General features: G+C 51.8%; 802 protein-coding genes, 15 tRNA genes, 1 other RNA gene, 11 pseudogenes and 2 riboswitches (2 of these 831 only partly in view). Of the genes and pseudogenes, 358 read left to right on the plus strand and 471 right to left on the minus strand.

Annotation, left to right across the window (positions count from 1 at the left end):
• Positions 1-846: the 3' end of a transglutaminase TgpA family protein gene (locus ABXT62_RS07360; RefSeq protein WP_415357956.1), read on the plus strand. It extends 1,194 nt beyond the left edge of the window; 846 of the gene's 2,040 nt are visible here — the last part of the coding sequence; the start codon falls outside the window, past its left edge; its stop codon occupies positions 844-846.
• Between the two features lie 54 nt (positions 847-900).
• On the opposite strand, the gene acnB is transcribed toward ABXT62_RS07360, so the two are convergent.
• Positions 901-3,516: a bifunctional aconitate hydratase 2/2-methylisocitrate dehydratase gene (gene acnB, locus ABXT62_RS07365; protein ID WP_415357957.1), complete on the minus strand. Its 2,616-nt coding sequence runs from the start codon at positions 3,514-3,516 to the stop codon at positions 901-903.
• A gap of 190 nt (positions 3,517-3,706) precedes the next feature.
• On the opposite strand from acnB, the gene ABXT62_RS07370 reads away from it, so the two are divergent.
• Positions 3,707-4,165, plus strand: coding sequence for a DUF1289 domain-containing protein (locus tag ABXT62_RS07370; RefSeq protein ID WP_415357958.1), 459 nt, complete (start codon positions 3,707-3,709; stop codon positions 4,163-4,165).
• Positions 4,166-4,209: 44 nt separating this feature from the next.
• Here ABXT62_RS07370 and ABXT62_RS07375 read toward each other — a convergent pair whose 3' ends face one another.
• A complete protein-coding gene (locus ABXT62_RS07375; RefSeq protein ID WP_415357959.1) occupies positions 4,210-4,938 on the minus strand; it encodes a hypothetical protein in 729 nt (242 codons plus the stop codon).
• Positions 4,939-5,187: 249 nt separating this feature from the next.
• On the opposite strand from ABXT62_RS07375, the gene ABXT62_RS07380 reads away from it, so the two are divergent.
• Positions 5,188-5,940 (plus strand): tRNA-(ms[2]io[6]A)-hydroxylase, encoded by a 753-nt coding sequence (locus ABXT62_RS07380; protein ID WP_415357960.1) that lies wholly within the window; start codon positions 5,188-5,190, stop codon positions 5,938-5,940.
• Positions 5,941-6,128: 188 nt separating this feature from the next.
• Here ABXT62_RS07380 and ABXT62_RS07385 read toward each other — a convergent pair whose 3' ends face one another.
• Positions 6,129-6,626 (minus strand): peptidylprolyl isomerase, encoded by a 498-nt coding sequence (locus ABXT62_RS07385; RefSeq protein ID WP_415357961.1) that lies wholly within the window; start codon positions 6,624-6,626, stop codon positions 6,129-6,131.
• Between the two features lie 189 nt (positions 6,627-6,815).
• Here ABXT62_RS07385 and ABXT62_RS07390 point away from each other — a divergent pair, with 189 nt between their 5' ends.
• On the plus strand, positions 6,816-8,477 hold the full coding sequence (locus ABXT62_RS07390; RefSeq protein ID WP_415357962.1) for a glutamine--tRNA ligase/YqeY domain fusion protein: 1,662 nt from the start codon (positions 6,816-6,818) through the stop codon (positions 8,475-8,477).
• Between the two features lie 10 nt (positions 8,478-8,487).
• Positions 8,488-9,870 (plus strand): cysteine--tRNA ligase, encoded by a 1,383-nt coding sequence (gene cysS / locus ABXT62_RS07395; RefSeq protein WP_415357963.1) that lies wholly within the window; start codon positions 8,488-8,490, stop codon positions 9,868-9,870.
• A gap of 95 nt (positions 9,871-9,965) precedes the next feature.
• Here the strand turns inward: cysS and folD are convergent, their stop codons facing one another.
• Complete coding sequence (gene folD / locus ABXT62_RS07400; RefSeq protein WP_415357964.1) at positions 9,966-10,811, minus strand: bifunctional methylenetetrahydrofolate dehydrogenase/methenyltetrahydrofolate cyclohydrolase FolD; 846 nt, start codon at positions 10,809-10,811, stop codon at positions 9,966-9,968.
• 229 nt (positions 10,812-11,040) lie between these two features.
• Here folD and ABXT62_RS07405 point away from each other — a divergent pair.
• A tRNA-Pro gene (locus tag ABXT62_RS07405) sits at positions 11,041-11,117 on the plus strand.
• A 274-nt stretch (positions 11,118-11,391) separates the two neighbouring features.
• A complete protein-coding gene (nagA, locus tag ABXT62_RS07410) occupies positions 11,392-12,531 on the plus strand; it encodes an N-acetylglucosamine-6-phosphate deacetylase (protein ID WP_415357965.1) in 1,140 nt (379 codons plus the stop codon).
• On the opposite strand, the gene ABXT62_RS07415 is transcribed toward nagA, so the two are convergent.
• Both ABXT62_RS07415 and ABXT62_RS07420 read right to left on the minus strand, forming a co-directional pair.
• Positions 12,521-13,381 carry a ThuA domain-containing protein gene (locus ABXT62_RS07415; RefSeq protein WP_415357966.1) on the minus strand — a complete coding sequence of 287 codons (861 nt, stop codon included), beginning with the start codon at positions 13,379-13,381 and terminating at the stop codon, positions 12,521-12,523. The two genes, nagA and ABXT62_RS07415, sit on opposite strands and share 11 nt — an antisense overlap.
• Complete coding sequence (locus tag ABXT62_RS07420; protein WP_415357967.1) at positions 13,378-13,539, minus strand: hypothetical protein; 162 nt, start codon at positions 13,537-13,539, stop codon at positions 13,378-13,380. The genes ABXT62_RS07415 and ABXT62_RS07420 overlap by 4 nt, the downstream gene beginning before the upstream one ends.
• 94 nt (positions 13,540-13,633) lie before the next feature.
• Between ABXT62_RS07420 and ABXT62_RS07425 the strand changes: the two genes are divergently transcribed.
• Positions 13,634-13,709: transfer RNA gene (locus ABXT62_RS07425), tRNA-His, on the plus strand.
• Positions 13,710-13,919: 210 nt separating this feature from the next.
• On the plus strand, positions 13,920-14,072 hold the full coding sequence (locus ABXT62_RS07430) for a hypothetical protein (protein WP_415357968.1): 153 nt from the start codon (positions 13,920-13,922) through the stop codon (positions 14,070-14,072).
• Here ABXT62_RS07430 and ABXT62_RS07435 read toward each other — a convergent pair.
• The 4 genes from ABXT62_RS07435 to ABXT62_RS07450 form a co-directional block, all read right to left on the minus strand.
• The gene (locus ABXT62_RS07435) at positions 14,069-15,091 is read right to left on the minus strand and encodes an NADP-dependent oxidoreductase (RefSeq protein ID WP_415357969.1); all 1,023 of its coding nucleotides are present in this window, start codon (positions 15,089-15,091) and stop codon (positions 14,069-14,071) included. The genes ABXT62_RS07430 and ABXT62_RS07435 overlap by 4 nt on opposite strands.
• Before the next feature lie 152 nt (positions 15,092-15,243).
• Positions 15,244-16,704 (minus strand): coniferyl aldehyde dehydrogenase, encoded by a 1,461-nt coding sequence (locus ABXT62_RS07440; protein ID WP_415357970.1) that lies wholly within the window; start codon positions 16,702-16,704, stop codon positions 15,244-15,246.
• A 64-nt stretch (positions 16,705-16,768) separates the two neighbouring features.
• Positions 16,769-17,437: a TetR family transcriptional regulator gene (locus ABXT62_RS07445; RefSeq protein ID WP_415357971.1), complete on the minus strand. Its 669-nt coding sequence runs from the start codon at positions 17,435-17,437 to the stop codon at positions 16,769-16,771.
• A gap of 106 nt (positions 17,438-17,543) precedes the next feature.
• Positions 17,544-17,927: a hypothetical protein gene (locus ABXT62_RS07450; RefSeq protein WP_415357972.1), complete on the minus strand. Its 384-nt coding sequence runs from the start codon at positions 17,925-17,927 to the stop codon at positions 17,544-17,546.
• A 100-nt stretch (positions 17,928-18,027) separates the two neighbouring features.
• Between ABXT62_RS07450 and ABXT62_RS07455 the strand changes: the two are divergent.
• Positions 18,028-18,642 (plus strand): annotated as a pseudogene (locus ABXT62_RS07455) (IS6 family transposase); the annotation flags it as partial.
• Between the two features lie 67 nt (positions 18,643-18,709).
• Here ABXT62_RS07455 and ABXT62_RS07460 read toward each other — a convergent pair.
• Positions 18,710-19,567 (minus strand): sulfotransferase, encoded by an 858-nt coding sequence (locus tag ABXT62_RS07460; protein ID WP_415357973.1) that lies wholly within the window; start codon positions 19,565-19,567, stop codon positions 18,710-18,712.
• A gap of 650 nt (positions 19,568-20,217) precedes the next feature.
• On the opposite strand from ABXT62_RS07460, the gene ABXT62_RS07465 reads away from it, so the two are divergent.
• The gene (locus ABXT62_RS07465; protein WP_415357974.1) at positions 20,218-21,465 is read left to right on the plus strand and encodes a hypothetical protein; all 1,248 of its coding nucleotides are present in this window, start codon (positions 20,218-20,220) and stop codon (positions 21,463-21,465) included.
• A 643-nt stretch (positions 21,466-22,108) separates the two neighbouring features.
• Here ABXT62_RS07465 and ABXT62_RS07470 read toward each other — a convergent pair.
• Positions 22,109-25,009: a PAS domain S-box protein gene (locus tag ABXT62_RS07470; protein WP_415357975.1), complete on the minus strand. Its 2,901-nt coding sequence runs from the start codon at positions 25,007-25,009 to the stop codon at positions 22,109-22,111.
• A gap of 679 nt (positions 25,010-25,688) precedes the next feature.
• On the opposite strand from ABXT62_RS07470, the gene ABXT62_RS07475 reads away from it, so the two are divergent.
• Positions 25,689-27,467 carry an ATP-binding protein gene (locus ABXT62_RS07475; RefSeq protein WP_415357976.1) on the plus strand — a complete coding sequence of 593 codons (1,779 nt, stop codon included), beginning with the start codon at positions 25,689-25,691 and terminating at the stop codon, positions 27,465-27,467.
• An 82-nt stretch (positions 27,468-27,549) separates the two neighbouring features.
• Here the strand turns inward: ABXT62_RS07475 and ABXT62_RS07480 are convergent, their stop codons facing one another.
• Complete coding sequence (locus ABXT62_RS07480; RefSeq protein ID WP_415357977.1) at positions 27,550-28,089, minus strand: YfiR family protein; 540 nt, start codon at positions 28,087-28,089, stop codon at positions 27,550-27,552.
• Between the two features lie 6 nt (positions 28,090-28,095).
• Positions 28,096-29,175, minus strand: a complete 1,080-nt coding sequence (locus ABXT62_RS07485; protein WP_415357978.1) for a hypothetical protein — start codon at positions 29,173-29,175, stop codon at positions 28,096-28,098.
• A 313-nt stretch (positions 29,176-29,488) separates the two neighbouring features.
• Between ABXT62_RS07485 and ABXT62_RS07490 the strand changes: the two genes are divergently transcribed.
• The 3 genes from ABXT62_RS07490 to ABXT62_RS07500 all read left to right on the plus strand — a co-directional run bounded on the left by ABXT62_RS07490 (position 29,489) and on the right by ABXT62_RS07500 (position 34,970).
• Positions 29,489-30,781, plus strand: coding sequence for an ATP-binding protein (locus tag ABXT62_RS07490; protein WP_415357979.1), 1,293 nt, complete (start codon positions 29,489-29,491; stop codon positions 30,779-30,781).
• Between the two features lie 115 nt (positions 30,782-30,896).
• Positions 30,897-33,536 carry a PAS domain-containing protein gene (locus ABXT62_RS07495; protein ID WP_415357980.1) on the plus strand — a complete coding sequence of 880 codons (2,640 nt, stop codon included), beginning with the start codon at positions 30,897-30,899 and terminating at the stop codon, positions 33,534-33,536.
• A 210-nt stretch (positions 33,537-33,746) separates the two neighbouring features.
• Positions 33,747-34,970, plus strand: a complete 1,224-nt coding sequence (locus ABXT62_RS07500; RefSeq protein ID WP_415357981.1) for an EAL domain-containing protein — start codon at positions 33,747-33,749, stop codon at positions 34,968-34,970.
• 13 nt (positions 34,971-34,983) lie between these two features.
• Here the strand turns inward: ABXT62_RS07500 and ABXT62_RS07505 are convergent, their stop codons facing one another.
• On the minus strand, positions 34,984-35,628 hold the full coding sequence (locus tag ABXT62_RS07505) for a response regulator transcription factor (protein ID WP_415357982.1): 645 nt from the start codon (positions 35,626-35,628) through the stop codon (positions 34,984-34,986).
• Positions 35,629-35,899: 271 nt separating this feature from the next.
• Between ABXT62_RS07505 and ffs the strand changes: the two genes are divergently transcribed.
• The 10 genes from ffs to ABXT62_RS07555 all read left to right on the plus strand — a co-directional run bounded on the left by ffs (position 35,900) and on the right by ABXT62_RS07555 (position 43,359).
• Positions 35,900-35,996, plus strand: an RNA gene (gene ffs / locus ABXT62_RS07510) — signal recognition particle sRNA small type.
• Between the two features lie 304 nt (positions 35,997-36,300).
• Positions 36,301-37,989, plus strand: a complete 1,689-nt coding sequence (gene dnaX / locus ABXT62_RS07515) for a DNA polymerase III subunit gamma/tau (RefSeq protein WP_415357983.1) — start codon at positions 36,301-36,303, stop codon at positions 37,987-37,989.
• A 20-nt stretch (positions 37,990-38,009) separates the two neighbouring features.
• A complete protein-coding gene (locus tag ABXT62_RS07520) occupies positions 38,010-38,333 on the plus strand; it encodes a YbaB/EbfC family nucleoid-associated protein (RefSeq protein ID WP_415357984.1) in 324 nt (107 codons plus the stop codon).
• 18 nt (positions 38,334-38,351) lie between these two features.
• Positions 38,352-38,951, plus strand: a complete 600-nt coding sequence (recR, locus tag ABXT62_RS07525) for a recombination mediator RecR (RefSeq protein ID WP_415357985.1) — start codon at positions 38,352-38,354, stop codon at positions 38,949-38,951.
• A gap of 3 nt (positions 38,952-38,954) precedes the next feature.
• A complete protein-coding gene (rnd, locus tag ABXT62_RS07530) occupies positions 38,955-40,088 on the plus strand; it encodes a ribonuclease D (RefSeq protein WP_415357986.1) in 1,134 nt (377 codons plus the stop codon).
• On the plus strand, positions 40,085-40,357 hold the full coding sequence (locus tag ABXT62_RS07535; RefSeq protein WP_415357987.1) for a YcgL domain-containing protein: 273 nt from the start codon (positions 40,085-40,087) through the stop codon (positions 40,355-40,357). Before rnd ends, ABXT62_RS07535 begins: the two co-directional genes overlap by 4 nt.
• On the plus strand, positions 40,350-40,787 hold the full coding sequence (locus tag ABXT62_RS07540) for a YcgN family cysteine cluster protein (RefSeq protein WP_415357988.1): 438 nt from the start codon (positions 40,350-40,352) through the stop codon (positions 40,785-40,787). The genes ABXT62_RS07535 and ABXT62_RS07540 overlap by 8 nt, the downstream gene beginning before the upstream one ends.
• A gap of 10 nt (positions 40,788-40,797) precedes the next feature.
• Entirely contained in the window at positions 40,798-41,148 is a 351-nt protein-coding gene (locus ABXT62_RS07545; RefSeq protein ID WP_415357989.1) for a hypothetical protein, read from the plus strand.
• Positions 41,149-41,305: 157 nt separating this feature from the next.
• Positions 41,306-42,151, plus strand: a complete 846-nt coding sequence (locus ABXT62_RS07550) for an AAA family ATPase (protein WP_415357990.1) — start codon at positions 41,306-41,308, stop codon at positions 42,149-42,151.
• A 32-nt stretch (positions 42,152-42,183) separates the two neighbouring features.
• A complete protein-coding gene (locus ABXT62_RS07555) occupies positions 42,184-43,359 on the plus strand; it encodes a vWA domain-containing protein (RefSeq protein ID WP_415357991.1) in 1,176 nt (391 codons plus the stop codon).
• Here the strand turns inward: ABXT62_RS07555 and ABXT62_RS07560 are convergent.
• Both ABXT62_RS07560 and ABXT62_RS07565 read right to left on the minus strand, forming a co-directional pair.
• Complete coding sequence (locus ABXT62_RS07560) at positions 43,344-44,120, minus strand: TrmH family RNA methyltransferase (protein WP_415357992.1); 777 nt, start codon at positions 44,118-44,120, stop codon at positions 43,344-43,346. The two genes, ABXT62_RS07555 and ABXT62_RS07560, sit on opposite strands and share 16 nt — an antisense overlap.
• A 51-nt stretch (positions 44,121-44,171) precedes the next feature.
• The gene (locus ABXT62_RS07565; RefSeq protein ID WP_415357993.1) at positions 44,172-45,077 is read right to left on the minus strand and encodes an IclR family transcriptional regulator; all 906 of its coding nucleotides are present in this window, start codon (positions 45,075-45,077) and stop codon (positions 44,172-44,174) included.
• 204 nt (positions 45,078-45,281) lie between these two features.
• On the opposite strand from ABXT62_RS07565, the gene ABXT62_RS07570 reads away from it, so the two are divergent.
• Positions 45,282-45,521, plus strand: coding sequence for a glutaredoxin family protein (locus ABXT62_RS07570; protein WP_415357994.1), 240 nt, complete (start codon positions 45,282-45,284; stop codon positions 45,519-45,521).
• 17 nt (positions 45,522-45,538) lie between these two features.
• On the opposite strand, the gene ABXT62_RS07575 is transcribed toward ABXT62_RS07570, so the two are convergent.
• Positions 45,539-45,979 carry a universal stress protein gene (locus ABXT62_RS07575; RefSeq protein ID WP_415357995.1) on the minus strand — a complete coding sequence of 147 codons (441 nt, stop codon included), beginning with the start codon at positions 45,977-45,979 and terminating at the stop codon, positions 45,539-45,541.
• Positions 45,980-46,098: 119 nt separating this feature from the next.
• Here ABXT62_RS07575 and ABXT62_RS07580 point away from each other — a divergent pair, with 119 nt between their 5' ends.
• The 3 genes from ABXT62_RS07580 to ABXT62_RS07590 all read left to right on the plus strand — a co-directional run bounded on the left by ABXT62_RS07580 (position 46,099) and on the right by ABXT62_RS07590 (position 49,677).
• Positions 46,099-46,557, plus strand: a complete 459-nt coding sequence (locus tag ABXT62_RS07580; protein ID WP_415357996.1) for a hypothetical protein — start codon at positions 46,099-46,101, stop codon at positions 46,555-46,557.
• Between the two features lie 108 nt (positions 46,558-46,665).
• The gene (topA, locus tag ABXT62_RS07585) at positions 46,666-49,329 is read left to right on the plus strand and encodes a type I DNA topoisomerase (protein ID WP_415357997.1); all 2,664 of its coding nucleotides are present in this window, start codon (positions 46,666-46,668) and stop codon (positions 49,327-49,329) included.
• Between the two features lie 99 nt (positions 49,330-49,428).
• The gene (locus ABXT62_RS07590; RefSeq protein ID WP_415357998.1) at positions 49,429-49,677 is read left to right on the plus strand and encodes a hypothetical protein; all 249 of its coding nucleotides are present in this window, start codon (positions 49,429-49,431) and stop codon (positions 49,675-49,677) included.
• 3 nt (positions 49,678-49,680) lie between these two features.
• Here the strand turns inward: ABXT62_RS07590 and lexA are convergent, their stop codons facing one another.
• The gene (gene lexA, locus ABXT62_RS07595; RefSeq protein ID WP_415357999.1) at positions 49,681-50,283 is read right to left on the minus strand and encodes a transcriptional repressor LexA; all 603 of its coding nucleotides are present in this window, start codon (positions 50,281-50,283) and stop codon (positions 49,681-49,683) included.
• Between the two features lie 427 nt (positions 50,284-50,710).
• On the opposite strand from lexA, the gene ABXT62_RS07600 reads away from it, so the two are divergent.
• Entirely contained in the window at positions 50,711-51,451 is a 741-nt protein-coding gene (locus ABXT62_RS07600; RefSeq protein WP_415358000.1) for an S-methyl-5'-thioinosine phosphorylase, read from the plus strand.
• A gap of 27 nt (positions 51,452-51,478) precedes the next feature.
• Here ABXT62_RS07600 and ABXT62_RS07605 read toward each other — a convergent pair whose 3' ends face one another.
• Both ABXT62_RS07605 and mfd read right to left on the minus strand, forming a co-directional pair.
• A complete protein-coding gene (locus ABXT62_RS07605) occupies positions 51,479-52,411 on the minus strand; it encodes a CsiV family protein (RefSeq protein ID WP_415358001.1) in 933 nt (310 codons plus the stop codon).
• Positions 52,401-55,871: a transcription-repair coupling factor gene (mfd, locus tag ABXT62_RS07610; RefSeq protein WP_415358002.1), complete on the minus strand. Its 3,471-nt coding sequence runs from the start codon at positions 55,869-55,871 to the stop codon at positions 52,401-52,403. The genes ABXT62_RS07605 and mfd overlap by 11 nt, the downstream gene beginning before the upstream one ends.
• A 187-nt stretch (positions 55,872-56,058) precedes the next feature.
• Here mfd and ABXT62_RS07615 point away from each other — a divergent pair, with 187 nt between their 5' ends.
• From ABXT62_RS07615 to ABXT62_RS07670, 12 genes are all read left to right on the plus strand, one after another.
• Positions 56,059-57,531, plus strand: a complete 1,473-nt coding sequence (locus ABXT62_RS07615; protein WP_415358003.1) for a glyceraldehyde-3-phosphate dehydrogenase — start codon at positions 56,059-56,061, stop codon at positions 57,529-57,531.
• A 275-nt stretch (positions 57,532-57,806) separates the two neighbouring features.
• On the plus strand, positions 57,807-59,144 hold the full coding sequence (locus ABXT62_RS07620) for a Na(+)-translocating NADH-quinone reductase subunit A (RefSeq protein ID WP_415358004.1): 1,338 nt from the start codon (positions 57,807-57,809) through the stop codon (positions 59,142-59,144).
• 3 nt (positions 59,145-59,147) lie between these two features.
• Complete coding sequence (locus ABXT62_RS07625) at positions 59,148-60,344, plus strand: NADH:ubiquinone reductase (Na(+)-transporting) subunit B (protein ID WP_415358005.1); 1,197 nt, start codon at positions 59,148-59,150, stop codon at positions 60,342-60,344.
• Positions 60,334-61,119, plus strand: coding sequence for a Na(+)-translocating NADH-quinone reductase subunit C (locus ABXT62_RS07630; protein ID WP_415358006.1), 786 nt, complete (start codon positions 60,334-60,336; stop codon positions 61,117-61,119). The genes ABXT62_RS07625 and ABXT62_RS07630 overlap by 11 nt, the downstream gene beginning before the upstream one ends.
• Before the next feature lie 2 nt (positions 61,120-61,121).
• On the plus strand, positions 61,122-61,784 hold the full coding sequence (locus ABXT62_RS07635) for an NADH:ubiquinone reductase (Na(+)-transporting) subunit D (protein ID WP_415358007.1): 663 nt from the start codon (positions 61,122-61,124) through the stop codon (positions 61,782-61,784).
• Positions 61,784-62,392, plus strand: a complete 609-nt coding sequence (gene nqrE / locus ABXT62_RS07640) for an NADH:ubiquinone reductase (Na(+)-transporting) subunit E (protein ID WP_415358008.1) — start codon at positions 61,784-61,786, stop codon at positions 62,390-62,392. Before ABXT62_RS07635 ends, nqrE begins: the two co-directional genes overlap by 1 nt.
• A gap of 16 nt (positions 62,393-62,408) precedes the next feature.
• Entirely contained in the window at positions 62,409-63,632 is a 1,224-nt protein-coding gene (gene nqrF / locus ABXT62_RS07645) for an NADH:ubiquinone reductase (Na(+)-transporting) subunit F (RefSeq protein ID WP_415358009.1), read from the plus strand.
• Positions 63,633-63,681: 49 nt separating this feature from the next.
• Positions 63,682-64,677 carry an FAD:protein FMN transferase gene (locus ABXT62_RS07650; protein ID WP_415358010.1) on the plus strand — a complete coding sequence of 332 codons (996 nt, stop codon included), beginning with the start codon at positions 63,682-63,684 and terminating at the stop codon, positions 64,675-64,677.
• Between the two features lie 29 nt (positions 64,678-64,706).
• Positions 64,707-64,940, plus strand: a complete 234-nt coding sequence (nqrM, locus tag ABXT62_RS07655) for a (Na+)-NQR maturation NqrM (RefSeq protein ID WP_415358011.1) — start codon at positions 64,707-64,709, stop codon at positions 64,938-64,940.
• Positions 64,941-64,957: 17 nt separating this feature from the next.
• A complete protein-coding gene (locus ABXT62_RS07660) occupies positions 64,958-66,220 on the plus strand; it encodes a lipoprotein-releasing ABC transporter permease subunit (protein ID WP_415358012.1) in 1,263 nt (420 codons plus the stop codon).
• On the plus strand, positions 66,213-66,893 hold the full coding sequence (locus tag ABXT62_RS07665; RefSeq protein ID WP_415358013.1) for an ABC transporter ATP-binding protein: 681 nt from the start codon (positions 66,213-66,215) through the stop codon (positions 66,891-66,893). Before ABXT62_RS07660 ends, ABXT62_RS07665 begins: the two co-directional genes overlap by 8 nt.
• On the plus strand, positions 66,890-68,134 hold the full coding sequence (locus ABXT62_RS07670) for a lipoprotein-releasing ABC transporter permease subunit (RefSeq protein WP_415358014.1): 1,245 nt from the start codon (positions 66,890-66,892) through the stop codon (positions 68,132-68,134). Before ABXT62_RS07665 ends, ABXT62_RS07670 begins: the two co-directional genes overlap by 4 nt.
• On the opposite strand, the gene ABXT62_RS07675 is transcribed toward ABXT62_RS07670, so the two are convergent.
• Positions 68,118-68,657 (minus strand): DUF2062 domain-containing protein, encoded by a 540-nt coding sequence (locus ABXT62_RS07675; protein WP_415358015.1) that lies wholly within the window; start codon positions 68,655-68,657, stop codon positions 68,118-68,120. The genes ABXT62_RS07670 and ABXT62_RS07675 overlap by 17 nt on opposite strands.
• 187 nt (positions 68,658-68,844) lie before the next feature.
• Between ABXT62_RS07675 and ABXT62_RS07680 the strand changes: the two genes are divergently transcribed.
• The 9 genes from ABXT62_RS07680 to ABXT62_RS07720 all read left to right on the plus strand — a co-directional run bounded on the left by ABXT62_RS07680 (position 68,845) and on the right by ABXT62_RS07720 (position 77,081).
• Positions 68,845-71,142: a DNA internalization-related competence protein ComEC/Rec2 gene (locus ABXT62_RS07680; RefSeq protein ID WP_415358016.1), complete on the plus strand. Its 2,298-nt coding sequence runs from the start codon at positions 68,845-68,847 to the stop codon at positions 71,140-71,142.
• A 73-nt stretch (positions 71,143-71,215) separates the two neighbouring features.
• Positions 71,216-71,839 carry a MotA/TolQ/ExbB proton channel family protein gene (locus ABXT62_RS07685; protein WP_415358017.1) on the plus strand — a complete coding sequence of 208 codons (624 nt, stop codon included), beginning with the start codon at positions 71,216-71,218 and terminating at the stop codon, positions 71,837-71,839.
• Positions 71,836-72,285, plus strand: a complete 450-nt coding sequence (locus ABXT62_RS07690) for an ExbD/TolR family protein (protein WP_415358018.1) — start codon at positions 71,836-71,838, stop codon at positions 72,283-72,285. The genes ABXT62_RS07685 and ABXT62_RS07690 overlap by 4 nt, the downstream gene beginning before the upstream one ends.
• 32 nt (positions 72,286-72,317) lie before the next feature.
• The gene (kdsB, locus tag ABXT62_RS07695; RefSeq protein WP_415358019.1) at positions 72,318-73,082 is read left to right on the plus strand and encodes a 3-deoxy-manno-octulosonate cytidylyltransferase; all 765 of its coding nucleotides are present in this window, start codon (positions 72,318-72,320) and stop codon (positions 73,080-73,082) included.
• A gap of 27 nt (positions 73,083-73,109) precedes the next feature.
• Positions 73,110-74,138 (plus strand): UDP-N-acetylmuramate dehydrogenase, encoded by a 1,029-nt coding sequence (gene murB, locus ABXT62_RS07700; protein WP_415358020.1) that lies wholly within the window; start codon positions 73,110-73,112, stop codon positions 74,136-74,138.
• Positions 74,135-75,955: an excinuclease ABC subunit UvrC gene (gene uvrC, locus ABXT62_RS07705; RefSeq protein ID WP_415358021.1), complete on the plus strand. Its 1,821-nt coding sequence runs from the start codon at positions 74,135-74,137 to the stop codon at positions 75,953-75,955. Before murB ends, uvrC begins: the two co-directional genes overlap by 4 nt.
• 294 nt (positions 75,956-76,249) lie before the next feature.
• Positions 76,250-76,816 (plus strand): CDP-diacylglycerol--glycerol-3-phosphate 3-phosphatidyltransferase, encoded by a 567-nt coding sequence (gene pgsA / locus ABXT62_RS07710; RefSeq protein WP_415358178.1) that lies wholly within the window; start codon positions 76,250-76,252, stop codon positions 76,814-76,816.
• Positions 76,817-76,920: 104 nt separating this feature from the next.
• Positions 76,921-76,996: transfer RNA gene (locus tag ABXT62_RS07715), tRNA-Gly, on the plus strand.
• A gap of 11 nt (positions 76,997-77,007) precedes the next feature.
• Positions 77,008-77,081 (plus strand) — tRNA-Cys (locus ABXT62_RS07720).
• A gap of 470 nt (positions 77,082-77,551) precedes the next feature.
• On the opposite strand, the gene ABXT62_RS07725 is transcribed toward ABXT62_RS07720, so the two are convergent.
• From ABXT62_RS07725 to ABXT62_RS07735, 3 genes are all read right to left on the minus strand, one after another.
• Positions 77,552-77,938: a surface-adhesin E family protein gene (locus ABXT62_RS07725; protein WP_415358022.1), complete on the minus strand. Its 387-nt coding sequence runs from the start codon at positions 77,936-77,938 to the stop codon at positions 77,552-77,554.
• Entirely contained in the window at positions 77,938-78,357 is a 420-nt protein-coding gene (locus tag ABXT62_RS07730) for a surface-adhesin E family protein (protein ID WP_415358023.1), read from the minus strand. The genes ABXT62_RS07725 and ABXT62_RS07730 overlap by 1 nt, the downstream gene beginning before the upstream one ends.
• A 187-nt stretch (positions 78,358-78,544) precedes the next feature.
• Positions 78,545-78,937, minus strand: coding sequence for a hypothetical protein (locus tag ABXT62_RS07735; RefSeq protein WP_415358024.1), 393 nt, complete (start codon positions 78,935-78,937; stop codon positions 78,545-78,547).
• 535 nt (positions 78,938-79,472) lie between these two features.
• Here ABXT62_RS07735 and ABXT62_RS07740 point away from each other — a divergent pair.
• Entirely contained in the window at positions 79,473-79,796 is a 324-nt protein-coding gene (locus tag ABXT62_RS07740; RefSeq protein WP_415358025.1) for a hypothetical protein, read from the plus strand.
• 103 nt (positions 79,797-79,899) lie between these two features.
• Here the strand turns inward: ABXT62_RS07740 and ABXT62_RS07745 are convergent, their stop codons facing one another.
• On the minus strand, positions 79,900-80,250 hold the full coding sequence (locus ABXT62_RS07745) for a hypothetical protein (protein WP_415358026.1): 351 nt from the start codon (positions 80,248-80,250) through the stop codon (positions 79,900-79,902).
• 242 nt (positions 80,251-80,492) lie between these two features.
• On the opposite strand from ABXT62_RS07745, the pseudogene ABXT62_RS07750 reads away from it, so the two are divergent.
• Both ABXT62_RS07750 and ABXT62_RS07755 read left to right on the plus strand, forming a co-directional pair.
• Positions 80,493-80,765 (plus strand): annotated as a pseudogene (locus tag ABXT62_RS07750) (hypothetical protein); the annotation flags it as partial.
• A 414-nt stretch (positions 80,766-81,179) separates the two neighbouring features.
• Positions 81,180-83,798 (plus strand): CocE/NonD family hydrolase, encoded by a 2,619-nt coding sequence (locus ABXT62_RS07755; protein ID WP_415358027.1) that lies wholly within the window; start codon positions 81,180-81,182, stop codon positions 83,796-83,798.
• A 235-nt stretch (positions 83,799-84,033) separates the two neighbouring features.
• On the opposite strand, the gene ABXT62_RS07760 is transcribed toward ABXT62_RS07755, so the two are convergent.
• The 3 genes from ABXT62_RS07760 to ABXT62_RS07770 form a co-directional block, all read right to left on the minus strand.
• Positions 84,034-84,654 (minus strand): VPLPA-CTERM sorting domain-containing protein, encoded by a 621-nt coding sequence (locus tag ABXT62_RS07760; RefSeq protein ID WP_415358028.1) that lies wholly within the window; start codon positions 84,652-84,654, stop codon positions 84,034-84,036.
• A gap of 472 nt (positions 84,655-85,126) precedes the next feature.
• Positions 85,127-86,101, minus strand: a complete 975-nt coding sequence (locus ABXT62_RS07765) for an NAD-dependent epimerase/dehydratase family protein (protein WP_415358029.1) — start codon at positions 86,099-86,101, stop codon at positions 85,127-85,129.
• A gap of 53 nt (positions 86,102-86,154) precedes the next feature.
• Positions 86,155-86,949: an SDR family NAD(P)-dependent oxidoreductase gene (locus tag ABXT62_RS07770; protein WP_415358030.1), complete on the minus strand. Its 795-nt coding sequence runs from the start codon at positions 86,947-86,949 to the stop codon at positions 86,155-86,157.
• Between the two features lie 182 nt (positions 86,950-87,131).
• Between ABXT62_RS07770 and ABXT62_RS07775 the strand changes: the two genes are divergently transcribed.
• Positions 87,132-87,299, plus strand: coding sequence for a hypothetical protein (locus ABXT62_RS07775; RefSeq protein ID WP_415358031.1), 168 nt, complete (start codon positions 87,132-87,134; stop codon positions 87,297-87,299).
• Positions 87,300-87,566: 267 nt separating this feature from the next.
• A complete protein-coding gene (locus ABXT62_RS07780) occupies positions 87,567-88,031 on the plus strand; it encodes an LEA type 2 family protein (protein WP_415358032.1) in 465 nt (154 codons plus the stop codon).
• 26 nt (positions 88,032-88,057) lie between these two features.
• Here the strand turns inward: ABXT62_RS07780 and ABXT62_RS07785 are convergent, their stop codons facing one another.
• The gene (locus ABXT62_RS07785) at positions 88,058-89,410 is read right to left on the minus strand and encodes a sodium-dependent transporter (protein ID WP_415358033.1); all 1,353 of its coding nucleotides are present in this window, start codon (positions 89,408-89,410) and stop codon (positions 88,058-88,060) included.
• Positions 89,411-89,678: 268 nt separating this feature from the next.
• On the opposite strand from ABXT62_RS07785, the gene ABXT62_RS07790 reads away from it, so the two are divergent.
• Positions 89,679-89,765 (plus strand) — tRNA-Leu (locus ABXT62_RS07790).
• A 446-nt stretch (positions 89,766-90,211) separates the two neighbouring features.
• Here ABXT62_RS07790 and ABXT62_RS07795 read toward each other — a convergent pair.
• The 11 genes from ABXT62_RS07795 to ABXT62_RS07845 form a co-directional block, all read right to left on the minus strand.
• Positions 90,212-90,418 carry a hypothetical protein gene (locus ABXT62_RS07795; protein ID WP_415358034.1) on the minus strand — a complete coding sequence of 69 codons (207 nt, stop codon included), beginning with the start codon at positions 90,416-90,418 and terminating at the stop codon, positions 90,212-90,214.
• Positions 90,419-90,757: 339 nt separating this feature from the next.
• Positions 90,758-91,480: a hypothetical protein gene (locus tag ABXT62_RS07800; protein WP_415358035.1), complete on the minus strand. Its 723-nt coding sequence runs from the start codon at positions 91,478-91,480 to the stop codon at positions 90,758-90,760.
• A 175-nt stretch (positions 91,481-91,655) separates the two neighbouring features.
• Complete coding sequence (locus ABXT62_RS07805; protein ID WP_415358036.1) at positions 91,656-92,468, minus strand: sulfite exporter TauE/SafE family protein; 813 nt, start codon at positions 92,466-92,468, stop codon at positions 91,656-91,658.
• A 221-nt stretch (positions 92,469-92,689) separates the two neighbouring features.
• Complete coding sequence (locus ABXT62_RS07810) at positions 92,690-94,606, minus strand: hypothetical protein (RefSeq protein ID WP_415358037.1); 1,917 nt, start codon at positions 94,604-94,606, stop codon at positions 92,690-92,692.
• Between the two features lie 341 nt (positions 94,607-94,947).
• A complete protein-coding gene (locus tag ABXT62_RS07815; protein ID WP_415358038.1) occupies positions 94,948-95,625 on the minus strand; it encodes a hypothetical protein in 678 nt (225 codons plus the stop codon).
• 3 nt (positions 95,626-95,628) lie between these two features.
• Positions 95,629-95,895, minus strand: a complete 267-nt coding sequence (locus tag ABXT62_RS07820; protein ID WP_415358039.1) for a hypothetical protein — start codon at positions 95,893-95,895, stop codon at positions 95,629-95,631.
• Between the two features lie 307 nt (positions 95,896-96,202).
• The gene (locus tag ABXT62_RS07825) at positions 96,203-96,634 is read right to left on the minus strand and encodes a response regulator (protein ID WP_415358179.1); all 432 of its coding nucleotides are present in this window, start codon (positions 96,632-96,634) and stop codon (positions 96,203-96,205) included.
• Positions 96,604-98,709 carry a PAS domain S-box protein gene (locus ABXT62_RS07830; protein ID WP_415358040.1) on the minus strand — a complete coding sequence of 702 codons (2,106 nt, stop codon included), beginning with the start codon at positions 98,707-98,709 and terminating at the stop codon, positions 96,604-96,606. The genes ABXT62_RS07825 and ABXT62_RS07830 overlap by 31 nt, the downstream gene beginning before the upstream one ends.
• A gap of 13 nt (positions 98,710-98,722) precedes the next feature.
• Positions 98,723-99,514 (minus strand): hypothetical protein, encoded by a 792-nt coding sequence (locus tag ABXT62_RS07835; RefSeq protein WP_415358041.1) that lies wholly within the window; start codon positions 99,512-99,514, stop codon positions 98,723-98,725.
• Between the two features lie 545 nt (positions 99,515-100,059).
• A complete protein-coding gene (locus tag ABXT62_RS07840) occupies positions 100,060-100,569 on the minus strand; it encodes a MarR family winged helix-turn-helix transcriptional regulator (protein WP_415358042.1) in 510 nt (169 codons plus the stop codon).
• A gap of 104 nt (positions 100,570-100,673) precedes the next feature.
• The gene (locus tag ABXT62_RS07845; RefSeq protein ID WP_415358043.1) at positions 100,674-102,230 is read right to left on the minus strand and encodes a BCCT family transporter; all 1,557 of its coding nucleotides are present in this window, start codon (positions 102,228-102,230) and stop codon (positions 100,674-100,676) included.
• A gap of 286 nt (positions 102,231-102,516) precedes the next feature.
• On the opposite strand from ABXT62_RS07845, the gene ABXT62_RS07850 reads away from it, so the two are divergent.
• The 4 genes from ABXT62_RS07850 (at position 102,517) to ABXT62_RS07865 (ending at position 112,299) form a co-directional block, all read left to right on the plus strand.
• Positions 102,517-105,009, plus strand: coding sequence for a TonB-dependent receptor (locus ABXT62_RS07850; RefSeq protein WP_415358044.1), 2,493 nt, complete (start codon positions 102,517-102,519; stop codon positions 105,007-105,009).
• Between the two features lie 206 nt (positions 105,010-105,215).
• Positions 105,216-107,699: a TonB-dependent receptor gene (locus tag ABXT62_RS07855; RefSeq protein ID WP_415358045.1), complete on the plus strand. Its 2,484-nt coding sequence runs from the start codon at positions 105,216-105,218 to the stop codon at positions 107,697-107,699.
• 127 nt (positions 107,700-107,826) lie between these two features.
• A complete protein-coding gene (locus ABXT62_RS07860; RefSeq protein ID WP_415358046.1) occupies positions 107,827-109,827 on the plus strand; it encodes a sulfotransferase in 2,001 nt (666 codons plus the stop codon).
• A 204-nt stretch (positions 109,828-110,031) separates the two neighbouring features.
• On the plus strand, positions 110,032-112,299 hold the full coding sequence (locus tag ABXT62_RS07865; protein ID WP_415358047.1) for a hypothetical protein: 2,268 nt from the start codon (positions 110,032-110,034) through the stop codon (positions 112,297-112,299).
• A gap of 313 nt (positions 112,300-112,612) precedes the next feature.
• Here ABXT62_RS07865 and ABXT62_RS07870 read toward each other — a convergent pair whose 3' ends face one another.
• Positions 112,613-114,328: a right-handed parallel beta-helix repeat-containing protein gene (locus ABXT62_RS07870; protein WP_415358048.1), complete on the minus strand. Its 1,716-nt coding sequence runs from the start codon at positions 114,326-114,328 to the stop codon at positions 112,613-112,615.
• Between the two features lie 403 nt (positions 114,329-114,731).
• On the opposite strand from ABXT62_RS07870, the gene ABXT62_RS07875 reads away from it, so the two are divergent.
• Positions 114,732-115,361, plus strand: a complete 630-nt coding sequence (locus tag ABXT62_RS07875) for a dUTP diphosphatase (protein WP_415358049.1) — start codon at positions 114,732-114,734, stop codon at positions 115,359-115,361.
• A gap of 8 nt (positions 115,362-115,369) precedes the next feature.
• Positions 115,370-116,257: a hypothetical protein gene (locus tag ABXT62_RS07880; protein ID WP_415358050.1), complete on the plus strand. Its 888-nt coding sequence runs from the start codon at positions 115,370-115,372 to the stop codon at positions 116,255-116,257.
• Between the two features lie 16 nt (positions 116,258-116,273).
• Here ABXT62_RS07880 and trmA read toward each other — a convergent pair whose 3' ends face one another.
• The 7 genes from trmA to ABXT62_RS07915 all read right to left on the minus strand — a co-directional run bounded on the left by trmA (position 116,274) and on the right by ABXT62_RS07915 (position 120,532).
• Entirely contained in the window at positions 116,274-117,383 is a 1,110-nt protein-coding gene (trmA, locus tag ABXT62_RS07885) for a tRNA (uridine(54)-C5)-methyltransferase TrmA (protein WP_415358051.1), read from the minus strand.
• Positions 117,383-118,399 (minus strand): glycosyl transferase family protein, encoded by a 1,017-nt coding sequence (locus ABXT62_RS07890; RefSeq protein ID WP_415358052.1) that lies wholly within the window; start codon positions 118,397-118,399, stop codon positions 117,383-117,385. Before ABXT62_RS07890 ends, trmA begins: the two co-directional genes overlap by 1 nt.
• A gap of 9 nt (positions 118,400-118,408) precedes the next feature.
• Positions 118,409-118,726, minus strand: coding sequence for a TusE/DsrC/DsvC family sulfur relay protein (locus ABXT62_RS07895; RefSeq protein WP_415358053.1), 318 nt, complete (start codon positions 118,724-118,726; stop codon positions 118,409-118,411).
• Between the two features lie 5 nt (positions 118,727-118,731).
• On the minus strand, positions 118,732-119,022 hold the full coding sequence (gene tusB, locus ABXT62_RS07900) for a sulfurtransferase complex subunit TusB (protein WP_415358054.1): 291 nt from the start codon (positions 119,020-119,022) through the stop codon (positions 118,732-118,734).
• 2 nt (positions 119,023-119,024) lie between these two features.
• Positions 119,025-119,396, minus strand: a complete 372-nt coding sequence (gene tusC / locus ABXT62_RS07905) for a sulfurtransferase complex subunit TusC (RefSeq protein ID WP_415358055.1) — start codon at positions 119,394-119,396, stop codon at positions 119,025-119,027.
• 2 nt (positions 119,397-119,398) lie between these two features.
• Positions 119,399-119,791, minus strand: coding sequence for a sulfurtransferase complex subunit TusD (gene tusD, locus ABXT62_RS07910; protein WP_415358056.1), 393 nt, complete (start codon positions 119,789-119,791; stop codon positions 119,399-119,401).
• A 66-nt stretch (positions 119,792-119,857) separates the two neighbouring features.
• Positions 119,858-120,532, minus strand: a complete 675-nt coding sequence (locus ABXT62_RS07915; RefSeq protein ID WP_415358057.1) for a Bax inhibitor-1/YccA family protein — start codon at positions 120,530-120,532, stop codon at positions 119,858-119,860.
• 324 nt (positions 120,533-120,856) lie between these two features.
• On the opposite strand from ABXT62_RS07915, the gene ABXT62_RS07920 reads away from it, so the two are divergent.
• Positions 120,857-121,102, plus strand: coding sequence for a hypothetical protein (locus ABXT62_RS07920; protein ID WP_415358058.1), 246 nt, complete (start codon positions 120,857-120,859; stop codon positions 121,100-121,102).
• A gap of 39 nt (positions 121,103-121,141) precedes the next feature.
• Here ABXT62_RS07920 and ABXT62_RS07925 read toward each other — a convergent pair whose 3' ends face one another.
• Entirely contained in the window at positions 121,142-122,383 is a 1,242-nt protein-coding gene (locus ABXT62_RS07925) for an MFS transporter (protein ID WP_415358059.1), read from the minus strand.
• A gap of 56 nt (positions 122,384-122,439) precedes the next feature.
• Positions 122,440-123,330: an SMP-30/gluconolactonase/LRE family protein gene (locus tag ABXT62_RS07930; protein WP_415358060.1), complete on the minus strand. Its 891-nt coding sequence runs from the start codon at positions 123,328-123,330 to the stop codon at positions 122,440-122,442.
• A gap of 241 nt (positions 123,331-123,571) precedes the next feature.
• Here ABXT62_RS07930 and ABXT62_RS07935 point away from each other — a divergent pair, with 241 nt between their 5' ends.
• Both ABXT62_RS07935 and ABXT62_RS07940 read left to right on the plus strand, forming a co-directional pair.
• On the plus strand, positions 123,572-124,579 hold the full coding sequence (locus tag ABXT62_RS07935) for a zinc-dependent alcohol dehydrogenase family protein (RefSeq protein WP_415358061.1): 1,008 nt from the start codon (positions 123,572-123,574) through the stop codon (positions 124,577-124,579).
• A gap of 231 nt (positions 124,580-124,810) precedes the next feature.
• The gene (locus tag ABXT62_RS07940) at positions 124,811-125,185 is read left to right on the plus strand and encodes a nuclear transport factor 2 family protein (RefSeq protein WP_415358062.1); all 375 of its coding nucleotides are present in this window, start codon (positions 124,811-124,813) and stop codon (positions 125,183-125,185) included.
• Between the two features lie 341 nt (positions 125,186-125,526).
• Here ABXT62_RS07940 and ABXT62_RS07945 read toward each other — a convergent pair whose 3' ends face one another.
• The 3 genes from ABXT62_RS07945 to rne form a co-directional block, all read right to left on the minus strand.
• Entirely contained in the window at positions 125,527-126,831 is a 1,305-nt protein-coding gene (locus tag ABXT62_RS07945) for a ribonuclease J (RefSeq protein ID WP_415358063.1), read from the minus strand.
• Positions 126,832-127,046: 215 nt separating this feature from the next.
• Positions 127,047-127,136: transfer RNA gene (locus ABXT62_RS07950), tRNA-Ser, on the minus strand.
• A gap of 116 nt (positions 127,137-127,252) precedes the next feature.
• Entirely contained in the window at positions 127,253-130,057 is a 2,805-nt protein-coding gene (gene rne / locus ABXT62_RS07955) for a ribonuclease E (protein WP_415358064.1), read from the minus strand.
• A 568-nt stretch (positions 130,058-130,625) separates the two neighbouring features.
• Between rne and rluC the strand changes: the two genes are divergently transcribed.
• Positions 130,626-131,582, plus strand: a complete 957-nt coding sequence (gene rluC, locus ABXT62_RS07960) for a 23S rRNA pseudouridine(955/2504/2580) synthase RluC (RefSeq protein WP_415358180.1) — start codon at positions 130,626-130,628, stop codon at positions 131,580-131,582.
• 33 nt (positions 131,583-131,615) lie between these two features.
• On the opposite strand, the gene ABXT62_RS07965 is transcribed toward rluC, so the two are convergent.
• On the minus strand, positions 131,616-132,197 hold the full coding sequence (locus ABXT62_RS07965) for a Maf family protein (RefSeq protein ID WP_415358065.1): 582 nt from the start codon (positions 132,195-132,197) through the stop codon (positions 131,616-131,618).
• 93 nt (positions 132,198-132,290) lie between these two features.
• Between ABXT62_RS07965 and ABXT62_RS07970 the strand changes: the two genes are divergently transcribed.
• From ABXT62_RS07970 to ABXT62_RS08070, 21 genes are all read left to right on the plus strand, one after another.
• Positions 132,291-132,824, plus strand: coding sequence for a YceD family protein (locus ABXT62_RS07970; RefSeq protein ID WP_415358066.1), 534 nt, complete (start codon positions 132,291-132,293; stop codon positions 132,822-132,824).
• 11 nt (positions 132,825-132,835) lie between these two features.
• Positions 132,836-133,018, plus strand: a complete 183-nt coding sequence (rpmF, locus tag ABXT62_RS07975; protein WP_415358067.1) for a 50S ribosomal protein L32 — start codon at positions 132,836-132,838, stop codon at positions 133,016-133,018.
• A gap of 320 nt (positions 133,019-133,338) precedes the next feature.
• Positions 133,339-134,286, plus strand: a complete 948-nt coding sequence (fabD, locus tag ABXT62_RS07980) for an ACP S-malonyltransferase (RefSeq protein WP_415358068.1) — start codon at positions 133,339-133,341, stop codon at positions 134,284-134,286.
• Positions 134,287-134,303: 17 nt separating this feature from the next.
• Complete coding sequence (gene fabG / locus ABXT62_RS07985; RefSeq protein WP_415358069.1) at positions 134,304-135,047, plus strand: 3-oxoacyl-ACP reductase FabG; 744 nt, start codon at positions 134,304-134,306, stop codon at positions 135,045-135,047.
• A 156-nt stretch (positions 135,048-135,203) separates the two neighbouring features.
• Positions 135,204-135,440 (plus strand): acyl carrier protein, encoded by a 237-nt coding sequence (gene acpP, locus ABXT62_RS07990; RefSeq protein ID WP_415358070.1) that lies wholly within the window; start codon positions 135,204-135,206, stop codon positions 135,438-135,440.
• A gap of 103 nt (positions 135,441-135,543) precedes the next feature.
• On the plus strand, positions 135,544-136,785 hold the full coding sequence (gene fabF, locus ABXT62_RS07995) for a beta-ketoacyl-ACP synthase II (RefSeq protein WP_415358071.1): 1,242 nt from the start codon (positions 135,544-135,546) through the stop codon (positions 136,783-136,785).
• 11 nt (positions 136,786-136,796) lie between these two features.
• Positions 136,797-137,627 (plus strand): aminodeoxychorismate lyase, encoded by an 831-nt coding sequence (gene pabC / locus ABXT62_RS08000; protein ID WP_415358072.1) that lies wholly within the window; start codon positions 136,797-136,799, stop codon positions 137,625-137,627.
• The gene (gene mltG / locus ABXT62_RS08005) at positions 137,627-138,664 is read left to right on the plus strand and encodes an endolytic transglycosylase MltG (RefSeq protein ID WP_415358073.1); all 1,038 of its coding nucleotides are present in this window, start codon (positions 137,627-137,629) and stop codon (positions 138,662-138,664) included. Before pabC ends, mltG begins: the two co-directional genes overlap by 1 nt.
• Before the next feature lie 7 nt (positions 138,665-138,671).
• Entirely contained in the window at positions 138,672-139,319 is a 648-nt protein-coding gene (gene tmk, locus ABXT62_RS08010; protein WP_415358074.1) for a dTMP kinase, read from the plus strand.
• Entirely contained in the window at positions 139,316-140,329 is a 1,014-nt protein-coding gene (gene holB / locus ABXT62_RS08015) for a DNA polymerase III subunit delta' (RefSeq protein ID WP_415358075.1), read from the plus strand. The genes tmk and holB overlap by 4 nt, the downstream gene beginning before the upstream one ends.
• Positions 140,326-140,679 carry a PilZ domain-containing protein gene (locus ABXT62_RS08020; protein ID WP_415358076.1) on the plus strand — a complete coding sequence of 118 codons (354 nt, stop codon included), beginning with the start codon at positions 140,326-140,328 and terminating at the stop codon, positions 140,677-140,679. The genes holB and ABXT62_RS08020 overlap by 4 nt, the downstream gene beginning before the upstream one ends.
• A gap of 295 nt (positions 140,680-140,974) precedes the next feature.
• Positions 140,975-142,033, plus strand: a complete 1,059-nt coding sequence (locus ABXT62_RS08025) for a beta-N-acetylglucosaminidase domain-containing protein (RefSeq protein ID WP_415358077.1) — start codon at positions 140,975-140,977, stop codon at positions 142,031-142,033.
• Positions 142,034-142,266: 233 nt separating this feature from the next.
• Positions 142,267-142,351: transfer RNA gene (locus ABXT62_RS08030), tRNA-Leu, on the plus strand.
• 101 nt (positions 142,352-142,452) lie between these two features.
• Complete coding sequence (tig, locus tag ABXT62_RS08035) at positions 142,453-143,775, plus strand: trigger factor (RefSeq protein ID WP_415358078.1); 1,323 nt, start codon at positions 142,453-142,455, stop codon at positions 143,773-143,775.
• Between the two features lie 74 nt (positions 143,776-143,849).
• Positions 143,850-144,512, plus strand: a complete 663-nt coding sequence (gene clpP / locus ABXT62_RS08040; protein WP_415358079.1) for an ATP-dependent Clp endopeptidase proteolytic subunit ClpP — start codon at positions 143,850-143,852, stop codon at positions 144,510-144,512.
• 101 nt (positions 144,513-144,613) lie between these two features.
• A complete protein-coding gene (gene clpX / locus ABXT62_RS08045) occupies positions 144,614-145,903 on the plus strand; it encodes an ATP-dependent Clp protease ATP-binding subunit ClpX (protein ID WP_415358080.1) in 1,290 nt (429 codons plus the stop codon).
• A gap of 140 nt (positions 145,904-146,043) precedes the next feature.
• On the plus strand, positions 146,044-148,455 hold the full coding sequence (gene lon, locus ABXT62_RS08050; protein WP_415358081.1) for an endopeptidase La: 2,412 nt from the start codon (positions 146,044-146,046) through the stop codon (positions 148,453-148,455).
• A gap of 203 nt (positions 148,456-148,658) precedes the next feature.
• A complete protein-coding gene (locus tag ABXT62_RS08055; RefSeq protein WP_415358082.1) occupies positions 148,659-148,937 on the plus strand; it encodes an HU family DNA-binding protein in 279 nt (92 codons plus the stop codon).
• 133 nt (positions 148,938-149,070) lie between these two features.
• Positions 149,071-150,942 carry a SurA N-terminal domain-containing protein gene (locus tag ABXT62_RS08060; RefSeq protein ID WP_415358083.1) on the plus strand — a complete coding sequence of 624 codons (1,872 nt, stop codon included), beginning with the start codon at positions 149,071-149,073 and terminating at the stop codon, positions 150,940-150,942.
• A gap of 20 nt (positions 150,943-150,962) precedes the next feature.
• Positions 150,963-152,162 carry a phosphoglycerate dehydrogenase gene (locus ABXT62_RS08065; RefSeq protein ID WP_415358084.1) on the plus strand — a complete coding sequence of 400 codons (1,200 nt, stop codon included), beginning with the start codon at positions 150,963-150,965 and terminating at the stop codon, positions 152,160-152,162.
• Between the two features lie 17 nt (positions 152,163-152,179).
• Positions 152,180-152,719 (plus strand): DUF1285 domain-containing protein, encoded by a 540-nt coding sequence (locus tag ABXT62_RS08070; RefSeq protein WP_415358085.1) that lies wholly within the window; start codon positions 152,180-152,182, stop codon positions 152,717-152,719.
• 31 nt (positions 152,720-152,750) lie between these two features.
• Here the strand turns inward: ABXT62_RS08070 and ABXT62_RS08075 are convergent, their stop codons facing one another.
• Positions 152,751-154,403 carry an electron transfer flavoprotein-ubiquinone oxidoreductase gene (locus tag ABXT62_RS08075; RefSeq protein ID WP_415358086.1) on the minus strand — a complete coding sequence of 551 codons (1,653 nt, stop codon included), beginning with the start codon at positions 154,401-154,403 and terminating at the stop codon, positions 152,751-152,753.
• Positions 154,404-154,672: 269 nt separating this feature from the next.
• Between ABXT62_RS08075 and ABXT62_RS08080 the strand changes: the two genes are divergently transcribed.
• Positions 154,673-155,425, plus strand: coding sequence for an electron transfer flavoprotein subunit beta/FixA family protein (locus ABXT62_RS08080; protein WP_415358087.1), 753 nt, complete (start codon positions 154,673-154,675; stop codon positions 155,423-155,425).
• Positions 155,422-156,351: an electron transfer flavoprotein subunit alpha/FixB family protein gene (locus ABXT62_RS08085; RefSeq protein ID WP_415358088.1), complete on the plus strand. Its 930-nt coding sequence runs from the start codon at positions 155,422-155,424 to the stop codon at positions 156,349-156,351. The genes ABXT62_RS08080 and ABXT62_RS08085 overlap by 4 nt, the downstream gene beginning before the upstream one ends.
• Positions 156,352-156,408: 57 nt before the next feature.
• Here the strand turns inward: ABXT62_RS08085 and ABXT62_RS08090 are convergent, their stop codons facing one another.
• The 3 genes from ABXT62_RS08090 to ABXT62_RS08100 form a co-directional block, all read right to left on the minus strand.
• A complete protein-coding gene (locus ABXT62_RS08090) occupies positions 156,409-157,578 on the minus strand; it encodes a cation:proton antiporter (RefSeq protein ID WP_415358089.1) in 1,170 nt (389 codons plus the stop codon).
• A gap of 71 nt (positions 157,579-157,649) precedes the next feature.
• Positions 157,650-158,117 (minus strand): DUF934 domain-containing protein, encoded by a 468-nt coding sequence (locus ABXT62_RS08095; RefSeq protein WP_415358090.1) that lies wholly within the window; start codon positions 158,115-158,117, stop codon positions 157,650-157,652.
• Positions 158,101-159,765 carry a nitrite/sulfite reductase gene (locus ABXT62_RS08100; RefSeq protein WP_415358091.1) on the minus strand — a complete coding sequence of 555 codons (1,665 nt, stop codon included), beginning with the start codon at positions 159,763-159,765 and terminating at the stop codon, positions 158,101-158,103. Before ABXT62_RS08100 ends, ABXT62_RS08095 begins: the two co-directional genes overlap by 17 nt.
• 219 nt (positions 159,766-159,984) lie before the next feature.
• Here ABXT62_RS08100 and ABXT62_RS08105 point away from each other — a divergent pair, with 219 nt between their 5' ends.
• Positions 159,985-160,107 (plus strand): hypothetical protein, encoded by a 123-nt coding sequence (locus tag ABXT62_RS08105; RefSeq protein ID WP_415358092.1) that lies wholly within the window; start codon positions 159,985-159,987, stop codon positions 160,105-160,107.
• Positions 160,108-160,134: 27 nt separating this feature from the next.
• Here the strand turns inward: ABXT62_RS08105 and ABXT62_RS08110 are convergent, their stop codons facing one another.
• Entirely contained in the window at positions 160,135-160,377 is a 243-nt protein-coding gene (locus ABXT62_RS08110; RefSeq protein ID WP_415358093.1) for a DUF2970 domain-containing protein, read from the minus strand.
• Positions 160,378-160,389: 12 nt separating this feature from the next.
• On the minus strand, positions 160,390-164,082 hold the full coding sequence (gene metH, locus ABXT62_RS08115; RefSeq protein ID WP_415358094.1) for a methionine synthase: 3,693 nt from the start codon (positions 164,080-164,082) through the stop codon (positions 160,390-160,392).
• Between the two features lie 175 nt (positions 164,083-164,257).
• Here metH and nfuA point away from each other — a divergent pair, with 175 nt between their 5' ends.
• Positions 164,258-164,833: a Fe-S biogenesis protein NfuA gene (gene nfuA / locus ABXT62_RS08120; protein ID WP_415358095.1), complete on the plus strand. Its 576-nt coding sequence runs from the start codon at positions 164,258-164,260 to the stop codon at positions 164,831-164,833.
• Between the two features lie 43 nt (positions 164,834-164,876).
• On the opposite strand, the gene ABXT62_RS08125 is transcribed toward nfuA, so the two are convergent.
• On the minus strand, positions 164,877-165,947 hold the full coding sequence (locus ABXT62_RS08125; protein ID WP_415358096.1) for a 3-deoxy-7-phosphoheptulonate synthase: 1,071 nt from the start codon (positions 165,945-165,947) through the stop codon (positions 164,877-164,879).
• A 158-nt stretch (positions 165,948-166,105) separates the two neighbouring features.
• Here ABXT62_RS08125 and ABXT62_RS08130 point away from each other — a divergent pair, with 158 nt between their 5' ends.
• Both ABXT62_RS08130 and ABXT62_RS08135 read left to right on the plus strand, forming a co-directional pair.
• On the plus strand, positions 166,106-168,796 hold the full coding sequence (locus tag ABXT62_RS08130; RefSeq protein ID WP_415358097.1) for a PD-(D/E)XK nuclease family protein: 2,691 nt from the start codon (positions 166,106-166,108) through the stop codon (positions 168,794-168,796).
• Positions 168,793-172,158, plus strand: coding sequence for a UvrD-helicase domain-containing protein (locus ABXT62_RS08135; RefSeq protein ID WP_415358098.1), 3,366 nt, complete (start codon positions 168,793-168,795; stop codon positions 172,156-172,158). Before ABXT62_RS08130 ends, ABXT62_RS08135 begins: the two co-directional genes overlap by 4 nt.
• A gap of 21 nt (positions 172,159-172,179) precedes the next feature.
• Here ABXT62_RS08135 and ABXT62_RS08140 read toward each other — a convergent pair whose 3' ends face one another.
• From ABXT62_RS08140 to gloB, 4 genes are all read right to left on the minus strand, one after another.
• Positions 172,180-172,860, minus strand: coding sequence for a hypothetical protein (locus tag ABXT62_RS08140; protein ID WP_415358099.1), 681 nt, complete (start codon positions 172,858-172,860; stop codon positions 172,180-172,182).
• A gap of 114 nt (positions 172,861-172,974) precedes the next feature.
• Positions 172,975-174,108 carry a methyltransferase gene (locus ABXT62_RS08145; protein WP_415358100.1) on the minus strand — a complete coding sequence of 378 codons (1,134 nt, stop codon included), beginning with the start codon at positions 174,106-174,108 and terminating at the stop codon, positions 172,975-172,977.
• Positions 174,109-174,132: 24 nt separating this feature from the next.
• A complete protein-coding gene (locus ABXT62_RS08150) occupies positions 174,133-175,371 on the minus strand; it encodes a transglycosylase SLT domain-containing protein (RefSeq protein ID WP_415358101.1) in 1,239 nt (412 codons plus the stop codon).
• A 149-nt stretch (positions 175,372-175,520) separates the two neighbouring features.
• On the minus strand, positions 175,521-176,294 hold the full coding sequence (gene gloB / locus ABXT62_RS08155; RefSeq protein ID WP_415358102.1) for a hydroxyacylglutathione hydrolase: 774 nt from the start codon (positions 176,292-176,294) through the stop codon (positions 175,521-175,523).
• 106 nt (positions 176,295-176,400) lie between these two features.
• Between gloB and ABXT62_RS08160 the strand changes: the two genes are divergently transcribed.
• Genes ABXT62_RS08160 through dnaQ form a run of 3 tightly spaced genes read left to right on the plus strand, consistent with a single transcriptional unit; the run spans position 176,401 to position 178,412 of the window.
• Positions 176,401-177,207: a class I SAM-dependent methyltransferase gene (locus tag ABXT62_RS08160; protein WP_415358103.1), complete on the plus strand. Its 807-nt coding sequence runs from the start codon at positions 176,401-176,403 to the stop codon at positions 177,205-177,207.
• A complete protein-coding gene (gene rnhA / locus ABXT62_RS08165) occupies positions 177,204-177,641 on the plus strand; it encodes a ribonuclease HI (RefSeq protein ID WP_415358104.1) in 438 nt (145 codons plus the stop codon). Before ABXT62_RS08160 ends, rnhA begins: the two co-directional genes overlap by 4 nt.
• A 33-nt stretch (positions 177,642-177,674) precedes the next feature.
• Positions 177,675-178,412 carry a DNA polymerase III subunit epsilon gene (gene dnaQ, locus ABXT62_RS08170; protein WP_415358105.1) on the plus strand — a complete coding sequence of 246 codons (738 nt, stop codon included), beginning with the start codon at positions 177,675-177,677 and terminating at the stop codon, positions 178,410-178,412.
• Between the two features lie 21 nt (positions 178,413-178,433).
• Here dnaQ and nhaB read toward each other — a convergent pair whose 3' ends face one another.
• Positions 178,434-179,939 carry a sodium/proton antiporter NhaB gene (gene nhaB / locus ABXT62_RS08175; RefSeq protein WP_415358106.1) on the minus strand — a complete coding sequence of 502 codons (1,506 nt, stop codon included), beginning with the start codon at positions 179,937-179,939 and terminating at the stop codon, positions 178,434-178,436.
• 195 nt (positions 179,940-180,134) lie between these two features.
• On the opposite strand from nhaB, the gene nudC reads away from it, so the two are divergent.
• Both nudC and sohB read left to right on the plus strand, forming a co-directional pair.
• On the plus strand, positions 180,135-180,947 hold the full coding sequence (gene nudC / locus ABXT62_RS08180) for an NAD(+) diphosphatase (protein WP_415358107.1): 813 nt from the start codon (positions 180,135-180,137) through the stop codon (positions 180,945-180,947).
• Between the two features lie 33 nt (positions 180,948-180,980).
• A complete protein-coding gene (gene sohB, locus ABXT62_RS08185) occupies positions 180,981-182,045 on the plus strand; it encodes a protease SohB (protein WP_415358108.1) in 1,065 nt (354 codons plus the stop codon).
• A gap of 15 nt (positions 182,046-182,060) precedes the next feature.
• On the opposite strand, the gene ABXT62_RS08190 is transcribed toward sohB, so the two are convergent.
• Positions 182,061-182,945: a LysR substrate-binding domain-containing protein gene (locus ABXT62_RS08190; protein ID WP_415358109.1), complete on the minus strand. Its 885-nt coding sequence runs from the start codon at positions 182,943-182,945 to the stop codon at positions 182,061-182,063.
• 175 nt (positions 182,946-183,120) lie between these two features.
• Here ABXT62_RS08190 and cysC point away from each other — a divergent pair, with 175 nt between their 5' ends.
• The 15 genes from cysC to ABXT62_RS08265 all read left to right on the plus strand — a co-directional run bounded on the left by cysC (position 183,121) and on the right by ABXT62_RS08265 (position 200,536).
• Positions 183,121-183,738, plus strand: coding sequence for an adenylyl-sulfate kinase (gene cysC / locus ABXT62_RS08195; RefSeq protein WP_415358110.1), 618 nt, complete (start codon positions 183,121-183,123; stop codon positions 183,736-183,738).
• Between the two features lie 13 nt (positions 183,739-183,751).
• Positions 183,752-184,939: a sulfate adenylyltransferase gene (gene sat / locus ABXT62_RS08200; protein WP_415358111.1), complete on the plus strand. Its 1,188-nt coding sequence runs from the start codon at positions 183,752-183,754 to the stop codon at positions 184,937-184,939.
• 54 nt (positions 184,940-184,993) lie between these two features.
• A complete protein-coding gene (locus ABXT62_RS08205; RefSeq protein ID WP_415358112.1) occupies positions 184,994-185,950 on the plus strand; it encodes a DHH family phosphoesterase in 957 nt (318 codons plus the stop codon).
• Between the two features lie 119 nt (positions 185,951-186,069).
• A complete protein-coding gene (gene xylB, locus ABXT62_RS08210; RefSeq protein ID WP_415358113.1) occupies positions 186,070-187,557 on the plus strand; it encodes a xylulokinase in 1,488 nt (495 codons plus the stop codon).
• Between the two features lie 21 nt (positions 187,558-187,578).
• Positions 187,579-188,913, plus strand: a complete 1,335-nt coding sequence (gene xylA / locus ABXT62_RS08215; protein ID WP_415358114.1) for a xylose isomerase — start codon at positions 187,579-187,581, stop codon at positions 188,911-188,913.
• A 27-nt stretch (positions 188,914-188,940) separates the two neighbouring features.
• The gene (locus ABXT62_RS08220) at positions 188,941-190,098 is read left to right on the plus strand and encodes a Gfo/Idh/MocA family protein (RefSeq protein ID WP_415358115.1); all 1,158 of its coding nucleotides are present in this window, start codon (positions 188,941-188,943) and stop codon (positions 190,096-190,098) included.
• Positions 190,099-190,116: 18 nt separating this feature from the next.
• Positions 190,117-191,172: a sugar phosphate isomerase/epimerase family protein gene (locus ABXT62_RS08225; protein ID WP_415358116.1), complete on the plus strand. Its 1,056-nt coding sequence runs from the start codon at positions 190,117-190,119 to the stop codon at positions 191,170-191,172.
• 35 nt (positions 191,173-191,207) lie between these two features.
• A complete protein-coding gene (locus ABXT62_RS08230; RefSeq protein WP_415358117.1) occupies positions 191,208-192,509 on the plus strand; it encodes an MFS transporter in 1,302 nt (433 codons plus the stop codon).
• A gap of 40 nt (positions 192,510-192,549) precedes the next feature.
• Positions 192,550-193,392 carry a sugar phosphate isomerase/epimerase family protein gene (locus ABXT62_RS08235; protein WP_415358118.1) on the plus strand — a complete coding sequence of 281 codons (843 nt, stop codon included), beginning with the start codon at positions 192,550-192,552 and terminating at the stop codon, positions 193,390-193,392.
• 56 nt (positions 193,393-193,448) lie between these two features.
• Entirely contained in the window at positions 193,449-193,706 is a 258-nt protein-coding gene (locus ABXT62_RS08240) for a hypothetical protein (RefSeq protein ID WP_415358119.1), read from the plus strand.
• 9 nt (positions 193,707-193,715) lie between these two features.
• Entirely contained in the window at positions 193,716-194,333 is a 618-nt protein-coding gene (locus ABXT62_RS08245; protein WP_415358120.1) for a gluconate 2-dehydrogenase subunit 3 family protein, read from the plus strand.
• 18 nt (positions 194,334-194,351) lie between these two features.
• Complete coding sequence (locus tag ABXT62_RS08250; RefSeq protein ID WP_415358121.1) at positions 194,352-196,058, plus strand: FAD-dependent oxidoreductase; 1,707 nt, start codon at positions 194,352-194,354, stop codon at positions 196,056-196,058.
• A gap of 208 nt (positions 196,059-196,266) precedes the next feature.
• Complete coding sequence (locus tag ABXT62_RS08255) at positions 196,267-197,370, plus strand: DUF1214 domain-containing protein (RefSeq protein ID WP_415358122.1); 1,104 nt, start codon at positions 196,267-196,269, stop codon at positions 197,368-197,370.
• Positions 197,367-198,533, plus strand: coding sequence for a sulfotransferase family protein (locus tag ABXT62_RS08260; protein WP_415358123.1), 1,167 nt, complete (start codon positions 197,367-197,369; stop codon positions 198,531-198,533). Before ABXT62_RS08255 ends, ABXT62_RS08260 begins: the two co-directional genes overlap by 4 nt.
• Positions 198,534-199,486: 953 nt before the next feature.
• The gene (locus ABXT62_RS08265; RefSeq protein ID WP_415358124.1) at positions 199,487-200,536 is read left to right on the plus strand and encodes an LLM class F420-dependent oxidoreductase; all 1,050 of its coding nucleotides are present in this window, start codon (positions 199,487-199,489) and stop codon (positions 200,534-200,536) included.
• Between the two features lie 31 nt (positions 200,537-200,567).
• Here ABXT62_RS08265 and ABXT62_RS08270 read toward each other — a convergent pair whose 3' ends face one another.
• Positions 200,568-201,515 (minus strand): NAD(P)H-dependent flavin oxidoreductase, encoded by a 948-nt coding sequence (locus tag ABXT62_RS08270; protein ID WP_415358125.1) that lies wholly within the window; start codon positions 201,513-201,515, stop codon positions 200,568-200,570.
• A 312-nt stretch (positions 201,516-201,827) separates the two neighbouring features.
• On the opposite strand from ABXT62_RS08270, the gene ABXT62_RS08275 reads away from it, so the two are divergent.
• Complete coding sequence (locus tag ABXT62_RS08275) at positions 201,828-202,607, plus strand: SDR family oxidoreductase (protein WP_415358126.1); 780 nt, start codon at positions 201,828-201,830, stop codon at positions 202,605-202,607.
• Between the two features lie 202 nt (positions 202,608-202,809).
• On the opposite strand, the gene ABXT62_RS08280 is transcribed toward ABXT62_RS08275, so the two are convergent.
• From ABXT62_RS08280 to ABXT62_RS08290, 3 genes are read right to left on the minus strand one after another with little or no spacing between them, the layout of a single operon-like run.
• Positions 202,810-203,961, minus strand: a complete 1,152-nt coding sequence (locus ABXT62_RS08280; RefSeq protein ID WP_415358127.1) for an acyl-CoA dehydrogenase family protein — start codon at positions 203,959-203,961, stop codon at positions 202,810-202,812.
• A gap of 10 nt (positions 203,962-203,971) precedes the next feature.
• Positions 203,972-205,150, minus strand: coding sequence for an acyl-CoA dehydrogenase family protein (locus ABXT62_RS08285; protein ID WP_415358181.1), 1,179 nt, complete (start codon positions 205,148-205,150; stop codon positions 203,972-203,974).
• A gap of 36 nt (positions 205,151-205,186) precedes the next feature.
• Complete coding sequence (locus ABXT62_RS08290) at positions 205,187-206,089, minus strand: alpha/beta fold hydrolase (RefSeq protein ID WP_415358128.1); 903 nt, start codon at positions 206,087-206,089, stop codon at positions 205,187-205,189.
• A 176-nt stretch (positions 206,090-206,265) separates the two neighbouring features.
• Between ABXT62_RS08290 and ABXT62_RS08295 the strand changes: the two genes are divergently transcribed.
• The gene (locus ABXT62_RS08295) at positions 206,266-207,132 is read left to right on the plus strand and encodes a phytanoyl-CoA dioxygenase family protein (protein ID WP_415358129.1); all 867 of its coding nucleotides are present in this window, start codon (positions 206,266-206,268) and stop codon (positions 207,130-207,132) included.
• Positions 207,133-207,199: 67 nt separating this feature from the next.
• Here ABXT62_RS08295 and ABXT62_RS08300 read toward each other — a convergent pair whose 3' ends face one another.
• Genes ABXT62_RS08300 through ABXT62_RS08320 form a run of 5 tightly spaced genes read right to left on the minus strand, consistent with a single transcriptional unit; the run spans position 207,200 to position 212,247 of the window.
• Positions 207,200-208,573 carry a DsbA family protein gene (locus ABXT62_RS08300; protein WP_415358130.1) on the minus strand — a complete coding sequence of 458 codons (1,374 nt, stop codon included), beginning with the start codon at positions 208,571-208,573 and terminating at the stop codon, positions 207,200-207,202.
• 12 nt (positions 208,574-208,585) lie between these two features.
• Complete coding sequence (locus tag ABXT62_RS08305) at positions 208,586-209,188, minus strand: TetR/AcrR family transcriptional regulator (RefSeq protein ID WP_415358131.1); 603 nt, start codon at positions 209,186-209,188, stop codon at positions 208,586-208,588.
• Between the two features lie 57 nt (positions 209,189-209,245).
• Entirely contained in the window at positions 209,246-210,220 is a 975-nt protein-coding gene (locus tag ABXT62_RS08310; protein WP_415358132.1) for an NAD(P)H-dependent flavin oxidoreductase, read from the minus strand.
• 25 nt (positions 210,221-210,245) lie between these two features.
• A complete protein-coding gene (locus ABXT62_RS08315; RefSeq protein ID WP_415358133.1) occupies positions 210,246-211,106 on the minus strand; it encodes an LLM class F420-dependent oxidoreductase in 861 nt (286 codons plus the stop codon).
• Between the two features lie 22 nt (positions 211,107-211,128).
• Positions 211,129-212,247 carry a glutathione S-transferase family protein gene (locus tag ABXT62_RS08320; protein WP_415358134.1) on the minus strand — a complete coding sequence of 373 codons (1,119 nt, stop codon included), beginning with the start codon at positions 212,245-212,247 and terminating at the stop codon, positions 211,129-211,131.
• A gap of 382 nt (positions 212,248-212,629) precedes the next feature.
• Between ABXT62_RS08320 and ABXT62_RS08325 the strand changes: the two genes are divergently transcribed.
• Positions 212,630-214,774: a carboxy terminal-processing peptidase gene (locus tag ABXT62_RS08325; RefSeq protein ID WP_415358182.1), complete on the plus strand. Its 2,145-nt coding sequence runs from the start codon at positions 212,630-212,632 to the stop codon at positions 214,772-214,774.
• Here the strand turns inward: ABXT62_RS08325 and cysG are convergent.
• From cysG to ABXT62_RS08355, 6 genes are read right to left on the minus strand one after another with little or no spacing between them, the layout of a single operon-like run.
• Positions 214,771-216,159 (minus strand): siroheme synthase CysG, encoded by a 1,389-nt coding sequence (gene cysG / locus ABXT62_RS08330; protein ID WP_415358135.1) that lies wholly within the window; start codon positions 216,157-216,159, stop codon positions 214,771-214,773. The genes ABXT62_RS08325 and cysG overlap by 4 nt on opposite strands.
• Positions 216,160-216,163: 4 nt before the next feature.
• Positions 216,164-217,462, minus strand: coding sequence for a serine--tRNA ligase (gene serS / locus ABXT62_RS08335; RefSeq protein WP_415358136.1), 1,299 nt, complete (start codon positions 217,460-217,462; stop codon positions 216,164-216,166).
• 54 nt (positions 217,463-217,516) lie between these two features.
• The gene (gene crcB, locus ABXT62_RS08340; RefSeq protein ID WP_415358137.1) at positions 217,517-217,894 is read right to left on the minus strand and encodes a fluoride efflux transporter CrcB; all 378 of its coding nucleotides are present in this window, start codon (positions 217,892-217,894) and stop codon (positions 217,517-217,519) included.
• A gap of 15 nt (positions 217,895-217,909) precedes the next feature.
• Entirely contained in the window at positions 217,910-219,256 is a 1,347-nt protein-coding gene (locus tag ABXT62_RS08345; protein WP_415358138.1) for a replication-associated recombination protein A, read from the minus strand.
• Positions 219,246-219,863 (minus strand): outer membrane lipoprotein chaperone LolA, encoded by a 618-nt coding sequence (gene lolA / locus ABXT62_RS08350; protein ID WP_415358139.1) that lies wholly within the window; start codon positions 219,861-219,863, stop codon positions 219,246-219,248. Before lolA ends, ABXT62_RS08345 begins: the two co-directional genes overlap by 11 nt.
• A 19-nt stretch (positions 219,864-219,882) precedes the next feature.
• Positions 219,883-222,198, minus strand: a complete 2,316-nt coding sequence (locus ABXT62_RS08355) for a DNA translocase FtsK (protein ID WP_415358140.1) — start codon at positions 222,196-222,198, stop codon at positions 219,883-219,885.
• A gap of 334 nt (positions 222,199-222,532) precedes the next feature.
• Here ABXT62_RS08355 and trxB point away from each other — a divergent pair, with 334 nt between their 5' ends.
• The 4 genes from trxB to infA all read left to right on the plus strand — a co-directional run bounded on the left by trxB (position 222,533) and on the right by infA (position 225,249).
• Entirely contained in the window at positions 222,533-223,480 is a 948-nt protein-coding gene (trxB, locus tag ABXT62_RS08360; protein WP_415358141.1) for a thioredoxin-disulfide reductase, read from the plus strand.
• Positions 223,481-223,491: 11 nt separating this feature from the next.
• The gene (gene aat, locus ABXT62_RS08365; protein WP_415358142.1) at positions 223,492-224,205 is read left to right on the plus strand and encodes a leucyl/phenylalanyl-tRNA--protein transferase; all 714 of its coding nucleotides are present in this window, start codon (positions 223,492-223,494) and stop codon (positions 224,203-224,205) included.
• Positions 224,202-224,912, plus strand: coding sequence for an arginyltransferase (locus tag ABXT62_RS08370; protein WP_415358143.1), 711 nt, complete (start codon positions 224,202-224,204; stop codon positions 224,910-224,912). Before aat ends, ABXT62_RS08370 begins: the two co-directional genes overlap by 4 nt.
• A 118-nt stretch (positions 224,913-225,030) precedes the next feature.
• Positions 225,031-225,249: a translation initiation factor IF-1 gene (gene infA / locus ABXT62_RS08375; protein WP_415358144.1), complete on the plus strand. Its 219-nt coding sequence runs from the start codon at positions 225,031-225,033 to the stop codon at positions 225,247-225,249.
• A gap of 6 nt (positions 225,250-225,255) precedes the next feature.
• On the opposite strand, the gene clpA is transcribed toward infA, so the two are convergent.
• From clpA to icd, 3 genes are all read right to left on the minus strand, one after another.
• On the minus strand, positions 225,256-227,538 hold the full coding sequence (gene clpA, locus ABXT62_RS08380) for an ATP-dependent Clp protease ATP-binding subunit ClpA (RefSeq protein ID WP_415358145.1): 2,283 nt from the start codon (positions 227,536-227,538) through the stop codon (positions 225,256-225,258).
• A gap of 18 nt (positions 227,539-227,556) precedes the next feature.
• Positions 227,557-227,919: an ATP-dependent Clp protease adapter ClpS gene (clpS, locus tag ABXT62_RS08385; protein WP_415358146.1), complete on the minus strand. Its 363-nt coding sequence runs from the start codon at positions 227,917-227,919 to the stop codon at positions 227,557-227,559.
• A gap of 299 nt (positions 227,920-228,218) precedes the next feature.
• Positions 228,219-229,472 (minus strand): NADP-dependent isocitrate dehydrogenase, encoded by a 1,254-nt coding sequence (gene icd / locus ABXT62_RS08390; protein WP_415358147.1) that lies wholly within the window; start codon positions 229,470-229,472, stop codon positions 228,219-228,221.
• Between the two features lie 144 nt (positions 229,473-229,616).
• On the opposite strand from icd, the gene ABXT62_RS08395 reads away from it, so the two are divergent.
• The 7 genes from ABXT62_RS08395 to ABXT62_RS08425 all read left to right on the plus strand — a co-directional run bounded on the left by ABXT62_RS08395 (position 229,617) and on the right by ABXT62_RS08425 (position 236,871).
• On the plus strand, positions 229,617-230,204 hold the full coding sequence (locus tag ABXT62_RS08395) for a pseudouridine synthase (RefSeq protein ID WP_415358148.1): 588 nt from the start codon (positions 229,617-229,619) through the stop codon (positions 230,202-230,204).
• A 270-nt stretch (positions 230,205-230,474) separates the two neighbouring features.
• On the plus strand, positions 230,475-231,758 hold the full coding sequence (locus tag ABXT62_RS08400; protein ID WP_415358149.1) for an MFS transporter: 1,284 nt from the start codon (positions 230,475-230,477) through the stop codon (positions 231,756-231,758).
• Between the two features lie 347 nt (positions 231,759-232,105).
• A complete protein-coding gene (locus ABXT62_RS08405; RefSeq protein ID WP_415358150.1) occupies positions 232,106-232,588 on the plus strand; it encodes an NUDIX hydrolase in 483 nt (160 codons plus the stop codon).
• Positions 232,585-233,685, plus strand: coding sequence for a tRNA 2-thiouridine(34) synthase MnmA (gene mnmA / locus ABXT62_RS08410; RefSeq protein ID WP_415358151.1), 1,101 nt, complete (start codon positions 232,585-232,587; stop codon positions 233,683-233,685). Before ABXT62_RS08405 ends, mnmA begins: the two co-directional genes overlap by 4 nt.
• Positions 233,686-234,330: a high frequency lysogenization protein HflD gene (gene hflD / locus ABXT62_RS08415; RefSeq protein ID WP_415358152.1), complete on the plus strand. Its 645-nt coding sequence runs from the start codon at positions 233,686-233,688 to the stop codon at positions 234,328-234,330.
• A gap of 28 nt (positions 234,331-234,358) precedes the next feature.
• Complete coding sequence (gene purB / locus ABXT62_RS08420) at positions 234,359-235,729, plus strand: adenylosuccinate lyase (RefSeq protein ID WP_415358153.1); 1,371 nt, start codon at positions 234,359-234,361, stop codon at positions 235,727-235,729.
• A gap of 5 nt (positions 235,730-235,734) precedes the next feature.
• Positions 235,735-236,871 (plus strand): cupin domain-containing protein, encoded by a 1,137-nt coding sequence (locus tag ABXT62_RS08425; RefSeq protein ID WP_415358154.1) that lies wholly within the window; start codon positions 235,735-235,737, stop codon positions 236,869-236,871.
• Between the two features lie 106 nt (positions 236,872-236,977).
• On the opposite strand, the gene ABXT62_RS08430 is transcribed toward ABXT62_RS08425, so the two are convergent.
• Positions 236,978-237,853, minus strand: coding sequence for an HpcH/HpaI aldolase/citrate lyase family protein (locus ABXT62_RS08430; protein ID WP_415358155.1), 876 nt, complete (start codon positions 237,851-237,853; stop codon positions 236,978-236,980).
• A 275-nt stretch (positions 237,854-238,128) separates the two neighbouring features.
• On the opposite strand from ABXT62_RS08430, the gene ABXT62_RS08435 reads away from it, so the two are divergent.
• Genes ABXT62_RS08435 through ABXT62_RS08455 form a run of 5 tightly spaced genes read left to right on the plus strand, consistent with a single transcriptional unit; the run spans position 238,129 to position 245,079 of the window.
• Positions 238,129-239,808, plus strand: a complete 1,680-nt coding sequence (locus ABXT62_RS08435) for an acyl-CoA dehydrogenase family protein (protein ID WP_415358156.1) — start codon at positions 238,129-238,131, stop codon at positions 239,806-239,808.
• 11 nt (positions 239,809-239,819) lie between these two features.
• Entirely contained in the window at positions 239,820-240,992 is a 1,173-nt protein-coding gene (locus tag ABXT62_RS08440; RefSeq protein ID WP_415358157.1) for a MaoC family dehydratase, read from the plus strand.
• Between the two features lie 11 nt (positions 240,993-241,003).
• The gene (locus ABXT62_RS08445) at positions 241,004-243,004 is read left to right on the plus strand and encodes a protein meaA (RefSeq protein ID WP_415358158.1); all 2,001 of its coding nucleotides are present in this window, start codon (positions 241,004-241,006) and stop codon (positions 243,002-243,004) included.
• 8 nt (positions 243,005-243,012) lie between these two features.
• Positions 243,013-243,990, plus strand: coding sequence for a methylmalonyl Co-A mutase-associated GTPase MeaB (meaB, locus tag ABXT62_RS08450; RefSeq protein WP_415358159.1), 978 nt, complete (start codon positions 243,013-243,015; stop codon positions 243,988-243,990).
• 39 nt (positions 243,991-244,029) lie between these two features.
• Positions 244,030-245,079 (plus strand): HpcH/HpaI aldolase/citrate lyase family protein, encoded by a 1,050-nt coding sequence (locus ABXT62_RS08455; protein WP_415354800.1) that lies wholly within the window; start codon positions 244,030-244,032, stop codon positions 245,077-245,079.
• A gap of 100 nt (positions 245,080-245,179) precedes the next feature.
• On the opposite strand, the gene meaB (ABXT62_RS08460) is transcribed toward ABXT62_RS08455, so the two are convergent.
• The gene (gene meaB, locus ABXT62_RS08460; protein WP_415354801.1) at positions 245,180-246,139 is read right to left on the minus strand and encodes a methylmalonyl Co-A mutase-associated GTPase MeaB; all 960 of its coding nucleotides are present in this window, start codon (positions 246,137-246,139) and stop codon (positions 245,180-245,182) included.
• A 321-nt stretch (positions 246,140-246,460) separates the two neighbouring features.
• On the opposite strand from meaB (ABXT62_RS08460), the gene ABXT62_RS08465 reads away from it, so the two are divergent.
• On the plus strand, positions 246,461-247,327 hold the full coding sequence (locus ABXT62_RS08465) for an MBL fold metallo-hydrolase (RefSeq protein WP_415354802.1): 867 nt from the start codon (positions 246,461-246,463) through the stop codon (positions 247,325-247,327).
• 29 nt (positions 247,328-247,356) lie between these two features.
• On the opposite strand, the gene scpA is transcribed toward ABXT62_RS08465, so the two are convergent.
• Genes scpA through ABXT62_RS08485 form a run of 4 tightly spaced genes read right to left on the minus strand, consistent with a single transcriptional unit; the run spans position 247,357 to position 254,536 of the window.
• Positions 247,357-249,513, minus strand: coding sequence for a methylmalonyl-CoA mutase (scpA, locus tag ABXT62_RS08470; RefSeq protein WP_415354803.1), 2,157 nt, complete (start codon positions 249,511-249,513; stop codon positions 247,357-247,359).
• A gap of 10 nt (positions 249,514-249,523) precedes the next feature.
• Positions 249,524-249,934, minus strand: a complete 411-nt coding sequence (mce, locus tag ABXT62_RS08475; protein WP_415354804.1) for a methylmalonyl-CoA epimerase — start codon at positions 249,932-249,934, stop codon at positions 249,524-249,526.
• A gap of 13 nt (positions 249,935-249,947) precedes the next feature.
• On the minus strand, positions 249,948-252,764 hold the full coding sequence (locus tag ABXT62_RS08480; protein ID WP_415354805.1) for a biotin/lipoyl-containing protein: 2,817 nt from the start codon (positions 252,762-252,764) through the stop codon (positions 249,948-249,950).
• A gap of 38 nt (positions 252,765-252,802) precedes the next feature.
• Positions 252,803-254,536 carry an acyl-CoA carboxylase subunit beta gene (locus tag ABXT62_RS08485; protein WP_415354807.1) on the minus strand — a complete coding sequence of 578 codons (1,734 nt, stop codon included), beginning with the start codon at positions 254,534-254,536 and terminating at the stop codon, positions 252,803-252,805.
• 328 nt (positions 254,537-254,864) lie between these two features.
• Between ABXT62_RS08485 and pabB the strand changes: the two genes are divergently transcribed.
• Positions 254,865-256,235: an aminodeoxychorismate synthase component I gene (gene pabB, locus ABXT62_RS08490; RefSeq protein ID WP_415354808.1), complete on the plus strand. Its 1,371-nt coding sequence runs from the start codon at positions 254,865-254,867 to the stop codon at positions 256,233-256,235.
• Here pabB and thrH read toward each other — a convergent pair.
• From thrH to ABXT62_RS08525, 7 genes are all read right to left on the minus strand, one after another.
• Positions 256,224-256,841 (minus strand): bifunctional phosphoserine phosphatase/homoserine phosphotransferase ThrH, encoded by a 618-nt coding sequence (thrH, locus tag ABXT62_RS08495; protein ID WP_415354809.1) that lies wholly within the window; start codon positions 256,839-256,841, stop codon positions 256,224-256,226. The genes pabB and thrH overlap by 12 nt on opposite strands.
• Positions 256,842-256,945: 104 nt before the next feature.
• Positions 256,946-257,920, minus strand: a complete 975-nt coding sequence (cysB, locus tag ABXT62_RS08500; protein ID WP_415354810.1) for an HTH-type transcriptional regulator CysB — start codon at positions 257,918-257,920, stop codon at positions 256,946-256,948.
• A 116-nt stretch (positions 257,921-258,036) separates the two neighbouring features.
• Positions 258,037-258,936, minus strand: a complete 900-nt coding sequence (locus ABXT62_RS08505; protein ID WP_415354811.1) for a 5'-nucleotidase — start codon at positions 258,934-258,936, stop codon at positions 258,037-258,039.
• Between the two features lie 73 nt (positions 258,937-259,009).
• Positions 259,010-260,356, minus strand: coding sequence for an alanine/glycine:cation symporter family protein (locus ABXT62_RS08510; protein WP_415354812.1), 1,347 nt, complete (start codon positions 260,354-260,356; stop codon positions 259,010-259,012).
• A 25-nt stretch (positions 260,357-260,381) separates the two neighbouring features.
• Entirely contained in the window at positions 260,382-261,392 is a 1,011-nt protein-coding gene (locus ABXT62_RS08515; RefSeq protein WP_415354813.1) for a 1-aminocyclopropane-1-carboxylate deaminase/D-cysteine desulfhydrase, read from the minus strand.
• A 2-nt stretch (positions 261,393-261,394) separates the two neighbouring features.
• On the minus strand, positions 261,395-261,730 hold the full coding sequence (gene yajC / locus ABXT62_RS08520) for a preprotein translocase subunit YajC (RefSeq protein ID WP_415354814.1): 336 nt from the start codon (positions 261,728-261,730) through the stop codon (positions 261,395-261,397).
• Between the two features lie 131 nt (positions 261,731-261,861).
• Positions 261,862-262,644, minus strand: a complete 783-nt coding sequence (locus ABXT62_RS08525) for an exodeoxyribonuclease III (RefSeq protein WP_415354815.1) — start codon at positions 262,642-262,644, stop codon at positions 261,862-261,864.
• Between the two features lie 167 nt (positions 262,645-262,811).
• On the opposite strand from ABXT62_RS08525, the gene ABXT62_RS08530 reads away from it, so the two are divergent.
• The gene (locus tag ABXT62_RS08530) at positions 262,812-263,309 is read left to right on the plus strand and encodes a MarR family winged helix-turn-helix transcriptional regulator (RefSeq protein WP_415354816.1); all 498 of its coding nucleotides are present in this window, start codon (positions 262,812-262,814) and stop codon (positions 263,307-263,309) included.
• 79 nt (positions 263,310-263,388) lie between these two features.
• On the opposite strand, the gene ABXT62_RS08535 is transcribed toward ABXT62_RS08530, so the two are convergent.
• The 10 genes from ABXT62_RS08535 to moaC form a co-directional block, all read right to left on the minus strand.
• Complete coding sequence (locus ABXT62_RS08535) at positions 263,389-263,841, minus strand: nuclear transport factor 2 family protein (RefSeq protein ID WP_415354817.1); 453 nt, start codon at positions 263,839-263,841, stop codon at positions 263,389-263,391.
• A gap of 5 nt (positions 263,842-263,846) precedes the next feature.
• Positions 263,847-264,620: a hypothetical protein gene (locus ABXT62_RS08540; RefSeq protein ID WP_415354818.1), complete on the minus strand. Its 774-nt coding sequence runs from the start codon at positions 264,618-264,620 to the stop codon at positions 263,847-263,849.
• 9 nt (positions 264,621-264,629) lie between these two features.
• Positions 264,630-265,499 (minus strand): amidohydrolase family protein, encoded by an 870-nt coding sequence (locus tag ABXT62_RS08545; protein ID WP_415354819.1) that lies wholly within the window; start codon positions 265,497-265,499, stop codon positions 264,630-264,632.
• 96 nt (positions 265,500-265,595) lie between these two features.
• Entirely contained in the window at positions 265,596-266,687 is a 1,092-nt protein-coding gene (locus ABXT62_RS08550; protein ID WP_415354820.1) for an MBL fold metallo-hydrolase, read from the minus strand.
• Positions 266,688-266,697: 10 nt separating this feature from the next.
• Positions 266,698-267,174 (minus strand): thioredoxin-dependent thiol peroxidase, encoded by a 477-nt coding sequence (gene bcp, locus ABXT62_RS08555; RefSeq protein WP_415354821.1) that lies wholly within the window; start codon positions 267,172-267,174, stop codon positions 266,698-266,700.
• Between the two features lie 79 nt (positions 267,175-267,253).
• A complete protein-coding gene (locus ABXT62_RS08560; RefSeq protein WP_415354822.1) occupies positions 267,254-267,799 on the minus strand; it encodes an NUDIX hydrolase in 546 nt (181 codons plus the stop codon).
• A 67-nt stretch (positions 267,800-267,866) separates the two neighbouring features.
• Entirely contained in the window at positions 267,867-268,343 is a 477-nt protein-coding gene (locus ABXT62_RS08565) for a flavin reductase family protein (protein WP_415354824.1), read from the minus strand.
• 87 nt (positions 268,344-268,430) lie between these two features.
• On the minus strand, positions 268,431-268,907 hold the full coding sequence (moaE, locus tag ABXT62_RS08570) for a molybdopterin synthase catalytic subunit MoaE (RefSeq protein WP_415358183.1): 477 nt from the start codon (positions 268,905-268,907) through the stop codon (positions 268,431-268,433).
• A 7-nt stretch (positions 268,908-268,914) separates the two neighbouring features.
• On the minus strand, positions 268,915-269,169 hold the full coding sequence (locus ABXT62_RS08575) for a MoaD/ThiS family protein (protein WP_415354825.1): 255 nt from the start codon (positions 269,167-269,169) through the stop codon (positions 268,915-268,917).
• Entirely contained in the window at positions 269,169-269,660 is a 492-nt protein-coding gene (moaC, locus tag ABXT62_RS08580; RefSeq protein ID WP_415354826.1) for a cyclic pyranopterin monophosphate synthase MoaC, read from the minus strand. Before moaC ends, ABXT62_RS08575 begins: the two co-directional genes overlap by 1 nt.
• A gap of 161 nt (positions 269,661-269,821) precedes the next feature.
• Between moaC and ABXT62_RS08585 the strand changes: the two genes are divergently transcribed.
• The 6 genes from ABXT62_RS08585 (at position 269,822) to ABXT62_RS08610 (ending at position 278,722) form a co-directional block, all read left to right on the plus strand.
• The gene (locus ABXT62_RS08585) at positions 269,822-270,838 is read left to right on the plus strand and encodes an LLM class F420-dependent oxidoreductase (RefSeq protein WP_415354827.1); all 1,017 of its coding nucleotides are present in this window, start codon (positions 269,822-269,824) and stop codon (positions 270,836-270,838) included.
• A gap of 338 nt (positions 270,839-271,176) precedes the next feature.
• Positions 271,177-272,583, plus strand: a complete 1,407-nt coding sequence (locus ABXT62_RS08590) for an MFS transporter (protein ID WP_415354828.1) — start codon at positions 271,177-271,179, stop codon at positions 272,581-272,583.
• A gap of 221 nt (positions 272,584-272,804) precedes the next feature.
• The gene (locus ABXT62_RS08595; protein ID WP_415354829.1) at positions 272,805-274,904 is read left to right on the plus strand and encodes a PQQ-dependent dehydrogenase, methanol/ethanol family; all 2,100 of its coding nucleotides are present in this window, start codon (positions 272,805-272,807) and stop codon (positions 274,902-274,904) included.
• Positions 274,901-276,124: a YbfB/YjiJ family MFS transporter gene (locus tag ABXT62_RS08600; RefSeq protein ID WP_415354830.1), complete on the plus strand. Its 1,224-nt coding sequence runs from the start codon at positions 274,901-274,903 to the stop codon at positions 276,122-276,124. The genes ABXT62_RS08595 and ABXT62_RS08600 overlap by 4 nt, the downstream gene beginning before the upstream one ends.
• Positions 276,125-276,364: 240 nt before the next feature.
• Entirely contained in the window at positions 276,365-277,561 is a 1,197-nt protein-coding gene (locus tag ABXT62_RS08605; RefSeq protein ID WP_415358184.1) for an NTP/NDP exchange transporter, read from the plus strand.
• Positions 277,562-277,615: 54 nt separating this feature from the next.
• On the plus strand, positions 277,616-278,722 hold the full coding sequence (locus ABXT62_RS08610) for a zinc-dependent alcohol dehydrogenase family protein (RefSeq protein WP_415354831.1): 1,107 nt from the start codon (positions 277,616-277,618) through the stop codon (positions 278,720-278,722).
• A 159-nt stretch (positions 278,723-278,881) separates the two neighbouring features.
• Here ABXT62_RS08610 and ABXT62_RS08615 read toward each other — a convergent pair whose 3' ends face one another.
• Genes ABXT62_RS08615 through ABXT62_RS08625 form a run of 3 tightly spaced genes read right to left on the minus strand, consistent with a single transcriptional unit; the run spans position 278,882 to position 283,595 of the window.
• Positions 278,882-281,947 carry an efflux RND transporter permease subunit gene (locus ABXT62_RS08615; RefSeq protein WP_415354832.1) on the minus strand — a complete coding sequence of 1,022 codons (3,066 nt, stop codon included), beginning with the start codon at positions 281,945-281,947 and terminating at the stop codon, positions 278,882-278,884.
• Complete coding sequence (locus ABXT62_RS08620; protein WP_415354833.1) at positions 281,944-283,017, minus strand: efflux RND transporter periplasmic adaptor subunit; 1,074 nt, start codon at positions 283,015-283,017, stop codon at positions 281,944-281,946. Before ABXT62_RS08620 ends, ABXT62_RS08615 begins: the two co-directional genes overlap by 4 nt.
• Positions 283,014-283,595 carry a TetR/AcrR family transcriptional regulator gene (locus ABXT62_RS08625; RefSeq protein ID WP_415354834.1) on the minus strand — a complete coding sequence of 194 codons (582 nt, stop codon included), beginning with the start codon at positions 283,593-283,595 and terminating at the stop codon, positions 283,014-283,016. Before ABXT62_RS08625 ends, ABXT62_RS08620 begins: the two co-directional genes overlap by 4 nt.
• Before the next feature lie 305 nt (positions 283,596-283,900).
• Here ABXT62_RS08625 and ABXT62_RS08630 point away from each other — a divergent pair, with 305 nt between their 5' ends.
• From ABXT62_RS08630 to ABXT62_RS08650, 5 genes are all read left to right on the plus strand, one after another.
• Positions 283,901-285,439, plus strand: a complete 1,539-nt coding sequence (locus tag ABXT62_RS08630; protein ID WP_415354835.1) for an arylsulfatase — start codon at positions 283,901-283,903, stop codon at positions 285,437-285,439.
• A 45-nt stretch (positions 285,440-285,484) separates the two neighbouring features.
• Positions 285,485-286,315 carry a phytanoyl-CoA dioxygenase family protein gene (locus ABXT62_RS08635; protein ID WP_415354836.1) on the plus strand — a complete coding sequence of 277 codons (831 nt, stop codon included), beginning with the start codon at positions 285,485-285,487 and terminating at the stop codon, positions 286,313-286,315.
• A gap of 452 nt (positions 286,316-286,767) precedes the next feature.
• Positions 286,768-289,278 (plus strand): hypothetical protein, encoded by a 2,511-nt coding sequence (locus tag ABXT62_RS08640; RefSeq protein WP_415354837.1) that lies wholly within the window; start codon positions 286,768-286,770, stop codon positions 289,276-289,278.
• A 269-nt stretch (positions 289,279-289,547) separates the two neighbouring features.
• Positions 289,548-290,069 (plus strand): fasciclin domain-containing protein, encoded by a 522-nt coding sequence (locus ABXT62_RS08645; protein WP_415354838.1) that lies wholly within the window; start codon positions 289,548-289,550, stop codon positions 290,067-290,069.
• A 200-nt stretch (positions 290,070-290,269) separates the two neighbouring features.
• Positions 290,270-291,670 (plus strand): hypothetical protein, encoded by a 1,401-nt coding sequence (locus ABXT62_RS08650; RefSeq protein WP_415354840.1) that lies wholly within the window; start codon positions 290,270-290,272, stop codon positions 291,668-291,670.
• A 285-nt stretch (positions 291,671-291,955) separates the two neighbouring features.
• On the opposite strand, the gene ABXT62_RS08655 is transcribed toward ABXT62_RS08650, so the two are convergent.
• Entirely contained in the window at positions 291,956-292,429 is a 474-nt protein-coding gene (locus ABXT62_RS08655; RefSeq protein ID WP_415354841.1) for a hypothetical protein, read from the minus strand.
• A 627-nt stretch (positions 292,430-293,056) separates the two neighbouring features.
• Positions 293,057-293,401, minus strand: a pseudogene (locus ABXT62_RS08660) (FKBP-type peptidyl-prolyl cis-trans isomerase); the annotation flags it as partial.
• 103 nt (positions 293,402-293,504) lie between these two features.
• Between ABXT62_RS08660 and ABXT62_RS08665 the strand changes: the two are divergent.
• Positions 293,505-293,708, plus strand: coding sequence for a hypothetical protein (locus ABXT62_RS08665; RefSeq protein WP_415354842.1), 204 nt, complete (start codon positions 293,505-293,507; stop codon positions 293,706-293,708).
• Positions 293,709-293,731: 23 nt separating this feature from the next.
• Here the strand turns inward: ABXT62_RS08665 and ABXT62_RS08670 are convergent, their stop codons facing one another.
• The 5 genes from ABXT62_RS08670 to ABXT62_RS08690 form a co-directional block, all read right to left on the minus strand.
• Positions 293,732-294,301, minus strand: coding sequence for a nucleotidyltransferase family protein (locus ABXT62_RS08670; protein ID WP_415354844.1), 570 nt, complete (start codon positions 294,299-294,301; stop codon positions 293,732-293,734).
• Complete coding sequence (locus tag ABXT62_RS08675) at positions 294,298-295,269, minus strand: XdhC family protein (protein ID WP_415354845.1); 972 nt, start codon at positions 295,267-295,269, stop codon at positions 294,298-294,300. Before ABXT62_RS08675 ends, ABXT62_RS08670 begins: the two co-directional genes overlap by 4 nt.
• Before the next feature lie 9 nt (positions 295,270-295,278).
• On the minus strand, positions 295,279-297,456 hold the full coding sequence (locus ABXT62_RS08680; RefSeq protein ID WP_415354846.1) for a molybdopterin cofactor-binding domain-containing protein: 2,178 nt from the start codon (positions 297,454-297,456) through the stop codon (positions 295,279-295,281).
• Positions 297,453-297,947 carry a (2Fe-2S)-binding protein gene (locus ABXT62_RS08685; RefSeq protein WP_415354847.1) on the minus strand — a complete coding sequence of 165 codons (495 nt, stop codon included), beginning with the start codon at positions 297,945-297,947 and terminating at the stop codon, positions 297,453-297,455. The genes ABXT62_RS08680 and ABXT62_RS08685 overlap by 4 nt, the downstream gene beginning before the upstream one ends.
• 98 nt (positions 297,948-298,045) lie before the next feature.
• A complete protein-coding gene (locus ABXT62_RS08690) occupies positions 298,046-298,231 on the minus strand; it encodes a hypothetical protein (RefSeq protein WP_415354848.1) in 186 nt (61 codons plus the stop codon).
• A 135-nt stretch (positions 298,232-298,366) separates the two neighbouring features.
• Between ABXT62_RS08690 and ABXT62_RS08695 the strand changes: the two genes are divergently transcribed.
• Entirely contained in the window at positions 298,367-298,831 is a 465-nt protein-coding gene (locus ABXT62_RS08695; RefSeq protein WP_415354849.1) for a hypothetical protein, read from the plus strand.
• 94 nt (positions 298,832-298,925) lie between these two features.
• Complete coding sequence (locus ABXT62_RS08700) at positions 298,926-299,273, plus strand: hypothetical protein (RefSeq protein WP_415354850.1); 348 nt, start codon at positions 298,926-298,928, stop codon at positions 299,271-299,273.
• Positions 299,274-299,604: 331 nt separating this feature from the next.
• Here ABXT62_RS08700 and ABXT62_RS08705 read toward each other — a convergent pair.
• The 4 genes from ABXT62_RS08705 to ABXT62_RS08720 all read right to left on the minus strand — a co-directional run bounded on the left by ABXT62_RS08705 (position 299,605) and on the right by ABXT62_RS08720 (position 302,284).
• Positions 299,605-299,692: transfer RNA gene (locus tag ABXT62_RS08705), tRNA-Ser, on the minus strand.
• A 75-nt stretch (positions 299,693-299,767) separates the two neighbouring features.
• Positions 299,768-300,589, minus strand: coding sequence for an NADPH-dependent 7-cyano-7-deazaguanine reductase QueF (gene queF, locus ABXT62_RS08710; RefSeq protein WP_415354852.1), 822 nt, complete (start codon positions 300,587-300,589; stop codon positions 299,768-299,770).
• 7 nt (positions 300,590-300,596) lie between these two features.
• The gene (locus ABXT62_RS08715) at positions 300,597-301,370 is read right to left on the minus strand and encodes an ABC transporter permease (protein ID WP_415354853.1); all 774 of its coding nucleotides are present in this window, start codon (positions 301,368-301,370) and stop codon (positions 300,597-300,599) included.
• Positions 301,367-302,284 carry an ABC transporter ATP-binding protein gene (locus ABXT62_RS08720; RefSeq protein WP_415354854.1) on the minus strand — a complete coding sequence of 306 codons (918 nt, stop codon included), beginning with the start codon at positions 302,282-302,284 and terminating at the stop codon, positions 301,367-301,369. The genes ABXT62_RS08715 and ABXT62_RS08720 overlap by 4 nt, the downstream gene beginning before the upstream one ends.
• Positions 302,285-302,358: 74 nt before the next feature.
• Here ABXT62_RS08720 and ABXT62_RS08725 point away from each other — a divergent pair, with 74 nt between their 5' ends.
• The 3 genes from ABXT62_RS08725 (at position 302,359) to ABXT62_RS08735 (ending at position 302,996) form a co-directional block, all read left to right on the plus strand.
• On the plus strand, positions 302,359-302,688 hold the full coding sequence (locus ABXT62_RS08725; protein WP_415354855.1) for a PA2817 family protein: 330 nt from the start codon (positions 302,359-302,361) through the stop codon (positions 302,686-302,688).
• Positions 302,689-302,827: 139 nt separating this feature from the next.
• Positions 302,828-302,903 (plus strand) — tRNA-Glu (locus tag ABXT62_RS08730).
• A gap of 17 nt (positions 302,904-302,920) precedes the next feature.
• A tRNA-Gly gene (locus ABXT62_RS08735) sits at positions 302,921-302,996 on the plus strand.
• 16 nt (positions 302,997-303,012) lie between these two features.
• On the opposite strand, the pseudogene msrB reads toward ABXT62_RS08735, so the two are convergent.
• The 8 genes and pseudogenes from msrB to prmB all read right to left on the minus strand — a co-directional run.
• Positions 303,013-303,387, minus strand: a pseudogene (msrB, locus tag ABXT62_RS08740) (peptide-methionine (R)-S-oxide reductase MsrB); the annotation flags it as partial.
• A gap of 88 nt (positions 303,388-303,475) precedes the next feature.
• Positions 303,476-304,738 carry a 4-phosphoerythronate dehydrogenase gene (locus ABXT62_RS08745; protein ID WP_415354856.1) on the minus strand — a complete coding sequence of 421 codons (1,263 nt, stop codon included), beginning with the start codon at positions 304,736-304,738 and terminating at the stop codon, positions 303,476-303,478.
• Positions 304,731-305,318, minus strand: coding sequence for an elongation factor P hydroxylase (locus ABXT62_RS08750; RefSeq protein ID WP_415354857.1), 588 nt, complete (start codon positions 305,316-305,318; stop codon positions 304,731-304,733). The genes ABXT62_RS08745 and ABXT62_RS08750 overlap by 8 nt, the downstream gene beginning before the upstream one ends.
• Positions 305,318-305,560 carry a sulfurtransferase TusA gene (gene tusA, locus ABXT62_RS08755; protein WP_415354858.1) on the minus strand — a complete coding sequence of 81 codons (243 nt, stop codon included), beginning with the start codon at positions 305,558-305,560 and terminating at the stop codon, positions 305,318-305,320. The genes ABXT62_RS08750 and tusA overlap by 1 nt, the downstream gene beginning before the upstream one ends.
• 12 nt (positions 305,561-305,572) lie before the next feature.
• Positions 305,573-305,815 carry a YheU family protein gene (locus ABXT62_RS08760; RefSeq protein ID WP_415354859.1) on the minus strand — a complete coding sequence of 81 codons (243 nt, stop codon included), beginning with the start codon at positions 305,813-305,815 and terminating at the stop codon, positions 305,573-305,575.
• 103 nt (positions 305,816-305,918) lie between these two features.
• Positions 305,919-306,146, minus strand: a complete 228-nt coding sequence (locus ABXT62_RS08765) for a hypothetical protein (protein ID WP_415354860.1) — start codon at positions 306,144-306,146, stop codon at positions 305,919-305,921.
• 15 nt (positions 306,147-306,161) lie between these two features.
• Complete coding sequence (gene aroC, locus ABXT62_RS08770) at positions 306,162-307,277, minus strand: chorismate synthase (protein WP_415354861.1); 1,116 nt, start codon at positions 307,275-307,277, stop codon at positions 306,162-306,164.
• A gap of 55 nt (positions 307,278-307,332) precedes the next feature.
• Complete coding sequence (prmB, locus tag ABXT62_RS08775; RefSeq protein ID WP_415354862.1) at positions 307,333-308,250, minus strand: 50S ribosomal protein L3 N(5)-glutamine methyltransferase; 918 nt, start codon at positions 308,248-308,250, stop codon at positions 307,333-307,335.
• A gap of 131 nt (positions 308,251-308,381) precedes the next feature.
• On the opposite strand from prmB, the gene folE reads away from it, so the two are divergent.
• On the plus strand, positions 308,382-308,924 hold the full coding sequence (gene folE / locus ABXT62_RS08780) for a GTP cyclohydrolase I FolE (RefSeq protein WP_415354863.1): 543 nt from the start codon (positions 308,382-308,384) through the stop codon (positions 308,922-308,924).
• A gap of 31 nt (positions 308,925-308,955) precedes the next feature.
• Here folE and ABXT62_RS08785 read toward each other — a convergent pair whose 3' ends face one another.
• The 13 genes from ABXT62_RS08785 to sdhC form a co-directional block, all read right to left on the minus strand.
• Entirely contained in the window at positions 308,956-309,510 is a 555-nt protein-coding gene (locus ABXT62_RS08785) for a DUF4892 domain-containing protein (RefSeq protein ID WP_415354865.1), read from the minus strand.
• Positions 309,510-310,400 carry an alpha/beta fold hydrolase gene (locus ABXT62_RS08790; protein WP_415354866.1) on the minus strand — a complete coding sequence of 297 codons (891 nt, stop codon included), beginning with the start codon at positions 310,398-310,400 and terminating at the stop codon, positions 309,510-309,512. Before ABXT62_RS08790 ends, ABXT62_RS08785 begins: the two co-directional genes overlap by 1 nt.
• Positions 310,400-310,891, minus strand: a complete 492-nt coding sequence (locus ABXT62_RS08795; RefSeq protein WP_415354867.1) for a SixA phosphatase family protein — start codon at positions 310,889-310,891, stop codon at positions 310,400-310,402. The genes ABXT62_RS08790 and ABXT62_RS08795 overlap by 1 nt, the downstream gene beginning before the upstream one ends.
• 37 nt (positions 310,892-310,928) lie before the next feature.
• The gene (gene htpG, locus ABXT62_RS08800; RefSeq protein ID WP_415354868.1) at positions 310,929-312,854 is read right to left on the minus strand and encodes a molecular chaperone HtpG; all 1,926 of its coding nucleotides are present in this window, start codon (positions 312,852-312,854) and stop codon (positions 310,929-310,931) included.
• A gap of 284 nt (positions 312,855-313,138) precedes the next feature.
• Complete coding sequence (gene sucD / locus ABXT62_RS08805; protein ID WP_415354869.1) at positions 313,139-314,011, minus strand: succinate--CoA ligase subunit alpha; 873 nt, start codon at positions 314,009-314,011, stop codon at positions 313,139-313,141.
• Positions 314,011-315,180 (minus strand): ADP-forming succinate--CoA ligase subunit beta, encoded by a 1,170-nt coding sequence (gene sucC / locus ABXT62_RS08810; RefSeq protein WP_415354870.1) that lies wholly within the window; start codon positions 315,178-315,180, stop codon positions 314,011-314,013. Before sucC ends, sucD begins: the two co-directional genes overlap by 1 nt.
• A 133-nt stretch (positions 315,181-315,313) precedes the next feature.
• Positions 315,314-316,750, minus strand: a complete 1,437-nt coding sequence (lpdA, locus tag ABXT62_RS08815) for a dihydrolipoyl dehydrogenase (RefSeq protein WP_415354871.1) — start codon at positions 316,748-316,750, stop codon at positions 315,314-315,316.
• Positions 316,751-316,828: 78 nt separating this feature from the next.
• Positions 316,829-318,064, minus strand: a complete 1,236-nt coding sequence (gene odhB, locus ABXT62_RS08820; protein WP_415354872.1) for a 2-oxoglutarate dehydrogenase complex dihydrolipoyllysine-residue succinyltransferase — start codon at positions 318,062-318,064, stop codon at positions 316,829-316,831.
• Positions 318,065-318,094: 30 nt separating this feature from the next.
• Entirely contained in the window at positions 318,095-320,953 is a 2,859-nt protein-coding gene (locus ABXT62_RS08825; RefSeq protein WP_415354873.1) for a 2-oxoglutarate dehydrogenase E1 component, read from the minus strand.
• 180 nt (positions 320,954-321,133) lie between these two features.
• Entirely contained in the window at positions 321,134-321,838 is a 705-nt protein-coding gene (locus tag ABXT62_RS08830) for a succinate dehydrogenase iron-sulfur subunit (protein WP_415354874.1), read from the minus strand.
• Positions 321,839-321,850: 12 nt separating this feature from the next.
• A complete protein-coding gene (gene sdhA, locus ABXT62_RS08835) occupies positions 321,851-323,623 on the minus strand; it encodes a succinate dehydrogenase flavoprotein subunit (protein WP_415358185.1) in 1,773 nt (590 codons plus the stop codon).
• A gap of 2 nt (positions 323,624-323,625) precedes the next feature.
• Positions 323,626-323,994, minus strand: a complete 369-nt coding sequence (sdhD, locus tag ABXT62_RS08840) for a succinate dehydrogenase, hydrophobic membrane anchor protein (RefSeq protein ID WP_415354875.1) — start codon at positions 323,992-323,994, stop codon at positions 323,626-323,628.
• Entirely contained in the window at positions 323,988-324,353 is a 366-nt protein-coding gene (gene sdhC, locus ABXT62_RS08845) for a succinate dehydrogenase, cytochrome b556 subunit (protein WP_415354876.1), read from the minus strand. Before sdhC ends, sdhD begins: the two co-directional genes overlap by 7 nt.
• A 319-nt stretch (positions 324,354-324,672) precedes the next feature.
• On the opposite strand from sdhC, the gene gltA reads away from it, so the two are divergent.
• Together gltA and ABXT62_RS08855 are read left to right on the plus strand one after the other, a co-directional pair.
• Positions 324,673-325,962, plus strand: coding sequence for a citrate synthase (gltA, locus tag ABXT62_RS08850; RefSeq protein WP_415354877.1), 1,290 nt, complete (start codon positions 324,673-324,675; stop codon positions 325,960-325,962).
• Positions 325,963-326,039: 77 nt separating this feature from the next.
• The gene (locus ABXT62_RS08855) at positions 326,040-327,167 is read left to right on the plus strand and encodes a beta-ketoacyl-ACP synthase III (RefSeq protein ID WP_415354878.1); all 1,128 of its coding nucleotides are present in this window, start codon (positions 326,040-326,042) and stop codon (positions 327,165-327,167) included.
• Positions 327,168-327,253: 86 nt separating this feature from the next.
• Here the strand turns inward: ABXT62_RS08855 and hisC are convergent, their stop codons facing one another.
• The 4 genes from hisC to ABXT62_RS08875 form a co-directional block, all read right to left on the minus strand.
• Positions 327,254-328,318 (minus strand): histidinol-phosphate transaminase, encoded by a 1,065-nt coding sequence (gene hisC / locus ABXT62_RS08860; protein ID WP_415354879.1) that lies wholly within the window; start codon positions 328,316-328,318, stop codon positions 327,254-327,256.
• Positions 328,319-328,401: 83 nt separating this feature from the next.
• Positions 328,402-328,477: transfer RNA gene (locus ABXT62_RS08865), tRNA-Glu, on the minus strand.
• A gap of 136 nt (positions 328,478-328,613) precedes the next feature.
• On the minus strand, positions 328,614-329,873 hold the full coding sequence (locus tag ABXT62_RS08870; RefSeq protein ID WP_415354880.1) for a putative porin: 1,260 nt from the start codon (positions 329,871-329,873) through the stop codon (positions 328,614-328,616).
• Positions 329,874-330,092: 219 nt separating this feature from the next.
• Positions 330,093-331,127, minus strand: a complete 1,035-nt coding sequence (locus ABXT62_RS08875; protein WP_415354881.1) for a TIGR03617 family F420-dependent LLM class oxidoreductase — start codon at positions 331,125-331,127, stop codon at positions 330,093-330,095.
• 478 nt (positions 331,128-331,605) lie between these two features.
• On the opposite strand from ABXT62_RS08875, the gene ABXT62_RS08880 reads away from it, so the two are divergent.
• The 3 genes from ABXT62_RS08880 to ABXT62_RS08890 are packed head-to-tail and all read left to right on the plus strand — an operon-like array spanning position 331,606 to position 334,841.
• Positions 331,606-332,565, plus strand: coding sequence for a sulfotransferase family protein (locus ABXT62_RS08880; protein ID WP_415354882.1), 960 nt, complete (start codon positions 331,606-331,608; stop codon positions 332,563-332,565).
• Entirely contained in the window at positions 332,562-333,413 is an 852-nt protein-coding gene (locus ABXT62_RS08885) for an SDR family NAD(P)-dependent oxidoreductase (RefSeq protein ID WP_415354883.1), read from the plus strand. Before ABXT62_RS08880 ends, ABXT62_RS08885 begins: the two co-directional genes overlap by 4 nt.
• Before the next feature lie 30 nt (positions 333,414-333,443).
• Complete coding sequence (locus tag ABXT62_RS08890) at positions 333,444-334,841, plus strand: hypothetical protein (RefSeq protein WP_415354884.1); 1,398 nt, start codon at positions 333,444-333,446, stop codon at positions 334,839-334,841.
• Between the two features lie 100 nt (positions 334,842-334,941).
• Here the strand turns inward: ABXT62_RS08890 and pstB are convergent, their stop codons facing one another.
• The 24 genes from pstB to ttcA all read right to left on the minus strand — a co-directional run bounded on the left by pstB (position 334,942) and on the right by ttcA (position 362,740).
• Positions 334,942-335,688, minus strand: a complete 747-nt coding sequence (pstB, locus tag ABXT62_RS08895) for a phosphate ABC transporter ATP-binding protein PstB (RefSeq protein ID WP_415358186.1) — start codon at positions 335,686-335,688, stop codon at positions 334,942-334,944.
• 181 nt (positions 335,689-335,869) lie between these two features.
• Positions 335,870-337,159: a phosphate ABC transporter permease PstA gene (pstA, locus tag ABXT62_RS08900; protein WP_415354885.1), complete on the minus strand. Its 1,290-nt coding sequence runs from the start codon at positions 337,157-337,159 to the stop codon at positions 335,870-335,872.
• Positions 337,152-338,543: a phosphate ABC transporter permease subunit PstC gene (gene pstC / locus ABXT62_RS08905; RefSeq protein WP_415354886.1), complete on the minus strand. Its 1,392-nt coding sequence runs from the start codon at positions 338,541-338,543 to the stop codon at positions 337,152-337,154. The genes pstA and pstC overlap by 8 nt, the downstream gene beginning before the upstream one ends.
• A gap of 122 nt (positions 338,544-338,665) precedes the next feature.
• Positions 338,666-339,811, minus strand: a complete 1,146-nt coding sequence (locus tag ABXT62_RS08910) for a substrate-binding domain-containing protein (RefSeq protein WP_415354887.1) — start codon at positions 339,809-339,811, stop codon at positions 338,666-338,668.
• 144 nt (positions 339,812-339,955) lie between these two features.
• Positions 339,956-340,675 carry a phosphate signaling complex protein PhoU gene (phoU, locus tag ABXT62_RS08915; protein WP_415354888.1) on the minus strand — a complete coding sequence of 240 codons (720 nt, stop codon included), beginning with the start codon at positions 340,673-340,675 and terminating at the stop codon, positions 339,956-339,958.
• 4 nt (positions 340,676-340,679) lie between these two features.
• Positions 340,680-341,951: a phosphate regulon sensor histidine kinase PhoR gene (gene phoR, locus ABXT62_RS08920; RefSeq protein ID WP_415354889.1), complete on the minus strand. Its 1,272-nt coding sequence runs from the start codon at positions 341,949-341,951 to the stop codon at positions 340,680-340,682.
• A gap of 19 nt (positions 341,952-341,970) precedes the next feature.
• Positions 341,971-342,675, minus strand: coding sequence for a phosphate regulon transcriptional regulator PhoB (gene phoB / locus ABXT62_RS08925; protein ID WP_415354890.1), 705 nt, complete (start codon positions 342,673-342,675; stop codon positions 341,971-341,973).
• A gap of 142 nt (positions 342,676-342,817) precedes the next feature.
• Positions 342,818-343,870, minus strand: coding sequence for a 2-oxoacid:ferredoxin oxidoreductase subunit beta (locus ABXT62_RS08930; RefSeq protein WP_415354891.1), 1,053 nt, complete (start codon positions 343,868-343,870; stop codon positions 342,818-342,820).
• Positions 343,867-345,729, minus strand: a complete 1,863-nt coding sequence (locus ABXT62_RS08935) for a 2-oxoacid:acceptor oxidoreductase subunit alpha (protein WP_415354892.1) — start codon at positions 345,727-345,729, stop codon at positions 343,867-343,869. The genes ABXT62_RS08930 and ABXT62_RS08935 overlap by 4 nt, the downstream gene beginning before the upstream one ends.
• A 2-nt stretch (positions 345,730-345,731) precedes the next feature.
• The gene (locus tag ABXT62_RS08940; protein WP_415354893.1) at positions 345,732-347,504 is read right to left on the minus strand and encodes an FAD-dependent oxidoreductase; all 1,773 of its coding nucleotides are present in this window, start codon (positions 347,502-347,504) and stop codon (positions 345,732-345,734) included.
• Between the two features lie 202 nt (positions 347,505-347,706).
• Positions 347,707-348,294, minus strand: a complete 588-nt coding sequence (locus tag ABXT62_RS08945) for a transglycosylase SLT domain-containing protein (RefSeq protein WP_415354894.1) — start codon at positions 348,292-348,294, stop codon at positions 347,707-347,709.
• A 23-nt stretch (positions 348,295-348,317) separates the two neighbouring features.
• Entirely contained in the window at positions 348,318-350,351 is a 2,034-nt protein-coding gene (ligA, locus tag ABXT62_RS08950; protein WP_415354895.1) for an NAD-dependent DNA ligase LigA, read from the minus strand.
• Between the two features lie 8 nt (positions 350,352-350,359).
• Positions 350,360-351,208 (minus strand): cell division protein ZipA, encoded by an 849-nt coding sequence (gene zipA / locus ABXT62_RS08955; RefSeq protein WP_415354896.1) that lies wholly within the window; start codon positions 351,206-351,208, stop codon positions 350,360-350,362.
• 32 nt (positions 351,209-351,240) lie between these two features.
• Positions 351,241-354,738 (minus strand): chromosome segregation protein SMC, encoded by a 3,498-nt coding sequence (smc, locus tag ABXT62_RS08960; protein WP_415354897.1) that lies wholly within the window; start codon positions 354,736-354,738, stop codon positions 351,241-351,243.
• Positions 354,739-354,934: 196 nt separating this feature from the next.
• Positions 354,935-356,143, minus strand: a complete 1,209-nt coding sequence (locus ABXT62_RS08965; RefSeq protein WP_415354898.1) for a cytochrome C biogenesis protein — start codon at positions 356,141-356,143, stop codon at positions 354,935-354,937.
• Positions 356,140-356,619 (minus strand): cytochrome c-type biogenesis protein CcmH, encoded by a 480-nt coding sequence (locus tag ABXT62_RS08970; protein WP_415354899.1) that lies wholly within the window; start codon positions 356,617-356,619, stop codon positions 356,140-356,142. Before ABXT62_RS08970 ends, ABXT62_RS08965 begins: the two co-directional genes overlap by 4 nt.
• A complete protein-coding gene (locus ABXT62_RS08975) occupies positions 356,616-357,158 on the minus strand; it encodes a DsbE family thiol:disulfide interchange protein (protein ID WP_415354900.1) in 543 nt (180 codons plus the stop codon). Before ABXT62_RS08975 ends, ABXT62_RS08970 begins: the two co-directional genes overlap by 4 nt.
• Positions 357,148-359,124, minus strand: coding sequence for a heme lyase CcmF/NrfE family subunit (locus ABXT62_RS08980; protein ID WP_415354901.1), 1,977 nt, complete (start codon positions 359,122-359,124; stop codon positions 357,148-357,150). The genes ABXT62_RS08975 and ABXT62_RS08980 overlap by 11 nt, the downstream gene beginning before the upstream one ends.
• On the minus strand, positions 359,121-359,570 hold the full coding sequence (gene ccmE / locus ABXT62_RS08985) for a cytochrome c maturation protein CcmE (RefSeq protein ID WP_415354902.1): 450 nt from the start codon (positions 359,568-359,570) through the stop codon (positions 359,121-359,123). The genes ABXT62_RS08980 and ccmE overlap by 4 nt, the downstream gene beginning before the upstream one ends.
• A complete protein-coding gene (gene ccmD, locus ABXT62_RS08990; protein ID WP_415354903.1) occupies positions 359,570-359,773 on the minus strand; it encodes a heme exporter protein CcmD in 204 nt (67 codons plus the stop codon). The genes ccmE and ccmD overlap by 1 nt, the downstream gene beginning before the upstream one ends.
• Positions 359,773-360,519, minus strand: coding sequence for a heme ABC transporter permease (locus ABXT62_RS08995; RefSeq protein WP_415354904.1), 747 nt, complete (start codon positions 360,517-360,519; stop codon positions 359,773-359,775). The genes ccmD and ABXT62_RS08995 overlap by 1 nt, the downstream gene beginning before the upstream one ends.
• A gap of 78 nt (positions 360,520-360,597) precedes the next feature.
• Positions 360,598-361,284, minus strand: a complete 687-nt coding sequence (ccmB, locus tag ABXT62_RS09000) for a heme exporter protein CcmB (RefSeq protein WP_415354905.1) — start codon at positions 361,282-361,284, stop codon at positions 360,598-360,600.
• On the minus strand, positions 361,281-361,898 hold the full coding sequence (gene ccmA / locus ABXT62_RS09005; protein ID WP_415354906.1) for a cytochrome c biogenesis heme-transporting ATPase CcmA: 618 nt from the start codon (positions 361,896-361,898) through the stop codon (positions 361,281-361,283). Before ccmA ends, ccmB begins: the two co-directional genes overlap by 4 nt.
• A complete protein-coding gene (gene ttcA / locus ABXT62_RS09010) occupies positions 361,898-362,740 on the minus strand; it encodes a tRNA 2-thiocytidine(32) synthetase TtcA (protein ID WP_415358187.1) in 843 nt (280 codons plus the stop codon). Before ttcA ends, ccmA begins: the two co-directional genes overlap by 1 nt.
• Positions 362,741-363,074: 334 nt before the next feature.
• Between ttcA and ABXT62_RS09015 the strand changes: the two genes are divergently transcribed.
• Positions 363,075-364,055 (plus strand): malate dehydrogenase, encoded by a 981-nt coding sequence (locus ABXT62_RS09015; protein ID WP_415354907.1) that lies wholly within the window; start codon positions 363,075-363,077, stop codon positions 364,053-364,055.
• A gap of 67 nt (positions 364,056-364,122) precedes the next feature.
• Positions 364,123-364,740 carry a TetR/AcrR family transcriptional regulator gene (locus ABXT62_RS09020; RefSeq protein ID WP_415354908.1) on the plus strand — a complete coding sequence of 206 codons (618 nt, stop codon included), beginning with the start codon at positions 364,123-364,125 and terminating at the stop codon, positions 364,738-364,740.
• Positions 364,741-364,766: 26 nt separating this feature from the next.
• On the opposite strand, the gene ABXT62_RS09025 is transcribed toward ABXT62_RS09020, so the two are convergent.
• Both ABXT62_RS09025 and ABXT62_RS09030 read right to left on the minus strand, forming a co-directional pair.
• Positions 364,767-367,241, minus strand: a complete 2,475-nt coding sequence (locus ABXT62_RS09025; RefSeq protein ID WP_415354909.1) for an ABC transporter permease — start codon at positions 367,239-367,241, stop codon at positions 364,767-364,769.
• A 7-nt stretch (positions 367,242-367,248) separates the two neighbouring features.
• Positions 367,249-367,911 carry an ABC transporter ATP-binding protein gene (locus tag ABXT62_RS09030; protein WP_415354910.1) on the minus strand — a complete coding sequence of 221 codons (663 nt, stop codon included), beginning with the start codon at positions 367,909-367,911 and terminating at the stop codon, positions 367,249-367,251.
• Here ABXT62_RS09030 and ABXT62_RS09035 point away from each other — a divergent pair.
• Positions 367,904-368,551 (plus strand): arylesterase, encoded by a 648-nt coding sequence (locus tag ABXT62_RS09035; RefSeq protein ID WP_415354911.1) that lies wholly within the window; start codon positions 367,904-367,906, stop codon positions 368,549-368,551. The genes ABXT62_RS09030 and ABXT62_RS09035 overlap by 8 nt on opposite strands.
• Positions 368,548-369,837 carry an adenosylmethionine--8-amino-7-oxononanoate transaminase gene (gene bioA, locus ABXT62_RS09040; RefSeq protein WP_415354912.1) on the plus strand — a complete coding sequence of 430 codons (1,290 nt, stop codon included), beginning with the start codon at positions 368,548-368,550 and terminating at the stop codon, positions 369,835-369,837. The genes ABXT62_RS09035 and bioA overlap by 4 nt, the downstream gene beginning before the upstream one ends.
• Before the next feature lie 25 nt (positions 369,838-369,862).
• Here the strand turns inward: bioA and ABXT62_RS09045 are convergent, their stop codons facing one another.
• Genes ABXT62_RS09045 through ABXT62_RS09055 form a run of 3 tightly spaced genes read right to left on the minus strand, consistent with a single transcriptional unit; the run spans position 369,863 to position 373,302 of the window.
• Positions 369,863-370,978, minus strand: a complete 1,116-nt coding sequence (locus tag ABXT62_RS09045) for a DUF2855 family protein (RefSeq protein ID WP_415354913.1) — start codon at positions 370,976-370,978, stop codon at positions 369,863-369,865.
• Positions 370,979-370,994: 16 nt separating this feature from the next.
• On the minus strand, positions 370,995-372,209 hold the full coding sequence (locus ABXT62_RS09050; RefSeq protein WP_415354914.1) for an acyl-CoA dehydrogenase family protein: 1,215 nt from the start codon (positions 372,207-372,209) through the stop codon (positions 370,995-370,997).
• Between the two features lie 58 nt (positions 372,210-372,267).
• On the minus strand, positions 372,268-373,302 hold the full coding sequence (locus tag ABXT62_RS09055) for a glutathione S-transferase N-terminal domain-containing protein (RefSeq protein ID WP_415358188.1): 1,035 nt from the start codon (positions 373,300-373,302) through the stop codon (positions 372,268-372,270).
• Between the two features lie 206 nt (positions 373,303-373,508).
• Here ABXT62_RS09055 and ABXT62_RS09060 point away from each other — a divergent pair, with 206 nt between their 5' ends.
• On the plus strand, positions 373,509-374,102 hold the full coding sequence (locus tag ABXT62_RS09060) for a hypothetical protein (RefSeq protein WP_415354915.1): 594 nt from the start codon (positions 373,509-373,511) through the stop codon (positions 374,100-374,102).
• 28 nt (positions 374,103-374,130) lie between these two features.
• Entirely contained in the window at positions 374,131-375,198 is a 1,068-nt protein-coding gene (locus ABXT62_RS09065) for an MBL fold metallo-hydrolase (RefSeq protein WP_415354916.1), read from the plus strand.
• 12 nt (positions 375,199-375,210) lie between these two features.
• On the opposite strand, the gene ABXT62_RS09070 is transcribed toward ABXT62_RS09065, so the two are convergent.
• Together ABXT62_RS09070 and ABXT62_RS09075 are read right to left on the minus strand one after the other, a co-directional pair.
• On the minus strand, positions 375,211-376,209 hold the full coding sequence (locus ABXT62_RS09070; protein WP_415354917.1) for a haloalkane dehalogenase: 999 nt from the start codon (positions 376,207-376,209) through the stop codon (positions 375,211-375,213).
• Positions 376,210-376,392: 183 nt separating this feature from the next.
• Positions 376,393-378,069, minus strand: a complete 1,677-nt coding sequence (locus ABXT62_RS09075; protein ID WP_415354918.1) for a sulfatase-like hydrolase/transferase — start codon at positions 378,067-378,069, stop codon at positions 376,393-376,395.
• A gap of 239 nt (positions 378,070-378,308) precedes the next feature.
• Between ABXT62_RS09075 and ABXT62_RS09080 the strand changes: the two genes are divergently transcribed.
• Both ABXT62_RS09080 and ABXT62_RS09085 read left to right on the plus strand, forming a co-directional pair.
• Positions 378,309-378,659: a membrane lipoprotein lipid attachment site-containing protein gene (locus ABXT62_RS09080; protein WP_415354919.1), complete on the plus strand. Its 351-nt coding sequence runs from the start codon at positions 378,309-378,311 to the stop codon at positions 378,657-378,659.
• Between the two features lie 200 nt (positions 378,660-378,859).
• Positions 378,860-380,437 (plus strand): alpha/beta hydrolase domain-containing protein, encoded by a 1,578-nt coding sequence (locus ABXT62_RS09085; RefSeq protein WP_415354920.1) that lies wholly within the window; start codon positions 378,860-378,862, stop codon positions 380,435-380,437.
• Between the two features lie 160 nt (positions 380,438-380,597).
• Here the strand turns inward: ABXT62_RS09085 and ABXT62_RS09090 are convergent, their stop codons facing one another.
• From ABXT62_RS09090 to ABXT62_RS09100, 3 genes are all read right to left on the minus strand, one after another.
• Complete coding sequence (locus ABXT62_RS09090) at positions 380,598-381,506, minus strand: oxidoreductase (RefSeq protein ID WP_415354921.1); 909 nt, start codon at positions 381,504-381,506, stop codon at positions 380,598-380,600.
• A 411-nt stretch (positions 381,507-381,917) separates the two neighbouring features.
• Positions 381,918-382,589 (minus strand): Coq4 family protein, encoded by a 672-nt coding sequence (locus ABXT62_RS09095; RefSeq protein WP_415354922.1) that lies wholly within the window; start codon positions 382,587-382,589, stop codon positions 381,918-381,920.
• 347 nt (positions 382,590-382,936) lie between these two features.
• Positions 382,937-383,728 carry a glycerophosphodiester phosphodiesterase gene (locus ABXT62_RS09100; RefSeq protein ID WP_415354923.1) on the minus strand — a complete coding sequence of 264 codons (792 nt, stop codon included), beginning with the start codon at positions 383,726-383,728 and terminating at the stop codon, positions 382,937-382,939.
• A gap of 86 nt (positions 383,729-383,814) precedes the next feature.
• On the opposite strand from ABXT62_RS09100, the gene ABXT62_RS09105 reads away from it, so the two are divergent.
• Both ABXT62_RS09105 and ABXT62_RS09110 read left to right on the plus strand, forming a co-directional pair.
• The gene (locus ABXT62_RS09105) at positions 383,815-385,149 is read left to right on the plus strand and encodes an MFS transporter (RefSeq protein WP_415354924.1); all 1,335 of its coding nucleotides are present in this window, start codon (positions 383,815-383,817) and stop codon (positions 385,147-385,149) included.
• Between the two features lie 441 nt (positions 385,150-385,590).
• The gene (locus tag ABXT62_RS09110) at positions 385,591-386,688 is read left to right on the plus strand and encodes a hypothetical protein (RefSeq protein WP_415354925.1); all 1,098 of its coding nucleotides are present in this window, start codon (positions 385,591-385,593) and stop codon (positions 386,686-386,688) included.
• Positions 386,689-387,240: 552 nt separating this feature from the next.
• On the opposite strand, the gene ABXT62_RS09115 is transcribed toward ABXT62_RS09110, so the two are convergent.
• From ABXT62_RS09115 to ABXT62_RS09125, 3 genes are all read right to left on the minus strand, one after another.
• The gene (locus tag ABXT62_RS09115) at positions 387,241-389,298 is read right to left on the minus strand and encodes a hypothetical protein (protein ID WP_415354926.1); all 2,058 of its coding nucleotides are present in this window, start codon (positions 389,296-389,298) and stop codon (positions 387,241-387,243) included.
• Positions 389,299-389,520: 222 nt separating this feature from the next.
• Complete coding sequence (locus tag ABXT62_RS09120) at positions 389,521-390,207, minus strand: leucine-rich repeat protein (protein WP_415354927.1); 687 nt, start codon at positions 390,205-390,207, stop codon at positions 389,521-389,523.
• Between the two features lie 299 nt (positions 390,208-390,506).
• Entirely contained in the window at positions 390,507-391,160 is a 654-nt protein-coding gene (locus tag ABXT62_RS09125; protein WP_415354928.1) for a hypothetical protein, read from the minus strand.
• A gap of 528 nt (positions 391,161-391,688) precedes the next feature.
• Here ABXT62_RS09125 and ABXT62_RS09130 point away from each other — a divergent pair.
• Positions 391,689-392,075 (plus strand): hypothetical protein, encoded by a 387-nt coding sequence (locus ABXT62_RS09130; protein WP_415354929.1) that lies wholly within the window; start codon positions 391,689-391,691, stop codon positions 392,073-392,075.
• 642 nt (positions 392,076-392,717) lie between these two features.
• Here the strand turns inward: ABXT62_RS09130 and ABXT62_RS09135 are convergent.
• From ABXT62_RS09135 to ABXT62_RS09155, 5 genes are all read right to left on the minus strand, one after another.
• Positions 392,718-396,920 carry a VWA domain-containing protein gene (locus tag ABXT62_RS09135; RefSeq protein WP_415354930.1) on the minus strand — a complete coding sequence of 1,401 codons (4,203 nt, stop codon included), beginning with the start codon at positions 396,918-396,920 and terminating at the stop codon, positions 392,718-392,720.
• A 39-nt stretch (positions 396,921-396,959) separates the two neighbouring features.
• The gene (locus tag ABXT62_RS09140) at positions 396,960-397,199 is read right to left on the minus strand and encodes a hypothetical protein (protein WP_415354931.1); all 240 of its coding nucleotides are present in this window, start codon (positions 397,197-397,199) and stop codon (positions 396,960-396,962) included.
• 736 nt (positions 397,200-397,935) lie between these two features.
• Positions 397,936-399,951, minus strand: coding sequence for an AAA family ATPase (locus tag ABXT62_RS09145; RefSeq protein WP_415354932.1), 2,016 nt, complete (start codon positions 399,949-399,951; stop codon positions 397,936-397,938).
• Between the two features lie 133 nt (positions 399,952-400,084).
• Entirely contained in the window at positions 400,085-400,333 is a 249-nt protein-coding gene (locus tag ABXT62_RS09150; protein ID WP_415354934.1) for a helix-turn-helix domain-containing protein, read from the minus strand.
• 338 nt (positions 400,334-400,671) lie between these two features.
• Positions 400,672-400,748 (minus strand) — tRNA-Arg (locus tag ABXT62_RS09155).
• Between the two features lie 650 nt (positions 400,749-401,398).
• On the opposite strand from ABXT62_RS09155, the gene ABXT62_RS09160 reads away from it, so the two are divergent.
• Positions 401,399-402,454 (plus strand): alpha/beta hydrolase family esterase, encoded by a 1,056-nt coding sequence (locus ABXT62_RS09160; protein WP_415354935.1) that lies wholly within the window; start codon positions 401,399-401,401, stop codon positions 402,452-402,454.
• 120 nt (positions 402,455-402,574) lie between these two features.
• Here ABXT62_RS09160 and ABXT62_RS09165 read toward each other — a convergent pair whose 3' ends face one another.
• Entirely contained in the window at positions 402,575-403,687 is a 1,113-nt protein-coding gene (locus ABXT62_RS09165) for a glutathione S-transferase family protein (RefSeq protein WP_415354936.1), read from the minus strand.
• A 324-nt stretch (positions 403,688-404,011) separates the two neighbouring features.
• On the opposite strand from ABXT62_RS09165, the gene ABXT62_RS09170 reads away from it, so the two are divergent.
• Positions 404,012-405,208: a serine hydrolase domain-containing protein gene (locus tag ABXT62_RS09170; protein ID WP_415354937.1), complete on the plus strand. Its 1,197-nt coding sequence runs from the start codon at positions 404,012-404,014 to the stop codon at positions 405,206-405,208.
• 238 nt (positions 405,209-405,446) lie between these two features.
• Here the strand turns inward: ABXT62_RS09170 and ABXT62_RS09175 are convergent, their stop codons facing one another.
• The 6 genes from ABXT62_RS09175 to ABXT62_RS09200 form a co-directional block, all read right to left on the minus strand.
• The gene (locus tag ABXT62_RS09175; RefSeq protein ID WP_415354938.1) at positions 405,447-406,493 is read right to left on the minus strand and encodes a hypothetical protein; all 1,047 of its coding nucleotides are present in this window, start codon (positions 406,491-406,493) and stop codon (positions 405,447-405,449) included.
• 434 nt (positions 406,494-406,927) lie between these two features.
• A complete protein-coding gene (locus ABXT62_RS09180; RefSeq protein WP_415354939.1) occupies positions 406,928-407,695 on the minus strand; it encodes a CDP-alcohol phosphatidyltransferase family protein in 768 nt (255 codons plus the stop codon).
• 317 nt (positions 407,696-408,012) lie between these two features.
• On the minus strand, positions 408,013-408,252 hold the full coding sequence (locus ABXT62_RS09185) for a hypothetical protein (RefSeq protein ID WP_415354940.1): 240 nt from the start codon (positions 408,250-408,252) through the stop codon (positions 408,013-408,015).
• A 12-nt stretch (positions 408,253-408,264) separates the two neighbouring features.
• The gene (locus tag ABXT62_RS09190) at positions 408,265-409,794 is read right to left on the minus strand and encodes a hypothetical protein (protein ID WP_415354941.1); all 1,530 of its coding nucleotides are present in this window, start codon (positions 409,792-409,794) and stop codon (positions 408,265-408,267) included.
• Positions 409,791-410,807 carry an LLM class F420-dependent oxidoreductase gene (locus tag ABXT62_RS09195; RefSeq protein ID WP_415354942.1) on the minus strand — a complete coding sequence of 339 codons (1,017 nt, stop codon included), beginning with the start codon at positions 410,805-410,807 and terminating at the stop codon, positions 409,791-409,793. Before ABXT62_RS09195 ends, ABXT62_RS09190 begins: the two co-directional genes overlap by 4 nt.
• Positions 410,808-410,896: 89 nt before the next feature.
• Positions 410,897-412,354, minus strand: coding sequence for a coniferyl aldehyde dehydrogenase (locus tag ABXT62_RS09200; protein ID WP_415354943.1), 1,458 nt, complete (start codon positions 412,352-412,354; stop codon positions 410,897-410,899).
• A 350-nt stretch (positions 412,355-412,704) separates the two neighbouring features.
• Here ABXT62_RS09200 and ABXT62_RS09205 point away from each other — a divergent pair, with 350 nt between their 5' ends.
• Together ABXT62_RS09205 and ABXT62_RS09210 are read left to right on the plus strand one after the other, a co-directional pair.
• The gene (locus ABXT62_RS09205) at positions 412,705-414,000 is read left to right on the plus strand and encodes an acetyl-CoA hydrolase/transferase family protein (RefSeq protein ID WP_415354945.1); all 1,296 of its coding nucleotides are present in this window, start codon (positions 412,705-412,707) and stop codon (positions 413,998-414,000) included.
• A gap of 190 nt (positions 414,001-414,190) precedes the next feature.
• Positions 414,191-415,654, plus strand: a complete 1,464-nt coding sequence (locus tag ABXT62_RS09210) for an alpha/beta hydrolase domain-containing protein (protein ID WP_415354946.1) — start codon at positions 414,191-414,193, stop codon at positions 415,652-415,654.
• Positions 415,655-415,894: 240 nt separating this feature from the next.
• On the opposite strand, the gene ABXT62_RS09215 is transcribed toward ABXT62_RS09210, so the two are convergent.
• The 5 genes from ABXT62_RS09215 to ABXT62_RS09235 all read right to left on the minus strand — a co-directional run bounded on the left by ABXT62_RS09215 (position 415,895) and on the right by ABXT62_RS09235 (position 420,400).
• On the minus strand, positions 415,895-417,268 hold the full coding sequence (locus ABXT62_RS09215) for an endo-1,4-beta-xylanase (RefSeq protein WP_415354947.1): 1,374 nt from the start codon (positions 417,266-417,268) through the stop codon (positions 415,895-415,897).
• A 121-nt stretch (positions 417,269-417,389) separates the two neighbouring features.
• Entirely contained in the window at positions 417,390-417,683 is a 294-nt protein-coding gene (locus ABXT62_RS09220) for a hypothetical protein (RefSeq protein WP_415354949.1), read from the minus strand.
• 10 nt (positions 417,684-417,693) lie between these two features.
• Positions 417,694-418,275 (minus strand): hypothetical protein, encoded by a 582-nt coding sequence (locus ABXT62_RS09225; RefSeq protein WP_415354951.1) that lies wholly within the window; start codon positions 418,273-418,275, stop codon positions 417,694-417,696.
• A gap of 59 nt (positions 418,276-418,334) precedes the next feature.
• Complete coding sequence (locus tag ABXT62_RS09230; RefSeq protein ID WP_415354952.1) at positions 418,335-419,741, minus strand: M20/M25/M40 family metallo-hydrolase; 1,407 nt, start codon at positions 419,739-419,741, stop codon at positions 418,335-418,337.
• A gap of 47 nt (positions 419,742-419,788) precedes the next feature.
• The gene (locus ABXT62_RS09235; RefSeq protein WP_415354954.1) at positions 419,789-420,400 is read right to left on the minus strand and encodes a TetR/AcrR family transcriptional regulator; all 612 of its coding nucleotides are present in this window, start codon (positions 420,398-420,400) and stop codon (positions 419,789-419,791) included.
• 105 nt (positions 420,401-420,505) lie between these two features.
• Between ABXT62_RS09235 and ABXT62_RS09240 the strand changes: the two genes are divergently transcribed.
• The 3 genes from ABXT62_RS09240 (at position 420,506) to ABXT62_RS09250 (ending at position 424,527) form a co-directional block, all read left to right on the plus strand.
• Positions 420,506-421,180: a crotonase/enoyl-CoA hydratase family protein gene (locus tag ABXT62_RS09240; RefSeq protein ID WP_415354955.1), complete on the plus strand. Its 675-nt coding sequence runs from the start codon at positions 420,506-420,508 to the stop codon at positions 421,178-421,180.
• A 160-nt stretch (positions 421,181-421,340) separates the two neighbouring features.
• Positions 421,341-423,551 (plus strand): TonB-dependent receptor, encoded by a 2,211-nt coding sequence (locus tag ABXT62_RS09245; protein ID WP_415354956.1) that lies wholly within the window; start codon positions 421,341-421,343, stop codon positions 423,549-423,551.
• A 115-nt stretch (positions 423,552-423,666) separates the two neighbouring features.
• Positions 423,667-424,527 carry a type 1 glutamine amidotransferase domain-containing protein gene (locus ABXT62_RS09250; protein ID WP_415354957.1) on the plus strand — a complete coding sequence of 287 codons (861 nt, stop codon included), beginning with the start codon at positions 423,667-423,669 and terminating at the stop codon, positions 424,525-424,527.
• Positions 424,528-424,651: 124 nt separating this feature from the next.
• Here the strand turns inward: ABXT62_RS09250 and ABXT62_RS09255 are convergent, their stop codons facing one another.
• Positions 424,652-425,458 (minus strand): helix-turn-helix transcriptional regulator, encoded by an 807-nt coding sequence (locus ABXT62_RS09255; RefSeq protein ID WP_415354958.1) that lies wholly within the window; start codon positions 425,456-425,458, stop codon positions 424,652-424,654.
• A 403-nt stretch (positions 425,459-425,861) separates the two neighbouring features.
• On the opposite strand from ABXT62_RS09255, the gene ABXT62_RS09260 reads away from it, so the two are divergent.
• The 11 genes from ABXT62_RS09260 (at position 425,862) to ABXT62_RS09310 (ending at position 440,466) form a co-directional block, all read left to right on the plus strand.
• Positions 425,862-426,110 carry a hypothetical protein gene (locus ABXT62_RS09260; RefSeq protein WP_415354959.1) on the plus strand — a complete coding sequence of 83 codons (249 nt, stop codon included), beginning with the start codon at positions 425,862-425,864 and terminating at the stop codon, positions 426,108-426,110.
• A gap of 29 nt (positions 426,111-426,139) precedes the next feature.
• Complete coding sequence (locus ABXT62_RS09265) at positions 426,140-427,012, plus strand: ion transporter (RefSeq protein ID WP_415354960.1); 873 nt, start codon at positions 426,140-426,142, stop codon at positions 427,010-427,012.
• A gap of 137 nt (positions 427,013-427,149) precedes the next feature.
• Positions 427,150-429,549, plus strand: coding sequence for a TonB-dependent receptor (locus ABXT62_RS09270; protein ID WP_415354961.1), 2,400 nt, complete (start codon positions 427,150-427,152; stop codon positions 429,547-429,549).
• Positions 429,550-429,893: 344 nt separating this feature from the next.
• Complete coding sequence (locus tag ABXT62_RS09275) at positions 429,894-430,526, plus strand: hypothetical protein (RefSeq protein ID WP_415354962.1); 633 nt, start codon at positions 429,894-429,896, stop codon at positions 430,524-430,526.
• A 233-nt stretch (positions 430,527-430,759) separates the two neighbouring features.
• Positions 430,760-432,880, plus strand: coding sequence for a YgiQ family radical SAM protein (locus ABXT62_RS09280; protein ID WP_415354963.1), 2,121 nt, complete (start codon positions 430,760-430,762; stop codon positions 432,878-432,880).
• Positions 432,881-432,933: 53 nt separating this feature from the next.
• The gene (locus ABXT62_RS09285; RefSeq protein WP_415354964.1) at positions 432,934-433,491 is read left to right on the plus strand and encodes a YtfJ family protein; all 558 of its coding nucleotides are present in this window, start codon (positions 432,934-432,936) and stop codon (positions 433,489-433,491) included.
• 63 nt (positions 433,492-433,554) lie between these two features.
• Positions 433,555-434,697, plus strand: coding sequence for an efflux RND transporter periplasmic adaptor subunit (locus tag ABXT62_RS09290; RefSeq protein ID WP_415354965.1), 1,143 nt, complete (start codon positions 433,555-433,557; stop codon positions 434,695-434,697).
• A gap of 12 nt (positions 434,698-434,709) precedes the next feature.
• A complete protein-coding gene (locus ABXT62_RS09295) occupies positions 434,710-437,862 on the plus strand; it encodes an efflux RND transporter permease subunit (RefSeq protein ID WP_415354966.1) in 3,153 nt (1,050 codons plus the stop codon).
• A 164-nt stretch (positions 437,863-438,026) separates the two neighbouring features.
• Entirely contained in the window at positions 438,027-438,446 is a 420-nt protein-coding gene (locus ABXT62_RS09300) for a rubrerythrin family protein (protein WP_415354967.1), read from the plus strand.
• 79 nt (positions 438,447-438,525) lie between these two features.
• Positions 438,526-439,848, plus strand: coding sequence for a heterodisulfide reductase-related iron-sulfur binding cluster (locus ABXT62_RS09305; protein WP_415354968.1), 1,323 nt, complete (start codon positions 438,526-438,528; stop codon positions 439,846-439,848).
• A gap of 15 nt (positions 439,849-439,863) precedes the next feature.
• On the plus strand, positions 439,864-440,466 hold the full coding sequence (locus ABXT62_RS09310) for a DUF3501 family protein (RefSeq protein WP_415354970.1): 603 nt from the start codon (positions 439,864-439,866) through the stop codon (positions 440,464-440,466).
• 57 nt (positions 440,467-440,523) lie between these two features.
• Here the strand turns inward: ABXT62_RS09310 and hrpB are convergent, their stop codons facing one another.
• Positions 440,524-443,094 carry an ATP-dependent helicase HrpB gene (gene hrpB / locus ABXT62_RS09315; protein ID WP_415354972.1) on the minus strand — a complete coding sequence of 857 codons (2,571 nt, stop codon included), beginning with the start codon at positions 443,092-443,094 and terminating at the stop codon, positions 440,524-440,526.
• A 179-nt stretch (positions 443,095-443,273) separates the two neighbouring features.
• Between hrpB and ABXT62_RS09320 the strand changes: the two genes are divergently transcribed.
• A complete protein-coding gene (locus tag ABXT62_RS09320) occupies positions 443,274-443,594 on the plus strand; it encodes an NnrU family protein (protein WP_415354974.1) in 321 nt (106 codons plus the stop codon).
• Positions 443,595-443,598: 4 nt separating this feature from the next.
• Here ABXT62_RS09320 and ABXT62_RS09325 read toward each other — a convergent pair whose 3' ends face one another.
• The gene (locus ABXT62_RS09325) at positions 443,599-444,489 is read right to left on the minus strand and encodes an SDR family oxidoreductase (RefSeq protein ID WP_415354975.1); all 891 of its coding nucleotides are present in this window, start codon (positions 444,487-444,489) and stop codon (positions 443,599-443,601) included.
• 114 nt (positions 444,490-444,603) lie between these two features.
• Here ABXT62_RS09325 and ABXT62_RS09330 point away from each other — a divergent pair, with 114 nt between their 5' ends.
• Positions 444,604-445,485, plus strand: a complete 882-nt coding sequence (locus tag ABXT62_RS09330) for a lysophospholipid acyltransferase family protein (RefSeq protein WP_415354977.1) — start codon at positions 444,604-444,606, stop codon at positions 445,483-445,485.
• Positions 445,486-445,494: 9 nt separating this feature from the next.
• Here the strand turns inward: ABXT62_RS09330 and ABXT62_RS09335 are convergent, their stop codons facing one another.
• From ABXT62_RS09335 to tsaB, 10 genes are all read right to left on the minus strand, one after another.
• A complete protein-coding gene (locus tag ABXT62_RS09335) occupies positions 445,495-446,862 on the minus strand; it encodes an MATE family efflux transporter (protein WP_415354978.1) in 1,368 nt (455 codons plus the stop codon).
• Positions 446,863-447,013: 151 nt separating this feature from the next.
• On the minus strand, positions 447,014-448,069 hold the full coding sequence (locus ABXT62_RS09340) for a glycosyltransferase (RefSeq protein ID WP_415354979.1): 1,056 nt from the start codon (positions 448,067-448,069) through the stop codon (positions 447,014-447,016).
• Positions 448,070-448,318: 249 nt separating this feature from the next.
• Positions 448,319-449,794: an FAD-dependent oxidoreductase gene (locus ABXT62_RS09345; RefSeq protein ID WP_415354980.1), complete on the minus strand. Its 1,476-nt coding sequence runs from the start codon at positions 449,792-449,794 to the stop codon at positions 448,319-448,321.
• Positions 449,795-449,807: 13 nt separating this feature from the next.
• Complete coding sequence (locus ABXT62_RS09350; protein ID WP_415354981.1) at positions 449,808-450,449, minus strand: hypothetical protein; 642 nt, start codon at positions 450,447-450,449, stop codon at positions 449,808-449,810.
• A gap of 30 nt (positions 450,450-450,479) precedes the next feature.
• Positions 450,480-450,830 (minus strand): hypothetical protein, encoded by a 351-nt coding sequence (locus tag ABXT62_RS09355; RefSeq protein WP_415354983.1) that lies wholly within the window; start codon positions 450,828-450,830, stop codon positions 450,480-450,482.
• A 268-nt stretch (positions 450,831-451,098) separates the two neighbouring features.
• Positions 451,099-452,106 carry a tryptophan--tRNA ligase gene (gene trpS / locus ABXT62_RS09360; protein ID WP_415354984.1) on the minus strand — a complete coding sequence of 336 codons (1,008 nt, stop codon included), beginning with the start codon at positions 452,104-452,106 and terminating at the stop codon, positions 451,099-451,101.
• A gap of 48 nt (positions 452,107-452,154) precedes the next feature.
• Positions 452,155-453,288 carry a DUF3524 domain-containing protein gene (locus ABXT62_RS09365; RefSeq protein WP_415354985.1) on the minus strand — a complete coding sequence of 378 codons (1,134 nt, stop codon included), beginning with the start codon at positions 453,286-453,288 and terminating at the stop codon, positions 452,155-452,157.
• Between the two features lie 9 nt (positions 453,289-453,297).
• Positions 453,298-454,605 carry a M18 family aminopeptidase gene (locus ABXT62_RS09370; RefSeq protein WP_415354987.1) on the minus strand — a complete coding sequence of 436 codons (1,308 nt, stop codon included), beginning with the start codon at positions 454,603-454,605 and terminating at the stop codon, positions 453,298-453,300.
• A 41-nt stretch (positions 454,606-454,646) separates the two neighbouring features.
• A complete protein-coding gene (locus ABXT62_RS09375) occupies positions 454,647-455,447 on the minus strand; it encodes an undecaprenyl-diphosphate phosphatase (protein WP_415358189.1) in 801 nt (266 codons plus the stop codon).
• Positions 455,447-456,154: a tRNA (adenosine(37)-N6)-threonylcarbamoyltransferase complex dimerization subunit type 1 TsaB gene (gene tsaB, locus ABXT62_RS09380; protein WP_415354989.1), complete on the minus strand. Its 708-nt coding sequence runs from the start codon at positions 456,152-456,154 to the stop codon at positions 455,447-455,449. Before tsaB ends, ABXT62_RS09375 begins: the two co-directional genes overlap by 1 nt.
• 136 nt (positions 456,155-456,290) lie before the next feature.
• On the opposite strand from tsaB, the gene mobA reads away from it, so the two are divergent.
• Positions 456,291-456,863, plus strand: a complete 573-nt coding sequence (gene mobA, locus ABXT62_RS09385; RefSeq protein WP_415354990.1) for a molybdenum cofactor guanylyltransferase MobA — start codon at positions 456,291-456,293, stop codon at positions 456,861-456,863.
• 108 nt (positions 456,864-456,971) lie between these two features.
• Here the strand turns inward: mobA and ABXT62_RS09390 are convergent, their stop codons facing one another.
• The 15 genes from ABXT62_RS09390 to rpoE form a co-directional block, all read right to left on the minus strand.
• On the minus strand, positions 456,972-457,490 hold the full coding sequence (locus ABXT62_RS09390) for a hypothetical protein (protein WP_415354991.1): 519 nt from the start codon (positions 457,488-457,490) through the stop codon (positions 456,972-456,974).
• A 188-nt stretch (positions 457,491-457,678) separates the two neighbouring features.
• Positions 457,679-458,326, minus strand: a complete 648-nt coding sequence (gene adk, locus ABXT62_RS09395; RefSeq protein WP_415354992.1) for an adenylate kinase — start codon at positions 458,324-458,326, stop codon at positions 457,679-457,681.
• 117 nt (positions 458,327-458,443) lie between these two features.
• Positions 458,444-459,259: a nucleoside triphosphate pyrophosphohydrolase gene (gene mazG, locus ABXT62_RS09400; protein ID WP_415354993.1), complete on the minus strand. Its 816-nt coding sequence runs from the start codon at positions 459,257-459,259 to the stop codon at positions 458,444-458,446.
• 211 nt (positions 459,260-459,470) lie between these two features.
• Positions 459,471-460,367: a cysteine synthase CysM gene (gene cysM / locus ABXT62_RS09405; RefSeq protein ID WP_415354994.1), complete on the minus strand. Its 897-nt coding sequence runs from the start codon at positions 460,365-460,367 to the stop codon at positions 459,471-459,473.
• 110 nt (positions 460,368-460,477) lie between these two features.
• Positions 460,478-461,245 carry a DNA repair protein RecO gene (gene recO / locus ABXT62_RS09410; RefSeq protein ID WP_415354995.1) on the minus strand — a complete coding sequence of 256 codons (768 nt, stop codon included), beginning with the start codon at positions 461,243-461,245 and terminating at the stop codon, positions 460,478-460,480.
• Between the two features lie 15 nt (positions 461,246-461,260).
• Positions 461,261-462,163: a GTPase Era gene (gene era / locus ABXT62_RS09415; protein ID WP_415354996.1), complete on the minus strand. Its 903-nt coding sequence runs from the start codon at positions 462,161-462,163 to the stop codon at positions 461,261-461,263.
• Positions 462,153-462,833 carry a ribonuclease III gene (gene rnc, locus ABXT62_RS09420; protein ID WP_415354997.1) on the minus strand — a complete coding sequence of 227 codons (681 nt, stop codon included), beginning with the start codon at positions 462,831-462,833 and terminating at the stop codon, positions 462,153-462,155. The genes era and rnc overlap by 11 nt, the downstream gene beginning before the upstream one ends.
• Positions 462,834-462,836: 3 nt before the next feature.
• Positions 462,837-463,247, minus strand: a complete 411-nt coding sequence (locus ABXT62_RS09425; RefSeq protein ID WP_415354998.1) for a DUF4845 domain-containing protein — start codon at positions 463,245-463,247, stop codon at positions 462,837-462,839.
• A gap of 28 nt (positions 463,248-463,275) precedes the next feature.
• Positions 463,276-464,124: a signal peptidase I gene (gene lepB / locus ABXT62_RS09430; RefSeq protein WP_415354999.1), complete on the minus strand. Its 849-nt coding sequence runs from the start codon at positions 464,122-464,124 to the stop codon at positions 463,276-463,278.
• 3 nt (positions 464,125-464,127) lie between these two features.
• Complete coding sequence (gene lepA / locus ABXT62_RS09435) at positions 464,128-465,927, minus strand: translation elongation factor 4 (protein ID WP_415355000.1); 1,800 nt, start codon at positions 465,925-465,927, stop codon at positions 464,128-464,130.
• A gap of 152 nt (positions 465,928-466,079) precedes the next feature.
• Positions 466,080-467,489: a DegQ family serine endoprotease gene (locus tag ABXT62_RS09440; RefSeq protein ID WP_415355001.1), complete on the minus strand. Its 1,410-nt coding sequence runs from the start codon at positions 467,487-467,489 to the stop codon at positions 466,080-466,082.
• Positions 467,490-467,535: 46 nt separating this feature from the next.
• Entirely contained in the window at positions 467,536-468,012 is a 477-nt protein-coding gene (locus tag ABXT62_RS09445) for a SoxR reducing system RseC family protein (protein ID WP_415355002.1), read from the minus strand.
• Position 468,013: 1 nt separating this feature from the next.
• Positions 468,014-468,976, minus strand: a complete 963-nt coding sequence (locus tag ABXT62_RS09450; RefSeq protein WP_415355003.1) for a MucB/RseB C-terminal domain-containing protein — start codon at positions 468,974-468,976, stop codon at positions 468,014-468,016.
• Complete coding sequence (locus ABXT62_RS09455) at positions 468,977-469,588, minus strand: sigma-E factor negative regulatory protein (RefSeq protein ID WP_415355004.1); 612 nt, start codon at positions 469,586-469,588, stop codon at positions 468,977-468,979.
• A gap of 84 nt (positions 469,589-469,672) precedes the next feature.
• Positions 469,673-470,257, minus strand: a complete 585-nt coding sequence (gene rpoE / locus ABXT62_RS09460) for an RNA polymerase sigma factor RpoE (protein WP_415355005.1) — start codon at positions 470,255-470,257, stop codon at positions 469,673-469,675.
• A gap of 262 nt (positions 470,258-470,519) precedes the next feature.
• Between rpoE and nadB the strand changes: the two genes are divergently transcribed.
• Entirely contained in the window at positions 470,520-472,115 is a 1,596-nt protein-coding gene (nadB, locus tag ABXT62_RS09465; RefSeq protein ID WP_415355006.1) for an L-aspartate oxidase, read from the plus strand.
• A gap of 49 nt (positions 472,116-472,164) precedes the next feature.
• Here the strand turns inward: nadB and ABXT62_RS09470 are convergent, their stop codons facing one another.
• Together ABXT62_RS09470 and ABXT62_RS09475 are read right to left on the minus strand one after the other, a co-directional pair.
• Complete coding sequence (locus ABXT62_RS09470; protein ID WP_415355008.1) at positions 472,165-472,590, minus strand: protein YgfX; 426 nt, start codon at positions 472,588-472,590, stop codon at positions 472,165-472,167.
• Positions 472,541-472,807: a succinate dehydrogenase assembly factor 2 gene (locus ABXT62_RS09475; RefSeq protein WP_415355010.1), complete on the minus strand. Its 267-nt coding sequence runs from the start codon at positions 472,805-472,807 to the stop codon at positions 472,541-472,543. Before ABXT62_RS09475 ends, ABXT62_RS09470 begins: the two co-directional genes overlap by 50 nt.
• A gap of 134 nt (positions 472,808-472,941) precedes the next feature.
• Between ABXT62_RS09475 and ABXT62_RS09480 the strand changes: the two genes are divergently transcribed.
• Complete coding sequence (locus tag ABXT62_RS09480; protein WP_415355011.1) at positions 472,942-473,865, plus strand: YgfZ/GcvT domain-containing protein; 924 nt, start codon at positions 472,942-472,944, stop codon at positions 473,863-473,865.
• A gap of 58 nt (positions 473,866-473,923) precedes the next feature.
• On the opposite strand, the gene ABXT62_RS09485 is transcribed toward ABXT62_RS09480, so the two are convergent.
• The 8 genes from ABXT62_RS09485 to npdG form a co-directional block, all read right to left on the minus strand.
• Positions 473,924-474,565 (minus strand): VPLPA-CTERM sorting domain-containing protein, encoded by a 642-nt coding sequence (locus ABXT62_RS09485; RefSeq protein ID WP_415355012.1) that lies wholly within the window; start codon positions 474,563-474,565, stop codon positions 473,924-473,926.
• A 488-nt stretch (positions 474,566-475,053) separates the two neighbouring features.
• Positions 475,054-475,227: a P27 family phage terminase small subunit gene (locus ABXT62_RS09490; RefSeq protein ID WP_415358190.1), complete on the minus strand. Its 174-nt coding sequence runs from the start codon at positions 475,225-475,227 to the stop codon at positions 475,054-475,056.
• A 38-nt stretch (positions 475,228-475,265) separates the two neighbouring features.
• The gene (gene ung / locus ABXT62_RS09495) at positions 475,266-475,976 is read right to left on the minus strand and encodes a uracil-DNA glycosylase (protein WP_415355013.1); all 711 of its coding nucleotides are present in this window, start codon (positions 475,974-475,976) and stop codon (positions 475,266-475,268) included.
• A gap of 17 nt (positions 475,977-475,993) precedes the next feature.
• Complete coding sequence (gene cofH, locus ABXT62_RS09500) at positions 475,994-478,540, minus strand: 5-amino-6-(D-ribitylamino)uracil--L-tyrosine 4-hydroxyphenyl transferase CofH (protein WP_415355014.1); 2,547 nt, start codon at positions 478,538-478,540, stop codon at positions 475,994-475,996.
• Positions 478,540-479,265 carry a 2-phospho-L-lactate guanylyltransferase gene (gene cofC, locus ABXT62_RS09505; RefSeq protein WP_415355016.1) on the minus strand — a complete coding sequence of 242 codons (726 nt, stop codon included), beginning with the start codon at positions 479,263-479,265 and terminating at the stop codon, positions 478,540-478,542. Before cofC ends, cofH begins: the two co-directional genes overlap by 1 nt.
• Before the next feature lie 26 nt (positions 479,266-479,291).
• The gene (gene cofD, locus ABXT62_RS09510) at positions 479,292-480,251 is read right to left on the minus strand and encodes a 2-phospho-L-lactate transferase (protein WP_415355017.1); all 960 of its coding nucleotides are present in this window, start codon (positions 480,249-480,251) and stop codon (positions 479,292-479,294) included.
• Positions 480,251-481,018, minus strand: coding sequence for a coenzyme F420-0:L-glutamate ligase (gene cofE, locus ABXT62_RS09515; RefSeq protein ID WP_415355019.1), 768 nt, complete (start codon positions 481,016-481,018; stop codon positions 480,251-480,253). The genes cofD and cofE overlap by 1 nt, the downstream gene beginning before the upstream one ends.
• The gene (gene npdG, locus ABXT62_RS09520) at positions 481,019-481,705 is read right to left on the minus strand and encodes an NADPH-dependent F420 reductase (RefSeq protein ID WP_415355020.1); all 687 of its coding nucleotides are present in this window, start codon (positions 481,703-481,705) and stop codon (positions 481,019-481,021) included. It abuts the gene before it with no gap.
• Positions 481,706-481,923: 218 nt separating this feature from the next.
• Here npdG and ABXT62_RS09525 point away from each other — a divergent pair, with 218 nt between their 5' ends.
• On the plus strand, positions 481,924-482,700 hold the full coding sequence (locus ABXT62_RS09525; protein ID WP_415355021.1) for an SDR family oxidoreductase: 777 nt from the start codon (positions 481,924-481,926) through the stop codon (positions 482,698-482,700).
• 28 nt (positions 482,701-482,728) lie between these two features.
• Positions 482,729-483,901 (plus strand): helix-turn-helix transcriptional regulator, encoded by a 1,173-nt coding sequence (locus ABXT62_RS09530; protein WP_415355022.1) that lies wholly within the window; start codon positions 482,729-482,731, stop codon positions 483,899-483,901.
• 149 nt (positions 483,902-484,050) lie between these two features.
• On the opposite strand, the gene ABXT62_RS09535 is transcribed toward ABXT62_RS09530, so the two are convergent.
• Complete coding sequence (locus ABXT62_RS09535; protein WP_415355023.1) at positions 484,051-484,734, minus strand: MliC family protein; 684 nt, start codon at positions 484,732-484,734, stop codon at positions 484,051-484,053.
• Positions 484,735-484,939: 205 nt separating this feature from the next.
• On the opposite strand from ABXT62_RS09535, the gene ABXT62_RS09540 reads away from it, so the two are divergent.
• Positions 484,940-486,166 carry a cytochrome P450 gene (locus ABXT62_RS09540; RefSeq protein WP_415355024.1) on the plus strand — a complete coding sequence of 409 codons (1,227 nt, stop codon included), beginning with the start codon at positions 484,940-484,942 and terminating at the stop codon, positions 486,164-486,166.
• A gap of 24 nt (positions 486,167-486,190) precedes the next feature.
• On the opposite strand, the gene ABXT62_RS09545 is transcribed toward ABXT62_RS09540, so the two are convergent.
• From ABXT62_RS09545 to ABXT62_RS09575, 7 genes are all read right to left on the minus strand, one after another.
• Positions 486,191-487,207, minus strand: coding sequence for an aldo/keto reductase (locus ABXT62_RS09545; RefSeq protein WP_415355025.1), 1,017 nt, complete (start codon positions 487,205-487,207; stop codon positions 486,191-486,193).
• 66 nt (positions 487,208-487,273) lie between these two features.
• A complete protein-coding gene (dmpG, locus tag ABXT62_RS09550; protein WP_415355026.1) occupies positions 487,274-488,305 on the minus strand; it encodes a 4-hydroxy-2-oxovalerate aldolase in 1,032 nt (343 codons plus the stop codon).
• 34 nt (positions 488,306-488,339) lie between these two features.
• Positions 488,340-489,248 (minus strand): acetaldehyde dehydrogenase (acetylating), encoded by a 909-nt coding sequence (locus tag ABXT62_RS09555; protein WP_415355027.1) that lies wholly within the window; start codon positions 489,246-489,248, stop codon positions 488,340-488,342.
• Between the two features lie 95 nt (positions 489,249-489,343).
• A complete protein-coding gene (locus tag ABXT62_RS09560; RefSeq protein WP_415358191.1) occupies positions 489,344-490,132 on the minus strand; it encodes a fumarylacetoacetate hydrolase family protein in 789 nt (262 codons plus the stop codon).
• A gap of 202 nt (positions 490,133-490,334) precedes the next feature.
• Complete coding sequence (locus tag ABXT62_RS09565; RefSeq protein WP_415355028.1) at positions 490,335-491,168, minus strand: alpha/beta fold hydrolase; 834 nt, start codon at positions 491,166-491,168, stop codon at positions 490,335-490,337.
• Positions 491,169-491,194: 26 nt separating this feature from the next.
• Positions 491,195-491,602 carry a hypothetical protein gene (locus ABXT62_RS09570; protein ID WP_415358192.1) on the minus strand — a complete coding sequence of 136 codons (408 nt, stop codon included), beginning with the start codon at positions 491,600-491,602 and terminating at the stop codon, positions 491,195-491,197.
• A 29-nt stretch (positions 491,603-491,631) separates the two neighbouring features.
• The gene (locus tag ABXT62_RS09575) at positions 491,632-492,495 is read right to left on the minus strand and encodes an SDR family NAD(P)-dependent oxidoreductase (protein ID WP_415355029.1); all 864 of its coding nucleotides are present in this window, start codon (positions 492,493-492,495) and stop codon (positions 491,632-491,634) included.
• A gap of 298 nt (positions 492,496-492,793) precedes the next feature.
• Here ABXT62_RS09575 and ABXT62_RS09580 point away from each other — a divergent pair, with 298 nt between their 5' ends.
• From ABXT62_RS09580 to ABXT62_RS09590, 3 genes are all read left to right on the plus strand, one after another.
• Complete coding sequence (locus ABXT62_RS09580; RefSeq protein ID WP_415355030.1) at positions 492,794-494,437, plus strand: lytic polysaccharide monooxygenase; 1,644 nt, start codon at positions 492,794-492,796, stop codon at positions 494,435-494,437.
• Positions 494,438-494,592: 155 nt separating this feature from the next.
• Complete coding sequence (locus ABXT62_RS09585) at positions 494,593-494,988, plus strand: hypothetical protein (RefSeq protein ID WP_415355031.1); 396 nt, start codon at positions 494,593-494,595, stop codon at positions 494,986-494,988.
• On the plus strand, positions 494,985-495,728 hold the full coding sequence (locus tag ABXT62_RS09590; RefSeq protein ID WP_415355032.1) for a trypsin-like serine peptidase: 744 nt from the start codon (positions 494,985-494,987) through the stop codon (positions 495,726-495,728). The genes ABXT62_RS09585 and ABXT62_RS09590 overlap by 4 nt, the downstream gene beginning before the upstream one ends.
• A gap of 30 nt (positions 495,729-495,758) precedes the next feature.
• Here ABXT62_RS09590 and ABXT62_RS09595 read toward each other — a convergent pair whose 3' ends face one another.
• From ABXT62_RS09595 to ABXT62_RS09605, 3 genes are all read right to left on the minus strand, one after another.
• Positions 495,759-496,712 (minus strand): rhodanese-related sulfurtransferase, encoded by a 954-nt coding sequence (locus ABXT62_RS09595; RefSeq protein WP_415355033.1) that lies wholly within the window; start codon positions 496,710-496,712, stop codon positions 495,759-495,761.
• A 9-nt stretch (positions 496,713-496,721) separates the two neighbouring features.
• Positions 496,722-497,045, minus strand: coding sequence for a BolA family protein (locus ABXT62_RS09600; protein ID WP_415355034.1), 324 nt, complete (start codon positions 497,043-497,045; stop codon positions 496,722-496,724).
• Positions 497,046-497,125: 80 nt separating this feature from the next.
• Positions 497,126-498,166, minus strand: a complete 1,041-nt coding sequence (locus tag ABXT62_RS09605; protein ID WP_415355036.1) for an AraC family transcriptional regulator — start codon at positions 498,164-498,166, stop codon at positions 497,126-497,128.
• A 153-nt stretch (positions 498,167-498,319) separates the two neighbouring features.
• On the opposite strand from ABXT62_RS09605, the gene ABXT62_RS09610 reads away from it, so the two are divergent.
• Positions 498,320-499,057, plus strand: a complete 738-nt coding sequence (locus ABXT62_RS09610) for a hypothetical protein (protein WP_415355038.1) — start codon at positions 498,320-498,322, stop codon at positions 499,055-499,057.
• 56 nt (positions 499,058-499,113) lie between these two features.
• On the opposite strand, the gene ABXT62_RS09615 is transcribed toward ABXT62_RS09610, so the two are convergent.
• The gene (locus ABXT62_RS09615; protein ID WP_415355039.1) at positions 499,114-500,493 is read right to left on the minus strand and encodes an ATP-binding protein; all 1,380 of its coding nucleotides are present in this window, start codon (positions 500,491-500,493) and stop codon (positions 499,114-499,116) included.
• 10 nt (positions 500,494-500,503) lie between these two features.
• Positions 500,504-501,193 carry a response regulator transcription factor gene (locus ABXT62_RS09620; protein WP_415355041.1) on the minus strand — a complete coding sequence of 230 codons (690 nt, stop codon included), beginning with the start codon at positions 501,191-501,193 and terminating at the stop codon, positions 500,504-500,506.
• Between ABXT62_RS09620 and ABXT62_RS09625 the strand changes: the two genes are divergently transcribed.
• The 6 genes and pseudogenes from ABXT62_RS09625 to ABXT62_RS09650 all read left to right on the plus strand — a co-directional run.
• On the plus strand, positions 501,192-501,758 hold the full coding sequence (locus tag ABXT62_RS09625; RefSeq protein WP_415355042.1) for an RDD family protein: 567 nt from the start codon (positions 501,192-501,194) through the stop codon (positions 501,756-501,758). The genes ABXT62_RS09620 and ABXT62_RS09625 overlap by 2 nt on opposite strands.
• Positions 501,759-501,863: 105 nt before the next feature.
• Positions 501,864-503,348: a leucyl aminopeptidase gene (locus tag ABXT62_RS09630; protein WP_415358193.1), complete on the plus strand. Its 1,485-nt coding sequence runs from the start codon at positions 501,864-501,866 to the stop codon at positions 503,346-503,348.
• A 2-nt stretch (positions 503,349-503,350) separates the two neighbouring features.
• A complete protein-coding gene (locus ABXT62_RS09635) occupies positions 503,351-503,770 on the plus strand; it encodes a DNA polymerase III subunit chi (RefSeq protein ID WP_415355043.1) in 420 nt (139 codons plus the stop codon).
• A 130-nt stretch (positions 503,771-503,900) separates the two neighbouring features.
• Positions 503,901-506,669 (plus strand): valine--tRNA ligase, encoded by a 2,769-nt coding sequence (locus ABXT62_RS09640; protein ID WP_415355044.1) that lies wholly within the window; start codon positions 503,901-503,903, stop codon positions 506,667-506,669.
• Positions 506,670-506,760: 91 nt separating this feature from the next.
• The gene (locus ABXT62_RS09645; RefSeq protein WP_415355046.1) at positions 506,761-506,973 is read left to right on the plus strand and encodes a cold-shock protein; all 213 of its coding nucleotides are present in this window, start codon (positions 506,761-506,763) and stop codon (positions 506,971-506,973) included.
• Between the two features lie 428 nt (positions 506,974-507,401).
• A pseudogene (locus tag ABXT62_RS09650) lies at positions 507,402-507,611 on the plus strand (cold-shock protein); the annotation flags it as partial.
• Between the two features lie 9 nt (positions 507,612-507,620).
• On the opposite strand, the gene ABXT62_RS09655 reads toward ABXT62_RS09650, so the two are convergent.
• Positions 507,621-508,268 carry a TetR/AcrR family transcriptional regulator gene (locus tag ABXT62_RS09655; RefSeq protein ID WP_415355048.1) on the minus strand — a complete coding sequence of 216 codons (648 nt, stop codon included), beginning with the start codon at positions 508,266-508,268 and terminating at the stop codon, positions 507,621-507,623.
• 290 nt (positions 508,269-508,558) lie between these two features.
• Between ABXT62_RS09655 and ABXT62_RS09660 the strand changes: the two genes are divergently transcribed.
• From ABXT62_RS09660 to rapA, 4 genes are all read left to right on the plus strand, one after another.
• Positions 508,559-509,182, plus strand: coding sequence for a class I SAM-dependent methyltransferase (locus ABXT62_RS09660; protein ID WP_415355050.1), 624 nt, complete (start codon positions 508,559-508,561; stop codon positions 509,180-509,182).
• A gap of 292 nt (positions 509,183-509,474) precedes the next feature.
• The gene (locus ABXT62_RS09665) at positions 509,475-511,163 is read left to right on the plus strand and encodes a WS/DGAT/MGAT family O-acyltransferase (protein WP_415355051.1); all 1,689 of its coding nucleotides are present in this window, start codon (positions 509,475-509,477) and stop codon (positions 511,161-511,163) included.
• Positions 511,164-511,316: 153 nt separating this feature from the next.
• Entirely contained in the window at positions 511,317-512,165 is an 849-nt protein-coding gene (locus ABXT62_RS09670) for a TatD family hydrolase (RefSeq protein WP_415355052.1), read from the plus strand.
• A gap of 99 nt (positions 512,166-512,264) precedes the next feature.
• On the plus strand, positions 512,265-515,027 hold the full coding sequence (gene rapA / locus ABXT62_RS09675; RefSeq protein WP_415355053.1) for an RNA polymerase-associated protein RapA: 2,763 nt from the start codon (positions 512,265-512,267) through the stop codon (positions 515,025-515,027).
• A 24-nt stretch (positions 515,028-515,051) separates the two neighbouring features.
• Here the strand turns inward: rapA and ABXT62_RS09680 are convergent, their stop codons facing one another.
• The 4 genes from ABXT62_RS09680 to ABXT62_RS09695 all read right to left on the minus strand — a co-directional run bounded on the left by ABXT62_RS09680 (position 515,052) and on the right by ABXT62_RS09695 (position 522,726).
• A complete protein-coding gene (locus tag ABXT62_RS09680; protein WP_415355054.1) occupies positions 515,052-517,172 on the minus strand; it encodes a glycosyltransferase in 2,121 nt (706 codons plus the stop codon).
• Positions 517,173-517,594: 422 nt separating this feature from the next.
• Positions 517,595-519,220, minus strand: coding sequence for a hypothetical protein (locus ABXT62_RS09685; protein ID WP_415355055.1), 1,626 nt, complete (start codon positions 519,218-519,220; stop codon positions 517,595-517,597).
• Positions 519,221-519,345: 125 nt separating this feature from the next.
• A complete protein-coding gene (locus ABXT62_RS09690; RefSeq protein ID WP_415355056.1) occupies positions 519,346-520,614 on the minus strand; it encodes a cytochrome P450 in 1,269 nt (422 codons plus the stop codon).
• A 222-nt stretch (positions 520,615-520,836) separates the two neighbouring features.
• Positions 520,837-522,726: a propionyl-CoA synthetase gene (locus ABXT62_RS09695; RefSeq protein ID WP_415355057.1), complete on the minus strand. Its 1,890-nt coding sequence runs from the start codon at positions 522,724-522,726 to the stop codon at positions 520,837-520,839.
• Between the two features lie 175 nt (positions 522,727-522,901).
• Between ABXT62_RS09695 and ABXT62_RS09700 the strand changes: the two genes are divergently transcribed.
• Positions 522,902-524,182, plus strand: coding sequence for a cytochrome P450 (locus ABXT62_RS09700; RefSeq protein ID WP_415355058.1), 1,281 nt, complete (start codon positions 522,902-522,904; stop codon positions 524,180-524,182).
• Positions 524,183-524,257: 75 nt separating this feature from the next.
• Here the strand turns inward: ABXT62_RS09700 and ABXT62_RS09705 are convergent, their stop codons facing one another.
• Positions 524,258-525,133, minus strand: coding sequence for an SDR family NAD(P)-dependent oxidoreductase (locus ABXT62_RS09705; RefSeq protein WP_415355059.1), 876 nt, complete (start codon positions 525,131-525,133; stop codon positions 524,258-524,260).
• Between the two features lie 332 nt (positions 525,134-525,465).
• On the opposite strand from ABXT62_RS09705, the gene ABXT62_RS09710 reads away from it, so the two are divergent.
• The 3 genes from ABXT62_RS09710 to glcF are packed head-to-tail and all read left to right on the plus strand — an operon-like array spanning position 525,466 to position 529,067.
• Positions 525,466-526,764: an FAD-linked oxidase C-terminal domain-containing protein gene (locus tag ABXT62_RS09710; RefSeq protein WP_415358194.1), complete on the plus strand. Its 1,299-nt coding sequence runs from the start codon at positions 525,466-525,468 to the stop codon at positions 526,762-526,764.
• Positions 526,757-527,845 carry a glycolate oxidase subunit GlcE gene (gene glcE, locus ABXT62_RS09715; RefSeq protein ID WP_415355060.1) on the plus strand — a complete coding sequence of 363 codons (1,089 nt, stop codon included), beginning with the start codon at positions 526,757-526,759 and terminating at the stop codon, positions 527,843-527,845. Before ABXT62_RS09710 ends, glcE begins: the two co-directional genes overlap by 8 nt.
• A 13-nt stretch (positions 527,846-527,858) precedes the next feature.
• Positions 527,859-529,067: a glycolate oxidase subunit GlcF gene (glcF, locus tag ABXT62_RS09720; protein WP_415355061.1), complete on the plus strand. Its 1,209-nt coding sequence runs from the start codon at positions 527,859-527,861 to the stop codon at positions 529,065-529,067.
• 58 nt (positions 529,068-529,125) lie between these two features.
• Here glcF and ABXT62_RS09725 read toward each other — a convergent pair whose 3' ends face one another.
• Positions 529,126-529,467, minus strand: a complete 342-nt coding sequence (locus ABXT62_RS09725; RefSeq protein ID WP_415355062.1) for a zinc ribbon domain-containing protein YjdM — start codon at positions 529,465-529,467, stop codon at positions 529,126-529,128.
• Positions 529,468-529,722: 255 nt separating this feature from the next.
• On the opposite strand from ABXT62_RS09725, the gene rmf reads away from it, so the two are divergent.
• The 7 genes from rmf to ABXT62_RS09760 all read left to right on the plus strand — a co-directional run bounded on the left by rmf (position 529,723) and on the right by ABXT62_RS09760 (position 537,223).
• On the plus strand, positions 529,723-529,926 hold the full coding sequence (gene rmf, locus ABXT62_RS09730; protein ID WP_415355063.1) for a ribosome modulation factor: 204 nt from the start codon (positions 529,723-529,725) through the stop codon (positions 529,924-529,926).
• A gap of 385 nt (positions 529,927-530,311) precedes the next feature.
• Entirely contained in the window at positions 530,312-531,268 is a 957-nt protein-coding gene (locus ABXT62_RS09735; protein ID WP_415355064.1) for an AAA family ATPase, read from the plus strand.
• Between the two features lie 8 nt (positions 531,269-531,276).
• Complete coding sequence (locus ABXT62_RS09740) at positions 531,277-532,218, plus strand: DUF58 domain-containing protein (protein ID WP_415355065.1); 942 nt, start codon at positions 531,277-531,279, stop codon at positions 532,216-532,218.
• The gene (locus tag ABXT62_RS09745; protein ID WP_415355066.1) at positions 532,215-532,691 is read left to right on the plus strand and encodes a DUF4381 domain-containing protein; all 477 of its coding nucleotides are present in this window, start codon (positions 532,215-532,217) and stop codon (positions 532,689-532,691) included. The genes ABXT62_RS09740 and ABXT62_RS09745 overlap by 4 nt, the downstream gene beginning before the upstream one ends.
• Positions 532,688-533,734: a vWA domain-containing protein gene (locus ABXT62_RS09750; protein WP_415355067.1), complete on the plus strand. Its 1,047-nt coding sequence runs from the start codon at positions 532,688-532,690 to the stop codon at positions 533,732-533,734. Before ABXT62_RS09745 ends, ABXT62_RS09750 begins: the two co-directional genes overlap by 4 nt.
• Positions 533,734-535,551, plus strand: a complete 1,818-nt coding sequence (locus ABXT62_RS09755; RefSeq protein ID WP_415355068.1) for a VWA domain-containing protein — start codon at positions 533,734-533,736, stop codon at positions 535,549-535,551. The genes ABXT62_RS09750 and ABXT62_RS09755 overlap by 1 nt, the downstream gene beginning before the upstream one ends.
• Positions 535,496-537,223 carry a BatD family protein gene (locus tag ABXT62_RS09760; protein ID WP_415355069.1) on the plus strand — a complete coding sequence of 576 codons (1,728 nt, stop codon included), beginning with the start codon at positions 535,496-535,498 and terminating at the stop codon, positions 537,221-537,223. Before ABXT62_RS09755 ends, ABXT62_RS09760 begins: the two co-directional genes overlap by 56 nt.
• A gap of 56 nt (positions 537,224-537,279) precedes the next feature.
• On the opposite strand, the gene ABXT62_RS09765 is transcribed toward ABXT62_RS09760, so the two are convergent.
• From ABXT62_RS09765 to ABXT62_RS09795, 7 genes are all read right to left on the minus strand, one after another.
• Positions 537,280-537,486: a cold-shock protein gene (locus ABXT62_RS09765; protein WP_415355070.1), complete on the minus strand. Its 207-nt coding sequence runs from the start codon at positions 537,484-537,486 to the stop codon at positions 537,280-537,282.
• 88 nt (positions 537,487-537,574) lie between these two features.
• On the minus strand, positions 537,575-537,742 hold the full coding sequence (locus tag ABXT62_RS09770) for a hypothetical protein (RefSeq protein ID WP_415355071.1): 168 nt from the start codon (positions 537,740-537,742) through the stop codon (positions 537,575-537,577).
• A 218-nt stretch (positions 537,743-537,960) separates the two neighbouring features.
• Positions 537,961-540,618 (minus strand): aminopeptidase N, encoded by a 2,658-nt coding sequence (gene pepN, locus ABXT62_RS09775; RefSeq protein WP_415355072.1) that lies wholly within the window; start codon positions 540,616-540,618, stop codon positions 537,961-537,963.
• Positions 540,619-540,622: 4 nt separating this feature from the next.
• Positions 540,623-541,423 carry a DUF2797 domain-containing protein gene (locus ABXT62_RS09780; protein WP_415358195.1) on the minus strand — a complete coding sequence of 267 codons (801 nt, stop codon included), beginning with the start codon at positions 541,421-541,423 and terminating at the stop codon, positions 540,623-540,625.
• A 45-nt stretch (positions 541,424-541,468) separates the two neighbouring features.
• Positions 541,469-541,723 carry a YeaC family protein gene (locus tag ABXT62_RS09785; protein WP_415355073.1) on the minus strand — a complete coding sequence of 85 codons (255 nt, stop codon included), beginning with the start codon at positions 541,721-541,723 and terminating at the stop codon, positions 541,469-541,471.
• 32 nt (positions 541,724-541,755) lie between these two features.
• Complete coding sequence (locus ABXT62_RS09790) at positions 541,756-542,628, minus strand: rhomboid family intramembrane serine protease (protein WP_415355074.1); 873 nt, start codon at positions 542,626-542,628, stop codon at positions 541,756-541,758.
• On the minus strand, positions 542,628-543,512 hold the full coding sequence (locus tag ABXT62_RS09795) for an NAD(+) kinase (RefSeq protein ID WP_415358196.1): 885 nt from the start codon (positions 543,510-543,512) through the stop codon (positions 542,628-542,630). Before ABXT62_RS09795 ends, ABXT62_RS09790 begins: the two co-directional genes overlap by 1 nt.
• A gap of 40 nt (positions 543,513-543,552) precedes the next feature.
• Between ABXT62_RS09795 and ABXT62_RS09800 the strand changes: the two genes are divergently transcribed.
• Positions 543,553-544,521 carry a DUF1853 family protein gene (locus ABXT62_RS09800; protein ID WP_415355075.1) on the plus strand — a complete coding sequence of 323 codons (969 nt, stop codon included), beginning with the start codon at positions 543,553-543,555 and terminating at the stop codon, positions 544,519-544,521.
• A gap of 327 nt (positions 544,522-544,848) precedes the next feature.
• On the plus strand, positions 544,849-545,724 hold the full coding sequence (locus tag ABXT62_RS09805; RefSeq protein ID WP_415355076.1) for a helix-turn-helix transcriptional regulator: 876 nt from the start codon (positions 544,849-544,851) through the stop codon (positions 545,722-545,724).
• A gap of 47 nt (positions 545,725-545,771) precedes the next feature.
• On the opposite strand, the gene ABXT62_RS09810 is transcribed toward ABXT62_RS09805, so the two are convergent.
• From ABXT62_RS09810 to ABXT62_RS09840, 7 genes are all read right to left on the minus strand, one after another.
• A complete protein-coding gene (locus tag ABXT62_RS09810; RefSeq protein WP_415355077.1) occupies positions 545,772-545,993 on the minus strand; it encodes a hypothetical protein in 222 nt (73 codons plus the stop codon).
• A gap of 117 nt (positions 545,994-546,110) precedes the next feature.
• Positions 546,111-547,058, minus strand: coding sequence for a DUF808 domain-containing protein (locus ABXT62_RS09815; protein ID WP_415355078.1), 948 nt, complete (start codon positions 547,056-547,058; stop codon positions 546,111-546,113).
• Positions 547,059-547,311: 253 nt separating this feature from the next.
• Complete coding sequence (locus tag ABXT62_RS09820; RefSeq protein WP_415355079.1) at positions 547,312-548,802, minus strand: B12-binding domain-containing radical SAM protein; 1,491 nt, start codon at positions 548,800-548,802, stop codon at positions 547,312-547,314.
• 182 nt (positions 548,803-548,984) lie between these two features.
• Positions 548,985-549,962 carry a phytanoyl-CoA dioxygenase family protein gene (locus ABXT62_RS09825; RefSeq protein ID WP_415355080.1) on the minus strand — a complete coding sequence of 326 codons (978 nt, stop codon included), beginning with the start codon at positions 549,960-549,962 and terminating at the stop codon, positions 548,985-548,987.
• Positions 549,963-550,060: 98 nt separating this feature from the next.
• Complete coding sequence (locus tag ABXT62_RS09830) at positions 550,061-550,246, minus strand: hypothetical protein (RefSeq protein WP_415355081.1); 186 nt, start codon at positions 550,244-550,246, stop codon at positions 550,061-550,063.
• A gap of 18 nt (positions 550,247-550,264) precedes the next feature.
• Positions 550,265-551,755, minus strand: a complete 1,491-nt coding sequence (gene glpK, locus ABXT62_RS09835; protein WP_415355082.1) for a glycerol kinase GlpK — start codon at positions 551,753-551,755, stop codon at positions 550,265-550,267.
• A gap of 2 nt (positions 551,756-551,757) precedes the next feature.
• Entirely contained in the window at positions 551,758-553,185 is a 1,428-nt protein-coding gene (locus ABXT62_RS09840; RefSeq protein WP_415355083.1) for an aldehyde dehydrogenase family protein, read from the minus strand.
• A 181-nt stretch (positions 553,186-553,366) separates the two neighbouring features.
• On the opposite strand from ABXT62_RS09840, the gene ABXT62_RS09845 reads away from it, so the two are divergent.
• A complete protein-coding gene (locus tag ABXT62_RS09845; protein ID WP_415358197.1) occupies positions 553,367-554,503 on the plus strand; it encodes an acyl-CoA dehydrogenase family protein in 1,137 nt (378 codons plus the stop codon).
• Positions 554,504-554,513: 10 nt separating this feature from the next.
• Here ABXT62_RS09845 and ABXT62_RS09850 read toward each other — a convergent pair whose 3' ends face one another.
• The 11 genes from ABXT62_RS09850 to ABXT62_RS09900 all read right to left on the minus strand — a co-directional run bounded on the left by ABXT62_RS09850 (position 554,514) and on the right by ABXT62_RS09900 (position 567,786).
• The gene (locus ABXT62_RS09850; protein WP_415355084.1) at positions 554,514-555,296 is read right to left on the minus strand and encodes an SDR family NAD(P)-dependent oxidoreductase; all 783 of its coding nucleotides are present in this window, start codon (positions 555,294-555,296) and stop codon (positions 554,514-554,516) included.
• 12 nt (positions 555,297-555,308) lie between these two features.
• The gene (locus ABXT62_RS09855; protein ID WP_415355085.1) at positions 555,309-557,249 is read right to left on the minus strand and encodes a flavin-containing monooxygenase; all 1,941 of its coding nucleotides are present in this window, start codon (positions 557,247-557,249) and stop codon (positions 555,309-555,311) included.
• A gap of 38 nt (positions 557,250-557,287) precedes the next feature.
• Positions 557,288-558,142, minus strand: a complete 855-nt coding sequence (locus ABXT62_RS09860) for an SDR family NAD(P)-dependent oxidoreductase (RefSeq protein ID WP_415355086.1) — start codon at positions 558,140-558,142, stop codon at positions 557,288-557,290.
• A gap of 274 nt (positions 558,143-558,416) precedes the next feature.
• The gene (locus ABXT62_RS09865; RefSeq protein ID WP_415358198.1) at positions 558,417-559,385 is read right to left on the minus strand and encodes an AEC family transporter; all 969 of its coding nucleotides are present in this window, start codon (positions 559,383-559,385) and stop codon (positions 558,417-558,419) included.
• Positions 559,386-559,411: 26 nt separating this feature from the next.
• A complete protein-coding gene (locus ABXT62_RS09870; protein WP_415355087.1) occupies positions 559,412-560,710 on the minus strand; it encodes an aspartate aminotransferase family protein in 1,299 nt (432 codons plus the stop codon).
• A gap of 144 nt (positions 560,711-560,854) precedes the next feature.
• Complete coding sequence (locus tag ABXT62_RS09875) at positions 560,855-560,995, minus strand: hypothetical protein (RefSeq protein ID WP_415355088.1); 141 nt, start codon at positions 560,993-560,995, stop codon at positions 560,855-560,857.
• Between the two features lie 82 nt (positions 560,996-561,077).
• Positions 561,078-561,893, minus strand: coding sequence for an alpha/beta fold hydrolase (locus ABXT62_RS09880; protein ID WP_415355089.1), 816 nt, complete (start codon positions 561,891-561,893; stop codon positions 561,078-561,080).
• A complete protein-coding gene (locus ABXT62_RS09885) occupies positions 561,890-563,200 on the minus strand; it encodes an O-acetylhomoserine aminocarboxypropyltransferase/cysteine synthase family protein (RefSeq protein ID WP_415355090.1) in 1,311 nt (436 codons plus the stop codon). The genes ABXT62_RS09880 and ABXT62_RS09885 overlap by 4 nt, the downstream gene beginning before the upstream one ends.
• Positions 563,201-563,218: 18 nt before the next feature.
• Entirely contained in the window at positions 563,219-564,334 is a 1,116-nt protein-coding gene (locus tag ABXT62_RS09890) for a dimethylsulfoniopropionate demethylase (RefSeq protein WP_415355091.1), read from the minus strand.
• 73 nt (positions 564,335-564,407) lie between these two features.
• On the minus strand, positions 564,408-565,847 hold the full coding sequence (locus tag ABXT62_RS09895; RefSeq protein WP_415355092.1) for an NAD-dependent succinate-semialdehyde dehydrogenase: 1,440 nt from the start codon (positions 565,845-565,847) through the stop codon (positions 564,408-564,410).
• Between the two features lie 226 nt (positions 565,848-566,073).
• Positions 566,074-567,786, minus strand: a complete 1,713-nt coding sequence (locus ABXT62_RS09900) for an FAD-binding protein (RefSeq protein WP_415355093.1) — start codon at positions 567,784-567,786, stop codon at positions 566,074-566,076.
• Positions 567,787-568,005: 219 nt separating this feature from the next.
• Between ABXT62_RS09900 and ABXT62_RS09905 the strand changes: the two genes are divergently transcribed.
• The 3 genes from ABXT62_RS09905 to ABXT62_RS09915 all read left to right on the plus strand — a co-directional run bounded on the left by ABXT62_RS09905 (position 568,006) and on the right by ABXT62_RS09915 (position 570,801).
• Positions 568,006-568,488, plus strand: coding sequence for a c-type cytochrome (locus ABXT62_RS09905; RefSeq protein ID WP_415355094.1), 483 nt, complete (start codon positions 568,006-568,008; stop codon positions 568,486-568,488).
• Between the two features lie 219 nt (positions 568,489-568,707).
• On the plus strand, positions 568,708-569,958 hold the full coding sequence (locus ABXT62_RS09910) for a hypothetical protein (RefSeq protein WP_415355095.1): 1,251 nt from the start codon (positions 568,708-568,710) through the stop codon (positions 569,956-569,958).
• Positions 569,959-570,801: an oxidoreductase gene (locus tag ABXT62_RS09915; RefSeq protein WP_415355096.1), complete on the plus strand. Its 843-nt coding sequence runs from the start codon at positions 569,959-569,961 to the stop codon at positions 570,799-570,801.
• A gap of 43 nt (positions 570,802-570,844) precedes the next feature.
• Here the strand turns inward: ABXT62_RS09915 and ABXT62_RS09920 are convergent, their stop codons facing one another.
• Positions 570,845-572,014: a sulfotransferase family protein gene (locus ABXT62_RS09920; protein ID WP_415355097.1), complete on the minus strand. Its 1,170-nt coding sequence runs from the start codon at positions 572,012-572,014 to the stop codon at positions 570,845-570,847.
• 389 nt (positions 572,015-572,403) lie between these two features.
• On the opposite strand from ABXT62_RS09920, the pseudogene ABXT62_RS09925 reads away from it, so the two are divergent.
• Positions 572,404-572,646 (plus strand): annotated as a pseudogene (locus tag ABXT62_RS09925) (TIGR03643 family protein).
• 91 nt (positions 572,647-572,737) lie between these two features.
• On the opposite strand, the gene ABXT62_RS09930 reads toward ABXT62_RS09925, so the two are convergent.
• The 8 genes from ABXT62_RS09930 to ABXT62_RS09965 all read right to left on the minus strand — a co-directional run bounded on the left by ABXT62_RS09930 (position 572,738) and on the right by ABXT62_RS09965 (position 578,475).
• On the minus strand, positions 572,738-573,136 hold the full coding sequence (locus ABXT62_RS09930; RefSeq protein ID WP_415355098.1) for a GFA family protein: 399 nt from the start codon (positions 573,134-573,136) through the stop codon (positions 572,738-572,740).
• A gap of 130 nt (positions 573,137-573,266) precedes the next feature.
• Entirely contained in the window at positions 573,267-573,926 is a 660-nt protein-coding gene (locus ABXT62_RS09935) for a cytochrome b/b6 domain-containing protein (RefSeq protein WP_415355099.1), read from the minus strand.
• Positions 573,927-573,931: 5 nt separating this feature from the next.
• Positions 573,932-574,651, minus strand: a complete 720-nt coding sequence (locus tag ABXT62_RS09940; RefSeq protein WP_415355100.1) for an NUDIX hydrolase — start codon at positions 574,649-574,651, stop codon at positions 573,932-573,934.
• Positions 574,652-574,688: 37 nt separating this feature from the next.
• Complete coding sequence (locus ABXT62_RS09945; RefSeq protein WP_415355101.1) at positions 574,689-575,114, minus strand: TIGR01244 family sulfur transferase; 426 nt, start codon at positions 575,112-575,114, stop codon at positions 574,689-574,691.
• Between the two features lie 59 nt (positions 575,115-575,173).
• Entirely contained in the window at positions 575,174-575,980 is an 807-nt protein-coding gene (locus tag ABXT62_RS09950) for an enoyl-CoA hydratase/isomerase family protein (protein ID WP_415355102.1), read from the minus strand.
• Positions 575,981-576,084: 104 nt separating this feature from the next.
• Positions 576,085-576,846, minus strand: coding sequence for a sulfite exporter TauE/SafE family protein (locus tag ABXT62_RS09955; RefSeq protein WP_415355103.1), 762 nt, complete (start codon positions 576,844-576,846; stop codon positions 576,085-576,087).
• An 8-nt stretch (positions 576,847-576,854) separates the two neighbouring features.
• The gene (locus ABXT62_RS09960; protein ID WP_415355104.1) at positions 576,855-577,958 is read right to left on the minus strand and encodes a phosphoribosylaminoimidazolesuccinocarboxamide synthase; all 1,104 of its coding nucleotides are present in this window, start codon (positions 577,956-577,958) and stop codon (positions 576,855-576,857) included.
• A gap of 133 nt (positions 577,959-578,091) precedes the next feature.
• Positions 578,092-578,475, minus strand: a complete 384-nt coding sequence (locus tag ABXT62_RS09965) for a diacylglycerol kinase family protein (protein WP_415355105.1) — start codon at positions 578,473-578,475, stop codon at positions 578,092-578,094.
• Positions 578,476-578,615: 140 nt separating this feature from the next.
• Here ABXT62_RS09965 and ABXT62_RS09970 point away from each other — a divergent pair, with 140 nt between their 5' ends.
• Positions 578,616-579,047 carry a group II truncated hemoglobin gene (locus tag ABXT62_RS09970; protein WP_415355106.1) on the plus strand — a complete coding sequence of 144 codons (432 nt, stop codon included), beginning with the start codon at positions 578,616-578,618 and terminating at the stop codon, positions 579,045-579,047.
• A 261-nt stretch (positions 579,048-579,308) separates the two neighbouring features.
• On the opposite strand, the gene ABXT62_RS09975 is transcribed toward ABXT62_RS09970, so the two are convergent.
• Positions 579,309-580,001 carry a hypothetical protein gene (locus ABXT62_RS09975; RefSeq protein ID WP_415355107.1) on the minus strand — a complete coding sequence of 231 codons (693 nt, stop codon included), beginning with the start codon at positions 579,999-580,001 and terminating at the stop codon, positions 579,309-579,311.
• A gap of 197 nt (positions 580,002-580,198) precedes the next feature.
• Here ABXT62_RS09975 and ABXT62_RS09980 point away from each other — a divergent pair, with 197 nt between their 5' ends.
• On the plus strand, positions 580,199-582,289 hold the full coding sequence (locus tag ABXT62_RS09980) for a TonB-dependent receptor (protein WP_415355108.1): 2,091 nt from the start codon (positions 580,199-580,201) through the stop codon (positions 582,287-582,289).
• A gap of 66 nt (positions 582,290-582,355) precedes the next feature.
• On the opposite strand, the gene ABXT62_RS09985 is transcribed toward ABXT62_RS09980, so the two are convergent.
• Complete coding sequence (locus ABXT62_RS09985) at positions 582,356-583,246, minus strand: 1-aminocyclopropane-1-carboxylate deaminase/D-cysteine desulfhydrase (RefSeq protein ID WP_415355109.1); 891 nt, start codon at positions 583,244-583,246, stop codon at positions 582,356-582,358.
• A gap of 17 nt (positions 583,247-583,263) precedes the next feature.
• Positions 583,264-584,253 carry a lipoyl synthase gene (gene lipA / locus ABXT62_RS09990; protein WP_415355110.1) on the minus strand — a complete coding sequence of 330 codons (990 nt, stop codon included), beginning with the start codon at positions 584,251-584,253 and terminating at the stop codon, positions 583,264-583,266.
• 178 nt (positions 584,254-584,431) lie between these two features.
• Here lipA and ABXT62_RS09995 point away from each other — a divergent pair, with 178 nt between their 5' ends.
• The 3 genes from ABXT62_RS09995 to ABXT62_RS10005 all read left to right on the plus strand — a co-directional run bounded on the left by ABXT62_RS09995 (position 584,432) and on the right by ABXT62_RS10005 (position 586,295).
• A complete protein-coding gene (locus ABXT62_RS09995; protein WP_415355111.1) occupies positions 584,432-584,800 on the plus strand; it encodes a hypothetical protein in 369 nt (122 codons plus the stop codon).
• Positions 584,790-585,389 carry a hypothetical protein gene (locus ABXT62_RS10000; protein WP_415355112.1) on the plus strand — a complete coding sequence of 200 codons (600 nt, stop codon included), beginning with the start codon at positions 584,790-584,792 and terminating at the stop codon, positions 585,387-585,389. The genes ABXT62_RS09995 and ABXT62_RS10000 overlap by 11 nt, the downstream gene beginning before the upstream one ends.
• A 192-nt stretch (positions 585,390-585,581) precedes the next feature.
• Entirely contained in the window at positions 585,582-586,295 is a 714-nt protein-coding gene (locus ABXT62_RS10005) for a hypothetical protein (protein ID WP_415355113.1), read from the plus strand.
• 87 nt (positions 586,296-586,382) lie between these two features.
• On the opposite strand, the gene ABXT62_RS10010 is transcribed toward ABXT62_RS10005, so the two are convergent.
• Positions 586,383-587,252 carry an SMP-30/gluconolactonase/LRE family protein gene (locus ABXT62_RS10010; protein ID WP_415355114.1) on the minus strand — a complete coding sequence of 290 codons (870 nt, stop codon included), beginning with the start codon at positions 587,250-587,252 and terminating at the stop codon, positions 586,383-586,385.
• A 255-nt stretch (positions 587,253-587,507) separates the two neighbouring features.
• On the opposite strand from ABXT62_RS10010, the gene ABXT62_RS10015 reads away from it, so the two are divergent.
• Positions 587,508-589,541, plus strand: coding sequence for a M13 family metallopeptidase (locus ABXT62_RS10015; protein ID WP_415355115.1), 2,034 nt, complete (start codon positions 587,508-587,510; stop codon positions 589,539-589,541).
• A 120-nt stretch (positions 589,542-589,661) separates the two neighbouring features.
• Here ABXT62_RS10015 and ABXT62_RS10020 read toward each other — a convergent pair whose 3' ends face one another.
• The 4 genes from ABXT62_RS10020 to ABXT62_RS10035 form a co-directional block, all read right to left on the minus strand.
• Complete coding sequence (locus ABXT62_RS10020; protein ID WP_415355116.1) at positions 589,662-591,101, minus strand: flavin-containing monooxygenase; 1,440 nt, start codon at positions 591,099-591,101, stop codon at positions 589,662-589,664.
• 165 nt (positions 591,102-591,266) lie between these two features.
• Positions 591,267-591,725 carry a VOC family protein gene (locus ABXT62_RS10025; RefSeq protein ID WP_415355117.1) on the minus strand — a complete coding sequence of 153 codons (459 nt, stop codon included), beginning with the start codon at positions 591,723-591,725 and terminating at the stop codon, positions 591,267-591,269.
• 161 nt (positions 591,726-591,886) lie between these two features.
• Entirely contained in the window at positions 591,887-593,017 is a 1,131-nt protein-coding gene (locus ABXT62_RS10030; protein WP_415355118.1) for a calcium:proton antiporter, read from the minus strand.
• Positions 593,018-593,058: 41 nt separating this feature from the next.
• Entirely contained in the window at positions 593,059-593,982 is a 924-nt protein-coding gene (locus ABXT62_RS10035; RefSeq protein WP_415355119.1) for a DUF5715 family protein, read from the minus strand.
• Positions 593,983-594,402: 420 nt separating this feature from the next.
• Here ABXT62_RS10035 and ABXT62_RS10040 point away from each other — a divergent pair, with 420 nt between their 5' ends.
• The 7 genes from ABXT62_RS10040 (at position 594,403) to ABXT62_RS10070 (ending at position 600,362) form a co-directional block, all read left to right on the plus strand.
• Complete coding sequence (locus tag ABXT62_RS10040; RefSeq protein ID WP_415355120.1) at positions 594,403-594,774, plus strand: VPLPA-CTERM sorting domain-containing protein; 372 nt, start codon at positions 594,403-594,405, stop codon at positions 594,772-594,774.
• A 437-nt stretch (positions 594,775-595,211) separates the two neighbouring features.
• The gene (locus ABXT62_RS10045) at positions 595,212-595,784 is read left to right on the plus strand and encodes a MaoC family dehydratase N-terminal domain-containing protein (RefSeq protein ID WP_415355121.1); all 573 of its coding nucleotides are present in this window, start codon (positions 595,212-595,214) and stop codon (positions 595,782-595,784) included.
• A gap of 56 nt (positions 595,785-595,840) precedes the next feature.
• Complete coding sequence (locus ABXT62_RS10050) at positions 595,841-596,956, plus strand: acyl-CoA dehydrogenase family protein (RefSeq protein ID WP_415355122.1); 1,116 nt, start codon at positions 595,841-595,843, stop codon at positions 596,954-596,956.
• Entirely contained in the window at positions 596,953-597,363 is a 411-nt protein-coding gene (locus ABXT62_RS10055; protein WP_415355123.1) for a MaoC family dehydratase, read from the plus strand. The genes ABXT62_RS10050 and ABXT62_RS10055 overlap by 4 nt, the downstream gene beginning before the upstream one ends.
• 66 nt (positions 597,364-597,429) lie before the next feature.
• Positions 597,430-598,605, plus strand: a complete 1,176-nt coding sequence (locus ABXT62_RS10060; RefSeq protein ID WP_415355124.1) for an acyl-CoA dehydrogenase family protein — start codon at positions 597,430-597,432, stop codon at positions 598,603-598,605.
• 62 nt (positions 598,606-598,667) lie between these two features.
• Positions 598,668-599,069, plus strand: a complete 402-nt coding sequence (locus tag ABXT62_RS10065; protein WP_415355125.1) for a Zn-ribbon domain-containing OB-fold protein — start codon at positions 598,668-598,670, stop codon at positions 599,067-599,069.
• A gap of 111 nt (positions 599,070-599,180) precedes the next feature.
• Positions 599,181-600,362 (plus strand): lipid-transfer protein, encoded by a 1,182-nt coding sequence (locus ABXT62_RS10070; RefSeq protein ID WP_415355126.1) that lies wholly within the window; start codon positions 599,181-599,183, stop codon positions 600,360-600,362.
• Here ABXT62_RS10070 and ABXT62_RS10075 read toward each other — a convergent pair.
• Together ABXT62_RS10075 and katG are read right to left on the minus strand one after the other, a co-directional pair.
• Positions 600,359-601,975 carry a class I adenylate-forming enzyme family protein gene (locus ABXT62_RS10075; protein ID WP_415355127.1) on the minus strand — a complete coding sequence of 539 codons (1,617 nt, stop codon included), beginning with the start codon at positions 601,973-601,975 and terminating at the stop codon, positions 600,359-600,361. The genes ABXT62_RS10070 and ABXT62_RS10075 overlap by 4 nt on opposite strands.
• Positions 601,976-602,196: 221 nt before the next feature.
• Positions 602,197-604,359 carry a catalase/peroxidase HPI gene (gene katG / locus ABXT62_RS10080; RefSeq protein ID WP_415355128.1) on the minus strand — a complete coding sequence of 721 codons (2,163 nt, stop codon included), beginning with the start codon at positions 604,357-604,359 and terminating at the stop codon, positions 602,197-602,199.
• A 351-nt stretch (positions 604,360-604,710) separates the two neighbouring features.
• Here katG and ABXT62_RS10085 point away from each other — a divergent pair, with 351 nt between their 5' ends.
• Positions 604,711-605,760 carry an MBL fold metallo-hydrolase gene (locus ABXT62_RS10085; protein WP_415355129.1) on the plus strand — a complete coding sequence of 350 codons (1,050 nt, stop codon included), beginning with the start codon at positions 604,711-604,713 and terminating at the stop codon, positions 605,758-605,760.
• Positions 605,761-605,800: 40 nt separating this feature from the next.
• On the opposite strand, the gene ABXT62_RS10090 is transcribed toward ABXT62_RS10085, so the two are convergent.
• The 4 genes from ABXT62_RS10090 to ABXT62_RS10105 form a co-directional block, all read right to left on the minus strand.
• On the minus strand, positions 605,801-606,775 hold the full coding sequence (locus ABXT62_RS10090) for an aldo/keto reductase (protein ID WP_415355130.1): 975 nt from the start codon (positions 606,773-606,775) through the stop codon (positions 605,801-605,803).
• Positions 606,776-606,837: 62 nt separating this feature from the next.
• Entirely contained in the window at positions 606,838-607,758 is a 921-nt protein-coding gene (locus ABXT62_RS10095) for a TIGR03564 family F420-dependent LLM class oxidoreductase (RefSeq protein ID WP_415355131.1), read from the minus strand.
• Between the two features lie 4 nt (positions 607,759-607,762).
• Positions 607,763-608,191, minus strand: coding sequence for a DoxX family protein (locus ABXT62_RS10100; RefSeq protein WP_415355132.1), 429 nt, complete (start codon positions 608,189-608,191; stop codon positions 607,763-607,765).
• Between the two features lie 115 nt (positions 608,192-608,306).
• Positions 608,307-608,648: a PBPRA1643 family SWIM/SEC-C metal-binding motif protein gene (locus ABXT62_RS10105; RefSeq protein WP_415355133.1), complete on the minus strand. Its 342-nt coding sequence runs from the start codon at positions 608,646-608,648 to the stop codon at positions 608,307-608,309.
• 440 nt (positions 608,649-609,088) lie between these two features.
• On the opposite strand from ABXT62_RS10105, the gene ABXT62_RS10110 reads away from it, so the two are divergent.
• Positions 609,089-609,241: a hypothetical protein gene (locus ABXT62_RS10110; protein WP_415355134.1), complete on the plus strand. Its 153-nt coding sequence runs from the start codon at positions 609,089-609,091 to the stop codon at positions 609,239-609,241.
• A 217-nt stretch (positions 609,242-609,458) separates the two neighbouring features.
• Here the strand turns inward: ABXT62_RS10110 and ABXT62_RS10115 are convergent, their stop codons facing one another.
• Positions 609,459-610,496, minus strand: a complete 1,038-nt coding sequence (locus ABXT62_RS10115; protein ID WP_415355135.1) for a Coq4 family protein — start codon at positions 610,494-610,496, stop codon at positions 609,459-609,461.
• A 117-nt stretch (positions 610,497-610,613) separates the two neighbouring features.
• A complete protein-coding gene (locus tag ABXT62_RS10120; protein ID WP_415355136.1) occupies positions 610,614-611,174 on the minus strand; it encodes a prolyl hydroxylase family protein in 561 nt (186 codons plus the stop codon).
• Positions 611,175-611,629: 455 nt separating this feature from the next.
• Here ABXT62_RS10120 and ABXT62_RS10125 point away from each other — a divergent pair, with 455 nt between their 5' ends.
• Both ABXT62_RS10125 and ABXT62_RS10130 read left to right on the plus strand, forming a co-directional pair.
• Positions 611,630-614,206: a histidine kinase N-terminal 7TM domain-containing protein gene (locus ABXT62_RS10125; protein ID WP_415355137.1), complete on the plus strand. Its 2,577-nt coding sequence runs from the start codon at positions 611,630-611,632 to the stop codon at positions 614,204-614,206.
• Between the two features lie 250 nt (positions 614,207-614,456).
• Positions 614,457-616,034, plus strand: a complete 1,578-nt coding sequence (locus ABXT62_RS10130) for a PQQ-binding-like beta-propeller repeat protein (protein ID WP_415355138.1) — start codon at positions 614,457-614,459, stop codon at positions 616,032-616,034.
• 257 nt (positions 616,035-616,291) lie between these two features.
• Here the strand turns inward: ABXT62_RS10130 and ABXT62_RS10135 are convergent, their stop codons facing one another.
• From ABXT62_RS10135 to ABXT62_RS10165, 7 genes are all read right to left on the minus strand, one after another.
• Positions 616,292-616,951 (minus strand): glutathione S-transferase family protein, encoded by a 660-nt coding sequence (locus ABXT62_RS10135; protein WP_415355139.1) that lies wholly within the window; start codon positions 616,949-616,951, stop codon positions 616,292-616,294.
• A gap of 108 nt (positions 616,952-617,059) precedes the next feature.
• Positions 617,060-617,602, minus strand: coding sequence for an HD domain-containing protein (locus ABXT62_RS10140; RefSeq protein WP_415355140.1), 543 nt, complete (start codon positions 617,600-617,602; stop codon positions 617,060-617,062).
• 370 nt (positions 617,603-617,972) lie between these two features.
• The gene (locus ABXT62_RS10145) at positions 617,973-619,355 is read right to left on the minus strand and encodes an FG-GAP repeat domain-containing protein (RefSeq protein ID WP_415355141.1); all 1,383 of its coding nucleotides are present in this window, start codon (positions 619,353-619,355) and stop codon (positions 617,973-617,975) included.
• A gap of 138 nt (positions 619,356-619,493) precedes the next feature.
• Positions 619,494-620,033, minus strand: a complete 540-nt coding sequence (locus ABXT62_RS10150) for an SRPBCC family protein (protein ID WP_415355142.1) — start codon at positions 620,031-620,033, stop codon at positions 619,494-619,496.
• 562 nt (positions 620,034-620,595) lie between these two features.
• A complete protein-coding gene (locus tag ABXT62_RS10155) occupies positions 620,596-623,781 on the minus strand; it encodes an efflux RND transporter permease subunit (protein ID WP_415355143.1) in 3,186 nt (1,061 codons plus the stop codon).
• On the minus strand, positions 623,781-624,881 hold the full coding sequence (locus ABXT62_RS10160; protein ID WP_415355144.1) for an efflux RND transporter periplasmic adaptor subunit: 1,101 nt from the start codon (positions 624,879-624,881) through the stop codon (positions 623,781-623,783). The genes ABXT62_RS10155 and ABXT62_RS10160 overlap by 1 nt, the downstream gene beginning before the upstream one ends.
• Positions 624,882-625,427: 546 nt before the next feature.
• Entirely contained in the window at positions 625,428-626,210 is a 783-nt protein-coding gene (locus ABXT62_RS10165; RefSeq protein ID WP_415355145.1) for a Coq4 family protein, read from the minus strand.
• A 523-nt stretch (positions 626,211-626,733) separates the two neighbouring features.
• Between ABXT62_RS10165 and ABXT62_RS10170 the strand changes: the two genes are divergently transcribed.
• The 9 genes from ABXT62_RS10170 to ABXT62_RS10210 all read left to right on the plus strand — a co-directional run bounded on the left by ABXT62_RS10170 (position 626,734) and on the right by ABXT62_RS10210 (position 640,712).
• Complete coding sequence (locus ABXT62_RS10170) at positions 626,734-629,121, plus strand: TonB-dependent receptor (RefSeq protein WP_415355146.1); 2,388 nt, start codon at positions 626,734-626,736, stop codon at positions 629,119-629,121.
• A gap of 93 nt (positions 629,122-629,214) precedes the next feature.
• On the plus strand, positions 629,215-631,257 hold the full coding sequence (locus ABXT62_RS10175; RefSeq protein WP_415355147.1) for a DUF3604 domain-containing protein: 2,043 nt from the start codon (positions 629,215-629,217) through the stop codon (positions 631,255-631,257).
• A 67-nt stretch (positions 631,258-631,324) separates the two neighbouring features.
• A complete protein-coding gene (locus tag ABXT62_RS10180; protein WP_415355148.1) occupies positions 631,325-633,367 on the plus strand; it encodes a DUF3604 domain-containing protein in 2,043 nt (680 codons plus the stop codon).
• Between the two features lie 7 nt (positions 633,368-633,374).
• Positions 633,375-634,841 (plus strand): flavin-containing monooxygenase, encoded by a 1,467-nt coding sequence (locus ABXT62_RS10185; RefSeq protein WP_415355149.1) that lies wholly within the window; start codon positions 633,375-633,377, stop codon positions 634,839-634,841.
• Between the two features lie 103 nt (positions 634,842-634,944).
• A complete protein-coding gene (locus ABXT62_RS10190) occupies positions 634,945-635,886 on the plus strand; it encodes an alpha/beta hydrolase (RefSeq protein WP_415355150.1) in 942 nt (313 codons plus the stop codon).
• Positions 635,887-635,931: 45 nt separating this feature from the next.
• The gene (locus tag ABXT62_RS10195; protein WP_415355151.1) at positions 635,932-636,972 is read left to right on the plus strand and encodes an MBL fold metallo-hydrolase; all 1,041 of its coding nucleotides are present in this window, start codon (positions 635,932-635,934) and stop codon (positions 636,970-636,972) included.
• Between the two features lie 24 nt (positions 636,973-636,996).
• Positions 636,997-638,037, plus strand: a complete 1,041-nt coding sequence (locus ABXT62_RS10200; protein WP_415355152.1) for a glutathione S-transferase N-terminal domain-containing protein — start codon at positions 636,997-636,999, stop codon at positions 638,035-638,037.
• A 12-nt stretch (positions 638,038-638,049) separates the two neighbouring features.
• Complete coding sequence (locus tag ABXT62_RS10205) at positions 638,050-638,394, plus strand: DUF2834 domain-containing protein (protein ID WP_415355153.1); 345 nt, start codon at positions 638,050-638,052, stop codon at positions 638,392-638,394.
• A gap of 104 nt (positions 638,395-638,498) precedes the next feature.
• On the plus strand, positions 638,499-640,712 hold the full coding sequence (locus ABXT62_RS10210; RefSeq protein ID WP_415355154.1) for a DUF3604 domain-containing protein: 2,214 nt from the start codon (positions 638,499-638,501) through the stop codon (positions 640,710-640,712).
• Positions 640,713-640,997: 285 nt separating this feature from the next.
• On the opposite strand, the gene ABXT62_RS10215 is transcribed toward ABXT62_RS10210, so the two are convergent.
• The 8 genes from ABXT62_RS10215 to ABXT62_RS10250 form a co-directional block, all read right to left on the minus strand.
• Entirely contained in the window at positions 640,998-641,774 is a 777-nt protein-coding gene (locus ABXT62_RS10215) for an enoyl-CoA hydratase/isomerase family protein (RefSeq protein WP_415355155.1), read from the minus strand.
• A gap of 75 nt (positions 641,775-641,849) precedes the next feature.
• Positions 641,850-642,506 (minus strand): PAQR family membrane homeostasis protein TrhA, encoded by a 657-nt coding sequence (gene trhA, locus ABXT62_RS10220; RefSeq protein WP_415355156.1) that lies wholly within the window; start codon positions 642,504-642,506, stop codon positions 641,850-641,852.
• Positions 642,507-642,601: 95 nt separating this feature from the next.
• A complete protein-coding gene (locus ABXT62_RS10225) occupies positions 642,602-643,042 on the minus strand; it encodes a hypothetical protein (protein WP_415355157.1) in 441 nt (146 codons plus the stop codon).
• Positions 643,043-643,144: 102 nt separating this feature from the next.
• Positions 643,145-644,182: an alpha/beta hydrolase family protein gene (locus ABXT62_RS10230; protein ID WP_415355158.1), complete on the minus strand. Its 1,038-nt coding sequence runs from the start codon at positions 644,180-644,182 to the stop codon at positions 643,145-643,147.
• Positions 644,179-646,011 (minus strand): arylsulfatase, encoded by a 1,833-nt coding sequence (locus ABXT62_RS10235; RefSeq protein ID WP_415355159.1) that lies wholly within the window; start codon positions 646,009-646,011, stop codon positions 644,179-644,181. Before ABXT62_RS10235 ends, ABXT62_RS10230 begins: the two co-directional genes overlap by 4 nt.
• A gap of 4 nt (positions 646,012-646,015) precedes the next feature.
• Positions 646,016-646,393: a hypothetical protein gene (locus ABXT62_RS10240; protein ID WP_415355160.1), complete on the minus strand. Its 378-nt coding sequence runs from the start codon at positions 646,391-646,393 to the stop codon at positions 646,016-646,018.
• A 2-nt stretch (positions 646,394-646,395) separates the two neighbouring features.
• Positions 646,396-647,250, minus strand: a complete 855-nt coding sequence (locus ABXT62_RS10245) for a type 1 glutamine amidotransferase domain-containing protein (protein ID WP_415355161.1) — start codon at positions 647,248-647,250, stop codon at positions 646,396-646,398.
• A gap of 155 nt (positions 647,251-647,405) precedes the next feature.
• Positions 647,406-648,413, minus strand: coding sequence for an AraC family transcriptional regulator ligand-binding domain-containing protein (locus tag ABXT62_RS10250; RefSeq protein ID WP_415355162.1), 1,008 nt, complete (start codon positions 648,411-648,413; stop codon positions 647,406-647,408).
• 142 nt (positions 648,414-648,555) lie between these two features.
• Between ABXT62_RS10250 and ABXT62_RS10255 the strand changes: the two genes are divergently transcribed.
• Positions 648,556-649,362, plus strand: a complete 807-nt coding sequence (locus tag ABXT62_RS10255; protein ID WP_415355163.1) for an acetoacetate decarboxylase family protein — start codon at positions 648,556-648,558, stop codon at positions 649,360-649,362.
• Between the two features lie 82 nt (positions 649,363-649,444).
• The gene (locus ABXT62_RS10260; RefSeq protein WP_415355164.1) at positions 649,445-651,400 is read left to right on the plus strand and encodes a PQQ-binding-like beta-propeller repeat protein; all 1,956 of its coding nucleotides are present in this window, start codon (positions 649,445-649,447) and stop codon (positions 651,398-651,400) included.
• Positions 651,401-651,538: 138 nt separating this feature from the next.
• Here ABXT62_RS10260 and ABXT62_RS10265 read toward each other — a convergent pair whose 3' ends face one another.
• Both ABXT62_RS10265 and ABXT62_RS10270 read right to left on the minus strand, forming a co-directional pair.
• A complete protein-coding gene (locus ABXT62_RS10265) occupies positions 651,539-652,351 on the minus strand; it encodes a class I SAM-dependent methyltransferase (RefSeq protein WP_415355165.1) in 813 nt (270 codons plus the stop codon).
• An 82-nt stretch (positions 652,352-652,433) separates the two neighbouring features.
• Positions 652,434-652,772: a hypothetical protein gene (locus ABXT62_RS10270; protein ID WP_415355166.1), complete on the minus strand. Its 339-nt coding sequence runs from the start codon at positions 652,770-652,772 to the stop codon at positions 652,434-652,436.
• Positions 652,773-652,820: 48 nt separating this feature from the next.
• Between ABXT62_RS10270 and ABXT62_RS10275 the strand changes: the two genes are divergently transcribed.
• On the plus strand, positions 652,821-653,219 hold the full coding sequence (locus tag ABXT62_RS10275; RefSeq protein WP_415355167.1) for a hypothetical protein: 399 nt from the start codon (positions 652,821-652,823) through the stop codon (positions 653,217-653,219).
• Between the two features lie 314 nt (positions 653,220-653,533).
• Positions 653,534-653,734 (plus strand): annotated as a pseudogene (locus ABXT62_RS10280) (MAPEG family protein); the annotation flags it as partial.
• Between the two features lie 26 nt (positions 653,735-653,760).
• Here the strand turns inward: ABXT62_RS10280 and ABXT62_RS10285 are convergent.
• Positions 653,761-654,927, minus strand: a complete 1,167-nt coding sequence (locus ABXT62_RS10285; RefSeq protein WP_415355168.1) for a glycosyltransferase — start codon at positions 654,925-654,927, stop codon at positions 653,761-653,763.
• Positions 654,928-655,609: 682 nt separating this feature from the next.
• On the opposite strand from ABXT62_RS10285, the gene ABXT62_RS10290 reads away from it, so the two are divergent.
• The gene (locus ABXT62_RS10290; protein WP_415355169.1) at positions 655,610-656,245 is read left to right on the plus strand and encodes a zinc-binding dehydrogenase; all 636 of its coding nucleotides are present in this window, start codon (positions 655,610-655,612) and stop codon (positions 656,243-656,245) included.
• A gap of 205 nt (positions 656,246-656,450) precedes the next feature.
• Entirely contained in the window at positions 656,451-657,056 is a 606-nt protein-coding gene (locus ABXT62_RS10295; RefSeq protein ID WP_415355170.1) for a Gfo/Idh/MocA family oxidoreductase, read from the plus strand.
• Here ABXT62_RS10295 and ABXT62_RS10300 read toward each other — a convergent pair.
• From ABXT62_RS10300 to ABXT62_RS10310, 3 genes and pseudogenes are all read right to left on the minus strand, one after another.
• Positions 657,044-657,247, minus strand: a pseudogene (locus tag ABXT62_RS10300) (transposase); the annotation flags it as partial. The gene ABXT62_RS10295 and the pseudogene ABXT62_RS10300 sit on opposite strands and share 13 nt — an antisense overlap.
• Positions 657,248-657,296: 49 nt before the next feature.
• Complete coding sequence (locus ABXT62_RS10305) at positions 657,297-658,493, minus strand: polysaccharide pyruvyl transferase family protein (protein ID WP_415355171.1); 1,197 nt, start codon at positions 658,491-658,493, stop codon at positions 657,297-657,299.
• Positions 658,490-659,764, minus strand: coding sequence for a flippase (locus tag ABXT62_RS10310; protein ID WP_415355172.1), 1,275 nt, complete (start codon positions 659,762-659,764; stop codon positions 658,490-658,492). The genes ABXT62_RS10305 and ABXT62_RS10310 overlap by 4 nt, the downstream gene beginning before the upstream one ends.
• A 634-nt stretch (positions 659,765-660,398) precedes the next feature.
• Here ABXT62_RS10310 and ABXT62_RS10315 point away from each other — a divergent pair.
• Positions 660,399-660,995: a hypothetical protein gene (locus ABXT62_RS10315; RefSeq protein ID WP_415355173.1), complete on the plus strand. Its 597-nt coding sequence runs from the start codon at positions 660,399-660,401 to the stop codon at positions 660,993-660,995.
• Here ABXT62_RS10315 and ABXT62_RS10320 read toward each other — a convergent pair.
• Positions 660,921-661,731, minus strand: a pseudogene (locus ABXT62_RS10320) (integrase core domain-containing protein); the annotation flags it as partial. The gene ABXT62_RS10315 and the pseudogene ABXT62_RS10320 overlap by 75 nt on opposite strands.
• Positions 661,732-661,740: 9 nt before the next feature.
• A pseudogene (locus tag ABXT62_RS10325) lies at positions 661,741-661,941 on the minus strand (transposase); the annotation flags it as partial.
• Positions 661,942-662,198: 257 nt separating this feature from the next.
• Here ABXT62_RS10325 and ABXT62_RS10330 point away from each other — a divergent pair.
• From ABXT62_RS10330 to pnuC, 6 genes and pseudogenes are all read left to right on the plus strand, one after another.
• Positions 662,199-662,591, plus strand: a complete 393-nt coding sequence (locus ABXT62_RS10330) for a methyltransferase domain-containing protein (protein ID WP_415358199.1) — start codon at positions 662,199-662,201, stop codon at positions 662,589-662,591.
• An 82-nt stretch (positions 662,592-662,673) separates the two neighbouring features.
• Positions 662,674-663,609 (plus strand): glycosyltransferase, encoded by a 936-nt coding sequence (locus tag ABXT62_RS10335; protein WP_415355174.1) that lies wholly within the window; start codon positions 662,674-662,676, stop codon positions 663,607-663,609.
• A gap of 94 nt (positions 663,610-663,703) precedes the next feature.
• A pseudogene (locus ABXT62_RS10340) lies at positions 663,704-663,874 on the plus strand (IS91 family transposase); the annotation flags it as partial.
• A gap of 348 nt (positions 663,875-664,222) precedes the next feature.
• Positions 664,223-664,337: riboswitch (TPP riboswitch) on the plus strand.
• A 46-nt stretch (positions 664,338-664,383) separates the two neighbouring features.
• Positions 664,384-666,462, plus strand: coding sequence for a TonB-dependent receptor (locus ABXT62_RS10345; RefSeq protein ID WP_415355175.1), 2,079 nt, complete (start codon positions 664,384-664,386; stop codon positions 666,460-666,462).
• Between the two features lie 10 nt (positions 666,463-666,472).
• On the plus strand, positions 666,473-666,721 hold the full coding sequence (locus ABXT62_RS10350) for a hypothetical protein (protein ID WP_415355176.1): 249 nt from the start codon (positions 666,473-666,475) through the stop codon (positions 666,719-666,721).
• Positions 666,722-667,372 (plus strand): nicotinamide riboside transporter PnuC, encoded by a 651-nt coding sequence (gene pnuC, locus ABXT62_RS10355; protein ID WP_415355177.1) that lies wholly within the window; start codon positions 666,722-666,724, stop codon positions 667,370-667,372. It abuts the gene before it with no gap.
• A 278-nt stretch (positions 667,373-667,650) separates the two neighbouring features.
• Here pnuC and ABXT62_RS10360 read toward each other — a convergent pair whose 3' ends face one another.
• The 3 genes from ABXT62_RS10360 to ABXT62_RS10370 form a co-directional block, all read right to left on the minus strand.
• Positions 667,651-669,246, minus strand: a complete 1,596-nt coding sequence (locus tag ABXT62_RS10360; protein ID WP_415355178.1) for an alpha/beta hydrolase domain-containing protein — start codon at positions 669,244-669,246, stop codon at positions 667,651-667,653.
• Positions 669,247-669,822: 576 nt separating this feature from the next.
• Positions 669,823-670,626, minus strand: a complete 804-nt coding sequence (locus ABXT62_RS10365; protein ID WP_415355179.1) for a hypothetical protein — start codon at positions 670,624-670,626, stop codon at positions 669,823-669,825.
• 42 nt (positions 670,627-670,668) lie between these two features.
• Positions 670,669-672,309, minus strand: coding sequence for an AMP-binding protein (locus ABXT62_RS10370; RefSeq protein WP_415355180.1), 1,641 nt, complete (start codon positions 672,307-672,309; stop codon positions 670,669-670,671).
• 861 nt (positions 672,310-673,170) lie between these two features.
• Between ABXT62_RS10370 and ABXT62_RS10375 the strand changes: the two genes are divergently transcribed.
• A complete protein-coding gene (locus ABXT62_RS10375; protein ID WP_415355181.1) occupies positions 673,171-673,344 on the plus strand; it encodes a helix-turn-helix transcriptional regulator in 174 nt (57 codons plus the stop codon).
• 185 nt (positions 673,345-673,529) lie between these two features.
• Here ABXT62_RS10375 and ABXT62_RS10380 read toward each other — a convergent pair whose 3' ends face one another.
• Positions 673,530-674,513 (minus strand): AraC family transcriptional regulator, encoded by a 984-nt coding sequence (locus ABXT62_RS10380; RefSeq protein ID WP_415355182.1) that lies wholly within the window; start codon positions 674,511-674,513, stop codon positions 673,530-673,532.
• Positions 674,514-674,673: 160 nt separating this feature from the next.
• Here ABXT62_RS10380 and ABXT62_RS10385 point away from each other — a divergent pair, with 160 nt between their 5' ends.
• The 6 genes from ABXT62_RS10385 to ABXT62_RS10410 all read left to right on the plus strand — a co-directional run bounded on the left by ABXT62_RS10385 (position 674,674) and on the right by ABXT62_RS10410 (position 680,827).
• Complete coding sequence (locus ABXT62_RS10385; RefSeq protein WP_415355183.1) at positions 674,674-675,600, plus strand: metal-dependent hydrolase; 927 nt, start codon at positions 674,674-674,676, stop codon at positions 675,598-675,600.
• Positions 675,601-676,250: 650 nt separating this feature from the next.
• Positions 676,251-676,412: a hypothetical protein gene (locus ABXT62_RS10390; protein WP_415355184.1), complete on the plus strand. Its 162-nt coding sequence runs from the start codon at positions 676,251-676,253 to the stop codon at positions 676,410-676,412.
• 231 nt (positions 676,413-676,643) lie between these two features.
• Complete coding sequence (locus ABXT62_RS10395; protein ID WP_415355186.1) at positions 676,644-677,015, plus strand: DoxX family protein; 372 nt, start codon at positions 676,644-676,646, stop codon at positions 677,013-677,015.
• A 470-nt stretch (positions 677,016-677,485) separates the two neighbouring features.
• Complete coding sequence (locus ABXT62_RS10400) at positions 677,486-677,749, plus strand: hypothetical protein (RefSeq protein WP_415355187.1); 264 nt, start codon at positions 677,486-677,488, stop codon at positions 677,747-677,749.
• 316 nt (positions 677,750-678,065) lie between these two features.
• The gene (locus ABXT62_RS10405; protein WP_415355189.1) at positions 678,066-680,438 is read left to right on the plus strand and encodes a di-heme oxidoredictase family protein; all 2,373 of its coding nucleotides are present in this window, start codon (positions 678,066-678,068) and stop codon (positions 680,436-680,438) included.
• A 248-nt stretch (positions 680,439-680,686) separates the two neighbouring features.
• Complete coding sequence (locus tag ABXT62_RS10410; protein ID WP_415355190.1) at positions 680,687-680,827, plus strand: hypothetical protein; 141 nt, start codon at positions 680,687-680,689, stop codon at positions 680,825-680,827.
• 348 nt (positions 680,828-681,175) lie between these two features.
• On the opposite strand, the gene ABXT62_RS10415 is transcribed toward ABXT62_RS10410, so the two are convergent.
• A complete protein-coding gene (locus ABXT62_RS10415) occupies positions 681,176-682,831 on the minus strand; it encodes a right-handed parallel beta-helix repeat-containing protein (RefSeq protein ID WP_415355191.1) in 1,656 nt (551 codons plus the stop codon).
• Positions 682,832-682,904: 73 nt separating this feature from the next.
• Positions 682,905-683,105, minus strand: coding sequence for a hypothetical protein (locus tag ABXT62_RS10420; RefSeq protein WP_415355192.1), 201 nt, complete (start codon positions 683,103-683,105; stop codon positions 682,905-682,907).
• Between the two features lie 165 nt (positions 683,106-683,270).
• Here ABXT62_RS10420 and ABXT62_RS10425 point away from each other — a divergent pair, with 165 nt between their 5' ends.
• From ABXT62_RS10425 to ABXT62_RS10445, 5 genes are all read left to right on the plus strand, one after another.
• Positions 683,271-683,702: a hypothetical protein gene (locus ABXT62_RS10425; protein ID WP_415355193.1), complete on the plus strand. Its 432-nt coding sequence runs from the start codon at positions 683,271-683,273 to the stop codon at positions 683,700-683,702.
• Between the two features lie 48 nt (positions 683,703-683,750).
• On the plus strand, positions 683,751-686,243 hold the full coding sequence (locus tag ABXT62_RS10430; RefSeq protein WP_415355195.1) for a heavy metal translocating P-type ATPase: 2,493 nt from the start codon (positions 683,751-683,753) through the stop codon (positions 686,241-686,243).
• Positions 686,244-687,155: 912 nt separating this feature from the next.
• A complete protein-coding gene (locus tag ABXT62_RS10435) occupies positions 687,156-688,271 on the plus strand; it encodes a glycosyltransferase (RefSeq protein ID WP_415355196.1) in 1,116 nt (371 codons plus the stop codon).
• A 6-nt stretch (positions 688,272-688,277) separates the two neighbouring features.
• Positions 688,278-689,006: a class I SAM-dependent methyltransferase gene (locus tag ABXT62_RS10440; RefSeq protein ID WP_415355197.1), complete on the plus strand. Its 729-nt coding sequence runs from the start codon at positions 688,278-688,280 to the stop codon at positions 689,004-689,006.
• 12 nt (positions 689,007-689,018) lie between these two features.
• Positions 689,019-689,783: a class I SAM-dependent methyltransferase gene (locus tag ABXT62_RS10445; RefSeq protein WP_415355199.1), complete on the plus strand. Its 765-nt coding sequence runs from the start codon at positions 689,019-689,021 to the stop codon at positions 689,781-689,783.
• A gap of 850 nt (positions 689,784-690,633) precedes the next feature.
• Here the strand turns inward: ABXT62_RS10445 and ABXT62_RS10450 are convergent.
• Positions 690,634-693,048 carry a TonB-dependent receptor gene (locus ABXT62_RS10450; RefSeq protein ID WP_415355201.1) on the minus strand — a complete coding sequence of 805 codons (2,415 nt, stop codon included), beginning with the start codon at positions 693,046-693,048 and terminating at the stop codon, positions 690,634-690,636.
• A 218-nt stretch (positions 693,049-693,266) separates the two neighbouring features.
• On the opposite strand from ABXT62_RS10450, the gene ABXT62_RS10455 reads away from it, so the two are divergent.
• The 4 genes from ABXT62_RS10455 (at position 693,267) to ABXT62_RS10470 (ending at position 698,035) form a co-directional block, all read left to right on the plus strand.
• Positions 693,267-693,920, plus strand: coding sequence for a TetR/AcrR family transcriptional regulator (locus tag ABXT62_RS10455; RefSeq protein WP_415355203.1), 654 nt, complete (start codon positions 693,267-693,269; stop codon positions 693,918-693,920).
• A 664-nt stretch (positions 693,921-694,584) separates the two neighbouring features.
• A complete protein-coding gene (gene hemH, locus ABXT62_RS10460) occupies positions 694,585-695,607 on the plus strand; it encodes a ferrochelatase (protein WP_415355205.1) in 1,023 nt (340 codons plus the stop codon).
• Positions 695,608-695,908: 301 nt separating this feature from the next.
• A complete protein-coding gene (locus ABXT62_RS10465; protein ID WP_415355207.1) occupies positions 695,909-696,118 on the plus strand; it encodes a DUF3820 family protein in 210 nt (69 codons plus the stop codon).
• Between the two features lie 603 nt (positions 696,119-696,721).
• Positions 696,722-698,035: a sigma-70 family RNA polymerase sigma factor gene (locus ABXT62_RS10470; RefSeq protein WP_415355209.1), complete on the plus strand. Its 1,314-nt coding sequence runs from the start codon at positions 696,722-696,724 to the stop codon at positions 698,033-698,035.
• Between the two features lie 393 nt (positions 698,036-698,428).
• On the opposite strand, the gene ABXT62_RS10475 is transcribed toward ABXT62_RS10470, so the two are convergent.
• The 3 genes from ABXT62_RS10475 to ABXT62_RS10485 form a co-directional block, all read right to left on the minus strand.
• On the minus strand, positions 698,429-699,355 hold the full coding sequence (locus tag ABXT62_RS10475; protein ID WP_415355210.1) for a hypothetical protein: 927 nt from the start codon (positions 699,353-699,355) through the stop codon (positions 698,429-698,431).
• Between the two features lie 639 nt (positions 699,356-699,994).
• On the minus strand, positions 699,995-701,290 hold the full coding sequence (locus tag ABXT62_RS10480) for a hypothetical protein (protein ID WP_415355212.1): 1,296 nt from the start codon (positions 701,288-701,290) through the stop codon (positions 699,995-699,997).
• A gap of 240 nt (positions 701,291-701,530) precedes the next feature.
• Complete coding sequence (locus tag ABXT62_RS10485) at positions 701,531-703,789, minus strand: TonB-dependent receptor (protein WP_415355213.1); 2,259 nt, start codon at positions 703,787-703,789, stop codon at positions 701,531-701,533.
• 148 nt (positions 703,790-703,937) lie between these two features.
• Here ABXT62_RS10485 and ABXT62_RS10490 point away from each other — a divergent pair, with 148 nt between their 5' ends.
• From ABXT62_RS10490 to ABXT62_RS10515, 6 genes are all read left to right on the plus strand, one after another.
• Positions 703,938-704,123 carry a hypothetical protein gene (locus tag ABXT62_RS10490; protein WP_415355214.1) on the plus strand — a complete coding sequence of 62 codons (186 nt, stop codon included), beginning with the start codon at positions 703,938-703,940 and terminating at the stop codon, positions 704,121-704,123.
• 503 nt (positions 704,124-704,626) lie between these two features.
• Complete coding sequence (zigA, locus tag ABXT62_RS10495; RefSeq protein ID WP_415355215.1) at positions 704,627-705,838, plus strand: zinc metallochaperone GTPase ZigA; 1,212 nt, start codon at positions 704,627-704,629, stop codon at positions 705,836-705,838.
• A complete protein-coding gene (locus tag ABXT62_RS10500; RefSeq protein ID WP_415355217.1) occupies positions 705,838-706,518 on the plus strand; it encodes a DUF1826 domain-containing protein in 681 nt (226 codons plus the stop codon). The genes zigA and ABXT62_RS10500 overlap by 1 nt, the downstream gene beginning before the upstream one ends.
• Positions 706,519-706,652: 134 nt before the next feature.
• Positions 706,653-707,285 (plus strand): DUF2796 domain-containing protein, encoded by a 633-nt coding sequence (locus ABXT62_RS10505; protein WP_415355219.1) that lies wholly within the window; start codon positions 706,653-706,655, stop codon positions 707,283-707,285.
• A gap of 44 nt (positions 707,286-707,329) precedes the next feature.
• On the plus strand, positions 707,330-707,749 hold the full coding sequence (locus ABXT62_RS10510; protein WP_415355221.1) for a MerC domain-containing protein: 420 nt from the start codon (positions 707,330-707,332) through the stop codon (positions 707,747-707,749).
• A gap of 157 nt (positions 707,750-707,906) precedes the next feature.
• Positions 707,907-708,920 (plus strand): CobW family GTP-binding protein, encoded by a 1,014-nt coding sequence (locus ABXT62_RS10515; protein WP_415355222.1) that lies wholly within the window; start codon positions 707,907-707,909, stop codon positions 708,918-708,920.
• Positions 708,921-708,922: 2 nt separating this feature from the next.
• Here ABXT62_RS10515 and ABXT62_RS10520 read toward each other — a convergent pair whose 3' ends face one another.
• Entirely contained in the window at positions 708,923-709,519 is a 597-nt protein-coding gene (locus tag ABXT62_RS10520) for a DUF3299 domain-containing protein (protein ID WP_415355224.1), read from the minus strand.
• A gap of 102 nt (positions 709,520-709,621) precedes the next feature.
• Between ABXT62_RS10520 and ABXT62_RS10525 the strand changes: the two genes are divergently transcribed.
• From ABXT62_RS10525 to ABXT62_RS10540, 4 genes are read left to right on the plus strand one after another with little or no spacing between them, the layout of a single operon-like run.
• Complete coding sequence (locus ABXT62_RS10525; RefSeq protein ID WP_415355225.1) at positions 709,622-710,293, plus strand: ABC transporter ATP-binding protein; 672 nt, start codon at positions 709,622-709,624, stop codon at positions 710,291-710,293.
• A 7-nt stretch (positions 710,294-710,300) separates the two neighbouring features.
• Entirely contained in the window at positions 710,301-711,545 is a 1,245-nt protein-coding gene (locus ABXT62_RS10530) for an ABC transporter permease (protein ID WP_415355227.1), read from the plus strand.
• A gap of 50 nt (positions 711,546-711,595) precedes the next feature.
• Positions 711,596-712,093, plus strand: a complete 498-nt coding sequence (locus ABXT62_RS10535; RefSeq protein WP_415355229.1) for a hypothetical protein — start codon at positions 711,596-711,598, stop codon at positions 712,091-712,093.
• A 15-nt stretch (positions 712,094-712,108) separates the two neighbouring features.
• The gene (locus ABXT62_RS10540) at positions 712,109-712,585 is read left to right on the plus strand and encodes a Fur family transcriptional regulator (protein WP_415355230.1); all 477 of its coding nucleotides are present in this window, start codon (positions 712,109-712,111) and stop codon (positions 712,583-712,585) included.
• 567 nt (positions 712,586-713,152) lie between these two features.
• On the opposite strand, the gene ABXT62_RS10545 is transcribed toward ABXT62_RS10540, so the two are convergent.
• From ABXT62_RS10545 to ABXT62_RS10560, 4 genes are all read right to left on the minus strand, one after another.
• Positions 713,153-714,079 (minus strand): isopenicillin N synthase family dioxygenase, encoded by a 927-nt coding sequence (locus ABXT62_RS10545; protein WP_415355231.1) that lies wholly within the window; start codon positions 714,077-714,079, stop codon positions 713,153-713,155.
• Positions 714,080-714,117: 38 nt separating this feature from the next.
• Positions 714,118-714,315, minus strand: a complete 198-nt coding sequence (locus ABXT62_RS10550; protein ID WP_415355233.1) for a helix-turn-helix transcriptional regulator — start codon at positions 714,313-714,315, stop codon at positions 714,118-714,120.
• A gap of 513 nt (positions 714,316-714,828) precedes the next feature.
• Positions 714,829-714,905, minus strand: a tRNA-Asp gene (locus ABXT62_RS10555).
• Positions 714,906-714,932: 27 nt separating this feature from the next.
• Positions 714,933-715,008 (minus strand) — tRNA-Val (locus tag ABXT62_RS10560).
• Between the two features lie 193 nt (positions 715,009-715,201).
• Here ABXT62_RS10560 and queD point away from each other — a divergent pair.
• Complete coding sequence (gene queD, locus ABXT62_RS10565; RefSeq protein WP_415355235.1) at positions 715,202-715,558, plus strand: 6-carboxytetrahydropterin synthase QueD; 357 nt, start codon at positions 715,202-715,204, stop codon at positions 715,556-715,558.
• Positions 715,559-716,007: 449 nt separating this feature from the next.
• On the opposite strand, the gene ABXT62_RS10570 is transcribed toward queD, so the two are convergent.
• A complete protein-coding gene (locus ABXT62_RS10570) occupies positions 716,008-716,610 on the minus strand; it encodes a TetR/AcrR family transcriptional regulator (protein WP_415355236.1) in 603 nt (200 codons plus the stop codon).
• Between the two features lie 140 nt (positions 716,611-716,750).
• On the opposite strand from ABXT62_RS10570, the gene ABXT62_RS10575 reads away from it, so the two are divergent.
• Both ABXT62_RS10575 and ABXT62_RS10580 read left to right on the plus strand, forming a co-directional pair.
• Positions 716,751-718,457 (plus strand): GMC family oxidoreductase, encoded by a 1,707-nt coding sequence (locus tag ABXT62_RS10575; protein ID WP_415355237.1) that lies wholly within the window; start codon positions 716,751-716,753, stop codon positions 718,455-718,457.
• A gap of 21 nt (positions 718,458-718,478) precedes the next feature.
• Positions 718,479-719,927, plus strand: coding sequence for a coniferyl aldehyde dehydrogenase (locus ABXT62_RS10580; RefSeq protein ID WP_415355239.1), 1,449 nt, complete (start codon positions 718,479-718,481; stop codon positions 719,925-719,927).
• Between the two features lie 17 nt (positions 719,928-719,944).
• Here ABXT62_RS10580 and ABXT62_RS10585 read toward each other — a convergent pair whose 3' ends face one another.
• Both ABXT62_RS10585 and ABXT62_RS10590 read right to left on the minus strand, forming a co-directional pair.
• The gene (locus tag ABXT62_RS10585) at positions 719,945-720,271 is read right to left on the minus strand and encodes a DUF3301 domain-containing protein (protein WP_415355240.1); all 327 of its coding nucleotides are present in this window, start codon (positions 720,269-720,271) and stop codon (positions 719,945-719,947) included.
• A gap of 21 nt (positions 720,272-720,292) precedes the next feature.
• Complete coding sequence (locus tag ABXT62_RS10590; RefSeq protein WP_415355241.1) at positions 720,293-721,093, minus strand: alpha/beta fold hydrolase; 801 nt, start codon at positions 721,091-721,093, stop codon at positions 720,293-720,295.
• Positions 721,094-721,158: 65 nt separating this feature from the next.
• On the opposite strand from ABXT62_RS10590, the gene ABXT62_RS10595 reads away from it, so the two are divergent.
• Both ABXT62_RS10595 and ABXT62_RS10600 read left to right on the plus strand, forming a co-directional pair.
• On the plus strand, positions 721,159-721,947 hold the full coding sequence (locus ABXT62_RS10595) for a hypothetical protein (protein WP_415355243.1): 789 nt from the start codon (positions 721,159-721,161) through the stop codon (positions 721,945-721,947).
• A gap of 30 nt (positions 721,948-721,977) precedes the next feature.
• Positions 721,978-723,822, plus strand: a complete 1,845-nt coding sequence (locus ABXT62_RS10600; protein WP_415355244.1) for a carboxylesterase/lipase family protein — start codon at positions 721,978-721,980, stop codon at positions 723,820-723,822.
• A 12-nt stretch (positions 723,823-723,834) separates the two neighbouring features.
• Here the strand turns inward: ABXT62_RS10600 and ABXT62_RS10605 are convergent, their stop codons facing one another.
• From ABXT62_RS10605 to ABXT62_RS10640, 8 genes are all read right to left on the minus strand, one after another.
• A complete protein-coding gene (locus ABXT62_RS10605; RefSeq protein ID WP_415355246.1) occupies positions 723,835-724,962 on the minus strand; it encodes a zinc-binding dehydrogenase in 1,128 nt (375 codons plus the stop codon).
• A gap of 216 nt (positions 724,963-725,178) precedes the next feature.
• On the minus strand, positions 725,179-726,672 hold the full coding sequence (locus tag ABXT62_RS10610; RefSeq protein ID WP_415355248.1) for a DcaP family trimeric outer membrane transporter: 1,494 nt from the start codon (positions 726,670-726,672) through the stop codon (positions 725,179-725,181).
• 64 nt (positions 726,673-726,736) lie between these two features.
• A complete protein-coding gene (locus ABXT62_RS10615; RefSeq protein ID WP_415355250.1) occupies positions 726,737-727,741 on the minus strand; it encodes a HupE/UreJ family protein in 1,005 nt (334 codons plus the stop codon).
• Entirely contained in the window at positions 727,738-728,670 is a 933-nt protein-coding gene (locus ABXT62_RS10620) for a peptidyl-prolyl cis-trans isomerase (RefSeq protein ID WP_415355252.1), read from the minus strand. Before ABXT62_RS10620 ends, ABXT62_RS10615 begins: the two co-directional genes overlap by 4 nt.
• A gap of 56 nt (positions 728,671-728,726) precedes the next feature.
• Positions 728,727-729,539 carry a crotonase/enoyl-CoA hydratase family protein gene (locus ABXT62_RS10625; RefSeq protein WP_415355254.1) on the minus strand — a complete coding sequence of 271 codons (813 nt, stop codon included), beginning with the start codon at positions 729,537-729,539 and terminating at the stop codon, positions 728,727-728,729.
• 37 nt (positions 729,540-729,576) lie between these two features.
• Positions 729,577-730,134: a nitroreductase family protein gene (locus tag ABXT62_RS10630; protein ID WP_415355255.1), complete on the minus strand. Its 558-nt coding sequence runs from the start codon at positions 730,132-730,134 to the stop codon at positions 729,577-729,579.
• A 77-nt stretch (positions 730,135-730,211) separates the two neighbouring features.
• Complete coding sequence (locus tag ABXT62_RS10635; protein WP_415355256.1) at positions 730,212-731,018, minus strand: FkbM family methyltransferase; 807 nt, start codon at positions 731,016-731,018, stop codon at positions 730,212-730,214.
• A gap of 23 nt (positions 731,019-731,041) precedes the next feature.
• Positions 731,042-732,901 carry a beta-ketoacyl synthase gene (locus ABXT62_RS10640; RefSeq protein ID WP_415355258.1) on the minus strand — a complete coding sequence of 620 codons (1,860 nt, stop codon included), beginning with the start codon at positions 732,899-732,901 and terminating at the stop codon, positions 731,042-731,044.
• 132 nt (positions 732,902-733,033) lie between these two features.
• Here ABXT62_RS10640 and ABXT62_RS10645 point away from each other — a divergent pair, with 132 nt between their 5' ends.
• Entirely contained in the window at positions 733,034-734,035 is a 1,002-nt protein-coding gene (locus ABXT62_RS10645; RefSeq protein ID WP_415355260.1) for a GlxA family transcriptional regulator, read from the plus strand.
• A gap of 174 nt (positions 734,036-734,209) precedes the next feature.
• The gene (gene ribB / locus ABXT62_RS10650; protein WP_415355262.1) at positions 734,210-735,325 is read left to right on the plus strand and encodes a 3,4-dihydroxy-2-butanone-4-phosphate synthase; all 1,116 of its coding nucleotides are present in this window, start codon (positions 734,210-734,212) and stop codon (positions 735,323-735,325) included.
• A 77-nt stretch (positions 735,326-735,402) separates the two neighbouring features.
• On the opposite strand, the gene ABXT62_RS10655 is transcribed toward ribB, so the two are convergent.
• From ABXT62_RS10655 to ABXT62_RS10695, 9 genes are all read right to left on the minus strand, one after another.
• The gene (locus ABXT62_RS10655) at positions 735,403-737,910 is read right to left on the minus strand and encodes a penicillin acylase family protein (RefSeq protein WP_415355264.1); all 2,508 of its coding nucleotides are present in this window, start codon (positions 737,908-737,910) and stop codon (positions 735,403-735,405) included.
• Positions 737,911-738,079: 169 nt separating this feature from the next.
• Complete coding sequence (locus ABXT62_RS10660) at positions 738,080-738,844, minus strand: enoyl-CoA hydratase-related protein (protein ID WP_415355266.1); 765 nt, start codon at positions 738,842-738,844, stop codon at positions 738,080-738,082.
• A 17-nt stretch (positions 738,845-738,861) separates the two neighbouring features.
• On the minus strand, positions 738,862-739,536 hold the full coding sequence (locus tag ABXT62_RS10665; protein WP_415355268.1) for a nitroreductase: 675 nt from the start codon (positions 739,534-739,536) through the stop codon (positions 738,862-738,864).
• A 106-nt stretch (positions 739,537-739,642) separates the two neighbouring features.
• On the minus strand, positions 739,643-740,461 hold the full coding sequence (locus tag ABXT62_RS10670) for a crotonase/enoyl-CoA hydratase family protein (protein WP_415355270.1): 819 nt from the start codon (positions 740,459-740,461) through the stop codon (positions 739,643-739,645).
• A gap of 116 nt (positions 740,462-740,577) precedes the next feature.
• A complete protein-coding gene (locus ABXT62_RS10675; RefSeq protein WP_415355271.1) occupies positions 740,578-742,212 on the minus strand; it encodes an acyl-CoA synthetase in 1,635 nt (544 codons plus the stop codon).
• A 22-nt stretch (positions 742,213-742,234) separates the two neighbouring features.
• Entirely contained in the window at positions 742,235-743,398 is a 1,164-nt protein-coding gene (locus ABXT62_RS10680) for a thiolase domain-containing protein (RefSeq protein WP_415355272.1), read from the minus strand.
• The gene (locus ABXT62_RS10685; protein ID WP_415355273.1) at positions 743,398-744,456 is read right to left on the minus strand and encodes a thiolase domain-containing protein; all 1,059 of its coding nucleotides are present in this window, start codon (positions 744,454-744,456) and stop codon (positions 743,398-743,400) included. Before ABXT62_RS10685 ends, ABXT62_RS10680 begins: the two co-directional genes overlap by 1 nt.
• A 3-nt stretch (positions 744,457-744,459) precedes the next feature.
• Positions 744,460-744,975, minus strand: coding sequence for a Zn-ribbon domain-containing OB-fold protein (locus ABXT62_RS10690; protein WP_415355274.1), 516 nt, complete (start codon positions 744,973-744,975; stop codon positions 744,460-744,462).
• Between the two features lie 11 nt (positions 744,976-744,986).
• Positions 744,987-745,427 carry a Zn-ribbon domain-containing OB-fold protein gene (locus ABXT62_RS10695; protein WP_415355275.1) on the minus strand — a complete coding sequence of 147 codons (441 nt, stop codon included), beginning with the start codon at positions 745,425-745,427 and terminating at the stop codon, positions 744,987-744,989.
• A gap of 248 nt (positions 745,428-745,675) precedes the next feature.
• Between ABXT62_RS10695 and ABXT62_RS10700 the strand changes: the two genes are divergently transcribed.
• Positions 745,676-746,581, plus strand: a complete 906-nt coding sequence (locus ABXT62_RS10700) for a VOC family protein (RefSeq protein WP_415355276.1) — start codon at positions 745,676-745,678, stop codon at positions 746,579-746,581.
• Positions 746,582-746,607: 26 nt separating this feature from the next.
• Positions 746,608-746,982 carry a hypothetical protein gene (locus ABXT62_RS10705; protein WP_415355277.1) on the plus strand — a complete coding sequence of 125 codons (375 nt, stop codon included), beginning with the start codon at positions 746,608-746,610 and terminating at the stop codon, positions 746,980-746,982.
• A 142-nt stretch (positions 746,983-747,124) separates the two neighbouring features.
• Here the strand turns inward: ABXT62_RS10705 and ABXT62_RS10710 are convergent, their stop codons facing one another.
• The 4 genes from ABXT62_RS10710 to ABXT62_RS10725 form a co-directional block, all read right to left on the minus strand.
• Positions 747,125-748,177: a transporter substrate-binding domain-containing protein gene (locus tag ABXT62_RS10710; protein WP_415355278.1), complete on the minus strand. Its 1,053-nt coding sequence runs from the start codon at positions 748,175-748,177 to the stop codon at positions 747,125-747,127.
• A gap of 22 nt (positions 748,178-748,199) precedes the next feature.
• Positions 748,200-748,877: a hypothetical protein gene (locus tag ABXT62_RS10715; RefSeq protein WP_415355279.1), complete on the minus strand. Its 678-nt coding sequence runs from the start codon at positions 748,875-748,877 to the stop codon at positions 748,200-748,202.
• Between the two features lie 395 nt (positions 748,878-749,272).
• Complete coding sequence (locus ABXT62_RS10720; protein ID WP_415355280.1) at positions 749,273-750,310, minus strand: phosphotransferase family protein; 1,038 nt, start codon at positions 750,308-750,310, stop codon at positions 749,273-749,275.
• 59 nt (positions 750,311-750,369) lie between these two features.
• Entirely contained in the window at positions 750,370-751,119 is a 750-nt protein-coding gene (locus ABXT62_RS10725) for a substrate-binding periplasmic protein (RefSeq protein WP_415355281.1), read from the minus strand.
• Positions 751,120-751,217: 98 nt separating this feature from the next.
• Here ABXT62_RS10725 and ABXT62_RS10730 point away from each other — a divergent pair, with 98 nt between their 5' ends.
• Both ABXT62_RS10730 and ABXT62_RS10735 read left to right on the plus strand, forming a co-directional pair.
• Entirely contained in the window at positions 751,218-752,009 is a 792-nt protein-coding gene (locus ABXT62_RS10730; RefSeq protein WP_415355282.1) for an SDR family NAD(P)-dependent oxidoreductase, read from the plus strand.
• A 107-nt stretch (positions 752,010-752,116) separates the two neighbouring features.
• Positions 752,117-752,692, plus strand: a complete 576-nt coding sequence (locus ABXT62_RS10735) for a hypothetical protein (RefSeq protein ID WP_415355283.1) — start codon at positions 752,117-752,119, stop codon at positions 752,690-752,692.
• A gap of 166 nt (positions 752,693-752,858) precedes the next feature.
• Here the strand turns inward: ABXT62_RS10735 and ABXT62_RS10740 are convergent, their stop codons facing one another.
• The 12 genes from ABXT62_RS10740 to ABXT62_RS10795 all read right to left on the minus strand — a co-directional run bounded on the left by ABXT62_RS10740 (position 752,859) and on the right by ABXT62_RS10795 (position 766,896).
• On the minus strand, positions 752,859-755,222 hold the full coding sequence (locus ABXT62_RS10740) for a PEP/pyruvate-binding domain-containing protein (RefSeq protein ID WP_415355284.1): 2,364 nt from the start codon (positions 755,220-755,222) through the stop codon (positions 752,859-752,861).
• A 58-nt stretch (positions 755,223-755,280) separates the two neighbouring features.
• Positions 755,281-755,922 (minus strand): glutathione S-transferase family protein, encoded by a 642-nt coding sequence (locus tag ABXT62_RS10745; RefSeq protein WP_415355285.1) that lies wholly within the window; start codon positions 755,920-755,922, stop codon positions 755,281-755,283.
• A gap of 184 nt (positions 755,923-756,106) precedes the next feature.
• Positions 756,107-757,561: a flavin-containing monooxygenase gene (locus ABXT62_RS10750; RefSeq protein ID WP_415355286.1), complete on the minus strand. Its 1,455-nt coding sequence runs from the start codon at positions 757,559-757,561 to the stop codon at positions 756,107-756,109.
• 141 nt (positions 757,562-757,702) lie between these two features.
• On the minus strand, positions 757,703-758,638 hold the full coding sequence (locus tag ABXT62_RS10755) for an MBL fold metallo-hydrolase (RefSeq protein WP_415355287.1): 936 nt from the start codon (positions 758,636-758,638) through the stop codon (positions 757,703-757,705).
• 5 nt (positions 758,639-758,643) lie between these two features.
• Entirely contained in the window at positions 758,644-759,414 is a 771-nt protein-coding gene (locus ABXT62_RS10760; RefSeq protein WP_415355288.1) for an SDR family NAD(P)-dependent oxidoreductase, read from the minus strand.
• Between the two features lie 43 nt (positions 759,415-759,457).
• On the minus strand, positions 759,458-760,477 hold the full coding sequence (locus ABXT62_RS10765; RefSeq protein ID WP_415355289.1) for an AraC family transcriptional regulator ligand-binding domain-containing protein: 1,020 nt from the start codon (positions 760,475-760,477) through the stop codon (positions 759,458-759,460).
• Positions 760,477-762,006, minus strand: coding sequence for an acyl-CoA carboxylase subunit beta (locus tag ABXT62_RS10770; RefSeq protein ID WP_415355290.1), 1,530 nt, complete (start codon positions 762,004-762,006; stop codon positions 760,477-760,479). Before ABXT62_RS10770 ends, ABXT62_RS10765 begins: the two co-directional genes overlap by 1 nt.
• A gap of 76 nt (positions 762,007-762,082) precedes the next feature.
• A complete protein-coding gene (locus ABXT62_RS10775) occupies positions 762,083-762,853 on the minus strand; it encodes an enoyl-CoA hydratase (RefSeq protein WP_415355291.1) in 771 nt (256 codons plus the stop codon).
• A 21-nt stretch (positions 762,854-762,874) separates the two neighbouring features.
• Positions 762,875-763,663, minus strand: coding sequence for an enoyl-CoA hydratase/isomerase family protein (locus tag ABXT62_RS10780; RefSeq protein WP_415355292.1), 789 nt, complete (start codon positions 763,661-763,663; stop codon positions 762,875-762,877).
• 26 nt (positions 763,664-763,689) lie between these two features.
• The gene (locus ABXT62_RS10785; RefSeq protein WP_415355293.1) at positions 763,690-764,814 is read right to left on the minus strand and encodes a CaiB/BaiF CoA transferase family protein; all 1,125 of its coding nucleotides are present in this window, start codon (positions 764,812-764,814) and stop codon (positions 763,690-763,692) included.
• Between the two features lie 69 nt (positions 764,815-764,883).
• Positions 764,884-765,675, minus strand: coding sequence for an SDR family NAD(P)-dependent oxidoreductase (locus ABXT62_RS10790; RefSeq protein ID WP_415355294.1), 792 nt, complete (start codon positions 765,673-765,675; stop codon positions 764,884-764,886).
• 45 nt (positions 765,676-765,720) lie between these two features.
• Positions 765,721-766,896 (minus strand): acyl-CoA dehydrogenase family protein, encoded by a 1,176-nt coding sequence (locus tag ABXT62_RS10795; RefSeq protein WP_415355295.1) that lies wholly within the window; start codon positions 766,894-766,896, stop codon positions 765,721-765,723.
• A 135-nt stretch (positions 766,897-767,031) separates the two neighbouring features.
• Here ABXT62_RS10795 and ABXT62_RS10800 point away from each other — a divergent pair, with 135 nt between their 5' ends.
• Positions 767,032-768,201 (plus strand): GGDEF domain-containing protein, encoded by a 1,170-nt coding sequence (locus ABXT62_RS10800; protein ID WP_415355296.1) that lies wholly within the window; start codon positions 767,032-767,034, stop codon positions 768,199-768,201.
• 8 nt (positions 768,202-768,209) lie between these two features.
• Positions 768,210-769,211 carry an AraC family transcriptional regulator gene (locus ABXT62_RS10805; RefSeq protein ID WP_415355297.1) on the plus strand — a complete coding sequence of 334 codons (1,002 nt, stop codon included), beginning with the start codon at positions 768,210-768,212 and terminating at the stop codon, positions 769,209-769,211.
• Positions 769,212-769,264: 53 nt separating this feature from the next.
• Here ABXT62_RS10805 and ABXT62_RS10810 read toward each other — a convergent pair whose 3' ends face one another.
• A complete protein-coding gene (locus tag ABXT62_RS10810) occupies positions 769,265-769,807 on the minus strand; it encodes a SprT-like domain-containing protein (RefSeq protein ID WP_415355298.1) in 543 nt (180 codons plus the stop codon).
• 232 nt (positions 769,808-770,039) lie between these two features.
• Between ABXT62_RS10810 and ABXT62_RS10815 the strand changes: the two genes are divergently transcribed.
• The 4 genes from ABXT62_RS10815 (at position 770,040) to ABXT62_RS10830 (ending at position 774,430) form a co-directional block, all read left to right on the plus strand.
• Positions 770,040-771,062 carry a phosphotransferase family protein gene (locus ABXT62_RS10815; RefSeq protein ID WP_415355299.1) on the plus strand — a complete coding sequence of 341 codons (1,023 nt, stop codon included), beginning with the start codon at positions 770,040-770,042 and terminating at the stop codon, positions 771,060-771,062.
• Positions 771,063-771,130: 68 nt separating this feature from the next.
• Entirely contained in the window at positions 771,131-771,895 is a 765-nt protein-coding gene (locus ABXT62_RS10820; protein ID WP_415355300.1) for a crotonase/enoyl-CoA hydratase family protein, read from the plus strand.
• An 11-nt stretch (positions 771,896-771,906) separates the two neighbouring features.
• Entirely contained in the window at positions 771,907-773,142 is a 1,236-nt protein-coding gene (locus ABXT62_RS10825; RefSeq protein ID WP_415355301.1) for an acetyl-CoA C-acetyltransferase, read from the plus strand.
• 61 nt (positions 773,143-773,203) lie between these two features.
• A complete protein-coding gene (locus tag ABXT62_RS10830; protein WP_415355302.1) occupies positions 773,204-774,430 on the plus strand; it encodes an acyl-CoA dehydrogenase family protein in 1,227 nt (408 codons plus the stop codon).
• 160 nt (positions 774,431-774,590) lie between these two features.
• Here the strand turns inward: ABXT62_RS10830 and ABXT62_RS10835 are convergent, their stop codons facing one another.
• Positions 774,591-776,264, minus strand: coding sequence for a DUF3336 domain-containing protein (locus tag ABXT62_RS10835; protein WP_415355303.1), 1,674 nt, complete (start codon positions 776,262-776,264; stop codon positions 774,591-774,593).
• Positions 776,265-776,620: 356 nt separating this feature from the next.
• Here ABXT62_RS10835 and ABXT62_RS10840 point away from each other — a divergent pair, with 356 nt between their 5' ends.
• Positions 776,621-777,823: an iron-containing alcohol dehydrogenase gene (locus tag ABXT62_RS10840; RefSeq protein ID WP_415355304.1), complete on the plus strand. Its 1,203-nt coding sequence runs from the start codon at positions 776,621-776,623 to the stop codon at positions 777,821-777,823.
• Positions 777,824-777,934: 111 nt separating this feature from the next.
• On the opposite strand, the gene ABXT62_RS10845 is transcribed toward ABXT62_RS10840, so the two are convergent.
• Both ABXT62_RS10845 and ABXT62_RS10850 read right to left on the minus strand, forming a co-directional pair.
• Complete coding sequence (locus ABXT62_RS10845) at positions 777,935-779,509, minus strand: acyl-CoA synthetase (RefSeq protein WP_415355305.1); 1,575 nt, start codon at positions 779,507-779,509, stop codon at positions 777,935-777,937.
• A 70-nt stretch (positions 779,510-779,579) separates the two neighbouring features.
• Positions 779,580-780,419 (minus strand): acyl-CoA thioesterase, encoded by an 840-nt coding sequence (locus ABXT62_RS10850; protein ID WP_415355306.1) that lies wholly within the window; start codon positions 780,417-780,419, stop codon positions 779,580-779,582.
• 158 nt (positions 780,420-780,577) lie between these two features.
• On the opposite strand from ABXT62_RS10850, the gene ABXT62_RS10855 reads away from it, so the two are divergent.
• Genes ABXT62_RS10855 through ABXT62_RS10890 form a run of 8 tightly spaced genes read left to right on the plus strand, consistent with a single transcriptional unit; the run spans position 780,578 to position 788,133 of the window.
• Positions 780,578-781,360: a putative hydro-lyase gene (locus ABXT62_RS10855; protein ID WP_415355307.1), complete on the plus strand. Its 783-nt coding sequence runs from the start codon at positions 780,578-780,580 to the stop codon at positions 781,358-781,360.
• A 15-nt stretch (positions 781,361-781,375) separates the two neighbouring features.
• Positions 781,376-782,107: a 5-oxoprolinase subunit PxpA gene (locus ABXT62_RS10860; protein WP_415355308.1), complete on the plus strand. Its 732-nt coding sequence runs from the start codon at positions 781,376-781,378 to the stop codon at positions 782,105-782,107.
• A gap of 6 nt (positions 782,108-782,113) precedes the next feature.
• Positions 782,114-782,794 (plus strand): 5-oxoprolinase subunit PxpB, encoded by a 681-nt coding sequence (gene pxpB / locus ABXT62_RS10865; protein ID WP_415355309.1) that lies wholly within the window; start codon positions 782,114-782,116, stop codon positions 782,792-782,794.
• Positions 782,791-783,729 (plus strand): biotin-dependent carboxyltransferase family protein, encoded by a 939-nt coding sequence (locus ABXT62_RS10870; protein ID WP_415355310.1) that lies wholly within the window; start codon positions 782,791-782,793, stop codon positions 783,727-783,729. Before pxpB ends, ABXT62_RS10870 begins: the two co-directional genes overlap by 4 nt.
• Entirely contained in the window at positions 783,726-784,574 is an 849-nt protein-coding gene (locus ABXT62_RS10875; protein WP_415355311.1) for a glutamate cyclase domain-containing protein, read from the plus strand. The genes ABXT62_RS10870 and ABXT62_RS10875 overlap by 4 nt, the downstream gene beginning before the upstream one ends.
• 30 nt (positions 784,575-784,604) lie before the next feature.
• Positions 784,605-785,462 (plus strand): aminotransferase class IV, encoded by an 858-nt coding sequence (locus tag ABXT62_RS10880; protein WP_415355312.1) that lies wholly within the window; start codon positions 784,605-784,607, stop codon positions 785,460-785,462.
• The gene (gene alr / locus ABXT62_RS10885; protein ID WP_415355313.1) at positions 785,462-786,541 is read left to right on the plus strand and encodes an alanine racemase; all 1,080 of its coding nucleotides are present in this window, start codon (positions 785,462-785,464) and stop codon (positions 786,539-786,541) included. The genes ABXT62_RS10880 and alr overlap by 1 nt, the downstream gene beginning before the upstream one ends.
• A 17-nt stretch (positions 786,542-786,558) precedes the next feature.
• Entirely contained in the window at positions 786,559-788,133 is a 1,575-nt protein-coding gene (locus tag ABXT62_RS10890) for a class I adenylate-forming enzyme family protein (protein ID WP_415355314.1), read from the plus strand.
• Here ABXT62_RS10890 and ABXT62_RS10895 read toward each other — a convergent pair.
• Positions 788,130-789,212: an AI-2E family transporter gene (locus ABXT62_RS10895; RefSeq protein WP_415355315.1), complete on the minus strand. Its 1,083-nt coding sequence runs from the start codon at positions 789,210-789,212 to the stop codon at positions 788,130-788,132. The two genes, ABXT62_RS10890 and ABXT62_RS10895, sit on opposite strands and share 4 nt — an antisense overlap.
• Before the next feature lie 203 nt (positions 789,213-789,415).
• Between ABXT62_RS10895 and ABXT62_RS10900 the strand changes: the two genes are divergently transcribed.
• From ABXT62_RS10900 to ABXT62_RS10915, 4 genes are all read left to right on the plus strand, one after another.
• A complete protein-coding gene (locus tag ABXT62_RS10900) occupies positions 789,416-790,936 on the plus strand; it encodes an acetyl-CoA acetyltransferase (RefSeq protein WP_415355316.1) in 1,521 nt (506 codons plus the stop codon).
• Positions 790,937-791,072: 136 nt separating this feature from the next.
• A complete protein-coding gene (gene acnA / locus ABXT62_RS10905; RefSeq protein WP_415355317.1) occupies positions 791,073-793,748 on the plus strand; it encodes an aconitate hydratase AcnA in 2,676 nt (891 codons plus the stop codon).
• Between the two features lie 13 nt (positions 793,749-793,761).
• Positions 793,762-795,126 (plus strand): class II fumarate hydratase, encoded by a 1,365-nt coding sequence (locus ABXT62_RS10910; protein WP_415355318.1) that lies wholly within the window; start codon positions 793,762-793,764, stop codon positions 795,124-795,126.
• Positions 795,127-795,306: 180 nt separating this feature from the next.
• Entirely contained in the window at positions 795,307-797,355 is a 2,049-nt protein-coding gene (locus ABXT62_RS10915) for a DUF3604 domain-containing protein (protein WP_415355319.1), read from the plus strand.
• Between the two features lie 44 nt (positions 797,356-797,399).
• Here ABXT62_RS10915 and ABXT62_RS10920 read toward each other — a convergent pair whose 3' ends face one another.
• The 3 genes from ABXT62_RS10920 to ABXT62_RS10930 form a co-directional block, all read right to left on the minus strand.
• Complete coding sequence (locus ABXT62_RS10920; protein WP_415355320.1) at positions 797,400-798,380, minus strand: alpha/beta fold hydrolase; 981 nt, start codon at positions 798,378-798,380, stop codon at positions 797,400-797,402.
• Between the two features lie 63 nt (positions 798,381-798,443).
• On the minus strand, positions 798,444-799,718 hold the full coding sequence (locus tag ABXT62_RS10925) for an ammonium transporter (protein WP_415358200.1): 1,275 nt from the start codon (positions 799,716-799,718) through the stop codon (positions 798,444-798,446).
• Between the two features lie 44 nt (positions 799,719-799,762).
• A complete protein-coding gene (locus tag ABXT62_RS10930) occupies positions 799,763-800,101 on the minus strand; it encodes a P-II family nitrogen regulator (RefSeq protein ID WP_415355321.1) in 339 nt (112 codons plus the stop codon).
• 293 nt (positions 800,102-800,394) lie between these two features.
• Here ABXT62_RS10930 and ABXT62_RS10935 point away from each other — a divergent pair, with 293 nt between their 5' ends.
• A complete protein-coding gene (locus ABXT62_RS10935; RefSeq protein WP_415355322.1) occupies positions 800,395-801,813 on the plus strand; it encodes an alkaline phosphatase in 1,419 nt (472 codons plus the stop codon).
• A gap of 18 nt (positions 801,814-801,831) precedes the next feature.
• On the opposite strand, the gene ABXT62_RS10940 is transcribed toward ABXT62_RS10935, so the two are convergent.
• Positions 801,832-802,710, minus strand: coding sequence for a general secretion pathway protein GspB (locus ABXT62_RS10940; RefSeq protein WP_415355323.1), 879 nt, complete (start codon positions 802,708-802,710; stop codon positions 801,832-801,834).
• 40 nt (positions 802,711-802,750) lie between these two features.
• Positions 802,751-804,451 (minus strand): AAA family ATPase, encoded by a 1,701-nt coding sequence (locus ABXT62_RS10945; RefSeq protein ID WP_415355324.1) that lies wholly within the window; start codon positions 804,449-804,451, stop codon positions 802,751-802,753.
• A gap of 307 nt (positions 804,452-804,758) precedes the next feature.
• On the opposite strand from ABXT62_RS10945, the gene msrA reads away from it, so the two are divergent.
• A complete protein-coding gene (gene msrA / locus ABXT62_RS10950; protein WP_415355325.1) occupies positions 804,759-805,334 on the plus strand; it encodes a peptide-methionine (S)-S-oxide reductase MsrA in 576 nt (191 codons plus the stop codon).
• Between the two features lie 83 nt (positions 805,335-805,417).
• Here the strand turns inward: msrA and ABXT62_RS10955 are convergent, their stop codons facing one another.
• The 6 genes from ABXT62_RS10955 to ABXT62_RS10980 all read right to left on the minus strand — a co-directional run bounded on the left by ABXT62_RS10955 (position 805,418) and on the right by ABXT62_RS10980 (position 811,198).
• Positions 805,418-805,963, minus strand: a complete 546-nt coding sequence (locus ABXT62_RS10955) for a PadR family transcriptional regulator (RefSeq protein ID WP_415355326.1) — start codon at positions 805,961-805,963, stop codon at positions 805,418-805,420.
• A gap of 195 nt (positions 805,964-806,158) precedes the next feature.
• Positions 806,159-807,076 (minus strand): histone deacetylase family protein, encoded by a 918-nt coding sequence (locus ABXT62_RS10960; protein WP_415355327.1) that lies wholly within the window; start codon positions 807,074-807,076, stop codon positions 806,159-806,161.
• A 408-nt stretch (positions 807,077-807,484) separates the two neighbouring features.
• Entirely contained in the window at positions 807,485-808,003 is a 519-nt protein-coding gene (locus tag ABXT62_RS10965; RefSeq protein ID WP_415355328.1) for a VPLPA-CTERM sorting domain-containing protein, read from the minus strand.
• 470 nt (positions 808,004-808,473) lie between these two features.
• Positions 808,474-809,310, minus strand: coding sequence for a TIGR03619 family F420-dependent LLM class oxidoreductase (locus tag ABXT62_RS10970; RefSeq protein WP_415355329.1), 837 nt, complete (start codon positions 809,308-809,310; stop codon positions 808,474-808,476).
• Between the two features lie 35 nt (positions 809,311-809,345).
• The gene (locus ABXT62_RS10975) at positions 809,346-810,419 is read right to left on the minus strand and encodes a 3-deoxy-7-phosphoheptulonate synthase (protein WP_415355330.1); all 1,074 of its coding nucleotides are present in this window, start codon (positions 810,417-810,419) and stop codon (positions 809,346-809,348) included.
• Positions 810,420-810,667: 248 nt separating this feature from the next.
• Complete coding sequence (locus ABXT62_RS10980; RefSeq protein WP_415355331.1) at positions 810,668-811,198, minus strand: DUF501 domain-containing protein; 531 nt, start codon at positions 811,196-811,198, stop codon at positions 810,668-810,670.
• 170 nt (positions 811,199-811,368) lie between these two features.
• Positions 811,369-811,515: riboswitch (cobalamin riboswitch) on the plus strand.
• Positions 811,516-811,620: 105 nt separating this feature from the next.
• On the opposite strand from ABXT62_RS10980, the gene ABXT62_RS10985 reads away from it, so the two are divergent.
• The 6 genes from ABXT62_RS10985 (at position 811,621) to ABXT62_RS11010 (ending at position 818,263) form a co-directional block, all read left to right on the plus strand.
• Complete coding sequence (locus ABXT62_RS10985; protein ID WP_415355332.1) at positions 811,621-813,486, plus strand: TonB-dependent receptor plug domain-containing protein; 1,866 nt, start codon at positions 811,621-811,623, stop codon at positions 813,484-813,486.
• A 10-nt stretch (positions 813,487-813,496) separates the two neighbouring features.
• A complete protein-coding gene (cobO, locus tag ABXT62_RS10990) occupies positions 813,497-814,105 on the plus strand; it encodes a cob(I)yrinic acid a,c-diamide adenosyltransferase (RefSeq protein WP_415355333.1) in 609 nt (202 codons plus the stop codon).
• On the plus strand, positions 814,098-815,150 hold the full coding sequence (locus ABXT62_RS10995; protein WP_415358201.1) for a FecCD family ABC transporter permease: 1,053 nt from the start codon (positions 814,098-814,100) through the stop codon (positions 815,148-815,150). Before cobO ends, ABXT62_RS10995 begins: the two co-directional genes overlap by 8 nt.
• A 34-nt stretch (positions 815,151-815,184) precedes the next feature.
• Positions 815,185-815,979 carry a heme ABC transporter ATP-binding protein gene (locus tag ABXT62_RS11000; RefSeq protein ID WP_415355334.1) on the plus strand — a complete coding sequence of 265 codons (795 nt, stop codon included), beginning with the start codon at positions 815,185-815,187 and terminating at the stop codon, positions 815,977-815,979.
• Positions 815,976-816,839, plus strand: a complete 864-nt coding sequence (locus ABXT62_RS11005; RefSeq protein ID WP_415355335.1) for a cobalamin-binding protein — start codon at positions 815,976-815,978, stop codon at positions 816,837-816,839. Before ABXT62_RS11000 ends, ABXT62_RS11005 begins: the two co-directional genes overlap by 4 nt.
• Positions 816,840-816,985: 146 nt before the next feature.
• Positions 816,986-818,263, plus strand: a complete 1,278-nt coding sequence (locus ABXT62_RS11010) for an O-acetylhomoserine aminocarboxypropyltransferase/cysteine synthase family protein (RefSeq protein WP_415355336.1) — start codon at positions 816,986-816,988, stop codon at positions 818,261-818,263.
• 15 nt (positions 818,264-818,278) lie between these two features.
• On the opposite strand, the gene ABXT62_RS11015 is transcribed toward ABXT62_RS11010, so the two are convergent.
• The 15 genes from ABXT62_RS11015 to ABXT62_RS11085 form a co-directional block, all read right to left on the minus strand.
• Positions 818,279-818,797: a winged helix-turn-helix transcriptional regulator gene (locus tag ABXT62_RS11015; protein ID WP_415355337.1), complete on the minus strand. Its 519-nt coding sequence runs from the start codon at positions 818,795-818,797 to the stop codon at positions 818,279-818,281.
• A gap of 157 nt (positions 818,798-818,954) precedes the next feature.
• Positions 818,955-820,547 (minus strand): isocitrate lyase, encoded by a 1,593-nt coding sequence (locus ABXT62_RS11020; protein ID WP_415355338.1) that lies wholly within the window; start codon positions 820,545-820,547, stop codon positions 818,955-818,957.
• A 222-nt stretch (positions 820,548-820,769) separates the two neighbouring features.
• Positions 820,770-821,081, minus strand: a complete 312-nt coding sequence (locus tag ABXT62_RS11025) for a hypothetical protein (RefSeq protein WP_415355339.1) — start codon at positions 821,079-821,081, stop codon at positions 820,770-820,772.
• 23 nt (positions 821,082-821,104) lie between these two features.
• The gene (locus tag ABXT62_RS11030; protein ID WP_415355340.1) at positions 821,105-821,560 is read right to left on the minus strand and encodes a type IV pilin protein; all 456 of its coding nucleotides are present in this window, start codon (positions 821,558-821,560) and stop codon (positions 821,105-821,107) included.
• On the minus strand, positions 821,560-825,453 hold the full coding sequence (locus ABXT62_RS11035; RefSeq protein WP_415355341.1) for a pilus assembly protein: 3,894 nt from the start codon (positions 825,451-825,453) through the stop codon (positions 821,560-821,562). Before ABXT62_RS11035 ends, ABXT62_RS11030 begins: the two co-directional genes overlap by 1 nt.
• A gap of 45 nt (positions 825,454-825,498) precedes the next feature.
• A complete protein-coding gene (locus ABXT62_RS11040; RefSeq protein ID WP_415355342.1) occupies positions 825,499-826,002 on the minus strand; it encodes a PilX N-terminal domain-containing pilus assembly protein in 504 nt (167 codons plus the stop codon).
• Positions 825,999-826,979: a PilW family protein gene (locus ABXT62_RS11045; RefSeq protein ID WP_415355343.1), complete on the minus strand. Its 981-nt coding sequence runs from the start codon at positions 826,977-826,979 to the stop codon at positions 825,999-826,001. Before ABXT62_RS11045 ends, ABXT62_RS11040 begins: the two co-directional genes overlap by 4 nt.
• Positions 826,976-827,638, minus strand: coding sequence for a type IV pilus modification protein PilV (gene pilV, locus ABXT62_RS11050; protein ID WP_415355344.1), 663 nt, complete (start codon positions 827,636-827,638; stop codon positions 826,976-826,978). Before pilV ends, ABXT62_RS11045 begins: the two co-directional genes overlap by 4 nt.
• Positions 827,622-828,218, minus strand: a complete 597-nt coding sequence (locus ABXT62_RS11055) for a GspH/FimT family pseudopilin (RefSeq protein ID WP_415355345.1) — start codon at positions 828,216-828,218, stop codon at positions 827,622-827,624. Before ABXT62_RS11055 ends, pilV begins: the two co-directional genes overlap by 17 nt.
• Positions 828,219-828,595: 377 nt before the next feature.
• Positions 828,596-829,453 carry a MaoC family dehydratase N-terminal domain-containing protein gene (locus ABXT62_RS11060; RefSeq protein WP_415355346.1) on the minus strand — a complete coding sequence of 286 codons (858 nt, stop codon included), beginning with the start codon at positions 829,451-829,453 and terminating at the stop codon, positions 828,596-828,598.
• Positions 829,454-829,477: 24 nt separating this feature from the next.
• Positions 829,478-830,608: a CaiB/BaiF CoA transferase family protein gene (locus ABXT62_RS11065; protein WP_415355347.1), complete on the minus strand. Its 1,131-nt coding sequence runs from the start codon at positions 830,606-830,608 to the stop codon at positions 829,478-829,480.
• The gene (locus ABXT62_RS11070) at positions 830,608-831,765 is read right to left on the minus strand and encodes an acyl-CoA dehydrogenase family protein (RefSeq protein WP_415355348.1); all 1,158 of its coding nucleotides are present in this window, start codon (positions 831,763-831,765) and stop codon (positions 830,608-830,610) included. The genes ABXT62_RS11065 and ABXT62_RS11070 overlap by 1 nt, the downstream gene beginning before the upstream one ends.
• Before the next feature lie 33 nt (positions 831,766-831,798).
• Positions 831,799-832,560: an SDR family NAD(P)-dependent oxidoreductase gene (locus ABXT62_RS11075; RefSeq protein WP_415355349.1), complete on the minus strand. Its 762-nt coding sequence runs from the start codon at positions 832,558-832,560 to the stop codon at positions 831,799-831,801.
• A gap of 326 nt (positions 832,561-832,886) precedes the next feature.
• On the minus strand, positions 832,887-834,578 hold the full coding sequence (locus tag ABXT62_RS11080; RefSeq protein ID WP_415355350.1) for a thiamine pyrophosphate-binding protein: 1,692 nt from the start codon (positions 834,576-834,578) through the stop codon (positions 832,887-832,889).
• A 149-nt stretch (positions 834,579-834,727) separates the two neighbouring features.
• Positions 834,728-835,201, minus strand: a complete 474-nt coding sequence (locus ABXT62_RS11085; RefSeq protein ID WP_415355351.1) for a hypothetical protein — start codon at positions 835,199-835,201, stop codon at positions 834,728-834,730.
• A gap of 118 nt (positions 835,202-835,319) precedes the next feature.
• On the opposite strand from ABXT62_RS11085, the gene ABXT62_RS11090 reads away from it, so the two are divergent.
• Entirely contained in the window at positions 835,320-836,798 is a 1,479-nt protein-coding gene (locus ABXT62_RS11090; protein WP_415355352.1) for a hypothetical protein, read from the plus strand.
• Positions 836,799-836,876: 78 nt separating this feature from the next.
• Here the strand turns inward: ABXT62_RS11090 and ABXT62_RS11095 are convergent, their stop codons facing one another.
• The 26 genes from ABXT62_RS11095 to purL form a co-directional block, all read right to left on the minus strand.
• Entirely contained in the window at positions 836,877-838,400 is a 1,524-nt protein-coding gene (locus tag ABXT62_RS11095) for a parallel beta-helix domain-containing protein (RefSeq protein WP_415355353.1), read from the minus strand.
• Positions 838,397-839,608: a cytochrome-c peroxidase gene (locus ABXT62_RS11100; RefSeq protein WP_415355354.1), complete on the minus strand. Its 1,212-nt coding sequence runs from the start codon at positions 839,606-839,608 to the stop codon at positions 838,397-838,399. Before ABXT62_RS11100 ends, ABXT62_RS11095 begins: the two co-directional genes overlap by 4 nt.
• Positions 839,609-839,620: 12 nt before the next feature.
• A complete protein-coding gene (locus ABXT62_RS11105) occupies positions 839,621-840,247 on the minus strand; it encodes a c-type cytochrome (RefSeq protein ID WP_415355355.1) in 627 nt (208 codons plus the stop codon).
• Between the two features lie 101 nt (positions 840,248-840,348).
• On the minus strand, positions 840,349-840,759 hold the full coding sequence (locus tag ABXT62_RS11110; RefSeq protein ID WP_415355356.1) for a group III truncated hemoglobin: 411 nt from the start codon (positions 840,757-840,759) through the stop codon (positions 840,349-840,351).
• A 4-nt stretch (positions 840,760-840,763) separates the two neighbouring features.
• Positions 840,764-842,179 carry a ribosome biogenesis GTPase Der gene (gene der, locus ABXT62_RS11115; protein WP_415355357.1) on the minus strand — a complete coding sequence of 472 codons (1,416 nt, stop codon included), beginning with the start codon at positions 842,177-842,179 and terminating at the stop codon, positions 840,764-840,766.
• Positions 842,176-843,354, minus strand: a complete 1,179-nt coding sequence (gene bamB / locus ABXT62_RS11120) for an outer membrane protein assembly factor BamB (RefSeq protein WP_415355358.1) — start codon at positions 843,352-843,354, stop codon at positions 842,176-842,178. Before bamB ends, der begins: the two co-directional genes overlap by 4 nt.
• Positions 843,355-843,358: 4 nt before the next feature.
• Positions 843,359-844,105: a YfgM family protein gene (locus ABXT62_RS11125; protein WP_415355359.1), complete on the minus strand. Its 747-nt coding sequence runs from the start codon at positions 844,103-844,105 to the stop codon at positions 843,359-843,361.
• A 24-nt stretch (positions 844,106-844,129) separates the two neighbouring features.
• On the minus strand, positions 844,130-845,413 hold the full coding sequence (gene hisS, locus ABXT62_RS11130; RefSeq protein WP_415355360.1) for a histidine--tRNA ligase: 1,284 nt from the start codon (positions 845,411-845,413) through the stop codon (positions 844,130-844,132).
• A gap of 27 nt (positions 845,414-845,440) precedes the next feature.
• Complete coding sequence (gene ispG / locus ABXT62_RS11135; protein WP_415355361.1) at positions 845,441-846,571, minus strand: flavodoxin-dependent (E)-4-hydroxy-3-methylbut-2-enyl-diphosphate synthase; 1,131 nt, start codon at positions 846,569-846,571, stop codon at positions 845,441-845,443.
• Complete coding sequence (locus tag ABXT62_RS11140) at positions 846,568-847,050, minus strand: helix-turn-helix domain-containing protein (RefSeq protein ID WP_415355362.1); 483 nt, start codon at positions 847,048-847,050, stop codon at positions 846,568-846,570. The genes ispG and ABXT62_RS11140 overlap by 4 nt, the downstream gene beginning before the upstream one ends.
• A gap of 1 nt (position 847,051) precedes the next feature.
• Positions 847,052-847,804: a type IV pilus biogenesis/stability protein PilW gene (pilW, locus tag ABXT62_RS11145; RefSeq protein ID WP_415355363.1), complete on the minus strand. Its 753-nt coding sequence runs from the start codon at positions 847,802-847,804 to the stop codon at positions 847,052-847,054.
• 38 nt (positions 847,805-847,842) lie between these two features.
• Complete coding sequence (gene rlmN, locus ABXT62_RS11150) at positions 847,843-848,997, minus strand: 23S rRNA (adenine(2503)-C(2))-methyltransferase RlmN (RefSeq protein WP_415355364.1); 1,155 nt, start codon at positions 848,995-848,997, stop codon at positions 847,843-847,845.
• A gap of 24 nt (positions 848,998-849,021) precedes the next feature.
• Positions 849,022-849,447: a nucleoside-diphosphate kinase gene (ndk, locus tag ABXT62_RS11155; protein ID WP_415355365.1), complete on the minus strand. Its 426-nt coding sequence runs from the start codon at positions 849,445-849,447 to the stop codon at positions 849,022-849,024.
• Between the two features lie 261 nt (positions 849,448-849,708).
• Positions 849,709-849,903 carry a Fe-S cluster assembly protein IscX gene (gene iscX, locus ABXT62_RS11160; RefSeq protein WP_415355366.1) on the minus strand — a complete coding sequence of 65 codons (195 nt, stop codon included), beginning with the start codon at positions 849,901-849,903 and terminating at the stop codon, positions 849,709-849,711.
• A 13-nt stretch (positions 849,904-849,916) separates the two neighbouring features.
• Positions 849,917-850,255, minus strand: a complete 339-nt coding sequence (gene fdx / locus ABXT62_RS11165; RefSeq protein WP_415355367.1) for an ISC system 2Fe-2S type ferredoxin — start codon at positions 850,253-850,255, stop codon at positions 849,917-849,919.
• A complete protein-coding gene (gene hscA, locus ABXT62_RS11170) occupies positions 850,252-852,135 on the minus strand; it encodes a Fe-S protein assembly chaperone HscA (RefSeq protein ID WP_415355368.1) in 1,884 nt (627 codons plus the stop codon). The genes fdx and hscA overlap by 4 nt, the downstream gene beginning before the upstream one ends.
• A gap of 11 nt (positions 852,136-852,146) precedes the next feature.
• Positions 852,147-852,692, minus strand: coding sequence for a Fe-S protein assembly co-chaperone HscB (gene hscB, locus ABXT62_RS11175; protein ID WP_415355369.1), 546 nt, complete (start codon positions 852,690-852,692; stop codon positions 852,147-852,149).
• Between the two features lie 23 nt (positions 852,693-852,715).
• Complete coding sequence (gene iscA, locus ABXT62_RS11180) at positions 852,716-853,039, minus strand: iron-sulfur cluster assembly protein IscA (RefSeq protein WP_415355370.1); 324 nt, start codon at positions 853,037-853,039, stop codon at positions 852,716-852,718.
• A gap of 1 nt (position 853,040) precedes the next feature.
• Positions 853,041-853,424: a Fe-S cluster assembly scaffold IscU gene (gene iscU, locus ABXT62_RS11185; RefSeq protein WP_415355371.1), complete on the minus strand. Its 384-nt coding sequence runs from the start codon at positions 853,422-853,424 to the stop codon at positions 853,041-853,043.
• A 22-nt stretch (positions 853,425-853,446) separates the two neighbouring features.
• Entirely contained in the window at positions 853,447-854,661 is a 1,215-nt protein-coding gene (locus ABXT62_RS11190; protein WP_415355372.1) for an IscS subfamily cysteine desulfurase, read from the minus strand.
• A 41-nt stretch (positions 854,662-854,702) separates the two neighbouring features.
• A complete protein-coding gene (iscR, locus tag ABXT62_RS11195) occupies positions 854,703-855,206 on the minus strand; it encodes a Fe-S cluster assembly transcriptional regulator IscR (RefSeq protein ID WP_415355373.1) in 504 nt (167 codons plus the stop codon).
• A 96-nt stretch (positions 855,207-855,302) separates the two neighbouring features.
• Positions 855,303-856,049, minus strand: a complete 747-nt coding sequence (gene trmJ, locus ABXT62_RS11200; RefSeq protein ID WP_415355374.1) for a tRNA (cytosine(32)/uridine(32)-2'-O)-methyltransferase TrmJ — start codon at positions 856,047-856,049, stop codon at positions 855,303-855,305.
• Positions 856,050-856,153: 104 nt separating this feature from the next.
• Positions 856,154-856,948 carry an inositol monophosphatase family protein gene (locus tag ABXT62_RS11205; RefSeq protein WP_415355375.1) on the minus strand — a complete coding sequence of 265 codons (795 nt, stop codon included), beginning with the start codon at positions 856,946-856,948 and terminating at the stop codon, positions 856,154-856,156.
• Positions 856,949-856,969: 21 nt separating this feature from the next.
• Positions 856,970-857,884: a protein translocase subunit SecF gene (secF, locus tag ABXT62_RS11210; protein ID WP_415355376.1), complete on the minus strand. Its 915-nt coding sequence runs from the start codon at positions 857,882-857,884 to the stop codon at positions 856,970-856,972.
• Positions 857,881-859,761, minus strand: coding sequence for a protein translocase subunit SecD (gene secD, locus ABXT62_RS11215; protein WP_415355377.1), 1,881 nt, complete (start codon positions 859,759-859,761; stop codon positions 857,881-857,883). The genes secF and secD overlap by 4 nt, the downstream gene beginning before the upstream one ends.
• Before the next feature lie 115 nt (positions 859,762-859,876).
• On the minus strand, positions 859,877-863,770 hold the full coding sequence (gene purL, locus ABXT62_RS11220) for a phosphoribosylformylglycinamidine synthase (protein ID WP_415355378.1): 3,894 nt from the start codon (positions 863,768-863,770) through the stop codon (positions 859,877-859,879).
• 118 nt (positions 863,771-863,888) lie between these two features.
• On the opposite strand from purL, the gene mltF reads away from it, so the two are divergent.
• Positions 863,889-865,340, plus strand: a complete 1,452-nt coding sequence (gene mltF / locus ABXT62_RS11225) for a membrane-bound lytic murein transglycosylase MltF (protein WP_415355379.1) — start codon at positions 863,889-863,891, stop codon at positions 865,338-865,340.
• Between the two features lie 47 nt (positions 865,341-865,387).
• Here mltF and tadA read toward each other — a convergent pair whose 3' ends face one another.
• The 3 genes from tadA to guaB form a co-directional block, all read right to left on the minus strand.
• Positions 865,388-865,846 carry a tRNA adenosine(34) deaminase TadA gene (gene tadA, locus ABXT62_RS11230; protein ID WP_415355380.1) on the minus strand — a complete coding sequence of 153 codons (459 nt, stop codon included), beginning with the start codon at positions 865,844-865,846 and terminating at the stop codon, positions 865,388-865,390.
• Between the two features lie 4 nt (positions 865,847-865,850).
• Complete coding sequence (gene guaA, locus ABXT62_RS11235; protein WP_415355381.1) at positions 865,851-867,428, minus strand: glutamine-hydrolyzing GMP synthase; 1,578 nt, start codon at positions 867,426-867,428, stop codon at positions 865,851-865,853.
• Between the two features lie 105 nt (positions 867,429-867,533).
• Positions 867,534-869,003 (minus strand): IMP dehydrogenase, encoded by a 1,470-nt coding sequence (guaB, locus tag ABXT62_RS11240; RefSeq protein WP_415355382.1) that lies wholly within the window; start codon positions 869,001-869,003, stop codon positions 867,534-867,536.
• Between the two features lie 200 nt (positions 869,004-869,203).
• Between guaB and xseA the strand changes: the two genes are divergently transcribed.
• Positions 869,204-870,529 carry an exodeoxyribonuclease VII large subunit gene (xseA, locus tag ABXT62_RS11245; RefSeq protein WP_415355383.1) on the plus strand — a complete coding sequence of 442 codons (1,326 nt, stop codon included), beginning with the start codon at positions 869,204-869,206 and terminating at the stop codon, positions 870,527-870,529.
• A gap of 151 nt (positions 870,530-870,680) precedes the next feature.
• Here xseA and ABXT62_RS11250 read toward each other — a convergent pair whose 3' ends face one another.
• Entirely contained in the window at positions 870,681-871,328 is a 648-nt protein-coding gene (locus ABXT62_RS11250) for a Crp/Fnr family transcriptional regulator (RefSeq protein ID WP_415355384.1), read from the minus strand.
• Positions 871,329-871,641: 313 nt separating this feature from the next.
• Here ABXT62_RS11250 and ABXT62_RS11255 point away from each other — a divergent pair, with 313 nt between their 5' ends.
• Genes ABXT62_RS11255 through ABXT62_RS11265 form a run of 3 tightly spaced genes read left to right on the plus strand, consistent with a single transcriptional unit; the run spans position 871,642 to position 874,939 of the window.
• Complete coding sequence (locus ABXT62_RS11255) at positions 871,642-873,042, plus strand: adenylate/guanylate cyclase domain-containing protein (RefSeq protein WP_415355385.1); 1,401 nt, start codon at positions 871,642-871,644, stop codon at positions 873,040-873,042.
• Complete coding sequence (locus ABXT62_RS11260) at positions 873,039-873,413, plus strand: response regulator (protein ID WP_415355386.1); 375 nt, start codon at positions 873,039-873,041, stop codon at positions 873,411-873,413. Before ABXT62_RS11255 ends, ABXT62_RS11260 begins: the two co-directional genes overlap by 4 nt.
• A complete protein-coding gene (locus tag ABXT62_RS11265) occupies positions 873,410-874,939 on the plus strand; it encodes an ATP-binding protein (RefSeq protein ID WP_415355387.1) in 1,530 nt (509 codons plus the stop codon). The genes ABXT62_RS11260 and ABXT62_RS11265 overlap by 4 nt, the downstream gene beginning before the upstream one ends.
• On the opposite strand, the gene ABXT62_RS11270 is transcribed toward ABXT62_RS11265, so the two are convergent.
• From ABXT62_RS11270 to ffh, 14 genes are all read right to left on the minus strand, one after another.
• Complete coding sequence (locus tag ABXT62_RS11270; RefSeq protein ID WP_415355388.1) at positions 874,905-875,522, minus strand: hypothetical protein; 618 nt, start codon at positions 875,520-875,522, stop codon at positions 874,905-874,907. The genes ABXT62_RS11265 and ABXT62_RS11270 overlap by 35 nt on opposite strands.
• A gap of 73 nt (positions 875,523-875,595) precedes the next feature.
• The gene (lysS, locus tag ABXT62_RS11275; RefSeq protein ID WP_415355389.1) at positions 875,596-877,104 is read right to left on the minus strand and encodes a lysine--tRNA ligase; all 1,509 of its coding nucleotides are present in this window, start codon (positions 877,102-877,104) and stop codon (positions 875,596-875,598) included.
• A gap of 8 nt (positions 877,105-877,112) precedes the next feature.
• A protein-coding gene (gene prfB, locus ABXT62_RS11280) for a peptide chain release factor 2 (RefSeq protein WP_415355390.1) occupies positions 877,113-878,211 on the minus strand; the annotation gives its coding sequence in 2 pieces (ribosomal slippage) (positions 877,113-878,135 and positions 878,137-878,211; 1,098 coding nt in all).
• A gap of 104 nt (positions 878,212-878,315) precedes the next feature.
• The gene (gene recJ, locus ABXT62_RS11285) at positions 878,316-880,052 is read right to left on the minus strand and encodes a single-stranded-DNA-specific exonuclease RecJ (RefSeq protein ID WP_415355391.1); all 1,737 of its coding nucleotides are present in this window, start codon (positions 880,050-880,052) and stop codon (positions 878,316-878,318) included.
• Between the two features lie 17 nt (positions 880,053-880,069).
• Entirely contained in the window at positions 880,070-881,467 is a 1,398-nt protein-coding gene (gene thrC, locus ABXT62_RS11290) for a threonine synthase (RefSeq protein ID WP_415355392.1), read from the minus strand.
• A 40-nt stretch (positions 881,468-881,507) separates the two neighbouring features.
• Positions 881,508-882,815: a homoserine dehydrogenase gene (locus ABXT62_RS11295; RefSeq protein WP_415355393.1), complete on the minus strand. Its 1,308-nt coding sequence runs from the start codon at positions 882,813-882,815 to the stop codon at positions 881,508-881,510.
• 44 nt (positions 882,816-882,859) lie between these two features.
• Positions 882,860-884,050 carry an alanine transaminase gene (gene alaC, locus ABXT62_RS11300; protein ID WP_415355394.1) on the minus strand — a complete coding sequence of 397 codons (1,191 nt, stop codon included), beginning with the start codon at positions 884,048-884,050 and terminating at the stop codon, positions 882,860-882,862.
• Positions 884,051-884,160: 110 nt separating this feature from the next.
• Positions 884,161-884,919: a DsbC family protein gene (locus ABXT62_RS11305; RefSeq protein WP_415355395.1), complete on the minus strand. Its 759-nt coding sequence runs from the start codon at positions 884,917-884,919 to the stop codon at positions 884,161-884,163.
• An 88-nt stretch (positions 884,920-885,007) separates the two neighbouring features.
• Complete coding sequence (xerD, locus tag ABXT62_RS11310) at positions 885,008-885,907, minus strand: site-specific tyrosine recombinase XerD (RefSeq protein ID WP_415358202.1); 900 nt, start codon at positions 885,905-885,907, stop codon at positions 885,008-885,010.
• Positions 885,908-886,051: 144 nt separating this feature from the next.
• Positions 886,052-886,402 carry a 50S ribosomal protein L19 gene (gene rplS, locus ABXT62_RS11315; RefSeq protein ID WP_415355396.1) on the minus strand — a complete coding sequence of 117 codons (351 nt, stop codon included), beginning with the start codon at positions 886,400-886,402 and terminating at the stop codon, positions 886,052-886,054.
• A 36-nt stretch (positions 886,403-886,438) separates the two neighbouring features.
• Complete coding sequence (gene trmD / locus ABXT62_RS11320) at positions 886,439-887,191, minus strand: tRNA (guanosine(37)-N1)-methyltransferase TrmD (RefSeq protein WP_415355397.1); 753 nt, start codon at positions 887,189-887,191, stop codon at positions 886,439-886,441.
• Positions 887,192-887,222: 31 nt separating this feature from the next.
• Entirely contained in the window at positions 887,223-887,768 is a 546-nt protein-coding gene (gene rimM / locus ABXT62_RS11325) for a ribosome maturation factor RimM (RefSeq protein WP_415355398.1), read from the minus strand.
• A 32-nt stretch (positions 887,769-887,800) separates the two neighbouring features.
• Entirely contained in the window at positions 887,801-888,049 is a 249-nt protein-coding gene (rpsP, locus tag ABXT62_RS11330) for a 30S ribosomal protein S16 (protein WP_415355399.1), read from the minus strand.
• Between the two features lie 163 nt (positions 888,050-888,212).
• A complete protein-coding gene (gene ffh / locus ABXT62_RS11335; protein ID WP_415355400.1) occupies positions 888,213-889,598 on the minus strand; it encodes a signal recognition particle protein in 1,386 nt (461 codons plus the stop codon).
• A 110-nt stretch (positions 889,599-889,708) separates the two neighbouring features.
• On the opposite strand from ffh, the gene ABXT62_RS11340 reads away from it, so the two are divergent.
• Together ABXT62_RS11340 and ABXT62_RS11345 are read left to right on the plus strand one after the other, a co-directional pair.
• Complete coding sequence (locus ABXT62_RS11340) at positions 889,709-890,512, plus strand: inner membrane protein YpjD (protein ID WP_415355401.1); 804 nt, start codon at positions 889,709-889,711, stop codon at positions 890,510-890,512.
• A gap of 90 nt (positions 890,513-890,602) precedes the next feature.
• On the plus strand, positions 890,603-891,859 hold the full coding sequence (locus tag ABXT62_RS11345; RefSeq protein WP_415355402.1) for an HlyC/CorC family transporter: 1,257 nt from the start codon (positions 890,603-890,605) through the stop codon (positions 891,857-891,859).
• Between the two features lie 64 nt (positions 891,860-891,923).
• Here ABXT62_RS11345 and ABXT62_RS11350 read toward each other — a convergent pair whose 3' ends face one another.
• From ABXT62_RS11350 to ABXT62_RS11380, 7 genes are read right to left on the minus strand one after another with little or no spacing between them, the layout of a single operon-like run.
• Positions 891,924-892,115 (minus strand): DUF1289 domain-containing protein, encoded by a 192-nt coding sequence (locus tag ABXT62_RS11350; protein WP_415355403.1) that lies wholly within the window; start codon positions 892,113-892,115, stop codon positions 891,924-891,926.
• Entirely contained in the window at positions 892,112-892,636 is a 525-nt protein-coding gene (locus ABXT62_RS11355; protein WP_415355404.1) for a gamma carbonic anhydrase family protein, read from the minus strand. The genes ABXT62_RS11350 and ABXT62_RS11355 overlap by 4 nt, the downstream gene beginning before the upstream one ends.
• Positions 892,633-893,250 (minus strand): NUDIX hydrolase, encoded by a 618-nt coding sequence (locus ABXT62_RS11360; RefSeq protein WP_415355405.1) that lies wholly within the window; start codon positions 893,248-893,250, stop codon positions 892,633-892,635. Before ABXT62_RS11360 ends, ABXT62_RS11355 begins: the two co-directional genes overlap by 4 nt.
• Entirely contained in the window at positions 893,247-893,570 is a 324-nt protein-coding gene (locus ABXT62_RS11365) for an NGG1p interacting factor NIF3 (RefSeq protein ID WP_415355406.1), read from the minus strand. The genes ABXT62_RS11360 and ABXT62_RS11365 overlap by 4 nt, the downstream gene beginning before the upstream one ends.
• Positions 893,570-894,691, minus strand: a complete 1,122-nt coding sequence (gene tgt / locus ABXT62_RS11370; protein WP_415355407.1) for a tRNA guanosine(34) transglycosylase Tgt — start codon at positions 894,689-894,691, stop codon at positions 893,570-893,572. Before tgt ends, ABXT62_RS11365 begins: the two co-directional genes overlap by 1 nt.
• 2 nt (positions 894,692-894,693) lie before the next feature.
• A complete protein-coding gene (gene queA, locus ABXT62_RS11375; protein WP_415355408.1) occupies positions 894,694-895,758 on the minus strand; it encodes a tRNA preQ1(34) S-adenosylmethionine ribosyltransferase-isomerase QueA in 1,065 nt (354 codons plus the stop codon).
• 49 nt (positions 895,759-895,807) lie between these two features.
• Positions 895,808-896,140, minus strand: coding sequence for a hypothetical protein (locus tag ABXT62_RS11380; protein ID WP_415355409.1), 333 nt, complete (start codon positions 896,138-896,140; stop codon positions 895,808-895,810).
• A 201-nt stretch (positions 896,141-896,341) separates the two neighbouring features.
• On the opposite strand from ABXT62_RS11380, the gene ABXT62_RS11385 reads away from it, so the two are divergent.
• From ABXT62_RS11385 to ABXT62_RS11425, 9 genes are all read left to right on the plus strand, one after another.
• Positions 896,342-896,428, plus strand: a tRNA-Leu gene (locus tag ABXT62_RS11385).
• 250 nt (positions 896,429-896,678) lie between these two features.
• Positions 896,679-896,879, plus strand: a complete 201-nt coding sequence (locus ABXT62_RS11390; RefSeq protein WP_415355410.1) for a hypothetical protein — start codon at positions 896,679-896,681, stop codon at positions 896,877-896,879.
• A 213-nt stretch (positions 896,880-897,092) separates the two neighbouring features.
• Positions 897,093-898,754 carry a hypothetical protein gene (locus ABXT62_RS11395; protein ID WP_415355411.1) on the plus strand — a complete coding sequence of 554 codons (1,662 nt, stop codon included), beginning with the start codon at positions 897,093-897,095 and terminating at the stop codon, positions 898,752-898,754.
• Positions 898,755-898,833: 79 nt separating this feature from the next.
• Positions 898,834-899,418, plus strand: coding sequence for a hypothetical protein (locus ABXT62_RS11400; RefSeq protein WP_415355412.1), 585 nt, complete (start codon positions 898,834-898,836; stop codon positions 899,416-899,418).
• Positions 899,419-899,558: 140 nt separating this feature from the next.
• Entirely contained in the window at positions 899,559-900,242 is a 684-nt protein-coding gene (locus tag ABXT62_RS11405; RefSeq protein WP_415355413.1) for a leucine-rich repeat protein, read from the plus strand.
• Positions 900,243-900,419: 177 nt separating this feature from the next.
• Positions 900,420-900,605, plus strand: coding sequence for a DNA-processing protein DprA (locus ABXT62_RS11410; RefSeq protein WP_415355414.1), 186 nt, complete (start codon positions 900,420-900,422; stop codon positions 900,603-900,605).
• A 365-nt stretch (positions 900,606-900,970) separates the two neighbouring features.
• The gene (locus ABXT62_RS11415; RefSeq protein ID WP_415355415.1) at positions 900,971-902,050 is read left to right on the plus strand and encodes a fibronectin type III domain-containing protein; all 1,080 of its coding nucleotides are present in this window, start codon (positions 900,971-900,973) and stop codon (positions 902,048-902,050) included.
• Between the two features lie 233 nt (positions 902,051-902,283).
• Positions 902,284-904,635: a fibronectin type III domain-containing protein gene (locus ABXT62_RS11420; RefSeq protein ID WP_415355416.1), complete on the plus strand. Its 2,352-nt coding sequence runs from the start codon at positions 902,284-902,286 to the stop codon at positions 904,633-904,635.
• A gap of 399 nt (positions 904,636-905,034) precedes the next feature.
• Positions 905,035-905,655, plus strand: coding sequence for a class I SAM-dependent methyltransferase (locus tag ABXT62_RS11425; protein ID WP_415355417.1), 621 nt, complete (start codon positions 905,035-905,037; stop codon positions 905,653-905,655).
• Between the two features lie 73 nt (positions 905,656-905,728).
• Here the strand turns inward: ABXT62_RS11425 and ABXT62_RS11430 are convergent, their stop codons facing one another.
• From ABXT62_RS11430 to ABXT62_RS11445, 4 genes are all read right to left on the minus strand, one after another.
• The gene (locus ABXT62_RS11430; protein ID WP_415355418.1) at positions 905,729-907,639 is read right to left on the minus strand and encodes a LapD/MoxY N-terminal periplasmic domain-containing protein; all 1,911 of its coding nucleotides are present in this window, start codon (positions 907,637-907,639) and stop codon (positions 905,729-905,731) included.
• A 25-nt stretch (positions 907,640-907,664) separates the two neighbouring features.
• Positions 907,665-908,336 carry a transglutaminase-like cysteine peptidase gene (locus ABXT62_RS11435; protein WP_415355419.1) on the minus strand — a complete coding sequence of 224 codons (672 nt, stop codon included), beginning with the start codon at positions 908,334-908,336 and terminating at the stop codon, positions 907,665-907,667.
• A 187-nt stretch (positions 908,337-908,523) separates the two neighbouring features.
• Positions 908,524-908,772, minus strand: a complete 249-nt coding sequence (locus ABXT62_RS11440; protein ID WP_415355420.1) for an acyl carrier protein — start codon at positions 908,770-908,772, stop codon at positions 908,524-908,526.
• A gap of 251 nt (positions 908,773-909,023) precedes the next feature.
• On the minus strand, positions 909,024-910,343 hold the full coding sequence (locus tag ABXT62_RS11445; protein ID WP_415355421.1) for a nucleotide sugar dehydrogenase: 1,320 nt from the start codon (positions 910,341-910,343) through the stop codon (positions 909,024-909,026).
• Between the two features lie 253 nt (positions 910,344-910,596).
• Between ABXT62_RS11445 and prsK the strand changes: the two genes are divergently transcribed.
• The 5 genes from prsK (at position 910,597) to ABXT62_RS11470 (ending at position 917,649) form a co-directional block, all read left to right on the plus strand.
• The gene (gene prsK, locus ABXT62_RS11450; protein WP_415355422.1) at positions 910,597-912,744 is read left to right on the plus strand and encodes an XrtA/PEP-CTERM system histidine kinase PrsK; all 2,148 of its coding nucleotides are present in this window, start codon (positions 910,597-910,599) and stop codon (positions 912,742-912,744) included.
• Positions 912,745-912,750: 6 nt separating this feature from the next.
• Positions 912,751-914,112, plus strand: a complete 1,362-nt coding sequence (gene prsR / locus ABXT62_RS11455; protein ID WP_415355423.1) for a PEP-CTERM-box response regulator transcription factor — start codon at positions 912,751-912,753, stop codon at positions 914,110-914,112.
• A gap of 117 nt (positions 914,113-914,229) precedes the next feature.
• Positions 914,230-915,834 (plus strand): acyl-CoA ligase (AMP-forming), exosortase A system-associated, encoded by a 1,605-nt coding sequence (locus ABXT62_RS11460; protein ID WP_415355424.1) that lies wholly within the window; start codon positions 914,230-914,232, stop codon positions 915,832-915,834.
• Positions 915,831-917,081: a pyridoxal-dependent decarboxylase, exosortase A system-associated gene (locus tag ABXT62_RS11465; RefSeq protein WP_415355425.1), complete on the plus strand. Its 1,251-nt coding sequence runs from the start codon at positions 915,831-915,833 to the stop codon at positions 917,079-917,081. Before ABXT62_RS11460 ends, ABXT62_RS11465 begins: the two co-directional genes overlap by 4 nt.
• A gap of 301 nt (positions 917,082-917,382) precedes the next feature.
• Positions 917,383-917,649 (plus strand): hypothetical protein, encoded by a 267-nt coding sequence (locus tag ABXT62_RS11470; protein ID WP_415355426.1) that lies wholly within the window; start codon positions 917,383-917,385, stop codon positions 917,647-917,649.
• Between the two features lie 85 nt (positions 917,650-917,734).
• Here the strand turns inward: ABXT62_RS11470 and ABXT62_RS11475 are convergent, their stop codons facing one another.
• Positions 917,735-918,010, minus strand: a complete 276-nt coding sequence (locus ABXT62_RS11475) for a DUF3144 domain-containing protein (RefSeq protein WP_415355427.1) — start codon at positions 918,008-918,010, stop codon at positions 917,735-917,737.
• A 113-nt stretch (positions 918,011-918,123) separates the two neighbouring features.
• On the opposite strand from ABXT62_RS11475, the gene recQ reads away from it, so the two are divergent.
• From recQ to ABXT62_RS11500, 5 genes are all read left to right on the plus strand, one after another.
• Positions 918,124-919,938 carry a DNA helicase RecQ gene (recQ, locus tag ABXT62_RS11480; RefSeq protein WP_415358203.1) on the plus strand — a complete coding sequence of 605 codons (1,815 nt, stop codon included), beginning with the start codon at positions 918,124-918,126 and terminating at the stop codon, positions 919,936-919,938.
• A gap of 91 nt (positions 919,939-920,029) precedes the next feature.
• Positions 920,030-921,214 (plus strand): hydroxymethylglutaryl-CoA reductase, encoded by a 1,185-nt coding sequence (locus ABXT62_RS11485; protein WP_415355428.1) that lies wholly within the window; start codon positions 920,030-920,032, stop codon positions 921,212-921,214.
• A 39-nt stretch (positions 921,215-921,253) separates the two neighbouring features.
• Positions 921,254-921,679, plus strand: a complete 426-nt coding sequence (arfB, locus tag ABXT62_RS11490; RefSeq protein WP_415355429.1) for an alternative ribosome rescue aminoacyl-tRNA hydrolase ArfB — start codon at positions 921,254-921,256, stop codon at positions 921,677-921,679.
• A gap of 36 nt (positions 921,680-921,715) precedes the next feature.
• Entirely contained in the window at positions 921,716-922,147 is a 432-nt protein-coding gene (locus ABXT62_RS11495) for a nuclear transport factor 2 family protein (RefSeq protein ID WP_415355430.1), read from the plus strand.
• A 38-nt stretch (positions 922,148-922,185) separates the two neighbouring features.
• Positions 922,186-922,746, plus strand: partial view of a DUF1214 domain-containing protein gene (locus tag ABXT62_RS11500; protein ID WP_415355431.1) — the 5' end (the start) only. The gene runs 657 nt beyond the window's last position; 561 of the gene's 1,218 nt are visible here — the first part of the coding sequence; the start codon lies at positions 922,186-922,188; the stop codon falls past the right edge of the window.

The following is a 922,746-nucleotide window of genomic DNA, read 5'->3' on the forward strand; positions in this document are numbered from 1 at the left end:
TCAATCGATGCGTTCCTGTTTCAATCGATGCGCGGATTTTGTGAGCATTACGCCTCGGCTTTTGTCTTTATGATGCGTGCCGCGGGCGTACCGGCTCGGGTGGTGGCCGGATATCAGGGCGGCGAGATTAACCCCATTAACAAAACGGTGATTGTGCATCAGTTTGATGCTCACGCCTGGGCTGAAGTGTGGCTTGCGTCTCGCGGCTGGGTGCGGGTAGATCCTACCGCGGCGGTATCTCCGCAGCGAATCGAATTTGGGCTAGAGGAGGCCATGGAGTCCGAGGGAAGCTTTTTATCCACAGTGCTTCTGTCTCCCCTGCGCTACCGCAGTGTACCCCTGCTAAATCTGCTGCGTTTACGCTATGACGCTCTGACATATCAGTGGCAGACTTGGGTGGTGGGTTTCGACAATGAGCGACAGTTTGATCTGCTGCGCAGTTTTTTGGGCGAAACCACGGCAAAAGTGTTTGCTATCGTATTACTCGGCAGCTGGGCTCTGGTGTTGTTGCCTGTGGCTATTTCGTTGCTTTTTAAGCGCGATATAGTTCCAGTGAGCCCGCTGGGAAAGCACTACCGTATTTTTTGCAAGCGCCTGGCCAGACTCGACCTTATACGTGGGCCAGGAGAAGCACCTGGCCAGTTTGCGCAGCGTGCTGCAAAGGATTTGCCAGATTACGCCGGCCCGCTTTGGCAGATTACGGACCTTTACAATCAGCTGGCTTATGCTGACGCTAAATTATCTGCAGCCAATGCTGCAAAAGATTTACAACACTTTGCCCGCGTGGTTAGCCGGTTCCGGCCAAAAAGACACAGTGCAGCGTTAACCAAAAAGACAGAGTTGTAAGTCAACGAAATCCCCGCGTTTGCGGGGCTATTTGTTATTCACAGGTAGGAGGAGTCAGGCGCGCAACTCCTGAATTTCGACTGCAGCAATGCGCGCTCCATCCTCGGCACTCTTCTGAAACTTTGCGATCTGGTCAAAGCTGAGATAGCGATAGATATCATCGGCCATGGAGTCGAGATTTTTTGCATACTCCATGTATTCCGCCGGGGTTGGCAGTTTGCCTAGGATTGCCCCGACCGATGCCAGTTCTGCTGAGGTAAGGTAGACATTGGCACCGTCGCCCAAGCGGTTAGGAAAGTTGCGTGTGGAGGTCGAGAGCACCGTAGAATTTGCTGCTACCCTAGCTTGGTTGCCCATGCACAACGAGCAGCCCGGCATCTCTGTGCGCGCGCCAGCTGCACCGAAGATATTGTAGTAACCTTCTTCCATTAGCTGGTGCTCATCCATGCGAGTGGGAGGTACGATCCACATGCGGGTTGATATCGATCCCTTATGTTGCTGCAGCAGTTTTCCAGCAGCCCGAAAATGGCCGATGTTAGTCATGCAGCTACCGATGAATACTTCGTCTACTGTGTCGCCTGAAACCTCAGACAGTAAGCGCGCATCGTCGGGATCGTTAGGGGCGCAGACGATAGGCTCGGTAACCTCTGCCAGATCGATCTCGATAACAGCGCTGTACTCGGCATCGGCATCGGCTTTCATTAGACTCGGATCTGCCAGCCACTCTTCCATTTTGCACGCCCTGCGTTGCAGCGTCCTGCTGTCGCCATAACCTTCAAAGATCATGGTGCGCAGCAGTGCAATATTGGAGCGCAAATATTGGGCTACAGTGTCTTCATCTAGCGCGATAGTACAACCGGCGGCAGAGCGCTCCGCTGAAGCATCCGATAGTTCAAAAGCCTGCTCCACGGTAAGGTCGCTAAGCCCTTCAATTTCCAGAATGCGGCCGGAGAATATGTTTTTCTTGCCTTTCTTTTCAACCGTTAGTAAACCTTGCTGAATAGCGTAATAGGGGATGGCGTGTACGAGATCGCGCAGGGTAATACCAGGCTGCATTGTACCTTTGAATCGGACCAGCACCGACTCGGGCATATCCAGCGGCATCACGCCCGTGGCCGCGGCGAATGCGACTAGCCCAGACCCTGCGGGGAATGATATGCCCATCGGGAAACGTGTGTGCGAGTCACCTCCGGTGCCAACAGTATCGGGGAGTAGCATCCTGTTGAGCCACGAGTGAATAATGCCATCACCCGGGCGCAAGGAGACGCCACCCCTCGTCATGATGAAGTCCGGTAGGGAATGTTGCGTTTCAATATCGACCGGCTTGGGGTAGGCGGCAGTGTGACAGAAAGACTGCATGGTTAGGTCAGCGGAGAAGCCAAGACATGCCAGATCTTTCAATTCGTCGCGGGTCATCGGTCCGGTAGTGTCTTGTGAGCCAACAGTCGTCATGCGCGGCTCACAATAGGTGCCCGGGCGTATACCCTCAGTGCCGCAGGCTTTGCCGACCATTTTCTGGGCAAGCGTGAAGCCCTTACCCGTATCTCCAGGCTGCTTTGGCTTGCGAAACTGTTCCGATTCGGAAAGGTTCAATGCTTCGCGCGCACGGGCCGTAAGACCACGTCCGATAATCAGATTGATGCGACCACCGGCACGTACTTCGTCGAGTAATACATCCGATTTCAGCTCGAATTCGCTGAGTACTTCGCCGGACTCGCTGAGTATTTTCCCATCGTAGGGGCGGATTTCGATCACATCCCCCATGCCTAGTTTTTCAACGGGCGCCTCAAATACTAGGGCTCCGGCATCTTCCATGGTGTTGTAAAAAATGGGCGCTACATTACTGCCAATACAAATACCGCCACCTTTCTTGTTGGGTACACCCTTGATGTCGTCGCCGAAGTACCACAACACGGAATTGGTCGCTGATTTGCGAGAGGAACCTGTTCCGACAACATCACCGACAAAGGCCACTGGCAGATCGTTAGATTGTAGATCCTGAATCTGTTGCATTGGCCCTGTGACGCCATGTTCCTGCGGTGAAAGCCCATCGCGGGTCATTTTGTACATGGCGAGTGCGTGCAGGGGAATGTCAGGGCGCGACCAGGCATCGGGAGCCGGAGAAAGATCATCGGTATTGGTCTCGCCGGTGACTTTGAACACAGACACTTTAATGGAGGCAGGAACTTCTGTTCGATCGGTGAACCATTCGGCATTGGCCCATGACTGCATAACAGCCTGAGCATTGACGTTACCTGACGTGGCTAATTCGGCGATGTCGTGGAACGCTTCAAATGCCAATAACGTGTGTTTCAGCTCAGTGGCAGCTGCTACGCCAAAGTCTGGGTCAGTCAGCAGACCCACCAGCGTTTCAATGTTGTAACCGCCATGCATGTTGCCCAGCAGTGCGATAGCCGTCTTTTTATCGATCACCGGGCTGCTAGTCTTGTCGCCCATGAGGGCCGATAAAAAACCTGCCTTGACGTAGGCGGCTTCGTCCACACCGGGAGGCACGCGGTTGCTGATTAGTTCTAGGAGATAGTCTTCTTCTCCGGCGGGCGGGTTTTTCAGTAGCTCAACTAACTCAGCGACCTGCTCGGCATTCAACGGTTTGGGTGGGATATTCAAGGCGGCACGTTCGGCCACATGGTTGCGATAGGCTTCTAGCATGGTGGAGCTCCTTTACATAGCCTGGGTCACCCAGAGTACGAGCTGAGTACTTGCGAGGGCAGAATAAATCAGCGCATAATTATAGCGTAAGGCGTAAATAAGATAAACGAATCAAGCGGTTATATCGTGCATTCACAGGGGTGATATCTTAGAATTAGAAGCTAACCCTGATTGGAATGTGCTCTCGGCAATGCTGCATCCCCCTGTAAAAACCCCCTGTATCGGCGTCTGTTCCACGGGTATCGGTGACACCGTGTGTCGGGGATGCAAGCGTTTTAGTCACGAGGTGATTGACTGGAATAGCTACTCGCCAGCACAGAAAAAAGCGGTAGATGGCCGGTTGTCTGACTTTCTGTCCCAGTGCGTCAGTAATAAGCTAAGGGTGACTGATAAAGCGTTGCTTGAGTGGCAAATGGAGGTTCAGCAGATACGTTATGTGGAGCATCATGATGAGTACTGTTGGGTATTCAGTTTGCTGAAGGCAGGGGCCGGTCAGATAAAGGACCCGCACGATTACGGTTTTGAAGTGGCGCTGTGCTATCGCGAGATGACACTGAGCGCCTTGCGCGAGACGATCGATTATGAATTTTACATTCTCTCAGAGGCACACTATGAGCGGTATATGCTCAGTCCTGATTTATTCCGCTAGTGAGGTGAATGCGGGGCGCGGGTGAGCTTCATGGTGAGATTACGCTACGCGTTCTTGCGCCTAGCTATCCCAAATAATCCGAGCAGCGCTGAACCGAATAGCCAGGCTGCAGCGGTAAGCGGCTCAACTTGCCTATCTGTCGCAATATTCTCCACTCCCCAATCGTCTTGCGCCGCCTGAATGCCGGAATGGTATTCAGTAACGGCATGCGACTCGAACGTGCCGCCCGACACAGTAACGATGTCAGGGTAATCTTTGGCGAGGGAATGGGGCATCGGATTCTTGGAGCCGTATTGCATGGTCGGCACGCTGAGTATTTCGTTTGTTACATTGATGGATCCCACAGGTGCCGAGCCGCCATCAAGTGCCGGGCCGACATCATAGATAAGATCAGTCTGATAATTAGCAAGGGCTGCGGCGGTACTGTCTATATTTATGTGATCGTTGAAATCCCATAAGGTGTCTTTAGTCGAACGCTGTCCCGCGTCACCGAGATAACGGCCAGCCTGCGGGAAGTAGACGCTGGCACCCGCATTCGTTAACGCCGGGGTTGAATGCTGCTGAGCAGTGCCCACGGCAGCCATTGCCAGCGGCGAGCCGTTAGAGAGCTGCGAGAAAATGGCCGCTTTGCCATTTGGAATACCGTTATGGCCAAAAGTATCTGCGTCCAGTGGGCCAAAGGTATCGTCCAGGGGCGCGGCTGCAACACAGTGCGGCAAAATCAGTGGACCAACCAGGCTCATGAGCCTAGCGTAAAAGCGAATAGACACCATTAAATTCCTTTGCGATACAACTGTGACAACAGTTTTGCCTGATCGTTCTTGGTGACGGCTATAGAAAACATAATATTTATGGCACCTTAATAAAATCAAGAACTTAGCTCAGGGCTGCACCGAATGTCAGGGAATCCGTCTCGATACTGCGACAAAGGGCGCAGTCATGGACTGTTATTCACATTTTTATGTCATAGGACATCGCTACGAGGGAAAGTAGTCAGGCTAAGACGATGATACAATTGACTCATGACGAGCATCACGCATATCTATCCTGACTTCCTACACTGCGCTACCCCCAGAGCGTGGGTGGAGGAGGCGGCTAAACCCGAACGGTTACAGGACTTACTGACAGACCATGCCAACTGTGAGCGCAAGGCAGCGGACTCAGCGCTGGCGACTATGAAGCGGTACGCGCACGGCATACCGGGCATTGCAATTCGTGGCAGAAAGGGGCTTCACGGCGAAAAAACGGCAGCCAGTAGTGCTTTAAATCTTGTGTATCCTTCTGTGGAGCATCACTCGCTTTTGAATAAACTCTCAAGATTGGCGCGTGAAGAGTTACGTCACTTTGAGCAGGTCATTGCCATTATGAAGGCGAGGGCGGTAAGCTATCCACCGTTGTCAGCCTCGCGCTACGCGGGAACGTTGCGCAAGCAAGCGCGATCTGATGAGCCCAGCCGCCTAGTAGACACTTTACTGATCGGTGCCATTATCGAGGCTCGCTCCTGTGAGCGCTTTGCGGCACTGGCGCCTAAACTGGATGCCGAACTTGGCGATTTTTATCGCTCCCTGTTGAAGTCTGAATCGCGGCACTTCCTCGACTACCTCAGGCTCGCACAGGGGGTTGGTTCAAAGGCCGAGGTAGACGAGCGCCTGCCTGTTCTGCTGACGTGTGAAAAGGCGTTGATTGAACAACCTGATGTTGAGTTCCGCTTTCATAGCGGGGTCCCGCAGTGCGGGCTCAAGGAGGCGCCCGCAAAGCGTGAATTAAATCTCTAAGCTATGTTAGATATAAGCCTTAACATGCTGATTAATATAGTTTAAATATTCAATAATTACGCATAATGTCTAAAGAAGGCAGCCTTCAAATGCGCAAAAACCTAGCGCGACCGAGCAACGCTATTGTTCAGATGGTCTGCTAGTAGAGTGGTTTTGGGCGCCAGCCTACTAATCAGTTGAGATGCAATCTATGCGTCGACGATCTGCACTGTCTCAATGATAATGGGGTCAACAGGAACATCCTGATGGCCATTGCTACTGCCGGTGGCGACAGCACGGATTTTGTCTAGCACCTCGGACCCTTCAATGACTTTGCCGAAGACCGTGTAGCCCCAACCTTGCATGCTTTTGCCACTGTGGTTGAGGAAGTCGTTATCCTTCACATTAATAAAGAACTGAGCCGTTGCTGAATGCGGATCTGTGGTTCTGGCCATGGCTACTGTACCGAAATCGTTTTTCAAGCCGTTGTCAGCCTCATTATCAACCGGGTCGCCACAGGCTTGTTGCTGCATATCGGTGTCGAACCCGCCACCTTGGATCATAAAATTGTCAATCACACGGTGAAAAATGGTGCCGTCATAGTATCCGTCCCCCGCATAGCTGAGAAAGTTGGCAACGGTTTTCGGTGCTTTTTCAGCGTCTAGTGCGAGTTTGATGTCGCCGAACGTCGTGTGAATGATGACCATGCTTAATTCCTTGGAGTAACTGCATTTAAGAGAGCGAGTGTACGGACTTTTGGCTCGCAAGAAAACATTTAGGGTGGTAAAGATATCCAGAATAGCCTGATGCCCGATAAACAGCTTTGAATTGGCTACAAGCTCTGCGTCTGACTCGTTATACTGTTCGTCTTTTTTGAAGGCTCAGCGCGTAATATTATGGAAGACACACCAGCCAGTAATTTCCTGCAGTCCATTATCAGTGACGATATCGCCAGTGGTCGTGTCAAAGAGGTTGTGACTCGGTTTCCGCCGGAGCCCAACGGTTATTTACATATCGGTCACGCCAAGGCGATTAGTGTGAACTTCGGCTTGGCTGAGGCTAACCAGGGGCGCTGTAATCTGCGCTTTGATGACACTAACCCGGAGAAGGAAAGCCAGGAGTACATAGAAGCTATTCAGGCGGACGTGCGATGGCTCGGCTATTCATGGGACGCAGAGGTACGGTATGCGTCCTCGTACTTCCAGCAGTTCTATGACTGGGCAATTCATCTGGTGGCGCAGGGCGATGCATACGTATGCGATCTTAGCCCAGATGAGGCTAGAGAGTATCGCGGCACACTAACCGAACCCGGGCGCAATAGTCCGTCGAGGGAACGCAGTGTAGCGGATAATCTAGATCTGCTCGCGCGGATGAAAGCGGGTGAGTTTGATGACGGTGCGAAGGTGCTGCGCGCGAAGATCGATATGAGCTCACCCAACATGAATATGCGCGATCCCATTTTGTACCGCATTCGTAAGGTGAGCCATCATCAGACAGGTCATGATTGGGTGATTTACCCGACGTATGACTTCGCTCATGGTCAGGAAGATGCTATCGAGGGCGTAACGCACTCCATCTGCACGCTTGAATTTGAGGATCATCGACCACTTTACAATTGGTTAATTGAGCATCTTCCTGTTCCGAGTCGACCTCAACAGTATGAATTCGGCAGGCTGAACCCCAGTTACACCGTGACGAGCAAGCGCAAGCTCAAAGAATTGGTAGACGAGGGCGTGGTAACGGGTTGGGACGACCCCCGTATGCCTACGGTGTCTGGTATGCGCAGACGTGGTTATACGGCAGCGGCTATTCGTAAATTTTGTGACATGATAGGCACCACCCGCAGTGATGGCGTGGTGGATGTTGCCATGCTGGAGTTTGCCATCCGTGAGGACCTGAATGAGAATGCAGCGCGCGGGATGTGTGTGCTCAGACCGCTAAAAGTAGTACTCACCGATTACCCGAGTGACAAGGTAGAGGATCTTTGCGCGCCTGGACATCCGAGCCGAGATGACCTCGGCGAGAGAGTGTTGCCTTTCACGCGTGAGTTGTATATCGAAGTGGACGACTTTAGAGAGGAAGCCAATAAGAAATTCAAGCGTTTGGTGTTGGGTAAGCGTGTTCGCCTGCGCAATGCCTATGTGATTGAGGCAGACGAGGTGGTCAAGGATGCACTGGGCAACGTGTGTGAAGTCCACGCCCATATTATTCCAGATACACTCGGCGAAAATCCGACAGATGGCATTAAGCCCAAGGGTGTTATCCACTGGGTATCTGCCTCACACGGGAAGAATGCGCAAGTACGTCTATATGAGCGCTTGTTTAATCACGAGGCACCGGACAAAGGGGACAATGCGTTTATGGACCATATCAATCCTGGCTCACTGGAAGTGATTGAGAGCGCCTGGATTGAGCCTTCCCTGACCGCAGCCATACCCGAACAGGGTTTTCAGTTTGAGCGGGAGGGCTACTTCGTGGCAGATCGTTATGATCACAGTTCGGACAAGCCGGTATTTAACCGGACCATAGGTCTGCGTGATACTTGGAACACTCAGTGAGGGCGAGCAGATGACGTTCACGCTTTACAACACCATGACTGCGAAGAAGGAAGTATTCGAGCCCCTCGTGCCAAACACCGTCACTCTGTATGTTTGTGGCCCCACAGTCTACAACTTGGCGCATATTGGGAATGCTCGCCCAGTCGTAGTATTCGACACCTTGTTTCGCCTTTTGCAGACGCATTACGACGCCGTGATCTACGCCCGCAATATTACCGATGTGGACGACAAGATTATCGTCGCTGCCCGTGAAAGCAATCGCTCTATCGAATCGGTCACGGAGGAGTTTACGGTCAAGTACCGCGAGGATATGGCACAGCTTAATGCCTTGCCGCCGTCTCTCGAGCCCCGTGCGACACATAACATCGATGCCATGATCGAGCTCACCCGCACCTTGATAGAAAAGGGTCACGCCTATGAGTCGCAGTCTCACGTATTGTTCGCGGTTGAGTCGATGGAGGACTATGGGAAGCTGTCAAACCGTTCACTGGATGATATGTTGGCTGGTGCGAGGGTTGAGGTCGCCGAGTATAAGCGTCACCCAGGAGATTTTGTCCTGTGGAAGCCTGCTGCCGAGGAAGACCCCGGCTGGAAGAGTCCCTGGGGCCGTGGGCGACCTGGTTGGCACCTGGAGTGTTCTGCTATGATCCGTGAGCATCTGGGGGACACTATTGATATTCACGGTGGTGGGCGCGATCTTATTTTCCCCCATCATGAAAATGAGATTGCCCAGAGTCGCTGTGCTCATGGCGGCGATTACGTGCGTTACTGGATGCACAACGCATACTTGGACATCGATGGTGAGAAGATGTCCAAGTCGCTGGGTAATTTTCGCACCGTACGTGATCTACTAAAAAGTTATCGCGGTGAAGTGCTTCGCTTTGCGTTATTGTCAGCGCACTACCGCACCCCTTTAAATTTCTCTGCAGAGCTCTTGGAGCAGGCCCAGACAACGCTCGACAGCCTCTACAGCACACTGCGTGAAGTGCAGGGTGTAGCTGTCGATAGGGATGTTTGTCTTGCGGATGAGCCGTTCTATCACGCATTGAACGACGACCTTAATACGCCGATTGCGATCGCCGAGATTCACGCCTTAGCCAAGCAATTACACAAAGCGGAAGGAGGCGCTAGGGCGAACTTGAAAGCGCGTATTCTTGCAGCAGGGAATCTGTTGGGTATTCTGCAACAGGACGCCGCGCAATGGTTGCAGGGGGCCGTGTCTGACGATGCCATTTCCGCTGAGGAGATTGAAGCGCTAATCATCGAGAGGCAGCAAGCCAAGCTCGCGAAAGACTATAACCGCGCTGATGAAGTGCGTCAGGCGTTACTGGCGCAGGGTGTGGTGCTTGAGGATTCGCGTGAGGGGACCCAGTGGAAACGCAAGTCTGATTGACTTCCATGCCTGAGGCCGCGCCCGTCCGTTATTGATTTCTTGTGCACGTCCCGCTGTGCGGCGCAGTTCCCCGCTGGGATGGTGGCGGTGCGCTTTTAGCCTAGGCTTTTCTCGGCAGAGACAACACTCTGCATGATCAAGGTATTAATGGTCATTGGACCAACACCTCCGGGAACCGGGGTATAGGCCGAGGCTTTGTCAACCAGTGGCGAGAGCTCGATATCGCCCACGCCGCCGGGGTGATAGCCGGCGTCGACTACTACAGCGCCTTCCTTCACCCAGTCCGCTTTGATGAATTCCGGCTTTCCTACAGCGCCGACCAGAATATCTGCCTGGGCGATAATGTCCGGAAGATTTTTGGTGCGAGAGTGACAGATGGTTACGGTCGCATTTTTTTGCAGAAGCATCATCGCCATTGGTTTGCCGAGAATAGCACTGCGTCCGACCACGACGGCATGCTGACCTTCGATCTCAATACCGTAGTGTTCCAGCATCCGCATGATGCCTTGAGGGGTGGCGCAGCCGTAGGCATCCTCTCCCATTGCCATTCTACCGAAACCCAAGCAGGTCACGCCGTCCACGTCCTTGTGCAGGGCGATGGCATCGAAGCAGGCGCGCTCATCAATCTGTTCCGGCGCAGGATGCTGCAGCAGGATGCCGTGCACGTCCGGGTCTGCGTTGAGCTCCTCTATTCTTGCCAGTAGCTGCTCCGTGGTTGTCGATGCGGGCATTTCTACTGCTAGGGACTCCATGCCTATCCGGCGACAGGCATTGCCTTTCATTTTCACATAGGTTGCCGAAGCGGGGTCATTTCCCACCAGAATCGTCGCAAGAATAGGCGTTTTCCCTCCAGAATTAACCTTGAGACGCTCTACTCGGGCCAATAATTCAGACTCGGTTTGTGCTGCCAGAGATTTTCCGTCGAGGACAAGTGCGGACATTCGATGTATTCCTTCCGTATATGAGGCCCTTAGAGGGCCGCGGGGGGTGGTTTGATGGGGGCTACCCCACTTCAGCGTGCAGAGTTTATGTGGATTGCGGCGCATTGTCACACGGGAGAGTCGGTCAGTGAAAGACTGTGTTGTATTTTGCCGTTGACGCTTACGATGCGGATGAGTATTATGCTGCCTCCTGAAAACAGGGCTGGCGCTTGCGCCAAAATGATGACATCGGGGTATAGCGCAGTCTGGTAGCGCGCCTGCTTTGGGAGCAGGATGTCGGGAGTTCGAATCTCTCTACCCCGACCACTTTTTTCGTGTCTTGTCTTTGTTCACTTTTTCACTTTTTTCTCCGCACGACTTAACCTCTCGTTCTATCAATACGCCCTATGCTCGCATTGCTGCATGGGTATGCGACAGAAGTGACCCTGAACTGACCCGATAGACCTGCGGACGGCACGATGCATTCTCGCCTTCGTGACGCCGCTGTCGGCTTCTTCTGGCATAATGCTAATATTGCCTGCATAAAGTGTGTTGTAGGACGATGGAGTGAAAAGGTAGTGTGCGTCGGAGGTTGGCATTGATGTTACAGGCGATAGTCAACGGATGCATTTTTGACGGTGAGTCTGTGCACGAGCATAAGGCGGTACTGATCGAGGGCGAGCACATTGTCGCGGTGGTCGATCCTGAGCAGGTACCGGCGGACATTGGTGCGTCTTACGACCTTGAAGGCGGGACGCTTATCCCAGGGTTCATTGACCTGCAGGTGAATGGCGGGGGAGGTGTGTTGTTTACGGCCGCCCCAACAGTCGACAGTCTTCGCACCATCGGTGCTGCGCATCGACAATACGGTACCACCGGCTTTCTGCCGACGCTGATTACCACCCGTTTTGATGTTATGCGTGAGGCGGTCTCTGCGGTTGCTGAGGCTATTGCTATAGGTACTCCCGGTGTCTTGGGTCTCCATCTTGAAGGCCCTTTTCTGAGCCCGGAGCGCAAGGGGGTGCACGATGCCGGCAAATTCTGTCAGCTCGACCAAACCGGTTTCGATATTCTCACCTCGTTACAGGTAGGCTCAACTGTCGTCACCCTCGCGCCGGAGTTGACGTCCCCACAGATGATCAGCCGGTTAGTGGAAGAGGGCGTCATCGTCTGCGGCGGCCATAGCGGGGCCACCTATGCCCAGACTCGTGACGCGCTTGCGCAGGGCCTGAGCGGGTTTACGCATCTGTACAATGCTATGACGCCATTGCAGAGCCGGGAGCCGGGCATGGTAGGTGCCGCGCTGGCGGATGATGACAGCTGGTTTGGCATTATCGCCGATGGGCATCATATACACCCTGCAGCGTTTAGCGTTGCCGTGGCGGCCAAAAAAAGGGGTGGTGCATTGCTCGTGACTGATGCGATGCCGACGGTGGGGTCGCCGGATACGTCTTTTATCCTTGATGGTAACACGATTGTCGCCAGCGAAGGCCGTGTTACCAATGCAGAGGGCACTCTAGCGGGCTCTGACCTCACTATGCTGTCGGCAGTGAATAACGCCGCCGAATTTGCACGGCTCGACTGGTTTGAGGCAGTCCGTATGGCCTCCCTGTATCCTGCCAGAGCGCTTGGCCTAGAACGAGAGTTGGGCGCAATCAGACCGGGTTTTCGGGCGAGTTTGTTGGCGCTGGATAGCGCACATCGTATTCGCGCTAGTTGGGTAAACGGTGCTATGGCGTAATCGTGACCCACTCGATGGCGTTGAGGACTAGTTCACGGGCGTTTGCATTTTCCCAGTTGGCGTGAAAATGGCCACCGGTATAGCCGAAGCCACGACCGCCCGCAGGGCGATCATAGGCCCATGCTGTGACTTGCGGGACACCTTTCGCTACATTGCGACGTGTGACATCGTTGCCACTGTGGGGGCCGTTCCCACGCTCCATGGTTGAAGCTGGCGCTATAGCTTGGAGGATGGGTGTAACGCCCCGATCAAGAAAGCGCATATTAAAATACCACTCATCTAGCAAGCTAAAGGGTTGTATCTGTTGCGTGATGGGATGGTTGGGTAGATCTTTGTAGTGAGCTGTCCAGTGTGGATTAACGGACCACCAGGTTTCAAAATAGCCACCGATGGCATTCAGCATGGACTCGGAAGAGGGGCTATTCTTAGGCACCTCCACGCAATAGTGCAAAGCGACGATACCTGTGCCTTCGGTCAACAAGCGGTCGAAGGTCTCAAGATGATCGCTGATCAGGTGTGATTTGCCACCATCGCAATACATCACTAAGGCATCAGCGCCCTCAAACACCGTTTCGTCGTCGGGCCAGCCGCCGTAAATATTGATAGTCTCAAACGTGGGCTGGCGCTGGCGTAGTGCGCTGGATAATAACTCCGCCCCCGCCTTATGCTCGTGTGCACCGGGTAGGTGGCTGTCTGGGCCTGCCAGGAAGATAACTTTGGCTCCGAGTGGATCGCTAATAGTGGCGGGGTGCACCTCGACCGAAACTGGCCCACGCTGGCAGCCGACGAGTAACGCCAGTAGAGCGATCAGACACACAGCCCACGGTAAAGAGAGTTTACGTCTGCTCATGCCCGGCCCTGCTCCGATGATAGTTGCATCGCGCCATCATAAACAGGCTTACGCGCTTGAAGCAATGCGGGTGGCCGCCGCAGTGTCATCATGTAGCCGATACGTTTACCACCGGCGATACTCGCAACTTGACACTTATAGACCGCTAAAGCTACCATGCGCGCCGCGTATCCGGAGGTATTAGCGTAAAGTGTGAAGACACTCCTACGTCAATAGGCTGGACGTTCAAGTCGCTGTCAGTGGCGCGCTATGGTGGCCGTAGCTCAACAGGTAGAGCACCGGATTGTGACTCCGGAGGTAGCGGGTTCAAGACCCGTCGGCCACCCCAATAATCTACGTGAAAATCAAATGGTTACGATTTTTTTGGCTTGTCTAGGACACTTTTAGGACACCCTCCGATCAATGTGTCCATGTTTTCAGCCGAATATTCCTCGATGAATTCCGAGTATGTAGACAAGAACATGGCAGTGCTGTGACCGAGCTGTTTCGCCGCCAGTGGGATACTAGCCCCCCGACTTAATAGCTCCTCTGCGCGGGTATGTCGCAACGTGTAGGGGATGCGATAGGGCACCCGCGCACGCGTTTGCACTTTACGTTAGGCAATGTTGAAGTCGTTGCCATCACAATGCTGAGTGCCGATGGTGTTGACCCGTATCGGGCCGCTCGCAAAACGCGTCGGGCAATTGTCTAACAGGGGCCGCAGCCTATTTTGAGTAGTTGTTTGCCAAGATTTCGCCCGGTATAAAGCCGCTGTAAAGTGGCAGGGATATTTTCAAAGCCTTCCTGTAAATCGACCTGGTAAATCAATTGACCTGATGAAACCCACGCCATTAAATCTTGAATAGCCTCCATCGCTCGAGGCATGTAATCCAAAATAACGAACCCTTCCATTCGGGCTCGGTTAATGGTTAGATTCGACAAGTTTGAGGGCCCAGGTATCGGTCCACTCGCGTTATAACCAGAGATACTCCCACATAAAACAACCCGAGAACGCAGATTAACGTGATCTAGGGCCGCCTCGAGGATGGTGCCACCTACGTTATCAAAGAATACGTCCCATTTGTCGGGGCAGTGATGCGCAATTTGCGCATTAACATTCTCATTCTTGTAGTCGATCACGGCGTCGAAGCCGGCGGTTTCTTTTAACCACCGACATTTATCTGGGCCGCCAGCAATACCTACGACACGGCAACCCTTAATTTTTGCGATCTGACCAACAAACGAGCCAGTAGAACCTGCCGCACCAGAAACAAGAACGGTGTCACCGGCTTTAGGCTGACCAATCTCCAGTAAGCCAAAATACGCCGTGAGCCCGGTTATACCGAGCACAGATAACATCATTTCAGGCGATACTCCTGCTGGCAATTTAACCAAACCCATTGGACCTTCACCGGGGGCTGCAATCACATAATCTTGCCAATAGCCGGTCGTTTGCACCAGATCGCCCACTTGAAAATCCGCATGATGCGAATCGATTACTTCCCCTACAGAACCTGCCCGCATGGGCTCTCCGATGGCCACTGGCGGCAGATAAGCCTTACGGTCAACCATCCAGTTTCGTTGTGCGGGGTCAAATGATAAAAATAGATTCTTTACCAGCACCTCATTACTTTTGGGTTCAGGAATCGGAGTTTCGGTGTACTTAAAGTTATGCGGACCCACCATTCCTGTCGGTCGCTCAGCTAATAGCCATTGGCGATTTATTGTCACAATAATGCTCCCATTGCTCTGTTCATATGTTCTTCTCCTCTTGAGGAATAGCCGTGATTATTTGTCGTGGCTGGGTCAGGCCACGTCAATGCTCTGAAGTTGGGGTCGAGCATCGACCGTGAAGCACACGCTACAATACGCGGGCCTTAAATTCAGATTGCGCCAAGAATTTTGCTTATATTCTTTCGGAACTTTTTCCCAAAGGGCGGACGTGCCCCAATAATGGGTAAAACATCAATCATGGTTTGGCTGTAAATCGCGCGGGCGTGGCTCATGGTTCTAAACCCTTCCGGGCCGTGATAGGCACCCATGCCAGAGGCACCAATACCACCAAATGGTAGATCCTCTTGGACATAGTGAAGAATAATATCATTGATGCAAACACCACCACTTTGCACGTGACTCAGTAAGTACTCCTGCTCACGTTTATCGCTGCCGAAGTAATACATGGCAAGAGGGTTACGGCGAGGTTCAATCATACTTGGAATTTCAGCCACATCAGAATAGGTCATCACTGGAAGAATAGGACCAAATATTTCCTCGTGCATGACCCGCATGTCTTCATTAACGTTTTGTAAAATATGTAAGGGCATACGACGATTGTCCTCAGACGCACGCGTCTTGTCAGCGCCAACAATCGTGAGCTTGGCTCCTTTGGCAACGGCGTCATCAATGTAGCTCTGCAACCTGCCGAAGTGTCTTTCGTTGATAATGCCCGCATAATCCTCATTTTCAGTGATGTTTGGATACATCGACTGTGCCTCCTGAATTACCCGCGCAATGAGCTGCTCTTCTAGCTCATCCGGCACGACAACGTAGTCTGGCGACAAGCATAATTGACCACCATTCAAAAGCTTACCGAATGTCAGGCGTGTTCCGGCCAGATCAAGCTTTGCGCTACGACCAATAATGACGGGTGACTTGCCGCCAAGTTCTAGCGTGACGGGAACCAGATTTTTTGAGGCTGATTGCATTACTTGTGCGCCGATATTAGTAGACCCGGTAAACAGAAGATGGTCAAAAGGCAACTCCGCAAAACGTTGACTGATAGCTGCGCCACCGGTTACGACCGCAACTTCATCTTCTGGGAAATAGTTGGGGACAACTTCGGCGAACAATGCCGCTGTTTCAGGAACGAACTCTGAAGGTTTCAGTAACGCTCGGTTACCGGCAGCAAGCGCACTGGTTAGAGGCGCAACAGTCAATCCAAAGGGCAGATTCCAAGGAGAAATGATGCCAACAACGCCCTTGGGAAAATGCCTAACCTGGCTCTTGCCACCCAAAAAATTCATCGGTTTGTTAGTTTTTCGTTTTTCAGGCTTCATCCACTCTTTCAGATGTTTCATTGAATAGTCGATGGCTTCGACCTTTGACGCGAACTCTGAGAACAAACTGAACTCATAGGATCGTGCACCACCAAATTCGCGTTTGGTTGTCATCGCAAACTCCGTTTTATTTTCGATAATCAGTGCTTTTAGTCTCTTTAGACGGTCAATCCTTGTCGAATAAGTGACTTCGCCCTCAGCACGAAACATGCTTCTCTGCAGTTCAACTAGCGCTTCCAGGTTCTGAGTATCTAATTTAGTAACGCTTTTGTGCTCAGCTGTGCTCATAACTTGTATCTCAGGTTGGTTTGTATTCATTCTATTTTGTCATTGGCTAGGGGGGTTGATTCGCTTAAATGTTGGATACAGCTTCCGTGCGAATGCCCTCTATAATGCGAACAGCATTCTTAATAAAGAGAGGCTCGGACGAAAAGCTGACGATAAGATTTTGAACATCTTCAGGTAACGCTTCGTGATCCAGTGATGGACCCTGGTCCCCTTGGGTTGCACCAATCAGGAGGACACCCATTGTTTTTACTACCTCTATCGCTTGCGCTTCACTCAAACTGAGTGACAGGGACGTGGCCTCAGCAAGGGCCTCCACCTGAAGTATGAACACTTGCTTAGAACTGATGAGCCGAGGGATGTCAACATTGTGTTCGATCATATGTTCAAGCCTGATAAGTAAAGGCAAGAAGGTGCCATCTGCGGAGGCAGTGCTAAACAATATTTGGGAATACGCCTTACTCGTCATGGAATTAGATAAGTCATCGATAAAAACCTGACTCCATCGAATCAGGCTTTGCTCGTAGAGGGTCAGAAAAAGCTCTTCCCTAGTTTGGAAGTAAAGATACAGTGTGCCCTTAGCGACTCCGGTTTTTTTGGCGAGTTGAGCCATAGAAAATGCCTCATACCCAACCTCACGGAAGTGCGTTTCAGCAGCCTCTAGTACTGCGTGTCTGCGCAGCGCCTTTTGTTCTGTGCTTCTAGCCCTCTGATTGATGACAACGGCTGAACTCATGAGCGTCTCCACACGGCTTTTTGTTTGGTCGCTCGGCCAGGGTTTATGAATGGTGCCCGGTCAGCAACTGACTATCGGTCAACTATATAGCTGACCGGTGGTCATTTCAAGCCCCGTCCTTCTGATTGCCTGACTCACGAACCAACCAACCAACCAACCAACCAACCAACCAACCAACCAACCAACCAACCAACCAACCAACCAACCAACCAACCAACCAACCAACCAACCAACCAACCAACCAACCAACCAACCAACCAACCAACCAACCAACCAACCAACCAACCAACCAACCAACCAACCAACCAACCAACCAACCAACCAACCAACCAACCAACCAACCAACCAACCAACCAACCAACCAACCAACCAACCAACCAACCAACCAACCAACCAACCAACCAACCAACCAACCAACCAACCAACCAACCAACCAACCAACCAACCAACCAACCAACCAACCAACCAACATATATCCGTGTACTGACAACTTAACTCGCTGAAATTGGTAGAATCAGCCAATGAATACATATAAACACCATCGCGTCCCTCCAGAAATTACTTCTTACGCCGTCTAGCTCTACTATCGCTTCAATCTCAGCCACAGAGACATCGAAGATCTAATTGCCGAACGAGGAATCACTGTCAGCCGAGAGCCGATTCGTCTCTGGTGTATCAAGTTTGGTCTCATATACTCCCGTCGACTGAAACGAAAACACAAAGGCTACGGCGACACGTTCTATATCGATGAAGTCTTCATTAAGATCAACGGTAAGCAGCATTACCTGTGGCGTGCTGTTGATAGGGACGGAGAAGGGGTTGACGTGTATCTGCAGGCAAAACGTGACGGGGCTGCTGCAAAGCGGTTCTTCAAGCGTTTATTGCGAAGCCATGGCGGCGAGCCTAGAAAGATCGTTACCGACAAACTGCGTAGTTATGGAGTCGCACATCATGAGCTGATTCCCGATACGATCCACAGCACTGAGCAGTATGACAATAATCGAGCAGAGCAACCCCATGAGGTGACAAGAGTAAGGGCGCGATGGATGAGGAGGTTCAAGTCGACCGGGCAGGCACAGCGGTCTCTAGGTGCACATGCAGCGGTTTCAAATCTCTTCAACCTGGGTAGGCATCTGGTTGGAGCCGAACATTATTGGAATCTCATGGGAAGTGCGTTCGCAGAATGGAGCAGGGCAGTTGCCTAAATGAAGATGTCGACATTTCTGATTTAACAGAAGTTAATTTGTCAGTACCCGCCGACCCGTTTGACGTTCAGTAGCCGAGCTGTAACAACAGAGCCTGATCCTCGTCACTGACAGGGAATTCAGGATGCGCGCGATGAACACCTAATGAAGACGGAACCTTAAGGCCCAGGCACATTGCTTTTATTGTGTCGGTCTCGCAATTAAGTGATAGGCGCTGCAGGAGGCTAGAGATCTCCAAGCTTGGCTGCATTAGCATCCTGTCGTAATTGCAAAAAAATATTTGCTCAGGGAACCGCTCTGCAAGTGCCAAAACACGTCGATTGGCCTCGCACCAAAACTGGAATGCGCGTTCTGGCGTTTCTTGATTTGAACCGTCATTTAGCAGCCATTTTCCCCACAGTCTGAGCTGAGCCAAATTAGCGTTGTACGCCATGTCGAGGCCGTTTCTAAGCACATGCACGTATCTCAGGGAGGGGATTTCCTCAAGCAGGGTGGAAAGGAACAGATGAGTATTGGGCTCCTTCCAGCCCCACGCGAGTCCAACGTGTTTCGGTGACGGGGTAAGCATATTTAAAAGCCTGAGTGCTAGCCTCTCATCGTTCTGAAGGCCGCGTGATTCAGCGGCAATGTTGTTCAGATGGATTTTCTGATCATCATCCCAGCCATTGTCGCACGTCATAGCCTGAATAAAATAACCGATACAAGCACGGATCTCTGACTGATTGCGCTCGATGGGCAACAATGCTGGCCGCTTAAATAGCAGTGTAAATGTCAGATTATCAAGAGATTCGTTAACGTCAGAGCCCATGTTAAATCCCAGCATTTCAAAAAAGCTTGCGACGACGCGCGTACCACTGCCACCAACGCCTCCCACGGCAATGGGGTTGGTTTTGCTGGACGTCTTAGCTAAGATTTTACTCGACATGGTGTTATTATGACTGTTAATCCCGATGATGTTAATGGAGCGGCTCTTGAATGGGCGACTATTAGGGCAAATAACCTGCGATTTATCCGGAGATAGTGTTCGAGAGAGTTGTCGGTACGGCCGAAATGGTCTTCGGGGCCACCTCTCGCGAGTGATGCCGATGCAGCAGGTAGAAGATGCCAATCAGAACCAGCCAAACCCCATCGCAAGCCAGGGCTCTACCAGTGACCAGGCACCCAGAAACGACATGCAAAAAGCGGCGCTGTAGGCCCCGGTCAGTATGGCGAGAAATACGGAGCGAAAAGGTATCCGCGTGAGCCCTGCCACAACCCGATTTTCAGTTCAATCGAATTTTTAAACTAGCATAGGGTCAGAGAAAGCATCTTATTGACCGCCCGCCCGCCCCGCCGTTTTATTCGAGCAGGTATTTTTTTAGCATGTCCGAGTGATTTATTTGATGTATTATAGAGGTCTGCTTTTGCGTAGGATCATGAGTTAAGATAGGGCAAACCGATTACCAGTTATCGCAGACTTAACTTTGATCGTCATCAAGTATTCAGCGCCAGTAAAATAGGGGTCTTCATCGAAATTCGCCAACCAGATCCAGCTGTGCAGCTTAATGAAACCTCAATACTGAGCATTGCCCGCAGATGAAAAAACTCTACATCCACGTTGGGCTCCATAAAACCGGTACTACTGGCATTCAGGCACTACTGACTGCCAACACAAAACAGCTAGCGCAAAGGGGAGTGTTTTATCCAGATACTGGACGTATCGCCAACACGCTAGAGTACACGGCAGTTCCTGCCTACGCCCACCACAATATTCCACTGGTAACGATGGGTGGCGACGATAGCTTGCTGCATAAACTAATCAAAGAGATCAAGGATAGCGATAGCCACACAGCGGTCATTAGCAGTGAAGTCTTTATGCAGCAATTTAAAAATGACCTTTCAAATATAAGCCGTCTAGCAATACTGAGGGATCATTTTGATGTAAAAATAGTTTTCTATCTGCGCCGACAAGACTCTCTTTATGAGTCGGTGACAAATCAACAGATAAAAGACGGTCATGTCGCACCTCCGCTTAATACGGTCAAGCTGGCTCCCTACTATAACTATTTAATGTGGATGAATATCTGGGAAAAGGAGTTCGGCGAAGGAAATATTATTCCACGAGTCTATGAGAAGGGACGGCTTGAGGGAGGGTCGCTCTATGCAGACTTCGCTGGCCGCGTGCTAGGATTTAAAGATATCGATAATTTTACTCTGCCGGTCGCTGGATTAAATCCTAGACTTTCAGGGGACACCCTCAAATTCAAACAAGCGATTAATCTGCTGGACTTGCCAAGACGATTGAAGCAGTCCTTCATTGGCCTGCTGCTTCAATTCTCTCAGCACCAAAATTCAACTAACGTAAAAGCATTTCAAAACCATGGCTTGCTTAACGACGGTGAGAGACACGCTATCGTCGAGCGATATCGAGAAATGAACAGAGATATCTCGAGGAAGTACCTAAAAGTAGACGAGGATTTATTTTCTTGTGAAATTGTATCCGGAAGTAATGATAGTATCACTGCACAAGATTTAGAGCCTATGAGAGCGGTCGACATTGCGCTCTACGTACTCGAAAGATTGTTGCCTAGCAAGGATAAGCACGAGATATCAGCATTGCTGTCAATGGAGATAGTTCGAGCCTCAGGTAATATTTTGTCGCAAGCATTCGAACCTAAGAGATCAGCTAGGCAAGCCGCGACAGAGGCAGAAACGTTAGTGGAAGATTTGCAAAGACACATATTGCAACAGCAACGGGCTCTCGATGCACTAAGACTTGAATACAGTTCTGCGCTAACAGAGAACGATATTCTTAAGGACAATATGTCTAAAAAAACCAATTAATCACCGACTGAGACACACTCGTACATATAACTCAAGATGTTGTGGAACATGTGTAGCCATTTAGATAGCCATGATTCGGTGCCAGCACGCGGGGTAACGCGGTTTTGGCGGTTGTTTGCTGTCCGGATTAGGCTAACGCCGAAGGCTCGGAGTATTTTAGATGAACCGGCCCCCTGTCACCGAAGAGGGACGAGTTTGACGTATTCGAAAAATTAGTATTTCCACTCGTGAACAAAAGGCCCCAGAACTCACAAATTGAACCTTGCAAGATGTGGAAAGAAAATACGGGATAGCTTTATACTGCCGAGTAGACGACCGGGCCAAAATCGCTTGAAAAGATCCGAAAATAGTGGGGGACAGATAGAAGATCAAGAGATACTGGCGGAGCTGGAGACACTGAGAGCCTAGCTTAAGCAATTTGAGCAAGCCCGTCGTCAGCAAAGCTGTCAGCATCGGAGCTTGCCGGAGCAGCAAGTCCACAAGCCTCAGTCACAGCGCAGGAAAGCCCGAGAGAATCTGTTGAGGACTGGCTAAGTATAGGAAAGATAAACGGCCTGTTAAGTAGATTTCCTCACTGAACGTGTCAGGCGAACTGGAGAAGTTTGCAAAATACTCGCCTACTGGCCTGAAAAGGGTGTCATCGTCAGCTGGTTTTATTGGCTTCTGTAGCGTCAAATATTGAGCGTACTTCACCCAAGAACTTGTCCTTACGAAATGGTTTTTCGAGGACAGGGAAGTCCACGGTATCGGCGGAGCGTTCCTGTGAATGATCTAAGAAACCGGTCATATACAGCACTTTAACATCAGGGTTACATTGACGCGCAAAGCGCGAAAGCGAAGCCCCATCCATAGATGGCATAACCATATCGGTAATTAAAAGATCAATGGCCGGGACACTTGATTCAATAATGGCTAAAGCCACATCAGCTTTGTTGGTGCTTTTTACGTTATAGCCTGATTTTTCCAGCCATGAGACCGTTAACGTTAAAATTTCGGTCTGATCATCGATTACTAAGATGTTCTTCCTCGCGCCAACTGGATTTAGATATCTATTATCGGCCGATGGACTGTTAGGATCTGCCTTAGGTAAGAAGATCTGCACAGTTGTTCCTTTGCCAGGCTTCGACGCTACAGTGGCAGCACCGTCTAACTGCTTGGCCATGCGTGACACCATCGATAAGCCAATTCCTTTATGTCCGCTAGACTTCTTTGTGGAAAAAAATGGATCGAATGCGTTTTCAACATCGCTAGCGCTCATTCCTGAGCCTGTATCAGAGACCTCGATAACGACATAATCACCTGATGACAAAGCCAATTTTTCGTTATTTATGGATGAACTGTGTGCGCTTTTTAGGCATATTGTAATCTGGCCGCTACCGACAATGGCTTCGCGGGCATTGATCACTATGCTTCGGATGGCTTCCGAGAGCCAGCTGTGATTAGAGTTGACCAGTAATGGTTTATCATCGCCCTGTGTATGCAAACTGATATCTTGCCCGGCCTCGACCTGAAGTGTAGGCAAAATATTTACAACCATTGGGATGATATCGAAGCGGTCCCGCGGTATTGGCTGGTCAGTTCCCACCGCAAGTAGTGACTTTACGACACCGGTTCCGCGCATTGCGGCATCGTGTGCTACCTTGAGTCTACCTTGCATGATTTCATTAACGGGTGTGTCCGCCTCGTGGGCAATAGCCAAGTCAAGGTTGCCAATCACAATGGCGAGTAGGTTATTAAACTCATGCGCTAGTACCCCAGTGAGTTCACCCAAGGTTTCAATTTTTTGATTCGATTCCCTGCGTTTTAACGCTTCTGCTTGCTCTGTGATGTCGCGAATTACGCTGATAAATTTTAAACCGGTTTCAGTTTTTTGTGCATTGACAATCGCTTCAAATGGAAACTCTGACCCGTCCCGTCGAGTAGCAAAGACGGGCTGGTTAGTGTGATAAAATTCCCCAGGGTTTGCAGCTCCGGCGTTGTTATGCATCCTAAGAAAATACGCTTTTGATTGATCGGCGACAATGGTCTCATAATTTTTATTGCGTATTTCGTCTCGCGACCAGCCGAATAAAGCTACCGCCGCGTCATTAACATCTTCGATGTTGCCTACTCTGTCATAGGTGATAATCGCGTCAGGAAGGGCTTCGAAAAGTCCTGTGTATTTATCATGCGCGGCTTTCAATGCGTATTCAGCGCTCCTGCGCGTACTAATGTCGTAAATGAAAGCAAAAAAATGCCAACCGTCTTCAGTTTCTATGGCGTTAATTAGCAGTTCAATGGGCAGTTCAGTGTCATCCGCACACAAGGCCTCAAGCTCTACAATGTTGCCTATCACCAAACCTTCACCCGTGCTCTGAAAGCGCTTCATGCCGTTCTCGTGTGCTTCCTTATATCGAGCAGGGATGAGGGTTTCAGAGAGTTTTCGGTGCCGCACCTGTTCTAGCGTCCAGCCAAATACTTGATGAGCTGCATTGTTCCATTCGAGGACTATTCCATTTTCGTCAAGGTGGACGAAAGGCTGCCTTGCACTAACAACGATAGCATCGTGAAATGCGCCGGTGCGCCTGCGTTCTATTCGGTTTGTTTCATGCGCAAAAATAATGTGTGTAAAAATCAGTCCAATAATCAGGGTAGCTATAGACGCCCACAGTGGCTTCGACATGTTCAAAGACTGAACCACTGCAGCTCCGGTCTCGGTTATTATCTCAATTTTTGTTCCGGCGACTGTATTTTCTGTTGACCAATAACCGCCTGTTCTCTCGCGGTTTGCATCCTGCAATATTGTTGCGTCAGTATTTTTGTGACGGCTTAAGCTGTCAACGGCTTTGGTTATGTTCGTTGAGTCTCTATCAATCGATTGTTTAAAAGAACGTTCCTCCATGTTAGAAACCGCGATGAATATAACGACTGCTGATAAGCAAGCAAGACTAAAGGCAATGATGGTGTAGAGTGGTGCCTGATCTGAGTTCCTGGGAGTGACGTCAAAATGCCTTGCCAGGTGGTATAGCGCCGGCGCTATGGTGACCATGCCAAAAAAATCAGCCATGGTCCAAAGTATCCAAGCACTGAGTATATTATCGCCATCCATCATGCCCGTTATATAAAGGGCACCTGCGCCAATGCTAGCCGGAATGACTGAAACCACTAGTAAAATGCCTACACCTCGATAGAACGACTTAATGTGCGTCCAAAATGGCATCCCAGCTGTGAATCTTTTCAGTAACGTTAGTGCTATCAGTGGCTGTACTATTAATGCGCCGATAGTGACAAAAGCAACGAATAGCATAGCGAATGTTGGCTCTAAAGGCTGTTGAAGAACCACAACGATTACTGTGGCTAGCACGCCTATCGTGATGCCCGCTAGTGCGCGCTTGTCAAAAAACAGTACGGATGCCAGGGCAACGCCTGACGCTGGCCAGTAATGGGTGATTTGATGCGGATCTAGATCAAGTGATAGCCCAAATTGGGCTGCGGTAAAGTAAAGCAGACTAATACCTAGGCTTCTAAGTATAGTGTTTTTCCGCGATGGTATATTTTTTGTCATTATCCGATAGTCCTTTTGTCTAAAACAGTGGCAGCACACGCTCGGAGTATCAATTCTATGCTGGGAATAAACGCCATCACTAATCAATCCTGACAGTAAAAACGGCCCCTTGGATGTCAACGCGACGGCATTAAAACTCTATTTTTGTCCAATGGATCATGGGTTTTTCGATATTATTTTATACTCCCCAATATATAGGCATACGGTGCAATTGGATATAGCCGGCTGTTATGAAATGCTGTCCGAACGGTCCTATATGTAGGTTATGCCAGAAGCAGTATTGGGAAGTACATCCGCGGGCGGGCGCACTCAGTCGTAATATGAGCAGATAGGCGGTCATGCAACCATTGTTTCACCTAAAAGGGTCACTGCCTGTCGGATGACTAGACTGAAAGACATCTAGCATAGGCCAAGCAATTTGTATCATGGTATGATTCCAGTCATTGGGTTTTAAGAGAGCGCCGCGTTGTCCACCAGTGAACTCATAACAGTCGGAATACTTGGCTTGGGGATCATCCTCCTGTTAGGGAGTTTCGTGGTTCAGGGTTATTCCTTGCCCCCTGCTGCTAAAACTCTATCCCGTCAAAACTGGAAATATCCAAACCTCTTTACGTGTGTTTTTTTGGCATGCTACCTAGGGCAGATTTTCCTGATAACCGTCAATTATACTGATGGGTTTATGCTTCTTACGAGTATCGTATTTCTTCTTTGGGCAACTTTTGTAGTGCAGGTGGCTAGGCTGTCGCATAAATCTATTTTAAAGTTGACTGAGGCTGATCTTGAAAAGAGCGAAATCACTATAAAGTCACAGCAGCATCAGTTTGAGGCAACGGAATCACAAAAGCTCGCTGCAGTGGGTCAGCTCACAGGAGGTCTGGCGCATGACTTTAATAATATACTGGGCATCGTGGTTGGAAATCTTGATGAGATGCAGGAGGCTTTGCCGCCTGAGTACAGTCAAATACATTCTCAATTAGCCTCAGCCTTGGCCGCTGCGTTGGCGGGAGTAGAAGTTAGTCGAGGGCTGCTTGCCGTTGCTCGTCGCGAACAAAAGCAGATTCAAGCCTACAACCTAAACACACTGATCGGCGACATAATGCCGTTGATACATAGCGCGGCCGGTTCAAGTGTGACGGTTCGCTCTCAATTAACAGCCCGTAAGCTAATATGTCGAGTTAATAGCTCCGGGTTGGATAACGTAATTCTTAATCTCGTAATTAACGCTCGCGATGCTATGCGAAGCCTTGCGGGGAGTATGGTCCTCACATTGCGAACGAATGGTGTCAATATTCAAGGCGGTTTCGATGACAGGCTTAGTCCAGGCTGGTATGCACTGGTGGAAGTGTCTGACACTGGCGTTGGGATGAACGAGGTACTATTAAAAAAGATCTTCCAACCCTTTTTTACCACGAAAGGGCAGGGCGAAGGAACAGGCCTAGGTATGTCGATGGTCTCTCGTTACGTTGAGGAAGCCGGTGGCATAGTGCTCGTTGAAAGCACTGAGGGAGCCGGTACCGCCGTGCGTCTTTATCTGCCATTGGAGAAAGCTCAAAGTGATGCGTTAGAAGAAGCGGACTCTCGCCGTGCTAAATTGTTTCAGCATCAAAAAAGAGAAAATGAAGTATCGGATGCGGGTTTTGACTTATTAGCCGCCGAGGCGGCAAGGACCTGCAGAGTGCCAATGGCCTTTATATTAACACTGCATGAAACTAGGCAGTCTTTAAAGGCTAGCGTAGGCATAGATGGCACGCTGATGTTGGACGATGAGAGATTTTTCCCCCCTGCTACTCAAGATGCTAAGCATGTATTAGTGGTTCCTGACGCCCGTGTTGATCCACGGTTTTCACAGAGCCCGCTGGTGATTGCAGAGTCCGCTGTGCGCTTTTATGCAGCCGCACCAATGGTGAATGCGGATGGATACGCGGTGGGTGTGCTATGTGTCATCGACCATGAGCCCAATACGCTTGCTCATTGGCAAACAGTGCGGCTTCAGACGCTAGCCGAGAGGGCCGTGAGTCTTATGGGTCGCAGTAAAGAGTCTGACTCAATACACGCAAAATTAGCCGTTGGTAAGGGCGCAGACAGTGACACTCCTGTGTTGAAAAAAGGCGACATTTCAAGCGTGCTGGTAGTCGATGACGAGGTTGCACTGTGCGAGCTATCCGCAATATGGCTGACTTCGATTGGCTGTAAGGTCACTATAGCGCACAGTGCTGCCGAGGCTCTCGAGCACCTCGCCAAAAAACGTTACGCTATTTTGTTTACCGACATAGTCATGCCCGGAGGCATGGACGGAGTAGAACTAGCGAAAAAGGCCTTACTGCTCCAAACGCATTTGAAAGTGCTGATAACGTCTGGATATGCTGATCGTTTGAGTGAAGATAAAGAGTTACCGGGCGAACTGATCAGTAAACCTTACCGTAAGATAGATTTGATCAACGCCATTAGCCGTTTGTGATCTAGGCCCACGTGCACTGCGACTGGGTTTAATCTATTTAAAAAAATAACGGGTTCAATCTTTTCGTGGGTATAAACGCGTGCTACTTGATTCTGGCGAGCTTTAATAGCTCTGAACTTACCATGACGTTGAGTTTTTTAATGGTGTTCAAGTCTATTTCGAAGCGTAACTTACGTTCGTCTATGTAGAAAATAATCGCAGCATCTTGTTGTGAGATCTGGTCCGAACTGAGCACCACAACGCTGCCCTCTATCTTTGAATTTTCGTTTTGAATGGGTCGGTGTAAGTAGGTGTAATCGCAGTGTTGCGCTTCTGACAGTCGGTAAATTAGTAGTTCGCGGTTGTCGTCGGCCGCAGCCGCAGTGCTTACTAGGTCTCTAAAAAAATCTTCAAATGGCGTTTCGTCCTGCAGGCAGATATGAAGGGGCGTCAAGGGGTTATCTTGTGAATGATTTGGCCAGTTAATAAATTTTATAAAATTCAGAAAATAGGCCGCTCTTAATTTGCTCTCTTTGCTGAATGCATCATTAGCTGACGCTGCTCTCGCAGCATCTGGGGACAATAACAGTACAAGAACAAGTGCGGCTAACAGGGCAAAGACAATTCGGAAAAACCATGACATTTTTCGCTAGAAGGGCCGTGAGATTTGTAGGGAACTGCGCCAATCTTCTCGGGTTTGAGGGCCATTGAGGTTTTGGTAAATGGGTTTTCCGATTTCAACGGCCAGCCGATAGTGATTAGAAACTTGCCATGAAATGCCGGCCCGAGCGCCAATCTTGGTGCCGCCAAAGAGATCGGGGTTAGTGATCGGTGCAGGATAGGGGTAGGGCGAATCAACCATTAGCGAGGTGTCGGCGCCGTGGATCGAGTCAGTGTAGTTAACGTTTAGACCGATATAGGGTTGTAAGATTTCAGAAAAGTGAAAATTGTAGCGCCCGGCCAACGAGTAGCTGTTGCCTAGCCTATAGTCATTGTCGTTGGTTCCGCTGCGAATAAGCGCAGCGAGCGCAAGGCTGATATCGTGGTTACCCTTGCTATGGTAGCTAATCTCAATCGGGAAATCGTACGTCCCTGAGCCTAGCTGCATGGTGTAGGGAAGCTGCTGGTCTCCGGGAGCTCTGGGTGTGTCTCCCTCCTCGTCGATCGAACCCGTGGGAATGCTGAGGCCAACTGTCACCCACCAATTCGCCCGTTCCGTGTCAGACAATCTATAGCTGGCTGATACCACCGTGTCTCCCACGCCCGAACTCTCAATTTCAAAGGTACTGTAATTGGGAACGATACTGATGTGATCTGTATTCTGCTCGAGATACGGAACGGTAACATGGCCACGCCAACTGTCGTTAAAAGCATAACCCAGGGAAATCAAATAAGCAGTCTGGACGATCTTACCTGGTACGACCGGGAAATTTTTGTCCGTTCTAGGTTCGCCACTTTTGGGTCCGCTCCAAAGGACCTCATCCTCGCTCACTCGGTTATCGCCTTCGAGAAAGTCTTTAAACTCTGCCGACTTGCGCTGAAAGGTAAAGCTCCAGGCGGATCGGTCTGGATGCGAAACGGAGGGGTCATCAATTGTCTGCTCGAACAGATCCGTTAGGCTCATTTCGGCAAACTCAGACGGCGTGCTCTGAGCTAAACTGTAGCTGCTGTAGATCATGGCCAGCGCGGTCGAAGTCCAGACCGCTGGAACGATGCTGCCTCTGTTCATATTGATGCCCTCAAATGTTGGGAACTGTTATTTTTCAAAACATAATCAGATATCGAAAAATGCGTCATCATAGATTCTTTTATCGAAGCGTAAACTTAATGCACACTAACCACTGGTGAATGTACACTAGTTGCCTCCTTTTTTGCTCACGTACTATTACGTACTACCACGTATTTCGCAGTTAAGTACTTGTACTTATAGTGGAGCGCATAAGCTGGGGTAGCCTATACCTAGCGACAATGTCGCTAAAGGGCTCGCTTCGGCACAGAAGTGGGCATTGTCTTAGTTCGAAAATAGAGAGCTTGGGAGCACCATGAATCATCTGTTCGGGATGTTGAATCTTTCGCAGGGTAGCGACTTGCTGCTGCAGAGTTTGCCCAGGCCACGCATCCTTATGGTCGTGGACAGCGAAGATAACGCTAGCACCACAGAGGATGTTATGCGTGAAACAAATGTCGATCTGATAATCGCAAAAGACTCTGAAGAGGCTATAGCGTGTTGTTTGGTGGAGGTATTTTCGGTCATTCTGTACGATGTAGAAATGCGCTCGAAAGAGGGCGTAAAGATCGCCGAAACAGTGGTTAAGAACGAACTAACACGCGATATTCCGATTATTTTCCTTAACGAAATTTCCGAGTCAGATCAGTTAAATTTTAGCCGTTACAAATCGGCCCCGATAGACTGTGTTTCACGCCCCGTTGCTTCGCACAGACTTATCTCCAAAGTGAACGTGTTCCTCTCGCTGCAAATCCAGCGCCTAGTGATAGAGCGGTTGGAACAAAATCTAGATTTAAATCAGGAGCCAACCGGCGCGGCTCAGGACGAGGTTGTCGCCGGAGTGGTAAATAGAGCTGCAAGGGATGTGGCCAGCGATGTGGTTCCCTGCTCAGAGCGTATGGACGGGATAACACGGCTCTCTGCAGTTGTAGCGCACGACTTCAATAATATACTGGCCATCATTCTAGGGAACATTGAGCTGCTGGGCTATGAGGATATACAGAATTCAAAGGTTCAGACACGGCTCTCTTCTATTCAAAATGCCGCTGAGCGTGCCTGTATGCTAACAAATAACCTGCTCGAAATCTCTAGTCGGGCGGCTACGAAAGTCGTCGTTACCAACGTTAACGGAGTGCTTACAGGAATGAAGCAGCTTATCCTTGCTGAGCTTTGTCCCGCTGTGACGTTTACCTTGAATCTTTATGAGCCACTTTGGCAGACGAGTATTGATCCTGACGATTTTCAGAAGGCTACGCTTAACCTGGTCCTCAATGCTCGCGATGCAATGCCTGATGGCGGCCAACTCGCAGTGGAAACTACAAACGTATCGCTCGATGAAGACTATTGCAGCCTCAATCCGGGTGTAGCGCCTGGTGATTACGTTGCAGTGTCAGTGACTGATACTGGTCATGGTATCGCGGCAGATAGTAGATCGTTTGTGTTTGAGCCTTTTTCCTCCAGCAAAGATGAGGCCGGCAGCAAGGGGATGGGTTTGCCGCAGGTATATGGATTTTGCCAACGCTCAAAAGGTCATGTTCGGCTGCAGTCAGGTTCTAATGTTGGTACGGCCGCGTATCTTTACTTGCCAAGGGTTTTAGACTGCAAGTGATGCGCGCCGTTGAGGCGACATCTGCAGCGTGATTGATACTATTGTTTTAGGTGACGTTGGTGATAGAAAAATGCTCTGGCGATAAAGCTGCTGAGATATTTTAGAACAATATGATATGAAGATGAATTTAAAATTGTCACATAAAATCAGCCTGTTCTCTATGGCGGTTACGATGCTAGTGGTTTTCGCTTCCACTGGAGTCGACGAATATATTCAATACTTCAATTCCGTTGAGGACGCCGAGGAGCATATTCAGATACTGGCGGACGTCACTGCATTCAGTATTGCGGCGCCGGCTATGTTTGACGATGCGGCCGCGGCTACCAAAGTATTAGAGGCACTGCGTGTCAACCCCTCTGTCATCTCAGCGCAATTAACCACCTCCGAAGAAAAACCTCTGGCAGAATATCAACGGGTGTTAGGTATTGTGGCAGTGGAGATCAAGCATTTTACGATTCCGGTACGGTGGGAGGGTCAAAAGCTGGGGGAATTGGTGATAGACATGGATGTCTCGGAGCTGAATGATGATTTATTTCGTCAAATATGGATCTCTCTTTTATTGACATTGATGTCGGTGCTCGCCGCAGGGTTAGGTGTGTACTTTATGGTTCATAGAGTGACACATCCTTTTCGAGATTTAAGTAATGTCGCCGAAAAAATTGTGAGCGATAGCGACTACAGCCTGCGCGCAGTCGACATCACCACAGGCGATGAAGTGGGCAGTTTAACAGGTGCGTTTAATGCCATGTTAGATCACATAGAAATCCAGAATTCCTCGCTGCAAGAGTCGCAGATAATCTTGCGCAGCAAAGAGCAGCGGCTTTTACTGGCCACGTCGGCAGCCCGGCTTGGTGTGTGGGACTATGACGTGCGTGGAAACATTATATTGTGGGACAAAAGGATGTCCGATATCTATGGCGTCGAGCACAACCCTGAGGGCCAAAAACCAAACGTATGGATTGACCGCATTCATCCCGATGACCGCGATCGAGTCATTGATGGCTACTACAAGGTGTTAGAGGATGGCGAGGATCTTTTTAGCGCCTTTCGCCTAATATTCGCTCATGGCCCGATCAAATACGTGACGGCAAATGCAAAAGTGCTGCGCGACGCTGATGGCGTTGTGGTGCGTATGATAGGCATTTGCCTTGACGACACCAAGCGCGAGCTTGCGCAAGTGGCATTGAAGAGCGCGGAGAGTCTGTCTCAGGAAAGGTTAACTCAGGCCAATCTGGCAAATACTGAATTATCATTTCAGAAATACGCCCTTGATGAACATGCGATAGTGAGTATTGCAAACGCCAAAGGTGAAATCTTGTACGCTAACGATAGATTCTGCGGCTGCAGTGGCTATTCGCGCGCGGAGTTAATCGGAAAAAACATCAGGCTGGTGGTAAGCGATGCGTATCCACTGAAATACCTTCAACAGATACGGCTAGCAATAGCGGAAGGTAGAACGTGGTCTGGCGATATGGAAAATGTGAAAAAAAGCGGAGATATTTACTGGGTGTCGGCCACCGTTGTTCCGTCAGTGAATGACGCTGGCGAGATAGTGAGCTACATTGTGATCGCCACTGACATTACTGCGGTGAAAACAGCTGAGGCGATGTTGCGTCGATCACAAAAGATGGAGTCGGTCGGTGAGTTGGCGGGTGGGCTGGCGCATGATTTCAACAACCTTTTAGGCATAATTATTGGCAATCTTGATCTAATGAGTGCCCAAGGTCATCTCAACGAAGTGCTACGAAAGCAGCTTGACGTCGCACAGACTGCTGCTCTTAGGGGTTCAATACTGACGCGCAGTCTCCTTGATTTTTCGAGCCGATCAGCGGGGAATTACAGCCCAGTAGATGTTGGCAAAGTCATCAGTGGTTTTGAGGAGTTAATCCGCAAGTCTATCACCGCTAGCGTTTCACTTGAGACATATCTGCCACACGGCTTGTTTAGTGTGGAACTGAACCCTGATGACTTGGAAGATGCTCTGATTAACTTGAGCCTCAACGCGCGCGACGCTATGCCAAACGGCGGTAGTCTAGTTATACGACTACAGGACACAATAATAGAGAGTGCTAGAGTCAATTCTGAAGTCGAAATTGAGCCAGGAGAATACTTGGAAATGTCGGTTAGTGATACTGGCGGGGGTATTAGCAGGGAGGTTCGTGACAGAATTTTTGATCCATTCTTTACGACTAAGGGTAAAGCAGAAGGTACTGGTCTGGGGTTGGCGATGGTCTATGGCTTTGTCAAGCGAAGTAAGGGGTATATATTCGTTTTTTCAGAAATAGGCCAAGGAACGACATTCACAATGTACCTCCCTCGTTCCAAGTTTACAGTCAAGCAACCTGAAGCTCCTGCTCGCATCGCTTCGATGATACCTTCGGGTATTGAGACTATTCTCGTTGTTGACGATGAAGTAGAGCTCGTTGTTGTTGCACAGAGTGTCTTGGAGGAACTTGGTTATACTGTGGTTTGTGCCGACAATGGACCTGCTGCTCTAAAGGTTCTTGCAGAAAACACGACTATCGATCTGGTGTTTTCTGACGTTGTAATGCCAGGAGGAATGAGCGGGCTAGATTTGGCTGCTATTATCACCAATAAGTATCCGCACCTGAAATTACTGCTCACGACAGGTTTCTCCGTTGAAGCTGATAGTCCAATGTCGGTCACTGAATCGAAATACGAGGTGCTCAGGAAGCCCTATAGGGGTATGGAGCTAGCGAAGCGGGTACGAAAGATACTGGATGAGGTCATTTAGAGCGAGCCTCTGGCTGTCAGACTGCTACGGTTAGGCCTACAGAGGGACTCTACTGCATCACTTTTTTTGCGTGTAACTGTAGCGAGTTGCTATATTTCTCACTGAAACTCATTTAAAGTTACTCACCTTTCGTTCTATATATGAGCTAGGGGCGATAGTGAGGAGATTCCGTTATGCATCCGCCCCCGACACACAACGCCACGGTATAACATGAGTAGTGACCTGGCCGCGCCGCCATTTTCTGCACCACAGGTTTATCTAATAGACGATGAACCTGATATTTTGCAGATACTCCGTGACGTGGTGGAGCTATGTGGTCTCGAGGCACATTGTTTTTCCCAAGCAGATGATTTCATCAATGAGATCCAGTGCTTCGAGGGTAGCAATATTCTAATACTCGATTTGCAGATGCCCAAGATAGATGGCATAGAGGTCATTCGTCATCTGGCTAAGATGGAGAATTCTCCCGAATTGATTCTTATGAGTGGGCAAGACTCCGCAGTGCTTAGCGCTGCTGAGAATCTGGCTGTCGCACACGCGCTAGTCGTCCGCGGGACTCTTGAAAAACCTCTGTCGATTGCGCGCCTTCGTAGCATGCTTGAGCCGCAGACAGCGATTCGCAGAACGAAATTGACGGGAGACCTTAAATCAGCTGCCCGCGATGTAAGCGTCGAGGAATTACGGGAGGCCTTAGACCTGGATCAATTTGTTTTGCGTTACCAGCCTAAGGAAGAGTTCGCAGTAACTGGCGCGTCAAAGTATTCTGCGGAGTGCCTGGTGCGATGGCAACACCCTACACAAGGGCTCATCTATCCAGACCGCTTTATCGCACTGATTGAGAGACAAGGCTGGATGCCAGATTTGACGACTATTGTGTTCAATCAGGCTATTAGGCAACAGCGTCAGTGGCAGCAAGACGGCCTGCAGATAAATTTATCGATTAACGTATCGGCTAGCGACATCACGAGTCTGATTCTCCCCGAAACCATCTCAAGATTATTGGCCGATAACGAACTTGATACTACGACAATCACACTTGAGGTGACAGAGAGCGAATTGATGGGGGAACTCACGACGTCGCTGGATGTCCTGACACGTTTGCGCCTAAAGGGTGTGCGCTTGTCTATTGATGACTTTGGTACCGGCTATTCCTCGCTGTTGCAATTATTTCGAATGCCGTTTTCTGAACTGAAGATTGATCAAAGCTTTGTGAGTAAGATGGTTGTGGATATGGAAGCCCTAGCCATCGTCCAAGCGTGTATCTTGCTCGGCGAGCAGTTTAATATGCGGGTCGTCGCAGAGGGGGTTGAAGATCTTGCGACAAAGGAGCTTTTGGCAGAACTGGGGTGTCAGGTCGTACAGGGTTATTTTATTGCAAAACCGATGGCGGCCAAGGATTTAAGGCCGTGGCTTGCGCTTCAGTTGAAACCCTAAGTTTAGGTTAAAGCTAGTGTGAGCTGTTTTCGCCGCCAGTTGTGGCCACATATTCCTTCGCGGTCAGATCCATTTTTACCAGTTCGGCTACTGAGTTGGCCTGCATTTTATTAAGAATATTGGCGCGATGAATCTCAACAGTCCTGCTGCTGATATCGAGAATGCGTGCGATCATTTTGTTTGATTTCCCCTCAGTGATCCAGGTCAGCACCTCACTTTCACGTGCTGTTAGCCGTTTTAGTCGTTGATCGATATCAGAGAACTGCAATTGCTCATAACGGCGCTGCAAATCTACTTCTAGCGCCTTCCTGACACAGCTTAACAATAAGTCTATCTGAGGCGGCTTTTCTATGAAATCCAAAGCGCCGGCCTTCAGCATCTCAACAGCATTTGCAATGGTTGCGTTGCCGGTGAGAAAGATCACCGGAGTTCTGTTCCCCTGTGCAATGAGAGCCTCCATTAGCTCCAGGCCATTCATCTCCGGCATACCGATATCAAGCAGCAGGCACCCCGGGTTCTCCGGGCTATAGGTCAGCATGAATTCACGCGGAGACGTGTAGGTTTTGACCTTAATGTGCGCGGCTTCAAGGATATCGCTGAGAACCCTACAGATATCCGGTTCATCATCGATAACGTATACCGTCGGCTCGGTGGGCATAGTCTGTTCCTTCGTTCAATTATCCAAATTATAGCTTCCAATTATTCAAAGTATAGCCTCGATTGATGATCGAGGCCCACACAGATTGATAATCGGCATGCTGGAAGCCTGACATCTCAGGAACCCTCTTGTCCGAAAAGTGGACTCTCACCGGAGCTCGTTTCATTCGCTGCCATTCAATTTCGCGGCATTGCTTGCAGCCATCCAGAGATTCCCGCAGAATACTGCCGGTCGATGCTGGGCAAAGCCAGTTTAGGCGTTTTGGTAACCCAGGCGGTCCTTCCGCAATGATAGGCAGTGAAATCCGCCAGGCCCGGAAGGGAGCAACGGTAGTTGCCGACTCGTGTGCCGGGGTGTGGCTGTCTGGGTTGCCTCCATTTAGATGATAGACCTAGTAACAATGATAAGATCACGGTTATAAAAGTACGCGATCTGCCTGTTAAGAGGAGCTGACGTGAGGCCCACTATCGGTTTTTGTCAGTATTGATCGTTTTTTGTTCAATTTATGTCCGCGCTACCCCCAACGGGCCACGAGCTCAGCAACCTCAGGGAACGCGTCATTTGGGTATAGGGGACGACGCTAATCACAACTTCTTTAGGCACTGTCTGTTTCTGTCATCCCTGTGCTGGTGTATCCTCTCTCCCTTTCAAGTAGATAAGGTCATTCTAGGAATGTCGTATCAGGTATTAGCGCGCAAGTGGCGGCCGAAGAGCTTCCGAGAGATGGTGGGTCAGGAGCATGTCCTGCAGGCGCTGATCAATGCGCTAGATCATGATCGACTGCATCATGCCTATCTCTTTACGGGTACCCGAGGGGTTGGCAAGACCACCATCGCACGTATCCTTGCCAAGTGTCTTAACTGCGAGGCTGGCGTCAGTTCTGTCCCATGCGGGAGCTGTTCCTCATGCTTGGAGATTGCTGAAGGTCGCAGCGTAGACCTGTTGGAGGTTGATGCTGCTTCGCGTACCAAGGTAGAGGACACGCGCGAACTGTTGGATAATGTCCAGTACGCCCCCACTCGCTCGCGCTATAAAATCTATCTGATCGATGAAGTCCATATGTTGTCCAACCACAGCTTCAATGCGCTGCTCAAAACACTGGAAGAACCGCCGCCGCATGTGAAATTCTTGCTGGCCACCACGGATCCTCAGAAACTGCCGGCCACGGTGCTGTCGCGTTGTCTGCAGTTTAACCTCAAGAATATGCCTCCGCAGCAGATCGTTGGGCATTTGGGCATGGTTTTGGAACAGGAAATGGTCGCCCATGAGGAGGCAGCCCTGTGGCTGCTGGGCCGTGCCGCCGCAGGCAGTATGCGCGATGCACTTAGTCTTACGGACCAGGCGATCGCGTTCGGTTCTGGTGAGGTGGGAGAAGAGGATGTGCGCAGCATGCTCGGTAGCGTGGATCTGGGATACGTCTTCGAGTTGCTGGAGGCGATCAGTGAGGGGGAACCGGCGAAAGTGCTCGGTATTGTGCAGCGAATGTCGGAGTATGCCCCAGACTTCGAAGGCAGTCTGGATGAGCTTCTGTCCTTGATTCATCAGGTGGCCACGGCCCAGATTGTCCCAGACGCGATTGACAATAGCTGGGGAAATGCCGAAAGAGTCACCCAGATTGCTCGCGCTATCAGCGCTGAAGACGCGCAGCTGTTTTACCAGATGGCGCTCAATGGGAAGCGTGACATCGCGTTGTCTCCGGATTCGCGTAGGGGTTTCGAAATGATCCTGTTACGCATGTTGGCTTTTCGTCCGGCCGCGGTTATCGATGAGAATTTGCGGCCTGAAGATTTACAGAGTGTGATGTCACCGCAGATCGTCGCCGGGGAGGGCGACGTTCCCGTAAAAAAGTCCCCTGAGGTACCGGTTGATTTCTCCGGGAATGATGAGAGGGCCAGTGCTCAGTCAGATGCCGTCGAAACGCTTCCCGATGTCGTCGCGCAGAGGGGGGCTGCAGACCGTTTTATGCTGGAATCGCTGTCTTTTGAAAACTGGTTTGAGTTGCTGGAGCTGCTTGGCTTGGTGGGCATTGTGTATAACATTGCCTCGCATTGTGAACTGCATGCCCGAACGGGAGATGCGCTGCAGTTTGGTTTGGATGAGGCCCATGCGGCCCTGTTTAACGCGGGTCACAGCGATAAATTGAAGCTGGCACTGGGAAATTATTTTGGGCATCCCGTCTCCGTGTCTGTGGCCCCTGGTGTATTGCGTGGAGAGACTCCTGCAATGCGAACTATGCGGCTGGCCGAGCGGAGGCAGGCAGAGGCGGTTGTATCTATCGAGGGCGATCCGCAGTTGCAGGCGTTGATCAATCGGTTCGATGGTGAACTGGACCACTCGTCCATCCATCCCACAGATATTTGAGAAGATTATGAGGACGACAGATGAAGGGTGATATTTCGGAGCTCATGCAGCAGGCGCAGAATATGCAGGCCGAGCTGAAAAAAGCACAGGACGAATTGGCAACGGCCGAAGTGCAGGGCGAGGCTGGGGCAGGTCTCGTCTGTGTGGTGATGACCGGGCGACATGATATCAAACGCGTATCTATCGACGATTCGGTATTCTTGGAGGATAAGGAAGTGTTGGAAGATTTACTGGCCGCCGCCGTCAACGACGCGGTACGCAAAGTGGAAGCGCGTAATCGAGACGCAATGTCAGGTCTGGCCTCGGGATTGAACCTTCCCGCAGGCTTCAAGATGCCGTTTTGATAGTTTGCAGTCAGCACAATGAAATTTAGCCCGTCCCTGCAAGATTTGATGGATGCCTTGCGCTGTCTTCCTAGCGTCGGCCCTAAGTCTGCGCAGCGCATGACGCTGCATCTATTAGAACGAGATCGCGAGGGTGCGCTGGCATTGGCCACGGCATTGCGTGACGCCGTTGAGAAGATTGGTCACTGCAGTCTATGCCGTAACTTCACCGAGCTTGAAATTTGTGAACTGTGTTCCGACCCAAAACGTGATGCCAGCATGGTATGTGTTGTGGAGACTCCTGCTGACGTATTGGCTATAGAGCAAAGTGGCAGTTTTCGTGGTCTATACTTTGTTCTGATGGGCCATTTATCGCCCATAGATGGTGTTGGTCCAGCAGAGATCGGCCTGGAAGATTTACAACAGCGCGTCATTGACGAAGGTGTTGGTGAGGTTATTCTGGCGACCAATCCAACGGTAGAAGGGGAGGCCACCGCCTACTACGTCGCTGACATGTTGCAGCCTTTGGGCGTTGGGGTTTCACGCATCGCTCATGGGGTGCCGCTGGGAGGTGAATTGGAATACGTTGATGGCTCGACTTTGGCGCACGCCCTCTCGGGGCGGCGGCTGGTGGACTGAAATATGCAATGGCAACTCATTGAGTCAAGTGAAGCTCTTCGACGTTTGATAGAGCAGGAGTCGAGTTGCGATGTGGTGATCGTTGATACTGAATTTATGCGACGTAACACCTTTTATCCCGAAGTCGCGCTGGTGCAATTGTGTTTTGTCACTGGCGATTCAGTCAGTGACATGGCGTGGTTGATCGACCCCCTAAAGATAGACAGCCCCGAGCCTTTGGCGGCACTACTGACGAACCCCGACGTGCTCAAGGTTCTTCATTCTGCGAGTGAAGATCTCGAAGTGTTTCAACGTTGGCTCGGTGTGTTGCCACAGCCCTTATTCGATACGCAGCGTGCAGCGGCGTTATTGGATCGAGGATTTGGTTTGGGCTATCGCGCACTCGTCCAGGATATCTGTGCCGTGGATATACCTAAAGGTGAGACACGCTCTGACTGGTTGCAGCGGCCGCTCACTGAGTCCCAGTGCGATTATGCGGGGCTGGACGTAACGTGGCTGCTGCTGGTGTGGCGTGAGCTTAACGAGCAGTGTGTACTCCAGGAGAAGCTGCACTGGGTTCTGGCAGATGGTAGTGATGCAATCAGTGTGTTGGGCACAGATGTGTACAAACTTCATACGCGTATTAAGACTGCCTGGAAATTAAATTCGAGGCAGCTTGGAGCCTTGATTGCGGTTTGTCGATGGCGCGAAGAAACCGCCAGAAGCAAAAACAAACCCCGATCATGGATTATTGATGATCAGGCCTGTTTAAAGCTAGCTGTAGAAGATCCTCGTACAGTGAATGCGCTCAGGGATGATATCGGTCTGCCGTCGCCTGTTGTTCGTCGCCATGGAGAGGAGTTGTTGGACCTTCTGACAGCCCATAGGGAGGTTCCCGACCTCGACTTACCGGTGAAATTGCCGCCTCCACTGGATGCAGCTCAGCGAGATCAGGTAAAGAAACTCAAAGCCGAGGTGCGTGAAATCGCCGTTACATTGGCCGTCGCCCCTGAGGTGCTTGTTTACAGCAAAGACTATGAACTGTTGTTGCGTGAGGCTCAAGGCGACGTTTTCGAATTACCTGCCCACTGGCTAGGGTGGCGTAAAGAGGCAATTTTTGTCGTATTGAGGCAGTCTTTAGCGAAGCTCTCGGGATGAGATTGGTGTGTCAGGTATTTAGGAGTTCGCGAAAACAGGAAATGTATCTGTATGTCGACAAGTCTCGTGGATTACAAGACATACCAGACGCACTGATGGCGCAGTTCGGCGAGGCAACGCCCGTCATGGTTTTGCTCCTCACCCCTGAAAAAGTACTTGCTAGGGCAAATGTCGCCGTGGTCCTTGCCGACATAAAAGCGCAGGGGTTCTATCTGCAGATGCCTCCCACGGCGGCAGAGTTATTCGCGCGGGACAATGGGCGTGGCTGACTGGTGGCATGAAAAATCACTGGACGAACTCAGCACTGTGCAGTGGGAAGCGTTGTGTGATGGTTGTGCCAAGTGCTGCCTGCACAAGTTGGAGGATGAAAACAGTGGAGAAATTGCGTATACCAAAGTCCGATGCCGGTATCTCCAGGAGAAAACCTGCCAATGTACGGACTATGAAAATCGTTCAATACTTGTGTCAAATTGTATTGATTTGCGTCCTGCGGATTTGGATGCGCTAAATTGGCTTCCCAGTACTTGCGCCTATCGTCTGCGCGCACAAGATTTGCCGCTGCCGGAGTGGCATCCCCTTGTGAGTGGCAACCGTGATTCTGTGCACGCAGCGGGCGTATCGATACGGGGCCGTGCCATTTCGGATGAATATGTTCATCCCGACGGATACGATGAGCATATTGTGCACTGGGTTGAATAGGAGATAAGGCATGCTAGACGAGAGTTCCTACCTCACGGCAATCTATATCTATGTTGGATCCGCCTGTGTTTTGCTGATGTATCTCGCGTGGTGGCTGAGCCGGCACTGGCCGTCTAGCTGGGTCGCTCTCGTGGTGTTGTTGATGGCCGCGCTATTGCTCACCCCGGCGTATCCCAAGGTGACAGCGGACACTATGGCGCCGGCTTTGATTGTGGCAGTTTTTGAGATCATGACGACAGGGGTTGAAGGAGCCAATGACGCTCTGCGCCCACTGATCTTTATGGCGGGCGCAGCTATCGTATTGGCCCTGTTACTTCGTATGACACTATTTCGTAGGCACAAGAAGTCAAGACTGGAGTAGCCAAGCCAATCGATCTGGGCATCGAGCGTGAGTAGAATGCTTGCATCATCCTCCAAAATGGCGGTTTCGGATGATAGCGGGCGGCTCCTGTATTGATATACCGGCCCTCAATCTGTACCCTGTCGAACTTTCGATATGCTAAAGAGTGATACAAAATATGAAATTTGAAGGAACTGAGCGGTATGTCGCCACCGATGATTTGCGCATGGCCGTTAACGCTGCCGTGACACTGGAGCGTCCGCTACTTATTAAGGGCGAGCCCGGTACAGGTAAGACAATGTTGGCCGAAGAAGTGGCTCTAGGCCTCGGTAAGCGATTGATCCAGTGGCATATTAAGTCGACTACAAAAGCGCAACAAGGTCTGTATGAATACGATGCAGTTTCGCGCCTCAGAGATTCGCAACTTGGCGATGCAAAAGTTCAAGATATTGCAAACTACATCAGGCGCGGAAAGTTGTGGGAGGCCTTCGACGCTGACGAGCAGGTAGTATTGCTGATTGATGAGGTAGACAAAGCCGACATCGAGTTTCCCAATGATCTTTTGGTAGAACTGGATCGCATGGAATTCTTTGTCTATGAAACCGGAGAGACGATCAAAACCAAGCACCGCCCCATTATCATCATAACCAGTAACAATGAAAAAGAACTTCCGGATGCTTTTTTGCGGCGTTGCTTTTTTCACTTCATCAATTTTCCAGATCGCGACACCATGCGCGAAATCGTAGACGTTCACTACCCCAACATCGCCGCAGACCTGGTGCAGGAAGCAATGGAAGTGTTCTTCGATGTGCGCTCTATTCCCGGTCTTAAGAAAAAGCCATCGACCTCGGAACTGATTGACTGGCTGAAGCTGTTAATGGCAGACGATATTCCAGATGAGATTCTCAAGAATAGGGATCACAGCAAGGCTATTCCTCCACTGTACGGTGCTCTGTTGAAGAATGAGCAGGATGTCCACCTGCTTGAGCGTTTGGCATTCATGCATCGCAGAGAGACTCGCTAGAGCGCGCGCAGCAGCGCCACGTTGGAGCTTACATGCTGATCAATTTCTTTCACGGCCTCAAAGAAGCGGGTATCCCTGTTACGACACGCGAGTTGCTTGACCTTATGGAAGGTCTCAAGCGACACGTCGCCTTCAGTGATATGGATGACTTCTATTATTTTAGTCGGACCTGCATGGTCAAGGACGAGAAATACTTCGACCGTTTTGATCGCGCATTCGGGGCGCATTTCAAGGAACTGGAGGGACTCGACGATATTATCGAAGCTTTGATTCCCGACGATTGGCTGCGCTCTGAGTTCATGAAAAATCTGACTGACGAAGAAAAGGAAAAAATCGAGTCGTTAGGCGGCTTAGAAAAGCTAATTGAAGAGTTCAAGAATCGCCTAGAGGAGCAGAAAGAACGGCACGAAGGCGGCGACAAGTGGGTGGGAACCGGAGGTACATCACCGTTCGGTCAGGAAGGCTATCATCCCGAGGGCATCCGGGTTGGCCCCAATGGCGGCAACAAAAAGGCGGTTAAGGTTTGGGATAAGCGCGATTTTAAGAACCTTGATGACAGTGTTCAGCTTGGAACGCGTAACATCAAAGTGGCGATGCGACGTTTGCGGAAGTTTGCCCGCACCGGCGCGGCGGATGAGCTAGATCTTGATGACACCATCAGTTCCACCGCGCGCAATGCGGGGATGCTTGATATTAAAATGGTGCCCGAGCGCCACAATGCTGTAAAGGTCCTGCTGTTCTTTGATGTCGGTGGCTCGATGGATCCGCATGTAAAAGTTTGTGAAGAGTTATTTTCAGCTGCGCGTACCGAGTTCAAGCACATGAAAAACTTTTATTTTCATAATTTCGTTTATGAGAGTGTGTGGGGCAACAATATTCGGCGTCACAATGAGCGCACGCAGATGTTGGATATTTTACATAAGTACAGCCGCGACTATAAAGTTATATTCGTGGGGGACGCTTCTATGTCGCCCTATGAAATAGTACAGCCCGGGGGTTCGGTAGAGCATTGGAACGAGGAATCAGGCGAAGTTTGGATGCGTCGGCTGCAGGATGTCTACGACAAGATCATCTGGATCAACCCTACCCCTGAAGAGGACTGGCAGTTTACCCAGTCTGTGGCCATCACTCATCAACTTTTGGAGGGAAAGATGTATCCGCTTACCCTCAAAGGTCTGGAAGAGGGGATGGCTTACCTTTCTAAGTGAGGTCCGTAGGCGATCAGGCTCGCGGTCACCGCCACATTGAGAGACTCTACGCCATTGCGCATTGGAATGGATAGCTGTGTATCTGCCAGTGCCTTAACCTGAGCGCTTACGCCGTCCGTCTCATTCCCCAGCACATAAACGCAAAATGCTCCGGCGCGATGATTAAACAGCGAAATCGGTGCCCCCGCTTCCAACATACATACTTGCGAGCCTTTGTCCTGACAAAGTTTAAGTGCTTCTGGCAAGGCAGGGTGCAGTAGCAGCGGTGCTCGGTAGAGCGTTCCGGCACTGGCCTTGATTACCAGAGGGCCAAGGGCTGCCGTCCCTTTTTGCGCAACAATAATGCCGTCGATCTCTCCGGCTGCAGCAGAGCGAATGATCATGCCCAGATTTTGTGGATTGTTGATGCCATCCAGTGCCAATAGTCGCCGCGGTTTTTCTGCCGGTTCGCTGAGGTAATGCGTCAGTTGCTGGAAAGAAGGACACAGGACGTCGAGGGCCACGCCCTGATCTTGTTTACCATTTTTGGAGAGACGCGCTAATGCTTCTCTACTGTGTATCTTGATCGGTATGCCACGCTTTTGCGCACACTGCCGTATGTCTGCGACGATGCCTGCTTCGCGATTGCTTTCAGCTAGATGCAATGCATGACACTCTAAAGACGTATCCTGTAGCGTTTCCAACACAGGCTTGCGCCCATAGATTGTTAGCATTCGATCAAAGAAGGACTTTTTGTCAGCGTAGTGGGATTGGTCAGGCATGGGTGGTCAAGGCGTTACGGACTACCACAGTATAGTACTGGTTTGTAACGCTCAGTTCACGCTTTCCTGACTGCTGGCGAGGGCGGTGACTCGATCGGCAGATTCTTTAATACGCGCGGCAATATCTTCAATTTGAGCGCCCGTGATGGGTTTATCAAAAGATCCGGCGACAAAACACATGACCGGGACTCCGGTGTAGACAAAAACAGGCACAGTGATGGTGCTGATTTCATAGCGTGCCTTCGGGTCTACCCTGTCCAGATGATAGTGCTCATCGCAGAGGTCATGCTGGTATTGGTTTGCAGCGTCTTCAAGCTCAGTGAGGCTCCAGGAGTTGTGGATACGCCCCAGCTCTGCTCGCAACTGTGTTTCAGCCTCTGTTTTGAGGGTGACCTCATAGCCACGGGCGCGGATGGCGATAAGTGATACTCGCAGTTTTTGATCCAGTTTCTCGTTGTAATCGCCGCGTGAGTCATGTGCTCTGGTCAGCCAAGCCTCGAGATATTTTGCATCGGAGAACGCGGTAAAGCACGCTGCCACCGGTGCTGTATTGGGTAGCCGTAATCCAAGCTGAAATGAATCAATCAATAGCGTGGCGTGACCGTAAAGGGCAAGTAATACCTGATGCAACTTGGAGCGCCCAGTAACTGCAAAGCCGATTCCGAGATCATTTTGGAGCGCCTCCAGCTCTGGTCTGGCGTATTCCAATACGGGAAACTGTGAGAAGGCTGCGTTTCCGGCTGCGATAATCGATGGCCCGAGCCGATAGGCCTTGGTTTTGGGATGCTGAACCAGAAAGCCGTAGTTGGCCATCGTGGTAAGAATAGCGTGGCAGGTAGCCTTATTAAGATTCAGTCGCCGAGTCATTTCGGTAAGGCCAAAAGCCTGATGCGGATTGGCCATTAGCAGGTCAAGTATAGCCAGTGCTCTCGCGGTAGGCTGGGAAAAAAGCGCCACTGTATTTCTCCGAGGGTATAATCTTGCATCAGGCTCGTTTTATCCTGAGAAGGGACTACGGTATATAGTATGTATTTTTGTACTCAGTTCTCAATCTTACAGCCAGCCACCATGGTATTTCAAGGTTTAACGTCACTTCCTCTCGGTGCGATTGCTGTAAAAGCATTCGCGGAAATGTAAGGGCATCGAGCCAAGGAGACATATTTGAGAGTATTCAGGCTTTATGGGACAAGCGCCTGCCATCTGTGTGAGCTGGCACATAATATGTTGCAGGTGCAACAATCAACGATGGGCGGATTTAACGTCGAAGAACTGGATGTCAGCGATTCCGATGCGCTGTTTGAGCGCTATGGCGTTCGCATACCGGTGTTACAACATCCGGATAAAAGGGAGTTGGACTGGCCTTTTTCGCAACCCGAGCTACGAGATTTTTTAACATCCTGATCGGGGCAAGCGGGGCTTTACGTGTCTTGTCCGACTCGCACTGCGAGCACATCGCAGTTGGCGCCGTGCAATACACCGTTTGCGGTGGAGCCCATTAACAAGGCCAGCCCATGACGTCCGTGGCTGCCCACGACGATCAAGTCGGTCTCAAGTTCTGCCGCCTTGGTGTGTATCTCCACCTCCGGTTTGCCGAGGACGATATGTTGATGTTGCGCATCAATATTGTGTGTTTCAGACAATCGCAGCATTTGCTGGCTAGCCTGCTGGTGTATCTCTTCCTGTATTCCAGAGAAATCCATAGGAATATCACCGCCATAGGCAAAGCTGAGTGGCTCGATAACATGAATCAAATGTAATTCAGCGCCGTCGGGATCAGCAATCGCGCGGCCCCGCTGAAGTATTGACGTCGTGTCCTCACTGAGGTCGACGGCGACTAGAATGTTTTTGTATTGAGACATGACTTTGCTCCAGAATGACAAGCTAGCCTCATTTATAGCATACAATACGCGTCGAACAACCCAGCCCAGGCTTTATTTTAGTCGGCATTACAGGGGGTTGACCTGAAGTGGGCGGATGAATGTTGACATATTTTATTATTATATTTGTTGTAGCACTGGCGCTGGCGCCACTGAGCCATTTTCTTCCCTCCAAGAGACAGCGTAAAGTTGCCGGTATGCGCGAGTATGCTGCCGTGCATGGCATGTTTGTCGAGTTTCGCGCTTTGCCCGATGTCGGTGGCGTCCCATTGTCTGCCTCCGTTTCAGGCGGGCAGGTCATCTACTATGGTCGTCGGTTCCCAAACAAGCGAGCTGGTCCGATAGAGTCTGGTACTTGGGTGCATGCCCCGGAGGGGTGGCGCAGCTTGGGGAATCGGTTGCCCGTGCCCGCGCAACTGCAGGCGCTGTCGGTAGATATAAGCGTGGCCGCCGTAGACCAATTCAGTTGCGGTATTTACTGGACGGAAGCATCTGGGGAGGAAGGTGTGGAGCAAATAAGACAGGTTCTCGAGGGGTGGTGTGAGCAATTAATACGTTGAGAGTTGTTGTTTTCACTTGACCCGAGCGACATAGCGACTTATATATGCTGCTTTTTCGCGCCTTCTCATCTGGCGTAGACTGAATTTTTGTGTGTATGAAAGGAGTTTATGGGTAAATCACTTGTTATCGTAGAGTCACCGGCGAAGGCTAAGACCATTAATAAGTACCTGGGGCCGGACTTCATCGTAAAATCAAGCGTTGGCCACATCCGAGATTTGCCGACTTCCGGCAATAACATCAATCAGGCTGACCCCAAAGCGCGGGCTGCGCAGGCTGCCCGTACGCGGAAGATGGCACCGAAGCAGAAAGCGGCTTACAAGAAAAAGAATGCGAAGCAACAACTTGTCCGGCGCATGGGTATTGACCCTGATGATCACTGGGCGGCAAGTTATCAGGTACTCCCTGGTAAGGAAAAAGTCGTCAGCGAGCTGACAAAGCTCGCTGCCAAGGCCGATACCATTTATCTTGCGACCGACCTTGATCGCGAGGGGGAGGCGATAGCGTGGCATTTGAAAGAGGCAATAGGGGGAGACCCGTCCAGATACCAGCGTGTCGTATTCAATGAAATTACAAAGAAGGCGATTACTGAAGCCTTCGAGCGTCCATCTATTCTGGATATGGACCGTGTCAATGCTCAGCAGGCGCGCCGGTTTTTAGACAGAGTGGTGGGCTTTATGGTGTCGCCCCTACTGTGGTCCAAGGTTGCCCGAGGCTTGTCCGCCGGTCGGGTACAGTCGGTTGCGGCGCGCTTGATCGTAGAGCGTGAACGCGAAATACGCGCCTTTGTGCCAGACGAATATTGGGAAATTCATGCCGACCTGGAAGGAACTAAAGGCGAAGAAGTTCGCTTTCAGGTACGCAAGCACAACGGTGCAGATTTTAGACCTAGCGATGAAGTTAGCGCTATGGCTGCGAATGCTGAGCTGGAAAAACTACCGTATATCGTAAGCAAGCGAGAGGACAAGCCTACTCGCTCCAAAGCGCCAGCGCCTTTCATCACCTCTACCTTGCAACAGTCTGCCAGCACGCGGCTTGGTTTCAGTGTTAAGAAGACCATGATGATGGCTCAGCGTCTCTATGAGGCCGGTTACATTACCTATATGCGCACGGACTCGACGAATTTAAGTGCTGAAGCAGTGGCGGCCTGTCGCGGCTACATAAGCTCGAACTTTGAGCCGCTTTACCTGCCTGAAACAGCAAAGATTTTTTCATCCAAAGACGGAGCCCAAGAGGCTCACGAAGCGATACGTCCATCGGATGTGACGATACTGCAGACTGCCCTAAACGGTATGGAAAGAGATGCTGAGCGACTCTATGAGTTGATCTGGCGTCAATTTGTTGCCGGACAGATGTGTGATGCCGAATACACTTCAACACTGGTCACCTGCAGCGCAGGTAATTATGAGCTGAATGTTAAGGGTCGTATTGTTCGATTTGATGGCTATACCCGTGTGTTGGTGCCTGCAAGCCGTAAAACGGATGATGCAGTGTTGCCCGATATCGTGGAGGGGCAGACTCTGAAGCTGCTCAAACTCGATCCAGTCCAGCATTTTACTAAGCCTTCTTCGCGTTATGGTGAGGCAAGTCTGGTGCGTGAAATGGAAAAACGCGGTATTGGACGACCGTCAACTTATGCATCCATTATTTCCACGATCCAGGATCGGGGTTACGTGAGACTGGACAATAAGCGCTTCTATGCTGAAAAAATGGGCGATATCGTCACCCAACGTTTGCAAGCCAGCTTTACCGAATTATTGGACTATGGATTCACCGCCTCCATGGAAGAGAGGCTCGACGAAGTTGCTCAGGGCAAACTAGAGTGGCACGCCCTCCTAGACAGTTTCTACGCTGAATTTAGTGGCCTGTTGGAGAAAGCGGGGGAGGATGAACCCGCCGGCATGCAGCTCAATGAGCCGACTATGACGGATATCGAGTGCAGCACATGCAGTCGTCCGATGCAGGTGCGCACTGCGAGTACTGGCGTATTTCTTGGCTGCTCCGGGTATGCACTGCCACCTAAAGAGCGTTGCAAGAACACACTCAACCTGACCGCAGGTGATGAAGCGATCATGGAGGATGCTGATGAAGAGGCGGAGTCGAGACTGCTGCGTGCCAAGCACAGGTGCTCGTTGTGTAATACCGCGATGGACAGCTATCTTATCGACGAGGGCCGCAAGTTGCATGTGTGCGGCAATAATCCTGACTGCTCTGGTTTTGAGGTAGAGGAGGGTAAGTTCAAAATAAAGGGCTACGAGGGCCCGATTCTGGACTGCGATAAGTGTGACTCGCAAATGCAACTTAAAAACGGTCGCTTTGGCAAGTACTTTGGGTGCATGGCGGAAACGTGTAAGAATACACGCAAGCTTCTGCGCAGTGGGGAGGCAGCACCGCCCAAGATGGACCCAGTACCGATGCCGGAACTGGAGTGCCAAAAAGTCGAGGACCACTACATCTTGCGCGACGGTGCGGCAGGCCTATTTTTGGCCGCCAGCCAATTCCCTCGCAATCGGGAAACGCGAGCCCCGCTGGTGACTGAGTTGCTGGCGCATCAGTCTGAAATTGATCCCAAGTACACCTTTCTTTTTAGTGCGCCAACCGCAGACAAAGAGGGAAATCCGGCTCAGGTACGGTTTAGCCGAAAATCTAAGGAGCAGTATGTGATGACTGAGAGCGGCGGCAAGCCAACGGGTTGGAAGGCGCTGTATCAGAAGGGTAAGTGGCTTGAGGAAGCGGCTCCGACAGGCCCGAAACGCGCAGCAAAAAAGACCTGAATGCGCGCAGGGGTCTCTAACAAACGAGAAATTGTGGAGGCAGTTCTGCTCGGCTGCTGTTAGAATAGCAGCCGACGCTAACGGATTGAGGTTTGTTGAATGCCAGCATCACTGCTTGAAATAGTCGATCGTGGAGATGGAGAAATTGTCGTGCAGCGTGCTGATGATGAGTCAGAGCCGTTATTAACAATCCAGTTTTCTGACGAAGCGCGTGCCTACATCATGGACAACGGTCTTGAAGTTGCCAGAGTGATGATTCAGGCGGGTATTCAAGCGGCTGCGGCCATTTCTGAATCTGGAAATGACGAACTGGAGACGGCGCAGGACTCGCCGCGAATACTGCACTAAGCGTTAATTTCCACGACGCAATACACCGACACTGAGGCCTTCGATACTGAAGGCCTGTTCCCGCAGATCTACACTTATCGCCTGATAGTCACGGTTTTCCGGCAGCAATTGCAGCAGATGCTTTTTGTTAGTGAGCTGGAGGCGTTTTACAGTGACCTCGTCATCTATGCGCGCCACAACAATGTCGCCATTTTTTGCAACTGGGGTGCTATGCACCGCAAGTAGATCTCCGTCGAGAATTCCGACGTCAATCATACTGTCTCCCTGTACCGTCAGGAAAAAGTCTGCATGTGGTTTGAAAAAATTTGAAGGCAAAGAGCAGTAGTCTTCTACGTGCTCCTGCGCCAATATGGGATGCCCCGCGGCAACTCGCCCTACGATCGGGATGCCTGCGCTCTCGGGTAATCGGATGCCACGTGAAGCACCTGCGATCATTTCAATCGCCCCCTTACGTGCTAGAGCCTTGAGATGCTCTTCAGCTGCGTTGGCTGACTTAAATCCGAGTGTGCGCGCGATGTCGGCTCGGGTAGGAGGATAACCCGTGTCTTCAATGTGATGGCGTACAATATCCAGCACCTGTTGCTGCCGTTGCGTCAGTTTTTCCATTGCAAGCACCCTATGTGGTTTTATACAGGTGCTGTGATTATATACAGTATTAGCGGGGAAAGACAATAGCGCCTCAAGCGCCTAGATTATGCGTCAGAGTGGATATGGCATGCGATTTTCGAAGCGCTCTCAGTTATCCTCGACACCACACAGGGTATCAGGTTCAATTGAATTCACTGCGCTGGTCGTTGTAGTGCGCTAGTGGCTCGCTGTGTGGTGCAGATAGACGTTATCCGTTTGAAAAGCCGTATAATTTTTATCGACCAGAGCGAGATAACCTTGATTTAGACAGCTCCGCCTGCGCTAGCGGCGGGCACAGAGAGGAAGAGACATTGAGTATGCTGACCCATTTTTGCCATAGCAGTGCAGATCGCGAATTTCTGCCTTGTGTTGTGTGCGTGGAAAACACAACGCAGGCGCACACAGCATGAGGCCGCTTGCCATTATCGGAGGGACCGGAATCGATGACCTAGAGGGTCTGGAAGTGCTCAAGGAGCACTGTGTACAAACACCCTACGGAGAGCCCTCCAGGCCGATACAGGAAGGGCGGTTGGGGGAGCACTCGTTGTTTTTCCTGCAGCGTCACGGCAGCCCCGGAGCGATTCCACCCCATCGAATTAACTACCGTGCCAATCTGTGGGCGCTTAAGTCCATGGAGGTTGGCGCGGTGGTCGCCATAAACGCGGTGGGCGGTATTACAGAATCGATGCGACCCGGACGCTTAGTGATCCCGCATCAGGTCATTGATTACACCTGGGGGCGTGAACATACGTTCGACGAGGGACAAGAGGATAAGTTGATGCATATCGACTTTACCGAGCCCTATGAGCGAGGGTTGCGCATGGAGCTGCTGGCCGCCGCGGATTCTGCCAATATCCCCCATGAAGCCTCAGGTGTTTATGGCGCCACTCAGGGGCCACGTCTTGAAACGTCGGCGGAGGTGCAGCGTATGGCGCGCGATGGATGTGATGTGGTTGGCATGACAGGCATGCCCGAAGCTGCTTTGGCATGCGAACTCGGGCTTCCGTATGCCTCGGTGTGCATGGTGGTGAATCCTGCCGCCGGCCTTGGCGATTTGCCTCTCACCTTGGCCATGATGCAAGACATTCTGCTGCGAGAGGCTGCCGTTGTCAGGCAGCTACTAAACCAACTACTGCGAAATCGTTGAGTCTCTTCGCGTCATTGATGTATTGGGCTACTCTGACTTGGCTTGCGGCTTAGCCTGCGACCTCGGATCAGGCAGTGGCGTTATTTTCACGATAACGCCGAGCATGGGATGATCGATGTAGTGCACTTCGCCACTGCGCATGCGGCGTGTCTGATATAACCGAACGGCATGGCGGAAGGGGTAGATTGGCTCAAGTGTTTCTGCGCTCTCGGTGATCGTGATGAGGGTTGAGGGTACCCGCTGAAACTCAAGATCGATTGCCGGATCTGCGGTGATGGTCTCACGCTGGGGCTGCTCTGGCTCCAACTCCAGCTCCAGCTCTGGCTCTGGCTCCAGCTCTGGCTCTGGCTCCAGCTCTGGCTCCGGCGCCTCAAAAATGAGGGAAGAGGGCCCTATTGGGGGCGCTGGCATACGCCAAGAGCCCGGCAGGTATTCGCCCCGGGTGTTGAGCCACAGGTTAGTTTCGAGGTAGAGGTAGCGAGCGACGTAGAGCTTGATCGTTCCTTGCAACTCAGGCCATGCTCCTCCATCCCCTGATCGATCCAGTACAATGGGTCTTGCGTTGGCCTGATCGGTCATCTGCTGATTCCAAGCCTCGTGAAAGAGTATTTGATAGCGGCTACTGCGCTGTATCGCGGCGGCTTTGTTGCGCAGCGCTTGTTGGCTAGAGGGGAGGAGGGTGAACGCCGCCGGTTGCACTGGGGCTGTTGGTGTCGCTTGCTCGGACTGAGATATGACTACTGGCGTGCTGACTTCATCTGCCAGCAAGCGTGATGCGCTGGGGTATGCAAGGTTTGGTGTCGCGTCCCATTGCTCAGCGTCGTTCCCCGCAGGATGACTAAACACTATCAGCTCAACCTGATACCACGTATCTGTCTTGGCCTCGGTGGACAGCGGGAATAGCAATGCCGCACAGACGAAGGGCAGGGCAAATTGCGCGAGTAGTCGGTCAGGCATCATCGGTGCTCTTATTGGGTTCTGTGATAAAAGTGTCCATTAGCTGCTCAAGGTACCGTTGCCGCTCATCGATGTCAGGTAAACGTTGCTCGAAACGCAGCCTCGTGGCTCCTGCCAGCTTGAAAGAGCGGGGGTCTGATTGGACCAACTTGACCAGGCTCATAGGATCCACAGGCGTTGTCACTTTGAAATCGATACTACCACCCTCAGGTCCTGCTTCAATAGTACGGATCCCCAGATCTTGAGCTTTGAGGCGCAATCGGGATACCTGAAATAGGTTATTCACGGGCAGTGGCAACAGGCCGAATCGGTCAATCATTTCGACCTGCAAGCTCCGCAACTCGGAATCACTGGCAGCGGCGGCGATTCGTTTGTATAAAATGAGCCGTCCGTTGACGTCTGGCAAGTAGTCATCGGGGATCAACGCTGGTGCGTGCAGGTTTACTTCTGTGCCCTGGTCCAGCGGTGCATCAACATTGGGTATCTCCCCGCGCTTCAGTGATGCAACGGCTCTTTGTAACATATCCATATACATGGAGAAGCCGACGCTATGGATTTGACCGCTCTGCTCATCGCCAAGCAATTCTCCGGCGCCACGGATTTCAAGATCCTGAGTGGCCAGCAAGTAGCCTGATCCTAAGTCACCGGCGGCCTCAATGGCCTCCAGTCGCTTACCTGCATCTTTGCTGATCGCGGAGCGCGGGGGAGTGAGAAGGTAGGCATAGGCTTGGTGGTGAGATCGTCCAACCCGTCCGCGTAACTGGTGCAACTGTGCCAGGCCCAACTTGTCAGCACGGTCAATAATAATGGTGTTGGCATTGGGGATATCAATGCCCGTTTCAATGATTGTGGTGCACAGGAGGACGTGGTGGTGTCGGTGGTAAAAACTCGACATCGTCTGCTCCAGTTGGGTTTCGGGCATTTGTCCGTGAGCGACAGCAATATTGATGTCCGGCAGTAGCTCGCGCAGTTTGCGTGCGGTCTCCTCTATCGTTTTTACCTCGTTGTGCAGGTAGTAGACCTGGCCGCCGCGCAGTGTTTCACGCAGCACCGCTTCTTTGATCAGTGCGATATTGTGCTCGCGCACAAATGTTTTGATAGACAGCCGCCGGGCTGGTGGAGTGGCGATGATAGACAAATCACGCATGCCACCCAGCGCCATGTTCAGTGTTCGCGGGATTGGTGTTGCGGTCAGCGTCAGGATGTCGACTTCTGAGCGCAGAGCCTTGATGACTTCCTTCTGCTTTACGCCGAATCGGTGCTCCTCATCGATAATGAGAAGTCCTAGATCGTTGAAGCGAAAATCATTCTGCAGCAACTTATGCGTGCCTATTAAAATATCGACGCCGCCGGAGGTTGCTCTGCGCATGACCTCGGTCAGTTGTTTGGCAGATTTAAAGCGGGATACCACCTCTACCGTTATGGGCCAGTCGGCAAAGCGGTCACTAAACGTATTGTAGTGCTGCTGCGCTAATAGCGTAGTCGGAACCAATATGGCGACCTGTTTTTGGTTGCTGGTTGCGACGAACGCTGCGCGCAATGCGACTTCGGTTTTACCAAAACCGACATCACCGCAAACGAGTCGGTCCATGACTCGAGGGCTGTACATGTCTTCAAGAACAGCGCGAATAGTCGCTTCTTGGTCCGGGGTTTCCTCAAAGGGGAAGGCGGCGCAGAACAGTGCATAGGCCTGATCCTGCGACTCAAAGATATAGCCCTCGCGTGCTTCACGACGGGCATAGACTTCGAGCAGCTGCGCCGCGATATCGTTGGCCTTTTCACTGGCTTTGCGACGTGCTTTTTCCCATTGGTCAGAGCCCAATTTGTGCAGAGGAGCCGTTTCGGGGTCGGAACCAGAGTACCGGCTGATGAGGTGTAGTGATGCGACCGGAACATACAGGCGCGCACCCTGAGCGTACTCCAGTGCCAAAAATTCAAACTCCTGCGCATCTACTGATAATTTTTGCAAGCCTACGTAGCGGCCCACACCGTGTTCCAGATGCACCACAGCAACACCCTCACGCAGCTCGTTCAGCGCTTTAAAGGCGTTGGCCTGAACACTCTCATCGCCTTTCTTGCGACGCCGACGTTGCGCGACGCGATTGCCAAATAACTGCGCCTCACAAACCAGAGTGGGGTGGTCGGGCCCAAAATACAGTCCACGGTCAAGTGGGGCCGTGGCAATAGCAAAGCTCAAGCCTGAGTCAATGAAACACTGCCAGTCATCTATGGCGGGCGGTTCCAGCTGGAGCTCACGCAGAGACTCCAGTAGCACTTCTCGCCGTCCTGCGGATTCAGCGCACAGTAATACAGGACCTGCATGGTGTTGAAGAAATCTTGCCAGATTGTCCGTAGGAGACTCGCCGTGATGGTTGCTGGCCAGATTAGGAGGTGGTTGGACAGCCGTCTGCTGGTGCACGCTTGCGTCCGGGTTATGGCGTAATTCCAGTACCGGAAACCGCTTGAATTGTTCATACAGTTCTTCAACAGGGGCGAAGCACCGTTTTGGCGGTAACAGCGGTCGTCGCGGGTCTACGCCATATTCTTCGAACCGAATACTGACCTCATGCCAAAAATGTTGTGCTGCGCCGTGATGATCTCCGGTGGTGATGATTGCCGTGTTGTCTGGGAAGTAATCGAACAGCGTTGCGCACTGTTCAAAGAAAAGTGGCAGGTAGTATTCGCATCCGCCTGGACTGCGCCCCGCGCTGACGTCGACATAGGTAGGACACAGATCATGATCAACCTCGAAACTGTCATACCAATTCATCTGGAACCTTCGAACGGCCGATGGTTCCAATGGGTATTCGCGGGCGGGAAGGAGGTTTATGCCGTCCACCTTGGCGACGGTGCGTTGGGTCTCGGGGTCGAAGGTGCGCAGCGAATCAATTTCGTTATCCAGTAGGTCGATACGAAATGGCAGCTCAGTACCCATTGGATAGACATCTAGCAGCGAGCCGCGTAAGGCGAATTCGCCATGCTCGTAGACGGTTTCGACGTTGATATAGCCGTTGCGTTGGAGATTGTGACGAAACGTTGCGACATCCAACGTTTGCCCAGCCTGCAGTACGAGACTTGCACCTGCGATATATTCTGTTGGGGCCAGTCGGTGCATCAGTGTTGGCACTGGCACAATCATGATGCCTTCGGTCAGGTTAGGCAGTCTGTAAAGTGTGTTAAGCCGCTCCGAGATGATGTCCTGATGGGGTGAAAAATTGTCGTAGGGGAGGGTTTCCCAGTCTGGGAAAGCCAGAATTTCGCGGGGGCCCTTCAGAAAAAAGGGCAGTTCACGTTCCAGCGCGAGTGCAGAGCTGGTATCAGAGGTGACGACCACCAGCAGGCGCCCGGGAACAGCGAGCTCCGCGATGCAATGTGCGTCGGCGCAGCCGCTAAAGGGGCCAAGAGAGGAGCGCGAGCCACACTTTTGTGGCCATGGCGTTTTTTCAACCAGATTGGTGAACATAGAGTGTCAGTCGCTTATGCGGTAGGGTCATGCTGGGTGTTGAGGTGCGCGATTATAGCGGAGCCGCGCCAATCGCCATAGGGCTAGTCTTTACAGACCGTGAATTTGACGCATATCAGCTTGCACCACATTAATCGTCGGACAATAATACACGCCCTGAATTTACTTGGAAAATCAAAGGTATAAGATGACAAACCAACCCAAGCGAGCGCGTCCTGACGACTACTTCAAAGACTGGAAGCAGCGCGAGGCACTGGCTGAAGGCATGATTCCTCTGGTGGGGCAATTGTCCCGAGAAAAGAACGTTAAGTGTTATATCTACGGTAAACCACTGGTCAATCGGTCGGTGTACCAGATAATGAAAGACCACCGCTATGTGCGGCAGGTCGCAGGAAATGAATTGTCCGAGAAGGAGACGTTTCCTGTGTTTAATCGGCTGAGCCAACTGGATTTGGGGCCGGCACATATCGATGTGGGTCGTTTGGCAGTAGGGTATTCTTTGCAGGGCACAGCTGACGGCTTGAGTCTGGAACAATACCTAGACCGGGAATTGGACTCTCTGATAGGGTCCACTGGCAAGCCTCTGATCGAGCCGCAGGACGTGGTGCTGTATGGTTTTGGCCGCATTGGTCGCCTTCTGGCCCGTATTCTGATTGATAAGACTGATGGTGGCGATTGTCTGCGGTTGCGAGCCATTGTGGTGCGTAAGGGTAAAGCGCCCAACGATCTTGAAAAGCGTGCAAGCCTGCTGCGCCGAGATTCGGTACACGGGCCTTTTGAGGGCACGATACGCGTCGATGACGAGCGCCAGTCCTTTGTCGCCAATGGCAATGAGATCAAGGTTATTTATTCGGACGCCCCTGATGCCATTGATTACACTGAGTACGGTATTCACAATGCGATTATCATCGACAACACCGGTGTGTGGCGGGACGAAGCAGGACTTTCGAGGCATCTGCAGAGTAAAGGCGCTAGCAAAGTTATTCTGACGGCCCCGGGAAAAGGCAAGCTTAAGAATATTGTGGCGGGCATCAACAGCGACCTGATCGAGTCTTCTGACAATATTATTTCTGCTGCGTCGTGCACCACCAATGCAATAGTGCCACCCTTGAAAGCCATGGACGACGAGTTTGGGATTGTCGCCGGGCATGTCGAGACGGTACATGCGTATACGAATGATCAAAATTTGATCGATAACTACCACGATGCATCGCGTCGCGGTCGTAGCGCACCGCTCAATATGGTGATTACAGAGACCGGCGCCGCAGTGGCTGTGGGTAAGGTGCTACCGCAACTGGCAGGAAAGTTGACCGGGAATGCTATTCGAGTTCCCACGCCCAATGTGTCTATGGCAATTCTCAATCTGACCCTAGCCCGGGAAACAACGACTACCGAGGTGAATGAGTTTATGCGTTATCAGGCGCTGCATTCGCCGTTACATCAGCAGATTGATTATTCTGCCTCGCCTGAAGTGGTTTCCAGTGATTTTGTCGGGTCAAGGCATGCTTGCATTTTTGATGCCAAGGCCACTATCGTCAACGGGAAACATGCTGTGCTTTATTTGTGGTACGACAATGAGTACGGTTACAGCTGCCAGGTCCAGCGGATATTGGAGCAGATGGCTGGGATCAACTACGCTGTGTACCCGCAAAAAGGCTAAGACGCCGGGGTGTTTGTCGGCAAACTCACAGTGTTCTTGCTCGGCTGCCCTCATGGGACTAATTTCATCTCAAAATCACACAAACACTGAGGCATTGTGGTGTTTTGCGTGTCCATTCCGCTATAATGCGCGCGGTCAAGATTGCCCACTCAAATGTAGCGCGATCATGACTTTAGGCTCAGCAGTAGTCGGTATTATCGGCTCGGATTACCTCGGAGAGCTCTCCGGGATGGTATCAATACAATCACATTTTTTGGATGCTGTAGGCAGATCGCATGATCAAGATTAAACGGGGCCTGGATATTCCTATTTTGGGAGCCCCTCGGCAAGTAATCGAAGATGCGCCCCTGGCGCGAGCGGCGGCCTTAGTCGGCTTCGATTACGTCGGAATGAAGCCCACTATGGCGGTGCAGGAAGGTGAGCGCGTCAAGCTTGGACAGCTACTGTTCACTGACAAGAAGACCGAAGGTGTGCGCTATACGGCTCCCGCAGCAGGTGTAGTGGCGGCGATTAATCGCGGTGCCAAAAGGGTGCTGCAGTCTGTGGTCATTGATGTTGATGGCGACGCCGCCGAGGTATTTCAGACCTGTTCTGCGCACGACGTGCCTGACGCAGAAGCTATTCGCAATCAGTTGGTTCTCAGCGGGCAGTGGACGGCGCTACGGACCCGACCATACAGCAAGGTGCCTTCGCCACAATCGGAGGCCGCCGCCATATTCGTGACCGCCATGGACTCCCATCCATTAGCGGCAGACCCCACATTATTTATCTCCGAACAAGCCGAGGCTTTCTGTCTGGGACAGGACCTCCTGGCTCGGCTGACAGCGGGGAAATTATACCTGTGCAAGGCCGCCGGTGCCCAAGTGCCAAAAGGCAATGCCCCCAATATAGAGGTCACTGAATTTGACGGCCCACACCCGTCGGGTTTGGCTGGAACCCACGTGCACTACCTGCAGGCTGTGGGCGCGAGTAAAACGGTCTGGACCATTGGTTATCAAGACGTCATCGCTATAGGCCGTCTTTTTTTGGATGGGCGCGTTTACACAGAGCGTGTCGTCGCCTTATGCGGCCCTCAGGTAGAAAATCCTCGTTTGCTGCGTACACGGCTAGGGGCAGATCTGCGAGCGCTGTGCGCAGGTCAATTGAAGAACGGCGAAAACCGGGTCATTTCTGGCTCGGTGCTTGGCGGACGTGCAGTGCACGCTGGTTCCTCCTACTTGGGCCGTTATCACAACCAGGTTGCCGTCCTATTGGAGGGGCGTGAACGGGAGTTTATGGGTTGGGCGTCGCCTGGCTTTGAGAAACATTCTAATATGGGTGTTTATGTCACCAGTGTTTTTGGCTCTAAGCCCCTTGCCATGACGACCAATACACACGGTAGCGACAGGGCCATGGTGCCGGTGGGTAGTTACGAGAAAATTATGCCGCTTGATATTTTACCCACTCAATTGCTGCGCGCATTGATCGTCGGCGATACGGAGATGGCTCAGGCGCTCGGCTGTTTGGAGTTGGAAGAAGAAGACCTTGCGCTGTGCACCTATGTTTGCCCCGGTAAATACGAGTACGGTCCCATCCTGCGGGATAACCTGACACGCATCGAGACGGAGGGTTAGATCGTGGGGCTGAGACGAATTCTTGATGACATGGAACCCCATTTTCAGGAAGGTGGGCGCTTGCAGAAGTGGTTTGCGGTGTTTGAGGTGTTTGATACTTTCCTTTACGCGCCCAACTCCGTCACCAAATCGACTGCGCACGTCCGCGATGGAATCGATCTCAAGCGGATTATGATTACGGTATGGCTGGCCACGTTCCCCGCTATGTTTTATGGGATGTACAACGTCGGGTTTCAGGCGATGGAGTATATGCCCGACGGTTTTGCTCTTGAAGGTTGGCGTGGTTCACTGGTTGAGATGTTCGGGGGGTATGACGGCAGTAGCATTTGGAATTGTATCTGGTACGGCGCGTTATTCTTCGTGCCCATCTACGCGGTTACCTTTTTGGTTGGGATTAGCTGGGAGTTTCTATTCGCGATTAAACGCGGACATGAAGTGAACGAAGGTTTTTTCGTTACGTCAGTGTTGTTTGCGCTCATCTGCCCACCTGATGTGCCTTTGTGGCAAGTGGCGCTTGGCATCAGTTTCGGTGTAGTCGTGGCTAAAGAGATTTTCGGTGGAACGGGGAAAAACTTCCTCAATCCCGCCTTGGCTGGACGCGCGTTCCTGTATTTTGCCTATCCGGTTCAGTTGTCGGGAGATGCAGTGTGGGTTGCAGTCGATGGTGTAACCGCTGCCACACCGCTAGCACTGATTGCTTCCGGCGGTATCGAGATGTTGCAGCAACAGTGGACGTGGACGCAGGCTTTTGTCGGCGCGATACCCGGTTCCATAGGTGAGACGTCTACTTTAGCCATATCGCTCGGCATGGTATTGCTACTGGTGACACGGGTTGCCTCCTACAGGATTATCCTTGGAGTATTTCTTGGCATGGTGGTGTTCTCAGGACTGCTGAACGCGATCGGATCGGACAATAATCCCGCATTTGCAACGCCCTGGTACTGGCATTTGGTGACGGGTGGGTTTGCCTTTGGAATGGTTTTCATGGCGACCGAACCGGTCTCTGGAGCTATGACGAATACGGGCAAGTGGGCCTATGGGGCATTAATCGGCGTCATGACGGTACTCATACGCGTCGTCAACCCGGCATTCCCCGAGGGCATTATGCTGGCGATCTTATTTTCCAATTTGTTTGCGCCGCTGATAGATCACTTTGTGGTTCAGGCCAATATTAAACGGAGGCTTGCACGTGTCCAGTAATGACAGCACCTCAAAAACACTGATGGTAGCGCTTGCGCTTTGCATCGTTTGTTCAGTGATAGTTTCTGGCGCCGCGGTGATTCTCAAACCCATCCAAGAGATCAATAAAACGCTCGATCGTAAGCGCAACATTCTTGCTGCAGCGGGCATGTTGGAGAAGAGCGCGACCGCAGAGGACATCAATAAGCAGTTCTCGGACATCAATACGCGGGTTGTTGATCTGAACACCGGTAAGTTTGCGGATGATGCCGTGGATCTCGCAAGGTATGACCCGCTTAAAGCGGCCAAGGACCCGGATTTATCTGAGGCCCTTACGACAAAGCAAGATCTGGCCAAGATTTCACGGCGTGAGCAATATGCCGTCGTCTATCTTGTTGAGAATCCGCAAGGCGATATCGAAAAAGTCATTTTGCCGATTCGTGGCTACGGCCTGTGGTCCACCCTCTATGGCTTCATTGCACTGGAGTCTGACGGTAACACGATAGCGGGCCTGGGCTTCTACGAGCATGGGGAAACGCCAGGGCTCGGTGGTGAGGTCGACAACCCGCGATGGAAGGCTTTCTGGCCGGGCAAGCAGGTGTACCGCGATGGTGAGGTTGAGATTGGGCTTGTCAAAGGTTCCGTCGACCCTGCTGACGTCGACGCTCCGTGGGAGGTCGACGGCCTCGCCGGTGCGACACTGACCAGTAAAGGGGTGACGAATCTTGTGCATTTCTGGCTGGGTAAAAACGGCTTCGAGCCCTTTCTTAACAACCTACAAGCAGGGGAGGCCTAGTTATGCAAGCCATCAAAGAAACGCTTACCGGTCCAATTTTTAAGAATAATCCAATCGCGTTGCAGATTCTGGGCGTTTGTTCCGCGTTAGCCGTCACCTCGTCAATGAAAGTGACGTTGGTGATGTGCGTGGCATTGACACTCGTCACAGCGTTTTCCGGTATGTTCATTTCGATCATCCGAGCACATATTCCAAGCAGCATCCGTATCATTGTGCAGATGGTTATTATCGCCTCGCTGGTGATTGTGGTGGACCAGTTTCTGAAGGCTTATGCGTTTGGCATCAGTAAGCAGCTTTCGGTGTTTGTCGGACTTATCATCACCAACTGTATTGTCATGGGTCGCGCCGAGGCGTTTGCCATGAAGAATCCTCCTATGGCCAGCTTTGTTGACGGCATAGGAAACGGCCTTGGGTACAGTGTGGTATTGATATCCGTGGCGTTTGTGCGAGAGGTATTAGGCTCTGGCAAGCTGATGGGCTTTGAGGTTTTACCACTTGTTACTGATGGCGGTTGGTATGTCCCAAACGGGCTGCTGTTATTGCCGCCCAGCGCGTTTTTCCTGATCGGTGGTTTTATCTGGGTGCTGCGCAGTGTGCGCAAAGACCAAGTGGAAGCGACCGAATTTAAACTTGCGAGCCATACAGCGGTAAGGGAGGGTGCGTAATGGAGGCCCTGCTAAGCTTATTCGTTCGCTCTATATTTATTGAAAATATGGCACTCGCGTTCTTTTTAGGCATGTGTACGTTTTTAGCAATCTCCAAGAAGGTTCAAGCGGCCATCGGTTTGGGCATTGCCGTGACGGTGGTGTTGACAATCACCGTGCCGGTCAATAATTTGATTTATCACTACTTGCTGGCCGATGGAGCGCTAGCGTGGGCCGGGTTGCCTGATATGGATCTGAGCTTCTTGGGTCTGCTCTCTTATATCGGTGTGATTGCGGCTATCGTGCAAATAATGGAAATGTTTCTCGATAAATTTATGCCAGCACTCTACAACGCATTGGGCGTGTTCCTGCCGTTGATAACAGTCAACTGCGCAATCCTCGGTGCTGCGTTATTTATGGTAGAGCGAGATTATGGGTTTGCCGAAAGTGTCGTCTTTGGCCTCGGCTCTGGGGTAGGGTGGGCACTTGCCGTCATTGCACTGGCGGGTATTCGCGAAAAGCTCAAATACTCTGATGTACCGGAAGGTCTGCAGGGTCTGGGAATCACTTTTATTACCGCTGGCCTCATGGCCATGGGCTTTATGTCCTTTGGCGGTATCGATATCTAGGCGGGATTAAACTGAGATGGATATAACAATTATTTTCGGTGTTGGCATGTTTACGGCGATTGTCCTTGCGCTAGTGGCAGTCATTCTTTATGCGCGCTCCTATTTAGTGAGCACGGGTGAGGTGCATATCCTGATTAACGGCGAGAAGCGCATTACCGTCCCTGCGGGTGGCAAGCTACTGCAGACATTGTCTGAAGCTGATTTGTTTTTACCGTCTGCTTGCGGTGGCGGAGGGACTTGTGCCCAGTGTAAATGCATCATCACTGAAGGTGGTGGGTCGATGTTGCCGACCGAAGAAGGCCATTTTAATCGACGTGAAGCCGCAGAGGGCTGGCGGCTGAGCTGTCAGACCGCCGTCAAGCAAGATATGGAAATTCTGGTTCCGGATGAGGTGTTCGGCGTCAAACAGTGGGAATGTACCGTTGAGTCCAATCCCAACGTGGCTACCTTTATTAAAGAGTTAACGCTGCGGTTGCCGGAAGGGGAGAATGTCAATTTTCGTGCTGGCGGCTATGTGCAGTTGGAGTGTCCCCCGCATCACGTCAAATATTCTGACTTTGATGTAGACGAGGAATATCGCGGTGATTGGGATCGGTTCGGCTTCTTCAAACTCGAGTCAATTGTCGACGAAACGGTTATTCGGGCCTACTCCATGGCGAATTATCCGCAAGAAGAGGGCGTGGTGAAATTCAATATTCGTATTGCCAGTCCTCCACCAGGCAGCCAAGGTATTCCCTGCGGTCTGATGTCTTCGTGGGCCTTTAATCTCAAGCCAGGCGACAAAGTGAAGGTATACGGTCCCTTTGGTGAGTTTTTTGCCAAGGAGACTAAAGCAGAGATGGTGTTTATCGGCGGCGGCGCCGGCATGGCACCGATGCGGTCACTGCTGTTTGATCAGTTAAGGCGACTGCATACCGATCGAAAAATCTCTTTTTGGTATGGCGCCCGATCGCTGCGAGAGATGTTCTACGTTGAAGAGTACGATCAACTGGCGCAAGAAAATGAAAACTTCGAATGGAATGTTGCATTGTCCGATCCTCAGCCTGAAGATGGTTGGGAGGGTTCCACCGGATTTATTCACAATGTCTTGTTTGAAGAGTACCTGAAAAATCACCCGGCACCAGAAGATTGTGAATACTACATGTGTGGTCCGCCGATGATGAATGCGGCGGTTATACAGATGCTAACGTCTCTGGGAGTGGAGCCGGAGAATATCATGCTCGACGATTTCGGTGGTTAAACCTACTTTTGCGTCGTTGCAAAGCCACTCTCGTGAGTGGCTTTTTTGTTTGCTTGCGCTGATTCTCCTCGCGGGCTGTGATCGCCAAACGCCGCCTGTGCAGCTCGGCGGTGACATTATGGGCACTACGTGGGGTGTCAGCTATATCGAGGGGCCACCTGAGCTCACTCCGGGCCAGGTACAGCAAGGGGTTGAGGCGTTGCTGGCGCAGGTTAATCTGAGCATGTCTACCTACCGCACTGATTCCGAGATTAGCACGTTCAATGCGATTGATACGCAGACATGGTTTTCATCTTCGGCCGAATTCTTCGCAGTTCTTAAGGCGGCGCTCGACGTTGGCCAAAAGAGCAAAGGCGCTTACGACGTGACGGTCGGCGCACTGGTTGATTTGTGGGGTTTTGGTCCGGGCGATATAGTAGATGCGCCCCCCGCACAAGATGAGATAGCGGATCTGATGAGTCGAGTAGGACAGTCTAATCTTCGCCTAGATGTTCAGAACCGCAGTATTCTAAAGCAGAGTGATCTGTCTGTTGATGTGTCTTCGCTGGCTAAGGGCTATGCCGTCGATCGAGTCGCTGAGTGGCTGTCGGCGCAGGGCGTTAGACGCTACATGGTGGAAGTCGGTGGGGAGATGCGTTTGTCTGGACTCAGTGGTCGGGGCGATCCGTGGCGGATAGCGATCGAGGAGCCAAAAATCAGCGAGCGTTCTATTGCGATCACGTTAAGCTTGACGGATGTGGCAATCGCGACCTCGGGGGACTACCGCAATTATTTTGAAGCTAATGGTCGTCGCTACTCCCATAGCATTGACCCTAGAACCGGATACCCCGTTACGCATGATTTAGTGTCTGTTACTGTGGTGCATCAAAGCTGTATGATGGCCGATGCGTGGGCCACTGCTCTCACTGTCCTTGGGGCCGAGAAAGCAATGGCGGTAGCGCAAGCACAAGGATTGGCGGTATATTTCATTCGGAGGCTAGATGATGAGTTTGTGCACAGTCAAACACCGTTATTTTCGGCCTATCTACCGGCTGCAGAACTTTAGTGTTTACCTCTAAATAGAAGAGCTGTTATATGACATTATTTTTGATCAGTATATTGGTGATGGGTTTGGTTATGGCAGGCATGGCCGTTGGCGTGTTGGCGGGACGTGCGCCAATTAAAGGTTCCTGCGGAGGCATGGGAGCGCTGGGTGTCGACACAGCCTGTGACCTCTGTGGAGGGAACCCCCAACGCTGCGAAGAGGAGACTCGCAGCACGGAACCGGGCAAGGACAATCCCTCGCAGTATTACCGAGCGGATAAATAGAGCCGGATGATTCTCGGTTGAGATTTCTCCGTAACCCGATGCTGAATTACGCACCCTTTATTGGTATACGCTACAGCTTTAGTCGCAAACGTAATCGATTCACGTCTGTTATCGCTACAGTCTCCATGCTGGGAATGGTCTTGGGCGTTGCGAGTCTCATTGTGGTGTTAGCCGTGATGAATGGCTTTGCGGGTGAGTTGCGGGGTCGAATTTTGTCTCTTGTGCCGCACGGTTTCGTGGAGAGTACAGGGGAGGGGGTTGGACAGTGGCGTGACCTGCTGAGCGACATTGAAGGCATGGAGGGCGTAGTCGCCGTTTCACCGTACATTACAGAAAAAGCCATTCTTGGTACTGCTTATATGCAGCGTGGTGCTGTGATCACCGCCATTGATCCTCAACTCGAAAGTAAGGTGTCAGGCCTCGCCAATGCGATGATCACTGGCGATCTTCAGAGTCTCGAGAATGGCGGCTTCAACGTTGTGCTAGGCGCTTCACTCGCCAACATTTTGAGAGTCGGTCTCGGAGATTATGTCGACGTCACTGTGCCTCGCCTGACCGTTACGCCTCTGGGTATGTTCCCTCGCAACAAACGGCTGCAGGTGACCGGCCTGTTTGAAATCGGTGCGCAGCCTGATGCCTTTCAGGCCTATGTGTCGCTTGCGACAGGCCAAAAGTTACTCGGCAGCAAGGGCCGAGTCGATGGCTTGCAGATCAAAACCCGTGATCTGTTTGCAGCGCCTGAAATCATGCGCGGTGTGGCCATACAGCTTCCCGATACTTATTCGGTAAAGGATTGGAGCCAGACACAAGGTTCGCTGTTTAGCGCAGTAAAATTGGAAAAGCTCATGGTGAGTTTATTGCTGCTGAGTGTCGTGGCGGTTGCCGCGTTCAATATCGTCTCAACATTGGTGATGTCAGTGGCGGAGAAACGCCGAGACATCGCCGTATTGCGCACGATGGGTGCAAGGGCGGGCGGCATCATGGCTATTTTTGTCGCTCATGGGTTGGCGCTTTCGGGTGTTGGAATTACCGTCGGTGCCCTGGTAGGCGTATTTCTGGCCACCAATATTGCCACCATTATCGCTGCCCTGGAGCGTACACTGGGCATGAAGCTATTCGATCCGTCAGTGTATTTTATCAGTGAATTGCCCGCCGACTTGCAGAGTTTCGATGTGGCCGTGGTGGTGGCAGCCTCAGTGTTATTGAGTCTTCTGGCCACTCTCTATCCCGCCTGGCGTGCGGCCTGTATCGCGCCTGCAGAGGTATTGCGTTATGAGTAAAGTGGTATTGCAGTGCGAGGGATTATCGCGCGTTTATGAAGATGGCGACCGCTCCGTAACCGTTTTGCGTGGTGTTGATCTGACGCTACTTTCCGGCGAAAAAATTGCTGTGGTTGGCGGGTCCGGTTCAGGAAAATCCACGCTCTTAAATCTGCTGGGTGGCCTGGATAATCCCAGTAACGGCCGGGTTCTAATGAACGGCAAAGATTTGTCTAAACTCGATGAACGGGCATTGTGCCAGCTGCGTAATTCGCAATTGGGTTTTGTTTATCAGTTTCATCATTTATTGCCGGAATTTGATGCGCGGGAAAATGTCGCGATGCCTCTGTTGATTGGAGGAACGGTACGAAAAGACGCCTGGCTTATTGCGGAGGCCATGCTGGAGCGTGTCGGTATGGCGCACCGCCTGGCTCATAGGCCTGCGCATTTGTCTGGGGGTGAACGACAGCGCGTGGCAATTGCTCGGGCGCTGGTTGCTCGTCCAGACTGCGTTTTGCTGGATGAGCCGACTGGAAACCTAGACCCCACCTCTGCAGGACAGGTGCTGGATTTGATCGATGAGCTCGGTCAGGATGAGGCTTCTTTTGTCGTGGTAACTCATGATCCCGCTATTGCCGCGCACATGAATCGTACGCTGGAATTACGTGATGGCATTTTGCAGGAGCTGATGTGACCGGTACAGAGCGACTGCGTATCGCTGTGCGTTATACCTTTGCCTTTGGCCAAGGACATTTATCAGCGTTTCTGTCATCGCTGTCGATACTGGGGCTGGTGCTGGCAATCAGTCTACTGATTATTGTGCTCTCTGTTATGAACGGCTTCGATAAGGAAATGCGTGAGCGGATACTCTCTTTGGTGCCACATATTACGATGTACTCTGACATGCCTATTGGTGATTGGCACAAGAATGTCGAGTTGCTAAAAGCCCATCCCGACGTGGAACAAGTCATACCTTTCGCTCAATTTGACGCTCTCATTATGCGTGGCACAGACATCGAAACTGTACGCGGAATTGGTCTAGACCCCAGTCAAAATGGTGCTTTTGCGCCGCTTGTGCCCTATCTCGAAGCGCAGCAAGCGGCCCATTTTCGGCAGCAGAAAGACGGACTCATTTTGGGCGCTGGTGTGGCGGAACATTTGGGCGTCACAGTGGGCGAGCGTGTGAACTTGATTGTGCCCGGTGCGGGGCGCACAGGGGAACTCGGGCCTACTCGGTTTAAAACGGTTCAGTTAAGCGCGATATTGAGTACTGGAACTGAGCTTGATCAGTCTGTTGCCCTGGTGCATTTGACGCTCGCGTCTGATCTGGCGGGGCTGCATGGGGAGGTCAGCGGCTTCCGCATTACGACACGCGAACTGTTCAATGTGCAGACTATCGCATGGGATTTACAGCGTACCCTCCCTCCTGGTTTCTACAGTACAAACTGGATGATGACACATGGCAACCTCTATTCGGCGATACAGCTGTCGCGTGATCTGATATCCATACTGTTGTTCTCCATAATCGCGGTGGCTGCGTTTAATGTCGTATCCTCTCTCGTACTGGTGGTGATGGATAAACAGGGCAATATCGCGATTTTGCGCACGCTGGGCGCTACTGGCGCCGATATTGCGTGGGTTTTCGTATTACAGGGTGCCATGATCGGTTTGGTCGGTGTGGTGCTGGGCAGTGTTGCGGGGGCTCTGGGCAGTCAGGCAGTCCCCAGCCTTGTGAGCTGGCTGGAACAACTACTGGGAATGCGATTCCTCAACACGGATGTATACCCGGTGTCGTTTCTACCTATAGATCTGCTGCTGCGAGATGTCATGACCGTTGGTGGGGTTGCTCTAGCGATGTGTGTGATTGCAGCGATTTATCCGGCCAGACGCGCCGCAAAAATGTCACCGGCACTAATACTTAGTCAGGACCGTTAAAGATTCTGGCCTCTCGCTTGCGTTTGCGCTCTTTCCAGAGACGTGCGACACGCCAGCGCCACAGTAGGCTGATCACAAAATAACCGACACATCCGCAAAACAGTCCGCAAATCAGGCACCCCACGAGAAAGGGCTTCCAGATTGCAGCGAGGCTGTTACTCAGCCAGAATACACTCAGTTCAAAGTCAACGTGCTGCAGTGGAACGTCGATAATCAACGCGCCAATTTTGTAGGCCATGAAAAACAGAGGGGCGATGGTAATCGGGTTGGTGACGAATACCAGGCCGACCGATAAAGGTAGATTGCAACGCAACAATACCGCCAGCACTGCTGCTGCAATCGTCTGGCCAGGTATTGGCATAAAGGCGACAAACAGCCCGACAAAAAATGCCATGGCGGCAGAATAACGATTGATATGCCACAGATTGCTGGCATAGATCCAGTTCCCAAGAAAACTCAGCCCTTTAATCTTTCGGATGGTCGCAAGACTGGGGACGATTTTTTGAAGAGCTTCTTTAGGCATTAAATACGTGACCGCAAGTGCGCTGTCATTGACCTTAGGTATGTGATTGACTGGTTACGATACTGTGCCGTAACCGGATCGCGAAGGCCAGTATTATGAACCGCGAGATGGCTATTATGCGCCATCATCGCTGACTTTCAAAATCCAACGACAGAGCCGGACTACTTTGCGTTTAGGGGGTCGCTCTATGCAGTGGATGATTGGCATGGTGTCAGGCACTATCTTTGTCGGCTGGTGGCCGTTTTTACCGTCTTCGGTCTGGTGTGTCTTGTTCGCGGCTATTGCCATGGTTGCACTGTGCTGGAGGACAGTGGCTGCCCGAGTGACGTGCGGATTGGCCTGTGGTTGTTTTCTGGGTCTGGCGCACGGCACGGTGTTGTTGCAACACCGCTTGGTCGATGCGTGTGTCGGGGTTCCGTTAGTCGTCACTGGGACTGTATCTTCGCTGCCCACCGAAAGTCGTATGCTCAACGATGGTTTACGTCAGCGATTCGAATTTTCGGTGCGAGACATATCGCCATCGCGCTGTGTGGGACCCTCGAAGCTCATTCTGTCCTACTATGGCGATTACAAGATTCGTCCTGCAGACGAGTGGCAGTTTGAGGTCAAGCTGCGTAAGCCATGGGGACTTGCGAACCCTGGCTCATTCAATATGCAGGCCTGGCTCGCCCAGCGAGGTGTTGGCGGTGTCGGCAGTATCCGCAAGTCTAGCGAGACACGTCAAGAACCCCAGATCGCAGGTCTCTTTGTAAAACACCATCGTCTTCGCCAGGCCATCAGTGAGCATATGGGTCGTCTTGATCTGAACCCGGAGGTCATCGGTATTTTGCGGGCCATTACCGTGGCAGATAAAGCCGGTATTGATCATCAATTGTGGTTTCTTTTTCAGCAATTCGGGATTAATCATTTGTTGGTGATCTCTGGGCTTCATATCGGCATGATTGCGGGCGTAGGCTATTTGTTAGGCGGTATTGTGCAGCGTCTTTTTTTTACCACAGGATTTTTAAGCGGTTGCCTGCCGGGCGCCCTCGCTCTACTTTTGGCGAGCCTTTACAGTGCTCTGGCGGGCTTTTCGCTCCCTACTCAGCGTGCTTTGTGCATGCTAAGTTGCTTTGTGATAGCCGCCTTGGCGGCGCGCAGAAGCGGCGCATCCAGAAATCTGCTAATGGCGGCAACAGTAGTACTCGCACTCAACCCATTAGCGGCAGTGGGGAGCGGGTTTTGGCTTTCCTTCGGTGCTGTGGCGGCGTTGCTGTGGTTGGCCAAATGGCAGCAGGGCATGGGTGCGATACCTCGGCTGTTCCATACTCATGGGTTCATGTCGCTGGTGATGCTGCCTTTGGGCGCGTTATTCTTTGGTGGTGGCAGCCTGGTTGGGATGCTGGCTAACGTGCTGATGATTCCACTTATCGGCGTGGTGGTAGTGCCTCTGGCGCTTATGGCTGTAGTCACTTTTCTCTGTGGATGGCCGGTAGCGTCAATACTTTGGCAGTTGGCAGGTTGGCCGTTAGAGCAGATCCTGCCATGGGCCAAGGGCCTGTCGAGTATGAGTGGCACATGGTTGTACTTTCCTCTGACAGCTAACCTGCCACAGGTTCTCGCCGGCATAGTGGCGATCATTTTATTGATTCTTCCGGGCAAGAGTTTACTGAAATTATTGGTACCGGTATTGGCGCTGCCTCTGTTGCTGCCGCCGAGTCCGTCATCAAATGTGCCCTCCCTCGACACACGCGTGACCGTGCTGGACGTCGGGCAGGGCACCGCAGTGGTCGTACGCTCAGGAGGCCGCGTGTTGGTATACGATACGGGTGGAGGTAATCCTGATGGGATGAATATGGGTTCGATGGTTATCCTGCCTTTCCTTCAGCTGCAGGGTGTGAATGTGCTGGACACACTGGTGATTAGTCACCCAGATCTTGATCACAGTGCTGGCGCCAAGGATGTGTTGGCTGCGCTGCCCGTTGACCGCTTGCGTTTTGGTGGCGAGGGCCTTCAGTATGGTAAGGGTAGGCCGTGTATCGCAGGCGAATCCTGGCGCTGGCCTGGGGGACAGGTCTTTCAGTTTCTATCTCCGGCGATAGAGACAACGCGTCGCAGCAACGACAGTTCTTGTGTATTACAGATTGAGGTGGGGGACTATCGTTTCTTGCTGCCCGGCGATATTGAGAATGAACGGGAGCGGACACTGGTGCGTTACTGGGGAGAGAAACTCAGCAGCGAATGGCTTCTGGCGGCCCATCACGGCAGTAAAACATCGTCCTCTCTGGCGTTCCTTAAGCACACACGGCCGCAAGCTGCAGTGATCAGTAGCGGCTATGCAAACCGCTTTGGGCATCCGCATTCGAGCGTGATCCAAAGATTACAGGACACGGATGTGTCGCTCTATCACACCGCTGCAGAGGGCGCTCTGGAGTTTAAAATAGTGCCCGGGGAGGCGCTGGAGGTCAGCGCCTACCGAGAAATTCACCGGCGCTACTGGATGTGACACTAGTCCCGCTTCACGCTCCACCTGTGGTGTCGTATAATACGCCAGTATTAAACCTGAATTGGGCGACGTTGTGCTTGAACTGTTAATGGCTGGCGGATGGTTGATGGTGCTGATAGTGCTGTGCTCTATCTTAGTGCTGGCAATTTGTATTGACCGCCTCTATACCCTTAATCCGAAGAAGATCGCACCCCCGCATCTGTTAGCAACAGTCTGGAAGCAACTCAAAAAAGGGGAACTGGACGGGCCTAGGCTACGCACACTGAGACAATCCTCTCCGTTGGGCCGTATTCTTGCGGCGGGATTGGCCAACGCCCATCACGGTCGAGATGTTATGAAGGAAAGCATCCAGGAGGCGGCTGCGCATGTAGTGCACGACTTGGAGCGTTATCTGAATACACTTGGCACAATCGCCGCGGTGGCACCCCTGTTGGGATTGCTCGGTACAGTGGTGGGTATGATTGACGTGTTTGCCGAAATAATGGTGCAGGGTACCGGTAATGCCAGCGCTCTTGCCGGAGGCATCTCAGAGGCCCTGATCACGACGGCTGGAGGGCTGACGGTGGCGATTCCAGCCATTGTGATGCACCGTTATTTTGTTGGCAAAATCGATGCGATCGTAGTTGAGTTGGAGCAGGAGACCATCACGTTGGTTGATGCGCTGCACAGTGAAGAAAATACGGAAGTGACTGTTTGAAGTTTAGACGACACGCGCGTGAAGAGGTCGGCATTAACCTGACACCGCTAATCGACGTGGTTTTTTTGCTGTTGATTTTTTTTATGGTCTCAACCACGTTTACACGTGAGACCCAATTGAGCATTGATTTACCTGAGGCTCAGGGCCAGCCGAAACAAGCGATGGAGGAACCTATTGAGATCTTGATCGATGAGTCTGGCACCTATCGCGTTAATGGCGAGGTCCTGATCGACAACCAGATGCGCACCTTGCAAGCCGCAATATACAGGTTGTCCGCTGGGGACACGACGATGCCTATGTCCATCATGGCCGATGCGCAGGCCGCGCATCAGGATGTTGTAAAGGCAATGGATGCTGCGGGCCAGATGGGCTATGTGCATTTGACGATCACCACCAGGCAGCCAGCGGCTCCGTCAGCATTGTCTGGCGGTCGCGACGGGCGCTGATCTGACCCTACTGTACTTTCACGGAGCTTTGCATGGCATACACAGTAGTTATACCGGCGCGTTACGGGTCGACCCGATTGCCAGGCAAACCTCTGCTCGAGATACAGGGCAAGACGATGGTGCAAAGAGTCTGGGAGCAGGCGTGTCTAAGCGGGGCTGAGCGGGTCGTGATTGCAACCGATGATAGCCGTATAGTAGAGGTCGCTCAGGCCTTTGGTGCTCAGGTGTGCATGACGTCTGTAGAACATTCTTCCGGCACGGACCGCCTGCAGGAAGTCGTTGCGGAACTGGGTTTGGCTGACGACCATCGTGTTGTCAATGTGCAAGGCGATGAACCCCTGATTCCTCCCCAAGTTATTGATCAAGTCGCTGCTAATTTGAGCGCCCATCCGCATGCCAGCATTGCCACGTTGTGCGAGGATATTGACGATATAGAAGACCTCATTAATCCTAATGTGGTTAAAGTCATCAGCGACGCACAAGGCATGGCCTTGTATTTTAGCCGAGCACCTATTCCATGGCCAAGGGATGCGTTTATTCAAGCGCGCGACGTGATGCCCAGTGCCGGAAACTGGTATCGCCATATAGGTCTTTATGCTTACCGGGTTGAGTTTCTGCACCAGTTTGTCAGTTGGCCTGTTGCGCCCGAGGAGCAGTTAGAAAGCTTGGAACAGTTGCGTGCTTTGCACAATGGAGTTGGCATTCATGTCGATAGGGCAGTGCACACTGTCCCTGCCGGCGTTGATACACACGACGATTTACTGCTGGTGCGTAATCTATTAAAAGGAAAGCGTTAAAATTGCCTATTGAGCAGATACGAGACGATGAAATTTTACCGCGATAAGCTCATGCGTAAGCATAATACGCTCGCTTTGCAAGCGCGAGCAGACGCTTTTGTGTGTGTTACCAATGACGATGAACTGCTGGAGTCTCTTGGTTGGGCGAGGACTGAAGGCGTTGCTGTCGTTGTGCTTGGACAAGGCAGTAATATCGTTTTAGCCGGTGATGTGCAGGCGCTGGTGGTGCAGCAGGCAGTGCGCGGCATTGAGGTATTAGACACGCTAAACAGTGATGTTATTTTGCGCGTAGCAGCCGGGGAAAACTGGCACGAGTTGGTGCAGTGGACGTTGCAGCAAGGCTATTACGGATTGGAAAATCTTGCGCTGATTCCCGGCACAGTCGGTGCGTCACCGATTCAAAATATAGGCGCCTACGGGGTCGAACTACAGTCAGTCTTGTTACAGGTACATGCTAGGCAGATAGCGGATGATAAACCGGTGACGCTAGACAATGCAGCCTGTCAGTTTAACTATCGAGACAGTATATTTAAGCGCGAGTGCAAAGATCAGCTGGTCATTACCGCGATCGACATTCAGTTGTCTCGGCGTTCGAGTGTCAATATCAGCTATCCTGCTCTGGCGACTTTTTTTGCTGAACGTCCTGATGTTGAGCCGACCCCTCAGACGGTATTTGACGCGGTTGTCAGCATCCGTCGTAGTAAGCTGCCAGACCCCTCGATTGAACCCAATGTAGGCAGTTTTTTTAAGAATCCATTGCTGCGTTCAGAAATGGCAGCGCTGTTGCTCGCCAAACATCCCGGTCTGCCGTGTTTTTCTCAAGCCGACGGCAGCGTTAAAGTCTCTGCCGCATGGATGATCGACCAGTGCAGGTGGAAAGGTCATCGAGCAGATGATCTAGGCGTGCACCCACAACACGCACTTGTGCTGGTCAATTATGGTAGTGACAGCGGCGCACAATTATTGGCGCTGGCCAGCGAAATAGTCAGCTCAGTGCATGACGCATTTGGCGTGGAGCTGGAAGTTGAGCCGAGGATATATGGGCTTAATCCGTGAGTAAGTTCGATCACAAAGCATTCGTCAATGCGCTCACGACACGGCCGGGTGTCTACCAGATGTACGATGATGCGGGTGGACTGTTGTATGTGGGCAAGGCTAAAAATCTAAAAAACCGTGTGGGGAGTTATTTTCGGGCCAGTGGCCTGACGGATAAAACGATGGCTCTTGTGGCTAAGATTCAGGATATTCAGGTGACCGTGACAACGACTGAAGTCGATGCGCTGTTACTGGAACATAACCTGATCAAGACACAGCAACCGCCTTACAATGTGCTGCTGCGCGACGACAAAACGTATCCCTATATTTTTCTTTCCAATGACGATGACTTCCCGAGAATTGCCATGCACCGTGGCGCCAAGAGACGCAAGGGCCAGTACTTTGGGCCCTATCCCAGCGCCGGCGCAGTGCGCGAATCTATGCATTTTCTGCAAAAAGTATTCAAAGTACGGCAGTGCGAAGATAGTTATTTCAAGAATCGATCACGCCCCTGTCTGCAGTACCAGATAGAACGCTGCAGCGGGCCTTGCGTAGATCTTGTGACTAAGGAGGACTACGCCCAACAGGTCGAAAGTACGAGTTTGTTTTTGAGTGGGAAATCTCAGCAACTGATGGTTCGACTGGCAGACGATATGGAGCAAGCTGCAGCGCAACTGTCCTACGAAAAAGCGGCAATATATCGCGATCAGATTAGTCATTTGCAGCACGTACAAGCAAGTCAGGGTATCGAGGGAGTCACTGGAGATCTGGATATCATTGCAGCTGCTGCGTCACACGGGCGAGCGTGTGTGCAGGTGCTATTTGTACGAGAGGCGAGGGTGTTAGGCAGTAAAACGTATTACCCGCCGCTAAAGCTACAGGAGGGAGTAGAACAACTGCTGGCGGCATTTATCCCGCAGTTTTATCTCGGCTTGGGCAGAGCGATCCCGGCAGAAATTATTGTCAATGCTGAGCCAGACAGCGCCGATATAATCGCCCAAGCACTCTCAGTGCAGTCTGAACGAAAGGTGAAGTTACGCAGTCGGGTGCGTGAATCACGCGCTCAATGGTTGATGCTGGCACAGCAAACAGCCGAAACCAATCTCACCGCGCACTTGGCCGGACGCCAGACCATGCTGGGACGGCTGCAGGCCTTGCAGGATTTGTTGGGTTTGTCGCAGCTGCCAGAACGCATGGAGTGTTTCGACATCAGCCATAGCTCTGGCGAGGCGACAGTCGCTTCGTGTGTTGTGTTTGATCAACATGGCCCGCGCAAGGTCGATTACCGTACCTTCAATATCGAGGGCGTCACCCCCGGCGATGACTACGGCGCGATGCACCAGGCTCTTGAGCGTCGTTACAAAAGGCTGAAGACCACAGAGGCTAAAATGCCTGATGTCCTTCTGATAGACGGGGGTAAGGGACAGGTTGCTCAGGCCATGTCGGTCCTTAACGATCTGCAAGTTTCTGGGGTTGAGGTTGTGGGGGTCGCAAAGGGGGTCACGCGCAAGGCCGGACTCGAAACGTTAATTAACGGCGAGACAGGGGAGCAGATTCAGTTGCCACCAGACCATCCTGCCCTGCACTTGATACAGCATATACGCGATGAGGCGCACCGCTTCGCGATCACCGGTCACCGTGGCCGGCGCGATAAAGCCCGTCAGCGTTCAGCGCTGCAGGACATTCCCGGTGTGGGTGCTAAGCGCCGCCGTGAACTGCTGCGTCACTTTGGCAGTGCACAAGGCGTACAGAACGCAAACATTGATGAATTGAAAAAGATTTCGGGCATTAGCGCGGCGATTGCACAACAGATATACGATCACCTACACAACGTATAATAATGTGTTACGGACGGTTTCACAGGTAAGCTGGTCTGAACGCGCATTCGAGTGGCACACGCAGCGCTAACGATAACTGGGGGTGGTGGTCAGCGTGCGAGGGCGCCTATGTGTTGTTCTTTCGAATACCCTTGAGTGACTGTTAGCGCGGCTGGATCCAGACCAGAAAGAATGTTGCTTGGGTGCAGCGTTTGAATCAGAGGGCGGGCATGGGTTAGTATGCGTTAGGCATTAGTCGTGTCTGTTTAGCATATATAGCTGTTAGTTTTTATAAGGATATCGAAGCACTTGCCCATCACTATTCCCAATGCGCTGACGATTTTGAGAATTCTACTGATCCCTGTGCTGGTGGTGGTGTTCTATCTGCCGTTCAAAAATCATTTGCTGTTTGCAGCGGGGATTTTTGCCTTTGCAGCGATAACCGATTGGGTAGATGGCTATCTCGCGCGACGGCTTGGTCAGATGACAGCCTTTGGCGCTTTTCTCGACCCGGTGGCAGACAAATTAATGGTCACTATCGCTCTAGTTTTGCTTGTTGAGCGTCATGATACGCTGTTGTTCACGTTGGCCGCCTGCGTGATTATTGGTCGCGAGATTGTGGTGTCGGCGCTGCGAGAGTGGATGGCGGAGCTTGGAGAGCGCACATCCGTGGCGGTTTCTTATATTGGCAAGGTTAAAACAGCCTTTCAGATGATTGCGATAACAGGCCTGCTGGCGATTGGTCCTCGTGGGGACGAAGACTGGCAACTGGCACTGTGCTATGTGGTGTTATACACCGCCGCAGTGCTGACCCTGTGGTCTATGGTGGTCTATCTTAAAGCCGCCTGGGTCGTCATTAAAGAGCAAGATAAACCTATTTAATTCAATTGGTTGCGGGATTTTTGTTGGAATTCGCTTGACTATAGAGACGCCGTGCATACAATAGCCCCCACTCAGAGGCGCAGATGTTTATATCGCCGCTGTGTGCGGGAATAGCTCAGTTGGTAGAGCGCAACCTTGCCAAGGTTGAGGTCGCCGGTTCGAACCCGGTTTCCCGCTCCACCTCCCAATAAGGCTCGGTGGCAGAGTGGTCATGTAGTGGACTGCAACTCCGCGCACGCCGGTTCGATTCCGGCCCGAGCCTCCAATACCCCCCCGCGCCTTTATTGACCTGGCGCCGAAAACCCCCCGAAAACCAACGATAGCGAGACTTTCGGGCCTATCTGGTCCTATCTGGTTGTATCACTTAAACGGCCTAAACTTGCCATTGCGTTTCCCCGATGGTAACAATGTGGTAATAATTGATCCGGGATAACGCGTTTTTAGGTGGTAATAAAATTATTACCACCGTTTACGGACACGGGTTAGGGAGTCGCGTTATTTTTATTACCAGTACGAACACGGGTTCGGGAGTGGTTTATATGTCGAATAATGATAGCGCGACATTAGGATCTAGCCCCCACCTGCCACCTGTGGTGCGCGAACGGGGCTTGTCTGAGTTGCATGTCTACTTGCCATAGAACACCCAACCCCCGCAGCACCCACGCTGCCAAATGAAAGTGTGCACATGATAACCCACTCCCGGCGCCTGTATATAAGAAGAGAAAAGCTGCTTAATCAGTGAGCGCAGACGGCTTGTAGTGTGGTTTCTTTGACGGTGTCAGGTTCAGCGTGCACCCACTTTGGCTCAGGAGTAAATGTCGATGTAGCATCACCTTTAGCCATCGGGAGTTTGTAAGTTGAAAAGCTCAAGGCCATATCCTGCAAGGTCTCGCAGTCAGCCTTGTAATACACCTTATAAGACATATCCCCATTGAATGGCTCCAAGAGGTCTTCAATCAGCCAAAAGTACACCAGCCCGTCAACCTTTCTGATGCGGTCTAAATCCACGTAGTTCTTACTGCCGCTAAGGGCACTCTCGGTCACCTCAGTCCACTCAGCCCAGCTGCCAGCAGAGAACATTAGGGAGAGTGTAAGCGTTGATGTCAGTAGTAAGTATTTCATCAGTGATTGCAGACGGCTTTCAATTTGGCGTCTCCAGTGCTGCTACGTCTAACGTATTCCCACCGTGGCTCAGGAGTAAATGTGTCCTTGGCGTTACCTTCTGCCATCGGCAACTCGTAGGCTGATATACTCAACTGCATCTCCCGAAAGGTCTCGCAGTCACCTTTGTAATATGTCTTGGTGGACATTAGCCCGTTGAATGGCTCCAAGAGGTCCACAACCTCCCAATAATAAACCAGCCCGTTACTCTTTCTGATCCTGTCGAAGTCAAGGTACCACTTATTGCCATTGCTGACGCCCATATAAGTCCATTCAGCGGAACTGCCAGCAGAAAACATCAGCGAGAGTGTAAGCGTTGATGTCAGAAGTAGAGTCTTCAGTAGTGAAGGCAGATGGCTTGCAAACTGCTTGTTGATCATGTTTACTCCTTAAGAGGTTATGCTTTTTTATATTACTGCTTTAACTCCATCATATCTGATGTTTATTCACTCGCCCATAACGGGGGTGGGATATAGGGAAAACCCTATGACCTGCTCCACACAGCTGAACATCAAGCGGGACACAGGTGGACATCGCTGGACGCCCTGCTATGGCTCATGAGTCTAGTTAAGCATGCGCATGTTTACCAACATATGCAGTCACCGTTGCTAGGATAGACGGAGAAATTTCAGGCTTTAGATCACGCCTGGCAACAAAAGTAGCCATCCCCGAAACCACTGTAAGATGATCAAGCGTATTTCCTTTCGCTTCAAATCTCACTGCTAAAAGGAGAAACATAGCTGCCGCTAAATCCGACGCAACAGCGTTTCCATCGTCGTATGTTTCAATCTTTTTTCCGTATACATCCTCGACTGAATTAAACATGTCTTGTAATAACCCGCCTCTGTCTTGGTAAGATAGATCGTCAAGGCAGTTTTTACCCACATAGGATGCGACGAGTGCTCCTATATTGACTCCAATTTGGAGCCTCACTTTTGTTTTCTTGGCCCACTTAAACATTATTCAGTTCCTGTCTTATAATTGAGATTATTATTCATATTGTTCGGTGTGCGCTGTGTGTCGAAAGCAGACCCCCAGGTAAGATTAGCCTAATTTCCGTTGTTGCGCCAAAGCCCGCCTAGTGCGAGTTTTTTGTTGGTCGGGATACCAGATGCCTATGTATTGGGTTTAACTCCAGCTGCGCCTGCGCCAGGTGATCGCTACGTGATTACTTTAAAAGCGGTCCTAAACGAATCACCCTGTCATCATAATATGAATTGCACGGTCACCTCAGCGAACAACTTTTCAGGGCAGTAGGCGGGTATGTCGCGAATTTTTCTAGTTCAATTAGCAGGATCAGTCAGGAAATTTAATCTCAATAGGCCGTTAGGCCGTTTATTTGTCCTATACTTCCTAGTTAATTTCCTTTTTAACATAGAGGGTTTGAAATTAGTTTGTCAACTGGGCATGAGTAAGTTGCAAGATGCACAGACCTCAATAATTGATTATGCTAGTCATGTTAGGCAACAATGAACTATGACAAAGGAGTTCAATAATGTTCGGTTTTTTTAAAGAAAAAAAAATAGTAGCGGAAGCATTTACTGATGGCCGTTGGAACATAATGCAGTATACGGGCATCGACATAGAAAAAATGAAAGGTATGGAAAAAAGTGATTTGATGGATAGGTTACTTGAAATACTAAAGAACCTTCCCGATAGAACATACTCTTCTACGCAAATGGTTATAGCTACATGGGAAGCAACAATTGAATTTGCTAAGAAAAAAACGCTAAGCTCCGGTCATCCTCTAGCAGGAAAGGCACAAGACCTTGAGGCAGGACTTATACTCTTTCGCTCAAGTAGCGGCGGAGTTCTCTGAGAAGCTTTTTATCTAGTGAGCTATGCAGGTATTTTGTCGGCGAAAGCCCCGCTCAACTTTTAATAATCCCTAGATACTCATTAGTTTGTGAGGCTGAGAGTACTTAATTCCTATCATTTGGAGGCATAATGCTAGCTATCTCATTCATAAATTTAGGGTAATCGCGAATGATGTCTGGGCGTTCCTGCATCAGCATGGATAGACCAAGCGCTCTTGCATTCTGCGGTTCTGAAATTTTGTTAAAGATATTACAATGATACTCAGCATCAGCCATGCATTGCTCTGGCGAAATTCCTATTGCTTGCATCCTACCCAGATATGTCGCCATCAACCAATCTAAGCTCTTGAGGTTTGGATGCATCTTTTTCGCTGAAAAATACGTCTTCACGTTCTTGTTAACTATCTCTTCTCCCACGACCTCACTATCTACGAGACTCTTTAAAAATTTAAACACGCTACTACTCCTATGCAGATTTTGCCGTTCTTTAAGCATAGCAGTATTTAAGTATCTTGCTTAAATGCGTAGCAGACACAATATTTAGAGGCCAACCCATCTAGTTTCCACCCCAAATTCACCCCAAAAAGTCTAAGCACCTATATATATACCCATACGTGGGGGTGGTCACCTGCGGGGGGGGGCTATAAAGTCTCTGAAGACTGCAAGGTGCAATGCGCCCTGTCGATAGTGACGTCGTCTCATCGATTCAGCGTCATGCGGCTATGACTTGGGCCCAGCGACTCAAGCGCGTGTTCAATATCGACATTGAGGTTTGCAGTCGCTGCGGTGGGTCTGTCAAAGTCATCGCTTGCATCGAGGAGCAGGACGCCATCGACCGGATCCTGGCTCATCTTGAGAGCAAGGAACACAACACCCCCGCTTTGCCACACCTGGCACCACCGACCAGAGCGCCACCTGGCACGCTGTCTCTTTTCGCCGGGACGGAGTTTCATCAGCAGGGACGCCACTGAAAACCCCATGGCACGGACTGCTGCGGGCTCTCGTTCAGGAATGGACGAATATGAATTGCACGATCACCTCAGCGAACAACTTTCTAGTAGGCATCAGGAAGCTGCGTAAAGCCTGAGCCTTCTCAAGCCCGCCTAGTGCGGGTTTTTTGTTGCCTGGGAATGCCTTGGTGGTGGTAATAAATTGGTAATAAGACCCCCGAAAACCGCATAGGTATAAGATAGTCGGAGGCGGCCCGAGCCTCCAATCAGATCAATGACGTAAACTTCTCTAGCATTCCTTAGCTTAAATTTGACGGTGTTTCTTGCTATAGTTTGTCGCGATTGCACAAGACGTGTTGGTCCGGCTGAGGCTGGGCATTTTCTGCGGTCTGCGCCGTGCCACTGAGGCACCATCAATTGTGAGGCTAGGCAATAATGAAATACCCCGAGAATTCCAATTGGGTTAACCAGCATGCTGATCGATTGCAGCGTTTTGACGCTGCTCGCTTGATTCCACGCGATCTGAAGTGCGGGCTCAAGGCACTGCTGGTTACACTAGCGCTTATTGGCCTTGTGGCGTGTGATTCGTCCGGCAACTCCAACATAGATGCTTCTCCTCTAATTATCCCAGACAGCCCCGTGGATACAGATGACGACGGTGCTCTAGATGACTCCGATGACTCGGATGACTCGGATGACTCGGATGACTCGGGTGACTCGGGTGACTCGGGTGACTCGGGTGACTCGGATGACTCGGATGACTCGGCTGACTCGGGTGACGCGGATGACTCGGGTGACGCGGATGACTCGGGTGACCTGGGTGACACAGACACAGACACCTCGCTGCGGACAGCAGATTTTTCTGTTCGTGAAAGTGTCGGCCAACTTCACGTCACGGGGGCCGAGGAGGGCTTGCAGCTTGAGGTTTATAATGCCTCAGGTAATAAAGTGTCCAGCGGTGAAACCGATTTTATGGGCAGCTTAATCTTCCGCAACTTACCAGCGGGTAGCGACTACTCGGTGCGAGAAACGATGAGTAATCCAGTAAGGGGTCTTGAGAATCTCGAAGTATGGTCAGTTGAGGGGAGTCTCCCGGACGCAAGTTTTTACCGCAACCAGTCGCTTCAACCAGGTTTTAATTACATCACCACTCGTGATGGCACGCGCCTTTCCGCCTATGTCTTCTTACCTGGACCGTTGGAGAACGGCCCCTATCCAACGATAGTCAATTACTCCGGATATGAGCCCTCAAAGCCAGGCTCGGTTCTGGACGCCAGCCTAACAAGTCTTTGTGGCGTTTTGCCGGTTCTGTGTGATGCGCCTAGTCATCCCTCAGGACTGATAGCGGGGTTTATGGGCTATGCGTCAGTGGGGGTTAACATGCGTGGCACCGGTTGTTCTGGAGGCGCCTACGACTATTTTGAGCCGCTACAAGTGTCGGACGGTTACGATGTTATCGAAACGATTGCGGCCCAGGCTTGGGTGTTTGGCAAGCAAGTTGGAATGGGGGGGCTTTCCTACCCCGGTATCAGTCAACTGTTTGTCGCTCAAACTGATCCGCCCGGTCTGGCGGCCATTGCGCCCATGTCTGTTGTCGCAGAGACCGCGGCCTCAACGCTGACCCCGGGTGGTATTTTCAACAATGGCTTCGCTTTTGAATGGGCTAAAAGTGTGGTGGACGGCGCTCAGCCCTATGGCCAGGGCTGGGAACAGGGTCAGGTCGAGGCGGAATACGAAGCGTTTGGCAGCAGTGTCTGCGAAGAGAATCAGCAGCTACATGCTCAGGCAGTAGATGCTGTCGGCAAAGCACTAAATTACAGCTACTATGAGCCTGAAATTCTTGATTCACTGAGTCCGGCGAAGTTTGTCGACAAGATTACGGTACCCGTATTCCTCACTGGCGCCTGGCAGGATGAGCAAACTGGGTCCCATTTCGCCACCCTAATGGATAAATTTATTAATGCGCGCTCGACACGCTTCATTACCTTCAATGGGTTGCATGCCGACGGGTACACGCCCGTGCCGCTCGCTGAATTGAAAGCGTTTTATGATATTTATGTCGCGAAGGTGGTTCCGACTCGGCCAGCATTTCTCGATTTATCCGCAGCGCTCTTTGAACAACAGTTCGGTGCCCCGTTAGCTTTCCCTCCTATCCCCTACAGCGACAAGGGCAGCTATGCTGAGGCACTGTCTGCCTATGAAGATCATGTGGCGCAATTTCCGCTTAGAGTCATTTTTGACAGGGGCGCATCGCCTGACCTTTTACCCGCAAATGCCGGAGCACCTGAGGGTGTCTTCAGTACCGAGTTTAGTCAGTGGCCTCCTATAGAGCAGCAGGTTTATCGGCTCTTTTTGCAACCGGATGGCTCACTGACCGATAACGAGCCCAGTGTTGCCGAGGCCGCGTCAAGTTTCATGCATGATCCTGCAGCAGGGCAGCGCACCTTTGGTGGCTCTCAGCCATTTTATATATGGGCCGCCACGGAGCCGGAGAAAGCCGCTGTTTTTGTCAGCGATGCGTTAACGCAGGATATGGTGTTCGTCGGGAGCGGGAGTGCAGACCTTTTTATTCAGTCCACTGCGGCAGATGCGGACATTGAAGTATTGTTAAGCGAGGTTCGTGCAGACGGCTGCGAGACGTATGTACAGGCAGGTTGGCTGCGGGCAAGCCAGCGAGCACTCGATCAGGATCAGACAACAGCATTACGGCCTGTCCAGACGCATCTTGAGGTGGATGTAGCGCCTCTACCAGAGGGCCAGTTTGAGCTGGCGAGAGTGGAGATATTTCCCTTTGCACACATATTCCGTGCAGGTTCGCGAATTCGCTTCCAAATTGATACGCCTGGCGATAGCCGTGAGTTATGGCGATTCTTATTGCTCGAATACGAGGAGCTGGTCAGGCACACCATTGCACACTCGGCACTCTATCCATCTAGTATTGTCTTGCCACTCATCCCGATGAGTCCGGTAGAATCGTCGCCACCGCCATGTCCAGGGCTGCGCGGGCAGCCCAGTCGCCCGTTTGAGGAATACACAAACACAGTGGGGACTTAGCAGAATCATCAAGTTGGTAATAGTGTAAAGGCGATCGTTCTTAGCATTGAATAAACGCCACTCCCGCTAGGGAGAAGAGGGCGGCTTAGCCTGCGAATGTTAAAAGCGGGCCGTGCGTTTGCGTATTAGTGGCACGTTATCTTAAGATCAATGAGATTCCGAGCGGGGTGGCTGCCTGAGTAAATTGCAGGTAATAAAAAGCCCCGACATGCGGGGCTATATGCAAGGGTTACGTCTACGCTCTTTTGCGTCTAGCTATACCAAACAGTCCAAGTATCGCTGAACCAAACAGCCAGGCTGCAGCAGGGATGGGCACAGCAGACACAGAACCTCCCGAGAAGCCCCTGAAGGCACTGACAGCGCCAGCTCCTGTAGGATCACAAGCAGCGGTAGCGCAAATCCCTTCTCCATCAGTGCCACCAGTAGTGGACAAATCTACTGTTCCGCCAGCATTGGTCAGGCCACTGCCTACAAACTGCATGGAAATGCCATAATACCCGACGGCGCTAACGGGGTCAGACGCCGTCGGCGTCGCCTGCAACGAAGTGGCACTGAGCGTCGAATACAAATCAGTCGCCCTTATGTAAGTGCCGCACAATGCCGAATCGCCACAATTGTCCGTGCCCCAATAGTTACTTCCGGTCGTCGTAATGTTGACGTTGGAGTACGTATTCGTGGACGCGTCATAGGTGAATGACCCGGTAGCGGTTCCATCAAAAGGGCCGAGCCCCTGAGTCTGAGCAGAAGCAAAGGTGACATTATCAAGCTGCCAGGTAATCGGCGCTGCGTACGATGCTATTGAAGGGAGTGCTAATGCGGCACCTATGATGATGCCTGTTAATAATTTGTGTCTCATATACAGTAACTCCATATTTGTTAAGGTGTTGCCAGAATTTGCACCGCAACTCGCATCATAATGAGTAGGGTAATTTATATGCACTGCCGATAATGGGAATGCTTTCTATATTTTTGGTTCACAGTCTAAGACTGCTCGTAGTTAAATTTGTCTCAGGATGTAACGCTATCTCGCTCGTTAAACACAGACATTGTACTTTTAAGCAATATTCATTCTTATATTTTCATATTTTGAGTGAAAGGGCAACGATTTAAATCCCTGCAGCTACAACTAAATGGAAGCCAAAGGCGCTATATCATTGAGCTTCAGAGGTTTTTGCCACCGCGTCCTTCTTGACCGCAGCGTTTTTACGCTCTCCGCCTGATCAAAGGTAATCTGAAGCACGGGCTCAAGCCACTGCTGGTTACACGAGTGCTTATTGGTCTTGTCGCATGTGATTCCTTCAGCGACTCCAGCAACTCGCTATTGAATGCTATACCAGATTCTTGTCCTTTGCCCACTGATGTGAGCGCTTTATCCCTTCTTCAAAGGATATTTTCGGCTTCCAGCCGAGAATACGTTCGGCTTTTTTGATTGAGAACCAGCTCTTGGTGGCCAGTTGTGCCACGGTGGCTGGGGAGGCCTCGTTTAAGTTGCCCACAAGATCGGCAACCTTGGATGCGATTGCCGACACCGCGAGGGCCACTTTTGTCGAGACTAACATCGGGCCCTTTTTACCTAACCACTGATAATGGGAGGCAAAGTATTCTTTAGTGGTGATGTACCCTTCGCAGGATAGGTTGAAAATTTCGCCCGCAGCCGCAGGGTGGCGAACAGCCAAGTCGATACCCCTAATGAGGTCGTCAACATAGATCGGCCTAAAGAACCCTTCACCTTTGGCGGGGAGCATAAATTGGTTTTTAGCGATGGCCTCAAGTGGCGCAATGATCCAGGGCCGACTGCCTGGGCCATAGACGTCACCAGGGCGTAAGATGACCACTTCAATGCCGCCGCTAGCTTGTGCTGCCAAAACCGCATGTTCTGAGGCCAGTTTGGTCAGCACATAACTGCCACCATCGGCATGAACGGGATAGTCCTCGTCAAGCTCTCCCTGCGCCGTATTGCCGTATGCAACGATTGATGAAATTTGCACAAAGCGGCGAACCTTATGGTGCTTGGCTGCGGCGATTAAATTGCGTGTTGCCAATACATTGACTCGCCACATATCGCTATCTTTCATGGCATTGGAGACCAAAGCGGCGGTATGGACAATCACATCGCATTGCTCAAGAAGGTGGCTAATGGTTTCGGGATTAGCAATGTCACCCTGAATAATATCATCGCCATTACCGTGAAGGTCAACGCCGATAACCGCTGTGCCCTGTTGCTTGTAATAACGCATGAGGGTGTTGCCAATAAACCCATTAGCCCCCGTAATAAGAACCTTATTGACGATGTTTTGATCCAAAGAAACCTCTCTATTCAATCAGATGATGGTTCATAGTGAGTGTATTTAACCCTCTAATTCATGTTCATTCGATAAAAACGACCCAACAGTTTAGCAAGGGTCATTTTGGGAGCCAGATGCGTAATAGCAGTGCCTATTTTATTAGAAATACCGGGCACTACCGTATGTTGTCCAGACAGGCAGCCGATAATGCCTTGGTTGGCAACATCTTTAGACGACATCATCATATTCGCTGGAATCCGCAAGGTGGCGCCTTGATCAGGGTTGTCCATCATTTTGGTTGCGGTGTAGCCGGGGCAGAGTGCCGAGACGATTACCCCATTGCCGGCAGCATTCATCTCGTCAGTCAAAGCTTGGCTAAAGGCCAATACATAGGCTTTAGTCGCAGCGTAGACATTCTGACTGGGAATAGGTGTCCAGGCCGCTAGTGATGCAACGTTAAGAATATGGCCTGTTTTGCGTGTCGCCATATCATTAGCGAACAAGTGGGTTAGAGAGGTTAACGCCAGGACATTAACGGCAATCATGGTTTCTTGTTCGATTAAACTCAATTCACAAAAGGGACCGTTGTGTAACAGTCCGGCATTGTTAATCAAAAAATCAACCTGTAACCTTTGGTCTTTCGTGTTTTGAAAAAGTATCTGGGCCGCTTGGGGTAGAGACAAGTCTGCTGCAATGACAGTGCATCGAACAGCATGAGATTGTCTTAAATCGATGGCGATCTCATTGAGCTTAGCCTCTCGCCGTGCGACTAATATGAGGTTGTAGCCACGAGAGGCCAAAATCTTGCAAAACTCTAAGCCGATTCCGTCCGAGGCCCCGGTCACTAGTGCTGTTTGATCGCTCATGGTGTGCTGGCTCTTCTAATGACGATTAGAATCATCTTGGGATGCTATCATAGCCTAATTAGGTGTTGTCCATGAGGGCCAACCGCTAAAGGAATGTCTAAAGTAGTCTGTCTGTACAATCGGCTCGCAATACACGGTTTAACCGTTTTATACTTGTCGGATGTTATTCACAAACCCCATCAGTGCGTGATAATGAAGCAAGAGTTGTAGGCGACCGTCTGTGGGCGGTTTTTTGTGACGCCCTCAAGGATGCGGGCGACCAGGTGCTGCTGCATACAACCCCGGCCGATGCAATCAACCGTGCCGCGGGTTGTCGTTACCTGCCGCGTCTGCCACCCGAACAGGCTTAGCACTGCCGCACCTGATCAGGGTTCGATGCTGTTTCGCTACATAGAAGCCCAAAGCTTCACCGAGATCAAAACCCGAGTCGTTAAGGTTGGAGAACTATAAATGGTAAATTTACCCGCACGATTTCTCGGTGTCATCCTGTCGTTGGCCTTTTTTATCTTCAGCGTTGTAATGTTCTTCACAACGTGGGACTGGGTTGCGGCAGTATTTGCGCTTGGGAGTTTGGGTTATTCTTTGTTCTTCATACTCAGTTACCAGAGGAACAAATCGTGAGTTGGCGATATTTTTGTGACAGGGCACTGCTTGCAGTGGTGCTCGCCATGCTGGTCGGTTGTGCCAGTTTCCCCTCGGACCTAGACCCTCCAAAAGTCAGCCTTGAAAGTTTTCGCAGCCTGCCCGCAGTAAGTGGGCTTCCGCGATTTGAGATACAGCTTCGAGTGATTAACCCTAACCAACAGCCGTTGGATATTGCCGGCATCAGCTATTCTATCGAGTTGCTTGATAAGGAAGTGATGACCGGTGTGGCAAATGATATTCCGCCGATTGAGGGCTATGGCGAAGGGGTGGTGACGTTGGAAGCCGGACTACAGCTGCTCGAGATACTGCGCTTGATGGCTGGTCTGGGTGCTTCGCAATCTGATCCTCTGGTCTATCGATTCTCAGCGAAAATAGATTTTAATGGCTTCATGCCTACGCAGCGTATCGAAGAAAGGGGAGAGATAAAACTAAACTAGCGCCGAGGCGGGTCGGCCAGTGTGAGTTACCCCCAAATCGATTGCGCAAAGATCGCGAGGATAATTAACGGGCACACCAACTTCACATACCAGGGCCAGATTTTCCAAAATAGACCTTCGCTTATCTCTGGATTGCCTTTTCGTAGTTCTTGCAGCAGCAGGTCTCTTCGCCACACCCATCCCGCGTAAATACAAAACACGAATCCCAGTAGAGGTTGGCTATAGCGTGTTGTGAGCGTGATCACCGCGCCGAAAAGGCTTTCAAAATTGAGCAGGATGCAGACACTGATGACCGCTATTACGCAGCTAACAGCGATAGTGGTTATTTTTCGATCAGTACCGTGTTCTTCTATAGCATAGGCGACGGGCACTTCCAGCATCGAGATGGAGGAGGTCACTGCGGCAATACTCATCAGGAAAAAGAAGATGAGTGACACGATGATTCCGGTCACGCCCATCGTGGCAAAGAGTTCGGGAAGTACGGTAAAAATCAGCGTGTCTTCTGAAATGAGAGCGCCCGACTCGGTGAATATTTCGACTCCGCTGTTCAGCGCGACATACATGGCAGGCAAAACCAAAAAGCCGGCGAGTACGGCGATCAGGATATCTAACACCGTGACCATTCCGCCAACGAGTGGAAGATTTTCATCGTCTTTAATATAGGACCCGTAGATCAACATCGTACCAACGCCTAGTGACAGAGAGAAAAAAGCCGAGCCAAGCGCGTTGATGATCAATCGGGGGGAGAGTATTTGCGAAAAATCTGGCAGCAGATAGACACGCAAGCCTTCCATGGCGCCGTCTAGGGTCAATACGTAAACTACCAGTAGCGCAAGCGTAGTCAGCAGGACTGGCATCAGTCGAGTCGACCAGCGCTCGATGCCTCCCTGCACGCCAGCCGAAATAACGCCAACGTTTAAGGCCATAAAGATAAGCATAAAGAGGATGTTGCGCCACGAGCTAAACGATACCAGCCAGAGTGATAGGTTTTCCATGCCTAAGAGGTCTGCAATAGACGAGAGGAAAAACGCGATCATCCAGCCGGCGACTATCGCGTAAAAACTGAGAATCAGACTGGCGACGATCAAGCCAGCGATGCCGGCAAGCGCACCGATATTGCCAATGAGGCGAGTGGGCGAAACGAGGCGCAGCGCAGAAACCGCATTGGCGTGAGCGTGCCGGCCTATGATTAACTCGGCCATTAAAGCGGGGTAGGCCAGGGTGAATGCCAGTATCAGGTAAACCAGCAAAAACGCCGCACCGCCGTTGCTAGCGGCCTGCGTTGGAAAGCCCCAGATATTACCTAATCCAACCGCGCTGCCCGAGGCGGCCATGACAAAACCAAAGCGGGAGCTGAACTCTCCTCGTATGACTGCCATTGCGCGACTCTATTGCATTTTATTGGGTGGTGCCATTGTAGCATTGGTTGGAAGGACATGAAGAGTTCATGGTGCAAAGTAAAAGTGCTTCGAAGACTGACACATCATTATTTAACCTGAAAAACTGTGCTATTATCGCGCTCGCTTCGGGATAGGGGAGGGGTGTCATTTTGAGGTGGCCCCCGTAAAGTCTTCTTAGAGAGTTGCGTCAAGCAGGTTGCCGCACGAAGATACAGTTTTGGTTTCTTGCTTGAGTACATAATGAATTGCGAGTGTGGTGGAATTGGTATACACATCAGACTTAAAATCTGACGGCTTAACGGCTATGCGGGTTCAAGTCCCGCCACTCGCACCATAAAACCTTTTTAAAACCGACAACTTATAGAGGTTTTGGTTTATCAAGGACACTTTTTGGGACATCTGTCCGCAAGATTCCCCATATTTTCCGTCGAATATTCCCGCATGAAGTCCGAGTATGTATTTAGGGACATGGCAGTGCTGTGGCCGAGTTGTTCTGGTGCCAATGGTATGCTCACATCTCGGCTCATTAACTCCGCTGCGGGGGCATGTCGCAACGTGTAGGGGATGCGATAGGGCACCCGCGCCCTGGTGTGGGCTTTACGCCAGGCAGCATTAAAATCGTTGGGCGGACAGTGCCGAGTGCCGATGGCAACGTGACGGTCGCTGCCTGATCATACACCTCAGACCATACAGCGGGCACGCCGGTTTATGACGCAATCGGGACGGAAACAATCAGCTATGATGCAGACGCGAACGTGGTAACAACGGTCTGGTCGTGATCTATTTACCGGCCCGGCTATTGACCAGGCGGGTATCGAGGGATTTTTGCGAGAGTAGGGCGTGGGCCTTCATGCTTGCCACATGGTAGGGTTTTAACACCCTGGCACCGCGCCGCAGTTCCATATACCGGGGGTACACCAGGCCCAGCAACGCAGCGGCCTCAGTGGTCGATAGGTTTAACTGACCTTCAAATTGTTGCAGCGTCATATCGTCGCCGAACGTGGGGACATTTGTGCAGAACTATACGCCCTTATTTGATTTTGACCAAACACTAAGGTTTGCCCTTCAAACGCGGCCCCACAACGGCTATAAAGGCCGGTTTGACGTTTGCCTTGATAAGCTGGGCAACGAGCCCGGCGCGCTTTCCAATCGACACAGCGGCAACCAAGCGCAGCGGTGCAGTCAATCAAGCCGTCGCCGAAGTCGATACAGGTTTTTGTCTGTGTGGATTTCATTTTAAAACTGTCTACCCTTTTTTCTTCGCAGATTCATGGTGCAAAGACTTTAAAAAATTATTCTAATAATGGGGGTATATATCCCGTTTTTTTATTGTTTTTTCCCCATCGAAAATTGAGAATGGCTTGTTAGCCAGATCACCGCTTCACGATCAAACCAGTCGACTTTCTCTGCCAGCGTATTATCGACCCCATATTTTTGACAAACGGAGCGCAAGGTCGGACATTCAGCGTCAAGCGCACACAGTATGTCGCGCATTTTGCCGATTGTTTTTTCAATGGATTTTTTAGAACGGTTCATTTTGTCGGCTATTTGCTGGTGCGTGTCGTGGGCGAGGTAATAGGCCAGGCAAACAAGGTCAAGCCGGGTTATTGTATTCCCGGCAATAGTGACTTTTTCCTTGTCCCAGTCAACGGTAATCACAGATTCAAGTACTTTCATGCGCTCCGTCATTACTGGCCTGGTCACATCGGCAACGACAAAAACAACCTGGCCGCCGTCATTGCTCCATTTCGCGCCGAGCACGCGGCGGTACATATTATCGACCGGGTGCCAGTAGATACCGATAGTCTCTCTGACCTCGCCATGACGCGCCAGTATGTCGGCGGCTTGCACTCGCGGGGCTACCCCAGACCAGGCGAAATCGGCAGTGGTGGCACCAATGATGTCGCGCGGAGAAACTGCGGAAATCTCGCAGAAGTTATTATCTGGGTCGACCTCGCAAACCTTTCCGTCTTTATCTTTAACAATCCACCCGACGTTCTCCTTTCCAACCAGTGCAGCAAAATTACTTTTATAATGTGACCAGTGCATAGGGCGAGCCGTTACTCATTTATATAGCGGTTGACCATATACGCATAGCGTTAATTTATAAAGAGGGAAAACCCTATTTTTTGTAACGTTTTAGCGGGCAGTGATCGAGATCGTATGTTCGTCTCGTAGGCCCACAGATCTATAACCGTGGAGCCCATCTGGCCAGAGGCCTGATCTACAGTCCTGTTAAAAATATGCCCTTGATTAAGGCGAAAACACCTGCGACTGAGACTAACAGCGCGAGCAGACGTTTTATCCACTTTGGATGAAGCCGCTCTGAAAGCTTATAACCAATGGGTATTGCTATAACAATGCCAACGGAGACCGTCATAAATATTGGCATATAAACGTAACCGAGCGAATACTTCGGCAGCGTGGCTGCGTCCCATCCGTAGTAAATATAAGCTAATGCTCCAAGTACACACGCAACAACGGTATTGACAACTGATGTTCCGGTTGCCCTTTTGACGGGAAAATACTGCGATAAGTAGGGAATGGCTATATTGCCTGTGCCAACTCCACAGATGCTATTACTTAAACCGGCAAAAATAGTGACTATAGCAAAGATTCCGGAGTGCATTTTTGTTTCAATATTGTTATGCGTTTTCTTTACAAGAACCGTCTTGGTTGCCACAAAAATTAACACAATGCCTAATATGATTTCTATGATTCGTGCTGGAAGAAAATGAACAATGTAAGCGCCGACAACGGCAGTTAATACGTAGACACTTGCCATGCGCAGACACAACGATACATCAACATTCCGCTTTCTGATGTGTATGACAGCCGCATAGATAACAGAAACGCTTGTGCAGGCTAGTGTCGTGGCTATGGCTATTTTGACCGAGAGGTCTGCGGGCATATAATGCGGGAGTAAAAGGACAAGAGTGGGCAGTATTAATAAAGTACTTCCCACGCCAGCCAAACCAACGACCAGGCCTGCCAATAACCCGAGGATAACGAAAGCGATAATAAATTGAACAAGCATTATTATAAAAACTCTTAAGTTCCAGTGTCAGGCACTAACACGTTTCACTTGCTGCCCTGTCTCGACTCCAACTGGCGACTAACAGGCATCAGAGTTACCGCTATGTGATGGGCAGAGGGCTGGCCCCGTGTGTCGCTGCTCAGCTTGATAGCAATGCTGAGTTGCTGGAGACATCAGCCGGCCGGCGGCTCTATGACCTTGGTGCGCGGTCTGCCCGCTAATTATTCGCTGTTCCGCTGTAGGAACAGCACCAGCGGCCCAACCACCTGATTGTCGTCACGATCTTCAGCTGTGAGCACGTCTATATGTGCATAGCCCACGGAGATGTGTATTTCATAGCCTCCAGAGATCTCGCCATAAGAGGGAAATGCCAAGCTGGGTTGCATACCGTCGATGATTCGCGGCGTTACGCCATCGCAGGACGGAGCCTGGCAGGGGCCGATAGCTTGCGCGAAAGCCAGAAATGAACCGGTCACCGGGGTCAGCCCATTACTGCCGCCAAAGCCTATGACTGGAATGTTGATGTTGCTCGCCTGAGTACGGTTGTCGATATCGCTGCGCCCTCTGCCTTGCGGGGCCGGGGCCGACAGCGCGCTTGTATCAAGACCCAGTTCCGCGGTGATACCAAGACCGGAAGAGGGGTAGTACCAATCGAAAAAGTTGGTGTCGCCCTTGTAGCTGGCGGTGAGAATGCGGCCCTTAAAATCAGTGGGCTCTACCTCCACACCCCATCTGCTGCCCCTGGACGGCTCAGTGGGGGCTGGTCCGTTATCGGTGAGTACACTCGCTGGAAATTCCTCGTCGAAGTTCAGCCACGTCGTCAGGCCGTCTATTTCGGGTCCGGGTGCGCCCACCGATGTTGCCAGGAATGGCGCGGCTGTGGCACCGATACCATCGTCGTCCAGGTACTGTCCATACAGGGAGACTGAGGTCCCTTTAGATTCCCCTATCAGCACTCTGATGGGGAATAGAGCAGCTACCTTGTTAAATGCGCTGTTACCCTCTATGCCGTTCTGGTCCTGTTGAATGATAGATAACCCGGCGTCGCCGTTGATATCGCCATCGAGCGCTACCAGTTCGCCAGCGGCGAAGGTCTGCGTATTGATCAGGCTCGCCGCGTAAGCATCAGTGGGCAGCGTGCAGGCGAAGTTGCTGAAGGCGGCACAGTCGCTGGCCTGTGTTGCCTGGGTGCAGGCTGTTTTGCCATCCATGCAGCGAGGTGCCTGGTCGCGAACCGCTCCAAACAGTCCACCGTCAAATCGAGCCTCGATCTGATCGAGTGTTTCTTCGGATACTCGGTCGCCAATTGAACCACCACCGCCTTCGAGTAGCACCAGTCCGCGCAGGCGCTGATAGCCGGGATCAATCGCGTCGTTACCAAGATCAAAGTCAGTGGCCGCATAGCGAGCGGCATAGCCGGTGCCGGCGGAGTGGCCCCCCAGGAATACGTTGTCATTACGTACCTTCGAAAGCGCCAGTTGGACAATGGCCTCAATGTCCAATGAGTGCACCATGGTCGTCCAGTTAGCGATAAAGGCCAGATCGTTGGAGGTATTATAGGCGATCAATCTGCGGTTGGGCCCGTCTGCCAGTCGCTGATCAAGCTCCAGACCCAATTCTTCTCCGAATAGGAAATCGAGTCCCAGATAGGCATTTTGTTCGAGCTCGGCTAACTCGAGGCCGACCCGGTCCTCAAGCTGCTCGGAACGGCGGTCCATCGCCCAGACTTCGACAATCATTGCAGACTCTTCGCGGACGCGTCGCATCAGCTGATCTGCCAGTGGGGCAAAATTGGAGGCTCCTCCTTCGAAGCCCGGCACCAGGACAAGAATGGCATCTGGCTGCATCTGGCCAGCATCAGACAGGAAGTAGCGTGTATATAATGCGTTGTTGAGACTCGGGCCTTCGCTGCCAAAATGCTGTAAAAGCTTGGGGTTGTCGACCACCACTCCTGGCGTGCCGGGAGTCATGGCAGGGGTGGCGCTGCTGGGAATTGTTTGTGATTCCTGCTGCAGAACCACGGGCGCCGGCTGCAGTGTCTCCGGGTTGTTTTGGTCGTAGTCTGTTTGCTTGGAGCTGTCTGAGCAGGCAGCAAGGCTCAGGGCGATGCAACATAGGATGATATTAATAAACTTCAAAGTAGTTTTCCTTTAGCCATTTAGAGGATCACAGGCACAATTTTTGGTCAGCCAGTATCATAACGCTCTAGTACGCGTTATGTCGAAGCATAGGACAAATAAAAGGACTGTCGTGAGCACATCTTCTCATGAATACGAGTTACCAGGCCTGAAAACACAGAGGCACTTGGTCGATCCGACGTCGATGCGCTAGGACACAGAACTCCGCTGGAAAGGGGCTTCGCATAAGTCTTTTCGCCGGGGTCGAGTTCCAGCCCAACGACGTTGATTTGCTAGTACATTTTATTCGGGGTTAGTATGGACGTTCATTGTGGCAGTGGGACTAATTCTGACCTCTAGGCTCACTCCCGATTATTGGAAACTTTGAGCGCTTTCCAATATAGACGCATATCTTTTTGGTGGAATCGTTCCAATCTGGATCTGAGGTTTTTATCTCCAATATAGAGGTCGTTTTCTTTTTGTGGGTTTACATTTGTCTCAGTTACGGCGAGTTCACTTTTTAATACCTTCTTTGCAAAGTAACTAAGATCTGTCTCGTAATTTTCAGTAATCCCAACAAAGTCAAAAAAATCCATCGGGAAGCCCCAAAAAAACTGTGTATAAGTGTTTTTCATCTCACTGGAAAAACAAAATCTCTCCAGGCTCCAGTTTTCCTCAACTATACGTCTTCGCAGCTTACCTGCTGTTTTCGGATCGTAATCCCTAGTCCAGTAGTAGTAATTGGAAGCTAGTCGTTCGATAGGGTCACGCAGCCAGACGACGAATTGTTTCCTTTCTGGAGTTCTTGCCCATCGATATTTGACGGGTAAAAAATGGCCGTGGATACATGCAGTACCAGTATCTCGGTAACTATAAGCTAGTTGGAACGAGGCTCTAAGCGCGTCCATTTTCCGCGCAAGTGGTGCCTGATTGATCGGACGGTCTGAATAGTCCCAAACCAGCGTGTCGCCAAAATGGGCTTTAAGTGAAGCACGGAAGCTGGCGCCTGCTGTTTTAGGGATATGGACAGATATCAGCAAAACCTAGAACCAGGTTACTATGTTGAGTCTTGGGCCTTCGCTGCCAAAATGCTGCAAAAGCTTATGGTTGTTGACCACCACTCCTTGCGTGCCGGGAGTCATGGCAGGGGTGGCGCTGCTGGGAATCGTTTGTGATTCCTGCTGCAGAACCACGGTCGCCGGCTGCAGTGTCTCCGGGTTGTTTTGGTTGTAGTCTGTTTGCTTGGAGCTGTCTGAGCAGGCAGCAAGGCTCAGGGCGATGCAACATAGGATGATGTTAATAAACTTCAAAGTAGTTTTCCTTTAGCCATTTAGAGGATCACAGGCACAATTTTTAGTTAGCCAGTATCATAACGTTCTAGTCCGCGTTATGTCGAAGCATAGGACAAATAAAAGAATTATGGAGAGAGACTTTCCTTCAGTACCCGTATGCTTTACCTGAATTGAATCGAGCGATGGCCGCCGAGAGTGATTATATGGCTCGTGCATTCGCTCACTTGCTAATCTTTTGAGGCAGTTTTTGTTTGATGAATCAACAAGCGAGAACGCCCTCGCGGAGTCCATCTTTATCTTAAGTAATCAAGAATCTTTGTGAGTACTATTTCTTTGTCTCCAGCACTGAACTGATATGTTCTAACAAGGTTTCAATGCTCAGTGGCTTTCTTAAAAAGGGATACGAAGCAATATCTACGCCGTTTCCTTCAATTCTGGGGCTGCCATGTCCAGACATGACGATAAACTGTATGCTTGGATCGCACTGCGTTTCAACAATTTTGATTAGGTCGGCGCCCGTTTTTTTCGGCATTTTTAAATCTGTGAGAATAACCCTGATGCCGGGTGTGGTTTTAACCATTTCGACTGCAGTATCAACGTTGCTTGCGACAAAACATTCGTAACCTTCATCAGTTAATGCCTCTGATATTAGGTTAAGAATCATTTTTTCATCATCAACAATGAGGATTTTAGTTGAGATAGTTGCCCTCCTTTCAATAACCGATACTAACTTACACGCGGAAGAGTAATGGTGAATCTGGCACCATCATTAATATTTTCAGCGGTAATGGTGCCTCCCATATCACGGATAATACCATAGCCTACAGACAGTCCTAAACCCGTACCTTTGCCCATTTCCTTTGTTGTATAGAACGGCTCAAAGATGCGGGTTAGAGCATTTTGGGCAATACCCCCCCCAGTGTCCTCAGATGTAATATGGATATTTTTTGGGTCTGAAAATATCCTCAGCATAATCGTCGAGGCGGTACCTTTTTCAGACATGGCATCTCTCGCGTTAGTGAGAAGGTTTATGACCACTTGTTCCATTTGAATGATATGGCCCAAAACACACGGAGAGTCTTCGGGGAACTCGGTCACAACCTCAATGCCAGCCAATCGTAATTGTTCTCCCATCAAGTCAAGCGCATTCGTAACTACATTTCGCGGGTCAATTAGCGCTGGCTCTTCTGTCGCCTCGCGCCCAAACATTCGCATGTGATCAATGATTGCCGCCGCTCGTGCAGTCTGCTCTTCAATGCGTTGCAGCTTATCGGTCAAGTATTCGACGGCAACGTTCTCTTTAGACATCTTGCGGCGACTATTTTCCGCAGCCATGCGAATGATATTCAGTGGTTGGTTTAATTCATGCGCGACTGATGTCGCCATTTCTCCTAGTGTGGCTAGTTTAGACGCCTGGATGATTTGAGCGGCGGATTCTTTACGTTCTTTCTCCTGTTCCGCCCGGACTTTGTTTAGCTCTGTTATATCCTGACCGACGCCAACCACACCAACGATCTGTCCGTCAGGATCACGCCGTGTCGACGAATTAAGCAAAACATCCACTCGATCGCCAGACTGGGTGAACAATGGAAATTCATAGTTCGCCGTTTCTTCGCCGTGCAGTGCTTTCGCCAGCACCTCGCCTACCGAAACCTTATAATCATCAGTAATAAAATTAGCCACTAGGTCACGACCCATCACCTCTGCCTTAGTAAAGCCGGTGATTTGTTCTGACCGCTGGTTCCACTCATTGACTCTTCCTTCAGTGTCTATACCAAAGATCGGAGCGTTCGCGGTATCCACAAACTGTGTCAGCTCCTTCGCAATATTGTCCTGTTCCGCCCGGACTTTGTTTAGCTCTGTTATATCCTGACCGACGCCAACCACACCAACGATCTGTCCGGCAGGATCACGCCGTGTCGACGAATTAAGCAAAACATCCACTCGATCGCCAGACTGGGTGAACAATGGAAATTCATAGTTCGCCGTTTCTTCGCCGTGCAGTGCTTTCGCCAGCACCTCGCCTACCGAAACCTTATAATCATCAGTAATAAAATTAGCCACTAGGTCACGACCCATCACCTCTGCCTTAGTAAAGCCGGTGATTTGTTCTGACCGCTGGTTCCACTCATTGACTCTTCCTTCAGTGTCTATACCAAAGATCGGAGCGTTCGCGGTATCCACAAACTGTGTCAGCTCCTTCGCAATATTGTCCTGTTCCGCCCGGACTTTGTTTAGCTCTGTTATATCCTGACCGACGCCAACCACACCAACGATCTGTCCGGCAGGATCATGCCGTGTCGACGAATTAAGCAAAACATCCACTCGATCGCCAGACTGGGTGAACAATGGAAATTCATAGTTCGCCGTTTCTTCGCCGTGCAGTGCTTTCGCCAGCACCTCGCCTACCGAAACCTTATAATCATCAGTAATAAAATTAGCCACCAGGTCACGACCCATCACCTCTGCCTTAGTAAAGCCGGTGATTTGTTCTGACCGCTGGTTCCACTCATTGACTCTTCCTTCAGTGTCTATACCAAAGATCGGAGCGTTCGCGGTATCCACAAACTGTGTCAGTTCGTTTGCAATTTTTGCGAGCTGCAGAGCTTCCGCTTCGCTTCGGGCGGATACAAACGGACGAATAGCCCAAAGATAGACTAGCGGAACGGATATTAGCGTCAGGCTAACGGTGTCGAGCAGAATAATTGTCCAAGGGGATTGATCAAATAACAATCGCAGATTGATTGGAAGAGCCGCAAACATTAGCAGCAGCAAGCCCTCGACGGCAAAGATGACGACATATACTCTCAATATTAACGTGATATTCGACATCTACGAATGTATCCTAGTTGATCGATTGACCGGAGTAGTCCTGCTTTTGGTCGCGCAACTCGGAGATCATGTTCTGATTGCCCTGCCATTGCATATTTGTAATTTGTGCAGCCACACTTTTCTTATCAAACCAGTCGCGCTTTAGTTCAAGCACCTGTCTGCCACCGTACCTTCTGCAAAGTTCATATAGATTTATGCAGTTAGGGTCAATCTTAAACAGAGTAGATTTTATAGCGGCTATTCTTTTCTCTACTGTCTTAATACTTTGATTCATGTGCTCGGCTATGGCGCTTTGAGGAAAATCTTCCAGATAATAACTTAAGCAAATAAGATCGCTGCGAGACAGACTGCTGCCGTCAGGGAAAACTATCTGTTCCTTTTCAAAGTCTACATAGGTACCTTTGGTCCACGACTGAAATGTCGGTAGATCGCGTGATATGTGGCTAACATCCATCATGAGTATATAGATAACGGGCTGGCCTTCCCAGTCAAGTGGACGCCCCGACGCCGGGGATGGTTGATGGGCAAATTTGACCGAAACGGCTTGCACCCACTCTTGTCTGATCGTGTGAAAGTACAAATTAACCGCTTCTCTGATATCGCCAGATTTTGCGAGAATGTCAGCAGCGTCGCTTTGCAGCTTTAAATTCCGCCATGGAAAATCGTCAATCGTGATACAGGAAGCATCTTTAGCTACCCCGGCTAGGTCTAAGAAACGATTATTTACCGAGAGCACCTCTCCTTCGTAATTCCTTACTACAATGCCGACGCTTTCTTCTCCCACGGTGCGCGAAAAAACGTCCATGTAGTAGTCTAGAGCATTTCTGATAAAACCCCCTCAATGTCCTTATATATGCTTGGGTGCGGCTATATAGCATGCCGCTCTAGTCCTGAGTCTTCTGCAGTCATTGCTTTCGAGCCTACAATGAAACACCTATACTCAAACAGTAACGCACTGCTGAATACCTTGAACTACCGAAATAGCAAGTTTACTTGCTTTTAACGGTCTCGGAAGTAGGGAAAACCCTATTTTTTGTTAATTATCTGCAAGTTCGTCGTCAGAGGTGGTGGCCAACAGCGGTATATAGACAGCTCTACTCTGCGGGCGTCCTAGCCGCATAGCACTGACTCTGCTCTGTTTTGAACCCACACGAGGGGACAAGAGCCGCTAATTACGACCCAGCTCTTATTGGATGGAACAGCAACCAAGAGGAAATATCTAGCGCAATGGTCATCAAGAGAGAATTATCTTACCGCTTGATGTAGAGGTTGTTCGTGTCAAGCGTGTTTATATTGCTTGTCTGTTTTTTTGTAGCAAATGCTAGGCACCTTAGTCTCGTCCTCTTTTTTCTAAAGCCCCTCTTTCTCAGTATTTTCTAGAGAATATGCTTGCCGGTCTATTGCGCCGACATCGAGAACGGGGGACGCATCGATATGCTCGGCATCCATCATTTTTGCCACTCGTTGCAGGGACGAGATGATCATGGTTTGCTCCCATTCGTCCAAGACATTGAATCGCGTTGAGAAGTTTTGCTGCAGAGGAACGGGTGCGTGCTCAAGGATTGTGCTCGCCTCCGTCGTGAGGCGAGCATGGACTTTACGCTTGTCGACGGTGGATCGCTGGCGTGACACCAAATGCCGCTTTTCCAAACGATCCATGATCGTAGTCACCGTGGCCTGGCTTAGACTCATGGCAGTGGCCAGTTCACCAATGGTGAGCTCGCCTCTGGTGCGAATTGTCTGCAGCAGTAGCATCTGTGGCGCAGTCAACCCTGTGGTTTTCGCCAGCTTTTTTGAGTATATATCTGTCGCCCGAATCACTCGGCGCAACGCTACTAAAACTTCCTCGACACTATTCAATGTTAGATCACCTAGTGGTAAATGAATATTTTCAACGGTGTAGACTTTAGTGGCATTACAGAAGCAGTCGATATAACGAATCCGCTAGATGCCCGCAGTAAAAATCATCCGCCCTTCAACCCTTTGTAAAGACTGACACACATCAGCAATAGTATGACGGTAAAGGGAAGGCCTGTAGCAACGGCTCCGGCCTGCAAGGCGCTTAATGCCTCTTTGCCGCCACCAAACAATAAAGCGCCAGCAATTAAACCCTGCATAACCGCCCAGAAAACCCGTTGTGGCACTGGCGCGTCAATTTTCCCTCCAGCGGTGATGCTGTCTATCACTAATGAGCCTGAATCAGAGGACGTCACAAAGAATACCAGTACCAGCAGAATGCCCAGGCCTGTCGTGATTTGAGCAAATGGCAGGTTTTCCAACATTTGAAACGTCGCCAGATTGGCCGAACTGGCTCCCTGTGCCAGTGCGCCAACGCCATTCTGTGCTTGATCGAGCGCACTGAGGCCAAAGGTGCTCATCCATACCAGTGTGACCATCGTGGGCACGAGTAAAACGGCAATAATCAGTTCGCGGATGGTGCGGCCACGCGAAATTCTAGCGATAAACATGCCAACGAAAGGCGACCAGCTGACCCACCAGGCCCAATAAAAGACCGTCCAGTCTTGCATCCAGGTGGCATCTTCGCGATTTAGCCAGTTGCTGAGCGGGATTATATCGCCCAGATAATTGACGGCCGTTTTGCCGACCCCCTGAGCTATAAGCAAGGTGGGACCAGCAATGAAGACAAACAGCAATAATAAGGCCGCCACACCCATGTTAATGTTGCTGAGCACTTTCACGCCACCGTCTAACCCCCTAACGACTGAAATAATAGCAATGAAGCTGACCGCAACGACGATGCCAATTCGGGTGTTGATTTCGTCTGGGATGCCAAACAGAAAGTGTAGGCCTCCCGATGCCTGCGCAGCCCCCAGGCCCAGCGAAGTGGCCAAGCCGAACATCGTGGCCAACACCGCCACAATATCAATCAAATGGCCACTCCAGCCCCAGATTCGATCGCCGATCAGCGGATAGAACACCGACCGAATCGTCAAAGGCATGCCTTTATTATGGTAAAAAAAGGCCAGCGACAGTCCAACAACCGCGTAAATCGCCCAAGCGTGCAGGCCCCAGTGATACATGGTCGCCGACATTGCTAAATCAGCGGCGTGGGGCGTTAGCGGCTTTGCTCCGAGTGGGGTGCCGCTCTCGCCGTTGTAATACACCATGGGCTCTGCAACGCCCCAAAACATTAGGCCGATGCCCATGCCCGCTGCGAACAACATGGAAAACCACGACATGCGAGAGAAGTCTGGAGCGGCTTCTGGCCCTCCAAGACGGATGCGCGATACAGGCAGTACACACAGCACTAGGCAAAATAGCAGCATGCCACTAGCGGACGCCATCAGGAACCAGTCAAAGGTGGTTAAGAACCAGCTTTTAATATCACCAAGCGCCTCATTGACCGCTGCGGGAAACACAATAGTGGTGGTGACGAACAGTATGATCAGCAGAGCGCTAGTGATGAATACGGGATTATGAACATCCATACCGAGGACTTCGATGTTGTCTTGGCCTATCTCATGATCGGTTTCGTAATGTTCGTAGCTGGAATCGGTCATAAACACTCAATATTGGGGCGTGTCCAAGAGAAGATACTTAGACATCAAATCTAACGAGGCGATATTAGCACTACAAACACGAAAAACTGCAGATAAATTATTGATGTCGATGGTTTTTTTTGTCGACTTCCGCAGGTAAAAATGACGCAATCCGCTAAATAATCGTGAATACTGCGAAAAAATGTGTTTATATGCGTCTCGCAATCCATAGAACACAAAATAATTACCGTTCTAAGTAAGTTAGCCGCATCGTGTGTGATTTTTTCATTAAATAGAGGCAATAAGCGTGTTGAAACGAAAATTATTAGCCAGCGCCGTCGTCGCTGCCAGCGTTACGGGCACTGCCCACGCTCAGTTGGAAGAAGTCTTGGTGACTGCAACCAAGCGCACCGCAAGCGTCCAGGACATACCCATCGCGGTGAGCGTGCTGGGACAGAAAATGATAGAAGAATTGGGGATTACAGACTTTACTGATTATGTAATTCAGTTGCCTGCAGTGACGTCTGGCGGCAGCGGACCGGGTCAAAACACGATTTATATTCGCGGCGTTGCGTCTACTACTCCAACGCTGACAACCTCAGGCGTTGCAGGTCTTTCGCCTAACGTAGCATTATATTTAGACGAGCAGCCCCTGTCACAGCCTGGCCGTAACCTAGATGTCTATGTTGCAGACATCAACCGCGTAGAAGTGTTGAAGGGCCCACAGGGCACCTTGTTTGGTGCCAGCTCGCAAGCGGGTACCGTGCGTTTGATTACCAACAAGCCTGATCCTTCAGGATTCTCCGGTAATGCCCGATTCAGCGCTGCACAAACCAGCGATGGTGATCCGAGCTACAGTGGCGAAGGCATGATCAATATCCCTATCAGCGATAGCTTCACGGCACGCGCCGTGGTGTATGCCGACCAACAGGGCGGCTATATTGATAATGTTGCGGGTAGCGTTGATGCCTCTTCAAGCGCGCGTTTTCGTCCTGCAGGCACGATGCGAGCGAACGGTGTGCCGGTGAGCGCTGGTCGTGCGGGCTTTCAGGCTGGCGCTGACCTCTCGGGTGTAAACTTTCTGAGCGCCAACAATAGCGATCGAACAGAAGATAATTTTAACGGCACGACCTATGCCGGGGGTCGTCTGAGCGGCCTGTGGAACATTAATGATGATTGGGATTTGTTGGTGGGTGTGGCAAATCAGTCCATCGATACCGACGGTGTATTTTTTGTTGACCCTAACCTAGGGGACCTTGAGATACAGCGTTACGAGAAAGATTCACTCAGTGATGATTTTGATAACTACAACTGGACACTGACAGGTCGCGTATCCGACCTAGAACTGCTGTATACGGGCGCCTATACCGACCGTAAAACCGATCAGTCTGTCGATTACACCGATTACCTGTTCGTCGGTCAGTACCTGCCGTATTACATTTGTACCTCGGCCGCAGTCTATCCTGGGGACAGCGCTCCTGGCGGAACGTGTCAGTCTCCAGCGTTGTTTGTTAACAGCGAAACGAAGACAACGGTACAAACGCATGAATTTCGTGTGTCTACCAACGCCGAAGATCGCTTTCGCGCAACGGTAGGCGCATTTTATAGTGAAATGGATTTACGAGAATTGAATTCGTTCACCTACCCCGGGTCAGAAATTATTGGCTTTGGTCCGAACTTTTCTGCTGAGCCGTCTTCCGCCGAAGACAAGGGGCAGTGGCCGAAGGGTGTCATTTTTCGCAACGACGTGAAACGCACGGATGAGCAAATGGCGGCATTTGCCTCGTTAGATTTCGATATCACTGATCAGTTTACCGCCACGCTTGGTGCGCGCTACTACGATGTTGAGGTTGATCTGGTAGGCAGTGCCAAAGGCTCGTTTTATACAAAAGGGGAAACCGAATATCCGTCACCAAGAGGCCCGGACGGACCCGGCACATACGAAGCTTATAGCGCTAGCAAAAGCCTAGACCTATTATTCAGTGGCGAAAACGATAAAGCCAAGACTGATGGGGTTATTGGCCGGGCTAGCTTAGCGTGGACGCCCACTGACGATCAAATGTATTACGCAACATGGTCACAAGGCTTTCGCCCTGGCCTGTTGAATCGCCCTGGCGGTCAGTGCAATGCGGCGGGCTCGTTTTGTGTCCCGTTTGCACTCGACACCGATACCGTTGACAACTATGAATTGGGCTGGAAAGTTGACCTATTGGATAACCGCCTACGCTTTAACGGCAGCATCTTCTACATTGAGATCGAAGATCTGCAAACCTCTATATTCGATCCTAGTATCTCCAACCTGTTCTTTTCGGCTAACGCAGCTAACGCGGAGGTCAAGGGTATTGAGGGTGAGTTAACCTGGGCGCCAGAAAATGTCGAGGGTCTGACACTTAGCGGCGGTATTTCTTTGCTGGATACCGAAATCACTGACGTGAAGGACGGTATCGGTGATGTCGTCAAGGGTGATGAACTAGCGTTTGCGCCCGAGTTTAAGGGCAACCTTCAGGCGCGTTACCAGTGGGATTTAAGCGACGGTATGCAGGCTCACGTGATGGGCAACGCGGCTTACTCGGATACTTCTTACACCGACATCGTTGACATTAACCGGATTGAACTGGATAGCTGGTTTCTCTTAGGGGCAACGGCTGGCGTCAGTACTGAGGAGTGGACAGCAGAAGTCTATGCTGACAACCTCACCGATGAGTCGGCAGAGTTGTCAGGTGGCTTCGGTTATGACGTTGAGCGCATCACGGTGGCACGTCCTCTGACTATCGGGGTGCGGTTCTCTCTCAACTTCTAGGTTGCCGGAAGAGTTTTAAAAACGCCCCTTGCGGGGCGTTTTTTTGTCTGTGAATCACGCCAGCCGGTTAGCTCCGTGCCCATTACTTCAGTACAGTGGGATGCGTAAATAATCGTAATCGAGGTACCGGCTGACCGCCAACGAAACCGGTGAACAATTATTAGCCAGATCGTTTGCAATCTTTTCATAACATAGGGGCAATAAGCGTGTTGAAACGAAATATACTAGCCAGTGCTGTCGTCGCTGCCAGTGTTACGGGCACTGCCCATGCTCAGTTGGAAGAAGTATTAGTGACCGCAACCAAGCGTACTGCAAGTGTGCAGGACATACCGATCGCGGTAAGCGTGTTGGGACAGAAAGCAATTGAAGAACTGGGCATTACAGACTTTACGGATTATGTGATTCAGTTGCCTGCGGTGACGTCCGGCGGCAGCGGACCGGGCCAAAATACGATTTATATTCGTGGCGTTGCGTCTACTACGCCAACCCTTACAACATCCGGTGTGGCAGGGTTGTCGCCGAACGTTGCGCTTTACCTTGACGAGCAACCCCTGTCTCAGCCTGGTCGCAACCTAGACGTCTATGTAGCCGATATCAACCGCGTAGAGGTTTTGAAGGGCCCACAGGGCACGTTGTTTGGTGCCAGCTCGCAAGCGGGTACCGTGCGTTTAATCACCAACAGGCCTGATCCTTCAGGGTTCTCCGGTAATGCCCGATTCAGCGCTGCACAAACCAGCGATGGTGATCCGAGCTACAGTGGCGAAGGCATGATCAACATTCCTATCAGCGATAGCTTCACGGCACGCGCCGTGGTGTATGCCGACCAACAGGGCGGCTATATTGATAATGTCGCGGGTAGCGTTGATGCTTCTTCAAGCGCGCGTTTTCGTCCTGCAGGCACGATGCGAGCGAACGGTGTGCCGGTGAGTGATGCTCGGAAAGGCAAGCAGGCTGGCGCTGACCTCTCGGGTGTAAACTTTCTGAGCGCCAACAATAGCGATCGAACAGAAGATAACTTTAACGGCACGACCTATGCCGGGGGTCGTCTCAGCGGCCTGTGGAACATTAATGACGATTGGGACCTGTTGGTGGGCGTGGCAAATCAGTCTATCGATACCGACGGCGTATTTTTTGTTGACCCTAACCTAGGCGACCTCGAGATACAGCGTTACGAGAAAGATTCACTCAGTGATGATTTTGATAACTACAACTGGACACTGACAGGTCGCGTATTAGAAGACCTCCAGTTGCTGTATACCGGTGCCTATACCGACCGTAAAACCGATCAGTCTGTCGATTACACTGACTACTTGTTTGTGGGCCAATATCTGCCTTATTACATCTGCGACTATTCCGTAACGGACAACCAGAACGCGGGCTTGCCTAATCCTGCCGGTACGTGCCAGGCGCCCGGCATTTTTGTCAATAGTGAAACAAAGACAACGGTGCAAACACATGAGTTCCGTGTGTCTAGCAGCGACGAGGATCGCTTTCGCTACACAGTAGGTGCGTTTTACAGCGAGATGGACCTGCGCGAAATCAATTCGTTTACCTATCCTGGTTCAGAAAGCGCCGTTGCTGCTAACGGTGTGGTCGGATTTGGCCCTAATTTCTCTGCCGAACCGTCCTCTGCTAAAGATAAGGGGCAGTGGCCGGAAGGCGTTATTTTCCGTAACGACGTGAAGCGTACTGATGAGCAAATGGCTGCATTCGCCTCGGTAGATTTCGATATTACCGATCAGTTTACTGTGACTCTTGGTACACGGTACTACGATGTTCAGGTCGATCTGCTTGGCAGTGCGTCTGGCTCTTTTGGTAACTTCGGGGCCTCGCAAGACAACAACGCGGGCAACAACCTGAACGAAATTTTCAGTGGCGAAAACGACAAAGCCGAGACAGACGGGTTCATCTACAGGGCTAGTTTGGCCTGGACACCGACAGATGATCAAATGTATTACGCTACCTACTCAGAGGGCTTTCGTCCTGGTCTATTGAACCGCCCCGGCGGCGATTGTAATGCAGACGGCAGCTTTTGTGTGCCATTCACTATCGAGTCGGACACAGTGAGCAACTATGAAGCGGGTTGGAAAGTTGACCTGTTGGATAACCGCCTACGCTTTAACGGCAGCATCTTTTACATTGAGATCGAAGATCTGCAAACCTCTATATTCGATCCGAGTATCTCCAACCTGTTCTTTTCGGCTAACGCAGCTAACGCGGAGGTCAAGGGTATTGAGGGTGAGTTAACCTGGGCGCCAGAAAATGTCGAGGGTCTGACACTTAGCGGCGGTATTTCTTTGCTGGATACCGAAATCACTGACGTGAAGGACGGTATCGGTGATGTCGTCAAGGGTGATGAACTAGCGTTTGCGCCCGAGTTTAAGGGCAACCTTCAGGCGCGTTACCAGTGGGATTTAAGCGACGGTATGCAGGCTCACGTGATGGGCAACGCGGCTTACTCGGATACTTCTTACACCGACATCGTTGACATTAACCGGATTGAACTGGATAGCTGGTTTCTCTTAGGGGCAACGGCTGGCGTCAGTACTGAGGAGTGGACAGCAGAAGTCTATGCTGACAACCTCACCGATGAGTCGGCAGAGTTGTCAGGTGGCTTCGGTTATGACGTTGAGCGCATCACGGTGGCACGTCCTCTGACTATCGGGGTGCGGTTCTCTCTGAACTTCTAGGCTACGAAGATGTTAAAAACGCCCCTATGGGGCGTTTTTTTTGGCTTGGAATTACGCCAGTCGGTTAGCCCCGAGCCCGTTACTTCAGTACAATAGAGCGCGTAAATAATCGTAATCGAGGTGCCGGGTGACCGCTAACGAAAACGCTGAGCAGCTGCAATCTATCCAGCGACTCGTCGCGAGCGAGCAATTCGCTGTTGCGCTGGAGCAGCTTAAATCCTTGCTGGAAGAGGACGCCGACCAACCCGACGTGCTCTACATGACGGCAGTGTGTCACCGCTACCTGCGACAATGGCAGGAGGCGCAGTCTTACCTTGATCGCTTGCTGCTGCTGGCGCCTGAACACGGCCGAGGTCATCAGGAGCGCGGTCATCTGCTGCGAGCTCAGGAAATGCCAGGCGTGGCACTGCTCAGTTATCAGCGTGCCTGCCAGATTAATCCCGCGCTTGATGCCAGCTGGCGTGGCCAACTCGAAATGGCCGTGCAAGTGGGCGATGATGCACAGGCAAATCAGGCGCGACACCAGCTGCAGCGTTTGCAGGCATTGCCCAAACCGCTCATAGCCGTGACGGACTTGCTATCCCAGCGTAAACTCCTCAAAGCAGAGACACTCTGCCGCCAGTTTTTGCAAAAAGTCCCACGCCACGTTGAAGCAATGCGTTTGCTGGCTGATATTGGTATCCGGCTGGGGGCGATGGATGATGCCGAGTTCTTGCTTGAAAGCGCCGTCTTATTCGAGCCCGACAATCAGCAGGTTCGCATTGACTACGTTCAGGTATTACGCAAGCGTCAAAAGTTTGCCAATGCTCTAGGGCAAGCCAAGTTGCTGCTCGACAGTGCTCAAGACAATCCCCAGTTCCAATCACTGTACGCCATTGAGCTAATGCAAACGGGGGATTACACCGGTGCGCTAGACTACTTTGATAGGGTGTTGGCGCGTTTGCCCGGTGACGCCATTACATTGACGTCGCGTGGCCATGCACTCAAAACATCAGGCCAACAGCAAGAAGCGGTCGAATCTTACCGTATGGCCCTGGCTGGCCATCCTGATCACGGTGAGGCCTATTACTCGCTGGCCAACTTGAAGACCTATCGCTTTACAGCGGCTGAAGTGAATCGCATGCAGCAGCAGGAGGGCGGTCTATCTGCCAACCCGATGTCGCAGGTCTACCTGATGTTTGCGTTGGGCAAAGCGCATGAAGATCTGGGTGAATACTCAACCGCGTTTAACTATTACCAGCGGGGCAACGACTTAAAGCGTGCCCAAAGCGGATACGACGCACAGAAGATGGGTGTTGAGCTGCAAGCGCAGGCAACATTTTTCAGCAAAGACGTATTCACGTCTCGCGCAGATAGCGGCGACCCTGCCTGCGACCCTATTTTTATCGTCGGTTTACCACGTGCAGGGTCAACACTGCTGGAACAAATTTTAGCGTCGCACAGTTTGGTCGATGGCACGCTTGAGCTGCCCAATATTTTGTCTATCGCCCAGTCGCTACGACGACGTGGTCAGGGGGAGGGGAGCGCTGAATACCCGGCAATCATTGCAGATATGTCGGCATTGGAACTGCGTGAGCTGGGTGAAAAGTATCTGGCAGAAACCGCTATTCACCGCCAAGACGCGCCTTATTTTATCGATAAGATGCCGAACAATTTTCGGCACATAGGCCTGATCAAGTTAATCCTGCCCAATGCAAAAATCATCGACGCACGTCGGCATCCCATGGCCTGCTGCTTTAGTGGCTACAAGCAGCTATTTGCTGAGGGGCAAGAGTTTAGTTATGACCTTGATGACGTGGGCAGTTATTACCGCGATTATGTGACGCTGATGGACCATTGGCAGACCGTGTTGCCCGGTGACATTCTGCAGGTCAATTACGAGCAAGTTGTGGGCGACCTGGAGGGGCAGGTGCGCCGGCTGCTCGACTACTGCGGCCTGCCCTTTGAAGCACAGACACTTGAATTTCACGATACCGAACGCTCCGTGCGCACGGCCAGTTCAGAGCAGGTGCGCCAGCCATTGTATCGCGACGGCCTCGATCAGTGGCGAAACTTTGAGGCCGAACTGCAGCCGCTTGAGGCGCAGCTGTCTGATATTATTCAGCGCTACGAACAATCAGTAGCCTGAGCGTTACGACAGCAGCGCGACCCAAGACAAAACGCCAGATTAAGGTCGGTTAGTGCTGATTAGTGCCGGTTAGTCCGACAGGCGCGATGATTGAGTTCATCGACTGCGGAACTTTTGGTTGCTCTCGTTGCCTTTATAAGGTCAACTACATTAATATTATTAATTATGCAGCGATTAGCCGCTATTTATGCTCAAGGAGTGATCATGTTTTCTTCACGTAATGCACAAGACCGCACGTGGTCCAGCTTGTTCGGTGTACTGATGCTATCGATGGTGCTTGGTTTAAGTGCCTGCTCAAACGGTAGTTCGGATTCGAATGATAACTTCAGTCCTGGTGGAGGAGATGGAGGAGATGGTGGAGATGGTGGAGATGGTGGAGATGGTGGAGATGGTGGAGATGGTGGAGCCTCGTCGCCCCTGTGCGAGAACAACCCGAGCCCGAGCAATGAGTGCGATTTTACGGTAACGCTCACAAAAAACGGTCAGAAGATTTTGCCCTGGGAGTATACGTACGTTAGGAAAAGTAACGCAGAAGACTGGAGTTGGGTCCGAGATAATAGTAGCGGCACTACAAGCTTTGATTATCTTCAAACCTCACAGTTCACTGTCAGTGCTGCCGAATTCAAGAGCGACGCGCCAGAGATTACTATTAGAGACAAAAAAAATAGGGGGTTCAATTGCGCAGGTTTCTACTGGAAGAAAACGTACTATTACGCCAAAATGAACACTCCGTTTTCAGTCCCCCAAAGTTGGAAACAAAGCCTGCCTCTTCAAATGACGGTGATACCCTGGAAAGTTCCAAACGGCGGGCAGTGCAATAATCAAAAAATCGCCCCAGACTCGGTCTCAGACGGGACACGGGCTTTGGCTATTTGGGTGTCTGCGCCATCGTCGAAAGTCTCAACAGACTGTCACTTTACGAAGGATTCAACGGCGAGTAATTCGCCATCATGCTTCAAGCCTCCAACATGGGAGCTTGTCGACGACTACCTGATCTATAAGGGCTCGCTCGTCGATTGGGTTAGGCTAAACAACAACACTAAGATTCCACAGAATATCCGTATTGATGCGGGCGCCGATCTGGAAAATATGCCGTTGAACACATTATTCGTCAGATACGATATAGACAAGGGCGCTGCAAATATCACTGCATGTGGAAAGTGGGCTAAGGAGGCGAATAACTCGAGTGACGCACCTAACGACAATTGTAAGGTTTCAGGGGGTGAGGAACTGACGCTGCTTGCAAATCACCAAATTAATGTGAGCGGCACCGGTCGCATCAGTGGTTATACGCAAACTACGCAACAACCGTCGACAGCACTGCCGGTTTATCCTAAGGCGGCTAATATTAAGAACCCCGAAAGACTTCAGGCCCAGTATCGCGTTTATTCTGGACTTCTGGTGCTTTCTTCTGATTATGCCCCTGGTTATGCGATTGACGTAGAAGGGATAACCGTGGGATTCGGGCCCAAAAGGGGTCGTGGAGCGGTACAGTTAAATACGCCCTATGCGCCTGCGGCGTCCTCGTTAACTGATACAAACATTGGATTGGACAGCAACAACTTCAAAGTGAACGTGTCTGATCTAAAGGTGGTCGGCAACTGGATAGACGCGGCGGATGGCCCCGAGATCATGGGTCAAAATTCGACGGTGAAGTCGCTGTACCTGCATGTTAACGATGACAGTATTAAGGTGGCGGTCAACGGGATCAAGATCTCTGACGTGACGGTATTGCAGGGTGACGTGGGAGGCGTTGTGGACCTGGGCTCCTATGGCTACAACCGTGGAAGCATAAGCGGCGCAGTCGTCAATGGCGTATACGTGCACCGTATCACACACACAACGGGTTATGACCCTTACAACGGCCTCGTTGTGACGCGTCTTTGCCCAATAAAGCCGCTTTGCGAAAACTGTGACCGCTCCAAAGCCAATCTCGAAAATGCCACAGTTGCGAACCTGCAGGTCAATGAGTTGGGCGAGATCAACGCGGTGCAGAGGCCTGCGGCTATTGGTGTTCTTGCATCCTATACTGGTTCAGATAAGACCGAATACAAGTTGAAGAACAGCGTTCCTAGTTTTTGCCGCTCAGATGACTATGTCAAGTCGGTGACGATCAAAAACATAAAATTAGTGAACTGGGATATTTATGAGGAACCTTCTGCAGATTCGAAGCTCTATAATAACGGTTCTGCTTTGGACAGTTCCATTAAGTATAGTTGGACCGAGCCGTCTGTGAAATTCTTTAACGGCACTTTTACTGGTATTGGGGCGAAGAAACATCCAAACCTTGCCGTTCGAATACACTTCAAAAATAAGGCCCCGGGAAAATTATGGTACGCGGCCTGTGGCGCATCTACGGGTTTTTGCTATGACAACAAGGGGGAATCTCGTGCCGTGCTTAACGTAATATCACAGTCGCCCATCAACTCTACCGTTCCTAACTACCACTTTGTTTATCCATATACGGAATAAGCGTAGCGTTTAAATCCGCCCTCCTGGCGCGGCGGCGGGTCACAAAGAGTGAGGCCCGCTATAGGTGCCCTCTAGGACTATGACATCAGATTTAGAGTGATGCCTGTGAGTCCTATTTCCATCACAGAGACGGTTAAAACCGTGTGACTGCGCTCATGGAATTTCAACCCCGGGGGTAGTTAGAGGGGTTTGTTTCGGGGTAATTCGCCGCTATCGTGCGCTTCGAATCACAGTAACTGAACATTAAGAAGAAGAGCCTTCTCCGGTGTGTCCGGTCCCAACATCATGTCTCCATCCCCGTACTGCATGCGTCCTAGCATCCAGGGGGTAGTGGTATAACGGCGCTCTTCACCGGTACGATCTCACGCTCCAGCAAGGTGGCGCTAGGCTCCCAGCGCTTGTGCTGTTCAGGGATCAGATCCAAATTACATTTGTTGGTGTTCATTGTCTGGTCTAGGCTCGCAAATACGCCGTCAGCACTGGAATTGTCGCTCGAGTTGCGTCCATAGTGTTGGTTGTACTCTTGGAACGTATGCCGGTCTCGTTCAGTGGTATAAATTGATCTGGCGTTCTGAACAGGCGTACTCCAAGCGTTAGAATAAAAGTACACATCAGTGGCAACAGGATTGCTGTCTTGAAGGTATCTGAGTAGAAGCGGGTCATGGTCAGATTCAGACAGAATGTGGTTGTTTGTAAAATCGATCGATGACGAATTATGCGCTATATCGATTAGCGAGCCACGGCGATCTTGACCCTGGTACACAATATTACCTTCAAAATTGACGTCCTGCGCGTCGCTAAAAACGACTTGATGTTTTATGCTATCAAGTATGCAGCTGTTGGCGATTGAAACATCCTGAGCATCGCTAACCAATATGCCTGCATACCGGCCATCATCTACGCTAAGGTGATTCGCCACTACAATATTGGTGACGCCATGTCCCAATACGATCCCAGAATCCCCATTACCGTAAGTCGTGTTGCTCAATAAAGTAATATCACTGCCAGAGGTGACATCAATGCCTTGCTCTCCACACTGAGACGCCACGTTATTTTCTAGAAGGTGACCCGACCCGATATCATCAAGGCCGCTATTTTTGTGCAACGTTATGCAGTCGTTGTTATGCACTCTCGATACTGTACATCCTCTGATTACCGAATTACGCAATTTGTTTTCGGCGCTACCTTTAAAAACGATGCCGTTGTTTACCGCATCATCGATGACGCAGTTTTCGATAGTGATGTTTTCACCACCCTCAGCAACGATGGCATTTTTGCCAGCGTGTTTAACATCGACGTTGTTAAGAGAAATATTTGTAGATGCTTTTAGGATGCCGACAGCAGTTCCGGCTGAAAACATAAATTGGATGTCTGCGACATTGATGTAATGCCTTGTCGAGATGTTCACTAGAGTTGGGCTGACAACGGCCTCTATATGTAAGCTTTCGATCGCCTCGCCAGCCTTGAGCCTATAGCTTAATGTCTGGTCGGCACTAGAATACTGCCACATGCCGGGCCTGATAATGTCGCTCTCGGCGTTAGCTCTTTGGGAAAGTGATTTCACGCCCCCAAAGTACCACCCCATTTTGTGGGAAGCCCAGAGAGCGGATAGCGTCGGTACATCTGTAAGGGTGAAGATTTCATTGTCTGTTGTGGTCCAGTCCATTGCCCCCCCGGCACTTCGATCGGACCAGTCTATACTGCCAATGACAAATGGCCTTGCGTCTGGGCCGGCGCCAGAAATAGTGATAACTTGACCGTTCACGCCTGATGCCTTTGGTTTAATCACTTCTCGATACGGGCGTGATGGGCCGTTATCAACTAGGGTCAGTGTATCTTGAGCGACTAAGCGCTCTACAGACCGAGTGAGACTGCGCCAAGGCTGTGTCGCTCCGCCATTGCTCGCATCACGGCCATTGACGTTATCGACGTAATAATCAGCTGCGTATGCCTGGCTAACCGCTATCAGCATGTAGCTACATAGTGATGAAAGGATCAGGCGTGAAGCTCGGCGGGGTCTGCGCAACATATATTATCTCCTTGATGGTCTTCTCTTTGGAAGATCCATAACGTCGTTATATGTTATGCATTATCCGCATATCATTTATAAAATATAATTGTTTTTTGTTATACCTTGATATGCTGATTTAGATATATCTCTCGAGCGCTTCATGCCGACTGTACAAGGTGACAGAGGCCAGACATGACAGTATTCATGGAGTCCTGGCGATCTAAGTGTGGGGCTCTAGCGTTAGGCTGTGTTGGCCACAACAGACACCCCCAAGGCGATCAGCGGCCTGTAAGGCACAGCAGCTATGCGATGTGGGTAGTGGGCAACGCCACAGACTGTGCCAGCAATGGCTATTTTTTGTGCTGATTCGCTGCTATCCTCCGCCTCGAATGACAGCACACTAGCCATTAGAGGTGGAAGCTTGAGACAGGCACTGATCAATATGTTGACCCTGCAGGACAAGATGAATTCGCGTGTCCATGAGCAGTGGATCGTGCAGGATTTCCAGTGGTACAGGGCAATATGGATTGAGTGTGGTGAACTTATTGAACATTTTGGCTATAAATGGTGGAAAAAGCAGGAAACAGACCTCGAGCAGGTTCGTCTGGAAGTGATCGACATCTGGCATTTTGGGATGTCTGCGCTATTTCAAGGCGATAAAGACATTGAACAAATCGCCGACGAAATTGAAGCGGAGTGGGCTTCCTTTGAAGCGGCTGATCTTGGTGTGCAACAGGCAACAGAAGAACTGGCGCTGCACTCCCTTCAGACAAAAGGGTTTTCTCCCTCACGGTTTTGGGAGTTGATGCTGTCTGCCGGTCTAGATTTCGACAGCCTTTATAGCGCGTATGTTGGCAAGAATGTGCTTAATTTTTTTCGGCAGGACAACGGCTATAAAGACGGCAGTTATGTTAAAAACTGGGCGGGGAAAGAAGACAATGAGCACCTGGTTGAACTGGTAGCGCCATTGGACCAAAACGCTGTCGATTTTTCTGACCAAGTTTATCGTGCACTGGCGTCTCGCTATCAGGAATTGGTTCCACTGGCCTAGGTATGGCAATGGAGGAAGATAAGCTTTCCACAACAGCGCTTGCCAGAAAGCTGGATCTCCCTGTGCAACAACTGTTTGCGGTATTGAAGGACTACGGTTGGATACAGCGTTCCAGCGATAGCTGGGTGCTAACCCCGAAGGGGGAGTTCGAGGGTGGTACCTACCATTCGAGTCGGCGCTACGGCTCTTATATCGTATGGCCCGAGCAGTTGGAACAGCATCCACTGCTGCAAGCGATAGAATCCAATCAACGCATTACCGCGGCTTCTATGTGCAGCTACTACCCGCACCTTCATGCAAGGCAAATTAATCGGGCTCTTGCTGAACTGGGTTTGCAGCAGCACAGCATGCTGGGCTGGGAATTGACGCGTCTGGGAAAGTCTCTGGGTGGATTGCAGGAGGAGAGCAGTAGCAGTGGTGCATTCTACGCCACATGGCCGCATGAAATTGTCGATAATCCTATCGTCCACCGTGAGCTCAGCCTGCAATCAGGGCAAATGCCTAGCACACGGTTATTGAGTGATGCCGCGCCTGATCTTTTTGCGGGTTCAACTACGGCTCCAGAGGCTTGCCGTGGTGTTGACGGGCATAGCCTGCGATCGACGCTGCAGACGAGAGTGTGTAACTGGCTGTATTTGGCCCAGTTGGCACATGCCTACCGTCGTGCTTTGCCAATAGAGGAACTGGTCTACGCTGATTTTTATGTGCCGGTGGGGAGCGTTTACATAGATTGTTGGGAAGAGGAATTAACGCCAGGTGAGATGTCCGGGAAATTTCGTAAGCGTGAGATATACCGTGAGCTCAATCTGCATTCCTTAGAAATCAACGCTGCCGATGGCGATAGGCTGGATGAGGTGCTCGGTCGTGGACTTTTGGGTTTCGGCGTTCGTTGTTAGGCGCTTGCCCGCGCGGTTAGTTTTTTTGCAGTAATACGCCGCACTCCATGTGATCTGTATAGGGAAACTGGTCAAACAACGCAAACTGTTTGATGTGGTGGCTGGTGCACAGAGATTGCAGGTTTTGCACCAGGGTGTGGGGGTTGCAAGAAATGTAGAAAATGGTGTCAAAGCGTCCGGCCATGCTGACGGTTTGCTCATCCAGTCCTGCCCGTGGAGGGTCGATGAATAGCGTGCTCAGGTCGAATTCGCTCAACGGTTTTGGCATTTCACTCAGCCTGCGGAAAGGGCGTTCATTGTTCATTGCCTGAGTGACCTCCGCGGCGGAGAGGCGAACGAGATGCACATTTTGGATGCTATTTTCCTCTAGATTAGCCCGCGCAGCTCGGATGGAGACTTTGGATAATTCTGTGGCGATAATATGGTCAAAATAGCGCGATAGCGGCAGGGTAAAATTTCCATTACCACAATAGAGCTCTAGCAAATCCCCCTGCATAGCCGCGGCCTGTTGGCAGGCCCATTCGATCATCCGAATATTGACATGACCGTTGGGTTGGCTGAATGACTGCTCATACTGTCGATAACAGTAATCAGTTCCCAGTATGGGCAAAACCTCCCGAATGAAGTCTTCGCCAATCACCAGTTTTTGTTTGCGACTGCGTCCGATAACAGAGACGGGGTCACTGTCAGATTGCAAGTCACGTGCCAATTGTCGCGCCGCGCTTTCCCACGTCTGGTCCAACTTTCGATGGTAGATCAGGGTTAACAGTACATCTCCAGATAGCGAGACTAGAAACTCAACTTGAAAGAGTTTGTGGCGTAGAGTGTGGTTGGCGATCAGCTTTTCTCGAAGGAGGGGCATTAAATATTGGATGCGGGCGTCCGCGATGACAAAGTCCGTGACGACCACCGGTGTTCTAGGGTCTTCTCGTCTAAACATAACGTAATTGATGCTGTCATCGTCGTGCCACATCCTAAATTCAGCACGAAGCCGAAACCCTACAGGGGGTGAAGAATACACCTGAGGCTCAGGCGGTGAAAAAGGCGCCATGAGTTCACACACAGTCTCCACTTTCTTCTGTAGCAGAGCACAATAGTCTTGCGGCTGGACCCGTGACAACGGCATCAGGGCAGCCCCGCGGTATCACGATTTTGCCAAAGTTCGGTTGCCTGTAATTGAGCCGCCTCTAGGTTAATGTCAGGGCAGAGCACGACTAGAGCCGCGGCCGTGGTGGCAAGGGTTGCGTTTAAACCGTATTGGTTATGCACACTGTCGCGCCATAGTGCCTTGATAGACTCAACATCTGGCGTCACGACAGACTCGATGCGTTTCGCAATCGACCGGGGCAACAACATCTCTTGTACCTGTTGATTATGTAACAGGTATAGTCGTGTGTCGGCCTGTGGTTTGACCTCTATCTCCCCACTGTCACCCTTGAAAACCATAGAGCGTGGCTGTTCGAGAAGGCGGTCTGCTTCCTGGTGCAATCGAGCATAAGCCGGGTGGAAAATACTCTGCACGCTGGCGCGGGCGTTCAGTGGATTAATCATGCGGCTCAGGGTGTTGACCGGAGAACGCAGTCCCAGCAACGATCGTAATTGCATGAGCTCCTCTAGTGGGCAACAGAAATGCTCCAACGATAAATAGGACAGATTGCTGGCGTCGAGTTGTTGCCCGACTTCTGTCCAGTTTGATGCAATAGGCAGTCCCAGTTGTCGCATAGCGTCTTCGGTATAGAGCCTACCGGGAGTGTGCCCCGCCGATCCGTGAATGAACACGCGATGTCCGGCTTGCGCCAGCAATAGCAGCGACAGGATAAACCAGGGATGCTGGTGTTTTTTCCCCGCGTAGCTGGACCAGTCTAAGTCAGCTTTTAACGTCTGGGGTGGTATTTTCATGTGCGCGCGGCAGGCTTGAACGAAACCGGCGAGCTCGTCGGGGCTTTCCTCTTTTACTCGCAGCAGCATTAAAAACGCACCAATTTGTAATGGCTCAACTTCGCCGCGCAGGATCATTCCAAATGCCTGTTGTGCTTCACCCTGATTCAGCGAGCGGGTGCCGGTCTTGCCTTTACCCAGAGTTCGAATGAAAGGGGCGAAAGCATGTTCTGCGGCAGACGAAGAACTGTTGCGGTTACTCACAGGGTACATTCACAGACAGTTGTCGGGTTTGGGTAAGCCCGATATTTTACTGCCAAGCTTGGCCGGCGATCCGGGGAACAAGGACATGAGGTATATACTTTTCCCCTTGTCCGCCCCAAGATTTAACGCGCAATATTTTACCAGTGCCCGCATGGCAGGGGAACTGTCGTACTCACGATAATAATCTCTAAGCAGGCTAATGACCTCCCAGTGAGCAGAGTTAAGTTGAAGGTTTTCAGACGCAGCAATCTGCGCCGCCACATCAGGGTTCCAGTCGTTTAGATCACAAAGAAAGCCTTCTTTATCGAAAGCATTGGCGCAGAGCATAAGCGTTAATACCAGGCCTGTTGTCGTGGAAATGTTTCAGTGAGCGCCACCAGTCCATCCATATCGATGCGGCTAACGGCTGCCGCAAGATTCGTCACTCCCGCAGCGAGGGCATCGGCAGCCATAACATATAGCCTTGCATCCGTGTCCTGAAGTGCTTTGCTCGCATCAGTATCCGCGAGAGCGGCATAGACTCCGTCACCCATTAAGACCAGAGCATCGTCTTTTGCAATAATGTTCACACAGTCCATAAATGCGATGCTCGAAGGTGACGCATTCAGCGTATGTAGAATCATGGTCAAAATCCGAGGAGGTGGTCGTAGCCGACCATGAGTTGGCGTATTTCATGATCGTCCAGTTGGCGAGTGTGCAGGGGAGCCTTTGAAAGATCCATGTTGTAGCGTGCGGCGGCTTGCGCATCGACATACACATGGTCGATGTCATAAAGGGGCAGGGAAGCGAGCTGGCGGCCCATATTCTTCATCCCTAATGAGGTGCTGTCTTGATCTGGCTGTAATTGCAGGACGCCATCCCCGATAAAAAGCAGATCGACTGTCTGATCAAATGCGGCACTCGCAAGTGCGGCATCCAGTGCGGCTTTCGCTAGGCCGGAGCCATAGGGACTGTGCCGTAGCACTATCAATACTGTTTTTTTAGGGGCCGCGGTCACGTTCAGCCTCCAAAGGTGATCAAGCGATCAGAGCTTGCACAGGCATCAACAAGCTGGCCCAAGCCCGATACGGTGAATAGTGGGTTGATGGTGGCGCAGCGGCGCTCATGGCGATCTGCCTCCACCTGGTCCAGCATGCCGTGCTTCAGCGCAGAGGTAATACAGATCGCCAGATCTACACCATGTTGGTCAGCTAGCTCGCTCCAGCCTTTCAGCGAGGTATCCTCGTCCTGTGCGGACACACTACTCGCGGCGCTCGCGAGGGTACCTGCGTCAAGGAAAAAGATGCGATGAATAGTGTGTCCCCGCGCTATGACACAGTGTGCGAACTCCGCCGCACTGCGCGAACAATGACCGGAAAAGGGCGATGACAATACCAATAACGAATAAATCACGTTCTGCACCCTCTACAAACAAAAAACCCCGGCATGTACCGGGGTTTGTTTATAGGACGTTTGCGACTAGTCGTCACCGCCGAACGCTGTCAGCAGGTGCAGTAGATGGATAAACAGGTTGTAAATATCCAGATACAGAGACACTGTCGCCCGGATATAGTTCGTTTCGCCGCCGTTGATGATACGGCTGGTATCAAACAGTATGAGCCCGGACATAATTAGGACGACTGCTGCAGAGATAGTCAAAGACAGTGCCGGAATGTTCAGGAAAATATTGGCAATCATCGCCACTACAGCAACAAGCAGGCCAACCATAAGAAATCCACCCATATAGGAGAAATCCTTGCGGGTGGTGAGAGCGTAAGCCGACAAACCAAAAAACACCACGGCGGTGCTACCCAGCGCCTGCATCACCAGTGCGGGACCTCCGGGCATAGCAAGGTAGTAGTTGAGCATTGGGCCAATAGACGCCCCCATTACACCGGTAAAGGCAAAAATGGCAACGATGCCTTTGCTGGTATCAGCAGTTCGGTTTACCACGAAAAGCAGTCCAAAACCGACCAGCATAAGGATGAGCGCGGCGCCCTGAGGGAGTCCCATTGCCATCGAAATACCTGCCGTAGCGGCGCTGAACAGTAGGGTCATACCCAACAGCATATAAGTATTTTTGAGCACCTTGTTTGTACTCAGGGCGGATTCAATTCCCAATGAACCGGCGTTGTATAATCCCTTGTCTTGCATAACGTACTCCCAAATGTTGCGCACGGACGGTGCGATGTTTCCTTACATAGATAATAAGGGCGACAGGGCTAAAATCCAAGTGAAATAGGTCCAAATTCGCAACGATTCTCATCTGCCCCGGGTGGCGCAAGGACGCGCACTCTCGCCCTGAAACCTGTGCCCTCGTCATTTTTTAGCCTGCTACTCGTCGCAGGTCCCCACAACAAAGCCCTTCGCAGGCAAGAATCGGGGCATAAATGACGCTAATGTGGGTTCAAGATGCCGTTTTAACACCGCTAAACAACGTGACGTCAGACGTTTTGGTGAAACAAGGAACTGGTGACTATGGACAGAAAAGACAATATGCCCCTGTGGGTATTTCTGGGCCTACTCAATCTGGAAACCAGAAAAGCAGCGCTCTTTCTCGTCAGGTGCACGCTTGTCTTTGGACTTGTATTTCTGCCCATGCCTTACCTACTGGATGACTGGAACTGGATGGACGTCGTTAACTGGAGCGGAATGATGTTCGTCATCACGTTATGGTATTGGTTGTCTATACGCTGGGTAGACAAGCACTCATCCTGGAATTAGTGAGCAGCGTCTATTGCTAATGAGTTGATGCTCCTCTGTTTAGGGTCTGCGGATATTGGGGGCGGCAGCGTTGGCGCTTTTGGGTCGCGCAAAAAGCAGAAGCCCCAGCGCCCCGGACCCGACGGTCCCGGACAGCATGAGGAAAGCGATATCGAATGACGCGGTAGCATCCGTGAGCCATCCGATCAGGAACGGAGTCAGAACTCCAGAGGCAGAGAAGAAGGTCACAATAATCCCGGTTGCCGCACCTGCTGATTTCGAAAACAGGTCGGTGCAGATTGAGTAGTAGAGGCCGTTTGCTGACATTGAGAAGCCGATCCCCAGGGTCAGCCAAAAGACAGCCCAATCGCTGGAGGTGACCGATGCCAGCGGAATAAAGGATGCCGCGGCGAGAAGTTGCAGGATCCATGTTGGGTGGATACGGGCTCGGCGGATATCGCCGCTGGCACTAAATAAGCGGTCGGAGAGGGTGCCGATGAGCACCATTCCGACGATTGAAAATGCCCAGGGCATGGTGGTAAACCAACCGATGGCTGTCAGCTTCAAATCAAACTCGTGTTCGAAATAACCCGGAATCCATGTGACGCCAAAGAACAGGATCGCTCCGAAGCCAAAGAAGGACCAGGCAGTGGCAAGAAGGGTTGGGTTTCGCAGGACGGCGGCATATTCTGCCAGCGTGGGCGCGGCGGGGGTCTGAGTTTTTGGAGGTTCTCGGTAGAGAAGAAGCCACGTAACCATTAGCGCGAAACCCGCTATACCGAGCGCCATAAAAGTTTCTCGCCAGCCGAAGCGTTCAATAAGCAAACTGAAGAGCGGGCCACCGATGAGGAGGGCGACGGGAACACCTAGTAGGGCGAAAGAAGTGGCCCGGGTCGTTTCCCCCCGCGGCACCCAATCGGCTATCGCTCGGTTCATTGCGGGAAAGTTGACACCCTCGCCGATACCTAAAACGACACGAAAGGCAAGAAATAGCCACCAGTAGTGAACCCATCCCATCAGGAACATCGTCATGGACCAAAGGATAAGGCCTAAGGTCCAGATGCGTCGCGCACCGTAGCGATCTAGCAACACCCCAGAGATGCCGTTGACCGCGAGCGCTCCGGCGGCAAAAAAACTCATAGCGAGACCGAAGTCAGCATTGTCGATCCCGAAGTCTCTTTGGATCGGCCCGATCGCATAGGAAATCACCACCCTGTCGAGATAGTTGACCAGTCCCAGCGCAAAGGCCAGACCAATCACTAGCCTTACTGTCCCAGCCGACTTTTCGTGTCCGTTTGTCATAACTTAGTACTCACAGATTGCTTCGTAGCGTCTGGCACAGCGAAGGCATGTTGCAGCTAGCCAAAGCGGTGCTCAAGCAAGCCCGAAACACCTGGCTTAATTGCGAACAGACCACCTTCTTGGGGATTAGCTCTTAGGTATTCGTGGTCAATCGTGAAGCGCGCCGAAGTAATATAAAGCGTGCTCAGGTCTTCTCCGCCAAACGTACAACTTGTCGGACAACTGCAGGGGAGTTCAATGACCTGGTCTACTTTGCCTTCAGGATCAATACGCATGATGCATCCGCCACCCGCAACTCGGCAATTCCAAATGTATCCGTCTGCGTCCATAGCAGAACCATCGGGTAACCCGCGTTCAAACCCTGAGACGATTTTGCGCCGGTCGGTAAGTTGCGTGGTTGCCGGATCGATATCATAACGATAGAGCTCGTTCTTAAGTGTGTCGGCGGTAATTAAGTGCCCAGTATTTGTCCAAATTAGAGTATTCGTGATTCCAAAGAGGTCTTCGCTGATCGAGTTAACGCTGCCATCGGCTTTGCAGCGGTATAACCGGCCTGTGTTTTTGGTGATCTCCACCGGGTTACCGTCGGCGGCGAAGTTGTTTTGCATCGTACCAACCCAAAACGCACCATCTGGACCAATAACACCTTCATTCAAGCGATTTTCCGATAGTTCTGGTTCGACAGTAGCAAGTGGATAGAATTGGTTATCATAGTTCCATAGACATATCTTTTTCGTGAAGGCCACAACCGCGCCGCCATCCCTCCTGAGTCCCAATGATGTAGCAAAATCGTCCGTCTCCCAGCGCTGATGATCAAAGGTTTTTGGGTCAAGGGCATGAATGAATTTCCCGATAATATCAACCCACAGTAAGCGTTTTCTGTCATCATCCCAAATTAGACTTTCACCTACTACATTTGCAGCCGCAAAAATTAAGTCGGCGGTCATATTGGCCTCCATCCGCTTTTTTGTTGTGAACTTCTCACCGTTGGTGGCATATTAAAGGAGAGCAAGTGAAAAGGATATGCAGGTGCAGCACAGAAATTGAAAATCATTTGGGCGAGCAACCGCTGTAAAAATCGCGTAAGCTCTCCAACCATTGGCTTTAAACTCAGCTGAACATGGTGTTCGGATAACGTCGGATGCAGTAGGGTATTAATGTGTATTCACCGTAAGTAAGGAGATAGTTGTGCGCGCAATTAAATTGAAAAAACCAGGTGGTCTCGACAAGCTGGAAATAGCGAATGTAGACGTTATTGAGCCAACAGCGGGCGAGATCCGTATCCGCAATCATGCGAGCTCATTGAATTTTCATGACTATGTCGTTGCCATTGGCCTGCTGCCAGTTGATGACGGACGCATTCCCATGTCGGACGGTGCCGGAATCGTAGAAGCGGTGGGTGCTGGGGTGACGGAGTTCCAGCCTGGTGATCGAGTGATGAGCTGCTTCTTTCCGCATTGGGCTGATGGTCGGGCCGATAATCTCGTTAAAATGAGTGATGTTCCCGGCGACATGATCGATGGATTCGCGTCTGAGGTCGTTACGATGTCCTCTTCGGCGTTCACTCGGATGCCGGACGGCTATAGCTTCGAGCAGGCAGCCACTTTACCGTGTGCTGCGGCGACCGCGTGGCGTGCACTGATGGTCGAGGCAAGGGTAAAGCCTGGCGATACCGTGCTGGTGCAGGGTAGCGGTGGCGTATCTGTGTTCGCTTTGCAGTTTGCCAAGGCTGCAGGCTGCCACGTTATTGCGACGTCTTCATCGCAGGCTAAACTAGAGAGACTAGGCGAGCTTGGGGCAGACCAATTCATCAACTATCGTGAGGTTGAGAAGTGGGGTGACAAGGTGTTGGAGATCACCGGCGGTAAGGGTGCAGACGTTATCGTCGAGGTTGGCGGCTCGGGTACGCTGCCGCAGTCTGTGCGCGCGGTGGCAATGGGCGGGCATATTTCCATGATCGGCGTGCTAACGGGTGTTCAGGGCGACGTGCCTACGGCCGAGTTGTTTCAGAAAAATGCCGTGATTAGCGGCATCACCGTCGGCTCGCGTGCCAACCAAGAAGATATGGTCAGAGCGATCAATGCCACGGGAATTCTGCCTGTCATCGACCGCAGTTTTGCTCTTGAGGATTTGGCTGAGGCGTTCCGGCTACAAGAATCACAGCAGCACTTTGGGAAGATTTGCCTTACCGTCTGATGCGGCATATCTCAATAATCGGTTAGGGTCTAGAGTATTGGCCCTGAAACCGAGTCTGACAACAGAGACCCTGCCACGCGAGTGGGGGTACTCTGAAAATCATAGACAGAAGAAAATATAAGACGCTTTAATCTTTGGTGGCCGTTAATTCGCCGTACAGAAATAGACGTGACGCTTAATTGGCTCGGCTAAAGGTCGGGTTATACGTTTATAAAAAATGAGGATAGATTAATGACTGCATTAAACGACCAGCTTATCGCCAGTGTCATGCAGGCCTATGTTGATGCCATGAGCAGCGATGATGTTGAGAAGGTCCTCGTTCTTTTTTCTGATGATGCAGTGGTTGAAGACCCGGTTGGCAGTGACGCCCATCGCGGTAAAGATGCGCTTCGAGTCTTTTATCAAGCCTCCATCGATAGCGTTGATCACATGGTTCTTGAAGGCAGTGTCCGCGCCCGCGAGAAGTGGGGGGCTGCGGCGATGATAGCAAGCCCCAAAGGGATAGATATGAAAGTAGAAACTCTCGATGTGATGGAGTTCGACGATGAGGGCTTGATTACCCATATGACCGCGTATTGGGGAGACACTAATTTACGGGTCAAATGAGCTGCCTATTGTGATAAACGGCTATCAGCGCAGGGTCGGCTGCTTTTGCTGTGCCGAAGACGACTTACGCACGATATGTCACCGCGGAAGCAGCAGCAGCTCCTACAGCAACACCCGTCCCCACCAGCCCTATCTGGCTACTGGGCATGATGGCAGGACTGCTAACGCTAGTGGCTGTCAGGAGGCTCCGTAAAGCCTGAGCCGTCTCAAGCCCGCCTAGTGCGGGTTTTTTATTGTCTGGGGATACTAAAGGTAAGCATCTGGGCTAGGGGGCATACTGCGCCCCTAGCGGATGGCGCAGAGTCTTTTCAGTGACTAACAGCGGCATTACTTTCCTGCGGCTACTCAACCTTTGCTAAAAGCGCTTCTCGCTTTGAATCATCTAACCAGAGCCGGCCAACTGGCACGCGCGCTTTCAGTTTTTCGCCAGCAACGATGTCAAACACATCACCATTGATCCCGGTCAACTGTACTGGTACGCCACATGACCTTGCTATGTCCGCATTGCATTGCATATGCATAGCCTCGCCATGAACAGGTATCGCAATCCTAGGCTTTACCCAATGATACATCTGCTGTAATTCTTCCTGGCAAGGGTGCCCCGATGCATGAATAGGCCGCGAACTGGTCTCTGAAAGCGTCACCTCAACACCTTTGCTCTCAAGGGCAGCCACCAATCGGCCCACAGCGATCTCGTTGCCAGGAATAGTTTTAGCACTAAAGATCACGTGATCCCCTGCTGCTAAGGTAATGTCCGGATGAGTATCCATTGCCAGTCGCTGCAAAGCAGCTCGCGATTCTCCTTGGCTCCCCGTCGCCACAGCCAATACTTCATTAGGCAGCAGGTAGCCTAGGTTGAAAGAATCGACTACGTTGAAATGGTCTTTTAAGTAACCCGCCATTCTGGCATTCATCACCATGGCCTCTATTGATCGGCCAATCACCCCTATATAGCGCCCTGACACTTCCGCCACATGGCCAAGGGTTTGCAGGCGTGCAACATTGCTAGAAAAACAACCAACCACGACCCGCCCCGTGGAGCCTTTAACGGCTGCTAACAGTCCTGGAAACAATTCTGACTCAGAAGTGGAATGGCCTGCTTGATTGGCGTTGGTCGAGTCACACACTATAGCGTCGATACGATCATGGCCTAGACGTCGATAAATATCCGGTTCAAACGCTCGGCCGACAATAGGCGCGGAATCAATTTTCCAATCTGCTGTGTGCAGCACCCGCCCAGCGGAGGTCTCTATAAGCAGCGCATTAGTTTCTACCGTCGAATGGGTAATGGGAAGCCAAGTAACCTTAAAACCCCCAAGAGTAATTGTCTCGCCCTCCTGAACGGTCACAATAGGTGCATCAATGCCCTTTTGCTGAAGCTTTCGAAGCAATACATTCCGCGTAAACGGCGTTGTGTAAATAGGACATTTTAATTGTGGCCATAGATGAGCGATTGCCCCTATGTGATCTTCGTGAGCATGCGTCGCGATCATTCCAACAAGGGCGTCACTGCGGTTGCTAATAAATATTGGGTCGGGCATTTCGACTCGATTGCCACCACCTGGCTTTGCATCATCCTTTTCGAAAGTGATTCCGCAGTCCACCATCAACCACTGACCGGCATGGCCAAACAAGTTTAAGTTCATCCCGATTTCGCCGCATCCGCCAAGAGGCAAAAATAAAAAGTCTTTCTGGCCTGGGGTCATCGTTCCTCACTCGTCTCGTATTGGCATGAACAGCACCGTGTGGCGTCAGCCACACACTTCGTTGAAATCTGTTGGAGTATCAATTTTGTTTCGAGGGTAGGTTCGGGGGTAGATTATAAAATCAGTCGTAGATCATTGATTTATATAGGCATATTTGGCGGTGGGCTAAGGATTCGAACCTTAGGAGGGGATAAACCCTCAACGGTTTTCAAGACCGCCGCTTTCGACCACTCAGCCAGCCCACCGGAAATTTTCTTCTCTACGATTCAATGCCTTCGTAAGAAGCGAACGGGATTATACATTGATGAAAATGGGACACAAGGGGCGCAAGCCACCTGTGTCCTTGTTGCGCTGAAATCGTTCAGGACTTAGCTGCCGTGTGCGTCATAGGATCCTCGGAGCGTGGACCACGCGGATCATTGCTGGAGCGCCGAGCGATCCGGTCACTGGGCTCGGCAGGCGGACTGATGTTGTCACTGAAAAGGGTCATATGAGACGTGCTGATTTCCAGATCGTTCACCGGACGGGCATCGCTCCTTGGATCGTTGCATGCCCTGCCATCAGCACTAACGCCATCTGTGGATGTCACGCTAGGAGTCGCGACTGGCTCGACCACAGGGGCCGGCGTTGCAACTGACGCTACAGGTGTTGCTACAGGTGTTTCTACAGATATTTCTACAGGTGCTGCTGTAGGTGCTACTGCAACTTCAGCGGTACTTTTTGCATCGGCATCGGTATCGGCATCGGTTGGCACACTTTCCCAGCCATCGTCCGAACTCGCAGTACTTAAGGCCGCGGATGCACTGGTAATGTCGGTGCTAATCGGATCAGGGCTTGCTGAGCTAGCCTGCTCTGACGCGGCTGTATTTGCATCTTCAGCAACTTCAGGTTCTGCAGTCACAGTCAGCTCTGGTTCAGGAAAACCGGGAACAACAGCGGTAGTGGGATCCGTCTCCGTAGCCTCGACTGTGGCCGTGCCTTCCGATGTTGGTTTGGGGCCTCGATTACGACGACGGCGCTGTGGCTCTCCGCGCTTTACGTTGCTGGGGCGCTTGCGCGGTTTATCGTGCTCGGAAGACGAATCCGCCGCATTTTGAGCCTCCGCAACTACACGGGTATCCGGTTTTTCGGCCGGGCTATCGCGATTAGTACGTCGGTTGCCTTCATTACGACTTTGAGATTGATCACTATTGCGAGCGCGCTTTTGTTGCCCCTGCTTATCGTCATTGCGAGGATCCCTACCTTCGGATGCTGCGCTGCGGTCCTGAGTTTGCGATTGCTGGCCGCTCTGGGTGTTTCGCCGACGATTTCTATTGCGGTTGTTTGAGCTCCGCTGTTCGCCAGATGCCGGCTGCTGACGTTGTCTTGCAGGGCGTTCACTCTGAGGTGGTTTTTGGCCTACACTGGCTTGTTCGGCAGTGTTGCTGCCGACAAGCGTGGACCACAAACGTGAAATAATGCCCTGAGCCGGTTTGTCAGCACTGCCGCTTTTTGGTCGGCTCTGAGTCGGTTTGCCTGATGCCGTTTTGGCAGAAGATTTATTCTCGGCTGTTGGTGCTGGACCTCGGCGAGGAACACCTTGCACAGCGGCTTGCTGTTGCGCAGGAATCGCCGGTGAGTGGATCTCGCTAATGGTGCCAGCATCCGGAACAGCAATATCGACTTTATAACTGACTTCGTGTTCGGCGCCCATCTCATCGGTGCGTAGGCGAGTGACTTCAAAATGGGGGGTCTCTAGGTTCGGATTGGGAATAACCAAGACGCGTGACTTTGTGTCCTGCTCAATTTCCGTCAGCGCTGATCGTTTCTCATTCAAGAGATAGGCGGCAACATCGACGGGCACAATGGCGCGTACTTCCGCGCTACGGTCTTTGATGGCTTCCTCTTCAAGTAACCGCAGGATTGATAATGCCAGCGACTTTGTGTCGCGAATACTGCCCTGGCCGCTACAGCGTGGGCAGACGATGGCACTGGTTTCGCCTAACGACGGTCGCAGGCGCTGACGAGACATCTCCAGCAGGCCAAAGCGAGATATTCTACCGACCTGAACTCGAGCTCGGTCAATTTCAAGAGCGTCACGCACGCGATTTTCGACCGCACGTTGGTTGCGCGGAGCCAGCATGTCTATAAAATCAATGACGACCAGCCCGCCCATATCTCGCAGACGTAATTGTCTGGCGACTTCGTCTGCAGCTTCAAGATTTGTGTTCAGGGCTGTTTCTTCTATATCTGATCCGCGAGTTGCGCGTGCGGAGTTGATATCGATAGAAATTAGCGCTTCGGTCGGGTCTATAACGATCGAACCACCAGAGGGCAGTCGCACTTCGCGCTGAAAAGCCGTTTCGATCTGGCTCTCAATCTGAAAACGGTTAAACATTGGGATGTTGTCTTCGTACAGTTGAATGCGAGGTAAGTACTTGGGCATGACCTGGCTAACAAAGTCGGTGGCCTGCTTAAACGCTTCAGGAGAATCAATCAGTACCTGTCCAACATCATCGCGCAGATAATCACGCACTGCTCGGATGATCACATTGCTTTCCTGGAACAAGAGTTCCTTGGGCTTGGCCACCGCTGCTGCTTTTGAGATGGATTCCCAAAGTTGTAAAAGATAATTAAGGTCCCACTGGAGCTCTTCTGCCGTCCGACCGACCCCCGCCGTGCGGATGATCACTCCCATCCCGCTTGGAATTTCGAGAGTGTTGAGAGCAGCTTTCAACTCAGTGCGCTCTTCGCCCTCAATGCGGCGGGAGATGCCTCCGGCCCGAGGATTGTTGGGCATAAGTACCATGTATCGACCGGCCAAGCTGGCAAATGTGGTGAGAGCCGCCCCCTTGTTGCCACGTTCTTCCTTGTCGACCTGGACAATGACTTCTGTTCCTTCTTTGACAATTTCCTTAATTTTAAGGCGTCCGTCACTGCCCGGGTTACGGAAGAAGTACTCCCTTGCGATCTCCTTGAGTGGTAAAAAGCCGTGACGTTCAGCGCCAAAGTCTACGAATGCAGCTTCCAAGCTAGGTTCGACGCGGGTAATTTTGCCCTTGAAGATACTGGCCTTTTTTTGCACGCGGGTGCGATTTTCAATATCGAGATCGTACAGGCGTTGCCCGTCGACCATTGCGACGCGCAACTCTTCAGGTTGAGTTGCATTAATTAATATTTTTTTCATATTGCCGTTGCCTTACTGTGCAGCAGGCCTGGCGGGACGGGAGATCAGATACAAAGCCGGCATAGTGCCGGTTAACAGTAGCGATGGGCCAAAAACCATTCGATTTCTAGCCGTTTACCGGATGCAACCCTAAGTTAGTTGCTGGTTCCACCCAGGTATCTTGTTAACGCCAACCACGCAGTTTCTTGTGGTCGTTTCAGCGTCAGGCAGTAAAGTTTTGTGGTGCTGCCTCGGCCTTTTTGCTAGTGTCGCAGCACCTACATGGCCCACAATGACGCTGATAGTTCTTTGGTAACTAAATCTGTGCCCCGGCAGTACGCACTGCTCGGTTCATAATATTGTCGGCTTGACTTATTCGTGTGCGTGGCTTGTATCGCTCTCGCACTCTGCCATAAAGTCGACATCCATTTGGTTTGTGTGGTTCGTCTGGCGGCGCCGTGCGTCTCACGCGCAGGCTCAATCAATCGCCAGAGGATTGTGCCGGCACCGGCTTGAAGCCGAGAGCGGGAGCAACCACAACGCGGATGATAGCAGTATATGGAAAAAAATGACATGGCTTGTACCACTTATGTCTGACAGCCCAGACATTACCCCTGCTCGGCATACGCGCCATCTCACCGTAGATGAAAATACGGCAGGGCAACGCTTGGATAATTTTCTGATACGAGAGTTAAAGGGCGTCCCTCGAACCCGCTTGTACCGCGCCTTGCGTAAAGGCGAAGTGCGGGTAAACAAGGGCAGGGTGCGTGCGGATTATCGACTTGTCATTGGTGATTTGGTGCGGCTCCCCCCCCTTCACCAGCCGGCAGCTTCCGCTCCGCCCAGTATTCCACTGAGGCAGGTTGATCAGCTTTCGAGACAAATTGTGTACGAGGATGATGACCTATTAGTGATAGATAAGCCGTCTGGACTGGCTGTTCATGGCGGTAGCGGCCTCAGTTTTGGGCTGATAGAGTGTTTGCGCAAAATGCGCCCCGAAGCACGTTATCTAGAATTGGTGCACAGATTGGACCGCGACACATCTGGGCTAATCTTGATCGCAAAGCGGGCAGCTATTTTGAGAGAATTACATCGACAATTACGAGAAAAGCACATTGATAAGCGGTATCTCGCGCTAGTTGCAGGGAAATGGCCGAGAGCGATGCGCGTTGTAGACGCCCCACTGGAGAAAAACTTCTTACAATCGGGCGAGCGCATGGTGCGGGTCAGTGGAGGAGGCAAGAGGGCGATAACAGAATTCCGTGTTGTGGAGCGGCTAGAGGGCGCTACGTTATTGGAGGCCCGCCCAATTACTGGGCGTACACACCAGATCCGGGTTCACGCTCAGCATGCTGGATTTCCTTTACTGGGTGATGATAAGTACAGCGATGACCGTACTGAGAGTTTTGCCCGACAAATCCGCCTCAAGCGGTTGTTTCTGCATGCTGCCTCTTTGCGTTTTACTCTGCCTGATAAAGTTGAGATGAACCTACAGGCTCCTTTGGACTCTTCTCTAGAAATAATATTAGAAAATACCCGTAAGTAACTGTTAAATAGTGTTTTATTGGGTAAAAATATTCTAGGCATGTAAAATGTCTACGCCGAGCTCGCCTAATAACGCGGTCAGCTTGATCAGAGGTAACCCCTCCAGGCTCGTCGGGTCATCGCCTATCAAGCTCTCGAAGAGCGCAATACCCAGGCCTTCAACCTTGAAGCTACCCGCGCAGTCATAGGGCTGCTCTCGATGGAGGTAGTTGGCGATCTGGCTGTCGCTGAGAGCTCGAAAGCGTACACAAAATCGTTCTACGTGAAACCGCTCCTGATCGCGGTTTGGTGCAATTAACGCAATTGCCGTATAAAACACTACTTCCCGGCCGGAGCTGTTGCGCAGTTGGGCTGAAGCGCTATTGAAGTTACCTGGCTTGCCCATGATGCTGCCCTCTATCGAGGCGACCTGATCGCTACCAATAATCAGCGCACCGGGTTCGAGCCTGGCGATAGACTCGGCTTTTGCTCGCGCCAAACGCACAGCCAGAGCCGCGGGTGCCTCGTCAGGTAATGGAGTTTCGTCGGTTTCAGGCGAAACGCAGCGAAAGGGCAATTGCAGGCGTTCAAGCAAACGACGGCGATAGGGTGATGTTGATGCCAGAATAATATTCATATGCCATGCCAGAATAAGGTGGAGTGGGGAGAACTGTTTGTATTCTAAAGATATTTTTGACAAAGGGGCAATGCACACCTATCATGCGCGCCTATGTCGACCGAGTCCCTTCTGACCATGCTGGATGTCCGCAAGGCCGCGGTCCGAGGCGCAGTGATGGGCGGTGTATTAGAGCCGCTAGATTTAGAGCGTTTTCGACCACTTTTAGCAGGTGACGAAGGGACTGTTGCGGTGAAAATGGCCTTTTCTCGGGATGAGGAAAGTAGGTACGTGATTGATGTGGCGATAGAAGCAGATATCCTGGCAGTGTGTCAGCGTTGTCTTGAGCCCATGCCAGAGCACCTGTCCAGTGAAAGTAAACTGGCCGTTGTCTGGACCGATGAAGAGGCTGTGAGTCTTCCCCGATACCTAGACCCACTAATACTGAAGGAGGATTCCTGTAACCTCTGGGAGCTGGTCGAGGATGAGTTGATATTGGCCATGAAGCCGTTCAATTATCACGAGACAGGAACATGTAAAAGGAAGACTGTGTCTTTCTTCGATCCCCTGATAAAAGAGGATGTTGTAGAAGACAAGCCCAACCCGTTTAATGTGCTGGAGCAATTGAAGCCCGGCAACAAGCACTAGGAGTTTTAGTCATGGCTGTTCAGAAAAGTAAAAAGACGCGGTCGCGGCGCGGTATGCGGCGCTCGCATGATGCGTTGGCCGGACCGACGTTATCTGTAGATCAAACGTCAGGAGAGACGCATCGTCGTCATCATGTTACAGCCGACGGTTTTTACCGTGGTAAGAAAGTGATCGACAGCGGTAGCGACGACTGAAGCTTTCGGCCTGAACGGAAGCAAACCGGCACTGTGCTGCGCGCACTGGCTATGATAGCTCGTCAAACCTGCGGGGACGTCAGTCTCCGTCTGCGCTTTCGAGCATTGCTGTGAGCACCGTCAACACTTCAACACTACCCGCATGATTCACCAACGATATCTTTCGCCGGCACCTTCGTGCTGCTATAGACGCTATAGTAGCGTTAACGTTAAAGTGCAAATCCAACGCCATTATTGTCCCTTACAGCGCACAGGTGCATACCTTACTGCGGTGGGATCGATGGTAGTACCCCGAGTTTCGACAAAAGACGATACCAGCTATGCATGAGAAACCTATTGCATTCGTTTTCCCGGGTCAGGGTTCCCAGCAGGTAGGAATGCTGGCTGCGGCGTACGAGAAGTTCGCAGTGGTCAGGGATACCTTTGAGGAAGCTTCTCAGGCGCTTGACGTTAATATATGGTCTCTGGTGATGAGCGGGCCGCAACAAGCACTCAACCTTACGGAAACGACACAACCGGTTCTGCTGACGTGCAGCGTGGCACTCTGGCGAGCATGGGAGGAGTCGTCAGGTGCACCACCTTGTATTATGGCCGGTCACAGCCTGGGGGAATTCTCTGCATTGGTCTGTGCCGGCGCATTGGGGTTTGCTGACGCCGTTAAATTGGTGCGCAAGCGAGGGCAGTTTATGCAAACGGCTGTGCCTGCAGGCCAGGGCGCTATGGCGGCGATCATCGGCGTTGAAGACTCTGAGGTTATCCGTATTTGTCAGCAGGTTGCTCAGGAGGAGAACAGTATTGTCTCTGCGGTGAACTTTAACTCACCTGGCCAGGTTGTTATCGCCGGAAACGTTGCTGCCGTAGATATCGCTATTAGTGCGTTGAAAGAAGCGGGCGCAAAAAGAGCGTTGCCTCTCCCGGTAAGTGCGCCGTTTCATACGCAGCTGATGAAGCCGGCAGGGGAGCATCTGGCTGAGGTGATGGCCGGAATGATGATTGCGTCGCCCAAGATACCTGTAGTGCACAATGTGAATGCAACTGTTGAGCCTGACCCGGAAAAAATACGCACATTATTGGTAGAACAGATCTATAGTCCGGTGCAGTGGACAGCCTGTATGCGGAGAGTTATTGAGGCAGGAGCGCAGCATGTTGTTGAGTGCGGCCCGGGCAAGGTATTAAGCGGTCTTAGCCGGCGGATTGAAAAAACCTTGCACTGTTATTCCTTAGAAGAACCGGAAGCGTTGTTGGCCACTGCAGCCGAACTAAAATAGAGCACAGGAGGTTCAGTATGGCGGAAGGAAAAAAGGTGGCTCTTGTTACTGGCGCTAGTCGCGGGATTGGTGAAGCGATCGCAAGATCGCTGGCTGCTGACGGTTTTACCGTCGTGGGAACCGCTACCAGTGATAGGGGCGCTGAAGCCATTTCCTCTTACCTTGCAGAAGAAAACAATCTCGGGTGCGGCATCAAATTGAATGTCGCCGACCAAGACAGTGTAACGATGTCGGTTAAGGCCATTGCCGAACAGTTTGAACCTCCTCTGGTACTGGTGAATAATGCCGGCATTACCCGGGACAATATTCTAATGCGCATGAAGGAAGCGGAATGGCAAGATGTTATGGACACTAACCTCAGCGGTCTCTACCGCGTCAGTAAGGCCTGCCTGCGGGGTATGACCAAGGCGCGCTGGGGGCGCATTGTGAACATTACATCGGTGGTTGGCTCTATGGGGAACATAGGCCAGAGTAATTATGCGGCAACAAAAGCTGGCGCAGAGGGCTTTTCCCGCGCGCTTGCCCGTGAATTAGGATCGCGTTCTGTCACTGTTAATTGTGTCGCGCCGGGCTTTATTGATACAGATATGACTCGGGATCTACCCGAAGCTCAGCGTGACTTATTGTTACAGCAAATACCCCTTGGCCGACTCGGAAGCACCGCAGAAATTGCCGCTCTGGTGAGCTTTTTGTGTAGTGATATGGCGAGCTATATTACAGGCGAAACAGTCCATATAAACGGTGGCATGCACATGGGATAAATGACTGATAAATATAAGTTAAATATAAGTTAAATATAGGATTATCGGCCGTGTTAAAAAAAATTTATTACTCGTTGGAAAAACAGAGTAAACTGTGCGCCCAGACTGTGTAGTTGGGTAGATTTAGAACTAAATACATTAGGAGTAGCAGATAAAATGAGTAGCATTGAAGAGCGCGTGAAGAAGATCGTAGCGGAGCAACTTGGCGTCAAAGAAGAAGAGGTGCAAACTGAAGCATCGTTTGTCGAAGATCTCGGTGCAGACTCTCTCGATACCGTCGAATTGGTCATGGCCCTGGAAGAAGAGTTTGAAACTGAAATTCCAGATGAAGAAGCGGAAAAAATTACGACTGTGGCTTTGGCGATTGCATACATCAACTCTAATCTGGCCTGATCTATTGATACCGTTTCCATGCGAGAAACCGTTTCTATTTAGATAGAGCGGTTTTTCTTTTTTTTGAACCTCCCAGAAAGTACGCTTTAGAGGAGTTATATCTTTGATTGGCAGAAGAGTTGTCGTTACTGGAATGGGGATGGTAAGTCCCGTCGGTCATACGGTGGATGAAACTTGGGGCAATATCTTGGAAGGCAGGAGTGGCGCGGCGCTGATTGAAAGCTTCGATACCTCCGCCTACAGCACCCGCTTTAGTGCAAGCGTTAAAAATTTCGATATTTCCCCCTATCTAGCCGAAAAAGAAGCACGAAAGCAGGATGTGTTCGTGCAGTATGGCATGGTGGCAGGGATGCAGGCCATGCAAGACAGCGGGCTTGAGGTGACTGAAGAAAATGCGCCACGCATCGGCTGTTCTATTGGCTCAGGGATCGGCGGTATAGGCCAGATAGAGAAGAACACTGAAATTATTCGAACTTCAGGGCCACGTCGCGTCTCACCTTTTTTTGTACCGGGGTCTATCATCAACATGATATCCGGCAATCTTTCAGTGAAATATAATCTCCAAGGACCTAATCTTGCGGTGGTGACGGCATGTACCTCCGGCACACACAATATTGGTCTGGGTGCTCGGTTGATCGCATTGGGCGATGCCGATGCCATGTTGGTTGGCGGCGCTGAAATGGCAACCACGCCTGTTGGTTTAGGCGGCTTCGCCGCAGCTAGAGCCCTTTCTACGCGCAATGATGACCCTGTGCGAGCCTCTCGACCCTGGGACAAGGATCGCGATGGCTTTGTTTTGGGAGATGGGGCCGGCGTGATTATGCTTGAAGAGTATGAATCTGCGAAGGCCAGAGGCGCGAAAATTTATGCTGAACTTCGGGGCTTCGGTATGAGTGGCGATGCTCACCATATGACGCTGCCCCCCGAGAACGGCAGAGGCGCTGCAGCCTCCATGTCCAATGCCATTAAAGACGCGGGTATCGCGCTTGATAAGATTAGTTACATCAACGCCCACGGAACCTCCACTCACGCTGGCGACCTCGCTGAGAGTCGCGCCATTGAGTCCGTATTTGGCAGTATCGCTTCACAAGTGGCGGTTAGCTCAACCAAGTCTATGATAGGCCATTTATTGGGTGCTGCTGGCGCCGTGGAGGCCATTTTTTCAATCTTGGCCTTGCGCGACCAGGTAGCACCGCCGACCCTAAATCTTGATCAGCCTGACGAGGGCTGTACCTTGAATTACGTCCCCCATACTGCTCAGGAACGTGTCATCCATAGCACCTTGTCCAATTCTTTCGGATTTGGTGGAACCAATGGGTCGTTGCTGTTTTGCAAAGCTGACTGATCGGACTGCCGGTGTCCCAGCGATCTGAGATCTGGCTTGATGGCACACCAACAGTCACGTTGCCGCTGCCAGATAGAGGCTTCGATTTTGGTGACGGTGTATTTGAAACCATTCTGATGCACCAGGGAGCGCCGCTCTTTGCAGATTTACATTTAGAGCGACTGTCGCTTGGGTTACAAGCCCTCGCCATTCCTGATTGCATCGCAGCCGCACGGGAGCAGTTGGATAGTGTTGCTAGCGCTACTCATTGGCGTTGGGCTGTATTACGTCTGAGCGTCAGCAGAGGGAGTGGCCAGCGAGGCTACACACCGTCCGATAATGCCGTCCCACGAATTTTGATCAGTGTCAGTCAGCTCGATCGTGAATGCGGGCAAATGATGACGGCTGCGACGTTATGTTTCGCCAAGATTCGTCTCGCTACGCAACCTTTCCTCGCTGGAATCAAACACCTTAATCGACTGGAGCAAGTTCTAGCATCCGCTCAAGTGAAAGCGGAGGGAGTCGATGAGGCCATCGTTCTGGATCAAAGTGGGCACCTTGTTTCGGTGGTCGCAGGAAACCTGTTTCTGGTCCATCAAGGCGAGTTGCTAACCCCGAAACTGGACAATTGCGGGGTCCTGGGCACTCGGCGCAGGCTCGTCATCGAGAGATGGGCTCCCGCTATAGGATTGACGGTTCGCGAGTCTACTCTGACGGTGTCAGACTTGCAGGCGGCCGAGGAGGTTTTTTATAGCAATAGCCTGCGAGCTGTCCGGCCTATTGCGAGAATTGGCCAACAGAGCTGGAATACTCACGGAGTGTGTGAGGCAATATTCCGGTGTTATCAGGAAGAGCTAATATAATGCGAAGGCTACTCATATCGACGCTGGTACTGGTGATACTGGTGGCATTAGGCGGCGTAGCTTTCAGAGAATTACGACAACGGTGGGATGCTCCGCTGCTCATTTCTGAAGAGGGATTTGTCCTCACGATCGCACAGGGCGACTCGTTGCGATCGGTTGCTGATACGCTGCACAGTGCTGGCGTTTTAGTGCATCCGCGTTTATTGATACTCTATGGTAGATGGACCGGAATGGACCAAACAATAAAGCGTGGGGAATATCGACTCCTTCCAGGATTAACCGCTGAGGCCATGCTAACGCTTTTGAATGACGGCGATGTGATCCACTATCAAGTGACCTTCCCTGAGGGTATAACGCTCGCTAAAGCCCTGGACATTCTTTCGCAGCAGGCGGGACTGGAAACGATTCTAGCGGGGCCGTCGGACCCGCAACTGATGGCGTTAATCAAGCCATATTCACACACGGAGGGACTCTTTTTCCCTGACAGCTATCGGTATTTACGAGGAGACACCGACTTGAGTGTTTTACAGCGCGCACATTCGGCCTTAATCAACGTGTTACAAACAGAATGGCGTGATAGAGCATCGGGGTTGCCCTATGAAACGCCTTATGAAGCGCTAATTATGGCGTCGATCATTGAACGGGAAACGGGTCTTGCCGAGGAAAGAGAACAAATTTCAGGTGTATTCGTGCGACGATTACAGCAGCGAATGCTTCTGCAGACTGATCCTACGGTGATTTACGGAATGGGTGCCGAGTTTGAGGGGAACCTCCGGCGCCGACATCTCAAGGACGATAGCAATACGTATAATACTTATCGCCATTCTGGCTTGCCTCCAACCCCGATTGCTTTATCGGGTCGTGCGGCAATTCATGCAGCGTTGCATCCCGAGGAGGGTAGCGCGATGTACTTTGTCGCTAGAGGCGATGGTGGACATACATTCAGCGTAACCTTGGCAGAACACAATCGTGCCGTCGGTAAATTTCAATTGCAGCGGCGAAAAAATTACACGTCATCACCACAGGGGCCACAGTAACGTGAGCATGAGAGGCCTTTTTATTACTATGGAGGGCGGGGAGGGTGTAGGTAAATCCACTAACCTGACATTTCTCGAAAATTTTTTACGTGATAACGGGGTCGACGTTGTCTGTACCAGAGAGCCTGGCGGTACACGTATTGGCGAAGAGATCAGAAAGTTGTTGTTACAGATTCGCCAAGAAAAAGTGAGTGCGATGACAGAATTGTTATTGATATTTGCTGCGCGTGCGCAGCACGTTAGTGAGTTTATTGAGCCCGCTCTCGCAATGGGACAGGTGGTTTTATGCGATCGGTTTACAGATGCGACGTATGCTTATCAATGTGGCGGAAGGGGTGTCGCATGGGACACGGTGGAACAACTTGAGGAATTGGTGCAAGACAAATTGCGTCCCGATGTGACTCTTTTGCTCGATGCACCAACGTCCGTCGGCATGTCGCGGGCGCGCGGCAGAGGCGAATTGGATCGATTTGAACAGGAGGATCTTGATTTTTTTGAGCGTGTTCGTGGTAGCTATCTGGAACAGGCGAAGAACGATAGCGGCCGCTATCGATTAATCAACGCGAGTGTGTCGCTGGATAACGTGCAGCAACAACTGCTTGAAGTGGGCGGCGAATTACTGTCTCGTTGGCGTGAGAGGTCGTCTGAGTCGTGATTGATCTGAACGATCTTCCTGCAGTAACGGCACCCTTGCCATGGCAGGCTCATGAATGGGGCAATTTAAACGATCAACTGAAAGATGGCCAGTTGCCGCATGCCCTGCTACTGGACGGTGGGCAGTATTCAGGTAAGTCACAGTTGGCTCTATCTCTGTCTAGATTGCTGCTTTGTGCTCATGCAGAAGGCGGGCTCAATTGTGGCCAATGTCATGCCTGCGAGCTGAGTGCCGGGGGCAGTCACGGTGACTTCAGATGGGTGCAGCCTGAGGAAAAAAGTCGCGTTATTAAGATCGACCAGATCCGTGAAGTTGTGCGGTTCTCCAATATGACAGCAGGGTTTGGGTTGCGTAAAGTGATTGTGCTCGCGCCTGCCGACAGTATGAACGTCAATGCGTTCAATGCTTTGCTCAAACCCCTGGAGGAGCCGGCAAGTGGCACATACATAATATTGGTCTGCCATCGTATGGACAGTGTTCCGGCGACCATCCGCTCACGCTGCCAGATACTGCGGCTGCCAGTACCCAATGTGGAAGATTGTTTGCCGTGGTTGGACAAGACTACCGGAAACCGGCAGGAGAGTGAAAAACTGCTGTCCTTGGCAGAGGGGCGACCTCTCCTTGCGCAGCAATTGTTTTACAGTGGTGGCGCAGAGGTATTTGCTGCAAGGAACTTTGGCTTGCAAGCGCTGTTGGCGGGAAAGATCACTGTGCCTCAGGCAGTTGCGTTGTGGGCTGATGCGGATACCGCTGCTTTTTTAGACGAAATCGCAGTAGATTTACAGCGATTGTTAGGTTCGCTCTCGATAGAGCAGTTGAGATCAAAGCAGGCGCGCGTAGCCTTTGGCCTATCCGATGAGGTGGCTCAATTACAAAGGGCAGTGAGTGCCGGCGCTAACCCGAACAAACAGTTACTGGCGGATGCACTGTTGTCAAAATTCAGCCGAGAGTTGGGGGCCGGGAGTCTAGGTGATAACATTCTCGCGGAGATAGGAGACGACGTTCTATGAGTGATCAAAAACAGAGCAGCCGTAACGGTATATTGTCGCTCACAATAAAGGACAAGGCGGTATTGTATTCTGCCTACATGCCTTTTTTGGATAACGGTGGCTTGTTTGTGCCGACGAACAAAGTCTATTCCTTAGGCGATGAAGTGTTCATGCTGTTGACGCTTATGGATGAATCAGAAAAAATCCCTATCTCGGGAAAGGTGGTGTGGGTAACACCTCTTGGTGCCCAGGGTAATCGTATAGCAGGGATTGGGGTGCAGTTCAGTGAGCAGGATGTATCTGCAAACGCCAAGATTGAAAATCATCTTGCAGGGACACTTTCTTCCGATCGACCTACTCATACGATGTAGGTCAATAAAAATTCTACGACGTGTTGATAACGATATGATAGATACGATTTGATGACAAAAAAATGGGCCCCGAAAGGGACCCACCAAGACCATTAGGAGTGAAACATAAAGGAACTGTTTCCATACGAGAGCAAGCATTCTCTCTCATGACGACCCGTTTGAACTATCGCATGGGCAACCACAGGTTTATTATCACCTAAAATTGGTACTTTTCCACATTAAGTTGGCTTTTTTTTAATACAGTTAGCTATGAAAAAATTGATTCTAGTAACTTTAGGTTATAAAGGCTCTCAGAATGGCCAATATTGAAGCGTCTCTGGTAGGTGTTATTGAGGGATTTTATGGCCGTTCCTGGTCAGTTGACACCCGGTTGGCCTACGCGGGCTACCTCAGCGAGGCAGGGCTTAATACTTGTATCTACTGCCCCAAGGAAGACCCTTATTTGCGCCGACAGTGGCAAAGCGACTGGCCACAGCCTAAGTGGGCTGAACTGCAGAAACTGTCGCAAACGTACAGACAGCGGGGCATCAAGTGGGGAGTAGGGCTTTCACCTGTTGAGCTTTATCGCAATTATGGCGCGTTACAGCGTGAACAGTTAAGAAAAAAACTGGAGCGTTTGGGTGAATTGGAGGCCCCTCTGTTGGCCATTCTATTCGATGACATGCCGGGGGACTTGGATGCGCTTGCGAGCCGCCAGGCCGAGATTGTGTCTGATGTTTGCCGCTGGGCCCCGAGTGCTAGAGTGTTGGTCTGCCCTACCTACTATTCCTTCGACCCGGTCCTCGAGCAGTATTTTGGTCGTATGCCCGCGGATTACTGGCCTCAGTTGGGTAAGGACATGCCGGTGGATGTCGAAATATTCTGGACTGGGAATAAAGTCTGTTCAAAAGCGATAGGCATCAGCGACCTTCAGTCTATCGTTGAGCAGTTGGGTCGTTCGGTTCTGCTTTGGGACAACTACCCGGTAAACGACGGTGCTGTGCGCAGTAATTTTGTGTACACAAGCAAGTTAGCCGCGCGCTCTCCTGACCTGGGGGCTTATATCAGCGGACATTTATGTAACCCGATGAATCAAGGGCTTTTGTCGCTCCCAGCCCTGAGTGGACTGGCTGAGTTATACGGTAGCGGTCAGTTTGATAACGATGCACTGTGCCGATTATTAGGTCCCCTGACCTGGGAGAGGCTGTCGCGGGATGGGCGCGTATTCGAGGAACAAGGATTGTCTGGCATGGGGCAACAGCAGTGTCGACAACTCGCTCTTGAATACGGTGCTCTGCCCGGAGCGGCTGCCTTGGAAGTGGCACAGTGGTTGCGGGGAGAATACAGCTTCGATCCCGCGTGTCTCACAACTTGAGTGACAGAACAGACGACCCATCCACGGCCCATTTCCTTATACGCCCATAGCTAGCGAAAACACTGGCGTTGTAGGCGTGCTGGTGGTTGAACCAAGGGCGGCTTTGTGGCAGAATCTCTGCCTTCGTAGCTGCCCTCCCAATTAGTTTATTGCTGTTCGAAAAAAGCACCCAGAATCAATACGTTAAATAGTATTTACAGGGTGTTTTCTAGCTAGTTGACGGGTTTTTCTTAGCGGAAGTGGCGAAATTGGTATACGCGCTGGATTTAGGTTCCAGTGCCGCAAGGCGTGAGAGTTCGAGTCTCTCCTTCCGCACCAAATGAATGGCTGAACTCCCTGCACTGTTTGGATGTGGCGAGGTGGCCCCAATGTATGGGCACTACTAAGCCCCAATAACAATTGCTTGATGAGGAACATTTATGCAGGTATCTATTGAAACCACTTCGAACCTAGAGCGGCGCTTGACCGTGGGGGTGCCTGCAGAACGTGTTGAGGTGGAAGTAAATAGTCGACTTCAGAAAGCGGCGCAAAAGGCAAAGCTTCCAGGTTTTCGTCCTGGAAAGGTTCCGCTGAAAGTTATGCATCAACGCTACGGCGCCGGCGTGCGGCAGGAAGTTCTGGGTGAAGTCGTCAGTCAGTCATTTCAAGAAGCTGTTATACAAGAGAAGCTTCGCCCTGCTGGGCAACCCAGCATTGAGCCAAAGAGCCTAGAGCCAGGGAAAGATCTCCAGTATGTCGCCATTTTCGAGGTATTCCCTGATGTGGAATTGGTGGACATGAAAGACTTCCCCGTGGCAAAGCCTGTGGCGCAGGTCAAGGAAGAGGATGTCGACAACATCATCGAGGTTTTCCGCAAACAGCAGGGAACCTGGGATGAGGTTAAACGTCCAGCTATATTGACTGATAAGGTTAATTTAAATTATACCGGCTTGAAGGATGGTCAGGAATTTGAAGGCGGCAGTGCCCAAGATAGTGATCTAGAATTGGGATCCGGTCGTATGATTAGTGGATTTGAAGATGGTATCGTCGGTATGAAACCTGAAGACGAAAAGACGCTTGAGTTGAATTTTCCAGACGACTATCACAATGAAGATCTCAAGGGCGCAGCGGTTGAATTTAAGGTTACCGTCAATAAGATACTGGAACTGGTTCCGGCAAAAATTGACGAAGAGCTGTTTGCCAAGTACGGCGTTGAAGAGGGTGGGGAAGAGCGCTTTCGCGAGGACGTTAGCGCGAACATGGCTCGCGAGCTCAAGAATGCAGTAGAGGCGAATGTTAAACAGCAAGTAATGGACGCCGTGCTTGAGGCGCATCAGTCACTTGAAGTGCCAAAAGCCCTTGTCGGTCAGGAGATTACGGCCATGCGGCAGCAAATGTTCCAGCAATTCGGTGGGGCAGGAAATATGGACTTGGATTTAGAGTCCTTACTGCCGGATACGATGTTTTCAGAAAATGCAGAACGCAGGGTTAAGTTAGGACTGGTGTTGGCGGAGTATATCTCAAGTTATGAATTGAGAGCCGATAACGAACAGGTGTCTAAAGCCATTGAGGAGATAGCATCGACCTATGAGTCTCCACAAGAAGTCATAGACTATTATCAGTCTAATCCCCAACAGCGTTCTTCGGTGGAATCGAAAGTATTGGAAGATCAGGTGGTCGAAAAGTTGCTTGCGGTAGCCAATATTACAGAGAATGAGAGCAGTTACCAGGATGTTATCGGCGCGGAAAAGGCTGAAGCCTGACAAACATTTCAGGGGCGACGGAGCGTAATGCCATCGTTCAATTTTTGACATAATTCACATTAGGGGCAGGGCACATGCCGATTAAATTCGACGGTCAAAGTGGAAGCGAGATCCGCAATCTAGGACTAGTTCCTATGGTGGTAGAGCAGACCGCCCGTGGAGAACGTTCCTATGATATTTACTCTCGGCTCTTAAAGGAGCGCGTTATATTCGTCGTTGGTACTGTAGAAGACCATATGGCTAACTTGATTGTGGCCCAACTGCTGTTTCTGGAGTCGGAAAATCCTGACAAGGACATCCATTTGTACATCAATTCTCCTGGCGGTTCAGTCACTGCCGGTTTGTCTATCTACGATACCATGCAATTTATCAAGCCAGATGTCAGTACTATGTGCATCGGGCAGGCCGCGTCGATGGGCGCATTCCTGCTTTCGGGTGGCGCTAAAGGAAAGCGCTTTTGCTTGCCGAATGCTCGTACCATGATCCACCAGCCCAGTGGGGGCGCACAGGGTCAGGCTACAGATATTGACATACAAGCCCGAGAAATTCTGATTATCCGTCAACGACTTAACGAACTCATGGCGGAGCATACGGGCCAGACCCTTGAGGATATCGAGCGTGATACTGAACGCGATCGTTTTATGAATGCTCACCAAAGCAAGGAATACGGACTCGTGGACGAGGTTGTCGAAAGCCGCTCTAGCACAGCGTCTGTGCCCGCTGATGAGGGCAAATAACGTTATTTAGTTCCCCTGGGGACTTGCAAATACCAACAAAAAACATCATCTTGGATCTGAATGATGGCTCGATGAAAATTTTAAGGGAAGCGGACGGCTAGATGAGTGAAAATACCACAAAATCAGGTGATGATGGGAGCAAACTGCTGTATTGCTCGTTCTGTGGCAAAAGCCAGCATGAGGTTCGGAAATTAATCGCTGGGCCATCGGTATTCATTTGCGATGAATGTGTTGACCTGTGTAACGATATTATTCGCGAAGAGGTGCAGGAAAACAGCTCAGATGAGAAGAAAGATCACTTACCCGTCCCCCATGAGATCAAAGCGATACTCGATGAGTATGTGATTGGTCAAAACAGAGCTAAGAAGGTTCTCGCGGTTGCGGTCTACAATCATTACAAACGCCTGCGCCACACCGCAAGTCGCGGTGAAGTTGAGCTTGGGAAAAGCAATATACTGCTGGTCGGGCCCACGGGGAGTGGTAAAACCCTGCTGGCAGAAACTTTAGCGCGTCTTCTCGATGTTCCTTTTACGATCGCGGATGCAACTACCCTTACCGAAGCCGGGTACGTTGGAGAGGATGTTGAGAATATCATCCAGAAGCTACTGCAGAAATGCGAATACGATGTGGAGAAGGCCCAGGTCGGCATTGTCTACATTGATGAAATCGACAAGATCTCACGTAAGTCTGATAACCCCTCTATAACCCGCGATGTTTCAGGTGAGGGCGTGCAGCAGGCATTGCTTAAATTAATTGAGGGCACTATTGCCTCGGTGCCACCTCAAGGCGGTCGCAAGCATCCGCAGCAGGAGTTTCTGCAGGTCGATACATCCAACATCTTGTTCATATGTGGCGGTGCTTTTTCTGGCTTGGAAAAGGTTATCCGTAATCGCTCGGAGAAGGGTGGTATTGGATTTGGGGCTGAGGTAAAGAGCAAAGACGAAAAACGCAATGTGGGTGAATTGCTGTCGCAATTGGAACCTGACGATTTAGTTCAGTATGGCCTGATTCCTGAGTTTGTTGGCCGACTGCCCGTTATTGCCACCTTGGAAGAATTGGATGTAGAGGCATTGGTGCAGATACTGACCGAGCCCAAGAACTCTCTTACCAAACAGTACAGTAAGATTTTTGAAATGGAGGGTGTCGAGGTGGATTTCCGCGAAGACGGTCTGCGCGCTATTGCTGAAAAAGGCATGGAGCGTAAAACCGGTGCGCGCGGGTTACGCTCTATTTTAGAGGGCATCCTGTTAGATTCCATGTACAACATTCCGTCTCTTGATGACGTTATCAAAGTCGTTATTGATGAATCAGTGATCCGCGGTGACTCTGAACCATTGTTGGTGTATCAAAACAACGAACTTGCAGCTCGGGCAGTATCTACTGACGATTAAGTATTTGTCCGAAAGTGCGCGCGGGTGCCGCGAAGTTATTCGGACGGGCAAATATAGGCCTGTGTAGACTTGATTTTTCGAGTAGGCACCCCCAACTATAACTTTCACAGCATACATTTTTGCTAAACCTGGAGGTTTATATGGGTTCTTCTTCTGTTATCGGATTACCTCTTCTACCCTTGCGAGATGTGGTTGTATTTCCCCACATGGTGCTGCCGCTGTTCGTGGGGCGCGAAAGGTCAATTAAGGCTCTTGAAGACGCCATGGCCAACGACAAGCAGGTCATGCTAGTGGCCCAGCGCGATGCAGCAGAAGATAATCCATCTGCCGATAGCCTTTATCAGGTTGGAACAGTGTCGAATATCCTCCAATTACTTAAACTTCCAGATGGCACTATCAAGGTCCTAGTGGAGGGAAGCTATCGGGCGGTGGTGGATAATGTTGATGACGAAGGGCCGTTTGCGGTTGCTGGCATAAGGGAAATTATCAGTGAGGATATTCCCGAAAGCGAGGTCGAATCTTTATTACAGTCCACGACGACCGAGTTCGAAAAATACGTCAATTTTAGCAAAAAAGTCCCTGCCGAGGTGCTGACCTCACTGACGGGCATTGACGAGCCGGGGCGCCTGGCTGACACGATAGCTGCACATATGGGCGTTACACTCGAGGAGAAACAGCATATCCTCGAGATTTCCGGCATCCCCGCTAGGCTGGAGCATCTGCTCGGATTAATGGACGCTGAAATTGATCTGTTTCAGGTGGAAAAGCGTGTTCGAGGACGCGTCAAAAAGCAGATGGAAAAAAGTCAGCGCGAGTACTACCTGAATGAGCAGATGAAGGCCATTCAAAAAGAGCTGGGGGATATGGATGAGGCGCCTAATGAGTTAGATGCACTTGAAACCCGAATTGATCAAGCTAAAATGCCGTCTGAAGCAAAGGAGAAAGCGCAGGCAGAACTGGGCAAACTAAAAATGATGTCACCAATGTCCGCAGAGGCATCTGTAGTGCGCAGCTATATTGACTGGATGGTGAGCGTCCCTTGGTCTAAGCGCAGCAAGGTGAAGCATGATCTAAAGCGGGCATCGGCAATACTGGATGAAGATCACTATGGTCTTGAAGAGGTCAAGGATCGCATCTTAGAATACTTGGCAGTTCAAAAACGAGTGCGCAAGGTTAAAGGTCCTGTGTTATGTCTGGTAGGGCCGCCAGGAGTGGGTAAGACTTCTTTGGGCGAATCTATCGCGCGTGCGACGAACAGAAAATTTGTGCGTATGGCACTTGGTGGTGTTCGCGATGAGGCCGAGATACGTGGCCACCGACGTACCTACATAGGGTCGATGCCGGGTAAGTTGTTACAGAAGATGTCAAAAGCGGGGGTCAAAAACCCACTGTTTTTACTCGATGAAATAGACAAAATGGGGATGGATAATCGCGGTGATCCTGCCTCGGCGATGTTAGAAGTGCTCGATCCAGAACAAAATCACGCATTTAATGATCACTATCTGGAAGTGGACTACGATTTGTCTGATGTTATGTTCGTCTGCACGTCGAATACTATGAATATTCCTGCGCCACTCCTCGACCGGATGGAGGTCATACGAATTCCGGGCTATACCGAGGACGAGAAGTTTAATATCGCTATGCGATATCTCATTCCAAAGCAGATCAAACTTAACGGCCTGAAAAAAGATGAGTTGGTGATCGCCGAAGATCTCATTGTCGACATCATTCGCTATTACACCAGGGAAGCGGGAGTCCGTTCTCTGGAGAGAGAGATTGCTAAGGTTTGCCGTAAAATGGTCAAGGCATTTGCATTGGGCGAGGCAGTTTCAGGCATCACTGTGACGGCAGAAATGTTGCCTGATTTGCTCGGTGTGCGTAAATGCAACTACGGGATAGCGGAAGAAACCAGCAAGATTGGCCAGGTAACTGGCTTGGCTTGGACTTCAGTAGGTGGGGAATTGTTGACCATCGAAGCGGTCGCCATTAAGGGGAAAGGGCGTCACATACAGACCGGTTCTTTGGGCGATGTGATGCAGGAGTCTATTCAGGCGGCCACTACAGTGGTCCGCAGTCGCTCTCAAATGCTGGGAATTCCGGCAAATTACCACGAGAGTCACGATGTGCATATCCACGTCCCTGAAGGGGCTACACCTAAAGATGGCCCTAGTGCAGGCGTAGCCATGTGCACTGCACTGGTCTCAGTATTGACCAGTATCCCTGTCAGATCGGATGTGGCAATGACGGGTGAAATTACCCTGCGGGGAGAAGTGTTGCCCATTGGTGGCCTTAAGGAGAAGCTTTTAGCCGCTCGGCGCGGGGGCATTAAAACGGTCATTATCCCCAAGGAAAATGAACGAGACTTGAAGGAAGTGCCGGATAATATTAAAGAGGACCTCGATATTCGACCCGTGAAGTGGATCGATGAGGTGCTAACATTAGCATTGGAGACGATGCCTGACCCGCTAAGTGACGAAGAGTTTTTGGCAGATTCAGTCAGCGCATCCCCCAATAACGATAATGACGACAATAATCGCATTAATACGCACTAACGGGTTCGAAGATTATTGACCAGCATTCCTGCTCTGGTATAGAGTCTAAAGTGGGGTGCGCGATATTTTTTGGCCCTATTAGGGAGCCGAGCTGCTTACAGCTCTAATTGAGAAATGACAAGAACAGCTTTATTAAAGGCTGCACTCCGTGTTACTTAAAGGTAACATACAACGTCTAGGCTTTAACCTTCAAGGGGATAATCGTGAATAAAACTGAACTGATTGACGCAATCGCAACGGCAGCTGACCTACCAAAAGCTTCCGCTGGTCGTGCACTGGACGCAGTGCTGGATAGTATTACTAATGAGCTGAAAAATGGGGAGCAGGTTGCTCTCGTGGGTTTTGGCACTTTTATTGTCAAGCATCGTAATGCTCGCAGTGGCCGTAACCCTCAAACAGGCGCTACCATTCAAATTGCGGCGTCTAATGTTGCCAGTTTCAAGGCCGGCAAGGCGTTGAAGGATGCCGTAAACGACAAATAGACAGGGAGTGCGGTCGTAGGTCGTCTAGTGGCTTACGATAGCATCTAGTGTCGCCGAGTTGGCGGCATATGGCTTTAACGAAAGGCGCACGCTCACGTGCGCTTTTTTTGTTTATTTTTTGCGAGTATTATTCATGCTTCAGGACATACGTCAGCATACACAGGGCACGGCCGCCAAGATTATCATAGGCATGATCGTGATCTCGTTTGCATTTTTTGGTATTCAGTCCATTTTAGTGAGTGGCGGAGATAATGAAATTGCCGATGTTAACGGCGAACTGATATACCCTCAGCAATTACAGCAAGCTTTGGACACACAAAAGCGCCGTTTGATTTCTATGATGGGTGATCAGTTCGATCCTGCAATGCTTGATGATGAGCGTCTTGCACCCCAGGCCCTTGAGTCACTGGTTAGTCGTATATTGTTGATGCAATCAGCGCTGGCTTTGAAACTTGTCATATCAGAAAACGACATCGGTGCTGTCGTTGCGGGTATGGAACAGTTTCAGATTGATGGGAAATTCTCGCCCGCTGTGTATAAGAGTGTGCTTTCCAGTGCGGGCTATACCCCCAGTTATTTTAAACAGAGTCTGAGTGAGGATATGCTTCTCTCGCAACTGCGTAGTGGAATTGCAGGTAGCGAATTTGTGACGTCTTCAGAGCTAGCGCTGAACTCCCATCTAATCTTGGAACAGCGTGATCTGCATTTTTTCACCATACCGCTAGAGAAATTTTCTTCGCTTTCGCCGCCTACAGACAGTGAGATTGATTCCTATTATGCGGATCATCAAGAGGAGTTCCGGACTCAAGAGTCGCTAGATATTGATTACCTGGAGCTGACGCTCGACGATTATCGTCAACCTGTGAACGAGGCTGATATCCTGGGGGCCTATGAACAGGCTAAGCAGGAGCTTCAGTACCAAACACAAAATCGTGTGTCCCATATTCTCTTCGAGGCTGACGGTGATAGTGACGTGCAGCAACGTGTCGCAGTTGCGCAGGAGAAGCTCTCTGCCGGGATAGCATTTTCTGATGTCGCTAAGGAGCTGTCCGACGACATTGGTTCCGCAGATAAGGGAGGAGACTTGGGATATACCAGTGGTGATGCCTTCCCCGGAGAGATGGAGGCTGTGATCGCCCAGCTGGAGCCGGGGGCTGTCTCGACGCCTCTAGAAACGTCCGCAGGGACTCATTTGATTTTGGTGACAGAACGCAAGCAAGGCGAAGCGCCTAGCCTTGATGATATGCGCCTAGCGCTCGAAAATACCATTCAAGAAGACGACGCGCGGGTCACGTTACTGCTTACCGTGGAGACCCTCAGGGACTTGTCATTCAATGCAGAAAATCTACGGAATCCTGCAAAAGAGCTCGATCTTGTGGTTAAGCAAGCCGATGCGGTTACGCGCGCAGAAGCTGAAGGGTTGTTCTCCAACCCCTCTCTGTTAAGTGCGGCCTTTTCTGACGACGTATTGTCAGCGGGGAATAACAGCGAAGTGATTGAGCTGGCCGGAGACAATTTTGTTGTGCTAAGTGTCCGCAAGCATAACGTGCCAGAGACAAAAGCGTTGTCAGCTGTGCGAGGGCAGGTTGTGGCTTCGCTGGTCGAAGAAAATGCTCGATTAGCAGTGTTGTCTGAAGCTAATCGTGCGCTGCAGGAGTTGCAAGGCGGCCTTGCCGCAGAACAGTTCACGGACGCTAACGAATATAACTTGAACGTTGAACTGGGAGTCCAGCGACGCGATACCGTGCTGTCCTCTGAAGTCCTAGGACGGACTTTCCAATTACCGCGACCGACTGGCGGCGCTACATCGATCGATTTTGTATTGATGCCGAACGGCGATGCGGTCGTGATTGAATTGTTGAGCGTAACCGCTGGTGAGTTCAAGTCCTTGCCGAGCCAAGAGCAAGAACAGTTTCAGCAGCTACTAGCTGCTGAAGCAGGACGTTTAATCAATAGCGAGTACCAGCGTGGATTGCGCGAACGCGCCAAAATATCGATTCTGTAAATCTTTTCTCCGAGGAAGACATGCCAAAAAAGATACTGACGCTAAACCAGATGTCGCTCAAGGGCCTGGAGCGGCTTCCTCGCGACTGTTATGAGGTCGCAACCGAGTTCGCACATCCAGATGCGATACTATTGCGCAGCTACAAGCTTCAAGAGCCGGATATTGCAGCATCCGTTTTGGCTATAGCGCGCGCTGGTGCTGGTGTGAATAATATTCCGGTGGCAGCCTGTACCGGTCGAGGTATCCCCGTATTTAACTCCCCTGGAGCTAATGCTAACGCCGTTAAAGAGTTGGTGGCTACAGGCCTATTGCTCGGTTCACGTGGTGTTATCGACGGCATTGATTATGTTCGCACACTGCATGATATTCAGGACGAAGGCGAACTGAATAGAATGCTTGAGGATCATAAAAAGAAATTCAAAGGAAGTGAGTTGGTCGGTAAGACGCTAGGAGTCGTAGGGCTTGGCGCTATCGGATCCTTGGTTGCGGAGATGGGATTAACCTTGGGTATGAAGGTTATCGGTTTTGATCCAGCCCTGTCTGTGGAGGCTGCATGGCGATTGTCCAGCCAGGTTCTAAAGGCCGACACCTTGTCGGCTTTGTTCGCACGATGTGACTACATTAGTCTACATTTGCCCGTCCTGGATTCAACTCGGGGGTTGGTCAATGCAGAATTGTTAGGTGTCATGCAACCTGGAGCTTGTCTGCTTAACTTTGCACGGCAAGAGATTGTAGATCACACGGCACTATTACAATCACTGGACAACGGCCAATTGCGTAAATACATCGCTGATTTTCCGACGCCAGCTCTGATTCCCCGTGATGATGTGATTCTAATGCCGCATATTGGGGCGAGTACGGATGAGGCCGAAGAAAACTGTGCCATCATGGCCGCTGAGCAGTTGCGCGACTTCCTTGAAAACGGCAACATTCGTAACTCGGTCAATTTCCCGGCTTTGCAGCTGGAGCGTGTAAGCGGTTGTCGTTTATCGCTGACCAATGAGAATATTCCCAAGGTTCTCGGCAATGTCCTCTCTATTTTGGCCGACGAAAACATTAATGTTATCGACATGTTAAATAGGAGTCGCGATGAGCTCGCGTATAATCTGATTGATATTGGCACGCGACCTGAGACCGCTGTGTTAGAAAAAATGCGCGCATTGGATGGCGTTATCAACGTCCGCCTGATCGGAGACGGCCCTAGCCTCTCCGGTCATTAGAGGCCACAGGTCAAAACATGAAAGCGCCACTTGAATCTCTGGAAACCCAAGTCAAATCCGGTCGAGATTATGAGTCCCCGCCACTGCATCTGTGGCACCCGTCCTTAAGTGGTGATATTTCGATTCGTATTGATGCGCAGGGCGACTGGTATCACGACGGCTCTAAAATCGAGCGTCAGTCGCTTGTCAACCTGTTCGCGAGCATTCTCAGACGTGAAGAAGACAGCCAATACTACCTGGTAACCCCTACTGAGAAGTGGCGTATCGAGGTTGCCCTGCACCCTCTGTTTATTATCGATTTCGATGTTCAGATGGTGGAGGGTGTGCAATACCTGAAGGCGACGTTAAATACTGGCAGGGAGATTATGGTGGGTGAGGAGTTCCCACTGTTTCTTGACTCCACCGTTGGAGATATAGCGGCAATGACGCTCGCTCATGGACTCACCGCGCTGTGCGCACGCTCTGCCTGGTATAGGTTGGTGGCGCTGGCGACCACAATCGATGGAACTGAGGTTATCGCGTCTGGGACCTATACCTTCAAGCTTGGAGCCGGCTAAAGGTCAATATCCATGTCGTCATGTAAGGCGGCTACATATTGGGGTAATTAGGTCCTCCAAAGCCCTCTGGTGTTACCCAGACAATGTTTTGTGATGGATCCTTGATATCACAGGTCTTGCAGTGCACGCAGTTCTGGGCGTTGATTTGGAAGCGCTGACCTGCGGCGTCTTCGACGATCTCATAGACACCGGCTGGGCAATAGCGCTGTGCCGGCTCATCGTAGAGAGGCAAATTCTTTGCGATAGGGACATTGGGGTCAATGAGCGTGAGATGGCAAGGCTGATCCTCTTCATGGTTAGTGTTAGACAAGAAAACCGAGGACAGACGATCGAAGCTGATGGTGTTATCAGGCTTTGGATATACAATTTTTTTACATTCTGCGGCAGGTTTCATCGCTGCATAATCTGGCCTAGCATCATTAAGGGTGAAGGGCAGTTTGCCGCCAAAGATATTTTGGTCAATCCACACCATGCCTGCCCCGGCTAAAAGGCCGAATTTGTGCATGAAACCAGAAAAATTACGGGTAGTATAAAGTTCTTCATGCAGCCAGGAAGCAGCTGTTTTCTGCGCATAGGACTGCAGGTCTGCGGGAGCGGAATCTCCCTGACTAAGCGCCTCAAACACCGCCTCTGCAGCGAGCATGCCGCTCTTCATTGCGGTGTGGTTGCCCTTGATTTTAACGCTGTTCAATGTTCCCGCATCACATCCTATGAGCAGCCCCCCCGGGAAGTGCATTTTAGGTAAGGAGTTGAACCCACCTTTTGTAATCGCGCGGGCACCATAGATTAGACGGGTACCCCCCTCGAGATATTTGACGGTCTCAGAGTGATGTTTCCAGCGCTGGAACTCTTCGAAAGGGCTCATATGTGGATTGCTGTAGTTCAGGTCAGCGATCAGGCCTATGTATACTTGGTTGTTCTCGGCGTGGTACATGAACGCCCCCCCGCTGGAATTACTTTCACTCAGCGGCCAGCCAAGGCCATGAATAACGAGTCCTTCTTCATGGTTCTCAGGGGGAATTTCCCATATTTCCTTAATGCCGATGCCATAGTGTTGAGGGTCCTTGCCATCATCTAGCGAAAACATCTCAATCAGTTGCTTCCCGAGATGTCCGCGGCAACCTTCGGCAAATAAGGTATATTTTGCATGCAGCTCCATGCCCGGCATGTAGCTGTCTTTATGCTCGCCGGCAGCACTGATACCCATGTCACCTGTAGCGATACCCTTGACCCGTCCGTCCTCATGATAGAGGATCTCGGCCGCAGCGAACCCGGGATAGACCTCTACCCCCAGTCCTTCAGCCTGCTCTGCCAGCCAGCGGCAGACGTTGCCCATGGAGACAATGTAATTGCCTTCATTGTGAGTTGGCTTGGGGATCATAAAATTTGGCAGCTTGATGGCACTCTTTTGGCTCAGGTAGAAGAAAAACTTGTCACCTTTTACCTTGGTTTTGATCGGCGCAGCCAACTCTTCCCAATTGGGGAAGAGTTCATTGAGTGCACGGGGTTCGAGCACTGCACCGGACAGTATATGGGCTCCGACCTCTGAGCCTTTTTCGACGACGCAGACGGTTATTTCTTGGTCTTTTTCCTTTGCCAGCTGCATAATCCGACAGGCTGCGGATAAGCCTGAGGGGCCAGCGCCTACGATTACAACATCGAACTCCATTGATTCACGTTCCACTGCGCTGTCCTCTTGTTGTCATTCTGGGGCCGGTGTCTTGGCCCGATCTCTGGAAGGTTCGTAAGTATATAATTTTTAACGATTAGAAACTATAAACGTGGTGAATAGAGGAAATACAGCGCAAGATTGATGCTGGGCCCTTTGACAGCTTTTATGGGTCTTGACCCCGCGCATATTTATGGGCAACATACCCCGCCAAGCTAGCTAGGGCTTAGTGCTACGTAACGCTAATGCCACTTCAAACCACCTGAAAAATCTATGGAGAATCCATGAAGGTTCTTGTTGCCGTTAAGCGAGTTGTTGATTACAACGTCAAAGTCCGCGCCAAAGCCGATGGTACTGATGTTGATCTCAATAACGTCAAGATGTCTATCAACCCATTTTGCGAAATTGCTGTCGAAGAGGCAGTGCGCCTGAAGGAGGCCGGCATTGCTACCGAAGTTATCGCCGTTTCTGTTGGCAGCAAAAGCTGCCAAGAGCAGATACGTACCGCATTGGCGCTTGGTGCTGATCGAGGCATACAGGTCGAAACTGAGGGCAAAGTGGAGCCGCTAGTTGTCGCCAAATTGTTAAAAGCGGTTGTTGATAAAGAGCAGCCGCAGTTAGTCATCCTGGGCAAGCAGTCCATTGATGGCGATAATAATCAGACGGGGCAAATGCTGGGCGCGTTGGCGAATATGGGCCAGGGCACTTTTGCTTCCAAAGTCGTCGTTGAGGGCGATAAGGTTAATGTCATCCGTGAAATTGACGGTGGTTTACAGACAGTCAGTCTTAATCTGCCCGCTATAGTCACGACCGACCTTCGTCTTAACGAGCCGCGTTATGCCTCGTTACCTAACATTATGAAGGCTAAGAAGAAGCCACTGGATGTCTATACGCCTGATGATTTGGGTGTTGCGGTGACGTCCCATATCACTCAGATAAAAGTGGAGGCACCAGCAGAGCGTAAGGCTGGCATCAAGGTGAAGGATGTGGAAGAGTTGGTCGATAAACTGAAGAACGAGGCGAAGATAATATCATGAGTACTCTGGTAATTGCGGAACACGACAACAATAGCCTGAAGGTGTCCACCCTCAACGCTGTGGCTGCGGCTCAGGTTATGGGCGGTGAGATTGATATACTGGTAGCGGGTGCCAACTGTGGTGCGGTCGCCACAGCGGCTGCGGCTGTTCCAGGGATTGGTAAGGTGCTGGTCGCCGACAATGCAGTCTATGAGCATCAGCTCGCTGAGAACGTTAGCCTGTTGATCGCCGAGGTTGCGGCCGGCTACGACAATATATTGGCTCCCGCCACGCCAAACTGTAAGAATTTTTTACCGCGGGTAGCGGCTCTGCTGGATGTTGCACAGATCTCTGATATTACGTCGGTAGAATCCGCTGACACCTTTCAGCGGCCTATCTATGCCGGTAACGTTATAGCCACAGTGCAGAGTTCTGATGCCAAGAAGGTGATTACAGTGCGCACCACCGCGTTCGACGGTGTGGCTGCCGAGGGTGGGTCCGCTGTTATTGAAGCGCTGGATGCGGTGCATGACGCAGGTACATCTTCCTTCGTAGGAGAGGAGGTTGTGGTATCCGAACGTCCTGAACTGACAGCTGCCTCGATCGTTATTTCCGGTGGTAGAGGCATGCAAAACGGTGAAAACTTCAAGCTACTTGATGGCATTGCCGACAAGCTTGGTGCCGCGATTGGTGCCTCGCGAGCGGCGGTTGACGCAGGGTTTGTTCCCAATGATATGCAGGTTGGCCAGACCGGTAAAATCGTAGCCCCTGACTTATATATAGCGGTTGGCATTTCAGGCGCGATTCAGCATTTGGCGGGCATGAAGGACTCCAAAGTGATTGTGGCGATTAACAAGGACGAGGACGCGCCTATTTTTCAGGTAGCGGATTACGGCCTAGTAGCAGATCTGTTTGATGCATTGCCTGAGTTGGAAGCACAACTTTAGGCAACATACCATCTTTGCCAAAACCGGCCTTCGCGGCCGGTTTTTTTTCGTCTTTAATTAGTCCCGCCGCAGATGATCTGAGATCGCAATAGGGGTAGGGTAGTTCAGTACTACGATATAAGAGGACACTAGAAGCGTAATAATCGTAGTGGCCTGAATCAACAGAGAGGCCTGCTCGGATATGAGGGCCCCACCGATGGCCACGTAAGCGATAAGCAGGGAGAACTCGCTCGCCTGCCCCAGCCGGAAGCCTAGATCCCACCCCATGCTACGTTCTTCACTCACGCCTTTTAACAAGTAGCGGTACACCACCGGTTTCAGGCATAGCACCAACGCGGAAAGTAATATGGCGGGGACGAGTACCTGGTACAGCAGGGCAAGATTGAACCTAGCGCCTACAGAGAAAAAGAATAGAATTAGGAAAAAGTCACGCAATGGCTTCAAGTTGATTGCGATGTACTGGGAAATCGGACTCGTCGCAATTGTGACGCCTGCAATAAAGGCACCGATTTCAGCCGAAAGTCCCAGAGCGCTAGCAGCCTCTGCCATTCCAAGACACCAGCCTATCGCTAAAAGAAAAATATATTCGTGAAAGCTATCGAAGCGGGTGATCAGCGGTAGCAACACAAAACGCACGATTAATAATGCAGCTCCAGCCAGTAGAGGGAGGCTTAGTAGAGAAACCGTCAGCGTGGTGCCCATGCTGTCGCCTGAATTAGCACTCAGTAAAACCATAAGTACAATAATGGCCAGAAGATCCTGCAACAATAAGAGACCAATCATCAGTTCGCCGATGTGGCGATGGTGTAGAACGGTCGTGGGTAGGAGCTTGATACCTATGATGGTTGACGAGAACATCATTGCCGCACCAATAACAAGGCTATCGATGATGGAGTATCCGAAGAGGTACGCCACCGCGCACCCGCCCAATAGGAAAATACACGAGCTGAACACTGCAACCACTACGGACTTTCGCAGGGTCACCCACAAGGCTTGTGGCTGCATATCCAGGCCAAGCAGGAACAGAAGAAAAATAATACCTACATGGCCGATATCTGTGAGCAGGTCGAGGTCGGTGACCAAGGATAAGCCATAGGGTCCAATGCAGGCACCTAACGCGATGTACGCAATAATCAGGGGTTGACGAGTGTACAGGGCCAAGGAGGCGAATACGGCTGCCCCAGTGAATATCAGGAAAAATGAAAAGGTAATGCTACTGAAGTCCATTTGTCGTGCTTCCGCCTTAGCCTAATTGTCAGTGTAAACAAACCCGCGGCAGATAGAAACGTAGGAGATGTTTATGACCGGCGGCGAAAAAGTGGAAGCGGCTGGTCGATGGCGGCTTGGTAGTGTTCAGTAAAATCCCTCAGGCTTGTCAGGGCCGCATTTAGATCTGAATCATCTGCCATCTGAAAAGCATCGAAGCCACAACGCTGCAGGTAGGTTAGCTGATCGCGGATAAAGTGTCCGCTGGCACGCAGTTCACCCTGGTAGCCATGTTCGCGCGCGTCACGTGCGTACGAGAACCCTCGGCCATCGGTAAAAACAGGGAAATTAATCACTAATAAGTCAATTTTCTCGAGGGCGTCGAACAGAGGAGTAGGTTCCTGGCCGGGCTCCAATTGTACCGCACTGCCATCTTTGTCGGCGAGATCTTGCCATTGTTCGAGGCTGCAAATCTGGCCATGTTCTGGCACCGAGCAGTCTGGATCTAAAGGCTGCCATGTGTCGTCGATGATGTTGCCATGCTTAATAAGCCTGCGCATATGCTCGCTCCTTGAACGGGTGGATCCCTACACGACGGTAGGTATCGAGAAAGCTCTCGTCTTCTTCGCGCAATGTCACATAGGTGGAAAGGATCCTGTCGATGACCTCTGGGACATCTTTTTGTTTGAACGATGGCCCTAAAATCTTACCGATAGACGCATCTTTTGCCTGATTACCACCCAAACAAATTTGATAAAACTCTTGGCCCTTTTTGTCTACCCCCAAAATGCCAATCTGACCAACATGATGGTGACCACAGGCATTCATACAGCCACTGATATTGAGCTCCAGTGGCCCGAGGTCATAGACATAGTCCAGATCATCAAAGCGTGTCTGGATGGCCTCTGCGATCGGGAGTGACTTGGCGTTTGCCAGCGAGCAGTAGTCGCCGCCGGGACAACAAATAATATCAGTGAGGTATCCAATATTTGGGGTGGCTAATCCTGCTACTTGCAGTCTTTGCCAGAGTGCGTAGAGGGCAGAAACTTGAACGTCTCCCAACACCATATTTTGTTGGTGTGTACTTCGAATCTCACCGAAGGAGTACAGGTCTGATAGCTCCGCGAGCAGTTCGAGTTGTTCGGCCGTGATGTCTCCTGGTGCGAAGCCTGTTGCTTTTAGTGATAGCGTGACTATCCGATAACCCGGCAAACGGTGGTCTTGAGTATTTCGCGTGATCCAATTAGCGAAGATCGGATCTCGCGTGCAATCTTGTTCGAGATCAAACATGGCCAGAGTGCTGTCTAGTGCCAGGTAACTAGGGTCACGGAAGAATGATCGAGCCCTTATTATTTCTTCCTCAGTGAGGGTGGATGGGCCATCCTTTAGTGCAGTCCACTGTTGCTCCACCGCCTCTCGAAAGGCATCGATACCCATGGCCCTAACCAAAATCTTAATACGTGCTTTGTACTTGTTATCTCGACGCCCGTGTTGGTTATAGACTCGCAGGACCGCCTCTAGGTAGGTCAGCAAATGCTTTTTGTCCAGCCATTCACAGATGACAGAGCCAATTGCGGGTGTGCGTCCCAGACCGCCACCGACAAGAATTTTAAGACCGATTTCGCCGTCGTCATCGGCTACCAGCTCGATCCCAATATCGTGATAGTGGATGGCGGCACGGTCCTGAGTGGAGCCGCACACCGCGATTTTAAATTTTCGTGGCAGGAAGGCAAATTCGGGATGCAAAGTCGACCACTGTCGAATGATTTCACAATAGGGGCGGGGATCCTCCAGTTCATCAGAGGCGACCCCTGCGAATTGGTCAGTGGTGGTATTGCGAATACAGTTGCCGCTGGTTTGAATGGCATGCATCTGCACCGTCGACAGCTCGGCAAGGATGTCGGGAACTTCCTCCAGCAGAGGCCAGTTCAACTGCACATTTTGTCGCGTGCTGATGTGGACATAACCTTTATCATAGGTTCTGGAAATATCGGCTAATTTGCGCAACTGGCTACTGTTCATCAGGCCGTAGGGTACGGCGATCCGCAGCATCGGAGCCAAGCGCTGCAGGTACAGGCCGTTTTGTAGGCGTAGAGGTAAAAACTCCCCATCAGTAATCTCGCCAGCCAGAAAGCGGGTGGTTTGATCGCGAAACTGGGCTACGCGCTCATCAATAATCTTCTGGTCATGTTGGTCGTAAACGTACATCTACAGTTCCTGAATCTATGCGGGAATACCATCGATCGGCAGTCTAAAGTGAGCTACTTTATCAGAAAAATGGGCCCAATAAATAGTCATAATATTCATAAGGTTAGATTCAACAATTACGAGTTTGTGTGAATTGAACCGCGGTGCGCTAAGTGCTTGGGATTACTGCGATTGCTGTTATAATGCCACTCCAATACACACATTTTTCTGGAGTAAGTAATGTCTGACCCCTTAAATTCAGAGCGCGACGAAGATGGCGTTGTCGACGCTACTGCGGTGACCGCGGTCATTGCCATTGCGGTCTTCGCTATGTACCTGTGGCTGTCCGGCATGCCCTCCTAATGCGTTTAAAGAAGCGATCTGGGCGCTTTAGCTAGCAGCGCCTGTCACCACCATCTGAACAACAGTCACTACGGAGCCAATAAATAGCAGGGTAAATACTACGCCGGCTGCAACAAATATACCTATATGGCCCTGTTTGAAGTCACGCTCCCTGTTTTTACTACTCTGCACCCCCAATGCCGCAGCAAGTACGCTTCCGATAACCTGGAATGGATTCAGTTTTTGCTTATCATGCTGGGTATCGGAGGGGTCGTGATCGTTATCACCCATACAATACTCCTATTAATAGTTTAGGTTCGGACGCAGCCAGCGCTCTGTAACGTCGATGGATTCATTTTTACGAAGGGCAAGGTCTTCCACTTGGTCCTTGCCAATTTTCCCCACCGCAAAGTAACGAGACTCTGGGTGAGAAAAGTAGAAGCCGCTGACCGACGATGCAGGCGTCATAGCGAAATTCTCCGACAGGCTCACATCACAAGCGTTCGTGGCATCCAGTAGCTTAAATAGTGCGGCTTTTTCAGTATGGTCTGGACACGCTGGATAGCCAGGTGCCGGGCGAATGCCCTTATAGCCTTCACTGATTAATTCCTGCGTGCTGAGTGACTCGTCGGAATCGTAACCCCATAGTTCGCGGCGCACCAGACGGTGCAAGTATTCAGTAAAAGACTCAGCCAAACGATCGGCCAGTGACTTTAATAGAATACTGTTGTAATCATCATGTTGCGCCTCGAATTCAGCGGCTAATGTGTCAACACCGTGGCCAGCCGTAACGCAAAAACCGCCTATGTAGTCTTTGGCCTGCCCGTCAACGGGTGCGACGAAGTCAGCAAGGGAGGCATTTGGCTTGCCGCCTTGTTTTTCTGTTTGTTGCCTTAGGTGGTGGAGAGCCGCAATGACGTCACTACGCGACTCGTCTGCATAGACAGAAAGCTCGTCAGGCCCCGTTCTGGCGCAAGGCCAAAACCCCACAACCGCTTTGGCAATCAGCAGGTTTTCGTCAACAATACGCGTCAACATGACCTGTGCATCTTGATACAGCTCGCGCGCTTGCTCGCCGACAATTTTGTCGTCTAGTATTTTGGGAAATTTTCCTGCCAGTTCCCACGTTATAAAGAACGGTGTCCAGTCAATCGTATCCACGAGTTGCTCCAGTGGAAAATTGTCATACACTCGGGTGCCAATGAATGTGGGGCGGGGGGGCTGGTAGGTCTGCCAATCAAGCTGTAGCCCATTTGCCACTGCTGCTGGATAAGCGATTTCGCGCTCGCGGGGCTTGCGGTTAGCGACACGCTCGCGCACTACGATATATTCATCATGGAGATCGCTAACAAACTTAGTCTTAGCCAAGCCAAGCAGCTGCGTTGCAACGGCGACACTGCGCGAAGCATCGGGGACGTACACAATCACATCCCTGTCATACTGGGGATCAATTTTGACCGCCGTGTGCGCCTTGGAAGTTGTCGCACCGCCAATCATAAGCGGCACATTGATTTCCAGACGTTGCATCTCACTAGCAACATGTACCATTTCGTCTAGGGAAGGTGTAATTAATCCACTGAGACCTATGATGTCGACATTTTCATCCTTGGCGACCTGAAGAATCTTTTCACACGGCACCATAACGCCGAGATCGATGACTTCGAAATTATTGCACTGCAACACAATGCCGACGATATTTTTGCCAATATCATGCACATCGCCTTTAACGGTCGCCATCAGTATCTTACCATTGGTGGAATTACCGCCGTCTTTTTCCAGTTCAATGTAAGGTTGTAGATGCGCCACCGCCTGTTTCATTACACGAGCGCTTTTCACTACCTGAGGCAGGAACATCTTGCCGTCGCCGAATAAATCACCGACGATATTCATGCCATCCATCAGCGGGCCTTCAATCACTTGAATAGGACGATCAAACTTTTGCCGGGCTTCCTCTGCATCCTCAACGATCCAAGTTGTAATGCCCTTGACCAGTGCATGGGCTAATCGCTTTTCTACGCTCTGCTCACGCCAACTCAGATCTTCGACCCGGGCCTCACCGCCGCCTGTTGAGCGATAGCGGTCAGCAACGTCCAGCAAGCGCTCTGTGCCATCATCTCGTCGGTTGAGGATGACGTCTTCTACTGCCTCACGTAAATCTTTGGGCAACTCATCGTAAACTGCCAGTTGACCTGCATTGACGATGCCCATGTCCATGCCAGCCTTAATCGCGTGATACAGGAATACCGAGTGAATAGCCTCGCGAACAGCGTCATTACCGCGGAAGGAGAAAGAGACATTGGAGACTCCACCGGACACCAGCGCTCCGGGTAACTCCGCCTTAATGTAGCGCGTGGCTTCTATGAATTCGACTGCGTAGTTGTTGTGTTCTTCTATACCCGTAGCGACCGCAAATATATTGGGATCAAAGATGATGTCATTCGGATTGAAATTGAGCTCGCCAACGAGCAGGTCATAGCAGCGTTTGCAGATGTCCTTGCGTCGCTGCAGGTTGTCTGCTTGACCATTTTCATCGAAAGCCATTACCACCACGGCGGCACCATATTGCTGGCACAGTTTGGCTTGAGTGAGAAATTCTTCTTCTCCGGCTTTAAGGCTGATTGAATTGACCACCGCCTTGCCCTGTATGCACTTTAGACCAGCTTCAATGACATTCCATTTGGATGAGTCCACCATAATAGGCACTCGAGAAATGTCTGGCTCAGAGGCGACCAAATTAAGAAAGGTCACCATGGCTGCTTCAGAGTCAAGCATGCCCTCGTCCATGTTGATATCAATAATTTGTGCGCCATCTTCCACTTGTGCGCGCGCCACCGCGAGTGCGTCGTCATAGTAGCCATCAAGTATCAGGCGTTTGAATTTTGCAGAGCCAGTGACATTGCAGCGCTCACCGATATTAATAAAGAGGCTGTCTGCTTGAATATTAAAGGCTTCCAAGCCGCTCAAGCGGCAGGCTGGCTTAAGTTTGGGTAGTGCGCGCGGTTTCATGCCCTCGCACGCGTGCGCGATAGCGCGGATATGGGCAGGGGTGGTGCCGCAGCAGCCCCCGGCTAGATTGAGAAAACCACGTTCCGCGAACTCTCGGTAGTCCTTTTCCATGATCTCCGGCGTCTCGTCGAACTCTCCAAACGCATTGGGCAGGCCAGCATTAAGATGTGCACTGAAATAGCAGTCGGATACATTGGATAAGTCTTCTATGAACGGGCGCACTTCCTGGTAACGTCGACCACAGTTACTGCCGATGATTAAAGGCTGTGCGTGTGCCACTGCATTCCAGAATGCCTCTGGATTTTGCCCTGATAATATCCGCCCGCTAATGTCGGGGAAGGTCACTGAAATCATTAACGGCAATTCCTGCCTCAACTCTTCGAAGACTTCCTTAACAGCGAAGATCGCAGCCTTGGCATTAAGCGCGTCAAAAATGGTCTCGATCAAAATGAGATCAGCACCGCCGGCAATCAGTGCACGGGTTGAGTTGGCGTAATCAGCGCGCAAGGCATCAAAACTGATACTGCGAGCGCCCGGATCGTTCACATCGGGAGAAATAGAGGCTGTTTTTGGAGTTGGTCCAAGCACGCCGGCTACAAAGCGAGGCTTGTTGGGCGTTTTTGCAGTAATTTCGTCCGCCACTTTGCGGGCAATTTTGGCGGATTCGAGATTCTGTTCTGACGCGAGATGGCCAAGGTCGTAGTCCCCTTGTGCGACGGCCGTGCTGCCGAAGGTATTGGTTTCTATGATATCGGCTCCGGCTTCCAGAAACTGCCGGTGTATTTTGGCGATAATATCGGGCCGCGTGAGACTGAGCAGTTCGTTGTTGCCTTTAACGTCGGACCCGTGGTCAGTAAAGCGTTCTCCACGATAGTCAGATTCAACCAGGTTTTCTGATTGAATCATCGTGCCCATCGCACCGTCGATGATCACAATCCGCTGTTTTAGGATTTGTTCCAGTAACCCCGGAGCGGTTTTTTGAATCGCCATTAGACTGCCTTTTCCATGTTGTTAAAGCGGTTGTAAGCGGTTGCCTGAACGCGCTAAAAAGGGCGTTATATTAACAGGTTGTCACCTCTTTTTACGACCACTATCAGGTATGGCTCACACTTTTGGCACAACTTTGCTATAATTACTGTGTAAATGACTTGGAATCGATTATCCCATGATTACCATTACTGAATCGGCACAAGATTACCTGGCAGAATTGTTGTTAAAGCAGGATGGGGCGCTTGGTGTGAGGGTGTTTATCAACCAACCTGGGACGGCACGAGCCGAAACCTGTATTGCGTACTGTCGGGAAGCCGACCTGGATGAGAGTGATGAGGTTGTAGAATTGGCGAAGTTCAAGGTCTGGTATGAGGGGCGTAGCATTCCCTTCCTCGAAGATGCACTCGTCGATTACTCCAAGGATCGGATGGGTGGTCAACTGACCATCAAGGCCCCTAACGCAAAGCTGCCGAGGGTCAATGACGATAGTTCGTTAGAAGATCGGGTGAATTACGTCTTGTACAATGAGGTCAACCCGGCGCTAGCGTCTCACGGGGGGGAAGTGAGCTTGGTAGAAATTACCGACACTATGGTTGCAATACTGCAGTTCGGTGGCGGGTGCCAGGGTTGCAGTGCGGTGGATCAGACCCTCAAGGGTGGCGTGGAAAAAACCCTACTGGAGCAAATTCCACAGCTGACGGGTGTGCGAGATACTACCGACCACAGCGACACTTCACAGGCCTATTACTGAGCTAACTTTCTGCCCAGCCTTAGGGCTGCCTGCCGCAAGGATTTTAGCAGCGCGCAACCAGAGCGGCTTTTAGCGTATCACGCATGGCCCGCAGGCTAGCCTCCGTAGTTGCCCAATCGATACAGCCATCGGTGACGGACACGCCGTATTTTAAGTCGTCAAGGTTTGCCGGAATATCCTGATTCCCGGCATGTAGATTGCTCTCTATCATCAGTCCGATAATCGATGTGTTACCTTCCAGAATCTGATTGGTCACGTTCTCTACCACCGACGGCTGTAGTTCAGGTTGCTTGCTGGAGTTGGCGTGACTGCAGTCGACCATGATATTCTTAGAGACTCCGGCTTTAGCCAACGCATCTTCGCAAAGTTTGATGTTCATCGAGTCATAGTTAGGACCAGCGGTTCCGCCGCGCAGGACGATATGGCCGTAGGCATTACCCCGTGTGGTGAATACTGAAACCTGCCCCTGCCCATTAATGCCCAGAAAGCGATGGGCCTTGGCTGCTGAATGGAGTGCATTGGTGGCGACGGTCAGGCCACCGTCGGTGCCGTTCTTGAATCCGACCGCACTGGATAGGCCACTGGCCATTTCACGATGGGTTTGCGATTCAGTGGTGCGGGCCCCGATGGCTGTCCAACTGATTAAATCCTGTAAATATTGTGGGGAAATCGGATCCAATGCCTCGGTAGAGGTCGGCAGGCCGATCTCCAAGATATCCAAGAGCAATTTACGAGCAATGTGCAAGCCCTCCTCAATCCTAAAGGAGTCATTGAGGTGGGGATCGTTAACTAAGCCCTTCCAGCCGACAGTGGTACGAGGTTTCTCAAAGTAGACACGCATGACAATATAGAGCGTATCTGAAAGTTCGTCGGCCAGTATTTTCAGGCGACGGGCATATTCCAGAGCGGCACTAGGATCATGAATGGAGCAGGGCCCCACCACCACAAAAACACGAGGGTCCTGACGATCCAAAATGTCCTCGATCACTTTGCGACTGGCTGCAAGCGTGTCGTGAATTGAGTCTGACATCGGCAGGGCTGACTTCAACAGCTCAGGCGTAATCAGTATGTCCTGCGAGTCGACATTGATATTGTGAACATCGATGTTGCTCATCGTTGGTTACCTGATAAAGTGATTCCAGCTATTTTCAAGCTAGAGGGGTCCGGATCGGGGTGATTACATCGAACCGACCTCGGGCGCGGAATTTTATAGTAGTCCCAGGGCTTTGTGTAGGCATCATAGGCACTTAAACCGTGTCTCAGGAGAGTAAATTGGCCCAAGGCCTCTACGATATTACCCCGCTTGAGCCATTTATTAGGGAAGGCTGCGCACTGCTAACGCCTAACTACCGTTTGGCCAGACGTATCAAAGCCGAGTGGGATGCTCAGCGTATGGCAGCCGGAGAGCAGGTATGGGAGCCTCTTACGGTGCAGCCGTTGGAGAGTTGGCTGTTGGGGCAATGGGAGTTGGCTGTCAATCTGGACCTTTTGCCGCCCATTATGCCCCTTGACCCGAATCAGACTCTGGAGCTTTGGCGGCAGGTAATTTGCGAGCAGGCAGAGCAGTCCCCGGACTATCACCTGTTGCGCCCTGACGCCGCGGCACAGATTGCCAGTCATGCGCGCGATACTTTACAGCGATGGCAGGTCGATATGAATGATCGGGGACTGCGCCAATCTTTCGCATTAGACCAGGATTGCGGCACTTTCCTTCAGTGGTTAGTAATGTTTGAACGACGTTTGAGTGCGCAAAGCCAATGCACGCCCATTGATTGTCTGACGCAATTGCTGAGTATCACGGGGCAACTCCCGGTCGCTCGAGTGGCACTGATAGAATTTGAAGACATTACTCCACTAGAACACTCGGTGCTCGAGTCACTTGGAGCGAGCGTTAGCAGATTTAGCGCCGTCTCACAGCACGCGAAATGCCTTGCGCATTCCTTTAGTGACAAGCGGGCGGAGTTAGGGGCAGTTGCAAACTGGGCGGCTAATCTTCACCACGCTGATCCGAAGGCGACTATTGGCATCGTGCTAGGCGACATGGGTGGAGACAGAATTCCGCTCGAGTACCTGTTACGACGCGAGTTTGACTGTCTCGGCAATAATTACACGAGTTTGCCGGTGAATTTTTCTACCGGCATCGCTCTTGGCCAGGCGCCTCTCGTGCGTGACGCCTTATCAACGCTAGGAATGGGCCTGCAGCACACGACAGTGCACGCAGTTGTTCATGTGTTGCGTTCGCGATTCCTCGCTCTACCCGATGCGCAAAGTGCGCTGGCGCACTGTTTTGTGACCTCGCTTTATAAAGAGGGCAGCGAGAGACTGCTAATTGCTGACTTGCGTTACGCGGCAGCCAACGTGAGCTTGGGTGAGGAAAGGGGGCTGGTACTGGCGCGGTACTTGCGTGCCCTGTCTGAAATGAGAGAGTTGCGCCCGGCAGCGTTGCCCTCGCGGTGGGTTGAACACTTCAGCAACATACTGTCTCTGTTTGGTTGGCCGGGCAATCAAGGACTGGATTCTCTGGAGTACCAGCAACTGGAACTGTGGCAGCGGACCCTCGAAGAGTTTAAGACCTTTGATTCGGTCTGCGAAACGATGCATTACGCTGAGGCATTACAGTTGCTGCGTGATTGTTGTCATCGACAGATATCTCAACCGCAAACTGAAGATAGCCCGATTCAAGTGCTAGGGCCTCTGGAGGCAGCGGGGCTCGCTTTTGAGCATTTATGGCTGACCGGTATGCAAGGGACAAGTTGGCCAGCTTCTCCGCGTCCTAATCCGTTTATCCCGGTTTTTTTACAGACACAATTGCAGATGCCCCATGCTACCCCAGAGCGTGAATGGGCCTTCAGCGAATCGCTGGTGAGTGGCTATGCAAGCGCCTGCCAGACAATGCGTGCTAGCTACTGTCGTCAGATTGATGGGGTTCCGGAGTTGCCCAGTGCATTGCTGAGCAGCTTTGCAGTTGAGGCGATCGCGGAGCCATCACCCGTCTCAGGCCACTGGGCGAAAGCGCACAGCGCAGGCGTGCTGGAAACACTGCGCGATTCGATAGCCCCCGCCTTGGGCGCAGAGGGTCAATCCGCAATCAAGGGGGGCAGTGGTCTACTGGAGGACCAGTCACAGTGTCCTTTTAGAGCGTTTGCACGACATCGGCTGAAGGTCGAGCCATTGGGTACATTTACTCTCGCTTTGTCAGCCGCTCAGCGTGGCTCGTTACTGCACGATGCACTTTATGCGCTTTGGGGCGAGATTGATGATTACGCAGCACTACAGGCATTGGACACGTTGACGGAGGAACAGGCCGTCGTGCGAGCGGTCCAGTCCGCTATAGACGCAGCCCCCGTGAGGCAGCGACGACGACTCGGTGAAGCTTACTGGCGATTAGAGTCTCGGCGATTAGTTTCATTACTGCATGAATGGCTTGAGGTGGAACGTCAACGCAGCACATTTGCAGTAGTACAACGAGAGCAAGACGTTACGTTGGAGTTGGCGCACCTCAAGATTCGCCTGCGCGTGGATCGTGTTGATCAGCTGCCCGATGGCTCTCGTGTGATCATTGATTACAAATCGGGTAAAAGCAAAGTACAAGATTGGCTAGGTGAAAGACCCGCCAAACCGCAGCTTCTGTTGTACAGTATAGCGGAACCCGGCAGGGCTGCAGCGTTGGCATTTGCCCAGGTTCGTCCGCGTGATTGTCGATACATTGGGCTTGGCGAGGTGGAAGCAGCAAGTGGTATCAGTACCGATATTCCACGTGCGGTGAAGGCGCAGATGGATGCGCAGGATTGGATCTCCCTGAATGCGCGCTGGCGAGAAAATCTTGAGGCCCTCGCGAATGGGTTTATAACGGGCGAAGCACAGGTTGATCCCCTCGGTTCAACCACCTGCACCTGGTGTGGATTACAGCCTCTGTGCAGAGTCGATGCGCAGCGGGGAATAGTGGAGTTCGAACTAGAATGAACGGTGTCATCGATGCGCCAGCCCGCGCGGCGGCAATAGACCCCACGCGCAGTTTTTGTGTCAGTGCTCCGGCCGGATCGGGTAAAACTGAATTATTAATTCAGCGTTATCTGAGTTTGCTGCCTAGAGTTCGGCGTCCCGAGCAAGTGCTGGCGATAACATTTACCCGCAAGGCGGCGGCGGAAATGCGCGAGCGGGTGATGACGGCGTTGCAGTCTGCCCGAGAGGGGACTCCCTGCGATAGTCCACACCAGCAGGTGACACGGTCACTCGCCGAACAGGCGCTGCAGGCCGATGAGGACTGCGGTTGGCACCTGCTGCGCGATGTCTCCCGCTTCAATATTAAAACAATCGACAGTTTTTGTGCGGGGCTCACCCGGCAGATGCCTGTTCTGAGCCAGTTTGGTGGTCAGGCCGACGTTGTCGGCGATGCTTCACAGCTTTATTGTGAGGCGGTAGTAGAGTTGTACAAGCTGTTAGACGAAGACCATCCTCTGGCCGCTGATCTTGCGGCGTTGCTACTGCATTTTGACAATCATTGGGAGCGCTTACAGGAATTATTGGTTTCGATGCTGAGCCGCCGAGAACAGTGGCATGAATATATTAGAGTGCATTATGAGCCGGAAGCCTCTGGTGCCTATCTTATAGAGACAGTCGAGTCACTGGTACATGACGAGCTCGCTGCGCTGGCGTCTTTATTGGTGCCTTACGAGGCTGGCTTGCTGGAGCTGCTGCAATTTTCTGCGACTAACTTGTCGGAACCGGTACCATCCAATTTTCCTGGAACGTTAGCGGCTGATTTGTCCGGTTGGCGCAGTCTCAAAAATCTGCTTATGACGCAAGGCGGAAGCTGGCGCAAAAATATTACCAAGCGACAGGGCTTTCCCGCTGGCAAGGGTGAACTTGAGCAACGCAAAAAAGAGCTTAAATCCATGCTGATTGAGTTGCAGCAGTTAGACGGTTTGGAAGATCGTTTAGCGTCCGTCGGAATCCTGCCGGCGATCCAACAAGACAGCCTCTCCTGGCAACTGGTGTTACACCTGTCGCGGTTACTCCCGATGCTCGCAGCACAGCTTTTACTCGTTTTTCGCAAGCATGGTGTAGTGGATTATAGTCAGGTAACACAATCTGCTCTGCTGGCACTGGGGGAAGATGACGCACCCACAGAGTTGGCGCTGCGTCTCGATTATCAGATTGAGCATATATTGGTTGATGAATTTCAGGATACGGCCATTAATCAATATGAGGTTTTGCACAAGCTCACGCGTGGGTGGGGTGAGTACAACGCCGAAAATCCAGACGCCAACCGGACGTTGATGATCGTTGGCGACGGCATGCAATCTATCTACGGATTTCGTGGCGCGAACATCGGCCTGTTTCTAAAGGCTCGACAAGAGGGGTTTAACGGCGTGGCACTCCGGCATTTGGAACTGCGCAGCAACTTCCGTTCGGATAAAGGCCTGGTAGACTGGGTTAACCAGACGTTTAGTCAGGCCTTTCCCGCAAGTAATGATGTTGACCGGGCTCGGGTCAGCTACAGCTCAGCTAAGGCTGTGCGTGCGCAGGGACAACAGCGGCCTGTCGAGATGCAGGCTTTTAGCGGTGAGGACGCTCGTGCTCACGAGGTCGAGTATATCTGCGCGAGAATTGCAGAGTGTGTCGAAAACGGGCGCGATAGCATCGCCGTGCTGGGTCGAACCAGAAGCCATCTACAGCCAATCATCAAGCGTCTCAAACAATCAGGCGTCAGTTATAACGCGCCAGATTTGGATAGCCTAGCCAGCTCTCCTGTGATCGCTGACATGTTGACTCTCTGTCGCGCCCTCGCCAGTGACGCCGATCGACTGGCCTGGGTAGCGTTATTACGCGCGCCATGGTGTGGGCTGCAATTGGCTGATTTGTTGTCCGTTACCCGTTGTGGCGACGCGGCACCGCACAGCTCGGTCTGGTCGTGTCTGCACAGTGCTGAACTGCAACAGGTCATCAGTGATGACGCTAGTCTGCGATTACGGCACACGCTCCCAGTCCTTGCCGAGGCCAGAGCAAAACGTGATCGACTCGGATTGCGAGTGTGGGTCGAGCAGGCTTGGGTCGAGCTTGGCGGCCCCGCGTGTGCTGCGGAAGTCGAAGGCTTGGAGGATGCAGAAGATTTTCTACAGTTACTTGAGTTAGCGGAAGGAGAGGGCGTGGGCCTTGATGTTGATTGGCTAGTAGTACGCCTACAGAAACGGTATATGCGTGCAGGAGATCCGGACAGTAAAGTCAACCTGATGACGCTGCACAAAGCTAAGGGGCTGGAGTTTGACCGTGTCATTATTCCACAGCTAGACCGAGCTCCGCGTAGCGATGGCCGGGAAATACTACTCTGGGACGAGCACAGCGACGGGCAGGGCAACCGTTCCTTTTTACTCGCTGCTGACGATCACAGTGCGGATGATGCCCCGACGCTTTACAACTATCTTCGTGCACAGCGTCAGAAAAAATCGCTATTGGAGGCGACTCGCCTTTTGTACGTGGGCACGACACGCGCAGTGAGCCACCTTCTACTGACGTGGAGCTTCCAGTATGAGGAAAAAACCGGGTTGCCTCGTGAACCGTCAAAGCAAACCTTGTTGAGCCCCGTATGGAACACCGTGCGACATCAGATGACGGTTCATGAGTGTCCCACTGCGCTGATCGCTTCCAGTTCAGTAACAAGCGAACGTCTATTGACGCGACTGCGACGTGATACTAAACACGCGAAAACAGTTTTTTCCTACCCGACTTCAGCCCTAGACATTACAGATATTCCCTCGCGCTATGACAACCATGTCGAGCGCAGTATTGGCACGGTCGTGCACCTTGCACTCGAGCAATTATCCGCTCGCGCAGTTCTCCCCATAGAGATCAGCGCCCAAGATCGGCGACGTTGGCGAATGACACTGCAGCAAAAAGGTTTGTCGGGCGGTGTACTTGAGGGCGCGCTTAAGCAGGTTGTGAGTTCTTTAACTCAATCACTGCAAGTCGCTAGTAGCGGGCGATGGGTATTATCCAATGACCACATTGATGCACGCAGTGAATGGCCACTGACGGTGGTTGACGAGCGCGGTCGCCTCCGTGACATTATCATAGATCGTAGTTTTGTCGACAATGTGACAGGCGAACGCTGGATTGTGGATTACAAAAGCAGTCGACCTACTCCAGAAGAGACTCTGCATGTTTTTGCAGCAAGAGAAAACGCAACTTATTTAGAGCAGTTGCGATGTTATCGCGATGCGCTGAGAGGGCTGGTAACGGAACCACTGCGCTGCGCTTTATTTTTTACTGCTCTGGGGTATCTGCATGCTATGCCTGAATTGGATTTGCCCGCCGTCAAGCGCTAAGCGGCGGCGGGCAATTTTAGGTTACTTCGCGGCTGGCGCTGTTTCTGCCGATGCAGTGTCTGCTGGCGCTGCCTGATGCTTCAGTGTGAGCGCAATCGCTTCTGCAAATACGATTACAGCGGTTTCGCCAATCTTAACGCCTTCCATTTTTTCTGGTTCCACATCACCAATGATGTGCACCATGCCACGAGAATCTTTAACGGTAACGGTGCCAGATACACGATTCATGCCTTCGACGGTAACAACCGCACGGATGACACGCATATCAGCAATGCCTGGATGCGTGGCGTCTTCTGACACAGCTTCTTCATCAAGCTCAACCCATGGCGCAGCGATCTCTTCTGCGGTTGGTACGCGCAGCTCAGATTCCATGGCCGCAATGTAAGTGACGACGACGCTATCGCCAACCTTTACCTCTTCTAGCGCTATCGCTTTATCTTGTGATTGCAACGTAAACGTGTTGCCACCCGGGCCGCGCAGAGTCACCTGGCGAGTCTTCAGGTCAATGGCGGTGATTTCGGCTTCGGCTTCCATTGCGACTGCACGACCACCGGTTTGAACTTTGGCCTGAGTTTCGGCTTTAGGCTTGGCTTGGGCTTCTTCATGGTGTGCTGCTTGTGCCAGCATCGGTAAGGCAAGTGCTACGAGTGCAATCAGGCCTGTTCGAGCGGCGCGAGAGAGAGTCTTCATTGTATCGCTCATAAACGTATTCCTTTTCAAGTTTTGAGATCATCTTGATGCTCTAATGCAACAAGGGGGATGACAAGATACTCGCAAGACCCCGCACAATGCAACCTCCGAATGGAGGCGCTGGGATCACGATTTTTGTGCCAATACTATGTTGAATTGGGCGTTGCTGGCCAACTTCTCCACTCGGTCAAATGTACGCCGCAGAGTAGGCAGGTAGTCGAGATGCCTGTTGGCAACTAAGTAAAGTCGCCCGCGAGATTGTAGGTGTTGGCTGCACTGTTGAAGCAAGTGCCGGCCGGCAAAATCATCCACGGTATGCTGCAGATGAAAGGGTGGATTGCACAGGATGATTTGCGCTGTCTTATTGCGGTACTCTAGGAGACCATCACCCTGGTGGAAGCTGGCACTGCTTGCCTCTTGCGGAAAGATTCGACTTGCGTTAAGGCTAGCAGAGCGCACCGCCATTGCCGATTCATCACAGAAAGCAATGTTAGAAGCCACGCCTTGCCTTAAAGCGACTAGGCCCAAAATGCCATTGCCGCAGGCGAGGTCAATGAGTGTCTCGGCGGGCGCCAAGGTATGCAGTTGCTCCAGCAGGAAGCGAGTACCCATGTCCAGCTTCTCTCTGCTGAACACATTGGCTAGGCCGCACAGTTCTGCACTCAACGCTTCACTGTGATAAGTCGCTATCCCAGTATATTCTGGAGCGCTCCGCTCATCCCGTATTGCGCTAAAGAGACGCGCTTTATGCTGGCCTCGGTGACGTTGTGCGGGGCCTATATAGCGCTCTAAAATGGCTGCCGTATGAGGTGACAAGTGCTTGTCCATGCCGGCGGCCAATACGGTTGTCTGCTCTGGCAATAAGCGTGCGAGTCGGGACAGCTGATACTCGAACAGCGGCCGCTGTTTGGGAATTCGCAGTACCACCAACTCGGGCGCAGCGGGAGGCACCTCGGTGCTCCAGACAATGCGGGTCTGCGTTCGCCTATTCGCGCGTTCATTGTGTCTTAGCGCGAGTACAGCCAACGCCGAATCCGTCCATAAAGCGTGAGGTTCTAGTGCGACACAGAGCGCACCGTAGATATCGTTGACTACCAGTATTCCTGAGCCGAGAATGCCGCGGCGGTGGGTTTCCTCCAGTAGTAAGGTGTCGGCACTGCACCACGCGACCAGCCGTTCATTGGGGCGGGCAGGGTAGCAGTTCAGTTGGAACGCTCCATAGGGCGTTTCATGGCGAGCCCCGTGTGCTGCGGCCGTCATGAAACGCGCACCCCAATGTTTGTATTAGCCATCGGCGGCGTAAAGAGTAAGTTGTTGGCCGGGGCGTATATATGCCGTCGGATCCAGCGCATTCCAGATCACAATATCACTGACCGAAATGTGAAATTTGTCCGCGATACGGTGAAGAGAGTCCCCTTCGCGGACCCGGTAGTCTTGGGCAAATGCTTGTTCACTGGATCCGGTAAAACTAATGGGTATATTAAGAGTATCGCCAGCCCGGATTTCAGTGCCTTGCATGCCATTAAGTTGCTGTAGCACTATGACACGAGTATTAAATTGTGCGGCGATATGCCCTAGGCTATCTCCAGGTTGTATTTGATAGCTCTCCCACCGCATAAGTTCCTCAGGATCCGCTTGCGCTATGCTGGCTTCAAACTGGCCTAGAGTGCCAATAGGCAGCAATAACTCCGATGTTCCGTTAGCAGAGACAGCCCCTCGTAGTCTGCCCGGATTAAGGGCGCGAAGCGTCTCAATATCCACGCCTGCCATTTGCGCCGCATTGACAAAGTGCATGGGTCTTTTAATTTCGACAACTTCGAAGGAGGGCGAGTTGTTGACGGCAGGAATTGTGACGTTAAATTTTTGAGGGTCAGCTACGATCTGGGCTAGGGCGAGAAGCTTCGGCACATAGTTGAGAGTCTCCGAGGGTAGGTCTAGCGACCAGTAATCTGTGTCCAATCCCTTTGCTTTGTTGCTGCGCTGCGCTCGACTCACGTTTGAAGCGCCACAGTTATAGGCTGCAAGCGCCAGAAGCCAATCGTTATCGAACCGCGTGTGCAATTTTTCGAGGTAGTCCAGCGCGCCTGTGGTCGAGTCTCGCACAGACTGGCGTCCGTCGTACCACGAGTCCTGTGCCAGACCCAGATGCTTGCCAGTCCTGGGCATAATTTGCCACAGCCCTGCGGCACCAGCGTGGGAGGCCGCGAAGGGATCGAGGTTGCTTTCAACCATCGGCAGCAGTGTGATTTCCATCGGCATATCGCGCTTGTCCACCTCTTCGACAATGTGATGGAGGTAGTAATCAGCTCGATCTTGCGCTGCGGGCACGTAGTTGTGCTGTCGTAAAAACCTCTCTCTCTCCTTGTCGACCCGCGCATGATCGATCTCCTGCCAATTCAGGCCAAGGCGGATTCGCTCCCATACATCATCAGGCTGTTCATCAGTGACTAGCGCTGGGATTGGAGCGGGCGGCATAGGCGCTGGGGATGCCGCAGAGTCAGCGAGTGACCGGTCTGTTGGCACAGATTGACAAGCCGTCAAAACTAATATAGAAATAACTATATATAGTCTTTGTAAGCAATTGAAATATATGATTTTTAAGTTCCTATATAGCCGTAAAATAAGGTGCCGCGAGGTCTGCAAAGTGGCTTGCTAATGTCTCGGGTTATAGTCTAAAAGCTGTCCTTCCATGCTCTTACGGCGGTAAACGTCTCTAATGTGCTGTGCCCTGCAGATTTGCCCTGTTCGTGCAGCGAGGCCTGAAGTCGTGCGTTATTACAGCGCAGGAAGGGGTTTGTGGCAAGCTCGAGTGCAATGTCCGAGGGGACAGTCGGTTCTCCGCGCGATCGGGTGGCCTGGGCCACAGTGATGCGATCTGACAGGGGTTCGTTGTGCGGCTCCACTGCCTGCGCAAACGCCAGGTTTGCAAGTGTATACTCGTGAGCACAATAGACCCGCGTTGCTGGCGGTAATGCGGCCAGCGACTCCAGCGACCGCAGCATCATTGGTGGATTGCCCTCAAAGAGTCGGCCGCAGCCGCCGGCAAACAGAGTGTCACCACAAAAAACGACGGGGGTTGCTCCGTCATGAAAATAGGCTATGTGGTCCAGCGTATGGCCTGGTACCTCAATAACGCTGAAGGCCATCCCCAATACATCGACGGTGTCACTTGCCGAGACGCGCTTGGTAACACCCTCGATACTGGGGTTAACTGGGCCGTAGACGACGGGTTTGAAACGGTCACACAGCGTCTGCACACCACCAACATGGTCGAAATGATGATGCGTAATAAGGATGCCTGTGAGTTCCAGGTGTAAAGATTGTAAGGTGCTTATTACCGGCTCAGCATCGCCAGGGTCTACGACAAAGGCCTGTCGCGTCGCGTCATCGTAGAGTAGCCAGATATAGTTATCGGCGAAAGCGGTAATGGGTTGGATATTCAACATGAGATAGCATTCCAAAGCGGCGAAAATACAGTAGAATCAATATAATTATTTAAAGGCCTGCGGCCTGAGCAGCCCACAACGCGATACGCGGAGAAGCAGCACCGTAATGCAGATGCATTGTAACGATATTTACCAACAACTGGAATCCTGGTATTCCAAAGACAATGGACAGTATCTGATGGGGGCTGCTCGCGCTGCCACGCAAGATCTGCTCGACACTTCGTTTGGCTATCACATATTACAATTGGGCGTAACCGGTGGACGCCCCCTGTGTCAGGGTAGCCCCATCAATCACCGAGTGTATTGTGCAGACAACCCACGGGACGGCATTGGATTAGTGGCAGATCCCAGTGAGCTGCCCCTTGAGAGTGACAGTGTTGATGCTATTATCGCGCATCACTGCTTGGAGTTTGCCGATAATCCACATCAGGTGCTGCGTGAGATACAGCGTGTATTGACCCCTCAGGGCCAGTTGCTGATCATTGGCTTCAACCCCTATAGCCTGCTTGGCTGTAACACGCGCGCACGTGGGATATTGCGCGATCCACTTTGGTCACGGCATCGACCGCTAAGTGAGCGCCGTCTGCGAGATTGGTTGAATCTACTGGGCTGTGAAGTGCTCGATATTTTCCGGTTATATGCACTTCCTCCCATTGGTGGCGGACGCCTACGACAGTTGATCGCCCGTGCTGATGCATGGACAGCGCGGCATGATCTACTGTTAGGTGGTGTCTATATCGTGCATGCCACTAAACAGGTTGCCGGGGCGCACCGTCCTCGCCGCACGCTGCGGTCGCGTCGTGGTAGCCTTATTGGCTTGGTGCCGAAGTCGGCTCCTGTGCCGATGCCTGTGCCACAGACGCCCTATCCACGAAAGAAACCGAATAAAGTCAAAGGGAACGTGACCGCTTGAAAAAAGTTGAAATTTTTACCGATGGGGCCTGCCGCGGTAATCCTGGCCCTGGCGGTTGGGGTGCACTACTGCGCTGCGGCGATGTTGAACGGGAGCTGTACGGTGGCGCGCTGGACACCACGAATAATCGTATGGAATTACAAGCTGCGATAGAGGCATTGAAAGCACTTTCACAACGCTGCAGCGTCGACCTCACTACTGACTCGGTCTATGTGAAAGATGGCATCACCAGGTGGTTAGAAGGGTGGAAGAAAAAAGGCTGGAAGACCGCTGCGCGCAAGCCGGTCAAAAATGTAGACTTGTGGCAGGCCCTCGACGAAGAGAATCAACGTCATGATGTAAGGTGGCATTGGGTAAAAGGACACAGCGGTCATGCTGAGAATGAACGAGCAGATCTTCTGGCCAATCTCGGTATCGATGCGTTGCAGAAATAAGTGCCCTGTTCCACAAAAAAGGACTGAACCGACGTGAGACAAATTGTACTCGATACTGAAACAACTGGACTGGAAGTTGCACAGGGGCACCGCATTATCGAAATTGGCTGCGTCGAGTTAGTGAATCGTAAGTTGACGGGCAATCACTACCATCAATACATTAATCCCGACCGCGCAATTGACCAAGGTGCGCTTGAGGTGCATGGGATTACCAGTGAGTTCCTTGCTGATAAGCCTGCATTTGAATCCATATCAGCCGCATTTATGGAATTCGTACAGGGTGCAGAACTGATTATTCATAACGCGCCGTTCGATCTCGGATTTCTAGACAGTGAATTGCAGCGTCTGTCACCTAGTAGAGGCAGCGTGGTGGATGGGTGCACTGTTATCGATACGCTGGTAATGGCCCGATCAAAACACCCAGGGCAGCGCAACAGTCTTGATGCGCTATGCCAGCGCTATGAAGTGGACAACTCACAACGAGACCTGCACGGGGCTTTGTTGGATGCTGAAATACTCGCCGATGTCTATTTGGCCATTACAGGCGGCCAGACAGCGTTGCAGCTCTCTGGGTCAGGCAACGATCAGAATGGCCAGTCCCGCATGGAACCCATTGTTCGGCTGTCCGGCAACCGCGAATCACTGCTTGTTATTAAGGCGACTCCGACCGAACTCACCGCTCATGAAAACCAGCTGGAGGACATTGCCGCGGTCAGTGGCGGAAAGGTACTGTGGAGAGACACCGCCGCGGAAGCGCTGGTAAAACCATAACACTCCACCCCGAACGCTCAATCAGATAAAAAGGGCTACACAGGCTAGTCCAACGCCACCTAACACCACCGTATAGGGCAGGGCCATAATTACCATACGTCCGTAAGACAAGCGGATCAACGGGGCTAAGCCAGAGGTAAGGAGAAACAGGAATGCGGCCTGACCATTAGGCGTCGCCACACTTGGCAAATTAGTGCCTGTATTAATTGCTATCGCCAATTGATCAAATTCTGGCCGTGTAATCGCACCTGAATCTAGAGCAGCCTTCACCTCGTTGATATACACGGTAGCGACAAATACATTATCGCTAATCATAGACAAAATACCGTTGGCCAAGAAAAACATCGAGGGTCTCACCTCCGGTTGCATACTTAACACAGCATCAATAACAGGAGTGAACAAGTGCTGGTCATGAATCATCGCGACAATGGCAAAGAAAACTACCAGCAGCGATGTAAAGGGTAGGGCCTCTTCGAACGCTTTTCCCAGTTGGTGCTCTTCTATCACCCCGTTAAAGGCTGTTAGCAGTACGATAACCATCAGACCGACAAGTCCCACCGCAGCCCAATGAAACGCCAGTGCCAGCGCCAGAATCAGAGCAACCAGTGCCTGTACCAGCAGACGCCCATTACTGCGTGCGTTTCGAAGCCCTTCTTGCTCTTTTTGATACTCTTCTAGTTCGTGACGCACATTTTCGGGCAGGCTTGCTCCGTAACCAAATTTTCCGGTGGCTTCCAACGCCGCACAGGTGGCGAGTCCCGCTACCAAGGCCGGCATGCTGACCGGCGCCATAATCAGCGCAAATTCAATAAAACTCCACCCTGCCACCTTCGCTATCAGTAAATTTTGTGGCTCTCCCACCATCGTCGATACGCCGCCCAAAGCAGTGCCCACCACGCCGTGCATCAGTAAGCTGCGTAAAAATGCTCGGAACTGGTCCAGTTCTTCCCTATGTTGTTCCTGAACCGCGTCGTCTACCGAGTGGTCATGCCCGCCACTATGGTGCTTTTGGCCAGAGGCGACCTTATGATAGACAGCATAAAACCCTACGCCGACACTGATCAACACGGCGGTCACTGTCAGGGCATCCAAGAATGCGGACAGAACAGCGGCAACCAGTGAAAACAATAGCGAAAGACGAATCTTAGAGCGGACATTCAGTAATATTCTGGTAAAAACAAACAGCAGCAACTCTTTCATGAAGTAGATGCCGGCAACCATAAACATCAACAGCAAAATGACTTCAAAATTGTTTATTGTTTCCTGGTAGACCATCTCTGGAGACGTCATTCCGAGTAACACTGCCTGTATTGCAAGCAGTCCACCCGGTTGTAGTGGGTAGCAGCGCAGCGCGAGAGCGAGTGTGAAGATGAACTCAGCGATGAATAGCCAACCAGTGACAAAGGGCCCTAGGAAATATAAGGCTATGGGATTGATGACCAGAAATGCTACCAGCGTTCTTTTATACCACTCGGGGGCATTGCCGAGGAAATTTTTCCAAAGCGCATAGAGGAGATGTTCATTCATGATAGGCGTTACGTTTATCTGCAGAATCGAGGGTCGACAGTCTACGTTATTCGCAAAGACTTTCCTAAACTTTGGCGATTTATATTTGCTCAACGAAGAGCGAGTGGGGGAGGTGCCCTTGCGTCGTCGACCTTGCCCCCGGAGACGGGCAGACATACTATAGCGGATCATTTGATGATTCCTGCTGGAGAAGCGATGTTTCGATCCGACAATACGACACCCCAGTCCTGTGATGACGAATTGCATATCGTATTTCAGCAGGGTCAGTTGCTTAGTGATATGCGTTCTCGGACGGGATGTCTGATCCCTCTGGATCAGCTTAGATTGAGTGGTTGGACAGAGCTGAGCCGCCAGTTTCTGGGCTATTGGGAAGATAAGCCTTGCTATGTGCTAGAGATAGATGCGGTGGATCAGCCTGATCCCGCTCGGTATCAGAAGGGCAATCTTTACCATATCCTTGGCAGAGTCGATGAGCAGCTGTTTGCGCTCGCGGGGCGTGCTTCTCAGCTACTGGATTGGGAGCGCGATCACCGGCACTGCGGGCGCTGCGGCAACCAGATGACGCTGGACGTTAAGGAAAGAGCCATGCGTTGCGACCCTTGCCGGGTGATTAATTATCCCCGTATCGCCCCGTGTGTTATCGTACTCGTCGCGCGGGGCGAAGAATTGCTGCTAGCACGTAACGCTAACTTCCCTCAGCCCATGTACAGCACACTGGCAGGGTTTATTGAGGCCGGTGAAACAGCCGAAGAGACACTTGTGCGTGAAGTGCGCGAAGAGGTCGGCGTGGAAGTGTGCAACCTTCGTTACTTTCAGTCGCAGTCTTGGCCTTTCCCTAACCAACTGATGCTGGGATTTTTTGCCGATTATGCCGGAGGAGAGATCGTTTGCGATCTCACGGAAATCGCAGATGCTGACTGGTTTCATTACAGTCAACTGCCTATGATCCCCCCAATATCTTCAATTTCCGGACAATTGATCCAGCAGTATATTAAAACCTTAAGCTAGATACCCTGAACTTAAAACCCCTGGAGTAAATCTGTGGAATTTATTTATGAATATGGACTGTTCCTTGCTCAGGCGGTCACCTTTGTCGCGGCAGTTCTAATAGTTGTCGCAGGTATTTTATCTCTTAGCGTAAGACAGCGGGGAGATATTCAGGGTGGCCAGATAGAATTACTCAATCTAAATGAGAAATATCGCCACATTGGTGAAACTTTTCGCGAGGTTATCGATGAGCCGGAAGCCCTTAAGTTGCATAAAAAGTCGGCTAAAAAAGATGAAAAAGCGAAGACGAAAATAGCAAAGAAGAAGCACAAAAAGGGTGCAGATGAACTTCCTGAGGAGCGCCGCAAGCGGTTATACGTGCTTGGTTTTGACGGTGACGTCAAAGCAAGTGCCACTGACAATTTACGCGAAGAAATCTCTGCGGTCCTTCCCCAGATTGAGAAGGGTGACGAGGTACTGGTTAAGGTAGAGAGCCCCGGCGGTATGGTTCACAGCTACGGCCTTGCCTCAAGCCAGCTGCAGCGCATTAAAGATGCTGGTGTTCCTCTAGTGATTGCGGTGGACAAAGTGGCTGCAAGTGGCGGATATATGATGGCCTGCGTTGCCGACCGGATTATTGCCGCACCTTTCGCTGTGCTCGGCTCCATTGGTGTCGTTGCTCAGCTGCCCAATTTCCACCGCTTGTTGCAAAAGAACAGTGTTGACTTCGAGTTATTCACTGCCGGAGAACACAAACGTACCGTTACCATGTTTGGTGAAAACACTGATAAGGGCCGTGAGAAGTTCGTGGAAGAGCTGGAAGAAACTCACGTTCTTTTCAAGAACTTCGTCAGCGCAAATCGGCCTGCATTGGATATCGGTAAAGTGGCGACTGGAGAGATATGGTATGGTCAAAATGCGCTGGCAGAGGGTTTAATCGATGAGTTACAGACCAGCGATGCTTTTGTGCAGGGCAGACTCGCAGACTGGGATGTGTTTGAAGTGACTTTTGCCCACAAAAAGAACTGGCAGGAGAAGCTAGGTCTGGCCGCCGAGAGTGCGCTGGAAAAAAGTTTTCTGAAGATCTGGCAGCGCGGGCAGGGCGGCAATAATTATTAGTCAGTGCCGCACTGTTTACTGATCCATGGAGCGACAGGTTTCCATCCATGATTTAACCGACTCTAGGCGGAAGCGCTTTTTGGCCAAAGCGAAGTAAAAAGTGCGACGCATGTTGCGACGAGGCAGAGTAAGCGGGACTAGGTCACCATTGGCAAAGTTCTTTTTGAGTACGATCTGCGAGAGACACCCAATCCCCAGTCCTGATTCGACCGCATTCTTGATGGCCTCGTTGTGCCTTAGCTCCAGATAGATATTGATGTCCGGGAGAAGGCCGGCGAGCGCTCGGTCAAACGTATGCCGTGCTCCCGAGTCAGGTTCCCTCAGTATCCAGAGTGCCTCCTTAATGTCTTTGTTGGTCAGCGTTTTCTTGCGGGCCAAGGGGTGATCTGCGGCGCAAAATACAATGAGCTCATCTTCTCGCCAGGGAATTAATTCGAGTTCGCGGTGGTGCACCTCACCTTCAATCATGCCGACATCAACATCGAAATTGAGCACCCTGGCGACAACGTCCGGCGTGTTGGCGATGTCCAGTTGCACATCCGCCTCAGGATAATTCGCTAGATAGCCTGCTAGATAGCGAGTGGCGAGGTGATTGCCGATGGTAAAGCTGGCGCCTACCTTAATGTGTCCCACATCGGTGTGATCCAGCAATTTTTCTTCAAAACTCTGGCAATGAGCGATCAGGTTTTCCGCTTCCCTGCGCAATGTGTGCCCAATCGCATTCAGAGCCAGCTTATTGCTGACCCGGTCGAATAGGCTGACCTCATACATATGTTCGAGGTTCAGCAGTGCTTCACTGGCGGCGGATTGGGACATATGCAGACTCTGGGCCGCTTTCGAAATATTTTGATGCTTTGCTACTGCAAGGAATATCTGAAGCTGTCTGATTGTAAATTTCATGGCGCACCTTAAAAAGCCGATAGGAGGTTCGTATTAGGCACAGGTAAAACCGATAGTTATATCCATAATATCCTGTTTTACATGGAGATCATATGCCCGTACTATCCTCTTCCTTAATTTCCTGGCTGATCTGTATTAAGCAGCCTAAACAAAGCGGCTCACGGAGACCTTTAAGATGGCGGAACAAAAAGCGACGAATGTTCATTGGCACGAAGGCGATATCACACGGGAGCACCGGAGTAAGCTACTTGGCCATAAGGGGGCAACGTTATGGTTCACAGGGCTTTCCGGCAGTGGTAAAAGTACGGTAGCGGTTGAACTTGAGGGCACGTTGACCGAGATGGGCGTATTGTCCTATCGACTAGACGGCGATAACGTACGCATGGGCATCAACAAAAACCTAGGATTTTCTGCGGAAGATCGCACGGAAAATATCCGTCGGATAGGAGAGGTGGCCAAGCTGTTCGTTGATAGCGGTGTGCTCGCCCTAAGCAGTTTTATCAGTCCCTACAAGGCAGATCGTGACCAGGTACGCGCCCTGCACGAAGATGCAGGAATGGACTTCATCGAAATCTACGTTGATTGTTCTCTAGAGGCGGCAGAAAGTCGCGATCCGAAGGGCCTTTATAAAAAAGCTCGAGCGGGTGAAATTAAGAACTTTACCGGAATCGATGACCCTTACGAAGAGCCCTTCAGGCCTGAAATACACTTGCACTCTGACCAGCAAAGTCTTGAGGAAGAAGTACAGGAAATACTGAGAGTCCTGCGTGAGCGCGGCATCATTAGTCAATAATCAGGAGAAAATTATGATCAAGCCACACGGCTCTGATGAGCTCAACCCGCTTTTTGTATCTGATACCGATGAGCGCAACGCACTGCAAGCGGAAGCCGAGACACTACCTTCCATTTTGCTTAACTCTGCCGCGGCGGCCAATGCCGTTATGCTTGCAGGCGGTTACTTCAACCCGCTGACAGGCTATATGGATCTTGCCGACTCGCTCAGCGTGGCAGAAAAAATGGCTACAGTAGACGGGCTATTTTTCCCCGTGCCAATCGTTAACTTGACCACAGAAACAGGCGTGAACGCGGGCAGCCGTATCGCCCTGCGTGACCCTAACGTCGAAGGTAATCCGGTCCTCGCAGTGATGGACGTCACGGCAGTGGAGTCTGTTAGTGATGAGCAGATGGCCTTCATGTCGGAGAAAATTTTTCGCACCGAGGACAAGAAACACCCAGGCGTAGCAACTTTTAATAGCCTGGGCCAGACCCTGTTGTCTGGACCTATCCAAGTGCTCAATTTTTCTTACTTTAAGACAGACTTCCCTGACACTTTCCGCACTGCCGTGGAGATTCGCAATGAAATCACCGCGCATGGCTGGGAGCGAGTTGTTGCCTTCCAGACCCGTAACCCCATGCACCGCGCACACGAAGAGCTGTGCCGAATGGCGATGGAACAGTTGGACGCTGATGGTGTATTGATCCATATGCTACTTGGCCAGCTCAAGCCGGGCGATATCCCCGCTGACGTCCGTGATGCTTCCATTCGAAAGATGGTAGAAGTGTATTTCCCGCCGAACACCGTAATGGTGACGGGTTACGGTTTCGATATGCTCTACGCTGGCCCGCGCGAGGCAGTATTGCACGCGGTCTTCCGCCAAAACTGTGGCTGCACGCACCTGATTGTAGGCCGCGATCACGCGGGTGTAGGCGACTATTACGGTGGCTTTGATGCCCAGGCGATATTTGAAGAGGAGGTGCCTGCGGGCGCGTTGGAACTGGAAATCTTTAGCGCTGATCATACTGCCTATAGTAAAAAGCTCGATAAGGTCGTGATGATGCGGGATGTTCCAGATCACACCAAGGATGACTTCGTGTTGTTGTCAGGCACCGCTGTGCGTGAAATGCTCGGTAAAGGCATAGCGCCACCGCCTGAGTTTTCTCGACCAGAAGTGGCGAAAATTCTCTCGGACTACTACCAGTCTCTGGATAAATAGAACCGGTCAGCCGGCGGGCGGCGATTTTCTGCCGCCTGCTCAATTGGTGATGATATGAATTACGATCTTTTTAACGGCGATGCTGATGGCATCTGTGCTCTTCTTCAGCTGCGCAAGGCTGAGCCTCGGGATGCAGCCCTCATCACGGGTGTGAAACGCGATATCAACCTGATGAGTAAGGTGAATGCCGTATCAGGCGACAAAATCACAGTACTCGATGTGTCGATGGATAAAAACAAGGACGCTCTGGAGAAGGCCCTCTTTAGGGGCGCCTCAGTATTTTACGTGGATCACCATTTTTCCGGTGATATTCCCGAGCACGAAAACCTGACAGCCATAATCAATGAGGCGCCAGATGTTTGTACAGCTGCGTTGGTGAATGGATATCTTAACGGCCGTCATCTCGACTGGGCCGTGACGGGAGCGTTTGGGGATAACCTAAAAGACACAGCACGCACTTTGGCCAGTAGTCTAGATATTTCGGAGCAAGATCTCGTGTCTCTGGACGCGCTTGGAACCTATATCAATTATAACGGCTATGGGCCGGCCATCGCTGATTTGCACTTCGATCCCAAGGATTTATATTTGAGGCTATATGCGGCAGACGGGCCTCTGGACTTCGTGCATAATTCGGCTGATTTTAAAAAACTCAGCACCGGCTATGGTGAAGATATGGCGAAGGCGGAAGCGCTTCAGCCGCTGCATAGTAATGCGACATCCGCAGTGTTTCTTTTGCCCGATGAGACCTGGGCGCGTCGTGTAAGCGGCGTCTATAGTAACGATCTTGCGACCGAGAACCCAGAGCGTGCTCACGCTGTCCTTACACTCAAAGACAACGGGAATTACCTTATTAGCGTGCGCGCACCGATGATCAAAAAAAGCGGTGCGGCGGAGCTTTGCATGCAGTTTCCGACGGGCGGTGGCAGGGCGGGAGCAGCAGGGATCAACGATCTTCCTGCAGATACTTTACAGGGTTTCATTGATGCTTTTGAACAAGCCTATTCTGCTTAACTCAAATTTGGCGGGACCCTTAACCAGTACAACGTTCACGGGCAGCTATCGCAACAAAGGGCGAGACTCTGATATGCTAATGAGTCTCAATATGACTGCTTGAAAGGCAAGCCGCTGATATGTTTCTGGGTATCGACGTCGGAACTCAAAGTGTCAAAGCGCTTCTATACGATGCCGATCGGCGTCGGGTGATAGATGTCCGCAGTGCACCGCTGCAATTGATCACTGCACCTGATGGTACCAGAGCACAACTCGCGGCATGGTGGCTTACCGCGCTGGGCCAATGCCTCGCTAATTTTACGCGGGCTGATAAGGCTTGCATTCAAGCGATTGGCGTCTCCGGGCAACAGCATGGATTTGTACCGTTAGCGAGCGATGGCGAGGTTTTGGCTCCAGTGAAGTTGTGGTGCGACACAAGCACGGTCGCAGAGTGCGCACAGATAACGGATCGTTTTGGTGGCCAGGAGCGTTGCATTAGCGAAGTGGGTAACGCGATTCTTCCTGGGTATACTGCACCAAAAATTCTTTGGTTGAAGAATAATCTGCCTGAAGCATACGCAAAACTTACCACCATTTTGCTGCCACATGATTACATTAATCTCTATCTGACGGGGGAGCGCGCCATGGAGTATGGTGATGCCTCTGGTACAGCCCTGCTCGACATTCGTCAGCGCAGATGGCATGAAGGCATGCTTGCGGCGGTGGACCCCGACAGAGACTTAAGCACTGCTTTGCCGTCTCTGGTGTCAGCCGACGCGAGCATGGGGCATTTGCATGCAAAGGCGGCCTCTGCGCTAGGACTGCCAGTTAGGATCCCCGTTGCTAGCGGCGGCGGCGATAATATGATGTCGGCTATCGGTACGGGTAATGTTAGTCCTGGACGCATGACCGTGAGCTTGGGGACATCTGGAACAGTGTTTGCCAGCGCAGATAAGCCCATTATCGACCCGCAAGGTGCCGTGGCGGCATTTTGCTCCTCAACAGGCGGCTGGCTTCCGCTGTTATGCACTATGAATTGTACGGTATCCACGGAGCTGACTCGGAGACTTTTCACAATGAGTGTGAGCGAGTTGGAGCAGCGGGTTGCGGCCACCTCGGCCGGATCAAACGGCGTTACGACGGTGCCATTTTTTAATGGTGAGCGCACACCAAATTTGCCCAAGGCTAAAGGCTGTATTCTCGGTCTCGACGAGACTAATTACTGCCCGGATAACATGTTACGCTCTGCTATGGAGTCGGCTGTATATGGTTTGAGGGCAGGTCTAGATACGTTTCGCCAGCTGGGGTGTCACATCGATACGATGCGTCTGACCGGCGGAGGGGCGGGCAGTCACGTGTGGCGCCAGATGGTTTCTGATGTATTTAATTTGCCCGTCTCCGTCCAGATCTCGGACGAAGGCGCAGCGTTGGGCGCAGCGTTACAGGCGCTGTGGATGTTTCAGCACCTGCAGGGAGAAGAGGTACCATTACAGGTCTTGCTCGATGAGCACTTGACCCTTGATCCGATACGAGCCTGTATGCCAAATGAGCAATCGGTGCAGAGCTATAGACGATTGTATGGGCAATACTTGCGCCAAGTTGAGACAATAAAGACACTTTATACATGACCGATTTCGAGGATTTTTAGTATGCCGAACCACTACTTCGTCGGTGACCATGAATATTTCCCCGGTATCGGAAACATCCCCTACGAAGGTCGCGAGTCTGATAATCCGCTGGCTTTTAAATTCTACCAGCGCGATAGATTAGTGGGCGGCAAAACGATGCAGCAGCATTTGCGTTTTGCTGTGTGCTACTGGCACACTTTTTGCGCCAAAGGCAGTGATGCCTTCGGAACAGACAGCCAAACCTTTCCCTGGGACACACCAAAAAATCCGATGATGGCAGCAAGGGCGCGCATGGATGCCGCTTTTGAATTCTTCACCAAGCTTGGAGTCCCTTATTATTGTTTTCATGATAGGGACATGGCGCCAGAAGGAGCATTCGTCGCTGAGTCAGAGCGAAATTTGGCAACGATGGCAGCATTCGCTAAAGAGCGCCAGGATGAGACTGGAATGAAATTACTCTGGGGGACTGCTAACGTATTTGGGCATCCGCGCTATATGAATGGCGCTGCAACCAATCCGGATTTTGCGGTCGTCACGCATGCTGCTGCTCAGGTGAAAGCGGCGCTGGATGCGACGGTTCTGCTCGGCGGTGAGAACTATGTGTTTTGGGGTGGTCGTGAAGGCTATTCCACGCTCCTAAATACCGACACTCGTCGAGAGTTAGATCACATGGCGCATTTTCTGGAATTGGCCCGTGACTATGGCCGCAGTATTGGATTTAAGGGCCACTTTCTGATCGAACCTAAGCCGATGGAGCCTAGCAAGCATCAGTACGATTTTGATGCACAAACAGTCATCGGCTTTTTACGTCACTATGGTCTGGCCGGCGACTTTAAACTGAACGTGGAAGCCAATCACGCTACACTGGCCGGACACAGCTTTTCGCATGAATTACAAATGTGTACTGATGCGGGTCTGCTTGGTAGCATCGATGCGAATCGCGGTGACCCACAAAATGGTTGGGATACGGATCAGTTCCCTACTGATATTTACGATGCGGTGCATGCCATGTTAGTGGTATTGGCTGACGGCGGCTTGAAGTCTGGGGGGTTCAATTTTGATGCCAGGGTGCGCCGCGAATCGGTTGATCTGGACGATATTTTCATCGGGCATATCGGGGGTATGGATACCTTCGCGAGAGCGCTGGATGTGGCCTATCGGATTCGCGAGAATTCAGATTTGGGGGAAAGAAAACTGCGGCGTTACAGCAGTTTTGATTCCGGAGACGGCGCGCGTTTTGAGCAGGGCGAGATGAACCTAGCCTCGCTCCGCGATCTAGCGGCGAGTGAACATAAGCCTGTGCGTGCAAGCGGCAAGCAGGAGTGGTATGAGAACGTGATCAACCAGTATTTGTAAACCACAGGGCTGTGTTGGAGAAAGGTGATGGCTAGAATTAGAATGGGGATGGTCGGCGGCGGGGAGGGCGCATTTATTGGCGCGGTGCATCGCATGGCCGCGGTCCTAGACGGTGACATAGAACTGGTCTGCGGTGCATTCAGTTCAGACACCGAGCGTGCGCGTCGCTCAGGCGCTGCGGTGTATCTCCCGAAAAGTCGTGTCTATGACGATTACAGCGCAATGATGGCTGCCGAGGCGGCACTTCCTGTAGCGCAACGGATGCAGTTTGTCGCCATCGTTACGCCGAATGACCTGCATTATCCTGTCGCCGAGGCGGCCCTGCGAGGCGGTTTTCATGTGCTGTGCGACAAGCCGGCTACATTTAATTTACAAGAGGCCCTGCAGTTGCGGGACATCCTCACAGAAACAGGACTGCTATACGGCTTGACGCATACTTACACCGGCTATCCACTGGTGAAGGAGGCGCGCGCGCGCATCGCTGCGGGGGAATTAGGGCGAGTGCGTAAAATTGTGGTTGAGTACCCGCAGGGCTGGTTGGCAGACAGGGAAGAAGATAAAGACAACAAGCAGGCCGCCTGGCGCCTGAATCCGACTCGCGCCGGGGTCAGCAGCTGCATGGGAGATATCGGTGTCCACGCCGCTAATTTGGCAGAATATGTCAGCGGATTGAAAATTTCCGAGATTTGCTCCGACCTGACCGCGTTTGTGCCTGACAGAACGTTAGACGACGATGGGGCAGTTCTGCTGCGCTTTGAGAATGGCGCCCGTGGTGTTCTGCATGCAAGCCAGATCAGTGTCGGGGAGGAAAATGCTCTTAGCATTCGTGTTTACGGTGAGAAGGGCGGCCTAGAATGGAAACAACAAGACCCTAATACACTGTGGCTTAAATGGCCCGACCGTCCAACCGAGATGTTGCGCACTGCGGGCAGCTATTTGGGCGATCTTGCCGCCGCGAATGCTCGTACCCCGATGGGTCACCCTGAGGGCTATCTGGAAGCCTTCGCAAATCTTTACAGCGCGTTCGCCGGGCAAATTCGCGCGCGAGAAGCGAGGCGGGATCCCGATGCTCGTTCAGCGGATTGTCCGGGCATTGAGCAGGCGATTCGTGGGATGACTTTTATCGAACTGGCCGTTGCAGCAAGCGCCAGCGACATAAAGTGGCACACGTTTGAACAATACTAAAACTGAGAGGTTAATCGCATGTCGATGATGAAAGGCCCGGCAATTTTTCTAGCGCAGTTTACGGGTGCTGAGGAGCCATTTAACACTCTGGAAAATATCAGCCGTTGGGCCGGAGGGCTTGGCTACAAAGGCATACAGATTCCTACATGGGAAGCAGGTCTGATCGATCTGAAGGCAGCCGCCGAGAGTAAAGACTACTGTGATGAATTGAAAGGTGTATGCGCGCAAAGCGGTGTTGAAATCACCGAACTTTCGACGCACCTGCAGGGCCAGTTAGTGGCAGTGCACCCTGCGTATGATGAGCAGTTTGATGGCTTCGCGCCCGCAGAAGTACATGGAAATCCAAAGGCACGACAGGAATGGGCGGTTAATCAGTTGCTACTTGCGGCACAGGCCAGTCGCAATCTTGGACTCAGTGCCCATGCTACTTTCTCGGGTGCACTTCTGTGGCACACCCTCTACCCCTGGCCCCAGCGCCCATCAGGGTTGGTGGAAACAGGGTTCAGGGAACTGGCAGCGAGGTGGTTGCCGATTCTGAACGCTTTCGATGAGGCCGGCGTCGACGTATGTTATGAAATCCATCCCGGGGAAGACCTGCACGATGGAGTGACGTTTGAGCGCTTCCTTGAGGCAACCGGCAATCACCGCCGTTGCAATATACTGTACGATCCCAGCCATTTTATGCTGCAGCAGCTTGACTACATACAGTTCATCGACTTTTACTATGACCGTATCAAAATGTTTCATGTAAAAGACGCGGAGTTCAATCCCAATGGGCGCAGCGGCATGTATGGCGGTTATCAGGATTGGACCGATCGAGCTGGGCGATTTCGCTCGCTAGGCGATGGGCAGGTGGACTTCAAGGGGATCTTCAGCCAGTTGGCTCGCTACGGCTTCGAGGGTTGGGCGGTGCTGGAGTGGGAGTGTTGCTTAAAGCACCCCGAGGATGGGGCCCGCGAAGGCGTTGATTTTATTAATAGACATATCATTCGCACTACCGATAGAGCGTTTGATGACTTCGCTGCAGGCAGCACAGATGAAGCCGCCAACCGACGTATCCTCGGACTCGATTAGAGCGCCTTACGCAAAAAAAGAATAAGGATAGAATGATGAGTGAGCTACTTCTACACAGGAAACGCCTCTATCACGTAGGCAATTTGTCGATTTTTATGATTGGTCTGGGCTTTGCTGTCAGGGCTAATATTGCCTCCAATCTACAGGAAGATATCTACGACAAGATTGACCTCGCCAATTCTGCGGCTCTGGTCGGTGAGGCTCTCAGTGCAACCTTTATGGGTTTTGCCTTGACCTTGCTTTTTGGTAGTGCACTGGTCGATCTGATTGGAATGAAGCGAATGTTGCTGCTCTCCGCGCTGGGATATATCGCTGGTGCTGTGGGTTTAGTGTTTGCAACGACAATGGCGATCAATAGTTCTGTCGAGACAGTCATCTGGGTGAGTCTCTTGTTAACCGGATTGGGCTGGGGCGCAGTTGAGGCCGCCTCCAACCCGATGGTCGCCGCTTTGTATCCTGAGGAAAAAACACATCGCCTGAATATTCTGCATGCGTGGTGGCCGGCGGGGATTGTCGTCGGTGGATTAATGGGCTTCACGATCACTCGCGTGGGCCTGCCATGGGAGCTGAATATGTTTGTGTTGTTATTGCCGGCGCTCGCCTTGGCATGGATGGTGTCACGGGCTACTTTTCCTGTCACCGAACGGGTCGCTGCGGGTGTTAGCTACGGCCAAATGTTTTCTGAACTGCTTAAACGGCCACTATTTTGGGTATTCTGGGTCTGCATGTTTTTTACCGCAACGGCAGAGCTGGCGCCGGGCCAGTGGGTCAATATCGCTCTTTCTCACATTGTCGGTATGCAGGGTATTTTGCTGCTGGTCTATGTCAGCGCGCTGATGTTCGTCATGCGCCATTTTGCTGGGCCAATTGTGGCGCATATTTCACCCATTGGCCTGATGTTCGTAAGTTGTCTGGCTGCTGGTATTGGCTTGTATTTGCTCAGTCTGGCGGATACGCCCGCACTGGCGTTCGGTGCTGCTACCGTATGGGGTATTGGTGTGTGCTATCTGTGGCCCACTATGTTGGCGATTACGTCTGAACGTTTCCCACGCGGTGGCGCTATGGCATTAGGTTTGATGGGGTTCGCAGGCGGCATGGCTATCAAGTTCGTACTGCCTCAGATGGGCGCTATCTTTGATACCGCTAAAGCACAGGCTGCCGGCGGTGCGGACCAGTTGGCGACGTTGTCTCCACAGGCGATGCAGGAGGTGCTTCGGTATGCATCCGTAGAGTCCTTTCAATCTGTTGCTATCGTTCCACTATTATTGTTGCCGGTATTTGGACTGATCTGGTTGTTTGATCGCAGAAAAGGTGGGCATCAGGTTGAATCAATTTGAGCGTCTGGCGCAACGAAACAGCATTAAAGGACGTTGATTGATGGACGTAAAGATTGGCATGAACATGCTCCTGTGGGGCATACAGATAACGCCGAAACATGTGCCTGTCTTTGGACGCCTTGCGGCGGCGGGTTATGACGGCGTTGAAATTCCTGTCGTCGGGCAGTCAAACGCCGAGATCAAAACGATGGCTACAGCCTGTGATGATCTGGGCCTTGCGCGTACCACTGTTGCTTTCGTCGGCGCTGAGGTTAATCCAATCTCTACCAATCCGACGATTCGCGCAGCTGCTGTGGACAGCCTCAAGAAAGCAATCGATGACACCGTGCTTATCGGCGCCGACATGCTTGTGGGCGGGATTTATCAAGCCCACAAGTACTTTACCGGAAGCGCACCGACAGAACAGGAGTGGAACTGGTCTGCGGAACATCTGCGCACCTGTGGTGAGTACGCGCAGCAGGCTGGTGTGGGGCTTGGTCTGGAATTTCTTAATCGCTTTGAGGTGTTTCTGATGAATACTTCTGCGGACTGCAGACGCATGGTCGAGCAGGTAGGCTTGGATAACGTGGGAGTTCATTACGACACACATCACGCTAACATTGAAGACCCTGATCCCCGTGAGGCATTACGGCTTATTCAGGGCACCATAAATCACGTTCACCTTAGCGAAAGTCATCGGGGGACGCTAGGCTCTGGACAGGTAGACTGGGACGCTAATTTCGCTGCTCTGCATGAGATTAACTACAGCGGCTGGTTGGTGATTGAAGCGTTTGGCAATTGTGATCCAGATCTGGCGACCGCTGCCAATATCTGGCGTAATGCGTTTTCGTCAGAAGAGGAGGTTTATACACGGGGTATAGATTTCATTCGAGCGCGCCTGTAAGAATGTGGCAAGACGGTGTAAAGTAATACCCACACTATAGGGATAAGAACACTCCAATGCAGATATCTAAGCGCCGCTGGGTCATCGCAATAGCCGTCGCCCTTTACCTGTATTTTCTCTTGCCCGCCACGGCACAGATTTTTTATGAGCTTTATCATCTGACGCAGATAGGACCGATTTACTGGGGCTACAGTGGCTTCAAAGCGGCGGGATATTATTTTAGTGTCTATGAGTATCGGCTTCTAGTCTGTTTTTTGGTGGCCGCTGCGATTATTGTTATACCCACAATTGTAAAGAAGTTCCGCGGAACCTAAGAGGTGAGTATGAATCGAAGAGAGTTCCTACAGTGCGCAGCCATTCTAATAACGGGGGTTAGTGCGTCTCAATTGGGTTTCACCTTGAGTGCGGAGCAGACCGTCTATCTAGCGGCTGCGCCCGACTACAATACTACCCCGGTCAACTTTTTCACGCCTGTTCAGCGCGAGACCGTTACAGCGATGTGTGAAGCCATTATTCCCCGCACTGACACGCCGGGAGCGATAGACGCGGGTGTCCCGCAATTCCTTGAGCTGATGGTGGCAGACTGGCTTAACGATGAGGAGCGAGGAATCTTTATCTCTGGACTACAGGATATCGCAGACCGTATTCCACAGGAGTATGGCAAGCCTTTCAGCCAGCTGGGTCCGCAGGAGCAATTGCAGATACTGGAAGCCCTAGAGGACGCCGCCTCCGATTCATCGTGGTATGACCTGGGCAACATACAACAGGTTTACATGAGTGATGCGCCGTTTATTTGCCAGATGAAAGAACTCACCATCTGGGGCTTTTTTACTTCGGAGGAGGGTGGCTCTCAAGTGCTGCGATACGATCCTATGCCCATGTATTTCGACGGTGATATACCCTTATCGCCGGACGACAGTAGCTGGTCCAATTCATTCTAGATACCGTTACGGATAACCATGATTGAAACTAAGCAGTACGATTTTGACGCCATCGTTGTCGGTTCTGGTATTTCAGGGAGCTGGGCTGCGAAGGAGTTAACAGAGAAAGGCCTGAAGGTGCTGGTGCTAGAGCGTGGCAAGCCCTTGGAGGCGGGTAGCGGCTACCTCGGTGAGCACGCGCCCAATTGGAAGCTGCCCTACCAAGGCAAGCCGCCACGGGAGCTGTACGAAGAGGACTACCCGGTTCAGAGTAAAGTCTGGCATTCTTTTAACGAATCAAGCCGACAATTCTGGAACAACGATAAAGAGAACCCCTACGCGATGGACGAGGGTAAGCCGTTTCTCTGGGCGAGGGCAGACGTAGTGGGTGGCCGCTCATTGATCTGGGGCCGGCAAACCTATCGCTGGAGCGAGCAGGATTTCAAAGCAAACGCCATTGATGGCTACGGCATCCCTTGGCCGGTGGGTTATAAGGATATTGAGCCCTGGTATAGTTATGTCGAGAAATTTGTAGGCATAAACGGTAAAAAGGAAGGCTTGCCGCAACTTCCCGACAGTGAGTTCCAAAAGCCCATGCCGTGGTTTGAGTTGGAGAAGACGATTCAGGCACGGTTGAAGGTCAATGCACCGGATGTGACGCTCACTAACGGTCGAGTCGCGGTCTTGACGGAAGATCTGCCCGGCAGAAAAGCCTGCCATTATTGTGGTCCGTGTTACAGAGGGTGTTCAACGGGGAGTTATTTTAGTTCACAAAGCTCGACATTACCTGCGGCCGAGGCGACCGGCAACATGACACTTAAGGCTAACGCCGTGGTTGAACGACTAGAGTATGACACTGAATCCGGCAAGATTTCTCAAGTGCATGTGATCGATGCGGTAACGAAGAAGCGCGAAACGTATTCAGCTAAAATCTTCTTTCTCTGTGCCTCTACCGTCGGTAGCACGCAGATACTACTCAATTCGGCGAGTGAAGAATTCCCGAACGGGCTAGCCAATAGCAGCGGAACATTAGGCCATTACATGATGGACCATACGCTAGGTCTCAGTGGTGTTGGCGTGTTCCTCGATAACATGGACAGCTACTACCACGGCAACCGACCGACTGGCTTGTACATCCCGCGATTCAGAAACCTTGAGGGCCAGGATAAGGACGCTGACTTTTTGCGCGGTTATGGCTATCAGGCCGTGACAATACGCATGGACTGGATGACGGGAATGAACACCAAGGGCTTTGGCGCCCCGCTAAAAGAATCATTGCGCAAGCCCGGCCCTTGGGTCTTTGCGCTTGCAGGGTTTACCGAATGTCTACCTCGCGAATCAAACCGCATGTATCTGAGTAAGGACAAGGTAGATCGGTACGGTATTCCACAGGTGGTATTTGATTTTGAGTGGAGCGACAACGAAGTCAATCTGCGCCGAGACGCACAGGAAAATGCAGATCGTTTACTCAAAGCGGCAGGCGCGGTAATAACCATGTCGGGCGAAGACGGAATGTCATTGCCAGGCGAAGGCATTCATGAGATGGGCACGGCGCGCATGGGCGATGACCCTAAGCAATCAGTGTTAAACGCCTATAATCAGGCGCATGATGTCCCTAACCTGTTTGTCACCGACGGTTCCTTTATGACTTCGTCGTCCTGTGTAAATCCCTCGCTGACGTATATGGCATTCACCGCACGGGCGTGCGACTACGCCGTAAAACAAATTGCTCAGGGAAATTTATAGCGCGCCATACGGGCCTGTGGCCTAGCGTAGTCTCCGCACGGGTTTTCTCCTGCGCGGCCTAATAGCAGGTCCTGGTTTAACGTCATAGACCCGCTGTGTCCCAAGTGCGCTTCGCAGGCAGACAACTGCTGCGGCGCTTGCCTCAAGTCTAGGCGTTTGGTATCACTGACGCCTAAAGACAATTGGATAAACTCGAGGAAGAAACCGTATGTCGATGTCAGATGCAGAAAAGAGAGTGATCGATGGAACGACCTGGGATCAGTTCTGTGATGAACTGAAGGATGCGGGCAAGATCATCCGCAGCGCCAAGGCGCCTCAGGATCCATTTAATCAGGCCGAAGGGTACCGCTATCTATCACGACTGCTGCGCGGCGGGCTAGAGAGTTTTCTAGAATTCCGCGACCCACTGTTTCCAGAACTGCGCTGTGGTGCTCACGAAACGATTAAACTCGGCGCCGATAACCCTGACAACCGCTATGAAAGTGCAACGGTTAGCCCGGCCCATGAGTACCGGATAACGGGCCTTCGGGGTTCGGTCGACTATCTAGGCATCAGCACGATCATCAACAAATATGCCTCTGGCGGCACGATGGAAGTCACTGGCCATATTGATGCGCGGCAGATGGAATTGGGGCCTAACGGTGAATTAGAGATTATCGTGAGTCGCACAGAGCAACCTGGGAACTGGTTGCCGATGGGGGAGGCCACCAACTCCATAACCGTGCGTCAGACATTTCAAGATAGGGTGAATGAGGTGCCCGCCGCTATGAAGATCGAACGCATTGGTGCGAAGGACGATCGTCCGAAACCGCTGACGGCAGAAAAGCTGGAGCGAGGGTTACTTGGCGCGGTGATGTTTGTAAAAGGTTCCGCGAATCTTTTTGAAAACTGGTCGGAAAGTTTTCTGCCAACGTTAAACGAGTTGCCTGCTGCAGATCAGGCCTACTGCCAATCTATCGGCGGTGACCCCAATATTTTTTACTTCCACAGTGCCTGGCAGTTAGCGGATGATGAAGTCTATATCATCGAGGCGCCAGAAATTCCCGAATGTCAGACTTGGAACTTTCAGTTGGATAATTGGTGGATGGAGTCACTGGATTATCGACATCATACGATTCACGTTAACAAGCATACCGCACACTATGAAAGTGATGGCAGTGTGCGCCTTGTGGTCTCGCATACTGATCCTGGTGTGCCCAACTGGATAGAAACAGCAGGGCACACCATGGGCACTATGTGCTGGCGTTGGATAGGGGCGCAACAGCATCCCCTGTTGAAAACCCGCGTTGCGAAACTTGCGGAGCTAAAATGACAGATCAGATTATAAGTTTTGTTGCAGACGAATTAATTGCCGAGGCTAAGAGTCAAACAGGTTTTGACGACTTCGGTGAGCCGCCTTATCGTGAGGGGCTGGACGTATTGTTGCAAACCTACGATCTGAACGTGAAAGACCCTGAGGGCCGTCAACGTTGCCGCGATCGGCTAGTAATGCTGCTGGCCACGCGACTGAAGAGTGAGCATGCCTTTAAGACTATTCCTGAAATTGCAGAACAAACGATAAAGGCTCCGATTTTTGTTACGGGTCTACCTCGCTCGGGCACGTCAGCACTGCTCAACCTGTTGGTGGCCGCCCCTGATAATCGAGGCCTACTGCAGTGGGAAGCGCAGTTTCCTGAACCGTGGCCCGACAGCGAGCCTGGACAGGAGGATCCGCGCTATCCTTATTTAGTCAAGGCGTTAGAGCAGACCCGAAATTCCGATTTTGCCAAGATGCATTACATTGATGCCGATACTCCGGAAGAGTGCGTACTTTTGCATGCTTATACATTAGGGGGTGTGCAGCTCGGATTTGAGATTATGCTAGAGCCTTATCGAAGCTGGCTGCTCAAACAAGATCTAGAGCCGCTTTACGCCTACCAGAAACGTCAGATGCAAATGCTCAACTGGCGCAACCCCGGTGCACAATGGATGCTCAAGGCGCCGGCGCATATGTTAGGTATCGACGCCATTATGAAAGTGTTCCCTGATGCGCGTTTCATTTGGTGTCATCGAGACCCCGTCGCTGTTGTGCCGTCAATTAACAGCATGAACAAGCTAATAATGGCTATGTACGCTGGTGACTTCAGTCATCTCGACTCAGGTGAGATTGGCGTTGCTGTGATGGAGTGGTATGCCAGTTCATTAGAGAAAGGATTGGCACAGCGCGAGAGGCTACCTGAAGAGATTTTTGTGGATTGTTCACAGGGTGATTTTGTCGATCAACCAATGGCCGTTGTAGAGCGCGTTTATGAGGCTTTTGGTCTATCAATGAGTGATGAGTCACGCGCAGCCATGCAGGCTCACGTCGACGCTAATCCCAAAGGCAAACACGGTAAGCATGAATACAATCTGGCGGAATACGGTCTAACGCGTGAAATGATTGGGAAGCGTTTTGCATTTTATACCTCTGCGGGACGCTGGCCGATTTCTGATTAGTATTGCCTGCGCATAGCGTCTGTATGGCTTGATGGGTTGGAACTCATGCTAAAGGATGAGATCAAAGGGTAGGGCACATTAGGTGGTGTCATCTTCTGCATGCGTCCGAGTGCCTTCTCGGCCTACAAATAGACGTCTGTCGACGAAACCGCCGCAATTGCAATAGTATGCACAACAAGCCTGCTGAGCCTCCATTTAACATAATATTATTATTCTTAGGCCTTAGATGGGTATTCTGTAGCGATAAGCAGGGCGAACAGCTTGAGTGCGTTAGCCTGGTAACGACTGGCTTGCAATCTGCCATCAGCACATCGCGGTGAATGGACAGGTCCTGATCTTTAGAACCTAAAGCCCGAGGACTCCTCTTTGCAGATTGCCTAATGCGAAAAGGCACGTTGAGATACTGTGTTGCCGCTTGCGCGTTAGGCTTAGCCTCAGCCATAAGGTTATGTCGGTTAGCAGTATGGATGCGCGATCGCAACGAACAGCTGTTCGGGCGGATGAAGGGATATGCTCAGTTTTTTGTCGCATTAGACGTCTCGCAGCGCTCGTAAGCTAGGGTTGGGCATGGCCAAACACAAAACTATGCGCGTAGCGGCGCGTCATAAAGTTCACCTGAGCGCCCAATGTGGTGTAACACCTGTCAGTTTTTATACAGCAGGCGGCCGGACGTCAGGTTAGGCGTATCGGTCAAGTCTAGAACGCTAAAAACAAGGCTAAACGCGCGGGTAAGCTCATTCAAAGGGGCAGATCCTAGCTCCGCTAAGGTTATTCTTTATGCGTATAATATATATTATGTTAAATAAGACAATAACACACATACTTACGCACAGGCACCGCCTTTCAAAGAACCCTTGCCTCTAGAACCGATAGAAGTTACAAAGCGTCATCGCGTACTGACGACATCACCCCTAACCGGGGGCCATCGAAAATTGTGGATACAGGAAGATTGCATGAAACTGGGGCTAGGACTGATTCAAACGGCGTTTAGCGCTAATCCAACGATTGACCTTGATGCGGTGCGCTTAGCTGAAGACCTTGGCTTTCATTCCGTGTGGGCAGCAGAAGCTTATGGCTGTGACGCTGTGACGAGTGCGACTTGGCTGGCGGCGCACACATCAAAAATAAAAGTCGGTACAGCCATTATGCAGATCCCTGCGCGATCACCCGCCTCCGCGGCAATGACGGCGATCGGACTCGATGCACTCTCCCAGGGGCGCTTCATTCTCGGTCTTGGCAGTTCAGGTCCACAGGTCGCTGAGGGCTGGCATGGCGTTGCCTATAACCGCCCGCTTGAACGTACACGCGAGTACGTCGCCATCATTCGCAAAATACTGGAACGAAAAGAACCGCTGCAGCATGACGGCTTCCATTATCAGCTGCCTCTAACGGGCTCCAATACTACGGGCGCGGGTAAACCGCTTAAGAGCGTCGCCCACCCTAATGCCGATCAGCCCATAGTCCTTGCCTCCATTAGTCCTGGCGGCTTGCGTCTGGCGGCCGAGATTGCTGATGGTGTGTTGTTATCTTTCATCGACCCCAATGCAACGCAGGACATTGTGGATCGTCACCTCGCCGATGGCTTTGCCAAAGATGGAGCACGCTGCACGCGTGAGGAATTTACGGTTAGCACTTTTGTGAGTGTTATCGTGCACGATGATGTCTCTGAGGTGCAGGCAATGATGAAGCCGACCCTCGCTAGACAGCTGGGTGGCATGGGCTCCAAAGGAAAAAATTTCTATGCGGAGTTTGCTAAGCGAATGGGCTATGCCGATGAAGTAGACCAGATTCAAGCGTTGTATCTGGCCGGTGAAAAAGACAAAGCAGCCTCAGCCGTGCCCGCTGATCTTATTGACCTGACCAACCTCATTGGTCCGCCAGCGCGCATTCGAGAGCGTCTTAGCATGTGGAGAGAGGCTGAGCAGCGCGGCTCACTCGATATGATGCTAATCACGTCTTCGCAGCCGGAAGCGCTAAAATTGATGGCCGAAGAATTACTTTAGTGTGTCAGGCGCAATGACCAAGCCCTGTGGGTTATGTCACATATCGCCCCGCCAGCTCCTGCATAATGTCCCGAAATTCTGACACGGTCTCATCGATAATTTCTTGGACACTCTTCACCGATTCAATGCGCCCGGCGACCTCACCCGACAAGGGAATAGCCGCCTCCATATCTCCGCCAAAATATAATTCGGATAGGTTGGCCATATGCTCCATCACATTAAACTGCCCCAGCAGCGCCAGAGCCGTGGTTCGCTCCGTGCGCAATGCTCTCAGAGCAGGCCGTGCCTGCTGATTCAGAAAAACGGTGTCTGTTGCCTTGGCCTGAATCACCGCCTGTTTCCAGTTGTCGTGTACTGGGGATTCTAAACAGGACAACATACGTGTCCCCATCTGAACGCCCTCAGCACCCATAGCGAATGCACCCGCCATCGATATCCCATCGCAGATGCCTCCTGCGGCAATAATAGGTACGTCTGTATACGCACGGATCATAGGCAATAACACCATCGTTGAAACGGGACTGGGGTTTTTAAAACCACCGCCCTCCCCACCCTCAACGATCAGTCCGTCTACACCAGCATCAAGTGCCTTTATGGCCATCTCCAATGTCGGGATGACGTGAAACACCTTGATCCCCGCCGCCTGAAATGCCTCGGTGCATACGGCAGGACTGCCAGACGATGTGGTGACAAACTTGATGCCCTGCTCGATAACGAAATCGATGATATTGCTGCCTTTCACATAGGACAGGGCTACGTTCATGCCAAAGGGTTTGTCGGTCAGCTCACGCATCTTGGCGACCTCCCCCTTAATATTGTCTAGTTCACCCGAAGATGTTTCGATAATGCCCATGCCGCCCGCATTACTCACAGCAGAAGCCAACTGCGCGCGCGCGATCCAGCCCATGGGGGCCTGAATGATCGGATAGGCGGTGCCCGTCATTTCGGTGATGCGGTTTTTTATCGCGGCTTGTTTCATGGTGGTCTTGCTCTCTCAATGGGTTTAGGTTTCGTCGCCTAGTTACTCGGCAGCGCTGTAACGTCGACATAATATTGACACAGTATGTGCCATTATGTAATTCTCGCAAGTCTTAATTCGACATAAATACGACGAATGGTGGTCACCGAGAAGTAGATGATCCACGATACTATCGCGCTTGGACCAAAGCTAAATGATCGATTTCATGGGTCGTGGGATAGTGAGACTATTATCTCAACTCGGTTTTTCTGACAACACCCGCGTTATGTATGAATATCGTATTTCTAACCATCACACAGTGGAGCATTCTAGATGGAGATCAAGGACAAAATAATCGTTGTTACAGGCGCCGGCAGCGGTATCGGTAAAGCCCTGGTGGAAAAGTTTATTGCGGAGGGCGCTAAAACCGTCGTTGGCGTAGACATCAACGCCGACACGGCGAAAAAAACCGCAGCAGAATTGGGGTGTGTCGCCATGTCTGCAGACGTCGCTAAGGAGGACGATGTGCGACGCGTTATCGAGGATACCGAAAACACCATAGGCCCCATCGATCTGTTTTGCAGTAATGCGGGCGTCGCGGCAGGTGCTAGCGAGCAATCAGCGAACGCCGAGTGGGAACTCTGTTGGAATGTGAATGTTATGTCCCATGTTTATGCCGCCCGCTTTCTGGTGCCGCGCATGCTCGAGCGCGGTCACGGCTATTTTCTCAACACAGCGTCTGCCGCCGGCCTGCTCAATCAGATCGGTGGAGCCGCGTACGGTGTCACCAAACATGCCGCCGTGGGCTTTTCCGAGTGGCTGGCACTGACGTATGCGCATCAAGGTATCAAGGTATCCTTATTGTGTCCGCAAGCGGTTCGCACCGCGATGACGGCTGATGCGAATGATCAGGGCACAAAGGCTGCTAGCGGGGATGGGATGATGGAGCCGGCACAACTCGCGGATATCGTGGTTGAACATCTGCAGCGAGAAGACTTTCTTATCCTCACGCATGAAGAAGTGAAAACGTACATGCAGCGTAAAACCGCTGACTACAATCGCTGGATCAGTGGCATGAACCGATTATTTCAAAAGTTGTCTGGAGCAGCCTAGAAGGCCTTACGGAACATCCAGTTAACCCAGCTATGAAACTTTATTCAAACCGATGAATGCAGGTGCCTTTCGCAGTCGACACCTAGTGGCTTCCTCTGAAGATAGACAGGGTAACGTTTGCTCGGTGACCGAGAAATAAAAGGTGCATGCCCGCTCCCCACCATTGTCTGGGTGAAGAACGGTTTAGCGCAAGTTTGAGCGCTCAAGCAGCAGCGCTAGAGGCAGGTGTATTGACCAGTGCCGCAAACAGCTGCTGATGATAATCTGCATCGCCAAAGAGGCTGTTGATAATCATCAAGCGTTTTACGAAGAAGCCTATCGATAACTCATCCGTCATACCCATACCTCCATGTAATTGGATGGCTTCACCGCCAATCAGTCTTCCTGCACGACCGGCCATCACCTTCAGCGCTAACAAGCTGCGCCGCGCATCGACATCATCATCCTGCGCTGCACAGACTGCGCGTAGCAAGAGTGATTTGACGTTCTCACAGGCACCGAACATATCCACCATACGGTGCTGCAACGCTTGGAAAGAGCCAATGGCGACACCAAATTGCTCGCGTGTTTTACAATATTCAAGCGTTTTTTCGTTCAGGGCTTCCATCGCTCCCAGCGCATTCGCACAGATAGCCAGGCGCGCATCGTCAACGATAGGGGTCATCAAAGCATAGCCATCACCGACTGCTCCAATGACGGCTTCGACCTGAACATCCTTGAACGAGAGTGTGGCGGCTTCCTGGCCGTCCGTCATTCGGTACACGGTTCGCTGCACGCCGGTGCTGGAAGCGTCTACCAAAAACAAGGTGAGTCCGGCCTCTTCAGACTGCTCTCCAGCGTTGCGAGCCAGTACGATGAATTTGTCCGCTGCGCCGCCATTGAGAACGACCGTTTTTTCACCGTTTAATACCCATTGCTCACCGTCTTTGTCAGCGCGTGTGACGACGTCAGTCATCTCGTAACGGCTCTGGCGTTCAAGATAAGCGAACGCGCCCTGTAACTCCCCTGCAATAATTTGCGGGATATAGTTTTCGCGCACCTGTTCGCTTGCTCCTGCCTGCAGCAATCCGCCAAACAGCATGACAGTGGCCAAATAGGGCTCTGCCACAAGACCGCGACCGAACTCCTGCATAATGACCATCGTATCGACCGGCCCTCCGCCAAAGCCACCATGCTCCTCGGCAAACGGAATCGACAGCCAGCCCAACTCTGCAAACTGTTGCCAGTGCTCTGCGCTGAAGCCGTGCTCCATGGCGACAACGGCATTGCGCTGATCGAATGCATAATTCTCTGACACGAAGCGAGCAATGCTGTCACGGATGAGGGTTTGTTCTTCACTTAAATTAAAATCCATTGATTATCTCCTACAGGCCTAGTACATATTTGGCCGTGATATTTTTTTGTACCTCGTTAGAGCCACCATAAATCGAAGAAGCGCGTCCTCTGAAATAAAGTTTTTGCGCGGTATCGGCAAAACCATGTCCCAGGCCTGCAGGCGTCAGCTCGCCCTGTAATGTGCCACTGTAATATGCGGCAACATCCATACGCAGCTCCTGGATAGCCTGCTGCAGTTCAGTGCCCTGTATCTTTAACAATGAAGATTCCGGCCCCGGAGGATTACCTTCAGAGATTGCTGCCAATGCACGCAGTTCCGTAAATTCTAGTGCCATGAGCTCAATCTCAATGTCCGTCAGCCGCTTGGCAAAAATAGGATCATCGAGCAATGACTTGCCGCCATTGATCTCCTCACGCGCTTCTTCACGAACGACTGTGAGTGCGCATTTTGAGCTTGCAACTTCTGCGATGTTAAGGCGTTCATGAACCAGCAGCGACTTAGCATACGTCCAGCCCTTGCCTTCTTCGCCGATGCGGTTCTCGACCGGGACGCGCACATTGTCAAAAAAGACTTCATTGAGATGGTGAAACCCGTCAATGGTGTTAATAGCGCGTACGGTGACCCCGGGGCTGTCCATGTCGATTAATAAGAACGTGATGCCCTCCTGTTTACGCCCTGAGCTATCAGTGCGAACCAGACAAAATATCCAGTTGGCATACTGTGCATAACTCGTCCAAATTTTACTGCCATTGAGGACGTATTCTTCGCCTTCAAGATCTGCCCGCATTTTTAGCGATGCAAGATCGGATCCTGCGCCTGGTTCTGAGTAGCCCTGACACCACCAATCTTCACTCTTCAGAATTCGAGGAAGAAATTTTTGTTTTTGCTCATCACTGCCGTAGGCAATAATCACCGACGCGACCATCGTCACACCGAACGGAAGAACTTCGGGCGCACCGACGGCAGCGCGCTCTGAGTTATAAATAAACGACTGCGTCACACTCCAGTCAGTGCCGCCGTACTCTACGGGCCAGTGGGGAGCTACCCATCCCTTATGGTACAGCCGGGTTTGCCACTCTTCGGCGCCCTCTTTCATCGTTGCAATATTACCGTAGGTCGCTGCGAGCTCTTTGTCCCAAGCCTCTGCAAGGAACTGTCGAACCTCCACCTGAAACGCTAGGTCGTCTTCACTTAAACGTGTATCCATCATCTATCTCCTGAGTCAAAAATTGTGTGCGCGATACTACAGATGAGCGGTCGCTTTATCCGCGTTAGACCTAATAAGTTCCACAAACTGCGGTAGGAGCTCGTCTGGCAAGTCATGCCCCATACCCTCGATGAGTTCCAATGTTGCGCCCGGAATAAGCTGCGCCGTATCAACACCACCAGACACGGGCACCAGGGGGTCAGCCTTGCCGTGGATCACGAGAGTGGGCGCGACAATCTTTTTTAGCACCCTGGTCCGATCTCCGCCAGCCATTATTGCTACCATCTGCCGCGAATGCCCTGCCGGATAATAAGAACGTTGATAGCTGTCGTTCAGTTTCTCACTCAGAGCTTCATCGGTGGGTGGATAGGCCGGACTGCCAATGAGTCGCCAGGTACGCATCGCGTGCTCATGCATAAGCTTAGCGTCTGCTTTTACCGGTCGTCGCAACATATGCAGTGCAATTTTACGATCCGGCCCGGGCAGCGATTTTCGACCACTGGTCGACATAATAGACGTGAGGGATAGAACCCTAAAGGGAAAGTGCCCCGCCACGAGCTGTGCAATCATGCCGCCCATTGACGCTCCTACTATATGTGCAGAATCTATGTTGAGCGCATCAAGCAGTCCGACGACATCGTTTGCCATGTCGTCGAGTGTATAAGGCAGTGTCAAAGGTAACTTGAGGCGAGAGAAGAGCATGACTTTTAATATTCTAGGAGTAGGCAGGCTATCCATTTTTTGCGAAAGACCAATGTCCCGATTATCAAAACGAATAACGCGATAGCCATGCGCAGCGAGACCAGCACAAAAGTCGACTGGCCACCCAGTCATTTGAGTGCCGAGTCCCATTATCAGAAGCATCACGGGATCTTTAGGGTCACCAAATTCTTCGTAGGCCAGATCAATGCCGTTGGCATTAATATACTTTTCGGTCATGCTTATCCCCGTCACAATATACCGGCTTGCAGGCCACGCAATACAGTGATTCAATCATCCGCGTTTTCAAGACATCCGTGTGTTTTGATAGTCCGTGATAGTAATATAATGACATTGTATATGTCATTATATGAGTTGCCAACCAACGAAGGAGGGTTTTTGACCTCGAGTGCACTATGAAGACACGCACAATAAGCACTAATATGCCCTATGTCGTTTCAAGTCTTGATGAGGATACGCGCGTTCTCCGCGAGCGGTTCAATGACTGGGGCTACTTGTACATCAAACGCTATATTCCGCTGGCAGACTGTGAGCGTTTGTTAGACGCGGTATTGCTCGCGTGTGACCCCTACATTCGCCGCAATGCGTCCAGTTCGCCCCACCTTGAGGGGGAGCCGTTTTTTGAAACAGACCCTGTTTGGGATGAAATCTATCCCAAAATTCAGTCGTTGGAAGCATTCCACACGTTTTTTCATCAGCAACACGTTCTCAATCTTATGGAAATCGTTACCGGAGCTCCTGTCTTTGTCTACCCTATGAAAATGGCACGAATCTCAACACCAGGAAAAATTGGCTTTGAAACGCCTCCTCATCAGGATGCCCACTCACATCGCGCTGGACCGACAATGGCCGGGTTCTGGGTCCCTTTACACGACGTGAGTGAACCGATGGGGCGGGTCAAGGTGCTACCCAAATCCCATAAGCTCGGCGTGCGACCTGTTTTTAATACCCAGGGCGTAGGTGGTGTTCAGTGCGAGATTTATGAGAACGAAACGACCTGGCATGTTTCCGATGTTGAGGCTGGCGATGTGCTAATTTTTCACTCATGCACTATCCACAAGGCCGAGCCAAATACGACGTCCGAGGCTGTGCGTATCAGCGTGGATACACGCTTTTGCGATCACGGCGCAGCTGTATTTTCAACAAATCTTGACCCACATCATGGCTGGCGGATAGAGGGGCTGGACTGGCCATCCATTTACAGTGGTTGGCAAAACAGCCAATACCAGTACTATTGGCGCGACTACCCGGGCCTGTTTTAGCTCGCCGGCTTAGTTCTCGGACAAGGGGCTGCGCATGATGGCATCTCTTAACAACGGCTGTGGTGCATCACTGGCGAATGCTGAGGTGACGCTGGATTACCCTGGCAAACAACCACAGCCTATCCTGTCCCCACAGTGCCAACAGCTCTTTCCCCGTTTCATCGAGTAGACGGAAGCTCGGCACGCCCCAGAGGCCAGACGCGTACATCTCTAGGCGGTTAGTTTCAAGCAACGCTTCCCAGCCAGGCTGCCCTACTCTCTTCTTTGCCTCGCTCCACTCAAGCCCGGCCTTCTCCACCATTTTTTTAAGGCCTGCGTCATTGTTCAGATTAATAGATTCAACGAAGGCGCAGCTCAAAAAGGCACTGATTAACGCAACACCCTTACCCTGTTCACATGCCCATGGGTAAAGTGAGTATCCGCGACGAGCAGGGTTGCCAATAGGATCATAGAAATTACCAAATGACACGCCGTCAGCGTATGCCTCTCTGGCAGCATCTGCGAATATATACATGCCTTTCTGGCGGGTAGCGGGGACACCACGCATGACCATTGGAAGCACCGGGCGTACCGCCAGCGTCACACCCGTATCGCGCGCGAGTTTAACCGCACGGTCAAAGATGACAGCCGTGTAGGGGCTGCGCAGAGAGGCATACACCTCCAGCGTCAGGCTGCCATTATCTCGCAGCTGTCCTGGCTCTATTGGTGGTCGAGGCATCAGTAACCGGGCATCGCTTTGTAGATTGACCCCAAGGTCGCAAAACCGTTGTTCGAGGTGATAGAGCCTGTCGACACCCCAGTACCACTCTTCACCGTAATAAAACATACCGCCTGAATAGTGCTTCAACTCATTTTGGCGTCTGTTGCCCGCGGCAATGCAGTCAGCGGTATTCGTATCCGATGCACAGCCTAACTGTTGAGCAAGCTCTTTTAACGTCAATTCGTCGTCGGCCCACAGCGCACGACCGACTTCTGCTGCGTGCTCTACGAATCCAGCAGAATCCTGTGCCGAAAGTATGCTCGATGCAAGTTTCACTAGTCCGGGAGACAAGGGCTGATCATGTTGTGGAAATTCCAACTCGTATTCCGGAGCAACCTGACACGCGTCATGCCGAGACAGCTTTAGAAGCAGCTCGGGTTCAGGTGAATTTTTGCCCTGCGGCCCTGCCACAATATGGCATATGATTTTTATCTGGTACCGTTCAGATAGGGACTGCAGCACTTGCGCCGCCAGATGGCTGTAGCCGTCATCTACCTGATGAAAATACTCGACTACGTGTGGCTGACCCAGTTTCTCCCGTTCTTTTTCAAGCGACGCACGCCGCTTGATGAGTCGCTTCGGCTGACACAACCTTGTCATTACACGTGAAGTGAGCCAGCGCATTACCGGACTGGGGTCCATGGTGGCGGCTCCGCCCTGCTCTTTAAAGTTATCAGACATAGTAGCCCCCTTCTATTGGTTTGCGATGATGCGCTGCATTAACTGGGTTACCAGTCCAGTGCTGGCCTTTTTATTCAATCCCTGGTGTTCCCGCAACCGATTCCAGTATTCAAAGGAAGCAATCGCATCTATCATTTCACGCTCTTCTGACGGAAGCCTCTTGAGCTCTGGCAGCCAGTCGTCGAGATCCTTGCGCATTTGGCCTTGCGCTCGAAGGTACTGTTCTCGAAGCACGGGATAGCGCCAAGCTTGCGCTTTGTTGGTGAGCAAATAATTCCCTGACGCCTCGTAAGCCAATGCACGCTGCTCAATCGCGTGTTGCAGCCGCTCTCCTAAGGAGCCATCACGATCACCGCCGGCAAACAACCCCTGATACTGCTTTCTGATTTCTTTATCAGCAGTGGCGAACAAACTTTCCACGTCGGAAAAATGTCGGAAGACAGAGCGAAGACCAACGCCCGCGCGTTCTGACACTTGCTGCGCAGTCGGCACCAGAATCCCCTCTTCCACAAGTTGCAGCATGGCATCGATAATTGACTTCCTACTTCGCTCGCTGCGAACTCGGCGTCCGTCCGGTACGGCTTCCTGTGCGTGCTTGTCTATCGTTTTTGTCATCGCCATACCCATAGTGCAAAAACGCGGAGCAGAAACACGGTTTTTTATCGGCCTTCTTTAAGCCGTTGATGTCATTGCCGCAAGGCGTTCAGTGATAATCTGGTTAGCGTCTGTCATTATATTGTCTACCAGTTCCGCGCAGGTGGGGATATCTTTTATAAGGCCTCCACACATTCCCACGGTTACCATTCCCGCGTCGATATCTCCAGTGGTCCACGCGATGTCCTGATTCTTGCCCGAGACCAGCGCGTGCACCTGACCGAAATCGCCGCCGGCCTTCTCGATCTCGACAACCTTCTTCGCGACACTATTGGTATACACTCTGGCAGTGTTACGAAAGCTCCGGAAGATCAAAGACGTCTGCGTTTCGTCCATCTCAACGATTCGCTGCTTGATGTCATGATGTATAGGGGCTTCCTGCGTTACCATAAAACGCGTGCCCATATTGATACCCTCTGCGCCCAACGCCAATGCAGCAGCAAGACCGCGGCCGTCTGCGAAACCACCTGATGCAACGACCGGAATTTTAAGACGCTGCACTGCCGCAGGAATCAGAACCAGACAGGTAACATCTTCTTCGCCCGGATGTCCCGCACATTCAAAGCCATCGATGCTCACTGCGGCAACACCGACTCGCTCTGCCTTCAGAGCATGGCGAACAGCGACACATTTGTGAATAACTTTAATGCCATGGGCGTTGAAGGCCTCCATGAAAGGCTCTGGGCTGCGGCCAGCGGTTTCAACAATCTTCACGCCGCTTTGACAGATTACGTCGACGTAATCATCGTAGCTGATTTCGGTGGCGACCACGCCCACAGTCAGGTTAACCGCAAACGGTTTGTCTGTGAGAGACTGACATTTTTCAATTTCCTGCCTCAGCAATTCAGGGGTTGGCAGGGTCAGTGCAGTCATTACACCCAAGGCGCCCGCATTCGATGCGGCTGCCGCCAATTCGGCAGTACCTACGCGCATCATGCCCCCACAAATGATGGGTGTTTCAATGCCAAGTAATTCAGTGAGTCTTGTTTTCATAATCTATTTGTCCAGGGTTGTGTAATTAAATCTTTGAAATTATGGTTTCGGCGAGTTCTGTAAGCCCCGCCACCGGATCTTTGCCTAGTCCGAATATCGGCACAATGATGCGTGATGCGCCTGCATCTTCAAAGGCTTTGATAGCGTCTATTCCACCTTGCATATTCCACATGCATGAGATTTCGATACTGTCTGGGTCTCTGCCCTCGGCCGCACACGCTGCAGCCAATGGGGTCATTTTCTCTGCCAGAGCCTCGGGGTTATCGACAGGCAGGAACCAGCCATCACCATGGCGCGCAACCCGCTCATAGATTTTACCTTTTGTGCCACCCATAATAATGGGGATTCCGGATTTCTTCGCAGGAACAGGATAACTTTTGAACCCCGACCAGTTTATAAACTCACTCTGGTGTTCCACCACTTCACCCGACCACACTTTTTTCATAGCGATAATGTAGTCGTCAAAGCGGGCACCACGACGTTCAAAGGGAACACCCATGGCATCAAATTCTTCCTGTAACCAGCCAATGCCTGCACCCAGCATGAAGCGTCCGCCTGACACAAAATCCAGACTGGCCGCCTGTTTTGCCAGGAACATGGGATTAGCCTGCGAAACAATATTAACCCCGGTGCCAAGCAATAGCGTTTTGGTGTTGGCCGCAATCGCCGTCAATGCAATCAGGGGATCAACGAAGTTTGTTTCGGGCCTAGCACCCATTTTTCCGTCGGCACTGTAGGGATACTTCGAGGCGTAATCTTGGGGAACAATCACGTGCTCGAAAGTCCACACCGACTCAATGCCAACCGACTCCGCCAGCTGGGAGTAACCTACTATTTGCTCGATGCTTTTCACGCCGACATTGACGGGTATTAAGCCAAATTTCATTATTTTTACTCCTTCGTCAGTACTAAAAATGTGGTGATTGCCCTTCGACAAGTTCCAATTGCCCTGCCCTGCGTTCAAGCCAGTGGTGGATTGTAACGTTTAAGGCTGAGCGACCGCCGATACTGTCCAGCAAGGTGTCCGCAGCGACCCTAGCATCGCCGTCCAGAGACTGGTAGTGCAGCCAAGCTCGCTGAAACAACCACTGCGCATAGCTGCTGATGAATCGCTTCCCGGTAACAGGACCGGTAGTAAATTGATGCTGGCCAAGAAATCGCGGAATGTTGCCGCCCGGTGTTTCCTGCAGCCATGCACTGTTGTGCTCAATAACATCCAGTACGTCGGGCAGTTGGTCACTGCACATTGTTTTGAGGATAGGAAGCAGCGTGTCGGGGATGACATCATGCGCCAGAAACTGCCCTGAAAGAGGCAGCGGCCCATTCATTCGTTCTACCCAGGCATAGACGTTGGGAGCCCGCTTCTGCATTAACGCTTTGGGGACCGGGTCGCGGCCCAGATGCGCATAGAGCGGCCCCATGAGGCCATAATCACCAATACTGGGACGCGACCCTAACAGGAAGTCAAATTGGGCAAAGTGTTGATCCAGCTGGTCCAGAAATGCCAAGTACGTTAGCTCGATTCCGGGAATGGTATCCTCGGTAATCCCCAGATTCGGTAGCATTGCGCTGAACGGTTTCGAGACCCGCTCGCCAATGGCGATCTGTTCCTCAATACTCGCCTCGGGCACACTCAACCTGCCAAACTCTGACATGACAAAGTCATGCTGCTGGTCCAGCACACTCCAACGGTAATGCATGGCGGGAATCATTAGCCACTCATCGCCATACAGCTCCAACAGCAACGCCACAAGACGTTGCAACGGCGCTTCAGGATACACCGAGAAGTCAGGGTGTCGGTCCTCTAAAAAGTCGATAATATCAGTCGTGTCCTGGACATACTGGCCATCAGAGGTTTCCAGCACGGGGATAATCGGGGCGCCAACATTGGGCAGGATTATATCCAGATAGACATCCCGCGAGGCGGGCCGTTCCTCCCAGTTCAATCCTTTGTAACGCATATAGGCACGCACCTTGCCCGTAAACAACGAGTGATCAGCGCCATATACAATGTAGTCAGCAGCCATATAGAGTCTCGCTGTGTGTCGCTGCAGGCAATAGCAGCAGAATCAAGCCGCCGCCCTCGATTCTTTTGGAACAGGCGCTATGCAGCTTCCTACCTATTGGCAGGTAGTGTGCCACTATCGTTAGGTTTAATCAAACCGGCCCGATGAGTGCCCAGTGGTCGCGCGCAGGATATGGGGCTATATATGCCATTGTCTATAACCTATATAATAGCTAAGCTTCTGTAATCTAACGATAGATGGGCAGAATCAAAAAAATAGGGTCTCGACCTGGTTGAAGATGAACTTTATTTAAATGACAGCGTCCATACAGGTATGATTATAACCCGAGCGTTCGACGCTTATATCAGGTAGGAATATTTTGAATTTATTGCACCACACCAAAATGACTGGCCGCTTCGCATCGCTTGCTTTGCTATTGAGCGTGTGCTTCCCCGCCTGGAGCATCATTGAGTACACGGAGCAGCAACGAGATACCGCGGTAGAAATGGTTGCTAAGCTTCAGGAGCGTCATTACGCCAAGTTGCCCTATGGCGACGAGCTTTCATCACAACACTTAGACAATTACGTTAACAGTCTAGACGGCGGGAAAATGTTCTTCACTGCAGTTGATTTGGCCGACTTCGAACAGTACCGATCTGTCATGGATGACCAGTTACAGGAAGGCAAGCTTGACGCCGGTTTCACGATCTTCAACCGGTATCACCAGCGAGTACAGGACCGATTGAATAACGTGTCCGACACCCTGCCTGAAACCGTAGCGGCTATGGATTTCACTATTGACGAAAGCTATGCGTTTGACATGGAAGATCGCCAGTGGGCTAAAGATCAAGCAGAACTAGACGACCGGTGGCGCAAGCAGTTAAAAAACCAGGTTTTGAGTCTTAAAATTGCTGACAAAGATGAAGACGAAATTGTCCCCACATTGCAAAAGCGTTACGACCGACAACTGCAGAGCGTCACGAAATATAACAGTCAGGATGTATTCCAGATTTATGCAAATGCCTTGACGGAACTGTACGACCCGCACACCAATTATTTATCCCCACGAAGTACCGAGAACTTTAATATCAATATGAGCCTGTCGTTGGAGGGCATTGGTGCTGTGCTCCAAATGGAAGATGAGTACACCAAGGTGTCCAGCCTCGTCGCCAAGGGCCCTGCTGACAAGGAGGGAGAATTAAGGCCCTCGGACCGCATCGTATCCGTTGGACAAGGTGTGGATGGAGCGCTTGAAGACATCATTGGCTGGCGCCTGGATGAGGTGGTGCAGCTGATTCGAGGCCCCAAGGATACGACTGTTCGGTTAGAGGTTATCCCGGCTAAATCCAAGTCTACCGATGAACGTAAAGTGATCACCATTGTGCGTAACAAGGTGAAGCTTGAGGAACAGTCCGCGCAGAAAAAGATGCTGGAAATACCCGCTGGGGATGAAATCATAAAAATTGGCGTGATCGATATTCCTGCTTTTTATATTGATTTCGACGCGATGCGACGTGGCGAAAAAGACTACAAGAGCACTACGCGGGACGTCAAAAAGCTATTACAGGAATTGGAGGTTGACGGGGTAGATGGCATTATCATCGACCTGCGTAATAACGGTGGTGGTTCGCTGCAAGAGGCCAACGAACTCACTGGTCTGTTTATTGAATACGGCCCTACCGTCCAGATCCGCCACTCCTCTCGTCGTGTATGGCGCGATGGAAAGCGTTTGAAGAGCCCCTACTACGAAGGTCCGCTAGTAGTTCTGGTCAATCGCCTGAGCGCGTCGGCGTCGGAAATCTTTGCTGGAGCCATGCAGGACTACGAGCGAGCGATTATTGTAGGTGACTCGTCTTTTGGTAAGGGTACGGTGCAAACGCTTGTTCCGCTCACTGAAGGACAGCTAAAAATCACCGAGAGTAAATTTTATCGCATCTCTGGTGAAAGCACTCAGCATCGAGGGGTTATTCCCGATGTGGAATTCCCATCTATATATGACACCACAGAGATCGGTGAAAGCGCGCTGGATCACGCCCTTCGCTGGGACCAGATCAGTCCTGTGCGGCATATTAATTACGATGATTTCTCCTCTGTGTTACCTGACATTCAGACGCAATTTCTAGAGCGCAGTGCGCATAATCCGGATTTTATCTTTCTGGAGGACCAGATCGAAATGGCGCAGGCAGCGCGTGAAATGACTGCGCTTCCGCTGAATGAAAAGTCTCGTATCGCGCTGCGTGACACACAGAAAGAAAAAGCGCTTAGCATAGAGAATAAACGGCGCAAGGCAAAAGGAGAAGAGTTGCTGACGTCGTTGCAGGACGACGAGGATAAAGATGGAGATGGAGATAGCCATAGCGATGCCTCCGATCTTGATCCGCTAGCCGCTAACGAAATTGACAATGAGGATGACGTTGATCAAGAAGACGAAGAAGAAGATGTCACCGATGACGTACTGCTCATGGAAGCCGGTTACGTACTGGCGGATGCTTTGTTACTGAAACAACGTCGCTATGCGCTGCATCAGGAGGAAGAAACAGTACACTAGCTAGGAGCCTGACTAAACCAAGACAGGTCCTTATGCAGGCGCACCACGTCACCGATGATAATCAATGTAGGCGCTCTGGGTTTTGCGTGCGCCACGATATCGGCCATCGTCGCAAGCGTTCCCACCAGCACTCGCTGGTCTAGTAGCGTCCCCCTTTCTATGAGTGCAATGGGTGTTTCGCCCGATCTACCATGCGCCTGTAGCTGCGCACAGATGCTCGGCAAGCCCACTGACCCCATGTAGAACACCAAGGTTTCCATTGGAGATTGAAACTGGCTCCAATCGTATTCCAAGGAGTCTTCTTTAAGGTGTCCGGCAACGAATCGCACAGACTGTGCATAGTCCCGGTGGGTTAGGGGAATACCCGCATAGCACGCAGCCCCGTTCGCTGCGGTAATTCCCGGCACCACCTGAAACGGAATACTGAGCTTGGCCAGTAGTTCAATCTCCTCCCCGCCGCGTCCGAATATAAACGGGTCACCCCCCTTGAGACGCACGACACGTTTCCCCTGCTGCGCCAGATCCACCAGTAATTGATTGATTTGTGTCTGTGGCAGGCTGTGATCGGATTGTCGCTTGCCCACATAGATACGCTCTGCATCGCGCCTTGTCATATCCACAATGGCTGGAGACACCAGTCGATCGTATAACACGACATCGGCACTTTGCAGTAATCTTGCGGCCTTGAAGGTCAGTAAATCCGGGTCACCGGGTCCGGCGCCGATAAGGTAAACTTCACCCACATGGAGACTACTGGTATCGCGCAGGCGCTCGCGTAGTTGTTGCTCCGCTTTGCCCTCCCTGTCGGCCAACACGTGCTCAGCTACAGCCCCTTCTAGGGCTTGTTCCCAAAACAATCTACGGGGTGTATCCAACGGTATCGTGTCTTTTACTAGCTGGCGAAAACGTCCCGCAAAATTTGCCAGTCGCCCATACGCTGCAGGCACTAGAGCCTCTATCTTGCGCCGCAGAATTCTCGCGAGTACAGGGCTACGACCGCTACTGCTGATTGCAATTAGCAGTGGATCACGATCAACTATTGAGGGAAAGATAAAAGTACAAAACTCTGGAGAATCAACCACATTGACGAGGATCGACGCCGCGGTGGCATCGTGATAGATCTGTTCGTTCGTTACTTTGTCGGCTGTTGCAGCTACCACCAAAGTCTTGCCGTGCAGCTCCACCTCACTGTAGCGGGCCTGGCGCCACACGCCCAAGTGCTCAGTCAGCATTTGCTCCAACTCATTGCTTAGGGTAGGAGATACCACCGTTAGGCTGGCGCCAGCGCGCAATAACAATCGGGCCTTGCGTGTGGCGACAGTCCCTCCTCCCACTAATACCACCGGAGCGTCAACGAGTCTCAGGCAGATGGGAAGAAACTCCAACGCGTTATGCTCCGAGCTCGTTAACACCACCCATATAGGGCTGTAGTATGGGTGGAATGCTGATACTACCGTCGGCGCGTTGATAATTTTCCATTATCGCGACCAGAGTACGCCCCACGGCAAGGCCAGAGCCGTTTACCGTATGCATTAGTTCTGGCTTGCCCGTTGCCGGGTTTCGCCACCGTGCCTGCATTCTGCGCGCCTGGTAGTCGCCGCAGCTACTGCATGAAGAAATCTCACGATAGGTTTCCTGCGCTGGTAACCAGACTTCTAGGTCGTAGGTCTTTGTGGCGGAAAAACCCAGATCGCCAGTACACAGAACAACCTTGCGATAGGGTAAATCTAGCCGCTGTAACACGGTCTCAGCGTGGCAGGTCAGTTGTTCCAAAGCCTCATCGGATTGGAGCGCACGTACCAGTCGCACCAGCTCTACTTTCTCAAATTGATGTTGACGGATCATACCTCGCGTATCGCGACCGTAACTTCCGGCCTCACTTCGAAAGCACGGCGTATGGCAGGCGAAGCGAAGACCACTGTCACCCAGCTCGGCGTCTTCGAAAATACGATCGCGCGCGATATTGGTCACAGGCACTTCAGCGGTTGGGCTAAGGTACAAGCCCTGATCTCCGCTGAGTTTGAAAAGGTCTTCCTCGAACTTGGGTAATTGTCCGGTGCCGATCAAGGATTCGCGGTTGACGATATACGGGACGTAAACTTCTGAATACCCGTGCTCCTGTGTATGTAGATCGAGCATAAACTGAATCAGCGCGCGGTGCAGCCTAGCTAGGCCACCGTACATGACGGTAAAGCGCGCGCCGGTTATTTTTCCAGCCGTTTCGCCGTCCAGCTGTTGCAGCCCTTCTCCTAGCGCAACATGATCTCTTACCTGGAATTCAAAGGTTTTCGGCTCGCCCCAGCGCAGTACTTCAAGGTTGTCTGCTTCACTGACGCCAGTGGGCACATCCTTGCCAGGAATATTGGGCGCACCCAAAAGCAGCTCCTCCAGCTCGCTCTGGGCTTGTTTGGCTTGCTCTGTGAGTGCCTCAATTTGAGTCGCAATTTTCTTCAGCGTTTCACTCACTTCAGCTTTGGCATCGTCTACGCTCATGCCTTCACCCACCAGCACCCCTATTCTCTTTGAAGCACTCTTGCGCTCTGCCAATAGGCTTTGGCTATCTATATCAGCTTGCCTGCGACGAGCGTCGAGTGTCGTGAAATTCTCCACATTGAAAACGAAGCCTCGAGTGGCGAGGGCCTCTGAGATTCCCTGGGGGTCTTGTCTGACCGCCTTGATATCCAACATCGTACTAATTCCTGTGACAAAGTTTGTAAAATGAACGCCATTGCGCCCGCTGGGTTATAGCAGAGCCCGGGTCAATTGCATTGCAAGAGCCGCCATTATCACGCAAACAATGGTGCTGCCGAACATGTAAGCTAATGCCTGAATGGAGTCTCCGGCTTCAAACAGACTGACTGTTTCAAGAGAAAAAGTCGAAAACGTCGTAAATGCTCCAAGGAAGCCCACCATCGACAAACCACGCCAGTCCGAGTGGATAAGCTGACGTTCCACCAGTATCACGTAAGCGACACCAATGGCAAAAGACCCTACAACATTCACCAGCAGTGTTCCGACAGGCGCTTTTCCTTCCCACACCCCATGTAACCAGCTCGCTAACAGATGACGCGATACTGCACCGGAAGCTCCACCAATAGCGACAAACAAAAGGTATTTCATGATAGTAAGACTAGCTCATTTGTAGCGTAGAATTGTACTGGTTTTATCGCGTTCACGCAGGTATTTGAGCTTTTCCTGAATTTTCTGCTCTAGCCCCCGATCCATGGGAAAATAGTACTGGCGATCTTGCAGCGCCTCGGGAAAATAATTCTCTCCGGCCGCGTAGGCCTCCGGTTCGTCATGGGCGTAACGGTATCCAGTACCATGATCCATTGCTTTCATTAACGTTGTGGGTGCATTGCGCAAATGCAGGGGTACTTCTTCAGACCTCCCTTGTGCCACCTCTGAGCGGGCCGCGTTATAAGCCATGTAGACGGCATTACTTTTTGCAGCACACGCCAGGTAAATAATGGCCTGCGCGATAGCTAGCTCTCCCTCTGGGCTGCCAAGGCGCTCCTGTACCTGCCATGCCTCAAGGGCTAGGGTGAGTGCACGAGGATCAGCATTCCCGATATCTTCACTGGCCATTCGCACCACGCGGCGGGCAACGTACAAAGGATCACAACCGCCGTCGAGCATGCGGCAAAACCAGTACACAGCGGCGTCCGGAGCGCTGCCTCTAACAGCTTTGTGTAAAGCGCTTATCTGGTCGTAAAAGAGGTCACCGCCCTTGTCAAATCGGCGCAGCGAAGCTTGCAGGACCTCCTCGAGGGTATTTGCGGTAATCCTGCCCTCCTCCCCCAAATCCGCGGCCAGTTCCAATAGGTTCAGTGCGCGCCGCGCATCGCCGTCGGCTTGGGCCGCAATCAACCCCAGGCAACCGTCGTCTGCACTCACCCCGTCTCCCAATGCCGCAACCCCGCGACCCAATACCGATTCGATTTCGGCAGGCTCCAGTGGACGTAATTTATAGACGCGCGCGCGCGACAACAGCGCGTTATTCAGTTCAAAGGACGGATTTTCTGTGGTCGCACCAATAAAAATAAAGGTGCCGTCTTCTACATAGGGTAGAAACGCATCCTGTTGCGATTTATTGAAACGGTGGACCTCATCCACAAACAGCACCGTATCTTGCTTATTGAGCTTGTGCTGCCGTGCCTGCGCAATGGCTTCGCGGATATCCTTGACGCCACTGAGTACCGCAGACAGCTGGATAAAATGTGCTTGTGCATGCCCCGCTGCGATTCTGGCCAGCGTCGTTTTGCCGACGCCGGGCGGGCCCCAAAAAATCATGGAGTGTAATTGATGGTTGTCGATGGCCTGCCTGAGAGGTTTCCCGAGAGCAAGAATGTGCGCCTGCCCGGCATAATCAGCGAGGCTTTGCGGACGCAAGCGCGCAGCAAGCGGTTGATACCCTACTTCTGGCGCGCCAGCTTCCTGCGAAGAGCCGGTGCTCGCAGACTCAAACAGGTCACTGGTCATAGTAGAAAAGATCAGTTCCCGGGGGTGGAGTGAAGGCGAAGTCTGCGCTGCTGAGTTGGACATCTGCGTCTAAATCAGTAAATTTTATGTCCACAAACTGGTCGAGGTTATCCTGAATTTTCATGCCGCCCAGCTGCGCCTGATCTACATACAGGGTAAGTTGCTTGAATCCCACACCTTCGGACAGCGGGGTGAGAACAAATGCATCCTCACTTTGACGTACGATATGAAATTTTTCTTGTAGTTTTTCCGCATCACCACCGAATATTTTTAACGGCACCATCTCCGCATCGTCGGTCACAGGGCGGCGTGTTACCGTTTCAAGGTCGCGATCGTAATGCCAGATAAACTCCGGCCCGACGATTATCAACTGTTCATCAGGACTGAGCACTTCCCATGCAAAATAACTCGGCCGAAGCACACGAAATTCACCGGTTGATTCTGCCAGTAAAATGTTGTCCTGCCCAAATTGGCGTTGCGAGAAGCTTCCCTGTACCTGCTCAAATTGCTCCAATAGCACTAGCAGCGCATTGACATCGGCGCTGGACTGAGCCACAGATAACAGAGGCGCGATACTCAGCCATGCGGCAAAAAAATATTTTGTCATAGGTTATTCAGTTATCCGGTTAGGCTTCTGGCGGAGGCGGCGCAAGTACTTCGCGCTGTCCATTAGTGCCCATATCGGTAACGATACCGGCAGCTTCCATCGCTTCAATCAGGCGTGCGGCGCGATTGTAGCCCACGCGTAACTTACGCTGCACGGAAGATATTGAGGCACGACGACTCTGCGTAACGTAATAGACCGCTTCATCATATAGCGCATCGGTCTCATCGTCTTGGCCCGATGCCTCTGACTGAAGTTCTCCGGGGGTAACCGCCGTACTACTGCCCTCGTCAAGTAAACCTTCGATATACAAGGGGTCACCACGACGTTTCCAATCAGCAACGACGCGATGTACTTCTTCGTCGCTACAAAATGCACCGTGCACCCGCGTGGGCACACCGCTGCCGGGTGGCAGATACAGCATATCGCCATGGCCCAGAAGTTGTTCCGCTCCACCCTGGTCGAGGATGGTGCGTGAGTCAATTTTTGAAGAAACTTGAAACGCAATTCTGGTCGGTACATTGGCCTTAATGAGGCCGGTGATCACATCCACCGATGGGCGCTGCGTGGCAAGTATCAGGTGGATGCCGGCGGCTCGTGCTTTTTGTGCAATGCGGGCGATAAGCTGCTCAACCGTCTTTCCAACAATCATAATCATGTCGGCGAACTCGTCAATCACGACCACAATACTGGGCAGTTTTTCCAGATTGGGCGGGCTTTGCTGTTCATCGGTTTCGGCAAAAAGTGGATCTGGCTTCCAAAACGGATCAGTCAGTGGGGTCCCCGCCTTTGCGGCATCATCGACCTTACGATTGTAACCGGCAAGATTCCGCACACCCATAGACGCCATTAATTTGTAGCGTCGCTCCATTTCCGCCACACACCAGCGCAGGCCATTCGCCGCGTCCTTCATGTCGGTGATTACGGGCGTCAGTAAGTGCGGAATGCCATCATAAACAGACAGTTCCAGCATTTTAGGGTCCACCATGATCAGACGCACATCTGCCGGTCCGGACTTGAACAACAGGCTCAGCAACATGGAGTTTACGCCAACGGATTTTCCTGAGCCGGTGGTGCCAGCGACTAGCAGGTGTGGCATTTTTGCCAGATCGGCCACTATCGGCTGGCCGGAAATATCGTGTCCTAGGGCCAGCGTCAGCGGTGACTTTGACTCATCAAAAACGGTTGATGAAAGCACTTCCCTGAAGTTAACGATTTCCCTGTCCTCATTGGGAATTTCGATGCCAACGACTGACTTGCCAGGTATTACCTCTACCACCCGCACACTAATAACAGACAAAGAGCGCGCCAGGTCCTTGGCCAAGTTGGAGATGCGAGATACTTTGATGCCCGGCGCTGGCTGAATTTCAAACCGCGTGACGACCGGGCCGGGATAGACGGCGACCACTTCGGCAGAGATGCCAAAATCAAGCAGCTTTAACTCGAGCAATTTGGAGAGGCCTTCGAGAGCCTCCTTGGAAAACCCTCGGGTGTGATCCTTTATCATCTCATCGAGCAACTCAAGATGCGGTAGGTCGCCAGTCGCTGGGGCCTCAAACAACGTTTGTTGTTTTTCCCGTTCGAGTCGATCGCTTTTCTCAACAGGACCTTTTAACGGTTTAATTTTCGGCGGCTGACGCTTCTTCCCTTTTTCAACAAATTCCGTGATGACAACCTTGCGCGCCTCTACAGCCTTTTCGCGTTGCCGGGTTGTGCGGAAGTCCTCAATGCCCTTGGTGAGACGTTGTCGAGCAGCGTTAAATGCCAAGATACTCCACGCTCCGACTTTTTCTGCCGTCGTAAGCCAGCTAAGATCGGTGAATATCGTCATTCCGAATAGAAAAATGGCTACCAGTATCATGCGACCCCCTGTCGCACTAAAAGCCACAGTGAAACCACCACTGATCGCCTGACCCAGAATCCCGCCCGTTCCCTGGGGTAATACAGAGACTCCGATATCATTCATGGCTGCAAGCGCAGTACCGGATATCATCACCAATACCAGCCCGAGAACTCGAATGCCGAATGTGGTCCAGTCAAAATGCTCTTCATTGGTACGCTGGAGCAGAAGCACAACCGCGCGATACGCTAGCATTAAAGGGAATAAATAGGCGGCATAGCCCACCAAAGAGAAAAACACATCGGCTAGCCAGGCGCCGGTAGGACCGCCCAAATTACGAATACTGGCGCCGCTGCCTGTCGCCGACCAACCCGGATCGCTGGCACTGTAGGTCAGCAGCGCCATCAGCAGGTAAAGACAGACGGCTGCTACACCGATGAAAGCACCCTCACGCAAGCGTGAACCGAGGAAGCTGTTTGCGTTAGTACTGTCGGGCACGGTTTTGATCTTCCTCACAGGTGGCGCGCAGTGGAAAATTGTCTATACAAGACAGCGCTATCGGGGTCATAGCAAGAAGTAATTGTGAACTCATTTACGTTTTATTTCAAAGGGTTATGATAATTATTTAAGGTTTCGCCTGATCTTTGTAGACGGCCAGTCTTTAAAGTACCATAGTCCGCCCCAATACAGAACGAATTGGCAGGCAGCGGGCGCGACAATTTAGTTGCGTCTTAGCGCCAATGGGGAGACCTTCGGCCCATGCATCCCCGATGGGCCAGCAGACCGATGTAAACAGCACAATTATTGACAACAATGAGCAGGAATCGACGCCATGAGTAACATTCAGCACCATCGCCTTATCATCCTGGGCAGCGGCCCCGCTGGCTATACAGCAGCCGTTTACGCCGCTCGCGCCAACCTTAAACCTGTGGTGATCACTGGCATTCAGCAGGGGGGACAACTCACCACCACCACAGAGGTTGAAAACTGGCCGGGCGGGGCTGCCGATCTGCAGGGCCCACAATTGATGCAGCAAATGCAGGAGCATGTGGAACGCTTCGACGCATCGGTGGTATTTGACCATATCGAACAAGTAGATCTCAGCGCACGTCCCTTTTTGCTCGAGGGTTCCTCACGCTACAGCTGTGACGCCCTTGTTATAGCCACAGGCGCCTCAGCCCAGTACCTAGGTTTGCCGAGCGAAGAGGCTTATGCGGGTAAAGGCGTAAGCGCCTGCGCTACCTGTGATGGATTTTTCTACCGCAATCAAAAAGTTGCTGTCATTGGTGGTGGCAATACCGCCGTTGAGGAGGCGCTCTACCTAGCGAATATCGCGTCCGAGGTGACTCTTGTGCATCGCCGTGATGCGCTGCGTTCTGAAAAGGTGCTTCAGGACCGCTTATTTGCCAGAGAAAAAGAAGGCAAAGTAAAGATTATGTGGAATCATACACTGCAGGAGATCGTGGGTGATGCGAGCGGTGTCACTGGGATGCGAGTCCAGAATGTGACCGATAATACGGTCAGTGACATCGACCTAGCCGGCGTTTTTATCGCTATTGGACACAAACCCAATACTGAGATTTTCGCCGGGCAGGTCGATATGAAGGACGGCTACCTGACCGTGCACAGCGGCACCACGGGCAGCGCTACCGCGACCAGTGTGACAGGCGTTTTTGCTGCTGGGGATGTGGCAGATCATGTCTACCGCCAAGCGGTCACTTCTGCGGGGTTTGGCTGTATGGCAGCGCTGGATGCAGAGAAATATCTCGACGCGCTCTGAGTTAATAAGGTATGCGCCCTCTTACACGCCTTCACAGTGACTCCGATTTTCCGCCGTCCTGCGAAGCGTTGGAGGATCCCAACGGTCTGTTAGCTGTGGGCGGAGATCTTTCCGCGCAGCGATTGATATTGGCCTATCGCCGCGGCATTTTCCCTTGGTATGAAGCGCCACAACCGCTGCTGTGGTGGACACCTGACCCACGTTCGGTCCTGTTTCCAGCCGAGTTGCATGTGTCTAACTCCCTGCGCAAAATACTGAGAAGAAATGGCTTTCAACTCGCCGTCGACCAACAATTCACGCAGGTGATGTGTGCCTGCGCGGCAGCACGTGGCGACGGGGTTGGGACATGGATTGATGCGGATATGGTAGCCGCCTATAGCCGACTCCAGCAGCAGGGCCTAGCCCACTCGATAGAGGTAATGGACGCAGCAGGCTCGCTGGTAGGTGGCCTCTACGGCGTCTCATTGGGGCGAGTATTTTTTGGTGAGTCTATGTTTAGCTCGGTATCTAACGCGTCTAAAGTGGCTTTCGTCGCGCTGGTTAGTATTTTACGCCGCGCAGATTTCCATATGATTGATTGCCAACTGGAGAGCGAACATCTGAATTCTCTTGGAGCACGGACCATCAAGCGTGTGGAATTCGAGCAGCGTCTTAAGCAGGCTGTAGACGTCGTTACTAGCGGCGATATTTGGGAGCTGCCCGATACCTGTGGAGGCCTGCTATGACGTCATCTCTGCGTGACATCAAGGTATACACCACCTACCCTCACAGCTGCAGCTACCTCGATGATCAGGAAGCGACCACCCTTTTTGTCGACCCTCGTCAGCCAGTCGATAAGGCGTTGTATAGCCAGCTGTCCGCGCTCGGATTTCGCCGCAGCGGCGATCATATCTATCGACCACACTGTGCCCATTGCGAAGCCTGTATTCCGGCGAGAATACCGGTCTGCGAATTCACCCGAAGTCGTGGGCAAAAGCGTATCTGGCAGCGCAACCAGGATTTGAGGATAGTCTGCACAGATGAAATTAGCGACGACGAGGCATTTGACCTTTACCGGCGCTATATCAGTCTGCGGCATTTCGACGGAGACATGTATCCAGCCGAACGTGAACAGTTCGAGGCCTTTTTGAATAACGTTTGGGACTGTACGCGCTATTTCCGGTTCTACGACAAGGCCACGTTGGTCGCCGTGGCCGTTGTCGACGCGCTAGAGGACGGCTTGTCGGCCATTTATACCTTTTTTGATCCCGGGGTAGCCAAGCGTAGCCTTGGTGTATATGCCATTCTGTGGGAGGTTGAGCAGGCCCGAGAATTGGGCCTCGAGTATCTCTATTTGGGCTATTGGATTAAGAACTGCCAGAAAATGGCCTATAAATCCGATTATCGCCCACTGCAGGTGTATGTCAAAAATCGCTGGACAACATTACTGTAAATTTTGTGCACTCGAGCACTCTGCTCCAAACAGAACTGGGCTTGAGGCAGATTAGGCTAGCGCTATCGCTTAGATTCAGGCAAACTGCGCCCTCTTTTTAAGCGAGGATTGCTGCCTGATGGCAAAAGAAGAGCAGATTGAAATGGAAGGCGAGGTGATTGACACCCTGCCCAACACGACCTTCCGAGTGCAGTTGGAAAACGGTCATGTAGTGACTGCACATATTTCTGGAAAAATGCGAAAAAACTACATTCGCATTCTGACCGGTGACAAGGTGCGCGTGGAACTAACCCCCTACGACCTGTCGAAAGGGCGTATTACTTACCGAGAACGATAAGCCGGGCTAGCTCTTTTGAAGCTCAGCCTCCTCCTCCTCCACTGTTACTGTCAGCGTGTTATTAGCCTTATCGAGATGCACGTGTGCCGTGCCACCTGACTGTGATAGCGATCCGAAGAGTATCAGTTCAGCCAGCGGCTTCTTGATATGCTCCTGAATGACACGCTCCATCGGACGCGCACCCATGTGGATATCATAGCCCTTCTCCACAAGCCATAAACGTGCCTCTTCGTCGACATCTAGCGTCACACGTTTTTCATCCAGCTGGCACTGTAGCTCCGTGAGAAATTTATCAACGACAGTTAGAATAACGTCTTCACCCAAAGGCTGAAATTGCACAATGCTGTCTAGGCGGTTGCGAAACTCCGGAGTAAACATACGATTGACTGCCTCCATTCCATCCGAGCTATGATCCTGTGTGGTAAAACCTATTGTGCGCCGACTAATGCTCTCCGCACCGGCATTAGTGGTCATCACCAGAATGACATGGCGAAAATCAGCCTTGCGCCCGTTGTTGTCGGTCAGCGTGCCATGATCCATCACCTGCAATAAGAGATTAAAGACATCCGGGTGGGCTTTCTCAATTTCATCCAGTAACACCACGGCATGTGGGTTCTGGGTGACAGCATCCGTCAGCAATCCGCCCTGATCAAAACCCACGTAACCGGGAGGCGCTCCAATCAACCGCGACACCGTATGCCTTTCCATATACTCGGACATATCGAAACGGACTAGCTCCAGCCCCAGCAAGCCCGCTAGTTGACGGGTAATTTCTGTCTTGCCCACACCGGTGGGTCCAGCCAGCAGAAACGATCCAATGGGCTTTTCGCCACCCCTGAGGCCCGCGCGTGCCAGTTTGATGGAAGTCGCCAGGTTGCTTATAGCATCGTCCTGCCCAAATACCACCATTTGCAGGTTTTTTTCCAGCTTTTGCAAAGTTTCCTTGTCATTAGCACTCACCGACTTGGGTGGAATGCGCGCGATTTTCGCAATGACCGCTTCAATATCAGTGACGCCAATCACCTTTTTGCGCTTGGATGCAGGCAGCAACTGCTGATATGCCCCGGCTTCGTCGATAACATCGATGGCTTTGTCAGGTAGCAACCGATCGTTGATGTAGCGGGCAGACAGATCCGTTGCGACGCGCAAGGCCCTGTCTGTGTAGCGCAGGCCGTGGTGCTCTTCGAATCGGGATTTCAGTCCCTTTAGAATCTTGTAGGCATCGTCGGGACTCGGTTCCATGACATCGATTTTTTGAAAGCGACGACTCAGTGCCTTATCCTTATCGAATATTCCGCGATATTCTTGGAACGTGGTCGAACCAATGCAGCGCAATTTTCCTGACGTCAGTAAGGGCTTCAACAAGTTACTGGCATCCATAACCCCGCCAGAGGCGGCGCCGGCACCAACAATAGTGTGCACTTCATCGATAAATAGAATCGCGTTATCGCGCTTCTGCAATTCAGACAGCAGCCCCTTGAATCGCTTCTCAAAATCACCGCGGTATTTAGTGCCCGCTAACAAAGCACCGAGATCAAGAGAATACACCACGCTATCCTTGAGGATGTCGGGCACATCGCCGTCGACAATCTTCTTGGCTAAACCTTCCACAATGGCCGTCTTGCCCACCCCGGATTCGCCGACCAATAGAGGATTATTTTTACGTCTGCGAGCCAAAATTTGCGCCAGCCGCTCTACTTCATTAAGACGTCCAATCAGTGGGTCAATATGCCCCGCTTCAGCTTCTAAATTTAGGTTGGTTGAAAAGCTATCGAGGGGGTTTGCTCCGCCGTCTTCACTCTGACTCTCATCGTTACCCACCTGGCCGGACTCTGACGAATCTCCGTCGTTGGAGACTCTGGAGATGCCGTGGGTCATATAGTTCACCACGTCTAGTCGCGCAACACTTTCCGCCTTCAGAAAGAAGACGGCCTGACTTTCCTGTTCACTGAAGATGGCGACCAGGACATTGGCGCCGGTAACTTCGCTTTTACCAGACGACTGGACATGAAACACAGCACGCTGCAATACACGCTGAAAACCGAGTGTTGGCTGTGTATCGCGCTCATCCTCGTCCTGCGGAATAAGGGGTGTTGTCGCATCAACGAATTCCACTAGGTCGCCGCGCAGATTGCCTATATCAGCGCCACATGCCTTCAATACCTGCAGTGCCTCGTTGTTATCTAAAAGCGCGAGCAACAGGTGTTCCACTGTCATAAATTCGTGGCGTTTAGCCCTTGCGCCCCTGAAGGCATCGTTTAACGTGTGTTCTAGGTCTTTGCTCAGCATAGTTAACGCTCCAGGGGCTTATCCCTCTAAGGCCTCGATTTCACATAATAGCGGGTGTTCTTTTTCACGGCCATATTGGTTGACCTGTGCGGCTTTCGTTTCAGCGATATCACGAGTGAAAATACCGCATACGCCCTTGCCTTGCGTGTGCACAGTCAGCATAACATGCGTCGCCTGTTCTCGATTCATACGGAAAAACACTTCGAGCACCTCCACTACAAATTCCATTGGTGTGTAGTCATCATTGATCAACACTACTTTAAACAGCGCCGGCTGTTTAAGTTCCGGCTTTGATTCATCAAGCGCAAGTCCGCCCGAGGAATCCTCTTCTTCCTTGCTCATACGCGATTGACGGGGCTGGTGGATCACATTCACTAACATACGCTGGTTGCTGCCTGTTAAACCATTACTGTTTATGGTTCCTATTATACGAGTTTTCAAGGGGGGGGAAAGATGCGGTTTGACTAGACCGGCTAATTACTTCGATATAAGCTCTAAAAAATTGCTGATCTTGACGACTCAAAGCAGCCTGCTTAGGGCTGTACCTTGGCCAGTAGTGTGTTCATGTTCGGGTTGGTCGCCCCAGGTTCACCCATTGGGGCTAAGCGTAGGATCTAAGCACATCGAGAGCAAAAAAAAGGCCCGTGTCACCACGAGCCTCTCATTACCGAAGCGGGAAGCTACATCGAGGCGATAATCGCTTGACCAAACTCGGAGCAGCTCAGCAAGGTGGCGCCCTCCATCTGGCGCTCAAAGTCATACGTCACCGTAGCATTTTGAATGGCACCGTTCATGCCGTCGATGATCAGATCGGCCGCTTCGTTCCACCCCATATGACGCAGCATCATTTCTGCAGAAAGAATCAGTGAACCAGGATTCACCTTGTCTTGCCCGGCGTACTTGGGCGCAGTGCCATGGGTCGCTTCAAAAAGAGCGATAGTATCTGATAGGTTGGCGCCTGGAGCGATGCCGATGCCGCCTACCTGTGCCGCCAATGCATCAGACAGGTAGTCGCCATTTAGATTCAGGGTGGCCACCACGCTGTATTCCTTTGGACGGGTCAATATCTGCTGCAACATAGCGTCGGCAATCACGTCCTTGATCACAATCTCACTGCCATTTTTAGGATTCTTAATAGAAACCCAGGGGCCTCCATCGATCAATTCACCGCCAAACTCTTGCTGAGCGAGTTCGTAGCCCCAGTCACGGAAGGCACCTTCGGTAAACTTCATGATGTTGCCCTTGTGGACTAGCGTCACCGAGGGCAGGTTCTGGTCGATGGCGTACTGGATAGCTTTACGTACCAACCGCTTGGTTCCCTCTTCGGAAACCGGCTTGATACCAATGCCGACATTGGTAGGAAAGCGAATTTTAGTCGCGCCCATCTCGTTAATCAGAAAATCAACGACTTTCTGTGCTTCAGGCGTTCCTGCTTGATATTCGACGCCCGCGTAGATGTCTTCAGAGTTCTCACGAAAAATCACCATATTACAGTCGCCTGGGTTCTTGACCGGCGAGGGCACACCTTCAAACCAGCGCACTGGCCGCAGACAGGTATACAGGTCCAACTCTTGACGTAAGGCAACATTTAATGAGCGAAAGCCGCCGCCGACCGGCGTGGTCAGTGGGCCTTTGATACCCACCGCATATTCCTTAATTGCCTGCAGAGTTTCCTCGGGAAACCAGTCACCGTCGTAGAGCTCAGCGGCCTTCTCCCCGGTATAAATCTCCATCCAGGAGATCTTCTTCTTGCCGCCGTACGCCTTTTCGATCGAGGCATTGACGACATCAATCATAACCGGACTAATATCTATGCCTATGCCGTCGCCTTCGATATAGGGAATGATAGGATTGTCGGGGACGTTCAGGCTGAAATCTTCATTGACGGTGATTTTGTCACCTTGCGAAGGAACCTGAATATGTTTGTAGCCCATAAATTACTCCGTTGCTGCGGGTTCGTGGAAAGCAGAGGGTGCTATGATATGCCCCCTAGAAAAGGGCCTATATTGTAACACGGTTGGACGCTGACTTCTCCCGTGACGGCCTGCATTTTTTTAAACTACTGAGCTGCTTTTTAGATGGCGAATATCATCCTATTTAACAAACCTTTTAACGTCCTCAGTCAGTTCACGGATGATGACGGGCGCCCTACTCTGGCAAACTATATGACGGCCCCGGGTTATCGCGTTGCAGGGCGGCTCGACTACAACTCTGAAGGGCTACTGATACTGACAGATGACGGCCGTCTGCAGCAGCAAATTGCCAATCCAGTGCACAAGAACTGGAAAAACTACCTGGTACAGGTGGAAGGCGAGCCTGATACAGCGACTGTGGAGCAGCTGGCAACAGGCGTCAAACTTAATGATGGGATGACCCGCCCTGCCAAAGCCAGAAAGGTCGCTCAGCCAGTCCTTTGGGACAGAGATCCTCCCATACGCGTGCGCAAGACCGTGAGTGACTCATGGTTGGAACTGTCTATTCGAGAGGGACGCAATCGACAGATTCGCCGCATGACCGCTAATGTCGGCTTTCCAACCTTACGGCTGGTGCGCATCGCCGTGGGAGAGTGGACCATTGAAGGTCTGCAGCCAGGTCAGTATCGTGAGATGTCCGTGCCTATGACAATCCGGCGCATGAAGCCCAACCCGCCCCAGAGGAAGCCCTAAGTGACGCAATGGCCGGACCCTATCATCGCTACGTACCCTGTCCGCGCCGCATATCGGACGGCGATTGGCATTTAACAGTCTTTATTGTTCTTCGCCAAACACCCGCGGCTTAATCGTTGAGCATCTGATACATTAGCGGGTATCATTGTCAGCCGGAGTTTGCCTTTTTGTCCCTGGCATGGTCTTGCCCTTTTGCTGCCGCCGCTCGTGTTGTTGTTTTAGACGTTAACCAAGGATCCAGTTAATTGTTGTTCGCATGCCATCCACACTATGCCTAAACTATTCTCACCGCGTTTGTATCGTGTGATGGGCATCGTCTCTCTTATCATGGCGGGCGAAGCGATCTTCTCCCTGCCATTCCACGTGGTGCGTTTTTTTCGCCCAACGGTGTTGGAAGTATTCCAAGTCAGTAATTTGCAGATTGGTCAGGTGCAGGCCACCTACGGCATCGTGGCCATGCTGTCGTATTTTTTAGGAGGCCCACTGGCCGACCGCTTCGAGGCGAGACATCTACTCATTGTCGCCTTATTTGCTACCGGCATGGGTGGCTTTTACTTTGCTGAAATTCCCGACCTGCAAGGCTTGTATTATCTGTACGCTTTTTGGGGTTGTTCTACGATATTGTTGTTCTGGGGTGCTCTCATTAAGGCCACACGCGAATGGGGTGGCGTAAAGCAACAGGGTAAGGCATTTGGGTTTTTGGAGGCGGGACGAGGACTTTTTGCGGCAATTTTAGTCTCGCTTGCGATAGCGATCTTGTCTTTTGCACTGCCGGGCGATTTGGCCAACTTAGTCTCAGGGGAGCGACGCCAAGCCATGCAGGATATTATTTACTTGTACGTGGGCGCAACACTGATCGCTGGTGTCTTCGTCGCTCTCTTTATTCCAATTCAAGCTGGCGTCGAAACATCGGCGCCGTCAGCCTTTATTTTGCGACGCGGACTAAGCAAGGTATTGAGCAATCCGCTTATTTGGCCGCAGATGCTTATCGTGATGAGTGCCTACGTCGCCTACAAAGGCGTCGATTACTATGTACTTTATGCGACTCAGGGTTTCGGCCTGACTGAAATTGAAGGTGCCACCATTGGTGGGCTCAGTAGTTGGATTCGACCGATTGCGGCAGTAATGGCCGGATTCCTAGCCGACCGCTATAGGCCCTCTAAAGTCGTTATCGCCTCGTTCGGCTTGCTGGTTATTGGTTATTTTTTGCTTACGTTTATGACGCCCGAGCCTGGACTTTACTGGGTGCTGGTGACAAACGTCGTCATTACTAGTTTTGCTGTATACGCCTTGCATGCGATTTATTTTGCACTGGTGGCAGAGTCAAAGATACCCATAGCCGTCACAGGGACTGCGATTGGCGTCATCTCGGTAATCGGCTTTACCCCGGATATATTTGTGGCGCCGGGGATGGGTTGGTTGTTAGACAACAATACCAGTATCGTAGGGCACCAAAAAGTGTTTTCGGCGCTGGGAGCTTTTGCAATAATAGGATTTTTATCGAGCGGATTTTTTATCCGACGATTCTCTCGGATGGCAGCAGCAGCAGGTTAACAACCAAGGTCTGTTTGCAGACCACTGTCCGGCTCTATGATGGGGTAAGGGCGCTAACAAAGTAGGGGAATAAAAACCGGCATCAACAAATTATCCGGCCGATGTTGCTGAGATCGCTCCCTAAATGCTACTAAATTCCTTTGGGATTCCACAACGTTTTCTCACCCGCGGTAATTGGACGATATAAGGCTTTTGAATCGGGTATCATCTGGTCATCAGCTTCAACGCACATTGGTTAAATTTTGTGCTGTAACAAGCTCACCAGTAGCTTATATAGGTGCGGCTTTGGGAACAAGACGAGTCACATTACACAGAACAGTATAGGAATTGGGAAGATCAGTAAGGTTATGGATGAATCATTTAAGACAGAATCGGGCACTGAAAAGTGGCCACCCCATATCACCGTCGCATGCGTCATCGAAAAAGAGGGTAAATACCTCATGGTGGAGGAGCGTGACAAAACCAGCGGAGAAATGGTGTTCAATCAACCTGCAGGCCATGTAGAGGCCGGGGAATCTCTCGCACAGGCTGCTCTTCGCGAAACACTGGAAGAAACCGGCTGGGACATTGAATTGATTGGCGTGTTAGGCGTCTCACTATATATAGCACCAACGAATGGCATTACATATCACCGCACCACGTTTTTGGCCACAGCCGTGCATCGCGCCAAAAATGCCATCTTGGATCCCGACATTCACGCGGTACACTGGTTCGACTACGAGGCAATCGTCGCTCGGTCTGCTAGAATGCGCAGTCCCCTAGCGCTGGCGGTGATAGACAGACAGCGCCAGGGCATTTGTTATCCTTTGGACCTGATTATCCATCCATGAAGAGTGTGAACTGTGCCAGCAAAGTCATCGTCGGTATGTCCGGCGGTGTCGACTCATCGGTCGCTGCCCTCCTGTTACTGGAGCAGGGCTATCGAGTGGAAGGCCTCTTTATGAAAAATTGGGAAGAGGACGACGGGACTGAATACTGCACAGCAAAGGAAGATTTTGCCGACGCACAGGCGGTGGCGGACAAACTGGGGATCACCTTGCACGGCGCCAATTTTGCCGCAGAATATTGGGATAATGTATTCGAATATTTTTTGGCTGAGTACAAAGCCGGCCGCACGCCCAACCCCGACATTTTGTGTAACCGTGAAATCAAGTTTAAAGCGTTTCTTGAATACGCTATGCAGCTTGAAGCCGATTATATTGCAACCGGGCACTATACGCGCCGCGGCGAATCAGACGGGAAAGGGACCCTGCTAAAGGGCCTGGATGCCAATAAAGACCAGAGCTATTTCCTACATTCAGTTGGCCATTCAGAATTGGAAAAAACACTGTTTCCAGTTGGAGAGATCGAAAAGCCAGCGGTGCGACGTCTGGCTCTGGAGCACGGACTCGCGACGGCAAAGAAAAAGGATTCAACCGGCATCTGTTTCATCGGTGAGCGACGTTTTAAAGACTTCCTTCAACAATATCTGCCTGCGCAGCCCGGAGAAATTCACAATCTTGACGGCAAAACACTGGGCGTTCATCAGGGCTTGATGTATCACACTATTGGACAGCGCCAGGGCCTGGGTATCGGCGGGCTCTCGCAACACAAAGAAGCACCTTGGTATGTGGTCGACAAAGATCTGGCGCGCAACGTCTTGCTGGTAGCCCAGGGTAACGATCACCCAGCGCTGTTCAAGTCCAGTTTAACTGTTACCGAGATTTATTGGGTATCAGAGGAGGCGCCTCCCCTGCCCTTATCATGCGCCGCCAAAGTACGTTATCGGCAAGCGGATCAGGCCTGCACGCTGTCTGGCTCTGCTCCGTGCGGCTACCGCGTGGATTTCGACAAACTCCAACGCGCCATCACGCCGGGGCAGTCCGTGGTATTTTACCAGAATGATCGTTGCCTAGGCGGCGGTGTCATTGCGCAAACAGGACCATAGATGAGCGATACTCCACTGTCTAATCTCGAGCAACAGACGATTGCCCTCGCTGGCGTGGCTCAGGCTGCGCGGCTGGTTGACCAGATTTCCAAAACGGGCAGCTATCCTCTGGATTTTCTCGAGTCTTCAATTCACAGCCTGTTTGTATTCTCGCCGGATAGCGCGGCCGATCTCTTTGGTGGTATCTCAGGCGTGAAATTGGGCCTACAGAACCTGAGCAGTCTTCTGGCCGACACCAAAGCGCAGGAAACCCACGATCTAGTTCGCTACGTATTTAGCTTGCTCTATCTTGAGCGCAAATTTGCCGCCAACACAGAGATGGTGTCTGTGGTGCGCTCGCGTCTTAATCACACCAGTTTTCGGGCAGAACATTTTTCCAATAACGTCAATGAACTGTGTCACAGTATTTCTGGCATCTATGAAGATACGTTGAGCAATCACAAATTTCGCATCAAGGTCTCGGGCAGCGCACAGCACCTGCAGGACCCCAAAAAGGCACAGATGATTCGCACTGTATTGTTAGCGGGAGTTCGCTCGGCCTTCCTGTGGCGCCAACTCGGCGGACACCGATGGGGGCTACTACTGTACCGTAAGAAACTATTACGCAGTGCCCAGAACCTGTCCCGTGGACTGGGCGTGGTGTAAGATGAATTTTTCATTGTTGGAGAACCGCATGAATCTGTCTGCACTCACCTCCGTCTCGCCTATCGACGGACGTTATGGCAACAAAACGGCGGCTCTGCGCGAGGTATTCAGTGAATATGGACTGATCAAGCGTCGAGTCTTAGTCGAAATACGCTGGCTACAGTGCCTGTCTACACACGACAGCATCACTGAGGTGCCTGCTCTTACTAGTGCGGCAAATCAGCACCTTGAACAGCTGTTGCACAATTTCGGCGAAGCAGATGCCTGTCGTATCAAGGACATTGAGGCGACGACTAATCATGACGTCAAGGCCGTTGAGTATTTTATCAAAGAAAAATTTCTTGGCAACACTGAACTCGAGTCAATTTCCGAGTTTGTGCACTTCGGCTGTACGTCGGAAGACATCAATAATCTGTCTCATGCGCTGATGCTGCGCGACGGTATCGCGCAGGTGCTGCTTCCGAATATGCTGGAAGTCACTGCCGCCCTCAGCGCCGTCGCCCACAGTGCAGCCGCGGTACCTATGCTTGCACGTACTCACGGTCAGACGGCCAGTCCCACGACTATGGGCAAAGAGTTTGCCAATGTGGTGGCACGTCTGCGGCGACAACTGAGTCAGCTGGAACAGGTACAGTACCTCGGCAAGATCAATGGTGCCGTAGGCAATTACAACGCGCCTCTGAGCGCCTATCCACAGGTCGACTGGCAGGCCAATGCCAAGTGCTTCGTAGAGAGCCTAGGGCTGACGTTCAATCCCTATACAACCCAGATTGAGCCGCACGACTACATGGCAGAATTGTTTGACAATATCGCACGTTTTAACACGATTCTTATCGATTTCAATCGAGACATCTGGGGCTATATTTCAATGGGATATTTCACCCAGAAAACGGTCGCCGGTGAAGTAGGCTCGTCCACGATGCCGCACAAGGTCAACCCTATCGATTTCGAAAATTCCGAGGGGAATCTGGGCCTAGGCAACGCAGTATTTAGTCATTTGGCCGCCAAATTACCCGTCAGTCGCTGGCAGAGAGATCTCACTGACAGTACTGTACTGCGCAATATGGGTGTCGGCTTCGGTTACAGTCTAATCGCCTATCAGGCCTGCATCAAAGGCATTGGCAAGCTGCGACTGAACGAGGCTCGCATGGCTCAGGACCTCAATGACAGCTGGGAGGTGCTAGCAGAACCGATACAAACCGTGATGCGTCGTTACGGGATCGAAAAGCCCTACGAGAAATTGAAGGAACTCACTCGCGGGCAAGACATGAGCCAGGAAGTGATTCAGGCTTTCGTGGAGACACTGGACTTACCTGAAGAAGCCCGAAAAAAATTACTAGCGCTTACGCCAGCAGACTATATCGGGAATGCTGTTGCTCAGGCCCAGGACATCGAGTAACTAAAGTGATTGCGTGTAACTGGAAACTGAATCTCGATCGGGACAAATTTTTAGCACAACACTGGCAGAGTAAGGCTTTGCTGATTCGCAACGCCATTAGCGAATTCAAACCGCCGGTGAGCAGTCATGAACTAGCAGGATTGGCGCTGGAGGAGCAAGTGGAATCGCGCCTTATTGAATGCCGCGATAATGCCTGGAACGTTCATCATGGTCCCTTTCACACCGACGACTTTGATCGCGACCTTCCCTGGACCTTATTGGTGCAGGCGGTTGATCACTATTTTCCCGACGTTGCAGCACTGCGCAAACTAATCGATTTTATTCCACAGTGGCGGGTAGATGATATTATGGTCAGCTATGCTGTAGAGGGCGGCAGTGTGGGCCCACACTATGACAACTATGACGTATTTCTGTTGCAGGGAAGCGGTGAACGATTATGGAAGTTGGGTCAATTTTGCGACGACACCACAGCACTACTACCGCACGATGAACTGCGCATTTTGGATGCTTTTGAGACGTCTGAAGAGCATTTGTTGCGCTGCGGAGATATTCTTTACGTGCCGCCTGGCACTGCGCACTGGGGCATAGCTCAATCTGAATGTACGACATTCTCCATCGGCTTTCGCGCTCCGAGAATCTCTGACATGGTGTCGCGCTGGGCAGACCAGCTGCTGGAGAAACTGGAGCCGGAGACCTTCTATCGTGATGCCAAGCGTGCACCGATGGCGCGTCCGGGCGAAATACATCAGCGTGATCTGGATCGGGCATTGGCTCAGCTGCAAGGGGCTTTAGACCAGGCCGATGGGAACCACTGGTTTGGTGAGCTAGTCACTGACCCCCATGAGACTCCCCTACAGGACGAGGACGACCTAGCCCAAGCCCATGCAGTATTAAAGGATGGCCCAAAAATAGTGGAGCTGCACCCGGCGGCCAAGCTTGCTTGGCAGCAGGACGCGAGGAATATTGTTGTCTTCGCCAACGGTGAATGCCAAAAATTCGATGAATCGGTGCTGCCGAGTCTGCTTATTTTGTGTGAGAGCTGGCGCCTGACAGCATCAGATATGAAAACCGCTCTCGCCGACACCGGCACTGTCGCATTACTGAACTATCTTGTGGACAGTGGGGTTATTGGTGTCGCATAGCAACTAGTTCAAGGGCATCCCCACCATTGAATGCGTGTCTGCGATCTTTTTGCTAAGACGCGGGATCTATTCTAGCGCCGGCAATACGCACTGTTCGGCGCAGGCGTCATCCGCTCAATTGCGCAATGGTCGCAGCCAGTGCGATTTGCCGCTTCGCTTCTTCAACGTGCAGGTTTTCAACGAGGCGACCGTTAACGACCACCACGCCCTTGCCTTGCGCCAGAGCTTCCTCGAAAGCCTTTATGATACCTTTAGCGGCCACAATTTCAGCCTCATCAGGGGCAAAGACCGTATTGGCCGCCGCAATCTGATTGGGATGAATCAGGCTTTTGCCATCAAAGCCCAAGTCCCGTCCCTGCTCACAGGAAGCGTGTAAGAGCTCGTCGTTTTCAAGATCGAGTTGAACCCCGTCGATAACGGTTAAACCATGCGCGCGCGCGGCGTAGACGCACAAATTAAGGGCGGCAATGAAACCTAGCCGGTCGGGTGTATGGCGCACGCGCGTATCCTTGGAAAGATCCGATGTTCCTAACACCATGCCACGAAGGCGAGGGTGGGCTGCGGCAATCTCTGCTATATTCAAGATGCACAAAGGTGTTTCTGCCATGATCCACATATCCACGGATTCAGGGCAACCTGCGCTCTCAAACGCAGCAATGGCATCGATAACATTCTTAGCAGAGTCAATCTTCGGAATCAAAACGGCATCCGGCGCAGTGGGAAACTCGCAGATCGCCTTGATATCCTGAGCCCCCCAGTCCGTTGATAAGGCATTGATACGCACGATCAATTCCCGGTGGCCATAGCCCCCCGTCTTTAGCGCGGCTGCAATCTGTTCCCGTGCCAGCGACTTAGCCTCGGGAGCGACTGAGTCCTCCATATCAAGTATCAGCCCATCAGCAAGAAGAGAGCGTGCCTTGTCAAGAGCACGCGGATTCGAACCTGGCATATACAGCAGCGAGCGACGGGGTCTGGTAGTCATGAGTTGATTCCTATGGAGAGTGTTGCGCGTGGTGTAAAGGCCGCTAAGGATACAGAAGCCCATAGCCTGTGGGCAAGCAAGCGTGCCGATTCTGATCCATTGCGGATTACCCACATATTATCTAGTGCATAAAAGACGCAAATATCATCTGACGGTTGTCTAACAGGGGGCAAAGCTCTAACATTAGTGGTTTAGAGCATTAAACTCCTATTGGCCTTCGTGGACTCAACGCAATTCCAGTAAATAACCTTTATTATCAATGAGTAACATTAATCATGTCTGACGCTTTTTCTGATCTTGAGCAACAGCTCCAGCAGGCTGGTGCCGCCCTGCAGGCAACGACACAGCTTATCGATACTGCGCTGTCGGCATTAAAGGTGCTAACCCTAGACGGAGAACGGGTTTCTCCTGCAAAACTGGATGAACACCAGTTGGCCTCATACGAGCTATCCCTAAGCTGGTCGGAATGCACCGCGGCTCGGTTTCTCACGGCGCATGCCCTGCAACTCGCCGCGCGTTCAGTGTCCGAGAATACACTGACAATACAACTGTCTAACCTGTTTTGTGCCGAGGCCATAACCAATACGGTCAACCGTTTGCGAGCACGCCCTGCAGACTACGGCGTGACACACGCAGATATTATCAGCGATCCGGTTGCAGAGGAGTTTCTATCGAAGCAGCTCGCAGCGAAAAATATTGCAGCGATTGGCCAGGCCATATTAGATCGAGATGGCGATCTAGGACCGGATCTCCTCAGCGAATATCACACCATTATGCGCGATACTTTCCGTCGCTTTTCCGACGATGTCGTTGCACCGCTTGCTGAGTCCATTCACCGCGAAGATCTTATCATTCCCGACGCTATTCTGGAGCCGCTAAAAGAAATGGGTATGTTCGGCTTGTCTATCCCAGCCAAATATGGAGGCCTGCAGGAGGACGATAAAGAAGACACGCTCGGTATGATTGTGGTCACCGAGGAATTATCTCGCGGCTCAATTGGTGCCGCTGGCAGCCTTATTACGCGACCGGAAATTCTTGCGCGCGCGCTACTCAAGGGCGGCACCGAAGAACAGAAGCAATACTGGTTGCCGCAGCTAGCCGTCGGAGACCCTCTGTGCGCCGTTGCGGTTACGGAGCCCAACTACGGCTCTGACGTGGCAGGCGTGCGCCTCAAAGCGACTGCGACCGAGGGCGGTTGGTTGTTGAATGGCGCCAAGACCTGGTGTACTTTCGGGGGCAAGGCTGGATTGCTGCTGGTCCTTGCACGGACTAACCCTGATATGACTCTCGGACATCGTGGTCTGTCTATGTTTCTGGTGGAGAAGCCTTCGAGCGATGACCACCACTTTGAGGTCTCACCTGAGACGGGCGGCAAACTGACCGGGCGCGCCATTGCGACTATCGGCTACCGAGGCATGCACTCCTTCGAACTTTTTTTCGATGATCTCTATGTTCCCGAGCAGAATATGCTGGGAGGCGCTGACGGTGAGGGAAAGGGCTTTTATTACGCAATGGCAGGATTTTCCGGAGGGCGCATACAAACAGCAGCCCGCGCTGTGGGTGTTATGCGTGCCGCGTTCGAAAAATCTATCTCCTACTCGAAAGACCGTATTGTGTTTGGCAAGTCGATCGCACAATATCAACTCACTCAGGTTAAACTAGCGCGTATGGCCTCACTGGTACTTGCGTGTCGTCAGATTACCTACGAGGTTGCACATTTGATGGATTCCGGTGCGGGTGACATGGAAGCCAGCGCAGCCAAGTTGTTCGCAGGCAGGGCTGCCGAGTGGCTGACACGAGAAGCCTTACAGATTCACGGCGGTATGGGCTATGCTGAGGAGACTCCCGTCAGTCGTTATTTTGCCGACGCTCGTGTTTTGTCTATTTTTGAAGGTGCAGAAGAAACACTGGCTCTGAAAGTGATCGGAAGATCGCTGGTGGAAAACGCAGACTGAGGGGTTCGAGCATGAGTGTTTCTTTTACGCTGACATCTCAGGCGGAAATTTCCTGCGATGTGCCGATCGACCTAGAAAAAACGCGTCAGCCACAGTACGGCCGCTACCTTGATGAACTCGAGCCAGGCCAAGTCTTTGAACACCCACGCGGCTTTACTTTTACGACCACTAACATGCTGGAGTTTGCCCGCACTTTTATGCAGGCTAATCCGCTGTACCTCAACAGCCAGTATGCTCGCGAGGTAGGATTTCCAGACCTGCTGGCCAGCCCACAGATGGTATTCAATGTCACTCTATCGTTGGGCGTCCAAAATGATTCAGAAAAAGCCATCGCTAACCTAGGATACTATCAGGTCCAATTTCTCAGACCAGTCTACCCGGGCGATACCTTGCGCGCGTTTACCAAAGTATTGGAAAGAAAAGACCGTGGGCCGGATAAACCTGGCATTACACTGATTCGTACCGTTGGGGTTAATCAAAATGACGCTGTGGTGCTGCAATATGATCGTAAGATTATGGTTGGGTGGCGCGGTGATCGCCTGCCTACGACACCTGCGCCGAAGGTTGCTGTCGAATTTCCCGGTGATCGATCAGGGTTGGTGGAGCTGCCATTAACCGGCGGTAAAGTCGCTCCGGGACTCACCGGGCCAAACACCTACTTTGAAGATTTTGCGCCTGGGGATATCATTGTGCATGCCAATGGCCGCACTATTACAGAAGAGCACATGGCATTGACCTATGCCGTTGGCAACAGTCACCCGCTGCATTTTGATCGCATTTTCTCCAGTGCCTTATCTGGAAAAATGAGCGGCGAACCTATCGTTTATGGTGGGCTTGTATTTGCCTGGCTTGAGGGGTTAGCCAGTCGAGATGTTAGTGAGCATGCCGTATGGGAGCTGGGTTTTACTGAAGGCTATCACACACAGCCTGCTTTCGCAGGCGACACGATTGGAGCCCTGTCCCGTATCCTCGCCGTGGAGGATATTCCGGGGGTAGCTGCCTATGGCCTGGTCACCCTGCAATTGATTGGTGTTAAAAATATTTCCGCCGCAGACGCACTTAAAAAGCACGGCGCAGACCTCTTTTTGAAGGAGGATGCAAAACGCACTCTCGGCAAAGAAAAGATTACCGATAAAATTTTTGAAATCGAGCGCCGCCTCTTAGTTATGCGTCGCTCCTGCTGAGGACTGTTATCGTGAGCCAGGACACTGTAAAACGGGACCGACCTTGGTTGATGCGAACCTACTCAGGACATTCTTCGGCGCAAGCTTCCAATGCACTGTATCGCACCAATCTCAGTCGAGGGCAGACTGGACTTTCGGTGGCCTTTGATCTGCCGACTCAGACGGGTTATGACTCCGACCATCCATTGGCGCGGGGGGAAGTGGGAAAAGTAGGCGTGCCCATAAATCATATCGGCGATATGGAGGCCCTGTTTGATCAGATACCGTTAGATCAAATGAACACCTCCATGACAATTAATGCGACTGCACCGTGGCTGCTTGCTCTGTATGTTGCTGTGGCGGAGCGCCAAGGTGTTGATCCGTCTACGCTAGAGGGCACCACTCAAAACGATGTCCTCAAGGAATACCTGTCTCGGGGCACTTACATTTACCCGCCAGTACCCTCTGTGCGTCTCACGACTGATCTAATTGCCTACACCGTAGAAAATATCCCGAAGTGGAACCCCACTAACGTCTGCAGTTACCACTTGCAGGAGGCAGGAGCTACACCGACGCAAGAGCTGGCCTATGCCTTGTCTACAGCAATCGCAATTCTGGATGCAGTAAAAGACTCCGGACAAGTCTCAGAGGAGCGTTTCCATGATGTTGTTGGTCGCATTTCCTTTTTCGTCAATGCTGGCATTCGGTTTGTTGAAGAGACCTGTAAATTACGGGCGTTCGGTCGCATGTGGGAAGAACTAACGCAACAACGCTATGGCGTCGACAACCCGAAACAGCGTCGTTTCCGTTATGGGGTGCAGGTTAACTCGCTTGGCCTAACGGAGTCTCAGCCGGAAAATAATGTTCAGCGCATTGTGCTGGAAATGTTGGCGGTGACCCTCTCCAAGAGCTCACGAGCCAGAGCGATACAATTGCCGGCCTGGAACGAGGCTTTGGGCCTACCCCGCCCGTGGGACCAACAGTGGGCCCTGCGGATGCAACAGGTGCTCGCATTGGAAACAGACTTACTTGAATATGGAGATTTATTCGAGGGCTCTCATGTGGTGGAGACTAAGGTGCAGGAGTTGATCGCCGGTGCGAAAGAGGAGATGGCACGCGTGGAGGCTCAAGGCGGCATGGTGGCATGCATTGAGACAGGTTACGTAAAGAGCGAACTGGTGCAGAGCCACACCCGTCGCATGCGCAATATCGAAAGTGGCGAGTTGCAAATCATAGGCGTCAATTGCTTCCAAGAGACGGCTGAATCGCCGCTCACGGCTGGCGACGAATCTGGCATCATGAAAGTGGACAAAAAGGCAGAGGAGGAACAGATAGCTTCGCTGCGATCTTTTCGTTCGAATCGCGAGCATAGCAAAGTAGAGCAGGCCTTACAGTTGCTGCGCGCAGCAGCCACTGATGGCAGTAATATCATGCCGCCGTCAATAGAGTGCGCCCGCGCTGGTGTGACTACGGGCGAATGGAGTGAAGTATTGCGTGAGGTGTTCGGTGAATATCGCGCACCCACAGGCATTGATATTGCACCGTTAAGTGAGAGCGCATCTGAGGCGCTCATTGTCGTGCGCGAGCGCGTGCGCAAGACGGGCAAAGAGCTGGGGCGCCCCCTGCGGTTATTGATTGGCAAACCCGGGCTTGATGGGCACAGCAATGGCGCAGAACAGATCGCGGTCAAGGCACGCGACGCGGGGTTTGAAATTGTTTACGAGGGTATTCGTCTCACTCCGTCACAAATCGCGCGTGCTGCGCAGGAAGAAGGTGTGCATTTGATCGGGCTCTCCATTCTATCCGGAAGCCATATGGAATTGATCGACGATATTTTTATCGAGCTCAAGAAAATTGGCGCACCGGATATTCCTGTCGTCATCGGCGGCATCATTCCCGAAAAAGACGCAAAACATCTATTGCAAAACGGGCTAAAAGCCGTCTTTACGCCGAAGGACATGGATATGAACAGTATCATGGATGCCATGGTGACCATTATTCGTAAGGCTCATGGCCTGGATCTCTCGGCCTGAGTGCCCGCATGCAGCAATCTGATTATAAAACCTCTGTGGATCTCGCCGCTGCTGTTAGCAAGGGTGATAGACCAGCATTGGCGGCAGCCTTAAACTTACTGGATGACCAGCGAGCATCCGCCCGCAGTAAAGCAGCAGAGTTGCTCGCCCAACTGCAGCTCAACCAAGAGTTTCCAGATAAACACCTCATTGGCATCACAGGTCCACCGGGTGCAGGAAAATCGACCTTGTGTGCAGCCTTGATTTCAGTGTGGCGAAAGCGCGGCTTACGCGTTGGTGTACTGGCAGTTGATCCTTCGAGCCCAATCAGCGGCGGCGCATTGCTTGGCGACAGACTGCGAATGCAAACGAGCTATGAAGATGACGGTGTCTTCGTTCGTTCGTTATCCAGCCGGGGCCAGTTCGGCGGTCTAAGTGCTGAGGTCTGGCCCATGAGCGTCGTCATGCTGGCAGGTTTCGATATTGTGCTGATTGAGACAGTAGGCGTTGGCCAGCGGGAGGCGGATATCGCCCGTCTGTGCGATACCACCTGCTATGTAGCGCAGCCGGGCTCTGGTGACAGCGTACAGTTTTTGAAAGCCGGCATTCTGGAAGTACCGCATATTCTGGTGGTTAACAAGGAAGATATGGGGAATGTTGCTCGTCGCACACTGGCAGAGTTGAAAGCGGCACTTAACCGAGAACATCCTGATGGCGACTGGGAAGTGCCGGTGTTAGCCACCAGTGCCACCAAACATGCGGGAATTGAAGCACTAGCAGACGTTATCCATCAACACCATAATGCGCTTAAAGCACAACAAAAGTTGGTGTCACGGCGCCGTCGCTATCAGAGCTATTGGATACACAAGCGCTTGCAGGAAGAGTTCGGTAGCTTTGGCATCGAGCAGCTCGGCGGCGAACAGCTGTTGTTAACGCAGCTCGAAGAAAATGAGCTGGACCTATTGCAGCACTACGAGTCACTTCGAGCTCGCTTGAACAAGATTTAATTCGGCACCTAATATTTAATAACCCCATTGGAGTTAACCATGCGTAGTCCCCGTGATTTTTTTAGTCCTCTAGCGCTTGGTGCGCCGTTGCCACTGCGAGACATACCTGTTCGGCCCTCGCGCATGATTCATTTCTTTGATCCCAGTAATCCGCGCATGGTGGAGAAGGCCCCGGGCATCGCAAAAAAAGTTGATATTCTCTTGGGCAACCTTGAGGACGCGATCGCAATCGAAAACAAAGAAGCGGCACGTGATGGCTTTATCAACATAGCACGTGACAATGACTTTGGTGATACCCAACTGTGGACGCGTATCAATAGCCTCGATAGCCCTTGGTTCCTTGACGACATCACACGCATCGTGACCGAGGTGGGCGACAAAGTCGACGTTATCATGCTGCCAAAAATTCAGGGGGCTTGGGACATCCACTTTGCCGATCAGTTGCTCGCACAGCTCGAAGCGAGGGCCGGACTGAAAAAACCTATTCAACTCCACTGTTTACTGGAAACTGCCCTCGGTGTAGCCAACGTTGAAGAAATCGCCAATGCCAGCCCACGCATTCAGGGTATGAGCCTGGGACCTGCCGACCTGGCTGCGTCGAGGCGCATGAAAACGACACGAATTGGTGGGGGTCACCCCGGTTATCTAGTACGTGATGATCCCGATCCAGAAAATCCACAAGCCGCTCGGGGCACTCACCAGCAAGATCTGTGGCATTACACTCTGGGTCGCATGGTGGACGCTTGCGTCAGCGTGGGCGCCCTGCCCTTTTACGGCCCTTTCGGTGCTATTGACGATCCACTGGCCTGTGAGGACCAGTTCCGCAACGCCTTTCTCATGGGATGCGTTGGCGCTTGGTCTCTGCACCCCAACCAGATAGAGATCGCAAGGAACGTGTTCAGTCCACCTGCTGATGAGGTCGCCTGGGCAAGACGGGTACTGGAAGCATTGCCCGATGGAAGTGGCGCAGTGATGGTGGACGGCAAGATGCAGGACGATGCGTCCTGGAAGCAGTGCAAAGTGATGGTTGATCTAGCGCGCTTGATCGCAGAGAAGGATCCGGACCTTAAGAAGTCGTACGGCTTTTAATTATTTGCCGTGATGAGCCCCAAAAAGCTTGAGGGCTGCGCTGCACATGCCGATTGATTAGCCCTGAAAACAGGGGTGTTGCACGGAGCACTAGATGCCCCTAAAACTGCTCCATAAGTTGACGGACAGCGGCAAACGCTGTGATTTCTTGGCGCTGCACTGCCTGTTCAAGTGCCGGGAGCAGCGCCTTAACCTTCACGTTGCGAGACAGCTTCATTAGCAACATTTCGTTCAGCAGCTGATGCATCCAGTCTAAGTTTTGTTGAATCCGCTTGCTGGAAAATGCCTCGAGCTCCAAAGACTCGAAATAGTAATCTACAATCATGTCCCACACGGTATCAATGTTGGTGGGCGTCAACGCGGAACAAGTGAGCACTCTGGGTGTCCAGAAACTGTTATGGCGCAGTAAGCTCATGGCACTGGCGTATTGACGCTGCGTCATCGTCGCCAAGGTTTCACTGGGCCCATCTGCTTTATTGATGACAAGCGCGTCTGCCAGCTCCATAATGCCTTTCTTGATACCCTGCAGCTCATCGCCGCCACCGGGCAGCATCAGCACCATAAAGAAATCGACCATTGCGGAAACCTGATACTCGGACTGCCCTACACCAACGGTCTCAACTAAAATGACATCGTAGCCAGCAGCTTCACACAGCAGCATGGTTTCCCGAGTTTTTTGCGCAACGCCGCCCAGTGCGCCGGACGCAGGTGTGGGCCGAATGAAGGCTTCCTCCATCCTTGACAAGTCTTCCATACGCGTTTTGTCGCCGAGGATAGATCCTCCCGCAATAGGTGAACTTGGGTCAACTGCGAGCACGGCAACGCGCTTACCCTGCCCTATCAGATATAGGCCAAAGGCTTCAATAAAAGTAGATTTCCCCACGCCAGGTACACCGGTAATACCGATGCGAATACTTTTGCCACTGTGTGGCAGTACGTGCTCTAGGATGGCTTGAGCCTGCTCCCGATGCGAGTCGAGCGTGCTCTCCACCAGGGTTATCGCCTTAGCCAAAGCACGACGGTTACCCTTTAGGAGGCGCTGTAGATTGAATGTCGTCATCAGCTCTGTGGATACATTTTTGTTGTCGCGTTAGTGTCCTGTTGTGGCCAGTATAGCTGGAATTAGGGCTATTCCCCTCATATTTATCACAGCGCAACACGGAAATCTTCTGGGCGCGCAGCGGCGCTTCACTGGACAGCAAGAGCATGTCAGTGCACCTAGGGATATCCTTGACCGCCTTTTAACTATTTGACATGCTCATACTGAGACATCTCTAGTTGAGTTTAAGCGTAGCAGGTTTCTCTTTCATAGAATCAGGTCAATGAGCGCCACTGTGGCTTATTCCAAATAGCAGATGACAATTACTGTAGGTTAGACGTCATGTTGAGAATCACGCTTTTTGTAATCAGTTTTTTTTGTTTTCCTTTGATCGCTCAGGCGAGCAGCGTGACGCTACAAATCCTTGGCTCAGGTGGACCAAATGACATTTCTGGTCGCGCTTCCAGTGGTTACTTAATTTGGATAGATGAAGAGTCAAAAATCATGATTGATGCTGGCAGTGGCACGTCTTTACGCTTTGGCGAGGCTGGGGCGAGCATGTCAGATCTAGCATTTATTGGCATTAGTCATTTGCACACGGATCATTCTATTGACCTATTTAGCCTCATAAAGCGCGGATATTTCTCTAAGCGTGATACGCCTCTGACGATAGCTGGCCCGTCAGGCAATGACCATTATGTGGGCTTTAGTACTTTTGTAGACAACTTTTTGAACTCTTATGATTATTTAAATTATTACGAAATCGACATAAAAACAATAGATGCAAGCTTGCCCGGAAAAGCTCAACCTGTTTGGTCTGAGGGTGAAATAAAAGTGTATTCTTTTGCTGTAGAGCATGCCGATACGCCAACACTCGCGTACAGGATTGTTACTCCCAAAGGCGATATAGTGTTTATGAGCGATAATAATGCAACAGCTGCAGGAATGGATGAATTTATCAAAGATGCGAATATTTTAGTAATGCATTTCCCGATTAATGAACAAGAAGAAGAAAGTGGCCAACTATTTTGGCATGCAAGTCCGAGTAAAATAGGGCAAGTTGCACAAAAAGCTCAGCCTAAATTACTCGTGTTAAGCCATTTTATGGACTTAAGTCTGAATGACAAATCCAACAGCTTAAATAAGGTTGAGGCGTCGTATAAAGGGCCCATTATTTTAGCAAATGATTTAGTGAAGATTTCGCTGTAGTTTCATCTAATGATAGTCTCGCTACTGCTTCAGCCTTGCGCGTCCTTCACTGCCTCAAGAACCTCACGGGCACACTGCGGAATCGGTGTTCCCGGCCCAAAAATACACTTCACACCGGAATTATAAAGAAAGTCATAATCCTGTTTGGGGATAACGCCACCCGCAATAACCACAATCTCACTTGCGCCCTGCTTCTTAAGCTCCTCGACCAACAATGGCACCAGCGTTTTGTGACCCGCTGCAAGAGAAGAGACACCCACAACATGTACGTCGTTTTCAATGGCCTGACGTGCCACTTCCTCGGGCGTTGAAAACATCGGTGACAAATCGATGTCGAACCCAACATCGGCAAAGGCTGTTGCGACGACTTTGGCGCCGCGATCGTGGCCATCTTGGCCCATTTTGCACACCAACATACGCGGCCGGCGGCCGTATTGTTCAACGAAAGCATCGATGTCCTTACTGATACCCTGCCAATTTTCGTCTTCCTGGAATGCGGCTCCATAGACCCCCGAGACGGTCTGAGCGGTTGCCTTAAAGCGTCCAAATTCACGTTCCATAGCGAAAGATATCTCCCCTACTGTCGCGCGTCGTCGAGTGGCCTCAATGGCCAGAGCCAAAAGATTGCCTTCTCCACTGACCGCACACTGATAAATATCATCCAGTATGGCCTCAACCGCAGCGTCATCACGGCTGCTTCGAATAGTGGCCAATCGAGCTAATTGAGCATCGCGGACGGCATCGTTATCAATGTTGAGAATCTCAATGTCGTCTTGTTCACCAAGCTTGTATTTATTGACTCCCACGATAACATCTTCACCGCGGTCAATGCGCGCCTGCTTTTTGGCGGCGGCTTCTTCAATACGCATCTTCGGCATACCCGTCTCAATGGCCTTGGCCATGCCGCCTGCCGCTTCTACCTCTTCGATCAGCTCCCATGCCTTGTCGGCAATATCCTGGGTCAGACTCTCCATCATATAAGAGCCGCCCCAAGGGTCGATCACCTTCGTGATGCCCGTTTCCTCCTGGATGATAAGTTGTGTGTTTCGGGCAACACGGGAAGAGAATTCAGTAGGCAATGCGATCGCCTCATCCAGTGCGTTTGTGTGTAGTGACTGAGTTCCCCCAAACACCGCCGCCATCGCTTCAATCGTGGTGCGCACGACATTATTGTAAGGGTCTTGTTCCGTTAGAGACCATCCGGATGTCTGGCTGTGTGTGCGCAGCATAGAACTTTTAGGATTCTGAGGATTGAATTCAGACACAATCCGGGTCCAGAGCAGACGCGCTGCTCGCATTTTGGCAATCTCCATATAGAAGTTCATGCCTACGCCCCAGAAGAAGGACAAGCGCGGCGCAAATTCGTCGATACCGAGTCCTGCAGCGATCGCTGTGCGGATATATTCTTTGCCGTCAGCGAGGGTGTACGCCAGCTCCAATGCGGCGTTAGCGCCCGCCTCCTGAATATGATAGCCGGAGATGGAAATTGTGTTGAACCGTGGCATATTGGAAGAGCAATAAGCGATGATGTCACCGATTATTTTCATGCTGGGCGTAGGCGGATAAATATAGGTATTGCGTACCATGAACTCTTTAAGAATATCATTTTGTATGGTGCCGGCCAATTGCGCCTGTTCTACACCCTGCTCCTCTGCCGCCACAATGTATCCTGCCAAAATTGGAAGCACCGCACCGTTCATGGTCATAGAGACCGATACCTTGTCTAGCGGGATGCCGTTGAACAGGATTTTCATATCCTCAACAGAGTCGATGGCAACACCAGCCTTGCCGACATCCCCCGCGACACGCGGATGATCTGAGTCATAGCCTCTATGGGTAGCGAGGTCAAAGGCAACGGAAACCCCTTGTCCGCCCGCTGCCAGTGCCTTGCGATAAAATGCGTTAGACTCTTCAGCGGTTGAGAAACCAGCGTATTGCCGGATGGTCCAAGGCCGACCGGCATACATGGTGGCCTGTGGACCGCGCACATACGGAGACATGCCGGGCATCGTATCGGTGTACTCAAGTGAAGCGACATCAGCCGCTGTGTAAAGCGGTTTCACAGCAATATCTTCTGCCGTGTGCCAGACCAGGTCTTCCGGGCTCTGGCCTTTTGATTGTTTGGTAGCCAGCACATTCCAATTTTCTGGTGTAGAGTCAGCTTTGTCGTAAATTTCTTCGCTCATGCGCTAATCCTCAATGCCCCTCGGCCGGCTGGCTGATCTCGATCAGTACGCCGTCACAACTCTTGGGATGTATAAAAATGACTCTCGCTCCGTGCGCTCCCGGCGTCGGCGCATCCGCGAGAAACTGATAGCCCTTTTCGCGCAGTCTTGCTACGTCTGCATCGATGTCGTCAGAGCGGAAACACAGATGGTGTAAACCACCGCCCTTTTTCTCCAAATAAGTCTTCACCGGACCTTCATCATTAAGGGGGTGGACCAACTCGATACTTGTAGGGGGCAAAGGCAAAAAAGCGGCGGTCGTTTTAGCCTCCAATACGTCTTCTGTGCCGCCTAGTGGGAGCCCAAAATCCGTGACGAAACGCTGTATAGCTTTTTCCAGATCAGGCACGGCGATGGCGATATGGTCTAGGGCTGTAATCATGTTCGGTCCTCTTCTAAAGGTGTTGCAGGAAATTGTTGGTGGCGGCTAAACGTTGAGCTGCGACGTCCTCGGCGGATACCTCAACGGCAATTTCATCGGGAATGATTTTGAAAATGGTCTGTCCCTTGCTAATGATGCTGCCATCGGTTTCAACCAAAACTTTTGCAATAGTGCCAGAAAACGGTGCATAGACCTTATTGAACATTTTCATGACTTCGACTATAAATAAAGGGTCTCCGGCATTGAAATGATCGCCCTCACTGATATAAACATCGTGTGCCGGTGTTTCGCGCGAGTAGAACATGCCGCCGCTCTCAGAGAGAATTTCATCTGAACTAGCCACTGGCGGCGGAACCAATACCTTTGCCATTGTCGCCTGCAGTTTTTCCTCTGCAAGTCGCTCCGGAATATGAATACTTAGATCGAGATTGACTGTGAGGTCATAAAAACCTGTTGCCTCTGCGATACTGGGCAGTAAGGCAATAATATCAGTGCCAGCCTGAAATCCTCGATGAGAATTGCGCACGCGATGCCAGAGGTCGGCATCCAGCCCCTTGGGTGGATCATTACTGTCAAGAATTGAACACAACTCCAACCAGTCTTCAGAGCCTACACGCGCATTGAGTTCAGCGTAAAATGAAAGCGCGCTTTGTAAGATCGCATTGTCGTGATCCCATATCATGACAGCTGCGGGAGGACTATCCCCGCAGACATAGTCCATATTTAGAAAGTGATAAGTGTCGTTAAGCAGTTCGAGAGGATTTTCGTTCCAACAGATTTTCCCCTCAATTACCGTATAGCAATCTCGGTTCACACTGAGCCAGCCACTGAGCATATGTGGCTCTTGAAGCAGCTCCGTCAGCGGCCGCAGCAACAACGACTCCTTGCGCTGCAACGTCTCCGCTAGAGCCGTGTGAGCGTCCCCCTCAGCCTCCCCTAGCGTCGCACGGCAAATGTGCTTATAGGCATACTGGATATCCAGATCATTGGCGCGCTGTTTAAGCTCACCGACAGCTGTTAGATAAGGGACGATAAACCGCGTCGTAGGGCGGGCATTGATATTCTGCCCGATAAACCAATTCACTAAGCCGTAGTGAAATTCAAGATTAGTGGCCAGATCCTTGCCACGCATCCGAGTCTGGCGAATGGTTTCTGCCATTCTTTCGTAAGTCTCGAGTCGAGTGTCCCCCACGGTCAGCAACAGAGCGATGTTTGAGTCGTAGGCACCCGCGAGTGTGTACTTCATGAACACATCAGTATCAGGGTTGTGCAAGCTGATGCCCTGATCATCGCGAATCTCGCCCTCAATGGCGTCACTCCAGGACTCAATCACGCCTCCAGCGTGGGGCTGCAAAGCCTGATTGGTTGCGTTAAGCCTTGCCTCGACACTGTCGTTCATCCTTGTGATACGCTCTGGTCGGGGCAGCTTCTTCGCGTGAGCTGCGATCAAAATCATGGCTTCCACTAGCGACTCGACAACAAAATATTCTTCTGCATTATCCGGATTACTGAACTTAAGCGAATAACACAATTCCGTCACGCGGTGCTCAACTTGGATGCGAGTATTCATTTCCATGAAAAAATGTTTGTCGCGGTCTACTATGCATTCAAAGGTTGACACGGAGTCGAGCCCGACAGCTTCTCCAAACACCTCGGCCTCTCTCTCCATTGCCGTCAACGTTGCTAGATCCTGCTTTAGCACTTGAGTCTCTTGCGCTTGCCCACTCGCCTCTGACTGCTCGATGGCTCTTTTTAATGACTCAACGGTCACCGAGACTTCCAATAGTTTCTGCTCATGCATCTGCAAGGAGCAATCACGACCGCCCATGGACATGCACCATTGGCCATTGCCAATCACCTGTATTTCTTGGTGGCGCGTGGTCTCGATGTTCAGCTCAACTAAAACGTTCTTGTTGTCGCCAACCCCGGTGGTCTTAACCTCGTTGAGAATTTCTCTGACCAACTCTGCAGTGCGTGCGGACTCGCCGACACCAAGAATGCGCTGCCCCTTGCCGCCGCCGCCACCGATTGCTTTTAATCGTACCCGGTTGCTTGGATAATCGGCGGTCATCGTGCCGACAGCTTCGGTCAGAGTCACGCACAGTTCATCCACCGTATAAAGATCAATGCCGCTTTTATAAGAGGCGCCAAGCACGAGGTCTGCCTTATCTTCCAAGCTGACAGATGTGTCAGACAAAATGGCGGCGTCGACCGCCAGCTTGTGTTCTGCCACAAGCGCTTGCAAGGCCTTCACGTCAGGGTGTTTTTTAAGCAGCGTCAGCGCTGTGCCATTGTCGATGCCGGGCGTGACAGAAACACCGCATTTAAGAGCAGTTCGTTTGGCCTCATCTTTCAGGCCGGCGTCGTGCACAGTCCGCGAACAGGGGCCGATGAACGTGAGTCCCGCCTCCTCCATGGCCGCCACCATCGCTTCGTCTTCAGCCATGAAACCGTAACCTGCAAAAATAGCGTTGTAGTTATTATCGCGGGCAATATTGATAATCTGCTTGATACGCTGCTCGCGTTCCCCCTTGTCAGCGCCACTGTAATCAGGCACGCGATGAATTCGATCCGGGTGAGTCAGCGAACGTAACTCGGGTGCGATGGCATTCCGATAGACGATAGAGTCCTTCTCTGATAACAATATACCGAAATGCGTGATACCCATCTCGACAAAAACGTCCATCGCTTCCTTGCGGATAGGGCCGCGACAAATAATAAGTGGCCGGATGTCAGTGCAGCCAAATTGTTTTGCCCATGCAGTGGGCATATTGCCCAGCCTGCGATCGCGATGGACAAGCGGGTTACTCAGGTAAAATTCGTTGGACACGCCGGTTTTCCTCTAAAGTCGTATTGCCGTGGACCGGCCTAGTGAAACTCGCGCTGCACATCTTGCAGCGGCTGTGCCTGGTAGCGGCGCAAATAAAATGCCATGTTCTCGGCCAGTACCTGACGCAAATCTGACGGCATCACAATTTGGGAAATTGATCCGAGACTCAAAGCTTCATTCGGATTCATCAACTCTCTAGTATAACGTTCCGCTAGCTGAACCTCCTCAGATTTCACCCAGTCGTCGACCAGCTGCTGCGCCGCTTGTTTTGCCTGATCTTCAGACAGCCCAGCTTTCATTTGGGCTTGGGTCTCGGCTTGCAACTTGCCGGAGATCGACCCGCGCATTTTACGCAATTCATCCTTGTAAACATACTCTACTCCTGCCGGCCCCATTACGGCCACGCGGGTAGTCGGTAGGGCTATGACGAAATCGGCACCTACAGGGAAACTGTTAAAGGCGGCATAGGCGCCCCCAAAGGCATTGCGCACCAACACCAAAAATCGTGGAGTACGCAGGTCCACGATGGCATCAAGAAGCGCTCGCCCGGCTTGAATAATGCCGCCACTTTCTTGATCCTTGCCAGGCAAAAAGCCCGTGGTATCTTCGAGAAAAATAACGGGAATATTGTAAAGGTTGCAAAAGCGGATAAAGCGCGCGTTTTTATAAGCCGCGTCAATATCGATTTGTCCCGATGAAACAGCAGAGTTATTGGCGACAAAGCCAATGACATTCCCGCCCATGCGCCCCAGAGCAGTGACTGTATTTCGGGCACGGTCAGGCTGAACTTCAAGGAAGTCACCGTGGTCACACAATTGTTGAATCAAAATTGTAATATCGATAGGCGTATTAAAGCCCGTGGGCGAATTGAAGGCTTTCTTCAATAAAATCTCGATATCCCAGGTCTTGCGATTGATCGGGTCAGAGCTAGCCTGATACGGTGCAAGCTCGCCGTTATAGCTTGGCAAGTAGTTCAACAGAGATCGCACTTTGCGCAGAGCAGCCACTTCATCCTTGACCACAAAATCTGTAACCCCGGTCTTACTGTGAACGCCGGGGCCACCTAACTCATCCGGCGTAACATCTTCGCCCAGCACTGACTTGACAACCCCTGGACCTGTCAAGCCAAAGAAAGTTTCGTTGGGCTGAATCAGGAAGCTGCCCTGACGCGGCAGGTATGAGCCGCCGCCGGCATTAAACCCAAACATGCACATGATGCTGGGCACAATGCCACTGATACGACGCAGCGCAGCAAACGCTTCTGCATACCCGTCGAGTCCACCCACACCAGCCGGAATAAATGCACCCGCACTGTCATTGATCCCTACCACGGGAATTCTCTGTTTCGCTGCCAGCTGAAACAGGCGGGCCAGTTTAGCGCCGTTGGTCGCATCCATTGAACCCGCTCGAACGGTAAAGTCATGCCCGTAAAGTGCCACATCGCGACCGTTCACCTTGATGATTGCGGTGACAAGCGAGGCACCATCGAGATTGGGACCCCAGTTCTGGTACAACACGGTTGGCGTTTCATCGCTGAGATAACGGATGCGTTCCCAGATAGTCATACGATTTTTCTGGTGCTGGCGCTGAATATTCTTGACGCCTGCAATCTGACGCGGGCGTTGCTGCAGCTCCCAGCCGGATTTAAGGGCATCCTCGTACAGACCGGGCTCGGACACTAACTGGCCGGGGACCCCGAAATCCTTCTCCTCATGCTCCGCAAAGGGATTATCCAGCGATGCGATTAAGGTATTGCTGTTCTCGTTCGTCATATGTCTTGATCCAAAGGTTTTCCCGAAGGACGATGGAAGGTCCGCATAACTCGCCCGAGGTGAGCATGCTGGTTGCAAGTCGTGGCAGTCGGGATTAGGATGCAAACCTGCCAAATTTGGGGGGTCTTACAGTAATTTGCCAGCCAGAAAAAGTCAATTCAGCTTGCGACCACATTCTTAGTCTTTTCAGCGCAGATGCTAGTTTTTTCGCTGCAGATCAAGACTTTGAACTGTTGTTCGATCGTTGCGCAGGTCGTAAAATCCCAACAACAATGCAGCGCAAGTTCGGCGCCTAGGAAAATGTCATGATCAATGCTGGGACACCGAGATGAGCAAGTCGGTCCATCTCGAGGAAATCCGCTATTTTCAAGATAGCTGCGAGCTGTTTGAAAGGATTGTAGATTTACCGCGTGCGGCATTTTTAGACAGCAGCTTCCCCCATGCCAGCTCGGGTCGTTACGACATTCTCACTGCGCAGCCCCGGAACACCGCGATTCCCTGTCTTCCGCCGCGCGCGACCCAGCAGCAGTGCCAAGCCTTTTTTACCGAAATGGATCTGTTTCACAAAGAACACTACGACGGGATTCAACCCGTTTCGCCGGACATTCCTTTTTGCGGCGGTATTCTGGGCTATCTGGGGTATGAGTTCGGAAAAGCTTTACACAATATTCAACCAGGGATGGACGCGAGCACGTTTCCCGCCGCACAGCTGTGCGCCTATGACTGGTGCATCGTCCAAGATCACCTGTTAAAGCGCGCCGCCCTCGTAACACAGCCGAGAGTAGGTATCGCGGAGCGCAGTGATATTCAGGCAAGGCTGCGTCAAGCCCCTACTCGTTCCAGTAAAGACTTCAGGTTAGGCAAGGCTTTCTCTTCAAATTTCAGCGCTGACCAATACCGGGAAGCGTTCGACACAATACAGGCTTATATCCAGGCTGGAGATTGTTATCAGGTTAACTTGGCCCAGTGCTTCCTCGCCGACTATAGCGGCGATCCCTGGCAGGCGTATCGTAAGCTGCGCACTGTAGCTGCCACCCCTTTCTCTGCGTACCTAGCTCTAGAAAACGATGCTGCCTTAATGTGTCTTTCGCCAGAGCGATTTCTATCGCTGCACGGCCACCGTGTCGAGACCTCTCCTATCAAGGGTACTCGACCGCGACATGGCAACAAACAATCTGATGACCTGGCGCGAAAGGAATTGCGTAGCTCGGAAAAAGATCGGGCTGAAAACCTTATGATTGTAGACCTATTGCGCAATGACCTCGGACGCAGCTGTGTGCCAGGCAGTATTCATGTCGATCGACTTTTCGACGTGCAAAGTTTCTCTACAGTACATCATATGATCAGTACTATTACTGGCGAGTTGCAGTCTAATCGAAATGCGTGGGACCTCCTTAGTGAAAGCTTTCCTGGCGGCTCTATTACCGGTGCGCCCAAACGACGGGCCATGGAAATTATTGCCGAACTCGAAACACGGGAACGTCTGGTCTACTGCGGGTCGGTGCTCTACATCAGTGCAGATGGCCGCATGGACAGCAACATCGCTATCCGCAGCTTGTTATGTGATCAGGGTGAAGTGCGCTGCTGGGGGGGCGGCGGTATTGTGGCCGATTCCAACTGGCAGCAGGAGTATCAAGAAACCTATGATAAAGTTGGGGCCTTTCTAAACACTCTAGAAAAAACCCTTTCAGATCGTTAATGGACGATCACTCGCGTCCACAAAAGCAAGCTTCAGCTCACTCAGCGTCCCTACTGATTTAAACTGTGGAAATTCATCGACCACATTTTGCGGCGCATGAATCAGAAAGCCCACATCAGCTTCAGCCAGCATGGTGGTGTCGTTGTAGGAATCACCCGCAGCCAATACACGATAGTTTAGGCTGTGTAACGCTTTTACCGACGCTCGCTTTGGGTCTTCCTGACGCAATTTGTAATCCACTACGCGGCCGGAGTCATCTGTAATCAGCCGGTGGCACAATAGAGTCGGCCAGTGTAGCTGTCGCATTAAGGGTTGCGAAAATTCATAGAAAGTATCAGACAGAATAATCACCTGAAAACGCTCGCGCAGCCAGTCAACAAAATCAATGGCTCCTGGCAAGGGCTCCAGTGTCGCAATGACCTCCTGAATGTCGTCAATCTTTAAACCATGCTGGTCGAGCAGGGCAAGTCGCTGCTTCATCAGCACATTGTAATCGGGTATATCCCGTGTCGTGGCACGCAGTTCTTTTATACCGGTACGTTCGGAAAAAGCTATCCATATTTCGGGTACGAGCACCCCTTCTAGGTCAAGACAGGCGAGTTCCAAGTGTTCATCTCCTATGAAGTTAAAGGGGGGCTTTGCGCGGCATAGTCTAAACATTGAGGGATAGTCGACACAAGCCCCCTGCCCTATATTTATCGAGTCGGCGGTCAGTAAACAGGCAGCTCCATATCCAAGAACAACTCTGCCAGTTCCGGTTTAGTATGACACCCGAAAGCTTCTCCCACCAAATCGCGAGATAGATGCGGAGCAAAGTCTTGAATAAACGTATACATATAACCGCGCAGAAACGTGTCCCGGCGACAACCAATTTGGGTGATACTGCTGGCGAACAGGTGGCTGGCGTCGAGCGCAACCAAGTCGGAATCGATAGACGCATCGTAAGCCATCCCTGCGATAATGCCGATACCAAGCCCAAGGCGGACGTAGGTTTTTATCACATCGGCATCTGTCGCAGTGAATACCACCTTTGGCACTAGCCCCTGAGCGACAAAAGCATCGTCAAGCTTGGAGCGCCCGGTAAAACCGAACACATAGGTCACGATGGGGTGTGCGGCAACATCTTCGAGGGTTAGCCTAGATAATTGTGTCAAGGGATGATCTTTGGGGACGAGGATGCAACGGTTCCAGCGATAACAGGGCATCATAATGAGATTGGAAAAATGGTCCAACGCTTCTGTGGCAATGGCAAAATCTGTTGTTCCATCGGAAGCCATTTCGGAAATCTGTACAGGGGTCCCCTGATGCATGTGCAGAGAGACGTCAGGGTAATGCTGAATAAAGCGCTTGATGACCGGCGGCAGCGCATAGCGGGCTTGGGTATGGGTGGTGGCAATGGAAAGGCTGCCCTTCTTTTCTTCAGCAAACTCCTCCGCTACCTGACGAATACTTTTGACCTTAAATAGCACCTCTTCAGCCGCCTTCAGTATAGCCTCCCCGGCCGGCGTGACATGCGTAAGATGCTTGCCGCTGCGGGCGAAGATCTCGACACCTAACTCATCTTCCAGTAGGCGAATCTGCTTACTCATGCCCGGTTGTGATGTGTACAAGCGCTGAGCCGTCGCCGAGACATTAAGATCGTGGTGTGCCACTTCCCAGATATAACGCAATTGCTGCAGCTTCATGCCAACCTCCAGGTGAACGAAGGCAATCCGGTGACCGCCTCCCATGCCTTATGCACAATAGTCATTAATGACCTAGTCTACCAAACTTAAACTAATAAAGGCTTTCAATATGAGTATCAGGAGTTGGCTATGCCGTGTGGCACGTGGCCAGTCGCCACATGAGGACTCGCAGAATCGCAATGCGTCTGCTGATCATCAAAAAAGACATCTGCCTGATAAGCCCTCAAGAAGTCAGTCTTGTTAAGACCACCAAGGAAAATAGATTCATCAATACGTATATTCCATGCCCTCAGAGTGCGGATCACCCGCTCGTGGGCGGGCGCCGATCGGGCAGTTACCAGAGCTGTTCTGATAGGAGCCTCGGTAGGGGGGAAAGACTGCTGCAAGCGGTGTAAAGCCGCTAGGAAAGGCTTGAACGGCCCTCCCCTGAGAGGCTCTTTGGCTGCAGCCTTCTCACTCGCGGTAAAGGCCTCAAGGCCGTCACGCTTGTAGACCTGCTCCGCCTCATCGGAAAAAAGCACCGCGTCCCCGTCAAAGGCAAACCGCAACTGCTCGCTATCTGTACCTCGGCCTCTGCGCGATACCAACGTGGCCGCAGCCACGCCACACTCCAAGGCATGACGAACATCCTGCGCTTCATTGGACAAAAATAATGTGCAACCAAACGCGTTAATGTATCGCCAGGGGCTCTCTCCACCGCAAAAGGCTGCCCGGCTGATATCCAACTCATAATGTTGGATGGAGTTGAATACACGCAGGCCTGTATCAGCACTATTGCGCGAGAGCAGCACGACTTCAACTTGCGCGTCTTTGTCGAGGCTGCGATTGAGTCGCAAAAGTTTATTCACCAGAGGAAAGGCTTCTCCGGGCTCTAGGGGTTGTTCCTCGCGGGCAACCTGGTAGTTTGAGTAGGCCTGTAAGCCCTCTTTCTCAAACACCTCATGGCTATCATCCAGATTGAACAGTGCCCTGGATGATATCGCGATAACGAGCTTGTCATTCAATTGAGCGGGCATACGGCATAGCATACTTAACTGTTCTGTTACCTGCCAGTGGTTCTGTGCCCCACAACACCTAATGTGCTCTGCTCTACACCGAATGAGGGTCTTTTTTGCCTGCCGGCTCAAAGTAATCCTTGGTCAGCTTGAACACTAATGGCGCAAGCAGAAGAAGCGCTATGAGATTAGGAAGTGCCATAAACGCATTGAGCGTATCGGCGACGAGCCAGACGAACTCAAGTTCCATTAACGTGCCCAGGGGAATTGCGAGCACCCAAGCGATCCGAAATGGCATAATGGCTTTTGTTCCAAACAGGAAAACTACACAGCGCTCACCATAGAATGACCAGCCGATCATGGTAGTGAAAGCAAAAATGCACAGACCTAAGGCGACAATATAATGACCGCCCGGCAAGGCATTGGAGAAAGCCATCGCAGTAAGGTTCGCACCGCTGACGCCAGTGGGCCATACATCCATAATGACGATGACAAGCCCGGTCATGGTACAGATCAACAGTGTGTCGATGAAGGTCCCCAACATGGCGATCATGCCCTGCTCTACTGGCTGATTGGTGCGCGCTGCCGCATGCGCAATCGGCGCGCTTCCGAGCCCGGCCTCGTTGGAAAAAATCCCCCGGGCAACGCCAAAGCGCAGAGCCGCCCAAACAGTCGCTCCGGCAAAACCTCCTGTCGCAGCAGTGGGTGTCAGAGCGCCGCTGATAATGGTGTTAATCGCACTCGGCACTTCGGATATATTCAGCGCAATGACAATCATCGCCATCAATACGTAAGCAACAGCCATAAACGGCACCAGCCAACTCGCGACCACAGCAATACGACGGATTCCGCCGAGTATAACCGTTGCAACTAGCACCATGAGCACAAGCCCTGTTACCAAAGGTGGCACCGAAAAAGACTCGCGCAACACCTCAGACACGGAATTTGATTGCACCGTATTGGCAATACCAAAACCGGCGAGACCGCCAAAAATTGCAAATGCCACGCCCAACCAGTGCCAACGCTTGTGTAAACCATTTTTGATGTAGTACATGGGGCCACCACTAAAGTGGCCCTGCTCATCAGTCTCACGAAACTTTACGGCGCAGAGCGCTTCTGCGTATTTGATGGCCATCCCCAACAGCGCTGTGATCCACATCCAGAACAATGCACCCGGACCGCCCAAAGCAATAGCGGTCGCCACACCCGCTATATTACCTGTGCCTACAGTGGCTGAAAGAGAGGTCATCAACGCACCGAAGGGGGAAATATCGCCAGAGCCATCACCCCGTCCACCCCGAAATAGCAAACGTATACCCGCTGGGAGCTTGCGCACCGGCAGGAAGCGCAACCCCAGCGTAAGGTAAAGGCCTGTTCCCAACAGCAGGGCTAGCATTAGCGGCCCCCAAGCCCAGTCATTGACTGTGGTTATTATGTCCATAGTGCCGCTCTCTTATTCAGACTTTTTATTGCGCATCCACAGTGGCGATGCTGAAACCACTGCGCTGAGGAAATACGCCAAAAATACCGCCCGTATGAACAAATACAATATCGCGGCTGCCCTCGAATCGCCCATTGCCGATTTCCGCTAGCATACCGGCGAAGGCCTTGCCGGTATAAACCGGGTCGAGAACGAGACCTTCCAGTCGGCCTAATTCAGCAATAAGCTCAAAAATTTCAGGATCTGCAACAGCGTAGCCTGGACCCACATAACCATCCAGAACTCGCGGCTCTATCGCGACATCTGGAGCTTCGGGGTATCGCCGTCGCCAATCGGCGGCGTCACTGGCAACCTTATTGAGGAAATACGTCTCATCATCACAAACATTAATGCCCCATACCGTAGCCGGTAACTTATGCAGCGCTGCCCCAAGGGTCAATCCCGTCTGTGTCCCACCGGACCCAGTCGCGGTAATGACATGTGCACGTTCAATACCGTATGTCGTAAAGTCCCGGACCAGCTCCTCACACGCTGCAATATAGCCCCACGCTCCAATGCCGTCACTACCGCCTGTTGGCACCACCAATGCCTTGCGACCCTGCGCGGCGTAGTGTTCCTGCCACTGACGGAACAGGTCATCAAGGTGATTAACGTATTGCTTTAATGGGTAGCAACTGACTGCCGCACCCGCCAGATGATCCAGCAGAAAATTCCCTTCTGGGTCCAGTGGTTCTTCGCCGCGCAATAACAGATGAACCGCTAGTCCCAACTGAGCGCCGGCAAAAGCTGTAGCACGGCAATGGTTGCTTTGTAATCCGCCACACGTCAACAAGGTGTCATAGCCATTATCGATAGCGAAGGCCGTAATGAATTCGAGCTTGCGTACCTTGTTTCCGCTCAGGGTACTACCCGTCAGGTCATCACGCTTGACCCAGATCCGATGACCACACCCCCATTTTTCAGAGGCGCGTTCAAGGTATTGGAGGGGGGTTGGCGACTGAGCCAGATCTATCTTGCGAGGGTAGACCAGGGCCATTTTTAGCCGATGGTCTTTAATGTGCCTTTAGGCAGTACAGCATGTAGATGGACACGCTGGAATTTCATTTCGACATTATTGGCAACATTGAGCGTCATATAATTATCATCCAGCGCCGTCACCTTGCCCAAAATTCCCGACGTAGTAACAACCTCATCACCCTTGTTCAACTCTGACACCATTTTTGTATGTTCTTTCTGACGTTTACGCTGTGGACGGATAGCAATAAAGTAGAAAAGGGCAAAAAGACCTACCAGAAACAATATCTGGAACATATCTCCGCCGACCGGACCGACTCCCGCATCTTGCGCATAGGCACTGTTAATAAACAAACTCATTAAACATTTCTCCCGTAGATAAGCTCATAAAATAGCGTAGAAAACAGCGTGTAATTTACAGGGTTTCACTCCATCCCGCAATGAATCCTGGCCTGAGTAGAGCTTCTCCGCGGCGGCAATTGACCAGACATTCAAGCAGGGATGTCAACGTCATATTCCATGATTTGCGGCGCATGGTCAGAAAATCGCTGATCCCTGTAGATTGACGCTGACCGCACTTTGTCAACGAGCTTGGGGGTTATGACCTGATAGTCCAGTCGCCATCCGACGTTATTGGCTCTGGCCTGCCCCCGATTGGACCACCACGTATATTGCTCTGGCTCAGTATTGATCACGCGAAAAGAATCCACATACCCTAGCTCGTCATAAAGCACATCAAGCCAGGCCCGTTCTTCGGGCAGGAAGCCGGAGTTCTTGCGGTTACCGCGCCAATTTTTAATGTCGATGGCCTGGTGGCAGATGTTCCAGTCAGCGCAAATAATCAGTTCACGACGCTTGCGCCGCAGCGCTTTTAGATGCTCCATAAAAATATCCATGAAGCGCAGCTTTTTTTGTAGGACTTCATCACTGCTTGATCCAGACGGCATATACAAAGAGATAACGCTCAACCCTTTAAAGTCTGCCTGGATATATCGTCCCTCGGAGTCTGCGGGATCCCAGCCCAGCCGGGTAATGACCTTCCGCGGTTTGACCTTGCAGTACAGCGCGGTGCCACTGTATCCCTTTTTGACCGCGTCGTTGTAGAAGCAGTAGTAACCGGCCGGAGAAAAAACCGGGTCGCTCAGTTGATGTACCTGAGCTTTAGTTTCCTGAATACAAACCACGTCCGGCTGTTCTGCCTGTAACCAATCGAAAAAGCCCTTTGCCGCTGCCGAGCGGATACCGTTAGTGTTACAGGTGATTATCTTCGCCATTGTCCTATTCCGTTAGTCACACCAATCAGCAGTGTACCGGAAGGATCTTGAAAGGATCAATTGCCGCAAGAAATTTAGGGGTGTCAAGGTGACAGACGCAAACTTTGCGCTACACTTTGAAGTGTATGGCAATGACGGCCCCAACAACCATAAGAAAGGAGATGCCCGTGACCAAGACTGCCGCAGAGAATAATCAGGCGATAGCCTCTCAATTATCCAACAATTTGCCTCGCCTATTGCGAGAGCTCTCGCGCGATTTTGATAGGCGTATCTGCGAGGGCCTTTCCGCACGCGGGCACATCGACATTCGAACCTCGCATAGCACGGTCTTAGGCAATCTCGGGATGGGTGATGTGCGCGTGACAGAACTGGCCAGACATTCCCAGATGACCCAGCAGGCCATGGGGAAAATACTGAGGGACTTAGAGCGCCTAGACTACATCAAGCGCAGTATCGATGACAGCGACAAACGCGCTAAGGAGATTCAATTGACAGAGCGAGGTAGGGTTCTGGCGCAGGACAGTCTAGAGGTTGTCGACCAGACCTGTGATCACTACGCGAGCAAAGTGGGGGCGCAACAACTGGAGGACCTCGAACACAACCTACGCTCTGCCGTGCAGCAGCTGCATCTGCACAATCTGCCTGCGTCTTGGACTGACCCTTAGCGCCTACAGGTTATATCGATACAAATTTATATAAATCAATGATTTATTATAGATACCTAATATAATATCTAACTTTTATCTAGAGATTCATAAAGTCGGGCAGATTGAACACCCAGCTTTTTTCTTCAGCACGCTTGGCAATACGCCAGCCCTTATCGGTGCGACGATAAGTGTCGACATACCAAAGTCCGAGGAAAAAAGTTTGGGTACTCGCCTCCCCTAAGCGCATTTCCATAGGGTTAAAGCACATCACTCGCCCTGTCGCCTCGTCGCCCTGCAGTTGCACCTGGACATTCGCATTGAGATGCTGAGTGTTTGGAAACAGTTCATTAGTAACCGATGCCTTGAGAAATGTAATGGTCTCTTCAAGGTCCCCGACACTGCCACCCATGGCGCCATAGTCGATATGGGCATCCGCGGTAAAAACGTCTTCACGTAACGCATCAAAACGCTTGCTGTCGATCAGATGGGCGTAATGAAACACCAAATCCTGAATCTCAAAGCGGTCTGACAGCTCTTGTTGCGATAACATAAGTCTTACTCCTGCAAAAAATCCAGCGGTAGTGCGATGTAATCCTGATACATCCTGTCCCGATGTGCTTCTAAACGCGGTGTCAGGCAGGCCCGCGTAGCCTCATCGACTGACGCATACGCCGTGCGCATGTAGTCTGGCATCGGATTATGCTCAGGGCCAAGAGGCTTTACCATACCGGCAAAATTGGCCCAGTAAAAATCCGCTGCGGTGACGGTAGACCCCACCATGAAATCACTGCCTGCTGCCTCCTGCCGCAACAACCTGCCATCTAACTCAGCACTCATAGCCTGCAAACGCTCGATGGCAGCCGCATAAGTCTGTTTAGACCAGCCGTATTTCATGCCCAGACGAACGGCTATGTCTGGCGGCTCGTCCAACAACAGCATTGGGGCCAGTATTTGTAGACGTCGCTGCCAACCGAAACCATCAGCGCCTGCGATCAGCGCAGAAACTCCCAGAACATCGATTCTGGCGCCGCAGTCTTTCGGTACCAGTGGACGCTCGGGCGACAATCTCTCTGCCAACATCAATAGGTCGAACCAATGGCAGACAGGCGGGAAGTCCTTATACACGGCAACCGGTGCTGATGTTTGTCCTGTCCATTTTTGCAAGGCATCGTTGTCACCGCCGCCTTGCTGAAGTATCGGCGTGTACTCAATATTCTTGAAAGCAAGTATCGCTTTCGCCGCCTCGCCCCAAGGCCCTGGCACACCCGCGGTCAAGACCAAACGCAGGCCGGGTGCTGACATCCCTTCCTCTACGCTGAGGTACTTCATTGCAATCGCTTATTCATCGAGCTTAAACACCTTGATAGCGTTTTCTCGCAGAAATTTTGGCCACACCTCATCGCGAAACGGCACGTCGGGCATTTCACTGAAAATTCGGTCTAACGATAGGCCCATAGGAAAATAGCCGGCGTACATCACCTGACCAGAGCCGCGCTTATTGGCAAAGTCGATAATGTCAGGCGGGTAATGCTTGGGCGCAAATGCGCTGGTCATATAATATAAATTGGGATACTTGAGCATCATTTTCCATGCTACATCGGTCCAGGGCTCACAACCGTGGCGGGTCACCACTCGCAGTTCAGGAAAAAACCATAGCACCTCATCCAGTAATTCAACTTTCTGTGGTCCGAACGGCACCCGTGGCCCGGGAACCCCCATACACGGGCAGAAGGGAATATCCAGCTCCACAAGCTTGGCATAGATCGGGTACCACTTCTTATCGTTGACCGGCACCGGTGGGCAGATCATGGCGGGGGCAGCTGTCACCGCTTTTATATCAAACTCCTCATGCATCGCGACAATCTTGCGCACCTCGTCCATGCCCCTGTTGGCATTCGCCTCGTAAGAAGCAAAAAATCGGTCTGGATGCGCGCGCAGGGCCTGTTCCTGTAAATCGCTAAAGCCTAAGCCAATCATGGCGCGCTCTATGCCATGCTTATCCATCTGCGCCAACGTATAGGCGATAGCATCTCCTTTGTTACTGGTATCGGGTATGTCCTTGAACATGTATTGGGCGGGCATGCTAAACAGATCATGACTTTCCCGGTCCATCAACAAGGGCTTAATCCAGTCATAAAAAGTGCTGCTGTCATCGCCGGGTATGGCGAGCATTAAATCGATGACCCCAATATCCTTTGGCATTGGCATGACGCTTAATTCCTTCCTGATACGGCTGGCAGAGTGAGTATATATGCTTCTTTTAACATTATATTCATGGCATAACTAATTGATTATAATTAATATTTATACTTGCATGGGTGCTGCATCATCGGCGTCATGGCGCTGTTTGCGAAGACGCATAGGCAATGTTGAATCTACCGAGGCATAGCGATAACAGCCTAGCTCGTCGACTGTTCGCTCAATCTGTCCCCGGTGGTGCAGGTAATTGAGATGCGCAATACACTCCCCCAATGCCAAACCGAGATTATGATCATCGAGTTTGCGTTTAAACATCACCGGTAGCAGCTCCATCGCGCTGGCTGGATCGCTCAAACACGCCTCTTCCAACGCCAATAAATGCTCCTCATGGTGCTCGATCAAGTACCGCAACCGCTCATGCAGCCCGTAAAATGGCGTATTGTGCGCCGGCAGCACGAGGGTGTCGTCTGGCAGCACCTCGAGAAAATGCTCCAGCGATCTGAACCACTCCTTAAGCGGATTGCCTTCTGGCTCGGAGCCCGAGACACTGATATTGGATGTAATTCTAGGGATCACCTGATCCCCAGAGATCAGAATATTGAGTCCGCTGCTGTACAAGCAGGCATGTTCCGGTGAGTGCCCCCGGCCTATTATCACCTGCCAACGGTTACCATTAATGGATAAAAATCCACCGTCAACCATGCGTCGGTAAGCCGTAGGCATAGGCGTGATGTAGGGTCCAAACCCGCCAAAGTGCTTGCGGGATTTTACAATCTGATCTGGGGTATATCCGGAGCGGGTGAGGTGGCGTTCTGTTGCCCAGTTGAAATGCTCATTCGTGGTTCTGGAAAAGGATAGACCGGTGAAGTATTCAGCCTCGGTCATATAGAAAGGAACCTGCCATTTCTCGCACAGCCAACCTGCCATGCCGGTATGGTCAGGATGGTAGTGTGTCGACACCACCGCCTTCACCGGCTTGCCATTCAGATGCCGCTCAAATACCTTTTCCCACAGTTCCTGGGTTGGACCAATCGCAATACCGGTATCGATTAGCCACCAGCCATCCGTATCTTCAAGCAGATAAAGATTGATGTGGTCTAGTGCCATGGGCAGTGGCATACGCAGCCACAGCACGCCCGGCACAATTTCGCGAATCTCACCCGAGTCGGGCGCATCATCAAATAAATAGTTCAACATAACGTGAGAGCTACAGCCCTAACTCCGTGATCAGCGCAATAACATCGTCATGGTGAGATTTGGTTTTCACCTTACTCATCACATGCTTTATGCGTCCATCCTTGCCAATGATAAAGGTGGTGCGTAACACACCCATGAACTCGCGGCCCATGAATTTTTTAAGGTCCCATGCACCGTATTTCTCGGTGATGGCGTGATCCTCGTCAGAAAGCAGGGTAAAGTTAAGATCTTGTTTTTCGATAAATCGACCCAACTTAGCAACAGGATCGGGGCTAACGCCTAGCACCACAGTATCGATTTTGGCCAGAGCATTCTTGCTGTCACGAATACCACAAGCCTGTACCGTGCATCCAGGGGTCATCGCTTTGGGATAAAAGTACAGCACGACATTCTTCTTACCCTTGAATTCTTTCAGACTGACCTTTTTGCCTTCTTGATCTAACAGGGTGAATGCAGGGGCCACCCCACCAACTTTTGGAAATGCCATGAGTAATTACTCCTTTATATCACTACAATGCAAAATGCATAGCACGCGTCAGACGCGGTAATGATCGCTTAGTAAAATGTCAGCTGCGCTTCGCGCGATGATCTATAGCCGATACGCGCACCGGGAAATGCCCAGCTGCGGCGTCAGAAAAGTATTCTTTGAGTGTCTCTGACACCACTTGGAACGCAATATTATCCCAAGGAATATCAGCCTCAGCATACAGCTGTGTCTCCAGACTTTCAGGCCCCGCACTGTGCTCCCCATCATCCAGGTCGCAGCGATAAAACATGTAAACCTGACTAATGTAGGGCACGTCAAAGATGCGATAAAGGTCGACGTTAGTGACTCGCGCCTTCGCCTCCTCCCAGGTCTCCCGGGTCGCACCTTGCAAAGTGGTCTCGCCATTTTCCATGAAACCTGCAGGCAGCGTCCAGAAACCTTTGCGCGGCTCAATGGCGCGCTTACACAGCAACACCTTACCTTTATAGACAGGCACGCAGCCGACAATGATATGGGGATTACTATAATGGATAAACTCGCAGCTGCTACAGACAAACCGCTCGCGGTCGTCTCCAGCAGGGACTTTAAGGATGACCGCGTTGCCGCAGCTGGTACAGAATTTCATAGGGGCCTGACTCATTTGATGCAAGCGGCACAGTATAAAGGCTTAACCGAGCAATGAGTTAGCCTTACTAGCGCAATTCTCCGTAACGGCCCTGATGAAATAGTAGAGGATCACCCGTTGGTCGCTCATGCATATCCTTTACCAAACCAACGATAATGACATGATCTCCGCCGTCATGGGTTGCGTGAAGCTCACATTCGAAGGTCACCAGCGCGTGACGAATCAATGGCGCGCCATATTTACCCAACCGGTAATGCGAAGGATCCAGTTGGTGTTCGCCCTTTTTGGCATACTGATTCGAGTGGCTCTGCTGCTCACTGCTTAATACGTTGATGGCAAAAAAACGTGGCGTGGCGAAAACATCGTAGACGTCAGAGTTATTTTGCAGTGACCACAGCACGAGCGGCGGATCCAGGGACACTGACGAAAACGAATTCGCCGTCATGCCCAGAGCCTTTTGTGTGTCTGACACAGCGGTGACAAGGGTCACACCCGTGGCGAAACGCCCTAGGGCGTTTCTAAAATCTCGTACGTCTAAACTCATTGCTCACATTCTCTACGCATAATCACTACTGTTAATGCTGTAGCTCATTGGAGCCCAGCCGCAGCAGTGGCACATCCCCTATTCAGGCTATGGGGTACTGTCATCCTGCCATCTAGCGGCTCTAGATTCATCATCTTGTCTGGCCGAAACCCAGATTTCGCCGAACGGGCCCAATTCCTTCTTCCAGAATGGCGCGCGGGTTTTTAAATAATCCATGATAAATTCGCAGGCGCTAAAGGCCGCTTCTCGGTGCGTTGATGCGACCCCAACCCAAACGATCTGGTCTCCCGGAGACAATCGCCCTACCCTATGCACCACCGATGCCGCCAGGAGGGGCCAGCGATCAGCAGCTTCATCAATAATTGTCTTAATGCTCTGCTCGGTCATGCCCGGATAGTGTTCTAACTCCAGCGTAGACACCTGCCTATCGTCATTGGCACGACGTACATATCCGGTAAAAGTGGCGACAGCACCTTCTGCAGATAGGCCCGACAAAAGTCCGCGCTGTAGCCCCGCCACATCAAAATCAGCTTCGTGCACGTTGATACTAATGTTTTCCAAGATCGCCACCTCAGCCACCGGTCACCGGGGGAAAGAATGCAATTTCATCACCGTCATTCAATTGACAATTGTCGTTAACCACCTTCTGATTAACCGCGCGAATCATGTTGTCCTGCGTCAGAATGTCACGCCAAGATTGGCCGTGCTCAGCGCACAGCTGTTCCTGCAGCGTATACAGGTCTAATCCGGTATCTGGCCAGTGTAATTCCAAACCAGAGCACGCCAGTTCTTCTCTTGTGCGAGCAAAGAACAACACTTTTAGCATCAGGGGGCACCCTCTACTTCGCGTTGCCACACGCCTGAGTCACCACCCTCCTTTCTTAGTAGGTTAACGCCATGAATTTCCATGCCCCGATCCACCGCTTTGCACATGTCATAAATCGTGAGCGCAGCGATCGAGGCTGCCGTCAATGCTTCCATTTCTACTCCCGTTTTTCCTGACACCTTACAGCAGGCCTCGATGGTCACCCGATTCAACTCAGGCTGCAGCTCAAAGCTGACCTCTATCGAGGTCAACATCAAAGGATGGCAAAGCGGAATAAGCTCCGCACACTTTTTTGCGGCCTGAATGCCCGCGATGCGAGCGACCGCCAATACATCGCCTTTTTTATGTGCGCCCTGTTGCAACAGGGCGAAAGTTTGCGGCTGCATCGATATGGCGGCTGCAGCGATAGCCACGCGTTCGGTCATGGCCTTATCTCCAACATCCACCATATGGGCAGCGCCTTGATCATCGAGATGGGTGAGTCGGCTCATTAATTACTCCGCTGGCGAGGACTTCGTGGGGGCAGAGTCTATCCAATGCCGTCTCTGATTGAAAATATAATTGATCGGTGAAGTCAGCGAAATTGGCCTCACAGCACTTTCTCTCAGGACAATCATTGGCGTACAGTGAGCGTCCGCAAAAGGAGACCACTATGTCGACACTTTCTCTGGGCCTGCAACTGGGCTATTGGGGCGCACTAGCGCCAGGAAATGCTCATGTTGAACTTGCGCAAGAGGCCGAGCGTCTGGGCTTCGATTCTGTGTGGACAGCAGAATCATGGGGCAGTGATTGCTTCACTCCACTGGCATGGATAGGTGCCCACACAAAAACGATTCGCCTGGGCACCTCGGTCGCCCAGTTGTCGGCACGCACCCCGGCGGCCTGCGCCATGGCAACGCTGTCAATAGACCACTTATCGGGTGGGCGCATGACACTTGGGTTGGGCGTCTCAGGCCCGCAGGTGGTAGAGGGCTGGTACGGACAGCCTTACAGCAAGCCGGTGACTCGCACGCGTGAATACGTAGACATTATTCGTAAGGTGCTGGCGCGTGAGGCACCTGTTACCAATGACGGCGAATTTTATCCACTGCCTTATAACGGGCCCGGGGCATGGGGCATGGGCAAGCCACTTAAATCAATCACGCACCCGCTACGGGCAGACGTTCCCATCTTTATTGGCGCCGAGGGGCCCAAAAATGTCACACAAACAGCCGAGATTGCCGATGGCTGGCTGCCCCTCTACTACTCACCCTACCGACAGGATGTTTATGCTGATCAACTAACCGCTGCCAAGCCTGGCTTTGAGATCGCACCCACCGTATTGGTCAATATTAATGACGACATGGAGCAGGCGCTTTATCCCGTCAAAGCCATGCTGGGATTCTATATTGGTGGTATGGGAGCGGCCAAGCGCAACTTCCACAAGGAATTGATGGCACGTATGGGCTACCCTGAGGAAGCGGATCAAATTCAGAAGCTGTTTTTTGAGGGTAAACGGGATGAGGCCATAGCGGCAGTGCCAAGTGAGTTCGCCGATGAAATCTCCCTGTCTGGCCCTAAGGATCGCATCAAAGAAAAACTCAAGGACTGGGAAAACTCGCCTGTCACCTCGTTGCTGATTAACGGCGATATCAATCTGCTCAGAACGATGGCGGAGATCGCAATCTAGGGCTGCTAGGTCAAACCCGGTCTGTCATGACTTGCCAGATCGGTAAAACGACACTGCCCGCATTCGTTGTAGCGGTGCAAGGCTTGGATGCCCCGTCTAAACCGCAGTGGTATGGGGCTCGATGGCCCGCTAAGCAGCGCAACGATGTTAGAGGCTCTAAGAACCTATTAAAACTCACTGAAGATATTAATTCCGGCTAATCTATGGCACCATCTGCGTCCGTTAATTGACTTTGCAAGAACCTGACGATTATCAACTCATAATAGTCATTCCAGTTCTGGGCCGAGTTTATACACGCCCTCATAGCGCTGCCCAATAAGGATACAGACATCTCAACGGTGACCCTCTCCAACCGGCTCCTTTACAGCTCAGGCGCCATCACCTATGCCTTGAAAGATGCCGCATTCGCCGCTTTTGTCCTGTTTTATTACAAGCAGGTATTGGGACTCAGCGGCACACTCACCGGACTCGCTATTGCGCTGTCAGTTGTGTGGGACGCAATTTCAGATCCAATGGTAGGCGCATGGTCCGACAATTTGCGCACTCGCTGGGGTCGTCGGCATCCTCTTATGGTGGCGTCTGTATTGCCTATCGCACTCGGTTTTATCGCATTATTCGAACCGCCAGAAGCTGTTCTAAGCAGCCAGCGTAGCTTATTCCTGTGGTTATTGGGCAGCGTTATTGTGTTGCGTACCGCCCTAACGTTTTTCATGATCCCTTATCTGGCTCTTGGCGCGGAAATGACCACGGATTATCATGAGCGTACCCGTATTGCCAGTGCTCGAACCAATCTGGGCTGGTTTATGGGCGTTGTCGCAGCCGCCGCGGCGATGTTTTTCATTTTTAATGATAGCGGAGGCCTCGACGGCCGCTTTATTGAGGACAACTATCACCTTTATGGCTGGCTCAGTGGACTTGGCGCGATTATTTTTAGCACTATCTGCATCCAAAGTACCTGGCACTATATTCCGGCGCTAATCGAACGCACCTCAGCTAAGAATGACAATCTTCTGCGTAATATCTTTGCCACTTTTAATAACAAGAACTTTCGCTATCTCGTCTTTCTGGAAACAGCCGTCGGCGGACTGGGAGGTGTTCTCAGCGCCCTGCTCATGGTCAGCTTCACCTATTTCTGGGAACTCGATACGCTGCAAATATCGATACTGTTTGCGGGGCCGCCCATATTAGCCGTCATTATCGTGACCGGCAGTTCACACTTCGTCAACAAGCGGCTGGAAAAACAGCAGCTTTTACAGTTTAGCTGCATAATAGGCGCACTCAACCTGGCATGGCTAACACCTCTAAAATTATTGGGCTGGCTGCCACAGGAAGCGGGAATCGTGTTCGGACTGGTGTTTGTCAACTACGCCATATTTGTCACGATGAGTATTATGCGAACGGTCGCCAATCAGGCCTTGCTGGCAGATATTGCGGATGAACATGAGCTGGCGACAGGGCAGCGACAAGAAGGCGTCATGTTTGCAGCAGCATTTTTTGCGGCTAAATTTTGTGCCGGTTTTGGCTACCTGGTAGCGGGCCCCTTCTTGGATATGATAGGCCTCGCAGCCGGCGCAGTGCCCGGCGAGACGCCCGAAAGCGTTGCGCTAGGGCTCGGTATTGTAATGGGGCCGGGATTGGCACTGATGATGATAGTCCCGATTTGGATGTCATTGAAACTTGATGCCAGTCTGGCCGGGCAATTAGCGGTACAAAAAGCATTGAACGAACGCGCGAAGACAACATGAGTAACAAGGAATTGTGTGATTTCCAAAGCTCCATTTCCCTGATGATTCAAAAAATATATGATGTCTATACATAATTAGTTTGCTGTCCAATACACGACATTTCAGAGTATCGTATTGTTATGATAAGAATTTTTTCCTCCGTCAATTTATCTGCCTTGGTAGTGGTCATGCTGACAGCGTGCACCCCACAGAGCCAAATCGACTCATCCAGATCTGCGGGCATGGCAGCTTCTAGCGCAGCGGCAGTAGACGCTGAGCGTATTGTAAAGGCTGATAACGCACCCGGCGAGTGGATGACTCATGGGCGCACCTACAGCGAACAACGCTACAGCCCGTTGACACAGATTAGCGTCGACAACGTCGCTGAACTTGGCTTAGCTTGGTCTTACGACCTCAACACCAAACGCGGTATCGAAGCGACCTCTCTTATGGTAAATGGGGTTATGTATACGACGTCTGCCTGGAGCATTGTGCATGCGATAGATGCTCGCAATGGTAAGAAACTGTGGACGTTTGACCCGAAAGTGGCCAAGGAAAAATCTAAACATGCCTGCTGCGATGTGGTTAATCGAGGCGTTGCGGTCTGGCAGGGACAAGTCTTTTTCGGTGCATTGGACGGGCGTCTATTCGCCCTCGATGCTGCCACCGGAGACGTTAATTGGCAGGTGCCCACTTTCGACCCAGCGCTGCCTTATACCATCACCGGCGCGCCCCGCGTGATTAAGGGCAAAGTTATGATCGGCAACGGAGGCGCCGAATTTGGTGTGCGAGGCTATATCAGCGCCTACAACGTCGCAGATGGATCCATGGCATGGCGGTTCTACACGGTGCCCGGCGATCCGGCGCTCGGATTTGAAAACGATGCGATGGCACTGGCCGCCACAACATGGAATGGTGAATGGTGGAAGCTTGGGGGTGGGGGCGGCACCGTCTGGGACTCAATGGCTTACGACCCTGAACTGGACCTGCTGTATTTTGGGGTTGGCAATGGGACACCCTGGAATCAGGAAATCCGCTCGCCGGGTGGCGGTGACAACCTCTTCCTGTCATCCATTGTCGCTGTTCGCCCAGACACGGGCGAATACGTGTGGCACTACCAGACTACACCGGGAGAGAGCTGGGATTACACTGCGACACAGCACATTATCCTAGCAGATATTACGCTGCGCGGCAGTGTTCGAAAAATAGTGATGCAGGCACCTAAAAACGGTTTCTTTTATATACTGGACCGTGAAACCGGCGAACTACTGTCGGCCGAGAACTATATTAATATCACCTGGGCAACCCACGTCGACATGGAAACAGGTCGACCCGTGGAAGTGCCTGAAGCACGCTATACCGATGTTCCGTTCATGCTCTATCCGTCTTACCTTGGCGGACACAACTGGCATCCGATGTCCTACAGCCCGGCCACGGGCCTCGTCTATATCCCGGTGCTGGATATCCCTGCAGTGTATGGGCAGCCCGAAAACTTCCAATATAACCCGGGTGTTGCCAACACAGGAACAGACTCGGTGGTGGGCGGCCTACCCGATGATCAAGCCGAACGCGATGCCATCGGCGCATTGGTGCAAGGCCGCTTACTGGCTTGGGACCCCGTACAACAAACAGAAGCATGGCGGGTAGAGCACAAGGGGTCATGGAATGGCGGTGTATTGTCCACAGCGGGCAACCTTGTCTTCCAAGGCACGGCTGACGGCAACCTGGTTGCCTACCGTGCCGACACGGGCGAACAGTTATGGGATTTTTCCACCCAGACCGGCGTGGTGGCACCCCCTATCACCTACGAAATCGACGGGGAGCAATACATTTCAATTAATGTCGGTTGGGGTGGGGCATTTGCACTGGTATTTGGCGAATATGTACAGGCTGAAAGTTTACCCAATGTTAGTCGCGTGCTGACGTTTAAACGGGGAGGCAAAGCCACCCTCCCCGCTGTACCCTGGACACCAACGGTAGTGTTTAATCCGCCAGAATTGAAGGCCAGCGATGCCACACTGCAACTGGGGCATCAGACTTATCAGGATGTCTGCATGGGTTGTCACGGACTCAATGCCGTATCAGGCTTATTGATTCCTGACCTGAGAGGATCGGCTTACCTTTGGGATGAAACAGGCTGGGAGGACGTTGTGCGAGGCGGAAAACTGAAAGACCTGGGCATGGCGTCATTTGCCAATAACATCAGCGCGAAACAAAGCGAGGCTGTTCGGGCCTATGTGATTCAGCAAGCTCAGCGAGCACAGGCGCTGCAAAAAGCCGCCGCCAGCGCGACTGTGACCCAACCTATGACCATAAGCGCTCCCACGCAGGCCACGAAATGAAAACAGCGCTCCCCGGTCCTGTCTATGCAACCGTTTCTGGGTTTTGTTTATTTGCCATATCAATCTGCCTTGCGCGGTTTGCCTACGGGCCTCTAGTCCCTTCGTTGATCGATATGCACTGGGTCACCAAGGCTGAGGCTGGGTATCTGGGGGCGTTTAATGGCCTTGGCTATATTGTCGGTTGCGTGGCAGCACTGTGGCTACCTCGTGTCACGGGTATCCGGTTGCTGATGCGTACCTCGCTGCTGCTCGCGGTGATTGGCTTAGGCATGTGTTTCTGGAACTTTGGCTTTGCGTGGCTAGCTGCGGGACGATCGTTAGCCGGCTTTGCAGCCGCCAGCTTGATGGTTCACACGACAGCGTTAGTGGTGAGAAGTGTCAGTGCTAAGGCAAAAAGCATGTGTCTTGGGTTTGCCGTTAGCGGGGGTGGAATAGCAATCGTCATTATCAGCTTAGTGTTACCCTTTTTTATCGTCAAGGGCCCGAGCGGCGGCTGGTTCGTGGAGGCCGCAATTACGTTTTTGGTCGCTGCAGTTGCTTGGCGTTTTGTTTCGATGGCGCCGCATGAGCGCGAGCCTAGCGCGGATTCAATCCAACCGCTTGCACCCAGGCGGAGGCGTCTGGTGCTATTGATAACAGCGGCCTATACGTTAATGAGCATTGCAGTGGTCCCTCACACGTTATTTTTGGCGGACTATATGCACCGCGATTTAGGACTTAGTATTCGCGATAGCAGCTCGCTCTTTTCAATCCTTGGTGCGGGATGTGCCGTCGGAGCGATTTATGTCGGCCCATTAACCCGGTTAGTCAGCACCCGCTGGGGCTTGTCGATTAACTACATGATGGCGACGGCGGCCATCGCTATGGTCTTGTTGTTCGACTCCGTTATCGTTGTCGCCAGCTCGGCATTTTTGATCGGGGTCTCCCTTTTTGGAGTTGTCGCGCTTTCATCTATCCGCACGCTTGAAATAGTGGGACTGTCTCGGCACGCTCACTTTTGGGGTGGTATGGCGCTGGGTTTCGGTGCGGGCATGGCGGCCGGGAGCTATGCAATGTCCGCATTATTGTCGCGTGGATTTCACTACATTGATCTGTTTCAGATAGCACAAGTCACTGTGATCTGCGCTCTGATAATCCTTCTTTTCGCGCGATGGCGCTACCAGGACCTCGAGAACTTGACTGAAAAAGACAACACCCAAGCCAATCATTTAGCGGTTTAATTTGACTGCTCACAGAATCCGCTACGCGACTGAAAAACTGAATTTTTCGTCACGCACTCCACTTGCGGCCAACCTATTTATTAGATTATTTGAGTCAGGTGAATCGTCCATGACTTTACCAGAACACCTTTAGAGGGCCCATTTGTGCCTAACAGTAGTAACCCGATTAGCAGGTTTCTTAAACGAGTCTCAAGAATTGAAGCTCATGAGGTCAACGCGACCCTCAGCTCCTTTCTTTTTGTGGTTATATTGATGTCGGCGTATTACATCCTACGTCCCGTGCGGGATGCGATGGCCAGTGACTGGTCAGATGCAGAAGTCAGTTGGTTATGGACAATAAATTTCTTTATCAGCACTGCTGTTGTTGCGCTTTATGGTGTTGCCGTATCACGGTTTCGCTTTCAGCTCTTGGTGCCCACGGTGTACGGTTTTTTTGCCCTGACGTTTGTCGTTTTCTATGTGGCCGCGTCAGGCTCTGTCGATCGGATATTAATCGATAAAGCGTTCTATGTCTGGGTCAGCGTGTTTAGTCTGTTACATATTTCAGTGTTCTGGAGCTTTATGTCGGACCTGTTCAACAAAGAACAAGCTGGCAGACTTTTTGGCATCATTGCGGCAGGCGCGAGTGTCGGCGGCCTGATTGGTCCCGCTATACCTTCATTCTTCTCAGAATCTTTAGGCACGGACAACTTGATGTTGATTGCGAGCGGTATGCTGTTGCTGCCAATTCCGATCATCTTCTATTTACAATCGCTGAAGTCTTCAGCGTTACATAATGAGGACTTCATCTCACAAAATGCACCAGCGAAGATTGGGGGCAACCCGTTTGCGGGCTTTAAATTATTTTTTTCAAACCCCTATTTGCTGGCGATCGCTTTATTCATTTTCCTCTATACGGGTATCAGCTCGTTCGTTTACTTTGAGCTAAAGAATCTGCTGGCCGATTTCAGCCGTCCAGAGCGAACAGCTGTGTGGGCGCAGATGGACCTAGCGGTCAACACTCTGTCCATCGCCACGGGGTTATTTGCCACCGGCCGTATTATGAGCAAATTTGGTATGCCAGTGACGATAGCACTCGTTCCAGTGCTTATTTGTATTGGCTTGATTGTGATAGCGATCTCACCCGTCATGGCGGTGGTGGTCGGCTTACAGATATTACGGCGTGCTGGAAACTACGCGGTCACCAGACCTGCTCGCGAAATGCTCTTCACTCGGGTTGACCGGGAAACACGCTTTAAGGCCAAGCCGGTCATTGACATTGTCGCTTATCGGGGGGGAGACACCATTATGGCCTGGTTATTCACCGGGCTCACACAGGGTCTTGGGCTGGGGTTGGCGTCAGTCGCGCTCGTCGGGGCCGGCATAGCTGCCCTGTGGACGCTAGTAGCACTATACCTCGGTCGTTGGTTCGAGCGGGATGACAAGTTCCCCACTTAATCAACGTTTCAAACACGATCCATCATCACGCACATTTATCTTCGGAGCAGCAGTATGAAAATATTTTCTATCGTTTCAATCTTAGCCCTTGTTCTAGGCACAGCGCCTGTTGCTCTGGGGGAAGACAGTAACAGCGCCACATCTCCTGAGGACAGTTCCTCGCTGAAGTATGTCGAATTTAGCCAAATGGGGAATCCCGCAGAAGTGCTGGAAGTCAAAGAAGATAATGCGCGTGCATTACAAAGCGGTGAAGTTAGGGTAAAGGTACTGGCGACACCCATTCACCCCTCAAATTTGCTGCAGATTGCTGGCATGTATGGCATTGCCCCAGTATTACCTTCCACTCCGGGTAGCGAAGGCGTTGGACAAGTCATAGAGACGTCTGCAGAGGTGACGCACCTGGCTGTCGGTCAGCGGGTACTTTTAGTCGGCGGCGGGACTTGGCGCGATCAAATTGTCGCCCCCGCTGCGAGCTTTATCCCCTTGCCGGATCTCGGCACGCCGAGCTCTGAGATGATTGAGCAACTCTCTATGACCGCAGTTAATCCGCTTTCTGCACTCCTGATGCTGACGTCTTTTGTCGATCTCAAAGAAGGTGACTGGCTTGTGCACAGCGCCGCGAACTCCGCTGTCGGGGGATACATTATCCAGCTCGCCAAGCAACGCGGCGTAAAGACGGTGAATGTTGTGCGTCGTGAAGGCTTAGCAGAAGACTTGATGTCAAAAGGTGGCGATGTCGTGTTGATCGACGGTCCCGACCTTGTCGCACAAATCGCCAGTGCTACCGATAACACACCGATTGCACTCGGGATAGATGCTGTGGGCGGCAAAACGTTTACTCGCCTGGCGCAAAGCCTCGGCGATGGAGGTACGCTGGTGTCCTATGGCGTGATGTCTGGAAAGCCGGTGACCTTGAATCCAGCAATGCTGATTTTTAATGACATTCGGATACGTGGTTTTTGGCTATCTAAGTGGTTCGAGACAGCAGCAATGACAGAAAAGCAGGCGGCCTTCGGACAGATAATCCCTCTGGTCATTAGCGGCGCACTCAAGGCGAATGTGGACTCACGTTTTACCGTTAGTGAGATTAAACAGGCGGTCGAACGCGCCGCGCAATCGGGCAGAAATGGCAAGGTTCTTATTGTGCCTGACGGGCAATAGAGGCGCATCCAAGCTTCCCTATTGCGCTGGCCTCCTCGCGACTGCAACACTGATAGAAGCGGGTGAAAGATCCTTATGATCAGGTTTTTTTCAGGGCCAGCGGCGCGGCCGGGGTGCTTGCTCTGATGCAAATATACCGTAAGGCGTTACCCCGGCGCCCTACCCCTCCTGAACAGCTACCACCGATTGGTGTACCAACCACCGATCCATTAATGAATATGCCACGGGTACCACCAGGAGTGTCAACAGTGTGGAGCTTACCACCCCACCGATCACCGCTACCGCCAGCGGGCCGTACTGTCCCGCGCCCTCACCCACCCCAATGGCAGCCGGCAGCATCGCCAGCACAATGGTTAAAGACGTCATTAACACCGGGCGCATGCGGCGCGGACACGCTTCCTGAATAGCCGTTGCAGTATCCATGCCCTGCCTGCGATAACGGTTGATCAAATCTACTAGCAGAATGGAATTTTTTGACACCAAGCCGATCAGCAGTACCAACCCAATCATCGAATAAATATTGAGGGTATGCCCTGCCACCCACAATCCCACTACGCCGCCAACAATGGCCAACGGTTGGGCAAGCATCACCAACACCGGCTGCAGGAAAGAATTGAACTGACTGGCCAGTACCATGTAGATCAGGATGAGGCCGGTCGCGAACACAAATAAAATGGCATTAACTGACTTGCCGAGTTCTTCGGCCTGTCCTGCCAAGGCCACTTGATACCCCGGCGGCAGCAGTTCCTCACCCAGAGCCTTGAACTCATTCACGGCTTGTCCCAAGTCCATCTCCGGGGTCGAGTTAAATTCAGCAGCAAAGGCCAGGTCAAAGCGATTAACAGTAGCCGGACCCAGTGATTCTTTAATCTCGACGACGGAACCCAGGGGCAGCAATTGATTAGCCGGCCCCTGCAGATAGACGTTCTCCAGATCGCGGGTCTGCTGCATGCTGTCACGCCGCGCGGCGAGACGTACATCGTAACGCTCACCATCGCCAGGCAGTGCATTGTACTTGGCAATATCAGCACCGCCTGCGAGTACCCGCACCGTGTCGCCGATCTGCTGGGCACTGATGCCGAGCGCTTGGGCCCGGTTACGGTCAACGTCAAAATATAACTGCGGTCGATCCATATTTAGCTCCATGCGCACATCGCCCATACCCGGTATTCGTTTCATGCGCTGCTCCATTTCGCCGGCAAGCTCCGCTACGCGGTATAAATCTGGCCCGGTAATAAACGCGACAAAAGGCTCGCCGCCAGAACCGAACATAGAGTAGGCGCTGACAAAGCTCTCTACACCTGGCACCCGCCGCACCGCCGTTCGGACCTCGTTCATAATTGTCTGCTGTGACCGATTACGGTTGGCCTGCCCCGTCAGTGAGACATTAAGCGTCGCCTCATTCACCTCACTGCCATGACCGCTACCGACGGTACTCAGTACCCGCTGTACCTCAGGCACATCGGCCAGTATCAATTCAGCCTGATCAATTTTTGTTTCCATGTAGTCAATTGAGGAGCCCAGCGGCGTCTTCAACTTGACGAGGAAACGCGATTCATCATCGCCGGGGAAAAATTCACTGCCAAGCTGTTCCATAAACCACCCGGTGGACAAAACCAGCATCGCAGTAAGCCCCAGCACTATCACGCGATGGTTCAAGCTAAAGCTCAGTAGCCGTCGGTACAGCGCTTCTAGCCCCTGATGGAACCTGGTAATACGCTTTCCCAACCAGCCCGGTTCGCGCGTCTCGCGCTTCAAAAATCGTGCACACAATGCCGGGGTCAAACTCAGTGATACAAACAGCGACGCCACCACACCGACCGACACCACCACTGCAAAGGAGCGCATGAACACACCAATCATGCCTTCCATAAAAACTACCGTGGCAAAAATGCACACCAAGGTTAGGGTGGCTGCCAGTACGGCAAAGACCACTTCATTGGTGCCGTCGATCGCTGCCTGTTCATGGTCCGTTTCACCAGCCTCGATATGGCGGTGAATATTTTCTAGCACCACAATGGCGTCATCGACTACCACCCCGATCAACAACAGCAAACCGCTCAGGGTCATAATGTTGAAGGTATAGCCCCCGAAAAACATCACCACCACTGCACCAGCGAGTGACACCGGTATCGCCGTGGCAATAATCGCGGTGGCCGGCACGTTCAGCAAAAACAACCAGACCACCAGCGCTGCCAGCAGCGTGCCTTCCACAATGTGGTTCTTAAGCGCACTGGCCGTTCCGGAAATAATACTCGAGGCATCGCTGGCCACCATCAGTTCCACGCCATCGGGTAGGGACGGAATAATCACATTGTCCAGACGTCCATTAATTTCATCGACAATCGCCACGGTATTGGCATTCCTAACCTTGCGTACGGCGATCGCCAGCGCGTCCTCGCCGTTGAATCGGGACACACTGCGCTTGTCATCTAAGCCATCACTGATCGTCGCAATGTCTGACAACTTCACCGGCACCTGTTCTCGCCACATCACTACCAGATTAGCCAGCTCCGCTGTGCTGTGAAACTCTAGATCCAAATGCAGCAGTTTTTCCAGCATACCGCCGACAAGATAACCGCCGGGTAATTGCACATGCTCACGGCTAAAAGCCTCCATCACATCCTGGGCGGTGATACCAAGGGCTGCCATCGCAGACAGATCCAGATCGACACGGATCTTTCGTTCACGGCCACCGCCAACGCTCACCCCACCGACGCCATTCACATTTTCCAACTGGCGTTTGATCCGCGTCAGCGCGATCTGGTTCAACTCGCTGAGCGGCCGGTCACCCTTTAGAACCAGCCATACAATAGGTTCGGCATTCATATCCATTTTTGCAACAATGGGCGTATCTGCCTCGCGTGGCAGATCATTCATAACCTGATTCACCTTCGCCTGAACCTCTGTAAAGGCCACGTCCGGGTCCTTGGTGGACATAAATTCAACCATTACCTCTGATACACCCGGAGTAGACACCGACTGAATGTGCTCAATACCTGCAACTGCATTGACCGCCGATTCCAGCACCGAGCTGACGCTGGCATCCATCACTTCCGGACTCGCGCCCGGGTTCACAGTGGTGACGGTAATTAACGGCGGATTAACATTGGGCAGCCTATCCAAGCCGATACCGCGCAGACCGATAAAGCCAAACAACAGCAATGCGGCGCTGAGCATATAGGCGAGTACCCGCCGGCGAACGAATAATTCGATGATGTTCACAGTACAGGTGCATCCACTTCGATATGACTACCGTGACTGAGCAGACCGGCACCTTCAATGACGATCAGGTCGGAGGCGTTAATGCCACTGACAATTTCGACCCATCCTGCCTCGCGCCAACCCGCGGTGATCGGCACCGCACGAGCCTGCTTGCCATCAACCACAAACACCACATCACGGCCATCGCGGATGACAACTGCCATCAGAGGCACTGTGAGAGCTTGCGCACGCCGTTCCACCACCAAGGCAATATCGGCACTGGCACCAGGGAGCCAACCGCCCGGATTATCAAATTCAACGCTGATCTCGACGGCCCGGTTGTGCACATTGATCTGCGGGTTAACCGCCGCCACCTCACCGATGGCCGTGACGCCGGGCGCCGCAGGGGTTGTCAGATACACCTCTTTGCCTACTGCGATCCTGGAAGCGTCATGTTCAGGGAAGCCGATACGGGCACGTAACCGGTCTACACTGACCAAATCGAACAATGGCTGACCGGTGATGACATAATCACCGGGCGAAATATAGCGGCGAGTGATCAGTCCATTCAGCGGCGCCACAATACGCGTTTTCGACTCCATATACTGATGCTGCTCCCACTGTTTATAGGCAATATCACGCTGCGCTGTCAACATTTCCAGTTGCGCCTGCTCATCTTCCAGCTTGTCCCGAGACACCGCCTTGGATTTTGCCAGCCGCAGCAGACGCTTTACTTCGCTGTCCTGGTTCTCAAGCAATACACCGTAGCGCCGAACTTCTGCAGCAGACTTGGCCGACTCGATCGCATGCAAAGTACTGTCCAGAGTGGCGAGTAATTGTCCCACCTCTATCCGGTCACCCTCTCGCACCACAATCTGCTCCACCTGCCCCGACGCTTGTGCCGAGACGGTGGGATCATTGATGCTCTCAACACTGCCTAGTGCCGTTAATACAACATCGATATCGCGCAGCTGCGGGTGCGTCACCACGACTGACGTCACGCTCTCCTGAGACTGCGGCGTCACGTCCGGCTCTGACGCGCCACAGGCAGTGATCAAGACAAACAAGATTAAAGCCGATAGTAACTTCACTGAGTTCGTACTCCATTCAGTAGCAGGGCGACAATATGGTCTGCCAGATACGGTAATTTTTGATGTTTGGCACGTCCGGTATCCAGCTGCGCAGACAACTTTCTGGCTTCAAGATGGTGAAAGATCAGTCCGGTCAGATCGAGCACCATCAGATGGCTGTCCATATGCGGTGCAAGCTGCGCCATCAAGCCGACCAAGAACTGGTGGATCTCGGGAAATGCGCCGTCTGCCAATAGCTTCAAGCGTTTCTGGTCACCATCAAGGAGTTCACGAAAATAGATACGCCGAAATTGGGCTTGTTTATCAAACAACTTAAGCAGACTCGACACCGTAACCGCCAATTGCGCCTCGGGGTCCTCTTGCTGACTGGCTAGGCTCACCAGCTCAGTCGCCTGGCCCTCATAAAGATATTCCACCGCTGCAACATACAGCGCTTCTTTGTTGATAAAGTGATGGTATATCGCGGCCTGAGTGATACCGGCGCTGCGAGAAATCTCGCGCATCGACACAGCGCTGAAACCGCGCTCGGCAAAAAGTTCGGCGGCAATGCCTAGGAGTTTCTTCTGAGTAGGTTCCATTAGTTTTACCAACTAAACGTTCGTTAAGGAGAATAGTGCGTATTCGTTGCTAGGTCAAAGTTTGTCGTAGCTGGAGTCGCTGTTATCGAATAGCTCTTACCACTGTCGGTTGTTAACAGCCCCGGGAATGTCATCACATGGAGTATCCCAGTTACCCAACATTACTGTCGATATAACCAAGGTGGTAAAGAATTGACCCATGAGGCGGCCGTGTTTACGATTAATATGCTGCCGTGCTCTACGCTTTGTCCTCTGTATCCTATACTCTGCCGTGAGACGGGTTTTTTATCCTTGAGGACGCATTAATGAAATTGCAGAATTTAATTCAAGTTGGGCTTGGCGCATTGTTGTGTCTACAGGCTTCCACAGTTCACGCGGAGACCGACAAGCCCAACATACTGGTTATCTGGGGTGATGATATCGGTATTACAAACATTAGTGCATATAGTGATGGCCTGATGGGTTATAAAACCCCGAATATAGATAGCCTGGCAAAAGACGGGATGATGTTTACCGATTATTACGGCGAGCAAAGTTGCACCGCAGGTCGCTCCGCATTCATTACCGGCCAGCACCCGGTGCGGACCGGTTTAACCAAGGTCGGCACGCCTGGCGCTCCCACTGGCCTAAGTCCTGAAGACCCCACCCTCGCGGAGATGCTAAAGCCCCTAGGTTATGCCACAGCACATTTTGGTAAAAACCACTTAGGTGACCGAGATGAATTCTTACCGACGAATCATGGCTTCGATGAATTCTTTGGTAATCTCTACCACTTAAATGCAGAAGAGCTGCCAGAGAGTCCGGATTATCCTCAAGATGCGTGGTTTCAAAAGGGGTTCAACCCACGGGGTGTTATCCACAGCTATGCCGACGGACGCATTGAAGATTCTGGGCCATTGACCCGTAAGCGTATGGAAAATGTGGATGAAGAGTTCGAAGCAGCAGCAATCAAATTTATTGATCAATCGGTGGCCGCAGACAAGCCATTTTTTGTGTGGTTGAACACCACCGGCATGCACTTTTGGACGCATCCAGCGGACAAACACATCGGCAAATCGGGTCAAGGCCCTTACAACGATGTGATGGTGGCGCACGATGAGCTAGTAGGTCGCATGCTTCAGCAGCTCACAGATTTAGGCGTAGAAGATAATACCATTGTGGTGTACAGCACCGACAACGGCCCACACTACAACACATGGCCAGATGCCGCGATTACACCTTTTCGCAGTGAAAAGAACACCAACTGGGAAGGCGGCTATCGTGTGCCGGCATTCGTTAAGTGGCCAGGCGAAATTAAAGGCGGCCAGGTCTCAAATCAAATCATGTCACACCTCGATTGGCTGCCAACCCTGATGGCCGCAGCGGGAGAACCTAATGTCGTCAATGAACTGAAAAAGGGCCACTCATTCGGCGCTAAAAATTATAAAGTCCACTTAGATGGATATAACTTTCTGCCCTACTTGACCGGAAAAACGGCGACCAGCCCACGTGAAGAGTTTTTCTACTTTAGCGATGACGGCCTTTTGGTCGGCACACGAGTAAAAGACTGGAAAGTCGTCTACGCCGAGCAGCGAGCCAAACAATTTCAAGTATGGCGCGAACCGTTTGTGCGCTTGCGCATCCCTAAGTTATTCAACCTGCGCCGTGACCCCTTTGAACGGGCAGACACAGATTCAAACACCTATAACACGTGGTGGGAAAACAACTCGGCCTGGATATTCTATGGCTCGACAAAAGCCTTAAATTTTGCGCAAACTTTTCGCGAATACCCGTCGCGACAACCCCCAAATAGTTTTACCGTTGATGGCGTCGTGGGCGAGTTGACTAAGTTTCAGCGCGAATAGACAGACCAAGCGTCATTTGATCGCAGTGATCGACTATGAGGAACTATGGCAACACCCCAGAGTATTATAAAAGCGATCAATGAACCTTATTCATTAACGTCAGACGACGTTCAGGCGTTTCGCGAAGATGGCTATATTCACTTGGCCGGGGTGTTGCCAGATGCTGTTTTAGAATATTACGAGCCTATTATCTCGAAGATCACCCAAGAGCATGATCCGGCAGCAGGTGTCGCTCTTGAAGACAAAGATCTTTATGGTAAGGCGTTTATTCAGCTGGGCAACCTGTGGCAGCATAACGCGCAGGTGAAGGAATTAGTGTTCTGCAAGCGTCTAGCCCGCTTAGCGTCCGAACTGATCGGAACTCCAAGCGTTAGACTCTACCACGATCAGTCACTCTACAAGGAGCCATCAGGGGGCATTACCCCTTGGCATGTAGATCAGCAATACTGGCCAATGGATTCTCCCAAAAGCGTGACAGCCTGGATCCCCCTGCAGTCCACACCGGTGGAAATGGGCCCGCTGTGCTTTGGTCGTGGTAGCCATCTAAAATACATTGCGCGTGACGTAAAGATTTCTGACGAATCCGAACGCATCATTGCGCAAGCAATCAAAAAAGAAAAGATTATCGAAATTCAAGAGCCCTATGCGCTCGGTGATGTGAGCTTTCACTCCGGATGGACGCTCCATCGTGCTGGCGGCAATGCCACTGAGCAGTCTAGAAAAGCCCACACTGTGATCTACATGGATGAGCAGATGCGTCTTAAGGAAAGGCGTAGTCAAAATCAAGAGAATGACCGCATCAGTTGGTGTGGTGACACTGCGGACGGAGATGTGATTGATGGCCCGCTTACACCGATACTGTATCGAGCTGATTAGGACAACATACTGCTCACATCGGGGAAGGCAACAACACATAGTCTCATCGTAAACGAGTGTCAGGATTCTTTGCACTTCGCCCCGCTTTCCAACCTCGCACGACCTAATCATTCTCTAGCGGCACAGAACCAGCGGATCGCTGAAATCGGCTCGAGAAGAGCACCTGTCGAGGCACTGCTGGCCATTACGATCGCCAAGGTTGCCGCACTGTGCCAAAGGCAGATCAAACGTTTGATATTGCGACACTAAACTTTATAATTTGTGATCCTGCACAGCTCAGTGACGCCGTGCTTTGTGGTAACACCGACGACACTGGTGTTGTAGAAGCAGTTCGCATCTTTGTCGCGTTATTGCGTATACTAAGGCAACGAGGGAATCTTCTTAGATTCTGGAAAGAGGCGAAAGACCTTGCAGGTTAACAATAATCATACGCCTTCACGCGCGAGGCCCGTATGAACCATACCCAGATTTGGTTCCGGCACGCAGTATTACTATCAGTGCTTGCAACGTTGACAGCTTGTGGTGGCGGTGACAGCGACGGTGGCAGCTTCTCAGAGATAGTAAACGCAAGCAGTGTTACCAACCCTGACGACCCTAATGTGGCGTCTCGCATGATGACCTTTTCTGAAGATATCAAACCTATTATGCTGGACAAGTGTATCGGTTGCCACACGGATGGAACTAGCGCATTGGCTCCACTCTCTTTGGAGGGTATTGACCGGGTGAACAGTTTCAAACCTGCAATACAGCACGCCCTAGAAAATGGCAGTATGCCTCCGGAAGGTTCAGTGCAGTTGTCTCCGGGTGAATACAACAAGTTTATGGCTTGGCTGAGCGGGACGCCCTATACACCCAGTGTTGAGTTAGTGCGCGTCGCCCTCATCGAGGCGCGAGCTTGGGATACCACCTCTAAAAATAGAGATGTTTTCCTCAGTCACCGACCAGAGGAAGTGCAGTGTGCGCAGGGTACCGGATGGTTGGTGGAGGAGGACGCGCTAGAGATCCGTACCGCTTCCTGCAATTATCTGTCTCTGACACAACAGAGCTTGCTTAACATGGCATCAGGTACGGTGCTGGAGTTGGCGATGAGCCATAGCGATCTCAATTTTAATGCGCCGTCTAGCGCTCACGTGGCGCTCTCCATAGCTGGCATCACTATTTGGGAAACGACAATCCCAATCCCTAGCCCTGCCGATATTCTCAAAGTGTCTATTACTTTGCCGTTTGCGATCGCTGCGGGAGATTCCATCGATCTACATTTGGACAACCATGGGAGTAACGCTTGGTCGGTGTACTCTCTCGATGCGTTGATTTCTGAAGATATCGATCTGGAGTTTTGCGCTTCTTTCGACAGCACCTGGGAGGCTATTCAAGCCGTTGCTTTCGAGAAGCCGGGTTGCACTAATTCACTGTGCCATGGTGCGGCTGCGGCCGGAGGTCTCGATCTCTCGCCCGATGTTGCCTATAACAATTTGGTCGGAGTAACCTCCGAGAGTTCCAGCCTGCAACGTGTTGCGCCGCGAGAACATGCTGTGAGTTACCTGTATCACAAGCTGGCGGAAAAAACGTTTCCGGGCAACTATGCTATATCGGGTAGTCCCATGCCCGTCGCCGGTCCTGGATTATCTGCCGACGCGTTGAAGGCAATAGTTTTTTGGATAGAGGCCGGTGCGCCTGAAACCGGCTCAGTGGGTGACTCGATCGGCCGGGGCGAGGACGAGATAGAGCGCTTATTGGGTGTTTGTTTGCCAGAAGCAGACCCTGTCAATACTATTGCGCTGCCGCCCCCGGAGCGCGATGTAGGCTTGCAGTTTTCCATGCCACCACATCCGGCCCTTGCAGAGCAGGAAAATGAATGGTGCTTCGCTGTGTATGAAGACTTTCGCGATATTATCCCGCCAGAGTACATGTCGCCTGATCGAGAATTTTTCTATGTCCGCGGTGACGAGGTGCGCGAGGATGGATTCACTCATCACAGTACTTTGCTGTATTCAGGGATTTCCGTTGAAGATATTCACGATCCATCGTTTGGGGAATGGTCGTGTGTCGGCGGATCGAAAGATACACTCGCTTGTGAACCGACAGATGCGCAATCTTGTGATACTGGAAGATGTCGGAGCGAGTTGCAAGACAGTGTTGCCTGTATCGGCTTTGGGCCAGCAGGCGGCCCCATCGCGGGGCTTGGCACGAATGTAGGATCTTATCTGACCCAAGAGGGATTCTTCGAAACCTTTCGTACCTACGGTATTTACTATTGGAACTCTCACTATTTTAACCTGTCCACCAAAGACGGGTCGCACCATGCCTGGCGCAACCTGTTCTACACTAATGATCGTCAGTTTGACGCAGAGTACTTCACCAACAGTTCAAATATCAGCGCAGGCGCCGGAACACCGCCCTTTGAGAACAGGACTGTATGTAGAGACTATGTGTTGGCCGAAGGCGATGGCCTTATCTATTTGTCTTCGCATACGCACAGGCGCGGCAAACACTTTACGGTTTCTATCAAGGGCGGAGAGCAAATTTATGAGTCATTTGCCTACGATGAACCTTTGGACAAACTGTTCAGTCCGCATATGGTTTTCAATTCACCTGATCCAGCAGATCGGACCCTGGAATATTGTTCCACCTACAACAATGGTGTCAATGCGGATGGCTCTTTTAATCTGGATACCGTGACACGTGCATCTTTTCGGCCGGCAAACGCATCAGATTGCCAGCCTATCGCTTGTGTAACAGGTAAAGTGGCGGCCGCCTGTAGTGGCGCCGATGACGATGCGAGCTGCGACTCTGAGCCCGGGTCAAAGGATGGATGGTGCGATGCCTGCGCGATTACCTCGGGTTTAACCAGCGATGACGAAATGTTTGTACTGCTGGGCGCAACGATGTCGGATTATGATGTGATAATGAGTCAGCCGACAACTGCCGGCAGTGATTCATTGTCCGAAAACCCTGAGCAATAAAGGGTCGAAGATCCTGCGTTAGGGCGTTTCACAGACACAAGAATGACGTGCTGACGACTACTCGCCGCTAATGGGGCGATGAGCCGCGAGCGATGTAATTTCCCGCCGCGTATGGCTTGGGAGCCGCCTGAATGTCGCCAGAACGGCTCGAGGCCCTTTAATTGAGTAGCGAGTCAACTGAGGTGGTCCAACTGTATCTTGGGAGCGTAATTACCATTACCACAGCCTACTGTGGGATATAGACCAAACTAAATTTAGAGGGTATAGAAATGAATATTTCCACAAAATTCTTAACGTCAATTGCGCTGTTCAGCGTCCTATCAGGTGCGGCTTTTGTCAATGCCGCTCACCACGAAGAAGGCGAGGCTGCTGCAGCGCCTAATATCGTGGAAGTCGCTGCCAGTAATGACGACTTCACGACTCTGGTAGCTGCAGTTCAGGCTGCTGACTTGGCAGATACACTGTCCGGTGCAGGGCCTTTTACAGTGTTTGCTCCTACCAACGAGGCGTTTGCTAAGTTGCCAGATGGAACCGTAGAAATGCTGCTTTTACCTGAGAATAAAGACAAGCTGGTTGCCATACTGACCTACCATGTAGTGGCCGGTGATGTCTCTGCTGCAGAGGTAGTAGAACTCACAGAAGTGACCACTGTGCAGGGTGGAACAGCCGCCATAGTCGTAGCGGATACTGGCGTTACAATCGATGGCGCTAACGTCATACTCACCGACATTGATGCCTCCAACGGAGTCATTCATGTTATCGATACGGTCATGATGCCGCCTTCTGAGTAACACTTCCAAGTCACAGGCTTCGCCCTAGGCGAAGCCTGTGATCTTACAAGAAGTGTCTAGCATAGGACTAAACCCCGCAGCTTGGTACAGAGGCTTCATCCTAGCTTGCAGGCAAGGATACTCTTCGTGTTAATATAATGTGCAGGCAGATTGCACCCAGATCTGAGTTCTTCATTCTTCTAAACTCGACAATATCCTTCATGTATACACTACTACCTATAGTCCTCGTCGTCATGATCCTGGCCGCCTGCGAAAACAACGATTCAAATGAGAGCACATCGAACCAGGACACTGCAGTATATGCAAATCTTATCCCCGTGCTGTCTGGTGAGATTCCACTAGAAGTCCCATCACCACCGGCCGACATCATCAATGACCCGGTCCTGACACGACCTTTCTTCGACACCTTTTCGTGGCAGTCTTTTATTGCATTATCTTGGCCCGCCACTCCAGTGAATCGTGGCGTCCCCATCGAGCCCAATAGTCCAGACACGTTTCGCCAAACCAACACAAACGCAAGCGACAGTGCCCCGGTTGTCTGGGAAACTTATCGTGAGGGCTTTGAACTATTTCCCCGTGACAACTCTGTGCCACCGGAATGGAATAGCACAGACCCGGTGCAGACGCCGGCGGGGGAAGTCAGTGGCGAACATGTGCTGGCTATGGTCACCAAGGGTGGGATCGTAGGCCAGCAAAATCAAGCCTTTAGCGGTCCACTCATCGACCAGAATAAGAACTACGTGCGGTATGAGGTCCGTATCAACCAGATCCAGTACGACCAGGTACGGAACAACCGCTGGTATGACAAGGCAACAGTAGATTCGGCAATCGCTGATACTGTGGCCGCTCAGATCAACGCAGGCATCAGCCCTCAGCAGGGTATCGAGTTTGACACCAACGCAATGGAAATTAAAGTCGCCTGGCGAATACTAACAGACCAAGACGACCACGATCGTTACTATGTCCGTAAGGCATTAATCTCGGACGAAGATGGTTACAACTATACAACCGCAACAGTGGGCATGGTTGGATTTCATATCATGCAAAAAACCGCGATCTTTCCGCAATGGATCTGGTCCACATTCGAGCAAGTTGATAACGTCTCCGGCCTTCATCCGTCCTTTAACAACGGAACCAACGAACCGCCTAGCCTAATAGATAACGGTCAACCCACGGGCTATAACTACGAGCCCGCTGGCATCGAAACGCCTTTTCCGATCCGCGAATCTCGTGAGCCGGTTCAGGTGACCAGAGCCGTACCCATACCGACCACGCCCAGTGATCCTGAGGGATACTCGACCCAAGAACTGAACAAAAAATACCGTGCACTCTTAAAAGGTACGGTCTGGGAAAATTATAGATTGGTGGTCACCCAGTGGCCGCTAGACCCTAGCTTACGGTCTCCTTATGACCCTGACTTCAACCCCGGAAACTACGAGAACAGCCTAGCAGGCGACCCCTTTCCACAACGTGCGGCTAACGTCACGATGGAAACTTACTTTCAGACGGAAAGCAGCTGTATGGAATGCCACTACCACGCTGCAGCCTACGGGGTCGATTATAGCTGGATTCTCTACGACAGGGTGATCAATACCCAGTGAAGCGATACGGTGACACGGTTACTGTCACGGCTTAGCGATATTACTCATATCTAATCTGACAAATAGCGTTAACGGGCGAACCCCATACGTCTGACAAACTAAAATAACCCAATCGGAGAAATTAAAGGCCACAAAAAACCCGCGCTTGGCGGGCTACATTGTTCTTAAGAAGGCTCAGACTTGACGGAGTTTTGACGTCAACGCTGACTGCAAGTCTGATGACTTCACAGGTTCACTTCACGATAACGTTGGGCGCTCGAAGCCACCTCCTTTCAGTCGTGTGGGTTATTGTCCAAGCCAATAAGTATTGGTGATTTTATAAACGCCGCCTTTCAGCGCCTCGAACTCATAGCTACCGCGTATCCCAGCATACTTCCCTGTGCCCCCAACAATGGCGCCTTCATGCTTATGACCGCCCCCCGCCAATGTCTCGTCGTCCAGTACTATTATGTCCAATTTATAAATACTGCCATCCGGATATACTGACTCTATCATCTGAGACCAGACAGTCTGTTTCTCAGCTTTGTTTACCGAGACAACCGTCGCCTGCGCAAAATACTCGCCTACATCGGGGCCATCAACAGTCGCCTTAAACGTGCCTTGCCTGCTACGTAGATCTCCAATAGAACGCCCTTCGGGATTTACATCCACACTTTGGTGGACAGGCGCATCTGCATATTGAACTAACTGCAGCTGTTCCGCATATGCGATGCTGTTCATTCCAATAAAAAGCAATGTAACAAGTAATATATTTCTCATGACGCGTTCCCTGTGAATTGAGTGAGACAATAAGATGCACTCGAACCAGTAACAAGTCAATAAAAATAGTACTAACGCACGCCGCCCAAATTTTACTGGCGCCGTATTTCCTAGCGCCTGGAATCGTAAAAGTTACGGTGTGAAAGATGCATGGAACCCTGATGTAGACTCACGGCATGCCAATAGCGCTAGTGTTCCTTGCCGTTGCAAGGGATGTTCAAATTGGCGCCAGCATTTTCACCTTACTTAAATAATCAAGCGGTCGTATCAAGTCATTCGGATGTAGTCAGCAGGCGAAAGAAGCTGGTGCAATCCTGATTGGTAGCAATTTTGACGACGACTTTGAGTCTGGTGAGCTGGGAGCGCTGCCCCCGATGTTAAGTTGAGTTCCTAACACGGGCTTGTATGACCTGGGGTATGGACTGCCCCACACTTGCTATCTAGAGAGCCTCTCGATTCTCCGGTAAGAATAGCCAGTTACACTGGTTGTATTCTTTTCCGGCAACAGTGCGAGGAAATGCTTTTTCCCATCAATCGCTTTGAAAAGACCTCAGCCGCCATCAACAGCTCCTTGAAAGACCGCTTGCCTGTCACTCAGCCTGTCTGACAAGGTGGTCCACATTATCTCTAGCGAACAGCAATCAACTCGACTTCAAATATCAGTGTTGTATTGCCCGGAATCGGTCCCGAGCCATTGGCTCCGTAGCCAAGCTCTGGAGTTACAGTAAGCCGCCACTTGTCACCTTCCTTCATCATCTGCAAGGCTTCCGTCCAGCCAGCGATAACACCGTTCACAGGTAAATCAATGGGCTGGCCTCGCTCGACAGAGCTATCGAAAACTCGGCCATCTTCAAATGTCCCATGGTAGTGCGCGCTCACGGTATCGGTTGGTCCAGGCGTTGCCCCGCTCCCGCTCTCCAGAATTTCATACTTCAAACCTGAAGCCGTAGTAATAACATCGCTCATATAGTTACCTCCAAATTAAAAAAACAAACCATAGCATATACTATATCGAAAAATGCATGTAGGTTTGGGTGATGGCGCTGGTTTTCAATCCTCATGGGAGTGAAAGTTTATGCTGATACTGAGAAAATTGTTAATCGTTATCAGTCCTGCCCTGCCTGTTGGTGTCAATGCCAGCTCAATCGACTACACGCTTAGCTATGTAAGCGGGGAGCAATTGGAAGGACCTTTCACAGGTGGACGCCAGGTGTCGGCCAACGGGACACCGTATCAAACGATCCCAGCACGAGGCTGCAACGGCGACGGTAGCGGCTGAAGAAGTGTGCCGGAGCGCCAGAACTAGCAGGGTAAGCTATCAACGTCCAGCACGATACCGTGATCTTCCACGGGTATTTCCCTAACCAGACCTAGCGAACTTTGCAGTAACGCGTTTGCGCCTCTGTCTCCGCGCAGTTGAGCAAGTTTTGCAAACATCTGACGCGGAAACAGCACCGGGTGACCGCGCTGACCCGCTATTTGCGGCGCAACGATTTTTTCAACATCGAAATTTTTCATTAATAGTCGACTGGTATCGGACCGGATCCACGGCATATCTGCAAGGAAGATCATAGCACCGTCCCAAGGGGGCGGCTGCTGAAAAAAGGCAGCGAGACTGTGACCGATGCCCAGCTCCGAATGACTAACGAAGTAACATGCTAGCGCGGGATTTTTAGCATGTCGGCCCAGCAGTTCGTCTACTTTTGTCTGATCCTGAACCCGCAGAACAACAGATACAGGCAAATTAAGCGCCACTACATGAGCAAGGGTTTGTTGCAACAGAGGGCCATTGCCGTCATCGTAACGACGCTTGTCGCTACCAAATCGAATGCTGCTGCCGGCCGCCATAACGACTGAACCAATAGTGTTCATGCGACGGTGCTGGTTTTTTTACGGCAAGCGATCAGTTCTGCCAATATAGAGATCGCAATCTCAGCGGGTGTTTTACTGCCGATATCAAGCCCGATGGGCGCGTGCAATCTGAGCAGCTCTTTCGGCGATACTCCTAATGCGGCAAGTCGCTCCTTGCGTTTTTGAGTGGTCGCCTGCGACCCCATTGCGCCGATATAAAAAGCATCGGTATTAAATGCAACCATCAAACCCATATCGTCAATACGCGGGTCGTGCGTTACGGCAACAATGGCGGAATGCGCGTCGGCCGCATGGCTAAGAATTGCGTCATCTGGCATAGTCGTCAGCAGCCTCACATTGCTTATATCCCATGCTGTATGCTGATCTGCGCGCGGATCACACACTGTGACACGATACCCGACAGCCAGTGCAAATTGAGCAAGATGACGACTGACTTCGTTGATACCAATAATCAGCAGATGGATGACAGGGCCGTAAGTCTGCGTAAGGCGGAGGGGATCTCCTTTCTCTAATGAGAGCGAAATATCGGAGTGCCCGGCGTCAATAGTCAGGCTGTTTTCGCCCTGCGGCCACATTCGTTCGCGGCGGATATTTTCTCCGCGCTCAAGCGCCGCAACAATGTCCTGAAAAACTTCCAGGTCATCATGCTGAAGAGGCTCTAGCAAAATGCCGAGTTTTCCACCGCAAGGTAGTTGCAGGCGCACGCTCTCTGCATCCTCTCCGCCATAAACAATATAGTGTGCACTGGCGGTGTCGATTTCACCTGTCTCAAGGCGTTGCAGAAGTTCCTCCTCTACGCAACCTCCGGATAGAGAACCCACGGTGTCTCCATCAGCATATGCCAACAAGCTACCGGGGATGCGCGGGGCAGAACCCCAGGTGTGGATAACGGTACACAGCCACACACTGCGGCCTTCTTTCAGCCAATCGTTTGTTTGCCGGAGCACTTTAAGGTCGAGCGATTGCACCGAGGGCGCCTACCCAAGCACCAGTGGTAATTCGCGGAGGCGCTTTGAAGTCGCTGCAAACAGTGCATTGGCCAAAGCAGGCGCCACTGCCGGAAGCCCGATCTCGCCAATACCCGTTGGGTCTTCATCGCTTTGAACGATGTAGGTTTCGATTACGGGTGATTCATTCATACGCAGTACCGGTGCATCGTGGAAATTAGATTGCTGCACTGCTCCACCTGAGATGGTGATGGGCGGTTTGATCGCTGCCCCAAGACCATAGATTACTGCGCTTTCGACTTGCGCTGCAACAATGTCTGGATTTAGAACAAAACCACAATCTACGGCATTTACGACACGCTCTACTGTGTATTCATTGCCAACAACGGAAACTTCCACCACCGCAGCACAAAAAGAATCAAACGGCTCTACAACCGCAATTCCCTGAAAATGACCTTTGCGTGGACTGCCCCAGCCGGATTTTTCTGCGGCAAGTTTCAAAACAGCTTGATAGCGTGGGGCATTTTCCAAGTGAGCCAGTCTGAATTTGAGAGGGTCTTGATCTGCCGCATGCGCCAACTCGTCCACGAACGACTCCGCCACAAAACAGTTATGTGAAAAACCAACGGAACGCCAAAAGCCGATCGGCACGCCTGAATCTTGCAGAATTTGTTCGACGGCGAAGTTTGGAATATCGTAGGCAACCTTTGCGCCTTCGGCAGTAGTTGGATCGGCCCCCGCAAACAGTTCGCCACTTTTACGGCCGATAGCCCGCGCCATTTCAGTTGGAACCCACTCCGGCAAAATTGTACTGGCAAGACTGACTCCCAGTCCTTTCACAATACTGGGTGAGACCAGCCGATGCTGCCAACTGTCTATCTTTCCGTTTTCGGCTAGTGTAGCGGTCATTCCATGCATTGTTGCTGGCCGGTAAAAATCATGCTGCATATCGTCTTCGCGCGACCATACTAACTTGACCGCAGTACCAGGAATCTGCTGAGCAATAGCGACGACCTCACCGATGAAGTCTACATAGCCTCGCCGACCAAAACCGCCGCCTAATGTTAGCGCATGCACCACAATGTTACTGCGCGTGATTCCAGTATAGTGAGCGGCGACGGCCTGAGACATATCGGGCGCCTGACTCGGCGCCCATATTTCGCAGTTATCGCCATTCACTATTGCCGTTGCATTTTGTGGTTCCATTGGGCTGTGATGCGTATAAGGTGCGCTATAAGTACTCTCCAGACGTTCGCCCCGCGTTTCTTGCACCGCAACATCACCCCGCTCCATAGCAATATGTCCGCTTTCGTTTTTAAGCGCCGTTTTCTGCAGCGCTGCGATGGCCTCAGAATCGAGATTGGCGAGGGGGCCATCTACCCACGTTATGTCGACTAGTTGCGCTGCTTTTCGCGCACGCCAATACGTATCTGCCACGACTGCGACGCCGCTGTGAATAGCAAAAATGGCCTCAACTCCGTTCGCCTTCAGCGCTGTATCCGCATTAAAGCTTCCAAGTGTCGCCCCGAATTGACGAGGGCGAATAACCACTGCAGTTTTCATGCCCGGCAGTTGAACGTCCATTCCATAGCGGGCCTCACCGGTGCTTTTAGCGACGCGATCGAGACGTGGCGTGCTCTTGCCGAGCCACCGGTATGCAGATTTTTCTTTAAGTTCAAACGCTGTGTGCTGAAAATCTTTGGCTTCTTCTGCTAACGCACCGTAGCCTAATTTTTCACCATTGCTGTTATTCAAGACCATCCCGGGCTCAGTACTGCAAGACTCTATCCCAACACCCCAACGTCCAGCGGCTGCCGCGATGAGCATTGCCCGCGCTGCAGCGCCAGCCTCGCGCAAAGGATTCCAACTCACAGCAATACTCGTACTGCCACCGGTAAGTTGCGAACCACCTACCGCTGCGAAGTCTTTGTGCACGCCAGCATACTCAATAATGATTTTATTAGGCTCGTAGTCTAGTTCCTCGGCAAGCAGAGTCGTCAGAGAGGTCTGTATACCTTGTCCCATCTCTGATTTAGGCAATTGAAATATCACCTCACCAGAAGGAGTGATCTGCAGGAAAGCATTGGGCTGAAAGCTACCCTCGCGCGTATTGGGATAAGGCGCGTCCCCGCGCAGGCTCAGCCCTAGCCAGAGGCCCCCGCCTACAGTGGCAGTGCCTATTATAAAACTCCGTCGGGAGACGCTCATACGTCATCTCCAACGGCTTCATTACTCGTGTGGGAGGCGCTATAGTACTCAGCCTGTGCCGCCGATTGTATGGCTGCTTTTATCCGCGGATAGGTGCCACAGCGGCAAATATTGCCGGCCATGCCCTGCTCTATCTCTGTCTCACTGGGGTTTGGGTTGTCATCAAGTAATGCCACTGCGCTCATGATTTGTCCTGACTGGCAATAGCCGCATTGCGGCACGCTGTGATCAATCCACGACTGCTGCACCGGATGCTCGCCACCCAATCCCTCAATAGTCGTTATGCGTCGATCAGCAACGGCGCTAATCGGCAGCACACAGCTGCGAGTTGCGGTCCCGTCCAAGTGCACCGTACATGCGCCACAGAGGCCCGCGCCACAGCCAAATTTCGTACCCAACAATTGCAAATGGTCGCGCAAAATCCAAAGCAGTGGAGTGTCTGGCTCTACGTCTACGGCATAAGCACTATCGTTTACCGTGAATTCAAACATGGGGTGGGCTATCCGCTTGTGTTGTTAGCTAAGTTTTAATACCGCAAATACGCGGGTGATGTCTAGTTTATACGACATGGCTAGTCTATTCGAATTCTTTATTGATGCACAGTAGGGACGCCACTGAAGCCCACAGTGGCATGAACTCCGGTGGGCTCCCGCCTGGAGTCGACATCGATATCGAGGTTTGCGGTCATTGCGCTGGATCGGTAAAGGTCATTGCCTGTATTGAGGACCAGAACGTCATCGATAGAATCCTGACTCATCTTCGCGAGAGAGAACAAGGCCGCCCTACCCTATCGTACTTGGTGCCACCCTCCCGAGTACCCCCTGGGCCATTAGCTCTTTTCGCACGACGTGAATCCACAGCCCCAAATCAGCAAGGACGCTACTGAAAAACGTGTGGCACGGAGGGTTGCATGCTACCGTTCAGCAGTGGACGGATATGCATTGTGCGATCACCGGGCAGAGCGACTTCTTCGCTGCAGCGCCTCTTGCCCAATGAGGGAACGCTGTGGTTGCTCCACAACCGACGCCAGGTCGGGCTTTTGTTTGCCTGGTCGCAGCTTCTGCACCTCTTGGCACTGGTCGCGCTCGGGCAATGGTATCCGGAGCCCTTTTTAGTCCACTTGAGCGCCGTAACCTTGACAGGTGGCGGTTTGGCATACTTCTTCACATTTGCGATGGCCGCCACCTCAAATGATAGAGCGGTGAGATGGCTGGGGCCTGCCCGCTGGCGGCGATTCCACCAGGTTGGCAGTTGGTGGATCTGGATCATTTTTGCCCAGACGATCACTCTGGCAGCTTGGTTTGTGTGGCTGCCGCTTATTAGCGCCGCGTTACTGCGTATGCAGTCAGCTTCCTATGCATGGCAACATCGCTGAAACGCTTCGCTACCTTTCACAGGCCAAACGCTGGCCAACACCACATAAAAGCGGCGATCGAATAATATACTGACGATCCCTGAGGAGGTGTCAGGTGAGAGTCAGCGCGGCGGCTGATCTACCCCATTCGATCATGCGTAATACTACTATGTCTGCTATTAACCATGTTGTTGAAGAATTGGCGCCCGCCTTAAAAGAGTTGACGGCCTATCTAGCTGTTTCATCGCAGTCAGAGGCATTTGATTTCTTCAGCCATATTCAGCAACGTCTTGACCAGGTGACTAAGGAGGAAGAGTTACTGGAGGTATTCATCATGATGTCCATGATGGCCTTCCAAGGCTTTAGGTTGGACCCGATGGCAAGCATGCTGGCAGATCAAATACTGGCCCATGCGGAACAGGTGTCTCACACATTTTCAGCTGATAGCAGCAGCGTCAACTGATACTGGAGCACCTCCGGTTTTTAACCAAAAGTTGTTCTAGGTGCCGCGCGGGCTGCGAGGCGCACAGACTATATCGTGCGACTATGCACCACGGCCTCCGGCAGGCCCAGTCAGGGTGATATCAATTCATACAGGCGCTTAAGATACGCCTGCATAGCAACTATCGCTATTAACACGCTTGCCATGCGCCTATTACAACTCATCACCTACAAAGTGCTAGTGGAACGAGAGATTCTTCGCTGAAATCTGTTGGAGTATCAATTTTATTTCGGGAGTCGGTTCGGGGGTAGATTATTAAATCTGTCGTAACTGATTGACCTATATTGCGTCATGGCGGTGAGGGAGGGATTCGAACCCTCGATACGTTACCGTATACACGCTTTCCAGGCGTGCGCCTTCGACCACTCGGCCACCTCACCATGAGGGCGCGCAGCATACCACAATACAGGGGGCTTGCCAGTCTCCTACAGGGCTAAATCCACCTGTTGACCAAGTTACTGTCGGTTGAGTCGAGGGAGTGGCTGGGCATTGCCATCCGTGCTGCGAAACGGACTGATATCGAGCCCGCCACGGCGAGTATAGAACGCTTGGATATGCAAAAAATCGACATCACAGCGCATAGAAATATCGGTAAACATGCGCTCTAGACACTGCTCATGAAATTCCTGATGCTCACGGTAGGCAACAATATACTGTAGCAATGAGCCGTGCATGATGGCTGACCCGCGATAGTGCAACCACACGGTGGCCCAATCTGGCTGACCCGTAACGGGGCACAATGAACGCAGCAAGTGACTGTAAAGCACCTCCTCCACTACATTGCCAGGCTGCACCTCCAGTTGCATCGCATCCGGCTCACCGCGCCGCGGCTCAATAATGCATTCATCGAGACACTCACCTTCCAGTGTCGCTCCCGCCAGCGCCGGGTCATCGGCTGCATACAGTCTTAAAGTGACATCTGCACCTGCCACGGCACTGATGTCTGTGGTGATAGTCACACGAGCGTCTTCATCACAACTAAATTGGCTGTTGTTGAGTGAGTTCAGATACAACTTAAAGGATTTGGATTCAACGATATTGGGTGAAGTGGCCGGCACACTGAAGCGCCCTACTCTCACCACAGGCTTGCCGCTCTTATCGAGCCACGACAATTCATATGCGTGCCAGAGGTCGACTCCCTGAAATGGCAGTGCCTCGCTCAAGCCCAAGTTTTGGCGCGCTAAATGCCGCGGTATAGGATAGAGTATCTGCGGAGCGTATTTCTGAAGAACCGGCGTATGACGCCCCAATAACAGTTCTTGATCTTCTCCTGACACCACCGACCTACTGCCTCAAGCGCTTGCCAGAATTGAGCAAATGCATGCTGTACCCAAACGCCAGTGTGGTAAATATAATAATCATGCCAAAGGCTATCGGAAGACTAACATCAGATACACCAAGCACGCCGTAGCGAAATGCGTTGACGACATACACAAGAGGGTTGAGCTTGGAGACGTTGGCCCAAAACTCTGGCAACAGATCCATTGAGTAGAATACGCCACCGAGGTAGATCAATGGCGTCAGCACGAACGTTGGAATAATGGAAATGTCATCGAAGCTGTTGGCATAAACAGCGTTAATAAAACCAGCGAGGGCAAATAACGTAGAGGTCATTAACACAACCACCACTACAATAAAATAACTGTGTATTGTGAGGTCCGTAAAGAACAACGAGACCAGCGTTACCACTACGGCCACTAACAAACCACGCGACACGCCTCCCACCACATAGCCCATCAAAATGACGACATTGGACACCGGGGAGACCAGTAACTCCTCAACACTGCCACTAAATTTGGCGCCAAAAAAAGACGACACCACGTTGGAATAAGAGTTGGTGACGATAGCCATCATAATGAGGCCCGGAACCACAAACTCCATATAGGTAAAACCGCCCATTTCACCAATGCGAGAACCAATGAGCGTTCCAAAGATTACAAAGTAAAGAGACATAGTGATCGCCGATGGCAGCAGTGTTTGCGTCCATATGCGCAGATAGCGTTTTATCTCTTTCCTGACGATGGTCATAAACGCTACATACTGTTCTTGCAGATTCATGCGGCACCCTCGACAAGATTCACAAACATTTCCTCCAGACGATTCGCACGATTACGCATGCTACTGATATGAATGCCCGCGACATCCAGAGCGTTAAATACCTGATTAAGATGCTGCCCTTTTTGCACCTCCACTTCCAGCGTATGGTCGTCTACACGACGTATCAAAAACCCGTCAATGGTAATGACCTCCGGCAGTTCCTCCAAGCAGTCGAGTATAAATACCTCGCGATCTAATTGCCGCAGAAGCTCTTTCATAGACGTATTCTCTACGATCTTCCCATGATTGATAATCGCGATATGCCGGCATAACGCCTCTGCCTCTTCGAGGTAGTGCGTGGTGAGAATAATCGTGGTCCCTTGTGCATTAATTCGCCGGAGGAAATCCCACATAGAACGGCGCATCTCAATGTCGACGCCAGCACTGGGCTCATCTAGGATCAACAATTGCGGCTCATGGACCAGAGAACGGGCAATCATTAAACGGCGCTTCATTCCGCCTGACAACATCCGCGCTGGTATGTCTCGCTGCTCCCACAACCCGAGCTCGCGCAGGTACTTTTCTGCCCTTTCTCTGGCCAGTCCCGGCGCCAGACCATAATAACCGGCCTGATTAATGACAATGTCCAAGCCCTTTTCAAACTGGTTAAAATTAAATTCTTGCGGAACAATACCAATATGTCGCTTAGCCGCAGGGAAATCCTCATCGATATCAATCCCGAATACTGAAATCTTGCCAGCGGACTTGGCAACCAGTGAACAAATAATACCAATAGTTGTCGATTTTCCGGCGCCATTAGGGCCTAGTAAGGCAAAAAAATCGCCTTGCTCTACCCTGAGACTAATGCCTTTGAGCGCTTCAAAATCGTTATCATAAACCTTGCTAAGGTTTTCTATCTCAAGTGCTGGTATCATCCGATTTCAGGCTGCTGCGTGGCTTAATAAGCGCGTAATTGTACTCGCATTCCTTCTCACACACGATACCGTTTATGAATGACGAACAATACCTTGAACACTGTCGCTCGCTACTAGGCGAGTTCGCTGAAACGCTGGTGACTCGGACCAAGCAGCTGCCACAGGAGCACCCGCTGCGCGAGCTTGCAGCCGGATTTCAGGCTCTTGGGGACTACCCTAGCGACTTTTATGACCAGGGGCCGGACCTGATTGCGCGCCTGTTCGATACCTATCCCGAGTTTACCCCGACCTTTCCGCGGCAATTGCTGTGGTTTTTCGGCGCCAATTGCCTTCATTACATGGCCGATGAGGAACTCGCCGAATTCCAGCAGCTAGAGGATATGCGTGCAGCGACTCCGCCTTAGGAAAATGCCTTCAATACGCTTGAATTAACCGATAAGCGGCTGCAGTTGCGGCAAACAATTCGGCTAAAATCGGGCCTGCAGGACTTGACGCAACCTCCCTCTCTTCCTACAATGCGCGCCTCTTGATGGAGACCGTTGCGTCCCCTTCGTCTAGTGGCCTAGGACACTGCCCTTTCACGGCGGTAACAGGGGTTCGAACCCCCTAGGGGACGCCATTCATCAAGCGCCATCAGCGGGAATAGCTCAGTTGGTAGAGCGCAACCTTGCCAAGGTTGAGGTCGCCGGTTCGAACCCGGTTTCCCGCTCCAATTCTAGCCCCCCCCCTTCCTTCAGCTTGATCGACACGCTGTTAATACAATAGCGCAGGCCAGTCGGCGCAGGGCCATCTTCGAACACATGGCCTAAATGTGCGCCGCAGGCCTTACACATGACCTCTGTGCGCATCATCCCGAGGCTGCGATCCTGCACCTCGTCAATCACTGTGGCATCAGCAGCCTGAAAGAAGCTGGGCCAGCCGCACCCGGCATCAAATTTACTGTCGGATAAAAACAGTTTTTCCCCACAACATCGACACTGATAAACACCCTCTTTGGTGCAGTTCCAATACTCTCCCGTAAAAGGTCGCTCTGTGCCTTTCTCGCGACAGACGTGAAACTCCTCGGGTGTCAATTTTTCTCGCCATTGTTCTTCGTCGTGCATGGTTCGCTTCTCGGTTGCTTACGTTATTGATATAGCGTACACCAGCGCGGCTCAACAGACTATGACCGGCAAACACAAAAAGACATGCTCATTCGGAATCGCTAGTGCTGACAGCTATGCAACCCAAAGCACGCACGGTCTCAATGTCCGCGGGTGTCGGCAATGAATGCGCTACGACTGACCCCGCCAGCTCACGACGCCCACGGTAGGATTTACGCAGCTGGTCGAATTGCGCTGCGCGTTTGCCAACCACTTGCTCGCCTAAAATAGCTTGGCGTAAAAGCACGTCATCTATCGAAATATCGTATCTGGACTGCAGGAGATAACGGATCTGCCCAGCCCTAGACAAACCTTCCGGCAACAATAGCGCGGGGGCAAATCCTGCGGGGCTATCGAGCGCTGGCGCGTGGTGATGCTGCCACTCTTTCACTGCGTCGCTGAGCATGCGCGTAGCCAACAATTTCCCATCGAGGCTGTAGCCGGCGATATGCGCGCTGCCCAGTGTGACGCGCTCAAGCAATGCAGCATTGATAGCCGGCTCACCCTCCCACACATCAAGCACCGTAGAAAATCTTCGCCCACTGCTTAACTGTGTCAGTAGGGCCGTATTGTCGATGACAGGGCCGCGACTGGCGTTGATAAGGACACTGTCAGGACGCAAGCGCTCCAATTCAGCACTGCGGAGTAGGTGATGACTTGGCCAGGGTTCATCTGCCGTCAGCTCCGGATGCAGAGTCACGACATCACAGTCCAGAACTTGCTCTAGAGTGGCGGTTTGGCTGATCATATTCTGTTGCAGCCACGGATCAAAAACGCGATAGCCAATACCCAATGCATCACAGCGCGCGGCGACCGCCTTGCCGACATGCCCATACCCAACAATACCGACGACGCCGCCTGCCAGTAATTTCTCCAAGGTGTCACCAATGCTAGCGACCGCTGCCAACACATACTCAACCACGGAATTGGCATTAGACCCGGGGGCGTAAGCGAAGCGAATGCCACGCTGGCGAAGATACTCTTGATCAATGTGATCTAAACCACTGGTAGCTGTGCCTACGAATTTGACACCTGTACCAGACAGCAGTGCCGCATCTACACGCGTTACTGATCTTACTAACAGAATATCGATATGCTGCAACTGTGCGCGGCCAATAGCCCGTCCGCCTAGTCTTTGAACGTGCGTATCAGCAGTAAAAAAATGTTCTACCGCAGGAATATTCTCATCAGCAAGTATATGCAGCGTCACAGTGCGGTAGGCTCTTGTGTCGAATACTGGAACCTCGCGATAGACCACAGGCCAACCGCAGTAGCGCTGCTCCGCCAGATGACGTTTACACCGTTCATACAAGATCTACCAGAGAAAAATGCAGTTGCCGAGGCGAACTCATGGTGGAAAATTCGCAGCATAAACTGTCAAAGAACAGCTCTGCCCTTTCCGGCAAGCCCTCTCTCTGCCAACACAAGGCCTGCTCTAGGACGCAAGATTGAAACACTGTAGTGTCTGGTATTGCATCCTGGGACCGACCGAGATTATCGGCACTGACCCGAAAGCGATACCCACAAGCCTGCGAAAAAAACCACTCCAGAGCTTGGGGCCTGCGCTCGGCAGATTGAAACGCTTGTTGCTCCTCGCCACTGCGCCCATCAGGGGCATACCAGTAGCCGAAATCTAATTGCTGCCGACGCCCAGTACCGGCGATGCACCAATGCGCGACTTCATGCAATGCGCTGGCAAAATAGTCACCGCGATAATATAGCGCATGATAGTCGCCTGGCGCCTGAGCGGGTTGATAGAGTGGTTCTTCAGCCCCGCCAAAAAGGCGCGTGCGGAATGTATCGCAAAAGCAATCATCAAACACACGCTCAAGTCGCTTACAGCAAAAGGGGTCTGACACGCTAGGGAGGGACATATGTTCAGGTGCGCTCATCAATCTGATGCCAGCTTGCGTATGATATAAATATATTGACCATCAACCGCGATATGCTCTAGCAATTCATGCCCAAGAAATACGCAAAAGCGGGGGATATCGCGCTCGGTGGAAGGGTCTGTTGCCTGTATCTGGAGCGTTTCGCCTACGGCTATATCTCGTATCCGGTTGTGCAACAGCATTACCGGCTCGGGACAAAGCAGGCCGGAGGCGTCCAGAATGTAATCAGGTGTTATCGACATGCCTGAATAATATCAGCTGTTGAGCAGCAGTTCAGCCTGTGCCTGTGGCACTAGGTCCCACTGCTCGCTGTCGGCATCGTAGAGGATTTGCAGATCACCAGCGCCAAGCTGGCGTCGTAATCGATCGACTTTGTCCTGAGTGGTGAGTTCTCGCTCGCCGTAATCCGTCCCGTCGCGAGTGGCATAATCCTCTAGCAACGCCTGAAGGACTTCCATTTTTAGGCGCTGAAAAGGCACCAATACAAATTGTGCCATGTTTTTCTAGCCCTCATTTGGGTCGCGGCCGATGCGCATTAACAGGCGCCACTGCCACGACAGCGTGTTAAAAAGTGCTCTTGAGTACATTCCCACACGACAGTTAGTCCGAATCGTTCCGTTGCAGCAATTTGCGCACGCCAATCAACACGGCCACCAAAAACGCAGCAAGTGCAATGATTCCGCCGGCTACCCCAAGTGTACCCAAGAATAGCTCCGTCATCTCCTCGAGTGAGATCCCGAACTGATCGACGGCTGCCCATACTAGAACACCCAAGGCTGCAAGACCCAATCCGGTGGAGCGATAAAAACGTCGACTGGCCCTGCTCACATACCTACTCCAACGTTAGTGCCCAGTGTCACCGGGAACTGATGCCGGCAGCACCGGCGTAGCAGACTTCACGTCCATATTCTGCGCCCGATGACGCAGCACATGATCCATTAATACGATGGCCAGCATGGCCTCGGCGATAGGTGTAGCCCGAATTCCAACACAGGGATCATGCCTACCATGTGTTGCGACCTGTATTGCTTTGCCGCTGGTATCAATACTGTCTCCCGGCTGGCGAATGCTGGATGTCGGCTTCAGAGCCAGGCTGACCACAATATCCTGACCACTGCTAATGCCTCCTAAGACGCCTCCGGCGTTATTGCCGACAAACCCCTCCGGCGTCAACAAATCCCGATGCTCGCTGCCGTATTGTTCTACAGCGGCAAAGCCTGCGCCAATCTCCACACCTTTAACCGCATTAATACTCATCATTGCGCCAGCGACATCCGCGTCAAGCCGATCGAAAATTGGCTCACCCAATCCCGGCATGACGCCACTGGCAACGACATTGATACGTGCACCGATAGAGTCGCCACGTTTGATAAGCGCAGCCATGAAGGTTTCCATCTCTGACAATTTGTCCGCGTCTGGACAAAAGAAAGGATTGGACTCCACCACATCCCAATCCAGGCGCTGGGCTATAATTGGGCCCAACTGTGACAGGTATCCTCGAACCTGTATGCCGTAACGCGACAACAGATACTTCTTGGCGATTGCTCCGGCAGCCACTCGCATTGCGGTCTCGCGCGCGGAAGAACGCCCCCCGCCGCGGTAATCGCGAAAGCCGTATTTTTGATTGTACGTATAGTCTGCGTGAGCAGGGCGAAACGTATCCTTGATGGCAGAATAGTCCTTCGAACGCTGGTCGGTGTTATCAATCATCAACCCAATAGCCGTTCCCGTCGTAACACCCTCAAATACGCCGGACAAAATACGCACTTCATCGGCCTCACGCCGCTGGGTCGTAAACCGCGAGGTGCCAGGCTTACGCCGATCCAGATCGTGTTGCATATCGGCAGATTCCAAAGCAAGACCCGGTGGGCAGCCGTCAATGATGCAGCCCAAAGCTGGGCCATGGCTTTCGCCAAAGCTGGTCACCGTGAATAATTTGCCAATTGAATTACCCGACATAGTGTTCTCTTACTTACCCTTACTGAAGTTTTAAGGCCTACTATTATAGGCCTAATTATCCAACAATTGCGCTGTAATCTTGCAACTCCTGTGCAGTGAGGGCAAACACGCCATCCCCACCGCGCTCAAACTCTACCCACGTAAACGGCACCTTGGGGTAAGCCTCCTCAAGCGCTGGCCCGCTGTTACCTACCTCTACGATGAGTAGCCCGCTAGCCGCCAGAAACGGATGAACGCAGGACAGTATACGACGCGTCAAATCCAAACCATCAGAACCCGAACCCAGCGCATCTTTCGGTTCATGATGAAATTCCGCAGGCATCGCCGCAAGATCAGCCGCATCAACATACGGCGGGTTACTCAGAACAAGGTCATATCGGGCATCCACTAAAGACTCGAATAGATCAGACTGGATGACAGTCACTCTGTCCTGCAGGCCCAGATGTTCTGCATTTTCGCGTGCCAACTCCAGCGCGCCGCTGTCGACATCTAGCAGGTCAACCCGCGCATCGGGAAATTGATAAGCGGCGGCCAATCCGATGCAACCACCGCCACAGCACAGATCAAGAATGCGCTTTGGGGCTGGGCCGTTATACCACGGTCTGAAATCATTGAGGATGAGCTCAGCAATCGGAGAGCGGGGAATAATAGCGCGCCGGTCACAGAAAAACTCCAACCCAGCAAACCAGGCCCGACCCAACAGGTAGGGCAAAGGCTCGTGTTCCGTAATGCGCCGATGCAGCAATTCACGTAGTCGAGCCACTGCCTCGATACCGACAGGCTGGGGCAAGACGTTCTCGCCAGAGTCCAGGGGCAGTTCTACAACAGACAGCACCATAAGGACAGCCTCGTCCCAGGCATTGTCTGTACCGTGCCCAAAAAACACATCACTGCTTTCCAACGCTTCACTGCAGAACTGCAGCAATTGACCAACAGTTTGCGGTTGATTGGGAAAATACTTAGGGTTAGTCATGGCCTCAGTGTAACCGATTCTGAGGGAGAACTTATAGCCAGAACGACAGCCAGATCTGTTTGCCTTGCCGTCATCGGGTTGGTAATATGCCCGCTCAAATTTAGAGTCAAATTCAATACGGAGACATTCCTTTGGAAGACCATTGGGCAAAGATTATTGAGGCTGTGGGCGAAGACCTTAGCCGACCCGGCTTACGGGATACACCCAAGCGCGCAGCCAAGGCGTTCGAATTCCTGACACAAGGCTACGGACAGTCAGTGGAAGATGTGGTTAATGATGCCCTCTTCCCGTCTGATTCCGATGAGATGATTCTAGTCCAGAACATAGAGCTTTACTCGCTGTGTGAACACCACCTGCTGCCCTTCATTGGGAAATGCCATGTCGCCTATATACCCACCGGAAAAGTACTAGGACTGTCCAAGGTAGCTCGCATCGTTGATGTTTTTGCCCGACGGCTTCAGATACAGGAATCGCTGACAGCGCAAATCGCCGAAACGGTTATGGCTGTGACTAACGCAGAAGGAGTGGGCGTAATAGTTGAAGCCCAGCATATGTGCATGATGATGCGTGGCGTAGCAAAACAGAACTCATCAATGAAGACATCAGCAATGCTCGGCTCGTTTCGCAGCGATCAAAAAACTCGCGAAGAGTTTCTTTCTCTGCTGCGAATGTAACAATCGCTTTCAGCATTATTGTGCTAGGACGCTAATCATCTATTCGTATTAAATCAACGCGCAAGTATTGCCGGTCTGCAGTGCGAGCGGCGCTGTAGCCAACGAGACGGTAGGCTCTTTCTGCCTGAAAGGCGTACACCCGATACTGCTGTAAATCTTCTCTGCCATACAGCAGTCGCTCGCCAAATACGCGATTGGCCCACTGTACCCCCTTACCACAAGCGCGACCCTTACATTCGAATAACGCAATAGCCCCTTCTTCTTTCGCCAGAGAGCCCAACAACTCATCCATCACTGCAGCCGAGGTAAAGCCGTCTACAATTTGCCAAGTATAGCTGAGCAGTGTTCCAGTAAGCCGCTCGCTATCTTTGAAACGCCATTCTCCGCGCATTTTTTGTATGGCGCCAAGGCCTACCTCATGGTCTACAACCTGTTGCTCTGAAAATGCAACCTGTTTCGCGTGAGGATACTCGCTCAGCTGTTCCAACAGCATCTCTAACGTTGGCTCAGCAGCGTTTGCCACACTCCCTGCAAATGACATGAGAGTGACTATTACGCTGATCAAAATGTGGCTAAATTTACTCACTATAGTGCGGACTCCGTTTTGTTCGTCTCTGACAAAAAATGCTCCATATGCTGCGCTACCTCGCCGACGCCAGACTCCATATGAAAATGGTGCCCGCCTTTGATCGTGTATACGACAAGATTGTCGATGCTCCGTTGCACAGACTCAATATATTTTGAGGCTTGATGCGCAGTATCTCCAGCTCGCATCAACAACGTTGGCATATCCAATGCTCCCAATACTGCCCTAATCTGAGCCTCAGTCAACTTAACGGCTGAAGCGCCTTGCAGCCTTGGGTCCGTGGTCCAGGTCATTCCTCCCGAGCAGGCATGTAAATTGCGCTCCACTAATTGTTTAGCGGCGCTCTCAGACAAGCCGTTACGCGTGCGGGAAGCGACTGCCTCCTCTAAACAGGCAAAAACTCTGTTAGCACGATTGTGCAAACGCGGCTTATCCTCTAGCGCCTTGCGCATTTGAAGAGGAAAGGCACCCTCCGCAACCGGTTGCGGGGTCACTGCGTCGAGCAATACGAGATGGCGCACTCGTTCAGGATAAGCGCTGGCGAGCAGCGTAGCGATAATAGCGCCGCGAGAATGCCCCACAAGGTCGAATGTGTTCCAGCCCAATGCTTTGAGTATGCCGAGAATTTCGGGGAGATCATCCCATATCTGGTAGCTGGCGTCTGCCGAACGGCGCGCGCTCTGGCCATGACCGGTAAGATCCACAGCGACCACGTAAAAATCCGTCAGCAGCGGTGCCAATTGAGAAAAGCTGGCGGCATTATCCAGCCACCCGTGAAGCGCGAGCAGGGGCCTGCCACTTGGGTCGCCCCACGACAGGCCCGCCAGCTTAAGCCCATTTACATGCCATTCCAGTGGGACTGCAGAACGAAAAACGGAACTATCAGACACTAAATAGTCTCCTTGTAAGTCGGCGGGAACGCCCAGAATACCCGGTTTCCACAGCCTGGAGCGACCATGTCCAGTGACATCGTCACCAGACCGCCCGCAGTGAGAAACGGCACACTCCCCACCCCGCCGAGGTAGTGATCCAAGACCGCCGACACCAGCGGTTGGTGTGACACTACCACTATGTGCTCTTGTGTTCCGTGAGCGCAGATAGCCGCATCCACAGCGACCACTTCACTGCCCGGATGCAAGGCCTGCTCAGCAGCGACTGTACACGGTGAAAAGGCAGCGGCAATAATCTCCGCTGTCTGTACCGTTCGCACCCAGGGGCTGTGCAGTATTCTTTGCGGCTGCGGGATGCCTCTGACGCTGCAAGCCGCGTGAAACTGACTACAGCCAAAACTGACATCATCGCGACCGCCACTGGTAAGCTGCCGCAGGCGGTCGTTTATACCGTCCTCAGCTTCACCATGCCGCCATATAGTCAATATCATCGTGCTGTGAATCTCGAGTCTAAACTGCGGCGGATGTTCAGGCCTGCCTCATCTCCACCAACAGCTTGTTCATCCTGGAGACATAGTCTGCCGGATCGTCTAGCTGCCCACCCTCCACCAGAGTGGCCTGGTCGAATATGATGTTGGCTAGGCTCTCGAAACGGTCTTCGTCAGGTTCTTGATCAAGCATTTCCGCCAGTGGATGTGCAGGATTAATTTCCAGTATCGGTTTTGCCTCAGGCATTTCCTGACCCGCAGCTTCCATAATGCGACGCATCTGGGAACCCATATCAAAATCCCCTACTACAAGACAGGCTGCTGAATCGGTAAGACGAGCCGTCGCCCGGACCTCACTGACCCTGTTTTCCAAGGCTTTAGAGACACGTTCTACCAATGCCTCTGATTCTTTGGTAAGTGTTTCCTGAGCTTGCTTCTCCTCCTCCGAGTCTCCCGCGAGCTCTAGCGCACCGCGCGCGACATCCTGGAATTGCTTGCCATCAAACTCGCGCAAGTGATTCATCAGCCAGTCATCAACACGGTCTGACAGCAGCAACACTTCGATGCCCTTTTTCCGAAACACTTCCAGATGAGGACTTTTCTTAGCCGTATTGAAATTCTCTGCAACGACATAATAGATTTTTTCCTGTTTTTCCTGCATGCGCGCCACATAGTCTTCCAGAGCTTGATCCTGCTCTTCTAGATCTGTGTGAGTTGTGCTGAACCGCAACAGTTTGGCGATCTTCACCTGATTGGTCGTGTCCTCCGCTGGCCCCTCTTTCAACACGGTGCCAAAATGCTTCCAAAATGTGGCGTAATCATTCCCTTTTTTCGCCTTCGCCATTTTGCCCAGCATATCCAAGACACGCTTAGTCAGCGCATTGCGCATACTCTCGACAGCAGGATCCTGTTGCAGAATTTCACGCGACACATTCAGGGATAAATCGTTGGAGTCTACGACGCCTTTGATAAAGCGAAGATACAGCGGTAAAAACTGTTCAGCATCATCCATAATAAACGTGCGTTGAACATACAGCTTAAGTCCGCGCGACATTTCGCGATTCCACAGATCAAACGGGGCTTTTGCGGGGATGTAAAGCAGGCTAGTGTATTCAAGCTTGCCCTCAACCTTGTTGTGACTCCAAGTCAGAGGGTCTTCATAGTCGTGAGAGACGTGTTTGTAAAACGCTTTGTACTCGTCACTCTTTACCTCTGTGCGCCCGCGCATCCAGAGCGCACTCGCCTCATTGACTGCCTCGAACTCAATAGCGGCATCCGCATCGCTTACAGCGTCGTCGTCTTCAGCGGATGGTGCAGGTGGCTTTAACATCATCACCGGCACTGATATATGATCTGAGTATTTCTTGATCACGCTGCGCACGCGAAAATCGTCAGCGAATTCTTTGCAGTCCTTTTTCAGCGACAGAGTGATGCTGGTGCCGCGCGTTTCCCTGGTCTTCGACTCGATAGAAAATTCTGCCTCGCCACAGGATTCCCACAACACTCCGGCGTCAGCTGACTCGCCAGCTTTACGGGTATGTACCTGAACACGGTCGGCAACGATAAAACCGGAATAAAAACCGACGCCGAACTGACCAATTAACTGAGAATCTTTGCGTTCATCGCCGGTGAGGCTTTCTAGAAACGAAGCAGTACCCGACTTGGCAATGGTCCCTAGGTTTTCAATCACCTCGTCCCGATTCATACCAATGCCATTATCGCTGATGGTAATGGTATTGGCCTTTTTATCGAGATCTATCTGTATTGCATAGTCTCCCTGCCCTTCCAGCAAGGCATCATCGGCGAGTGCGGCAAAACGCAGCTTGTCGATGGCATCACTGGCGTTGGATATTAACTCACGCATGAAGATCTCCTTGTTGCTATACAAGGAGTGGATCATAAGGTGAAGCAATTGCTTTGCTTCGGTCTGGAAGCCAAGCGTCTCTTTTTTCACATCAGCAGTCATGGTAACCTCGTTTCTAAGGTGTTGATTTAACGGAATATGTACACTGCCTCTGATATGGGGGTGGACCGAGCCTATTTCAAGTGAGGCATTGCAATCGATTGCGTGCTGCGGGGTCCTGCCAGCCTACCCACGGCAACCTTCTGAAGCCCAGCGATGTAGCCGCTAGCAGGAGATAGTATTGTTTTTGCGGGGTAAATAGCCGCCCGTGGGAGCCTAAGTCAGGGCAAAAAAAAAGGGCTCGTCTCGCGACCAGCCCTCCATCATTTTCGTAGCTGAGTAATAGCTTACCAGCCCGTAACCTCGGCCAGAGCAGTACCAATTTCTGCCAAACTGCGAACGGTCTTTACACCGGCATCTTCGAGGGCTGCAAACTTCTCGTCAGCAGTGCCCTTGCCACCCGAAATGATCGCTCCCGCGTGCCCCATGCGCTTACCTGTGGGCGCAGTAACGCCAGCAATGTAAGAGACTACCGGCTTCGTCACGCTTGCCTTGATATACGCTGCGGCCTCTTCTTCTGCCGAACCGCCAATTTCGCCGATCATCACAATCGCTTCGGTAGCGGGGTCATTCTGGAACATTTCGAGAATATCGATAAAGTTGGACCCCGGAATCGGATCTCCGCCGATACCGACACAGGTAGACTGCCCAAAACCGGCATCCGTTGTCTGCTTGACCGCCTCATACGTCAGAGTGCCCGAGCGAGACACAATACCCACCTTCCCAGGCAGGTGAATATGACCGGGCATAATGCCAATTTTGCATTCGCCAGGAGTGATCACGCCCGGACAATTAGGCCCGATCAGGCGCACGCCCAGTTCATCGCACTTTACCTTGGCTTGAAGCATGTCTAGCGTTGCAATACCCTCGGTAATACACACGATTAGCTTGATTCCGCTGTTGGCCGCCTCGAGAATCGAGTCTTTGCAAAAAGGGGCTGGAACATAAATAACTGAAGCTTGCGCACCCGTTGCAGCTACCGCCTCTGCCACTGTGTTAAAGACCGGCAGCCCCAAATGCTCTTGACCACCTTTGCCGGGGGTAACACCTCCAACCATCTTAGTGCCATAGGCAATCGCCTGCTCGGAGTGAAACGTCCCCTGAGAACCAGTGAAACCCTGACAAATGACCTTGGTGTTTTTGTCGATAAGAATACTCATTAGGCTGCTCCTCCCGCTGCTTTAACTGCCTGCTGGGCAGCGTCCGTGAGGCTGGTGGCGGCGATAATGTTCAATCCACTGTCGGCCAAAACCTGTCGCCCTAGTTCGGCATTGTTGCCCTCTAGCCGCACGACAACCGGCACCTGCACACCAATTTCTTCAACCGCACCGATAACGCCTTCAGCAATAAGGTCGCAGCGTACGATGCCGCCGAAGATATTAATAAGCACGGCTTTTACCTTGTCGTCAGACAAAATGATTTTGAACGCCTCTGATACGCGCTCCTTGGTGGCACCGCCCCCAACATCCAAAAAGTTAGCCGGAAATCCGCCATGCAGTGCCACAATATCCATCGTTCCCATGGCAAGGCCAGCGCCGTTGACCATGCACCCGATATTGCCGTCGAGAGCGACGTAGTTCAATTCCCATTTAGCGGCATGCACTTCGCGTTCGTCTTCCTGGCTGGTGTCGTGCATTCCACGTAATTCAGGCTGGCGATACAGCGCGTTGCTATCGACACCAAGCTTGGCATCTAGGCAATGCAGGTCACCTTGCTCGGTTATCACCAGAGGATTAATCTCAATCAGTGCCAAATCTTTATCGACAAACAACTGGGCCAGACCCATAAAAATCTTCACGAACTGCTTGATCTGCTCTCCTGACAATCCCAACTTAAAAGCCAACTCTCGTCCCTGATAGGGCTGCGCTCCTGTTAGCGGGTCAATTGTGGTGCGCAATATCTTTTCCGGAGATTCTTCCGCGACTTTCTCAATTTCAACACCACCCTCGGTAGACGCCATAAAAACAATACGACGTGAAGAGCGGTCGACGACAGCACCAAGATACAACTCATCGGCAATATCGGTGCAGGTTTCTACCAGGATTTTGCTGACAGGTTGTCCCGTTTCATCCGTCTGGTAGGTGACCAGTCTCTTACCCAGCCATTGTTTGGCAAAGGCTTCGATATCAGCTTTGGTTTTGACCAGTTTGACCCCCCCAGCCTTGCCACGTCCCCCGGCATGCACCTGAGCTTTGACAACCCACATGTCGCCGCCGATCTTATCCGCTGCCGCCATTGCTTCCTCTGGGGTGTCTACAGCGTATCCCTTGGATACTGGCAACCCATACTCGGCAAACAACTGCTTACCCTGATACTCGTGAAGATTCATGTTCTATCCTGTTATCAATTCTTAACTGTTATACGTTAAGGTTATTTGGCAACGACATCCCTGCCAAACAAACCCGCTGAGTATCCGCGCGCGTCAGTAACTTATTATGTTGTACGCACTCGAACGAATTTTTCTAGCGCTTCTTTCGATTCGCAATATGAATAGCTTGTCCATCTACTGCCAAGGCCGCTTCATGCACCGCCTCAGACAAGGTTGGGTGACCGAAGACGGTGAGCGCCAGATCCTCTGCACTGGATCCAAACTCCATCGCTATGACCACCTGCTGCACCAGATCCGCTGCAGATGGGCCTACGATATGACACCCGAGTATGCGATCTGTCTCAGCATCCGCAATCATTTTCACAATACCATCAGAATCATTGGCCGCCAGGGCCCTCCCGCTTGCTGCGAAAGGGAACACCCCTATCTTGCACTCAATACCATCCGCTTTTAATTCCTGCTCAGTTTGCCCTACAGCAGCAATTTCCGGATGCGTATAGATGACCGAGGGAACACAGTCATAGTTCATCTGCGCCTGCTTGCCGGCGATACGCTCAACCACCATCACGCCTTCTTCCGACGCCTTGTGTGCCAGCATAAGGCCGCGCACTATATCACCCACAGCATACACATGGGGTGCTTCAGTTTCGCAATTGTCATTGACGTAGATAAAACCACGCTCGTCTAAAGTGATGCCACTGTCAGACGAAAATAAGTCTTCCGAGCGGGGTCTGCGTCCTACCGCAACAATCAGCTTATCGAATAACTCTGTGTGTTCGCCACCTGCGCTGGTGTACGTAACCTCAACTTTGCCCTTTTTGACTTCTGTACCGATCACTCGGGCACCAAGGCGTATATCCAGTCCCTGTTTCTTGAAGATCTTGCCTGCCTCTTTGGCAATCTGTACATCCATCATCGGCAAGAATTCGTCCAGCGCCTCCAACATGACAACCTCCGATCCGAGGCGACGCCAGACACTGCCCAGTTCCAAACCGATGACTCCAGCGCCGATAACGCCGAGACGGACGGGGACTTCTGTCAGCATGAGTGCACCGGTAGAGTCGATAATGTGTTCATCGTCTATCGGTGCGGGGGCAATACTGACCGGTACTGAGCCGGCAGCAATAATGACATTACTTGCATCCAACACTTGGACATTGCCTTTGTTATCGGTCACTTCAACTTTCGCGCCGACAAGGACCTTTCCGACGCCGGAGATGGGTGTAACACCGTTGTGTTTAAAAAGCCCCGTTATGCCACCGGTCAGTTGCGAGACGATCTGATCCTTGCGAGCCAGCATGGCGGGTATATCAATGTCGGCCTTCTTTACCGTTATCCCATGCACCGCTAAATTATCCCGAACATCAGCAAACTTGTGACTGCTGTCGAGTAACGCCTTGGACGGGATACAGCCGACGTTGAGACACGTGCCGCCCAACTGCATATTGTCACTGTCATCCAGCCACTGCTCAACACAGGCAACCTTCAACCCCAGTTGCGCGGCCTTAATAGCTGCAACATAGCCGGCAGGCCCTGATCCAATTATTACTACATCATATTTTTCAGGCATCGTCATTCCCACTAAAGGTGTCTTTACGACAGACAGGTTACTGTATCTCTGTGTGCAAACTCACAAGCATTCATGTTCCTATAATTGCAGCAAAATTCGAGCGGGATCTTCAATAAGATCCTTGATAGCGACCAGAAACTGTACGGCGGTCTTGCCGTCGATGAGCCGGTGATCGTAGGTCAACGCCAAATACATCATGGGTAGAATCACCACCTGACCATCGACAGCCATTGGACGTTCCTGAATTTTGTGCATACCCAGAATACCCGTTTGCGGCGGGTTGAGGATAGGTGTCGACAACAAAGAACCGAATACGCCGCCGTTGGTTACCGTAAACGTACCGCCCGTCATATCCTCAATGGTCAACTTATTGTCTTTGGCGCGCAGCCCCATATCTCTGATCGCAGCCTCAATATCGGCCAGGCTCATAAAGTCAGCATCGCGCATGACCGGGACCACAAGTCCGCCCTCAGTCGAAACCGCTACACCAATATCCTGGTAGCCGTGGTATACGATATCATTGCCGTCAACAGACGCATTAACAGCCGGGAATCGTTTCAGCGCTTCACAGGCGGCTTTGACAAAAAATCCCATAAATCCAAGGCGCGTTCCGTTATGCGTTTTTTCGAATTGATCCTTATACTTTTTACGCAACGCCATCACAGGCGCCATATTCACCTCGTTAAACGTGCTGAGCATCGCTGTTTCATGCGTAGCGTTAAGCAACCGCTCGGCTATTCTGGCTCGCATACGGGTCATGGGCACCCGTCTCTCTACTCGCTCGCCGGAAGGGCTAACTGACGGCGGCTCCTTGTCGATAGTCGCGGAGGGCTCGACAGAAGCCGTGGTAGTTGCCGCGGATTTGGCTTCTCGAGCTTTTATAAATTTGAGAATGTCTTCCTTGGTAATGCGTCCATTCTTTCCTGTGCCCGTTATTGCGCTGACATCGAGCTTATGCTCGTCAACCAACAACCGAGCAGCGGGTCCAAGTAACTCCGCTGAAGACGGTTCTGAAGCATTGTCACCTGATGCCGCGAGACTTGCTTGTGCGGGCGGAGACGAAAGCGCTGCGGATTTTTTTTCAGCAAGTGTAGCAAGGAGCTGTTCACCTTCAATTGTCTCACCTACCACAGCATGGATTTTTGTGATCACACCATCCACAGGAGCAACCACCTCCAATACCACTTTGTCCGTCTCTATCTCGACGATCAGCTCATCCCTTGACACCGTGTCGCCTTCCGACTTGTGCCAGGCAGCCACTTCCCCGTCCGCAATAGACTCGGGAAAGGCAGGTGCCTTTATTTCAATAGTCATCTCATTTCCTTTAAAAAAATCCGCTTGTTGTCAGTAACCCCAAGGCATTTCTCCGAGAGCTTCATCAATAAACTGTTCCAACTGCGCGATATGCAATGCCATGTAGCCGGCAGCGGCAGCGGCAGATGAATCACGTCCGACATAGCGCAGATACACATCCACTTTATGGCGCTGTATTACTCTGCGCATATGGTGCTGGCTGGCATACCAGGAGCCCTGATTCATCGGCTCTTCCTGACACCAAACCGCATCGACAATATTGGGGTATGAGTCCGCCAGTATCTGCAGTAACTCGTCCTCAGGGAAAGGATACAACTGCTCAAGGCGCAAAATGGCGATATGGTTCAGTTGGCGCTCTCGCCTGACCGCAAGCAAATCGTAGAATACTTTACCGCTGCAAAGGATAATACGCTGAACCTTCGACTTATCCAGATCATCGATTTCATCCATTACATTATAGAATCTGCCCCCGGCAAGATCCTCAATAGTGGAAATCGCTTCTTTATGGCGCAGCAGACTTTTGGGCGACATCACCACCAGCGGCTTACGTAGCGGACGGATAGCCTGTCGCCTCAGCATATGGAACACCTGCGCCGGCGTGGTCGGGGCGCAGACCTGAATATTATGCTCTGCACATAACTGCATGAAGCGTTCCAGCCTTGCGGATGAGTGCTCTGGACCCTGCCCCTCGTAGCCATGCGGCAACAACATCGTTAGACCGCACAAACGCGACCATTTGTTCTCACCACTGGTAATAAATTGATCAATGACGACCTGTGCACCGTTGGCGAAATCGCCAAACTGGGCTTCCCAGATTACGAGGCCTTGGGGTAACGTGGTGGAATAGCCATATTCAAAAGCAAGCACAGCCTCTTCTGACAGCAATGAATCGTAAATACTGAACTTTGCCTGTGATTCACTGATGTGCTGCAAAGGAATATAGGTACTGCCATCACTTTGATTGTGCAGCACCGCATGACGATGGGAGAAGGTGCCGCGCCCTACGTCTTGTCCCGTCAACCTGATGGGGCTTCCCTCTTGCAGCAATGATGCATAAGCAAGATTTTCTGCAAAGCCCCAGTTGATCGGCATCGCTCCGGCGGCCATTTTACGACGGTCTTCCAATATTTTGGATACCTGACGTTGCAACGGAAAACCATCCGGCGAAAGATTGGTAGTATGAGCCAGTGACTGCAAGGCCTGGATGTCGATACTGGTGTCGCACTGCAACCTCCAGTCGTGTCCCAGATAGGGCGACCAATCGACAAACAACGACTTGTTCGGCTCAGATACCAGACTGCTGACCAACGGGGCGCCACGATCTAAAGCGTCCCTGTAACGCTCCACCAAAGCCTCAACCTCGGCCTCTGTGATGAGCCCTTCGCTGACGAGCTTCTCTGCATACAAGTCCTGAGTCGTTTTGTGCTTGCTAATGACCTTGTACATCAACGGCTGTGTTACCGAGGGTTCGTCCGCTTCGTTATGACCCCGACGGCGATAGCAGATAAGATCAATCACCACGTCTTTGTTAAATTCAGTACGATAGTCAACGGCCAATTGTGTGACGAACAACACCGCTTCTGGGTCATCTGCATTGACGTGGAATATCGGCGCCTGAACCATTTTCGCAACGTCGGTACAGTACTCTGTTGAACGGGCATCCTCTCGCTCATGTGTGGTGAATCCGACTTGATTATTCAGCACAATGTGGATCGTGCCACCGGTTTTATACCCGCGGGTCTGAGACATCTGAAACGTCTCCATCACCACGCCTTGCCCGGCAAAAGCTGCATCGCCATGCAGAACAATAGGGACCACAAGATCACCTGACGCGTCGAGACGTCGTTCCTGACGTGCACGCACAGAACCCTCTACAACCGGGGATACAATCTCCAAATGCGACGGGTTAAAGGATAACGCGAGATGAACCTCTCCTCCCGTGGTCATCATATTAGAAGAAAAACCCTGATGATACTTTACGTCGCCAGAACTTTCGTACTGCGCCCTACCCTCAAATTCGTCAAACAACTCCGAGGGGTTTTTTCCGAATATATTGATCAGCACATTGAGCCTGCCACGGTGGGCCATGCCAATGACAATTTCCTTTGCCCGATACGCGCCACAGCGTTGCACCATCTCTGACAGCATAGGAATCAGGCTCTCCCCGCCCTCGAGTCCGAAACGTTTAGTGCCGGGATACTTAGACGCCAGGGACTTTTCTAGACCCTCTGCATTTATGAGGAGATTCAGCAATTGCAAGCGTACTTCCTTGCCATAATCTGGTGCAGAACGCACAGACTCCATTCTCTGCATAACCCAGTGCCGCTCAGTGGTATCGACTATGTGCATAAACTCGGCACCAATCGTATGGCAATAGGTTCTCTCAAGTGCCTCGTATATCTCACCCAACGTGGCATCAGCTTTGCCGATATGCAAACTACCGGCCTGGAAAACCGTATCAAAGTCGGCAGACGACAAATGGTGAAAGCCTAGCTCTAGGTCGGCTACCTGCTCGCGCTGGGCAATTCCTAATGGATCAAGTTTCGCTTTTTGATGGCCGCGCTGACGATAGGCAGAAATCAATTGCACCACACAAACCTGCTTGCGCTCGTAATCGGTGGCCTTTGAATCATACTGCACGGTGGCTTCAGTGCGCACACGCATTTTACTGATCTGAGCAAAACGCTCGCGAATTACCGAGTGGGGAACATCTTCAAGCTGGATAATCTCTGACGGCACCATCGGAAGCTTGTCGAAGTAATCTCGCCACTGCTCAGGCACCCCATTAGGATCCTTCAGATAAGACTCGTACAAATCCTCTACATACGTGGCGTTACCACCAGAAATATGAGAGCTTTGCCGCAGCAACTCTATGGAACTATTTTGCATCTGGACCCCTCCCGGGGCTCAATCGACTAGTGCTACTCATCCACACACCGATGGACCACGAGAAACGCACGCTGTGCCCCTGAGTTCAGATATGAGGCTTCTTTTTAGCAGCAAGGTACCGTGCTGTCATAAATTTAAAAAATTTGTTTGAAATCAATCTATTAACTATAAATCCTAATGTTATGTCGCGCGCGACAAGAGCATGTTTCGTATGTGCCCAATCGCCCGCGTAGGGTTCAAGCCTTTGGGACACACATTCACGCAAGCCTGAATACCATGGCAGCGAAAGACGCTAAACGGGTCGGCCAGGCGAGCCAGACGCTCATCCGTGGCGGTATCGCGAGTGTCAGCGAGAAAGCGGTAGGCCTGTAACAAGCCAGCTGGGCCTATAAATTTGTCTGGATTCCACCAAAAAGACGGGCAGGCAGTAGAGCAACATGCGCAGAGAATACACTCATAGAGACCGTCCAGTTTTTCCCGCTCTTCGGGGCTCTGCAGCCGCTCTATAGCAGGGGCTGGTGACTGATTCTGCAGGTAAGGCTGCACTTTTTCATACTGTGCATAAAACAGGCTCATATCGACCACTAAGTCGCGAATGACCGGCAGACCCGGCAAAGGACGCAGCACCAGCTTGTTTTTTCTCACTGCTTTGGATAGCGGCGTCACACAGGCAAGTCCATTCGTGCCATTCATGTTGACGCCATCGGAGCCGCACACACCCTCACGACAAGAGCGCCTGTAGACGACGGTTTCATCCTCAGCCTTGATCAACTCCATCACGTCGAGGACCATAAGATCCTTGCCGCCGGTCTCTACCTGGACATCCTGCATATAAGGTTCAGCGTCGATTTCCGGGTTATAGCGATAAATACTGACTTGCAACATGATTAGCGCCTCTTAATAACTGCGTACTGTCGGTTGAAATGTTGGGACTGTTTTTGGCTCAAAGTTCACGCCGCGTTTACTCACGCGCTTGCTATCAGCAAAGTACATCGAATGGCAAAGCCAGTTTTCATCGTCGCGTGAATCAAAGTCGTCACGAGCGTGGGCACCGCGGCTCTCTTTGCGATCTTCGGCGGCAATTGCAGTAGCCTCAGCGACCTCTAAAAGATTCTGCAACTCAAGGACCTCTATTCGAGCTGTGTTAAAGACATCGCTCTTGTCAGACAACTCGGCATTTTCAATCCGCTCACGCAAATCGGCTAGCTTAGTAATCCCCGTCTGCATCAAAGGCCCGTTACGGAATACGCCGAAGTAGTTCTGCATCGTATTCTGCAATTCTTTACGTAACTCCCCCGCTTTCTCTCCACCGGTGGAGTTATTCAGTTTGTTCAGGCGAGACATTGCCCGCTCTATATCCGTGTCAGACGCATCGCGCAACTCGATACCCTCACGCAGAGACTTCTCAATAAACAAACCGGAGGCTCGCCCAAATACCACCAGGTCAAGCAGCGAGTTACCGCCTAGCCGGTTAGCACCGTGCACAGAGACACAGGCCGCTTCGCCGCAGGCGTAAAGACCAGGGATAATAAAGTCTTCGCCGTTTTGATCAACGCTGATAGCCTGTCCGTTAACATTTGTCGGTATGCCGCCCATCATGTAATGACAGGTGGGCACAACAGGAATCGGCTCTTTTGTCGGATCCACATGAGCAAAAGTCCGAGACAATTCGCAAATACCGGGTAAACGGCTCTCTAAAACCTCCTCACCCAGATGATCCAGCTTGAGATAGACATGGTCGCCATCGGGGCCGCAGCCGCGCCCCTCTAGTATCTCCTTCACCATCGAGCGAGCCACAACGTCACGTCCTGCTAAATCTTTGGAGTTGGGCGCATAACGCTCCATAAAACGCTCACCGTCCTTGTTGATGAGATAGCCACCCTCTCCACGGCAACCCTCAGTGACCAACGTGCCCGCTCCGGCAATTCCGGTCGGATGAAACTGCCACATCTCAATGTCCTGTACCGGGAAACCCGCACGCAGGGCCATCCCAATGCCGTCTCCGGTATTAATGTGCGCATTCGTTGTAGACGCATAGATCCGACCTGCCCCACCAGTGGCAAGGACGGTAGCCTTAGACTTCACATAGACGGTTTCACCCGTTTCTATACAGATAGCGATAACCCCTACGACGGAGCCGTCCTGATTCTTCACCAGATCAGTGGCATACCATTCGTTTAGGAATACGGTCTCATTCTTCAGGTTACTCTGATAAAGGGTGTGCAGCAGCGCGTGCCCGGTGCGGTCAGCTGCGGCACAGGTGCGCGCGGCTTGACCGCCTTTACCGTAATCCTTTGACTGCCCGCCAAAGGGGCGCTGATAAATACGGCCCTCTTCGGTGCGAGAAAATGGCAGTCCCATGTGCTCCAACTCGTAGATTGCCTCAGGGCCAACGCTACACATATATTCGATCGCATCCTGATCGCCAATATAATCAGCGCCTTTCACCGTATCGTACATATGCCAGCGCCAATCATCATCAGGATCTGCTGACGCGATGGCACAGGTGATACCACCCTGCGCTGATACGGTATGTGATCGTGTTGGAAAGACTTTTGAAATTACCGCAGTCTTGAACCCAGACTGAGCCATTTGCAGGGACGCCCGCATACCCGAGCCGCCGCCGCCAACGATGACACCGTCAAATGAAATAGTGCGAATAGCCGCCATCTTTATAAACCCCACAAAATCTTAATTCCCCAGACAAAATACGCCAACATTATGATGACACTCGCGCCCTCTGCTAACAGTCTAATGGTTTTACCCGCTGCCCCTAGCATACGTTCGGTTAGGTAGTCAGTGAACACCACCCACAGACCGACCCAGGCATGCCCAGCCAAGGCCACCAGCGCAAGCAAGCTGAATACCTTCATCCAAGTCTGGGCAAACAACCCTGACCATTGCGTATAGCCAAAGCCACTATTGGCCAGCATCCAGCCCACACAAACAAGAACGTAAGCCAGCAGAATGACTGCACTTACACGTTGTATGAACCAATCGTAGAGACCGGTGCGGCTCGCGGTCGTCGCTGAAGTCACCATATCCAAGCCCCCGCCGACACAATCAGCACTGCCGAAAGCGCCCAGGCGATGCGCACACCCAGTATGCCCCCCTCCATAGTTTCACCGATACCCCTGTCCATAATAAAGTGCTTTATTCCGGATAAAGAGTGGTAAATCAGCGCCGAGACCACGGCCCATAACACCAGCTTGAATATGAGGCTCTCCCGAAGCGCATCAAAGCTTGCCTCGCTAGACAGGCTGGCGTCCAGGGCCCACAACAAGACGGCAATACCGGCAAACAGGAATACGCCAGTGGCGCGATGCGTTATGGATGCCCATGCAGTAATGGGGAGCCGCATGGACCCGATGTCTAAGTTTACAGGCCGTTTATCTTTCACAAGTAAGCTACCGTCTGTGTGATGCCCGTAGGGCGATTGATCGGATTGGCGAGGGCCAAGACTGTTGGCCAGCCACGACCATGGCGATACAATTAAAACGCGCGAGATTATAGGCATTTAGCGCCATAAATACAAATCCGTTATCGTAAAGGGCCACAAAATGAAGTTTACTGTAAGCCCCGTCGATCTTCGTTAACCCTGTTGCACGAACCTAGATTCAACTCTCGGCTTTTCACCACAATTGCCGTGGGTTCAATTGACAAAAATTTCCGAGACTTTATAGTGGTGCACCGCCACAAATCACTACTCAGGACCCTTTATGACCGACAAAAAGGCAACTCTAGAAATCGACGGAATCGACGATGCTATTGAGCTACCAATTTATTCCGGCACTTTAGGCCCTGACGTCGTCGATGTGGGTGGCCTCACCGCACAAGGCCTGTTTACCTACGACCCCGGTTTTGTCTCCACCGCCTCCTGTGAATCCAAAATCACTTTTATCGATGGCGCCAAAGGCATTCTTCTGCACAGAGGCTACCCCATCGGCCAGCTTGCAGAGCAGTCCGACTATCTCGAGACCTGCTACTTGTTACTGTACGGTGAACTTCCCACTACGGATCAGAAAGCGCACTTTTTAAGCACCGTAGGGCTGCACACTATGGTCAACGAGCAGATATGCACTTTCTTCAACGGCTTTCGTCGCGATGCCCACCCAATGGCAGTAATGTGCGGTGTGGTAGGCGCCCTCTCCGCCTTCTACCATGATTCTCTGGAAATATCTGACGAACATCACCGGGAAATCGCCGCCTTTCGCTTAATTGCCAAAATGCCCACCCTAGCAGCAATGAGTTACAAGTATTCCATAGGCCAGCCGTTCATGTATCCGGACAACAGCTTAAGCTACGCAGAAAACTTCCTTCACATGATGTTCGGCAATCCCTGTGAACCGAGCACAATAAGTCCCGTGCTTGCCAAAGCAATGGATCGCATCTTTTTACTGCATGCCGACCATGAGCAAAATGCCTCGACGTCCACCGTGCGTCTCGCCGGATCCTCTGGCGCCAACCCTTTTGCTTGCATTGCCGCAGGCATTGCTGCGCTTTGGGGGCCATCGCATGGCGGCGCGAATGAGGCCGTACTTGAGATGCTAAAAGAAATCGGCGATGTCTCCAGGATTGAAGAGTTTGTCGCTCGCGCTAAAGACAAGGATGACCCATTCCGGCTTATGGGTTTTGGTCACCGAGTGTATAAAAACTTTGACCCCCGCGCCAAAGTAATGAAAGAAGCCGCCGACGAAGTGCTCGCGGAACTGGGTATTGAGCATGATCCGCTGTTAGAGATTGCAAAACGTCTTGAGGAGATAGCCCTTTCGGATGAGTACTTTATTGAAAAGAAGTTGTACCCGAATGTAGATTTTTACTCTGGCATCATCCTCAAAGCGATCGGCATACCCCCTAGTATGTTCACGGTGATCTTTGCGGTAGGTCGCACGGTAGGGTGGATAGCTCACTGGAATGAAATGATCAGTGGCAGCTATCGGATCGGGCGCCCTCGGCAGCTCTACACGGGCTATACCGAGCGTGATTTCGTTCCAACTAGTCAGCGCTAATTGGCTCATTAAACTGAAAAGTCCTATCAAATTTTTTAGTGTCGCCAGTGGACTATAGTCGTTAATTACTGGGATTTATGACAATGCCCGACATCGTTATCAGCGGAACCGGCCTCTTTACCCCGGCAGAATCCATCAGCAATGAAGAGCTGGTGACCTCGTTTAATGCCTACGCAGACAACTTCAACGTCGAACAGGCAGAGCAAATCGCCGCAGGCACAGTGGCGGCCATGCAGCAATCTTCCGCGGAGTTTGTAGAGAAAGCCTCGGGGATCAAGTCTCGCTATGTGATGAACAAAGACGGGATTATCGACCCGAAACGGATGGCCCCGCGCTTGCCGGAGCGTTCCAATGATGTTCAATCGATACAGTGTGAAATGGGCGTGGCCGCAGCCCAAGATGCCATGAGAGCAGCTGGTAAGACAGCGGCTGACATCGATTTTGTGATAGTCGCCGCGTCTAATATGCAACGCCCCTATCCTGCCATGGCCGTTGAAATTCAGGACGCGCTCGGGATCAAAGGATACGGTTTTGACATGAACGTGGCCTGTTCGTCTGCCACCTTCGGTATTCAGCAAGCACGAGACGCGGTCAGGGCCGGCAGCGCGCGATCCGTATTAATAATCAACCCTGAAATTTGCAGCGGCCATCTAAACTTTCTTGATCGCGACTCACATTTTATTTTCGGTGACGTATGTACCGCCATCATCGTGGAGAGCGCGACTACCGCAACCAGTGATGAGCAATACAGTATCGTAGACAGCAAGTTGCAAACGATTTTCTCCAACAATATTCGCAATAATTTTGGCTTCCTCAACCGGGGCGACGAGTCCGGGACCGGCGCAAAAGACAAATTATTTATGCAGGAAGGTCGTAAAGTATTCAAAGAGGTTTGTCCGGCAGTCGCGGCTCAAATATCAGGCCAATTGGAATCCCTTGGCATTTCACCCGATCAGCTCAAGCGACTATGGCTTCACCAGGCAAACCTCAGCATGAACCAACTAATCTCCAAACGCGTTCTCGGTCGAGACGCTAGCGCTGATGAAGCGCCGATTATTCTCGATGAGTATGCCAATACTAGTTCCGCCGGTTCAATCATTGCGTTTCATAAGCATCGGGCCGATTTGAGCAGTGGGGACTTGGGAGTGCTATGCTCTTTTGGCGCAGGCTATAGCATCGGCAGCCTGATACTAAAAAAAGTCTAAGCAGCTTCTAATTTTTTATTATTGGACGACCAGTTCTCGTTAGCTGCGGCATCAACAGAAGTATCAGTGAATAGCGCGCGCGCACATCAGTCATTACCCAGCAGAGCTCTCAACGCAATTAACAACGCCTTATTATCTTCATCGGTGCCTATAGTGATACGAAGATGGTTGTCGATTCGTGGCTTGTCGAAATACCGCACGAGTATGCCCTGATCCCTCAGGCCAGAAAATAATTTCCTGGCGCTATATTGCGGGTGAGATGCCAAGATGAAATTGGCGCCTGACGGCAATACATCAAATCCGAGTTCGGCCATCGCAGAACACAATATTTTACGTGTACTAATCACTCGCTCGCAACTATTGCGAAAATAGTCCTCATCGTCAATCGACGCCAAAGCGGCCCGCTGCGCAACAATGTCCAATGGATAGGAGTTAAAGGAATTCTTCACGCGCCCAAGGGCCTCTATCAGTGTTTTACTGCCCATGGCAAACCCAACCCTCAGGCCGGCTAGTGCTCGAGATTTAGATAGCGTCTGCACGACTAAAAGATTGTCGTATTCATCGATCAATTGTGTCGCAGATTCGCCGCCAAAATCGATATAGGCTTCGTCTATAACAACTACCGACTCAGCACTCCTTTGCAGCAAAGCGCGAATAGAATCCAAACTCATCAGCATGCCGGTGGGTGCATTCGGGTTAGGAATAATGATGCCCCCATTTTTTACCGGGTAGGCGGCAGGGTCTATACTAAAATCTTGGTCTAAAGGAATAGTACGGTAGGCGATATCAAACATCGCAGACCAAACCGGATAGAAGCTGTAACTGACGTCGGGGAAATACAGCGGCAGACTGTGCTTGAGTAATGCCATAAATGCCAAGGCAATGACCTCGTCCGACCCATTGCCCACAAAGACCTGCTCCGCCTGCAGACCAAAACGCGCGGCTATCGCTTGCCTGAGAGCAACGGATTCGGGATCAGGGTATAGCCGTAACGCATCAGCGCTGACAGCACTAATGGCCTCCATTACACGAGGGGATGGTGGGTAAGGACTTTCGTTGGTGTTCAGTTTAACCAACTTGTCGAGCAGGGGCTGTTCGCCGGGCAGATAGGGCGTCAGCGTATTGACCACATCACTCCAGTAACGACTCATGATATGCCCTGACCTTGGACCGAGCCGTGCTTACCGACCCATTTAGGCGGCAAGCCCGAAACAGTACCGCGCTTCATTGAAAATGGCGTCCCCTAGGGGGTTCGAACCCCTGTTACCGCCGTGAAAGGGCAGTGTCCTGGACCACTAGACGAAGGGGACGCAACAACTTTTTGCGTTCGTTAAAACGCGGGCCTATTGTACCCAAGCCCCTCTGTGATGCAAGTTTCGCGACAGAGGCTTTTAGTACTAAATCACCCGATGCCCGCGCCGCGATGAATGGTCAGCACAGTAAGACTTAATATTTAAAGCCAGTATCGAGCTGTATACGATCGTAGCTCACATCGTCGCCTAGTTTAACGCCTCTGGTGTTGTCAAAATAATAGGTGGTAGCCACATACCATTTGTCGTCCACCCCGTATGCAGCAGAGAAGCTACTTCCCTTATTATCGGTGCCGCCCCCGGCAAAATCAGAGTTTGTAATCACACCTAAGGTGGCATTCGCATCTAGATCTTCATATTGATATTGCACCTGCCAGTCACCCTTTTTCTTGACCTTACCAAGTCGAACACCAGCCAAATAACCCGTGTTAAGCTCGTCTGCGTCAGTATTTTTAACGTAATCCGCATACAGACTGAGTGGCATGTCAAACGCCGTCAAAGCTAGCGCTAATGACGCGTTATAGACGGTGTAATCGTACTCATAGACCTCAACCCCATTAGCGTCAGGGACTGATGAGTTGCCAAAAAATAGACCGTCGAAGATAGCTTTCTGGCCTTTCGTTGGTATATCAAGGTACCCCACTGCAGTGGTCAAGGTTGCGTCCTCAAAAAGCTCAAAATTAGCGCCCGCCTGAGCCACCCATACCCCATATTCGCCCTTCTTGCTGTCACTTTCGATAAAGTTATACACGACATTGGTAAAAAACATCTCATTTGCCCAGCCCACCGCAAGGCCCTCTTGACGAAAGTCCCCATCAAAAATCAACTGACTTTTATCGGGTCTATAATACGGGTTGGCAAAAATGCCCCCCGTCACATACGTTTCGTTTGTCGGTCTCCATGTCGCGTAAGCCAAATCAAGATTAATATTTTTGCTTGCGCCGCCATCTCCTAGTGTCTGGTTGCTCGAAACAGGGTCATCAGAACCCGTGGCCAGACCGAATCCGACCTCTGTCGTGTCGTTGATCCTTGCCACCAAAGCCGGGCGCGCACGAATTCGCCAACGGTCGCGATCATCTTTCCCCTCTTGATCAATGGCCTCGTAACGAAATCGATAATCTCCTTTCCACTTTATCCTCTCCGACCAAGACATCTTACGGGTCGACTCCTGTAGGGAGGCCACCTCGGCGTTGGTCGCCTCCAGGTTTTCTTCGATGAGCGTAGTGTTCGTTAGCGCCCGCAACTGCTGATTCTCCATTTCGAGCGCATTCACGCGTTGTGACATTAGCGCAAATTGGGCCTTAAACTGCTCCCACTCCGCCTCAGGCACTTGCGCAATAGCACCCGAAGCGCTGATCACGCCAAAGCCTAGAATTGCAAAAACCAACCTCTTCATCTTCGTCTCCCAGTCAATAGACAGTTGAAATAAACGTACTTCACTCTTACTGCGGGAAGATTACAAATTAAACATGACAGCTTTATGACGAAAACTGACAATTTCCTGTTAAACATGGCAGCTTTATGACGAAAACTGACAATGGGCCTCGAATGTCATAAAGACATGAACGCTTTGTGACGAAAGCGACAGCGAATTGTAGCGTGCAAAAGGGCTCCGTTATGCCGTAATAGATTCCTGCAGCTGCCTAACGGCAACACCACAGACTTCATCATCTATGGGGTTTTCCGGCATAGGAAAGGTAATACGATGGGCAAGACCACCGAAACGGGAGTGAAATATCTGTGCGATTTCACCGTATGTTCCGCAGGGTACAAATTTACTCAGCATTTCATCAGTGATGATACTCGGCATTTTCTGCCAGTTTCCTTGCCGGGTCATATCGAGTAATTGCTGCCCCTTTTCCTGCCAGCCAAACAACTCCAAACTGGGCCAATATGCGGGCGTAGAATAGAGAAAGCCAAGTAGATTTCGCATTTTTTCCCATTCGACAGCTACTTGCTGTTTATCCTTTCCTGTAGCCGTCAAAGGTCCGAGCACAAGTTTAAAGTCATCTCCGGACCGATCCGCGCGCTCAAAGCCGCCCTGCAGACGCGGCAGACAGACCTCACGAATATATTCGGGGGGTGTATTGGTGGGGTGAGTAATCATGCCATCAGCTATACGACCGACCATCGTGGTCATCGCGGGACCCACCGCACCACACAGTATTGGAATATCAGGGTGCTCAATCGGTCCCGGGTTAAAGAAGGGTTGTAACTTCGTCAGCGTGTAATGCTTACCCTCAAAAGACAGACGCTCACCGGTCTGGAAACTGTGAAAAATCGCCTTCATCGCCTGCACATACTCGCGCAACTGAGGCACTGGAGAATCCCAGCGTGCGGAGTAACGCTTTTCAATATTCGCTTGAACCTGAGTCCCTAAACCGACTTCAAACCTGCCCTTTGACATCTCCTGCAAATCCCAAGCAGCGATTGCAGTAACCATTGGGCTGCGGGCGAAGGCCACCAGCACAGCCGTGGTTACCGTCAGTTTTTCAGTCGCGTTAAGCGCCATAGCAGAGAGCAGAAGTCCATCATGAACGGCATCTGGCACTTGCAAACCATTAAAACCCATAGCTTCAGCACGTGCTGCATAGGCTCCAATGTCTCCTGGCCCCATACCTTCAGGTGTGGAGGCAAATACCTCAAACATATCTAGCGTCCCCTGCCGTTGGAACACACAATTTATCGTATAAAAAAGGCCACGTATCAAACAGACGTCATCTAAAACGGAATAATGCCAGTATTTCATACCCGATTAACAATCTACCGGGCTTTCACTGGCAAACTTTGGTGCCCAAGGACATCTATAGCGATATAATTGTGCATCTCAATAAAAAATCTATTGAACTCTCCACACAGATAATAGGTTCATTAGGTCTAAGCCGTACACTATATCGGCAGCCGGCAAAGTCGCCTAAGCCGCAAAAGAACAGGACGCCATCCAGCAAATGTATTTTGACTTCGATTACTATTGGCGAGTTCTCCGCCACGTCTGGACACTTAAGGAATGGCCAGGGCGCAGACGCATGCTATTTCGCTTGCTCATCCGGGTTCCGCTTAGCACAAGCTTTCACGCTTTATGCTTCGTTCTGGACTACGTTTTCTTTCCGCGCTTATGGCGACAACGAGTGCAGCAGCCGGTTTTTATTGTCGGTCATGCGCGCAGCGGATCCACTCTAACCCATCGACTGCTGGCTTCGGATGGAGAATCTTTTAGCTATTTTCTGTATTGGGAAACTTTTTTCCCTTCCCTGCTACAAAAAAAAATAATCCGCACGCTGGGTTGGGTCGACAAGCACCTGCTCGGTGGTCCCATTAAAAAAAGATTGGAGGTGTGGGACGAGAAAATGTTCGGCAAGTATCGTCATATCCATGATATGAGCCTCTGGAACTCCGAAGAAGATCAGTTTGTAATGCGTGCAGCGTTTGTCACCCAGCAATGGGCGCTGGATGTGCCCATGATGGATATCATCGACTTATTCCATGTTGACCAGATGCCACAAAAAAAGAAGCGTCGTTGGCTGCATCACTACCGCGAATGCATTAAACGTCAACTGCTGCTAAACGGCGGCAATGGCGTTCATCTGAGCAAAAATCCAGTGATGAGTGGTTGGGTTGAGTCGTTAATCGAAGCGTTTCCCGATGCGCGTATCGTTGTAGTTATGCGAGATCCGACCGAGTGCATCCCCAGCGTACTCAAACTCGTAGAGGTCACCTGGCACGCGAAAGGTTGGCGACGTGAAGACTTCGAGAAATCCTTGCGCATGCTGACAGATATTTCCTTTGATACTTTCCGTCACCCATATGAAGTACTCGAACGACATCCCGCGTCATCTCGCGTCGTTGTCGACTACCGCGAGCTCACTACGCAGCCGAGAAAAACCGTACTGGAGATTTATCACCGCCTGGGCATAAATGTTTCGAAGACGTTTGATAACTGGTTATTAGCCCAGGAGAATAATGAACGAGGGCATAATACGCGCTTTGAATACAGTATCGACGACTATGAGCTATCGCGCGAACGTATCGAGACGGAACTTTCGGATTTCTTTGACGAGTATAATTGGCCGCGGGAGTCGCAATCGTGAAATCATTAGCAGGAAAAACTGCTTTAATCAGCGGGGCAAGCAGAGGCATAGGGCTGGCGATCGCACGTCGATTTGCTGCGGAGGGTGCCTCAGTTGTGTTGTGCGCCTCTCGCCTTGGTGCACACGGAAAACTGCAGGGAACGCTGCAGGAAGCCGCAGCTCTTATACAAGCGCAGCACGGTAAAGCAGCCGCAATCGCCTGTGACCTTAGAGACACAGAGGCAAGAGCAGACCTGCTTGCGCAGGCTGCACAATTTTTCGGCCCCATCGATATCCTCGTTAACAATGCCGCTGCTGCTGATATGACTTTGCCGAGTGCAGTAACAACGGCACAGCGCAATTTTATGTACGATCTCAATGTCAACGTGCCCATAGAACTGGCTCAGCAGGCAATGCCCAGCATGCGTGAACGAGGCGCTGGATGGATTTTGAATATCAGCTCTCACAGCTGTGAGCAGCCTATCGTACCCTATCGGGACTCACCCATTGCTGCTCACGTTATTACGGCTTACGGGGCCACCAAGGCCGCTCTCAATCGATATTCTAGCGGTCTAGCCCATGAGGTTGCCGAACACGGCATCTACGTCAATACGCTGGCACCAGAGAATATCGTTCTCACTTCCGGTGCCGAATATGTTCGTGATATTGCCAGACGCAATCCAGATATGGCTGAACCCGTAGAAATGATGGCTGAGGCAGCACTGGCCCTATGCAGCGGTAGTATTTTGGGTCGGATTTGCTATAGCAGACAGCTAGTGCACAGTATGGGAATTTCCGTGAAATCACTGGATGGACAGACCATACTGGGCAGCGCTTTACTGCCAGCTGACTTGGACGCCAGCGTATAATTAACTAACCCGCTTGAAAGGATAAGTGAAATGGATACTGGATTAGGCAACTCAAAGGAGAGTTTGCGTGAGGCGTGGGATGAGATGATTCTAGTGCTTGAGGAGGCACGCAACGCTATCGACCAGCCTAATATGATGCCGCCGCCGGCGAATGATCGTAATTTGGCTGAGGGTTATCGATATTTGATGGGCTTTATGCATGCCGCCGTGGAACGTGCATTCCACAGTGACCCCGCCCGACCGCAGTTCCGCAACGCGTTGAGTGTGATGACTAGAGGGACGATTGATAATGCTGATGCCGTCTATTTTTACACACCAATAGATGGGCGCGAGCAATATCTTATTCGAGGTTGCGCGGAAGACACCAGTCACTGGCAAGGTAACGCCACTGCCAACAGCGTGCGAACAGCGCCCCACTACGTTATTTTTGAAGCCAGCTCGGGCTGCTTAGCGGGGGACTCAGGTGATCTGTCGGAGTTACGCCCCGGCATGAAAACTCAGACCGGACGGCTGGACTCCTCGCTCATTGAGGTCAACCCTGATGGCAGCTTCGATATCTTGTTAGCGCCAGAGCGGCCGACCGACTATAAGGGGAACTTTATTTGTACCCTAAAGACAGTAAACAGAGCGCATCCTACCGACAGCAACATAAAACCGGAGCGTTATGCCAACTATGTCAGCGGCAGGCAATTGTTCAATGACTGGGAACAGGAGGAAGCTATTCACTTTGAAATTACGCAGATAGGAAATGCTGGCACGCATGCACCTGCGTATTCGCCACAACAAGCTGCAGACGACATTCGGCATTTTGGCCAGATTGTGCGCAACCAGATGATCTTCTGGAATGCCTTCTGGACCATTCCGATGGGCACCTATGGCGAGCGCGAGGGCACGATTCCAGGGATAGGCTTCAAACGTAACGTGTTCAACCAGATCAACGCCGCCTCGGGCGCTACCGGCGGAGGCATGAGCACCAACTTATATGCTGGAGGGATCTTTGAACTGGAACCTGACGAAGCTCTAATTATAGAGAATAGAATACAATTACAGCCTCACTATGTGGGCTTCCAGCTCGGCAACCTGTGGGGTGAGTCGATGGAATATGCCAACCAGATCGGCAGCCTAAATGGACACCAGATGAGTGTTGACCCTGATGGTGTCATCAGACTTGTCATCGCGCACAGCGACCCGGGAGTGCCTAACTGGCTCGATACGAACGGCCATCCTGAAGGCTTTATGAGCCCCCGTTGGGCCTATAGCACAACACCCGACCCCGAACAGTGGCCGAGTATTAGCGCTACAAAAGTCTCCTTCAAAGATATCCGCTCTCACCTCCCTGAATCAACAGCATTCGTCACGCAGGAACAACGGAGCGAACAAATAAGAATCAGACAGCGCCACGTTCAAAAACGCTTCCGAGCGTTCTAGTCGCACCACCGAAACGCAGGTTTTCAGGTTGGCCAAGAAAGCACTGCTGTTAATTACCGAAGGTAGGAGACCGGTACTCGCCGAATCGCAAGCCCACTTATTAGCCAAAACGACCAGTAATATAGTTCTCAGTCAACTGGTGACGAGGTATCGTAAAGATGTCTTTAGTGTCGCCGACTTCGATTAGTTTGCCAAGATGAAAGTAGGCCGTACGCTGCGACACCCGTGCTGCTTGTTGCATTGAATGCGTCACTATAGCAATCGTGTAGTTTTCTTTGAGTTCATCAATTAGCTCCTCAATTCTCGCAGAGGCAATCGGGTCAAGTGCTGAACAGGGCTCGTCCATAAGAATCACTTCAGGACTGACTGCGATTGCACGGGCGATGCAAAGGCGTTGCTGTTGCCCACCTGAAAGCCCCGTCCCGGGTTTATCCAGCTGATCTTTGACCTCATCAAACAGACCGGCCCTACGCAGACTGTTCACCACAATCTCATCCATCTCTGCCTTGCTATGTGCAAGACCATGAATTCGTGGGCCATAGGCAACATTCTCGTAAATCGACTTTGGGAAAGGATTCGGTTTCTGAAAGACCATACCAACTCTGGCACGCAACAACACCGTGTCCTGGTCGCTCTCATAGATATCCACACCATCCAGAGTGATCTGGCCCTTCATCTTACAAATGGGAATAATATCGTTCATGCGATTCAATGAGCGCAGGAAGGTGGACTTGCCGCAACCGGAAGGACCGATCATAGCAAGCACTTCATTACGGCCAATATCCAAAGACACGTCTATAATCGCCTGCTTCTCAGCGTAGAAGACGTTAACGTTGCGTGCTGACATTTTTGCGTCATCCACAAAGGGCACACCGATCGTCTCGTAGCCACTCACATCGCCATGATCACGAATATCTAAAGGCTCTTTTTCTTTGCTAGGCTTAGTCGCTCCGCCAGATAGACCTTTTTTGGCGGCTTCAGCAGCAAAAGCATTCATTTTTTTAGTCTTCGCATAATACCCTGTTACCTCATTTGAGCTCGAATCTCTTACGCAGAAATACGGCCAAAGCGTTCATCAAAACAAGAAAACCCATTAACACCATGATAGCCGCTGATGTCTTCTCAGTAAATCCTCGTTCAGGGCTGTCCGCCCACAAAAATATTTGCACAGGAAGCACCGTAGAAGGATCTGTAACGCCACCCGGCACATCCATAATAAATGCCACCATACCAATCATTAGAAGAGGAGCTGTCTCTCCCAGTGCCTGCGCCATACCGATGATCGAACCGGTCAAAATACCCGGCATCGCGACCGGCAAAACGTGATGAACGACAGTCTGTAATTTTGAGGCTCCGACGCCCATCGCCGCTTGATGAATAGACGGGGACACGGCCCCAATGGCGGCTCGAGAGGTAATAATAATCGTTGGCAGTGTTATCAGCGCGAGCACTATTCCCCCGACTAGTGGGGCGGAGCGTGGCAATTCAAAGAAATTGATAAAAACCGCAAGTCCCAGCAGGCCAAAGACAATAGAAGGGACTGCTGCGAGGTTATTAATATTGATCTCAATAAGATCGGTAAGCCGATTACGAGGTGCGAATTCTTCAAGATAGACAGCTGCCATTACCCCGATAGGAAATGCCAGTAAAAACGTAACCAACAGCGTATAAAATGACCCATATAGTGCAGCCTTGATGCCAGCCATCTCTGGCTCACGGGAGTCTCCACTAGTGAAAAAAGTGCGGTTGAAGCGGGACTCAGTCCTACCCTCTTCTCCCAGAGTGTCGAGCCACTTGATTTGGATATCCTTTATCTTACGCTCTGATTCAGGTGAGTCTTTGGAAACCTGATTCTTCAGATAACTTCCAGCCTCTGAGTGAGCGGGAAGCCAGATTTCACGGGTGGTCCCAATCAATGCAGGATTATCGATCACCATATCGCGCAGAGAATATTGGGCGCCTACGCTTATCAAACGGTATAAGCTCTTCTTCTCACCTCTAGTCGAGGCGTCAGGAAACATTGTTCGTAAGCTGCTTTTTATAGCAGCGCTATAGTCAGCATGCGCAATTTCTGTCGGTGTGGCAGAAGAATCAATACCGAGCTTCTCTCTATCAAAAATGACATCTACCTTAATAAAGTGCTGAGTGAAGGCCGGAGTTCCCTTGCTGACAATATCGGCCAGCAATATAAACAGGAAAATAAATCCCGTAAGCACGGCTAAGCGACCATACCACTGGAAGCGACGCTCGGTCGCATAGCGCTTCTTAAGAGAAGCCTGAATTGCAGTGGTCGTCTTATAATGGCTTTGCTTACTCATATTGTTCACGATATTTTCTCACCACATACAGCGCGACCACATTGAGCAGCAGTGTCACAAAAAACAGAACCAAGCCCAGAGCAAAAGCAGCCAATGTCTTGGGGTTATCAAACTCTTGGTCACCGACGAGGAGACTAACAATCTGCACAGTAATAGTCGTCACTGCCTCGAGAGGGTTGATGGTCAATTTAGCGGACAGGCCTGCCGCCATTACAACAATCATGGTTTCACCAATAGCACGCGAGGCAGCTAGCAATATGCCGCCAACAATACCGGGTAATGCGGCGGGCATCACAACTTTGCGAATCGTTTCGCTCATGGTTGCGCCCATCCCCAGAGAGGCTTCCCTTAGACTGTCAGGAACGGCATTAATGATGTCATCTGATAGAGACATAACAAAGGGAATTATCATGATTCCCATCACAAGACCGGCGGCCATGGCACTCTCGGAGGCGACACTCAGACCGACCGACTCTCCAAGTTCCCGTATGAATGGCGCAACCGTCAAAGCGGCAAAAAAGCCATAAACAACCGTCGGGACTCCTGCGAGAATTTCCAGCACGGGCTTGGTCACCGCGCGGAATCGCCGACTTGCATATTCAGAGAGATATATCGCTGACATCAACCCAACTGGAACAGCAATCAATAACGCGACGGTCGAGATGAGAAGTGTTCCAACCAACAACGGCAGGAAGCCGAATGAACCCGACGCAGCGACCTGATCGGCGCGGATTGCCATTTGTGGACTCCACTGCAAGCCAAATAGGAAATCCTGTAACGGGATTACTTTAAAAAAGCGAACGGCCTCAAACAGAATCGATAGAATAATCCCCAGAGTTGTTAGCACGGCGACTAATGAACTGCCAAAAAGTATCCACTCAAATATTTTTTCGACATGATTCCTCGCGCGCAACAGGGGCGTGACCCGGCGCACCGCAAGAAGTCCACCAAGGACTGCAACGATCAGTACCATGGCCGCCTTAAGTTGACTGCTAGAGGATGCCAACACACGATAGTGCTCGCTTGCCGCTACCTGAACCGGATCCCCTTCGGTGCCGCCAAATCCACCCTGCGCAAACCCTTGAAGCTGGTTGTAGTAAAGGCCGATTTCACTGGTAGGCATATCCTGAATGCTCTGCGGCAGTTGGGCGACCACCAGCTTATACAGAATAGTCGATTCAAAGCCGCTCCATAGCACAAGCAGAAACAAGGCTGGAATTGCCGCCCACATAGCGGCCATATAACCGTAGTGCTGGGGCAATGAATGCAAAGACGCGAGGCCACCACCCAAGCGCATAGCAACGACACGAGACCGGTTGCGTCCCATAAAGAAGCTGAGAACACACAGGGCAAGCAGCGTCAGAAAAATCGTTGTTGTCTGCATTAGCGGATATCTGCTCGTGTATCCACGCTTTCGCGGCTATGACGCATTGTTTTCACAATAACAATGCGGCGACAGATATCCTGACATACGCTGTCTGCTTGAATGAATACTGGGATGCTTAGCTACTGTAATTCAAGACGCTTGAGCGTCTTGACATCGTCCTGAATCTGTATGAACTCTGCACCACTTAAGGGGATCAACCCCCTCTCAGGCAAATAACCATCTTCTCCCATCGCCTTTAACGACGTAAACTCGATCGCGTACTCCTGAATGCCAGGAATTTTTCCAACGTGGGCCCCTTTAATATAAAAGTACAATGGGCGTGACACAGGATATTCACCGTCAGCAATAGAATCGAATGTGGGTACAACACCATCGACAATGGCACCTTGGACCTTGTCACGGTTCTCGTCGAGGAAACTAAAGCCGAATATACCGACTGCATCGGGGTTGGCCTGCAATTTTTGTACGATCAAATTATCGTTTTCACCCGCTTCAATAAAAGCCCCATCCTCACGGATCGCGTACGCCAACGTGGTAAATACATCTTTACCTTTCGGTGCCTTACCTTTTCGCTCAGCCAATGCATCGTAGACCCCTAATGGCACACCTAGTTTCACCATCATTGCCTTGATTTCATCAACCTGGTCCGCACTTAGCCCAGACAGCTCCTTTAAGTCGGGAACACCCTTAGCGCCGCCGGCCATCGCGAGCTCCACAAAAGCATCTCTAGTACCAGACGTGGGCGGTGGCCCGAGCACTTCAATCTTCGTGGGTGGCAAGAGTGAATTCACATCTTTCCATGTGATGTTCGGATTCGCGACAAGCTTGCCATCAGCATCCGGTACATCCTTGGCCAAAGCAAGATAGACATCGTTGAGACTAATCTCGAGCTGTGCCGACTCAGTGGAGCTAGCGATAGCGATGCCATCGTAACCAACCAACACTTCAACAATGTCAGTCACGCCATTGGTCTGGCAGTCGTCATACTCACTCATTTTGATGCGACGAGAGGCATTAGTGATGTCCGGTGTGTTGGTACCAAGCCCACTGCAAAAGAGTTTAAGCCCACCTCCGGTGCCGGTCGATTCGATTGTGGGAGTTTTGAAATCTGTAGAACGACCAAACCGTTCAGCCACCACCGTAGCAAAGGGATAGACAGTGGATGACCCTACAATACTGACGCTATCACGACTCGCCGCCTGCACTGAATGAATGCTACCGAACGTGGCGAACGCCACAACTGCTCCGATCAGACAATTTTTCATGGACTTAAAGCTCCCTCATAATCAGTGATATCGAATTGTGTGCTCTCGAAGCAACAGCCTCAGTCTAGGTTCGCCACGTTACATTACTGTGACAGTGGCTGAGATTCTCTCTAATAACGCCTTATCCCTGTAATATTGCGGTAGCTAGATATCCAACGCCTCTTCACCGAGTTCACTCAAGCGGCCGTGCCTGACATCGAGGCCCTTGACCAAATAAACCACGTGCTCAGCGATATTGCAGGCGTGGTCTCCTATCCGCTCGAGACTGCGCAAGGCCCACATCTCGTTGAGAATTGCGCCAATATTTCGAGGGTCTTCCACCATAAAAGTGACCAGACTGCGCATGGCGCTGCCATATTCCTTGTCGACTTCCGCATCTCCCCTGACCACTTCTATCGCTTTAGTGACATCCAAACGCGCAAAAGCATCCAACGACTGCCTCAACAGGACCCCCACGAGAGCACCGATGTGGCGGATCTCGACGAAGCTACTAGGCGACATCCCGCCCTCTGACAGCTGCACCGCCTGTCTAGCCACTTTCGCCGCCTCATCTCCAATACGCTCTAAATCTCTGTTTACCTTGATAATTGTGATCACAAGTCGAAGATCGCTTGCCGTCGGTTGCCGCCTCGCGATGATGGTTGCGCACTCATCGTCTATTGTCATTTCCATCTGATTAATTTCGGCATCGTTACGGACTATCGACTCGGCGACACCACTATCCAATTTCATGAGGGCATCTAGAGCCGTCGTCAGCTGCTGCTCAACTTGCCCACCCATCGCCAACAGCTGGTTACGAAGAGATTCCAACTCTGCATTGAACTGCCCAGAAATATGTTGCCCATAACCTTCTTGTTTCAACATGACATTAGCCTCTTGCTGGAAATATTAGCGTGAATGTGCTGCCTTCACCCAATTTACTCTCAATCTTTAACTGACCATCGTTCGCTGCTGCGACGTGCTTAACGATCGCAAGCCCCAGGCCGGTACCACCTGTTGCGGAGTTTCGACTGTCATCTACTCTGTAAAAACGCTCGGTTAGCCGGGGAATATGAGATGAATCGATACCAAGCCCTCGGTCACGAACCTGCATACACAAGTCGTCTCCCTGCAAGGTCCAACTTAGAGTCACAGGATTACCTTCAGGACTGTACTTGATAGCATTAATCGCCAAATTCGAAACGGCACTATACAGCTGGCGGTAATCGCCACAAATTGTTTCATCAGTTGAAATCTCTAGCACGAGGACCGAATTAGGATGAGATTCTACCAAGTCATCTCGCAGCTCATGGAATAACCCTCGGACATCTATCGTGCCGTGCGCAGTATTGTACTGTTCACTTTCAATCCGGGACAGCCACAGTAGATCCTTCAGTGAGCTCTCCATCCGCGCTGCTTGTTGCCCCATTTGTGTAAGGGCCTTCACATAACGCTCTGGAAACGCTTTAGTCTCCATTAAAAGTGTACCCAAGTAGCCACTGATTACCGTCAGCGGAGTCCGCAATTCATGTGACACATTTGCAACAAATTCGCGGCGCATCTTCTCCATAAGCACCGCACTACTCACATCTCGAACAAACAGAAGACGCTCTGCTTTACCAAAGGGTGTGACTTCTACACGCAGATATAGTGGCTTATCACCCCCAATGGCCAAATATTGTAGGGGGGTTGAATAGTCCATGGCCAGAAAATAGCGATTAAACTCGGGGGCTCGCACCAGGTTAGTGAGCGGTTGTCCTGTATCCTCTGGAGAACGCAAACCCAACAAAGGTTCTAAAGAACGGTTTAACCATTTAATGCAACCATTGGCGTCTACCATCACAACGCCGTCTCGCATCGCTGCAAATGAGTCCTGCAGGTACTCCACTGTATCCTGCAGTTGAGCCTGCGCTTCTAGACTACCCCGCTGAAGGAAGTACATACGGGAAAGAATGTCTCCCCACGCGCCATAAGCATCGGGTGGCATCTTTTCAGGCGTCTGCAGCCACAATTGTACACGGCGTATCTGGTAAAATGAGAAGCCGGAAATTCCAAACAAAACCAGAATGACGGCCTCTTGCGGGTACCCGTAAAGAGCGCCCACGCTGGCCGAGACTATGATCAGTAATAGCATTCTGCTCGTGGCTGTAAACCAAGTCATGCTGTGTTAAAGACCTCCACTACGAATAATCTCGTGCTGAAAATCGATACCCGGTCCCTCGCACAGTCTGGATCATGTTACTATTATCGGCCTGCGGGACTTGCAGGGCCACGCGAAGTCGTCGTATGTGCACATCAACCGTGCGCTCCTCCACATAAACGTTGGCGCCCCACACCTGATCCAGTAGTTGACTGCGTGAGTAGGCCCGTTCTGGATTCGACATAAAGAATTGTAACAGTTTAAACTCGGTTGGCCCGATGACCACTGGCTGCCCCTTGATAAATACACGTTTGCTCACACCGTCCAACAGCAACTCAGCGAATTGAATTTTTTCTCCCTCCCCGGCACCGCTGGCCCGTCGTAACAGCGCCCTGATTCGAGCTATCAATGCTCGCGGCGCGAAAGGCTTGCTAATATAGTCGTCAGCGCCAAGCTCCAGCCCCTGTATGACATTATCTTCTGCGGTCTTGGCGGTAAGCATGATGATCGGCATCGTCCGGGTGAGATCCTCTCGCTTGAGCCGGCGCATTAGCTCCAGGCCACTACCGCCAGGCAACATCCAGTCCAAAAGCACTAACGAGGGACGCTCATCAACCACAAGCCTGTAAGCTTCTTGTATGTCTTCGGCTTCGATACACCGGAAATCGGCTGCCTCCAGCGCCATACGCAACATGTCTCGAATTGCCGGCTCGTCATCCACAATCAACAGTGTTTGTGTGCTCATCGCCTTAAATACCCTCTCTATGAAGTCTGAGCGTAATTAAATGATGTAATTGTGACAATTAGTTGACAATACCCGGTATCGCAACAAAATATGCATAAATAGGGGTAAAAAGCTGTCTTATGCCTACAATATAGAGCCAGCCTTAGCGCAGACTGGCGTTAATATTCATCAGCATTTTATTTCCAGGGCACAAATCTGTTTCGTCGAGTTGGTTCAATGGCTTCTGAGAGGTCTCTAGTACTTCGTGCAGATCGCGCGAGTCTTCATTAATATAGATGAGGCCGGTTAAAATACTGCCCGAATAGCGATGATCTTCCAGCGCGGTGATCGCCGAACGTCGATCAAACGGATTAAGTGACTCGTCAGCTTTGTAAAGACGCAGCGAAGACCCATCATGCATAGTCACTTCATGACTCGAACCGGGCTGGTATTGAGCGGTAATTTCTTTGTGCATGGGCACAAAATCAATGGTTCCCGTCGCTTCTGAATGCTCACGCACGAACTCGTAGCTTTTGGTCGACTGCGGATTATTGTTGAACGTGACGCAGGGTGAGATGACGTCGATAATGGCAAACCCTCGGTGCGACATGGCGGCCTTAATCAACGGCAATAGTTGCTCCTTGTCGCCAGAAAAACTGCGAGCGACAAAGGTCGCGCCCATTTGCAGCGCGGTACCACACAAATCAATAGCACTGTAAATATTGGGATCACCTTTTTTACTGGCAGAACCTCTATCAGCCGTCGCTGAATCCTGCCCCTTGGTCAGTCCGTAGCAGCCATTATTCATCACAATGTAGACCATGTTGAGGTTGCGCCTCGCCACGTGGGCAAATTGCCCCATGCCGATGGAAGCTGTATCACCATCCCCAGATACACCCAGATACACAAGATCTCGGTTGGCCAAAGCTGCGCCGGTTACCACTGACGGCATACGGCCGTGGACGGAATTAAACCCATGTGATTTTCCCAGAAAGTAAGCCGGCGTCTTAGACGAGCACCCGATACCCGAAAGTTTGGCTATTTTGTGCGGCTCAATGGAGAGTTCATGGCAGGCCCTTACAATGGACCCGCTAATAGAGTCATGGCCACACCCTGCGCAAAGGGTGGAGATAGTCCCCTCATAATCAGCTTTGGTATAACCCAAATCATTCAGCGGCAAATCTGGATGACGGAATTTAGGGACCTGATAACTCATAAAGATTCTCCTGCTCGAACCCACGTAATATTGCGATGTAAAGGTAAAACATTATCACCCTTAAGATGCTTTTTGATTTGCTTGCCTATATTGCGCGCACTAATCGGCGTGCCGTCAAAACACAGTACGGACTTCAATTTGTCAGGCCCGAACTCGAATTCAGCCATCAGCAGCGTGCGCAACTGTGCGTCGCGATTCTGCTCGACCACAAAAACTTCTTTGTGCCGCTCAATGTACTCTTGAACTTCATAGTTGAACGGAAAAGCTCTCACTCGCATGGCATTCAGGTAGATACCTTCGGCTGCTAAATAGTCGAGTGCTTCTAGGCTGGACTCTTCACTGGTACCAAAATACAGCACAGCGGTATCAGTTTCTCTGCCACAATCGACCGTAATTGGTGCGGGGACATGTTCATTGATCGTGTCCCACTTGCGTAACAGGCGTAACATATTTGCCTCGTACTCTTCGCCCTTTTCGGTGTAGACGGCATATTCGTTGCGGGATGTCCCTCGGGTAAAAAAAGCGCCTTTAGTAGGGTGAGTGCCGGGATACGTGCGATAGCAAATAGCATCCCCATCGACGTCCAGATAGCGACCGAACTCCATGCCGTCTTCCAACTGTTCCGCCGTCATCACTTTTCCACGATCATATTTTCTCGCATCATCCCAGGCTAGGGGTGCTGACATATTATCGTTCATACCAAGGTCTAAGTCGGTCATCAGGATGATGGGCGTTTGCAGACGCTCTGCGAGATCAAATGACAATGCCCCAAAGTCAAAGCATTCCTTGGGGGTTGAGGGAAATAGTAGAACCTGTTTAGTGTCGCCATGCGAGGCATACGCACAAGCCAAAATGTCTGACTGCTGCGTTCTTGTAGGCATTCCCGTCGACGGACCTGCTCTTTGAACGTTAAACAGCACCGTAGGTATCTCGGCAAAATAAGCCAAACCCAAAAACTCACTCATTAACGACACCCCGGGGCCCGAGGTCGCGGTAAAGGAACGCGCGCCATTCCAACTGGCGCCGATCACCATGCCAATAGCGGACAACTCATCCTCGGCCTGCACGATCGCATAGTTGCAGTTGCCCGTGCCTGGGTCGATTCTGACACGCTTGGCATATTTTTCAAACGCGTCGACAACAGAAGTAGACGGCGTTATTGGGTACCACGCTGCCACTGTGGCGCCACCATACAGGGCGCCTAGGCCCAACGCCGTATTGCCGTCTAAAAGTATTTTGTCTCCCACTTTGTCGCTCTTTTCCACGCGAATACCAAGCGGACACTCTATATTGGCCTGAGCGTAATGATACCCCAGCTCCAAAGCATGGATATTGGGCAGCACTAGGTTCTTTTTCCCTTTAAATTGATCCTCCAAAAGACCTGTCAACACCTTAAAGTCAATATCAAGCAACGCAGCCAGCGCACCGACATAAATGACATTCTTGAATAATTGTCGCTGCCGTGGATCGTCGTAATTTTCACTGCAAAGGCGGCTCAGAGGCAGTCCGACTATAGTGATATCATCTCGCCATAGACGCAAATCAAGCGGTTTGGTGTCGTCGTAGATGAAATAACCGCCGGGTAAAACTTCACGAATATCGTCCGCCATGCTCTGGGGGTTCACAGAAAGTGCGATATCAATGCCACCTCTGCGACCGAGATAACCCTTATCGTTAACCCGAACCTCGTACCATGTCGGTAAGCCCTGAATGTTTGAGGGAAAGATGTTTTTGGGCGACACCGGTATGCCCATTCGAAACAGAGCCTTAGCAAACAAGTTATTGGCGCTAGCGGAGCCTGTACCGTTAACATTGGCAAACTTGATCACGAAGTCATTGACCGACTCAATACGCCTCATTGCTATTGGCCCGCCTGACTAACATTGTAAAGAAACTTTTGCATATCCCAGGCAGTCGTTGGGCAGCGTTCGGCACACAAGCCACAGTGCAGACAAACGTTCTCGTCCTTCACCATCACCCGCATGGTCGGCAGGTCGGCAGAAATATAAAGATCCTGGGTCAGCTCAGGAGCTGGCGCTTCGAGACGACCGCGCAAGTCGTCTTCTGAGCCGTTGGTAGTAAAACTAATGCAGTCGGTCGGGCAGATATCGATACAGGCGTCGCACTCAATGCAGCGCAACTCATCAAACACTGTTTGCACATCGCAATTCAAGCAACGCTCTGCTTCCTTAAAGCCCGTGCTAATATCAAACCCTAGTTCGACCTCGACTTTGCGGTCTTTCAGCGTCTTCTGCAAAGGCGCCAGCGGCACGATATAACGCTGGTCGTTTTCGACGGCATTGTCGTAACTCCATTCGTGCACACCCATTTTCTGACTGGCCAAGGTGACATGGGGTGGCGGTCTTTTGGTCACATCTTCGCCGCGGCAAAACAAATCAATACTAACGGCAGCCTGATGCCCGTGCGCAACGGCAGTAATAATGTTTTCTGGTCCAAAGGCAGAATCGCCACCAAAGAATACCTTTTTGTTAGTGGACTGGAATGTCGCTTTGTCGACTAACGGCATATCCCATTGGTCGAACTCAATACCGAGGTCCCGCTCTATCCAGGGAAACGAATTTTCCTGTCCGATCGCCATCAACACGTCATCTGCTTCCATGAAGACCAGGCCATCCTTAATAGGTATCAATGTACGATTGCCTTCTTTGTCGTACTTGGCCTCAACCTTCTCAAAGTTCATGCCCTTGAGTTTACCTTCCTCTACCACAAACTCTCGAGGTACATGGTTGTTGAAGATAGGGATGCCCTCATGGGCTGCATCTGCTTTCTCCCACGGAGAGGCCTTCATATCCTCGAAGGGGCTACGCACGACCACCCTCACATCCTCTCCACCCATTCGCCGGGACGTCCTGCAGCAGTCCATTGCCGTATTGCCGCCACCAAGAACCAGAACACGCTTACCAATACTCCGCGTGTGCTCAAACGCGACGCTGGACAGCCAGTCGATGCCCAGATAGACATTTGACATGGCATCCTCAAGACCCGGCAAGTTGAGACCTTTCCCTCTTGGGGCTCCGGTACCCACAAATACCGCATCGTAACTCTTGCTCAATATTTCTTTGAGACTGTCCACTTCGATATTGAATGTCGTGGTCACGCCCATATTGAGAATGTAGTTTACTTCCTCGTCTAATACGTCCACCGGCAGGCGGAAAGTTGGAATCTGACTGCGCATCATGCCGCCACCGGCAAACTGGTTATCATATATATCAATGCTATACCCAAGCGGCGCAAGATCACGAGCCACTGTGAGTGATGCAGGACCGGCACCGATCAGTGCAATACGCTTGCCATTCTTCTTACTGGGGATAATGGGTAGCCGATCAGTAATATCGTCTTTGTTATCCGCCGCCACACGTTTCAGACGACAGATCGCTACAGGTTCTTCTTCCACTCGGACACGACGACAAGCCGGCTCGCAGGGACGATCACAGGTGCGCCCCAAAATCCCGGGAAACACATTGGAGTGCCAATTGACCATATAGGCATCGGTGTAACGCTCGGCAGCGATCAAACGAATGTACTCAGGCACCGGGGTATGGGCCGGACAGGCGTGCTGGCAATCCACCACCTTGTGAAAATATTCAGGGTTCTTGATATCAGTTGGTTTCACTGGAGCTGCTCATTATTAACATGGCGGTATCGGGTCGCGGCTCATGCATCGCACATTAAACCGCCCTTAACGCACCGATAGTGTGTCACATGTCAAGTCCTGTTTCATTGATAAGGGGCTGGGAATAATGTTACTTTTCCGACACTTAGGCGTTATTCTCACGATCGGTGCTTTATCTTAAACTAGTCTCGAATGCGCTCTTCTAAAACCAACCGAACCAGCCACCGCGCTGCAATTCCTCTTCGCAACCAAGCAACTGCGTTTGGTAGGTGTTAGCTTTAGCACTAACTTTTGTCGCCACATTCATCAGCCATTGCTTTTTGAGATAGGTCCCACGCCTGTAGCCACCGTGGCCCTCATGGTAGGCCAGATAAAGTGCATACGTATTAGTCAGCGATATCCCGTTACGCTGCAAAGACTTTTGGTTGTACCAGCCGACAAAGTCGATGGCATCAGAAAAATCATCCCGGTCCGCTCCAAACCGCCCAGCATCGCGCTCATAGTCATCCCATGTGTCTGTTTTCGCCTGGCTATAGCCATAAGCGCTGGAGGGCCTAAACCAGGGTATAACGCCGAAAATTTTCTTGCGCGGAGGCTGCGCATCGTCTTGGAATTTTGACTCCTGATAAATAATCGCCATCATCACAGGGATAGCACTGCCCCACTCGTCCCTTGAATCTGCCGCGGCGTCATACCAATCATCTTTCTCGTTAAATATCGCGCAGATATTGTTCACGTCTCGCGGCGGACTGGTCGAACAGGCGGTTACTGCTGCCAGCATGACGACCATTGCACAACCTCGCCCTATCCGGTTCAAACCTCAATCCCCTGTGCCAAAAGCAGCGCGAGAAACGATGGCTCGTCTACAACCTCTACGCCCAACGCTTCCGCTTTCGCGAGTTTCGAACCCGCGCCCGGCCCTGCAACAACGCACGTTGTTTTCATGGAAACCGTGCCAGCAACCTTTGCACCCAGCGCCTGCAAATGGGCCTTGGCATCATCGCGCCCCAGTGTCTCCAGTTTCCCAGTGACAACCCAGGTTTGACCCAGAAGTGGCTGATTCTGCTGTGGCAAACATTCAATATCAGGCCAGCTCACTCCGGCATCACATAACAATCTGACCATTTCTAGACTGGACAGTGAATCGAAGAACTGGCGCAGGTGATCTGCCACAATGGGGCCCACGTCATCGACTTCGAGAAGCTGCCGCTCCGAAGCCGCCGACAGTACCGGCCAACTTCCGAAATGGCGCGCCAAACTGAGGGCCGTCGCTTCACCCACCTCACGAATTCCCAACGCAAAAATAAAACGCGGCAAAGTAGTCAGTTTACTGTCCTGCAATGCCGCCAATAAATTGTCCGCTGACTTTTCGCCCATACGATCGAGTTCCAGTAAATGCGCCTTCGACAGGGTATAAAGTTCGGCAACATTACCCACCAAACCTTCATCTACCAGCTGCTCAACGAGCTTGTCGCCAAGTCCTTCTACATTTAGTGCCCGGCGCGATGCAAAATGCTTTATGGCGGCTTTCTGCTGCGCTGCACAGACCAGGCCGCCCATACAACGCAAGGCAGCTTCACCCTCTTCGCGTTCTACCGCAGATTGACACACAGGGCAATGCTGTGGAAAGGACACGCGCTGAAAGCTGGGCACGCGATGCTCTAACACGACAGAAACCACCTGCGGAATAACATCGCCAGCCCGGCGCACTATCACCGTATCCCCTATTCTCACATCAAGGCGATCGACTTCGTCGCGATTGTGCAAAGTGGCGTTACTGACGGTAACACCGCCGACAAATACCGGCTCCAATCTCGCCACCGGTGTGATCACGCCAGTGCGCCCCACCTGAAACTCCACATCCAACAACCGGGTCATCTCCTCCTGCGCTGGAAATTTGCGCGCAATCGCCCAGCGAGGTGCGCGTGAGACAAAGCCCAATTGTTCCTGAAGCTGGAATTCATTAACCTTGAATACAATCCCATCGATATCGTAAGGAAGACTGTCCCGTCGCTCAGACAGCGACTGATAATACTCATTGCAAGCCTCAACCCCACGCACTACAGCGGACTGCGAATTAATCCTGAACCCCCAATCCTGCAAACGCTCTAACACCCGCGCTTGCCGGTCTGGCAGACTACCACCTTCCACCAATCCAACGCTGTAGCAACACATTTCCAGCGGACGCTCCGCCGTAATACGAGGATCCAGTTGTCGAAGGCTTCCAGCAGCGGCATTGCGCGGGTTTACAAAGAGCTTTTCGCCGCGTTCGCGTGCTCGGTTATTGAGCTGTTCAAAGCCCGCTTTGGGCATATAAATTTCGCCACGCACTTCGAGCACGTCAGGATAACCGGTTCCACGCAAGCGCAGAGGAATAGAACGAATGGTGCGAACATTTTGTGTGATATCTTCACCGGTTGCACCATCACCACGGGTTGCACCGCGCTGCAATACGCCGCTACGGTAGAGTAGACTAACCGCTATTCCGTCAAGTTTCGGCTCACACGCAAACTCCAGAGGCCCCGAAATTTCTGCGAGTCGATCTAACAATCGCCGGTTAAAGTTCTGCATGTCCTGATCATTGAATGCATTGTCTAGGGACAGCATAGGGACATCGTGTGTGACCTGCCCGAATTGAGCGAGAGGTTTTGCGCCCACACGCTGGGAAGGGGAATCCGTTCGCAGCCATTGCGGGTGTTGCGTTTCTAAGGCGATTAGACGCTGCATAGCCCGGTCGTACTCGGCGTCGGGCACCGTAGGCTGGTCCAAGACGTAGTACTGGTGATTCCAGGTATCAAGCTTTTCTAGCAGGGATTCGAGTTCCTGCAAAAGGTCCGCCACTGGCATAAGAGAATTCAGTGGGCCTTGGCCAGCAAACGCAGTTCTAGGTCACGAACTTTTTGTCGACTATGCTCCATCGTCTGCTTGCTCACTACACTGCGGGATTCGTCTAGAACATCAGCATCAAGATTGCGTGCGACCGTTTTCGCAGTCTCCAGCATATAATCAAAGGCCTGCATCATATCGTCCGGCCCCGGCAGAGTGAGGAAGAACACCAGACCGGGCGTCGCCATATCGGCCATATTATCAATATCAAACACGCCAGGCTGCATCATGTTAGTCACGCTGAATTGAACCGCACCACGCCCAGCCTCAAGTTCATGACGATGGAAAAATCCCATATCGCCGAAACGTAGATCACAGGCCAGTAGGATGTGTAGTATATCGCCGCCATGGAAGCCCTGCTTACTGCGGGCCACCACGTTGAACATAAACACTTCAGGTTCTTCCTGGCTGACGAGTCTGCTAGGCGCAGGCTGCGCATTGACAACCTCTGATGGACCGTCTTCCGACCCCAATCCATCTAGCCAGTCGATATCTTCGATGTCACCGTCAGGAGCCGTGGACGTCATGCCGGCAACCAGTTCGTCATGCTCTGTGGGCGGTGACTTGTCCGTCCCTACCTCATAGCCCGTAGCCCGCAGGATATCACTCCTGTCCACCACCCTGGCGCCACCATTTGGCAACTCGCCGAACATTGAAAAATCCTGCTCGGGCGCAACCGACAGCTCTTCGTTGTCTACCAACTTCATTTTGACCTCAGCAGACCTATCCCGACGAATCCGCCGCCAAGCGTCTAACAATACAGCCACTATTAGCAGAACACCGACAACTACCATCCAGTCACGTATTGTTAAGTCCATCGCTCCTATTTCCGTCCTATTTGTCTACCGAGTCAGCTGGCCGCCAAGGCCGCTGCTGCTTCCACATCGACCGACACCAGCCTCGAAACCCCGGGCTCATGCATTGTCACACCCATCAATTGATCGGCGAACTCCATGGAAATTTTATTGTGAGTGATAAAGATAAATTGCACCTTCTCTGACATCTCTTTTACCAGACGGGCATAGCGCCCGGTATTCGCATCATCCAGCGGTGCGTCGACCTCATCCAGAATACAAAAAGGCGCGGGGTTCAACTGAAAGATGGAAAATACCAACGCGATGGCGGTCAATGCCTTCTCTCCTCCGGATAACAAATGGATAGTCGCATTCTTTTTGCCCGGCGGTCTAGCCATGATAGAAATTCCGGTGTCGAGTAAATCATCGCCTGTCATTTCCAGGTAAGCGCTCCCGCCGCCAAAGACCCGCGGAAATAATTCCTGCAAGCCAGTGTTAACCTTTTCGAACGTCTCACGGAAGCGGTTGCGCGTTTCCTTGTCGATCTTGCGAATCGCTGACTCGAGAGTATCCAGCGCCGATATCAAATCTTCATTTTGAGCATCAAGATAGTTCTTGCGCTCCGACTGCAAGTTATATTCATCGATAGCGGCGAGATTGATCGGGCCAAGACGAGCAATACGATTCGCTACCTGCTCTAGAGAGCGCTGCCATTCGGGCTCATTGGCACCATCCGGCATAGTGCTTAAGACCTCTTCAACCTCGTGCTGACTTTCTACCAACTGCTTATTAATACTGTTTCGCTCGACCTGCAAGGTCTGGCTCGCTATGCGCTGTCGCTCCAGATCACCGCGCACTGTTTCTGCGCGCTGCTCGATGGCCGCACGCTGTTGCTCCGCCTGACGCAACTGGTGTTCCATTTCGGCCACCAGCTGGCGTGCAGCAGTCAACTCAGCCTCAGCCAGCAACCTCAACTCTAATTGCTGTTCGAGATCAATGCGCAATGCCTCTAATGGACTCTCAGTCTCGCTTAACGCCAGCGCAAGACTGTCCTGACGTTCATGCAATTGCGCCACCTGACCGTCTGTGCGTTCGATCGATTCGCGCATAGCCTTTAGCTGTGTCGACAGAGACTGATAGCGCATGGCTACCTGATGGGCACCATCTTTATCCTGGCGGGCTTTCTGTCGTGCGATGTCAAGCGTTGAGCGGGTCTGATCTCGAGTGGACAGTAACGCCTCGCGCTGCTGTGAATCCGCCTCCATGCATTCAATGGCCTCAGCCAATACTCGCCTGGCCTCAGCAACGGCTTCCTGCTCGCTAAGGAACTGTTTTTTGGCGACTTCGATCTCGGCATTCACCCGCTCGCTGCGCAGTTTGATCTGCTCAGCCTTCGCCTGATTGGCGGATACAAGGGCACTAATCTCTGATTGCTGGCGTGTCGTTGCCTGCATTGCATGCTGCTCCGCCAGCCGCTCTTCCTCAAAGTTCTTCAACGCGTCTTCAGTGTCCTGCAAATTACGCGTTAGCTGTGCCTCGTGCTGCTGCTCTGCCTCGAGCTTCGTTATCAATGCGTCCAGCTCCTCACGCCGCCGAATAACGCCACCGTCACCATTGGACAAGCGCGCAACCCGCAGCCAGTTACGGCCCACCCAGATGCCGTCACGCGTAATAATCGATTCGTGCGCAGCTAACGACGCCCGCTGCTGCATCGCCTGACCCAAATCATCTGCCGCACGCACACCGGCCAAAAAGGGATCCGCACGGCCCTGACTGTGCACCTTTGATGCCAGATATCCCGCTGCAGGGGCATCACCACCTCCAGACTCCACCAGCACTAATCGACCTTGCTCCAAATTGTCCAAGTAGTCCCCAAGCTTGCCGATATCCTCGACACAGACCGCCTGCAAATAGTCGCCAAGCACCGTTTCAACCGCCATCTGCCAGCCGTCATCGACCTGCATCAATTCCAGCAGTCGTGATGAGTCCGTCAGTTGCCGCGCCTGCAGCCACTCCCCAACACCCTCGCTGCCGTCTTCCATTGCAGCCTGCTGCAGGGCTTCTAATGAGGCTCGACGACCGCGCATTTGCTGTAGCCCCGACCGCACCTGGTTGAGCTCAGATGACAGTTGGGTGCGGTTGTCCCTCGTAGCCGCTAGTGTGTCGACCAAGGACCCACTACGCCGCTCGTGTTCGGCCATGGCCAGTTCGATCTCAGCTAACTGCTCTGACAGGCTCTGTACTTCAGCGTCTGCCGGACCTATTGCAAGACCCTTTTTTTCTTCGTGCAGCTGCTCGGTTCTCTCCTGCAAACGCTGCAACACCTGCTCTACATGAACAATGCGAGACTGCTGGACTTCAGCCTGCTGGCGCGGCCCAGCCGCATGCTGGTTAAATTCATCCCATTGATGTTGCCAGCTATGCATCGCTTCTTCTGCCTCTAAAAGCGCTTGCGCTGATGCCTCTTCGAGAGCCTGCAATAACTCCCTGTTTGGGCTCAGCACAAGCATTTCGCTGTCCCAGTCAGCCAGTTTGACTCGATCATCACCCAGATGACTCTCTGACTCTAAAAGATTGGCGACAGTCTGCTGCAGATCATCACTCAACTGCTGGCCCCGCTCCTGCTGATGCTTAATGGTCTGCTCAATGCGCGCTACTTCGGAGCCTAGTTGATAGTAAGTGGCCTGCACCCCATTAAAGGCGTCAGTGCGATCCGTATGATCTACCCTGTACTGTTCTATAGCCGTATCCACGTGCTGATGTTCTGTGTGGACCGACTCCAGTTTCACCTCCAATTCACCCACAGACTGAGTGGCGGCCTTAATCTGGACATCCAAGGCTTGGCATTGCAACGCCAGCAACTGCGCTTTAAAGGTGCGCTCTTCTGCTTTGAACTCAGTGTATTTCTCTGCCGCCATTGCCTGACGCTGCAAATTCTGCAGTTGCCGCTCCAACTCATCACGAATATCTGTGAGGCGCTCAAGGTTTTCATGCGTGCGCCGCATTCGGCTCTCTGTCTCTTTGCGCCGCTCTTTGTACTTAGAGATGCCGGCCGCTTCTTCGATAAAAACCCGCAATTCCTCCGGCTTGGACTCTATCAGGCGACTGATCATGCCCTGTTCAATGATCGCGTAACTTCTCGGCCCCAGCCCCGTCCCTAAAAATATATCGGTGATATCCCGCCGCCGACAGCGAGTGCCGTTGAGGAAGTATTCCGATTGCCCCTCACGGGTGACGAGTCGGCGAGTCGATATCTCGGCGTAACTGGCGTATTCACCACCGACCCGGCCTTCGCTATTATCAAACACCAGCTCAATCATCGCCTGCCCCACTGGCTGACGATTAACAGAGCCGTTGAAGATCACATCGGCCATAGACTCGCCGCGCAGATTTTTAGCGGAACTCTCGCCCATAACCCAGCGGACAGCATCAATAATATTGGATTTACCGCAGCCATTTGGGCCCACGACAGCACACATATTGCTTGGGAAATTCACTGTAGTGGGGTCGACGAAGGACTTGAACCCCGCGAGCTTGATAGACTTTAGTCTCATATCGCTTTAAGCAGCCTATTTAACATACTGTTTTTTATAGGTTTATACCGAATTTTATGTAGAATTTGTTCGGCAATGCAACACAACATATAGTGTATATACTTTCATTGAACAACACTATGCCTGCACAGGAGAAATGCAAAAAATCGTTTTTTGGTGCAGGGCAGGACGCCAAAGACCTGTGCAGAGGCAAGACTTAGGGTGTATTCGGCACCAGCACGATAGCCACTGGCGTATCATCAACGCTGGGAGCCAGCGGCCCCGCCTGTCCAAGCCAGCGGGCATTTGCCTCACCGGGGCGGCCATCGCGGGATACCTGCACCGCGACAATCACCGACGAGGCTGCAGAGAGTTTCTGACCCGCCATGGAGTTGCTGTCATCCAGCCGTAAAATCACCGGCAGTTGTGCGCCCGTCAACCGTTGAACAGCGATCGGCATGCGGCTTTGCGAGTCTGCATTGCGCGCCAGAATAAACACCGTATCTGCCGGGTCGATAGTGGCGCCCGCCGGAGCAGAGACGCTTACCGTAACGCCGGCACCAGACACCGCTACAGTTGCTGCAGGCGCCACAACAGTGGGCGTACTGCCCTCAGGGGCTAACGCAGCAAGTTGTTGCCGCGACGTTTCTATCATCTGCTCAATTATCTTTTGGCTATCAGAGTTCGGTGACTCCAGCGCCAGCAAGCGGGCCCAGTAAGCAATTGAAACGTCATACTGCTGCGCATCGAAGGCGGCCATGCCCAGCAGACCCAGTGCGGTGCGCTGTTGCGGGTCTGCAGCAAGCGCCTGCTCTGCCCACAGTCGAGCAGGTCCGTTCAATGTGCGGCCGGCGGCGAGATATTCAGCCTGCGCAGCATATGCAAGAGCCTGCGCATCTTCTGGCACCGCCTGCACCAGCGCAGTGTAAAGTTCTGCCGCCCGCGTATAATCTTCCTGGCCCATGTAATAGCGGCCCAATAGCGAGACATAGTGAAGATTCTCTGGACGCTGTAGTGAGCGCGCCTCAACCTCCGCGATGAGACTGATCTTCTCCTCGGGCGTCATGTCCTCCTGCAGGTTTTGCAACCGCTCCGCAATCTCAACATCCTGAGCGGCACCGAGCATGTAATACAACACACTGGCCAGCAGCGCCACTAGCGGCAGAAATATCCATACCGGAAAAGACTGCGCTGACGTCACTTGGGTGGGGGCGCGAAGATGCTCATCTTCAAGTAGACGCAGGCGGGCGTCTTCGTCCAGCGCGTCATTGCCCTCAGCCGCTAACTCCAGCCGCCGCAATCGGAACCATTCGAGATTGGCGCTATCCAGATCCGCTTCGGTACTCCCGGATCGCGCACGAGGAAAGAGATAAAAAACGCCACTGAGAAGTACCAAACCCGCACATGCCAAAATAAAAGTTGTCAAGAATCCTGCTCCGCTTTATTCAACAACGACTGCAGTCGCGCCTGCTCCTCGACGCTCAATGAGGCGACCCCGGCAGTGGCCGCCCTTGACTTCGAACGCAGCGTAAGCAACAGCACCCCAAACGCCGCCAACAACAACAGTACGGGGGCCAGCCAGAGGATTATAGACACGCCGCCAAAGCTAGGTCGATAGCGAACGAATTCTCCATAACGCGCTACCATATGATCAAGAATCTCAGCATCAGAATCCCCCTCTTCCAGTTGCTGATGTAATAGCCTGCGCAAATCTTGTGCAATAGGTGCATCGGAATCCGCGATATTCTGGTTCTGGCACTTGGGACAGCGCAATTCCTCCGTCAGATTTTGATAGCGCACTTCCAACTTAGCGTCGCTGAAATTGTAGGTTTCAACTAACGCCAGAGCCGGGCCCACGAATATCACCAGAGCAGCAAAAAACAACCAACAGGCAATCTTCATTGCGCGCCACTCTCCACTGTCAGCGACTGATACAAAGGCTCGAGAATCGTCTTCCATACCCCCTCGTCTACCACGCCCACGTGGCGATATCGAATCACACCTTTCGCGTCAACCAAGTATGTTTCTGGTGCACCGTAGACGCCCAGATCAAGTCCCAGCGTTCCTTCACGATCGGCAATATTAAACCGATAGGGGTCTCCCAGTTCGTCTAACCAACGCTGTGCGGCAACATCATTATCTTTATAGTTAATGCCAAAAAGGGGAATGCCCCGTTGCGCAAGCTGCTTCAAATAGGGGTGTTCCACGCGACACGCAACACACCAGGTAGCCCAGACATTTAACAGCGAGACCTGACCTTCAAGGTCCGCCTGAGATAGCAGTCCGGGACCGCCTAAACGGGGCAAATTGAAGGCAGGAAAGGGTCGATCAATCAGTGCTGAGGGCATCTCGCTAGGGTCAAGGCTCAGGCCTCGGAATAACGTAATGGCCAGCATCGCAAACAGAATCAGCGGCAAAAACAGCTTGAGTCTAGGCCCCATGAAGCGCGGCCTTGTTACCCGAGCGCACAACCTCGTGTTGGCGTCGATAACGTTTGTCCAATATCGAAGTGAAGGCACCTGCCGCCATGAAAATCGCGCCCAACCACATCCAGCGGACCAGAGGCTTGTAATGCAGCCGCATCGCCCAGGCCCCATCATTGCCGATGGGCTCTCCCATCGCAACATAGAGGTCTCGAAACAGACCAGGGTCAATAGCGGCTTCTGTCATCACGGAACCGGTGGCGAGGTAGCGCCGTTTCTGCGGCAACAAGTTAGCCACAATGACGTCGTCACGAGACACTTCTATCCGTGCTTCATCTGCCGTAAAGTTTGGCCCGCGCACTTGCGTGACCTCAACAAACTTAAACTCATAACCCGCGACTTCCTGTGTGTCGCCCGGACTCATTCTAAGATCACGTTCAACAGAGTACTGACTGGTAGCAACGACCCCTGTCACACAGATCGCGAATCCTAGGTGCGCAATCAGCATGCCACAGTAGCCCGGCGTCAATCGCTGCAAACCGCGCGCTGGACTGGACGCATTGCGCAGTCGGCGCCAGACATCCTGCAACAGTCCCAGCACCAACCAAGACGATAACAGTACCGCCAATGCAACCCAAATATTGTAAGGCGCATGTAGCAGTGGGAATGTAAACCCACACACAACCGCAACCACGACAGGAATCATCAACTCACTGCGCCAGCGCGCAACATCATCACCCTTCCAGCGCGAAACCGGGCCGATCCCCATGAACGGCACCAGCAGGACCATCAAGGGGACAAAAACAGCATTAAAATACGGCGGGCCGACAGAAACCTTACCCATTCCCAGCCCATCCACAATCAGCGGAAAGAGCGTGCCAAATAACACCGTCAGGGTGGCCACTAAAAACACGACATTATTACACAGCAAAAGGCTCTCTCTGGAGACCCAGGCGAAGGTGACCTTGCTACTTACTGCGGGCGCCCGAAACGCATAAAGCGTTAAGGAGCCGCCTACCACCAGTGCCAGGAACACCAGAATAAACATTCCTCTGGCGGGATCAGTGGCAAACGCATGCACTGAGGTCAGCACGCCGGAGCGGACCAAAAAGGTGCCCAGTAGGCTCAGCGAAAACGCAAAAATAGCCAGCAACACGGTCCAGCTTTTGAACAGCCCGCGTTTATCCGTGGCTGCAAGCGAATGGATTAGCGCGGTTCCTGCCAACCAGGGCATGAATGAAGCATTCTCCACTGGGTCCCAGAACCACCAACCACCCCAGCCCAACTCATAATATGCCCACCAACTTCCCAGCATAATGCCTAGACTGAGAAAGCCCCAAGCAATGTTGGTCCAAGGCCTCGACCAGCGCGCCCAGGATGCATCCAATCGGCCGCCTAGAAGCGCGGCAATAGCGAAAGCAAAAGCCACAGAAAACCCGACGTAGCCCATATAGAGTAGCGGCGGATGTATAATCAGACCGGGGTCCTGTAGCAGTGGGTTGAGGTCGCCACCGTCGACGGGGGTGCCGGGTAAGAGACGGGCAAAGGGATTGGACGTCACCAGAGAAAAAGAGAGGAAGCCAACACCAATAGCACCCATAACCGACAATACTCGCGACAACACTAGCAGCGGTAACGCCGGGCTAAACAGCGCCACGGCCGCAGTCCACAGTGCAAGAATCAGCGCCCACAGCATCAGAGAGCCCTCGTGATTGCCCCACACCGCGGCAAACTTGTAGATTGGAGGCAACAGACTGTTGCTGTGGGAGGCAACGAGCGCCACCGAAAAATCGTCCTGCAAAAATGCACTGGCCAAACAGCCAAAACTAATTCCTACAAAAACCAACACGCCAATAGCGAGTGTCGGCGCCAGTGCCATGGCGATCGCATTACCACGCCAAGCGCCCCAGGCAGGCACAGTGGCGAGCATTAGCGTCAGACAAAACGCAATAATCAGGGCAAAGTGCCCGATTTCAGGCATCATTTTGTTTTACCTTTTTTGTCATAGCCGGAATTCTCCAATGCATACGCAACCTCAGGGGGCATATAATTTTCATCGTGCTTCGCTAAAATTTCAGTCGCCTGCAGCACGCCTTCGCTATCCAGCACTCCGGACGCAACGGCACCCTGCTCTTCGCCAAAGAGATCTGGCAGGATACCGATGTAAACGACGGGCACCGATGCTTGATAATCCGTCAACATAAAGCTTACCTCCAGACTATCGTCAGCGCGCTGCACACTGCCTTTCTCTACCATGCCTCCGACTCGAAGAGGCTGACCCGTTGGGGCCTTACCCGAAGCAACATCGGCTGGCGGGTAAAATAAATTGATATTGCCACGCAAGGCATAGGACACCAAACCGACTGCCACGCTGGAGAAGAGCGCCACAAAAAGCACCAAATACAGCCTTTGTTTCCGCACTGGATGCATTACTGTTGTCCTCTCACACCGCTAACGGTTGCACTCTCAGTGCGCCTAAGTTGTGCCGCTAATTGCTCCAACAGGCGATTGCTCCGCCGCACCGGCGCAATAAGCACTGCCATGATGACCACAATTGTGATCAGGTAGGCGGGCCACACATAGATGCCGTGTCCATTCATCGTAAGCAGGGCCTGAAAACTGTCGAAATACATCAGCGCCTGCCCTCTTTGCCTGCGATTTTTTTCACCCACTGGGTGCGTGACTCACGCTGCAGTAATTCCGCGCGCATGTTCATCAATAAGCAGCAGGTAAACAGCGCGTAAAACGCTGCAATCATCAGCAACAGCGGATATAGCATGCTGGGGTCTATAGTGGACTCGCCGCTAAACTTAATGGAGGCGGGCTGATGTAGGCTGTACCACCAGTCCACCGATTTGTAGATAATAGGAATGTTCACCATCCCCACCAAACTAAGCACAGCGCAGGCTTTACCGGCGGCCTCCTTATTGTCAAAAGCCTCATACAATGCAACAACACCCAGATACAAAAATAGCAGGATTAACATAGACGTGATCCGAGCGTCCCAGACCCACCAAGTGCCCCACGTTGGTTTACCCCAAATCGCCCCGGTCAACAAAGCGATGAACGTTAGGGCGGCTCCAACCGGCGCGGCCGCTTTCATCACTACGTCCGCCATCTTCATCCGCCAGATCAGACTGATGGCGCCTGCAATTGCCATCACATAGTAGCCAGCCAGTGCCACAACCGCTGCCGGCACATGGATATAAATAATACGGTAGCTATTGCCCTGACGGAAATCCGGCGACGTAAATAACAGGCCCCAGACCATCCCACCGACTAAGGCAACGAGGGTGATGGGAACAAGCCAGCGCAGAATGGCACCTGCGATTGCGTACAACCAGGGAGGCGAGCCAAGCTTATGAAAGAAGGTCCACATAACGACGCGGATTATACCGTTCGCTCGGCGCGGAACAAACTAATATCCAAAACCTGAGCGTATGTTTTGAACAAACTATCAGGCATCTATGCTAATCCTCAATCCTGCGGCAATCGCCAGTGGCGCCAACGCGATGGCCAAGCTCAACATCGCTCCCAGAATGGCCAGATACGGGCCTGACGGTGCACCTGTCACCGCTGCCTGCACGGCAGCAGTGCCAAAAATTAGTACCGGCATGTAAAGCGGCAAAATTAATAGGGAAATCAACACGCCACCTCGTTTAAGCCCCACTGTGAGCGCGGCGCCAATACCGCCGAGCAGACTTAGCACAGCGGTGCCCAACAGCAAACTGACGATGAGCGTGCCCAATGCCGACACAGGGAGGTTCAGCATGAGGGCGAATATCGGTGACACCAGCGCCAACAGCAAGCCTGTCGTCAGCCAGTGGGCCAAAATATACGCTAGCGCCGAGAGAAACAGAGGCTGCGGCGCCAAAACTAGCTGCTCCAGGCTACCGTCATCAAAATCACTGCGGAAAACCGCGTCAGAGGTCAGCAGGTTGGAAAGCAGTGCAGTAATCCACAGGACGCCGGGAGCGAAAATGGCCAATTTATCAGGGGCAGGGCCCAGACCAAGCGGAAACAAGACGATAACCATAGTGAAAAACAGCAGGGGATTACCCATTTCGATCGGGCGACGCATCGCCAATAACAATTGCCTGCGCAATAACAGCGCACAGAATTGCCCAGTATGAGGCGCACTCAAGAAACGACACCATGAACAAGGTTAAGGGTATGCACGTTGCAGGTGACCTGCAGTGGCTGATGGGATGTCATAACGACAGCGCCACCGCCATCAACGTGCGATGCTAACAGCGCCTGCGTTTCATCCACACCCTGCTTATCGATCGCTGTAAAGGGCTCATCCAACAGCCATAGGCGCGCCTCGGACAGGAACAAACGAGCGAGATTCACGCGACGGTGCTGTCCCGCCGAAAGCATATGGCTGGGGACATCCTCGTAGCCGCACAACCCTACTCGGGCAAGCGCAGTATCGATTTGTTCATCCGAGTAAAGGCCTTCTCCACTCACATGCCACTGAAGGTTTTCCCGGGGGCTCAACAGCGCCTTAACCGCAGGCTGATGACCGAGGTAAAGCGGCGTCACTGAACGCAGGACTTCGCCTTCAAACCCATAACGCGACAGCCCGCAAAGAATCCGCATGAGGCTGGTCTTGCCCGCGCCGTTGGACCCTTCAATCTGCCACAGCTGTCCACCGTAAACTTCAACCGAGAGTTCGCAAAAAAGCTCACGCCCGCCGCGCACAAGGCTTAGAGACTGGGCAGCCAGGAATGGCGCGCCGGCAGCGCTGGATGACACTAGAGGTTCACCACCTGAATTGCCGGCACGTGTAGACTGGTATCGCGCTCCACACGAAGATCACTGAAATTAAACAGACTACTGTCACCCAATTGTGAGGGGGACACATTGCAAACACTTCGAAATATCGACTCAGTACGGCCCGGATACTCTCTCTCCCACTGCGCTAACATCTGCTTAACTTGCACGCGCTGTAAATGCGTCTGCGAGCCGCACAAGTTGCAGGGGATGATGGGGAACTCCTTGAATCCGGCATAGCGCTGCAGATCTTGCTCCTTGCAATAGGCAAGGGGCCGGATCACAACATTCTGCTTGTCGTCACTAAGTAACTTGGGCGGCATGGCCTTGAGCTTGCCATTAAAAAACATGTTGAGGAATAATGTCTCGACGATATCGTCACGGTGGTGCCCCAGAGCGATTTTGGTAACACCAATCTCTCGAGCAAAACCGTAAAGACTGCCCCTGCGCAGACGCGAACAAAGCCCGCAGGTGGTTTTACCTTCTGGTACCACTTCTTTCACAATACTGTAGGTGTCTTTCTCAAGAATGTAATACGGCACGCCCAGGTCAGACAAGTAGCCCGGCAGGACTTCCTCCGGAAATCCCGGCTGCTTTTGATCCAGATTCACCGCAATCAGCTCAAAATCTACCGGGGCGCTCTGTCGCAGACTGATCAAAACATCCAGCATGGCATAAGAGTCCTTGCCGCCGGACACACACACCATGACCTTATCGCCCTGCTCGATCATCGTATAATCGGCTATAGCCTTACCCGCATTGCGGCGCAAGCGCTTTTGCAGCTTGTTAAACTCGAGTTTTTCCTTGCGGGACAGTTCGCGCACAGTGATCGCCGTTAGTGCTTGATTTGACGGACATTTTACGTGCTTGGGGTTGCTTGCGTCCAGCACTGCCGTCGCCAATTTTAGATTGTAGCCCCGTATCCCTTAGTCAGTGCTTTATACGACAGGAGTCCTGCTAGCTTAACAAAGGCATTACACTATCGAGACTAACGCCTACGCAGACGCTATCGCCTTGAGGCCCGGTGTGCCACTTTTCAGGGTAGACTGTCACGAGAGTAACGTGTCGTGCAGAGACGACCTTGTAATTTCTGCGGTTTGCCTCGACAATGCTCGCCGAAAAATCGTTCATTTCACTGTTAGCGAGGACCATACTCCGATGAAACAACCTGTTCGAGTGACTGTAACTGGCGCTGCTGGCCAAATTGGCTACGCGTTAGTCTTCCGTATTGCATCCGGCGCTATGCTGGGTGATGACCAACCGGTAGTCCTACAACTTTTAGACATTGCTCCCGCCATGGAAGCGCTCGATGGCGTGAAGATGGAGCTGGAGGACTGTGCTTTTCCGCTACTGGCTGGCATCGTCTGCACCGACGACCCCAATATTGGTTTTAAGGATACAGACTACGCACTGTTGGTCGGTGCCCGTCCACGCGGCCCGGGCATGGAGCGCAAGGATTTACTTGAAGCCAATGCTGCGATCTTCTCCGTGCAGGGCAAGGCGATCAACGAGCACGCCAGCAGAAATATTAAAGTCTTGGTTGTCGGCAACCCTGCCAACACCAATGCATTAATCACTCAACGTAATGCGCCTGATATCGACCCTCGCAATTTCACTGCGATGACGCGTCTTGATCACAATCGGGCAAAAACTCAAATCGCCCTGAAGACCGGCAAGACCGTCAACGATGTCACCAACATGACCATCTGGGGCAACCACTCCGCCACGCAATATCCGGATCTATTCAATGCAAAAGTAAACGGGGAACCTGCCATCAACCTGGTAGACCAGCAGTGGTATGAAAACGATTTCATTCCCACCGTGCAGCAGCGCGGCGCCGCGATTATTAAAGCACGCGGTGCATCTTCTGCTGCTTCAGCCGCGAACGCAGCGAGTGGCCATATGCGTTCTTGGGCGCTTAGCACCGAGGGTGATGACTGGGTATCCATGGGCGTTCAGTCGGATGGGTCATACGGCATTGCAGAAGGGCTGATCTACTCCTTCCCCTGCCGCTGCACTAATGGCGAATGGAAAATCGTGCAGGACGTCGAGGTCGGAGAATTCAGTCGCGCCAAGATGTTAGCGACGGAGCAGGAGCTCACGGAAGAACGTGACGCCGTGCAACATCTATTAACGTAGAGGCCGACTTAGAGCACATGGGGCCAGAGAAAACGACTCTGGCCCTTTTTTCGAATAAAAAAATACTATGAATAAAACCGAAGTGTTAAAGCGCTACCATCATGGCAACCTGAGAGAGGCTTTACTCGATACCGCTATCGAGCAGCTGCAGAAAGTAGGAGTGGAAAACCTTAGCCTGCGCGCACTGGCTCGGGCCGTTGGCGTATCCCAGACAGCGCCTTATCGGCACTTCGAAGACAAAAGTGGCTTGCTGGCAGCCATGGCGACAAATGGCTATCGTGATCTCCTGCGCGCCCTGCGCGAGACTGGCGGCGCGGCCGGAGATTGCCCCAAAGAACAGCTGTTCGCCTTCGCCCACGCCTACGTCGATTACGCTGCGAATAATCCACAGTTATTCAAACTCATGTTTGGCCCTGCGGTACAGCCTACCTCGAAATACCCCGAACTGCGCAAGGCCAGCCGGGACACTCTGCAGTTGGTGCAGGACATCATTCAGAGTGGCCTTGATCGCGATATTTTCCGTGACGTAGAGGGCGTCGCTTATATGACGAACGTCGCTTGGGCAAGTATTTATGGGTTGTCGACATTGCTGGTCGATGCCCCTGGACTGTTTGAGCGCCATATCGACCTCCAACGTCAGGTAGACCTGGGGGTTCAAATTTTCTTGGATGGTCTTGGCCACTAACCATTAATCGCCAAAGTAATCGATCGTTAAAGCTCTCGCAAAACTGTCACGGGAGCGACAGAGACCACCTTACGACAGTTGAATACGCCCAGACTGCCGACAACCAATGCCCCCGATACAATACCCAGCGGCCATATCCAGAGCGTCGGCGTATAGCGCATATCCATGACCAGTGTTTGTAAAATATACACAGACAGCTCAGCCGCTGCGGCTGCAAGCAAACCCGCAAACAAACCCAGCGTTGCAAATTCGATCAGCAGACTGCCGAGAATCAATCGACGTGGCGCGCCTAAAGCACGCAAGATCGCACTTTCGTGCATCCGAGCGTCGACGCTTGCCTGCACACCCGCAACTAACACCAATCCACCTGCGGCCAATATGACCACAAGGACCAAATTGATGGCCGCAGACACCTGGTTAATGATGCCGCGAACCTGCTCTATCACCGCATCCATCTCGACGACAGTCACCGTGGGGAAGCTGCGAATGAAGCGATTTAAAAATGCCTTATCGGCCGCTTCCAGATGAAAACTGGTCATGAAGGTTGACGGGTATGATGCTAACAGCTTCGGTGGAAACACTAAGTAAAAATTGGGCCGCATAGACTGCCAGTCCAGCGCACGAATGCTCGTCACCTGCGCTTCCAATGGTTGCGAACCCACCAAAAATCCGACCGAGTCGCCTACTTTAATGTCCAACCGTTCAGCGAAACTTTCTTCTAACGAAACCACGGCTTGGTCAGTACCGCTCGGCCACCACTGTCCTGCAACAAGGCGATTGTCCTTGGGCAATCCATTCGACCAGGTCAAATTGGTCTCTCTCTGACGCCTTTGCTCCTCAACATCCTCAGTACTGATTAACTCCTCGCCATTGACCGACATAATGCGGCCTCGAATCATCGGATAAAATGCCTCGCTGGTGATGCCCTCGTCGCTAAGGAGGTCTTCTATAGGTTGTACGCTTTCGGGGCCGATATTCAGCATGAAGTGATTAGGCGCATCGGCTGGCAGTTGCGTCTGCCACTCATCAATCAGCGACGTCCTTACCAGAAGCAGCACCAACAGCATCATAATCGCCATGGAAAAGATCACCACTTGCAACGCATTCTCCAGCCCGCGTCGCTGCAGGCCTGCCAACGCAAGTCGCCAAATATTCCCTGCGCTCATCCCAACCAAACGCCCGCCCTTGAGCAGCGTTAACGCCAAACCGAGCCCCAGCCCGGCGGTTACCGCCAGACCCGCGAGCACCGCCAGAGTCAGTTTCCAGTCTCCACTGTACCACCACATCAGTAGCGCAATTGCGAGTAATCCGAGCACATAATCACTTATCGCTCGACTTCCCTCCAAGGGTAAATCCCGGCGCAAGACACGCAGTGGACTCGCCTGACCCAGGCGTCGCAGCGGCGGCCAGGCAAAGCAAAACAGGCAGGTGATCGACGTCGCCGCGCCGATGGCATAGGGCCTTATTCCACTGGACCCTGGCTGCACGGGAAGCTGTTCCGCAAACAATTCAAAAAACACCGCCTGTATAGCAAAACCCAAACCGCATCCCAACGCAGTGGCGATGAGCCCCAGTAACAGTAAACTAGTGCCATAAAGGCGATTCACTGCACCCGACGTTGCGCCCAGACTTTTAATAATGGCCACGTAATCATGATGGCGCTCACTAAAGCGCCGTGCAGCCAACGCAACAGCAACGCCTGCCAATACAACGGCCAAACTCCCTGCCAGCAATAGAAAACTTTCGGCACGGGCCAGAGCGCTACTAATACTCGGCTGCCCCTCCTCCACACTCAGCGCCTTTTGGCCATCTTTTAACAGCGGTTGCAGCCATAGACTGAACGACCGCACCGTCGCTTCTGGTCCGGCGTAAAGCTGTCGATACTCGACCCGACTTCCCGGCTGCACCACCCCTGTTGCAGGAATGTCGTCATAGTGCATTAGTACCCGAGGCCCAAGTCCGTAAAAAGAAGCGCCCTGATCCGGTTCGGTACGCGCCACTGCAACAACCAAAAATGCGTGTTCTCCAATCGTAATCTGATCTTGGAGCGTCACGTCAAGCAAAGAAAATAGGCGCGAGTCGAGCCACACCTCGCCTTGCGCCGGCCCAGCGCTCGCCGGAAAGGTTTCGCCGAAAGGCTCAACGCCATAGGTCAGCTCACCCCGAAGCGGATAGGTCTCACTGACCGCCTTGATCGAGGCCAGATACATATTATCATCACCGGCGTACACCATGGACGGGAATGACAGTGTGACTGCCCGCTGTAATCCGTCTCTATCGGCCTGCTGCAACCATTCTTCTGGCAATGGCCTACCACTGCTGACCACCGTATCCGCGGCAAGAAAACGATGGCTCTCTTGCACCAACGCGCTTTGCAGCTTGGTAGTAAAAGCGCTAATTCCAGACACCACTCCGACAGCTAGCACCAGCGCCATCACCAGCACACCCAGCTCTCCGCCACGCCAATCGCGCGCCAGCATTTTAGTAGCGGTCATCGACATGCCGCGCTTACTCCTTCACCAACGCGCCACCGTCCAGGCGGAGGCGCCGGTCACAGCGATCGGCCAACGCTGAATCGTGAGTGACCAAGACTAGGGTCGTCCCCTCCTCCCGATTCAGTTCGAACACAAGGTCAATAATGCGGTCACCCGTGCGGCTGTCTAAATTACCGGTGGGCTCATCGGCAAACAGGATTGCGGGTCGGGATGCAAAGGCCCTGGCCAGAGCGACCCTCTGCTGCTCCCCACCGGAAAGCTGCAGTGGGTAATGCCTCATTCTGGCGTCCAGTTCGACTCGCTTCAAATAGTGCTCCGCCTTTTGCATGACCTCGGATTGACCCTGCAATTCCAGAGGCAGCATGACATTTTCTAACGCGGTTAGCGCCGGCAGCAATTGGAATGACTGGAACACAAATCCGATGTGCTCGCCGCGAAACCGGGCTCTGCCATCTTCATCGAGCGTACCCAGATCTGTGCCGTTGATTGTCACAGAGCCTCCGGACGCTTCGTCCAAGCCCGCAAGTAGGCCAAGCAGTGTCGATTTGCCCGAACCGGAGGCTCCAATGATGGCCACGGATTCGCCCGACTTGATTTCCAGCGTAATCCCTTTCAGTATCTCCAACTCGGTACCCGCCATGGGAACCCGTTTTTGGAGATTGTCACATTTGATCATTCAACATTTCCTTTATTGCCATATACGCAATTCACTTGCCATCGGATGCCTGTTACTGGCATTAACGGGGCAGGCCTTTGCCAATGAAACAAAAATCCTAGTATTAGGCGATAGTATCAGCGCAGCCTATGGCATGTCTCTGGAACAGGGCTGGGTTACAAAACTTGCGGTGTATCTTAAAGAACGAGATGCGGGAATCCAAGTGGTGAATGCCAGTATCAGTGGCGAGACAACCGCCGGAGGACTTCGCCGCCTGCCCCTGCTGCTGCAAGAAAATCAGCCCAGCATGGTCATCATCGAGTTAGGTGCCAACGACGGGCTGCGGGGTTATCCCTTGAATACTCTGTATGATCATCTAAAAAGACTCGTAGAAATGGCACAGCAGGCAGGCGCTAAGGTGATACTGCTCCCGATGGAGATTCCACCCAACTACGGTACTCGCTATACTTCGGGATTTCGCGAGAGCTTCCGTCAGGTTGCGCTTGAGACGGACTGTACCTTGGCACCATTTATACTCGATGGCGTCGCAACCAACCCAGCGTTAATGCAGGGCGATGGCATTCATCCAACAGTCGAGGCACAACCCTTGCTACTGGACAATGTCCTGCCGACTGTAATCGCCGTACTGGATAAGTCATGACTGATAATACCTGGGACAATCTCCAGCGCGGTGACAGCGAAGCCATCTGGCACCCCTACGCTCCCGCCGTCGGTGGCGCAGAAGTCTTTCCTGTTGTTAGCGCCAGCGGCGTCCGTCTAGAATTGGCTGACGGCAGACAGCTTATTGACGGTATGGCCTCGTGGTGGTGCGCGATACACGGATACAACCATCCAGTACTCAATCGGGCAGTAGAGTCGCAGCTACACGCCGTGTCACACGTCATGTTCGGCGGTCTAACACATCCACCCGCTGTGAAGTTAGCCCAGATGCTCGTAAAGCTGACACCGCCGGGCCTGGATCGCGTTTTTTTTAGTGACTCAGGATCGGTTGCGGTAGAAGTTGCAATGAAAATGGCCATTCAATACTGGCATGGTCTGAACCGACCGGAAAAGCACAAACTGCTCGCACTCCGAAACGGCTATCACGGCGATACGATCGGCGCTATGTCGCTCTGCGATCCCGTCACGGGTATGCACTACTTATTTGGCGACACCCTGCCCAAACAACTGTTCGCGCCCGCACCTCAATGCCCATTTGATGGGCCTTGTACAGACGCTGAGATGGCCGAGATAACGGCGTTGTTATCTGATCACAGCCATGAGATCGCGGCCGTCGTGCTCGAGCCCATTGTCCAAGGCGCAGGTGGCATGCGTTTTTATTCGCCAGAGTATCTGGTGAAGGTGCGGGCGTTGTGTGATCACTACGATGTGCTGCTGATTTTCGATGAAATCGCCACAGGCTTCGGACGTACAGGCAAGCTCTTCGCGCTGGAACATGCGGATGTGGTGCCGGACATCCTATGTCTTGGAAAAGCGTTGACCGGCGGCTATCTGACGCTGGCGGCGAGCTTGTGCAGTGAGCGTATTTGCAACGGCATCAGCAACAGCGAAGCCGGTGCTTTTATGCATGGTCCGACCTTCATGGCTAACCCTCTCGCCTGCGCGACCGCCATTGCCAGCATACAGCTGCTACTATCCCAACCTTGGCAGCGCACGGTGCAGCGGCTGCAGACCGAGCTTACCGTTGGCCTAGCACCGGCCCGCAAGTTCGATAGCGTCGCGGAGGTTCGTACCCTGGGTGCGATTGGTGTCATTGAACTGAAGGAGCCGGTCGATATGCGCGTGGTACAACCGCTGTTTGTAGAACGCGGGGTTTGGGTAAGACCTTTTGGTAAGCTGGTTTACGCGATGCCGCCGTATGTGATGGGCAGCGCCGATGTTGCTACCCTCACCGCTGCGATGGTGGATGTGGTGGCGCAATTATAACAGTACGCACCCAACAATCTGACATTCACGGCTGCTCCCACAGGGAAATAATTTGGCCTGTGGCCGGGTCTGCCTTGCCGGCCCGCACACGCTGATAAACAGCGGTCACAGCCTCCGCGCCAAAGCTATCTTCCACCTGCAGCCACGTATCACAAAACTGCCGAAACGCGACATAAGCGCTGCCAAGACGCATCATCAATTCTGCTGGACCCAGTTCCTTACTGCGGATCTGAATGTGACCTGGCGCAAAAAAGAACTCCGGTGTTGCACCTGGCAAATCATGCACGGCCCCAACGCTATCAACATGAGTCGCTCCAATTCTGCAGGAGTATTTCATAGTGTCGGCGTAATGATGATGGAGTTCGGAAAGAATCGATGCGCTGCCTGCCATATCGACCACTACCACAGACTCTTGCCCATCGAGCGCGCTTATCTGCTCGTAGGTCAAAACACTGTCATAGCACCCTAGGCTCTCGCAGAAAGCCACATTGCCTGCAGAGGTCAATGCAATACTGCTAACGCCGTCCTGCCGTTGCACACAGTGACCAAGCGCAATACTGGTCTTGCTAGAGGCACTGGTTATAAGACAACTGCTGGCACCAAAAAAATCATTCATCTCCATAAAGTCTGCTACTAGCCAAGACGTCATGTAAAGGCCTCGCAGAAGGCTGTCTTGATCCTCCCGCGCCTGCTCGTAAATAGCATAAGCCGATGCACGATCAAATTGCGCGTAGACAGGCGCTAAACCGTCACGATGCACGGAGACATCACTAAAACTTTGCTGACTGACTTTGCCAGCAAGAATTTTCAGATGCGTGGAAAAAGGGAAAAATCCCCAAACCCTTTCGCCAACCACAATATCCGCATGATTGGATGCTACGACATCTGCCCAACCCATGGCGGGCACTCTCCCCCAGCCGTCAGCCGCGGGAAAAAAACGCCAATAACCCAGTGCATCACCTGAGGCAGCGTAGGAAATGTTATTAGCAGTCAGCGCCAATCGATCAACTTGCAGTAGGACTTCATCCTCCGCAAGCCCGCCGACTATTTCATCCTTTACTACCCGCGTGTCGCTCCAGTTGTCCTTGCGAACTTCCAGAGTACTAGCGTGTATCGCTTCACCATCAAAAATAGTCGTCATAGCGTGAGTCTTCCTATTAGTATCCCAACGATTGCATCGTCAGCTTGGCCAGCTTCGACATATGTACTTCGTCCGGGCCATCGGCGATTCGGCAAAATCGTGCCTGCGTAAATACCGATGGAATAAGGGTGTCCTGACAAACCCCCATGCCACCAAACACTTGCATAGCACGGTCTGCAACGTTTTGTGCCATATTAGGCCCGACAATTTTCAGCATAGAAATATACGGCATAGCGGCCTCTACACCTTCGCTGTCCATGATTTCTGCCGCCTGCAATGTCAGCAATCGACACTGTTCGATCTCGCAGCGACAGCGGGCGATCTCATGTTGTACGCTGGTTTTCTTAATCAGCTTTTCACCGAAGGCTACACGCTGACTGGCACGCTCGCACATCAGCTCCATACAACGCTGAGCTTGGCCAACAAACGTCATGGCGTACTGGAAACGGCCAGGCCCTAAACGACCCTGCGCAATCTCAAAGCCGCAACCCTCGCCTTTTATCAAGTTGCTGATCGGCACCCGCACGTTATCGAACAGTAACTCTGCTTCACCGCCCGGTGAATGCAGATTGTCGAACACTCTCAGCTCGCGTACCAGCGTCACGCCGGGCGTATCGCGGGGCACAAGGATCGTTGAATGCTGCCGGTGGCGATCGTTTTCCGGATTGGATTTCCCCATGACTAACATGAGCTTGCAGCGCGGATTAATCGCGCCGGTGGTCCACCACTTGCGACCGTTAAGCACGTACTCGTCACCATCACGCGTCATTGACAATTCCATATTGGTGGCATCAGATGAAGCCACTTGCGGCTCAGTCATGGCATAGGCACTGCGAATGTCACCCGCCAGTAGCGGTTTTAACCACTGTTCTTGTTGTTCGGCCGTCCCATACTTAGCAAGGACTTCCATATTGCCGCGATCCGGCGCGTTGCAGTTAAAGATAGGCTGGGCCCAGTTCACCTTGCTCATCGTTTCAAAAATTCTGGCGATCTCCACATTTTTCAGACCAGGACCCCAGTCACCATATTCTTCAGGCAGAAAAAGATTCCATAAGCCCTCTGCCTTGGCTTTTTCCCTGAGCACGTCAAACCAGTCAGGCACCTGCCAACGATTGTTCTGATCCAGCGTAAACGCCTCCCATTCGTGTTCTCGCGGATAAATGTGTTCCTGCATAAACGCTTCCAGCTGCGCATTCAGCGCCACTACACGTTCACTCGCTTGAAATCCCATCGCGTTGTCCCTTATGCGGTTATTGGTGGGTCAAATACCCTGATAATCTAATGTCTCTTTAGTCTTGAAGCAACATACTTTCAACGCCGGTACCGGCGATCAGCGCATCAACACGTGCGCGGTCATGCGCGGTCAATGCGTGGTAACAATCATTCGTCCACCGCAGGCACTTGGCCTGATAGGGGAAGCTCTGTTGTGTCCACACTGCACCATCAATTTGGTCCTGCCAGGTTTTCTCGCCGGCCCGCACCGCTTTTGCATTGGCCAGCTGCGCAGGCGCATAGACCCGCCCGATCTCAGCCAGCAACTCACGCAAACTCTCGGGTTGCTCCTCTATCGCCACCCAATCACTGTCCTGCGGCTCCAGTCCTGTCTGATCACGCATAAGATCAACCCAAGCAACCGTGCGCGGTGATACCGCATGAGCAATATCACGCGGGGTCGGATCAAACCCCACCAACTGGGTCAGCTGGCCATAGAGACCAAAGTCACCCGCCGCGGGCCGTCCCCCCAACATGAATTTTTGATTCGCAAGATGGCCCTCCATGGCGGTCAAAAAGCGCCGATAACTGGCATCGATAACCGCTGCCGTCGTGTCGTTGGAGCCGACCACATAGAGGCGACTAACCTGCCGCTCAACCACATAATCTTTAAACTGCGCATACGTTTCAGCGGGCATACTAACGTCCATGCCAAGAGGCAGCAGCGCGCCGGCGTTATCCGCATCTACCTTGGGGTACCAGCGATAGTGGAACATATACTTCGTGCACCACTCATCGGCAAAATCCTCAATCAGGTCGTCGATAAACGCTAATGCTGGGTCAGTCGGTAGCACAGACCGTCCGGGATACAAGGCTTCTAGGCGTCGGATAATCGGCGTGGAGTCGCACACACCGTGCGGCTTGCCGTCATCGTTGTCGAACAGAAAAGTCGGGTGAAAGATCGGTCGGGGTTTTTCGATCCCAAGCGCGTCCAGAGTCCCAGCGGGGTCTCCCCACGTCACCGCATAGGGTATATGACGATAGCGCAGCAGCCCGAGCATTTTTTGCGTATACGGCGAGGCGGTTCCGCCGACCAGTCGAAGAGGCTTCATTGACGACACGATACTTTCTCCACAGGTTAATTAGAGCGCACTGCCTTGTCACAAGGACGTCGCATTTATATTGACATATATAATGCCACTATGTCACCCTCTAGGTCAATTCGAAGCATCTTTTTAACGTCTCGAACGTGAGTCTTCATAGCAGAGCGCTGCCGGTGGCGCCTAGAGAAATAAAAAATTCACGAGAGGATGGACACATGAGCGCAGTAATGATCTGGATAATCGCCGTATTAGCCTATGCCGCATTCTGGTTCTGGTATGTAGGCTTTCAAAAAAAGGTAACCCCGCAAGAGGTAGCCGCAACGATGTGCATATTTGAACACGACGACACCTGGACGGCCACTCAGAAGGAACACCTGCGCAAGTTCCTGCTCGATGACGATGGCAAAGACTTCGTCATGGTCAATCTGTTGCATCTCAAATCACCGAAAAAAGAATCCCTCGAGAAACTGAATACGTATCAGAAAATTTTTCTAGGCTCACTGTTGCGAAAAGCAGGACACCCTGTAATGATTGCCCGTGCGGCCAGCGGAAATGTTGAAAACGTCGCCTGCGATCACGCCGATGACTGGAGCGTCGCCGGCATGATCCGTTACCGCAGCCGACGTGACCTGATGAACATATTGCCCGCGACCATTGGTAGCGAGCATCACGGGCTTAAGTTGGAGTCACTGGAGAAGACCTTCGCCTTCCCAGCCTCACCGTGGTTTATGTTTGGCGGACCTAGAATTGTGGTCGCACTGGGCATCGCGCTACTGGCGTCAGTCCTGCATATAACGACCGCACTATAAGCACCTGCGCAGGATCACGGGACACACCATGAAAAAATTAATTATGGCATTGGTCATCATCGCCCTGCTGGGCGTCGTAGCTTATAGCCAGCGCGCCCGCATTGCCGAGCGTGTCATGGTCGTTGGCTTAGAAGCCCGCATGGGCAGCAACATCATCGACACCTTTGAAGATGGCCTGCATCTTACCCTGTGCGGCGCCGGCGGCCCTATGCCTGCGCCCAATGCCTCTGGCCCTTGTGTCGCCGTCGTCGCAGGCGAACGACTGTTCATTGTCGATGCCGGCACTGACGGCGTGCGTAATCTAGGCCGGATGGGCTTTCCAATTGGGTCCATTGAAGCTGTATTTATTACGCATTTCCACTCAGACCACATTGACGGACTTGGTGAACTTGCAACCCTACGCTGGGTTAGCGCGGGCAACGATGAGCCGCTGCCAGTCTACGGCCCGGAGGGCGTAAGTAAGGTGGCGAATGGCTTCAATGCTGCCTATGAACAAGACTTCGGCTACCGCCATGCTCACCACGGTGATAGTGTCGCGCCTTTAAGCGGAGCCGGCATGCAGGCAATGCCCTTTTCCCCGCCTAAGATGGGCGAACTGGAAACATTGGTCGATGACGGCGATCTAAAAATTCAGGCCCTGACCGTTGACCACTCGCCAATAGATGCAGCCGTAGGTTATAAATTCTCTTACAAGGGGCGCTCGCTGCTGATCACGGGAGACACGGTAAAACTGCCTAATATCGAGCTGTTTGCTCAAGGCATTGATCTACTGGTGCATGAGGCTCTGGCTCCGAATTTGCTCATCATGATGAACGAAGCCGCGCAAAAAGCAGGCAACAAACCGATGGCCAAGATTACCCACGATGTGCTGGATTACCATACCAGCCCGGTTGAGGCAGCAGAGACCGCCCGGGATGCAGGCGTAGGCCACCTGCTCTACTATCACATTGTGCCTCCGCTGATTTTCCCGGGACAAGAAGCTTTATTTCTCAATGGTGCAGACGATATCTTCGTCGATTATACGGTGGGTCAGGACGGCACTACCTTCTTTCTCCCAGCGGGAACAGATGAGATTATCAGTGAGCAGCTGATGTAGGGCAAACCTAGATCAGGCACCACTCCTGACATCCAGAATTGCCTGCACACACTGCTCTGGTTGGTCCTGCTGCAGGAAGTGAGCAGCGGGACTTATGGTGCGATGACTGACGCCTCGGCAGCCAGCAACGCGTTCTAGAAAAGGTTTATCGCCGCCTGCCGTAACAGGGTCGTTGTCTGCAAAAGCGCACATGAACGGCTTGTCAAACTGTGCAAGCACCTCCCATGCTGCTCTATTCTCTGCCACCTCATCATCATCCGCAAACAGAGGAATCAATGACGGGAAGCGGCGTGCGCCTGCTAGGTAGCTCTCATCAGGGTATGGCGCATTAAACGCATCGATTTCACGCTGAGTGAGTTTTTCCCCGGACGACAATGAATTCATCACCGCACCAACGCTAAAGTCAGCGTATTCTGCGCAGTGCTTACGCCAATACAAAATGCCTGGCACACCTTCTTGATTTAAAAAAAACGGCTCTAACTCAGCAGCGCTCACAACGGGTAAGGTTTCATACGCACCCTTTAAGAGCTCTGCATGTTCAACAGGAATAGGCCCAGCCACCAGTGCACCATTGGCAAGCACCACGTGAGTAAATCGTTCTGGGAAGGCCGCAACCAGACGCAGACCTATCATGCTGCCCCAATCCTGAAAGAAGACCGTGATGTTGTTAAGGTCGAGTCTGGTGAGCCATTCGGTCATCCATGTGACGTGTCTAGCGTAGGTGTAATCCTCGATCCTAGTGGGTTTATCTGAACGACCAAAGCCGATCAGGTCAGGCACAACCACGCGAAAACCTTCAGCCAGCAGCAACGGAATCATATGCCGATAAAGATAGGACCAAGCCGGCTGGCCATGCATCAGCAATACCACCGGACCGTCTGCAGGACCTTCATCCAGGTAATGTAGTCGCAGCTCACCGCCTTCAGTGTCGTCCACTGACAAATAGTTCGGCTCGAAAGAATAGTCCTTAAGGTTTTCGAAGCGTGCATCGGGTGTTCGCTTGTATTTCATAACGTTCTTATTTCCACTAAACCAATATACTCGAGCACCACAATTACTGTGGCACTCCTAATTTTACCGTAATATCGCCCGTCATCACTGCGCCCAATCAGGGAACCGTCACAGGCCCCTGAAAGCTGCGCATGGAGTCGCCAAACCAGAAAAAGTCCGCAGAGAGTCAGGGACTCGCGAGCGCTAATTGGGCCAGTAAATATATTCGTCGCCAGATTCAAAATAGTCGACCAGTGTTTTATCAACCGCCACCGGCATTTCGACCACAAAGGGATACAGCGGCGCACGAGCGGATGCATCGTGCTTATCCAGCAGTGTCTGCAACTCGTTCAACTTATCGATACGCGTTGCCGCTAGGTTGTGACGCTCGGTCGGGTCTTCAGCAAGATTGTAAAGCCAGCTCTTTTTGGGCCGCTCCGATATCTGCAGCTTCCAGTCTCCATGGCGTACCGCGCGGTAGTAACCACTTTGCCAGAACAAGGTTGTCCGGGGCCATTGCTCAGCATCTTCTCCGGTGGCAAGAGGCAACAAATTAAGACCATCAATGTCAACACCGGGAGGCGTGGCCGCGCCTGCAGCTGCAGTCAATGTCGGCATAATGTCGATGTGGGCGACAGGCACATCTATATCGGTATTGGGCACTATGCGCGAGGGCCACTTGATGAACAAAGGCACCCTCAGCCCCCCCTCGAAATTCGTCAGCTTCCAACCACGATAGGGCGCATTGACATCTGGAAGGCCAAGATAACCTGGACCGCCATTATCACTGGTGAACATCACCAAGGTGTTTTCCGCCAGCCCCTCTTGTTCAAGCGTGGCCATAATGCGGCCAACACTGCGGTCCAATGCGCGTACCATGGCTGCATACACACGAAGTCGATGCGGCGTAATGTCACCGACGGCCTCGTAATCCTCTCGCGTGGCCTGCAGCGGCGTGTGCGTACCCCAATGCGCGAGGTACAAAAAGAAAGGTCGATTTTTGTTCGCCTTGATGACCGCAATCGATTCGTCAGTCCAGTAATCAGTCAGATAACCACCGGGCTCGAAACGCTGATCGCCTCCGTTGTTGAAACTGGCGGCATAGTTCAGGCGGGCCCACAGAAACTGATCAATGGGATCGAAAGCCAGCTTGGCATTCACCACATTGGGATCGTCTTCGGGTAAATAAAGACCGCTGGCCATCAATAAACTGTCGTCAAAACCTTGGGCATTAGGGGTAGAACCCGCTGCTCTCCCAAGATGCCACTTACCGATGTGTGCAGTGTAATAACCCTTGTCACGCAGTACCTCGGCTATCGTCACTTCTGCCGCAGGCAAACCTTGTTCTTCGTAAGAGACCGCAGCCTCGCTACCCGCGTCGCTAAACACGCCCGGCGGCAAACCATTATTATCCATGGCCGCACTGACCATCGAAACCATGGGACCCATGCCCGATGGCGTAGGGGTGAATTCGAAGCCAGTACGGGCGGGGTAACGGCCGGTCATAATCATGGCTCGCGAAGGTGCGCACGTCGCGTTGCCCGCGTAGGATTGATTAAAAACGGCTCCCTGCTCGGCCAACTGATCAATATGCGGTGTCTGTAGACGGCCACCGGCGACCCCCCCGCCAAACGTGGATATATCGTTGTAACCTAAGTCATCGGCAACGATGAGAATAATATTCGGGAGCCGCTGCTGTGCTTCAGACTGTGCCTCCTGCGGTCCTTTCTCCCAGGGTACGGCAGTATTCGGCGCCACGACAAACTCCCTGTCTGATCTAAACTTGACTAGGCCCAATAGAATATCGACTCTGGTCAACCACGCTAGCCCGGCCAGAACAATGACCACGAGCAGCAGAATGATTAAGGACTTTTTAAGCATAAGCTGTTGCCTGCTGTTAATGACGAAGCGGCTTACCCACCGTCAATACCAAATAGCGCGGCAGGAGGATGAGCATTTAATTGGCATGAATAATGTCATATTATTTTGTCCGTGTAAACGGTGAAAACATTTGGGTACAACTCACATGAGGCTGAACGGTATAATGCAGACGGAAACATTCGACCTGCGAAATTGATCGCTGACTATCAACAGCGGGAACTGGACTTGAAGGAAGCCAAATGAGAAGAATACTATCTGTGACTGTGCTGTTAGCGGTATTGACTGCGTGTTCGCCCTTTGACGATAGGCAGCCTGACGAAACCGCTCTTGCCAACGCTTACTATGGTGAAAAACCCGACCAGTTGTTTATCAGGGAAACAGCCCAGCGATACCTGCAAGTGCATGATCTGGCTTCAGATGTTGAGTGGCAGCCTATGGACAGCGTGAGAGGGTCTTACTCTGTCAAAACCAGTGCTGTTCATTACGGCTATCTTTTAACGGGGTTGGACACCGATGGCACTGAGTACACATTTGTCTTTAAAAACGATCTAATCACCGTGGTAACAGCCAATGGGCTGCGGATCTTCTAAGTTTCACGTGAATTCTTCTCTGAAGACGCCTAGAAGGCGCCTGCACGGTAGGCACGCACCTGAGCTTAAATTTGGGCATTGCGCGATTAAAGCACTTTATTTGCCACACTTCTTTTAGTTCAACTATACTAACGACAGAACCATTTAAACTCGACCAGAGCGCCCGCTCTGGAGATCATAACGTATGAGGATTGGTTACGATGACATATTTAACTATCTTGTGGCGTAATTTAACAGTGTTAACGGCCACAGTGGCACTAACGTTTGTATTGGCCGCATGCAGTGACAATAACAACAATGACAATTTCACAGAGGAGAGTCTAAAACCGCAGCCTGCTAATCCAGTTGTAGAGGAGGTTACTATTCTCGGAGGCGGGCCGGATTGTTGCAAAATTTTGGGGGGAGCGATCGATCTTAGAGATCAGAACTATACTCCAGGCACTGCGTTTTATTCCGGCCTCGCTTTTGATGCAGCTGAAGTGGGTTATCGAGAAACAGAATACTTTATTTCTGGCACAGCCGTTTCTTACGTACCAACAGAAGAGATTGGCTCAGACGGTGTATGGTCAGTTCAGGAGGCAGACGCCGCGAACTACCGAACGCGAATAGTGGTTCGACGACCTATCGATGACGCAAAATTTAGTGGCACAGTCCTGATGGAGTGGTTTAATGTGTCAGGCGGCTTAGATGCGGCTCCTGATTTTCTGTCAACGCACACAGAGTTGGAGCGAGAGGGTCATGTTTGGGTCGGTGTGTCTGCGCAGTCTGTTGGGGTTGAGGGGGGAGGAGGTGCTTTTGACATCTCGTTAAAGGTTGTTGACCCGGTCCGCTATGGGGGTTTGAACCACCCCGGCGACGACTATTCCTATGACATATTTTCGCAGGCAGCCCAGTCCGTACTGAGACCCGTAGGTCTCGATCCACTCGAAGGCCTCGTCCCCGAAGTCTTACTAGCTGCAGGGCAGTCGCAGTCCGCGTTCAGACTGGTAACGTATGTTAATGCGGTCAACCCATTAATAGATCTCTTTGACGGCTTTCTCCTCCACAGCCGCGGTGGTGGAAGCACTCCTATCTCGCTGCAGGCGGACGAACCCATGCCTGAAGCAGTTTTTATTCGCACCGATGTAGCGACTCCCGTCATCACACTGCAGAGTGAAACTGATGTTTTCCAGCTCAACTCTGTTGCTTCACGGCAAAGCGACTCTGCTTATTTTCGTATTTGGGAGGTGGCGGCCACTGCACATTCCGATATCTACACAACGCTGAAGTCAGTCGACGACCGGGGCAATGATCCCAACATTGCGACGGTAATATCAGAGCCAGAAGTTCGCCCACCATTCATAAATTGCAGCTTGCCTGCCAACGACGGACCGATGCACTTTGCGGCTAATGCTGCGCTGAGCGCACTCGATACTTGGGTGCGTACTGGCACTCCAGCGCCATCGGCAGCCTTCTTGGATATAGATGACACAGAAAACATCTTTATTTATGACGCTGTGGGGAATGTTACAGGTGGCGTTAGAAGCAGTTATGTGGATGTGCCGGTCGCAGTACTGCATGGAGAGGGGCAGCCTCGCACGGACACCTTCTGCAATCTTTTTGGTACTACAGAACTTTTCGATGATGCCAAGTTGGCCGAACTGTATCCAGACAAACAGGCCTATATCGATGCCATTGATAAATCCGTTGACGAAGGGGTTGAGCAACGGTTCCTGCGACCAAAGGATGCTGAGCTGATCAAGTCTGAGGCACGCATTTCAAACATAGGACTCAACTAAAAAAGTAGGGTAGCGAGCGACAGCCTGCATCTAAAGCACCAACAAACTCCAGCACCCTGTTCCACCGCGGGGTGCACTCCCAAGAATTGCCCGACCGCGCGATGAAGGTCGTACTGGAGAATGTAGCCCACGCCTCGGGGCTGGGAATTTTGGGGAACAACTAGATGCTGGGATTCACGCCCGTCAACTCAACCGACAGAGTCCATAGCCGCTCTGCCACAGCAGTGTCGCGACTGGCGCGATTAGAGCGCACTTTTTTAGCAGGACCGGCAGTCTCGAAGCGATAGGCCGGGCCATAATAGCCACCACCCACGACGTCTCCAGAAGTCGCAGCGCAGAGGGTCGGCCATGCCCCTGCCGCCGCGGTATTGAGCAAAGGCTGCAGTAGCTCAGTGCCCTTGCTCAACACGAATGGCATGTAACGATCCAACTCTGTACTGGCAATGCCGGGGTGACAGGCGACGGATAGGACAGGAAGGCTTGCAGCCTCAAGGCGACGCTGCAGCTCGTATGAGAAGAGTAGATTGGCCAGCTTGCTCATACTGTAACGTGCCGATGCACTGTAGCGGCGCTCTGCGTTGATGTCCTTGAAGTTTATCCGACCCACGTTGTGGGCGATACTGCTCGTATTCACCACGCGTGAAGACGGGGTTTTGGCCAGTTTTTCCAGTAGCAGGCCCGTCAGCGCAAAGGGCCCCAAATGATTGACGCCAAACTGGCTCTCAAAGCCGTCTTTGGTCAGTTCGTAGGGTGGCACCATGATGCCGGCATTGTTGATCAGTACATCGATTCGTTTCTCACTCTGCAACTGCTCAGCGCATTGCCTCACGGAGGAGAGATCTCCCAGGTCCAGCGGTACATAGCTGATATCGACCGCGCCATTTTGCTCCTCAATTCTTTTGATGGCGTCCTCGGCCTTCTGCTGCGATCGGCAGGCAATGAGTACCCGTGCCCCTCGAACTGATAAGGCCCTTGCGGTCTCGTAGCCCAACCCCGTATTAGCCCCCGTAATGACGACGGTACTGCCGCTTTGATCCGGTACATCATGTTCGGTAAATCTACGCTTCATATCTATGCCATCGCCAGACCAAATCCATTGTATTATAACCGAGAAGCGTAAGGTCCCATAGTGTGTCTTATTCAGTGACGAAGACGCATATACGCGGGGCTACTGTCTAGTAGTGTTTCCTATGCCGTTTGGCTGTGCCTTAGAGGCTGATGAGTGTCGATGCTGTTCTGCGAACGGATTTAATAGTGGCAGACAGTTGCGATGTCCTTGGCATTGCAGATCTGTCCCGGTAGGTCTATTGCGAGAGTGAAGTAGAATTGTCATGCGTGGCGTTTAGCGATGGTTTCTTTCGTCTTAAAGCATTCAGTTGTCACTATCGTTTTTATCAAGCCCGCCACTTTAGTATTTTTGATGTACTGTTAGCGTGTGACTCCATCGCACTGCCCGTTGGTGGCTACTTCTCGCATCTACTTACACGAGGTCATATGCCTTACGCAACTCAGCAAGGGGCTGCTCCCAATGTTTTTCCCAGTGCACGGCGAGCAGGGGCTTCGCCTTGCGACCCAGCACCCAGCCATCTGTAATCGCATCCATAATGAACGGCAGCAGCTGGGGGCGATACAACAAAATTTGCAGCGGGCGGCTCGCCATAATCATAGCGGGATAAGGGGCCGGAGCTTGGGCCACGGTAAAACTCACGACACGAACCTCACCGAGCGGCGTCGTGTCATACCCGGTGAGCACATGAAATAGATCGTGAAGCTGAAAGCCGCGCTCAGCCAGATGACCCACGTCATCACCGCGCTTATGATGTGCTTCTATAAATGCCGACTCGCGTAACAGGGTGACATCAAGCCCATTCAAAGTGAGGTAGCGTTCGAATTCTTTACCAAGCGTGCCGTCGGCAAGGCCGGCCAGATACATAAGGTCAGGTGTCGGGCTCAAGTAGCGATCCTTCAACATCTCTTTTGCACCCGGACTCGCGAGCGCCATGTCGTCGAACGCTTTGAGCGCCTCTTCGTCTCCCACTCGCATAAACGTATGGGCGAGAGGCACAGACGCTCGTGGATCCCAACTTGCAAGGGATTCAAGCAGTCCTGAGATGAGTTCCGGGTCGAGATCGGGGGATGTAGGGTGCGACACGTTATAGCCTCTCTGTACATGCTGATTAAAAAGTATAAGGCAAATAAACCGCTATAGGGGGAAAATTCCGTGCAGTATCTCAGCGCTCTACCTGCGTTGGATGCCCAGGACGGATTCCGACACGTTAACCTTGCTTAACGCGAGAAATGTATACCTCTAGGTTAAGCAGACGCCCTACTCCCTTCTGTCACTACACAGCCGCTAAAATCACGGTGGTGCTGAGCGCGAACCAAGTGCCCGCACCGGTTGAATACAGACAGAACCACAGCGACCCAACTTGGCACCCCCGTAGGTACCTATACAATTTACCCGAAGAGCAGGCTTGGCGATGATCGAATCATCAGCCCTTAACGCTGAAGATAGTCATCGCGAATGTGCTGCAGCGCCACTGCGTCATTGCTGAAAATCCATTCGATACCGCGGTTGAGCTCTCTGAAAAGCGTATTCCTAGATGAAGGAAATCCTGTTCCCAGCCGCTGCCCGTATGCATCGTGATCTCGTTTTACTCGGTTGGTCAGCAGCAGGTAGTGGCCACCCATTCCGGCATAGCCACCTGCAATAGACTGCGTACTCATCGTGCTGACGTTCATTTCTGCGACCGGAAAGAAGCTCTCGCTCGGGAGAAAATCGACCAGTTCAAATAAAGATGGGGCCAGGGCAAGCATATGAAAATCGGTTGCAGGTGTCAGTGGGGCAAGTAGCGCGCGCAGAATCTCGCGCTGGCGCCCAGGATTTGGCCAAGCTTCTGCTTTCAGTTCAAGCATCAGATGAGTCTCGCCCGCAAAGGCCTGGATTACCTCTTCCAGGCTCGGAATGTCGGGAACGCTTGTGCGCAATTGATCAAAGGTCAGCGCAGATACATTCATCGTTGTGCCAAAAACCCGTGCAGGGCTGGGATCATGACATATCACTGGAACCAGATCTGCGGTCCAGCGAATGTCACATTCGATTCCCCAGACACCTGCAGCACGCGCGGCGTCAAACGCCTCAAGGGTATTTTCCATGACCGTTTTGTTGTCGTGTGCGCCGCGATGAGCAATAATTTTGCAGCGCTCAAGCGCAGCACGATCAGGTATCGGCCTAGGAAGTACAGCCATGATCCAGTCCACGACGGCCATGGCGAAGTCTTGTAAACTCATGATCTATTGCTTTGACCTATGAAGAATGTGACATACGATGTTACTCTCTTGGTGTCATCGCCGTAAATGGAGTCGTAGAGGTTTTCATGACTGACTCGTCTAAGTTAGCGCCCACCGGCCCGATAGAGCACCCCGCAAGCACACGTGAATTAGTCGCCTGGGCTTTCTACGACTTTGCCAACTCCGGATACACAACCGTTGTATTGACGACTGTATACAGCGCTTATTTTGTGGGTGTGATCGCCGCGCGACTGGACCAGCAATCTCCAGGTACCGCTATGCTACTGTGGACGCTCTCCATAGGGGCGGCCAATCTGCTCGTGCTATTCGCCGGCCCCGTTATTGGTGCTATTGCAGATCAACGGGCGAGCAAGAAACGGTATTTGCTGCTGTCTTCAATTGTGTGTGTTACCGGTACTATCGGTCTGGCCTTGGTGGGCTCTAATGCCGTAGTTCCGGCGATGTTATTGCTAGTGCTGGCGACCATTGCCTTTTCATTGGGCGAGAATCTGATCGCCGCTTTTTTACCGGAAATTGCACATCGGGATGGCATGGGTAGAGTCTCCGGTTACGGCTGGAGCCTCGGTTACTTTGGTGGATTGTTGACCCTGAGTGCGTGTCTAATGTACATCAACTGGGCGACTGAGCAGGGCCTTGAAGCGACTGACTATGTCCCCGTAGCATTGCTGATAACGGCTGCGATATTTGCGATTACCGCTTGCCCCACTTTTGTGTGGCTGCGCGAGCGCGCGCAGGCAAAGCCACCTATTGCCGGTGTGTCTTATCTCAGAGCAGGGTTCACCCAGGTGCGCAACACATTGCGGCATGCAGCACAGATGCCAGACCTATTTCGTTTCTTGCAGTGTCTCACCCTGTTTCAGGCCGGCGTTGCCACGGTCGTCGTGGTCGCCGCCATTTACGCCCAAGAAGTGATGGGGTTTGACACACAAGAGCTCATAGTGCTGATTATGGTCGTGAATATGACAGCAGCAATCGGCGCATTCGCCTTTGGCTACGCGCAGGACTACTTTGGATCTGTGCCCAGCCTCGCTGTAGCGCTGTTGATATGGGTGGCGGCAATCGTAGTAACACTGCTGGCTGAAGTTCCCAGTGATCTGTGGGTCGCGGGCAACCTGATGGGCATTGCGATGGGTGCTACACAGGCCGGAGGCCGCGCACTCATTGGCCAACTGACGCCAGAGTCACGCAATGCGGAGATATTTGGTTTGTGGGGTTTGGCCAATCGGGCCGCAGCCATTCTAGGCCCGATCAGTTACGGTGTTATCAGTGAGCTCAGTGGCGGCAATTATCCTCTGGCAATGTTATCCACTCTGGGGTTTTTTGTATTGGGGTTGATGCTTCTGTTTTCGGTTGATGAAGAGCGCGGCAAGCTCGCCGCAGCAGCACTGACTACTCAGTAGCGACTTAGTCAGTGGTGGCAACTTAATTTCTCAGGGCAGCAACAGTCTGCAACCTAATATCAAGCTTCTACCCTGCCCCATTTTTCAATTGATGAGGCGATTTTTTCACAACAGCCCTTTTATTTGCCCTATGCTTCACTCCACGGCCCTCAACGCGACCCCTTCACCGGTGTTGTGCAAAAAACCGCAGGACGCTACTAAAAATCCTATAAATCATTTATCTTGTTAAGATAGCTCAAATGCCTGCATCTTGTAGCTCCTGACCTAGTGCAGTCTTTCTTAATTCAATGAATCTCCTTATGGATATATCATTGATATCGCAAAGTGCAGCACAATGCTTGGCTTAAACAGGGGTTATGGAATCAGCAACGTCGGCATTCCCATTTTTTAGCTTCTTGGCTTTTTGGCTTTTTGGCTTTCTCAGAGTAACTGGAGACTACAGTGAAAATAGCACACCGATCGCTACTCAGAACATTTGGCCTATTTCTTTGTGCCCTGCTCAGCGGAGCATTGACGAGTTGTACATTGGTAGGACCTGCTACTGTGAATAGCGGCAGACTTGCGTACAACGAATCCATCGTCGAAACAAATAACCAACAGTTGTTGCTTTTAGTTTTACGCAATCGCTATGGAGAGCGCGGCAACCTGTTGGCGTTAAACAGTGTCACAGCAAATGTCAGCATCACTACCAAGGTCAGCACCCAACTCGGGTTCGGTGACTCGGGTGATTACCTTGGCAACCTGGTGCCCTTTGGCGCGGGGGTGGTTTATGAGGAAAATCCGACGATTTTCTACTCGCCAGTCGGTGGTGAAAAATATGCGGATCGATTGATGTCACCGCTGTCGTTACGAGAGCTGATGTTGTATGCGTCAAACCTGAACGATGTCGCACGTGTCTATTTTACCTTCGTCTCGAGGATTAACGATATTCATAATCCGGCGTTTCTCTATGATTCCAACCCGATCGATCCGCGTTTCAGTCGTTTAATTGAGCTCTTTTGGAAGCTTCATAAGGCTCAGCGATTGCACTGGACAAACAATTCGAACAAGAGTGATCGCTACTCCATCGTGATTGATCACTATTGGCCGGAATATTCGGCCGACGTAGATGAAATATACACATTGCTGGGTCTTTCAGCACCTGAAAAATTTTCATCGCGCATGGAGATACCGGTTTCAATTGGTCCGGACAATCCTGTCGAGGGAGGTGTAAGCATTTCCACCCGATCTATCTATAACCTGCTCGAAATTTTGTCAGCAGCCATAGATGTTCCTGAACAGGATCAAGTAAGCGGCAGAGCTTTGAACTATCCGCCAGCAGGATTGGTGGGCCAAAAACTTCGTGTGCGGCGGGCTAGCGCTGCTCCTGACGGTGCATCTACAGCAGTTCAGTATCGCAACGCCTGGTATTACATTGATGACACCAATCAAAATACCAAGTTATTTTTTCGATTAGCTACTACACTAATGTCGGTTAGCATCGCTGACAGCACATCCAATGATGCAGCTCCCTTGCTTACGGTGCCGGTAAGTAATTAAGGGAAGGCCCATCAATGTTTCCGGCGTGTTGTTTACACCCTTTAGAGTGTTGCAGAGTAGCAACCTATTGGTACTGCGGCTTTATAAGTGAACGGTACTATAGATACGCCTCCGATCCCCCAGAATTCCTCGGTATGCGCTTCTACGTTGAAACACTCGATGAGGAGTACATACTGTCGAGAACCCTTAATGCATTTCAAAAGCGATGGAGAATATAGCCGGCAGCCTGAGAGAGATAGCCTTGGGCCTTGGAGAATGCTTCCTCGAAGTCGGCGTGACGACCCTCTTTCCTCGTCCCTTGCACCCTCTTCCGTTATGAGGGCGGGAGCATGCGAGTCGCATTCTTTTCAACAGCCTCTTTATTTTGCATTGATGTAGAGGCGTTACAACATCCAGTCTGCATAAACATTACAAAACCTAAAAAGATTGCAGCAATAGCGGCGGACGCTAACATCGCTAAGAGACAATGGCCCAGGGAGTGCTCGCAAGGATGGCACCGCTACGCGACCATGTTCTGGACAGCCAGTTACCCTCGACAACCGATTTATATTTCTACTTCGGTTTGCGCGCTTCTCCAATGGCAGGAGCATTCACAGGACTGGCGACACCATAAATGACGGAGATACCTGTGCCACCTCCGAAGGTGGTGCTTGCGCGAGCCGGGTCCACGTTGTCAACCACCGCGTCAATGTCGTTCCAATTATTCGCTGCCCAAGCGTTGCCCGCCTGATCCACCACAACGTCGGTGATCATCTGGATGCTGCCGCTTTGGAAGACGTGGATAACGTCACCAATCTTGGTACCCTCCGGGTGCCCTTGGGTATCGTCGCCCGCCATCAGACCAACGCCACGACCCCAAAAGTTCCCAAACCACACGTCGTCATTACCGTCGATTGATACACCCCATGGAATAAACACGCCCTTGTCACCGGTGAAACCCTTTGGAGCCGGCTGCGATCCGTCGGGCCGGATCATGTTAAGAACCCCGGTTGGACTCTCCGCCGAAATTGTCCCTTTAGCCATTATTGGCAGCATCTGCTCTGTCATCAGTTGAAATTGCTTCATAACCGGCGTCCCAGCCGGCAAGGTTGGCGCAGGGAATCCTGGCGACATATTGCTAGCTACCCATAGGTTACCTTTCGAATCGAGAGCGACTCCACGGGCAATCACCCCCACCTCGAACGACTCGGCCTTAGAAGGATCGTCGGCTGGGAATCGGGTCACGATGTTCGACTGCGAGCTACTGACCCAGACGCGGTTCTGTGCATCAATCGCAATGCCGAAGGGCGATTTTAATCCCTTTACATTCACGACTACTCCGTCATTGATCTCGCCACTGGGGAAATGGAGCAGTTGATTCTTGGTAGCATCAGCAATCCAGACGTCACCATTATCGGCAACACCAACGCCCATCAAGTCCCCGACTTTTCCGGCCATGGGAAAGTCGGATTCCTTGCCAATTTGCCGCCCTTCTAGGTCCATCACTCCAATCGAACCGTTAAAGCTCGAAACCCAAACACGGTTCTTGGCCATGCCCGTGCCCCATCCGACGCCATCGACGCCCATTCCGGTAAAACCAGTGATCGGTGGCGACAGGGCGGTGCCGTTAGATGACAACTTTATCGTGCCTCCCCCGATGTTGTGATAGACGCCCGACTGCGATCCAGGCATCCAGTTCACGCCGCTCCAAATATTTCCCTCGACATCGACCTGTAGCTTGCCTGGGGCAAAAATGCCGCCCCCCGCGAACGATAGAATCATCGCAAAATCTTTCGGGGCATAAGCCAGATACGGCACGTTAGGTGCTTCTCGTCTGGAGCCGTCCTCTGGCTGCGGGTAGGCTTCATCAAAAAGTTTAAACAACTCCTCAGGGTTCGCCCATGGGGCTCTTGCTATGCCCGACAATGCTTCCAGCGTGTTTACCGGAACCTCATTCGTTGCAGTCGCATTGAGGAATGCTGCGCGCCAAGCGTCGTCGGCAGTAGTGCCAAAAGCAACAATCATCGAACCGAGGGTGTTTAGTCGAGCCAGCGTCGTATTCTGGGTACTATTTAAAGGGTCAAGCAACACCTTACCCCACTTCCCTGTAACGGGATCGACCAGATTCGGGGCGTTGCCAGCTGCAATTCGGACACCCAGGGGGTTGCCGCTAATTTCCACGCCATCAATAAACTGGGCACTGGTAAACACCGAGGCTACGGTGGTCAGCTCGTTGATCACTACCGAACTCAGCGGTGTTGCACCGAGCACCGACATCAGAGCGACATCTTCGCGGACACCACCAGCGGTTGATATGTAATAGATATTACCCTCCTCGTTGGGAGTAAGGTTCTGTAGCTCAAAGTTTCCCTCGGCATCGCTAGAAGTCTCTCTAATATTCTGTGGAGAATCCATCCCTGCAGTTCTCCAAAGCGTCACTTTAGCGCCCGGAACTGCCTTGCCACCAAGCGTCAACGCCCCCTTCATATCAAGGGCTAAAGCGGGCAGGCTCGTAACCAGTGTCCCCAGTAACAAGGCGGCAATGCCACCTCTGATAGAAACGCCTCCTAGCAATGAGCAGAGATTCAAAGAACTGACTCGATATTGGATAGACGAATTCATAGATTTCATAAGCTGGATACCCCGCGTTATTGTGTGAACTGTCCGCTGCAAAAACATATTAATAGAAGCAAAAATTGATGTGGATTGCAACGGGGCAGTTGCCCCTCACCCTCCCGCCCCTGCTTAGATATATGTTGGCGTCCGGTTTCATTGAACCACTGCATTATGCGGTGGATCGGTAAAGGTCATCGCCTGTATTGAGGACCAGGACGTTATCGATAGCATCCTGGCTCATTTTCGCAAAAAGGAACAAGGCAGCGCTACCCTATCGGCCCCTACTGCTGCCTGCCCCGGCCAAGCCGCTGTGGCTAAAGGTGTGACTGCGGGTACTGGAGCCGCACAGTCCACCTCTTCCGTTGTGAGGCTATCCTTCCCCCCACGGGTAAAGGTTACGTCATCCCATTCCGTAGCGCCTTGAGCATAGGTGATGCTCCCTAGCTTGGGAGTGACGGTAAACATTGCGAGGCTGAATATTCCGAAATCTCTTAAAAAGGCGGCGCTGGTGAGGGCGCTGTTGTCGAAGAAAGCAGCATTCTCAATGAGCGTCATGCTGTCTGGAAAGGTCACGCTGGTTATGAAATCGGAGCGAAAAGCACCCCCCTTAATGAGCGTCATGAACTCTGGAAAGGTCTCGCTGGTGAGGCCGTTGGCGCGAAAAGCCTGAAATCCAACGCTCGTAACGCTATAGGTTGTCCCGCTATCCACAACAGTGGCAGGAATCACTATATCCCTTGTAGTGTTGCGCGATGCACGGCCCCTTACTTCGACATCAGTCGCGATCGTGAAGGGGTTGACGTAATAGGTGATGCCATCGAAATCAAATGTTTGCGCCAATGCCTGAGCCGACAGCATCGAAATGAGCAAGAGTGCGAATGAGGCGACTACGCCACGCTGTGGTGCTGTTGTAGTGCGGGTCATTGGGAACATCATCCGTAATCGATAGATATGTATGCATAGAAGACTGCTGAGTGACTCTGCGAGAGAGTAAAAACAATAGGTTGCTTTTGCTTGGTGCGACAGGGTGCAAGAGCCCCCGCAGAGAAGGGAAATGCCCCTGATTAACTCGTGTGCGCTACATGCTGTGTAAATTCAGTATTGATAGATATGTATGTATAGAAGACTGCTGAGTGACTCTGCGAAAGAGCACATAGAATAGGTTGTTTTTGCTTGGTGTGACAGGGTGCAAGAGCCCCCGCAGAGGAGGGAAATGCCCCTGATTAACTCGTGTGCGCTACGTGCTGTGTGAATTCAGTTTCGAGCGCAAACCAATCATTGGTCGCCATGAGAAAAGGCATTAGACGATGCAGCACTAGGAGCTGGGCCAAGCTGTGAGCTCGCTGCCCTTCAGGTGTGAGTTTGTCTTTGATCCTTGCTAAGCGGTTCTCAACGCGCTTAACCGTTGACTGTGTGCCATGTGCGATAACCTTACGTGGTAAGCCTTGGACAAACATGTTGAGCACCGACAAGTCTGTGCGCGTCAGGTGGTGACCATTGGGTAGCTCCAACACTTCCAAATGGTTGTTTAAGAGCAAGGGCCAGCCGTTGTAGTGCGACGATGGGCTGACTACATATGATTTAGAACGGAAGCCACCACCTCGTAACGGTGTTCTATGCGTAAGCGCTTCCATCCAGCCACTGGACGTTGCTGCCCTTACACTGTTGCTGATGGGTTGGTGTTTAGTGAGCATCTTGTGTTCTAGCTCAAGGATGTACTCCTGATGGTTCTCAGACAGTCCCATACCTTTGGCTAGCTCCATGCGCTCCCACTTCATATCTGGGTGATATGCTTCCACGCCAGCCATGTCGGTGAGCTCCTCATCAATGTGGATGTAGTAGCCCTCTTTATCTTTTTCTATACTGGCGATGAACATGAAGCTCCTTGACTTAAACATATGCCTCGCTGCAGTGCTGCTGAGATAGCTGTCACTGGAGGCGCCGTCCGTGATTGCATTGCGTTGCGTGAATTCTACCAGACGACTCGTCGGCGTCAACGGCCGCAGCGCGGGGTGCTGCGGGCCTGAAAGTGATGCCGTGGTGGTCGAGGGAGAAACTAAACGTACAACTCAGACAAGCCCCTTTTCGCGCACCACAGGGGCCAGGTGGGGGACGTCGGCTATGGGCCGCAGCGCATGTTTACTAACTCATAGAGCGATACGGGGTGGAACATCAGATGCGTTCACTTGGGAAGCTCGGCAGAATCACTTACTCGCCTAATACAACAGCCAACAAAAAACCCGCACTAGGCGGGCTTGAGAAGGCTCAGATTTTACGCAGCTTACTCATGCCTACTAGCGACAGCAGACCTGCCATGATGCCCCGTAGCCATAGTGGGCTGGTGGGGACGGGCGTTGCAACACTTTCGGGCATGCTATTTATGAGGCCGCTATGGGTTAGATGTTTTGAATTATGCTGCTTATCATGGCGTCCTCGCGCCGAACCATCGCTGGCGCGGACTGGTCACTCCAGCAAAACGAGGCAAAGGTGCAATGCGCCCTGCCGATAGTGACGTCGTCTCATCGATCCAGCGTCATGCGGCTATGACCTGGGCCCAGCGACTCAAGCGAGTATTCAATATCGACATTGAAGTCTGCAGCCGCTGCGGCGGATCTGTCAGAGTCATCGCTTGTATTGAGGACCAGGACGTCACCGACCGGATCCTGGCCCATCTTCGCGAGACGGAAAAGGAAGCCCCTGCCCGGCCCCTTCTGGTACCGCCAACCAGGGCGCCACCTACCACGCTGTCTCTTTGCGCCGGGACGGAGTTTCATCAGCAGGGACGCCACTGAAAACCCCATGGCACGGACTACTGCGGGCTCTCGTTCAGGAATGCACGAAGATGAATTGCCCGGTCACCTCAGCGAACAACTTTTCAGGGCAGTAGGCGGGTATGTCGCGAATTTCTTTAGTTCAGTTAGGGGCATCAGTCAGTAAATCTACTACCAACAGGCCGTTTATTTGTCCTATACTTCGGCCCTAGTCTTTCCTGTCGCATTACGCCAACCCTATCGCTGGCGGTGGCTGGTCGTCTTTTTCATCGGCTACAGCGGCTTAATCGAGCTGATACAACCGTATGTCAATCGGTATGGAGAATGACTAGATATGTTGGCTAATACCGCGGGCGTGCTGTGTGGTGTCGCACTGGCGGCAGTGATCAACGCAGTGCATAAACGCGGGCGAAAGGACTTTGAACACTGCTAAAGGGTGATGTCGGGAATGCGCGTTCAAGCGCCCCGAGTCCATAGTGCTTTTCATTGGCTGGCGGTGATATCACCACTCGCAGATCCTAAACACGGCTTGGCGCGGCAAACACAGCAGCAACGATCAAACCCTATTCGGCAGAAGATCATTTAAGCGCGGGTTTGCCGCTGACACGTGACGGCCGCTTTTCCTGAATTGACCCTGTGAGTCCTCGACAGCGTGCTGCCAAACTAACGGCGGCGCATTGCGATCGCGCCTATGCCGCCGAGACAAATGCACAGAAGTAACAACAAATACCCGGACAAGATCGGCACGCCGGTGAGCGTCAGCACGCCCCGGTGATGACTAGGGTCTTCATCGGAATAGGTGTTGCCGTCTGTTGCGCGGCCAGTGGCCAATCCGATATTTTTATATTGTCCTTCGATAACTGTCACATCACCGGTGCAGGTTTGCGTCTCCCCGGGCTGCAGTATGGGAATCGGGCTACCGCCGGGGCATGACACGGTCACCCCCTGGTCATCGACTACGCTAATGTCAGCCAGCACGGTAGTGCCCGTATTGCTTACCTCATAGATGAAATTGGCTGTATCACCCACCAGGAGTTTGGGGCCGGAGGGGTTATCGGCATCCACGGTGTTGGTGGATTTTTCAATGCTAATGCCTGGCTCGTCAACACCCGGGTTGAAAGGTAGAACGCCAAAGTGATGACTGGGATCACTGGCGGCAACCGGGTCACCAAAATCATCGACGCCCGTGGCGCTGCCCAGATTGGCATACTGACCACTGGACACAGTGGCTTGTCCATTGCAGATTACCTGTGCTCCGGCCGCGATACGCGGAACAGGATTGCCGCCCTGGCAGTCAACGTTAACTCCCTGATCATCAGCAACAGCCACATTCAGCAACGGTACGTCACCCGTGTTCTCCAGCACGTAGACAAAGTTGGCCACAGTGCCGATAGAGAGGAGGGGGCCAGGCGGGGTGTCTGCGTCTTGCCCATTGGTGTATTTCTCCAACGTTAGAGCGGGCGATGAGTCGCCGCCAAAGTAATGGGATGGATCGACATCCGATACTTCAACATTATCGACTCCAACGCCGCTTATCTCGGCAAGATTGGCATATTGCCCTGCCACGGTGGTGCCGGTAACCGTGTAGGTCCAAATTTCACCGGGAGAAAGAATACCGTCATTACCGGTGTCTCCGGCTGGTGGTGTGGTGATTTCGCCCAGCTGATCGTCGGTGAGGCGCAGATTGCTTATCGGGCTGGCAGTTGCACTGCTGCTGACCACGTAGGTCCAGGTAACGGCGGAGTTCACCGGAAGGTTCGGGCCAGGTGGTAGATCTGCATCCTGCGCAGTAACGCCCACTCCAGCCGTACTTTTCTCAACGGTAATCTCGTTCACAAACCCGAAGTAATGCGAAGGATCGGTGTCGGTGACGCTGAGGCCGAGCGCGTCAGCGGCCGTTGCAGTGCCGATATTGGCGTAGTCACCCGCAGCGGCAATGCCTATAGCCTCGAAACGCCATGTTTCACCGGTTTCCAGCTGATTATTGTTGTTGTCATCACCACTGACCAACAGCGGTATTGCACCCCGATCGTCCGTCACCTGTATATTGAGCAGTGGCTCGTTGCCCGTATTGATAACGAGGTAGACCCAGTCAACCGGGTCGCCAATAGGGATAAAAGCGGCGTCTGCGGGTAGATCAGCATCCAGGCCATTGGTGTATTTCTCGATCGCGATACCGGGTGCAGCGCCAAAGTAATGGGAGCGATCGATGTCAGCCACCGCGCTGCCGGGTCCCGCAAGTGGGTTGGAGGGAACAGCCAACACCAGTGCTGTATTTTGATACTGGCCTGCCTGGGCAATGCCATTGGCGGTGCAAGTCACCGACTCTGTCGGCAGTATCACGGGGGTCGGTGGGCAAGTAACGTCGCCGCTTTGCAGTTGGGAATCCACTACCAGCAGCGATCCCAGGGGCACGTTACCGGTATTTGTCGCAACATAGCTCCATGCCACGGGATCGCCGGTAGCAATAATGGGACCTTTTGGATCGTCTGCATCCTCGCCGTTAGTGGATTTCTCCAGGGTAATGGCGGGGGCAGCACCCAAGTAGTGAGACGGATCAGTTGCTGTAACGTTCGGCCCGCCTCCGGGGTCTGGCGCAATAGCGGTGGCGACATTGGCATATTGCCCCGTTTGTGCAACCCCTGCGCCGAAGCAGCTGGCAGAACTGCCCGGTGGTAAAATAATATTTGGGCAGTTTACGCTCACACCCTGGTCATCGGAGACGGACCACCCAATGAGGGGGGTATTGCCGGTATTGGTGACTTCATACTGCCAGGTGACCGGGTCGCCCACTATTATAGTCGGCCCCGGTGGGCTGTCTGCGTCAATGCCGTTTGTCGACTTCTCGATGGCAATCGCCGCTGCCACCCCAAAATAATGCGAGGGATCCTGATCAACAACGGTTTTACTGGCGCCATTGGCAGAGACCTCTCCGATATTTTGATATTGACCGGACGAGGCATTCCCCTGGCCGGTGTAACGCCATACTTCGTTCAAATCTAATCGGTTATTACTATTAGCGTCGCCGTCCTGAAAAATCACCGAGACGCCTTCGCTGTCTGTGACAACCACATTGGATAGGGGCTCTGAACCCGTGTTGGATACACGGTATTCCCAGGTAACCGGTTGCCCGACATCAATCAAGGGGCCTGGCCTGCTGTCTGCGTCCTGGCCGTTAGTTGATTTTTGAATTTCAACGCCGGGTTCCACCTCCAGATAGTGTGAGGGGTCCGTCGCGTTCACATTGATGCCCGTGCTGTCGGTCGCCGTGACTGTTGCTTCATTGCCATACTGGCCGGTAAAGTTGCCGCCACTCTCGAGCTGGCCCGCTACGCCTGTGGCGCTGCATTGCATACTTTCACCCTGAATCAGTATGCTTTTGGGGCACTGCACCGAAACTGTTCCACCGCTCGCTGCTATGGGCAACGTTACCTGGTCCGTGACCTGCACACTATTGAGCACGGTATTGCCGAGGTTGGTCACATCGTAGGTCCAGGATACGGGTTTACCACTGGCAATAGTCGGCCCCGGTACCGTGTCAGCATCGCTGCCATTGGTGCGTTTTTGCAACGAAATCGCCGGCGCGGGGATCGCAATATTGAGTAATTGGCACGTCACAATGGACTCCGCAGGTATCTCAGCGGTAAACGTTCCGTCGCCTACTGTGCTCAGGTTGAGGCCTGTATCGGATTGGTCGGGCGTGCGATAGGTGCAGGTGGTTGCTGTCTGGTCATTGCGAAATCCAGCCTGTACCGTTTCTGTCGCGGTAAATGTTGATGCGCCAACGGCAGCAGTGGGCAGCCACTGAAACGTCGCAAAACCAGACGCGTCGGTACCTGTTGTTTTGGTGTCGTTTGCGGCAGGATTTTCGCTCACCGGCAGTACCCACGCAAAGTCCAGCACTGCCGGGACGCTAACAGTCCCTGCAATGCTCCAGTTGCCCCCCGGTACTGCATCAGCGGTGGAATTGGGGTCTGGCGTTAAATCGACCCGCTTTTCTATAGTCACCGAGGGTGAGCACAGCTGAAAAGCCGCTTCGCGCAATGCGTCTTCGAGCTGGTTGAAGTCGGGCTCTCGGTAGACATCGTCTGTGGTGATATCAAACGGGTCTGAGTTACCGTTGGGATAGACATCCGGCCCTGAAATTTTTTGTATGCGGCTGAGTGATGCACTTGATGTTACGCCGTTGCCTACAGCGACAACTAAGATATGCGACTGTTGAGTTTTCAGATTGTTGGCGTTGCCGACTGCTCGATTCGCCGCCAGATTTTTATCGGCTGAGGTGGTTTCGTTGTCGTTTAAGGGAACTTTGTTTTTATATTCGGAGTCGGTGACACGGTCGGTGCGTATTATTCGTGTTGGATCCCCATCGGTGATGAACACCGTTAAATGGGGAACAGTAAAATCTGGGCGCGGCGCATGATTGGGAATACCCATGCGCAAGCCGTCTTCCCAGTTGGTATTGCCACCGGGATTGTAGGTCGCGATATAGTCATCAAAGAACGTCTCAGTCGCATCAGTGATGGTCACGTATTCGCCAGGACTAAACGGACCCAGAGCGGGTAGTCTTGCCACTTTGGAAAACTCCGCTACCGCCATAGAAGAGCTGGTATTTTTCAGGGCATCAACAAAGGCGGTGAAGGCATCCTGCACGTCATCGGCGTTATTGCCAATGGAGCCAGATTCATCGAGCACCATGAGCACATTCAGACCGCAGGCTTGCACCAAATCAGGATTATCTATGGGGGTTTCAGTTTGCCGGGTCAGTGCATAGCCGGGGCTGCAAAAAAAGACAACCATCATCAAGCACAGCGCTACAGCGCCTGTCCTCGGTGAAGCTGCCGCATCGATTTTTTCGCTTTGCATCACTGTTTTTCTCCGCACTGTGCCAGTGGCATTGGGTTTTTAGTTTTTTGCTGCGGACTTTCCAATCGGATAACCGGCGTCCCCCCCGAAGCTAAGATCCGACAGGGTCCAAATAAACTGCGAATCAAGAATAAGACTCACATCCGTATAGGCGTTTGTCGTTGGGTCGAATGTAAAGGTTCCTGTCATTTCCCCAGTCACTGTGTATTCAATCGGGGCAGCAGTGACACTAAGAGACAGTGTAAGACAGAGAAATGCTAGGAGCTTTTTAAACAACATGCCTATTTTCCTTTTATTCTTGTTGCAGTCAGTATAGTCGTTTTGCTGGATATCGGTATAGCTGTTCACTCACCTGATAATACAGCTTAATCTTTGGCAATAGAGTAGGGAAAACCCTATTTATGGTGGCGCAGTAAGTGCCCCGACTGATTTTTTAAGAATGCCAAAGCCTCAAAGTGTTCACCCCTCACTCTAATTTTGCATGTACAAAAATGTGACTACCCTAACGGTATTTACAAGGCCGGTGGCTAGACTTTAGACCCCCCTACCCTCATTGGGGCGACCACATCCTTGCGTCGTACCAGGGGCAACATAGAGGCTCAAGGAAATTGTATTTGGCGTACTTCGCCCAGCACCCCAAATGTTTTTCCAGCAAAACTCAGAATGACCGAAATGCCTGAACAAACATTTCATATCGAACTTCACTTAACTAGACTAACGACTCCTGGCCGAAACGAAGTGCAGACCAGCCAGAGACACCTCGGCTCCTCAGCCGCCTAATGGGCTGGAACCGGTTTACGGATTCCCTCCCCTTTAGGGCGGAAAGTCGGAAAGCCGGAAAGCCCATACCTACTAACTGTTCCATGGCATGTTCCACGGACTTTCCGGACGCTTTTAGATAACCACCCGAAAAGCAAAGAAAAAAACGGCCGCAGGGCTACTAGGTATAAGCTTTGCGGATATTTTTGGAAGCGGGTCGTAAAGCCGGGAAGTACATTTCTAACGAGGACGCAAATCACGAGATTATCTCCCTAAGAAGCGCCTTTTTCCCGTCGATTTTTTCTGTCCAAACGCCATACAGCACCCCCTGGATTTTGACCTCTGCCTTCATTTCCTTGGCGCTTGGAAGACACTTCACCCGATCGTATACGCCGCTCTTAGCGACGCCCCATTCCTCAGAAAATGCTTCGAAGTAATCTGATAATATCGCCGGCCAACTGGCATCCGCCTGCTGAAGCACCCGGACGACATGCACAGGCATAATCGTACTAGGCTTATCGCCGCTGCCAGACTCAAGGTCAACCATGACGGGGTACCCGCACGGGTCACTAGCAGCATATTCGTTGTCCTGTGCAGCTAAACTTATCACTGGCACGTCGATAGATTTGTTTTTAAAAAACGTCGTGGTGCCATCTTTGATCCCGTAGTTATTTTTCCCACTAGTTACACCAAAATATAACCCGCGTTCAAGCTCCGCAATGCCGTACCTACTGGCGTCTTTACTACTCAAGGACGTCAGCAGCATTGTGTGCCGGGCCGCGTTAACAACAGCACTAGCTCCGCGCGTAGAGTCATCCACGTTGGGCGAGCTACCAGATGACTTGCGGATATGGTGTAGTACTAACACGGCAGCACCCGTTCTTTCCGCGAGGCCACGGAGAATGCCCATTACCTGCTCCATATCCACATTGGAATTTTCGTCACCCGTGTGAATCGAGACTAATGGGTCGATTACTATTGCCCTGATATAATTCCTGTCGCACATAGCCTCAATTAAGCCTACAACCTCCGTGGGTTCCATTGCGCCGTTTTTTGCTTTGCGCGCTAAAATCAGTTTTTTCTTCGATCCACTGACTAGCAACAACTCGTCAAAAGCCTCTTGCTCCTCCTCTCCAGACAGACCGGCACCCTTGCAGATGCCTCTTGATCGAAGAATCAGCTCCTCCTTGCTGTCTTCGTTGCTGATCATTAAGACTTTTCTGCGGTCCACGCTGCCACCGCCCACGAAACCTGTAAGGTCTCTTCCCGATGTCATAGCCAACGCCATAGAAAGCGCAAAGAGAGACTTGCCCACACCACCCGCACCACTGAGAACAGTAACCACTCTACGCTCTAGCGTTCCGCCAAACATCTTGGGGCGTTTAAGTACATGTTGATCCTTGAGGGCCTTAGCCGATATGGGTTCAAGCCCAAGGTTTTTCATGGCTTTGTCATGACGCTCCTTGTCTTCCTCCCTCGCGCGCCTCTCGCGCTCCTCCCTGCCAGCTTCCCATTCCTCGTCCTCTATCCGTTGTTTCTCAGCCGCCAGCCTCTCGCGCTCCTCCCTACCAGCTTCCCATTTTTCATCCCGTATACGCTGGGCCTCTGCTCTGGCCTTTTCTTCTGCCACTTCTGCCTCCGCTCGCTCACGCTCTTTTCTGCAATATTCATATTCTGTATCCATTATCCGGTCGGCTTCGGCCATCAAACGCTCCGCGAGTTTGGCCTTTTCGGTGTCACTTTTATTGCGCACCGAGCCTAAAGGAACTTCAAGCACCCAGTTGGGAAATGGAATTGTATCGTCGTGGGCGCCGAGGGGACCAAGCTTCATCTGATCGTATGTGTCGTAGGCTACAATTCTATTCCTCGAAGGGGCCCTACATTCATCACCATTGCTAACAAAAAAGTTGAGCGGTATATTTTCATACTTTGTAAACAACAGTTCTCGTTCGGAGAGCTTCAACGATTGGAAGATCGATTCTAATTGATAGTCATAAATTAGACTGACGCTCAAGCTTAAGGCACCTGTTGGAAACTTCGCCGTTGGATTATATTTGGGAAAGACTTCATAAAGCTTCTTATCGCTTTCAATCGGACCCGTGATGCTGAATTCAAAAATCGTATTCTTACCCGTATCCGTTGAATTTCTGCTGCTCGATACGTTCAAAATATAACCGCTATACCACCCGTCCCTGAGGAGCTCATCGCCAGACTGTCTTAGAAAATCTTCCCGAGCCGCCTCGTTGGGCTTCGCAATTATTTTCTTGTCCATCTCTCCCTCCATCTTTGACCCTAATCCAGCGTCTTTCTCAAGCGCGATCGCCAAATCATTCGCAGGCACTGCCAGATGCTTAGTGGGAACCAGGAGCTCACCATTCGACAGCACTGGGGCCCCGTTATCATTATCAATTGACTCCATGATTGTCTCCTTGGCACGGCAATGTCTTACCTTGCTGGATATACTCAGCCAGTTGATTGCGACTGTAGAGAATTTGCCGGCCACGCTTATAGCGCAGCAATAGAAGCGTGCCCCGATTGTGCAGACGCGTCATTGAATTGGGCTTAAGACCTAATAAACGCGCTGCTTCTTTGCGTGTAATAAGGTCATCAAGAAAGTCTTTAGCATTGATTTGCTTTGGTTCGTTATAGGACATGGTTAGGTCTTCCTGGATTGAATGAGAATCCAGTATCAACCCACGGGATGGCGTCCACACTTACTGCGGTGAAAATAATTTTTAGGGGCAAGTTTGCGGCTGTCTGAGCACAGAGATTTTGCTGGGGCGATATTGCCTATGGTGAGAGGGCTGCCGCCTTAGATCGGGGGCCTAGCTGTTTTCAGGGCAAATTGTAGTGAGGTCTAGAATTCACCCGAAAATCGGGCGCAAATGCTGCGTGGAATGTTAATCAGCGGCGAAATTGTCCCTCATGCGTCCCTCAAGGTTTCAGGGCAAAATGAGCTAAATGACAAATCCTATATAAATCAGTAGTTTAATGGTGCGCCCTGATGGATTCGAACCATCGACCCACGCCTTAGAAGGGCGTTGCTCTATCCAGCTGAGCTAAGGGCGCGCTTTAAACCTGTGACAATTATAGATCTTTGCCCTATTTATTCCTGATCTGACTTACCCTGACAACTCGCTGCAGGCCATGATGTGGCCACAGTAGTCGATTCATTCGATAGTGGCAGTCGCAGCAAAATGCGCCCGTGAACCAAAAGGCACAGCCTGCTTTTCCGCAGTATAGAGAGTGCAGGCGACCGGGTATACCCCCAGGCGGGCTATCTGCCCTACCCCTACCCCCACGCCTATGGATTCATCGGATCGGGGCTACCGTATGCACCGCGCTCGCGTTCTGACGCCGTCTGCGGCAGACACATCTCACCTATACCGTGCTATCCACTTTAAGATGTTGCTACAACGTACAAAATTGACTCATGCTATAACAGGCTTCTAATCATGAGTGACGCCGAGTTTCTACGATACCTAAAACATAGCAATGCTATTGAAAAGCTGGTCTTTAGCGCAACTGCGCTAGACCAACGCCAGGCGATTTTCAATCGAGTGAGCATTGGGTGTCCTTGGTTGACAACAAGCAAATTTGCAGCCAACATGATGTTGTTAACAGTATTAAAATATCGAATAATTTGCCACAAGAATAGATCAGATGCTGCCTCTGATTGCGCATCGGTCGCCTATTTTGTAAATGAGAAAAAAGCCCTGATGACGGATCTAACATTGACCATAATTGAGCCTGTGGCAACCATTCGTAATGACGTTATAAACCTTTATCGCGCATCAGCACGCATCAAGCCCTCACTTTCTCTACTGAGTCTGCTCGTAGTCCTGATTGCATCAGCCTGCTCAGATGGATCGAACACAGACACTTTTGCCGTATCTGGCACAGATACTACCACTGTAGCTCCTTATCTAAGCGGCTGCGCTGACACACAGTCATGCGCCTCCAACCCCAGGCTGGCGATTGATGATGCGCGGCCAGCCGAGGTGAGCATTCCCTCAGACTATAACACTGAGACCCTCTATCCACTGGTTATCCTGCTGCATGGTTTTGGCGCCAACGGTGTCGTTCAGTCGTTGTATTTTGGCCTAAATACACGCGTTGATACTCAACAGTTTGTACTGGTCACTCCCGATGGCACCATGAATGAATCTGGCCGCCGTTACTGGAACGCGACCCCCTCCTGTTGCGCTGGGCCAGATGAAGAAGACCAAATCGACGACGTTGCCTATATTCGAGGACTGATTGAAAAAGCAGCAGCGAACTACAGCATCGACACCTCCCGTGTTGGGCTGATCGGTCATTCCAATGGCGGTTTTATGAGTCTACGAATGGCATGCGAAGCCTCGGACCTGGTGACCTCAGTAGTCAGCCTCGCTGGCTCTACCTGGGAAGACGCTGCCAGCTGCATGCCGGCGGAGTACCCGGTGAGTGTTCTCGCAATGCACGGTGATGAAGATAGCGTCATTCCTTATGCAGGTAGCGTAATGCGTGGTTTCCCTAGCGCTACTGAAACCATCGCTCGCTTTGCTGGGCTTGCCGGTTGCGACATCAGCAACCCCTCTAAGCCAGAGAATATAAATGTAGACGCCAGTATCGATGGCGCTGAAACAGAAATACTCCGCTATTCAGGCTGCGCGCCCGGCGTTGATGCAGAACTGTGGACCATGGTTGGCAGCCCGCACATACCCATTCCCTATGACGTTGAGGGCATGAATTCAGTCGTTGATTGGATGATCCGACATAGCAGAACAAACTAAGTTCTGGAGTTTTTGCACGGGACCCCTAGCACTGCATTAACACAATGCTATGGGTGTCTGGCTATCCCTCGACTACCCGTTGCCACCCCGCTAGCCCTCAATCAAGTTTCGTCCAGTCGATTAATTTCGTGGCTGACTTCGTATCCACTTGAAAGATGACCTTCCACTCTTAGCTTCGCGGGGCAATATGAAGCTCTCTGCGAGCCCTGAAACAATCACGCCATCTGCCTGTAAACTCCCCAAACCGCCAACGGATTTGAACAGCTGTTCCAGCTTGTCTCGATCCGCTGTCGTCAACTGCAGATACTGCTGCTGTAAACGCTCACGGCAATACACGCGGTAATTAGTGGTTTTGGTGCCCTGAAATGCCAGGCTGTGGCCGGTAAAGTCGAAGCGTTTTTGACCCCGTTGGAAGGCGAGCGCATTCTGGTGCAGATAGGGTAGATAATCGGCGGCAATGCGTTGAAGGAATGGTTGCCACTCAGGTGTCTTTGGCCACTGCCATTCGATCGCTTTGGGCAATTTATCCGCTGAAGCATTCCATAATCGTGCCAGCCACTCATAGGTATTGGGGGCTTGTCGCCGCATCACTTCCGCGGAGTCTGGGTCATTGCCGAAATGACGAAACATCGAAGCGAAATAACCAAAGTCTGCCGCGCTGGGGTGGCTACCCAATAGAAAGGGCTGCCTGGCCAGTAAGCGCTCTAAGAATTCAAACTCCCTAAATAGCATATCGCGCACGGAAGCTTCGTTAGCCAGGTTAACCCCGTCTCCCCACAACCATTCGCGCTGTTGGCGGCGGCCAAAAACCCAACCCAGGGGCCGAGCTAATAACGTTGGTGCAAAGGCTTTCCCAATGGCGTAACCCACCGCCCAACGGGACGCACGAGGCACCCAGCGCCACCACATCGCCGGCCGCCACAACCACTCATCGCCATAGTCCTCTATCAACAGGGCCAGGAATGCCAAGGCGGGATCATCTGGCGTAGTACATGGTTCGGGGTGCTGTTGCTCAAACCATTCCAGCATCGGGGTGGTATCGAACAACCACTGGCCATTGTCCATTTCTACGGCGGGCATTTTTTTCACACCGGTAGTCTGGGCTATTTTTTTCATTTCGCGCTGGCCACACTCTACCGCTTTATAAACGATGCCCTTATAGCGTAAATACGCTTCCAGCTTGCCACTGAAATAGGAGATGTCGGATTTATAGACGGTATAGCGAGTTTTCATGGCGTTACAATAAACAAGTTCTGGTTCTTATACAAAAATACTCTGTGTGATGGCGCCAGCCAGTGCTAATTCCAATGCTACCAAAAGCTCCATCCCACAAGGCACAAACGAGACAGAGAAGAGAACCCCAAAGTCTCTATACAAAGCTGATAACGTAAAGCTATGATATTCGCTATCAAAGGCTCAATGGCCAATGGGGGGAAATCACTGCAACTGCCGCAGCAAACCCACGTGCATCGATAGCAGTCATGATGCTGGCCGCAGGATGGCGTTGAGGCGCCATGCAGATAATGTAGGCAATAGAGTAAACATTTAGGAGGGTGTATGTGGAAATGGATAGTCGGAATATTGGTCGTGGTCGTGACAGGGTTGGGATTTGCGTATTTTACTGCGGATAAGGGCATGCGCAATCTTCTCGCCAACTTACCGACAGATCGTAACGTCCTATTTTGGACCGTACCGCAACGTGATGCTGCGTTTCGCTCTCTAGACGCCGTAGCGGTTTTGGCCGAAGCGAATGTCATTGAGGCGGGGGGCACAGCTTTTCCAATGCCCAGGGGCGCACCGATCAGCATTCCCATGAATGTCGAGATCTATATGCGCGAGCAACGGACGGCGGGGCTGGTCATTATTCAGGACGGCAAGCTCCGGCTGGAACGATATGGGCTTGGTTTTGATGCCAACGGTCAATGGACCAGCTTCTCAGTCGCTAAATCCTTTACGTCGACCTTGGTGGGTGCGGCAATCAAAGACGGATTTATCAAGAGTATAGAGGATAAGGTTTCCGACTATATTCCGCACTTAAAAGGGTCTGCCTATGATGCTGTTTCGATCAAACAGCTGCTAACCATGACATCGGGTGTTCGGTGGAATGAAGATTATGAAGACAAAAATAGCGACGTAGCACTTTTTAATGAACATAAAGCGGAGCCCGGAGTCGATGCAACCGTCAGCTATATGCGCACGCTTTCACGCGAGGCGCCCGCAGGCGACAAGTGGGCTTACAAGACCGGCGAAACTAATCTGATTGGCGTCTTAGTCAGTTCGGCGACGGGTAAGACGCTATCGGCTTATCTTTCGGAAAAGATTTGGGCTCCCTTTGGCATGGAACACAATGGGAGTTGGCTGTTGGGCTCTACGGGACATGAAATCAGTGGCTGCTGCATTCAGGCGTCAACCCGGGATTTTGCGCGTTTCGGTCAGTTCATGCTTGCAGGGGCGCAGATTGACGGCAAGCCAGTGCTACCCGAGAAATGGATTGCGGCAGCCACGACTAGGCAAGCCGACATCGGACATCCGGGTAAGGGCTATGGGTATCAATGGTGGACCGACGATGACGGAAGTTTTGCGGCTCAGGGTATCTTCGGGCAGGGTATTTTTATCGACCCAAAACGCAAGCTGGTTATCGCTTCAAACAGTAATTGGCCCAAGGCTACGGATTACGACACGGTAGGAGCCCAGCGAGAGGCCTTCTACAAATCTGTCCAGGCAGCAGTCGATGCCGAGGCGAATTTGCGATAGATGCTTATTCACTAACCACTAGCGGACTCTCTCATCAATACGGCTATGCATTCATCCGCCCGCGACGCCTCGTTGCCATCAATAGTGTTGCCCATACTGACCCACGGTACGTTGTTCCAAACACCGTAGCTGATGTTACCTAGAAAGCGCGCAGCGCAAAGAATCGATCGCGTTTATGTGTATTAATGAGCTGACTCTACTCGCTACGGACCTTTAGCCTGTCGGCTGCAACACGCGTCTATTTGCTGTTCAGGCGCTCAAAGTGAAACTTGGGATAACTACCCAGCTGATAGCTCACCCGGTAGCGCTCCCCGCCGGCCAAAGGTGAGAGCTCATGGCATTTGAGTGGCAGTGTGATTTGCGACTCATAGTCCTTGAGCCAATACCGTCCGAATACGCAGATACGTGTAAACAGCGCGGCGTCGAGTCCGGCGATGTCAGCCATCGTAGGAATGACTACGATCGTCGGCTCTAGCTCAAAACGTAGTCCGTCTGAATTGGTCTGGGCCAACTGCATCTGGTCGAAGGCATGCTCAGGAATTAACGTACAGACTGTCTCCAGCAGATAACGCCTAGTGCTCTTTTTCAACGCATTGCTGTCTTTTTTCTGTGATTGACCGAACAGTGCTTTTTCATGTTCTAGGTCAGCCAGACACATGGACACATCAATACGCTGTGGGATGAATACACCGGTGGGGCATAGCTGCGGTGCCAGATTGGCTGTGACCGCAAACTGCGGCTCTTGTTCAAGTGACTTTTGCATCGCTTCAGCGATTACCAGATGCAGCTTCCCTGTGTGCTTATAGTCGCAGGCGTCAGCTTTAACAGTTTGGACGGCATGGGCACAAAACCCGAAATTAGCCAGCAGAAGCTTCACGCTATCCAGTGAGCGTTGGTGAAAATCCAATAGGTAGACCTTGAGTTCTCCAGGGGAAAATCGGCCAAGCAGTGGCAATAGCAGCGTGCCAAACGGACCACAGCCCGCGTACAGAATTTCAAGCGGCGTGTCGGGAAAACGCGCTTTGAGTGCGTTTATCGCAGCATAAACACCGCGGATAAAAACCACGCTACGTTGATAATCTATCGCGCAGTGAGCCGCTGCCTGCGGGTTTATGGCAACGCCGTTATCCAACAGTGAATCCTCGGCCCAGGCGTCAAAGCTAGGATCAGGCCGGATATTGGTGATCTCACTACACGACGCAACAAAGGCGTCCAGCGCTTCGCGCAACGCTTCGGGCGAACTGGTTTCATCCAAAATAGTATCGCTAATGGTATTGATATTCATGTTGAATGGGTCCTGCACATAAATTACCCAATTTAATGACGCGCCTGCCGCTTGAACACAACGAGCACTTTAGGTGCCGGCGACAAACTGATTTGCGACTGACAGTGATACGTTGCCCGGCAAGAAGATCTTCAATCTCTCTTCAGTTGGCGACGGCTACAACACAGATTTGGACCATAAAACCTGTCGGCACAGGGGAGAGCCCAGTGCTCAAGCAAACGTTCACGCTTCAAGAGGCTACTAACAATTTACTTTAGCCTGACACCAAGATTCTAGCGCTTGACCTCTGGCAACCACCCTACCCCACCGAGAATACCCACTCACCCTGAAGTTACGACAGCGTTAAGCAGATGCTGGCGCTCTTCTCAACACGCGAAACAGGGAGGCATATGACAGAAAAGGTCTGTAGGCTGCACACAAGTATTTAGGTTCACTCACCTATTGACTAGGCGGCGTATCGCTATAAACACGAGTATAAAAGCTGTGTAACTAATGAAGAAAGGAATTATGTAGTTTGCCCAACCTAGGCATAGCATTGCACCCATAACCAGCAACTGAAACCCCAGCCCAAATGAAGAGACAGCCGTCATCAGTAATTTCGGCATATGCTCGCCAACCGGGGCTTTCTTGTCTAACCAAAAGATAATCTTATCGAACCCGCCGTACAAAAGATAATAGGCGCCGAACAAAGTATCAACATGACGCTGCTGCTCTCCAGGCATGGCAATAGGCGTCGTATGCTCGAACACACGACTGGTTTTATCGCCGTTAACCTTGTTTCGGAGAATGACATAGTAATAATTATACAGCGTGCCTTGTAGCTGCAGGCCTAAAAAAGCCATCAACATGAATAGTATCGACCCTTCTGCTACATACCAAATACTGAGCAGGAAGAAGAAATTGAGGATAATGTCGGCGACCGAATCTAAATAACGACCGGTATAAGACGGCGTTCTTTTAACTCTGGCTAACTCACCATCAGCGGCGTCTAAAATCGATTTTACGATGAGGAAAAAAAACGCCGCCCAATATTGATGGTTGATGATGCACGCTATTGCAATAATACCCGCAACAATAAACAGCAAAGTGACGTGTATTGGCGTCATATTGGTGTCTTTCAGCGCATTAGCGATCTGGCGGGCAATCGGTCTGCCGTAATCAGACAGATCCAAAAATCGATGCTCGGTGGGTAGTTTAGACATTTTCGTTTATATATATCCTACGGACAATGTGTATGTTTTAGCGATATGAAGGATAAACAGACTCTGACGGCAGAGCTTACCCAGTCTCGTCCGCGGCGATTACCGACCGTCCAAGGCCCGATGCGGCTTTTTTTAATGCTCTTTTATGCCTAGGGTTGCATCAGTAAAATCAGCGCGCAGTATGACCGTTACAGGAAAAAATACAATCGAATACGATCCAACAAATAAGACATAAATCCTTTTCACAGATCCGGAACTAGCTGCCATGACTCCGATATGGCTTTATTTGCCCAAGTGATCCGACATTATCTGACAGCTCAGAGAGCCGATATACCGTCTAAAACCACTTTTTCGACGTGGGCTGCTGCATCCGCATTGATACCAGGATAGTCGGGTTTACCATTCGGTCCATGCTGCAGCGATTTAATCACAAAAATGTTTCGTGCCATCTTGTAGTCCGCCAGCAGAATAAGCGTACCGTCTTGACGAACCTTACCGCAGTCGCCTATCTCGCTGGCACCGATCTGATAGATCGCTTCGCTAATATTCCATGCCATCTATATTCTCATTTATCCAAGTTCGAAATATAGACGCTCATCGTCCGGCGCGGTGACCTTCACCTTTTTCCCGGTCGGGTCTTGTGCCAACATCGCGAAGGCTGTTGCGTTATCATCTTTGGCAGTACGAGAAACAAAGCGTTCACCACTAATCGTCTCTCCAATAATCACTGCATGCGCACCACCCTCTCGGTCGTGATGCACTGTATAAGAGATGATTGACCCGCTTTGTGGGTCGGCGCACACCTTACAGGCCAGCAATTCATTACTACTAATGTCCGTTTCAGTGTTGCCCCAATCAATACTGCTGGGCTTGCGTGAATAAATTCCGCTGGCATGCTTGGACAACATGCCACCGTTCGCCGTCACCATGGCGAAACTATCAGGTTTTTCCCGCGCCTGCCAAACAGCTTCTGCAAGAGCATGCATACTGTAATTATTACCGGGACCGCCAAAGTAAGGCAGCCCACCCGTTAGAGTGAGTTGACGGCTACCGTCAATTGGCAACCCTAGATGTGTCGCTACCGATGTCACCGCGCAGGGAAAACAGCTGTAAATATCGATCAGATCAATGTCGGCGATGGTGATACCCGCGGTGGCCAGAGCTTTGTCGGCGACCAGGCCAGCCATTGGCGAGACCCCCGGATCGGGACGGCGTGTGACCTCTAACTCACAGCCCTCAGCAAGCCCGTGCAAGTAAATCCAGCGTGCTTCGGGAATACCTAGCTGCTTTGCTTTTCCAATGCTACACATTAGCAACGCTGCCCCCTGATTCACGCCGTCCTGAGCGATCATTCGTTTACTGTAGAGATGGGTCATGGCCGGTGCAGCGAGTATTTCTTCGGCACTTTGACTACCCGCAAACTGGGCGTAGGGATTGCCCGCGGCTACAGCGCTGAAAGATTCCAGCAACCGCGCCATCGCATATCGATGTTCTTCTATGCTGCGCCCCGCGGCGTGACGCTGGGCCTGCTCGATCAAAGAGTAATAGTAGACGACATTGTAAAGCCCATTTTTAATTTCCTGCGAGGTTGCGGACGACTCGCCAAAACCTCGATCTTCTAGCACTTCTTCAAACTGCTCGCTCCAGTCGAGTTCGCGTTTATTACGTTCTGCATGACGCTGATTCTTGATCGCTTCTGCGCCGGCCATCAGTACTACCGAACGTTCACCACGGGCGATGGCGCGGGCAAACTCAATCAACCGCGACTGCGGCTGATTACCTCCGGTCTCCGTATAGATGCGATGGTCCGGGCTAGCGCCGATACACGTTGCGATAGACTCGGGTGGATTGTCACTACGGCCGCATTTGCCCGCCCACAGGCGCCCCATATCAGAGAACAGCTTAGTCACGCAGATGGTGTCGATCGCCTCTGCGATCACGGCCGCACTACCGGTAGCTTCACAATCCTTAATTGCATTCACGGCGGCCTGCGACGCCAGCGCCATAGGCGATATGTCGTTCGCTTCTCTCTCAACAACCTGGCCGGCCCCAACCAAAATGGGGGTGGAATCCGACAGAACCCCCGCAGACACATTCACAGGATAAGTTCAGCCATATCCCGCAACTGCTGCTTGTCAGTTGTGGCCACCAACAGAGTCGTTACTTTTGAATCACGCCAGATTTGCAGGCGCTCCTTGATACGATCCTTGGGGCCAATCAGCGCCAAAGCGTCGGCCAGCTCATCGGGAATGACCAGAGCCGCTTCGTCACGTCTGTCTTCTAAGAATAGTTGCTGGATTCTGTTGGCTTCTTCTTCATAGCCCATACGACAAAATAAGTCTTTATGAAAATTGGCAGTCTTAGCGCCCATACCACCGACGTAAAAACTAAGGTAGTACTTGACCGCCAACAAGCCGGCAGCAATATCATCGGTGATATTAACGCTGACCATTTGATTAATCTCAAAATCAGGACGCATGTTTTTCAGCGATGCTTCATAAACGCTCTCATCGTAGGGATTGTAGAACAAGGGAATCCAACCATCGGCAATTTCGACTGCCAGCGCAACATTCTTGGGACCCTCGGCACCCATAAAAATTGGAATCTTACTGCGCAGCGGGTGTGTGATCGGTTTTAGAGCTTTACCCAAACCGGTACCATCTGCTCCAAGGTAGGGCAGCGGGTAGTGAGGGCCCGCATTAGTGACAGGCCCTTGCCGCGCGAATACCTGGCGAATAATGTCAATATACTCGCGGGTCCGCGCCAATGGCTTAGGGAATGGCCGACCGTACCAGCCTTCTACTACCTGCGGGCCAGAAACACCAAGGCCCAATGAAAAACGCCCTTCCGACAACAAATCCAGGCTCAGGGCATGCATCGCACAAGACGTCGGCGTACGCCCCGATAGCTGAACCACTGCGGTGCCCAGTTTAATCTTCTTAGTTTGTGCGCCAATCCAGCACAAAGGGGTAAAGGCATCATTACCCCAGGCCTCTGCTGACCACACTGAGTCATAACCTAGACGCTCCGCCTCCTGCGCCATTTCTACAAAATTGGGGTTGGGTGCTGCCCCCCAGTAACCCTGGGCGAGACCCAGTTTCAAATCGCCCATGCGACCTCCGATGTATTTTTAAGAATGTGTTGGTGCTTAAACCGAAACCGGCCGCCAATAGGACGGCCGGAGCAGCTGCGATGTTTCTATCAGAGCTTGATTTGTGACTTGATAGTGCTTTGGGTTTTAGGGCCATACGGTGGCCGCATACCCGCCATACCCGCGACATCTATTTTTGCCTGCTTATAGATCGCCTTGGCGTGACTAAAGGTTTTGAACCCATCATGACCATGATAGGACCCCATACCGGCCGGGCCGACACCACCAAAAGGCAGGTCCTCTTGCATGATGTGCATGATGACGTCATTCAGGCACACCCCGCCGGACGTTGTGCGATCCAGCACATTGCGCTCTTCGTTGGCATCGCTGCCAAAGTAATACAGCGCCAGTGGCCGGGGCTGGCTGTTAACGTAGCGAATAGTCTCGCCGAAGTCCTTATAGGTTTTAATGGCTAATAGCGGGCCAAAAATTTCTTCTTGCAATATACGCATATCGTCGGTGGCATTTTTCACCACCGTGGGCGCTATTTTGCGGGTTCCGTCCTGCCTACTGAAGTCTTCACCAGCAGGCGCCAGTGAAATCACTTCTCCGCCTTTTTCAGCGGCATCGGCTAAGTTTTCCTGCAGTCGCTGGAAATGTCGATCATTGATAACAGACGTATATTCCGGATTTTTCAGCATCGTTGGGTACATGCCAGCTACCGCTAACTTGATTTCGCTAATGACTTCATCGAGTTTTTCTTCGGGGACCATCATGTAATCTGGCGCTAGACAGATCTGGCCAGCATTCATGGTTTTGCCCAACATGATACGACTGATAGAAGTTTTGATATCAGCGCTGCGGCTAATAAGTACCGGGGACTTGCCGCCCAATTCGAGCGTAACAGGTACTAGGTTCTTAGCCGCTGCAGCCATGATATGGCGGGCAATAGAAGTTGCTCCAGTAAATAGCAGGTGATCAAAGGGCAAGCCACTAAAGGCTGCTCCAACTTCTGGGCCACCGGTGAATATCGCGACTTCTTGCTCTTCCCAGGCATCACTCACCAACTCGGCCATGACTTCGGATACTGAAGGCGTGAATTCAGAAGGTTTAATCATGCAGCGATTTCCGGCGCCGAGAATGTCCGCCAAAGGGCCAAAGGTTAAGTTAACAGGGAAATTCCACGGGCTGATGACGCCCACGACACCCAGAGGCTGGTACTCGATGCGGGAACGACCGCCAAACAGGCCTAGCGGAAACATACTTTTGCGTTTCTCCGGCCGCATCCAGCCGCGAACTTGCTTTATGGCACTTTTGAAAGGTCCAATGCTACCGGCGACGTCCGTCATCATAGACAATTCACGCGGACGACAGCTGAAATCCGTGTTGAGCGCATCGACCAACTTGTCCTGAAACCGGTGCACAGAGGTCATACCACGGCGCAATCGGTCGATACGGACCTCAGCGCTGACGTGCCCTTCGTTGAGATAGTCTTCACGCTGAGTGTTAAGCACCTTCATCAGGCTTTCTGTAATCGCGTCAGTGTCAGTGCGTTCAAGAGCGTTCATAGTATGTCCTCGCGTATTATTATAGTGAGCTGCATGACTGACTCGACAGGGTCCGCGACACAGACGATATGCCTATCAGTGTAAGTTACCGCCTCAGTTTAATCTAATCAGTTCAGTAAATAAAACCGGATGCCCGGATTTTTCGAATGGGTGGCAGCGCACAGACACGGTGTGGACGCAGAAGAAAGAGACTTCTGGACACAACACTGCCAACTATTGTTGTTATTACATCATTGAAACGTATCACATGCATCCCCGACACAATGCCGAACACAACGAAAACGCTGCCGTAGGTAGACTGCAATATCCACCGAAAGGTATACTGAATGCCTTACTGATCTGGGGATAAAATGCAAGTTATTACCGCTGCGGAATCTGTCCAGCTACTGCGCTCCATCGACACCATCACTCTGGGACTCGGTCCGGTTTTGCCTGCGCCCTTCATGGATGCGCTGAGCGGTCGCGACGACTGGCAGGACCTGACGATTTATTCAGCGATGCTATTGTCCAATTACGATGTGTTATCGCACCCCAATGTTAAATTACGCTCGTCCTTTTTTGGACCTGTCGAGCGCAGTATGCACGCTGCTGGTGGAGATGTGCAGTATATACCCGCCGATCTTCGTCGGCAGGCATTGTTTGCCAAAAAAAATCCAACCCGGGTATTTATAAGCGCCGTCACACCACCTGACGGCGATGGCTATGTCAGCCTGTCTCTCAATGCCACGCAATATGACGACATCGTCGCTTGCAGCCAAGATCCGAACCGTTTGCTCATTTTCATTACCACGCCAAAATTACCGCGTACGATGGGCAATTTCCCGGATTATCCACATCGCATCCACATCGATGATGTCGACTTTTTAATCGAAAGCGATTTTAGCCCACCCATAGTAGATGATGCTCCTCTGGGCGCGCTAGAAACAAAAATGGCGCAACATATACAGCCTTTTATTCCTAACAAAGCTACCCTGCAGACAGGCTTCGGCAGCATACCAGGCGCAGTAGTAAAAGCACTGGCGCAAGGCCCCAACGGGGATTACGGTATTCATAGTGAGATGTTTACTAACGGACTCATGCATCTGTACAAGGCCGGAAAAGTCAGCAATGAACATAAAGGTATCTTTAAAGGAATATCAGTCTGTGTATTTGCGCTGGGCAGTGCAGAACTCTATGAGTGGTTACATGAGAATAACCAAGTGCAATTTATCCCCGCTAAATGCATTAATTCACCCTCGGTCATAGCCGACAATGTCAACATGCGTTCAATCAATGGCGCACTGATGCTTGATCTTGCGGGTCAAATCGTTGCTGACACCATTAACGGGCGCCAGTACTCAGGTATCGGCGGGCATGAAGACTTTACCTCCGGCGCCAGCTTGGAAGAAGACGACCGCTCGATTATCTGCCTCCCCGCCACTGTCACGCTAAACGGGCAGCTCACATCACGCATCACTGCCCAGTTCGCTGCAGGCACTATTGTTACAACGCCGCGACACCAACTGGATATTGTGGCCACTGAATTTGGTGCAGCTGAAGTAGCTGGCTTGACGGCGAAAGAACGTGCCCATGCGCTGGCAGGTATAGCGCACCCACAGTTCCAAGATGCCCTCCACGATTCGGCTGAGCGCGTGGGATCCATCTGAGCACCCGCTAAAAGTCTCTAAATTTCGCCATCTACTGCGCCACATGAGCTTGTACGTTTTGCATAAGAGGTATGCTCTGTTGAACAGGCACTGGCTTAATATTGAAAAAGATTTACATAGCCGTGTAGATAGCCTAGGTTTTGTGGACAGGCCGACAGCAACGGTCCTATAAAAAGCGGGCAACTTAAGCATGGCTTTTCGACATATTTCTAATTCCACACTATGTACTTACGTGATTGCATCGACCATCAGCTTACTGTTGTTAGCAGGCTGCAGTGATAGCAACGATAACGATAATGAGCAGCCCGCGAATATTGTGCCCATGCCTATGATGGAAGGTCCTATACCGGGCGACGCATCATTGCCGGGCACGTTCTTTCCAGACCAAGGTTATGAAAAGGCAGAGTACTTTATATCAGGCACGGCTTACTCCTATACCAATGTCAACGAACTGACCTCATCGGGCGAGTGGCAGGTACAGGAGGCAGAGGCAGCAGAATATACCACCCGCATTGTCGTTTTCCGTCCTACTGCAAAAATCGACTTCAACAAAACCGTGGTCGTGGAGTGGTTAAATGTTTCTGCCGGAGCAGATCTTGGTAATGACTGGATGCTGGCGCATACCGAACTGATGCGCAGCGGTTACACGTGGGTCGGGGTATCGGCGCAGTCGAGAGGTGTATCTGCCCTAAAGACCTCAAACGAGACACGTTATGCGCCGCTGGATCATCCCGGAGATAGCTTTTCATACTCAATATTTTCGCAGGTCGCCCAGCTACTGAGAAGCAAAGATGATACCGGTCCACTAGGGTCGCTAGACGCCGAAACATTCTTGGCTGCCGGTGAGTCTCAGTCGGCTACACGCATCCTAACCTATGTGAATGCTTTAGCGCTTATTGATAGAATGTTTGAGGGCTATCTTATACATTCTCGCTATTACAGCAGTGCGCCACTGTCACAAACCCCACAAGCTGAAATCATTGCACCGGACATTGTGCGGGTTCGCCCTGACTTCGAAGTACCTGTCATGATGTTTCAGACCGAGTCCGACGTTGTTGCCTTGGAGTCGTATCTCAGCCGGCAGCCTGATTCAGACTCTTTCCGGCTGTGGGAGACGGCTGGCACAGCACATGCTGACTACTATATTACGATAACAACTAATAGTGATACAGGCACAGACCCTCAAGTAGCCGCGGTGTTTGAAAGCAAACTTTTTTGTGACAAGCCCATTAATATGGGGCCACAGCACTGGCTCACTAACGCGGCTTTCGCAGCGCTGAATCGATGGGCAGTAAGCGGAGAGCTACCAGCGAAGGCAGAGCGCCTAACGCTTGAAGGATCCCCTGTCCGGTTGGCTCGCGACGCGTATGGGATCGCTTTAGGCGGGATACGCACTTCATATGTCAATGCTCCTATGGCCACTTTGTCCGGAGAGGGAAACTCATCAGAGAGTTTCGGTTTTTGTAACAGGCTCTTTGGCACCACAAAGCTCTTTGACGCACAAACATTGGCGGCACTTTATGGAGATAACAACACCTATGTTAGCAAAGTCAATATGGCGACTGACGAGGCCGTCGCACTGGGCTTTCTCCTTCCGGAAGACGCTGCGCTCATCAAGGCCTATGCTGCTCAGTCGGACATATTTGGGGACTAACGGGAGATCATGAGCTGGCGCTTAATAGGCGTGCAGCGTTATTGGTTATTGGTTCCTAGCGCTTGCCTTAGCTCCGACTATAATAGACACACAATTAGTATACCTAGGTTCATTGTTTCAATGTCGCGCGCCGCGCAGATCTCTTTCAACATTTCTGCGTCGAAGCGCAGCTATAACGACGACGTCTCCCCTCCCTGAGCCCAATTCACCTGACGACCTATATGCAGCCGATCTTTGTGCTTATTGGTTGGGGCTATCTTGGATCTCTTGTTTGACCTCCTGATAATACCCATCTTCAGCAGTCGTTGACGAAGGCACGACAATCAAGGCATTTTTTTCCACGTCCAATTTCTCCAGAAGATCTGCTCTAAAGTCTTGCGATAAAGGGAGGTCGTCAGCTATCTCACCTTCATCATAAACAGAGGCGTACTTAAAAGGCTCTTCAACGCCTGTCAATGCACTAATGTAACCATAGTAAGCAGGCTTTCTATTGAAGTCGTCATTCCACAACAAAGGCCACTCCGAGCCACCCCCCGGAACCCTAATTGCCTTAAAGATATCTCCAAATCGTAAAAACCCACTATAATCTGCAACACCCCAAGTCACCATTCCCCATCGCTGCTTTGGCGGCACCGCATCAAGATAGGCGCGCACTATATTGTTAAAGGCTTTTCGTTGTATAGAGTGCAGCAATCTCGTTTGGCTTTGAAATTTACCCGCAGCGGGGAAGGTATTCAATCCTATGTTTAATTCAGAAATAGTGACCATGTAGCCGGCGTCGGCCGCCTTTTTAAATCGCTCATAATTGTACGAGTAGCTCGTGAATATCATGGGCGAAAAGAAATAAATACCCTCAAATCCAATTACATCGACCTGCGCACCCGCACGGCCAATTTCGTCGGCAAGTGTTATCAAATCGTCGGTTTTGACAGCCCCATTAGGTCCCAAGAAAAACTCATTCAACACCAGCTTTGCCTGCGGATCCGCCTCTCTAGCCCATTGAAACGCTTTGGCATAAATATCTTTTCCAGCCAGGTCTATAAAAATATTACGCGCATCAGGATCATCCAACAATACTCGATATAAAGGCTCATTCAATACATCCCATGACGCCACTCTACCCTTATAACGGCCCACTTTGTCTTTGACATATTGCTCAAACCAACTTAGCCATCGCTCCTGTGTCCAAGTACCATTCTCTCTATACTCAGAGATCCAACTGTCTGCTCCGACATCCGAATAAAAGAAAAGATTGTGGCCGTGTATCCTATAGCCTTCGCTCTCTGCAAAATCGACAAAGGCGTCTAGCCTCGCATAGTCAGTGGTGTTAGGAGTAGGATGTGTTTCACGGATACGAAAAAGCTCGTCGTGTCCAACATAGTCGGATTCTTCTTTTATCACATCAAGCACTCTCGAATAGCTTAATTCGTATTCGAAAAATCGTGGATCGTCTTGCGAGAATATTGCATTTCCGATCGGAAAAGTTGCAGTATTGGCCAAGGTCGGGGCAGCGTCGACAATACCAAGCGACTCATCTCCTTTGTTGTCGGAGCACCCGGCGGTGAGAAGGAAACTTAACAACATAATTCGACCAGCTATATTTATATACAACATAACTTATTATTCCCTTATTCCCTTATTCGTAAACATGGCGATATAGCCGTTATCTTACATGCCATAGATTTCAAAGCACACTGAAGCTAGTGCTGCCTCTTTCAGCACAATAATTCCGGCATTACTGAGTATCTATCCTTTTATCTGGCGGAGAGTCGCTTGGAACTAAGATGCCACGCTCCAGCATGGCAGGCTTAGGAATAAAGGGAGCAGCCCAGTTTCGAACTGCATCAGTTTGATCTGCCGCCGAAATTTCTTTAGCGATCCCTATAGCGCTTGTATAGTTGGTATGGCTGAAGCCAGAGTGGAAATCGTCCATCTTGCGGCCGCCTATTTCTCCAAAAACACGCTTAATCACAAGCCACAGCTTCACATTGATCTGGCATCTGATCTCCACGGGAGATATCACCGCCACATCGGGACGCTCATTGGCATATAGGACAGCGCTTCACGACCCAGGGATTGCCATGATCGTAGGCCTCTCCTTCTAGGCGCATCCAAATCACGAGATTTGTACGACTACCAGACTCTAAATCGGTGACGAAGTGGCGTTGATTACCAGCATGTAGGACCGCGTCACCGGCCCGAAATGTCAATCGGGTCATAGGATCATCGGGTAGCGTATCAACATGATCTCGGCAACGGGTACCCGTAAAGACAAGATCGGCTCCCTGAGCCTGGTTTTCCAAGCAGATATTCAGCGTTATATGGCTAGCATCGACATGCAGTGACAGGTCTTGATTAGCCTCTTTGCCATAGATCGTAATAAAGCTGTGATGGCTAGAAAAATAGTGTCCTGGCATACCCGGAAATTTTTCCTGTATGGTTCCCTTCAGCGTGGTGTTAGCCAATTCATTAATCCAGGCCCTCAGATCCGGATCATGTAAGATCGCGCCGTATTCATGCATATTGTTTGGGTTATCCAGCGTGTTTTTGCTCTTTCCCGGCTGATTTTTTATCGCATAAAGCAGACTGCGGCATTGGTCTTCACTCAAAAATGGCGCCATGAACACATCATTAGTCAGGGTCGCCCAACACCTATCACTGCCATTTGATAAATTGATCATTAATGTTGGTGGCGAAAATCTGCCGTAGTTTCCGCCACCAGATACATAAATGCAGCATAAGCAGCTACATTCTGGTCAAGGGCGCGAGGCGCGATCTTATCGAAGGTATCATCGGCTGTATGGTGAAAATCAAAGTAATCCTGACCGTCCTGCAAAAGACTGACAATAGGCACGCCCATCTCGCGTAGATATTTCAGGTCTGGGCCACCCCTAGCAGTATTGTTCCCCGGTGCTATTCCCAGCGGTTCTAGCACCTTTGCGATAGCGGCCATCTGCAGCAGCTTGTCTTCATCGACACGGCTATCAAAACGCCAGATGTCGCCTGACCCAAAGTCTGACTCGGTGGCGACAATGTGATCGGGCAGCTCTGTGGCATGCTCGCGGGCATAAGCCTTTGCACCCACAGTCCCCACCTCCTCAGCGCCAAAAAGAACCACACGAATGGTGCGCCGGGGACCCTGTGGCAACTGCTGCATGATGAGTTTAGCCGCGCCCAATACAATCCCAATGCCTGCGCCGTCATCAACGGCACCGGTGCCCAGGTCCCATGAATCGAGATGCGCTCCCACCAGCACGATTTCCTGCGGCACCTCGCGCCCGACAATTTCACCAATCACATTGCCGGAAGAGGCAGGCGGGAGTCGTTGTGGCGTAATGACCAGCTTCACCGTGACCGGCTTACCGTACGCCAGCGCTCGCTTGAGTTGATCGGCATCCGGCGCCGCGAGCGCCGCCATTGGCACGCCAGCCTCAGCGTCAGCGCCTGCCTGACGCATCTGGCCCGTGTGCGCAAAACGATGGCTACTGGTGCCCACTGAACGAATCAGCGCCGCGACAGCACCCAGTTGCTCAGACACATAGGCGGTCGCCAACCGCTTTTGCACTGCAAGGCCATAGCCCGCTCCGTCTCGACTTCGCACCATGACTTCATCAATAAATACAATTTTGCCTTCCACTTGCATGCGTGACGCATGCTGCAGCGCTGATAGTGAGTCGAACACAACGACCTCAGCCTCTACGCCCTGCTTCCCAGTACTGGCACTACCGCCCAGCGCGGTAATGGTCAAGGACTGCGGAAACGGTGACACAATCTCGCCGAGCTCAACACCACGCAACCACACAGGGACTTGGAATGGCTCCACCCGGACATTCTGCAGCCCTAATACCTGAAGTTTTTCCACTGCCCACTGCCGGGCACGAGCTTCGGCTTCTGTTCCAGCCAGCCTAGGACCGACTTCTGTAGTCAGGGATCGAACCAGTTCATACCCTTGATTATCCTGCCTCGCCGACGCCAGCAGCTGATTTGCTGTCACGGTCATCGCTGGGGTAACGGCGGAGACAGGTGATTGCGCCTCCGCATACATTGAACCCAGCCCTACCGCAAAAAGCGCTAGTAACAGTTTCATCCACTCACCTCATGACAATATGACACCCAAGCGCAGATATCCTAGGCCTAAGTATTCGGTATCAATACGGCCAATAAATTGACCACGATTTCGATGGACCGCTGTTTGCTCAGCTCCTGCACATCCCGCAGCCGCAACCACATCTCGCCAGACGCTATCGCATCGACAGTGTCCCGCTCAGCTTTCGGCAAGTCTTTCACCTCAGGAAGCCAATCCTCAAGGTCTTTACGCAGACCGCGCTGGTAACGCTGGTAATTCTTATGCATCAGCTCCCAGCGCCAGAAATTCGCTTTGGCTGCGCGAATAGCATTCGCATGAATTTCATACCCTTGCGCATGACGTTCAACGGCGTGCAGAATGCGATCGTCAAGCGTGCCAGTGCGGTCTCCTCCCATGAAAAGCGCCTCCATGCTGTCCCGGCTTTGGCCGTCCACCGCCAGAAACAAGCTTTCCATGTCGAGGAAGTGGCGAAAGAAAGACCGAATGCCGACGCCGGCCCGGTCCGCTATTTGCTGCGCTGTGGGCGCCAGGATGCCCTCCACTATCATGCCCCCTGCGGCATCGATAATTGCCTGCCGCGTGCGCTCAGCACGCTCGCGTCGGCCATCAGGCCGGGGGGCAGAATCGAGGTTTTTGTTGTTCTGTAAAAGGTTGCTCACAATCATTACCACAGCTAGACAAGAGGGTCAGGTTAGCACATCCACTTGCTCCACTAAACAGCGAGTGGCAGTATGTATGTCATAGGAAAACTTGAGGAACGCCTTGTGGAATATACAGTGATCAACAATATCGCCATCCTCGCATTCGACGATGGTAAAGCGAACGCAGTGGGCCCTCAGTTTCTGGATGACATCAACGCGGGTCTGGACCGCGCGCAGGCGGAGCAAGTCAGCGCCGTTATTCTGAGGGGTCGCGAAGGTATTTTTTCCGGCGGCTTCGACCTAGAGGAGTTCAAAAAAGGTGTCGAGCTCGGCATGACAATGGTTGGAAGGGGCTTTGACCTTCTGGTCCGTTTGTACAGCTTTCCACTACCTTTGGTAGCCGCCTGTACCGGACACGGCGTCGCCATGGGTGCGTTTATTATTATGACGTGTGACAGTCGTATTGCCAGTCGGGGAAACTTCAAGATAAGCCTACCCGAAACGGCCATCGGCATGGAACTGACCCCCTTATTGGTGGCGTTGACTACAGCACGGATATCCCGACAGCATATGACCCGAGTGGCTTTGCAGTCGGAAGTCTACAACCCAGAGCAAGCCGTGGAGGCAGGGTTTATCGACGAGGCTGTGGAGGCCGACCTTTTGGATGCACGCGCGATGGAAGTCGCGCTGAAATTAGCCAACCTGCCTCAGGCGCAATATGCCGCTAACAAGCTGTTGATTCGCGCCAACACTCTGCAGGCTATGAACGGCAACTTGGCCGAAATGGCCAAACGTTAGCTTACCCTAAAAAACACCGCGCAAGGCCTTAAGCGCTAGAGCGCATCAACCCGGTAAGACAAAAAATGCTGCGGCAACATTGATCGATATTGACGGTTAAATTTTTTTGGCATATATTATGCTGAAAGTCTCAATCAGATAGTATAATAAGGTGCTGAACATGCATAAACTGATCGCGATTACCGTCGCCGTTGTGACCTCAATAAGTAGTTCCCATGCCCTTGCGCAGGGACTAGAGGAGGTCATTGTTACTGCCACTAAGCGTGCCGAAAGTCTGCAGGACGTCCCCGTTACAGTCAACACACTCTCTGAAATGACGATTCAAGAGGCCGGCATCACCGATCTCAGTGACGTTGCAGCGTTGGTGCCTGCACTCACCGTCAGCACTAACCTCAGTCCCTTCGCCTCTGCTCTGCGAATTCGAGGCTTTGGCACCTCACAGAATGACCCGTCATTGGAAGCTTCCGTGGCCTTCATATTGGATGGCGTTTACATGGGGAGCTCAGGTCTGGGCATGTCAGACCTGACCGATGTCGAACGTATCGAAGTGCTACAGGGTCCCCAAGGCACTCTGTATGGAAAAAATAGTAATGCAGGCGTCATCAGTGTGATCACGAAAAATCCTAACCTGGAAGAATCTGAAGGGTATATAGAAGCGAGTCTAGGTGACTATTCGATGCAAAGATACGTGGGTTCAGTGACCGGACCAATCACCGAGTCACTGGCCTACAGCGTGTCAGGCAGCTGGCATGACACCGATGGCTGGATGGAGAGCGATACTGGCAAAGACCTCAATGGCGCAAAGGACTGGAACGCTCGGGGAAAAGTTCTGTGGCTGCCAACCGATGCACTGAGCATACGACTGACCGCCACTCACGTAGACCGTGATACAAGTTGCTGTGCTGCCGATGCCACACAGACTGCCGCAGTAACGGATCAACTCATCGTTCAGGGCTTGCCCGTCCCCAAGAACGATGCTTTTGATTACAAAAACAACGTCAATGTCAATTCCAAGTTTGATCTCGAATCGGACGGTGTCAACATAAAACTGGACTATGACTTGGATAGCGCGGTACTAACATCCCTCAGCGCCTGGAACGACTACGATTACAACGTTTCCGTGGACGCGGATCGCTCGGAGCTGGCCCTACTAGCCCTCGTTGATGACAAGTACTCCGGCGAACAGTATTCTCAAGAGCTGCGCCTAACCAGTGGCTTGGAAGGCCCGCTGCAGTATATGTTGGGCGGATTTTACGCCTATGAAAAGCGAACCCGAGGCGGCCCCAACAGCGCCCCCGTTGAGATCGGTGAAGATGTTATTCAGGTCGGAGGCGCGGCGACGGGACTGGGTCCGGCTTTTGGCCTAGTGGTTCAGCCAGGCGATACCGTGTTATTTAACAACAAATGGGAAACAGAAACCTTCGCGCTGTTCGGGCAATCTACCTACAACATTACCGAACAATGGACCGCAACATTAGGGCTACGTTACACCACTGAAAACAAAGATGTAGATCTGTTGACCCAACCGGTTTCTACTGCGGCATTGTTTGCCGCCGGCAGCTCGCTAGTACAATTAGGTTTTGCACCGGTTGATGAAAGCTTCAACCGCGAATCGGACGGCTTTACCGGGCTGGCCAATCTCACCTATTTTGTCAATGAGGAGGTGATGGTGTTTGCCTCGGCCTCCAGCGGCACTAAGTCAGGCGGTTTTAACGGTGTCGCTGCGGAAGGTTTTTCCCGTGAATTCAAGGACGAAGATACCACCAACTATGAACTTGGCATCAAATCAGAACTGTTCAACAATCGCCTTCGAATCAACGCGACGGCCTTTTATACCGAGTTTTCAGATCTACAGTTTCTGGCACAGCAGCCCAGCGGCGTTGGGACCTATGTCAGCAATGCTGCAGAGGGCACTAGCGCCGGAGTAGACCTTAATGTCTCTGCGGCGCCGTGGGAATTTCTCATGCTCAGCGGTGGCTTACAGTACCTAGACGCCGAGTATACTGACGGCATACTGAGCGAACAAAACTTTGATGTGCCCTATGCACCCACATGGAGCGGCAATGTGTCAGCAACCTTTCTGCTCCCTATCGCTGAGGGTGTATCGTATTTGCGCGGTGACTACAGTTATATGAGCGATCACTTTAATAACCCAACCTACCAGCCCGAGACAGTGGAACAGGACAAAAACCTGGTGAACCTCCGTCTTGGGTGGCGCAATGACGACTGGGATGCCGCACTATGGGTGAAAAATGCGACGGATGAGGCCTACGCCTCATTAGCAGCCGCACCGATAGCATACTCAGGCACCGACGCCTTCTTCCTCGAGGCTCCGCGCACTTGGGGTGTGACGGTGCGATACAATTTTTGACCCTAACGTAATGGTCGCCAAAACATGTGGCATGACCGTAAATTTCACAGTGAAATATCACCGTTAAGGCCCTTGTGGGAATCTCTAAGTTCTTTAATCACAGGAAGCATGTCACATGAAAAAGGCGATAATCACGACATTGGGTGTACTGGTAGTTTGCATCATCGTCATCCGAGTCGCACTGCCCACGGTGTTGCACAAGGCGGGCCTGCACCCGGAATATACTGGCCCTACCTATCAGATCCCGGCGGGCAAGCGAGCGCTCATGATCGGCACCAACCACGGCATCCTTAATGCTCCCGGAGAGACTAGCGGAGACCCAACTGGCGTCGCATTGTCGGAAATGACGCATCCCTACTACACCTTCTTGGACGCGGGAATGACGGTTGATGTCGCCAGCATTGAGGGTGGCAACATTCCAATAGACCCTCAGACGCTCGGGTTTATGTTCAGAACGCCAGAGGACCTGCGTTATCTTGAGGACCCGATTCTTCAGGCCAAAATGGAGAACTCCATGCGTATTGATGATGTCGACTTCACTCAGTACGACGTCATATTTCTGGCGGGAGGTTGGGGAGCAGCCTATGACCTCGGCTATTCACCTGTGCTTGGCGAAAAGATCTCGGAAGCCTACTATGCCGAAGGCAGTCCCGTGATTGGAGGCGTCTGTCACGGTGTGCTGGGATTCATTAATGCCAAAGATGATGCCGGCAACCGCCTCATCTCCGGACGTCGCATGACCGGCGTAACTGACAAGCAAATCAAGGAGCTTGGCATTGCGATCACGCCGCAGCACCCTGAAACCGAGCTGAGAAAAGCCGGCGTGGTTTTTGAGTCCAATACGGCCTTTTGGGACTTGTTCGCAACGCGTGTGGTGGTTGATGATGAACAGCGTTTTGTTACCGGCCAGAACCAGAATTCTGGATTGGAAGCTGCCAACGTCGTCCTTAAAATTGTTTCCGAAAATTCGAGATAGCGTCTGCAGCGACGTCACACGCTAATCTAGCGCATAGCCTGTCGTGCCCTTTTTTACTGCGAGATTAACATCGGACATCTTCTCTTGTGAGCCGCACGCGTAGTAAAGAGGGGGTGTAGCGTACTTAGGAGAGCATGTCATGACTGCCCTGCCATTGCATGTTCGTAATTTGCGCAGCCACAGTTCTCTTATCAAACCAGTCACGCTTCATCTCAAGCATCTGCCTGAGACCGTGCTTTCTGCACAGTTCATATAGATTTGAGCACTGGGGGTCAAAATTATGCAGAGTGGATTTTATAGCGGCTATTCTTTTCTCTACTGTCTTAACACTTTGACTCATTATCTCGGCTATGCCGCTTTGAGGAAAATTTTCCAGGTAGTAACTTAAGCAAATAAGATCGTTGCGGGACAGACTGCTGCCATTGGGGAAAGCTATCCTTTCTTTTTCAAAGTCAACCTCGGTACCTTCGCTCCACAGCTTGAATGTCGGAAGGTCGCGTGATATGTGGCTAACATCCATCATGAGTATATAGATAACTGGCTGGCCTTCCCATTCAAGTGGTCGCCCGAACGCCCAGGATGATTGATGACAAAATTTGACCGAGACGGCGTGCACCCATTGTTGCCTGGTCGGGTGAAAGTAGAGACTAACCACTTCTCTGACGTCGCCAGATTTTGCGAGAACGTCAGCCGCGTCGCTTTGCTCCTTTAAATTCCCCCATGGAAAGTCATCAACTGTCATAGTGGATGAACTTTCAGATACCCCAGCTAACTCTAAGAAACGACTATTTACCGAGAGCACCTTGCCTTCGTAATTTCTGACGATAATACCCGTATTTTGTTTTCCCACGGTGCGTGAAAAAACGCCCATGTAGTACCCTAAAGCATCTCTGATAACAACACCTCTGCATCCTTGAGTGCGGCTGCGCACAATGCCGCTCTATTCCTTATACTTCTGCAACCGACCCTTTCGACCCTACAATGGCGCAACAGTCCGCCCATACTCGTCACGCATTACTGAATACGCTACACGGCTGATTCGATGGAGCTTACTTGCTTTTAACGTTCTAGAAAGTAGGGAAAACCCTATTTTTTTCAATTATTTTCAATTTCGGCGTCCGCGATGGTTGTCAACAACGGTCTGTAGACAGCTCTGCTTTGTGGACCGCCGCGCAGCACTGACTCTGCGAGGCCCATCGAAATCGGTGATCGTCTAGTACTATAGCGGCGGCTGGGTCGTTGGCAGCATCGATGATTACCTGGGACTGGCGGTTGCCGGGTTCCCCAATCTGTTCACCATCACGGGACCATCAAGTCCGTCAGTGCTATCAAATATGCTGGTCTCCATCGAGCAGCATGTGGATTGGGTCAGCGACTGTACTGCATGGATGGGCGAGCGAAACCTGGCAACCATAGAGGCGGAAACAGAAGCGGAGGACGAATGGGCGAAACATACGGAATTACAAGCCCATCTGACGCTCTACCCCAAAGCCGACTCTTGGTGCATGGGCACTAACGTGCCGGCAGCTATTTTGCCGCGTTGTACAAAGTACGCAGCGTTTAATATAGTGGCTGCATTGTAATTCGGCCCACCCTCGGCAAGCGATAGATTATGTCAAAGCGAGAGCAATCGGCACTTCAGGCAACATTTTTCGACGTCATTTTCGGGACAGAAACGCCTGCAGGAAAATGGTTCGATATCGTCCTGATCATCGTCATCATCGCCAGTGTTGTGGTGATCATGCTGGATTCAGTGGGGACGTCGGACGCTGCGTATGGCAGTCTCTATCTAAAGCTGGAATGGATTTTCACGTTACTGTTTACTGTGGAATACCTGATCAGAATTTGGTGCACGCCAAACCGCAAAGGTTATATCTTTAGTGTTTACGGTGTCGTTGATTTACTGTCCCTGTTGCCCACATACCTTGCATTGCTGGTTCCGCAGGCGGCACCGCTCCTTATTATCCGAGTGTTACGTATTCTGCGTATTTTTCGCGTACTCCGGCTGTTCGCATTATTACAGGAGGCCAATTATCTGGCCGCGGCACTGCGGCGCTCAGCACGTAAGGTCTTTGTCTTTTTCGCGCTCATGATGATGATAACCACCATTTTCGGCTGCCTGATGTATGTTGCTGAAGGCGGGCAAAACGGCTTCGATAACATTCCGGTGAGCATTTACTGGGCCATCGTGACGATTACCACGGTGGGTTATGGTGACGTGGTGCCGCACTCAGGCATCGGGCGTGCGATTTCGGCTGTTGGCATGCTGATCGGTTATGCCGTAATCGCAGTACCCACTGGCATCATCACCGCCGAGCTGACGGTGAGTCAAAGAGCCCAAAGCGAAAAACAGGCACGAGAAGCGCGTAATTGCAGCAACTGTGCGGCCGTGGAACGGGATACAGAGGCTCACTACTGCCGCGCCTGCGGCACTGCCCTCCCTGAGCCGAGCCCTGGCCCAACGGAGGGGCAGCCGAGCGCGTGAGTGCTTGGCGACAATATTGGCAATAAAGTGACAAATAATATTGTGACAATGACCTCTAAGTCGAATAGACTTCCCGCCAGTAAAGAACGGTAGCTAGCGATAGCTATTTCAGTAATAAGAATTGCAGGGCTCTAACTATGATGTATCTTCGAAAAAACACGTCAATCATTGCGGTTTTCATCGCGCTGTGCGCCTACTTCCCAACGCTTGCGATCGCTGATGGCATGCTAGAGGAAGTCGTGGTAACGGCCCAAAAACGCTCACAAAATCTTCAGGATGTGCCTGTTGCGGTGACAGCGTTTACCGGTGAACAGCTGCGTCAAGCCGGTGTTCGCGACATGTTCGAACTGGCATCCATCGCACCTAGTTTAAGAGTCACTCAATCGCAAAGCTCGTCTAATACGTCCTTCGGTATTCGGGGAATTTTCACCAGCACACAGAATTTCGGCTTAGAATCCTCCGTCGGCCTTTATGTCGACGGCATCTACAGGTCGCGACAGGGTTCAATGATCAATAATATGATCGATATCGCTTCGGTTGAAGTATTACGCGGGCCTCAGGGTACGCTTTTTGGTCGAAACACGCCCGCTGGAGCGGTGTTGCTGGAGACGGTGGCCCCTGACTTCGAAGGGTCAGGTTTTCTTAGCGGAGGCGTGGGCAATTACGAATTAGTCGATATCAGCGGTGCCAAATCATTTACGCTGATCGATGACGTACTCGCAGTGCGGATTACCGGCTTCAATATGGACCGCGATGGCTACGTTGACCTCGTCGGGAAAGAGATACAAGAGAATAACTCGCTGAACGACAGAGATCGCTGGGGTCTGCGCTTTCAGGCGCTGTATACGCCCAATGACGATCTCACCTTACGCTTTATTGGCGATCATTCAGAAGTTGACGAGGCGTGTTGTGCCGTCGGCAACTGGCAGACCAATTTCGAGACTCAAAATCCAGCGCCGCCAAATGCGATCATAGGCAGCGATACGGTAGTCCGTGATGATCTTGGCGGGACGGTGCTAAGTGGAGACGATTTTTATGACTACAAAGTCAGTGCTAGCTTTAAACCTGAATCGCAAAATACTGACGAGGGCATATCTCTCACCGCTGACTGGCAAACAGACTATTTTTTGCTCACCAGCATCTCGGCCTATCGCAAGCACGACGCCTATGACAAAGGGGACGTTGATTTTTATGATGTCGATGCGCTGATCAGAACCAATGACCTCGAGCAGGAGCAGTACTCGCAGGAGCTCCAGATCAGCGGCGATGCCTTCGACGACAAGGTGAACTATGTCGGGGGTCTGTACTACTGGAATCAGACTCTCAAGTCAGAGGCCAATACTATCCTAGGTGAGGACTCGGCTACCCTCGGCGGCTTTTTTGCTCTCGGGGCCCCGCTTCCCCAAGTCTTTTTACCCCCTGGATACACCGCCCGCAACAACGCCGATCAGAAGCACAACAGTTATGCCATTTTTGGTCAGGCAGACTACAACATCACAGAGCAGTTTGTCGTGACGGCCGGCTTGCGCTGGACCAAAGAAAATAAGGAGATGAGCGAACTGTTTACCGAGTTTCCTTGTGATCTACCGTTACCCCCAGGGGCGGAGTGTCCTCCCGGAGTTTACCAACTTACCGAGCTAGCGCCAAGGGCTGATATTGATGAGGACTTCGATGAGAACAAGGTCACCGGAACCCTCAAACTCAGCTGGTTCATGAACGATGTCACGATGTTTTACGGCTCCTACGGCACAGGCTATAAGTCAGGCGGGATCAACACTGACCGTATACCGGAGACAGCCGAAACCGTGTTTGACCCTGAGACTGCAGAATCGTATGAACTGGGCCTGAAGACCGAATTTCCAGATCAGGGCCTGCGGATAAATGTTGCTCTGCACAAGACAGATACCGAAGACCTGCAAACGATCTCGTTCCAAGGTGCAGGATTTGTTCTGGATAATGCCGGTACAGCCGAAACCTACGGCGGAGAAATCGATGTACTGTGGCTGCCTACTGACAACACCACTCTCACCCTCGCATACGCTTACAATCACGCGGAGTACGCGGATTTTCCTAACGGCGCCTGCTGGACGGGCACACCCTGGCAGGATGGCCCTAGAAACGCCGCTGGAGTTCCGGTACCCCCCAATGAAAGCGCTCCTGGTTCGGGTGTCTGTGATATTAGCGGCGGCTTAGTATCAGGCAATCCCGAAAATGTTGTGGCTATGACGGCCACCCAGCGTTTCCGTCTTGCCGACAACCTCGAAGGGTTCGCCTACGGCGAATATGTGTGGACCGGCGAACGTATGACCGATGTTAACAATGATCCGGAAAAGCTGGACGGCTCTTACGACGTTGTCAATCTGCGGGCGGGACTGGTGTTTGAACAGTACCAAACAACCCTCACCGTCTGGGGCCGTAATGTGCTCGATTCGGACTCGACCTCTACTATTGCTGACGCTCCTGTACAGACGGGTCGTTTTATCGCTTACTACAAAGAGCCCGCAACTTGGGGAGCTACAGTACGCTGGGATTTCTAGCCACCGGTCAATGACAGCACTTCATGTCCTCATGAGGTGCTTTATTCAACACAGAGGCCGCTCTGCAGGAGCTGCCTTCATCAACTTTCTTTTCTGTCTCATCCCTCTTCTAACGTCATCAAGCACGCTGTCCCTGATAAACGACGCCCGTCAGAGGACTTACTGTTACTGAGGCTCAGCCCGGAGTACTTCATTGTTTCTGGAATAGCGCCTGTGCATTCCTAGAAAACCGCTCTGCCTCTTTCTCTCCATGGTGTACGCTCTGTCGCATCATCAATTGTAATGTCACCTTATATGCCATAAGGTGGCAATGGGAATCACTCACCTATCGACAGGATCACACCATGACCACTCGCAGTAAACTATGGCTGACTAGCTTCACACTGTATGCCGTCTTCTTTTGCTGGTACACCGATTTCAGAGCCCCATTAACAGAGCAAGAGATCGATGAATTTGTCGCCGTGCGTCTTGCCGACGGTGCTGATCCAGCGCAGATCGCGCGAGCAGAAGATCTATTTCGAGGCGATACGGGACGCCAGTTTCTGATGTTTAATGCGATTGATTACAACGAGACACCTGATGATGTCGAGGGCGCTGAACCCGGCTCAAGCGCTGAAGAGTTAATGGCGCTTTATATGCAATATATGTTGCCCGCAATGCTGGCCAGGGGTTCGCACCCCGTGATTATGGGTGACACCTTCAGTGGGGCGATGGATTTAGTCGGCATAGATGGCGCGGAGGAATGGGACAGCGGCGCGGTATTGCGCTACCGCAGTCGACGCACGCTGATGGATATTATTGGCAACCCGGCGTTTAGAAGCGACTGGCATTTCAAGCACGCGGCGCTTACCAAGACCATAGCCTTCCCAATAGAAACCCAGCTGTATCTGGGTGACTTACGCTGGATACTAGGCCTATTGATGCTGGCAGTCACCGCTCTACTGGATGCCTTTGTCTTTACCAAAAAATCTGCCTAGGCTCTAGCCGGCTTGGCGACACAGTGCCTCCAACTCATGCAGCTGTGCACTAGCCACATACTCGACGAGTTGCGCCGAGGCAGTTTCCCGTCACCGGCTAGCTCCGCGCACGCCATGCATTCAAGCAATTGATTTAAATAGACATTTTATAAATATTGGCTGGCATTGTTGATCAGTGAAACGGGGCGAGCGAAATGCTACAATGCGCGCGTTTTCTCTAAGACGCGACCCACATGGCGACACCCCTATTTTCCCACCGCAAGTTTTGGGCAGAATGCTTCGGCCCAGCGCCTGAGCTGCCCATGTCCCGAGCAGAAATGGATGCGCTCGGCTGGGACAGCTGTGACATCATCATTGTCACCGGTGACGCTTACGTCGATCACCCCAGTTTTGGTATGGCGGTTATCGGACGATTACTGGAAGCTCAGGGGTTTCGTGTGGGCATTATTGCGCAGCCGGATTGGACGACTACCGCAGACTTTCAGGCTCTGGGAGAGCCTAACCTGTTTTTTGGTGTGGCGTCAGGCAACATGGACTCGATGATCAACCGCTACACGGCCGACAAGAAACGGCGCAACGACGATGCCTATACCCCGGGTAATACCGGAGACAAGCGTCCCGACCGTGCGGTGATTGTCTACAGCCAGCGCCTCCGCCAAGCCTACCGGCAGGTGCCACTGGTGATTGGCAGCATTGAGGCGAGTTTGCGTCGCATTGCTCACTACGACTATTGGAGCGATAAGATTCGCCGCTCCGTCCTGCTGGACAGCAGCGCTGACCTGTTGTTGTATGGCAATGCCGAGCGTGCAATCGTTGACCTCGCACACCGTCTTGCGGCAGGTGAACCCATCCACAAGATTCGGGATTTACGCGGTACGGCCTTTGTGCGCAAGCGCGTGCCTGATGGCTGGCAGGTTATCGACTCAACCAGTATTGATGTTGTAGGCCCAATCTCAAAGCCGATAGACCCCTATGTGGATACCGCAACCGCTAGCTGCGCTACACAGGTAGACGCTGCCGAGGTGGTGGAGCCGGTGAGATTTATGGGCAACATCAAAGACCATGAGGGAAACGCGGTAATCCGTATTCCCTCTTTCGAACAGGTTAGGAGCGATCCTGCCCTGTATGCACATGCATCTAGAGTACTGCATAAGGAAACTAACCCGCACAATGCCAGGCCGTTAGTGCAATCCCATGGCGACCGCGAACTCTGGCTCAATGCGCCACCCATACCACTGGAAACGGATGAGTTAGATCAGGTATTTGAATTACCGTATACCCGCGTGCCCCACAGTGTCTATGGTGATGCACGCATCGTAGCCTATGAAATGATCCGACACTCGGTCAATATTATGCGCGGCTGCTTCGGTGGCTGCACATTCTGCTCTATTACAGAGCACGAGGGTCGCATCATCCAGAATCGCTCTGAAGACTCTATCATTCGTGAGATCGAACAGATCCGCGACACATCCCCGGCGTTCACCGGCGTGATCTCCGATCTGGGCGGGCCCACGGCAAACATGTGGCGACTGGCCTGTAACAGCAAAGAAGTCGAGGCAAAATGCCGCAAGCTGAGCTGTGTGTTCCCCGGCATCTGTAAAAATCTTAACACTGACCAAATGCCACTGGTCAAACTTTATCGGCGCGCCCGCGGTGTCAAAGGGGTCAAGAAGGTCCTAATTGCCTCTGGGTTGCGCTATGACCTTGCGGTGCAAAGCCCAGAATATGTGAAGGAACTGGTCACCCACCATGTCGGCGGCTATCTTAAAATTGCGCCCGAACACACCGAAGGTGCTCCACTGTCAAAAATGATGAAGCCCGGCATTGGCTCTTATGAAAAATTTAGAGCGATGTTCGAAAAATACTCCATTGCTGCCGGCAAGAAGCAGTATTTGATACCCTATTTTATCGCAGCCCACCCTGGCACTTCTGACAGAGACATGATGAATCTCGCGTTGTGGCTCAAGGAGAACAAGTATCGGGCGGACCAAGTGCAGACGTTCTACCCTTCACCAATGGCGACCGCCACAGCCATGTACCATAGCGGCAAAAACCCGCTCAAGCGCGTTACTCATCACAGCGATAGCATGCCCACCGTAAAAGGACAGACCCAGCGCCGGCTGCACAAGGCATTTTTGCGTTACCATGATCCCGATAACTGGCCAACATTGCGCCAGGCACTTAAAAAGATGGGCAGAGCCGACCTAATTGGCAATGGCAAACATCAGCTAGTCCCTTCACGCCAACCGGCCAAGCATCACCCCGTGGTCAGCCCAGGCTCCAAGCCTTTCGCTACGCAACACAATGGCGTGGTGCGGGTCCCGCGCCAGTCAAAACGAAACTCTCGAGTGTAAACTTCACCCTGTTTCACAGTAAACATCCACCAATATTCACAAGGAAAATAGCGATGATCTTTGCACAATTAATACCCAGTTTTTTAGTAATACTGTTTTGTACTAATGCACTTGCCGGCGTCCCCACGATTGACGCTCCGTTGCCGCCATTGGCTATCACCGAGCGCGGTGAACTGACCCTGACCGATGATGAATTCAGTTTCATCCCATGGAGCTCAGAGGCAGGCCTGGGGAAAGTGCATGTAATACAGTATTTTGGCGCCACTATTGAACACAAAGATACGTTCAAGCCCTTCACTGACCTGCTTCAGAGCAGCTTCGAACCCGGAGCCATTAATGTCACGACCGTCCTGAATATGGATGCAGCCATGTGGGGCACGGCGGGGTTTGTAATGTCTGAGCTGAAAAAAAATAAGCGCATGCTCCCTCTGGCCATTATGGTCGTTGATGACAACGGAAGCGGCGTCATTGAGTGGGATTTAGGCAAAGCGGGTACTGGCCTGATTGTGTTGGACGACAAAGGCATTGTGAAGTACTTTTCGCGACAGGCGTTGAGTGAAGCAGAGATGGCATCAACGGTAGAATTAATGCGCGTAAACATCAAAAGGTAATCATTGCCCGCATGCTAACGTCATATTCAAAAGAAAATCACTAAGATCCGCAAAGGAATGGTTATGAATAAAAAAGTCCTCTACACCATTATGGTGCTGATAGTGGGCTTTTCCATCGCAGTGCTGATCAGCGTCAACAAGCAAGAAATTACAGCGGAGCCCTACCAGCAGCTTGTTCCCTCCGTACGTGTCACCCGGGTTCAAGCAGCAGCAGAACACCTGATTATTCATTCTCAGGGCACCGTTCAACCGCGCAACCAAAGTGAATTGATTCCCGAGGTGACCGGTCGTGTTACCTGGATGTCAGCGGCTATGGTCAACGGTGGGTCCTTCCAAAAAAACGAGATCCTCGTGCGCATTGATGAAGCAGATTATCTGACGCTGTTACAGCGAAGTGAGGCTGTAATGAAGCGCTCGGAGGTCGAATATGAGCTATCAAAGAATGAACTTGAACGGGTACTCAGTCTGCACAAACGTCAGCTGGCCAGCCAACAGCAACTGGATGACGCGCGACGCGCGGCGCAAGTCGACGAGGCCTCTCTGAGCGAGGCACGGGCGGGTCTGGAGCAAGCAGAGCGCGATCTTTCTCGCACAAAACTCCATGCACCTTTCGACGGACTGGTGCGCAATGAACGTGTCAACGTGGGACAGTTCGTCACCCGCGGAGAGAGCATTGGAACGATCTACGCAACGGACTATGTCGAGGTGCGCTTGCCCATATCTGTCGACCAACTCGGTTTCCTTGGACTGCCTGTATCCACCCGAGGACAAATACCTCCAAAACAGCGTCCGCCTGTCACACTGATCGCAGATTTTGGCGACACGCGCACGCTTTGGGAGGGTGAAATGGTAAGGCTCGAGGCCGAGTTCGACGAACGATCCCGCATGGTCTACGGTGTGGTCCGCTTGCACCTAGACAATGACGGGGAGAGTCCACTTCTGCCCGTAGGCCTGTTTGTACAAGCTGAGATTCGCGGACGCCGAGTGGATCAGGTTATACGACTGCCCCGCTCTGCCATGCGCGATGACAATCAGGTATTGGTGGTCGATTCCGACGACCGACTGCACTTCCGTCAAGTGAGCCTGGTACGTCAAGAGCACGATGACATTCTGGTCAGCAAGGGACTTAAAGGCGGTGAGTTGGTCAGCATTTCACCAATGCAAACCGTGGTTGACGGCATGTTAGTTAAACCCGTTATTGAATAAGTAGATTCTTGCGTGCATAAAATCATCCCATGGTTTATCCATAACGCAGTTGCGGCCAACCTGCTGATGCTAATTTTAGTTATTGGTGGCATTTTGGCACTGCCACAGATTCACCAGGAAGAATTTCCCACTCTCAACGTAGACGCGGTACAAATTCTTACGCCTTACCTCGGGGCCGCACCAGAGGAAGTAGAATCGGCTGTCTGTGTTCGAATAGAGGAAGCGATCAAGGGCAACGAGGGTATCGACAAGATAACCTCACAAGCGTCGGAAGGATTATGCTCCGTGACGGTCGAACTGGTTGCCGGCGTGGACAAAACTAAAATTGCCAACGATATCAAGAACAAAGTCGACGCTATCGATGCTTTCCCGGCAGAGACTGAGCAGCCGATCACGTCTGAAGTGAGCATCATTGCCACCGTATTTGAGATCGTGATCTCGGGGCCTGCAGATGAACGCACCCTAAAACTGATCGGCCAGCGTATGCGTGACGACATCGCCGCCCTCCCCGGTGTCTCCCAAGTGGCATTGCAATTTTCCAGACCCTACGAGATTTCAGTGGAGGTCTCTGAGCAAACACTCCGGCGTTACGGACTGACTCTCGCCACGATTGGTGAGGCCATTAAACGCTCCTCACTCGACATTCCCGGAGGATCAATCAAGACAGACGGCGGTGAAATTTTACTGAGGACCAAAGGCCAGGTATATCAGGGCAAGGGATTCGAGGATATCGTGGTATTGAGTCGCGCGGACGGCACCATCATCACTCTTGGTGAGATAGCGACCGTGGTCGACGGGTTTGAGGAGAGCGATCTACAGGCACGTTTTGATGGCTCTCCTGCTGTGTCGCTAAAAGTTTCGCGGGTGGGTGAAGAAGACATTATAGAAATCGCAGACCGTGTTAAGGCTTATCTAGAACAAGCACGTAAGGCAGTCCCTGAGGGCATCGCTATTACGATCTGGCAGGACGAATCCCAGGATCTTGTCGATCGCCTAGACGCCCTATCCCGCAACGCCCGCAGTGGCCTGCTACTGGTGCTGCTGGTCTTGACCCTGTTCCTGCGCTTTCGCCTAGCACTGTGGGTTGCCGCTGGTGTACCCGTCGCACTACTGGGCACCATTGCGATATTCCCGGCCGTCGGCTTGTCAATCAGCACCGTATCGGTGATGGGCTTTATACTCGTGCTCGGGATCTTAGTGGACGATGCTATTGTTGTGGGCGAACGGGTCTATGCACTCGAACAAGACGGCACTCCCCGAATAGAGGCCGCAACGAACGGCACATTGGATGTCTCATTACCCGTCATATTCGGTGTTCTAACGACCATGGCCACCTTTATCCCCATCCTCAATATTCCGGGCCCAATGGGCGGGTTTTATAAGCCCTTGGCCTATACTGTTATTGCCGCTCTAGCTTTCAGCGTCATCGAATCACAGTTGATACTTCCCTCGCACCTAGCACGCCGCACTGAAGAAATGGAACCCGGTACAAACCGTGTAGTCAATCGATGGCTCGCTCTACAGCACCGTATTTCAGGTTCGCTGCAAATCATGGCCACCCGGTATTACCAGCCGGCAGTAAACCTCGCCCTGCAATGGCGCTACCTCACGCTCGCATCTGGTGTTGTGATTCTAGCGCTAACACTATCCCTCTTCATCAGCGGACGCATGCAATTTCAATTCTTTCCGGCTGTGGAAGGCACCCATTTGTACGCAACTCTGACCATGCCCGAGGGGACGCCTGTAGAGAGCACCGCTTTAGCCGCGCGTCACATCGAAGCTGCAGGAGAACAGTTACGCAAGGAACTGGACCAGGACTTAGAAGAAGGTGAAGCCAGTAAAATCTCCCATGTCATCACTAGCATTGGCTCCCTAATACCCAAAGGCAGTATTGGCGGCCCAGGACGTGCAGCAAGCAACCTTGCTGAAATTGGCATCGAGCTCAACTTGCCGGGCGACTATTCAGGTGTATCGACCAGCACCTACGCCAATCGTTGGCGTGAACTGACCGGAAGTATTCCGGATGCTATCGAGCTTGGCTTTACATCGGAGTCGTTCGGTTTCGGCAAAGCCATTTCTATTGAGTTATATGGCAAAGATTTTGACCAATTACGCGATGCAGCAGCGCAATTGCGACTGGCACTGCAAACATACAACGGCGTCATGGACGTCAGCGATTCCTTTCGCGGCGGAAAGCAAGAGATCCAGCTCACCCTGCTGCCCGAGGCACGCCACCTTGGGCTGACCCTAAGCGACCTCGGACAGCAGGTAAGACAGGCATTCTACGGCTACGAGGCGCAACGTATTCAACGGGGTAAAGACGACATCCGCGTGATGGTAAGGTACCCGGAGGCGGAACGTCGCTCTCTCGGCAACTTAGAGGGCATGCGTATTCGTACCGCAGACGGCGTGGAAGTGCCATTCAACAGCGTCGCCAGAGCAACACTGGGACGAGGCTATACCACCATTCGTAGAGTTGACGGACAACGTGTTGTTACCGTGACCGCAGATGTCAATCGCACAATCACCACGCCTGAGGCAATCATCAGTACCGTCCAAAATAACGTGCTGCCAGACATTCTAAGTCGCTATTCCGGTGTCACCTACGGCTTGGCCGGAGAGGCAGAAGAGCGCAGTGCATCCATGGAAGCATTGCTAAGCAGCGCTCTACTGGCTTTATTGGTCATCTACGCGCTACTTGCGATACCGCTTCAATCCTATCTTCAGCCACTGATCATCATGAGTGTCATTCCATTTGGCGCCGTCGGCGCAATCATGGGCCACTACCTCCTAGGTATGGACTTGGTCTTTTTCTCTCTTCTGGGTATTGTCGCCTTAGCAGGAGTCGTAGTGAATTCCTGTCTGGTGCTGGTCGATCACATCAACAAAAAACGTCAAAGCGGATCAGAATTTATAGAGGTCGTGAGTCGTGCAGGCAGTGTTCGCTTTCGTCCTATTGTACTGACCAGCATTACAACATTCGTTGGTCTCATACCGATGATGGCTGACAAGACAATTTCTACGTCACTGTTCAAACCCATGGCAGTCTCTCTTGGTTTTGGCATACTGTTCTGCACCGTCATCACTCTGTTTCTGGTCCCCTGCCTGCTCCTCGTGCTGGAGGATTCTTTGCGCTTTCTGAAACGAATACGAAATACAGCCTGACGCTAACCCGGCAGTGACTTAATTTCAAAGCGTCCAAGACGCAAATAAACTGAAAGAAACTATCCAATTATTCATTTCAATTGATTTGTACTGTTCCCATTAATAGGCTATTTTTACTCCTCACCTCTTAGGTGATAAAAAAAATACCCTCTAGGAGACACGCAATGTCATTAAAGAACAGTAAAACCGAACAAAACCTTAAAGACGCTTTCGCTGGCGAATCCCAGGCCAACCGTCGTTATCTTTACTTTGCCGCCAAAGCGGATATCGAGGGCTATAACGATGTTGCCTCTGTATTTCGCTCTACCGCCGAAGGTGAGACTGGACACGCCCATGGCCATTTGGAATATCTGGAAGAAACCGGTGATCCAGCGACGGGGCTCCCCATCGGTCCAACGTCTGACAACTTGAAGGCTGCTATCGCCGGAGAAACGCACGAGTACACGGATATGTATCCGGGCATGGCCAAGACGGCACGAGACGAAGGCTTCGACGAGATTTCAGACTGGATGGAGACCCTAGCCAAGGCTGAGCGCAGTCATGCGAACCGTTTCCAGAAAGCGCTGGACAGTATGGACGACTGACTCTCTTTTATGCGGGTTAGCGAACATGCTAACCCGCGACTTCCCCGATAAACTTTATGACATACCGAGGCGCTGCATTGTGAGAGAAGGTAACCTCGAGGCCCCGACTCGCCATCCCATTGACTGGAAGTCTGAAGACTTCTGGGACAAGACAAGCCTGGAGAATGAGCTCGAACGCGTCTTCGATATTTGCCACGGCTGCCGTCGCTGCGTCAGCCTGTGCGACTCCTTTCCCACCCTATTCGACCTAGTAGACGAATCCTCTACCCTGGAAGTTGACGGTGTCGACAAAGCAGAGTACAGCAAGGTGGTCGACCAGTGCTATTTATGCGATCTGTGCTACATGACCAAGTGTCCCTACGTTCCTCCTCACGACTGGAACGTGGATTTTCCGCACCTGATGCTGCGAGCCAAAGCCATCAAGTTTAAAGAAGAGGGCGCAAAACTCCGGGACAGAGTACTGACCAGTACCGATACCGTATTCGCTATGACCTCAATCCCTCTTATCGATATCACCGTCAACGCACTCAACAGCAATGTCGGGTTTCGCAAGGTATTGGAGTCCACCGTGGGCATTCATCACAAGGCACCCATACCAAAATTCCACAGCAATACACTGCGTAAACAAGTTAAGCCCCTGATCCGTGACATTACTCCGACGGTCATAGGTAAAACCACAGGCAAGCTTGCGCTTTACGCCAGCTGTTACGGCAACTATAACAGCCCACACATCGGCACTGATTTCATCAAAGTTTTTCAGCATAATGAAATGCACATCGATATGGTCCCGAAAGAAAAATGCTGCGGCATGCCAAAGCTGGAACTGGGTGACTTGGAATCAGTGAACGCACTGAAAGAAGCGAACATACCGATACTGGCCGGACTGGTAGACGAAGGTTATGACCTGACTGCACCGATCCCGTCCTGCGTTTTAATGTATAAGCAGGAGCTACCCCTGCTCTACCCCGATGATCCTGACGTTATAAAAGTACAGGCTGCGTTTTTTGACCCTTTTGAATACCTGTGGCTGCGACACAAAGGCGGCGCACTGAAAATCGAGTTTCCTAATGCACTGGGTGATATCGCTTACCAAGTCGCGTGCCACCAACGCGTGCAGAAAATTGGATTGAAAACACGTGATGTACTGAATCTAGTGCAGGAAACAAACGTTACCGCACTGGAGCGATGTTCTGGTCATGACGGAACCTATGCGGTTAAAAAAGAAACCCACGATAAATCTGTAAAAATAGCGCGCCCCGTTGTGCGCAAGGTGGACCAGCAAGACCCGGATCACTTCATGAGCGACTGCCCAATGGCTGCCGCGCACATTACCAATCTATCAGAAAAAATTGATAAGACCGAACATCCCATGACGCTTTTGCGCATGGCCTACGGTCTATAGCTTCAGGAGACGTTTATGCCTAACCTGTCACGTGCCGACCTCTGGTCACTAGAAGAGTATGCCGAAATGCGCCCCACCTTTCGCGCACAAGTCATGGCGCACAAGAAAAAACGGCAGGTTTCTTTTGGGGAGCACGTCAGATTGTACTTTGAGGATGCACTCACCATTCGGTACCAAATTCAGGAAATGCTGCGGATTGAGAAAATCTTTGAAGCCGTAGGCATTAACGAAGAGTTAGAGGCCTATTGCCCGCTAATTCCAGACGGACACAACTGGAAGGCAACGTTTATGATCGAGTATGAAGATCCCGATGAGCGTGCCCGTCAACTCGCTAAAATGATAGGTATTGAAAATAAGATATGGCTACAGGTAGACGAGTGTGACCGCATCTACGCAATTGCTGATGAAGACCTATCACGTGACAACGAGGTCAAGACGTCCTCCGTCCACTTCCTCCGCTTTGAACTGACCCCGGCCATGATTTCTTCAGCTCACAGCGGGGGTAGCATTAGCGCCGGCATAGATCACTCCGCCTACTCGGTCGACACTTTTGAGCTGCCACCGGCAGTTCGAGACTCATTGGCTAATGATTTACAGAGTATTTTAACGCACCATTAGCCGCTAGTTTCGAGTCGATAGTAGGCGCATTTGCCCTGCAAGCCACTAAAACGCTGTTTATTCACGAGGGCCCATACGTTTTTTAGTATAGCGGGTCGCCACCGCCACCAGTGGATCGTCCGGCCAAGGGTGCTTGGGATAGCGACCCTTCATCTCGCGTTTCACATCATGATAGCTACTGCGCCAAAAACCGGCGAGATCTTGTGTTATCTGCAAGGGTTGCTGCCCTGGAGAAAGCAGATGTATCTGCAAGGCAACTAACCCGCCTGCGACGGTGGGCGTGTCCTCGCAACCGAACATTTCCTGTAATTTGACTGCCAAAACCGGTGGGGTTTGAGTGTAGTCGATCTCCACGCTGGACCCTGAAGGCGCTGCCCAACGTTCCGGGACGAGGCGCTCTAACTCCAATGGTAATGGCCAGGGTAACAGTACGCGCAGCATATCTTTTACATTCAGACTCCGAAAGTCCTCTAGGCGACGCACTGGGCCCAGATAAGGCAATAACCAAGACTCTAACGTGTCTAACAGTGCCTCGTCTGACAGGTCAGGCCAGGGATTAGCCTCCACGTCAGCCCCTGCTCTGTGCAACAGCATCACCCTGGCACGCCACTGCTGAACCTTTTTATTAAAGGACAAAATATCGATTCCTTTCTTGCGGACTACCGCCAACAATGCCGCTGAGCGCGCCTCGTCTGACACCTGCTCTAAGACGTCTGATGACAACAAAATACTGCCAATATGTGTACGTCGCTCGGCCATAAAGCGCTCTTTGCGATAATCCCACTCAACATTCTCTTGTTCAGAGACAAGGGTCAACAGTATTTCACCAAAGTTGACGGGGTCCAGCTCGCTCGCACTGTAGATGCGGTCAACAGGCTCTCCAACCTTCCCTCCCAATTCCGCCACCGCCAGCCATTCAGTGCCGGCTAAACTGTCGTCCACAGGCAGCACAGCACTGCGCCCGTTACTCAACTGATACGTATAACCATCACCATCCGCACGTAACCGAGCTATGCGATCTGGATAAGCCCTCGCCAGTAACACACTAATAATATTTTCCTGATCGACCGACAGAGTGATCGTTTCTGGCTTGTGTATTTCAGTCGCCATGCTTGCGAAGCGACGTGCCTGCTTCCATACCCGCTCGAACCAACCCTGCAGTTTATCTGGGCAGCGACTCTCCCCCATCAGCACTGCAACGGTGGTTGCTATATCAACACCCTGTTCGCCGAGGGGATTGCGCTCAGAAAGTATTGCTGCCAGTAAACACCCCATTTCTCTCGCTTGAATATCGCAACCGACCAATAGCATATGGGCCAGACGTGGGTGCATAGGCATTTGTGCCAGACGCACACCGTGAGGCGTTAGTTGCAAGCAACCCGCTTGATTCCTGAATGTTGCTCCGCACTGCTCCAGAATCGAGACAGCCTGAGCGAAAGGAGCTGCCGGCGGGGGATCCAGCCAGCGCAGTTCGCTGCCATCATCGACGCCCCAGGATAATAGCTGCAACGCCATCGGGGCCAGGTCTGCCTGAAGTATTTCAGGCAAGGCATGAGCCACCAATCTCTCATGCTGTTGCTCACTCCACAATCGATAACAACGCCCGGGGCCCTGTCGACCCGCACGGCCCTTGCGCTGCTCTGCAGACGCCCGTGAGATTCTTCTGGTGGCCAGCCGTGTCATGCCCGTAGCAGGATCAAATGCCGCTTCACGCACCAGACCTGAGTCCACCACCACAGTGATGCCCTCGATGGTCAGGCTAGTCTCAGCCAGATTCGTGGACAAAACGATTTTGCGCTTGCCATCGGGTGCCGGCAACAGTGCCTGCAGTTGGCGCTCTAGTGACAACCCACCGTAAAGCGGGGCTATCTGCAGCGGCTCTGCGGAATGCTCTAGAGCGTCAACCAGACCTCTTGCCACACTGCTGATCTCGCGTTGGCCCGGAAGAAAAACCAGGATGCTGCCCGCCTGCTCCTTGAGTACCCGCAGCACCACGTTGATTGTCGGTTGAACAATGGAATGACGTAACTGATGTGCTTCGCAATAGTGGGTTTCAACCGGAAACTGACGACCACTGGAGGTGACTATCGGAGCATTGCCCAGCAGCTTCGAGACTTCCTCGCCCGCGAGGGTCGCAGACATGACCAGTAGCTTTAACGCGGGGCCCTCTCTAAATACTTCGCGGCCGTGCAGTGCAAGCGCCAGACACAAGTCCGCATCGAGGTTACGCTCATGAAACTCATCAAATATAACCAAACCGACATCTTCCAGCCCTGGATCGCGCTGTAGCTGCTGCGTGAGAATACCCTCGGTAATCACTTCAATTCGAGTATTGTCGCTGACACACGTGTCCATCCGGATGCGGTATCCAACGGTCTGACCCACCGCGTCCCCTAGCAATTGCGCCATGCGCGAAGCAGCCGCCCTAGCCGCCATACGACGTGGCTCCAACACTAGAATTTTGCGCCCCTGCAACCAAGGTTGATCCAGTAATTCCAGCGGCACGATCGTGGTCTTGCCAGCCCCGGGTGGGGCCTGAAGTACGACTTCATTGCCTTCACTCATGCAACGTTTGAGTTGCTCGAGAACCTCGGCAATAGGGAGCTGGCTAATAACGTCAGAATACATACGCTAATCTTAACGGAGCTACCTCTTGCAGGCTATGGTATAGCATGACCCGACAGGGGTAAAAGCCTACATCAATACATCGAAAAACGAGGTCCGTATGGGTCTTGGTAAAGGGTGGCTTTGATATACGCGGCTGCTATGCTTAACGATCGTAAACTCGCCACGGCAGGATAACCACAATGACATCGCTTGTAGTGGGAGTTTTGCTGTTTGCTTGCGTGCATTCTATCCCCTCCCTGGCACCCTCTCTTAAGGCAAACGTGCTCACAAAAATCGGAGAAGACGCCTACAAAGGTATTTTCTCACTGCTTCTGCTCGGCGCTTTTGGCGTCATCATCGTGGGCTGGCGCAGCGTGGTACCGGAACCTATCTACCTTCCATTCCCTGCTTTGCATAAAGTTGCATTATCGCTGTTAGCCTGCGCTTTTTGGGTGATGGCGGCAAGCAAACGTCAGTCACGACTCAGATTATTGATCCGCCATCCAATGCTCAAAAAATAGTGTGTTAGCCGGGCTTTGAAAAAGGGTACTCGAAATCCAGACAGCGCTCGGTGTAAGTCCATAGCCGATCGGCCTCGACTGGGTCTTGGGCCCACGACTTTGGGCTACTGCGCTTACAATTAACAAAGTATTTTCCAGTTATTTCTGCGACCTCATCACTACAGCACAGATAAATCGAAGTCTCTGCTCCTTGATCCGGACTGCGGAAAAATGGCTTTAATAATCGCGGCAAATTGCGACTAAAAAACCCACCGTTCTGAGTGCCCAAAGAGGTAGCCACAGCACCGGGGTGTAGGCAATTTACGGTTACGCCCTGCCCTTCCAACTGCCCAGCAAGGTGTTTGGTAAACAGGATATTGGCCAACTTGGAACGCCCGTACTCACGAAAAGTACGGAAGTTTTTAGTGGCCTGCATGTCCTCATAGCCCATGCCCTTGACAAACGCATGAGCACCGGACGATACATTGACAATACGAGCCCGCGGCGTTTTTAGAAGCAGCGGCAATAACAGACCCGTGAGGAGAAAAGGGGCGAAATGATTTACCGCCAGCGTCTCTTCATACCCGTCTACAGTCTCCTTGCGAGATGTATTTACAACACCGGCGTTATTCAGCAGCACATCCAAAGATTCTACTCGCGCCAGAAACGCCTCCCCGGCCCGTCTCACACTGCCTAAGTCCGCCATGTCCATAAGGATAATATCTGGCGTTAAGCCTCCCTCAGCGACAATCTCCCGCTGCAAATTTTCAGCTTTTTCGAGATTGCGACAAAATAAAGTGAGTTGCGCCCCCCGTCTGGCAAACTCCAGACTAGCAGAACGTCCGATTCCGGCGGTTGGTCCGGTTATAGCGATATGTTTGCCTTGCACGATTGCCTCCCCTCCATAATTCAACATCACAGCGCACTTTAGCCGAAAATAGCCTGCGCTGAAAGCTCACAAGACATTGCTACACTATGATATTTAAACCTGCATCGCTATAATCGCTGCACTTTGAAAGGTGCCCTCAACATGTCGCTATTTGGAAAAAATAATACACCCCTCAGCGAGCCGTACAGGCTGCAACGTCACATCAAGCAAGCGCTTGCCGCAAAAGCCCCGAGCGGACTGGATGTCGAAATTGCTTACCAGATAGTCAAGCGTGTATTCAATCCGAGGGTAGCCGGCGCCCAAAACATTCCCAAGGAGCCATGTCTTTTTGTGGGAAATCACTCCCTATTTGCTCTGGACGGCGCCATCATAAGACCCCTATTTCTAAAAGAACTACAGCGCTTTCCGCGCGCTATGGGGGATAAATTTCTGTTCAGCATTCAACGTGTAGCCGACATTCTAGTGAAACATGGCATTGTCATGGGGCACCCTGAAGTATGCAGTGCCTTAATGGACGATCGACAGGATCTATTACTCTTTCCCGGCGGCGCCTATGAATCAGTCAAACCCAAGTCTAAACTGTATGAATTGCAGTGGAAAGAACGCTACGGCTTTGTAAAACTGGCGGCCACACACGGCTACACGATTATGCCATTTGGACTGGTAGGCCCGGATGATTTCTATGGACACCTCATGGAGGGACAGGACCTACCCGATTCCGCATTGGGAAAATTGCTAGCTCATATCGGCCTACTGAATGATAATACTCGCTCCGATATCGTCCCACCCATTCCTATTGGCTCACTTGGGACACCGCTCCCTAAACCCCAGCGTTGCTATCTCGGCTTTGGGGAACCCATCAATCTATCGCGGCATAAAGGTAAAGCGCTGCCAAAGAAGACCCTGCTATCTGTTCGCGCGCAGGTGGCGCAGCAGATAGACACTCAGCTCGCAGAGTTATTGTTAATCCGGGAACAAGACAAAGGAAAAGACAGTTTACTACGGCGTCTTCTCACCCTTTAAATCGCCTGTCTATTCACTCATTACCCGCGCAAGCCGCTCTGGATGACGCCATGTCCCACCGAGCAGCCGGCCCAAGTAAAGAAGGCCCAGTATGATCAGCATAGCAACGAACACCCACCAGGAAACCCGTGGCCCATAGCCATACACAACAATCACACCATATTGGGCCAGCAGCATCAACCAGTGCATAGAAATCGACGTTACCATGATCCAGCGCGTGTCCCCTGCACCCCGAAGCGCGCCACCCGCAACTAGAATAGTCGCATCTGCTAGCATGTAGGTGACTAGACCGATCATCATGTCGCTAGCGAGTTCACGTATCGCAGCAAAACTTTCTCCCGACGTCTCAAATACACCAATCAGATTGTCACGAAATACAAGGAAGACGACAGCCAGCACGCCCGAGTAGCCCAGCCCGACAATGAATCCTGAAGAAATCACCTGGTTTGCTCTTGCCATACTCCCCCCGCCTACTAAGCGACCGATGAAGCTCATCACACCAATATTTAACCCGATCATTGGAATGAACGAGAGCATGTCCCAGTTGAACACGATCGCCATGGCAGCACCCTGCACCACGCCGTAGGATTGAAACAAAAGTAAAAACAGGTTGAAGCTGGAGGTATTCATAAACGACTCCAATCCCGATGGCATACCCAAACGCAGGTAGCGACGCATGATACCTCTGTCCAGGCGCCAGGACTGCGCCACGGAAAACTGGCGCTGATGCTCCGCTGACAGATAAAAATACAGGAAGACACTGATGCCGAATACGGTAGCAACGATAGTCCCCAGAGCCGCTCCCGCAATGCCCATCTCGGGCATGCCGAGATTACCAAATATAAGCGCCCACGACAGCGGAACATTGAGAGCGGCGCCTGACAAATCCGCGACCATGACAACGCGAGTGCGCCCAATGCCAGCGAAATAGGAAGCCAAGCACGCCTTGAGTAACGTGAAAACACTCCCGCCCATGAGAATATAGAAATACGTCTGTTCTAGCGGCACTTGAGCAGGCGCGTGCCCAAGCATGCCAAAAGCCTGACCACCGAAGTAGGTCATCACCAGTAAAAATGGCACACTCCCCACCACGATCAGGCCACCCTGAGTGGTTACCAGTGAGCACTTGGCCAATTGTCCTGCCCCGAAGTACTGCGCAACCAGGGCGTTACCGTAGGTTATCAGCCCCATAAACAGCGAAAAACAAAAGAACGCCGCCACACCACCGCCCAATGACGCCGCAATATGTGTAGCATCGATATAAGACATGAAAAAACGGTCGGTGAAGACCATGACCGCAAATGCACCCTGCGACACCATCATGGGCAACGACAATTTGAGCAGTTCTCGGAGGGTAGTTAAGGAAAGTATCTTCAATGGAGAGGGGGAAACCTGTTTTTCTGGGCTGCCTTTCAGCGCCAAAGTATATTGTAACAACCTAACTACACGGTCAACAGAAATGGCACAGAATCGTCAGGGATTAAAGCTGCTTTTAAGCTCGGCCCAATCTGCGGACGAAGCCATTACCTCACGAAGGTTTTGAACGAAAAAAATTTAAACTGTTTTGTTCAAAAAATACCCAAGCAAACGCCGAGGCACTATATAAATAGTATATCTGATGAAAAAAAATTGCGCACAAAGCAAACAGGAATCCTCCTCTTCTGTTGAAAAAGACGGTTATCTCACGATTGGCTAAAAGCACTAACAATCCTAAAAATAACACCCAAATCGGACTAATATAACCTGCAAGAGAAACCAGTATCGCGAGAAATAATGTGCCTGCTAACACCGCTCGTGCCTGCTCCGCCACACCGACATTGAGATCGTTGGGTATACCCTCCCCGGAGGTTACAATCAGGCGTGACCAAGGTATTGCGCGCCTGAATATCTCAGTGTGAATGAGGTTCCAAAAGCGCCACACTTTCAGATGCGTACATTGCACGTCTCGCAACAGGCGTATCCGACCACCCGCTTTTATCATGCGGTGCCCAAGCTCAATATCCTCAATAGATGGGTACTGATAGCGCTCGACATCGAAGCCGCCGCAACTAAGGAAAGTGGTGCGCCTAACCGCACCGCACCCAGACCAAAAGGTGTGCGCTTCATCCTTCGCACGATTATGATAATAGTGATGTACAAGATTTTTGTACTGGGAAAAGAAGTTTCTCGCCGGCGGATTACTATCGTAGGATCCAAATACCGCAACAATTTGCTCCACGTCAAACCCGATGCCCAGACGTCTCGCCGCATCTGAATGCACCACTACGTCTGCATCGACAAACCAGAGTATATCGCCAAGCGCAGAATTTGCAGCCTGATTTCTGGCCCCTCCCGGCCCGAGGCGGCCGCCGGAGGACAGCACCTTAGCCCCCATAGACTCCGCCATCTGTTTACTTCCGTCTGTTGAACCATCATCAACCACAATGACTTCAAGGATCTCTCCTCGACACATCATCTCAACTAGCGGGGGCAAGCTCTGAGGTATAAACTCGGCGCCGTTGTAGACTGGCATAATAACGCTGATACGCCTATCCAAGTCATTGACTTGAGCCTCCGAAAGATCTGTTGTTTCGTCGCTATTCAATGCGTGATACGCCAATAATGTTTCGCTTGGTGAGCTCTAGTAGATACACTGTTTCGCCCCATTTCTTCATCATAGCATCAAGATAAGTGAGGGTTACCTGCGCGGCATGCCACTAGGATTCCTCGAGCAAAACGGCCAAACCAGCGATCGTTCCACCAGCAGGTTGCGTCAATGCCGAGATTCACTCGTCGCACGTTTATTATATTTATAGCAAAATCAACCACTAACCACAGGTGAGGAACCCCATTATTAGTCACTCTCTTCCTCTAACTTATAGAAATCGCGTTTTGAATCGTTTGAACGCTTAATCTCCTGGTATTCAGGCTCAGTGTTGACATCCATATGGTCGACATCATAACCAAGAATTTTTCGACCCAACAGCAACCCCATCTCAATGGAGTGGTCGGCGTTATTGTAGCGATGCGTTCCCCCTCGTCCAACGATATGCAAACCTTCAAATTGTCCAAGGAAATCATTGATCAGGCCGATTTTATCAGCATATTCAAGATCGTAGACTGGATAAGCCTGTAAAGTCCGGACACAGGAGAAATCAATCACATCTGAGGTCTCAATAAATTTAAGCTTTTTCTTCAAGTCATCAATACATCGCTGGCCGACCTCTTCATCAGTCATATTCCAAATATGATCATCCTTAGTGCAGAAACACTCCAGTACTAATGAGGTAGTGGATTGATCAGGAATCATCGCAGGACTCCAATTCTTGGGCTCATGCAGACGCCCAAAAAGAATGTCCTCATCCTGAACATAGAGCCAGGTGTCGATAGACACTCTTTCCTTGCTGAGAATAAGATTGACCGTAATCAATGCGCGGAAACTAAGTCCTTTAGCAGCATCAATCACCTTCTGATCACACGCGGGCTCCATAATCCGCGGCAACACACCCAAAGGGATAGTTGAAACGACAGTAGTGGCCTTTATTGAATACTCCTCACCGTCGGGCTTACGGTAAACTATCTCAAAATCATTTGGCCCAACATATTTTATCCTAGTGACAGTTGACCCAAGTAAAACAGAATCAGGACCGGTCTTGGCGACAATATCTTCTGCCATTCTCTGAGGGATACGGACGTAACCATCACGCGGATACATGAATTCTTCTATCAGACTTTCATTGTCCGACTTAGTCTTCATTAACGATTCCTGAATTACCGTCCAGATAGACAAACCGGCGCTGCGCTGCGATACCCAGTCTGAGGACAGCTTCTCACAGGGGAGTCCCCACACCTTTTCACTGTAACGGCGAAAGAACATGTCGTATAACTTGCCGCCAAACTGCGCCACGTAGGCGTCCTTCATATTGTTAATCGACTTGTCGAAAATAGAATACTGTAATGCGGACCACAGATAGGTAAGACCTGCATGTATGATCGTAGGAATACCGGCATTCTTAATCACGTTGAGAATGCTAATGGGATACAAGTAATAGCCGCCATCGTAATATATGCGGCTGATACGCTGCACCCAGACGACCTCATCACCCATCAGCCTCCGAAACCAATCGTTCAAATCTTCGTTTTTGCTAAACCAACGATGGCCTCCAAGATCGAATTTGTAGCCTTTGTAGTTATTTGTATTGCACAGTCCTCCGACAAAATCATTTCGATCTAACACCGACACTTTGACACCACTAACGCTCAATTCGTGGCCCGTGGCAAGCCCTGCAGGACCGGCGCCGAGGATAACAACGTGTTCATTCGTATTCATATCTACCATGCCATTAAGACGTCTTATGCCGAATTTTAACTAACTTGTTATATACCGTAGCAAGCAACAAGCATGACAGGAAAACCAGGCCAAATAATTCAATTGCGCCCCACAATCCACCCATAATACTCACGCTGTAGCCTGGTATATAATTTGAAAAAAGCGCTGCATGAACACTCTCCCCTGCTGTGCCTCGCACCACTAGCCAAGCTGTCGAAGCAAACAGGCTTAAGGCGGAGATAGAGCCTATCGCCACCCCGAGGCTAACGCCATGAAGTTGCAATATGGATGGCTTCAGGACTGGATTCGCGGCCGAAACAGGACTCAGCAATAGGGCCGATATCCGTGTGCCCAATACTTTTCCATAGACTCTGTAACTCAACCAACTGCAGGTGCCAAAATATATAAAAGCCCAGAATGCGCCAATCCACGCTCCAGCACTGGACACAGAATATCCCGGAAAGAAAATGGCTAGTAATCCTAGATAACCACCGGAGTCACCACCCCATTTTACAATGGAGGCTTGTGTAGCAATATAAATGACTACTGCAGCCAAAGTCCCTGCGGTGAGTCCAAGTATACGCGCATTAAATCGGATCGCTGTTTTGAGCAACTTGAGGTTGACTCGATCGACATCGTGATTCATGGCTTTCATGTTTTGGTGTTCCCCACTTGAGTTATTGCCTCAATCTGCCAACTCCGCTGAACTAATTAACATCACACCAAGGGCGAAGTAATGCGTCAAGTTCCAGTATACCCCGGCAGAGAAACCCGCAAGCGCACCAAACAGGAAACCATAACATGCACCAATAAGAGCACCCACCCAGCTAACGCTATAGCCTGGAAGATAATCAGACAGATCTGACAGATGCTCGCCTACAGGATAATTCTCCGGGGCAGTCTGCATTAACAAAACCGCCGTCGCCAAAAAAAATAATAACGAACATAGCGACCCCACGGCAACGCTCATAGCCACAACGTCCATCTTGGCAAATACCGCCGACAAAATTTCATGATCTCGAATCGGGCGACTCATGGCTTACACGCCTCCTGTTATATAGGGTTTTATTTTATTACAAAAATCCTGTTACGACGACCGAATAAACCGATCCACCTCTTGTGTGGACAGCACTGAAAACTGATATTCTATTCAATGGCGATGTCACTCTATATCGCTAAAGGTTAACGATGGCATACTAGGCCCTAAAAAAGAAGGCCTTCAGGCATGCCCAGCCCAAAACGGACGTAAAAAATAGGCATTTTTACATCAGATAACGAATAAACACGTCGCCGTGAACTCTACACTAACGGATCGCCCCAATACCGACGGCCTCACGCACCTTACAGATCATTTCCCCACTGTACTGTCTTGCACGCTGCGCACCCTGGAGTAAAACAGCCTCTATGTGTCCGGGATCATCCATCAGCCGCATATAGTTATCCCTGGCGTCGGCAAGCTCACTGTTAATGAGTTCAAATAGCTGCTTCTTGGCCTCGCCCCAAGCAATACCAGCCTGAAACTCGTTTCGCATTCTCGCCGTTTCTTCGACAGATGCAAACGCTGCCCAAAGCTGGAAAACAGTAGAATCATCGGGATCCTTGGGAACCCCAGGCTCCAAAAGATTGGTTCTAATTTTATTGATTGCTTTACGCAACGACTTCTCCGCCAAAAACAAGGGAATGGTATTGTTATAACTCTTACTCATCTTACGACCGTCAGTCCCTTGCAAAACAGCACCATCCTCATCGACTACTGCCTCCGGCAGGCTGAACACATCGGTAAAATTGTGGTTAAATCGCTGAGCAATATCTCGTGCCATTTCAACGTGCTGAATCTGATCCCGCCCCACTGGAATTTTCGCGGCATTAAACATTAAAATGTCAGCGGCCATCAAAACAGGGTAACTAAACAATCCCATGGTAACGGCGATGTCCGCATCTTCGCCCGCCTCTTCATTCGCTTGAACAGCTGCTTTGTACGCATGCGCGCGATTCATCAGTCCTTTAGCAGCACTGCAACACAGTATCCAGTTCAGCTCACTAATTTCAGGGATATCGGACTGGCGATAAAATATAGCTTTTTCAATATCTAATCCCAGAGCAAGCCAGGTCGCTGCAATTTCCTTACTTGACTGGCGAATCAGCGCGGGATCACGACACTTGATCAATGCGTGATAATCAGCGAGAAAGAAGAATGACTCTGACAACTCGTCACGCGATGCGAGGATCGCAGGACGAATCGCTCCGACATAGTTGCCTAGATGCGGCGTGCCCGTCGTGGTGATACCTGTCAGTACGCGTTGCATGGCCATGGATTTTCATACCGTCGAAAACGGTCTGAATGATACTGAGTTTAACCCCTATTGGCTATCCTGAACCACCGCGACTTGGCGAAAGACACGTTCATACCTAGGCGCCATTGGGCCCAAACCAAAGCAAGACACATCAGGATGCTGCGCGACGTGTAATCGCGGCTCTGCTGCCATTTTCAGTATCAGAGCCACAGCGGCATCAGCTTCCCGCTCGGGATCATTCGGGCAGGAGTCGTACCGGTTCACCGCTGGATACATTTCTGGATACGCAAGGCGGTCCGGAACAATGGGATGGCATCTATGTGCAACCGCTTCCAGTACAGCCAACCCCTGAAATTCATGGATGGCCGTCGACAGCACCGCATCGGCAGCCTGCAACAGTGCCCGATACTCTGTAACGCAGTCCACATAACCAAACTGCACCAGACGATGTCCAAATAGTGACTTTATTTCACTAAATACCGCCGGAGACACCCGGAATTGCTGTCCCGTCATTGCCAGCTCATAATCCAGTGATTCAGCCTCCAGTCGACGCAAGATGCGCAGCAAGCCTTCCCCGCCTTTATCATGTTCAAAACGTCCAACCCACAACAGACGAAAAGGCCGATCAATAAGACGCTCTGATGCACCTGGCCATAGTGGTGCCACCGACTCATAATCGCGCGAGTCGAACGGTACCGGGAGTATCGTTGCCCTCGCCCGAAGCATTAGCGCAACACCTGGCGGCACCCGGTCAGGTAATTTACTCATAAGATCAGAGCAACCTGCCAAGAACGAATCTCGGTTATAGCCTGAGTTAAACACGATACGGTCAGCTGCCAGCGCCGAATAAATACTGGTCATCTGGGCTTCCAGTAGGCTGTGCTTTTGTTGGTCCTGAGGATACTCAAACTGATTTTCGTGAAAATAAACAATCGTTGGAACCCGGGCAAGTGCGGGAACCAGGCCCCGTAACGTCGCCAAATCAACCATGGATGTGGCTACCACAAGGTCATAGGGCTGCTCCAGCGTATCCCGTTCGGCGATCGACCAGAATAGTGCATTGCCACGCACTCGCCAGCTAAAGTGCCGTGGAGGAAGACTGAGCACTCGCCACTGCCACTGCGCAAACATTGCCTGCAAACTTTGTTGCCAGTGCACATGACTCTGCGCCGCATATGCCGACAACACGAGGACGTTCATTGCGTGCGCTCAAATCGCAGAAAGCGGCCCAGGATGGCTATAGAAACGGCGCAAAATACGGGCAAGGTTCCAGCCGTCTTCTGCGCCGGCTAATTCGCGGATAGAGTGCATGCCCAGTGTGGGCACACCAATATCGAGGGTACGAATACCGGTGGCACCCGCACTAATTGGGCCAATGGTACTGCCACACGCCATGTCATTGCGCACTACGAAAGACTGCACAGGGACCGCTTCAAGCGACGCCAGTATTCTAAACAGACCGCTGGTTTCACTATTTGTGGCATAACGCTGGCTGGCATTAACCTTGATGACCGGCCCGCCATTTAAAAGTGGCCCGTGATTTTGGTCATGGCGATCGGCGAAGTTCGGATGTATTGCATGAGCATTGTCTACAGAAATCATCATCGATCGCTCGGCGAGCGCAGCATAATTTGTAGCGTTTCCAGCAAGACGATTAAGCACGGATGTCAGCAACGGTCCTCCTGCACCGGATGCTGAAATACTACCGACTTCCTCGTGGTCATTGCAAATTAGTAGGCTGCTCTGTGCACCGCTGCTTTCAAGCAAGGCCTGCAAACCAGTAAAGCAACTAAGCAGGTTATCCAGGCGCGCCGAAGCAATGAACTCCTGTCGCAGGCCGATCAGCGACGGAGCTTGAGTATCGTAAAATGATAATTCATAGTCCAACACCTGACACGCCTCCCACTGGGGATGCTCTAATACCAACCGTGCGTAAAGAAGCGCCCGAAAATCCAGCACCTCACCCTCACTCAAGCGAGACAATATAGGTACTATATCCGTCTGTGAATTCACCTCTCGCTTCGTGTTGGCCCCACGATCAAGATGGATAGCGAGACTAGGAATAGTCGCTATTGCGTCGCGAAAATCAACCAGCGCCACCCGCAGCTGACCATCCTGACACTGGAAACTGACTCTGCCAGCGAGTGATAAATCACGGTCAAACCATGGATTAAGTAGTGCCCCGCCATAAACCTGTACGCCAAGCTGAAACAAGCCCTGAGACTGAATTTCAGGCGTTGTTTTGACCATCAAGCAAGGACTATCCGTATGAGTACCCACCATGCGCATGCCTGCATTGGGCACATCCTCCTGTCCTGAGACAAACGCCACAATCGAGCTGTCGTTTCGCGTCAGGAAATATTTTCCACCCGCCCTGACATCCCATTCGACATCGTCTGTCAACCGGACAAATCCTGCCGCTGTTAGACGCTGAGCCATTTCCGCCACAGCGTGAAATGGCGTGGTTGCTGCCGCTAAAAAATGGCATAGCTGCCGGTTGAACTCATGCTGATTCATTGTCGCTCCCTATTCTGTCTAGCGGGTGTAAGTGAGAAAAACTATACCAACCACAATACATACAATATCGCGGCCAATACTATCCTGTAATACACAAAAGGCATGAAGCCTACTCTGTTAAGCAAACGCAAGAAAATGGCTATGCAACAATAGGCCGCAAGCCCGGAAACGAGCGCGCCCAACCCTAGAGACGCCCAGTCGACTGCAGCAGCACCATCAGCAAGCTCCCAGGCCTTTAGCAGACCCGCACTGGCAATAATGGGTATCGATAGCAGGAAAGAAAAACGGGCCGAAGCCTGTCGATTCATTCCCAACAGCAACGCAGCCGTCATTGTTACGCCCGAACGTGAGACACCCGGCACTAAGGCCAGAACCTGAGCGCAACCAATGAGAATGGCCATAGTCAATCCGAGGGTGCGCCCAAATTCTGTTGCCGTGGTCCGACGATCGGCTATTCCCAATAGCACACCAAAAAGCAGCGTAGTCGTGGCTATAACGGGCAGCGTCCGCAAGTTTATTTCTATAAAATCACCCGCAAGAAGCCCAACCACACCCGCTGGAACCGTTGCCAGCGCGAGATACCACACCAAGCGACTATCGTCACAAGCGGGGGCGCCTGCGAGCGAACGCAACCAACGATCGGCCATGCGCAGCAGATCCTCGCGATAATAAAACAACACCGCCATGAGAGTGCCTACATGCACTGCAACGTCAAAGGCCAACCCTTGGTCAGCCCAGCCCAATACCAAAGAAGGAATCACCAAATGGGCCGAGCTAGAAATTGGAAGAAACTCGGTCAAACCCTGCACGAGGGCAAGGAATAACGCTTGGTAGATGTCAATCACGCTGGCTTTCCCTGCTGTGCTAGTTTTTTCCAAGAAATTTCGTCACGCACATAGACGGGCTGTACTTGCCAGGGGGACTGAATCTCGCCATTTTGGAATTTGGCCAGTGCAAGAGGAATGATATCCCTTGCCATAGGCACGATATCGATGAGCGTTGCAACGACTGTCACACGCAGAGCCTCTGGAAACTGTTCCAAAAAGGGACAACCGTCGCCCACCACTGTTAAGGGTCCGGGCTTATCAAGTGCGAGATCTGCTGGCGCACAAGCCCACGGTCCTTCACGCAGCAAAGCCAGTTCATCCTCGTACTGATAAACTGCGCTGTAAACCTCATTAATCCGAGCATCAAGAGTACACAGTACATTGTCATTAGCGCTCACGTCACCGCGTCTCCAGGCGTTTTGCGCCAAAACCGCTAACGTGGGAACGGCAACAGCTGGCAAACCACAGCTGTAAGCCAATCCCTGAACCGCACTGGCTGCTATACGCAAACCCGTAAAGGAGCCTGGACCGCATCCATACGCGATAAGTTCTATGCCCTGCTCCTTCAAAGTACCACCGGGCAACAGTTCTTCCAGCATCGAAAAAATCAACTGGTTGTGCTGCCGTGGCGCAACCTCATAGCGCTCCCTAATCTGCCCATCGATAGAAACAGCGACGGAACAAGTGTCAGTCGCGGTTTCAATGGCCAAAATCCCCGTCATAGTCCTCCCCCTACAAATGTGCTGGCCTATACTCATTACAAAGCCAAGCTGTTACGGTGTCATGATGTAATTATCACACACTCATGTGTGGGTAAGAACTCCCCTTAGACTAAAACACTATAGCCAGCCCTCTCCTATGAAGCAAAAACTCAACGTCACAGGACTTATTCTTGCAGGAGGTGCCGGACGCCGCGTCGGAAGACGGGACAAAGGTCTAATTACCTGGCAGGGAAAACCACTTGTTGCTCACGTCAGCAACTGCCTCAAGCCTCAAGTTTCAGAACTGCTGATTAGCTGCAATCGCAACTTTGCACGTTATGGGGAATTTTCTACGCAAACCATCACCGACAATCGCGAGGATTTTCAAGGCCCGCTCGCGGGCCTAGAAGGCGCATCCGCTTTCATCCTCACCGATTTTCTCGTGGTAGTCAGTTGTGACACACCGCATCTGCCAAAAGATCTCGTGAGTCGTCTCATCGCTCCACTTTCAGGTAGCACTAATGACTCTCCGGAAATCAGCTATGTGCACGATGGAGTGCGGGCACAATATTTGTGTGCTGCAATGCGCCGTGATTGCCTAACGTCCGTTACCCACTATTTGAACGAAGGTCATCGTGCTGTGCGAGACTGGTACAAAACTCGACATGCCGTTACGGTGGATTTTTCCGACTGCGAATCAAGCTTTAGGAACTATAATCGGCTGGCATAGATGGATGCGCTGACCTGACATCTCGAAGTACGCGACTGATTTTTATAACCTCTAACGAAAAAACCCGCAGAGATTGCTCTCAGCGGGTTATTTATAAGCTCTACAGCTCTATCTCTTCTTGCCTTTCGCTTTAGGCTTGGCTTTCGCTTTAGGCTTGGCTTTCGCTTTGGGCTTGGCTTTCGCTTTAGGCTTGGCTTTCGCTTTAGGCTTGGCTTTCGCTTTGGGCTTGGCTTTCGCTTTAGGCTTGGCTTTTGCTTTAGGCTTGGCTTTCGCTTTAGGCTTGGCTTTCGCTTTAGGCTTGGCTTTTGCTTTAGGCTTGGCTTTTGCTTTAGGCTTGGCTTTCGCTTTGGGCTTGGCTTTCGCTTTAGGCTTGGCTTTCGCTTTAGGCTTGGCTTTCGCTTTGGGCTTGGCTTTTGCTTTAGGCTTGGCTTTCGCTTTAGGCTTGGCTTTCGCTTTAGGCTTGGCTTTTGCTTTAGGCTTGGCTTTTGCTTTAGGCTTGGCTTTTGCTTTAGGCTTGGCTTTTGCTTTAGGCTTGGCTTTCGCTTTAGGCTTGGCTTTCGCTTTAGGCTTGGCTTTTGCTTTAGGCTTAGCTTTTGCTTTTGTTACTTTTTTCTTAGCAGTTGCCATTACGCATCTCTCCAGACTGTTGATGAGGGTACCGCGTTGTTAAAAGTAACAACAATGCAATAGAGATACAACAGTCAAAATTGTAGAAAATTCGCATCTATGAAACACGAAATTCCACTACTTTTTTTCAGAAAGAAACATTATGCACGTCAACTTTTTCTTTATTATATTTTACGGCGTATTTGCGGCTAAGAATTTAGGGATGAACACAGTGTTTGCCGAATGTTTTCAACACTACCTTGGCCTTCGATCGTGTGGTAACGGGGAGCTAGTTCGCCGGTCATATTTTGATAAAAATCGATCAGCGGACTTGTTTGCTCATGATAGATATCCAATCGTTTTCGCACAGTCTCTTCGCTATCATCATCCCGCTGAACCAGAGGCTCACCCGTATCATCGTCCAGCGATTCAGTCTGCGGTGGATTGTATATCACATGATAAACACGACCCGACCCTGGATGCACTCGCCGACCACTCAGGCGCGCCACAATCTCGGCGTCTTCTACCGCAATCTCCACCACGTGATCAATAGCCACTCCGGCATTCACCATGGCCTGAGCCTGAGGGATTGTGCGGGGAAAGCCATCAAACAAAAAGCCGTTGGCACAGTCCGGCTCAGCAATTCGACCTTTGACCAGCCCGATAATGACCTCATCTGAAATCAGTCCGCCTGAGTCCATCACGGCCTTGGCTCGCAGCCCTAGTTCAGTCTCCGCTTTTACCGCCGCACGCAACATATCTCCGGTAGAAATTTGAGGGATACTGAATTTTTCACAAATGAACTGAGCTTGAGTACCTTTCCCCGCGCCTGGAGCGCCTAATAAGATCAATCGCATTTGAAAACGTCCTCGCCTGTGTATCGCTGCAGAAAAATATCTATCGCTGTGGTGTAAATCGGAGCATGAAAGGACGATAACCATACACAGCGGATGGAAAGGTTACAAGCACCGCCTCTAGCCACCCAAATCATCTTTCGCTAGGCGCCACAGTCGATCGAATTGCTTTTCACTCATTGCTGATAAGGCCGCGCCATTGTCCGCGACACGTGCCTCCATATTTTGAAATCGTCGCTCAAATTTTGCCGTGGAATGACGCAATGTCTCTTCTGCATCCAAGCCAAGATGTCGGGCAAGATTCACACAGCTAAATAATACATCACCCATTTCATCGTTTATTCCTTCTGCGTGCTCACTGTTCAACGCCTCACGCAACTCATCCAGCTCCTCCTGCACCTTGTCTAGCACAGCATGTGTATCAACCCAATCAAAGTTTACCTGCGCTGCCCTTTTTTGCACCTTCTGCGCACGAGGCAATGCTGGCAGTGCGCGTGGCACATCTGCCAATACACCCGATTGGTTCTTTTCGTCCCGTTCAAGCTGCTTGATCTCCTCCCAGTGACGCCTGACGTCTTCTACCGAACTACGGTTGGATACGATCCCTTCGATTTCTCCCTCTGCAAAAACATGCGGATGCCGTCGGATCAGTTTCTCCACCAGCGTTTGAACAATGTCATCGAAGGAAAACACATTTTTTTCTCTGGCCAATTGCGCATAAAACACCACCTGAAACAACACATCGCCAAGCTCTTCGGCAATATGGTCAAAGTCTTGATCCTCTATCGCCTGGGCCAATTCATAGCACTCCTCCAATGTAGACGGCACGATGCTATGGAAATCCTGACGGATATCCCAGGGACAACCGCTCTCAGGGTCTCGCAGTCGCTGCATTACTCGCAATAGGTCTGAAAGCGAGTAGTGTATACCGTCCATTTTTCACTCCTTACTCTGTTACACGCACCGCAGAAGATACATTTTAAGGTGATTGATACGCTCCAATAATTTGAACAATGACCCAAGACCGGACACTTCTATACGTAGCAACGGGTGGCAGTGCTGGCCAGATTATTCGCCTGGATGTTACTCACGCCCTCGTCATTGACGATGGTGTGTGGACGCATCTGAACCATTTCCACTTTTCCCCTTACCCGCTACCGAAGACCCCAGTGGAAAGGTAGCGATCACCGCGGTCGCAGATAATCGCAACAATTACCGCATTTTCGACCTCAAGGGATAGTCGCAGTGCGGCAGCGACAGCACCTCCTGCAGAAACGCCACAAAAAATCCCTTCCTGAGCAGCCAAGCTGCGCATAGCCAGCTCTGATTCCTGTTGCGAAATATCTATTACCCTATCGACTCTAGACGCCTCAAATATCTTTGGCAAATAGGCCTTGGGCCAGCGACGAATCCCAGGAATACTGGACCCTTCCAGCGGCTGTAACCCTACAATCTGTACCTCGGGGTTTTGTTTTTTAAGATAAGCAGAAGCGCCCATGATAGTCCCAGTCGTACCCATGGAACTCACCAGATGAGTAACCGTTCCGTCAGTCTGCTGCCATATCTCCGGCCCGGTACCCTGAAAGTGCGCGAGTGGATTATCTGGATTACTAAACTGATCCAGGACTGTGCCCTGGCCTTCAGCCTGCATTTTCATGGCCAGGTCACGAGCACCCTCCATGCCCTCCTCCTTCGACACTTCCAGCAACTGTGCCCCGTACGCAGACATCGCCTGTTTACGCTCCAGGCTCATATGCGAAGGCATAATCAAAATAAGACGGTAACCCCGTATAGCCGCGACCATTGCCAGTGCTATACCGGTATTACCACTGGTCGCCTCTATTAGCGTGTCACCTGGCTTTATGTCTCCGCGCGTTTCGGCCTCCGCAATCATACTGAGCGCTGGACGATCCTTGACTGATCCAGCCGGATTATTGCCCTCCAGCTTGGCGAGAAGGGTATTACTGGTAGCCCCAGGCAAGCGCTGAAGGCGTACCAGTGGTGTATTGCCAATACAGGCTTCAATAGTGGGGTAATCAGGCATAGCGATAGTGCCTCAGAATGGACGTGTGATTATATAGAACTTTGACCGCATGAGGCCATGTCGGATTCGTCAGAAACATGGGCAACCCGTCTATCTTATCGACATTGAAATCACGATGGATCCCCACTCACATAGGGCTTGGAGGGCGCCTCTTGGTGTTTCGCAGCCACCGTCGCTTTAACACGAAACAATTCACGACTGTGCAATGGCATATCACCTAGATGCACCGCCAAAACCTCTCTTAAAAGCAGTTTGGCCGTAAGCCGCACAGCCCCCCCGAACTCGCCGGATTCCATCGTTAACAAATCAGATCCTCGATAGGTTGCAGAACAATCAGTGGCATCGCCACTAGCGACCAGACCGCAATCGGGGTCATAGCGATAGCGCAGCGTGTCATCAACTGGCTCTCCACTGGCACCGTCAAGACTCAAATTCAGACCGTAACCTAACTCATCTAGCAGGGTAATTTCAAACCCTCGCAGCACTGTGTCCACAACGGCATTGCCTGCAAGCGCCTTTAGTGCGTAATCATAGGCCGCAAACAATTTCGGGTGAGCATCGTTTCGATGCAGCAGGCGCACCAGCAATTCGTTCATATAGAGCCCGCTAAACAATCGCTCACCCCGCAAAGTTGACATGCCTCTCACAGGCTCTGTTGCGCTAAGCGTCTTCAATTCCATGCGACCGGAAAACGACAACAAAAGAGGACTGAACGGTTGTAACAAAGCCGCTTTGCTTCCCCTTCGTGTCTGGCGTCGTGAGCCGCGGGCGACTAAACTAATGCGACCGTACTCGGCGGTAAACACTTCTAAGAGTGCACTCGTGTCCCGGTAGGGGCGACTGTGTAATACATAGGCGGGTTGTAAATTGACGCGCATTCTATAGGGGAAGACCTAACGGTCGTCATATCCCAGGCTGCGCAGAGCTCGTTCGTCGTCTGACCAACCAGATTTGACCTTTACCCAAAGTCGCAGCATCACCTTGCTGTCAAAAAGTCCCTCCATATCGCGGCGAGCGTCCGAGCCAATCGAACGCAATCGAGAGCCCTTATCACCGATAAGTATCCTTTTCTGGCCCGTACGCTCAACAAAAATCACTGCAGAAATGTGCAACACCTCGCCTTCTTGGGCAAATTCTTCTATTTCAACGGCAATGGAGTAAGGCAACTCGTCGCCTAGTTGCCGCATGATCTTTTCTCGTACGATTTCCGCAGCGAGGAAACGCTGGCTACGGTCGGTGATCTGGTCCTCGGGGAAAAAGTGGCCAGACTCGGGTAATAACGTGAGAATTTGCGCTTCCAAAGCATCGACATTGTGCTGACGTAACGCGGATACCGGCAAGATGGCCGAAAATTCGGCTTTGGCCGCCAAGCTCTGCAAATGGGGAAGCAGCTCCGTCTTGTCGGCGAGCAAGTCAATTTTATTGACTACCAGCATAGTCGGAAGTCCCGATTGCTCGATTTTCTCAAGCACGATGCTGTCTTCCTCCGTCCATGCCGTCCGATCCACGACGAAAACCACCAGGTCGACATCGCGAATAGCAGCACTGGCCGCCCGGTTCATGTAGCGGTTAATGGCTTTACCCGCATCCTTGTGCAGGCCCGGTGTATCGACAAATATAATCTGATGATTATCCTCCGTCTTAATCCCTAACACCTGATGGCGAGTGGTCTGTGGCTTACGAGACGTTATGCTGATTTTCTGTCCCAATAGATGGTTCAGCAGTGTGGATTTACCAACATTCGGCCGGCCGACAATCGCGACATAACCACAGCGAGATGGGGTATCAGAGGTCATGATTAGACAACCTTTCCAGCGCGAGAGTAGCCGCATCTTGCTCGGCCTTACGCCGACTAGGGCCACTACCTTCAACAACTAATTTTGGATCGCGCAACCGACATGCCACCTGAAATTGCTGCGTGTGATCTTCCCCCTGAACACTGAGTAACTCGTAAACAGGTAAGGGGTGACTGCGCCCCTGCAGATACTCCTGTAATTGCGTTTTTGCGTCCTTTTCTACCGTGCCAGTCGTCAGCTGCTGTAGGCGGGTATCAAACCAACCAAGCACACATTGACGACACTGCTCTACGTCACTATCCAACAAAATAGCACCCACCACCGCTTCAAACGCATCTGCCAAAATAGACGCGCGGCGGTGCCCTCCACTCTTGCGCTCTCCGCTGCCCAATCGCAAATGGTCACCGAGCTCTAATTCCAATGCGACTTCGGCAAGTGTGTCGCCTTTAACCAGAGAAGCCCGCATTCGACTCATCTCTCCTTCCCTTGAAGCGGGGAAACGCAGGAAGAGTGCCTCAGCAATAATGTGATTTACGATGGAGTCGCCCAGAAATTCAAGCCGCTCGTTGTTTTGGCCACCTACACTGCAGTGAGTGAGAGCCAAGTCAAGTAAGTCCGAGTCACGAAACTGATAACCCAGCACTTGTTGCAGCCGCGCAGTATGTTCCACGCGCTACTGGGTAACTGTAACTGGTTTAGAAAGTGGCTCGGGATCGCCAACCTGATACAGCAGGTCGTCAAACTTCAAGACCGCATCGATCCGCCACACAATAGGCAACCGAACCTCATAATTACCATCAATATAGGTCTTCCCCTTCAACCGATAGACCTCTACATCCTTGGGGGCCAACTGGTATATCTGATTGGAATTGAAAATATTGGCTATCTTGCGCCTAATTGTTGCGTTTGTTTCGATAGCAGAATCAGCATCCATCGCAATCTTAGAGATGATGCTCTTCACGGTCAGGTACTCAAAATAGGGGGGAAACATACGAATAAGACACATGGCAAAAAAACCCAGCATAAACAGTATGCACAGGGTCCCCAAGAGCGACAGTCCGGATTCACGTTTGCGAGTAATCATATGATTTCCCTCACGTAGCTTTTATCACTTATTCTATCGCGCCAACACGGCTAAAGCTCGGGAGACTCACCAGGGTATCCCAATGCATCCAAATCGCAAAGGCTTTGCCCACTATATCCTTTTCAGACACCTGACCCCACACCCGGCTATCACTACTATTATCGCGATTATCACCCATCATGAAGTAATGTCCCGGCCTCACTACGACCGAAAAGTCGCTTGAAGGACGCCGAGTGTCGACCTGCATAAGGTGCTCAGACTCTCCCAGCGACTCACGTCCCGTGATATTGTGAGAGCTCTGCGCGAACTGCTCTGCGGCAGGCTCACGCTCTACCCACTCGCCGTTTACAAATATCTGTTTATTGCGGTATTCAACCGTATCACCCGGCAAGCCTACAACGCGTTTAATAAAATAAGTGTCGTTCATGTGTGGCGGGAAAAACACCACAACATCACCTCGCTGTGGGTTATTGAGTGCCAACACTTTGGTCCGTATCACCGGGAGTCGAATCCCATAGGTATACTTATTGACAAGAATATAGTCTCCTACTTCCAGTGTGGGCACCATCGATGAAGAGGGTATCTGGAAAGGCTCTACCAAGAAGGAGCGCAACACGAATACAACCAGCAGGACCGGAAAAAATGACCTGGCATACTCAACCAACACAGGTTCCCTAGCTTTTTCCGCCACCCGCGACTGATAACTCCCCGCATCTGGGCTCCCTTCGACACTCCAGCGCGGGTACTGGGCCTGCAACGCGCTGGCTATTCGTTTTCTGCCCGGGGCCAAAAAAAGACTGTCTAACAGCCAAAGAAGCCCGCTACCAAAGACAAGGCATAACAGAATCAGCGGAAAATCTACGGTAAATTCATTCACTTTTTAACCATCCACTTTTAATACAGCCAAAAATGCAGACTGGGGTATTTCCACCCGTCCAACCTGCTTCATACGCTTCTTGCCAGCCTTCTGTTTGTCCAGCAACTTGCGCTTACGACTCACGTCCCCACCATAGCACTTCGCAGTCACATTTTTTCGCAGCGCCTTGACGGTCTGACGGGCAACAATTTTACCGCCAACGGCAGACTGGATCGCAACATCGAACATTTGTCTTGGAATCAACTCTTTCATTTTTTCCGTTAGTAACCTGCCCCGGTGCAGTATGTGATCACGGTGTATGATTGATGCCAAAGCATCTACGCGCTCGCCATTGATTAGAACATCGAGTCGCGAAAGATTAGCGGCCTGAAATCGTTCAAAGCCATAATCAAGGGAGGCGTAGCCACGACTGACAGACTTCAATCGATCAAAAAAGTCCAACACAACTTCAGCCATCGGGATGTCATAAACAACCGAGACCTGAGCACCCAGAAATTGCATGTCCCGCTGTTCACCGCGCTTATCTACGCAAAGCGTGATCACATTGCCTAAATATTCCTGAGGCACAAGAATATTACAACGGGCAATAGGTTCACGCATCTCCTCAATATCCCCAACATCGGGCAGCGCCGAAGGATTATCCACTGGCACAATATCACCGTTCTTTTTGACAATTTCGTAGATAACTGTTGGAGCAGTGGTAATAAGATCGAGATTATATTCTCGCTCCAGTCGTTCCTGAATGATCTCCATATGAAGCATGCCCAAAAATCCGCAGCGGAACCCAAAACCGAGTGCATCAGAAACTTCCGGCTCATACTGCAAGGATGCGTCATTCAAGGTCAATTTTGCCAGCGCCTCACGAAAATCCTCATAATCATCCGAGGATATCGTGAAGATACCCGCATACACCTGCGGCTTTACTCGTTTGAACCCCGGGAGGGCCGGGACATTCGCGTCCTTAGCGTGCACCAGCGTATCGCCAACCGGTGCGCCATGGATATCTTTGATACCCGCCACGATATAGCCTACTTCGCCAGCTTGTAACATATCCTGTTCGACACGCTTGGGCGTAAAGACGCCTAACACATCGACCTGATGGGCCTTGCCGACTGACTTAGCCATTATTTTTTCACGCCTGCGGAGCACACCTTGCTTCACTCGCACCAGAGAAACCACGCCCAAATAATTGTCAAACCAGGAGTCGATGATCAAGGCCTGCAACGGGGCCTCGCGATCGCCTTCGGGAGGCGGAATGTGTTCGACCAGATATTCTAGAGCATCCTCTATTCCAAGCCCAGATTTTGCACTGACCAGGCACGCGTCAATGGCATTGATGCCAATAATTTCCTCAATTTCCAGCTTCACCCGATCAGGATCCGCCTGCGGCAGATCCATCTTGTTTAAAATAGGGAGAACCTCCAGCCCCTGCTCAATGGCAGTATAACAATTGGCCACTGACTGGGCCTCCACACCCTGCCCTGCGTCTACAACCAGAAGCGCCCCTTCACACGCGGCGAGGGAGCGTGACACTTCATAGGAAAAATCGACATGTCCGGGAGTATCAATGAAATTGAGTTGGTAAACCTGCCCGTTGAGAGCCGTATAGTCCAACGTGACACTCTGCGCCTTGATAGTGATACCGCGCTCGCGCTCGATATCCATTGAGTCGAGAACTTGAGTGTCCATCTCCCGTGCGCTTAGCCCGCCACAGTGCTGGATAAAACGATCCGCCAGCGTGGACTTGCCGTGATCGATATGGGCAATGATAGAAAAGTTACGGATGTGTCGAAGATCGCTCACGCTATTGGGCTCGATTAACCGCAGGACTGAAGCAGGCAATACGCCTACCCCTTAGCCCGCAAAAACGCGAGATTGTACCTCAATGCACAGACAACCGCTACGCTGACTCAGACCGCGGGCATCGACAGTGAGCCTAAACTATTACGCAGGAATCAATCCGACAGCTTGAGCGCAATAAACAAAGAAGAACCTTGACGAATCAAACGCAAGGGGACGGAACCTCCATCCTTCAACGTGTCGACAGCGCGCTCAAATGTCTCGACGGATTGGATAGGACTGGTGTCGATAAGGGTGATGACATCGTCAACCCTGATGCCGGACTCCGCGGCAATTGAACCAGACTCAACGCGGCGCACCACCACGCCGCCGCTGACGCCCAAGTGCTCCAAACTCTCAGGAGAGAGCGACTCCACCTCCATCCCAAGGCGACCGCCACGATGCTCATCAGCGTCTCCTGCTGACAGTGTATAACTGTCATCTGACTCCAGCCCCCCCACTTTAACGCTAATGGTCTGAGACTTTTTATCCCGTACCAGTTCTACCTCTACGGTGGAGCCAGGGGCAACCAGCCCTACCACGTGAGGCAGGTCAGCTGACGTAGGGATAGGCTTCCCATCAAATTTCACAATAATATCTCCACTGCGTAATCCCGCCTTGGCAGCGGGGCCATCATTGGACATATCTGCGATCAGTGCGCCACCTGCACGCTTTAAACCAAAGGACTGCGCAAGTGTTTTATCGACATCCTGAATAGTGACGCCCAACCAGCCTCGCGTCACCCGTCCGTTCTTCTTCAATTGTTTAATCACATTACTTGCCACGGAGCTTGGAATAGCAAATGAGAGCCCTATGGAACCGCCGCTACGGGTGAATATCTGAGAATTAACACCGACGACTTCCCCATCAAGATTGAACAGTGGCCCCCCGGAGTTACCAGGATTAATCGCGACGTCTGTCTGTATAAAAGGCACGTAGTTTTCATTCTGTTCGGTAGGAAGACTGCGCCCCTTGGCACTGACAATGCCGGCTGTAACCGAGTAATCCAGCCCAAAGGGCGAGCCGATCGCCAACACCCACTCCCCCACCTCGAGGTCATCATTATCTGCCAGCTTGAGCATAGGCAGATCGGCAGCGTCTATACGCAGCAGTGCAAGATCAGAGCGTGGGTCTGTGCCGACGACCTCTGCATCGAACTCTCGGCGGTCACTCATACGCACCAAGACACTGTCGGCCCCGTCGACCACATGATTGTTGGTAAGAATAAAGCCATCGTCGGAAACGATAAAACCCGACCCCATGCCCATGCGCTGACGTTCGGAAGGCGGAGCACCCCGAAACTCAAAAAAACGGCGCAGCTCTTCAGGAATTTGTTCCTGCCCCGGTTGCCCGCCGTTATTTTGGCTGGGACTTTGTTCCACGATGATCTTGACGACGGCAGACGAATGCTCGCGCACGATCTGCCGAAAATCCGGCAATTTTTGGAGCGACGACCCCATTACCTGCGTAACGCACAAAAACGTACTCAGAAAAAGAAAACCAGACAAGCGCAGCTTAGTAGTCATACAGTGGATCCAACGCAATAAGTGAGATGTCAGCATGCAAGAATGATTAGAGAAGCGTCACCGCCTCTGCGACCGGAGAATCGATGCGCAGAAGAACCGGTTGAAACTCCGGGTCCTGTCTATGATGAATGCCGTGCCAGCGAACCAGTATGAAGCCGGAGGCCAATCCGCCAGCCGCACCAACAACCGCTAACAAATCAGGCTGGCCCGCAAAAAAATGGGATACGGCCATAGCGCCAGCTAGCATACTCAGTAATGGAAGAATGTAGGCAATGAAAGATCCTCGCAAAATCACCTCTTCAGGGATGCTGATAAGGACCTGATCATCGACTTTGTAATCCTCGACGGACTGGTCTCCAGGCAACGCTCGCACATAACCACGCTTACCATCAGAGATGCGGTTGAGTAGCCCATGACCGCACCCTTTTTGTGCCGAACACGTTCCACAGGTACTGCGCCGGATGGTCTCGACCCATATTCCATCGGTCTCTATTCCTACTACACGCCCTGTTTCTGTTAGCATATCACGGTAGCCAGTCTAGTGAGTCGGCCACCATTCTAGCGGTATTGACAGGCACTTCGCCTATCACCGTTACCAGCACTGGCTGCTCATCAATGCGCATGCCACGAGTATACGAAGTAGTACCACCCCGTTTTACCAAACCCTCGCCCGCTCGAACTTCAACATTGAGCTCTTCCAAAAACACAGAAAAAACCGCAAAACCGTCAGTATAGGTTCTTCGCTCACTGGTCCCAGTGGATGGGCCGGTTGCAGCAAACCCAAGCGGCAACCAGCCTATATTCCAGGCACGAGTCACAGGATCTTGGGCTGAAGCGCTCTGAGGATCAAGATGCTGCGCCGTATGGATGACATCTGCCTGACTGAACTCAGGCAGATTATCGGAATAAACAATGTTGGCGAATTGCATGGTTTCCAGTATTTTATGACCGTGACCAATCGTCTGCGCTTTGAGCATGATGCCTGTTTCTTCATCAAGGTCAACGACGTATCCAAAACGGTACATGTCCCGCGGCTCAATCACAATGCGGACAACCTCCCGTCCTGCCACACGCTCTCCTGGTGTGACAGCAAAGCGATAGTGCGTGGCAATTCCACAACTTTTTTCCGGCAGCAGAGCCTCGCCGCGCAGCAACCGATCCCCCGGGTGTATACAATCTAGTGGGTGCGATAAACGCTCTACTTGTGCGCCCCGGCCCGTCAATTCCACGAGACGCTCCGAACTGCTCCCATCGCCCACTATATGGGAGACTTGCATCACCTGCATGTCACCATCACGCTGTAAAGTCACCACGCCGTGATAGTTAGCCTGGCGCAGACTTCTGGACATTTTGTCCAACCAGGAAAGCGCCACGGCATTATCATCGGGACAGCTAGCCGCATTTGCTCCCACGGATGTAGATACCGAAAAAACAGCCAATAATAGATATCTAAAGAGTTTTTTTGACACGCTAGACAACGACGTCACCTATTCCTGTATCTGAGGAACACGAACAAAGGGAATCAGACCCTGCGGAGCATTCAGTGCCGCCTGTTCTGCATGTTCCTGCATATATTTACGGTGCCGCTGTAATGCGAGCTCCTGATAAGCCTTGCTGGTAGCCGGCTCCAAAATGGGCACCGCCTGCATACCATAACTTGCCTGCACAGTCGTAGCGCCAAGACTGTTCAGCATACCTACCGGTGACGCATTCGTTGCGACCGAGCGACCGGAATCATAGGGGTCATCACCGCTAATCAAGGCCAGTTGCTGCCCCCCGATAACAACGGTTGCCGCCACGGAGGCCGCCACAGCAATACTCACGAAGGGACGTAACATACGTTGCTTGAAACCTATACCTGCCGGCTCCCGAGCGGGTGCACTCAAAACCTCCAGTGAAGATTTCACCCGTTCTGATATGTCCCAATCGAGACAGGCAATTTGACTGCCCTGAACTGCTTGCTGAGCCACGTTATAACGTATCCATGAACGACGCAGTTCGGGATCTTGAGAAACCTGCGCAAGCACCCTCTCCAGCTCCAGCTCATTGGCTTCATCGTCCATTAAAGCGGAGAGTGATTCACCCATTCTTTCATTCATATTCAATACACTCCCGATAATGCCTCACTAGCGGAGAACCCGACCTAGGGGCACCGCTGGCTAAAAATACTTCTAAATAGAGCATCACGCCTCGCTATCCATTTGCTTGCGCACCAACACATCTATCGCCTCACGTGCCCTGGATATGCGTGAGCGCACGGTACCGACAGGGCAGTCCATAATGTCAGCGATATCCTCGTAACTTAGGCCATCGAATTCACGTAACGTTATGGCCGTTCGGAGATCCTCTGATAGTGCGCTAATTGCACCCTGCACCACCGCCTTCAACTCCTCCCCGAATAGCGCATTCTCGGGGGTTTCAATCGTGCGTAAACCCCCTCCGCTTTCAAAGTACTCGGCGTCCTCAAGCTCAACATCTGACCCCGGAGGACGTCGCGAGCGTGACACCAGATGATTTTTCGCGGTGTTGATCGCAATACGATACAACCAGGTATAAAAAGCACTATCACCCCGAAAACCAGGGAGTGATCGATAGGCCTTAATAAAAGCCTCCTGCGCAACGTCCTGAACTTCATCAGCATCCCGCACGTAGCGACTTATCAAACTAAATATTTTGTGCTGATATTTCAAGACCAGCATATCAAACGCCCTCGAATCACCCTTTTGTACTCTGGCGACAAGTTGTTGATCCGTCGCGATGACAGTCATGTGTAGCTCCCTTCCCTAGCACATGATACCACTGTCCGACTGGATATAAGACTATTCAGTAATAGACAACAAAAACTCCACTTAGTTCGCATGACAGCTCGGGCGATATACATCAAGGCGAGTGGTGGCCAAGAAAATTGCTTGTGGATTGCTTCCGTATTTCCCACGAGGTCGTATATACTCCGTTTGTTCAGACTGATGAGGCTAAGTCTTTGAGCCACATCATATATTTCACCTTCTAAAGCATCAAGTAGTGAGCAACATGGCGAGGCGGCATCAACACAATGTATTAGTTATTGGGAGCGGCGCCGCCGGTCTCAGTCTAGCGCTGCGCTTGCCAGCCAACTGTCGGGTTGCTCTGCTGACCAAGGCGGACCTGAATCAGGGGTCGACCTTTTGGGCGCAAGGCGGCATGGCTGCAGTGCTCCACAACAGAGATACCATTGATTCCCATGTGGCCGACACCCTAGCAGCCGGAGCGGGACTATGCCACCGAGACGCTGTGGAATTCACCGTCAGCAACAGCCGACGCTGTGTCGAATGGTTGGTAGAACAGGGCGTCGATTTCGATCTTCGAGAAGCTCCCCGCAATCGGCCAGGTAAGGAGTTCCACCTGACGATGGAGGGCGGTCACAGCCACAGACGTATCATACACGCTGCTGATCGCACCGGACGGGCGATATCCGAAGTCCTAACGGACAGGGTCATTGCTGCCGCAAATATTGAAGTCTTCACACACCGGGTTGCGGTGGATTTGGTAGTGAATAATGGGCGTTGTGAAGGGGCCTACATTCTCGATGAGCAGAGCGGCCATGTTGATCTGTTTCAGGCTTCTTCAGTGGTTCTGGCCACTGGCGGTGCCAGCAAGGCCTACCTCTACACCAGTAATCCCGATGGCGCCAGCGGAGATGGAATTGCTATGGCCTGGCGAGCCGGCTGTCGGGTAGCCAATTTGGAATTTAACCAGTTTCATCCCACCTGTCTATACCACCCCAAGGCCAAATCCTTCTTGATCACCGAGGCCATTCGTGGAGAAGGCGGCAGGCTACTTTTACCCGATGGGACGCCCTTCATGCAAAATTTCGACGAGCGCGGCGAACTGGCGCCGCGTGATGTTGTGGCACGTGCGATAGATCACGAGATGAAACGGCTCGGTGCCGACTGCGTCTTTTTGGATATTTCACACAAATCTCCTGAGTTTATAAACAGCCACTTTCCCACTGTCATGGCACGCTGCCTAGAACTTGGTATCGACATTAGCGCCGAAGCCATACCCGTGGTCCCCGCGGCCCATTACACCTGCGGCGGCATTCTGGTGGACAACCACGGCCTCACTGACGTCGCTGGATTGTATGCTGTAGGAGAGTCCTCTTGTACCGGCCTGCACGGCGCTAACCGTATGGCCAGTAATTCCCTGCTTGAATGCATTGTCTACGCGGAGTCTGCAGCCCATCATATTGCCGACAATCTAGGCCAAATACCGACCCCCACTGGCGCCGCTCCTTGGGATGAGAGTCAAGTAACAGACTCCGATGAGGATGTAGTGATCTCCCACAACTGGGATGAGTTACGTCGTTTCATGTGGGATTATGTTGGCATTGTGCGAACCAACAAGCGTTTACGGCGTGCTTTACATCGAGTACAGCTGCTGCAAGCGGAAATAGCAGAATATTACGGCAACTACAAAGTTAGCAACGACTTACTCGAGCTACGCAACCTAGCGATGGTCGCCGAGCTTATGATTCAGTGCGCGATTTCACGTAAAGAGAGTCGCGGACTTCACTACACACTAGACTACCCAGAGCTCCTGCCAGTGGCCGAAGATACCATTCTAGTGCCAGATAACTCTCCCCTGTAGTGCTGTAAAAACCTTTATCGTCGTCGGGACCGGTGGCCCCGCACAACACTCAGCGCAGCAGCGTCAGCCGGACACGCAACCGACGTAGCTGACGCTTGGGTACACTGTCAGCATAAAGCCAAATATGCCCCGCAGAACCTGCTGCTATATCAGTGAACGCAATATAAACAAACCAGGGCAGTATCGTACTACCCTTACTCGGGCAAATTTCCCTGATAACGCCGTCTCGCTCGAGTGTCCAGCGACCCTCGCGCCAACACAGCTCGGCACCGCGCATAGGGTTGCAGCGCAGCAGCCACAATAGAATAAACGCAATGACCGACAAAGAAACAACCAGAAATGCATAGCCGCGCGCCCAAATCGAGCACAGAGCATAGAGTATGATCAGGCAAAGCGCGCCGTACAGCGCTCCTCGCAATCCTGACTCACCGATCTTCAGGCGCAGAGCGGGTGAATTGGCGTATCTGGCTGACAATCCCCGTTAGCTCCTCATCGTCCGGCGCCCCGCGTAGCATGAGCCAGGCAAATAAATCCTGATCCTCGCATAGCATCAATTGTCGGAACCTATGGCGATCGGTCTCATCGAGCTGTGCGTATCGCGCACTGACAAATGGCTCAAGCATCAGGTCGAGTTCCAACATACCTCGCCTTGCGGCCCATCGCATACGATTAATATCTTCTTTATCTATCATGCCAACAAAATTCTCTCAGAGGACCATCTATAGTGCCCATTATATCGTTTAATTGCTTTGCTGACGTGCTTCGTTACTGACATTGTGGGTGACACAGCCTATTATTGCCCGTCGATCATGCGAGGTAACAACACTTGAACTGCCTTTACACCTGTTTAGAACAAGAGTCTTTACTCCATATTACCGGACCCGACACACTTAAATTTTTGCAGGGCCAGACAACCTGTGACACCCGCCTAATAGACAAAAATCGAGGCCTGCTCGGTATTTTTTGCACACCGCAGGGCAGGGTCGTCTGCGACTTTCTTCTGTGTCAGTTAGGTACAGATCATTTTGCACTGCGCATGCATCGGAGTATCCGAGCAAGCAGCAGCGCGGCATTTGGCAAATACATTATTTTTTCAAAAGCAGCGCTCGACGACACCAGAGAGGACTGGAAACCCTATGCAGTTTGGGGCTCAGGTGCTGCCACGGCGCTAACCAAGCTCTTCGGCCAAGCACCCTCAGAGCGCTTCGGTGCGGTCCATGGAGACAATTTCGTTGTAGTGCAGACCGATCAGGGTGGCGAGCAGTTCGAATGTTATTTACATGAATCATTCCCACAGGACACTATGGGTGAGGCGATACAATTAGCGACCGAGCCCGAGTGGCAAGCCCTGCAGATGACCAATGGTATCGTCCGCATCGAGGCCGCCACGAAGGAAGAATTCGTCCCGCAGACACTCAACTACGACCTCACCGGTCATATTAGTTTCAAAAAAGGCTGCTATACCGGCCAGGAAGTCGTAGCGCGCTTACACTACCTAGGCAAACCCAAGCGCCGCACCGGTTTAGCGCAACTCGCCGTTAACAGCAACCCCACCGTAGGCACTGCCGTATATGATGCGCTATCGGGAAAAAGTATTGGCAGTATCGTCAACTGGTGCACCGTGGGGGGAGACACCACTGCGCTGGTCGCCGCCACGAAAGACGGCCTGACACACGAACTCCATGTCGGCGCCGTTGACGGCCCGTTGTTGGTTGGGCGCGAGCTACCTTATTCAATAGACTCAGAGTAATCACAAAAAAGCGAGGCGCTCCTCGCGCTGCGGGTAACGCCAAACCTTAAGCAGCCTATTATGCGGTGCCCTTTGCGCGCGACAGGCGCTTCGCACTCGCCAAGCCTGCGATTGCAGATATAAACAACCAAGCGGCGGCGGGAAGGGGCACTACCGACGCGTTAGAGGTATTAATCACACCAGCATCGATAACCTGCCCCAGCGAATTTGCGTCAATCGAATAGCCGAAGTAATCAAACCCTGTGCCGGATAGCCCAATTGCGCTGAGCAAATTAGTGCTTAATGTAGAAGAACCCGAGGCGCTAAAGAAATTGAGGGTGTTGCCATTACTATAATCGTAGGAAAAATCATCCATCGTGCTACTGAGCAGTGTCTGTCGCGTAGTGATGCCTAAACCCTTAACCTTCCCTTTAATACTCAACGTCTCTGTCCCAGTGTTGAAACTCAGAACCCCATTTTTAACCTTATAAGCACCATCTGCCGATGATCCTGCAATGGTTAGCGCACCAATGTTGATGTTAGCGCCTTCTAATACACCGCCGCTGGGCGAGAAAGAAAACGAGATATCACCACCGAACCCGGCGGTCCCCGTGCCAAAAGTGATCACAGCCGCTGCTGCATTAAGAGACAACGATCCAAGGACAACAAATCCCAGTAACGCTGACGTCTTCATTAATTTTTTTGCTGTTTTCATCGTCATTTTAAGCTTCTCCGCTGTAAGTCATCGGTAATCTCTAGACGGTGAGAATATTTTTGGCCAAATAGCGTTCACTAGCCAAAACTTCCCTCATGTTTTTATTCTGATGCCATTCCCTTGGCACTCTTTTTCGGATCGTAGTAAATTCTATTACTGCCCGAGATTAGGACTTTACGCATGCTAATCAGCGCTGCCATTGTACTTTTGGGCAGGTTTTGCATTTATAGTGAATGTATTTGAGAACCACGACTCGATGCAGCCGCATCGGCCACCTCAATGGGCTTGTCAAACGATCCCTGTGACCTCACTAAACCAATAGAGGGGCAGGAAGCCGCATGGTTTATGGCCGCTTAACCCTATTTGAGACAAAAAAGACCTCCGATCTCTCGTAAGTAACTGATTTAAATCAGTATCCGAAGGCGTCCCTATGGCGGAGGAACCCTGGTGACGTGGGGCCCGCTTAGCGGGTTTCTGGGAGGAAGTGCACCAACCTATAGCTTAACTTGCTCATTCGCATGCTCGTAATACCCGTAGGCCCTGCAGGCTATCGCAAACGGGTAACTGTACAGAGGAGTCAACAGACCTTGCTCAACTAGCTCAGGGGCGAACTTCTGCCACTGCTTTTTAGTGCGCTCGTTAAGGTTGACTGGGTTATAGAACAGTATTTAAACGCATAGTCTGTCTGCGAAAGGGACCCGGTGCTTTATCCCAACGGACCATGCTCAGGCAAACTCCAGTCAATGGGCGTTATTCCCCTACCCTGCAAATAATCGTTGGCCATAGAAAAATGTCCGCAGCCAAAAAAACCGCGATAGGCACTTAGCGGTGAAGGGTGAGGCGCCTGCAGCACGCAGTGGCGTGCGCGGTCGACAAGTAATCCCTTGTGCTGGGCACACCTTCCCCACAATAAAAAAACCACGCCTTCCCTTTGCCGATTGATGATGTCAATGACACTGTCGGTGAAGGTCTCCCACCCCCTGCCCTGATGCGATGCCGCCTTGCCAGACTCCACCGACAAGACGCTATTAAGCAACAGTACGCCCTGATCGGCCCAAGCTGTGAGGTCTCCATGCGCCGGTATTGGCAGGCCGAATTCCGCGTGTAGTTGCTTGTAAATATTCTTTAACGATGGCGGCACCGCCACACCGGGCTTCACCGAAAAGCAAAGCCCGTGCGCCTGGCCCTCTCCGTGATAAGGATCCTGCCCGACAATAACAATCTTGACCTTGTCCAAGGGAGTATGTCGAAAAGCACTAAACAACTCGTTAGCGCTGGGACAGATTCGTTTACCCGCCTTCTCCTCCGACAACAAAAAAGCCTGCAAGTGCTGCATGTAAGATTGCTCGAATTCTACAGCCAGCGACTTCAACCAACTAGGCTCTAAATCAATACTCCAACTGGTCTCTGTGGTCATTTCGTGCAGAATACATGTCAGTTGCAGGCTGCCATCAACACCACACTTTCGTAGACAGTGCGGTCCTGTGACTCATGAATCCACTTCACTTCCATCGTGTCGGGTGTGCCTAGCGGCTTTTCTACTGCTAACAAACGCTTACGACGCTGTTGCTTAGCCGCAGAAGCGCCGCGAACTGCGGCCAGCGGAGCCGCATTAAAGGCTGCATTACGGCGCTCTTGAGCAGCATCGCCATAGAGTGTCGTACGCATTCGCGGCTGACGCCCCGCCGCATGGATCCGTGCTTCAATCAGCTCCGGCTCCCACTCCTGCCCATGACCAGAACCTGCTGCGCGAGTAATACTCTCATTCATCAATGAGCCGCCCAAGTCATTGACGCCTGCATTCAGACAAGCCGCGACACCTTCTCTGCCCATCTTCACCCACGAAGCCTGAATATTCTCTATAAGCCCGTGAAACACCAACCTAGCTACCGCATGCATTAAAATCGCTTCACGAAAACTCGGCCCACGTCGCGCTTTGCCCTTGAGATACATCGGCGCTTCCATATGCACGAACGGCAGGGGCACAAACTCAGTAAAGCCCGCGGTACGCTGTTGCAATGACCTGATATGCATCAGATGGCTCGCCCAGTGCCGAGGGCGATCGATATGACCGTACATAATCGTTGCCGTGGTGCGCATACCTTCAGCATGCGATGCCGCCATAACCTCCAACCACTGCTCAGTGTTGAGTTTATCGGGACATAAATTTGCGCGAACTTCGTCGTGCAAAATTTCCGCCGCAGTGCCCGGCAACGTGTTGAGCCCCGCCTGTCGCAACTGCCGCAAAAAATTCGGGACACTAACGCCAAGTGTGGCTGCGCCCTGCCATACCTCCAGCGGCGAGAATGCGTGGATATGCATTTCAGGCGTCGCACTGCGAACAGTGTTGACAATATCCAGATACGTTTGGCCGGTGTAGTCAGGATGAATCCCACCCTGCATGCAGACCTCGGTCGCGCCTCGATCCCAGGCCTCGCTGCAACGCCCGGCAATATCTTCACCGGTAATATCATAGGGCCTGCCGCGTAAATTTTCGCTCTGCTTGCCCTTAGAGAAGGCGCAGAACTGACATTTAAAATAACAAACATTGGTGTAATTAATGTTGCGGTTGACGACATAACTTACCGTATCGCCGTTCACTTTTTCACGCAGCTGGTCAGCCTGAGCAACGACATAGGAAAAATCAGCACCGCGGACATTGAACAGTCGAGTAACATCTGCCTCTGTCAACGGACCGGTCTGCCAACACCGCTCAACGATATCCAGCACATCGGAAGATACCGCATCGGGCTCCACCTGGGTCGCCAACAATCTCGCTTCAATCGCAGGCACACTATGTTCCTCGCCAGGCACCCAACTGTCGCGTCGCGCAAATCCCGCAGCATCCGATAGTCGCAACACCGGAGTCTGCACACTATCATCCAGCCAGCGCTCGCCTTCGACAACATAAGCAGGATAAACCGTGAGCCTCTGTTCAAGAAACTTTCCTGCAGCGGCAGTCTCATCGGCTAGTCGCTCCAACTGCGGCCAAGGGGCCTCTGGGTTCACATAGTCGGGCGTGATTGGAGAGACACCGCCCCAATCATTAATCCCTGCGGCGACCAATTGCGGCAACACGCCGGGGCTGAGATTAGGCGGCGCCTGGATATTCATTTGCGCACCAAAAATCAGGCGTGCAATCGCAATAGTCCATAACAATTCGTTAAGGTCCGGCTCCGGTGCAGCCGACATGAGAGTGCCCGGCTTGGCGCGAAAGTTCTGAATAATGACTTCCTGCAAATGGCCGTATCGCTCGTTGACTTGGCGCAGGGCCAGCAAGGACTCAATGCGTTCATAGCGCGTTTCGCCAATACCAATAAGTATGCCCGACGTAAAGGGCACTGAGGCCTGCCCTGCCAGCTCTAGGGTCTGCAATCGTCTGGCTGGCTCCTTATCCGGCGAACCATAATGAGGCATGCCCTTCTCACACAAACGCTGCGACGCGGACTCCAACATAATACCCATTGACGCACTGACCTGACGCAATCCGGCAATTTCATCCGCATCCATGCATCCGGCATTAATATGTGGCAGCAGCCCTGTCTCCGCCAAAACCCGGCGAGCGACCTCCTTGACATAATCGAGCGTGCTGGAAAAACCCATTTCCTGCAAGGCGCGCCGTGCAGCGCTATAGCGTAGCTCCGGCTTCTCCCCCAGAGTAAACAACGCTTCCTGACAGCCCACACTGGCCCCCTGCCGACATAGCTCAAGCACCTCTTCGATAGGCATATAGGGCTGTTCGATTTTTTTTGGCGTGCGCGCAAACGTGCAGTAGTGGCAGACATCCCTGCACAAATGGGTTAAGGGGATAAACACCTTGCGTGAATAGGTGATCACATTCTGGTGGCCGCGATCACGCATGACAGACGCGACTCGAACCAACGCTTCAGTGTCATCAAAGTCCGCCAGAGACAGTGACTGTTGATCGTTGAGCATTTCGCCATGTAGCAGTTGCTTTTGCAAAAATTGCCAATCCGACATCAGCTTGCAATTCCTCTTTTCACTTCATCAATCAAATCTGCGCCACCTGATTCTGTATCACCCATCATAGCGGTCAAAGCTAGGGTCACACGCGCACCCAGTTCGGTATTATAAAGTAACTGTGCGGTATTGCTCGCAGTGTTGACATGCAGCTCGTCCATAATACATTGTAAGTCCGGCGCTTCATCCACATCCAGACCTATACCTGACCTTTGCAAGATCTGCACTGCCACACCCGTATTTTTTGCACCAGCGATATGCGCCGCGCAGCTGTCGGCACCGAAACAAAAGCGCGGCGTACTTGCCGCATTAAATGCCAACAGATTAGTACCCATGCCTTTACTGTCGCAGCCCACTATCAAGCCGTTCAGTGCCTGCTGGCTTGCCAATACAAGGTCAATGTCTTCCCTTGTCAACAGTGGCAGGTCGCCATGCAGAACCACAAGAGGCTCTTCTCCAGCAGCCAGCAACCGTTCACTAGCGCACTGTATCAGAGGGTTCAGACCGCGACACCCTAGGGAGCTCTCGGTCCAGCAATCAGCTCCGTATTTTTGCGCCAACATACTGGCTCCGGGGTCATCGGACACCAGCGTAATACGGGTAATATGTTGATGGCTGCTCAAGACCGCGAGCACATCCTCCACCATAGCCTGAGCCAGGGCACGACGCTCGACACTAGTCAGAACGCCGGACAGGCGAGTCTTTGCTAATACGAGGTCTTTCAATGGAACCAGCGCCTGCGCCATTTGACCTAGCCCACCAGGTCCAAAATGAAACGCGCCAAACGCTGCTTGTCGTCACGAGTCTTCATAACAGTCGGCGCAATCGCCACTTTTACTCCCAAGGCTGCAATATCGTTGGACAGTGTAGCGTCACTTTCGTCAATCACAAAATAATCTAGCAACCCCGGATAAAGCTCACAATAGTGCTGTGCCACCCCCAACGCGGTGACGGGCACACCTAATTCCAGCATCATTTTAGCAGCCGGCCCTTTAATAGCCATGCCTGAGACAATAGGTGAAACCAGCACCAACGGCGCCTTCGAATCTCTTAACGTTGTCCACATTCGCGGAATCTGCAATATAGGATCAATACTCACAAAAGGGTTGGAAGGACATATGACGATGGTGGAGAATCCATCGTCAGCTAGCAAGGCCATAACATCGGCGTTGGGACTAGCGTCAGCAATCCCCTCGAAACTGAAACCTGTCACCTTCGGTTCGCACTGCTCCCTGACAAAATAGTGCTGAAATGGCAGATCACGCCCCTCACTGTGAACGGTAGTGCTTACCAGTTCCTCACACATGGGGTGAATTCGACTGCTGATGCCCAACTGCTGCGCGAGTGCATTGGTAACCTGCGGCAGACTCACGCCCTCCGCGAGCTGGGCCGTTCGCCACAGATGGGTCGCTAAATCGTTATCCCCTAGCCGAAACCAGGTCTCGCCCTGCAACTTTTCTAGCGCCTCCATCACACCCCAGGTCTCACCCGCTAGGCCCCAGCCGAGAACTTGATTGGATTTGCCAGACAGGGTGTAAAGAAGCGTGTCTATATCTGGGCTAATATGCAGACCCAGATGTCTGAAGTCATCCCCTGTGTTGGCCAGTACATGCAGTTGCCCTGGAGCTACCGCGTCCGCCAACCCTAGCGCCAGCTTTGCCCCGCCCACCCCCCCCGAGAGGGCAAGTACTGATTCTTGAAAGGCCTTCATCAGCGAAACATATCGAGTGATTTGTCGCGCAGCAAGTCTGCCGAGCCACGATCAGAGTGCTTAAGACTTGCACCACGAGCTAATACCACGGGACAACCCTCAGCGGCCTGACCCATGACAAGAGAAGCACCCGCAGCCAATTCATCAGCCACCGCTGGCTCCGTCACCTCAAGCGTATTGCCAAACATATCCGACTCACCTATTTGGTTATAAAGGGGCGCCAAACCTGCTGTGCCAATAGCCAAACCCACGGTGCCATTGCGCCACGCCCTGCCCATACTGTCATTGATTATCACCTGAGGAGCGATGGCACCGAGGTCAGCGATGTCCTTGCGCAGCGCTCTTGCTGAAGCATCAGGATCTTCAGGAAGTAGTAATACACGAGGATCATCTGCATCAATACGGATATTAGATTTGTCGATGCCGGCGTTAGCATGGATATATCCGTTGCGATGCTCGACAATAATCACCCCCGGGCGAACGCGAATAACCTCCTTACTTTCCTGCAGGATAAGTTCTACCTGACGAGGGTCTTTTCCCGCTTTTTCGGCGAGCGCCTCTGCCTCGGCACTGACCTTTACATCCGCCAGTCGCACGTAACGATTTTCTGCTTTGGAAACAATTTTTTGCGCGACCACAAGCACATCGCCCTGCTGCAAACTGAGATCGTTTGCCCGCAAGGCCTCCATGATGAGCAATGCAACATCATCCCCTGGCTCCACTAGAGGAAAGCCCAGCAGAGGAATCAACCTCAATCCAGCTGCCATCTAGTGAGTGTCGTCCAGCCCACTGATTTTAATACCCGCGTGACAACCGTACTGTTTATTGATGGTAATCAACACTGATGTCAGCGCTTCGGCTGCAGCGGCATTATTGATCATACCCGCGTGAAAACCGCGCATCCCAGCGGCTTCGACCAAGGTGATCACAGCTTCCCGGGCAACTTTCTTATTGCCCGTCACCAATACATCACACTCCAGGCCCCGACCCTCCTGCAGATGCGCAGCAGCCACATTCTGAAAAGCCGATACCACATAAACCTCTTCACCCAATAACTCCTGGGCGATCTGACCCGCACTGCCCTGCGGTGGCAATTGCACTCGAGCAACCTTAGGCGGCACCAGAGGCACAGTGACATCAATCAGTATCTTGCCGTGTAACGCCTCTTTCACCAGTTCAAGCGTACTCGCCTGGTGACTGAAAGGGACGGTAAGGGTTACGATGTCGGCGGCCGTCGCTGCAGCCAAATTCTCCATAGCGCGGACACTAATTTCAGCGACGCCCCGCTCTGCCATCACTTCACGCAAATCAGCGACGGCCGCTTCTGCCTTCTCCTGCGTGCGCGAGCCAATGATGACCTCATATCCAACCTGTGCCCAGCGCCGGGCCAAACCGGTTCCCAAATCCCCAGTGCCGCCAAGAATGGCGAGGACCGGTAAGCTTTCTGTCGTCATATAACGTATTCCTAATTTAGTAGAGTTGTCAGGGAGTACCGTGTTTACAATGGCTATTATATTGTTCCGTGAGCTGGCAAACAAAGACTAACCTAAAATTTCCAGCCAATGGAAATTCAGTTAGGATACGCACAGCCCGAGCATATTAGGTAAATCATGGCCTAAGCTCAAGCACGGAGATGCCTCGTGCTCATTTCTGTCATCAGGAGACATCGATTATGGACAAAGTGCTGGATTTTAATGGAATGGCTGTCATCGTCACGGGCGGTGGCAAAGGTGTAGGGCGCGGAATCACCGAGTGTTTTCTCGAAGCCGGCGCCGACGTCCTCATCTGCGGCAGGACAGAGCCTGAGTCCCTCCCCGAATGCAACGGACGCAAGGCGCTCTTCACAGCCTGCGATGTCCGCGACTACGAACAGATTGAGACCTGCGTTGCCTTTGCTTTCGAGCAATTTGGCCGTGTCGATGTTTTGGTGAACAATGCCGGTGGCGCACCCTATGCCGAGGCTGCAACAGCGTCGCCGCGCTTTTCAGAATCCATTATTCGGCTCAATCTGATCGCGCCGTTGAACTTTAGCCAAGTGGTCAACCGGGTTATGCAACAACAGGAATCCGGCGGCTGCATCATCAATATCGCGAGTGTCAGTACCATTCGGCCCTCCCCTGGCACCGCCGCCTACGGTGCAGCCAAAGCAGGACTGGTGAACCTCGGCACCTCGCTGGCCGTCGAATGGGCACCGAAAGTGCGTGTCAATGCGCTGGTTGTGGGACTGACAGAGACCGAACAAGCACATTTACACTACGGCGATAAAGACGGCATAGCGGCTGTCGGGGCAACCATACCGTTGGGTCGCATGGCGGTGCCGACGGATGTGGGCCACGCCTGCCTTTTCTTGGCCTCTACGCTGGCCTCCTATGTGAGCGGCACTGACTTTGCCGTGCATGGCGGCGGTGAAAAACCAGCCTTTATGACCGCCGCCAACACCAGTTCATAAGCCCCAGACGCCACTTGATCTACTGCTAATGAAACCCACACTCAGTCAAAGCGATTTCAGTGACCTGATAGGACTCCTTTATCAGGGCGCATTAGAGCCTCAACCTTGGCAAAGTGCCTTGCCCGCACTGCGTGAGGCACTCGATGCACAGGTCGTCTCCCTAGTGCTGCGCCCCCCCTCAGCTGACGACGAGGGGGTTATCCTAAACTGCGTTCGGCAAGATGAAAATGTGGACAATAGTCATGTCACCCTTGCGGACCCTAACGACTGGGAAGTCAGCGCCTATCGCGAACAATTTTTCTCACTGGACCCTTTTGTCAGTTTACCGCTGGATAAGGTCATTGCGCTGGAAGACATACTGCCGGACAAGGATCTGGTGACATCGGATTATTATCTTCACTATCTTAAACCGATCAATCTTTTTCGCATTTTAGGGGTAGATACCTCTGAGCCCGGGGGTATGCTCGCTAGGCTGCGCTTTTCACGACGCGCCAGTGAGCCACGGTTCAAAGCGACAGAACGTCAGTTGCTCACGCTGCTTACACCGCACCTGTCCCGTGCCATCGAAATGTACGCCAAGCTAAATCGCATGACGTCGGAGCGGGATCTCTATGCGGGCGCAGTGAATCAACTGTCTGTAGCCAGTATCATTCTCGATGAACAGGGTCGAATGTTGACGACCAATGCAGTCGGCCGCGCCCTACTCGACCAGGGAGAGGGCCTGAGCCTGCGGGATGGTCACCTGCATATCGAGGGTCGCAATATCAATAAAGAACTGCAGGAGGCCCTGACGAGTATCATCAGAGAGCAGCTGCACGGGGAAACCTCAATGGTACGCGCGTTACGCGTGCCACGGCCGGGTGGACGCTCGGATCTCGGCCTGGTTGTCCGACCCGTGCCCGCTTCACAGTGGAGCGAAGGTCAGGTTAGCCCCTCTGCTGCCGTGTTCATCAGCGACCCTGACCTACAGGAGTCTACATCGCGACCTATTCTGGGTGCGCTATTTGAATTGACCCCGGCAGAAGCCAATCTTGCGACACTGTTAGCCCGTGGACTGAGCCTGGCGCAAGTGTCCGTCGCACAAAATATATCGCAGCATACGGCCAGAGCGCAGCTCAAATCCATTTTCGCTAAAACCGGCGTGTCCAGACAGGCGGAACTGGTGCGACTCGTGCTTAAAAGCGTGGCCTCTTTGGGGTGACAGGCAGCGTTGGAGTATCTGCCGCTACCGCCAGGCATCACATCCCTTTGGCGCAACAATGTGTTATTTATAAGCGGCTTTAATATTCTCTAAAAAATATAAAATTTATATACTTATCAACAGTTTATAGATTTTTTTAAATGTTCGATCTAGTTCACCCAAGGATAGTACAAGTTCTGACCACAGCCTTGATAGCTGGTACCGTTAAACAGCACTGTGACCTTAGTGGGAAAGGCATCCCCACTGATGGCATCAACGCAGGGCAGGTCTAAAACCTTAACCCTCAGATTTTGTGTTGCGGTAGCGCCAGCATAGAAATACATCAAACCCTCGCCATCCTCAGTCTGGTCCGGCACCAATATCCTCTGCGCCCCATCCTCTAGAACAAACAGTAGTTGCCGCCCACGCTGTATCTCCAGAGACCAGACAGGGTCGTTGCCAACGCCACGAAAATCGACACCCCGTCGACGGGCATCTTCCCACGCCACTTGCTCGGGAAGCAGGTGGCAATTTTGATAGTCCTGCCCCTCCACGGTTAGCATGGCCTCTTCCCCCTTACTCCAGAACGAGATGTCATTCTCTTCGTACAGGGTCCCCGATGCACTGCGCACCTGCGATAAAATAACGTAGCGCTCGGGCAGCCACAGTGCCATTTCACCGGGGCCCAGGCGAGCGACAAATTCATAACCGTTACATGCATAGACCAGTGTTGTCGCAATGGGACGCTCGTCCACAATAAAGCCATCGGCTTCTACAGAGAAGCTGCGACGAAGATCATCGCCTCCGCACGCAACAAGCGCGAGACAAACACACACTGTATAGAACAATTTCATCAGCAAAACTCCTCGTCAATCAGGCAGAGCCAGACACATTTCTGCGGATCCAGAGATGCTAGGCAGCGCTGCCCAAATGAACAAGAAGATGAGCAGCCCGATCACTGTCGAAAGAACATTCAACTTGCGCGCAAATACCTTTTACCTGCCTCACAGGTCAGTCTACACTGAATAACGAATTGCTAAACAAAAAGGCCCAGCCTAAATGGATAATACAGAAAGTCCCAGTGGTGGCGATGCAATTCCTGGATGGTATGGGGTAGACCCCACCACTACAAATCTGAAAATGAACCCTCATGCGCATTACAAACATCTGCGAGAAATACAGCCGGTCAACCTCACTCCCGTGGACGACTGGCGTTTATCGAACTATGCGGACATACAGAAACTGCTAAAACACAGCCACAGTGGCATGCGCGACATAGACGGACTGATTCCAGGAGAAACCCGCGAGCAGACCAATGCAACCAAATTTATGCTGCGAATGGATCCGCCGGATCACGATCGTTTGCGCAACCTGGTCAGCAAAGCCTTTACGCCAAGAGCCCTCAGTACCATGCGACCAATGATTGAGCGCCTGGTAGTGGCTGAACTCGACCGCGTTGCCCCATTGGGTGCAATGGACCTAGTGGCAGATCTTGCCTTGGCGGTCCCTGCGGCATCCATGTGTGCCATGCTCGGCATCCCCTTCGAAGACCGCCACAAACTCACTGATCTGGTCTCTCTGGTCACTTATCGCCTCGCCAAACAAGCGTATCCGGAGCTACAAGAACAGTCCGAAGCCGCTATTATGGAACTGGCGCAATACATGCTCGTGCTCATCGAAGAACGGCGGGAGAATCCTACAGAGGATATTTTAGGACAATTGGTGACGGCAGAAGAATCGGGTGACCGTCTAAGTAACGATGAGTTATTGCAGCAAAGTATTGGTTTGCTTGTTGCTGGACTGGAGACCACGACAGGCTTAATTGCCAACGGTATGGTGTGTTTTTCACGCTATCCTGAAGAATTTGAAAAACTGGCGGACGACCCTACGCTGGCGCTGTCGGCCGTCGAGGAGTGTTTGCGCTTTGAACCGTCAATCCCTATTACGCTCAGAATCTTATGGGAGGATACAGAATTCAGCGGCATCACAATACCGGCCAACGCCAACGTCTATGCCCTTTTAATCGGCGCCAATCGAGATCCACTTTATTTCACCGAGCCAGACCGCTTTGATATCAGTCGCAACGAAGCAAAGCACTGCTCTTTTGGGGGCGGCATACACTTTTGTCTTGGCTCACACCTTGCCCGAATGAACGCTGAGATCGCTTTTCAGCAGATGGCCCAACGCTTCACTGCTATCGAGATTGATGAATCGAGTATCCAATGGGCGCCTTCGCTGTTCCGGATACCCGGCAGTATTCCCGCACGTTTCCAGCGCCGCAATTAAATCGCCTGAGCGGCCCTACCGGAACTACCCCATCGGATAAAGTATATCCCGCGATACCGCATCAATTTGTTTGAGGGTATCGGCACTCAATGTAACCTCTGCTGCCGCCAACAGCTCCGGCACCTGCTCTGGGGTCGTAGCTCCGACAATGGTAGAGGCTACAAAATCATGTTGTTTACTCCAGGCAATTGCCATAGTGACGACAGACATCTCCAGTTCTGCGGCAATAGCCTGATAACGACGGGTGGACTCCAGCGTTTTTTCATTCACGAAACGGTGCATCATGGCCTGCTGCCGTTTGGGAGATTGCAGGTACATAGAAAAGCGTGCGCCCTCCGGGAACGCCCCGCCGTTGTACTTACCACTCAAGACTCCACCACCCAAGGGCGAATAAGGAATTAGGCTAACATTTTCCTGGCGACACGCCTGGGCAAGCTCATCTTCAAAGCGACGATTATTCAGGCTAAAGTTATTCTGAATAGTATCGTGACGTGCGAGCCCATGGGTGTCAGACGCCCACAGACTCTTGGTCAAACCCCACGTGGATTCATTACTACACCCCAGAATCCGTACCTTGCCCGAGCGCACGAGTTCGTCCAGCGCCATCATGGTCTCCTCTAAAGGGTAATCCGCATCGGGCCAGTGGGTCTGATAGAGATCAATGTAATCAGTATCCAAGCGGCGTAGACTGCCCTCCACGGCGCGCATAATGTGGTGGCGATCAAGGCCAGTCTTACCGCCTCGAAAGGGCGCAGTGATCCAGACATGGCTGGGGCCCGCTACCTTGGACGCGATAATCAATGACTCTCGGTCTTTTGTCTTCATCCACCGACCGACGATCTCTTCCGTCACGCCTGCGTATTTTGCATCGGGCGGTACTGGGTACATTTCCGCCGTGTCATAAAAATCCACACCGGCGTCGTAAGCCATATCCATAATGCGAAAAGACGTTTTTTCGTCTGCTTGGTTGCCGAATGTCATGGTGCCCATACAAATATCGGACACCACAATAGAGCTTTTACCTAACCGGTTCTTTTGCATGCTGGCCCCTTAAAACTGACAGTATTATCGGAAGTAAACAGACCGGGTGCTCCCGGCTAATCGCTATTAGGTAGCATCCCTTTCCTTCGCCATATCCAGGGCGAGGTCTTCAATCATATCTTCCTGTCCACCGACTGTCCTGCGGCGCCCCAGTTCAACCAAAATGTCGCGACTGGACAGGCCATATTTCTCAGCACTGCGTTTGGCAAACAGCAGGAAGGACGAATATACACCTGCATAGCCTAGTGTAAGAGCATCTCGATCAACGCGCACCATCTGGTCCATCATTGGCACAACAAGATCTTCCGCAACATCCATAGCCTTGAACAAATCAATACCTGTTTCGACGCCCATGCGATCACACACCGCGATAAACACTTCCAACGGCGTATTACCCGCACCTGCACCCAAGCCTGCCAGAGAACCATCAATTCGATTAGCGCCTGCGTCAACCGCAGCAAGAGAGTTCGCAACACCCATCGCCATGTTGTGATGCCCATGAAAGCCTAGCTCGGTTTCCGGCCTTAGCTCCGCTCGCGCCAGTGCGACTCGCTCGGTCACATGATCGGGCAGCATATAGCCTGCTGAGTCCGTGATGTAGACACAGTTGGCCCCAAAGTCTTCCATCATCTTCAGCTGTTGCACCAACTCTTCAGGCCCTATCATATGGGCCATCATCAGAAAGCCTACAGTATCGAGGTCGGGGTATTTGGCCGCCATTGCAAGATGCTGCTCAGCAACATCCGCTTCAGTGCAATGCGTCGCCACCCGAATAGACGAGATGCCGCAATCCACAGCCATTTTAAGGTGATCCACTGTGCCGATACCGGGCAGCAGCAATGCGGAGACCTTCGTGTTCTTCACCTCTTTGCACACAGCCGTCAGATACTCCTCGTCACTGGCCGCAGGAAACCCGTAATTGACCGACGCGCCGCCCAGCCCGTCGCCGTGCGTAACTTCAATCATCGGTATCCCCGCCTCATCCATGGCCTTGGCAATCGTGACCATTTGCTCGACGGTGATCTGATGCTGCTTCGGATGCATGCCGTCACGCAGGCACATGTCATGAATAGTAATTTTTTTCCCGCTAAGGTCCATGCTCTCGCTCTCTCGTATTTGCTATTGACGGTATTCAGGCGGCGGCAGGCACAAAAGTACCGGCCAGAATCTCTTGGGCATACATCTCTGCCGTGCGCAGACCCGCTGCGGTCATGATATCTAGATTACCTGCATATTTAGGCAGAAAATCACCTAGTCCTTCAACTTCCATATAAATTGAGACACGCTTTCCATCAAATACAGGCCCGTTCTTTAAGGTGTAGCCCGGCACATACTTTTGCACCTCAACGAGCATGTCATGCACCGACTGTGTGATAGCAGCCTGATCGGGTTCGTCAACAGTCAAGCAGTGAATGGTGTCTCGCATTATCAGAGGTGGCTCGGCCGGATTGATAACAATGATGGCTTTGCCACTTTTTGCACCGCCCACCTTCTCAATGCCGCTAGCGGTGGTACGCGTAAACTCGTCGATATTTTTACGCGTACCAGGCCCCGCCGACTTACTACTCACGGTCGCCACAATTTCGCCATAGGCCACGCTCTGTACGCGGCTGACAGCCGCCACCATAGGGATGGTCGCCTGACCCCCACAGGTCACCATGTTGACGTTCATTGCCTTCGCCGCCACCGCTTCGCTCAAATTGACCGGCGGCACACAAAATGGCCCGATCGCTGCGGGGGTCAAATCGATCATCACAGCACCCTGCTCGTTGACCTTGCGACTGTTTTCAGCATGCACATAGGCGGATGTTGCGTCAAAGCAAATCTGCACACCGTCCGCGGCCATCGTAGGCAACATGCCGTCTACACCCTCTGCGGTCGTTTTCAACCCCATATCTAGGGCCCTCGCCAGCCCTGGGGAATCCACATCCACACCCACCATCCAGACGGGTTCAATCAACTCGCTGCGCATGGCCTTCATCAACAGATCTGTGCCGATATTTCCAGGGCCAATGATTGCTGCCTTTACTTTTTTGCTCATGTTGAATCTCTGTATTTCGATAGGGTTATACTACGTGTGACATCGATCGGCACCAGCGCCTCTCGTCAAAATGACGTCTCGTTAAGACAAGGGCACTATACAAATTTACAGCGACAACCTCCAATTCCCTCAATAACCAGTGACATCTCATCACCCGCAACCACTGGAATCAAAGGCACCAGTGAGCCAGAAAGAATAATCTCGCCCGCTTTAAAAGGAATACCAAACTCACCGAGGGTATTGGCTAACCACGCCACAGCCGTCAATGGGTTACCCTGCACGGCACTTCCCATTCCTTCTGAATTGAACTCACCATTTTTAAAAACAGTCATCTTCAAATTCGGCAAATCAAAATCGTGCGGATCGACTTCGTTTGTACCCAGCACATAAACGCCACACGATGCGTTATCCGCCACTGTGTCCTGGATTTTTATATTCCAGTTATGAATCCTGGAATCGACAATTTCGAAGCACGGCATAATGGTGGCAGTAGCGTCAAGCACATCCTGCTCCGTCACACCCGGACCCACTAAATCCTGTTTTAAACGGAACGCAATCTCACCCTCAGCCCTAGGCTGAATCATATTGCCTGCGATGGGAATATTGGCGCCATCGGCATATTCCATCTTATCTGTCAGAAAGCCGAAGTCTGGCTGAAAGACCTTCAGCATGTCTTGCACCGGCTTACTGGTCACCCCGATTTTTTTGCCAACAATGCGCTCACCGTCCAAGTTTAGGCGCTGACTCACCATCCGCAAAGAGATGTGGTAAGCGTCCTCGATAGTGATATCACCCTCCCGCTCCGTCAACGGCCCCAGGGTAGACTGAGTACGAAGAGCCTGATACAACTCATCCCCCAGCTCTTTGATCCGTTCTTTATGCATCATAAGCTCATCTGCATCCATTATTCAGGTGGCAATTTTACACGTCTTTCGGATTTCACCAGTACAATATTTTGTTCGACCGCGCGTAAAGTCCAACCAGCATCAATTGTCTGATTGTTTGAGCTGTAGCATCACCGCACATCCAGCAGTGCCGGCGTTCACGCTATTGGCGGCTAGGCCTTGCGTCTAAACGCTGCCTGCTCTAGCCGTGTTGCAGAAAATCCAGACAGTAACGATTAAACATCGCTTCATGCTCAACCATTACCCAATGCCCGCACTCCGTCGCCAACACAAGGCGTAAATGTTTAATATTTTTGGCCATGGCCATAATGCCGTTCTCAGGCATCATTTTCTCATCCATGCCCCAAAAGCCCAGCACGGGACACTCAAGCTCGTGCAATCGATCCACGAGATTAGGTACTTGCATGGTCGCCATCACATGGCCATTCATAATCTGCATGATCTGCATCCGCTCTTCCACCAGCGCATCAGTAGCATGCTCCGGATTGTGCATCAGGCCAGTGGCAAACAGATCCTTCATCACAGCAGGCGTCACCGGCTCACCTGAACCGAAGACCTTGAACACCTTCTGCATGCCCGGCATTTGCTGATATTCAGCCAGGTCACTTAGGCCGCCTGGCGCCATTAGAACGAGCTTTTCCACTCGTTCCGGATGTTCTAGCGCCATCCCCAAAGCTATGACTCCACCCAAAGAATTACCCACCAACGTGCATTTTTCTACGCCAGCCACGTCAAGCGTTTGCTTGATGCACTCGACAAAAAACGACAAGGGGTGATCAACGTCGTTGGGCTTGTCTGAAAAGCCATAACCAATATGATCTGGAATAATACAGCGATAACCGGCATCCACCAGATGTCGGTAATTGCCCTTGAAATTACTATAGCCACTCGCGCCTGGGCCTGAGCCATGTAAAAACACCACGACCTCGCCCTGTCCCTCGTCCAGATAATGGATTCGGTAGCCATTCGCGCAGTTAGCATAGTGGCCCTCGGGTAATCGTCCTTTCAACTTCATAATATCTCCCGCGCGTAATGTGCGCCTTAGACGGCAAAGTCTGCGTTTTCTTCGCCAAATAGAACTCCACCAAGATTACTGGCAAACGGTGTGGCGTTGTTCGCCACATGCGCCTGACTCGCCAAGATATCCAGATGTAACGACAATAAATCACTGTTCGACCGTATCCCACCGCTACCAGCGGCCTTGAGCATTTTGCTGGACAGCGCCAAGCAGCGATCGGCAACAACAGCAGAATCATAGCGATAACGCACCCTATCATCGATCGGGATAGGAACACCCGCTCGACAGCACACCATCATAGCTTCAAAATTGTGTATGAGCGTTAACTTCATTTCTTCGATAGCCGCGCCAGCTTCTGCCGCGATAACGCGTGCAAAGGGGTCATCTTTCATTTTATTGGGCCCCATTTGGCGAGTTTTGGCGACTTCGATAACCGCATCCGCCGTTTAGGGTATCAAAACTACTCCACGATTGCCTTTCCATAGGTGGTAGGGTCGCCAAAAAAGGCCCGATGAGATGGGGGGGACCTACCGTTGATGTCAGTGAGACCATATTCCTGTGCCAATTCAGCGCCAATAAGCACGCCTCCACTCTTGTCCATCAGCTTAGAATCTCTGGCCAGCCCATCGATTACTCGACCGGTAAACTGTGGGGTTTCGGCGGTCGCGACTAAATCCGCATACTTCTCAGGTTCCGCATCAAATACACGCTGCGTGCGCTCAGTCAGGAGAAGACCCATCCAGATTGAAATGACGGCGACATTGTACGGACGAAAATCAATCGCCATATCATGTGACATTTTGTCTACTGCCGCTTTCCCTGCGCCATAAGCTGGGCCGTGCATATAAATACGTCCGCCAAAGGACGAGGTATTGATAATCAGACCTTCCCCATTCGCTAACAAGAGGGGTGCCGCATGCCACGCTGCGCTGTAGTGTGATCGCATACCCACCTCCCACAGCCCAGTAAGCGCCAGCGGTTTTTCCCAGAACGGGCCTGCCTGAGTCATCGCATCGTGCAAACTCGTGGCGTTGTTAACCAATATATCCAGCCGACCCTGCTCAACGGCTACCTGCTCGAACAGTCTTTGAACACTATCGTCATCACCGTGGTCGCAGTAGACAGGTATACCCTCGCCTCCTGCTGCTGTGACGGCATCTGCGGTAGCTTGTACTGTGCCCGGCAAAGGCGCATCCCCTTCGTTTCGTGTGCGTCCAGTCACGTAAACAATGGCTCCAGTCGCGCCAAGCGCAAGCGCTATGCCTTTCCCTGCACCACGGCTGGCGCCAGTGACTACCACGACACGATCTTGCAAAAGTCCCATACGCTATTTCCTCAACTGTGAGTTGTACCTAAACGGTATCGATATGCTATCGCAAATGCCCGACGTCCAGATGACTAAGCATCATACCAGCGGCGTTATCTGAACAGATCACTCTCTCAACGAAACAGGGGAACTTTACCCCAGAGCCTCTGTCTGAATATCGGATGGCAGGAATTTGCATTAGAAACGCCCTGCTTTTTTAAACTTACACTCGGCAACAGACCGAGAGCACTAGAAAGCGTTGCAGTATCGTGCTGCAGTGTTTCACACCATAGGTATAGTGGAAGGGAATTTTCTTATGAAAATGATTAAAACACAACTCGCGGTAGTAGCAGGTGTTGCCGCAATGAGCCTCTCCGTTGAGTCTTTTTCACACGGATATGTTTCACAACCAGGAAGCCGTTCATATCTCTGCAAGTTGGGAGAAAATACGAACTGTGGGGCAGTCCAATATGAACCTCAATCTGTTGAAGGCGTAGACGGCAGTCCACGCTTCCCAATCGGCGGCCCCGCTGATGGCACTATTGCTGCGGCAGGGAGCCCCGCCTGGTCTGAGCTTAACGCGCAAACCCCGGCTCGCTGGTCAAAGAACGATATCGCTGCTGGAACTAACGTTTTTACCTGGCAGTTCACTGCAAACCATGTTGCTCGTGATTGGCGATACTTCATTACTACCCCTGACTGGGACCAATCACAACCCCTGTCGCGCTCTGCGTTTGAACTGACTCCTTTCTGTCAATATGACGGCGGCATGGTACGCCCGCCAATGACAGTCCAACACGCCTGCGAAGTGCCGGCTCGCGAAGGTTATCAAGTCATCCTAGCGGTATGGGATGTCGGCGATACGGCGGCGTCTTTCTACAACGCGATTGACGTAAACTTCGAAGGCGGCGGCATGCCCATAATCGAAGATAATTCGTTTCTAGAGGTGGGATCTATATCGGGCGCCATTGGACTTAACGTGGGAGACACTATCTATACTCGCGTAATGGATACAAATGGTGAAAATTTGTCACTGTCTGCTTCGTACACGGCGAGCACTGCTATCTCTGGCGCTGCTGCGAGTCTTGAACTGGCGCGGGCCATCAACGCGCAGGGATATTTCTTCGCAGGTGAAAAATCAGGGGATACGTTCTCCCCAATCGCTGGCACGAACAAGATCTATACGATGGGAAATGACGACATTCAATCTATTCAAGTCGCCATTGAATTTGCAGATGTAGAGTCGGAATATCAAGTCACGCTATCTAATGTCGATTCTCCTATAGAAATAAGCAGCGCGGGCATGGCGGACGTTCTCTTTACGGTCTCTACAAATGGCGCAATGGACATTGTGGCCACCCTGTTTGATAGCAGCGGCGCTACCATCACTAGTGATACGTTTATCTTAGACGACACCATGCAAATGCCCGACGACTCAGATTCCTGTGATGCACCTGAGCCCGTCGCGTCTATGCAACCGGTCGATCTAAAGCTGCACGTGCACGAAGCCTTCCCTGGTGATTTCACGCTGGTTGTCGTTGCTACAGCTATACAAGGTAATGCGACCATCCAGAATACGGCCAACGTAACGCTCGTAACGGCTAGTGTAGACACACCAGTGGACGATGACTCAGGTTCCTGCGATGCATCTGATCCGATGGCTTCTATGCAGCCGGCCTTTAACTCATCCACTGTTTACACGGGTGGGGAAGTAGTGAGTTTCAGCGGTCTGGTCTACAAAGCAAAATGGTGGACTGTTGATGTTGCTCCTGATGCAACGAATGCATTCGAACTAGTCTCTGACATACGTCTAGACTATTCCGACTCCACGATCTTTCTCGAAGGCGCAGAGTCAATATTCCAGGGTGATGTTTACCGCGCCAACTGGTGGACACTTGGCTCTTCACCAACGGCAAGCCCTGATGTATGGTCGTTAGTTGGCCCTGCTCCGTCTTGCTAATACGGACGGGGGACTTAGTCCCCCGTTTTCAAGACGCGTTTTCGTTCTTTCAAGCCCCCCTCTTTGCAATGTAAAGGAGGCTCAGCAAGCAAGTAGCAGCCGCTTATATAGCGGCTATCTTTACATAAAAAACCACATCTGCTAATGCAAATTTTTTGCTTTGGCTTATACTTGCCGCGATGTATCTCTCGCTCAAAAACGATCTAATTCTGCGCTATATCGTCATTGCCGCAGCAATCATTATGTTTGCCATCAAGCTCGATTTCTTCGCTGTTCTTGCAGCGCTTCCGGCCGCCGCGCTACAATTTTCTGTCACTACAACAGACCTGCAATGGGTAATCAGCGGTTGCATGCTCGCGCTTACCCCGTGCTTGGTGGCCGGCGGCCTTGGTGCAATCGGAATGGGACGGGGCATAAATAATGGGGTGATGTTTGTGGCCTGCTCATCGGCCGCCGGAACCGGCCAGTGCGGGTCTTTTGCCAGCGTTGTCACACAGGCAGTGCTACCTGCTCAAAAAGCAGGCAGCGCGGCAGATCGGCAGGCGAAGTGACACGCCACCGAAAATATTTAGCAACGCTGATAGTGCTATGTGGCCTGCTGTTGCACAGTGCAGCTGGATTGGCGGACTCGCGGCAGGTGTTTTCCGCCACGTCTTCTCCATGGCTGCGTGCCGTAGGCAAGCTACAGGTGCCTGGACAGCGCTATCGCAATGGCCATAGCTCACACTATTTGGAAGATTGCAGCGCCACTCTGGTTTCCAGCGCCACTCAACGCGATGCCAATATCATCATCACTGCCTGGCACTGCCTCGAGCTCTATAGCGACCTGAGCAAACCGATCCTCTTTACAGCAGTGACAGTCTCAGGGGAGTCAGTGAAGCGGGAAGCTTTGCGCTTGGCCGATGGCGGCGGGATGCACGCCGATTGGGCCATTTTACGCTTGCGTCGCAACATAAGCTCCAAACAGATTATCGCTTTAAACATCCATGCTCACAGTGCGGATCCGGATCGCCCAGTGACCATGGCCGGTTACTCTCGCGACAGTGGGATAGGCGATTCTGGTCAAGTCCTAACGTTCGACCCCGCCTGTGTCATTCAGCACCAGCAGCGCAGTCTCGGCGATACAAACTGTCTGGCCCACAAGGGGGCTTCTGGTGGTGCAGTAATACAACTTTCCAACAATGCGGAGCCGCTGATGTGCGGCGTTATTTCGCAAGGCAATGGCGAGGGACGCAGCACCTTTGTCCCAGTAAGTGGATTCAGAACCGCTATCAATCTTTATCTGAAATAATCGGCGGGACTATTCCGGCAAGTAAGGCGATCAGTCTAGGTCGGCTTTTACGTTGGACTGCTGACGCGCTGGTGGCGGCGCACCGACATGAGGCTCGCCCCTGGACGCAGCTAGCTCTACTTGCTTCTGGCGCTCTCTGAAGCGCGTTGCTTGATCTATCGTCAGACTCTCGTAACAATGAGGGCAACACACACCCGCTTCATACTGTCCAGAATGCTTCTCCTCTTCGGTAATGGGATGACGGCAACCAAAACATTGATCATAACGCCCTTTCTCCAGCTGGTGATCAACCGAAACCCTGTTATCGAAGACAAAACACTCGCCCTCCCAGAGACTGTCTTGCTGCGGCACCTCTTCGAGGTATTTCAAAATACCGCCTTGCAGGTGATACACCTCCTCAAAGCCTTCATTCAGCATGAAGGCAGAGGCTTTTTCACAGCGAATTCCCCCAGTACAGAACATCGCAACTTTTTTATGCTTATCAGGATCAAGATTCGCGCGAACAAAATCGGGGAATTCTCGAAAGTTTTGAGTACGCGGATCAACAGCACCACTAAAACTACCAATGGCGCACTCGTAATCATTGCGCGTATCGATCAAAAAAACCTCAGGATCGCTAACCAAATCATTCCAATCACGAGGACGGACATAGGTCCCCGCACGCGTGTTGGGATCAACCCCTGTTACGCCCATCGTGACTATTTCTTCCTTCAACTTGACCTTCATGCGATAAAAAGGCACATGGTCGTCGCAGGATTCCTTGTACTCTAGATCAGCCAGGCGAGAATCACTGCGCAGGTACGCAATGACGTGGTCGACGCCTTCCTTATTCCCTGCGATAGTGCCATTGATACCCTCACGCGCCAGCAATAAAGTGCCTCGTACACCTGCCGTTATGCACGCGTCCAGCAATGGCTCACGAAACTCGTGGTAATCTTCTAGCGTGACAAACTTATAGAGCGCTGCAACGACGACTGATTCCATTATTTCGCCCTAGGCTTGATCTGCTTTACTGCCGCCGAGGCACTCTGGCGAAGCCTTTACGCCCTGCTCTCGTTTCTCCCATTCGATAGCTGTGTACGTATGCAGAGCAAGAGCATGTACTGGCCCCGCGAGTTGCGACGCAAGCACGGCATAGACCTGTTGATGCCGGGCAACCCTGGAACACCCTTCAAAGCTGCTACTAACCACCACGACCCGAAAATGAGTTTCCGAATCCGGCGGCACGCTATGCATATAGCTTTCGTTGCCAACCTCGAGGAATTCCGGAGAAAATCTGCTCTGAAGTTGTTGCTCTATCTGTTGCTGCACAATCATGAGAAGCCTGCTAAAAATTACTAAAGGAACCAAGCGTGCAAATTATAACCAAGGTCAACGTAGGGTGACAGCTCCGATCCTCATCTTTTACTGACGCGTCGACTGGCACGAAACTGGCCCGGAGTCTGTAACGTCCATTTTTTAAACGATCGATGAAAGGCACTAGGGTCAGTAAACCCCATCTGCAGCGCAACCTCATTAATCGACAACTCCGGCCGAATAAGGCATAGCTTGGATGCTTCACAACGTGCCTCGTCCTTAAGTTGCTGAAATGTTGTGCCCTCGCGCTTTAACCTGCGGCGAAGAGTCGGAGCGGACATCTTCAGCGCACTGCTAATGGCTTCAAATCCCGGAAACCCGTCACTAAAGTCGTGTCCTATCATAGCTTTTACCTGCGCAGAAATGTTATTCGCTTCTGGGCTAGTTTCCATCATTAGCAACTGATAGGGCGCCGTGCGCAAAAACTCGCGCAGGGAGTGCTCAGTATGTACAACAGACCAACCCAGACATGCGCTATCGAAGTAGAGCAAATCGTGCGCCTGGTTAAAATACAGCGGGCAACCGAACAACTTTTCGTATTTCTCCAATCGTTCTGGGGTGTCTCCGGAGAAATCCACTCGTTTTAACTCTATTGGGCGTCCGCACAGCCAGCCGAAAAAACGATGCCACATGGACAGTCCATAGGCATCTGCAGCCTCGACTCGAGGCCGTTCGTTTCGCGCCATAGTGCGATAGCCTACTCGGGCGAACTGGTCACTAAAGTTAGCGTATAGCTGACTATTCTCGCCAAAGAATGTTCGATAAAATTCTGCAGCACGCTGAATGGCCTGTCCGAGATTATCGCATGAGATAATGCAGTAGCACATCATGCGAAATGCGCCAGGCGCGACCAACTCACTGCCGGTCGTGCCGAAGGTTTCATCCTGCAAAAGTCTCAGGACGCTCTGGTAAATGCGAGAATATTGCATGGCACTGATCTCGCTACGATATGCAGGGTCAGACTCATTCAAAGGGTCAAAATCCAGCCCGGCATCGCTGAGAACAAGACTAAAGTTATAGCCCTTATCTCCCGCCATACGCAGCAATGTCTTGACGAATCGAGTTGGAACGCGGTTGCTCATGAAAGTACAGTCACACAGATCAGTGCGTTCATCTTAGCAGAAGCACATCACGAGGGTCAGCCATAAACCCCACAGATTGTGGTTTTGACTCAGGCGAGACCCCGCCAACGGTAAACAGTATACTATGGTCAGACATGACACGAGAGCTGCCCAATGACAGAGCGCTATAATGTTTATTTCGCTGGCCGGTTAATGGATGGGCATGATCTAGACAGCGTCCGGGAAAAGCTGGCGAAGGTGTTTAACCTGGACCAACAGACCCTCGATAAATTATTCAGCGGCAAAAACCAGTTAATTAAAAGTGACTGCGACAAAGCGACCGCCCTACAATACAAAGTTGTGATGCAGCGGGCAGGCGCAGAATCTACAATAAATCGTATCAAATCTGAGCTCAAACAGGCCAATGCTGCACCCACAAAAATGCACACTGCGGCGGAAAAAATTGCAGCGCTGGCGGCCACGCCGATCGCAGGCCGTCTCGAAACACCGGGGTTGATTGCACCGGCATCTGTCACGCAACAGGAAAAAACGACAGGCACAGGAGGTATTGACTTGGCTGCTCCAGGAACCGACGTCTTACTTGTACATGAACGTGCCGCGCTGATCAGTCGAAACGTAGATACTTCTGGCCTAGCGCTGGACACATTGGGGCAGCGCTTGTCCCAAGAACCATCATCGCCCCCTGCCATGCCCGACACAAGTCACCTGAATATGGCGCCAGTGGGTGACATGATTCCCAATTTACCTCTGTCCAGAAACCCAGTTTCACCCAACATCGACGACCTCACACTGTCACCTTTAGACTTCGACTTCAGCGACGATATTGCACCCGAAGAAAAACCCTTGCTGCACGATTTCTCAGCTCTGTCACGGACCCCGTCAAACGGCTGATGATATTGCTTTGGAAGGCTAAGCCCTCTGGCTAATTCTATTTGACAAATTGAGTGCTAAGGAAGCTCGATTCTCACCTGCAAACCTGGATTGTTGTTGCCCAACTCTACCGAACCATAATGGTACTGTGCAATCGCTTGCACCAGACTAAGGCCCAGACCATGACCCGGGTGCTCCCCGCGACTGGACTCCACACGATAAAAGCGCCGAAATACGTTACCGCGCTCCAAAAAAGCAATACCAGGCCCGGAATCAGAGATAACAACGATATGTCTGCCACTGCCATCACCTATCAGTTTTTTACTCATCTGCACCCGAATATGTCCATTCGGCTTCGTATACTTAATCGCATTGTCCAGCAGGTTGGCGAACATCTGGAACAATAAATCCACTTCCCCTTTACACACCTGTGACTGAGGAGCCTCCAACACGAGGTCAATGTTCCGTTCTTCCGCTAGAGGTTCATAGAGTTCTACTACATCGCGGAGCAGGGCCCGCAGCTCCACATCGCTTCCGCCGGCCAAGCGGCTGCCCGATTCCAAGGTGGAGATTCGCAGGAGCGCATTAAACGAAGACAAAAGTTCATCACATTCCTCAATAATGCGCTCTAACTGCCCGCCCTCTTCCTGACCTGACCTATCGCGCAACTGACTAAGATCGTTGCGCATCCGCGTCAGAGGTGTTCGCAAGTCATGCGCTATATTATCAGAGACACGCCGAACCCCCTGCATCAGCGTCTCCATCTGATCCAACATCTGATTCATAAACATGGCCAGAACACGAATATAGCCCTTCTCTTCCTCTACCTGCAGTCGCTCGTTTGCGCCACCTCGAATGATGCGGGAAACATCCTGATTCAACCGTTCGACTCGATCCAGTGTCCGCGCCGCACTAAAAAATCCTCCTGTAATGCCCAATATCAAGGTCGCAATTAAAAATCTAAGGAGCGTGCGAAACACTAACTCTGCCCGGTCAACAATATCGGCATAATCACGCGCCACCATGACCTGATAGCCGTCTCCGAGCAACATGGGATAGGCTAAAAACTCGACATCAATGGACTGTCCCCAGTCCTGCAGTGCCAGCTCAAAGCCTAACCAACCGTCATCAAACTCTCGATAACTCGGGCGTGCGGGCAGGTCTCCTGCAACTTTTACGCCTTCAGCGTCAGTCACTAAGTAATAGAAGCGGTGGATTGACGACGATGCCAACTGATCATCGATATACTGATTGACTCCGGCCAGAGACTGTCCGCTATAAACTAACTCAAGTGTTTCAAGTTCGCTCATAACGCTCTCACCCAATGCGCGAAAAGAGGTGTAGCTGAAATACAGATAGAAAGCGCCCAACAGGAGAAACACGGTAGCGCTAAGAGCCGTGACATATTTAACGATTCCACGAAAGGTAAGGCTACTAACGACTTCCCTTGTTTTCATCGCGTCGTGCTCAATCGTCCAGCTGGGGGCCGAGACGATACCCCTTTCCCCTCACTGTAGAGAGCAAAGCATGGTCAAAATCCTTGTCAATTTTCTGCCGCAGGCGCGACACGTGCACGTCGATGACATTAGTTTGCGGATCAAAGTGGTAGCCCCAGACGTGCTCCAGCAACATTGCCCGCGTCACCACTTGGCCAGCATGGCGCATCAAATATTCCAGTAGCTTATACTCACGGGGCTGTAAAGTAACGGTAGTCGTCTGGCGCTGCACATGCTGGCGCAGCAGATCCATGGATAAATCAGCGACCACTAGCGTTGTTTGCGCTTCACCCACAGCCGCAGAGACGCGACGATGCAATACGTCCAGTCTTGCCAGCAGCTCCGCCATAGCAAATGGCTTTACAAGGTAATCATCGGCACCACAGTGCAACCCCTGCACCCGGTCGTCCACTTCGCCCAGAGCACTCAGTATAACCACTGGTGTGTTATTCCCAGCCTCTCGTAGAGCATTGATTAATGCCAACCCATCCATCCGCGGCATCATGCGATCGATCACCATCACATCAAAGGTGGTATTTTGTGCCGCTCGAAGCCCAGCTGCACCGTCGAGCTCATGGACACAACTGTGACCCACCGCGGTCAGCTCAGTGACGATAAAGTCACCTACCCGCTTATCATCTTCCACCAGCAGTACATTCATGCGCACAGCCTCTACAATTGACCATCAATGTATCACGGGCATGAAGTCGCTCTCAATTTACATTTCGTTAATACTTTTGCCCAATAATGCTAAACTCCAGTGCATGACAGAAGCTAATCGATCCCATAGTCCTTCGCTGCTAAGACGCCTGACGGCTATCCTTTATGACGCCCTATTGGTGTTAGCTCTGATAGCTGTAGTCAATGGACTGGCACTGGGTGCTTTGGTTAAGGTGACAGACGGAGAACAGCAAGTCCTTAATGCCCACCTGGCTCAGTTTCTGACGACGCTGAGCATCGTGCTTTTCTTCAGTATCTTTTGGATTAAAAGCGGGCAAACCCTCGGTATGCAGACGTGGCGCATAAAGCTAGTTGATTTTCAGGGTGGCCCTCCCACAATAGGCAAATCCATACTTCGCTGCCTGGGAGCATTCCTGTCTGCAGCCTGTCTGGGACTTGGTTATCTTTGGTGTCTGGTGGATCGAAATCACCGCTATTGGCATGACTATATTTCCGGCACCGAATTGATCCTGCTACCCAATCGGGAAAAGCCGGAAGACACCTAAAGCCCGCACACTTTTGCGTTCCAGTGTTTTTTCAGTTCAGTTTGGCCGCTGGCCAGCATACACTAGGGCGTTTTAACTCCACTGAGGAATATATCTATGACCGCTATGACGTTCATCGCAAGAGACGTGACCGATGCAGCCACTGCCGCCAGTCAATGTGCCATTTTGCCCTTGTTCCAAGATACAAAATTGGCAGGTGCGGCGTTAAAGCTCGACAAGGCCTCCTCTGGCTCGATAAAAGCGGCGCTTGCACTCGGAGACTTTAGCGCTAAATCGGGTGAGAGCCTCATGCTGCCCGGCACCAATGCCGCCAAACGCATACTGCTGATCGGGTGCGGAGACGCCAAGACGTTTGATCGAGAAGCCGCCAGAAAATTTAGCCGAACCCTCTATCACGCCCTTTTAAACAAACAGGCCAGTGAGGCCATGTTGCACCTGGCAGGACTAGGGCTGAAAGAAAACGAAGCCAAATGGATGCTGACCTACCTGGCCCGACATCTCACTGCTGCGTCGTACCGCTATACCGAAACCGTTTCCAAACCAAGGGCCGCAATGAAGCTGACCCGCTTGGTGATTAATACTAAGGGTGCCATTCAATCACGACTCGCTGCTAGCGCTCTGCGCGAGGGTAACGCTATCGGCCTAGGCATCAATGAAGCCGCCAACCTCGCCAATTTACCGGGCAATATCTGCACGCCCTCCTACTTGGCACGACACGCCCGAAAATTGGCGCGCAGCAGTGCCAAGTTGAGTGTCAGCGTAGTGGAGGAGAAGCAAATGCGAGCGCTGGGCATGGGTGCTCTACTGTCAGTTTCAGCCGGCAGTGAACAATCTGCCAAGCTTATCGTCATGAACTACAAAGGTGGTAAAACAGCAGACAAACCCCAGGTGCTGGTTGGTAAAGGGGTCACTTTCGATAGCGGCGGTATTTCCCTAAAACCCGGTGCTAAAATGGACGAAATGAAGTTCGATATGGGCGGTGCAGCTAGTGTATTCGGTACTATGCGCGCTATTGCTGAGTTGGCGTTACCGCTAAACGTTGTAGGCATTGTGGCGGCTGCCGAGAACATGCCGGACGGGAAAGCGACCAAGCCTGGCGATATCGTAACCAGCATGTCGGGTAAAACAATCGAAGTACTCAATACAGATGCTGAGGGACGGTTGGTTCTGTGCGATGCCCTGACCTACGTTGCGCGATTCAAGCCTGCAGCGGTCATCGACATAGCGACTCTCACAGGCGCATGTGTAGTGGCCCTAGGTTCCCATGCCACTGGACTCTTTGCCAACGAAGATGTCTTGGCTGAACAATTACTCGCGGCGGGCACGGATTCGCACGACCGCGCTTGGCGCATGCCATTGTGGGATGACTATCAGGCCCAGATCAAAAGCAACTTTGCAGATTTGGCCAATATCGGCGGCCCCGGTGGCGGATCGATCACTGCTGCATGCTTTTTATCGCACTTCGCGCGCGACTACAACTGGGCCCATCTTGATATCGCGGGATCGGGTTGGAATAGTGCGCCAAAAGGCGCTACCGGACGCCCCGTGGCACTCCTAACCCGTTATCTTTTGGACCGTGCAGGTCAATAATAATGACGCTGGTAGGCTTTTACGTGGTGCAGACTTCTGATCCAGGTCAACGATTGCGGGTTGCTGCGCGTTTAGCTGACAAAGCCTTTCAGCGTGGACATCGCATCTTCATCAACGCGACCGACGAGGCACAGGCGACCGAAATCAATGAACTCTTGTGGAGCTTTAGGCCTGCCAGTTTTCTTCCTCACGGGCTGCATGGGCAGGAGCACTGCGAGACTATTGCCATAGGCTGGGGGCAAGAGCCGAACAATCACAACGATCTTTTGATTAATCTGCAGTTGGAGATCCCATCCTTCTTTAGTCGATTTGCGCGTGTTGCCGAGGTCGTCACACAGGAACCCGACAGCCTCGCGGCGTTACGAAAATCCTGGACATTCTACAAGGAACGCGGTTATCAGTTGGAAAAGCACGATCTTTAGTTGCGTCGTGCCAGGCCGCTTAGAGATACCGTGATTCCGATCAGCGGACTACTACCGTATAATCGTCCGCTACGCCGACCAAAGACTGCAGCCGGCTTACTGACCCACCCTCTTTTGGATTCACTGAGTTATGGATAAAACATTCCAACCCGCCAACATTGAAACCCGCTGGTATCAGGAGTGGGAAGAGAAAGGATATTTTGCCCCACAAGGTGGCGAACAGGCCTATAGCATCATGATCCCGCCACCCAACGTGACTGGCAGCCTTCACATGGGACACGGCTTTCAGGAAGCCATCATGGACGCGCTTATTCGCTACCACCGCATGTCTGGCTACAACACACTCTGGCAGGCTGGCACCGATCACGCCGGCATTGCCACGCAAATGGTGGTTGAGCGCCAGCTAGAAGCACAGGGAATCAATCGTCATGATCTGGGCCGCGAAAAGTTTGTTGAAAAAATCTGGGAGTGGAAAGAAAAATCGGGCGGCGCGATTACCCAACAGATGCGACGCCTTGGGGCCTCTCTAGACTGGTCACGCGAGCGCTTCACCATGGACCCGGGACTCTCTGCAGCGGTACAGGAGGTGTTTATCCGACTCTACCGGGAGGGCCTTATTTACCGTGGCCAGAGGCTGGTTAACTGGGATCCAGCGCTTCATACCGCCATTTCCGACCTGGAAGTCATCTCCGAAGAGGAGCAGGGCCACATGTGGCACTTCAACTATCCACTGGCTGGCGGTCAGGGCCATCTCACAGTCGCTACCACTCGCCCTGAAACCATGCTCGGCGACTGCGCAGTAGCGGTTCACCCGGAAGACGAGCGCTACGCGGATCTGATTGGACGCACCGTTATGCTGCCGCTGTGCGATCGCGAAATACCGATAATCGCCGATGACTATGTCGACCGTGAATTTGGCACCGGTTGCGTCAAAATCACCCCGGCCCACGATTTCAACGACTACGAGATGGGCCGACGACACGGGCTACCTATCATCAACATCTTAAACGACGATGCCGCGATCAATGACACTGCCCCAACACCCTATCGCGGCCTTGACCGACTCGAGGCACGGCAACGTGTGGTCGCTGACATGGACGCCCTGGGATTACTCGACAAAGTCGCAGACCACACGTTAAGCGTGCCGCGTGGAGACCGCTCTGGTGTCATCATCGAGCCCTACCTGACCGATCAATGGTATGTCGACGCGAAAAAGATGGCCACACCCGCCATCGCGGCCGTGGAAAATGGGGACATCCAGTTCGTACCCAAACAATGGGAAAACACATACTTCGCTTGGATGCGGGACATCCAGGACTGGTGTATCAGTCGCCAGTTGTGGTGGGGACACCGCATTCCTGCCTGGTATGACGCCGACGGTAACTTTTATGTCGGAGAGAACGAAGAGGCTGTTCGAAAGGAAAACACGCTGGGCGACGAGATAATACTGCGCCAGGATGAGGATGTTCTCGACACATGGTTCTCTTCCGCGCTGTGGACCTTTTCAACCTTAGGATGGCCCGACGAAACAGAGGAACTGGCCACCTTTCATCCGAGCTCCGTGCTGGTAACCGGCTTTGATATTATCTTCTTCTGGGTCGCTCGAATGATCATGATGACCTTACATCTACGTCAGGAGGTACCGTTTCATACTATTTATATACACGGTTTAGTGCGCGATAGCGACGGCCAGAAGATGTCCAAATCCAAGGGCAATGTTATCGACCCTATCGATCTCATTGATGGCATCGAACTCGAGGAACTAATCCTCAAGCGCACCAGCGGCATGATGCAGCCCCAACTTGCGACTAAGATTGAAAAATCCACACGTCGGCAATTCCCTAACGGCATCGAATCTTATGGCACCGACGCACTGCGCTTCACCTATTACTCGCTGGCCTCGACGGGCCGTGATATTAAATTCGACATTGGTCGCATCGAGGGCTATAGAAATTTTTGCAACAAAATCTGGAATGCTGCACGTTATGTGCTGATGAACTGTGAAAATGAGGATTGTGGCACGCAGAATGATTCCACGGTGGAATTGAGCCTGGCCGATCGATGGATTATAAGTAAAGTTCAGGAAACAACTGAAGAGGTAACACGCGCTGTCGCCAACTACCGTTTTGATATGGCCTCACAGGCATTGTACGAGTTCATCTGGAACGAATACTGTGACTGGTATCTGGAGCTGTCAAAATCTGTTCTCTGGGACGATGACGCTTCGCATGAAGCAAAGCGCGGCACGCGTCAAACCCTGATTCGTGTGCTGGAAATATGGCTGCGAATGCTACACCCCATGATGCCGTTCATTACCGAAGAAATTTGGCAGTCGGTCGGGCCTTTAGCAGGCAAATTAGGGCCTACCATAATGTTACAGCCCTACCCTGAACCCAATGAACACGACATAGACCTTCGTGCCAATGAAGATATTGAGTGGCTCAAAGTGGTTATTGAGGGCGTCCGAAATATTCGTGGCGAAATGAATATTCCTCCGGGAAAAGAGCTTTCGGTACTGTTGCGCAAGGGCGATGAAAATGACCGACTCAGGCTTTCCAAAAATTCGCAATATCTGAGAAAGCTCGCTAAGATCACTCAGATCGCCTGGCTGGCAGCAGATGATGCGGTTCCACTTGCGGCGACGGCACTGGCGGGCGAATTAGAAATATTGGTGCCGATGGCGGGGCTCATTGATAAGGATGCAGAAATCACCCGTTTAAATCGCGAGATTGGCAAACTCGAAGGCGATCTCACACGTCTGCAAGGTAAATTGGCTAATGCAGCGTTTGTCGATAAGGCACCGGCAGCTGTCGTAGCTAAAGAACAGGATAAAATGCACGCGCAACGGCAGGCGCTGGAAACCTTACGGGAGCAAATACAACGTATCCGAGGTATCTGAACATTGTGCTGGAGAGCCTTTTCGCTTTCAACACACTTATTCAACGCATGCCAGACATAATAAAATAAAATGTAAAACCGAGGAAAGCAGAATGAGTGATCGAATATGTGGCACGGTCAAGTGGTTCAATAACGCCAAAGGGTTTGGCTTTGTTACAAGGCAGGATAGCGAAGAGGACGTTTTTGTGCATTTCAGGTCCATACAGGGTGATGGTTTTCGCACTCTCAATGAAGGCCAGGCAGTGGAATTTACGCTCACCGAAGGCCCTAAAGGCCTGCAAGCTGAAGATGTCTTGAAACTCTGAAGAACGCGTGCTTAGCCATAAAATGAGCGCTGCCGTTTGGGTAGGCAGGGCATTAGCGCCTTGCGCTATTCCATGTCGGCGCTGAAGCCGACCCAACCCCACGCTAATACCACTTATTTTCCATGAGGCATTCCCATCAGCGCCATTGATGTTAGAATGCTCAGCGCCAACAATACCGTGCAATCCTGACACGGTTCATCATTGGGAGGAAACCGATGAGTCTCATTACAAAACTTATTATTAGTCTCGTTATTGCTGTCATAGCATCCACGCTAACCACGTTAGTTCTTTCGGGCCAGCTGTTTGAACCGCAAATGTTGGTCGCGTTTTTTGTCGCCACAACTGCAACCGCGCTCCTTGTTCGCGATAACGTGACTCATTCTGGCTCAGATTCAGACAATGCTAACCAGCCACAATCCACCTCCGACGCATCGCGCGACCGTGGAACGGTAAAGTGGTTTAACGTCTCCAAGGGCTTTGGCTTTATTACTAAGGACGACGGTGAGGAAATCTTTGTACACTTTCGCTCTATCCGCGGTGAAGGCCGCCGCGGCCTGCGTGATGGCCAAACCGTGAGTTTTGTTGTCACCGACAGCGATAAGGGTCCTCAGGCCGAGGATGTGCTGGGAGAGGACTGACCTGAACGCTCAGTCAGAGCGCAGAATGCCTTGCCAATACAGCTGAATCATTCGTGCGCCCTCGCGCAGTATGCTTTCAGCCCAGAGTGACTGGCCCTCCATTGCCATCTCTACGATAGCGTAACTCGAATCTATCGTCAGCTGTGCCTGTGTGATCACCAGCCGGTCCGCTGGCCGACCTAGAAACGCCGAAGCAAACGTCGCGAACTGGCTAGCGACTAATCTGCGCGAGGCAAGTCGCACGTCACGCAATGGCTCGACTGCCCGCAAAGCCTGCATCACCTCCAAGCCACCTACCTGCTCCTGGGTGACATCGTAGGTGCCCTTGAGCAGGCCATAAATATCGTCCGCTAAAAGCTGCGGATCACCTTGCTCCAAATATTGGTCAAACCACTGCTGGAAAACTGCATTTTGTCTATCCATACAGGACGCACTCAGCGCATTCAGAACAGCGTATTTATTCGGAAAGTAACGATAAAGAGCAGGCACGGTGATGCCCGCTCTTTCGGCGACAATATTCGTCGAGATACGCTCCACCCCAACCTCAACCAGTAGCTCTGCAGCTGCCGTGAGAATTGCTTCATAGGTGCGTTTGGCCCTTTCCTGCTTCGGCTTGTTCTTCTCTAAAAGCTCAACCCGCTCCCTGACCACTATCATGCACAATTCCTCCTACGGCCCGTAAGCCCCTATCTGAACATCCGCACAATCATCGTATCCCAGTGTACCAACCTGATCCAGTGTCGCCATCTGACACAGCAAGAACAGCTAACAGCGGCATGACAGGCAACGGCATACCGTTGAGCTTTTAGCACAGTGACCAATAAGTCTTCTGGTTTAGCGGCAAATGTTGTGGACCGCAGCGAACAATACTTTTATTCTCGCACGCTGCAAGAAATTGCTTGAACCTCTACTACTTGGATTAGCTTCGTAACAAAAAAGGAATTACGTTGAACAAGAGTAAACCAACAACAGCACACCGGTTTCGTGGCGTTACGATGCCCACTAGTTCTCACCCGTTAATGAGACAGGTTAGACGCGAGGGCGTTAAACCCTCCATACACGGGAATAAGCTTTGGAAATCCAGTCGCCTGCTCATAGATTACTTGGGCAAAAATCGACCGGAGCACTGCAACAGCGTCATCGACGTCGGCTGCGGCTGGGGAATTTCTGGCATCTGGTGCGCCAAGACCCTTGGAGCTCAGGTCACTTCAGCTGATGCGGACCCCGACGTATTTCCCTATCTGGAAGCATCCGCTGGTCTGAACGGGGTCTCCACTACACCCCTCGTGTCTACCTTTGAAAAATTAACCACCAAGCAACTGTCTCAATTCGACATGCTTATCGCTGCAGACATCTGTTTCTGGGATGAACTAGTGGACCCCGTTTTCAATATGGTCAACCGCGCAGTCAAGGCCGGCGTAAAACACATCGTGATCGCTGATCCGAAACGCTCGACCTTCTTTGACATGGCACAGCGTTGTGAAGATCGCTTCTCTGCCGAGATCATTGAATGGAAGACTCTCAAGCCAATCGCGGCGCACGGCGCACTGATGGTATTGCAGAACGCATAGGGCTGTGGACTTACACGTGCGGCTCAAATATCCGTCTGGACATGATTTTATGCGAAATAGCTGTCTTGTTGAGCAGTTTTTGGCTGCCCATTGTGGTCTGAAATGGGCATCAATGATATAAACGAGTCGTGTTATACTTGTATCGCTTGGCATGCGATCTTTGCATGATATGCGCTAGGTGATAAGTCCTTAGAGAGCCGCCTGTTAGGAATGGTATCCAACGGACAATTTGTCACATTCAGTTATCTTCAGGCGAAATAGATGTCCGCCCCCAATGGCCCCTTGAGAGATTATGAAACAACTAGGAATACTCGACTCTGCCTTCGTCAATCTGGAGCAAACCAATACCCCTCAACATGTCGGCGGCTTGGGAATTTATGATCCGTCAACCGCCCCCGGGGGGTTCGTTCGCTTTAAAGACGTCATTGCCAGCTTTGAGCGGCGCCTCGGAGATCTGCCGTTATTTCGAACGCGATTAGTAGAAGTTCCCGGTGGCCTGGACAGGCCCTACTGGATAAAAGACGCTAACTTTGACGTAGAGTTTCATCTGCGACATATCGCCCTGCCACAGCCTGGCGACTGGCGGCAGTTATGCATTCAGACCGCCCGCCTCCACTCTCGTCCGCTGGATATGTCCCGGCCTCTGTGGGAAGCCTATATTATTGAGGGATTGGACAACATCCCTAACCTTCCCAAAGGCTGTTTCGCCGTCTACACCAAAATGCACCATTCCATGGTCGACGGCGCCGGTGGTTCGTCCTTTCTGACGGCCTTGCACGATCTGATACCGAATCCTGAGCAAAAACACAGCTGGGAGACTGAACCGCGTCTGGTAGACACAGCACCTTCAGTTGCAGAACTAATGACCAAAGCGACCCTCAATAGTGCGAAAAACACAGTGCAACTCGTCACGGGCACTGTCAGAGGTGCTACAGCCCTGACGCAATATGCCATCGATATTGCGCGCAAAGAAGTCCCTGCCCCTGACATATCAGCACCGAAAACCATTCTAAACAAGTCTGTTGGCCCACACCGCGTGTTTGACGCAGCAGAATTCCCTCTGGAAGGCTTCAAGGACATCAAAAATGTTGTCAATGCTACGATAAACGACGTCGCTCTTAGCGTTATTGGGGGTGCTCTGCAGCGCTACCTGGCGTCTAAGGGTGAGGCACCGAAGGAGGGATCTCTCGCAACGGCTATGCCCTTGAACATGCGTACCCGACGCGGAACCACCGACGAAAACAATCAGGTCGGCTCGGTGTTTTCCTCACTACACACTGATATCGCTGACCCGATCGAGCGAATTACTGCGATCAAAGGGTCGACTGAAGAAGCGAAGGTCAGCGGCGAAGCAAGCCCCATGGTAGATGCACTGATGTTGGCAGGCGTGCTTGCTCCCGTCATCTCAAAATCGGTAGCCAGCTTCTGGTCGCGCAATCAATTGTCCAAACACATTCCAGTGAATATCTCGACCTGCATTTCCAACGTCGCAGGCCCCAACTTCCCGCTGTATTGTGCGGGTGCCAAAATGGTAGACTACTATGGACTAGGTGTACTGACTCCCGGCATGGGGATTTTCCATCTCGTATTCAGCTACTCTGGCAAACTCACGTTGTCCGTTCTGGCGGATAGGGACATCATGCCTGACCCTGAGTTTTATCACGACTGCCTGGTGACTGCCTATGAAGAGCTTTATGCCGCTGCGACCAAACTGGAGCCCGCGCGGCGTAAAACAGCAGCGATTGCGGCCAAAGCTAAGATCCAATCACCCAAGCGAGCACAAGCCCCCATCAGGCCAATAGGTGCAGTAGCGCCCAAGTTGCGCTCCAAAACGCGCTCCTCGGTAGACCCTTTGGTAAAAAGAGTGACAAAGCCTAAGAACCCCGTTAAAGCACCGATAAAAGTCCGCGGGACAGCGACACCCAAGAACAAGGAGAGCGTTGCAGTGAAAAAACGCGCGCCCAAAAAATCAAAACTCTAGACCAGCACAATCTCAACGAAAGCCAATCGACGCGTCATAGACAGAGAAAAATTTAAACTTCAATAGAGGTATATTCAGTCTGATAACCGTTAACGTTCGCCCAGCCGCACGAGTTGGAGCACGTAAATCTGCAACATCAGACAGTTCCCAGCCATGAGCAAGAAAAAGCGGCGCGACATCCCGCACTTTAAAACACCCATCATAGAAACCCATTGCCACCTGGACTATCTGGATCAGGCGGACCTGGAAATCACCCTTGCAAAATCACGCCAGGTCGGAATTGAGCGGATTATCACTATCGCTGTCTCAGCCGGCAATCTAGAGAGTGTCATGAAACTCGCCACGTCTTCCGCCAACATATGGGGCACACAGGGGATCCATCCACATGAGGCTGAGTCGTACACGCCTGAGGTTGATGCCATCATCCGAAGAAACGCAGGGCATGCCAAAATACTTGCGGTGGGCGAAATCGGCCTAGACTATTATTACGACCACGCAGACCGCGCGGTGCAGCGTTCAGTTTTTGAGCAGCAACTGCAGACTGCTATAGAACTTGACCTGCCTGTCGTCATCCATACTCGAGAAGCCGACGATGATACGCGCGACATACTAAAAAATTGCAGTACGTCCCTTACTCGCAAGGGTGTGATACACAGCTTTACCTCCTCTCTGGCACTGGCAGAGTTCTGTCTCGCAGAGGGTTTTATGCTGGGGTTTAACGGCATCACTACTTTCAACAGCGCAGATAACGTGAGGCAAGTTGTCGCCGCCACGCCTATGACTCAGCTATTACTTGAAACGGATGCTCCGTATCTAACCCCTGTTCCCTATCGTGGCAGACCTAACGCGCCCTATTATCTACCTTTTATTGCTGAAACCCTCGCCGCTATCAAGGAAGTCGATATTGAAGAATTATTGCAACAAGCCTACTGCAATAGTCTGGATGTCTTTTTCTCTGGCATACAGGAAAGACAGGCAACAACACCTGCAGCACCAGGTTAAATTTCGGCACACTAGACCCAAGCTTATGCGCGCTTTCAGTGATAAACTACTCCCCGTTTTAAATGCCCCTCTTTGCAATATCACAGGCAAATCTCTTTGATGGACTACATTATTGGACAACGCTGGGTAAGTCATGCTGACGCCCAATTAGGACTTGGTATCATTGTAGACATCGAAGGGCGTCGCGTTACCCTCGCCTTTCCCGCCGTGGAAGAGGAACGCACCTACGCCATCGAAAATGCTCCCCTCACACGACTGCGCTTTAAGGTGGGGGACCATATCTCTACGGTTGATCAGGTCGAAGTGCTGGTAACTGAAGTCACGGAGCACCACGGGCTATTGGTCTATATCGGCACGGATCACCACGAGCAGCAGTTGACAGTATCTGAACTGGAGCTTGACGCATTTATCCAGTTGACCACCCCACAGCAGCGGTTACTCAATGGGCATTTCGACAAGCACAGTGAATTTGCGTTGCGCTTCGCAACCTTTATACATATGGACAAGCTACAGCGCTCGACTGTGCGAGGCCTGATGGGCTCACGTACAAACCTTTTGCCGCACCAAATTTATATCGCTAATGAAGTAGGTCAAAGGCACGCCCCACGTGTGCTGCTGGCGGACGAAGTAGGCCTTGGAAAAACGATTGAGGCAGGAATGATCATTCAGCAGCAGATGCTGACGGGGCGCGCCTCCAGAATACTCGTATTGGTGCCGCCCAGTCTGTTGCACCAGTGGCTAGTAGAAATGCTACGTCGCTTCAATTTGCATTTTTCTCTTTTCGATGCCGAGCGTCTGGCTGAAATCACCGAAGATAATCCCTTCGAGACAGAACAATTAGTGCTCAGCAACCTCGAGCTTTTTGACTCCCAACCCGCATTGCGAACCGAGGCGCTGGCTTCACAATGGGACCTGATAGTCATTGATGAAGCCCATCATCTGCGCTGGGCACAAGACACTCCAAACGATGACTACGCATTTGTTGAAGCCCTAGCACAACAAACGAAAGGGCTATTATTACTCACTGCTACACCTGAACAAACTGGACAGGCCAGCCATTTTGCGCGTCTTCGTTTGCTAGATCCTTCGCGCTTTCATGACTTACAGAAATTCAAGGATGAGGAACAACAGTACCACAAATGGAGTGAGCTAGCCGACGCGCTAGAAGCGGGCAAAGTCGTTGATGATCTGCCCTCGGGGCTGGACGCTGGGGCACCTACCGCTAGCATCATCGAACAAATACTAGATCGACACGGCACGGGACGGGTCTTGTTCAGAAATACTCGCGCTGCCGTTGCAGGTTTTCCACAACGGATACTGCACCAATACCCGCTGGAGGCGCCGGAGGAGTACATACACGCACAGCTCGACCTCAAGGAACGGCTTTATCCAGAAACACCCTACCTCGACGACAGCTGGCTTGCATTCGACCCACGAGTAACCTGGCTGGAAAAAATGCTTAAACAGCTTCGCCCTGCCAAAGTTCTGGTCATCTGTGCGCACGCTTCAACTGCAGTTGCGCTAGAACACCATTTGCATCTGCGTGCCGGCATCCGATCCTCGGCCTTTTATGAGGGGCTGTCGATCATTGAACGGGATCGCGCCGCGGCCTATTTCGCAGATGAGGTAAACGGTGCGCAGACGCTTGTCTGCTCAGAGATTGGGAGCGAAGGACGCAACTTCCAGTTTTCTCACCATCTCATATTGTTCGATCTACCGATGAACCCGGACCTGCTCGAACAACGCATTGGACGCCTCGACCGTATCGGACAACAGTGCGACATAGACATTCACGTGCCATATCTCGCGCAAACTGCCCAGCAGTCATTATTCGAATGGTATGACCAAGGTCTCAACTTGTTCCGCGATAGCTGTTCTGCGGGGTATATGATTTTTGAAATTTTTCAGGACCGCCTTTTATCAGAATTAGAACAGCGTACAGAGACTTTTGATACCCTGCTGATAGACAGTGCAGTTTTTACTGCAAGGACACGACAGGAATTGCGCGACGGTCGCGATAAGTTACTGGAACGCAACTCCTGCAAGCCTGTTATCGCCGACGCTCTAATTGATGAAGTTGTGGCTATCGAAGCCAATAATACGCTAGAGCCCTATCTCGAAGCTCTGTGTGAAACCTTCGGAGTCGAGCAGGAGTTTCACTCTGAACAAACACTGGTGTTACGGCCCTCTGAAAACATGCTAATCGGTCATTTTCCGGGCCTCAGGGAAGACGGCACCACTATTACCTTCAACCGCGAAAAGGCGCTTATACGGGAGGATCTGGAATTCCTGACATGGGAGCATCCGATGATCCTCGGGGCAATGGACATGGTGCAATCAACTGAAATAGGCAATGCTGCACTCGGCACCATTACACTAAAAGGTGTGGCACCTGGCACCATGCTGTTGGAACTGCTCTATACCGTTAATTGTGTTGCCCCTAGGACCCTTCAACTTGAGCGTTTCTTACCCCTTAATCCTATGCGCCTGCTCGTCGACGCGCGAGGAAAGGATCTCTCAGACCTGGTACCGCATGAACGTCTCAATCAACTCATCCAGAAAGTTAAGAAAGCCACCGGTCTGGCCATCATCAAACAGGTACATGCGGAAGTGGAAGCCAAAATGTCGCTGGCGTCAGCGCAAGCCGAGAAAAAACTAGAGGAAATACTAATTGATGCGGAGACAACAATGCGCATCGACTTGAGTGCAGAATTAGACCGGCTCACCAGCTTGCGAATAGTCAACCCGTCCATTCGCCAGGAAGAGCTGGACCACCTCACCTACCGTATGGAAGAGTGTTCCACACACATTAAACACGCTAATCTGCAACTGCAGGCTCTGCGGTTGATAATCACTACCTAAAGAGCAGTCTTAGCCACCCTAATATCACGTGTTAGTGGCCGCGCCCGGGAGGGAGTCTTTCCCCGACAGCTCTAGCTCTACCTGAGCCAAGAGCTTCTCGAACTTAATCTTAAATATGTCCTTACTAAACAAATGGCTGCGCTCAAAGGCACATTCAGCCATCGTTTTGCGCCGGCCTTCGTCCCCAATAAGTGTAAGACTGAACATCTTTAAATCGTCTAGCGTCGAAAACCTATAGCCAGAATACTGATGTTCAACAATCTCCTTCTGTCCGCCACCATCAATGACAACGGGAACACAGTAGTTTTGCATGGCCTCAACCGTTGTCATACCAAAATGCTCAACGCGCTCTGGTTGAATCTCATCCAACCCACACGCGTGCCAAAATATCGCTGCCGCGCGATAATATTCCTTAATATCACTGACAGCGGCATTCACGCTCAGCTCAATGGGACACTGCGCTTGCGCTACCGCGTCTTTAATGGCTTCGAGATAGATATTTTCAGGCGTACTTCCTCCAACCAACACCAACTTCCATCCCCGCATTTGAATCGGGTAATCGACACACATCTCACTGAATGCCCGCACCAGCTCAATCTGCTTTTTACTGCCACTTACTTCAAAGCGAGAAACCGAGAGAATAATATTGTGTTTTTCATCAGGCCTACTGTCTGGGTTGTACATATTCACTGGTGGATACAGTTTATCACTAGGATTTAACTGCCAGCGCTTTTTCACCCAGTCGCCAGTATAATCGCTATTCACAATCAAATGGTCATACCGGTCGACCTGAAAGAAATTCTCTTTTTCCTGATCAGGAAAGTGACACACAAAAAGAGACACCGCCGAAAGCGGATTGACTTTCCCCAACATGTTCGCATTAATAAAAATATCGTAGTTCAAACTCTCCCAACTGATTATGTCAAAAGGATTTTCACTTTCATTGACCACCATAGACTCATTCGGCGTGTAACAACCTCTCTCTTCGAAAAAAGGAATTTTGATGATTTTCATGGCACTAGGCGTAAGGTCAATATCAAACCAGTCCTTGAAGTCACTTAGTTGCACATCATTATTAAAAATATACGTAACATCATAACGATCCTGCAGAATAGCGGCCATCTCAGCGACATATCGCTGCCCGCCACCGGCAAAATGTCCAGCATGGTCATAAATTCCGACACGTATTTTACGCAGCCCTAAAATGACTTCCAACTGCGAGAAAAAAGTATAAGCACTGCAAACACCGATATAGTCGGGAAGACAATCTTTGAGTAGGCGTAGCACCGCTGTGACTGTGTCTGTGTCATGGTAAATACACATTTTTCGCATGCTGTGCAAAAGAGACCGATACAGGAGGTCATACTGTCCCGCCTCATAGCAATGAGAAGTCTCTATACAACCAGGCAACTCGAGAGGGAAGTGCTTGGCTACAAAAAGAAAGCGATTTCGGGTACAAAAGAAATCACACAATTTTTCCGAAGAACTGCCATGGTACTGATGATACAGAATACTGCTGGGCGAATACCAAAGCTTCCATCCTTTCTCTCGGCAACGAATACTGTAATCCATATCCTCCACAAACATAATGAAGTCTTCGTCCCAGTCGCCAACATCCTCCAGACATTGCCGACGAAACATCACCGAGCCACCCGTGACATACTCGCGTTCAGCCGCTGTCGCGTACCGAGAGGAATCGTCACCTTCAAAACCGATATCCCTGAAGTAAAACTGGCCAACTTCCTCAACACCCACACTATTAATTTTTTTATTTTCTGAAAAAAGTATCTTACTCTGAACAGCACCGACATTTTTATCAGTTCGAAAAATGTCAAAAAAACCCTGCAACCACTCAGAATCCACTGTTGCATCATTGTTCGCTATAACGACATAATCTCCTTGAGAACTAGCGATCCCCAAATTTAATGCTCGGGCATAATTATTTTCATCGTTCTCGAGTATCCTGACCTGCCTACAGTGCTCTCGGACCCAATTAACTGAGCCATCACTCGAGCCGTTATCTACCATAAGTATTTCGACGTCGAGACCATGCTGATTTGACGCGCCTAGAGAATTAAAAAAAACCTCGAGGAAATCCATCGCATTAAACGTCACCGTCAAAACCGTGACCCTAGGGAGGCTCATTTTAAATCACTCTGCGCCGGAAAAACAAACGTTGATCGTATACTTTTCAGCTCACTTGCTAACACTATTACATCGACCTGCAACTTGGCCGAGGGCGCAGTCGTCGACGTTGTTGGCCTATAGCTGGCAGGCAAAACCTTTCGCTTATCGAGCCGCGCAAAAACCGAATCACCTCTAGCAATCAAAAACATCTTAGCTCGAATATTTGCAACACGTTTATCGACTTCAAGCCAGACGCTCTTCCACATCAGCCTGAACCTTCCGGTTCTGAACATCTGATAGGCGTTGATACATCTATCTAGAAAATAGCGTATCTTTTTCTTCGTTAGACTAGACATGCCGTTCAAAACCCTTGTCTCATAGTGAGCCTTATTCGAAAGCGTCGAAAAATTTTACTCAGGCTCTCGCCGTCTAACAATCATTTACCCAGCGAACGATTTCAACTGAAAAACCTCAATGCTACCCCAGAAAGCCAGCAGCGGACATTGCTGCGCAATTGCATGCGCCTCGTCAAGCGAGTCAGCTTCAATCACAGTGTAGCCATGCGGCCGCACTAAATTTCCATCATCTAACGCGCCCCGTGAGCCTAAAGTTTCTGCACCTACTATCTCTGTCACAAAAGCACCAAATGGAACGGGTAATGTCGCCAGCCATGCGCTTACCTTGTCACGAAGTTCCTTGGTATCTAAACCTAGCGGCTCATCACCCCGCCGATACATAAACATAAATTGCGGCTTCCGCGGGATGGCGATTCGCTCCCTATATTCGCTCAACTTTTCACTGACACCAGGAACATCTGACCCAACACGATCAGCCAGCCTCATTAGTGTGAGCGCCGACCCGACGTCTCTCCGCTCGGCTTGTAACGCTAGATCTCTAAAAATATAGGCTTCTTTTTCAGAAAAAATCGTCCGACCTAACCCCTTATTTTTATCATCTCCATCGGTTACTAGGTTCGTTATCTCGTTAATGCATGAAAAGAAAATCGTGCATACGCTCGCATAATCTGCCGTTGCAAGTTGATGCTTTGCATCTTTGGCTATTAACTTGAGAATTGCGATCAAAACATCAAAGTCGGCACTATTTATACAATCTCTCGGCACAACCAAGTCATCGGGCGGTGCAAACAACGGATGCACTTCGGGGAAAAATTTCCGCTGTACGATGGCGTTAGATTCAATGAAGCTATCGTAGATTGACGCTCGCGAGTCAACGCTAGGCAATTGACCTCTGCCCGACAACCTCTCCATGATAGTTTTTTTGCACCGGTCCCTCATAACACCTGCATCAGGCATCACTGTGCTCTGCGGAAATATTATATTAACGGCTCTTGCAAGGGCTTGCCCAAACGGCGTCAAAGACTCGTTTTCAACTGCACGAGGCTTATCCAGCTCACCTACCAGAGCGGCATCTATCTTTGCTGTGAAGTCATCAAGCAAATCCCCATTTAAGAATCGGTCTTGAAGAAAAAGGGAGACGTCCAAAGACTCAAATCCGAAACCTCTTTCCCAATTGGCAAGCATTTCATAGTAATTAAAATAAGTATTTTCAGGTCTGCAACGTTCCAGAAATTCCGAGAAAGATTGTGTACCACCCGATTTAAGATGCGTTGAATAATATGACTTGCACGTTGTCGCCTGCTCTCGCAGATAGCACACTATTTTTATTTCATCAAAATAGGGTGTTAGAAGCTTGGATAAATTGTCTAATTCCGCCTCAGTCCTGATTCTGGAGTGAAAATGTTCACTGGACATAATGACGGTGGTTACATGCTGCGGGAGACCACGTATTTCACTATCAAACGCCTTTATGAATCGTCTCTGGAATTCCTGCCTTTGTTCCAAGGTTTGAATTCCCCGATTCCGAAAATAGTCATCCCGTCTATGTTCATCGAGACAATAAGCAGGAAGCGCTTGATTATTTCTTTTACCAGCACTTTGAAGAAAATGAAATCCAGCGCCTTTAAGTTTCCCTCTATTTTGGTATAAATACCTTTGAATCGAGGTAGTACCGGTTTTTTCAGTCCCAATGTGAACAATAGCTTTCAAGTCAATCTTCCTTAAAAAGCTGAAAGTAAAGCATTTTATAGATTCTGACAAGGCGCCGCATCACATAAAGGCGGCGCCCCCCCAAAAAGCCGAAACCGTTGAGGGTATTCTAGGTTAGTCGCAGATCACGCCGCCACTTTTGAAGACTTCACCTCAGGGTCGAAGGTAATGTGCATGCGCTTAATGCCGTTAACGAGATTGGAGCGGGTGTAGGCAACGTCACCCACCAGCTTAGGATGACGCAGACGGGGAATGATTTCCTCAAACATGACGCGCATTTCCAGTCGAGCAAGGTGCGTGCCTAAGCAGAAGTGCTGGCCAATACCGAACGACCGATGCTGATTATAAAGATCTGGCATACGCTCCGCCCGTCGCACATCAAATTGCATGGCATCGGCACCGAAGATGGTCTCATCATGATTGACCGTGTGATAGTGCATGATGACCTTATCACCTTTCTTGATGAGCTTCCCCGCAACTTCCGTATCTTCGATACACTGGCGACGCATCAGAGTGAAAGCGGTGTTGTAACGCAACATTTCCTCACATGCACCAGGGATTTTATCGGGATTATCCACCAAGTATTGCAGCTGCTCGGGATTTTCCATCAATAAGCGCATGCCCTGCGTCGTTATCGTACGTGTAGACTCATTACCGGCTGCGATCAACATCAGGAAAAACCAAACGAATTCATCGTCATTCAAACCATCGTCTTTGCCGTTACCGTTTAATAGAGCGCCGATAATATCTTTCTTTGGATTGGTTTTGTGCTGCTCCATCAACTTCATGGCGTATTCAATCACCTTGAAGGAAGCCGCCTCGGCCTCTTCCTGGCCAGCGGACATCTCTGGATCCTGATTGAACATCATCTTGTTGGTCCACTGGAAAAAATCCTTGCGATCTTCCGCTGGAATACCACAGAGCTCAAGAATAGCCAGCAACGGCAACTCTGCCGCTACTTCCTCCACAAACTCACACTCACCACGACTGGCAACCGCATCGACGATGTTGCGCGCATGCTGACGAAAACTAGGCTCATACGACTCAACAGCACCCGGGGTAAAGGTAGCTCGCACAATTTTGCGCGACTTCATCTGTCTCGGTGGGTCCTGATTGATGGTCATATTGCGCTGGATGAGATTCATTTCATCTTCTGAATACTCTTCTGCCAGTGCGGAGCGAGCCTCACTGGAGAACAGTTTGGGGTGCTTGGAGATGAAATCGATTTCATCGCGACCGGTTATCAGCCAGTAAGGGACGCCCTGGTAGGAACCGTCCATATAGTGGACGGGGCCGGAGGCGCGAATTTCAGCCAGAGTATCGTAAGGCATCCCGTTAACGTACGTTTCGGGGTCGATCAAATTTGGGAATTCTGCGAATGGGCACTGACTCATAAAAACTTACTCCAAAGTGACAAATCAACCTAGGAGCTACAGACTACTAGGCGTTAGTTTAGATGTCAATTGTTAATATCTACACCCTAAACCCGTCTAGTTTTGAAGTCGTAATGGCCAGCATCGAAGCGGTTAGCCCGCCCCCTTCGCAGCCTCCAAACGCCAGCCTTCTGCCGGCAAGACCGCACGCCCCGCTCTTACAACCCTTATCGCTGTCCTTTATCAGGCGGCCGGTGCCTTGCCCCCAGGGGTCTCATCAGGCGGGTAGCCCATGTTTTTCAATGCAACAGCAACCTCATCCAAAACTGCAGGATCGTCAATCGTCGCTGGCGTCTTCCAGCTGTCACCGTCAGCAATTTTACGCAACGTACCACGAAGCAGTTTACCTGAACGGGTCTTGGGCAGACGCTCAACGACGGTACAGAGCTTAAAGGCCGCCACCGGACCAATTCTGTCGCGTACCAGCGCGATGGTTCGGGCAGTAATCGCTTCGGGTGGCGTGGTAACGCCAGTATTTAACACCAACAATCCCAGTGGTATCTGACCTTTGATCGGGTCAGCGACGCCTATCACCGCGCACTCCGCCACATCCTCATCATCGAATAGCACTTCCTCTATCGCCCCCGTTGACAGTCGATGACCCGCAACATTGATAACATCGTCCGTTCTTGACATCACGAACACGTAGCCATTTTCATCGATATATCCGGCGTCCCCCGTTTCGTAGTACCCCGGGAACTTCTTGAAATATGCCTCCACAAAACGCTCTGGTGCGTCCCACAGTGTAATGAAAGTACCCGGTGGCAAAGGTGTGTTGAGCACCAATGCGCCAATATCACCTGCTGCAACAGCGGTGCCGTCCTTACCCAACACCCGCACCTCGTACCCAGGAACGGGCCGAGCAGGCGAACCCGCGATGATGGGTAGTTGTTCAATACCGAGGCAATTGGAACACACAGGCCAGCCTGTTTCCGTCTGCCACCAATGATCTATCACCGGCACCTGCAACTTCTCCTGCGCCCACCCCAAGGTATGCGGATCACAGCGTTCACCCGCGAGAAACAGCGCTCGAAAATTCGACAGATCATACTTCGCCAGATGCTGGCCCTGTGGATCTTCTTTTTTGATGGCTCGAAATGCAGTGGGCGCAGTAAATAGTACGCTGACCTTATACTCTTCAATCACTCGCCAATAGGCACCCGAATCTGGCGTCCCTACCGGTTTTCCCTCGTACATCACCGTAGTGCAACCCGCGAACAATGGCCCGTAGACAATATAGGAATGTCCCACCACCCAACCCACGTCGGAAGCGGCCCAGTAGACATCTCCGGGAGACACGTTGTAGACGGCCTTCATACTCCACTTGAGTGCCACGATACTCCCGCCAGTATCACGTACCACGCCTTTAGGCTGGCCAGTGGTGCCAGAGGTGTAGAGGATATAGAGGGGATCATTCGCATCGACGGGCACACATTCAACCGGGTGGGCCTCGTCCATCACTTGCAGCCAGTCCAGGTCGCGCCCCTCAACCATTTGAGCACTGAGCATAGAGCGCTGCAGAATAATGCAGTGCTCAGGCTTATGCTGAGCCAGCTCGATCGCATGATCTAACAGCGGCTTGTAAGCCACCAATCGAGACGGCTCAACCCCACAGCTCGCCGCGACAATGACCAGAGGTGTAGCATCATCGATACGCTGCGCTAACTCGTTGCTGGCAAATCCACCGAATACCACCGAATGAATAGCGCCTATCCGCGCGCACGCCAGCATCGCAATCGCGGCTTCCGGCACCATAGGCATGTAGATCAGTACCCGATCTCCTTTGACGACGCCTCTATCGGTGAGTGCACCGGCAAAGCACGCGACCTCAGCCAACAATTGGGTATACGTATATTGACGCTTAGTCGCAGTGACCGGGCTGTCGTAGATCAGGGCAGTCTGCTCTCCCCTACCCTGCTCCACCTGCAAATCCAAAGCGTTATAGCAGGCATTTGTCACGCCGTCTGGAAACCACCGATTAAAAGGGGCGCGTGAACTATCCAACACAATACCCGGCTTCCTATACCAGTAGATATCCTGCGCGGCCTCCTGCCACAACCCACTATTGTTCATACCCGTCCTCCTTTCCTTTACCTCAGTCGTCCGACGATGGTCGCGGTAGCGCTGTAGTAGCAAAATCGCCTCATGATAGGCGAAGCATATGTGATTCTCCCTTCCATCAGAAGCCTCTGCAAGATAATGTATTTGCTTAAAATTCAGAACATAGCCTACACTATGTCCACAATAAATGACTGAGACTGTAACAATGGAAGCGCTCGACCCACTAACTGATGCTGCACGCAGGGCTGATCTCGACCCCTACACTCTGCCGCTGGACCAAATCCAAGTCGCAAACCCCTTTTTATTCGCTCGCGATACGCATCATGCTTGGTTCAAGCGCTTACGCGACGAAGCACCTGTGCATTATTGTGCCGATAGCTTTTTCGGCCCGTATTGGTCGATCACCCGTTACGCAGATATCGTCACCGTGGATACCTCGCACGATATCTTCTCCTCAGAGCCGGCCATCACTATTGGCGACACGGAGAACACGTTCCCCCTGCCTATGTTTATTGCCATGGACCGACCGAAGCATGATGAACAGCGCAAAGTCGTCAGCCCGGTCACCGGAGCAGAGAATCTGCGCCACTTCGAACCCATCATCCGTGAACGCACCATCGACGTGCTTGACCAGTTGCCTGTTGGCAAGACCTTCGACTGGGTGGAACATGTCTCCGTAGAACTGACCACACGTATGCTGGCTACCCTGTTCGATTTTCCGTTTGAAGAGCGCCACAAACTAACCCGTTGGTCAGATGTGGCGACTGCAATTCCCGGAATGGGCATCATCGACACGGAAGAGCAGCGCCACCAGGAACTGCTCGGCTGTCTGGAATACTTTACCGAACTGTGGAATGAGCGGATCAATACACCACCGAAAAATGACCTTATTTCGATGCTGACCCATGGCGAGGCAACCCGCAATATGGCGCCAATGGAATATCTGGGCAATCTTGTCTTACTGATTGTCGGCGGCAACGACACCACGCGCAGCACGATGACGGCCAGCGCCCTAGCGCTGCATCAAAATCCGCTTCAATTCGAAAAACTGATTGCACATCCAGAGCTCATTGATTCTATGGTCGCGGAGACCATCCGCTGGCAAACACCTTTGGCGCATATGCGTCGCATCTGCAAGGAAGATACGGAACTGGGTGGGCAGCAGATTAAAGCCGGCGACAAAGTCATTATGTGGTATGTCTCGGGCAATCGGGACGAGCGCTTTATGGAAAACCCTGACGCCTTCATCATTGATCGCCCAGATGTACGTCGTCACCTGTCCTTCGGATTTGGCATCCATCGCTGCATGGGCAATCGACTGGCAGAGCTACAGTTGCGTATCTTGTGGGAGGAAATACTACTGCGCTTTGAACGTGTTGAAGTGATGGGAGAAGAGCAACGTACGGTGTCATCCTTTGTGCATGGATTCACCGCCATGCCAGTAAAGTTACATCCCCTAAAGCGTTAATCTACCAACCGAAGCGTTGTTTCGCAGGCAGTTTGCCGAGGCCACATTCTGTAGGCCTCGGCATCAGCACGCAGCTTACAACTGGGGGATTTCTGCCTGATCGATGGGCAACTCGCTGCGCCCAATGCGCGCCGCGCGTTCATGCAGCGTGACCTCAGCCTCCTCAACCCGGATCATAATAACAAAGCGCTTCTCCTGAATACCTTGCAGACAGTAACGAGCCAGTTCATCCAGATCCTGAAACTCCAAGTCCCAACCTGCTTTTTCAGCGGCAACCTTGAAATCCTGAATGGTTGGCACTGGATCATAAGGTTTCTCTCTGGCCAAGTCCTTGGGACGATTACGATCAGTAGTCCAGATGCCAGTATCGAGTAACCCACCGGATGGATAGAAAATCGAGGCGGAAAGATTGGTACCCTCACTTTTAAGTTGCGCCTCAAGACACTCGGTAATGCACGATACCGCTGCCTTGCTGGAGGCATACACAGACTGGTAGGGCAACGGTGAGACACCGCCGTCCCCGGAGGAGGTATTGATCACATGTCCCTCTTCACCTGAGGCGATCATACGTGGCACAAAGGCCTGAATACCATGAACAACACCGTGTACATTAACGCCGTGCACCCATTTCCAATCGTTATCCGTCGTTTCCCACACGTTGGCCGAGGGCGCCGCAACCCCAGCATTGTTGAACAGCAGATGGCAGACACCATAGGTATCAAACACCTTGTCAGCCAGTGCATTAAACGAATCAGAACTGGACACATCGGTAACGACACCGAGCACTTCACCACTGCCCGAAAACTCCGCTAATACGCGATCAAGCGCCTTCTGCTCGACATCGCCTATGACGACTTTGGCGCCTGCTGCCAGTAATTCCTTGACCAGTGAGCGACCAATACCGCTGGCCCCGCCCGTGACGACTGCAACCTTTCCATTAAAATCCTGCATGTATAACCTCCATCCGTTAACTGAGCGTCTTTTATGCCACAGTTCGTAGCCTGACTCCAGCGCGGACGGATAGTGTAGTAAACCGTTTGCCGCTTTATGTAGGAGGTCAGATAAAGTAGGATAAAACACTCACGCAGCGACCCGGCTTTCCCGCAAGGCTGCAACACCGGGAGAGGTTCTTTATCCAGCCACTAGCCATTGCTGCCCGCGCTGAACTGACACATCGTCTGCGACAATGCCTCAGCAGGGAGTGCCTTATCGAGGAGGCTGAATCACAGCGTCCTTTTGAATGTGATGCTCTGTCCCTCTATTCGGACCTCCCGTTGTTGGTAGTGCTGCCAGAAACCGTGGAACAGGTACAACAGGTGTTACGTGTTTGCCATCAGCTCGGCGTCCCTGTAGTCGCAAGGGGTGCAGGAACGGGCCTGTCCGCCGGCGCCATGCCGCACCCAGAGGGCATATTGCTCTGCCTCAGCAAACTGGATCAAATTCTGGACATCGATGTTCTCGCCCGCACTGCACGCGTCCAACCAGGCGTCAGCAACCTCTCTATTTCAGAGGCCGCTGCCAGCCACCGTCTTTACTATGCGCCAGACCCCTCCTCGCAGATAGCCTGCACCATCGGAGGTAACGTATCGGAGAATTCCGGTGGCGTGCACTGCCTAAAATACGGATTGACGGTGCACAATATTCTCTCCCTTAACGTGCTGACCGTCGAAGGGGAGACACTCACCATTGGCAGTATGGGTCTAGACAGCCCGGGTTACGACCTAATGGCACTGTTGACCGGCTCCGAAGGCTTATTGGGTATCATAACGGAAGTGACTGTCCGTCTTTTGCCTTTACCCGAACTGGCGCAGGTGGTGATGGCGGGCTTTGACAGTGTCAGCACAGCGGGTGATGCGGTCGGCGCAATCATCGCGGCAGGCATCATACCTGCAGGTCTGGAGATGATGGATCGCCTCGCGATTCAGGCGGCAGAAGATTTCGCGCAAGCAGGTTATCCCAGAGAGGCGGCGGCCATCCTGTTATGCGAGGTCGATGGTACGTCCGAGGAGGTGGCACAGCACACGCAAGAGATTGCACGCCTATTTGAGCAACACGGGGCGACCTCTCTCACAATCTCCCGCGATGAAACCCAGCGCGCGTTGCTGTGGAAAGGCCGCAAAGCTGCATTCCCTGCGATCGGACGCCTCTCGCCTGACTACTACTGCATGGACGGCACCATTCCGCGCAGTCAGTTATCTTTCGTACTGAATGAAATTTATCGCTTGTCCGAGCAATACGCGCTGCCGGTCGCCAATGTTTTCCATGCAGGAGATGGTAATCTGCACCCGCTAATCATGTTCGACGCCAGTGACCCGACGGCAATCCACAGAGCTGAAGCATTCGGAGCAAAAATACTGGAGCTGTCAGTCAGTGTCGGAGGCTGCATTACCGGCGAGCACGGGGTGGGTGTCGAAAAACTGAGCCAGATGGACAGCCAGTTCAGCACTCAAGAATTGCTGCAGCTTGAGGACATAAAATACGCCTTCGATCCCGCGCTTAATCTCAACCCGGGCAAAGGCATTCCTATTTTAAAACGCTGCCAGGAATATCGCGCACTCCCAGCCCGACATCAACATGACTGATCAACACGGTTCACTGCAAACAGGTGACCGCAGCGAACATATTATCGCTGCGCTACAACAGGCACGCGAGACCAGCACACCTGTCTGCATCAGGGGTGGCGGCAGCAAGCAGCATCTGATAGGCCGCAACTGTGACTTTACCATGCTCGACGTTTCCCAGCACACGGGTATTGTGGACTACCAGCCTCAGGAGTTGGTTATCACGGCACGGGCCGGCACTCCACTGGTCGATATTCTTGCGATCCTTGACGCCGAGGGACAAACGCTGTCTTTTGAGCCACCACTGTTCAATGGCATCGCCACTCTGGGCGGAACACTCGCGTGCAACCTGTCCGGACCTGCCAGACCCTGGAACGGTTCCATTCGGGATATGGTCCTCGGTGTCCAGTTGATCAACGGCAAGTGCGAGCGACTCAACTTCGGCGGAAAGGTCATTAAAAATGTTGCTGGCTACGACGTATCGCGTCTGCAAGCCGGGGCACTTGGGACACTCGGCGTCCTGTGCGAGGTTAGTTTGAAAGTACTGCCCCGTGCGGAAAAGACGCTGACGCTGTGTTATGACATGTCGGCCCAAGAAGCGGTGCGCCATATGAACCAAAGAGCAGGTCAACCTAAACCCCTATCCGGTGCTTTCTGGCTCAACGGTCAACTGCATCTCCGCTTATCCGGTGCCGCCAGCGCAGTCGACAGCACCGTGGTGCAATGGGGGGGAGACATTCTGGAAAGTGGCGACATTTTATGGGAACAGTTACGCGAGATGACACTACCGTTCTTCAAAGATACAGGCGCGTTGTGGCGCTTTTCAGTGCAGTCATCGGCAGAGGTCAGACTCGACTTTGGTACAACACTCATCGATTGGTGTGGCGCCCAGCGCTGGGTGCACGGCGAGCATCCAGACGAGGCACTGCAACAAGCGGCGGTCGAGGCGGGAGGGCATGTCTCATTGTTTCGAGGGGGCGATCGCAACGCAGAGGTTCGATCGCCGCTCACTAGCGTCGAGCAAGGTTTGCAGCAACGTCTGAAAAAATCCTTCGACCCGGACGGCATTCTCAACCCCGGGCGACTTTACAGTTGGCTGTAGGAGCAGGTATGACATGCATGTAGAACTGCACCCAACATTTGCAGATACCCGTTCCGGTCAAGCTGCCAAGGCACTCACCAGTGCCTGCGTCCACTGTGGACTCTGTCTGGCGACATGCCCCACCTACCTAGACAGTCGAGATGAAAGAGACAGTCCACGTGGGCGTATTTACCTGATAAAAAACCTGCTTGAGACGGGTGAGGCCAGCAGTCAGACCCAGTTACACCTGGATCGTTGTCTCACCTGCCGCAGCTGTGAAACCACCTGCCCATCGGGCATGCAGTACGGAGAGCTCGTTGATATAGGTCGCGGCCTGATGGAACAGGCAGCGCCCAGAGCTCTCCCCTCAAGGATACTGCGTTGGCTTTTACGATTTATTCTCTGCCGACCACGATTACTGGCATCGGGCTTAGTGGTTGCTCAAGCCCTACGACCGTTGCTGCCTGCTCGTTTACGCCAGACAGTGCCTCTGCGCCAGATCCAAAAAGCGCTGCCGGAGCAGCAACACGCTCGCAAGATGCTGATACTCGAAGGCTGTGTTCAGGGCGCAGCAACACCCAACACCAATGGCGCCGCACGTCGGGTACTAGACAGACTAGGCATCTCGCTCATTGGAGCACCGAAGGCAGGATGTTGCGGTGCCGTCAATTACCATCTGGCGGCACACGCAGACGGGCTAAACAACATGCGCCGCAATATCGATGCATGGTGGCCTCATCTGCAAAATGGCGCTGAAGCGATTATCAGCAGTGCCTCAGGCTGTGGCGCTATGCTGGTTGACTACGGTCGCCTGCTCGCTGATGATCCTCACTATGCGGACAAGGCGAAGCGCGTTTCGCAACTCAGTCGTGATATCGCAGAGATACTGATGGACGAGGACCTCACCAAACTGACAATCGACACGCAGGTGGGAAAAGTTGCGATTCACAGCCCCTGTACTCTGCAACACGCCCTGCAGCAACCCGATCTGATAGCCACGCTGCTGGAGCGGGCAGGCTTTGAGATTGCCATCACCACAGAAAAGCTCCTGTGCTGTGGTTCGGCCGGCACCTACTCTATCTTGCAATCCACCATCAGTGAAAAACTGCGGACAAAGACGTTGCACGCGCTAGAGCATGATCAACCCGCTGTCATCGTCACAGCCAATGTCGGATGCCAGCTCCACCTGCAGGCCGCAGCGGGAGTACCGGTAGTGCACTGGATAGAATTACTGGACGCCTAGTGCGCCTCTAGCCAGGACGCAAACCGGAGGATTGACATCTCGCGCGGGAAGATCAAACCTACACTTTCTTGACGAACTGTGACTTGAGCTTCATCGCACCGATGCCGTCGATCTTGCAATCAATGTCATGATCACCGGCAACCAAGCGGATGTTTTTTATCCGGGTGCCCACTTTAACGACGAGCGACGAGCCCTTGACCTTCAAATCCTTAATGACGGAGACCGTATCACCCTCTTCAAGCACATTTCCGTTGGCGTCCGTCACTAGGGCCGCAGTATCGACAGTATCGATCACTTCGTCCTGAGACCATTCATGTGCGCACTCAGGACAAACGTATAAGTTTCTGTCTTCATAGGTATAAGTCGATTCACAAAGCGGGCAGCGGGGTAAAGTACTCATTGTTGAGGCCTGTCAAAAGTCAATATTTCAAAAAATTCGTTATATGCGTGGCGCTGTTCAGAACAAAATAATCATCGACTTATAAGCTCAATTTTGGTTTTATTGAAGCAGTGCCTTGGTGGCACTCATCGCTGTATCGCTTTGCCATTTGACAAGCTTATACGCGCACCACATTGTTACATAAATAGAGCCTCCAGAGGCACTGCGACAAGTTTCGCCACCTCCAGGGGCAAAGTTTGCATCGGAGCTTACTATATGAAACGACAAAAACGTGATATGAATTCGAGGGCATTTGACCGGGGTTATCAAGCCGGAGTTGGCGGGCGTAGTCTCGATTTCTGTCCGCATGTAGAAGAAGGACAGCGGCAAAACTGGGTAACAGGATGGCGCGAAGGTCGCAGCGATCAATGGGATGGCCTCACAGGTGTCTCCGGAGTACACAAAATACGTGCGATCTGACGCGTTAGCGCACGCGTAAGCGGCATCGATCGTCGCTTGCGCAAAACCCTGAGAGTGCTCGCCGGCGCGCGGGCTTTCGCAGGCATTATGCTTTTGCGATATCGAACGCCGCCTAACGCATTACTTATTATCGACCATGATCGGGCGATTTGTGTCCGATCGACTCCCCGCACGTTTATTACACCCTGCACATGAAGAGATGCTCCGCGGAACTTTTTACCCGCGGATCAGTCACAGAAATCATATTATGTAGCACCGCAAAAACATGAACAGTGGACTGGCCAGTATCTTCAGCTACAATGCGGGCGCGGTAAGACAACGCTTCGACAGCGTTCGAAGCCGATAGCCGCGGAGCTATTTTTTAACAAACCACACAGGAGCAATCGTGGCGAACGCAGACATAAGAGCACTCGAGGACTGGCTTAGTGGGCAAATTATCGGCCAAAGTCATCTGGTTCAACGGCTGGTTATTGCCCTCCTTGCAGACGGACACCTATTGGTCGAAGGCGCGCCAGGGCTTGCCAAGACCAGAGCCATTAAATCGCTGGCAGAGGGCCTAGAAGGTAGTTTCCACCGCATCCAGTTTACCCCGGACCTGCTGCCGGGCGATGTCACCGGAACCGAAATCTACCGACCTCAGGAAGCCAGCTTCCACTTTCAGAAGGGCCCCATTTTTCATAACTTGGTGTTGGCGGATGAGGTCAACCGCGCACCTGCCAAGGTTCAGTCAGCTCTGCTGGAGGCGATGGCCGAGCGTCAGGTCAGCGTCGGCAGCACAACCTACGAATTACCCGACCTGTTTTTGGTGATGGCAACCCAGAACCCGATCGAACAGGAAGGCACCTACCCACTGCCCGAGGCACAGCTGGACCGGTTTCTAATGCATGTCAGTGTGGGGTATCCCGATACCGCCGCTGAAACCGAGATTCTCAGGCTTACGCGCGACGAGGCAACTAGCGGGACCGGCAGTCCACCCATACCCTTAACACAAGCGAGCGTCTTCGCCGCGCGTCAGGAAATACTGGCACTGCATATGTCTGACACAGTAGAGCAGTACATGGTGCAGCTAGTGATAGCCACACGCTCTCCCGCCCGTTACAGCGCAGAACTGGCAGGCTGGATTGAATACGGTGGCAGTCCTCGTGCCACCATCGCCATTGATCGCTGTGCCCGCGCCCATGCCTGGCTCAAGGGCCGAGATTTTGTCAGTCCCGACGATATCCAAGCCGTTACGGCAGATGTGCTGCGCCACCGACTCATATTGAGCTTCGAAGCAGAAGCCAACGGTGTTACGCCAGACAAAGTCATAGAAGAGCTGCTGTCCATCGTTCCAGTGGGCTGAGATCAAGCATGCACCTGGCCGACATTAATGCTCCTGCTCGCGGCGCCTATGTGGAGCTGAACGAGCTCATCGCCCTACGCTTTCCCGCGAAGCAACTCAAGCTTGGGCGCAAAAAACGCGCTCTGAGCAATCTGGCCGGGCCCAACAAAACCAATTTCCGCGGGCGTGGCATCGATTTTGAAGAAGTGCGACGGTACCAACCTGGCGATGATATTCGAACCATTGACTGGCGCGTCACAGCCAGGACCGGCAGCGCACATACCAAGTTATTTCGCGAGGAACGAGAGCGGCCTGTTTTAGTCGTGGTGGACCAGCGCAGCAGTATGTTTTTCGGCTCAAGCCATTGTTTCAAGTCGGTTCTAGCGGGACAACTGGCTAGTCTGCTGGCCTGGAGTGCTCTGAATGAAGGCGACCGAGTAGGCGGACTGGTGTTTAACGACGACGGGCACCAGGAAATTCGTCCTCGCCGCAGTCGAAAAACCGTATTGACGCTGTTATCACAGATCACCCGCTACAATCAGGCTCTCCCCCAGCGTTCGCCCGAGGAGCACGACAGCTTTGCGCGCATGCTATCCAATCTGCGACGCATTGCCCGTCCCGGTACCAGCCTATTCCTGATCAGTGACTTTCGCGGCGCCTCACATGAACGTGCCAGAGAGCATTTATTTGAGCTGGCTAAACACACGGAACTGACCACCATCGCGTGTTCTGACCCACTGGAATCCGAACTCCCTAAGGCAGGCACTTACGCGGTCACGAACGGTAACGAACGCAGCGAGCTGCGCACCGATGATCGTCGCCTGCGCTTAGCCTATAGTGATCGGTTGCAACAGCAGCGTGACCTGCTCAGCAGTGACCTACTGGGTTTAGGTGTACCCCTGCTGCAGGCGTCTACCGATCAGGCTCCGTATGGCCTGTTGCAGAAGTACTACGGTGATACGCATCGATGAACCCGCAGGACCCCTTAGCCAATTTACACCCGCTACGGCAACCCGACCTGATCGGGTGGTGGCCTCCTGCACCTGGCTGGTGGCTTTTACTACTCGCCGCATTACTGTGTCTTGCGAGCCTGATCTATGTGTTGCTCAAGCGCTATAGACGAAACGCTTATAGGCGTCGCGCCCTTATTCAGCTGCAGAGTCTACACACGGACTACGACGCGAGAAGAGAGCACAGCCAGTACCTGAGCGAACTCAATACGCTACTCAAAAGCGTGGCTTTGGTGGCGTATCCTCGCGCCGATATCGCCGCCTCACACGGTGAGGCCTGGCGCACATTCCTCAACACCAGCCTGCCTCAGGAAGAACACTTTGGATCGGTGTTCAACGACGCGGTGTATCAAAAGACCTGTCCTGAGATAGACGTGGAGCAGCTGCACACGTCAGCGCAATACTGGATCAAGCGTCACAAGGCGGCACTATGATTGAGTGGACCTGGCCTTGGCTATTGCTATTGGCACCCCTGCCCTGGCTGGTGGGCAAACTAGTGCCGACCGCGACCACTCAGCAGCCGGCATTGCGCGCACCCTTTTACCAGGAATGGCGACAACTCAGTGAAGCACAGGGAAGCACTACAGGGAGCGGAGGCCTCATACCCTTGATGCTACTGTGGCTTGTGTGGCTGTTATTACTCATCGCTGCGGCGCGACCCCTGTGGATTGGAGAAGCCATTGAGCTTCCCAACAGTGGGCGTGATCTGATGATGGCGGTTGATATCTCCGGGTCGATGCAAATCGAGGATATGCAGGTGGGACAATCCTTCGTACCCCGTATGGAAGCGGTCAGACAATTGGGCGCAAACTTCATCAGCCAGCGTGCCGGTGACCGGCTAGGCCTTATCCTGTTCGGCACTAACGCCTACGTGCAGTCGCCCCTCACCTTCGATACCGCCACCGTCAAACGCTTTCTGGTGGAGGCACAAATCGGATTTGCTGGGAAAGAGACAGCCATCGGCGACGCTATCGGTCTCGCGGTCAAACGCCTAAAGGACCAGCCTGCAGAGAGTCGCGTCTTAATCCTTCTTACCGATGGGCAAGACACTGCCAGCTCAGTAAAACCGCTAGACGCGGCAAAACTCGCGGCCAGCCTGGGCATTCGAATTTACACCATTGGCATTGGGGCGGACGCGCTGACCTTACCCGGTTTATTCGGTTCCAGTTTCGGCAGTCGTCAGGTCAACCCGTCAGCGGAGTTGGATGAGGCTGGTCTGCAGGAAATCGCCCGCCTAACAGGAGGCCAGTATTTTCGGGCTCGTAATCCACAGGAACTCGCCACAATCTACCAACTGCTTGATCAATTGGAGCCTGCAGAACAAGCAACCGCGACCTACCGCCCGAGACAGGCTCTAGGCTACCTGCCACTGCTTGCAGCGCTGTTGCTAAGCTTTTTATTAGCGTTGCGACACTGCTGGCATTCAATCAGTTGGCGCGGTGCTGCTGCGCTGCACGATCCGCGGAAGGACTCCTGATGGAGATGCATCTGATGCGGCCCGAGTGGCTATGGACACTGGTGCCCGCCCTTATCCTCATTGTAATGCTATGGCGGCAAAGGGGACGAGCAGGTAGCTGGGATGCGGTCATTGCCCCTGAACTATTGCGCCACCTGGTGGGAGACAGCGCGAGCGCTCGCGGCAGTAACTTGCTACCGCTCGTATTGCTGGGTTGGCTCATTGCTGCAGTGGCGGCCAGCGGTCCGAGCTGGCAAAAAATTCCACAGCCCGTTCACCAGAAACAGGACGCACTGGTGGTGCTGCTGGATTTGAGCGACTCAATGAAATCGGCAGACCTTGCGCCATCACGGGTCGATCGCGCGCGCCAAAAGTTACTCGACCTATTACAGCAGCGTCGTGAAGGGCAAACGGGGTTAATTGCCTATGCGGGTGATGCTCATATCGTTACGCCCCTCACTGACGACACACTGACCATCGCCAACCTGTTACCGGCATTGCACCCCGACATGATGCCCCTGCTCGGCAGCGATCCCGTTAGCGCGCTGGAACAGGCATTGGAACTGTTGCGCTCTGCCGGCATTCGCCGCGGCACAATACTCCTTCTGACCGACGGGGTCTCCGAGAAGGACAGTGACGCTATCGAGAAGGTCATGGCAGACAGCCCCTCACAGTTGAACATTATCGGCGTAGGCACTGCCACGGGGGCGCCTATCCCTCTGTTAGAAGGTGGTTTTCTGAAAGATGATATGGGCGCCATTGTCATGCCGCGACTGGACGAGGCAGGGCTGCGCAAACTCGCCGACGCGACAGGAGGCCACTACAGACGTCTGCAGATAGACGACACCGATATTGAGTTTCTGCAGGCGGAAAACCTGTTCAATGAATCCGAAGAGACACTGGCATTAGATAGGACTGCCGACGCTTGGGAAGATCAGGGCTACTTTTTTATACTGGCATTGTTACCTTTAGTGTTGGGGCTATTTCGACGTGGCTGGATATTGACACTACTGCCGGTACTGTTCCTGATGCAACCAGAGCCGGCTAGCGCTGGGGCCTGGGATGATCTGTGGCTGACACCCGATCAACAGGGGCAACAAGCCTTGCAACGCGGTGACGATGAGACGGCTGCCGCGCTGTTTAAGAATCCTGAATGGGCAGGGACAGCGGCCTATCGCAACAAGGACTACGAATCTGCAGTCACACACTTCAGCGATCTCAACAACGCTAATAGCGAGTACAACCGAGGCAACGCCCTTGCGCAGGCTGGACAACTCGACGAGGCTATTGCCGCGTATCAAGAGTCACTCGCGCTTCAGCCCGATCGCACTGACGCGCAGGAAAACCTCGCGCTGCTCGAGAAGCTTAAAGAGCAGCAAGAGCAGGAGCAGGAGCAGGAGCAGGAGCAGGAGCAGGAGCAAGATCAAGATCAAGATCAAGATCAAAAACAGGATCAGCAGGAGCAGCAAGAACAGCAGGACCAGCAAGAGCAGCAAGAGCAGCAACAGCAGCAGGATCAGCAAGAGCAGCAGGATCAGCAAGAGCAGCAGGATCAGCAAGAACAGGAAGACAGTGCGTCTGAGGATGAAGCGGAGCCTCAGGAGGCCGAGCCAAAGGAGGCCGAGCCTGAGGAGGCCGAGCCTGAGGAACCAGAAGAGCCTCAGGAACTGCCACCCATAAGTGCCGCCGAGCCCGGTGACGAGGAGCGCGATCAGGCGCTGGAACAGTGGCTGCGACGCATACCTGACGACCCTTCAGGCTTGCTGCAAAGAAAATTTCTTTATGAAAGTCGTCAACGACAAGAACAGGGCCTTGGGAGAGATGATGAAACCTATTAGTAATACACTGGCGGCTCTGGTCATATTGATCATGACGCTTGGCGGCTCTGCCGCCATGGGAGCCATAACCGCCAGCTTGGATCGCGATAGAGTTGCTCTGGGTGATACAGTGCGACTGACCATTATCGCCACAGAGAATGAAAAACTGAAGGATGCGGATCTGCGCGACCTGACCGAGAATTTCGAAATCATCGGACGCTCAACCAACAACAGCACCAGCATCGTCAATGGCCGCATGTCTCAAACTCGAAAAGTCATTATCGATCTCATGCCGAGACGTGCGGGCAGCTTATACGTCCCTTCGATTCGTATGGGACAGAATAGCACGCAAAGCATACGGATCCAGGTTAGCCCTGCCCCCACTGCGCCGACTGGCGAACAAACCGTTGTGTTCGAAGCAGAGGTAGACAAAGACAGCGTCTATGTTCAGGGACAAGTTATTCTGACCCTACGCATTCAGCAGTCCATCAACTTGGATGGGGGTAATATTTCTGAGCTAAAACTGGATAACGCCTTTGTCAAACCCCTAGAACAACATTCATTCCAACGCAATATCGATGGGCGACCGTGGCGCGTGAACGAAGTGCGCTACGCGATTTTTCCTGAGAAAAGCGGGACGCTGGAGATTCCTGCTCAAGTTTTTTCCGGACGAGCCAGCCGCGGTCGGCAGAGCGTTTTCGACCTTGGCGGCGGCGGACAGCTTCTACGCCGTAACAGCCAACCGATATCCATTAACGTACTACCTAAACCTAGCAGTTTTACTGCGGACACCTGGCTACCCACTCAGAGCCTGACACTGCAGGAAACCTGGTCCAGTGAGCCGAATCAATTGCGGGTCGGCGAATCTGCCACTCGCACTATTACGATTGTTGGTGAAGGTCTGCAGGGTGCCCAGTTACCACCCATCCTCTTTACACCCATCGACGGCCTGAAATACTACCCCGATCAACCCACAATCGAAGACCAAGAACTGACTGACGGCTTAGTGGGCATCAGACAGGACAGCGCAGCAGTGGTGCCTGTTCGATCCGGAACCTATCAGATTCCGGAAATTCGTATTCCCTGGTGGAACACACAGACTGAACAGCTGGAATATGCGGTATTGCCTGAACGTGAAATTAATGTCGCAGCGGCCGAAATCACTGACCTCACAACAGAACCCGTTCTACCGGCTACCCCCATCGATATTGCGGCCACACCGCTGACGAACCCCACTCGCCATTGGCTAGGCGGGCCGATCTGGCCAATAGTGACCGCGATCAGCACGCTGGGCTGGATTCTTACGCTTCTCTATCTGTGGCGAGTGCGCCGCTCAACAGCGCCTAATAAGCCCCATGCACCAGATACTTCCGCCGAGAAACAGGTGTTCAAGCAACTCCTCGCTGTCTGCGCCGACAATAATGCGGCCCGAACACGCGGCGCAATCATTGACTGGATAGCGGCTTTCAAGCCAAAGGCCTCTCCCGTGTCGCTGGACGAGGTCGCAAAGCTATTGGGGGACGAGGAATTTACGCGAGAGATCGATACGCTGGATACCTGTCTCTACAGCTCTGATCAGGATCACTGGGATGGCACTAATTTGGCTGACTGCTTGCGCAGATTACGCCGAGCGAGTGGACATAGGGATGATGAAACGACAGAACCTATAAAGCTCTATCCAAACGGGGACTAACTGGAAAAGATAAGCGGTGGCAAAGCCACCGCTAAATTTGCTGCCAGATGCGAGTGTTAAAGAGGCTTAACGTTATTAGCGCAAGGACCCTTCTGGCCTTGACCAACTTCAAACTCAACTTCCTGACCATCATTCAAAGTCGCGTAACCGCCGCCAGTCTTTATCTCTGAATGGTGAACGAAAAGGTCTTTACCGCCGTCTTCTGGAGTAATAAAACCGAAACCTTTATCTGCATTGAACCACTTAACAGTACCTTTACTCATATTACATACTCAAAATTGTTGGTGAATGATTGTAATTCCCCACCTCGCATTCACCGGTACGAAGTGGGAATTCTTTAAAATTAACGAATTATGTGCTGCTGTCTGTAGCCGGCTGGATATCTCCGTCGGCAGGTATGATACCACCTTCTTCTTCAATATGCCCTTCTTCGGCCTTTCTCAAGCGCTTTTCTTCTTTTTTCTTCTTCTTTGCGAGCTCTTTCTGTCTTTTTTCGAACGCGTAGTTAGGTTTAGCCATCGAGATTCTCTTCTGTAAATGTCAACTATACGGTCATATTCGTGTCATCCGTTGCACTTTCGGGACTCTATCACACCCGCCAAACACCACAAATTCATGTTTTCATTAGCTCGAGCGGCAGACCCGCTACGGCTGAGGCCAGTAATTTAACATATCTGACGCGCAATTACTTGGTGGCAACGGGAGCTTATTACCCTTCTAGGCCGCGATACATCACCTTACTGCAGTGATTTGCTCACAATCTCAAACACATCCGGCGACAGCGCTGGCTCTGCGGCCAGCCGTTCCAGCTCAGCACGCATCAATTCTCCTCTATCAGTATACCGACGCCACTTTGTCAGAGGCGTTAACAACCGCGAAGCCAACTGAGGGTTAAGACGATTCAGCTTGACCACAACATCACCGAGAAAGCGATAACCGGAGCCATCAAGATGGTGAAAATTGATCAGGTTCTGGTTGACGAACCCCCCCACTAGGGCCCGCACCTTGTTAGGGTTGCCGAGATCAAAGTCGGCATGAGCCATCAGTGACTGCACCCGCGAAAGTCCTTCACTATCGGGGATAGCGGCCTGCAACTGCAGCCACTGGTTGACCACTAGCGCTTCATGTCGCCACTCCTGGTGGAAATTTTCCAGCGTGCTATCGCGAAGCGTGTGATCGCCATAGAAAGCAATTTCTTTAAGCGCAGCCTGCCGATCAGTCAGATTAGTCGCCTCTCGATACTGGGCAGAAGCCAGCGCGAGGTTGTCCAGGCTTGCGCTGACCAGATAGGCCAAGCACATATTGCGCAAACTACGATCGGCGATTTGAGTCGCCTCAGGCGCGTAGGGTTGCCTGCTCTCCAAACCTTGGTAGCGCGCCAGAAATAGTGGTGCGAGGGACTTACCTAATGCACTGCGCACCCAATCTCGGGCGTGGTGAATGGAATCGACATTGGCACCACCCGACTGACTGGCCTGCTCCGCCAGATAGTCTTCGCCCGGCAGACGCAACATCTCAGCCACCATTGCAGGATCAAGGGAGTCGTCGCACAACAGATCGCCGCAGGCCTCTATCAGCAACGGATCGAGTAACCTCGGTGTGCCTGACAAGAATTGCTGTTCGACCTCGAAAATAATGCGTGTCACTAGGGTCTGAGCACTGTCCCAACGCACAAACCCGTCGCCATCCCGGCGCATCAAGGCACAAAGATCTTGCGAGCTATAATCATACTGTAAACGAACAGGCGCAGAAAATCCGCGCAATAAGGAAGGTACGGGGCGCTCTGTCACCCCCTCGAACACGAACGACTGCTTTGGCTGATCGACAGTCAAAACCGTGTGCGTGTTGTCACTTGTGTCCAGATCTGTAGGTGCACCGCGTTGACGCAACGGTAAATTACCCGCTTCACCCAATAGGCCTATCGCCAGAGGAATGACAAAAGGCCGCTTCTCGGATTGTCCCGGCGTCGCGGGACAGGATTGCTCCACGTGCAGCGTGTAGCACTGGGCGGTTTCGTCATACTCGTCCTGCACCGTTAGCTGCGGCGTTCCCGCCTGAGAGTACCAATTGCGAAACTGCTTTAGATTGACGCCGCTGGCATCCTCCATGGCCAACACGAAGTCTTCGCAGGTTACCGCCTGACCATCGTGGCGCTCGAAATACAGGTCCGATCCCCGCCGAAAGCGTTCTACACCCAGCAACGTGTGAATCATCCGAACGACTTCGGCGCCTTTTTCATAAACTGTGGCCGTATAGAAATTATTGATCTCAATAAACGATTCTGGGCGCACCGGGTGCGACATTGGCCCCGCATCCTCAGCAAACTGAACAGCGCGCAGCAGCGTGACATCCTCCACCCGCTTCACCGTAGACGAACCCATATCCGCAGAGAATTGTGAATCACGAAAAACAGTAAAGCCCTCTTTAAGACTCAGCTGGAACCAGTCCCGACAGGTCACCCGATTGCCGCTCCAATTGTGAAAATACTCATGCGCCACAATCGACTGAACACGATGAAAACCGAGATCTGTGGTGATCTGGGGACTGCACAATACGCAGGAGGTATTGAATATATTCAGGCTCTTGTTTTCCATGGCGCCCATATTGAAATCATCTACAGCGACAATATTAAAGATATCCAGGTCATACTCTCGACCGTAGACCTCTTCGTCCCAGCGCATAGACTGCTGTAGCGAGCGCATGGCATGCCCGCACTTATCAATATCTTTTTTCTCCACATAAATTCGCAGGGTGACTTCACGATCATTCATTGTAGTAAAGCGATCTTCTATGTGTTCCAAATTGCCTGCGACCAAGGCAAACAAGTAAGCAGGCTTGGGGAACGGGTCATGCCACACAGTACGATGGCGCCCCCCGGCAAGCTGTTGCGCCTCAATAAGATTGCCATTGCTGAGCAACACCGGATAGCGCTCACGCTCCCCTTCGACTGTCACGGTAAAAACTGACATAACGTCGGGCCGATCAATGTAATAGGTAATTCGTCGGAAACCCTCTGCCTCGCACTGGGTACAAAATAGGCTTCGAGACTGATATAACCCTGACAGCGACGTATTCTCCTGCGGTCGAATGCGCGTCTTACAGGCCAGCACACACTGCTCGGGAACCGCATGAATAACCAGCGATTCTGCGCTGACACTATACTCGTGCTCCTCTAGTTCTCGGCCATCCACAGACACGGACAGCAACTCCATCTCCTCGCCATTCAAAGTGAGAGACGTATTGTGTGCCAATGAGCCAATACGCAACAGATGAATACGCGAGGAGACAATGACGTGATCCTCGTGCAGGTGAAAATACAACTCGGTCCGATTGATCAAGTACGCGGACGGCTGGTAGTCTTTAAGATAGACTGTTCCTGGCGTGGTATCGGCCATAGATTTACTCCGTGGTCGACAAGGAAATATGGTAGCCGCCATATTTACGCATATTGATGACCCCACTATCGAATATCAAATACTGCCCTTTGATGCCCATCAATGTGCCACCAATCGACGGTGTCTTGTCTAGGTTGAATGAGGAGACCTTGGTCGGATACTCGAGCACGGGGTACTTAATGTGGGTTTCCGGCTCGGAAACCAGCTCAGTGATCGCTTGTATTCCGAACTCCTGTCCTAGCGCATCAAGCCCAGCGGCACATTCTTGCATCAGGCGCTGCCGCACCTGCTCAAGGTCACAGGGCTCGGCATCACCTTTAAGCATCGCCTGCCAGTGGGTCTTATCGGCAATATGACTTTTGAACAGGCTCTCCACTAACCCAGAATACAAGCGAGTGGCAACACGAAAAATAGGCTTGGCCTGGGTCGCCCCCTGATCCATCCAGCGCGTCGGCACCTGAGACCCACGCGTAATGCCCACTTTGACGCCCGATGTGTTAGCAAGATACACAACGTGATCAACCATACAATGTTGTTCTCCCCACTGGGGCTCGCGGCATGTTCCCGCCTCATAGTGACACTTTTCAGGACTCACGATGCAGCTATCACATTGCGCTAGGCGTCTGAAACAGGGGTAGCAATAGCCTTGATTAAAACTTTTGTTGATCTTGCGGTCACAGTGGATGCAGTGAATCTGACCCCTGAAATCCAGCTGCAGTTGTCGGCCAAGGTAGTCATTCAATGGGATTTCATGCTCACCCAGCAGCATTGTATATCGCACAGTGTCTTCCAGCTGTGTTTTCATTTTGCGCACAGCGCCTGTCGCTACAACATCCGGCAAGTCAAACTCCTAGTCTTTCCAATTCAGAGGTGTTTCCAGTGGAGCATCACGACTATCACCGACCTTTTCTTTTTTCTCGATATATCCAACACGATCCTGCTCTGACAGATGGCTCTCACCCCAGGCAATAATAGCCTGCATGGCACTTTCGCGCTGCTGCGGCGTCACAGTTCTGCCGTCGGGCCACTTACCCAGTTCCACCGAGCGAATAAGGCTCTGGTAAATTTCCGGCGACATCGTTGCAATAAGCTGAACGTAATCCATCTAGATTTTCACGCTATTTAGGGCGGTGTAGATTATACCTTTGGAGCTGCGGCCTTGTCGCTATCCAGCCTCGAAAACCCAGCAAATACGGCTCCCACAACAGCACCGCAAAGGAGCCCGCCTAAATGCGCTGCATTGGCAATCGCCCCGAAACCCAATACTTCTACCATGCCGGACATACAGACCACCAGCCAACCCACCATGAAAATCATGATGGCCTTAGGGGGCTGTATGGGCCAAGCTGGCTGCAGCTGCGGTGCTATCCAGGAAAAACCCAACAGGCCGTAGACCACGCCTGACATACCGCCAAACAGACCCCCGCCTCCGAATTCAAACTGGCTAGCATTGGACACCACTGCAATCACCAGAAAGAGCATAAACATATTGAGATGCCCCATAACCTGCTCTACTCGTCGCCCTAGATCCCATAACCAGAGACAATTAAAGACAATATGTAGCCAGCCAAAGTGTAGAAAGGCCGGTGTAATCAGTCGCCAGTATTGGCCATCAATAGCCTGGAACAGGCCTTGGTTATCGCTAACCTGAGAGGAAGAAAAGCTCAAGGCGTTCAACCAATTCATTGGCGTATATAAATACATTAAAAAACCGCCAATACTCAACAGTATAAGCGCGAGAGTCACAGGCGCATTAAGCAATACAGTGCGCATCGGTATCGTTGTGTCCTGGCCTGCATGACGAGTAAGCTCTATCCGAACGTCTCCGGCGCGCCATGCTTGATAGAGGTCCTGCACCTGCTGAGCTTGATCCTGCCGACCGACCAACACGATCTGACGTCCACCCTCCTCAAAAATACGGTGCATAACGCCGTGTTGGTGCAAGAGCCCACTCAGAGGCAGAAGGTCTTCCTCAAGAGCGACACTGAGAGCGTGGTAAGTATCCTGCATCAGCTGACCAGCGCATTGCTCCAGCGCAGCTTGTCTCTGCAACTGGCGTAAAAGCTGTGTCCCATCGGGTGCAGCAGCGTGAGACGGTAAGGATTCTTGCGGATGTGTACTGAATCTCCGGGCCGCGCCTTGATCTTGACCTGCCCGTCGCAAGTGACCGCTGGGTGAATACGATTGCGCGCCAGTATATCTAACCGAATCTCACTGTTGCCGTCGACCACAATAGGCCGACTGCTGAGCGCGTGAGGAAACATAGGCACCAGCACAATAGCATCGAGCGTGGGATGCATAATGGGCCCGCCCCCGGACAAGGAGTAAGCCGTAGAGCCTGTTGGCGTTGAGACAATGAGCCCATCCGCACGCTGACGATAAACAAAGGTATTATCGATAAACAACTCAAATTCGATCATCTGGGCCGACGTGCCAGAATTAACAACAACGTCGTTGAGCGCATCGCCACGACCCACTGGCGCCTCATCACGCCGAACTTCTGTCTCTAATAAAAAGCGACTTTCTCGCTCGAAGTGGCCATCCAGAACCTGTGGAACCTTCTCGGCAATATCATCCGGCGTAATATCGGTCAGAAAGCCAAGACGACCTCGGTTGACACCGATCACGGGGGTCTCATATTTCGACAGTGTACGGGCAGCACTCAGTAGGCTCCCATCTCCCCCTACCACAATGACCAGATCGGCCTCCTGGCCAATTGCCTCCAAAGAGGCTAGACGACATTGGTGATTAGGTACTACATGGCCTAGAGTGTCCTCTAGCAGCACCTCAAGACTGCGCGCCTCAAGAAGCTCCAGCAACATACGCAGCACGCCAGTCAAGCCACGTTGCCGACTGCGGCCCACCAAACCAATTTTTTTAAATGTTCCCTGCATTGAGCCTGCTGCCATGGCCTGAAGTCCTGCTATTATAACCATGAATGAACCGTGTAGTGCAGTGAACATCAGTTATCCTTACAAAATACAAGAAGTGCGCGATCTGGCCTGGGCCTGCTTCTCACCTCCCCTACTGAATCTTGGGCAGACAGGTATTAGTGCGCCTGACATAAACCCCTGTGGCTTACCGTTAACCCCGCCCAGACGCGCCTGGCTGGCCCAGTTGGACCAGGATGCCACATCCCTGATGGCACACCTGTCGCAACGGCCTACGCACCGTCTGGGAATCTATTTCGAACAGCTGTGGCAGTTTTTCCTGCAGCAGGACCCCGAGATCGAACTGGTATCCCACAATCTACCCATACATCACCAAGGCAGAACTATCGGCGAGTTCGATTGCCTATATTACTGCCATCGGCGTGAATGCCACGTTCATCTTGAACTGGCGGTCAAGTATTTCCTGCGTTTACCACGGGCTGGGGTTAGCGATATGACGAGTGCATTATCGGATTGGGTTGGGCCTGACAATCGTGACCGGCTCGACCTAAAGCTGGAGCAATTGTTACAACGTCAAATCCTGCTGGGCGATCAACCGGCGGCTCAACACGCCTTACATAATCTAAACATAGTCAATCTAACGAAAGAAATCGCTTTGAAGGGGTATTTGTTCCAAGCGCCCGCGCCTGCAACAGCCCCAAATACTGCCGGGCCGCCGGGTTATAACCACGATTGCAGATTGAATCCCTGGGTCCCCCTCGATCAGCTTGAATTGCATTGTGACACTCTCAATGCAGTGGCTTACATGATGCTGCCTAAAATGAAATGGCTTAGTCCGGCGTACTGCGAAAATACCGCGGATAAGATGACAAAACATGCACTCAAAACGCAGTCAGCTGAACATTTCAGTGAGGGTTCTTACCCTCTAATGATCGCCGCACTCGACGAGTCCGACCGTGAGTCAAGCCGCTTTTTTATCACATCAAACCTTTGGCCAGAGATCAACGGCTAACCAAAAGCAAACACTCGGTGCACTTGTGCCACGCTTCGAACCACACTGCCTGCTCTGGGTTTACTTTATTGACTCAGGATTATGTGCCCACTACCTGTCTGATTTTCATTGGCAACACACGGGGTGCGTCTATAAAGCCACGATGATTTTTGATGATATTGTAAGCGGAGGCCAGCCCAAGCTGATCCATTTGCCTGCCTCGCTGGGCGATACACTACACAATTGTTTTCGCTATCGCCCGATGGGAAGGCGTGGGGGGAACGCGCAGCTAGTGAATGTCAGTGATATACTAGAACCTGACCCTGTGAGACTACTGGAAATAGAAGTATGGCAAGCCACTCTGATCTTAAATGGCCTTTTCGCTGGGATCTTCTGTTGCGCTACCGTTTTATCGAAACCATCGCGCTATGGGAAGGACGCCTGACCACCCGACATCTCTGCGATACCTTCGGCATTGGCCGGCAACAAGCCAGTAAAGACATCAACAACTACATCCGTGAAGTTGGCCCTGGTAACCTGGAGTACGACAAGTTTCTCAAAGGCTACAAACCGACACTCAAATTCAAACCACAGGTGACCGAGGGGCTGGCCGATGAATATCTGCACCTGATGGCGCGCAACAACGAACTGATGAATGTGTTCGAATCGCTGTCACTCAATGTGGCCAACGTCGAGGTGCTCTCACTACCGGTGCGTGACGTCAAACCTGAGGTGCTTCGTCCCATCATGCAGGCAGCCAGGCAGCAAAAGAGACTCGATGTAGACTACGTGTCCCTGAATCACCCAGACAGAGAGGGGCGAATCATTGTGCCCCACACTCTGGTCTATAGCGGGCTGCGTTGGCATGTGCGCGCCTGGTGTGAGAAAAACGCCGAGTATCGCGACTTCGTACTGAGTCGATTCCGAGGCATCCCGGACATCATGGATGAATCGGAGCATGGCGCTGAAAGCGATACCGAGTGGAATACTCACATCACCGTACGTATCGTACCCGACCCCAGACTGAATCCAGAACAGCAGGAAGTAGTAGAGATGGATTACGGCATGGAGAACGGTGTACTGGAGGTTTCTACCCGCGCGCGGCTTGTGCCCTATGTGCTACATCTTTTGCATATCGAACCCAAGGAATTAGCTGAGGATTCGACCGCCCAACAGATTGTGGTAGAAAATCGGTCTGAATTGAAACCCTGGCTGTTTGGGTAGACAGCGCCAAGGGATAAGTGCTGCCGCAGGGCACAGGGTCTGCACCTTTACCTAAGCGTGAAAACTGTTGCCGCCGCTACCGCTGCCCACAGCAGCTCTTCAGCATAGCTACCCAGAATCAAAAGACCCACGGTGACGGCCCCAATAGCGATCAACCGATCTGCCCATGGCGTGATGTGCTCATGATCAGCGGCCCCTTGCCTACGCTGCACTAACTCACGCGTGATACGGTGTTCGATTCGCTTTGTTGCTGTTGCTGTCGTCGTCATAATGCCACTTCCTTCGCTACTCGCTAGTCGTGGCACTATGATCCCAGTCGCTTCACCCACAGACCATCTGTCCCCTTTTCAATCCGATTGAAAAGGCGACACGTGAGTAAGGGGTGGCTAGTCCTCCCTCCTCCTTAGGCGGCGCCACAACGTAACACCTGCTAACACCAGCCCCCCTGCTACTATCCCGATTAAAATACTGCAGAGGGTTGGCGTTAAGAACGCCAGCAACGGTCCGACGGTCTCTATCTGTCCGATATAGGTTGCCAGCGACTGTACACCCTCCTGCAACTCATGAAAGCCGTGAACAAGAATGCCTCCGCCCACCATAAACATGGCGACGGTACCCACCACTGCCAGAAATTTCATCAACCAAGGGGCGAATATAATGAAACGCCAACCCATCCAGCGCACAAATTTTAGCCAGGCACCCGGCCCTTTCTTCTCCATCAGATATAGACCGGCATCATCGAGTTTGACGATGCCAGCAACCAAACCATACACGCTGATGGTCATAGCAAATGCAATGATAGAGACGACTAAAACCTGACCCAAGAAAGTCATTCCAGAAACCACGCCAAGTGTCAGAACAATTATTTCAGCCGACAGAATAAAGTCCGTGCGTATCGCCCCTTTGATCTTGGTCTGCTCGTATTGCACAAGATCAAGCGAAGAGTCTGCCAAGCGCTCAACTAACTTCTGGTGATGCGCTGCTTTCTTTGTACTATCGCCAAAAGCTGTGTGGGCAATTTTTTCAAAGCCCTCATAACACAAGAACAGTCCGCCTAAAATCAGTGCGGGGCCAATTAACCAAGGCGCGATAAATGAAATGATAAGTGCCGCGGGAACTAGGATGCACTTGTTGCGCAACGAGCCCTTTGTGACGGCCCACACAACGGGCAACTCTCGATCAGCGCGCACGCCTGTCACTTTTTCTGCATTAACGGCTAAGTCATCACCCATTACAGCAACGGTTTTCTTAGCCGCCATTTTAGTCATCAGCGCTACGTCATCCAGCACTGCTGCGATATCATCTAGCAATAAAAGTAAGCTGCCTCCTGCCATTTAAAGTTGACCCCTACTAGAGCACCTAACCACGGCGGCATGCCAAGGTGAATGAGTTGGAATAAGTTGCGCTAGTCACAGGAGTGCACCTGCCCAGTCGCGGCACGCAACTGTAATGGAAGAGAACAGCTTATACCGCGAAACAATGCAGCATTGACTGATCGAACAAACTCACGACAAACCGTTCAAGGGCTATAGCGCATCGCAATGACGGCTAGACGCGATTTTTTACAGATCAAGAATATCGAAACGCCTAAGCTGTTTGACGCACTCTTTGGGGTACTGGGTCGGTGAAATTCAGCACTGGCGTGTGATCAAAAAACGCTGCCATCAATGCAGGGTTCTCTCTGTACTTTGGATCATTCTTGATTTCGCGGATCTTTGCAACAGGTAACGTAGAGCGGGAAAGGAGGTAAAGATGATGATAAAAATCATAATCCTCTTCTGACGGTCTTCTCAGCAAACCTGCGCTTTCAGCTGCTATCACATCCTCACTGTACTTATAGGTTGGATAGCTGGTCATATTCGGCAACATAAAAGTGTTCATGTCGATGGGGAACCTGAGCAAAAACTCGAAGGTTTCTTCTAGGTCATCAACCGTCTCGAAATCTACACGGGTAATCAAATCATAAAAGCCTGTAATACCAGCGCCGACAATCTCCTCTGCGGCCGCGATTACCCGGTCCGTTTTAGTGGGGCGGTTGAAATGCTCCTTCAGAACTCGTTCGCTGCCCGACTGCACGCCCATAGTGATGGCAACGCAACCCGCTTCTTTGAGCTTGTCCAGCAGCGATCTATCATGTGTGGTCGGGTAAGAGTAACACCAAAATGGCAATCCAATCTCTTCTGTATAGCGGGGTAAAAACTCTTCAAGCCACCTCGGGTGGACTGTGAACACATCATCATAAAACATCACTTTCTTAATACGCAAATGGCTTTTCGCCCAAAGCAACTCATCAATTATGCTGTCCACTGACTTGCGACGAAGAGAATTTTTTCGCCCAAACATATCCTGATATTTACTTTCAATACAAAAATGGCAGGAAAACGGGCAGCCCCGCTGAGTCATTATCGAATAGCTTTTCGAGCCCTCGGGGTAATAGTCTCGCTCTATTTTGTCTTCGTTAATGTAAACATAGCGGTCTCTCCCCCAGTCGGGGCAGGCAATATCATTCAGTTCCATCAACGGGCGGTTTTCATTTTTGATAATTTCATCACCGCGCTTACACCACGTTCCTAAAATATCGGAATAGTCATCGCCGGCATCAATCAGGTTCGCTAACTCGACGATCACAGCCTCGCCTTCATTGATACAGAGGACATCGGCAAAACCTATGCACTTTTCTGGCTCGAGAGTCGGGCCAGGGCCACCCCAAATAAAGGGGCAGTCGAAATGCTCTCGCAGCCGGTCATTAACTTCACCACACACTCCGATCAACCCAGAAAAAACAGTAAATCCGATACAGTCAGGATTAAAAGCCTTTAACTCATCGACTAAAAGCTGCTGTTCGACATCGCCAACCGGCTTATAGAGATCAACCGAAAACTGTTTGCCATTTGCTACGAATCCAATACCCGGGTAGTCCAGCTCAAGATAGCCAGTCGACTCATCTGTCGGGAGTGCAACGGTCTCCTTGAAGTAAAGAACCTTTACCTCGTGCCCTGCTGCCAACAGTTGACCTGCCAATTGCGCTGGCGCCAAATTCAACCCGTTAAACAGTTTAACTATCGCTATTCTCGCCATCAGCGCACTCTCCATGACTGCTTTGTATAGACCGTACTTCACCCAAGTTTAGTCATCCAGGCGTCAAATGTCCATAAGCACTATATCCATAGAGTGTTCGGGGTTTCTAAGGCCACCAGTTCACCCTGAAGCCGCTATCCCTCCTGACGACCCCATTCACATGACTTTACAGCGGCACTGAACTACCACGCCATAGGTATCTGATCTTTAGGGAAAGTCGAAGCACCAAAAAACCATGTTTCTACTGCATAACGCACTTTGGTGAAATCATCGCGAGACTGGGTGCGATGTAAATATAGATGGTCAAAAAACATCGCATCCCCCGCGCCAAATACGGGCGCAACGGGCTGGCTTTTAAAGCCACTACTGTCGATATACTCGTCACTGACAGACCAGTCAAAGGTAGCTCCGTCGGAAGAGGCAACCTTGTGGAGGCGCTCCGGCACGACGTCCATACCAGGGGCTCCTGTCTCACCGCCGCATTCAGTCAGTGGTATCCACATATTAATACTATTAATGTCGGTCCCCATAAAGGCGCCGTCCTGATGCCACCCAGCTTTATCAACGGGTAACTTGGAGCGCCGTAGCACCCATTTCTTCACCGACAGACATGCCGGTTCACCCAGATAGTCTCCCACCAGCTTCTGCACTCCATGTTCTTCATAGAGCTGCAGCAATGTCTCTGCAACACTGGGAGCTTCAACACACATTGCTGCTCCACTCGCATTGTTAAACATTCTTAAGCTGCCAAGCTCCATGCCCTTATTAGGCATGATGGATAACATGTTTGCTGGTGGGTTGTGGTACGTACCGGAAAGATTAGCTCGCTCTACCCTAGATTTTCCGCAGGCATCTAAAACGTGATCTATGGCCCCGACCAAAGTGTCTGCTTCCTCCTGTGAAAACATATTCCGCACAATTAAAGCGCCGTGCTCTGCAAGTGCACTACGCAAACAGTCAGCAGACAATTCTTCTAGCGTGACCTCTGGTATACAGCACTCGACAGGCACCGCATCAGCAGATTCACTAGCAACAATAAGTTTTGGGTTATCTGCTGGGTAAAGATGCCGATAAGACTCTATACGCTGCGCTATCGAGTCGCAGTCTGACACTGCATCTCTGGCCTCCAAGCTCTCCCGCGAAATTTGAAACTCAGGCATAGCTACTCCAATGAGGTATTACCGCAGGAAACTCTACGATATTTGGGTTAATGCGTCCACTCTATCGGCCAGCACTTGATCCTGAAGACACCCGCCACTCAAAGCGACATCACCTTTTGCTTACGACAGCGAACGCAATTATAAATTGTTACCAGCTTACCCTGCTTAACATCAAACTGATTTGTCTTATCCAGTTCCCATTTGTGGTGACCATGGCGGCATAAAGTATTGCCCTTGTGCTTTTCCTTCAGGGAGGGTTTGCGAAACGGAATAACATCGGACATGATCGCCTCTTGATACGGCTACAGCAAAGTACGCTGCAGCGCATCATTCCAGCTGGAAAAGCGCTGCCGTCGAGCACGGGCACTGATGGTCAGTGAGAATTCTTTCTCTACCCGCCAGATTTTTTTCACCTCCGCCGGACTTTCCCACAGACCTACACCGAGACCCGCGAGGTAGCAGGCTCCGGCCACCGTGGTTTCAATCACTTGTGGCCGAATGAGTCGGCGACCGAGCAAATCGGCCTGTATCTGCATTAACAAATTATTGACCGCAGCCCCGCCGTCTACACGCAACGGTTTCATGCGCTTACCTAAGTCACGCTCCATCGCACGCAGAATGTCGGCATTTTGTAATGCCATCGCATCCAGTGTTGCGCGGGCAATATGACCTCTCTGTGTGCCGCGGGTTATGCCGGTAAAGGTTCCGCGTGCATCGGGGGCCCAGTGGGGCGCACCCAGTCCCGTTAATGCGGGCACAAACTCCACGCCCCCGTGGTCTTTAACCTGCATTGCCAACGCTTCAATATCAGGCGCGTGTTTGATCATCTTGAGACCATCGCGCAGCCATTGAACCGCTGCTCCACAGACAAAGGCCCCACCCTCGAGAGCGTAGACCAACTTCCCCTGTTCCCCTAACTGCCACGCTACAGTGGTCAGCAGACCTGAATGAGAGTGCAGGCGTTCCGCCCCGGTATTCATCAGGATGAATGAGCCGGTTCCAAACGTGCACTTGGCATCGCCTACATCAAAGCACGCCTGACCAAAGAGCGCCGCCTGCTGATCACCGGCCATGCCGGAAATGGGAATACCATCCGGCAGGCCGGCAACTCCCCGGGTGCGCCCAAGAATCCCGCTGGACGGAACGATCACGGGCAGCATCTCCCGCGGCACCTCAAACAGCGAAAGAAGGTGCTGATCCCAGCGCCCCGTTTTAATGTTCATCAGCGAGGTACGCGAAGCATTGGATACATCGGTGACGTGCACGTCGCCCCCGGTAAGCTGCCAAACAAGGAAACTGTCTATCGTACCTGCGGCTACCCGCTTGTTTCTGACAGCTTTCGATATACCGACCGTATTCTTCAGCAACCAGCGGTATTTACTGGCGGAAAAATAAGGGTCCAGCACCAGGCCGGATCTACGTTTGACGGCATTTTCGTGTCCTGCTGCCCGCAGTGACTCACAGAATTCTGATGTGCGCCTGCACTGCCATACGATGGCATTGTTAAAGGGCTCACCGGTCTCCTTATCCCACAGCAGAGATGTCTCGCGCTGGTTAGTGATGCCAATCGCGACTATCTCACTGGGCTTGCAAATGCCCTTGCGAAAAATTGCACGAATCCCCTTTCCCACCGAAGCCCAGATATCAGCCGGTCGCTGCTCTACCCAACCAGGTCGAGGATAGATTTGCGGGAACTCATAGTTAACGCGCGCGCGCACTTTACCCCTGGCATCCATCAGAGCCACGGTACTTCCCGTGGTGCCCTGATCGATACCAAGAACAAACTTACTCATATCTACTTGCCGAAACCTTCCACTGCCTTGATCTCAAGAAAGTCGGTGAAACCATGGCTACCCCATTCGCGACCATTGCCCGATTGCTTGAAGCCACCAAACGGCACATTAAAACCGCCGGATGCGCCGTTAATATGCACATTGCCGGCACGGATCCTCGAGGCCACTTCACGGGCATGATCGAGGTCGCCACTTTGCACATAGCCCGCCAGCCCATAGGGCGTGTCATTCGCAATGCGAATCGCCTCTTCCTCAGTGTCATAAGGGATCATAGTGAGTACCGGTCCGAAAATTTCTTCCCGGGCGACCGTCATCTCATTGTTGGCCTGAGAAAATATCGTCGGCCGAATAAAGTAACCCTTATCGAGACCCTCGGGGCGACCTAGCCCTCCAATGACGACCTTTGCGCCCTCCTTGATACCCTGCTCGATCAGACCCTGAATCTTATTGAACTGCACTTCAGAAACCACCGGCCCCATAGTCGTCGTCTCCGCCGTTGGGTCTCCAATAACAACTGACTCTGTCACTTTAGCGGCAATAGCTTCAGCTTCAGCCAGCTTGGCCGCAGGCACCAACATGCGCGAAGGTGCGTTACACGATTGCCCTGTATTGGTATACATATGTCTGACACCGCCGGCGACTGCTGTCTCCAAATCAGCATCATCTAATATAATATTGGGTGATTTTCCACCCAACTCCTGAGTCACACGTTTCACCGTGGGCGCCGCGTTTTGAGCCACTAGAGAGCCGGCGCGAGTCGATCCTGTAAAAGACATCATGCTCACGTCAGGGTGCTTCGACAGCGCCGTACCCACTACTGGACCATCCCCATTGACCATATTGAACACGCCGGCAGGCACGCCCGCTTCATGCATTACTTGTGCAAACAAATAGGCCGACAAGGGTGCAACTTCACTGGGCTTCAATACCATCGTGCAGCCCACAGCCAGCGCCGGCGCAACTTTGCAGGAAATCTGGTTAATCGGCCAATTCCACGGCGTAATCAGGCCACAAACGCCAATAGGCTCTTTAAAGATACGATGCTCGCCCAGGTCCTCCTCAAACTCAAAAGCCCGCAGAACCCTAAGCGCCTCCTCCAAATGTCCCTGCCCGGTATAGGCCTGCGCAGTGGTCGCTAGCGTGTGAGGTGCGCCCATCTCTTCCCGAATCGCATCGGCAATATCGAGATAATATTTCTTGTAGACCGCGATACACGATTCCAGCAATTCAATCCGTTCCTGAGTACTCGTGCGACTAAATGTCTGAAATGCCGCCTTTGCCGCAGCAACTGCCTTGTCAACATCAGCCTCGGAGCCCATGGATATATGTCCACAGACCTCTTCCGTCGCGGGATTAATCACGTCAAAACTGTTGGGAGACACTGGGTCTACCCACTCACCGTTTATGTAAAACTGCCTGTTCTCGCGCATTGTTATTCTCCTGAGTTAGCCTTTGTAAAGTCGACCCAGTTTAAGCACTCTCAGCGCCACTGACTAGTACCGAGTTGGCCCAAGAGGTAGTTTTTGCAATTAGATGGCATCAGTCGTTGTCTGTCGCCTAAAAATCACGCAAAATCGCCAACCTTATTCACTGCCCCAGAGACCCATCGCCATGGATAATGAAGAGTTGACCCTGTTTCGCGATATGGCACACCGCGCCCTAGAAGCGGAAATTTCCCCGTATATTGAGCAGTGGGAAGCGCAGCATAGTGTTCCCAGAGAATTGTGGCATACACTGGGGCAAGCTGGATTATTGTGCCCTGATATGCCAGAAGAGTACGGCGCTGCGGGGACCACACCTGAGGTCACCTTTGCCGTTATTGAAGAGATGTCTCGCCTGAGTTTTGGTGGCATTGCATCGGGTTACAGTATTCACAGCAATATCGTAGCACCGTACATCGAACATTTCGGCACTGAAGAGCAGAAATCCCAATGGCTGCCAAAAATGGTCACCGGCGAAGCCCTCGGTGCCCTGGCCATGACGGAGCCCAGTGCTGGCTCAGATGTGCAGAGCATTCGCACCAAAGCGGTCAAGGACGGGGACGAGTGGATACTCAACGGCTCCAAAATTTTCATCACCAATGGCATGCTGGCAGACATTGTCATCGTTGCAGCAATTACCGACCCCGGCAAAGGCGCAAAGGGCACCTCGCTGTTTATCGTGGATGCCACACTACCGGGCTTTGCGCGCGGCAAAAAAATTGAGAAAATGGGGCAGCACACGTCCGACACTGCCGAGCTGTTTTTTCAGGATGTTCGCCTGCCCGCTTCCTCGCTACTGGGTGAACTCAACAAGGGCTTCGTCATTATGATGACCGAGCTGCCGCGGGAACGTCTGGGCATCGCTGCTCAGGCTATTGCCGCCGCCGAAGGCGCGCTGGACATAACCGTAGATTACGTATTGGAACGAAAAGCCTTCGGCCAGACGATAGCCAGCTTCCAAAATACCCGCTTCACGTTAGCCGAAGTGAAAACTGAAATCGCCATCAACCGCGCCTTCTATGAAAAGTGTGCTGATGCGTATACGGAGCAAAGGCTGACTGCGGAAGATGCTGCCATGCTGAAATACGCCAGCACCGAAATGCAGTGCAAAACTGTCGACCAGTGTCTGCAATTATTCGGTGGCTACGGCTACACCACTGAATATCCCATCTCCCGCTTCTACACCGATGCCCGTATTCAACGGATATACGGCGGCACGTCTGAAATCATGCGGGAGCTGGTCGCTCGTTCAATACTGGGCCGCTAGGAATAGGCCCTCACACCAGCCCCATCATCTGGACGATCCCGTGGCTATGGCCGGCCGTATAGCCGCCGTCAACTACCAGGGTATGTCCCGTAACATAACTGGAGTCGTCTGATGCAAGGAAATAGGCTGCTCCAGCAATTTCCTCGGGCTTGCCCAGTCGTCCCACTTTAGTCTCTCGAATAACATCTGTCTTAAGTTCGGGCATTAGGTCCATCACACCATTAAGCATGGGTGTATCGATAAAACCGGGGCAAATCGCGTTGCACCGAATACCCATTCGCCCATAGTCAATTGCGACATTCTTGCTCAACAGAACCACCCCGCCCTTGGAAGCATTATAGACACTACCGCCTTCGGTGCCATTAAGCCCCTCGACACTGGCAATGGTGATAATACTACCGGACCGCTGCGCCATCATTGCATCAAGCACCGCTTTGATGGACAAAAAGGTGCCCTTTAGGTTGACATCAATCACACGGTCCCAGACTTCTTCATCTAACATCCCCACGGGCCCGCCATCGCCGAGGCCCGCAGCCGTGAGTAAAATATCGATTGTTCCAAATTCGCTCAAGGTGTCTGCAACTACCGCTCTTTGTGCTTCACCATCGGTCACATCGACCTGGTGAAAACGGTTAGCTGGCGCCTGCGCTTCAACAGAAGACCAATCACTCGACATGTTCCTATCCATACCAATGACGGTCGCACCTTCGGCGGCATATCGTTGTGCGCAGGCCAAACCAATACCTGAGGCTGCCCCCGTCACAATAGCCACTTTATTTTTCAGTTGGGACATACCGGCACCTCTCTAATTTTCAAATTGGTAGTCGGCGCTGTTCACTTCCTTGGTCCAGCGCCACATGTCGAGAATCTTCCACGGCCACAACAAGGTAACCTTGCCTTCAGCATTTTGATAAAAACTGGTCTTGATAGAATCATGCTCCCACACTAGCTGGGCATGCAATGCGCGAAAACGCTTCTGGTAATCTCTGTGCACGTCTCCCTTACACTCGATGGAATTATATTTAGACTGCATCAACGTCTTGAGACAATCCATAATGTAACGGATCTGGCACTCGCCATTAAAAATGAGGCTACCCCCAAACGCTAGGTTAGTGCCGGGACCGTACATACAATAGAAATTAGGAAAATCAGACACCGTTATTCCAAGGTATGCAGATGGTTCAATGCCCCACTTATCGGACAGCAACTTGCCTCCTCTGCCTTTAATGGCCATCGGCCACAAAAACTTGTCGGTCTCAAAACCGGTGGCATAAATGACTATATCTGCAGGATAAAAAGTGCCGTCACTCGCCGTAACACCGCCTGCGCTGACGCTGGCCACACCTTGGGTAGCGAGATCAACATTGTCGCGTTTGAGTGCTGACAGCCAACTGCCATTGTCCTGCAAGGTGCGCTTACCCATCGGAGCATAATCAGGCGTCACCTTTTTCAGCAGTTCCTCATCGTCACCAACCTGCCCCTTAATATGATCAAAAAACATCTGGTATACAAAATCGTTCATCTCATTGATTGAACGCTCCTGATGTGGCCATTCGGGATCAACAAAGACGGTATCGTAGGCACCATCACAGGCGGGCCAGAAAATCAGAAAGCGGAACCAGCGGGTATAAAAAGGCAAATTCTGCAAACACCATTTTTTTCCCTGTGGCACCTCCTCATGGTAGATCGGGTTTTCAAACATCCACGGCGCTGAACGTTGAAATACGGTTAGCTGACCAACGTCGCCGGCAATCGTTGGAACCAACTGAAACGCACTGGCACCAGAGCCTACTACCACTACCTTTTTACCGCGACAATCAATACTGTCGTCCCAGGCTGCAGAGTGACACCACTGTCCGGCGAAGGAATCGACCCCTGGAATATCCGGCAGCACTGGGCGATTCAATTGCCCCACCGCGCTAATAACGGAGTTCGCAACGTATTGCTCTTCAACACCATCCTTGTCGGTAGTATTGACGGTCCACTCCTTGCTCACCTCATCGAACACGGCGCCGGTTACCTCCGTATTGAATCGAAAGTGCTGCTCCAACTGGTGGTGATAGACAACCCCTTCAAAATACTGCTGCAACTCTTTTTGTTGCGAAAAGTATTGCGTCCAATGGTGTGCTGGCTCGAAGGAATAGCTGTATAAATGATTGCCGACATCGACCCGTGCGCCCGGGTAGCGATTTTCAAACCAGGTGCCACCCACTGCAGAATTCTTCTCGATAACCACAAAGGGAATCCCTGCCTCCTGCAAGCGATAGGCTGCTAATACACCTGACATGCCCCCACCGATGACCAGCACTTTATGCTGCGCTCGTGCTTCTGCTGGAACCTCATCGCTCCAAGCGTCACTGCGCTGGTCTATGCCGTCCAGTTCCATCTCCTCCAGCATCATCGGCACATAGTCTTCAGGCACATCACCTGCCACGATGAAATTCATCATGCGGTGAATGGTCGCCGGTGAAGGTGATGACGGAAGCTGGCAGCCGCCATCACGAAAGTTCTTAATCATCTCTAGTGCCCGAGCTCGCACCGTCGCCTTGTCTTCTTCGGACATGTACCCCTGATACTCGTTAATAAACACGCCTGCAGGACGAATAGCACCGTCGAGAAGGCTTGCATCGCCACTCATGTGAATCATGCTCATCATTAGGGTGGGGATACTGGCCTCCTCCAGCGCGCTCGCGATGAGCGCATCATCGTCCGGAATGGAAAAGCTGGACTGGGCAGTACCTGACATTACGAGAAACTCCTGAGGTGCTATCTGAGGCGACGAATCTAGAGATCGACTGGCGGCGCAAAGGTTGGATTACGGGCCAGACGTATATCGTCTAGCCGGGTATGTGCCGTCTCGCGCCACGCCTCCTCCGAGAGCAAGTAGAAACGCTCCGCGACGATGCCATCAAACACGCGTTGCGCCATAACTTCAGGGCCGATGCCAACCGCAACACTCTCAGCAATCGCCTCGGAAACCATCGTGCGCGCCTCTGACTCAACGATATCGCCGTCGCGACTATAGGCGCTAGGTCGATTACGTTCTGAAGTTCCAATGCCTGTATTAATCATCTCCGGACACAATACAGAGACTTTTACGTTGGGCACATGAAACGCCAATTCGTGATAGAGCGACTCACTCAGGCCCAATACGGCATGTTTAGTCATGTGATAGATGCCGGAGTATGGCATGGCGGTAAGCGCTGCCATAGACGCCGTGTTAATGATGTGGCAATCACTATCCTGCTTTGCCATGATCGGCACAAAGGTGCGTATGCCGTGAATAACACCCCAGACGTTGACATCGAGCTGCCACCCGAAATCAGCAACACTCTCCTCCCACAGCAGGCCGCCGGCAAAGACGCCGGCATTATTGCAAGCGATATGGATGCCACCAAACTCAGCCACAGCGGCATCGGCGAGATGTTGCACATCCTCTGCCTTGGATACATCGGTCACCACACCGACACACCGACCACTACCCGAGTTCAGCGCGGCAACGGTCTCATCCAGCGCTTTATGCTCGATATCGGCAAGCACCACATTCATGCCTTTGTCGAGAAACAACGCGCCCATTGCGCGCCCGATGCCGCTGGCGCCACCGGTAATGACCGCCGTTTTACCTGCAAAATCTTTCATTCAACTATACCTTTGTAGCGCTATGGGCGGGCAACAACGCAGAGCTAGAGAGCCCCACACATCGCGCCCGCTACCGGTGGATTCATACACAGCATCAGCCCGACATCCCAAAGAGTGTCGGCGAGTGGCGCCGTCAGTATTGTCAAAACAGTAACACAAAAAAACCCACACTAGGCGGGCCTGATGGCCTCCCTACTGATTCCGTAGGTGGCACTATAAATAGATATACTGGCATGGACTTTGCGGGGTCTGAGGACCTATGCGATGCTACTTTTTAAACCGTCTGTCCGATAAGAGAAAATAGCGATAGCACAAAGAACCCTATTGTAATCGTCACCAGTGACAACAGCGTGGTCAGCACAACGATATTTGCAGCCAGCGTGCCGTCGCCGTGGGCAGCCACTACCATCACATGACTGGAGACCGCGACAGGTGTCGCCAGCAGCAGGAAAAGAACGCCTAACGGCTCGCCCCGGACACCGAACGACAGAGCGAGCAAAATGCCGACCAATGGCGCCACACAAAGGCGCCAGAAGCTGGCCTCCCACGTGAGCGCTCCGGCTTTATACAGATGAGACAAGTTCATGGACGCACCAATGGAAACTAACACCAGCGGCAGAAAAAATGCTGATAATCCAGAACTCACTGGAGCGAGGCTTGCTGGCGCAGGAAGTGGAGAAACCGAAAGGCACACGCCTGCGGTGATACCAATGATGAGTGGGTTTTGAGCAATGCCCAGTAAAACAGTGCGAAGCGTAGTAACGGAACCTAGTGTGGCATTAAGCACCCACACCGCGAGCATGTTGTAAAGCACGGTCATTAACGCAATGGGTAACGCGGCTAATATTGGGCCGCGCTCCCCATAGGCGGAAAACGTTAACGCTACTCCAACAATAGCGAGATTAGAACGGAAGGCTGACTGCACAAAAATACCTTTTAGCTCTCGCGGATGACCGCGCCAGTTTGAGTAATACCAGCTAAGCGCTAAGATAAGCAACGTCGCCACTATGCCTGCCAAAAGATATCGCGCACTGCTAAGGGTGGTGTAATCGACCTGCGCCGCGCCGGCAAACAACATAATGGGCAAACCGATATTAAATGCTAGTCGTGATAGGTTTTCGTTGAGTGCTTGAGACAGCAGACCAAATCGTTTGAGCAATACGCCCAACAGAACCCATGCGAAGGTAGGCAGAGAAACCGCTAAGGCCGCATAGAAAAGTGTTAGTGCGTCAGAAAAGGACAGGACTGAGCTCCACTAGACACAAAATCTCACCCTGTAGACGATGAAAAGGCTAGCTCAACCAGAGTATCGCGCAGTGCCGATATCAAACTATCGATTTGCGCAGTCTCCATCACAAACGCGAGACCCAACTGAATGGTGTCGCCGCCGTTGCGCACATAGAAACCTTTATCCCACATGCGCATCGCCACTTCAAAGGGACGTCTGGCAGGCTCGCCTGGATACCACTCTAGCGCAAGCGCGCCTGCAAAACCGTAGTTACGAATATCACTCACATAGGGCAAGCCCTGTAATTGATGCAACGCCTCTTCAAAATACGGTGCCAACGCTGCCACCCGCTGCGGCAACTGCTCCTGCTGTAAAATATCCAAAGTAGCGACAGCTGCAGCACAGGACACAGGGTGAGCCGAGTAGGTATACCCGTGGGGGAACTCGACCATGTAATCAGGACCACCCTTGTCCATAAACGTCTGGTATATCCCCTCCCTCGCCACCACCGCACCCATCGGAATAGCACCATTAGTCAGCTGCTTGGCCAAAATCATAATATCCGGCACCACGCCAAAGACATCGGCGCCGGTCATACCGCCACAGCGGCCCAACCCCGTTATGACTTCATCGAAAATCAACAAAATATCATTGGCCGTACAAATGTCGCGTAAGCGTTGTAAGTAGCCTGCAGGTGGCGGAATAACACCGGCAGAGCCGGCGACCGGTTCAACAATTACTGCCGCAATATTGGAGGCATCGTGCAGCGCAATCAAGCCCGACAGTTCATCCGCCATCTCCCAGCCGCTAGTGGGCATACCCCGGCTGAAGGCCATATCTCGGGACAACGTGTGAGACAGGTGGTCGACATCAATCACTGGACCAAATAGCTTACGATTTGGTCCTATCCCACCGACAGCCATCCCGCCAAAATTCATCCCATGATAGCCCTTGGCTCGTCCAATGAGCTTTGTTTTCGTCCCCATTCCCTTCTGACGCCAGTAAGCTCTCGCCATTTTTAGTGACGTGTCCACAGCATCCGAGCCAGAGTTAGTAAAAAACACATAATCTAGGCCAGTGGGTGTCAGTGACTTGACCTTATTGGCGAGCTCAAAAGCGCCCGGGTGACCAAATTGGAACGCAGGCGCATAACTCAGCGTCTGCATCTGGGCCTGCACGGCTGCGGTAACCTCCCGCCGATTGTGTCCAGCACCGCAGCACCACAGCCCCGACATACCATCGAGAATCGTGCGTCCTTTATCGTCGATAAAGTGCACCCCTTCGGCCGCGACAATCATCCGAGGATCGCGTTTGAACTGCCGATTACCCGTCGATGGCATCCAGTAGGCTTCAAGGTCCTGTCGGTTTAGGGTGTTATCGGTAATAGGTTTCCAGCACTACAAGCCGTTGAATGTGGCCAAAGTTTGCCACTAAGTTTGCCACTAGACAAGCGACGAGGATCTTATGCATATCCACTGATGACTTTATCGTATAGAGCCGTGTGCTGCCGCTGGCGCCTCGGCGGCGCAGATGGCGTCACGTGCAAGCGGATCCAGGCGAATTGGTTTGTCACGCGCACCGGTGCCCGTAACATGCGGCATTAGCAGCTCTCGGCGATTGCTCACCGGTTTACACCGGTGGGGCCAATGGTATAGGGCGACGTGTCGGCTACAGCAAGGTCAACTTAGAGGGTCATTTGTAACCTATCTAACGGCTAGAGCTGGCTCCTATCTGTTTTTCAACGCTGAGGATAAATTCACGCAAAGCCACTAATACCTGTTTGGGTGCTTCAATGGGAAGCATGTGGCCATAGTCTTTCAATACGACCAGTTTCGCCTGTAACTGGTCGGCAACTGCCAAGCCAGCTTTGATCGGCGTCATTTTATCTTGTCCTGCCAAAATCATCGCAGACGGCGCGGTTACAAGCCCCACAGCGTCGACTCCACCGCAGTAATCGGCGCAACATTGCAGATCGACTGCCAGAGGATTGTTGCCCATGATTTGTCGCCCAATAGCAATCGGCTGCATACCGGGTGTCGCGCTGACCCCTATTTGCGTTTGATGCCCGAAACCCCACTGCAGCATCAGGTCAGCCGCCTTCATGGGTGACCGCCCTGCCGTCTCAATTAGCATTGGATTGACCGGGATGGCAGCGGCAGTGCCAACACCGATTAGGGACTTCACTGCTGTTGGCTTGAGTTTAGACAGCTCTAACGCACTTAAAAAGCCTTGCGAATGGCCAACGACGTGCGCGTCTCGAACACCCATGGCATCGAGAAAATCAGCTAACCATTTCCCAGAGTCTTCGATTGTTACACAGGGGGGGCCTTTAGACAGAGAGTGCCCTGGAAAGTCTGGCGCCAACACACCGAACCCGTTATAGGCAAACCAACGCGTCTGCAATGCCCAGCTTCGGTGGTCTAAACCACTGCCATGCAAAAACAGCACGGTTGATAAGTTTTTGTCGAACTTTTTACCTCCGGTAGCGACATGAGCTTCAAAGCCGTTGACCATGAGTTTCATGATTGAGACTCGGCCATACGCTGGGCAGCTCTCAAACCATTAGCGAAATCTGCTTGGATATCTTTAATCCCTTCAATGCCAACCGACACACGAATCAGGTCTTCGCTAATACCGGCAGCCACCATCGCATCATGGGTGAGTCGCGAATGCGTAGTACTGCCCGGGTGCAGGACAAGTGTTCTGGAGTCACCGACATTGGCTAGGTTTGAGGCAAGTTTCAACGAGTCGATAAATGCGCCCCCTCCTGCTCGACCACCGACCACGCCGAAGCAAAGCATGGAGCCCGCGCCATTTGGAAATAACTCTCTGGCAATTGCGTTGCTCGGATTGCTCGGTAAGTCAGGGTGATTAACCCATGTGACTTGCTCTTGAGATTGCAGCCATTCAACCATGGCCTTGGTATTGGCGATATGCTGCTTCATGCGCATATTCAGTGTTTCAATACCTTGTAGCAGTAGAAATGCATTGTTTGGACTCATGCACGCGCCAATGTCACGCATGGATTCTGCGCGAATCTTCATGGCCAAGGCATTAGGGCCAAATTCTTCCCAAAATTTAATGCCGTGAAATGGCTCATACGGTTCAGTTAATTCTGGAAAGCGGCCACTAGCCTCCCAATCAAAATTACCGCCGTCAATAACCACGCCACCAACCGCTGCACCATGTCCGCCTATCCATTTAGTAGCAGAATGCACGATCACATTAGCACCCGATTCGATAGTGTTGCACAGCCCCGGTGGAGCAAAGGTGGCATCGACTACAACGGGTAGTCCATGTTGCCTTGCAATGCTGCTAATTTGAGGGAGGTTAGCCACTTCCAGGCCGGGGTTCCCAATTGATTCGCAAAACACCATTTTAGTATTTTCACGGATCGCGCCCTCTAATGCCCCCTGATCGTTAATTGAGACGAACGTCGTTTCTATACCCAAGCGCTTCAATGTGTGGCGTAAAAGAGTCGCGGTCGAGCCATAGATTTGTCCCGACGAAACGATGTGATCACCTGCCGAACAGAGCGTAATAAACGTCATAAACAAAGCACTCATACCTGACGCTGTGCAAATTGCCCCACTGCCCCCTTCTAATGCAGCGAGACGTTGTTCCAACACCGCAACTGTTGGATTAGAGATACGGCTATAAATATGCCCGCCTTGCTCTACATTAAACAGCGACGAGGCATCGTCTACACTATCAAATACATACGAGGTAGTTTGATAGATGGGTACAGCGCGCGCCCCGTGATCGCTTTCAGGGACATAACCGCTGTGTAGCGCTATCGTATCGGGGTGGTAATAAGAAGATCGGCCCATGCGAATGCTCCGCTAGCGTTAAACGAATAGATCAAAGTTAAAAGGAATTGAATGAAAACTACTGGTCTGTCCATCAATGGTGATGCTGTCGTTATTGTCTATATAAGAAAGTGGCAACATAGCAAGAGCAAGATTCTTGTTGTATCTAAATGACCATGCCTGTGATCGAACCTCACCAATAATCTCACCATCGATCTCGATATCACTACCACCTAGGCGACTAGGCTGCATATGTGGCGATCTATCGAAGGCTAGCCCGACAAGCTTTCGGGTCTGCTTTCCGACCATCGCTTTAAGAGCCGGCAGGCTCAGGCTTTCGATATCAGCATCAAGGTTTAAATAGGAATCTAAACCACACTCAAATGGCGTATCAAATTCGTCCATGTCGTTGCCATAGGATAACAGGCCAGACTCTAATCGTTCATTCCCCTGTGGGCAGCCAGCCCGCACAAAAAGGTCTTCCCCATTGGCAAACAATTCGTCCCACAATGTCTCGCCTAGCGACCAATCAGGCATGTATATCTCAAAGCCACATTGCTTGCTCCAACCGGAACGCGCTACGTACATTTCAACGCCCCGAAACTGAAGCATTTCACCTCGAAAAAAACGGATTTTGCGAACAATTTCACCAAATACTCTTGCCATTAAGTCATCGGCCTTGGGGCCTTGCACTGCCAAGGGGAAAATGTCTGGCTCACATACCTTTACATCCAGCCCATAGCCTTGTGCTAGGCCTTGGGCGAAAAATTTAACGTCGCTATCAGAGACTGACAACCAAAATCTATTCTCGGCTAACTTGATCACAATGGGGTCATTTAAAATAAAGCCTGCGGCATTGCAAATGGGGCCATACATTCCTTGCAGTAGCTCAATATTAGATAAATCACGTGGCGTCATCATCTGGGCTAGCTTGGCCGCATCAGGCCCGTTCAGTTCGACTTGACGTTCCCCCGAAACGTCCCATACCTGAACATGCTGACACAAGTGCCAATAGTCACTCTCGGGCGTGTCAAACAATGTAGGCAATAGCATATGATTATAAACCGTATAGGCTGTTACGCCTGCCTCTTCAACACGGTTAGAGTATGGCGTGGTGCGCACGCGACGGTTAAAAGAAAGCATTTTTGAGTTCATGGACGTGCCCCTAGTAGATCTTCATAGCCCACCAGCGGCAATGTTCACCGCTCTACCTTATTAAGATTTTTAGTTAGATCGAAAAACCACCCAGTTTAGTCTCCAAATATTCAGCTAGCCCTTCACGTGCTCCTTCGCGCCCTAAGCCGCTCTCACTCATACCTCCAAATGGAGCTGCTGCGCTGGTCGGGTTAATATCATTGATTCCAATAATGCCAAAGTCAAGAGCCTCGAACGCATGCATCGCACGCGATAAGTTTTCAGTATAGACATAAGCCGCTAAACCATAGTGTGTATCATTTGCCATTTTGATAACTTGGTCATAACTGTCAAAAGAGATAATGGCTGCAACGGGGCCAAATGTTTCTTCTCGGTAGATCAGCATATCCTCGCTCACATTACTCAGGACTGTTGGTGCGTAAAAATGTCCTGCCGAATACTGGCCTCCAGACAACGGCTCCCCACCACTGTGCAAGATAGCCCCTTTTTTTAGCGCGTCCTCAACTTGCCGAGATACTTTTTCCACCGCTGCATGATTCACTAGCGGCCCGATAGACACCTCAGGCTCTAAACCATTACCCGCTTTCATTTTGGCGACTCTCTCCGTGAAGGTTTGAATAAACGAGTCTAAAATGCCGCGCTGCACGAAAATCCTGTTTGGGCTAATGCAAGCCTGCCCAGTGTTTAAAAATTTAACCAGTGATGCACCTTTAGCGGCGCGTATTGGGTCCGCATCATCAAACACGATAAACGGGGCATGACCACCTAGCTCCAGCGATACGCGCTTAAGTTGCGGCGCAGCATCTTGAGAAAGCTTTTTACCAACGGCGGTAGATCCCGTAAATGTCAGTTTTTTCACTTTGGGATTGGTGCAAAACTCTTTTCCTACTGGAGCTGGGTCTAACGTGGTGACTAAGTTTGCAACGCCCGCTGGTAAGCCCGCTTCATGTAAAATGTCAAAAACCGCTATCGCGCATAAAGGTGTTGCTTCAGCCGGTTTCAACACGATCGTACAGCCGGCTGCCAAGGCTGGAGCGACTTTACGTGTCACCATCGAGATGGGGTAGTTCCATGGCGTCACGGCGGCCACCACACCAATTGGCTGATAACGCACAATAAAACGCTGATCAGCTCTGGCCGAGGGAATGGTCTCGCCGTAAACACGCTTCGCCTCCTCGGCAAACCATCTCAGGAAGTCAGCGGCATACTGAACTTCATTAAGCGCCGCTTTTAAAGGCTTACCCTGCTCGCTAGTCAGCAGCTCAGCTAGCACTTGCTTGCGCGCTATCATTAGACTGTAGGCTTTTTGCAGCACCTCAGCTCTTGCGTAGGCAGTCGCGCTGGACCATGATTTATAGGCAGCAGATGCGGCATCGATAGCAAGCTTGGCGTGGCTGTGGTCGCCATCGGGCACCCTTTCAATAACGTCACCTGTCGCAGGGTTAGTCACACTGAATTGTTGATCTGTTTTAAGCCATTCGCCGTTGATATACATACAGAGTTGCCACGCCATTGGTCAGCCCGACAAAGTAGTGCAAGCGACGCTTTTTTACAAACAAAACTCGCAATTCTAACGGTAAGGGAGTTGTTCAGCTGGAACTTGATACCCCTACCACTCGTCGACCTCTATCTCCACACAGGCGCGGAGCTCGAACAGAGTGTAGGGCATATAAAAAGCCGGACCTTGGAGCGGTGCTGCCCGCGCCAGCTAAGCAGGCAGACTGACGTAGCTCTAAACGCTAATCCTGGTAACCGGTAATCGACTTAGCCGCTTGGTAGGCAAACGTCATAGCTGGGCCAAGGGTTGAACCCGGCCCCGGGTAACAGGGCAACGTTGGCGCGCTACAGTTGCCAATCGCATAAAGACCTTCAATCACGGTGCCGTTTTCATGCATAACCTGCGCATCAGCATTGGTCACCATACCGCCCTGAGTTCCAAAGTCACCCGGATCAACCTTCATGGCATAGTAAGGCGCCTTATTGATAGGTCCTAAACAGGGATTAGGCGTCACACGAGGGTCGCCGTAATAGCGATCATAGGCCGAGTCGCCACGTTGAAAATCGAGATCTTCACCGTTGCGAGCGAATTCATTCATCTTAGTGACGGTCTCTTCTAGACCCGCCGCGTCCACATCGATTTTTCGAGCGAGTTCAGCAATTGAATCCGCCTTGGCAAAAAACCCTTCTTCTTCATAGCGTTTCGGTACGGCCCAATCCGGCAGAAATTTACTGTTATACAGTGGCCCGACAAAATACGTGGCGCGAAAATTAGCATCGAATATGTGCCAGCTCGGATTGAGTGGGTTTTCCTCGGTGTGTCTGGCGAACGTTTCCTGCTGAAACGCCATATAGTTTTGTGATTCATTACTGAATCGCTGCCCCGCCGGATTCACCATAATGGAACCTGGGTAAGACTTTTCCATAATGCTTAAGCGGGGAATATCCTCCCCAGGCACAGAAATCGTGTTGCACCACCAGGCTTCGTCAAGACGGTGCATTTTTGCGCCCAGTCGCATACCTTCGAGGATGGCATCGCCCGTATTGTCTTTTGTGCCGGCACTCCAGCGATGATCGGTAGGCTGCGGGAGGTATTTTTCACGCATTTCCTGATTATGTTCAAACCCACCTGCGGCCAGAACAACCGCCTTGCGAGCCTGAATTCTCACCGGTTTACCCTCGCGCATCACTTCAACACCCAGCACCTTGCCGTCAACATCCACGACTTTCGTCATCGCGGTATTTTGCCAGAGCGGAATGTCTCGGTCCTGCATTGATGCCCGCAGACGCGCAACCCCGGCACAACCCGTGGCTAAACGACGATGGAATTTATCCTTCAGGCGCCAAGGAATATCCACGGCATAGTCCACCACCAGCTTGATCGCTGTTTTCCACCAGCCCGGCTGCTGGCCAATCAGTAGTCCAGCCTCTACCTGAGTAAAACCAATTACCCCAGCCAAATGCATCATCGGATGAGTACGCCGGAGTCGTCGCCATTCTTCCCCGAGCTCATCTGCATTAAAGGTTTCCGGTTCCATCGAGCGATGGCCTTGCATGGCGCCGTCGAGATCGGTGTAGTAATCCGGATAGTGTTCCAGCGTCACATAGCGCATACGCGTGCGTTCGTGGAGAAAATCCACCATCTTCGGACCGTTCTCCAGATAGGCATCTAGCTGATGTTCCGACACCTCCTCTTCTGTGATCAGTTGACGCAGATAGGTTTTGGCGCTCTCTAATGTGTCACCGGCACCGGCTTCATTGGCATAGCGGTTACAAGGGATCCACACGCCACCGCCGGAAATAGAGCTGGTGCCACCGTAGAGATTCGATTTCTCTATGACCAGCACATCCTTCGCACCCATCTCATAACTGCACAGAGCCGCTGTCATCCCACCGTTGCCGGATCCGACCACCACCACATCGAAACTGTAATCCCACTGCTGCTCTGCACTCATCGTTTGCACTCCACAAATATCGAGTACATGGTAGCGTAATCACAACGCATTGCAGCCCTAGAATGGCCGTAATGACCAAAAGGTTTAAAAAATTGGTCGTCATGGGCCCACATGACGCTTAAAGGCCCCAAGAAATTTGTCTTGTCAGCAGCTTCCCTCCCTTAATACAATGCCTGCTCGCCCTGATAAGCATCAAAAAATTGTAATAAGGAACCGGATATGCCCCATTTTCGACGTCAAACAGCCCTCGCCATCATTGTGCTCGCGGGACTCGCTATCTCACCACTGGCCATCTCCCACTATAACGATAAGGAGGGGCCTCAGTCCTACCGGCAATCATGGTTTGCGCTGGTGGCTGCGAACTTCAGCCCTATGGTTTCCATGGTCAAGGGCGAGATACCCTGGCAGGAGATGCAGATGGCTGGCTATGCTGACCAATTAGCAGCCCTCACTACGCTGGATGTCATGCGCGGCTTCCCCGACGGATCCGACAAGGGCACAACACGGGCTAAGCCTGAAATATGGCAGAACAAGCCAGACTTCCAAAACAAGATGGACGACCTGAAAACCGCGGTAAACGCGTTAAAAACGGTTGCCGATCAGGGCACCGATCGAAAAGCCATCGCGGCGCAGGTCGCGGCGACAGGGAAAGCCTGTAAAGCCTGTCACGATGAGTATAAGTCAAAAAATTATCTCTATTAGAGCTGACGCCTAGCAGCCATCAAGGCCCCCGTGACAACGTCGGCTTCGAAGTGGTCCTATCCTGATCCACTAACGCGGCTTGACGGCGACCCGCGTTAAGTCTAGTACACCTATCTGTGCCACCGATAAGCGCATAATTTAAATGTATACCGATGGGTTGCGCGGAATTACCGCACGCATAAAATAAACGTGTCGTGTTTATACAGGAGGACTTTTGCAGTGGCTATGGTCAACAACCCTATCGATACACCTCAGCAGCGAGAGCATGAATTACTCGCCCTGGAATTGTTCAATTCGTCCGAGCTACAGGCCGTTTACGCGCAAGTAAGAGTTTACTGGCTCGACCTGGCGAAGCCATCACCTGATATGCGGGGCTGTTTCGATGCGGCGTTTAAAGAAGTCATGTTTAGTGCAGTGGTCTGGGCGCTAAACCAAGACCCGCTTTACCCCAAAGTTATTACTATCAGTCGCCTGTCTCATGATATAGACGGCCAGCACATTCCCGGCTCGCGCTGGGGCATTGATAATCCCGATAGCGTATACCGGGTGATTCCTGTGCAGGCGTCTGAGCAGTATGTGATTAGCGGTCGGGTGCCCAAAAAGCGTCTGGTGGAGAATTACTTTACCTTGTGGGACAAAGATATGCGCACCGTTGGCTTGGTTAACGGCAAAGACCTGATATTAGACGAAGAGGGTCGATTTGAAATCACCGTAGACAATCGACCGGCGGGGGAACGTGCCAATCACGTTCAGACCGACGATAGCGCGTTTGAATTCTATATTCGTGACGTCATATTCGATTGGGCTGAGGACCGTGTGAATGAGCTACAGGTTGAACGCTTGGGGCCCGCACCTGCGCGGGCTCAACGAGGGCGCGATGAACTGATTGAACTGGCCGGCCATTACATGCACAAGTACGCAACCAATTCCCATCGCTGGAATAACCAAGCGCTACAGAAAGAACCTAACGACTTTAGCTTTCTTATCGATCGAGAGGACGATGGCGCCCAGGTTGGGCAAATTTACATCATGGGCCACTTCCAGCTACCCGATTCCGAGCACGCTATCGTGCTGGAAGTCGACATGGGTGGGGCTGACTATTTCATCGCCCCTATCACCAACATATGGGGTACCACTAATAATATTACGGACCGCAACGGCTGTATGAACAGCGCGCAGTCGCTCGCAAATGCCGATGGCAGTTACACTTTCGTTCTGTCGGTGACTGACCCTGGCGTGCACAATTGGCTGGACCCCACCGATATGCATGAAGGCATTCTCACCTTGCGTTGGGCTGAATTTACGGGCGGCAAACCATCCGATAGTCTGGGAGTGAGCTCGTCACTGGTCAACTTGGCTGAGTATCAGACTACATTGTCTGAGAACAAAAAGATTTCTGCAGACCAACGCCAACGCATAAGTAAAGAACGAGCCGCGAGCTATGCCTGGCGGCTTGCAGGAGCAACATAGATGAGTTCGAAAATTTGGTTTATTACCGGATGTTCTACGGGTTTTGGACGACACATTGCGCTGGCAGCACTTGCGCATGGCGATAATGTGGTTGTCACCGCTCGACGCCCGGAAACAATCGCCGATATATGCGAGCAATATCCAAAGAAAACTCTGGCGTTAGCGCTGGATGTGACGGACGCGCATCAAATCGACGCGGCAGTGTCTTCGGCGATCGGGCATTTTGGGGCCATCGATGTATTAGTCAATAATGCGGGCTATGGCTATGTGGGTGCGATTGAGGAAGGTGAAGAAGCGGCGGTACGCCAGCTGTTCGAAACTAATTTCTTTGGTGTCTTAGCGCTGACCAAGGCGGTGTTGCCTCATATGCGACAGTGTGGCAGCGGCGTCATTTTAAACAACTCCTCTCAGGCGGGCTTAATGGCCAACCCGGGCACCGGCTATTACAGTGCTTCCAAGTACGCTCTTGAAGGCTTGATGGAAGCGCTTTCAAAGGAAGTCGCCCCATTCGGCATCAAGGTGTGTTCGGTTCAGCCCGGTGCCTTCCGTACAGATTGGTCGGGCCGCTCTATGCAACGCACCCAGACGCCAATTGATGACTACCATGAGCATGTGGGATCGCGGCTCGATATGATTGGCGAGATGGACGGCAAACAACCGGGTGACCCTGTGCAGGCAGCACAGGTGTTTATCGATCTAGCCTATATGGACGAGCCACCGACACAGCTATTGCTGGGAGCCGGTGTATTGACCACCTATCGCGAAAAACTGACCGCTGTTGAACAGTCATTGGATGCCTGGGAAGCCGTTACTCAGGGAGTCGATTTTGCTGCTGGCGAATGAACCAAGATAGCACCACGCATTCTCGTACCGTTGAATCTAATCATCATTCAAAGCCATAACGGTCGCGATATTCTTTGAATTCAGCTTTAAGAAAATCCTCGGTGTAACCAAACTGTTCAAGACTGTACTCATGGACAGCACGATCATCTCGCCGATTTTTATCCCGCCATTCCTCTATCGACGCTTTTGCCTTATCGGTAAATTCCATATCGATAAATTTATAGATCGACTCCAGAACACCATCGGCATTGCGAGTTGTATCCTTATAGCTAACATCCAAAAAGTAATCCGGATGTTGATCGCGTATCCCGATCGCTCGGCGCATACTGCGGGAAAATTTTGTACACCAGATATCTGCCACCGCCTGTGCATCGGGATTATCTGTATTTAACTTCCATAAGCCATAATTGAGACTAGTAAATGACGGCATGGTCTCTAAGGGGTCACGGTGGGTCTGGACAACCTTGGCTCCGGGAAATGTCTCCAATAACAGGTCTAGATGGTGTACATGATGCGGAGCTTTTAACAGCCACCGTCGAACTCCCTGCCCCTTGCGTTTTTTCTGCCACTGCAAAAACTGCAACACTCTGTATAGATATTGATAACCAGGAGTATTGTCGTGACTATCAACCCAGTTGGCATAATCGGGGATATTACAAAAGGCCTCAGGAACACTACTGTAAAAAGACTGCTCCAACAGCATAATTTCTTCATCGGCTGCCTCTGCATCGAAAGGGTGCATGGCGGCTAAATCAGGATTTGCATCCAGCATTCCCCGTATTTCAGCTTTGGCTACACTCAGCCGTGGGTCTTCACCGGTAAAATCCCAGTCTGTGGGCGGTGAGGGAAACCTGGTCTCAAACCATCTCGATGTGTAAAAACGCTGATCACTACCCAATGCTCTATGCAACATAGTGGTACCCGTGCGGGGCAAACCCACTATCACCACTGGGTTTAATATTTCTTCCGTGAGAATCTCAGGATACTTATTGAAAAAGTTCTGCACTAAAAGGCGCTGGCACAGGATCTCAATAATTCTCGCGGACTGCCCTTGAGTGCCTGCCTCGTTAAGATCGGCCTGTTCAACGAGCGCTTCTAATAAAATTTTCAGTGGTGCCCGAAAGCTATCGTCCCCAAAATCACTCAGTCCAGTACGCTGTTTTGCCGTTGTTATTACATACTCTAGGCCCAACGGGCTAGCGCTTACAGCCATTGCTTAAGTCCCTGTCATCACTAAGTTGTTCTGTAACCAGCGCCGAGAGCGCACAGTACCCGATAGCACCAACCACATAGGTGGCGGCCATGAGAAATTGTGAGATTCGAGGGTCTGACAATCTAGCCTCCACGGCAGCATGAGGTTGGTACTGCGGGGTTGAAGGCTACTGCCTTTTACCGGAGAGTCAAGGGACAGTCAGCCAAGGACAATCTCTGAGTTTTAAACGCCGACGCCAGTTTAAATACATCTGTCGTATCAAAGGTCAAATTCGCGAGACAAAACGGGCTTTAGGTGGACTGCAAACGGTATACTCCTGCAGCGTGTTATATCATCCACAAGCAAACAGTTTACGGCAATGTGCCATTAACGGGAAAAGAGTCATCATCATGAATGTCAGTGAGATCAGTCGAATCATTGAGATGGCCTGGGAAGACCGGACCCCTTTTGAAGCGATTCATGCCGCTTATGGACTGTCAGAGTCTCAAGTGATTAAGCTCATGCGTTAAGAAATAAAACCACGCTCTTTTCAGGTTTGGCGCAAGCGTGTGGCAGGTAGGCGCACCAAGCACTTGTCTCGGCGTGACTTTACGGTAGGCAAGTTCCGTTGTCCCACCCAAAAGATGCGCTAGCGGTAACACCGGGTAAAATATAGACGAGAGACTACTAGGGTGACCGTGCATTCACTTTTCAGCCGCATTTGGATAAGCGGCTAATGTTCCGTCACGAACCAAATCCCTCACTATACTGCTGAGTCTCTGCATCGAGAACTTCCCACGCAGCCTTGGAACTAACATGAATATGTTGTTTCAGCCGAACACCAGGGTCAGAATCAAGCAACCCTACCGGTATCCAGTGCAGCGTATAGTCAGGTAAAAACTGCGGCAGTATCGATCCGCAATCGGGACAGAATCGGCGTTTGAATCCACTTTCACATTGAAACTCCCGCACACGCTCATCGCCCTGTAGCCAAGAAAAAGCGTCTTCACCGGCCAGCGCCGCAGCACTGGATGCACCCCCAAAAGCCTTTCGGCATTTGGAACAGTGACACTTAAAGATGGCCGAGTTGAACTCTTCAACCACAAAGCGCACCGCGCCACAGAGGCAACCCCCTTCCGTCATCACTTCTCTCCAACCGTCATTAACGGATAAATAATTTTAACTTAATCTATATATATCAATAGTTTATGCTATCTATATAATTCATTTTATATCCCTTGGAAGCCTCCGCTGTCCATCATGCTGGCAACACTCACCAGCTTAAAGACGGCTGGGGTGCCTGCGCCAGACCCCACCACAAAGCCAGCCCCACAAGCAGCGCAATGATCACGGCCCACCACCAAGGGGCTGGAGCTCCAGTGCCGACCCTTCCTATAGCACTGCCACGCAACATAGCCTGCAGCAACTTTTCTTTCAGCTTCAGCTGATGATACAACACAGCGAGGACATGCAAGCACACCAATGCCAGCAAGCAATTAAACGCTATGTCGTGCACCACGCCCATGGCATCACGGAAACCGGAATCAGCCCAATAATACAATGGCCCGGAAAACAGCACGTCATCGCTATTAAACAGACCACTGGTAGCCTGCACTAGCAGCAGCGACAGCAGTAACAGAACGGACCAGCCGCCCAGCGGGTTATGGCCTACACTGCTGCTGCCCTGCCCTCGCAAGTAAGCGCGCACTCGAGCAGGCCCAACCATGAAATCGGAAAATCGCGAATGGCGACTGCCGATGAAGCCCCAAACGATACGACTGCCGACCAACACCAGCACGGTATAACCTGTCCATTGATGCACATCGAAGCGCTCTTGGTCTGCACTCCACCAAGCCAGCGGCAAACAACATACAATCAGCCAGTGAAAAACACGTGTTGGGATATCCCAAAGGGGGTTTGTGCTGGCGGGCATAATATTTAGAGTACCGACAGTTTCAGTAGGGGCGGATAGACAGGATCGACATCCAGGTACTGGTATTGCCAGCAATTATGACTCAATACCGCGCGATGGCGAGCGCCGGGAAGACTGCCATCGGTACTTTCATAACCCGCATCCCCGCGAAACATCACCATCACCTGCTTCCCATCATTGGCGAATACGGGAAATACTTCCGGCACCGGCGAGCTGCGCTCCTCAGCAACCATCTGCGCCACGCTGGCATAGCGTGAAAGTCCCAGCAGTGTAAAGTAGGTAGGTGGCAACATAACCAAATTGCCAGACTCATGCTCGGCTGCGGCGTCGCGCACACTCAGCCACCGAGAGTCGTGAATTTCACCGCCATCAATCACCACTTCAACGTCTTCCGCCAGTGGCGCCGCATAAATCCACGTTGAGAAGCGCCGAGGCTCACCCACCGGCGTGGTCCAGTGACTTAACAGCACCATATCTTCAAGCCTTGGCGACAAACCTGACTCTTCATGCGCCTCCCGAGCGGCGGCAATTCGCGAGGCTTCGGCGATGCTGCCGTCCCCCGCCTCAAAGTCTTCTGGGTCTACTGAGCCACCGGGGAAAACCCAAGCACCGCCCGCGAAAACTAGTGCCTTGTTGCGTTTCAATAGAAGCGTCTCAAGGCCATTGGCGGTATCCCTCAGCAACACAACCGTACTTGCGGGGCGAGCTTCGATAGTCTCGGGCATAAATCTCCCTTAAATGGATGTATACCAGCGCAACACGCTACTTGCGCTGCGCGGCGTCCGCAATAAACGACGAGGCCATACCCAGATCAAAGCCGCACTGACTTGCCACCTTCATTGCGCTTGCCAAATCAGAATCTGCCACGCCTGCCACCCATAAATTTGTACAACGTGTACCAGAGCGGCAAAAAGCCAAGACTGGGCGCAAAGGATCGTCGAAAAGATCACTGATAACATCCAAATCTGGCCCCGGAAAGCTGGCTGCGGTAATCGGCATATAGTGATATTCCAGACCTACTGCTTCTGCCGCAGTCGCGATGAGCGCGCCAGCGGGCTGGTGACTGTCTTCACCGTCCGGTCGGTTATTCATCAGCACCTTGTAACCCGCCGCTGCGATTTGCGCCACGTCATCCAGGCTGATCTGTGCAGACACTGCGAGATTTTCCGTTAATTTTACAATGTTCATACGTCCTTCCTTTAGTGCGCATCACTGGCGTGGAAATTCCATCTTCAATGCAAACCATCTTACTCGCCACGAAATAACGGCTGCCTTTTTTCCTTAAACGCCCTCGGGCCTTCTCGAGCATCTTTGCTCATCATCACTAGTCCGGCCTGCTCCATCTCAAATTGAAAGGCCTCCGCCCAGGGTAGAGTATGCGTCTCCAGTGCTGTTTTCTTGATTGCCTGTAACGCCAGAGGTGCCTGGCGACAAATATTTTGTGCGTAGTGCTCAGCACGAGATTGTAACTCAGTCAGCGGCACAACCTCTGAAACAAGGCCCATCGCTAGCGCTTCCTGAGCACTGATCGGCTCACCACCGAGTAACATTTTCATTGCATGCGCCCAGGGTAACTGTCGAGCCAGTCTCACCATGGACCCCGCGCCGGGCACTACACCCACTTTCGGTTCAGGTAATGCAAATTGTGCATGCTCTGCTGCAATGCGTATGTCGGTAGCTTGCAGCAACTCTGCGCCACCCCCGAGCGCACGCCCATTTACTGCTGCTATAACGGGCTTGTACAACGGCTCTGCCTTGAGCATGATTTGGTCAACAATCATCGGATCAGACAGCAAACGTTCTTCCTGTGGCGTCTGCGGCTTTTTAGCACCCGTCCATAACGGGATGATCTGTGACAAATCCCCGCCACAGCAAAAGTCTTCCTCGCCGGCAGCGGTAAGTACCGCCACGCGAATGGCATCATCCTCGCGTACTTCTTGCCAAGCGTCAGCCAACTCCACAAACATGTCGCCGTTAATCATGTTCTTAGCCGCTGGGCGGTTGAGCGTAATCCAAGCCTGCTGCCCGCGCTTTTCAAATACCACACTGCTCATTACGTCTCTCCCAAAGTACGGATAACAGACCGACCTCTATTCAATCTACACGCAAACCGATTGCCTCAAATACGCCCTGAGCTCTAAGTCGTCTAGCCTAGCGCTTAAGCCGCTGCACCGAGCGCACTGACACCGTCCCATGTCAATTTAGCTCCAACGAGTATGAGACAGAAACTCACTATCGAATAGTAAAACGTCGGCGTTGAACGTTTCACCAGATAGTATCCGAGTTTCACGCCCAATGGCGCAAGCGGGACCAGCACCAGTGAATACAACAGATTTTCGCGCGTGAACTCCCCAAGGGCATAGTACGGCACCAGTTTTACAACGTTGACCACCGCAAAAAAAAGTCCTGCGGTACCTGCGAATAATAGTGGCGACAACTGCTTGGGCATGAGGTACATAGTAAATGGCGGACCACCGGCGTGGATGCTAAAACTGGTGAAGCCCGCTAAAGCACCGAACAAACCACCACTGACGGCGTTGTGTGTCTTGCTCGAGAATGATTCTAGCCCCATTAGGCTCTGTAGACCGAATACCAGTGCCAGAGCACCAATCAAAATACGCATATAGTGCTCATTCATGGCTTCTGCAGAGAGATAACCGATGCCAATGCCCAGTATCGCAGCAGGCAATAACAGCACTAGCGCTCGACGATCGAATACCCCCCAATAGGCTTTTACCACCAATAGATCCATCACCACAAGGATGGGAAGGAGGATCGCTGCAGCCTGAGTTGGCGGCATCACCAGCGCCATCATCGGCACCGAAATAATCGCAAGGGCACCACCAAAGCCACCCTTGGTGACTCCATAGAGCAATACTGCCGGCACACTAACGAGGTAGAAGCCTGGATCAGTTAGCATGAACTGGCTCAGTCAACGAGAGCGAATTCGTTACGCAAGACTTCGATGATTTCAGCCTTGGGGTTTTCGGCTAATTGCAGGCTCGCGCCCGTGATTTTCTCAGCAATGCCCACATAGATTTTCGATATTTCCATCAAAACCTCCACCGGGAGGGCGTTGTCACGCGCCAACACCTCTCGTTCAGCCATGCGAGCCTTATTGAGCAGAATATCAGGGTCTGGAAAGTGCTGTAGCAACAGTTGCCGAAAATCTTCTTTGGAGTTTTCAACCACCCGACCCTCGCGCAATGCTTCGCCATCCCAGATTCGTGATGAATCAGGTGTTCCAACCTCATCCATATAAATCAGTTTTTGATTGCCGCTCTTATCCTTGACATAGCCAAACTCAAATTTTGTATCGACAAAAATCTGATCCAAGCGTGCCAACTCTGCACTAATCACCTCAAACCCCTCGCGCAATAGCCTCTCATAAAGGTCAATATCACCAACGCTATTAAACTTGAAGGCCGAAAAATTATTTTCAATATCGCTACGAGTGACATTGACATCATCGACAGCAGGCACGCCTGGGATGTCATTCAAGACTCCCTTGCTGGACGGGGTGATCAATAACTCAGGCAACTTCTGATCGCGCTGCAAACCATCGGGAATAGTGATGCCGCAAAACTCTCGCTCGCCCTTGTCGTAGGAGCGCCACATTGAGCCGGTAATGTATTGCCTGGCAATAGCCTCAATCATCACCGGCTTGGCCTTCTGCACGATCCAGACCAGCGGATGAGGAATCTCGAGAATATGACTGTCTGCTAAGCCCTGCTCCCGGAACAGTCGAAACCAGTGATTGGAAATTGCATTCAGTGCAGCGCCCTTTCCCGGGACTCCTCGCATGCCACCTTCTGCGTGCCAGATGCAATCAAAGGCAGAAATGCGATCCGATATCACCATAATGGCTAATGGCGCATCCGGTGCGACATCGTAGCCTCGCTCAAGCACCAAACGAGCACTATCAGCGGCGGTCAGCCAGTAGACAGAACGTACTTTCCCGCTATGCACTGGTGCATCCGTGCGGATGGGGAGATCATCATTAACGGCCAATACCTTGTCGGCAAGACTCATAGTGGTTGTCCTGTATTCAGTTATTTGGGTTGGCCCAGACTGCAAGATTTCAGACACAGCGCTAAACTGGGTAGAATTCTAGCAAAGGAGGAACCACTAGGCACCCCACAAATCCAAAATTGAGTGAATCCGGTTATAGGTAAGGCGTGACATAAGGCAGAAATATGACGAACCCGATAGTGGCTGCTCCGATAGCGCTCAACAAAACCGCACCCGCTGCCACATCTTTAGATTTCTTTACCAAAGGATGAAACTCGGGTGATATAACGTCACACAGTAGTTCAAAAGCAGTATTCAGTGCTTCTACTACCCACACACCCGTGATAGCCATAATGAGAAAACACCACTGTGATGTCGACACGCCAAAAGCATATCCCGCCGCCAAAACACACAGGGTGGCTAAGGCGTGTAACCACGCATTGTGCTGACTGCGCATGACTTCGACAATGCCTTCTATCGCGTGCAGGGCGCTTCTTATCCTTCCGCTAATGGAAAAAGTATCCGCATTATTATTCATATCTATACCTCGATCAGGCAAAGGGGCTTGATGTTGCCAGAATATCCCAGTGTTTCACCTACTTACAATATGCAGTGGCCGCCGACTATAATAGCGCGCACGATCAAGGCTGAACATCATGATGGAAAGGAACTGCTTGCATGAGTAACTCTGAACGAACCCCCTACCAGATTCTGGGCGGGGACGGGATTCGACAACTGGCCAGTATCTTCTACGACATCATGGACACTTTGCCAGAGGCTGCACCCTTGCGCGCTATGCACGCCAAGGAGCTTCAGCCGATGAAAGTCAAGCTGGCGGAGTATCTCACGGGCTGGATGGGCGGCCCTCCTCTGTATGCGAAGAAGTACGATACGGTCTGCATGACCACACCGCACGCGCCCTACCACATCGGGCCGGCCGAGCGCGACCAGTGGCTATTATGTATGGACAAGGCTCTGGAACAAACTGAGGCAAGCGAGGAACTTGTAGACATGCTGAAAGTGCCCATGTTTCGCATCGCCGACGCTATCCGTAACAAAGAGGGCCCCAGTAGCGCCGCCACTAACCCCAACATCATTGCCGCGGACTGACATTGGCGCCGTTACTACGCCAATACAGCACGAGTCGCGATCGCCTCTCAGCCTGGAATCGTCGCGACTCTGTCTTATATTGACTTATGGCGTTTGGCCTTAAGTTTATTGCCTGCTATCCGAGAGTAGAAAAAAACAAACAATACTACCCAGACCGCGCCAAATACTAATAACATTTCGATTCCGTTGCCCATAATCTCTCCTCCATTTGCATCTACTCCCCTTGCTGCTTGTGCCGGTCAGATTCCATACCTACCACTACTATTGCTCTTGCAGCACAATCGGCTGCACCAGCGGGTCATTGGAGCGGCCTTGCAGGTGTAACATCCCGCGACGAATACTGTTGGCCCAGGAACGAAAAATCAGATCAATAGCCGGATCGTCATTATCCACCTGATTGAACGCCCATATGTCGTCGCTGGATTTTGTGTCTATTGAACGCACCATAACGGCACCGCTGGCCTCATTGACAAGCGCAATGCTGACGGTGATTGCACCGCTTGCCTTCGCTCCGGCGACAACAGCGTCGCGGCTCTCATTAGGGTGGATCGCGACCACCGCCGTATTGACAATTATCTCCGCCTGCTCTTGGTCGTCGACGATATTAAACGCCGATCCGAAACTGAGCCCCGCAGAAAACTCTCGGGCTATCGCTTTTTGTAAGATTTTTTCTTCTGGCTCGGTGATCAGCCAGCCCTCATCGGCAGTGGCGCCTTCAGGCTGAATGACCCGCATATTGGCCAGGTTCGCTGGCGCAATATAGACATTACGGAAATCTCGTACGCCTGGCTGCACCTCACGATTGACATAGAGCTCATCCGCGCGCGCATTCACACCCTCCAAAAAGTCAGGGTCGCCACGCTCTGGCGCAACGGATGATGTGGCATCGAGCTGAGTGCAAGCGCCGAGAATCATAAAAGAGGCCAAAAGTACCGCCAAGCGTTTATCTGACATGGAGTTTTTCCTTAGTTGAATTGTTATTGCAACCGAGCGCCCAGGACAGCTATAACACGCTAGTTTGATAGTGAAGTATACCGCAAAATCCCGCAACGGCCAGTGGTTCAGTAGGCGCTGTAAATCTGGAATAGACTATTGGGATAAAGTATCTAATCGGCTACAATTCGGCCCCGCTTCGCCCTAGAGAAGAGTTCATGCTCGCCAACACTCCAACGCTTTCCCGCCAATTCCTATCAGTAGTAGTCATGCTATTACTGCCGGCCATATCTTCCTCGGTTCAAAGCAACACGTTGGACGAGAATATTCTCGTCACTGCCAGCCGGGTGGAAGAGAATGCGATGAAGCTACCACTCGCTTGGTCCACGGTAAGCAGTGAGACCCTGCAATTTATTGATCCGATTCATATCAATGAGATCATGCAACGTGTGCCAGGCGCCTGGATTAGTCGCGGCAATGGGCAGGAAAGTATCATCGCGCTTCGCTCACCAGTATTAACTGGCGCCGGCGGCTGTGGCGCTTTCTTTGCCGCTGCGGACGGCATCAGTCTGCGCGCACCAGGATTTTGTAATGTAAACCAGTTGTTTGACACGAACTTCGAGCAGGCAGGTCGTATTGAAGTCATCAGAGGTCCCGCTACGGCATTGTATGGCTCCAATGCAATGCATGGCGTTATCAATGTTATCAGCGCCGCGCCGACAGAAGAAATCGACAACAGGCTAGCATTGGAAGCAGGGCCTTATGACTACTATCGTGGAAAATACCGCTACAGTAATACGCTGGGAAAACACGGGATCAGCGTCAGTGCCAACGGCACAACCGACGGCGGTTACAAGGATGATTCTGACTATGACCAACAAAAAGCCACGGTACGCCATGATTATGCGGGCGAGCACTGGGATGTTCGTACCGTACTGGATGCAGCCAACCTGAACCAGAACACTGCGGGCTTCGTTGAAGGTTATCAAGCCTACAAAGATAATGATCTAAAAAAGCGTAACCCGAACCCCAATGCTTATAGAGATGCATGGTCTGTGCGCCTATACAGCGCTGCCAGTATCGCACTGAATGACACGAACACGCTCACCGTCACGCCCTATCTGCGGGACAATGATATGGAGTTCCTGCAACATTATTTACCCTGGCAGCCGGTGGAAGAAAATGCCCACGACAGCCTGGGACTGCGCGCGACAGTTCAGACCAATACCGACACATTACGCTGGATAAATGGCATCGACGTAGAGTACACAAACGCTAGCCTCAAGGAAACGCAGGATGAGGATTTTAGCCCCAATCAGCCTGCTGGCGTGCACTATGACTACCAAGTGAATGCGACGGGCGGGGCAATCTACAGTCAGCTGCGCACGCAAAGCGATTCACCGTGGGAGATCGACGGCGGGGTGCGGCTCGAATACACCAGCTATGACTACACCAACAAAACCGCAGACGGTTCTGGCTGCGGGCCCGAGGCAACCAACTGCCGTTTTTACAGACCGTCTGACCGGGAGAACGACTTTACGGACTGGTCTCTTAACGCCGGAGTCAGCTACAGTATCACTGAAAATCATATAGGCTACCTGCGATTAGCGCGCGGTTTTCGTGCGCCACAGGCCACAGAGCTTTATCGACTCCAGGGAGGCCAAGAAACCGCCAATCTTGACTCGGAAAAAATTGATAATATCGAACTGGGACTGCGTGGTGACTGGCTGGGCACTACGCGCTACGATGTCGCGGTGTATTACATGCACAAGGACGACGCGATCTTTCAGGATGCCAATCGATACAATGTCAGCGGCGCCCAAACTCGCCATTACGGTGCCGAAATAAGCTTCGACTATCCAATTAGTGATCATTGGTCTGTGGGTATAGATGCAAATGTCGCAAGCCACACCTACGATAGTAACATTGAACTACTCGGTAGTAGCGGCAACATCAAAGGCAACGACATCGACACCGCGCCAAAAGCCTTCGGCAGTGCTCGCCTGGACTGGGATTTTTCTGCACTTGCTGGACGCAGCAGCCGTGCTGAGCTTGAGTGGGTCTATATGGATTCCTATTATTTGGAGTCACAGAACAACCATCAATACGACGGTCACTCCCTGCTGAACCTGCGTATTACCAGTGACCTGACCCCGCGATGGTCAGCAGGATTGCGCCTCACCAACCTGTTAGATGAAGACTATGCTGAAAGAGCTGACTTCGGCTTCGGGGAGTATCGCTATTTCGTCGGCCAGCCGCGAGGCGCATATCTGCAAATCAGTTATCAGTTCGGCGCGACACGGGGTTAGCATGGTCGATTTTTAACCTGTAACGCTAGGCTTAATGAATACGCACCGTTGGCCTATCGAAACGTATCAACTGAGCCACGAATAGCCGCGGCGACCCTGCAGACCCCCAGTATGTATAGCCAACACCGGTGCACCCTCCTCCCAGTCACCACATGCGCGTAACTGATGGATAGCGAGAAGCATCTTGCCGGTGTAAACGGGGTCGAGCTCGATGCCGTGAATCGCTTCGAATGCCAACATAAACTGACGCAGTGAGAGATCGGCGCGGGCGAAACCACCGCAGTGATAATTGTGCAGAATCCGCCAGTGTGCGCGGTTATCGCACGGCAGGTGCGAGAGCAGCTCCTGCACCCGCTGCTCCAGATCATGCGCGCCCTTGAGAGCAGAGATGCCATCGATTTCAAAACTCTCATCTAAGCCCGCCACCAGTCCTGCCATCGTTGTGCCGGTACCCACTGGCACAACAATGTGATGCGCTAACGGCGCTCTCTGCCGGATGATGTCCGCAACGGCCATGCACCCTTGAGCGCCTGCGAGGGAAGCACCCCCTTCTGGAATCAATAAGCAAGGCGCGAAACGCTCTTTGAGTTGTTGCTGATAAGCAACGTCATGGCGCTGCCGATACTCTTGTCGGCTCACATAAACAATGCGCATGCCCCAGCGCCGCGCGTCCGCCAGCATAGCCGACTTTTCTTCACTCAGCTCGCCCCGAATAATGCCGACCGTTTCAACCCCTAGCTGGTAACCCGTTGCCGCCAGGGCGTGTAAGTGATTTGACCAAGCGCCTCCAAATGAAATCAGACGTGTAATCCCTAGGCGCTTTGCCTCAGAAAAATAGTGTCGCAACTTAAACGATTTGTTACCGGGTGCGGGACCTCCTGTCTGATCTAGGCGCAACAGGGATACATGACCCAATGACACGCCAAGAACCGGCGTATTGGTCAGCTCATGTAACATCGATTCTTGAGAACCGTTTATGACAGTCCTACGTTATTTTTCGCCAATACTTGCTCGGCACGATAACTGGAACGCACAAACACACCGGACACTACTTCAAAAAACCCCTTATCCAGCCCCCACTGCCGGTAACGCTCAAACTCTTCGGGGCTAACATACCGAGCGATAGGATGGTGGTTGGGCGTCGGCTGCAGATACTGACCAAGCGTCAGTATATCGACCTGCGCCGCACGCAGGTCGTCCATGCATTCGAGTATTTCCGACTCAGTTTCTCCCAGACCCAGCATAAGACTGCTTTTGGTCAGCACTTTTGGACGGAACGCTTTTGCATAGGCCAGCACATCCAGCGTCTGCTGGTAGCTGGCGCGCGGATCACGCACCGGATGAGTCAGGCGATCGACCGTCTCGATATTTTGTGCAAACACAGCAATACCAGAATCAACCACCTTTTCAACGTCTGCATGCACGCCCATAAAATCTGGCGTGAGTGTCTCCACTGCAGTGTCCGGATTCACCTCCCTCACACGCCTCACGCAGGCGGCATAGTGCCCTGCTCCACCGTCTGGCAGATCATCGCGGTTGACCGAGGTCAGTACCACGTACTTTAGATTCATCAGTTGCACCGAACGCGCGGCGTTATCTGGCTCCTGCGCATCCAGCCATCCCTTGGGGTTACCCGTATTTACCGCACAGAAACGGCAGGCTCGGGTACACACATCGCCCATCAACATGATAGTCGCCGTACCTGCACTCCAGCACTCGCTCATATTAGGGCATTTGGCCTCCTCGCACACGGTGGCCAATTTGTGCTGGTGAACGATACCCTGGACTTTCTCAAACGTAGCGCCGCCACGAACACGGATGCGCAACCAGTCAGGTTTTTTTTGACGCAGATCATCCTCACCAGAAGACTTAATACCGTCTTTAATGGCGATAATCCCCAAATCATTAACGAATTTCTCTCCGCTGCCAACCTGTACGGCCGGAATGCGGTCATTGTCAGCCATGCGCCCTAACCTTAGTGTGGAGTAAAAGTGGGGGAATTATAGCGGATCAATGCGGATCATCACAGGCGCCAGTGCAGCAATGCCTAGTGCGCCTCCGTTGCCGTGAACTTCAGTGGTTTAAAACCACCTCAAATTGCGCTATGTTGGGTGTCATCATTCGTCGTAAAAGTTGAGAAAAATGCATAAATGCACCCTGCTAATCGCCCTAGTCTTGTTGACCAGTTTGCTGGGGGCGTGCGCCCAATTCGAAAGTAAACGTGGCGTTGAGGTCAACTGGCAAGACACTGTGACCAATGAACTGGTCAATGGCACGAGTACGCGTAAAGATGTTTTGACGTTGCTTGGTCCGCCATCACAGGTCATCGCGCTGGGTGGCGAAACGGCGTTATATTACTTGTTCGAGCACTCCGAGGGCGAAGGGCTAATCTTGATTGTCTACAACCGCATGCGCATCAATACGCGCTATGACCGCGCTATCTTTTTCTTCGATGAGGACGATACGCTAACCGAGTTCGCGACGCGTTTATACCCCGCCGATGAAAGTTAGTGCCACCCGCACACTTTATCTACTGCTTACCTGCTGGTTACTGACGGGTTGTTCCCAGTGGCGCTACGACATGGGCGTCCCGATCCCGAGCGACAACCTTCCAGCGCAAAAAACGCCACTGAGTGAAGTCCTGCAGTTGCTTGGTCCGCCACTGCGGATGTCCGCCAGCGACACCGGGTTTATTATGGCCTGGGAGCACTGGGACATCCGAGAAAATTCGATTGGCATCACTCTAGGCGCACTAGGGGCTGACTTTTTTTCAGCGGACTGGGGCGAGATGCGGGTCAAAGGTGAGTTTTTATTGATGACCTTCGACCATCAGCATCTATTGACCAGTGCCACACACTCAGACTGGGACAACGACGGCGGAGGCGGCCAAGCCATTCAGCCCTTTTTTAGCTTTATCTCCGTAGTGGATGTCGAAGATCTGATCGGCCCAATGCCACAGCATGATTGGGGCAGCCTCTTGTTACAGGCCGACCTGCCGTCAGCACTGAACAGTGGCTCGAATTCCGACACAGGGCAGGAAGGACTGCAGCAGCGTGCAACCCCCAAAGCCGTTGGGCAGCAGTCTCTAGAAATGGACTAATCAACACAACTTCACACTCCCTGTATGCCCTTAGCGCCGCTCTCTTAATCGACCTTAAGTGTCAGGATATTTTACACTCTGAATTTTGGGAAAACTCGGAATTATCTTAAAGTATTGAAAGTATTAAGTTTTTTATTATTTGGCATGATAAATGCCTCTACTCGAATAGACACTATTTCGAGGAAGTAGACTATGAATAAGCAGACATCCTATAAAGTGGCCATAGCTCAATCACTTATGCTCTTTGCAACTATAATGCTGATGACTACTGCCAGCGCACAGGCAAAATCAGTGATCTACAAGTTAACAGCGAATTTGGGTGCAAGCGATATTACCTACAAGAAGGTTAATAGCGCTGACTATGATTTTAGCACCGGGGATATTCTATCGGTCAGGGTACACATAGACCCTGAGCAGCTTGATCTTGACTCTGACCCTGAAAAAGGTGAGTTTGAGAATGGAACGCTTGACCTGAGTTTCACAATCACCAGCGCCAGCGGAACGATGATCTATTCCAGTCCCGCCGCGACGAATCAGGATACCGTGCTCAAGCTCAAAAACAATTACAAGGGCAACTACGACAAGATAGAGGTGACTGACGAAAGTGTTCGCGCGGCTCTTTACGGGGGCAGCGACGTACTTGATTTCGACAAATTCAAACTGAAGCTAGAAGATGACTCAATGGATGCGTTAACGAGCACCACTCCGTTCGTAGACCCGACCATGGTGATCGGAGATTGGAGCGACAAGAATGAGTATGAAATCAAGTGGAAAGATGGCGGCGACTACATCAAGCTGAAGGGTGATTTCGATTCGCTAAGCGTAGTACCGATCCCCGCTGCGGCGTGGCTATTCGGTTCAGCTCTCCTCGCGTTATTTACGATATCGCGGCGCAGGCCTGCCTAGCCGCTACTCTCGATCAGAAGGCGCAATCGTGCCTTCGCGATCAAAGCAGCGACTGCTCTATTGACTGCCCGACCCACAAACGATTGATTATGGCCGACCCGCTCTCAATCGATCCACCCGCACCGTTTCAATCTTCCCGGTTTTTCCCGCTGCAGCGAGCAACCCATCCGATGACGCCGCCGTCACAGCAAACAGGGTTTTCCCGTCTATGCCGCCCAGCATACAAGCGTAACAGGGCTGACTAGTTTCCATCCGATTGATGACTTCACCTCCCTCTGCAACCAGTATCATCTCTGGACCGAGTGCATTCGCAACCCAAATTTCGTTGTTATCATTAAGGCAGATACCATCGGGCGCAATATTCTCGACAGCGGCCCAGACGCGGCGATTGCTCAGTGACTTATCGGCATTGATGGTGAAAGCGGTCAGGCAACTCGCTAATGTTTCAGCCACAATAAGCGTACTTCCATCGGGGGTAATAACGCTACCATTGGGAAAATGCATATCAGCCGCGGCCAAATGAACCGATCCATCGGCATCGATACGCACTAAGTTCGTGCAAGGATGATCGCTAATGACGTTGGCACCACGTGTCCGCAGCTCTGCATCAAGGTCAAAACCAAAGTTACCCACCCAGGCGCTACCGTCGGCATCGACCACCATATCGTTACATAAATGGGCTGTTAGATGACTGATGTCAGCGTGTAATACCAGGCCCATCGGTTCCAGACGCTTGACAGCGCGCTCCTTCATCGCGACAACCAGTAATCGCCCATCCGGCAGCCAACCAAGACCTGACGGCTGGTCGTCGAGCTCTAACTCAATGCGCACATCCCCTAATTCATCCACCGATTTTACGGCATGCGCATAAAAATCACTGAACCAGAGGCGCCCATCGTGCCAGCGCGGGCCTTCACCAAAATGCAGCCCTTCCAGTAGTATCGAAGTATCCGCCATACTATTTGCCTTCTTGTCTCAATTTCAGGTCCACAGCCAACCCCCTTCCACCACCGGTGTCTATACGGCAAGAGATACAGTGGCTGGCTCTGCAAAAAATGCCATTAAATTTAGCGAGCGCAATAGTTATACCCCGCACGCAGAGAATCCTCAACCGCCTAGCCTCTGGCTGGGTACCCTCCCTGCTCGATATACCGCATAATGCATAGACTAATTGTGCAATGCATCCACAATATCTTTATAGGTAGTTAATTCATGCGATCATCATTTTTGCTTGCCGCTTCTGTGGCTGCTCTGCTGCCCTTTTCAGTAGCGGCCACCTCTACCCCGCCAAAGGCCACCCTGGGCACATTCGGCATCGACACCAGTCAGATGGACCACAGCATCAAGCCCGGCGATGATTTCTACCGCTACGTCAACGGAAAATGGCTCGCGACAACAACTATTCCCGCGGACAAGTCACGCTATGGTAGCTTCGACGTGTTGCGCGATAAATCGGAGACAGATCTACATGTTCTGTTAAGCGAACTTATTGAATCGCCACCCACTGACCCCACATTAAAAAAAGTCGTGGATCTTTACCTCTCTTGGATGGATGAGGCAACGATTGAGAAGCGAGGCATAACACCGTTACAGCCCGACCTCGACCGCATCGCCGCCGCAAAAAATAACACTGATTTGATGAGGCTAATCGGCAGCCCAAACATGAGTGCTCCGTTTGGCTTTGGCATACAGCCGGATCCCGCTGACACCTCGCGCTACAAGGTGTTCATCGGCCAAGCCGGGCTGGGCATGGGGCGCGACTACTACACCAAAAAGGGTACAGAATATGACGCATTTCGTGCCGCCTATCAGGACTACATCGCCACTATTTTGCAGCTGACTGGCGATGCCGATCCGCGCGATAGCGCCGAAGCCGTTTTCGCGCTTGAAATGGCACTTGCACAGGTACAGTGGAGCCCGGCGCGACAGCGCGATGTTCAGGCAACGTATAATCCAATGAACCGTGACGCCCTCATGCAACTGGCGCCTAACGTCGACTGGCCTGTTGTGTTTGAGGCCTCTGGACTTGGGGATATCCAGCACGTGGTGGTTGGCGAGACTTCTGCGATTTCTGACGGTGCTGCCCTACTGGATTCAGTGCCTCTGGACACTTGGAAAAAGTATTTGACGTTCCATCGCGCCAGTGACACAGCAAGCCTGCTACCTAAGGACTTCGACGATGCCAACTTCGATTTTAATAGTAGGACCATGCGCGGCGTTCAGGAACAGCGGGATCGCTGGAAGCGCGGCGTGACCCTGGTCGACAATAATTTAGGCGACGGCCTCGGACAAGCTTACGTGAAAAAACACTTTCCACCAGAACATAAGGCACAGATGGAGCAACTGGTGAATAATTTGCTGGCTGCGTTAAAAGCCCGTATCGACACGCTAGACTGGATGGATAGTGCAACACGTGTTGAAGCCCTGAAAAAGTTAGCCACCTTCGATCCACGTATCGGCTACCCATCAAAGTGGCGCGATTACTCGGGGCTGGTCGTTGAGCCAGGCACACTGTTCGAAAATGTTCAAAATGCCGACCGGTTCGAGTGGGAACGTCGGGTTAGTCGATTGAATCAGCCGGTGGATCGAGACGAATGGCATATGACGCCTCCGACGGTCAACGCATACTACTCTCCGTTAATGAACCAGATCACCTTTCCTGCCGCCATATTGCAGCCACCCTTCTTCGACGGCAAGGCAGATCCAGCCGTTAACTATGGTGGCATTGGCGCAGTTATCGGTCATGAGATCGGTCACGGCTTTGACGACCAGGGCCGCCAGTTCGACGAGAACGGTCGCATTCGAAACTGGTGGACACCCGCTACGGTAAAGCGTTTTACCGCTGCCACGAAAGAACTGAGCGAGCAATACAGTGCGTACTGCCCCATTCCCGGAAATGACAAGACCTGTGTCAACGGCGCTCTTACCCTGGGCGAGAACATCGGCGATCTGGGGGGCATGCAGATGGCCTATACGGCCTACAGGCTTTCGCTGCAGGGACGCGAAGCGCCTGTGATTGAGGGCTTCACCGGCGACCAGCGTTTCTTTATGGCTTGGGCTCAGGTCTGGCGGGGAAAGTCTCGTGATGACGCCCTGCTTAATTTGCTGCTCACTAACCCACATGCTCCAGAAATGGTGCGTGGTCAAAATCCCCAGCGAAATATTGACGAATGGTATGAGGCGTTTGGCGTCACAAAAGATGACGCTATGTATTTGCCCCCAGAGAGTCGCGTGCGCATTTGGTAGCGCTTTGAACGTCAGCAACAAATGTCTGAGCTGGGAGACACCACGAGCGTGGGACTACCGAAACAATATGACGCAAATGAATTAGGAGCCTGACGTGTATTTCCACGCCTTATTTTTGGGTCAGGCGACGTCGTATTCCTGTAACCCTGTGGCCTCATGTAAGCGCTTATACTCCTTGAAATTTCCAGCAAAAAGAAACGAGGCATGCCCTGAATCATTCGTGTAGTAGCTGTTGCAGTCGGGCGAGCCCCAGCTGAATTTAGCGAACTTTTCATCCATAGTGTTATTGTAGCTCTGAAACTCCTCCCTTTTTATATCAAGAGATTGTTTACCCGCACTGCGCAGATCTGACAGCAGCCCTACAATCGTTTCAACATTGCGCTCAGCAGTGATGAAATAAGACACGTTTAGCACGAGGCCGTTTGGACCGACTGCGAAAAAGAAATTAGGGAAGTCTGGCACAGAAATGCCCTTGTGCGCTCGCGGTTCATCCCCCATCACAGTACCCAAGTTTGCGCCATTGAGTCCAATCACATCGAAGCGATCATAATCTAAAATTCTATAGCCGGTACAGTAGATAATGACATCCGCATCGATTTCTCGGCCGCCACTGGTCACGACGCCTGACGGCGTTATTTGAGCCACCCCCTCCGCTACTAGCTCGACATTATCTCGATTCAGTGCTGGATAGAAGTCATCCGATACTAGGCCACGCTTGCAACCGTAGCGTGTGTCTGGCGTCAACACCTTGCGCAGTGCGGGGTCGTCGATGGCGCGATTGATAAATTTTTCTACCATACCTTCAAACTGGCCCATGCGCTTATGGCCATTAGTCACCGCGTACTCTACTTGCCCCATAAGCAGACTTTGTATCCACCGAGTGAGCTTGATCAGAGTGGGGAACTGCCGAAACCGCCAACGCTGTCCAGCGCTATATTCTTTGCGCCCTCGAGGCATAATCCAGTTAGCGGAGCGCTGTAATACGGTCAGTTGGCCTGCCTCTTTGGCCACCTCCGGCACAATCTGAACCGCGCTGGCGGCAGACCCCACAACAACCACGCGCTTGCCTTTGAGATCCACATCGTGATTCCAGCGTGTCGCGTGCCAACTATCACCCTCGAAACTGTCGATGCCTTCCACGCTGGGATAGAGGGGCGTGTGCTGATTGCCCATTGCATTGATGAGAATATCAAAAACCCCCAGCGGACCCGCCTCCGACTCCAATTGCCATTGACCCGATTCTTTATACTCAGCCCGAACGATACGAGTATTGAACTGCATATGCGGATCAAGACCAAACTCTGTGGCACATTTAGCGAGATACGCCTGTATCTCGGCGAAACCCACAAAGCTCGCACTCCAGTCGGGATTAGGCGCATACGAAAAGGAGTAGGAGTGGGCCCAAACGTCACAGGCCAGCCCAGGATAGGAATGTAGACGCCAAGTCCCTCCGGGAGCATCCAATACATCAAAAATTGTAAAGTCTGAAAACCCTTGTTTCAGCAACTCACGACCCGCGGCAATACCCGCGGGCCCTGATCCTATTATGGCAATACGCATTCTTGGACAGCCTGTAGTCGTTTAAAGTTGATAGGATCATAATACTGAACAATCCGACGCTGGCCCACTCAGCCGTATCAACAATCCGTACCGAACGCGGAGTATTTCATTGTTAGCACTCGCAAGATAATATTGGCCGCTGCGCGCTAAGAAATGATGGTGCGCCTAGCGATAGACCCAGGTTTTCTTTGGCTCGGTACCGGCTTCATACTCAATCACTTGTATATCGAACCAGATCGGCAGGAGATATTGCAGATAGAATGCATGCGTGGTGGTGGGAGCAATGACGAGATCTTCATACTCTTTTATGCGCACACGATCGTCTTTTTTCTGCCACTGCCTGCATTTCGCCATCAGGTCATCAACTTCCGCACGACTTTCGCACAAGAAGCCCAGGTGATCGTAACCGGGCGAGTGAAGATGCTCATCCTGCTCCATCAACAGTAGGAACTGACTGACCTCATCGTCTGTGGCCAACAATAGACCAGCCGTGTCGAATAATGGTACTTCTATCGCATTAAAACCGAATACCTCACTGTAAAAAGTCACAATGGCGTCTCGGTCGCGCTCAAGAGCGCCCGGCGGCAACGTCAATTCCATATGATTAAAGCGTAATGCAGACATACAATACTTCCCTCGATTCTGTGTTTTACCTAGAGGACGATTCCTGTTGGTCGTTCGTCGTATTTACCGCAAACCCCCCTCATTGGCGCGGAGGCAAGCACCATGCTGTGCCAGCACAGACTGAGCGGTTGCAGGATTCGCACAATACCTTAAACGCTGAATCAATCAAACAACATAGTTATGTAGGCCACAAAAAGGACCAGATGAACAACGCCGTGAATAACATTTGTCTTCTCGCTAGAGAACGTCACCACCGACACCAGAATTGTGGTGAGAAGTAATACGCTGTCGACAGGGTCTAGGCCGAGAATAACTTTGTTGCCCGTTGTCAAACTAATCATCATGATGACCGGCACAGTCAAGCCGATGGTAGCAACGGCTGAGCCAAGGCAAATGTTAATTGAGCGCTGCACTCGATTATCAACCGCCGATTTAAGCGCCGCCAACCCCTCTGGCGCCAGCACAAGAAGTGCGATGATAACGCCCCCAAGTGCGACTGGCGCGCTAAACACCATCACCTGGTAGTCAATAATTTTTGCCATACTCTTAGACAGTAGAACAATCGGCAGCATGTTGGCGAGAAGAAACACGACATGGAAACCGACCGACCTCACTACAATATCACCATGATCGTGGACATCCTCAGCTGACTCTCCCGGGCCAACAAAGAACCCTCGGTGACGAAGCGTCTGCATGATTAGGAAGGCGCCGTAAAGCCCCGCTGATGCGGCTAGGGCAAACACCATCTGCGCAACGGAGTATGTGCCCAGCGCACTGGATACCGTAAAGTTAGGAAGAATCAGGCTGAGGACGGCCAGTGGTATCAATACCACGAGAAAGGTATTGGCGCCCTGCAGGTTATGCGCCTGCTCCACATGAGGAAGCCCGCCAAACAGTAACGAGAGTCCGACGAGTCCATTGAGGGCTATCATTAAAACAGCGAACATCATGTCCCTGCCCAGCCCCGGGTTCTGATCCCCGTTAAGCATAACGGCCGAGATCATAACTACCTCGATACTAATCACCGAAAGCGTCAGAATAAGCGTGCCGTAAGGTTCGCCCAGTTTGACCGCCAAACAATCGGCATGGTGTACAACGCCAAACGACAACCACAGCATGACCGGAAACAGCCAACCGAATAATAACAACGGGGTAGTCCAACCCGACAGTTGGGACAGCCATCCGCCACCCAGCACTAGGAATATGACCAGCGTGATCAGGCCTACAATAAGTCCTGACTCCCGCCTGATAATTTCCACCGGGGCGTAAGGCTGCGATTTTTCCATTGTCATATAGGCCGATTTCCAGTCTAACGACGGTGAAAGCGCTATTTCTAGCCCTTAGAAATTTTCAGCACTTGGCCGATCTTAAGGAAATCATTGATCCGACCGTTTGTTCGGCGCAAGTGTTGAACACTGGTGCCGTAGCGAATAGCAATATCCCAAAGCGTATCACCACGATTAACACGATACGTCATTTCATTGCTCGCGAGACTATCTGGCCTGCCGACATCGCTCGCCACTGAGTTTGTATCCGGTAACTGTAGCTTCTGGCCAATCTTAATCAGATTTGAGCTTAACCCATTTACCGCACGCAGTTGCGCCACACGGACGCCGGTACGGATAGAGATATCCGATAGCGTGTCACCCCGCCGGACTACATAGCCTTGACCATTAGCTCCACCTTGCAGAGATCTAGACATCCCTGCCAACCTTGTTTCATAGCGTTCGACAAATACGGCAACATGGTAATGGGGAGGACGTCGTTCGCGGGTAACATCAATAACGCGATCTTTCTCTAGGGCAAGCAACGTTTTTTGGAGCCAAGAATGACACTTCTGCTCCCTTGGCACTCTCAAATCAATTGCCATGCCCGCTGGATGCACAGATTTTGCAGCAGAGTTGGCTGGCTGGCGATCCTTAGGTCTCAGCAAACTGGTTACGGTGAGCTTCTCGCCACAGGCTCTGTGATATTGCGCGCTGAGACGATCCAAAAATACTTTTGCTCCAGGAACCACATAAGGGAATGAGACGTCATGTAACACCAACTGGTTATCTGCATTCACTCTGACCAGTCGGCCACTGTTGACTAGCCCTCGGACCGAACCTGAATTCTTTACGAAGGTATACCCGTAGGCATGAGCAGCGCGGTATTGATTCTCGATTGACGTCGGAGAACCCTTAAGAGTCTGTGCCTGCGCCAAACTGCCGCCCAGCAACGAAAAAAGCATAAGCGCAGTGGCGATCAGATTTTTCACTTTGTTCCCCCACGTAAACACTGATTCAAATGGTAACGCCAAGCATCTACGACGCGCTTGATCTAAGTTAGAACCCAATACTCCCGTGAATTGTCACGATTGTCCAGTATCTTATTGTATTTATTACTAATAAAATTATTTTAGAGACATCTTAGATAACCTTCTCGGACGTTTCCTGCCTGAACACCAAGGGAAAACTGAAAAAAGCTGCTTTATAAGCGATAAATTTAGCCTAACCTGCTCGCCAATTACTCATTTTCGGTCTATGGTGGAGGACTGGGATGCAATTTTATGCTCTAACTTTTGATTTTAAAGTCGTGAAAGCTTTTGATTGCTTACAGCAAGGCGTCATAGCCATTGCCTTATATGCCCTCCAAATAAAAAAAACAGCGTGCATGAGTCATCGCTGATGAGTCTAAAATGAGCATGAAAGCAGCAAAACATCTCGTCAAAATTATAGCGGCATTCGCATTGATCGTCCTTGGGGCTGTATCCCTCAATGCAGCAGCGGCTGTGATCAATCCCGCGACAGGGGACGCTGAGTTTGGGGGCAGTCTTGCACAGACACGCGGCAACGTGATGGACATTGATATACGTGTTGACGAGCCGACTGCTGAAGGAAGACTGGCGAATGAGGGCTCTGCGAGTGACTCAGATCTACTTGGGCAAGTGCTCGATTCTGATATTGTCAGTACATCGGTAGTTCCGCTTCCCGCAGCAGCATGGATGTTTGGAGCTGCGCTGTTCGGATTATTGAGCATCGCCAGGCGCAGGCAGACAAACAAATCTTGAAGTACACGTGTCGCGAAGGTGGCGGCAGGATTGGCATCCTAACTTGATTATATAATCCTCATCTAAACAACATATCGTCTTTCTGATTGTCTTCGTCTGTATAGTCTCCTGTGACGGGTTAAAGATGCCGACGTTTACGACACTCCCGACGTTACCGCGAACCATGCGGCCCGTAAAGTCTACCAATCGCGGCTCTGCGCGCCTACTCTAGCTCGAACTCGGAGGCTCCCAGTGGCGGCCTAGTTATGATGAAAACCGTGTAACCCTGTTGCAGGCCGGCGGTTGTCCTGATATATTTTTTAAGGTTGGAACCTACCCTCTTACCACCTTATACATTGAAGGCGTGAACATTTAACAACCCGCAGTAGTAAGCATTGCGTGATGTCCGTGTAGAAATCATGGCGGACGGCGCAAGTAAATTGTTCGGAGAAAACAAGTTGAGCAGACCAGTGGAATCTCTTAGCGAAGCAGAACTCTATGAAATTGCAGCTCTCGAAGAAAAATTGCGATCGTGCGTGGGCGCCAAAGCGGGCCCTTTTCTAGCCTGGGACAGCGTTAATCGTGCAATGATTCGCCATTGGTGCGAAGCGATGGGAGACAATAACCCCGCGTATAGTGATCCTGCTGTGGCGGCCGTTATGGGTACGCCAGCGGGCGCCGTAATCGCCCCGCCCACAATGATGCAGGCATGGACGATGACAGGATTTGGCGGACAGCATCCTCCGGGGTCTGATACACGTGAGCAAAATCCTGCCATGCGACACTTTGCAGAACATGGTTACCTAGCGGTAGTTGCAACCAACTGCGAACAAGAGTATGCGCAGCCGATTTGTGAAGGCGATAAGCTTAGCGGCTACTCAACGATTGAGTTTGTCTCCGAGCGCAAGACAACCGCATTGGGCGTGGGCTATTTTGTCACCCAACTTACTGAATATAGAAATCAACACGATGAGGTGGTTGGCACCATGCGTTTCCGCATCTTGAAATATAAACCTCTTTTGCCGCTTTAGAACCACTCGAACGACCGCCAACTGAAGAAAGCAGATTATAACAGAGCACAGGCCTTATGGATTTTAAAAAAACAGAAACGCACCATTCGATGGAAGCACTATCCCAAAATATTTTTCGTGACCAGGTATCTGACGCTTATCACAAGTTAGATCAAGCCAGGACTGAAGGCTTCGATGCTGATCTTTGGCGTGTGCTGGCTGACGCAGGACTGCTCGGCGCTATTGTCGGCGAGGATTTCGGCGGTAGCGGTTTGAACTTTTTAGAGGCCAGTACGTTACTTGAAGCCCAAGGCGCTGTACTGGCAAAGCTTCCACTTTGGCAGAGTATTGTTGCCGCGCAGGCGATAGAAAAATTTGGATCAATGCAGAACAAACAGTCGCTTCTGCCTGCTTTTTCTGCGGGTGACTCACACCTTACAATTGCTGTCGCTGAAGCTACAGGAAATGGGCTAAACAGCATACTCTCTCTTAACGATGATAAAGTATCAGGCTGCGTGAATAACGTCGCATTTGCAAAAGATGCAGCAGCAATTCTATTACCTTTGAAAACTGAGCGTGGTCATGTACTTTACCTGCTAGACCTGAATCAAGACATCGTAACGGTCGCACTACAGATCGCCAGCAATAACGAGTCACATTATCAGTTAACTTTTCATGACATGTCGATTGATCCAAGACGAATCATTGGGCCCTCTTCAAGCTTGGATATGCTGGAGTGGGTGCTACAGCGAAGTTATGTCGCAATAGCCACTTTACAATTAGGTGTGGTTGAAGAAGCGATTAAGCGCACCGCCCTTTACGTAAGTGAACGCCATCAATTTAATAAGCCGCTAGCCAGCTTTCAGGCCGTTAGTCATCGAGCTGCCAATGGTTATATAGACTACTCATCCCTACGCGCTTGTGTTTGGCTTGCAGCATATAAAATCAGTAGCGGCCAAGACGCAACCACCGAATCGCGCACAGCAAAGTGGTGGGCGTGCGAAGCTGGCCATAGAATAGGCCATACGGCACAGCATTTGCATGGCGGCATGGGAGCAGACATTGACTATCCTATACATCGCTATTTTCTGTGGGCAAAACAGCTCGAATATACTTTAGGCGGAGCGCAAGAGCAGTTGGCGCAGCTTGGAAAAAAATTAGCTGATGACGATGGCCTAGGGATTGCCGTATGAATAATGTTGACTTTAGCACCGTCCGGGTGGGTGATCGACTGCCAGAATTAAACATCGATATCACCGCGAAGTTAATTACAGGTGGGGCCATTGCATCCCGTGATTATCAGAATGTTCATCACGATCAAGATGCTGCTCGAGAGCTTGGGTCACCTAACATTTTCATGAATATATTAACTACTAACGGTTTTGTCGGTCGCTATGTTACCGATTGGACTGGGCCATCTGGCGTTCTAAAGAAGGTATCGATTAGATTGGGCGCGCCAAACTACCCGGGTGACTCAATGATAATGAATGGTGAAATTATCAGAAAAGACGATACCGAGCGCTCTGCCACGTTAAACATCACAGGTAAAAATACTATTGGTGATCATGTGATAGGGGAAGTTGTCGTGCTACTGCCCTGAGCCTTAGGCCTTCAAATAATTTCGATGAGCCCTACCACCAACCCTATTCAAATGAGTTAGATGCATATGTTTCTTGAACAAAGTGAAAAGCAAGTCGCTCTACGTAAAGAGATAAGGGCCTATTTTTCAAAGCTGATGACGCCGAAGAATAAGGAGGCAGTACGCAATAAAGAAGCAGGTGACGCCTATAAAGAGATTATTCGTCAGATCGGAAAAGATGGGTGGCTGACCGTAGGATGGCCAAAGGAATATGGCGGCAAGGGCTACGGCGCGCAAGAATCACTGATATTTTTTGAAGAAACTCGCATTTCTGGTGCACCCTTTCCTTTTGTTACCGTTAACACTGTGGGGCCGGCATTAATCGCCCATGGAGCCGCAGAACATAAGTCATTTTTTTTACCTAAGATAGCAACGGGTGAATTACATTTTGCCATCGGTTATACGGAGCCAAGTTCTGGCACTGATTTGGCGTCGCTAAGCACTAGTGCCGTGGCCCAGGGTGCCGACTATCTTATTAATGGCAACAAAATCTACACAACTGGCGCTGAAGCAGCCGATTATGTTTGGCTGGCAGCGCGCACCGACTCTGATGCAAGTAAACGCCATAAAGGCATCACCATTTTTATGGTATCTACGGATCAACCAGGCTACTCTTTTTCGCCGATCCACACCATTGGTGGCGCTAGAACAAATGTGACTTACTATGACAATATGCGTTGCCCCGCTAACATGATTGCGGGCGAATTAAATGGAGGCTGGAAGCTAGTCACGTCGCAGCTCAATCATGAGCGAGTAGGCTTAGCCGCTTGCGGGATCAATGCGTTGGCGATGTACAGTCGCGTCTTAGCTTGGGCAAGAGAGGCACAGCCCGATGGTGGTCGGCCCATTGACGTGCCTTGGGTGCAACTCGCATTAGCTGAATCACACAATATTCTTGAAGCGATGCGCGTAATGAATTGGCAGGCGGCATGGGAAAATGATCACGGGGAGCCCGGCCCTGCCTTTTCTTCCGCCATTAAGGCGGGAAGTTCGGAAGCGGTTATCGAGGTTTATCGTTTATTGATGGACGTGCTTGGAGCTCAGGGCATGCTGCAGCGTGGTAGCGCAGGGGCAATACTTCAAGGAGACCTTGAGAACGAATACCGCAGCTGGCAGATTAATACCTTTGGCGGTGGCGTCGCAGAAGTGATGCGCGACTTGGTCGCCCGCTTTGGCTTAGAGATGAAGGCCTATAAGCGTTAGCAATACAATACACAATATGGATTAGCGAGACAGCTGATTGTTAGAACAAAAGAGAGAATACTATGGAGCAAGCACTACGGCCTAGAATCGGTGTCAATAAGGATACCCAGTTTTTTTGGGATGGATTAAAGGGCGGTAAACTGTTGATACAGCACTGCCAGAACTGTGATCAGCTACAACACCCCCCCGGCGCGTGCTGCAAACATTGCCAATCATTTGACTTAGATGCGATCGAATCATGTGGCCGCGGCGAGATCCACAGTTTTGTACGAATGCATCACCCTATTCAACCGCCGTTTGAGGCGGGGCACCCTATCATCTTAGTGCAGCTTGAAGAGGGCACGCGAATTATAGCGGGGCTCATTAATAGCACACCTGAGCAGGTGTGTATCGGTGAGCGAGTGAAGCTAACGATAACGCGATGTGATGACGAAGTGACCTTGGCACTGTTTGAGCCTGCCTAGATTGAAAACAATCCGTGTCCAGTATAAGCGCTTCAGTTGCCACTTGTAGAAGCGGTTTTGATAGGTCATTTCGACATCTAATTTCGACGTAGTTTGCAGATAAGGTAGAGCATGAACGACAGAACGATTAGTGGTAAGACAGCCATTGTAGGCATTGGTGCAACGGAGTTTTCAAAACACTCGGGGCGCAGTGAAATGCGTTTGGCGGTCGAAGCCGTCTTGGCCGCATGCGCAGATGCGGGTATCGCGCCTGCTGAGGTGGACGGCATTAGCACCTATACGATGGACAATAACCCCGAAATGGAAGTGCACCGTCTGATCGGTGGTAAAGCGCTTAAAATGTTTTCGCGCATCGACTACGGCGGCGGGGCTGCCTGTGGGCCACTGTTGCAAGCAGCTATGGCTATTTCAACTGGCATCTGTGAGTGTGTATTAGTTTATCGGGCCATGAACGAGCGTTCAGAATACCGATTTGGTACGGGAGTCGCTGATCGTGGCGCGGATCCAACACACGAAACTGCGGCATTCGGGTGGCATAGTCCTCATGGCCTGATCACACCTGCGTCCTGGGTAGCGATGGCCGCCTCTGCATATTTGCATAAATATGACGCTACAACGCTAGATTTAGGCAGAGTGTCCGTAGGTGGCCGCTCAATGGCGGCGACCAACCCAAACGCCTGGTTTTATCAAAAACCGATTACGCTAGAGGATCATCAAAATAGCCGGTGGATTTGCGAGCCACTGCGTTTGCTTGATTGCTGCCAGGAATCCGACGGCGCAGTTGCCTGTATCGTTGTGTCTGCTGAGCGTGCTAAAGATTTGAAGCAAAAGCCGGCTTTTATTCGCGGAGCAGCACAGGGCTCTTGTGATGATCAACAGTCCATGACCTCATACTACCGCGATGATATGACGCGTCTAACAGAATGTGCATTAGTGGCCGAGCAACTGTATCGACAAGCTGGGGTCGGCCCAAACGATATTCAAACAGCGGTTATTTATGACCATTTTACCCCTTATGTACTGATGCAACTGGAAGAATACGGATTTTGCGGGCGCGGAGAAGCCAAGGATTTCGTGCGAGGTGGAGAGCACCTTATGAGCGGGAAATTGCCCATCAATGCACACGGCGGCCAACTCGGCGAGGCCTATATTCACGGCATGAATGGCGTTGCTGAGGGCGTTCGACAGATCCGAGGGCAGTCCGTCAATCAAGTTGACGATGTAAAGCATGTTGTCGTCACGGCCGGAACAGGTGTACCTACGAGTGGCTTGCTTTTAGGGGCAGAAAACTAGCGCTTTACCTGATAACTGGACAACTTTAAATCCCAGGTAGATGGCCCAACACCGGCCTCTCTAAGTTTAAATTTCTGCACCTTATTTGTTGGCGTCATAGGTAATGAGTCAACAAAATCTATATACCTAGGAACGAAGTAATGTGGGGCATTTTCATTTATGAACTCCGCCAAGTCCTCACAGCTTAAATCTGAACCGCCTTGCAGCACCACGTTAAGCTTCAGTTCATGTTCACCCGCAACCTCTGCCAATGGGATACCAAAGGCAGCGACCTCTCTGACCGCTGCGTGCCGAATAGCAACACTCTCGACCTCCATAGTTGAAATGTTCCTACCCGCGTATCGTATAGCATCTTTTTTTCGATCAACAAAAAATAGTGCGCCCGTAATCGGGTCTTGTCGCCCCAAGTCGCCAGTACGATACCACTCTCCAAAAAATGCCTCGTGCGTCGCAATCACATCATCAAAATATCCATTGAAAACAACATAGGGCTCTAATGGTTTGACGCATATCTCTCCGATCTTTTCACCGGCCACTGGCAGTCCTGCGTCATCCATAAGACACACTTCGCTGTCATCGACGGAGAAGCCTAACGCGTGCAAGGGGATATCGTCGCGCTCTTCCAACTGGTTGCATACCAATAAGCACTCACTTTGTCCTAGGCCACCGCGCGTGATTTTAAGCCCAAAGCGCTCTTCGAACCGTTGTCTTTGCTCTGCCGAAAGAGGCACAACTCCCGCTGTATGCAGCGTATTCTTTGCGTCATCCGCTTTCTCTGGCGCATTGAGTAAAAAAACGCCCATCGCGCCTAACACAAACGTTTGTGTCGCTTTAAATTGACTAATACGATCCCAAAATGTTGTCACAGAAAACTTCTGCTCAATCACGCAGGGTATGCCTTCCAGCAGCGCGCGGTAGATGCCCGTAATCCAGGCGGCTGAATGATACAGCGGCAGTGTATTGTAGATAACATCACCGCCGCGAGAGTTGTACTGCTTACTTGCACCGTAGACGATCGCACGAATCCAGCAATTATAGCTTTGCATGACTCCTTTTGATTTTCCCGTGGTGCCAGAGGTCCACAAAATTGAGCACGTATCACCGTAGTCAAGCTCAGATCGCTCAACGGTTATGGCGGCGGCACTCAGTAGACTTTCATAACTTATAGGATTGAGTAACGTGGATTGGTCGACGTCGCCCACCAATACGATAGCCTCATTCCCCAGTCTGTTTTGCACGGCTGCCACACAATTTTGTAGTGCGCTATCAACCACCAGCACTTTGTAGCGGCAACGCAGTAAATTATCTAACAACCAGTCACCTTTGTACTCAGCGTTAATAGGCGTCCACACCGCCCCAAGTTTGTTTATCGCAAGCGCCAGTAGCACCATCTCGACATCATTGCTGAGCATTAACGCGACACGGTCATTCGGCTCAACACCTATACTGCGTAAACCGCCTGCTAATTGGCCTGTCACTGCATCGACTTCTGCGAAGGTCAATCGCCGCTGATCCGTCAGAAGAAATTCACCAGAACCATTTTCTATCGCCTGCCTCCGCAATATCGCCGGGAAATTGCGATTTTCAGGCTTGCTCACATCAACTTGGTTCATTCTTTACGCTCGATAATTTTTAATCACAGGGCATACTAACAGCCTATTGACACAGAATCTTAGCTCGATATCACGAGCTTGTGGCTGAAGATAGGACTGATTCATGGCAGAATATTTCCAAATCAGGGAAGGGGGCGCTACACCCTCCCCTCCTCCCCAGCGGGGCTGCAGAAGCGGCAATCCACTTCCAATGCTCAACGTATCGTTCGGGCTACAGCCAATTAAAACCTGTCGAGGTTCATCACTTTTGTCCATGCTGCAATAAAATCTGCCACAAAGCGCTGTTTCGAGTCACTTGAGGCATAAATTTCAGCAATAGAACGTAGGATCGAATTTGAACCAAAAACCAAATCAGCCCGTGTTCCTGTAAACTTTACTGTGCCAGTTGCACGATCTTTACCCTCAAACATCTCCTCATCTGTGCCGATTGATGACCACGCAATGCTCATATCGAGCAGATTGACAAAGAAGTCATTGCTCAATGTTCCAACACTATTGGTAAATACGCCATTTTTGGAACCACCTGCATTCGCTCCAAGGACGCGCAGTCCACCGAGGATCACTGTCATCTCTGGAGCCGTCAACGTCAGCAGGGATGCCTTGTCCACGAGCAGTGCTTCAGTTGAACGCGTGTCATTGGTCTTTTTGTAGTTACGAAACCCATCAAACGTGGGCTCGAGCACTTCAAAAGATTCAACGTCTGTCAGCGCCTGAGTAGCGTCACCGCGGCCCGGGGTGAAAGGAACGCTTGCGCCGCTGGCTTCTTCAATTGCCGCTGCACCACCGAGCACAATGAGATCAGCGAGAGAGACCTGTGTGCCGCTGGCATTGAAGGCGACCTGAATACCTTCGAGCGTTGTGATCACCGCGCCCACACCAGACGAGGTATTAATGCCCCAGTCTTTTTGCGGTGCGAGGCGAATGCGGGCGCCGTTGGCTCCACCGCGCTTATCTGACCCGCGGAAGGTAGAGGCAGAAGCCCATGCCGTGTTGACGAGCTGCGCGACCGTAAGGCCAGAAGCGAGAATCGTTATTTTCAGGTCTGCGATTTCTGCATCACTGATTACGGGGCCAGAATGTGCAGTAATTGGATCTTGCCAGATCAACTCTTCGCCTGGAACTTCTTCCCCGAGGTAACGCGAAATGGGTCCCATGTCGCGGTGGGTGAGCTTGTACCATGCGCGAGCATAGGCGTCTGCAAACTCCACAGGATTGCCATGAAAGTGCTTGGAAATCTTGGCATACTCAGGGTCCATTTTCAGCGCCATGTCAGCCGTTGTCATCATCAGCGGCTCAGTATTTGATGGGTCATGCGCTGCTGGCGGCTGATCTGCGTGAGAAGCCGCAGTTGGCGTCCACTGCACATGACCGGCTCCACTTGTCGTTTGTTCCCACTCATAACCCAGTAGAACGTCAAAATAACCCATATCCCATTGCGTGGGGCTTACAGTCCAAGCGCCTTCAAAACCGGCTGTAGTTGTATCGCCACCTTTACCTGTCCCATAGCTGTTTATCCAACCCAAGCCCATATCCTCCATACGAGCGCCCTCAGGCGCAGCGCCCACTTTGTCCTCCGGACCGGCGCCGTGGCCTTTACCGAATGTGTGGCCTCCCGCTACAAGCGCTACCGTTTCATAATCATTCATCGCCATACGCTTAAACGTATCGCGGATGTCATAGGCAGATTTCAGTGGATCCGGGTTCCCATTGGGTCCCTCCGGATTCACATAGATTAGGCCCATCTGAACTGCTCCAAGCGGCGCCTCCAGATCGCGCTCACCCGTATACCGCTTGTCATCGAGCCACTCGGTTTCCGGACCCCAGTAAATGTCTTCTTCAGGCTCGAAAACATCTTCGCGCCCTCCGCCGAAGCCAAAGGTTTTGAAGCCCATAGACTCCATGGCGACATTGCCCGTTAAAATCATCAGGTCAGCCCATGAAATCTTGTTGCCGTACTTCTGCTTGATGGGCCAAAGAAGACGACGTGCTTTGTCAAGATTGCCATTGTCGGGCCAGCTATTGAGTGGTGCAAAACGCTGTGAACCCGTGGATGCTCCTCCGCGACCGTCATAAGTGCGGTATGTACCAGCGCTGTGCCAGGCCATACGAACAAAGAGACCGCCATAGTGACCAAAATCAGCGGGCCACCAATCCTGACTATCGGTCATCAACTCGGTCAGGTCTTTTTTCAAGGCTTTCAAGTCGAGACTATTAAAAGCTTCTGCATAGCTGAAAGATGCCTCAAGCGGTCGCGCCTGAGCTGCATTCTGGTTCAAAATCTTCAGATTTAATTGATGCGGCCACCAATGCTGGTTAGCGGTACTACCCGTTGCTGCCGCTTTATTGGGGCCATGTAGAACCGGGCACTTGCTTTCGTTGCTCATAATAATCCCTCACTCACTTGTCTTGATATATTGCGCGCTTTTACACTAATAGCAGCTAAAAGATGGGCCTTTAGCCCTTTCCTAGCAACAGCCTATAATCATATTAGAATTGTGTAAAATGATCAAAATTAATAGACACTATAGATAATAACTATGGTAATTTCTGTCTTGTGACGATGGTCACTCATATTCTAGATTGAACTGTACATTCTCCCTCTGGATGCTCAAGGATTAAGCTTGCAACTATCAACACGGTCGGTAGGCAGACATGGATATTGTCAACCAGCAGCATGCGCGGCCTCATCCCTCGTTATACTATATGACTTATATCCACATCCTTGAGGCTCATCAGTGCGGCTATATTTTGGCGGATTATTATTTGTTCTCATCGCTTTCTCTACCGTGAGTGTTGGCGAACCAGCCAACAGTATTTCCTCCGGTGCGCCAACGGCTGCTGACGGACGTTTTACCAACTCTGCCGGCGATATAGGGCACGGTTCACTTGCGGTACGTTTGCCATTTATGTTGCGTCGCTTCGGCACGTATTTCAGAGATGGCGGGGGGAGACCTAACCGAATTGCCAACGATGGCGTATTCCTAAGAGAAAACGCCGGCCACGGCATCCCCACTGTCACCTGGATAGGACACGCTAGCCTCCTAGTGCAGATGGAGCAGGTTTCCTTCCTCACCGACCCAACCTGGTCAAATCGGCCGAGTCCGGTGCCACTGATAGGTCCAAGTCGTTTTGTCGCACCCGGACTGGCGATGGATGACCTACCACCGATTGATTTTGTGCTTATCTCCCACAATCACTATGACCATCTTGACCTACCTACCCTGAGATCGCTGGCAGAACGCAATCCCGCAACGGTGTTCTATGTTCCTTTAGGTAATGGTGCACTCTTGCAGCAACAAGGGATCGCGAATGTGGAAGAGCTCGACTGGGGGGAAACGCATGCTTACAAAGGCGTCACTATCCACTGTCTTCCCGCGCAACACTGGAGCAAACGCAGTCTGACAGATGACCGCAAGGCCCTTTGGTCATCGTGGGCGGTGATTGGTGCGAAACAACGTTTTTACTTTGCGGGAGATACCGGCTATTTCGATGGCTTTACAATGATTGGAGAGGCGCTTGGTCCATTCGACCTAGTGGCGGTGCCTATCGGGGCGTACGAACCGAGGGCAATGATGCGTGGTTCACATATGAACCCAGAAGAAGCGCTGCGTGCGGCCATCGATTTGCGTGCCAGCATCGCTGTGGCGATTCATTTCGGCACGTTTGACCTGTCTGATGAGCCGCTGGCAGAGCCACCGCAGCGTTTCAACGAGGCGGCGAAAAACTCTGAACTGGGTAGCGACGCGGCATGGATTCTTGATATTGGTGAGACCCGTGCATTCTGACTTAAACAGAGATAGCAAAATCTCCTAAAGCTGCGTCTATTCAGTCGCGAACAGCCGCATCAATTCGCTGCATCAGAGACAGTTCTAAATCGGGCGCTGCTTCTGCTGCCAAGCACTCTGCCAGCTCCTCCCGATTTTTGACGCCTAAAACCAACGTCTCAACCCCGGGCATCGACAAGGCGTATTGATGCGCAAGTTGCGCCGGAGAGATCCCCATCTCAGCAGCGATCAAGCGAAACGGTGCGGCGCGCTCAAAATCAATCTGTTCTGCTGAATTCGCCGCGACGGGTCTGTCAATGACGCTGGTGAGCGAGCCTGCTGCAACCGCTCTAACACCCATGACACCAACAGAGTGCTTTCTTGCGTGCTGAATGACTGCCCGAGGGTCGGGTTTTTCTGCGGCAATGGCCATACCACCCGCTGAATCCAGCAAATTGCTCACACACTGAACAACATCAGGGCGTCTTTGCGCACTGATAATATCCAAATTAGTTACCTGCGTACTGGCAGCTGTCACACCCCAAGCCCTAATTCGCCCGCTCTGCTTAAGCTTTTCAAAGGCCGGAATGACATAGTGATTAAAGGTCGACGAGGTAACTGCAATTTTTGATAACACTGTGTGCGGAATTTTCGTCTGCCAATTATCGGGAACAACATAACCATGCAGTATAAAAAAATCAATATAGTCTCGTTTTAGCAACGCCAAACTTTGCTGTAGGGAACTCGATAATATGCCTTCAATATCTACGCCGCTTGCAGCGCCTAACAGGCATTTAGTGGTCAATAGAACAGCGTCCGGGTACCCATCAGGAAAAGCCAGACCCATCACTTTTTCTGCCTCACCGTCACCATACAAGGGCGCCATATCAAACAGATTGATACCTGCTTCATACGCGGCATTAACAGTCTTTATCGCCTCGCCCTGAGACGTGGAACCCCAGACTTGCCCAATACCCCCGCCGCCTAATGTATAACGACTAACATCAAATAACTGACCCAACTTTTTTTGTTGCATGAGCTTCTCACCTGTTAAAACTCGTTAATCTGTTTCCTTCCGAAACACATGCTCACCACTGTTTACACACTCTGAGCTATCCGACATAACAGCTCTCTGGTCTGGATATGCTCCTCGGAGGATGTTGCAAACACCGACGCCGCATAATCCGTGACTCCGGAATCCCTTAGTTTTGCTAGGCAATCTTCGACTTCACTGGCGCTGCCAACCAGTGCCAAATCGCCAGGTTCGCTCACCCCTTCTTTTTCAAACATTGCCTTATAGGAAGGCAACTGCCCATACATAGAAAGGGTTTTAGAAATTTGGTCCCTAAGCGCAGCGGGGTTATTAGTCACACAGATGGGTAAGGTCGCAATAATGCGCGGCGAAACTCTGCCCGCTTTCTCAGCCGCTGCAGCGATCGTCGGTACGATATGTTCAGCAATTGTCTTAGGGCCCACCCATGCAAGCGTAGTACCATCGGTTCTGGTACCTGCGACTCTCAATGCTTGAGAGCCAAGCGCCGCGACAACGACACCGGGCCTGGGGCCGGCTGTTCTGAACACTTCAGCCTCGCAAGAAAGTGTTTCTCCCTTGAATGCTACTTTGCCGTCTTCAAGCAACGGCATCAGTATGGAAAGATATTCCCTCAGGTGGCGTATTGGTTTGTCGAATCCAATTCCCAACTGCGCCATCATCACCTCGTGCGAGAGCCCTATGCCAAGCGTTAGACGGCCATTTGTCGCTGTTTGAGTCGTCAGCGCCTGACCTGCCATCGCCATAGGATGCCGCGGCAAGGTCGGAACAATCGCTGTTCCCAATTCAATATCTGGGACTGTCTGAGCAACCACCGACAACACCGTCAGCGCGTCAAACCCTCCGGTTGGATGTTCTGCTAACCAGTAGCTTGAGAATCCGTCCTTAAATGCTGATCGCGCATCTTCTGTGATTGCTTCAATAGAGGCTTTTAGTACCAGCCCTGTTCCATTAATGCCAATCTTCATGGCGTCATCCTTGTTCGTGCTGTTTTGCTAGCGCATTCGCAACCGGTGTCACACCGGCCATATACAGCAGGCCTGCCATGATGGCCATATTCTTAATAAAATTCTGTAGTTCATGCCCCTGTTGCAGGCCTTCCTCCATGGCCCAAAAATTGTGCATGAAAATACTAATGACCAGTGTGAGCCCGGCCAGTACGAACGCCACTAACTGCACCCGATAGCCCGCCAGCAAACTCAGGCCGCCTCCGATCTGGATAGCGATGGTCAGCACGAGCAGGACAGGGATAAAGGGAACGTTATGCACCGCCATATACTCGCTCATCTCACCAAAACCGGTGATTTTAGTGATTCCGGGGACGATAAAATACAAACCGAGCAGTGCGCGACCGACCAACTGTAAAGTGCGTTGAGTGGTGACGAGGTTGTTGTCCATCATTATGTGTCGCTCTTGTTATTGTGTGACGTAGAGTATAGTCGCACTGCGTAACGGATAATATCGGGCGGGAATCATTAGCACTTGTCAGTACCCGCTCACGCTTCGAAAAGAGAGCCTAACCACAGCACTTCTTGAATTTCTTGCCACTGCCACAGCTACAGGGGTCGTTGCGTGCTGGGGTTTTATCCACTGTAACCGTAACGCTTTTGTTGAGCAGCGTGGTCAATTCGCCAATCGACTCTTCGGCACCTTCGCTGCTATCGACACGAATCTGGGCATACAACTGCGCTCCGTCCACCAGCGCCTGAACGTCCTTCTGGCGCGTTTCACTGGTTACCAGCAAGGCCAGCGGGTATTTCTCACTACCCCCATTACTGCCCGCTTTGGTCTGGTAAGCACCCCCGGCGGCATCCTGACGTGCATCCTGACGGCCATTGAAGAAAAACTTATCTGACATACTGTGGTCCTTTTTCGAGACATTATTCGCACATAAAACGTCGTGAATTTATCGCTTAAACCATTGATTTATATATATTGTTAAAAAATAATTTACCCGAAAAACGCGGAGGGGCCTGCGTGAATAAAATTGATGAATGGTTGAAAGTGCGACTATTTTCCGCATTATAGAGAGTCTAGGCAAGGGCCATAGCGCTGGCTTCCCCTCTAGGAAGTGCTTTATGAACAAAAGACAACGGCACTTTTCAGCTAAGCCTGGGCGAGATATGAGTAGGGCCACGGGGATATCTGGCAGGAAGCATGGGTGTAGCAGCCCGTCTGCGAAGCTGTCGACACATGGCAGCCCTTTGATTTGTTGTATAATTACTAATGAGTCAGCACCACGGCTCTTTTATTTCGTTTATACTTAAAGTCAGCCAATATAAAAAGGAGTGACCGAAAATGTTTCAATTGATCTGGCAGATTTACACCACGGGGATTGTGATATTTTTCTTGGTCTTCTTGCTTCTCGAAGACAAGCCATTTGGTTCCGCATTGATGAACGCGATCTTTTGGCCCGCCGGGGTTTATAATGTTTATATCGCCGGTGGCTGAATCAGGTTTTGATGCGTCAACAGCCAGAGCACCAAAAAATCGGATCGTGACAGTCGGACTCTGCCCCATGCGGTAAACGCACTGCCCCTCAGATAGCGATGTGCCCTGTCGGGGTCAGGTGTCTTTAGGCTACACAGATTACAAAACGCACTGTCTATTTATACCCAAGGCACCGTCAACGGTGCTGAAATTGGGTGGATACACCCTGCTGCTTCTATTAGATCGCCAACTGACTCTGCGGAACCGGTGGGTTCTGCCGCAGGCGCAGACTAAAGCGCAGTAGCTTGAGCATCAGTATGGCTTTGCGCCAGAAGGGAGCGTCGTCTACCTGTTCCAGTACGTCGGTAGGAAAAACACTCTGGAAATGGGGAATGTTGTACTTTTGTCGAATGTCTTCCAGTGGCGTATTCCACTCGGCTTCCCACTCGATATCCATCATCGCTGGCGCTTCGCGCCCGTGACGCCAGCCTTCGTTGATGATTTGCATCAGAATGCCAAAACCCGCTGGCTCCTTGAATGTGCTGATGGCCATAACAGCAGCGAGAAACATCGAAGAATAGTTATGGCCAAACTGGGCCAGTTGGAACCCCGAGATCGCAATTTCGCCAGAAGAGGTTGTTCTATACCCGGCAGCCAAATGCCAAACTTCATGCATTTGCAGAATGCGCGCATTGAGGTAGTGCAATACGTGGGGTAATTCATTCAGCTGTATTTCGTCGCGGCTTAGTACTTCGGGGTCGTAGCCGTTATCTAAAACGAGTCGGTAAAGCGCGTAACCCAAACTATTGGTGGGGCATTTGGCCAGCGCTTCTATATCAGTATAACCTGGGATGTCGCGTATCTGCGCCGCTGCTGCACCCGGATGATTGAGAGCATGCTGTTCCGAAATCGGCCCCATGTCTTCGTGGAGCGCCTCGCCCAGTGAGGCCACCGCTACCGTAATTTCAATGGCGTCGTAGCCCTCATCGTGGCCATCAACTACTGCCCAGAATGCCTTCCAAAAGCTGTCTGGCATGGGCGCTTCGGCTTGATTCCTGGGCACCTCCGGTGTTGGGCCGCTGCCCAACCATGCGGAGGAGATATTGTCGCACACAGCCGGACAGGCGTCCGGGCAGGAGTAGGCGACCCAGGCCATGGTCGCGCTCAGTTGCACCCTGGCTTCGCCACTACCGCGTTTGGCCGCTACGACTGCGTCCCTGATAGTCTTTGCATCGGTATAGCAGGCGAGTTGTTGGAGCTTTTCTCTACGATTCATCGTTATCTCCCTAGCGCCTAGCTGCCCATAATCGGAGCTCGCGCGTATGACCAATAGGTCTAATATATGTATGCTGCATTAATAATTATAGGACATTTACAGGGAATTGAACACATCTCAGCCCGGGGGCATAGATAACTCATTCTTATGGGCCTCGTCGGAGGTATACCAGCTGGGCATAGTGTATCTCTGCCCAGCAGTGACGGCCTTTACGCCATGCTCATGTTCTGGGCCTGAAGAAAAAATCACTAGCATACCCGTAGCGGGCTTCAGCGCCTCATTAAGACGGGGAAAGAAAATCTCCCCTCCTTCGAAATCTTCATTTAAATAAACCAATGAACTGTAAGTTCTCCATGGCGTACTGTATTCATGGGAGTCTTGATTGTCGATGTGCGGAGTAAGCTGTTTTCCGACATCCCACCGGCACAACATAATACTGTCGCTGAATATCTCTTTGGGCTTATACGCGTCTAGGATTGCCTCGCGGGTTCGGGTGCTGGTATCTATCATCAGCTCAAGAATATCGCGGTCTGTAATTTTGGCTGGGTAAACGATCATATCGTCCCAAAAGCCGTTTGCTGAATTTGTCAGGGCATTATTTTCAAAGGCATCGACCAGAATTGCACAGTCCTCATCGGAGATGAAGTTGGGTATTTTTATAATGTCTATTGCTGTCATTTTCCCAAGGCTCTGAGTATAGAATGTCTATGATATGCATCTTGACAATATCGCAAAACAGGCCCGACAACCACTCCAATTCTGACAATTTTTTGAGCACTGCGGTCAGTTCGTCAGTCGAATCTTCGGCATCATCTAGCCGACGCGGATCTGAATCTGGCTGAATACTATACTGCTGTCCACAGAGGCTATTAAGTTAGCCCGACAATACTAGAACAGTGTAGATGACATTAACCTCCCCCCTTCCACAATCTGCTTTAAGTAACTTGCCGCAGGCAATAATAGATCCGAGCAAAAGTCCGGCACAACGAAAATCGACTGCGCCATTATATTGAACGCCAATACAGGTGCGGCTGCGACCCGATCAAACATATGCCCTGTACTCTGGGGTGCGGGTTTGTGGCATGATGAACACGGTGGCTTTTAAACTCTGCAACACATAACTGGATTGGTGTATGTCCGAAGCCCAAATCGCTACATTACTTGGGATCGTTCTTTTAGTGGCGATGTCTACGCACGTTTTTTACCGGCGTCCACCGGCAGCGCTGTGGCCGGCGCTTCCCATGGTCTTCCTCTCGGCGCTCATCTTCTCATTCGGCGACCTCCTCGCCTCAATCTGGTCGGAAGACTTAGAGATCCGCTGGGCCGGAATGCTTATGGTCTACACCGGCCTGCTGATGATCGCGCCGGGCTGGTGGCTTTTTACGACGCGCTTTTCAGAGATGGTGGGGCATCAAAAGATCCCCTTTCGGTCAGCCTTTCCCGTGCTCGTCACGATCAATGTCCTGCTCTGGATCACCCTAATCACGAATCCCTGGCATGGACAGTTTATCGAAACGCGTCCCCTAGGGAGAAGTGAGTACGGGCCGCTCTGGTACGTGACAGCTATCGTCAACTACGCTGCCCTTTGCGCGACAGTATTCGTCCATGCGCGGGAGGGATATTTCGCACAGAATCCAACGATACGCGCGCAATGCTGGATCCTTGTCGTCGCCGTCTCCATTCCGATGTCGATGAGCATGTATTACGTGTTCAGTCCCGTGGCGCTATCGTTCGACCCGACCGCGCTCGGCTACGCGTTCAGCTGCCTCCTCTTTCTATTTGCAGTCGAGCGCCGCGACCTCTTCGTGCTAGAGTCCGTCTCTCTACCGGGCGTTCTCGACCATGACGCTGACCCTATCGTGATCGTCACCCGTCACCACCAACTAATTTACGCAAACCCAAACGCACAGGCACTCTTCGGTCAGGGGAGATTAAACCCTGGGGCTCCAATTGATGAAATTCTCGCACTTGCCGTGCCTAGCTTTTCACTCGCGGGCTCCGATGAAAATGCGCCGCACTCGCAAGAACACCGATTCACATCACCGTCGGGAATCGAAAGCTACGTCCTGATCGAAGTCTCCATCGTTGAGAGAAATCACGGGGACGAAATAGGACTGTGTTTGCGACTGAGAGATCGGACGGCGCTTCGAAACGCACTGGACAAGTCTGAGGAACATTTCGCATTGTTTGAGGCTCTCGACCTCGCGATGGGAGAGGGGCTCCTCTTCAAAGAGCAGAGCGGTGAAATTCGGTATATTAACGAAGCGTTTGCGAATCTGTGGAGGATGCCGGCTCGAGAGATGTTCGACCTGGGCCATCAACTTCAGGTTCATTTAGGCACAATACTTCGTGAGCCCCCGCCAGAAACAATGCAATGGATGTGGAATTCTGAGGGGGAGTCATTCAAATCGATAAGACGAGAGTCGTGCGATCTCATGATGCGCGACGGCAGGATTCTCGAAGTGAGAACATTACCCATAGAGACGACGCGAGGATTTCAAGGAAGGGCATGGCGAATGTCCGATGTGACGCAGGCGCGGCGCGAATCGCAGGCCATGATTCAAGCACAGAAACTGGAAGGTCTCGGTCTGTTGGCGGGCGGTATCGCCCACGACTTCAACAATCTGCTCATGACGATCCTGGGCAATACAGAGATCGCTCGTAAGGGGACCCACTCCGCTGCCCCGATTCAGGAAGCACTGGCCGATATTGAGGTGGCGGCCACAACCGCCGCAGAACTCACCGGCCAGCTTCTCGCCTATGCTGGCAAGACCACCTTTATGACAAAGAGTCTGGATTTATCCTTGCTGATCCGTGAGGTGGCCAATTTGATCTCTGTAACAATCCCCAAAAACATCGAGATTCAGTTTCGTCTGGAGGACGATCTTCCGCTCATTCGCGGGGGATCCGCTCAGATCCGTCAGGTGTTAATGAACTTGATCACGAACGCAGCCGACGCAATCGACAACGCCAAGGGTACTATCGAAATCGTCACGGGCATCGGGCGCCCCGCGCCGATGAGTGACAGGTACGCATGCATCGAGCATGGAGATATCTCGGTAGACGTTGTCTATGTCTCGATTCGCGACAATGGAGAGGGAATGGATGTCGAAACATTAACGAAGATCTTTGATCCCTTCTTCACCACAAAGTTTGCCGGACATGGTCTGGGGCTGGCGGCCACACGGGGCATCTTGGATAGCCACGAGGGCCAGCTTAGAATCGAGACGAAACAGGGGCAAGGAAGCAACTTCACGTTCATGCTCCCGGCTCAAGAGCGTTCTCACCCCAGCTCAAAGGACATCGGCTTCTCTGCTTCCCCAAGTTTCGCGAATGGGGACGTCCTCATCGTCGACGACGAAGCGCCAATTCGTGCCATTCTGGCAACGCACCTCGCTGGCGCCGGATTTAATGTTCACCTTGCTTCAAATGGAGAACAGGCGCTTGCTACAGTGGAAGAAATTGGACCGGCACTGCAGCTCGTGATCATGGATATCACGATGCCAGGACTCAGCGGCATCGAGACATGGTCGCAGCTCAGAAAGATACACAGGGAACTGCCAATCATCATGTCGAGTGGTCATCCTCAAGAGGCACTGCAGGACCTAGAGGGATGGAATCCTGCTTGTGATGGCTTCATTCAGAAGCCCTACCGGAGCCAATCACTTCTTCTTGCGGTAGCGTCACTCTTGAATCCCGGAGAATCTTAAACAGGCATCGTTGGACCGACCTCCAGTCTCAAAACCCCTTTATCCCACCCCACTTTAAGCCAATTTTTTGGGACGCACCCAACATCGCAGTCATGCTGCTGGGCGCACTCATTGCGCTCAATCAGGGGGCAGGCATTGCGCCGTATAGGCTTGAAGATAAACTCGGCTCGCAACATACCGTTCATAGCCTCTATACTTATCGTAGGAACTCACCTCTGCTTATTTTTCGACAAAAGGGCTATTGATTCGAATGCGCTATATTTTTACCCTGGCATTACTTCTAGCGACCGCTTGCACCCATGCAGCAGATTGTCCGTCTACACCGGGCAATGAGCGCTTTTTTTCCAATAGCTGGGGAATCTCAAGCGACAACAGTCGTTATCAGAGTTCTGCAAACACCAGCATCACCGCCGACAACGTCGATGAACTGGAACTGGCCTGGGTGTTTGGATTTGAGGACAGTGAATCCCCTCACTCGTACCCCCTGATTACCGAGGATACGGTTTACATAGGCTCTGACGCAGGCATCCTCTACGCACTCGAGCGAGAAACCGGCTGCCTGCGCTGGCGGTTTCAGGCGGATGGCGATATTCGCACTGCAATAGTACATGGGCGGGTTGAACACAACGCGGTCACGCATACGCTATTATTCTTTGGCACTTTTGAAGGCAGTGTCTACGCATTAAATGCACTCAATGGAGACCAAGTCTGGCAAAAAGAAATGGATCCCCACCGCTTCGCCATGGTGACCGGAACGCCGATTTTTCACCAAGGGCGACTGTTTGTTCCCGTATCTTCCTACGAGCTAATGGTGGCCGCGGTGCCCTTCTACGAGTGCTGTGACTTCCGAGGTTCAGTGGCTTCACTTGACGCCGTCAGCGGCGATGAGATCTGGCGCTTCTACACTATCGAAGACAAGGCCAGCGTGCGCGGCAACTACTGGTTTTTCTTTGACAAACTTGGCCCATCCGGCGCTCCGGTGTGGCAATCCCCAGCGGTTGACCCCAAGCGTAATCGTCTCTATTTTGGCACCGGCGAGAACTACACCGACCCTGCCACCGACACCAGTGACGCCGTTTTTGCTCTGGACTTGGATAGTGGAGAGCTGATCTGGAAACGGCAGTTCACCGAGCAGGACGCTTACAACGCAGCTTGTGAGATCGGTGGCCCTAGCTGTCCAGAGTCGAATGGTCCCGACCTGGACTTCGGTGCTCCGCCAATACTCACACAGGATTCCGCCAACAACGATATCTTGCTGGCCGGGCAGAAATCCGGTGTGGTTCACGCCATGAATCCGAACAATGGGAAAATTTTGTGGCAGATGCGCGCTGGCCAGGGCGGCAAGCTCGGCGGAATTCACTGGGGGATGGCGGTCAATCCTGAATTGAACACACTGTTTGTACCTATCAGTGATCGCAGTATATTGCCGGAAGGTCAATTACAGCCCGCTCCGGGGCTTTATGCGCTGAGTATTGACGACGGCACACAGCAGTGGTCAGCTACACCCAAGCCCAATTGCGACAATCGGAAGGGTTGTTATGGCGGTTTTTCTGCCGCGATAACAGCGGCCAACGATCTGGTATTTGCGGGGCGCCTCGACGGTAGCATCATGGCCTATCGGGCGGCAGACGGCGAGCAACTGTGGTACCACGATAGTTGGCGCAGCTACGAGTCGGTCAGCGGCATAGGAGCCGAAGGCGGGCCTATCGATGTACATGGCCCCATGGTCGCGGCAGACATGATGTTCATCTCTGCCGGTTATTCAAGCTTCGGCCAGAAAGGTGGCAATGCCTTCCTCGCCTTCAGGCTGAGACAGACAAACCAATGAAGAGAAAAACCGCGCTGTGTCCGGCCTAACTCGTGGGCGGTTAAACGTCGGCCGGTTTTGATGTCTTGAAAGCCAGAGCCTCAGGCAACCCGATTCCGTATCTTTGCACGCTTTAGACTCGCGATGTCACTTCTGTGATCACACTGCCGCGGCGAACGCCCGTCGGAATCGCATCAGCGGGAGGCAGCAACATATGGCGTTTTTAAGTATTCATCACCTGATTCTTGCAGTGACAGCGGCTTAAGTTAGCGGTACGTCTATTTAGGCTTAGAAATAAACGCCATAAACTCGGTTGCGTTTGCCTTCTGGTCAGCGTCAATTTTTTGGGCGATGTCGGTGCTGGCCATCATCGCATCCCAATCGGCAAGCCCTGGCACTACCTCCATCACATTCCAGTCTAGCTTGGCAGGGCCAACCATCTTTGGAATTGCCAGGGCGTAACGCAAATAAATATCGGCAAGTGTTAGTTCCGGTCCAACAAGATAGGGGCCGAAGTTAGCCAGAGCCGTCAAAGAGTGTGCTCCGCGCTCCAATACAGACTTCACTTCGTCCAAAGTAGCCTGGGGGAACTCTATATTGCCCAGAACCGCAGGCAGTAAACGTCTGGCAGCGAGTTCAAGATAGAGCTCAGACACCTTCATTAACTGCCGAACCCTGCCCCTGACCTCAACATCTTCAGGGAATAACGAATGCTCTGGGTAGGCATCTTCCAGATACTCTAGCAGAACACTCGACTCGGATAGCTGTGTGCCTTTTTCTGTCGTCATGGCCGGCGCTTTTCCGGTGGGATTTACCGCCAGCATTTCAGGCGTGTTGGGATACACAATATGCTCGTCAAAGGGCACACCCTTTTGCATCAGCGCGTGCTTTACGATGTTATGATAATTTGAAAACGGAAATCCGTGCAATGTCAGCATGCTGTCGCTCTCGCTCTGGTTTATTGTGTGTTTAAATTTTTCAGCGTACTCGCCAAGGCGCACCGTATCCGGGCCGCCTCACGGGAATACATCAAGTAAAGGAGACGGTTAGAGCACGCGTCCTGGCTGCGAAAAAATCTTTTGCAACAGCGGCTCAAACGAATCCAGGCTATCGGCCTCAAAATCAGGATCGAACGCGGGAGCATCCCAGCGATCTACCAATTTTACCGCAAGGTCATACCAGCTTTTTTGGGTAAAATCGTCTCGCATATTCGGGTTTTCACCCATAAACGTGTAATAGAATTTTCCTTGAAAATGCTGATGGTTATAAATCACGTGATACGCATCTTCTGACACATAGGGTCGCATCAATTCTGCCGCAATGGGCCCATGATTGGGAATGTTCACGGACTTGCCAACATCATGCAGCAAGGCAATAGCCACTTCTTCGTCGGTAGCATCGTCGCGTCGCGCCAAGGTGCCTGTCATTAAAGAGTGTTGCAGCTGATCGCAGGCAAACCCGGCGGTGATATTTTTAAGGCTACGCAACATATCCATGAGATGTGCCGGTGTCTTGTAAAAGTGTTCTTTGTGCGCGGCTCCAATTACGGCCCAATCTTCGGGAGTGCCATCTTGCATTCTCGTGAACATAGCATCGTCATCCTGTTGTTTTTAACTCGTCACTTAGCTTATTGATCACTATCATACCAGCTGTGCATTAAAAGTCGCTATACAAGATTACCTTAGCACCGCTCTGGTCTGTTCCAGATTACCACCTCTCTGCGAAAGGCTAATGGGCTTCTCCGGGCCTCCCTCCTAACGTTGCACCCGAAGTGCCATTGGAATGAAGTCGGCCTTGAGTGGCCTAGTTTGAAGACCCTGCGTATGCACTGACAGACCCATCTGGCGAGGACCTGACATCCTTTCTGTTACAGCCTATGAAATGATCCGGTAGGCGCCGGCTGGGTAACGACAACTTGATTTTCCAGTACCTTAAGGTTCGAACAGGCGGACCAGACTGCTAAAGCGGATTTTCATACCATATCAGGCCTAGGCCCCTGGCGATAAAATACGAGCCCGTGTTCCCGTTTTCTTCTGTTGTTATAACATCCAGATCGCCATCTCCATCAAGATCGTTCAACAAGAGATTATCGTGCTTGATGCCTTTGCGGGTATTGTGATTATTATCGGATATGACTTTCAGGTGCAGGGCCTGGTCCCCCGATATATCTTGTAAGTTCATCAATGCAAAAATCCCATGCCCATAGCCGCTGGCTGATATCACCAGGTCAGTCTCTTCATTGCCATCGATATTTCCGCAAGCGATTCCTTTGATATCGTAGTCATGCTTGCCTACATCGCTGGGCATGGCTTCCAGCGCACTCAATGTATTTTTAATCCATTTCCCCGACCAGTTACCTGCTTGATCGAAATCTTTTTTAACTGAGTAGAGAATCGGACCGCCTACTTCGACATGTTCTTTTGCGGTTACATTACTCACGATTAAATGAATTTTTGATGGGTCTTTCTTGTCCACCGCACAATTTGTAAAATTCGAATTTGCCTCCTTGCTGATAACATGCTTGACCCAGGTTGACTGCCTGTTGTTAAGAATAGCTTCCTCACCGGGATTCTCGAACCATGACAGAGTAGCCCAGTCCGACATCAAGACATCATTATCACCGTCCTGATTTATATCTATAATTAGAATCGTTGTAATCCAGTTAATATCAGCAATTGGCCATCCTTTCCACTGGTCCGAATTGGTATAATCCGGATCCTGGGGTGCTTGGTACCATAAAAGCTTGCCGGGTCTGCTGTCATTCTTGGAGCCGACCACGATATCGTTGGCACCAGAACCGTCTATTTGCCCAATAGCAACCTTTATGAAGGGCAGTTGAATGGACGGAACAATCGATGCACTTTTCCAAGAATCATTATTGAAGATGTCATTCCTGTCTACAAGCCAGTGGATGTTGACCTTCTCATTGCGATTTTCGGTAGCGCTAACGACGGCGTCAATTTTTCCATCGCTATTAAAATCGGCGAATTGTGCATCTTCGATTTTCCGGACATCCAGTCCGGCACTGATGTTGGTCCGGTGCCAATTCTCCAACACATTGGGCGCCCCCGGGTTCTCATACAGCGCCGCCTGACCGGATTCTTCCCATCCGACAACCAGGTCTACGTCACCATCTCCGTCGATATCATTAGCATCGACACCGTCGGCCCCTTCAAATGTGTTGTCAATTGTGTGCATGGGCCAGTATGCAGTAGTGTCAAGCTTTGAACTACACGCGCTCACCGTAAACGCCGTTAGTGTAACTGCTATCAAAGATCGTAACGCCTGAATTGTCCCGCTGGCTGTTTCCGCTTGAGACCAATTGAGTTTTAGAGTTTTCATCTGTGGATTAACGTGCACGCCTAGTTGAGAGTGACCCTTATCCTACAACTCATGCGGGTCCATCTTGTGGTTATTCAGCGGCGGGCTTTTGCCGTTGTCGCCAGTTCATCTGTCAATACCTTACCGCCATTAACTCGATCAGCTAGCACTTGCTTTCAGGCGTTGGTATAGCGCCATATTCATGCGTTCGAAGGCTGCACGAGTGTATTCTGCGCGCTTCTCTCTTCGCGGCAGTAGCGCTGGGATAATGCCCCTGAATTCTTCATAGTGGTGTAGATCTGTATTGCCGTCATCACGGGGGTATAGCTCAAAAACATGCCTCGTATCAAAGAGCCCCTGAATGCCCAGTCGGCCCGTCCAGTAAAAGCTCCTATTAACTGACACTTCACCCAGCTGCGCAGCAAGCTCAAGCGGTTCAGGAAAATTTTCGTCCACAAGGGTAAACGAGACGCTCTCTCCAGAGACAAATTTTGCTTCAACTCTGGGTAAATACGGGTTCCAATCGGGATAGCGTGCAAAGTCAGTCAATACGTCCCAGCTTTTCTCTGGGCTGGCGGGAAGCACTATCTGCGTCTTAATGGTATATAACGGCGGGACGCGAGTGGAGCCCAAAAAATACAATCCTGCAAAGACGACTGCGATTGCAATTGTGAAAATCAGGAACTTTTTCTGTTTCATTCGTTATTATCCTAGCGGTCTGCTAATTATGCCTTAGATAGGTACTGACAAGTTAACTTCTTGAGTCCAAGATAAACCAGTCCCACTGTCTCAAGCAATCGCCCGACTTCATTCTTCGAACCCACTGACCCAGAACATGCTGCGGGGGTACGGTGAAAGTTACCGCTTGCATTGAAAATCAGGACGTCACTGAGCGGATTCTGGATCACCTGCGAAGGAAAGTACACGACACCCCTGTTCGGCCAATTCTGGCACCGCCGGCACGAGCCTCACCTGCTGTCCCCTTTTGCGAGGAAGGGCCGTAGCAGAATACGCGTCACCACAATTCAATCAGCAGGGACACCGCTGACCATTGGGTTGGCATGACTTCCTGTGAGTTGCCAGCTGCAGTCGACCCAAAAAGATTGGCACGTGGGCCAGTGCAAGCGCGCTTTCAGCAAACTGAGCGGCCATCGCTCGGTTCCATTGCGGTAAAGCATCGGCGTACTGAAAGAATATTTTCCTCCATAGCTCTTTTACTTGCCCTATACTTGCTACCGCACACGGTGTCTTGTCAGCGCCGTTACGGGCTCTCTTGGCCGGCTTTACTGTCTGTCGCTTCTTCCACAATATCCGTGCCCAACTGTGGATTAAAACGATGATGGAACGCTTCACGACTGCGCTGACACAAGACGTAAAATGCGGGTATCAAGACGATGCCAAACGTACTCGCTGCCAGCATTCCTGAAAAAACCGTGTATCCAATCATTTCACGGCTAATGGCGCCGGCGCCACTTGCAAAAATCAATGGCAATACGCCTAATATAAATGAGAAGGCGGTCATAATTACCGCCCGAAAACGCTGCTTGGCGGCCGTATTTGCTGCATCGATAATCGATAGACCAGATTCGCGCTTTTCTTTAGCAAACTCGACGATCAAAATAGCATTCTTTGACACCAACCCGATCAACATTACCAGGCCAATCTGTACATAAATATTCGTTTCTAATGAGGCCAGAGTTAATCCGACTGTAGCACCAAAAATGCCAATCACAACCGATAGCAAAATGGCTAACGGGAGGGACCAGCTTTCATATTGTGCAACAAGGAATAGAAGGACAAAAACCAGAGACAAAATGAAAATCCATCCATTTTGACCATCCGCTTTCTTCTGTTCAAAACTGATTCCAGACCAGCCGACAGAGAAGCCTTCTGGTAGCTGCTCACGTGCGATCGCTTCTAAGTCCGACATGACCTCGCCGGTCGATCCGTCTTTTGCGGCACTGCTGTTGAAGCTGGCACTAGTGTATTGATTAAACCGTTCGATTTTATCGGGTCCAACAGTCTTTTCGAGCTTAGCGACAGATCGTAATGGCACCATGGTGCCGCTGCGACTCATTACGTACGTGTTCAAAACATCGTCACCGTCACGGCGATAATCCATATCCGCCATCATATAGACTTTATAAGATTTCCCATGCAAATTGAAATCGTTTACATAACGCTGACTGAACTGTGATTGCAAAGTTGAAAATATCACAGAGACATCGATGCCCAATACTTCGGCCCTCTCGCGATCAATGTCCAAAAACAAGCGGGGATATTCTGCCGTGTAATTAGAAAACGCATTGCCAATGCTTTCCTCGCTGCGAGCAGAGACAAGCAGAGCACGCATTGCAGCAGACATCTCACTCGGCGTCTGCCCGGTAACGCCGAGCAATTGGCCGTTGATGCCGCCAGAGCGTCCCATTCCACTTATGGAAGGAGGCATCATCACATTAATATCTGCTTCACGAATTCCGTCGAGTGCCTGTCGTAATTCGTCAAGGATACTAAAAGCCGATTGCGCTGTGTCTGGTCGTTCGTCCCAATGACGAAGCCGAACAATTCCCATAGCGACATTACTCGCGGGACCTGACATATTCCGACCGCTCACCAAAATAAAATTACTGACTTCAGGTATTTCGGCAATAATATCAGCAACCCTCTGAGCTACTTTTTCAGTGCGGGGCAATGCGGCGGCGTCAGGCAAGCTGATATCGACAAATAGCGTGCCACGATCTTCAATAGGTACAAAGCCTTGTGGTCGAGCATCGTAAAGATAGTAGGCGACAGCCGCGAACGGGATAACCAGCAACACAGCAAATACAGGTCGCCGAGTAAACCATCCGGCAGCAGCGGTATATTTTCCGCGAATTCGATGCAGCTGCTTTTCGACGGCAATAACCATGGCAGGCTGTTTTTTTCCCTGCTTAAGCAATACAACACATAACGCCGGACTCAAGGTCAGAGCAACCAGAGATGAGAAAATAACCGCCGACGACATGGTAATCGCAAACTGCTTATAGAGTTCACCCGTCATGCCAGGCATAAACGCAAAGGGTACGAAAACGCTCAATAAAACGAGCGTGGTCGAGATCACCGGACCTTTCACCTGCGCCATTGAACGGCGTGCGGCATCAGCGGGCGATAGTCCCTCCTCTGCCATGAGACGTTGTACGTTTTCGACCACCAGTATCGCATCATCAACCACTAGACCGATAGCGAGGACTAGAGCAAACAAAGTTATGGTATTAACGGAGTAACCCAGTACGGCCAGAACAATAAAACTGCCCAGCAGCGATACCGGTATGGCCAAGCTGGGAATCAGTGCCATGCGCCAGTCCCCCATAAATATATAGGTTACAAAAACGACCAGTAGTACGGTGATCAAAAGTGTCGTTATAATTTCACTGATAGTGGCATCGACAAATTCTGTAGAATCATAAACTATCGAATAGGTCATGCCCCGAGGAAAGTACGGTTCCGCTTGCTGCAACTGTTCGCGGACAACCGCCATAACGCTCAGTGCATTGGCGGTCGAATTTTGCGAAATATTTAGCATTGCCATCGGGTGACGGCCACTGTACTGAGCAGAAACTTGATAATCGCTTCGGTTTAACTCAATGCGCGCAACATCCCGCAAGCGAGTGATTCCAGCTTTTCCATCCGTTTTGACAATAACATTTTCAAACTGCCCGGCATTGTCAAAACGGCCCTGGCCGCTCACGGTATATTCGAATATCTGGTCTTTTGGAATCGGCTCCGAGCCAATTTTTCCGCCGGTGGCCTGCACATTCTGATTTTCAATCGCCTCTGCAATATCACTGGGGCTGATATTACGCAGAAACATCGCTTTGGGGTCCGTCCAAATACGCATGCTGTATTGGCCGCCGCCGAGAATCTCAGCACTCGAAACGCCTCTAATACGGTTAATAGCTGGCAGTACATTTAAATCAACATAATTGTTAATGGACACATCATCAAGACTGTCATCTGGCGAATAAAAAGCGATTCTGGCCAGTGACGAGCTGCCCCGCGCTTCAATTGAGATCCCTTGTTCAATCACTTCAACCGGCAGCTGAGATTGCACTAACTGGATACTGTTTTGAACGCGGATCATCGCCATGTCCTCATTCGTGCCCTGCTCAAATACTATTTCGAGTTCATAGCGCCCACTGTCGCGTGACACCGACTCCATATACTCCATACCTTCGACACCATTCACCGAATCCTCGATCAGTGTCGCCAGGATATCGGCAATGGTTTCAGCATTTGCACCAGGATAAATAGCGGTAACAGAGACCTTCGGCGGTGCAACGCTGGGGAATTGTGAAACAGGCAATTGATTGAGAGAGATAAAACCGACGATACAAATCAATATTGCGATGACCATGGCCAATCGCGGTTTTTCGACATAAATATAGCGTTCAAAGCGAGGGACCCGCATTAGAAACCTTCCTCGCCAACAAATTCGGCAGAGACCTGAGAGCCTATTTTGGCTTTGGTAAGCCCCTGAACGATGACGCGCTCACCAACAATCAGACCACTGCCAACCAGAGCCAGTGCTTCGGTTTTATCCGTGATCGTAATATTGCGGCGAGTGACACGGTCGTCTTCATTAACTAACAAAACGTAGTCTCCGTCGATATCACTGATGATGCTGGATAGCGGTACGGCAGGTAAAGGCTCCGAGCGACTGCGTGTAGATATCACATTGACAAACTGGCCGGGTGTAAGCAACGAATCCGGATTGGGGAATTCCAGAAAAAGTGACAAGGTCGCCGTTTCAGGGTTGAGTCTGTTGCCGACAAACATCATTTGGCCCGTATGTGAATAGCGGCTACCGTCTGCGAGGATTAACGCGCGGTCTACAGCCGGCTCTGGCTCGCTCGAGTCACGCTGTTGCACGTTGCGACGATAATTGATGAATTCAGTTTCGGACACTGAAATTTCGACACGCACAGGATCAATTTGTATGAGGTTAGAGAGTACAGTATTGGCTTCAAGATACGCGCCTTCGTCCCTTGTGAACAAACCAATCATGCCATCGAAGGGTGCTTCGATTCGTGTGTAGTCGAGATCAAGTGCGCGCAATTCAAGAGCAGCTTCCGCCGCGGCAAGGCCGGCTTCTGCATCTTTTCGCATAGCAGTAGCTTTATCTGACTCTGACTGAGATATCACCTGTTTCTTTAGCAGCGACGTCAGGCGTTGTTGTTCCAACGTAGCGAGTTCAAGTGCCGCTTGAGCTTTTGCGACCTCAGCTTCAGCGACGCGCACATTGGCCTGATAAACCCTGGGGTCAACCTCCGCAAGGATTGTGCCCCTACTGACGTGGTCACCTTCTCGCACGTGCCACATGTCAAGGGTGCCGCTGACCCGAGTTCTTATATCTGTGTCCCTGATCGCCTCTACACGACCGAAATTGGAATTATTCCTGAGAGCGCCTGACTCCCTGACCAAGGTATACCCAACCGCTACCGGTTCTGCGTAAAGCGTTGAGCTGACAAAAAGACCTGCGATAAGCAGCATCGGCAAGGGGCGTATCATGTTGAACTCCGATCAATGAACATGCACAGAGAACACTGTGCTGATAGAAAAGCTGAAGATGAGATTTCTCCGGTTTAGTATAACGTATTTGGGAAGCACAGGGTGTGTTCTGGATCACCTTGGAGACTTTACCGCCGCCCACAATACTGTTGTTGAGAACAGCGACGAATGAGGGGCCGTAGTGTTTAGAGTCGTCCTACGAATAATGCAAGTGGCATCAATCTCATCAAATATTTTCGTTTGAACTCTAAAGCGTTCGACGTTGACTAACTGCAGACTTGACTGCACATTGTGACACGGGAGACTGTATTGTGAACAGGAGATTATTTCCACATCCTGTTTCTGGATGGCATGTACGTCTATCTGGCCGATCGGCCGCTTCGGTTATAGCACACTCGGCGGCCATCGCTCGGTTTCATTCAGGTGAAGCATCGGGATGCGGGAAGAGCATTTCCCTACATAGCCCTTTTATTTGTCCTCTACTTCGCGGCTGTCATCCTGCAGGTCGTAATCCTCGGGCGTCGTCTCTGGTGAAGTGCGTCTCACTCAGGCTGATGGGCGACCCTTCGAACCGAGCAGCCAGCGATGTACTGGGCTCCGCTTGCGCATGAGGTAGACCTCATCATCTAGCAGTCTTTGATAGGGCTCAGGATCTGCAATCGACAACTTGCGGCGTACCGCTTCTAGCGGGAGCGGCAGCATTGACTCCCAATCTACAGCCACCAACAACGTCGCCTTGCGGCCACGACGGATCGCGGTGCGCAAATAACCAAACCCTTCGAAGCGACCCATAGTGGCCAACATAGTATTTGCGATGAGCGCGAGGATGAGCCAGGCCCAGCCACCGAGTTGCGCATAGCTGTAACCCAGCAGATGCACTTCTCCGTAGATGTCGGAGTCCCAGCCGTTCAATACGTGCCACAGATCGTGCATATCGACTACGCGTGCGCTCATGTTAGACCGCGGGTCTTTGCTTTCCCGTCCCACCTGCTTGCTCACTTCCTGAGCGATTCCGTCGGCAGTGAAGTTGCGCGTGCTGGTCCAGTCGAAATAGGTCCGTCCAAGCGAACCGGCAGGCAGTGAGGACAGGTAGGTGCGGTCAGCAAGCGTTGCTCGAAGGTCGGGTCCTTCCTCAAGGATAGAGCGACCCATTGGGTCGTTCCAGACCTTGCGTAGCAGACGATCGGAAGATGGTCCGCTCAAAAGCCCGATGAAATCCCCGATCAGGTCGGTTCGACTCGGATCTTTCGTGAGTTCACCAAGGGTAGAGAACGCCTTCAGAATGTCCCGCGGGTGAGTCCAACCTCTTTTTGCCCCAAGTGGTTCCATCGATTCGCAGCCTCGGACGCTATGCGGATTTACCCCACTAGTCTACACAACCATGGGATTCTCGCTACACTCGTTTTTGGGGACACGTATTACAGGACCATTGGCGTTCTTCCCCTCTACTGCAACGTGTATTCTATCGCTCTGATGCCTTAACATTAAAATCAGGTTGAGCGACAACAATGACAGCATGGGTAGTAACGAAGACCGAAAAACCTGCAGACGTGTTGAAAAGAATAGATCGTCCGATCCCGGGACCACTTTCGGGCACCATTTCAAAAGAAGACACACAAGAAGTTGGCCGAATATGATTCCCTCCCGTTCAGCGCCCCATCTTAGAATCAACTTTCTAGGAAGATGGAGGCGCCTGCGAAAAGAATAGCGCCCCCGCCTGCACGGGCTCCGGCAGCCAGCACAATTGCTGGCTGGGCTCACATACTGCAGCGCAGTCGAACGCTTTGTTGAGAGTGCGGACTGAATCTCTCTCCCCCAACTCAACTCCTAATAATGACGGTGGAGCATCACCATGACAATAAGCAGATCATTAACATCCGCCCTCGCCCTGGTGATTTATGGCAGTGGCGCTCTGGCACAAAACCTCGCGCTGGAGGAAGTGGTTGTCACGGCTCAGAAACGGACCGAGAACCTGCAGGACGTGCCAATCTCTATTATTGCGGTGAGTGGCGAGAAAATCGACAATTTCGCCATCCTGGATCTGCAGGAACTCACTCAGTACGTGCCTAATGTGACCATTAATAATGGTGCAGGGACACCGAATTTGTTTATTCGCGGAGTGGGGTCGGGCACCAACGCTGGCTTCGAGCAGTCCGTAGGCCTGTTTACTGACGGCGTTTACGCCGGGCGCGGCGCGCTTGCGGCTGTGCCGACGACCATGGATCTGGAGCGTGTAGAAATTCTCAAGGGGCCGCAGGGTAGCCTTTTTGGCAAGAACACGGTCGCCGGTGCGATCAGCATCACCACCGCCAAGCCGACCGACGAATTTGAGGGCATGGTAGGGGCGCTCTACGCGCCCGAGGATGGGCAGCAGGAGTACAACCTTGTGGTGTCTGGCCCGTTGACGGACGATCTGGCTGGCCGCCTCGCAGTGCGTTACAGCTCAATGGATGGCTGGTGGGAAAACGTCATTACCGGCGCGGAGGGCCCCGATAACGATAACTGGTATGCCCGTGGCAGCCTCCGCTGGGAGCCCACCGATACGTTGGAGATTAACGTCAAATACGAGTACGGCGACTTTGACCGTAAATCTCGACCCACGGTGGTGTACCAGTCTGATTTCGAAGGTCAGGAGAACGCCTTCGGTATCGTACCGTTCCCCGTCATCTCGGATCGGGACAAGGGCGCAGGCGATGTTAATGGCTCCAATACCAACAAGACTGACGTCTTCGTTGCGACCGTGAACTGGGAGTTGGATTTCGCCACCTTGACCTCGATTTCCGCCTATTCCGGCTACGATATGGAATCCGGAGGGAACACGGACCTGAGTGCGGCGCCGGGGCTCGGGCGCACAACATCAGAGGACTATGAGCAGTACAGTCAAGAAATCCGTTTCGTCTCGCCTGGCGGTGAGACGATCGACTGGATCGCTGGCGCCTACTATCAATACAATAACCTGAAGATTAGCCGAACCTTTCAAGCCCTTGATTTTGCGCAATTGGGCCCGCTGAGTGCCCCCCCCCTGTACGCTGACCTGCAGGAATACCCCTCCGTACCCAGCAAGTTCGACCAGGATTCCTATAGCTGGTCCGTCTTCAGCCAGGGCACCTGGAACTATACGAATGCGCTCAGGTTTTCCCTTGGAGTCCGCTACAGCGACGAGACCAAGGATCTGGACAAAGAAACCTTCTCTGACGGCTTGCAGCTCAGGGCAGGAGAGGACAACTTTTTATTCGCTAATCCGATCAATAACCAGTTGATAGCAGATGTTCGGCAGCACAACTTCAGCGGTCTCAGTCGCGACGAGGACAAATGGACCTTCTCTGCCATCACACAGTGGGATGCCAGTGATGACGCCATGCTGTACGCCAGTATCAGTACCGGCTTTAAGGCCGGTGGCTTTGATGAGGCCTACAGCGGTGCCGGGTACGAGATCCGTTTGGCGAACCCGATTACCGGTGAACTCACTGGCGAATCGGTGCCGGGCAACGAGCCCTCGATCCTCAATTACGACGACGAGACGGTGACGGCCTTCGAGGTCGGCGCGAAGATGCGCCTGCTGGAGGACGCGGCGGAACTGAATATCGCGGTGTTCCGGTCAGAATACGACAACCTGCAGACCAGTTCGCTGGTGGGCGATGTGTTTCGGGTCGGTAACGCAGGGGCAGCCATCAGTCAGGGCGTAGAGGTTGATGGCCGCTGGCAGGCGACGCAAAGCCTGTCCTTCGGCGCCGCCGTGGCCTACCTCGATGCCTATTACGACGATTTCACCGGCGCCACGTGTACCATCCCACAGGCAGAAGACCCGGTTAACAACCCCGGTTGCCTGCTGCCAGATGGCAGTAATATTGCCCCCGGACAGTCAGGTGGCCAGAATCTAAAAGACGAGACGCTACTGTTTGCGCCGAAATGGAGTGCTACCCTCACCGGCCGCTTCGTGATGCCATTGGGTGATAACTTGGTACTGGTCAATAGCTTAGACATTAACTACGAGGATGCGTTTTACTCAGCGCTGGACCTAGATCCCAACACCAAGAATGATGGCACCACGATATTCAATGCGCGTATTGCGCTGGCGAACGTGGATCGCAGCTGGAGCGTCGCGCTGATCGGCAAGAACCTCAGCGACGAGAAGAGCAATATTTGGAACAACGACGTGCCGGTTACAAATTCCAACAGCTATTTTGGTCTGCCGAATCGACCTCGTTCCATTGCGGTGCAGGCACGCTATCGTTTCTAAACCGGAATCTTTAGTCGCGAGCCTGCGCGAAGACGATGAAACAATGCATTTCGAGTGGGCTCGGTGTCTGCAGAAATATCAGGAAAGCAAAGTATGTTGAAGAAAATCGGCGTAGGTATTGTTGTCCTGCTGCTCGCGGTCGCGGGTTTGATTTGGATTAAATTAATTATGCCCTTGCAGGCATCAGCAGATAAAAATGGGCCGGCAACCGCCGCCCGTGACTATGCCTTGCAAGACGATAGCAAGGTCACCCTGCCCGCCCCACAAGCCGGTATTTATCAGGCGGCACCCAATCCTGATATGAACCTGTACTGGGGTGAATTGCATGTGCACACAAGCGAAAGTTTTGATGCCACCCTATTTGGCAACACGCTGACGATTGACGACGCGTACCGCTTCGCCAAAGGCGAACCGTTAGATAGCCCCGGGGGGCAGGTCATGCAGCTTAGCCGCCCACTGGACTTTGTGGCGATCACCGACCACGCAGAAGGCTTTGGCACCCGCACCCACTGCGACAGCCCCGACCTCTCGCTGGCGGAGCGTGCCGCCTGCTGGCTGGCCAACGAGCCTAACCCGATGATTTTTCAAATCCTGACCAGTGCTGTGCGCGGCACCGCAGCCCCAGGGGACCCCTCAAAACCTGCCGGCGTCTATCAACGCACGACCCGCCAGTCGCCTAAGCCCGGCGCTTTTCCTACCTGTAGATTTGGCGATGATGCACTCGAACGGTGCTATCAAAACGCCAAGAATGATTGGGCTCGCTATGCGGATCTTGCCGATAAGTACTATGAACCGGGTGAGCTGACCACGTTGATCGGCTACGAGTATTCACCAGGACTGCCCGAACAAGGCAAGCACCATCGCAATGTACTCTTCCGCTCCAACACGGTGCCTGAGCGCGCCCTTTCAAGTCTGGATGTGCCCAACGCCATTGAACTGTGGAAGGGACTGGAAGCCAATTGTGGCGAAGGTTGTGACTTTCTCACCATGCCGCACAATCCCAACAAGGCTTGGGGCCTTACGTATTCGCGCTATACGTGGGACGGACAGGAATACAGTGAGGCTGACTGGCGCCTGCGCCAAAAGCGTGAACCGCTGGCAGAAATATTCCAGGTCAAGGGCGCACAGGAATGTGCGCTCGGCGTGGGCGCGACCGATGAAGAATGTGCCTTTGAACAAGTGTTTGACCCCTGTCAGCCCGGCGAAACCACCGGCTGTGCCTTTAAAACCGGTTTTGTCCGCCAAGGACTTAAGGTCGGCCTGGCGCTTGATAAAGAGCTGGGGTTTAACCCTCTGCAATTCGGTTTTATCGCCGCCACTGACAGCCACAACTCCAACCCCGGGGATGTAGAGGAATGGGACTTTCCCGGTGCGGTGGGCGCGGTCACGTCTTCGGCGGCGCGGCGCTTGAGAGCGACCGAGGAAACTGCAGCTGCCTATAAAACCATTCTAAAATTCAACACATCGGGTGGACTAGCGGCGGTTTGGGCGCCTGAAAATACCCGTGAAGCGATCTTTGATGCGCTTGCCCGCCGCGAAACCTATGCGACATCTGGCCCGCGCTTAGCCGTGCGCTTCTATGCAGGTTGGGGTATTGATGATGCCATTATGGACGTCCAAAACCCGTTCCGGTCTTTAATGGGCAACGGCGTGCCCATGGGTGGCGTACTACACGTACCCCAAAATTCTGATGCGGCGCAGCGACGTTCTCCCGGCTTTTTTGTCTGGGCGACACGCGATCCAATCGATGCCCCATTGCAACGGGTGCAAATGATTAAAGGCTGGATCGATGCTGACGGTCAAACCCACGAGAAGGTCGTTGATATCGCCTGCTCGAACGGATTAACCGTTGACCCAATAAGCGGCCGGTGTGCAGATAACGGCGCAAGTGTCGATGTCACGACCTGCAACTTCAGCACGAACTCCGGCGCCGATGAACTGAAGACCGTCTGGCATGACCCAGACTACGATCCAACCCGCGCTGCCTTCTACTATGTGCGTGTGCTGATGAATCCGACCTGTCGCTGGTCAAGCTATGACGCCATCCGTTTAGGACGAGAGCCCGACCCCCGGGTCCCAGCGACCATCCGAGAGCGGGCGTGGACCAGCCCTATCTGGCTTGATCCGGCTGGATAAGTCTGGCGGTTTTCTCGGAACGATATGTCGGCAGCTTTACTTTTTCGGTAATCAGGAATAAGGCCCTATGATTTTTCGCATTGCAATGATTGTCGCTTTCGCCCTAATGGCCGGTTGCTCTGGCGACTCACAGGAGGCGCAAAAACGTGCAGAGGCGCGAGAATACTACCGCACGACCAATACAATCATTCCAGCGAGTGATGAGATCATAACATTCCCGGCACTGCCCATGCCCGATGACAGCCGCCCTGCGTCTAACCCCGATCGCAATGCCTACTTTGGCGATCTGCACGTGCATACGACGCTGTCCTTTGATGCCTCTGCTTTTGGTACCACCGCCTCACCTGCCGATGCCTATCGTTACGCGCAAGGTGAAGCGATCAAGCACCCCGGTGGATTTGAAGTGCAGATGGCACAACCGCTGGATTTTTATGCCGTGACTGATCACGCGGTCATGCTTGGTCTGATTAATGAAGCCGAAGATACCAGCACCTCGGTGTCGCAATATGATTTTGCAAAGCCCTATCACAACATGAACGAGTCGGTGGGTGGCGGCCTATTAGATTTGGCCAAAAGAAGTAAAGTGTTTAGTAACTTTGTCAGCGACGTCGTGGCCAGCCTCCTCAATGGCACGATCAATGATGGGGTCGTCAACGACGCTCTCAAATCCGGGTGGATACAAACGGTTGAGGCTGCGAATGAAGCTTACAAGCCCGGTACGTTTACCACTTTTGCAGGGTACGAGTTCACCTCCTCCACAGACGAAAGAGAGGCTCTGCATCGCAACGTGATTTTTCGAGGTGCCGAACGCTTGCCCGCGCAGCCTTTCTCGAGGTTCAACAGCATGAACCCCGAAGGGCTGTGGGACTGGATGGATGCGTTGCGCAAGCAAGATATAGAAAGTCTAGCGATACCGCACAACAGTAACGGCTCCAACGGTGCCATGTTTATGTTTACCGATTGGGCTGGCAACGCCATTGATCAAGAGTACGCAGACCAACGCATGCGCAATGAACCGTTAGTGGAAATCACGCAGGTAAAAGGCACATCGGACACCCACCCGCTACTGTCGAGGAATGACGAATGGGCCAATTTCGAAATTTTTCCACTGCGCACCTCTACCAGAATTCCCAGCAACCCACGCGGTAGCTATGTGCGTAACGCCTGGCTACGCGGATTGTCCATGGCAGACAGCGCCGCAGCAAACCCCTATAAATTCGGTGCCATTGGCTCCAGTGATACGCATACGGGCGCAGCCTCGCTGCAGGAAGACAACTACTTTGGAAAAATTGGGACGTTTGATGATACCGCAGAAAAGCGCGGGTCTATACCGGCGAGCTTTCTTTACGGCACGCTGGTCAAGCTGGCCGCGCCCGAAATGGTGGAAGTGGTAGACGACCAAACCTACCTTGATTTTTCAGGCTACAAGTATTGGGGCGCATCTGGGGTTGCCGGGGTATGGGCCGAGGAAAATACCCGCGAGGCTATTTATGATGCACTGCGTCGCAAAGAAACCTTTGCCACCAGTGGTACACGGATAAAAGTGCGCTTTTTTGCCGGTTACGCACTCAATAATGCACCGTTGGATAGCCCTGACTTAGTGAGCACTGCTTACCAGGATGGCACCACCATGGGTGGCACCCTGAAAGCAGACGGTGATCGCCAACCCACCTTCTTTACCTGGGCTGTCGCCGACCCCAACACTGCGCAACTACAACGGGTGCAAATCATAAAAGGCTGGCTTGAAGAGGGCGAACACCAAGAACACGTTTATGATGTGGCGTGCTCAGACGGATTGATTGTTGACTCGCAAACCCATCGCTGCCCTAACAACGGCGCACGCGTAAACCTGAATGACTGCTCTATCACAGCGAATGTCGGCGCCGCCGAGCTGAAATCCCTGTGGCAAGATCCCGATTTCATACCAGGGCAAGAGGCGTTTTACTACGTGCGCGTATTAGAAAACCCGGTCTGCCGCTGGTCGACCTGGGACGCTATACGCGCAGGTGAAACACCACGCTCAGACCTGTCAGCCACCATTCAGGAACGCGCATGGTCGTCGCCTATCTGGTACAGCGCTGCGGACAACAACAACAACTTTGTAGATTGAGATAACGATGACTAAACCTTTTGAATCAGTCGATGTGCTAATTGTCGGTGCCGGCCTAGCCGGTATTGGCGGCGCCTGCCAGTTACGTCGCAACTGCAGCGACCGCAGCTTTATGATTCTTGAGTCTAGAGCCACCAGCGGGGGCACCTGGGACTTATTCCGCTACCCGGGGATTCGCTCCGACAGTGATATGTATACCTACAGTTACGGCTTCAAACCCTGGCGGGACAAATCTACCATCGCCGACGGCCAAAAAATCCTCGACTATATTCGTGAGGCAGCGGCGGAAAATGACGTGGAGCGCCATATCCGCTATCAGCACAAGGTGGTGGCTGCCAACTGGTCTTCGTCCGAAAAACGCTGGCTGGTGACTGCCGAGCGCGGCGGCTCTGGTGATGGCAGTAGTGAATCAGTGACGATCAGCTGCAAGTTCATTTTTAATTGCAGCGGGTATTACGATTACGAGCAGGGTTATATCCCTGAGTTTGCGGGTATCGATAACTTTAACGGACAGGTGTTGCATCCACAGCATTGGCCGGAAAACTTAGACTACCACGACAAACGTGTGGTCGTGATCGGTAGTGGCGCCACCGCGGTGACTCTGGTGCCGGCGATGTCCAAAGACACGGCTAGCCTGGTGATGTTGCAGCGCACACCAACGTATATAGCCAGCATACCCGCTGAAGACCCCATGGCGGAGACTCTGGGCAAGTGGTTACCCGATAATTGGGTTTTCCGCCTGATACGCTGGAAAAAAGTGCTGTTTCAGATTTATATCTATAACCTGTCGCGCAAAAAACCACGACAGCTGCGGAGATACCTGATTGGTCAAGTGCGCAAAGCGCTAGGCCCCGACTATGACGTCGCCACTCACTTTACCCCGGACTACAATCCTTGGGATCAGCGTCTGTGTGCGGTACCCGATGGCGATCTTTTTGCCGCAATACGCGCCGGGAATGCCGAGGTGGTGACTGATCACATTGATCAGTTCAACAGCGACGGTATTCAACTCAAATCTGGCAAACAACTGGATGCCGACATTGTCATACTCGCGACAGGCCTCAACCTTAAGTTTGCCGGTGGTGTCCAGTACAGCATCGATGATAAGAAACTTGATATAACCGAGCACTTTATCTTTCGGGGGATGATGTTCTCTGATGTGCCTAATATGGCTTTTACGGTGGGCTATACCAATTCTTCGTGGACCCTTAAAACGGATTTAACGGGCAATTACGTCTGCCGCTTACTGAAGAAGATGGATCGCGGCAACTATAGCACCGCGACGCCACGCATGAACGGGACGGTTGATGAAGTGCCACTATTAGATTTCGACGCCGGTTATGTCCTGCGCGCACGGGCGCAGTTTCCCAAAAATGGCAATCGCTTGCCGTGGAAGAACTACCAGAACTACATGAGAGACTTTGTCGGTTTGCGTCTTGGCCGGCTCAATGATGATGAATTGGAGTTTCGTTAACCGTTCTATCTTTAACAGTAACTGAATTATTGGTTATCAATCATAAAATGTTAATGCTCAAAAATTCACTATGTTGATTTTCTGTTTAATGCTGCTGTTTCTTATGCTGACATTACACGCCTATCGAGAATATTGGCGTCTGCGCAATCTTCCGCAGATCCATCGCAGCGAATTTACCGGCGAGCTAATGAAAGTGGGCGCTACCTATATCGCTATACGGGCAGCGAACAATAAATGCTCGCGGTCGATTATTTGCTTCCCCGGCTTTCTGGAGGATATGCGTTATTTTCAGGATTTGTACACAGATGATGATGCAGAGCTGATTTTGGTCAACAACGCCAACTATCACTGCCCTTTTGTTGGAGAAAAATGCCGTGATGTTATTGAGCTGGATTGGTCGGAAAACCCCTATGCCATGGGCACCATCGAGCACGACGCCTTTTACCTGGGCCTGGTCATCGAGGGTCTCGTAACCGGTCGGGACGTGTATTTGCACGGTCACTCTCGCGGCGGTGCGGTTGTGTTGGAAACTGGCTGTCAGTACCCCGAGTTGACGGCCGCGAAGGAGCGTCCAATAAGCGCCATTTTAGAAGCCCCCGTGCTGCCGCAGGCGAAGACGGCAGGCAACGGCTCAGAGCCACTGTCACACTGGTTGTCGTGTTATTTTATACCGATATATTTTGGTCTATCGCGCACTATCAGTACAGAACGGTTACTCAAATTACCCATGATGCGTCCCACTAATCCGTTAAAAACCGCTCTTTGCCTTTCTATTTTCAGTGTGTCCCGCAGTTACGCCACCTGTGTCACCAACGTGCAATCTATTGTAGCCTGGCAGCGCCAGACCGAATTCGAGGCGTACCGTCACTTCCATTCGATAACGGTAGTACTGGGTGAACGGGATAGCTCGTTGGATAAAGCCAGCATGCACGCCAGTGCTTTGCAGGGGCAGAAGCAAAACAGGGGTGTCTCAATTCTCATGACTGAAGGCACCAATCACTTCATCAGCCTCGAGCAGCCGGACACGATTCGTGCGTTATATTGATTCGTTCGGAAATCGGATTCACGGAGCCTCAAGCGAGTTTAGGATATGAAAAAAACGTTGATAGTAGTTCTCGGCCTACTCATTATTATCGGCTTGGGTCGAGCGTTACTCACGCTACCTGCAGTACAGGATATGGTTCTTGAACGCGGCATAGCAATCATCGCCAAACGCGGCGCCGAGGCACTTCCGGATTCAAAAAGTCTGAGAGTTTATGTCTGTGGCAGCGCATCGCCGCTCGGGATGGGGCAGGCTCAGGCGTGCATCGCCGTTGTTACGCCGGAGCATTTTTTCCTGATCGACTCCGGCGCCGGCTCTACCGACAATATCAGTCGCCTAGGCTTGCCGACCAGTGAACTGGACGGCGTACTGCTAACGCACTTTCACTCAGACCACATCGCAGAAATTTATGAAATTAACCTCAATTCCTGGGTACAAGGCCGACCACAGCCTTTGACAATCTATGGCCCGCAAGGTGTTGCTGAGGTAACGAACGGCGTGAATGCCACTTACCGGCAAGATCGGATTCATCGCACGGGTCACCACGGAGAAGATTTGCTACCGCCGGCACTTGGGGTATTGGCGCACAAAACGATTGTTCCAGGCATCATCCTTGACGATGGGGATCTCAAAATAACCGCCTATATTGCTTCGCATCCGCCCATTCATCCTGCGGTGGGTTATCGTTTTGACTATCGCGGCCGCAGCGTTGTCATTTCAGGCGACAGCAATGTGACCAGCGAAACGCTGAAGATCGTCGACGGGGCGGATCTACTCCTACACGATGCGCTGTCACTGCCAACGGTAACAGCGCTGTCGGAGGCGCTGGGCGCAGTGGGACAGTCTCGACAGTCCAAGATCGTATCTGACGTCATGGACTACCACGCTTCAACGGACGCCCTGATTGTACTCGCAGAGCAATCGAATGTAGACATGGTGGCCTTCTATCACCTGGTGCCAGTGCCGCCAAATTCTGTAGTGGAAGATATCTTTATGCGCGGGGCACCGGACAACTTCCTTCTCACAGAAGACCTCATGTGGTTTGACTTGCCCACTGACAGTGACGACATCATCGTCCATCGCCCATGATTTCTAATGCTTAGGAGACAGTTTATGACGGATGACGAGCCTATTCGACTTACAGGGGGAACCGGATCGCCCTACACACAGAAAATGCTAGCCCTACTGCGCTACCGGCGGCTGCCCTACGCGGTAAATTGGGGCAGTCCCGCGGAGGCCTGTGAAGCGATGGGGGTGGAAAAACCCAAGCCTATCTTCGAGCCTACCTTCTTTTTTGAAAAGGCGGAAGACACGCAGGCCGTATGCGACTCCACCCCGATTATCCGGCGCCTAGAAGACATGCACACCCCTCGATCGGTACTGCCCATTGACCCTGCTCTGGCTTTTATCGACTACCTGATCGAAGACTTCGCCGACGAGTGGTGTACCAAATACATGTTCCATTATCGGTGGCATGCGAAGTTGGACGCGGATAATGCCGGGACCCTGTTACCGCTCAGCATGGATGTCAGTATGCCGAGCGACACCCATAAAAACTTTAAACACTTTGTCGAAGATCGCCAAATAGGCCGTCTGTATGTGGTAGGTTCCAATGACACGACGGCACCCGTCATCGACGCCAGCTATCGGCGCTTTCTTGCCGCCATGGAAAATCATCTGGGCAACCAAAAATACATGCTGGGTAACCGCCCCGCTGCTGGAGACTTCGGCCTCTACGGCCAACTGAGCCAATTGGTGGGGTTCGATCCTACGCCAAGATCGATTGCCCATGAAGTGTCTCCACGCACAGTCGCATGGGTTGATCTCATGCGCGATCAGAGTGGGCTTGAACCAACGGAGCAGGATTGGATAGGGTTGGCGGATCAACCCGAGAGCTTACGCGGCCTGTTGCAAGAAATCGGCCGCATGTATGTCCCCGCGCAACTGGCCAATGTCCAGGCCGTTCAAGCTGGCGAAAAGACCTGGAATGCCGAGATAGATGGCGCACCCTGGTCCCAACAGACCTTTCCCTACCAGGCCAAGTGCCTGCGATGGACCAATGAACATTATCGAGCGCTCAGCACGGCCGGCCGTGCCAGTGTTGACGCCCTACTCGAGGGCACCGGCGTCGAGAACATGCTGTCACTTGAATAAAGAACCCCAACAATGAGCACGCAACCTATGAACAGAAAAAATATTTATCTGATATTGGCGATTGTCGGCACACTGGCGCCCCCGATAGCAGGTGCCACTTATCTTTTAGAGCATGGATATAATCCTGCGCACCTTATGCCTGCTATCTTCAGCTCGCCGGTGTCTGCCATGGTTGGCATTAATGTGATTATCGGCTGCATTACTCTGGCGATATTAATGCACACCGAAGGTCGCGAGCTGGGTGTAAAAACATGGTTGCCGATAGTTGCGATCACCTTTATTGGCATTTCCAGCGGGCTTCCTTTGTATCTTTATTTGCGAGAACGCGCCAAATCGAGTGAATTAGCTCAGAATTAAAACTATGATTAGCGCGAGGCGGCCACTCGCTGTTAAACTTTTTTTCATACAAGAGAACTCGGCACTGTGCTAAAAAGGTGTGTGGATCACTAAAGAGAATACGAATGGATAAAATACTCAAAAAAGTGAACACCAAGCCACCGCTGGTAAGTCTGATAATCGCGGCCACCCTGTTTGGTTTAATATCGTGTTCAGACACCAAGATGGAGCCATCCGGTGAAGCGTTCAGTACCGCTGCAGACGTTCATTCCAACGAGCAGGTGATCGCTACCACTGCTGAAATTGATGCGTTATTAGCAAGTAACCCTCGAGGGTGGAATGAAAAAGTGTTCGAAACAGAGACCGAATTGCTTATACGTAACGATGAGCCATCGGAAGCGATTGCTACTTTGCCAACAGCAACCACCGAAGAACGTCCCATAGAGCGCAAGCCCTATTATGGTGATTTGCATGTGCATACCACCTATTCTTTTGACGGATATTCTATGGGTACGATGGCAACACCCTATGATGCTTACCGTTTCGCTCGGGGCGAGCCGATCAAAAACCCTGCCGGCTATGACATGCAGTTGTCACGGCCAATGGATTTTTACGCGGTGACCGACCACGGCATGTTCTTGGGTGTGACAAAGGCAGCAGCAGAAACGTCCACAGAGTTCTCTAAAAATGCATTTTCACAGCCCTATCACGACCTGAACGCCCCGGAAAACTTCGGCACAGGCCTGTACAGTACATTAAAGCGGTTAGCGACATTTGCAGACTTTTTGCCAAGAGCGGTCGAACAAATCCTGTCAGGTGAACTGGATCGTGACCAAGTGCTTGGTGTTATCAGAAGTGCCTGGGAAGATACAGTTGATGCCGCAGATCAATTTAATGATCCCGGTAACTTTACGACGTTTGCCGCGTATGAATATACATCCTCAACGGCTGGCATGGGCAATCTGCATAGGAATGTCATTTTTGAGGGAACAGAGAATCTCCCTCGTGAGCCCTTTTCTCGTTTTCATTCCGTTAATCCGGAGGACCTTTGGCAGTGGATGGATGAGCTTAGAGAGAAAGGGGTAGAAAGCCTAGCGATACCTCACAACTCCAATGGGTCTAATGGCCAGATGTTCAAGCTGGTGGATTGGGCAGGCAGCAATTTCGATGACGAATACGCGCAGCAGCGAATCCGCAATGAGCCTATTGTTGAAATAACACAGATAAAGGGGACATCGGAAACCCACCCTATCTTATCGTCGCGCGATGAGTGGGCTGGTTTTGAAATCATGCCTTACCGAGTCGCCACGGCTGCTTTAAGTCAGGTGGAGGGCTCCTATGTGCGCGAGGCACTGTTGAATGGTTTGGCAATAGAGCAGCAGAATATCACCAACCCTTATCAGTTCGGTTTTATCGGCTCAAGCGACACCCATTCGGCGGCGAGCCAAAACGATGAGTCAAACTTTTCGTCCAAACTGGGCTTGTTATCAAGCAATGCCGAACAGCGAGGTTCGGTACCGCGAGCCGGACTCAGTGGCGAGCTGACGTATTATGGAATGGAAGCGGCATTGGCCCTTGTCCCCAACCCCATGGGGAAGAATATGAATATTAGAATTAACGGCGACATTTATGCTAACGGCGCTAACCCTACATTTGGTGCCTCAGGCTTGGCGGCTGCATGGGCAGAAGAAAACACGCGGGCGGCGCTCTACCGTGCTTTTCGGCGAAAAGAAGTCTTCGCCACATCAGGCCCGCGAATAGCGCTGCGCTTTCTTGCCGGTTACGGCTTCGATGAGGACATGCTGACGACGGCCGACGGCGTGCAGCGGGCGTATGCCAATGGCGTCAGCATGGGCGGAAGCCTTTCTACTGTCACGTCTTCGCAAGACGACACCTCCAGCGAGTACGACACGCCCAGTTTTTTGATCATGGCTTCAGCCGACCCAGACGCTGCACCGCTGCAACGCCTGCAAATTATCAAAGGCTGGATCGACGCCGCTGGCAACACCCATGAAGATATTATTGATGTCGCCTGTGCCGGTGACACTGACGTGAATCCTGAGACTAACCGTTGCGCTGATAACGGCGCCAGAGTGGATATCTCCGATTGTTCCATTAACCCTGAAACCGGGGCGACACAACTATCGGCTCTGTGGCACGACCCGGACTTCGATCCACAGCAGCGCGCCTTTTACTATGCGCGGGCGTTAGAAAACCCAACGTGCCGCTGGTCAACGTGGGATGCCATTCGTGCCGGTGTATCGCCCCGGCCCGATTTGGCCACGACGATTCAAGAGCGCGCCTGGTCTTCGCCCATTCACTATTTGGCGCAGTACTAGCAAGAGTTTTGGGGACGATCCTGACCACAATCATCTGATGCCTTCGTCAGAATAGGATGGAGGCTCTGTGGTACCGCCTTGCAATGACCCCACACACATTGATCAAGCCAATTCAGATAGACGCTGTTATTGATATGCCCATACCCATCGGCTTCATCACTCGTCGCAGTGTGTTCGATGATATGTGCTGCTGGGTAATCCCATTGCAACGTCGACAACGGACAGCTCCTATACATAATGAATTTCACGTAACATCATTGACTGAATAAACGCACTCTCAGGCGGCTATCGAAATTCAGCGAGGCGTTCTGCGGTATCGAGAATATCGGTGTATTCAGCGTTCAACTCTTTCACCAGAGCGTCTTCGATAGCATGCCCTTGCTGGCTCAGTCGGTACAGATCCTTCATAGCAGCAACGGCTGCGCGAGAATTATCGGCAATTTGTGCAACGCGCGTGGCAACCAGTTCATCGAGCTCGGCTTGTCCGGCAACGGCGTTATTGACGAGGCCGAGGCGTTCGGCCTCGTCACCTTTCACCACTCGCCCGGTAAAAGAAAGCTCTCTGGCTTTACGAATCCCTATGGCTTGGGACAGTGTCTGTGACATACCCCAGGTGGGGCGCAGGCCAAATCGAGTGTGGGTATCACCGAATTTCGCGGTCGCGGTAGTGTAAATAAAATCACAGTGCAGCGCCAATTCCAATGCGCCGGTAAAGCAAGCGCCATGGACTTTGGCTATCACGGGTATCCGCGCATTACGGATCGCGGTATAAGCTTGCCTAGCAGGTTCGTCAAATAGATCGCCTATGCGGCCATAGGCAGGCTCGATATCCTGCAGCACTTTGAGATCCACACCCGCTGAGAAGGCCCGCCCCTCACCCTGCAAGACAATGACACACACTGCATCATCAGCACTGGCTTGCTCCACCAATGCACCGACCCCGGTAAGCATTTCGGGGTGCAATGCATTCATGGCTTCGGGCCGGTTAAAGCTGATGGTCAGGACACCATTGCTCAACTCGGTCAACAGTTTTTCAGTCTTTGATTGGTAGCTTTGGCTCATAAGTTTTATCTCTTTCTGCTATTTTAAATTGAAATAAATCGCACAATCTTCGATACACCTGCAGAAACAGGTCCACTACGCGATCTGATGACGATGCAACACATGTACTGCGATAAGCCAGCAGTGGCTTGTCGCGCCAATAAACACAAAACCGTGCCAAATGGCGTGATTAAAAGGAATTTTTGTATTCACGTAGAAAATGACGCCGACGGTGTAGGCTAATCCGCCCACCACCAATAGAGTGAATCCAGCAACAGGCAGAGCTTGATACAACTGTTGAATAACCAACACCAGCAACCAACCCATGAGCAGGTAACTGGCAACGGAAACCCATTTAAACTTTCCGGCGAAGAATGCCTTAAAGAACACGCCAATCACAGCCATTGACCAGACCACAATCAGCACGGCAATAGCCGACGAACTCTGTATGGCGATTGTTAATAAGGGTGTCGCACTGCCCGCTATCAAGAGGTAAATGGCACAGTGATCAAAGCGCTTTAGTACTTGTTTTGCTTGTGGGCGAGAGACCGCGTGATATAACGTCGATGTCAAGAACATCAGAATCAAACTGATGCCATAAACCACAACGCCGACTTTCTGCCACGTACTAAGCTCTGCCGGCGCGACATTCATCATATACCCCAACGCCGCAACGGCGACCAAAACACCAACGCCGTGAATGACGGCGTTAGCAAGCTCTTCTCGGGGTGAATACGGTGCCACGTAAGCCATAAATTTCACTATTAGTCCAATTGGGACGCTGTAATAACGTGGTTCTTCGGTTAGGCTGACCAAGCGCGCCCGTCCACTTGCTTTACTTGATCTTTCTAGTGCGCAGGCATTTCATCGACGCGCACCCACTCCACGGTACGGCTCACAAATCCGACCCTCCCCTTGATGAGCATCTGGTCGGCCTCGGGTAGAGAAATTTCCACATCCTTGTACTCTCCCAGCTTCTCGACGTAGATCACGCCATGCCACAGACCCATTTTGGATTTGTCGGCTTGTAGATCACTCAGTATGGTGCGACCCATCCGATCAGGAAATTTGTCGTTGCGCACAACGGTGCCACTACCGTCCTCCAGTCTAATCTCAATCCAGGCGGGATTTTTCTCGTGTTTCCAGATTCCGGAAATATCTGCACTGAAGGTCATTGGCGTGAACAGTAAGGCGCAAACGAGAAGAACTCGTGGAATAATCATCCCAGAGCACCCTGCGCGAACTGAACAACGAGAATAGGAGCGATGAAACGCGGGATTACCCTTCATGTTTTGACGTCCTCTTCATTCCGCTCTTCATTCCACTCTTCATTCGGCAAGCAACATGAAATGGGTGCAACAGCAGCAGTGTTAGCATAAAGACGATGCCACCTACTTCTCAAACATCACGATGATATCGCCGTTTTCTGCATCCAGAGTATTCTGTAGAAAAAGCTCACCGACTTCCCGGTCGCTAGCCGCGTCAGCGAACAGCGATGTAGTGAAAGCCAGTACGGTGGCGCGCGTAATACTCCTCGTTCGCAGCACCTCCATTGTGCCCGTTTGAAAACGCTCGTCAGCCCCGGCGGAGAAGCCGGCATGGCTGCCGCCCTGCATTGCGACAAAGTACTTGGTGGGTGCAGCCGCCTCATAAACGTTAAGGCTGGAGTCGAAAGGGATTGTGAGATCATCAGTGCCGTGCAGTATCATCTGACTCAGGCTGGTGTTGACGGGCCGCGCATCACTGATAGCCGGTGCCATGAAGATTACGCCTTTGACGCGCGCATCCTGATATTGCTCGTCGTAAGCGAGTAGGTAGGTCGCTAGGCCGCCGAAGGAGAGGCCGCCCACGGCGATGTCACCAGATTCCACCCTACCCACGAAGATTTCATCTGCCGTATTAACGCCCAAGGCTGTGTCGATCAGAAAGCTGGCGTCACCAGGGTGATTGATGATGTCGTCCCTAACCAGAAAGTTGCTGCCCGTGCTGGGCGCCATAACAAGGTAGCCATGGCTGGCCAGATGAGGCCCTAGATCGGCCCAGGTACGGGGTGCATTCCCGCTCAGTCCGTGGATGAGTATGACCAATGGAAACTGTCGCTCCCCCGGCAGCAGTGCTGCACCCTCGACAGTTTCCTGTGGGCCTGCATTGGCACCCTCAGTGGGGTACCAGTAGGTGGCAGTGATATCGCGGTTGCGGTTTTCATCCCTCAACATCACATCTGTGCGTCGGCCCACGGCCAAGCTGCCAGGTGTGTCGGTGATTTCGATGGCAACGCTACGGCTACTGTTGTCACTGCCGTCGGAGCAGGCGGTTAGGGTGGAAATAAGCAATAGGTAGATAAGTGATGCTGTGATGGCTTTGAGTGTTGGAATTGCGTTGTAGGTACGCATGGGCTTGGCGGCGCGGAGCCAGTGTTTACGTTTCATGGTTTGGGTGTCCTCTTCATTCCGCTCTTCATTCCGCTCTTCATTCGATAAGCGACATAAAACGGCAGCAACAGCAGCAGTGTTAATAACAACACAATGGCTGCGTCCCGGTACTGTAGCAATATATTGGAAACAAGCTGTTTTATCGGTGTATAACCGCGCGGCACCGGCATTACGCCATTATCGCGACGGTACTGCTGATAACCAGATAACATGCGCTGGAAGCGCAGTGGGTGTGATGACGCTATATCCTCTGTCTCGCCCGGGTCATCAATAATATTGAACAGGCGCCACTGGCCATCACCGGCCGGCGGTTGGTTTATAACCAGCTTGTAATCACCTTCAAACAGCACACCGTGATCGGTTAGTTCATAGCCGACCGAATCGTCGGGACCGTAAACCCGTTCAACCTTACCGGACAGGAGGGGTGTCAAATCACGCCCTGTTATGGGCTTCACGGGGTGACCCGCATAGCGTTCCCCAGGCACAGAAACAGCCGCCAATGACAAAATTGTGGGCGTAATATCAGTCGCCCAGGCAAAAGCCGGCGTCAGTTGTTGCTCACGGGTAACAGGCTTTCCGGCGATGATCAGCGGCACCCGCATACCCCCTTCCCCCGCATAAAACTTGTAGTACGCCAGGGGACTCGCAGAGGCGCTGGCGAAGCTGGGACCGAGTGTGCTGTAGCTGCCCTTCAGGCCGAGGTTGTCGTAATCTACAGTATAACCAAGATTCTCCGGCGCCAGTCGCTTAGGAAAGGCCTGGGGGTCATCGGGGCCACTGGCCTCGCTGCCATTGTCCGAGGTGAAAATGAAAATGGTGTTGTCGTATTGACCCTGCTGTTTGAGGAACGCCATCAGGCGACCAATATTAAAATCCATCGCCTCAATCATGGCAGCGTAAACCGCCATGCGCTTAGCCTGATAGCGCCGGCGTTCTTCATCCAGATCACCCCATTCATCTGTCGTTGCCATGCGCAACATGGAGGTGTCCTGTGGCACAATGCCCAGCGCAACTGCTCGTTCCATGCGCTGCTGGCGCAATGCGTCCCAGCCGGAATCGTACATGCCCATGTAGCGTTCGATGTATTCCCGGGGAGCCTGCACCGGCGAGTGCACGGCCATGAACGGCAGATAGGCGAAAAAAGGTTTCCCGTCTTGTAAATTGCTGCCGATGAACTCGATCATCCTATCGACTAAAAAGCGCGAGGAGTAAAAATCTTCCGGTAACGTAAATCGCTCGCCATCCGCAAACCAGTTAGCCTGATCATAGAGCGCTATATAAGGGCGTTGCTCCCAATTATCAGCGCCTGAATCCATCATTGCCATCGTGCGGGCAAAGCCGCGCCGGCTTGGCCGCTTGCGCGGATCCATGCCCAGATGCCATTTACCCGCCATATAGGTGTGGTAGCCGGCGTCTTCCAATAAGGTCGCCACGGTCACTACATCATCCCCCAGCACGCCCTGATAGTTGGCGTATGCCCGCTGCTCCGGCGCTAGCATTTCTGGAATGTTAGACACCCCTGCTAGGTGGCTGTCTACCCCGGTGAGAAGCATCGCTCTGGCGGGCGCACAGTTCGCCGCAGTATGATAATTCGTAAAGCTCAAGCCCTGCTCCGCCAGAGCGCTCAAGCTTGGTGTATTGACCTCGCTTCCATAGGGCGCAATGTCGGTATAGCCCAAATCATCTGCCAGAATCAATACAATGTTAGGGCGTATCACGCTCGCCTCTGGCTGAGTGTTTTCATTCATGCCATACACGCTGATACTGATACCACCGAGGCAGAACGCAGCGCAGCGCGCAAGCCGGCGTAAAGAATACGTTTTCAAGCCCTCAGCCCTTGTGTGGCAAACGGCGGGAAGCCACCAGCAGAATCAATGCCACGATCACTTCTACCGCGATCTGACTCGCTGCCAGTGTGGCATCATGCAGCAGCCAAGCAACCACGCGACCCAAGGCGGTGATCGCCAATAACATCATCGGGGGATAGTACCAACTGCGACGCTCAACGATCAGAGCAATGAGCATGCAGCTGCCCAGCGTTAGGAAAAAGCCGGCCATGTCGCCGATCTGAGAACTGAGCCCGAGACCATCAGCCAGCGTCAGGCCAAACGTAGGCGCTATTGCGGCAGGAGCCACCAGCCAGCGAATACCGGTGACTAGAAAGAAGATCGCCGGCAATAACACCAATAGTTTAAGCAATTTTTCCATGGCTACTGTTCCCGATCAGCAACAACCTGCATCATTTTGTGCGCCGTTTCCAATCCGGAATTTTGATTCTGTCCGGTCACAAAGCGCTTCTCATCATCTACGACAACGTGAGTGGCAAACATATCACGAAATGCAGTCTGACTTTCATACAGTGCTCCGGCTTTGCGTAATTCGGTTTCCGGATGCTGCGGCGTAATTTCAATATTGAGTTCTTCAATCTGCTTGTCACTGACCCCGGTCATGCGCCGCCCGGCGACCAGCAAATTACCGTCGCGATCTTTGGCGTTGATCAAACCCAGTACTCCGTGGCAGACGCCACCGATCACAGGTTTGCTATCAGCGTAGTACGCGCCGCTAACTTTTTCTGCCAGTACCGGGGAATAACCTAGGTCATAGGCTGCGCCCCAACCACCGGCCAGAAAAATAATGTCGTACTCACTGAAATCAATGTCGTCGATTTTGATCGACTTGTCGACCTTCGCTTGAAAAATCGAATCCTGAAGAAAGCGCTCAGTCTCCGGTGTCATTGAAACGCGGCCCAGTGAATCCGGCGCAATTGGGATCTGGCCGCCTTTGATACTGGCCACATCCACCTGCATACCCCCATCAAGAAAAACGTAATAGGGATGCGTTAGCTCCGACGCAACAACCCCAGTAGCTGGCCCTTCTGTTTCGCCCGGGGCGGCAAGCACGTCGTGACTGGTGGTAATTACCAGTGCGCGTTTAGCCGGCAGTGCAACCTTGGGGCCATGATATTCTGGATGCATTCCCGCCTTGTGCAGGATTGTCGGCAAGGCTAGGACGAATATCGCCGCCAGCACTGCCACGCCAAGCAGGCCATAAAACCATTTTTTCATCGAGTGTTCCCCAGTGCACATGATTATGCGTATTTTGAATAATGTGAAAGCTTACGCTTGAGCAGCAAACATCAAGGAATCATTTTCGGCCAACCGCTGCCTCCTGGCTTGCCACAACTGACCCCCGACAGCGACAGGGACAGGGACAACCACATTCACGCGGCCTGCTGCTGGCGATACTGGCTGGGCGTGACACCGTTCCAACGCACAAAGGCACGGCGAAAGTTAACCGTTTCGGCATAGCCCAACAGGTGCGCTACCTCGGCAACGGTCAGTTCAGTTGCTGCAAGATACTCTCGGGCAAGCAAATCTCGGATTTCCTCGAAGGTAGATCTGAAGCTGGTCGATTCAGCCTCCATGCGCCGCCTCAGGGTACGCTCACTCACATGCAGACTCTGCGCCACCTGCGCAATATCGAGAAAGTCGCCCGCGGATTGAATCAGTAACTGCCGCACGGCGGCGGTGGTTTTCTCAACACTGTTTAGCCCGCGCAGCATCACCTCGCACTGCTGATGAAAAACCACATGCTCCGAACGGTTCGCCGTTTTAACAGGCGTATCGAGAAGCCGCGCTGGTAAAAACACTTCAGTGTGTTCACAGTCGAAAGTCACAGGGCCGGGAAATACACTCTTATAGCTAGCCGAGTGCGGAGGCCTAGAATAACTCAAGCGCGCCTCAGCACCCTCGACGCTGCTTCTATACAACGTGCTACCCACGGTAGAAAATTGAGAGAAGATCAGTTCGGTGACCAGCTGTCGCTGCGTGGCATTACCCCAGGCTATATTTGCGCGCAACAATAAGCCGCCCTCATGCTCATAAGAACTCCAGCTGGGCTGGAAAAATACCTGTCCATAGCGGAGTAAAAGCGCAACGGCCTCCCGCAGGCTGGCACAGCTCATCAAGGCAAAGCCAAAGGCGCCATAACTGACAATGCCGATCTGCTGACCCAAACGTATCGCCAGCGTTGGATCGCCCGTTAGTTTTACCGCGGTTTCGAGCAGGAGAAACGCTTCTTCACCTTCAAGTGCCACCTGATTGACGCTTGACCCGTGTGCACTTTGCAGGCGGGCGTGGGAGAACAACTGCTCTGGAGTAATCCTAGCGCTATCCAATTCCACTAAGAGCTGTTTAAAGAGGTCTCGCTGTAGACGATTTTGTTTCATCGCATTCTCTTTTTAGCTTTGGCCTGCAGGCGAAAGCCAGCATGGCCGAATATGATTCCACGCCATTCTACCGTGAGCACTACAATCCTGCACTGTAAGATTCTAAATGCACTTTCATGAGAATTGACGGAGGATATTCATTGTGAGTTTCGTGAAAACCTATGAAGAAATTGTGGGGAACTCCCCCGCCAGTGGGGATTTCTACGATGCCGAGATGGTGACGCTTGTCTGGGAAACCACACCAGAGGCGATTGAAAAACTGCTGCCTCCACCGTTAAAACCAGCACAGAAACCTGCGGTGCTCGCTTTTGTCGCCAACTATCCGTCTACCAATTTTAGTCTTCCGTATCAGGAATCCGCACTTTTGATCAGGGCGAGCTTTGAAGGTCAGGAGGGTTTTTACTGCCTGTCCATGCCGGTAACAAATGATATGGCCATGGCCGGTGGGCGAGAAATATGGGGCTACCCCAAGAAGCTGGCGAATATTGCATTGCAGCGTGAAGGCGACACCGTTGAGGGCTGGACAGAACGGCATGGCATTCAGTTCATGAAGGTTAAGGCAAACCTGACGGGTAAGATCAACGACAACTCGGCAATGGATGAACTGCTGAGCTTAGGTTTGAATCCGGAAGGGGAATACTCTAATCTTGCGTTTAATTTCAAACATTCTCCCTCTCCGGTCGCAAGTGAAGCATTTGACTACCCGCCCCGGTTAATCCAGGGAGAAACTGTGTTCAGGCCAAAGACGTTTATTTTCGCAGAAGGGGAAATCGAACTGACCCCATCCGAGTTCGACCCCTGGCATGAAGTGCCGGTAGAGCGCATGCTGGGCGGCTTCTATTCCGTGGGTGATAACAGTATGTTAAACAGCGGAAAAGTACTGGCGGAAGTGGATTCCATAGAATTTGCGCCCTACGCATTTCTGAAATGGGAATGGAGTAAGCAATAAGCAACGCCGCTTATTGATTGACCAACGTAGCATCGACTAACGACTCGTTCGTATCAGTGATAACAAAGTGGTGAACACGACAATGAGCGTCTTGAAAAGAAACACCTGGAAAGTGATCAGTTTGTTATTGATCGCAATCGTTGGCTTCGCAGTATTTAAAATCTTCTTTGACCAGAAGCCTCACAACCCTAAAGTGTTTGGCCCTCCTGAGAAAACCCAATGGAAGCCGGTAGGCGCGCGCGCTGCGGGACTGCACAGCTACGATGTTATTCCCGAGCCGGATACCTTTAGTGCCATACATGTGAATGTGGTCAACTCGGACAGTGTCTGGGGCGTCGCCGCGCCCATGTTTGAACTCGACTGGGTGGCAGAGCCTGCGTACTTCGTGGGTAATGGCCCCCTCCTCGATAACAAAGGCAATCTCTACTTTAGCCCGCAGTTCTACCACGGTGAGCGCGTGGTGCTGGTGTCACTTGATGGCCAGACCGGCGAGCGACGTTGGGTGATACCCGCCGACGACGATATACAAGCCAGCAGCCCGGCTTTTATATTGAACGACCCGGACAACCCCGGCTCGCAAATCATTTATATCGTGGGCTATAACCGCGTGATGGCGCTGCGGCCGGACGGCTCAACCCTCTGGAGTCAAGCCACCGGTTTGAGCCCTCTTGGCTCGGACCTCAGCGATAAAGCCAAAATCAAATTCCATAGCCTGAATTACCATCCGGCGACAGATTCACTGGTGTCGATAACCAAGGCCGGAGCCTTATTTGCCTTCAGCCGTAAGACCGGTGAGTTAATCGCAGCGATCGGACAAATACCCGGTGCGCCCGCCATCAGTGGTAAAGGCACCAAGATTCCTACCTTTATTCTAAACAAGGTCGACCCACTGATGGACAAAGCCTTCGGTAAAACCGATGAAGGCCTGAGCTTGTTTTCATCCGCCGTCAATTACATCTATGGTGGCGGCGGTGTGGTGACCAACTTTTTCAGCATCGACCCTGATACGAGCCGTATCTACATGGCCGCTACTGCGGCAGATGCAGACGATGGTACCGAAGACGGCAGGTCTGAACTCGGCGCAATTTACGCCCTCGACCTGATTGATGACGGCAACGGTGGTCTGGAATTCCAAGTATTAAACCGCAAGACCTTTCAGGGCGGCACCGGATCAACACCGGCGCTCAGCGCAGACGGCCACCGCTTGTATGTATCGGATAACGAGGGTCATGTTATCGCGCTGGACAGTGAATTAGCTGAAGTCTGGCGAGTGGATGTGGGCGAGCCGCTGGTGGGTTCTATCACAGTGGCCGCGGATAACAATGAACTCTACGCCGTTACCGCCAAAGACGTGATCCAGATAATCGACAAGGGTGACCACGGCACCAGAACGTGGACCGCGGAGCTGACCGGCTTTGATGGTTATGCCAATGTCGATGAGCAATCCAATGCTTTAACGGCAACAGTCACCGCCAACGGTGTGGTGATTATGATTGGTGGTGGCAAATCATTGCTGGGCAGAACGCTGATGTTGCATATGGGTATGGGCCTGCTAGACCGTGAAACCGGTAAGCTGCGCTACTTTGCCGAAGGTCGAGAGGATTCACTGGCCATGAGCGTCGTAGCTGCCGACGGCAGTATTTATGTTGCGCATTCACCCTTGAGGCGCGCGGCAGGCAAGGCCATGTACCCTGAGTTAACGGCGGACCTTACCGGCGGTATTGCGCGCTTCAAGCCGATTCGCCTGGATCTGTTGGTCCGCGACGCTATCTGCGCCGCCCAGGCGCGCGCTGCCAATGCCAGCACCCTTGATGAGACAACGGAACGGGCAGCCATCAACACGGACATACGCCAGATAAAGGTATTGCTTAAGCAGGCTAGCAGCGCCATTCCCAAGGCAGTCAACGATGGGGACATGACGACTGAGGATGCCACCGCACTGGGTGACTTACTAAAGCAAAGCGCTGTTAATCTGACACCAGCCAAGCTTGACGATGCGGCAACTAAAATGGCTGCGGCCTGTGAAATGTTTGACTAGCGCCATGCCTTCCTCCTGCAGGGTTCCGTCATTTTATTGATATTGATACTTTTTCTGTAGAACCGAACATCCAACTACATGAGTTACGCCCTAAGGCCCATAGTCTGAGGTCCCCCATGCGATAAGCGTTGCGGACGCCTAACCATTCTCGGTGAGGCGGGGTTCGAATATCCAACGGCCAAGCGTTCCTGTGTAGGCTTCCAATGGCGTGTTATGAGGAATATTTGCTGGGCCTCGCCGCACTTCACACATCCCATCGGTTACTCTGATATCTGAAATCCAGTCGGGATTTCGGCCGGCGGACACTACAAGCTGACAAATTAATACGCTCATCGGCGTCGAAGGTTGATAGCCATTGCGCGCTATAGAATCCTCCAGCTTTGCGGCAAATCTCCCGTCCACTTCCTTGGCTATTGCGTTATCGAGGCCGCGCTCTATGAGGTGGTCACATGACCAGTCCTCCAACATAAAAAGCCCGCCAGGGCGCAGTCGGGGAAAGAGCATTTCAAATGTGGCAGTACTGGGCACCAGTAAATGGCTGGCGTCATCGACTACAAAATCTAACGGTCTATCTCCGAACGCTTGATCGAGAATATCGGGGACGGTCGTTCTGTCAGATTGGTCGATACCCCAGTGGATATCGACTCGATTTTCTGGATCGTGTGCAGACAAAAAATTTGTCACAGTCTCGACCGGTTCGCTGGAGAGCTCTATTGCAATCAACTTTTCCGGCTGCAGCAACTTCCAAAAAAATGCGGTGCTACCTCCCTGATCAACACCAATCTCGACCATACGGCAGCCACGAAATTCATCGGCGACAGCCAAATAGCGATTGGTAAACTCGCGACACTTGCGAAGGCAAACCCAGTCGCTGTTCGTCGGGAGTCGATGCCATGGTCGAAGCTCGAAGGTGGTACCTTCAACAACCTCAATATCGGGGAATTTTTTCATTGACTGAAGTATAGCCGAGTAAAGTAGTGCAGAGGAATTAATTTACTGGCAGCGCAGCCAAGGTTGTGGAAAGCTCGGCGCATCAGCGTCCGCTCTTTTGTCGTCGGTAAGCCAGCGAGACCCTATACGCGTCGTATGTCGATAGCGTGGTGCCATCAACCTCTGTATTGATAATGCTGGAGTAGTCACCGAAGTCTGCAAAGTTGGCATTAGCAAGGACGTCCAAAAATCGTACGCCGTTATCGCTCACCATCATGGGCAGGAAGAACCCAAGACCTGCTTGGTTAGGTGTGCCTGCGCCCTGTGTGACGACTTGGAAGCCCCACTTGAACTTCACCACACCTTTGAGGTTAACCTCCATCTCAGGAGTCTCGCTTATGCTGTTATCTTGAGCGGGTGTCGCCGCTTCTTGTGCTAACATATTTCCTGATAGCAGCACTGAGAGCATCAGTATTGCGGGGGCCAGTAAGTGGCTAACCTCACTCGCTACGACGGTGTGGTGGCGCCCAATCACTGCTGGCGTGGGCGCATTACACCGGCCAAACGCGGCAAAGGCGCGAAGCGAATCGCCAATACTGACGTTCGCTCAGCCGCTGAACGGCACGTCGCGATGTCCTGGACCCAGCGACTCAAGCGCGTCTTCAATATCGACATTGACGTTTGTGATCGCTGTGCTGGATCCGTCAAAGTCATCGCCTGTATTGAGGACCAGGACGTCATCGATAGCATCCTGGCTCATCTTCGAGAGAAGGATCAAGGCCGCCCTACCCTATCGCACCTGGTGCCACCCTTCCGAGCACCCCCTGGGCCATTACCTTTTTTCGCAGGGCGCGAATCCACAGCCCCAAATCAGCAAGGGCGCTACTGAAAGACGCCTGGCACGCACGGTTGCATGCCATCGTTCAGTAATAAACGGATATGCATTGTGCGACCACTCACATCGGCAGACATTCAGTGAGGCAGACCTACTAGCCTTGATGTTTTTAGGCACGGTAACTCGCACTGATGAGGCTATTTTTTTCACGATAGCCCTTTTATTTTTCCTATACTTGAACTAATAAAGTCTGCTAGAAGCTGTCCTAAACAAGCGAACCCTATTAGTTGTGTGGACTTCCCAGGGTTTGCTAGACACCTAATAGCGTTAAAACTAAAATTCTAATTGGAACCGGCGACGATCCAGAAATAGTACGCCGCATGCGTGGCCAAGCTAACTTTATTGAAGCTATGCCAATGGCTCTTTTTCTCCTCATGGTCACGGAGGTTCTAGGCGCTTCAGGTATATGGCTTAACGCACTAGGACTCGCGTTAGTGCTTGGCCGTATTGCGCACTATCTGGGATTAACTGAATTGGGGCCTTTAGCATTTCGTTCCATTGGAATGGCAGCTACCTTTGCCGGCGCGCAGCGCAATCAGGTGGACTGGGAAGGCAGTGAGTCGAAAATCAGCGTGGCCCTGTTCTGCCAGGAATACTGGCTGAACGCCTTCTGCCTTGCGCGTTCACCGATTTCGCTGGAGTCCGAATCGATCGCGATGCGCAGTTTCTCCGCCAGTTCTTCCTCTATGTCAGGGTTGGAGAGGTAGGCGTCTACGCCGTCGGTCAGCACTTCCCTAATGGTGTCGAAACCGTGCCCCACAATCACCCGGCCCGCGGCCATGTACTCGAACATTTTCAGCGGAGAACAATAGTTGATGGTCTTGACCTGCTTTGACCAAGTCATCAGCAGTATGTCGGCTGCATACATGTAGTCCGGCGTTTCGATATGGTTGACGCGGCCCTTGAATTCGATATTCTCGACTCCGGTTTCTCTGGCCAGGTTGGCGTAGAGCTCCACCTCACTTGGGTTGCCGCCGACAATGATGAAGCGGGTCTGGTCGAACGCGCCCGCCAGTTCGATAATCTTGTCAATCTCTCTGTCCTTGTAGAGACTACCAATATACAGGACGATGCGCTTGTCCAGGGGCAGCTCGAGCTTGGCTCTCGCGTCCTCCCTTGTTAGGGGACTTTCAAAGCTCTTCGCATCGAAGCCGTCGTGGACTGCCAGGACGAGCTCCTCTGGCATCCCCTTGACGATCCAGAACTGTCCCAGCGCTTCGCTGATGACAACGAACTTCTTCATCAGCGGGCTTTTCGCGCACCTGAGAATATAATTGCTCCAGTAGTCGTTGAGGAATGACGAGGTGTTGTGCATAAGCGAATTGTGAGATTCGTAAATGAACGGCGTACCGGTTTTCATAGCCGCCCGGGTAAGAACCACGTTTCGGAGGAATACAATGTCGGGCTTGAATTCCCTGAGGATCCTTCTGACGGGGAAGTAGGCCGACAGCATCTTGAACTTGTTGAATACAGTAAACTTCTTATAGGTGATGATCGAAAATTTCGGGTAGAAGCCCATGGCGTTATTGATCGTGTCCTTGAGCGCCTGTTCGCCCTGGGATTCAGATTCGGGCACCGCGAGTGTCAGGTCGTATCCGTTGCCGGCTATCGCCTGGCACATATTTAGCACCTGTATGACGTTCGCCGCGTCTGACTCTATGGACCAGTCGTGAACATACAGTACGCGTTTTAATTGATCCATCGCCTTAACCCTTTGACTAATGAGTATGGGCAGAAGTAACGCCCCCACCTACATCCTAAACTACCCTAATCAGCAGCCCGTGGGAAATTGCTGTAGGGATGACCGTAGCCAGCACCTCTCCATGGCCTAATTCTTCTACCTTCTATGGAGTGGCTGATCAATATCACCGTGTTCAAGGTCCTCGACAAGCATTGGGACTGGCGGATCTACCCAATTGGCACGTACTGCGATATCGTGCTGCGTCTCCACAAGGCATAGAAATCTATCTCGCAGAAGACACTGCGCGCGCTGGGTCTCTAAAACAAGCACGTCGTCACCAGATTCATACGGGATTTCTTGTTTTACATCGTAGAACGCAAATCGCCGTGCGGGAGCCGCCGCGTGGCCCCACCGGTGCTACTTCTCGACCACGCGCACCTTAAGCTCATCAAATACTACTATGGTTTAATAAGCGCTTAATATTATATGCTAAGATTGTGCTCCCCTTATCCTCGAAGTAAATTTAGAATAACTAGCGTCTCAGTATATTATTGCAACCTTTAAGAAGTTTAATATTAAGCAGATCAGCCAGAATTATAAGAGTGGCGATGTGGTCATCGAAGGAGTAAATACTCCAGCCCTAAAGCCCGGTGGCGTATTGCTGAAACCGTAATATAGCGCAATATCAATCGGCACTGAGGGAGTGAAGGTCAAAGAGAGAAAGCTATCCCTGCTGGGCAAGGCAAAAGCTCGGCCGGATCAGGTTAAAAAGGTTGTCGATTCAGTGCTGCAGCAACGATTGATTGCCACTTATCAGAAGGTCATGAACAAACTTGACTCGTTAACTCCTCTTGGCTCTTCAATCTCCAGAGTTGTTATTGCCGTTGGCGCTGGTGCAGAAGAATTTCAGGTTGGTCAAAGAGTGGCCTGTGGTGGAGCAGAATGCGCCAATCACGCAGAAATTAATTTCGTCCCCAAGAACCTTGTCGTGGCAGTACCGGATAACGTCGCAATGGAACATGCCGCCTTTATTACCGTAGCGGCGGTAGCGATGCACGGCTTTAGGCAGGCAGAAATGCAGCTAGGTGAAACCGCATGCGTAATTGGCCTGGGGCTACTTGGACAGATTCTTATTCAGCTACTCAGGGCTGGTGGCGTCAATGTTGTCGGCATTGCCTTGATGGATGACCGCCTTCGAATGGCTGAGGAATTCGGCACTACATTTACCTCAAAGCCGAATGCCGCTGACCTTGCAATTAAGATTAGCAATGCGACAGGTGGCATAGGCATCGACTGTACTGCTATCACTGCGGGCGAAAGCTCAAACAAAACCGGTTGAGCTCGCCTGTGAAATCGCCCGGGACCGTGCTCAAATAGTTGATGTAGGCAAAACCAAGCTGGACCTAGACTGGAATGAATTCTATATGAAAGAGCTGGATGTGCGCTTTTCCCGCTCCTATGGACCCGGCCGCTACGACCCAAATTACGAAGAAAAAGGCATTGATTACCCTCCTGGCTATGTACGCTGAACCGAACGACGCAACATGGAGTCCGTTCTGCATCTTATCCCCCAGGGTCTCGTGGATCTTAACCCCATAGTAGAGGGCGTTTTTCCTTTCTCCGATGCCGAGCAAGTCTTTCAGGGCTTGGCGGACGGTAACAAAACCTCCATTAGAGTCGCATTACAACACCCCAATAAAATTGAAAGCAGCACCCGATTGTGGTCCACCGGCGCGAATCAGGAAAACAAAGTAGTGGAAGGAAAAGTAGAACTCGGCGTGATCGGCGCTGGCAATTATGCATCGAACATGCTGCTTCCTCGCCTGCAGCAAAGCTCAGCCGTCAACCTTACAGAAGTCGCGAACGCAACCAGTTTATCTGCAGCGAATGCCGCCGCCAAATTCGGCTTTGCCAGCACATCTACAAATTATAAAGAGCTACTTACCGATGAAAACAGTGATGCCGTAGTGATTGCTACAGGGCCTAGAGCTCATGCCCCCATGGTGGTAGAGGCGCTGCAAGCTGGGACAATCACCTATGTCGAAAAACCCTTAGCAATCCACCTCGATGGCCTAGAGTCAATCCAAAAATTGGTATCAGAAAGTGGCAACGGCCAAATAGTGATAGGATTTAACCGACGCTTTAGATGACGATTTTCATCCTCTAATTCCTTGGGACGGCTCATCATCGAAGCAGCCATGCCGCCGTATCTACTGCGCCGTTTGTAGAACGTTGCCGTACTCATACCGTGCTCTCGACACAGCTCCGGCACTGGGATTTCAGCCTCGCCCTACTTGAGCATGATCATAATTTGACTGTCTGAATATCGTGATTTTTTCATGTGGATCTCCTGCGTATAGGTTGCGAGAAAATTCCACCTTCAACCTCAGTTATTTTTCAGGGGGATTAGCCTCTCTTTCCATTATCTGATTAATTTTATTAAAATTATCTATAGCTACTAGCTTTAATCTTTCACTGTTTTTTTTGACTTCAGACTTATTATCGAGAGCATTTGGTATAATTTCCAATATTTTTTTTAGATCATAACTATTAAATACACTATCGCTTGGATACCATGTTTTAAAAAAATTATTTACTTTGGATACTGAGTGGGTGGCTCCAAGATGCGGCACACCATAGGAACAAGCTATAATATTCGTATGCAAACTACTGCCAATCATGAGCTTAGAATTTGCAATCAACGCACATATCTCAAATACTTTTAGTTTATTTTTAATGACCGTGCAGTTCCTGTTTTTTTCGTGCGAAATCATCCCTTCCATATCAGTATTGTCTATATAATTAACAGGCATCAAAAATATATTAAAATTAAAATTATTTTTGATGCCTGTTATGAGCTCTTGAATTTCGTCAAAATAGCGATTGGAAATTTTTTTATTGAAATGAAGAATAATATAGTTCTGATCCAGAATATTCTTAATATTACTTTCAGCCATGCTGTAAAGTTCATCCTTGGTAATTTTTTCCGATAATAAAATAGCTGAGTCGGGCACTAAATTCGATTTTATTCCAGATATAATATTTTGTATATTTTGATCTCTAACAGAGATATAGGATGCAGTTTTCAATCTGGTTAAAACTCGTTTAGTCTCGACTGAGGACATGCCATTTAATGCCCCACCACCAACAGAATTGTAAATAACCCTGACACTTTTATTAAAATCATTAATTGATCTTGTATAGGGATAACGTGCTTTTGTTTTAAAGTAAAATAACTTAATAAAGCCTTCGAATAACCAATCTGGCATTAATTTCTTTATTTTTTTTATTTTTTTTCCACCTTCAGCTTGCAAAAACATTGGCGCCCATTTGTGACCAAGCACCCCACCTCCGGCGAAAATTAAGACATCACCATCCCCAATACGCTTTAATCCTTTTGTTAGACCGACTGTTTTATGCCCCTGTACACTTTGTAAATCATTGCCAGAAAGACTGGTGAATATAATTTCATATTTATTTTTACAATATTCAGATAAGAAAAAATCAACAATATAATTGAATAATAAATCTCCAAAATTATATCTATCAGAGGCGGATATAATAAATACTCTGTTCTCTTTACTCATAATATTTTAATTTTCACCAGAAAAATAGTAATTGATAATCTAATTATTTCTACTAGCAGTGTAGCGTATGCGATGCCAATAATACCATATTTACTAAACAGAACAAAATTCAGAAAAATATTAGCGATTGCACAAACACTCACAGTAATAAGGGAATACTTTTCATTGGAAGTAGTTTGTAGTGATAAACCCCAGGGGATAACAGAAAAATTAAAGACTAAATAGAACACAAGCACTTTAAAAATATCTGCAGACGCAATAAATTCTTGTCCAATAACACTAAGAATTAGCGGCTCAATTAAAAATATAGTGGGCACTAAAAAAATTACTAGGGGAATAGATATTAATGCGGTGTGTGTTAATAATTCTTTGATGTGAGGCTTTTTATTTTCAAACTTAGCAGAGTAATACGGAAATAAGCTTAGTGATATTGGCACCCTTAGCATAAGTCCTTTTTCAACCAGGCGGTATGCTAATGCATAAATACCAACATTTGTTGGTGTGGTTAAGAATGAGAGCATAACCAGGTCAGCTTTACCGCTCAACACATTAAAGAAATTTAACAGCGAAAACCTTCCACCGCTATAAAGATATTCTTTAGATATCTGAATTTTACTAAAAAATTTGAAACCAATAATCCGTTGTGACGCTCTATAAAAATAAATTGTAGTAGATATTTCTAAAATCAAGTGCAATATAATAAGCGACAAAACCCCATACCCAAGATGAAGTAAAAGTATCGACATTGGAACTCTTAGTAGCTGTTTTGCGATGGCTACCGCCCCCAATATTTTCATCTTCTGATGAGATATAAAAACAGTATTGATTGAATCTTGCGTTCCTTGTATCAGCAGAGAGAATGAATAAACGGCTATATAAAACTTGGTACCAAGCTCATAATCAACAAACAGCACAACAACTATCGAAAGCGTTGCTGCTAAAAGTGAACACAAGCTTCTCAAGCCAATGGTAGATTCTAATATTTCTTGGGCTTTAGAAGTGTCTTTTGCAGATTCCCTTATGATAACTTTCGTCAAACCGCTAAAGGTAAATACTCCAAATAGAGCAACGTAAGCAATAACCGAATTATAAATTCCATAATATGCAGGCCCTAAAAGCTTGGGGATATAAAAGGCTCCTACAAGTGAAATTAGTTGAGATAAAACATTGGCTAAAGTTAAATATCCAACATTCTTAAATGTATGATGATTTCTCAATTTAGATAAGAAGAGCTTTACTTTCAGAATTTTAAAATCAAACTTTTGAATCAAATAGTTACATCCCATATGAATTACAAAAATATTTTGTTAAAGCCTTTATGAGAGGTCTTCAAATACCGAAACATTCTCAGAAAAAGCTACTTACAAGTAGAATTGACGACACAAAAGAAGCGATTTGTCCCAACGGCCTTATGATGGCCGTATACTTAAAGGCACTGCCGACATCATTTCCATGCTCACTTTGATTAGAGGGCTGTTGATTCGATGAATTTTTACTTAAACCCTTCCTCTCCCATCTTTAACTGAGGATTTTGAAATTCCCATGCACCGATATCCCAACCCTCTCCTTCAAAGGCAAAACCAACTTATAAGGATCATAAAGCGCATCCGCATTGAAGTCGACATCTATCGAAACGCCGCTGAAAGCGGAGGGTGTGCCTGTCTGACACGAGAGATGGCCTACCCTCCTCAATTATGGCTCTGAGCCGAAGATGTTCCGTCCTCAGCTTAATCCACAGCGTTGATGACGGGCAGGTCAGAACATAATTTCTAGTGGAATTATGGTGACCACGGCACCAGAACGTGGACTGGGGAGCTGACCGGCTTTGATGGTTATGCCAATGTCAATGTCAATGAGCCATCCAATGCTTTAACGGCAACGGTCACCACCAACGGTGTGGTGATTATGGCCGACGGTGGTAAATCATTGCTGGGCAAGACCCTTATGTTGGATATGGGCATGGGTCTGCTGGACCGGAAAACGTGTAAACTGCGCGACTTTGCTGAAGGCCGAGAAGATTCACTGGCCATGAGCGTTGTAGCGCCGGATGGCAGTTTCTATGTTGCCCACTCACCCCTGCGGCGCGCCGCAGGCGATGCCATGCCCCCGGATTTAACGCCAGCTATTATCGGTGGCATTGCGCGTTTCAACCCGATTCGCCGGGATCTGTTGGCCCGCGACGCTATCTGTGCTGCCGAAGCGCGCGGTGCCAATGCCAGCACTCTTCATGAGAGAACGGAACGGGCAGCCATCAATACGGATATACGCCAGATAAAGGTATTACTTAAACAGGCTGCCAGCGCCATTCTCAAAGCAGTCAACGATGGCGACATGACGACTGAGGATGCCACCGCACTGGCTAATCTACTGGAAAAAAGCACGGATGGGCTGACACCGGACGGCCTGACCCCGCCGGTAGTGTTCTGGTCAACCGATACCGAACACCTTCAATTGAGACAGCTCGTATTTGAACGGCGACAAGTCGCCATTGGCGGTGTGTGATCGGTCGTTGTTGTAGTAGCGAATATAATGCGCTACATCCAATTTTATATGCTCGCGAGTCGGCTGCGTAACTTTGAATATCCAATCGTGCTTTAGACTTCCAGAGAATCTCTCGATGACTGCGTTGTCCCACCAAGCACCCACATCGCCTATCGAGGGTCGAACACCAAATGATGCCAAGAGGCTTTGGTAAAGCTTGTCGGTATATTGAGATCCACGATCACTGTGAAATACCAACCCGGCCCAGGGATGACGCATTCTGATAGTGGCTTGACGTTCTGATTCAATAGATTATCTGCCACTCGATCGTTGTGTTTACGCTTGGTCGTTACCTTGTAGGCAGCGCGTTGCTGCACTTTTAGTCCCAACTTTCGCATGATTGTCCGAGTGCGGTACCGACCGGCTTGGAAGCCCTCTTCACGTAGTTTCTTCGACAATGTTCTACTTCCCAGGCTGTTTCTGCTTGACTCAAACAGAGCATTTGCACGAAGATACAGCTGCGGTTCATACGCTGAAATAATCTTAGCCGGGCGTCCGCGCCAAGCATAAAAGCAGGAACTACTGACACCCATTACTAGGCACGGCACCGTGACTGAAAATTCGGTGGATTGTCGAGAGATGAAGCGATATTTCACTTCATTTCCTTTGCGAAGAGCGCACTAGCCTTTTTTAAAATGGTTTTCTCCATACGCAGTTCTCGAACTTTTTTACGGAGTTCTTTGAGTTCAACCCGCTCATCTTCTGACGGCGATTTACCCGACTTTTGATCGTCTAGCTGTCGTTGCCAGCGATACAAAACATTGCTGCGGATACCAAGAGAATCGGCCGCTTTCTGCACGGAGTAGCCCTGATCACTAATCAATGCGACAGCTTCTTCCTTAAATTCTCGTGGATACTGTCTGTAAGGGCGTTTCTCTGTCATAAACCCCTCGATAAGTGACGCCATTATTGTCTCTTATTGAAGTGTCCGGTACCATTGAGCCATAACACACTATGTTTTAAAAGGTAGATTAGCTTGGACGAAAATTATTGATCTTTCATCTATAAATAAAATTTTGGACATTGGTTGTGGTTGTGGTTGTGGTTGTAATATCGGGAAAAACATGGATTATATTAAAGACATGTACAATTCAAATATATACGGAATAGAACCAAGAATTTTGGCCGCAAGCGAAGGGCGAAGAGCGAAAGAATGGATTAAATATCTTTCACGGAACGCTCGATGGTTATGACACGACTGGACAGTTTGATGTGATCTATATGTTACCTGTAACTGAGCATTCACCAAAACCTCAAAATACACTAGATCAGATTTTTAAAATTTTTAAACCAAATGAGAAATTAGTAATAGGAACTCCTCAGACAAATTCATTCGAAAGATATTTATTTAAAAAGTATTGGGATGGATGGGATACGCCCAGACATATGCATATGTTTCGGCCGAAAACAATTCAATTCTTATTAAACAGAAGTGAATTTGATAATATTGATATTTATTATGAAATGTATTCAATATACTCAACAATTTTTAACAATAAAACTAGAAATGGGAAACCGCTTAAAATAATTACAACCATAAATGGAGCTATAAACTGAATATTAAAAACAGTTTTTCCTTTTATTAAATTTTCGGGTTCTATGCTAGTTATCGTAACTAAAAATGAAGATCAAATATTGTATGATTAATAAATCCATTGATATCATCCTACCAATATACAAGCCTAATGAATCTGTGTTCAATGCAATAGATAGTGTTCTTAATCAAACGTATACAAATTGGACACTTCATATTATTGATGACAATTCAAAGGATGCTTCCTTGCAAATAATTAAACAAAAATACAGTAATAAAAAAGGTGTAATAAGGTATTATAAATTATCCGAAAATAAGAGGGCAGCTTATGCCAGAAATTTTATTGCAGGAAAATGCAAAGGAGATTATATTGCATTTCTGGATCAAGATGATATATGGCTACCAAAGAAACTTGGAAATCAAATTAGCCTAATTAATGAAACAAGTGCAAAGGCCTGTCACACAAATATTAGTTTTATAAATGTTGATGATAATTGTATTAATATAAAACAAGCTGAAAAGGAAAACACTTTTCGGAATAGTATTAATTGGGATTCTATAAGTCCAATTGAGCTTACAAAAACATTGTTTAGCGGAACTCATATTAGATTGGTTTCGGCAATGGTATCAAGGAAAGCATTTATTGATATTGGCGGGTTTGATAGTACTTTGTTTGGAGGTGAAGACTGGGAGTTTTGGGTTCGGTTTGCAAATAAATATAGAATTGCACATGTTCCTGAAGATTTGATCATGCGTAGGATATCAAACAATAATACATCTAGAGTGTATCAGTATAGAAGACAAGTTAGCAAATTAAGAGCTTTAGGTATAATCGAATCAAAGAAATATTTTGATAATAAACGCTTGATCGATAGGCAAAAATATCAAATTTGCAAATCAATTATTATTTCTTCTAATAAGCATGATAAAGTAGAAATAATGCGAATAGTCTATCAGCATCTACGTTCTAATCCTTTACGAATTATTTATAATTTTAAATTAGTTGGACACCTTTTGAGTAAATTAATTAACTTGAAATGAAGTTAGCAACAATAGTTGATAGATTAAATAATGAGATTAAATACTGCCACTTCAAAAGCAATGCACATTTAAAGCAATCTTTTGAAGGTTTCACTCCCCCGCTGAACGGCACGTCACAATGTCCTGGGCCCAGCGACTCAAGCGCGTCTTCAATATCGATATCGAGGTCTGCGGTCATTGCGGTGGATCGGTAAAGGTCATCGCCCCTATTGAGGGCCAGGACGTCATCGATAGCATCCTGACTCATCTTCGAGAGAAGGAACAAGGGCCCCGTATCCTATAGCACCTGGTGCCCCCTCCCGAGCATACTCTGGGCCAATATCTTTGTTCGCAGGAAGCGAATCCACAGCCCCAAATCAGCAAGGACGCTACTGAAAAACGTGTGGTACGGATGGTTGCATACTATCGCCCAGGAATGAACAAATATGAATTGCGCGATCACCTCAGCGAAAAACTTTCTAGGGCAATCGGGAATTATCTCGCGAATTTCTCCAGCTCAGTCAGGAAATCTAATCTCAATAGGCCGTTTATTTTTCCAATACTTCCGTCGAGCCTCTTTATTTCTGCAAAGCTTATGTTTACTTAGCACTAGCGTCGTGTATGATCTGACCGCATTAAGCCTTAGGGGTGGTATCTGAATATTCGTATTTTGATGCCTGAGACACAGTTGTGAACCCTTTGAACCTGATCCGGTTAATACCGGCGTAGGAATAGGTAAATTTAATTAGCCGTCTTATCGTCGCTCCGGGTCTCTTTTCATTTGTGGAGACTAACATGCAATATACACTGCGTCATATCGCTGCCGCCATCGCGCTGGCAACCCCCTTGCTTGCCGCCACATCGCTGGCAAACACTATTGAAGAAATAATAGTCACTGGCGATTTTCGCGATATTGAGCTGCAAAAAATGCCTGCCAGTGTCACGGTGATGACAGCCGAAGATATCGAACGTCGCAGCGCTCAGCATCTAGAACAATTATTGGCGTTGGCGCCCAACGTAAACTTCAGCGGGGGTAGCTCCCGCACTCGTTATATCCAAATTCGAGGCATTGGTGAGCGCAGCCAGTTTGCTAGCCCTATTAATCCGTCAGTGGGCACTATTATCGACGACGTGGATTTTAGCGGCATAGGCAGTGCAGGCACGTTATTTGATGTTGAGCGGGTGGAGATTCTACGCGGACCACAGGGCACACGCTATGGTGCTAATGCTTTAGCTGGAATTATTGCCATTACATCTACTGCGCCGTCTGAAGACTTTAACGGTTATGTAGAATCAATGGTGGGTAATTACGATAGCTGGAGTTTAGGTGCTGCGAGTGGTGGTGCGTTAACTGACGATCTGCTATATCGAGCGTCTATTCAGCAATACAAATCAGACGGTTATGTGGATAACACTTTTCTGAACAGAGACGATACAAATGGTTTTGACGAGTTTACTCTACGCACCAAACTACGCTGGTTAACGTCTGATAATGTCACTATTGATACCTCACTATTTTTTATCGATATAGATAACGGGTATGACGCTTTTTCGTTAGACCGTGATGGTGATACGCTCTCTGACGAACCTGGCCAAGACACACAAAAAACTACCGCCATTTCTGTCAATGCAGACTGGTTAATTAGCTCAAAACTTAATGCTCAATTTATTGCCAGTTATGCCGATTCTGATTTGCAGTACGGTTTTGACGAAGATTGGAGTTTTGTGGGCATAGACCCTGAAAATGAGTACTCATCCACTGACAATTATATTCGCGATAGGAAAAACTCGACCCTTGAAGCGCACCTGTTGTCTGGCGAGGAGGGTAGAATATTTGGCGGCAGTACCGATTGGTTAGTCGGTATATATTTTGAAAACAGAGATGTAGACTTAAAGCGAGAATTTTTAGACTTTAACACCTTTACAGACGCTCAACTGTCGAGTGATTATCAAACACAAAATCTAGCATTCTTTGGTGAAACAACCACTGCATTAAACCATCGCCTTAGCTTAACCATTGGTTTCCGGGTAGAGCAATGGGACGCAGACTACAAAGACTCCAGCGCAGTGATCCTGGATACCGATGAGACTCTATATGGAGGTAAAGTTGTAATAGATTATCAGGTGAGCGATGACCACTTGTTATATGCAAGCCTGGCCCGCGGTTATAAACCTGGCGGTGTTAATACCGACGGTACACTCAATCAAGCCGAACGTGAATTTGATACTGAATATCAATGGGCTTACGAAGTCGGCAATAAAAGTTCCTTGCTGGATGACAGCTTACAAATTCGAGTAGCTGCTTTTTACAACGATCGTCAAGACATGCACATCAAAGACTCTATCATTCCCGTCGGTGGCCCTGGCGCATTTGTCGACTACATTACCAATGCTGCTGAAGGCAGTAATTATGGTTTGGAGATTGAATCTGTCTGGCAAGCAACTGATGCATTGCAGCTATTCGCTAATGCCGGTTTGCTACGTACAGATATAGATGAATGCGATACCGCCGGCTGTATCGATTTAGTGGGTCGCGATCAACCACATGCGCCCCGTTACCAATATGCTGCTGGCCTCAAATTCGATGTTAGCGAAAAAGTATTTGTGCAATTAGATATCGAAGCGAAAGATGAGTTCTATTTTTCAAGTAGTCACGATGCTAAATCTGGAAGTTATGAGCTACTGAACGCCCAAATGGGCTATGAATCTGAGACATGGAGCTTGGTCCTGTGGGGTCGCAACCTAACCGATGAAGACGTTGAAACCCGTGGCTTTAGATTTGGCAATGACCCACGTGACGGCTATACCACACACACCTATGTGCAATTAGGTGAGCCACGAGTAGTAGGCCTTACTGGTCGCTATAAGTTTTAGGAGATTAGCGATGATACTGACAATAGAAATCAGTTTATACCCGAACAACGAGAACTTTATTCCGCCTATTGATAGCTTTATTGCGCGACTCAATAGTTACGGAGGGGTTAAGGTAAAGACCTTTCCTACTGCAACTATTGTGCAGGGAGAATACGATCTTGTAATGGACATCTTGAAAACTGAAATGAAACCACACCGTGAGCAACATGGTATGGGTGTTTTTTTGACTAAATTTATTCCGGGTTACGAGGCCTTATAAATGGAGGTGAGTACCGCTGTCGAACAGGCTTGGCTCGCCATGAGTTGGTGGGAAGTCGCCGCGGTACTGTTGGGTTTAGCCTATTTAATATTGGCCATGTTTGAACATATCAGCTGCTGGTATGCGGCATTTTTCAGTACTGCCATCTATACGTTTTTATTTTGGGATGTGAATTTGCTGATGGATTCCGCCCTTCAAATCTACTATATGGCAATGGCCGTCTATGGTTGGTGGCAGTGGCAGCAACCGGGTGACAGCAACAAGACAAACTTGGCTATTAGTCAGTGGGGTTGGAAAACCCATTGTGCTGTTATCGGACTAATAGTGGGTTTATCACTGGCGTCGGGTTATTTGTTGGACAAAAACACTCAGGCAGAATGGGTCTATCTGGACTCATTTACGACATGGGGCGCGGTTATCACAACTTATATGGTGACCAAAAAGGTACTAGAGAACTGGCTTTATTGGCTAGTAATAGACGCAATAGCCGCTTATCTATATTTCGATAGGGGACTCTATCTAACCTCCCTGCTATTTTACCTGTATCTGGTAATCGTCATCTTCGGCTACTTGCAATGGCGCAAGCTCTATCGCCAGCAAAAATTCACTACTGCGGTAGCGCCACTGGCGGAGAACCCAGGAATATCGTAGCAGAAAAATTGAGCCGACTATTGATTCCGAGCCAAGGCTCGAGAACAGACCAGAGAATATAGCTTGCTGATGCAAAAAGAATCAGCACAAGCGTAAATTCGCTGCGGGCGCCGAGCTTAATCACATTCGGCTCTGTGTTGGTCGTGCGAGGTGCTGAACATGCGAATTTCAACCTGCTCCCTTTGATTCACTCTTACTCAGGCAAAAAGACTTGTAGCGATGAGGCCCGCGATGATGGAGTTAGCGCACGTTTTATGACCTCATTATTGTAATCTAGCTTAGTCCGGCTGCGCGGCGGGAAGCGGTGAGGTTCGCGCGCGCGCCTTGATGATTGCCCCATCTGCTGGCAACAGAAATCCGGCCTCAACCGCGGAGTCTGTAGCAGCATCGATGGCATTGATATATGCCTGCTTGTCAGGATAAAGTTCAGCAAGCTTCGTCTCGTCAAAGCGGATTGTTGTTCCCAACAAGCCGCAAAACGCGTCAGCCGGGGGCTGGCCTGTACCCCGCAAAGTGGCGACCGGCGCATCAACATGGGGGGTACGAATACCTCCCTTTGCGTTGCCAAAGTCGTCTAATTCGAAATCCGACTGGTCCGCATTCAACGTCATAAAAGGCGCCGATGGTGCTGGCTCGCCGGTCGTAATCCAACGATTTAGTGACGCGACTGCTGCATTCGCTACCCATTGACCCGGGCCATCGTTAACCGGTATCACGCAGCTGATAAAGGGCGGTCTTGCATCATTCTTTTGTTTTACATCGGCGAAAGTAAGGTCATCCCCCATGTCGGCATTGCCCGTCAAGGTAGTATAAAGATCAGTGTGGGCTGAGCCGGTTACTTCCCACATTCGGTAAGCATCTGAATCTGCTTGGCGGGCGGCGACAGAACCCAATACATCGGTTTCATTTTGCAACGCGATAACAACTTCTGGTAGGTCGTCGCGAATAAAGGTCGGCCTTGGCGCAGAAATCTCCACCTGTGGAGACTCTGAAAGTCGAGAAGCCCCACCACTACCCCGACCGTGAACAATAAAGCCATCGAACAGATCAATGGTAGGATGGATAGCGTTAACATACGTCGCAAGCCGACCCGCGGATTGGGACTGACCCACGGCAATCATTCGCTCGACCGTCAATCCGTCCAGAGGGTCGAGACCAACCGGGTGACGCACGGCTTGCCCCGCCTGGGAAAAAATGTCGTAAGAAAAGCTGTCACCGGGGTGGAATAGGGGTTCATAGCGCGTGGGATCGACTTGTTTTAGCGGAAGACTGAAAGCACCACCGCCCTCTATCCCAACCAACTGGGCGGAAACACCGACCCAGACATAGCCTTCACGGATGAACTCAGTGTGCATTTGTAGCATGTCGGGCGCGGCATCGATGCCGCCCGTTACGTTAAACCACTCGACTACGACCGTGCCGTTGAAATCATCTGCATTGATCGGCCGCAGCACCACCATGCGAGAATTATACTCAGCGGCATCGGCAGGCTGGACATTCCACTTGCCATCCGCACCAAGGTCATCCGTTGCGATGTATGATTTAGCGGATCCAGAAAAAAAGTACTCGCTCTGTGTATAACCCACATCAGAGAGATCAAAATTCAAAAATGTATAAAAGGGAGTGCCCGGTTTATAGTCTAGGCCGGGCTGGGTCAAATCGACCGGGAACCCACTAAAAGAAATAATGCAACAGTCATCACCACCACCTCCAGTCACCGGTCCTTCTAACACCGGGTTATCCGCCTGAGGCTTTTGCTCATCCACGAGACGATCATTATTGTTACTGTCACTGCAGGCGGCCAGGATAAAAACCAGCGTCAGTGATGCCACGCTCAATCGGGGTAGGCGGCAGTCAATTTTTTTAGCTCCCATAAAAGAGTTTCCTTTAGCACGAGGTTCGTCGAAAAAACCACTGGTCAGTTGACAAAGAACGCTTGTCGTTTAAATGGCCCAACTTGGATATAACGACAGCATCTTCATTGCGATTCTTACGTATAGATAACTTCTCTTGTTAGCATTTACACTGTTATTAACTATAGTCTATCCCAAAAATCTTGCTATGCGCTATTTGGAATATTTAGCTCTCTCAATATACCAATAAGTTCTATCGCCACTGGCAGGGAATGCTATGGGCCTCTTCACACCACAATGTACCTTACTCTATGAAATTTATAGAGAAACACTACCCCGTTCTGGTTACCCCATTGGATGCGCAGGGTAGAAGCCTGCCGACGCATGGATATTTTTTTGGCTCCCCAACTCGTATTGATGAGGCTATTTTTTCACAATAGCCCTTTTATTTGTCCTATCCTTAGACTAAGCCGCCACACTAATATGCAAATAATATAGGGATAAAGAAAGAGATGATGCAAGATTAAATCGAACTCTATGACTGGGATCTGTCAACTTACACGGTGAAGGTCGAAGTTTATCTTAAAAATAAAGGCCTTATTTTCCATGTGAACCATTTGGAGCGGCAACCTCAACACTTGTGGCTGGGTTAACATCGCCACGAGGATCCATCAGTAGTCCACTTTTGATATTCACACGCAGCGCAGTTTCCTCTGTGTCGAGATAGAGATACTCGTAGTTATCACCGCCTATATCGCCAACACCAATGGGTTGTACGGTAGCCCCATCTTCGGTTTCAACAGAATATCCCAGGCGATGGTTTTCGGCGATAACACCTTCCATTGGTGTTACACCGCCGTTCCATATGGCAACAACAACTTGTTTGGTCTCTGGTGGAACATCATCGTCTGGTAGATCTTCGGGGCTAACCGCATAGGCTAGCACCAGTGAAGGTCCGTCTTTCAGCGGCGTCACGTCCACTGACAACCCCTGTGCATTATCTCCTCCAGCAAGAATCAATTGGCTGGTCACCTGCACTTTTTCCGGAGGATCATCGGGCTCATTGCCAAACTCACCAATAAGCAAAACACTATGTCGCTTACTTGTCTCGTCGGCTGGGCGAGTGGTGACCCGTAAAGGATGCACCCGTTTTCCTGAGCGACTGATCACAGTAAACATCTCAGGCTCAAGGGAATCGGGATCAGCCACTCGTTTAGAGAACGTTACAGGCATACCGTCGGCACCCATATATCTCAACGCCTGCATAGCATTATCTAAACCAAAGAACGCACTGACCATTCGTGCGGGTTGATCGTCGAGGTCAGTTCTTGGTGGAGCAGGATCAGGAGAACAACCCGATATCGTCAGTGCGATAAAACCGATAAACCCGTAGCATTTCACTTTTTTGATGTTATTTCCCCTGGGATAATTTCACGCATTAGCTTAGCGCAATTCGCGCCGTAAAATTTTACCCACATTGGATTTAGGCAACTCGTCGCGAAACTCGATATGCTTGGGCACCTTGTAAGCAGTGAGGTCGGTGCGGCAAAATTCTCTCAGCGCAGTCTCTGTTAAATCGCTATTTCTGCGTACCACAAAAGCCTTTACCGCTTCCCCTGTACGATCATCCACTACGCCCACGACAGCGCATTCAAGTACATCGCGATGGCTGGTTATCACATGCTCTATTTCATTGGGATAAACATTAAAACCAGACACCAAAACCATATCCTTGATTCGGTCAACAATTTTATAGAAGCCATTATCAAGTCTTACAACGACGTCACCGGTTTTGAAAAAACCTTCGGCATCGATTGCCTCGTCAGTCGCCTCCGGACATTGCCAGTAACCCATCATCACCTGAGGCCCGCGCACCCAAAGTTCACCCTCTTCGCCGTCTGCTACCGGCACACCAGAGCTATCCATTAATTTTATTTCCTGAAAACCCACTGCTTGACCGGCACTGCCAATGCGGCGGGTTGCGGGGGAATTTAGGGTGAGGTTGGCGGTAGTTTCAGACAGACCATAGCCCTCAATAAGTTTGGAATCCGTTCGCCGCTCCCACTCTTTAGCCACATCTGGCACCAGTGCAGCGCCGCCAGCAATAGTCCACTTGAGATTTGACCAGTCCACGGCATCAAATTTTCCGTTTGCCATCAGGCCAACTAGCATGGTGTTAACAGCGGCAAATTCAGTGAATGGAACTGATCCCATCACATCAAGCAGGCCATCGAGATCTCGTGGGTTGGGAATAAGCATCGAGCGGCCGCCAGAAGAAAAATTGCCGCAAAGATACAGGGTAAACCCGAAGATATGATAGATGGGTAATGGTGCGATCAGCAGACGGGTCTCGCTTTCCCTAGTATACTGTGCAAAGTGATTGCGACCCTGAGCTATGCAAGAAATAATATTGCCATGGCTCAGCATGGCACCCTTAGCAACGCCCGTTGTACCGCCGGTATATTGAAGAACAGCCAGATCGTTTAATGTGGGACGAATCTGTGATGGACCCCCGCCTGAGTCCTTGCTCCCACCGAGAGAAATTGCTGTGGGTAGTGAAAGCAGCATAACCGATTGATCCAGATTATGTGCGGGAGTAGGCTGTGGCTCCATCATATCGAGCGCATTGGTGGTGATTACCAGCTTGATATCGGTATCAGGAATAACCTGTTCCGCCGCCGCGACAAAATCACTGAGCATTACCACTGCCTTGGCTCCGCTATCTTGAAATTGGTGGCGCAATTCTCTTTCTGTATAAAGCGGGTTGGTATTCACCAATACCAACCCAGCGCGCAGAATGCCCCAGGCCGCTACCGGGTACTGAATGAGATTGGGCAGTTGAATGGCTACTCGATCGCCATGCTGTAAACCTGCAGCGCCGCGCAGATAGGCGGCAAACTTCCCTGACATCTGATCTATTTGCCGAAAAGTGATGTCTTGGCCCAAGCAGCTAAAGGCTATTTTGTGTGCAAATTCAGCGCAGGCCAGTTCAAACAGATCCAGCACTGATGTGTAATGTTCAACGTTGATGGCATCAACTTGCTTGCGAGAAAAATTAAAGCGGGGGTCGGTGGTAAAATTCATAGTTTAAAGCTCGTTAAGTTTAGCTAATTGAAGGAATTTTCATAAAACTCTCAGTGACTGATCTAATTTGCTGACAGCAGGCACAAGCAGAAAAGGTCACTGGGGGGCTGAGCCTGGTCTTCTTAGTCACCTAAGCATCATTATTGGGTAACGCTTTGGAAACAGTCGTCACTTCACAATGCTTCACGATACTTTAAGATACTTCAAGACATGATGTCTTGGGGAATCATATTCAGCCTTCGTGCCTCTGCGGACCGGGCATAAAATGACGGGTTTAGTAAAACAGATTAGGGGTTTAAAAAGGGGCTGATGCAACTTCGTAATGCATAGAAGGCTGAAAAATGACCGAATATGATTCCAGCAGTTCATTCTGATCTTGCAAAAGGAACAAGGCCGCCCTACCCTATTCCTGCTGGTGCTACCCTCCCGAGCACCCCTGGGCCATTACCTCTTTTCGCAGGACGCGAATCCACAGCCCCAAAATCAGTAAGGGCGCTACTGAAAAACGTGTGGCACGGACGGTTGCATGCTATCGCTCAGAAATCGACGGATATGCATTGTGCGATCACCTCGGCGAACAACTTTTTAGGGAAATCGGTGGTTGTTTCGAGAATTTCTCCGGTTCAGTCGGCAGGATCAGTGAGGAATCCTACTCTCAACAGGCCGTTTATTTGTCCTATACTTTAAAAAATATAAGCTAAGTAAGCCTGTCCTGCCCACAGCATATCGTCCGATAGATTTCATAGATTTAATTTTTTCCAATACGAAAAAACCTCAGAAAACTATTTTTGTATCATCCAGACTCTAAAGCTGTCCGGTGAAAACCGTTAGGCACTATTAGAAATTTTGGAGAGACATAAAGTGAAAAACGAAAAAAATAGCACTATCTCGAACATTCAAACAACGCGGCTGATAAGGATCAGACAGGTGATGAATTTGGTAGGACTCTCGAAGAGTCACATCTACCACCTCGCGGCTCAAGGAAAGTCCCCCAAGAGCATACCGTTGGTTCCTGGCGGCACATCTGTGGCGTGAATTGAGAGCGAAATCGAAGATTTCATAAACCAGAAAATCAAGGCCAGGGGCTAGGAGGTCAACATGAGCATTCAGAATGTGAGTGCACTAAAGCTCTCAGATCCTACTTTGTGCATTACCAAGATCAACGAGAGATATGCCGTCGTTCTACTCGGATTTAAGAGCTCTGACCCCTTTAATCGCACCTATACTGTTTCACGCACAGCCGAAGGCGTGGTTGCCGACCATCGTTTAAATGACCTGCGAAAATTGGCCGCATCGCTGAACCCCAACAAATTAGCGATCTCCGCAACGGGAAGATTGGTGCCCTGAAGATATTCCATGGAGAGACGATAGCGCAACTGATCCAACAAGTGCTGATAACGGTTCCCTTCTTTTTGCAGATGACGCTGCAGCGTACTTTCACTCATGTGCAATTGCGTTGCCACTTTGGCGCATGTTGGAAACTCGGATCCAGCTTGCAGAAGAATTTTCTGCACGCGTTCGCTCACCATTCCGCCAGTGCTGTCGCGCGAAACGAGGCGGTCACACTCCCGTCGAAAAATATCGCGCGCAATAGGGTTGGACGTTGATATAGTCGAATCGAGACTGGCGTAATCAAAAAACATGGCACTGCGTACCGCGTTGAACCGTACTTCCGAGTTAAAAATTTTATGATATAAACTAATATCACTTGGCGGCGCATAGCCTAGCTGAAGATTGCTAGTGGCTGTATGGCGGCCGAGTAAGATGCTGCCGCTATTGATGACCGCTGCGTAAAGCACCTCTGTATAAAAGCGTTCTAGCACTTCCGGGAGGTGAGCCGCCTGAACCCATAACTCCAATGCAGTGTCGTGCCACTGCAACTCAATGCCAATGCTGGGCAATATCACCCTGTTGTACCGCACCAATAGCTTGAGTGCGTCGCCAATGGTGGCACTCGTCATCATTGCGTAGCCGAAGATACCCTGAGATGCGATGCTGATTTGGCTGCCAAATTTCAGACCTAATTGGCTGTCCTTAGAAATCTCCAGTGCATTGGTACAAGCGGTATTAAGTTGCAGCGCTGTAAGATTAATTGCGGCCTGCGGATCAGCATCTTCCAGCCCTGTACCGTCCAATAGCTGCGCTCGTGACACTTGGTTTGGTTCCAGTACCTGCAGTAGCGTTGATATGTAGTACGAGTGCATCGCGCCGCCTGTTGAAGGTATATAACTCAATGAATGACTGTATTTAACTCTTATGTTGAGGGTATTTAACTCCTCATATGACTGTATATAACTCCTTTTCATGGGAGTCTGTCAACTAAAATACATACTCTCAACTAACGACATCCATTGGAGCTCTGTTATGTTATCGACTACGCCCAACATTATGCAGCCCGCCGAAGAGGCAAATAACCGTGCGGGCACTTTTGCCGCGAGTACATCCACCGGTCAGACAGCAAGTCAGACAACTACGCCAGCCAATGTGCAGATTCAGCCGCGCAACCGTTCTCATGATATTGCCGAGGCACTACGAGGTGAGTGGTTGGCTGATGACGCGTTTCTGACTGCAGCATTCAATGGCATGTCGATAACGTTTCCGGCTGGGGAAAAATTCTTTATTGATGCCGTTAGGCATTACAGGGACGAAATAACTGATCCAGAGTTGCAAGAACATATTCGTGGGTTTTGTGGCCAGGAAGGTTTTCACCGCCGGGAACACCAGCGGTATAACGAAACATTGTGCGAAGCGCGCGGTTATGACCTGCAAAAACTCGAGGGTAAGTTAACTAAGCGCCTGGACTGGGCAAGGAAAAACCTCCCCCCTATACAAAACCTGGCGATCACTGTCGCTATCGAACATTTTACTGCGGTATTGGCAGAACTTTTGCTGAGCTCTGATTCGATTATGAACAAGGCCGAACCCTCAATGCGCGAACTGTGGCGCTGGCATGCCGCTGAAGAGATGGAGCACAAATCGGTGGCGTTTGACGTCTTTCGCGCAGTGGGAGGCAGTGAAGAACTTCGCATCGCTGTCATGAGGCGCGCGACATTTTTTATTGGCCTGGAGCTGGTACGAGCGCTGTTTTATATACTGCGCAAAGACGGACAATTATTGAATTTCCAGCTGTGGCGTAAAGGCTTGGCTGGGCTCTTCGGTAAGCAGGGAGCCTTTAGTGGAGGTTTGGCTCTGTATAAAGAGTTTTATGCTGAGGGCTTTCATCCCTGGCAGCAGGATACGCAGCAATTGTTGGTTGATTGGGCCGGGGATGCGGGCGTGGCAGTCAGTTAGGCCATGAGTAGGTCAATGTCCCGCATGGGGGCTGCGGGGCTTGGGATGTGTGGCGAGTGAGGTCTTAGTTTTATCTGAGAACTTCTAAGAATGAAGGGTCTTCTGCTATAGAAGCACAGGCTGTTTTTAAAGCCCTTTCCAAACTGCTTACAGACGTGTCTGCATCAGAGCCTTTGTCTAGCGCACAAGCATTATAGCTGCTCTCGTAATTGTCTTCCTTGCCTTGCCTCACTCTCTCTGCTCTTTCAACTTGTATGTTGCCCACTCACCCCTGCGGCGCGCCGCAGGCAAGGCCATATGCCGGGATTTAACGCCAGCCAAGCTTGACGGTGCGATACTTGAAATGGCTGCGGCCTGTGAAATGTTTGACTAGCGCCATGCCTTCCTCCTGCAGGGTTACGCCATTTTATTGATATTGGTATAAAGGCCCATCGTCGGGGGCGTGAATCGGTTAGGTCGAATATAACCGAGCGGCTGGCTACTTCAGATATCCCCCAGCGAAGCTCACTGCTCCAGTTTGTATGACTTCAACTTTGTTGGAGTCAATGCAGCATCTACCCTGCCCTACCTACCGACCAGATCTCGCAAAGTAATAGGCTCAGGTATAATATTCACCCTACCTGTCTAACCAACTAACAATGAGGCATAGTATGAGTAAGCCGGTTGAATTAACACTTAGCAAGGAAACGAAAGGCACCTTTGTATACGTGTCCGTTGAGGACAATGCCGTCATCACCAACCTGTACCTACAGAAATCGCAGATGCCTGCGGAGGCGCCGAAGAGAATTAGCGTCTCTATAACTTTTGAATAAAGCATTCCGAGGAGTTGCGATACTAAAAGCACCGGCTCCAGCACTAGGATTTGGGCGCCGAGCACATCAAAACACCATCGTCGCTGGATCAAAATGATTCTGCAGAACTTATATTGCCGTTTTCAGCGTCATTTTGTCTGCTACACTGCCCGCAGCCGCATATGTCTTTGTCCTAAGCGACCGTACAGCGGTTTTTTCGAACACATCAGAACAACCAAATGGGGAGATATTATGACGTTCCTAGATAAATATTCAGACGTTAGCTATGTCGCGTTAAGAATAGTCGCGGGTTTTTTATTCCTATGCCATGGCACTCAAAAGCTTGTCAGTTACCCAACCGAGTTTCCTTATCCGTTAAATACCATGAGTACAAGCGCCGGTATCATTGAGGTTCTGGCGGGCTCGCTAATCATTTTAGGGTTCTATTCGCGCATCGCAGCGTTTATTGCTAGTGGCACAATGGCTGTCGCTTACTGGATGGTGCATGGATTAAATCACCCCTTTCCAATCGCAAACGGAGGAGAACTATCCGCTCTCTATTGTTTCTGCTTTCTGTATATTGCGACAAAAGGGCCTGGTAAGTTTAGCTTGAACACCCGATAGCAGTGCCCGTTTAAACTACTGCGGGGCAATTCTTTGGACACTGGAGTGCTCTTGATAGACCATTCATGTTGGTCACCGTTAGTGTTGACGCCATAGACAAGGCCGGCTCGCGTAAGTGGAGGTGACTTACGGAACGCCTGTACGGCATCGTTAATTAAAGTGCAGCAGTAAACGTATCGCAAATATTGAAATCACCGGACTGAAAACCGTCGCTTAACCACCTCACTTCCTACGCTGATGTGCCATGGGTGGACGGTTGCATGCTATTGTTCAGGAATGAACGGATATGCATTGTGCGATCACTGGCAAGGAAAAATTTTTAGGCCAGTAGGCGGGTATTTCGCGAATTTCTCTGGTTCAGTTAGCAGGATCAGTCAGGAAACCTAATCTCAACGGGCCGTTTATTTGTCCTACACTTAAACATAGCGCTTATTACGGTGGTTGATTCCCTTAAGTTGCTGCAGTCGGCGATGGACACACCTATTGGTCCGCTCTACCAGACCAGCTATGACATTAAGGATGACAATCATGTCGTCATGACTATTACTATGCGCGACACTGCCAGACATCCAGATTGGCCGGCGCCGGAGCTGGATATCGCAATGGCACAGGGGAATTGGGCGCAGAGTATCAAGACCTCCTTAGCCAATCCCGCGATTGCCGTGACTCCGTTAGAGCTAGTGCCACAACCCGGTGACAAGACGATTACATTCCGGTGGGAGTTGACGCTCTAATTAGCCTATTTGGAATGCCATTACGACCAGTGACGCTGATACCCTGACTTGTCATGCGTCAGGTGCCTCCAGCGCCTCCCGTTGCAACCCCCGCCCCCACCAACCGACTGTGGCTACTGGGCATCATCGCGGGACTGCTGTCTGTGGTGGACATCAGAAAGCTGCGTAAAGCCTGAATCGTCTCAAGGCGCCGAATGTCCCGGTGTTTTTTGCTGGAAGGATGCCGCGCTACCCGGGAAAAGTAAGTAGTAAGGGACTTGCAAGAAACCCCAAAAAAAGATAAAGGTAGAGAGTAATAATTCCGGGAATCTTTAAAATGACTGCTGTCACTTCAACATCCGCTAAGCGTGGCTTATTACCGCCTGCCGCGCTCCTGATTATATTGATGATGCTATCGGGTCAAGCGATGGCATTCGATTCTGACAGTGACACGATCTGTGATGACGATATAGACGTGACTGGCGTTTGCACTGCCGGGCCTGCTGCAGGTGATAATTGTCCGTTGATTCCCAACACCGACCAGCGTAACACCGATGGCGCAGGTGATGGCGGTGACGCCTGCGATGACGACGATGACAACGACATGATCTGCGATGGCGGTATAGCCGTTGAAGGCGTGTGCATTGCCGGGCCTGATAATTGCCGGACGATTCCCAATAACGGCCAGGCTGACTCGAACGGGAACGGTTGTGGTGATTTCTGCGAGTTTGCTGGCTGTGGCGCGGCAGGTTGTATTGACGGGGTTGGTTCTGGCAACGGATCAGACGGAAACTCCGGTACTGGGGGCGGTGGAGCCGTAGTCGAAAACCCAGGAGTGATTCCTCTTTTCGATGAAGGTACTCCTCTTGAGGCTTCCGTTTTGGAGCTGACGGACACGGCTTTGATCACACGGTGGGGCGATCGGGCGAGAGATCGTCATGCTCGAGAAAACAATTTTCAGGCGTACGACCACTACCTCAAAATGTATTGGGAAGATCGCACGGCTTCGATTGTGATCACAGATACGGTGGCCCAAGGCGGTAAAACTATTTCCTTTGAGATAGCCACTGAGTTTCGATTGGAGGAGCTTGAGCCCACCACAGCAGCCGACATGCGTTTCTTCTACCTGGGCGGCGGATCTAACGCTGAGTACCACGACAATCGGCGCGTCACCATCGTAGACAATATGAGCTCGCCCGCGCTGTACACTCACTCGGTTGATCGCAATGCGATCACGGGAGAGGATCTGCAAGTGGGTGATCATATGGAGATCGAATTTAGTCAATTTCTGCATGATGACGTTATCGCCAAGGGCGGGCGCGCGAATTACTACGGCACAGCGATCATGTATGTCGTGGGCGTTGGCATTGTGCCTTGGCAAAAGAATGCCCCCGGTCCGAGCGATGATATCTGCCCCTGTTATGACGAGTTCTCCCTGCCTATTGACGAAGAAGGCTGGCTGGGGGGCCTCACCACCTTGCCCTATCAGTACTCTGACGAACCCCGCGACCACTTCATGCAGATGGCAGGTAACCTTTCTGGCGACAATGCCCAACCTTTCGTTCGGGGGCGTCGCTTAGTGCATACAGATTTTGAGGATGGCAAGCACAACGAAGATCCAGAGAATCCAGTATTTGAGGAGCAAGCCGGCAAGCTGGGCCCTCACTACATCAACGAGTCTTGTGATTCATGTCATGTGCAAAATACTCGGTCTCTTCCTCCTGAAGTCGGAACGCCGCTCACCCAGTATGTGATAAAGATAGGAGACGAGGAAGGTAACCCCGATCCTCTCTTGGGGGGAGTCTTTCAGCCGGGCTCTTATACCGGGGACTCGGAGGGGACAGTTTTGATCAAGAGTTGGACGCAGGAGGGGGGGCTTAGAAGTCCCAACTATGAATTCTCAGACGTGACTCCCGCTGCATTCTCTGCACGCGCCGCCCCACAACTTGTAGGAATGGGGTTGCTGGAGGCCATACCTGAGGCGGCAATTGAAGCGCTTGCGGATATTGGTGACGCGGACGGTGATGGCATCTCTGGACGGATGCGCGTTGTGACTGATCCGGTATCTGGTGATGCTCGCCTAGGAAGATTTGGCTGGAAAGCAGGTCAAGCGACTGTGCAGTATCACATTGCTGGAGCCCTCCAGACGGACATGGGCGTGCTCACAAGTATTTTTTCGTCTCCAGAGTGCGGTCGTGAGCAAGAGGACTGTGGGCCAGAAGGTGCGGAACTCAGCGATACTGACTTACAGGATCTCACAAAGTATATTTCCCTCCTGGGGGTAAGAGCTCGACGTGATCTCAAGAATGCGACCGCCCTTCAAGGCGAGGATCTCTTTGAGGAAATAGGTTGTGCCGATTGCCATGTCACAACATTCTCCACTTCGGACAAGGCCTCATTCGCCGAGCTTCGCGGGCAAACAATCCACCCTTATACAGATCTCCTCCTGCACGACATGGGACCTGGATTGGCTGACACTCTTCCTGAGGGTGACGCTACGGGAGCCGAATGGCGCACTGCGCCCCTGTGGAACGTCGGACTCACCGCAGACGTCAACGCGGGCGAGGCCTATTTACATGATGGCAGGGCACGTACTCTAGAAGAGGCCATTCGTTGGCACGGCGGAGAGGGAGAGAACTCGAGGACCGCTTACGAAGAGCTCGCCGCGGGTGATCAGCAGGCGCTCGTCGCTTTTTTGAAGTCGCTCTAGGCGCTCATCATGTTCCAGGAGCTTAGGAGCAGATTCCGCTACGTTTAGCGGCGACTTAAAATATTCTAATTGTAAAGTGATGGAGTTCACCACGCGCGTGACCCGCATTATCTTGCCTTTTGCCACCTATATAGTAGGGGTTGCAAGGTCATGTCTTAACCTGGCAGTACACTTACGTTCACTCGACAAGCGGGAAAATAGTATGGATAAATCAGATAACCACGGCTCAACATCGAGGGTTGATTGCGATGTCGGCTGAATCCACCACCATAGCGGTGGTCGGCGGCGGCATGGCTGCGCTGATATTGGTGCAGCAGTTGCGCGAGCAATTGGCAGACAACACGCGTGCACTTCAGTTATTGGTCCACTCGCCCACTCGACCGACCTGATCCAGAGCGGGTGGCCAAGGCTAACGGATTCTCACTATGCGAAAGCTTCTTCCTTAAATTCTCATGGATACTGTGTGTAAGTGCGTTTCTCTGTCATAAACACCCCAATAAGTGGCGTAATTATTGTATCTTATTGAAGTGTCCGGTAACTTTGAACAGTAGCACAGCTCGGCTATAAATATTACCACTTTGAGCCCATCCTACTCCATCCACCCCCCTCATAAAATGGCTCTGACTATCTGTTCTTCGGTGTAACGTTTCTTCATGGTGAAATCTTCATTGTGCTGGTTTGGAGATCTCATCGTTGTCATGCTTCTACTCGTGGGGAAAAGGTCAGGGTGAGGTTCACTATTCTTCCGCTGGAAGCCAGTTGTGGTGTAGCAGCGGGACCAAGTCAAGGTTGCATTGATTTTGCACGATTATATTGAGAATGTCGCTAAATACCAGCCCGGGAGTAAATTGATCATTTGACTCAGGTTGATGGGCCTTTTTGTGCCGTCCCAGAGAGTGTTTTCCTTTCGCGGCGGTGTAAAAAAAATTACCAGAAATCAGCGGTGCGCTCCAAATGTTGCTGTCATAGATCACCTTGCTGGCAGTGGGATCGTTGTGTTGCAGGTACCTCAGTAAAAGACTGTTATTGCTGGATTCAGAAATGCTTATGTTGTCAGAGAATAGCAAGCCACTTGATTGGCCGGCGATATCAATAACGGTCCCGCGGTTGCTCTTTCCCTGATAAATAACGTTACCTTTTACCCGCACGTTTTGCGTATCGTTAAATACCAGTTGGTGTTTCACGCTTGAAAGTATGCAGTTATTGACCAATGAAATATCCTTTGACCGATTGACAATTAAGCCGGCATAGCGACCATCGTCTACGCTCAGGTGGTTGTTAACCTGCACGTTTTCGACGCCGTGGCCCAGTACGATTCCCGAGTCGCCATTGCCGTAGGTTGTGTTACCTGAAAGCGTAATGTCACGTCCTGAAGTGACATCTATGCCCTGCTCGCCACAGTCGGTGAGCAGGTTGTTTTCAATGCGAAACCCTGAGCCAATATCATTTCCGGCACTGTCCTGGTGAAGCGTGATGCAATCGTTATTTGTGACCCCGGATATTCTGCATCCCCGTATTGCAGAGTCTGTTAATGGCGGGTTCTTACTCCCCCCGAATACAATGCCGTTGTTGGTCGCGTCGTTGATAAAACAATCTTGAATGATGATGTTATTCCCACTTCGTACGCTAATGGCATTTTTTCCCGCGTGTTCCACAGCCACGTTGTCCAGCAGTATGTGGCTTACTCCGCCCGACAGTAATATTGCGGTATGGGCGGCATAGCGAAATTGTAAATCGCCGATTGTCAGGTGACTTTGACCTTTGATTCGGAGTAATGTGCCTGGTAGCACGGCTTCAATGTGCAGGTTTTGTATCGTTTCTTGGAGCAGTGGTCTGTAGTTTAGAATTCTCTGATCTGCTGAGTAATGCCATTGTCCCGGCAGCAGGGCAGGGGCTGGCGTTCTTTCACGGCGCACCAATGCGTCAAGTCCAGAGGCTTTCCAGGATTGCTGTGACCCAACCAGGAGCATGACGGGCTCTGCAGCGTCGTGCAGTGATAAAATCCCATCCTGGTTTTCAGTGCTCCACTGCATGGAGCCACCTGCGAGACGATCCGAGAAATCTCTCGCGCCCGTAATAATAGGTCTTTCGGTATTCGCCGAGCCGGTAATGGTAATAACAGCGTCGTGCTCTCCTGATGTCCTGACTCTTATCTTATCTCGATAGGGTTGTGTTGGCCCATTAGGTATGACGACAAGAGAGTCTCCGGCTGTCAGCCTTGAAGCTGCAAGGCTAAAAGATTGCCAAGGGCTTCTATCATCGCCACTTGCCGCGTCGTTGCCCTTCACATTGTCGACATAATAGCTGGCGGCCATTGCAGCCTTGCTACCGCTGAATAAAAGAATCAATGTGTAGAAAATTGCTGCTAGTTGAGCGCGATAAAGATGTCGCATAGTAATATAGCCTCTCTTTTCGGGTTTGGGGGCGGTGGATGTATTACTCTTCGCTTACAGGCTGATCGCTTTGCTAAATTTGGTTGGCTTGCATAGATAATTTCAGGCTAATTTTCTTTCCAGAGCTTTCCCAGCCCCGGCCAGAAAAACAGGCGCCTTGTGTTGCTTCAGAAAATTTAATGTCGTTATGGTCTCCATTCCACTCCATGACTTTCACATTATGATTCTCATCAACAGCCACATCCCATCCAATAATACTAGTAAATGGCACCATTGGGGGGTTTCTAGGGAATGAAAAAATATTTTGTGACAGCAGTCGCGCTGAAAGCCTTTTTCACGTAATAACGTAACACGTCTTGCCTACAGAAAGCTTGGCAATAGTATTGGTCAGAAGAGGAGAGAAAAACAGAACATTGATGCCTACGTAGAGAGAGGGGACTTGCTGGTAGAAACTGCCTGTCAATACGGGCTTTTGGATAGAGATACCACCGCCGCCGAATTAGGGACAGGCTGGATACATTGGTTTGGTTTGGTTTGGTTTGGTTTGGTTTGGTTTGGTTTGGTTTGGTTTGGTTTGTATTTCGCACTGCATTCCAGAAAGAATGTAAAACTGCATCTGTTTGACGTAGGGGATGACAGGCAATTGAACGCCCTGAAAAGCTCCTTTTCAGGCTTGGCCGGGCGCTGGAAAAACAATAGCGATACAGATCAGCAAAAGCTTCAAAAAATCGTCAATCTACTAAAAGTCGATTCTTTTGAAGATCTCGTTGATCAGCCCGATTATTCTCATACTGCGCGGGTCTGTGGACCGTTACACCCCGCAGATAGATGTTGTCCTCGCGGTATTCGCAAAAACAAGTTAACTTGGTAGTAGCTTTATTTCCATTACAGTTCATAGCGACTTAAAGGAGTTAAGTGGGTGGAACATGTGTATAAAGTCTCAGGGATTCAATGTGGCGCCTGCAAAGAAAAAATTGAAACGACTCTCAACGCTATAGAAGGGGTGGCCGATGCAAACGTTGAGTTATCCGACGGCACGACCACCCTTGAGATGACCGCTCATGTCACACTGGAGGCACTGCAACAAGCGCTACTGGATGCTGATCCAAGCTACCGTATATATGTTCCTGGAAAAACTGGTGGGTGCCACGAAAATACGAACTCTAAGCTTATGGTCAACGGGAGCGGTATTTATTACTGTCCAATGCACTGCGAAGGTGAAAAGACCTATACACAACCAAACAGCTGCCCCATCTGCGGTATGGATTTGCTGGAGCAGCCCAGCCTGTTGCCCAGTGCCCTATACACCTGCCCCATGCACCCAGAGGTTATTGAAGACAAACCCGGTGACTGCCGCATTTGCGACATGGGCTTAGTAGCCAGAGAACCCGATGAAGGTGCGGAACAAAAAGCGTACAGGGATCTGCTGCAAAAGCTGAAGATAGCCGCAGCCTTTTCGTCGCCGGTATTTATTATCGCCATGGGTGAAATGATCCCAGGAAATCCCCTGCCCGACCTGATGAAACTAAAGTATTGGGACTGGTTGCAATTTCTGCTCACCCTACCGGTAGTCTTTTATGCCTGCCGCATGTTTTTCCAGCGTGCCTGGCAATCCATCATCAGTATGAACCTGAATATGTTTACCCTGATCGGCATCGGTACCGGTGTAGCCTTTGCCTTTAGTGTGTTCGGGCTATTATATCCAGGCGTTTTCCCCGAAGAATTTAAAACCGACACGGGCAGCGTACACCTCTACTTCGAAGCCACCGCAGTTATCCTGACGCTGGCGTTACTGGGCCAACTACTCGAGGCCAGAGCCCATAGCCAGACCAGCGGCGCGATAAAAGCCTTGCTGAACCTGACCCCCTCTGAGACCACGCTGGTCGAAAATGGCATCGATCGAGTGATTTCCATCCACGACGTGAACGCCGGGAATCAATTGCGAGTAAAACCCGGCGCCAAAATACCGGTCGATGGAAAAATCACGGAGGGTGGCAGTAGCGTGGATGAGTCGATGATCACTGGCGAGCCGATACCGGTCGATAAAGCAGCGGGCGACACCGTCACTTCCGGCACCATCAATGGCCCCAGATCCTTTGTAATGCTGGCTGAAAAGGTTGGCGCCGATACCCTGCTCTCCCAAATCATCCAGATGGTCAACGACGCAAGCCGCTCGCGCGCACCGATTCAAAAACTGGCGGACAGCATCGCCAAGTATTTTGTTCCCGCGGTGATCGGGATTTCCCTGATCACATTTATCGTCTGGGCTATTTATGGCCCAGAGCCTGCCCTGGTGTACGGCTTTGTGAATGCGATTGCGGTGCTGATTATTTCCTGCCCGTGCGCCCTGGGTCTAGCTACACCGATGTCGGTGATGGTGGGTGTAGGCAAAGGAGCGCAGTCAGGGATTCTCATTAAAAATGCGGAAGCCTTGCAGACTCTGCAAAAAATCGACGTTCTAATCACGGACAAGACCGGCACGATTACTGAGGGTAAACCCTCGGTAAACCAGGTCTATTCGCAATACGAAGGAGAGGAAGATACCCTGCTGGAAATGGCCGCCTCCCTCAGTCAACACAGCGAGCACCCACTGTCAGGGGCAATAGTGCAATACGCAAAAGACCAGCAGGCGAATCTACCTGAATCCAGTCGCTTTGAGGCCCTCCCGGGCAAAGGGATTCTCGGCCTAATCGACAATCACCAGGTGGCTATGGGAAACCCTAGATTGTTCGAACAACTGGCTATCGTCATCGAATCCGAACTGAAATCTAGAGTCGAACAGCAACAGAGACTGGGACATACCGTCTCCTATATTGCCATAGATGGTTCGTGTAGAGGGTTTATCGCTATCTTCGATGCCATTAAGACGAGTAGTCCTCAGGCCATTGCTGCGCTGATGACTAAAGGTATTCAGGTCATCATGATGACTGGCGACAATGCCAATACTGCAGCAACGGTGGCCAACGAACTAGGGCTAAGTAACTTCGAAGCCGAGTGCCTGCCCGAAAACAAACTGAATAGAGTGAAAAATTTACAAGCCGAGGGCAAAATCGTAGCGATGACCGGCGACGGTATCAATGATTCCCCAGCACTGGCGCAGGCCGACATCGGCATCGCTATGGGCACCGGCACCGATGTAGCGATGGAGAGTGCCGAAATCACCTTAGTTAGCGGTGATCTATCAGGCATTCTCAAAGCGGTACAACTCAGTCATGCAGTAATGACTAATATCCGGCAGAATTTGTTCTTTGCCTTTATTTATAACGCACTAGGAGTGCCTATAGCGGCCGGGATATTATTTCCGACCTTTGGCATTTTGCTGTCCCCGATGACTGCAGCAGTAGCGATGAGTTTAAGCTCGGTGTCCGTCATCAGTAACTCGTTACGCCTACGCAAACTAAAACTCGCGTAAACTATATGCGCGCTAATATTTGTCCGCGTGATTTTGACGTGTTGTTGGCGGTTTGCTAATTCACCGACAGCCCTTGCTGCTGTCAGCCCACAGCCTATAATTACAGCGTTGCCATCTCAAGACGAATAAAGGCATCTCTTCAGCTCAGTTAGCGGGATCAGTGAGGCAGACCGACTAGCCTTGATATTTTTAGGCGCGGTAACTCGTATTGATGAGGCTATTTTTTCACGATAGCCCTTTTATTTGTCCTATACTTTTAGGACTTATCTATTATAAGGATATAGAAACTTCTCTGATTGATAAGGATTTTTATAGAATTTAGGTACAGATCGTATTTTTTCGGGCCGAGATTGGTCAAAACCGGGTGGGGCCCTTGAGGAAAAGAAGCGCCACTCTAGACGTGTAGCCGAAGCCGTTAGTGGTGCAATCTACCCCCTGGATTCGAGAATACTGCCTGGGAGTTTACCACGGAAAATTCAGATCATCGCTAGCAACACGTTGACTGATCAGCTGATCCAGATCTTCCAGCTCGTTCTTGGTCGTGGCTTTGACACACTGATACCGTGGGGCTCCACTGGGGCGATAAGACCCCTTCCCAAATATCCAAAATTAGCCAGCACTCGGACGGTCGCATGCGTCACTTAATCGACATAACCACTGCCTAATTTACACCCAGGTTTTTATCACAAGGGAGGCTATGATATCCTCAAGAGATAGATCAACGCACAAAAAGTGAATTCGAGAACCATGGTTGGAGCGCAATTCAGAAAGTGAAAAAATATGATCCAGAAAAACCGCTGATTGTAATCCATATACCGAAAACGGTTGGCACCTCAATAGCCGCGCTACTTGGACTAAATTTCATTTGGCTGGATCCAATACAATAATGACTCTGTAATCGCGGGTAGCAATTTGACTGACGTATCCATCATTACCCCCTGCTTCAATGAAATTGGCAATGTTGCCCAATTACTTGATCAACTCTCTAGAAGCCTTGATGGCGCCCATTTAGATTGGGAGGTCATATTCGTTGATGATGACTCTCCCGATGGCACAGCTGCTGAAATACGTGGTCACGCAGAGCATAACCACAGAATTAGATGCATTCAGCGTAAAACTGAGCGGGGTTTGGCTTCGGCAGTGATTTGGGGGCTTCAAGCAGCACATGGGAATGTCTGTGTTGTGATGGATGCCGATTTGCAGCACGACACCTCAATAATTCCGGACATGGTTCAGGCGATTCACGATGGCTGCGATATTGCGATTGGCGTGAGGTTTGACAGTCACAATAGTACGGATAACTTAGAGGGGCTGTCTTCAGCTTGGAGAAATCGACTTTCAAGGTATGGAAATCGAGCGCTCAATTGGGTATTAGGGCGCCAGCTATATGACCCTCTTTCTGGGTTTTTTGCCGTCAGCAGAGATATGGCTAGCTCCAGTCTGGCGCGACTAAGTGGCGAGGGGTTTAAGATCCTTTTTGATCTGCTTTACCACAATCGAAATAGCAAGGTGGCCCAGATACAGTTTCACTTCGGTCAGAGAACCTATGGTGAGTCAAAGTTAGAGCCTCTTGTGATCTGGCACCTGTATTGCGATCTTGCTTCAAAGGTTTTGCGTTATGTAGTTCCGGCAAGATTTATCGGTTTTGTTACAGTAGGGACATTTGGCGCCGCCATACATTTTTCAACACTATATTTTCTACTCTTTTTCGGATTCGATTTCTGGGCATCTCAGCTGGGTGCCACTTTGACAGCAATGGTAAACAACTTTTTGATCAACAACGTATTGACCTACTCGGATCGGCGGCTTTTAGGTAAGGACCTTCTTGTAGGCATGGCTTATTACGGAGCAGCTTCCGCGATTGGAATTTTTGCAAATGTTGGTGTGGCGTCCTATGTCTTTACAATTCAGGGCGGCTCTACAATTATTTCCAGTCTCTCGGGTGTACTTGTAGACCTGATCTGGCGATACAGTGTTGCAAATAGAGTTATCTGGAATCGACGTTCCGGTAGAAGCCAAGGCGGATAGCCACCAATGACCGACTACAATTATGAAGAAGGTATTCCCGCCGGATACTATGACGAAATTTATCGCGTCGGGTCCGGAATACAATATTGGTGGCATCACTTGAAGTTTTCAGCTGTTGCAAATGCAGTGCCCACCTCGGACCGCTGGCTCGATATAGGCTGCGGGCCAGGCACGTTCCTAGGGAACTTCAAAGTCGGTAGAGGTTCTATCGGGCTAGATTTCAGTGCACCTCAGATCGAGTATGCGAACCAAATCTACGGCAACACTAACTTGTCTTTTGAGACCAGTTCGCTTGATGAACTAATTGCCAGAGGTGAGAAATTCGATGCAATATCGATAATAGAAGTAGTAGAGCATCTGCCCTACAGCACCGTTGACCAGCTCCTGGAACAGATGTCACAGTTGCTTAAACCCGCCGGACACCTCATTTTGACAACACCCAACTACCGCTCCCTCTGGCCACTTATAGAATTGGCAGTAAATGCACGCTCGCGAGTAAGTTACAAGGACCAACACATAAACAAATATACTCCGGGTAAGTTGCAGCGCCAGCTGAGCCACTTGTTCGACACTCGTCTAAACACAATCGTAGGCCTCGCCCCATTTTTGGCGGCAATTTCGGATAAACTCGTATCTCCTGCCAATGATGTTGGCACGTTATGTCGACATTTTGGTGTGGGCAATCTAATTTTGGCCACCGGCCGACTAAAATCCATCAAAGCTGGCATCAATTGAGAGTGTGGGAAAGTGATTAATTGGTTTTTGCGAATAGTAAGTGAAAGGGTTCAGAATTTCTTTGGTCGCGCCTATTACTTGCTGCTGCGACTAACCAACAGTAGTCATAGTAATGCTGACATATTTTCAAAGATTTATGAAAGCGGAATGTGGGGAGGTGACGGCTCCGCTGCGTTTTCAGGGCTGGGTTCTCGCGGAGAACTACTGAGTTCAACAGTGGATGCCGTTAACATGCTCATTGCCGATTCTAACGCACGTAGCATACTGGACATTGGCTGCGGCGATGGTGAGTTCGTTTCTGAACTGCTCAGGCGAAATGTCTCCCTAAAGCACTATTGCGCAATAGATGTTTCAAGGCAGGCACTAACAGTTGCCAAGCAAAAAACAGACGATTTCAGAGCTCATTTTAAGGTTATGGATGCCAGTAGTACTGCTTTTGAATACTATGATCTCGTTCTCATAAGGCAGGTCCTTCAACACCTCAGTAATGAGACTATTCAAAGCATCCTGGACAATATTGACCACTGCGGTAGTTTGTTAGTGATCGAACACCGTCCTAGCGACTCAACTGCAACCCCCAACAAAAATATTCCAACTGGCGCTAGCACTAGAAGATTCAAAAATTCTTTTGTCGATTTGAGTAAACCTCCCTTCAATCATTCTTTCACTGAGAAGAGAGAGTTATCAAAGATTGAGATTAAAAGTGTAAAAGGGTATTTAGTTGGCACCTATTTTTGCCGAAAAGTGGGTGACTCGTCGGGGGCAGTCAATTGTTAGGAACGAAGACGTCCGCAAAACTTTAGAAAGTCGAGTTAGTTCAGGGTTTGTATTGCTGAGCCACCACTCTTCCGCACCCTTTGAATAAATAGCAACCCCATTGCATTTTAGACCGCTCCATATGGGATCCACAAGCATAGGATATTCAGTGGCGGCAATCTGACAGGACAGCGGGAACGGAATTTGTGGCACCAGTTTGTTGGCTTTTCCATCCGATTTGTAGATGTAATTAGTGCTGCCGCGAGAAGGAACAAGGCCGCCCTACCCTATCGCACCTGGTGCCACCATCGCGGGCACCCCCTGTGCCATTACTTCTTTTCGCAGGAAGCGAATCCGCAACCACAGCGCTCAACCAGCAACGACGCTACTGAAAAACGCATGGCAGCGACTGTTGCATGCTATCGTTCAGTAATAAACGGATATGAATTGTGCGATCACCGCCGCAAACAAATTTCCAGGCGAGTAGGCGAGTCTTTCGCGAACTTCTCCAGTTCACTTGGCACCTTCAGTAAGGAAATCTACTCAACAGGCACTTTATTTTTTCTATACTTCTTCTTGATGGCATCTTCGTGAGGATCAGTGCTCTTACGGTCTGGGTAAACTCAGTATGCGTGAGCAATGATGTCCTGAGCAATCTACTGTGTCTGGGCGAGCTAAGCCTGCAGAGCTTGTCGAGAGGTCAAGGTGCTCTGCGCTGGCGTTGGCTCTAAGGAGATTCTGCGTGAGCTTGCGCAAGGCAGATGGCATTGCGCCGATTTTTGAGTGACCTCTAGCGACCTTAGTATGAGTGCAGCGTGACTCATACCGGAACTGTGTGCCCCGGATGAGTTATCCGCCCAGAGATAGAGGCTTAGAAATTGTAGGTAAGCTTAATGCCATACATGCGCGGATTAGTCAGGTCCTGTGACTGGAGCGTAGACACAGTGCTAGGCCGCTCTTTGTAGATGGACTCCCTGTCGTCTGAAAGATTTTTCACATAGGCCGTAGCCTCCCAGACATTGTCTGGTGAGAAAATATTTAGCCGCGCGTCCCACTGACCATAAGCGTCCAGCTTATCGTACTCATCATTGTTAAAAGCGTTGGTATATTGCTCACCAACGTACTGGTAACTCACCATTGCACTCCAATCAAACTCGATAAGCTCCCACTGGTAGACCAGGTTAGCCGAGGCCTTATACTGTGGAGACAATAAGAACTCATTGCCGCTGAGATCCTGTTCTTCCGTGCACAGCGGCGCTAGATCGTTTCCCTGCTGCAACGGCCCGAGGGCACAGGCAACGGTATCAATGGAGTCGTAATCTTTATACTCGGTCTTGTTGTAAGAATAGTTCGCGCTGAACATTAGGCTGTCGGTCAACAATGCCATCAGCTCTCCTTCCAAACCCCAGGCCGTAGCATCGGAAGCATTCTCAAAAACAGGCGTTGCCACACCGTTGATAAGTTCTTGTTTAAGTACCTGCAAATCCGTGTAGTCATAGTAATAAGCTGACGTGCTCAGCTTTAGGCGATCATCAAGCATCGTGCCCTTATAACCTATCTCGTAAGAAATAAGTTCTTCAGGGTCGACGGTATTGACATCAGTCGTCTCGTTTGGCGCCATCAGGTTGAAGCCACCCGACCGGTAGCCGGTCGCGACAAAACCGTAGAGGAAGTGGTTATCGGTTATATTGTGATCCAGCCCGATACGCCAGGTCACCTGGTCCCAATCATCATCAGCGTTGCGCTGGCCTGGGTCCCCGACATACTGCACAAAGGTTTGATCCGAACCCTTTTTTTCATCATAGGAATAACGTAACCCCACATTTACCATGGTACTAGCGGTCCAGTCCCAGTCCATCTGACCATAAACTGCATAAGCATTGGTCTCTAGCTCGGAGCGGCCGTTAAACAACAAATTGTCCCCACTGACTGGCCCTATAAACTGACCAAAATAAGCATAGGTCGCCATAAGCTCGCCATTACTCTCGATAAACTGCAGCGTCTGCTTCTCATCACTGTTGTAATAATACAAACCGCCGATAAAGTTCAGGCTACCGTCTAAATCGGTAATCAACTGCAGTTCGTTGGAGTACGAATCGTTCTTCTGAGTGAAAGGCCGGGTGGTCATGGCTGGCGTCAAGCCGAATCCGGTCGCGTCTTCAACCGTCCCCCCCCCTAACGCGGCCAAGTTCTCCAACTGGCCCCAGTCCAGACCAGATTCCGATGCCTTCATGCCATCAGCATCAAAATCAGACTTATACTCGAATTGAGAATAGCCAGCGGTATATTTGAGCGTATATTGTTCGAAGTCATATTCACTGATGAAGGTCGCTGAATTACGATGCAAGTCAACATAGGGGTCAAAATCAACGGATATTCTATCCTCATTGTCTAATGCTGGATTTTGACCCGTTGCACCCTGCTGGCCATTGGCAAAATTCTGCGCTGGAAACATCCCGGAAAAATTAGCGGCACTCCCATCACTGATGTAGCTTATCGGTTGAATAAACGCCGTTGACCAGGGGTTTAGTACATAAGGCTGGGCGCCTTTACGGTCAGATTTGGCCCTAAACACCTTGAGGGAGTTAGTCCAGTTATCCGTTGTATCGTGCTGTAAATGGATGGTGCCATACACGCTGTCTCGCTCATCGAAACGTTTGCTGCTGCCTTCATTTTTTTGGAAGCCTTCACGCGTTATCGTTGAAAGCGCCACTAATGCCGACAAATCCTCGGTTACTGGGCCACTCACTAGCCCTTGCAGGATCAGGTAATCATAATTACCTGCTTCAACAACCACTGTGCCGCCCCAGGCCTCATTATTGGGCTGTGTGCTGATAAAATTAACCGCGCCACCAATGGAGTTTCGACCGTATAGGGTACCCTGCGGCCCTCTAAGTACTTCCACTCGGTCTATGTCCAGAAAATTTGAATAGCCGAAAATATCGGTTTCGGTGGTATACACGCCATCCACATAAATACCGACACCGGGGTCAGACCCTAGGGCCACGGTGGAACGGCCCACACCGCGAATACTGACTCTGCTCGGTGCAATCGTCAGTGATGGCGTGTGTCGTGCGATATCAGCACCGGTATCGATACCGAGTTGGTTTCTGGTGCCTTCATCGAAGGAACTTAATGATGCGGCCGTGTCCATCAGGTTGCTTTCGCGTTTGAAGGCAGTAACGACGACTTCTTCAAGCACCATCTGCGCCATCGAGTTAGCAGACAGGCTGGTTAGAGCGGCGAAAAGTATCGTACGTTGATATTGGTGCAGTGGGTGCTTCATCAGTATAAATCCTTTAAGGTCAGATCTTTTCCAAACTACGCATTGGTATTTGTGCACGCTAGCCTAGCTTGCCATATATATATTAAACTTGACTGTAAACAAGTTTAATGAGATTGTCCCACTTTATTTGTCAGAAGACAAGTTTAATAAGCTGCGCTAGAGGAGAGCTTATTCCACTATAACCCCAGCTTCTAAGCAGCAGAGCATAAGAGCCAAAAATGCCCCAGAACAAGCAAAACAAGCCCGAAACTCCGATAAAACGTACCCGCCGAGTACAGGAGCGGGCTGAAATTACCCGCGCCAAGCTTATTAAGGCGGGCACGGTGATGTTTTCAGAGCGCGGCTTCGACGGAGTATCCGTGCGAGATCTTGAAAATGCGGCGGGGGTTAAGCGCAACCTGCTGGCCTATCACTTCGATGACAAGGATACTTTGTGGAAAAGAGTCACCAATGACATCTACGGACTAATGAAAACAGAGTTCGATCAGCGCCTGCTCATTAGCCAGGAGATGTCTGGCCGTGAAAGCCTGGCCTTCGTGGTGCGTTTTTATGTGTACTTTCATGCCCGCCATCCCGAGTTGAGTCGGCTGGTCGCGCAGGAAGCCACCCAGCATAGCTGGCGGACCCAGTACATGATTGAGCATCATATACGGCCCGCCACAGTTGCCATGGAAAAACTGGTGAAAGAAATCCAGGGGTTGGATAGAGATGCGTTTATTCACTGGTACTACATTATGATCAGTGCCACTTCCACGATCTTCTCTTTTGCCGCAGAGTGCCGGGACCTGTTTGACGTAGACCCCTGTGAAGACGGCATGGTCGAGGGCCATGCCGATATGCTGGTATCCATGCTGCTGGGGTCAGACAAATAAAGGTCTTTACGATTTAGTTTTTAATAAACGGATCGTCCGGCGTGCCCTTAAAACACCATCAAGCATCCGCAGATTAAAAAGCAAGTGCCATTTTTTCCTGTACTTCATTTCTGTTTACTGCAGCTTTGCACGCACAAGGCACTGCCCAACCTGCTGACATTCAACGTCGGTTAGGCCAAAGGTGTGTCCCCCTGCTCGAATGAAGACGCCAATTTTTCACGCCACACCATAGACAATACAGAGCCTCTAGGGGCGATATGTTTGGCACCCCTGGGGGGGGGATTCACCCTCTTATTGGTGGCGTGATCTTTAGGATTCTGCATCTGTTACCAGTCGCGCAGCATATTCGCGTAATCCAAGAGCTACGACGCGTGACTACTCTTGCTCTGTGACGTTCTGCAATGGAACAGCATCTACCGTATGGGCAAACCACGTAAGAGCATACTCATCCACTTGCATTAGGCCGGCACAACACTGTGATACTCCTCGAAGGTCTCACCCTTATCTTCCAGATTGATCCCCGTGTCGCACAGGGTGAGAATGACGCAGAAGGAATTTTTTCTAATGAATGAATAAAGTCTAAACCTAAGGAACATCCGTATCATCACAATACAATTATGGTATCTTTGCCCAAAATACTTGTTTACTAGGAAAGCGCTAAGAAATGAAGAAGACAGCAGTTCTTTTAATCCAATTAGGCACGCCCGATAGTCCAAAGACGAGTGATGTAAGACGCTACTTAGGCGAATTTTTGAATGACCCTAGAGTGATTGATTTGCCCTGGCTTGCTAGAAAATTATTGGTGAACGGTATTATCGTACCTTTTAGAGCGCCAAAGTCGGCCAAAATTTATAAAGAGCTCTGGGATCTTGGAGAGGGCCAGTCGCCCTTACTGGTGCACACTCAAAAGGTTCAGGAAAAGCTTAAAGTGCGACTTAAATCGTCGAATGTTGATGTGTATATGGCGATGCGTTATCAAAACCCTTCTATGGCTGATGTCATGGAGGAAATGCGGGCACTCCACTACGACCATGTTATTGTCCTTCCGTTGTTCCCACAATACGCAAGTGCGTCAAGTGGCTCTGCCATAGAACGTGCTATGAAGATAATGAGTACATGGTGGACTACACCAGAAATTAGTATTGTCAATCAGTTCTGGGATAATTCCGGCTATATCGATTCTATTGTTGAGCGCTCAAAGGCCTTTAATTTAAAAGACTACGATCATATTTTATTTTCCTATCATGGCTTACCGGAAAAGCACGTCGATAAAGTATATGAGGGGGACAACCTTTGTAGTGAGGCCCCTTGTGAAACTGAAATTAACGATAAGAATAGTCTGTGCTACAAGGCGACAAGTTATGCAACAACTCGGCTTATTGCCGATAAGTTAGGTCTAAAAGAAGAAGACTATACCGTCTGTTTTCAGTCTCGCTTAGACAAAAAGTGGCTTACCCCTTTTTCTGACAAAGTAGTAGAAGAGCAAGGGAGACGAGGTGCAAAAAAATTACTCGCATTTAGTCCCGCTTTTGTCGCGGATTGCTTGGAGACAGTCATTGAAATCGGTCATGAATACCAAGACATATTTGAAGACCACGGGGGCGAAAAGATTCAATTAGTCCCTAGCTCTAATGATCATGAACGCTTTATTGATGGTCTAGAAGAGATCATAAGAAAAAAATTATAAGGCTAGTTTTTAGAGAGTTTAGCCAACGTTTAAAACACTATGCGGCATAGCGTTAGGCGTCGATAGAGCATCCAGCTTTTATAGCCTAGAGTCAGCGGGTGAATGGGGCCGCGGGGAAAAGTTTGCCTTTGCTGCAGATTCGACTATTGTGAAGTCATCGGCGGCTGCTTGAAATACCATTGAATAGAGGCTATCTAAATGACATCTTTTAAATTCATGGTTGTGTTGATCTTAGTGCCGCTAGCCACTTTATTTGTCTCCTGAATTTTTAAGTCGGACCACTCTAACTTTCGAAGAATGTATGGATAACAAAGACTTACTGCAAGCCATCAATCAGGTAATGCCCTATGGCAAGTACAAGGGGCGTCAGCTCCTTGATCTGCCTGAGCCATATTTGGTTTGGTACCACGGCAAGGGCTTTCCTCAGAGCAAGTTGGGCGCGCAAATGGCTTTAATCTATGAAGTTAAACTTAACGGGCTCGAGGGGATGTTGCGCCGATTCCAGCGTTAGTAGCCTATGACGGGCTCTAGTACCGAAGTAATAGTAATACAAGAAAGTATTCGCATGCACATTCGTCTAACCTACTTTGACCTTTGAGCTGAATGCTTTCCCTTAAGAAAACATCGAATACGGTAATGCGTCTATTTCGCTGTTTTTATAAAACCCTTCTATCTAACGAGGCCTGGATACGAAAAATTTCGTTTTATATCGTGCCAGAAAATCTCGGCATAACATCAGCTGACTTATAAGGGTGTGACCCAAAAAAGAGCCTTCTTGAAGAGAATTCCTCTGCTTCGACATTGATAAACACTGTCTTCTCGCCTGGCGACGCCTGTAATGTGTATATCACCGGCTCCTGAATTGAGCGTAAACACGTTCTACGCCAGCGTCCCGATAGATCTGTTCGTGGGTTTCAAGCTGCTGCTGTCGCCTATTCATCAAACAAGTTTGACCTAACCAGAATAACCGTCAGACACGTGTCCGCTTGGCCCATCTGCGGACTTGCGTCGAAAACCTCTCTATTCGACTTCCTTTGACTTCAAGCCGTACTACAATTATTGACCCAGAAAGGCTTTCCTTCCGTATATATCACCGTAACAAGAGGTAAAGAAGATGAATCAAGTCTCTAAAGCGTACGATGGTGAAGGCCTTGAATGGTTGTACACGCATTCACGCAACTACCCGCTTCTTTCAGCAGAGGAGGAGCGGGATATCGATGAGAGGAAATGGCAAACACGTGACGTGCTATTGGAAGCATTGCTTACTGATGTGCGCAGCCGTTTTTTCCTCAAACAGTGGGTTAGCAACCTCCTGGAGAACCCACCCAGTCTTAATGTGTTCTCAGAAAAGGAGCATTATTACGTTTTGCGCCGTGAGCAGTCTAATCTACTGAAAGACACGGCTAAAGTCGTACAGCTAAAAAGTCTGCATAAGCTGCTGGGAAAAGCTCACAAGCTCTCCGATAACGACGAGTCACAGATGATACTCGCGCAGCTGGACCTGTCACCGCTGTTAGTTGCGGGCTTTGCAGATATACAGTTGGGCAGCAGCGATTCTGGTGAGATCGCGATGGCGCTGCGCTATTGGCAGAAGTTCTGGCGCACAGCAGCTACAGTCGAGCTATCTGCGAAAGAGCCACTGCCTATTTGCGATATTTCTCGGCAGGTGTTCCGTCGCCAGTCAAAAGTCTATTTCAAAGCGCGAGAACAGCTGGTTAATCACAACCTGCGCCTCGTGTTTTCTATCGCTGGCAAGATGAAAAGTACAACCGTGCCCTACATGGATCGCGTGCAAAGCGGAATGTTGGGACTAATCAGGGCCGCCGAAAAGTATGACTACCGGACAGGCCATCGCTTCAGCACTTACGCCTACAACTGGATCAGCCAGTCGTCACGCCGGATGCTGGAGGACCAGCGGTCTCTCGTGCGTTTACCGTCCGATGTCAATGAGCAAGTCAATCGTTTATATCGCGAGAGCTTGGCGCACCTCAATGCCACCGGTGAAGATGCCAGTGTAAGGGTGCTCGCCGATCGCTTACAAATCGAACCGGATGCCGTAGCGCGTCTGCAACAAACTGGCAACCTGTCGGTATCGCTCGATAGCACGTTTAACAACGACCCTGACGGATTGACACTGGGAGACACGCTCAGTGGTGTAACCTATTCGCGGCCGGCCGCTAAAGCAGAGCAGCTCTCACTCAATCGTTTTTTGATGACTAGCTTGAAGACGCTGGCCCCACAGGAGCAAAGCGTGATTACATTGCGCTGGGGACTAGACGATTCTCCGCCGCTGAGTCGCCGAGAACTCGCCGATTACCTCACTGTGTCTACCGAGCGTATTCGCCAACTAGAGATGTCTGCGTTAGGCAAGCTGCGCAATACGGATGGCGTGGCTGAGGCCTTTTCGGACTATCAGATGCAGGATTGAGCTCACTGTAAAAGCGACCAGTTGTTCGATATCACGGTGCCTGACGTTTATGGTGCTTTGCGTCTAGCGACATCATTATGCCGTGTCGAACTAGTGACTAAAATCAGCGCACAGACCCTATGAAACCTCCCTGAACTCTAGTTTCTTTGCGGATTAGTTATGGTTGTTTATGACCACACAGCAGGTAATGGATGAGTAAATGACGACTTTGCGTGAGTTTCCACCCAAGCAGGCGACGGCAAGCTTTACCATCGATCGCATGATGTAACAGATGCTGCAAATGCGGGGTAACGCTCCACCAGCGTGGTAAGACGTATCAGAAAATTAACTTTTCGAGAGCTGAGAATTTCTCAGCTTGCACACCTGAACGTTAGGGCAGCACTTAAGGTCAGATCAAAAGCGACTTTGGAAGGTAAAACCAAACACCATCGCTGTGTCTATGTCTGTTTTAGCAACCCGCTGTCCTTGACCATCTTCCAGAGACATAGTCCCGCCAATATCAACGCCCGCCAGCGCAGTCATGCTGGTCATTGGCCAAGGGCTGTAACTAGCAACAATGTATAGTGGAGTACTTGAGTCTTCTCCCACCCCCGCGCTGCGACCCTCTCGCTCCTTAAGCGAAAACCGTGTTTTTTCATATCTCGCCGTCAATCCAAGCGTCCACTTTCGATCTACCTCATAGTTAAGGGATAACCCTGGCCCCTGAGATGCAGCCAGTCCTCGCCCTGTGCTAAGACTAAGTGACTGGGTAATCTTCCAATCAACCAGAAGAATAGGAAATACGTTGCTTTCGTCGCCCACATCAGAAAACCAGCCAAACCCAGGCCCGATAGACAGTGTGTCCGAAAACTTCCAACTAAAGCCTCCAAGCATCCCCTCTGTACGACCATCACGAAGGCTGGCCCCAGATTCTGCATGGGTGCGAATACTAGGGATGACAATGACGCTCATTTTTTCAGTGGGAGAAAAGCGAACAGGCACTGAGAGTCGATAGTCTCGGATGCGCCCCCACGGCTTGTATCCGTCGATTAGGGCCCCAGATGAAAAGTCGTAATCGGAAGTGCCAATTCCAAAAGAAACCGACACGGACGTATCACGGCTCCACGCATACCCTAGCCCGGCGCTTAGGAAGCCTCGCGTGACACTCAAATCACCTGACCCATCACTTAGATCCGCCGAAAATTGGTTCACAGCGCCGCCCGCAGCACTCCATGTCCATTGATCATCTACCTGACGGGCTCCTTGTGCGAACACAGCGCTAGAGAATAAAGCAAACAAAGCGAATAAAGCTTTATACCAAGCTGGGGCATGTTTAAACATGTAGGATCGGTTCCTTAACAGTGAGTGCTGGCAGTTATACGCGGATGAAATCGAAAAAGGTGAGGTTAAATTTGTGAATATTGCATTGACTAGGCCAGCTGGGACAATAAACCCATGCCTGCAGCGACTGCAGCTGGCCAATGCGCCCTAACACACCAAAGTCGCTGCCGCTGGGCAAACCTAACCGCAAACGACCACCATGGACATACTGACAAAAAGACACGCTGCCAGTGCGATTATTTTTGATCGTAACCTCGTTATATTGACACCATTGCGTTGTTTTCTGCTTATATGGTCTTTGTTGGTGACGATAGCCTTTTTCAGAAGTGCTGCAAAGGTAGTAAAATCCTACTTCTGACGCCAGGATCATTGTGCGAACTGGTCTCGAACCAGTCGATGTTTCCCCAATACCCCTTGATATTTCTATACTGCCGCGGCCCTCTCAAACGCGCTCTGAACCGTTCCATGAGAAACCAGTTTTGATAAGATTCCAAGTTGTCGAGAGAGTGTTTGAACGTCTACAGCACGATTGGATACACAACGTTGTGCAGCCGACACGCGAGCATAAATACGATCAGCATTTACAGCCCCATCAAGCTGAACTTCTGCATGCATAGCGCGCCTGTAAATTTAAAGAGACTACTGTTCAGGAATAGGGATTAGATCTGGGGCGTAATCGCCTTCGCGATAGGCGTTACAAAATGCGTCCTCATCTCCAGCGTACACCGGATCATGCTCCACCAGTGCCGTGCGAATCAGATCCCAGGGCGTGGTAAGAGTAGCGGTGCCACCAGCATTCCTGGTGACCATGACGAGGTCAAGGCCTCGGTGCGCCGCAATGTTTTGTCCGCCAGCGCCCAGGCCTCCAAAGACTCCTACGTCATAGGTCTGCAGGCAAGAGTACGCGCCGTCATAGTTACAATCGGTGGACTCGCTGAGCGTGTGGGGAAACTCTTTCCAGACCGCCGGTGGCTGACAGTTTCCCAGTGGTGAAGGAAATTTGATGTCAAAACCAGGGAAGTAATAATTGCGATTGGATGCCACCCACGTCAGGTAACCATAGGCAGTATTGGCATCTTCAAAAGCCGGGTGAGTCATCTTGTAAATCCACTGCGAACTTACAAGGCGCTGTTGGTCCCATACGCCGTCGTGTACTAGCAATGTTCCGAGGCGGGCCATGTCGCGCAAGTTGGAATGCCAGGTGGATGCAAAACTCTCTCCCGTCCATGCGCTCATGTTCATGCCGAGGCGGTTGAATATTTCTAGCTGGGCAAATTCACCGGCCGTGGTTGTACCACTGAAACGTGCGCTGTCCTGCGCGATCACTTCTGCAACAACGTCACTCAGTCGATTGATTTCGCGGGAACCGCCGGCATCGTAGGAATAGATGCGCTGGCCGAACGCCAAGCTTTCATTGTATCCCAGCATCGCGAGAACGTGTGCAACCTGAGCGTCGGGATTGAAGCTAATATCATCGATCCAGGCATCCATGCGATCGGTGTCGCGCAGTGGCTTCGGTAGATCTTCGCTCATTAAAACTGCGCGCCCTATCAGAGTGGCTGCCAGCGTTTTAGTCGATGAGTAATTATTGACGGGCTCATTTTTTCCAGGCAGATCGGGACGGTAGAATTCGTGACAAAGCTTTCCATAGCGAACGATGGCGTAGGAAAACGGTGCGGTTTCATCAACGTTGGCGAGAATGTCGGGGTCCAGACCGCATTCTTCGATTAAAGCCTCCGTTGCTACCAGCTCCCATGGGCCGGCACCAGGGTCATTAAAGACCGCCAGTGCCGGGTCCTTCGTCAATGCGGAGGCGTCGTTGGCATTTTCCACGGAGTAGGTGCCACTATCGCCCCCACCTCCCCCACAGGAGGCAAGCACTGTTAACAGTGCGGCCGGGAGCGTGCGGACTAGAAATGTCCTAAAATCCATCATGAAATATACCTCAGAATTCACCGAGTATAGATCATATAATAGGCATGTCGATAGGAACTTACAGAGCGAACGAAAAGATAAAAGTTACGGTAATCCGGACAACTGCTTATACGCCACATCGTGCGGGCAGTGGCGGCGCACAAGGTGATCTAAAGGTGACGAAATGTCGGTTTTAACAAAAAAGGGCATCACTTGTTTGTAGACAAGTAATGCCCTTTGCTCGTTAGAAGCGTCTTCGAATCAGAAATAGGCCCTTACGCCGAAGATGACGTTAAGACCAATCTGAGGTGCCTCATCCTTAAGGTACGAAGTACTGTTACGGATATCCTCGTCCAACAAGTTTTGACCCTTCACGTACACTTGCCAATCGAATGAGTTATCACCAGGACCGGTAAAGACGACCTCTGCGTTTAACAGATCATAGCCCGGCGTCGGTGTTTCATAGGGAGCGACATTGTCTTGATCATAGGCATGTATCCACAATACATTGGCCGACCAATTCTGAAGATCCCAGTCCAGCCCCAGCGCTAAACGCTTTGGTGGCTGACGGGGTATGTCGTTGTTATTTTTAAGCTCACCGTCCACGATATCCCCGAAGCTGAACACCTGCCAGTGACCAGAGCGGTTGGTCTCAAAGTCATAGCGCACTTCGAACTCGCCACCAATGAATTCCGCGTCCTGCTGCAACCAGAACCGCACCGGCAATCCATCGGCCTCAAGATCTGTGCCCCGCTGATATATATAGTTATCAAACTGGTCATAGAAGACCGTAGCGCTTCCAGTAAAGCGACCAAACGCCACTCGAGCGCCGCCTTCAAAATGCACATTCGACTCCTTGCCGAGAGAAACATCACCCACCTCGAATACCTGCGTCGCAATGTGCGGACCATTGGCATAGAGCTCTTCCACGCCCGGTGCCCGCTCAGCGAAAGATACCGAGCCGGTCAGGTCAATCGTGTCACTGACGTTCCACACTGTTCCAGCGGAAGCGCTGAATGGTTGGAAGTCAGAGTCAGAGGAAGGACCTGTTGGACCCTCTTCTTCGACCAAGGTGTTAGGCACCTTGATCTTCACCTCCTCATAACGCAAACCCAGATCAACCTGCCAGGGACCAAAGTCGCCGCGCTCAATCCAGAAAAACGCAGTGGTTTTGGTATTGGTATTGGGTATAAAAGCCTCAGCACCGACAGCAGAAAAATTAAGGTCTGTGTACTGCAGACCAAAGACACCCTCCCAAGCGCCAAAGGCATTGTGCTTCAGTTCAGCGCGCGTATTGGTACTATCGCTTTCAAATACGGTACCAACCTCAGCACCCTCGAACTCGGTATGCTTGTAGTTAGTATCAACAAACCGCACCTTGAACTGTTGGAAACCAGGGAGCGGGTTGCTGCCGACCAGTTCGGCGTCAGTGCGCTCAGCGCGAAGGCGGATAGTCACGGGGCCTTCTTCCTCTTCCTCTCCTTCACCATGTTCCTCACCATGATCTTCGTCATGATCTCCGTCGTGGTCTTCGTCGTGGTCTTCGTCGTGGTCTTCGTCATGGTCTTCGTCATGGTCTTCGTCATGGTCTTCGTCGTGACCTTCTTCATGCCCGTGTGCATGGCCAGCACCGGGAATACCATAGTCGGATTTGTATTCATTGTAAGCAACACCAAAGCGCCACTCCTCACCAATCCAACTCAAGCCGATAGTGCCACCCTGATTATCTAGGAAGCTGTTTTCCAGCTTTCCGTTATCATCAGATTCGTCACCATGCTCCTCTTCTCCCTCGTGCTCGCCCTCGTCATGGCCTTCTTCTTCATGCTCATCCTCATCTTCGGGATACAGCGATGCTCTTCCGGGAATCTCATAGTCGTCGGTGCGACGGTGGAACCCATCAAGGTGCAATGCGAAAGCGCCTTGACCCAGATCTAGGCGCCCAGCGGCAAATTCTTCGTTAGCGGCTGTATTCCCTTGGACAGTAGCGCGCCCACTGTAGCCGTTTTCCGGAATAGCCTGCGGGATCGAGTTCGTTACCATATTGACGACACCACCAATCGCGCCGGAACCGTAAAGCAGCGAGGACGGCCCGCGTAATACCTCGATTTGGTCTGTTAGAAACGGCTCCACAGAGACTGCGTGATCCTGACTCACTGACGAGGCATCGCCGACCGCCATACTGTCGCTGAGTACTCCCACTCGTAGACCTTGTAGACCCCGAATGACGGGACGACCCACGTTTTCCCCAAAACTGGCGTTAGACAACCCCGGCGTGCGTGCCAGTGTTTCACCGATGGAGTTTGCAAGCTGTTGACGCAGAGCCTCTCCCTGCAGCACAGTGGCCGACTGAGACAAATCGTCCGCCGCGCGATTCAGAGGATTAGCTGTGACTAGAATTTCTTCTATATTTTCGTGCTGGTGAGACGCTGACGCCCCCACCTTGTCCTGCGCGACGCTGTAGCTTGCACACAGGTTTCCAAAAAGCGCCATCGCGACGCCATATCGCATTTTAGTATACATAAATCAACTCTCTCATAAATCACCCGCCAATGGCTCGGTGATGACATCTAAGGTTAAAACTGTCTTGCGTTTAAGCTTTTATGAGAGTGGTCGGGGGGGCACGGCTGGAGTAAAAATTAATGGGGCTAACGGGACGATCCCCGCTTGATTGAAACAGTCTCTGCACCGCATGGCTGTCGAGGTGGACGGCACTGGGGCAAGCCTCAACCGCAGCATCCAAACCCTGACCGATTACGCAGACAGAACAAACGCTTGGGGCGTCAGCTTCGAAGGCATCGTGGCTGTGCACAGACGCGATGCCCTGCGAGGCCAGCATCACTGCCAGCAGCACTAGCGTGCGAAGCCTACGACTAACAGTGTGAGAATCTAGATCCATTTATCGCCGTCTTGGTAAAAGGCCGCTGAGTGTATGCAACGGCGTTAGCATTGTCCAGCCTGTTTCGTGCTCAGGCTTTTCTAAGTGCGTCAATCTAAAAGCGGATCGAGGCGAACATGATCGCCTCAGCTTTCGCGCTCGGGTAATGTTTTTACTGCATCGATCCGGTCAGCAGTTTAGAGACAGCGTTATGGATGGATGCTTTCAATCCTAGACACACGACGCAACGTATCATATGATATGATATATCGTATCTTTTTTGAAGTACAAGTTCAATGGACGCAAGGCAATATCACAGGCAAGTAATGCAGCAATATCTGAAGACCTTCTCAGAACTACCGTAGGTATGGACCAAGCATAGACACTGACGCCAGTCTCTTTATCAACAACGCAGTGCTGAGCGGTCCACCGCTAACTTAGCAACACTGTTACCGATTCAACTGAACAATGAGGGAAATATTATGACTAGCGTTACCAACAGGCTGCCCGTGACCGTCCTATCTGGCTTTCTCGGGGCTGGCAAAACCACCGTTCTCAATCATGTATTGAACAACAGAGAGGGTCGACGGGTCGCCGTAATCGTGAACGACATGAGCGATATAAATATCGACGCGAGCATAGTACAAAACGAAGTGCAGCTTAATCACAGCCAAGAAAAACTGGTGGAAATGAGCAACGGATGTATTTGCTGCACACTGCGAGAAGACCTGCTACTCGAGGTCCGTCGCTTGGCCGAACAAGACCGGTTTGATTATTTAATGATTGAGTCCACTGGAATCTCGGAGCCGCTTCCAGTAGCGGAAACGTTCACGTTTGCTGACGAAGACGGCGTCAGCCTGTCTGACGTCAGTGAGCTAGACACCATGGTTACCGTGGTCGATGCAGTGAACTTTTTGATCGACTATGACGAGGCCAAGTCTCTTCAAGAAACAGGCGAACATCTCGGCGACGAGGACGAGCGGAGCGTTTCCGATCTGCTGGTTGAGCAGGTGGAATTCGCTGACGTTATCCTGATCAGTAAAACGGATATGGTGGCTAGTAATGTCCTGCAACGCCTCACAGCAGTGCTGAAAACGCTCAATACGGAGGCGGAAATCATCCCCATTGAGGCCGGAAAGGTGCCGATTGAACAGATCGTGGGGACCGGCAAGTTCAGTTTTGAGCGCGCTCAGCAGGCACCGGGCTGGCTGAAGGAGATGCGCGGTGAGCATGTACCAGAGACAGAAGAGTTCGGTATCGGCAGCTTCACCTTTACAGCCCGCCGGCCCTTTCATCCGCAGAAATTCTATAACTTCCTTCACGGCGAAGACATTCAAGGCAAACTGATTCGCTCTAAGGGTTATTTTTGGCTAGCCAGTCGTCCAGAATTTGCGGGACAGTGGAGTCAAGCAGGCGGCATGGCCCGCTATGGTTTCGCTGGCATGTTCTGGAAAGCGGTTCCACGGGAACGGTGGCCCGAGGATGAGGATTATCTCGCCTCCATTGAGAAGAGTTGGCAGGAGCCGTTTGGTGATATGCGCCAGGAGCTGGTCTTCATTGGTCAAAATCTGGACAGGGATAAAGTTGTCGACGCACTTAACAATTGCTTACTGGACGATGACGAGCTAATGGCTGGTCGCGAGCACTGGCAAAAGCTGCCTGATCCCTTTCCGTCTTGGGAGGGGGCAGCATAATGGCAGCGGCACAACACAGTAGCCACAGACCACCATCAGATACAAACACGCCCCGAGCGGTGTTTGGAAATTCGCCTGAGACGCTTGCACAGATCTACCGAAGCGATGTGCACTTGGCAGTATGGCAACGACAAAAAACGCCCTGTTTACCGAATGAATGGCGGCTCCGTAATGGCGGCAAACCCATCAGTCAGCGCACAACATTATCCTCTGCCAACGTGCGCAATCTAGAGGAAGCGGTGCCAGTGCTTGCCCCTTACCCTGAGTTGAGTGAGGACATCGGGCTACTGGCAGACATGTTTAGCTACCTTTTTGAGCTGACCGCTATTGGCCTGAGGATCGCAACACTGACACAGCCGATGTGCCCAAAATTCCATGTCGATAGAGTCCCCTGTCGCCTCATCACGACCTATGTCGGGCCGGGCAGTCAATGGCTGCCCCACCACTGCACGGATCGCAGCAAACTGGGTGCAGGCAGCGCGGGGCTGAGCGATGCGGAGAGCGGCCTATATCCTTCAACGGACGCGATTCAGACGCTGAGAGCAGGCGATGTGGCGCTACTCAAAGGTGAATCTTGGGAAAACAATGAAGGTGCAGGGCTTGTTCACCGTTCGCCCGCTGTAAAGTCAGGCCAACAGCGGCTGCTACTGACCCTTGATTTCGCCGTCGCCAGCGGCTAGCGAAAACGGCCTTGTCTCGGCGGTTGCGGAGTATACTTTTCACAATGATATATTGTATCATGCTTGCCGTGTTGCGGAGTGAGCAATGGATCAAGCCAATTTTCGCCGGATCCCGTGGCAAAGAAGGAACGGTTATGAGCGGCATACAATCTCAACGATGGCTACTGAGGGTGATTGCGTTAGGGCTAGTAGTGTTTGTACCGCCATTAGCTGCCGGTGCAACGGGCCAGCATGATGCTCATGTTCATGGTGTCGCAGAAATCACTCTGGCCGTTGAGGATCGCAAGGTCGAAATCGTCCTAATGGCGCCAGCCATGAGTGTTGTGGGTTTTGAGCACGAGGCGGCAAGCGAGGTTCAGGTGGACGCCGTTTCCAGCGCACGCAGACTGCTCAGCAATGGCGCTGCTTTGTTCAGTTTTAAAGGCGCACGGTGCGAGTTGCAGGAGGCAGATGTAGATGTGTCTGCCGTTTTTAATGGCGCAGAGACTGGTCATACAGGGCACGATGACCATGACACTCGTCAGTCCGAAGAGGAATTTTACGGGGGCGATGAGTCCCATGGGGGTGATGAAGGTGAGCAGTCCCACAGCGATATCAGCGCACACTACACCTTTATTTGCGCGCAGGGTGAGAAGCTCGAAGCTGTGCGCGTCGGCGGAGAGGAATTGCCTTTCGGGCTAGAGACCATCAACGCGGCATGGGTGTCCGATAGGGCGCAAGGCGCGGTCGAGTTGACCGCAACGAAACGGCTGATACCGTTGAATTAACATATAGCCTAGGTCGAAAACTAACAACAGTGAAAACACAGAGCATGTCCAACGATACAAACACGCTGCAGTCTATGGCCGATAAGGCATCCATTGGATTATCGGCCTTATGCGCATTGCATTGCCTTGCTCTACCCCTAGTGGTCGTTCTATTGCCGTCTTTGGTGGCGCTAGGGCTTGAGGACGAAAGCTTTCATTTGTGGCTGGTTATCGTCGTGATTCCGGTGAGCGCCTACGCGTTGGTTATGGGCTGCTCTAAACACCGTAGGGTGGGTGTGCTTTACACCGGATTTCTTGGAATGGGTATTCTTTGCCTAGCGCCCTTTCTGGGGCATGAGTTTTTGGGCGAATTCGGTGAAAAACTACTGACCTTGGCAGGAGCCGTGATAATCGCCGCAACGCATGTTAGAAACTTTCGACTCTGCAGGCAAAGCACTAGCTGCAACTGTCCTGAGTCAGGGTAGATGTCTGCGGGAATTTTTCAGGCTCTTTATTTGGATCCTAAAATATTTCCCGAGACAGGCCGACCGAATAAAGTCTGGGCGGCACATGATACTCATGTTTATGATCGGCCCTTCAAATTAAGTGTGATAAGAACCGGTAGAGCCATGGCATACAATTATGGGCAATGACAACCTCGCTATTCTTGCGGTTCCTACCAATATCATTACGGGGTTTCTAGGAGCAGGAAAAACGTCAGCCATTTTAAACCTACTAAAATGTAAGCCTGCTGGCGAACGGTGGGCAATCTTGCTCAATGAATTTGGTGAAATCGGAGTAGACGGCAGTATTGTTCAGGGGCAGAGTCACGAAGACGATGGCGTGTATATTCGCGAAGTGCCTGGGGGCTGTATGTGCTGCACCAGTGGACTACCTATGCAGATTGCACTTACACAGTTGCTGCGGCGCGCGCGACCCCACCGCTTACTCATCGAGCCAACAGGGCTAGGCCATCCGGTAGAGGTGCTGCAAACACTGTCCTCGGACTATAATCGCGATGTCCTCTCGATTCAAAAGACACTGACCCTGGTGGATGCCCGCAATCTTTCAGATGAACGATACACCACGCATGCCTCGTTCCTGCAGCAACTCTCGATTGCCGACATTATAGTAGCAAATAAGGATGACCTTTCCTCGGATAAAGACCGACGCGCACTACAGTCTTTCGTGAGAGGCGTTTGTCGACCTGACATGCAGATCGTTTATACCCAATACGGGCGCCTAGAATTAGCACTGCTATCGGGCGCCACCGGCACCGAAGTCGACCCCGGCATTGATGATGATCGAAAGCTTCAGCCGGTACTGGCAAGCGGCCTTCCGATTCCGGAGTGTGGGTACATTACTGCGATAAATGGAGGGGAAGGGTTCGAAAGTATTGGCTGGCGCTTCGGCCCTGAAAAGGTTTTTGACCGCGCACGCTTATTGACTTTCCTGCGCCGTCTTGATGTTGAGCGTATGAAGGCAGTCTTCATCACCAATGATGGAGTGTTTGCCTACAATATGACCCGCGATGCGTTAACGGAAGGTGAACTGGACGACTGTGAAGAAAGCCGCGTAGAGATCATAGCAGACCGAATTGAACCCGATTGGTTACACGATATTACAGCTTGCGTTGCCGATGAAAACAGAAATTAATCTTAATAGGGTTCGTAGTCCATCATCTGCAGAGAATAAGTCGACATCGCCATGTCATTCTCGGTAACTTGCGTGGAAAGCTTCCCTGATATCCACAACGGTGTAGACAACTCCTCTACTGTGAGTCCTCGAGGAGCGTCCACCAAAACAATCTGGTTGGGCGGGGGCGGTGGCATGTGCAGGCAGGCGCCGAAGTAAGGGACTAGGAAGAATTGAGTAATGACCTGATCCTCATTGAACTCAAGAGGAACGACAAATCCCGGAAGCCTAATCATTAGGCCATTCATTTCAGGCCTGACCTCGGTTGAAATCAGTGCCTGCTGATACGGGTCATCGCTGGCAGTCGCAATGGCGTTTTTGATATTGCTGTCTATCTGATCTTCTATTGAACCATCTTCGGTTTCTGAAATGTAAGCCGGCGGGTTCATAAGAATTTCAAGGACGTCCTCAGGTATAAGGTCTGGCCATACAATTGTCTCGAACTGCTGTTCCTCATCCTCATTCTGAGCCGCCAGACACTGCACTGGAAGCCAGAACAATACTGACAAAAAAACTGCAGTCACTGTCGCAGGACCGCACATTGGTAATCGCTTTATCATAGCTACTTCCTGAGGTGGAGATTGAACATGATTCGACAATGATATAACATATCTTATAATGAAATCAAAATACGTCTTCCGCTGTCCTGGTGCAATCTGACAATGATGATCGAGCTCGACGGGGTAAGCGTCACCCAGCCCAGTGCCCCTGATTTATCTATTCTGGAAATTGATAATTGGTCCGTCGCTGACAGGCAGACAGTATTCGTGCACGGTCCTTCCGGCTCAGGCAAGTCGACGTTACTCAATCTAGTCAGCGGTTTACTGGAATGCCGAGAGGGAGGCGTCTCGGTTCTCGGCGAGCGATTAGACCAAATGAGCCGACGTCGACGAGACCGTTTTAGAGCAAATCATATTGGATATGTATTCCAGCGTTTTAATCTTGTCCATTATTTGAATGCGATTGAGAATATTGAGCTTGCCCGGAGCTTTTCTGAGCGTGGCGATCGCAGGACAGGGGCAGATGCAATAAGGCCCCTTTTGGAGTCACTTAATGTGGCATCGCGAGAGTGGCACAAACCAATCTCTCAACTCAGTATGGGGCAGCAGCAGCGAGTTGCTATTGCAAGAGCACTGGTGAATCGTCCAGAGCTGTTGGTTGCCGATGAGCCGACCTCCTCGCTTGACCAAGACAACCGCGATACGTTCTTATCTGTTTTGATGTCGATTATTGAGGAGCATAAGATGACGCTTCTGTTTGTGAGCCATGACATGGGACTCGCCCAGCACTTCACTCAGGTGCAGGCGCTGAGCGAAATCAACCGAGTAGCGTGAGTCGACCATGTTTCTAAAAATTGCCATCAAGAGCCTGTTGAACCGCAAAGGGTCTGTGATTATGAGTCTGCTGGCTATCAGCGTGGCGATTTTCGTGCTTCTTGGAATTGAACACATTCGGCAGCAGGCCCGTGATAGTTTTGCCAGCACTGTGTCAGGCGTTGACCTTATCGTGGGCGCCAAAACTGGGAGTCTCAACTTGCTGCTTTATTCGGTGTTTCGCGTAGGCACACCTACAGACAACATTAGCTGGAAGGCTTATCAAGAAATAGCTGAAAGCAAAGATGTGGCCTGGGCGATACCTATATCATTGGGTGATTCACACAATGGCTACAGGGTGTTGGGGACGACACCTGACTATTTTGAGCATTTCAGCTTTGGCAACAAACATACGCTAGAGTTTGTCGAGGGTGAGGCGTTTGAGGGCGTTTTTGATGTTGTGCTCGGAGCAGAGGTCGCACGCACGCTTGGCTATGCTCTCGGAGACGAAATTACTCTCGCGCATGGCGTGGTGAGCACTAGTTTTAGCCTTCATGAGAATAGTCTCTTCACGGTCGTCGGTATCCTCTCTCCTACTGGAACGCCTGTGGACCAGACTGTCCATGTGCAGTTGCAGGGTATAGAAGCTATGCACGCTGGCTCCGAATCGGGCTTTGGAGGCGCAGCGAGTTACGATCAAAGTCAGTTGGAAGCGGACGAACTAGAACCCAAGAGCATCACCGCCTTTATGCTCGGTTTGAAATCGCGAATGGTGACCTTTCGTCTTCAAAGGGAGATCAACGACTATAGCGCGGAGCCGCTACTGGCGATACTGCCTGGCGTGGCGCTGTCTGAACTATGGCAGATGGTTGGCGTCTTCGAAAGTGTCCTACGCCTAATCTCAATGTTGGTCCTTGTCGCGGCTGTTCTAGGTCTTGGCGCTGTGCTGTTGGCCTCGGTGCGGGAGCGAAGTCATGAGATACATCTCTTGCGCGTACTCGGGGCTCCATCGTATTATCTGTTCTTCTTGATGGAGTTGGAAGCACTGCTGATTTGTCTGGCAGGTATCGTATTAGGCACAGCTTGCCTGTACTTATGCTTAGCGTTTTTGGGGGACTCACTTTTTGCAAATTTTGGACTGCATCTGGATGCGGGCGTATTTACCCAAGATGGACTGGTGATACTCTTTTTTGTTCTGGCCGCTGCGCTTACCGCAGCAGCGATTCCATCAATGAGGGTATACTCCCAGGCTAAGGCCTATAACGTGCAATGAGCAAGTCAAATGGCCTCGCGATTAAGTGGTCGCGGGCATGAGGAGTTAGTATGGTGAGAAGAAGCGTTTTCTTGATGACTTGTCTGGTATTAGCACTCGGCCCAGTTAAGGCCCTGGCGTGTGCTGGACACCTGTATCTCGACCCAGACGAGATGGGATTTTTCGCGGGTGCCGTGGTGCGGATGGTAGGATTAGCGCCACCAGAACCGATTTTCGAACTAGAGCATGTCGAAATGATCAAGGCAGTGGTGGGCGAAGAACGTGAGATCGTCGTTGAGTTCGCCAGACCATTTTTTTCTAAGGATGTGCAGTTGACGGTGACTGGAACTGAGAACATTAAAGTGCTTGACGAAGATTTTCCGCTCGAAGAGCGGGTAGGAACAGTTCGAATACGCTTTGAGGCGCTTGGCTCGGGCTTCGAAACTATGAGGTTTACCGTAACCGGGCAGCATAAAGGTGAAACAGTGCGAGAGTTTGGCCGAATCTATATCAGCGCAGATGATAAAGTAGATGCGCAAGACAACACGCTGCAGGTGAGCGGTCGCTAACCGTATGAGGAGTGATTGAAAATAAGCAGGGTCAATACAGCTGAGATACATGCAGTCGTTGACGAAGCGGAGCAGCGTTGCAGAGACAGGGGGGCTCGCCTTACTGTAAAGCGTAAGCAGGTGCTGTCGGGTCTTTTGTGCTCAGAGACAGCTTTATCTGCATACGAGTTAGTAGACTATTGCTACAAAGAATATGGGTATGCCATCCCAGCGATGTCGGTGTACAGAATTCTTGCGTTTCTTCAGAGTCAAAAGTTGGTGCACAAATTAAACCTAGCCAACAAATATGTCGCGTGTGCTCACATATTGTGCAGTCACGATCATGAGGTGCCACAGTTTCTTATCTGTGGGAGTTGTCAGCGCGTTGAAGAAATCAGTGTTTCCAAGTCAACGATTAAGTCCGTGCGACAAAGCGTTGAGGATGCCGGCTTCGATCTAGTCAGTCCGCAAATTGAGATGAATTGCCTCTGTCATGACTGCCGAGACCGTTAGCGTCTAACCTACTGAGACCCCTCCTCTATCGAGAGAATTCTAAGCCAAGCACAAGACAAGAAGCGAGCGCACTGACCCTGAGATCCCGATAATGTTCAGCGCCAACAACATGCCTCCCAAAATTGAGCAGATTGGAAACTGCAGCACGCTGATAAGTGCTGGAAAGTCACTACGTGTAACATGCGGCTTTACTAACCCAGGCCCGGCGGCAAACCAAAATCTCCTCGCGCATAAGGGCGCTCCGTGAAACCGGCCATCTGGATGGCTGGGCGGCCTTCATGAAATCTATCACTGCCCGATAAACTTTGCCGAAGACTGATCACACGGGCAACCGTGGTAGCATTAGAACATGGTTTTTTGCGTGACAAATTAGCAGCAATAATGAGGGCTTCGACTCGAGAGAACTCGATCGCTATCAACGAGCTAATTGAGGCTAGAGTTTTTCAGCTTTGTGTCCGTGGAAACAATTGTGATCGATTTATCCTGTTTCATCGATAAAGCCTGAATTAACGAAGCGCAGTAGCATCAACAAAAAGTCGCGCTAGGTGCCAACCCTCAATGTGCGTGTTAAACCCTAAAGTGGGAGATCTGAATCTCTTCCCCATAATCATCATAGTCTCCCATCGCTCGCATGCGACGAAACTCGGCCCAGGATATCGGTTTATAGCGCGCAGGGTTGGCGGGGGACACTGCCGGGGGGAGCGGCTCGACGATCGCAGTGTAGTCCGGGTTGCAAAAGTACGCTGCGCTGTATCTCGCGATCTCATTGCTCGCCCGAACCCGATGCAAGGGCGCGCGGTATTGTTCATTCGACCAGACCTGAAGCATATCTCCGATATTGATAGTCAGAGTATCCGCCACCGGTGTCACGTCGACCCAGGTGTCGTCTCTGAGCACCTGCAGGCCAGCCAGCCCGTCTTGCAGTAACACGGTAATGGCGCCAGCGTCTGAGTGTTGGCTTATGCCGTGCGGCCCGGCAGGGGCCGCATCGGCTCCAGCCAGTAAATCAGCAAGAGGATAGTGGTTCAGCCGGAGAAAACTGCTGTGTCCGCGCTGGAAGTGGCACTCTAAAGTTTCTCGTTCAGCGCCCAGGCTCTCGCAAAAAATTCCCACAAGTTGCAGAGCGAGCCGATGGCAGGCCAGCGCGTAGTCTTCAAGTATTGCTTGAAACCCTGGCGGCGATGGAGGCCAGGGCGTGGCTTCGTCTGGCGCATAATCGAAGATTTCCTTGCGGTCTCTCAGGTTCTTGGTGAGTTCCCTGTCGTAATAGCCGAAGGGGCTATCCATTGTGCGGGAGACACTCTGTTTGATGTCCAGTGGTAAGCTGAAAAAATCACGGCTTACAGCCTGCATTGAAGTGATTAGCTGCGCGTCAACGCCGTGGTTGGCGACGCTGAAAAACCCCCACTCGGCACAAGCGGTGGCCAGTTTTTCGATACTCTGTCCCGAAGTACCCTGTAGGTCGATCACTGGCACCATCGGACTACTCGCCATAATTGGTTGCTGAAAGGAAGATTGCAATTGTACAGCATTTACTCATTGTTAAGACCTCCATCTCTTTCGGCAACACGGCCTTCCAGCCAGTCCATGATTTCGTCATGCAGCCACGCCACAGAGGTGCCGCCAGAAACCAACGGTATGCTCTTGGGAAACTTTCCTTGAGCCGCGAGGTGGTAGGTGCCACTCTTCGAGAGCCCTACCACATTCATCACTTCTGTGACCCTTATCAACCGCGTTGTTTGAGTTTGAATTTGAATTTTTGTGATCGTCCTATTTTTTCACTTTTCACTTTATGTTTCTCCAAAAGTTCTAATGGTGCCTAACGGTTTTCACCGGACAGCTTTAGATTCTCGGGGATACAAAAAGGCTTTTCTGAGATTTTTTCATCTTAGACGAAATGAAATCGATGAAATTGATCGGACGATATGCTGCGAGCAGGACAGGTCGTCTTAGCTTATATTTTTTAATTCAAATATCGTTTTTTTAACCTAGTGAGGGCCAGCTTTGAGCCTCGGATTTTCGAGATAGTCAGCCCAGTCCTGCATCATCTTGGCTCGGCCATCTAGGTGTGCTGTCCTGTTGTAAGCTCTGCCATTGAGGGCTCGGACTGCGTGCGATGAATCTATTATGCAAAGGATTCCGTCTCAGTGACCACGAGAAGCTGTCAACCGAGTCTTAATTTGATGGTTGCTGAGGTTGCAAAAACAAATAAACCAATATAATCATGGGCTTGAATGATTAAATGGCGGAGCGGACGGGACTCGAACCCGCGACCCCCGGCGTGACAGGCCGGTATTCTAACCAACTGAACTACCGCTCCACGGTAGACTAACTCTCTCGAAAATGGTGGTGGGTGATGACGGGATCGAACCGCCGACCCTCTGCTTGTAAGGCAGATGCTCTCCCAGCTGAGCTAATCACCCCAAATCCGAGAAGCGCATTATAGAGATTCTAATTCAGCGGTCAATGCCTCGCCGGGGATATTGCGAATATAATCGGATTTTAAAAGTTATTGGTATTAGTAGTAAAATCTACACGCCGATCAAACGACTACTGATGCGCTTGCAAAAAGGGCAGCTAAATTCGACCCACACACCACAACCAGAGTAAATCAACATGGAAATTTATAAAGAGTTTCACTTTGAGGCAGCCCATCGCCTACCCAATGTGCCCGAGGGGCATAAGTGTGCGCGCCTTCATGGGCACTCGTTCCATGTGCGCTTGACGCTAGCGGGGGATGCTCCCGAGCCTGCAGGGTGGGTGATGGACTTCGCCGAACTCAAGGCCAGCTTCAAGCCTGTCTACGACCTGCTGGACCACCATTACCTCAACGACGTCCCGGGACTGGAAAATCCAACCAGCGAAAATATCGCGCGCTGGATTTGGAAAAAGCTGAAACCGCAAGTACCTTTATTGAGCCAGGTAGACATTCGAGAAACCTGTACCAGCGGATGTATTTACCGTGGTGAGTGAGTTTATCAGCGCTGCGGTAACCCGCGGGTAACACGCGCAAAAGGACTTGACGAATACAGATACGCTACCCATTCAGTGGTTCTGGAAACACCTGCTAAAGTGCTAGCTGTGATCACAGTCTTTCATGTGTCTCTGACGGCCGTAAAGGTTACCTCAAGTAGCGGGGGAAAAATGTTATGCACACACGGCGGTGCATAGGGCTGTTTCACGTAGTTAGCTTTTTATTTGCACTCAAACACTCAAGTAAACCTTGTAACATATTGTTTTTAAACGATAATGTATTATTGTATACTTTTTGACCAATCTGTAAAGAAGCGGGTATTACAGCATTTAAGGGCTAGCTAAACAATTTGTTCACCGAGTTATCCACAGAATCTGTGGAAAAATGATGGCTATGGGATATCTACAAAATCTCTCGAATGAAAAACCAACGACCTTGCAGATTCACGCTAGAGGGAGGCGCCCAAACCCTGACTAACGATTTGCTGCAGATAGTCTCGCAGGGCACGGCGGGTTTTCAATCTAACGCCCATCTGGGGGAACATGACCAGTGACACGACCAGGCGCATAATAAGGTCTGTTGCGATACCGACATCGAGCTCTGCACTAATCTCTCCCGCCTCCTGTGCCATACGCACGTGCGGCGGCCAGAAGGATAAACTCCGCTCATAAAACCGGGGATCGAGGAACATCATCGCCACGGTCTCCGGCTCGATTTCAGCCAGCGCGGCGAATATCCCTTCCTCCATGTCCTTGCGCCCCGATAACACCGACTGGGTAAGTTTGTCGACCAGTGTTTCTTCGTTTTCCAACCGCCCTTCTGTACGGTTAAGAAAGTGCTCCTGCCGGCGCCGGATGATGCCCTGAACCAGTGCGTCCTTGTCATTAAAATGCTTATAAATCGACCCGCGGGATAATTTGCCTACCCGAGCCACCTCGCCCATAGACGTACGACGTATGCCGAAACGATGAATACATTGCTCCCCGGCATCCAGAATCCGTGCCACCATCGGATCACTGTAGTGCAGTGCATTGAACTGTTCGTTCGACATTTAAAAGATTGCTACCTTGACCAACGGCTGACAATGAACAATAATCAATTTTTGTTCATTTGTCTATGCTCGCATCCTGTCTCTGCGCAAGAGCAGGTGCGGAGGTCCCAAACAATCGCTCAGACAGAAGGTTATGTACCATGGTCGAAAACCCAACCACCTATGACTACATCATCGTCGGCGCTGGCTCCGCCGGATGTGCCCTCGCTTATCGGCTATCTCGCGAGTCCAGCCGGCGGGTGCTCCTTCTCGAAGCGGGCGGCAAGGACAACCTTCCTCTGATACACATTCCGCTGGGCTTCGCCTTCTTGATGAAAAACCCCAAGGTCAACTGGTGTTACGAGACCGAAGCAGACCCCAATATGCACCACCGGCGGATTTCCTGGCCACGCGGTAAAGTGCTAGGCGGCACCAGTTGCATCAACGGCATGGTTTACATCCGTGGACAGCGTGAGGACTATGACGGTTGGAGTGCAATGGGCAATAACGGCTGGTCATACGATGAAGTACTCCCTTACTTCAAGCGCTCCGAGCACAAAGCGGAAGGTGCAGATGACTGGCACGGATACGGCGGCCCACTCTGGGTTGAGAACTTTGCCGATGATCAAAAAATGGATTTGGCTGACATTTTTATTGAAGCATCAATCCAATGCGACATCCCTTACAATGCGGATTTCAACGGCGCGAGCCAAGAAGGCGCCGGCTATTACCAGACCAATATTCGCAAAGGGAAGCGCCAAAGTTCAGCCCGCACCTTTTTAAAAGCCTGTAAAAGTCGTCCCAACCTCACCGTTGTCACCGGTGCACTGTGTGAGCGAGTTCTGATTGAAGAGGGTGAGGCTGTCGGCGTTGAATACCGGATCAAATCTAAAAAAGGCTCGCACGTGGAGCGCGCCTATGCTCGCGATGAAACGATACTCTGCGGTGGCGTCATTAACTCACCGCAGCTGTTAGAGCTATCAGGAGTCGGTGATCGACAACACCTAGAGTCAGTGGGCCTAGAGGCCAAACATCACCTGCCCGGAGTGGGCGAGAACCTGCAAGATCATCTGACTGTTAATGTGCAGCAGGGGCTGAACGGGGTGCCGACCTTCTTCGAGGAAACCCGCCCTCTAGCAATGGCTAAAAATATCTTTAAGTACCTGCTCAAAGGAACCGGCCTATTGGCACATCCGGCAGCACAGGTCGGCGTGTTCTTTCGCAGTACAAATGATGTTTCTAGGGCCGACTCGCAGATTCATTTCGCCCCTGCGGCCAGTGAACCCGACAGCAAGGGCAATCTAAAGCCTGCACCCGGCACTACCGCGACCGTATGCTACTTGAGACCGGAAAGCCGAGGCAGTGTGCATGTTCGCAGTAAGGATCCGCTGGCTTACCCGGCAATTCGTGCCAACTATCTGGACACTGAACACGACCGTAAGGCAATCATTGCCGCCTTCCGCCGAGTAAGGGAAATCTTTCAGGCCCCTGCCCTAAAACAATACCGCGGCGAAGAGTTCAGACCCGGTGCGCTGACACAGAGCGATGAGCAGATTTTGGACTATGTCCGTGCAGAGGCCGAATCGGTCTATCATCCGGTAGGAACGTGCAAGATGGGCTCTGACAAAATGGCGGTAGTGGACGATCGCTTGCGCGTGCACGGTGTCAAACGATTGCGCATTGCCGACGCCTCCATCATGCCCAATATCACGTCAGGAAATACGAATGCGCCGGCGGTTATGATCGCCGAAAAGTGCGCAGACATGCTGTTGCAAGACGCGGGCGTCAAAGTCACGCTGCCCCAAGGGTTAAACGAAAGCTCGAAACACAAAAAAGTGCAGAAGGCCGCGGCCGTTGCCATAGCGTAAGTGTATAAAGAGGAATCGAACATGAATGCATCACTAAAGGGAAGCTCTGTAGCCGCAGAACTGCACGTCATACTCGACAACCAGCGCCGTGCCTTTCATGCTGAAGGGCCTGTCGCGCTTGCCACGCGCATAGACCGCATCGATCGTTGTATCGCATTACTGGTCGACAACAAAGAAGCGATCTGTGAGGCGGTTAACACCGACTTTGGCTGTCGTTCAAAGTACGTCACCCTGATGACTGACATCATGACGTCTGTAGGCAGCCTCAAATTCGTGAAGAAAAATCTGAAAAAATGGATGAAGCCGGAAAAACGGACCCCGTTTATGCCGATGAATTTTCTTGGCGCAAAAGCACAGGTGCACCATCAGCCTAAAGGCGTGGTTGGCATCATGACGCCGTGGAATGTACCCGTGAATATGATTTTTAGTCCACTGGCGGATGTACTGGGCGCAGGAAATCGCGCCATGATTAAGCCTTCGGAGTTCACCCCGCACACTGCTGACATCATGCACACGTTGTTCGCGCAGTATTTTGAGGAGTCGGAAATCACCGTTATCGCCGGTGGGCCGGAAGTCGGAGCCGCCTTTTCTGCCCTGCCGCTGGATCACCTGATCTTTACCGGGGCCACCAGCATTGGTCGACTGGTGATGCGCGCCGCCTCGGAAAACATGGTACCCGTTACGCTGGAGCTAGGCGGCAAGTCGCCAGTGATTGTTGGCGAGGATTGTGACATTCATCTGGCTGCGGAACGCATCATCACGGGCAAGGCTATGAACGGCGGTCAGCTCTGTGTCAGCCCGGATTACTGCTTTGTACCGCACAGCCGCATGGAGGCCTTTATTAATCGCTGCAAAGCGGTGATAGCAGAACAGTACCCAACCATTCAGGATAACCCTGACTTTGTCGCGTGCATCAATGAACGCCACTACGATCGCGTGAAGGGCTACATTGATGAGGCTTCTAGCAAAGGTGCCAGAATTATTCCTCTGTGTCCGCCCGGAGAAGCCTTTTCCGAGCGTGACGAGCACAAGATCGCTCTGCACCTAATCGTCAACCCCGACGATGATCTTACCTGCATGCAGGATGAAATTTTTGGTGCCCTGCTGAACATCAAAGCCTATGAAAAGCTAGAGGACGTCATTGACTTTATCAATGCTCGCGAACGACCACTGGCTTTGTATTACTTCGGCAAGAATAAAACAGAACAGGACAAAGTGATCAACGAAACACTTTCCGGGGGCGTTGCGGTAAACGCTATCGCCCTACACGTCGGCTGCGATGACTTGCCTTTCGGCGGCGTTGGCCATAGCGGCATGGGCAACTACCGTGGCCGTGACGGCTTTCGCACCTTCAGCCACGCCCGCGGCGTCTACCGAGAAGGCTTTGTGGACATGGCGAAACTGGCAGGCACCCTACCCCCCTACGGGCAAAAAATAGGCAATATGCTGGAGTCGCAGATCAAAAAATAGCCCTTGATGCCGGCGCTCTAGTGTAATGTCGGGTCTCTTTCTGACACCACAATAGACTGTAATTGCTTGCCAAGCATAATGACGAAGCCCTGGCGTCGCTCCACTCCCTCGTAAGTGTAGTCGAACCGATATTGTCGCCAAATATGCCAGCGGCCACGGTCACCCCTACTGAGAGACATGCGCTGTATATGCACTGACTGATCCAACAATTGGAATTCGTCGCGCTTACTGGCGTGCACAACCGACTGTAAAGCCAGTTCCCGCACTCGCACCGCCGCTAAAAAATACATGCACAGCAGACCGAATACTAGCAAGCTTATGACTTCGCCTAACGTAAAATACACGCCAACTCTTCTCTTTTGATTTTATTTCGCAGGCGGTAGCATACGTGGCTTTAGGGGGACAAGAAAGCGCTCCACGATCCCGTTGAACAGCTGCGGTTTTTCCGCGTGCAACCAATGGCTGCAACCGGACATGACTTTTATTGACGCCTCGGGGAAAAGCCGCTGAATCACAGGCCAATGTGCTTCTAAAATATAATCTGACGTGCCGCCTTTAATGAACAGCACTGGCCCCAAATAGGACTGCTCAACCGACGGCGCTGCCAGTATTGATGAGTAGGACCTCCTAAGGCCCTGCAAATCAAAACGCCAGCGCAATATTCCCTCGGCATCATGCCGCAGGCTCATTAACAAGAACTGTATCAACGCGTCCCCCTTTAAGTGCTGCGCCATGAGGTCAGCAGCTTGCTGGCGACGGGTACAATGTGCGGCATCTACCTCTCCAAGTGCAGCAAAGACAGCATCGTGATGCGCCGAATACTTCACTGGTGCAATATCCGCCACTACCAGCGACTCGACGCGTTGTGGATACTGCAGAGCTAATTGCATGGCTACTTTGCCCCCCAAGGAATGACCCACCAGATGCGTCTGGGCTATTCCTGCTGTATCCATCCAGTGCTGTACGCTCTCTGCCATTGCCGATAAACTCGGATTTTTCAGCCATTCAGATCGTCCGTGGCTGGGCAAATCAATACTGAACACGGTGAACTTAGCGCGCAAGGCGCGCGCTAATCCACCCAAGTTACCGCCCGCGCCAAACAGGCCATGCAACAACATAACCGCCGGACCCTCGCCTATCTGCTTCACATACAAATCCAGCGCCATTTAATATCGTGTCCTGCAGTGGATTTTGTTAACATATGGAATAATACAACAATAGTGAGTTAAGCATGCGTCGATTACACACTTTTTGCCGATACGGTATTTTTTTTGTTGGTGCTGCTCTGCTAGGCGCCTGCAGCGGGACACCGACCTACAATCCAACCGTCTTTCCCGCCTCAATCGACCAGGCGCGCCTCGATGCCCACCCAATGAAAACCGTCGTTATCACACATGTGAATCTCGGCTCACAGTCACGCAACTATTTAGAAAAAGAGGCCCCACGTATCGATGCGCAGGTAACCGAGTATCTCAGGGACAATGGTTTTACTGTCCTGCCGCAGCGCGAGTTTGAGCAACACTGGAATACCGCAGTGCGCGCTTTTGGCAATCCGGTAGACCCAACCAGTGGCAAGGTTAACACAAAGACTTTCGCTCAGATCATGCATCGTGTGCGGGACGAATTGGCCGAGAGCTCAAACATCGATGGCTTTATATTTACTGACCTGGTCGAAGTCCAGGAATCGTTCAGTGGTGGCATGAAACATCTAGCGCGCTGGGATGGCGTGACTCGTGCGCCCACCATGCAGGGCCCCGGTGATGGCGTCAGTGCCAGTTTCGACTGGAGCATGATGGCAGCAATGGTCTCTTTGAAAGTGACCATCTATGACGCAGAATTGAAACCTGTGTTTCACGGTCGCGGTGGAATTGATGCCACCGATGCTATCGACAGCCGTTCAACCAAAGGGCGGTACATACGGCGCCGCAATATTCTGGAAAACGAAAGTAATATCATGGAAGGCATACAACTCGCCTTCTACCCGCTAATCGCGATGGAAGACTGGCCAGGAAACCCCTAATTACAGCGCCCTGAATATCGGAGCATCGTCATGAAAAAAACTGTTTTACTCATCTTAGTGGTTTTGCTGGCAGTGCTCATCGGCTATTTTTGGCCCGCGTCATCCTCTGAAAAAATCGCTAAAATATCCAACCCAAGCGCCGAGCGCGACACTCAAAGTGGCTCAGTGATTGGCAGTGAGGATCCTAACAATACCTATGTTTGGCTAGGCATTCCGTTTGCCGCACCGCCTGTGGCAGATTTGCGCTGGCGTTCGCCACAACCGGTAAAACCCTGGACAGAAACACTCGGAACGACTGCGTTTCGCGATGCCTGTGTACAATTGTCCGGACCGCTAGACGGCCTTCCCGACGACAGCGGCGCCGTTGTCGGCAGCGAGGATTGTCTCTATCTCAACATCTGGTCACCCCGTGACCACAGCAGTTTTAACGCAGAGAAGCTTCCGGTGATGGTCTGGATTCACGGTGGCGGCAATACCATCGGTACGGCGAACACCTATGACGCCAGCTTGCTGGCAGGTAGCGAACAGGTCGTCGTGGTGACGATCAACTATCGGCTGGGATTTTTCGGCTGGATGAGTCACCCCGCGCTGCGCACGCCCGACCGCAACGCGCTGGATGCCAGCGGCAACTATGCCAACCTCGACATGATTGCGGCACTGCAATGGGTCTCCGATAACATCGCCAACTTTGGTGGCGACCAAAACAATGTCACGATTTTTGGTGAATCGGCCGGAGGCCGCAATGTGTTCTCGCTGATGGCATCTCCTCTGGCAAAGGGACTTTTTCATCGAGCCATTGCACAAAGTGGATCTGTAGGTACTACGCCCCTGTGGCGCGCGGAAAACTTTCATGGCGATACACAACCTGGGCAAGCACTGAGCTCGCGCGAATGGCTGTCTTTGCAGCTGCAAAATTCGGGGCGCGCTAAAGACAGCAAGGCTGCCCGCGCCGCACAGATGTTAATGTCTGATGAAGAAACACGCGATTTCATGTATTCGCGCAGCCCGCAAGAAATCTTAGAGGGTGTATCGGGCGGTGCAGGCATGTATAGCGCGCCACAGAGTTTTCGTGATGGCACCGTACTGCCGCAAGACACACTGTACACAGTGTTCAGTGACCCCTCGCGATACAACAGCGTCCCTCTAATCACAGGCACCAATCGGGACGAAGCGAAGTTATTCCTGGCGCAAGACCCCGAGTTCGTCGAATTGCGCTTCGGATTTTTGCCGCGCGTCAAAGACCTGCAGGCATATAACGAACTCTCTGCTTATCTCACTGACAGTTGGAAGGCGATGGCGGTAGACGGTATCGCCGACATCATGGCCGCCAATAGTTCAGAGCCGGTTTTTGCCTATCGCTGGGACTGGGATGAGGGCGGCAAAAGCTGGCTTATCGATTACAGCGAATTGCTCGGCGCAGCACACGGTCTTGAAGTCGCCTATATTTTTGGCGGATTCGACGGAGCCATCGGAGCACCGGGCCTCTATACTGATAACAACATTGCAGGCCGTGACTTATTGGGCCAGCAGATGCGCAGCTACTGGTCTGAGTTTGCCAGCACAGGCGCACCAGGGAATGGCCGCAGCGGAGTTTTGCCGCAGTGGCGTGCCTGGAGCAACGCTGGCGCCAATCTCATGCTGCTGGACACTGCCCGCGGTGGAGGCCTGCGCATGGTGAATGAACCTATGACGGTGGCAATGCTGAAAGAACGCATAGCGCAGGACCCAAACATCACCGATCTCCGTTCGCGCTGTGCGCTCCACGTACAACTCTTCCTACTCGCTAACGCCGGTGACGACGTATGGAATGAAGCGGACTACAACGCACTGGGCTGCGCACAATTCAACCCATGGGGACTGGAAGTAGAACGCTAGAAAAATGCTTGATCAATCCTGCGGCTTGATTAGATACTTCTCTCCAGTCGCTTGCTTGCCATAAACCGCCATTGCCTCTAACGACAGCGCCTCTGCAAGTGACACCTCTTTAGTGTAATGGCTGGCAAAGGTGGTTTTTATTTCGGCCGCCACTTTGGCGCGCATTTGAATACTTTTTTCGATGCCCACCTTCTGCAGAAACGGTGTCAGCAGGAAACCTGATAGGCTCCAAGAAAATCCGAAATTGCGTGTCAACGTCGTTGGATTTCGATCGAGACCACCGTAGATATACACCTGTTTAAATACGTCACTGCCATAACCGTTGTACTCAGTCATACTGCGTAACGCCGCCGCTTCCATACAGGAAAGAATCTGGCCGGCCAGTTTACCTCCACCGGTCGCATCAAACGCCAGGGTCGCGCCGGTTTCGGCGAGCGCGTCTGTCAGGTCATCGTAATAGCTGTCACTCGTTGTATTAATGATGTATTTGGCTCCCATAGCCTTGAGTATCGCTTCCTGCTCCACCTTGCGGACGATATTCACTAGCGCTACGTCTTCGTTCATGCAGATACGGTTTAACATCTGACCAAGGTTGGACGCCGCTGCCGTATGCACCAGCGCGGTGTGATTCTCCGTTCGCATGGTCTCTACCATCGCCAGCGCCGTAAGCGGATTTACAAAGCAGGAAGCACCCTCTGCTGCGGTTGTACCGGCCTCCAACTCGAGGCACATGAAGGCATTGACGCAACGGTACTGACTGTACATCGCCCCACCGATGATGCCCACGCGCTTACCGACTAACGCCTGCGCAGCGTCCGATGCGCCGGCGCCAATGACCGTTCCAGCCGCCTCATTACCAACGGGCATCGACTGACCAATTCGCCCAGCGACCATCTTCATCAGCGCTGCGGGGATATCGGCGGTGACCACCGGCTGCTCTGCCGTCCCGGACACCCTTATCGTGGTCAAATCTGCAGGGCCGAATAGCAGCGCCAAATCAGACGGGTTTAAGGGTGTAGCTTCAACCTGCACCAGCACTTCATCAGGGCCAGGCTCAGGAACAGCCATATCAACCAGTGTGATTTCAAGCGTGTGGTCTTCCTTTACGGTGGAGCGAAGCTGTAATCCGGTTTTGGTCATTTCACTATCCTCTAATCTTTAATGTCATTGTTGAAATTTTGCATCTAAAGCATCCCCCGGTCATCACCATCAGACTACAAACTGCACTGCAGTCTTTCCAGCAGAGCGGCCAACAGTAGACCGAGTTTGAATTTTTATCTGGTGATACTGCTATTTTTGAGGTGCAAAGCACATCAGGTAACTGAACGTTTCAGGCAGCAATACAGTAGCAGCTCTCTATCGCAATAGATCGCCCGTATCAAAATTAACCCTCAGACTAAATAAAACTCGATAATCAGAGCCTGTATTGCCACCAACGTCTTCACGCTCACCCCAGAGGAACTCGGTTCCTAACAGAACATGATCCACTGGGTAATGGAGCAAATTAATCTGTGCGATCTGCCCTCGTTTAAACTCTGTATCCATCTGTCCGCTACTAGTATCAAGGTCAGTCATAGACCACCCGAGCGTCGTCGACCAGCGGGTATTCCAGTAGTGCTCATAATAGGCACTAAGGCCCGCTAGAGGCACTGCCTGTGCGCTGCCAGATGCGTCAGGCGCGATATCAATGCCACCGTCATTGATATAATCGCCAATACCTTCACCATAAACCAATTGTACCTTTAGATTATCAGAACCCCAGGTATTGATGACGGCACTGGTGTTAACGCCCCATCCAACCTCATAACCTTTTGAGTCATCGCTCTTGCGCTGATAACCGAGTTTACGTGCAAGACCCGCCACCTGAAAATGCCCAAAACTACCGTTCTGACGGTAACGCACCCCAAAGTCAGGGACATCGTTGTAGGGCGTGAACAATTGTTCCCCACGGGATTCAACCGACAGACATTGGGGTGACGGATTTGGCACACCGCAGTTTTGCACACTGCGCCCTTCTCCGACGGTCAATGCTGTATTAGGGTCTTCGATTGAAATAGAAAATTCATTGTCGCCCAAAGGCACCGTGTAGCGCGCCTGCTGATTGCGATAAGCGATTAACCCAGTAGGACCCCAATAATCGAGCAGATCCGGCACGACATCCGGATCCATAAAGTTGGACGCAATCTCGCCCATGCCAAAGTTTTTATAAGTGGCCCAAGCGTTGCGCAGGTGAAGTACCGTTTCGCCCTGCTGGGAACCTAGGCCGAACAGATCCCACTCAAATTTATAGGTGATGTCCTCACCATAACCACCTTGAATGCCAATAAGTGAAGAACGCACACTGAACAAGGATTTACCGTCCTGCCCGTAAGCACCACTGGTGGTGGAAATCGTCGTCGCTCTAAGCGTATCCTCCCAGTCGGGGGCTACCCTTTTAAAGTCATAAATAGCGTCTGTTTGCACGTACCCATAGATGCTCACCGACATTTTCCCCGGCGGCTTCGTGTCCGGCGTCGCCACGCTTGCGGGCGCGGGCGGTTGCTGTGTCGCGATCACCTCCGTTGCTTGTATTAACACGCCAGGCTTGCCGGCCTTCAGTCGTTGCAGCTCTGTCGCCATAGACTCCAGCAGCCGCTGCTGCTGCTGCATCACAAGCTTCTGCTGGTTCAACTGCTGTTCCAGCGCTGCAATCCGCTCTGTTTCTGTAGCTGCATCGACGGCGAGCGCGGATGATGCAAGCAGGATAGCTACTGGCAAACAGTATATTCTGCGTCTCGCCATTTCCCTGCCCTCGTCTGAATCACGTTTTATAATACGAAAAGTACCTACCAGGCCTTCAGTCTGCGCCACCCCTGAAGCAACCCCCCTAGGGTCACTCAGTAGAGAAATTGACTTGCCGTTCGCGGCACCTAATCTAACTCAGAAGCGCCATCAACCCTCGCTCAATACACCACATTGCCGACAAGGAACCCAAAATATAAACCGGTATCGGAAACAATTTATCCTGCCACGGAGCCAATGGCTTCCTGATCACGAACCAGACGGCCCACACCACTAAGATAAACGCAAGTTGCCCCACTTCGATACCAATATTGAAAAACAATAGCGCCAGCGGAACATTGTCCTGCGGCAAACCCGTTTCAGCCAGTGCGCCCGCAAAGCCCATGCCATGCAGTATGCCAAAGCCACCGGCTAGCCACCACGGGTGGCGCCAAAGCACGTCGTGCTTTCCCATTCGCGTCAATTCCACTGCAAGGGCAAAGATACTCAGCGCAATCGCAAACTCCACCCATGCGACCGGATAATCAAGATAGCCCAAGGTAACAAGTGACAATGTGATGCTGTGCCCCAGGGTGAAGGCCGTAATGGTCCAAAACAGCCGACTTCCACCGCCCACCAGCAAGAGCAAGCCAAAGACGAACATCAGATGATCGAAACCCGTCCAGATGTGCTCCATACCCAGGCGGGTATAGTTCCCCGCAACGTCGCCAGCAGTCGACTCAGCAGGCACTACAAATTCTGGCCGTTCCGCACTGAGCACCTGTTGGTACTGACGTCCGTCAAGCAAGCTCACCATGACTATTGCCGATGCTTGACTGGCACCTAGCCCTGAAACACCCAGAGTCTCGCCAACCAAACCCTCTTCTCCCAGCATCAAACACTGTAACTGCCAACTCGTTACAACGCCGGTGTCTTCGAGCTGCGGAGGACTTGCGCTTACCGCCTCGCAGGCTTCCGGCCACACCGGTTCCAACGGCACATTACTGACACCCTGGGCCGGTGTCTTCCACACCATATTGTACTGCTGCGGGGCAGTCTCGATTACCTTCAGCAGTGAAGGTGCGAAACGGTGGCCATGAACAGCCTGTATTGCACATACGCCCAAAACAAGCGCCAACAAGATTCGCATTTTCTTCATTGCCTGATCTCGTAATTTTCACGCGTCGCATGAATGCTATTTCGCAGTGCGGTTTCTCTAGCGCGGGACTCCAGGTCGCGCTGCAGTTGCAACCGAACTTCGTCAATAGTGGCGTCTCTGGAAGGCTCTAGCTCACTGATCCACACGTAGTGTAGTCCGTAAGTAGACCGCACCGGACCGACCCACTGCCCAGGTTGCGGATCAGTTTTTTGAAGATTTTCTACAAAAGAAGCACCAAAGTGGCGCGCCAACTGGTCCGGCGTTTGCTCCGTGAACTGGTAGCCCGGTAAAAAAGGCGAACTTAATTCTCGCGCCTGATCTGGCGTGAGGTTTTGCTCGTTGATTTGTGCAATGACAGCCTCAGCCTCAGCCTCTCGCTCCCGATTAAAATAAATATGTTCTATGGAGTAGCGCTCAGGTCTGCGCAATTCTTCTTTACGCTGATCGAACTCGGCAATGATTTCTGCTTCCGTTGGAGGACGTGGTGGGTTAGCGGCCAACAGCAGTTGCTCCATTACTTGAATCATCCGCCGCTTGATCACTTCATCACTAAGATGCAGACGCATTTCCAGCGCAGCCTCATAGAGCTCTTGGTCAGTTTTGCCTTCGGACATTTGTAGAAAACGCATATTGAGTAATAGACGCTGGTATACCACCGTATCGTAAAGGTGGAGATCGAGATCGATCGCGCGCTGGAACAACATATCCCTATCCAGTTCCGCCTCTAACATTCGAGTCTGCTGCTCCGGCGTGGGCAACCGACCAACACTGGCGAACCATTGCTGCTGCAATGCGTCTATGCGCGCCTCGCTCAGCGGCCCAACCACCGGCTTAGGCTCGGGCAGGAACACGCCCTGCAGATAAAACAGCAAGACGCCCAACACAATAAAATGTACCCAAGGGCGATTAAGCCGGGCAAAAAAAGTCATCCACTACTCTCCAGAAACTGCGACGTGACAAAGAGTGACTGCTGGCCTGCTCAAAGCTAGTCTTCGTATACGGCCTTTGTCTTATTCATTTGCGCCTGAATGCCAGCCGCCAAATCTACCTGACTCATCATGCCAGAGTTCCATGTGGCAATATAGTTAAGACCTTCAGAGACACTGTGGTCGCGCGAGTAGAGCATCATTTCCTTGGTACCGCGCATTGCCAATGGCGATTTCGCAGCAATCGTTCTGGCGATGGCAGTGACTTCACGCAGCATAGTCTCCTTGTCTTCAAAGACCTTGTTCACAAAGCCCACCTCTTTAGCCTCTTGTGCTCCCATATTACGACCGGTATAGGCGAGCTCTCGCACCACGCCGTCCGGAATAATCTTGGGTAAACGTTGCAACGTCCCTACATCCGCAGTCATACCGAGATCAATCTCACGGATGGAGAAAAAAGCGTCCTGCGTGGCATACCGTATATCAGCACAGCAGGTCATATCCACCCCGCCACCAATACAGGTATTATGAATCGCAGCCAATACTGGCACACGACATTTCTCTATGGCGGTGAGATTAGCCTGCAGACGCAGAATAGTGCGCCGCAGTGCCTCAGCACGACGCGAGGCCTCAGAAGATTCGCCATGCAGGTTGCCAAACACACTCAGGTCTAAACCAGCACAAAAATGTTTGCCATTGCCTGCCAAAATGACGACGCGCACGGTAGGCTCGTCATCCAGCCACTCGAAACACGCTTGTAGCTCGTTCCACATGGCGCCATTCATGGCATTTGCCTTGTCCGGTCGATTCAGATTAACGGTGGCAACCTGTTGCTCGATTGACACTTCTAAGGTTTCAAAATCAGGCAGCATAGGTCATTCTCTCAGACTGGCTTTGGGGGAGTCGGCACTACCAAGTTGATACAAAATGAGTCATATCCAGTGGCGGTATCATTTTAGCAGATCCATTGCGCGAGCCAATATAGAGAAAAGCAATGATCTCTTCATCTTCAGCCAGACCGAGACCGCTCATCACCGCACGATCATATGCCGCGGCTCCCGTGCGCCAGATGCCGGCGAAACCCGATGCTTCAGCGGCTAATAATAAAGCCTGCGCGGCGCAGGCGCCGGAAAATCGTTGTTCTATAGGTGGCACTTTCGGATGCAAAGCCACCTTAACAACGGCCACTACCAACAGCGGTGCCCTCAGCGGCGCATTACGCGCTTTGGCAAGCGCCGCCTCATCCGCATCTGGATTACGCAACAATAGACAACGCTCCAGCAATTCCCCAAACGCCACACGGCGTTCTTGTCCGATCGTGACGAAGCGTGACGGCCGCAGCCAGCCATGATCGGGCGCGCGCAACGCAGCGCGAAAGATGTGTTCTAGTTCAGCAGCGCAAGGACCCGGGGCTGTCAGTTTAGGAGAGGAATTACGCTGCTGTAGAAACTGGAGAATATCGCTCATGAGAATATGCTGCTAACAATTGATAAAAGAATTATAACAGTATTTGAAGGCTATGTTGCACCTTCCCATCCGAGACCTCAGTCCAGCACGCCGACGAGTATATTGACAAAGCCACGCGCCTCTTCGATTTTATCCCAATTGTCACACCAGACGGCTAGTTCCTCAGAGCTGCTGGCAATGAGGCAGTGTTCAATATGGTCAATTATCCAAAAAGGTTGGTCCAGCGTTCCCAGTAACTCCATCAGCGCCCGGCCACTGGCGCCTGCCTGACGCAAGGAATGGGGCGTCAATTCAACGATAATTCGAGGCTTGCTCTCCAGGCCAACCAGCAGCGGCATCAACCCTTCGATGACTTGAAACTCAGACCCCTGCGTATCAATTTTCAGCAGGTCAAGTTGCTCTATACGTCCTGCAAGATAATCACTGCCCCGCTGCAAGACAATAGGCACGCTATTACGATCTTCATCTCCCATATACACTTGATGATCGCCAAGGTTGTCCTCGCTGAGAAACAGTCGTCCTTCACCTGCTGTGTCTGATAGGGCCGCTTCGACTGCCACAATATTGCCAGCAAAGCCGTTGAGTTCGGCATTAGCACACAGCAGGCGGTAGTTATTCGGATCAGGCTCAAAGGCAAATACGGCGCCCTGTTCACCCACAACGCTGGCGGCGAGCACGGAAAAGTAACCAATATTGGCACCGACATCGACGAACACATCACCAGGATGGAGGAATCGTAACAGCAGGGAGGTCTCGTAAGGCTCCCATATTCCGTCTTCCCGGATGCGGCGCGAAACATGCTGGTCCTGCGAGCCATGAACATGCAACTGCAGGGGACACGGTAATCCGGGGACACGTAAATCAATTGGAGTGGTAGAGTTCAATAGGGAGTGCCTGAAAAAAACGTTTAGTCAATCTTCATATCATCATAGGGAGACACCTGATCCAGCCGCACCGTATGCGGACCGATGGTCAGCTGCTGTGCGCCTACCTTGACATCACCATCACCCAATACGCCGTGGTCGAACTTATAAACCGGGCTGATGGTGCCAGCAATCATACCGTCATCATAGGCCTGCTGTCGCTCCCGCACGCGCTCGTTGGCCTGCTCCCATTTTTTCCACGCCTGCCCGGAATACCGAGTCTGCAACATCCGCTGGGTTGCCAGGGGGCTCATCAGACTCGCCGAGGCATTGTTGCCGCCAAAACCTTTGGAATTAATAATCGCGTATTTCTGCTCCGCGGTGTCCACCTCGCGGTGTTCAGTACTAAAAGCCAGATGATCCTGCCGCACGTCTGCCGCGATCGCATCAATCGTGGTGATGCCAGGCAGAATACCGTGGTGCCAGATGCCCAGCGTAGTGCTGATTTGATCACCCGCTGCTGATCCGATCGAATGCCCCAAATAACACTTCGCAGCAATCACCGGCCATTCATCTATGCCGAACGCCTGCGCTGTGCGGCTGAGGATTTCGGCCTCGGAGACACGGTTCTGCGGTGTGCCGGTCCCGTGTGCCTGCACCAGCCCGCCCCGTCGTAGTGCCTTGTCTCCAATGATCGCCCGAGCCGCTGCCACCGCCTTGGCCACAGTAATGTAGTTACCCACACCCGGACCGGAAATCGATTTCTTGTGTCCGTCGGCATTAACAAACACATCGATGGCCGCACCGAAAACAGTGGCCCCCAACTCCATGGCGAGTTCGTCATCAAATAACACGACCATCTGTGAAGACTCGGCAATGGTGAACCCACAGTTTTCGGCAAAAGGTCGACAGGCTCGCCGAAAATCACATGCCTCTCCAAGCTGCAGGCCATCTAGATTGCGCAGACCTTTTTCTGTTGCCAGAGCACCCATGGCGGAATAGCCCTCCAGAATTTCCGGCGTGATTGGCGCCTCTGCTGCACCCACAAAAACCACCCGCGCTCGGCCGTTGCGAATGTCGTCAATACCGTGCCGCAGGTTGTACAGGAATGAAGCACACGCACCCAGGCTGGCGCCAGTTGACCCGAGACTGCCCAACACATAGGCGTTAATAAAATCCGCAGGCATCTCGGCAAAGCTTAGTGGGCAGTACTTTGACGTCACACGCTGGCCGTTATACCGCGATTTGATCATCCCACCCGCGCCCGCACCGTCTAGCTGTCCCATAGCACTGCCGGCATAAACACTGATCTGGTCCGGCGCGACTCGACTGCTGATCGTCTCCCAGTCCAATCCGATACTGCCCAACGCGTCAGAAGCCGCATAGACCGTCATCTGGAGTCCCCGCGGATGGTTACGCGAAGGATAGAGCGTTCCAGGCTCGAAACCGCTAGGCAGCTGGCCCGCCGATTTCACATCAAACTCACGGTAAGTCGGCAGCAGGAAGTCCTGTTGGCCAACGATCTGCACATTGACATGCGTGACAGAGGTACCCTTTACCACCCAATGGGGCGGAATGACATCAGGCAGATACTTACGCTCAAGATCAAAACTTGCAGGCTGACTATCGCCGTCGGTAGGCAGGCGCTGATTCCAACGCACGGCGTCGACATCAAAGTGGCTGGCTTCAATGCGCCGCACCAACGTGTGGTCGAGGATAAACTGTTGATGCGACTCGCCGCCCTCCAGACCCATCAGTGTTGCCAGGGAATCCAGCGTGCGACTTTGCTGTGTCGCTGAAAGCGCCGAGTGGGTCATACGGGCATAGGCGTGGTGCCCTGAGGCTCTTCCCGCAGCGTTGATGCCGCCAAAACCTACAATCACCGGTAAACGCTGTATGGACATCTATGACTGACTTCCCACTCAAAAAGGAGCTAACAGTTTACGTAGACCACTTCGCTTTAACCATGCCTTTAAAGACACTTTTTGTGGTATTTTAGACACCACTCCCTTGTCGAGACGTAGGATAAATGCGCTATGTACACAGCAGCGGCAGCTCTTTACCCCCAGGCTCTTGCGACCAGCATCGCACTGCCGATGGAAATCCTGCAGGCAGCTAGTCAGATGGCGAGTGTCACGGAACATGGCGTATCGCAGGTGCGCTTCCTATTAGCCGGGCAGGCCTGCCAGCCGATGACACTGAGCAGCGGCATCACACTGCAACCTGATACTGCCTTTAGCGATCTTCCTCCTCTAGACCTGTTATTGCTGCCCGCAATCTGGCGTAATCCACTGCCGGCTGTAAGGGGTGCCAGAGACTGGCTAGGTCTGTTGCGTGAAGAGGCGGCTAAAGGAACGCGCATCTGCAGTGTCGGAACAGGAAGCTATCTGCTGGCAGAAGCGGGTCTATTGAACGGCAGGCCGGCAACGACACATTGGAACTACTTCGAACAGTTCAGCCGACGATACCCCGCAGTGGAGCTAAAGAGTCGCCACTTGATCACCCAGAGTGACAATATATACTGCGTGGGCAGCGTCAACTCCATTGCCGACCTGATGGTGCATATCGTAGAGGATTGGTTTGGCAGTCCCATCGCCCGTGCCATCGAGAACCAATTCTCGCCGGAAATTCGTCGCAGCTTTCGTGCTGCGGCCTACCAGAATGAAGCAGACAGTTCGCACCACGACGAAGACGTTGCACAGGCGCAACAGTGGCTGCAGTCGCATCTCTGTTCTCCCGTATCCATGGAACTGCTGGCGAACCACCTACAGCTAAGCCCCCGAACGCTGAACCGACGCTTCAAACGCGCAACCGGCATGACGCCTCTATCTTACCTACAGAGCCTGCGAATGGCCTCAGCTAAAGATCTGCTGCGCCACAGCAATCTGACCGTGGGCGATATCGCTTGGCAGCAAGGCCTACAGGACGTGAGTTATTTTTCCCAGTTGTTTCGCAAGCACTGTGGCATGAGCCCGCTCAAATATCGCGAAGCCGTGCGCGGTAAGCTGTTTAACCCGGAAGTGAACGACCGGTCTTGAGAAAAGTCTGCGTATATGGCTCAATAAGCGCCCTTTTGCGACTGTGGCTAAGACAACCCGCAGTCCTGACTGTCGTCATTAACCTGATGTAAATCATCTCAACGACAATCGGCACACACGCCGACTCCAATCCTGCGCGGTTGGATCCGCGCCACGCCCAATGGAGGCAGTAACATGGCACTGAGTAGCGTTCCGGACATTCTCGACGATATACGCGCCGGAAAGATGGTCATTCTGATGGACGATGAAGACCGGGAAAATGAGGGCGACCTCATTATCGCTGCAGAATCGGTCACCCCCGAAGTGATAACCTTCTTTTCAAGTGAAGCCTGCGGGCTGATCTGCATGCCAATCACGGTAGAACGTGCACGGCAACTGCAGCTTCCACTGATGGTCAGGGACAACCGCTCTCAGCACGAAACCAACTTCACCGTCTCTATCGATGCAGCCGAACGCAAAGGACCTGGCATAAGCTCTATTCAACGCGCCCACACTGTTCTGCAGGCGGTCGCGCCCAATGCAACATCAACCGACATTGCGCAACCCGGTCATATCTTCCCTTTGGTTGCCAAGCCCGGCGGTGTGCTGCGACGAGCAGGACACACTGAGGCCGGTGTTGACCTAGCCCGTATGGCAGGGTTCGAACCCGCAGCGCTCATCGTTGAAATCATGAACGAAGACGGCACCATGGCGCGACGTCCCGAGCTGGAGGTGTTTGCACTCAAACACGATTTGCGTATGGGCACTATCGCAGATCTGATTCAATACCGTGCTATGCACGAACAATCCATTGAATTACGCGATCAAAAAACGGTGATGACAGAATTCGGTGAATTCGAGTTACACACTTTTCTTGATCTCATCGATGACACCGTGCACTACGCGCTCACCCACGGAAAAATTAATGAAGACACAGAAACGCTGGTGCGTGTGCAAACCATCAACACGCTCCGCGACGTGCTCAGTACGCGCATTGAAGGGGCAGGCCTTGGATGGTCCTACCGCCGCGCCATGGAATGTATCGCCGCGGAAGGTAACGGTGCAGTGGTGCTCATAGGGCAGAATATTACTGGTCAGCAACAACTTGTAGACGTGCTGCAGTTTCCTCAGACGTCCAGTGTTACCGATCACAGCGGATCCACGGGCGTACAAAACTACCGCCTCATCGGCACTGGCTCACAAATCCTCAAGCGCCTTGGTATTGAGAAAATGCGTCTGATGTCGGCACCAGTACATTTTAATGCACTTTCCGGTTTCAATCTGGAAATCACGGAGTTTGTGCAACCCTAATACCACCGACCCTGCCCTTGACACCTAAACGCTAGAGGGCACCTCTGCACACACTCGCCAGAGAGCGCCCCGATCGTCTACTGAGGGGCGAATTCCAATACCTGCTGGAAAGTGGGTCGTTGGGTGCCTCGCATGGTGTTGGGAATTAATCCTGGGGTAAAACTGATTGTGGTCGCCTCCGGAAGCCACGTATTGGGGTCGTTGTTGCCAAACTCGATTGCCAGCTCCAGGCTCACAAGCTCGACAATCAGCCACAGAGATTCCCGACACGTATCAAGGTCACCGCCGCCGCAGTAAAGAAGATTGAATTGCCCGGGCGGTTCTTTCCCCAATAACGTGCTTAGGTCTGTCTGCATAAAACTGCTGCCGTTATTCCCACCGAGCCTTCGAATCCTATTGAGAGATCCGGTGAGATCGCCAAAGACCGGACGCATAACTTCGGTCGCAAGGGGCTGCCACAGTGCTTGCATAATGGCGTAACCCGCGTCGTCGTTGAAGCCGTCATCGTCTGCGTCTAATCGCGGCGCGTCATCTGCAACCCATGCATCAAGCAAGGCAACAACCTCCTCTGCCAATTGACTGGGGGCTTCTGAACCACCCAGCACTTCACTGACCACGGGCCATGCGGGTGAGCGCTCATCTTCAGTCGCAGACCGGTTCATAATCCCGACCACCCCGGCGAGGTCGACTCGATCTGGCCACTGGTCGAACAGTTGAACCCGGTGTATTGAGCCATAGGGCGTGCCATCACCGTGCATAAACCCGGGCGCCGACTGGTTATTCCAGTTCAATAGCCGCTCCGATGGACCGCCAATCGACTGGGGATGCGCGGCCTGACCGAGGAAACCCTGCCATTCATAGTCGCCGTTGCCGTTCGTCGGTAGAACCCGATCCAAACCAGGCGCTCGCTCCGGGAGGAACCCCGATGAAAAGAAGGCCGTATTGCTGCGCGACACATAGCCCCAGTTAAACGTAAAACCGAATTTATTAGCCGATTTGTAAAACGCTTCCGGGGTAGATGCGTCACCCTCAGTCATATCCTTCAGTCCCGCTAAGTTTAGGGCATCACGTCCAAACGTCGAACGCTTGCGTGTAAGCGCAATGGGCTTGCCGTTGACGGTTGCGGTTCCAAGCATTGGTCCGTGAACGGATACCGGATATATGACAGGGTCTCCGTTCAGGGTGCCTGCGTCAAATATTTCGAACGCAATGCATTGACCCTTAAATTCGTAGTGCCGCGACTCACGAGTGGGCTCACTGCCATTGGGGTTGCACAGGACTTCGGCAAAAACATCACGCACGTCATGACTGGCCGACGTCAGGCTCCACGCGTAATTCGGCGTTCGCCCGAGGAGCAGATACATGCCAAGCCCGGGCACTGCCGCACCCTGCGCCTCGATACCGGGAGCACTTAAATGAATCTGCATAACAATCTCAGGGTAGTAGTAGCCGAGCTGTGGACCCATCACAGCAAGGTTTGAACCACTCGCTGAGACTGAGCCGTCTGCAATCAGAAAGTTGGACGCCTCGCGGTCTAATGGCGTATCGGTAGCGGGGACTAACGCCCCACTCGCGGCGGTGGACAGACTCCCTGAGTCGCCGGCTGGTACAACGCAATCCAGATTGACAATTGAGCCCTCATCAATAGTGACAGAGCCGGTTACTTCACCGCCCGTGAAACGGCCATAGTCAAAAGGCGTATCGATCGTTGTGGGCGCGGCACCCTGATTGATCAACATCACATCATCAAAGGCCAACTGCCCCTGACCGTCACCGAGGCCATTGATCAACTGTGATCGAAATTCTGAATTAGACGGCTCACTACCGCCACCGGCACCAAAAATTGATCCGATGAACGCTGTGACTGCAAACACATCAGCAGCCGCGTATGGCTCTTCAGGCGCACCACCATTGACGACATGATAAGCGTTCATGCCATCAGCGTAGGCCTGTGCCTCATCAATGATCTGTTGCCCCTCCTCGCCGAAAACCTCGCGCAGAAGGTCGGCCTGATCCGTAACCAATTTTTCAGTAGCAGCACTGGGTATGAAGCTTTGTCCGCTAGTCACAAGGCTAAAGGCATTAATACACGGCACATCAGCTACGGCGGCCCGCGCTGGACCACGGCCCAGCGATATCAGGAGCTCCCGGTCGCGAACGGTGACCCAGCCAGCGCCAAAGGCCATATCTTCGCGTGTCTCACCGGTAATATGGGCTATGCCGAACTCGTCGTAAATAATAGTCGTGCCCGGACGCCCCGTAGGCACTTCGAAGGTTTCCCCAATTGGCTGAAAGTCCTCGGGCAAAAACAGCTGTTCGATATCTTCGTCAGTCACATTGCCGCGCAGCGGCGTCAGAGCGTCGTACAGCGGCAGTTGATCGAGCGAATTTTGCGTCGTGGGCAGGCCGCCATAGTTACCTGGCGGCAGAATATAGTAAGCGCGGTCTTCAGCGGGCGGACCTGACGGCGAGTCGTTACTACCGGTACCATCGGAGCAGCCGACAGCGATAAGCGAGGCCATAACCACGAAGGCGGGCACGACTCTGCGGGATATTTTTGTCGCTCTAAAAAGAGATCTAGTCACCGTACTTACTCCTGCCGTATACATTATTAGTGTTAATCTTCCAACTTAAAAAATATCGCTACCGAGCTAAAGTGCCGACCCATCGAGCTCAAAAAATACCGGAAGTGGCTGAAGCTGGAACGGCTAAAAGCCACTACTATAAACTAAAATCTCGATGATTCAATACAACCTATAAGTCACGAAAATTGGGCGTGCGCTTTTCAATAAACGCTGTAATTGCCTCGATATTTTCGGGTGAACCCGCCTGTCGCGCCATGCCGGCCTGCTCGGCATTGATCGCTGCATCAATGGCATCGAGATGATGCAGGCGCAGAGAGCGCTTGATTTCGCGCAGCGCATTCACCGGCCATTGGGCAATTTCCTGCGCTTTAGACATCGCGTGGTCAAATAAATCGGCATCGGGCAGCACATCGGCAGCGATACCCACGTTAAGCGCCTTGTCCGCATTGACCCATTCGGCGGTATAAAATAATTCTGCGGCCCGCTGTGCGCCAATGTTAGCCTGCAACATATAGCTGCTGCCCCACTCCGGCACTAAACCAAGGTTGGCGAAGGGCAGTCGCAGACGCAAGCTTTCCCCGACATAGACAATATCCGCATGAAACAGCACCGTGGCGCCGCCACCGATAGCCACGCCTTTAGCCGCGGCCACAATGGGCTTATCAAACTCGACTACCGCCCGCGCTGCAGACTCAAAAGGGTGCTCTTCTCCCTCCGCCACTTCCCCAAAGCTGGACAGATCGACGCCTGAGCAGAAATGATCGCCGGCACCGCATAGCAATACAGAGACCACATCGTCATCCGCCGCAGCCGCTCTAAAGGTTTCTCTGATCTCAATCCACATCTGTGTGTTAATCGCGTTCTTTTTCTCTGGGCGGTTCAAGGTCACAACCAGAACGCCATCGCGGTTATCAGTGAGTACTAAATCAGTCATGCGAATACCTATTTACATCAAGAATGGAAGGCCACTGCATCGTTAAGCCCAGCGCGGTCAGTCACGCAAGCATTGGCCGGGGCATCAGGGTCTGGATAGCCAAAAGACAACCCGAACACCAGTTTATTACTGGCCTCTATCCCCAACTGCTCGCGCACGAAGTCAGCTTGAAAACTGAGTGCAGTCTGAGGGCAGCTACCCAGGCCATGAGCCGTCAGAGTCAGCATCAACGTCTGGGCATACATACCGAGGTCAGCCGCTTCACGCAGGCCAAAAGGTTCAGGTAAAAACAAAAAGGCAACATGAGGCGCATCGAAAAACGTAAAGTTACGCATAAACTGCTTATTGCGGCCTTCCTTATCCTGACGGGTAATGCTGACTGAATCATACAACGACTGCGCCGCGCCGTACTGCCGCTCCTTATAAACGCCTGTATAAACACCGTCATAGGGAAAGTCCATACTGAATTCGCCCGCCATAAAACGTTCTGGCATGTCGGCTCGCAGCGCCTGCAATTTATCGCCCGACGCCACGTGGACCACCCAAGGCTGCGTATTGCAGTTACTGGGCGCACACTGGGCAACAGAAAATATCGTTGCCAGCGTATCGGCATCAACCGACCGGGGTAAAAACGCACGCAGTGAGTGGCGCGAAGCGACGATGTCGTCAAACGTGGTAGCTCGGTCGCTCATGATTCCTCTCGTATTCCTCCTCTCGACCGCCGCGACCGCCATGGCTCACACCGATCTGACTTGCTATGGCGTAGTAGAGAAATATCTCTACTACCTATCAAATAACCTACTCGCCGGTAAACTTGGCCTTGCGCTTTTCCTTGAAGGCTTTCATTCCTTCCCTCGCATCGGCCGAGGCAAAAACCGGATTAGCCAGCTCGTCAGAAGCCAGCATAGCGTCCTCTTCCGACATGCACTCTTGATGCTCGCGCAGTGACCGGGTGACGGCGCGCACAGCGAGGGGACCATTCGCGCAAATCTTAGCGGCATATTCCTTAGCCACTTCTAATGTTTTTCCCGCCGGCACGATCTTGTTGATCAAACCAAAATCCAGCGCCTGCTGCGCGGTAATATGGTCACCACACAATAGTATTTCTGCAGCCAGACAGTAGGGAATCTGGCGGCGAAGGCGAATGGTAGAACCGGACATGGGGTACAGTCCACGTGCGACCTCGGTGACGCCAAAAATAGAGTTCTCCGCACCAATACGGATGTCCGTACCCTGTAAAATTTCGGTGCCACCCGCCAACGCATAACCTTCCACGGCGAGGATCAAGGGCTTATTCGGCCTATTGTCACGTAACAAGGCCTGCCAGTGTATGTTCGGCACAGTCCCCATCAGCTCCATAAATTCCTCTGTGGAGCGGTGCTCACCGTCTGCCCCTGCCTTGAGATCCATGCCGGCACAAAAAGTATCGCCATTGGCGGTAAGGATCGCACACATCAGTGAGTCGTCCTCCTCCAGCAGGCGCCAGGCTTTGTACATGCCCAATAACATTTCGGGGCTGAAGGCGTTCTTGGCCTCGGGGCGGTTCAACGTGACGATCAGGACACTGCCTTCTTGCTCCACGATGCAGTTTTTAGTGCTGATATCGAGTTCTGCCATGTGTTTGCCTACTGTTAAGGATTAAATACGTTAGTTCTATTCGTTTGGGAAAATCTGTACGCCAAAATCAGACGGGACACCGCTACCGCTTTTCACCCGTCTCGGCGCAGCAGCGATTACACCACCTTAAATTCACCCGACAAAGCAATTTCCTTCGCCTTCGGATAAGCCGGCTTGCCACTGGGCGCACGCGGAATTTCTGTCACGATATGCAGTTCACGCGGCACTTTGTAACCGGCCACATGTTTACGCGTCTCTTCCTGAATGGAATCGAGGCTCACGCGACAATGATTGCGGGTGGCGATCACTGCTGTGACTTTGCTGCCGAAGCGATCATCCGGCGTATCCACCACCAAGCAGTCGAATACATCCGGGTGTGCCTTTATGGCCTCTTCCACTTCTTCAGGGAAAATCTTCTCACCACCGGAATTAATACAATTGGAGCCGCGCCCGTAGACCGTTATCGAACCGTCGTCTTCAAGCCGTGCTTCATCACCCGTTAATAGCCAAATTTTGCCGTCGATGTTCACAAATGTCTTAGCGGTTTTCACCGGGTCATTGTAGTAACCCACCGGGATAAAACCGGAACGAGCAAAGATCCCCGTCTCACCTGGCTTTACAGCAGCATGAGGCTTACCTTCTTCATCGGTAATCACATCCATAAAGTCGGACTGGACCACGTTGCCCAACCCTTTTGTCTCTGATTTTTTCTCACCGCTATCAAAGCCCATATTGCCGGCCTCTGACGAACCGAATGAGTTCATGATCATAACGTTCGGAAAACGTTGCTTGAACTCTTCCTGTTTGGAGGCAGAAAATACTGCGCCACCGGAACCCACACTGAACAGGCTGCTGAGGTCCCAACGGTCAGGATGCTCGCGCAAAGCATCCAGTAACGGGATCCCCATCGCATCCCCAACGATGGACAGAGAGTTCACTTTCTCTTGCTCCACGATGTCCCACACCTGACTGCCGTCGAGTGAACGATGGGGATTGAGTACCACGCAGTTACCACCCAGCATCTGGATGATGGCATACCACCAGCAAGCGCCGTGCATGAGTGGCGCAAGCGCCATACCAACGATGGCAAAATCACCGACGCGCCCGGCGATCTGGTCCGGCTCCGTAATCGCACCATCGGGATGAAACCAACCACCGCCACCCAATGCGGCATAAAACAAGTTCTTGTGTGGCCACATGACGCCCTTAGGCATGCCCGTAGTGCCGCCTGTATAGAGCAAAAACATGTCATCGTCGGCTCGCTCATCAAAATCACGTGCAGCGGACTGCCCTTCCATCGACGCTTCGTATTCAATGCTGCCGATCAATGCCGGGTCGCAACCTGACTCATCCATGACACAAATAAATGTCTTCAGATCAACCGCCGAAGCACGCACCTCATCGATGTGCGGAATGAACTCCTGATTATGAATGCACGCCACCATATCCGCATTATCAAATATATACAGCAGCTCTTCTTGCACATAACGATAGTTGACATTGATCGGCACCGCGCGGATTTTGAAGCAGGCTAGCATCCCCTCGAGGTATTCATTGCAGTTGTATAAGTAGAGCCCAACATGATCACCTGGCCCGACCCCTTCAGACGCAAGATAGTGCGCTAACTTGTTCGCTCGCTGATCCAGCTCTTTGAAGGTAGCACGCTGATCGCCACACACCAGAGCGCTACGAGCTGGCACCTTGTCAGCCACTAATTCATACAGATCCGCAATATTATAATGCATCGCCATAGTCATGTTTCCCCTGTGTCTCTTACGGTTTCTCGGAACCTACAACCCACATAGCATAGAACTGCGCACCACCACCATACGCGTGACCCAGTGCGAGTTTTGCTCCTTCGACCTGATGATCCCCGGCATCTCCGCGCACCTGTCGTGCCGCTTCGGCGAAACGGATCATGCCAGATGCGCCGATCGCATTGGACGACAATACACCTCCGGAACAGTTCCAAGGTATGTCGCCACCTTCATCCAGTGACGTCGCGCCTTCCATAGTCAACTTCCAGCCTTCGCCTTCAGGCGCAAAACCAAGGTTCTCCAACCACATAGGCTCATACCAGCTAAACGGCACGTAAACTTCGGCACAATCAAGATCTTTACGCGGATTGGTAATGCCTGCTTGCTGATAGACATCCGCTGCGCAGTCGCGGCCAGCCTGAGGGTTAACCTCATCACGACCCGCATACATAGTCGGCTCTGACCGCATGGCAACACCACGAATCCAGGCAGGCTTCTTGGACGCTTTGTCTGCCAGCTCTTCGTTCGCAATAATCATCGCACATGCACCGTCAGATGACGGACATGCCTCGAGAAAACGAATTGGATCCCACAGCATAAAAGACTCTTCCACTTCCTGCATGGTGATATCCGGCTTCTGCAAATGGGCCAGCGGGTTACGCGCACCGTGCAGACGGTCTTTTACTGCAACCTTGATGCCCACGTCATATGGGGCGTTTGAACGACGCATATATTCTCGAATAATAGGCGCAAAATAACCGCCTGCGCCCGCATTAAGATGGGTAGAAAATGGTTGCGGGTTAGACAGCGCCCACATCGCGTTGGACTCAGATTGTTTCTCGAACGACACTGTCAGGACACGCTTGAACATACCGCTCTGCACATGAGATGCCGCCACTAGCGCAGTTGACCCTCCCACGGAACCGGCTGTGTGTACCCGCAACATCGGCTTACCGTTACAGCCCAATGCATCGGTTAGATAGGTCTCTGGCATAATAACGCCTTCGAACATATCAGGGGCCTTACCAAGAATCACTGCATCAATATCGTCCCATGTGAGGTCCGCATCCTGCAGAGCGTTTACCGCTGCTTCACGCACCAAACCGGCAATCGAAACATCCAAACGCTTGGTCATGTATTTGGTCTGGCCAATGCCGACCACCGCTGCCAAATTAGCCATTACGCTTTCTCCAATACGGTTACCAGGTTGTGCTGCAGACAAGGGCCCGACGTTGCGTGAGCAATACCGCGCTGCACCTCACCACTGACAATACGGTTAAACACCTCGCCGATCCGCGACAGGCCAGACGCCATCATCATATTTCCGGCCAGCACACCGCCACTCGGGTTGATACTGGTTTCGTCTGAGAGGCCAAGCGCACGCCGAAGGATAATTTCCTGGTGGCTAAAGGGCGCATAGAGCTCCGCAACCTCTACCGGGCCTGCGCCCATACCGGCGCGTTTTGCTGCGGTGCGGGTAGACACTGAATCAGTGAGGTCACGCATCCCGAGGTTGTGCGTTTCAATACAGTGATCAATGCCACTGATAATCGCGTACGGCAGACCCCATTCCTTTGCCTTCTCGACAGTCGCGATGATCATCGCACTGGCGCCGTCTGATACCGGGCAGATATCCGCCTTGCGCAGCGGTGACAGATACATTTCCTGTGCCAGCACATCATCGGGTGCAACGTCGCCAGCGAGTTGTGCGTGCGGATTATTCCTAGCGTTGCGGCGCGACCGAGATACCACTTCAGCCATATCACGTTCCGTAATCAAACCCTGATCCAACATCAGGCGTGCCTGCAGTGCAGCCAGCGAAATGCTGTCGACCCAAAGGGGCGCAAGGTAATAAGGGTCGAGCTGCTGAGACATGACAATAGGCAGTTCACCCGGTGAAGACTTGCCGAAGCCATAAATCAGCGCAGAGTCAGCATGACCCATCCGAATTTTCAGTATCGATTCATACAGCGCCCATGCCGCATCCATCTCAACATGCGACTCCTTGATCGGAGGCACAGCACCCAGAGCATCAACACCGGCCACAAAGGCAAAGGCTGCACCCTGCAGATAGTCGCAACTGCCGGAACAGACGAAACCCACGTCCTGAGCATTGTTGATACCCACTTGCTGAAAGACACGGCTCAGCACAGGCATAATCATCTCAACTTCGTTCACCGCTCCAGCATCAGACACGCTGTTAGACTGCTGGAAACCCACTATTGCAATTTCTTTCATAGGTTAGCCCTCCAGACCGGTTACAGGTAGTTTACCGATCTGATCCACCGGCACATTGGGCTCATCGATCGGCCTGTAATATCGGATATTGTCCATAGCAAAACCCCATTCCTCTTTCGGCTTCCACACCGCTTCCACGCGCGCTCCGATATGAACATCCTCATTGACGCACTCACTCATCAGGTGAATGAAGGAAACATTGGCGCCATCCGGTACCACGTTGGCAATAATATAGGGCGGCTGAATCGGGTTATTGGGGATAGGGATATAGACAATGGTGAATGATTGTACCGTCGCTTTATTGGACAGCACGACCTCTTCTTCAGTGGCCACGCCGCAACCCCCGCAAGAGCCTCTCGGGGGCACATAGACCGCAGAGCACTTGGGACAGCGCTGACCTGTCAACACGCCCTTTTTGATCTGCGCGAGAAAACGCGCCGGCGCCGCGCCCGCCGTAAAATTATACTTCAGATAGACCGGCGCTTTTACGACGGTCACTACTTCCTGTTCTTCACTCATAACGTGCTCTCCTAAACCAGTTCGAAGCAGCGAATATCGGTAATGTAGCCGATCGTTTCATCGGCCCAGACCGCCTGCACCCGAGCACCCGTGGCGACAGCATCTTCGCTTATAGCAGCCACGCAGTGGATCATAGGCACGTCAGCGCCGTCGAGTTTGATCATCGCCCAAGCGAAGGGCACATCCATGGGATGAGCTTCGCGAGGCTCCTTAACCCAGGCAAAACTGACGATCTCCCCCTGCTGGCCAACCTCGACGAACTCACTGAGCGCTTCCGCGGTATTGGGGTCGTACTCCATGGGCGGCACCACGACCCTGCCATCACTGGCCTTGATGCCAACGATGTTGCGGTTTCTGAGCTCAGTCAGGAAGCGGCCAATTACCGGACCGGTGGAACGCGTATAGGTATACCCAAGCTCAAACGCCTGGTTGAGAACTTCTGGTTGCGACACAGTCACAGCCCTCCTTGGTGGGAATGAATTCAGGTCAAGTAGTATCAGTGAGCGCCCGTTGCTTCTCAATGACGCAAAGGATCATGTGAACATGACATTTCAGATCATCGGATCACTTTCCGCGTGATAAGGTTGCTTTACGTATACCAGCGGAAGCAAAATACGAGTACTCGTTGTCCCAACAATAGGAAATCGTCGATAATGGCGACAGCAACGCCACCTAACAGAGATAAACCAGGAGCAACACTATGTCAGTCTCAGCAGCAGGATATTTGAGAATTGCATCAACAGACACTGCAGCATGGATGGACTTCGGCACCACGGTACTGGGGCTAATGGACGCGCAGATTGCGGACGACGCCGGCGCCCAATTTCTGCGCATGGACGACCACCCCTTTCGTTTCATGATTGAGTCGAGCGAGACTGATCAACTGATCGCCACTGGCTTGGAATACCCATCCGAAGCGGCGTGGCAAACTACGCTTGATGAACTCACTGGCGCGGGCCATGCCGTTGTATTGGGCTCTGCCGAGGAGGCTCAGCGTCGTTATGTGACCGCATTCGCTACCGTTCAGGATCCTGCTGACAATACGTTAGAACTTTACTGGGGCCGAAAGCTGGACTACGTCCCGCTGGTTTCTCCCGCCGGCGTCTCTGGCTTTGTGACCACCTACCAGCAGACAGGCGATATGGGCTTCGGCCACTGCGTACTTCCCGCCCCGGATATTGAGGCGACCACAGCGTTTTACACGCGGTTTATTGGCACCGGCCTTACCGATACGCTGTATCCGCCTGGAATGGACGGACTGAAAATCAACTTTATGCACGCCAACAACCCGCGCCAACATTCCGTTGCCCTGCTCAATGGTCCGCATCCTCTGGGCGTCGTGCACATCATGGTGGAGGCAGAGACTATGGATGAGGTAGGCCGTGCCATGGACCGCGCAAAAAAAGCAGGTTGCCACTTTCTGGCAACGCTGGGTCGCCATGTTAACGACAATATGTGTTCTGTCTACATTCTCGCACCCGGCGGTATCGCGGTAGAGTATGGCTACGATGGTCTTCTGATCGACTGGGAGAACTATGTGCCTACCGTCAGTATCGAAGGCGACCTGTGGGGCCACGAATACCGCTTTCCGGGCATGGATGACTAGTCCGTTTCAATAGAGGTTGCGCAGCTATGCCAAACACGATCAAGTGTCCTCGCCTATATGCGGATGCGGAGGGCGAAAGTCACTTCGAAGACATTGAGTTCGATATGACGTCGATACAATTCGCTCCTCCCGCCCCGGCTTTGGATGTTTCAGCGCCAATTGAGGCGACAAACGTTTCGTGGATGCGCTTCCCAGAAGACTGGCGCAGTGGTATGCATGTGTCTCCTCGCAGACAGTTGTTCGTTGTGTTAGCGGGAGAAATCGAAATTTGGACAAGCACTGGACATACCAGAACCTTCAAGATTGGTGATCACTTGCTGGGGGAAGACACCACTGGGAAAGGACATGGAGCCCGGCCTCTCAATGGCGATGTTTTGGCGGTTATGATTTCTTTAGAGTAGGTGTCCCTCCCCAAGTCACCGATAACGTCGTTGCGTCACGCCAGCCCTTTTATTTGCCCTGTACTTAGACCGATGGCATGACGATTTATTGTGCCAACATGACGCGCAGAATTCGATGGTCAGCATCCAGAGCATCTGCTCGTCAGTGCTGCCCCAGATAACGATTGAGAATTTCCTTCCACTGGCTGTCACTGGTATACGCCAGCAGGGTCTGGTTGAGTTTTTCCTCATGAACAAAACTGGACTTCATACCAAAAGCATAATACTCCATTTGGATAGACTGCCGCAGGATTTCGATCCCCGGCGCAGCATCCTTCAACAGGTAACGCAGCAGCGCTTCGTCGTAGATCAGCGCCTCCGCGTCACCCTCCCTTAGCAGCATCAGCCCCTCAGCGGCCGTGGTGACCAACTGCATGCGAATACCATTCTTGCGCAGATATTGCTCACCCGTAGAACCGCTCACGGCAACGGACCTGACCTGGTTTAGATCCTGAACGCTACGCACCGTCGTATTCAGCTGGTTAACAGTCAGCGATGCTGCAATGCTGGCGGTCAGACCGGCAATCATGATGATGCTGGCAAACATCCAGATTGTGGCCAGCAATCGGCCGATAAAGGTCGCCGGGGCCTTGTCGCCGTAGCCTACCGTCGTCATAGTCACTAGCGACCACCAGAAACCGCTGCCGATGCCTTGCATAACGGAACCACCGAATTCCTGAGGATTGCGCTTACGCTCGACTAGCCATAACAAGCCACCCACTGCCACCAATAACAGTAGCAGCACAGCAACTGTTCTCAGAAACGCTGGCGATAACAGTTCCTTCAGCACACCCCGCCAGTTGCTATATTGCGCCGGGGTAGCGATGGCAAGATGCGTAGCATAAAACGGAGCACTAAAATCCATTACCGCTTCCCGTTCTCGCGTCATCGATAGCGCTCCGAGCGCGACATCGATACTGCCCGTTTCTAAGGCTTTGATCTGGGCGCGGGAACTATCCATGACCACCCATTCGGTTTGCCATCCCAAATCCACCGCGATACGCTGCCATAGTTCCACTGAAATTCCGGTCCAGCCATCTTGCACGTCTGGCATGGCAAATGGCGGCACCGCCTTGATGCCAACGCGCAGTGTTTCCGCCGGTGCCAGCACGGACCAGAACAGTAATAGCAGTGCAAGATAGACGCGTATTCCCATAACCATTCTCCTAGGCGGATCGTTAACCGCCAAACACCTTAAATATCATAATGCCGATCGAGACATCTATACCATTAGATCCATCGCCGGAACGCAACAGCCTGATGCCTGGGCCAAGCGATAACCCATTGCTGTAATCACGCTCGGCAGACAGCTCAAGTGCATAAAGACCATCTTCATCGATGGTGATATCCGCAAACACCGCCAGCGTAGCATTGACGATGCGTTTGGCGCCGATGACGCCAGAAAAATCGACCGAAGAGAAGTCGCTACCGTCTTCCGACACGGCGAGCGAGTTCAGATAAACCGCACCCCACCCAGTGGATTTAGCAACGATACCGATCAGTGAAATTTCAGTATTTGCATTGGAGTCATCATAGGGCACCTGCACCTCAACGACGGTTGACAAGGTCGGCAATGAACCATCATCAATCAGCCACCGCTGCTGCCAGCTTGCCGCGACCGATTTCTCGACGTCAATCTCGCCATCAAATGCTTTGACGACTGGCGCGAAAAATTCAAATTGCGCCTGGCACCAGAACCCGGATGATGCCGGCACTGCGCTCATGCTTAATTGGTTTACAAACTTCTCTTCTTCAAAATTATAAGACGGCACTACGGTCAATTGTGGCAAAAGCGGCGTTCCCGGCTGCCCGTCTATCAATGAATTAAAACCGACGATACCCTGCTGCGCTGCCACGCCCTGTCCTGGGCAGGCATCAGCGGCATATGCGACCGGAAAAGCAGCAGAAGCAGCAAAGAAAAGGCTAACAGCGACTCCATAATGAATCAGAAATCTCAGTCCCGATGTCACAGTACAGACTCTAGTGGTTGTCGTTGAGTCTGAATGGGGAATGGCATGCAGACAGTCTTTTTTACTGGGGACGAATTTTTTAATTCGCATCACTCCCTACGTTCATCTTTTCATACCACAAACATAGATTGCCATGCATAAACAACAGTATGTCAGACGAGGCGCTTGATGGCCAATAGACGATGACGGCGTGCGCGCATTGGGCAGAACAGAGATTGAGAACTCTCTCTCATACGCTCTGCTAACCAGGATGAAAACACTTAGACTTAGTGACGCGACCACTAGACAGCAGCGCGAATGGCATCTACCGAACCCAAGGTTTCCATAGCCGCATGCAGGCGGTCCAGCGACGCCAGCATATAATTGACCGGCTGCCACGCATCGCCCATCGCTAGAGTCACTGCCGACCCAACCCAGACATACGCCGCATGCCACTGATATTGTTGCCAAAGTTGCTGCGCAGACGGCGCTGGCGCACCGAGTGCTAGCAGTTGCTCTCGGTAGTAATGAAGCATGCCCGACCCCCAAGCTTGCTGATCTGCTGGAGCCAATACGCCGGCCAGAAAATAACTGACATCGCGCATAGCCGGAGCCTTTGCTACCAGCGCCCAATCGAGAAAGCCCGGACCATCCGCGTCGAAGAATAGGTTGCCGTCATGCACATCACCATGAATCAACGTTGGCTCTCCGCGATTCCACAGCCGATGAATATCATCAGTCCGGTCCAGATACAGCTCACCCATCTCCCGAAAGACCGATGGCATGCTAGAGGCATGCATCTTTAAAGCCTTATCGATAAGAGGCAGCGCAATCTCATGCTGCACCGGAGACTGCACCCAGGCGAGGTCAGAATCAAAACGTGGCGAAGCCCAATAAGCTGAATGGAAGCGTGCGAACGCTGCCAGCACTTCCCGAACGTAGTTTTCGGAATAGCGTGTTCTCGCGTTTCTGAAGGTACAGCCGCTGTCCTCCAGGTGCTCTAATAGCATAATATACTCTTCACCCGCATCGTCGCTGGCGGCAAAGTAACAGTGCGGCACGCGTACCGGAATCTCCCCGGAGAGGGTTGCGTAAAAACGAGTCTCGCGCCGGCCCATGCCGCTTGATGTCACAAAGGCTCGCTGCAACTCATCTGCAGGGGGCAGTTTCACAAACAACCGGGACGGAAGATCCAGCGATTTTTCATATTCCAGTGCCAGCACTGCACGACCGGTGGTGCCGGTGTGGGTATCTATCACACTATAACCGGAGACAGGAGCCCCCAACGCAGAAGAAAGCCACTCACACGATAAATCGTTTACGTTTTTCGGTGTCAGCAAAATGACACTCCTCTTACTGTGCCCAACGGTGAAAGATGCAGTAAAAAAACAGGCATTTCTTAGCGTACCTCAACCGTTACGGGTATCCAACGATTGAGAATATAGCGCAGGCTTCCACTGCCTTTCATTGTCTGCAGGGCGGCATTCAGCGATTGTGCTAAACGCTCATCGTCTTTGCGCACAGCCCACGCTAACTGTTCGTTGGTCAGTGGTGAATACAGACTGAGTAGGTCCTCATTATCTTGCGACGTTGCAAGCTGCCAACTGGTCGGGGCATCGTGAACATAGAGATCAATATCATCATTGCGGAGGCCGTCAAAGGCGGCAGATGGAGTGCTGAAGTAGCTGATCTGAGCTTCCTCGAGTTCAATCTTGGCAAATTCTGCGCCAGTAGTGCCTGGCTCTACACCCACACGCACCCCCTTTCGGTAGATCGACCAGGGCTGAGAAAACTGTCCCGCGTTATCCATCAGCATTATAGCCATCTGCCCAACCTCCATATAAGAGTCGGTGAAGATAACCTGCTCGCCACGCGCAGACGTTACGCTCATACCAGACATTATCACGTCAATTTCGCCCGCCTGCAGAGCTGGAATCAACTTTTCAAAGGGCATTTCCACCATGGTCATTTTTCGGCCAAGAATCGCGCCTACGGCCGTGGCATTATCGGCTTCAATACCAACGATGCGCCCTTCCTGTTTGTAGGCCAATGGCGGATAATCTGTCGAGATACCGACCTTGAGTCCCTCGGCAGCGACACCTAGGGAAGCGAAAAAGAACACTATTAGGAGCAAGGCGTTACGCAACATGGAATTCTCTCTTTAGTAGTCGGAACCGATAATCCGTTGAATGCGTTAATGTAACATTGCCCAATACTCCGATGGAAGTCATCAGGAAAGCAGCCACCATGCAACTCACATTCCATCAAAAGACAGCACTGGTAACCGGTGCAGACCGCAACACTGGGGCTGTAATTGCCCGCACGCTTTCAACTAATGGTGTCACCGTCATTGTCCACAGCAATCATTGTGACGGTAGCGCTGCCAAGGCTGCAAAGACCTTGGAAAATAGTTTTTGGGTAGAAGGTGATATTGCCACTGAAGCCGGGTGTCAGGCAGTGCTGGAACAGTTGCAATCGCAGGCACTCAGCGTCGACATATTAGTGAACAACTACGGCACCGCCGCTTTCGCGAAGTGGGATTCTGCAAGCACTGAAGACTGGTTGGACATGTACCAGAAGAATGTCCTGTCCGTGGCCCGATTGGTGCAGGGTATCGTGCCGCAAATGAAACAACGTGCCTGGGGGCGGATCGTTAACCTCGGCACGATAGGCTCGCATCGACCTGGCAAAATTATGCCTCATTACTATGCCTCCAAGGGTGCACTGGCCAATCTCGGAGTCAGCCTGACACAGGAGTTGGCAGGCACGGGAATCACCGTCAACACGGTCTCTCCTGGCCTGATTCACACGCCAGAGTTGGAGGCAGGCTACCGCGTGAGAGCGCGCAAAAAAGGCTGGGGTGACGACTGGGAAGATATCCTGGCCCACATTGTCTCAGAGGAATTCCCCAATCCCTGTGGGCGCCTCGCCAGTCGTGAGGAAGTCGCTGACCTAGTGGCCTTTCTGTGCAGCGACAACGCCGGGTTTATCAACGGCCAAAACATACGCATCGATGGAGGTGCTGTCTCTTACGTATAATAGTGACTCTAATGACTCTACAATACTTGACGCTGTATAGCGCATTTGCCATGATCACAATGCTTCAATACTTCACCGACCCTCTACAATCACAAAGGATTAACACTATGAAGACATTAATAAGATTAACTATGGCGTTCGTACTGTTCAGCCTAGCAAGCCTCACAGCACAGGCAGACTCGTACTCTGACGCTATAGAAACCTTTAGAAACGCCGGAGAAAGCGCTACCTTTTTTGATAAGAGCGTCGGTTACGCAGTCTTTCCTACCATTGGCAAAGGTGGCATCGGCATTGGCGGGGCTTTCGGTGAAGGCAAAGTCTACCGGGATGGTGTCGCCATTGGCACTTCTAATATGACTCAAGTGACCATTGGATTTCAGCTTGGTGGGCAAGCTTTTAGCCAAATTATCTTTTTTGAAAATGAGAATGCACTGATCAACTTCATCGCGGGAAACTTTGAATTTAGCGCAGATGCTAGTGCCGTAGCGATCACAGCGGCCGCCTCGGCGGGCGCCAACACTGGCGGTGGTGCTTCAACCGGTCTTAGCGGTGGCAAGAATGATGCCGATACAACGTCACTGGGGGGATACCACAAGGGTATGGCTATCTTCACTATCGCCAAGGGTGGCCTGATGTATCAAGCGACACTGGGTGGTCAAAAGTATAGCTATACTGCTCTGTAAGTACTAAAAAGCTTTTTCACAGGCCGCAACGGTAACGTTGCGGCCTTTTTTATACCGTCGATCCAGCTTTTCGGCCTACCAAGTCTCGCCGAAAGGTCGAATGACAACGTCAAAGGTCACAGCGGGCCGCATGTGCCAGCACCAGCAAGATCACAAAGTTCGTCCGTCATAGACGCTCCACTGTGCCTTTATCGCCATCCAGCCGAATGCGATCTCCCGTGTTAAAAAAGCGTGTCCCCTCACGGGAATTGACGATGCACGGTAGCCCATACTCTCTGGCTATCACGGCCCCATGAGAAACCGAACTTCCAAGATCCGTCACCAGACCCCCTATCAAACTAAAGTAGGGTGTCCAGCCGATATCGGTTATCGGTGTAATCAGAATTTCTCCCGGCTGCAATTTAGCCGCGTCAGCCAAGGTTATCGCTACGCGCGCAATGCCCTCGACAATACCGCGCGAGGCTGGACGACCCTGTAATACACCGTCAGTAATCGTTGACGCACGCGCCTCCATTGGCTGTGGCAAACCGACCGAAATTTCCGGGAATTCGAATTGTTGCTGGTAGATTAGCGCCTCTCGACGCGCAATGGCACGGTCTACTGCCGCAGAATCAGGGCGTAAAACAAAGCCGGGCAATTCCTTCACGCTAAAAAAATTGACCAAGTCTGCGTCGGGCAGCATGCCCTCTTCTTGCAACAGTTTCCCGAGATGGCGAAAACCGGACTTGAACCGGTGAGCAACCTCTACCAATTGAGACTTGGTATGCTCCCGCCGGCGAATGGCATTATGTGCTTTGGGCAACACCCAACGAAGGCCGCGACTCAAACTGGAAAAATCAATATTCGCACTGAGTAGGGGCTTTCGTCCTCCGGTTACAAAACGGGCATGTACGGACGCTTGCATACTTTGGATAAGTGGCGAGGGATCATCGCGCCATGCTGGATCACGCATACACAGTTCACGATATCCTCGATGTCCATTGTCGGACAGAAAAGTCGCGAATATCGGTGCCAATGCCGGTTCGTTACGCAACCATAACAGCGCATCGTCGACCGTCGCCTGCTGAAAAGCCCGCTGCGCAGATGGATGCTCCACTACACGATCGATGAGACTGTCCAATTTCTCCAGCATCACGGCACTCTCTACCCCGGTGGCACCGGCCAGCAAACGTATCGCCTCACCCTGCTCTTCACTGGTGCTATTATTGGATTTACTAGAAACCATATTCTCCACGATGGTGCACAGAAAGCCCGATAATGCAGAGGACTGGATATGCACCGCCATAGCGTGGTCAAAGAAAGCAGATTTTTTCTCAAGCTCCCTCCACATAGCTTTACTGTCGGTTTCATTGTGGATGACAAATACGTTAAGTTCGTCACCAAATCGGTCAACGACTGCAGGAGCACGCAGGCAATAGGCCAGCAGTTTGCCCGTATTGATCACCCGACGCAAAAAAGGCTGTGGTGGGAATGGCTTGAGTTCTGGAATGATGCGTCCGCACAGAGCCTGGCCCGTTTGCTCCACAGTAGAACCCAGTACAGCGGAAGACATCACAACATTGCCTGACAGATTAAGAAGAAGATGCCCATAGGCCCAGGCGGTAATCTGCCAGTCTTTCTGGATACCCGACCTCGCGCCCACTGCGACCTGCATATGCTGCAAGCCGTAATCGATACCCCAGCCGGTGAAAGAGCCTGTCAAAGGACATACCGCACCGGGCATCATCTCACTCACGTTGCTAATCGTTAGCACATCATCCGGACGCGGCAACACGGTATCAAATTCGTTGAGATCTTCGGGCAAGGTGGTAATAGGCCTAGCCTGCAACCAATATAAGGTGCCATCCTGGTCTATTGCCCATTCCAAGTCCAAAGGCTGGCCTTCATGAGCCGCGGCCGCCCGGGCGCCCTTCGCTATCAACAGTATTTCTCCATCGCTAAGCAAGGGCTCAGCTGCCGTCAACTGTCGTCGCACGATGCTCCCACTGGTATGCACACCGTAGTGATCGGGGGTAGCCTCACCGCTTACAAGAGCCTCTCCCAGGCCCGCAACGGCATCAATCACCAACAGATCACGTCTAGCGCTTACTGGGTCTGCGGTAAATACAACACCGGCTGCTCTGGCGTTCACCATGGCCTGCACCACAACATTCATTGTGGCGGTGTCACTGCCAGTCTGGTCCTGCAGATAACTGCGAGCACGTTCATTTGAGACGGAAGCCACGCAGCGCTGGATGGCCTCGCGCAGCGCCTCCGGACCCCGCACATTCAACACGGTGTCGTACTGACCGGCAAACGATGCATCAGTGCCGTCTTCGCCCAGAGCCGATGAGCGCACAGCGACTGCCTCCTTGCCTAGATCGCGATAAGCTTGGTCTAGTCTGTCAGGAAAGGCGTCAGCACAAGCATTGCGCAGCACAAAGGCAGGCGGAACAGGCAAGCCCATGGCTAACAATCTCGCAAGCCCATAGGCCTTGCCGCCCGCACTGGCGTCAGTGATATCCGCCAGTGTACAAATTTCAGTCGTCACAATAGTTATGGCCTCATATTCCAAAGGTATAGTTTCAATAGAAAAAGGGGGAAGCTTCTCAGCCGCGTCCCATCAAAGCGGCTTCCGCCACTAATATTTGATTGACAACCGGATGAGATTTTACTCTCTCTACAAAGTCACAGAAAACAGGCCAGCGTGCGCTATCAATTTCGTAGCCCGCATAGCCAGCATTCACAAAAGGACTCATCAGACTGATATCTGCGATCATAAAATCGCCAAAAATGAAGCCTTCTGCCGGCACTTGAGCCTCGAGGTAATCAAGAATTGGCGGCAGCTGCTTTTCGATAATTTTTTTAACTAATTCCTCGTCAGCCTCCTGCTTGAGCACCATCGGACGCATAAAGCGCTGGAAAAAAATTCCCGCTGCCAGTTCCGCCACTCGGGTACCTCCTAACTCCTCATACCAGCGAGCCCTTGCCTTATCAACGGCATTATCAGGATATAAAGCTGGCCGAGGATAAGCGTCCTCGAGATACTCACAAATAACCGTTGAATCACAAATGGTCAGCTCTCCGTCCTGCAGTGTCGGTATCTTTTCCAACGGATTGATATTCCGATACACCGGATCCTTAGTGAACGGGATTTGCTGAATTTGCTCGAAAGGCAGCTCCTTGAGTGCCAATGCAACCAACACTTTGCGCACAAACGGCGACGCGGACGCGCCGTGCAAAATAATCATAGGACTCCTCCGTCTTCCAAAGGGTCCACCCACCGTGACACGGCTCGCCCAATACCATCTGGCGCAATGTGCTTGCCCTGCACCTGCTGGAACTGCTTTTCATATCGCATCGATACTGAGATCAGCGTTACTCCTTTTAAAGTTCTTAAAGCATCAAACATAAAATTCTGGCTGCATGATCCGTCTACTTAAATTTAAGCACCGTGTCTGCAAGAGGTCTCAGACGCAAGCTGATAAAATCTATTATGAAATTCTGATAAACGCGCCAAGGTAGCTTTTTACCTTGTTTCGGAAACTCCTCAACAGCTCGCAAGATATAGCCCGAGCTAAAATCGAGCATTGGCTCCTCTTCGAGTCCAGCAGAGGCAACCTTCGGCACGGCCATCGTCGTCCCCGTCTTTCGCATATAATTTAGCAGGCGACAGACATATTGGCCCGTAAGGTCAGACTTGAGTGTCCAAGAAGCATTTGTATAGCCAAATACCTGTACCAGGTTAGGAATATTAGACAGCATCATGCCCCGATAGACATAAAGTGTAGAAGGATCCACAACCGCCCCGTCGACAATTAATGTTGTGCCCCCTATAAACCTCATCGTCAGACCCGTGGCCAATACGATAATGTCTGCATCCAGATCCCTGCCGGATTTGAGGTGAATGCCAGTTGGGGTGAAATAGTCGACATGGTCAGTGACTACTTCAGCGCGCTTTTCCGCAATTGCAGTAAACAAATCTCCCTCAGGCACGGCACACAAACGCTGATCCCAGGGGTCATAATTCGGAGTGAAATGCGTCTTGATATCGTAACCCTCACCGAGCGCTTCACGTACCTGACCCAGTAACAATTTCTTTACCACTTGCGGCCGTTTGCGTGAAAGATTGAATACCGCTATCTGCAGCAAAATACGCTTCCAACGCACAATGCGGTACACCCATGAGGCGGGCAGAACGCCTTGCAAACGCGCGGACCAGGAGTCCTGTTCCGGAATCGAAGCCACATAGGTAGGGGAGCGCTGCAACATAATGGTTTGCGCGGCCGTTTTAGCCAGCTCAGGCACCAGCGTGACAGCAGTGGCGCCACTGCCAATAACAATGACCTTCTTTGCCTTGTAATCTAAACTCTCAGGCCAGTGCTGAGTGTGAATCACTTGCCCCTTAAAATCATCCCGACCGGAAAATTCGGGCGTATGACCTTGCTCATAGTCATAATAACCTCCGCACATCATAAGAAAATTACACTCGAACTCTATAACGTCATCCATATCGGAACGCTGGACACTGACCGTCCATGTGGAGGACTCAGACGACCAACTGGCGCTGAGTACCTTGTGGTTGTAGCGGATGTGTTTATCCACACCGGTTTCAGTCGCCGTCTCTCGGAGGTATCTCAGTATTGAGGGGCCATCGGCGAGCGACTTGCTATCTAGCCAGGGCTTAAAGGTGTAACCCAGTGTGTACATGTCGCTGTCGGAACGTATGCCGGGATATCGAAATAAATCCCAGGTGCCTCCTAGGGTCTCTCTGGATTCCAGCAAAGCGAAGGTGCGATCTGGGCAGTCGCGCTGCAGATGCCTGGCACTGCCGATGCCGGACAGCCCTGCACCCACTATCACCACATCCACAAAGTTAGCACTCGGCATACCACTATTCTCTTTAAGCCCAGCAGGGTCTTGTTCACAGGATAATTGCGAGATGTACTTTGAACTATTATGCGGCCGCGTTCAATACTTTGGCACGGTAACATTCGTGATTGACCTTAAGTAGCCCGTCCGATATCGCGATCAATGACCCTGCAGGCGTTTTTGCCACACACACAAACCCTGTGCATTGAGCTGCAAGTCAAACCCGAGTCGAGCCCGCAACTCGACCTCATCTTCACACGCACCCAACTGACGCACCAAACCCATTGCGTAATCACTTAGCTGCTGCGATAGACGCACTTCATCGCTGGCGTCAGCAGTGGCAAACCTGGAATACACCTCTATTTGCTGCGCCAGCAATTGGGCCTTTTCATAGGAATACTCCAGTTCTCCGTAGTGTGTGAGATACAATCGTTGCGGTGTATAACTACCCAACAATTCAATCGAAGCAAGATAGGCCTCCGGGTCAAACTGATTGGGCGTGGTCGAGGGCATCACGAAGTCCCCACCAGGAAATCGACACCAGGAATAAGACACACCAAACATATCACCGCTGAACCAGCCTCGACTGGCCTCATCCCACACACAAAAATGGTGCTCTGCATGGCCCCGTGTGTGGCGAAATTCCAGTGGCCTTCCCGCCAGAGAGACCTTTTCGCCGTCCTCCATCTGCCGAATGCGAAGAGGATCAATAGGCTGGATGTCACCGTACAGTTGGCGAAAGAGATCGGCCCCATACACCTGTGTAGCGCCGGCGATGAGTCGCTGGGGATCAACCATATGCCGAGCACCGCGCGGATGGATCAGTAACTGCGCCGTAGGAAATGTCGCCATCATCGCGCCCGCACCCCCTGCGTGATCCAGATGCACATGTGTGGGAATCACATATCGCACTTGCTCAACACCAATACCCCGATCAAGCAGAAGTTGCTCAAGAGCAGGGACACTGTGACAGGTGCCAGTCTCCAGTACCGCGCATTCATCGCCTTCCTGCATCAGGTAAAGACAGGCCGTACCATGCTCTACATATTCAGCGTCGATGCAGGTAATACCGAAATCAAGGGAAGTGTATGTCAACAGTCTTATCCGGAGGCAGCGACGGCTCCGCCGTCCAGTGCAATGGTCTGACCGGTTAACCAGGCAGAAGCGCGGGCGCTCAGATAGATAGCCGTGCCCGCTACATCCTCCGCGTTGCCGAGGCGACCGCAGGGAAACAGTGCCCCCATTTCGGACTCATGATCCAGCAGGTGAGCCGTCATTTTGCTGGGAAAGAAACCGGGGGCGATAGCGTTAACATTCACGCCCTGGGGAGCGAGATCCGCTCCAAGATGCCGCGTCAGGTGATGCACCGCCGCCTTGCTAGCAGAATAGGCGTAGTTATTCATATGCGGGTGGGTTAGTCCGTTGATCGATCCAATATTGATAACGCGCGCAGGGTCGTCTTTTGCGCTAGCTGAGCGCAGGGCGGGCAATAATTTCTGGGTAAGGAAAAACAATGATTTCACATTGAGGTCCATGGTTTTATCCCAGCCACTTTCAGGGAATACATCGATATCCGCACCCCAGGTAGTGCCCGCATTATTCACCAGAATATGCACCTTTTCTTCAGCGGCGCTGACCGCTGCCGCAAAAGCGATCACACCGTCCATAGTCGATAGGTCCGAGGGAATACCTATACACTGCCCTATTTGGGCCAGTTCGCTTACCGTGGCCTGCAGTTCTTCTTCCCTACGCGCAGTAATATAGGTTTTCACGCCATTCTCAACAAAACCGCGCGCAATCATAGCCCCGATACCGCGGGAGCCGCCGGTAACCACCGCCACTTTTCCGTTTACATCAAAAAGATTCTTCATGTTTTCCTCTTCATAGTTCAGATTAACATTCAATACAATGCATTCAATCGTCGCTGCGCTGTCGATACTCCGTGGGAGCACAGCCACACCAAGACTTGAAAGCGTTTGAGAACGATGCTTGATCAGAATAACCCAACAATAACGCTATTTCAGTAACTGCCAATCGCGGATCGTCGAGATAGCGTCGGGACTGTTCCTCACGCACATCTTGTAACATCGTCTTGAAACTTGACTGCAGTGCACTGAGACGACGCTGGAGTGTTCGCCGAGAGACGCTTAATTCCAATGCAAGGCTGTCGATAGTCAAGGCACCTCCTGGCAGCGCACGGCGAATGGCGATGCGCGTGTCACGCAAAAAAGGATCCACGGTCAGAGGCTCATCGAACACCGAGCGAGGGCCAGCCCAAAAATCGGCGCCCAGTTCGAAGCCAACGTCAATCAGCGGATAGCGCACCACCTCTCGCGAAAAATAGAGACAACTCACTTCACAACCAAACTTGAGGTTAGAACCAAACGTCCGTTTTAGTGCGCGCGTATCATCAGGTGCAGGATAGGAAAACTCGGCGGCACGCACGGGAACGGGTAACGCACAAATAGCACTCACAATTTCAGCGGAGGACTTCAGCATCTCGTCAACCAGTGGCCGCCATGTGGCTGTTTCCTCACTGAGCGGATGCCACTCAAGTCGGATAAATTCTCCCTCTGGGCGAATCAACACCCGCCCGGTATCACCCCTTATTCGAATGGTGCTGGGAATGACATTAAAATATTCCTTCAAATTACGGCAGATCGTTGTCATATACAGATGCAGATTCATGCCCGTGAAGTAAATGATATGTCCAACATACAAACCAATATCTGGATCACCACTGCGCTCAGCCGCCATGCGGTATAAGTCCATGTAATTTGCCAGCGGAATACGCTCTGCCGGCGCGCTGAGAAGGTCCTGGCTGATTCCCGCATCGCGCAGCAATACCGCACTATCCACCCCCAGCGCGCTAGCAGCCTGCACGACGGCCTTCGGGCACAGCACATAAACGCTACTGCCAGCCATCACAGACATCAGCCGGTTCTCGCAGCGGCGAGTGCCCGCAGTACCACCGCACGCGTATCAGCGGGATCAATAACAGCATCCACTTCCAAATAAGAGGCCGCTTCCGAAGCCTTGCCCACCTCATACATGCGTGCGACCAGTTGCTGAAAAAGCTGTTCACGCTCGACCAGATCGTCGAGTGCTTCCAATTCTTTTTTGAAGCCCAGTCTGACCGCCCCCTCCAGTCCCATGCCGCCTACCTCACCCGTTGGCCAGGCAGCGGCGTACACCGGAGCGACAAAACTTCCGCCGGTCATCGCCATTGCACCAAGGCCATAGGCCTTGCGCAAAAATATCGCCACCATGGGAACCCGCAGTTTTGCGCCTGCCAGGAACAGGGAAGACATACGTCGCACCGCGCCCTGCACCTCGCTATCAGGGCCCACCATAAACCCCGGGGTATCAGTGAGCGATAGCACAGGCAAAGAGAATGCATCACAAATTTGCAAGAAGCGCGCGGCTTTCTCTGAAGCTGTTGCATCCACTGCTCCACCGAGTTGCTGGCAGTCGTTGGCGATCAGGGCAATGGGTTTTCCTTCAAGTCGAATGAAACCGGTAATAATACTTCGGCCGTAAATACGCTGCAATTCCAAGAACGAACCGGTATCCGCGATAGTTTCAATAATGTCCCGCACGGGATAGCTCCAGCGTCTATCCTCGGGTATTGCATCACGCAACACCTCTTGAGAAACAGTATTCCATTGAGACACTGCACCCTGAAAATAGGACAACAGTTGTTGCGCCAGAGTAGTCGCATGCGCTTCGTCCTCAGCAACAATATCGACAACCCCGTTTTTCTCCTGTACCTCGATAGGGCCGATAGCAGTGGGCTCATACTTACCCAAACCGCCACCTTCGATCATGGCCGGACCTGCCATACCGATCCATGAACTACGCGTGGCGATACAAAAATCGGCACAACCAAACAATGCGGCATTACCGGCAAAACAATATCCATTGTTCACAGCGATACGTGGCACCTTACCGCTAAGTGCGGCCCAGGTACTGAATGACTTAATATTGAGGCCGGCAATTTGGGTGGTCACATCGGTATCACCCGGACGACCTCCGCCACCTTCGGTATACATCACCAAGGGCAATGATTGCTCACGGGCCAACTCACAGATACGATCCAGTTTGCGGTGATGAAAAAAGCCCTGCGTGCCGGCCAGTACCGAGTAATCGTTGACAATGATGCCTGCACGCGCGCGATCAGGCCCAACCAGACCCGCGTTAATAGTACAGGTCCCCGTGATGATCCCATCCGCCGCAGTACTGGTCTGCAGATCCTCATACTCGCGTCGACTGCGCTGCGCCGCTACGGCAAGTTGTCCGTATTCCTGAAATGAACCCTCGTCGACCAAGTCCGCAACATTCTCTCGAGCGGTACGATATCCCTTGGCGTGGCGTTTGGCGCGCGCCTCTGACCGAGCTGCATCAAGAGTGCGTTCTATGCGCTCGCGCAACGCTTCCAGTTCAGGCCTTATGTCACCGTCCATCGATGTCTCCGCATAGATCCTAGCGTAATATTATAACGCGGATAGCCACTGCTTGAAGAACAGGCGACTGGCTGAATTACTGATTCTTGCCGCGCTGCTGCACACCGGACCGGCGATTGGCGATAACATCGCCCGACACGCGTTGATTAACATCGGTCATCACACTGCGCTCCATGGCCAGCCCCGCAGCCAGATCCGTCTGCAAGCCTTCGTTTACCATTTTCTTGTAGACCTTTACTGTTTCCGGCACGCAGCTCGCAATATCCGTCGCGACCTGGCGACACGCGTCGAGCAGATCCTCTGGAGCCACTACACGACTCACTAGACCCCACGCTTCCGCCTGCTGTGCAGATATAACGTTGCCGGTAAAATGCGCCTCGCGCGCTCTACTCGGCCCAATGATACGCGCAAGCTTCTGGGACAATCCCCAACCCGGCGCCAAGCCAACGCGACAGTGCGTATCGGCAAAGCGCGCGCCTGAAGAGGCCAGCAGGATGTCACCCATCAATGCAAGTTCGAAACCGCCGGTGGCAGCGACACCGTTCACCCCCACTATAATGGGTCGGTCAAAAGCCGTCATGGCTGCGGTAATATCGTGTTGCGCGTGAATGGCATACACGCCAAGACCGGACTCATCTTCCGCCATCGCCTTGAGATCAAGACCTGCACAAAACGCCGTACCTGCACCCGTGAGAATCACAGAATAGATATCGCTCTCGTCCTGCAACAGGCGGAAGGCATCACAAAGATCGAGCAGCAATTGCGGGGACAACGCATTCCTAGCGTCGGGGCGATTGAGCGTCAGGACAGCGTAACCGTCCTCTCGTTGCAGCAGCAGTTCCGTCATTTAACTCTCCTTGAGGTTGCTTTAGCGCCCCTGCCACTCAGGCTTACGTTTCTGCAGAAAGGCCGCCACGCCCTCCTGTGCATCCTCGCTACCCATGCAGATATGTTGCAATTTAGCCTCTCCAGAAATTGTGTCACTGACGGACTCTTCTATCGCAGCGTTCAGTGCCTGTTTGGCATAACGCAGAGACAAGGGCGCTTTGCCCGCGATTTCCTGTGCCCAAGCGAGAGTGTCTTCCAGCAGTTTATCAGCCGGGACCACTCGATTGCACAGGCCCCATTGTAAACATTTTTCAGCGCGGATTTTCTCACCCGTGACGATCACCTCATAGGCGCGCTTGCGACCCAGTGTCCGCACCAAGTGCCAAGTCGCACCACCATCCGGTATCAGGCTGATGGCGGCGAAGGCCTGGTAGATGAATGCATCTTCTGCCATCACTGTCAGGTCGCAGACCATGCCCAAAGCGCTTCCAATGCCGGCGCAGGCGCCATTGATTGCGCTGATCCAGGGTTTGTGCGCCTCGTGGATTTCCATCAGCACTGGCTTGTACTCGCCATTGAGTTGATCCTCAACCCGGAAAGTCAATGCATCCTCTGGGACGTCTGCCAGGTCGGCTCCCGCGCTGAAAACGCGCCCGACACCGGTCACTACCACCACCCGCACACTGTCATCGCCATTGACCTCGCGCACTGCTAGCAATAGGTCACGACGTAGGGTTTTATTGAAACTATTGAGATTGTCGGGTCGGTTCAGGCTGACTACCGCGACAGAACCTTGGCGTTCTACCATAACCGTTTCATACGTACTCATCGCGCACACCTTCTAAAGAGTTATCATCATACGATTGAGCCGCCAGCCCTGAGGCCTGCCAACTCCTGTTCACCGAAACCCATCTCCGTGAGTACTGCATCGGTATCCTGTCCAACATCATGGCCGCCGTGTCGCACCTCCGAAGGTGTGCGACCAAAACGCGGAGCTGGCGCAGGCTGGACCAGTCCGTCCACCTCTATATAGGTATTACGCGCTATATTTGCTGGATGTTTTGGTGCATCGAGAAAATTAAGCACGGGTGCAAAGCAAACATCTGTGCCCTCCATAATCTCAGACCACTGCGCCTGTGTTTTCTGTTTAATCACCGTGGTTAGCTTTTTCTTCATTGCTGACCATTGCGACTGATCATTCTGAGCGCCGAAATCTTCCTCGGTCAATCCTGCCCGCTCTTTTAACAATGCGTAAAACTGCGGCTCGATAGAACCTATAGAGATATACTCGCCGTCAGCACACTCATAGGTGTCATAAAAATGCGCCCCGCCATCCAGCATGTTGGATTCTCGTTCGGTAGCGTCCCACAAACCCATCGCTTCGAAACTGTGGAACATCCACATCAGCTGTGCCGCGCCGTCCACCATTGCCACATCAATAACCTGGCCCTTGCCAGAGTTAGCGGTTTCCAGCAACGCTGCCAGCACACCATTCACTAGCAGCATACCACCGCCGCCCATGTCCCCAACGAGATTTAAGGGTGGCACCGGCTTTTCACCTTTGCGACCCATAGCGTACAAAGCACCTGTAATTGAAATATAGTTAATGTCATGCCCCGCGCTTTGTGCCAGCGGCCCTTCCTGGCCCCAACCGGTCATGCGTGCAAAAATAAGCTTGGGGTTGCGAGCGAGACACACAGAAGGGCCAATGCCCAGCTTTTCACACACACCCGGGCGGTATGGGTCGATGAGAACATCGGCGTTCTCCACCATACGCAGCAGGGTTTCCAGACCATTCGGGTCCTTAAGGTTGACCACCACCGATTTCTTGCCCCGGGTGCTAACGTCCTTCATCACCATCCCGCCGGCGCGGTCGATACGAATCACCTCCGCACCCATATCGGCGAGCATCATTCCGCCCATCGGGGCCGGCCCAATACCCGCGAGCTCAATCACTGTATAACCATTCAGCGGACCCATTGGTCGTCTCCCATACTTGAATTTTAACGCGTGCCGGCACTATGGCCGACACGCTATGGAGCAAACCTCTTACTTAGGCTGCATTCGGATACCGCCATCCATGCGAATACATTCGCCATTGATGTAGTCGTTCTCTACCAACTGCTGCGCTAACTGGGCGATCTCATCTGCCTTACCAAGGCGTTTGGGATACAGCACTTGGCTCGCTAGCGGTTTCAAGAACTCTGCGATTTCAGGCGACATTTCTTCAGCACCGCCCATCATCAGCGGCGTCGCAATCAATCCTGGCACAATGGTATTTACCCTGATGCCCAGCACTGCTAGGTCACGTGCTATAGGCAGAGTCATGCCAACCACGCCACCCTTAGACGCCGAGTAGGCCGCTTGTCCGATCTGGCCCTCATAAGCTGCAATCGAGGCGGTATTAATAATAACACCCCGACCACCATCGTCATTCAAAACGTCGTTGGTAGACATTTTCTCAGCGCACAGGCGCAGCACATTAAACGTGCCCACCAAATTGATCTGGATAATGCGATTGAATTCGTCCAGAGGGAACGGGCCTTTCTTGCCCATAGTTCGCATTGCATTACCCGTGCCGGCAAAGTTACAGCAAATGTGAATCGCGCCAAACTCTTCAATCGTCGCGGCAATACCCGCTGCGACTGATTCCTCACTGGTCACGTTCACGTTACAGAAAATCACCATACCGGGATATTCCGCTACCAATTGATTGCCCTTCTCCTCATTCATATCGAAGATGGCGACCTTGCCTCCATTCGCGACAAAACGTCTTAGCGTTGCGCGACCGAGGCCAGATGCTCCGCCGGTAATGACGGCTACTTTATCTTTTAAGTCCATATAAATTCTCCTAAGCTAGTGGGTTAATTGTCGTGTATTAGAAATCTAAAAATTACGCGTGTTAAAGGGTGTGTAACCCTCTGAGAGACAATCCCGGCTGATAATGATTTTCATCACCTCAGAACTGCCCGCATAAATGGTTGTAATTCTTGCATCAGTATACTGCCTGCTTATTGGGTATTCATCCATATAACCGGCACCACCATGCAGCTGAACCCCCAAGTCGGCGACGGCAACCGCCAGCTCACTAGTGACCAGCTTTGCCTTAGCAGCATCCACTGCAGTGAGCTGACCGGCCGCGAAGGCTCGAACACACTGATCGACATAACTCTGAGCAATATCCAGCTGCATGCGCATTTCAGCCAACTTGAATTGGGTATTCTGAAAGGCTGCCACTGGCTTGCCAAATGCCTTGCGCTGTTTCACATAGTCCGCCGTGAGGTCCCAAGACAACTGGGCACAGGCTATATAACCTGCAGCGCCAATCAAGCGCTCCTCCCCCAACCCTTCCATAAGATAGATGAAACCCTTTCCAGGCTCCCCTAGGACATTGGCCTTAGGCACTTTCACATCATTAAAAAATAGCTCGGCGGTATCCTGCGCTTTCATACCCATTTTTTTCAAATTGCGGCCTCGTTCAAAGCCCTCCATGCCCCGCTCGACCAGAAATAGGGTCATAGCGTGGGGGTTGTTTTCCGGATCAGTCTTGGCGGCAACGATGATAAGATCGGCATTGATACCGTTAGAAATATACGTTTTTGAGCCATTTAGCACCCAATGATCCTCTTTTTCGACGGCCGTCGAACGCATTCCAGCGAGGTCACTACCTGCATCGGGCTCAGTCATGGCAATGGCCAAAATAATCTCACCACGAACACAACCCGGCAAAAATCTCTGGCACTGCTCCTCACTGCCAAAACGCGTGAGATACGGACCCACCAGACGGCTATGTAGCGAGTTATACCAGTCACCCACCCTCGCATAGGACGTCTCTTCGATAATAATTTGCTCGAAACGAAAATCAGTATCGCCCATGCCACCGTACTTCTCATCCGGCCAGACCATCAAAAAGCCCTGTTCACCGGCTCTACGGAAAGCGTCACGGTCAACAATTCCAGCCTCACGCCAGGCCTCCATCTGTGGCACAATCTCTACTGCGAGGAATTTCCGATAGGCGTCTCGGAACATGTGCTGCTCTTCAGTGAATTCTCGTTGCAACATACAGTCCAGCTCCCATGCGGACAAATAAACGGTAGGTAGTATGGTGAGCGGCCAGTAGGCCAACAATGACCTGCCCCTACAAATAAATGGACAAGACATTACAAGCCGGGCTTAGAGGCTGAAACTGGAAAAATCATGCAGCAGATTCATCCGGAAAACTGGATCATCATCTACTTTGGCTTAATCTTTGTGATCGCCTGCGCGCAGATGGTTGTTGTCTACGCACTCAGCAATGCCAGCAATCCCGCGCCCGGACTAGGCCTGTATACCGTCTATTTCATGGCTGCCCTGCTGGGCTTGATCGCCTTTGCGCTACAACATAGCGCAAGCGCACCCATGCGGATGGACATTTCTTCGGCCGCATCAATTCTCTCCAGTTATTTGCTATTCACGGCGGCGGGACAGCGGGCACAGATCAAAACGGGTCGCATCGTGCTTGGCGTCGCCGGCTTAGTTGCCTGTGTCAGTGTATTTTTTCTCGATGCACGAGACATATTTGGCATGCAAGTCACTGTTGCTGCGTTCTTTTTTGCCGCTGCAGGCCTACTCTGCGGCTGGCGCAGCTGGAAAAAAAGCAATGTGGGTGACGGCATCACGGCCGCCGCGCTGATGATCGTCGTCAGCATGCTAGCACTGCTATACCTCTGGCAGACCCATGACGACTATTTCCAGGCCCAGACAGTGGCCTTTGGTCTATACAGCTCAGCGTATGTGCTGGTCGCAATGGGTTTTCTGGCTAGTGTGCTCATCGAAAACCAACAAAAGCTGTCCCACGTATCCACACAAGACCCGCTGACTCGGCTGCTGAACCGCCATGGCTTGGAACAAACTTTGCACGTCACCCTAGCGCAGGCTGCCCGCCAGCAGCTGCCCACAGCCGCTATTATGGTGAGCATCGATCACTTCAAAGAAGTCAACAGCAACTTCGGCAATAAAGCGGGAGACCAGGTGCTCAGACAGGTCGCTCAAACCCTACAGCGCATAAGCCGCGCCAGCGATACAGTGGCCCGCGTCGGCGGTGAGGAATATCTGTTGATTCTCCCTTGTACCCACTTGGACGACGCCCGTATGTTGGCCGAACGCATCCGCCTAGACATTGCCGAATGTGCCCTGACCGTCAACCGACAGCAGATCGCCATTACCGTAAGCCTCGGTGTGGCGGGCGCGCTTGGAGCAGTAGAACTGAACAAACTGTCGGGCGAGGCCGACCGAGCGATGCAGTTGGCCAAACGGGGCGGACGCAACCAGGTGGCCTCGGTGGAAAGCAAATCCATTCACCTCAGCACACACGTTACCCAGGTCTAAAAAAACGCATGCGCGACTTATCAATATCCGTCTATTTCGCACGCTCAGTGTTGAAAAATGCGGTCGCGCAGGGCCTGGACCCCATCAGCCTGTTGCGTAAAAATCGTGTCTCCCCCAGACTGATGCTGGAAGGCAGCGCGCGAATATCGATAGAACGCTTCGCCGACCTGCAGGTCGCCACGATGCAGGCCATGAATGACGAGACCCTAGGTTATGGGACCAAGCCCATGCCGCTGGGTTGCTGGTCGATGATGTGCCATGCGGTTATTGGGTGCGAGACGCTCGGAGAGGCGTTAAGCCGGTCGTGCCGGTTCTATCAGCTGTTTGAATTAGGCGTGCACCCGGTGCTAGACGAAGACGGAGAGTCTGCTGTGATCCGGCTGGTACCACAGGACGTTAATACGCCGTCAAACCCCTTTCTGCACGAGTTGCTGCTATTCAATCTGCATCGCTTTGCAAGCTGGCTGGTGCAGGAACACCTACCGATTCAGGTCGTACAGTTAAATTATCAACCACTCGCCCCAGCGCTGGATTACCGTCATATGTTCCTTGCCAACCCGGTGAAGTTCGAACAGCCCCACTCACAGCTGTTACTGTCTAAGGGCCTGCTAAGCAAACGTATCACACAGAATGAAGCATCACTGCGCCACTTTTTGCGGCACCCTGCGCTCATCATGCTCACACAAAACTACGCCATCAACAGCTGGACATCACAGGTAAGGGACATTGTCCGCCGTCAACTGCGCGATATATCGGAGCTCAATGATGTCGCCGTCACATTGGAAGTTCATCCGCAAACACTCAGAAGGCGCCTCGCGGCGGAGGGGACCACGTTCAAGGACATCAAAAACCAGATGCGCCGTGATACTGCCCTGCACTTTCTTGGAAAACAGGGACTCAGTATTGAGGAAATATCGCACCGGGCGGGGTTCTCGGAATCTAGCGCATTTATACGGGCCTTCAAGGGCTGGACTGGCGTAACGCCGTATACCTATCGCAAGGGACTCTGAGCCGGGGCTGAGCACTGGGCTGCGCAGCACGGTAGCGACCCACTGGCATGAAGTCAGGACAAGTACACCAAACGGCCATCGCAGGTGACACACTGATAGCGCACTCTGCCCCGCTGTGCGCGGTTATGGCGGGTTGTAGACACTTCGTGTAATTGGCAGCCGCAGTGGTAACGGTGTTTAGCTTGCCTGCGCTGGGGCACACCCTCCAGGTCAAGATTGAAGGTGACACCTGGGTCGGCATCAAAACGCGCCATCAGCGCCTGCCACTCAAGCCCGTGGGGCTTTACACCCCGCTTGGGATAGACCTCATGCACGATAAAATGGGCCACCTCATGGGGTACAGTATCACGTAGGTTTTCCTCGAAATACTTGGAGAAAATCCAGGGGTTGTAGCGGATCAAGCGACGCGCGCCAATGGTTTTAAACATGCCCGCCGTCTGTCCTTTTAGGTCGAAAAGCACCGGAACACGATCGAAAGGCCGGCCGAAAATACCCTCTGCCCGGCAGATATAGTCTTCTGTCCTCTGCTCTACTTGGCGTTGCTCTGTATCCCCAATGGGCTGCACCACGCTGAATATTTCCTTGTTGATTGACATTAATCCTTAGCCGACAGTACATCTCATGTCACGGCGTGTCACAGAAATGCTAAACTGGGCGGAACAGGCATTTAGCATAGCGTTCACGGTGACGCGACTCAATAAATACTGAACACCTGTAAGTTCCGGTACACTTATTTGTTGCGAGCTGTCATTGTTACCGGGCCGGCCACAGCACAAACTTTGCTCATGCGTGTATGGCATCAATTGTCCAACATAACGAAGAAGACATATGAAGACACAAAGTCTAGACGTCCAAAAACTCAGCGACTATTTAACCCTGCATATGACAGGGTTCACAGCGCCTTTAAGTGCGGAAAAATTTGAGGGCGGTCAATCCAATCCCACGTTCAAACTCACCGCTGCAGACGGCAAACATTATGTGCTGCGGCGCAAGCCACCTGGCGAATTACTGAAATCAGCCCACGCGGTCGATCGAGAATTTCGCGTCATCAGTGCATTGCGTGATACCGACGTGCCGGTACCAAAAACGTTCGTGCTGTGCGAAGACGACGATATCGTTGGTTCTATGTTCTACGTCATGGAATACAAGGAGGGTCGCATCTTGTGGGACCCTCTACTTCCCGATGCGGCCGATAACGCAGAGCGCTCCGCTATCTACGATGCCATGAACCAAACCATGGCCGCCCTGCATAATGTTGATGTAGATGCGGTTGGTCTGACCAGCTTCGGTCGACCAGGGAACTACTTTGAGCGTCAGCTGGGCCGTTGGAGCAAACAGTATCGCGCGTCCGAGACTTGCCACATCGCTTCGATGGAGTCATTGATGACCTGGCTTGTGGCCAAAATGCCTGAGGATGACGGCACGGTAAGACTTGTCCATGGTGACTACCGGCTGGACAACATGATGTTCCACTCTACAGAACCGCGGGTCATTGCGCTGTTAGACTGGGAGTTGTCTACGCTGGGCCATCCTCTGGCGGACCTAGCCAATCAATGCATGGCTTGGATGCTTCCACGGGAGGGCCGCATCAAAGGTCTCGGAGGCGTCGACCGCGCAGCGCTGGGCATTCCCAGTGATGAAGAATACATCGCGCGCTATTGTGAACGTACTGGACGCGACGGCATTGAAAATTGGAACTTCTATCTGGTGTTCTCGCTGTTTCGCCTCGCGGCAATTTTGCAAGGCATTGTTAAGCGCGCACAAATAGGAACCGCTTCCAGTGCCGAAGCAGATTCACAGGGTGAAGCCGTCACGCAACTGGCTGACCTGGCAATGTTATTGACTGACTGACGACTGATTACCACACCGGCGTCTGACGTCGGACACTTTTCAAACGTTCACTAACGAGGATTAGAACAATGGCTGAAGAAGTACTAATGGATGTCACTGATGGCATTTTGACCGTCACACTTAACCGCCCGAAAGCTAGAAATGCCGCCAACAAAGCACTCGCCGAAGGTGTCGCTGCCGCCATGGACAGACTCGACAGCGATGACAGTATTCGCGTAGCGATTCTCACCGGCGCTGGCGGCACGTTCTGTTCTGGCATGGATCTAAAAGCGTTTGTTACCGGTGAAACACCGAATGTTGAGGGCCGTGGATTTGCGGGTCTGACCGAGGCAACGCCGCGTAAACCGCTTATCGCTGCGGTTGAGGGCTATGCCCTGGCCGGAGGCTTGGAACTCGCTATCTCTTGCGATCTTATCGTTGCTGCCGATGATGCTAAATTTGGCATCCCGGAAGTCAAACGTGGTCTCGCCGCTGCCGCCGGCGGACTCATTAAACTCCCCAGACAAATACCCAAGCGACTGGCGATGGAACTGGCGTTAACCGGTGACTTTATCGGCGCCCAGCGTGCCTATGATATTGGCCTGATCAATGAAGTGGTACCAGCAGGAACAGCGCTTGATGCTGCGAAAGCGCTGGCTGCCAGGATTGTTGCCAATGGGCCACTGGCAGTCGCGATTAGCAAACAGGTTATATTACAGTCCGAAGACTGGTCCGCCGATGAAATGTGGCAGAAGCAACAGGAGTTGACGATGCCGGTATTCATAAGCGAAGACGCTATCGAAGGGTCTGTCGCTTTCGCTGAAAAACGCGCCCCTAACTGGAAAGGCAAATAAGGAGTAAGACAATGACAGACGCATGGATTATCGACGCCTGCCGCACACCACGCGGCATTGGCAAGAAGGGCAAAGGCGCCCTTGCAGAACAGCATCCCCAGCATCTCGGTGCCACAGTGCTCAAAGCCATCGCTGAACGCAATGACCTCAATACCGCCGATGTCGATGATGTGATCTTTGGCACCAGTTCCCAAAGAGGACGTCAAAGTGGCGACCTGGCACGAATGTCTGCACTGGAAGCGGGCTACGACATTCGCTCCAGCGGCATGACGTTAGACCGCTTCTGCGGCTCTGGCATCACTTCGGTCAACCTTGCAGCCATGAGCATCATGTCCGGAACAGAAGACCTAGTCATTGGTGGCGGCGCAGAAATGATGTCGATCTATGGGGAAGAAGGAGCAACCCCTACCCCGTTTCTCGATAATGGCAACCTAGCCCTAAGAGCCTTGCATCCGCAACCTCATCAGGGTGTCTGCGCCGATGCAATCGCGAGCATGGAAGGTATCGACAGGCAAGCGTTGGATGCACTCGCGTACGTCTCGCAGCAACGAGCAGCTAATGCAATTGACAACGGCTACTTCGACAATAGCTTGGTTCCGGTCTACTCTATTGACGGCACACTGGCGCTGGATAAAGAGCAATTTCCCCGTCCCCAAACGACCCTAGAAGGCCTCGCAGAACTGAAGGCTTCATTTGCGCCGATTGCAGATTATGCGTTGGATGAAAGTGGCCTGACTTACCGCAGTATGTTGTTGCAAAAATACCCAGGGCTGGAAATCACCCACATGCATCATGCGGGCAACTCTTCCGGCGTGGTCGATGGTGCAGGTGCAGTGCTACTGGCCTCCCCCGAGTATGCCAAAGCACACGGCATGAAACCGCGTGCCCGCATTAAAGCGATGTGCAACATGGGTGACTGTCCTACCCTGATGCTGAACGCTCCGGTCCCAGCGGCCAGAAAAGTACTGGCGAAAGCAGGTCTGTCCATCGAAGACATCGACCTGTTTGAGATCAATGAGGCCTTTTCTGTGGTGGCGGAAAAATTTATCCGCGACCTGCAACTCAACCGCGACAAGGTCAATGTTAACGGTGGTGCGATGGCACTGGGCCATCCGATAGGAGCCACCGGTGCACTGTTAATCGGCACCGTGCTGGATGAATTAGAGCGTCGAGACCAGCAGTTTGGCCTCATCACCATGTGCGCAGCCGGCGGCATGGCACCCGCAATCATCATCGAGCGTATCTAGCGCCCCCAACGCGTGGCGATAATGCTATCGCCACGTCATTTCACCCGCTACGGAGAGCCGTGTGTTCGATTTCAGTGAAAAATCTCGCAGGTATCAGCAACAACTCAACGCGTTCATGACGCAGAACATCTACCCTAGAGAAGAAGAATACACCGCCCAATTGCACGTAGCAGAAAACCGTTATGGCTACTTGCCCATCATGCATGAACTCAAGACTAAAGCGCAGGAGCAGGGTCTGTGGAATTTGTTCATTCCACCTTCACTGGCCGAGTTCAGCGATCACGGTGGCCTGAGCAATTTTGACTATGCGCCGCTGGCAGAAACCATGGGGCGGGTATTGTGGTCACCCGAAGTGTTCAACTGCAATGCACCGGACACGGGCAACATGGAAGTGTTCATGAAGTACGCCACGTCAGCCCAACAAGCACAGTGGCTAACCCCGCTTCTAGCCGGGGAGATTCGCTCTTCCTATGCCATGACAGAACCGCAGGTAGCCTCGTCAGATGCCACAAATGTCGAACTTAGCATCGTGCCTGATGGCAACGAGTGGGTATTGAACGGTCGTAAATGGTTTATTACCGGAGCCCTGTACGAGCGCACCCGGATATTTATCGTCATGGGAAAATCAGATCCACACAACACCAATCGTCATAAGCAGCAGACCCAGGTGCTGGTGCCCAAGGACACACCGGGATTACAACTAATACGTCCACTAACCACGCTCGGTTATGACGACGCCCCTATAGGACATGCCGAGATGGTATTTGATAATGTCCGCGTACCCCTAGATAACGTGCTGCTGGGTGCAGGCCGAGGTTTTGAAATCGCTCAGGGTCGACTAGGCCCGGGCCGCATTCATCACTGCATGCGACTGATTGGCGCAGCACAGCGCTCGCTTGAACTGGCGTGCAAACGCGTTGCATCGCGCACCACCTTTGGCCGTACTCTCAGCCAGCATCAGTCCGTCCGCGAGGATATCGCCCGCTGTTTTTCAGAAATCGAAATGGCGCGTTTGCTGGTGCTGAAAACCTGCAAGAAAATGGATGATGCAGGCACCATGGGTGCACTGGATATGATTGCGGCCAGCAAAACTACAGTGCCTCTGATGGTCCAAAACATCATCGATCGTTGCATGCAGATGCACGGTGCTGGGGGTCTAACGGCAGATTACTGCATGGCAGAAGCATTTAACTACGCCCGCTGGTGCCGCCAGGCAGACGGCCCTGACCAGGTACACCAAATGGCATTAGGCAAGATGGTCATTACGCGCTATTCCGAGGATGCATGAGCAACGCTCATAGGAAATACACTGCGGCACAACTAATAGCCATCGGAGGCAAACCACCCGCGCCCGCAAATTAGACTTAAGAGTCTATTGAGTTCATAGGTGGATTTAAAAGTACTTGCCCTACCGCTGTTTGCCCTGCTCAGTCTGACTGAAGCCGTCATTACCCTCTAGCGCGGACACCCTGCTTCGACGTCCTTTTATCAGCAGCTGCGGCCTTTGGGGTGGACACAATCTTCTTGCGCGCGGCAGGCTTTTTCTTTGTGGCCACCTTCTTTGAATCCGAATGCTGTCGCTGCTCACGCAAGGACTCTCGGTCTGCACTGGTCGGTGATGGACGGCGTCGCGAGCTACGTGGACGATGATACTCGGACGCGTCAGGGCGCAGATCACCCTGCTCAAAACGGTTCAAAATCTCCTCCATGGTGCGACTGATTCTGGTGCAGATACGGATGGCTTCTACAGCAGGATACGCTGAGTTTTCGCCGCCCTCCATCAACTCTATCAAGTCTTCTTCAGACAGATGCGATAACAGTTTGGCGGGGTTGTACCAACTGAAATTAGGGACAATATTGATATCGCCACTGTACTCCTGATCTATCAATCCGTGCATGCTGCTGACCAACATATTGACCCGCGGCCAGCTATCGCCGCGCTTCTGCACAATGCCCCGATAAAAGTTAAGAATTTCTCGACCCACACCGATACCCATGGTGCCTAAAGCCGCACCTAGTGCACTGCGTTCTCCATTTTTGTTCAAAAAGGGTATGGCAATGGGGTTTACCATGCTCACGATAAAATGATTAGTGCTGTAGAGCCGCTGTAAGCGTTTTGCGGGCAGATCATCGGCGATGGAGCCATCCACCCATTTTAGGGTGGGCAGGTAGGGCTGAGCCTCTCCATGCTGATTCTTCGCCATCAGCATCACTGGAGGGAACACCCCCGGCACGGCGCAGGAGGCCATCACCGCAGCGCGCAAATACACATTCGGTGACGTGATGGCGTTTAGCAAGCGCGACTGCTGGTGCAACTCTGCCGGTGCGATTGAGATACTGATCTGCCTGCCGGTCTTTTCATAGGCCTCATGGAAGGTTAAATCAGGGATCATGCGAGCGACCAACTTCTCAAGGTCACCCACTTCTATACGCGGGTTAGCGCCAAAAAACATTTTAGAAAATACGCTCGCCTCCTGCTCGGCTTCAGAGACCACATTTGCAGGATCGTAAAAAAACTCAAGTTCTTTATCGGTGTGCGTACCGATGACTGCCGCCACCAGCGCACCGGCACTAGAACCGGAAATGACACGTGGCAGCAAACCCTCGCTCAGCAGAGTCTTGACCACACCCATATGGTAGAAGCCCAGCACACCGCCACCACTAAGCATCAGGGCGGAACGGCCAAAGCAGATATTGGCGCGATAAAAAAAGTCGAGCTTTTGCTGGGTAGTAATGTCGTCACTCTCCAACTCCGCAAGAAAGCGCAGCGAGTCATCGACCTCATCAATATACTGCTCTATCAAGGTTTTGGTGCCAAATTTTGCACGGCTATAGAGACTATGCCGCCCCATACCGCCTAAGTTTCCATGAATACCCTCGTTGAGCGTGAACAAAAGTCCTTGGTAATCCTGCCGCGCACGCAACTGACGTAATTTGTCCAAGCGCAATCGAATTTGGGAGTAGTCGTATTGGCTGGTCTTGTCTACCGCGCGCCAGCCCTTCTGCCCAGATATTTCATCGTGCTGCTGAGCAAATTGACTCCACTGCTCATAGGTAACGGCCTGGTCCATCTGCTTCTGGAGATTTTTTAACTTGAGTGCATTTAACAATGAGATACCCATACGTTAGAGAGCGCCTGTTTGCGCATTCTTCGGCCAGCATAAGCGAAATACACGCTAACTCATAGCATCCAATAGGCCCAGTTCGCCAGCACTCACAAACTTCATCAGCGACTGAGCAAATTTCCAGCTATTCATAGCAAAAATAAGAGGCAGATCGGAGCCGCTAGGTAGCCGGCAAACTCTATACGCTGCACTCAAAACCCACCGTGCCAAACGAATTTTTTGAGTGTAATCGCCGCGCAGTGCGACGTAGCAGCTGTGCCATGTCACCGTTGCTCCAATCTTCATCCATATTTAGCCATCAGCCTCACACTGAGGTATATTTACGGATTACCGTTTGCGATAAGGCCTTTGTTATGACAGCAATCCACAAAAAACTCTATTTTCGGCTCCGCCAATCTCTGGCCAGCACACTTTTCCTCAAGCCGCAGCCAAAACCAATGGTATTCATCGGCGAAGGGTCCACTGTCCAGTTGAGCAAGGCTATTGGTCGCTTCGGTTTGCGTAAAATTCTGGTAGTGACTGATAAGCCACTCCACGATTTGGGGGTTCTCAATACAACACTGGAAGCGCTGCACCAGGCTGGCGTACAGACAGCCATTTTCGATGGTGTACTGCCAGATCCGACAGCGCAGATAGTGGACGACGGTATTGTCTGCTATCACCAAGAGCGCTGCGACTCCGTACTGGCATTCGGCGGAGGTTCTTCCATTGATGCGGCTAAGGTAATTGCTCTGGGAGCCGCCAACAATTGCAATACAGCGGGCTGCCTGGGTATCAGCAAATGCAAACTACCAGCCGTGCCCTTTTTTGCCGTGCCCACAACGGCAGGCACAGGCTCTGAAGCCACCTTTATCGCCGTGATTTCCAATAACGAAACACATGCAAAAGACGCCGTTGTAGATCCGTGCCTCATACCTAAGGCCGCAGCGCTAGATCCCGAAATAATGCGCGGACTGCCAAAACACATTACAGCCGCAACAGGCATGGATGCACTCACCCATGCGATAGAGTCCTATATCGGACGATGGGAGACAGACGATACAAACTATTACGGGCTCGCCGCTTGTCGACTCGTGTTCGACAATCTCGCAGAAGCCTGTCGCAACGGCGACAATTTGCAGGCGCGCGAATCAATGGCACTGGCATCACATTATGGCGGATTGGCCATTACCAACGCACTGGTTGGATACGTGCATGCGATTTCTCACAACCTCGGCGCCAAGTATGGGGTGCCGCACGGACTGGGCAATGCGTTGCTATTACCGCATGTGCTGGAGCTCCTTAAAGAGGATGCGACGGAGAAGCTTGCCGATATCGCTGTCTACTGCGGTATGGGTGCGCGCACTGAAACATCCACCGCGCTGACACGTAAATTCATTGACCAGATCTGGGCTCTCAATGATGAGATAGGCATTCCACGAACAACTGATGTCATTCGCACAGACGATATTGAAGGACTGATTACAGCCGCTTTGACCGAGGGCGGAAATTATCCCTCGCCGCGATTCATTACGGAAAATGAGTGCCGCGACGTGCTAAGGGCCATCAGTTCCTGATCAGGCTGCATCCATGTTCGCGGATACTGGATCTTCAGTCTTCCTAGTATTGTTCGATATTGGGAAATGGCTTTTGAGCCCTATACGTCTCTGCGGAAGCTGCCCCTAGGCTTAGGGCGAATCCGATTCAGCGGACTTTGTGTTCGTATCACCAAGCACCTTAGCGCGATACTCTTCTACCAAATGGCGCTTATACAGTTTGCCGTTGTCCATGCGCGGCAGCTTAGGATGAAAGTCCACTGAGCGTGGCATCTTGATGCTGGAGATACGTTCGCGCAGCCATTCCATAATCTCTATAGCCGTCTCATCTGTAGCATCAGCCCAGTTCATAGGCTCGATTACTGCTTTAACCTCTTCCCCAAACTCCTCGTTCGGAATTCCAAATACCGCCACGTCAGCCACTTTATCGTGGATGGCCAAAATATTTTCAACCTCCTGAGGATAGATATTCACGCCACCGCTGATGATGGTGAAGTTCTTACGGTCGGTAAGGTAAAGATAGCCTTCGTCATCGACGTAGCCTACATCACCGGTGGTTGCCCAGCCTTTGTCGTTGTAAGCATCCTCCGTTTTTTCCGGCTCATTGTGATAATGGAAGCTTCTTTGTTGACCGCCGAAATAGACTGTTCCTATTTCTCCGTGTGGCAATTCCGCGCCCTCATCATCGACAATATGCAACTCACCCACTAGGGTCACACCCACAGAACCTCTGTGGGTTAGCCAGTTGGCAGAATCGATCAAGGTAAAGCCGATGCCTTCGCTGGCTGCGTAGTACTCCATGATGATCTCACCCCACCACTCGATCATCTTCTCTTTCACTTCGATAGGACACGGAGCGGCCGCATGAATGGCAATTTGCATCGAACTCACGTCGTAGGCCTGCCGGACTTCTTCGGGGAGTTTAAGCAGCCGATTAAACATAATGGGCACCCATTGACTGTGGGTGACGCGATGCTCTTCGATCAGCTTCAGCGACAACTCGGGCTCAAATTTTTCCATAATCACGGACGTGCCGCCGTTATAAATCGTCATCATGTTGTAGTGCAATGGCGCCGCATGATACAGGGGAGCAGGCGACAGATAGACCGTCTCCTCGCCAAAGCCAAACAGCACACCTAGGGTGGGTGCTGCCCAAGGAGGCGTATTAACGTCTTTCGCGTAATCATTGACAAAAACCCCTTTGGGCTGTCCTGTGGTCCCCGAGGAGTAAAGCATGGGAACCCCATTACTCTCATCGCCTATCGGGGTATCTGGCTGCCCATCTGTAGCCTCTTCCCAAGACTCGAAGCCAGGCTTGATGCCGCCCACCATGTAATAGTGCTCAACGCCTGTGGCCTCTGCGAGCAACTGTTCTGCCACGTCCGACAGGGCAAGTGAACCAATAAACAATTTAGCCCCGCAATTTTGCAGAATGTAAGCCGTTTCCGATTTCTTTAAATGTGTACTGATCGGTGTAAATATCAAACCACTGCGCTGGGCCGCCCAGACAATCTCCAGAAACTGCCGGTTGTTTTCCAGCATCATGCCAATATGGTCACCCGACTTCAGACCCAGTGAACGAAACAGTTGCGCTGCCTGATTGGAACGCTCATCGAGCTCCTGATAGGTCACAATCTCACCTGTCGAACCCATAATAATGGCAGGTTTATGGGGGTAGGTCTTTGCGGTAATACTGGGATGCGGCATGGACTATTCCTCACTCATTTGGCGTGCTCGTTCAACACTATAGAAGTTTCCATCAAAAAGTGACAGTGGCCTAACGAAACCGCATCACGCCCTGCTGCATGGTAGTCGCCACCAGACGCCCTTCTTGGGTATAGAAGCGACCACTGGCTAGGCCGCGACCGCCACCGATGCGCTCTGCTTTCACCGTGTGTAACAACCATTCATCGGCACGAAAATCCTCGTGAAACCAGAGAACATGATCAAGACTTGCCACTTGAAAACCGACATGCGCGAAGTGTCGTCCATGCGCTATCAAGCAAACATCAATAAGGACCGCATCAGACAAATACGCCAGTACCGCCTGATGCAGTCCGGGTTGATCGGGCATCGGGCCGGTTGTCTTCATCCACGCCTGTAAGACCGGCTCCCGTGCCACCGGATTGTCCCAGTCTACTGGCTCGACAAGACGAATATCCAAGTCTTCTCCGGTAGTAATCATGAAGCTTTCGTCCAGATTGTCGTGTTCCAAACTTAACTGGCGCTCACTGGGCAACGCTTCTGGAGGCGGCACCTGCGGCATATCAGGCTGATAGTCATCACCTTTCGAAGGCATCTGGAATGACAGCGAACTGACCAGAATAGGCTTGCCTCCCTGCAGTGCCACCACACGCCGGGAACTGAAGCTCAGTCCGTCTCGGGCAAGTTCCACCTCGAATATAATGGGTTTAGTCGGATCGCCCGGGCGCAGAAAGTACGCGTGCTGCGAATGAAGAATACGATCGGCGGCAACGGTTGCCACGGCAGCACTGACGCACTGAGCCAATACCTGACCGCCATACACCCTAAAAGCGGCGGGGTGCATATTACCGGCACTGAATTTGTTCTCACCCAGAGACTGGGGCGTTAGCACGTCAAGCAGTGTGTTGAGCACGGTTGTTACCCTGTTGCCAATTGAGGCGCTATTATCCAGATTTGTGGGCCAATGCCAAACAGCGTTTGGCGACATCTGCACACAGCAATATGCCTTACAGGCAATATATTTGATATTCTGAGCTCTGGAAGCAGTATCGACCGAGATAAGGAGGGGCCATGAACAGCACAGCAACGCCGCTTAAACTGCGCCGCGCGATACGGTCAGGAGAGCATACTGGCAACACCTCGGGCATGGCAGCGGGCTTCGTACAATGCAATGTCGTGATTCTCCCTGCAGAAAATGCCGGCGATTTTCTCCGTTTTTGCCAGCTAAACCCTAAGCCTTGCCCAGTCATTGCCGTGGGAGACGCAGGCGCTGCAGCGCTGCCCGAGCTGGGCGATATCGATATTCGTACCGATGTGCCCCGCTATCGAGTGTTCCGCCAGGGTAAAATGACAGAAGAAGTCACGGATATCACTGCGCTGTGGCGCGACGATCTGGTGAGTTTTGCACTGGGCTGCTCATTTTCCTTTGAGGAAGCGTTATTAGCCGATGGACTGGAAGTGCGCAATGTGACCCAAGGCCTGAACGTGCCCATGTATCAAACCGATATTGACTGCGCTGAAGCGGGCCCCTTCTCTGGTAAGATGGTGGTCAGCATGCGTCCGTTCAACGCCAGCGATGCCATTCGCGCCATTCAAATCTGTACAGGGTTTCCCGCAGTCCACGGCGCGCCCATTCACTTGGGCGACCCCAGACTAATCGGCATTGAGGATTTAGAGCGACCGGATTACGGCGACGCAGTACCGATAAATGAGACTGAAATTCCACTGTTCTGGGCCTGTGGCGTCACCCCACAGGTGGCTTTGACTGCGGCCAGACTGCCCTTTGCCATCACCCACAGTCCGGGGTGTATGCTGATCACTGACGTGCGCAACAGCCAATTGGCCGTGCTGTAATACCGGGGAGAATCAATGCAACTTAACTGCGATCTAGGCGAAAGTTATGGCAACTGGAATATGGGCCATGATGCTGCCGTCATGCCCTATATCGACCAAGCGAGTATCGCGTGTGGCTTCCATGCGGGTGATCCTTTGACGATGCGCAAAACGCTGGCGCTGGCGGCACAGCACGGCGTAGCAATCGGCGCCCATCCGGCCTACCCCGATATTGTCGGTTTCGGCCGTCGCAGCATGACACTCAGCCGCGATGAAATCATTGCCTGTCTGCACTATCAGGTGGCAGCACTGGAGGGCATGGCGCAGAGTCAAGGATTAGCACTGTCCTACGTTAAGCCGCACGGTGCCCTGTATCACGACATGATGGCGCAGGCGGGCGTGCGCGCCGCCATTCTCCATGCGATAGCCAGCTACCACCACCCACTGACACTGATGATGCAGTCCACAGGGCAGACCGATAGGCACCGAGAGGAAGCGAAGGTAGCCGGCGTAAAACTCGTCTTCGAGGCATTTGCTGATCGCTGCTATGGCGACGACGGTAGTCTCGTGCACAGAAGTCAGCCAGGCGCCGTGCACAACCTCGAGCGCATGCTGGCGCAGGTGCGGCAGTTGCGACAGGACAGCACCGTGACCACCTTGAGCGGCCATATCATCCCACTGCAAGTCGATACCCTTTGTGTGCACGGTGACAACCCTGAAAGCGTGGGATCCATCGAAGCGATTCGTGCGCTGGTAAACGGCGGCTGAATCACAGTGAAACTGCGTATAGTGGGAGAAGATGCCCTAATGGTCTATTTTGGAGACGTCGTGGATGCTCAGACTTCCGCTCGTGTCCAGGCCGCCACCAGCGCCATCGAGTATGTCATGGGCGAGGACCTTATCGATCTGGTGCCCTCCTATGCATCGGTACTGATTCTCTATAACCCTTTGCGCACCAATCACCTAAGCGTAGCAAGGCGCGTGCGGGGCGCCCTTAGCAATGTGTCCACACCCACCGTCCTCGAGCGTCGCACTGTGGTGCTACCAGTCTACTACGCCCCCGAGGTAGGTATCGATCTGGAGTCCCTGGCTGAGCGCGCCGGTCTGTCCGTCAGCAAAGTGATCGACCTGCACGCAAGCAGCGAATACAGAGTCTACGCCATTGGTTTCGCGCCCGGCTTTGCCTATCTGGGAGAAGTGGATGAACGCATTGCGGCGCCCCGCCTGGCAACCCCCAGAGCCAGTGTCCCGCGAGGGTCAGTTGCCATAGCCGATCGTCAGACCGCCGTTTATCCTTCCGTTTCACCGGGTGGCTGGAACCTGATCGGCCGCTGCCCGGTGCCAATGTTCGACCCCGGCGCCCAACCCTGCATGCCGGTAGCCGTCGGCGATACGGTGCACTTTGAACCCATCAGTCGCGAGCGCTTTCTGACACTAGGAGGCGATCTAGCATGAGTATGCGCGTAGTCCAGTCAGGCATGCTCAGCCTGCTGCAGGACAGCGGACGCCAGGGTCAGCACCGCCTCGGGCTGAGCAATGGAGGACCGATGGACCGAGAAGCGTTCCACTACTGCAACCGCCTACTGCAAAACTCGCCCGCTAGCACCGCCATCGAAATCAGTGTTGGCGGTCTGCAACTGGAAACTCTCGTCGATACCTATATTTGCCTCACGGGTGCACCTATGCCGCTCAGCATTAACGGCCAAGAGAAGTCTTTGTGGGCCGTGCAACGCGTATACGCCGGCGACATCATACAGATCGGTTTCGCCAGATCAGGCTGTCGTAGTTATTTCGGCGTGGCTGATGGCTTCACCATCAAAGCCTATTTTGGCAGTACCGCAACCGTGGTGAGGGAAAATATCGGGGGCTTGCGGGGCCATAGCTTACAGGTTGGAGATCAACTGCCCTGCCCCACTGTAACTGCGCGCAAACAGTATTATTTGGCCGACAGGGATCAGCCCCGCTATCAGAATACGCTCACTGTCCGCGTCATCCCGGGCTACCAGCAGCGCCATTTCAACCGGGTCGAACAACGTCGATTTTTCGGTAGCACCTATAAAATATCCGAGCGCTGCGACCGTATGGGCTATCGGCTGGAGGGGCCCGTCATCAAATGCGATATCAAGGGCGTCTTGTCCGAAGGCATCTGCTTTGGCGCCATCCAATTACCGCCGGACGGACAACCGATCGTGCTGCTCAATGACCGCCAAACCATCGGGGGCTATCCCAAAATTGGCGCAGCGTTGTCGCTGGATGCCGCACGCATGACCCAATTGGTGCCCGGGAGCAGCGTGCATTTTGCTCCCATAACCCGCCACACCGCCCACAAGGCCCTGCAGCTGGCTCAGCGTTTTACATTACGCAAGCCTCTGCAAGAGCGTCGACAATGAATGAGCAGCAACTGAGCGAGTCTATTGAACAACTGTTGGTGTCGAGAAATGTGCGCCACATGACCGTCGCTCAAGCAGCCCTCCAGCCCGGCTACTATCTGCGCGCCGCACGACACCTGCGAAACAGCACCGGCACGGTTATCATTGGTACCGGATTTCCCGTTTCCAGCACCTTTGAAACCGATGGACCGGTCGGTGCCATAGCACTGTACCAAGCTCTAGAAGCGCTGGGGGCGCGTCCCTATATCGCATGCGGGGCACCGTTGTCACGCGCACTGGCTCCGGATTACCGTGTATTGAACTTGACCGCACGCAACCTAGAGGCGGCGCGTATAGAGGCTACGACGCAACTATTGGCCTTACAACCGCACGCTATTGTCGCGATCGAGCGTCCCGGCATTGCCGCAGATGGCCGCTACTACAATATGCACGGGGAAGATATTACCGCTCACTGTTTTTATTTCGACCCCTTCATCAGCCAAGCGAATTGCCCTACCATTGCGATTGGAGATGGTGGCAACGAAATCGGCATGGGGAATATAGCCACAGCTTTGACCCGCCTGGACATCACCGCCTCGGTTACCTGCTGCAATGAACTGCTGGTAGCCGATGTCTCCAACTGGGGCGCCTATGGCCTAATCGCTTTTTTGGGTTTATGGTCGCAGCAAGACCTGCTGGCAAACATCTCGCCGGAGGACTTGCTTCACTATCTCTCCGCCCGCGGCAGTGTTGACGGCGTGACCAGACAAAATACGCTCACCGAAGACGGGCTACTGCCCTTTGAGGGAGCAAACATCATTGAGCAACTGCGCGTGCTCACACATTTTTTGCCGCGCGCACTATAGCGCGGCTGCAGTGAAACAATGGGCACATGAATGAGTACTGTTTACCTAAACGGCAATTATATCCCAATGAATGAGGCCCGCATCTCGCCGATGGATCGCGGCTTCCTATTCGGCGACGGTATCTACGAGGTAGTACCCTCCTACGACGGCCAACTCGTCGGCCTTGCGCCGCACCTGAAACGCATGCAGGACGGGCTGGACGCGATAGGAATCGAACTGCGTGTGGATTACGACCATTGGCGAGAGATTGCGTTACAACTGATTGCGCGCAATGGCAGTGGCAACCTCGGGCTCTATTTTCATGTCAGCCGCGGCGCCGACACGAAGCGTAACCACGCCTACCCCGATGACCTCGCACCCACTATTTTCGCTTTCGCCTATGAGATTCCATCTGCACCCGTAGCAGACAAAAATGCGACAACACCCTTTAGCGTTATCACGGCAAAGGATCTACGCTGGCAGCGCTGTAATATTAAATCGACCTCACTGCTTGGCAATGTTATGCATTATCAGCAAAGCCACACGGGAGGTCATAATGAAACCATTCTCTACAACGACCGAGATGAAATTACAGAGGCCTCTTCGTGCAACGTCTACGTCATTAAAAATGGCATCGTTGCGACCCCGCTATTGGATGAACAAAAACTCCCCGGTATCACCCGCGACACGCTACTGGAAATTTTGCGTCGTGATGGCAGCATTGCCATCGAAGAACGCGTCGTCACATTAGCTGAACTGAATGATGCTGATGAGGTATGGCTGTCCAGTTCCAGTCGGGATATCGTACCGGTGATTGCGATTGACGAAAAGCCTGTCGCCGACGGCAACATCGGTGATGTATGGCTGGTGGCGCAAACTCTCTACGCCACTCATAAGTTTGATTTCTGATGGCCAGACCCACTCAAGCAAAACTAGATCTTGGCGCGCTACGACACAATGTCAGTGTGGCGCGTAAACTGGCGCCGCACTCTAAATTGATGGCCGTGGTAAAAGCCAATGCCTATGGCCACGGCGCGGCAACGATTGCCGCTGCATTGCAACCCAATGTAGATGCTTTGGCTGTTGCGAGCCTCGAAGAAGCCGCTGCACTGCGTGATGTCGGCATTACACTGCCCATACTGCTTTTAGAGGGTATCTTCGAGGCATCCGAATTGGGTATAGCCGCGCAACTTGGGGTATGGCTGAGCATCCACAACGAACAACAGCTGCAGTGGCTAGAAGATGCAACATTGTCTGCGCCGCTGCCCAGTTGGCTCAAGGTCGACACCGGCATGAATCGGCTCGGTGTCACGCCAGCAAGCGCCTTGCAGTGCTACCAACGCCTGATGGCCACGCCCAACGCTGCTGACAACATCGTGACCTACACGCATTTTGCCTCGGCAGATGATGTACACAATCAACAAACGCAGCGACAAATTGCTGTGTTCGATGACCTGCCTTTTAGCGCAGCACGCAGCGCAGCCAATTCAGCGGCGTTGCTGGCCTGGCCACTGGCGCATTACGACTGGGTTCGCCCGGGTTACATGCTCTATGGTAATTCGCCCATGGCACAGGATCACCCCAATGCACAAACTCTGAAACCGGTCATGTCACTGACCTCTGCGGTGATCGCCCTCCACGACGTTGCGGTGGGTGAATCTGTCGGGTACGGCGGCACTTGGGTTGCACAGCGGCCCTCCGTGATCGCCACGGTGACTGTTGGCTATGGCGACGGCTATCCTCGCGAGGCGCCTAACGGTACGCCGGTACTCGTCAACGGGCAACGTGCCACACTCGCAGGCCGCGTCTCCATGGACATGATTACTGTCGACGTGACAGACATCCAAAACGTTCAACGCGGCGCCGAAGTCGTGTTGTGGGGCGCAGGCCTGTCACTGGGAGAAGTGGCTCGCTGGGCCAACACTATCGGTTATGAACTCACCACACGGATGCCGCAGCGCACACCCAGGGTTGTCGTCAATGCCTAGCCAAAGATTTGCAGCCTATGCGCTGTGGTCGACACGCCAGGCGGATAAGCATCGACGAGGTCAATATGCCGTCCGATGAGCAGACGTGCACGCTACTGCACCATTTAATCGAACGACATGCCGTCGAGCGACCCGACAGCGTCGCGTTGTGGTGGCACGGTGACGCGATCAACTATGCCAGTCTCTACCGCAATGCGGTGTCTACGGGAACACGCTTGGCCGCCAGCGGCGCCGCAGGCGATCGCATAGCGGTACTGTCGTGGAACTGCCCCCAGTTTGTAGAACTGATTTATGGCGCCACTGCCGCGGGTAGAATTCTGGTGCCGCTGAACGCCAGACTTGCACCCGCAGAATTAATCTATCAGCTGCAATCTGCTGGCGTGACTATGCTGTTCGGTGACCGGGAATTACTGCAGCCGGTACTAACACACGCTGACTTTTCACCCGCTATTCAGACTGTTTATCTGAACGAAGACTATATCAACTGGCGCGAGCCTGGCCCCCGCGAACCACTGCCGGCGACTAACCCCGAGGATCCGGCATGGATACTGTTTACCTCTGGTTCCACCGGTCGGCCCAAGGGGGCGATGTTAAGTCATCGTTCATTGATGGCGGGATTACGCTCAGCGGCACTGTCACGACCGGTGCAGCCATCCGATAAATACTATTACCCCTTTCCGTTATTTCACGTATCCGCTCACAATGTCCTGCTACAACATTTGTACGGTGCCGCTGTTGTCCTGGCGCGCTCATTCGATGCCGCTGACACCCTCACAGCCTGCAGTGAACTACAGGTGACGACAATGTCCCTCGCGCCGACCATGATCGCCCTATTATTGGATCACCCTGGCTTCACTCCGGCGCACCTGAACTCAGTGCGCACCATCGGTTATGGCGCCTCGGCTATGCCTCAGACACTGTTGCAGAGGCTGCTGACCGACACCAATGTAGGCCTGTGCCAAAGTTACGGCATGACAGAACTCGCCGGCAGTGTGTCATTCCTCACGGTAGAGGATCATCAAAGAGCCGCCCTAGATCGGCCGGAGTTACTGCAATCGGTAGGCCGCCCCCTCGCCACGGCGCAACTCAAATTGATCGACGAACAAGGGCATGAATGCGCCACAGGCGCAGTCGGAGAGATTCTGGTCAAGGCCGCACAGTGCATGATCGGATACTGGGATGATGATGCCGCCACTGCACTGGCAATGGACAATGGCTGGTTACTCACCGGAGACATCGGCCGCTTTGACGACGACGGTTACCTGTACATTGTCGACCGCAAGAAAGACATGATTATCAGCGGCGGGGAAAATATTGCGTCCCGAGAAGTCGAGGAAGTTTTGCGCCAACACGCGTCAGTCAGGGATTGTGCCATCATCGGCTTGCCACACCCCAGGTGGGGAGAAAGTCCCTGCGCAATAGTACGACTCAGGAATGATGCCAGCGACTCGGAGCTCCACACTCACTGCCGCGCATTCCTAGCCCGTTACAAAACCCCCAGACGATGGATACGCGTCGATGAGCTGCCTCTCAACGCCTCCGGGAAAATCGACAAGCCTCTCCTCAGGCGACTCTATGCACCCTCGAGCTAGCGGTTGTCCTGTGAATCAAGAAAATCGGAAAACGCATTCTCGTAGAGTTTGAACAACACCAACGCGAGCGAAAACACGAGGGGGCCATAAATAAGACCGATCAATCCGAACACCTGAAGGCCTCCGATAATCGAGAAAAAAACCACCACAGTGCTCATGCTCGCACCCTGCATTAACAGAGGGCGTAAAAAGTTATCGATTGACCCCGTCACCACGACGCCCCACACCACCAAAAATCCGGCCCAACCCATTTCACCTGTAAACGCCAAATACAGCGCCGCCGGCACCCAAATCAATGCTGTGCCCACCAACGGTATCAGCGAGGTAAACGCCATCACCGCACCCCAGAAAAGACCCGGAAATCCGGCAAGCCACAAACCGAACCCGCCCACAATACCCTGAGCGATGGCCGTTAATAAAGAGCCCATCAGAGCCGATTTGCTGACAGTTTGCACCTCATCAAACAGCGTATCTTCCGCGCTACGGGACAATGGCAGAGCGCGATGCATGAAAGCGATTAATTTTTCATGGTCGCGCAGCACAAAAAACAATACGAACAGCAACAACATGAAATGCACGACGAACAGGGTCATGCTGCCCAATATCGATGTCGATATTGAGGCAAAGTGGCTCCCCATTGCGCCCGCAGCTGCTAGCGCTTTGGCGCGGATATTGTCGGGGTCGAGTGCGCCCTCTGGCAAAATCTGCGTCACCCGCAGTTGAGCTTCATGCAACCAGGGATGCGACATAAGCTGATGTATATTGTCTGAGGTTGCCCATTCCCGAACGACCACAGAGTAGCTAATACCCTGCTTAAGGACAGCGACCAACAACACCAATGTGGGCAACAAAATTATCAATAACAGCGCCAGACAACTGATAAGCGAAGCGATGGTTTCACGCCCTCGCAATAAAGAAACTAGACGCTCATGAGCCGGATATGCCAATAAGCCAATCAATATGGCCATAATAATGGGCTGCAGGAAGGGTTTGACCATCCAGTAGCAGCCGTACAACGCGACCCCAAGAAAAATTAGCAACACCACGCGATGGGCGCTACCCTCAAACTGAGACTGCATAGGTGTATTCTCTCTTTAGGGCAAGTGGCAACAGAGCTAACATAGAGCTTTTTCAGAAAAAATCAACGCCAACGAGCGCATTTTAGGGCAGGCCAGATTGGTTGCATTACGAATAAACAATCAATCATTGGCTGGATTTTTCTGCTGATCCTGTTTATGTTGTGGCGACAAAGAAACCCCTTATTGGATACAAAACAAACATTATGCATATTCCAGACAACGCGCCCGTCATCATAGGCACTGGACAAAAGACTTGGCATTCAACGGATGTAAGCAGAACACCCCTAGACGCACTTTGCGCAGCTGCGACAGCCGCTATTGATGACGCGGGGCACAGTGGCATAACGTCCGCCATCGACACGGTCGCCATGATTAGATTTATCGCCGACACGACCCCCGGCACCGGCGCACTGTTCCCTCGCAATCCCGGCAGACAGTTAAGCCATCGCCTAGGCATTACTGATGCAAAAATTTTTCAGGGTACGATCGGCGGCAACACGCCACAATACCTCATCAATCATTTCGCCGGGAAACTGGCGCGCGGCGAACACGACGTCGTCTTGCTCGCTGGCGCAGAACTGCTGGCGACGCTGTTTTCGGCGCTGCGCTCTGGAGGAGACATTTCGGCTTGGAGCGGAGAGACAGAGGCCCAGCCCACAACGGTGGGGCAAGAACGAGAGGGACACAACGCGATAGAGTTGGCGCATGGGCTCTATGAACCGATTAATACGTACCCCCTGTTTGAGAATAGTCTGAGACATCACCTTGGCACCAGCCAGGAACATCACACGGCTCACATCGCCGAGATCTGCAGCCGCATGAGCCTGGTGGCTGCCGGTAACCCTCATGCTTGGAAACAGCAATTCCAGAGTGCTGAAGAGATCAGCACTGTCGTGCAAAAGAATCGTTATATCGGATACCCCTACACGCGCGCCATGAATCCCATTCTGGAAGTTGACATGGCTGCCGCGGTAATCATGACTACCGCCCGCAAGGCACGCCAGATGGGCATCGACCCAAGCGCCTGGGTCTACTTGCGCGGCGGTACTGACGTTAACGATATCTGGTATGTCAGCGAGCGACCTAACCTCCACAGTTCCCCGGCCATCAAGGCGGCATGGGAGTCTGTATCAGCGCGCGCAGGCATCGCTTTGGATGAAATTTCAAACTTCGATATCTACAGCTGTTTCCCCAGTGCGGTAGAGGTCGCCTGCAACGAAATTGGGTTGTCGCCGCTCGACAACCGCGGGGTCACTGTCACTGGCGGCTTGCCCTTCTTCGGCGGGCCCGGCAACAACTACTCTCTGCATGCAATTGCACAGATGATCACGTCTCTGCGCGACACCGGTGGCGGGCATGGACTGGTCACCGCCAATGGCATGTACCTCACGAAACACTCGCTGGGCATATACTCGACAGAACCTCCCACTGAAGCCTGGCAAGACATAGACAGCCACGCGCTACAACAACGTATCGATGAATCTCCACGACTGTCAGTGGCCTCCGACCCTGCCGGTACTGCCACCATAGAGACCTACACTGTGAGCTTTGGCCGGGAAGGACCCAAACGAGGGATTGTCATCGGGCGTAATCAAGCGGGGCAACGAATTGTTGCCAACACTGGCACCGATGTCGACACACTGAATCAGCTGATGGCACAGGACCCGATCGGGCACAGCGGCAATGTGCGCGTCGAGGACGGGATTAGTGTCTTCGAACTGTAAGAGTACGCCCTAGGACAAGGGTCACTATGCTTCGACAGACAATGTTGCGGTATATGCCTATAACTAAAGCTGAAGCAGCACCAAGCATCGTTATCCTTTATACTGACAAATCGAACGTCTAAATAGGTATCTCACTGTGACTTTATCTTTAAACTCTTTCGACACCCTTTCAACGCTGGACGTTAACGGTAAAATCTACCAGTACTTCGCTGTCAATGGTGGGGCGCTGGCGACGCACAGTACCGTGGCCCGCCTCCCGGTGTGCAGTAAAATTCTTCTCGAAAACTTGTTGCGCCACGAGGATGGCATGAGCTGCACGCGCGAGGATATCGAGACGCTAGCAGGTAGCGCAGGAGGCGGCTCCGATCAAGAAATCGCCTACCACCCCACGCGCGTGCTGATGCAAGATTTTACCGGCGTGCCGGCCGTGGTGGATCTGGCGGCCATGCGCGACGCCCTAGTCAAACGGGGTATCGACCCAGAAAGAATTAATCCGTTATCGCCCGTCGACCTCGTCATCGATCACTCAGTGAGCATTGACAAGTTTGGCAGTAAAAATGCCTTCGAACAGAACGTGGCTATAGAAATGCAGCGCAACCACGAACGCTATGAATTCCTGAAATGGGGTCAGGGTGCGTTCGACGATTTCAGAGTAGTACCGCCGGGCACCGGCATCTGTCATCAGGTTAATCTGGAATACCTTGCACAGGTTGTGCGGCACCAACCCACAGATAGCACACCCCTCGCTTGTCCCGACACACTGGTAGGCACAGACAGCCACACCACTATGATTAATGGCCTAGGTGTTCTCGGCTGGGGCGTTGGCGGCATCGAAGCTGAAGCGGCCATGCTGGGACAACCGATCTCAATGCTGATACCGGACGTTGTCGGTTTTGAGCTTACTGGCCAGATGCGCGAAGGCATTACCGCAACCGATCTGGTGTTGCAGGTAGTACAAATGCTCAGAGCACAGGGTGTGGTGGGCAAGTTTGTAGAATTTTACGGTAGCGGACTTGACCACCTACCGCTGTCTGATCGCGCCACTATTGCTAATATGTCGCCGGAGTATGGGGCCACCTGTGGCTTCTTTCCGGTTGATGCCCAGACACTCACCTATCTGCGACTCACAGGGCGTGATGAAGACACTGTCTCTCTGGTGGAGGCTTACTGCAAAGCACAGGGCATGTGGCGTGACCACAACTACATCACACCCAATTTCGCCGCCACACTGCAGCTGGATATGTCCACGGTCGAACCGAATCTCGCCGGCCCTAGACGCCCGCAGGACCGCGTCACGGTGCGCGATTTACGTGAAGCGGTCGATCAGTTCATTGAACTGGATGGTAAATCCGACCAGCTAGAAACGGCGTTCCCGCTCGCCGACACCACAGAGTCAATGCACCACGGTGATGTCGTCATTGCTGCCATTACCTCGTGTACCAATACCTCCAATCCAGCGGTGATGATTGGCGCTGGACTAGTGGCACAAAAGGCTCTCGCACTCGGTTTGCAGCGCAAGCCTTGGGTAAAGTCTTCACTGGCACCTGGATCAAAAGTGGTCACAGACTACCTGAAGAAGGCCGGACTACAGAGCTCATTAGATGCGCTAGGTTTCAATCTGGTGGGCTATGGCTGCACCACCTGCATCGGCAACTCGGGGCCACTACCGGACGCAGTGGAAGAGACTATCGCGGCCAATGACTTGGTAGCTTGCTCAGTACTCTCGGGCAACCGCAACTTTGAAGGGCGTATTCATCCACTGGTGAAAGCCAACTGGCTTGCGTCTCCACCGCTTGTAGTGGCCTATGCCCTGGCCGGTACCACCCGTATCGATCTGAGCCAGGAACCACTGGGAGATGACACAGAGGGTAATCCGGTGTATCTGCGAGACATCTGGCCCAGTAATGCCGAGATCGCAGATCTGGTACAGACCGTGCATACCGACATGTTCAAAAAGGAGTACGGTGCCGTGTTCGACGGTGATCAAACATGGCAGTCGATAAAGACTAGCGACGGCGCCACCTACGCGTTCTCAGAAGATTCCACCTATATTCAGCTCCCGCCCTTCTTTGAAGAACAGTATCAAGGTAACCAACACAATATCCTGGCTGCGCCCATGCTGGCGATGCTGGGTGACTCCGTCACCACTGACCACATATCGCCGGCTGGGGCGATTCCACTAGACAGTCCTGCAGCGCAATACCTGCGTACGCACGGTGTCAACGAAACCGACTTCAACTCCTACGGTTCACGGCGCGGCAACCACCAAGTGATGATGCGCGGCACCTTTGGAAATATCCGTATCCGCAATGAAATGACACCATCGCTGGAAGGGGGCTACACCCGCCTCAATGGCGCTACCGAACCGATGTTCATTTACGATGCGGCTATGGACTACCAGTCTCGAGGCATCAGCACAGTGGTTGTCGCGGGAAGCGAATACGGCACCGGATCCAGTCGCGACTGGGCGGCAAAGGGGACTCTACTCCTCGGCGTTAAGGCTGTTATCGTAGAAAGCTTCGAGCGCATACACCGCTCCAATCTGGTCGGCATGGGTGTCCTTCCGCTACAGTTTATGCCTGGGGACACACGCAAAACGTTAGCATTGCAAGGCGATGAGTGCTTCGACATTCTCGACCTTGAGGGCGAGCTAACGCCGCAACAGCTATTGCCAGCCGTCATTCACTACCCGTCTGGGGAGCGTCGCGAAATACAGCTGCAGTCCCGACTCGACACTGCGGTGGAAGTAGAATACTACCGCGCCGGTGGTGTGCTGACCTATGTGCTAAACCGGATTGCCAATCAGCCCTGATAGGAGTAACGCCATGGGTAACATGCGCACCGAGAAAGACAGCATGGGCGAGATACAGGTGCCTGCTGCAGCACTTTACGGTGCGCAGACTCAAAGGGCCGTCGATAATTTCCACATTAGCGGCACCACCATGCCAGCACATTTGATTTGTGCACTCGGCCTCATCAAAGCCGCCGCCGCCCGCGCCAATGTCGAACTGGGGTTACTGGACGCCACTCTGGCTACCAGCATTGCCGATGCCGCCACCGCCGTCGCACAAGGACAGTATCAAGATCAGTTTCCCATCGACATATTCCAGACAGGTTCCGGCACCAGCACTAACATGAATGCCAACGAGGTCATTGCCAGTCTCGCCAGTCAACAACTGGGGCAAGCCGTGCATCCCAACGACCACGTCAACTGCAGTCAAAGTAGCAACGATGTCATTCCCACGGCAATTCACGTCAGCGCCGAACTAGCACTCGCCAACTTGTTGATGCCAGCACTGCACCATCTTACCGATGTCATTGCCTTACGCGAGGAGTCGCTGGCAGACAGCATAAAAACGGGACGCACGCACCTGATGGACGCCATGCCATTAAGTCTGGCGCAGGAACTGTCAGGCTGGCGCACACAGCTGCTACAAGCAGGACAGCGGATCAACGATTGTCGCTCACAGCTGCGCCAGTTGGCACAGGGCGGCACGGCAGTGGGTACGGGCGTCAATGCCGACCCCCAATTCGCCGCACGTTTTTGTTTTCATCTCAACGCATCAAGCGGACAGGCCTTCGAGCCTGCAGACAATTTTTTTGCGGCCCTTGCGAGTCAAGATGTGGCAGTAGCGCTTTCAGGCCAGCTCAAGGCACTGGCAGTCGCTCTCATGAAGATTGCCAACGACTTGCGATGGATGAACAGCGGCCCCTTATGCGGACTGGGTGAAATCAGCCTCAAGCCCCTGCAACCGGGCAGCAGCATCATGCCTGGCAAGGTTAATCCCGTCATACCGGAGGCAGTGGCTATGGCATCAGCACAAGTCATCGGCAACGACAGCACGATCACGATAGCCGGCCAGTCGGGTAACTTTCAGCTCAATGTGATGCTACCAGTGATAGCTTGCAACTTATTGCAGAGTATTAACTTAATGGCCAACAGTTGCACGGCACTGGCGGACAAGTGCTTTGCAGACTTTGTCGTGAATCACGATACGATCACGGCCAATCTGGCTAGAAATCCGATATTGGTCACGGCACTAAATGGATTGGTGGGCTATAGCAAAGCTGCCCAAATTGCCAAACGCGCGTATCAGGAAGGACGACCCGTGCTTGACGTCGCCGTCGAAATGACCGAGCTTTCTCGCAAGGAACTGACCACCCTGCTCGATCCGAAAAAACTCATCTAGCAGTCCCGGCGCACGTTTAAAACGAACATTCGGTGCGCGCCTTTTTATGTTAGTCGAGCAGCTGCACGGTAGTTGAACATACACTAGACCAAGCGTTCTAACAGGAGTCCATCATATTCCACAGCGTAATACGTTGAGGTACGATAGCCCTCACAAATCCACTACTTGAATGTGACTTGCGTGAACAAAGCAATACAATACGCGATTACCACTACACTGATACTGGCTCTGCTCATCGGGGCCTCTCTACTGTGGCTGCGCTTTGAGTTCGAGCGGGTGCAGCAGGATTCCGATACTCTATCGACCTGGGATCAGGTGTCGGTGCAAACCCTTGATGACGACCCCCAGATTCAACAACCCTGCCTGCACTATTATCCGGAAAAAAGAGCCTTTTTCGGCGACCTGCATGTCCATACCGCCGCATCGTACGATTCCACTTCATTTGGGGTGACCACCACCGTCGATGAGGCCTATAGTTTCGCTCGCGGCACACCTCTCCCGCTGCGCCTGCTCGGTGATCCCCCAGACTACCAGCCACCAATGCTAGACATCGGAACACCACTGGATTTTACAGCGGTCACCGACCATGCAGAGGCGCTGGGAGAAACACGCTTGTGCTACACCACCGACCACTCGGCTTACGGCAGTTTGGTCTGTCGTCTCTATCGGGGTGACGTGCGCCTGCCGGTGGAAGAAAAAATGCAATCTCTCATGCGCCTGGCTAGCTTTGCCATCTTTGGACAGGACCGCTCCACCAGAGTTTGCGGCGAGGACGGTTCATTGTGTCGCGACACAGCCGTGGAAGTCTGGCGCGAAAACCAGCGCAGCACCGAAGCGTGGCATGACCACAGCGAAGAGTGCGAATTCACCACTTTTCACGCTTATGAATACACACTGGCCGATCAAGCCAGCAACCTGCATCGCAACGTTATCTTCAAGTCGAGCACGGTGCCTCAGGCACCTCTGAGCGCTAAGGATGCACCCACACCGGAACAGCTATGGGGCTGGCTTGATGAGACCTGTATCGAGGGCAACGGCAGCTGCGACGTTCTGGCGATCCCGCACAACAGTAACTGGAGCAGCGGGCGCATGTGGTTCCCTTACACCAACCAGGACCTATCCTTACAGGAACAACAACGACTGGCGGCTTTGCGAGCGCGACTGGAGCCGCTGGCAGAAATGATGCAGGTAAAGGGTGACTCAGAGTGTCGCAACGGCATTGCCAGCGTTATCGGCGCTGCCGACGAACTGTGTGATTTCGAAAAACTACGTCCTCCCAGTGAAGTCATCCCCGATTGCGGCGAGAAGTTTAGCAGCGGGGGCATGATGCTCAAAGGCTGTGTCTCGCGCTACAGCTTTGTGCGTTATGCCTTGACCGCAGGGCTTTCAGAGGAACAAGCGTTAGGAGTCAATCCTTTCAAATTTGGTATTATCGCGGCCACAGATACCCATATCGGCGCGCCCGCTGGCGTTAAGGAAAACGGTTACCAGGGCTCGCACGGCAATGATCGAGGGATACAGAATCGACTCCTCGGTCAGGTCAACGTGCCTGGCGACATCGCAAAGGGCTCTCCCGTGCGTTACAACCCGGGCGGTATCGCTGGCATCTATGCGGTCGAAAACAGCCGCGATGCGCTATTCGCTGCAATGCAGCGCAAAGAAACGTTTGGCACTAGTGGCCCTCGTATCACCCCGCGCTTTTTTGCCGGATGGAATATCGATGCCGGCCTCTGTCAAAGTGACAACTATCTGGCTGAAGCCTACCGCGAAGGTGTGCCCATGGGAGCAGATATCCCTCCGGCTCCGTCAGGCGCAAAGTCCAGCCCAGTGTTTATTGCCAGCGCCAATCGCGATCCCCGCGACGGTGGCAACCTGTTGCAGCGCATTCAGATCATCAAAGGCTGGATCGACGACCAAGGTAGAACCCAGCAAGCGGTTTATGACGTCGCAGGTGCAAAAGACACTGACGCAAGCGTAGATCCGCAAACCTGTGCAGTATCGGGTCGAGGTTTTTCCCAGTTATGTGCCAGCTGGCAAGATCCAAATTTTGACCCACAGGTGGCCGCTGTTTATTACGCCAGAGTGTTGGAAAATCCCAGTTGCCGCTGGAGCCATTACGACTGCCTCAGCTTGGCCCCGGAACAACGGCCTCCCAGCTGCAGTGATCCCGAACTGCCCTGGCAGATTCAGGAACGCGCTTGGACATCGCCGATCTGGTATCGCCCCTAGCGATGCGCCAGCATAGTCTTTGCTCACACCACACAGAAGCGTCGCTACTGCAATTGCCGCTGCTGAATATCCTGTAGATAGTCGAGCAGGATTTGGTTTACTTCGCTGGAAGCTTCAAGTTGCACCATATGGCCCGCGCCAGCAATCATGCGCACAGCACGCAGATCAGGAAAGATAGCGCGCATAAGACCGATGGGGTCATCTCCGTGGAAGCCTTCCAAATCCACGTCATGCTCACTGCCCAAAAAGTAGGCAGGCACTGTGCTCTGAATGCCCTCGAAAGGCTTTCGCTGCAGCCACTTTAGGTCAAAAGAGCGGTACCAGTTTAGCCCGCCTGTAAAACCGCTGCGGCTGTATTCACTGACAAAGTATTCTAGCTCAATCTCAGACAACCAGGGCCAGGGTAGCGGCGGCGGTTCGGCCATCGCGTCGATATACGAGGTTTCCGGCGGATACTTAAATACGTCAAAGTAATTTCCGGCTGCGCTCAGCGTGTGAAACACCTTGTGCAAAAACCGACGTGGCTGTGCCGCGAGCTCCTGGTCTGCCCGGGGCGGCACTCGAAAATATTCAATGTGCAGAAAATGTTCCTGCCCCATGCGCCGATACTCGGTGAGAGGTGGCTCATCAGGATTGTGCGGCGCGGCAGGATTCTCTAGGCCTATCACCGCAAGCACACGTTCGGGGTGACGCAGCGCAAGGTCGTAAATCGCAAATGCACCGAAGTCTAGACCAGCGAATACAGCACACTCCACGCCAAGGTGATCAAGCAATCCCACTAGATCGCCGGTGATATGATCAATGTCGTAAGAAGAGAGTTCGGAGGGTGCCTCAGTCTGACCCATGCCGCGCATGTCGGGGGCAATCACCCGGTAACCGGCGTCGGACAGCGCGCTAATTTGTCGGTGCCAGCTAAACCACAGGTGAGGAAAGCCATGGCACAAAACCACCGGGATGCCCTCCCCCTGCTCCACATAGTGCATATGGATACCGTTGATGGTGGCATAGTGGTGCTGCCAGTTCATAACACTGATGGCCCCTCATATAAAAGGCCAACAGCGTTGGCCTTCTGTAAGACGGACAGGTGTTTAAAGGTTGTAGCCGCGCTCATCGTGCAGCACCAGATCTAGGCCCTGGTTTTCTTCGTCCTCATCAATACGCAAACCCACCATAGCGTCAACCAACTTGAGGATTATAAACGTCATTACGCCCGTATAAATAAACGTCGCCGCCACGCCGGTCGCCTGCACCCACAGTTGGCCTCCCATGCTACTAATTCCGTCGGAAAACCCATTACCACTGAAAAGCCCGAGCTGCTCTGAGGCGAACACGCCAATCAATAAAGTCCCAAGCATCCCGCCGACTCCGTGCACCGGAAACACATCGAGGCTGTCGTCAATTTTCAGCGCATTCCTCATAAAGTTGGTGGCAAAGTAGCACACCACACCTGCACTAAGCCCAATGACGATTGCCGCAGCGGGACCGACAGAACCGGAGGCAGGTGTAATTGTACCCAGACCAGCCACCATACCGGTAACAATGCCCAGCACCGATGGTTTGCCGTGGCGCACCCACTCCATCGTCATCCATGCCAACGCGCCGCAGGCGGCAGATAAGTGAGTCACCAGCATGGCCATGGCAGCCGTATTGTTGGCACCTAACGCCGAACCGGCGTTAAAACCAAACCAACCGACCCAGAGCATACCAGCGCCAGCGACAGTCATTGCGAGATTGTGTGGCGGCATGGCAACGGTACCAAAGCCTTTGCGCGGCCCCATCATTAATGCCGCCACCAGCGCCGCTACCGCTGCAGTAATATGCACCACGGTGCCGCCGGCAAAGTCCTGTAGTCCCATTGCACCTAACCAGCCACCGCCCCAAACCCAATGACAGACCGGCGAGTATACGAACACTAGCCAGATAGTGCTGAAGATAAGCATCGCCGAAAAGCGCATACGCTCCGCAAAGGCTCCTACAATCAGTGCTGGCGTAATGATAGCGAATGTCATCTGGAAAACAGCAAACAACGTAGTGGGGATGGTCCCGCTCATTGAGTCTATTGTTATCGCACTGAAAAAGATGTTACCGAAATCCCCTATGTAGGGTCCCTGCTCGACCCCCTCGCTGCCAAAGGCAATGGTGTAACCGACGACAAACCATACCACTGACATGAGGCAGGTCAGAGCGAAGCATTGCATCATCACCGACAACACATTTTTTACCCGCACCAGGCCCGCATAAAATAGCGACAACCCGGGAATGGTCATAAACAATACCAAGGCAGTCGAGGTGAGTACCCATGCGGTATCGGCTCCGCTGAACTCATCAGCGCTGGCACCACTGGCGGCAAATAGCCCCGCCATTAATACAGTCGTTATTTGTAGCCTCTTCGCGATTTTCGACATCATCAGAGTGCCTCCTCGCCAGTCTCTCCAGTGCGGATACGAACACTCTGCTCCAGCGGAGTGATGAATATTTTGCCATCACCGATTTTGCCAGTACTTGCCGCTTTACACACAACCTCAATCACTGCATCAACTCGGTCGTCGCTGATTCCAATCTGTATCTTAATCTTAGGCTGAAACTCCACCACGTATTCTGCCCCACGATAAAGTTCAGTATGACCCTTCTGCCGTCCGTAGCCCTTCACCTCTTCCACTGTCATGCCACTGATGCCGAGCTGGTGCAGTGCATCACGAACGTCATCAAGCTTGAATGGCTTGATGATTGCAGTCATCATTTTCATGTTGATTCCTCACCCTTAAGTTACCCCATTAGTCTGCGACTTATTGCCACTGCAGACCATTGAGCGAAATCCGTCGTCAACCGACGATGCGGGGCGCTATCGTGCCACATCGTCATGCAAAGGTTAACCGCTCTAAGAAACAAAAATGAGCAATCACGCGCTTTCGGGCAAGCGCCAAGCGCCGGATCTCGCAATAAGCCCACGCGTGCTAAAACTGATATTTAAGCGTGCAACAACGCGATTTGCATGGTATCAATACGCGCTTTATAGACTTTAGGGACGGGGTTTCATCTATGAATAACAAAAAAATGCGCTATCTGCTTTGCGGGTTCGCACTCTCTGCTTCCGTTGTGATGGCACAGGATGGCACTCCCTCGCCCGATTCTAGTTCTGCAGCCCAATCTCGTCAGGTTATCCTCATTATTGGAGACGGCATGGACGAGCAACAAATTACGATAGCGCGTAACTACCTCAAGGGTGCGGCAGGACAGCTCCAGCTGGACCAGCTACCAGTGCGCTCGTCAATGCAAATACTCACCACCGAAGATCAGCCTGATGGTAAATCCGTGTATGTGGCAGACTCAGCCAATACGGCCACCAGCATGGCAACCGGCGTCATCACTAGCCGAGGGCGCATCAGCACGAGTCCCGGTAGCAATGAAGACCTCACCACCATAGTAGAATTAGCCTCAGCCCATGGCTTACGCACAGGCATTGTCAGCACTGCAAGCATTACCGATGCCACGCCAGCGGCCTTTGCAGCTCACATTAGCCTGCGCCTGTGCGAGAATCCCGACGCGATGGTGGATATCACCTATAGCGGCATACCGGTGGGCGACTGTTCTGATGATCTCAAAGCAAACGGGGGCAAAGGCTCTATAGCCGAGCAACTGGCTGACTCTTCATTAGATGTGATGCTCGGTGGTGGTGCTAAACATTTTTTACCCGATGCCGAGGGCACGACTGAGAGCGTGAACAGCCTGGCACAACATAATGGTTTTCAGGTTGTCACGACGGCCGCCGAGCTAGCAGCAGCATCACCGGACAAACGCTTGCTGGGCCTATTTGCGCCGAGCACGCTACCTGTTCGTTGGCAAGGCGAAAATGGCCGTGCAGCAGAAGAACCCAAACGCAGCTGGCTCAATCATATACACCCCTATTTGGGGAGCGTGACACAACCCGAACCCATGAGTTGTGAACCCAACCCGGCGTTTGCTGCAGTGCCCGATTTACAACAAATGACAGAGGCCGCCCTGAGTCACTTGAGCCACAACAACGATGCCGGGTTCTTTTTAATGGTCGAATCTGCCTCTATTGACAAGCAGTCGCATGAACGCAAGCCCTGTGGCTCAATCGGCGAAGTGCAGCAGCTGGAAGAAGCCTTGAGCAGCGCTTTGGCTTTTGCAGAGACCCATCCACGGACATTAATACTGGTGACCGCAGATCATTCACAAGCAGCGCAGCTGATTCCTTACGTCAGTCTATTTGATGCCTTTCCCATCCCAACCTCCACGCCGGGCATGATAGCCCGAGTGATGACGCCCGAAGGGAGCCATATGTCAATAAACTATGCGACGAGCAACTTCATGATGGAGGAGCACACAGGCGCATCGGTACCCCTTTTTAGTAATAGTGAAGGGTTAGACTTAGTAGGGCCATTTGTGCAACAACCACAGATTTTTGAGATTGTCCGCGACTACCTGGGGCTCTGAGACGGGCAGCAGTCAGTGTTATAAGTTCACCCAGCTGTTCAGAGCACGCAATCGGAACTGTGTGCCCTGATAGCTTAGCACTATTGAATCAGGAAGAATTTCCTCAATCTTGACGCCATTCACCGGATTCCCACCGACTTTTAGAGTTTTGCTATTCATGACTACCGTCGAGATGGACGTATTATTTGAATAGTCGTGGCGCTGATAATATAGCGTAGGAATATCGTCTTTGACTTGCTGAGACAGAGCGGATAGCAAAGGCACTGGATGCTCGTCAAGGGTCGCATCCTTCATCTCCTCACGAGCAGACTGTAACACCCTCGCTATATCGATAGGCTCTTCATTACCGGAGTCTGCGTATAGGTCCAATGCGGCGGATGACGTTCGCTGTTGGGCCGGCGCATCGTCTATCACATTACGATTCTGATAGAGCTGCGCCACTGCGGGATTTTCCGCCACTGGAGGCGAAATCGGCGTTGTTGTCTCTATCGCAACCGACGCAGTATCCGGTTCAAGGCTATCCACAGCAAGCGCTACCGCCACTGGCTCCACTGGCTCCAGTGCGTCCTGTACCTGGCTCTCCACCACGGGTTGAACCAGCTGTTCTTCATCTGCGGCGTCCTCTTTAACCTCAGCAGAATTGGACTCACCCGCAGTGGTGATATTTTTCGACACCTGCTCAGCAGGTGCGCCAACTTCAATATCAGACACGGGAGTCGCGAATAATCGCCCTATCACAAGCCAGCCAATGATCACCACTGCCACGGAGAACGCCACCCAAGGTAGGAACTGCCGCTTGCGTGATGCCATTTTGTCAAAAGTATGATGCGTTGCCAGATTGGGCACCGAATCTTTATCTTGGCGGGAGCGGTTCAACGCATCAAGAATCAGCGACACGGATACGCTCCTATATCCATCACCAGCGAAACATCTACAGTCATTGGTTTGACCCATTTCCTGCCGCGGCCTGCAGTTGCTCTCTGGCCTGCGCTGCAGTCACATCAATTGCTAGCTGTTCATTCAGCTTAAGCAGTGTTTGCACGCCTGCGACACCGTCATCTACCAGCGCATTTTGCTGCTGAAATAGGCGCACCCGCTGCTCCAGCGCTCTATTAAAACGCCGGCCCGTCAAAGGGGTCGGTTGCCCATCTAAGCGAGCGAAAAGCTGTGCCACTAGTGCGACCACAGCGCTGTTATCTCCCAGCACAAGAGACTTCTCAAACCCTACCGGTGGGTGCCATAAAAGGCGGTAGCGCCCGGTCCAATAGGGTGCTAGTTCCGCCAAAGGTACCGACACGACAGCGTCCTCCACCAGCACCCAGGCCATTGGCTCATTCATGCCTAGCAACAACACCTCGGCCGAAAATCGCTGCGGCGTGATCATCTCCAGTAACAGGGGACTATTAAAAACGTTCAATTCATCCCAAGTCCAGACTTCTCCCTCGAGACAGGCCAAACCCGTTTGCGCTGCGCTCATGCAAACCTCGTCGGGCGCTGGCTCAACAGAGTAAAGCGCCCACAGCTCTGCCATAGCGACACTAGGGGCTTGCATCGCATTGATCGCGTTTAATGCGTCTGGCGCCGCCGGTGCATCCAATGACGTATCAGGTAAAAGCTCTGCCTCTGATGTGACGAGAGCGTCCGCTATAGGATCCTCCTCGGATAATTCAATCGCGTCAGGCTCTAGCTGCACATCCATCCACGATGGCGCCAATATTGCGGCGCCCCCCGTGTATTTGCCCAGTAGCCAACCCACTGTCCAAATGGCCAGCAGCAACACCACAGCCATTCCCAGCCATCGCCACAACGGCGTGACGACAGTCTCATCGCCCAAGACCTCCTGCATCGCTAATCTCAACATGGCATGATTCACGCTGGATTCGTTGCGCCCATAGGCGCCCAGTAGCATGCGATCACACAAGACATTGATCACCCGAGGAATTCCCCCTGAAGCCTTGTAAATACTGCGCACGATAGAGGGCGCAAAGATCACCCGTCCCGGGATCATCCCGGCCACCTGCAACCGATGCTGGATGTACGCACCCGTCTCATCGAGATTCAGTGGCCCCAAATTGTAACGCGCGGTGATGCGCTGATTTAACTGCCGCAGCTCCGGTCGCGCCAACATCTGGGCCAGCTCAGGTTGGCCGATCAGAATAATCTGCAACAGTTTTTCACTATTGGTTTCGAGGTTTGTCAGTAGCCTGATCTGTTCAAGCACATCAAAATCGAGATGCTGTGCCTCATCAATTAACAATACCGTCTTACGCCCTCTGGCGTGATTTTCGAGCAAAAAGCGCTGAAGATTATCAGTCAACGTTTTCAGTGTGTGTTTGTCATGATCGTATTCAATACGCAGTTCATCACAGGCACTGGCCAATAACTCGATGGCATTGAGAGCGGGATTCAGAATAATGGCGATGTCTGTGTCCTGAGGCAATTGCTCCAGTACGCAGCGGTTTATTGTGGTCTTGCCCGTGCCCACCTCACCCGTCAGCAGAATAAAGCCACCGCCCGCACCCACCCCATAGAGCAGATGCGCCAATGCATCCCTGTGGCGGGCGCTCATAAACAGATAGCGGGGATTAACCGCTATGGAGAATGGCGCTTCAGTCAGCCCAAAATATTGATAATACATTCAGTCGGAACCAGTAAACCCAAGCGTTTTATCTTCTGGTATTATGCCCAAGCGCTGCTATCAATGCTATGTTGGGTGTGAGAATGAGCCAGACCCAGCAGCGGGCTGTCCTGAGATCAAATACTTCGTCGCTTTTCGATACAGGGACGGGTCACGGCGGCCAGAAGAGGGCTAATCACGCTTTATTTTGAGCCAGTAAGCCAGTATTCAGAGCAAAAGACTTGTTGGGACTACCTCAGCAACAACGAACTTTCATTACAGATGGCTGTCTATAAGATCGCGTCAATGACCCCAAGGACACACTACAATGCGCTGTAAAAACATGCTCCTCATCGTTCTATTCGCCCTGACCTCTCCGGTTATGGCAGATTCAGCCACAGCCATTTTTGCGGGCGGTTGTTTCTGGTGCATGGAAGCCGACTACGAAAAGCAGGCAGGCGTCACGGGCGTTGTCTCTGGTTTTACCGGTGGCACGCTGCCCAACCCTACTTACTCTGGAAACCATCAGGGTCACTTTGAAGCTGTTGAGGTCACCTATGATCCAGCCATCGTTGATTACGCCGAACTGTTAGACGTATTTTGGAAAAATGTTGACCCGTTCGACAATCAGGGCCAATTTTGCGACAAGGGCCCCAGTTATCGAAGCGCTATTTTTCCAGGCAGCGAGTCAGAGAAAGTCCTCGCAGAGCAATCAAAAGCGAAGGTCGCTGCACGTTTCAGTGGGCAGACTGTCTACACCGAAATCAGGGATCGAGGGCAGTTTTGGCCGGTGGAGGAGTACCATCAGGATTACTATTTGAAAAATCCCGTGCGCTACAAGTACTACCGTTGGAACTGCGGACGAGACCAAAGACTAGAACAGCTATGGGGAGCAGAAGACTGACCACAAGCCAGGCTGGAAGCAGCGGAGCTGCCTAATCAGAGCGCGCAGCAAAGGCTTCAGAGACATCCCACACGCGGTGGAAACTAACTGCCTTCGGTGCCGGCTATTAAGGCAATGGCCTCGTCACACCATGCCATAAACTGTTGACCATGCCCAAGTCCACGCGCCAGCGCCAAGTATACGCCTTTACTGCGAGTTGGCAGGGACTCCGGATCACTATAATATCGCACGCGAATTTTCTCGTAGACATACAACATACGCATCATTTCCTGCCTGCGATCGCCAATCTCCGTCGCCAAATGTACCGCGTTTTCAGCACTAAGATTGTACAACTTGATCACCAGCTCATCCTTGGCTGATTGTGTTTTGGTTACGCCGTACACCCACTCAGCCAGGGCGTCCCGCCCGGCCTTAGTAATGCCATAGACAATTTTATTGGGCTTACCACTTTGTTGTACTTCCCGTTTATTCAGCCAAGCCTTATCAGCAAGCTTGTGCAGTTCTTGATAAATTTGTTGATGTGATGCATGCCAGAAAAAGCCGAGTGAGGCTTCGAAATCCTTGGCCAACTCAATACCCGAAAGATCGTCGTCGATCAGAGCCGTCATTATTGCGTGTGCAAGCGCCATGCGTTCAACTCCTGTACCGCTGTTTTTATTGTCGTAACTGCTACAGGCATTATGCAAAGTCTGCCAGCCACTTCTTGCGTCAACAGAAGTTTAGCATGAATCCACACCGAAGCCATCTCAACTTGACGGGTAGGCTGCACAACTCAGAAGGTAAAAACCCTCTTTATTCACCCTACCGTTGAGCCACTCTTGTGTTCAGTTAACAAGGGCTGCGACATGGGCTGCGGCCGAATCACCCAATGCTTGCAGGTCATAGCCTCCCTCTAACGTAGAGACAATTCGACCTTTTGAGTGGGTCTCAGCAAGACAGACTATCATTTCGGTTATCCAACGATAGTCGTCTTCGATGAGTTGTATTTCTGCAAGGGGGTCCTCTCGGTGAGCATCGAAGCCAGCAGATATAAAGATGAGATCCGGTTTATGCGCCTCTATTGGCCGTAGCCACGTCGACTCTATCAGCGACCTATATTGACCACCGGATGTGCCCGCTGCTAGTGGCGTATTGATGATATGTTGATTTTCGTAGTCGAGAAAACGGTGCGGATAAAAATCTTCTTGAAAGCTACTACAGACCATGACTCTTGGATCATCTTTAAAGATATCAACAGTGCCGTTGCAGTGATGCACATCGAAATCTAAGATCGCCACACGCTTCACAGATGGGTCCTGTAATGCGACTGACGCGCCGATAGCAACATTGTTAAACAGGCAAAAGCCAAAAGCGGCTGCGATCTCTGCATGGTGACCTGGGGGTCTTATAGCGCAGAAGGCGCGATTGCTCTCGCCGGCTAGCACTCTCGATGTTGCCTCCGCTACAGCGCCAGCGCTAAGTCTTGCCGCTCGACTACTACCAGGATTCATATAGGTGTCGGCTTCGAATTTGGCCACGCCTTCAAGGGGTTCAGAGGATAGGACGTCGTCGATGTAGCGGCGAGGATGCACCTGCTCAATCAGATCTAGGCTAATCTCGCTAGCGAGCCCTTGATTCATTTCACTTGTTAAACCACGCTCACGCAGCGTTGCTAAAACAGCTCTAAGCCTATCCGGTCGTTCGGGGTGGCGAGGCATTTCATGAATAAGGCAATCAGGGTGAGTGAGTAAAATCGGTGTCATATAACGCTTCGCTTAGTGCTCGTTGCAAGTCTCGTGTGCGCCAATCCAACACCACTTCGAAGCGGTCTGTCAACGGTGCAGTCGAGTCACAGGGCATGTCTGATGCGTATAACACCGTGCGCTCACTGTCGCTCACAGAAAGCATCGATAACCGCCCGTCCTCGTCACCCATCTACCCAAACTCACTGACTAACAGGCCACTTTTATCAGGAATTAGCGCTAAATCTTCTGGTGATTGAAAACCGCAAATGGGCGTCAAACCCTAGTGTGGTTGGCAAAGATCGACAGACTCAGAGTGATCAGAATGACATCCCGTTAAAGCTGTCCAAATTAATGCTGTACTTAACGTTGCTAATGCGCGCATCGTGCGCTTTATTTCGCTCGCCCCAATCAACGTGCAAATGCACCCTACGAAACAATTCTATGTTTTTTTCGTCGGGCTAAACTAATTAAGCCAATTAAACCTGAGCCGAAAAGCCATGCTGCTGCAGGAACTGGCACCACAGTTACGCTCGTGGTGGCAGCAGCTGTAACTTCATTCGCACCGTTATAGTTAAAAGCAGTGCGAAGCGCGTAGTTGGTATCACCACTTAAGTCTGCTAACAAAAATAAGCTCGGTTGATCACCGCGGCTCTCTGCAGAAGCAATTGAAACGCCGACGGGGTTCGAAACACCCTCAAATAGTTCAATTCTGAAACCTCCCGCCTGAAAGAAACCCGCACTCGAAGGCTCTAGGGCAAATTTGATTTTCGCATCGTCAACATCTGACACCACTGAAAAGGTGTAAAAATCATCGTAAGCGCGAAGAGAGAGCGTGCTGCGCGTATCCGCAACTGATCCCGGCACATAGCCGAGGTCAAGTATGAACGCAGCATGAGCAGACAGCGGCGCGACCAAGAAAAAAACTGCGCAGATTACGTTCTTCATGACATTCTTTCCAAATTTATCGTATTCGCCAATGGGTCATACATAGCGCGTTAATTAAACCCATGTCGAATTGGCTCTTCGTCTAACTTACCACTCACGCTTGGCACTGAAACCGAAATGTAGATTTAACATTTTTTGTCTATTCTTAGCTAGTATAACTGTATACAGCGATTTATAGCCAGTTGCTAAAAGACAGTCGCCTCGCTTTAATTAAGCAGGTTCGTTATCAGAACCAAGTAGCATTGCGCGCAGCTATTCGCCACCAGTATTTGCCTTGCTCAATCTATGAAGTTTAAGGGGGATATAAAAAGGTCGGGGTAGACCCCGGCCAAGCGATTCTGCTAGGAGTCTGTTAGTCAACAAGGTGGTAGGTCAGTAGTTTTGGGCCTCCATCCGGAATGCCCAATTATTTGCTTATCATTACAAGATTAAATTGAAAGATACACAACAAAATCGCAGCACTATTAACTTCAAAGCTGGGGGATAATTTTGGAGAATTTCTCAATCATGGGCATAACAATTTCCGGCTTGCCCCAATTCTCCATACCCACACCGATATTACAGCGATCGACGCCCATATCTCTGTACGACTTTAGAAGGTCGGCGGTCACCGGCGCCATCACCACTAGCGTGATTTCAACGCTATCGGGGTTACGACCATTGCCCTGCACATTTTGACGAAACGCCTTAATATCCTGCTCAATATCCTGCATCGCCACATCTACTGGCATCCAGCCATCCGCCCACTCGGCCGCATGCTTTATTCCCAGTGGGCCCATTGCGCCAAAAATAACCGGTGGCCCGCCTGGACGTGTTGCCTTGGGGTCAAACCACACCGGATCAAAGTTGATCAACTTGCCGTGAAACTCAGGCTCCGCATCGGTCAGCAATGCGCGCTGCGCGAGCACCGTTTCCTTTAATCCAAGATAGCGACGACCGAACGGCAAGCTGGTTGTATTCTCAAACTCCTCTTTATTCCAGCCCACACCGCACCCGATAATCATTCGGCCATTAGACAACCTGTCCAGCGTGGCAATCGTTTTTGTCTGGGAAAACAGCTCTCTCTCCATCAGCAGCGCGATGCCGGTACCCAACTTAAGACGGGTGGTGGCTGAGGCCGCGGCCATCAGTGAGACGTAAGGGTCCATCATGTTTTTATAAGGGTCAGGCATTTCACCGCCGGGTGGATACGGCGTCAACCGAGAAACGGGAATGTGGCTGTGTTCGCCATACCACAACGACTCGAACCCAGCCTCTTCCAAGGTTTTTGCCAATATATGAGGAGCGGGGTCGTCCGCCGTGTTCATTGAACTGAATCCTAAATGCATGCGCTTTACCTCGCTTAGTTTTTTACAATTTTATCGACAGAACGGCGCAGACGGACAGCTGCGGCCAGCTCCTGCAACAGTGGCAGGGTGTCATCCCAGCTCATGCAGGGATCAGTAATACTTTGTCCAAACGTCAATGGCTCACCCTCGACCACATCTTGACGGCCTTCCACCAGATTACTCTCTAGCATTAGCCCAAAAATACTCCGATTACCGCGACCCACCTGGGTGGCAATATCCCGGGTGACATCGATTTGACGCGCAGGGATCTTACGGCTGTTCGCATGACTGGCGTCAATCATAATCAGCGCAGGTAGGCCCGCTTTGGTCAGCATCGCCTCTGCATCTTGCACCGAAAACATATCGTAATTGGGATGCTTGCCTCCGCGCAGAATAATATGACAGTCCTCATTCCCCGTGGTTTCAAATATTGCAGAATGACCCTGCTTGGTGACCGATAAAAAATGATGCGGCTGAGACGCGGACCGTATGGCATCTACTGCCACCTGAATGTCCCCATCTGTGGCATTTTTAAAACCCACAGGGCAGGATAAGCCAGACGTCAGTTCGCGATGCGTTTGACTTTCGGTGGTGCGCGCACCGATAGCGCCCCAAGACACGAGATCCGCAGAGTACTGCGGGCTGATTAAATCAAGATATTCAGTGCCAGACGGCAAACCCATATCTGCCAAGTCCGACAGCAACTTCCGGGCTAGATGCAAACCCTTATTAATGTCGAAACTGTTATTCAGATCAGGATCATTAATCAGTCCCTTCCATCCCACGGTGGTACGGGGCTTCTCAAAATAGACTCGCATGACAATAAATAAGTCTTCGGTCAACTCCTCGGCGGCGCGGCGCAGCAACGCGGCATATTCCAAGGCGGCTTCGGGGTCATGTATTGAACAGGGACCAACAATCACCAGCAGTCGATCATCTTCATCGTTAAGAATACGATGAATCGTTTGGCGGGCCTGAGCGACTGTCAGCCCCCCGTGCTCGCTCACGCCGATATCCTTCACCAGTTGTTCCGGAGATATCAGTTCAGTGATGTGCTGGATGCGAAGGTCGTCGGTTGTGGCCGTCATGCGTTATTCCATTTTGTTGTCATTGCTTGATAAACCCCACGCTCTATGGGGGGGGGTAATATAGCACAGCCACACAACAGAATAAGCGCGATCTGGTACAACATCTAAGCTGTAAAGGCTCAAATGATGCCTGCTGACAACACGCCCAATCACTGCAAACAACTGCTGCGAACAGATAACCTTAACGGAACGTCTTGCGACTATACCCGCTAGGCGCCTTCTTTTTTAGCGCGCACGGATACTGCAGGTCAACTCGCAATCACCGGCACCTCTGCGAGCAGCGATTTCGCTTGCAGGCGCCACAAGTCGTCGAGCATGCAGCCGACTGTATTGGGCTCAACTAAATGGGCCCCGTACCACGTATGCAAACAGCGTATACGCGTAAAGTCTCCGATTCCTCCTACACCCTTATTCACAAGTGCCTCACTAAAACCAAGCGCTTCCAACCGCTGCCGAATGTCCGGACGCAGGTACGAGTCACGCAGTGCAATATACGCCTCATGATCATCACGCATGCTGCGTTGCAGGTTAGCGTTCAGATCAACACGTTGTTGAAATTGTTTGATTAATCCCCCAGCCTCCAATTGGTCGATGCGATAACATAACGCAGGATCTACCAGCCAAAATAATGTTGGAAATGGCTTATCCTCAACAAGGGACGCAACTCGAATAACCACAGGCTCTCCAGCCGGTCCTGTCACGGCGACATCTTCCAGCCCACGAGGTGCCCTGCCGAGCAGAACGGCGACCTGATTCACTATGTCAGGAGTAATTGTCATGCGCTGATACTATTTTTCGGGGTGGCCGCTCAGTTTACGCAAAGCCAGCGACTTTGGCACTAACAAGCTTTTTAAGGACCAAATCCACCCGATAGATGTCATTAGAATGGGATGCAATTAGGTTCCACCGGCATTGACACGGCGTGTTCTTCACTCTACAGTCGGCGCAATTGTTAGGTGCTCACCGCGATTTCTTCTTCGCTGGGTGGGTTAAATGGGAAGTGTGGGACGGCTATTGCCGAGTCCACCGCTGCCCCCGCAACGGTAGACAGTCATCGACTGTCAGCCCGATACCTGCCTAGCAACGCGCAACGCGCAACGATGAAGCGGAGGGCTTTGTACTTGGTTGCTCAATGCTTGCATTGTGTTTCCGATTTCCCTCGTTTGATCGTTAATTATATTACGTCACCCGAGGGTTACCTTTGAATAAGTTATCGCTTTTTATTGCCGCCGCTGCGGGTTGCACCTCTTTCTTAGCCACTGCGCAAAGCTCTCCGCCTCAAGACAAGCTAGAAGAAATGGTCATCACCTCTTCGCGTGTCGAGATGCCTCTACGCGAAGTCGGCACCTCGATATCCGTCATCACCCAAGACGAAATTTCCCAAATGGGATTTAACTCGCTTTACGAGATACTGCGCACCCAGACGGGTGTAGCCGTCAGTAATGCAGGCGGCCCAGGTGGGGCCAGCTCCATGAGGATTCGCGGAGAAGAGGGCTTTCGCACTCTAATACTGCTTGATGGCATCGACATCTCTGACACCTCATCTCCGCAGACAGGGCCACGTGTAGAGCAATTACTGAGTTCTGGCGTGCAGCGAGTGGAAATCCTGCGAGGGCCGCAAGGTTTAATGTATGGCGCCGACGCCGGCGGTGTGGTCAATGTTTCAACGATCGCACCCAGCGAAGGCTTCGGCGGTGAACTCAGTGCAGAAGGCGGGCGCTATGGGACGCAGCAATTCGCCGGCAATATTGGCGGGGGGAATGACGATGTGGATTTCACTCTATCCGCTGCAGACTTCCAAACGGATGGTTTTAACGCGCGCTCTGATGACACTCAACTGAGCGACCGCGACGGTTACAAAAATACTACGATGAACGGGCGTTTTGGCTGGAACGCCAGTGATAACTTGCGTATCGGGCTATCACTGTACGATGTCGACTCAAAAAATGACTACGATAATTGCTTCGACACAGTCACTTTTGAACGCACCGACCTGTGCAAGGATACTTATGAACAACAGGCATGGCGGGTTCAGGGTGACTACGTGGTCGGCCGTTTTAATCACGAGTTGTTCTATAGCAACAGTGATACGGAGCGAGATTTTTATGCGGATGGTATTTCGTTCTTCAAGCCCAAGGGTGGCCTAGAACGTGGCGGCTATCTTGGCACTTTTACGGGCGGGGATGCGCTGAGGCTCGTCTACGGTGTTGACTTAGAATCTGAATCCATGGACGACGGCACCACTGACACCAGCCGTAATCAAGAAGGGTACTATTTAGAGTACCAGGGCGGATTCAATGACAGTCTCTATGTGACGACTGGTGTGCGCTACGACGATAATGAAGATTTCGGCACCCACACCTCTTATCGCGTGAGCGGCGCTTATCTTATTCCTTTATCCAAAGGTGAGCTAAAACTTAAAGGGACCTATGGCACTGGCTTTCGCGCCCCCAGCTTATATGAAATTGCATACAATACTGGCGATTTTGCCTCTCCACCGGCCCAGGGCACTGAACTTGCCGAAGAGAAGAGCAAGGGCTTCGATGTGGGATTATCTTGGTCAACTGAGACAGGCATCTACCTAGAAGCAGTCTATTTTGACCAGACTATTAGCGATGAGATTTATTTCGACCCCATCGACTTCTCTGGTTATCTGCAAAGCAATGGTGACTCAAAGTCAACCGGCGTAGAACTTGTCGCTCAAGCAACCCTTTGGGATACTCTGTCAATCGTTAGCAACTACACGTTTAACGACACCGAAAGCAACGATAACCTCAACCGGATATTTCGTCCCAAGCAGCTAGGCAATTTGGGCCTGACGTGGCAGGGAGTAGACGATAGGCTGGCGTTGGGACTTTTTGTCCGCATGGCACGCGACGCGAAAGGTATCGATGGTGAAGACCTCGATAACTATGAAGTCGTCGATTTGACTGCCAGCTTCCAGTTAATCGAGACACTGGAGATTTATGGCCGCATCGAAAATCTCCTGGATGAAGACTATCAAGAGGTTCCGACCTATAATACCAGCAAGGTCGCCGGCTACGCCGGCCTAAGATATTCTTTCTAAAGGATCTGTCATGAGTGACGAACGCAAGAACGCAAAGCACAAAGCGGCCATGGAAAAACAAAAGGCCAGTATCGATGCTAGCATCGACGCCGCTGACACAGAGCGAGGTGTAGCCGTCCTTCTTACTGGCGATGGCAAAGGTAAGTCGAGCTCCGCGTTTGGCATGGTAATGCGAGCCCTCGGTTATGGCTACACCGTGGGCGTTGTGCAGTTCATCAAGGGCGTGCAACTGTCAGGCGAGGAAATCTACCTGAAGGAGCAGTGTCCGCAGGTGAGCTTCTATCAAATGGGTACGGGGTTCACTTGGGACACGCAGGACCGTAGTGGCGACATTATCGCGGCGATTCGCACTTGGGCAGTGGCCAAAGAGATGCTAGCTGATAGCCGCTACGATCTTGTTATACTGGATGAGCTCACCTACATGATCGCCTACGATTACCTCCCTGCAGACGAAATCATCCACGCGATTAACGAACGTCCGTTCACGCAAAGCGTGGTCGTCACCGGACGCGGGGGCGGCTCAGCCTTGCAGGCAGCCATGGATACCGTGTCTGAAGTCCGAGAAGTAAAGCACGCGTTTAAGGCGGGCATTATGGCCCGCAAAGGCGTTGATTATTAGCGCTAGCCTTTACTCACAGAGGCAACAACGCGCGCGATTACTGATCGCTATTCTTGCGGCCATATTACCCTGCGCTATGGCATTGGCATTGGCAAGTGGCGCAGTCAGTCTTTCCTTCCTAGATGTCGGCCAAGGTCTCTTCGATACAGTATTGGGAGAAGCCGCCAACCAGAACGCCCTCATTGTGGGGCAGATACGCTTGCCCCGGGTCCTGCTCGCAGCGGTTATGGGTGCCACGCTGGCCATCAGCGGCGCCGCTATGCAAGGGCTATTTCGTAATCCACTCGCAGACCCCTCGCTGATTGGCGTAACGGCCGGCGCCTCACTGGGCGCCGCCCTGATCATCGTTACCGGAGGTAGCCTGCTGCAAGGGTATATTGGACTGTCACTCGTATCGGCTGGGGCCTTTGTGGGAGGCGTGATTGCCGTGCTCTTCGTCTACCGATTAGCAACATCAGCCAACGGGACGTCAGTGGCGACTATGTTATTGGCGGGTATCGCGATCACCGCCCTGTCTGGATCGATTGGCAGCCTGCTGGAATTTTTTGCCGACAACAACATGCTAAGGCGGATTAGCCTGTGGAAGATGGGAGGACTGGACGGAGCGAACTACCCTCGTTTGATACTGGCCTCGGTAGTGGGTGGCGCATTGTTAGTGGCACTACCGCGCTACGCGGGGGCGCTGAACGCGCTGTTGTTGGGCGAGTCAGAAGCCCGCCATCTAGGCATCAAGGTCGACCGCATCAAGCTTGCACTGATTATCTGGGTGGCAGTCGGTGTCGGCACCTCAGTTGCCCTTGTGGGCACCATCGCTTTCGTGGGCCTAGTCGTGCCGCATATAGTGCGCATGTTAGCCGGACCTGATCATCGCTATCTGATGCCAGCATCCGCTTTGGCAGGCGCGCTGTTGCTGGTCGTGGCGGATGCTCTCGCTCGGGTTGTGGTGGCACCCACCGAACTACCCGTGGGTGTTATCACCACCATCGTTGGCGTCCCATTTTTTATATCCCTGTTGCGTAACCGCCACCATTACGGGATGCAGTAGTGAACAACTGCAAACACCCCTACTGGTTTAGTCTGTGAATACGCTACAACTCAAAGGCGTCTGCGCTGCACCCTGGGGGCAAGCACTGCTCAAGGATATCGCTTTCACCCTGCAGCCTGGCACTGTGTTGGGGCTTGCGGGACCGAACGGCGCAGGTAAGTCCAGTCTGCTGCAACTGATCGCGGGCGACATCCAACCCAGCACTGGACAATTGACCTTCTGTGATCGGTCCCTGACTGAATGGCCACCACAGGAGCGCGCACAACGGCTGGCTTTTCTTCCACAGATGTCTCTCCTCAGCTTTCCGTATACCGTCGAAGAAGTCGTGAGGCTGGGGCGCATACCGCATAGCAGTGGCTACCAAGGCGACAGCGATATCGTCGAACAGGCACTGGACCTCACAGACACTGCATCCCTGCGCCACAGGCTCTACACGCAACTTTCCGGTGGTGAAAAACAACGCACACAGCTGGCGCGGATATTTGCCCAAGTCTTAGGCCAAGAGTCGCTGAGTGGCAGCCTTCTGTTGCTGGATGAGCCTACCTCTGCACTAGATCTGGCTCATCAGCAGCTGGTACTTATGGCGACGCATCAACTCGCCATGCGGGGCTGCGCGCTGGTAGTGGTGATACACGACTTAAACCTTATGGCCAGCATTGCGGACCAGATACTGGTGCTAGACAACGGATGTCAGGTAGCCTATGGAAGCCCGGAACAGGTTTTCACCACAACACTGTTTAAAGAAGTCTTTGGGGTGGACGTTACTGTTGGGCATCATCCGCAAGAGGGCTACCCTATGATCACACCTCTGCGCCCGGCCTTGCGATGAAACTGTGGCTTGCACTGCTTTTCCTCTACGTTATCGCGGTTCCTGCGCAAGCGATTACCGTGCAAGATTTCTCAGGCCGCGAGGTAACGCTGGATCAACCCGCTAAACGCATTGTGGCACTGGCACCGCATATCGTCGAAAACCTCTACAGCGCCGGTGCCGGCGACAAATTAGTGGGCGTTGTCAGCTACAGCGATTTTCCGGATGAGGCCAAAAATGTTCCTGAAGTGGGGACCTACAACGCATTCAGTCTAGAGCAGGTTCTGGCTCTGAATCCTGACCTGGTTGTTATGTGGGGCTCGGGTAATGGTATGCAAACGCTGTCAACGTTTGAGGCACTGGGCATCCCAGTCTATGTCAGTGAACTACGTCAACTCTCGGATGTGCCAAAGAGCATCCGCAACCTCAGCCAGTTAGCGGGAACGCCAGCCATCGGTGAAGCCGAAGCCAGCCGCATCGAGACAGAACTCAACGCTTTACACCGCCGCTATGGGGAGAAACGATCGTTAAGCGTGCTGTATCAGATTTGGAACGACCCACTGCAAACTGTGAATGGCGAGCACCTGATTAGCGAGATTATCGCCCTGTGTGGTGGTCACAACGTGTTCGGTGATGCCAGCTCACTCGCCCCGAGAGTCAGCATCGAATCTGTCCTGTTACGTGACCCCGATGCTATCGTTGCCAGCGGTATGGGGGAAGCGCGGCCGGAATGGCTGGATCAGTGGCGAGCCTATCCTTCTCTCACCGCTGTAGCAGACGAAGCCTTGTTTTTTGTCAACCCCGACCACCTGCAGCGACCCTCTGCCCGCATCGTGCTGGGGGCCCGAAGCTTGTGCCAACAATTGGATCAGATCCGTTGACTCCGGCTTCGATGCTAGACCGCCTCAATACTATACCGCCCCAAATTTATGCTATCCAATCATCGTCTTGCCTTTGCTAGCTGCACTGCCTTTGCTAAGATCGACCCTGATGTAATGTTTAATCTCCCTCCAGAAAGGATAAGGCAATGAAACCAGAAACTATCGCTCTTCACGCTGGCTATGCGGGCGACCCCACAACGAATGCTGCGACCACGCCCATTTACCAAACAACATCGTTTACCTTTAACGACAGTCAGCACGGTGCTGACCTGTTCAACCTAGCGGTGCCGGGAAACATCTACAGCCGCATTATGAATCCCACGAATGCGGTACTTGAACAGCGTTTAGCTGAACTGGAAGGCGGCGTTGGTGCTCTTGCTGTAGCGTCAGGCATGGCGGCAATCCGCTATTCCATTGAGGCGATCGCCGAGGTCGGCAGCAATATCGTCAGCACCTCACAGCTTTATGGGGGCACCTACAATCTGTTTGCCCATACTTTTCCGAGACAAGGTATTGAAACCCGGTTTGCCAAGGCGGATGATTTTGACAGAGTAGCCTCTCTAATCGACGAAAATACCAAGGCGCTATTTTGCGAATCCATAGGCAATCCGGCGGGTAATATTGTCGACATTCAGCGCTGGGCTGATATCGCTCACGCTGCAGGCGTCCCGTTGATTGTAGACAACACTGTGGCGACACCAATACTGTGTCGAGTATTCGACTACGGTGCCGATATCTCAGTACATTCATTGACCAAATATATCGGTGGCCACGGCACTACGATCGGCGGTGCCATCGTCGATTCAGGCAAATTCGACTGGGCTGCGCATAATGATCGCTTCCCCATAATGAATAACCCCGACCCGTCTTATCACGGTGTTGTCTACACCGAAGCCATGGGAGAGGCAGCCTATATTGGTCGCTGTAGAGTCGTTCCGTTGCGCAATACCGGTGCTGCTCTGTCGCCGCAGAGCGCCTTTCAGATCATGCAGGGCCTGGAGACTCTGAGTCTGCGTATGGAACGGCACTGTGAGAATGCCGAAAAGGTCGCAAAACAGTTACAGCAGCACCCGCAGGTGAGCTGGGTAAATTATGCCGGCCTTGCCGATAGCCCCTATCGCGAAAACAGTAAGACATTTTGCAACGGTAAAGCGGCCGGCATCCTCAGTTTTGGTATCGACGGCGGAATGGCTGCAGGAACGCGCTTTATCGACGCACTGCAGTTAATTTTACGCTTGGTAAACATTGGTGATGCGAAGTCTCTAGCCTGTCATCCGGCCAGCACGACCCACCGACAGCTCAATGCCGAGGAACTGGCATCTGCCGGTGTCAGCGACGACATGGTCAGGCTATCTATTGGTATCGAGCATATCGACGACATTATGGCGGATATCGATCAGGCGTTGCTAGCCGCTAAAGCGTAAAGAGGTCACCCCCCGCTATACGGTTCGCTTCAATAGTGTCGGGATATCCGACAGCGATGTGGCCTCCGCTGGGCGATCAGGATCGCACAGCGCTGGCCCTAGCTGCGGCCTAACTTCCTCTGGTCGTAGAGGATCGCCACATTCACTGCATGTGAGGGTGGGACTGGTCTTGTGGCCACAACTCTGGTGTACGTATTCCAAAGGTGCCCCCTCGCCCCTGTCCATCCACTCGTCACCCCAGCGAGACAGGCTCATGAGCACAGAATATAGGCCCAGACCTTTACGCGTCAGGCGATACTCATAGCGCAGCGGACGATCGTGGTAGGGGACTTTCACCAGAACGCCCTGCTCCACCAGTTTGCCAAGCCTCTCTGAGAGGCGATGGCGAGTAATGCCCAAATTACTCTGAAATTGATCGAATCGGCGTGTACCCAGAAACGCATCGCGTAAAATCAACATGGTCCAGCGCTCGCCCACTACGGACAACGCCCGTGCCACGGAACAAACCTGTTTATCAATATCATCCCAACGCATAAGTCTCTCCCTCCCAGTGTCGTCGACACAAGGCTTACAACTGAAAGGTACCATATTCGTTCGACAGAGGAACCCTCGAATAGCGGGCAAAAAAAAGCGGGGATAAACCCCGCCCAAAAATGCTCGCGCTAAAACGCTAAGCTCGCGTCATTACCCGCTAAAACTGATTCATTGTGTTGTCTTTACCACCCGCCTTCAGGGCCGCTTCGCCCGCAAAGTACTCTTTGTGGTCGTCGCCCAGATCAGAGCCCGCCATGTTCTGGTGCCTGACACAGGCAATACCTTGACGAATTTCTTTACGCTGAACGCCCTTAACGTAGCCCAGCATACCTTGCTCACCAAAGTATTCTTTGGCCAGGTTATCGGTCGACAGTGCCGCGGTATGGTAAGTAGGCAATGTGATCAGGTGATGGAAGATACCCGCTTCACGCGCAGAATCTGACTGGAACGTACGAATCTTCTCGTCTGCCTCAGCGGCCAACTCAGTCTCATCATAATCGACGCTCATCAGTGCATCGCGCTGATAGGCTGAAACATCTTTCCCTGCTTCGCTCCATGCGTCAAAAATTTGCTGACGGAAGTTCAGTGTCCAGTTGAATGACGGTGAGTTGTTATAGACTAGCTTGGCGTTGGGAATCACTTCTCGAATACGCTTAACCATGCCGCCGATCTGACCGATATGCGGCTTCTCAGTTTCAATCCACAACAGGTCGGCACCGTGTTGCAAGGAGGTGATGCTGTCTAAGACGCAGCGGTCTTCACCGGTACCGGGGCGGAACTGGTACAGGTTGGATGGCAGACGCTTAGGACGCATCAGCTTGTCATGGTGCTTGATAATCACGTCGCCATGGCTCATTGCTGAGATGTCTAGCTCTTCCATATCGAGGAAGCTGTTGTACTGATCACCGAGATCACCTGGGGTCTGAGTCACCGCGATCTGCTTGGTAAGGCCAGCACCGAGCGAGTCAGTACGGGCGACGATCACACCGTCGTCAATGCCTAGTTCGAGAAAGGCGTAACGCACCGCGCGAATCTTGGCTAAAAAGTCTTCATGGGGGACTGTGACTTTACCGTCTTGGTGGCCACACTGCTTTTCGTCGGACACCTGGTTCTCGATCTGGATGGCACAAGCGCCCGCCTCGATCATTTGCCGCGCCAACAGGTAGGTTGCTTCGGCATTACCAAAACCGGCGTCGATATCCGCGATGATAGGCACAACGTGCGTCTGAAAATTGTCGATCTTCTTCTGCGCAGCCTGCTCTGCAGCCTGATCTCCGGCTGCACGTGCCGCATCCAGCGTGCGAAACAGTCCACCGAGCTCTCGAGCATCGGCCTGCCGTAAAAAGGTATATAACTCTTCAATCAACGCGGACACTGAGGTCTTCTCGTGCATGGACTGATCAGGAAGCGGTCCAAACTCGGATCGCAGTGCGGCAATCATCCAGCCAGACAGGTACAGATAGCGCTTACTGGTATCGTCGAAGTGTTTCTTGATGGCAATCAGTTTCTGCTGCCCAATAAAGCCATGCCAGCAACCCAAAGACTGAGTGTATTGACTACTGTCGGCATCGTACTCGTTCATATCCTGACGCATAATCGAGGCGGTGTACTTGGCAATGTCCAGCCCGGTTTTAAAGCGGTTCTGCAGACGCATACGCGCAGCTGATTCAGAGTTGATATGATCCCAAGCACTGCCGTTCTTTTCACGCAGTTGATCCAATTCAGCGATATCAGTTTGAAATGTAGACATGGTAGTCCCTCTGTACACTAGCGTGTGATTTTTCAATGGGTCTGGCAGGGTGACGCACAGCGCACTGCCCGACCAGCTAACAGGCGCGTAGTGTAAAGACTGGCGTCTCATAATTGAAATTTATGGTAAAGATTTTTACTATTCACAGGGTGAATTATCGTGACTGGACATGCCTGTCCCACGGCCTGAGGATTCAGCTGCCGTCAGACAAAAAGACAGATCTTAGCGCGGCTGACCGTCTACCCAGGCCTGAAAATTCTGATCCCTAAACGATGCCCCGCGACCCTGCTCCACACACTGCACAACACGAACGGCATTCTCCCTATTACCCAAAAGCGTTGTTGCAGTGAGCCCCACCACACCTTCTTCAGCGTCTTTCAATGAAAAGGTCTGCAGGCCCACTAAACCGGTTGACCCAGAGTCGGTCACGACCTGGCAGTCAAATACCTTATTCGGCCACGCCCTCTCAGCCAACACTTCAGCGGTGGTGAGCACGGAGAGAATGACCAGCAGTATCGTTTTCACGTCTAACATTGGGTGTACCTCTGCGTATTTGATTACCAACAGTTTAGCTCATCACTACCTGTCGCCGTTTTAGAGCCATTCGAATGAAGGATAAAGGCCGTGCACCGCGTGTCATCTACCTGAGGCGAGCCCGACAGGGGTGTCGCAGTCAGTACAAAACAGCGCGCAATTGAACCGCCGCTGCACACAGTCGCCGCCACGCTGTAGTGCCCGTCTTCAGAGGTATAAGGGTTCTGATTAAAACCAAGATCTGTCAGTTCCAGAGAATAGGTTCCCCTATCCAACATATAGCCTTCCTGGCGATTGGCCACATCGAGCAGGGCTGACTTGGCATCGGCACGCCTGCCCTTCTGCACACTATCTTGGTAACTGGGCAGGGCCACCGCCAGCAGTATGGCAACGATCACAATAACAATCATCAATTCAACCAGCGTAAAACCCCTGGCTGGTGACGAATGGCTCGGCTGAAAACCGCTTATCCGACTCACTAGTACGCCTCCTGGAACCAGTACTTGCCGTAAGGTGGCGGTATACTCTGGAAGATGTCGCAGACGCCCCCTTTGCAATCTATTACGTCCGCAATAGCTACATCCGACACTCCAAGGGGCAGCAAGATATAGATACTGCTATCGTCAGAAAAATACAGCGCGGGCGTGTCGGGAATAATAGGGCCGAGATCGATCGCGTCCCTGTCTCCATCGTAGATATCCATGATATACAGCTGCCCTGTCCCCGACTGCGGGACGCAGGAGTTGCTGTCACTGAACAAGCTTGACGGCGTGAAAGTGCCTATATACGCCTTGCCGTTAACCGTGACCGAACTTGCCAAGCCTTTCTCGCCCGCATAAAGCAGGTCAAACGCCCAGCCATCGGCAACCCTCAAAGATTCAATCGCAATGATTTTCTCTGTCTCTGACCCCTCAGTAATCGTCTTCTCCGTGATGTCGTAAAAATCATCATCGAAAATCGGCCAACCGCATCGGAAATCTAAAAACTCAGGTCCTATACATTCACCGGGGGTGGGTCTCACAGTGCTATATGGCAGGGTTGCACGATCGCGAATCATATAGATACGATTGTCGACATCAGTCGCATTCGGGTTGGTTCTGTCGCCGGTACCGATGATAATGGCATCGATAACTTCTCCACGCGAACGCATTAAGACGACGTCTGGCTTGTTAAAGATACGCCTATCGCTAGCGGCGCTGCCGTTATTCAAAGAAGCCAGCTTGTTAATTTGCCAGGTATCTTGGCTGGACGTGGGCAGCACATTACCCGACAGATCAACACGCCACAAATTGCCGCCTGTATCGCCAAAGTAGATTCGGTAGGCAGTTCCGTCTTCGTTATTGTCAAGCACGGCCACTTCAGCAGGCACTGAGTGGAGAAGGCCTTGTTCCTGCAAATTAGTAGCACTACTGCTTGCAGGCGTCACACTCCAAACCAGAGCACCGGTCTGGGCATCCACGATATAGAGGCCTCTGCCCTCCTGATCGGGAGTTCCCACACCCGATGCATCTTTACCGGTATCGTAGCCAGCTCCAAACACCAGCACCGGTTTGTTAACACCGCTACCATCAACGTAGCCTGGTATTCTCGTTACTACAGGCTCAGACCAAGTTTGCCCAAGCTCACCGAAGCCCGATGTACTGTCGTCAATACGCCACATAAAAGACGGACTGTCGGGGTTAGACAGATCCAGGGCATAGTAGGCGCTTCCACCTCTGCGCATTCCAAGATAGGCCCAGACTTTATCGCCACCACTGGAATCAAGCGTGCCATCCTGATTACTATCGTAGGTATAGGTTACCGGGGTCAGGTCCATGCCATAGACGTGTTCATTAGACAGCGTATTGCGCCTGCGTTTGGGAAGAATTGAGGCGAGCTCTTTGGGGAAAAAAGCCCAGTCCTCTTCGCCATCACTATTCCCGAACAGATGTACGAAGCCCGAATTAGAACCTACCAACAATCTCAAATCGGGGCTGGATGTTGTAAAACTGCCTCTGGCACCGTAGTTGAGCACTAAGGGCTGGCTGTGCAGCATATCGCCCAGAATCCAGTTCCTAGATTCATTGGTGATCGCGTCGCCATCCCTGTCATAGGCATCATAACCTCTGGCCCAATCAATCTGCATCTCAGCAGCCGTTTGAGTGGAGGCTCCCAGCACACTGTATAATTCGGCATCCGATGACAGTCCCAGTGCATCGGCATCGAAATTGGCTGTGTTGAATATTTCGAACGCCCCATTAGCCCCCGTATCACTATAGATGTCGCGTGTAGCGGGATCGCGAATGGCTAACAGAGCGCCGACGCCACCCTTGTCGACATCCCCTCCATCCGCGGCCGTACTCCAGAAAGTCGTTGCGCTGCCCTTGAGATTACCTGTCGTGGCATCCAAGGCTGGCTGACCTCCAGAGTCAACCAGCACCTTGTTTCCATCCAATTTTAGTTTTTTGATATTGCCTATCCAATCAACAGAGGACCTCGGCTTGAACATGGCGTAGAACACCTCGTCGCGGCTCTGGGTGCGCGTAAACGTATCCACAGCAACAGCAGGGGAAGTAAACGTGGTCGCCTGCGACAGGATACCGACAATCGCACCCTGAAAGGCTTCGGTTAGTTGTTGAGCATTATCTGCCGTATAGTATTCTCCTTTGCCGTTCTTAGCCGCGTCGCTCAGCAGTTGCTGATTGGTAGTAAATCCAATGGTGTAGGTAATGGCGAACTGATCGCCATCAGTATTGGGCGCGAGATCATTGTTGGCCATATACTCGGTCAGTTGTGGGAGGCAGTTTTCGGTCAGCCCGCCGCTGTCGGCACTGTCATAAACTTCACAGCCCTCCACACCAGCTAGATCCTTAATCCGTTGATTCGCACCGGTATCCCTTTGCGGTAAGCCATCAGTCATCAGTATGATGTACGTATAGGCGCATTCGCTATTGGGGGAAATGTATGAGCCACCACTCTCGGCGAGAGAATCCTTCGATAATACGTCCCAAGTTCCGAAAGAGTCACTGCCTGATAGTGCAGAGTTGCCATACTCAACCGGCCTGCCCGCAATATAATTGTAGGCCTCATACACGGATTCACACATTGGGGTGCTGCCTCCATGATCTATCTGGCCCACTAGGCCAATGAGATTATCGCGCTGGATATTGCTCATATTCTGTATGATGCGATGCGCTATTCGTCCTCCCGCATCGTAGTTGAATTCAAGTAGACCGAAGTCAACACTGGGATTGGTATCGATAATAGTTGAGATGACTTCTTGCGCTATATCCAGCCTTGAGCGCGACACAATCAGACTATCATCGTGGTGCCAGTTCAGGTAATTAGACGTGTAGAACGTATAAGGTGTGTCACCCCACTCCACCGTTGAGTCGGCGCTAGGTCCATACTCATTGCCATTAATGACATTGTTTTGAGGGTATCCGACGCCTTGACTCGGGCCATTGTCGTCGACACTGTTCGTGACATCATCGCGGCACTCCACATGTGACGGCGCATTGTCGCTGCCAATGAGACTTTGCCATGAACCGGGCACGACCGTCTCTTCTTCACAGACTTCTACGCGAGGCCCGACATATTCCCAGTCGGATGACACTGTATATTCCGGCTCCGTAACGCTTTCAAAGCAGGCGTCATAGGTGTTATTACTGCCTGGAGGGTTTACCCTCAGATAGGTATTACCGCCAACACACGCGTTACTACTATCGTTGGAACGGTACACCCAGCCTTCTACGGACTCAGTTGACGTCACTTCTTCGTAACATGCATCGTTATTACTGCCAGGCGGATCCACATAAAATAGCCCTTCGTAGCACCTATTATTGGACCAATCGTCACGACGATAAACGAGCTTGGCAACGGGCACATTAGAGGCCACCTCCTCATAACACCCTGCATTATTGGGGCCGGGAGGATTGCGATATTCTGTGCCGTCGGGACACTGAGTGGTGCATTGCCCCTGCTGCACAGCAGAGTCTACCCAGCGCCTGGCACGTTCGGCCGTAAATCGACCACTAACATCGAGATCGCCATAGGAAGAAGCGCAGCGGTTCTGTTCCGCTGAAAACCAGTTATTGCTGCTGGCGGAAGGTATGCTTCCGTCGGTAGACCAATAGATTCGGTCGGCCATAACACTCATTGAATAACTTTCACCCGCGTCGTAGGGAGGCCGCTGCTGTTCAACCATCGTGCTCATACTTCCGGAGTCATCAAAGGCGATCAGCACCTTGGCACGTGCGGCAATACTGCTGGCGTCAAAGTCCGCCAGATAAATTTCCGTGTCATCGGCATTGGCCGGAAAGATAGCATTTGTCAAGGCGAAAGCAATGACCGCTAGCAACGCTAATAATGGTCGGATCATGGTGTTAAGCATGGCACTGTCCTCCACGGATACTTAGCTGACTGGCTCATTGGATCACTACTTTTGTGCGGGCGCGGCGACGCCGAGTTGAATTTGGGTTCTGGCCCGGCCAGGCTCGACATGTTCGGATTTAATACGGTAGTAGTCACAATCAAATAGATCACTGTAATCAGCCAGTCTGCAGCGACCGGTTCTGATAAAACGAACGTCCACATCAATGGGCACAGTGCTAGGATCTGCCGCCTGATTCCTAAACGGATGATTCATGCTCCCCTCAAAATCAGTAAGCCCCTGCAACGGGTCGGCCGTATCAATTCTTTTCTCAAATGGATTCAAGGGCGTGACTCCAAGCCCCAGCACGGCATCGATGCCCGCTTCTGCAGACTGAAATGAACGGTACGAATCTTGCACACTGGCAGACATTTTAAGACCCAGCGTGCTGTTGTTAGCAGCCGTAATCGCAATAATCGTCACCACCAGAAGAAACAACAGTCCTGTAACCAGAGCGACTCCGCTCTGCCGCGTAGCGTTTCTCATTGCGTTTAGGATTGGATTGCTCATTGTCCCCCTCCACGCCAAGCCAGCCTTCGATTGCGCAGTGTCATATTAGAGTGCAGGAGAATTCTGCGCACAGAGTCTTCTGGAGAAACGGCAATATCACCTAACTGATAGGTTTTCCCATCCGTGTAGTTTGGGTCGGAGACATCACTGGCCAGTAACAGAAAGACCTGCAATGAGGTCACCTGATCCCATTTATCGGCATCAGTGACATCGGTCACATTCGCTAGAGTGTCCACTTCACCGTCGTCGTTAGAATCATAGCCGAATCGGAAGCGCATATTTTCTACCCCCTGCACCAGGTCCTCGGTCTGTATAGACATCGATCCCGCGCTTGCATCCCAGGCCAAAATTTTGCGGCTGAGCGTCGGTGTGGCACCATCGCGAATATAGTAAATCTGTAGGCGGTAGGGATACGCGACATAACTTTCACCGATATCAAGCGGCATGTCTGCTCCATCGCGCAGCTCGAATGAGACTATGCCCGCGATGACGTAGGTTTGTTGACTGCTCCATCCACCAGACAGGGGACTGGAGCCAGCATTTTTAATAACCAATACGTCTGTATAGGGCATCGCATCCGTAATGCAACCCTTTACCCTCGCGCTGGTCGCGTCGTTCTCAGGGCCCCCCGCGCGAAGAGCAAAAAATGAGTTCTCAGTGTCATAGGCCGCCGCAATATCCGTGCAGTCTCCGGCCACTGCCCCTACTTGCTTCTCCGGCCTAATATCGTAAGGGTTAGGGCCGCCATAGAACCCGATATGGCGCGCAGAATAGCCAAGCAGTTGCAATGCAAAACGTCCGTTCTCGGAGAGCGTTGCCACCTGCTCGACCTCTGTCAACGATCGCTTGGAGGCCAGATAGACCGAAATAGCGCCACCGATAACAATAAAACCCAGCACCATGGCAACCATGAGCTCTACCAGCGAAAACCCCTTAGTGGGTTTATGCCGACGCCGGAGGTGTCTATAAGATCTCATAATTCGGTCTCATTCATGCATTCCGTCTCATCCATGCGTTCCGTCTCATCCATCACATAGCTGTTCACGATAACTTGACGCCGGGTTGTATCTTCGGCCGCTGCATCCCCACAGACTGTTCCTCCACTGATGACTGCGTCAGCCGTTTCTTGCAATCCCTGCCATTGGATCACCACATCCACTATGCCGGTATTCTGTCTGCAGTCATCGGCAGTAAAATTGACGCACGCACTCACATTGCGTACACCTACCGTGGGCGCCCCACTATCGGTGACAATGGCTGAGGTGCCATCGAGCAATCGTTCCCAGGCCCACAGATCATGAGTGGCGAGTTCAGTTGGGGTACAGATGGCAGACTGACAATTAGGCACGGGTTCTGCCCCAATACTCGCACCGCCCAACGGGGCCGACAAGCCAACATTATAGACTGACATGCCCGCCGGATTTCTGCGAATACGCTCCAGAATATCATCGGCCAACACCACGGCTCGGGTCCGTTGTATAGATTCATGCTGGGACACTTTGGACAGAGACAGCAGGCTCACAATACCCATAATCCCCACTGCCAAGATAAAAGCGGCAACCAGTGCCTCAATCAGGGTGAAGCCCGACTGAACTGGGCCGCCCACACAATGGATTTTTCTAGTTGCAGACAACATTAGCATCATCCAAAGCATTGACGATGCCATCGGGCGTGGCGTCGTTGTCGAGAGCCGCTCTCAGCGAACCTACCGGGTTAAGAATAAGTGCGCGGGCATCCCCTGCCCCACGGCTATCACAGAACGTAAAGGTCCCGTCAAATCCCAGTGCGATGCCCTGCCCGCCGAAGCGCACTCGCTTACTAACATTATCGAAGCCTATCGCGACAGGGCTTTGCCTGGCCTCCCACTGAATAATGTCTTCATCAACATCCGCGGAATTGGCAACATTGTTATTATCGGTATCGACAAAGGTCATATAACCGGCCGACCAATCGTTGGAGTCCGCACAAGCGAGGCCGTCAGTGGTAGGGCACACCACCACGGGCGCACGACGCGCCAGTGCCTCCGAGCGCGCATGACTTAGCGTAGCACGCAGGACATACACTTCGGAGACCATCCTGTTATTGCTGATAAGATCAGAAAAACCGGGAGCCGCTACCAGTAAAAGAACACCCAAAATCAAAACGGCAACTAGCATTTCAATGAGGGTAAACCCATTGGCCGTCACATCGTAGTCTTGAGTTCTCCTTTTTTGCATACTGTTCAGCACCGCTCTTCATCATGCACGCGTTACACCTGCAACGCTTCGCATAGATTGCGCCTTAGAGAGAGACTATGCCAGACCTATTGCGCACAAGAAGTTCACATTCCGCATGAATGAGTCTTTCAATTATTTTACATTTTTTTAAAAAAACACTATTTTTATAGTGTATTGTGCATTTATAGACTCTAGATATATCAATTTTGAATATCTTGTTATTACATTATTCGATATCGTATTGTTGGCAATCGACAGTTTAAACAATGTAAATTCCGGAAGCTACATCGAAAGATTCGAATTTAGATTGAATTATTCTAGGTATTAACGACTAGCATTATCAGAAGACTCCGTCGAAAAATCGCGCGACGTTCTGGCTAAATATTCTCTGGCATAAATAAGGTTACTCTCGCCTCCATAGCCAGCGCGCCCGAGTCATCCAGAACCCACAAACTCACTTCCTGGCCATCCCGTCGACCCTGAAGAAACAGTGGAGCGCCCTCAAGCAGAGGCTTAATGGCGCGAAACTCAAAGTCTTTGACTGCGCTATCGGGTAATTCGCGGCGGAGTAAATCCAGAAGCAGTGTCGCCGTCAACGGCGCGTGCACGACCAGCGAAGTGTAACCCTCAACCTGAGTGGCGTAGTTCCGATCGAAGTGAATGCGGTGGCTGTTAAACGTCAGTGCGGAGTACCGAAACAGCAGTACGGAATCTGGGCAGATTTCCCTAGACCACTGAGACTCTGCTGGCGCGGGCCTGACTATATTTTTACCAGTGCCATAGTCGCGATACACCAGATTCTGCTCTTCCTCAATGGCCAACTTGTCTTGCTGGAAAATCTGGTGGCTTAGCGTGACAAAAATCAACGCCCCACTGCGACCCTCTTTATGCGTAATGGACGCAATGGTTGATACCCGACGGACTTCGTCACCGATAGTAACAGGCGAAAAAAAACGCAGGCGGCCGCCCGCCCACATACGACGCAAGAGCGGCACCGGCGGCATAAATTCGCCACGTCTTACGTGTCCGTCAATCGCTAGGTTTGACGCCGCAACAGCGTCCTGAAAGTACAACCAGTGCCAGCCCGGCGGCAGTGCCTCGCCGACTCGCGCTAGAGGGCTTAGGTAATCTAGACTTGCGGACAGCCCTGCGACTGGCGCGACTGATATCACATCGCAGTGCGTCTCAGTACTACCAACCCAGCCCTGTAAAAATTCAATATCAACAGTGCTCATACACAATCAGCCAAGACAGCGTCGTCAGGTATCACTGTGGTACTCGCGACGAATTGAATCGGTATGCTCTCCCAGCCCTGGCACCGGCCGTAATCGGTATTGCTCGCCACTTGTTTTTACCGGTGGCGCAACCAGCTCTACCATCCCGGAAGGGGTTACCACGGAGGTGCGACGTAGCTGCGGATGCTGCACCAAATCAGCCACTGAGTTGACTGCCCCAAAGGCGATTTTTGCCTGCAATAGCCGTCGCTCCAACTCTTGGGGCGTTAAGTTAGAAAACACGCTATTGATCTTATCATCCAGTGCCGCGCGGTTCATACAACGTGCAATGTTGGTAAGGTATGGTGCATCCTCGGCCAGCGTCTGAAGCTCGAGCACATCAGCGCAAAAACGTATCCATTCGCGATCATTTTGGATCGCGATGACCAGCTGGGCTCCACCTTTGCAGGTATAAGCTCCGTAGGGTGCAATAGAGGGATGGTTGAGCCCCATCCGGGCGGGCGCTGTGCCAGTGTACTGCTGATGCAGCAACGGTACTGTCATCCAGTCTGCTAACGCATCAAACAGTGACACTGAAAGACCTTTTCCAAGCCCGGTCCGCTGGCGTTCAATCAACGCTTCCAGTATCCCTGCATGCGCATACATACCACAGGCGATATCACAGACAGATACCCCCACCCTACCCGGCTGATCCGGTGCTCCGGTAATGGACGCCAAACCACTTTCACACTGCACCAACAGATCGTAGGCTTTCATGTCCCGGTAGGGACCACTAGCGCCGTAACCGGTGATATCGACGGTGATTAACCGTGGATTAGCCTGGCGTAATTCATTGGCATCAAAGCCTGCTCTAGCAGCAGCACCTGGTGCAAAGTTTTGAATAAAGATATCGGCTTCACACAGTATTCGTCGTAGCAAGTCGGCATCACGCGAATCCTTAATATTCAGACAAATGGATTCCTTACCACGATTAACCCAGACGAAATAAGCGCTCTCACCATCTGCCACATCATCGTAACTTCGCGCAAAATCCCCCTCCGGTCGCTCGACTTTAATCACCCTCGCTCCAGCGTCAGCCAGACGTGACGTACAGAAAGGAGCGGCGACAGCCTGCTCCAGCGCGACGACTAGCACACCTTCAAGTGCAAGCCCCATCAAAAAGACCGCGGCAATTGAAGCTCACGCGTAGCAATGTGAGATAAAATTAGATTGGTCGATATAGGCGCTATCTGGTAGAGGCGAGTTTCACGAAACTTACGTTCGACGTCGTATTCTGTGGCAAACCCGTAGCCACCATGCGTCTGAATGCAGGTGTCTCCCGCGGCCCATGCTGCCTCAGAGGCCAGCAGTTTTGCCATATTCGCTTCTGATCCTGCAGGCTTGCCAGCGTCGTATAAATCAGCCGCCCGCTGCACCATCAGAGCAGCTGCCTCGGTCTGGATATACGCTTTGGCGATGGGAAACTGAATCCCCTGATTGACCCCGATGGGTCGGTCAAAGACGGTGCGTTCGCGCGCATAATCCGCCGACTTGGCCGTAAACCAGCGAGCATCACCAATACATTCGGCTGCGATCAGAATACGTTCAGCGTTCATGCCGTCAAGAATACACTTGAAGCCCTGACCCTCTTCACCAATCAAGTTGCAGGCGGGAACCCTGAGATCATCAAAAAATAATTCGGTGCTGGCATGATTCATCATCGTTTCAATGGGTTTTATCGTCAAGCCATTACCCACCGCTTCGCGCATATCCACCAACAGCACAGACATACCATCGGTATGTTTGACGCACTGGTCCCTAGGCGTGGTTCTGACCAGCAGTATCATTAAGTCGGAGTGCTCGGCGCGAGAAATAAAGACTTTCTGGCCATTGATGACATAGTCCTCCCCATCACGCACAGCGTTTGTACGAATACGCGAGGTGTCGGTACCACTGCCAGGCTCTGTCACGGCAAACGTTTGCAGGCGCAAACTACCATCAGCGACGGCCGGCAGAAACTGCTCTTTCTGCTCTTCACTGCCATGGCGCAACAGGGTACCCATGGTGTACATCTGCGCATGGCAGGCCGCCCCATTGCCTCCGCTTCGGTGCACCTCTTCAAGGACAGCACAGCCAGCGCCAAGGGGCAGACCAGCGCCACCGTAATTCTCTGGGATCAGCGTCGCAAGGAAGCCCGCACTTGTCAGAGCCTGAACAAATTCAGTGGGGTACGCTTTTGCAGCATCCATCTTTCGCCAATAATCACCCTGATACTGCGAGCACAGGCTGGACACAGCCGCTCGAATTTCGGGGTAGGTTTGATCAATCGCCACGGTATGTATCCTCAGAAAAGTTTTTGAGTGGGCCTAGAGAAACCACGAACCACCATCGACCATATGTGTTTGTCCGGTCACGAATGCACTGCTATCAGAGGCAAGGTAGACAATCGTCCCCGTCAGATCCTCTGTTTGAAGATTGCGCTGTATCAGCTGCCCGGCGGCGATTACCTGTTTAGCTTTTTCTAGCTTCTCGCCAAAAAACTCTTCAGTGCCTTCTGTCATTACTGCTGATGGCGCTACAGCATTCACACGAATTCGATCCTTACCTAGCTCCCTCGCCATGGCACGCGTCATTCCGATTACCGCCGCCTTGGATGCCACATAATCCATGCCATAGGGCAGCCCATAAACCGCCGCCAGTGACGAAATATTAATAATGGAACCACCACCGGCGGCGCGCATCGGATCGACTACCGCCTTACAGCACTGCCACAGCCCTTTGACATTAATGTTCATCACGGCATCCCATTGCGCTTCATCCAGTTGCTCAAAGCGTGCGCCCTTCAGGCCGCCGTAAAGCGCAGCGTTATTGACCAGCACATCGATTTTTCCGAATGCGCTGACCGCCTGCTCTGCCATCGCCGTACAACTGGACATACTCGCGATGTCAGTCACAGCCGACTCCGCCCGACCGCCCATCGCGACAATAGCTGCCACGGTTTCATCACAACTGTTAACATCACAGGCAAAGATAGCAGCGCCCTCGCGCGCCATAGCCTCTGCATACGCTCGGCCAAGGCCCCGCGCAGCCCCTGTAATAATAGCCACTTTGTCCTGAAGTTGCGCCATGACAATTCTCCTGTATTTACGCATTAGCCACTAAGGATATCAAAACTATTTCCCAACGGCATGAAAAACCACAGCTCTTTGCCAGTCTAGACATAAGGGATTGAATGCTTAAAATCACGTCGGACCTGGTCCACTATCTGCTCATCACCCAATTCGAACGCCAACGAACCGATTGTCGATCGAAAACTAGGCAGCACTGACTGAGGCCAAACTCACTCGGAGAGAACAGACACAGCCTGACGGACTATCGAAGATAAAATATTTCTTCTGGCGGTTGTTGATGGCCCTTTAGCGACGAGAGTAGATCGCCGGTCATGCGTTTAGACTTATCTCGATCGGGGGGGGCGACCATTATTCTTTCCCACGTGCCCACCCCAGACTAGAAGGTTCTTGTTACAATCGTCACGATCTATAAGGACTTCAATCAGAACCGGACCATCATGCGACACGGCCGCTTTAATGGCATCGTCGAGCTCGCCCTCTGTTGCCGCCTTAAAACTGCAACCATTACCATCGTCTGCATTAAACACATTAACTAAATCAGCATAATTCCAATTTTTGATCGTATTATACGGGCCATCATGTATTTCCACTTCGATGGTATATCCACCATTATTCATTACAAAGATAATAGGTTTCAGTCCATAACGAATAATCGTAGACACTTCTTGCGCCGTTAATTGAAATGATCCATCGCCGATCAAAGCAATCGGCCGACGATCTGGCGCGCCGATACTGTAACCAAGAGTGGCCCCAACCGACCAACCAATCGACCCATACTGCATCTGTACTTCAAATCGCGATCCGGTTGGAAGTTCGAGTTGCATCCCGTTAAACCAGGAATCTCCAGTCTCAGCCAGCACCGTGGAGTCCGGCGTCAACATCTGCTGAATCCTTGCAAACAATTGACGAGTCGAAAGGGGCGTCTCTGGCACACCTGGCGTTAAAGCAGTGGCGTCCTCTTGAATCCGCTTGTAGGCAGCGAGTGCAGTGTTGTTAGGCTTTAACTCCACGGCAAGATGCTCAAGAAATTCTGCCAATTTGACATTACTAAAAGTCTGGCCGGGAAAGACAACACTATTGGCAAGGGCTTGGATCATTTTTTTCGGATCGACCAGCGTCGCATGCCCTGCCGTTGAATAGTCAGTGAACATTGGCCCAGCAAAGAGACAGAGGTCTGCAGATTCGACAATTTCACCACAGCCAGGAGAACCTACAGGCCCCCAGTACGTTCCCATATAATGTGGGTGTTGCTCGTCAAAAAAGCTTTTCGCGTTAGGCATACTAGCAACCGCATAACCGGACTGGTCTGCCAGTTTATGAAACTGTGATTCTGCCGCAAAAGCACGAAGCTTAACACCGGACACCAAAACAGGTTTAATCGCGGCATTGAGTAATTCTGCCGCTTTCTCTACCGCACACTTAAGCGAAAGTGGATCACTCGACGTAGGGCCGCCGAATGATCGTGCCGTCGGTTCTGACGTAATGGCCGAAGCGATATTACAGGCAATCTCTATATAAACGGGCTTGCGAAATCGAAGTGCTGTCTGAATAGCATGGTCGATTTGCTGGGGTGCTTCACGAGGGTCTCGAATGGTAATTGCTTCCGCTGTCACTTTCGCAAACATCGCACGCGGATAATCATAATCCAGGACGCCCAGCGTATGGTGCAACGTTTCGAATTCCGCTTCTGAATTTGTATTAGGCCCTCCTGACACAGCAATCACCGGCAAATCTTCCGCATAAGCGCCTGCTATCGCGTTAAGCAGACTCAAGCCACCCACACTATAGGTGACAAATACAGCGCTCGGACCTCCTGTCGCTCTGGCATAACCATCGGCGGCATATCCAGCATTCAGTTCATTGCAGCAGGAGATCATCTGAAGGCGCTCATTCTCCAGCATCTGATCCAGCAAAACGAGATTGAAATCTCCAGGAACACCAAAGTAATGTTGTACGCCGATTTCCTCCAATCGCGAAGCCAGATACGATCCTACGGTAGTCACACTTTTAGACATACAGATCTCTTCTTTGGTATCCATCGTTGAAAATTAATCCCCGCACACTGGCCCTGGGGTGCGATTTTTCCGGCTGCAGGCACATTTGCACCGGGCTGGAGTTTTCTGAACCAGTGAGTCACTTGACGAACTTTTTCTGTGCAGCACAGTTAGTCAAGATTAAACACATGCCGCCAGGAACCGTCAGTCAAATGAGTGGATGTAACAGCACCACTGGCGCCTGCATATTGGCCGGTGCCTCCAATTACTGCACGCTCAAGCGTGACTTCACTTTTTAACGTAGATCCAGTGATCGGGTACAAACCAACGCCCTGAAGCTGGATCGTGTCTTTGCCTTCGTCATCGAAAGAAACCACAGAAAGCGTTACGCGGCTCTCCAACTCACTCGTATGCTCGGCATACCCAGTGGTAGTCATCAACCAATCCATCATTACAGCTCGATTATCAGACGACTTGGCACTAAACCTCCAGATTCGCACATCACCGACTGAATCACCAGGCTCTCCCAGATCGAGAAGCGTGGGCGCTGGTGTCGGCCCATGAGTAATGGTGAGTGTAGAGTTGGCTAGCGCCGACCCGGTGAACAATAGCATGGAGATAGCGCACAAAAAGAGTCGTTTCATTATTGATTCCTGGTTAAGGTCTTACAGCTTTGTAGCTGCTCCGTGCAGATATAGCATCCTTGGATTGGAAAGAATACTCACCCACCGCATTAATTAAGCCCAGCTGGGTGATCGTAGCATGCGACTAACACAAGTCAACGGCCGAACCATCAATAAAAGGAGGCATCAGCCTCTTTTACTAGAATCTTACGTTAATCGCACTTTTGTTCTTTTCTTCTGGAAGATTTCTCTCAACAGGTTCAAACTTAGTGTACATCTGGAGATTCGCGGATCGAAGCTCTCTGATGGTCGGGTTACCGACATCGCATGCTCGACTAAAAAATTACCTGAAGAACGAAGGACTTACCCCATGACTCTAGACATCAATAAATACAAGCCTCTGGGTGACAAGAAGAATTCCGAGTATTTTCATGATTATCTTGCGCGCATCTATGAGCGACGCCAAAGTAGTGGCCTCGACGATCTCCTCGGCGGCATCTGTGCGTTAGTCGTGCAAGTCGACACAGGAGACGCGATCGCTTACATCGAAGAACTCTACCTGATGACGCCCTATCGGCTAAGTGACGTCTATCAAAATGCAACGCACAAATTTTACTTTTTGAATGGACATTCCGGACGCCCGAAATTTGTCATTCTCGAACCACTTCATGCTGCATTTGAAGACGATCTAACCCGCTTAAATATGCTCTACCCGATGTCACGGGGAAAGCCGAATGCGCGCTATATTGGTGAAATATTTTCAACTCAGGACTTAAAAGCAACCCGCGAAGTACTTGAGTCGCATAGCATCAGGTTTCACTACCCTAAAGAAACAGAGAACGAATTTTTTTCCAATAAACATTTTAACTTTACCTTCCCCTCAGCCATGACCGGAAATCGAATTGGCTATACACCACACGATGCCTTCGACTTGGAAGAACTCGAGCACGGCAAGCGAATCCAACTTTCTGGCGCGGATCAGTCGACGTTGGAGCAGGCCGCTGAAAGGGCTGCAAGCCTAAATATCACTGAACTGGTATTAGGGGTTGACCACATGGCCACGCGGATACTTGCCGGCGAACGCGAAGATGCAATCCTAGAATTTTTGACGATGAGTAATTACTATTTTTGGGGCGCCTACAACATCAAAGATCAGAACTCATCTACCAACGTGAATCGCAACCCTCAGGTCGATAATGACAAACAATCGCCGGCGAAAGTTTTTACAGCAAACAATATACCGTCGTTTATCAATTCTTTCGAGAATGCGCCGATGCCGACGGAAGACTTTGTACGCAATTATGGCCGCAGAATGCACCATATAGCCTATGAGATAAAGGATGGCGATCATTCGAGCGGTGAGAAAAATATTGATTTCGTTGTCGACGCTCTAAAGAAAAAAGGCATCGATTTTTTGGCGCACGTAGTGGGCGAATGCAGTGACACGCCCAACCTTAAGCAGATTTTCTCAAAGCACTCCAACTATTCCCTGCTGATCACAGAATATGTAGAGCGTTGTCATGGGTATGAGGGCTTCTTCACAAAATCGAATGTCGCAGCGCTGACTCAAGCCGCGGGTGAAGACGAGCGTTACCAACATGGCAATGTATTCGACTGAGCTATGCGTTAACTGACGCCATAAAAAAACTTGAGAGAACCGCTGGAGTGATTAAACCGCAGCGCCGTTTTTGAGGCACTAGTTCTTAACCTTAAGCATATACTGCGCCGCCGCCAATCTGGTATCTTCGTCGAGATAATCCTGCGGTGGCATCTCAGGATAATCGTCTCGCGTCTTGATTGGACTGGCGATATAGTTTGCAATACCCTGAGGGTCATCTATATAAAGTGCCTGAATAATCTGCACGGGGGGTCCGATCAGGCGACCGGTGTAAGCGTGACATCCAGCGCAGATACCCAAGTAAGCGATCTTCCCCCTATCCTCGCTTTTTATTTCGCGCGGCGGCACGGGTGGTAGCAAATAATTGCCAATACCGTTGGTGTTGGTGAAATCACATTCAGAAAACCCCTTAATGCCTACGGCGACATATCGGTGGCGATTGATAATGCAACTGTCGGCCGAAGGTCCAATGCTGGCGATATCAGGATTGCCCATATTCAACTCACTCAACATAAAGGCTTTAATCTCTGGAATGGGATCGGCTCCATTGTTGATCATGGTGTTATTTAGGATTTTTACGCCGTCTGAATTTGGATCAGACTCCGGATCAAAAGTAATATTCGCCGCATGCGCATGATCAGTTATTAGAATGCCGATATTTTTATTGTCCCGAATGATATTGCCTTCAATCACTACATCGTCAGCTGCCATCACCAGTATCCCGGTTCCAGCTGGCACCCCCGCCACCGTCGATCCCGGCGCAGCAAAATTAGGGTGGTTGTTGCTAATAATAAAGTTGTTGCGAATGATCACGTCGTAAGTGGTTTTAATGGGAAGACCGGGAGTAATAAAGGCGAGAATGCCGCCGGTGTTATTGTAAACGTGATTTGCCTCCACAATTGCGTGACGGCTGTTTTCGATTTCAATACCCGCGACGCTGTCAAATACATCATTGTAGGCAACGTGCACGTTGTCGCTCATACCAACGTAAATAGCTGCATCTTCTATGCCAGAGACTACGTTGTGCTCAATAACACCGTTCTGACCAAGTTGCGGAAAAATGCCATAAACACCCGTGTCTATAATGATGTTGTTACGAATCTCCCAGTTGTTGCCAGCCTGACTCATGATGCCATTACCCTTGTATCGCGTAATGGTGAAGTTTTCGACCACAATGTTGTTTCCGGAATAAAGAATGGCATCATTCAATTTTCCTTCGCCATCCAACACGGCGCGATTCCCCTCCTTGATAATACCAATCAAACGGATACCGTCTTTATCTATATAGACTGTTTCACTGTAGGTTCCGGGCATGACCTGAATCGTTGTGCCCGGCTCAGCCTTGTGGACCGCTGCCTGGATAGATTCGCCATCATTGACAACCACCACCACATCCGTCATCGGTGGTCCTGCAACAGACTTCGAGTTCCCACTGATCGTCAACTCGTTATCCTTAGCGCTAAAGCCGCTCTCGTAGGCGGCCCCTCCGCCGACGGCGGTGATGATCGGTGCAACTGCGGAGCTCTTGTTTTTTCCAATAACCAGTCCAGCTGCGAACGCAGAAAAAATCAAGATCAGGCCGAGTATTTTCCCTGCAGTCATAACGACTCTCCCGATTTCGTAGTTATTATCGCTGTGTGTGTGGTCGATTTATGACTGATCGGCGTCAATCCGGATGGCAACCACTGTGGTATTTGAGGCTTTAAACTCTCATCCGTCAAGGTTCCCATAAAATCGACCAATCGGTCTAGCTCGTAGTCACTCAAATCAGGCGAAGAAATATGCCAATGTAGTTGGAGATCAACACCCTCAGGCACTGCATGACCTCGGCCTCCATTATAAAACTCAGCAACAGCATGTAAGCTGTCAAAACTACCCGAGTGCATATAGGGCGCGGTCCTATCTATGTTACGCAAGGTGGGCACCTTGAACCCCGCCTTAAGCCGAGGCTCTTTGAAGGTTTTCTGTGCACCGACATCAACAGCCATTCCCTCTGGTTCTGGCGCACCAATCACGGCTATCTGCTGATTAGTAAACAGTGGAGGGGTATGGCATTCAGCACAGCGCGCAACAAATGAACGAAAAATATTAAGCCCCTCAATCTCATTCTCTGACAGAGCAGCGTGGAATCCATGCGCATAGCGATCGTAGCGACTGTTTAAGGAAATAAGCGAGGTTTGAAATGCGGCAAGCGACTGGTAAATCTCATCGAGCACAATGCTCTCTCCCTTTCGCTGCGGATACGCTTTTTTAAAGAGTGCGTGATAAGCGGGGATACTATTAATAGTGGCCAGTAAGCCATTGGGCGTGTTGCCCATTTCATTAGGCGCATACAATGGGTCAAGCATCTGTGCCTCAAGGGTCTCAGCATGGGCGTCCCAGAAAAATTTTTTCAGGAATACGACGTTCCATAGGGAGGGTGCGGCGCGGGCGAGTTCTTCGCCACCCATACCGATTGAGCGCGGCAGGTCATCGCTGAAGCCCTGATCCGGGTGATGGCAGCTGGCACACGAAATAGAACCGTCTTTGGACAGTACCGGATCGAAAAAAAGATAGCGTCCAAGGTCAATTTGCTGTGGCGTAAAACCATCGCGATGCTGCGGCAAGGATGTCTGTGTTCCACCCAGTCCAGCCCCCTGTACGGAATCATAGAATCCATAGAGCGTAACAAGTTTACAGCCCCCGTCAGGCATTTTCTCAAAGCTGGGCGGGCAATTCTCTCGCAACACAATACTCACTGATGGGGAGGCGCTAACGCTGACAGGAAAAATCAGTGCAAGGGATACCAATGTGAGTAAGCGGGTTATCATTTATGCAAAAAGTTACAGTGGCTTCGCCATTGATTGAATATAGGCGATGACATCATCTAGGTCTTTATCAGTGGGCAGACTGCTGGACATCATCTTCATTTGCCGCCCGTACTTATCTTCTGGATGTGTGCCCCGCAAGCCCTGCTGAAAGCTCTGGAACTGCTGCTTTAGGTAGATGCCATTCAGCATAGACAGGGCTGGTGTATTCAAGCCAGAATTGCCTTGCGCTTGACCACCGTGACAGGCCCCGCATTTGGACTGGTAATAATTATTTCCATTTTTCAGGTCTCCCTTTGGCACACCGGCTGGAACCGCGGGAGGGAGGCCAGACAGGTAAGCCGCGACAGCAGGAATATCCTCGTCTGCCAACGTGTCAACCATCGCTTGCATTTGTAGGCCCTGGGTATCACGTGGGTCGGCGCCACGAACGCCTGACTTAAAATACTGCAGCTGCCTCTCCAGATACTGCGCCCCCTGCCCTGCTAATGCCGGCGCACCCAATTCAACGTTGCCCTGCCCTCCCTCCCCGTGGCAGACGGCACAGGACTGATATTTTGCTGCGGCATCGGGATCGGCCTGCACCAACAGAGACACCCATAGGAGACTCATGACAAGCGTTAGCCTAGCGAGATTTTTCATGGTCCAACTCCTATGTGCAGGATAGGGTTCGGCAAGCAAGGGGCAAGTAGACCACGAAATATTCATTATAACTATTATTTTAGTCGCAGCATGGGTCTGTATTACTCACTGCGAAGGGGATCCGACCGAGCTCCCAGGCTCTGCTCCATATTGGCAGCAATTTTTTTAGCCACCTGCTTCGCGCGCTCAGTCCTCTTACCGGCAAAGTGTGCGTCCGCTGTAGCACTAAAAAAATCCAGCCATCGCTGGAAGTCTTCTGCTCGAAGTGCGCGCTTGCCGTTGAGTTTCCGGTGGACATCCATGGTATGTCGCTGGTATTTTTTTTCTCCCAGTAGCAACTTACGCCAGTAGTTCTTGATATGGGGCAGATGTATTGCCAAGTCGACCTCTGCGACATCAACAAAAATCGGCGACAACTGCTCATCAGCGAGCACCCGCTCGTAGAAACGGTCTACAAAGAAATCGATGCTCTCCCTCGAATCCATATCTGGCCTGTCATTACCAGCGATCATGGCGCTATTTGTTCTTTTTACTTTTCTTCGACTTGGTAACATGCGCCATTAGGCGACGCTTGCGCTGCACCTGACGCTGAGTCAACTTGTTGCGCCTGTCGGCGAAGGGGTTTTCACTGGTGCGAAATTCAATGCGTATTGGCGTTCCCGTCAGGTCCAGTTCACGACAATACACTTTTTCCAGATAGCGCTTGTAACTCTTGGGGACGTCACCGGTCTGGTTGCCGTGGATTACAATGAGAGGAGGGTTTTGTCCTCCGGCGTGCGCATAGCGCATTTTGATGCGTCGGCCATTGACCATCGGTGGAGCATGATCGAAAACTGCGCCTTCTAGGATCCGCGTCAACACGTTGGTATTAAGCTTGCGAGTGGCTGAGGCGTACGCGCTATTGACTGATTTATAGAGATGCCCTACCCCAGTCCCATGCAGCGCTGAGATGAAGTGCGTATCGGCATAGTCGGCAAAGCGCAATCGCCGGTCTAGCTCACTCTTGATCCAGTCCCGCTCATCGGAATCAAGACCGTCCCACTTATTGACCGCCAGTACCAGAGCACGACCTTTGTCTACGCAGTGCCCTAGCAAGTGCATATCCTGATCCACAATACCCTCATGGGCATCCATGACCAACACCACCACGTGGGCATCTTCTATTGCCTTGAGGGTTTTTACGATGGAGAATTTCTCCACTACCATCTTTATATTCTTGCGTCGTCTTACCCCAGCGGTATCGATCAGTGTATATTTTTGGTCTTCACGCTCGTAATCGATGTATATACTGTCACGGGTGGTTCCCGGTTGATCGAATACGACAACGCGCTCTTCTCCCAGCAGACGGTTCACCAATGTAGACTTACCGACATTGGGGCGTCCTACAATAGCGACCCGAATACTGTCCGGATAGCGCTCGCGCTCCAACTCCTCCTCAAGGTCTAAGAATTTCGACAGCACCTTCTCTATCATGCTGCTCACACCACGACCATGGGAAGCGGCAATAGCGAACATAGCGTCCACGCCAAGAGCATAAAAATCGCTGGTAGCAATATCCTCGTTGAGGCCATCGATCTTGTTGACTACCAAGTGAAAAGCTTTATTCCCCTGTCGCAATTTAACGGCTAACGCTTGATCTACAGCATTCAGTCCTTCGCGACCGTCCACCATAAACAATACTACATCTGATTCTTCTATCGCGGTGAGGGCCTGCTGAGCCATAGGGGAATCAACACCCTCTTCCTCGCCGGTAATGCCGCCAGTATCTATGACGATAAAAGGGAGTGTGCCAATTTTTGACTCGCCGTATTTTCTATCTCGCGTCAGGCCGGGATAATTAGCAACGAGCGCATCCCTGCTGCGCGTCAGCTGATTGAAGAGTGTCGATTTTCCAACGTTGGGGCGACCTACAATGGCGATTACCGGTATCATTCGTTTTTCGCTGTGATCTCATATGCGACGAGTTCGCCGTCATTAGCGAACACGTAAAGAATGCCATCTTCGCTTAACATATCAGCGCGCACCCCATCACTATCCACCCTGACCCGACCGACAAAATCACCATCAACCTGAGAAAGAACATGCAGATAACCTTCGAAATCTCCTACCGTTACATAACTTCCAACCGGAGTTGGCCTGGATAACTGACGATAACCCAACGCACCCTGACTCCAGCGCACACCTTCGCCATTACGCATAAATGCGTTCAAAGTACCGTCTTCATCAGCGGCATAAACGTTGCCAAATCCCAGAGAGACGCCGGAGAAGGAAGACGCCTTCTGCTGCCAAATCTTACGCCCACTTTCGACATCGATCGCTACGACGCTGCCTTGGTAGCTGACTGCATACAGTTCATTCCCCGCCAACTCCATGGTCCCATCAACATCAACAATCCGCTCAATTTCAGAACGGCCCTGAGGAATAGCCACGCGCCCATCCCAAACAATAGAACCAGTCTGAGCATCGAACGCCATTACTCGGCCATTGGCAAACCCCGCATAAACCCGATTATTTTCCATTATGGGCACGCTAGTACCACGAATGGTCAACACCGGAACTTTGCTGTTATAGGTCCAGAGCAGCTGTCCTGTAGCGAAATCAAGGCCTTGTAATTTACCGTTGTAGGTCTGGGCAACAACCACCTTGCCATTAGCCTGTGGCGGTGACAAAATTTCTCCCGTCAGCATCGTCGTCCAAAGCTGCTCGCCAGTGTTGGCATCCAACTTCAGGACAAGGCCCTCACTACTACCGAGCAATAGGACATCTTTGTATACCCCCACTCCACCAGACAAAGAAAGATCAAGGTCAACCTCCCACAGTGTCTTACCCCGCTTACGGTCCACGGCCACGACCTCGCCATCGGCGGACGCCGCGTAAATAACCTCACCGCTAATGGCAGGCTGCAAACGATAAAATCCATCGCCTTGCCCATCACCAACTCCGACTGACCACAGCTCTTTAATCTTCACCGTTTCGGTAATATCTGACAGTGCCATCGGTGCCATTGGGTCATCATCATCTGAGTCGAACCACCCTGAAATAGTACTGCAACCGGCGATGCTAAACATCATAGTGAACAAGAGTAGGTACCGGGATATTTGCCGCATGATGTTATTGCTCCAAGGTTTCGACAGGGTCGGTTATAGCAGGCACCTGCTCAGACATATCCAACGGCCCACTCACGGTCTCTTTGAGATCACGAGCAGCTACGGGCGTAAGGCTTTGCAGCTTTTGTTGCAATACCGAAAAGTTCAGTCCTTCCTGGTTACTGCCCGCTTGTGCTAATGCTTGCATATAGGCATCCCGTGCTTCGTCCGCACGACCGGTAGACTGCAGGATATCGCCACGAGCAGCAGCGTAGGAGGCCCCATAGGGCCCTGGCGCGGCATCTTCTAGAATGGCCAGCGCCTGCGCAGTATCGCCCGACGAAGCCAACACACGGGCTAGCCTCAACTGAGTAACCTGCTCAGCATCACTTCCCTTTGCAGCCTTACCTAGCACCCAGCGGAGCTCGTCCTCTGCTTTCGGAAGCTCGCCCCGATTAACTGCCAACGCGGCGAGATGCAGCGCAGCAAACTGAGCGTAGATGGTTCCGTCAAAATTTTGCTTGAGCTGCTCCGCTAGATTAACACCCGTTTGCGCGTTGACCGAAGCCTCCCCGACGCCAATAGCCCGCAGCATCGCCTCGTACACAGTGGAAGCCTCTTCTTGATGACCCTCCTGACTGGACTCCCAGGTCTGCCAGGAGAAGCTCGCAGCTAGCGCGATAATCACCGCTGCGATGATGGATCGGCCATTTTCTTGCCACCAGCGGCGCAGCGCTTCAACCTGTTCTTCTTCGGTACGATATTCTTCCACGTTATTTTTTCCTCTTACACAATCTCAAGGCGCAAGTGCTGCGCACAATGTCGAATCCAATTCTCCGAGTGGCACGGTACTCTGCTCGAGCCGCTCGCCATCGCCCTCACGCAACGACTTAATCGTGACCGCGTGCGCCGCCACTTCATCCTCACCCCAGATAAGAGCAACACGGGCACCGCTCTTATCGGCCTTTTTCATCTGGCTTTTAAAACTACCACCTCCCGCGTGTTGCATAATGCGCAACCGCGGATTCTCCTCACGAACACGCTCAGTAGATACCAACGCCATCAGTTCTGCATCACTTCCAACAGCAACCACATACACATCAACAGTTGCGGCATCCGCTACCACGCCTTGCTCTGCTAACAACAGTACTAAGCGCTCCATGCCCATGGCAAACCCAACCGCCGGAGTGGGCTTGCCACCCAGTTGCTTCACCAGGCCGTCATAGCGACCACCCGCACAGACGGTACCCTGCGCTCCAAGTCGGTCAGTCACCCACTCAAACACTGTCTTGTTATAATAATCCAGACCCCGCACAAGCCGTCTGTTGACCACATAGGCCACTCCGGCTGCATCTAGAAGTTCACACAGGCGCGCGAAATCGGTATTCGCCTCTTCATCGAGAAAATCTGTCAGTGTAGGCCCACCATCCAGTATCGCCTGAGTTTGGGGACTCTTACTGTCCAAAATACGCAATGGATTGCTGTGTAGGCGGCGCTGACTGTCTTCATCAAGCGCATCTAAGTGCCCCTGAAGATAATCGACCAGGGCATCCCGGTAGGCTTTACGCGCCTCGGCATTCCCAATGGAATTTATCTGTAACTCAACACAATCTGTGAGACCAAGCCGCCTCCATAATCTGGCACATAACACTATTAGCTCTGCGTCCATATCGGGCGTGGCGACACCAAACGACTCTACACCCGTCTGATGAAACTGCCGCTGCCGACCCTTCTGTGGCCGCTCGTAGCGAAACATGGGACCCGTATACCAAAGGCGCCGAGGGGTATTGAGTATTCCCTGCTGAATTGCGGCCCGCACACAGCCCGCCGTTCCTTCCGGACGCAGCGCCATACTGTCGCCATTGCGATCATCAAAGGTGTACATCTCTTTCTCAACAATATCCGTGACTTCGCCGATCGAACGCTTGAACAGCGCCGTTTTTTCCACCACGGGCAGGCGTATCTCGCCATAGCCATACGCGGCCAGAACGCTAGCCACCGTGCGCTCCAAAAACTGCCAGCGCGGTGTCTCATCCGGCAGTATATCGCTCATCCCGCGAATGGCCGCTATTTCACTCACAACTTCTCCCGCCTAGGACGCCGTCAATCATGTCGATGATTTCGCAATCAATTGTTCTTCCTGTGCGACACGAAGTTTTTCTAAATCAGTTGCACGCGCTCGAATCACCTCTTCGAGGTGGTCGACAAAGTCTTCATTGCTGATCTTGTGATGCGGCTCTCCATCGACGTAGATCAAGTTATTAGGGCTAGCACCGGTTAGCCCTACATCCGCTTCGCGCGCTTCACCAGGCCCGTTGACGATGCAACCGATAACGGCAACATCCATCGGTGTACGAATATCCTCCAGACGCTGCTCTAGAATATTCATCGTGGCCACCACATCGAAATTCTGCCTCGAGCAACTTGGACACGCAATAAAATTGATGCCGTTAGCACGCAACTGCAGACTTTTCAAAATATCAAAACCGACTTTAACTTCCTCAACCGGGTCTGCCGCCAGAGAAACGCGCAGGGTATCACCGATGCCATCCATCAGCAGCATGCCTAGCCCGACAGCGGACTTGACTGTCCCACCACGTAAGCCACCGGCCTCAGTAATCCCCAAATGTAGAGGTTGGTCAATCTGCTTAGCCAGCAAGCGGTATGCCGCGACTGCCATAAACACACCTGACGCTTTCACACTCACCTTGAATTCTGGGTAGTTAAGCTTGTCTAGGATATCGACATGGTGCATGGCCGACTCTACCAGCGCCTCAGGTGTAGGTTCACCATACTTGCGCTGCAAATCTTTACCCAGAGATCCTGCATTCACGCCTATACGGATCGGAATACTTTTATCACGCGCACTGTCTATGACCGCACGCACTTTACTGTCTCGGCCTATGTTGCCCGGATTAATCCGCAAGCAATCGACGCCGTACTCAATAACCTTAAGCGCAATCTTGTGGTCAAAATGGATGTCGGCAATCAGTGGCACTGTGACCTGTTCACGAATCCGTCTAAACGCTTCGGCCGCCTCCATACTGGGTACTGATATCCTGACCATATCGGCACCCGCATCAGCGATCGCAAGCACCTGAGCGACTGTAGACGCCACATCGCAAGTATCCGTATTGGTCATACTTTGCACGCTGATTGGCGCATCACCGCCGACTGGCACATTGCCGACAAATATCTGTCGGGAAACTCTGCGCTTGATAGGAGATTCAATTTTCATTCATCACCTCTAGCTTCGAACTGCAATGCGTCGCGATAAAACAGCGGGGCATCCCTATTCGACTTAGACAAGGACAACTCGGCACTATCCTCCCTAGACCACCACAGTAAAACCACCAACAGCAGCAGCACCCCTAGGCCGATCACAACACCTAGGCCTGTTCGTTGTAATTGCAAAGGCCTCGTATCCTTGCGTTTCTCATTTTTAATCGGCGCAATCACGGTGGTCTGATCAAATACGGACATCAAGGTTTCTTCATGCAGACCTAACATCCGTCCATAGGCTTTCACATAGCCGCGTGCGAAAGGCGGGCTGCGCAAAGACGTGTAGTCATCTCGTTCCAGAATCCCCACATAGTTAGGCATTAAATTCAGACGATCGGCCGCTTCACGTTCGGTCATACCTTGTTTTTCCCTTGCCGTTCTTAACAGCGATCCGGGAGTCGCAAAGGCGTCGAGCTGTGCTGTATTGACAGTCACTTCATTTAGTCCGTTTATAAGCTTCATATTCGATAGAGCTCGGAAATCGGCTACTCAGGGACAACACATAACTCGCTTCCGAATTTCGATCGCTATTAATGCGGGCCAAACGAATGCCCAACAATAAGCCCCGAGCTGACTGTTGGGGGGCCACACTTCGATAAGTACCATAGTACTTGTTCGCAGTCGGATAATCTCCCGCATCAAACCGCATCTGCGCGACTTCCAGCAACGCCACCTGATTAGTGCGGTCCATAGCCAAAGCACGTACAAAGGCCTCTTCGGCTCCCTGCATATCGAATAATTTTATCCGACATAAGCCTAAATTCACAAACGCATTGGGACGCCCCGAATACAGTGTGTCCTGAATAACGTCGTCTAGCTGCTTTTCCGCCTCTTCATAGCGTTCCTGGCTGTACAAGAAAGCCGCGTAGTTATTACGGCAGCGAGAACATTTTCCATCCAAACGTATCGATTTTTTAAAGTTCTTCTCAGCGAGTTCATACTCGCCGGTACTTTGGAAGACTAGGGCAAAGGCCTCGTAAATCTCGGCATTATCGTCATCGATCTGCATGGCCAGGTCAAGATTACGCTTAGCGGCAACCCAATTACCCGCTCCAATATAATCACGCGCCAACGCTACGCGTGTGTCCAGAGCTCTTTGGGGCGATGCGTCCTCGCTAAAACCACCCGTAGTCGTTGAGATACAGCCGCCCAATACAATACACGCTAACAGCAGAACCAACTGAGACACACACGTTTTCAATCTGATCGGCATCTGAAACAACATGCTTACCCCACTGAAATTATTTGAGCATCAGTCGCTGCGCGATAACGGCTACTGCGGCTAGTGCGATCCACTACTTCACCCACTAATTGGCCACAGGCGGCATTGATATCATCTCCACGCGTAGTTCTGATCGTGACAATGTAGCCCGCATCAATCAACACTTGCCAGAAGCGTGATACCGCATTGCCACTGGGACGCTGATACTCGGACTGTGCGAACGTATTGAAAGGAATCAGGTTGATTTTACAGGGCACGTCGCGCAGCAATTCTGCCAGTTCCAGAGCCTGTTCGCGCTGATCATTGACCCCTTCAATCAGTGTATATTCTATCGTCACCACCCGATTTTTATCGCTTTGGGCCGCCATATAATTACGGCAACTCTCAAGCAAGACGGCAATAGGATACTTGCGGTTGATTGGCACCAGTTGATTACGTAATGCATCATTCGGCGCGTGCAGGGAGACAGCTAGGGACACCTCGCTGACCGCGGCCAACCTATCCAACGCGGGAACGACGCCGGACGTACTCAATGTCACGCGACGCTTGGACAAACCGTAGGCTAGGTCCTCAAGCATGAGATCCATCGCCGCCACCACGTTATCAAAATTCAGCAGAGGCTCCCCCATGCCCATCATCACGACATTCGTCACGATACGTCGGTCGCCGGGCTTGAATCCATCGTAAGACTTTATCGCTAACCACACCTGACCAATGATCTCAGCTGCGCTTAAATCTCTCTGAAAGCCCTGCTTGCCAGTAGAGCAAAAGCTACAATCCAGAGCGCAGCCTACCTGAGAAGAAACACACAGCGTGGCGCGATTACCTGCAGGAATCAACACTGTCTCTACCAGGCCGCCGCCCTCGACTCGTATTGCCCACTTGCGCGTGCCATCACTGGAGTCCTGCTGGCTGACGATCTCAGGCGGCCGCACTTCGGCGACCTCCATAAGCTTCTCCCTCAGCGCCTTACCCAGGTTAGACATCTCCTCGATTTGGGTGATGCCGGCATGATGTATCCACTTCAAAATCTGGTGTGCGCGAAACTTTTTTTCACCCAGGTCCAGAAAGAATTGCTCCATCTGTAGCCGCGACAACCCCATCAAATTGATCTTGGCGTGTTGCGGGCCGATCGGAGGAATCGCAGTAGAAGCAGTCATGGGGAGCAGCCGGGCGCCTAGAGCCTAGCGCTCGCAGAGTTCGCTGGAGGCGAAAAAATAAGCAATTTCGCGCGCAGCAGACTCGGGGGAATCGGAACCATGCACCGCATTAGCGTCTATCGATGATGCAAAATCTGCTCGAATAGTGCCCTCGGCCGCTTCCGTCGGATTGGTCGCACCCATTAATTCGCGGTTCTTTGCGATAGCGCCCTCACCCTCCAGCACTTGCACAACAACGGGGCCAGATGTCATAAACTCAATCAGAGCAGGAAAGAAGGGACGCTCCTTGTGCTCAGCATAGAAACCACCGGCGACGGTATCACTCAAACGCAACATTCTGGAGGCTACGATGTGTAATCCATTAGCTTCGAATCTCGAGTAAATCTTGCCAATAATATTTTTGCCAACCGCGTCGGGCTTCATGATAGACAGGGTCCGTTCTACAGCCATGGTGACTCTCCAGATAATTTCACTATTGAAAGCGCGTAATTATACGGATTTTGGGCCGCCGTTTCACCTGCAAACACGGTTAGGGGGAAGATTCTTTTTCTTTTAAATCAGCGCGTTACAAATCGGCAGGACAAATAAGACAAATTACAGCTTATGCAGCCACTGCCGCTGGCGTAAAGGCCGCAATAGCGCTGTAGTGAAAGTGCTGCTGGGGAGGGGAGCACAGACATTCGGGCAAAAAGACAGAAGTGCTAATAATGACTACTCTAACTCTTCAATCCAGGCGCCCTGAATCGCCTCTAGGACCTTCTCGCCACAACGGCCGGGCTCATCATCGAAGTCCTGCAATGCCATTACCCAATTGCGCAGGTCCACAAAGTTAACGGACAAAGGGTCCACATCAGGGTGGGCCTCCAGCAATTCGATGGCGATGTCAGTAATGTCAGTCCACTGCATAAACGCTCTCCGGTCAATGTTGCTCTGATACCATATTGATGGTGTAGCGTGGAATTTCAACGACCAGGTCATCTTCACCGACAACAGCCTGGCAACTGAGGCGCGAGTCTGGCTCTAGGCCCCACGCCATATCCAGATAGTCATCTTCCAATTCATCAGGCGCCTCCAGTGAGTCATAACCCTCTCGCACAATGACATGGCATGTGGTGCAGGCGCAGGAAAGTTCACAGGCATGCTCGATCTCGACATGATGACGCAACAACGCACGGCATATGTTCTCTCCAGGTAGAGCCTCAATCACAATCCCCTCGGGACATAAGCTCTCATTGGGCAGCACTACTATTTTCGTCATTGCATCACCTCATCGTCGAGAGCATCCAGCGACATTCCCGCCAGAGCCTCCCGAATACTCTTGTCCATTCGCCGGCTAGCGAATGTTTCGCTTTGACGTCCCAGACGCTCCGTCAGCGTGCGTATGGCATCTGTATCTTGACCCTCTAGCAGCGCTCGTAACTCAGTCATTGGGACAGTAATTGCCTCACGGTCTTCTTCGCTTAATAAGGCCTCGCCATCTGCCGCGAGAGCAGATTTCAGCCCTTCGAGCAACTGCCATCCCGCCAGGCGCTGCTCAGCGAGTTGGCGCGCAAGTTTATCTTCAACTGCATGACTAAAGGAGGCCTGCAACATGGTAGTGATCTCATCATCAGTCAATCCAAATGACGGCTTTATCGTGACACTGGTCTGTGAACCCGTAATTTCTTCGCAAGCGGACACATTGAGCAAACCATCCGCATCAACCTGAAATGTCACTTTAATTCTCGCGGCGCCCGCCACCATTGGAGGAATACCGCGCAACTCGAAGTGCGCGAGGGAGCGACAGTCACTGACCATTTCCCGTTCGCCCTGAACGATATGTATCGCCAGCGCAGTCTGCCCGTCTTTGTAGGTTGTAAATTCCTGAGCGCGACTCACCGGGATAGTGGTGTTACGTGGAACGATTTTCTCTACTAAGCCGCCCATCGTTTCAATACCCAATGACAGCGGGATGACGTCCAATAGCAAGAGGTCGCCATCGGGACGATTGCCGACCAGAATATCTGCCTGAATAGCAGCCCCCAATGCCACAACCTGATCAGGATCAATATCCACCAGCGGAGGGCGCTGAAAAAATTCAGCGACGGCCTCGCGCACGAGGGGCACCCGCGTGGAGCCGCCTACCATGACGATGTTATCGATGCCGGCATCCAGTTCCGCATCGCGCAGACAGCGACGGCAGGCGCCCAATGTTCGTTTGACGAGGGGTTGAATCAAGCTCTCAAAATCTTCTCGCGTCACTCGAACCGCCCCACCCGAGGGCAGCACTCCGGTCAGGTCAAGATCAACCGCCACCTCATCAGATAGTCTCTCCTTTGCCGCGCGTGCAGCAGCCTGAAGCTGCCGGTACTGACCAGGCGCGAGGGACGGTGACCCACACTGCTGTAAGACCCACTCTGCGAGGGCAGCATCAAGATCATCGCCGCCCAAAGCGGTGTCGCCACCGGTCGCCAGCACTTCAAATACACCCTTGTGCAAGCGCAAAATGGAAATGTCAAAGGTTCCGCCCCCGAGGTCATAGACCGCTATGACACCCTGCTCTGCAGAATCCAGTCCGTAAGCCACTGCTGCAGCGGTAGGCTCATTCATCAGCCGTAACACACGCAATCCGACAAGCGTTGCCGCATCCTTGGTGGCCTGGCGCTGTGGCTCGTCGAAGTAGGCCGGCACTGTAATCACCGCACCATCAATCTCACCACCCAGAGTTGCCAACGCACGCTTATGCAACACGCGTAGAATATCTGCCGAAACTTCAACTGGGCTACGCTCACCACTACTGGTCATAAAACGCACCAGACCTTCTTCGCCCTCAGCGAGGCGATAATGAGAACGCTGCGCGTCTCCAATCGCATCACGGCTCCCACGACCCATAAAGCGCTTTACCGACATAAGGGTGTCGGCGGGGTGTTGGGCAGCCAAAGCCAATGCGCCGGCGCCTACACGTGGCATCTGTGCATCGGTATAATTAACCACCGAAGGCAGCATCATCACGCCTTTCTCGTCGGGTAGGATAGCTGCGCTGCCGGCCCGCACCGTAGCAACCAGGGAGTTCGTCGTACCGAGGTCAATACCAATTGCCCGCTTTATCTGGTGCGGAAGAGGGGACTGTCCCGGCTCGGCGATGTTTAGTAGCGCCATGATTGATCCTGTTAAGTCTGATTGTCTATCAATCTGGACTCCATCTGCTCAGCTTCCAGCAGCAGTTTTTCCAGATATTGCAATTTAACGCAGGCGCTAGCAGCAGCGGATAGTTCGCCCGCAGCGTAAGCGCAAGAAAACTGGTCACGCAATTGGTTGACGTCTACACCGATTTCAGTGACTAGGTGCTCCAGTGCAGTCGCCGGATCGACCATCTCGGCCAACGACACTAGTTTCTCACGCAAGTCCATCTGCGCCATGAGAAAACCACCGTCGATCTGCTGACCCGAAATGTCTTCCTTGCTCATGCCCGCCAACTCAAGCAGATAAAGCGCACGAGGAAGTGCTTTACGCAGTGTGGCGTAGGCTTCATTGATCAGGGCAGAATACTGAACCGCCAGTCGCTGCTCATGAGCGGAGCCGCTAGCGTAACGATCAGGATGCAACTCTTTCTGCAACTGTCGATAGCGTTTGCCCAGTTGCGCCTGATCCAGCGCAAAGTCCTCTGGCAGATCGAACAACTGAAAATAATTTTTTTGGAATTCAGGTAAGGACATACCAGAGTATCACATCGCCTAACTTAAACGGTGAAACTCTCACCGCAGCCGCACTCAGCGGAGACGTTGGGATTGCGGAACTGCAGACCTTCGTTCAATCCCTCGCGCACGAAATCTAGCTCCGTACCGTCTAAATAAACCATACTCTTGGGATCGATAAATACCTTCACACCATGGTCCTCAAACACCTGATCTTCTACCTGTACTTCGTCAACAAACTCAAGCACGTATGCCATACCAGAACAGCCCGACGTCCTTACTCCCAGACGAATACCCAGCCCATTACCTCGGGACACGAGTTGCCCTGCAACGTGCTTCGCTGCAGATTCTGTAATGCTAACACCCATGCTAACGGCTCCGTTTTTCCCGGAGGTCCTTGACTGCTGCTTTGATAGCATCTTCAGCCAATACCGAACAGTGAATCTTGACCGGCGGCAACGCTAGCTCTTCGGCGATTTCCGTATTGCGAATCTGCTCTGCCTCATCAAGGTTTTTACCTTTCACCCACTCTGTGAGCAGGGAGCTCGAGGCGATCGCCGAGCCGCAACCGTAGGTCTTAAACTTAGCATCCTCGATGATGCCGTCAGCGTTCACTTTAATCTGCAGACGCATAACGTCTCCACAGGCTGGAGCACCCACCATTCCGGTGCCCACGCTTTCATCATCCGCATCGAGTTTCCCGACATTGCGGGGGTTTTCATAGTGGTCTAGTACCTTGTCACTGTATGCCATTGTCTTGTTCCTCCAATTGGAATTAGTGGGCAGCCCACTCTATGCTGTCCAAGTCTACACCATCCTTAAACATGTCCCACAAAGGGGATAAGTCTCGAAGCTTTTCTACCGCGGTACGCAATTGTGCTACTGCCGCATCCACATCGTCATCAGTGGTGAAACGACCAAAACTGAAACGTAGCGAGCTGTGCGCCAATTCATCGCTGAGCCCAAGTGCGCGCAATACATAAGACGGCTCCAGACTTGCAGATGTGCACGCTGAGCCGCTTGAAACGGCCAAATCTTTGAGCGACATAATCAGAGATTCACCTTCTACAAAGGCAATACTGACATTCAACGCGCCCGGCAAACGGTGCACACCATCACCATTAATATGCACTTCCTCGATATCCTTGATGCCGTCCCAAAAGCGACGACGCAGCGCCTTCAGGCGCACTGCTTCGAGCTCCATGCCCTCTTGAGCAACATGAGCGGCCTCACCCATACCAACAATCTGATGGGTAGGCAGTGTGCCCGAACGCATACCACGCTCGTGTCCGCCGCCGTGCATCTGCGCCTCGAGTCGAACCCGCGGCTTACGCCGCACATACAAAACGCCAATACCCTTCGGTCCATACATCTTGTGGGCAGACATTGAAAGTAGGTCAACCTTCATATTCTCCATGTCGATGACGACTTTTCCCGCACTCTGGGCTGCATCAACATGAAACAATACACCGGCAGCACGCGTCACCTCACCAATCCCGGCTATATCGTTGACAGTGCCGATTTCGTTATTAGCGTGCATGATCGTGACTAAAACGGTGTCTTCACGCAATGCCGCTCTAACCGCTTCGGGCGTAATCAGACCATTGCTACCTGGATCGAGGTAAGTCACCTCAAAGCCTTCTCGCTCTAGCTGTCGACACGTATCAAGAACAGCCTTATGTTCAATTTTGGAGGTGACAATATGCTTACCCCTCTTCACATAGAAGTGAGCCGCGCCCTTGATTGCAAGGTTATCCGACTCGGTGGCACCTGAGGTCCAAACAATTTCCCTGGGGTCTGCTTTGATCAGGTCGGCGACTTGACGACGGCCATTTTCCACCGCCTCTTCCGCCTTCCAGCCGTAAAGATGCGAGCGCGATGCCGGATTGCCAAAATTGCCTTCGATAGACAAGCAATGGACCATCTTTTCTACCACACGAGGATCAACTGGAGTCGTTGCCAGATAATCAAAATAAATAGGTTTTTCCATACTGCTATTGCTCCATGAACTGTTGCGCGTTCAGCGCCTGCCTAAATTTCTGTCACGGGTAGTGTATCACCCCTGATTTCTGTCACAGGTAAGCTGTGACTCTTATGACTGCGCGCATCCTGCCGCGCCGCAATCGTCTGCACTTCCCTTTTCTCAAGCAGATTAGACAAGCTGATCTCGCTCAAGAAGCCGTGAATTTGATCGCTTAGGTCGCACCACAGATAGTGAGTTAAGCATACCTCGCCCTGCTGGCAGTCAGCTGTGCCGCCACACCCTGTGGCATCAACCGTGTCGTTTACCGCGTCGATAATCTGTGCCACAAAAATATCGTGGCCGCCTCGGCTTAAGCGGTATCCACCGCCAGGGCCTCGCACGCTGCTCACTAGACTGTTGCGCCGCAACTTAGAAAACAGCTGCTCCAGATAGGACAATGATATATCTTGTCGCCCCGAAATATCGGCCAAGCTAACAGGCTGATCGCTGCTGTGTAATGCAAGATCAAGCATTGCAGTTACCGCATATCGCCCTTTTGTTGTCAGTCGCATCCTTTACCCTCGCGCATCAACGTTAAGAAGTATGCAATAACCTACCAAATTGGTCAACTATTAGTCCGACTATTTTTGTCGGGTAAAGCGGCTCGATTAAGACCCCTTGCGCGCGCGTTTTACCCATTTTTGAGTCTCGCTAAGGACTCCCCGCAGAATATTAAGCTCCATCTCATCTAATCGCACCCGAGTGTACAGGCGGCGCAGACGAGACATTAGCTGGCGCGGTGCCGTCGGGTCCAAAAACTCCACATCGATAAGCGTTTCTTCGAGATGTTGATAAAAGTGCTCCATATTCCCCTGCGAGGCAAACGGGCTATCCCACTGTTCTAGCTCATTTACGGGTAATTCCATGGAGGATCTCAGCATATGTAACTCGTAGGCAACAATTTGCACGGCCATCGCCAGGTTCAGCGAGCTGTATGCGCCTGACGTCGGAATATTGAGATGCAGATTGCACACTCTCAGCTCTTCGTTGGTCAAACCGCGATCTTCACGACCGAACAGCACGGCAACCTGTTCTTGCGATGATGCCTGCGCCATGCGCTCAGCACACTGGCGAGCATCCAGAAGGGGCCACGGTATTCGTCGCTCTCGCGCACTGGTGCCCACCACAAACTGGCAATCTGTAATCGCGTCTTCGAGAGTCGGCACAATAATGGCTGTATCAAGGATATCTTTGGCCGAAACCGCACGCCACTCCGCTTGCTCATTCGGATAGTCCCGAGGAGCGACCAGATACAATCGCGTCAACCCCATATTTTTCATCGCGCGCGCCACTCCCCCAATGTTGCCAGGATGACTGGTATTGACCAATACAATGCGAATATTGTCCGTGTTCATTGGCTATTTCGGGGCTGCGACGAGAAGGTGGCGAAGTTTAGCAGAAAATCGCAGGGGAATTAATCGAATTTACCAGCGATCAACAGCTACCAAGGAGCCAAAGCTCAAGACAACAGGGGCTTAACAACCTGCAACACTGCTTTAAAACACTTAGGATTTCCGCACACAATATTCCCAGAATCCAAGTAATTATCAGATGCGTCAATGTCCGCCACCAGCCCACCCGCCTCGCGCACCAGCAGCACCCCGGCCGCCATATCCCAAGACGATAGCCCGATCTCCCAGAATGCGTCCAGACGACCTGCCGCAACATAAGCCAAATCCAGTGATGCGGCACCAGCGCGGCGGATACCGGCACACTGAGACGCGAGAACTTCGATCGATTTACTGTAAGCTTCCAGCTTGTCATCGCAGTGATTCTTGAATGGAATACCTGTCCCCAACAAAGCGCCTTCCAGATTCGCAAGGTCGCTCACACGAATTCGGTGACCATTAAGCTGCGCGCCACGTCCTCTCGATGCGGTGAACTCCTCTTGCCGAACCGGATCAACAATCACGGCGTGCTCAAGTTTCCCCCGATACATACAGGCTATTGAGACAGCATAGTGAGGAATGCCGCGAATAAAGTTGGTGGTGCCATCAAGCGGGTCGATGATCCATCGATACTCCGCATCCTCACTCCCGATAAAGCCACTCTCTTCCCCCAAAATAGCGTGATCGGGGTACGCCTTCTGCAGTTGGTAAATAATTTCCTGCTCGGCGTTGAGATCAACCTCCGTTACGAAGTTGTTAACCCCTTTGGCTTTTACTTCAAAGCGATGGAGCTCATCAGACGCTCGCACGATGTTTTCACCGGCTTTACGAGCAGCGCGAAGCGCAATTTTAATCATCGGTTCCATGTGTCTTTCCTGAGAACTAAGTTAGGGTGTAAGGTCATCCTGCTCAGCGCCTTCCTTGATAGGGAGCATGAGATCTTCCTTCGTCACTCCCATCATCAGCGTCCAGGCAGAAGCCACATAGATCGACGAATACGTACCTATCAAAATACCCACTATTAGAGCGACGGCAAAACCGAAAATCATTTCACCACCAAAAATAGCGAGCGCGAGCACGACCATCAACGTTGTACCCGACGTTACCAGTGTTCGTGCCAGCGTTTCACTAATGGAGATATCCACCACTTCAACGGGCCCCGCACGACGGAGCTTACGGAAATTTTCTCGAATGCGATCAAAGACAACAATCGTGTCATTAATGGAGTAACCCACCACCGCCAATATCGCGGCCAGCACCGTGAGATTAAACTCCATACCCGTCAAAGAGAAAAAGCCCAACGTAATAATCACGTCATGCAACAGAGCCGCGACCGCGCCGAGAGCGAACTTTAACTGGAAACGAAACGCAACATAGAGTGTCACTAAGCCTATTGCCAGCAGCATGGCCAGACCTCCCTGCTCGCGCAGCTCGTCGCCCACCTGCGGACCGACGAACTCCATACGGCGAAGCTCCACATCGCCGACAAAAGTCTCCTGGAGCAAGCTCAACAGCGCCGTACCCTCCGCGTCAGAATAGCCCTGTGGCAAACGGATCAACACATCTTGATCGCTGCCGAAACTCATGACGCTAGAGCCGGCATAGCCCTGAGTCTCTAGGGTGCTGCGAATCGCATTAAGATCTGCAGTCGCACTGTAATGAATCTCTACCAATGTACCGCCGGTAAAGTCCAATCCCCAGTTAAGCTGCTTCGTCGCCAGAGAAAAAATGGATACCAGCAGCAGCAACCCTGAAAATAATACCGCCAGCTTACGCTGGCCCATAAAATTAATCACTTTCATGACTGATTGCCCCCGATCGATAATTTCCGCACACGGCGCCCGCCATAGACAAGATTAATGAGAGCGCGCGTCCCCAGTATTGCCGTGAACATAGAGGTCAAAATACCGACCGACAACGTCACTGCAAAGCCCTTAATCGGCCCAGTACCCACGGCATAGAGGATGACCGCAACAATCAGGGTCGTAAGGTTGGCATCAAGAATAGTGGTGAATGCACGCCCAAAGCCCGAGTGGATCGCCATCTGCGGTGACAGTCCATTGACTAGCTCCTCCCGTATTCGAGCAAAAATCAACACATTGGCGTCCACTGCCATACCCACCGTTAGCACAATACCCGCTATACCGGGGAGCGTCAGCGTGGCCCCCAGCATCGACATCACGGCCACCAGTAAAATCAAGTTAGAGGTCAGCGCAATCACCGCCACAACGCCAAAAACTCGGTAGTACAGCACCATGAACAGCAGCACTAGCGTCAAACCGTAATAGACGGACCGCACGCCAAGACGGATATTTTCTGCACCCAAAGACGGCCCAACGGTGCGCTCCTCGACAAAGGTGATGGGCGCTGCTAGCGCCCCGGCACGCAGCATCAAGGCCAACTCCGAAGATTCCAGTGGATTGTCGAGACCGGTGATCTGAAACTGCGCACCAAGGGCTGACTGGATAACCGGAGCCGTGAGTATCTTTCTTTCATCGTAGGGGACCTTCACAATGACTTCGGCGCCCTCCTCATCGACTTCATAGCGAGTACGATACTTACGCTCGATGAACAACACGCCCATGCGACGCTTAATATTGTTGCGGGTGGCTCGAGACATCAATGTGCCCCCCTCACTGTCCAGGCTGATCTGCACGTTGGGCTGCCCGTTCTGGTCAAAGCTGGCCTGCGCGGTTGAAACCCGTTCCCCGGTGATAATGACATCGCGCTCTAACCACTCACTCGAGCCGCTGCGGTCAGCACTGCGGTACTCAAAACGCTGTTTATCGGACTGCGCGGCATCCCTATTAGCCACCAACCTAAACTCGAGGTTAGCCACTTTGCCCAAAATACGTTTGGCCTCCGCTGTGTCCTGAATGCCCGGCAGCTCAACCACAATACGGTTCTTGCCCTGACGTTGTACCAGTGGCTCAGACACCCCCAACTCATTAACCCGGTTGCGCAACGTGGTCAGATTCTGGCTGACAGCGTAACTCTCAATTTCGTCGCGGGCCTGCGGCGACATCGCGGCTAACAGATTCCAACTATCGCCCTCCTCGACACGTTCGATCTCCAGCTCCGGGCTGTTCTCTGCAATAATCTCCCGCGCTTGCTCGCGCAATGCCTCAGTTTGAAAGCGTGCCTCTAATTTCCCCTGAGAATTGAGCCTGACAAGCCCACGAATACGATCCTCTCGCAACGCCCGCTTGGTATCATTGACGAAGTACTCCATACGGCGCTCTACCGCTGCGTCAACATCCACTTCGAGCTTGAAATGTACGCCACCACTCAGATCCAGACCCAATTTCATCGGCTGACCGCCATAATCGCTAAGCCAGTCTGGCGTTGTCGGAGCCAGGTTGAGCGCCACGATAAACCCATCCCCCAAGGCGCGAGAGACTCTGGCCTGTGCTACCAATTGCTGATCTGCATCTTCTAAACGCAACAGAGCCTGACGACCATTAACATCAATAGTTTGCCCAAAATAGGCGATCCCCGCCTCATCCAGCGCATTTAATGCTCGACGCAAGGTTTTATCGTCAATCTGCTGTGAGCTGCTTTGTCCGGCAATCTGCAGTGCCGGGTCCGGCGCATACAAGTTGGGCGCCGCATAGAACAGGCCGAGGAGCAACGCAGACAGCACGAGGAGGTATTTCCACAGTGGGTACTTATTTAACATAGTGTCGCTCTAACTGAAAAAAATTCGGGCGCTCAATGCGGTGCGCGCCCACGTAAAAAAGTGCGCCATTATAAATTAACAGGCCGCGGCCACAAGGGGCGTTTCGGCATCACGCTCATCCCAGCCAGCGGCGGGCGTTACGAAACATCCGCAACCAGCCTCCATCCTCGCCCCATTGGGGAGGTGTCCAGGAATGCTGGATCGTGCGATAAACCCGTTCTGGATGCGGCATCATGATCGTGGCACGGCCATCCTCACTGGTTAGACCCGTGATGCCCGCTGGAGACCCATTAGGATTAGCGGGATACCGATCTGCCAGCGCAAGGTCGTTTTCAATATAGCGCAACACCACCGCACCACTGGCTACACAATCCCTCTGTGACTGGGTACTCGCAAACTGAGCACGACCCTCTCCATGCGCCACTGCGATAGGCAGGTGCGAGCCTGCCATATCCGACAACAAAATCGAAGGGCTGGACTCGACTCGAACCAACGCCAGCCGCGCCTCAAATTGTTCAGAGCGATTACGCACAAAGCGTGGCCACAGCGTAGCACCGGGAATCAATTCCTTAAGCGCAGAGACCATCTGACAACCGTTGCAAACACCGAGAGTAAAGGTATCTTCACGTTCAAAAAATGCACTGAACCCAGCACGCACCGACTCATTGAACAAAATGCTCTTTGCCCAGCCTTCACCGGCACCCAATACATCACCGTATGAGAAGCCACCGCAGGCCACCAGGCCCTTAAACTGCTTCAGGTCGACGCGCCCACTGAGAAGGTCGCTCATATGCACATCGAATGGCGCAAAGCCTGCTCGGTGAAAAGCGGCTGCCATTTCAACATGCCCATTGACACCCTGCTCTCGCAACACGGCTATACGCGGGCGAACTCCGGTTGCGATGTAAGGGGCGCTGATATCCTCATTGACATCAAAACTCAAGCCCACTGACAGCCCGGAGTCTTCCGCGGTGTGCCGCTGATACTCTTCTAAAGCACACTCGGGATTATCGCGCAGGGCCTGCAGCTCATAGCTCGTGCGTGCCCAAAGTTGCTGCAAACGCGCTCGGCTATCCAGAAAAACCTGAGCCCCATCTGCCACGCTAACCGCATCACCTATCACCGCCCGCCCGATCACGTGCAGGCAATCGTCCAGACCCAACTCTGCCGCCTGTTGTTGAAAATCATGCAGCTGCGATGTAGCGATTTGCAATACCGCTCCGGCTTCCTCATTAAACAATTTTTCCAGCGCGCCACCGGGCAGCTCTGACAGCTCTATCTCTAAGCCACAGCGACCGGCAAACGCCATCTCCAACAATGTCGTCAACAAGCCGCCATCAGAACGGTCGTGATAGGCCATCATTTGGCCCTTGGCCAAGTAGCGCTGCACCAGCGTGAAAAATGCCTTGAGGTCCGCTGCGCTATCTATATCCGGCACTGTATTGCCCGTCTGCCCGCAGGCCTGAGCCAGGGCAGAAGCCCCCATTCGATTGGCTCCGCGACCAAGATCCAACAGGACAAGAAGCGCATCAGCCTCAGGGTTCAGCTGCGGGGTCACTGAGAGACGCGCATCGATCACCGGCGAGAATGCAGAGACGATCAGCGACATGGGGGCGGTCACGGATTTATTCTCGCCCCCTTCTTTCCAGGTGGTGCGCATAGACATAGAGTCCTTACCCACCGGGATAGTAATTCCCAGCTCGGGGCAAAATTCCATGCCGACTGCCCGCACTGTGTCAAATAAAATCTCGTCCTCAGCGCCGTATCCAGCGGCACACATCCAGTTGGCCGACAACTTAATATCTCGGATATCCCCAATCGCCGCCGCGCAAATATTGGTGATTGCTTCGGCAACCGCCATACGCCCGGAGGCAGGGCCGCTTATCAGTGCTAGCGGAGTGCGCTCGCCCATGGCCATGGCTTCTCCAGCAAATGAATCGTAGGATACCGTTGTCACCGCGCAATCCGCCACAGGGACCTGCCAAGGACCGACCATCTGATCGCGAGCCACCATACCCGTCACGGAACGATCACCAATGGTAATTAAAAAATTCTTGCTCGCGACACTGGGCACCTGCAAAACACGTTCCACCGCCTCTTGCACCGAAATATCCAGATGCAGTGCATCGTGCTCAATAGTCTGCCGACGAATCTCACGACTCATGCGCGGCGGCTTGCCAAACAGCACAGACATGGACATATCCACCGGCACATTCCCAAATTGACTGTCGGTAAGTTGCAAATGCATTGCTTCTGTTGCTTCACCGACGACGGCGAAAGGACAACGTTCACGCTCGCAAATCGCTTCAAAACTCGCCAGATTTTCTGGCTCCACCGCCATCACATAACGCTCCTGAGATTCGTTACACCAAATCTCTAGTGGTGACATACCCAGCTCATCATTTGGCACAGCACGCAACTCAAAACGCCCGCCACGGCCACCGTCCTTCACCAGTTCGGGAAAGGCATTGGACAACCCACCCGCACCCACATCATGAATAAAGGCAATGGGGTTGTTCTCGCCCAACTGCCAGCAACGGTCGATAACCTCCTGACAACGGCGCTCCATCTCCGGGTTTTGCCGTTGCACAGAAGCAAAATCAAGATCTGCGTGGCTTTGTCCGCTAGACATGGATGAAGCGGCACCCCCACCCAGACCGATTAGCATTGCGGGGCCGCCCAGCGCAATCAACTTGGCCCCCGCTCGATATTCTCCTTTCTCCACATGCTCCTGACGGACATTGCCATAGCCACCGGCAATCATGATGGGTTTGTGGTAGCCCCGTATTTCCGCTGCGCTGGCACCCGGCGCTGTCAATTCAAAGCTGCGGAAGTAGCCACAAAGATTGGGGCGACCAAACTCGTTATTGAACGCCGCGGCGCCAATGGGCCCCTCTAACATGATCTCTAGAGCACTGACGATTCGACCGGGCTTGCCATACTCAACCTCCCATGGCTGTTCAAAACCGGGAATATTGAGATTAGACACTGAAAAACCCATCAGGCCGACTTTTGGCTTGGAACCGCGCCCGACCGCACCCTCGTCGCGAATCTCGCCACCAGCACCTGTTCCCGCCCCCGAGAACGGCGCGATTGCCGTCGGATGATTGTGGGTCTCAACTTTCATTAACAGGTGAATACTCTCCTGAGAGGCACTGTATTCACAGGATTGTGGGTCTGGATAAAACCGTCCCGCAACGGGACCCGCCACCACAGCCGCATTATCAGAGTACGCCGAGAGCACATTCTCACCGCCACACGCATTGGTATTGCGAATCATACCGAACAGTGAATGTGCCTGTGGTGTGCCGTCGATGGTCCAATCGGCGTTAAATATTTTGTGGCGACAATGCTCCGAATTGGCCTGCGCGAACATCATCAACTCAACGTCGCTGGGATTTCGCCCCAGAGCAATGAACGACTCCAATAAGTAGTCTATTTCATCATCGGCGAGAGCCAGTCCAAGGGTACGGTTCGCCTCCAGTAGCGCATCGCGACCATTACTAAGCACATCCACCGTCGCTATTGGACGAGGAGCTGCATGCTCAAATAACTGCTGAGCAGACTCCATTGCGGAAAGAATCGTTTCCGTCATTCGATCATGCACAAGCGCCTCGAGGGCTTGGCGTTCCGATGCAGTGAGCTTTGCGGGTAGGCTGAAATGCCAAGCCAGACCTCGCTCCAACCGTTCAATCTCCTGGAGACCACAGTTGTAGGCGATATCAGTGGCCTTGCTAGACCAGGGAGAGACAGTGCCCGGCCTAGGGACAACCAGCAATAAGGTGGCGTTTGCCAGCGCTTCCTCCCCAGTGGTGGGCAATGAGGGTCCATACGTGAGTAGACTGGCCAGTATTTTCTGTTGCTGCTCCGTCAGGGGACGGTGTAACTGCACAAAGTGGACAAATTCGGCCCGCAGAATCTGGATGTCGGGATGGATCTCCGAGATTCTTTGTGCCAGTTTTTTCAGGCGAAATTCGGATAGAGCGGGAGCACCGCGCAGAGATAACATGCTGTGAAGAACTCCAAAAGGAGGCATTTGAGAGAAGCGTCAGTGTACTGCATTTGATCTCTCTCCGATAACCGAAATTACACCCAATTACCACGCTAATTAAGACTGGGAGCGCCTCATGGGTGCCGCTAGAATGGGAGACATGAAGCTGTACACAATAATACTGATCATAACGTCGCTGTGCATGCTGCTTGGCTGTGACGCACAGGACTCGTTTGATAAAATCCAATCAGAGGGAGAATTGGTCGTGGTGAGCCGCAACAGCCCCACCACTTATTACCTAGCCAAAGACGGCCCCACCGGCTTTGAGTATGCTCTAACGGGTCTGCTGGCAGAAGAGATGGGTGTCGCGTTGAGGATCAAAACCGCCTTCAACCTGTATGACCTTTTCACACAGCTGAGCGACAAGGATGCTGATATCGCAGCGGCAGGACTCACCCTTACGGAAGGTCGAGCAGCACGCTACCCCCATTCGATTGCCTATAGCCAGCTTACGCCACAGGTTGTTTATGTCGCAGGCAATTTCAGGCCACGCAGCGTTTCGGACCTAACCACAATGGATATTGTTGTTCTGGCAGAGTCCAGCCACGTCGACACGTTACACACGCTGCAAAAAAATGAGGCTGCCGACCTAACATGGGAGGAGATAGATGAGGCAGACACCATGCAATTACTGGAACTACTCAAATTAGGGCAGGCAGATGTGGCCATCGTCGACTCCAATGAGTTTGCTGTCCAGCAAAGCTTCTACCCACGCCAGAAAGTCGCCTTTGACCTTTATGAAGAACAGGATATGGTGTGGTATCTGGCGCCTGACACCGACAACACGCATCTCATCACATTCATCAACACCTTCTTAGAACGCCTGAACAGTGATGGAACGATGGCGCGGCTGCGGGAAGAACATTTTGGACATAGCGATGGTGTATCGCGCATCAGCGCACACGTGTTTACCCAGAACATGCGGCAAACTTTGCCGCTGTACCGCAGGCTCATCCGACAAGTTGCCACAGAATATCAGATGGACTGGCACCTGCTGGCGGCAATGGCCTATCAAGAGTCGCGCTGGGATCCAAACGCCACCTCCCCTACCGGCGTACGCGGCATGATGATGCTGACAAAACCAACGGCCAGAGAGTTGGGGGTAGAGAATCGCCTGGACGTTAATCAGAGCCTTCGCGGTGGCGCTCGATACCTGAAGGACCTGAAGCGACGCTTGCCCAAAAGATTACAGGAGCCAGATCGAACCTGGATGGCGCTGGCGGCCTACAACATCGGTCTAGGTCATCTGGAGGATGCGCGGGTAATCACTCAACGCCAGGGCAGCAACCCAGATCTGTGGCAGGATGTGATGCAAAGATTGCCGCTTTTACAGGAGTCCAAGTACTATAAAAAAACACGTTACGGCTACGCTCGTGGAAAAGAAGCCGTTACTCTGGTGCAGAACATCCGCCATTACTACAGCATTCTCGTCTGGCAAGATATTCCCGACAACCAACCGACACCGCCACTGCATAGTGAAGATTATTTCCCCGAAGGAATAAACAATTTTCGGCTGCAGACCTTTTAAAATTCTAACTGGCGGGTTTTTGTCAGTGTTAAGCCGCGATAGATTGACTAGCGCCGCGCCTTAAAAAACGCTCGCAGGCGAGCACTGGATTCCTCTGCCAGCACATCAGCCTGCCAACTCATCTGGTGGTTAAACCAGGGCTCGTCTAGTAACGAACAGGCGCTACACACCACACCCGCACGAGGCTCCTTAGCGCCAAATACCAGGTGTGCGATGCGGGCATGCACCAGCGCTCCGGCACACATGGTGCAGGGCTCCAACGTGACATACAGGGTTGCTCCCGACAGACGATAGTTACCAAGGGATCGAGCGGCATCGCGCAAAGCAACAATCTCTGCATGACCACTGGGATCTTGTGTTGCAATGACTTGGTTCCAACCCTCTCCCAGCAACTGCCCATCGCGCACTACAACAGCACCGACCGGAACTTCGCCTTCATTGGCAGCACGATCTGCCAGCGCCAAAGCACGGCGCATCCAATCCTCATGGCTTACAGCCGATGACACTCCATTACTCCCACTCAATAGTTGCAGGGGGTTTACTGCTGATATCGTACGTCACGCGGGAAACACCGGAAATCTCATTAATAATACGATTCGACGTGCGCTCGAGTAATTCATAGGGTAAGTGCGCCCATCGCGCAGTCATGAAGTCCACGGTCTCTACTGCCCGCAGTGCAATAACATACTCATAGCGGCGCGCATCACCGACCACACCCACTGACTTCACCGGCAGGAAAACGGCAAAGGCCTGGCTGGTTTTATGGTAATAATCGTCTCGGTGTAATTCCTCGATAAAAATGGCGTCTGCCAAGCGCAATAGGTCGGCATACTCCCTCTTCACTTCGCCCAGAATCCGAACGCCCAAGCCCGGACCGGGAAAGGGGTGGCGATACACCATGTCATAGGGCAGGCCGAGTTCTAGGCCTATCCTGCGCACTTCATCCTTGAACAATTCACGCAACGGCTCTACCAGTTCAAAACTCATATCATCTGGCAGTCCACCTACATTATGGTGCGACTTGATGTTATGGGCATTGCCGTTTTTGCCTCCAGCGGACTCAATGACATCGGGATAGATTGTGCCCTGAGCCAGCCACTTCACCCCTGTCAGTTTCCCTGCTTCCTCGTCGAACACATCGATGAAGGTATTACCGATGACTTTGCGTTTAGCTTCAGGATCAGAAACGCCTTTTAGTCTGCCTAGAAATAGTTCATCACAATCCCTGCGCAAGACCTTTACCCCCATATTGCGCGCAAACATCTCCATCACCTGGTCGCCTTCATCCAGACGAAGTAATCCGTTATCCACAAACACACAGGTCAGCTGATCGCCAATTGCGCGATGCAACAGGGCCGCCACTACGGACGAATCCACACCGCCTGACAAACCCAACAGTACCTTGTCTGTACCTACCAGGGCTTTTACACGGGCGATAGCGTCGTCAACAATGTTGGCGGGTGTCCAAAGCACCTCACAGCCACACTGCTCAAGTACAAAGTGTTCGAAGATACGAGCACCCTGTAAGGTATGGGTCACCTCAGGGTGAAACTGGATCCCGAAGAAGGGCTTGTCTTTATGTGCCATACCCGCGATGGGACAGCTCGGGGTTTCAGCCATCAATTCGAAGTCCGGCGGTAGCTCCACCACTTTATCTCCGTGACTCATCCACACATCCAGCAGACCTCTGCCATCCTCGGCGGAATGATCGTAGATATCGTGCAACAATCTGCCATTGCCAACCTGCGTTATCTGGGCGTAGCCAAACTCGCTAACAGATGAACCGACCACTGTGCCACCAAATTGCACGGCCATAGTCTGCATGCCATAACATATCCCAAGCACGGGTACGCCCAACGTGAAGACGCAGTCCGGGGCCCGCGGGGATCCTTCGTGAGCCACTGACTCTGGTCCGCCCGACAGGATGATCCCGCTAGGATTAAACGCCAGCACATCTTCTTCGCTCACGTCAAAAGCCCGAATTTCACTGTACACACCCACTTCCCGAACCCGTCGGGCAATCAATTGCGTGTATTGCGAACCAAAATCCAGGATAAGGATTTTCTGGGCGTGAATGTCTGCGCTCATGGTGTGTCCTGACTGAAAAATCGGATGATCACTAATCCAGCAGCTACCACTGCCGGCAAGTGTGCCGCAACCGACACAGAGTCGGTAATGACGTTACTCAAAGCCCTAACTTACCGGATAGTTCGGCGCTTCCTTGGTAATCGACACGTCGTGCACATGGCTCTCAGCCATGCCGGCGCTGGTGACGCGCACGAATTCAGGCTCGGTGCGCATGGCTTCCATGGACGCACTGCCTGTATACCCCATCGCAGAGCGCACGCCTCCCATTAATTGATGAATGATACTGGAGACCGGTCCCTTATAGGGGACACGACCCTCGATACCTTCCGGAACGAGCTTTTCTGCGCCTCTGCTGGTGTCTTGAAAGTAGCGATCAGAGGAGCCCTGTGTCTGGGACATCGCGGCCAAAGAGCCCATTCCTCGATAGGCTTTATAGGTTCTACCCTGGTAGAGCTCCACTTCTCCCGGGGCCTCTTCGGTACCGGCAAACATGCTACCGACCATGATCGAATGTGCTCCTGCCACAATCGCCTTCGCAATGTCGCCTGAGAATCGGATACCGCCGTCAGCAATAACGGGGATACCCGTTCCTTTAAGCGCCTGACTTACGTCGGAGATAGCGGTGATCTGAGGCACCCCGGTACCGGTGACGATGCGCGTAGTACAAATGGAGCCGGGGCCGATACCCACCTTGACGCCATCCACACCGGCCTCTGCCAAAGCAACCGCGGCAGCGGCAGTCGCGATATTGCCACCGATCACCTGCACCGAGGGAAAGCATTTCTTGATCATTTTGATTCTGTTGATCACATTGCGTGAATGTCCGTGCGCCGTATCCACCACGAGCACATCAACACCCACAGCAACCAGCGCCTCTACCCGGTCATCCGTATCCGCACTAGTGCCAATCGACGCCCCCACACGGAGATGACCGTAGGAGTCTTTGCACGCAAGGGGGAAGCTCTCAGCCTTATCGAAATCCTTCACCGTGATCATGCCGCACAGATCAAAGGCATCGTTAACCACCAGCACTTTCTCAATACGGTGTCGATGGAGCAGCTCCTGCACTTGGGCCAGATCAGCGCCCTCCTTCACCGTCACCAGTTTATCGCGAGGCGTCATAATAGCGGAGACCAGCTTTTGTGGGTTAGATTCAAAGCGCACATCGCGACGCGTCACAATACCCACAAGATCCTCGCCGTTAAGCACAGGCACACCGGATATGCCATGAGCGCCCGTTAGAGCAATCAGTTCGGTGATAGTGGCCCCTTGCTGAATAGTAATGGGGTCCTTTACAACACCACTCTCGAACCTTTTAACCTTTCGAACCTGTTCCGCCTGTTCGGCGATCGTCATGCTTTTGTGGATAATGCCGATACCGCCTTCTTGGGCAAGAGCGATAGCCAGGCGAAACTCGGTCACCGTATCCATGGCGGCGGAGACAAGAGGGATATTCAGACTGATACCACGCGTGAGCTGCGTACACAGTGATACGTCGCCAGCAACGACCTCAGAATAGCCTGGAACCAATAGCACATCGTCAAAAGTAAGGGCTTCCTGAGCAATACGCAGCATAAGGGTGGCTCTCCAGCTAGTGAGGATGAATAGAACCCGCAAGTATAAATACAAGTGCACAGGATCACAATTAGCAGAGCGTCAGAAAGCAAGCGAATGCGCTTTAAAACGGAATAAAGTACACTGCCCGATCAAGAAAAAGACAAAGCTGAGTCCACCGTCCATTGAGCACCCCATTTACATCTAGTAACACACCCCCGATGCTCACTGTCAGCCAGCTCAACAGGCAGGCCAAGACGCTGCTGGACAGTCACTTTGACTTTGTCTGGGTCGAGGGCGAAATCAGTAACTTTGCTGCCCCTTCCTCCGGACATTGGTACTTCTCTTTGAAGGATGGCAACGCCCAGGTGCGTTGCGCGATGTTCAAAAATCGCAACCAGCGAGTGAAGTTTACACCCTCAAATGGAGACGCTATACGCCTGCGTTGCCGGGTATCACTCTATGAAGGCCGAGGTGAGTTTCAGTTAATTGTCGAACACCTGGAGCACGCCGGTGCTGGGGCACTGCAGGCCGCATTTGAACAACTCAAGGCCAAATTACTGGCAGAAGGGCTGTTTGAATCAGTGCGCAAGCAGCCCTTGCCCACATCTGTATCACATCTGGGTGTCATTACCTCCCCCACCGGTGCCGCTATTCACGACATACTCACTATTCTTAAGCGACGTTGCCCAGCAATCGATGTGCTCCTGCTCCCCGTACCTGTGCAGGGCGAAGGTGCGGCAGCACTGATCGCCAGCGCCATTGACCGGGCGAATCGGTGGCAAAAGGAAGGCAAAATACAGTTAGATGCGCTGATTATAGGTCGCGGTGGTGGCTCACTCGAGGATCTGTGGGCGTTCAATGAGGAAATAGTCGCTCGCGCCATCGCCGCCAGTGAATTACCTGTCGTCAGCGCCGTCGGGCACGAAGTGGACTTTAGTATTGCCGATATGGCCGCAGATCGTCGGGCCGCCACCCCATCGGCAGCCGCGGAACTCTTGAGCCCTGACCAGCACGAGTGGCAGCAGCGTCTGCAAACAACAGAGGGGAATTTAGTGCGCGCGATCCAGCGCAAGCTCGCCGCTGTGACAACCCACCTCACTCACTTAAGTCAGCGCTTGAAACACCCCGGAGCGCAGCTTCGGGAGCGTGCTCAGCGCCTCGATGAGCTCGAGCAGCGCTTGCTACTGGCCCAAAAAAACGTGTTGCTGAGACATCGTGGAGCAGTAGCACTCCTGGAAAACCGCGTCATGGCGCAATCACCGCTCCCCCGACTAGAACAGCTACAACGCGACACCCTGCTCCGCCGGAAACAGCTGGAGACTGCCATGCGGCAGCGTTTACAGGACTGCGGAAATCGGCTGACCCATATGGCGCAGATGCTTGACTCCCTGAGCCCACTAGGCACGCTGCAGCGCGGTTACGCAATTGTGACGGACAGTAACGGCTTGGTGGTTCGGGAAGCTGGCAGCGTTTCAATTGGGGATGAAATTGAGGCCAGAGTGGCCAACGGCCGTCTAGGCCTAACGGTCAAGCGTGTAGATTGAGCTGAGAGCACCCACATTACGCCCTTGGGCTATAGAGGCATCGCAAATGACTCAAACGGAGCCAGCGCGGCGACGGTGAACCGGCAAGAAGACCTGGGCTTCAAACCAAAGCGGGATTACCGCAACTCGGGCAGGAACAAATAAAAACTGCCTAATACTTCGCCGGCAATCGGGAATTAATAATAATGTGCCGACCCTCGAACCTTATGTACTCACCAATCGTGAGATCTTTGAGGATTCGGGCCACCATCTCTCGTGACGCACCCACACGGTCGGCAATATCCTGCTGCGTCAGTTTCTCGGGTATATAGAGAGAGCCGTCACCGCGCTCTTCAGAAAGGTCCATCAAGACATTGGCCACACGGCCATAAACATCCTGCAGGGCAAGGCTTTTGACATCAGCCGTCAATTTGCGCACACGCTGTGCGAGATTGCGCACCAATTGGCGACCAATATTCGGATGATTATCCAACACCCGGTTAAAGTCTTCCTTGTAGATAATACAAAAACTGGACTTTTCTACCGTGCGAACAGAGGCAGAGCGTGTCGAGTCATCTAGCAGAGCCAACTCACCGAAATAATCTCCGGCGGCCTGAGTGTTCATAATGAACTCCTTGCCGTTTTTGTCGCTGCAGTAAACCTTAACCTTGCCGCTTTCAATCACAAATAGCGAATCTGCCGGATCGTTTTCATGGATAACCACTGTATTTTTAGGAAACGACCGACTTGTACTACTGGCGACCAACGCATTCAGCTCTTCCGCCGCCAGGCCCCGAAATATTTCAACTTGCTGCAACATTTAGTACACCTAATCCCTATACTCAGTGCTATAGATAGTACCTCAAAGTTTTAGCAAAACGCACCCTTGAGAGCAAAATTGGTATGCCACTTTTATAACAGGGGCCTATTTGACGTGTCTAAAGCTCCCAACTGCTCGTTGTAACCCACTTGAGCCAAAAATTGGAAGGATAAGTACAGTGTGCGTGTGCCACCATATTGTTACACTCTGGGCACCTAGACTCGATGGAACTGTGGCCCTGCATGCGCAGAATCGCCCGACACACTAACCCATGACCATCAACACCAGCCCAACCCCAGAATGGATCGACCATATGCGACGCGACTTCGAGGCGTTGCGGCAAGAGTTTTCCATCCACCAGGACCATCTGGGCGAGCTGACACTGGGCGATTTCACCCACATTTTTGACGCCGCCAGCCGCCTTGAACAAATGCTGGATACGTCAGAGCTCGCCACCCATAGTCACGATCTCATGAATGTATTGACGGCGCTGCGCGGCTACGCAGAAATGTTGCGTGAGGATATCGGTGCATCACACTCAAACCTCGATGCCATACTGTCATCGCTGCTAGAGTCGGTACAGGCTGCACACAACGGCAGCACCGTGCAGTCCGCCAATCAAAGTCGGGACATTCAATCGGATCCAGGGTTTATCCTGGCTGTCGATGATCGACAGGAAAACCGAGAGCTGGTCGCGAGAAATCTGTCCCGCATTGGGCACATTGTCATCACCGCCGCCAGCGGTGAAGAGGCACTGCGTGCACTAGAGCAAAGTGATGTAGATGTGGTTCTACTGGATTTAATAATGCCGGGCATGAACGGCCACGAGGTCCTGCGCCGCATCAAGGAGCATCCCGAGTGGAGAGCCACGCCCGTTATTGTAATCTCGGGGAGCCAGGATATGGACGGCATCATCGAGTGCATTGAGGCTGGAGCCGACGACTATTTATTCAAGCCGTTTAATCCCGTGCTGCTGCAGGCTCGCATCAAAGCCGGAATAGAGCGCAAGCGCTGGCACGATAAGGAGCAACAGTATCGCCTCCAACTGGAACGCAATGAAAAATTTATCCGAGCAACTTTTGGGCGTTATCTCTCCGACGAGATCGTGACCGACATCTTGGAGCGCCCGGAAGGACTAGAACTCGGTGGGGACCTGCGCAGAGTCAGCATTATGTTATCTGATATACGCGGCTTCACTTCTCTCAGTGAAAACCTCGCACCGGCTCAAGTTGTCTCGATGCTCAACCGATATCTAGGGGTCATGACAGACATCATCATGGCCCATCATGGCACCATAGACGAATTTATTGGCGATGCTATTCTGGCTGTTTTTGGCGCGCCTCAGTACAGAGATGATGATGCAGATCGTGCCGTAAAGTGTGCCCTTGCGATGCAGGCTGCCATGGCTGACATCAATGCCCTCAACGAAGCCGAAGGATTTCCGGCCATCAGCACGGGCATCGCCATTAATACGGGCGATGTCATTGCGGGCAACATCGGCTCTGAGAGGCGTAGCAAGTACGGTTTTGTAGGGCACCCCATGAACGTAACCTCTCGTATTGAGGATGTCACTGCCGGCGACGAAATCCTGATCTCAGAAAGCACGCTGCAAAGCCTCAAGGGCAATTATCGATTGGGTCGCAGTGAGCAGATAAATGTTAAAGGCATCGATGAAACCATCCTCGTCCATCAGGTCGCCGGAGAAAAAACATGACTGCGGGCCAGCGCATTCTGCTTGTGGAAGATAATGAGCTCAATCGCAACATGATGGTTCGACGACTGAATCGCGCTGGACTCGAAGTCATCACCGCCGGTAACGGTCAACAGGCTCTGGATATCATGCACGCGGAGCAACCCAGTGTGGTCTTAATGGATATGAACCTGCCTGTCCTCGACGGCTGGGCCGCCAGTCGCAGGGCAAAAGAAGATGAGAGCATCCGAGATATCCCCATTATTGCCCTCACCGCGCACGCCACGGAAGCTCACAGAGTGTACGCCATGGAAGCCGGTTGTGATGACTACGCCACCAAGCCAGTGGACTTTCCGGGTTTACTCACCAAGATACGGGAGCTTACTCGCGCATGAGCTTACGTCGTCAACTCACCCTCTCGCTGGTCATTATACTGGTGCTTTTTGCAGTCAATGTGGGGACACACTTCTGGGGCAGCTATGCCCGAAATGAGAGCATGCTAGCCTACCGGAATTCTGTTTCCGCGGCCCAGCTGTCTACAGAAGTGGAGCAACTATTAGAAGATCAGCGACAGCAAATACTCATACTGGCCGCATTGCGCGATACCACCGAGGAGCGACTGGGAGATGCCGAGTTGCAGCGGGCTGAAGATGCGCTAGTCGTTATCAACCAAAAAATTCAGAAACTCGGCAAGTTGAGCCGAGGTGTGACTGGACTCAACTATGACTTGCTCTGGCAGAGTAGCAGCAATTTGCTCAAACGCTGGCTGAAGTTCTACCGGAGCTACAACGACCCAACATTCCAAATGAACATGAATGATCCTCTACCCTTTCTTCAGGCTAGTCAGCGCCTCAGTGAACTGGAACAACGACAAGAATTTATTGCAGCACAACGCTCGGATATTATTGATCGCACTATTGATCTGACTGACCGCATTACGGTCATCGGCTTTTTTTCCTCCATATTCCTCACCGCGACTCTGGGATATTTTTTACTGAGCTATACCAATACGTCATTAAAAAGGCTGAAAAAAGGTACCGAACGTTTTGGAAGTGGCGACCTCAACTATCGCATTGACAATATCGATGACACCGGAGAACTAGGCGATCTAGCAGATGCATTCAATGACATGTCAGACAAGTTGCGTAATGCTATTTACGATGTGCGCAAGGCCAGAGATTCCGCCGACGAGGCCAACGCGGCCAAAAGTATGTTTCTGGCCAACGTCAGCCACGAACTGCGCACTCCACTGAATGCCATTATTGGCTACAGCGAGCTGTTACATGATGAAATGGACGATAAAAGTGAGATAAACCGCCCACAGTTTCAACAGGATCTAGGCACTATTATTCACTCCGGTCGGCAACTACTCTCTCTCATTGATGACATTCTGGATTTATCAAAAATTGAGACAGGGAAAATGTCCCTACACTGTGAGACATTCAATCCCACAGTCATTATTAAACAGGCGTGTGACGTTTTGGCACCGCTGTTAAGAAGTAACCATAATGAGTTGAGAATCAGCGGCTTGGAAGAATTACCTGCGCTTTACAACGATGCCGCAAAATTCAGACAAATTTTCACCAACCTACTAAGCAATGCCAACAAATTCACCCAGGATGGCCATATCAGCGTCAGCGCGCAGGAGGTGCCTGAACGACCAGGCTGGATAACCTTTACCGTAGAGGATACGGGTATAGGCATCACCAGCGACCAAATGTCCTACGTGTTCGATGCTTTCGTTCAAGCCGAGTCGTCTACCAGTGCGAACTATGGGGGTACGGGGCTGGGGCTGGCGATCTCACGCGACTTTTGCATGTTGATGGGAGGAAGCATAACGGTAGAAAGCGAAATCGGCGTTGGCTCGAGTTTCACGGTACTGATTCCTACTGACCCAGAATTAACTCACGCAGCCGCTTAAGCGCTTCCTCACGCTTTTCCAGATTCTCGCTGAGGTCATCCTTTTCGTTCTGCAGCTCGTCGATGTAGTCATGTAACTCCACCAATACTGCCAACGTTCCGCCCAAGATCAGAACTTGCTGGTTCAGCTCGATTCCTTCAGGCACCCGTCTCATTAGGCGACGATAGGCATCAGCCGCAGCTCTCCAATTGTAGTAGGGGCTGTCGGGCAACATCTTTTCATAAGCGATGGCAATGCCCGCCTCCCAGTCCGCCCCGGGGGATGATTCAAGGCGCTGATATCGTCTGAAGTAGTTTACCGCCTCAACATTATCACCTGCCACCATCGCACTAAAACCTTTCTCCAGATAGGTATAATCTACGCCTACATTCTGGTCGTCGACACAGGGTGCTAGGGTCTGATCAGGAAGGTTAAGGGTAATTTCATTAGACGATGACACTTGCGGCGAGTCGATTGCAGGAGACCCAGATGCGCACGCCTGTAGCAATAAAACAATGACACCTAGTACAAAAAAGGAAACGCGAGTCAAAAACAATACTGTGTCCTCAAAGTAAACCACCACCGCCGAGTGTAGCGCATTCAAAATCCCGCTGACAGCTCAATCGAGAGCCTCCTGCACGGGCGCCATAATCTCGGAGCTCACACGCCGGAGGCACTTATTCAGGCCGCATATGAGGAAACAATAATACGTCTCTAATAGAGGACGAATCCGTGAGTAACATCACTAAACGATCAATACCGATTCCCTCACCCGCTGTAGGTGGCAAACCATACTCTAGGGCACGAATATAATCCTGATCAAAGTGCATGGCCTCTTCGTCTCCAGTTTCCTTTTGCGCCACCTGAGACAAGAAGCGCTCGGCCTGATCTTCCGCATCATTGAGCTCGGAAAATCCATTAGCGAGTTCGCGTCCGCCCACAAAAAACTCAAAGCGGTCAGTGACAAAAGGATCTCCGTCACTGCGTCGAGCCAACGGCGAAACTTCTGTCGGATAGGCCGTAATGAAGGTTGGCTGATCCAGCAAGTGTTCCACTGTTTTTTCGAATATCTCTATTTGAACTTTACCCAACTCCCAGCTCTCTTTAAGCGAGATACCCAGGTCTTGCGCAATGAGTCTTGCGGCTGACGCATCAGACAGTTGCTGGGCACTGATGTCCGGATTATGTTGCAAAATAGCGTCAAATACCGTGACCCGAGTAAAGGGTCTGGAAAAATCGTATGTGCCACCCTGATAATACACCGTGGTGCTACCCAACACAGTTTCAGCGAGCTTGCGCAGCATATCCTCCGTCAGATTCATGGCATCTTCATAATCAGCATAAGCCCAGTAGAATTCCAGCATGGTAAACTCGGGATTGTGACGTGTCGAAAGCCCTTCATTGCGAAAACTACGATTAACTTCGAAAACGCGTTCGAACCCACCCACCACCAAGCGCTTCAGATAAAGCTCCGGCGCAATCCTCAGATACATGTCCATATCGAGCGCATTGTGGTGCGTAACGAAAGGTTTAGCCGCCGCTCCCCCAGGGATAACATGCATCATCGGGGTCTCGACTTCCATGAAATCAAGAGCGCTCATGTAATCGCGAATAAATGCGATGATGTTAGAACGCATACGAAATATCTGACGTGACTCGGGGCTCACGATCAGGTCGACATAGCGCTGCCGGTAGCGCAACTCCTGATCTGCCAGCCCGTGATATTTATCCGGCAGGGGACGCAGAGCTTTGGTCAAAAGTCGCGCCTCCTCCATATTGATATAGAGATCGCCTTTACCGGATTTGTGCAACGGACCGGTAGCCCCCACGATATCACCCAGATCCCAGCTCTTAATTTGCGCCAACGCACTTTCGCTCAGTCCTTTGCGGTTGACATACAGTTGTATCTGGTCAGAACCATCCTGAAGCAACAGGAATGAGCCTCGATTGCGGATCAAACGGCCTGCGACCGAGTAAACTCGACTGGCCTGTTCCAACTCCTCCTTGGAACATTCTGAAAATTCACTCAACAGCTTATCCGCCATCGCGGTGCGCCTAAAATCGTTGGGAAACGGATTACCCTGTTCTCTCAGGGCTGCCAGCTTGCCGCGACGCTCAGCGATTAGCTTGTTCTCTTCACGCGCATCACCTGTTCCTTCTCCAGACGCCTGTTCCTGATCACTCATAATACTTCTCACAGTCCGCTTTTTAGTGATGCTTCTATAAATCGGTCAATATCGCCATCGAGTACTGCCTGGGTATTGCTCGTCTCTATTCCGGTACGCAAATCCTTGATACGGGAATCATCTAGCACATAAGAACGAATCTGGCTGCCCCAGCCTATATCTGCTTTGCTGTCTTCCATGGCCTGTTTTTCCGTATTCCGCTTCTGCACTTCCAGTTCATATAACTTGCCACGAAGAAGCTTCATGGCATTGTCGCGATTCTGGTGCTGCGAACGTTCGGTCTGGCACTGTACCACGGTGCCCGTAGGGTTGTGGGTAATGCGCACGGCCGAATCGGTCTTGTTGACATGCTGGCCACCGGCGCCGCTGGCACGGTAGGTATCGGTACGAAGATCAGCAGGGTTGATATCGATTTCAATATTGTCATCGATTTCCGGTGCCACAAAAATCGATGCGAACGATGTGTGCCTACGATTTCCTGAGTCAAAGGGAGATTTGCGGACCAGACGATGCACTCCCGTTTCAGTCCGCAACCAACCAAAGGCATACTCTCCCTCAAATTTGATGGTCGCGCTCTTGATCCCAGCCACATCTCCTCCTGAGGCCTCGATCAATTCAGTCTTAAACCCCTTGTCCTCACCCCAGCGCAGATACATGCGCAACAGCATCTCTGCCCAATCTTGAGCCTCTGTGCCGCCGGAGCCTGACTGGATGTCCAAGAAGGCATTATTGGGGTCCATTTCACCCGAAAACATGCGCCGAAACTCCAGCTGCTCCAGCAATGTGACCAGACTCCCAACCTCACTTTCAATTTCTGCGACTGTTGCCTCATCGTCTTCGCCAGATGCCAATTCAAGTAGATCCCTAGCATCGATGACGTTGGTATCAAGTGTCTCGATGGTATGAACAATGGTCTCAAGCGACACCCTTTCACGCCCCAATTCTCTAGCGCGGTCCGGTTGCTCCCAGACACTGGGCTCAGCCAATTCCAGTTCTACTTCGGCCAGACGTTCCTTACGCTGATCAAAGTCAAAGATACCCCCTCAGTACGCCAGCGCGCACCTGAATATCTTTTAATTGCATCAGAAGAGGATTGATCTCAAGCATGTTATAAAACCGCGCTATACAAAGGCGGCATTCTACCCCAGCAGCAGGCAGCGGGACAGAGAAAACAGCCTGGAGTCGCCCATCCAGGCTCGCAGCCGAAGCGTCTAAAGCGGGCTTATCGCCACTAGATGCTCAACCATAAGCTGTACCGAGCGCTGCCCCCGAAACTCGTTTACATCAAGACGGTAGGCAATTTCAACTTGTTCGACTTCCGGGGCTGGCCAGATATCCAGGTCGACGTTAAAGGCGATGGCATCCAGTAATGATGCACTGCCAACGGGTGCCAATACCAGTTTGAGGTGCTTCTGCCCTACCAAGCGCTGACTGACCACTGAAAAACAACCGTCAAACATGGGCTCTGGGAAATGCTGCCCCCAGGGTCCCGCAAAACGAAGCTTGGTAGCCAACTCCAGCTCAAATTCATCCGGCGCCAGCGCTCCATCCGATTCAATCACTGCCTGCAAGTGCACATCTTCTGCATGGCGCGCGACCTCTGCAACAAAGGCAACAGAAAATGCCTCGTAGTCCTCTCTTCGCAGCGTGAGACCCGCTGCCATAGCATGACCCCCGAAGCGGGTAATAAGGCCGGGATGGCGGGTGGCGACAGCATCCAGAATGTCGCGAATATGAATGCCCGCAATGGAACGGGCCGAACCCTTGATGTCGCCCGAATCACCGTCGGCAAATGCTATCGTCGGACGGTGTAGCCGATCCTTTATACGTGACGCTAGGATGCCGATGACGCCCTGATGCCATCCACTCTGGTAGAGCGTCATAGCGACGGGCAGGTCCGCACCTCCTTCCAGCGACAGCCTTGCTAATATTGCTATGGCCTCTGCCTGCATGTCCTGCTCGATAACCCGGCGATCCTGGTTGAGCTGATGCAGCCTGTCAGCCTGCGCGCGCGCGCCTACCAGACTCTCGCAAAGTAGGCATTCAATGCCAATGGACATATCTTCCAGGCGTCCCGCCGCATTAATACGCGGCCCGACCGCAAATCCGAGGTCCGATGCGACTACCGAGTGAGGCTGGCGGGATGCCACTTCAAGTAGCGCCAAAATACCGGGACGGCATTGGCTTGCGCGAATCCGTCTTAGACCCTCTGCGACCAGAATGCGGTTATTGCGATCCAGTGGCACAACATCCGCAACAGTTCCCAGTGCGACCAGATCCAGATACTGGGCCAAATTGACCTCCGGACGTTGTTCAAACCACCCTCTGGAACGCAGTTCGGCTCGCAGCGCCAGCATAATATAAAAAATAACGCCAACACCTGCGAGATTTTTGCTGGGAAACCCACACCCGGGCTGATTAGGGTTCACAATGACGTCCGCCATGGGAAGCTCTCGACCTGCTAAATGGTGGTCGGTGATAAGTGTACTGATACCAAATTCCCTGGCCGCGGCCACCCCCTCCAGACTGGATATACCGTTATCCACGGTAATAATCAGGTCGGGTTTATCGACGGCCGCGAGTGCAACAATCTCTGGGGTCAGGCCGTAGCCATACTCAAAGCGATTGGGCACCAGGTAGTCGACATGACCGGCGCCAAAGGCTGTGAGGACCGAGACCGCAAGTGCAGTGCTAGTAGCGCCATCTGCATCAAAGTCGCCAATAACAACAATCCTATCGTCACGGGAAAGTGCATCTGCCAGCATCGCCGCCGCGCGGTCGGCGTTAAGCAACAGCATTGGGGGTTGCAGGCACTCCAGAGATAGATCCAATTGCCCGCATGAATCGACACCGCGTCCGCTGTAGACCCGCGCCAACAATGGATGGATATCGGTATCGGAAAAATGTTCTGTAGAGACAGTCTCCCGGCGGCGAATATGTTTCTGCACTTTGCGGGCGGCCTGGGTCAGGCGTTAATGTTAGCCGCGATAAACTCCTGAACCGCCGCCAGATCGTTGGGCAGGACTTGGAATCGCTCGCTGCGTTCAAACAGGTCACTCAAATGTAGTGGCAGGGCAACGGCTTGTGTCAGACCCGCACTTTTGATCGCCTCTGGAAATTTCGCAGGATGTGCAGTCGCCATGGTAATCATCGGAATCCCTGCTGCGACATCACTGTCCAAAGCCGCTTTCACACCAATGGCACTGTGCGGATCCAGCAGGTATTCACATCCTCGCCAGGTACTGGCGATCTGCTGACACGTTTCCTCATCCGAGACGCATTGGCTGCTAAACAAAGAGCGCGCCTGCTTCATCGCAGTCTCGTTCAAGCTTATATCACCATGGTCGAATTGCTGCATCAAGTCGGCGATGGCCGCGCCGTCTCGACCATACAGATCGAATAACAGTCGCTCAAAATTGCTTGAAACCGTAATGTCCATACTCGGGGATAACGAATGCTCCAGCGGTTGACGACCATACGTATTGCCCGTCATCACGCGATGCAACACATCGTTGCGATTGGTCGCGATAATCAGGCGCTCAATGGGCAAACCCATTTGTCGCGCAAGATAACCCGCAAAAATATCGCCAAAATTTCCTGTGGGCACTGAGAACGCGACTGGACGAGCGGGCGCACCCAGAGCGACTGCAGCATAAAAATAATACACGATCTGGACCATAATCCGCGTCCAGTTAATGGAGTTGACTGCCACGAGCTGGCGGCCATCGGGAAGAAAACTCTGGTCACCAAAACTGGCTTTCACCATCGCTTGGCAATCATCAAAGTTACCTTCTACCGCCAGGTTATGGATATTGTCTCCGTGTACAGTCGTCATCTGCCGCCGCTGCACGTCAGACACTCTATTATTGGGATGAAGTATGAATATGTCGACATTCTTACAGTGCTTGCAACCCTCAATCGCAGCTGAACCGGTATCGCCCGAGGTGGCGCCCAATATCACCACTTTTTGCTTTTTACGCTCCAATACGTAGTCCAGCAAGCGCCCAAGCAACTGCAACGCGAAGTCCTTGAAAGCCAGAGTTGGCCCATGGAATAATTCCAGTATCCACTGGTCCGAATCGACCTGTACCAGAGGGGCCACCGCGTTATGGCGAAACTCAGCGTAGGTTTCCACCACCATCGCGCGCAGGTCATCCGCAGGAATACAGTCGTGCACAAAAGGTGTAATAATTTTTTGCGCTAGCTGTGGATAATCAAGCGTAGCCATGGCCGCGATTTCCTCATGGGAAAAACGGGGCAGGGTCTCAGGCACATACAACCCACCATCCGAAGCCAGGCCCGTCAGAAGGACCTGTTCAAAATTGAGCACAGGCGCCTGCCCTCTGGTGCTAATGTATTTCACGTGTCGCTGATCCTTTGTTAAGCCCTAACTAACTAACTGACTAACCGTCCAGTGCTTCCACCCGAATGCGCGTGACCTTGCCGCTAATTGTCTCCAATGCTTCTATTTCACACACGGCGATATCCACGCTGTCCTGGGGTGCCTTGTTGGTAAGCACGATGAGCGACACCAGAGTCTGGCCCTGCCCGGGTGCTCTTTGGATCAATGCCTCTATGCTGATGCCCTGCTCGCTGAAAATACTGGCGACCCTGGACAGCACACCCGGCTTGTCGGCTACTTCCATGCGCAAGTACCAGGGGGTTTTTACTTTTTCAATCGGTATAATGGGCAGGCTTCGCAAATCAGCTAAAGCGACGCCAAGGGCCGGTAACCGCGCACTGACGCCCACACCAACATCTCGGGCCAGATCGATCAGATCAGCAACCACTGCCGATGCTGTGGGTTGGGCACCCGCGCCGGCACCATAATACAGTGTAGGCCCCACCGCGCTGCCTTCTACGAGAATTGCATTTTTTATGCCATCGACATCCGCCAGCAACAGATCATCAGGTATCAGCGTTGGATGCACGCGCAATTCAACGCCTTCATCCGTTTGTTTCGCAATACCTAGGTGCTTGATGATATACCCCAGTTCCAAGGCATACCCAACATCCTGTGTTGTCAGCTCAGTAATGCCTTCGGTGTAGACGGCATCAAATTGCAACGGCATACCAAACGCTAGCGAGGCGAGAATAACCAGCTTATGCGCCGCATCGGTGCCCTCTACGTCAAAGGCTGGGTCGGCCTCCGCATAACCCAGGGACTGAGCTTCGGCCAGTACATCCGCAAATTCCCGCCCTCTGTCGCGCATTTCAGTGAGGATATAATTTCCAGTGCCGTTGATAATACCTGCAAGCCATTCAATGCGATTTGCCGCTAGGCCTTCACGCATGGCTTTGACAATAGGAATACCACCAGCGATCGCAGCCTCATAACGCACATCCACACCGTGCTTCTCTGCCAGTGCGAAGATCTCGTTACCAAACTCCGCAATCAGGGCCTTATTGGCGGTGACTACATGCTTACCGGCAATAATCGCTGCTTCTACCAGTTCGCGAGCAACAGTCGTGCCGCCGATCAGCTCCACGAGAATATCGACCTCGGGGTCGCGAGCCACCTCAAATATGTCTCGGCTGACACGGATACCGGCTAGATCACAGGCCGGACTGTCGTGGCGGGCGCCGACATGAATCACCTGCAACCGAGCCGCTGCGCGCGCTGCTATAAGCTCCGCGTTGTCTCGCAAGACATTCAATGTGCCACCTCCGACTGTGCCTACGCCGCAAATGCCTATGTTGACTGATTTCACTATCGTTCCTACTTTAAATAGTCGCGCTGCAAGCCCATCGTCGTTCAGGCAACGCCGTTATTTTTAAACATCCGCTTAATGTTGCGAATCGCCTGGCGTGTGCGGTGCTCATTTTCAATCAAGCCAAAGCGCACATAGCCCTCGCCGTACTCCCCAAAACCAATACCCGGGGAAACCGCTACCTGAGCCTCGGTTAATAGCTTTTTACTAAACTCAACTGAGCCCAATTCTTGATAGAACTGCGGAATCTTGGCCCAGAGGAACATGGTAGCCTTTGGTGGAGTGACCTCCCAGCCAATGGCGTTGAGGCCGCTGCATAACACATCCCGACGCGACTGATACATTGCTACAATTTGCGCCACACAACTTTGATCGCCCTCTAATGCAGCAATCGCAGCAACCTGAATGGGCGTGAACATACCGTAATCAAGATAGGACTTCATCCGCGCCAGAGCACTGATCAGTACTTTATTTCCAACACAAAAACCGACGCGCCAACCCGGCATGTTGTAGCTTTTGGACATACTAAAAAACTCAACAGCGATATCCCGCGCGCCTTCCACTTGCAGAATCGAAGGAGCCACATAGCCGTCATAACACAGATCGGCATACGCCAGATCTTGGACCACCCAGATCGAATGCTCCCGCGCAATTTTGATCACTCTTTCATAGAATTCCAATTCCACACACTGTGCAGTAGGATTGGAAGGAAAGTTCAGCACCAACATCTTGGGACGCGGCCAACTGGTGAATATCGCCTTTTCCAGCTCAGCGAAGAATTCTTCCTCATTCTCACCCATAGGCACATGACGGATATCTGCACCAGAAATCACAAAACCATAGGGATGAATGGGGTAAGACGGATTCGGTACCAATATGGCATCACCAGGGCCGGTCGTGGCCAATGCCAGATGGGCCAGGCCTTCCTTCGATCCGAGCGTCACTATTGCTTCAGTAGTAGGATCCAGTAAGACATCAAAGCGCCGCTGATACCAGTCACAGATTGCCTTACGCAAGCGGGGTATACCTTTGGACTGGGAATAACCGTGGGTGTCGCCACGACGAGCTGTTTCCACCAGTTTATCCACAATATGTTCAGGCGTGGGCTGATCAGGATTGCCCATACCGAAGTCGATAATGTCCTGCCCAGCCGCGCGAGCCTGCTGCTTGAGGTCACCGATAATATTAAAAACGTATGGCGGCAGACGCTCGATACGCCGAAATTGGTCATCCACAATTATCTGACTCTACTGGGCGCTCCAGCAGTCGCGCCATGATTAAAAAAACGAAGCAAACAGTACTGAGTCAGCCTCCTACTGTCAACGCGGCAAGGCCCAGTCGGGCATTATTGACCAGATTCTGAGTTCAATCCCAGGATAGTAATCAATTGATCAGCCGGCCTATAACCGGGAATCATTTCTCCCGTCTCGGTAATGATGGCTGGCGTACCGTTCACACCCATCTCCTGACCAAGCTTAAATTGTGCAGCGACCGGGTTGTCCTTACAGATGTTTTCAGGCACTGACTGTTTGCTCTTTAACTGGGTCAATGTTTCCTGCGGATTATCGGCACACCAGGCACTGACAAGCTGATTGAATCCAGGCGAGCCTGCACCCGCTCGCGGATACGCCAGGTAGCGCACTTCGATGCCATTCTTGTTGAGTTCAGGTACCTCCTGATGCAGCTTCTGACAATAGAAACAGGTGACATCGGTAAACACGTAGATATAAGCGCGGGTCTCGCCTTCCGGAGAAAAGATGATCATGTCATCCCGATCTACTTTTGCCAGTATTTCCACTCGCTCCTGGTCGCGACGTTGCTCAGCCAAATTAACATAGCCTGCCGGGCCGACAGAGTAGAGATCACCCACAATGAAAAAATCACCCTTTAAGGTAGAGTACACTAGCGGACCTTCTTTCAATTGCACCTCGACCACACCCGGCATTTCGCTCATTTGAGCACTGATCACCTCGACACCCCCCACATTCAGCGCAGTGCGCAACGCATCCAGCTCGGCCTTGTCCAACGGCTCTGCGGCCAACCCAAGCGGTGCAACCGTCATCAGTATCGCCATCAACGCCAACTTCAAAGTTCGGTAAGTCATTCTCTGTTCCTTTTCTGCGTGGGCTTCTTCCCCACAATCATTGTTTAAAAACCACGTTCATTGGAGCAGGGTTCGCCCCATTAGTTCCTCAACCGCGAGGATGGTGTTGCTCGTGTAACTCCTGCATGCGCTGCTGTGCGACATGAGTATAAATCTGTGTTGTGGAAAGGTCGCTGTGCCCCAGCAGCATTTGCACCACTCTAAGGTCAGCGCCGTGATTCAGCAAATGCGTGGCAAATGCATGGCGCAGAGTATGGGGTGACAAGTGTTTCTTGATGCCTGCTCGCTCTGCATAGATTTTAATACGATACCAGAAGGTCTGGCGAGTCATTTGTGTCCCTCGGCGACTGGGGAACAATGCCTCGCATGGAATATCCTTCAGTAACTCTGCCCGTGGACCCGCCAGATAACGCTGCAACCACCGCAGGGCCTCTTCACCAACCGGCACCAGCCTTTCTTTACTGCCCTTACCGAATACCCGCACAACACCCTGATTCATACTCAGTTGCACCATTTGCAAACTCGTCAGTTCACTCACCCGCAAACCGCAGGCATACAACAATTCCAGCATGGTGCGATCACGCAATTCGAGCACGACATCCAAATCTGGAGCCTGTAAAAGCCGATCCACTTCCGCTTCGGACAATGCCTTTGGCAGAGGCCGCCCCAAACGAGGGCTGTCCACATCCAGCGTGGGGTCGAGGCTAAGACTCCCCTCACGCAACAGGTAGTGGTAGAAACCGCGCGCGCAAGACAGGAAGCGCGCACTGGAGCGAGGCGACTGACCCTGCTGGAGGCGGGCTCCCAAGTAAGCCTGAAGGGTTGACCGTGTCGCTTGAGTAATCGTACTACCGTCCCTCTTCAGCAGCCACTCATTAAACTGCCTGAGATCACGACGATAGGAAGATAAGGTATTGTTACTTAAGCCTTTTTCCATCCACATGGCGTCGATATAACGTTCGATATCCGGGTGTATCAGGGGGTCCAAAGGCATGTATTTACCCTATCACAATGGTTGCATTGAGCTTACCACCGAACTCCCTTCTCTCACCATCCGCCAGACTCATTGCATCAAACGCAAAAAAGCGGCCCTTAGGCCGCCTTCAGCACCCGCAATAACCGTAGTAACGTGCTACAGCTTTTCCTTAATGCGCGCAGCGCGACCGCTCAACTCTCGCAAGTAATACAGTTTTGCCTGACGCACGTCTCCTCGACGCTTGACAGCAATACTTTGCACCATTGGACTGTAGGTCTGAAACGTACGCTCTACGCCCACACCGTGAGAGATCTTACGCACAGTGAACGCAGAGTTCAGCCCGCGGTTGCGTTTGGCGATACAAACGCCCTCAAAACCCTGCAAACGCTCACGGGTACCCTCGATGACTTTCACCTGAACAACCACGGTATCACCGGGGCTGAACTCTGGAAGCTCCTTCCCCATCTGCTCTGCATCAAGCTCGGATATGATCTTGTTAGTGCTCATGTGGTACTCCTGTTAAATAACTCTGCAGCTTCACAGTTAGTGCTCTGTTGATAATGTCCGTTCGCGAATATATTCCGCCAACAATGTCTCTTCTTCGACTCTCATGAGCCTGCCCTGCAACAGCTCCGGGCGACGCTCATAGGTCCTTCCCAATGCTTGCTTCAAGCGCCAGCGGCGAATCTCTTCATGATTACCGCTTAACAATACGTCTGGCACACTCCTTCCCTGATAGGTTTCGGGCCGAGTGTAATGCGGGCAATCCAACAGCCCGTCTACAAAAGAGTCCTCAAGCGCAGACGCCTCATGCCCCAATACACCAGGCAGTTGCCGCGTCACCGCATCGATGACCACCATGGCGGCCAATTCGCCACCACTCAATACATAATCGCCAATGGACAGCTCCTCATCCACCTCGGCCTCTATCAAGCGCTCGTCAACCCCTTCGTAGCGCCCTGCAACTAGAACCAGTCCTTCCAGGCCAGCCAGCTCCATGGCTTTGCCATGATCGAATGCCTGCCCCTGGGGCGAGAGATAGATCACCCGCGTATTCGATCCTGCCGTAATCCTTGCTGCGGCAATCGCCTGCTGCAAGGGATCCATTTTCATTAACATTCCCGGGCCGCCGCCGTAAGGCCTGTCATCCACCGTTCGATGGGCGTCCACCGTATAATCACGAGGATTACAGACGCTCAGGTTAACCTGACCCTGCCTGACCGCCCTTCCAACAACGCCATAGTCGCCTACCGCGGCAAACATTTCTGGAAACAGACTCACCAGTGCAATACGCATTGTGTCCCGCCCAGGGCGCTCAGTCGGCCCCTCAGTCGTCGTCGAGGAACCAATCAACCTCAATCACCGCCTCATCAAGATCTACCCGAATCACTGTATTGCCGGGCAAATAGGGAATCAGACGTTCCCGCATATCTATACTGCCTTCACAGGCTTTGACAACCAACACATCGTTGGCGCCCGTCTCAATCAGATGGTCCACTAAACCCACCAACACCGTGTCATCGCCGTCCTGACACCGGACCCGCAAGCCCTGCAGATCACGCCAGTAGTACTCTCCTTGCGGCAACACAGGTAAAGCACTTACCGGCACCGACACCTCCAATCCTTTGTAGGATTCCGCGAGGGTCCGATCATCCACTCCTGCGATGTGGGCAACTAAGCCCCTGCCGTGGCGCTTAAGCGTATCAAACTCAATCGGCTCAAAGACTCCTCGGCGCATCACCTGCCAAGCGCCAAAGCCTTGGAAATTTTCCAGCGGCTCCGTATACGAATGGATTTTTACCCAACCTTTAAGGCCATAACAGCCGGTCACTTTACCGACCACCAACATCTCTTTGACAGCGGACTCTTTCATTAAACTAGTCCGTGTTCAGCCAGACTGGCCTATCAGGCCGCGACAGCGACATCCTTGAGCAACTTGGCCACACGGTCTGAAACCTGCGCGCCCTGGCCTCGCCAGTACTCAACGCGGTCAGTATCGACGCGCAAACGCTCCTCCTGACCACGTGCGGTCGGATTAAAAAAGCCGACACGCTCTATAAAGCGTCCGTTACGCGAGCAACGGCTATCAGTCACGGTAAGGTGGTAAAAAGGGCGCTTCTTGGCGCCACCTCGAGCAAGACGAATTGTTACCATTTTACGTAATTTCCTAAAATAAGCGGGGACACGCTGCGATATTGCAGTAACACCCACGACGAAAACCAGCTGGCAAGCCGGAAAGGTGGCGTATCATACGGAAAATACGTCGAGTATTAAACCCCAGAACACGTTATTTTTAACCTAACCCTGCACGAATCGCTCAGCGCGTGGGGAAACTTCCGCCAGGGCCACCAGCACCTCCGGGGGGCATCATTCCGCCCAGACCACGCATCATCTTTTCCATGCCCCCGCCCTTCAGCTTCTTCATCATCTTCTGCATTTGCTTATGCTGCTTCAGGAGACGATTGAGATCCTGCACCTGAGTGCCAGATCCCTGGGTAATACGCCGCTTGCGGCTACCCTGAATCAGCTCAGGGTTGCGGCGTTCCTTGGGGGTCATGGAGTCGATCATAACCTCCATTCGTGTAAACATTTTCGTATCGACGTTCTGCTGCGCCACCTGGGCCATCTTGCCCATACCCGGCAATTTATCGAGCATGCCGGTTATCCCGCCCATATTATTCATTTGCTGCAACTGTTCACGGAAGTCTTCAAGGTCAAATTTCTTACCCTTTTTGATCTTGCGCGCCAGCTTGTCGGCTTTCTTTTTATCAACTTTACTCTCTACTTCCTCAATCAGGGAGAGTACGTCGCCCATCCCAAGGATGCGCGAAGCCAACCGGTCCGGATGAAAGGGGTCCAGCGCAGTGGTCTTCTCCCCCACACCAAGGAACTTGATCGGCTTACCGGTAATCGATCTGACTGACAGGGCCGCTCCACCGCGCGTATCCGCATCGACCTTGGTCAGTATCACACCGGTCAGCGGCAGCGCCTCATCGAACGCCTTTGCTGTAGTGGCCGCATCCTGGCCTGTCATCGCATCCACCACAAACAGGGTCTCCACCGGCTTTACCGCCGCATGCAACTCACCGATCTCAGCCATCATGTCCGCGTCAACCGCTAACCGGCCCGCGGTATCGACGATCAGCACATCACTGAATTTAATTCTGGCATGCGCCAAAGCCGCCTGCACAATCGCCACTGGCTTTTGCCCAATGTCGCTGGGGAAAAAATCCACGCCGACTTCTTCTGCCAGCACTTCCAGCTGCCTGATCGCAGCGGGCCTGTATACGTCAGCACTGACAACCGTGACCTTCTTCTTGTCCCGCTCCTTGAGCAACCTTGCCAGCTTGGCGACTGTCGTGGTTTTACCCGCGCCCTGAAGGCCTGCCATCATAATGACCGCTGGGGGCGTGGTAGCCAGATTCAGCCCTTCATTGGCTGAACCCATCGTGGCCTCAAGTTCGGACTGCACAATCTTGAGAAATGCCTGGCCGGGGCTGAGACTCTGCATCACGTCTTCACCCAGCGCGCGCTCCTTGACAGCGTCTACAAAGTCCTTGACCACTGGCATCGCAACATCGGCCTCTAACAGGGCCATACGCACTTCACGCATCGTGTCTTGGATATTCTCCTCATTCAGCCGCGCCTTCCCCGAAACGGTGCGCAGGCTGTGGGACAATCGATCACTCAAACTCTCAAACATCTATATCTCCGGGGCCACTAAAGACCGAGGCGGCAATTGCTATTGATTCTACTGTGACAAGTCGGTACAAAGGGCGCAGTATACTTTACTCCGGCCCAAGCCCCAAACCGATGTCAATTTCATTACTCGCCCCGCTCTGCGCACTGCTGTATCTGGCCGCCACCGGCCTGCAATTGCTGCGCCTGTCGCAACAGCACAAGCAACTCGGTCGCGGTGTCTTTGCACTCGGTCTGTTTGCGCTCGCATCGCATACACTTATCGTCTGGAAAATTGTGTTTCCCGGCGAGGGTGTCGACTTGGGGTTCTTCAAAGTTGCCGCGCTGATTTCTCTGGTGATCAACCTGGCCTGCGTCACATCTTTGACCCGTAGGCCATTACAGAACTTACTGATCGTGCTATTCCCGCTGTCGGCCCTGACCGTACTGGTAGCCACTTTTGCACCCGACACAACGCCGCTTCTGAGCCATCTTAGTGGCGGGATGGTATTACACATTAGCAGTTCAATCTTGGCCTACGCGATACTCACACTAGCGGCCATTCAGGCCACAGTACTTGCCCTACAGGACCATCAACTGAAGAATCGACACACCCGTGGAATTATCCAAGTGTTACCGCCACTACAACTGATGGAAGCTATGTTATTTGAACTTCTGTGGATTGGTGTGGCTCTGCTGACGATCGCTATCGCTTCAGGCGTTGTATTTATTGACGATATTTTCACCCAAAGCTTAGTGCACAAGACGGCCCTGACCATCGCCGCCTGGTTGCTATTTTCCACATTGTTGTGGGGACATTACCAGCTGGGATGGCGCAGCAATACTGCTGTGCGCTTTACGCTTGTGGGCTTTGGGCTGTTGGTGCTGGCTTTTTTCGGCTCCAAGTTGGTGTTAGAAGTGATCTTGCACCGTGCCTGATCCATTGCTAAAAAAGACAATGGGGCTTGCTCCGCCGCTGGTTTTTCTACAAGATGGCGATCGCTCTTTTCTACGAGGTTCAAACCGGCTTTGAACGACGCACCGCTGGGTTTATTGTTTTCAATTCTTGCTCTACTCGTCATTCTCTCGGCCTTCTTCTCCAGTGCAGAAACCGCGATGATGTCGCTCAATCGTCATAAATTGAAGCACCTGCAGAAAAACAAGATCGGAGGCGCTATTCGTGCCGGAAAATTACTGGATCGTCCAGACCGCTTGATTGGCTTGATCCTGATCGGCAACAACCTGGTCAACATTTTCGCCTCAGCCGTCGCAACAGTCATCTCCATTCGACTGTGGGGAGATGCCGGCGTCTACATCGCCACAGGCGCACTGACAGTGGTCATTCTTGTTTTTGCTGAAGTCACGCCAAAAACGATTGCGGCACTGCACCCAGAAAGGGTGGCATTCCCTGCGAGCGTGATATTGCTCCCGCTAATGACACTCATGAGCCCTGTCGTTGCAATGGTTAACGCAGTGACCAATAGGTTGTCGCGACTGCTCGGCTTTGATCCAAAGAAAGAGGCCTATGAACACGTGTCCGCTGATGAGTTGCGGACCATCGTAACCGACGCCGGCAAGTTAATTCCTGCAAGGCACAGGGAATTATTGATCAACATCATGGATCTGGTGCAGGTGTCGGTCGATGACATTATGGTGCCTCGCAATGAAGTGTACGGCATTAATCTCGACAACACCGACCAAGAGATACTGCTTAAGATTCAATCGACCGCGCACACGCGGTTGCCGGTCTGGCGCGATGACATCAACAACATCATTGGCGTGCTGCACATGCGCAGCATCAGTCGTGTAGTGAACGGTCTGACACTGGACCGGATCGCACTGGAACGAGAGATGGAAAAACCGTATTTTGTTCCAGAGAGCACGCCCCTGCATACTCAGCTCATTAATTTCCAGGAAATGAAAAAACCGCTGGCTGTCGTTGTTGACGAATATGGCGAAGTGCGAGGCGTGGTCGCACTGGGAGACATTTTAGAGGAAATCGTCGGCGACTTTACTTCCAATATGGCTGAAACAACAGAGAGTATTCTGTTGGAACGCGATGGCAGTTACATCATCGATGGCACAGAGAATATTCGCGACATCAATAAAACGCTTGGGTGGGCTCTGCCCAAAGATGGCCCGAAAACGCTAAGCGGCCTAATACTGGAATATCTGGAGTCGTTCCCCGCTGCCCCTGCGGGGCTGACCATAGGCAACTACCGTCTGGAAATTCTCGAACTTGAAGGGAATGTTGTGCGGTCGGTGAGGGCTCAACCTCTCGTCTGATTCACCGAAATTCTGTCCGCGACGGTGCACTCCAAATCATCCAAGACTCCACGAACACATACATTTACAGAAGTCGGATAGTGGTGCTTGCCTGACAGCGCTCACGTGCAAGACGCAATACTTCCTGTTTTTGCTCATTGGTGGACATAAACCAGTCGGTGATTTCCTCCGCAGAGCGGTAACACCCCATACAGATGTCATTCTCGTCCAAAGCACATATCGAAATGCAAGGTGATTTCGAATCATCAATGCTCATTCCTGCTCCTTGAGATGTGCACTATAAAGTTGACCGTTGCGAATGTAATGATCTGCACTGTAGATCAAGCCCAGTTGCTGCTCCTGAGATAACTGGGACTTAATTTTAGCAGGCGATCCTAACACAAGAGAACCGTCGGGAATTTCCATACCCTCCGTCACCAATGCATTGGCGCCTATCAGACAGCCTTTTCCTACCTTCGCCCCGTTAAGAACGACAGCATTGATACCCACCAGTGAGCCATCTCCAATGGTGCAGCCATGCAACATCGCATTGTGACCCACCGTTACGTTCTTCCCCACTGTCAGCGGGAAACCCGGATCCGCGTGCATCACCGTACCGTCTTGGATATTACTACCCGCCCCCACCTCAATACGATCAGCATCACCGCGCAGCACGCAACTGAACCATACACTGGCGTTCTCATGCAAAATGACATCACCGATAACCACTGCATTTGGTGCAATAAAATGTCCTTCACCCACCAGCGTCACTTGTTTATCACCCAGACTGTATTTCATGGTTGTTGTTTCCAATCGCGCTGCAAATCAAAACCCGCATCGTAGGCGACATTGGCCAGCAGCGCCAGTATAGCCGCGGTGACACCCCAAATATTGTCCTTGCCCACTTGATAATGCGGCACACGGCAAGACTCGCTGCCATAAGACATCGTTTTCAGGCGAAATATAGCGGGATCGCCAAAAACAGCCAGTGGCACAAAAAATACGCTATCAAATTCGCCAGGATCAACCACTAAGTCAGGGGCGGCAGGCACACTGGCTACACAGGGGAAGACTTCAAAGCCAGTCCGCGTCATCAGCGGCTCTAACTCTCCCAACGGCTGAATCATTCCCAATGACAGGCCGACTTCCTCCATCGCTTCACGTGTTGCAGTCTCCCAAGGCGAGAGGTCTTCCACCTCGCGCTTACCGCCGGCAAAGGCGATTTCTCCGGGGTGCAGTGCCAGATGCATCGCGCGGCGACCCAGCAACACACGAGGCTCAGTTTCTTCAGTAAGCGCCACCAGAACAGCAGCCTGTGGCCACTGACCTTCTCCCAACGGTCGCTTCCAGGCCTTTTTATACAGCGGTAGACCTGCGTCGACACGCCGCAACAGCGCAGTAGAATGGATCATGAGTGTGGCAACTCAGTGGCCAACACAACAACATCCCAGGCGGGCTGTTCGTAAGGATGGGCATCCAGCAGTGCTGCTACTGCAGCTCGGATACATTCAGCCTCACACACCAATTCCACTCGATACTCCGCCACCGTTTTACGCTCGCCCTGTTGGCCCAAAAAAGGGCTACTGCCCTGCAAAGGCCGAAATTCTCCCTCACCAAGCACCTGCCAGCAGCATCTGTCGTAAGTTCCAATCCGCCCTCCCCCAACTGCAAAAACAGCGGCCTTAACCTGCTCTACATGAGATTCTGGCACATAGAAGCACAGTTTATACATTACACACCCCGTGCCTGCCGCACATAAAATTCCTGGGAAAATTGCTCCAGAACACCGTCGTCAATTGCAGTGCGAATCGCCGCCATGTGCTGCTGATAAAAATGCAGATTATGAACAGTGTTCAGCTGGGAACCAAGAATCTCGTTGCACTTATCCAGGTGATGCAGATACGCACGGCTAAAATTCTGACAGGTATAACAATCGCACTCCACATCAAGTGGCAACGTGCTTGTCTTGTGACAGGCATTGCGCAGTTTAAGCGACCCGTGCGAGGTAAACAGATTGCCGTTACGGGCGTTACGCGTAGGCATTACACAGTCGAACAAATCAATTCCCCGTCTCACCCCCTCCAACAGATCTGCAGGTGTTCCGACGCCCATTAGATAACGCGGCTTATCAACGGGCAAAATAGGACCCAGGGTATCGAGCACACTGAGCATCTCGTCTTTAGGTTCTCCAACCGACAACCCACCGATGGCATAACCGTCAAAACCGATATCGACCAGCCCAGCGAGAGATTCCCGACGCAATTGCGGATACATTCCGCCCTGCACAATACCAAACAGCGAGGCCAAACTAGCTCCATGCGCAGACTTGCTGCGCAGCGCCCAGCGCAGGGACAGCTCCATCGACTGTCGCGCCTCTGTTTCAGTCGCCGGATAGGGCGTACATTCATCAAAGATCATGACAATATCCGAGCCCAAACTGCGCTGGATCTGCATCGACGTCTCGGGATCCAGGAAAACCTTAGCGCCATCAACCGGTGACTGGAATGCGACACCAGCCTCTGAAATTTTTCGCATAGCACCCAGACTGAAAACCTGGAACCCGCCTGAATCTGTCAGAATAGGCCCATTCCAACCCATAAAATCATGCAGATCCCCATGCTGCTCGATGATCGCGGTCCCCGGACGCAACCACAGATGGAAGGTGTTACCCAAAATGATCTCGGAACCCGTGGCGCGTATGTCCCGCGGCGACATGCCCTTAACAGTACCGTAAGTCCCAACCGGCATAAACGCAGGGGTTTCTACTTTGCCGCGCGGAAACACTAAACGTCCACGTCTGGCCGAACCATCGTTGCCTAACTGCTCAAACTGCATATCACAATGGCCGCTCATGGTTAACTCTGATCCTTCTGTTCACTCGTGATAAACATGGCGTCACCGTAACTAAAAAAGCGGTACTCCTCCTCTATGGCCTTCAAATATGCCGCCATTATAGTCTCCCTACCTGCAAAGGCACTCACCAACATCAGCAGTGTTGATTCAGGCAAATGAAAGTTGGTAACAATGGCGTCTACACTATGAAAACGATATCCAGGGTAAATAAAAATGTTGGTGTCCCCAACGAAGGGCTGTATCTCGCCGGTGGCCATACTAGCAGACTCCAGCGAGCGCACAGCTGTTGTACCCACCGCAATGACTCGACCTCCACGCGCTCGTGTTTCTCGTACCGCTGCACACACGACCTCACTCAACTCGACAAATTCACTGTGCATCACATGTCGTTCGATGTCTTCTTCTCGCACTGGCTGGAACGTACCCGCGCCGACATGCAGGGTCACGGCGACTCGTCTGACCCCAAGGGCGTCGATCTGTGCCAGTAAATCCTCGGTAAAATGCAAGCCCGCAGTAGGCGCAGCGACCGCACCTTCACGCGCAGCATAGACCGTCTGGTAACGGTCCTGATCAGCACTGTCATCCTCACGCTCAATATAGGGAGGCAGGGGCATATGGCCAATGTGCCGCAGAATATCGGCCAGCGCAGTGCTGCCCTCACAGGACACACAAAACAGATCCCCCTCACGCCCGGTGACAGCCAACTGAAAAGGCCCGGGGTCACACTCTGCCGTTTCACACAGATGAATAACCGACCCGGCCCGCGGAGATTTACTGGCTCGAATATGGGCCACAGCGGTGTGTGAACCCGTCAGCCGTTCAATCAGAATCTCCACTTTGCCGCCGGTGACTTTTTGTCCCCATAACCTAGCGGGGATCACCCGAGTGTCATTAAAGACGAGTAAATCGTTAGAATTCAGAAAATCAGGCAGCTCGTAAAAACGCTGATGACGGACGGCTCCTTTAGCACCGTCCAGCACCAAAAGCCTGCTCGCACTGCGCTCAGACAGCGGGTGCTGGGCGATCAATTGCGGGGGCAAAAGGTAATTGAAGTCGCTGCGTTTCATGGATAAAAAAGCCGGCGCTGGGCCGGCTCTGAGAAGCAAGCCCGGAAGCTTACTTCTCTTCTTCCTCGGCAGGAGCTGCTTCAGCAGGCGCTTCTTCTGCAGCAGGCGCTTCTTCTACAACAGCAGCCTCCTCTTCAGCGGGCGCTTCTTCGACAGCAGCCTCTGCTAGAGCGGTTTCTTCCACTGGCGCCTCAACAACGGCCTCTTCTTCAACCACAGGCTTAGCAGGCAGTGTGACTTTGATCAAGTCTTCTGCCAACAGGATACGTGCCTTTTCTTCGCCATTAACGGCCTTTTTATTGGCATCTTTAACAGCGTAACGCTCGTCACCACGTTTGTAGATGCTGTATTCAGCCGTTTTTTTAACTAATTTCATCGCCATGCTCTTTTCTCCCTAGATACTCAGATTAATCGCGCCACTGTGAGCGACATTCATAGATTCAGTTCACATCGGAACCGGCGGGCAGTGTACAGGCAAAATTTCCTAAGGTTAAGGAAATTTATTGAAGTTTCATTTTAGATTGTTATACTCGCGCGCTCTGCAGGGAGCTTCGTCTATAGTGGCGTCATCCCAGCCCTCTTTGCCGGAGTGGTGAAATTGGTAGACACGTCGGATTCAAAATCCGATTCTCGCAAGAGAGTGCCGGTTCAAGTCCGGCCTTCGGTACCAAGCAACGTATAGCCCTTTATTCAAAGGGTTTGCCGCAACTGTGATTATGAGTTGGCACAAAAATTTCCTACTCAAACCCTCTGGTTCTTACTTCCGTTATATCATCCGTCCCTGCCACAGACCGCTGCTTTTAACCAAGGAGCTACGGCATACTCTCAACACATCGTCCCGCAGACTGGCTAGCAAACCTGCTAGAGCCGTAGCTGTTGCAGTTGAATCACTACTAGAGAGATTGGCAAGGACGCGATTGGTGCTAACCGACAAACAGATCAGGGAAACCATACGGCAGTATGTCGAAGAAGCGAGTGAGCAGTTCTACGAAGAACACCTAACGATCGACGCCAGAGACCGTGAAGGCAACATTGACTTCCTCGAGAGCCAAGTGAGCGGCTTACATCATGTGCTAGCCCGCTCCAACTTCACAGGTGATCAGCACGTGGTGGCTGGTTGATTCCTGCAATGATAAAACTTAGGGAAATCCCCATTTATAATACCCATTAGAGCGCGTATCGCATTTACCCGCTAAAATATTACATAACTATATAATGACTGCGAATTTACTACTGCTAGCCGTTTTCTCAACTGCTGCTTTGAAGCAGGCGCAGACTGATGTTACGCATGGCTTCGAGAATGGAACACCATCTGATGCAGAGGAGATGGACGTATGAGGTTCGAAAAAACCATAAAACTAACTTTTGCTGTAATTGGAATTCTTTTTTTGCTATCAGCTTTATCTGTACTTCATTACTCCCATGGGAGTACAGAGAACCTGTTATATTTCGATTCATGGAGAGTCACCGAGAAGCTTAGGACAGGGGCACCGATAAACGCGTATTTCTTCCACAACGAGCATACATTTACTTTTCCGACTGCTGTCTTATGGCTAGACACCCAGTTAAGTAGCGGTAATCTTAGTCTATTGCACAACATCGTCTATAGCGCACAGTTCATCATTTTTGGACTTTTGTTGTGCATATTGCGGCGCCAAAGAGGATTAGGACTAGGGGTTTTTAGCACTGTAGCAAGCGCCTCATTACTAATGACGCTGTGGCTTTCAATGTCAAATCAGACCGCCTTTACATACCCAATGCTGGATGTAATGGCGGCTGCGTGCTTATTGTCTATTCTTGCATTTGCAGTGCTGCTTGGCGAGTTACTGCAGGGTACACATGGTCGAGTAAACGAGACTCTACTGAGCTTGATAACTGTATTCGTGGCAGCATTGGGGTTTTTTTCATTAGAAACATTTATTATTGTTCTGGCAGTGGGTACGTTAGAGTGCTATTCACGCAAGAGGTGGTCGTTATTGACTCTGTTATCTTTGCTCATCATAGCGTGTGTCTTGTTTTACTTTAACCACCTTTCCTCATCACTAGGTCGTAAATCATCCGTATCTGCAGTTAATTTCGAAGTGGTGTTCTCAAATAGTTTGAAACAGCTTAGTGGACACGTCTATCATTTTTTCCTCGAAAAAAACTTTGACCGCACCTCGGCCGGCTACCTCGCAATTGCCTATTCGTTAGCCCAGCTAGCCGTTATCCTGCTTTCATTACAGAGTATTTACCATTACAGATACGATTTGAGGTTGCATCAAAGATTTGCCATTTACGCAACTTCATTTGCCGCAGTCTCAATTTTTTCTGCAGTATGGCTGAGATTTTCAACCAGCCCGGATATTCCTCCAGTCCCTCGATACATTTGGTACGCAACAATACTCAACTGGGCAAGTCTTCTATTAGCTTTTGAACTGGTGAAAAATGATACTAGACTTATCCGAAATTTTTCCATCGCATTTATTTTTATAAATGTCGTGTTTATAGCTTTAGATTTTGGTGTATCACACCCCAGTGAAAAGATTATTAAATCGAGAGCGGAAATGGCTGTGTATGCCCTTTCTCCGGGAGATGAAAGAGGCCTAGGGCCAAGCAGCGAGGTACGAGGAAAGATCCTTCGGGAGATACAATATCAGTACTTGAAAAAGAATAAATTATCAGTCTTTTCTCACGAGGGTTTGAGTTTTTTAGATCATCCTATAACCTCACTCACCAGACGTGATGGGCGCTGCGAAATATTGAAAGTAAACCGCTCTGCAAGGTATAAAAACTCTGTGATGGGTATCGAACTGACGGGGGATTTTGACATTGCGTCTGGATATTTTTTACTGATCGGAGATGATGATTTAGTTAAAAGCTTTAGCTTTGTCGGCAAGCCAAAATACAGCGATAGAAAGCACACTGCGCTATTTAGTGTGAAGAGCGAAACCGTAAATCCTAAAATAATTTATCTGGAAACGCAGGATAAAAACTATGTCATGTGCAGCACCTAGCAGACGCCTAGAACCGCCTACGAACCATAGGGTAAATAAAGAGGGCTACTACATCCACATTGATTAGGAGCTCACCGACATGGCTGGCTTGGAAGCATATCATCCAGATATGAAGTGGGAGCGCATGGAGCTAGCCAAGGGTATGGGACTGTCTGAAAACCACCAGGAGTACATCCTTGAGCTAGAACACAAGATGCTCACTAAACACCAACCCATCAGCAACAGTGTAAGGGCAGCAACGTCCAATGGCTGGATGGAAGCGCTTAAGCATAGAACACCGTTACGAGGTGGTGGCTTCCGTTCTAAATCATATGTAGTCAGCCCATCGTCGCACTACAACGGCTGGCCCTTGCTCTTAAACAATCATTTGGAAGTGTTGGAGCTACCCAATGGTCACCACCTGACGCGCACAGACTTGTCGGTGCTCAACATGTTTGTCCAAGGCTTATCACGTAAGGTTATCGCACATGGCACGCAGTCAACGGTTAAGAGCGTGGAGAATCGCTTAGCAAAGATCAAAGACAAGCTCACACCTGAAGGAGAGCGAGCTCACGGCTTGGCCCAGCTCCTAGTGCTGCATCGTCTAATGCCTTTTCTCATGGCGACCAATGATTGGTTTGCGCTCGAAACTGAATTCACACAGCACGTAGCGCACACGAGTTAATCAGGGGCATTTCCCTGCTCTGCGGGGGCTCTTGCACCCTGTGACACCAAGCAAAAACAACCTATTCTTTGCCCTCTCTCGCAGAGTCACTCAGCAGTCTTCTATGCATACATATCTATCGATTACGGATGATGTTCCCAATGACCCGCACTACAACAGCACCACAGCGTGGCGTAGTCGCCTCATTCGCACTCTTGCTCATTTCGATGCTGTCGGCTCAGGCATTGGCGCAAACATTTGATTTCGATGGCATCACCTATTACGTCAACCCCTTCACGATCGCGACTGATGTCGAAGTAAGGGGCCGTGCATCGCGCAACACTACAAGGGATATAGTGATTCCTGCCACTGTTGTGGATAGCGGGACAACCTATAGCGTTACGAGCGTTGGATTTCAGGCTTTTCGCGCCAACGGCCTCACCAGCGAGACCTTTCCAGAGTTCATGACGCTCATTAAGGGGGGTGCTTTTCGCTCCGATTTCATAACCAGCGTGACCTTTCCAGACAGCATGACGCTCATTGAGAATGCTGCTTTCTTCGACAACAGCGCCCTCACCAGCGCCGCCTTTTTAAGAGATTTCGGAATATTCAAGCTCGCAATGTTTACCGTCACTCCCAAGCTAGCGAGCATCACCTATGCTCAAGGCGCTACGGGATGGGATGACGTAACCTTTACGCCTAGCACTGGCCTAACAGGAAGTGTCACCGCGGAAGCAGTAGCCCCTCCAGCGACAGCCACACCAGTTCCTGTAAGCCCACTGCGGCCACTGGGCATCATGGCTATCTTGCTGTCACTAGTGGCTGTCAGGAAGCCTCCGTCCTGAGTAGGTCCACTCGGCCAATGCGATACACAGCGGCTCCTCCGGGGCCGTTTTGTTGTGAGGCGTCACTACGTGCATGGTTTATAGTTGAGCAGTAGCAACACCAGCAACAGCTAACTCTCCGCGCCATATTCTCCGCCATTCGCTTATACCACTGACGGGTTATAACAGGTTGCAGTGATGGCCACAGGCATCGATGCAGTTTATCCTCGGCGTCATCAGGCGCTGGCGCGGCAGCTGAAGCAGGCAGGCTGCCTCGTGACGGAGTTTCCTCCAGGTACGCCTCCGCTGCGGCAAAATTTTCCCAAACGCAATCGTATTATCAGCGGTCTATCCTTGGGGGTGCTGGTTGTTGAGGCGGCTTGAACAAACACAGCGCTAGCTCAAGGAAACTCCTAGCCTCAATAGAAGCACAGGCAGGGCAAGGCGCTGGAAACCTAATCAGATAGGCCCCATAAGACTACACCGATAAAGCCGAATAAATACACAAGGAAAACGATGAGTACTATCGCTGCTGACAGTTGTGCCACGAACTTTAGATATCTATTCATTGCACTGTCTCGCTCCCATAAGCTTCCGGTCGCTCTAGAGTACACCAGAGCACTGCTAGAATGCCCGTTCGTTAGAGCGTCAACTCCTCTAGCTGCTCGCACCACGTCCTCCGCTTGTCTAACCACTGGCAACCAATTGCCACAGCCCTAAAACGCCATCTACTCGCTCCTGCAGTATTAATGCTCTCAATACTACTATCGGCTCAGGCTTTGGCCTTTGATGTTGGTGGCCTGAGTTATACCATCTTAAATGCTACTGACGTCGAGGTAACGGGCCGCGCAGCGGGTAACACTGACACGGACATAGTGATTCCTGCCACTGTTGTGGATAGCGGAACGACCTACAGCGTGACGACCATTGGGGATCTTGCTTTCTTCGGCAACTTCCTCACCAGCGTGACCATCGGAAACAGCGTTACGACCATTGGGGATGGTGCTTTCTTCACCAACTTCCTCACCAGCGTGATTATTCCAGACAGCGTGACGACCATTGGGGATTTTGCTTTCTCAGGCCCGACAGCCAGCCTCACCAGCCTGACCATTGGAAACAGCGTGACGACCATTGGGGAGGCTGCTTTCTACAACAACGCCCTCACGAGCGTGACTATTCCAGACAGCGTTACGACCATTGGGCAATATGCTTTCGGCGGCAACGCCCTCACCAGCGCGGCCTTTGGGGGCAACTTTGGTGACTTTCAACTCAACATGTTCGATGTCAATCTCAACCTAACGACGATCACCTACTGTGAAGGGACAACGGGTTGGCCGCAGGACTTTCGCAATGGCTCGACCACGATCACAGCGACGTCGATAGTTTGCTCGCCACCGGACGCCCCGACCATAGACTCGATAACGCCAGGCGCCGGTCAGCTTACCGTCGCCTTTACCCCGGGGACTGACAATGGCTCGCCGACTTACAGCTACAGGGCCTCCTGCCTCGGTGTCGGTGTCTTGAGGCGGGTAAACGTAGATGGCGCCGCGTCACCTATTACAGTCACCTCGCTTTACAATGACGACACGTATGAGTGTTTTGTAACAGCGACGAACAGTATAGGAACGAGTCCCGCATCTGCAACGAGTGAACCATTCGTTGTCGGGGCCCCAGCCACTGTCGTGCCTCCGCCTTCCGGCACGCCGCCACCGTCCACCGGCACACCGCCGTCTAGCGCAACGCCTGTCCCAACTAGCCCACTGTGGCTACTGGGCATCATGGCAGGACTGCTGTCGCTGGTGGCTGTCAGGAAGCTGCGTAAAGTCTGAGTAAGCTCGCTCGGCGAATGCAATAAACAGCGGCTCCTTCGGGGGCCGTTTTGCTGTCAGGTATTCCTCCCCCCACCTGGCCCCTGTGGTGCGCAAAAGGGGCTTGTCTGGGTTGTACGTTTAGTGTCTCACTCGACCACAACAACACTGCTCTCAAGCCCGCAGCACCGATGCGACCCATCGGAATTCCTGTGTTATCCTCTGCCGCCAATAAACCACGGCAAGCTCTTGTTATGAAACTAACAGCACCACAGCGTGGCGTACTCGCCTCATTCGCATTCTTGCTTATTTCGATGCTATCGGCTCAGGCTCTGGCCTTTGATGTCGGTGGCTTCAGTTATTCTATCACCAGTGGGACGACTGTTGACGTAACGGGCCGTGCATCGGGTAACACTGACACTGATATAGTCATTCCTGCGACGGTTGCGGATGGCTCTACCACCTACAGTGTTACGAGCATTGGGCGTGATGCTTTCCAATACAATGCCCTCACCAGCGTGATTATTCCAGACAGCGTGACGACCATTGGTGGTCAGGCGTTCTTGAGCAACGCCCTCACCAGCGTGACTATTCCAGACAGCGTGACGACCATTGAGTCCTCTGCTTTTGCCGTCAACGACCTCACCAGTGTGACGATCGGGAACAGCGTTACGACCATTGTGGGTGCGGCTTTTCAGTACAACGTCCTCACCAGTGTGATTATTCCAGACAGCGTGACGACCATTGGTGAGCAGGCTTTCTTGAGCAACGCGCTCACCAGCGTGATTATTCCAGACAGCCTGAGTGCCATTGGGTCCCTTGCTTTTGACGGCAATGCCCTCACCAACGTGGCCTTTGAAGGCAACTTTCGCATGTTTGCGTCCAACACCTTCGAGAGCAATCCCAATTTAGCGACGATTACGTCTTGTGAAGACGCAAGGAATTGGCCGCAGACCTTTAGCGGCATAAGAACGACGCCGGTAGATTGCTCGCCTGCGCCAGCTCTGGCCTTTGATGTCGGTGGCTTCAGTTATTCTATCACCAGTGGGACGACTGTTGACGTAACGGGCCGTGCATCGGGTAACACTGACACTGATATAGTCATTCCTGCGACGGTTGCGGATGGCTCTACCACCTACAGTGTTACGAGCATTGGGCGTGATGCTTTCCAATACAATGCCCTCACCAGCGTGATTATTCCAGACAGCGTGACGACCATTGGTGGTCAGGCGTTCTTGAGCAACGCCCTCACCAGCGTGACTATTCCAGACAGCGTGACGACCATTGAGTCCTCTGCTTTTGCCGTCAACGACCTCACCAGTGTGACGATCGGGAACAGCGTTACGACCATTGTGGGTGCGGCTTTTCAGTACAACGTCCTCACCAGTGTGATTATTCCAGACAGCGTGACGACCATTGGTGAGCAGGCTTTCTTGAGCAACGCGCTCACCAGCGTGATTATTCCAGACAGCCTGAGTGCCATTGGGTCCCTTGCTTTTGACGGCAATGCCCTCACCAACGTGGCCTTTGAAGGCAACTTTCGCATGTTTGCGTCCAACACCTTCGAGAGCAATCCCAATTTAGCGACGATTACGTCTTGTGAAGACGCAAGGAATTGGCCGCAGACCTTTAGCGGCATAAGAACGACGCCGGTAGATTGCTCGCCTGCGCCAGCTCTGGCCTTTGATGTCGGTGGCTTCAGTTATTCTATCACCAGTGGGACGACTGTTGACGTAACGGGCCGTGCATCGGGTAACACTGACACTGATATGGTCATTCCTGCGACGGTTGCGGATGGCTCTACCACCTACAGTGTTACGAGCATTGGGCGTGATGCTTTCCAATACAATGCCCTCACCAGCGTGATTATTCCAGACAGCGTGACGACCATTGGTGGTCAGGCGTTCTTGAGCAACGCCCTCACCAGCGTGACTATTCCATCCAGCGTTACGACCATTGAGGTAGCTGCTTTCTCCGACAACGCCCTCACCAGCGCGCACTTTGGGGGCAACTTTGGTGACTTTCAACTCAACACGACAGGCAGCGGCTCCACCGAAAGAGAAGCTATGTTCGATGTCAATCCCAACCTGACGACGATCACCTACTGTGAAGGGACAACGGGTTGGCCGCAGGACTTTAGCAATGGCTCGACCACGATCACAGCGACGTCGATAGTTTGCTCGCCACCGGACGCCCCGACCATAGACTCGATAACGCCAGGCGCCGGTCAGCTTACCGTCGCCTTTACCCCGGGGATTGACAATGGCTCGCCAGCTTCCAGCTACACAGCCTCCTGCCTCCGTGTGGTGGGTTCGGGGCGGGTTCGGGTAAACGTAGTTGGCCCCACGTCACCTATTACAGTCACCTCGCTTTACAATGACGACACGTATGAGTGTTTTGTAACAGCGACGAACATTATAGGAACGAGTCCCGCATCTGCAACGAGTGAACCATTCGTTGTCGGGGGCCCAGACACCGTCGCGCCTCCGCCTTCCGGCACGCCGCCGTCTAGCGCCACGCCTGTCCCAACTAGCCCACTGTGGCTCTTGGGCATTATGGCGGGTTTGCTGTCGCTGGTGGGCATCAGGAAGCTTCGTAAAGTCTGAGTAAGCTCGCTCGACTAATGCAACACACAGCGGCTCCTTCGGGAGTCGTTTTGCTGTCAGGCGCTCCAGCTTGCATACTGTCAGTCGATCAAGGCTGTTACCCTAACGACAGCTCTCTCCGCGCCGCTATTCCATCCCCCGTCAGCGTGGTACACTTTTTGGTACACATTTCCTTCTGAGTTGTCACTATAGGCTGTATGGCTGGGTTATGCGGGGGTTAGGGTTCAAGTCCGGCCTTCGGTACCATTATTTTTATAGGACATTTCTCATTTTTTCTGACTTTACTCGCAAAAAAAGCGGGAAAGAAGTGGGCTATTGTTTTATGGCGTTTTTAAACTGAGAATCGGTGAAATTTATACTCCGCTATCCCTGTAACCGTCAGTACCCGTAAAGAAAATAATGAACAATACACTCAGAAAAATTTATGATGCTTTTGCAAAAACCTACGAAGAGAATCGTGGGCAGTTTGATATGTCTGATGTTTTAGATGGCTTTTACTCGACACTAGACCTGGAAAATGGAAAATTGCTTGATCTAGGATGTGGAGCGGGTGAGCCGGTTGCTCGTTACTTTACGGATCATAACTGGTCAGTCGTCGGTGTGGATTTTTCAGAACAGATGATTCAATTAGCATCCAAATATGTGCCAGAAATGCCAACAATGCATGCAGACATCAGTGAAGTTGATTTCGAATCAAATCAATTCGACGCAATCATAGCAAGCTACAGCTTATTTCATATTTCAGTCGACAAGCACAAAGACATGTTTAAAAAATTTCACAAGTGGCTTTTTCCAAATGGAAAAGCATTGTTTACTTATGCAACGGAAGAGTACACGGGCAAAAAATCATTTGATGGCTACAAAAATTTTATGGGACAGGAGCTATATTACAGCCACAAAGCTCCCGATGAACTGTATATTGATTTAGAAGATATTGGTTTCAATATTGATTCCATCGATTACAGAAATATCGGTGGTGAAACATTTCTGTGGGTTACCGTAAATAAGCGTCCACTGTAGACATTAAATCGGCGCCCGCACTGGTATCCTCTTAGCCCCATCAGTACCTAGCGTTATGGCAGGCCGACCACCTTCAGACAATTCCTGGCCCCGTGGCGCCATCGAATCCTATTTCCTTCAGTGTCTCCCACTCTTCGTCAGAGCGCACGCCCTCAGCGATCACGATCACACCAATAGAATGACCTACGGCACACAGATTACTCAATAAGTTTTGGTTTGCTGTGTTTTCGTTGATGTCGCGTACAAAATTGGCATCCACTTTTAGATAGTCCAAGCCCACATCATGCAGCTCGCCCAATGCCGCCAGCTGGTGGCCCATATGCTCGATACCGATTTTAGCGCCGTACTCCTTGACCCGGCTGCACAGTAATTTGAAGCCACTGAGATGACGAAAAGCCATTGGTTCGGCTAATTCCATCCACAGTTTTTCTGCTGCATCTGCATGTACAGATAACTGCTCGCTAATCCATTCAGCAAAGGACGGCTCCACCACAGCCGCCACTGACAAATTGACACTCACCGGCCGGCCTGTTTCTTCAATTTTTTGCAGTGCCAGTTGGACCACCTGCTGATCCAACATACGTGACATCTCGAGCCTGTTAACCCAAGGTAGAAATTGGCCAGCGGTAATGAGCTCTCCCTCCCATGCAAGGCGCACCGGCGCTTCAATATGTAACAATCCGCCATCGGTGCCGATGGCCGGAAAGGTGGCAAGCGAGAAAAGGCCCTCGCTAAACGCGTGGTCAAATATATCACGCCAATGGACCATCTGTTCTCGCACAGAGGTCAACGATATATCGCCTTTTGCCGCGATATTAATGCGTGAAATCCCTTCGTTAGCAGAGATCAACATAGAACTGTCCAGACGGGTCATAATCTCGCCAATGGTATCCCCCTGCTGATAGAGGCTCGCCGCAGCAGGCAATGGCACATCATCATCGATACTGCGGTCTTCGAGGACTGCTCTAAGCGCCTGTTGAATTTCTTTCGCGGCCTGATCCGCTTGTATGGCACGCGGGACCAGCAGTGCGAAATCTGACCCATTCAGACGACAGGCGGCCGAACGGCTGTGGTCCGTGACGATACTGTTCAAGCCCGCGCCCATGTCCGCGATCATACTATCAACGAACGTATGCCCATATTTTTCATTGAGCCCCATGAGTCCAGTCAGCCGCACCAAACAAATACTGCCAGCTGAATTAACATCATCACTGTGCAAGGCCGCATCCAGTGATCTCATAAATGGCTCACGGTTCATCAGTCCACTCACCTTGTCGACATGAGCTTCGCGCTGCAACTTTTCAAGGCGCTTGGCCTCCTGCGCCAGCATCTGCCTGATTCTTTCAGACAGGTTATTCATGGACTTCACTACCTGGCGAAACTCCAGTGTTTTCGGCTCGGGAATGGAAATAAAACGACGTTCGCCAATTGCCTTGGCTTGATCTACCACGTTTTCAAGCGGTCGCAATATAATCTTAAGCAGATAACTGCCCAACGCACCGGCCAGAATCATGACCAACAGAAATACTATCGCCATCTTCTGCGTGCTATGCCACAGCTCAGCATAAGCAAAGCGAGAATGACTGCGCAGTGTAAGCAAACCTACCTGCTGCCAACCCTTCATAACACTGGCGATGCCCGGCTCCACCTCAATAGGAAAAAGCTTCATAAACCAGTCGGGAGCGTCCCCTGTATCCTGGGTATCTTCGCGCAAGATGGTGACCACTCCCTCGGGGTCAGTGAGTTGAATTAGCTCATAAAAACCCGTATCAAATTGCGCTGAAAGAGTGAGCTCCAGCAACACCTCGTCAGCATCCTGCTGCGTAAGCGAAAGAGCCAACGCTGTAGCGTTATCGGAATTCTTCATGCTTAACTGCTGCTGGAGATAAGTCTTCGCCGAGAGACTAGTCACGATAACGCTACCCACAAACACAAGGGTCAACAAAAATATGACCGCCAGCCAAAGTTGTTTATATAAAGACATATCAGTACTCCCTTGCATTCATGGCTTAACCCAACCCTTCTGCTGCTGCACGCTGAAGCACATCGCGCCAGCGTGAAAGCTTGGCCCCAGGATCAGTGGTAGCCGGCGCCGCGGCACCTCCAACCCATAAACCATTGCTGTTGAACCCATAGACGGGTGTCAGGTCTTTTCGACTGGAAGCTGGGCGCACTGAGCGGATCAGATTATCAAGAATCATGGGGTCGGCTGAAGGAGCGGCATAATAAGCCAACACCATGTGCGCTGCGTAAACATTGCCATTGCGGCCATCCATTAGCGCCTTGACATAGGTAATGCGCAGTCTATTCACATCAACACCGGCCAGGATCAGGGTTGCATACTTGGCGATGGCAAAATCCTCGCAGTCAACCTCGCCATTACCCATGGTCTCTAACGGTGTCGCCCAATAGTCTTTCTGCCCCCAAGCCTCAGGGTCTTCCACCCAGCGAATCTTCGAGTTGAAAAAATGATTTACCTTGACCAGTTTCTGCTCGTCTGGAAGATCCTGAATGTCGTCAATCATGACGCGCCATTGAGCCACTAGGTCAGCCGCATTCTGGCCATACCGGCTCAGCGCCAAGCCTTGCATGCGGTCTAGATCGGGCTTTGCCAGCACTAGAGTGCCGGTCAACAGAGACACAATGACTAGCCAGCGCAGGATATTGATGCCTAAAGGCATATTCAGCGGTCCATATTAAGTATGGTCGTTTACAGCAAGGCGAATAGAACCGGGGTCACGTGATAGCCGGCTGCGCACGCCTCGAAAACGTATTTTCGTTCAGCGACAGCCTATAGTGCCACAAATCGACACTATAATGTCCCGGCACGCAATGGCTCAATGGCTCAATGGCTCAATGGCTCAATGGCTATCTGAGCTTAGACTCCACAAAAGTGGTCAGACTACCCACCGTGGCAAAAACATCGGCACTAATCTCATCATCATCAACCGTAATACCATATTGCTCTTCAAGACTGGCCAAGATGCCAATAACAGACATGGAATCCATTTCCGGTATTGCGCCCAAAACGGGGGTATCCGGGTGTGGCATGATGGCACCAACAGGAACACCCAGGTTTGACTGCAGGATCGCGATGACATCTGACTGAATATTCATAACTCTCTTTATTACCGTTGAATGCGTTGTGTGGGAGAATGGAATGGAAATAGCAGCAATTAACCCACCCAATAGCACCATGCTAACCTTGCACCAAAATCTTCTCAAGGTAGAATTTTGACCCGAAACGTTTTCGCGGTGACTTTTAACTACAACAGCAGATGAATCTGTGTCGCCCAACGATGGAAATGATTTTCCTGAAACTCAGTGGGCGATGACAGATCTCGCGCCAAGACCACCAGCATTAGACGTCACAGTCGCCACACTTTCAATTTTTCAGCTTCTAATTCTTCCCGATCTAACACAGATTTTAGATCTATCAACGTGGCACCTTCGTCCATCATCTCTCCATACTCCGCCACGCTCATTTGAAGGTATTGAGCATGCGGAACAGCAAGAATAACTGCCTGACAGCCTCTTAAATCCTCTCGTTCGCAAAGTGCTATCCCATACTCTGAAAGCGCCTCCGCGGCATTCGCCAGAGGGTCGTGCACTATTACCTCACAACAGTACTCCAGCAGCTCATCGATAATGTCCACCACTTTAGAGTTACGCAAGTCGGGGCAGTTTTCCTTAAATGTCAGACCCAATACAGCAATCTTAGCGCCACTCACCCGGTGGCCGTGCTGCACCAATTGCTTGACCGTTTGCTCAGCCACAAACTTTCCCATATTGTCGTTTGTCTTGCGTCCAGCCAGAATAACCTGCGGATGATGGCCAACCGTCTCTGCCTTATACGTCAGATAGTAGGGATCGACACCAATACAGTGGCCTCCGACCAGGCCAGGCCGGAAAGGGAGAAAATTCCATTTCGTGCCTGCTGCCTCCAAAACATCAAGCGTATCAATACCCAGGCGGTTAAAAATCACCGCCAATTCATTCATTAGCGCAATATTAAGATCTCGCTGTGTGTTTTCAATAACCTTGGCCGCTTCAGCAACTTTAATCGTTGCCGCTCGATGCGTGCCCGCATTCACTACCTCGCCATAGAGCCTGGCTATTTTATCAAGCGTTTCCGGTGTATCCCCGGAAACCACTTTGATGATTGTTTCCAGACGATGTTCCTTGTCTCCAGGATTAATACGCTCGGGAGAGTAGCCAACATAAAAGCCACCCTCGATATCAGCGCTATTGGAGTTCCGGCCGGCCCAAGATAATCCCGACGCTTGCTCTAATATCGGGACGCAAATTTCTTCCGTACAACCAGGATAAACCGTCGATTCAAAAATCACTGTAGCCCCCGGTCGTAGATGTGCACCTACGGAGCGACAAGCACCCTCAAGAGGCGAAAGGTCGGGCCGTCGGGCCTCGTCGATCGGGGTGGGCACAACCACGATGATAATCTGTGCCTCAGACAACTTACTGGCATCACTGCAAAACTCAAGCATAGTCGCCGCAGCCAACTGCTTCGGCTCCACTTCACCACTGGGGTCGGTGCCCGCCCGATAAAAATTCAGTTTTTCGACATTCAAGTCCAAACCAATGGTGCGACGCAAGCGACCAAAAGCCACTGCCAGAGGCAACCCAACATATCCAAGGCCAACGATTGCTATCGTGTCTAAATCTTCCATCCGCTATTTACTCTTTGTCTAACTACCCAAAACCCACAGCATTATTTATGCAAGACTTGTACGTCTTTGACACAGCCTGACACTCTGGATGCTAGCAAACAGGCCTAAACAATAAAATGTTTATTGTCATTATTCTCAATTGAGTACGCCAGTTATCTTATACAATGCCTCTCTCGTCACTCATACCAGCATTTACACCAGCGAAACAGAAGTATAGTGTTTGCTTCTGAATATTTCTATCGAGGGACATAACGTGGCATTCGACTTTCTAATTCCTAAATTAGAGACTCAAGTCGGCATAGTCGGCAACATCGGCCTGTACAGCTACGGCACTGCTTTTTTCGCCTTTATTACCCTCGTTATATTCATCTCCATCTCCAGACGACATAATCCAGTGGGCAACGCCCTGCTGACCGCGAGCATTTTGACCGCGGCATGGGCAGCAGTCGTCGCTATATCAACCTTGCTGCCCAACCCCATTTTGCTGCTGATACAACTGGCCGAGGCGGCTCGTAACGGCGCTTGGATATTTGTTTTGCTAAAGCTACTTTCCTTACGATTACAAGGCACCGATCACATACTGGCAAGCAATCGATGGGTCCCTTGGTATTACCTAAGTTTTACCATGATTGTCGTTTTACTCATCAGCATTGATCCTCTGCTGGAGAAGATGCCTTCACTCTTCAATATTTCCTTGTATGCAAACTCCGGTGGTTGGCTTGCAATGTCTATTGTGAGCTTGTTACTGCTGGAACAATATTACCGCAATAGTAATGATGCTGAACTCTGGCTCACCAAGCAACTGTGTCTGGGTCTAGGTATATTGTTCGCTTTCGATCTTTTTATGTATGCAGAGGGACTTCTGTTCCGCCAGCTGAATCAGAATGCGTGGCAAGCACGAGGGCTTATTAGCGCAATGGCGGCCATCCTAATTGGCGTCAGCGTTAGCCGCACTGCTGGCAAAGAGGTTATAGCGAACCAGCAAGCCTTTCGCACTTCAAGACATTTTGCCTTCCATGCTCTCACCTTGATGGCCTCGGGTGTCTACCTCATTGCAATGGCCCTGACAGGCTATTCGATTCGCTATCTGGGGGGCAGTTGGGGTGGCATATTGCAAATCACATTTTTGTGTGCCGCTGGCTTGACCTTGGTTGTGTTACTGTTCTCTGGACGAATCCGGGCCAGCTTCAGGGTGTGGCTAAGCAAAAATTTCTTCAGTTACAAATATGATTACCGAGTTGAATGGCTGGAGTTCACTGAAATTCTTGCGAGCGGCAAGACCGACATCCCTGAAAATATCACCCGCGCTATGGCCAACCTAGCCAAAAGCCCAGGAGGAGTCCTCTGGAGCAGAACCGATGGCGGACGTTTCACTATTGCGGCCAACTGGGATATGCCAATCCCTCTAACGGATATCAATTTAAGCGAACTGCCTGAATGGCTACGAACCAATGAATGGATTATTGATCTACGAGAATGGCAAAGTGATCCAGACATATATGCAAATCTCGCAATGCCCGCGATGATAAGTGCTATTCCTAACGCCTGGCTGATTATACCGCTTTTATTTGGCGACAAGCTGCAAGGCATTGTGTTGCTTCGCGAATCTGAGATCGCAGGAGACCTCAACTGGGAGGACAGGGATCTACTAAAAGTGGCCGGCAAGCAGGCAGCGAGTCACCTAGCGCAGTTTCAGGCCGACCAGGCACTGGTTGAGTCGCGTCAATTCGAAGCGTTCAACCGCCTTTCAGCCTACGTCATCCACGACCTCAAAAATATTCTCGCGCAACTTTCTCTGATCGTTGCAAATGCAAAAAAGCATAAGAGAAATCCTGAATTTATTGATGACATGGTTGATACCGTTAGCAATACGGTGGACCGAATGAGTAAATTAATGACGCAATTGCGCAGTGAGACGTTGCGGGCACAACAACAAGAATTCAAACTGATGGAATTACTGCAAAACGCTGTGGATGCCTGTAAACTTCAAAGCCCCACCCCCGAACTCACAGTGGTGGATAATACGTTAACATTGGCGTGTGACAGTGATCGGCTGCGAACAGTATTTGAACACTTGATACAAAATGCCCAAGAAGCAACCAACGAGAGAGGGGAAGTGACTGTCCGGCTATTGACCGGATCGGGCTTTGCCATCGTGGAAATTGAGGATAACGGCACGGGAATGGATGAACAGTTCATCCGACACCGTCTGTTTAAGCCCTTCGACTCCACAAAGGGCCTGACAGGTATGGGTATAGGCGCATTTGAGAGCCGCGATTTCATCCATAGTCTGGGGGGTGAAATAAACGTGACAAGTGCAGTGGGGCAGGGTTCTATATTCCGCGTACTCATACCCTGTGTTAACCAAGCGGGTGCCCGGCATGCATCCCCCATTTCTTAAGGTAGATTGCCATTGAAAGATAGCAAAAGGAAACTGCTGGTTGTTGAAGACGATAAGGGGCTGCAAAGCCAATTACGCTGGGCCTTTGATGACTTCGAGGTGACTATCGCTGGCGATCGCGCGGAAGCTATTAATCAGGTGCGTCGTATCGAACCGAATGTCGTTTTACTGGACTTAGGCTTGCCGCCCGATCCTGGCGGTGTCACCGAGGGACTCGCTACCCTGAGTGAAATTCTTTCACTCACACCTGCAACCAAAGTCATCATTCTTACCGGAGATGATAATTACGCCAACGCAGTCAAATCCATTGCACTGGGCGCCTATGACTTTCACCAAAAACCCGCCGACCGGCAAATGCTGGCTCTACTCGTGGACCGCGCCTACCATGTGAATGCACTGGAACTCGAAAATCGCAGACTTCAGAATCATAATCAGAACATGCCTTTAATGGGGATCATTACATCCAGCCCCCAAATGCTCAAAGTCTGTCGTACGATCGAAAAAATAGCCCCGTCAGACATTACCACATTAGTATTGGGAGCAAGCGGAACCGGCAAGGAACTCTGCGCGCGGGCTCTGCACGCGTTGAGCCCACGAGCTGGCCATTCGTTAGTGGCCATCAACTGTGCCGCGATACCGGGGAATCTACTAGAAAGTGAGCTCTTCGGCTACGAAAAAGGTGCTTTTACCGGTGCAGTGAAACAGACACCAGGGAAGATTGAGTATGCGGATAAGGGCACCCTATTTCTAGATGAAATTGGGGACCTGCCCATGGAACTGCAGGCTAAACTTTTGCGCTTCCTACAGGAAAGAGTGGTAGAACACATTGGGGGGCGTACGGAAATTCCCGTGGATGTACGTATCGTCTGTGCCACACACCAGAACTTGGAAGACTTGATTTCAAAGGGTCTGTTCCGCGAAGACTTATATTACCGTATTAGTGACATTGTGCTCGAAATACCAAGTCTCAAAGAGCGTGAAGGCGACACTCTTCTATTGGCCAAATCATTTCTCAATCAGTGGAGCAAGGAATATAGTAGCTCTGCAAAATGCTTTTCCGCTGGAGCTATCGCGGCTATGGCAGCCTATGACTGGCCAGGCAACGTGCGTGAACTGGAGAGCCGCGTAAAACGCGGGGTAATTATGGCTGATGGCAGCCAGATAAGCGCTGAGGGCCTCGAATTGGCCAGCAGTAAGGAAGAGCCCATCCTGGAAACCCTCAAGGTGATACGAGACAAGGCGGACTATACTGCTGTACTTCAGGCCATGAGCCACACCAACCAGAATGTAACCGAAGCAGCCAATGTGCTGGGAATTACCAGGCCAACCCTATACAAACTACTGGAACGTATGGGAATACAACACTAGACATCCTGGCATTGTCGTTGGCACATATTCATCGCATAATCCATCCTATCGTCGTGCTTCAATTAAGCTACAATAAAGACCTCTCGCAGACGAGCTCTCCCCATCGATTTTATCGCAATGCCAGACCTGATTCATCAGTCTATTCCCCACAGTGCGCAGGTCACGCCAGACGCACCCGCGCTGCTATTTAAGGACCAGACATTCACCTACAGGCAAGTGCAACACAGGGTGGAGCAGGCCGCCAACGCACTATTGGGTCTAGGAATCGGTCCTGGAGAGAGGGTTGCGGTGTATCTACCGAAGCAACCAGAAGCCGTGTTCAGTCTGTTTGGCGCCGCGGCAGCCGGCGCCTGTTTTGTGCCCATCAACCCGCTACTTAAACCGCATCAAGTCGCGTATATCCTTACCCACTGCGATGTCAAAGTATTGATTACGTCTGCCCCACGCCTGGCTTTACTCGTGGGGGTATGTGATACCTGTCCTGATCTACACACGATCGTTCTGGCAGAAGATCAGGCGCCAGAAGAGGCAACCCCGCTCCCACAACGACTTATAGGCTACAAAGGGTTTTGTGACTTATCCGGCGACAACGTGGAACCGCACCGCCGTATCGACACCGATATGGCCGCTATCTTGTACACCTCAGGCAGTACCGGCAGCCCCAAAGGTGTAGTCTTGTCCCATCGCAACATGGTGGCCGGAGCGCACAGTGTCACCGGTTATTTGGGTAATTCCTCTACTGACCGCGTACTTGCGGTGCTGCCCCTTAGCTTCGATGCGGGGCTCAGCCAGCTCACCACGGCCTTTTCAGTAGGTGCTGCCGTCGTCCTGATGGACTACCTACTGCCCCGCGATGTACTGCGGGCGGTGGTGCGCTACAGGATCACTGGTTTAGCGGCGGTACCGTCACTTTGGAATCAGCTCAAAGAGCTTGAATGGCCAGTCCAAGCAACACAATCATTGCGTTACATCACTAACACGGGTGGTGCCATGCCAGTATCAACTACCCGGACGCTGCAACAAATCCTGCCGTCGACCGATATTTTCTTGATGTACGGCCTCACTGAAGCCTTTCGTTCAACCTATCTGCCTCCAGATCAGGTGAATGTTCGCCCACATTCAATCGGCAAAGCGATTCCCAATGCTCAGATCCTAGTGATTAACGCAGAAGGCAGGGAGTGTGCGCCCAACGAACCTGGTGAGCTGGTGCATTGCGGCGTACTGGTGAGCCTGGGTTACTGGAATGATCCCGATGAGACAGCTGAACGCTTTAAGCCCTGTCCGCATAGCTCGCCCGAGATGGCCTCCACAGAATTGGCCGTATGGTCTGGCGATCAGGTAATGAAAGATGAGGAAGGCTACCTTTACTTCATCAGCCGCAACGATGAAATGATCAAGACGTCTGGCTATCGGGTGAGTCCCACAGAGATAGAAGACATTATCCACGGTACCGGCCTGGTCACCGAAGCAGTGGCTATGGGATTACCTCATGCTGCACTCGGTCAGGCCATACTGCTGGTCGTTACCCCTGCTCTAGGCGCGAAGGTAGATGACACCCTAAAAAATGCAGTCTTAAGTCGCTGTCGCACAGAACTGCCGAATTTTATGGTGCCCGCAATAGTCACCGTGCAAGACACGCTACCCCATAACGCCAACGGTAAAATCGACCGACGCATGCTGTCTGAACAGTATCAAACTATGTTTCAGGATGATTCACCATGAGCAAGATAAAAAGTATGGCTGAAACACCGAAGCATGCACCAATGAATCAGTTCGAAGTCGCAGATAATTGCCTGCGAATCGGCGGGCAACCACTTGTCGATCTCGCTAGGCAGGTGGGTAATACTCCCTTTTATGCCTATGACCGCACGGTGATGCGCTCGCAGGTAGAGCAGTTACGCGCGGCACTGCCGGCTGAAATCCACTTGCACTATGCCATGAAGGCCAACCCCATGCCTGAGGTCGTACGGTATCTGGCAGGAATTACTGAGGGATTGGACGTGGCTTCTGCAGGCGAACTGAAGGTAGCCCTAGAGGCTGGCGCTAAACCAGCCAACATCAGTTTTGCCGGCCCGGGGAAATCAGATGCCGATCTACAAGCTGCGGTGGACAGCGGGGTGATCATCAACATGGAGTCCAATGCTGAAATGCTGCGTATCGCGGCACTGGTTGAGGGGCAGCCCATCCGCCCACGTGTCGCTATTCGTATCAATCCTGATTTTGAGCTCAAGTCGGCTGGCATGAAAATGGGCAGCGGCCCCAAGCCCTTTGGGGTAGATGCCGAATGCGTGCCCGCGATGCTGGAGACCCTCGGAACACTGCCCTTGGAATTCATGGGATTCCACATTTTTAGCGGCTCACAGAATTTGCGTGAGCAGGCCATTATCGAAGCCCAAACTAAGACCTTCGAACTCGCCTTCCGTCTCGCCCAATTCGCCCCGTCACCTGTGCGTTGGCTCAATATCGGTGGTGGTCTGGGCGTGCCCTACTTCCCTGGAGAGCAACGTCTGGATTTAGCCTCCATCGGAGCCAACCTATCGTCTCTGATCGAGACCGCCCAGGAAAAGCTTCCAGGAGCAGAAATCGTAATGGAACTGGGCCGTTATCTCGCAGCCGAAGCAGGTATTTACGTCTGCGAAGTGGTTGATAGAAAGGTCTCTCGTGGGCAGACCTTCCTTATCACCAATGGCGGCCTGCACCACCATCTCGCTGCCTCGGGAAATTTCGGCCAAATCATTCGGAAAAACTACCCCCTGTGCCTGGGTAATCGAATATCTGCGGATGAACTGGAGGTGGTCAACGTCGTCGGACCACTGTGCACCCCACTGGATGTGCTGGGCAATAAGGTTATTCTGCCGCGGGCGGGTCCGGGAGACCTCATAGTGGTATTCCAGTCCGGGGCGTACGGATTCAGCGCCAGTCCAAAAGATTTCCTGAGCCACCCTCATCCGACAGAGATTTTGCTCTAGATCCTCGGCACACTAGCATTGTGCATGTTGGAGAATCATTCCTTGGCCCTAAATTAGCCACAACCCGTGTTTCTAATCAAACGTCGTCATTGCCGTGGGCATCGCTGGGTTCATCGACTCAGGTTAGAGCCTGCTCTAACCCATAAATGTCAGAAAATTTTACACTTTCTGAGCATTCTCAGTTTTTCAAATACCACCAACCCATTAAGTTGTTGTAAACTAAGGTTATAGCCGAATTGGCTCGAATATTGCTCTAATGGATTAGGCTTCCGCCACAGGTATTTATAGGGCATTATAGGTGATGGATTTAATACTAATTATTCTCGGTATAGCTGGCTCTGCGGCTATTGTCATAGCCGCCTATGTTGTTGCTGTGACGTCCCGAAACTATGCTTCACAAGATAAGAAGCGTAATGCGATGGACTCCGCTAACCCGGCGCTGCGCTTGGTACCGCGCAGCTCCAAAGATCGCCGGGATGGCAAGCCGGTAACATTTCCTCTCGCCGCCAACGGCATTCTGGTGGCCAACGATCGTCGCACACAGACCGATCGGCGAGCAGCAGCCTGAACCTCACCACATTGCCGGTGGACGCTGCCAGCTAAGAACATAAGCTCGCTGAGCCGGTAACAATAGGCACTTTGGCACAAAAGCACTAAACTTTAGGATCAACTTGCTCTTTCTTGAGCTTCTGTATGCGTTCCAGCTCACTCTTGTAGGTAGCGGTGACCTTCTCCACGCCAGAATCTGTTAGGCCCCCGCCATTTCCGCCAATAGCATAGGTCGTATAGTAACCAGAGGCTGACATCAGGCCATGGGCAACCATCTTAATATCAACACCCTCATCCTTAATGCTATTGGCAAGGTCAACAAAACGGTTCAGGCACTCAAGGTGAATTTGATAATCGGTTTTTACGTCTGTCTTGCTCATGGCTAATCTCGACTCCTAGTTCATCATGTATACAGTGCAGTATTTTACCATTTAGTATTACGTTTGGGCTAATGTTCCGGTGTGATGCCGCCACTGCGGTATACTCCATCGCCATGAGCAATGCCCAAAAAATATTACAATCTGTCTTTGGCTATGGATCTTTTCGAGAACCCCAAAGCGAAATCATTCAGACCCTCATCGAGGGTGGTGATGCCCTTGTATTAATGCCCACAGGTGGAGGTAAATCCCTCTGTTACCAGATCCCCGCTTTGGCCAGAGACGGATGTGGCATCGTTATCTCTCCCCTGATCGCCCTGATGCAAGATCAAGTCAGCGCCATGAGGCAACTTGGCGTTCGCGCGAGCTTCCTTAACTCTACGCTGGACGTCAGGGCAGCACGGGCAGTAGAAGAGGATCTACTGTCCGGCAATCTTGATCTACTGTATATCGCCCCGGAACGCCTCACTCAGGAACGCTGCCTCACTCTACTGCAGCAGGCTGATATAGCGTTATTTGCCATCGATGAAGCACATTGCGTCTCCCAATGGGGACATGATTTTCGCGCTGACTACCTGAAATTAAGCCTTTTACATCAACACTTCCCCAATATTCCACGGATAGCCCTTACCGCCACAGCGGACGCGCGCACACGCGCCGAAATTATTATGCGGCTGGATCTGAGCAGGGCCAGACAGTTTATTGCCGGCTTTGATCGACCCAATATCCACTATCGTATCGCACTCAAAGACAACCCCCGATCGCAATTGCTGCGTTTTTTACAGGATGGGCATCAACATCACGCCGGGATCGTGTATTGTATGTCTCGCAAAAAAACAGAAGAAATCGCGCTTTGGTTGCAAGACCAAGGGTTTAACGCCTTGCCCTACCATGCAGGTCTACCCTCTGATACTCGAGCTGACCACCAGACGCGTTTCCTGCGCGAAGATAGCATTATCATCGTTGCCACCATCGCCTTTGGCATGGGGATAGACAAGCCTGATGTGCGCTTCGTCGCACACATGGATATGCCCAAGACGGTTGAATCCTATTATCAGGAGACAGGTCGCGCTGGCCGGGATGGCGAACCCTCTGACGCATGGATGATTTACGGGCTGCAGGACGTGATTAAACTGCGACAAATGATGGCCTCCTCCGAGGGTAGTGAAGAACACAAACGGGCAGAGCAACACCGTTTGAATGCCATGCTCGGCCTGTGCGAAATCACCACCTGCCGGCGTGAGGCCCTACTAAACTATTTTGGCGAACCCCAGCCCAAGCCGTGCGGTAACTGCGACACTTGCCTTGAACCGATCGACACCTGGGATGGCACCGATGCGGCCCGCAAGGCACTTAGCGCTGTTTATCGCACCGGACAGCGCTTCGGAGTCAATCACCTGATCGATGTATTGCGCGGGGCAGAGAATGCAAAAGTATTGCAGTTTGATCACCACCATCTACCCATCCATGGCGTTGGGACGGCACTGAACAACAAGCAGTGGCGCTCGGTGTTCAGACAACTCGTAGGCCGGGGATACTTGAACGTCGACATGGAGCGTTTCGGCGCACTGCGCCTGGAGGAGAAATGTCGTCCATTATTACGCGGCGAAGAGGCAATAATGTTGCGCCGCGAAACCACCACTAAAACCGCGCGACAGCAAACCAAAACGGCACTGCCCAGTGATATCGATATTACACTATGGGAAGCACTGCGAGAATGCAGACGCGAATTGGCAGAGGAGCAAGGTGTTCCCCCCTACGTTATTTTTCACGATCGCAGCTTGAAAGAAATGTGTAGCGCCCTCCCCCGCAATCCAACGCAGTTCGGACAGATTCCAGGTGTTGGCGAGCGCAAGCTAAAAAAATATGGGGAGGCCTTTTTGCAGGTCATTGAGAGACATTTTCAACATACCTTTGGTGCGGCAGGCTGACTGTAAAGCCACCATTAAAAATTCGCGTCAAATTGACCAACGCTGTCTAATCGGGTAATTTCAACGCCTAATTCTCAGCGAGGTCATCAGTGTGAGCAAAAAAATACCCCGATCCAATAATGATGATTACAGCCTCGAGATCATAGGCGAGCGTCAGGCCTTCATCGAAGAGAATACACCCGCCAAACTCGAGCACACAAAGCAATTTTCGTTCGATCCTGCTGAGATGGCGGGAAATATCGAAAATATTTTTGGGGTGGCCCAAATTCCCATCGGTCTAGCAGGCCCATTGCTGGTCAATGGTGAACATGCCAAAGGCGAGTTTTACGTCCCCATGGCCACTGTAGAAGGCACAATGCTAGCCAGCTACAACCGGGGCATGCGCGTTATCAGGGAAAGCGGTGGCGTCATCACCACCGTATCGGGCGAGGCCATGCAACGAGCACCTGTCTTTGTTTTCCCCAGCGCGAGGGAAGCGCGCGACTTCGGACTCTGGCTGGATGAACACTTTGAACACATCAAGGCAAAAGCAGAATCAACCACCTCGGTGGGCAAACTGAATGAGATCGAGCACTACCACGCCCATAATATGGTCTTTACACGCTTTGATTACAGCACAGGAGACGCTGCAGGACAGAATATGACTAGCAAGGCCACATTCGCTGCCTGTGAGTGGATCAACAAAGAGTTCAAAGCATTATCCCACTACCTGCTGTCGGGAAACTTCGATACGGAAAAGAAAACGTCTTCCGTCAATATGCTAAAGGGACGCGGCAGAAGAGTCACCGCGGAGATCACCATCCCCGCCGACGTGATGAAAAAAAACCTGCGCATTTCGCCGCAGCAAATGCACTATGGCCAAGGCATTAGCAACCTGAGTGCTTTTTTGACCAACTCGTCCAACAACGCTGCCCACCCTGCCAACGGCCTCGCTGCTCTCTACCTTGCGACCGGACAGGACGTTGCCAATATCGGCGAGTCCAACCAATGCTCTACCTATAACAAGGTCACTCGTGATGGAGACTATTATTTTTCCATTACGCTTCCCGCTTTGATTCTTGCCACCTACGGGGGCGGCACTGCACTGCCCACTCAACGCGAATGCCTGCAGATAATGGATTGTTTTGGCCCAGGTAGGGCTCTAAAATTGGCAGAAATCGCCGCCGGACTGGTGTTGGCGGGGGAAATTTCACTGAGCGCTGCGGCTAAGATTGACAAGGAAACTCGCACCAACGAATGGGTTGACGCACATGAAAAACTGGGACGAAACCGCTAGTAATTGCGAATCGCTACCCAATATGCATCCTGTCGCACTATGAACCTGAAAATATCGAACCAGGTTAGCATTCCACTGGCGGACATTCAGTTTCAGGCTATACGTGCGCAAGGTGCAGGGGGACAGAATGTCAACAAAGTCTCCTCGGCCGTTCACCTTCGATTCGATATCGGAGCATCGTCATTGCCAGAAACGTACAAAGAAAGCCTGAAAAAAATCAATGACCGGCGCATTACCAGCGATGGCATCATTATCATCAAGGCTCAGCGCTTTCGCAGTCAGGAAAAAAATCGTGGCGATGCGCTAGACCGTTTAGGTGCGTTAATAAGAGCCGCCAGTGTGACACGTCAACGACGTAAACCCACCAAGCCCACTCGCAGTAGTCAGAGAAAGCGAGTGGACAGTAAAACAAAACGCGGTCAACTCAAATCCCGACGCGGCCGAGTTGACTCTGCCAACCTCTAAGCTAACCTCTACGCTAACGACCATCGGAGTTCAGTTATGCATAACATCAGTGATTCTAACAAAATAATCGTCACGCAATTTTTTGACGCATTGAACCGTGGGGACGTTGCGTTCATCGTTGATGCTTATGCCGCCGACGGCTGCGTCCAAACTATGGGCAACACGCTGATATCCGGCGTTTTTTCGCGTGACCAGGTTGCGGCTTCGGCAGGCGGAATTTTTGACGTATTCCCCAACGGACTCACATTTACTATTTTGAATATGGTCGGCGAAGGTGACAAGGTCGCTGTCGAGGCGACCAGTGTGGGAGAACATATTTCCGGGCAGACCTACAGCAATGAATACCATTTCCTGTTTGAATTTCAATCAGGTAAATTAATCAGACTAAAGGAATATATGGACACCGAGCGAGTCACAGATGTCCTGTGCGGTGGGCAGCGCCCGCTGAGCGAGCGACAAAAAGTGTAACCACTGATATCCAGCCATCCGTCACCAGGAGACAACCTATGCAACGTCGCGAATTATTGAAGGGAGTCGCCCTGAGCGGCCTGATCGGAGGAATCCTTGCGCCAACAGTGGCCGCCGTAGCTCAGGGGAAGCCCGACAGCGCTGCTGCGAAAGCGTTGGCAGAACTGCAACAGGCGCTGGACAACCTCGAAATCGCATTCACAAGCCCCGAATGGAAGTTGCGTACGCCGCAAGATTTCGCCGAGGCGCACCGTGTCATGCTCCACGTCCTCATGCACGCGCTGCAGGCCTGGCTCGAAGCGGATCCTGCCAGACCGTTCTTTACCCCTTTTATCAATCAGCACAAGAAGATGCTGGGAGACAACCCGGATGCAAGGTATTACTCAGCGGTTATTGATGACCAGCACAGCTACCGCATTACAGGCAATCTCGCCGGCGCCACCTACACCAGCTTCACCATAGAGTTAGCGGCCGATAGCGGCAGTGACGGCATTGGGTCCACCCTCAATGATACCCAGTTCAAGGCGGACGAAAATGGCGATTACGACATTATTCTTAGCGCAGAAAAAGCCGAGGGCAACTGGATGCCGATGGCTAAG

The organism is Halioglobus sp. Uisw_031 (genome assembly GCF_047729875.1).
In the GTDB taxonomy this organism is placed as follows: domain Bacteria; phylum Pseudomonadota; class Gammaproteobacteria; order Pseudomonadales; family Halieaceae; genus Marimicrobium.

What these genes read in the sequence shown, in the direction of transcription:
- acnB (WP_415357957.1), bottom strand. Translation starts at nt 3,516, where the DNA reads ATGCTAGAAGCCTATCGCAACCATGTGGCCGAACGTGCCGCCTTGAAT.
- ABXT62_RS07370 (WP_415357958.1), top strand. Translation starts at nt 3,707, where the DNA reads ATGCTGCATCCCCCTGTAAAAACCCCCTGTATCGGCGTCTGTTCCACG.
- ABXT62_RS07375 (WP_415357959.1), bottom strand. Translation starts at nt 4,938, where the DNA reads ATGGTGTCTATTCGCTTTTACGCTAGGCTCATGAGCCTGGTTGGTCCA.
- ABXT62_RS07380 (WP_415357960.1), top strand. Translation starts at nt 5,188, where the DNA reads ATGACGAGCATCACGCATATCTATCCTGACTTCCTACACTGCGCTACC.
- ABXT62_RS07385 (WP_415357961.1), bottom strand. Translation starts at nt 6,626, where the DNA reads ATGGTCATCATTCACACGACGTTCGGCGACATCAAACTCGCACTAGAC.
- ABXT62_RS07390 (WP_415357962.1), top strand. Translation starts at nt 6,816, where the DNA reads ATGGAAGACACACCAGCCAGTAATTTCCTGCAGTCCATTATCAGTGAC.
- cysS (WP_415357963.1), top strand. Translation starts at nt 8,488, where the DNA reads ATGACGTTCACGCTTTACAACACCATGACTGCGAAGAAGGAAGTATTC.
- folD (WP_415357964.1), bottom strand. Translation starts at nt 10,811, where the DNA reads ATGTCCGCACTTGTCCTCGACGGAAAATCTCTGGCAGCACAAACCGAG.
- nagA (WP_415357965.1), top strand. Translation starts at nt 11,392, where the DNA reads ATGTTACAGGCGATAGTCAACGGATGCATTTTTGACGGTGAGTCTGTG.
- ABXT62_RS07415 (WP_415357966.1), bottom strand. Translation starts at nt 13,381, where the DNA reads ATGAGCAGACGTAAACTCTCTTTACCGTGGGCTGTGTGTCTGATCGCT.
- ABXT62_RS07420 (WP_415357967.1), bottom strand. Translation starts at nt 13,539, where the DNA reads ATGGTAGCTTTAGCGGTCTATAAGTGTCAAGTTGCGAGTATCGCCGGT.
- ABXT62_RS07430 (WP_415357968.1), top strand. Translation starts at nt 13,920, where the DNA reads ATGTCGCAACGTGTAGGGGATGCGATAGGGCACCCGCGCACGCGTTTG.
- ABXT62_RS07440 (WP_415357970.1), bottom strand. Translation starts at nt 16,704, where the DNA reads ATGAGCACAGCTGAGCACAAAAGCGTTACTAAATTAGATACTCAGAAC.
- ABXT62_RS07445 (WP_415357971.1), bottom strand. Translation starts at nt 17,437, where the DNA reads ATGAGTTCAGCCGTTGTCATCAATCAGAGGGCTAGAAGCACAGAACAA.
- ABXT62_RS07460 (WP_415357973.1), bottom strand. Translation starts at nt 19,567, where the DNA reads ATGTCGAGTAAAATCTTAGCTAAGACGTCCAGCAAAACCAACCCCATT.
- ABXT62_RS07465 (WP_415357974.1), top strand. Translation starts at nt 20,218, where the DNA reads ATGAAAAAACTCTACATCCACGTTGGGCTCCATAAAACCGGTACTACT.
- ABXT62_RS07470 (WP_415357975.1), bottom strand. Translation starts at nt 25,009, where the DNA reads ATGACAAAAAATATACCATCGCGGAAAAACACTATACTTAGAAGCCTA.
- ABXT62_RS07475 (WP_415357976.1), top strand. Translation starts at nt 25,689, where the DNA reads ATGCTTCTTACGAGTATCGTATTTCTTCTTTGGGCAACTTTTGTAGTG.
- ABXT62_RS07480 (WP_415357977.1), bottom strand. Translation starts at nt 28,089, where the DNA reads ATGTCATGGTTTTTCCGAATTGTCTTTGCCCTGTTAGCCGCACTTGTT.
- ABXT62_RS07485 (WP_415357978.1), bottom strand. Translation starts at nt 29,175, where the DNA reads ATGAACAGAGGCAGCATCGTTCCAGCGGTCTGGACTTCGACCGCGCTG.
- ABXT62_RS07490 (WP_415357979.1), top strand. Translation starts at nt 29,489, where the DNA reads ATGAATCATCTGTTCGGGATGTTGAATCTTTCGCAGGGTAGCGACTTG.
- ABXT62_RS07495 (WP_415357980.1), top strand. Translation starts at nt 30,897, where the DNA reads ATGAAGATGAATTTAAAATTGTCACATAAAATCAGCCTGTTCTCTATG.
- ABXT62_RS07500 (WP_415357981.1), top strand. Translation starts at nt 33,747, where the DNA reads ATGAGTAGTGACCTGGCCGCGCCGCCATTTTCTGCACCACAGGTTTAT.
- ABXT62_RS07505 (WP_415357982.1), bottom strand. Translation starts at nt 35,628, where the DNA reads ATGCCCACCGAGCCGACGGTATACGTTATCGATGATGAACCGGATATC.
- dnaX (WP_415357983.1), top strand. Translation starts at nt 36,301, where the DNA reads ATGTCGTATCAGGTATTAGCGCGCAAGTGGCGGCCGAAGAGCTTCCGA.
- ABXT62_RS07520 (WP_415357984.1), top strand. Translation starts at nt 38,010, where the DNA reads ATGAAGGGTGATATTTCGGAGCTCATGCAGCAGGCGCAGAATATGCAG.
- recR (WP_415357985.1), top strand. Translation starts at nt 38,352, where the DNA reads ATGAAATTTAGCCCGTCCCTGCAAGATTTGATGGATGCCTTGCGCTGT.
- rnd (WP_415357986.1), top strand. Translation starts at nt 38,955, where the DNA reads ATGCAATGGCAACTCATTGAGTCAAGTGAAGCTCTTCGACGTTTGATA.
- ABXT62_RS07535 (WP_415357987.1), top strand. Translation starts at nt 40,085, where the DNA reads ATGAGATTGGTGTGTCAGGTATTTAGGAGTTCGCGAAAACAGGAAATG.
- ABXT62_RS07545 (WP_415357989.1), top strand. Translation starts at nt 40,798, where the DNA reads ATGCTAGACGAGAGTTCCTACCTCACGGCAATCTATATCTATGTTGGA.
- ABXT62_RS07550 (WP_415357990.1), top strand. Translation starts at nt 41,306, where the DNA reads ATGAAATTTGAAGGAACTGAGCGGTATGTCGCCACCGATGATTTGCGC.
- ABXT62_RS07555 (WP_415357991.1), top strand. Translation starts at nt 42,184, where the DNA reads ATGCTGATCAATTTCTTTCACGGCCTCAAAGAAGCGGGTATCCCTGTT.
- ABXT62_RS07560 (WP_415357992.1), bottom strand. Translation starts at nt 44,120, where the DNA reads ATGCCTGACCAATCCCACTACGCTGACAAAAAGTCCTTCTTTGATCGA.
- ABXT62_RS07575 (WP_415357995.1), bottom strand. Translation starts at nt 45,979, where the DNA reads ATGTCTCAATACAAAAACATTCTAGTCGCCGTCGACCTCAGTGAGGAC.
- ABXT62_RS07580 (WP_415357996.1), top strand. Translation starts at nt 46,099, where the DNA reads ATGTTGACATATTTTATTATTATATTTGTTGTAGCACTGGCGCTGGCG.
- topA (WP_415357997.1), top strand. Translation starts at nt 46,666, where the DNA reads ATGGGTAAATCACTTGTTATCGTAGAGTCACCGGCGAAGGCTAAGACC.
- ABXT62_RS07590 (WP_415357998.1), top strand. Translation starts at nt 49,429, where the DNA reads ATGCCAGCATCACTGCTTGAAATAGTCGATCGTGGAGATGGAGAAATT.
- lexA (WP_415357999.1), bottom strand. Translation starts at nt 50,283, where the DNA reads ATGGAAAAACTGACGCAACGGCAGCAACAGGTGCTGGATATTGTACGC.
- ABXT62_RS07600 (WP_415358000.1), top strand. Translation starts at nt 50,711, where the DNA reads ATGAGGCCGCTTGCCATTATCGGAGGGACCGGAATCGATGACCTAGAG.
- ABXT62_RS07605 (WP_415358001.1), bottom strand. Translation starts at nt 52,411, where the DNA reads ATGATGCCTGACCGACTACTCGCGCAATTTGCCCTGCCCTTCGTCTGT.
- mfd (WP_415358002.1), bottom strand. Translation starts at nt 55,871, where the DNA reads ATGTTCACCAATCTGGTTGAAAAAACGCCATGGCCACAAAAGTGTGGC.
- ABXT62_RS07615 (WP_415358003.1), top strand. Translation starts at nt 56,059, where the DNA reads ATGACAAACCAACCCAAGCGAGCGCGTCCTGACGACTACTTCAAAGAC.
- ABXT62_RS07620 (WP_415358004.1), top strand. Translation starts at nt 57,807, where the DNA reads ATGATCAAGATTAAACGGGGCCTGGATATTCCTATTTTGGGAGCCCCT.
- ABXT62_RS07635 (WP_415358007.1), top strand. Translation starts at nt 61,122, where the DNA reads ATGCAAGCCATCAAAGAAACGCTTACCGGTCCAATTTTTAAGAATAAT.
- nqrE (WP_415358008.1), top strand. Translation starts at nt 61,784, where the DNA reads ATGGAGGCCCTGCTAAGCTTATTCGTTCGCTCTATATTTATTGAAAAT.
- nqrF (WP_415358009.1), top strand. Translation starts at nt 62,409, where the DNA reads ATGGATATAACAATTATTTTCGGTGTTGGCATGTTTACGGCGATTGTC.
- nqrM (WP_415358011.1), top strand. Translation starts at nt 64,707, where the DNA reads ATGACATTATTTTTGATCAGTATATTGGTGATGGGTTTGGTTATGGCA.
- ABXT62_RS07665 (WP_415358013.1), top strand. Translation starts at nt 66,213, where the DNA reads ATGAGTAAAGTGGTATTGCAGTGCGAGGGATTATCGCGCGTTTATGAA.
- ABXT62_RS07675 (WP_415358015.1), bottom strand. Translation starts at nt 68,657, where the DNA reads ATGCCTAAAGAAGCTCTTCAAAAAATCGTCCCCAGTCTTGCGACCATC.
- ABXT62_RS07680 (WP_415358016.1), top strand. Translation starts at nt 68,845, where the DNA reads ATGCAGTGGATGATTGGCATGGTGTCAGGCACTATCTTTGTCGGCTGG.
- kdsB (WP_415358019.1), top strand. Translation starts at nt 72,318, where the DNA reads ATGGCATACACAGTAGTTATACCGGCGCGTTACGGGTCGACCCGATTG.
- murB (WP_415358020.1), top strand. Translation starts at nt 73,110, where the DNA reads ATGAAATTTTACCGCGATAAGCTCATGCGTAAGCATAATACGCTCGCT.
- ABXT62_RS07725 (WP_415358022.1), bottom strand. Translation starts at nt 77,938, where the DNA reads ATGAAATACTTACTACTGACATCAACGCTTACACTCTCCCTAATGTTC.
- ABXT62_RS07730 (WP_415358023.1), bottom strand. Translation starts at nt 78,357, where the DNA reads ATGATCAACAAGCAGTTTGCAAGCCATCTGCCTTCACTACTGAAGACT.
- ABXT62_RS07735 (WP_415358024.1), bottom strand. Translation starts at nt 78,937, where the DNA reads ATGTTTAAGTGGGCCAAGAAAACAAAAGTGAGGCTCCAAATTGGAGTC.
- ABXT62_RS07740 (WP_415358025.1), top strand. Translation starts at nt 79,473, where the DNA reads ATGTTCGGTTTTTTTAAAGAAAAAAAAATAGTAGCGGAAGCATTTACT.
- ABXT62_RS07755 (WP_415358027.1), top strand. Translation starts at nt 81,180, where the DNA reads ATGAAATACCCCGAGAATTCCAATTGGGTTAACCAGCATGCTGATCGA.
- ABXT62_RS07760 (WP_415358028.1), bottom strand. Translation starts at nt 84,654, where the DNA reads ATGAGACACAAATTATTAACAGGCATCATCATAGGTGCCGCATTAGCA.
- ABXT62_RS07770 (WP_415358030.1), bottom strand. Translation starts at nt 86,949, where the DNA reads ATGAGCGATCAAACAGCACTAGTGACCGGGGCCTCGGACGGAATCGGC.
- ABXT62_RS07785 (WP_415358033.1), bottom strand. Translation starts at nt 89,410, where the DNA reads ATGGCAGTCATACGAGGAGAGTTCAGCTCCCGCTTTGGTTTTGTCATG.
- ABXT62_RS07795 (WP_415358034.1), bottom strand. Translation starts at nt 90,418, where the DNA reads ATGACGCTGCAACAATTTGAAGGTCAGTTAAACCTATCGACCACTGAG.
- ABXT62_RS07800 (WP_415358035.1), bottom strand. Translation starts at nt 91,480, where the DNA reads ATGCACTGGTCACATTATAAAAGTAATTTTGCTGCACTGGTTGGAAAG.
- ABXT62_RS07805 (WP_415358036.1), bottom strand. Translation starts at nt 92,468, where the DNA reads ATGCTTGTTCAATTTATTATCGCTTTCGTTATCCTCGGGTTATTGGCA.
- ABXT62_RS07830 (WP_415358040.1), bottom strand. Translation starts at nt 98,709, where the DNA reads ATGTCGAATATCACGTTAATATTGAGAGTATATGTCGTCATCTTTGCC.
- ABXT62_RS07835 (WP_415358041.1), bottom strand. Translation starts at nt 99,514, where the DNA reads ATGGACGTTTTTTCGCGCACCGTGGGAGAAGAAAGCGTCGGCATTGTA.
- ABXT62_RS07845 (WP_415358043.1), bottom strand. Translation starts at nt 102,230, where the DNA reads ATGACCGATTCCAGCTACGAACATTACGAAACCGATCATGAGATAGGC.
- ABXT62_RS07865 (WP_415358047.1), top strand. Translation starts at nt 110,032, where the DNA reads ATGTTTTCTTCACGTAATGCACAAGACCGCACGTGGTCCAGCTTGTTC.
- ABXT62_RS07870 (WP_415358048.1), bottom strand. Translation starts at nt 114,328, where the DNA reads ATGTTGCGCAGACCCCGCCGAGCTTCACGCCTGATCCTTTCATCACTA.
- ABXT62_RS07880 (WP_415358050.1), top strand. Translation starts at nt 115,370, where the DNA reads ATGGAGGAAGATAAGCTTTCCACAACAGCGCTTGCCAGAAAGCTGGAT.
- trmA (WP_415358051.1), bottom strand. Translation starts at nt 117,383, where the DNA reads ATGCCGTTGTCACGGGTCCAGCCGCAAGACTATTGTGCTCTGCTACAG.
- ABXT62_RS07895 (WP_415358053.1), bottom strand. Translation starts at nt 118,726, where the DNA reads ATGCTCTGCGCCAATGCTTTCGATAAAGAAGGCTTTCTTTGTGATCTA.
- tusB (WP_415358054.1), bottom strand. Translation starts at nt 119,022, where the DNA reads ATGATTCTACATACGCTGAATGCGTCACCTTCGAGCATCGCATTTATG.
- ABXT62_RS07915 (WP_415358057.1), bottom strand. Translation starts at nt 120,532, where the DNA reads ATGCAAGACAAGGGATTATACAACGCCGGTTCATTGGGAATTGAATCC.
- ABXT62_RS07920 (WP_415358058.1), top strand. Translation starts at nt 120,857, where the DNA reads ATGGACAGAAAAGACAATATGCCCCTGTGGGTATTTCTGGGCCTACTC.
- ABXT62_RS07925 (WP_415358059.1), bottom strand. Translation starts at nt 122,383, where the DNA reads ATGACAAACGGACACGAAAAGTCGGCTGGGACAGTAAGGCTAGTGATT.
- ABXT62_RS07930 (WP_415358060.1), bottom strand. Translation starts at nt 123,330, where the DNA reads ATGACCGCCGACTTAATTTTTGCGGCTGCAAATGTAGTAGGTGAAAGT.
- ABXT62_RS07940 (WP_415358062.1), top strand. Translation starts at nt 124,811, where the DNA reads ATGACTGCATTAAACGACCAGCTTATCGCCAGTGTCATGCAGGCCTAT.
- ABXT62_RS07945 (WP_415358063.1), bottom strand. Translation starts at nt 126,831, where the DNA reads ATGAACTTAAACTTGTTTGGCCATGCCGGTCAGTGGTTGATGGTGGAC.
- rne (WP_415358064.1), bottom strand. Translation starts at nt 130,057, where the DNA reads ATGAAAAAAATATTAATTAATGCAACTCAACCTGAAGAGTTGCGCGTC.
- rluC (WP_415358180.1), top strand. Translation starts at nt 130,626, where the DNA reads ATGTCTGACAGCCCAGACATTACCCCTGCTCGGCATACGCGCCATCTC.
- ABXT62_RS07965 (WP_415358065.1), bottom strand. Translation starts at nt 132,197, where the DNA reads ATGAATATTATTCTGGCATCAACATCACCCTATCGCCGTCGTTTGCTT.
- ABXT62_RS07970 (WP_415358066.1), top strand. Translation starts at nt 132,291, where the DNA reads ATGTCGACCGAGTCCCTTCTGACCATGCTGGATGTCCGCAAGGCCGCG.
- rpmF (WP_415358067.1), top strand. Translation starts at nt 132,836, where the DNA reads ATGGCTGTTCAGAAAAGTAAAAAGACGCGGTCGCGGCGCGGTATGCGG.
- fabD (WP_415358068.1), top strand. Translation starts at nt 133,339, where the DNA reads ATGCATGAGAAACCTATTGCATTCGTTTTCCCGGGTCAGGGTTCCCAG.
- fabG (WP_415358069.1), top strand. Translation starts at nt 134,304, where the DNA reads ATGGCGGAAGGAAAAAAGGTGGCTCTTGTTACTGGCGCTAGTCGCGGG.
- acpP (WP_415358070.1), top strand. Translation starts at nt 135,204, where the DNA reads ATGAGTAGCATTGAAGAGCGCGTGAAGAAGATCGTAGCGGAGCAACTT.
- mltG (WP_415358073.1), top strand. Translation starts at nt 137,627, where the DNA reads ATGCGAAGGCTACTCATATCGACGCTGGTACTGGTGATACTGGTGGCA.
- tmk (WP_415358074.1), top strand. Translation starts at nt 138,672, where the DNA reads ATGAGAGGCCTTTTTATTACTATGGAGGGCGGGGAGGGTGTAGGTAAA.
- ABXT62_RS08020 (WP_415358076.1), top strand. Translation starts at nt 140,326, where the DNA reads ATGAGTGATCAAAAACAGAGCAGCCGTAACGGTATATTGTCGCTCACA.
- ABXT62_RS08025 (WP_415358077.1), top strand. Translation starts at nt 140,975, where the DNA reads ATGGCCAATATTGAAGCGTCTCTGGTAGGTGTTATTGAGGGATTTTAT.
- tig (WP_415358078.1), top strand. Translation starts at nt 142,453, where the DNA reads ATGCAGGTATCTATTGAAACCACTTCGAACCTAGAGCGGCGCTTGACC.
- clpP (WP_415358079.1), top strand. Translation starts at nt 143,850, where the DNA reads ATGCCGATTAAATTCGACGGTCAAAGTGGAAGCGAGATCCGCAATCTA.
- clpX (WP_415358080.1), top strand. Translation starts at nt 144,614, where the DNA reads ATGAGTGAAAATACCACAAAATCAGGTGATGATGGGAGCAAACTGCTG.
- lon (WP_415358081.1), top strand. Translation starts at nt 146,044, where the DNA reads ATGGGTTCTTCTTCTGTTATCGGATTACCTCTTCTACCCTTGCGAGAT.
- ABXT62_RS08060 (WP_415358083.1), top strand. Translation starts at nt 149,071, where the DNA reads ATGCTTCAGGACATACGTCAGCATACACAGGGCACGGCCGCCAAGATT.
- ABXT62_RS08065 (WP_415358084.1), top strand. Translation starts at nt 150,963, where the DNA reads ATGCCAAAAAAGATACTGACGCTAAACCAGATGTCGCTCAAGGGCCTG.
- ABXT62_RS08070 (WP_415358085.1), top strand. Translation starts at nt 152,180, where the DNA reads ATGAAAGCGCCACTTGAATCTCTGGAAACCCAAGTCAAATCCGGTCGA.
- ABXT62_RS08080 (WP_415358087.1), top strand. Translation starts at nt 154,673, where the DNA reads ATGAAGGTTCTTGTTGCCGTTAAGCGAGTTGTTGATTACAACGTCAAA.
- ABXT62_RS08085 (WP_415358088.1), top strand. Translation starts at nt 155,422, where the DNA reads ATGAGTACTCTGGTAATTGCGGAACACGACAACAATAGCCTGAAGGTG.
- ABXT62_RS08090 (WP_415358089.1), bottom strand. Translation starts at nt 157,578, where the DNA reads ATGGACTTCAGTAGCATTACCTTTTCATTTTTCCTGATATTCACTGGG.
- ABXT62_RS08095 (WP_415358090.1), bottom strand. Translation starts at nt 158,117, where the DNA reads ATGCGCAGGCTTATTAAGCATGGCAACATCATCGACGACACATGGCAG.
- ABXT62_RS08100 (WP_415358091.1), bottom strand. Translation starts at nt 159,765, where the DNA reads ATGTACGTTTACGACCAACATGACCAGAAGATTATTGATGAGCGCGTA.
- ABXT62_RS08105 (WP_415358092.1), top strand. Translation starts at nt 159,985, where the DNA reads ATGTCTGACCCCTTAAATTCAGAGCGCGACGAAGATGGCGTTGTCGAC.
- ABXT62_RS08110 (WP_415358093.1), bottom strand. Translation starts at nt 160,377, where the DNA reads ATGGGTGATAACGATCACGACCCCTCCGATACCCAGCATGATAAGCAA.
- metH (WP_415358094.1), bottom strand. Translation starts at nt 164,082, where the DNA reads ATGGCGATTCAAAAAACCGCTCCGGGGTTACTGGAACAAATCCTAAAA.
- nfuA (WP_415358095.1), top strand. Translation starts at nt 164,258, where the DNA reads ATGATTACCATTACTGAATCGGCACAAGATTACCTGGCAGAATTGTTG.
- ABXT62_RS08125 (WP_415358096.1), bottom strand. Translation starts at nt 165,947, where the DNA reads ATGAGCAACATCGATGTTCACAATATCAATGTCGACTCGCAGGACATA.
- ABXT62_RS08135 (WP_415358098.1), top strand. Translation starts at nt 168,793, where the DNA reads ATGAACGGTGTCATCGATGCGCCAGCCCGCGCGGCGGCAATAGACCCC.
- ABXT62_RS08140 (WP_415358099.1), bottom strand. Translation starts at nt 172,860, where the DNA reads ATGAGCGATACAATGAAGACTCTCTCTCGCGCCGCTCGAACAGGCCTG.
- ABXT62_RS08145 (WP_415358100.1), bottom strand. Translation starts at nt 174,108, where the DNA reads ATGACGGCCGCAGCACACGGGGCTCGCCATGAAACGCCCTATGGAGCG.
- gloB (WP_415358102.1), bottom strand. Translation starts at nt 176,294, where the DNA reads ATGTTGAATATCCAACCCATTACCGCTTTCGCCGATAACTATATCTGG.
- ABXT62_RS08160 (WP_415358103.1), top strand. Translation starts at nt 176,401, where the DNA reads ATGCAGATGCATTGTAACGATATTTACCAACAACTGGAATCCTGGTAT.
- nhaB (WP_415358106.1), bottom strand. Translation starts at nt 179,939, where the DNA reads ATGAATGAACATCTCCTCTATGCGCTTTGGAAAAATTTCCTCGGCAAT.
- nudC (WP_415358107.1), top strand. Translation starts at nt 180,135, where the DNA reads ATGTTTCGATCCGACAATACGACACCCCAGTCCTGTGATGACGAATTG.
- ABXT62_RS08190 (WP_415358109.1), bottom strand. Translation starts at nt 182,945, where the DNA reads ATGAAATTTACAATCAGACAGCTTCAGATATTCCTTGCAGTAGCAAAG.
- cysC (WP_415358110.1), top strand. Translation starts at nt 183,121, where the DNA reads ATGGCGGAACAAAAAGCGACGAATGTTCATTGGCACGAAGGCGATATC.
- sat (WP_415358111.1), top strand. Translation starts at nt 183,752, where the DNA reads ATGATCAAGCCACACGGCTCTGATGAGCTCAACCCGCTTTTTGTATCT.
- ABXT62_RS08205 (WP_415358112.1), top strand. Translation starts at nt 184,994, where the DNA reads ATGAATTACGATCTTTTTAACGGCGATGCTGATGGCATCTGTGCTCTT.
- xylB (WP_415358113.1), top strand. Translation starts at nt 186,070, where the DNA reads ATGTTTCTGGGTATCGACGTCGGAACTCAAAGTGTCAAAGCGCTTCTA.
- xylA (WP_415358114.1), top strand. Translation starts at nt 187,579, where the DNA reads ATGCCGAACCACTACTTCGTCGGTGACCATGAATATTTCCCCGGTATC.
- ABXT62_RS08220 (WP_415358115.1), top strand. Translation starts at nt 188,941, where the DNA reads ATGGCTAGAATTAGAATGGGGATGGTCGGCGGCGGGGAGGGCGCATTT.
- ABXT62_RS08225 (WP_415358116.1), top strand. Translation starts at nt 190,117, where the DNA reads ATGTCGATGATGAAAGGCCCGGCAATTTTTCTAGCGCAGTTTACGGGT.
- ABXT62_RS08230 (WP_415358117.1), top strand. Translation starts at nt 191,208, where the DNA reads ATGAGTGAGCTACTTCTACACAGGAAACGCCTCTATCACGTAGGCAAT.
- ABXT62_RS08235 (WP_415358118.1), top strand. Translation starts at nt 192,550, where the DNA reads ATGGACGTAAAGATTGGCATGAACATGCTCCTGTGGGGCATACAGATA.
- ABXT62_RS08240 (WP_415358119.1), top strand. Translation starts at nt 193,449, where the DNA reads ATGCAGATATCTAAGCGCCGCTGGGTCATCGCAATAGCCGTCGCCCTT.
- ABXT62_RS08245 (WP_415358120.1), top strand. Translation starts at nt 193,716, where the DNA reads ATGAATCGAAGAGAGTTCCTACAGTGCGCAGCCATTCTAATAACGGGG.
- ABXT62_RS08250 (WP_415358121.1), top strand. Translation starts at nt 194,352, where the DNA reads ATGATTGAAACTAAGCAGTACGATTTTGACGCCATCGTTGTCGGTTCT.
- ABXT62_RS08255 (WP_415358122.1), top strand. Translation starts at nt 196,267, where the DNA reads ATGTCGATGTCAGATGCAGAAAAGAGAGTGATCGATGGAACGACCTGG.
- ABXT62_RS08260 (WP_415358123.1), top strand. Translation starts at nt 197,367, where the DNA reads ATGACAGATCAGATTATAAGTTTTGTTGCAGACGAATTAATTGCCGAG.
- ABXT62_RS08265 (WP_415358124.1), top strand. Translation starts at nt 199,487, where the DNA reads ATGAAACTGGGGCTAGGACTGATTCAAACGGCGTTTAGCGCTAATCCA.
- ABXT62_RS08270 (WP_415358125.1), bottom strand. Translation starts at nt 201,515, where the DNA reads ATGAAACAAGCCGCGATAAAAAACCGCATCACCGAAATGACGGGCACC.
- ABXT62_RS08275 (WP_415358126.1), top strand. Translation starts at nt 201,828, where the DNA reads ATGGAGATCAAGGACAAAATAATCGTTGTTACAGGCGCCGGCAGCGGT.
- ABXT62_RS08280 (WP_415358127.1), bottom strand. Translation starts at nt 203,961, where the DNA reads ATGGATTTTAATTTAAGTGAAGAACAAACCCTCATCCGTGACAGCATT.
- ABXT62_RS08285 (WP_415358181.1), bottom strand. Translation starts at nt 205,150, where the DNA reads ATGGATACACGTTTAAGTGAAGACGACCTAGCGTTTCAGGTGGAGGTT.
- ABXT62_RS08290 (WP_415358128.1), bottom strand. Translation starts at nt 206,089, where the DNA reads ATGACCGAAAAGTATATTAATGCCAACGGCATTGATCTGGCCTACGAA.
- ABXT62_RS08295 (WP_415358129.1), top strand. Translation starts at nt 206,266, where the DNA reads ATGAAGACACGCACAATAAGCACTAATATGCCCTATGTCGTTTCAAGT.
- ABXT62_RS08300 (WP_415358130.1), bottom strand. Translation starts at nt 208,573, where the DNA reads ATGTCTGATAACTTTAAAGAGCAGGGCGGAGCCGCCACCATGGACCCC.
- ABXT62_RS08305 (WP_415358131.1), bottom strand. Translation starts at nt 209,188, where the DNA reads ATGACAAAAACGATAGACAAGCACGCACAGGAAGCCGTACCGGACGGA.
- ABXT62_RS08310 (WP_415358132.1), bottom strand. Translation starts at nt 210,220, where the DNA reads ATGAAAACAAGACTCACTGAATTACTTGGCATTGAAACACCCATCATT.
- ABXT62_RS08315 (WP_415358133.1), bottom strand. Translation starts at nt 211,106, where the DNA reads ATGAAATTTGGCTTAATACCCGTCAATGTCGGCGTGAAAAGCATCGAG.
- ABXT62_RS08320 (WP_415358134.1), bottom strand. Translation starts at nt 212,247, where the DNA reads ATGGCTGCTGACTACATTGTATATGGCGCTGATCACTCGTTGTTTACG.
- ABXT62_RS08325 (WP_415358182.1), top strand. Translation starts at nt 212,630, where the DNA reads ATGACTGGCCGCTTCGCATCGCTTGCTTTGCTATTGAGCGTGTGCTTC.
- serS (WP_415358136.1), bottom strand. Translation starts at nt 217,462, where the DNA reads ATGTTGGATATCAAGGCGGTCAGACAAGACCCCCAGGGAATCTCAGAG.
- crcB (WP_415358137.1), bottom strand. Translation starts at nt 217,894, where the DNA reads ATGAAATACCTTTTGTTTGTCGCTATTGGTGGAGCTTCCGGTGCAGTA.
- ABXT62_RS08345 (WP_415358138.1), bottom strand. Translation starts at nt 219,256, where the DNA reads ATGACCAGTGACCTGTTTGAGTCTGCGAGCACCGGCTCTTCGCAGGAA.
- lolA (WP_415358139.1), bottom strand. Translation starts at nt 219,863, where the DNA reads ATGACAAAATATTTTTTTGCCGCATGGCTGAGTATCGCGCCTCTGTTA.
- trxB (WP_415358141.1), top strand. Translation starts at nt 222,533, where the DNA reads ATGAGTAACATTCAGCACCATCGCCTTATCATCCTGGGCAGCGGCCCC.
- aat (WP_415358142.1), top strand. Translation starts at nt 223,492, where the DNA reads ATGCGCCCTCTTACACGCCTTCACAGTGACTCCGATTTTCCGCCGTCC.
- ABXT62_RS08370 (WP_415358143.1), top strand. Translation starts at nt 224,202, where the DNA reads ATGACGTCATCTCTGCGTGACATCAAGGTATACACCACCTACCCTCAC.
- infA (WP_415358144.1), top strand. Translation starts at nt 225,031, where the DNA reads ATGGCAAAAGAAGAGCAGATTGAAATGGAAGGCGAGGTGATTGACACC.
- clpA (WP_415358145.1), bottom strand. Translation starts at nt 227,538, where the DNA reads ATGCTGAGCAAAGACCTAGAACACACGTTAAACGATGCCTTCAGGGGC.
- clpS (WP_415358146.1), bottom strand. Translation starts at nt 227,919, where the DNA reads ATGTTAGTGAATGTGATCCACCAGCCCCGTCAATCGCGTATGAGCAAG.
- icd (WP_415358147.1), bottom strand. Translation starts at nt 229,472, where the DNA reads ATGGGCTACAAACATATTCAGGTTCCTTCGCAAGGTGACAAAATCACC.
- ABXT62_RS08395 (WP_415358148.1), top strand. Translation starts at nt 229,617, where the DNA reads ATGGCGAATATCATCCTATTTAACAAACCTTTTAACGTCCTCAGTCAG.
- ABXT62_RS08400 (WP_415358149.1), top strand. Translation starts at nt 230,475, where the DNA reads ATGCCTAAACTATTCTCACCGCGTTTGTATCGTGTGATGGGCATCGTC.
- ABXT62_RS08405 (WP_415358150.1), top strand. Translation starts at nt 232,106, where the DNA reads ATGGATGAATCATTTAAGACAGAATCGGGCACTGAAAAGTGGCCACCC.
- mnmA (WP_415358151.1), top strand. Translation starts at nt 232,585, where the DNA reads ATGAAGAGTGTGAACTGTGCCAGCAAAGTCATCGTCGGTATGTCCGGC.
- hflD (WP_415358152.1), top strand. Translation starts at nt 233,686, where the DNA reads ATGAGCGATACTCCACTGTCTAATCTCGAGCAACAGACGATTGCCCTC.
- purB (WP_415358153.1), top strand. Translation starts at nt 234,359, where the DNA reads ATGAATCTGTCTGCACTCACCTCCGTCTCGCCTATCGACGGACGTTAT.
- ABXT62_RS08430 (WP_415358155.1), bottom strand. Translation starts at nt 237,853, where the DNA reads ATGACTACCAGACCCCGTCGCTCGCTGCTGTATATGCCAGGTTCGAAT.
- ABXT62_RS08435 (WP_415358156.1), top strand. Translation starts at nt 238,129, where the DNA reads ATGTCTGACGCTTTTTCTGATCTTGAGCAACAGCTCCAGCAGGCTGGT.
- ABXT62_RS08440 (WP_415358157.1), top strand. Translation starts at nt 239,820, where the DNA reads ATGAGTGTTTCTTTTACGCTGACATCTCAGGCGGAAATTTCCTGCGAT.
- meaB (WP_415358159.1), top strand. Translation starts at nt 243,013, where the DNA reads ATGCAGCAATCTGATTATAAAACCTCTGTGGATCTCGCCGCTGCTGTT.
- ABXT62_RS08455 (WP_415354800.1), top strand. Translation starts at nt 244,030, where the DNA reads ATGCGTAGTCCCCGTGATTTTTTTAGTCCTCTAGCGCTTGGTGCGCCG.
- meaB (WP_415354801.1), bottom strand. Translation starts at nt 246,139, where the DNA reads ATGACGACATTCAATCTACAGCGCCTCCTAAAGGGTAACCGTCGTGCT.
- ABXT62_RS08465 (WP_415354802.1), top strand. Translation starts at nt 246,461, where the DNA reads ATGTTGAGAATCACGCTTTTTGTAATCAGTTTTTTTTGTTTTCCTTTG.
- scpA (WP_415354803.1), bottom strand. Translation starts at nt 249,513, where the DNA reads ATGAGCGAAGAAATTTACGACAAAGCTGACTCTACACCAGAAAATTGG.
- mce (WP_415354804.1), bottom strand. Translation starts at nt 249,934, where the DNA reads ATGATTACAGCCCTAGACCATATCGCCATCGCCGTGCCTGATCTGGAA.
- ABXT62_RS08485 (WP_415354807.1), bottom strand. Translation starts at nt 254,536, where the DNA reads ATGACGAACGAGAACAGCAATACCTTAATCGCATCGCTGGATAATCCC.
- pabB (WP_415354808.1), top strand. Translation starts at nt 254,865, where the DNA reads ATGAGCAAGTCGGTCCATCTCGAGGAAATCCGCTATTTTCAAGATAGC.
- cysB (WP_415354810.1), bottom strand. Translation starts at nt 257,920, where the DNA reads ATGAAGCTGCAGCAATTGCGTTATATCTGGGAAGTGGCACACCACGAT.
- ABXT62_RS08505 (WP_415354811.1), bottom strand. Translation starts at nt 258,936, where the DNA reads ATGCCCGCTCAATTGAATGACAAGCTCGTTATCGCGATATCATCCAGG.
- ABXT62_RS08510 (WP_415354812.1), bottom strand. Translation starts at nt 260,356, where the DNA reads ATGGACATAATAACCACAGTCAATGACTGGGCTTGGGGGCCGCTAATG.
- ABXT62_RS08515 (WP_415354813.1), bottom strand. Translation starts at nt 261,392, where the DNA reads ATGGCCCTGGTCTACCCTCGCAAGATAGATCTGGCTCAGTCGCCAACC.
- yajC (WP_415354814.1), bottom strand. Translation starts at nt 261,730, where the DNA reads ATGAGTTTGTTTATTAACAGTGCCTATGCGCAAGATGCGGGAGTCGGT.
- ABXT62_RS08525 (WP_415354815.1), bottom strand. Translation starts at nt 262,644, where the DNA reads ATGGCGAAGATAATCACCTGTAACACTAACGGTATCCGCTCGGCAGCG.
- ABXT62_RS08535 (WP_415354817.1), bottom strand. Translation starts at nt 263,841, where the DNA reads ATGTTATCGCAACAAGAGCTGTCAGACCGCTTTGAGATTCAGGATTTG.
- ABXT62_RS08540 (WP_415354818.1), bottom strand. Translation starts at nt 264,620, where the DNA reads ATGAAGTACCTCAGCGTAGAGGAAGGGATGTCAGCACCCGGCCTGCGT.
- ABXT62_RS08545 (WP_415354819.1), bottom strand. Translation starts at nt 265,499, where the DNA reads ATGCCAATGCCAAAGGATATTGGGGTCATCGATTTAATGCTCGCCATA.
- ABXT62_RS08550 (WP_415354820.1), bottom strand. Translation starts at nt 266,687, where the DNA reads ATGTTGAACTATTTATTTGATGATGCGCCCGACTCGGGTGAGATTCGC.
- bcp (WP_415354821.1), bottom strand. Translation starts at nt 267,174, where the DNA reads ATGGCATTTCCAAAAGTTGGTGGGGTGGCCCCTGCATTCACCCTGTTA.
- ABXT62_RS08560 (WP_415354822.1), bottom strand. Translation starts at nt 267,799, where the DNA reads ATGAAATTCTGTACCAGCTGCGGCAACGCGGTCATCCTTAAAGTCCCT.
- ABXT62_RS08565 (WP_415354824.1), bottom strand. Translation starts at nt 268,343, where the DNA reads ATGAGTTTAGACGTACGAGATTTTAGAAACGCCCTAGGGCGTTTCGCC.
- ABXT62_RS08575 (WP_415354825.1), bottom strand. Translation starts at nt 269,169, where the DNA reads ATGCTAAAAGTGTTGTTCTTTGCTCGCACAAGAGAAGAACTGGCGTGC.
- moaC (WP_415354826.1), bottom strand. Translation starts at nt 269,660, where the DNA reads ATGAGCCGACTCACCCATCTCGATGATCAAGGCGCTGCCCATATGGTG.
- ABXT62_RS08585 (WP_415354827.1), top strand. Translation starts at nt 269,822, where the DNA reads ATGTCGACACTTTCTCTGGGCCTGCAACTGGGCTATTGGGGCGCACTA.
- ABXT62_RS08595 (WP_415354829.1), top strand. Translation starts at nt 272,805, where the DNA reads ATGGCAGCTTCTAGCGCAGCGGCAGTAGACGCTGAGCGTATTGTAAAG.
- ABXT62_RS08600 (WP_415354830.1), top strand. Translation starts at nt 274,901, where the DNA reads ATGAAAACAGCGCTCCCCGGTCCTGTCTATGCAACCGTTTCTGGGTTT.
- ABXT62_RS08610 (WP_415354831.1), top strand. Translation starts at nt 277,616, where the DNA reads ATGAAAATATTTTCTATCGTTTCAATCTTAGCCCTTGTTCTAGGCACA.
- ABXT62_RS08625 (WP_415354834.1), bottom strand. Translation starts at nt 283,595, where the DNA reads ATGGAACCTACTCAGAAGAAACTCCTAGGCATTGCCGCCGAACTTTTT.
- ABXT62_RS08630 (WP_415354835.1), top strand. Translation starts at nt 283,901, where the DNA reads ATGAAATTGCAGAATTTAATTCAAGTTGGGCTTGGCGCATTGTTGTGT.
- ABXT62_RS08635 (WP_415354836.1), top strand. Translation starts at nt 285,485, where the DNA reads ATGGCAACACCCCAGAGTATTATAAAAGCGATCAATGAACCTTATTCA.
- ABXT62_RS08640 (WP_415354837.1), top strand. Translation starts at nt 286,768, where the DNA reads ATGAACCATACCCAGATTTGGTTCCGGCACGCAGTATTACTATCAGTG.
- ABXT62_RS08645 (WP_415354838.1), top strand. Translation starts at nt 289,548, where the DNA reads ATGAATATTTCCACAAAATTCTTAACGTCAATTGCGCTGTTCAGCGTC.
- ABXT62_RS08650 (WP_415354840.1), top strand. Translation starts at nt 290,270, where the DNA reads ATGTATACACTACTACCTATAGTCCTCGTCGTCATGATCCTGGCCGCC.
- ABXT62_RS08655 (WP_415354841.1), bottom strand. Translation starts at nt 292,429, where the DNA reads ATGAGAAATATATTACTTGTTACATTGCTTTTTATTGGAATGAACAGC.
- ABXT62_RS08665 (WP_415354842.1), top strand. Translation starts at nt 293,505, where the DNA reads ATGCTGATACTGAGAAAATTGTTAATCGTTATCAGTCCTGCCCTGCCT.
- ABXT62_RS08670 (WP_415354844.1), bottom strand. Translation starts at nt 294,301, where the DNA reads ATGAACACTATTGGTTCAGTCGTTATGGCGGCCGGCAGCAGCATTCGA.
- ABXT62_RS08680 (WP_415354846.1), bottom strand. Translation starts at nt 297,456, where the DNA reads ATGAGCGTCTCCCGACGGAGTTTTATAATAGGCACTGCCACTGTAGGC.
- ABXT62_RS08685 (WP_415354847.1), bottom strand. Translation starts at nt 297,947, where the DNA reads ATGTTTGAATTCACGGTAAACGATAGTGCTTATGCCGTAGACGTAGAG.
- ABXT62_RS08695 (WP_415354849.1), top strand. Translation starts at nt 298,367, where the DNA reads ATGCTACCGTTCAGCAGTGGACGGATATGCATTGTGCGATCACCGGGC.
- ABXT62_RS08715 (WP_415354853.1), bottom strand. Translation starts at nt 301,370, where the DNA reads ATGAATCTGCAAGAACAGTATGTAGCGTTTATGACCATCGTCAGGAAA.
- ABXT62_RS08720 (WP_415354854.1), bottom strand. Translation starts at nt 302,284, where the DNA reads ATGATACCAGCACTTGAGATAGAAAACCTTAGCAAGGTTTATGATAAC.
- ABXT62_RS08725 (WP_415354855.1), top strand. Translation starts at nt 302,359, where the DNA reads ATGAATGACGAACAATACCTTGAACACTGTCGCTCGCTACTAGGCGAG.
- ABXT62_RS08750 (WP_415354857.1), bottom strand. Translation starts at nt 305,318, where the DNA reads ATGAGCGCACCTGAACATATGTCCCTCCCTAGCGTGTCAGACCCCTTT.
- tusA (WP_415354858.1), bottom strand. Translation starts at nt 305,560, where the DNA reads ATGTCGATAACACCTGATTACATTCTGGACGCCTCCGGCCTGCTTTGT.
- ABXT62_RS08760 (WP_415354859.1), bottom strand. Translation starts at nt 305,815, where the DNA reads ATGGCACAATTTGTATTGGTGCCTTTTCAGCGCCTAAAAATGGAAGTC.
- aroC (WP_415354861.1), bottom strand. Translation starts at nt 307,277, where the DNA reads ATGTCGGGTAATTCAATTGGCAAATTATTCACGGTGACCAGCTTTGGC.
- prmB (WP_415354862.1), bottom strand. Translation starts at nt 308,250, where the DNA reads ATGACTAACCCTAAGTATTTTCCCAATCAACCGCAAACTGTTGGTCAA.
- ABXT62_RS08795 (WP_415354867.1), bottom strand. Translation starts at nt 310,891, where the DNA reads ATGATATTGACTATATGGCGGCATGGTGAAGCTGAGGACGGTATAAAC.
- htpG (WP_415354868.1), bottom strand. Translation starts at nt 312,854, where the DNA reads ATGACTGCTGATGTGAAAAAAGAGACGCTTGGCTTCCAGACCGAAGCA.
- sucD (WP_415354869.1), bottom strand. Translation starts at nt 314,011, where the DNA reads ATGAGTATTCTTATCGACAAAAACACCAAGGTCATTTGTCAGGGTTTC.
- sucC (WP_415354870.1), bottom strand. Translation starts at nt 315,180, where the DNA reads ATGAATCTTCACGAGTATCAGGGTAAGCAGTTGTTTGCCGAGTATGGG.
- lpdA (WP_415354871.1), bottom strand. Translation starts at nt 316,750, where the DNA reads ATGCCTGAAAAATATGATGTAGTAATAATTGGATCAGGGCCTGCCGGC.
- odhB (WP_415354872.1), bottom strand. Translation starts at nt 318,064, where the DNA reads ATGACTATTGAAATAAAGGCACCTGCCTTTCCCGAGTCTATTGCGGAC.
- ABXT62_RS08825 (WP_415354873.1), bottom strand. Translation starts at nt 320,953, where the DNA reads ATGCAAAATAGTTCCATAGAGTTGCTGCGGCAAAGCTCTCATATTTCT.
- ABXT62_RS08830 (WP_415354874.1), bottom strand. Translation starts at nt 321,838, where the DNA reads ATGTTGCAAGTCAGTATTTATCGCTATAACCCGGAAATCGACGCTGAA.
- sdhA (WP_415358185.1), bottom strand. Translation starts at nt 323,623, where the DNA reads ATGGCGGCTATTCGCACTATTTCATTTGACGGTGTCATCGTTGGCGGC.
- sdhD (WP_415354875.1), bottom strand. Translation starts at nt 323,994, where the DNA reads ATGGTGACTTCAGCGACGACCGCGAGCCGCACCGGTCTCTACGATTGG.
- gltA (WP_415354877.1), top strand. Translation starts at nt 324,673, where the DNA reads ATGACCGACAAAAAGGCAACTCTAGAAATCGACGGAATCGACGATGCT.
- ABXT62_RS08855 (WP_415354878.1), top strand. Translation starts at nt 326,040, where the DNA reads ATGACAATGCCCGACATCGTTATCAGCGGAACCGGCCTCTTTACCCCG.
- hisC (WP_415354879.1), bottom strand. Translation starts at nt 328,318, where the DNA reads ATGAGTCGTTACTGGAGTGATGTGGTCAATACGCTGACGCCCTATCTG.
- ABXT62_RS08870 (WP_415354880.1), bottom strand. Translation starts at nt 329,873, where the DNA reads ATGAAGAGGTTGGTTTTTGCAATTCTAGGCTTTGGCGTGATCAGCGCT.
- ABXT62_RS08875 (WP_415354881.1), bottom strand. Translation starts at nt 331,127, where the DNA reads ATGTTTGAGGTATTTGCCTCCACACCTGAAGGTATGGGGCCAGGAGAC.
- ABXT62_RS08890 (WP_415354884.1), top strand. Translation starts at nt 333,444, where the DNA reads ATGGATACTGGATTAGGCAACTCAAAGGAGAGTTTGCGTGAGGCGTGG.
- pstB (WP_415358186.1), bottom strand. Translation starts at nt 335,688, where the DNA reads ATGTCAGCACGCAACGTTAACGTCTTCTACGCTGAGAAGCAGGCGATT.
- pstA (WP_415354885.1), bottom strand. Translation starts at nt 337,159, where the DNA reads ATGAGTAAGCAAAGCCATTATAAGACGACCACTGCAATTCAGGCTTCT.
- pstC (WP_415354886.1), bottom strand. Translation starts at nt 338,543, where the DNA reads ATGCAGACAACAACGATTTTTCTGACGCTGCTTGCCCTGTGTGTTCTC.
- ABXT62_RS08910 (WP_415354887.1), bottom strand. Translation starts at nt 339,811, where the DNA reads ATGAAAAATTGTCTGATCGGAGCAGTTGTGGCGTTCGCCACGTTCGGT.
- phoU (WP_415354888.1), bottom strand. Translation starts at nt 340,675, where the DNA reads ATGTTGAAACAAGAAGGTTATGGGCAACATATTTCTGGGCAGTTCAAT.
- phoR (WP_415354889.1), bottom strand. Translation starts at nt 341,951, where the DNA reads ATGACTTGGTTTACAGCCACGAGCAGAATGCTATTACTGATCATAGTC.
- phoB (WP_415354890.1), bottom strand. Translation starts at nt 342,675, where the DNA reads ATGAGCACACAAACACTGTTGATTGTGGATGACGAGCCGGCAATTCGA.
- ABXT62_RS08930 (WP_415354891.1), bottom strand. Translation starts at nt 343,870, where the DNA reads ATGAGTTATCAGGTCCCTAAATTCCGTCATCCAGATTTGCCGCTGAAT.
- ABXT62_RS08935 (WP_415354892.1), bottom strand. Translation starts at nt 345,729, where the DNA reads ATGAGGCGTATTGAGTCGGTCAATGACTTCGTGATCAAGTTTGCCAAT.
- ABXT62_RS08945 (WP_415354894.1), bottom strand. Translation starts at nt 348,294, where the DNA reads ATGGTCGTCATGCTGGCAGCAGTAACCGCCTGTTCGACCAGTCCGCCG.
- ligA (WP_415354895.1), bottom strand. Translation starts at nt 350,351, where the DNA reads ATGCCAGTGGCGGACCTTTTGCAGGAACTCGAATCCCTGCTAGAAAAG.
- zipA (WP_415354896.1), bottom strand. Translation starts at nt 351,208, where the DNA reads ATGGACTTAACAATACGTGACTGGATGGTAGTTGTCGGTGTTCTGCTA.
- smc (WP_415354897.1), bottom strand. Translation starts at nt 354,738, where the DNA reads ATGAGACTAAAGTCTATCAAGCTCGCGGGGTTCAAGTCCTTCGTCGAC.
- ABXT62_RS08970 (WP_415354899.1), bottom strand. Translation starts at nt 356,619, where the DNA reads ATGAAGATTGCCTGTTGGTTGTTTTTTGCTGCTCTGGTGATATTCGTG.
- ABXT62_RS08975 (WP_415354900.1), bottom strand. Translation starts at nt 357,158, where the DNA reads ATGGGGCCTAGACTCAAGCTGTTTTTGCCGCTGATTCTGTTTGCGATG.
- ABXT62_RS08980 (WP_415354901.1), bottom strand. Translation starts at nt 359,124, where the DNA reads ATGATGCCTGAAATCGGGCACTTTGCCCTGATTATTGCGTTTTGTCTG.
- ccmE (WP_415354902.1), bottom strand. Translation starts at nt 359,570, where the DNA reads ATGCATCCAGTGCGGAAACAAAGGCTGTATTTGGTGCTTTTTGTGGCG.
- ccmD (WP_415354903.1), bottom strand. Translation starts at nt 359,773, where the DNA reads ATGTATTTCGACAGTTTTCAGGCCCTGCTTACGATGAATGGACACGGC.
- ABXT62_RS08995 (WP_415354904.1), bottom strand. Translation starts at nt 360,519, where the DNA reads ATGTGGACCTTCTTTCATAAGCTTGGCTCGCCTCCCTGGTTGTACGCA.
- ABXT62_RS09015 (WP_415354907.1), top strand. Translation starts at nt 363,075, where the DNA reads ATGAAACAACCTGTTCGAGTGACTGTAACTGGCGCTGCTGGCCAAATT.
- ABXT62_RS09020 (WP_415354908.1), top strand. Translation starts at nt 364,123, where the DNA reads ATGAATAAAACCGAAGTGTTAAAGCGCTACCATCATGGCAACCTGAGA.
- ABXT62_RS09025 (WP_415354909.1), bottom strand. Translation starts at nt 367,241, where the DNA reads ATGTCGATGACCGCTACTAAAATGCTGGCGCGCGATTGGCGTGGCGGA.
- ABXT62_RS09030 (WP_415354910.1), bottom strand. Translation starts at nt 367,911, where the DNA reads ATGATCAAATGTGACAATCTCCAAAAACGGGTTCCCATGGCGGGTACC.
- bioA (WP_415354912.1), top strand. Translation starts at nt 368,548, where the DNA reads ATGACTGATAATACCTGGGACAATCTCCAGCGCGGTGACAGCGAAGCC.
- ABXT62_RS09045 (WP_415354913.1), bottom strand. Translation starts at nt 370,978, where the DNA reads ATGACGACTATTTTTGATGGTGAAGCGATACACGCTAGTACTCTGGAA.
- ABXT62_RS09050 (WP_415354914.1), bottom strand. Translation starts at nt 372,209, where the DNA reads ATGGGATTTCAAGCGAGTGAACGTGTAGTGGCGCTGAATGCGCAGCTG.
- ABXT62_RS09055 (WP_415358188.1), bottom strand. Translation starts at nt 373,302, where the DNA reads ATGAAGCCTCTTCGACTGGTCGGCGGAACCGCCTCGCCGTATACGCAA.
- ABXT62_RS09060 (WP_415354915.1), top strand. Translation starts at nt 373,509, where the DNA reads ATGAGCGCAGTAATGATCTGGATAATCGCCGTATTAGCCTATGCCGCA.
- ABXT62_RS09065 (WP_415354916.1), top strand. Translation starts at nt 374,131, where the DNA reads ATGAAAAAATTAATTATGGCATTGGTCATCATCGCCCTGCTGGGCGTC.
- ABXT62_RS09070 (WP_415354917.1), bottom strand. Translation starts at nt 376,209, where the DNA reads ATGAAATACAAGCGAACACCCGATGCACGCTTCGAAAACCTTAAGGAC.
- ABXT62_RS09075 (WP_415354918.1), bottom strand. Translation starts at nt 378,069, where the DNA reads ATGCTTAAAAAGTCCTTAATCATTCTGCTGCTCGTGGTCATTGTTCTG.
- ABXT62_RS09080 (WP_415354919.1), top strand. Translation starts at nt 378,309, where the DNA reads ATGAGAAGAATACTATCTGTGACTGTGCTGTTAGCGGTATTGACTGCG.
- ABXT62_RS09085 (WP_415354920.1), top strand. Translation starts at nt 378,860, where the DNA reads ATGACATATTTAACTATCTTGTGGCGTAATTTAACAGTGTTAACGGCC.
- ABXT62_RS09090 (WP_415354921.1), bottom strand. Translation starts at nt 381,506, where the DNA reads ATGAAGCGTAGATTTACCGAACATGATGTACCGGATCAAAGCGGCAGT.
- ABXT62_RS09100 (WP_415354923.1), bottom strand. Translation starts at nt 383,728, where the DNA reads ATGAGTTTACAAGACTTCGCCATGGCCGTCGTGGACTGGATCATGGCT.
- ABXT62_RS09105 (WP_415354924.1), top strand. Translation starts at nt 383,815, where the DNA reads ATGACTGACTCGTCTAAGTTAGCGCCCACCGGCCCGATAGAGCACCCC.
- ABXT62_RS09115 (WP_415354926.1), bottom strand. Translation starts at nt 389,298, where the DNA reads ATGAAATCTATGAATTCGTCTATCCAATATCGAGTCAGTTCTTTGAAT.
- ABXT62_RS09120 (WP_415354927.1), bottom strand. Translation starts at nt 390,207, where the DNA reads ATGACCCGCACTACAACAGCACCACAGCGTGGCGTAGTCGCCTCATTC.
- ABXT62_RS09125 (WP_415354928.1), bottom strand. Translation starts at nt 391,160, where the DNA reads ATGTTCATCGCCAGTATAGAAAAAGATAAAGAGGGCTACTACATCCAC.
- ABXT62_RS09135 (WP_415354930.1), bottom strand. Translation starts at nt 396,920, where the DNA reads ATGCAAAGCGAAAAAATCGATGCGGCAGCTTCACCGAGGACAGGCGCT.
- ABXT62_RS09140 (WP_415354931.1), bottom strand. Translation starts at nt 397,199, where the DNA reads ATGTTGTTTAAAAAGCTCCTAGCATTTCTCTGTCTTACACTGTCTCTT.
- ABXT62_RS09145 (WP_415354932.1), bottom strand. Translation starts at nt 399,951, where the DNA reads ATGGACAAGAAAATAATTGCGAAGCCCAACGAGGCGGCTCGGGAAGAT.
- ABXT62_RS09150 (WP_415354934.1), bottom strand. Translation starts at nt 400,333, where the DNA reads ATGTCCTATAACGAACCAAAGCAAATCAATGCTAAAGACTTTCTTGAT.
- ABXT62_RS09160 (WP_415354935.1), top strand. Translation starts at nt 401,399, where the DNA reads ATGACGGATCTAACATTGACCATAATTGAGCCTGTGGCAACCATTCGT.
- ABXT62_RS09165 (WP_415354936.1), bottom strand. Translation starts at nt 403,687, where the DNA reads ATGAAAACTCGCTATACCGTCTATAAATCCGACATCTCCTATTTCAGT.
- ABXT62_RS09170 (WP_415354937.1), top strand. Translation starts at nt 404,012, where the DNA reads ATGTGGAAATGGATAGTCGGAATATTGGTCGTGGTCGTGACAGGGTTG.
- ABXT62_RS09175 (WP_415354938.1), bottom strand. Translation starts at nt 406,493, where the DNA reads ATGAATATCAATACCATTAGCGATACTATTTTGGATGAAACCAGTTCG.
- ABXT62_RS09180 (WP_415354939.1), bottom strand. Translation starts at nt 407,695, where the DNA reads ATGTCTAAACTACCCACCGAGCATCGATTTTTGGATCTGTCTGATTAC.
- ABXT62_RS09185 (WP_415354940.1), bottom strand. Translation starts at nt 408,252, where the DNA reads ATGGCATGGAATATTAGCGAAGCGATCTATCAGATCGGTGCCAGCGAG.
- ABXT62_RS09195 (WP_415354942.1), bottom strand. Translation starts at nt 410,807, where the DNA reads ATGGGCGATTTGAAACTGGGTCTCGCCCAGGGTTACTGGGGGGCAGCA.
- ABXT62_RS09200 (WP_415354943.1), bottom strand. Translation starts at nt 412,354, where the DNA reads ATGAACGCTCTTGAACGCACTGACACTGACGCGATTACAGAAAGCCTG.
- ABXT62_RS09205 (WP_415354945.1), top strand. Translation starts at nt 412,705, where the DNA reads ATGCAAGTTATTACCGCTGCGGAATCTGTCCAGCTACTGCGCTCCATC.
- ABXT62_RS09210 (WP_415354946.1), top strand. Translation starts at nt 414,191, where the DNA reads ATGGCTTTTCGACATATTTCTAATTCCACACTATGTACTTACGTGATT.
- ABXT62_RS09215 (WP_415354947.1), bottom strand. Translation starts at nt 417,268, where the DNA reads ATGTTGTATATAAATATAGCTGGTCGAATTATGTTGTTAAGTTTCCTT.
- ABXT62_RS09225 (WP_415354951.1), bottom strand. Translation starts at nt 418,275, where the DNA reads ATGGCGCCATTTTTGAGTGAAGACCAATGCCGCAGTCTGCTTTATGCG.
- ABXT62_RS09230 (WP_415354952.1), bottom strand. Translation starts at nt 419,741, where the DNA reads ATGAAACTGTTACTAGCGCTTTTTGCGGTAGGGCTGGGTTCAATGTAT.
- ABXT62_RS09245 (WP_415354956.1), top strand. Translation starts at nt 421,341, where the DNA reads ATGCATAAACTGATCGCGATTACCGTCGCCGTTGTGACCTCAATAAGT.
- ABXT62_RS09250 (WP_415354957.1), top strand. Translation starts at nt 423,667, where the DNA reads ATGAAAAAGGCGATAATCACGACATTGGGTGTACTGGTAGTTTGCATC.
- ABXT62_RS09260 (WP_415354959.1), top strand. Translation starts at nt 425,862, where the DNA reads ATGCTGGTCTCCATCGAGCAGCATGTGGATTGGGTCAGCGACTGTACT.
- ABXT62_RS09265 (WP_415354960.1), top strand. Translation starts at nt 426,140, where the DNA reads ATGTCAAAGCGAGAGCAATCGGCACTTCAGGCAACATTTTTCGACGTC.
- ABXT62_RS09270 (WP_415354961.1), top strand. Translation starts at nt 427,150, where the DNA reads ATGATGTATCTTCGAAAAAACACGTCAATCATTGCGGTTTTCATCGCG.
- ABXT62_RS09275 (WP_415354962.1), top strand. Translation starts at nt 429,894, where the DNA reads ATGACCACTCGCAGTAAACTATGGCTGACTAGCTTCACACTGTATGCC.
- ABXT62_RS09280 (WP_415354963.1), top strand. Translation starts at nt 430,760, where the DNA reads ATGGCGACACCCCTATTTTCCCACCGCAAGTTTTGGGCAGAATGCTTC.
- ABXT62_RS09285 (WP_415354964.1), top strand. Translation starts at nt 432,934, where the DNA reads ATGATCTTTGCACAATTAATACCCAGTTTTTTAGTAATACTGTTTTGT.
- ABXT62_RS09290 (WP_415354965.1), top strand. Translation starts at nt 433,555, where the DNA reads ATGAATAAAAAAGTCCTCTACACCATTATGGTGCTGATAGTGGGCTTT.
- ABXT62_RS09300 (WP_415354967.1), top strand. Translation starts at nt 438,027, where the DNA reads ATGTCATTAAAGAACAGTAAAACCGAACAAAACCTTAAAGACGCTTTC.
- ABXT62_RS09310 (WP_415354970.1), top strand. Translation starts at nt 439,864, where the DNA reads ATGCCTAACCTGTCACGTGCCGACCTCTGGTCACTAGAAGAGTATGCC.
- hrpB (WP_415354972.1), bottom strand. Translation starts at nt 443,094, where the DNA reads ATGTATTCTGACGTTATTAGCCAGCTCCCTATTGCCGAGGTTCTCGAG.
- ABXT62_RS09320 (WP_415354974.1), top strand. Translation starts at nt 443,274, where the DNA reads ATGACATCGCTTGTAGTGGGAGTTTTGCTGTTTGCTTGCGTGCATTCT.
- ABXT62_RS09325 (WP_415354975.1), bottom strand. Translation starts at nt 444,489, where the DNA reads ATGTTGAATTATGGAGGGGAGGCAATCGTGCAAGGCAAACATATCGCT.
- ABXT62_RS09330 (WP_415354977.1), top strand. Translation starts at nt 444,604, where the DNA reads ATGTCGCTATTTGGAAAAAATAATACACCCCTCAGCGAGCCGTACAGG.
- ABXT62_RS09345 (WP_415354980.1), bottom strand. Translation starts at nt 449,794, where the DNA reads ATGAATACGAATGAACACGTTGTTATCCTCGGCGCCGGTCCTGCAGGG.
- ABXT62_RS09350 (WP_415354981.1), bottom strand. Translation starts at nt 450,449, where the DNA reads ATGAAAGCCATGAATCACGATGTCGATCGAGTCAACCTCAAGTTGCTC.
- ABXT62_RS09355 (WP_415354983.1), bottom strand. Translation starts at nt 450,830, where the DNA reads ATGAGTCGCCCGATTCGAGATCATGAAATTTTGTCGGCGGTATTTGCC.
- trpS (WP_415354984.1), bottom strand. Translation starts at nt 452,106, where the DNA reads ATGGCCATGCAACGCGTACTGACAGGTATCACCACGACGGGCACGCCG.
- ABXT62_RS09365 (WP_415354985.1), bottom strand. Translation starts at nt 453,288, where the DNA reads ATGAACGTCCTCGTGTTGTCGGCATATGCGGCGCAGAGTCATGTGCAC.
- ABXT62_RS09370 (WP_415354987.1), bottom strand. Translation starts at nt 454,605, where the DNA reads ATGAATCAGCATGAGTTCAACCGGCAGCTATGCCATTTTTTAGCGGCA.
- tsaB (WP_415354989.1), bottom strand. Translation starts at nt 456,154, where the DNA reads ATGACGGGGATTTTGGCCATTGAAACCGCGACTGACACTTGTTCCGTC.
- mobA (WP_415354990.1), top strand. Translation starts at nt 456,291, where the DNA reads ATGAAGCAAAAACTCAACGTCACAGGACTTATTCTTGCAGGAGGTGCC.
- ABXT62_RS09390 (WP_415354991.1), bottom strand. Translation starts at nt 457,490, where the DNA reads ATGGCAACTGCTAAGAAAAAAGTAACAAAAGCAAAAGCTAAGCCTAAA.
- adk (WP_415354992.1), bottom strand. Translation starts at nt 458,326, where the DNA reads ATGCGATTGATCTTATTAGGCGCTCCAGGCGCGGGGAAAGGTACTCAA.
- mazG (WP_415354993.1), bottom strand. Translation starts at nt 459,259, where the DNA reads ATGGACGGTATACACTACTCGCTTTCAGACCTATTGCGAGTAATGCAG.
- cysM (WP_415354994.1), bottom strand. Translation starts at nt 460,367, where the DNA reads ATGCCTGATTACCCCACTATTGAAGCCTGTATTGGCAATACACCACTG.
- recO (WP_415354995.1), bottom strand. Translation starts at nt 461,245, where the DNA reads ATGCGCGTCAATTTACAACCCGCCTATGTATTACACAGTCGCCCCTAC.
- era (WP_415354996.1), bottom strand. Translation starts at nt 462,163, where the DNA reads ATGACCTCTGATACCCCATCTCGCTGTGGTTATGTCGCGATTGTCGGC.
- ABXT62_RS09425 (WP_415354998.1), bottom strand. Translation starts at nt 463,247, where the DNA reads ATGATTACTCGCAAACGTGAATCCGGACTGTCGCTCTTGGGGACCCTG.
- ABXT62_RS09440 (WP_415355001.1), bottom strand. Translation starts at nt 467,489, where the DNA reads ATGACTACTAAGCTGCGCTTGTCTGGTTTTCTTTTTCTGAGTACGTTT.
- ABXT62_RS09445 (WP_415355002.1), bottom strand. Translation starts at nt 468,012, where the DNA reads ATGCTAACAGAAACAGGGCGTGTAGTAGGAATAGAGACCGATGGAATA.
- ABXT62_RS09455 (WP_415355004.1), bottom strand. Translation starts at nt 469,588, where the DNA reads ATGAATGAAAGAATGGGTGAATCACTCTCCGCTTTAATGGACGATGAA.
- rpoE (WP_415355005.1), bottom strand. Translation starts at nt 470,257, where the DNA reads ATGACTGTCATCGCGACGGATCAACAACTTGTCGCCAGAGTACAAAAG.
- nadB (WP_415355006.1), top strand. Translation starts at nt 470,520, where the DNA reads ATGGCGAGGCGGCATCAACACAATGTATTAGTTATTGGGAGCGGCGCC.
- ABXT62_RS09475 (WP_415355010.1), bottom strand. Translation starts at nt 472,807, where the DNA reads ATGATAGATAAAGAAGATATTAATCGTATGCGATGGGCCGCAAGGCGA.
- ABXT62_RS09485 (WP_415355012.1), bottom strand. Translation starts at nt 474,565, where the DNA reads ATGACGATGAAAACAGCAAAAAAATTAATGAAGACGTCAGCGTTACTG.
- ung (WP_415355013.1), bottom strand. Translation starts at nt 475,976, where the DNA reads ATGACCACAGAGACCAGTTGGAGTATTGATTTAGAGCCTAGTTGGTTG.
- cofH (WP_415355014.1), bottom strand. Translation starts at nt 478,540, where the DNA reads ATGTCGGATTGGCAATTTTTGCAAAAGCAACTGCTACATGGCGAAATG.
- cofD (WP_415355017.1), bottom strand. Translation starts at nt 480,251, where the DNA reads ATGAAGGCCTTTCAAGAATCAGTACTTGCCCTCTCGGGGGGGGTGGGC.
- cofE (WP_415355019.1), bottom strand. Translation starts at nt 481,018, where the DNA reads ATGGCAGCTGGATTGAGGTTGATTCCTCTGCTGGGCTTTCCTCTAGTG.
- npdG (WP_415355020.1), bottom strand. Translation starts at nt 481,705, where the DNA reads ATGACGACAGAAAGCTTACCGGTCCTCGCCATTCTTGGCGGCACTGGG.
- ABXT62_RS09525 (WP_415355021.1), top strand. Translation starts at nt 481,924, where the DNA reads ATGGACAAAGTGCTGGATTTTAATGGAATGGCTGTCATCGTCACGGGC.
- ABXT62_RS09530 (WP_415355022.1), top strand. Translation starts at nt 482,729, where the DNA reads ATGAAACCCACACTCAGTCAAAGCGATTTCAGTGACCTGATAGGACTC.
- ABXT62_RS09535 (WP_415355023.1), bottom strand. Translation starts at nt 484,734, where the DNA reads ATGAAATTGTTCTATACAGTGTGTGTTTGTCTCGCGCTTGTTGCGTGC.
- ABXT62_RS09540 (WP_415355024.1), top strand. Translation starts at nt 484,940, where the DNA reads ATGGATAATACAGAAAGTCCCAGTGGTGGCGATGCAATTCCTGGATGG.
- ABXT62_RS09545 (WP_415355025.1), bottom strand. Translation starts at nt 487,207, where the DNA reads ATGCAAAAGAACCGGTTAGGTAAAAGCTCTATTGTGGTGTCCGATATT.
- dmpG (WP_415355026.1), bottom strand. Translation starts at nt 488,305, where the DNA reads ATGGACCTTAGCGGGAAAAAAATTACTATTCATGACATGTGCCTGCGT.
- ABXT62_RS09555 (WP_415355027.1), bottom strand. Translation starts at nt 489,248, where the DNA reads ATGAGCAAAAAAGTAAAGGCAGCAATCATTGGCCCTGGAAATATCGGC.
- ABXT62_RS09560 (WP_415358191.1), bottom strand. Translation starts at nt 490,132, where the DNA reads ATGCATAAAGAACGGATCAAAGAGCTGGGGGATGAGTTGTATCAGGCT.
- ABXT62_RS09565 (WP_415355028.1), bottom strand. Translation starts at nt 491,168, where the DNA reads ATGAAGTTGAAAGGACGATTACCCGAGGGCCACTATGCTAACTGCGCG.
- ABXT62_RS09575 (WP_415355029.1), bottom strand. Translation starts at nt 492,495, where the DNA reads ATGGGACTTTTGCAAGATCGTGTCGTGGTAGTCACTGGCGCCAGCCGT.
- ABXT62_RS09580 (WP_415355030.1), top strand. Translation starts at nt 492,794, where the DNA reads ATGAAAATGATTAAAACACAACTCGCGGTAGTAGCAGGTGTTGCCGCA.
- ABXT62_RS09595 (WP_415355033.1), bottom strand. Translation starts at nt 496,712, where the DNA reads ATGGAATCAGTCGTCGTTGCAGCGCTCTATAAGTTTGTCACGCTAGAA.
- ABXT62_RS09600 (WP_415355034.1), bottom strand. Translation starts at nt 497,045, where the DNA reads ATGATTGTGCAGCAACAGATAGAGCAACAACTTCAGAGCAGATTTTCT.
- ABXT62_RS09605 (WP_415355036.1), bottom strand. Translation starts at nt 498,166, where the DNA reads ATGAGCAACCGCGTTCCAACTCGATTCGTCAAGACATTGCTGCGTATG.
- ABXT62_RS09610 (WP_415355038.1), top strand. Translation starts at nt 498,320, where the DNA reads ATGACAGAGCGCTATAATGTTTATTTCGCTGGCCGGTTAATGGATGGG.
- ABXT62_RS09615 (WP_415355039.1), bottom strand. Translation starts at nt 500,493, where the DNA reads ATGAAAACAAGGGAAGTCGTTAGTAGCCTTACCTTTCGTGGAATCGTT.
- ABXT62_RS09625 (WP_415355042.1), top strand. Translation starts at nt 501,192, where the DNA reads ATGCGCACAGCCTCTACAATTGACCATCAATGTATCACGGGCATGAAG.
- ABXT62_RS09620 (WP_415355041.1), bottom strand. Translation starts at nt 501,193, where the DNA reads ATGAATGTACTGCTGGTGGAAGATGATAAGCGGGTAGGTGACTTTATC.
- ABXT62_RS09630 (WP_415358193.1), top strand. Translation starts at nt 501,864, where the DNA reads ATGACGTTCATCGCAAGAGACGTGACCGATGCAGCCACTGCCGCCAGT.
- ABXT62_RS09635 (WP_415355043.1), top strand. Translation starts at nt 503,351, where the DNA reads ATGACGCTGGTAGGCTTTTACGTGGTGCAGACTTCTGATCCAGGTCAA.
- ABXT62_RS09640 (WP_415355044.1), top strand. Translation starts at nt 503,901, where the DNA reads ATGGATAAAACATTCCAACCCGCCAACATTGAAACCCGCTGGTATCAG.
- ABXT62_RS09645 (WP_415355046.1), top strand. Translation starts at nt 506,761, where the DNA reads ATGAGTGATCGAATATGTGGCACGGTCAAGTGGTTCAATAACGCCAAA.
- ABXT62_RS09655 (WP_415355048.1), bottom strand. Translation starts at nt 508,268, where the DNA reads ATGATAGTGGTCAGGGAGCGGGTTGAGCTTTTAGAGAAGAACAAGCCG.
- ABXT62_RS09665 (WP_415355051.1), top strand. Translation starts at nt 509,475, where the DNA reads ATGAAACAACTAGGAATACTCGACTCTGCCTTCGTCAATCTGGAGCAA.
- ABXT62_RS09670 (WP_415355052.1), top strand. Translation starts at nt 511,317, where the DNA reads ATGAGCAAGAAAAAGCGGCGCGACATCCCGCACTTTAAAACACCCATC.
- rapA (WP_415355053.1), top strand. Translation starts at nt 512,265, where the DNA reads ATGGACTACATTATTGGACAACGCTGGGTAAGTCATGCTGACGCCCAA.
- ABXT62_RS09680 (WP_415355054.1), bottom strand. Translation starts at nt 517,172, where the DNA reads ATGAGCCTCCCTAGGGTCACGGTTTTGACGGTGACGTTTAATGCGATG.
- ABXT62_RS09690 (WP_415355056.1), bottom strand. Translation starts at nt 520,614, where the DNA reads ATGAGTCAGTGCCCATTCGCAGAATTCCCAAATTTGATCGACCCCGAA.
- ABXT62_RS09695 (WP_415355057.1), bottom strand. Translation starts at nt 522,726, where the DNA reads ATGAACAATAGTGGGTTGTGGCAGGAGGCCGCGCAGGATATCTACTGG.
- ABXT62_RS09700 (WP_415355058.1), top strand. Translation starts at nt 522,902, where the DNA reads ATGACTGAGACTGTAACAATGGAAGCGCTCGACCCACTAACTGATGCT.
- ABXT62_RS09705 (WP_415355059.1), bottom strand. Translation starts at nt 525,133, where the DNA reads ATGCAGGATTTTAATGGAAAGGTTGCAGTCGTCACGGGCGGGGCCAGC.
- glcE (WP_415355060.1), top strand. Translation starts at nt 526,757, where the DNA reads ATGACTGATCAACACGGTTCACTGCAAACAGGTGACCGCAGCGAACAT.
- glcF (WP_415355061.1), top strand. Translation starts at nt 527,859, where the DNA reads ATGCATGTAGAACTGCACCCAACATTTGCAGATACCCGTTCCGGTCAA.
- ABXT62_RS09725 (WP_415355062.1), bottom strand. Translation starts at nt 529,467, where the DNA reads ATGAGTACTTTACCCCGCTGCCCGCTTTGTGAATCGACTTATACCTAT.
- rmf (WP_415355063.1), top strand. Translation starts at nt 529,723, where the DNA reads ATGAAACGACAAAAACGTGATATGAATTCGAGGGCATTTGACCGGGGT.
- ABXT62_RS09740 (WP_415355065.1), top strand. Translation starts at nt 531,277, where the DNA reads ATGCACCTGGCCGACATTAATGCTCCTGCTCGCGGCGCCTATGTGGAG.
- ABXT62_RS09745 (WP_415355066.1), top strand. Translation starts at nt 532,215, where the DNA reads ATGAACCCGCAGGACCCCTTAGCCAATTTACACCCGCTACGGCAACCC.
- ABXT62_RS09750 (WP_415355067.1), top strand. Translation starts at nt 532,688, where the DNA reads ATGATTGAGTGGACCTGGCCTTGGCTATTGCTATTGGCACCCCTGCCC.
- ABXT62_RS09755 (WP_415355068.1), top strand. Translation starts at nt 533,734, where the DNA reads ATGGAGATGCATCTGATGCGGCCCGAGTGGCTATGGACACTGGTGCCC.
- ABXT62_RS09760 (WP_415355069.1), top strand. Translation starts at nt 535,496, where the DNA reads ATGAAAGTCGTCAACGACAAGAACAGGGCCTTGGGAGAGATGATGAAA.
- ABXT62_RS09765 (WP_415355070.1), bottom strand. Translation starts at nt 537,486, where the DNA reads ATGAGTAAAGGTACTGTTAAGTGGTTCAATGCAGATAAAGGTTTCGGT.
- ABXT62_RS09770 (WP_415355071.1), bottom strand. Translation starts at nt 537,742, where the DNA reads ATGGCTAAACCTAACTACGCGTTCGAAAAAAGACAGAAAGAGCTCGCA.
- pepN (WP_415355072.1), bottom strand. Translation starts at nt 540,618, where the DNA reads ATGGCCGATACCACGCCAGGAACAGTCTATCTTAAAGACTACCAGCCG.
- ABXT62_RS09780 (WP_415358195.1), bottom strand. Translation starts at nt 541,423, where the DNA reads ATGAAAACACAGCTGGAAGACACTGTGCGATATACAATGCTGCTGGGT.
- ABXT62_RS09785 (WP_415355073.1), bottom strand. Translation starts at nt 541,723, where the DNA reads ATGGATTACGTTCAGCTTATTGCAACGATGTCGCCGGAAATTTACCAG.
- ABXT62_RS09790 (WP_415355074.1), bottom strand. Translation starts at nt 542,628, where the DNA reads ATGCAGGATACTTACCACGCTCTCAGTGTCGCTCTTGAGGAAGACCTT.
- ABXT62_RS09795 (WP_415358196.1), bottom strand. Translation starts at nt 543,512, where the DNA reads ATGCAGGGAACATTTAAAAAAATTGGTTTGGTGGGCCGCAGTCGGCAA.
- ABXT62_RS09800 (WP_415355075.1), top strand. Translation starts at nt 543,553, where the DNA reads ATGAATGAACCGTGTAGTGCAGTGAACATCAGTTATCCTTACAAAATA.
- ABXT62_RS09805 (WP_415355076.1), top strand. Translation starts at nt 544,849, where the DNA reads ATGGCAAGCCACTCTGATCTTAAATGGCCTTTTCGCTGGGATCTTCTG.
- ABXT62_RS09810 (WP_415355077.1), bottom strand. Translation starts at nt 545,993, where the DNA reads ATGACGACGACAGCAACAGCAACAAAGCGAATCGAACACCGTATCACG.
- ABXT62_RS09815 (WP_415355078.1), bottom strand. Translation starts at nt 547,058, where the DNA reads ATGGCAGGAGGCAGCTTACTTTTATTGCTAGATGATATCGCAGCAGTG.
- ABXT62_RS09820 (WP_415355079.1), bottom strand. Translation starts at nt 548,802, where the DNA reads ATGGCGAGAATAGCGATAGTTAAACTGTTTAACGGGTTGAATTTGGCG.
- ABXT62_RS09825 (WP_415355080.1), bottom strand. Translation starts at nt 549,962, where the DNA reads ATGCCTGAGTTTCAAATTTCGCGGGAGAGCTTGGAGGCCAGAGATGCA.
- ABXT62_RS09830 (WP_415355081.1), bottom strand. Translation starts at nt 550,246, where the DNA reads ATGTCCGATGTTATTCCGTTTCGCAAACCCTCCCTGAAGGAAAAGCAC.
- glpK (WP_415355082.1), bottom strand. Translation starts at nt 551,755, where the DNA reads ATGAGTAAGTTTGTTCTTGGTATCGATCAGGGCACCACGGGAAGTACC.
- ABXT62_RS09840 (WP_415355083.1), bottom strand. Translation starts at nt 553,185, where the DNA reads ATGCGCGAGAACAGGCAGTTTTACATAAACGGTGAGTGGGTAGACCCA.
- ABXT62_RS09845 (WP_415358197.1), top strand. Translation starts at nt 553,367, where the DNA reads ATGGATAATGAAGAGTTGACCCTGTTTCGCGATATGGCACACCGCGCC.
- ABXT62_RS09850 (WP_415355084.1), bottom strand. Translation starts at nt 555,296, where the DNA reads ATGTCCCAACTGAAAAATAAAGTGGCTATTGTGACGGGGGCAGCCTCA.
- ABXT62_RS09855 (WP_415355085.1), bottom strand. Translation starts at nt 557,249, where the DNA reads ATGTCAGGTACTGCCCAGTCCAGCTTTTCCATTCCGGACGATGATGCG.
- ABXT62_RS09860 (WP_415355086.1), bottom strand. Translation starts at nt 558,142, where the DNA reads ATGAAAGATTTTGCAGGTAAAACGGCGGTCATTACCGGTGGCGCCAGC.
- ABXT62_RS09870 (WP_415355087.1), bottom strand. Translation starts at nt 560,710, where the DNA reads ATGCCATCGACGGGTAATCGGCAGTTCAAACGCGATCCTCGGATGATT.
- ABXT62_RS09880 (WP_415355089.1), bottom strand. Translation starts at nt 561,893, where the DNA reads ATGAAACTCATGGTCAACGGCTTTGAAGCTCATGTCGCTACCGGAGGT.
- ABXT62_RS09885 (WP_415355090.1), bottom strand. Translation starts at nt 563,200, where the DNA reads ATGGGCCGATCTTCTTATTACCACCCCGATACGATAGCGCTACACAGC.
- ABXT62_RS09890 (WP_415355091.1), bottom strand. Translation starts at nt 564,334, where the DNA reads ATGAACTCAAAAATGCTTTCTTTTAACCGTCGCGTGCGCACCACGCCA.
- ABXT62_RS09895 (WP_415355092.1), bottom strand. Translation starts at nt 565,847, where the DNA reads ATGGCGTGGCAACTCTGTATGTATATCAACGGCGAATGGCTTAAAACA.
- ABXT62_RS09900 (WP_415355093.1), bottom strand. Translation starts at nt 567,786, where the DNA reads ATGAGTGCAGAGCAGCAGTGGGATTACAGTTTCGATGTGGTGGTGGTC.
- ABXT62_RS09905 (WP_415355094.1), top strand. Translation starts at nt 568,006, where the DNA reads ATGCCCCATTTTCGACGTCAAACAGCCCTCGCCATCATTGTGCTCGCG.
- ABXT62_RS09915 (WP_415355096.1), top strand. Translation starts at nt 569,959, where the DNA reads ATGAGTTCGAAAATTTGGTTTATTACCGGATGTTCTACGGGTTTTGGA.
- ABXT62_RS09920 (WP_415355097.1), bottom strand. Translation starts at nt 572,014, where the DNA reads ATGGCTGTAAGCGCTAGCCCGTTGGGCCTAGAGTATGTAATAACAACG.
- ABXT62_RS09930 (WP_415355098.1), bottom strand. Translation starts at nt 573,136, where the DNA reads ATGACGGAAGGGGGTTGCCTCTGTGGCGCGGTGCGCTTTGTGGTTGAA.
- ABXT62_RS09935 (WP_415355099.1), bottom strand. Translation starts at nt 573,926, where the DNA reads ATGCCCGCCAGCACAAACCCCCTTTGGGATATCCCAACACGTGTTTTT.
- ABXT62_RS09940 (WP_415355100.1), bottom strand. Translation starts at nt 574,651, where the DNA reads ATGCCCGAGACTATCGAAGCTCGCCCCGCAAGTACGGTTGTGTTGCTG.
- ABXT62_RS09945 (WP_415355101.1), bottom strand. Translation starts at nt 575,114, where the DNA reads ATGAACATTGTAAAATTAACGGAAAATCTCGCAGTGTCTGCACAGATC.
- ABXT62_RS09950 (WP_415355102.1), bottom strand. Translation starts at nt 575,980, where the DNA reads ATGAGCAGTGTGGTATTTGAAAAGCGCGGGCAGCAGGCTTGGATTACG.
- ABXT62_RS09955 (WP_415355103.1), bottom strand. Translation starts at nt 576,846, where the DNA reads ATGCTAACTGATCCAGGCTTCTACCTCGTTAGTGTGCCGGCAGTATTG.
- ABXT62_RS09960 (WP_415355104.1), bottom strand. Translation starts at nt 577,958, where the DNA reads ATGAGTCTTGCCGACAAGGTATTGGCCGTTAATGATGATCTCCCCATC.
- ABXT62_RS09965 (WP_415355105.1), bottom strand. Translation starts at nt 578,475, where the DNA reads ATGAATAATAATGCGGATACTTTTTCCATTAGCGGAAGGATAAGAAGC.
- ABXT62_RS09970 (WP_415355106.1), top strand. Translation starts at nt 578,616, where the DNA reads ATGAGTAACTCTGAACGAACCCCCTACCAGATTCTGGGCGGGGACGGG.
- ABXT62_RS09975 (WP_415355107.1), bottom strand. Translation starts at nt 580,001, where the DNA reads ATGTCAGATAAACGCTTGGCGGTACTTTTGGCCTCTTTTATGATTCTC.
- ABXT62_RS09980 (WP_415355108.1), top strand. Translation starts at nt 580,199, where the DNA reads ATGCTCGCCAACACTCCAACGCTTTCCCGCCAATTCCTATCAGTAGTA.
- ABXT62_RS09985 (WP_415355109.1), bottom strand. Translation starts at nt 583,246, where the DNA reads ATGTTACATGAGCTGACCAATACGCCGGTTCTTGGCGTGTCATTGGGT.
- lipA (WP_415355110.1), bottom strand. Translation starts at nt 584,253, where the DNA reads ATGGCTGACAATGACCGCATTCCGGCCGTACAGGTTGGCAGCGGAGAG.
- ABXT62_RS09995 (WP_415355111.1), top strand. Translation starts at nt 584,432, where the DNA reads ATGCATAAATGCACCCTGCTAATCGCCCTAGTCTTGTTGACCAGTTTG.
- ABXT62_RS10000 (WP_415355112.1), top strand. Translation starts at nt 584,790, where the DNA reads ATGAAAGTTAGTGCCACCCGCACACTTTATCTACTGCTTACCTGCTGG.
- ABXT62_RS10005 (WP_415355113.1), top strand. Translation starts at nt 585,582, where the DNA reads ATGAATAAGCAGACATCCTATAAAGTGGCCATAGCTCAATCACTTATG.
- ABXT62_RS10010 (WP_415355114.1), bottom strand. Translation starts at nt 587,252, where the DNA reads ATGGCGGATACTTCGATACTACTGGAAGGGCTGCATTTTGGTGAAGGC.
- ABXT62_RS10015 (WP_415355115.1), top strand. Translation starts at nt 587,508, where the DNA reads ATGCGATCATCATTTTTGCTTGCCGCTTCTGTGGCTGCTCTGCTGCCC.
- ABXT62_RS10020 (WP_415355116.1), bottom strand. Translation starts at nt 591,101, where the DNA reads ATGCGTATTGCCATAATAGGATCAGGGCCCGCGGGTATTGCCGCGGGT.
- ABXT62_RS10025 (WP_415355117.1), bottom strand. Translation starts at nt 591,725, where the DNA reads ATGTCTGCATTACGCTTTAATCATATGGAATTGACGTTGCCGCCGGGC.
- ABXT62_RS10030 (WP_415355118.1), bottom strand. Translation starts at nt 593,017, where the DNA reads ATGACAATGGAAAAATCGCAGCCTTACGCCCCGGTGGAAATTATCAGG.
- ABXT62_RS10040 (WP_415355120.1), top strand. Translation starts at nt 594,403, where the DNA reads ATGAGCATGAAAGCAGCAAAACATCTCGTCAAAATTATAGCGGCATTC.
- ABXT62_RS10050 (WP_415355122.1), top strand. Translation starts at nt 595,841, where the DNA reads ATGGATTTTAAAAAAACAGAAACGCACCATTCGATGGAAGCACTATCC.
- ABXT62_RS10055 (WP_415355123.1), top strand. Translation starts at nt 596,953, where the DNA reads ATGAATAATGTTGACTTTAGCACCGTCCGGGTGGGTGATCGACTGCCA.
- ABXT62_RS10060 (WP_415355124.1), top strand. Translation starts at nt 597,430, where the DNA reads ATGTTTCTTGAACAAAGTGAAAAGCAAGTCGCTCTACGTAAAGAGATA.
- ABXT62_RS10065 (WP_415355125.1), top strand. Translation starts at nt 598,668, where the DNA reads ATGGAGCAAGCACTACGGCCTAGAATCGGTGTCAATAAGGATACCCAG.
- ABXT62_RS10070 (WP_415355126.1), top strand. Translation starts at nt 599,181, where the DNA reads ATGAACGACAGAACGATTAGTGGTAAGACAGCCATTGTAGGCATTGGT.
- ABXT62_RS10075 (WP_415355127.1), bottom strand. Translation starts at nt 601,975, where the DNA reads ATGAACCAAGTTGATGTGAGCAAGCCTGAAAATCGCAATTTCCCGGCG.
- katG (WP_415355128.1), bottom strand. Translation starts at nt 604,359, where the DNA reads ATGAGCAACGAAAGCAAGTGCCCGGTTCTACATGGCCCCAATAAAGCG.
- ABXT62_RS10090 (WP_415355130.1), bottom strand. Translation starts at nt 606,775, where the DNA reads ATGCAACAAAAAAAGTTGGGTCAGTTATTTGATGTTAGTCGTTATACA.
- ABXT62_RS10095 (WP_415355131.1), bottom strand. Translation starts at nt 607,758, where the DNA reads ATGAAGATTGGCATTAATGGAACAGGGCTGGTACTAAAAGCCTCTATT.
- ABXT62_RS10100 (WP_415355132.1), bottom strand. Translation starts at nt 608,191, where the DNA reads ATGATGGACAACAACCTCGTCACCACTCAACGCACTTTACAGTTGGTC.
- ABXT62_RS10105 (WP_415355133.1), bottom strand. Translation starts at nt 608,648, where the DNA reads ATGTCAGATAAGTTTTTCTTCAATGGCCGTCAGGATGCACGTCAGGAT.
- ABXT62_RS10110 (WP_415355134.1), top strand. Translation starts at nt 609,089, where the DNA reads ATGTTTCAATTGATCTGGCAGATTTACACCACGGGGATTGTGATATTT.
- ABXT62_RS10115 (WP_415355135.1), bottom strand. Translation starts at nt 610,496, where the DNA reads ATGAATCGTAGAGAAAAGCTCCAACAACTCGCCTGCTATACCGATGCA.
- ABXT62_RS10120 (WP_415355136.1), bottom strand. Translation starts at nt 611,174, where the DNA reads ATGACAGCAATAGACATTATAAAAATACCCAACTTCATCTCCGATGAG.
- ABXT62_RS10125 (WP_415355137.1), top strand. Translation starts at nt 611,630, where the DNA reads ATGTCCGAAGCCCAAATCGCTACATTACTTGGGATCGTTCTTTTAGTG.
- ABXT62_RS10130 (WP_415355138.1), top strand. Translation starts at nt 614,457, where the DNA reads ATGCGCTATATTTTTACCCTGGCATTACTTCTAGCGACCGCTTGCACC.
- ABXT62_RS10135 (WP_415355139.1), bottom strand. Translation starts at nt 616,951, where the DNA reads ATGCTGACATTGCACGGATTTCCGTTTTCAAATTATCATAACATCGTA.
- ABXT62_RS10140 (WP_415355140.1), bottom strand. Translation starts at nt 617,602, where the DNA reads ATGTTCACGAGAATGCAAGATGGCACTCCCGAAGATTGGGCCGTAATT.
- ABXT62_RS10145 (WP_415355141.1), bottom strand. Translation starts at nt 619,355, where the DNA reads ATGAAAACTCTAAAACTCAATTGGTCTCAAGCGGAAACAGCCAGCGGG.
- ABXT62_RS10150 (WP_415355142.1), bottom strand. Translation starts at nt 620,033, where the DNA reads ATGAAACAGAAAAAGTTCCTGATTTTCACAATTGCAATCGCAGTCGTC.
- ABXT62_RS10155 (WP_415355143.1), bottom strand. Translation starts at nt 623,781, where the DNA reads ATGCGGGTCCCTCGCTTTGAACGCTATATTTATGTCGAAAAACCGCGA.
- ABXT62_RS10160 (WP_415355144.1), bottom strand. Translation starts at nt 624,881, where the DNA reads ATGATACGCCCCTTGCCGATGCTGCTTATCGCAGGTCTTTTTGTCAGC.
- ABXT62_RS10165 (WP_415355145.1), bottom strand. Translation starts at nt 626,210, where the DNA reads ATGGAACCACTTGGGGCAAAAAGAGGTTGGACTCACCCGCGGGACATT.
- ABXT62_RS10170 (WP_415355146.1), top strand. Translation starts at nt 626,734, where the DNA reads ATGACAATAAGCAGATCATTAACATCCGCCCTCGCCCTGGTGATTTAT.
- ABXT62_RS10175 (WP_415355147.1), top strand. Translation starts at nt 629,215, where the DNA reads ATGTTGAAGAAAATCGGCGTAGGTATTGTTGTCCTGCTGCTCGCGGTC.
- ABXT62_RS10180 (WP_415355148.1), top strand. Translation starts at nt 631,325, where the DNA reads ATGATTTTTCGCATTGCAATGATTGTCGCTTTCGCCCTAATGGCCGGT.
- ABXT62_RS10185 (WP_415355149.1), top strand. Translation starts at nt 633,375, where the DNA reads ATGACTAAACCTTTTGAATCAGTCGATGTGCTAATTGTCGGTGCCGGC.
- ABXT62_RS10190 (WP_415355150.1), top strand. Translation starts at nt 634,945, where the DNA reads ATGCTGACATTACACGCCTATCGAGAATATTGGCGTCTGCGCAATCTT.
- ABXT62_RS10195 (WP_415355151.1), top strand. Translation starts at nt 635,932, where the DNA reads ATGAAAAAAACGTTGATAGTAGTTCTCGGCCTACTCATTATTATCGGC.
- ABXT62_RS10200 (WP_415355152.1), top strand. Translation starts at nt 636,997, where the DNA reads ATGACGGATGACGAGCCTATTCGACTTACAGGGGGAACCGGATCGCCC.
- ABXT62_RS10205 (WP_415355153.1), top strand. Translation starts at nt 638,050, where the DNA reads ATGAGCACGCAACCTATGAACAGAAAAAATATTTATCTGATATTGGCG.
- ABXT62_RS10210 (WP_415355154.1), top strand. Translation starts at nt 638,499, where the DNA reads ATGGATAAAATACTCAAAAAAGTGAACACCAAGCCACCGCTGGTAAGT.
- ABXT62_RS10215 (WP_415355155.1), bottom strand. Translation starts at nt 641,774, where the DNA reads ATGAGCCAAAGCTACCAATCAAAGACTGAAAAACTGTTGACCGAGTTG.
- trhA (WP_415355156.1), bottom strand. Translation starts at nt 642,506, where the DNA reads ATGGCTTACGTGGCACCGTATTCACCCCGAGAAGAGCTTGCTAACGCC.
- ABXT62_RS10225 (WP_415355157.1), bottom strand. Translation starts at nt 643,042, where the DNA reads ATGAAGGGTAATCCCGCGTTTCATCGCTCCTATTCTCGTTGTTCAGTT.
- ABXT62_RS10230 (WP_415355158.1), bottom strand. Translation starts at nt 644,182, where the DNA reads ATGAAACGTAAACACTGGCTCCGCGCCGCCAAGCCCATGCGTACCTAC.
- ABXT62_RS10240 (WP_415355160.1), bottom strand. Translation starts at nt 646,393, where the DNA reads ATGGAAAAATTGCTTAAACTATTGGTGTTATTGCCGGCGATCTTCTTT.
- ABXT62_RS10245 (WP_415355161.1), bottom strand. Translation starts at nt 647,250, where the DNA reads ATGAAAAAATGGTTTTATGGCCTGCTTGGCGTGGCAGTGCTGGCGGCG.
- ABXT62_RS10250 (WP_415355162.1), bottom strand. Translation starts at nt 648,413, where the DNA reads ATGAAACAAAATCGTCTACAGCGAGACCTCTTTAAACAGCTCTTAGTG.
- ABXT62_RS10260 (WP_415355164.1), top strand. Translation starts at nt 649,445, where the DNA reads ATGAGCGTCTTGAAAAGAAACACCTGGAAAGTGATCAGTTTGTTATTG.
- ABXT62_RS10265 (WP_415355165.1), bottom strand. Translation starts at nt 652,351, where the DNA reads ATGAAAAAATTCCCCGATATTGAGGTTGTTGAAGGTACCACCTTCGAG.
- ABXT62_RS10270 (WP_415355166.1), bottom strand. Translation starts at nt 652,772, where the DNA reads ATGTTAGCACAAGAAGCGGCGACACCCGCTCAAGATAACAGCATAAGC.
- ABXT62_RS10285 (WP_415355168.1), bottom strand. Translation starts at nt 654,927, where the DNA reads ATGGATCAATTAAAACGCGTACTGTATGTTCACGACTGGTCCATAGAG.
- ABXT62_RS10295 (WP_415355170.1), top strand. Translation starts at nt 656,451, where the DNA reads ATGGAGTCCGTTCTGCATCTTATCCCCCAGGGTCTCGTGGATCTTAAC.
- ABXT62_RS10305 (WP_415355171.1), bottom strand. Translation starts at nt 658,493, where the DNA reads ATGAGTAAAGAGAACAGAGTATTTATTATATCCGCCTCTGATAGATAT.
- ABXT62_RS10315 (WP_415355173.1), top strand. Translation starts at nt 660,399, where the DNA reads ATGGCCGACGGTGGTAAATCATTGCTGGGCAAGACCCTTATGTTGGAT.
- ABXT62_RS10335 (WP_415355174.1), top strand. Translation starts at nt 662,674, where the DNA reads ATGATTAATAAATCCATTGATATCATCCTACCAATATACAAGCCTAAT.
- ABXT62_RS10345 (WP_415355175.1), top strand. Translation starts at nt 664,384, where the DNA reads ATGCAATATACACTGCGTCATATCGCTGCCGCCATCGCGCTGGCAACC.
- ABXT62_RS10350 (WP_415355176.1), top strand. Translation starts at nt 666,473, where the DNA reads ATGATACTGACAATAGAAATCAGTTTATACCCGAACAACGAGAACTTT.
- pnuC (WP_415355177.1), top strand. Translation starts at nt 666,722, where the DNA reads ATGGAGGTGAGTACCGCTGTCGAACAGGCTTGGCTCGCCATGAGTTGG.
- ABXT62_RS10360 (WP_415355178.1), bottom strand. Translation starts at nt 669,246, where the DNA reads ATGGGAGCTAAAAAAATTGACTGCCGCCTACCCCGATTGAGCGTGGCA.
- ABXT62_RS10370 (WP_415355180.1), bottom strand. Translation starts at nt 672,309, where the DNA reads ATGAATTTTACCACCGACCCCCGCTTTAATTTTTCTCGCAAGCAAGTT.
- ABXT62_RS10380 (WP_415355182.1), bottom strand. Translation starts at nt 674,513, where the DNA reads ATGCACTCGTACTACATATCAACGCTACTGCAGGTACTGGAACCAAAC.
- ABXT62_RS10385 (WP_415355183.1), top strand. Translation starts at nt 674,674, where the DNA reads ATGTTATCGACTACGCCCAACATTATGCAGCCCGCCGAAGAGGCAAAT.
- ABXT62_RS10390 (WP_415355184.1), top strand. Translation starts at nt 676,251, where the DNA reads ATGAGTAAGCCGGTTGAATTAACACTTAGCAAGGAAACGAAAGGCACC.
- ABXT62_RS10395 (WP_415355186.1), top strand. Translation starts at nt 676,644, where the DNA reads ATGACGTTCCTAGATAAATATTCAGACGTTAGCTATGTCGCGTTAAGA.
- ABXT62_RS10400 (WP_415355187.1), top strand. Translation starts at nt 677,486, where the DNA reads ATGGACACACCTATTGGTCCGCTCTACCAGACCAGCTATGACATTAAG.
- ABXT62_RS10405 (WP_415355189.1), top strand. Translation starts at nt 678,066, where the DNA reads ATGACTGCTGTCACTTCAACATCCGCTAAGCGTGGCTTATTACCGCCT.
- ABXT62_RS10410 (WP_415355190.1), top strand. Translation starts at nt 680,687, where the DNA reads ATGTCGGCTGAATCCACCACCATAGCGGTGGTCGGCGGCGGCATGGCT.
- ABXT62_RS10415 (WP_415355191.1), bottom strand. Translation starts at nt 682,831, where the DNA reads ATGCGACATCTTTATCGCGCTCAACTAGCAGCAATTTTCTACACATTG.
- ABXT62_RS10420 (WP_415355192.1), bottom strand. Translation starts at nt 683,105, where the DNA reads ATGGTGCCATTTACTAGTATTATTGGATGGGATGTGGCTGTTGATGAG.
- ABXT62_RS10440 (WP_415355197.1), top strand. Translation starts at nt 688,278, where the DNA reads ATGACCGACTACAATTATGAAGAAGGTATTCCCGCCGGATACTATGAC.
- ABXT62_RS10450 (WP_415355201.1), bottom strand. Translation starts at nt 693,048, where the DNA reads ATGAAGCACCCACTGCACCAATATCAACGTACGATACTTTTCGCCGCT.
- ABXT62_RS10455 (WP_415355203.1), top strand. Translation starts at nt 693,267, where the DNA reads ATGCCCCAGAACAAGCAAAACAAGCCCGAAACTCCGATAAAACGTACC.
- hemH (WP_415355205.1), top strand. Translation starts at nt 694,585, where the DNA reads ATGAAGAAGACAGCAGTTCTTTTAATCCAATTAGGCACGCCCGATAGT.
- ABXT62_RS10465 (WP_415355207.1), top strand. Translation starts at nt 695,909, where the DNA reads ATGGATAACAAAGACTTACTGCAAGCCATCAATCAGGTAATGCCCTAT.
- ABXT62_RS10470 (WP_415355209.1), top strand. Translation starts at nt 696,722, where the DNA reads ATGAATCAAGTCTCTAAAGCGTACGATGGTGAAGGCCTTGAATGGTTG.
- ABXT62_RS10475 (WP_415355210.1), bottom strand. Translation starts at nt 699,355, where the DNA reads ATGTTTAAACATGCCCCAGCTTGGTATAAAGCTTTATTCGCTTTGTTT.
- ABXT62_RS10480 (WP_415355212.1), bottom strand. Translation starts at nt 701,290, where the DNA reads ATGATGGATTTTAGGACATTTCTAGTCCGCACGCTCCCGGCCGCACTG.
- ABXT62_RS10485 (WP_415355213.1), bottom strand. Translation starts at nt 703,789, where the DNA reads ATGTATACTAAAATGCGATATGGCGTCGCGATGGCGCTTTTTGGAAAC.
- zigA (WP_415355215.1), top strand. Translation starts at nt 704,627, where the DNA reads ATGACTAGCGTTACCAACAGGCTGCCCGTGACCGTCCTATCTGGCTTT.
- ABXT62_RS10500 (WP_415355217.1), top strand. Translation starts at nt 705,838, where the DNA reads ATGGCAGCGGCACAACACAGTAGCCACAGACCACCATCAGATACAAAC.
- ABXT62_RS10505 (WP_415355219.1), top strand. Translation starts at nt 706,653, where the DNA reads ATGAGCGGCATACAATCTCAACGATGGCTACTGAGGGTGATTGCGTTA.
- ABXT62_RS10510 (WP_415355221.1), top strand. Translation starts at nt 707,330, where the DNA reads ATGTCCAACGATACAAACACGCTGCAGTCTATGGCCGATAAGGCATCC.
- ABXT62_RS10515 (WP_415355222.1), top strand. Translation starts at nt 707,907, where the DNA reads ATGGGCAATGACAACCTCGCTATTCTTGCGGTTCCTACCAATATCATT.
- ABXT62_RS10520 (WP_415355224.1), bottom strand. Translation starts at nt 709,519, where the DNA reads ATGATAAAGCGATTACCAATGTGCGGTCCTGCGACAGTGACTGCAGTT.
- ABXT62_RS10525 (WP_415355225.1), top strand. Translation starts at nt 709,622, where the DNA reads ATGATGATCGAGCTCGACGGGGTAAGCGTCACCCAGCCCAGTGCCCCT.
- ABXT62_RS10530 (WP_415355227.1), top strand. Translation starts at nt 710,301, where the DNA reads ATGTTTCTAAAAATTGCCATCAAGAGCCTGTTGAACCGCAAAGGGTCT.
- ABXT62_RS10535 (WP_415355229.1), top strand. Translation starts at nt 711,596, where the DNA reads ATGGTGAGAAGAAGCGTTTTCTTGATGACTTGTCTGGTATTAGCACTC.
- ABXT62_RS10545 (WP_415355231.1), bottom strand. Translation starts at nt 714,079, where the DNA reads ATGGCGAGTAGTCCGATGGTGCCAGTGATCGACCTACAGGGTACTTCG.
- queD (WP_415355235.1), top strand. Translation starts at nt 715,202, where the DNA reads ATGGAAATTTATAAAGAGTTTCACTTTGAGGCAGCCCATCGCCTACCC.
- ABXT62_RS10570 (WP_415355236.1), bottom strand. Translation starts at nt 716,610, where the DNA reads ATGTCGAACGAACAGTTCAATGCACTGCACTACAGTGATCCGATGGTG.
- ABXT62_RS10575 (WP_415355237.1), top strand. Translation starts at nt 716,751, where the DNA reads ATGGTCGAAAACCCAACCACCTATGACTACATCATCGTCGGCGCTGGC.
- ABXT62_RS10580 (WP_415355239.1), top strand. Translation starts at nt 718,479, where the DNA reads ATGAATGCATCACTAAAGGGAAGCTCTGTAGCCGCAGAACTGCACGTC.
- ABXT62_RS10590 (WP_415355241.1), bottom strand. Translation starts at nt 721,093, where the DNA reads ATGGCGCTGGATTTGTATGTGAAGCAGATAGGCGAGGGTCCGGCGGTT.
- ABXT62_RS10595 (WP_415355243.1), top strand. Translation starts at nt 721,159, where the DNA reads ATGCGTCGATTACACACTTTTTGCCGATACGGTATTTTTTTTGTTGGT.
- ABXT62_RS10600 (WP_415355244.1), top strand. Translation starts at nt 721,978, where the DNA reads ATGAAAAAAACTGTTTTACTCATCTTAGTGGTTTTGCTGGCAGTGCTC.
- ABXT62_RS10605 (WP_415355246.1), bottom strand. Translation starts at nt 724,962, where the DNA reads ATGACCAAAACCGGATTACAGCTTCGCTCCACCGTAAAGGAAGACCAC.
- ABXT62_RS10615 (WP_415355250.1), bottom strand. Translation starts at nt 727,741, where the DNA reads ATGAAGAAAATGCGAATCTTGTTGGCGCTTGTTTTGGGCGTATGTGCA.
- ABXT62_RS10620 (WP_415355252.1), bottom strand. Translation starts at nt 728,670, where the DNA reads ATGACTTTTTTTGCCCGGCTTAATCGCCCTTGGGTACATTTTATTGTG.
- ABXT62_RS10625 (WP_415355254.1), bottom strand. Translation starts at nt 729,539, where the DNA reads ATGCTGCCTGATTTTGAAACCTTAGAAGTGTCAATCGAGCAACAGGTT.
- ABXT62_RS10630 (WP_415355255.1), bottom strand. Translation starts at nt 730,134, where the DNA reads ATGAGCGATATTCTCCAGTTTCTACAGCAGCGTAATTCCTCTCCTAAA.
- ABXT62_RS10640 (WP_415355258.1), bottom strand. Translation starts at nt 732,901, where the DNA reads ATGTCCATACAGCGTTTACCGGTGATTGTAGGTTTTGGCGGCATCAAC.
- ABXT62_RS10645 (WP_415355260.1), top strand. Translation starts at nt 733,034, where the DNA reads ATGTACACAGCAGCGGCAGCTCTTTACCCCCAGGCTCTTGCGACCAGC.
- ribB (WP_415355262.1), top strand. Translation starts at nt 734,210, where the DNA reads ATGGCACTGAGTAGCGTTCCGGACATTCTCGACGATATACGCGCCGGA.
- ABXT62_RS10660 (WP_415355266.1), bottom strand. Translation starts at nt 738,844, where the DNA reads ATGACTGATTTAGTACTCACTGATAACCGCGATGGCGTTCTGGTTGTG.
- ABXT62_RS10665 (WP_415355268.1), bottom strand. Translation starts at nt 739,536, where the DNA reads ATGAGCGACCGAGCTACCACGTTTGACGACATCGTCGCTTCGCGCCAC.
- ABXT62_RS10670 (WP_415355270.1), bottom strand. Translation starts at nt 740,461, where the DNA reads ATGGCAGAACTCGATATCAGCACTAAAAACTGCATCGTGGAGCAAGAA.
- ABXT62_RS10675 (WP_415355271.1), bottom strand. Translation starts at nt 742,212, where the DNA reads ATGGCGATGCATTATAATATTGCGGATCTGTATGAATTAGTGGCTGAC.
- ABXT62_RS10680 (WP_415355272.1), bottom strand. Translation starts at nt 743,398, where the DNA reads ATGGCTAATTTGGCAGCGGTGGTCGGCATTGGCCAGACCAAATACATG.
- ABXT62_RS10685 (WP_415355273.1), bottom strand. Translation starts at nt 744,456, where the DNA reads ATGAAAGAAATTGCAATAGTGGGTTTCCAGCAGTCTAACAGCGTGTCT.
- ABXT62_RS10690 (WP_415355274.1), bottom strand. Translation starts at nt 744,975, where the DNA reads ATGAGTGAAGAACAGGAAGTAGTGACCGTCGTAAAAGCGCCGGTCTAT.
- ABXT62_RS10700 (WP_415355276.1), top strand. Translation starts at nt 745,676, where the DNA reads ATGTCAGTCTCAGCAGCAGGATATTTGAGAATTGCATCAACAGACACT.
- ABXT62_RS10705 (WP_415355277.1), top strand. Translation starts at nt 746,608, where the DNA reads ATGCCAAACACGATCAAGTGTCCTCGCCTATATGCGGATGCGGAGGGC.
- ABXT62_RS10710 (WP_415355278.1), bottom strand. Translation starts at nt 748,177, where the DNA reads ATGGGAATACGCGTCTATCTTGCACTGCTATTACTGTTCTGGTCCGTG.
- ABXT62_RS10725 (WP_415355281.1), bottom strand. Translation starts at nt 751,119, where the DNA reads ATGTTGCGTAACGCCTTGCTCCTAATAGTGTTCTTTTTCGCTTCCCTA.
- ABXT62_RS10730 (WP_415355282.1), top strand. Translation starts at nt 751,218, where the DNA reads ATGCAACTCACATTCCATCAAAAGACAGCACTGGTAACCGGTGCAGAC.
- ABXT62_RS10735 (WP_415355283.1), top strand. Translation starts at nt 752,117, where the DNA reads ATGAAGACATTAATAAGATTAACTATGGCGTTCGTACTGTTCAGCCTA.
- ABXT62_RS10745 (WP_415355285.1), bottom strand. Translation starts at nt 755,922, where the DNA reads ATGATTATTTTGCACGGCGCGTCCGCGTCGCCGTTTGTGCGCAAAGTG.
- ABXT62_RS10750 (WP_415355286.1), bottom strand. Translation starts at nt 757,561, where the DNA reads ATGCCGAGTGCTAACTTTGTGGATGTGGTGATAGTGGGTGCAGGGCTG.
- ABXT62_RS10760 (WP_415355288.1), bottom strand. Translation starts at nt 759,414, where the DNA reads ATGAAGAATCTTTTTGATGTAAACGGAAAAGTGGCGGTGGTTACCGGC.
- ABXT62_RS10765 (WP_415355289.1), bottom strand. Translation starts at nt 760,477, where the DNA reads ATGTCTGTGATGGCTGGCAGTAGCGTTTATGTGCTGTGCCCGAAGGCC.
- ABXT62_RS10770 (WP_415355290.1), bottom strand. Translation starts at nt 762,006, where the DNA reads ATGGACGGTGACATAAGGCCTGAACTGGAAGCGTTGCGCGAGCGCATA.
- ABXT62_RS10775 (WP_415355291.1), bottom strand. Translation starts at nt 762,853, where the DNA reads ATGACGGAACTGCTGCTGCAACGAGAGGACGGTTACGCTGTCCTGACG.
- ABXT62_RS10780 (WP_415355292.1), bottom strand. Translation starts at nt 763,663, where the DNA reads ATGAGTACGTATGAAACGGTTATGGTAGAACGCCAAGGTTCTGTCGCG.
- ABXT62_RS10785 (WP_415355293.1), bottom strand. Translation starts at nt 764,814, where the DNA reads ATGGGTCCGCTGAATGGTTATACAGTGATTGAGCTCGCGGGTATTGGG.
- ABXT62_RS10790 (WP_415355294.1), bottom strand. Translation starts at nt 765,675, where the DNA reads ATGGACTTAAAAGATAAAGTAGCCGTCATTACCGGCGGAGCATCTGGC.
- ABXT62_RS10795 (WP_415355295.1), bottom strand. Translation starts at nt 766,896, where the DNA reads ATGTTGCAACGAGAATTCACTGAAGAGCAGCACATGTTCCGAGACGCC.
- ABXT62_RS10800 (WP_415355296.1), top strand. Translation starts at nt 767,032, where the DNA reads ATGCAGCAGATTCATCCGGAAAACTGGATCATCATCTACTTTGGCTTA.
- ABXT62_RS10805 (WP_415355297.1), top strand. Translation starts at nt 768,210, where the DNA reads ATGCGCGACTTATCAATATCCGTCTATTTCGCACGCTCAGTGTTGAAA.
- ABXT62_RS10810 (WP_415355298.1), bottom strand. Translation starts at nt 769,807, where the DNA reads ATGTCAATCAACAAGGAAATATTCAGCGTGGTGCAGCCCATTGGGGAT.
- ABXT62_RS10815 (WP_415355299.1), top strand. Translation starts at nt 770,040, where the DNA reads ATGAAGACACAAAGTCTAGACGTCCAAAAACTCAGCGACTATTTAACC.
- ABXT62_RS10820 (WP_415355300.1), top strand. Translation starts at nt 771,131, where the DNA reads ATGGCTGAAGAAGTACTAATGGATGTCACTGATGGCATTTTGACCGTC.
- ABXT62_RS10825 (WP_415355301.1), top strand. Translation starts at nt 771,907, where the DNA reads ATGACAGACGCATGGATTATCGACGCCTGCCGCACACCACGCGGCATT.
- ABXT62_RS10835 (WP_415355303.1), bottom strand. Translation starts at nt 776,264, where the DNA reads ATGGGTATCTCATTGTTAAATGCACTCAAGTTAAAAAATCTCCAGAAG.
- ABXT62_RS10840 (WP_415355304.1), top strand. Translation starts at nt 776,621, where the DNA reads ATGACAGCAATCCACAAAAAACTCTATTTTCGGCTCCGCCAATCTCTG.
- ABXT62_RS10845 (WP_415355305.1), bottom strand. Translation starts at nt 779,509, where the DNA reads ATGCCGCATCCCAGTATTACCGCAAAGACCTACCCCCATAAACCTGCC.
- ABXT62_RS10855 (WP_415355307.1), top strand. Translation starts at nt 780,578, where the DNA reads ATGAACAGCACAGCAACGCCGCTTAAACTGCGCCGCGCGATACGGTCA.
- ABXT62_RS10860 (WP_415355308.1), top strand. Translation starts at nt 781,376, where the DNA reads ATGCAACTTAACTGCGATCTAGGCGAAAGTTATGGCAACTGGAATATG.
- ABXT62_RS10870 (WP_415355310.1), top strand. Translation starts at nt 782,791, where the DNA reads ATGAGTATGCGCGTAGTCCAGTCAGGCATGCTCAGCCTGCTGCAGGAC.
- ABXT62_RS10875 (WP_415355311.1), top strand. Translation starts at nt 783,726, where the DNA reads ATGAATGAGCAGCAACTGAGCGAGTCTATTGAACAACTGTTGGTGTCG.
- ABXT62_RS10880 (WP_415355312.1), top strand. Translation starts at nt 784,605, where the DNA reads ATGAGTACTGTTTACCTAAACGGCAATTATATCCCAATGAATGAGGCC.
- alr (WP_415355313.1), top strand. Translation starts at nt 785,462, where the DNA reads ATGGCCAGACCCACTCAAGCAAAACTAGATCTTGGCGCGCTACGACAC.
- ABXT62_RS10890 (WP_415355314.1), top strand. Translation starts at nt 786,559, where the DNA reads ATGCGCTGTGGTCGACACGCCAGGCGGATAAGCATCGACGAGGTCAAT.
- ABXT62_RS10895 (WP_415355315.1), bottom strand. Translation starts at nt 789,212, where the DNA reads ATGCAGTCTCAGTTTGAGGGTAGCGCCCATCGCGTGGTGTTGCTAATT.
- ABXT62_RS10900 (WP_415355316.1), top strand. Translation starts at nt 789,416, where the DNA reads ATGCATATTCCAGACAACGCGCCCGTCATCATAGGCACTGGACAAAAG.
- ABXT62_RS10910 (WP_415355318.1), top strand. Translation starts at nt 793,762, where the DNA reads ATGGGTAACATGCGCACCGAGAAAGACAGCATGGGCGAGATACAGGTG.
- ABXT62_RS10920 (WP_415355320.1), bottom strand. Translation starts at nt 798,380, where the DNA reads ATGAACTGGCAGCACCACTATGCCACCATCAACGGTATCCATATGCAC.
- ABXT62_RS10925 (WP_415358200.1), bottom strand. Translation starts at nt 799,718, where the DNA reads ATGGCGGGGCTATTTGCCGCCAGTGGTGCCAGCGCTGATGAGTTCAGC.
- ABXT62_RS10930 (WP_415355321.1), bottom strand. Translation starts at nt 800,101, where the DNA reads ATGAAAATGATGACTGCAATCATCAAGCCATTCAAGCTTGATGACGTT.
- ABXT62_RS10935 (WP_415355322.1), top strand. Translation starts at nt 800,395, where the DNA reads ATGAATAACAAAAAAATGCGCTATCTGCTTTGCGGGTTCGCACTCTCT.
- ABXT62_RS10945 (WP_415355324.1), bottom strand. Translation starts at nt 804,451, where the DNA reads ATGTATTATCAATATTTTGGGCTGACTGAAGCGCCATTCTCCATAGCG.
- msrA (WP_415355325.1), top strand. Translation starts at nt 804,759, where the DNA reads ATGCGCTGTAAAAACATGCTCCTCATCGTTCTATTCGCCCTGACCTCT.
- ABXT62_RS10955 (WP_415355326.1), bottom strand. Translation starts at nt 805,963, where the DNA reads ATGGCGCTTGCACACGCAATAATGACGGCTCTGATCGACGACGATCTT.
- ABXT62_RS10960 (WP_415355327.1), bottom strand. Translation starts at nt 807,076, where the DNA reads ATGACACCGATTTTACTCACTCACCCTGATTGCCTTATTCATGAAATG.
- ABXT62_RS10965 (WP_415355328.1), bottom strand. Translation starts at nt 808,003, where the DNA reads ATGAAGAACGTAATCTGCGCAGTTTTTTTCTTGGTCGCGCCGCTGTCT.
- ABXT62_RS10970 (WP_415355329.1), bottom strand. Translation starts at nt 809,310, where the DNA reads ATGAACACGGCGGACGACCCCGCTCCTCATATATTGGCAAAAACCTTG.
- ABXT62_RS10975 (WP_415355330.1), bottom strand. Translation starts at nt 810,419, where the DNA reads ATGACGGCCACAACCGACGACCTTCGCATCCAGCACATCACTGAACTG.
- ABXT62_RS10980 (WP_415355331.1), bottom strand. Translation starts at nt 811,198, where the DNA reads ATGACAATTACTCCTGACATAGTGAATCAGGTCGCCGTTCTGCTCGGC.
- cobO (WP_415355333.1), top strand. Translation starts at nt 813,497, where the DNA reads ATGAGTGACGAACGCAAGAACGCAAAGCACAAAGCGGCCATGGAAAAA.
- ABXT62_RS11005 (WP_415355335.1), top strand. Translation starts at nt 815,976, where the DNA reads ATGAAACTGTGGCTTGCACTGCTTTTCCTCTACGTTATCGCGGTTCCT.
- ABXT62_RS11010 (WP_415355336.1), top strand. Translation starts at nt 816,986, where the DNA reads ATGAAACCAGAAACTATCGCTCTTCACGCTGGCTATGCGGGCGACCCC.
- ABXT62_RS11015 (WP_415355337.1), bottom strand. Translation starts at nt 818,797, where the DNA reads ATGCGTTGGGATGATATTGATAAACAGGTTTGTTCCGTGGCACGGGCG.
- ABXT62_RS11020 (WP_415355338.1), bottom strand. Translation starts at nt 820,547, where the DNA reads ATGTCTACATTTCAAACTGATATCGCTGAATTGGATCAACTGCGTGAA.
- ABXT62_RS11025 (WP_415355339.1), bottom strand. Translation starts at nt 821,081, where the DNA reads ATGTTAGACGTGAAAACGATACTGCTGGTCATTCTCTCCGTGCTCACC.
- ABXT62_RS11035 (WP_415355341.1), bottom strand. Translation starts at nt 825,453, where the DNA reads ATGCTTAACACCATGATCCGACCATTATTAGCGTTGCTAGCGGTCATT.
- ABXT62_RS11040 (WP_415355342.1), bottom strand. Translation starts at nt 826,002, where the DNA reads ATGAGCAATCCAATCCTAAACGCAATGAGAAACGCTACGCGGCAGAGC.
- ABXT62_RS11045 (WP_415355343.1), bottom strand. Translation starts at nt 826,979, where the DNA reads ATGAGATCTTATAGACACCTCCGGCGTCGGCATAAACCCACTAAGGGG.
- pilV (WP_415355344.1), bottom strand. Translation starts at nt 827,638, where the DNA reads ATGTTGTCTGCAACTAGAAAAATCCATTGTGTGGGCGGCCCAGTTCAG.
- ABXT62_RS11055 (WP_415355345.1), bottom strand. Translation starts at nt 828,218, where the DNA reads ATGCAAAAAAGGAGAACTCAAGACTACGATGTGACGGCCAATGGGTTT.
- ABXT62_RS11060 (WP_415355346.1), bottom strand. Translation starts at nt 829,453, where the DNA reads ATGAGCACTGTTGATATTGAATTTTTACAGGGCTGGGTTGGTAGTACT.
- ABXT62_RS11065 (WP_415355347.1), bottom strand. Translation starts at nt 830,608, where the DNA reads ATGGGGCTTGCACTTGAAGGTGTGCTAGTCGTCGCGCTGGAGCAGGCT.
- ABXT62_RS11075 (WP_415355349.1), bottom strand. Translation starts at nt 832,560, where the DNA reads ATGGCGCAACTTCAGGACAAAGTGGCTATTATTACAGGGGCTGCGCGG.
- ABXT62_RS11080 (WP_415355350.1), bottom strand. Translation starts at nt 834,578, where the DNA reads ATGTCTAAAAGTGTGACTACCGTAGGATCGTATCTGGCTTCGCGATTG.
- ABXT62_RS11085 (WP_415355351.1), bottom strand. Translation starts at nt 835,201, where the DNA reads ATGAAACGACTCTTTTTGTGCGCTATCTCCATGCTATTGTTCACCGGG.
- ABXT62_RS11090 (WP_415355352.1), top strand. Translation starts at nt 835,320, where the DNA reads ATGCGACTAACACAAGTCAACGGCCGAACCATCAATAAAAGGAGGCAT.
- ABXT62_RS11095 (WP_415355353.1), bottom strand. Translation starts at nt 838,400, where the DNA reads ATGACTGCAGGGAAAATACTCGGCCTGATCTTGATTTTTTCTGCGTTC.
- ABXT62_RS11100 (WP_415355354.1), bottom strand. Translation starts at nt 839,608, where the DNA reads ATGATAACCCGCTTACTCACATTGGTATCCCTTGCACTGATTTTTCCT.
- ABXT62_RS11105 (WP_415355355.1), bottom strand. Translation starts at nt 840,247, where the DNA reads ATGAAAAATCTCGCTAGGCTAACGCTTGTCATGAGTCTCCTATGGGTG.
- ABXT62_RS11110 (WP_415355356.1), bottom strand. Translation starts at nt 840,759, where the DNA reads ATGATCGCTGGTAATGACAGGCCAGATATGGATTCGAGGGAGAGCATC.
- der (WP_415355357.1), bottom strand. Translation starts at nt 842,179, where the DNA reads ATGATACCGGTAATCGCCATTGTAGGTCGCCCCAACGTTGGAAAATCG.
- bamB (WP_415355358.1), bottom strand. Translation starts at nt 843,354, where the DNA reads ATGCGGCAAATATCCCGGTACCTACTCTTGTTCACTATGATGTTTAGC.
- ispG (WP_415355361.1), bottom strand. Translation starts at nt 846,571, where the DNA reads ATGAAAATTGAATCTCCTATCAAGCGCAGAGTTTCCCGACAGATATTT.
- rlmN (WP_415355364.1), bottom strand. Translation starts at nt 848,997, where the DNA reads ATGACTGCTTCTACTGCGATTCCTCCGATCGGCCCGCAACACGCCAAG.
- ndk (WP_415355365.1), bottom strand. Translation starts at nt 849,447, where the DNA reads ATGGCTGTAGAACGGACCCTGTCTATCATGAAGCCCGACGCGGTTGGC.
- iscX (WP_415355366.1), bottom strand. Translation starts at nt 849,903, where the DNA reads ATGCAGTGGACTGACATTACTGACATCGCCATCGAATTGCTGGAGGCC.
- fdx (WP_415355367.1), bottom strand. Translation starts at nt 850,255, where the DNA reads ATGACGAAAATAGTAGTGCTGCCCAATGAGAGCTTATGTCCCGAGGGG.
- hscA (WP_415355368.1), bottom strand. Translation starts at nt 852,135, where the DNA reads ATGGCGCTACTAAACATCGCCGAGCCGGGACAGTCCCCTCTTCCGCAC.
- hscB (WP_415355369.1), bottom strand. Translation starts at nt 852,692, where the DNA reads ATGTCCTTACCTGAATTCCAAAAAAATTATTTTCAGTTGTTCGATCTG.
- iscA (WP_415355370.1), bottom strand. Translation starts at nt 853,039, where the DNA reads ATGGGTGTTAGCATTACAGAATCTGCAGCGAAGCACGTTGCAGGGCAA.
- iscU (WP_415355371.1), bottom strand. Translation starts at nt 853,424, where the DNA reads ATGGCATACAGTGACAAGGTACTAGACCACTATGAAAACCCCCGCAAT.
- ABXT62_RS11190 (WP_415355372.1), bottom strand. Translation starts at nt 854,661, where the DNA reads ATGGAAAAACCTATTTATTTTGATTATCTGGCAACGACTCCAGTTGAT.
- iscR (WP_415355373.1), bottom strand. Translation starts at nt 855,206, where the DNA reads ATGCGACTGACAACAAAAGGGCGATATGCGGTAACTGCAATGCTTGAT.
- trmJ (WP_415355374.1), bottom strand. Translation starts at nt 856,049, where the DNA reads ATGAACACGGACAATATTCGCATTGTATTGGTCAATACCAGTCATCCT.
- ABXT62_RS11205 (WP_415355375.1), bottom strand. Translation starts at nt 856,948, where the DNA reads ATGGAACCGATGATTAAAATTGCGCTTCGCGCTGCTCGTAAAGCCGGT.
- secF (WP_415355376.1), bottom strand. Translation starts at nt 857,884, where the DNA reads ATGAAAGTGATTAATTTTATGGGCCAGCGTAAGCTGGCGGTATTATTT.
- secD (WP_415355377.1), bottom strand. Translation starts at nt 859,761, where the DNA reads ATGTTAAATAAGTACCCACTGTGGAAATACCTCCTCGTGCTGTCTGCG.
- purL (WP_415355378.1), bottom strand. Translation starts at nt 863,770, where the DNA reads ATGTTATCTCTGCGCGGTGCTCCCGCTCTATCCGAATTTCGCCTGAAA.
- mltF (WP_415355379.1), top strand. Translation starts at nt 863,889, where the DNA reads ATGGGTGCCGCTAGAATGGGAGACATGAAGCTGTACACAATAATACTG.
- guaA (WP_415355381.1), bottom strand. Translation starts at nt 867,428, where the DNA reads ATGAGCGCAGACATTCACGCCCAGAAAATCCTTATCCTGGATTTTGGT.
- guaB (WP_415355382.1), bottom strand. Translation starts at nt 869,003, where the DNA reads ATGCTGCGTATTGCTCAGGAAGCCCTTACTTTTGACGATGTGCTATTG.
- xseA (WP_415355383.1), top strand. Translation starts at nt 869,204, where the DNA reads ATGCTCACTGTCAGCCAGCTCAACAGGCAGGCCAAGACGCTGCTGGAC.
- ABXT62_RS11250 (WP_415355384.1), bottom strand. Translation starts at nt 871,328, where the DNA reads ATGTTGCAGCAAGTTGAAATATTTCGGGGCCTGGCGGCGGAAGAGCTG.
- ABXT62_RS11255 (WP_415355385.1), top strand. Translation starts at nt 871,642, where the DNA reads ATGCGACGCGACTTCGAGGCGTTGCGGCAAGAGTTTTCCATCCACCAG.
- ABXT62_RS11260 (WP_415355386.1), top strand. Translation starts at nt 873,039, where the DNA reads ATGACTGCGGGCCAGCGCATTCTGCTTGTGGAAGATAATGAGCTCAAT.
- ABXT62_RS11265 (WP_415355387.1), top strand. Translation starts at nt 873,410, where the DNA reads ATGAGCTTACGTCGTCAACTCACCCTCTCGCTGGTCATTATACTGGTG.
- lysS (WP_415355389.1), bottom strand. Translation starts at nt 877,104, where the DNA reads ATGAGTGATCAGGAACAGGCGTCTGGAGAAGGAACAGGTGATGCGCGT.
- ABXT62_RS11305 (WP_415355395.1), bottom strand. Translation starts at nt 884,919, where the DNA reads ATGACTTACCGAACTTTGAAGTTGGCGTTGATGGCGATACTGATGACG.
- rplS (WP_415355396.1), bottom strand. Translation starts at nt 886,402, where the DNA reads ATGAGCACTAACAAGATCATATCCGAGCTTGATGCAGAGCAGATGGGG.
- trmD (WP_415355397.1), bottom strand. Translation starts at nt 887,191, where the DNA reads ATGCGTATTGCACTGGTGAGTCTGTTTCCAGAAATGTTTGCCGCGGTA.
- rimM (WP_415355398.1), bottom strand. Translation starts at nt 887,768, where the DNA reads ATGAAAGAGTCCGCTGTCAAAGAGATGTTGGTGGTCGGTAAAGTGACC.
- rpsP (WP_415355399.1), bottom strand. Translation starts at nt 888,049, where the DNA reads ATGGTAACAATTCGTCTTGCTCGAGGTGGCGCCAAGAAGCGCCCTTTT.
- ffh (WP_415355400.1), bottom strand. Translation starts at nt 889,598, where the DNA reads ATGTTTGAGAGTTTGAGTGATCGATTGTCCCACAGCCTGCGCACCGTT.
- ABXT62_RS11340 (WP_415355401.1), top strand. Translation starts at nt 889,709, where the DNA reads ATGTCAATTTCATTACTCGCCCCGCTCTGCGCACTGCTGTATCTGGCC.
- ABXT62_RS11350 (WP_415355403.1), bottom strand. Translation starts at nt 892,115, where the DNA reads ATGAGCATTGATGATTCGAAATCACCTTGCATTTCGATATGTGCTTTG.
- ABXT62_RS11355 (WP_415355404.1), bottom strand. Translation starts at nt 892,636, where the DNA reads ATGAAATACAGTCTGGGTGATAAACAAGTGACGCTGGTGGGTGAAGGA.
- ABXT62_RS11360 (WP_415355405.1), bottom strand. Translation starts at nt 893,250, where the DNA reads ATGATCCATTCTACTGCGCTGTTGCGGCGTGTCGACGCAGGTCTACCG.
- ABXT62_RS11365 (WP_415355406.1), bottom strand. Translation starts at nt 893,570, where the DNA reads ATGTATAAACTGTGCTTCTATGTGCCAGAATCTCATGTAGAGCAGGTT.
- tgt (WP_415355407.1), bottom strand. Translation starts at nt 894,691, where the DNA reads ATGAGCGGCCATTGTGATATGCAGTTTGAGCAGTTAGGCAACGATGGT.
- queA (WP_415355408.1), bottom strand. Translation starts at nt 895,758, where the DNA reads ATGAAACGCAGCGACTTCAATTACCTTTTGCCCCCGCAATTGATCGCC.
- ABXT62_RS11380 (WP_415355409.1), bottom strand. Translation starts at nt 896,140, where the DNA reads ATGGCGATGAAATTAGTTAAAAAAACGGCTGAATACAGCATCTACAAA.
- ABXT62_RS11395 (WP_415355411.1), top strand. Translation starts at nt 897,093, where the DNA reads ATGAGGTTCGAAAAAACCATAAAACTAACTTTTGCTGTAATTGGAATT.
- ABXT62_RS11400 (WP_415355412.1), top strand. Translation starts at nt 898,834, where the DNA reads ATGGCTGGCTTGGAAGCATATCATCCAGATATGAAGTGGGAGCGCATG.
- ABXT62_RS11405 (WP_415355413.1), top strand. Translation starts at nt 899,559, where the DNA reads ATGACCCGCACTACAACAGCACCACAGCGTGGCGTAGTCGCCTCATTC.
- ABXT62_RS11410 (WP_415355414.1), top strand. Translation starts at nt 900,420, where the DNA reads ATGGCCACAGGCATCGATGCAGTTTATCCTCGGCGTCATCAGGCGCTG.
- ABXT62_RS11415 (WP_415355415.1), top strand. Translation starts at nt 900,971, where the DNA reads ATGCTCTCAATACTACTATCGGCTCAGGCTTTGGCCTTTGATGTTGGT.
- ABXT62_RS11420 (WP_415355416.1), top strand. Translation starts at nt 902,284, where the DNA reads ATGAAACTAACAGCACCACAGCGTGGCGTACTCGCCTCATTCGCATTC.
- ABXT62_RS11425 (WP_415355417.1), top strand. Translation starts at nt 905,035, where the DNA reads ATGAACAATACACTCAGAAAAATTTATGATGCTTTTGCAAAAACCTAC.
- ABXT62_RS11430 (WP_415355418.1), bottom strand. Translation starts at nt 907,639, where the DNA reads ATGTCTTTATATAAACAACTTTGGCTGGCGGTCATATTTTTGTTGACC.
- ABXT62_RS11435 (WP_415355419.1), bottom strand. Translation starts at nt 908,336, where the DNA reads ATGCCTTTAGGCATCAATATCCTGCGCTGGCTAGTCATTGTGTCTCTG.
- ABXT62_RS11440 (WP_415355420.1), bottom strand. Translation starts at nt 908,772, where the DNA reads ATGAATATTCAGTCAGATGTCATCGCGATCCTGCAGTCAAACCTGGGT.
- ABXT62_RS11445 (WP_415355421.1), bottom strand. Translation starts at nt 910,343, where the DNA reads ATGGAAGATTTAGACACGATAGCAATCGTTGGCCTTGGATATGTTGGG.
- ABXT62_RS11460 (WP_415355424.1), top strand. Translation starts at nt 914,230, where the DNA reads ATGCCAGACCTGATTCATCAGTCTATTCCCCACAGTGCGCAGGTCACG.
- ABXT62_RS11465 (WP_415355425.1), top strand. Translation starts at nt 915,831, where the DNA reads ATGAGCAAGATAAAAAGTATGGCTGAAACACCGAAGCATGCACCAATG.
- ABXT62_RS11470 (WP_415355426.1), top strand. Translation starts at nt 917,383, where the DNA reads ATGGATTTAATACTAATTATTCTCGGTATAGCTGGCTCTGCGGCTATT.
- ABXT62_RS11475 (WP_415355427.1), bottom strand. Translation starts at nt 918,010, where the DNA reads ATGAGCAAGACAGACGTAAAAACCGATTATCAAATTCACCTTGAGTGC.
- recQ (WP_415358203.1), top strand. Translation starts at nt 918,124, where the DNA reads ATGAGCAATGCCCAAAAAATATTACAATCTGTCTTTGGCTATGGATCT.
- arfB (WP_415355429.1), top strand. Translation starts at nt 921,254, where the DNA reads ATGAACCTGAAAATATCGAACCAGGTTAGCATTCCACTGGCGGACATT.
- ABXT62_RS11495 (WP_415355430.1), top strand. Translation starts at nt 921,716, where the DNA reads ATGCATAACATCAGTGATTCTAACAAAATAATCGTCACGCAATTTTTT.